Origin of the sequence: Streptomyces sp. NPDC088116 (assembly GCF_044741745.1) — a bacterium.
In the GTDB taxonomy this organism is placed as follows: Bacteria; Actinomycetota; Actinomycetes; order Streptomycetales; family Streptomycetaceae; genus Streptomyces.
Genome location: NZ_JBIUTF010000003.1, coordinates 171,591 through 832,411 on the forward strand (window position 1 = coordinate 171,591; position 660,821 = coordinate 832,411).

At 70.4% G+C, this 660,821-nt stretch carries 529 protein-coding genes, 6 pseudogenes and 2 riboswitches; of the genes and pseudogenes, 280 read left to right on the top strand and 255 right to left on the bottom strand.

All coding sequences use genetic code 11. From position 1 onward, the window contains the following. The first annotated feature begins 47 nt into the window (after positions 1 to 47). The 6 genes from ACIOJD_RS13250 to ACIOJD_RS13275 all read left to right on the top strand — a co-directional run bounded on the left by ACIOJD_RS13250 (position 48) and on the right by ACIOJD_RS13275 (position 2,828). Positions 48 to 254 (top strand): hypothetical protein, encoded by a 207-nt coding sequence (locus ACIOJD_RS13250; RefSeq protein ID WP_401912094.1) that lies wholly within the window; start codon positions 48 to 50, stop codon positions 252 to 254. Positions 255 to 1,253: 999 nt separating this feature from the next. Beyond that, positions 1,254 to 1,556: a hypothetical protein gene (locus ACIOJD_RS13255; RefSeq protein ID WP_401912096.1), complete on the top strand. Its 303-nt coding sequence runs from the start codon at positions 1,254 to 1,256 to the stop codon at positions 1,554 to 1,556. A gap of 61 nt (positions 1,557 to 1,617) precedes the next feature. After that, on the top strand, positions 1,618 to 2,049 hold the full coding sequence (locus tag ACIOJD_RS13260) for an ankyrin repeat domain-containing protein (RefSeq protein WP_401912098.1): 432 nt from the start codon (positions 1,618 to 1,620) through the stop codon (positions 2,047 to 2,049). 66 nt (positions 2,050 to 2,115) lie between these two features. Next, complete coding sequence (locus tag ACIOJD_RS13265) at positions 2,116 to 2,364, top strand: hypothetical protein (RefSeq protein WP_401912100.1); 249 nt, start codon at positions 2,116 to 2,118, stop codon at positions 2,362 to 2,364. A gap of 11 nt (positions 2,365 to 2,375) precedes the next feature. Continuing rightward, positions 2,376 to 2,531, top strand: a complete 156-nt coding sequence (locus ACIOJD_RS13270) for a hypothetical protein (protein ID WP_401912102.1) — start codon at positions 2,376 to 2,378, stop codon at positions 2,529 to 2,531. A 33-nt stretch (positions 2,532 to 2,564) separates the two neighbouring features. After that, positions 2,565 to 2,828: a hypothetical protein gene (locus ACIOJD_RS13275; protein ID WP_401912104.1), complete on the top strand. Its 264-nt coding sequence runs from the start codon at positions 2,565 to 2,567 to the stop codon at positions 2,826 to 2,828. A gap of 381 nt (positions 2,829 to 3,209) precedes the next feature. Here ACIOJD_RS13275 and ACIOJD_RS13280 read toward each other — a convergent pair whose 3' ends face one another. From ACIOJD_RS13280 to bla, 22 genes are all read right to left on the bottom strand, one after another. Then, positions 3,210 to 3,614 carry a DUF5955 family protein gene (locus ACIOJD_RS13280; RefSeq protein ID WP_401912105.1) on the bottom strand — a complete coding sequence of 135 codons (405 nt, stop codon included), beginning with the start codon at positions 3,612 to 3,614 and terminating at the stop codon, positions 3,210 to 3,212. Positions 3,615 to 3,617: 3 nt separating this feature from the next. Next, a complete protein-coding gene (locus tag ACIOJD_RS13285; RefSeq protein WP_401912108.1) occupies positions 3,618 to 5,480 on the bottom strand; it encodes a hypothetical protein in 1,863 nt (620 codons plus the stop codon). A 92-nt stretch (positions 5,481 to 5,572) separates the two neighbouring features. After that, positions 5,573 to 6,382: a hypothetical protein gene (locus tag ACIOJD_RS13290; RefSeq protein WP_401912110.1), complete on the bottom strand. Its 810-nt coding sequence runs from the start codon at positions 6,380 to 6,382 to the stop codon at positions 5,573 to 5,575. 199 nt (positions 6,383 to 6,581) lie between these two features. After that, on the bottom strand, positions 6,582 to 8,588 hold the full coding sequence (locus tag ACIOJD_RS13295; RefSeq protein ID WP_401912113.1) for a hydantoinase B/oxoprolinase family protein: 2,007 nt from the start codon (positions 8,586 to 8,588) through the stop codon (positions 6,582 to 6,584). A gap of 82 nt (positions 8,589 to 8,670) precedes the next feature. Beyond that, a complete protein-coding gene (locus tag ACIOJD_RS13300; protein ID WP_401912116.1) occupies positions 8,671 to 10,746 on the bottom strand; it encodes a hydantoinase/oxoprolinase family protein in 2,076 nt (691 codons plus the stop codon). A 1-nt stretch (position 10,747) separates the two neighbouring features. Next, positions 10,748 to 11,665 (bottom strand): ABC transporter permease, encoded by a 918-nt coding sequence (locus tag ACIOJD_RS13305; protein ID WP_401912119.1) that lies wholly within the window; start codon positions 11,663 to 11,665, stop codon positions 10,748 to 10,750. Beyond that, on the bottom strand, positions 11,658 to 12,536 hold the full coding sequence (locus tag ACIOJD_RS13310) for an ABC transporter permease (protein ID WP_401912122.1): 879 nt from the start codon (positions 12,534 to 12,536) through the stop codon (positions 11,658 to 11,660). The genes ACIOJD_RS13305 and ACIOJD_RS13310 overlap by 8 nt, the downstream gene beginning before the upstream one ends. After that, entirely contained in the window at positions 12,533 to 13,867 is a 1,335-nt protein-coding gene (locus ACIOJD_RS13315; protein ID WP_401912125.1) for an ABC transporter ATP-binding protein, read from the bottom strand. Before ACIOJD_RS13315 ends, ACIOJD_RS13310 begins: the two co-directional genes overlap by 4 nt. Positions 13,868 to 13,881: 14 nt before the next feature. Continuing rightward, positions 13,882 to 15,018 carry a PotD/PotF family extracellular solute-binding protein gene (locus tag ACIOJD_RS13320; RefSeq protein ID WP_401912127.1) on the bottom strand — a complete coding sequence of 379 codons (1,137 nt, stop codon included), beginning with the start codon at positions 15,016 to 15,018 and terminating at the stop codon, positions 13,882 to 13,884. Then, complete coding sequence (locus tag ACIOJD_RS13325) at positions 15,015 to 15,158, bottom strand: hypothetical protein (protein ID WP_401912129.1); 144 nt, start codon at positions 15,156 to 15,158, stop codon at positions 15,015 to 15,017. The genes ACIOJD_RS13320 and ACIOJD_RS13325 overlap by 4 nt, the downstream gene beginning before the upstream one ends. A gap of 38 nt (positions 15,159 to 15,196) precedes the next feature. Next, positions 15,197 to 15,318: riboswitch (SAM riboswitch) on the bottom strand. A 226-nt stretch (positions 15,319 to 15,544) separates the two neighbouring features. Further along, complete coding sequence (locus ACIOJD_RS13330) at positions 15,545 to 16,210, bottom strand: GntR family transcriptional regulator (protein WP_401912132.1); 666 nt, start codon at positions 16,208 to 16,210, stop codon at positions 15,545 to 15,547. A gap of 223 nt (positions 16,211 to 16,433) precedes the next feature. Next, positions 16,434 to 17,918 (bottom strand): aldehyde dehydrogenase family protein, encoded by a 1,485-nt coding sequence (locus tag ACIOJD_RS13335; protein ID WP_401912135.1) that lies wholly within the window; start codon positions 17,916 to 17,918, stop codon positions 16,434 to 16,436. Then, the gene (locus tag ACIOJD_RS13340; RefSeq protein WP_401912137.1) at positions 17,918 to 19,159 is read right to left on the bottom strand and encodes a cation diffusion facilitator family transporter; all 1,242 of its coding nucleotides are present in this window, start codon (positions 19,157 to 19,159) and stop codon (positions 17,918 to 17,920) included. The genes ACIOJD_RS13335 and ACIOJD_RS13340 overlap by 1 nt, the downstream gene beginning before the upstream one ends. Before the next feature lie 31 nt (positions 19,160 to 19,190). After that, positions 19,191 to 20,171 (bottom strand): ABC transporter ATP-binding protein, encoded by a 981-nt coding sequence (locus ACIOJD_RS13345; protein WP_401912140.1) that lies wholly within the window; start codon positions 20,169 to 20,171, stop codon positions 19,191 to 19,193. After that, the gene (locus tag ACIOJD_RS13350) at positions 20,168 to 21,190 is read right to left on the bottom strand and encodes an ABC transporter ATP-binding protein (RefSeq protein WP_401912143.1); all 1,023 of its coding nucleotides are present in this window, start codon (positions 21,188 to 21,190) and stop codon (positions 20,168 to 20,170) included. The genes ACIOJD_RS13345 and ACIOJD_RS13350 overlap by 4 nt, the downstream gene beginning before the upstream one ends. Further along, the gene (locus ACIOJD_RS13355) at positions 21,162 to 21,905 is read right to left on the bottom strand and encodes a GntR family transcriptional regulator (RefSeq protein WP_401912144.1); all 744 of its coding nucleotides are present in this window, start codon (positions 21,903 to 21,905) and stop codon (positions 21,162 to 21,164) included. Before ACIOJD_RS13355 ends, ACIOJD_RS13350 begins: the two co-directional genes overlap by 29 nt. Before the next feature lie 39 nt (positions 21,906 to 21,944). Next, positions 21,945 to 22,844: an ABC transporter permease gene (locus ACIOJD_RS13360; RefSeq protein WP_401912146.1), complete on the bottom strand. Its 900-nt coding sequence runs from the start codon at positions 22,842 to 22,844 to the stop codon at positions 21,945 to 21,947. Further along, on the bottom strand, positions 22,831 to 23,778 hold the full coding sequence (locus ACIOJD_RS13365; RefSeq protein ID WP_401912148.1) for an ABC transporter permease: 948 nt from the start codon (positions 23,776 to 23,778) through the stop codon (positions 22,831 to 22,833). The genes ACIOJD_RS13360 and ACIOJD_RS13365 overlap by 14 nt, the downstream gene beginning before the upstream one ends. A gap of 31 nt (positions 23,779 to 23,809) precedes the next feature. Continuing rightward, positions 23,810 to 25,087 carry an NAD(P)/FAD-dependent oxidoreductase gene (locus ACIOJD_RS13370; protein ID WP_401912150.1) on the bottom strand — a complete coding sequence of 426 codons (1,278 nt, stop codon included), beginning with the start codon at positions 25,085 to 25,087 and terminating at the stop codon, positions 23,810 to 23,812. 75 nt (positions 25,088 to 25,162) lie between these two features. After that, entirely contained in the window at positions 25,163 to 25,831 is a 669-nt protein-coding gene (locus ACIOJD_RS13375; protein ID WP_401912153.1) for a haloacid dehalogenase type II, read from the bottom strand. Between the two features lie 47 nt (positions 25,832 to 25,878). Continuing rightward, the gene (locus tag ACIOJD_RS13380; protein ID WP_401912156.1) at positions 25,879 to 27,411 is read right to left on the bottom strand and encodes an ABC transporter substrate-binding protein; all 1,533 of its coding nucleotides are present in this window, start codon (positions 27,409 to 27,411) and stop codon (positions 25,879 to 25,881) included. Between the two features lie 413 nt (positions 27,412 to 27,824). After that, positions 27,825 to 28,754: a class A beta-lactamase gene (gene bla / locus ACIOJD_RS13385; protein ID WP_401912159.1), complete on the bottom strand. Its 930-nt coding sequence runs from the start codon at positions 28,752 to 28,754 to the stop codon at positions 27,825 to 27,827. 166 nt (positions 28,755 to 28,920) lie between these two features. Between bla and ACIOJD_RS13390 the strand changes: the two genes are divergently transcribed. Further along, positions 28,921 to 29,838, top strand: a complete 918-nt coding sequence (locus ACIOJD_RS13390; RefSeq protein ID WP_401912160.1) for a LysR family transcriptional regulator — start codon at positions 28,921 to 28,923, stop codon at positions 29,836 to 29,838. Continuing rightward, positions 29,835 to 30,737: a serine hydrolase gene (locus ACIOJD_RS13395; RefSeq protein ID WP_401912162.1), complete on the top strand. Its 903-nt coding sequence runs from the start codon at positions 29,835 to 29,837 to the stop codon at positions 30,735 to 30,737. The genes ACIOJD_RS13390 and ACIOJD_RS13395 overlap by 4 nt, the downstream gene beginning before the upstream one ends. 25 nt (positions 30,738 to 30,762) lie before the next feature. Here ACIOJD_RS13395 and ACIOJD_RS13400 read toward each other — a convergent pair whose 3' ends face one another. Continuing rightward, positions 30,763 to 31,449 carry a two-component system response regulator gene (locus ACIOJD_RS13400; protein ID WP_401912164.1) on the bottom strand — a complete coding sequence of 229 codons (687 nt, stop codon included), beginning with the start codon at positions 31,447 to 31,449 and terminating at the stop codon, positions 30,763 to 30,765. Continuing rightward, on the bottom strand, positions 31,446 to 35,786 hold the full coding sequence (locus ACIOJD_RS13405; protein WP_401912166.1) for a HAMP domain-containing protein: 4,341 nt from the start codon (positions 35,784 to 35,786) through the stop codon (positions 31,446 to 31,448). The genes ACIOJD_RS13400 and ACIOJD_RS13405 overlap by 4 nt, the downstream gene beginning before the upstream one ends. Before the next feature lie 251 nt (positions 35,787 to 36,037). On the opposite strand from ACIOJD_RS13405, the gene ACIOJD_RS13410 reads away from it, so the two are divergent. Both ACIOJD_RS13410 and ACIOJD_RS13415 read left to right on the top strand, forming a co-directional pair. Then, positions 36,038 to 37,819, top strand: a complete 1,782-nt coding sequence (locus ACIOJD_RS13410) for a SpoIIE family protein phosphatase (RefSeq protein ID WP_401913855.1) — start codon at positions 36,038 to 36,040, stop codon at positions 37,817 to 37,819. A gap of 401 nt (positions 37,820 to 38,220) precedes the next feature. Continuing rightward, positions 38,221 to 39,945, top strand: a complete 1,725-nt coding sequence (locus ACIOJD_RS13415; protein ID WP_401912169.1) for a GAF domain-containing protein — start codon at positions 38,221 to 38,223, stop codon at positions 39,943 to 39,945. A 30-nt stretch (positions 39,946 to 39,975) separates the two neighbouring features. On the opposite strand, the gene ACIOJD_RS13420 is transcribed toward ACIOJD_RS13415, so the two are convergent. After that, entirely contained in the window at positions 39,976 to 40,734 is a 759-nt protein-coding gene (locus ACIOJD_RS13420; protein ID WP_401912172.1) for a response regulator, read from the bottom strand. Positions 40,735 to 40,995: 261 nt separating this feature from the next. Here ACIOJD_RS13420 and ACIOJD_RS13425 point away from each other — a divergent pair, with 261 nt between their 5' ends. Further along, entirely contained in the window at positions 40,996 to 41,469 is a 474-nt protein-coding gene (locus tag ACIOJD_RS13425) for a pyridoxamine 5'-phosphate oxidase family protein (RefSeq protein ID WP_401912174.1), read from the top strand. 218 nt (positions 41,470 to 41,687) lie between these two features. On the opposite strand, the gene ACIOJD_RS13430 is transcribed toward ACIOJD_RS13425, so the two are convergent. From ACIOJD_RS13430 to ACIOJD_RS13440, 3 genes are all read right to left on the bottom strand, one after another. Further along, positions 41,688 to 42,077: a roadblock/LC7 domain-containing protein gene (locus tag ACIOJD_RS13430; protein ID WP_401912177.1), complete on the bottom strand. Its 390-nt coding sequence runs from the start codon at positions 42,075 to 42,077 to the stop codon at positions 41,688 to 41,690. Between the two features lie 80 nt (positions 42,078 to 42,157). Then, positions 42,158 to 43,054 carry a hypothetical protein gene (locus ACIOJD_RS13435; protein WP_401912179.1) on the bottom strand — a complete coding sequence of 299 codons (897 nt, stop codon included), beginning with the start codon at positions 43,052 to 43,054 and terminating at the stop codon, positions 42,158 to 42,160. After that, a complete protein-coding gene (locus ACIOJD_RS13440; RefSeq protein WP_401912182.1) occupies positions 43,051 to 43,410 on the bottom strand; it encodes a hypothetical protein in 360 nt (119 codons plus the stop codon). Before ACIOJD_RS13440 ends, ACIOJD_RS13435 begins: the two co-directional genes overlap by 4 nt. A 164-nt stretch (positions 43,411 to 43,574) precedes the next feature. Here ACIOJD_RS13440 and ACIOJD_RS13445 point away from each other — a divergent pair, with 164 nt between their 5' ends. Then, positions 43,575 to 43,940, top strand: coding sequence for a hypothetical protein (locus tag ACIOJD_RS13445; RefSeq protein WP_401912185.1), 366 nt, complete (start codon positions 43,575 to 43,577; stop codon positions 43,938 to 43,940). Between the two features lie 166 nt (positions 43,941 to 44,106). Here ACIOJD_RS13445 and ACIOJD_RS13450 read toward each other — a convergent pair whose 3' ends face one another. The 3 genes from ACIOJD_RS13450 to ACIOJD_RS13460 all read right to left on the bottom strand — a co-directional run bounded on the left by ACIOJD_RS13450 (position 44,107) and on the right by ACIOJD_RS13460 (position 46,719). Continuing rightward, positions 44,107 to 44,448 (bottom strand): hypothetical protein, encoded by a 342-nt coding sequence (locus ACIOJD_RS13450; RefSeq protein WP_401912187.1) that lies wholly within the window; start codon positions 44,446 to 44,448, stop codon positions 44,107 to 44,109. Positions 44,449 to 44,513: 65 nt separating this feature from the next. Further along, positions 44,514 to 46,217, bottom strand: coding sequence for a cytochrome c oxidase subunit I (ctaD, locus tag ACIOJD_RS13455; protein ID WP_401912188.1), 1,704 nt, complete (start codon positions 46,215 to 46,217; stop codon positions 44,514 to 44,516). Between the two features lie 367 nt (positions 46,218 to 46,584). Next, a complete protein-coding gene (locus ACIOJD_RS13460; protein WP_401912191.1) occupies positions 46,585 to 46,719 on the bottom strand; it encodes a hypothetical protein in 135 nt (44 codons plus the stop codon). A 26-nt stretch (positions 46,720 to 46,745) separates the two neighbouring features. Between ACIOJD_RS13460 and ACIOJD_RS13465 the strand changes: the two genes are divergently transcribed. Further along, positions 46,746 to 46,967, top strand: coding sequence for a hypothetical protein (locus ACIOJD_RS13465; protein ID WP_401912194.1), 222 nt, complete (start codon positions 46,746 to 46,748; stop codon positions 46,965 to 46,967). A 41-nt stretch (positions 46,968 to 47,008) separates the two neighbouring features. Beyond that, positions 47,009 to 48,265, top strand: coding sequence for an SPFH domain-containing protein (locus ACIOJD_RS13470; protein WP_401912196.1), 1,257 nt, complete (start codon positions 47,009 to 47,011; stop codon positions 48,263 to 48,265). A 113-nt stretch (positions 48,266 to 48,378) separates the two neighbouring features. On the opposite strand, the gene ACIOJD_RS13475 is transcribed toward ACIOJD_RS13470, so the two are convergent. The 7 genes from ACIOJD_RS13475 to ACIOJD_RS13505 all read right to left on the bottom strand — a co-directional run bounded on the left by ACIOJD_RS13475 (position 48,379) and on the right by ACIOJD_RS13505 (position 53,934). After that, positions 48,379 to 48,741, bottom strand: coding sequence for an ArsR/SmtB family transcription factor (locus ACIOJD_RS13475; protein ID WP_401913857.1), 363 nt, complete (start codon positions 48,739 to 48,741; stop codon positions 48,379 to 48,381). Positions 48,742 to 48,827: 86 nt separating this feature from the next. Next, positions 48,828 to 49,289 (bottom strand): SRPBCC family protein, encoded by a 462-nt coding sequence (locus ACIOJD_RS13480; RefSeq protein ID WP_401912199.1) that lies wholly within the window; start codon positions 49,287 to 49,289, stop codon positions 48,828 to 48,830. Positions 49,290 to 49,383: 94 nt separating this feature from the next. Further along, a complete protein-coding gene (locus ACIOJD_RS13485; protein WP_401912201.1) occupies positions 49,384 to 49,542 on the bottom strand; it encodes a hypothetical protein in 159 nt (52 codons plus the stop codon). Between the two features lie 60 nt (positions 49,543 to 49,602). Then, positions 49,603 to 50,553, bottom strand: a complete 951-nt coding sequence (locus ACIOJD_RS13490; RefSeq protein WP_401912204.1) for a cytochrome c oxidase assembly protein — start codon at positions 50,551 to 50,553, stop codon at positions 49,603 to 49,605. A 134-nt stretch (positions 50,554 to 50,687) separates the two neighbouring features. After that, the gene (locus ACIOJD_RS13495; protein WP_401912206.1) at positions 50,688 to 51,713 is read right to left on the bottom strand and encodes a 6-phosphofructokinase; all 1,026 of its coding nucleotides are present in this window, start codon (positions 51,711 to 51,713) and stop codon (positions 50,688 to 50,690) included. A 195-nt stretch (positions 51,714 to 51,908) separates the two neighbouring features. Continuing rightward, on the bottom strand, positions 51,909 to 52,637 hold the full coding sequence (locus ACIOJD_RS13500) for a type 1 glutamine amidotransferase (RefSeq protein WP_401886946.1): 729 nt from the start codon (positions 52,635 to 52,637) through the stop codon (positions 51,909 to 51,911). A 58-nt stretch (positions 52,638 to 52,695) separates the two neighbouring features. Next, positions 52,696 to 53,934, bottom strand: coding sequence for a MurT ligase domain-containing protein (locus ACIOJD_RS13505; protein ID WP_401912209.1), 1,239 nt, complete (start codon positions 53,932 to 53,934; stop codon positions 52,696 to 52,698). Positions 53,935 to 54,050: 116 nt separating this feature from the next. Here ACIOJD_RS13505 and def point away from each other — a divergent pair, with 116 nt between their 5' ends. Then, positions 54,051 to 54,680 (top strand): peptide deformylase, encoded by a 630-nt coding sequence (gene def, locus ACIOJD_RS13510; RefSeq protein ID WP_401912212.1) that lies wholly within the window; start codon positions 54,051 to 54,053, stop codon positions 54,678 to 54,680. Positions 54,681 to 54,752: 72 nt separating this feature from the next. Here def and ACIOJD_RS13515 read toward each other — a convergent pair whose 3' ends face one another. Next, on the bottom strand, positions 54,753 to 55,397 hold the full coding sequence (locus tag ACIOJD_RS13515; RefSeq protein WP_401912215.1) for a TetR family transcriptional regulator: 645 nt from the start codon (positions 55,395 to 55,397) through the stop codon (positions 54,753 to 54,755). 150 nt (positions 55,398 to 55,547) lie between these two features. Here ACIOJD_RS13515 and ACIOJD_RS13520 point away from each other — a divergent pair, with 150 nt between their 5' ends. After that, positions 55,548 to 56,783, top strand: a complete 1,236-nt coding sequence (locus ACIOJD_RS13520; protein ID WP_401913859.1) for an acyl-CoA dehydrogenase family protein — start codon at positions 55,548 to 55,550, stop codon at positions 56,781 to 56,783. Between the two features lie 92 nt (positions 56,784 to 56,875). Here ACIOJD_RS13520 and ACIOJD_RS13525 read toward each other — a convergent pair whose 3' ends face one another. Continuing rightward, entirely contained in the window at positions 56,876 to 57,364 is a 489-nt protein-coding gene (locus ACIOJD_RS13525) for a glutathione peroxidase (protein WP_401886934.1), read from the bottom strand. 143 nt (positions 57,365 to 57,507) lie between these two features. On the opposite strand from ACIOJD_RS13525, the gene ACIOJD_RS13530 reads away from it, so the two are divergent. Next, complete coding sequence (locus ACIOJD_RS13530; protein ID WP_401913861.1) at positions 57,508 to 57,708, top strand: DUF6011 domain-containing protein; 201 nt, start codon at positions 57,508 to 57,510, stop codon at positions 57,706 to 57,708. Positions 57,709 to 57,771: 63 nt separating this feature from the next. Here ACIOJD_RS13530 and ACIOJD_RS13535 read toward each other — a convergent pair whose 3' ends face one another. Further along, positions 57,772 to 58,650 (bottom strand): acyl-CoA thioesterase, encoded by an 879-nt coding sequence (locus tag ACIOJD_RS13535; RefSeq protein ID WP_401912218.1) that lies wholly within the window; start codon positions 58,648 to 58,650, stop codon positions 57,772 to 57,774. A gap of 53 nt (positions 58,651 to 58,703) precedes the next feature. Beyond that, positions 58,704 to 61,217 (bottom strand): DEAD/DEAH box helicase, encoded by a 2,514-nt coding sequence (locus ACIOJD_RS13540; RefSeq protein WP_401912221.1) that lies wholly within the window; start codon positions 61,215 to 61,217, stop codon positions 58,704 to 58,706. Between the two features lie 214 nt (positions 61,218 to 61,431). On the opposite strand from ACIOJD_RS13540, the gene ACIOJD_RS13545 reads away from it, so the two are divergent. Continuing rightward, positions 61,432 to 62,223: a metal-dependent hydrolase gene (locus ACIOJD_RS13545; protein ID WP_401912224.1), complete on the top strand. Its 792-nt coding sequence runs from the start codon at positions 61,432 to 61,434 to the stop codon at positions 62,221 to 62,223. 100 nt (positions 62,224 to 62,323) lie between these two features. Here the strand turns inward: ACIOJD_RS13545 and ACIOJD_RS13550 are convergent, their stop codons facing one another. From ACIOJD_RS13550 to ACIOJD_RS13575, 6 genes are all read right to left on the bottom strand, one after another. Continuing rightward, positions 62,324 to 63,172, bottom strand: coding sequence for an amino acid ABC transporter ATP-binding protein (locus tag ACIOJD_RS13550; RefSeq protein WP_401912227.1), 849 nt, complete (start codon positions 63,170 to 63,172; stop codon positions 62,324 to 62,326). A 5-nt stretch (positions 63,173 to 63,177) separates the two neighbouring features. After that, complete coding sequence (locus ACIOJD_RS13555) at positions 63,178 to 63,981, bottom strand: amino acid ABC transporter permease (RefSeq protein ID WP_401912229.1); 804 nt, start codon at positions 63,979 to 63,981, stop codon at positions 63,178 to 63,180. 32 nt (positions 63,982 to 64,013) lie between these two features. Continuing rightward, entirely contained in the window at positions 64,014 to 64,817 is an 804-nt protein-coding gene (locus ACIOJD_RS13560) for an ABC transporter substrate-binding protein (protein WP_401912232.1), read from the bottom strand. Positions 64,818 to 65,037: 220 nt separating this feature from the next. Further along, positions 65,038 to 66,819 carry an ABC transporter ATP-binding protein gene (locus tag ACIOJD_RS13565; protein WP_401912235.1) on the bottom strand — a complete coding sequence of 594 codons (1,782 nt, stop codon included), beginning with the start codon at positions 66,817 to 66,819 and terminating at the stop codon, positions 65,038 to 65,040. Then, positions 66,816 to 68,657: an ABC transporter transmembrane domain-containing protein gene (locus ACIOJD_RS13570; protein WP_401912237.1), complete on the bottom strand. Its 1,842-nt coding sequence runs from the start codon at positions 68,655 to 68,657 to the stop codon at positions 66,816 to 66,818. Before ACIOJD_RS13570 ends, ACIOJD_RS13565 begins: the two co-directional genes overlap by 4 nt. Before the next feature lie 165 nt (positions 68,658 to 68,822). Then, on the bottom strand, positions 68,823 to 69,266 hold the full coding sequence (locus ACIOJD_RS13575) for a MarR family winged helix-turn-helix transcriptional regulator (RefSeq protein WP_401912238.1): 444 nt from the start codon (positions 69,264 to 69,266) through the stop codon (positions 68,823 to 68,825). 126 nt (positions 69,267 to 69,392) lie between these two features. Between ACIOJD_RS13575 and ACIOJD_RS13580 the strand changes: the two genes are divergently transcribed. Both ACIOJD_RS13580 and mltG read left to right on the top strand, forming a co-directional pair. Continuing rightward, on the top strand, positions 69,393 to 71,318 hold the full coding sequence (locus ACIOJD_RS13580) for an ABC transporter ATP-binding protein (protein WP_401912241.1): 1,926 nt from the start codon (positions 69,393 to 69,395) through the stop codon (positions 71,316 to 71,318). Positions 71,319 to 71,417: 99 nt separating this feature from the next. Then, positions 71,418 to 72,263, top strand: a complete 846-nt coding sequence (mltG, locus tag ACIOJD_RS13585) for an endolytic transglycosylase MltG (protein ID WP_401912244.1) — start codon at positions 71,418 to 71,420, stop codon at positions 72,261 to 72,263. 42 nt (positions 72,264 to 72,305) lie between these two features. On the opposite strand, the gene ACIOJD_RS13590 is transcribed toward mltG, so the two are convergent. From ACIOJD_RS13590 to ACIOJD_RS13615, 6 genes are all read right to left on the bottom strand, one after another. After that, positions 72,306 to 73,379, bottom strand: a complete 1,074-nt coding sequence (locus tag ACIOJD_RS13590) for an NAD(P)-binding domain-containing protein (protein ID WP_401913864.1) — start codon at positions 73,377 to 73,379, stop codon at positions 72,306 to 72,308. 145 nt (positions 73,380 to 73,524) lie between these two features. Further along, complete coding sequence (locus ACIOJD_RS13595) at positions 73,525 to 74,727, bottom strand: LLM class flavin-dependent oxidoreductase (protein ID WP_401912245.1); 1,203 nt, start codon at positions 74,725 to 74,727, stop codon at positions 73,525 to 73,527. Continuing rightward, positions 74,724 to 75,773, bottom strand: a complete 1,050-nt coding sequence (locus ACIOJD_RS13600; RefSeq protein ID WP_401912248.1) for an ABC transporter substrate-binding protein — start codon at positions 75,771 to 75,773, stop codon at positions 74,724 to 74,726. Before ACIOJD_RS13600 ends, ACIOJD_RS13595 begins: the two co-directional genes overlap by 4 nt. A gap of 58 nt (positions 75,774 to 75,831) precedes the next feature. After that, complete coding sequence (locus ACIOJD_RS13605; protein WP_401912250.1) at positions 75,832 to 76,599, bottom strand: ABC transporter ATP-binding protein; 768 nt, start codon at positions 76,597 to 76,599, stop codon at positions 75,832 to 75,834. After that, positions 76,572 to 77,438: an ABC transporter permease gene (locus ACIOJD_RS13610; protein WP_401912252.1), complete on the bottom strand. Its 867-nt coding sequence runs from the start codon at positions 77,436 to 77,438 to the stop codon at positions 76,572 to 76,574. Before ACIOJD_RS13610 ends, ACIOJD_RS13605 begins: the two co-directional genes overlap by 28 nt. Before the next feature lie 169 nt (positions 77,439 to 77,607). Then, a complete protein-coding gene (locus ACIOJD_RS13615) occupies positions 77,608 to 77,691 on the bottom strand; it encodes a putative leader peptide (RefSeq protein WP_349817350.1) in 84 nt (27 codons plus the stop codon). A 93-nt stretch (positions 77,692 to 77,784) separates the two neighbouring features. Between ACIOJD_RS13615 and ACIOJD_RS13620 the strand changes: the two genes are divergently transcribed. The 6 genes and pseudogenes from ACIOJD_RS13620 (at position 77,785) to ACIOJD_RS13645 (ending at position 81,464) form a co-directional block, all read left to right on the top strand. Beyond that, entirely contained in the window at positions 77,785 to 78,207 is a 423-nt protein-coding gene (locus ACIOJD_RS13620; protein WP_401912253.1) for a YjbQ family protein, read from the top strand. Between the two features lie 683 nt (positions 78,208 to 78,890). Next, positions 78,891 to 79,145 carry a DUF6332 family protein gene (locus ACIOJD_RS13625; RefSeq protein WP_401913867.1) on the top strand — a complete coding sequence of 85 codons (255 nt, stop codon included), beginning with the start codon at positions 78,891 to 78,893 and terminating at the stop codon, positions 79,143 to 79,145. 33 nt (positions 79,146 to 79,178) lie between these two features. After that, positions 79,179 to 79,770: pseudogene (locus ACIOJD_RS13630) on the top strand (IS5 family transposase). A 99-nt stretch (positions 79,771 to 79,869) separates the two neighbouring features. Then, complete coding sequence (locus tag ACIOJD_RS13635; RefSeq protein WP_401912256.1) at positions 79,870 to 80,274, top strand: hypothetical protein; 405 nt, start codon at positions 79,870 to 79,872, stop codon at positions 80,272 to 80,274. Between the two features lie 420 nt (positions 80,275 to 80,694). Then, positions 80,695 to 81,198 (top strand): GNAT family N-acetyltransferase, encoded by a 504-nt coding sequence (locus tag ACIOJD_RS13640; protein ID WP_401912259.1) that lies wholly within the window; start codon positions 80,695 to 80,697, stop codon positions 81,196 to 81,198. A gap of 59 nt (positions 81,199 to 81,257) precedes the next feature. Next, the gene (locus ACIOJD_RS13645) at positions 81,258 to 81,464 is read left to right on the top strand and encodes a transposase (protein WP_401912262.1); all 207 of its coding nucleotides are present in this window, start codon (positions 81,258 to 81,260) and stop codon (positions 81,462 to 81,464) included. 139 nt (positions 81,465 to 81,603) lie between these two features. On the opposite strand, the gene ACIOJD_RS13650 is transcribed toward ACIOJD_RS13645, so the two are convergent. From ACIOJD_RS13650 to ACIOJD_RS13695, 10 genes are all read right to left on the bottom strand, one after another. After that, positions 81,604 to 82,668 (bottom strand): hypothetical protein, encoded by a 1,065-nt coding sequence (locus ACIOJD_RS13650; protein ID WP_401912265.1) that lies wholly within the window; start codon positions 82,666 to 82,668, stop codon positions 81,604 to 81,606. Beyond that, positions 82,665 to 84,665: a hypothetical protein gene (locus tag ACIOJD_RS13655; RefSeq protein WP_401912268.1), complete on the bottom strand. Its 2,001-nt coding sequence runs from the start codon at positions 84,663 to 84,665 to the stop codon at positions 82,665 to 82,667. Before ACIOJD_RS13655 ends, ACIOJD_RS13650 begins: the two co-directional genes overlap by 4 nt. Next, positions 84,662 to 85,417 carry a toll/interleukin-1 receptor domain-containing protein gene (locus ACIOJD_RS13660; protein WP_401912270.1) on the bottom strand — a complete coding sequence of 252 codons (756 nt, stop codon included), beginning with the start codon at positions 85,415 to 85,417 and terminating at the stop codon, positions 84,662 to 84,664. The genes ACIOJD_RS13655 and ACIOJD_RS13660 overlap by 4 nt, the downstream gene beginning before the upstream one ends. Positions 85,418 to 85,431: 14 nt before the next feature. Then, positions 85,432 to 86,724 (bottom strand): helix-turn-helix domain-containing protein, encoded by a 1,293-nt coding sequence (locus ACIOJD_RS13665; RefSeq protein WP_401912273.1) that lies wholly within the window; start codon positions 86,722 to 86,724, stop codon positions 85,432 to 85,434. 217 nt (positions 86,725 to 86,941) lie between these two features. Continuing rightward, positions 86,942 to 87,355: a hypothetical protein gene (locus ACIOJD_RS13670; protein ID WP_401912275.1), complete on the bottom strand. Its 414-nt coding sequence runs from the start codon at positions 87,353 to 87,355 to the stop codon at positions 86,942 to 86,944. 207 nt (positions 87,356 to 87,562) lie between these two features. After that, positions 87,563 to 87,751, bottom strand: coding sequence for a hypothetical protein (locus ACIOJD_RS13675; protein WP_401912278.1), 189 nt, complete (start codon positions 87,749 to 87,751; stop codon positions 87,563 to 87,565). Between the two features lie 519 nt (positions 87,752 to 88,270). Beyond that, a complete protein-coding gene (fdxA, locus tag ACIOJD_RS13680; protein ID WP_401912280.1) occupies positions 88,271 to 88,582 on the bottom strand; it encodes a ferredoxin in 312 nt (103 codons plus the stop codon). Between the two features lie 84 nt (positions 88,583 to 88,666). Then, entirely contained in the window at positions 88,667 to 89,659 is a 993-nt protein-coding gene (locus ACIOJD_RS13685) for a 4-hydroxy-3-methylbut-2-enyl diphosphate reductase (protein ID WP_401912283.1), read from the bottom strand. 151 nt (positions 89,660 to 89,810) lie between these two features. Beyond that, a complete protein-coding gene (ispG, locus tag ACIOJD_RS13690) occupies positions 89,811 to 91,007 on the bottom strand; it encodes a flavodoxin-dependent (E)-4-hydroxy-3-methylbut-2-enyl-diphosphate synthase (protein WP_401912285.1) in 1,197 nt (398 codons plus the stop codon). Next, the gene (locus ACIOJD_RS13695) at positions 91,004 to 92,914 is read right to left on the bottom strand and encodes a 1-deoxy-D-xylulose-5-phosphate synthase (RefSeq protein WP_401912288.1); all 1,911 of its coding nucleotides are present in this window, start codon (positions 92,912 to 92,914) and stop codon (positions 91,004 to 91,006) included. Before ACIOJD_RS13695 ends, ispG begins: the two co-directional genes overlap by 4 nt. 493 nt (positions 92,915 to 93,407) lie before the next feature. Here ACIOJD_RS13695 and ACIOJD_RS13700 point away from each other — a divergent pair, with 493 nt between their 5' ends. Continuing rightward, on the top strand, positions 93,408 to 94,934 hold the full coding sequence (locus tag ACIOJD_RS13700; protein ID WP_401912291.1) for an ABC1 kinase family protein: 1,527 nt from the start codon (positions 93,408 to 93,410) through the stop codon (positions 94,932 to 94,934). Between the two features lie 104 nt (positions 94,935 to 95,038). Here the strand turns inward: ACIOJD_RS13700 and ACIOJD_RS13705 are convergent, their stop codons facing one another. Beyond that, positions 95,039 to 96,121: a polyprenyl synthetase family protein gene (locus ACIOJD_RS13705; RefSeq protein ID WP_401912294.1), complete on the bottom strand. Its 1,083-nt coding sequence runs from the start codon at positions 96,119 to 96,121 to the stop codon at positions 95,039 to 95,041. Between the two features lie 542 nt (positions 96,122 to 96,663). On the opposite strand from ACIOJD_RS13705, the gene ACIOJD_RS13710 reads away from it, so the two are divergent. Beyond that, positions 96,664 to 97,404: an SDR family NAD(P)-dependent oxidoreductase gene (locus ACIOJD_RS13710; protein ID WP_401912296.1), complete on the top strand. Its 741-nt coding sequence runs from the start codon at positions 96,664 to 96,666 to the stop codon at positions 97,402 to 97,404. Between the two features lie 193 nt (positions 97,405 to 97,597). Here the strand turns inward: ACIOJD_RS13710 and ACIOJD_RS13715 are convergent, their stop codons facing one another. Further along, positions 97,598 to 98,455, bottom strand: a complete 858-nt coding sequence (locus tag ACIOJD_RS13715) for a hypothetical protein (protein WP_401912298.1) — start codon at positions 98,453 to 98,455, stop codon at positions 97,598 to 97,600. Positions 98,456 to 98,839: 384 nt separating this feature from the next. Then, on the bottom strand, positions 98,840 to 99,139 hold the full coding sequence (locus ACIOJD_RS13720) for a hypothetical protein (RefSeq protein ID WP_401912300.1): 300 nt from the start codon (positions 99,137 to 99,139) through the stop codon (positions 98,840 to 98,842). Between the two features lie 763 nt (positions 99,140 to 99,902). On the opposite strand from ACIOJD_RS13720, the gene ACIOJD_RS13725 reads away from it, so the two are divergent. Then, positions 99,903 to 101,000: a terpene synthase family protein gene (locus ACIOJD_RS13725; RefSeq protein WP_401912302.1), complete on the top strand. Its 1,098-nt coding sequence runs from the start codon at positions 99,903 to 99,905 to the stop codon at positions 100,998 to 101,000. Between the two features lie 51 nt (positions 101,001 to 101,051). Here the strand turns inward: ACIOJD_RS13725 and ACIOJD_RS13730 are convergent. Continuing rightward, positions 101,052 to 101,228 (bottom strand): annotated as a pseudogene (locus ACIOJD_RS13730) (ATP-binding protein); the annotation flags it as partial. A gap of 257 nt (positions 101,229 to 101,485) precedes the next feature. Between ACIOJD_RS13730 and ACIOJD_RS13735 the strand changes: the two are divergent. Further along, positions 101,486 to 102,946 carry an aldehyde dehydrogenase family protein gene (locus tag ACIOJD_RS13735; protein WP_401912304.1) on the top strand — a complete coding sequence of 487 codons (1,461 nt, stop codon included), beginning with the start codon at positions 101,486 to 101,488 and terminating at the stop codon, positions 102,944 to 102,946. Positions 102,947 to 103,098: 152 nt separating this feature from the next. On the opposite strand, the gene ACIOJD_RS13740 is transcribed toward ACIOJD_RS13735, so the two are convergent. The 3 genes from ACIOJD_RS13740 to ACIOJD_RS13750 all read right to left on the bottom strand — a co-directional run bounded on the left by ACIOJD_RS13740 (position 103,099) and on the right by ACIOJD_RS13750 (position 106,694). Then, entirely contained in the window at positions 103,099 to 104,628 is a 1,530-nt protein-coding gene (locus ACIOJD_RS13740) for a GMC family oxidoreductase (protein WP_401912306.1), read from the bottom strand. A gap of 118 nt (positions 104,629 to 104,746) precedes the next feature. Next, complete coding sequence (locus ACIOJD_RS13745) at positions 104,747 to 105,625, bottom strand: LLM class F420-dependent oxidoreductase (protein WP_401912309.1); 879 nt, start codon at positions 105,623 to 105,625, stop codon at positions 104,747 to 104,749. Positions 105,626 to 105,668: 43 nt separating this feature from the next. Next, positions 105,669 to 106,694 carry a CE1758 family FMN-dependent luciferase-like monooxygenase gene (locus ACIOJD_RS13750; RefSeq protein ID WP_401912311.1) on the bottom strand — a complete coding sequence of 342 codons (1,026 nt, stop codon included), beginning with the start codon at positions 106,692 to 106,694 and terminating at the stop codon, positions 105,669 to 105,671. Positions 106,695 to 107,020: 326 nt separating this feature from the next. Between ACIOJD_RS13750 and ACIOJD_RS13755 the strand changes: the two genes are divergently transcribed. Next, positions 107,021 to 107,473, top strand: a complete 453-nt coding sequence (locus ACIOJD_RS13755; protein ID WP_401912314.1) for a MarR family winged helix-turn-helix transcriptional regulator — start codon at positions 107,021 to 107,023, stop codon at positions 107,471 to 107,473. 131 nt (positions 107,474 to 107,604) lie between these two features. On the opposite strand, the gene ACIOJD_RS13760 is transcribed toward ACIOJD_RS13755, so the two are convergent. Further along, complete coding sequence (locus ACIOJD_RS13760) at positions 107,605 to 108,099, bottom strand: Lrp/AsnC family transcriptional regulator (protein WP_401912317.1); 495 nt, start codon at positions 108,097 to 108,099, stop codon at positions 107,605 to 107,607. A 202-nt stretch (positions 108,100 to 108,301) separates the two neighbouring features. Between ACIOJD_RS13760 and ACIOJD_RS13765 the strand changes: the two genes are divergently transcribed. Together ACIOJD_RS13765 and ACIOJD_RS13770 are read left to right on the top strand one after the other, a co-directional pair. Further along, the gene (locus ACIOJD_RS13765; protein ID WP_401912320.1) at positions 108,302 to 108,472 is read left to right on the top strand and encodes a hypothetical protein; all 171 of its coding nucleotides are present in this window, start codon (positions 108,302 to 108,304) and stop codon (positions 108,470 to 108,472) included. Between the two features lie 305 nt (positions 108,473 to 108,777). Then, on the top strand, positions 108,778 to 109,266 hold the full coding sequence (locus tag ACIOJD_RS13770) for a DUF2000 domain-containing protein (protein ID WP_401912322.1): 489 nt from the start codon (positions 108,778 to 108,780) through the stop codon (positions 109,264 to 109,266). Positions 109,267 to 109,397: 131 nt separating this feature from the next. On the opposite strand, the gene ACIOJD_RS13775 is transcribed toward ACIOJD_RS13770, so the two are convergent. Continuing rightward, complete coding sequence (locus ACIOJD_RS13775) at positions 109,398 to 110,438, bottom strand: zinc-dependent alcohol dehydrogenase family protein (protein WP_401912324.1); 1,041 nt, start codon at positions 110,436 to 110,438, stop codon at positions 109,398 to 109,400. A gap of 96 nt (positions 110,439 to 110,534) precedes the next feature. After that, on the bottom strand, positions 110,535 to 111,389 hold the full coding sequence (locus ACIOJD_RS13780; protein ID WP_401912327.1) for an SDR family oxidoreductase: 855 nt from the start codon (positions 111,387 to 111,389) through the stop codon (positions 110,535 to 110,537). Between the two features lie 103 nt (positions 111,390 to 111,492). Here ACIOJD_RS13780 and ACIOJD_RS13785 point away from each other — a divergent pair, with 103 nt between their 5' ends. Further along, entirely contained in the window at positions 111,493 to 112,134 is a 642-nt protein-coding gene (locus tag ACIOJD_RS13785) for a TetR/AcrR family transcriptional regulator (protein WP_401912330.1), read from the top strand. Positions 112,135 to 112,247: 113 nt separating this feature from the next. Here ACIOJD_RS13785 and wrbA read toward each other — a convergent pair whose 3' ends face one another. Further along, positions 112,248 to 112,856, bottom strand: coding sequence for an NAD(P)H:quinone oxidoreductase (gene wrbA / locus ACIOJD_RS13790; protein WP_401912333.1), 609 nt, complete (start codon positions 112,854 to 112,856; stop codon positions 112,248 to 112,250). Between the two features lie 336 nt (positions 112,857 to 113,192). Here wrbA and ACIOJD_RS13795 point away from each other — a divergent pair, with 336 nt between their 5' ends. Continuing rightward, positions 113,193 to 114,107, top strand: a complete 915-nt coding sequence (locus ACIOJD_RS13795) for a LysR family transcriptional regulator (protein ID WP_401912336.1) — start codon at positions 113,193 to 113,195, stop codon at positions 114,105 to 114,107. A 156-nt stretch (positions 114,108 to 114,263) separates the two neighbouring features. Here ACIOJD_RS13795 and ACIOJD_RS13800 read toward each other — a convergent pair whose 3' ends face one another. Continuing rightward, positions 114,264 to 114,566 carry a muconolactone Delta-isomerase family protein gene (locus tag ACIOJD_RS13800; RefSeq protein ID WP_401912338.1) on the bottom strand — a complete coding sequence of 101 codons (303 nt, stop codon included), beginning with the start codon at positions 114,564 to 114,566 and terminating at the stop codon, positions 114,264 to 114,266. Positions 114,567 to 114,823: 257 nt separating this feature from the next. On the opposite strand from ACIOJD_RS13800, the gene ACIOJD_RS13805 reads away from it, so the two are divergent. The 3 genes from ACIOJD_RS13805 to ACIOJD_RS13815 all read left to right on the top strand — a co-directional run bounded on the left by ACIOJD_RS13805 (position 114,824) and on the right by ACIOJD_RS13815 (position 117,124). Then, on the top strand, positions 114,824 to 115,537 hold the full coding sequence (locus ACIOJD_RS13805; RefSeq protein ID WP_401912339.1) for an SDR family NAD(P)-dependent oxidoreductase: 714 nt from the start codon (positions 114,824 to 114,826) through the stop codon (positions 115,535 to 115,537). Positions 115,538 to 115,613: 76 nt separating this feature from the next. Further along, the gene (locus ACIOJD_RS13810; protein WP_401912341.1) at positions 115,614 to 116,453 is read left to right on the top strand and encodes an oxidoreductase; all 840 of its coding nucleotides are present in this window, start codon (positions 115,614 to 115,616) and stop codon (positions 116,451 to 116,453) included. A gap of 29 nt (positions 116,454 to 116,482) precedes the next feature. Beyond that, a complete protein-coding gene (locus ACIOJD_RS13815; RefSeq protein WP_401912344.1) occupies positions 116,483 to 117,124 on the top strand; it encodes a DsbA family protein in 642 nt (213 codons plus the stop codon). 20 nt (positions 117,125 to 117,144) lie between these two features. Here the strand turns inward: ACIOJD_RS13815 and ACIOJD_RS13820 are convergent, their stop codons facing one another. Continuing rightward, positions 117,145 to 117,954 (bottom strand): thioesterase II family protein, encoded by an 810-nt coding sequence (locus tag ACIOJD_RS13820; protein ID WP_401912346.1) that lies wholly within the window; start codon positions 117,952 to 117,954, stop codon positions 117,145 to 117,147. A 409-nt stretch (positions 117,955 to 118,363) separates the two neighbouring features. Between ACIOJD_RS13820 and ACIOJD_RS13825 the strand changes: the two genes are divergently transcribed. The 23 genes from ACIOJD_RS13825 to ACIOJD_RS13935 all read left to right on the top strand — a co-directional run bounded on the left by ACIOJD_RS13825 (position 118,364) and on the right by ACIOJD_RS13935 (position 159,353). Continuing rightward, positions 118,364 to 119,314 (top strand): ATP-binding cassette domain-containing protein, encoded by a 951-nt coding sequence (locus ACIOJD_RS13825; RefSeq protein WP_401912349.1) that lies wholly within the window; start codon positions 118,364 to 118,366, stop codon positions 119,312 to 119,314. Positions 119,315 to 119,326: 12 nt separating this feature from the next. After that, the gene (locus tag ACIOJD_RS13830) at positions 119,327 to 120,118 is read left to right on the top strand and encodes an ABC transporter permease (RefSeq protein WP_401912351.1); all 792 of its coding nucleotides are present in this window, start codon (positions 119,327 to 119,329) and stop codon (positions 120,116 to 120,118) included. A 282-nt stretch (positions 120,119 to 120,400) separates the two neighbouring features. Beyond that, positions 120,401 to 129,511, top strand: coding sequence for an amino acid adenylation domain-containing protein (locus ACIOJD_RS13835; RefSeq protein ID WP_401912354.1), 9,111 nt, complete (start codon positions 120,401 to 120,403; stop codon positions 129,509 to 129,511). Beyond that, positions 129,508 to 144,501, top strand: a complete 14,994-nt coding sequence (locus ACIOJD_RS13840) for an amino acid adenylation domain-containing protein (RefSeq protein ID WP_401912356.1) — start codon at positions 129,508 to 129,510, stop codon at positions 144,499 to 144,501. The genes ACIOJD_RS13835 and ACIOJD_RS13840 overlap by 4 nt, the downstream gene beginning before the upstream one ends. A gap of 70 nt (positions 144,502 to 144,571) precedes the next feature. Beyond that, positions 144,572 to 144,796 carry an MbtH family protein gene (locus ACIOJD_RS13845; protein ID WP_401912358.1) on the top strand — a complete coding sequence of 75 codons (225 nt, stop codon included), beginning with the start codon at positions 144,572 to 144,574 and terminating at the stop codon, positions 144,794 to 144,796. A 108-nt stretch (positions 144,797 to 144,904) separates the two neighbouring features. After that, complete coding sequence (locus ACIOJD_RS13850; protein WP_401912361.1) at positions 144,905 to 145,162, top strand: acyl carrier protein; 258 nt, start codon at positions 144,905 to 144,907, stop codon at positions 145,160 to 145,162. 40 nt (positions 145,163 to 145,202) lie between these two features. After that, positions 145,203 to 145,751 carry a DUF3995 domain-containing protein gene (locus ACIOJD_RS13855; protein WP_401912363.1) on the top strand — a complete coding sequence of 183 codons (549 nt, stop codon included), beginning with the start codon at positions 145,203 to 145,205 and terminating at the stop codon, positions 145,749 to 145,751. Next, entirely contained in the window at positions 145,748 to 146,755 is a 1,008-nt protein-coding gene (gene sbnA / locus ACIOJD_RS13860) for a 2,3-diaminopropionate biosynthesis protein SbnA (protein ID WP_401912365.1), read from the top strand. The genes ACIOJD_RS13855 and sbnA overlap by 4 nt, the downstream gene beginning before the upstream one ends. 1 nt (position 146,756) lies before the next feature. Next, positions 146,757 to 147,764, top strand: coding sequence for a 2,3-diaminopropionate biosynthesis protein SbnB (gene sbnB, locus ACIOJD_RS13865; protein ID WP_401912368.1), 1,008 nt, complete (start codon positions 146,757 to 146,759; stop codon positions 147,762 to 147,764). A gap of 81 nt (positions 147,765 to 147,845) precedes the next feature. Then, positions 147,846 to 148,586, top strand: coding sequence for a 3-oxoacyl-[acyl-carrier-protein] reductase (fabG, locus tag ACIOJD_RS13870; RefSeq protein ID WP_401912370.1), 741 nt, complete (start codon positions 147,846 to 147,848; stop codon positions 148,584 to 148,586). Beyond that, positions 148,583 to 149,002, top strand: a complete 420-nt coding sequence (locus tag ACIOJD_RS13875) for a 3-hydroxyacyl-ACP dehydratase FabZ family protein (RefSeq protein ID WP_401912373.1) — start codon at positions 148,583 to 148,585, stop codon at positions 149,000 to 149,002. Before fabG ends, ACIOJD_RS13875 begins: the two co-directional genes overlap by 4 nt. Then, complete coding sequence (locus ACIOJD_RS13880; RefSeq protein WP_401912376.1) at positions 148,989 to 149,486, top strand: 3-hydroxyacyl-ACP dehydratase FabZ family protein; 498 nt, start codon at positions 148,989 to 148,991, stop codon at positions 149,484 to 149,486. Before ACIOJD_RS13875 ends, ACIOJD_RS13880 begins: the two co-directional genes overlap by 14 nt. A gap of 53 nt (positions 149,487 to 149,539) precedes the next feature. Then, positions 149,540 to 149,797 carry an acyl carrier protein gene (locus tag ACIOJD_RS13885; protein WP_401912378.1) on the top strand — a complete coding sequence of 86 codons (258 nt, stop codon included), beginning with the start codon at positions 149,540 to 149,542 and terminating at the stop codon, positions 149,795 to 149,797. Positions 149,798 to 149,802: 5 nt separating this feature from the next. Continuing rightward, the gene (locus tag ACIOJD_RS13890) at positions 149,803 to 151,011 is read left to right on the top strand and encodes a beta-ketoacyl-[acyl-carrier-protein] synthase family protein (protein WP_401912381.1); all 1,209 of its coding nucleotides are present in this window, start codon (positions 149,803 to 149,805) and stop codon (positions 151,009 to 151,011) included. Further along, a complete protein-coding gene (locus ACIOJD_RS13895; RefSeq protein ID WP_401912383.1) occupies positions 151,008 to 152,201 on the top strand; it encodes a beta-ketoacyl synthase N-terminal-like domain-containing protein in 1,194 nt (397 codons plus the stop codon). The genes ACIOJD_RS13890 and ACIOJD_RS13895 overlap by 4 nt, the downstream gene beginning before the upstream one ends. Further along, positions 152,176 to 153,312, top strand: a complete 1,137-nt coding sequence (locus tag ACIOJD_RS13900; protein WP_401912385.1) for a beta-ketoacyl synthase N-terminal-like domain-containing protein — start codon at positions 152,176 to 152,178, stop codon at positions 153,310 to 153,312. Before ACIOJD_RS13895 ends, ACIOJD_RS13900 begins: the two co-directional genes overlap by 26 nt. Further along, entirely contained in the window at positions 153,309 to 154,277 is a 969-nt protein-coding gene (locus ACIOJD_RS13905; protein ID WP_401912387.1) for a beta-ketoacyl synthase N-terminal-like domain-containing protein, read from the top strand. The genes ACIOJD_RS13900 and ACIOJD_RS13905 overlap by 4 nt, the downstream gene beginning before the upstream one ends. 1 nt (position 154,278) lies before the next feature. Next, positions 154,279 to 155,145, top strand: coding sequence for an alpha/beta fold hydrolase (locus ACIOJD_RS13910; RefSeq protein ID WP_401912389.1), 867 nt, complete (start codon positions 154,279 to 154,281; stop codon positions 155,143 to 155,145). A 57-nt stretch (positions 155,146 to 155,202) separates the two neighbouring features. Further along, on the top strand, positions 155,203 to 156,156 hold the full coding sequence (locus ACIOJD_RS13915; RefSeq protein ID WP_401912391.1) for a thioesterase family protein: 954 nt from the start codon (positions 155,203 to 155,205) through the stop codon (positions 156,154 to 156,156). Beyond that, positions 156,153 to 156,950 carry a 2-hydroxychromene-2-carboxylate isomerase gene (locus ACIOJD_RS13920; protein ID WP_401912393.1) on the top strand — a complete coding sequence of 266 codons (798 nt, stop codon included), beginning with the start codon at positions 156,153 to 156,155 and terminating at the stop codon, positions 156,948 to 156,950. Before ACIOJD_RS13915 ends, ACIOJD_RS13920 begins: the two co-directional genes overlap by 4 nt. Positions 156,951 to 156,962: 12 nt before the next feature. Beyond that, complete coding sequence (locus ACIOJD_RS13925; RefSeq protein ID WP_401912395.1) at positions 156,963 to 157,496, top strand: cobalamin B12-binding domain-containing protein; 534 nt, start codon at positions 156,963 to 156,965, stop codon at positions 157,494 to 157,496. Then, positions 157,493 to 158,833, top strand: coding sequence for a methylaspartate mutase (locus ACIOJD_RS13930; protein ID WP_401912398.1), 1,341 nt, complete (start codon positions 157,493 to 157,495; stop codon positions 158,831 to 158,833). Before ACIOJD_RS13925 ends, ACIOJD_RS13930 begins: the two co-directional genes overlap by 4 nt. Beyond that, positions 158,787 to 159,353 carry a hypothetical protein gene (locus tag ACIOJD_RS13935; protein ID WP_401912400.1) on the top strand — a complete coding sequence of 189 codons (567 nt, stop codon included), beginning with the start codon at positions 158,787 to 158,789 and terminating at the stop codon, positions 159,351 to 159,353. The genes ACIOJD_RS13930 and ACIOJD_RS13935 overlap by 47 nt, the downstream gene beginning before the upstream one ends. Before the next feature lie 33 nt (positions 159,354 to 159,386). Here the strand turns inward: ACIOJD_RS13935 and ACIOJD_RS13940 are convergent, their stop codons facing one another. Continuing rightward, positions 159,387 to 160,397, bottom strand: coding sequence for an aldo/keto reductase (locus tag ACIOJD_RS13940; protein ID WP_401912403.1), 1,011 nt, complete (start codon positions 160,395 to 160,397; stop codon positions 159,387 to 159,389). Positions 160,398 to 160,536: 139 nt separating this feature from the next. Between ACIOJD_RS13940 and ACIOJD_RS13945 the strand changes: the two genes are divergently transcribed. Beyond that, entirely contained in the window at positions 160,537 to 161,436 is a 900-nt protein-coding gene (locus ACIOJD_RS13945) for a LysR substrate-binding domain-containing protein (RefSeq protein ID WP_401912405.1), read from the top strand. Positions 161,437 to 161,595: 159 nt separating this feature from the next. On the opposite strand, the gene ACIOJD_RS13950 is transcribed toward ACIOJD_RS13945, so the two are convergent. Continuing rightward, complete coding sequence (locus tag ACIOJD_RS13950; protein ID WP_401912408.1) at positions 161,596 to 162,162, bottom strand: TetR/AcrR family transcriptional regulator; 567 nt, start codon at positions 162,160 to 162,162, stop codon at positions 161,596 to 161,598. A gap of 113 nt (positions 162,163 to 162,275) precedes the next feature. Between ACIOJD_RS13950 and ACIOJD_RS13955 the strand changes: the two genes are divergently transcribed. The 3 genes and pseudogenes from ACIOJD_RS13955 to ACIOJD_RS13965 all read left to right on the top strand — a co-directional run. Further along, positions 162,276 to 162,962 (top strand): SDR family oxidoreductase, encoded by a 687-nt coding sequence (locus ACIOJD_RS13955; protein ID WP_401912410.1) that lies wholly within the window; start codon positions 162,276 to 162,278, stop codon positions 162,960 to 162,962. A gap of 382 nt (positions 162,963 to 163,344) precedes the next feature. Then, positions 163,345 to 166,368, top strand: coding sequence for a family 16 glycoside hydrolase (locus ACIOJD_RS13960; protein ID WP_401912413.1), 3,024 nt, complete (start codon positions 163,345 to 163,347; stop codon positions 166,366 to 166,368). A 225-nt stretch (positions 166,369 to 166,593) separates the two neighbouring features. Then, positions 166,594 to 167,403: pseudogene (locus ACIOJD_RS13965) on the top strand (SGNH/GDSL hydrolase family protein); the annotation flags it as partial. 52 nt (positions 167,404 to 167,455) lie between these two features. Here the strand turns inward: ACIOJD_RS13965 and ACIOJD_RS13970 are convergent. From ACIOJD_RS13970 to ACIOJD_RS14020, 11 genes are all read right to left on the bottom strand, one after another. Then, on the bottom strand, positions 167,456 to 168,211 hold the full coding sequence (locus ACIOJD_RS13970; protein ID WP_401912416.1) for a class I SAM-dependent DNA methyltransferase: 756 nt from the start codon (positions 168,209 to 168,211) through the stop codon (positions 167,456 to 167,458). A gap of 114 nt (positions 168,212 to 168,325) precedes the next feature. After that, a complete protein-coding gene (locus ACIOJD_RS13975) occupies positions 168,326 to 169,093 on the bottom strand; it encodes a hypothetical protein (RefSeq protein WP_401912419.1) in 768 nt (255 codons plus the stop codon). Beyond that, positions 169,090 to 171,003, bottom strand: a complete 1,914-nt coding sequence (locus ACIOJD_RS13980) for a class I adenylate-forming enzyme family protein (RefSeq protein WP_401912421.1) — start codon at positions 171,001 to 171,003, stop codon at positions 169,090 to 169,092. The genes ACIOJD_RS13975 and ACIOJD_RS13980 overlap by 4 nt, the downstream gene beginning before the upstream one ends. After that, complete coding sequence (locus ACIOJD_RS13985; protein WP_401912424.1) at positions 171,000 to 182,396, bottom strand: amino acid adenylation domain-containing protein; 11,397 nt, start codon at positions 182,394 to 182,396, stop codon at positions 171,000 to 171,002. Before ACIOJD_RS13985 ends, ACIOJD_RS13980 begins: the two co-directional genes overlap by 4 nt. Before the next feature lie 306 nt (positions 182,397 to 182,702). Next, a complete protein-coding gene (locus ACIOJD_RS13990; protein ID WP_401912426.1) occupies positions 182,703 to 184,100 on the bottom strand; it encodes an FAD-binding oxidoreductase in 1,398 nt (465 codons plus the stop codon). A gap of 129 nt (positions 184,101 to 184,229) precedes the next feature. Continuing rightward, positions 184,230 to 185,330 (bottom strand): LLM class flavin-dependent oxidoreductase, encoded by a 1,101-nt coding sequence (locus ACIOJD_RS13995; protein ID WP_401912429.1) that lies wholly within the window; start codon positions 185,328 to 185,330, stop codon positions 184,230 to 184,232. Between the two features lie 60 nt (positions 185,331 to 185,390). Beyond that, entirely contained in the window at positions 185,391 to 186,371 is a 981-nt protein-coding gene (locus tag ACIOJD_RS14000) for an ABC transporter substrate-binding protein (protein WP_401912432.1), read from the bottom strand. Beyond that, entirely contained in the window at positions 186,368 to 187,165 is a 798-nt protein-coding gene (locus ACIOJD_RS14005) for an ABC transporter ATP-binding protein (protein WP_401912435.1), read from the bottom strand. The genes ACIOJD_RS14000 and ACIOJD_RS14005 overlap by 4 nt, the downstream gene beginning before the upstream one ends. A 5-nt stretch (positions 187,166 to 187,170) precedes the next feature. Beyond that, positions 187,171 to 188,064: an ABC transporter permease gene (locus tag ACIOJD_RS14010; RefSeq protein ID WP_401912437.1), complete on the bottom strand. Its 894-nt coding sequence runs from the start codon at positions 188,062 to 188,064 to the stop codon at positions 187,171 to 187,173. A 20-nt stretch (positions 188,065 to 188,084) separates the two neighbouring features. Continuing rightward, entirely contained in the window at positions 188,085 to 188,930 is an 846-nt protein-coding gene (locus ACIOJD_RS14015) for a sulfurtransferase (protein ID WP_401912439.1), read from the bottom strand. Next, positions 188,927 to 189,649, bottom strand: a complete 723-nt coding sequence (locus ACIOJD_RS14020; protein WP_401912442.1) for an alpha/beta hydrolase — start codon at positions 189,647 to 189,649, stop codon at positions 188,927 to 188,929. The genes ACIOJD_RS14015 and ACIOJD_RS14020 overlap by 4 nt, the downstream gene beginning before the upstream one ends. A 613-nt stretch (positions 189,650 to 190,262) precedes the next feature. On the opposite strand from ACIOJD_RS14020, the gene ACIOJD_RS14025 reads away from it, so the two are divergent. Together ACIOJD_RS14025 and ACIOJD_RS14030 are read left to right on the top strand one after the other, a co-directional pair. Beyond that, positions 190,263 to 191,147: a LysR family transcriptional regulator gene (locus ACIOJD_RS14025; protein ID WP_401912444.1), complete on the top strand. Its 885-nt coding sequence runs from the start codon at positions 190,263 to 190,265 to the stop codon at positions 191,145 to 191,147. Positions 191,148 to 191,346: 199 nt separating this feature from the next. After that, positions 191,347 to 193,026 carry a cellulase family glycosylhydrolase gene (locus ACIOJD_RS14030; protein ID WP_401912446.1) on the top strand — a complete coding sequence of 560 codons (1,680 nt, stop codon included), beginning with the start codon at positions 191,347 to 191,349 and terminating at the stop codon, positions 193,024 to 193,026. A gap of 100 nt (positions 193,027 to 193,126) precedes the next feature. On the opposite strand, the gene ACIOJD_RS14035 is transcribed toward ACIOJD_RS14030, so the two are convergent. After that, a complete protein-coding gene (locus tag ACIOJD_RS14035) occupies positions 193,127 to 194,722 on the bottom strand; it encodes a cation acetate symporter (protein WP_401912449.1) in 1,596 nt (531 codons plus the stop codon). Continuing rightward, a complete protein-coding gene (locus ACIOJD_RS14040) occupies positions 194,719 to 195,114 on the bottom strand; it encodes a DUF485 domain-containing protein (protein WP_401912453.1) in 396 nt (131 codons plus the stop codon). Before ACIOJD_RS14040 ends, ACIOJD_RS14035 begins: the two co-directional genes overlap by 4 nt. A gap of 751 nt (positions 195,115 to 195,865) precedes the next feature. Here ACIOJD_RS14040 and ACIOJD_RS14045 point away from each other — a divergent pair. The 4 genes from ACIOJD_RS14045 to ACIOJD_RS14060 all read left to right on the top strand — a co-directional run bounded on the left by ACIOJD_RS14045 (position 195,866) and on the right by ACIOJD_RS14060 (position 201,160). Further along, positions 195,866 to 198,775: a nitrate- and nitrite sensing domain-containing protein gene (locus ACIOJD_RS14045; RefSeq protein WP_401912456.1), complete on the top strand. Its 2,910-nt coding sequence runs from the start codon at positions 195,866 to 195,868 to the stop codon at positions 198,773 to 198,775. 30 nt (positions 198,776 to 198,805) lie between these two features. Continuing rightward, entirely contained in the window at positions 198,806 to 199,240 is a 435-nt protein-coding gene (locus tag ACIOJD_RS14050) for a roadblock/LC7 domain-containing protein (protein ID WP_401912459.1), read from the top strand. 16 nt (positions 199,241 to 199,256) lie between these two features. Continuing rightward, positions 199,257 to 199,868, top strand: coding sequence for a DUF742 domain-containing protein (locus tag ACIOJD_RS14055; RefSeq protein ID WP_401912461.1), 612 nt, complete (start codon positions 199,257 to 199,259; stop codon positions 199,866 to 199,868). 95 nt (positions 199,869 to 199,963) lie between these two features. Beyond that, entirely contained in the window at positions 199,964 to 201,160 is a 1,197-nt protein-coding gene (locus ACIOJD_RS14060) for a cytochrome P450 (RefSeq protein WP_401912463.1), read from the top strand. Between the two features lie 17 nt (positions 201,161 to 201,177). Here the strand turns inward: ACIOJD_RS14060 and ACIOJD_RS14065 are convergent, their stop codons facing one another. The 5 genes from ACIOJD_RS14065 to ACIOJD_RS14085 all read right to left on the bottom strand — a co-directional run bounded on the left by ACIOJD_RS14065 (position 201,178) and on the right by ACIOJD_RS14085 (position 206,472). Beyond that, positions 201,178 to 202,017 (bottom strand): SDR family oxidoreductase, encoded by an 840-nt coding sequence (locus ACIOJD_RS14065; RefSeq protein WP_401912466.1) that lies wholly within the window; start codon positions 202,015 to 202,017, stop codon positions 201,178 to 201,180. A 172-nt stretch (positions 202,018 to 202,189) separates the two neighbouring features. After that, on the bottom strand, positions 202,190 to 203,377 hold the full coding sequence (locus tag ACIOJD_RS14070; RefSeq protein WP_401912469.1) for an NAD(P)/FAD-dependent oxidoreductase: 1,188 nt from the start codon (positions 203,375 to 203,377) through the stop codon (positions 202,190 to 202,192). Beyond that, positions 203,374 to 203,571 (bottom strand): ferredoxin, encoded by a 198-nt coding sequence (locus tag ACIOJD_RS14075; RefSeq protein WP_401912472.1) that lies wholly within the window; start codon positions 203,569 to 203,571, stop codon positions 203,374 to 203,376. Before ACIOJD_RS14075 ends, ACIOJD_RS14070 begins: the two co-directional genes overlap by 4 nt. Positions 203,572 to 203,632: 61 nt before the next feature. Next, positions 203,633 to 204,868 (bottom strand): cytochrome P450, encoded by a 1,236-nt coding sequence (locus tag ACIOJD_RS14080; RefSeq protein WP_401912475.1) that lies wholly within the window; start codon positions 204,866 to 204,868, stop codon positions 203,633 to 203,635. Between the two features lie 104 nt (positions 204,869 to 204,972). After that, positions 204,973 to 206,472 carry an MFS transporter gene (locus ACIOJD_RS14085; RefSeq protein WP_401912477.1) on the bottom strand — a complete coding sequence of 500 codons (1,500 nt, stop codon included), beginning with the start codon at positions 206,470 to 206,472 and terminating at the stop codon, positions 204,973 to 204,975. A gap of 286 nt (positions 206,473 to 206,758) precedes the next feature. Between ACIOJD_RS14085 and ACIOJD_RS14090 the strand changes: the two genes are divergently transcribed. Beyond that, the gene (locus ACIOJD_RS14090; RefSeq protein WP_401912480.1) at positions 206,759 to 207,724 is read left to right on the top strand and encodes an alpha/beta hydrolase; all 966 of its coding nucleotides are present in this window, start codon (positions 206,759 to 206,761) and stop codon (positions 207,722 to 207,724) included. A gap of 15 nt (positions 207,725 to 207,739) precedes the next feature. Here ACIOJD_RS14090 and ACIOJD_RS14095 read toward each other — a convergent pair whose 3' ends face one another. After that, complete coding sequence (locus ACIOJD_RS14095) at positions 207,740 to 208,135, bottom strand: DUF5997 family protein (protein ID WP_401912483.1); 396 nt, start codon at positions 208,133 to 208,135, stop codon at positions 207,740 to 207,742. Positions 208,136 to 208,193: 58 nt separating this feature from the next. On the opposite strand from ACIOJD_RS14095, the gene ACIOJD_RS14100 reads away from it, so the two are divergent. Beyond that, complete coding sequence (locus ACIOJD_RS14100) at positions 208,194 to 208,991, top strand: LysR family substrate-binding domain-containing protein (RefSeq protein ID WP_401912485.1); 798 nt, start codon at positions 208,194 to 208,196, stop codon at positions 208,989 to 208,991. A gap of 131 nt (positions 208,992 to 209,122) precedes the next feature. Here ACIOJD_RS14100 and ACIOJD_RS14105 read toward each other — a convergent pair whose 3' ends face one another. From ACIOJD_RS14105 to ACIOJD_RS14120, 4 genes and pseudogenes are all read right to left on the bottom strand, one after another. Then, entirely contained in the window at positions 209,123 to 210,775 is a 1,653-nt protein-coding gene (locus tag ACIOJD_RS14105) for an MDR family MFS transporter (protein WP_401912487.1), read from the bottom strand. 29 nt (positions 210,776 to 210,804) lie between these two features. Then, positions 210,805 to 210,927: pseudogene (locus tag ACIOJD_RS14110) on the bottom strand (UTP--glucose-1-phosphate uridylyltransferase); the annotation flags it as partial. Positions 210,928 to 211,072: 145 nt separating this feature from the next. Further along, complete coding sequence (locus tag ACIOJD_RS14115) at positions 211,073 to 212,293, bottom strand: glycosyltransferase (RefSeq protein WP_401912490.1); 1,221 nt, start codon at positions 212,291 to 212,293, stop codon at positions 211,073 to 211,075. Positions 212,294 to 212,346: 53 nt separating this feature from the next. Further along, entirely contained in the window at positions 212,347 to 213,660 is a 1,314-nt protein-coding gene (locus ACIOJD_RS14120) for a UDP-glucose dehydrogenase family protein (protein ID WP_401912492.1), read from the bottom strand. A 257-nt stretch (positions 213,661 to 213,917) separates the two neighbouring features. On the opposite strand from ACIOJD_RS14120, the gene ACIOJD_RS14125 reads away from it, so the two are divergent. Beyond that, positions 213,918 to 214,553: a TetR/AcrR family transcriptional regulator gene (locus ACIOJD_RS14125; RefSeq protein ID WP_401912494.1), complete on the top strand. Its 636-nt coding sequence runs from the start codon at positions 213,918 to 213,920 to the stop codon at positions 214,551 to 214,553. A gap of 165 nt (positions 214,554 to 214,718) precedes the next feature. On the opposite strand, the gene ACIOJD_RS14130 is transcribed toward ACIOJD_RS14125, so the two are convergent. Continuing rightward, positions 214,719 to 216,506 carry an FAD-binding dehydrogenase gene (locus ACIOJD_RS14130; protein ID WP_401912497.1) on the bottom strand — a complete coding sequence of 596 codons (1,788 nt, stop codon included), beginning with the start codon at positions 216,504 to 216,506 and terminating at the stop codon, positions 214,719 to 214,721. Positions 216,507 to 216,758: 252 nt separating this feature from the next. Here ACIOJD_RS14130 and ACIOJD_RS14135 point away from each other — a divergent pair, with 252 nt between their 5' ends. The 3 genes from ACIOJD_RS14135 (at position 216,759) to ACIOJD_RS14145 (ending at position 221,288) form a co-directional block, all read left to right on the top strand. Next, positions 216,759 to 218,036, top strand: coding sequence for a PucR family transcriptional regulator (locus tag ACIOJD_RS14135; RefSeq protein ID WP_401912499.1), 1,278 nt, complete (start codon positions 216,759 to 216,761; stop codon positions 218,034 to 218,036). A gap of 664 nt (positions 218,037 to 218,700) precedes the next feature. Further along, positions 218,701 to 220,215, top strand: coding sequence for a hypothetical protein (locus tag ACIOJD_RS14140; protein WP_401912502.1), 1,515 nt, complete (start codon positions 218,701 to 218,703; stop codon positions 220,213 to 220,215). 263 nt (positions 220,216 to 220,478) lie between these two features. Then, on the top strand, positions 220,479 to 221,288 hold the full coding sequence (locus tag ACIOJD_RS14145; RefSeq protein WP_401912504.1) for an NPP1 family protein: 810 nt from the start codon (positions 220,479 to 220,481) through the stop codon (positions 221,286 to 221,288). Positions 221,289 to 221,413: 125 nt separating this feature from the next. Here the strand turns inward: ACIOJD_RS14145 and ACIOJD_RS14150 are convergent, their stop codons facing one another. Next, positions 221,414 to 223,705 carry an FUSC family protein gene (locus ACIOJD_RS14150; protein ID WP_401912507.1) on the bottom strand — a complete coding sequence of 764 codons (2,292 nt, stop codon included), beginning with the start codon at positions 223,703 to 223,705 and terminating at the stop codon, positions 221,414 to 221,416. Positions 223,706 to 224,036: 331 nt separating this feature from the next. Continuing rightward, positions 224,037 to 225,404, bottom strand: a complete 1,368-nt coding sequence (locus tag ACIOJD_RS14155) for a hypothetical protein (RefSeq protein WP_401912510.1) — start codon at positions 225,402 to 225,404, stop codon at positions 224,037 to 224,039. A gap of 437 nt (positions 225,405 to 225,841) precedes the next feature. Between ACIOJD_RS14155 and ACIOJD_RS14160 the strand changes: the two genes are divergently transcribed. From ACIOJD_RS14160 to ACIOJD_RS14230, 15 genes are all read left to right on the top strand, one after another. Next, a complete protein-coding gene (locus tag ACIOJD_RS14160; protein WP_401912512.1) occupies positions 225,842 to 226,582 on the top strand; it encodes a class I SAM-dependent methyltransferase in 741 nt (246 codons plus the stop codon). Beyond that, positions 226,579 to 227,256 (top strand): pyridoxamine 5'-phosphate oxidase family protein, encoded by a 678-nt coding sequence (locus ACIOJD_RS14165; RefSeq protein WP_401912515.1) that lies wholly within the window; start codon positions 226,579 to 226,581, stop codon positions 227,254 to 227,256. Before ACIOJD_RS14160 ends, ACIOJD_RS14165 begins: the two co-directional genes overlap by 4 nt. Continuing rightward, positions 227,253 to 228,281 (top strand): L-threonine 3-dehydrogenase, encoded by a 1,029-nt coding sequence (tdh, locus tag ACIOJD_RS14170; protein WP_401912518.1) that lies wholly within the window; start codon positions 227,253 to 227,255, stop codon positions 228,279 to 228,281. Before ACIOJD_RS14165 ends, tdh begins: the two co-directional genes overlap by 4 nt. Positions 228,282 to 228,292: 11 nt before the next feature. Next, positions 228,293 to 229,327 carry a GNAT family N-acetyltransferase gene (locus tag ACIOJD_RS14175; RefSeq protein ID WP_401912521.1) on the top strand — a complete coding sequence of 345 codons (1,035 nt, stop codon included), beginning with the start codon at positions 228,293 to 228,295 and terminating at the stop codon, positions 229,325 to 229,327. A gap of 184 nt (positions 229,328 to 229,511) precedes the next feature. After that, positions 229,512 to 230,768, top strand: coding sequence for a right-handed parallel beta-helix repeat-containing protein (locus tag ACIOJD_RS14180; protein ID WP_401912523.1), 1,257 nt, complete (start codon positions 229,512 to 229,514; stop codon positions 230,766 to 230,768). Positions 230,769 to 231,031: 263 nt separating this feature from the next. Beyond that, the gene (locus ACIOJD_RS14185; RefSeq protein WP_401912525.1) at positions 231,032 to 232,579 is read left to right on the top strand and encodes a DUF4331 domain-containing protein; all 1,548 of its coding nucleotides are present in this window, start codon (positions 231,032 to 231,034) and stop codon (positions 232,577 to 232,579) included. A gap of 146 nt (positions 232,580 to 232,725) precedes the next feature. Beyond that, positions 232,726 to 234,087 (top strand): tetratricopeptide repeat protein, encoded by a 1,362-nt coding sequence (locus ACIOJD_RS14190; protein WP_401912527.1) that lies wholly within the window; start codon positions 232,726 to 232,728, stop codon positions 234,085 to 234,087. Continuing rightward, complete coding sequence (locus tag ACIOJD_RS14195; RefSeq protein ID WP_401912529.1) at positions 234,084 to 235,877, top strand: sulfite exporter TauE/SafE family protein; 1,794 nt, start codon at positions 234,084 to 234,086, stop codon at positions 235,875 to 235,877. Before ACIOJD_RS14190 ends, ACIOJD_RS14195 begins: the two co-directional genes overlap by 4 nt. Positions 235,878 to 236,457: 580 nt before the next feature. Continuing rightward, entirely contained in the window at positions 236,458 to 237,783 is a 1,326-nt protein-coding gene (locus tag ACIOJD_RS14200) for an ABC transporter substrate-binding protein (RefSeq protein WP_401912531.1), read from the top strand. Between the two features lie 13 nt (positions 237,784 to 237,796). Continuing rightward, the gene (locus tag ACIOJD_RS14205) at positions 237,797 to 238,852 is read left to right on the top strand and encodes a carbohydrate ABC transporter permease (RefSeq protein WP_401912534.1); all 1,056 of its coding nucleotides are present in this window, start codon (positions 237,797 to 237,799) and stop codon (positions 238,850 to 238,852) included. Next, positions 238,849 to 239,784 carry a carbohydrate ABC transporter permease gene (locus ACIOJD_RS14210; RefSeq protein WP_401912537.1) on the top strand — a complete coding sequence of 312 codons (936 nt, stop codon included), beginning with the start codon at positions 238,849 to 238,851 and terminating at the stop codon, positions 239,782 to 239,784. The genes ACIOJD_RS14205 and ACIOJD_RS14210 overlap by 4 nt, the downstream gene beginning before the upstream one ends. A 105-nt stretch (positions 239,785 to 239,889) precedes the next feature. After that, complete coding sequence (locus ACIOJD_RS14215) at positions 239,890 to 240,843, top strand: carbohydrate kinase family protein (RefSeq protein WP_401912539.1); 954 nt, start codon at positions 239,890 to 239,892, stop codon at positions 240,841 to 240,843. Further along, positions 240,843 to 242,165, top strand: a complete 1,323-nt coding sequence (locus tag ACIOJD_RS14220) for an alpha-glucosidase/alpha-galactosidase (RefSeq protein WP_401912542.1) — start codon at positions 240,843 to 240,845, stop codon at positions 242,163 to 242,165. The genes ACIOJD_RS14215 and ACIOJD_RS14220 overlap by 1 nt, the downstream gene beginning before the upstream one ends. Before the next feature lie 132 nt (positions 242,166 to 242,297). Then, a complete protein-coding gene (locus ACIOJD_RS14225; protein WP_401912543.1) occupies positions 242,298 to 243,179 on the top strand; it encodes an SIS domain-containing protein in 882 nt (293 codons plus the stop codon). Between the two features lie 196 nt (positions 243,180 to 243,375). Beyond that, positions 243,376 to 244,209 (top strand): ketose-bisphosphate aldolase, encoded by an 834-nt coding sequence (locus tag ACIOJD_RS14230; RefSeq protein ID WP_401913869.1) that lies wholly within the window; start codon positions 243,376 to 243,378, stop codon positions 244,207 to 244,209. A 63-nt stretch (positions 244,210 to 244,272) separates the two neighbouring features. Here the strand turns inward: ACIOJD_RS14230 and rbsD are convergent, their stop codons facing one another. The 5 genes from rbsD to ACIOJD_RS14255 are packed head-to-tail and all read right to left on the bottom strand — an operon-like array spanning position 244,273 to position 250,530. Beyond that, positions 244,273 to 244,659, bottom strand: coding sequence for a D-ribose pyranase (gene rbsD / locus ACIOJD_RS14235; protein ID WP_401912546.1), 387 nt, complete (start codon positions 244,657 to 244,659; stop codon positions 244,273 to 244,275). Further along, positions 244,656 to 245,723 (bottom strand): ribokinase, encoded by a 1,068-nt coding sequence (locus tag ACIOJD_RS14240; protein ID WP_401912549.1) that lies wholly within the window; start codon positions 245,721 to 245,723, stop codon positions 244,656 to 244,658. Before ACIOJD_RS14240 ends, rbsD begins: the two co-directional genes overlap by 4 nt. A 52-nt stretch (positions 245,724 to 245,775) precedes the next feature. Beyond that, a complete protein-coding gene (locus tag ACIOJD_RS14245; RefSeq protein WP_401912551.1) occupies positions 245,776 to 247,731 on the bottom strand; it encodes a substrate-binding domain-containing protein in 1,956 nt (651 codons plus the stop codon). Then, complete coding sequence (locus tag ACIOJD_RS14250; protein WP_401912554.1) at positions 247,721 to 249,316, bottom strand: sugar ABC transporter ATP-binding protein; 1,596 nt, start codon at positions 249,314 to 249,316, stop codon at positions 247,721 to 247,723. The genes ACIOJD_RS14245 and ACIOJD_RS14250 overlap by 11 nt, the downstream gene beginning before the upstream one ends. Further along, the gene (locus ACIOJD_RS14255) at positions 249,313 to 250,530 is read right to left on the bottom strand and encodes a LacI family DNA-binding transcriptional regulator (protein ID WP_401912557.1); all 1,218 of its coding nucleotides are present in this window, start codon (positions 250,528 to 250,530) and stop codon (positions 249,313 to 249,315) included. The genes ACIOJD_RS14250 and ACIOJD_RS14255 overlap by 4 nt, the downstream gene beginning before the upstream one ends. Positions 250,531 to 250,778: 248 nt before the next feature. On the opposite strand from ACIOJD_RS14255, the gene ACIOJD_RS14260 reads away from it, so the two are divergent. Beyond that, positions 250,779 to 252,998, top strand: a complete 2,220-nt coding sequence (locus tag ACIOJD_RS14260; protein WP_401912560.1) for an NADP-dependent isocitrate dehydrogenase — start codon at positions 250,779 to 250,781, stop codon at positions 252,996 to 252,998. A 172-nt stretch (positions 252,999 to 253,170) separates the two neighbouring features. Here ACIOJD_RS14260 and ACIOJD_RS14265 read toward each other — a convergent pair whose 3' ends face one another. Further along, the gene (locus tag ACIOJD_RS14265) at positions 253,171 to 254,043 is read right to left on the bottom strand and encodes a TauD/TfdA dioxygenase family protein (RefSeq protein ID WP_401912562.1); all 873 of its coding nucleotides are present in this window, start codon (positions 254,041 to 254,043) and stop codon (positions 253,171 to 253,173) included. 337 nt (positions 254,044 to 254,380) lie between these two features. On the opposite strand from ACIOJD_RS14265, the gene ACIOJD_RS14270 reads away from it, so the two are divergent. From ACIOJD_RS14270 to ACIOJD_RS14295, 6 genes are all read left to right on the top strand, one after another. Next, entirely contained in the window at positions 254,381 to 255,820 is a 1,440-nt protein-coding gene (locus ACIOJD_RS14270) for a S1 family peptidase (protein ID WP_401912564.1), read from the top strand. A 105-nt stretch (positions 255,821 to 255,925) separates the two neighbouring features. Beyond that, a complete protein-coding gene (locus ACIOJD_RS14275) occupies positions 255,926 to 257,170 on the top strand; it encodes an amidase (RefSeq protein ID WP_401912567.1) in 1,245 nt (414 codons plus the stop codon). A gap of 1,373 nt (positions 257,171 to 258,543) precedes the next feature. Continuing rightward, positions 258,544 to 258,933 carry an SCP2 sterol-binding domain-containing protein gene (locus ACIOJD_RS14280; RefSeq protein WP_401912569.1) on the top strand — a complete coding sequence of 130 codons (390 nt, stop codon included), beginning with the start codon at positions 258,544 to 258,546 and terminating at the stop codon, positions 258,931 to 258,933. Between the two features lie 71 nt (positions 258,934 to 259,004). Further along, positions 259,005 to 260,222, top strand: a complete 1,218-nt coding sequence (locus tag ACIOJD_RS14285; protein ID WP_401912571.1) for an acyl-CoA dehydrogenase family protein — start codon at positions 259,005 to 259,007, stop codon at positions 260,220 to 260,222. A 177-nt stretch (positions 260,223 to 260,399) separates the two neighbouring features. Beyond that, on the top strand, positions 260,400 to 261,374 hold the full coding sequence (locus tag ACIOJD_RS14290) for a hypothetical protein (RefSeq protein ID WP_401912573.1): 975 nt from the start codon (positions 260,400 to 260,402) through the stop codon (positions 261,372 to 261,374). After that, positions 261,374 to 262,255 carry a HesA/MoeB/ThiF family protein gene (locus ACIOJD_RS14295; RefSeq protein ID WP_401912576.1) on the top strand — a complete coding sequence of 294 codons (882 nt, stop codon included), beginning with the start codon at positions 261,374 to 261,376 and terminating at the stop codon, positions 262,253 to 262,255. The genes ACIOJD_RS14290 and ACIOJD_RS14295 overlap by 1 nt, the downstream gene beginning before the upstream one ends. A 108-nt stretch (positions 262,256 to 262,363) precedes the next feature. Here the strand turns inward: ACIOJD_RS14295 and ACIOJD_RS14300 are convergent, their stop codons facing one another. Next, the gene (locus tag ACIOJD_RS14300) at positions 262,364 to 262,978 is read right to left on the bottom strand and encodes a TetR/AcrR family transcriptional regulator (RefSeq protein ID WP_401912577.1); all 615 of its coding nucleotides are present in this window, start codon (positions 262,976 to 262,978) and stop codon (positions 262,364 to 262,366) included. Between the two features lie 138 nt (positions 262,979 to 263,116). Here ACIOJD_RS14300 and ACIOJD_RS14305 point away from each other — a divergent pair, with 138 nt between their 5' ends. From ACIOJD_RS14305 to ACIOJD_RS14320, 4 genes are all read left to right on the top strand, one after another. Continuing rightward, a complete protein-coding gene (locus ACIOJD_RS14305; RefSeq protein ID WP_401912580.1) occupies positions 263,117 to 265,495 on the top strand; it encodes an MMPL family transporter in 2,379 nt (792 codons plus the stop codon). A gap of 99 nt (positions 265,496 to 265,594) precedes the next feature. After that, positions 265,595 to 265,786 (top strand): hypothetical protein, encoded by a 192-nt coding sequence (locus ACIOJD_RS14310; protein WP_401912582.1) that lies wholly within the window; start codon positions 265,595 to 265,597, stop codon positions 265,784 to 265,786. Between the two features lie 31 nt (positions 265,787 to 265,817). Next, entirely contained in the window at positions 265,818 to 266,030 is a 213-nt protein-coding gene (locus ACIOJD_RS14315) for a DUF4190 domain-containing protein (RefSeq protein WP_401913872.1), read from the top strand. Positions 266,031 to 266,203: 173 nt separating this feature from the next. Beyond that, the gene (locus tag ACIOJD_RS14320) at positions 266,204 to 266,797 is read left to right on the top strand and encodes a helix-turn-helix domain-containing protein (protein WP_401912584.1); all 594 of its coding nucleotides are present in this window, start codon (positions 266,204 to 266,206) and stop codon (positions 266,795 to 266,797) included. A 57-nt stretch (positions 266,798 to 266,854) separates the two neighbouring features. Here the strand turns inward: ACIOJD_RS14320 and ACIOJD_RS14325 are convergent, their stop codons facing one another. Further along, entirely contained in the window at positions 266,855 to 267,574 is a 720-nt protein-coding gene (locus ACIOJD_RS14325) for an HAD family hydrolase (RefSeq protein WP_401912586.1), read from the bottom strand. 24 nt (positions 267,575 to 267,598) lie between these two features. Next, positions 267,599 to 268,093 carry an Lrp/AsnC family transcriptional regulator gene (locus ACIOJD_RS14330; RefSeq protein WP_401912589.1) on the bottom strand — a complete coding sequence of 165 codons (495 nt, stop codon included), beginning with the start codon at positions 268,091 to 268,093 and terminating at the stop codon, positions 267,599 to 267,601. Between the two features lie 222 nt (positions 268,094 to 268,315). Here ACIOJD_RS14330 and cynS point away from each other — a divergent pair, with 222 nt between their 5' ends. The 4 genes from cynS (at position 268,316) to ACIOJD_RS14350 (ending at position 272,066) form a co-directional block, all read left to right on the top strand. Then, positions 268,316 to 268,759, top strand: a complete 444-nt coding sequence (gene cynS / locus ACIOJD_RS14335; RefSeq protein WP_401912592.1) for a cyanase — start codon at positions 268,316 to 268,318, stop codon at positions 268,757 to 268,759. A 164-nt stretch (positions 268,760 to 268,923) separates the two neighbouring features. After that, a complete protein-coding gene (locus ACIOJD_RS14340) occupies positions 268,924 to 270,204 on the top strand; it encodes a methyltransferase domain-containing protein (protein WP_401912593.1) in 1,281 nt (426 codons plus the stop codon). 186 nt (positions 270,205 to 270,390) lie between these two features. Then, positions 270,391 to 270,558: a hypothetical protein gene (locus ACIOJD_RS14345; RefSeq protein ID WP_401912595.1), complete on the top strand. Its 168-nt coding sequence runs from the start codon at positions 270,391 to 270,393 to the stop codon at positions 270,556 to 270,558. Positions 270,559 to 270,563: 5 nt separating this feature from the next. After that, positions 270,564 to 272,066, top strand: a complete 1,503-nt coding sequence (locus ACIOJD_RS14350) for an FUSC family protein (protein WP_401913875.1) — start codon at positions 270,564 to 270,566, stop codon at positions 272,064 to 272,066. A 12-nt stretch (positions 272,067 to 272,078) separates the two neighbouring features. On the opposite strand, the gene ACIOJD_RS14355 is transcribed toward ACIOJD_RS14350, so the two are convergent. Beyond that, positions 272,079 to 272,843, bottom strand: coding sequence for an SDR family NAD(P)-dependent oxidoreductase (locus ACIOJD_RS14355; protein ID WP_401912598.1), 765 nt, complete (start codon positions 272,841 to 272,843; stop codon positions 272,079 to 272,081). 199 nt (positions 272,844 to 273,042) lie between these two features. Between ACIOJD_RS14355 and ACIOJD_RS14360 the strand changes: the two genes are divergently transcribed. The 3 genes from ACIOJD_RS14360 (at position 273,043) to ACIOJD_RS14370 (ending at position 275,466) form a co-directional block, all read left to right on the top strand. Then, positions 273,043 to 273,561 carry a MarR family winged helix-turn-helix transcriptional regulator gene (locus ACIOJD_RS14360; protein WP_401912600.1) on the top strand — a complete coding sequence of 173 codons (519 nt, stop codon included), beginning with the start codon at positions 273,043 to 273,045 and terminating at the stop codon, positions 273,559 to 273,561. 427 nt (positions 273,562 to 273,988) lie between these two features. After that, positions 273,989 to 274,930 (top strand): nitroreductase/quinone reductase family protein, encoded by a 942-nt coding sequence (locus ACIOJD_RS14365; protein WP_401912602.1) that lies wholly within the window; start codon positions 273,989 to 273,991, stop codon positions 274,928 to 274,930. A gap of 143 nt (positions 274,931 to 275,073) precedes the next feature. Then, positions 275,074 to 275,466, top strand: a complete 393-nt coding sequence (locus ACIOJD_RS14370; RefSeq protein ID WP_401912605.1) for a VOC family protein — start codon at positions 275,074 to 275,076, stop codon at positions 275,464 to 275,466. 16 nt (positions 275,467 to 275,482) lie between these two features. Here the strand turns inward: ACIOJD_RS14370 and ACIOJD_RS14375 are convergent, their stop codons facing one another. The 7 genes from ACIOJD_RS14375 to ACIOJD_RS14405 form a co-directional block, all read right to left on the bottom strand. Then, positions 275,483 to 276,718: a cytochrome P450 gene (locus ACIOJD_RS14375; RefSeq protein WP_401912608.1), complete on the bottom strand. Its 1,236-nt coding sequence runs from the start codon at positions 276,716 to 276,718 to the stop codon at positions 275,483 to 275,485. 100 nt (positions 276,719 to 276,818) lie between these two features. Continuing rightward, positions 276,819 to 278,516 carry a phytoene desaturase family protein gene (locus ACIOJD_RS14380; protein WP_401913877.1) on the bottom strand — a complete coding sequence of 566 codons (1,698 nt, stop codon included), beginning with the start codon at positions 278,514 to 278,516 and terminating at the stop codon, positions 276,819 to 276,821. Positions 278,517 to 278,577: 61 nt separating this feature from the next. Further along, complete coding sequence (locus ACIOJD_RS14385; protein WP_401912610.1) at positions 278,578 to 280,245, bottom strand: phytoene desaturase family protein; 1,668 nt, start codon at positions 280,243 to 280,245, stop codon at positions 278,578 to 278,580. Next, entirely contained in the window at positions 280,235 to 289,912 is a 9,678-nt protein-coding gene (locus ACIOJD_RS14390; RefSeq protein WP_401912613.1) for an amino acid adenylation domain-containing protein, read from the bottom strand. The genes ACIOJD_RS14385 and ACIOJD_RS14390 overlap by 11 nt, the downstream gene beginning before the upstream one ends. A 146-nt stretch (positions 289,913 to 290,058) precedes the next feature. After that, positions 290,059 to 290,979 (bottom strand): sterol desaturase family protein, encoded by a 921-nt coding sequence (locus tag ACIOJD_RS14395; RefSeq protein WP_401912615.1) that lies wholly within the window; start codon positions 290,977 to 290,979, stop codon positions 290,059 to 290,061. 529 nt (positions 290,980 to 291,508) lie between these two features. Beyond that, a complete protein-coding gene (locus ACIOJD_RS14400; protein WP_401912617.1) occupies positions 291,509 to 292,429 on the bottom strand; it encodes a sirohydrochlorin chelatase in 921 nt (306 codons plus the stop codon). A 95-nt stretch (positions 292,430 to 292,524) separates the two neighbouring features. Next, a complete protein-coding gene (locus ACIOJD_RS14405) occupies positions 292,525 to 293,574 on the bottom strand; it encodes an N-acetylglucosamine kinase (RefSeq protein ID WP_401912620.1) in 1,050 nt (349 codons plus the stop codon). Between the two features lie 234 nt (positions 293,575 to 293,808). Between ACIOJD_RS14405 and ACIOJD_RS14410 the strand changes: the two genes are divergently transcribed. Further along, positions 293,809 to 294,486, top strand: a complete 678-nt coding sequence (locus tag ACIOJD_RS14410; RefSeq protein WP_401912623.1) for a uracil-DNA glycosylase — start codon at positions 293,809 to 293,811, stop codon at positions 294,484 to 294,486. A gap of 123 nt (positions 294,487 to 294,609) precedes the next feature. Here the strand turns inward: ACIOJD_RS14410 and ACIOJD_RS14415 are convergent, their stop codons facing one another. Further along, positions 294,610 to 295,689 carry an NADH:flavin oxidoreductase/NADH oxidase gene (locus ACIOJD_RS14415; protein ID WP_401912625.1) on the bottom strand — a complete coding sequence of 360 codons (1,080 nt, stop codon included), beginning with the start codon at positions 295,687 to 295,689 and terminating at the stop codon, positions 294,610 to 294,612. Between the two features lie 146 nt (positions 295,690 to 295,835). Here ACIOJD_RS14415 and ACIOJD_RS14420 point away from each other — a divergent pair, with 146 nt between their 5' ends. Next, positions 295,836 to 296,186: an ArsR/SmtB family transcription factor gene (locus ACIOJD_RS14420; RefSeq protein ID WP_401912627.1), complete on the top strand. Its 351-nt coding sequence runs from the start codon at positions 295,836 to 295,838 to the stop codon at positions 296,184 to 296,186. Positions 296,187 to 296,311: 125 nt separating this feature from the next. Further along, positions 296,312 to 297,265 carry a DUF6214 family protein gene (locus tag ACIOJD_RS14425; RefSeq protein ID WP_401912630.1) on the top strand — a complete coding sequence of 318 codons (954 nt, stop codon included), beginning with the start codon at positions 296,312 to 296,314 and terminating at the stop codon, positions 297,263 to 297,265. A gap of 61 nt (positions 297,266 to 297,326) precedes the next feature. Here the strand turns inward: ACIOJD_RS14425 and ACIOJD_RS14430 are convergent, their stop codons facing one another. Further along, entirely contained in the window at positions 297,327 to 298,013 is a 687-nt protein-coding gene (locus tag ACIOJD_RS14430; RefSeq protein ID WP_401913879.1) for a DUF305 domain-containing protein, read from the bottom strand. Between the two features lie 160 nt (positions 298,014 to 298,173). Between ACIOJD_RS14430 and ACIOJD_RS14435 the strand changes: the two genes are divergently transcribed. Continuing rightward, on the top strand, positions 298,174 to 299,670 hold the full coding sequence (locus ACIOJD_RS14435; RefSeq protein WP_401912632.1) for an LVIVD repeat-containing protein: 1,497 nt from the start codon (positions 298,174 to 298,176) through the stop codon (positions 299,668 to 299,670). On the opposite strand, the gene ACIOJD_RS14440 is transcribed toward ACIOJD_RS14435, so the two are convergent. Continuing rightward, a complete protein-coding gene (locus ACIOJD_RS14440; protein WP_401912634.1) occupies positions 299,646 to 300,299 on the bottom strand; it encodes a TetR/AcrR family transcriptional regulator in 654 nt (217 codons plus the stop codon). The two genes, ACIOJD_RS14435 and ACIOJD_RS14440, sit on opposite strands and share 25 nt — an antisense overlap. A 708-nt stretch (positions 300,300 to 301,007) precedes the next feature. Here ACIOJD_RS14440 and ACIOJD_RS14445 point away from each other — a divergent pair. The 5 genes from ACIOJD_RS14445 (at position 301,008) to ACIOJD_RS14465 (ending at position 305,149) form a co-directional block, all read left to right on the top strand. Beyond that, on the top strand, positions 301,008 to 301,355 hold the full coding sequence (locus tag ACIOJD_RS14445; protein ID WP_401912637.1) for a KR domain-containing protein: 348 nt from the start codon (positions 301,008 to 301,010) through the stop codon (positions 301,353 to 301,355). Positions 301,356 to 301,395: 40 nt separating this feature from the next. Then, positions 301,396 to 301,890, top strand: a complete 495-nt coding sequence (locus ACIOJD_RS14450; RefSeq protein ID WP_401912639.1) for a flavin reductase family protein — start codon at positions 301,396 to 301,398, stop codon at positions 301,888 to 301,890. 236 nt (positions 301,891 to 302,126) lie between these two features. Beyond that, a complete protein-coding gene (locus ACIOJD_RS14455) occupies positions 302,127 to 303,842 on the top strand; it encodes an IlvD/Edd family dehydratase (protein ID WP_401912642.1) in 1,716 nt (571 codons plus the stop codon). 128 nt (positions 303,843 to 303,970) lie between these two features. Then, complete coding sequence (locus tag ACIOJD_RS14460; RefSeq protein WP_401912645.1) at positions 303,971 to 304,795, top strand: SDR family NAD(P)-dependent oxidoreductase; 825 nt, start codon at positions 303,971 to 303,973, stop codon at positions 304,793 to 304,795. Between the two features lie 180 nt (positions 304,796 to 304,975). Beyond that, positions 304,976 to 305,149, top strand: a complete 174-nt coding sequence (locus tag ACIOJD_RS14465; RefSeq protein WP_401912648.1) for a hypothetical protein — start codon at positions 304,976 to 304,978, stop codon at positions 305,147 to 305,149. A gap of 201 nt (positions 305,150 to 305,350) precedes the next feature. Here the strand turns inward: ACIOJD_RS14465 and ACIOJD_RS14470 are convergent, their stop codons facing one another. Then, on the bottom strand, positions 305,351 to 306,277 hold the full coding sequence (locus ACIOJD_RS14470; protein WP_401912650.1) for an alpha/beta fold hydrolase: 927 nt from the start codon (positions 306,275 to 306,277) through the stop codon (positions 305,351 to 305,353). A 116-nt stretch (positions 306,278 to 306,393) separates the two neighbouring features. Here ACIOJD_RS14470 and ACIOJD_RS14475 point away from each other — a divergent pair, with 116 nt between their 5' ends. The 13 genes from ACIOJD_RS14475 to ACIOJD_RS14535 all read left to right on the top strand — a co-directional run bounded on the left by ACIOJD_RS14475 (position 306,394) and on the right by ACIOJD_RS14535 (position 321,248). Beyond that, positions 306,394 to 307,011 (top strand): TetR/AcrR family transcriptional regulator, encoded by a 618-nt coding sequence (locus ACIOJD_RS14475; RefSeq protein ID WP_401912652.1) that lies wholly within the window; start codon positions 306,394 to 306,396, stop codon positions 307,009 to 307,011. 334 nt (positions 307,012 to 307,345) lie between these two features. Further along, entirely contained in the window at positions 307,346 to 308,788 is a 1,443-nt protein-coding gene (locus ACIOJD_RS14480) for an aldehyde dehydrogenase family protein (protein WP_401912655.1), read from the top strand. 43 nt (positions 308,789 to 308,831) lie between these two features. Beyond that, positions 308,832 to 310,796 carry a 3D-(3,5/4)-trihydroxycyclohexane-1,2-dione acylhydrolase (decyclizing) gene (iolD, locus tag ACIOJD_RS14485; RefSeq protein WP_401912656.1) on the top strand — a complete coding sequence of 655 codons (1,965 nt, stop codon included), beginning with the start codon at positions 308,832 to 308,834 and terminating at the stop codon, positions 310,794 to 310,796. Next, positions 310,793 to 311,593 (top strand): HpcH/HpaI aldolase/citrate lyase family protein, encoded by an 801-nt coding sequence (locus ACIOJD_RS14490; RefSeq protein WP_401912658.1) that lies wholly within the window; start codon positions 310,793 to 310,795, stop codon positions 311,591 to 311,593. Before iolD ends, ACIOJD_RS14490 begins: the two co-directional genes overlap by 4 nt. Further along, entirely contained in the window at positions 311,590 to 312,804 is a 1,215-nt protein-coding gene (locus ACIOJD_RS14495; RefSeq protein WP_401912660.1) for a Gfo/Idh/MocA family protein, read from the top strand. Before ACIOJD_RS14490 ends, ACIOJD_RS14495 begins: the two co-directional genes overlap by 4 nt. 4 nt (positions 312,805 to 312,808) lie before the next feature. After that, entirely contained in the window at positions 312,809 to 313,756 is a 948-nt protein-coding gene (locus ACIOJD_RS14500) for an NAD(P)-dependent oxidoreductase (RefSeq protein ID WP_401912663.1), read from the top strand. Beyond that, positions 313,753 to 314,640 (top strand): sugar phosphate isomerase/epimerase family protein, encoded by an 888-nt coding sequence (locus ACIOJD_RS14505; RefSeq protein ID WP_401912664.1) that lies wholly within the window; start codon positions 313,753 to 313,755, stop codon positions 314,638 to 314,640. The genes ACIOJD_RS14500 and ACIOJD_RS14505 overlap by 4 nt, the downstream gene beginning before the upstream one ends. Before the next feature lie 167 nt (positions 314,641 to 314,807). Beyond that, positions 314,808 to 315,656 carry a sugar phosphate isomerase/epimerase family protein gene (locus tag ACIOJD_RS14510; protein ID WP_401912667.1) on the top strand — a complete coding sequence of 283 codons (849 nt, stop codon included), beginning with the start codon at positions 314,808 to 314,810 and terminating at the stop codon, positions 315,654 to 315,656. A gap of 406 nt (positions 315,657 to 316,062) precedes the next feature. Next, positions 316,063 to 317,082, top strand: a complete 1,020-nt coding sequence (locus ACIOJD_RS14515; protein WP_401912668.1) for a sugar ABC transporter substrate-binding protein — start codon at positions 316,063 to 316,065, stop codon at positions 317,080 to 317,082. A 108-nt stretch (positions 317,083 to 317,190) separates the two neighbouring features. Next, the gene (locus ACIOJD_RS14520; protein ID WP_401912671.1) at positions 317,191 to 318,210 is read left to right on the top strand and encodes a sugar ABC transporter substrate-binding protein; all 1,020 of its coding nucleotides are present in this window, start codon (positions 317,191 to 317,193) and stop codon (positions 318,208 to 318,210) included. Further along, positions 318,210 to 319,289: an ABC transporter permease gene (locus ACIOJD_RS14525; protein WP_401912674.1), complete on the top strand. Its 1,080-nt coding sequence runs from the start codon at positions 318,210 to 318,212 to the stop codon at positions 319,287 to 319,289. The genes ACIOJD_RS14520 and ACIOJD_RS14525 overlap by 1 nt, the downstream gene beginning before the upstream one ends. Before the next feature lie 8 nt (positions 319,290 to 319,297). Continuing rightward, positions 319,298 to 320,200 carry an ATP-binding cassette domain-containing protein gene (locus tag ACIOJD_RS14530; RefSeq protein WP_401912676.1) on the top strand — a complete coding sequence of 301 codons (903 nt, stop codon included), beginning with the start codon at positions 319,298 to 319,300 and terminating at the stop codon, positions 320,198 to 320,200. Between the two features lie 28 nt (positions 320,201 to 320,228). Continuing rightward, entirely contained in the window at positions 320,229 to 321,248 is a 1,020-nt protein-coding gene (locus tag ACIOJD_RS14535; protein WP_401912677.1) for a Gfo/Idh/MocA family protein, read from the top strand. 68 nt (positions 321,249 to 321,316) lie between these two features. On the opposite strand, the gene ACIOJD_RS14540 is transcribed toward ACIOJD_RS14535, so the two are convergent. From ACIOJD_RS14540 to ACIOJD_RS14555, 4 genes are read right to left on the bottom strand one after another with little or no spacing between them, the layout of a single operon-like run. Then, positions 321,317 to 322,339 (bottom strand): Gfo/Idh/MocA family protein, encoded by a 1,023-nt coding sequence (locus ACIOJD_RS14540; RefSeq protein ID WP_401912679.1) that lies wholly within the window; start codon positions 322,337 to 322,339, stop codon positions 321,317 to 321,319. Next, the gene (locus tag ACIOJD_RS14545) at positions 322,336 to 323,337 is read right to left on the bottom strand and encodes a Gfo/Idh/MocA family oxidoreductase (RefSeq protein ID WP_401912681.1); all 1,002 of its coding nucleotides are present in this window, start codon (positions 323,335 to 323,337) and stop codon (positions 322,336 to 322,338) included. The genes ACIOJD_RS14540 and ACIOJD_RS14545 overlap by 4 nt, the downstream gene beginning before the upstream one ends. Before the next feature lie 31 nt (positions 323,338 to 323,368). After that, positions 323,369 to 324,130 (bottom strand): SDR family oxidoreductase, encoded by a 762-nt coding sequence (locus ACIOJD_RS14550; RefSeq protein WP_401912682.1) that lies wholly within the window; start codon positions 324,128 to 324,130, stop codon positions 323,369 to 323,371. 15 nt (positions 324,131 to 324,145) lie between these two features. Next, entirely contained in the window at positions 324,146 to 325,324 is a 1,179-nt protein-coding gene (locus tag ACIOJD_RS14555) for a phytanoyl-CoA dioxygenase family protein (protein WP_401912683.1), read from the bottom strand. Between the two features lie 108 nt (positions 325,325 to 325,432). Between ACIOJD_RS14555 and ACIOJD_RS14560 the strand changes: the two genes are divergently transcribed. Further along, a complete protein-coding gene (locus tag ACIOJD_RS14560) occupies positions 325,433 to 326,479 on the top strand; it encodes a LacI family DNA-binding transcriptional regulator (RefSeq protein WP_401912685.1) in 1,047 nt (348 codons plus the stop codon). A gap of 22 nt (positions 326,480 to 326,501) precedes the next feature. Here ACIOJD_RS14560 and ACIOJD_RS14565 read toward each other — a convergent pair whose 3' ends face one another. The 4 genes from ACIOJD_RS14565 to ACIOJD_RS14580 all read right to left on the bottom strand — a co-directional run bounded on the left by ACIOJD_RS14565 (position 326,502) and on the right by ACIOJD_RS14580 (position 329,217). Next, positions 326,502 to 327,329, bottom strand: coding sequence for a lipase family protein (locus ACIOJD_RS14565; protein ID WP_401912688.1), 828 nt, complete (start codon positions 327,327 to 327,329; stop codon positions 326,502 to 326,504). A 186-nt stretch (positions 327,330 to 327,515) separates the two neighbouring features. After that, entirely contained in the window at positions 327,516 to 327,995 is a 480-nt protein-coding gene (locus ACIOJD_RS14570; RefSeq protein WP_401912690.1) for a nitroreductase family deazaflavin-dependent oxidoreductase, read from the bottom strand. 75 nt (positions 327,996 to 328,070) lie between these two features. After that, a complete protein-coding gene (locus ACIOJD_RS14575; RefSeq protein ID WP_401912693.1) occupies positions 328,071 to 328,721 on the bottom strand; it encodes a CatB-related O-acetyltransferase in 651 nt (216 codons plus the stop codon). A gap of 163 nt (positions 328,722 to 328,884) precedes the next feature. Continuing rightward, positions 328,885 to 329,217 carry an antibiotic biosynthesis monooxygenase family protein gene (locus tag ACIOJD_RS14580; RefSeq protein ID WP_401912695.1) on the bottom strand — a complete coding sequence of 111 codons (333 nt, stop codon included), beginning with the start codon at positions 329,215 to 329,217 and terminating at the stop codon, positions 328,885 to 328,887. A 223-nt stretch (positions 329,218 to 329,440) separates the two neighbouring features. Between ACIOJD_RS14580 and ACIOJD_RS14585 the strand changes: the two genes are divergently transcribed. Both ACIOJD_RS14585 and ACIOJD_RS14590 read left to right on the top strand, forming a co-directional pair. Beyond that, entirely contained in the window at positions 329,441 to 330,280 is an 840-nt protein-coding gene (locus tag ACIOJD_RS14585) for a class I SAM-dependent methyltransferase (RefSeq protein WP_401913881.1), read from the top strand. Positions 330,281 to 330,336: 56 nt separating this feature from the next. Beyond that, complete coding sequence (locus tag ACIOJD_RS14590) at positions 330,337 to 330,915, top strand: dihydrofolate reductase family protein (protein WP_401912696.1); 579 nt, start codon at positions 330,337 to 330,339, stop codon at positions 330,913 to 330,915. A 137-nt stretch (positions 330,916 to 331,052) separates the two neighbouring features. Here the strand turns inward: ACIOJD_RS14590 and ACIOJD_RS14595 are convergent, their stop codons facing one another. The 6 genes from ACIOJD_RS14595 to ACIOJD_RS14620 form a co-directional block, all read right to left on the bottom strand. Beyond that, positions 331,053 to 331,763 (bottom strand): HAD family hydrolase, encoded by a 711-nt coding sequence (locus ACIOJD_RS14595; protein ID WP_401912699.1) that lies wholly within the window; start codon positions 331,761 to 331,763, stop codon positions 331,053 to 331,055. Between the two features lie 19 nt (positions 331,764 to 331,782). Next, complete coding sequence (locus tag ACIOJD_RS14600) at positions 331,783 to 332,475, bottom strand: phosphatase PAP2 family protein (protein ID WP_401912700.1); 693 nt, start codon at positions 332,473 to 332,475, stop codon at positions 331,783 to 331,785. A gap of 55 nt (positions 332,476 to 332,530) precedes the next feature. Beyond that, entirely contained in the window at positions 332,531 to 333,466 is a 936-nt protein-coding gene (locus tag ACIOJD_RS14605) for a M56 family metallopeptidase (RefSeq protein ID WP_401912703.1), read from the bottom strand. A gap of 226 nt (positions 333,467 to 333,692) precedes the next feature. After that, complete coding sequence (locus tag ACIOJD_RS14610; protein ID WP_401912705.1) at positions 333,693 to 334,319, bottom strand: DUF5134 domain-containing protein; 627 nt, start codon at positions 334,317 to 334,319, stop codon at positions 333,693 to 333,695. A 204-nt stretch (positions 334,320 to 334,523) separates the two neighbouring features. Next, positions 334,524 to 335,627 carry a Gfo/Idh/MocA family protein gene (locus tag ACIOJD_RS14615; protein WP_401913884.1) on the bottom strand — a complete coding sequence of 368 codons (1,104 nt, stop codon included), beginning with the start codon at positions 335,625 to 335,627 and terminating at the stop codon, positions 334,524 to 334,526. A 38-nt stretch (positions 335,628 to 335,665) separates the two neighbouring features. After that, positions 335,666 to 336,361, bottom strand: a complete 696-nt coding sequence (locus ACIOJD_RS14620) for a ThuA domain-containing protein (protein WP_401913887.1) — start codon at positions 336,359 to 336,361, stop codon at positions 335,666 to 335,668. A gap of 201 nt (positions 336,362 to 336,562) precedes the next feature. Here ACIOJD_RS14620 and ACIOJD_RS14625 point away from each other — a divergent pair, with 201 nt between their 5' ends. After that, the gene (locus tag ACIOJD_RS14625; protein WP_401912708.1) at positions 336,563 to 337,111 is read left to right on the top strand and encodes a GNAT family N-acetyltransferase; all 549 of its coding nucleotides are present in this window, start codon (positions 336,563 to 336,565) and stop codon (positions 337,109 to 337,111) included. 88 nt (positions 337,112 to 337,199) lie between these two features. Here the strand turns inward: ACIOJD_RS14625 and ACIOJD_RS14630 are convergent, their stop codons facing one another. Next, entirely contained in the window at positions 337,200 to 337,850 is a 651-nt protein-coding gene (locus ACIOJD_RS14630) for a glycerophosphodiester phosphodiesterase (RefSeq protein WP_401912711.1), read from the bottom strand. A gap of 290 nt (positions 337,851 to 338,140) precedes the next feature. Between ACIOJD_RS14630 and ACIOJD_RS14635 the strand changes: the two genes are divergently transcribed. From ACIOJD_RS14635 to ACIOJD_RS14645, 3 genes are read left to right on the top strand one after another with little or no spacing between them, the layout of a single operon-like run. Continuing rightward, a complete protein-coding gene (locus ACIOJD_RS14635) occupies positions 338,141 to 339,538 on the top strand; it encodes a DUF6421 family protein (RefSeq protein WP_401912714.1) in 1,398 nt (465 codons plus the stop codon). 26 nt (positions 339,539 to 339,564) lie between these two features. Then, a complete protein-coding gene (locus ACIOJD_RS14640) occupies positions 339,565 to 340,347 on the top strand; it encodes an SDR family NAD(P)-dependent oxidoreductase (RefSeq protein ID WP_401912717.1) in 783 nt (260 codons plus the stop codon). Then, a complete protein-coding gene (locus tag ACIOJD_RS14645) occupies positions 340,326 to 341,414 on the top strand; it encodes a threonine aldolase family protein (protein WP_401912719.1) in 1,089 nt (362 codons plus the stop codon). Before ACIOJD_RS14640 ends, ACIOJD_RS14645 begins: the two co-directional genes overlap by 22 nt. A gap of 39 nt (positions 341,415 to 341,453) precedes the next feature. Here the strand turns inward: ACIOJD_RS14645 and ACIOJD_RS14650 are convergent, their stop codons facing one another. Beyond that, positions 341,454 to 342,221 carry a BTAD domain-containing putative transcriptional regulator gene (locus ACIOJD_RS14650; RefSeq protein WP_401912721.1) on the bottom strand — a complete coding sequence of 256 codons (768 nt, stop codon included), beginning with the start codon at positions 342,219 to 342,221 and terminating at the stop codon, positions 341,454 to 341,456. 172 nt (positions 342,222 to 342,393) lie between these two features. Further along, the gene (locus ACIOJD_RS14655; RefSeq protein WP_401912724.1) at positions 342,394 to 342,591 is read right to left on the bottom strand and encodes a hypothetical protein; all 198 of its coding nucleotides are present in this window, start codon (positions 342,589 to 342,591) and stop codon (positions 342,394 to 342,396) included. 187 nt (positions 342,592 to 342,778) lie between these two features. Here ACIOJD_RS14655 and ACIOJD_RS14660 point away from each other — a divergent pair, with 187 nt between their 5' ends. Genes ACIOJD_RS14660 through ACIOJD_RS14760 form a run of 21 tightly spaced genes read left to right on the top strand, consistent with a single transcriptional unit; the run spans position 342,779 to position 367,342 of the window. After that, a complete protein-coding gene (locus ACIOJD_RS14660; protein ID WP_401912725.1) occupies positions 342,779 to 343,357 on the top strand; it encodes a DUF4255 domain-containing protein in 579 nt (192 codons plus the stop codon). After that, positions 343,354 to 344,082 (top strand): carboxypeptidase-like regulatory domain-containing protein, encoded by a 729-nt coding sequence (locus ACIOJD_RS14665; RefSeq protein WP_401912727.1) that lies wholly within the window; start codon positions 343,354 to 343,356, stop codon positions 344,080 to 344,082. The genes ACIOJD_RS14660 and ACIOJD_RS14665 overlap by 4 nt, the downstream gene beginning before the upstream one ends. 10 nt (positions 344,083 to 344,092) lie before the next feature. Continuing rightward, positions 344,093 to 346,357, top strand: coding sequence for a phage tail sheath family protein (locus ACIOJD_RS14670; protein ID WP_401912730.1), 2,265 nt, complete (start codon positions 344,093 to 344,095; stop codon positions 346,355 to 346,357). Between the two features lie 27 nt (positions 346,358 to 346,384). Further along, positions 346,385 to 346,840, top strand: a complete 456-nt coding sequence (locus ACIOJD_RS14675; protein ID WP_365810865.1) for a phage tail protein — start codon at positions 346,385 to 346,387, stop codon at positions 346,838 to 346,840. Between the two features lies 1 nt (position 346,841). Then, positions 346,842 to 348,335, top strand: coding sequence for a phage tail sheath family protein (locus ACIOJD_RS14680; protein WP_401912732.1), 1,494 nt, complete (start codon positions 346,842 to 346,844; stop codon positions 348,333 to 348,335). Next, positions 348,332 to 348,862 (top strand): phage tail protein, encoded by a 531-nt coding sequence (locus tag ACIOJD_RS14685; RefSeq protein ID WP_401912733.1) that lies wholly within the window; start codon positions 348,332 to 348,334, stop codon positions 348,860 to 348,862. Before ACIOJD_RS14680 ends, ACIOJD_RS14685 begins: the two co-directional genes overlap by 4 nt. Positions 348,863 to 348,867: 5 nt before the next feature. After that, a complete protein-coding gene (locus tag ACIOJD_RS14690) occupies positions 348,868 to 349,053 on the top strand; it encodes a putative phage tail protein (RefSeq protein ID WP_401912735.1) in 186 nt (61 codons plus the stop codon). Then, on the top strand, positions 349,050 to 349,721 hold the full coding sequence (locus tag ACIOJD_RS14695; RefSeq protein ID WP_401886676.1) for a LysM peptidoglycan-binding domain-containing protein: 672 nt from the start codon (positions 349,050 to 349,052) through the stop codon (positions 349,719 to 349,721). Before ACIOJD_RS14690 ends, ACIOJD_RS14695 begins: the two co-directional genes overlap by 4 nt. Before the next feature lie 10 nt (positions 349,722 to 349,731). Continuing rightward, entirely contained in the window at positions 349,732 to 350,913 is a 1,182-nt protein-coding gene (locus tag ACIOJD_RS14700; RefSeq protein ID WP_401912737.1) for a phage late control D family protein, read from the top strand. Continuing rightward, a complete protein-coding gene (locus ACIOJD_RS14705) occupies positions 350,910 to 351,611 on the top strand; it encodes a phage baseplate assembly protein V (RefSeq protein WP_401912740.1) in 702 nt (233 codons plus the stop codon). Before ACIOJD_RS14700 ends, ACIOJD_RS14705 begins: the two co-directional genes overlap by 4 nt. Further along, positions 351,608 to 352,021: a GPW/gp25 family protein gene (locus ACIOJD_RS14710; protein ID WP_401912742.1), complete on the top strand. Its 414-nt coding sequence runs from the start codon at positions 351,608 to 351,610 to the stop codon at positions 352,019 to 352,021. The genes ACIOJD_RS14705 and ACIOJD_RS14710 overlap by 4 nt, the downstream gene beginning before the upstream one ends. Then, a complete protein-coding gene (locus tag ACIOJD_RS14715) occupies positions 352,018 to 353,997 on the top strand; it encodes a putative baseplate assembly protein (protein ID WP_401912744.1) in 1,980 nt (659 codons plus the stop codon). The genes ACIOJD_RS14710 and ACIOJD_RS14715 overlap by 4 nt, the downstream gene beginning before the upstream one ends. Continuing rightward, positions 353,994 to 356,102, top strand: coding sequence for a putative baseplate assembly protein (locus ACIOJD_RS14720; protein ID WP_401912746.1), 2,109 nt, complete (start codon positions 353,994 to 353,996; stop codon positions 356,100 to 356,102). Before ACIOJD_RS14715 ends, ACIOJD_RS14720 begins: the two co-directional genes overlap by 4 nt. Then, positions 356,099 to 358,063, top strand: a complete 1,965-nt coding sequence (locus tag ACIOJD_RS14725) for a phage tail protein (RefSeq protein ID WP_401912748.1) — start codon at positions 356,099 to 356,101, stop codon at positions 358,061 to 358,063. Before ACIOJD_RS14720 ends, ACIOJD_RS14725 begins: the two co-directional genes overlap by 4 nt. Before the next feature lie 12 nt (positions 358,064 to 358,075). Further along, positions 358,076 to 359,365, top strand: coding sequence for a hypothetical protein (locus tag ACIOJD_RS14730; RefSeq protein ID WP_401912750.1), 1,290 nt, complete (start codon positions 358,076 to 358,078; stop codon positions 359,363 to 359,365). 2 nt (positions 359,366 to 359,367) lie between these two features. Next, positions 359,368 to 361,383: a hypothetical protein gene (locus tag ACIOJD_RS14735; protein WP_401912752.1), complete on the top strand. Its 2,016-nt coding sequence runs from the start codon at positions 359,368 to 359,370 to the stop codon at positions 361,381 to 361,383. Further along, entirely contained in the window at positions 361,380 to 362,519 is a 1,140-nt protein-coding gene (locus ACIOJD_RS14740; RefSeq protein ID WP_401912755.1) for a hypothetical protein, read from the top strand. The genes ACIOJD_RS14735 and ACIOJD_RS14740 overlap by 4 nt, the downstream gene beginning before the upstream one ends. Before the next feature lie 2 nt (positions 362,520 to 362,521). Further along, positions 362,522 to 363,058 (top strand): hypothetical protein, encoded by a 537-nt coding sequence (locus ACIOJD_RS14745; RefSeq protein WP_401912758.1) that lies wholly within the window; start codon positions 362,522 to 362,524, stop codon positions 363,056 to 363,058. After that, positions 363,055 to 364,908 (top strand): hypothetical protein, encoded by a 1,854-nt coding sequence (locus ACIOJD_RS14750; protein WP_401912760.1) that lies wholly within the window; start codon positions 363,055 to 363,057, stop codon positions 364,906 to 364,908. Before ACIOJD_RS14745 ends, ACIOJD_RS14750 begins: the two co-directional genes overlap by 4 nt. Before the next feature lie 5 nt (positions 364,909 to 364,913). Further along, a complete protein-coding gene (locus ACIOJD_RS14755) occupies positions 364,914 to 367,034 on the top strand; it encodes an ATP-binding protein (RefSeq protein WP_401912763.1) in 2,121 nt (706 codons plus the stop codon). 5 nt (positions 367,035 to 367,039) lie between these two features. After that, positions 367,040 to 367,342 (top strand): hypothetical protein, encoded by a 303-nt coding sequence (locus ACIOJD_RS14760; RefSeq protein WP_401912766.1) that lies wholly within the window; start codon positions 367,040 to 367,042, stop codon positions 367,340 to 367,342. Here the strand turns inward: ACIOJD_RS14760 and ACIOJD_RS14765 are convergent. The 3 genes from ACIOJD_RS14765 to ACIOJD_RS14775 all read right to left on the bottom strand — a co-directional run bounded on the left by ACIOJD_RS14765 (position 367,330) and on the right by ACIOJD_RS14775 (position 373,818). Continuing rightward, on the bottom strand, positions 367,330 to 367,974 hold the full coding sequence (locus ACIOJD_RS14765) for a hypothetical protein (RefSeq protein ID WP_401912769.1): 645 nt from the start codon (positions 367,972 to 367,974) through the stop codon (positions 367,330 to 367,332). The genes ACIOJD_RS14760 and ACIOJD_RS14765 overlap by 13 nt on opposite strands. Then, complete coding sequence (locus ACIOJD_RS14770; protein ID WP_401912771.1) at positions 367,971 to 372,608, bottom strand: hypothetical protein; 4,638 nt, start codon at positions 372,606 to 372,608, stop codon at positions 367,971 to 367,973. The genes ACIOJD_RS14765 and ACIOJD_RS14770 overlap by 4 nt, the downstream gene beginning before the upstream one ends. A 469-nt stretch (positions 372,609 to 373,077) precedes the next feature. Next, positions 373,078 to 373,818, bottom strand: a complete 741-nt coding sequence (locus ACIOJD_RS14775) for a lysophospholipid acyltransferase family protein (RefSeq protein WP_401912772.1) — start codon at positions 373,816 to 373,818, stop codon at positions 373,078 to 373,080. Positions 373,819 to 374,111: 293 nt separating this feature from the next. Between ACIOJD_RS14775 and ACIOJD_RS14780 the strand changes: the two genes are divergently transcribed. The 6 genes from ACIOJD_RS14780 (at position 374,112) to ACIOJD_RS14805 (ending at position 380,880) form a co-directional block, all read left to right on the top strand. Beyond that, a complete protein-coding gene (locus ACIOJD_RS14780) occupies positions 374,112 to 374,438 on the top strand; it encodes a TlpA family protein disulfide reductase (protein ID WP_401912775.1) in 327 nt (108 codons plus the stop codon). Between the two features lie 264 nt (positions 374,439 to 374,702). Continuing rightward, positions 374,703 to 375,293, top strand: a complete 591-nt coding sequence (locus ACIOJD_RS14785) for a flavin reductase family protein (protein WP_401912777.1) — start codon at positions 374,703 to 374,705, stop codon at positions 375,291 to 375,293. 213 nt (positions 375,294 to 375,506) lie between these two features. After that, positions 375,507 to 376,292 (top strand): electron transfer flavoprotein subunit beta/FixA family protein, encoded by a 786-nt coding sequence (locus ACIOJD_RS14790; protein ID WP_401886726.1) that lies wholly within the window; start codon positions 375,507 to 375,509, stop codon positions 376,290 to 376,292. Positions 376,293 to 376,431: 139 nt separating this feature from the next. Continuing rightward, entirely contained in the window at positions 376,432 to 377,394 is a 963-nt protein-coding gene (locus tag ACIOJD_RS14795) for an electron transfer flavoprotein subunit alpha/FixB family protein (RefSeq protein WP_401912779.1), read from the top strand. A gap of 246 nt (positions 377,395 to 377,640) precedes the next feature. Further along, complete coding sequence (locus tag ACIOJD_RS14800) at positions 377,641 to 378,939, top strand: DUF6986 family protein (RefSeq protein WP_401913889.1); 1,299 nt, start codon at positions 377,641 to 377,643, stop codon at positions 378,937 to 378,939. Between the two features lie 111 nt (positions 378,940 to 379,050). Then, positions 379,051 to 380,880 carry a protein kinase gene (locus tag ACIOJD_RS14805; RefSeq protein WP_401912781.1) on the top strand — a complete coding sequence of 610 codons (1,830 nt, stop codon included), beginning with the start codon at positions 379,051 to 379,053 and terminating at the stop codon, positions 380,878 to 380,880. Here the strand turns inward: ACIOJD_RS14805 and ACIOJD_RS14810 are convergent. After that, positions 380,866 to 381,909 carry a LacI family DNA-binding transcriptional regulator gene (locus tag ACIOJD_RS14810; protein ID WP_401912783.1) on the bottom strand — a complete coding sequence of 348 codons (1,044 nt, stop codon included), beginning with the start codon at positions 381,907 to 381,909 and terminating at the stop codon, positions 380,866 to 380,868. The genes ACIOJD_RS14805 and ACIOJD_RS14810 overlap by 15 nt on opposite strands. 229 nt (positions 381,910 to 382,138) lie before the next feature. On the opposite strand from ACIOJD_RS14810, the gene ACIOJD_RS14815 reads away from it, so the two are divergent. Both ACIOJD_RS14815 and ACIOJD_RS14820 read left to right on the top strand, forming a co-directional pair. Continuing rightward, positions 382,139 to 383,107 carry an ROK family protein gene (locus ACIOJD_RS14815; protein WP_401912785.1) on the top strand — a complete coding sequence of 323 codons (969 nt, stop codon included), beginning with the start codon at positions 382,139 to 382,141 and terminating at the stop codon, positions 383,105 to 383,107. Between the two features lie 301 nt (positions 383,108 to 383,408). Further along, positions 383,409 to 384,446, top strand: coding sequence for an NUDIX domain-containing protein (locus ACIOJD_RS14820; RefSeq protein ID WP_401912787.1), 1,038 nt, complete (start codon positions 383,409 to 383,411; stop codon positions 384,444 to 384,446). Positions 384,447 to 384,546: 100 nt separating this feature from the next. On the opposite strand, the gene ACIOJD_RS14825 is transcribed toward ACIOJD_RS14820, so the two are convergent. Then, entirely contained in the window at positions 384,547 to 385,911 is a 1,365-nt protein-coding gene (locus tag ACIOJD_RS14825) for a dipeptidase (protein WP_401912789.1), read from the bottom strand. A gap of 149 nt (positions 385,912 to 386,060) precedes the next feature. Here ACIOJD_RS14825 and ACIOJD_RS14830 point away from each other — a divergent pair, with 149 nt between their 5' ends. Beyond that, positions 386,061 to 387,350 carry a geranylgeranyl reductase family protein gene (locus ACIOJD_RS14830; protein ID WP_401912792.1) on the top strand — a complete coding sequence of 430 codons (1,290 nt, stop codon included), beginning with the start codon at positions 386,061 to 386,063 and terminating at the stop codon, positions 387,348 to 387,350. A 259-nt stretch (positions 387,351 to 387,609) separates the two neighbouring features. Here ACIOJD_RS14830 and ACIOJD_RS14835 read toward each other — a convergent pair whose 3' ends face one another. From ACIOJD_RS14835 to ACIOJD_RS14845, 3 genes are all read right to left on the bottom strand, one after another. Then, the gene (locus ACIOJD_RS14835; RefSeq protein WP_401912795.1) at positions 387,610 to 388,359 is read right to left on the bottom strand and encodes a maleylpyruvate isomerase family mycothiol-dependent enzyme; all 750 of its coding nucleotides are present in this window, start codon (positions 388,357 to 388,359) and stop codon (positions 387,610 to 387,612) included. Positions 388,360 to 388,457: 98 nt separating this feature from the next. Beyond that, positions 388,458 to 388,811, bottom strand: a complete 354-nt coding sequence (locus tag ACIOJD_RS14840) for an SCO4225 family membrane protein (protein ID WP_401912798.1) — start codon at positions 388,809 to 388,811, stop codon at positions 388,458 to 388,460. A gap of 67 nt (positions 388,812 to 388,878) precedes the next feature. Next, positions 388,879 to 390,126, bottom strand: coding sequence for an MFS transporter (locus ACIOJD_RS14845; RefSeq protein ID WP_401912800.1), 1,248 nt, complete (start codon positions 390,124 to 390,126; stop codon positions 388,879 to 388,881). A 95-nt stretch (positions 390,127 to 390,221) separates the two neighbouring features. Between ACIOJD_RS14845 and ACIOJD_RS14850 the strand changes: the two genes are divergently transcribed. Next, positions 390,222 to 391,439, top strand: a complete 1,218-nt coding sequence (locus ACIOJD_RS14850) for an ROK family protein (protein ID WP_401912802.1) — start codon at positions 390,222 to 390,224, stop codon at positions 391,437 to 391,439. A 34-nt stretch (positions 391,440 to 391,473) separates the two neighbouring features. Here ACIOJD_RS14850 and ACIOJD_RS14855 read toward each other — a convergent pair whose 3' ends face one another. The 3 genes from ACIOJD_RS14855 to ACIOJD_RS14865 form a co-directional block, all read right to left on the bottom strand. After that, a complete protein-coding gene (locus tag ACIOJD_RS14855; RefSeq protein ID WP_401912805.1) occupies positions 391,474 to 392,397 on the bottom strand; it encodes an LLM class F420-dependent oxidoreductase in 924 nt (307 codons plus the stop codon). Between the two features lie 218 nt (positions 392,398 to 392,615). Continuing rightward, a complete protein-coding gene (locus ACIOJD_RS14860; RefSeq protein WP_401912806.1) occupies positions 392,616 to 393,143 on the bottom strand; it encodes an ATP-binding protein in 528 nt (175 codons plus the stop codon). 651 nt (positions 393,144 to 393,794) lie between these two features. Beyond that, positions 393,795 to 394,106, bottom strand: a complete 312-nt coding sequence (locus ACIOJD_RS14865) for a hypothetical protein (protein WP_401912809.1) — start codon at positions 394,104 to 394,106, stop codon at positions 393,795 to 393,797. A gap of 188 nt (positions 394,107 to 394,294) precedes the next feature. Between ACIOJD_RS14865 and ACIOJD_RS14870 the strand changes: the two genes are divergently transcribed. After that, entirely contained in the window at positions 394,295 to 395,470 is a 1,176-nt protein-coding gene (locus ACIOJD_RS14870) for a PLP-dependent cysteine synthase family protein (RefSeq protein WP_401912811.1), read from the top strand. 99 nt (positions 395,471 to 395,569) lie between these two features. On the opposite strand, the gene ACIOJD_RS14875 is transcribed toward ACIOJD_RS14870, so the two are convergent. Both ACIOJD_RS14875 and ACIOJD_RS14880 read right to left on the bottom strand, forming a co-directional pair. Continuing rightward, positions 395,570 to 396,013 (bottom strand): SRPBCC family protein, encoded by a 444-nt coding sequence (locus tag ACIOJD_RS14875; protein WP_401912813.1) that lies wholly within the window; start codon positions 396,011 to 396,013, stop codon positions 395,570 to 395,572. 35 nt (positions 396,014 to 396,048) lie between these two features. After that, positions 396,049 to 396,933 carry a DeoR/GlpR family DNA-binding transcription regulator gene (locus ACIOJD_RS14880; RefSeq protein ID WP_401912814.1) on the bottom strand — a complete coding sequence of 295 codons (885 nt, stop codon included), beginning with the start codon at positions 396,931 to 396,933 and terminating at the stop codon, positions 396,049 to 396,051. A 278-nt stretch (positions 396,934 to 397,211) separates the two neighbouring features. Between ACIOJD_RS14880 and ACIOJD_RS14885 the strand changes: the two genes are divergently transcribed. After that, complete coding sequence (locus ACIOJD_RS14885) at positions 397,212 to 399,704, top strand: hypothetical protein (RefSeq protein ID WP_401912817.1); 2,493 nt, start codon at positions 397,212 to 397,214, stop codon at positions 399,702 to 399,704. 64 nt (positions 399,705 to 399,768) lie between these two features. On the opposite strand, the gene ACIOJD_RS14890 is transcribed toward ACIOJD_RS14885, so the two are convergent. The 4 genes from ACIOJD_RS14890 to ACIOJD_RS14905 all read right to left on the bottom strand — a co-directional run bounded on the left by ACIOJD_RS14890 (position 399,769) and on the right by ACIOJD_RS14905 (position 404,738). Continuing rightward, the gene (locus tag ACIOJD_RS14890; protein ID WP_401912819.1) at positions 399,769 to 402,192 is read right to left on the bottom strand and encodes a right-handed parallel beta-helix repeat-containing protein; all 2,424 of its coding nucleotides are present in this window, start codon (positions 402,190 to 402,192) and stop codon (positions 399,769 to 399,771) included. Between the two features lie 155 nt (positions 402,193 to 402,347). Continuing rightward, positions 402,348 to 402,956: a hypothetical protein gene (locus ACIOJD_RS14895; RefSeq protein ID WP_401912822.1), complete on the bottom strand. Its 609-nt coding sequence runs from the start codon at positions 402,954 to 402,956 to the stop codon at positions 402,348 to 402,350. A gap of 274 nt (positions 402,957 to 403,230) precedes the next feature. Further along, positions 403,231 to 404,181 (bottom strand): MOSC domain-containing protein, encoded by a 951-nt coding sequence (locus ACIOJD_RS14900; protein ID WP_401912824.1) that lies wholly within the window; start codon positions 404,179 to 404,181, stop codon positions 403,231 to 403,233. A 62-nt stretch (positions 404,182 to 404,243) separates the two neighbouring features. Beyond that, a complete protein-coding gene (locus tag ACIOJD_RS14905) occupies positions 404,244 to 404,738 on the bottom strand; it encodes a DUF6643 family protein (protein WP_401912826.1) in 495 nt (164 codons plus the stop codon). A 1,026-nt stretch (positions 404,739 to 405,764) separates the two neighbouring features. On the opposite strand from ACIOJD_RS14905, the gene ACIOJD_RS14910 reads away from it, so the two are divergent. From ACIOJD_RS14910 to ACIOJD_RS14925, 4 genes are all read left to right on the top strand, one after another. Then, positions 405,765 to 407,096, top strand: coding sequence for an ABC transporter substrate-binding protein (locus tag ACIOJD_RS14910; RefSeq protein ID WP_401912829.1), 1,332 nt, complete (start codon positions 405,765 to 405,767; stop codon positions 407,094 to 407,096). Positions 407,097 to 407,152: 56 nt separating this feature from the next. Further along, complete coding sequence (locus ACIOJD_RS14915; RefSeq protein ID WP_401912831.1) at positions 407,153 to 408,004, top strand: carbohydrate ABC transporter permease; 852 nt, start codon at positions 407,153 to 407,155, stop codon at positions 408,002 to 408,004. Next, on the top strand, positions 408,001 to 408,921 hold the full coding sequence (locus tag ACIOJD_RS14920) for a carbohydrate ABC transporter permease (protein WP_401912833.1): 921 nt from the start codon (positions 408,001 to 408,003) through the stop codon (positions 408,919 to 408,921). The genes ACIOJD_RS14915 and ACIOJD_RS14920 overlap by 4 nt, the downstream gene beginning before the upstream one ends. 91 nt (positions 408,922 to 409,012) lie before the next feature. After that, entirely contained in the window at positions 409,013 to 411,367 is a 2,355-nt protein-coding gene (locus ACIOJD_RS14925; protein ID WP_401912836.1) for a glycoside hydrolase family 3 N-terminal domain-containing protein, read from the top strand. 63 nt (positions 411,368 to 411,430) lie between these two features. Here ACIOJD_RS14925 and ACIOJD_RS14930 read toward each other — a convergent pair whose 3' ends face one another. Both ACIOJD_RS14930 and ACIOJD_RS14935 read right to left on the bottom strand, forming a co-directional pair. Further along, the gene (locus tag ACIOJD_RS14930; RefSeq protein ID WP_401913891.1) at positions 411,431 to 413,470 is read right to left on the bottom strand and encodes an RICIN domain-containing protein; all 2,040 of its coding nucleotides are present in this window, start codon (positions 413,468 to 413,470) and stop codon (positions 411,431 to 411,433) included. A 310-nt stretch (positions 413,471 to 413,780) separates the two neighbouring features. Beyond that, complete coding sequence (locus ACIOJD_RS14935; RefSeq protein ID WP_401912839.1) at positions 413,781 to 414,821, bottom strand: LacI family DNA-binding transcriptional regulator; 1,041 nt, start codon at positions 414,819 to 414,821, stop codon at positions 413,781 to 413,783. Between the two features lie 284 nt (positions 414,822 to 415,105). Between ACIOJD_RS14935 and ACIOJD_RS14940 the strand changes: the two genes are divergently transcribed. Next, positions 415,106 to 416,524 carry a TerD family protein gene (locus tag ACIOJD_RS14940; RefSeq protein ID WP_401913894.1) on the top strand — a complete coding sequence of 473 codons (1,419 nt, stop codon included), beginning with the start codon at positions 415,106 to 415,108 and terminating at the stop codon, positions 416,522 to 416,524. A 41-nt stretch (positions 416,525 to 416,565) separates the two neighbouring features. On the opposite strand, the gene ACIOJD_RS14945 is transcribed toward ACIOJD_RS14940, so the two are convergent. Next, the gene (locus ACIOJD_RS14945; protein WP_401912841.1) at positions 416,566 to 417,885 is read right to left on the bottom strand and encodes a glycosyltransferase; all 1,320 of its coding nucleotides are present in this window, start codon (positions 417,883 to 417,885) and stop codon (positions 416,566 to 416,568) included. Between the two features lie 58 nt (positions 417,886 to 417,943). Between ACIOJD_RS14945 and ACIOJD_RS14950 the strand changes: the two genes are divergently transcribed. The 3 genes from ACIOJD_RS14950 (at position 417,944) to lnt (ending at position 421,561) form a co-directional block, all read left to right on the top strand. Then, a complete protein-coding gene (locus ACIOJD_RS14950; protein ID WP_401912844.1) occupies positions 417,944 to 418,729 on the top strand; it encodes a glutamate racemase in 786 nt (261 codons plus the stop codon). Between the two features lie 139 nt (positions 418,730 to 418,868). Further along, a complete protein-coding gene (locus tag ACIOJD_RS14955; RefSeq protein WP_401912845.1) occupies positions 418,869 to 419,429 on the top strand; it encodes a hypothetical protein in 561 nt (186 codons plus the stop codon). 461 nt (positions 419,430 to 419,890) lie between these two features. After that, a complete protein-coding gene (lnt, locus tag ACIOJD_RS14960; protein ID WP_401912846.1) occupies positions 419,891 to 421,561 on the top strand; it encodes an apolipoprotein N-acyltransferase in 1,671 nt (556 codons plus the stop codon). Here the strand turns inward: lnt and ACIOJD_RS14965 are convergent. Further along, positions 421,558 to 422,046 carry an NUDIX hydrolase gene (locus ACIOJD_RS14965; RefSeq protein ID WP_401912849.1) on the bottom strand — a complete coding sequence of 163 codons (489 nt, stop codon included), beginning with the start codon at positions 422,044 to 422,046 and terminating at the stop codon, positions 421,558 to 421,560. The two genes, lnt and ACIOJD_RS14965, sit on opposite strands and share 4 nt — an antisense overlap. Before the next feature lie 515 nt (positions 422,047 to 422,561). On the opposite strand from ACIOJD_RS14965, the pseudogene ACIOJD_RS14970 reads away from it, so the two are divergent. After that, positions 422,562 to 422,773, top strand: a pseudogene (locus tag ACIOJD_RS14970) (SDR family oxidoreductase); the annotation flags it as partial. Here the strand turns inward: ACIOJD_RS14970 and ACIOJD_RS14975 are convergent. Next, complete coding sequence (locus tag ACIOJD_RS14975; protein ID WP_401912852.1) at positions 422,698 to 423,921, bottom strand: MFS transporter; 1,224 nt, start codon at positions 423,919 to 423,921, stop codon at positions 422,698 to 422,700. The pseudogene ACIOJD_RS14970 and the gene ACIOJD_RS14975 sit on opposite strands and share 76 nt — an antisense overlap. A 54-nt stretch (positions 423,922 to 423,975) precedes the next feature. On the opposite strand from ACIOJD_RS14975, the gene ACIOJD_RS14980 reads away from it, so the two are divergent. Then, entirely contained in the window at positions 423,976 to 424,791 is an 816-nt protein-coding gene (locus ACIOJD_RS14980; protein ID WP_401912854.1) for an AraC family transcriptional regulator, read from the top strand. Here the strand turns inward: ACIOJD_RS14980 and ACIOJD_RS14985 are convergent. The 3 genes from ACIOJD_RS14985 to ACIOJD_RS14995 all read right to left on the bottom strand — a co-directional run bounded on the left by ACIOJD_RS14985 (position 424,788) and on the right by ACIOJD_RS14995 (position 431,274). Beyond that, on the bottom strand, positions 424,788 to 425,549 hold the full coding sequence (locus ACIOJD_RS14985; protein ID WP_401912857.1) for an FHA domain-containing protein: 762 nt from the start codon (positions 425,547 to 425,549) through the stop codon (positions 424,788 to 424,790). The genes ACIOJD_RS14980 and ACIOJD_RS14985 overlap by 4 nt on opposite strands. A 338-nt stretch (positions 425,550 to 425,887) precedes the next feature. Continuing rightward, complete coding sequence (locus tag ACIOJD_RS14990) at positions 425,888 to 427,855, bottom strand: serine/threonine-protein kinase (protein ID WP_401912860.1); 1,968 nt, start codon at positions 427,853 to 427,855, stop codon at positions 425,888 to 425,890. A gap of 212 nt (positions 427,856 to 428,067) precedes the next feature. Next, complete coding sequence (locus tag ACIOJD_RS14995) at positions 428,068 to 431,274, bottom strand: alpha-L-rhamnosidase (protein WP_401912861.1); 3,207 nt, start codon at positions 431,272 to 431,274, stop codon at positions 428,068 to 428,070. Positions 431,275 to 431,512: 238 nt separating this feature from the next. Here ACIOJD_RS14995 and ACIOJD_RS15000 point away from each other — a divergent pair, with 238 nt between their 5' ends. After that, positions 431,513 to 432,223 (top strand): ribonuclease H, encoded by a 711-nt coding sequence (locus ACIOJD_RS15000; protein WP_401912864.1) that lies wholly within the window; start codon positions 431,513 to 431,515, stop codon positions 432,221 to 432,223. Between the two features lie 37 nt (positions 432,224 to 432,260). On the opposite strand, the gene ACIOJD_RS15005 is transcribed toward ACIOJD_RS15000, so the two are convergent. Further along, positions 432,261 to 433,397: a pectinesterase family protein gene (locus tag ACIOJD_RS15005; protein ID WP_401912867.1), complete on the bottom strand. Its 1,137-nt coding sequence runs from the start codon at positions 433,395 to 433,397 to the stop codon at positions 432,261 to 432,263. Positions 433,398 to 434,131: 734 nt separating this feature from the next. On the opposite strand from ACIOJD_RS15005, the gene ACIOJD_RS15010 reads away from it, so the two are divergent. The 5 genes from ACIOJD_RS15010 (at position 434,132) to ACIOJD_RS15030 (ending at position 441,122) form a co-directional block, all read left to right on the top strand. Further along, a complete protein-coding gene (locus ACIOJD_RS15010) occupies positions 434,132 to 434,335 on the top strand; it encodes a type A2 lantipeptide (RefSeq protein ID WP_401912868.1) in 204 nt (67 codons plus the stop codon). Positions 434,336 to 434,514: 179 nt separating this feature from the next. Continuing rightward, positions 434,515 to 435,321 carry an HlyD family efflux transporter periplasmic adaptor subunit gene (locus tag ACIOJD_RS15015; protein ID WP_401912871.1) on the top strand — a complete coding sequence of 269 codons (807 nt, stop codon included), beginning with the start codon at positions 434,515 to 434,517 and terminating at the stop codon, positions 435,319 to 435,321. A 188-nt stretch (positions 435,322 to 435,509) separates the two neighbouring features. Next, positions 435,510 to 437,657 carry an NHLP family bacteriocin export ABC transporter peptidase/permease/ATPase subunit gene (locus tag ACIOJD_RS15020; RefSeq protein ID WP_401913897.1) on the top strand — a complete coding sequence of 716 codons (2,148 nt, stop codon included), beginning with the start codon at positions 435,510 to 435,512 and terminating at the stop codon, positions 437,655 to 437,657. Between the two features lies 1 nt (position 437,658). Then, positions 437,659 to 440,628, top strand: coding sequence for an NHLP bacteriocin export ABC transporter permease/ATPase subunit (locus ACIOJD_RS15025; RefSeq protein ID WP_401912874.1), 2,970 nt, complete (start codon positions 437,659 to 437,661; stop codon positions 440,626 to 440,628). A gap of 95 nt (positions 440,629 to 440,723) precedes the next feature. Continuing rightward, positions 440,724 to 441,122 (top strand): SH3 domain-containing protein, encoded by a 399-nt coding sequence (locus ACIOJD_RS15030; RefSeq protein WP_401912877.1) that lies wholly within the window; start codon positions 440,724 to 440,726, stop codon positions 441,120 to 441,122. A 49-nt stretch (positions 441,123 to 441,171) separates the two neighbouring features. Here ACIOJD_RS15030 and ACIOJD_RS15035 read toward each other — a convergent pair whose 3' ends face one another. Further along, positions 441,172 to 443,751: a beta-L-arabinofuranosidase domain-containing protein gene (locus tag ACIOJD_RS15035; RefSeq protein ID WP_401912880.1), complete on the bottom strand. Its 2,580-nt coding sequence runs from the start codon at positions 443,749 to 443,751 to the stop codon at positions 441,172 to 441,174. Positions 443,752 to 443,980: 229 nt separating this feature from the next. Here ACIOJD_RS15035 and ACIOJD_RS15040 point away from each other — a divergent pair, with 229 nt between their 5' ends. Further along, positions 443,981 to 445,939: a cellulase family glycosylhydrolase gene (locus ACIOJD_RS15040; RefSeq protein ID WP_401912883.1), complete on the top strand. Its 1,959-nt coding sequence runs from the start codon at positions 443,981 to 443,983 to the stop codon at positions 445,937 to 445,939. Positions 445,940 to 445,995: 56 nt separating this feature from the next. Here the strand turns inward: ACIOJD_RS15040 and ACIOJD_RS15045 are convergent, their stop codons facing one another. Then, positions 445,996 to 446,940 (bottom strand): bile acid:sodium symporter family protein, encoded by a 945-nt coding sequence (locus ACIOJD_RS15045; protein ID WP_401913900.1) that lies wholly within the window; start codon positions 446,938 to 446,940, stop codon positions 445,996 to 445,998. Positions 446,941 to 447,164: 224 nt separating this feature from the next. After that, entirely contained in the window at positions 447,165 to 450,098 is a 2,934-nt protein-coding gene (locus tag ACIOJD_RS15050; RefSeq protein ID WP_401912886.1) for an XRE family transcriptional regulator, read from the bottom strand. 267 nt (positions 450,099 to 450,365) lie between these two features. Between ACIOJD_RS15050 and ACIOJD_RS15055 the strand changes: the two genes are divergently transcribed. Next, positions 450,366 to 452,282, top strand: coding sequence for an asparagine synthase-related protein (locus ACIOJD_RS15055; RefSeq protein WP_401912888.1), 1,917 nt, complete (start codon positions 450,366 to 450,368; stop codon positions 452,280 to 452,282). Positions 452,283 to 452,460: 178 nt separating this feature from the next. Here ACIOJD_RS15055 and ACIOJD_RS15060 read toward each other — a convergent pair whose 3' ends face one another. The 6 genes from ACIOJD_RS15060 to ACIOJD_RS15085 form a co-directional block, all read right to left on the bottom strand. Then, positions 452,461 to 454,470 carry a DUF2264 domain-containing protein gene (locus ACIOJD_RS15060; RefSeq protein ID WP_401912891.1) on the bottom strand — a complete coding sequence of 670 codons (2,010 nt, stop codon included), beginning with the start codon at positions 454,468 to 454,470 and terminating at the stop codon, positions 452,461 to 452,463. Continuing rightward, positions 454,467 to 455,495, bottom strand: coding sequence for a hydroxyacid dehydrogenase (locus ACIOJD_RS15065; RefSeq protein ID WP_401912894.1), 1,029 nt, complete (start codon positions 455,493 to 455,495; stop codon positions 454,467 to 454,469). Before ACIOJD_RS15065 ends, ACIOJD_RS15060 begins: the two co-directional genes overlap by 4 nt. Before the next feature lie 63 nt (positions 455,496 to 455,558). Further along, the gene (locus tag ACIOJD_RS15070; protein ID WP_401912897.1) at positions 455,559 to 456,461 is read right to left on the bottom strand and encodes a carbohydrate ABC transporter permease; all 903 of its coding nucleotides are present in this window, start codon (positions 456,459 to 456,461) and stop codon (positions 455,559 to 455,561) included. Beyond that, positions 456,458 to 457,483 carry a carbohydrate ABC transporter permease gene (locus ACIOJD_RS15075; RefSeq protein WP_401912899.1) on the bottom strand — a complete coding sequence of 342 codons (1,026 nt, stop codon included), beginning with the start codon at positions 457,481 to 457,483 and terminating at the stop codon, positions 456,458 to 456,460. Before ACIOJD_RS15075 ends, ACIOJD_RS15070 begins: the two co-directional genes overlap by 4 nt. Positions 457,484 to 457,535: 52 nt before the next feature. Next, entirely contained in the window at positions 457,536 to 458,888 is a 1,353-nt protein-coding gene (locus ACIOJD_RS15080; protein ID WP_401912901.1) for an ABC transporter substrate-binding protein, read from the bottom strand. A 100-nt stretch (positions 458,889 to 458,988) separates the two neighbouring features. Continuing rightward, on the bottom strand, positions 458,989 to 460,140 hold the full coding sequence (locus ACIOJD_RS15085) for a substrate-binding domain-containing protein (protein ID WP_401912903.1): 1,152 nt from the start codon (positions 460,138 to 460,140) through the stop codon (positions 458,989 to 458,991). Between the two features lie 344 nt (positions 460,141 to 460,484). Here ACIOJD_RS15085 and ACIOJD_RS15090 point away from each other — a divergent pair, with 344 nt between their 5' ends. Further along, positions 460,485 to 461,945 carry an amino acid permease gene (locus tag ACIOJD_RS15090; RefSeq protein WP_401912905.1) on the top strand — a complete coding sequence of 487 codons (1,461 nt, stop codon included), beginning with the start codon at positions 460,485 to 460,487 and terminating at the stop codon, positions 461,943 to 461,945. A 76-nt stretch (positions 461,946 to 462,021) separates the two neighbouring features. Further along, the gene (locus ACIOJD_RS15095) at positions 462,022 to 462,942 is read left to right on the top strand and encodes an AEC family transporter (RefSeq protein WP_401912908.1); all 921 of its coding nucleotides are present in this window, start codon (positions 462,022 to 462,024) and stop codon (positions 462,940 to 462,942) included. A 66-nt stretch (positions 462,943 to 463,008) separates the two neighbouring features. Here the strand turns inward: ACIOJD_RS15095 and ACIOJD_RS15100 are convergent, their stop codons facing one another. Together ACIOJD_RS15100 and ACIOJD_RS15105 are read right to left on the bottom strand one after the other, a co-directional pair. Next, positions 463,009 to 465,432, bottom strand: coding sequence for a zinc-dependent metalloprotease (locus ACIOJD_RS15100; protein ID WP_401912910.1), 2,424 nt, complete (start codon positions 465,430 to 465,432; stop codon positions 463,009 to 463,011). A 103-nt stretch (positions 465,433 to 465,535) separates the two neighbouring features. Further along, complete coding sequence (locus ACIOJD_RS15105) at positions 465,536 to 466,306, bottom strand: GntR family transcriptional regulator (protein WP_401912913.1); 771 nt, start codon at positions 466,304 to 466,306, stop codon at positions 465,536 to 465,538. Between the two features lie 427 nt (positions 466,307 to 466,733). Here ACIOJD_RS15105 and ACIOJD_RS15110 point away from each other — a divergent pair, with 427 nt between their 5' ends. The 7 genes from ACIOJD_RS15110 to ACIOJD_RS15140 all read left to right on the top strand — a co-directional run bounded on the left by ACIOJD_RS15110 (position 466,734) and on the right by ACIOJD_RS15140 (position 475,221). Then, positions 466,734 to 468,095, top strand: a complete 1,362-nt coding sequence (locus ACIOJD_RS15110; RefSeq protein ID WP_401912916.1) for a peroxidase-related enzyme — start codon at positions 466,734 to 466,736, stop codon at positions 468,093 to 468,095. Between the two features lie 74 nt (positions 468,096 to 468,169). Next, positions 468,170 to 469,258 carry an ABC transporter substrate-binding protein gene (locus tag ACIOJD_RS15115; RefSeq protein ID WP_401912919.1) on the top strand — a complete coding sequence of 363 codons (1,089 nt, stop codon included), beginning with the start codon at positions 468,170 to 468,172 and terminating at the stop codon, positions 469,256 to 469,258. Then, entirely contained in the window at positions 469,251 to 470,495 is a 1,245-nt protein-coding gene (locus ACIOJD_RS15120; protein ID WP_401912922.1) for an ABC transporter ATP-binding protein, read from the top strand. The genes ACIOJD_RS15115 and ACIOJD_RS15120 overlap by 8 nt, the downstream gene beginning before the upstream one ends. Further along, on the top strand, positions 470,492 to 471,436 hold the full coding sequence (locus ACIOJD_RS15125; RefSeq protein ID WP_401912924.1) for an ABC transporter permease: 945 nt from the start codon (positions 470,492 to 470,494) through the stop codon (positions 471,434 to 471,436). The genes ACIOJD_RS15120 and ACIOJD_RS15125 overlap by 4 nt, the downstream gene beginning before the upstream one ends. Then, positions 471,433 to 472,233 carry an ABC transporter permease gene (locus ACIOJD_RS15130; RefSeq protein WP_401912927.1) on the top strand — a complete coding sequence of 267 codons (801 nt, stop codon included), beginning with the start codon at positions 471,433 to 471,435 and terminating at the stop codon, positions 472,231 to 472,233. The genes ACIOJD_RS15125 and ACIOJD_RS15130 overlap by 4 nt, the downstream gene beginning before the upstream one ends. 67 nt (positions 472,234 to 472,300) lie before the next feature. Next, complete coding sequence (locus ACIOJD_RS15135; protein ID WP_401912929.1) at positions 472,301 to 473,341, top strand: dipeptidase; 1,041 nt, start codon at positions 472,301 to 472,303, stop codon at positions 473,339 to 473,341. Between the two features lie 23 nt (positions 473,342 to 473,364). After that, positions 473,365 to 475,221 carry an FAD/NAD(P)-binding protein gene (locus ACIOJD_RS15140; RefSeq protein WP_401912931.1) on the top strand — a complete coding sequence of 619 codons (1,857 nt, stop codon included), beginning with the start codon at positions 473,365 to 473,367 and terminating at the stop codon, positions 475,219 to 475,221. Positions 475,222 to 475,234: 13 nt separating this feature from the next. Here the strand turns inward: ACIOJD_RS15140 and ACIOJD_RS15145 are convergent, their stop codons facing one another. Next, positions 475,235 to 476,092 (bottom strand): helix-turn-helix transcriptional regulator, encoded by an 858-nt coding sequence (locus tag ACIOJD_RS15145; protein ID WP_401912934.1) that lies wholly within the window; start codon positions 476,090 to 476,092, stop codon positions 475,235 to 475,237. Between the two features lie 247 nt (positions 476,093 to 476,339). On the opposite strand from ACIOJD_RS15145, the gene ACIOJD_RS15150 reads away from it, so the two are divergent. Further along, positions 476,340 to 479,654, top strand: a complete 3,315-nt coding sequence (locus ACIOJD_RS15150) for a cytochrome P450 (protein ID WP_401912937.1) — start codon at positions 476,340 to 476,342, stop codon at positions 479,652 to 479,654. 168 nt (positions 479,655 to 479,822) lie between these two features. Then, positions 479,823 to 480,263: an SPW repeat protein gene (locus ACIOJD_RS15155; RefSeq protein ID WP_401912940.1), complete on the top strand. Its 441-nt coding sequence runs from the start codon at positions 479,823 to 479,825 to the stop codon at positions 480,261 to 480,263. Positions 480,264 to 480,399: 136 nt separating this feature from the next. Here ACIOJD_RS15155 and ACIOJD_RS15160 read toward each other — a convergent pair whose 3' ends face one another. Both ACIOJD_RS15160 and ACIOJD_RS15165 read right to left on the bottom strand, forming a co-directional pair. Beyond that, positions 480,400 to 481,368 (bottom strand): TauD/TfdA dioxygenase family protein, encoded by a 969-nt coding sequence (locus ACIOJD_RS15160; RefSeq protein WP_401912943.1) that lies wholly within the window; start codon positions 481,366 to 481,368, stop codon positions 480,400 to 480,402. Positions 481,369 to 482,029: 661 nt separating this feature from the next. Continuing rightward, positions 482,030 to 483,634: an alkaline phosphatase D family protein gene (locus tag ACIOJD_RS15165; protein ID WP_401912945.1), complete on the bottom strand. Its 1,605-nt coding sequence runs from the start codon at positions 483,632 to 483,634 to the stop codon at positions 482,030 to 482,032. A 386-nt stretch (positions 483,635 to 484,020) separates the two neighbouring features. Here ACIOJD_RS15165 and ACIOJD_RS15170 point away from each other — a divergent pair, with 386 nt between their 5' ends. From ACIOJD_RS15170 to ACIOJD_RS15190, 5 genes are all read left to right on the top strand, one after another. Continuing rightward, positions 484,021 to 487,014, top strand: coding sequence for a family 78 glycoside hydrolase catalytic domain (locus tag ACIOJD_RS15170; RefSeq protein ID WP_401912948.1), 2,994 nt, complete (start codon positions 484,021 to 484,023; stop codon positions 487,012 to 487,014). Then, entirely contained in the window at positions 487,011 to 488,315 is a 1,305-nt protein-coding gene (locus tag ACIOJD_RS15175; protein ID WP_401912951.1) for an ABC transporter substrate-binding protein, read from the top strand. Before ACIOJD_RS15170 ends, ACIOJD_RS15175 begins: the two co-directional genes overlap by 4 nt. Positions 488,316 to 488,452: 137 nt before the next feature. Further along, positions 488,453 to 489,313 (top strand): carbohydrate ABC transporter permease, encoded by an 861-nt coding sequence (locus tag ACIOJD_RS15180; RefSeq protein WP_401912954.1) that lies wholly within the window; start codon positions 488,453 to 488,455, stop codon positions 489,311 to 489,313. Beyond that, complete coding sequence (locus ACIOJD_RS15185; protein ID WP_401912957.1) at positions 489,310 to 490,182, top strand: carbohydrate ABC transporter permease; 873 nt, start codon at positions 489,310 to 489,312, stop codon at positions 490,180 to 490,182. Before ACIOJD_RS15180 ends, ACIOJD_RS15185 begins: the two co-directional genes overlap by 4 nt. A gap of 10 nt (positions 490,183 to 490,192) precedes the next feature. Next, a complete protein-coding gene (locus tag ACIOJD_RS15190; protein ID WP_401912959.1) occupies positions 490,193 to 494,329 on the top strand; it encodes a hypothetical protein in 4,137 nt (1,378 codons plus the stop codon). 53 nt (positions 494,330 to 494,382) lie between these two features. Here ACIOJD_RS15190 and ACIOJD_RS15195 read toward each other — a convergent pair whose 3' ends face one another. The 3 genes from ACIOJD_RS15195 to ACIOJD_RS15205 form a co-directional block, all read right to left on the bottom strand. Further along, positions 494,383 to 495,831: an FGGY family carbohydrate kinase gene (locus ACIOJD_RS15195; RefSeq protein WP_401912961.1), complete on the bottom strand. Its 1,449-nt coding sequence runs from the start codon at positions 495,829 to 495,831 to the stop codon at positions 494,383 to 494,385. Positions 495,832 to 495,900: 69 nt separating this feature from the next. After that, positions 495,901 to 496,920 (bottom strand): 2-hydroxyacid dehydrogenase, encoded by a 1,020-nt coding sequence (locus ACIOJD_RS15200; protein WP_401912963.1) that lies wholly within the window; start codon positions 496,918 to 496,920, stop codon positions 495,901 to 495,903. A 74-nt stretch (positions 496,921 to 496,994) separates the two neighbouring features. Continuing rightward, entirely contained in the window at positions 496,995 to 497,780 is a 786-nt protein-coding gene (locus ACIOJD_RS15205) for a DeoR/GlpR family DNA-binding transcription regulator (protein WP_401912966.1), read from the bottom strand. Between the two features lie 374 nt (positions 497,781 to 498,154). Here ACIOJD_RS15205 and ACIOJD_RS15210 point away from each other — a divergent pair, with 374 nt between their 5' ends. Further along, positions 498,155 to 499,657, top strand: coding sequence for an FGGY-family carbohydrate kinase (locus ACIOJD_RS15210; RefSeq protein WP_401912969.1), 1,503 nt, complete (start codon positions 498,155 to 498,157; stop codon positions 499,655 to 499,657). Next, a complete protein-coding gene (locus ACIOJD_RS15215; protein WP_401912971.1) occupies positions 499,654 to 500,271 on the top strand; it encodes a histidine phosphatase family protein in 618 nt (205 codons plus the stop codon). The genes ACIOJD_RS15210 and ACIOJD_RS15215 overlap by 4 nt, the downstream gene beginning before the upstream one ends. Before the next feature lie 67 nt (positions 500,272 to 500,338). Here ACIOJD_RS15215 and ACIOJD_RS15220 read toward each other — a convergent pair whose 3' ends face one another. Together ACIOJD_RS15220 and ACIOJD_RS15225 are read right to left on the bottom strand one after the other, a co-directional pair. Further along, positions 500,339 to 502,816, bottom strand: a complete 2,478-nt coding sequence (locus ACIOJD_RS15220; protein WP_401912974.1) for a family 43 glycosylhydrolase — start codon at positions 502,814 to 502,816, stop codon at positions 500,339 to 500,341. A gap of 188 nt (positions 502,817 to 503,004) precedes the next feature. Continuing rightward, entirely contained in the window at positions 503,005 to 505,149 is a 2,145-nt protein-coding gene (locus tag ACIOJD_RS15225) for a glycoside hydrolase family 36 protein (protein WP_401912977.1), read from the bottom strand. Between the two features lie 104 nt (positions 505,150 to 505,253). Here ACIOJD_RS15225 and ACIOJD_RS15230 point away from each other — a divergent pair, with 104 nt between their 5' ends. The 5 genes from ACIOJD_RS15230 (at position 505,254) to ACIOJD_RS15250 (ending at position 512,165) form a co-directional block, all read left to right on the top strand. Then, positions 505,254 to 506,300, top strand: a complete 1,047-nt coding sequence (locus ACIOJD_RS15230; protein ID WP_401912980.1) for a LacI family DNA-binding transcriptional regulator — start codon at positions 505,254 to 505,256, stop codon at positions 506,298 to 506,300. A gap of 89 nt (positions 506,301 to 506,389) precedes the next feature. Then, positions 506,390 to 507,712 carry an ABC transporter substrate-binding protein gene (locus tag ACIOJD_RS15235; RefSeq protein WP_401912982.1) on the top strand — a complete coding sequence of 441 codons (1,323 nt, stop codon included), beginning with the start codon at positions 506,390 to 506,392 and terminating at the stop codon, positions 507,710 to 507,712. A 51-nt stretch (positions 507,713 to 507,763) separates the two neighbouring features. Further along, the gene (locus ACIOJD_RS15240; RefSeq protein ID WP_401912985.1) at positions 507,764 to 508,690 is read left to right on the top strand and encodes a carbohydrate ABC transporter permease; all 927 of its coding nucleotides are present in this window, start codon (positions 507,764 to 507,766) and stop codon (positions 508,688 to 508,690) included. A gap of 98 nt (positions 508,691 to 508,788) precedes the next feature. After that, positions 508,789 to 509,580 carry a carbohydrate ABC transporter permease gene (locus tag ACIOJD_RS15245; protein WP_401913902.1) on the top strand — a complete coding sequence of 264 codons (792 nt, stop codon included), beginning with the start codon at positions 508,789 to 508,791 and terminating at the stop codon, positions 509,578 to 509,580. A 98-nt stretch (positions 509,581 to 509,678) separates the two neighbouring features. Next, a complete protein-coding gene (locus ACIOJD_RS15250; protein ID WP_401912987.1) occupies positions 509,679 to 512,165 on the top strand; it encodes a CBM35 domain-containing protein in 2,487 nt (828 codons plus the stop codon). Between the two features lie 128 nt (positions 512,166 to 512,293). On the opposite strand, the gene ACIOJD_RS15255 is transcribed toward ACIOJD_RS15250, so the two are convergent. The 4 genes from ACIOJD_RS15255 to ACIOJD_RS15270 form a co-directional block, all read right to left on the bottom strand. Continuing rightward, positions 512,294 to 514,348, bottom strand: coding sequence for an RICIN domain-containing protein (locus ACIOJD_RS15255; protein ID WP_401912989.1), 2,055 nt, complete (start codon positions 514,346 to 514,348; stop codon positions 512,294 to 512,296). A gap of 167 nt (positions 514,349 to 514,515) precedes the next feature. Further along, the gene (locus ACIOJD_RS15260) at positions 514,516 to 515,847 is read right to left on the bottom strand and encodes an ABC transporter substrate-binding protein (RefSeq protein ID WP_401912991.1); all 1,332 of its coding nucleotides are present in this window, start codon (positions 515,845 to 515,847) and stop codon (positions 514,516 to 514,518) included. Between the two features lie 87 nt (positions 515,848 to 515,934). Continuing rightward, positions 515,935 to 516,876 (bottom strand): carbohydrate ABC transporter permease, encoded by a 942-nt coding sequence (locus ACIOJD_RS15265; protein WP_401912993.1) that lies wholly within the window; start codon positions 516,874 to 516,876, stop codon positions 515,935 to 515,937. 2 nt (positions 516,877 to 516,878) lie between these two features. Further along, complete coding sequence (locus ACIOJD_RS15270) at positions 516,879 to 517,814, bottom strand: carbohydrate ABC transporter permease (protein WP_401912995.1); 936 nt, start codon at positions 517,812 to 517,814, stop codon at positions 516,879 to 516,881. A gap of 265 nt (positions 517,815 to 518,079) precedes the next feature. Here ACIOJD_RS15270 and ACIOJD_RS15275 point away from each other — a divergent pair, with 265 nt between their 5' ends. After that, positions 518,080 to 519,180: a LacI family DNA-binding transcriptional regulator gene (locus ACIOJD_RS15275; protein ID WP_401912998.1), complete on the top strand. Its 1,101-nt coding sequence runs from the start codon at positions 518,080 to 518,082 to the stop codon at positions 519,178 to 519,180. A 44-nt stretch (positions 519,181 to 519,224) separates the two neighbouring features. Then, positions 519,225 to 520,076, top strand: a complete 852-nt coding sequence (locus ACIOJD_RS15280; protein ID WP_401913001.1) for an SMP-30/gluconolactonase/LRE family protein — start codon at positions 519,225 to 519,227, stop codon at positions 520,074 to 520,076. A 38-nt stretch (positions 520,077 to 520,114) separates the two neighbouring features. On the opposite strand, the gene ACIOJD_RS15285 is transcribed toward ACIOJD_RS15280, so the two are convergent. Then, positions 520,115 to 520,699 (bottom strand): hypothetical protein, encoded by a 585-nt coding sequence (locus ACIOJD_RS15285; RefSeq protein ID WP_401913004.1) that lies wholly within the window; start codon positions 520,697 to 520,699, stop codon positions 520,115 to 520,117. Between the two features lie 107 nt (positions 520,700 to 520,806). Continuing rightward, positions 520,807 to 521,709, bottom strand: a complete 903-nt coding sequence (gene htpX, locus ACIOJD_RS15290; protein ID WP_401913007.1) for a zinc metalloprotease HtpX — start codon at positions 521,707 to 521,709, stop codon at positions 520,807 to 520,809. A 308-nt stretch (positions 521,710 to 522,017) separates the two neighbouring features. Here htpX and ACIOJD_RS15295 point away from each other — a divergent pair, with 308 nt between their 5' ends. After that, entirely contained in the window at positions 522,018 to 522,626 is a 609-nt protein-coding gene (locus ACIOJD_RS15295; protein WP_401913010.1) for a response regulator transcription factor, read from the top strand. A gap of 67 nt (positions 522,627 to 522,693) precedes the next feature. On the opposite strand, the gene ACIOJD_RS15300 is transcribed toward ACIOJD_RS15295, so the two are convergent. The 6 genes from ACIOJD_RS15300 to ACIOJD_RS15325 all read right to left on the bottom strand — a co-directional run bounded on the left by ACIOJD_RS15300 (position 522,694) and on the right by ACIOJD_RS15325 (position 533,025). Further along, positions 522,694 to 524,568 carry an ATP-binding cassette domain-containing protein gene (locus ACIOJD_RS15300; protein WP_401913013.1) on the bottom strand — a complete coding sequence of 625 codons (1,875 nt, stop codon included), beginning with the start codon at positions 524,566 to 524,568 and terminating at the stop codon, positions 522,694 to 522,696. Further along, positions 524,568 to 526,484, bottom strand: a complete 1,917-nt coding sequence (locus tag ACIOJD_RS15305) for an ATP-binding cassette domain-containing protein (RefSeq protein ID WP_401913016.1) — start codon at positions 526,482 to 526,484, stop codon at positions 524,568 to 524,570. Before ACIOJD_RS15305 ends, ACIOJD_RS15300 begins: the two co-directional genes overlap by 1 nt. A gap of 226 nt (positions 526,485 to 526,710) precedes the next feature. Next, on the bottom strand, positions 526,711 to 526,842 hold the full coding sequence (locus tag ACIOJD_RS15310) for a SapB/AmfS family lanthipeptide (RefSeq protein ID WP_401887763.1): 132 nt from the start codon (positions 526,840 to 526,842) through the stop codon (positions 526,711 to 526,713). Positions 526,843 to 526,900: 58 nt separating this feature from the next. Next, entirely contained in the window at positions 526,901 to 529,528 is a 2,628-nt protein-coding gene (gene lanKC / locus ACIOJD_RS15315; protein WP_401913020.1) for a class III lanthionine synthetase LanKC, read from the bottom strand. A 288-nt stretch (positions 529,529 to 529,816) separates the two neighbouring features. Next, complete coding sequence (locus ACIOJD_RS15320; RefSeq protein WP_401913023.1) at positions 529,817 to 531,547, bottom strand: glycoside hydrolase family 6 protein; 1,731 nt, start codon at positions 531,545 to 531,547, stop codon at positions 529,817 to 529,819. After that, positions 531,544 to 533,025, bottom strand: coding sequence for a cellulase family glycosylhydrolase (locus ACIOJD_RS15325; protein ID WP_401913026.1), 1,482 nt, complete (start codon positions 533,023 to 533,025; stop codon positions 531,544 to 531,546). The genes ACIOJD_RS15320 and ACIOJD_RS15325 overlap by 4 nt, the downstream gene beginning before the upstream one ends. A gap of 258 nt (positions 533,026 to 533,283) precedes the next feature. Here ACIOJD_RS15325 and ACIOJD_RS15330 point away from each other — a divergent pair, with 258 nt between their 5' ends. The 4 genes from ACIOJD_RS15330 (at position 533,284) to ACIOJD_RS15345 (ending at position 541,067) form a co-directional block, all read left to right on the top strand. Then, positions 533,284 to 536,241, top strand: a complete 2,958-nt coding sequence (locus ACIOJD_RS15330) for a glycoside hydrolase family 48 protein (protein ID WP_401913028.1) — start codon at positions 533,284 to 533,286, stop codon at positions 536,239 to 536,241. A gap of 403 nt (positions 536,242 to 536,644) precedes the next feature. Next, entirely contained in the window at positions 536,645 to 538,270 is a 1,626-nt protein-coding gene (locus ACIOJD_RS15335) for a M4 family metallopeptidase (RefSeq protein ID WP_401913031.1), read from the top strand. A gap of 171 nt (positions 538,271 to 538,441) precedes the next feature. After that, a complete protein-coding gene (locus ACIOJD_RS15340) occupies positions 538,442 to 539,914 on the top strand; it encodes an MFS transporter (protein ID WP_401913034.1) in 1,473 nt (490 codons plus the stop codon). 121 nt (positions 539,915 to 540,035) lie between these two features. Next, on the top strand, positions 540,036 to 541,067 hold the full coding sequence (locus tag ACIOJD_RS15345; protein WP_401913037.1) for a glutathione S-transferase family protein: 1,032 nt from the start codon (positions 540,036 to 540,038) through the stop codon (positions 541,065 to 541,067). A 72-nt stretch (positions 541,068 to 541,139) separates the two neighbouring features. Here ACIOJD_RS15345 and ACIOJD_RS15350 read toward each other — a convergent pair whose 3' ends face one another. The 4 genes from ACIOJD_RS15350 to ACIOJD_RS15365 all read right to left on the bottom strand — a co-directional run bounded on the left by ACIOJD_RS15350 (position 541,140) and on the right by ACIOJD_RS15365 (position 545,090). Continuing rightward, on the bottom strand, positions 541,140 to 542,375 hold the full coding sequence (locus ACIOJD_RS15350; protein ID WP_401913040.1) for an MFS transporter: 1,236 nt from the start codon (positions 542,373 to 542,375) through the stop codon (positions 541,140 to 541,142). A gap of 131 nt (positions 542,376 to 542,506) precedes the next feature. Then, positions 542,507 to 543,562, bottom strand: a complete 1,056-nt coding sequence (locus tag ACIOJD_RS15355; protein ID WP_401913043.1) for a hypothetical protein — start codon at positions 543,560 to 543,562, stop codon at positions 542,507 to 542,509. A 196-nt stretch (positions 543,563 to 543,758) separates the two neighbouring features. After that, the gene (locus ACIOJD_RS15360; RefSeq protein WP_401913046.1) at positions 543,759 to 544,487 is read right to left on the bottom strand and encodes a hypothetical protein; all 729 of its coding nucleotides are present in this window, start codon (positions 544,485 to 544,487) and stop codon (positions 543,759 to 543,761) included. Positions 544,488 to 544,490: 3 nt separating this feature from the next. Next, positions 544,491 to 545,090, bottom strand: coding sequence for an RNA polymerase sigma factor (locus ACIOJD_RS15365; RefSeq protein ID WP_401913048.1), 600 nt, complete (start codon positions 545,088 to 545,090; stop codon positions 544,491 to 544,493). Positions 545,091 to 545,522: 432 nt separating this feature from the next. Between ACIOJD_RS15365 and ACIOJD_RS15370 the strand changes: the two genes are divergently transcribed. Next, positions 545,523 to 546,374 (top strand): SAM-dependent methyltransferase, encoded by an 852-nt coding sequence (locus ACIOJD_RS15370; protein WP_401913051.1) that lies wholly within the window; start codon positions 545,523 to 545,525, stop codon positions 546,372 to 546,374. Between the two features lie 112 nt (positions 546,375 to 546,486). On the opposite strand, the gene ACIOJD_RS15375 is transcribed toward ACIOJD_RS15370, so the two are convergent. The 3 genes from ACIOJD_RS15375 to ACIOJD_RS15385 all read right to left on the bottom strand — a co-directional run bounded on the left by ACIOJD_RS15375 (position 546,487) and on the right by ACIOJD_RS15385 (position 550,434). Then, positions 546,487 to 547,518 (bottom strand): hemolysin family protein, encoded by a 1,032-nt coding sequence (locus tag ACIOJD_RS15375; RefSeq protein WP_401913054.1) that lies wholly within the window; start codon positions 547,516 to 547,518, stop codon positions 546,487 to 546,489. Continuing rightward, positions 547,515 to 548,849, bottom strand: a complete 1,335-nt coding sequence (locus ACIOJD_RS15380; RefSeq protein WP_401913056.1) for a hemolysin family protein — start codon at positions 548,847 to 548,849, stop codon at positions 547,515 to 547,517. The genes ACIOJD_RS15375 and ACIOJD_RS15380 overlap by 4 nt, the downstream gene beginning before the upstream one ends. A 298-nt stretch (positions 548,850 to 549,147) precedes the next feature. Then, positions 549,148 to 550,434 carry an LCP family protein gene (locus tag ACIOJD_RS15385; RefSeq protein WP_401913905.1) on the bottom strand — a complete coding sequence of 429 codons (1,287 nt, stop codon included), beginning with the start codon at positions 550,432 to 550,434 and terminating at the stop codon, positions 549,148 to 549,150. A gap of 520 nt (positions 550,435 to 550,954) precedes the next feature. Here ACIOJD_RS15385 and ACIOJD_RS15390 point away from each other — a divergent pair. The 3 genes from ACIOJD_RS15390 (at position 550,955) to ACIOJD_RS15400 (ending at position 552,748) form a co-directional block, all read left to right on the top strand. Next, entirely contained in the window at positions 550,955 to 551,530 is a 576-nt protein-coding gene (locus tag ACIOJD_RS15390; RefSeq protein ID WP_401913059.1) for a TerD family protein, read from the top strand. 116 nt (positions 551,531 to 551,646) lie between these two features. Then, positions 551,647 to 552,225, top strand: a complete 579-nt coding sequence (locus ACIOJD_RS15395) for a TerD family protein (RefSeq protein ID WP_401913061.1) — start codon at positions 551,647 to 551,649, stop codon at positions 552,223 to 552,225. Between the two features lie 67 nt (positions 552,226 to 552,292). Next, complete coding sequence (locus tag ACIOJD_RS15400) at positions 552,293 to 552,748, top strand: tellurite resistance TerB family protein (RefSeq protein ID WP_401913064.1); 456 nt, start codon at positions 552,293 to 552,295, stop codon at positions 552,746 to 552,748. A 121-nt stretch (positions 552,749 to 552,869) separates the two neighbouring features. Here the strand turns inward: ACIOJD_RS15400 and ACIOJD_RS15405 are convergent, their stop codons facing one another. After that, on the bottom strand, positions 552,870 to 553,790 hold the full coding sequence (locus tag ACIOJD_RS15405; protein ID WP_401913067.1) for a YhjD/YihY/BrkB family envelope integrity protein: 921 nt from the start codon (positions 553,788 to 553,790) through the stop codon (positions 552,870 to 552,872). A 196-nt stretch (positions 553,791 to 553,986) separates the two neighbouring features. Between ACIOJD_RS15405 and ACIOJD_RS15410 the strand changes: the two genes are divergently transcribed. Then, the gene (locus ACIOJD_RS15410; RefSeq protein ID WP_401913070.1) at positions 553,987 to 555,054 is read left to right on the top strand and encodes a GDSL-type esterase/lipase family protein; all 1,068 of its coding nucleotides are present in this window, start codon (positions 553,987 to 553,989) and stop codon (positions 555,052 to 555,054) included. Positions 555,055 to 555,162: 108 nt separating this feature from the next. On the opposite strand, the gene ACIOJD_RS15415 is transcribed toward ACIOJD_RS15410, so the two are convergent. After that, complete coding sequence (locus ACIOJD_RS15415; RefSeq protein ID WP_401913072.1) at positions 555,163 to 555,519, bottom strand: PRC-barrel domain-containing protein; 357 nt, start codon at positions 555,517 to 555,519, stop codon at positions 555,163 to 555,165. Positions 555,520 to 555,681: 162 nt separating this feature from the next. Here ACIOJD_RS15415 and ACIOJD_RS15420 point away from each other — a divergent pair, with 162 nt between their 5' ends. Continuing rightward, positions 555,682 to 556,170 carry a GNAT family N-acetyltransferase gene (locus ACIOJD_RS15420; protein ID WP_401913075.1) on the top strand — a complete coding sequence of 163 codons (489 nt, stop codon included), beginning with the start codon at positions 555,682 to 555,684 and terminating at the stop codon, positions 556,168 to 556,170. A gap of 25 nt (positions 556,171 to 556,195) precedes the next feature. On the opposite strand, the gene ACIOJD_RS15425 is transcribed toward ACIOJD_RS15420, so the two are convergent. Beyond that, the gene (locus ACIOJD_RS15425; RefSeq protein ID WP_401913078.1) at positions 556,196 to 556,567 is read right to left on the bottom strand and encodes a VOC family protein; all 372 of its coding nucleotides are present in this window, start codon (positions 556,565 to 556,567) and stop codon (positions 556,196 to 556,198) included. A gap of 156 nt (positions 556,568 to 556,723) precedes the next feature. Between ACIOJD_RS15425 and ACIOJD_RS15430 the strand changes: the two genes are divergently transcribed. After that, positions 556,724 to 556,969, top strand: a complete 246-nt coding sequence (locus ACIOJD_RS15430; protein ID WP_401913080.1) for a BlaI/MecI/CopY family transcriptional regulator — start codon at positions 556,724 to 556,726, stop codon at positions 556,967 to 556,969. A gap of 218 nt (positions 556,970 to 557,187) precedes the next feature. Here ACIOJD_RS15430 and ACIOJD_RS15435 read toward each other — a convergent pair. After that, positions 557,188 to 557,589, bottom strand: a pseudogene (locus ACIOJD_RS15435) (hypothetical protein); the annotation flags it as partial. 330 nt (positions 557,590 to 557,919) lie between these two features. On the opposite strand from ACIOJD_RS15435, the gene ACIOJD_RS15440 reads away from it, so the two are divergent. Together ACIOJD_RS15440 and ACIOJD_RS15445 are read left to right on the top strand one after the other, a co-directional pair. Continuing rightward, entirely contained in the window at positions 557,920 to 558,237 is a 318-nt protein-coding gene (locus ACIOJD_RS15440; RefSeq protein WP_401913083.1) for an ArsR/SmtB family transcription factor, read from the top strand. After that, complete coding sequence (locus tag ACIOJD_RS15445) at positions 558,234 to 559,097, top strand: SRPBCC family protein (protein WP_401913085.1); 864 nt, start codon at positions 558,234 to 558,236, stop codon at positions 559,095 to 559,097. Before ACIOJD_RS15440 ends, ACIOJD_RS15445 begins: the two co-directional genes overlap by 4 nt. Positions 559,098 to 559,188: 91 nt before the next feature. On the opposite strand, the gene ACIOJD_RS15450 is transcribed toward ACIOJD_RS15445, so the two are convergent. Further along, entirely contained in the window at positions 559,189 to 559,953 is a 765-nt protein-coding gene (locus ACIOJD_RS15450) for an MgtC/SapB family protein (RefSeq protein WP_401913088.1), read from the bottom strand. 215 nt (positions 559,954 to 560,168) lie between these two features. On the opposite strand from ACIOJD_RS15450, the gene ACIOJD_RS15455 reads away from it, so the two are divergent. Then, positions 560,169 to 561,263, top strand: a complete 1,095-nt coding sequence (locus tag ACIOJD_RS15455) for an acyltransferase family protein (protein ID WP_401913907.1) — start codon at positions 560,169 to 560,171, stop codon at positions 561,261 to 561,263. Positions 561,264 to 561,355: 92 nt separating this feature from the next. Here ACIOJD_RS15455 and ACIOJD_RS15460 read toward each other — a convergent pair whose 3' ends face one another. After that, complete coding sequence (locus ACIOJD_RS15460) at positions 561,356 to 563,359, bottom strand: ABC transporter ATP-binding protein (RefSeq protein ID WP_401913091.1); 2,004 nt, start codon at positions 563,357 to 563,359, stop codon at positions 561,356 to 561,358. A gap of 521 nt (positions 563,360 to 563,880) precedes the next feature. On the opposite strand from ACIOJD_RS15460, the gene ACIOJD_RS15465 reads away from it, so the two are divergent. Then, complete coding sequence (locus tag ACIOJD_RS15465) at positions 563,881 to 564,591, top strand: dienelactone hydrolase family protein (protein ID WP_401913094.1); 711 nt, start codon at positions 563,881 to 563,883, stop codon at positions 564,589 to 564,591. A 49-nt stretch (positions 564,592 to 564,640) separates the two neighbouring features. Here the strand turns inward: ACIOJD_RS15465 and ACIOJD_RS15470 are convergent, their stop codons facing one another. After that, entirely contained in the window at positions 564,641 to 564,817 is a 177-nt protein-coding gene (locus ACIOJD_RS15470) for a hypothetical protein (protein ID WP_401913097.1), read from the bottom strand. Positions 564,818 to 564,939: 122 nt separating this feature from the next. After that, positions 564,940 to 565,842, bottom strand: coding sequence for a UbiA family prenyltransferase (locus ACIOJD_RS15475; protein ID WP_401913100.1), 903 nt, complete (start codon positions 565,840 to 565,842; stop codon positions 564,940 to 564,942). A gap of 179 nt (positions 565,843 to 566,021) precedes the next feature. On the opposite strand from ACIOJD_RS15475, the gene ACIOJD_RS15480 reads away from it, so the two are divergent. The 3 genes from ACIOJD_RS15480 to ACIOJD_RS15490 are packed head-to-tail and all read left to right on the top strand — an operon-like array spanning position 566,022 to position 568,652. Further along, positions 566,022 to 567,074 carry a type III polyketide synthase gene (locus ACIOJD_RS15480; protein ID WP_401913103.1) on the top strand — a complete coding sequence of 351 codons (1,053 nt, stop codon included), beginning with the start codon at positions 566,022 to 566,024 and terminating at the stop codon, positions 567,072 to 567,074. A gap of 31 nt (positions 567,075 to 567,105) precedes the next feature. After that, the gene (locus ACIOJD_RS15485; protein WP_401913105.1) at positions 567,106 to 567,630 is read left to right on the top strand and encodes an isoprenylcysteine carboxyl methyltransferase family protein; all 525 of its coding nucleotides are present in this window, start codon (positions 567,106 to 567,108) and stop codon (positions 567,628 to 567,630) included. Continuing rightward, positions 567,627 to 568,652: an NAD(P)/FAD-dependent oxidoreductase gene (locus ACIOJD_RS15490; RefSeq protein WP_401913108.1), complete on the top strand. Its 1,026-nt coding sequence runs from the start codon at positions 567,627 to 567,629 to the stop codon at positions 568,650 to 568,652. Before ACIOJD_RS15485 ends, ACIOJD_RS15490 begins: the two co-directional genes overlap by 4 nt. 95 nt (positions 568,653 to 568,747) lie before the next feature. On the opposite strand, the gene ACIOJD_RS15495 is transcribed toward ACIOJD_RS15490, so the two are convergent. Beyond that, on the bottom strand, positions 568,748 to 570,004 hold the full coding sequence (locus tag ACIOJD_RS15495; protein ID WP_401913111.1) for a DUF4032 domain-containing protein: 1,257 nt from the start codon (positions 570,002 to 570,004) through the stop codon (positions 568,748 to 568,750). 163 nt (positions 570,005 to 570,167) lie between these two features. Here ACIOJD_RS15495 and ACIOJD_RS15500 point away from each other — a divergent pair, with 163 nt between their 5' ends. Both ACIOJD_RS15500 and ACIOJD_RS15505 read left to right on the top strand, forming a co-directional pair. Then, positions 570,168 to 571,622: an MFS transporter gene (locus tag ACIOJD_RS15500; protein WP_401913114.1), complete on the top strand. Its 1,455-nt coding sequence runs from the start codon at positions 570,168 to 570,170 to the stop codon at positions 571,620 to 571,622. Positions 571,623 to 571,720: 98 nt separating this feature from the next. Then, positions 571,721 to 572,296, top strand: a complete 576-nt coding sequence (locus ACIOJD_RS15505) for a TetR family transcriptional regulator (protein ID WP_401913117.1) — start codon at positions 571,721 to 571,723, stop codon at positions 572,294 to 572,296. On the opposite strand, the gene ACIOJD_RS15510 is transcribed toward ACIOJD_RS15505, so the two are convergent. The 4 genes from ACIOJD_RS15510 to ACIOJD_RS15525 form a co-directional block, all read right to left on the bottom strand. Further along, on the bottom strand, positions 572,286 to 574,022 hold the full coding sequence (locus ACIOJD_RS15510) for a TIGR03767 family metallophosphoesterase (protein ID WP_401913120.1): 1,737 nt from the start codon (positions 574,020 to 574,022) through the stop codon (positions 572,286 to 572,288). The genes ACIOJD_RS15505 and ACIOJD_RS15510 overlap by 11 nt on opposite strands. A 444-nt stretch (positions 574,023 to 574,466) precedes the next feature. Beyond that, a complete protein-coding gene (locus ACIOJD_RS15515) occupies positions 574,467 to 575,849 on the bottom strand; it encodes an NAD(P)/FAD-dependent oxidoreductase (RefSeq protein ID WP_401913123.1) in 1,383 nt (460 codons plus the stop codon). Further along, positions 575,846 to 577,273 (bottom strand): FAD-dependent oxidoreductase, encoded by a 1,428-nt coding sequence (locus tag ACIOJD_RS15520; RefSeq protein ID WP_401913125.1) that lies wholly within the window; start codon positions 577,271 to 577,273, stop codon positions 575,846 to 575,848. The genes ACIOJD_RS15515 and ACIOJD_RS15520 overlap by 4 nt, the downstream gene beginning before the upstream one ends. 114 nt (positions 577,274 to 577,387) lie before the next feature. Next, entirely contained in the window at positions 577,388 to 578,878 is a 1,491-nt protein-coding gene (locus ACIOJD_RS15525) for an FGGY family carbohydrate kinase (protein WP_401913128.1), read from the bottom strand. A gap of 527 nt (positions 578,879 to 579,405) precedes the next feature. Here ACIOJD_RS15525 and ACIOJD_RS15530 point away from each other — a divergent pair. Together ACIOJD_RS15530 and ACIOJD_RS15535 are read left to right on the top strand one after the other, a co-directional pair. Then, complete coding sequence (locus tag ACIOJD_RS15530; protein ID WP_401913131.1) at positions 579,406 to 580,422, top strand: hypothetical protein; 1,017 nt, start codon at positions 579,406 to 579,408, stop codon at positions 580,420 to 580,422. Positions 580,423 to 580,616: 194 nt separating this feature from the next. Next, entirely contained in the window at positions 580,617 to 582,146 is a 1,530-nt protein-coding gene (locus tag ACIOJD_RS15535) for an amino acid permease (RefSeq protein ID WP_401913134.1), read from the top strand. Positions 582,147 to 582,229: 83 nt separating this feature from the next. Here the strand turns inward: ACIOJD_RS15535 and ACIOJD_RS15540 are convergent, their stop codons facing one another. After that, entirely contained in the window at positions 582,230 to 583,105 is an 876-nt protein-coding gene (locus ACIOJD_RS15540; RefSeq protein WP_401913137.1) for a glycoside hydrolase family 75 protein, read from the bottom strand. Between the two features lie 89 nt (positions 583,106 to 583,194). Continuing rightward, on the bottom strand, positions 583,195 to 583,686 hold the full coding sequence (locus ACIOJD_RS15545) for an NUDIX domain-containing protein (RefSeq protein WP_401913140.1): 492 nt from the start codon (positions 583,684 to 583,686) through the stop codon (positions 583,195 to 583,197). Between the two features lie 332 nt (positions 583,687 to 584,018). Between ACIOJD_RS15545 and ACIOJD_RS15550 the strand changes: the two genes are divergently transcribed. Next, positions 584,019 to 584,165, top strand: a complete 147-nt coding sequence (locus ACIOJD_RS15550; protein ID WP_401913143.1) for a hypothetical protein — start codon at positions 584,019 to 584,021, stop codon at positions 584,163 to 584,165. Between the two features lie 275 nt (positions 584,166 to 584,440). Continuing rightward, the gene (locus ACIOJD_RS15555; RefSeq protein WP_401913146.1) at positions 584,441 to 584,854 is read left to right on the top strand and encodes an ATP-binding protein; all 414 of its coding nucleotides are present in this window, start codon (positions 584,441 to 584,443) and stop codon (positions 584,852 to 584,854) included. A 332-nt stretch (positions 584,855 to 585,186) separates the two neighbouring features. Here ACIOJD_RS15555 and ACIOJD_RS15560 read toward each other — a convergent pair whose 3' ends face one another. The 3 genes from ACIOJD_RS15560 to ACIOJD_RS15570 all read right to left on the bottom strand — a co-directional run bounded on the left by ACIOJD_RS15560 (position 585,187) and on the right by ACIOJD_RS15570 (position 587,875). Beyond that, on the bottom strand, positions 585,187 to 586,077 hold the full coding sequence (locus tag ACIOJD_RS15560) for an ABC transporter substrate-binding protein (RefSeq protein ID WP_401913148.1): 891 nt from the start codon (positions 586,075 to 586,077) through the stop codon (positions 585,187 to 585,189). Positions 586,078 to 586,244: 167 nt separating this feature from the next. Next, on the bottom strand, positions 586,245 to 586,904 hold the full coding sequence (locus ACIOJD_RS15565) for a response regulator (protein WP_401913151.1): 660 nt from the start codon (positions 586,902 to 586,904) through the stop codon (positions 586,245 to 586,247). 2 nt (positions 586,905 to 586,906) lie between these two features. Continuing rightward, positions 586,907 to 587,875 carry a HAMP domain-containing sensor histidine kinase gene (locus ACIOJD_RS15570; protein WP_401913154.1) on the bottom strand — a complete coding sequence of 323 codons (969 nt, stop codon included), beginning with the start codon at positions 587,873 to 587,875 and terminating at the stop codon, positions 586,907 to 586,909. Positions 587,876 to 588,074: 199 nt separating this feature from the next. On the opposite strand from ACIOJD_RS15570, the gene ACIOJD_RS15575 reads away from it, so the two are divergent. The 3 genes from ACIOJD_RS15575 to ACIOJD_RS15585 all read left to right on the top strand — a co-directional run bounded on the left by ACIOJD_RS15575 (position 588,075) and on the right by ACIOJD_RS15585 (position 590,611). Continuing rightward, a complete protein-coding gene (locus ACIOJD_RS15575) occupies positions 588,075 to 588,464 on the top strand; it encodes a DUF3040 domain-containing protein (protein WP_401913157.1) in 390 nt (129 codons plus the stop codon). A gap of 352 nt (positions 588,465 to 588,816) precedes the next feature. Next, entirely contained in the window at positions 588,817 to 589,302 is a 486-nt protein-coding gene (locus tag ACIOJD_RS15580; RefSeq protein ID WP_401887873.1) for a cation:proton antiporter regulatory subunit, read from the top strand. A 7-nt stretch (positions 589,303 to 589,309) separates the two neighbouring features. Then, a complete protein-coding gene (locus tag ACIOJD_RS15585; RefSeq protein WP_401913160.1) occupies positions 589,310 to 590,611 on the top strand; it encodes a cation:proton antiporter in 1,302 nt (433 codons plus the stop codon). Positions 590,612 to 590,765: 154 nt separating this feature from the next. Here ACIOJD_RS15585 and ACIOJD_RS15590 read toward each other — a convergent pair whose 3' ends face one another. Beyond that, positions 590,766 to 591,341 (bottom strand): TerD family protein, encoded by a 576-nt coding sequence (locus tag ACIOJD_RS15590; protein ID WP_401913163.1) that lies wholly within the window; start codon positions 591,339 to 591,341, stop codon positions 590,766 to 590,768. A gap of 123 nt (positions 591,342 to 591,464) precedes the next feature. On the opposite strand from ACIOJD_RS15590, the gene ACIOJD_RS15595 reads away from it, so the two are divergent. Together ACIOJD_RS15595 and ACIOJD_RS15600 are read left to right on the top strand one after the other, a co-directional pair. Then, positions 591,465 to 592,013 (top strand): BlaI/MecI/CopY family transcriptional regulator, encoded by a 549-nt coding sequence (locus ACIOJD_RS15595; protein ID WP_401913166.1) that lies wholly within the window; start codon positions 591,465 to 591,467, stop codon positions 592,011 to 592,013. Positions 592,014 to 592,017: 4 nt separating this feature from the next. Then, a complete protein-coding gene (locus ACIOJD_RS15600) occupies positions 592,018 to 592,989 on the top strand; it encodes a M56 family metallopeptidase (protein ID WP_401913169.1) in 972 nt (323 codons plus the stop codon). Positions 592,990 to 593,196: 207 nt separating this feature from the next. On the opposite strand, the gene ACIOJD_RS15605 is transcribed toward ACIOJD_RS15600, so the two are convergent. From ACIOJD_RS15605 to ACIOJD_RS15635, 7 genes are all read right to left on the bottom strand, one after another. Continuing rightward, positions 593,197 to 594,822, bottom strand: coding sequence for an SDR family oxidoreductase (locus ACIOJD_RS15605; RefSeq protein WP_401913172.1), 1,626 nt, complete (start codon positions 594,820 to 594,822; stop codon positions 593,197 to 593,199). 160 nt (positions 594,823 to 594,982) lie between these two features. Then, the gene (locus ACIOJD_RS15610) at positions 594,983 to 596,437 is read right to left on the bottom strand and encodes an NAD(P)/FAD-dependent oxidoreductase (protein WP_401913175.1); all 1,455 of its coding nucleotides are present in this window, start codon (positions 596,435 to 596,437) and stop codon (positions 594,983 to 594,985) included. A gap of 259 nt (positions 596,438 to 596,696) precedes the next feature. After that, positions 596,697 to 597,107, bottom strand: coding sequence for a dihydroxyacetone kinase phosphoryl donor subunit DhaM (gene dhaM, locus ACIOJD_RS15615; RefSeq protein ID WP_401913178.1), 411 nt, complete (start codon positions 597,105 to 597,107; stop codon positions 596,697 to 596,699). Between the two features lies 1 nt (position 597,108). Then, positions 597,109 to 597,711, bottom strand: a complete 603-nt coding sequence (gene dhaL / locus ACIOJD_RS15620; RefSeq protein ID WP_401913909.1) for a dihydroxyacetone kinase subunit DhaL — start codon at positions 597,709 to 597,711, stop codon at positions 597,109 to 597,111. 116 nt (positions 597,712 to 597,827) lie between these two features. Then, complete coding sequence (dhaK, locus tag ACIOJD_RS15625) at positions 597,828 to 598,820, bottom strand: dihydroxyacetone kinase subunit DhaK (protein ID WP_401913181.1); 993 nt, start codon at positions 598,818 to 598,820, stop codon at positions 597,828 to 597,830. 313 nt (positions 598,821 to 599,133) lie between these two features. Then, complete coding sequence (locus ACIOJD_RS15630) at positions 599,134 to 599,364, bottom strand: tautomerase family protein (protein WP_401913184.1); 231 nt, start codon at positions 599,362 to 599,364, stop codon at positions 599,134 to 599,136. 147 nt (positions 599,365 to 599,511) lie between these two features. Further along, positions 599,512 to 600,294: an SDR family oxidoreductase gene (locus tag ACIOJD_RS15635; RefSeq protein WP_401913187.1), complete on the bottom strand. Its 783-nt coding sequence runs from the start codon at positions 600,292 to 600,294 to the stop codon at positions 599,512 to 599,514. Positions 600,295 to 600,452: 158 nt separating this feature from the next. Between ACIOJD_RS15635 and ACIOJD_RS15640 the strand changes: the two genes are divergently transcribed. Further along, positions 600,453 to 601,373 carry a helix-turn-helix domain-containing protein gene (locus ACIOJD_RS15640; protein ID WP_401913190.1) on the top strand — a complete coding sequence of 307 codons (921 nt, stop codon included), beginning with the start codon at positions 600,453 to 600,455 and terminating at the stop codon, positions 601,371 to 601,373. A gap of 76 nt (positions 601,374 to 601,449) precedes the next feature. Here the strand turns inward: ACIOJD_RS15640 and ACIOJD_RS15645 are convergent, their stop codons facing one another. The 5 genes from ACIOJD_RS15645 to ACIOJD_RS15665 form a co-directional block, all read right to left on the bottom strand. Next, on the bottom strand, positions 601,450 to 602,295 hold the full coding sequence (locus tag ACIOJD_RS15645) for a DUF1206 domain-containing protein (protein ID WP_401913193.1): 846 nt from the start codon (positions 602,293 to 602,295) through the stop codon (positions 601,450 to 601,452). A 120-nt stretch (positions 602,296 to 602,415) separates the two neighbouring features. After that, positions 602,416 to 603,552 carry a cytochrome P450 gene (locus ACIOJD_RS15650; RefSeq protein WP_401913196.1) on the bottom strand — a complete coding sequence of 379 codons (1,137 nt, stop codon included), beginning with the start codon at positions 603,550 to 603,552 and terminating at the stop codon, positions 602,416 to 602,418. Between the two features lie 75 nt (positions 603,553 to 603,627). Next, positions 603,628 to 604,185 carry a pyridoxamine 5'-phosphate oxidase family protein gene (locus ACIOJD_RS15655; protein WP_401913199.1) on the bottom strand — a complete coding sequence of 186 codons (558 nt, stop codon included), beginning with the start codon at positions 604,183 to 604,185 and terminating at the stop codon, positions 603,628 to 603,630. Positions 604,186 to 604,390: 205 nt separating this feature from the next. After that, positions 604,391 to 606,706 carry a 5-methyltetrahydropteroyltriglutamate--homocysteine S-methyltransferase gene (gene metE / locus ACIOJD_RS15660; RefSeq protein ID WP_401913202.1) on the bottom strand — a complete coding sequence of 772 codons (2,316 nt, stop codon included), beginning with the start codon at positions 606,704 to 606,706 and terminating at the stop codon, positions 604,391 to 604,393. A 162-nt stretch (positions 606,707 to 606,868) separates the two neighbouring features. After that, positions 606,869 to 607,069, bottom strand: a riboswitch (cobalamin riboswitch). Positions 607,070 to 607,262: 193 nt separating this feature from the next. After that, complete coding sequence (locus ACIOJD_RS15665; protein ID WP_401913205.1) at positions 607,263 to 607,703, bottom strand: hypothetical protein; 441 nt, start codon at positions 607,701 to 607,703, stop codon at positions 607,263 to 607,265. 215 nt (positions 607,704 to 607,918) lie between these two features. Between ACIOJD_RS15665 and ACIOJD_RS15670 the strand changes: the two genes are divergently transcribed. The 4 genes from ACIOJD_RS15670 (at position 607,919) to ACIOJD_RS15685 (ending at position 611,325) form a co-directional block, all read left to right on the top strand. Further along, positions 607,919 to 609,112: a cytochrome P450 gene (locus ACIOJD_RS15670; RefSeq protein ID WP_401913911.1), complete on the top strand. Its 1,194-nt coding sequence runs from the start codon at positions 607,919 to 607,921 to the stop codon at positions 609,110 to 609,112. Continuing rightward, a complete protein-coding gene (locus tag ACIOJD_RS15675) occupies positions 609,109 to 609,780 on the top strand; it encodes a TetR/AcrR family transcriptional regulator (protein ID WP_401913208.1) in 672 nt (223 codons plus the stop codon). Before ACIOJD_RS15670 ends, ACIOJD_RS15675 begins: the two co-directional genes overlap by 4 nt. Next, positions 609,777 to 609,977: a ferredoxin gene (locus ACIOJD_RS15680; RefSeq protein WP_401913211.1), complete on the top strand. Its 201-nt coding sequence runs from the start codon at positions 609,777 to 609,779 to the stop codon at positions 609,975 to 609,977. The genes ACIOJD_RS15675 and ACIOJD_RS15680 overlap by 4 nt, the downstream gene beginning before the upstream one ends. A gap of 121 nt (positions 609,978 to 610,098) precedes the next feature. Further along, the gene (locus tag ACIOJD_RS15685) at positions 610,099 to 611,325 is read left to right on the top strand and encodes a cytochrome P450 (protein WP_401913214.1); all 1,227 of its coding nucleotides are present in this window, start codon (positions 610,099 to 610,101) and stop codon (positions 611,323 to 611,325) included. A 48-nt stretch (positions 611,326 to 611,373) separates the two neighbouring features. On the opposite strand, the gene ACIOJD_RS15690 is transcribed toward ACIOJD_RS15685, so the two are convergent. Next, positions 611,374 to 612,477, bottom strand: coding sequence for a medium chain dehydrogenase/reductase family protein (locus ACIOJD_RS15690; protein ID WP_401913217.1), 1,104 nt, complete (start codon positions 612,475 to 612,477; stop codon positions 611,374 to 611,376). 371 nt (positions 612,478 to 612,848) lie between these two features. Between ACIOJD_RS15690 and ACIOJD_RS15695 the strand changes: the two genes are divergently transcribed. Both ACIOJD_RS15695 and ACIOJD_RS15700 read left to right on the top strand, forming a co-directional pair. Continuing rightward, complete coding sequence (locus tag ACIOJD_RS15695; protein WP_401913220.1) at positions 612,849 to 613,256, top strand: YciI family protein; 408 nt, start codon at positions 612,849 to 612,851, stop codon at positions 613,254 to 613,256. 7 nt (positions 613,257 to 613,263) lie between these two features. Then, entirely contained in the window at positions 613,264 to 614,439 is a 1,176-nt protein-coding gene (locus tag ACIOJD_RS15700; RefSeq protein ID WP_401913223.1) for an RNA polymerase sigma factor, read from the top strand. A gap of 60 nt (positions 614,440 to 614,499) precedes the next feature. Here ACIOJD_RS15700 and ACIOJD_RS15705 read toward each other — a convergent pair whose 3' ends face one another. The 5 genes from ACIOJD_RS15705 to ACIOJD_RS15725 form a co-directional block, all read right to left on the bottom strand. After that, positions 614,500 to 615,852: an MFS transporter gene (locus tag ACIOJD_RS15705; RefSeq protein WP_401913226.1), complete on the bottom strand. Its 1,353-nt coding sequence runs from the start codon at positions 615,850 to 615,852 to the stop codon at positions 614,500 to 614,502. Positions 615,853 to 615,889: 37 nt separating this feature from the next. Beyond that, positions 615,890 to 616,810: an amidohydrolase family protein gene (locus ACIOJD_RS15710; RefSeq protein WP_401913229.1), complete on the bottom strand. Its 921-nt coding sequence runs from the start codon at positions 616,808 to 616,810 to the stop codon at positions 615,890 to 615,892. 384 nt (positions 616,811 to 617,194) lie between these two features. Then, entirely contained in the window at positions 617,195 to 617,878 is a 684-nt protein-coding gene (gene ligK, locus ACIOJD_RS15715; RefSeq protein ID WP_401913232.1) for a 4-carboxy-4-hydroxy-2-oxoadipate aldolase/oxaloacetate decarboxylase, read from the bottom strand. A gap of 23 nt (positions 617,879 to 617,901) precedes the next feature. Continuing rightward, positions 617,902 to 618,927: an amidohydrolase family protein gene (locus ACIOJD_RS15720; RefSeq protein ID WP_401913235.1), complete on the bottom strand. Its 1,026-nt coding sequence runs from the start codon at positions 618,925 to 618,927 to the stop codon at positions 617,902 to 617,904. Continuing rightward, a complete protein-coding gene (locus tag ACIOJD_RS15725; RefSeq protein WP_401913237.1) occupies positions 618,924 to 620,108 on the bottom strand; it encodes a 4-oxalomesaconate tautomerase in 1,185 nt (394 codons plus the stop codon). The genes ACIOJD_RS15720 and ACIOJD_RS15725 overlap by 4 nt, the downstream gene beginning before the upstream one ends. A 185-nt stretch (positions 620,109 to 620,293) precedes the next feature. Between ACIOJD_RS15725 and ACIOJD_RS15730 the strand changes: the two genes are divergently transcribed. Further along, entirely contained in the window at positions 620,294 to 620,965 is a 672-nt protein-coding gene (locus ACIOJD_RS15730; protein WP_401913240.1) for a GntR family transcriptional regulator, read from the top strand. A gap of 6 nt (positions 620,966 to 620,971) precedes the next feature. Here ACIOJD_RS15730 and ACIOJD_RS15735 read toward each other — a convergent pair whose 3' ends face one another. After that, positions 620,972 to 621,970 (bottom strand): MsnO8 family LLM class oxidoreductase, encoded by a 999-nt coding sequence (locus ACIOJD_RS15735; RefSeq protein WP_401913243.1) that lies wholly within the window; start codon positions 621,968 to 621,970, stop codon positions 620,972 to 620,974. A 229-nt stretch (positions 621,971 to 622,199) separates the two neighbouring features. Here ACIOJD_RS15735 and ACIOJD_RS15740 point away from each other — a divergent pair, with 229 nt between their 5' ends. From ACIOJD_RS15740 to ACIOJD_RS15795, 12 genes are all read left to right on the top strand, one after another. Next, positions 622,200 to 622,658 carry an Asp23/Gls24 family envelope stress response protein gene (locus ACIOJD_RS15740; RefSeq protein ID WP_401913913.1) on the top strand — a complete coding sequence of 153 codons (459 nt, stop codon included), beginning with the start codon at positions 622,200 to 622,202 and terminating at the stop codon, positions 622,656 to 622,658. Between the two features lie 285 nt (positions 622,659 to 622,943). Then, positions 622,944 to 623,264 (top strand): gas vesicle protein, encoded by a 321-nt coding sequence (locus ACIOJD_RS15745; RefSeq protein ID WP_401913245.1) that lies wholly within the window; start codon positions 622,944 to 622,946, stop codon positions 623,262 to 623,264. A gap of 37 nt (positions 623,265 to 623,301) precedes the next feature. Beyond that, positions 623,302 to 623,754: a gas vesicle protein GvpJ gene (gene gvpJ, locus ACIOJD_RS15750; protein ID WP_401913248.1), complete on the top strand. Its 453-nt coding sequence runs from the start codon at positions 623,302 to 623,304 to the stop codon at positions 623,752 to 623,754. 3 nt (positions 623,755 to 623,757) lie between these two features. Beyond that, on the top strand, positions 623,758 to 624,504 hold the full coding sequence (locus tag ACIOJD_RS15755) for a GvpL/GvpF family gas vesicle protein (RefSeq protein ID WP_401913251.1): 747 nt from the start codon (positions 623,758 to 623,760) through the stop codon (positions 624,502 to 624,504). Position 624,505: 1 nt separating this feature from the next. Next, the gene (locus ACIOJD_RS15760) at positions 624,506 to 624,766 is read left to right on the top strand and encodes a gas vesicle protein GvpG (protein ID WP_401913253.1); all 261 of its coding nucleotides are present in this window, start codon (positions 624,506 to 624,508) and stop codon (positions 624,764 to 624,766) included. After that, on the top strand, positions 624,766 to 625,659 hold the full coding sequence (locus ACIOJD_RS15765) for a histone protein (protein WP_401913256.1): 894 nt from the start codon (positions 624,766 to 624,768) through the stop codon (positions 625,657 to 625,659). Before ACIOJD_RS15760 ends, ACIOJD_RS15765 begins: the two co-directional genes overlap by 1 nt. Before the next feature lie 6 nt (positions 625,660 to 625,665). Continuing rightward, on the top strand, positions 625,666 to 626,619 hold the full coding sequence (locus ACIOJD_RS15770) for an SRPBCC family protein (protein ID WP_401913259.1): 954 nt from the start codon (positions 625,666 to 625,668) through the stop codon (positions 626,617 to 626,619). After that, positions 626,616 to 626,975, top strand: coding sequence for a gas vesicle protein (locus ACIOJD_RS15775; RefSeq protein ID WP_401913262.1), 360 nt, complete (start codon positions 626,616 to 626,618; stop codon positions 626,973 to 626,975). The genes ACIOJD_RS15770 and ACIOJD_RS15775 overlap by 4 nt, the downstream gene beginning before the upstream one ends. Next, positions 626,972 to 627,820: a GvpL/GvpF family gas vesicle protein gene (locus ACIOJD_RS15780; protein WP_401913265.1), complete on the top strand. Its 849-nt coding sequence runs from the start codon at positions 626,972 to 626,974 to the stop codon at positions 627,818 to 627,820. The genes ACIOJD_RS15775 and ACIOJD_RS15780 overlap by 4 nt, the downstream gene beginning before the upstream one ends. 1 nt (position 627,821) lies before the next feature. Continuing rightward, the gene (locus ACIOJD_RS15785) at positions 627,822 to 628,052 is read left to right on the top strand and encodes a gas vesicle protein (RefSeq protein ID WP_401913268.1); all 231 of its coding nucleotides are present in this window, start codon (positions 627,822 to 627,824) and stop codon (positions 628,050 to 628,052) included. A gap of 20 nt (positions 628,053 to 628,072) precedes the next feature. Beyond that, positions 628,073 to 628,351: a gas vesicle protein K gene (locus ACIOJD_RS15790; protein ID WP_401913915.1), complete on the top strand. Its 279-nt coding sequence runs from the start codon at positions 628,073 to 628,075 to the stop codon at positions 628,349 to 628,351. A 144-nt stretch (positions 628,352 to 628,495) separates the two neighbouring features. Further along, a complete protein-coding gene (locus ACIOJD_RS15795) occupies positions 628,496 to 629,209 on the top strand; it encodes a M24 family metallopeptidase (protein WP_401913270.1) in 714 nt (237 codons plus the stop codon). A 73-nt stretch (positions 629,210 to 629,282) separates the two neighbouring features. Here the strand turns inward: ACIOJD_RS15795 and ACIOJD_RS15800 are convergent, their stop codons facing one another. From ACIOJD_RS15800 to ACIOJD_RS15830, 7 genes are all read right to left on the bottom strand, one after another. After that, on the bottom strand, positions 629,283 to 630,494 hold the full coding sequence (locus ACIOJD_RS15800) for an SGNH/GDSL hydrolase family protein (protein WP_401913273.1): 1,212 nt from the start codon (positions 630,492 to 630,494) through the stop codon (positions 629,283 to 629,285). Positions 630,495 to 630,733: 239 nt separating this feature from the next. Beyond that, the gene (locus ACIOJD_RS15805; protein WP_401913275.1) at positions 630,734 to 633,103 is read right to left on the bottom strand and encodes a glycosyl hydrolase family 95 catalytic domain-containing protein; all 2,370 of its coding nucleotides are present in this window, start codon (positions 633,101 to 633,103) and stop codon (positions 630,734 to 630,736) included. A gap of 257 nt (positions 633,104 to 633,360) precedes the next feature. Continuing rightward, the gene (locus ACIOJD_RS15810) at positions 633,361 to 634,692 is read right to left on the bottom strand and encodes a glycoside hydrolase family 27 protein (RefSeq protein ID WP_401913278.1); all 1,332 of its coding nucleotides are present in this window, start codon (positions 634,690 to 634,692) and stop codon (positions 633,361 to 633,363) included. A gap of 26 nt (positions 634,693 to 634,718) precedes the next feature. Beyond that, complete coding sequence (locus ACIOJD_RS15815; RefSeq protein WP_401913281.1) at positions 634,719 to 635,558, bottom strand: carbohydrate ABC transporter permease; 840 nt, start codon at positions 635,556 to 635,558, stop codon at positions 634,719 to 634,721. 4 nt (positions 635,559 to 635,562) lie between these two features. Next, positions 635,563 to 636,540: a carbohydrate ABC transporter permease gene (locus ACIOJD_RS15820; protein ID WP_401913284.1), complete on the bottom strand. Its 978-nt coding sequence runs from the start codon at positions 636,538 to 636,540 to the stop codon at positions 635,563 to 635,565. A gap of 5 nt (positions 636,541 to 636,545) precedes the next feature. Then, entirely contained in the window at positions 636,546 to 637,814 is a 1,269-nt protein-coding gene (locus ACIOJD_RS15825) for an ABC transporter substrate-binding protein (RefSeq protein ID WP_401913287.1), read from the bottom strand. Positions 637,815 to 637,869: 55 nt separating this feature from the next. Further along, complete coding sequence (locus tag ACIOJD_RS15830) at positions 637,870 to 639,027, bottom strand: ROK family protein (protein ID WP_401913290.1); 1,158 nt, start codon at positions 639,025 to 639,027, stop codon at positions 637,870 to 637,872. 73 nt (positions 639,028 to 639,100) lie between these two features. Between ACIOJD_RS15830 and ACIOJD_RS15835 the strand changes: the two genes are divergently transcribed. After that, positions 639,101 to 641,164: an alpha-galactosidase gene (locus ACIOJD_RS15835; RefSeq protein ID WP_401913293.1), complete on the top strand. Its 2,064-nt coding sequence runs from the start codon at positions 639,101 to 639,103 to the stop codon at positions 641,162 to 641,164. A 167-nt stretch (positions 641,165 to 641,331) separates the two neighbouring features. Here ACIOJD_RS15835 and ACIOJD_RS15840 read toward each other — a convergent pair whose 3' ends face one another. After that, positions 641,332 to 642,045, bottom strand: a complete 714-nt coding sequence (locus ACIOJD_RS15840) for a GntR family transcriptional regulator (protein WP_401913296.1) — start codon at positions 642,043 to 642,045, stop codon at positions 641,332 to 641,334. A 356-nt stretch (positions 642,046 to 642,401) separates the two neighbouring features. On the opposite strand from ACIOJD_RS15840, the gene manD reads away from it, so the two are divergent. The 4 genes from manD to ACIOJD_RS15860 all read left to right on the top strand — a co-directional run bounded on the left by manD (position 642,402) and on the right by ACIOJD_RS15860 (position 647,572). After that, the gene (gene manD, locus ACIOJD_RS15845; RefSeq protein ID WP_401913298.1) at positions 642,402 to 643,610 is read left to right on the top strand and encodes a D-mannonate dehydratase ManD; all 1,209 of its coding nucleotides are present in this window, start codon (positions 642,402 to 642,404) and stop codon (positions 643,608 to 643,610) included. A gap of 11 nt (positions 643,611 to 643,621) precedes the next feature. Further along, positions 643,622 to 645,076, top strand: a complete 1,455-nt coding sequence (locus ACIOJD_RS15850) for a mannitol dehydrogenase family protein (RefSeq protein WP_401913301.1) — start codon at positions 643,622 to 643,624, stop codon at positions 645,074 to 645,076. Positions 645,077 to 645,161: 85 nt separating this feature from the next. Then, positions 645,162 to 646,544 carry an MFS transporter gene (locus ACIOJD_RS15855; RefSeq protein ID WP_401913304.1) on the top strand — a complete coding sequence of 461 codons (1,383 nt, stop codon included), beginning with the start codon at positions 645,162 to 645,164 and terminating at the stop codon, positions 646,542 to 646,544. Continuing rightward, positions 646,541 to 647,572, top strand: coding sequence for an L-idonate 5-dehydrogenase (locus ACIOJD_RS15860; RefSeq protein ID WP_401913307.1), 1,032 nt, complete (start codon positions 646,541 to 646,543; stop codon positions 647,570 to 647,572). The genes ACIOJD_RS15855 and ACIOJD_RS15860 overlap by 4 nt, the downstream gene beginning before the upstream one ends. Positions 647,573 to 647,703: 131 nt before the next feature. Here the strand turns inward: ACIOJD_RS15860 and ACIOJD_RS15865 are convergent, their stop codons facing one another. Beyond that, positions 647,704 to 647,946 carry a DUF6296 family protein gene (locus ACIOJD_RS15865; protein ID WP_401913310.1) on the bottom strand — a complete coding sequence of 81 codons (243 nt, stop codon included), beginning with the start codon at positions 647,944 to 647,946 and terminating at the stop codon, positions 647,704 to 647,706. 236 nt (positions 647,947 to 648,182) lie between these two features. Between ACIOJD_RS15865 and ACIOJD_RS15870 the strand changes: the two genes are divergently transcribed. The 7 genes from ACIOJD_RS15870 (at position 648,183) to ACIOJD_RS15900 (ending at position 654,424) form a co-directional block, all read left to right on the top strand. Continuing rightward, positions 648,183 to 648,887, top strand: a complete 705-nt coding sequence (locus tag ACIOJD_RS15870; protein ID WP_401913313.1) for a GntR family transcriptional regulator — start codon at positions 648,183 to 648,185, stop codon at positions 648,885 to 648,887. Then, positions 648,884 to 649,702 (top strand): LamB/YcsF family protein, encoded by an 819-nt coding sequence (locus ACIOJD_RS15875; protein WP_401913316.1) that lies wholly within the window; start codon positions 648,884 to 648,886, stop codon positions 649,700 to 649,702. The genes ACIOJD_RS15870 and ACIOJD_RS15875 overlap by 4 nt, the downstream gene beginning before the upstream one ends. Beyond that, on the top strand, positions 649,699 to 650,337 hold the full coding sequence (locus tag ACIOJD_RS15880) for an allophanate hydrolase subunit 1 (RefSeq protein ID WP_401913318.1): 639 nt from the start codon (positions 649,699 to 649,701) through the stop codon (positions 650,335 to 650,337). Before ACIOJD_RS15875 ends, ACIOJD_RS15880 begins: the two co-directional genes overlap by 4 nt. Next, entirely contained in the window at positions 650,334 to 651,323 is a 990-nt protein-coding gene (locus tag ACIOJD_RS15885; RefSeq protein ID WP_401913321.1) for a biotin-dependent carboxyltransferase family protein, read from the top strand. Before ACIOJD_RS15880 ends, ACIOJD_RS15885 begins: the two co-directional genes overlap by 4 nt. A gap of 159 nt (positions 651,324 to 651,482) precedes the next feature. Further along, positions 651,483 to 651,935, top strand: coding sequence for a VOC family protein (locus ACIOJD_RS15890; RefSeq protein ID WP_401913324.1), 453 nt, complete (start codon positions 651,483 to 651,485; stop codon positions 651,933 to 651,935). Positions 651,936 to 652,217: 282 nt separating this feature from the next. Then, positions 652,218 to 653,561: an MFS transporter gene (locus ACIOJD_RS15895; RefSeq protein WP_401913326.1), complete on the top strand. Its 1,344-nt coding sequence runs from the start codon at positions 652,218 to 652,220 to the stop codon at positions 653,559 to 653,561. Further along, entirely contained in the window at positions 653,558 to 654,424 is an 867-nt protein-coding gene (locus ACIOJD_RS15900) for a putative hydro-lyase (protein WP_401913329.1), read from the top strand. The genes ACIOJD_RS15895 and ACIOJD_RS15900 overlap by 4 nt, the downstream gene beginning before the upstream one ends. A gap of 133 nt (positions 654,425 to 654,557) precedes the next feature. Here ACIOJD_RS15900 and ACIOJD_RS15905 read toward each other — a convergent pair whose 3' ends face one another. After that, on the bottom strand, positions 654,558 to 656,177 hold the full coding sequence (locus ACIOJD_RS15905) for a PucR family transcriptional regulator (protein WP_401913332.1): 1,620 nt from the start codon (positions 656,175 to 656,177) through the stop codon (positions 654,558 to 654,560). A gap of 556 nt (positions 656,178 to 656,733) precedes the next feature. Here ACIOJD_RS15905 and ACIOJD_RS15910 point away from each other — a divergent pair. The 3 genes from ACIOJD_RS15910 to ACIOJD_RS15920 all read left to right on the top strand — a co-directional run bounded on the left by ACIOJD_RS15910 (position 656,734) and on the right by ACIOJD_RS15920 (position 660,688). Then, on the top strand, positions 656,734 to 657,993 hold the full coding sequence (locus ACIOJD_RS15910) for an aspartate aminotransferase family protein (protein WP_401913335.1): 1,260 nt from the start codon (positions 656,734 to 656,736) through the stop codon (positions 657,991 to 657,993). Between the two features lie 249 nt (positions 657,994 to 658,242). Then, complete coding sequence (locus ACIOJD_RS15915) at positions 658,243 to 659,718, top strand: NAD-dependent succinate-semialdehyde dehydrogenase (protein ID WP_401913337.1); 1,476 nt, start codon at positions 658,243 to 658,245, stop codon at positions 659,716 to 659,718. After that, positions 659,711 to 660,688: a D-2-hydroxyacid dehydrogenase gene (locus tag ACIOJD_RS15920; protein WP_401913339.1), complete on the top strand. Its 978-nt coding sequence runs from the start codon at positions 659,711 to 659,713 to the stop codon at positions 660,686 to 660,688. Before ACIOJD_RS15915 ends, ACIOJD_RS15920 begins: the two co-directional genes overlap by 8 nt. Positions 660,689 to 660,821 lie beyond the last annotated feature (133 nt).

The following is a 660,821-nucleotide window of genomic DNA, read 5'->3' on the forward strand; positions in this document are numbered from 1 at the left end:
TTTCGCGCTCAGTTCGGCCGCCCTCCATCTGGAGGAGAGGCCCAAGCATGGATGCGCAGATCGTCCTAGGGATTCTGGCAACGGCTGGCGCCGTGTCCATTTTCATGTTCGCCTTGAAGGGCCTGCTTGATCAGGTTCCCGATGTGATCCGGTCATGGCGTCGCATCGTGGCTGAAGCACGGCGTCCCCATGTGGACCCTGGGCCCGAGCAAGAAGACCACCGCCCGCCTGCCGAAGGCATCGATGGCTCGTGACGACAAATCAGACTGGCCCGCTTACCCAGGATTCGCGATGACGGGGCCCTGGAAACATCACCGAGCCGGGCGGGCCTGTGCGAGGCCTGCGGCTACCGGCGTCGGACCGAGGACCTGATGGTGGAGGCCGGACTGATCGCGGCCCCACCTGATTCGCTGAACCAGTGACACGGCCGACGTCGCGGCCGTGTCACCGCTGATGTGCGGGCGACGATGGAGCGCGAGATCGCTGCCGTCCGCGCCGAGTACCTGCGGGCACTGGACCAGGATGGCCAGGGTGATGACGGCCTGGCGGCCACCGAAGCCGCCGTGCCGTCACTGCGTCCGCCTCTCACAGGGCCGACCTGCACGATACGAGCCCATTCTCACAACGGTTGACTGATCCTATTCCTGCCGGATTGTCAGTGCCTGGCTCTACCGTCGAAGAAAACTCCTCCGACGGTGAAGGCGGTGTGTGGTGGCGAAACGTCGTCTTGCACGCGAAGTTGGGTCTTGAGCTCGACCTCACCTGTGAGGACCTGGGTAACGAGGCGTTGTCGAACTTGTGGAAGACGCTTTACCAGACGGACCGGCTGTGTGCGGCAAGGAATGTGCCGGTGCCCGAGTGGGGCCCTTCAGTGCGGCGGGGTATGCAGGACAAGCGGGTTTCGAAGCGTGGAGGTACACCTGCGGCCGCGAGCAAATGCGCGGCGAGAGGCCGTACATGAGCGGGTCGAGGACGAGGACCGGCACCGGACGGCTATGTCCGATGAACGCAAGGCGTATCAGGAGCGGATCGTGCGCACCGCCGAGGACGCCGGCTCCGCGCGGACAGTGAGGTGCGGACGGGATCAGGCCGCCGTCCTGGATCCAGACCGACATGCTGTGCGCACTGAAGTCCCATTGGGTGTCCGGGTTTCCGCAAGATTACAATTGGTAGCCATATCGTCGCAATGTGTGCGGTTTCTCGTTGTCAGGCGCAGTCGGCGCCCACGACGACCTGCCGGGAAGGTGAGATTGATGATGAGTCACAAGTTCCGTGCGGCGATGGTTTCGACTCTGTTGGTTCTGGTGCCGCTGGCCGGGGCGGCCGGCGCGGATGCCGTTGTGGTGAAGAAGAAGTGGCACTCCTCGGCGACCTGTGCGGTCGAGAAGATCGGATCGGGGGATCACGGCAACAAGCAGCTCAAGGGGAGTGGAACGGGCAGGAGCAAGAAGGCTGCCGAGAACGCGGCCCAGAGTGACGTGCAGGCACAGATCAGCCAGAAGTACGGCAAGGGGTACCGGGCCCATCACTGCACGTTCCGTAGTGTGTTCAAGTGAGTGACAGGGTCGGCCGCGGTGTGGTGCACGGGCGGCCGGCCTTTGCTTCAGGGTGAGGAGCATGGTGAACAACAGGCAACGCAAGAAGCTCCCCCGACGCCTGTGCGAGGCGGCAGAGCAAGGCCGAGTGGGGGATCTGGCTCGTCTGCTGCGTCTGGGCGCAGCGCCGGACGATCGGCGCCCGGACGGTGGGACTGCCCTGTATCTTTCCGTGGCGCAGGGCGAGGTCCGCTGTGCGGAGCTTCTGCTGGCGGCCGGAGCGTCGCCGAATCTGGAGTCCCATGGCCCGCGCGACGGGCTCCCGCTGGCGGCTGCGGCGGCCCATGCCGACCCCGTCATGGCGGGGTTGCTGCTGGCTCATGGCGCCGACCCTGAGCTGAAGGAGCGTGACGGCGTCGGGGGCAGTGCGCTGGACTGGGCCCGTGGCTGGCGGGAGCCCGGTATGCCTCACGGGGAGGTCGTGGAGCTGCTGGAGCGATCCCGAGCGGTGTGAGGGGCTGTACCGTGCTGCTCCGTTTGGGAGAGGGGATCTGCCGCAGGGAACTCGTGACGGGCCGTCATGGTCTGGCCACTTGGCATTCTGATCCGCGCGTCAGCCGAGCCGGCCGACGTGGATGACGCCGAGATCGACATGCTCCTCCAAGCCCTGGCGCCCGGCAGGCGGCATCAGCCCGTCCTGGTGTCGGCGGTCGCCGGACTGGGAGGCATCGGCAAGACGGAGCCGGCCCTGCGGACGGCTGCCGAACCGGGTCTTCATCGGTTCGTGCTCGGCCGGTCGGGGCTGGGCTGTTTCGTTCGGGTCATCTGATCGTTACCCTCATGGTCAAGACGCGCGTCAAGATCGCGCAGTCCGGTGCGCCCCAGGCGCCCGTGGCTGGTCCCCGGGCCGGGGAGAAGCGGTCCGTCAGCACGGACGCAGAAGGCCGCAGGACGGAGTCCGTCGAGGTCAAGCCGTCCGTTCCGCCCGCGCAGTGACCTGACGGACACGCCGGAGAAGAAGGGCCCCGTATGAGCAGGCTGCTGGAAGCGGTGTGTGCGCTGACCGTGGGCGTCCTCGTTGCGCTCCTTGTATGGGGTTCTGACCCTGACGCCGTGCGGGTGGTGTGGCGGAAGGGCGAGCTGAGCGGTGTGACGGTCGTGTTCGTGGCGGCGTGTGCGCTGTGGCTGGTGCTGTGGCGCAGGCGTACCGGGCGCGGCCGGCCGGCATGGCCGCTTGTGGTGCTGCTGTGCGGTGCGGCTGTTGTGCTGGTCGTGGCGGCCATGGCCGGTTGACCGGCGCAGGAAGGCAGGTGGGGCTTCCTGTTCGCAGGGCTGTGAGCGCGCAGGTGACTGGCGCGCTGTCGGCGTTCACGCTGATCTCGTCTGCGGTTGAAGCGCTTGCCGCCCGCCCGGCGCCCGGCAGCCCGGCGTGCCGATGCTGATGTCTTGACGACCCCGGGCCTCACCGTGTGGCTCTGACCTGGGTAAAGGCGTTCCTGTGACTGTTTACTGTGTGAGAACGTGAGAGAACACGGCGGGTGCTCCCCTCACTGGCCCGATGGGCTCCAGGGCTGCGTTGTCCCAGGTCAACGGGCATGTCGGCGGGGCAAGCAAGTGCATGTGCAGGTGTCGTCCCTTGTAACCGTGTCCAGGCGGGTCGACGCCGACCTCCTCTCAGAACCAGGGAGCCGCCGCATCGCGCAGCGCCGTGACGGCCTCGGTCAGTGAGGCGGCCGAGGCCAGCGCTCCGGTGATCGTGAAGATGGCGCGCTGGACTCGTCCCCGGACCGGTTCTTCGGTCGACGGCAGCGCCTCGTCCACCTCGTCCAGCGCCGAGACGGCGGCGTCCGCCGCGGCGGGGGGCAGTTCGGCGGCGGTGACGGCCCGCAGCTGCCGGCGCAGTTCCTCGACCGCTTCACGCAGCCGGATCACCTCGGGTGACTCGGCGGGGCCGCGCGTGTCGCCCGCGTGGTGGACGTACGTGGCGCTGCTGCCGTCGCCCGTCTGGGCGTTCCCGTTGAAGGTGCTGCCGCCGCCGATATGGATGCCGCGTCCGTCGTCGGCCGGTAAGTGGGTCATCGTTCAACTCCCTGGTGTGGAGCCGCCGTCGGACCTCGGCCCGACGTGTGGCCGCGGTGTGCTGATCGTCTGGTGACTCGCCCGCGCGTGGTCACCTGTCTGGATGTTCCCGTGCACCGTTCCGTCGACCCGTACCGAGCGGTCGAAGACGATGGTGGCGCGGGCGTCGTACTCGCCGGTGCTGTATCCCGCGTCGCGCAGGGCGGCGCGTACCGCGGTGACGGTCCTGGTCTGGATGCTCTTCAGGAAGCGCTGGACGTCCATCTCCTGGAAGAGCTGCTGGAAGTGGGGTTCCGCCGCCAGCTCCCGGACCGAGTACCGCGGCCCGTGGTCGACCACCCGGTCGGTCGCGCACATGCGTCGGTACCAGGCCTCGGAGCGCGCGGCGGCGGCCGATGTGCGGGAGGGGGCGAAGAGATCGCCCGGGGCGTCGGACACCAGGGTGAAAACCGAGGCGAACGACTCCCGCAGCAGATCCAGCCAGTCCGCCGGGTCGGAGGGCGGCAGCACGTCGTCGATCGCGTGGTAGGCGCGGGCGATCGGTGGCAGCAGGAACGCGCGAGACTCCAGGAACAGCAGACCGCCCTGCATCTGCACCCGGCTGAAGACGGTGAGGACCACCTCGTCGCCCCAACTGCCCACCCGGACCGTCAGATAGTGCCGCAGCCGTTCCTCGGCGAAGAGGTCGAGGCTGTCGGGCCACCAGGTCGGCGGGACATCGGCGCCCGGCGGCGTACGGAGCCGGACGGCCGCGGCGGCGCGGGCCGCGGGCGCCATCAGGTGGAAGGCGGAATCGGGGCCGGTACCGCTCCAGTCCTGTACGGGACCGAGCCGTTTGCCGCTCTTCATGACGTAGTCGTCCACCCGGATTCCGTGCATCCGGTCGCCCGGATAGGCGTCGCCCTCGCCGAGTCGCGACAGTTCGCTCCGTATCCGCGCATGTACGTCGGGCACGGTGAAGGCGGCCGGATGGGCGGCTGCCGCACCGGTCGCCTTACGGGTCGGATCAGGGACCAGCTCGATGGCGAACGACCAGTGGTCCAGCTCGATTCCGGCGCCCACGAACGGTGCGTAGTCGCTGTAGACGACATCCGGGTCGGCCTGCCGGCGCCGCACCTGGTCGATCTGTCGTGCGATGGCTCCTGTGCCGTCGGGATGGTCGGGGGCCCGACCGGTCGCGAAGAGGTGCTTGAGACGGGTCGTGCGGTACTGGTGCACGGCTGCCACGGCCCCCCAGCCGATGAACACCATCAGCATGACCATGAGGTGCCTGCCCAGCCCGGTCGAGTCGGCCGCGCCGTCGCCGCTCTCGCCGAGCGTCGTGATCAGCAGGACCGGGAGCAGGGCCAGGGCGCGCAGCGGTACCCAGGCGAACCACAGGACCACGATCACCAGGAGCAGCGCGCCGACGCCTCGCCCCGGCCGGGTCGTGCCGGAGTCGCCCCGGAGGAGACGTGCCAGCGTACGGCCCAGATACATCGCCAGCCGGGCCAACAGGACCAGCGTCGGCGGGATGAGCGCGCCCGCCACGCTGAACGGCAGCATGAGCAGGGGGATACCGAGCAGGAGCCCCGCCCGGACCGCGGCCCAACGCCGGGCGACGTAGCACTCCTTGAGGACGGCGGCGAGGTCCACCCCGTACGACGGCGGCGGGATACGGTGCGGATTCTCGGCCAGCTCGGCCAGCACGGCGTCCCGGAAGGCCCGGTCGATGTGCGCGGCTCCGCGCAGATAGGCGGTGGCGTCCCCGGGCCGGTTCCCGGCCTGGGACCGGACGAGGTGCCACAGCGCGCTGCCGGGTCGGGGCGGCGCGTGGGGGTCCGGTACGGGGGCCGGGCCCGGCCCGGGGGTGTTCGGATCGGACATGCGGGATGCGGTCCTTCCGTCAGGACGGACAGGGGAGAGCCACGAGGCGGGGACGCGGCGCCGGAGACAGGACGAGCTGTCGGGCGACGCCGTCAGATCCTGGTCCTGTCGCGCTCCGGGAGTCCGTACCGGGAGGCGATCGGCGACCAGGCCGAGAGGAACTTCTCCTTGGCGGCGGTGGCGAGGTCACTGCTTTCGACGCCACGTCGGTACGAGGCGGTGCGGGGCGCATCGCCGGGTGCGCAACCGTCGGCGTCGTCGGCCCAGCCGGCGAACGCCCGGTCGGCGTCGGCCGAGTGCTGCCAGGCCGCCCGCAGGCTGTCGGCGGCGAGCGGGCCGGAATCGACCTTGTCGAGGGGCAGTTCGCCGAGGCGGGTGACCAGGTCCTCGCGCCGGGCAGCGGCGGCGTTGAGGTCCTCGCTCGCCTCCGTGACGGACGTGGGCGATTCACACGCCTCCACGGCACTGACCGCGGCGAGAACCTTCTCGCGGTCGGCGCTGCTTCTCTCCAGCAGCGCGTCCACCGCCCTGGCCTGGTCCTCGGCGGTGGCGGGTGTCTCCTGCGACCGGGGCGATCCCGTTTCGACGGAGGCCGACCCCGCGGGTGGCTGCGCCCCTGCCAGCGACTCCGACCGCGAGGAGGCGGAGCCGGCGGGGTGGTCGGCCTGAGCGGGGGCGGAACGTACGTAGTGGGACACGATCAGGACGATGGCGGCGACGGCCAGCCCACCGGCGAGTGCGAAGAGGATGAACCTTCCCGGCACCGGCCGCTGGTCGTTGTCCGACCGGTCACCGCCCGGTGGCGGGCCGGCCGGCGGAGAGCTGTCGGCCATCCGTACCCAGCCGCCCGCACCGCCGCGGGCCCGCTCGTCCCAGCGCATCGGTTCATGACTCTCGCCCATGTGTGTCCCCCGTCACTCGTGCGCACCTCCACCATGCCACCGATTCCCTTGGTCATAACCGGGGTTGAGTGGAATGGGCCGAAGTTCAGGGAGCGGTGACAGGGCGACACATCAGTCGGGTCTGTCGGCGGGTGCACGCGCATGGGCGGGTGTCGCCCCTGGGCACCCTGCCATCGACCTGCCCAGGAGGATCGTGTCCTCAGCCGGCGGCCTCTTCTTCGAGTTCGGTGGTCTGTGCCGCCAACATGGCGCGGGCGGCAGCGAGTTCGGCGTCGGACGCGGCGACGGCCGGGAAACCGTCCGGGAGTCCGTTCAGCACCGCGGTGTGAATCGCCGCCCGGCGTGCGTAACGACGGGACTGGGGGAGACGGAAGAGCGCGGCGACGAGCCGGTCGGCTGCCTCGGTGTCGTGGACCGCGTCCCAGGCCGCGCGCTCGGGTCCGGTGCCGATGGGTGCGGGTGGTGTGTCGCGGCGCAGCTCCTGGGTCGCCGTCTCGTCCAGGGCGGGGCGACCGTCGGAGGCGGTGGTGACGGCGACACCGTAGTCGCGGGCCGCCGCCTCTCGGGTGACCAGGCCGCGCCGTACGTCGTCGAGCACGGCCAGCGGGTCACGGGTCCAGGGGGCGCCGTAGCCGCCCGCGCCGGAGGTGCGCAGGGTCACGGTGTCGCCGCGGCGCAGCGCCAGCATGTCGATCTTGGTGTGCCGCCGCTCGTCGGCCCGGCCCTCGTTGACGACGAGTTGGGCGGGGGCGCCGGGGCCGCCCCCGGCGGAGCCCCACGGGCGAAAGCGCATCCGCTCCAGGCCGCGCGCGAGGAGCCGGCAGTCGTCGCCGAGGACGCGGAAGACGAGTTCGAGGCCGCAGCCTCCGCGCCAGCGCCCGGGGCCCCCGGAGTCGGGGCGCAGCGCGTAGCGGATGATCTGGGCGCCGATCTCGGTCTCGACGGTCTCCACCGGGTTGTTGGCGAGGTTGGAGATACCGCTGTCACGGCCGTCGACGCCGTCGGCGCCGTCCCGGGCGCCGGTGCCGCCGACCATGGGCTCCAGTACCTGTACGTTCTGGCCGCCGCCCGGCGCGTTCTCGGCGACGACGACGGGGACGACGAGGCCGCTGCTGGCCGCGGGCATCACCTCGGGGGCGGCCAGCCCGAGTGCTCCGCCGAGTGCGTCGTTGACGCGGGAGGCGGTGGCGTGCCGGATGCCGACGGCCGCTGGCGGCAGGGCGTTGACGACGGAGCCCTCGGGGGCGGTGACGCTCACCGGCCGGATCAGCCCGCCGTTGAGCGGGACGGCCGGGTCGAGCGTGCAGATGAGCGCGAGGACCCGGGTGGTGATCCAGGCGTGGGCCCGGCCGTGGCTGGCGATGTTGAACGCGGCGTCGACCTGCGGGTCGGTGCCGGTGAAGTCCAGGTGCAGCGCGCCCCGGTCGAGGGTGACGGTGACGGAGATCCGCACCGGGACCGGGGAGACCGCGTCGTCGTCGAGGTAGTCGGTGAACCGGTAGGTGCCGTCGCGCAGTTGAGCGAGCGCGGCGGTGGCCTTCTCCGCGGTGTAGTCGACGAGGTCGGTGTGGGCGGCGGCGATGTCGGCGGCGCCGTGCTGCGCGATCACCTGTGTCAGCCGCTCGCGGCCGGTGCGCAGGGCGGCGAGCATGGCCCGCAGGTCACCGTCGTTGGCCTCGGGGGTACGGCTGTTGGCGGCGAGGAGTGCGGCGATGTCGCGGCTCGGTTCGCCGGCGCGCAACAGCTTCACCGGCGGTATGCGCAGGCCTTCCTGGTAGATCTCGTGGTTGGTGGGCGCGAGGCTGCTGGGTACCCGCCCGCCGATGTCGGAGCAGTGGATGAACGCCCAGCCGTAGGCCGCGATCTCACCGTTGTGGAAGTAGGGCTCGATGAGCTGGATGTCGGTGAGGTGGGTGGCCAGGCCGCCCGAGGTGTACGGGTCGTTGGTCACGATCACATCGCCGGGCTCCAGGGGCCCGGCCTGCTCGACGGCGGTACGTACGTCGAGGCCGACGAAGCCGGAGACACCGATGCCGCGCGGATACGCGGTGAAACGGCCGTCCGGTCCGGCGAGCGCGCAGCAGAAGTCGGCCGTCTCCTTGACGTACAGGGAGCGGCTGGTGCGCTGGAGGGTGAGGCACATCTCCTCGGTGAGGGCACCGAGCTTGTTGCCGATGATCTCCAGCGTGACCGGGTCGAGCTTCATGGGCGGATGTGTCCTTGCGTTGTCAGAAGTACCGGAGACGGAGCCGTTGTCCAGAGCACCGGAGACGGAGCCGTTGCCGTGGTCAGGAGTATCGGAGACGGAGATTGCCGAGCCGGTCGACGGTGGCCGACCAGCCCGGAGGCACCAGTACGGTGGTGTCGTCCTGCTCGACCACGGCCGGTCCCGTGAGGATGTGCCCGGTGCGCAGCGCGTCCCGCTTGTGCACGTCCGCGGTGACCCGGCGCCCGGAGAGCAGGACGGTCCGGTGGCCGGCGGGGCCGGTCGGTGCGGCGTTCGCGGTGTCGGGCAGGCGAGCCGGGGTGAGATCGGGGCCCGCCGCGCTGATGGCGAGCCGGGCGGTGCCGATACGGATGGCGGCGCCGGCGTCCCGGAACCCGTAGAGACGTTCGTGTTCCTGGTGGAACGCCTCGGTGAGTCCGGCCGGGGTGAGGGGGGACGTGAGGGGGACCCGGAGTTCGTAGGCCTGCCCGGTGTAGCTCATGTCGACGGCGAGGGTGAGGTGGGTGGCCCCGGTGGCGGGGCCCTGCTCGGAGAGCCAGGTGCGTGCCTGGCTCTCCAGCCCGGCCAGGATGGAGCGCAGGGCGTCGACGCTGGTGTCGTCCAGATCGCGGCGCAGGCTGCGGGCGAAGTCGCGGCGCAGGTCCGCGCCGACGGCGCCCAGCGCGCAGAAGGTCGCGGCGGTGGGCGGGACGACGATCTCGCGGATGCCGACTTCCTCGGCGAGTACGGCCGCGTGGGTGGGGCCCGCGCCACCGAACGGGACAAGGGTGAACTCGGCCGGATCGAGGCCGCGTCCGGCGAGGGTCTTCTGGAGTTCCACGGCCATACCGGCGGTGGCGACCCGCAGGGCGCCGTCGGCGGCCTGGTCGGCGCTGTCGAAACCGAGGCCTTCCGCGACCCGGCCCAGGGCGCGGGCGGCGGCGGGCGCGTCGAGGGCCATCCGTCCGCCGAGGAAGGTGGCGGGGTCGATGACGCCGGTGTGCAGGTAGCAGTCGGTGACGGTGGGGCGGATGCCGCCGCGGCCGTAGGCCACGGGGCCCGGGTCGGCTCCGGCGCTGTCGGGGCCGACCTTGAGGACGCCGTACTCGTCGGCTCGTACGACCGAGCCGCCGCCCGCGCCGATGGCGCTCACCGCGACCACGGGAAGGATGAGCGGAAGCCCGCCGATCGTGGTGTGGGTGGCGAACTCCGGTTCGCCGTCGACGGCGATGGCGATGTCGCTGCTGGTACCGCCCATGTCGAAGGTGACGAGGCGCTGGATCCCGGCGGCGCGGCCGAGCCGGGTGGCGGCGGTGACACCGGCGGCCGGTCCGGACAGCACGGTTTCGATGGGACGTTCGGCGGCCGAGCGCAGGCTGAGCGAACCGCCGTTGGAAGCGGCGATATAGACGGGAGCGGTCACGCCCAGGCCGTCCAGCAGTGCTTCGAGCCGGTCGAAGTAACGCCGCATCAGCGGCTGGATGTACACGTTGAGGCAGGCGACGAGGGCCCGTTCGAACTCGCGGACCTCGGGCCAGATCGCGGCCGAGGAGGTCAGCGGCAGACCGGGCAGCAGGGCGCCGAGCCGTTCCGTCAGCCGGGCCTCGAAGGCGGGATCGGTGTGCCCGTGGAGGACGAGTACGGCGGCGGCCTCCGCCCCGGTGGCCGCCAACTCCTCGGCGACACGGGCGAGTTCCCGGTCGTCCGGGGTGTGTACGGGACGCCCGTCCGGGCCCAGCCTGGCCGCGATCTCCACGATCCGGTCCCGTGGAACGAGCGGTTCCTCCTTGACGGCGTGCAGGTCGAAGGAGGACGGCATCCGGCTGCGGCCGATCTCCAGGATGTCCCGGTAGCCCTCGGTGACGACCAGCGCGATACGGGCGCCACGGCGCTGGATGATCGCGTTCAGACCGATGGTGGTGCCATGGGTGATGGAGGCGAGATCACCGGAGCGCAGCCCGGCCCGGTCGAGGACGGCGGCGAGGCCGTCGGCGACGGCGCGGGCGGGGTCGCCGGGGGTGCTGGGCTCCTTGTGGTGGAGCAGCCCCCGGGCGTCGCCCGGCAGCGCGAGGACGAAGTCGGTGAAGGTGCCGCCCACGTCGATCCCGACACGGGCGCCCGGAGCGGCGGTGAGGCCGACAGGCACATCAGCGGTCATGTCAGAGCACCTCGGAGAAATTCGTGAACCGGTCGACCGCCACCAGCACGACCACGCTGATGAGCATCAGAAGAGTGGATACGGCGGCCACGGACGGATCGAGCTGGAACTGGACTGCGGAGAAGATCCGTACCGGCACGGTCGTGGTGTTGGACCCCGAGACGAGCGCGGAGACCGCCACCTCACCGAGCGAGGTGACGGCGGCGAAGACCGCTCCCGCGAGAATGCCGGGGCGCAGCAGCGGCAGGGTGACGGTGCGGAAGGTACGTATCCGCCCGGCGCCGAGGGCGGCCGCCGCCCGTTCCAGTGTCGGGTCGAGGGCCTGGGCGCTCACCATCACGGTACGGACGACGAACGGCAGCGCGACCAGGGAGTGCGCGAGCCACAGCCCCGTGAGGCTGTTGACCAGGCCGAGGCCCTGGAAGTAGTAGAGCAGGCCCAGCGCGATGATGATCTCCGGGACCATCAGCGGTGCCAGGGCGAGGCCGGAGAGCAGGCCGCGGCCGGGGAAGTCGCCGCGCACCAGGCCGTACGCGGCGAGCGTACCGATGGTCACGGTGGTGACGACGACCAGCAGCACCAGAAGTCCGCTGAGCCGGAACGACACCAGCCAGTCGGGGGAGGTGAGCACCTCGCCGTACCAGCGCAGGGAGATGCCGCGCGGCGGGAAGCTCAGCGAACTGGTGGAGTTCAGTGAGCTGAGCGCCAGGACGGCGAGCGGCGCCAGCAGGAACAGGAAGACGGCCGTGGCGGGCAGCGCGGCGGCGATCCGTCCGCCGCGGCGCAGAAGGGCGGAGCCCAGGGCGCCGGCCGGGCGGTCGGTCCCGGCCGCGGGCCGGTCGGTGCTCCGGTCCGGTCCGGTTGCGGAGATCTTCGTCGTACGGGGCGTACCGGTCGTACGGGGGGACGGGTCAGCCATGGAGTTTCCGTTCCCAGAGGCGGAATCCGGTGCCGAGGGCACTGACGCCCAGCAGGGTCAGCAGGAGCAGGGTCAGGCTGAGCGCCGCGGCGACCGGGTAGTCGAAGACGCTGGTGATCTGGCTGTAGACGCGCAGCCCGGCGAGCGGCTGATTGGCGCCGCCGACCAGCAGCGGGGTGATGTAGATGCCCATGGCCAGCGCGAAGACCACGGTCGCTCCCACGGCGATGCCGGGGAGACCGAGCGGCACGGTGATCTTCCAGAAGGTACGTACCGACCCGGCGCCCAGAGTCCGCGAGGCGCGGCGGAGGTTGTCGTCGATCGAGCCCAGCGCGGTGGTCAGCGGCAGGATCGCGAACGGGAGCAGGACATGGGTGACGGAGACGACCACGACCAGATAGCTGGTCAGCAGTTGGGCGGGCCGCTCCAGCAGGCCGATGCCGACGAGCACCCGGTTCACCGCGCCGTTGGCGGAGAACAGCACGACCCAGCCGTAGCTGCGGACGACCACGCTGGTCAGCAGCGGTGAGACGACCGCGACGAACAGCAGGGTGCGCAGCACTCCGGCCCGCGCCCGGGAGAGCGCGTAGGCGGCGGGGAAGCCGAGCAGGACGCACAGGGCGGTGACCAGCAGGGAGGTGAGCAGGCTGTGCCACAGGGCCTCGGAGAAGAACGACTCGGTGAACACCCTGCCGTACTGCGTGAGCGAATAACCGTCCTGCGGATAGCCGTTGGCATCCACCGGGTGGAGGCTGAGTTCGAGGACCCGCACCAGCGGGACCACGAACAGGGCGAGCAGGAAGACGACGACGGGGATGACGGGCAGCAGGCCGCGCAGTCGGCGCGGTGCCCGGATGGCGGCCGGGCTCATCCGGCCGGCTCTTCTCCGGGCGCGGGCTTTTCCACGTTCCCGGGCTCGTCGTTCCCGGGCTCGTCATGCCCGAGCTTGTCGTGGCCGGGCTTTTCGTGCCCGTGCTTCCTCTCGTGCCCGTGCTTCTCTTCGGGACCGGGCTTTTCCACATCCCCGGGCTTTTCCACATCCCCGGGCTTCTCCTCGTGCCCGAGGACAATGACGTCGGCGGGCGCCCAGCCGAAGGAGACGGCCGCACCGACGGCGGGAGGTTCCTCCGTCGTCCGCGCGTTGACCGCGAAGCCTTCGGCCACGACGACCTGTACCTCCCAGGCCTCACCGGTGAACGCCCGGTAGCCGACGATCCCGGAGCCCCGGTGGCCGCTCGCGCCCGGGAAGGCAGCGGGCTCCGCGTCGGCCGGGAGGACGACGATCCGTTCCGGACGTACGGCGAGCGTGGTGGGCACGCCGTCCGGCAGCCCGCCCAGACCGGAGTCCAGGCGGGTTCCGGAGACGTCGAGCGTCCCGTCCGAAGTGCCGGTGCCACGCAGGATGTTGGCCGCGCCGATGAACTCGGCGACGAAACGGGTCGCCGGTGCCCGGTACACCTCGGTGGGGGTGCCGAGCTGTTCGACCCGGCCACCGTTCATCACGGCGATCCGGTCGGACAGCGACATCGCCTCTTCCTGGTCGTGCGTGACGAACACCATGGTGATGCCCAGGCGCTGCTGAAGCGCCCTCAGCTCCACCCGCATCTCTCGGCGCAGCTTGGCGTCGAGATTGGACAGCGGCTCGTCGAGCAGCAGGACGGCGGGCCGGGTGGCCAGCGCGCGGGCCACGGCGACGCGCTGCTGCTGGCCGCCGGAGAGCTGCTTGGGCCGACGGCCCGCGTACTGCTCCAGGCCGACCAGACGCAGTGACTCCTCGACCCGCGCGGTCCGCTCCGCGCGGTCGACGCGGCGTACCTTGAGCCCGTACGCGACATTGTCGGCGACCGTCATGTGCGGGAAGAGCGCGTAGTTCTGGAAGACCAGCCCGAGTCCGCGACGGTGCGTGGGTACGTCGGTGAGGTCCGTGCCGTCCAGGGTGATCCGGCCCGCGGTGGGGCGTACGAAACCGGCCAGGCTTCCCAGCAGGGTCGTCTTGCCGCAGCCGCTGGGGCCGAGGATGGACAGGAACTCGCCGCGCCGGATGGTCAGCCGGTCGACGTCGAGTACCCGCTGGCCCTCGTAACCGGCGGCGAGGCCGTCGATTTCGATGTGTGCGTCTTCGGTGTGTGCGTCGTCGATGATCTGTGAGTCGTCGCTCTGGGCGTCTTCTTCGACGTCTTCGACGCGTGTTTCGTCGGTCACTTGGGGATCGCCGCTCACTTGAATATCTGGTTCCAACGCTGCTGCCACTCGTTCAGCTGGGGAGTCGCCGTCTTGTAGTCGACCCAGGTGAACTTCTTGTAGACGGCCTCGCCGTACTTCACCTTGTCCTTGAACGCGGGGCTGTAGTCGATGGAGTCGTTGCCCCCGCCGTAGAAGGTGCCCTCGGCGAAGGGCTTCTGGTGCTGGGCGGAGCTCAGGTAGTCCAGGAACTTGTACGCCGCCTCGCTGTGCTGCGAGCCCTTGGGGACGTAGTACGAGGTCAGCGCGCCGACCGCACCGGAGGCGGGGTAGGTGAAGCCGATCGGCTGCCCTTCCTTCTCCATGGCGAAGGCACGGCCGTCCCAGAAGGGCACGATCCACGCGTCGCCGTTCTGGAGGACCGTGGAGACGCTGCCGGCGTCCGCCGGGTAGGCCGAGACGCAGCCCTTCAGCTCGGCGAGCTTGTCGAACGCCTTGTCCACGTCGGCCGGGTTGGAGAGCTTGCCGCCCCCCTGGGAGACCAGCGCGGAGAAGAACTCCAGGCCCGCGTTGTAGGTCAGCGGGGGCAGCGCGACATGACCGCAGTACTTCTTGTCGAAGATGTCGGTCCAGCCCTGGGGAGCCTGCTTGATCTTGTCGGTGCGGTAGAGCAGGCCGTTGGAGCCGGTGGTCAGCGGGACGCCGTAGGCGGAGCCGCCGATGGTGGACTGCTTGGTCAGTACCGGATCGAGTTGCTTCCAGTGGCTGAGATCGGCTGTCTTGAGCGGCTGGAGGAGATCGCCGCCGACGGCCTGGTGCAGTGAGCCGGGGGTGAGGGCGACGACGTCGAACGGCGCGTCCTTGCCGCCCGCGGCACGCAGCTTGGTGAGGAAGCCCGAGTCGGCTCCGTAGACGACGTTCACCTTGATGCCGGTGTCCTTCTCGAACGGCTTGACGAAGGACTTCTTGAACAGCTCCCCCCACTCACCGGCGAACGCGGTGACGGTGATCTGCTCGCCCTTGCCGCCGGAGGATCCGCCGGAGTCACCGCCCGTGTCGACGCTGCAGCCGGTGGCGACGGCGAGGACGGTGGCGGTGCCTGCCGACACGACGACCGGCAGATACCCGCGCCCGCGGGGGCGGCGAGGGCGGTAGGACAGGACGGATCTCATCGTTGGAGGGCTCCTCCGTGCGGGGTGGCGACGCGCTGCGGGCCGACCCATGAGTGATTGATCAGCGGCCGCTCGACAGGGAGGAACCGCGGCGCGGAGTGCCGGCGGGACGGGGCGTGACGCACTGTCTTCGCTGCCATGCCGTGCTCCTGTCCCAGGTCCTGGACCTGAAACGACAGGTCCGCGCTTGCTCCCGGCACATCCGTGTGCGCGTGGAGCCATGTCATCACCCGGGGCACCCCACCGCAGAAGGAGGGTTGCCGCCCAGCAAGCCGGGGCTTGTCGCTGGAACTCGTGACGTGGGAAAAAGTAACACCAAATTCAGCCAATCTGAAGATGATGTGAGTCACAGAGGTGATCACGCTGCGGGTGTGCGCCGACGGGCCTTGGGCCGCGCGGTCACGACTGCCGCACCGACTGCCGGATCGACAGCCTGCACACGCGTCGGCCCTGACCTCCCCGGCGGGCCTCCGAGCGGGTCCGGCCGGCGATCCGGCCTCCAAGCCCCTTGCTCCGCCTGAGGTGTTCAGACCCTGTCGGTGAAATAGCTCAGCGCCGCGTCGAGATGGCTGTCCACTGCCGCGAGAAGCCGCCGCTCGGAGCCCGCGCGGAGAAGGCCGATGAGCTTATGGTGCTCCTGGGCCAGGGAGGCCTCCATCGGGGCGGCTTCCGCCATGCCCGACAGGCAGATGCGGGTCTCCGCGACAAGCGTCGCGAACATCCGGGACAGCCGGGGGCTTTCGGCGGATTCCACCAACATCTCGTGGAAGGCGAGGTCTTGAGCCACGACGTCGGACAGGCTCTGGGAGGACGACACCTCCGCCAGCTCGTCGACGAGAGCGTCGAGGCGGGTCAGATACCGCTCGTCCTTGCTCTTCCACAGCAGCGAGGCCGCTTTGTGCTCGATGAGACGCCGGGTGAGGAAGACGTCCACCATGTCCCCGGGGCCCAGCTCCACGACGAACACGCCGCGGTTCTTCACATTGAGGAGCAGCCCCTCCTGGATGAGCCGCTGGAGAGCCTCGCGAACAGGGCCCCTGCTGATCCCGAACGTGGCCGCCAGCTGTGCTTCCCCCATCTGGCTGCCCGGCCGGAACGTGCCGTCCACGATGCGTTCCCGGAGTTGGTCGATGACCAGACTCGACGTGGTGCGGCTTGCGATCGGGACGAGTCCCTCAATCACCTGGGTCACGGCTCCCCAACTAGGCAAACGGTCATGGTCGACTTCACGAGCACGATCCGATCCGCCTGGTCGGGCGGGTCAGAGGCGTCGGGTGGGCGAGGGCCCGTCCAGGCCCTCGCCCACCCGACATCCACCTCCGAGGTGGCCGGCGCACGCCAACACCTCAGCTCGCTTATTGTCTACAATACACTGCTTGCTGCCGCTCATGTCGCGGAACGGCCCGGGGAGGCTGTCAACACCGGCGGATGGCGACGATCTTGGGTTCCGTCATGGCTTCCACCGCGTAGCGCACCCCCTCCCTGCCGACACCCGACCGCTTGGGCCCGCCGAACGGCATGGCGTCGATCCTGAAGTCGCTGCTGTCATTGATCATCACCGCTCCGACCCTGAGCCGCTCCGCGAGGTCGAGGGCCCTGTCGATGCTGCCCGTGAAGACACCCGCCTGGAGGCCGAACTCCGTGCTGTTGGCCTGGCGGACCGCATCGTCCACGGAGTCGAACGCGTTGATGACCAGGGCAGGACCGAAGACCTCATCGGTCATCAGACGAGTGCCGGCAGGCACCCGGGTGAGGACCGTCGGCCAGTGGAAAGCGCCTTCCCGACGGCCACCGGCACGGATCTCGGCGCCGCGTTCCCGCGCCTCCTCGACCCACGCCGCCACCCGTACCGCCTCCCGCTCCTCGATCATCGGGCCGACATCCGTCAAGGGATCCCTCTTGCTGCCCACTCGCAGCAGCCGGGTCGCGGTCACCACATCCTCGGTGAACCGCTCGGCGAGTTCCGCGGCCACGAAGACCCGCTGGACGGACAGGCAGTTCTGCCCGGCCACGCCGAACGCGCCTGCCACCACCGCCCGCGCGGCACGGGACACCTCGGCGTCCGCGAGGACGATCACGCAGTTGTTGCCGCCGAGTTCCATCAGGGTCTTCCTGGCCCCGGCGGCGCGCGCCACCGCGTTCCCCGTCCGGTGCCCTCCGGTGAAGGACACCAGGTCGACGAGCGGGTGGCTCACCAGCGCCTGCCCCGCCGTGCTGCCCGCTCCCGGGACGACCGCGAGGCGTTCGGCGGGGACCCCGGCGTCCAGGAGGACGGCCATGAACGCCAGCGCGGTGAACGGCGTCGTCTCGGCCGGTTTCAGCACGACACCGTTGCCCGCGACGAGGGCGGGCCCCAGCTTGTGCGCGATCAGATTCAGCGGGTCGTTGAACGGTGTGATCGCGGCGACCACTCCGACCGGTTCGCGCGTGTACCAACCGAGCCGGTCCTGGCCCCGGGGCGTGTCCCCGAAGGGCAGCGTCTCGCCGGTGAGCCGTCCGGCCTGCTCCGCCGAGAGACGCAGCGTCTCCGCCGCCCGGGACACCTCGGCGTCCGCTTCCCGTACGGTCTTGCTGCCCTCCCGGGAGATCACCTCGGTGAACAGGGCGCGGCGTTCCCGTACGAGGGAGGCGGCGGTCCGCAGCGCCTCGCGCCGGCTCCAGGCCGGCCAGGCCGGTCCCTCGTGCACCGCCGCGGCCACGGAGGTGACCGCCGCGTCCACGTCCGCGGCGCTCGCGTCGGTCACGTACCCGAGCAGGGCGCCGTCCTCCGGGTCGTACACCGGGAAGGAGGAGTCGCCGTCGCGCCAGACACCGGACCAGAACGCGCCCGCGGCCGGCTGCCAGACCGGCGGCGCCGATCCCGGTGCCACCGTGGCGGTGGCACCGGGCGCGACGGTCATCAGGTCACCTTCGTGAAGTGATGGGCGGACACCTGGTGGAAGTCGCGGTCGTCATGACTGCACGGGCTGATGTGGACCGACGCGTCCTCCAGCTTGGCGATGTCGTGCAGCAGCCGGTGGCGGACCTCCTCGGCGATGTCGTGCCCCTCGACGACGGAACTCCCGCAGTCGACGACGATGGCCGCCTCGGCCCGCAGCCGGTGGCCGAGCCAGCGCATCCGGACCACCTCGATCGCGATGACTCCGGGCACCTGGCTGATCGTCTCCTCCGCGGCCGTGACGGTCTCCGGATCGACGGAGTCCATCAGCCTGCGGAAGATGTCACGCACCGCACCGCGCAGCACCATGAGGATCATGATCGTCACGAGCAGACCGACGATCGGGTCGGCCAGCGGGAAGCCGAGCCAGACGCCCAGCGCGCCGAACACCACCGCCAGGGAGGTGAAACCGTCGGTACGGGCGTGCAGGCCGTCGGCGACCAGCGCGGCGGAGCCGATTCTGCGCCCCACGCTGATCCGGTACTTGGCGACGAGTTCGTTGCCGACGAAACCGACGGCACCCGCGATCGCGACCATCCAGACCGACTCCAGCTCCCGGGGGTTCAGCAGCCGGTCGACGGACTCCCAGCCCGCGACCACCGCGGAGATGGTGATCATGAGGACGATGAAGATGCCGGCCAGGTCCTCGGAACGCCCGTAGCCGTAGGTGTAGCGGCGGGAGGCGGCGCGGGCGCTCAGCGCGAAGGCGAACCACAGCGGCAGTGCGGTCAGCGCGTCGGAGAAGTTGTGGATGGTATCGGCGAGCAGCGCGACCGAGCCCGAGACCGCGAAGACGCCCACCTGGAGCAGGGCGGTCACCATGAGAGCGACCAGGCTGACCTTCAGCGCGCGGATGCCCTCGGCGGACGACTCCAGCGCGTCGTCCGTCGAGTCGGCGGCGTCGTGGCTGTGCGGACGGAAGATCTCCAGGAGGGCGCCACGCAGACCGCCGGGGTGGCTGTGCCCGTCCCCGTGGTCGTGGCCGTGCCCCTCGCCGTGACCGTGGCCGTGGCCCTTGTCGTGGCCGTGGCTGTGCCCCTTGCCGTGGCCGTGGCCGGGGCTGTCCTTGTGGTCGTGGCTGTGCGGGTCCGGCCGACCGTGATCGTGCCCGTGCCCGTGGCCGGACGCGCCATCGCCGTCATGCCGGTGTTCGTTGTGGTGGTGGCCGTCCTGGTGCGCGGTATCGGGCCTGTCTGCGGACATGGCTGCATCCTCGTCTCTCAGCATTTCTCAGTCATTGGTCCCAGTAGTGGCAGGAGACGGAGTGATCCGCGCCGGCCTGGTGGGACTGAGGCACTTCGGTCGCGCAGCGTGCGCGGGCCTGGGGACATCTCTGGTGGAATCTGCACCCGTCGGGCGGGTTCACCGGGCTGGGCGGCTCGCCACGAAGCGTGCCGAAGGTGGTCTCGGTGCCCGGCTCCTCCGGTAGCGAGGCGGCCAGCAGAGCCTGGGTGTAAGGATGGGCGGGTCGCTCGAACAGCTGCTCACGGGGCGCCACTTCGACGATCTGGCCGAGATACATGACGGCGACCCGGTCACACACATGGCGGACGACGCGCAGGTCGTGCGAGATCATCAGTACCGTGAGGCCGAGACGTTCCTTCAGCTCCATCAGCAGATTGAGGATCTGGGCACGGATCGAGGCGTCCAGCGCCGAGGTCGGCTCGTCGCAGATCAGGAAACGGGGCTCCAACAGCAGGGCCCGCGCCACCACCACGCGTTGCAGCTGGCCGCCCGAGCACTCCACCGGCCGACGGTCGAGGAACGACTCGTCGAGTCCCACCTGCCGCAGCATGTCCAGGATACGGGCGCGCCTCTCCTCGCGGGTGCCCACGCCGTGTTGTACCAGGGGCACTTCGAGACTGGTACCGAGCCGCATCCGGGGGTCGAGTGCCGCGTACGGGTCCTGGAAGACGAGCTGCATCGAGCGCCGCAGGGCCTTTCGGTCCGCGCCCTTGCGCCCGGAGACCTCGGCGCCGTCGAAGAGCACACGTCCCGCGTCGATCCGGGTCAGCCCGAGGAGGGCTCTGGCCAGCGTGCTCTTGCCGCAGCCCGATTCGCCCACGAGACCGAGGACTTCACCGACTTCGACACTGAAGGAGACGCCGTCGACGGACAGCACCTTCTGCCGCCGTCCGGTGAGCGAACGCGCGCCCGTCGGGAAGGTCTTGACCAGGTTCTCCACGCTGACGAGAGCGGGAGGCGTCGATGTCACGCGCTGACCTCCTCGCGTACGGGAACCCAACATCGGGACCGGTGCCCGGCGCCGCACGAGTGCAGGGTCGGCTCGTTGTCCTCGCAGCTCTTGGCGATTCCCAGGCCCTCGGCGACCGAACAGCGCGGGCGGAATCTGCACCCGTGGTCGAGCGCCCGGGACTGGGCCGCGCTGCCCGGAATGGAGTAGAGGCTCCCCTGCTCGGACCGGAGCAGCGAGGCCCGCAACAAAGCTTGTGTGTAGGGGTGTTGCGGATCGGCGAAGATGTCCCTCGTCGTCCCGTCCTCGACGATGCGGCCCGCGTACATGACGGCCACCCGGTCGGCGATCGAGGCGACGATGCCCAGGTCGTGCGTGATGAGCAGGACGGACAGACCCGACTCCCGCTGTTTGTTCCGGAGCAGCCGCAGTATCTGCGCCTGGACGGTGACATCCAGCGCGGTCGTGGGTTCGTCGGCGATGAGCAGCCCCGGCCCGCCGCTGAGAGCGGCGGCGATCATGACGCGCTGGGACATGCCGCCGGAGAGCTGGTACGCGTAGCCACGTGCCCGGCGCTCGGGTTCGGGGATCCCGACGTCCCGCAACAGGCCGACGACCTGTTTCCTCGCCTGCCGACGGCTGAGCCCGCGGTGCAGCCAGAGCGGTTCGGCGACCTGGTCACGTACCGTGGCCGTGGGATCGAGCATCGCCTTCGGCTGCTGGAACAGCATCGCCACCTGGTTCCCGCGCATCCGGTCCATGCTGCGTGGTGGCAGCCCCACCAGTTCCTGTCCTTCGAGCACGATCGAGCCGGCGGTGACCCGTGCTTCGGAGGGGAGCAGCCCCATCACGGAACGCGCTGTCACGCTCTTGCCCGAACCCGACTCGCCGACGAGCGCGACGATCTCGCCGCGCCCGACCGTCAGGTCGAGGCCGTCGACGGCGTGGGTGTGTGCGGCGTCGTTGAACTCCACGTGCAGGCCCTGGACCCGCAGCACGGTGTCACCCCGTTCAGGGGTGCCGTCGCTGTGTCGGCGCATGTCCGTTCTCCTCTCCAGGTACGGAGTTGTGGAGCCGGCGCCGCAGAGTCACCACGGCTTCGGCGAAGTGCTGATGCAGGGTGGCGAGCGCGGTGTCCAGCTCGGCCCCCGCGATCAGCCGGGCCAGCTCATGGTGTTCCGGCACCAGATCGTGGTGGGCGGGATCGGCCCCGGCCATCATGTGGAGGCAGAGCCTGGTCTCGGAGATCAGGGTGCTGAACATCCGGCTCAGGCGGTGGCTGCCGACGGCGTCGACCACCAACCGGTGGAAACGCACGTCGAGTTCGCCGACCGTGGACCAGTCGTCGTCCGCCGCGGCCGAGGTCATCTCGTCGAGTGTCCTGCGGAGCGCGTCCAGCAGTTCCGGGGAGGGTGGCTGGGTGATGACGCGGCGGAAGGCCGCGGCCTCCACCGCCTCCCGGGCGAAGAAGACATCGATGATGTCCTCCTCCGTGAGCACCGGGACGAAGACGCCCCGGTGCGGCTGGCTCGCCAACAGCCCTTCTTGGATGAGCCGTTGCAGGCTCTCGCGGATCGGTCCCCTGCTGACGCCCAGCCGTTCGGCGAGTTCGGTCTCGTGGAGCTGGCTGCCCGGCAGGAAGGTGCCCCGATGGATTCCGTCACGGAGTTGCTCGGTCACCAGCGAGGTGAGTGTCTTGCGGGAGACCGGGGTCATGGATGAGGTGTGCTTGATCGTCGGATCGCTCATGGTCATCGGACCGCTTCTTCCTTCGTCTGCCTGATTGGCGCCCCATCACTGCTTGTTGTCCCGTGGCTCCACCCCCTGGCCGATCAGGGAGACACTCAGCGCGGTGAGGAAGATCGCCAGTCCCGGCACCATCACCAGGAGCGGCATCTGCTCCATGTAGGGCTGGGCGTCGAGGAGCATGGCGCCCCAGTCGGAGTCGGGCGGCTGTACGCCGAGTCCGATGAACGACAGCCCGCCCACGGTGATCAGCTTGTGGCCGAACCGCAGGAAGCTGAGCGCCGTCAACGGCCGCATGGCGTTCGGGATGACGTGCCGGACGATGATGAAGGACCGTGAGCACCCCAGTGCCTCGGCCGCCTCGATGAAGTCGCGGCTGTTGATCTCCAGCGCCAGCCCCCTCATGAGGCGGGCGAAGGGGGTCCACCCCACGATGGTGAGCGCCGAGATCAGGGTGCCGTAGCCGGTTCCGAACACAGCGATGAGGAAGAGGGCGACCACGACGTCGGGGATGGAGATGAGCAGATCGACGACGCGCATCAGGAATTCGTCGACCATGCCGCCCACCCTGGCGCTGAACGCGCCGATCAGCGTGCCGACGACGACGGAGAGCAAGAGCGTGACGGCGGCGATCGAGACGGAGAACCGCCCCCCGTACATCAGCCTGCTCAGTACGTCCCTGCCCAACTGGTCGGTGCCGAGCCAGTGTTGACCGCTCGGGCCGGCGAGCCGCTGGGCGAGGTCCTGCGCGGCCGGGTCGTACGGCGCGATCCACGGGGTCAGGGCCAGGACCGCCACCATGACGACGAAGACGGCGGCTCCGGCGCGTACGGTCCAGGGCCAGCCCCGTACCGTGGCCGAGGACGACGACGCCGCTCTGCGTACCCCCGAGGTCGTCGGAGGCTTGTCATGGGGCCTGAGGTCCGGCGCTGGTTCAGTGAGTGCCATGACGGGCTCCCGCGGTCGGGTTGATCACTTCGCCGAGCAGGTCGGTCAGGGTGCTGACCACGACCGCCAGGGCCACCAGGCACAGCAGGCCGCCCTGGATGACGGGCACGTCCTGGTTGACGACGGCCTTGTAGACGAGCTGTCCCATCCCGGGGATGGCGAACATCACCTCGACGACGACCGAGCCCCCCAGCAGCCCGGCGAACCACAGCGAGGCCAGGGTCAGTACGGGCAGCAGCCCGTTCCGCAGGCCGTGCCGGACGAGGGTTCTGCCGGAGCTGAGCCCCCGGCCGCGGGCGGCGGTGATGTACGGCGCCTCCAGGACGTCGATCATCGAGGCCCTGGTCACCCGGGTGAAGTAGGCCAGGGGCCGGAGCATCAGGGTGAGCGCCGGGAGGATCAGGGACTCCGGCGAGTTCCACCCCGCCGAGGGAAGCCAGCCCAGGTAGCGGCAGAAGACGAGGACCAGCACAGGTGCGAGCCAGTACTCCGGTACGGCGACGAAGCCCTGGGTCAGAAAGGTCAGGCTCGTGTCGATCTTCTTGCCGGGCCTGGTCGCGGCCAGTGTGCCCAGGGGCACCGCGATAAGGATCGCGGTGCCCAGGGCGACGACGGCGAGGGTGAGGGAGACGCCGAGCGCACCGCCGAGGAGCTGTTCGACGGGCGTCCCGCTGGTGAAGGAGAACCCGAAGTCACCCCGTACCGCTCGGCCGAGCCAGCTCAGGTACTGGGCGAGAAGCGACTGGTCGAGCCCCAGTTCGGCCTTCATCGCCTCGACGGCGGCGGGGTCGACCGCCCGGTCCGACGACTGCGAGCGCAGGATCGTGCGGACCGGGTCACCACCGCTCAGGTACGGAATGAGGAATGTGAGCACGGACACGACGAACAGCGTGGCGATCATGACCACAGCCCGTCGCAGGGCGAATCTGAGCATTTCCTCACCTCCTTGATCCAGCCGTCAACGGCTATGTGAGGGCGTCCAGCGCGCGGTAGTACGCGCCGGCGAACGGCAGGAACCACGGAGGTCCGAAGTGCCCGGGAACGCGGGGGAAGTTCATCCCGCGCCAGATGTTCGCCTCGGGCTTGCCGTCCATGACGTCCGCCATCCGGCTGCCCATGTGCGTGGCCATCTGGACCCCATGGCCCGAGTAACAGGCGGAGTAGAAGAGGCCTTCGTGCTCTCCGGCATGCACCATCTGGTCCATGCTGATGTCCACCAGGCCGCCCCAGCAGTAGTCGATGCGCACGTCCTCGAGCTGCGGGAAGACGGAGAGCATCCCCTTGCGCAGGATCCGTCCGCTCTTGAGATCGGACTCCGGGCTGGACATCGCGAACCTTGCGCGACCACCGAAGAGGAGCCGGTTGTCGGGTGTGATGCGGAAGTAGTACAGGATGTTCTTGGAGTCGGACGCCATCCTGCGCGTCGGCATCAACTGGTCGACGACATCCTGGTCGAGCGGTTCGGTGACGATGATGAAGCTGCCGACCGGGACGATGCGATTGCGCAGCCAGCGGAACGACGACCCGGTGTACGCGCCGCTGGCGAACAGCACCTGGTCGGCGCGGAGCGTACCGACCGGTGTGGTCACGTCGTGCAGCTGCCCGCTGATCCGTCGGACCCCCGTCACGGGCGCCTTCTCCAGGATCCGCACGCCCAGCCGCTCGGCGGTGTCCGCGAGTCCGCGCACGAACTTCCCCACGTGCAGTCCGGCTCCCTGAGGGTCGGCCATGCCTCCGTAGTAGTAGTCGGATCCGATCTCCGAACGGATGTCCTCCTTGGGGATCAGCTTCGTCTCGTAGCCGATGAGGTCGTGCAGCGCCTCGTGCGTGCGCGCCAGACGTTCGTAGTGGGAGGGCCGGCAGGCGAGGTTGAGCTTGCCGTTCCGCTCGAAGTCGCAGTCGATCCCCTCCTCGGTGATCAGCTTCTCCACGGTGTCGATGGCGTCGTTGTAGGCGAGAAAGGAGGCCTTGGCGGTGGGGATGCCGTAGCGGGCGACGGCGGTCAGGAAACCGATGGCCAGCCCGGTGGTGGCCATCCCGCCATTGCGTCCCGAGGCACCCCAGCCGACGGTGTCCTGCTCCAGCACAGTGACCTGGGCGCCCCTGCGGGCCAGGTGCACCGCGGCGGACAGGCCGGTCAGTCCGGCACCTACGATCGCCACGTCCGTACGTCCGTCCAGCGCGAGGGCCGTACGGTCCGGGGCGGACGGAGCGGTGTCCAGCCAGTAAGGAATGGGCTTCACCGAGTTCTTCTTCCTCTCGTCGCGCCGCTGCGCGGGCGCGGGTCGGTCGGGGGTCGGGACAGCCTTGTCGCGGCGTCAGAGGCCGAGCAGTCCGGGCAGCCCGGTCAGGGACGGAATCTCGCTGTAGCCGTAGTACGAGGTGCTCGGCTCGTAACCGCGGTTGATGTAGACCTTGTTGGTGATCCGCAGGTCGTGGGCGGGGATGAGGTCGTAGCGCAGGCTGGACGACACATGCAGTACGTCGCCGGGGCCGCAGCCCAGCTCTCCGAGCATGTACTCGAACGCCTGGAGGCGCGGCTTGTACGCCTGGGCCTGCTCGGCCGTGTACACGGCGTGGAAGGGCGCGCCGAGTTTCTCGACGTTGCCGCCGATCTGGCTGTCCGCCGCGTTGGAGAGGATGACGAGCGGGTACGCGTCGGCGAGCTTGGCCAGCGCGTCCGGGACGTCCGGGTGCGGACCCCAGCTCGGGACCGAGGCGACTATGGTGTCGCCGTCGCTGTCGCGGTACTCCAGCTTCCACAGGGCGCTCGCGCGTCGCAGGGCGTTCTTGATGACCTCGGGGTAGGGCTGGTAGGCGCCGATGACCTCGTCGATCCGGTACGCCTCGAAATCGTCGAGGAAGTCCTCCATCCGGTCCTCGGTGACGCGGTCCGCGTACAGCCCGCGGGTGACGGCGGACATCTGGAAGTGGGTGAGGGTGCCGTAGCAGTCGAAGGTGATGTACTTGGGCCGGAAGTCGATCACGATGGGCTCCTTCTGTGTCTGTGCTGAGGCTGTGTCCCCGGTGAGGGTCACTTCGAGGCGACGTCGAGGTCGGCGGTCAGGGTGTAGTAGGGGTCGATGGAGTAGCCCGTCACCCGGCTGCCGCGTGCGACGGATTCCGTGTCGTGGACGAGGAAGACGTTCACGGCTTGGGACTGGAGGACGGAGGCGGCCTCCGACTCGATGGCGTAGCGCGTTTGCCGGTCGGTGGTGGTTCCGGCCTTGTGGATGAGGGCGTCCACTTGGGGGTCGCAGAAGTGCGAGATGTTGAAGCTGCCCTTGCAGCTGTAGTCGGCGGCCAGGAAACCCAGGGGGTCGGGCATGTCGCCGAGGTGGTTGCGTGACAGCAGCGTCATGTCGAAGTCGCCGGAGAGCATCTCCGGTTCCAGCGAGGCGTAGTCGGCGGTCTTGATGGTCACCGTGATGCCGATGGACTTGAGCTGGTCCTGGATGACGGCCGCGAGGTCGGCGAAGCCGGCGCCCTCGGTGTACGTGAGCAGCTGGACCTTGATCGACGATGGCTCGACACCGGCCTGGGCCAGCAGCGCCCTGGCCTTGGCGGGGTCCGCTTTCACGGGCTGCGCGCCGCTGGGAGCGAAGGGCTCAGTGGGGGCGAAAGGACCCACCGCGGGGCGCGCGGCGCCGAAGTAGACGGCCTGGTTGATCTTCTTGGTGTCGATCACCGCCTGGATCGCCTGGCGCACCTTCACGTTGTCGAGGGGCGCCTTCTTGTTGTTGAGGATCAGGCTGGTGGTCCTGGAGAGTTCCGCGGTGTCGACGCGTATCCCGCTGCTGCCCTTGAGGTCCTGCACGCTGGTGGCCGGCAGCTTCCTGACGAGCTGGGCCTCACCGGTCTGGATCTGGGTGGCCCGCTTCGCCCCGTCGGCGATGAAGCGCACCTCGGCGGAGGCGAGTTTGGCGCGCCCGCCCCAGTACGAGTCGTTGCGCTTCATGCGGACGGACTGCTGGGGAACCTCTTCGGCCAGGGTGAAGGGGCCGGTGCAGGTTCCTTTGGGCTCGATGCGGGACTTCCCGTAGGCCTGGGGCGCGAGGATGCCCGTGTTGGGTGTGGCCAGTCGCTCCGGCACCAGCGGGTCCGGTGTGACCGTCGTGACGGCGACCGTCCTCTTGTCCAGCGCTTTCACACCGGCTATCGCGTCCGGGCCGAAGGCGGCCGACGGCGCCTTCACCTTGAGGGCGTGCTGGAGAGCCGCGGTCACGGCCTTCGCGTCGAGCGGATCGCCGTTCTGGAAGGTGGCGCCGCTTCGAAGCGTGAACTTCCAGGTCAGGGGGGTGGTTTGGGTCCAGGACGTGGCCAGCATCGGGGCCAGTTCGCTGTTGTCGGCGTGGGAGACGAGCGTCTCCAGACAGCCGGCCTTCGACAGGACGAAGGCGTCGTCCGTCTCCAGGGCCCAGCCCGCCGCGGGGGCGAAGGGCTCATCGATCACGATGCTCGGGCCACCGCCGCCACTCTCGGCGGCGCCACCGCCGTTGTTCATGCCGCAGGCTCCGAGCGTGAGAGTCATCGCCGTCATCCCGCAGGCCATACGCGTTCTCTTCATAGCTGCTCACTTTTTCGATGAAGGTCAGGGACGCATGCCGGCTCCGGGGATTCAGCGCCGGTGGACGTTGACAAATCGCTGCGAGTGCCTTGCCGATGAACAGGAAACGTAGAGCCACACTCGGTCTGTTGTCTACAATCTTTCGTAAACAGTAAGTTGCTTACTGCCTTCATGCAGACCATCTGTCGGGGCGTCAGAAATCATCCGGATCCCCTGTCACCTGCGGTTTCATACCCGGACAGCACTGCGGCCCGCCGGGAGAAACGGCGGGCCGAAAAGTCCCGGCGACCGACGGCGGCCGGGAAGGAGTGCCCACCGCGGCCGTCCGGGAGCCCATCGTCACCGGGCGCGTGGGGTCTGCCGGGGCTGGTGCCGCGCGCCCGCCCTCGGGGCGGACGGCGCCATGCCGTCCGTCACGACAGTGTGGCGGCGATCACGGATGCCGCTTCCGCGATCAGTCTGTTGTCGAAATCGGCGTCCTTCTCATGGCGGTTCGACATGATCGCCATCACTATGGGGGCGGCGTCGGGGGGCCACACCACGGCGATGTCGTTGCGGGCGCCGTAGTAGCTGCCCGCTCCGGTCTTGTCGCCGACCGCCCAGCCCTTGGGCACACCCGCCTTGATGAGGTCGGCTCCGGTGATGTTGGTCCGCAGCCACTTCGTGAGCTGATGGCGTTCGCTCTTGTCGAGGACGTCGCCCAGGACATACGCGCGCAGGTCCTCGGCCATCGCCCGCGGCGTGCTCGTGTCCTGTGCGACGCCGGGCGTCCATCGGTTCAGTCCGGGCTCCCGGCGCTCCATCCGGGTGTCGTCGTCGCCGATCTCCTCAAGTGCCGCGTCCAGGCCCTTGGGTCCGCCAAGAGCGTCGAAGAGCAGGTTGGCCGCGGTGTTGTCACTGAAGCGGACGGCGGCATCACACAGCTCGCGGAGGCTCATCCCGGTCTCGACGTGCTTTTCGGTTACGGGGGAGTGGTCGATCAGATCGTCCTCGGCATACATGATCACCCGGTCCATCCCGTCCGGGGAGTGCTTTCGCAGCACGGCACCGGCGGCCAACGCCTTGAACGAGGAGGCGTAGGCGAACCGTTCGCCCTCGTTGTAGGCCACCTCGCGCCCGCTGCCGGTGTCGACGGCATAGACGCCCAGCCGCGCGTCGAACGTACGCTCAAGCTCCTCGAGGTCGCGGGCGAACGGCTTCGCCGCCGTGCGCGGTTTCGTCGGTGCGCCGGACGCGGACGGGGAGTTCGAGGAGGCGCCCTGGCCGCAGGCCACGAGCGGGAGGAGGGCGAGTGTGGCAAGCGCGCCAAGAGCGGTGCGCCGGGCACGGGTGTACTGCTGCATGTCCAAACCTCCGGGGCCCCGCACGCGGGGCGCGAAAGGGGATGGGGCCGCACTGCCCCATCCCGGTGCGTGGTCGTGAGTACGGGATCACCCTTTCCGCCGGGCGGCCATGCGGTCCAATACGCTCAGGCGCTGTTCCATGCCGAACTGGCATAGAGTTCATGCCGTGGATCTGGTGGGAGCGTGTCGCGCGTTTGTCAGTGTGAGCGAATACGGCAGTTTCACCGTAGGAGCGGACGCGGCCCGGATGTCCCAGTCGGTGGCCAGCCGCCGAGTCGCCGCCCTGGAGGAACACTTCGGTGAGCAGCTGTTCGAGCGCACGTCGCGGCGAGCCGTACTCACCCCGTTCGGCCGGGACATGCTGCCCGCGGCCAGGCAACTCGTGCGGTCGGCCGAGGTGTTGCTGCACGAGGCGGAAGCCGCCAAGCGCAAGCCGTGGCGGCTCGCGGTGCCCGGTGTCTGCTCCACGGCCGCTCTGGCGCGCCTTGTCGCCGAGGCGCGCGGACACGGAGTCACCCTCGATCTGCGTATCGCGGCGCCTGCGCGCCGCAGGGAGCTGATCCACTCCCAGCAGGTGCGTGCCGCCCTGCTCGCGGTGCCCGCGGACGAGGCGGCATGGTCCGTGCCGCTCGGACTCGCCGGTGCCCAGGACCTCGGCGTGAAGCGCGTCTACCTCGAGACGCTGCGGGTCGGACGGGCCTTGCCCGGCCCGGCCCGCCGTATCTGGATCCAACCGGAGGATGATGTGCCGCACATCCGTGACCCGTTGACACGGTTGCGCGACGCGGTCGGCCTGCGCCCCGCCCAGGTCGCCTCCGCCGCCGACCTGACGACCGCGGCGGCGGAGGTGCTCTGCACGGGCGACCTGCTGCTGTGTTCCCCCGCGCAGGCCGAGGACCTGGCCCTGAACTGGCGGCCCATCGGTGAGATCACGCTCAGCCGGGGGTTCGCCCTCGCCGCCGCCGGGGACGGCAATCCGCAGCACACCGAAGCGCGCCTGGGCGATGCCATCGCCCGCTGCCTCGGCGCCGGAACCCGGTCGGCCGCCCCGGACGGCGCCGTGACGGGAGGGGCGGCGGCGTGAGTACCGAGTCACTGCTTCGCGACATGCGCCGGCAACTGCACGACAGCGGTCTGCGCGGCTGCCTGCTCGTGCGCGATCTGCGCACGGGAGAAGAGGTGGGGATCGAACCGGACACCCCACTGCCCGCCGCTTCCCTGGTCAAGGTCCCGCTCGCGCTGGCGACGGCGGAGCGCATCCGCCGGGGCGAGCTCGACGGAGCGACGATGCTCGATGTGCGACCCGGACGGATCACCACGCCCGGCCCCACCGGGCTGACCCGGTTCCAGCACCCCGCCCGGATCGCGATCGACGACCTTCTCTACCTGAGCACCTGCGTGAGCGACGGAACGGCCGCCGACGCGCTGTTCGACCTCACCCCGCCCGCGCAGGTCGCCGGCATCCTCCTGGATCTCGGCCTCCGCGGCCTCACGGTCCGGCACACCATGCGCGAGCTGGCCGACACTCCTGTGGAACGCTTCGACGCCGCCGAGGTCCATCTCGCCCACGCTCTCGCCATCGACGCCGGAACCAGCGGCCGCGGACACCGGGTGCCCCAACTCGACACCACCCGCGCCAACACCGGCAGCGCACGTGCCCATGTCGAACTGCTCCAAGCCCTCTGGACACCATCGAAGATCGACCCCGAAGTGGCCGGGCGCGTGCGCGGTCTCATGGCCAACAACCTGATGCGCCACCGCCTCACTCCGGACTTCAGCTCCGACGCCACCACCTGGTCCTCCAAGACCGGGACGCTCCTCAACCTCCGCCACGAAATCGGGGTGGTCGAGCACTCCGACGGCCAGGCGTTCGCCATCGCGGTCCTGACCGAGTCACTCGTGCCGGCCAGTACCCAGCCCGGCGCCGACGCCGTCATGGCGCAGGTCGCCCGCACACTGCGTGACCACCTCCGGCAGCTCTAGAGTCCTCTCGCCGAGAACCTGCCGCTCATGCCGACCCCAACTCTCCGCCCCGGCTCTCCCGCAGCCCCTCGACGCCGCGCCCCAGATCGGCGAGGCGGTCGGCGAGGCCGGCCGCCTCGGCGTCGCCCGCCTCGCGCAGCAGCAACTCGGCCTGGGTGAGCCGCCCTACGATCTCCGCCAGCCGCTCCTCGTACCCCCCCGACGCGTCCTCGATCCGTCTCTCCGGACCGCCGCGGCCCGCGGGGGAGCCGGCCGGGTCTCTTTCGGCGGCCAGCTGTCTTCCCAACTTCTCTGTCTGCGCGGCCAGTTGACTGTTCTTGCGGTGCAATTCCAGAAATACGTTCACCTTGGTGCGCAGCAGCCAGGGGTCGATGGGTTTGGTCAGGAAGTCGGCGGCGCCGATCGTGTATCCCCGGTACGCGTAGTCCGCGTCGGCATCCGCGCCCGTCAGAAGGATGATGGGTACGTCCTTGGTCTGGTCGAGGCGCTTGATGTTCGCGGCGGTCTCGAAGCCGTCCATGCCCGGCATCAGGACATCGAGCAGTACCACCGCGAACTCCTGCCGCAGCATCGCCTTCAGCGCCTCTTCGCCGGATTGGGCCCGTACGAGTGTCCGGCCGAGCGGTCCCAGGACGGCCTCCAGCGCGACCAGGTTCTCCTCCATGTCGTCCACGATCAGGATGCCGGCCTTGTCGGAGGCATTGGTGCTCATGATTCCCGCCTCGGCGAGCCGGCGTCCCCGGACCCGGCCTCGCCGCCGTCCCCGCTGTCCCCGTCCCGGGCCCCGCCGTTCCCGTCCCCGGCACCGGCTTCGGCCGTCCCGTTCCCGTCCCCGGCGGCACCGGCCTCGGCCGTCCCGGTCCCGTTCCGCCGGTCCAGCAGGTCGCAGACGGCCGACAGCAGCCGGTCGACGTCCACGGGCTTGGGCACGTAGTCGTCGGCGCCGCTGTCGATCGCCTTCTCACGGTCGCCGGGCATGGCCTTCGCGGTGAGCGCGATGATCGGCAGGTCGGCGAGGCGTGCCGTGCCACGGATGGCCCGGATCGTTTCGTATCCGTCCATCTCCGGCATCATGACGTCCATCAGGACCAGGGAGACATCGGGGTTGCGGTGCAACGCGTCCAGCCCCTCGCGGCCGTTCTCCGCGTACGTCACGGTCACGCCGACCCGGCCCAGTACATGGGTGAGTGCGAAGACGTTCCGGATGTCGTCATCGACGATCATGATGCGCCGCCCGGCCAGCACACGGCCGGAGTGTCCGCTCAGCCACTCCTTGAGCCGTGTCGTCTCCGGCCAGGAGGCGTCCTCACTGTCGGTGTCCCCAGGGGCCCGTGTGCCGATCAGGCTGTCCGTACCGCCGAACGCACCGCTCGGCGCGTGGTCGGTGGAGTCCGGCGAGGGCTCGGCCCGCGGGGAGAGCACGGGGGGTACGGAGGAGGCCGCCGTGGCCCGTGGCGCGGACGCGTCGGGCGCGGGGCGTACGCCGGAGAAGGCCGAGGGCACGTAGAGCGTGAAGCGGGATCCCACGCCGGGCTCGCTCTCGGCGACGATACGGCCGCCGAGCATCCCCGCGATCTCCCGGCTGATGGACAGGCCGAGCCCGGTCCCGCCGTACTTACGGCTGGTGGTGCCGTCGGACTGCTGGAACGCCTCGAAGATGACGGGGAGTTTCTCCGCCGGGATACCGATTCCGGTGTCCTGCACGGCGAACGCGATGACGGCGTCGGCGTTGCGCAGCGTCTCCTCGTCGAACTGCGTCCCCGGCACGCGTTCGACCAGGAGCTGCGCCCCGCCCGTCGAGGTGAACTTCAGCGCGTTGGACAGCAGGTTGCGCAGGATCTGCTGGAGGCGCTGTTCGTCGGAGAACATTTCGCGCGGTACGTCCTCGCCGACGGTGATCTCGAAGGTCAGGCCCCGGTCGGTGGCGAGCGGCCGGAAGGTGGCGTTCACGTAGTCCAGCAGTTTCACCAGCGGCAGCCGCTGCGGGCGGAGGTCCATCCGGCCCGCCTCGATCTTCGACAGGTCGAGGATGTCGTTGATCAGCTGAAGGAGGTCGGAGCCGGAGCGGTGGATGGTCGCCGCGAACTGCTCCTCCTTGTCGGACAGCCTGCCGTCGGGGTTGTCGGCGAGCAACCGGGCCAGGATCAGGAGCGAGTTGAGAGGGGTGCGCAGCTCGTGCGACATATTGGCCAGGAATTCGGACTTGTACTGTGACGCGGTCGCCAGAAGCGCGGCCTTCTCCTCCAACTCGGCGTTGGTGCGCTGGAGTTCGTTCGAGCGCTGACGCAGCTCGGTGGTCAGGCGCTGCGATTCGGACAGCAGCGACTCGGTGCGGGCATTCGTGATGATGGTGTTGATCGAGACGCCGATGGTGTTGACGAACTGGTCGATGAAGGCCAGATGGACCTCGCTGAACCGGCTGAAGGAGGCCAGCTCGATCACCCCGAGTACTTGGTCCTCGTAGAGGACGGGGAGGATGACGACGCTGGCCGGGAGCGCCGCCCCGAGCCCGGAGTTGATGGTGATGTAGTCCGGTGGGGCGTCGGTGATGAGGATGGGCTTCTTCTCCAGCGCGGCCTGCGCGACGAGGCCACGGCCCGCGGCCCCGGCCGTCGGCAGCGGGTCCTGGTTCCGGCCGGTGCCGTATCCGGCGATGAGTTCCAGACCCTCGCCCGACTTCGCACCGGCCTGGGTGAGGAAGAACGCCCCGAACTGCGCGTTGACCAGGGGGGTGAGTTCGCTCAGGATCAGGTCGGCGACCTCGACCAGGTCGCGGTGGCCCTGCATGAGGCCCGCGATGCGGGTGAGATTGGACTCCAGCCAGTCCTTCGCGCGGGTGGTCTCGCGCAGATTGGCCACCATGAGGTTGACGTTGTCCTTCAGCTCGGCCACCTCTCCCTGTGCCTCGACCGAGATGGACGCGGACATGTCGCCCTGGGCGACGGCGGACGCGACCTCGGCGATGGCCCGGACCTGAGTGGTCAGATTCGAGGCGAGTTCGTTGACGTTGGTGGTCAGGCGCTTCCAGGTGCCGTACACCGCCTCCACCCGGGCCTGGCCGCCCAGTCGGCCCTCGCTGCCGACCTCGCGGGCGACCCGGGTCACCTCGGAGGAGAACGACGACAGCGTGTCGACCATGGTGTTGATAGTGGTCTTCAGCTCCAGGATCTCCCCGCGCGCGTCCACATCGATCTTCTTCGACAGATCGCCCTGGGCCACCGCGGTGGCGACCTGGGCGATGTTGCGGACCTGTGAAGTCAGGTTCGAGGCCATGAAGTTGACGTTGTCGGTCAGTTCCTTCCATACGCCGGACACTCCGCGTACCTGGGCCCGGCCGCCCAGCTGCCCTTCGGTGCCGACCTCGCGGGCGACCCGGGTGACCTCGTCGGCGAACGCCCGCAGCTGCTGGACCATGGTGTTGACGGTGTCCTTCAGCTCCAGGATCTCGCCACGGGCGTCCACCGTGATCTTCTTCGACAGGTCGCCGTCGGCCACCGCCGTGGTCACCTGGGCGATGTTGCGGACCTGTGAGGTCAGGTTCAGCGCCATGAAGTTGACGTTGTCGGTGAGTTCCTTCCAGACCCCGGACACTCCCCGTACCTGGGCCTGGCCGCCCAGATTTCCCTCGGTGCCGACTTCGCGTGCCACGCGCGTGACCTCGTCGGCGAAGGACGACAGCCGGTCCACCATGGTGTTGATCGTCGACTTCACCTCGAGGATCTCGCCCTTGGCCTCGACCGTGATCGTCTTGCTCAGATCCCCCTCCGCGACGGCGGTGGCGACCTGGGCGATGTTGCGGACCTGGGTGGTGAGGTTGTCCGCCATGAAGTTGACGTTGTCGGTGAGGTCCTTCCATACGCCGGAGACCCCGCGTACCTGGGCCCGGCCGCCCAGACGGCCTTCGGTGCCGACCTCGCGGGCGACCCGGGTGACCTCGTCGGCGAACGCCGACAGCTGGTCGACCATGGTGTTGACGGTGTTCTTCAACAGCCGGATCTCTCCCCGCGCGTTGACGGTGATCTTCTGCGACAGGTCACCGTTGGCCACCGCCGTGGTCACCTGGGCGATGTTGCGGACCTGTGAGGTCAGGTTCGACGCCATGAAGTTGACGTTGTCGGTGAGGTCCTTCCATACGCCGGAGACCCCGCGTACCTGGGCCCGGCCGCCCAGCTCTCCCTCGGTACCGACCTCGCGGGCGACTCGCGTGACCTCGTCGGCGAACGCCGACAGCTGGTCGACCATCGTGTTCACGGTCAGCTTCAGTTCCAGCAGCTCACCGGTGGCCTCGACCGTCACCTGCTGGGTGAGGTCACCGCGCGCCACCGCCGTGGTCACCACCGCGATGTCCCGCACCTGAGCCGTCAGCCGCGAAGCCATCGTATTGACAGCCTCGGTCACATCCCGCCAGTCCCCGGACAGCCCCTGCACCTTCGCCCGCCCGCCGAGGCGGCCCTCGGTGCCGACCTCACGGGCGACCCGCGTCAGCTCGCCCGTGAACTGCGACAGCTGGTCGACCATCCGGTTCACACCGCTCCCCAGCCGCCGCAGCTCCCCACGGAGCTGACGATTGCCGTCGTGCATGTCCACCCGCTGCGTGAGGTCTCCCGCCGCGACCGCGTCCAGTACGCGCGTCGCGTTCGCGACCGGTCCCACCAGCGCGTCCACCAGCTGGTTCATCGCGTCCACGTTCGTCGCCCAGGTGCCCTGGCCGGGGCTCGCCGCGATCCGCTCGTCCAGCCTGCCCTGCCGCATCACCTCCTTGCGGACCCGTTGCAGCTCCGATCCCAGATGCGCGTTACGAGTCACCAGCTGGTTGTAGACGCTCGCCATCTCACCGAGCACACCCTCGCCCGTGTCTTCCACACGCACGGTGAAGTCGCCGTCGCGCATCGCGTTCATCGCGGCCAGCAGCGGTCGCAGCTCGGTGGCGCGTATCCATTCGCCCCCCGGCGTGGAATCGGGCGGGCCGCAGGCGTCGGCGGACTCGGTGGAGCGACGGGGCGGACGGGCGGGCGGTGTGGCATCGGGCGCGGCCGGGTCGGGTGCCATGATGCCCCCCTTCTCGGCAATCAACCGGTATGCCTATTTCTGTCATAATATGGCAGCCAGTGAGTCTCATCATCCGAAGAGCCCAGGAGCCGCACGTGCGGTCTTCGTCTCCGCTCACGCGTGAATCGGTCTCGCGGGTGGCACTGCCCGGGAATGAGCGTGCGCCCGCCGCGGCCCGCGAACTGGTGCGCACGGCGTTCGCCGAGCGCGCCGAGGCGGCGGTCCCCGGGGCCCAGGGAGCCGACGGCCGGATGCTCGACGACGCCATGCTCCTCGCCAGCGAACTGGTCACCAACGCGGTTCTGCACGCCGGCACCGGAATCGAGGTCGTCTGCCGTTTCGAGGCAGGCGACAGTCTCACGGACGCATCCGATGTGGGCGGGCCTCTCACCGGACCTTTCACCGGGCCTGTCCCCGGCCTGGACGGTCCGGACGAACCGGTCCGGGAGAGTGTGGTCATCGAGGTGGTGGACCTCAACCCCACGGGCGTCGTCGACGGCGGGCGGAAAGCGGGACGCCGCGGCCGGGGTCTCCAGCTGGTCGCCGCCCTCGCGGAATCCTGGGGCGTCACCTACCACCACACCAGGAAAGCGGTGTGGTTCCGCCTGGACGACATGGCGCCCGACCTCGGGGCCGGGGCACGGAGCGCCTCGTTGGGCGCCGTCGCGGGCGATCCGGAGACCGAGGGCCTCGCTCGTGGCGCGCCGCGGCCCGATCCCGGCTCCGCCGAGCCCCTCGTCCCCGCCCCGCCGGGTGTCCGGCACGAGCGGTCCACCGAGTGGGCCGCCCGCGGCGGGCCGTCCTTCCTCGCCGAGGCCAGCGAACTCCTCTCCGGGCAGCTCGACGAGCACATGGTCGCCGCCCTCGCGGGACAGCTCCTGGTGCCCCGTCTCGCCGACTGGTGCGCGGTGTGGCTGACCACCGAGAACGGCGAGCTGCGGCTCTCCCGCGTCTGGCACACCGACGAGCGCCTCATCGGCGCGCTGCGCGTGGTGCTGGAGAACGACCCCCCGCCCGCCGGAACCGGCGTCTCTGGCCTTCCCTGGCCCTGGCCGGAAATCGCGGACCCCCAAGGAGTGGGCGGCTCCGCCCTGGCCTTCCCCCTCGTCGCCGGCGGCCGCGGATACGGCATGCTGCTCCTCGGCCGGGCCGGCGTCTCGCGGATGACGGAGGGCGTCGTACGGCTCGTGGGGGATGTCGCGCGACGGGTGGCCCAGGCTGTCGCCACCGCCCGGCAGTACACCCAGCAGGCCACGATCAGCCGGGCGCTCCAGAGCCGTCAGCTCCCCGCGTCCCTCGCCCGTATCCCGGGTGTCGACACGGCGGTCGTCTACGAGCCGCACGGCGAGGGGCAGACCGTCGGCGGTGACTTCTACGACCTGTTCCCCATGGGAGGAAGCCGCTGGTGCTTCCTGCTCGGTGACGTGTGCGGCAGCGACCCCGAGGCGATGTCCGTCACCGGTCTGGCGCGGCATCTGGTCCGGCTGCTGGCCCGCGAGGGGCACGGCGTCGAGTCCGTACTCGGCAGGCTGAACCTCGCCCTGGCGGAGGAGAGCGCCGAAGCCGTGGCGCTCGGCGGTGAGCAGGACCGGCCGCGCTTCCTGAGCCTGCTCTACGGCGAGTTGGAGCCCGACCCGGACGCGGGCTGCGTGCACTGCACCCTCGCCAGCGCGGGACACCCCCTGCCGCTGCGGCTGTCCGCGAACGGCGCGGTGGCACCCGCGGCGGGCCCTCAGATGCTGCTCGGCATCGACGAGGAGACCGAGTTCCACGCCGACACCATCGACCTGGCTCCCGGTGAGACGCTGCTGTGCGTCACGGACGGTGTGACCGAACGCCGCAACGGCGACCGGCAGTTGGACGACGACGACGGCCTCGCCGAGATCCTGCGCGGCTGTGTGGGCCTGGGCGCCAAGGCCGTCGCGGAGCGAGTGCGCCGCGCCGCGCACGACTTCAGCGCCGAGTCGGTCGACGACGATCTCGCCGTGCTCGTGCTCGAGGCGGCGCCGCTGCCGGAGCCCCGTCGAGTCTGACGGGAACACACAGCCTTCTCCCACGACTGCTCGATTCCGTTCCGTTCAGGTCCCGGTGCTCGCTCGAAGACCACGCGGGGCACACAGGGGGCGCGAACAGGTTGTCAGCCGGAGTCGAACGCCCTTTGTGGGCATGGGAGTTGGACTCCGAAGCGATCAGTGTGCCGGGAAGAGCTGGTGAATGCGGGGGACATGGATCAGCTCTTCCCGGCTGAACCATGATCACTGAGCGGCCGACCGTGTACATAGGGCCGAACAGCCCCATCCCGGGCCGACCGGCCCTACCTGCCGGGGGGCAGGTGGACGGCGGGCGGGGCCGGAGGCTGTCGTAGGCTGCTGCGCGAAGGCCGGAGCCTGTTCGACAGTTACCGGTGAGCGGACACAACACACCCGGGAGCGGCATGGCCGAGACGGCGCACACACCACCGGCGTTATGGCCCCAGCCGAGTCGTCCGGACCGGATGCACAGCCTTCTGGACGCCGTGATGAGCCTGGGCCGCGGCCTCGAACTGCCCGAGGTGTTAAGGGGGATCGTCCAGGCCGCGGTCACCCTCACCGACGCGGAGTACGGGGCGCTGGGAGTCGTCGGCGACGACCGGAAGCTCTCGGAGTTCGTGCCCGTGGGCATATCCGGCCGGCTCGCGGCGGAGATCGGGCAGACGCCCTGCGGACGGGGCATCCTCGGCGAGCTGATCCACAACCCGGAGCCGTTGCGTCTGACCGATCTCAGCCGGCATCCGCGCAGCTACGGCTTTCCCGCGCACCACCCCCCGATGCGTACGTTCCTCGGGGTACCGGTGCGGGTGCGCGAGGAGGTCTTCGGCAATCTGTATCTCACCGAGAAGCGCGGTGGTTCGGGCTTCGACGCGGACGACGAGGCCGTACTGACCACCCTGTCCATCGCCGCCGGTGTCGCCATCGACAACGCCCGTATGTATGACGAGAGCCGGCGCCGTGAGCGCCGGCTCGAAGCGCTGGGCGAGATCACCCGCACCCTGCTCTCCGGCACGGAGGCCGGGCAGGTGCTGCATCTGATCGCCGAACGGGCGATGGAGGTCGCGGACGCCGACTGCGCCGCCGTGATGCTCCCCTCGGTGGCCGACGGCGAGCACCGGCTGACCGTGGAGGTGGCCCACGGCCACGGCGCGGCCCGGGTCTGCGGCCTGTCCGTCCCCGCGACGGGCTCGCTGGCCGGGCTCGCGGCCCGTACGGGCATGCCGGTGGACAGCTCCGACGTACGGTCCGACCCCCGGGCCCACCCCTTCGGTGACGGTACGGATGACCTCCTCGGGCCCGTCGTCGCGGTGCCCCTCCAGATCGAGACCGGCGCTCTGGGGGCTTTACGATTAGGCCGCTTGACGGGGCGTCAGCCCTTCGACGAGACCGAGGTGGCGTTGGTCTCGGGCTTCGCCGACCAGGCCGCGATCGCTCTCGAACTCGCCCGGCGACGCGCCGAGTCGGAGGAACTGGCGGTCCTTCAGGACCGTGACCGTATCGCCCGCGATCTCCACGACCTCGCGATCCAGCGGCTGTTCGCCACCGGCATGACCCTCCAGAGCACCACGCCGTCCATCGCGGACCGGCCGCACGCGGCCGAACGCGTGAGCCGGGCCGTGGACGACCTGGACACCACCATCCGCATCATCCGGTCCACGATCTTCGATCTGCGGACCGTGGACCACTCGGGCCGGTCCGGTCTGCGCCGCCGGATGGCCGAGACCGTACAGACCGCCGCCCGTGCGCTCGGATTCAGGCCGGCGCTGCTGATCGACGGCCCGGTGGACACCAACATCCCGGACGAACTGGCCAAGCAGGTCCTGGCGGTCGCCGCCGAGGCCCTCTCCAACGCCTCCCGGCACGCGAGGGCCGGCCGGATCGAAGTCGCCCTGACCGTCGGCGACATGGTGAACCTGACCGTCACGGACGACGGCGTGGGCATGAGCCCGGCAGGTCGTAGGGCCGCCGGCAACGGGCCCGGGAGTCACAGCGGCGGCCTGGCGAACATGCGCACCAGAGCGCGACTGCACGACGGCACACTGGCCGTCGAGGCGCCCGAGGACGGCGGCACGCGCATCGTGTGGCAGGTGCCGCTGCCCGGCTGTGAGGCCGAGCACCGGACTCGTTGACCCTCGCGGCAAGGATCGGCCGGACAGGGCCTAGCCGCCGCCGCAGCGCTCCCCGTGCTCTCGCCGGTCCCGGACGCGTCCCGCGATCATCGCCGCCTGGATACGGCGGCCGACGCCCAGCTTGGACAGGATCGAGGAGATCCGGTTCTTGACGGTCTTCTCGGCCAGGAACAGCCGGTCGGCGATCTCGCGGTTGGTCATTCCCTCGCCGATCAGCTCCACGATCTGACGCTCCCTCGGCGAGAGCCGGTCCAGTTCGGACTCCGGCGACACCGGCGCCTCGGGCTTCCCGGCCGGCGGTGTGTCGTGCGGACCGCGTAACCGGGCCATCACCCGCGATGTCGTGCGGGGGTCGAGCATCGAGGTGCCGGCCGCCACCGTACGTACCGCCGCCACCAGATCCGCGCCGTTGATCTGCTTCAGCACATAGCCCGCCGCGCCCGCCATGATCGCGTCGAACAGCGCCTCGTCGTCGTCGAACGACGTCAGCATCAGACAGGCCAACTCCGGCATATTGGCCCTCAGTTCGCGGCACACCTCAATTCCCGCGTGGTCGCCGCCGCGGTCCTCACCGAGCCGTACGTCCAGCACCGCCACCTGCGGGCGTGTGGCGGGCACCCGGGCCAACGCCTCCCGGGCGTCCGCCGCCTCACCGACGACCTCGATGCCTTCCTGCGCGTCCAGCAGATCGCGTACCCCGCGGCGCACCACCTCATGGTCGTCGAGGATGAAGACGCGTACCGGCTCGGGAGGGGCGGGGGAGGCGGTGGGAGAGGAGGACTCAGTCACACGATGCTCGTTCGGTCGGTGGGCGGTCGGTGGGCGGTCGGTGGGCAGTCGGGAAGCCGGCGAGGCAGGAGGCCGGGAAGGCGGGAGGGTGAGGTGGCCAGGCCCAGTATGTCGGCTCCGCGAGCCCTGGCCGATAGGGCCGAACGGCCTCAGGGCCGAACGGCCCTGGCGCGGCCGGAACCGATCGCGTTCTACTCAAGTGGTCGGTCCTGCCCGGCGCCGCACGGCAGGAGCATCCGCTTGAAGGGACGACGCAGTCGCATGACAAAGGCATGCCACCCAGCCCCGCGGGCAGCCGCGGCGGGCCCGCGGCGAACCGTCGAGCTGGACAGCACACAGGCGTTGGCGCTGCTCAGCCGCGCCTCACTCGGCCGGATCGTCTTCACCCAGCGCGCCCTGCCCGCTGTCCGGCCCGTGAACCATCTGGTGGACAACGGCGAGATCATCATCCGTACCCACGACAGCTCCCCCCTGATCACACAGGCCGCGCGGCACGGCAGCCAGGGGTTCGTCGTCGCCTACCAGGCGGACGACATCGATCCGTTCAGCCATCTCGGGTGGAGCGTCGTGGCCACGGGCTACTGCCGTCAGGTCACCGACCCGTGCGATCTGCTCCGCTACGAGCGGCTGTTGCACCCCTGGTCGGACCGGCCGATGGACTGTGCCGTACGGATCCGTCCCCATCTGGTCACCGGCATCAGACTCGTTGACGCACCGCCCGACGCCCCGCACTGACCGGCGGGCGAAAACACGGCAAGGGTGGAAACACCGCAAGGGCGAGAACACCGCAGGGGCGGAAACACCGCGGATACGGCGAACACCGTGGGAGCAGTGCGCCCATGACATGGCTGTGGGGCGCGTACGCACGCGCCCCACCACACGACCATGCCCGGCCTCCGGCCTTCGCCCGGCGAGCGGGAAGAACATGTCCCCTCAGGGGGAGACGTCTCCCTTCAAGAGGACACGTCTGCGGAGAGGAGACCGACAAGCTCCTCCACGATGGCCGGAGCCTCACGCTGGAGCGCGGCGACATCGAGCCCCGCGTCGCCCAGGACGGACAGCAACGCCCGTTCGCCCACGGCCAGAACGACGATCTGGCCGCCCCCGCAGCGGATGACCACATCGCGGAGGGAGCCCGCGTCGGCCTGCTGCGCCATGCGCGTACCGAGCCCGAGTGTCGCCGCCGCGAGGGCCGATATGGCTTCCGGCTGGACAGTGTCCGCGTCAGCGGCCACCAGGAGGCCGTCGCCTGTCGACAGGACGCTCTCCGAGACTCCCATCACCCGCTCCCGCAGCGAGGCCAGAACATCGACGAGAGAGGTGACGGACGAGTTTGCGTGCATGGGTGTTCGCTCCTTGGTGGTGGTCCGGCCGTGGTCCTGCGATGGTCTCGTAGGGCGTCCCGGGCGTCCCGGTCAGGGGTTCAGAACCCGGAGCCGTCCGTGAGCCCCGACGGTCTCGGCCCGTCGGACGCTCGCGTCTCGCCGCGCACCTGGTGCTCGGGACGACCGCGAGGGACGCGTCGTGGCAGCGAGCCGGCCGGTGTCCGGGGCACGGCCCCCGCTTCGACGACGCGTGGGGCGGTACTCGGCCTGTCAGCGGGGGGCCGGTCCTCCCACTGGATCAGCTGGAGGTCGTTCATACGGATCAGATCCACCATGACGGCGAACAGCCCCCGCCCCAGGGTGAACGCGAGATCGCGCGGAGTGCGGCGGGCGTTGGCGACGGCGAGGACGGCCTGGTAGCGCCGCGTCAGCCGGCCGGCCACGCGGTCGGCCCGTGGCGAGGGCCGCATCCTCGCGCGGGCCAGTTCGGCGGGTGATCCCCACCGCTGCGACACCAGCGCGAGGCGGCGCGTCGTCTCTTCCGCGACGGTCTGCGGTGCGATGCCGTGCCGGGTCAGTACGGTCGGTGCGGGCCCGCCCACCTCCCAGCCGTCGGGCCGGGTGAGCGCCATCGCGAACGCCCCCTCGAACACGGTCGCGGCGCAGAGGACTTCCAGCTCGGCGGCGCCGACCCGCCCCTGGCGGACCAGTGTCGCGCCGAGATCGTCCACCTGCCGTACGGCGGTCAGACCGGCGGCCCAGTCCTCGTCGCTGACGCGCGCCGATTTCAGCAGTGCGGACTCGACCGACGGTGTCCCCGGGGTCTCGATCGCGCCGATCAGGCCGTCCCGCAGGTGAATCGTTCCGCCGGGTACCCCGGAGACGATCACGGTGCCGCTGTAGTTCTCCTGATGCAGGCGCAGCAGCTGGGCGGGAAGGTTGCGTGGGGAAGAACCGGCCTGCGCCGGACTCGGGGGAATGGGACCGCCGTTCATGCCAGCACGCCTTCCGCGTGGTCGTTCAGATGACGCATCGCCAGCGCGAGATTGGTTCCGGCACGGTCCAGCGTGGCGATCAGGAGCAGGGGGTCACCGGCCCGCCGCACGGTCTGGACCACGTGGTAACGACGCGTACTCGCCACGATCACGTTCTCCAGTTCGCTCCCGGCCCCGGCCCGGCCCACGTGATCCGTGATCACGGCCGCCAGTTCGGCGGCTTCCACGCCGTCCCCGACCTCGAGTGCGTCTCCGACCACGCAGTACGTGAGTCCGGTGACCGCGTCCACGAGCGCGGCTCCGGTGACTCCGGGAGTCCCGAGGAGCGCGGAAAGGGACGCCTCGATCGCTGACACGTGTACCCCTTCATATTAAGACAGATTACACAGTAGCCTAGTCTGTAACTTGCGCATGAGTGACCGAACTTGCGCATGAGTGACCGAACTTGGCGTCCTTTGTCCTCTGGCTCTTCCCTGCCGGGGCCGCGACTGCCTTCAGCTTTCAGGAACAGGACCACACGATGAACCTAGAGACCGCTCTCAAAGAGGCAATGAGCATAGAAGGCGCCCTCGGTGTGGCGGTGGTCGACTACGAGAGCGGTATGTCGCTCGGGACGCTGGGCGGGGGACAGGGCCTCGATCTGGAGGTCGCCGCGGCGGGGAACACCGAGATCGTGCGCGCGAAGGTACGCACTCTCACCACTCTGGACATGAATGACGCCATCGAGGACATCCTGATCACGCTCGGCAAGCAGTACCACCTGATCCGTCCGCTGGTGTCCAGCCACGGCTCGCTGTTCCTCTATCTCGCGCTCGATCGCGGGCGCGCGAACCTGGCGTTGGCCCGCCACAACCTCAAGAAGGTCGAAGCCGATCTGGAGGTCTGAGGGGCCTCGAAAGGTCCGAGGGCCCTCGACGTCGAGGCCTCCCCGACGCGTCGCGGCGACCGGCGTCGGCCTGTGAACGGCCGACGCCGGCCCGTGACCGACGTCGGCCCGTGACCGCGCGCGGCCGCGAACGGCCACCGTCGTACCCGCCCGGCCCCCCCGGGTGTCAGCGCGCGAGCAGGGAGACCGCGGTACAGGTTCCGCTCGCCGCGCCGACAGCCACCACGGCGGCCGTCACACAACGTGCCCTGAGCTGCCGGTAGCGCTCGGAGTATTCGCCGCGCAGCTCGGTGACGCGGTCCGAGATCCGGATGAGCATGGCCCGGGACGCGGCGGCCCGGTCGGTCGCGTACACGCGTTCCACGTCCTCACGCTGGGCGGTCGTGAGCCACGGCAACTGCTCGGTGAAACGGGCCGCCTGGCGCCGGATGTCCTCGATCTCCGCGCTCCAGAGCAGATAGCCCTCGATCTGGAAGAGACCACGGGCGCTGTCCTCCTCGGGGTTCACACGCTTCTCCTCGCTCCGGGACCGGAACGCCTCGGGACGGCTGTCCCGGGACCGATCGGACCGGTTCACCTGGCGGCGGCGGGATTGTTCTGGGCTTCGTCGAGCGACCGGATGACCGGATGGTGCAGATCGAACGCCGGGGACTCGGACCGGATCCGGGGCAGCGTGAGGAAGTTGTGCCTCGGCGGCGGGCAGGATGTCGCCCATTCCAGCGAACGGCCGTACCCCCACGGGTCGTCGACCTCGATTTTCCTGCCGTACTTCGCCGTCTTCCACACGTTGTAGAAGAACGGCAGCATCGACAGGCCGAGCACGAACGAGCTGATCGTGGAGACGGTGTTGAGCGCGGTGAAACCGTCGGTGGCGAGATAGTCCGAGTAACGGCGCGGCATTCCTTCGGCACCCAGCCAGTGCTGAACGAGGAACGTGCCGTGGAAGCCGATGAACAGCGTCCAGAAAGTCATCTTCCCGAGCCGCTCGTCCAGCATCTTGCCGGTGAACTTCGGCCACCAGAAGTGGAATCCGGCGAACATCGCGAACACGACCGTGCCGAAGACGACGTAATGGAAGTGCGCGACCACGAAGTACGAGTCGGAGACCGCGAAATCCATCGGCGGAGAGGCCAGGATGACGCCCGTCAGACCGCCGAAGAGGAACGTGACGAGGAAGCCGATCGTCCACAGCATCGGTGTCTCGAAGGACAGCGATCCCCTCCACATGGTGCCGATCCAGTTGAAGAACTTCACCCCGGTCGGGACCGCGATCAGGAACGTCATGAACGAGAAGAACGGCAGCAGCACACCGCCGGTCACGAACATGTGGTGCGCCCACACCGTCACCGAAAGTCCCGCGATCGCGATGGTCGCCCCGACGAGCCCCACATAGCCGAAGATCGGCTTGCGGCTGAACGCGGGGATCACCTCGGTGACGATGCCGAAGAACGGCAACGCGATGATGTACACCTCCGGATGGCCGAAGAACCAGAAGAGGTGCTGCCACAGCAGCGCTCCGCCATTGGCCGCGTCGAAGACGTGCGCGCCGAACTTGCGGTCCGCCTCCAGAGCGAGCAGCGCGGCGGCCAGCACCGGGAACGCGAAGATGACCAGCACCGCGGTCAGCAGCACGTTCCAGGTGAAGATCGGCATCCGGAACATCGTCATGCCGGGGGCGCGCATACAGATGATGGTGGTGATGAAGTTGACCGAGCCGAGGATCGTGCCGAAGCCGGAGAAAGCCAGCCCCATGATCCACAGATCACCGCCGACCCCCGGTGAGCGGACCGAGTCCGTCAGAGGGGAGTACGCGAACCACCCGAAGTTCGCCCCTCCTTCGGGCGTCAGCAGGCCACTCACCACGATGAGCGAACCGAAGAGGTAGAGCCAGTACGCGAACATGTTCAGCCGGGGGAACGCCACATCCGGCGCGCCGATCTGCAAGGGCATGATCCAGTTGGTGAACCCGATGAACAGCGGCGTCGCGAACATCAGCAGCATGATCGTGCCGTGCAGGGTGAACGCCTGGTTGAACTGCTCGCTCGACATGATCTGAAGGCCCGGACGGGCCAGCTCGGCACGCATGAAGAGCGCCATCAGACCGCCCACCATGAAGAACGCGAACGATGTGGTGAGGTACATCGTGCCGATCGTCTTGTGGTCGGTGGTGGTCAGCCACCTCACGACGACATTGCCCGCCTGCTTACGCCGTACCGGCAGCTCGTTCTCGTAGCTGTCGTCTGCCTCGGCCGACTCTTCCGTGCCCGTCGTGGTCACTGCAACGCTCCTCCGGATAAACGGTCGCGGGTGAACCCGGCAGCAGCATGGCGTTGCTTTCACCGGGGCGGTGAAACCTCCCGGCCTCCGGCGCGTCGCCCAAGGCGACGGCGTATCTCGTCAGGGGCCCTCTGCCGACAGGCCCGGCAACGAATCCGGCCTCCGGGCCGGTGCCCGCGCGCGGCAACCGCCACGACGTCACTTTCACCCGATAGGGCGGACGGCCCCGCTTCCCGTCCCCGGAGGCCCGTCCCGCTCCGCCCCCGTACACCCGGCACCGTGCGCGGGCGCGGTCCTCGCCGCTGGTGATGCCTTCCTGACGCCGTGCGGAGTACTGTGAAGTCATCGAGGGTATGTCGCCGTCGGCCTATTCGCCGGGGGCGTCCTCGATGGTGGACGAGGTCGGAGGCGCGGCCCTCCAGAAGGCGTGGTCACCCATGATCGCGACTGGCGAACCGACCGTACGGGCGCCCGCGTCCGCCCGGCCCTGGAGCGTCGCCATGAGGGAATCGGGTGGAGCAACGACGTATGTCCGAGGCAGATGAGTCCTCGCAGAGCCCGGTCGGAGCGATCGGCAGGGTCACCGTTCCGATCCCGGCCGACGGGCCCGGCGAGGTTCTGGTGTCCGTACGGGGCGGATCCGAGGCCTACGCGGCCTGGGCGGGCCGTCCGATCGGCAGAAACCTTCGCGTGATCGTCGTCGAGTCGATCTCGGCGCGGTCGGTGATCGTGGAGCCCTTTCCTTCCTGAATCACTGAAGAGGCATGTAGTTAGTAGGACAGGAGTCCGTCATGCTGTTCTGGCATGTACCCGCGCCCAACGAGGCGATGCTCATATCCGGGTCCAAACGGCAGGCGCAGGACACGCAGTTCCGGATCGTCACCGGGCACGGCAGCTTTGTCATGCCGATCAAGCACAAGGTCCGCATGCTGTCCCTGGCGCTGCGTGAGGCGGAGATCGTCGAGGACTGCGTCACCCAGCAGGGAATCCGCCTCAACGTGCGTGCGGTGTCCGTGTTCAAGGTCGGCGACGACACGGTGTCGATCGCCAACGCGGCCCGCCGCTTCCTGGCGGAACAGGAGCGTATGGAAGAGCTGGTGGGCCGGATCTTCGCCGGCCACCTCCGTTCCATCGTCGGCGGACTGACCGTGGAGCAGATCATCCGCGAACGCGACCGGGTCGCCCAGGAGGTCAAGCAGGGCAGCCACAGCGAGATGGAGAAGCTCGGCATCGTCGTGGACGCGCTCCAGATCCAGGAGATCGAGGACGCCACCGGCTACATCAACAATCTGGCCGCCCCGCACGCGGCCGCGGTCGCCAGCCAGGCGCGGATCGCCCAGGCCAAGGCCGACCAGGAAGCGACCGAGCGCGAGCAACAGGCCTCCGCGCTCAAGGCGGAGTACGAACGCGACACCGCGATCAAGCGCGCCGGCTTCCACGCCGAGACGGAGCAGGTCAATGCCCGCGCCGCGCAGGCGGGACCGCTGGCGGAGGCCAGGGCCTCCCAGGAAACCATCGAGCAGCAGACGGAGCTGGCGCAGCGTCAGGCGCTGCTCGCCGCGCAGCGGCTGGAGGCCGAGGTCAGGCGCCCGGCCGATGCCGAGGCCTACCGGCAGCGCACGCTGGCCGAAGCGGCCCGCGACCAGGCGAAGTTCACGGCGGACGGCGACGCGTACGCCGAGCGCACCCTCGCCCAGGCCCAGGCCGACGCGAACACCGCACGCGCCGCCTCCTTGAAGGACGGCAACCAGGAACTCATCGCGGCCAACCGCATCGTGGAGAACCTGCCGGCGCTCGCCGACGCGGCCGCCCGTGGCATGGCGGGTGCGAATCTGACCGTCCTGAACGGCACCGACGGCGTCAACGACATGGCGGCGGGGCTGGTGGGCCAGGGCATGGCCATCCTCAACTCGCTCAAGGGCGCGTCCCCCGGGGCCACAGGCGCCAAGGAGACCACGGGCAGCAAGCGGAACGGGGAGACCAAGGAGGCCGACACGGCGCCGAGCGTGAACGGAAAGCCCACGCTGCGCGCCACCGACTCGATGTGATGTGACGGCGCGGTGTGACAGCCGGGCCCCGGACAGGACCTGGGGCGTGTTGCGAAAGTGGCGCCGTCCGCCCTGAGGGCGTTGCGGGCCGGGCGGGACTTTCGCAACACGCCCTAGATACCGGGTACCTGTCCGGGGTCCGGCTCGTCGGGGGAGCCGCCGGTGGAGTTCTGGGTGGCCTCTGCGAGGCGCTTGACGGCCGAGAGGCGGCTGTCCCAGTCGGCGGCGACCCGGTCCATCCACCGGGCGGTGACCCCGAGTCCGGCCGGCCGCACCACGTACCGTGCCTCGCGGCCCTCCCTGCGGCCGGTGACCAGACCGGCCCGGTCCAGGACGGCGAGGTGTTTGACGATCGCCTGACGGCTGACGGGCAGTTCCGCGGCCAGGACCGTGGCGGTCGTCTCGCCGTGCGCGGCGAGGGCGTCCAGTATCCGGCGACGGGTCGGATCCGCCAGCGCGGACAGGACCTCCGCCACGGTGTCCTGCCCGCTGTCGTGACCCGGGGCGTCTGTGTCCCGGCCGGCTGCCGCGTGGGCGCCGGTCTCCCCGCCGGTTTCCGCCGTCATGCGTCGAGCCGCTCCACGTACTCCCGGATGTTCCCGACCATGTCCGTCCAGCCCTTCGTGTGGCTCTCCTGCGAGGCGCTGTCCTGCCTGTCCTCGGGGATGACGATATCGGCGAAGCCGGTCTCGACCACACGCAGCCTGGTCCCCTCGCCCTCCGGGGTCAGGGTGAACTCCGCGAGGGTGGAATTGCCCTCGGTGGCCACCTCGCCGGGATACGCGCTCGCCCAGCGGTACGAGAAGCGGCGCGGCGGATCCACCGTCACGATCGTCGTCGGGAACTGGCCGTTCGCGCCGTGGTCCAGGTGCATGATGCCGCCCGGACGCAGATCGACAGGGGTCGGCCGGCCCTGCCCGAACCACCGGCCTACGTGCTCCGGTTCCGTGAGCACCGCCCAGACGCGTTCCACGGGCGCCGCGATGGTGATCTCCCGCTCGATGCGGTCGTCGGATGTGGACATGAGAAGAACCTCCCGCTGCTCGGAACTGACGTGCAACTCCATGGTTGCACCACTCCGGCGGTCATGCAACCTGTGGGTTGCGTGACGGGGTGGTTCAGTTGCCGCTTGAGGTGATCATGCCGATGGTGACCAGCCCCAGGACCACCCACCCGAACCAGAGCCAGCCGTTGCTGCCGAGCACCGCCGTGTAGCCGGTCACCACGACCAGCGCGCCGACGGTCACCACACCCATGGTCTTCGTGGATCCGGACACGTAAGTCCTCCTCCGGGCAGGGCCGTGAAGCCCATCGTCGCCCGGGACCCGCGTTCCGCGCTACCGGCCCCTGCTCTGGAGCGAGGCGAGATAGGCGTTGTACGCCGCCAGTTCCTTGTCACCGTCCCGGTCGGCGGCCCGGTCCGAGCGCCTCGCCTGCCGCTGCTCCGAGCGGTACCACTGGAAGACCAGCGCGACCAGGACCAGCACGGACGGGATCTCGCTGAACGCCCAGGCGATACCGCCCGCCGCGTTCTGGTCGGCCAGGGCGTCGATCCCGAGCGAGGCCGGGGGAGTGCGGTACGCGGCGACCATCGGTTCGGTCGCCATCATCAGCGCGATCCCGAAGAAGGCGTGGAACGGCATCCCCGCGAACAGCTCCAGCATCCGCATCACGTGGTTGGGCCGGTTCGGCCCCGGATCGATGCCCATGATCGGCCAGAAGAAGATCAGGCCGACGGCGAGGAAGTGGACCATCATCGCGATGTGCCCGGCCTTGGAACCCATCAGGAAGTCGAAGAGCGGGGTGAAGTACAGCCCGTACAGGCTCGCGATGAAGAGCGGGATGGTGAAGGCGGGGTGCGTGATGACCTGTACGTACCGGCTGTGCAGAAGCGCGAGCAGCAGCTCGCGCGGTCCCTTGCGGCCGCCGCCGGCGACCGGCAGTGCGCGCAGCGCCAGCGTCACGGGGGCGCCGAGCAGCAGCAGGATCGGCGAGACCATGCTGATGATCATGTGCTGCACCATGTGCACGCTGAACATGACCATGCCGTAGTCGTTCAGTCCGGTGCACATCACCAGCGCCACGGTCAGCACACCGAGGGTGAACCCGATGGTGCGTCCGACCGGCCAGCTGTCGCCGCGCCGGCGTAGCCGCAGCACGCCCCAGCCGTACAGGGCGAGCCCCAGCAGGCAGCTGATCAGGAAGAAGAGGTCAGGGGAGTACTCCAGCGCCCGCCCCAGCGTGAACGGCGGCAGATCCATGGTCATGCCGTGCCCGCCGTGATCCATCCGTGTGCTCCCGTGGGACGTTCCTGCCACACCCCGGCCTGATTCGTGCCGGTTGTCCGCACCAGACTAGAACCGCCCCCGGCCGCTTCCGCGACCGGGGGCGGTTCCGGTGACCCGGGCAGCGGTGGTACGGATCAGAGCACGCACTCCGCCTCGGCGTACCGCTCGGCGGGCACCGTCTTGAGCGTCTCCACCGCGTCGCCCAGCGGCACCATGACGATGTCCGTGCCGCGCAGCGCCGTCAGCATGCCGAACTCGCGGCGGTGCGCCGCCTCGACGGCGTGCCAGCCGAAACGGGTCGCGAGGACCCGGTCGTACGCCGTGGGGGTGCCGCCACGCTGGACATGGCCGAGTATGACCGGCCTGGCCTCCTTGCCGAGGCGCTCCTCCAGCTCGATCGAGAGCTGCCGGGCCACCCCCGCGAAGCGCTCGTGGCCGTACACGTCCTTGCCGCCCTCGTCCCACTCCATCGAGCCCTCGCGCGGCTTCGCGCCCTCCGCGACCACGACGATGGCGAACCGCTTCCCCGCCGAGAAGCGCTTGCCGACCAGCTCGGTCAACTCGCCTATGTCGAAGGGCCGTTCGGGGACGACGATGGCATGGGCACCGGCGGCCATGCCGGAGTGCAGGGCGATCCAGCCGGTGTGCCGTCCCATGACCTCGACGATCAGCACGCGCTGATGGGACTCGGCGGTCGTCTTCAGCCGGTCGAGCGCCTCGGTGGCGACACCGACGGCCGTGTCGAAGCCGAAGGTCACATCGGTCGAGGCGATGTCGTTGTCGATGGTCTTCGGTACGCCGACGATCGGCAGCCCGGCCTCGGAAAGCAGGTGGGCGGCCTTGAGGGTGCCCTCACCGCCGATCGGGATGATCGCGTCGAGCCCCAGCTCGGCCACATGCCCACGGGCCCGCTCCACCCCGTCCCGCAGATGCGCGGGCTGCACCCGGGACGAGCCGAGAATCGTGCCGCCACGGGCGAGGATGCCGGCGACGTCGTCCAGGTCGAGCTTGCGGTAGTCGCACTCCAGGAGGCCTTTCCAGCCGTCGTGGAAGCCGATCACCTCGTCGCCGTGGTCGACGACGGCGCGGTGTACGACGGACCTGATCACGGCGTTGAGGCCGGGGCAGTCGCCGCCTGAGGTGAGCACACCAATTCGCATTGCCCGGGATACCTTTGCAACGTGGGCCGACGGCCGGACACCTTTGTACGGCCAGGTCCTCGCCAGCCTACCGGCGGGCGGGCCCGGACCGAACCCTGCGCCCGATTGCCGGACGCGCTCCCACGGCGCCTCCGGGGCCCTTCCGGATCTCTCTTCGGACCCGGGAGGGCACCCGGCCGGAGGCGCTGCGGGACGTCAGGCGGGCTGGACGGCCGCGGCGACCCGTTCGGCGCGCAGCGCCTCGTACCAGCGGTCGTCGGTCGGCGGCAGCGCGTTCACATCGAGGGCCAGCTTCAGCAGCAGGTCCGCGATCTGCGGATTGCGGGCCATCACCGGGCCGTGCATGTACGTACCGAAGACGGTGTCGTTGTACGCGCCCTCGGTGCCGTCGCCCGTGCCGTTGCCCCGGCCGAGCTGCACCCGCGCGAACGGGCGCGCCGTCGGCCCGAGATGCGTGATGCCCTGGTGGTTCTCGAAGCCGGTCAGCTGCGGCAGGTTCAGCCGCGGGTCGATGTCGGCCAGTACGTCACCGACGCACCGATCGCCCTCGCCACGCGTCGACACCACGTCGAGCAGCCCGAGACCGGCCTCGCGCTCGCCCAGGTCGTTGACGAACTCATGGCCGAGGATCTGGTAACCGGCGCAGACCGAGAACACGATGGCACCGTTGGAGACGGCTCGGCTGAGCCCGCCGTCACGGCGCAGCCGCTCCGCCGCCAGCCGCTGCGGCCGGTCCTCGCCGCCACCGATCAGGTAGATGTCGCCGGAGGTCGGCACCGGCTGGTCGCTGCGTACATCCACGCGCGTGACGCCCAGGCCACGCTGCTGCGCCCGGCGCTCCACCACCAGGGCGTTGCCCTGGTCCCCGTAGGTGCTCAGCAGATCGGGGTAGATCCACACCAGGCGCAGGCTGTTGTCGCTCATTCTCGTTCCTCCTCCAGGGGTCCGCGGGGTCCGTGGGGTCCAGTTCTCGGGCACGGCGTCAGTTCCCCACTCGGCGGCGCAGATCCTGGAAAGCGGTGTAGTTGGCGATCGCCTCGATCCGTCCCGGCGGCGCCATCTGCACGGCCTCGTCGGGCGTCTGGCAGACCCGGAAGTCCAGCCCGGCGACCTCCAGGCGCACGGCGAGGTCCAGCTTGCGGTCGCCGATGACGAAGATCGGGTGACCGGCGAGCCGGGTGTAGTCGACGTCCCACAGCCACGAGGTGTCCGTGCCGTCCGCGCCACGGGCGTTGACGGCGAGGATGACCGGGGTCGGCGGCGGGTCGATGAGCGAGAACGTCTCCAGCCAGCCCGCCGGGTTCTTGGCGAGCAGCAGCCGCAGGTCGCGGCCGAGGAACGACACCACGTCGTACCGTCCCGCCACGGCCTGCACCTGGTACATCCGCTCCAGCGCCACCTGCGGGGGCACCCCGAAGGTGGCCGCGACGGCGGCGGAGGTGGCGGCGTTCGCCTTGTTGGCGCGGCCGGGCAGCTGGAGGTGGATCGGCCAGGCCGAGCCGTGCGGGTCGAGGACATGGTCCCCGTGCAGCGCCCAGCTGGGGGCGGGGCGGCGGAAACCGCACTCGCCGCAGAACCAGTCGTCGCCCGGCCGCTGCATCACACCGCCGCAGGCGGGGCAGGACCAGGCGTCGTCCTTCCACTCCTGCCCGGCCGCCACCCACACCACGTTCGGCGAGGAGGAGGCGGCCCAGACGATCAGCGGGTCGTCGGCGTTGGCGATGACGACGGACTTCGTACCGGCCAGCCCCTCGCGCCACTTCTCCGCGAGCATCCGGGTCTCCGCGGCGCGGTCGAGCTGGTCGCGGGAGAGGTTGAGCAGCGCGATCGCCTTGGGCGTCGTGTCCCGGGCCACTCCGGCCAGGTACTTCTCGTCCACCTCGATCACGCCGAACTTGGCGTCGGAACCGCCCGCGAGCGCCGAGGTGATTCCGGCGGGCATATTGGCGCCGAGCGCGTTGGACACGACGGGCCCGGCGGCCCGCAGTGCCTCGGCGATCAGTCGCGTCGTGGTGGTCTTGCCGTTCGTCGCCGATACGAGGATGACGTCGAGATGCTGCGCCAGCCGCCCCAGCAGATCGGGGTCCAGCCTGAGCGCCACCTTGCCGCCGATCACCGATCCGCTGCCACGCCCAGCGGCGCGCGACACCGCCGCCGCGGCCTTGCCCGCCGTCACGGCCAGCTTGGCCCGCGGCGACAACGGGTCCGTGTTGCCTGACATCGTCCTTGGTCCTCCTCGCATCGGTCCCCGGGTCAGCCTATCGAGATCCGGCCAGGCGCCCGAACCGCGGCACCTGGCAGAAGGCCGGGGACCTCGTGGACCGTACCCTGATCGGCATGCGAAACCGTCCGATCCCCGGCAGTACCGGGCGAGTACAGGCCATGAGAATGCTCGGCGATCCGGTGCTGCACGCCCCCTGTGAGCCCGTCACGGACTTCGGTCCGGCGCTGACTCGGCTGATCGAGGATCTCTTCGCGACGATGTACGCCGCCCGGGGCGTCGGGCTCGCGGCGAACCAGATCGGCGTTCCCCTACGGGTGTTCGTGTACGACTGCCCGGACGACGAGGAGGTCCGCCATCTCGGACACGTCGTCAATCCCCGGCCGGTGGCGGCCGACGCGGACGGTCTCGTGCTGCGCGGGCCCGAGGGCTGCCTGTCGCTGCCGGGCATCGAGGCGGGCACCGAGCGGTTCGACCGTGCCGTGGTGGAGGGCGTCACGCGGGACCGCGCGCCGGTACGGATCGAGGGCTCGGGCTTCTTCGCGCGCTGTCTCCAGCACGAGTGCGACCACCTGGACGGCATGGTGTACACCGACCGGCTCACCGGCTGGCGGCGGTCCAGGGCGCTGCGGGCGGCACGCCGGGCGCCGTGGGGCGGTACGGGGGACGGCTCAGGGGCGAGGCCGTCGGCCGGAAACGGAGCCGGCACCGGACCCGGCTCCGGGGGCGCCGGACCGTACGCCTGACCGTTCGACGGGTGCCGAGCGCCCGGCACGTGCCCCGGAAACACCGGATCCGTCGACGCGCGCGCCCGGCGCTCAGAAGCCGGGGCCGCCCGCGCGGTCGGCGACCGCGGCCAGCCGGCCCCACAGCAGATCCGCCAGGCTGCTCACCAACTGGGCCCGGGAGCAGGGGCGTTCACCGAGCCACCAGTCGCCGGCCCCGTGCATCATGCCGACGATGCCATGGCCCCAGACCCGGGAGAGCTGCTCGCTGCCCGGCCCGAGGTCGACCCGCTCCTGGATGACCTTGGCGAGTTCCTCCCCGAGACGGCGCAGCAGCGGAGCCGAATGACGGCCGACGTCGAAGCCCGGCTCGGGCAGTTGGGTGTCCTCGGCCGGATGCATCAGGAACCGGTAGACCTGGGGGCGCGCCTCGATCGCGGCGAGATATGTGTCGAGGGTGGCCTCGACCCGCTGGCGCCGCTCGGCGGGTGCGTCGAGCGCGGTCCGCAGGGCGTCCAGCAGCGCGTCGGTGTGGCGCTTGGCGAGCGCCCGGTACAGCCCGCCCTTGTCACCGAAGTGACGGTAGAGAATCGGTTTGGTGATGCCCGCCTCGGCGGCGATGGCGTTCATGGACGCCTGGGGGCCGTCCCGGAGCACCACCCGGTCCGCGGCCTCCAGCAATTGCCGCCGCCGCTGTCGCGCCGACCGCTGCTGCTCGGCCTGCTGTGTGGTCTCCATAGGTGTGTCTCCCCGCCCGTGCGATTGCCTGACGCTCGGGCAACGTAACACCCTGCCCGCGGTCAATGGTGAGTGAGCCGTGGCTGGTTGACATCCCCTACTTACGAGTAACAGACTGTAGTTACCGCAAGTAACATGCTGGAGGAAAACATGGCCGAGTTCACGCTCGATCTCAATGACGACCAGAGGCAGGTCCGTGACTGGCTCCACGGTTTCGCCGCGGACGTCATCCGGCCGGCCGCAGCCGAGTGGGACGAGCGTGAGGAGACCCCCTGGCCGGTCATCCAGGAGGCCGCCAAGATCGGGATCTACTCCCTGGATTTCTACGCCCAGCAGTTCTTCGACCCCACGGGCCTCGGAATCCCGATGGCGATGGAGGAACTCTTCTGGGGCGACGCGGGCATCGCGCTGTCGATCGTCGGTACGGGCCTGGCGGCCGTCGGCGTCCTCGCCAACGGCACCGAGGAGCAGATCGGCACCTGGATCCCGCAGATGTACGGCGACGCGGACGATGTGAAGGTCGCCGCTTTCTGCTCCTCCGAACCCGACGCGGGCTCCGACGTGGCGGCCATGCGTACCCGCGCGGTGTACGACGAGGCGAAGGACGAGTGGATACTCGACGGCACGAAGACATGGGCGACCAACGGCGGTATAGCCAATGTCCATGTCGTCGTCGCGGTGGTCGACTCCGAATTGGGTTCGAAGGGGCACGCCTCTTTCATCGTGCCGCCCGGAACCCCCGGTCTCTACCAGGGGCAGAAATTCAAGAAGCACGGTATTCGCGCCTCCCACACGGCCGAGGTCGTCCTGGAGGGCGTACGGGTGCCGGGGCACTGTCTGCTCGGCGGCAAGGAGAAGCTCGACGAGCGTCTCGCACGGGCCCGCGAGCGAGCGGCGTCGGCGGACGTTGGCGGCGAGCGCGTGAAGAACGCGGCGATGGCCACCTTCGAGGCCTCCCGCCCGGCGGTCGGCGCGATGGCGGTGGGCACGGCCCGCGCGGCGTACGAGGTCGCGCTCGACTACGCGAGGACCCGCAGCCAGTTCGGCCGCCCGATCATCGACAACCAGGGCATCGCCTTCCAGCTGGCCGATATGCGCACCCGTATCGACGCGTCGAGGCTGCTGGTGTGGCGGGCCTCCTGGATGGCGTCGACGGGCAGGCCGTTCACCTCGGCCGAGGGGTCCATGTCGAAGCTGTACGCGAGCGAGACGGCGAAGACGGTCACCGCGCAGGCCGTACAGATACTGGGCGGCAACGGCTTCACCCGCGAGTATCCGGTGGAGCGCATGCACCGGGACGCCGCCATCTACACGATCTTCGAGGGTACGAGCGAGATCCAGCGCCTGGTGATCGCCCGCACGCTGTCGGGCATGCCGATCCGTTAGTGACATGGGCCACTGGAACGTGTCCTGAAAACGACGCCGACGCCGGAGCCCGCGGAGGGCCGGCGTCGGCGCCGGTTTCCCGTGGCGCGGGATCAGGCGGGCAGCTGTGCCTCGATCGCCGCGACGACCTCCGGGGCCTCCGGTTCCGTACGCGGACGGATACGGGCCACGACCTCGCCCTTCGGGGAGAGCAGGAACTTCTCGAAGTTCCACTGCACATCCCCGGCCGCGCCCTCGGCATCGGCCGTCCGCGTCAGCTCCTCGTACAGCGGGTGCCGGGTCTCGCCGTTGACGTCCGTCTTCTCCAGCAGCGGGAAGGTGACGCCGTACGTCGCCGAGCAGAACGTCCCGATCTCCTCCGCGCTGCCGGGCTCCTGCCCCGCGAACTGGTTGCAGGGCACGCCGAGAACGGTGAAGCCCCGGTCGCCGTACTGCTGCTGGAGCCGCTCCAGACCGGCGTACTGCGGGGTGAGACCGCACTTGGACGCCACGTTCACCAGGAGCACGGCCTTGCCCTCGTACGCGGCCAGGGAGGTGGGCTCACCGGTCAGAGTGGTCAGCGGAATGTCGTACAGAGCCATCAGGATCTCCTCGGTATCCGGTGTTCTCGCCTCATTGTGGACCCGCGGACGACGGCCCCGCCGGTCGGGGCTGATACAGCTGGGACGTGCCCGAAACCCCGCGTGAACCACAGCCCGGTGACGACCGGCCCAGTGACGACCGGCTGCCCGGCTCGGAGCCGGACGGCGCACCCCGCCGCGCCCGCGAGGTCCGGTGCCGTATGTGCGGCAGGCCGCTCACCGGTACGGCATCGCGCCGCACCGGCCTCGGCCCCGCCTGCGACGCCAAACTCCACCCGCCCGCCCCGGACATCAGGACCCGGCGGCGGGACGCCGAACAGGACCCGCTGCCGGGCGTCGAGTGACCGGACGGGCCCCGGCCGGCGGCCGACGGGCCCCGGAGCGCGGCTACTTCGCCTCGTCGTGGGCTACTTCGCCTCGTCGTGCTTGCGGAACAGGCCCTCCTGCACCACCGACACCAGGAGCCGGCCCTCCCGGTCGTAGATCCGGCCCCGGGCCAGTCCCCGGCCGCCGATCGCGATCGGCGACTCCTGGTCGTACAGGAACCACTCGTCCGCGCGGAACGGACGGTGGAACCACATCGCGTGGTCCAGCGACGCCATGTCGAAGCCGCGCGGCCCCCACAACGGCTCCACCGGGATGCGTACCGCGTCCAGGAGCGTCATGTCGCTCGCGTACGTCAGCGCGCAGGTGTGCACCAGCGGATCGTCGCCCAGCGGGCCCACCGCGCGCATCCACACCGCGCTGCGCGGGTCCGCGTCCTTGACCTCTTCCGGCGTCCAGCGCAGCCGGTCCACGTAGCGGATGTCGAAAGGCTGGCGCCGGACCATCCGCTCCAGCGGCTGGGGCAGTTGGCCCAGATGCTCGCGCACCTCGTCCGAGACCGTGGGCAGCGTCTCGGGGTCCGGGAAGTCGAGCCGCGGCGGCAGCTGGTGCTCGAAGTCGCCCTTCTCCGGGCGGTGGAAGGAGGCCGTCAGATTGAAGATCGTGCGGCCCTGCTGGACGGCGGTGACCCGGCGGGTGGTGAACGACCGGCCGTCCCGGATCCGTTCCACCTGGTAGACGATCGGGACGCCCGGCCGGCCCGGCCGCAGGAAGTACGCGTGCAGCGAGTGGACCGGGCGGTCGCCCTCGGTGGTGCGGCCGGCCGCGACCAGCGCCTGGCCCGCGACCTGCCCGCCGAAGACCCGTTGCAGGGATTCCTCGGGGCTGCGCCCGCGGAAGATGTCGACCTCGATCCGCTCCAGATCGAGCAGATCCACCAGTCTCTCGGCGGGGTTCGTCATGTTCGCTGTTCTCCCGTTCTCGGAGCGTTCAGGCGTCGGAGCGCCGGAGCGTCTCAGTGCTGGCCCACCGACGTGACACGCACGACGGCCAGGCCTTCCTCGTCGGAGGCGGCGAGATCGACTTCCGCGCTGATGCCCCAGTCATGATCGCCGTTGGGGTCGGCGAAGGTCTGCCGGACCCGCCACAGGCCGTGCTCCGGATCCTCCTCGATGGCGAGCAGCTTGGGCCCGCGGGCATCGGGGCCGGTGCCCAGGTCCTCGTACTCGTCCCAGTACGCGTCCATCGCGTCGCCCCAGGCGTCCTCGTCCCAGCCCGACTCGTTGTCCAGCGCGCCCAGCTCCGCCACCTTGTCCAGGGCGGCCAGTTCGACCCGGCGGAACATCGCGTTGCGGACCAGGACCCGGAAGGCACGGGCGTTGGCCGTGACCGGCCTGACCTGGTCGGCCTTCTCCTGGGCCTGCTCGGCCGTCTCCACCTCGGGGTTGGCCAGCTGCTCCCACTCGTCGAGCAGGCTGGAGTCGACCTGCCGGACCATCTCGCCGAGCCAGGCGGTGAGATCCTCCAGGTCCTCCGACTTGAGGTCGTCCGGAATGGTGTGTTCCAGCGCCTTGAACGCGCCCGCCAGATAGCGCAGCACAATGCCCTCGGTACGGGCGAGCTCGTAGAAGGAGGTGAACTCCGTGAAGGACAGCGCCCGTTCGTACATGTCCCGGATCACCGACTTGGGCGAGACGGGATGGTCACCGACCCACGGGTGACTCGTGCGGTACGTGTTGTACGCGTGGACGAGCAGCTCCTCCAGGGGCCTGGGGTACGTGACGTCCTGGAGCCGCTCCATCCGGTCCTCGTACTCGACGCCGTCGGCCTTCATGGCGGCCACCGCCTCGCCCCGCGCCTTGTTCTGCTGGGCCGCGAGGATCTGCCGGGGGTCGTCCAGCGTGGACTCCACGACGGAGACCATGTCCAGGGCGTACGAAGGCGATTCGGGATCCAGCAGCTCGAACGAGGCCAGCGCGAACGTGGACAGCGGCTGATTGAGCGCGAAGTCCTGCTGGAGGTCGACGGTGAGCCGGACGACCCGGCCCTCCGCGTCCGGCGTCTCCAGCCGCTCCACCACCCCGCCGTCCAGCAGCGAACGGTAGATGGCGATCGCCCGCCGGATATGACGCAGCTGCTGCTTGCGCGGCTCGTGGTTGTCCTCCAGCAGATGGCGCATCGCGTCGAAGGCGTTGCCCGGCCGGGCGATGACCGACAGCAGCATGGTGTGCGTGACACGGAAACGCGAGGTCAGCGGCTCGGGATCGGAGCCGATGAGCTTCTCGAACGTGGTGTCCGACCAGGCGACAAAGCCCTCGGGAGCCTTCTTGCGCACCACCTTGCGGCGCTTCTTCGGATCGTCGCCCGCCTTGGCCAGCGACTTCTCGTTCTCCACGACATGCTCCGGCGCCTGCGCCACCACGAAGCCCGCCGTGTCGAATCCGGCCCGGCCCGCCCGGCCCGCGATCTGGTGGAACTCCCGGGCGCGCAGGGTGCGTACGCGCGTGCCGTCGTACTTGGTGAGCGCGGTGAACAGCACCGTACGGATCGGGACGTTGACGCCGACGCCCAGGGTGTCCGTACCGCAGATGACCTTCAGCAGGCCCGCCTGGGCGAGCTTCTCCACCAGGCGGCGGTACTTGGGCAGCATGCCCGCGTGGTGCACCCCGATGCCGTGGCGTACGTAGCGGGACAGATTGCGGCCGAACTTGGTGGTGAAACGGAAATTGCCGATCAGCTCGGCGATCCGGTCCTTCTCCTCGCGCGTGCACATGTTGATGCTCATCAGGGACTGCGCCCGCTCGACGGCGGCGGCCTGGGTGAAATGCACGATGTAGACCGGTGCCTGCTTGGTCTCCAGCAGTTCGGTCAGCGTCTCGGTGATCGGGGTGAGGCGGTATTCGTACGAGAGGGGGACCGGCCGGGTGGCGGACCGTACGACGGAGGTCGGCCGGCCCGTGCGGCGGGTCAGGTCCTCCTCGAAGCGGGAGACGTCGCCGAGGGTCGCCGACATCAGGACGAACTGCGCCTGGGGCAGTTCCAGGATGGGGATCTGCCAGGCCCAGCCGCGGTCCGGCTCCGCGTAGAAGTGGAACTCGTCCATCACGACCTGGCCGATGTCGGCGTGCTTGCCGTCACGCAGCGCGATGGACGCCAGTACCTCGGCGGTGCAGCAGATCACCGGGGCGTCGGCGTTGACGGAGGCGTCGCCGGTCAGCATGCCGACGTTCTCGGTGCCGAAGAGCTTGCACAGGTCGAAGAACTTCTCCGAGACCAGCGCCTTGATCGGCGCGGTGTAGAAGGTGACCTTGTCCTGAGCCAGCGCGGTGAAGTGCGCACCCGCCGCGACCAGGCTCTTTCCCGATCCGGTGGGGGTGGAAAGGATCACATTGGCCCCGGAGACCACCTCGATCAGCGCCTCCTCCTGAGCCGGATAGAGCGTGATGCCCTGGCCCTCGGCCCAGGAGGAGAAAGCCTCGAAGAGGGCATCGGGGTCGGCATCCGGCGGCAGCTGATCGATAAGGGTCACGCCCCCCATCTTGCCTGCCTTACCCCTGGAACCGGGAACTGGACGACTGAGCGAAGATCACGGACGATACGCTGCGGTGGCAACTGTGCTTCACCGCACAGTTCTTCACGGCAAACGGCTGCCGCACGACAGCGGCGGCCGCACGACAACGACGGCTGCGGGCGACGGCAGCTGCACAACAACTGCGGACAATTGCATTGGGGCGGGTACGACCATGATGGGACCGGCACACTCTCTGTCAGGGGCGGCGGCCTGGCTGGGGGCGGGTGCCGCGGCTGCCGCCGCCGGCTACGCGATGCCGTGGCCGGTCCTGGTCGCCGGCGCGCTGATCTGCGCGGGCGCCGCGCTCGCCCCCGACCTGGACCACAAGGCCGCGACGATCTCCCGGGCGTTCGGCCCGGTCTCGCGGACGCTCTGCGAAGTCGTCGACAAACTGTCGTACGCCGTCTACAAGGCGACCAAGAAGCAGGGCGACCCCCGCAGGACCGGCGGTCACCGCACGCTGACGCACACCTGGCTCTGGGCCGTGATGATCGGCGCGGGTGCCTCGGCGGTCGCGTACGCGGGCGGTCGCTGGGGAGTCCTCGCGATCCTCTTCATACACATGGTGCTCGCCGTGGAAGGACTGCTGTGGCGGGCCGCCCGGGTCTCCAGCGACATCCTTGTCTGGCTGCTCGGCGCCACCAGCGCGTGGATGCTGGCGGGCATACTCGACCAGCCGGGCAACGGGGCGAACTGGCTGTTCACCGAACCGGGCCAGGAGTACCTCTGGCTGGGGCTCCCGATCGTCCTGGGCGCGCTCGTGCACGACATCGGCGACGCGCTGACGGTGTCGGGCTGCCCGATCCTGTGGCCCATACCGGTGGGCCGCAAGCGCTGGTACCCGCTGGGCCCGCCGAAGGCGATGCGGTTCCGGGCCGGTGCCTGGGTCGAGGTCAAGGTGCTGATGCCGGTGTTCATGCTGCTGGGCGGGATAGGCGGCGCGGCGGCGCTGGGCTTCATCTGAGCGGTGGCGTATCCCCGGGCGGCCCGGGAACCAGGGCGAATCCCCGGGTTCCCGGGCCGCCCGGCTGTGGCCCCGCCGAGTCACAGCCGGGCGGGGCGGCCTACTTCCCGGCCTTCTCGCTCGCGCCGGTCCCTCCGGCCTCCGGAACCGTCCCTTCGCCGAGTCCCGCCGCGGCGGGGTTGAGCACGCGCGAGAGGAAGGACCGGGTGCGGGCGTGGCTGGGCGCGCCGATCACCCGCTCCGGTGTGCCCTCCTCGACGATGACCCCGCCGTCCATGAAGACGACCTGGTCCGCCACCTCCCTGGCGAAACTCATCTCGTGCGTGACGACGAGCATCGTCATGCCCTCGTCGGCGAGTGAGCGCATCACGGCGAGGACGTCCCCGACCAGCTCCGGGTCGAGCGCGGAGGTGGGCTCGTCGAAGAGCATCAGCTCCGGGTCCATGGCCAGCGCCCGCGCGATGGCGACCCGCTGCTGCTGACCGCCGGACAACTGCGCCGGGTAGGCGGACTCCTTGCCGGTCAGGCCCACTCGGGCCAGCCGGTCGTGGGCGATCCGCGTGGCCTCCGCCTTGCCGCGGCCGAGCACCCGGCGTTGTGGCAGCGTCAGGTTCTGCACCGCTGTGAGGTGCGGAAAGAGGTTGAACGACTGGAAGACCATGCCGATCCGCCGGCGCACCTGGTCGATGTCCACATCCGGGTCGGTGACCTCGGTGCCGGCGACTTCGATCGTCCCCGAGGTCGGCTCCTCCAACAGGTTCACACAGCGCAGCAGTGTCGACTTGCCCGAGCCGGACGGCCCGATGACGCATACGACCTCGCCCCGGGCGACCGTGAAGTCGATGCCCGCGAGCACCTCCACCGCACCGAACGACTTGTGCAGGCCCCGCACTTCGATCGCCGGTGTGTCCACCGTCGCCGGTCCGTCCGCCGTAGTAGCCGTCGTCACCGCTCTCACCTCGCCCTCGCCGTACGTGCTTCGAGCCGCCGGACCAGATGGCCGAGCGGCAGGGTGATGACCAGATAACAGAGTCCGGCGACGAGAATCGGCGTCAGGCTGCGGTTCTGGTTCAGCGCGTCCCGGCCGAATTTGGCCAGCTCGTACTGGGACAGCGAGAGGCCCAGCAGATACACCAGGGACGAATCCTTCGTCAGCAGGATCAATTCATTGGTGAGCGGCGGCAGTACGATGCGCAGCGCCTGCGGGATGACGATGGACACCATGGCCCGGCCCTGCGACATACCGAGCGAACGCGCCGCTTCCGTCTGCCCCTTGGGAACCGCCTGGATTCCCGCCCGCATCGTCTCCGCCATATAGGCGGCGCCGACGAGGCCGAGGGCCAGCATCACGGTCACATACTGGTTGAGGGCCACCTGGAAGGCGAGCGGGACACCGAACCCGAGGGCGATGAAGACCAACAGGGCGGGAATGCCGCGGAAGAACTCGATATAGGCGACGGCCAGCCAGCGGTACGGCGGGACCTGGGACAGCCGCATCAGCGCGAGGAGAAGGCCCAGAGTCAGTCCGAAACCGAAACCGAGCAATGTGTAGATGACGGTGTTGACAAGGGCGGTCGTGATGATGCCGGGGAACTGGGCCTTGGCCACACCGACATCGAAGAACGCCCGGCGTATCTCACCCCAGTCGGCGGCCAGTGCGAGGACGAGCAACACGGCGGCCAGCACGGCGTACTGGACACCACGGATGACCTGGATTCGCTGTCGACGGGACAGGGATTTCGGACGGGACGCGGTCATAGGACGGGACGTGGACATCGGTGGTCGACGCCTCACTTCTTCGGAGCGGCGGGGAACCACTTCGCGTAGATGCGGTCGTAACGCCCGTCGTCCCGGGCCTTTTTGATCACCGTGTCGATTTCCTTGCGCAAGGCGTCATTTCCGGTACGCACCCCGAAGCCGTACTTCTCACCCGTCTCGAACTCGGCGGTGACTTCGGTGTCCGGGTTCTTCCGTACGTATTCGAAGAGCACCCCGTTGTCATTGACGGCGGCGTCCACCTGACCGGTCTTCACGGCCGTGAGCAGCAGGGCCACATCCTCGAACTGTACGGTCGTCACCCCCGGTGCGTTCTTCTGCGCGTAGGTCTCACCCGTGGTGCCCTGCTGGACGCCGAGCTTCTTTCCCTTGAGGCTCGCCAGCGATGTGAAGGAAGAGCCCTTCTTGGCGACCAGGGCCTGGGTGGCATCGAAATAGGGGGCGGAGAAGTCCAGATTCTTCGCCCGTACCGGCGTGATCGTCATGCCCGCCGCGGCCAGATCGCACTTCCCCGCGTTGAGATCCTCGCCGGTCTGAATACCCTCGAAGGGCGTGTCCACGATCTCCTGTGTGACCTTCAGTTCCTTGGCGACCAGATCCACGAGGTCGACGTCGAAGCCGACGATGGCGTCGCCCTTGCGTACCTGGAACGGCTCGTACGGCAGATGCGTGCAGGTCGTGAGCTTGCCGGAGTTCACAAGCTCCACCGACGAGCCGCCGGACCCGGAGGGTTTGGTGCTCGTGCAGCCCGACAGCACGACGAGTGCGGCGGTGGTGACGGTGGTGACTAGAGTGAGTGACGTGGAACGAGCGGGCACGGTGCCTCCGTGGTGCTTTTCGGCCAATGGCTCGACCTGGTCGGCGAGTTGAGCTGATCTTGCCATCGGAGATGCCGGATGTCTCGGGTGCATGGCTCCCTCCCGGGCCACGCGCACCCTGCATGGCTCCCTCCCGGGCCACGCGCACCCTGCGCCCCCGACGTCGGCGCGAACTCGCGGATCCAGGACGCGGAACCGCCCCCACGCTCGCCCGGTCCCGTCACCCGTGCCAGGACCGCCACAGTGCCGCGTACGCGCCGTCCGCCGCCACCAGTTCGTCGTGGCTGCCCAGTTCGCTGATCCGGCCCTCCTCCACCACCGCGATCACATCCGCGTCATGCGCGGTGTGCAGCCGGTGGGCGATCGCCACGACCGTACGGCCGTCCAGGACCCGGGCCAGCGAGCGCTCCAGGTGCCGGGCCGCGCGCGGGTCCAGCAGCGAGGTCGCCTCGTCCAGCACCAGGGTGTGCGGGTCCGCCAGCACCAGCCTGGCCAGCGCGATCTGCTGCGCCTGCGCCGGAGTCAGCGCGGCGCCACCGGATCCGACCACCGTGTCCAGGCCCTCCGCGAGCGCCCGTGCCCAGCTGTCCGCGTCGACCGCGCCGAGGGCCGCCCACAGTTCGGCGTCCCGCGCGCCCGTGCGGGCGAGCAGCAGGTTGTCGCGCAACGAGCCCACGAATACGTGGTGTTCCTGGTTGACCAGGGCGACATGCTCCCGTACCCGCTCGGCGGGCATCCGGGACAGCTCGGCAGCGCCCAGGGTGACCCGTCCCTGGCGAGGACCGTAGATCCCCGCGAGCAGCCGCCCCAGGGTCGACTTCCCGGCGCCCGAGGGGCCGACCAGGGCCAGCCGCGTGCCGGGGCTGACGTCCAGCGTCACCCGGTGCAGTACGTCGACGCCCTCACGGTAACCGAAGTGCACCTGATGGGCGTTGACGTCCCGGCCCTCCGGCACGACCGACTCGTCGCCCCCGGCAGGCTCGATGTCACGCACCCCGACGAGACGGGCGATGGACACCTGGGCGACCTGTAGTTCGTCGTACCAGCGCAGGATGAGGCCGACCGGGTCCACCAGCATCTGGGCGAACAGCGCGCCGGTCGTCAGCTGGCCGACGGAGATCCAGCCCTGGAGGACGAAGACACCGCCGAGTACCAGTACGGCCAGGAAGATCGTCACATGCGTGAGGTTGATGACGGGGAAGAGCACCGACCGCAGCCAGAGTGTGTACCTCTCCCACGCGGTCCACTCCTTGATCCGCTGTTCCGACAGCCCCACCCGGCGCCCGCCGAGACGGTGCGCCTCCACCGTCCGCCCGGCGTCGACCGTCTCGGCGAGCATGGCCGCGACGGCCGCGTATCCGGCGGCCTCCGAGCGGTACGCCGAGGGCGCCCGCTTGAAGTACCAGCGGCAGCCGACGATCAGCAGGGGCAGTGCCAGCAGCACCGCGAGCGCCAGCGGCGGCGCGGTGACGGTCATGGCGCCGAGCAGGAGCACCGCCCAGACGATGCCGATCGCCAGCTGCGGTACGGCCTCCCGCATGGCGTTGGCCAGCCGGTCGACATCGGTGGTGATCCGGGACAGCAGATCGCCGGTGCCCGCCCGTTCCAGCACGCCCGGCGGCAACCCGACGGACCTGACGAGGAAGTCCTCGCGCAGATCCGCGAGCATCTCCTCGCCGAGCATCGCGCCGCGCAGCCGTACCAGCCGGACGAACACGGTCTGGACGACCAGCGCGCCCGCGAACAGCGCGGCGGTGCGCTCCAGATGCAGGTCGCGCGCCCCTTCAGCGAGGTCCTCGACGATGTTGCCGAGCAGGTACGGTCCGATCATCGAGGCGATCACGGAGACGGCGTTGACGGCGACCAGCAGGACGAACGCCTTGCGGTGCCGGCTCAGCAGGTCGCTCACATAGGCCCGAACGGTTGCCGGGGTGCCGACGGGCAGGGTCGTCGGCGACTCCGGGGCCGCCGGGTCATGGGCCGGTGGCGCGACGCCGATCATGCTGATTCCTCTGTCTCTTCCGGTGCCCGCAGTGCCGCCGGGGCCATCAACGGGTCGCGCTTGGTGGGGTGTTGTGCCTCGGTGAGGTGTTCCGGCTCGGTCTCGCGGGTGACGACCGCGCGGTAGCCGGGGTCGTCGCGTACCAGTTCACGGTGGAGACCCACCGCCGCGACCTCGCCCGCACGGATGAACACCACGCGGTCCGCGTGGTCCAACAGCAGCGGTGAGGAGGCGAACACCACCGTCGTACGGCCGGCCCGCAGCGCCTTCATGCTCTGCGCGATCCGTGCCTCCGTGTGTGAGTCCACGGCGGACGTCGGCTCGTCGAGCACCAGTACCTCCGGGTCGGTGACCAGTGAACGGGCCAGCGCCAGCCGCTGCCGCTGCCCGCCGGACAGCGAACGGCCGCGCTCGGTGATCCGGGCCCCCATCGGATCCCCGCTGCCGTCCACCGACGCCTGGGCCAGCGCGTCGAGAACGTCCCCGCACTGCGCGGCGGCGAGCGCCTTCTCCGGGTCGACCGCGCCGGAGGCCGGTACGTCGAGCAACTCGGTGAGCGTCCCGGACAGCAGAACCGGATCCTTGTCCTGTACGAGCACGCTCGCCCGCGCGGAATCCAGCGGCAGATCGTCCAGCGCCACCCCGCCGAGCAGCACGGACGGGCTCTTCTCCTCCTCGGCCGCGTGGCCGCCCAGACGCTCGGCGAGCCGGCCCGCCGCGTCCGGATCCCCGCAGACCACCGCGGTCAGCAGCCCGGACGGGACGAGTAGTCCGGTGGCGGGGTCGTACAGATCTCCGACCGGCCGGGCGTCGTCCAGGCCGCCGCGCTCGTCCTCGTACGCGGTCCGCTCCAGCGAGAGCACCCGCGCCGCGCGCTTGGCGGAGGGCCGGGAGAAGGAGTAGGCCATGGCGATCTCCTCGAAGTGCCGCAACGGAAAGAGCAGCAGGGTCACGGAGCTGTAGAAGGTCACCAGCGCACCGGCACCGATGCGTCCGTCCAGGGCGAGCTGGGCTCCTTGCCAGACGACCGTGATCAGCAGCGCGCCCGGCAGCAGCACCTGGATCGCCGAGATCAGCGACCACATACGGGCGCTGCGGACGGCGGCCTCCCGCACCTCCTGCGAGGCGGCGCGGTAGCGGCCGAGGAACAGCTCCTCACCGCCGATACCGCGCAGCACCCGCAGTCCCGCGACGGTGTCGGAGGCGAGTTCGGTGGCCTTGCCGGCCTTCTCGCGCTGGATGTCGGCCCGTTGGGTGGCGCGGGGGAGCAACGGCAGTACGGCCAGGGCGAGTACGGGTACCCCGATGGCGACCAGCACGCCGAGCGACGGCAGGTAGAGCACCAGGCCGACACAGATCAGCACGATCGCGATGACCGAGGCCAGGAAGCGCGAGAGCGCCTCCACGAACCAGCCGATCTTCTCGACATCACCGGCGGCGACCGCGACGACCTCACCGGCGGCGACCCGGCGGGTCAGCGCGGAGCCCAGTTCGGCGGTCTTACGGGCCAGCAGCTGCTGGACGCGTGAGGCGGCGGTGATCCAGTTGGTGATGGCGGTGCGGTGCAGCATCGTGTCGCCGACGGTGATCGCGACGCCGACCAGGGCGATCAGACCGCCGGCGAACGCGAGCCGGGTGCCGGAGCGGTCGATGACCGCCTGGACGGCGAGCCCGGCGCCCACCGGAAGCCCGGCGACGCCCGCGTGGTGCAGCAGACCCCAGAACAGGGACTTGAGCTGTCCGCCCAGCTGATTGCGCCCCAGCCACAGCAGGAACCGAGGGCCTGACCGGGCATCGGCAACCCCTGGATCGGGATAGGGAAGGTCGCGAATCTGCATGATGTCCCATGGCTCGTGGAGTGACTCGTGGAGTGGCGAAAACCGTCCAAGGTTCGCGCTCCTCGAGCGCCCTGGGCAATCGGTTTTCCGCGATACGAGCCGGATCGAGCCGGCGGGAGGGCTTCCGAAGCCAACCGGAATCACCCGCCCTGGCGGTACGGCTGCTCAGCAGCGGTGCTCGGGACCCCCGTCGACCAGTGTCGAGAGCAGACCGCCGAGCACCTCGCGCTGCTCCGCGGTCAGCGGCGCCAGCACGTCCTCAGCGGCGGAGCGCCGCGCGCCGCGCAACGAACTGAGCGTGGCCTGGCCGGTGTCGGTGAGCTCGATACGCACCACCCGGCGGTTGGTCGGATCGGGCACGCGGCGCACCCAGCCGCTCCCCTCCAGCCCGTCGACGAGGCTGGTCACGGCGCGCGGTACGACCTCGAGACGCTCCGCCAGATCGGCCATGCGCGGCGGCTGATCGTAGAACGCGACGGTACGCAGCAGCCGGGCCTGCGCCGGAGTGATACCGATCGGCTCCAGCTGCTGCTTCTGAATGCGGTGGAGCCGTCGGGTCAGCCGCAGCAACTGCTCGGCGAGCATGCCATCGGCGTCGGGGGTGCTCATGCGGGAACAATATCAGGACAAGGGTCATTGTGAACATAGGTAACAGTGAGCTATGCTCTGCAAGGTATTGAGTGTTACCGCAGCTCAGCGGCTGCGCCGACGTTTTCTCACCCCTCGAAGGAGCCCATGAAGCCCGGACTATCCACCTGGACACCCTCACCCCGCCCCGACCATCCGGGGCAGCCGGAGCCGCCCGCACAGTTGCGGCGCATCTTCCGGCTCTTCCGCCCCTACCGCGGCCGCCTGGCGATCGTCGGACTGCTCGTCGCCGCCTCGTCGCTGGTGTCGGTCGCCTCGCCGTTCATGCTGCGCGAGATCCTCGACACCGCGATCCCGCAGGGCCGTACGGGACTGCTCAGCCTGCTGGCCCTCGGCATGATCCTCACCGCCGTCGTCACCAGCGTCTTCGGTGTGCTCCAGACCCTGATCTCGACGACGGTCGGACAGCGGGTCATGCACGACCTGCGTACGGGCGTCTACGCGCAGCTCCAGCGTATGCCGCTCGCCTTCTTCACCAGGACCAGGACCGGCGAGGTCCAGTCCCGCATCGCCAATGACATCGGGGGCATGCAGGCGACCGTCACCTCCACCGCGACATCCCTGGTCTCCAACCTCACGGCCGTCGTGGCCTCGGTCGTGGCGATGCTCGCGCTGGACTGGCGGCTCACCGCCGTCTCGATGGTCCTGCTGCCGCTGTTCGTCTGGATCAGCCGCAGGGTCGGCCGCGAGCGCAAGCGGATCACCACGGAGCGGCAGCGGCAGATGGCCACGATGGCCGCCACCGTCACCGAATCGCTCTCGGTGAGCGGCATCCTCCTCGGCCGCACGATGGGGCGCGCCGACTCCCTCACCACGTCCTTCTCCGACGAGTCCGAGCGGCTGGTCGACCTCGAAGTGCGTTCCAACATGGCGGGCCGCTGGCGCATGTCGACCATCGGGATCGTCATGGCCGCCATGCCCGCCGTCATCTACTGGGCCGCGGGCCTCGCGATGCACGGCGCCGGAAGCGCCGTCTCCATCGGCACGCTCGTCGCGTTCGTCTCGCTCCAGCAGGGCCTCTTCCGGCCTGCCGTGAGCCTCCTGTCCACCGGTGTGGACATGCAGACCTCGCTCGCCCTCTTCCAGCGCATCTTCGAATACCTGGACCTGCCCGTCGACATCACCGAGCCGGAGTGGCCGGTCAGGATCGACAAGGTCCGAGGCGAAGTGCGTTTCGACGGCGTCGACTTCGGCTACGACGACGCGAGCGGCAAGGGCGGTACGGACGGCACACGCGAGAAGACCCTCAGCGGCATCGAGCTGACGGTCCCGTCCGGCGGCAGCCTCGCGGTGGTCGGCCCCACGGGCTCCGGCAAGTCGACGCTCAGCTATCTGGTGCCCAGGCTGTACGACGTGACCGGCGGCCGGGTCCTGCTCGACGGCGTCGACGTGCGCGACCTCGACTTCGACACCCTCGCCCGAGCGGTCGGCGTCGTGTCCCAGGAGACGTATCTCTTCCACGCCTCCGTCGCGGAGAATCTGCGTTTCGCCAAGCCGGAGGCCACGGACGAGGAGATCGAGACGGCCGCCAGGGCCGCCCAGATCCATGACCACATCGCCTCGCTCCCCGACGGCTACGACACCCTGGTCGGTGAGCGCGGATACCGCTTCTCCGGCGGTGAGAAGCAGCGTCTGGCGATCGCCCGCACCATCCTGCGCGACCCACCGGTGCTGATCCTGGACGAGGCGACCAGTGCGCTGGACACCCGTACGGAACACGCGGTGCAGGAGGCCATCGACGCGCTCTCCGAGGGGCGTACGACCATCACCATCGCGCACCGCCTCTCGACCGTCAGGGACGCGGACCAGATCGTGGTGCTCGACGCGGGCCGTGTCGCCGAGCGGGGCACCCATGACGAACTGCTCCGGCAGGACGGCCGCTACGCCGCGCTGGTCCGCAGGGACAGCAGGCCGGCGCACCATGCCGGCGACGACGCTCCGGGGCCCGAGGCCGACGTCCGTGCGGACGCGGGGGCGGTACGGGACGAGAACATGGCGCCGGTCGCGCGCTGACCTACCGGCCCCGCGCCGCGCGTCTGCCGTCCGTATGTCATTCGTGTTGTCGCACCGCAGATGCCGGGATCGGTGATCACTCCGGGTTAGCGTGCCCGCATGATGAACGAGCCTCCAGGCGTACGGCCCGGTCGGCGCCCCCGTCTGACCCGCCGTGGGCGGGCGGTCCTGCTGGTGACCGCGGTTCTCGTCGCGGCGGCCGTGGTGCTGGTGCCCGTGCTCCTGCTGACCGGGGGGAGCGACAACGAGGAGAAGCCGTCGACCCTGGTCGTCCCGGAAGGGCGGCGGGCGACTCAGGTGTACGCCTCCGTAGACCAGGCCCTGAAGAAGCCTTCGGGTACCACCCGTAAGGCCGTGGCCACCGCGCATCTCACACTGCCGCAGGCCGCGCGAGGCAACCCCGAGGGTTACCTGTTCCCCGCCACGTACCCGGTCGACTCCTCGACCACCCCGGCGAGTCTGCTCAGCCATATGGTCAACACCGCGAACCAGCGGTTCGGGGGCGAGCGCGTCAGCGCCGGGGCCCGGCCCGCCGGTGTGACGGACTACCAGACGGTCACCATCGCGAGCATCGTGCAGGCCGAGGCCGCGACGGCGGACGACATGGCCAAGGTCGCCAGGGTCGTGCACAACCGGCTGAACCTGGGCATGCCGCTCCAGATGGACTCGACCCTCAACTACGCGCTGAACCGTTCCACCTTGGACACCACACACCAGGACACGAAGACCGACAGCCCGTACAACACCTATGAGCGCAAAGGCCTGCCGCCCACGCCGATCGGAAACCCGGGGGAGGAGGCCATGAACGCGGCCGTCAATCCCTCGCGCGGGGACTGGCTCTACTTCGTCACCGTGAAGGCCGGCGACACCCGCTTCACGAACAAGTACGCCGAACACCGCAAGAATGTCGAGGAGTTCAACCGGAACCGCGCGAAATCGGGTTGAGGCGAGCGGACGCCGACCGCCCCCGGTCCGGCCCAACGGCCCTCAGGCGGCAGCCGGTTCGCGTTCCAGCAGTCGCTTGATGTCGCGTACGGCGGCGCGTCCGGCCCGGTTGGCGCCGATCGTGGAAGCCGAAGGCCCGTACCCGACCAGATGGATCCGCTCGTCCCGTACCGCACGCGTCTCCTCGACGCGGATGCCGCCGCCCCGCTCCCGCAGCCCCATCGGCGCCAGATGGTCGACGGCCGGCCGGAATCCCGTCGCCCAGAGGATCACATCCGCGTCGGCCGTCCGCCCGTCGTCCCAGGCCACGCCGTCCGGGGTGATCCGGTCGAACATCGGCAGCCGGTCCAGTACGCCCTTCTCGCGGGCCCGCGAGATCGCCTCGGTCACCGGCAGCCCGGTCACCGACACCACGCTCAGGGGCGGCAGACCGCGCCGTACCCGTTCCTCGACGAGCGCCACGGCCGCCCGCCCCCGCTCCTCGCTGAACGGCCCCTCGCGGTAGACGGGCGGCCGGCGCGTCACCCAGGTGGTGTCGGCCGCCACCTCCGCGATCTCCATCAGATGCTGTGTACCCGAGGCGCCGCCGCCCACCACGACCACCCGCAGCCCGACGAACTCCTCCGGGCCCGGATAGTTCGCCGTGTGCAACTGGCGGCCCCGGAAGGTCTCCTGACCCAGATAGCGCGGCCAGAAGGGACGGTCCCACGTTCCGGTGGCATTGATCAGCGCCCGGGTGGACCAGGTCCCCTCGGACGTCTCGACCAGCAGCCGCCCGCCGGCGCCCTCCCGTACGGCCGAGACATCGACGGGCCGGTGGACGCGGAGGCCGAAGCGCCGCTCGTAGGCGGTGAAGTACCCGCCGATCACCTCGGAGGAGGGGCGGCTGTCGTCGGCCGTCCCGGTCACCAGCTCCATGCCGGGGAGCGCGTGCATGCCGTGGACCTTGCCGTACGTCAGTGAGGGCCAGCGGAACTGCCAGGCACCGCCCGGCCGAGGGGCGTGGTCGAGCACCACGAAGTCCCGCTCGGGTTCGAGCCCTTGCCGCCGCAGATGGTAGGCGCCGGACAGGCCGGCCTGCCCGGCTCCGACGACCACGACGTCGACCGCCCCGATGTCCCGCTTCCGCTCCCCGAAGTCGTTCACGGTTCTACTAACAGCTCCGGGGCCGGGAATCTTCCCGCCGGGCGGGCCGACGGCAACACGGTCACCGGCGCCCGCCGCAAGCGCTCACCGGCCCGCGGCGCCCGCCGCAAGCCGCTCACCGCCCTCCGGCGAGCAGCAGCGGGGCACCTCCGGACGCCGGCCGGCCGTTCGCCGAGGGGGTGCCCGGCCTCGGGGGCGCCGGGACCTCCGCGAGCAGCCCGCGCGCCGCCAGCTGAGGGGTCACACCCTCGCCGAACCAGTACGCCTCCTCCAGGTGCGGGTAGCCGGAGAGCACGAAGTGCTCGATCCCCAGCGCGTGGTACTCCTCGATCCGGTCCGCGACATCGTTGTGGCTGCCGACCAGCGCGGTACCCGCACCGCCCCGTACCAGACCGACGCCCGCCCACAGGTTGGGCGAGATCTCCAACTTGTCGCGGGAGCCGCCGTGCAGGGCGAGCATCCGCTGCTGCCCCACCGACTCGCTCTTGCCCAGGGCCTGTTGGGCCGCGGCGACCGTCTCCGGATCGAGATCGCCCAGCAGCCGGTTCGCCGTCGCCCACGCCTCCCTGGCGGAGTCCCGCGAGATGGTGTGCAGCCGGATGCCGAAGCGGACCTTACGGCCCCGCTCCTCGGCGAGTCCCCGGATCCAGTCGATCTTCTCCTTCACCTGGGCAGGCGGTTCGCCCCAGGTCAGATAGACATCCGCGTGCTCGGCCGCGACCGGACCGGCGGCGGCCGACGATCCGCCGAAGAAGATCTCCGGCAGCGGGTCCGGCGGCTGCGCGGTCAGAGCGCCGTCCACCTGGTAGTGCTCACCGTCGAAGTCGTAAGGACGCCCGCCCCAGGCGCCCCTGACCACCGAGAGGAACTCCGCCGTCCGGGCGTAACGCCGGTCGTGGTCGAGATGGTCACCGAAACGGCGCTGCTCGGTCGAGTCGCCACCGGTCACCACATTGAGCAGCAGCCTGCCGCGGGAGACGCGCTGATACGTGGCCGCCATCTGCGCGGCGAGGACCGGCGAGATCAGGCCCGGCCGGAAGGCCACCAGGAACTTCAGCCGCTCGGTCTGCTGCGCGAGCGCCATCGTCGTCAGCCAGGCGTCCTCGCACCAGGTGCCGGTCGGAGTCAGCACCGCCTCGAAGCCCAGATGCTCGGCAGCCTTGGCGATCTGCGCCAGATAGTCGATGTCGGGGGCGCGGACCCCGCTCACCGGGGTGATCTCGGAGCGCCTGATGCCGCCGTCCGTGTACGCGTGGCGGTCCACGAGCGTACGTCCGTCGCCTCCGGTCGGCAGGAACCAGTGCAGGTGAACGCTCATCGGGCAGAGGCCTTTCCGTAGCTGCGCGCCGGCGAGGTCGACGGCGGCAGGTTCTTGTTGAAGCGGTCGTCCACGTAGTCGGCGAAGTCGAACCGGCGCGGGATGAGCTTCAGACCGGCGAAGGTGTCGGCGATCTTCTGCTCGGAGTCGACCGCGGGCTTGTCCAGGGCGACCGGGACCCGGGTGCCATGGCTCAACTTCACCGCGTCCAGGGCCACTTCGTAGGGCAGCCCGGTGTCCTTCGACCAGACCTTCGCCCACTCCTCGGGGTGGTCGTAGACCCAGTCCTGAGCCCGGCGCAGCCGCTCGACGAAGTCACCGATGGCGGCGGACTTCTTCTTGTTCTCCAGCGCGGCCGGCGCGGCGACCTGGAAGTTCAGACCGTTGACCACATTCCGGCCGTCGGTCAGGACCCGGCCCTGCCCGCCGTGCAGCACCTGCGAGGTGTACGGGTCCCAGACCGCCCAGGCGTCCACCTGGCCACTGGTGAACGCGGCCAGGGCGTCGGCCGGCTGCAACAGCTTGACCTTGATGTCGTCCAGATCGAGCCCGGCCTTCCTGAGGGAAGCGATCAACTGGTAGTGCGCCGAGCTTCCTTGGGCGACCGCCACGGACTTGCCCTTGAGGTCGGAGGCCTTCTTCAGCGGCGAGTCCTTGCGTACGAGGATGGCGTCGCCCCGGGCGTCGCCGTGGGTCGCGGCCACGACCTTGATCTTCGAACCGGCCCCGGCGGCGAAGACCGGCGGGGTGTTGCCGACGGAACCGATGTCGACGGCCTTGGCGTTGATGGACTCGAGCAGGGGCGGACCGGACGAGAAGGTCGACCAGGTGACCTTGTACGGAAGGTCGTCGAGCTCACCGGCGGCTCGCAGGACGGCCTCGGAACCGCCCTTCTGGTCGCCGACCTTGAGCGTGAGCGAGCCCTTGCCGTCGGTCCTGCCCTGTGAGCCTCCCGAGCCGCCGGAGCCGTTGGCGGAAGAGGCACCGGAGCAGGCGGAGAGAAGAAGGGCGAGAGGGAGCAGGGCGGCGGGCAGGAAGCGTTTCATGGGGGGTGACTTTCTCGGGGGAGCGAGGGGAGGAGGACGAGGTTCCGGGGCAGGGGCGTCAGGCGGCGGATTCGTGGGCGGCCGGTTCGTCGACACCCAACTCGGTCAGCAGCCGAGAACGGAGCGCCGCGAAGCCCGGATCTCCGACGGTGCGCGGACGGTCCAGCGCGACCGGCGTCTCGTACGCGATGACACCGTCCCGCATCACCAGCGCCCGGTCGGCCAGCAGCAGAGCCTCGTCCACGTCGTGCGTGACCAGGAGCACCGCGCAGCCGCGCCGCTGCCACAACTCGGCCACCAGTTGCTGCGCCTTGATCCGGGTCAGCGCGTCCAGCGCGCCGAACGGCTCGTCGAGCAGCAGCAGATCCGGTTCCCGTACGAGAGCCCTCGCCAGCGAGGCGCGCTGGGCCTCGCCGCCGGAGAGCGTCTTGGGCCAGGCGCCGGACCGGTGGCTCAGCCCGACCTCCTCCAACGCGCTCTCGGCGACGGCCCGTTCGGTCTTTCCTTCCAGACCGAGCAGCACATTGCGCCAGACCCGCTTCCACGGCATCAGCCGAGGAGCCTGGAACGCGACCGCGCGCCGTTTCGGTACGAGCACCGTGCCCTGGATGTCGCGGTCGAGGCCCGCCAGTACCCGCAGCAGTGTCGACTTGCCGCAGCCGCTGCGACCGAGCAGCGCGGTGAACTCGCCCGGCCGCAGGGCCAGATCGAGGTTATCGATCACCGGCCGGCCGTCGAAGGCCCGGGTCAGTCCCCCGACCCGTACGGCCAAGGCGTCGGAGGAGTCGTGCGAGGTGCTCACTGGCCCGTGAAGGTCGGTCGCCATTGCAGCAGCAGCCTTTCGAGAGTACGGACGATGACATCGGCGAGCAGGCCGAGGAAGGCGTAGACGACCAGGCAGACGACGATGACGTCGGTACGCAGGAAGTCCCGGGCCTGGTTCATCAGGAAGCCGATACCGGCGTCGGCGTTGATGGACTCGCCGAACACCAGGGCCAGCCAGGAGGTCGCGAGCGAGTACCGCAGGCCGGTCATCGCGCCGGGCAAGGCGCCGGGCAGGACGACATGCCGCACCAGACCCCACCGGCCGAGCCCCAACGACTGCCCTGCCTCGATGAGTTGCTCGTCGACGCCGCGGATCCCCGCGTACACGTTGAGATAGAGATGGAAGGCGACCCCGAGCGCGATGAGCGCGATCTTCGGCGCCTCGCCGATGCCCAGCCAGATGATGAACAGCGGGATCAGCCCGACCCAGGGCACGGTGCGCAGCATCTGGACGGTCGCGTCGACCAGATCCTCCCCGAGCCGGGACAGGCCGGAGATCAGGGCGAGCGTGACCCCGATCACCCCGCCGAGCAACAGGCCCACGGCGACGCGCTGGAGCGAGATGCCGATGGCGGCCGGCAGGGTGCCGTCGGCGATCAGATCACCCGCGGCCTTGGCGATGGTGCCGGGTGAGGCGAGGATGTCGCGGTGCAGTACGCCGGTCGCGCTCAGCACCTGCCACGTGGCCAGGAGCAGCAGCGGACCGACGGTACGGCGCAGCCAGCGAGGGACGGAGCGGCGCCGGGAACCGGCGGGGGACGACGGGGTGACGGTCTCCAAGGCTGGCGCTTTATCAATGGATATGGGCGATATGTCCGGTGGTGCGTGATCGACGGTCATGGAGGCTCCACAGGCGGGAATCGGGCGAACCGGAAGAGGGGGAGACGTGGCTCAACGCCCCCGCGGGGCCGGTGCTACGAAGGCACGCGATCAGCGGGGTGAGGCGGAGAGGAGGATGCGAAGCTCGGCCGGAAAAGAGGACGACGAGCGATAAAAGGGAATAAAGAGGTCAGCAGCCGCGGCGACACGCGGCGGACGCCACCCGCAGCAGGTCGATGTGACCGCGCGTGGTGAGCAGAGCTGAACGCAACATGCGGCAGAACGTAGCGAGTGATTCCGGATCCGGTCAATGGGTGTCTCGGCAGGCGGACGCGCGATCTCGCGGTCCGGGCGGCAGGATGGACGTATGTCCGACGCATTCACCACCAGGATCCTGAACATCAGCACCGGCACCGAGGAGACCGTGACCGATCTGACGCGCGACTGCGAGCAGTTCCTCAGGGAGAACGCCGCGGGCCGGGACGGCCTGCTGAACATCTTCGTACCGCACGCGACCGCGGGCGTGGCCGTCATCGAGACGGGAGCGGGCAGCGACGACGACCTGCTCGCCGCGCTGCACACGCTGCTGCCCGCCGACAACCGCTGGCAACACCGACACGGCACCCCGGGCCACGGCCGGGACCACGTCCTGCCCGCCTTCGTGCCACCGCACGCGACGCTGCCGGTGATCGGAGGGCGCCTGGAACTGGGCACGTGGCAGTCCGTCTGCCTGGTCGACACGAACGTCGACAATACGAACCGTCAGGTCCGGCTGAGTTTCCTCGGCTGATCGAGATCGTCCGGGGCGTGGCCGCCAATTCTCCGCACTCTGCGTGCTCGAAACGGCGAAGCCTTGCGCGATACGGACCTGGACATGAGCGAACGACCCTACGACGGATGCGGAAAATGCCTGCCGGGCGCGCTGGGCGTGTGCGGAAGCGGGGGGATAGGCGTGCACGAGGGCTCTCGAACAGCAACATCGTCCCTTTGGGCTGGCCTGGCAACCTGCCAGTCCGAGGGGCAGAGGTGTCGGCCGTTTGATGCTTGAGATGGAGCAGGTGTTTAGAAGGCGCCTGTTCTGGACGAGCCGCTCGCCGCGGCGCGCCGAGAGCTCAGGGAGAAACTGAGGCTGCTGTTACTCGTACGGCGAACCGGCGATCGTCGGCTATGTTGCGCCCGACTCGGTACTTACGACGCCTTGGTGCATACACGTGAAAGTAGCGTGTAGTCGCGCTGCTGCGGACTGTTCTAGGTTTTCTTGCTTCGCCGTGTCATTCGTTTCCGTTGCAACCTGAATGTGTCTGCTGTCGGCGAACCAACGTAATCAAGCGATGCGTTGGGGCGCTGCCGATGGCACAGTCGCCGAGTGGTGAGGAGCCTGGCTTGGAAGTCATCTCATTCGGCGCGTCTGCCATGGCTGGTGATGTTCGGGTGAGGGCGGATGTGGTTGGCCGAGATGTAAGACTTGCCAGCATGGATATGGGGCGTGAGTCGCGGTGGGAAAAGGACGCGATGTCTGTAGAAATCGTTTTCGCCCTGGTGACGGCCGCCCTGCTGGCTGCGACCGTATTCGTCGTCGCGCTGGCTCTCGTGCTGGTCTTCGGGATCTCTGGTGCGGCGCGGGATGGCGTACTGGTGGCAGGTGCGCTGGTGGGAGCGGCATTCGGAGTGTGGCGCTTGGTCCGGGTGCTGCGTCGGTTCGATGCCCATCGCCGCGAAGGACGCTGATGCTCCGGGGTCGATAGCCTGCCGTGGCGGGGGATTGTTGAGCGGCTGGTGCCGGATGAGTTGTGGGCGTTGTTTCAGCCGGTGGTGCCGGAGGCGCCGTCGCGGCCTCAGGGCGGTGGGCGGCGTCGGCATGGTGATCGTGAGGTGCTGGCCGCGTCGTATTCGTGGCCACGTCGGGCTGTACGTGGGAGCAGTTGCCCGCAGCTTCGTTCGGGCCGTCAGGGGCGACGGCTCACGGCGTTTCTCCGAGTGGTGGAAGGCCAGGGTGTGGGCCAGACTCCACCGCGTGGTGCCCGACGAACTCGGCTCCCGGGGCGAGTTGGACGGTCCCGCTGCGCGATCGACTCGGTGAACATGCGGGCCCTGAAGAGGGGGCCTGACAGGTCCGAATCCTGTCGACCGGGGCAAGTGCGGGTCGAAGATCCATTTGATCACCGAGCGAACCGGTCTGCCCCTCTCCGTCGGAATTTCAGGAGCTAACCTGCACGACGGGCAGGCCCTGGTCCCGCTCGTACAGGGAATACCGCCGATCCGCTACCGGCGCTACGAGCGCAAAGCCGAGCACTTCCTCGCCTTCACCAGCATCGCTTGCACCCTCATCTGCTACCGCAGACTCACCAAATGAGATGGCTTCCAAGGGCACTAGCTAGCTGCCGGGCGTCTGATATCCACGTGGACGCGGGCGCGGACTGCGGGCGCTCCGGCGTCGCGGCGTACGGGGGTAATGCCGCAGGCGGTCCAGCCGTCGAAGGCCCACATCCTCAAGTCGGATACCGCGTGGGCGGCCGCGCACGCGAAGGGCTCGATCGCCTGGGCCGTCACCCGGGCAGAGGAGACCGGGAAGAAGACCGTCGTCACGGACGAGACGACTCCCACCACGTACCCCGTCGCCAACCCGGACGGCACCCTCACCACCGAACTCACCGTCGGCCCAGAACGGGTCTGGAAGAACGGCGCGTCGAAGAAGGCCAAGGCCCGGGATCCACCAGGGCGCTCTGCTGTGGGGGCCAATGCCAGGCGACGGCGCTCCCTGGGTGCCAGTACACACGGACAACCAGTCCACGGCGTAACCCGCAGGACCCAACGCACGGTTCCAGCATCCGGCTGCATGTGGGCGTATGCGTCCTGAGTTGCGTTGACTGCCTTGTGAACCCGTCGAAGGCGGGACACGGGGCTCTGCATCGCTCAACTCGGCGTGAGCGGACGCCTGATCCAGTCCTCTGGGGCTCCGCGACATCCCATGTCGCCTGTGGACAGGGTGCAGCCGGGCCGGTGGGCCGGTCCGCGGATTCCGCTGGCATCCAGCCCCGGTCCCATGGAGGCTGTGGCAGTGCACCCATTGCTGACAGCGCCCAGCGCGAGTGTGACCCTGGACAGGGGCGAGGACTTCGTCTCAGAAGCCGTTGCCATACCGATCATGGAGTCTGTCGATCGAACGGGAGTCTCGCTCGGGTGATCGCGGGCACTTCCCGGCATGAGAGCAGGGCCTGGCGGTTTACGGGGAAAATCCAGGGGAGCGGACGGCCGCGCGCTGCTACGGTCGGGCGCCATGAGCTGGCTTCCCGATGACTTCGTCCACCCCGTCCGAGTACCGCTGCCGGGCGGTGGTCATCACCTGCGGCCGATCCGGGAAGCGGACACCCCGCTCGACTATTCGGCTGTGATGGGTTCGCGCGAGCGGCTGTGGACCATCTTCGGCCCGGCCTGGGGCTGGCCCGCGGCCACCATGACCTACGAGGCCGACCAGGCCGACCTGTTGCGGCACGAGAAGGAGATCGCCGCGCATCAGTCCTTCAACTACGCGCTGTTCGACGCGGCGGAGACAGCTCTGCTCGGCTGTGTCTACATCGACCCACCGGAGAGGGCCGGCGCGGACGGCGAGATCTCCTGGTGGGTGGTGGACGAGCTGGTGGGCAGCAAGGTCGAGCAGGCCCTCGACGCGCTGGTGCCGCAGTGGATCGCCGCAGACTGGCCGTTCGAGCAGCCGCGCTTCCTCGGCCGCGAGATCTCCTGGTCGGACTGGCTCGCCCTGCCGGAGCACCCCGACGCGTAAGTAGCTTTTGCCGTCATGCTCTGGGGACTTGGTAGCCGGAAGCGTACTGCCACCGGGCGATGCTGGACGCGATCGGCTATCTCGTGGACAACGGCATCAAGTGGCGGGCGATGCCGGCCGACTTCCTGCCGTGGGACCGGGTCTATGCGTTCTTCCACCCCTGGCGCGATCGCGGCCTGGTCCGGCGGCGTCGGCTGCGAGTGATCTGGCCCAAGCGGGGTCCAGGTCGGCGGCCGTTGCGCCGTCGGAACCGGAACGTGAGATGAGCCGTCCTACAAGCTCGCGTGCTTGTGCCCAGGCGCTGGTGACCATGAGTGAGACCAATGTCGTCGCTCCCGACGCGGCGAGAATGGCAAGCTCAGTGTCCATTGTCTTCTTCCTCAGGAGGCAAGTCTTCGGGGTCCATTAGGCGCGCCCATCGGTGGGATCCGGCGGCTCTCCTCCGTCCGGTGTAAACGTCGCGCGTGGGTTGAACCGGCGCAGCAGGTCCTCAGCCGTCTCGTGTTGGTCCTGCGTCCTGATGACTTCGGCCATCTGTTTGGCCAGCATCGTTGGTCGGGGGTCTCCGTCGGGGAAGCCCAGGGCATTCAATGCGTCTGCGAGGTGGTCCGCGGCCGTCGGCGTCCGTTCGCAGGGAGTGTCCTGGACGGTCAGGAGATCCTGACCGTCCAGTTCTTCGCGCGGCGGAGGGGTGAGGTCACGCAGTCGTTCGGGAATATCGGTGTCGTTGGCCGCAGACGTGAGCCGGGCAAGGAGGCCGAGGTCGGCCACGGTCTTCTCCACGTGATCGTCGTTCTTGGCGAGCCACCAGACCACCGCACTGCCGGTGTCCTTGAGCACGTCTTCACCCAGGTACTTCCGCTTGCTCTGTTCGTACTTCCGCTGGTGCTCCCAGACCGCCTTGTCCTTGCGTACTCCGGCGAGTTTGTCCAGGCGCTCCTGGTCGTGCTCGTACAAGGTGAGCGTCACGTTCTCCGCCATTGCCTGGAGATGTCCAGTGCTGTCCGGGCGCATACGGCCGAGTGCACCGCTCAGTTCGTGCTGGACGAGTGAGGCCCGACCGGGTTCCCGCTGCTCCGTGATCGCGCGGGCACGGTCCAGCACCGCTTCGACGGCGAGACCCGCCGGATTGAATACGGGGTCGTTGTCAGGCGGGTCGAGGCGGTACCAGCGGACGGTTGCGGAGATCAGGAAGTCGTAATCGGCCCAATGGCTGGGCAGCGCGATGCGACTGACGTGGTGTTCCCTGCGTTCGACGGGGGCCGCCGTAAGTTGTTCCTCGAAGGTGACCGGAATGGAGCCGCGACGCAGTGTGGCGATCCTGAAGGCAACGGCCGGGACAGCGAAGAGGAACACCAGCAGTGTTGGCCATGCCCACATGGGCCACTGCTGTGTCAGGCCGAGGATGGTCAGCAGCAGCCCGCACAGGATGGTAAGGAAGACGGTTGTCGTCTTGCACCCGGTTGTCACGATTCGGTCCCCCTGGCTGATGCCGTCTGCGGCGGTGTGGTCGGCGGGCCGAGGCCCTGAGCTGCGCAAATCTTCTTGAGTAGCAGGTCGGTGGTTACTGCGGCGTGCGCGGATCCGCCAGGCGCGGTGCGCTCGGCGTCCCGAGCGCTCGCGTACAGCGCTGCGAAGGTCGCGCCCCGCCGGTCGTCGCACCGGTCAGCCGCTCCCACGAGGAGGTCGAGCAGGACGTCACCGCGGTGGTCGGTGACAGTCGCCGTATGCAGCCAGCGCTCCGCGTGCGGTTGCCATGTTGTCCGGGGCAGTTCGTTCAGTACGGCGCCCCAGCAGGTTGTCAAGGAGCTCTGCACGCCGTTCTCCTCCACCAGTGCGCGCCTGTTGTCGTACGGGTCGGTCAGCGGCTCCGGGGCGCAGACCTGCAGAAAGATGTCGAGCTCCGCCCGCGAGAACCCGGAGCGTGCGAGCCGGTCGAGTAACCGTCGGCGCAGTCGGTGGCTCGTCTCCACCAGATCGCACAGTGCTTGGAGGGCACGGGTGGTGTCGCGTTCGCGGCGGGCCAGGTAGTACAGCCGCAGCATGGCCTGGTCGGGATGGCTGGATGCGATGACATCGGCGCACACTTGGACGAGGACCTGGGCGAACTCCCCCTTGAGCCGCTTGTTGGCGCACCACTGATAGATCCTTTCGCGGAAATTCCTTCCGTGTGCAGGATCGTCGAGACCGCAGGTGAGCGCCTGGACGGCGGCCTCCAGCGCGGCCCGGCTCGTGGCCGTGGAACTCCATTCCTCGGCGAGAGATGCCAGACCTTCCTCATGGCCGGTGCGCAGATACAGCCGGGCCAACTGTGACACCAGCCCGTCGCGGAGTTCCCGGGTGACGTGCGGGTCGTTGAGGCCCACACTGCGCGCGGTCCAGGTGCCCAGATGTTGCCGCAGGTCCGGCATGTGGTCCCAGAAGTGGGTACGGACCGCGGAGTCGTAGTCCAGTTCCGTGAACCGCACATGCCCACCCGGTCCGGTCTCGGCGGAGATCTCCGACAGGCGTTCGGCGAGGTCCCTGCGCTGGAGCAGGGGGAGCTCGTCGGGCGGGGACCCGGCAGTGCGCAGCAGGAGTTGGGCCGTGTGGTGGATGACGTCGGCGTGAGCACCGTGGAGCATGGCGACAGTGATCAGGAGTGCCCGTTGAGGGCTCGCACACAACCGGGCGACGAGCGTGCCGACGTCCTTTCGACGGTCGGTCCGCGCCTTTCGGGCCGTTTCGCACCACTGGGCGAATCCGTCGCCAGGCTGGGCGGCCTCACGGGCCCGTCGTACCAGGTCGGCGAAGTCCGCGATCTCCCGCATGGGCCTTTGATTGGGTTGGAACTCCGCTACGGAGGGGTCGGGTTGGAGGTACTGCTCGCGTGGAACACCATGCATACGGAGGTGACGCCGGAAGACATTCAGGCCCGGCGGGTGCTCGATCTCGACCCGGTAGCGCTGAAGGTCGGAGTCGAGAGCGCCGCCGTGCGACATGACGACCACAAGATGCGCGTGTTGTTCGTGTACGGCCTTGCGGAGGGCGGGGAGATCGGCCTGGGCCGCGGCCCACCGGTCGGTATCGGCGTCCGAAAGATCCAGCAGCAATCGGTCGCCGGCTCCAACCAGATCCGGGTCCTTGAGGGACAGCTCTCCCTCCTCGCCCGGAAGGAGTTCGTGGAAGACACCGGCGGCCTGGTGGTATTCGTGCAGGAGCACACGAGCCGCGGAGGTCCGGCCGGTTCCGGGCGCGCCGTCCAAGATCACGGTGCCGGTGTCGGCCAGTTCGGCGCGTGCCCTTCCCATACCGGCCGGGGCGACCAGTACACGTCGCAGCCACGCGAGCTGGTCGTCGGCGATGCGCCGGAAGGAGGGCCTGTCCGAGTCCTGCAGTTCGGGGCCGACACTGACGTAGATGTTGCCGCTGCCGGTGTGCATGGGCCCGTGCGGGTCTTCGACCCATGTGCGGCTGTGCTCGCTCACCGGCCGTCGTCCTCGTGTCGGTCCTGTTCACCGAACCGGTGTTGGATGTCGCCGTGGTGGTCGCCTTCGAAGTACGTCATCCCGTTGCCGGAGAAGTGCCGGCCGCCCGATACATGGCGTGAGTTCTGGTAAATGTTTCCCTTGCCCGTGTGGACGGGTCCGCTGGTGTCCTTGACAACGGTGCCGCCGACGTCTCCGGTGAATTCGCGGCTCTGCACGGCCGTTCCGCTCACGTCCTCGATCGAGTTGGCCACAGAGTCAGGCCCGGGTGGCGAGGCGGCGTCCCGGTCAAGGTCGCGTAGTCCTGGGACCATGTCGGCCACCATGTCTCCGAGCCGCTTCAGGCCCGCCTCGGTGTCGTGTGTGCCGAACGGGATCGACTGGATGTCGGCGAGCCGGGCCAGTTCGGGCGGCAGATCGGCCTTGTTCAGCCGGTCCGTCTTTCGGCCGTCCAGTACGGGGACCACGGGAAGTTCACAGGCGAATGCCTCCACGATCTCCTTGTGTACCCAGTCCTCCGGATCGCGCAGCCGGGCCTGGAAGTTCGTCCAGTCCGGACCGATGACGGCCAGCAGTACGGTGCTGCGGCGCAGACCGGTCAACAGGGCGTCGGGGTAGGCCTGGCCAGGGGCGACGGACTTCGAGGCTCGGAAGATCCGGTCACGGCCGAAGCGACGCGAGAGCTCCTGGTCGATCAAAGCGGCCGTCTTCTCGCCGTCCCCTGTGCGGTAGTTGATGAACACGTCGGTCATGACGATGCCTCTCTTCAGGAAGTGGGAAGGCGCGACAACGTGCCGATTCGCGGCCCCAGTTGGCGTACCGATGTGCGATTCGGATGGCGGGCCAGGACGCGGGCGAGGCGCCGGAGATCGATCGTGATGGTCGCGGACCGGACTGCGGCTACCCCGTCGAGCAGGGGTGCCGTCAACGCACAGGCGTGGTCGATCTCGCCGTCCGATGCGTAGGCGAGCGCTCGGCGTACGCCGTACCGCACCTGCGTTCGCAGCGCGTCGTGGGGGACCAGGGAGAGCTGCCGGTCCAGCTCCTCGGCTGCCTCTCGCGGCCGCCCGAGATCGACCAGGCACCAGCCGGTGACCATGCCGACCGAGTCGGGCAGGTGCATGCTGCCGATCACTGATGCGTCAGGGCTGCCTTCCTGGCGGGCGAGAAGCGCACGGGCGCGGTCCAGAGCACGCAGACAGGCACCGCGGTCGCCCGCAAGCGCGTGCCCTTGTGCCTCACGTTGCGCCGCTAATCCGCGGATCCGTGGTGGAAGCGTGCTGCTCTGCGCCCGCTGGGCCAGGGCGACCGTCCGTTCGGCGTCGTCCTGATAAAACGTGATCAACGCCCTGCGGACGAGCGCGTAGCCGGCCAGGGACCGGTCACCGCCGGCGGCAGCAAGATCCACCGCGCGCTGCGTCCACCACAGTGCCGCCTGTTCGTCTCCTGACTCTTGTACCAGCCAACCGACGTATTCGGCGTACCGGGAGCCGAGCGTCAGCAAATCCTGACGGGTGCCGTCGTCGGTATGCGCGGACAGTTCCCGCAGCGTGTGCGTCTGCGCGATAAGGCCAGGCAACAGGAACCCGGGCTCGACGCTCTGGCCGAGCCGCCGGTAGTGCGTGAACAGAGAGCGGGACGCCTCCAGCACGCCGGCACCCGCAACTGACGTGACCGGGCCCTGCCCGCCCATTCCCAACCTCATCAGTGAGACGGATCCGGCGCTCACTACCTGTCGTCGACCCACGGGCTGGAACCAGCTAGGGCCGTCCGGTGACAGTTGCATCACCCACTCCTCCTCATTGATTCCACCCGCCACCGGCTCGATCGGCGTGCCGGCAACGGTTGCGGTGACCAGAGCAATCAGTGCTCCGCCAGCCTGGAGAACGGCGTCGCACAGTCGGACAAGATCGCGGCTGGGCGCCTTGATGCCTCGTTCGACCTTGCTCAGTTGCGCCTTGCTGTAATGCACGGCGGCAGATAGTGCTGTGAGGCTGAGGCCGGCGTCCAGACGACGCTTCCTCAGCTCCTCTCCGAACTCGGTGGACGGCTGGGACACGGGAACCTCCATAACCATCCATCCAGGCGGAGGAGCCCCGCACGAAAGAGTGCGGCAATCCCTGTCGGACGGACAAGGCGAATGGTGCTGTTTCCCGTTTCCTTTTCCGTGGGTGAGGCACGCTATTCCCAGGAGTCGGGAGTTGTACTGGGTTCCGAGGACCAGCCATTCCCCACGTCGGCGTCCTCGACCTTCAGAACGCTGTTGAACGCCTCGTTCACGGCGTTGCCGAAACATGATCCGCAACGCTGTTGAACGCCTCGTTCACGGCGTTGCCGAAACATGATCCGAGCGGCCACTGCTTCAGCGCGGTGCTTCCTCGGCGTGTCAGGCGTGAAAGGGCGCTGGCTGCCTGCTCGTAGGCGTCGAAGAGGTACTCCAGCATCTTCGTGTTGGGCTGCACGTCATCCGTCTTCGAGTCGGGCACGGACGTGCACTCGCGGGCCGCGTCCCGGCTCTTGGCCAGCGGGGCGGACCATTTGGGGCCCACTTCGGGGTCGGGAACGCCCAGATGGTGTCGTGCGGTGGCCGTGTCGCGGGCGATGCCGGTGCAGACGGGGCGCAGGGCGTCACCGTCGACGGCACCGCTCTCAGCGTGCGTCGACTCCGCGTGAGGTGGTTCCGATGTCAAGTCACGTGGAGAGCGAGCTCGGGTATGTTGAGAGTTGTCTCAACGGAGGTTGGCGGACACGAACGTCGACAATACGAACCGTCAGGTCCGGCTGAGTTTCCTCGGCTGATCGAGATCGTCCGGGGCGTGGCCGCCAACTCACCCCAGCGACCGTGTTCCGCGTGAGAAACTGCCCCGGCGGCTTCTCAGCTGTCGGGGCAGCGTCGTTCAGCGGCTGCGTTCAGACCGAGGCGGCTCGCGGTGGCCGTTGGGCTCCACCAGTTTGGTCAGTCCCTTGCGGAAGTCGCATTCGGCGGCCGACAACCTGTCGACGAGGCCGTCGGCGAGTGCTTCGGTGCTGTCGAGCACGTCCTTCAGGAATTTGCCGATGCCGTGGGGCTTGTGTGATTTGGGCACAGTCCTTCTCCTGTGGGGTGGATGGCGCGGCGGCATGTCCGGCCTTTGGCTCTCTCGCGGAAAGCAGGAGGCGATACGGAGGGCGTCCCGGAAGCCCTCCGTGCGGATGCGTCGACCGGATGCGGCGACGGCCGAGGCCTCGGGGCTCCCGGGGCCGCACCCGGAGCGCTGACGTCGAGGAAGGGGGCGAGCGGCCCACTTCCTCGACGGGGTGCGGTGCGGCAGCGTCCGGTTCGGGGCACAACCGGACGAGCGAGCGTGCCACCAGGTCCACCGCATTCACCGCGGCGACAGGGATCGCGGCTGCGCCGTCCGGTACACAGCCCAGGGCTGCGGACATTCGCGGCACCGGCCCCGGGTGGTCGGAGACGCTGGTGCGTCCGGTCGTGCTGTGCCCGGTCACCACCCGCTCCAGTGGATGCGGGGGTATGCGGGTCGTCCGGCGGTTGTGATGGGCGTGCCTCCACTCGTACCGGTGCCGCCGTCCTCCGGTGCGGTCCACTCCTTGCCTCGGGACCGTCATGGGCAGGGTGCGTTGACGATCGGGTGGTCGGTGGTGAAGGGGGGTGTGGTGCCGGCGGCGCCGGGTGAGCCCAGGGACTGGAAGATCTCGGCGTTGGCGGTTTTGTAGCTCGCCCACTGGCTGGGGAGGTCGTCTTCGTAGTAGACGGCTTCGACAGGACAGACGGGTTCGCAGGCGCCGCAGTCGACGCATTCGTCCGGGTGGATGTAGAGCATGCGCTGTCCGGTGTAGATGCAGTCGACGGGGCATTCGTCGACGCACGCTCTGTCGAGCACGTCCACACAGGGTGCGGCGATCACATACGTCATGGCGGACAGTCCTCTTCTCGTCTGCGGGTCGGGCCCCTGAAGCGGGCCGGGCGGCGGGCGGCCAGGGAGATGCCTGGCTTGCTGTCAGGCGGTACGCCGGGGCCGCTCGGCGGCCTCGGCACGCAGGTTTCGGCGGAGTTCCTTGGGGAGGCTGAAGGTGATCGATTCGTCTGCCGTCCTGACCGTCTCGACGTCCTCGTATCCGCGTTCGGCGAGCCACTTCAGTGCGCCGTCGACCAGGACGTCGGGGACCGAGGCGCCGGAGGTCAGGCCGACCGTCCGCACGCCCCGGAGCCAGGTCTCGTCGAGTTCGTCGGCGTTGTCGACGAGGTGGGCGGCCGGCGCGCCCGCCTGGCGGGCGACTTCGACCATGCGAACGGAGTTGGACGAGTTCGTGGAGCCGACGACGATGACCAACTCGGCCTGGGAGGCGAGTTTCTTCACGGCGGTCTGGCGGTTCTGAGTGGCGTAGCAGATGTCGTCGCTGGGCGGCGAGGTCAGATGGGGGAACTTCTCCTTGAGGGCGTCGACCGTCTCCATGGTCTCGTCGACCGAGAGGGTGGTCTGGGAGAGCCAGACCACCTTGGACTCGTCGCGTACGGAGATGTCCGCGATGTCGTCGGGGCCGTCGACCAGGGTGATGTGGTCGGGGGCCTCACCGCTGGTGCCGATGACTTCTTCGTGCCCCTCGTGGCCGATCAGGAGGATGTCGTAGTCCTCCTCGGCATAGCGGACGGCCTCCTTGTGGACCTTGGTGACGAGGGGGCAGGTCGCGTCGATCGTCGCGAGTCCGCGCTCGGCGGCCTCGGCGTGGACATGAGGGGCGACGCCGTGCGCGGAGAACATCATGATGGAGCCCTCGGGGACCTCGGCGGTCACATCGACGAAGATCGCGCCCTTCTTCTCCAGGGTCCGTACGACGTACTTGTTGTGGACGATCTCGTGGCGCACGTAGATGGGCGCACCGTACTGTTCGAGGGCTTTTTCGACGGCGACCACGGCGCGGTCCACGCCCGCGCAGTAGCCACGGGGAGCGGCGAGAAGGACCCGGCGGTCGGGGACTGGTGGTTCAATCATCGGGCTCGGCTTCCTGTGGCAAGGCAGGCAGGGCAGGCAAGGCAGCAGGCGGGCAGGGCAGGGCAGGCAAGGCAGGCAGAGCAGGCGGGCAAGGCCGGTTGAGGCGCGGCGACGAGGGCTGGGCTGCGGACGGGGGCCATGGCCACAGTCGTCACGGTGCACCGACCCGGCTCGCCGCTTGGCCGGTTTCGTCGGCACCGGTCGTGTCGGTGAGCTTCAGCGCTTCTTCCAGCAGAGCCTCGACGATCTGGTTTTCGGGGACGGTGCGGACGGTCTTGCCCTGGACGAAGATCTGTCCCTTGCCGTTGCCGGAGGAGACGCCGATGTCGGCTTCGCGGGCTTCGCCGGGGCCGTTGACGACGCAGCCCATGACCGCGACGCGCAGGGGGTGGGGGAATCCGTCGAAGGCGGCCTCCACCTGGCTGGCCAACTTGTGGATGTCGACCTGGAGTCGTCCGCAGCCGGGGCAGGAGACGATCTCCAGTTTGCGGGGGCGCAGGCCGAGCGAGGCCAGGATGTGGCAGCCGGCCTTCACCTGCTCCACCGGGTTGGTGGACAGGGACACACGAATGGTGTCCCCGATGCCTTCGTTCAACAGGATTCCGAAGGCGATCGCGGACTTGATGGAGCCCTGCAGAGCGGTGCCCGCCTCGGTGACGCCCAAGTGGAGTGGGTAGTCGCACTGTTGGGCGAGCTGCCGGTAGGCGGCGATCACGGTGAGCGGGTCGTGGTGCTTGACCGCGATCTTGAGGTCCTGGAAGCCGTGTTCCTCGAACAGCGAGCATTCCCACAGCGCGGACTCCACCAGGGCCTCCGGGGTGGCTCTGCCGTGTTTCGCGAGGAGGCGGGGGTCCAGTGATCCCGCGTTGACCCCGATCCGGATCGGGACGTTCGCGGCGGAGGCGGCAGTGGAGATCTCGGCGATCTTGTCGTCGAACTTCTTGATGTTGCCCGGGTTGACGCGGACGGCGGCGCAGCCGGCGTCGATGGCCTGGAAGACGTAGCGGGGCTGGAAGTGAATGTCGGCGATGACCGGGATCGGGGACCGCTTAACGATGCGGGGGAGGGCGTCGGCGTCGTCCTGGGAGGGGACCGCGACGCGGATGATGTCGCAGCCCGCGGCGGTGACTTCGGCGATCTGCTGCAGGGTGGCGTCCACATCCGCGGTCAGGGTGGTCGTCATGGTCTGCACGGTGATGCGAGCGCTGCCGCCGACCGGGACGGGGCCGACATGGATCTGCCGTGTGGGGCGGCGCACCAGGAATGGGTGAGCCGTCGCTGAGGTGGGCGGGTCTGTGGGGGTGGTCCGGCAGGGCAACGGCGGGATGGGGAGGTCGACGGTGGTCATGGGCTGTTCCCGTCAGGAGCAGGGGTGTGGGGGAGCAGGCCGGCGCGGGCTCGCAGAACGGCCTGGATGATCTGATGAGCCGTCAGCCCCGTGTCGGCGAGAAGCTGTTCGCGGCTTGCGTGGTGGAGGAAAGCGGTGGGCAGGCCGAGGGTGTGCAGAGGGGTGGTGAGGGCGTTGTCGCGCAACGCACCGGCCAGCAGACTCCCCGCACCATGGGTGCGGAGGCTGTCCTCGACAGTGAGAACCAGTCGGTGGCCGGCGGTGAGTTGAAGGAGTTCGGGGGAGATCGGCAGCACCCAGCGTGGATCGCAGACGGTGACTCGGATGCCCAGCGAGTTCAGCCTGGCCGCTGCTTCCAGGCATGGGACGGCGAGCGGGCCGTGGGAGACGAGCAGGACGTCGCGGATCCCGGACGCGAACAGGACATCGACGGGCCCCTCCCTGTGCAACGCGGGGATGTCGCCACCGGCGGTGGCTCTGGGGAACCTCAGCGCGGTCGGCCCCTCCCGCCAGGCGGTGGCTTCCCCCAGCAGCCGGCGCAACTGGGCGGCATCCCGTGGGACGGCCAGGCGCATGCCGGGGACAGCCGCGAGGAGAGTCGGATCCCACATGCCGTGATGCGACGGCCCGTCCGGGCCGGTGATCCCCGCCCGGTCCAGCACGAACGTCACCGGTAGACGGTGCAGGGCCACGTCCATCAGGACCTGGTCGAAGGCACGGTTGAGGAAGGTGGCGTAGACGGCGACGACAGGGTGCAGCCCGCCCATGGCCAGCCCCGCCGCGGAGGTCACCGCGTGCTGCTCGGCGATCCCCACATCGAAGAACCGCTCCGGGAACCGCTCGGCGAACGGGGCGAGCCCGGTGGGACCACCCATCGCCGCCGTGATCGCCACCAGGTCCTGCCGCTCCGAGCCGAGTTCGAGCAGGGCACGGGAGAACACGCTGGTCCACGACGGACGAGGTGCGACCTGGGCCGGAACCCGGGCGGGTGCGGACGGGCCGACCGCATGCATCCGGTCCGCCTCGTCCGCCTCCGCCGGAGGGTGCCCTCTGCCCTTCACGGTGAGCGCGTGCACGATGACGGGGCGGTTCAGGTCGCGTGCCCGGACGAGGACCTCTTCCAGGGCTGGAGCGTTGTGGCCGTCGACCGGACCGAGATAAGCGAAGCCGAGATCGGTGAACAGGTTGCGGCCACCCGCCTCTGTACCGCCGAGGTCCGTGCCGTACGCGTCCGTGCCGTACGCCTCCGTGCCGTACGCTTCCCTGCCGCACGTGCGCAGTGCCGCCAGATGCGCGGCCAGCGCGCCGGTGGTGGGGGCGTAGGAACGCCCGTTGTCATTCAGGACCACGACCACCGGGCGCTCGGAGGCGGCCCCGAGATTGTTCAGCGCCTCCCACGCCATGCCGCCGGTCAGAGCGCCGTCCCCGACCACCGCCACCACCCGCCCCGTATTCCCCGACAGGTGGCGGGCCTTGGCCATGCCGTCCGCATACGAGAGAGCGGTGGAGGCGTGTGAATTCTCCACCCAGTCGTGACGGGACTCGGACCGGGCGGGGTAGCCGGACAGGCCGCCCGCCTGACGCAGTGTGCCGAACCCGTGGCGGCGGCCGGTCAGCAGCTTATGAACATAGGACTGGTGGCCGGTGTCGAAGAGGACGGTGTCGCCGGCCTCGACATCGAAAACCCGGTGCACGGCCAGCGTCAGCTCCACCACGCCCAGATTCGGGCCCAGATGACCGCCCGACGTGGTCACCCTCTCGATGAGGAACGCTCGGATCTCCGCGGCCAGCTGATCCATATGTGCGGCCGGCAGCTGACGGACGTCTTCCGGGGTGGTGATCGAGTCCAGGAGCGGATGTGCCGGTCCGGCGGACGAGGGTAAGGGGGGCGCGGCGGTCGTGGCCATACGGCGTGCCTCTCATCCGGGACCAGGAGGGCGCACGAGGCCCGCGATCCTGACAGAAGGTGGATGGGCGTGTACCTGACAGAATGCGGGCACATGCCCACGGCGTGTACAGGTGACATACGACCCGCGCACGAAGCCCGCCGCGTTCTACGGAGTGCGCCTCGGCGCAACCGGGTGCACCACGCTCTGGGCAGCCCGTTTGTCATACAGGTTGTCACCCGGGCGGCGACGCCCACGGATCGGTCCAGGAGGTACGCCGGTTTTTCCGCGGCCCGCGGTGCCGGAACTTCCAGCGGCCCGCGTTCGAGCGCCGGAGTGCGCCGCTTCGTCGCACGTCCTTCGCGACACCGTGCGCTCCACCTGCGGGAGGGTGGCCGACGTGCGCAACGGACATGCTGCACCCCGGGTGTACGCCAGCCGCATACAGCCAAGGCCGGCGCGGGATCCCTTCCGACGCCATTGTCCACGGTCATGCGAGCCATTGGAGCTGCCCATGGGGAACAGCCGCCGCGCGGGGAAGATCATCAAGGCCCTCGGGCGTCTGGCGGCCGAGGAGACGGGGCGTACGGTACACAGGCTCGGCGACGGCGCGGGGCGGGACCACGGGGACGAGGCACGCTCGCGAGCGCGTGCCGCGCGGCACGCGCTGGAGAGCCTGGGCCCGCTGTACATCAAGGTGGGGCAGATGCTGTCGACCAGGCCGGACATGGTGTCCGCGGAAATGGTCGAGGAGTTCCAGAAGCTCCACGATCACGTGGCGCCCAGCCCGTTCGCGGAATTCGAACCGGTACTGGCCGGTGAACTGGGGCCGGACTGGGCAGCCGGCTTCCGCCACATCGATACGGCGGACCCCATCGGTACGGCATCCCTGGCGCAGGTCTACCGGGCCGAACTCGCGAACGGCACGCCCGTAGCGGTGAAGATCCAGCGGCAGGGCGTGCGCGAGGTGATGGAAGCCGACATGCGACTGCTGACCAGGCTCGCGCGGTTCGCCGGGCGGCGGGCGCCCCGTCTCAACGCGGTCATCGACTTCGAAGCGATGCTCGGCGTGCTGTTCGACGCGATGCGCCCGGAGCTGGATTTCGTCCTCGAAGCGAGGAACATGAAGATCGCCGCCAAGGCGGCGTCCGGCTTCAAGCACATCGCCGTACCGGACGTCATCAGGGCCACGCCCCGGGTGCTGATCCAGACGCTGGCCCCAGGCTGTTCCATCCGGGAAGCGGACCCGGCGGCCTTCACCGTCCAGCAACGGACGGATATCGGCCGTGACTTGCTCGCGTTCATGTACCAGGGCTATTTCCTCGACGGCTGGTTCCACGGCGACCCCCACCCGGGCAACATCTTCGTCCACCCCGGCTCGCCCGCGTACCTCATCGACTGGGGCATGGTCGGACGAATAGACCGCTCCCTCAGTACCCACCTTCTGCGTGTCCTGCTCAGCGTCGCCCAGAACGACGGAACGGCCCTCGCGCATGCGTGGATCGAGCTCGGCGACGCCACCCCGTGGGCCCAGGTCAACGCCTTCTGCGCCGACATGGTCGCGCTCGTCCCCAAGGTCGCGGCCGCGTCCTTGGAGGACCTCGACTTCGGTCTCACCCTGACATCGATCCTCGAACGCTCGACGAAACGCGGCATCAAGACCAACACCATGATCGCCGTCCTGGGCAAATCCTTCGCCAACGTCGAAGGATCCATCCGCTACCTGAGCCCCGAACTCTCCCTCCTCGACGTGTTCGAGACGGAGCTGGTCCCCATCGTCCAGGGGCACATCAAGAAGTTCGCGTCCGGCGCGCAAGCCGTCCACGCCCTCCTCGAAGGCATCGACGACACCACCCGGACACCCCAGCAACTCCGTGGAATCATCCGCGACCTCGCCGAACACAAACTGACGGTGAACGTCGCCCGCTCCCAAGGCGCGCCCACACGGGCACTGCTGGGAGGCGCCTCCCACCGGATGCGCGACGCGGCACTGCTCACCCTGGTGGTCCTGTGGTGGCGCCAGTCCCGCACCGCGCGGTAACGGTCGTTGCGCAGTCGGCCGAACGCGCCGGCCAGGGTGTCGGATGCGTCGGCGGTCGTCGCCGGCTGGTCCCCCGTTTGAGAAGGTTCGGCGTGAGGTGACGGTCAGGCGGCTCGGCTGGCCGCGGCAGTCGCCATGGTTCTCAGGATGCCGGCGGCCGCGGGCCGTAGGGGTGCGTGGTCGAGGGCGGCCAGCGCTTGCTCGTATCGCTCGCTGATCAGATTCTCGACGGTGGCTTGCGCCCCGGTGTCCGTGAGGACCTGGCGCATCTCCGAGGCTTCCGCCGGGGTGAGGGCCCGGTTGCCGAGGCCGGCGTGCAGGACGCGTGCCTGTGCCGGAGTGGCGCGCTGGAGGGCGAGGGCGGCCAGCACGGTGTGTTTGCCCTCGCGGAAGTCGTCCAGGACGGACTTCCCGGTGCGCTCGGGGGCTCCGTACACGCCCAGCAGATCGTCGCGCAGCTGGAACGCCTCGCCCAGCGGCAGGGCGTACGCCGACAGTGCCGCGAGCAGGTTCGTGTCGGCCCCGGCGAGGTGAGCCCCGAGGTGCAGGGGGCGCTCGCAGGTGTACTTGGCGGTCTTGTAGCGGATGACACGGCGCGCGGCGGCGGTGTCGGGGAGTGCGGCGGAGACCGGTCCGGCGCCGAGGAGGTCGAGGTACTGTCCGACGAGGGTTTCGGTACGCAGAGCGTTCAGCAGGGGCCAGATTCGGCTGAGTTGCTCGGCGGTGGGGCCGAGGTGGGTGGCGCGCAGGAGTTCGTAGGACCAGCCCAGTGCGAGGTCGCCCAGGAGGATCGCGGCGTTGACGCCGAGGGTGTCGGCGTCGCCCCGGTCGTGGTGGCGGGCGGCGAGGAGACGGTGAGCCGTGGGCTTTCCACGCCGGGTCTCCGAGGCGTCCATGATGTCGTCGTGGATCAGGGCGAAGAGGTGGAACAGCTCCAGCGAGGCGGCCACCCGCCAGACCGTCGGCGGGGGCGGCCGGTCGCTCACCGCCTGCCAGCCGACGACACACAGCACGGGCCGGATCCGCTTGCCTCCGGCCGCGATCATGTCCCGTAACAGACCGGCGAACAAAGCCAGTTCAGGCAGATCGACCGCGTCACGGATCTGCTCGTCGAGGAACTCGTACAGCAGCGTCTCGACGGCCGCGGGTACGTGTTCGGGTTCCAGGGCGGAATATGGCGTGCCCATGACAATCATATGATGCCTCCTGGGGCAGGGAATCGGTCGGCGGGTCGATGGAGACGGAAGCTCCGGCGAGACATCGAGAATGCAGCGGCGCACGGTTCGTCGTGCACTGGGTTCGTGGAGCTCCGGGTGCGTCATACTCCGGGTTCGTCGTGCTCTGGGCTCGGCCCACGCATGACCCCGGCCCCGTGGTGTCCGGGCCGAGCCATGCGGCACGAGGCCCAGGCTCCCTCGCCGGCAGCGGAGGATCCAATTCCCCATGGTCCGCCGTCTCCGCCGCTCCTTGTAGAGCGCGAACCTCCGGCGCTCGACGCACGGACGTCCTCGGAACTACGCCCTTCACTCCCTCGGGAGGGAAGACGCAGCTCCGGAGACAACACCGCTGCCGATCACATGAATGCCCGTTACGCGTTTCGGGCGGGGGTGGCGAATCGTTGCGCAGTCCCGGCACGGCCTGCGACCAGGGTGTCCGCGGCTGCGGTAGAACTCGGCTGTCGGCCGCCGAGGAGCGTTGCCGAGGAGTCGTCGGGCGATGGAGTGATCGCATGAGTACGGAGTTGTCCGGTGCCAGAGCCCTGGTCACGGGTGCCACCGCCGGGATCGGTCGTACGGTCGCGGTGCGTCTGGCGGCCCTGGGTGCCGAGGTGGTGGTCCACGGCAGGAACGCCCGCCGGGGCGCGGAGGTGGTCGAGGAGATCTCCGCCGGGGGCGGGCGGGGCAGGTTCGTGGCGGCGGATCTCTCCGATCCAGCGGACGTCGGCCGACTGGCGGCCGCGGCCGGCGACGTGGACGTGCTGGTCAACAACGCCGGGATCTACCGCTTCGAGGACACCCCGGGCACCACGGCCGAGATGTTCGACACCCATATGGCGATCAACACCCGCGCCCCGTTGCTGCTGGTCGGCGCGCTCGCCCCGGCCATGGCCGCGCGGGGCCACGGGGCCATCGTCAGCCTGAGCACGATGGCCGCCACCACCCCGGCCCGCGGGGCCGGGGTGTACGGGGCGTCGAAGGCGGCGCTGGAGTCGCTGACCCGGGTGTGGGCCGATGAGTTCGGCTCCCGGGGCGTGCGGGTGAACGCCGTAAGGTCCGGCCCGACCCGTACCCCCGGCACCGCGGAGATGGGCGAGGACGCCCTGCGCACGGTGACCCGGGCCACCGTGCTGGGCCGGCCCGCGGAGGCCGCGGAGATCGCCGAGGCGGTGCTGTTCCTGGTCTCCCCCCAGGCCTCCTACATCACCGGCACGGTGTTGGAGGCCCGGGGCGGCGAGCCCGCCATCGCCTGAGGGCTGTCCCGCAATCCCCGGCGGGCGCACGACGACAGCTACGGCGCCTCGCCGCGTCGTCGGAACGTCCACATACATCCAGTATGCGGACGCCCCTCCGCCTTGCGATGCACCGCATCCGACGCCGCACGCCGATCCACCAGGGATTACGGGACAGCCCTTAGGTCCTGTCCGGTCGGTCTGGACTCGGCAATCACTTCCGGAACTCGCTGCACCCTGAGACCGACCGCTGTGAACAGTCGACGAACGATCCGTCCGGGATACTGAAGATGATCGCCTGCTCCGGGCGCTGAGGGACGCTCTCGGCGACAAAGGGCTGTCCATCGTTGGTGATGACCGTCGAATGCCGCTCCATGTCCGTATTTGTAAAGCGGGCTCTGAGATGGAACGTGCACCGCGCCATCCCCGTTGCTGCTTCAAGTCTCACCAGCCCCGGTGACTGGGTACCACCGACGGCGATCCCGTGACGCGAGAAGTACGGCTTACCTGCGTCGCGTGCGTCCTGGTCGGTGTTGATCGGGGTTTTGGGGCGAGAGTCCAGATCCAGCAGCAGGCCGGCCGCACTGATCTCGCCCTGGTGGGGGAACCTGATCACGGTCCTTGCGGTGGAGATGTCTCCGCATCGAACGTTCGTCGCTTCAAGGCCGTTGATGGTCAGGGGGTCGTCCTTCTCGCTGTGTATGTTCAGCTGGTAGATGCTCGCGGTGGCGGGCATAGCGGTAGCCCAAGATGGCCCGTTCACGCGTCGCGCCTCGCGTTTCGCCATCATCGAGTCGAACTCCTCGATGTCTCCGGAATCCCTCATATCGAGCGCGAGAACCTTGCGCAGTTCGGTCGGCGTGAAGGGACGGTCGATGAGGAGATCGGGTTGGTACTCATCTTCAGCGAGACGCTCCACGACGGTTGTGAAGGGTGCTTTGGTGTCGTCGAAGCGGGACTGAGCCGCGTCATCCTGGCGGACGTTTTCGTCGGCTCGCCACCGGTTCCAGAGTTCCTCGCCCCCAAGAGCGAGCGTGGACAGACAGACGGCCACTGCAAGCGCCAGGGCCACGTGCCGCCACCGTTTCCATCCAGTCAGTGCCCCGGCACCAGGCGCGAGAGTTTCTGCGACGCCGCTTGCGAACGTGTCCTGGGTGGAAGATGGCGTTGTCGCGTCGGGAAGCGGCCCCGACGGAGGTGTGGCTTGAGGCGGATCGCTACCTGGCGTGGCGGGTGTCGTCACCTTCTCCCCCCTGACTGCCATCGGTTCGCTGGGCAACAGGGTGGCAGAACGCGAAGAGGGATGAACGAATATTGGACACGCGAATCCTGCCCGGTGCCCGCAGTGTAAGACCCCGCCCCCTCTTTATAGCGGTGCAGCGAGAGATTCAGCCGGGCCCGGGGCGTCCTGTTCGGTCACCCACGTGCCACCACGGGCCGGCCTCCCGCCTGCTCCTTACCCGCACTCCCGCGCGGGCGGCGCGGTCCCGACCAGGCGGCCGATCTTCTCCCGCAGAGCGGCCAACTCCGCCCCCACCCGGCGGAGCTCCTCCGCCTGGGCCTCTTCGCCCCGGGCGGCCACGTGGGTGCCGGCAGTGTCCTTGTCCTCCTCGTCCAGGAGAACGATGACCGTCTCCCGCAACTTGCCGTCCACCCGCGCCGCACAGTCGAGGAGACCGTAGGCAGGGTCCCTGAAACCGTCCACGACGGTGCCGGCGAACTTGACGATGGCGTGACGAGGCCAGGGTTCGCTCATGAGAGGCTGCTCCTCCTGCTCGGTTCCGCCGTATAAGACCGCTCTGGTGAAAGATGTTCGTCGGCTTTCTGAGCGCACTCCACTCCGAGCCCTGTGACAACCCCGGCTACGGGGCGTGCGGAGCACGACAGCACCGCGCATCGAGGGCCGAGCGCGGGAGCGCGAGCCGCCCATAGGCGTACGAACTGGCCCCACACGCCCGGGGCGTACATCGTGGACCAATATTCACGTCAGACACGGTCCTGCGCTCCCTTCCCGTAGGTTGCGGCCGAGGTGATCCTGGTTGCACGAATCAACTGGGGTCGGCCCGGGTGACTGCGGGATCGGTGCCATGAGCAAGGCGGTGCTGACCGCCACCGGGTACCGAGAGCCATCGACAAGACGATCACCTACCGGGTCCCATCGCCCAACGGGCCCTGGAGGAAAGCGCCCTGTGGACCCCGGCCACCAGAGTACTGAGCCGCCCCCCACACGCCCGCGCATCCTGACAAAGCCCATCCGGACACGACAGCCCAGCTCAAAGGCCACTCACTCGGGTGAACTCGAGATCCCACTCGGCGACCTCGCACCCGGCCGGCCCCGCCCACTCCCGTACCACCGACCCTCACCTCGGGCAGGCCGGACCGCCGTGGCAGCCGTTGAACGTGCTGCGCCGGCCCCGGCGGTCTGCCCTGAGTCTCACCCACCGGCACCCCGCACCGGGGCGTCATACGAGCCCGCAACAACGCCGCCCTCATCACTCCACACCACGACGGAGCTTGTCATGCACACGACCTCGAACACGACCGCCCCGCAGGCGCTTCAAGTGCCGCCGCTGTACTGCCCCATCGACGCGGCCGTTCACCCCGAGCGCGAAAGCATCGAGCGCGATGCCCAGATCTGGTTCGACCGCTACCGCCTCTACACCAGCGACATCGACCGGGCCTGGGTCATCGCGCGAAACTACGCAGAGGCGATGAGTCGCATCTATCCCCAGGGCATCACCGACCGCGTCGTACTCACCGCCCGATGGCTGCACTGGATCTTCTACGTCGACGACGTTCGCATGGAAACCGCCGTCACCCCCACCAAGCTCGCTTCGGCGATCGGCCTCACCAGCCACCTGCTCCGTGTCATGGAGTCCCCGGCCACCGAACCGGCCGCAGATCAGACCGGCCCCATCGCCGCGCTGCAGTCACTCATGTCCTCGGTACAGGCCGTCGCCACCCCGGCCCAGCTCTACCGGCTCGGCGAGGCCCACCGCAAATGGTTCCACGCCATCCTGTGGGGGATGGCCGCCCCCGCTCTCGCCAGCCTGGACGAGTTCCTGCACCTGCGGATGCTGAACGCCGGCGGCGCCGCCAGCCTGTCCTGGTCGGAGATCACCGCCGGGGAGGAGATCCCCGGCGCCGAATTCCACTCTCCCGCCATGCGCGCACTGCAGGAGTCGTCGTTCCTGATGATGGCCCTCGACAATGATCTGCTCTCCTACAACCGCGAACTGCTCATCGACAAAACCAAACTCAACATCGTGATGCTGCTCGCCCGGCTGAACGACTGCCCGCCCGAGCAGGCCGTTCACCAGGCCGTGGCCCTGCGAGACCGTCTGACGACACTTTTCGTGAGGCTGCGCGAGCAGGAACAGCCCAGGCTGAGCGCCCCCGGAAGGGCCTACGTCGCGGACCTCGCCCACGCGATCCGCTCCAACCTCGACTGGGGCGCGCACTCTGCCCGCTACACCGCTGTGACATCCCGCACCCAGCTCCCCCCGCCGAATCCCGCCCCCATCCCTCTGACACTCACCGACCACCCCAGTGACCCCAGCACCGAACCCCTGCCCTGCCCCTCGATCGCCTGGTGGTGGCAACAACTGCGCACGTGACCGGCCCCGGCGGAAACCCATGCCCCCGCCCCGCGGTACACCGCAGGTCGCCAGGCCCCGGCCCTTGGCCGGAGCGGACACAGGCTGGGTTTCGACGCCGGTCAGGCCGAACAAAGACGCGACGGCGGTGAGTTGGCCGGGTTCCTGGCGGTAGATGATGCGGGTGGAGCAGGCGGCGAGGAGGCCCTCGGCCAGGACCAGGCCACGCGAGCCGGCATCGCCTGCGCTGCCTTTCCGCGGCCTTCGTCGCGTGCGGGTCGTGATGCGCGGCCGGCGGTTTCGGGTGCGGGCCGCCCTCGGTGAACACCGAGAAGCCTCGGGCGTGCACAGTCTCCACCGCCCGGTCGAACAGCACCGGCCCGCGCAGGACGGGCTGTTCACCACATCCATCCCGTCGGGCCTTGGCCGGCGGCCCGGGTTGACAGGAGTCAGGAAGAGAATTGTAATTGCTGACGCAAGCAAGTTACTGCTGAGGGGCGATAGCCATGTCCGATGTACCCGTGAGCAAGTACTACGCCGGTGGTCAGTGGCGCGAAGCGAAGGGTGGTGCGGTCTTCGAAGACTACGAGCCCTACACCGGTGAGGTCTTCGCGCGCGTCGCCGACGCGGGAGCGGAGGAAGCCCGTATCGCTATTCAGGCCGCGGCCGATGCGTTCCCCGCCTGGGCCGCTCTGCCGCCGGCGGAGAAGGCGAAGCTGTTCTTCCGCGCCGCCGAGATCGTGCGCCGCAGGAGCAAGGAGATCGCGGAAATCCTGGCGCGTGAGACCGGTAGCACCATTCCGTTCTCGACGTTCCAGCAGGAAGGCGTCGCCGCCACCCTGGAGCAGGCGGCCGCCTGGGTCTTCCTGCCCAAGGGGGAAGTCCTTCAGTCGAACGTGCCCAACACCCATTCCATCGGGGTGCGGCGCCCACTCGGAGTCGTGGCGAGCTTCACGCCGTGGAACGGTGCCAACATCCTGTCCTGGCGGGCAGTGCTCAACCCGCTCGCCGCCGGCAATACGGTCGTGGTCAAGCCGTCCGAGTTCGCCCCCATATCCGCGGGCCTGATGGTTGCCGAGATCGCGGAGGAGGCAGGGTTCCCGCCCGGTGTGATCAATGTGGTCCCCCACGCCCCCGGTGGCGCGGCGGCCATTGCCGACGAGTTCTTCGCCAGCCCGGACGTGCGCGTCATCAACCTCATCGGCGGAGTGAACACGGCCCGGATGCTCGCGGAACGAGCCGGCCGCACGCTGAAGAGGACGGTTCTGGAACTCGGCGGCTACAACCCCATGATCGTCCTTGACGACGTGGACATGGACTACGCCGTGCGCACCGCGACCGCCGGTGCCTTCTTCCACCAGGGGCAGATCTGCCTGAACACCCGCAAGATCATCGTTCAGCGCGGGATCTACGACGAGTTCCTCGAGAAGTTCGTCGCCCGCACGAAGACGCTGCCGTCGGGCAACCCCCTGGACCCGACTACGATCATCGGCCCGCTGGTCCACCAGGCGGCGGTCGACCTCGTGGATGCGCGGGTCAAGGAGGCTGTCGAGAAGGGCGCCACGCTCCACACGGGTGGCACCCACGAGGGTCTCGTCTACCAGCCGACCATTCTCACCGACGTGTCCTACGACGCCACCGTTTCCAACGAGGAGACGTTCGGACCGCTGGTCATCGTCGAGCCGGTGGACACCCCCGAGGAAGCCGTACAGGTCGCGAACCGGACCATGTACGGCCTCACCTCCTCGATCCTGACGGGCGACACCTACCGCGGCTTCGAGTTGGCACCGACGCTGCTGCACGGCATCGTCAACGTCAATTCGTCAACCGTCAACGACGAGATCCACGCGCCCATGGGCGGCGTCCGCGACAGTGGCTGGGGGCGCACCGGCCCGGATGCCCTCAACGACTTCTCGGACGTCATCTGGATCAACGCCACGAGTGATCAGCGGCCTCTCCCGTTCTGAGAAGTCGTCCAGCGTTCTGAGAAGCCGTCGAGAGCGGGAATCCCCCACACGAGGTGGTTCGACGCGATACGTCGGATGGCCCCGTCACCGTGAGGTGACGGGGCCATCCGCGTTGTGCACGAGGGGTTCTGATCAGTTCTTGCGACGGGACGTCAGTGCTTGTAAACGCGATGCGCGATGTGTTCCGCGAGCATGATCGTGGTCGCGTTCGTCGGCGCGGACGGGACTTCAGGGATGATCGATGCGTCCACGACACGCAACCCTCCCAGCCCCTTGACCGCACCGAACTTGTCGACGACGGCCCATTCGTCGTCCGAGCCGCCCATGGGCGCTGTCGACGTGGGGTGGCCGTAGGAGGCGATCCTCTGCATGAGGAATTCCGCCAGTTGATCATCACTGCGGACCGCGTCCCCGGGGACGAGTTCGGAAGTGACCGCGCGCGCGAAAGGTGTACTCCCGGCGATGCTCCGCACGAGCTTGACGGCTTCCAGCATGCGACGCAGATCTCTTGGCGCCGACAGGTAGTTGTCGTCTATGAGGGGAGCGACGTGCGGATCCCTGGCCGCGAGTGAGACGGAGCCGCGAGAGTCCGGGCGGGTCACCGCGGCCGCCAGCAGCACCGCTCCTCCCGTGGGGCTGAACGAGCCGTCCAGCAGGTGGGTGGCGACGATGCTCAGGTCGAGTTCGGCTTCGGATGCTTCGCGCGACGCGAACCACAGGTGGGCCTGGAAAGCCGCTGTCATCGTCTGGTATTCAGGGGCAAGCGCGAACAGTGAGTGGAAGAAAGGGTGGTCCTGCAAGCGCCGGCCCACCGGCAGATCGGCCACCACGTCGATTCCCAGGGCCCGCAGATGGGCCGACGGGCCGACTCCCGAGCGCATCAGAATGGCGGGACTGCCATAGCTGCCGGCGGACAGTACGACCTCTTCAGCACGGTAGACGGTGCCCGAGTCGCTCACCACTCCTCGCGCCACGCCGTTCTCGATGAGCACGGTGTCGACCGTGATGCCCGAGAGGATTCTGAGGTTGGGACGGCGGCGGATCTCAGGCGTCAGATACGCCAGCGAGGTGTTCTGGCGGATGCCGTCCACGATGTTGACCGGGTAGCCGCCCGATCCGTACTGCTCGGCGCCGTTGAAGTCGTCGTTCCGTGGAAAGCCTTGGCCGACACAGGTGTCGACGAAAGCCTTCAGCGGGGACGACAGCTCCTCGTAGTCCCACTGCCTGATGGGGAATTGGCCGGTGCGCCCGTGGAATCCGTCGTCCCCGGCCGATGTGTTCTCCAGGTACTTGAACGTGGGGAGGACGTCCTCGTAGGACCAACCCTTGATTCCGTGGCGAGTATCCCAGGCGGCGAAGTCCGAGGCTCGGGCCCTGAGGAACACGCCGGCGTTGACCGAGGAGCTGCCGCCCATGGTCCGGCCACGGGGCGCAGGTATGAGCGGAGCGCGCTCGGAGCCCCGAGCGCTGTAGGCCCAGTCGTGGCTCGGGTGAGCCAGGATGTGGGGGTTCAGGAGTTCTTCCGGGAAGTCTCCGTCGCGATAGTCCGGTCCTGCCTCGATGAGCAGGACACGTCGCTGCGGATTCTCGCTGAGCCTGGCCGCCAGCACGGCCCCGGCCGACCCGCCGCCCACGACGAGCACGGTGGTGCCATGGATGTCAGCAGTGTTGTTGTCGCTCACAGATATCTCCAGCGCTACGTGCTTTTCAAAGCAATAAAGTTCAGGTGTCGATGCGGATGCCTGCGTTGATCCGCTGCTTCGCTGTGTCGTTGTCCCTGGCCGGTGGCCGGTCGGCCGCCTACATGCCCATGGCCTCCGGAACGACACGTTCTCCCAGCAGCGTCAGCGCAGTCAGCTGATCGGGCCCCTGCACGGGACCGATGACGTGGTCGAATCCCAGCCGGCCGAGACGCTCGAGTTCAGCGAGGAGGGCAGGGATGCGCTCGCCGCGTACGCCTGGTATGAGCGGGAGCATGACCGTCTTCTCGATCGTGGCGTAGTCTCTGCCGATCGCGTCGCAGTGTCCGCGCAGCACATCCAGTTTGTGCCCGAGGTCCGGACCGTGGAAGAGATTGCAGGCGTCCGCGTACTGGGCCACGAGCCGAAGTGTCTTCTTTTCCCCGGATCCTCCGATCAGGATCGGAGGGCGCGGGTCGCGCACTGCGGGGGGCGAGTTGAGCGTGCGCTCAAGGCGGTAGTGCTTCCCCTGATAGGGCTCGTCGTCGCTGTTCCACATCTGCAGGCAGATCTGGAGCGTTTCCTCCAGACGTTCGAACCGCTCTGCAACCGGTGCAAAGGGCAGCCCCAGCCCCCGCGACTCGGCGATGTTGAAAGGGGCACCGATTCCGATGCCGAGCGCCGCCCGGCCTCCTGAAAGAACGTCCAAGGTGGTCAGCGTCTTCGCCAGCAGACCGGGTTCGCGGTAGCCGACGGAGGTCACCAAAGTGAGGAGTTCGGCGCGCGAGGTCGATGCCGCCAGGAAGCCGAGTGTGGTGTACGCCTCGAGCATCTCCTGCTCGGGCGCACCTACGATGCCGATCTGGAACAAGTGGTCCATCACGGCGATGCGGGAGAATTCGAGGTCGTCCGCCGCTCGCGCCAGTTCGGTGACATGCCTGGCGATGGAGCGCGGTCCGTCGGGCCAGGTGAAGTCGGCGATGGTGACTCCCAGTCTCATGCGCTGCTCCCATGGTTGGGGGACCCCACGGCCCCACGGACGGTCATGCGGCAAGCCGGGAAACGCCGAGTTCCGCGCGCAGCACGGGCAGGATCTCGGAGCCGGCCAGTTCGATCATTTCGTGGACCGTGGTTTCAGGCAGTCCCGCTATGTCCACACCGAACAACTGCCGTTGGTAGGAGCCGAAATGCTCCCGGAAGGACAGGATTCGCTCGATTGCCTGTGCCGGGCTTCCGACGATGGCGCCGGTGTGCCGGCTCGCCTCCTCGAGGCTGCCGAAACTCGACAGCACAGGGTGTGAGTAGTAGTAGGGCGAGTACTCACGGAAGGCCTGCTGGGAGTTGGGGCGTACGTACAGTGAAGCGCCGGCGCCCACGATGGCCGTTTCGGGCGCCCCGCGTCCATGCGCCGCCCACTGGTCACGGTAGAGCTTCACGGAATCCGCGAAGTGGGAGACCGGCATGAACAGGTTGTTGACGAAGAATCCGTCACCGTGTCGAGCGGCCTGTTCCGCGATCTGAGGGCTGCGGATGGAGCCGTGCCAGACGAACGGCGGTGCTGCCAGCGGCCGTGGAACTGCCGTGAAGTTGGTCAGCGGTGCTCGGAAGGAGCCACTCCAGTTGACGTTCTCCTCGTCCCACAGGCGACGCAGAAGGCCGTAGTTCTCCAGCGCCAGATCGATGCCGTGACGGATGTCCTGACCGAACCAGGGATAGACCTCGGCTGTGTTGCCCCGGCCGAGCATGATGTCCACGCGGCCGTCCGCCAGCAGTTGCAGTGTGGCGAAGTCCTCGGCGATCTTGACGGGATCGTTCGTCGTGATGAGGGTGGTGGACGTCGACAGGGTGATGGTCGATGTGCGCGCGGCGATATAGGCGAGCAAGGTCGAGTCCGCGCTGACCACGAACGGCGGGTTGTGGTGCTCGCCGATGGCGAAGACGTCGAAGCCGGCCTCTTCCGCATGGACCGCGATCCGGGTGAGAGCCTTCAGCCGCTCCTGCTCCGTGGGCTGGTGACCGGTGAGCACATCTGCCGCGCAGTCTCCTACGCTGAATATCCCAAGTTCCATGCCGCGCCTACCTCACACTCTGCTCTCGGACCACTTTATTGCGTGCGTCAGCAAATATTAGCACCGTGCTGATGCTGCCGGGCCGACCGGCGCAGGCGGGTTGGGGCTCCTGCGCCGGTCGGCCCGGAACAGGGGAGGCGACCGGGCCTTGGGGCGGATGATGTGGGACTGGCCCGGACGTACCCGCGACGCAGGTGCGTCGAGCGAGACGCGTCGGGTCCCGGGACTTGCCGGTGTTTGCCGCCTGTTGGAGATTCTCGACGCCAGTGGCGGCGGCGGCCCCATGCGATGGGAGTACGTTTGCTTGGGCACGCTAAGGTTCAAGGGTGAAAGCTGCTGATCCTTTGACTGCTCAGGAAGATCGTCTGTGGCGCGCTCTGATGCGTGTCATCGTGGCTCTTCCCCGTTCCCTGGATGAGGATCTGCTGCGTTCCACCGGGCTGACTCTCACCGAGTACGTCGTGCTGATGGGTCTGTCCGAAGCTGAGAACCAGGAACTGCGGATGGCCGATCTGGCTGCCGCCACCGCGCTGTCGGCGAGCCGAATCACGCGAGTCGTGGACACACTGCGCTCGCGCGGCCTGGTGACCAAGCGGCGCTTCGAAGGTGACGGTCGCGGGAGCGTGGCCACGCTGACTCCCGACGGCTTGGATCGCCTCAAGAGCGCCTACCCGGTGCACTTGGCGAGCGCTCGTAAGCGTGTCATCGACCAGCTGGACGGACGGTCGGTGCCGGCCATGCTGAGGCAGTTCGAAGCAGTTGTGGAGCGGCTCGACTGATCTCCGGCCGTCCTCGGGTCTCCGGCCTGCTGCCACCGAAGGGCAGCGGGCCGTTCTCGCATTCAGACTGACGCGCGGTGTGCATATCGCCCGGGGCTCCGTCGCGGGAGTGGCGGTTGTCGTGACGCCCCTCAGCGGGCTCTGCGTGAGAAGCGAGGCCGGTCGGGGCCGGTCGGCTCGATGCAGCGGGACTGGACATGCTCGTAGGCCATGGTGGTCTGCACGTCGGCGACTTCTCTGCGCTCGGTGAGGCGGTCGATGACGAAGGCGTACACACCGTCGACGCCGGGGACGGCGATGTGCAGCAGAAAGTCGTGCGTGCCGGAGGTGACGAACAGGCCGATCACCTCCGGCAGGCGTGCGACCCATTCCCGGAACCCCTCGATGACGGGGCGGGCCGGGGGCCGGATGCGCACGGAGATGAGCGCCTGGACGGGCCGGCCGGCCGCGTCGAGGTCCAGGGCGGCGTGGTAGCCGGTGATCACACCGCGCTCGCGCAGCAGCCGTACCCGCTCGAGCGAGGTGGAGGGGGAGACCCCCGTCTTGGTCGCGAGGTCGCGGTTGGTCTGCCGTGCGTCGTTCTGTAGCTCTCGCAGAAGGGCCAGGTCCAGCGCGTCAAGTTCCATGAAATCGACCATACGGCGCACGAAGTACGGCTACTGGATGCGTTCTTGGGATTTTACCTAGTGTCTCCGGCTGTGGATACACGAACGAACGGCCCGTTGCTCGGTGCGGGGCCGGTGCTTGGCGCGGCCGTGCTGTGGGGCACGGCCGGCCCGCTCAGGTGCCGGCGTCCAGCCTCATGACGCCGACGGCCCTGCGACCCTCATGTCCTCGGTGGTACGGGCCGGTGCGGCGCCGGCCACCATGGTCGCCCTGGGCCTGCTCCTGGCCGTGGCCGCCGGTGTCTGCTACGACCTGTACACCGTTTTCGCGAAGAAGCCGGTTGCTGTCGCTCCCGCTGCCCAGCCCCCGGGCTCGCCGCGCTCTCCCTGCTAGCAGGAGCCCTCTCCTTGGCACCCTTGACGCTCAGCAGCGCCGCTCCCGTGCGGCAGGGTGCCACCGGCACCCTGATCGTCTGGCCGGGCGTGGTGACCCACCGCCGGAACGATCACCATGTGCCTGCCGCCGCGGTTCTTCCCCGGCTCCGCACGGATGCCGGGGATTTCCGGCGGCAGGCGCATCAGGTCCGCCGAAACCCTCGAATCTCTCGCATCCGCCGAACGAAGTTCAGAACCGGCGTCACAGTTCCGCATGTCTGCCTAGCATTTTCCCGATCTGGTCGAACAAGTAAAGAGGATCACATGTCTGTGGTGAACGCTCCCGAGACGACGGCCGTCGGCTTCGCGCCCGAGGAAATGGACTACTCCCTGTCCACCCGTCAGGCCCGGCTGAAGTGGGTCGTGGTCGTCAACTCCGACCTTCCACCTGGCCGGGCCGCCAACGCCGCCGTCTGCGCCGCGGCCCCCACCGTGGCCTCGGTCCCCGGCCTGCTGGGCACCAACACCGCCGACGCGGAAGGCGTAGCGCACCCGGGCCTGCCCTGGACGGGCTGCTCGGTGCTCGTCGCGGACTCCGCCACGCTGCGTGCCATCCGTGCCAAGGCGGTATCCCGCACCGACACCTTCGTGGCCGGCGTGCCCGCCGCCGCCCAGAGCATCCGCGTCTACAGCGACTTCATCGCAGCCGTGGGTCAGACTCTGACCGAAGACATCGAGTACTGCGCAGTCAGCATCGTCGGCCCCCGCAATCGGGTCGACAAGATCGTTGGCAAGCTTTCCCTCATGCCTTGAGCCAGGAACGATGCGATTTCCGCCACCGCGTTGGAGAGCCGCTTGTGTCTGCCGGCTCCCGGGCCGCCCGGGGCCGGCCCGTAATTACCACGCACGTCGGGCGGCCGACCGCACCGCCAGTCCGAGTGGGCCTACGTACGGGAGTCGGGTAGGAGTACGGCGGCGCCGGTGAGCTGGTCGGCCGCCAGGTCGGCGAGCGCCTGATCCGCTCGGCTGAAGGGGTATGGAGCGACGGTGACCTGGATGCCGATGCGTTCGGCGAGGGACAGGAAGTCGCGCCCGTCCTGACGGGTGTTGGAGGTGACGCTGCGCAGATTCCGCTCCTGGAAGAGATGGCGCTGGTAGTTCAGCGAGGGAATGTCGGTGAGGTGGATCCCGGCGATCGCCAGCGTGCCGGACCGGTCCAGTGCCTCCAGCGCCACCGGCACCAGGTCGCCCACCGGAGCGAACAGGATCGCCGAGTCCAGCGGCTCGGGCGGACGGTCGTACGCGTCCCCTGCCGAAGCGGCCCCGAGTTCCAGCGCGAGTGCGCGTGCGCGCTCGGACCGGGTCAGCACATGGACGGTGGCGTCCTCGGCAAGGGCGACCTGGGCTGCCAGATGGGCGGAGGCGCCGAAGCCGTAGACGCCCAGTCGCCCTCCCTTGGGCAGCGCACAGCGGCGCAGCGCACGGTAGCCGATGATTCCGGCGCACAGGAGGGGGGCGAGCGAGGCGGCGTCCTGGGCTTCCGGAAGCGGGTAGGCGAAGGTTTCGGGAACCAGCGCCAGGTCGGCGAAGCCTCCGTCCGCGTCCCACCCCGTGTAGGTGGACCGGGGGCAGAGGTTCTCCTGCCCGGCACGGCAGTAGCGGCACGTTCCGCAGGTACCACGCAGCCAGGCCCCGCCGACGCGGTCTCCGGTACGGAACAAGGTCACCGAGTCTCCGGTGGCGACCACCCTGCCGACGATCTCATGGCCGGGTACGGTCGACGGCCGATGCGGTGCGAGGTCGCCCTCGGCCAGGTGCAGGTCGGTACGGCACACACCGCAGGCTTCCACCCGTAGCAGCAGGTCGCCGGGACCGGGGGCGGCTACGTGCTTCCGGCCGAGGACCAGGGGTCCGGTGCTGATCGGACCGGGTGTCCCGACGACCCAGCCGTGTCGAGTCTCCCCGGCGGAGACTGTGAAGGCCATGCTTCAAGCCTGCTGCGGGGGCGTGGCCGGGGCAAACGGGCCTGCTTCGCCTGGAGCGGGGCGGGCAGATGTCGCCGAGGCCGCGGCGCTCGGCTCTCAGGCCGGCAGGCCTTCGGGGCGGGTGGGGGTCTTCAGGGCGCCGGAGTGGACGGCCGCGACGGTGCCGCCGTCGACGAGCAGGTCCGTGCCGGTGATGAAGGTCGCGTTCGGTCCGAGCAGGAAGGCGGCGGCGTCGGCGATGTCGTTGGGCGTGCCCAGTCGCCCGGTGGCGGACGCGCCGACCATGGCACGCATCTGCTGTCCGGCTTCCCCGGCCAGTTCCTGCCGGCCCATCGGGGTGGAGATGACGCCGGGACTGATGGAGTTGACACGGGCGCCGCGCTTGCCCCAGGGCCCGGCCGCGGCCCGTACGCGCAGCAGGTTGGCGCGCTTGGCGAGGGTGTAGGCGCGGCCCGGGTCGGTGGCCGTGTCCGTACCGGTGCACGGCAGGTGCAGCAGTTCCTCGGCGGGGGCGTGGGCCAGGGCGTGCTCCTGCTCGGGGGCGAGGGGCGCCGCCATGTGGCCGGCCATGCTGGCGATGAAGATGCCCGCGCCGCCCGGGGCGATGACGCGGCCGAACTCCTCCAGGACCAGGGCGACGCCCACCAGATCGACCCGGAGGACCACCGGGGCGGGCGCCTGCGCGGGGGAGAGTCCCGCCGTGTGGGCGACCTGGGTGATGTTCCCCCGTTCCGCCGCCGCCTCGGCGAGGCCGGCGACCGACTCGGGCGAGGAGACGTCGACGTGGTGGGTGGCGACGTCGTAGCCGTCACCCCGCAGAGCCTCGGCGGTGGAGTCCAGGGTGGCCTTGTCGAAATCGGCGAGCAGCAGCGCCCTGCCCGCTCCCTGTCTGCGGGCGATCGCCTGTCCCATTCCGCCCACACCGATCACGACGACCACGTCCCTGTTCATGAGAGGCCTTCCCCATCCTTGAATACGAGACCATCTGTCTCGTATTCAAGGACCGTACCTTTCCGTGGGCACTTTGGGAACATCGGCTGCATACGCTGGGGACATGACAGAGGAGCGCCGAGGCCGACCGCGCAGTACGACCGTCCATCGGGCCATCCTCGATGCCACGCGGGACCTGCTGATCGAGAACGGTTATGCGCGGCTGTCGATCGACCGCGTCGCCGTCCGGGCCGAGGTGGGCAAGCAGACCGTCTACCGGCGGTGGCCCTCCAAGGCGCCACTCGTGGCCGAAACCGTTCTGGACGGCTCCCACGCCCCCGGCCCGGCCGACACCGGCGACATCCACCGGGATCTCAGGACCTGGCTGCACGGGCTGGTGGCGTTCATGACCGACTCGCGGAACGCGGCGCTGATCCGCGCCCTCACCGCCGCCGCCGCGGAAGACCCTCACGATGCCGAAGACCTGTACGAGCGGCTCACCGGGCCGCAGCGCGAAGAACTGGTCCAGCGGCTGCGAGCCGGTGCCGAGGCCGGACAGGTGCGTGCCGACGCGGACTTGGACGCGGTCGCCGACGCGCTCACCGGTGCCCTGGTGTACCAGACGCTCGCCGGCGATGGTTCCCTGTCCGTCCGGCGAGCCGACGGGCTGTTCGACGTCATCATGCGGGGACTGCGTCCCGACGTCCCGGTGACCACCGACCGTCCCGTGGTGGCCGACAACCACCGCGAATCGCACCACAGTTGATCTCCTGACGCCTGATCGGCCCCGGCCCGCACGGCGGACGGCACGCACAGGGCGTCCCGACCGGGTCGGGACGCCCTACGGGTGCCGCTTCTGTCGCGTCGGCGCGAACGTGGTCAGGCCGTCTTGAGGCGTGCGGCGATCTTCAGTGCACGCTCCGCCTGGTAGCGGGCGGCGGCGCGGGTGGTGTCGCCCACGGGGTTGGTTCCCTGGGCATCGACGTGCGAAGTTCCGTACGGGTTGCCGTCCGCGAACTTCAGCGGGTCGGTGAAACCGGGGCTGACGACGAGCCCGCCGAAGTGGTGGATGCTGTTGTAGAGCGCGAGAAGCGTGGTCTCCTGGCCGCCGTGCAAGGTGGCGGACGAGGTGAAGCCGCTGTAGACCTTGTCGGCGAGCTTGTCCTGGCTCCACAGTCCGCCGAGCGTGTCGATGAACTGCTTCAGCTGGGCCGAGACGTTTCCGAACCGGGTGGGGGTTCCGAAGAGGACCACGTCGGCCCACTCGATGTCGTCGGCGGTGGCCTCCGGGATGTCCCTGCCGGCGGCCTGGGCGGCGGCCCAGGCGGGGTTGGCGTCGATGGCGGTCTGCGGCGCCAGCTCCGCCACCTTCAGCAGCCGGACCTCGCCGCCGGCCTTGGCCGACGCGTCACGCAGCTCCTTGGCCATCTCGGCGACCGTGCCGGTCGAGGAGTAGTAGACGATCGCGACATTCAGGGGAGTGCTCACAGCAGGTTCCGTTTCCTTGCCAGTGGAGGGTGGACGCGACCGGAGGAACTGGCCGACCGGTCACGCAAATGAAACTAGACGACCGGTCGACTATTCGTCAACGCGGCCGGTGGCCACTGCTTTTGCGTCAGGCTCGTCCCGGCGTCCCGGCGTCCCGGCGTCCCGGCGTCCCGGCGTCCCGGCGTCCCGCCGCGGCCGGGGCGCGGCCGGCGTGCTCGTACGGCAGCGGACCTGGAGCCTTGGAGGATCCGGGCCGCGTCCCTCGCCGCACACGGCGTCATGACCGGCCTCCTCCCGCTGTGAGGCCCGGCCTCTCAAGCCCCCTAGCATGGGGGAGTGGAGTTGCGTCAGTTGCGGTACTTCGTCGCGGTCGCCGAGGAGCTCAACTTCGGCCGGGCCGCGGAACGGCTGCTCATCGCCGGCCCGTCCTTGTCCCAGCAGATCAAGGCCCTCGAACGCGACCTCGGAGTGCGGCTGTTCGACCGCGACCGCCGCTCGGTGACGCTCACTCCCGCAGGTGCCGCGCTGCTCCCGCACACCCGGAACCTGCTGGCGAACGCCGACGACCTGCGCAACCGGGCCGCGCGGATCTCCGGCTCCGAACCGGTCCGGCTCGGCTACGTCAACTGGATCCCGGCGGACCTGAATACGAGGGCCTCGGCTGTGGCGAGGCTGCACATCGACGCCTGGGTCGCCCCTTCCCACACCCAGGCCGCCCGGGTCGCCGACGGCAGCTTGGACCTGGCCGTGTGCTGGGTCGACGGGCCGACCCTCGAACGGCTCGGCCTGAACGCCCGGTTGCTGGGAGCCGATCGGCTCTACGCCGTCACCACGGGACGGGACGCCGCACCCGTCCGGGCCGGAGAGGTCGCCGTCCTTCTCGACGACGACGCCACCTCCTGGCGGTCCTGGAACATCTACGCCCAGCAACTCGCCGACGACGCCGGCGCCCGGACCGTACAGATCACCGACGGTGGTGTCACCGGGCCCGCGTTCTTCGACCATGTGCGCCGCGCTCGTCGTCCTCTCGTCAACTCGCCCAAGGGGCAGTCCACACCGCTGCCCCCCGACCTGGTCCAGCGCCCGATCATCGGCCCGAAGGTGTACTGGACCTGGTCCCTGGTCTGGCGTCGCAACGAGGTCCGTGCGGCCGTCCTGGCCACGATCGACGCCCTGGCCGAACACGTCACCGACCCCGGGATCCACGACCCGGACGCCTGGCTCCCCGCCACCGACCCGCACAAGCCCTGAGACGGGCGCGATCAGGGGCGCCGGCCGCCCGGCGGACGTATGCCCAGGGCGATGCCGGCCCAGTACGTACGGGAGCGGTCCCGGCCGGGCGGTGCGTGCCGCGTACGACGGGCCATTCGGGGGAGCGCCGCGCGGCCCGGTGCGGGCGCGGGTCTCTCACCGGGCGGGGTCGTCCTTGCCCGGGTCGTTGGGGTGCGACCGCAGCGGGGTGACCTTCACCGTCATCCATGAGCGCAACGGAAGGGTGCCCAGCACCTTCTCGTGCAGCTCCGTCTCGTCCGCGGCCCGCCAGATCCCGATGCTGCGCAGTTCACCGACCGGGCGCCAGAGGCGGAACAGGTGCCCGGTGGCGGCCAGTTCACCGGCTCGTACCGACTCCGCGGCCCGGCGGCGGCCGACTTCGGCCTCCTCGGTGTCCTCGGGGATCGTCGTGGTGATCTCGACCAGGAACTCTTCCATCGTCCTTCTCCGTCTTCGCGTGGAGCACCCCGCTTCGGTGCTCTCCCGTTTCACGGTGGGCCCGCCCCGGCGTCATGGCTACGACCTCCTTCCTCCCGGCTGGTAGGCGCAACCTCCCATCGCAGGTCGCACCTTGCGAGGGCCCCGCGCGAGGCCGAAGACCTCTTTGACGTGCACACATGCCTCGCCTAGCGTCGACTAGGCGACCGGTCGACTAATGCCGGGCGCACTCCGTCCCACCCCATGGAGAGGTCATCATGTTTTCCGCCGAACAGAAGGTCGCCGTCATCACGGGCGCGTCGCAGGGCATCGGAGCAGGACTGGTCGCCGGTTATCGCAAGCTGGGCTACGGCGTCGTCGCCACATCGCGCGGGATCGAGCCCGCACACGACCCGGACGTGGTCACCGTCCAGGGCGACATCGCCGACCCCGCCACCGCCGAGCGCGTCATCACGGCGGCTGTCGAACGGTTCGGCCGCGTGGACACCCTGGTCAACAACGCCGGAGTGTTCGTCGCCAAGCCGTTCACCGAGTACACCGGGGACGACTACGAGACGGTGACCGGCGTCAACCTGACCGGTTTCTTCCGCATCACCCAACTCGCCGTGGAGCGGATGCTCGTCCAGGGCGGTGGCCATGTCGTCCAGGTCACCACGAGCCTGGTCGACCACGCGAGTTCGGATGTCACTTCCGTGCTGGCCTCGCTGACCAAGGGCGGCCTGCAGTCCGCCACCAAGGCGTTGGCCATCGAGTACGCGCGCCAGGGCATCCGCAGCAACGCGGTCGCGCTCGGGACCATCCGCACGCCTATGCACCCCGAGGCCTACCACGAGACGCTGGCCGAGATGCACCCGCTGGGCAGGATGGGCGAGGTCGACGATGTCGTCCAGGCCGTGATGTACCTCGAGGACGCCCCCTTCGTCACCGGCGAGATCCTCGCCGTCGACGGTGGACAGAGCGCCGGCCGTTGAACGGGCAGCCCCCGGCCGCTTCGCCGCCACGTCACCTGGCGGCCGGGGCGCCGCTGCCGCCACCGAGGAGTTCCCGATGAGCAGAACCTTCCTGATCACCGGAGTCAGCAGCGGCCTGGGCCGCGCGTTCGCTCAACAGGCCCTGGCCGCAGGTCATGTGGTGGCCGGTACCGTACGTGACCCGGGCCAGATCGCCGAGTTCGAGGCGCCGGCCCACGGTCGCGCCACCGGACTCCTGCTGGATGTCACCGACGACGCGGCCGTCTCCCGGGTCGTCGAAGACGTCGAGACGCGCGTCGGCCCGGTCGATGTGCTGATCAGCAACGCCGGTTACGGGGTGGAGGGCACCGTCGAGGAGTCCTCGATGGACGACCTGCGCCGCCAGTTCGACGTCAACGTGTACGGCACGGTGGCCGTCATCAAGGCGGTCCTGCCGTATATGCGACGCCGTCGCGGCGGACACATCGTCACCGTGTCCTCCATGGCCGGGCTGACGGCGCTGCCCGGCGTCGCCTTCTACGGCGCCAGCAAGTTCGCGGTGGAAGGTATCGCCGCGTCCCTGGCCCAGGAGGTCGCCCACCTCGGTGTCCACGTGACCTCCCTCGCGCTGGGCGCCTTCCGTACCGACTGGGCCGGCCGCTCGATGACGCGGGTGCCACGGAGCATCCCCGACTACGACAGCGTCTTCGACCCGATCCGGACCGCTCGCCGGGCCAAGGACAGCAACCAGCCAGGAGATCCCGTCCGCGCAGCGAAGGCCCTGCTCGCGGTCGTGGACGCGGACAAGCCTCCGGTCCATCTGGTGCTGGGCATCGATGCCCTGAACCTGATCGAGGAGGGCCGGCAGCGCCTGAGCGACGACATCGCCGCCTGGGCCGACCTGAGCACCTCCACCAATTTTCCCGCGGGCCAGTGACCCTGCCGCCCTTTTCCTGGAGCCTTGTGATGAGTGATTCCCCCACCCCCACCGCCGTCGACTTCTGGTGCGACCCCAGCTGCCCATGGACCTGGCTCACCTCCCGCTGGATGCTCGAGGTTCGAAAGACCCGCCCGGTCCGGATCACCTGGCACGTCATGAGCCTGGCCGTCCTCAACGAGGCCCGCATGGACCAGCTCCCGCCCCACAACCGCGAGTTGATGGGCCAGGCCTGGGCGCCCGTCCGGGTCATGATCGCCGCGCAGGAGTCCTTCGGGTCCCGCGTCCTGGAGCCGCTCTACACCGCGCTCGGCACCCGTTATCACCCCCAGGGTCTGCCCAAGACCCGGGCCACCATCGAGGCAGCCCTGCGAGAGGCCGGGCTGCCCGAGCACCTCGCCGAGGCCGGTGACACCGACACCTACGACGCGGCCCTGCGCGAGTCCCACCAGGAGGGCATCACCCTGGTCGGCCAGGAGGTCGGCAGCCCCATCATCGCCGTCCCCGGCCCCGACGGCGACGAGAGGATCGCCTTCTTCGGGCCCGTCGTCACCCCCGCCCCCACGGGTGAACAGGCCGCCCGGCTGTGGGACGGCACCCTCGCCGTCGCCTCCACACCCGGCTTCTACGAGATCAAGCGGACCCGCACGGTCGGCCCGGTCTTCGACTGACCGAGGCCGGCTGCCCGGGGCTACGCCGTGGTGCGGAGCCTCGCCGCCACGTCCTGGATCAGCTCCGCCTCGTGGGGAACGAGGTAGAAGTGGTCTCCCGGGAAGATCCTCTCGCTGTATCCGGCACGGGTGTGCGGGGACCAGGCGCGGATGTCCGCGGGGTCGATGTCGGGGTCGTCCCGCCCCACATAAGCGGTGATGGGGGCTCCGGTCGACGCGTGGGGCCGCGGTCGGTACGTCTCGCTCAGCTTGTAGTCGGCGCGTATCGATCCCATCACGAGTTCCCGCAGATCCGGATCGCGCAGTACGGGCGCCGCGGCCGCGTCCAGCCGCAGAACGTCCGCGATCAGTGCCTCGTCGCCCTGCTCGTGGAGAACGGATTCACGTGTGCGACCGGGTGCCCCTCTGCCCGAGACGAACAGCGCGGCCGGTCCGACTCCGTGCCGTTCCTCGATTCGCATGGCCACCTCGAAGGCCACAGAGGCGCCCATGCTGTGTCCGAACAGGGCCAGCGGCCGGTCGAGCCAGGGCGTCAGTGCCTCGACGATCGGTTCCGCGAGCGCGTCCATGTCGTCGACGCACGGATCCTGGAGCCGGCCCTGGCGTCCCGGGTACTGCACGGCCAGTAGTTCGACGGTCTCCGGGAGCCGGCCCGGCCAGGCGCGGAAGGCGCTTGCGGCGCCGCCCGCGTAGGGGAAGCACACCAGGCGCGTACGTGGACGGGGTATCGGTGTGAACCGTCGGAACCACACCGGGCGGGGAGTGGGGCCCGAGCCGTTCGGCTGCCCCACTCGCCCGCCCTTCTCGTCGTGCCCGATCCGCTCGCTCATCCGTGCCCCCGTCTGTTCCCTGTCCGCCGCTCCGGACGTGACGCACCGAGGATGGCCTGCCGACAACGTTGGCAGCGAGACCTGTGGAAAGCGGTACGCCAACGTTTCCTTTCTGTTCTCCTCGTGGGCACTTTCGAAGCGTTGTCGGAACGTCAGGTGGCGCTCACCGCACCAGTGGTGCGGACGGAGGGGGGTGAAGCGGGGAAATGTCTATCTCGTCCGGGTGATAGCGGTTCGTTGTTCATGGTTCAATTATCGGCGGATGTCGCAGAGGGGTTTGACAGGAGCTTGTCAGGGGAGTGCCGGAGTGCTTTAGTAACGCTGCCTTCCCGGAGTCTCTCGCCGCACGGCGATCGAGCGAATGGGGGCCGCGGAACTCCGCGCAATCTCGAGCACGTGAGGTGCATTCATGGAAATCGCTATCGAGGCGGAAGGGCTTCGTAAGCGGTACGGGGACCACGAGGCGCTGCGCGGTGTAGACCTTTCCGTGCCCACCGGAACACTGCTGGGAATCCTCGGCCCGAACGGGGCGGGCAAGACGACGACCGTGCGTGTGCTCGCGACGCTGCTCGAACCGGACGAGGGCCGGGCGCGCGTGGCCGGTTACGACGTACGTGAGCAGCCGCGCGAGGTGCGCCGCAGCATCGGTCTCACCGGCCAGTACGCGGCTCTCGACGAGCGGCTCACCGGGCGGGAGAACCTTCGGCTGATCGGCACGCTGTACCGGCTCGGCCGCCGCACGGCGAAGGTGCGTGCCGGTGAACTGCTCGACCGGCTCGATCTCGCGAGCGCCGCCGAGCGCCAGGTCAAGACGTACTCCGGTGGCATGCGGCGCAGGCTCGACCTGGCCGCGAGCCTCATCGCGGAGCCCAAGGTGCTGTTCCTCGACGAGCCGACGACCGGTCTCGATCTGACCAGCAGGCTCACCCTGTGGGACATGATCCGCGAGCAGTTGGCGGGCGGCGTGACCGTACTGATGACCACCCAGTACCTGGAAGAGGCCGACCAGCTCGCCGACCGCATCGCGGTGATCGACGGGGGCCGGGTCATCGCCGACGGAACCTCGGACGAGCTGAAGGCCAAGGTCGGCGGGGAGCGGCTCGAAGTGTCCCTGGCGGACAGCGGCGACGTCCCCGCCACCGTGCGCGCGCTGCGGGGCAGCGCCGCCGCCGAACCCGCTGTCGCGCAGGACGGCCGCATGGTGTCCGTCTCGCTGAGGGACGGGCTGAAATCGGTGTCCGAGGCAGCCGCCGCACTGGACGCCGCGGGCGCGAGGACCGTCGGGTTCGCCGTCCGGCGGCCGTCGCTCGACGATGTGTTTCTCGCCCTCACCGGCTCCGCGACCAGCAGCGAAAGGTAGGACGAGTACCTCATGGTGGATCTTGTCAGTGACGTGTCCGCACTGGTCGGCCGGCATATGAAGCACCTGGTGCGCATCCCGGAGAAGCTGCTCAGCGTGACCTTGATGCCCGTCGCGTACGTCGTGGTCTTCGGCGTCCTGTTCGGCAGCGCGATCTCCGTGCCGGGCAGCGACTACCGCTCGTACCTGATGGCGGGCATCTTCACCCAGATGATGCTCACGAATGTGGGCAACACCGCTCTCGGCGTGGCCGGCGATCTCGGCAACGGCGTGGTCGACCGGTTCCGTTCGCTGCCGATGTCACGGTCCGCCGTGCTGATCGCGCGCACCCTCTCCGATCTGGCGCTGGCGGTCATCGCCTGCGTCACGATGGCCATCGTCGGATATCTCATCGGATGGCGGGTCCACGAAGGGTTCCTGAGCGCCCTCGCCGGCTTCGGGCTGCTCCTCCTGCTCGGCTACACCATGGCCTGGCTCGGCGCGCTCATCGGACTGCTGGCGCGCAGCGCTGAGGCGGTCAACTCCATCGCCTTCATGCTGGTGATGCCGCTGACGTTCCTGTCGAACGCCTTCATCCCGCTGGACGGCCTGCCGGGCTGGCTCCGGTGGCTGTGCGAGTGGAATCCGGTCAGCGCCGTGGTGGCCGCCTGCCGCGAGTTGTTCGGCAACACGACGACGGGCACCGGCGAAGGGGCGTTCCCCGTCCAGCATCCGGTTCCGGTGTCGCTGGTGCTCAGTGCCCTGGTGCTGTCCGCCGTCGTGCCGGCGGCCGTCAGCGCCTACCGCCGCGCCGCCGCCCGCTGAGACGGGTCGAATTACCGCGCGACCTGAGTGCTGTCCCATAATGCCGGGCGCGTTTCCGGATTGCGGACAACTCTTCGTCTGTAATTCCGCCTCGTTGTTTTCTATTCTGTTCCGCTGCTCGACGTATCGACGCGCGGATTGACATCCGAGAGATCCGACGGGTTTCTCCGGTGTTAACCCGCGACGGCTGTAATGGCTCCTGAGTTCGTTATGCCGGTACCTTGCCCGGCCGCATTCGATTCGTCATCGACACATAAATGCCCGACCGAGAACGGATGGACCATGACCGGTTATCAGATTGCTCGTCTGCCCCTTACGGCCGCGCAGTCCGGTATCTGGCTTTCCCAGCGCCTCGAGCCGACGAACCCCATTTTCAACATTGCCGAATACGTCGAGATCCACGGTGAGATCGACCCGGCGCTGTTCGAGAGCGTGCTGCGACGCACCGTCGCCGAGGCCGAGACGCTGCGGGTCCGGATCGTGGAGGAGGACGGCAGGCCGTCCCAGATTGTCGAGGAGCACGGCGACTGGCCCATGGACCTCGTCGATGTCAGCGGCGAGGACGATCCGCGGGCGAGCGCCGAGGAGTGGATGCGGTCCGAGGCGCGCCGGCCGGTCGATCCGACGCGCGGCCCGCTGTTCGCGTTCGCGCTGTTCAAGGCGGCGGACGACCGCTGGTTCTGGTACCAGCGCTACCACCACATCGTCATGGACGGCCTCGCGCTCTCCCTCGTCGGCGGGCGTGTGGCCGCGCTCTACACCGCTCTGGCGGCGGGGCAGCCCTGCCCGGAGCCGACGTTCGGATCCCTGCGGGAGCTGATCGAGGACGAGGCCGCCTACCGGGCCTCCGACCGGTTCGTACGCGACCGCGAGCACTGGACGACGCGCTTCGCCGATCTGCCCGCCCCCAGCAGCCTCGCCGACCGCCTGCCGAGCCTGCCCCGGCAGCTGGAGCGGCGGACCGCCTTTCTGAACGAAGGGGTACTGGACGCCCTCCGCGCCACGGCACGCGACGCGGACGTCAGCTGGCCCGCCGTCGCCGTCGCCGCGCTCGCCGCGTACATGCACCGGATGACGGGCAACCGGGATGTCGTTCTCGGCCTCCCCGTCGTCGCCCGTGGGGCGATGGCGACCCGCACCGTCCCCGGAATGATGTCGAACGTGCTGCCGTTCCGGCTGGAGGTGCACCCGGGCACGACCGTCGGGGAACTCGTCCGGCAGGCGTCGAAGGAACTGCACCTCGCGCTCAAGCACCAGCGGTACCGCTTCGAGGACCTGCGGCGGGACCTCGAACTCTCCGGTGACGAACACCGCTTGGTCGGCCCGCACATCAATATCGTCATGGTCGACTACGACCTGCGGTTCGCCGGCCACCGCACCACCGTGCACAACCTCGGCGGCGGCCCGGTCGACGATCTGTCGCTCGTCGTGGACGGCCGCGCGGGCTCCGGGCAGGGCCGGAGCGGCGGCCTGAGGATCGACCTGGACGCGAACCCGGACCTCTACGCGTCCGAAGAACTCGCCGCGCACCAGCGGCGGTTCCTCGATCTCCTCGGCGGCATCGTCCGAGCCGGACTCGACGAGCCCGTCGGCGCTCTGGAACTCCTCCGGCCCGCCGAGCGCGAGCAGGTGCTCGTGGAGTGGAACGCCACCGGCCGCCCCGTACCGTCCGTCACCCTGCCCGAACTGTTCGAGGCACAGGTCGCCCGTACCCCACGGGCCACGGCGGTGGTCTTCGAGGACCGTGAGCTGTCCTACGCCGAGCTGAACGCCCGTGCCAACCGGCTCGCACATCTGCTGATCGAACGGGGCGCGGGCCCCGAGGCCGTTGTCGCGCTCTCCGTACCCCGCTCCGACGCGATGATCGTGGCGCTCCTCGCGGTCCTCAAAGCCGGGGCCGCCTACCTTCCCGTCGACCCCGGCTACCCGGCGGATCGGATCGGGTTCATGCTCGACGACGCCCGTCCCGCGCTCGTGCTCACGGTGGCGGGCACCACGGTGACCGAGTCCGGCGCAGCGTGCCTGCCCCTCGACGATCCACGGACGGCCGAACTGCTGGCCGGACAGCCGGTCACCAACCCCTCCGACGCCGACCGCACCACCGCGCTGCGCCTCCAGCACCCCGCCTACGTGATCTACACCTCGGGCTCCACCGGCCGGCCCAAGGGCGTGATGGTGTCCCAGGCGAGCGCCGTCGACCTCGCCGCATGGGCGGCCGACGCCATCGGGCCGCGACAGCTGCGACGCGTCCTGGCGTCCACCTCGCTCAACTTCGACGTCTCCGTCTTCGAGATGTTCGGACCGCTGTGCTGCGGCGGCGGCATCGAGGTGGTCCGCGATCTGCTCGCGCTCACCGAGCGGGCCGGCAGCGGCTGGTCGGGCAGTCTGATCAGCGCGGTGCCGTCGGCGATCGCACAGGTCCTGGCGCACGGCGGCGTGCAGGCGTCCGCGGAGACCGTGGTTCTGGCGGGCGAGGCACTGTCGGCACGCGCGGTCGCCGACATCCGCGCCGCCGTACCGGGCTGCCGCGTCGCCAACATCTACGGTCCGACGGAGGCCACCGTCTACGCGACGGCCTGGTACGACGACGACGTGGACGACGACGGGACGCCGCCGATCGGCCGTCCGGTGTCCAACACGCGTGCGTACGTGCTGGATTCGGGGCTGCGCCCGGCACCGGTCGGGGCGGCCGGCGAGCTGTACATCGCGGGAGCGGGCCTGGCCCGTGGGTATGTGCGTCGTCCGGGGTTGACGGGGGAGCGGTTTGTCGCTGATCCGTTCGGTGTTCCTGGTGCGCGGATGTATCGCACGGGTGATGTGGTGCGGTGGCGTGGGGACGGGAATCTGGAGTATTTGGGGCGTGCGGACGAGCAGGTGAAGATCCGGGGGTTCCGGATCGAGTTGGGTGAGATCGAGGCGGTTCTCGCGGGGCATGTGGGGGTGCGTCAGGTCGCGGTGATCGCGCGTGAGGACCAGCCGGGTGTCAAGCGTCTGGTGGCGTATGTGGTGGGGGACGCGGATCAGGCCGTACTGCGTGAGCATGTGGGCGCCGCACTGCCCGAGTACATGGTTCCGGCGGCGTTCGTCGCCTTGGACGGGCTGCCGGTCACATCGAACGGGAAGCTGGACCGCAGGGCGTTGCCGGCTCCGGACTTCGGCGCGGTGGCGACGGGGCGGGGTCCGGGCAGCGCGCGGGAGGAGGCCCTGTGCGCGGTCTTCGCGGACGTGCTGGGCCTGCCGCGGGTCGGAGTCGAGGACAGTTTCTTCGATCTGGGCGGGGACAGCATCGTCTCCATCCAGTTGGTCAGCCGGGCGCGTAAGGCGGGTCTGGTGTTCACCCCGCGCGATGTGTTCCAGAGCCGCACCGTCGCCGCACTCGCCGCCGTCGCCGTCGAAGCGGAGGAGACACCGGCACGGTCCTCCGACGACGGAGTGGGCCCGGTGGCGCTGACGCCGATGGTGCACTGGCTGCGGGAGCGCGGCGGTCCCGTCGAGGGGTTCCATCAGTCGATGGTGGTGCGCACACCTCCCGGGCTGACGTGGGAGCGGCTGACGGCTGGGCTGCGGACGGTTCTCGATCATCATGACGCGCTGCGGTTGCGGTTGCGGCGTACGGGCGGTGAGTGGGAGTTGGAGTCCCTGCCGCGTGGCGCCGTGGACGCCGCCGCGGTGGTGACACGTGTCGAGAGCGCGGACGCGCTCGGAGACGAGCCGTTGCGGCCGGACGCCGGCGAGATGGTGCGCGCGGTGTGGTTCGACGCCGGACCCGCCGAATCCGGGCGGTTGTTGATGGCGCTGCACCACTTGGTGGTCGACGGTGTCTCGTGGCGGATCCTGCTGCCCGACCTGGCCGCCGCTGTCGCGGGGCAGGAGTTGGAGCCGGTCGGCACGTCGTTGCGGCGCTGGGCCGAGCAGCTCACCGAACTCGCCCAGGACCCCGCCCGGCTCGAAGAACTCCCCCTCTGGACGAGCATCCTCGAAAGGCCCGAGGCACTCCTCTCCCGCAGGCCCCTGCTGAAGTCCCGTGACACCGGCGCCACACAGCGGCACCTCAGGCTGACCCTGCCGTCCGACCGTACGGAGCCGCTGCTCACCACGGTGCCCGCCGCTTTCCACGGTGGAGTCAACGACGTCCTGCTGACCGCTCTGGCGCTGGCCGTCGCCGACTGGCGGCGCCGCAAGAACCGCGGGGACACGGCCTCGCTGCTGGTGGACCTCGAAGGGCACGGCCGTGAGGACATCGGCGGCGGCGCCGATCTCTCCCGTACCGTCGGCTGGTTCACCAGCCTGTACCCCGTACGACTGGATCCCGGCACGCCGGACTGGGACGATGTGGGGCGGGCGCTGAAGCTCGTCAAGGAGCAGCTGCGGGCCCTGCCCGACCACGGCATCGGCTACGGCCTGCTCCGCCACCTCAACCCCGGCACGGCACCCGTACTCGCCGCCCTGCCGACCCCGCAGATCGGCTTCAACTACCTCGGCCGCCTGGAAACCGGCACCGAAACCGACTGGGCCGTGGAGAGCGCATCCGGCGGAGCCGACGACGGCATGCCGTTCGTCCATGCCCTCGAAGTCGACGCGCTGACCCATGACTCGCCCGACGGCGCACAGCTCAGCGCGACATGGACCTGGCCGGAGGCGCTCTTCTCCGAGGACGACATCCAGGACCTGGCCGAGACCTGGTTCCGCGCCCTGGACGCACTCGCCGCCCTCGCCGAACGGCCGGGAGCCGGCGGCCGTACCCCCTCCGACCTCCCGCTGGTCCCCCTCGACCAGAACGAGATCGAACTCCTCGAGCGGTCCTGCCCCCCGCTGGAGGACATCCTGCCGCTGTCGCCGATGCAGGAAGGGCTGCTGTTCCACGCCCTGTTCGACGAGGAAGCCGCCGATGTCTACACCGTGCAGCTCTTCCTGGGCATGGAGGGCGCACTCGATGTGAAGGCCCTGCGCGCGGCGGCGGAAACACTGCTCCGCAGGCACCCGAACCTGCGCAGCGGATTCAGGCACGAGCAGGTGAGCAGAGCGGTCCAGGTCGTCCACCACGAAGTGGAACTCGACTGGGACACCCAGGATCTCCGTGGCCTCGACGCGGACGAGCGATCGGCGCGGCTCACCCGGGTCGCCGCCGAGGAGCGGGCCCGCCGGTTCGATCTCGCCGCGCCGCCGCTGGTGCGGTTCGTCCTCGTACGGCTCACGGACGACCGGTTCCGCCTCGTCATGACGGTCCATCACATCCTGCTGGACGGCTGGTCGATGCCACTGCTGGCGCAGGAGCTGTTCGCGCTCTACGCGCGGGGAGGCGACGACACCGGGCTGCCCCTTCCCACCCCGTACCGGGACTATCTGACCTGGCTCGCGGGCCGTGACGGCGAAGCCGCCGAGCAGGCATGGCGCCACGCCCTCGCCGGAGTCGAGGAGCCCACCCTGCTGGCCCCGACCGGCGCCGACCGCGAGGCCCTGGCGCCCGAACGGGTCGCGCTGGAGCTGTCACCGCAGCTCACCACCGCGCTCGGCGACCGGGCCCGGAACCTCGGGCTCACCATGAACACCGTCGTCCAGGGCGCCTGGGCCGTGCTGCTCGCCCGGCTCACCGGCCGTGAGGACGTTGTCTTCGGCGCCACGGTGTCCGGACGGCCGCCCGAGATCGCCGGCATCGAGTCGATGGTGGGGCTGTTCATCAACACGCTCCCGGTGCGCGTGGAGTTGCGGCAGGACGAGACCCTGGCGCAGCTGCTCACCCGGCTCCAGGAACAGCAGTCCGGGCTGATGGAACACCAGCACGTCGGACTGCGTGACATCCAGCGGCTGACCGGTGCCGGGGAACTCTTCGACACCCTGACCGTCTTCGAGAACTACCCCCTCGACCCGAGCCTGCTGGATGTCTCCGGCACCCGGCTGCGGGTCACGGACGCCGACGCCGACGATGCCACGCATTACCCCCTCACCCTGGTGGTGGTCCCGGGACCAAGGCTGGGCCTGCGCCTCGGCTACCGGCCCGATCTGCTGACCGCCGATACGGTCGAGAGCATCGGGGCCCGCCTCGGCCGGCTCCTCGAAGCCGTCGCCGACACCCCCGACCGGCCGGTCGCGGAGATCGACGTCCTGGACGAGGCGGAGCGTGAGCGGGTACTGGTCGAGTGGAACGCCACGGCTCACCCCGTACCCTCCGCCACCCTCACCGAGCTGATCGAGGCACAGGCCGCCCGTACCCCACAGGCCACGGCGGTCGTCTTCGAGGGCGACGAGCTGTCCTACGCCGAACTCGGCGCTCGCGCCAACCGCCTGGCGCGGCTGCTGGTCGAACGGGGCGCCGGCCCCGAGGGATACGTCGCCCTCGCCCTGCCGCGCTCCCAGGAGCTGATCGTCGCCCTGCTGGCCGTGCTGAAGTCCGGGGCGGCGTACGTGCCGGTCGACCCCGACTATCCCGCCGAGCGGATCCGCTACATCCTCGACAACACCCGCCCCGCGCTCGTGCTCACGACGCGTGACGTGGACGCCGTACTGCCCCCCACCGACGGGACGGACCGGCTCGTCCTGGACGATCCCCGGACCGCGGCGGCCCTGGATGCCCGCTCCGGCACCGATCTCACCGATGCCGACCGGCTCGCGCCCCTCGGTGTCCTCAACACCGCCTACGTCATCTACACCTCGGGCTCCACGGGCAAGCCCAAGGGCGTCCTCGTCCCGCACGAGGGAATCGTCAACCGGCTGCGCTGGATGCAGGGAAGGTACGGACTCGACGCCTCCGACCGGGTATTGCAGAAGACGCCGTCCGGATTTGATGTCTCGGTGTGGGAGTTCTTCTGGCCGATCGTCGAGGGCGCCACACTGGTGGTCGCCCGCCCCGAGGGTCACAAGGACCCGGCGTATCTCGCCCGGCTGATCCGCCAGGAACGCGTCACCACACTGCACTTCGTCCCGTCGATGCTCCAGGTCTTCCTCACCGAGCCCACGGCGGCGGACTGCGTCAGCCTGCGCCGCGTGGTGTGCAGCGGTGAGGCGCTGCCCGGCGAACTGCGCGCGAAGTTCTTCGAGACGCTGGACGTCCCGCTGCACAACCTGTACGGGCCGACCGAGGCATCCGTGGACGTGACGTCCTGGGAGTGCGCGGCGCACGACCCCGCCGGGCCGGTGCCCATCGGCGCTCCGGTGTGGAACACCCAGGTACGGGTGCTGGATTCACGACTGCGGCCGGCGCCGGTGGGCGTGGCCGGGGAACTGTATCTGGCCGGTGTGCAGCTCGCCCATGGGTATGTGCGTCGTCCGGGGTTGACGGGGGAGCGGTTTGTCGCTGATCCGTTCGGTGTTCCGGGTGCGCGGATGTATCGCACGGGTGATGTGGTGCGGTGGCGTGGGGACGGGAATCTGGAGTATCTGGGGCGTGCGGACGAGCAGGTGAAGATCCGGGGGTTCCGGATCGAGTTGGGTGAGATCGAGGCGGTTCTCGCGGGGCATGTGGGGGTGCGTCAGGTCGCGGTGATCGCGCGTGAGGACCAGCCGGGTGTCAAGCGTCTGGTGGCGTACGTCGTCGGGGACGCGGATCAGGCCGTACTGCGTGAGCATGTGGGCGCCGTACTGCCCGAGTACATGGTTCCGTCGGCTTTCGTCGCGTTGGACGCGCTGCCGCTGACGCCCAACGGGAAGCTGGACCGTAAGGCGCTTCCCGCTCCCGACTACGCGACGGTGGCCACGGGGCGCGGTCCCGGCAACGCACGGGAGGAGGCCCTGTGCGCGGTCTTCGCGGACGTGCTGGGCCTGCCGCGGGTCGGAGTGGACGACAGTTTCTTCGATCTGGGCGGGGACAGCATCGTCTCCATCCAGTTGGTCAGCCGGGCGCGTAAGGCGGGTCTGGTGTTCACCCCGCGCGATGTGTTCCAGAGCCGCACCGTCGCCGCACTCGCCGCCGTCGCCGGTGAGGTCCGGGAGACCGCCGTGGAGCCGCCCGACCATGGCATCGGCGCGGTGCCGCTCACTCCGATCGTGCACTGGCTGCGGGAGCGCGGCGGTCCCGTCGAGGGGTTCCATCAGTCGATGGTGGTGCGCACGCCCGCCGGGCTGACGTGGGAGCGGCTGACGGCTGGGCTGCGGACGGTTCTCGATCATCATGACGCGCTGCGGTTGCGGTTGCGGCGTACGGGCGGTGAGTGGGAGTTGGAGTCCCTGCCGCGTGGCGCCGTGGACGCCGCCGGGGTGGTGACACGTGTCGAGAGCGCGGACGATCTGAAGCACGAACCGCTCTGCCTGGAGACGGGCGAGATGGTGCGCGCGGTGTGGTTCGACGCCGGACCCGACGCACCGGGGCGGCTGCTGCTCGTCCTGCATCATCTGGTGGTCGACGGTGTCTCCTGGCGGATCCTGCTGCCCGACCTGGCTGCCGCTGTCGCGGGGCAGGAGTTGGAGCCGGTCGGCACGTCGTTGCGGCGCTGGGCCGAGCAGCTCACCGAACTCGCCCAGGACCCCGCCCGGCTCGAAGAACTCCCCCTCTGGACGAGCATCCTCGAAAGGCCGGATCCCTTGCTGGGCATCCGCCCCCTGGATCCGTCGCGCGACACCGCCGGTACCGTGCGGCACCTCACCCTCACCCTGGCGCCCGACCGTACGGAGCCGCTGCTCACCACGGTGCCCGCCGCTTTCCACGGTGGAGTCAACGACGTCCTGCTGACCGCTCTGGCGCTGGCCGTCGCCGACTGGCGGCGCCGCAAGAACCGCGGGGACACGGCCTCGCTGCTGGTGGACCTCGAAGGGCACGGCCGTGAGGACATCGGCGGCGGCGCCGATCTCTCCCGTACCGTCGGCTGGTTCACCAGCCTGTACCCCGTACGACTGGATCCCGGCACGCCGGACTGGGGCGAGGTGTGGGCCGGTGGTCCCGAGGCCGGGCGGGTGCTGAAGCTCGTCAAGGAGCAGCTGCGGGCCCTGCCCGACCACGGCATCGGCTACGGCCTGCTCCGCCACCTCAACCCCGGCACGGCACCCGTACTCGCCGCCCTGCCGACCCCGCAGATCGGCTTCAACTACCTCGGCCGCCTGCGAGCAGGCACCGAAACCGACTGGGCGGCGGCGCCCGAAGCGGACGGGCTCGGCGGCGGGGCCGATGACGCGATGCCCGTCCCGCACGCCGTCGAGATCAACGCGCTGACCCAGGACGGACCCGAGGGCGCACAGCTCGGCGTGACATGGACCTGGCCCTCGGAGCTCTTCTCCGAGGACGACATACGCGACCTGGCCGGGACCTGGTTCCGCGCCCTGGACGCCCTGGTCACCCATGCCGAACGGCCGGGAGCCGGTGGGCATACCCCGTCGGATCTGACCTTGGTCTCGCTCACCCAGGACGAGATCGACGCATTCGAAGACGAGCTGGAACCCAAAACCGAGTGGGAGATGTCGAAGTGAGCCAGTCCACGGTTGAAGACATTCTGCCTCTGTCGCCCCTCCAGGAAGGGCTTCTCTTCCACGCGGTCTACGACGACCAGGGACCGGACGTGTACACCATGCGGTTCGCCTTCGAACTGGTCGGCCGGGTGGACGCGGAAGCTCTGCGCACGGCCGCGGAGGTCCTGCTGCGCCGGCACGCCAATCTGCGCGCGAGCTTCCGACGGCGCAAGACCGGCGAGGCCGTGCAGGTCATCCGGCGCACCGTGGAACTGCCTTGGGACGTAAGGGATCTGAGCGGTCTCGGTGAGGACGAGCAGACGGCCGGGCTGGCCCGGATCCTGGAGGACGAGAAGGCCCGCCGGTTCGACCTGGCGGCGCCGCCGCTGGTGCGGTTCGTCCTCGTAAAGCTCGCCGACGACCGGTTCCGCCTCATCATGACGAACCATCACATCCTGCTGGACGGCTGGTCGATGCCGCTGCTCGCGCAGGAGCTGTTCGCGCTCTACGCGAACGGCGGCGCCGAAGGCGGACTGCCTCGCGTCACGCCGTACCGCGACTATCTGGGCTGGCTCGCCGGCCGGGACCGCGAGGCGGCGCGGGCGGCCTGGAAGCAGGCCCTCGCCGGAGTGAGTGAGCCGACGCTGCTGGCCCCCGCCGCCGTGGGCGGGGAGCGCGAAGCGGTGGCCCCGCAGCGGGTGATACGGGAGCTGCCGGCCGAACTGACCACGTCGCTCGGGCAGTTCGCGCGCACCCGGGGCCTGACCCTGAACACCCTGGTCCAGGGCGCCTGGGCGGTGCTGCTCGGCCGGCACACCGGACGCCAGGACGTTGTTTTCGGCGCCACGGTCTCCGGCCGTCCGCCGGAGATCCCCGGCGTGGAGACGATGGTGGGGCTGTTCATCAACACCCTGCCGGTGCGGGTCGAGTTGCGGCCCGAGGAGTCCTTCGTCCAGCTGCTCACCAGGCTCCAGGACGAGCAGTCGCGACTGATGGAGCACCAGCATCTCGGCCTGCGCGATGTGCAGCGACTGGTCGGAGTCGGGGAGCTGTTCGACACCCTGACCGTCTTCGAGAACTACCCCCTGGACTCCGAGGGGCTCGAACTTCCCGGTACCGGCGTGCGGATCGGCGGCGTCGAGGTCAACGACGCGACGCACTACCCCGTCACCCTCGCGGTGATCCCCGGCGACCGGCTCACCCTGCGGGTGGACCACCGCCCGGACCTCGTCGGCCCCGACGCCGCCGCGCAGCTGACGGACCGTCTGGTCCGGCTCCTGGAGAGCGCGGTCACCGCGCCCGACCAGCCCGTCGTGACGATCGACGTGCTCGATCCCGCCGAGCGCGAGCGGGTGCTCGTCGAATGGAACGCCACCGGGCGCGACGTCCCGTCGGCCACCCTCACCGAGCTGATCGAGGCCTCGGCCGCCCGGACCCCCGAGAACGACGCCGTGGTGTCCGACGACGGAGCGCTGTCCTACGCCGGACTCGGCGCCCGCGCCAACCGGCTCGCACATCTGCTCATCCGGCGCGGCATCGGCCCCGAGCACATCGTCGCTCTCGCCCTGCCGCGCTCCGTGGACGCCGTGGTCGCGGCGCTGGCGGTGCTCAAGTCCGGAGCCGCCTATCTGCCGGTCGACCCCGACTACCCGGCCGAGCGGATCCGGTTCATGCTCGGTGACGCCCGGCCGGAACTCGTGATCACCACCGAAGCCTCCGAAGCCGCGTCCTCGGACGCCACCGCGCGGCTGGTGCTCGACAGCCCCGGGACCGCCGGCCTGCTGGCCGGGTTCCCGGACACGAACCCCACCGACGCCGACCGCACGACCCCGCTGCGGCTGTCCCACCCGGCGTATGTGATCTACACCTCCGGCTCGACCGGCACTCCCAAGGGCGTCGTGGTCTCGCACGCCGGCCTGCCCAGCTTCTGTGCGGCGGCCGTCGAGGGATTCGCCGTCGAACCGGACAGCCGGGTCCTGCAGTTCGCCTCCCCGAGCTTCGACGCGGCCGTCCTCGAATTGGGCATGGCCCTGACCGCCGGGGCCGCCCTCGTCGTCCCCCCGCCGGGCCCGCTGGCAGGGGAGGCCCTCGCCGACGTCCTGGCCGGGCAGCGGGTGAGCCATGCCCTCATCCCGCCCGCCGCCCTCGCCAGCGTGCCGACGACGACCGCGCTGCCCGGCTTCACCTCCCTGATCGTCGGCGGCGACGCCTGCTCAGCGGACCTGGTGGCCCGCTGGTCCGCCGGCCGCCGCATGGTCAACGCCTACGGCCCGACCGAATCGACCGTCGCGGCCACGATGAGCGGGCCGCTGGCGGGCGCGCGGACGCCACCGATCGGGCGGCCGGTGTTCAACACCCAGGTGCTGGTGCTGGACGCGGGGCTGCGGCCCGTACCCGTCGGTGTCGCGGGTGAGCTCTACATCGCGGGCGAAGGACTGGCCCGCGGCTATCTGCGGCGCCCCGGGCTGACCGCGGAACGCTTCGTCGCCCACCCCTTCGGCGCCCCCGGCGCCCGGATGTACCGCACGGGCGATGTGGCGCGGTGGCGCGCGGACGGCGAACTCGAATACGTCGGCCGGGCCGACGAACAGGTCAAGATCCGGGGGTTCCGGGTCGAGTTGGGCGAGATCGAGACGGTGCTGGCCCGGCACTCCCGGGTGGACCGGGTCGCGGTGATCGCGCGTGAGGACCAGCCGGGTGTCAAGCGTCTGGTGGCGTACGTCGTCGGCGACGCGGATCAGGCCGTACTGCGTGAGCATGTGGGCGCCGTACTGCCCGAGTACATGGTTCCGTCGGCTTTCGTCGCGTTGGACGCGCTGCCGCTGACGCCCAACGGGAAGCTGGACCGTAAGGCGCTTCCCGCTCCCGACTACGCGACGGTGGCCACGGGGCGCGGTCCCGGCAACGCACGGGAGGAGGCCCTGTGCGCGGTCTTCGCGGACGTGCTGGGCCTGCCGCGGGTCGGAGTGGACGACAGTTTCTTCGATCTGGGCGGGGACAGCATCGTCTCCATCCAGTTGGTCAGCCGGGCGCGTAAGGCGGGTCTGGTGTTCACCCCGCGCGATGTGTTCCAGCACCGTACGGTGGCGGCGCTCGCCGCCCTGGCCGCACCCGTGGAGCAGTCCGCGAAGCGGACCCCCGACGACTCGGGCATCGGCGTGGTCCCGCTCACCCCGATCGTGCACTGGCTGCGCGAACGCGGCGGCCCCGTCGACAGCTTCCACCAGTCGATGCTGATCCGTACCCCGGCCGGACTCGACCAGGAACAGCTCACCAAGGGGTTGCAGGCCGTACTCGACCACCACGACGCCCTGCGGCTGCGGCTCACCCGCGCCGGAGGAATCGTGTGGGGTCTCGAAGTGGCCCCGCGTGGCGCGCTCGATGCCGCCGGATGCCTGACGCGGGTGGACGCGACCGGTCTGCGCGGTGCGGCACTGCGTTGTGTGGTGGCCGGGCGCGGGGGCACCGAGCAGGCGCGGTTGTCCCCCGAAACGGGCGCCATGGTGCGGGCCGTGTGGTTCGACGCGGGACCGGACGACTCCGGCCGGCTGCTGCTCGTCCTGCACCACCTGCTGGTCGACGGCGTCTCCTGGCGGATTCTGCTGCCGGACCTGGCCGCCGCCTGCCAGGCCGCGATGGAGGGTACGCGGGCCGAACTGGAGCCGGTGGGCACCTCGTTGCGCCGCTGGGCCGAGCAGCTCACCGCTCTGGCGCAGCACCCCGCGCGGCTGGAAGAGCTGCCGCTGTGGATGTCCGTCCTCGACGCCCCCGACCCGGTGCTGGGCTCCCGGGCCCTGGACAGGGCGCGCGACACCGTCGCGACGGTGCGGCACGTCAGCCTCACCCTGCCGCCCGAGCGCACGGAACCCCTGCTGACGACCGTGCCCGCCGCCTTCCACGGAGGCGTCAACGACGTCCTGCTGACGGGTCTGGCGCTGGCCGTCGCTGACTGGCGCCGTCGCCGGAGCGACGACGAGGCGGCCGCGCTCCTCGTCGACCTGGAGGGCCACGGCCGCGACGACGTGGTCGGCGGCAGCGATCTGTCCCGTACCGTCGGCTGGTTCACCGATCTGCACCCCGTCCGCCTCGACCCGCGAGTACGGGACTGGGCCGATGTGTGGGCCGGCGGTCCCGAGGCCGGCCGGGCCCTCAAGCAGATCAAGGAACAGCTGCGGGCCCTGCCCGACAACGGCATCGGCTATGGGCTGCTGCGCTACCTCAACCCGCAGACGGGACCCGCCCTCGCCGGTTTCCGTACCCCGCAGATCGGCTTCAACTACCTCGGACGCTTTCCCACCGCCCCCAAGGAGAACGGGGACTGGGCCGTGGCCCCGGAGGCCGGCGGCCTCGGCGGTGGCATCGACCCGGAGATGCCGGTCCCGCACTCCCTGGAGATCAACGCGCTGACCCAGGACCACACCGACGGACCGCGGCTGACCGCGACCCTCTCCTGGCCCGGCGACCTGCTCTCCGAACAGGACGCCCAGGACCTGGCAGAGACCTGGTTCCGGGCCCTCGACGCCCTGGCGGCCCACGCCGGAGCGGCGGAGGCCGGCGGACACACCCCCTCCGACCTCCCGCTGGTCTCCCTCACCCAGGCCGAGATCGACACCGTGGAGCAGGCCCGCCCCGGCCTGGCCGACCTGCTGCCGCTGTCGTCCCTTCAGAAGGGCCTGTTCTTCCACGCGCTCTACGACGAAGGAGCGGCGGACGTCTACACCGTGCAACTGCTGCTCGACGTCGAAGGCCCGCTGGACACCGGCGCCCTCCAGGGCGCCGCGCGGGTCCTGCTGGAGCGGCACGCCAACCTGCGGGCCGGTTTCTGGCACGACGGCCTGCCCGAACCCGTCCAGTTCGTGCCCCGTGCGGTCCCACTGCCGTGGTACGAGCACGACCTGTCCGCCGTGTCGGACGCGGAGCGGGACGGTGAGATGGAGCGGCTGCTCACCGAGGACCGTGCCCGCCGCTTCGACCTGACCGCGCCCCCACTGCTCCGCTTCACCGTGATCCGGATCGCCGCCGACCGGTACCGACTGGTGCTGACGAACCATCACATCCTGCTGGACGGCTGGTCCACACCGCTGCTCGCGCGGGAACTGTTCACGCTGTACGCGCGGCGGGGAGGCGACGCGGAGCTGCCGCGCGTCACCCCCTACCGGGAGTATCTGGCCTGGCTCGCCGACCAGGACCAGGGCGCCGCGCACGAGGCGTGGAAGCAGGCCCTGGACGGTGCGGAGCCCACCCTGCTCGCGCCCGTCGGCCCCGGTCGCGCCCCGGCGGTGCCCCGGACGGTCACCGTCGATCTGACCCAGGCGCTCACCACCGCGCTCACGGAGCGGGCCCGCGGCCTCGGGCTGACCGCGAACACCCTCGTCCAGGGTGCCTGGGCGGTCCTGCTCGGCCGCCTCACCGGGCGCCAGGACGTCGTGTTCGGCACCACGGTCTCCGGCAGGCCGCCCGAGATCGCGGGCATCGAGTCGATGGTGGGGCTGTTCATCAACACCCTGCCGGTCCGTGTCGCGCTGCGCCCCGAGGAGTCGTTGGCGTCGCTGCTCACCCGGATGCAGGACCAGCAGGCCAGGCTGACCGAGCACCAGCACCTCGGACTCACCGACATCCAGGGCATCACCGGCACCGGCGAACTCTTCGACACTCTGAACGTGTTCGAGAACTACCCGCTCGATCCCGCCACGATGGAGCTGCCCGGCACCGGCCTGAACATCCTCGGGATCGACGGGCGTGACGCCACCCACTACCCGCTGACCCTCGTCGCGCTCCCCGGTCGCGCCCTGGAACTGCGGCTGCACTACCGGCCGGACGCGCTCGGCCGCGAGGCCGTCGAAGGGATCGGGGACCGGCTGCTGCGGCTGCTGGAACTCATCACCGTGGATCCGCACCGGCCGGTCGGACGGATCGACGTGCTCAACGCTGAGGAGCGGGCCCGGCTGCTGACGGAGTGGAATGGTGCCGTACGCCCCGGCTCCGAGACGGCCGGGTCCGTCCAGCGGCGCTTCACGGAGCAGGTCGCCCGCACTCCGGACGCCGTCGCGCTGTGCGGCTGGGACGGCCGACAGGTCACCTACCGCGAACTCGACGTGCTCGCCAACCGGCTGGCGCACCGGCTGATCGCCGACGGCGTGGGGCCGGAGAGCCGGGTGGCGATCTTGCAGGAACGTTCTGTCGGTCTGGTCGCCTCCATCCTCGCCGTACTCAAGGCGGGCGGCGCCTACGTACCGCTCGACGCCCGCTATCCGCGGGCACGGCTCCAGCTGATCGTGGCGCAGACCGGCGCCACCGTACTGCTCACCGATCTGGCCAAGCTCGACGACGCCCGCGGCTTCCCGCACGACGCCCGGCTGCTGGTCGTCGACGACGACCCCGCGCTGGCCCATGAGCCCGGCACCGATCCCGGCGTCGACAGCCACCACGAACAGCTCGCCTACGTCATGTACACCTCGGGCTCGACCGGCACGCCCAAGGGCGTCGCCGTCACCCACCACGACGTACTGAGCCTCGCCTTCGACCGGTGCTGGGACACCGGGAACCACGAACGGGTGCTGCTGCACTCGCCGCAGGCGTTCGACGCCTCCACCTACGAGCTGTGGGTGCCGCTGCTGCGCGGCGGACAGCTCGTCGTGGCGCCCCCCGGCGAACTGGACGTCCACGATCTGGCCCGGGTCGTCGTGGAGCGGCACATCACCGGACTGTGGCTGACGGCGGGCCTGTTCCGGATCCTCGCCGAGGAACGGCCCGAGTGCTTCGCGGGGGTCCGGGAGGTCTGGTCGGGAGGCGATGTCGTCCCGGCGCCCATGGTCCGCAGGGTGCTCGACGCCTGCCCGTCCACCGTCGTCGGTGACGGCTACGGCCCGACCGAGACCACCACCTTCGCCACCCACCACCTGATGCGCGCCGAGGACACCGTCCCCGGCACCGTCCCGATCGGAACGCCGCTGGACAACATGCGGCTCTACGTCCTGGACGACGGCCTCGCCCTCACCCTGCCCGGCGTCGCGGGCGAGCTGTACATCGCGGGCGCGGGTCTCGCCCGCGGCTATGTCGACCGCCCCGGACTCACCGCCGAGCGATTCGTCGCGGACCCGTTCGGGCCCGCGGGCGCACGGATGTACCGCACCGGAGACCTGGTGCGGTGGACCGGTGGCGGAGTGCTCGAATTCGTCGGCCGCGCCGACGAACAGGTCAAGGTCCGCGGCTTCCGGATCGAGCTGGGCGAGATCGAGGCGGTGCTCGCCGGCCACCCCGGCCTCGCCCAGGCCGCGGTGATCGTCCGGGAGGACCGGCCGGGGGACAAGCGCCTGGTCGCCTACACCGTGGCCGAGGTCCGTACCGATGCCCCGGACGCCTCGGCCCTGCGCGACCACGCGGGCGCCGCGCTCCCCGAGTACATGGTCCCGGCGGCCTTCGTCGCGCTCGACTCCCTGCCCGTCACCGCCAACGGCAAGCTCGACCGCAAGGCCCTGCCCGCCCCGGACTACGCCGCCGCCTCCACCCGCCGCGCACCGCGCACGCCCGAGGAGCGCATGCTCTGCGAGGTGTTCGCCGAGGTCCTCGGGCTTCCCGAGGTGGGCATCGACGACAGCTTCTTCGACCTGGGCGGCCACTCGCTGCTCGCCACCCGGCTGGTCAGCCGGCTGCGGTCCGCCTTCGGTGTGGAACTCGCGGTCCGCAGCCTGTTCGAGGCGCCCACCCCGGCCAGGCTCGTCGAATCGATCGCCGGAGCCGCACGCGCCCGTACCGCGCTACGCCCCGCGCCACGGCCCGAACTCGTCCCGATGTCCTACGGCCAGCACCGCCTGTGGTTCCTCAACCGCCTGGAGGGCGCGGCCTCCCCGTACAAGATCCCGATCGCGCTGCGGCTGCGCGGGCAGCTGGACCTGGCGGCCCTGCGGGCGGCGCTGGGCGATGTGGTCGAGCGGCACGAGTCCCTGCGTACCGTCTTCCGGGAGACCGGAGGAACACCGCACCAGGTGGTGCTCGACGCTTCCGAGGCCACCCCGGTCGTCACGGTGACCTCCCTCGCACAGGAGCAGCTCCCGGGCGCGATGCTGCTGGCGGTGCAGCCCGGATTCGACCTGGCCGTGGACCCGCCGCTGCGGGCAGACGTCTTCGAGATCGGCCCCGACGACCACCTACTGCTCCTCGTCCTGCACCACATCGCGGGCGACGGATGGTCGATGAACCCCCTCGCCCGCGACTTCTCGGTGGCCTACACCGCCCGGCTGCGCGGCGAGGCCCCGCGGCAGGACCCGCTGCCCGTGCAGTACGCCGACTACAGCCTCTGGCAGCGCGAGGTGCTCGGCGAGGAGTCGGATCCCGACAGCCCGCTCTCCCGTCAGCTCGACTTCTGGACCACCACCCTCGCCGGGCTCCCCGACGAACTGGAACTCCCCTCGGACCGGTCACGGCCCGCTGTCGCCGGCTACGAGGGCGGCACCCTGCTCTTCCGGCTCGACCCGGAGCTGCACCGGGGGCTCCTGGGGCTCGTACGGGACAACGGGGCCAGCCTGTTCATGGTGGTGCAGTCCGCCCTCGCGGCGCTGCTGACCCGGCTCGGCGCCGGTGACGACATCCCGCTGGGCAGCCCGATCGCCGGGCGCACCGACGAGGCCCTGGACGATCTGGTCGGCTTCTTCGTCAACACCCTCGTACTGCGCACGGACACCTCGGGCGATCCGACCTTCCGCGAACTGCTCGGCCGCGTACGGGACACGGACCTCGCCGCCTACGCCCACCAGGACACCCCGTTCGAGCGGCTCGTCGAGGTGCTCAACCCGGCCCGCTCGATGTCCCGCAACCCGCTGTTCCAGGTGATGCTCGTCCTGCAGAACAACACCCAGGCGGATCTCGCCCTGCCGGGACTCGATGTCACCATCGAGACGGCGAGCGCCCACGCGGCCCAGTTCGACCTGTCCTTCGACCTCACCGAGCGCTACGGACGCGACGGCGACCCCGGCGAACCGGACGGCCTGGACGGCCGGTTCGACTACAGCACCGATCTCTTCGACCGGACCACGGCGCAGCGGCTGCTGGGCTGTTTCGTCCGGCTCCTCGAAGCCGCCGTCGCCGAACCCGACCGCCGCGTCGGACAGTTCGACATCCTCGACCCGGCCGAGCGCGGACAACTGCTGCACGACTGGAACAGCACCGCACGCGACGACAGCATCACCGGAGCCGTGGAACGGATAAGGGAGATCGCGGAGCTGCGCCCGCACGACATCGCCCTCGTGGACGACACCGGCTCCACCGGCTACGCGACGCTGGTCGCCCGCGCGAGCGCCCTGTCGCGCAGGCTGCTGGCGGGCGGCGCGGGCGAGGGCTCCATCGCGGCGATCCTGTCCGACCGCACGGCCCGGGTGCCCGCCGCGGTGCTCGGTGTGCTCGGGATCGGCGCTGCCTACGTGCCGCTCGACCCGCGCGCCCCGCTGGCCCGCAGCGCGGGCATGCTCGCCGACAGCGGAGCCCGCTGGCTGCTGGCCGCCCCCGAACACCTCGACCGGGCCGCCGAACTGGCGGCGGCGACCGACGGTCCCGTTCAGATCCTGACGCTCACCGACGACGCCGACACCGAGCTGCTGCCCCTGGCCGGCGGCCCGGACCACCTTGCCTACGTGATCTTCACCTCCGGCTCCACGGGCCGCCCCAAGGGCGCGATGGTCCAGCGGCGCGGCATGGTCAACCACCTTCTCGCGAAGGTCGAGGACCTCGTGATGACGCGGGACGACAGCGTGGTGGCCAACGCCCCGCTGACCTTCGACATCTCCGTGTGGCAGATGCTGGCCGGCCTGGTCGCGGGCGGCCGGGTGCGACTGGTCGGGGACGACACCGCCCTCGACCCGCAGGCCCTGTTCGGCCGGGTCGCCGACGAGCGCCTCACCGTGCTCGAAGTCGTCCCCTCCCTGCTGCGGACCGCCCTGGACGCGTGGGACGCGGGCGCCGAACCCGTCGAACTGCCCTGCCTGCGCTGGCTGATGGTGACGGGTGAGGCCCTGCCGCCCGACCTGTGCACCCGTTGGTTCGCGCGTTACCCGGGGATCCCCCTGGTCAACGCGTACGGCCCGACGGAGTGCTCCGACGACGTCACCCACGCCGTCATCGACAGCGAGACCCCGCTCGGCGGTGTCCGGGTGCCGATCGGCTCCACCATCCGCAACACCCGGCTCTACGTCCTCGACGACCGGCTGCGGCCCGTGCCGGTCGGCGTACCGGGCGAGCTGTACGTGGGCGGCGTCGGCGTCGGCCTCGGCTACCTGGGCGACCCCGTGCGTACCGCCGTCGCCTTCGTCCCCGACCCGTTCGCCGCCGCCGACGAGCCGGGCAGCAGGCTGTACCGCACCGGCGACCGGGTGCGTCATCTGCCCGACGGACAGCTGGAGTTCCTCGGCCGGCAGGACCACCAGGTCAAGATCCGCGGCCAGCGCATCGAACTCGGCGAGGTGGAGGCCGCGCTGCGCGCCGTCCCCGGAGTGACCGACGCCGTGGTCACCGTCGGCACCGACCCCGCGGGGCAGAGCCGGCTCGTCGGCCATGTCGTCGGCGCGGTCGATACCCGCGAGGTCCGCGCACGCCTGGCGGGCGCGCTGCCGGAGGCGATGGTGCCTGCGGCGCTCGTCCTCATGGAAGGCGCACTGCCGCTCACCCCCAACGGCAAGGTGGACCGCAAGGCCCTGCCCGCCCCGGACTTCGCGCACTTCGGGACGGGAGCAGGCGGGCGCGCGCCACGCACTCCGCAGGAGGAGATCCTGTGCGATGTCTTCGCCGAGGTGCTCGGTCTGCCGCGGGTGGGGCCCGACGACAACTTCTTCGACCTGGGCGGCCACTCGCTCCTCGCCACCCGCCTGGTGAACAGGATCCGGTCGGCCTTCGGCGTGGAACTACAGGTCCGGGCCCTGTTCGAGACCCCCACGGTCGCCGGCCTCGCCGCCTCCCTCGGAGTGTTCGGCTCCGGCAGGCGGGCCCCGGCCCCGGTGGAGCGGCCCGAGCGGGTTCCGCTGTCGTTCGCCCAGCGCAGGCTGTGGTTCCTCAACAGGTTCGACGGGGACAGCGCGGCCTACAACGTGCCGCTCGCCCTGCGCCTCACCGGTGAGCTGAACCGTGACGCGCTGCGCGAGGCCCTCGGCGATGTCGTCGGGCGCCACGAGAGCCTGCGCACCGTCTTCCCCGAGACCGCCGGCTCCGACGCGGACGGCGGTGCCCATCAGCGCATCGTGGACGCCGAGGCGGCGAGGCCCGAACTCCCGGTCATCGAGGCCGAGGAGGCGGTCCTCATGGAGCGGCTGACCGCCGAAGCGGCGAAGGGCTTCGACCTCGCCCGCGAACTGCCCCTGCGTGCCCGTCTGTTCGCCCTGCGCGCGGATGAGCACTGCTTGCTGCTCGTCATGCACCACATCGTGAGCGACGGAGCCTCCGCGGCGCCGCTCGCCCGCGACCTCGCCGCCGCCTACGAGGCGCGGTGCGCGGGCTCCGCCCCGCGCTGGACCCCGCTGCGGGTGCAGTACGCCGACTACAGCCTGTGGCAGCGCGACATGCTCGGCGACGAGTCGGACCCGGACAGCCCGATCTCCCGGCAACTGGACTTCTGGCGCGGCCGACTGGGCGGACTGCCGGACCAGCTGGAACTGCCCACCGACCGTCCCCGCCCCCCGGTGGCCGGTCCGGAGGGCGGCACCGTACCCGTCGTGATCGGTCCGGAGCTGCACCGGCGGGTGGTCTCACTCGCAAGGGAGAACCGGGCGAGCGCCTTCATGGTGGTGCAGTCCGCGCTCGCGGCGCTGCTGACCCGGCTCGGCGCCGGTGACGACATCCCGCTGGGCAGCCCGATCGCCGGGCGCACCGACGAGGCCCTGGACGATCTGGTCGGCTTCTTCGTCAACACCCTCGTACTGCGTACGGACACCTCCGGCAACCCCACGTTCCGTGAGCTGCTCGGCCGCGTCCGGGAGAGCGACCTCGCCGCCTACGCCCACCAGGACATGCCGTTCGAGCGGCTGGTCGAGGTGCTCAACCCGGCGCGGTCGCTGTCCCGGCACCCCCTCTTCCAGATCGCCCTGGCCTTCCAGAACCCCACCGAGGTCGGCCAGGAGGTGACCGGCCTCACCGTGGCCGCGCAGCCGCTCGGCATCGGCGGCGCCAAGTTCGACCTGTCGGTCAGCCTCAGCGACCGGCGGAGCGACGACGGCACCTGCCAGGGCATCGAGGGCCAGATCGTCTACCGTACGGACCTGTTCGACGCGGACACGGTCGCCACCCTCGTCGCCCGGCTCGTCCGGCTCCTCGACGCGGCCGTCACCGACCCCGACCGGCCGATCGGCGCGATCGGGCTCCTCGACGCCGCCGAGCGCGAGCGGACGGTGGTGACCTGGAACGACACCGCCACCGAGGTGCCGAGGGTGACGCTTCCCGAGCTGTTCCAGGCCCAGGTCGCCCGTACCCCCGACGCCCCCGCGCTGGTCTTCCGCGGCGAGGAGATCTCGTACACGGAACTCAACGCCCGCGCCAACCGGCTCGCCCGGTATCTCGTACGGCGCGGAGTGGGGCCCGAGCGGTTTGTCGCGGTCGCCCTCCCCAGGTCGGCACATCTGGTGGTGGCCCTGCTCGCCGTACTCAAGGCGGGCGGCGCCTATGTGCCCGTCGACCCGGAGTACCCGGCCGAGCGGATCGCGTTCATGCTGGCCGACACGGACCCGGCCCTGCTGCTCACCGACGCCGCGACGGCCGGTGAACTCCCGGACATCGAGGCGCCGCGCATCCTGCTGGACGACTTCGGCACCGACCTCGGCTCCGAGCTCGGCACCGACGGAGATCCGGCGGGCTTGCCCGGCACCGATCTCACCGACGCCGACCGGCTGACGCCGCTGCGTCTCGCCAACCCCGCCTACATCATCTACACCTCGGGATCCACCGGGCGGCCCAAGGGCGTGGTGGTCCAGCACACCTCGCTCACCGACTACCTCGTCTTCGCCGGAGGCGACTACGAAGGCATCCGAGGAACGGCCCTGCTGCACTCGCCGATCTCCTTCGACCTGTCGGTGACCGCCACCTACGTGCCGCTGACCGTGGGCGGCACCGTCCATGTCGTCGCCGACCTCCAGGACCCCGAGCCCGGCACCGCCCAGGCACTGCGGCAGCGCCCGTGCACCTTCCTGAAGGCCACGCCCAGCCATCTGCCGGTCCTGGGCGCGCTGTCGCCGGAGTTCTCACCGTCCACCGAACTGCTGCTCGGAGGAGAACTGCTGCTCGGCGAACTCGTCGACGAATGGCGCGAGAACCACCCCGGCACCACCGTCCTCAACATGTACGGGCCCACCGAGACGACGGTGAACTGCAGCGAGTACCGGATCGAACCCGGCCAGGAGATCCCCCCGGGCCCGCTGCCCATCGGCGGCCCCATGGCGAACACCCAGTTCTACGTGCTGGACGCCCATCTGCAACTGGTACCGCAGGGAGCACCGGGAGAGCTGTACGTCGCGGGCGACTGCCTGGCCCGCGGCTACCTGGGCCGCCCGGACATGACGGCCGCGCGATTCGTCCCCAACCCGTTCGGCGCGCCCGGCTCCCGGATGTACCGCACGGGGGACGTGGTGCGGTGGAACGCGGACGGCACGCTGTTCTTCCTGCGACGCGTGGACGACCAGGTGAAGCTGCGCGGCTTCAGGATCGAACTCGGCGAGGTCGAGGCCGTCGTCGACCGTCATCCGGACGTCGCCAGGGCCGCGGTGATCGTACGCGAGGACCGCCCCGGCGATCAGCGCCTCGTCGCCTATGTGATCGCGGAGCAGGGCGCCGAACTCCCGCCCACCGCCGTACTGCGGCAGCATGTCGCCGCCGACCTGCCCGAGTACATGGTCCCGGCGGCGTTCGTCCCGCTCGACGCACTGCCGCTGACGCCCAACCGCAAACTGGACCGGGGGGCACTGCCCGCCCCCGATCTCGGAGCGGGCACCGGCGGACGGCCGCCGCGCACCCAACAGGAGCGGCTGCTCTGCGAGTTGTTCGCCGAAGTCCTCGGGGCCCGACGGGTGAGCATCGACGACGGCTTCTTCGACCTCGGCGGCCACTCGCTGCTGGCCACCCGCCTGATCGGCCGGGTGCGCTCGACCTTCGGCGTGGACATCGCCCTCCGTACCCTGTTCGAGGCACCCACCGTGGCGGAACTCGCGCGGCGGCTCGACGGAGCGGGCGGCGAAGGGGACGACGCGCAGGGCGCGTTCGAGGTCCTGCTGCCCCTGCGCCGCGGGGGAAACCGCCCGCCGCTGTTCTGTGTGCACCCCGCCAGTGGCTTCAGCTGGTCGTACGCCGGGCTCATGCGCCACCTCGGCCCCGATCACCCGATCTACGGGCTCCAGTCCCGGGGCATCGCCGAACCGGGTGAACTGCCCACGACGGTCCAGGAGATCGCCGCCGACTACCTCAAGCAGATGCGTACGGTGCAGCCCACCGGCCCGTATCTGCTCCTCGGCTGGTCCTTCGGCGGACTCGTGGCCCACGCCATCGCCGACCAGCTCCAGCGGGAGGGCGAGAAGGTCGCCCTCCTCGCCATGCTCGACTCCTTCCCGAGGCTGCGGGCGGAGTCCATGGACGACGTCCTGTCCCAGCGGGAGTTCCTCGCCGGGATGCTCGAACTCGCCGGATACGACCGGGAGAGCCTCGGCGAAGAGCCGCTGGAGTACGCCCGTGTCACCGAGATCCTCCGGCAGCAGGACGGAGTGCTCGGCTCCCTGGAGGAACGGCATGTGGCCGCGCTCCACGAGGTCTTCGAGAACAACTCGCGGATCGCGCGCGGCCATGTGCCCGGGATGTACGTCGGCGATGTCCTCTTCTTCGAGGCCGAACTCGGCAAGCCCGCGGACGCGCCCGGACCCCAGGTGTGGGCGCCGTTCCTGGAGGGCTCCATCGACAGCCACCCCGTCAAGGCCACCCACGACGACCTGACCCGGCCGGGCCCGCTGGCCGAGATCGGCGCGATCCTCGCCGACCGGCTCCGCGACCTCACCTGACCCCCCTGAACCGACAAATGATGCCCCGAACCGACCAAGTGATCCCCCGAACCGACAAGGAGACGAGGAAATGAGCAACCCGTTCGAGGACGCGGACGCCACCTATCTGGTGCTGGTCAACGACGAGGGACAGCACTCCCTGTGGCCGGTCTTCGCCGAGATCCCCGCCGGCTGGACCACCGCCCACGGCCCGGACGCCCGGCAGGCGTGCCTCGACCACATCGAGGAGAACTGGACCGACATGCGGCCCAAGAGCCTGGTGGACGCCATGGACGCCGCCGCCCCAGCCTCCTAGGGCCTGTTGCCGGAGTCCCGCCTGCCCGGAGTGACTCCGACGACACGCCCCAGGACCTTTCACCCCTTCACCACACCGTCGATCACCAACGAACACAGGAGAAGAACCATGTCTGAAGCACGTGAACTGCACCTGGACGAGCTGCGCGAGATCGTCGCCGAGGTGCTCGAGGTCGAGCCCGAGGAGATCACCGAGACGGGCTCGTTCGTGGACGAGCACGAGGCGGACTCGCTGCGGGCGATCGAGATCCTCGCGAGGATCGAGAAGAAGTACAAGATCGACATTCCGCAGGCCGAGCTGCCCAACATGGGCCACCTCAAGGCCGTCTACGACGTCGTGGCCGAGCAGGCCGGCTGGCAGGACTGACCCCCGCCGATCCGACGACGTCACGAGGGAAGGGACGGACATGAGTGCAGCAACAGTTCAGGAGACCGGTCCACCACCCGCGGGCCCGCCGGGCCGCTCGGTGGCCTGGGCCGGATACTCGGCCGCGGTGCTGGCCGGCGCCTTCGGCCTGGTCAGCTTCTACTGGGCGGCCGGAGGAACGGTCGGCCTCGACACCCTGGGAGGCAAGATCCAGGAGATGGCGGGCCACCGGGATCCCGGATTCATCGCCGTCGTGTGGATCACCGGTGCCATGAAGGTCGCGGGCGCCGTGTTCTCCCTGTCCCTCGTCCAGTCGTGGGGCCGGATCTTCCCCCGCCCGCTGATGCTCCTCGCGGGCTGGGGCGGTTCGGTCGGGCTGATCCTCTACGGGGCCTTGCAGGTGGGGACCCTGGTGCTGGTGGCCGGCGGCGTCCTCACGCCGAGCGATCCCATCGAATGGAAGCCGCTGCTGTGGCGCCTGTTCTTCTGGGACCTGTCGTTCCTGGTGTGGGGCGTCCTGCTCCTCCTGGCCACTCGCCACTACGTCAAGAACCGTCCGCGGCGCCCGCAGAGAGTCGCAGAGAAGTGATCTACGACAACGCGCAAGACCTGGTCCTCGACAGTCTCTTCCTGCGGTTCGACGGACTCGTTCCCGATATCCGGCTGCTGCTCAAAATCGAAGGGTTCAACCCTGCCGGGTCGATCAAACTGAAGACCGCCATCGGCCTCGTCGAGGACGCGAAGCGGTGGAATCTGCTGAAGCCCGGCGGCCGCGTCATCGAATCGTCCTCGGGCAATCTCGGAGTGGCGCTGAGTTCGGTGTGCGCCGCCGGCGGATACCACTTCACCTGCGTCACCGACCCGAACACCTCACCGCAGAACGCCGCGCTGATCCGGGCGTTCGGCGCGGAGCTCGTGGTCGTCGACAAGAAGGACGCCAACGGCGGATACCTCCAGTCCCGGATCGACTACATCGGCGACCGGCTCCAGGAGGACCCCTCCCTGTTCTGGCCGAACCAGTACGCCAACGAGGCCAACCCCCGTATCCACTACGACAGGACCGCCGCCTCCATCCTCGAAGAGGTGCCCGAGGTGGACTATCTGTTCGTCGGCGCCGGCACCACCGGAACCCTGATGGGCTGCGCGGCCTTCTTCCGCGAACACTCCCCGCGGACCCGGGTGATCGCGGTGGACACGGCCGGCTCCGTCACCTTCGGGTTCCCGCCGGGCAAGCGGCATCTGCCCGGACTCGGCACCAGCCGCAGGCCCGAGCTGTGCGCCCCCGAACTCGTCGACGAGGTCGTCATCGTCCCCGAGTCGGAAGCCGTACGGATGTGCCGCTCGGTCGCCAGGAGCCGGGGCATCGCCATGGGCGCGTCCACCGGCTCCGTCCTGGCCGCCCTGGCACGCAAGGGCGGTGAACTGCCCGCGGGATCCACCGTGGTCGCCATCGCCCCCGACAACGGCGACCGCTACCTCAACACCGTCTACGACGACGCCTGGGTCGTGGAGCGGTTCGGCCTGTCCGCCGTGGCCCCCCACCGGGTGGACGACCGTCCCGACACCGACGGCCCGCTGCTCCTGAAAGGTTGACATGTTCGATTTCCACGTGGTCAGCGGCGAGACCGCCCGCCGGGTCATCGGCAGATCGAGGACCCGGATCGTGGAGGAGGTGCGCGAGACCTACCTCACCCACGACCAGGGCGACTCGGTCAACCCCAACAGCTACTTCCTGCGGTTCCCCGACAAGCCCGACAGCCGGATCATCGCCCTGCCCGCCTACCTGGGCGGGCGGCACAACACCGCCGGGATCAAGTGGATCGCCAGCTTCCCGGCCAACATCGAGCGCTCCGTACCGCGCGCCTCGGCCGTGCTGCTGCTCAACGACTACGCGACCGGCTACCCCTTCGCCTGCCTCGAAGCGTCCCAGATCAGCGCCGCCCGTACCGCGGCCTCGGCCGTCCTCGCCGCGGAGACCCTGACCGGCGGGCACACCGCACGGCGGCTCCTCGTGGTGGGCGCCGGCATCATCGCCCGCAACATCCTGGAGTTCTTCCAGGCGCGGGACTGGGCGATCGACGAGGTGCTGGTCCACGACCACTCCCCGCAATACGCCCAGTCGCTCGCTGACTTCACCACCGGCACCCTCGGCTACCGGGCGAGCAGCGCCCCCGACCGGGACGCGGCCGTCGCCGAAGCCGACCTGGTGGTGCTCGCCACGACCGCCGGGGAGCCCTACCTCACCCGGCCCGGCACCTTCGCCCCCGGGCAGACCGTTCTCAACATCTCACTGCGGGACATCGGCCCGGAGATCATCGAGGGCGCGTACAACATCGTGGACGACATCGGCCACTGCCTCACCGCGAACACCTCCCCGCACCTCGCGGAACAGAAGTACGGCCACCGCGAATTCATCACGGGAACCCTCGCGGAGGTCATCCGGGGCGAGGTGCGGGTCCCCGGCGACCGGCCCGTCGTCTTCTCGCCCTTCGGACTCGGCGTACTCGATCTGGCCGTGGGCGGACTCGTCCACCAGGCCGCACTCGACCAGGGCGAAGCCGTCTCCATCGACGGATTCTTCGGCGAGACCACCCGTTGGTAACTCCCGCTCGTAGCCGGTGACCTTCACCCGCCCCAGCGGACAACCCACCCATATTCCGGACCCGAAGCACGAGGTAATCCCATGTCCACAGAACGCCGCGCCCTGGTCACCGGGGGCTCGCGCGGAATCGGCAGAAGCGTTGCCATCCGCCTCGCCCAGGACGGAATGGACATCGCATTCTGCTACCGCAGCGAGAAGGAACGGGCGGAGGAGACCGCCGCGCTGATCCGCGAGCAGGGCGTGCGCTGTTACCACGCGCCCTGCGACGTAGCGGACTTCGAAGCCGTCCAGGGCTTCATCAAGGACGCCGAGGCCGAACTCGGCCCCCTCGACACCCTCGTCAACTCGGCCGGGATCGTCCGGGACAACCCGCTCGTGCTCATGCCCCTGGAGGACTGGAACGCCGTCATCGACGCCAGCCTCACCGGCACCTTCAACTTCTGCCGGTCCATGGCGTTCGGCTTCATGAAGCGCAAGAAAGGCGTCATCGTCAACATCTCGTCGGTGGCGGGCATCCACGGCAACAAGGCACAGACCAACTACTCCGCCGCCAAGGCCGGGATCAACGGGATGAGCAGGTCGCTCGCCAAGGAACTCGGCCCGTACAACATGCGGGTCAACGTCGTAGCGCCCGGGTTCATCGAGACCGACATGACCGCGCGTCTCTCGGACAAGGTGCGCGAGCAGGCACTCGGCCAGGTCCCGCTGCGACGCTTCGGACGCCCCGAGGACGTGGCCGATCTGGTGTCCTTCCTCGCCTCCGACCGTGCCGACTACATCACCGGCCAGGTCTTCCAGGTCGATGGCGGCATCGTCCTGTGAACCGCCGGTTCGCCGCCCCGCTGGCAGCCGTCGACAGCGTCGACGGCGCCGCCGGCACACGGATCGAGGCGGTCAAACGGATCGTCGCCGACGACCCGTATCTGGTGGGCCACTACCCGGACTTCACCATCTACCCGGGTGTGTTCACCATCGAGTCCGTCCACCAGGCCGTGAGGCAGTGGGCCGCCGAGCGGCACGGCCCGGCAACGGCCGTCGAACTGACCGCGATCACCTCCGTCAGCTTCGCCGCCCCGCTGCTCCCGGGAGACACGATGAGCATCGGCTGCGACGTGACCGCCCTGGACACTCCGTCCACCGTGCGCGTCAAGGCCCGGTGCCACCGCGCCGACGGCGTCCTCGCCGCCCGGATGACCCTCGAACTGCGTATCCGGGAGGACGGACATGACGACGCTTGAGCACGCCGACATCCGCCGGATCCTCCCGCACCGCCACCCCGTACTGCTCGTCGACCGTGCCCTGGAGATCGAGCCCGGCGCACGCATCGTCACCACGAAGGCCGTCACCGGCAGCGAGCCCTGCTACGCCGGCCTGGACGAGAACCTCCCCACCGCCGCCTACGCCTACCCCGTCTCGCTGCTCGTCGAGTCGTTCGGGCAGAGCGGCGCCGTCCTGTGGCTGCACTCGGCGGTCCTGAAGGACGAACCCGTCGAGGGCACCCTCATCTTCGGGTCCGCCCGCGACGTGACGATCACGGGCAGCGCCTACCCCGGCGATGTGATCCGACACGTCGTCGAGATCGACCGGATCATCGGAGGCAACGCCCTCATGCGGGGCGAGATCTGGGTGGGCGACGTCCGTATCGCCACCCTGGGCTCGGTACTCGCCGTCGTACGCGACGAACTCGCCTCCGACGCGGCCGACGCCTCCGAAGGCTCCTGAACTCCCCGAACCGCTCACCGTCCCCATCCCCGCCACAACGCAGGAGAAGAACCATGTCCGAAACGCGTGAACTGCACCTGGACGAGCTGCGCGAGATCGTCGCCGAGGTGCTCGAGGTCGAGCCCGAGGAGATCACCGAGACGGGCTCGTTCGTGGACGAGCACGAGGCGGACTCGCTGCGGGCGATCGAGATCCTCGCGAGGATCGAGAAGAAGTACAAGATCGACATTCCGCAGGCCGAGCTGCCGAACATGGGCCACCTCAAGGCCGTCTACGACGTCGTGGCCGAGCAGGCCGGCTGGCAGGACTGACCATCATGAACCGACGCGTCGTCATCACAGGTCTCGGACCTGTCTCCAGCATCGGCACCGGAGTCCGGGAGTTCGGGCAGGCACTGCGCGAGGGCCGCAGCGGCATCTCCCCGATCTCCAGCTTCGACTCCACCGGCTTCCCGCACTACATGGCCGGCGAGGTCACGGACTTCGACCCGAAGACCATGCTGCGCACCATCTCGCCCGCCGAATGGGGCCGCACCAGCCTGTTCGCCGCCGCGGCCGCCCGGCTCGCCGTCGAGGACTCCGGCATCGACCGGGAGCGGCTGTCCGCGGCGGCCGCGGGCTCCAGCATCGGCACCACCAGCGGTGAGTCGCAGGTCATCGAGCAGCTGACCGCCGAGTGGGTCCACACGGGCCTCTCCGGCATCACCCCCGCATACGCCGCGCAGGCACCCGCGTCCCGGCTGGCCAACGCCGTCAACCAGGAACTCGGCCTCACCGGGGAGGCCGTGACGCTCTCCACCGCCTGCTCCGCCAGCAACTACGCGCTGGGCTACGCCTACGACCAGATCCTCACCGGCGACGCCGACTACATGATCGCCGGAGGGGCGGACTCGGTGTGCCGCTGGGCCCACGCCGGGTTCTACCGTCTCGGCGCGCTCACCGAGAAGGTCTGCTCCCCCTTCGACCAGGACCGCTCGGGCATCCTGACCGGCGAAGGCGGGGCCGCGCTCTTCCTGGAGACCCTGGAGTCGGCCACCGCGCGCGGCGCGCACATCTACGCCGAGGTGCTCGGCTACGGCCTCAACTGCGACGCCAACCACATGGTCGCCCCCGACCCCGTCAGCATCGCCGAGTGCATGCGCCGGGCCCACCGCAACGCGGGCATCACACCCGCCGACGTGGACTACATCTGCGCCCACGGCACCGGAACCCCCGCCAACGACACGATGGAGGCCAAGGCCGTCGTCGAGGTCTTCGGAGAGAGGCCGCCGCCGATCAGCTCCATCAAGTCCATGCTCGGCCACACCATGGGCGCGGCCAGCGGATTCGGCGCCATCGCCTCCGCGCTCGCCCTGGACGAGGGCTTCCTGCCCCCGACCACCAACTACCGGACCCCGGACCCGGGCATGCCCGGAATCGACCCCGTGCCGAACGAGAGCCGTCCCGCGCAGCCCAAGGTCGTGCAGAACAACGGATTCGCCTTCGGCGGCAACAACGCCATCACGATCCTCGGACAGGTCGCATGAACACCACCGCCACCGCCCCCGGCGTCGCCCAGGACGCCCCGCCACCCCACGCAACCCCGCGCGACGGGACCCTGGCCATCACCGGCTGGGGCGTCGTCACCTCCCTGGCCATCGGCGCGGACGAGTTCACCACCGCCGTGGGCGAAGGCCGCAGCGGCCTTCGCGAGGTCACCGGGATGTTCGACGAGGAACTGCCGGAGGACGAGGCGTTCGCCATGCCCGACTTCCGGGTCCGCGACCATCTCGGCCGCAAGGGAACCAGCTTCTTCGACCGCAGCACCTCCCTGGGCCTGCTGGGCTGCACCCTGGCGCTCGACGACACCGACCTGCTCGTGACCGACGAAAACCGCGACCGCGTGGGCATCGTCCTGGGCACCACCGCGGGCAGTATCAAGGCCACCAGCGACTACAGCCGCGAGACGCTGGTCAACGACCGGCCCTACCTGGTCAACCCGGTGCTGTTCCCCAACACCGTGATGAACTGCGCCGCCGGCCAGTCGGCGATCTGGCACAAGCTCAAGGGCGTCAACGCCACGGTCGCGGGCGGACAACTCGCCGGACTGAGCGCCTTGCGCTACGCACGCAACCAGATCCGGCGCGGCTATGTGGACGCCCTGCTCGTCGGCTCCGTCGAGGAGTTCAGTCCGCACACCGCCTGGTTCGCCCACCGCCAGCACAGCGAGCGGGAGGACCGCGCCCGTCTGGGGGAGGGCTCCGCCGTCTTCATGGTCGAGGACGCGGCGACCGTGCGCGAGTCCGGCCGGCTGCCCGATGCCGAGGTGCTCGCCGTCGAGGCGGGCACATACGGCCCGCCCGGACGCACTCCCGATGCGGGAGAGGGGCTCGCCCACTGCGTTCTCCGCGCCCTGAAGCGGGCCGGCGTGGAGCCGTCGCAGGTACGGGCGGTTGCCTCCGGTGAGTGCGGGATCGAGCCCCTGGACGACATCGAACGCCGGGGCATCGAAAGCGCGTTGGGCACCGAGGTGTGGCACGTACGCGCCAAGGAATGGGTCGGCGAGTGCCAGAGCGCCGCCGGTTCGCTCCAGATCGCCGCACTGCTGGCCGGTCACCGCAGCCACCCGGAACTCGACGGGGCGGTGTCCGTCGTCACCTCCGTCTCGCCCGACGGCTCCGTCGGGGCGGCCGTACTGAGGGGGTGGCACCGTGGACGTCGCGATCACCGGAGCTGACTTCCTCACCTGCCTCGGCGACGCCGACGCCACCTTCGCCGCGCTGCGCGAGGGTGTCGACGGCAGCGAGCCGCTGCGCTTCTACGACACCGGCCGCATGGGCGTCACCCGCGGCTACCACGTGGACGACGAGGGCGAGGACCAGGACGAACCGGCACTGCGTGCCGGGCGCTGGCTCGCCCGGTGCGTGGACCGCGCCGTCCGCCAGGCCGGGATCGACCCGGCGCGCGAGCGGGTGTCCGTCATCGTCGGCACCGGCCTGCGTGAGCTGCGTGCCGTCGAGCGCTGGGCCCTGGACGACGTCCCCGTACACCGTCGTGATCTGCATTTCGACGCGGCGGTACGCGCGGTGCTCCCGGAGGTCACCGAGGTGATCACGGTGTCCAACGCCTGCTCCGCCTCCGGGCACGCCCTCGCCCTGGCACAGGACATGCTCGCGGCGGGCGAGGCCGACGCGGTCGTGGCCGCGGGCTGCGACGCGATGAGCGAGAGCATGCTCACGATGATCGGCCGGGTCGCCGACACTCCGACCGCCGCGCTCCAGCCCTTCCAAGAGGGGCGCGCGGGCGTCCTGTTGGGCGAGGGCGCGGTGGCGGTGGTGCTCCAGGCCGGTACGGCCGAGGGCATCCGCCCGCTCGCCACCGTCCTGGGGACGGGCCTGTCCTGCGACGCCCACCACGAGACGGCTCCCGACGTCGGCGGCATCGTCGCCGCCATGCGGGACGCCCACGGCCGCGCCGGGGTGAGCCCGGGGGACATCGGCCTGGTGCTCGCCCACGGCACCGGCACCGCCCTCAACGACCCCACCGAGGCCGCCGCCCTGCGCGAGGTCTTCGACGGTGCCGCTCCGGGACCGCTGGTCACCGGCGTCAAGGGAGCCATCGGACACACCTCGGGGAGCGCCGCGCTGATGAGCCTGCTCATCGCCGTGGAGTCGATACGCACCGGCTCGGTGCCCGCCACGGTGGGCCTGAGCGAGCCGATCCCACAAGCGGCGGGGCTGCGCCTCGTCGTCGGGGAGCCCGCCGACTGCGACGCCCGCGTCGCCCAGGTCAACGCCTTCGGATTCGGCGGGGTCAACGCCGTCAGCATCATCAGGGTGGACCGATGAACAACACCGCGCACCCCACCGGATTCGCGACGGGCGTGAGGGTCACCGCGTACGCCCTCCACGTCCCCGGTGCCGACACGCCGACGGCAGGTGCCGCCGGCGACCTGTTCACGTCCGTGGCCCCCGAACCGGCGTGTGGTCCGGACGAGGCGCACACCGTGCTCGGCCGCAAAGGGCTGCTGTACAAGGAGGACTCGACGCGGCTCGCGCTGTGCGCCGTACACCGGGCGTTCGGCCTTCCCCCGGGCAAGCTGAAGGAACCGCTCCCCGGTGCGGCCGGCACCGCCGTCGTCGTCGCCTCCAACCTCGGCAACGTACGGACCGTCCGCGACATCGTGGCCGAGATGCGCGCCGGCAGCGGCCACGACGTCAGCCCCCTGAACGGCCCGAACGCGTCCAGCAATGTGATCGCCAGTACCCTCGCCATCCGCTACGGCTTCACCGGGCCGAACCTGATGGTGTGCGCCGGCGCCACCTCCGGCCTCGACGCGGTCCGGCTCGGCGCCCTGCTGCTGCGCGCGGGCCGCGCCCGGCGGGTCGTGGTGGTCGGTGTCGAACCCGACGACGAAGTCGCCCGGCCCCTGGCCGCCCTGCGGCCGCAAGGAGCCGAACTGCGCGCGGCGGCGGCCTGCGTGGTGCTGGAGGCCGAGGGCGAGGGGCCGCGCCTGGGGAGCGTACGCCACCATCCCCTGCCCGACGCTCTCGCCGACTCCGAGGCACCGGCCGCGCTCCGGCTGGCCGCACCGGGAGCGGTGGGCACCTCGGGCGGGATCGACCTCTCCGACCACGTGGGCGAGACGTACGGCGCCCTCGGGGTGCTCCAACTCGTCGTCGCCGCGGCCTGGTTGTCGTCGTCCGCCGAACAGCGCGGCGGCGCGCTGATCACCTGTGGCGACGACGAGGACGGCTACGCCTCCGTACGTCTCGACCCGGCCGGCGACCGAGTCCCCGCGGGAGCCTCCTGAGATGGCGAAGCCGAAGGAGGCGTCCTGGCTGGAGTTCTGGACGCCCGTGGCCGAAGTCCTCGGACCGCGCGAGCGGTTGGCGGTGTCCCGGGCGCCCGGGACGACGGGACCCGTGGTGGCGCTGGTCCACGGTCTCGAAGGCAACTGGGACAGTTGGCGGCCCCTCATCGAGGCGCTCACGGGCTTCCGGGCGTACGCGCTCGATCTGCCCTGGCGCGCGGGCAACCCTTACCGCTGGCGGCAGCACGGCACACCGGCCGACTGGCTGCGACAGGCCCTGGACCTCGTCCCGGAACCCGTCGACGTCCTGCTCGGCCACTCCTTCGGCTCCAACGCCGTACTCGAACACCTGGCAACGTCCGACGGCACCCGGATTCCGTCCGCCGCCGTACTCCTGGCCCCGTTCTACCGCCCGGAGAGCCTCACGGTGGACTGGCGGCTGCATGACGCGGCGCTCGCCGGTTTCCGCCGGGTCATCGCCGACGGTGTGGGCGTGGGACTGGGGGAGCGCGCCAGGACCATCGACCCCGACGTCCTCACCGCGATGGTGGACACCACCCTCGAACGGATCGGACCCGTCGGATTCCTGAGCCTGTTCCTCCAGTTCGTGGGCACCACCGAACTCGCCCTGGCCGATGTCGCCGTGCCCACTCTCGTCCTGGCGGGGCAGCACGACGAGTCCCTGGCCGGAAACCGGGCGACGGCCCTGGCCGCCGCCATGCCCACGGCAACGGTCCGTCAGCACGCCCACTACGGCCACTTCTGCCACGCCGAGCAGACCGGCGACGTGGCGGCGGAAATCGCCGCCTTCCTGACGAACACCCTCATGAACACCCGCTCCGCAACCCCGCGAACACCCGTTCCGTAAGCCCATGAACACCCGCTCCGTGACTCCCGTGAACACCCGCTCCGTAAGGAATACGCCATGACAGTCCTGCTCGACGGCAGCCTCACCACCCCGGTGGGCAGCCCCCGCTACGAGGGCGCCAACATCCGTACGTGGATCGGCTTCAAGCACTTCATGTACCTCACGGAGGAAGCGATCCTCGAGTACTTCCGCGAGCGCGGAGTGGGAGCGGAGACGCTCTACCACACCTACGGTCTGGGCCTGGAGATCGTGGACCACTCGGTGAGCCTGCCGGCCACGCTCGGTGTGGACGACAAGGTGACCGCGGTCGTGGAGCCCGGCAAGCCCAAGCCCGGTCACGGCGCGCCGTTCAAGGTGCGACTGACCGTCGAACGGGACGGCGAGACCGTCACGGTGCTCACCGGCAAGATCCGTGTCGCGCTGGTCGCGCTGAAGGACGCGCCGAGCGGAGTCCAGCCCGTCCCGTCGTTCCTGGAGCCCTACACCGTCCCCGAGGTGTCCGCGCTCGCCGACGCCGTCGACACCCCCTCGCCGGAGGTCGCGGCGAGCGATGTCCCCGGTCTGCTCGCCCCCGCCGGCTCCAACGCGTTCCTGTGGTCCTGGCGGATCCCGTACTTCTACTGCCACTTCTCCGACCGTCTCCAGCACTCGGGCTACGTCCGCGCGATGGAGGAGGTCGTCGACCGTTTCCTGGAGGACCGGGGCATCTCCATCCGCACCATGCTCGTCGAGCGGGGCTGGATCCCGGTCGTGTCGCGGGCGCGGGTGCACATGCTGGCCGACGCGTACATGGAGGAGACCTTGCACACCGTCTTCACTGTCGAGGAGATCATCAAGGAAGTGATGTACACCGCGACGTTCAACACCTATGTGTACCGCGACGGGCGGCTCGTGCACACCGCCACCGGCAGCATCATGCACGGATACGCGGTCAGCCGCGGCGAGAACGCGGGCTCGCTCGCCGAGTTCGACGACACCACCCGTACCGCCCTGCTCGGAGGCGGGCGATGAGCGCCACGGAGCCGGCGAACACCACGAAGCCGATGAGCACCACGAAGCCGATGAGCACCACGAAGCCGAAGAAGAAGCTGAAGCGGCCGCCCCGGCTGTACTTCAACCTGCGCAGCCCGTTCAGCTGGATGGGCCTGCGTCAATTGGAGGAGCGCTTCCCGCAGGCCCCGGACGTCATCGAGTATTTCCCGTACTGGGACCCGGACGAGAAGACCGTGGCCGCGCTCGACGAGCGGGGATCCGGCTTCCACTACACCCAGATGAGCAAGGCCAAGCACCTCTACATCCTCCAGGACACCAAGCGGCTCTCCACACGCTTCGGTTACACCATGGCCTGGCCGATCGACATCGACCCGTGGTGGGAACGTCCGCACCTGGCCTGGCTCAAGGCGCGTCACCTCGGCCGCGAGCGTGAGTTCTACACGGCCGTGACCGCGGCCCGCTGGGAGCGCGGCGAGAACATCTGCGACGCCGACGTGCTGCGCCGCGTCGCCGAGTCGGCGGGCTTCGACGGCGACGAGATGCTGGCCGCCGCCGATGACCCGGAGCTGCGCGCCGAGGGCGTGGACGCGCTCGCGGCCGCCTACGACGACGATGTGTTCGGCATCCCGTACTTCAAGGTCGGACGGCACCGCTTCTGGGGGCTCGACCGCGTCGACGCCTTCCTCGACGAGCTGATCCCGGCCCTGGAGAACGCGGCCCAACTCACCCCCGCCACGCCGCAGGAGGTGCCCTCCGACCTGCTCGACCGGGTCGGCGCGTACGACTCCGACTCGGCGGGCGGCTGCGGCTGAACGGAAGGTCCCGTGCTACCGACAGCCGCCGGCCCGGCCCTCGAAGGCCGCCGCAGAAGAGTGCTCCTCAGCAGTGTGTCCTCCGACGCGCACACATGGAACCTGGTCTTCCTCCAGTTGCTCCTGGAGGAGATGGGCCATGACGTCACCAACCTCGGCGCGTGCGTGCCCGACGAGATGCTGATCCGGGAGTGCGCCGCACTCCGTCCCGACCTGGTGGTGATCAGTACGGTCAACGGTCACGGACACGCGGACGGGAAGCGGCTGATCGGCAAGGTGCGCGCCCAGCCGGAAACACGGCACACCCCGGTGGTGATCGGCGGAAAGCTGGGCATCACCGGGGGCACCCAGGCGACGGCGTCGCACGAACTCGTGATGGCCGGGTTCGACGCGGTGTTCCAGGACGACGCGGACCCGGCCGCCCTGGGCCGCTTCATGGACACCCTGGAACCCGCGCCGAAAACCCGGGAGTTCGGCCCGGATGCCCGGAAAACCGGCCCGGACGTCCTGGAGCCCGGCCCCGATGTCCTGGAGCCCGCGTCATGAGCGCCGCCCGGGGCTCCTTCGTGGGCCTGGCGGAGGTGCGCCGTTCAACGGGTCTCCTGGTCCAGCCCCGCATGGGCTTCAGCAGCCCCGGTCAGATGCGTCAGGGCCTCGCCGCCACCCGGGGGGCGCGCGCGGCCACCGTGGGTACCCTCACCCTCGACAGCTATACGAGGGTGAAGGACTACGCGTCCGTCGAGCGCGCCCTCGCCGAGGACATCGGGCTCAACGGCTATCCGATCGTCACCCACGGCGTGGAGACCACCCGGGACGTCCTGGACGGCATCCGCGGTCCCGGCTTCCCCGTCCAGATCCGGCACGGCTCCGCCCTGCCGGACGACATCTTCGCCACCCTCGTCGCCGCCGGGCTGGACGCCACCGAGGGCGGCCCCGTCTCGTACTGCCTGCCCTACAGCCGCGTCCCGCTCGCCGTCGCCACCGACGCGTGGGCCCGCTGCTGCGAGCAGTTCGCGCGGCTGCGGGACGAGAGGGGCATCGAGCCGCACCTGGAGAGTTTCGGCGGCTGCATGATGGGCCAGATGTGCCCGCCCAGTCTGCTCATCGCCATCACCGTGCTCGAAGGGCTCTTCTTCCACCAGCACGGGCTGCGCAGCGTCTCCCTCAGCTTCGCCCAGGGGACCGACCGGCGGCAGGACGAGGAGGCCGTCGCCGCCCTCCGCTCCCTGGCCGCGGAACTCCTTCCGCGCGGCACGGACTGGCACATCGTCCTGTACACGTACATGGGCAAGTACCCGCGTACGCGCGAGGGCGGGCTGCACCTGCTGCGCGAGGCGGCCGAACTCGCCGTACGCGGCGGCGCCGCGCGGCTGATCGTCAAGACCCCCGCCGAGTCCCGGCGCATTCCCACCATCGAGGAGAACGTCGAAGCGCTGGAGTTCGCGGGCGCGGCGGCGGCAGCGGTGGAGGGCGCCCCGGCACTCCCGGTCCAGGACACCGGCATCGCCGCCGAGGCCCGGCTCCTCGTCGAAGCGGTCCTCGGCCTCCACGCGGACGTGGGCAAGGCCCTGGTCAGCGCCTTCGCCAAGGGCTATCTCGATGTGCCCTACTGCCTGCACGCCGACAACCCAGGCCGCTCGCGCAGCTACATCGACGAGGCGGGGCGGCTGAGCTGGGCCTCCGTCGGCGCGATGCCCATTCGCGGCGTGACCGGCTCCCGCGAGCGCGAGCACCGGGTCGGCAGCGCGGAACTTCTGACGGCGCTCTCCTACGTGGAACGCACACACGACCGCCTGGCACTGCACGGCGGCGATCCGAGAACACCGGGAGCACACCATGAACTGGACGCTGGAACGACTGCTTCCGACCTTCGACAAACGTGAACACCACAGTCGCCTGATCCACGCACCCCAGGAGCGCGTCTGGGACATCCTCATGGACCTGCGCGCGGGCGACCTCCCCGTCACCCTCGGCCTGATGCGGGTACGGGGCGGTCCCACGGCGTGGGTGAAGGGCATCGACATCGGGGCGCACGAAGGGATGGATCTCCGCGTCCTGGAGTCCATGGCCCCCCGCGAGATGGCCGCCGATCCGCCCCACGAGGTGGTCCTCGGCGACATCGCGCGCTATGTCGCCATGCGCCCCTCCCGCCCGGAGATCGAGCGCGGCGACCCGGAGGCGTTCGCGGCCTTCGCGGAGCCGGGCTGGTCCAAGGTCGTGATGAACTTCCGCCTCACGCCCGAAGGAGACGGCACCCTGCTCTCCACCGAGACCCGCGTCCTGGCCACCGATGCCTCCGCCCGCCGCGCGTTCGCCCTCTACTGGGGTCTCATGCGCGCGGGCAGCGGCCTCATCCGCCACGACATCCTGCGGGCGATCGAGAAGAAGACACGAACGCCGTAACAGCGGTTGCCGATGAGAGCGGGGGCGACGGGGTCAGGCGGCCGGTACGGGAGCGTCCCGCGCCATCAGCCGCTCCTCGCGCAGATCCGTCCAGAACGCGGCCGGGATCGTCTCGCCGAGGGCGGCGACGTCCTCGGCGATGCGACTGGGCCTGGTGGCGCCGGGAATCGCGGCCGCCGTCGCCGGATGGGCGAGGGAGAACTGCAGCGCGGCGGACTTGATACCGACCCCGTGCCGCTCGGCGAGCGCCTTGATCCGCTTCACCTTGTCGATGATGTGTGCGGGCGCCTCCTGGTACTCGAAGTGCGTTCCCCCGGCGAGGATGCCCGAGCTGTAGGGGCCGCCGACCACGATGTCGACGTCCTGCGCGGCAGCGGCCGGCAGCAGACGCTGCAAAGCCCGGTCATGGTCGAGCAGGGTGTAGCGGCCCGCGAGGAGGAAGGCGTCGGGCTTCGGCTCGTCCAGGTCGAGGGTGAGCTCCAGGGGTTCCACGCGGTTGACGCCCAGACCCCAGGCCTTGATGACGCCCTCCTCGCGCAGCTTCTGCAGGACACGGAACGCGCCGGTCCGGGCGGTCTCATAAGCGGCCAGCCACTCGTCTCCGTGGAAGTCCTGGGCGACGTCGTGCACCCAGACGATGTCGAGGCGGTCCGTACGGAGGCGCTTGAGGCTGTCCTCGATGGAGCGGAGGGTGGCGTCGGCGGTGTAGTCGTTGACCATCTTGTTCGGGCGACCGTGCTCGAAGAGGCCGCCCTTCTCGCCGAGGTCGCGTACGGCCGGGTCCTCGATCTCGTCGAGGATGACGCGGCCGACCTTCGTGCTGAGGACGAACTCGTCGCGGGGGCGCTGCGCCAGTACGTCGCCGAGCCGGATCTCGGCGAGGCCGGCGCCGTAGAAGGGCGCGGTGTCGAAGTAGCGGATGCCCTGGTCCCAGGCGGCCTCGACGGTGGCCGCCGCCTCCTCGTCGGGGATGGCACGGAACATGTTGCCGAGCGGCGCGGTGCCGAAGCCGAGGGCGCCGGGCAGGAGGGGCTTGATGGTCATGGAGGGATCCTCGCGGTGGTGATTGCGACGATTCGCCGGTGCATACGCGATCCGTCGGCCTTGCGTGTTCGAGGTTAGGATCCATAGATGAGACTGTCCAAGACTCGCTCGGACATACTTGAGTCCTTCGAGGTCCTACATGCTTGACCTGCGCCAGCTCCGTTACTTCGTCGCCGTCGCCGAGGCCGAACACGTCGGCCGTGCCGCCGAGCGGCTGCACATCTCCCAGTCACCCCTCAGCCGGCAGATCGCCCAGCTCGAGAAGAACCTGGGCCTGACCCTTTTCGAACGCAGCCAGCAGCGCATCCGGCTGACCTCCGACGGCCGCGTCTTCCTGACCGAGGCGCGTGCCCTGCTGCGCCACGCGGACCGGCTGGAGAACCTCGGCCGGCGGCTCGGCCGGGGCGAGGAGGGCGGCCTGTGCATCGGCTATGTGGCCGACGCCATGCACACGGGCATCCTGCCCACGGCCCTGCGCACACTGCGCGACCAACGCCCCGGGATTCACGTCGCGCTGTACGACCAGGATTCGGCCGAGCAGTTCGAAGGACTGCGCCAGCGAAGCCTGGACATCGCGCTGGTTCGCACGCCGCCGCCCGAGGGCGACCCGGACCTGAACACCACCCCGTTGCTGCGGGATCCCCTGCTGCTCGCGCTGCCCGCGGAGCACCCCCTCGCGGTGCAGGAGGAGTTGACCCCCGACGCCCTTGACGGACAGCCGTGGATCGCGGTGGGCGACTCCCCGGACCCGGCCTGGCGCAACACGTTCGTCGCGTCGTGCGTGGCCTCCGGCTTCACACCCGACATCCGTCTCGACGCGGCCGATCCGCTCACCGCACTGGGCCTGGTCGCCTCCGGTCTCGGCCTCGCGCTCATCCAGAGGAGCATGATGCGCGGCGGGACCGACGGCGTCGCGGTACGCGAACTGCCCTGGTACGGAAGGTCTGTTCAACTGTGGGCCGCGTGGCACCGGGTCGATCTCCGGCCGGTGGTGGCCTCATTCCGCGAAACGGTCCTCGCGGGCCGGGACGCCGACTGAGCGAGGGCGTGCACGTTCCGTTCCGCCCGGCCCGCTGGGGCGGATCGCGGCCGACACCTGGTGGCCGGACGTCCTGCGAGGCCGAAGCGAACCCGGCAGGGTCTTCGGTCGCGCCGTCGGCCTCGACGCGGTTCCCGACGGTGAGCGGGCGATGGCCGATTATGAGGCGCTGAGGCTCCTCAGGGCCGCGCGCGCGGTGGTGAGGATCTCCTCGGAGACCGGGGAGCCCTTGGTCGCTCGGGCCAGGACGAGTGCGCCGAGCATGGTGCACAGCCGGGCGATGCCGTCCTGGTCGTCGGTCGCGAGCCATTCGGCGAAGTCGCCCACTCCCTCGGCGTAGACGCGGCGGGCCTCGCGGTCTTCCGGTTCGCGCGCCATGTCGGTGGCGAGCGCGGCGGCGGGGCACCCGTCCGCCGCACTGTCGCGGTGCTCGACGGAGAGGTAGGTGTCGATCAGTGCCCGCTGGGCGGCGTCGCGCTGTCCGGCGTGCTGTTCGAGTTCGTCGTCGCGGAGTTGGGCGAGTCGGCCGAACGCGTGGGCGGTCGCTTCGTCGACGAGTGCCTCCTTGGAGGCGAACTGCTTGTAGAAGCCGCCGTGGGTCAGGCCGGACGCCTTCATGAGGTCGGCGACGCTGATGTGGGTGCCCTGTTCCCGGAACAGCCGGGAGGAGGTTTCCACGACCCGGCGGCGGTTCTCCTCGGCTTGTGCCTGCGATACGCGGCCCATCAGCCACCTCCCGATTGGATGTCGATTGACATCTATCCTAGCCCGGGTATTAGATTATGAGCGTAATCTAAATCGTCGGCGGGTGCTCGGCGTCCGCAACGTTGGGAGCAGTCATGGAATTGAAGGACGCGGTCGCGGTGGTCACCGGTGCCAACCGGGGACTCGGGCGGCAGCTGGCCACCCAGCTCGTGGAACGCGGGGCGAAGGTCTACGCGGCGGCCCGCCGCCCCGAGAGGGTGGATCTGCCGGGCGTCACCCCGCTGCGGTTGGACGTGACGGACCAGGAGTCGATCCAGGCCGCGGCCCGCACCGCGTCCGACGTGACGCTGCTGGTGAACAACGCGGGCATCTTGACCCCCACGCCGCTGATCGCGGGCGGCCTGGACGCGGTGCGCCTGGAGGTGGAGACGAACTTCTTCGGCCCGCTCGCCGTGACGCGGGCCTTCGCCCCCGTCATCGAGGGCAACGGTGGCGGCGCCGTACTCAACGTCCTGTCTGTCCTGTCCTGGCTGCACCCCGCCGGTGTCGGGTCCTACGCGGCGGCCAAGGCCGCGGCCTGGGCCCTGACCGACGCGGCCCGGGAGGAGCTGGCCCCTCGCGGCATCACCGTCTCGGCCCTGCATGTCGGATACATGGACACCGACATGGCCACGGACATCCCCGCCGACCAGAAGACCGCCCCCGCCGATGTCGCCGCACAGGCCCTGCGCGGCATCGAGACGGGCCTGCCGGAAATCCTCGCCGACGAGGTCACCCGGCACGTCAAGCAGGGGCTGGCCGCTTCGCTGAACGCGGCGTGAGGAAACCCTGCGGCACTGCTCGGCAAGGGGGCGGTGCGGCGTGAGGACGCCTCGCCGCACCGCCCCACCCTGAGTCGCAATTCTGGAGCTGGAGCTGGAGCTGGAGCTGGAGCACGAGGCGAGGTCGCGGGGCGGGGCGGGACGGGGTGGTGAACCGGGCGATGTCTGTGCCCGGCGTTTCTCAACACCGTGCGAGTTTCGACTTGTTGAGGACAAAGTATGGACGGTTCAGGGTGTAGTTCGTACGCTGGGCGTCGCTTTCGTACGGACGTCTGCGTGCATCAGGGCGGAATTCCGCCGCACCACCCGTACGTGGACGAACTCCACTCCGCGACCGCGGTCCGCCGTCGGCCGCGCCGCCTCGCGCCCAGCAGGAGGAAGAGTGACGCCACGCACGCGCCCGAGCCGTCGTAGTCATCGCCGTAGGCCACGAAGAATCACCGGGCTGCTCCTCGCGGCCCTTTTCGCCGGCGGCCTCGCGGCACCGTCCGCCGAAGCGGACGAGAAGCCCTTCGCGGACCTGCCGCCCCAGGAACCCGGCGTCACCCTGCGGGTGTTCGACATACAGTCCCCGCTGAACAAGCTCTGCGACCTCAAACCGGCCCAGACCCCCAACGTCGACAAGCTGATCCCCACCGCCGACTGGTCCTCGACGGAGGGCTTCGGATTCACCGACAACTTCGTGTCGCAGATCATCGGCAACATCGATGTCCCCGCCGATGGCACGTACGCCTTCCGCCTGATCAGCGACGACGGATCCCGCCTGTTCATCGGCGACAAGAAGGTCATCGACCACGACGGACTGCACGGTGCCGAGCCCAAGGACGGCGAGATCACTCTTCTCCCCGGCTACCACTCCCTGCGGATCGACCACTTCGACCGCGGCGGCGACCAGCAGGTCACCTTCCAGTGGAAACCACCGGGCACCGACGACTTCACCCTCGTCCCGAACTCCGTGCTCAGCACCGACGCCGGCGTCGTCCGGGTCACCGCTCCCGGCCGCAAAGAGTGCGAGGGCAGCTACGACACTCCCGGCGACGGCCTCCCGCTGACCTCGGTCAACCCCGGCTACACCCTCACCGATCTGCGCCCCGAGGGTTTCGAGCCGCAGGTCTCCGCGATGGACTGGCTGCCGGAGGGCCGCCTCGCCGTGACCACGTGGGGCGGCAGTACGAAGACGGAGGGGGAGGTGTACGTCCTCGACCACGTCACGGGTGACACCGGTCCGCAGGAGGTCACCTACAAGAAGATCGCCGACGGCCTGAAGGAGCCGATGGGGATCAAGTACGTCGACGGCAAGCTGTACGTCTTGGAGAAGCACCAGCTGACCGAACTGGCCGACACCGAGGGCGGCAACGACGCGGGCGAGATCCGCAAGGTCGCCGACTGGCCGTACGGAGGAAACTTCCACGAGTTCGCCTTCGGACTGCTCTACGAGGACGGGAACTTCTATCTGAACCTGTCCGTCGCCATCGACTACGGCGGTGCGACGACCAATCCGCAGCCCGCCACGAACCGCGGCACCACCATCAAGGTCAACAAGCGGACCGGAGAGGTCAGTTACCTCGCCGGTGGCCTCCGCACACCGAACGGCATCGGAAGGGGCCCGGGAGGCGACCTCTTCGTCACCGACAACCAGGGCGGCTGGCTGCCCGCCTCCAAGCTGGTCCACATCAAGAAGAACCGGTTCTTCAATCACTACACCGAACCGGACGGCCCCTTCGACGACCGCACCGTGACCAAGCCGGTGCTCTGGCTGCCGCAGAACGAGATAGCCAACTCGCCCAGCACACCCCTGTTGTTGGACAAGGGGCCCTTCGCCGGGCAGATGCTCTTCGGCGACGTCACGTACGGCGGACTCCAGCGCGCGGACCTGGAGAAGGTGGACGGCGAATACCAGGGCGCGGTGTTCCGGCACACACAGGGCCTGGAGGCCGGCATCACCCGTATCAGCACCGGACCGGACGGTGCGATCTACGCGGGCGGCCTCGGCGCCGACGGAAACTGGGGCCAGGAAGGCAAACTCCGCTTCGGCCTTCAGAAACTCACGCCGAACGGCAGGACCGCCTTCGACGTCAAGACCATGCGCGCCACCCGCGACGGCTTCGAACTCACCTACACCAAGCCCCTGTCGGACGAGACAGCCGCCAAACTGACGAGCGGCGCCTACTCCGTCGAGCAGTGGCGCTACGTCCCCACCCCGGCGTACGGCGGACCCAAGGTCGACGAGGAAGCCCTCCCCGTCACGGCCGCCCGGCTGTCCGACGACCGTCGCAGGGTCCGGCTCACCATCCCCGGCCTGAAGACCGACCGCGTCGTGCACGTTCGCTCGCCCCGACCGTTCGCCTCGGCCGAGGGCGAGCAACTCTGGTCCACCGAAGCCTGGTACACGCTGAACGCGCTCCCGGGTCCCGAGCAGCCCGTCACCTCGTACGACGCCGAGTCGGCACGCCTGACCGGCGGGGCGGACATCGACACCGAGCACGCCGGCTACACCGGCGGCGGCTTCGTCGACGGCTTCGGCACCCCGGGCGCCACCACCACCTTCGAGGTCGTCGCACCGGCGAAGGGCAGCTACGACGTGGCGCTGCGCTACGCCAACGGTCCCGACCCCTTCACCGGAACCAAGACGATCGGCGTCAGTGTCAACGGCGGGCAGGCGCGGCAGACCGGCCTCCCCTCCACCGGCGTCTGGAACCGCTGGTCCACCAAGACCGAGCGGCTCGCCCTGCGCAAGGGCCGCAACACCCTCACCTATACGTATCGGCCCGAGAACACCGGCCACGTCAACCTCGACATGGTCGAGGTGCGCGGAACCGGCAGCCGTATCGACCTGTTCTCCGGCGGCAGTCTCTCCACCGCCTGGCAGCACACCAACGGCCGCAGCGCCGAATGGCCGCACACGGCCGAGGACTCCATCGAGGTGTGCTGCGGCGACATCCGCACCAAACAGGCCTTCGGCGACTTCAGACTGCACGCCGAATTCCGGGTGCCGAAACTGCCGGACGATGTCACCGGGCAGGACCGGGGGAACAGTGGCATCTACCTCCAGGAGCGGTACGAGATCCAGATCCTGGACTCCTTCGGAGTGGAGAAGCTCGCCCCGAACGAGGCCGCGTCCATCTACAACAAGAAGGCCGCCGACCTGAACGCCGCCACCGCGCCCGAGACGTGGCAGACGTACGACATCGTGTTCCGCGCGGCCCGGTTCGACGACGCGGGCCGGAAGACCGATGACGCCGGGATCACCGTGGTGTGGAACGGCAGGACGGTCCACGACAACGTGGCGGTGGACGGCCCCACCGGCGGCGGTGACGCCGAATCGGCCGCCGCGGGCGCGATCCGGCTCCAGGACCACGGCAACAAGGTCCGCTTCAGGAACCTCTGGATCGAACCGTTGAACTGACAGCCACAGAGGAGGACGTGTCCCGGGCCGACGAGGCCACCGTGCCTGAGAACGCACGGCTTCGCCGGCCCGGGACACGGCCGTCCACCGCAACTCTTGACGTGCCTTCGACAACGGTGCATTGATGTGGCGAGACGTCGGACGCGAGAACGGATCACTCCACCCATGGATGGGAGCGCTCCCATGGCTTGTGGGACCCCGCGTGCACGAGAAGGGACCTTGGATATGCGGAACAGCTTGGACGTACGGAACAGCACGGCGTTACGGGCCCTCCTGGCCCTCATCACCCTCACCGCCGCCGCGCTCGCCGCGCTTGTCGCGCAACCGGTGGGCAGCGCCGCCGCCGCGGCGGCGGCGCCTGTACGGATCATGCCGCTGGGCGACTCGATCACCGGGTCACCCGGCTGCTGGCGGTCCGTGCTCTGGAACCGGCTCCAGGACGCGGGCCACACCTCGATCGACTTCGTGGGCACGCTCGGCCCTCAGGGCTGCGCGTTGCCGCACGACGGTGACAACGAAGGGCACGGCGGCTTCCTCGCGACCAGTGTCGCCGCACAGAACCAGCTGCCGGGCTGGCTCAGCGCCACCCGTCCCGACATCGTGATGATGCACTTCGGCACCAACGACGTGTGGAGCAATATCGCCCCCGACCGGATCCTGGCCGCCTACGACACACTCGTCGGCCAGATGCGGGCGAGCAACCCCGGCATGAAGATCCTCGTCGCCCAGCTCATCCCGATGACCCCGGGCAACTGCGCCGAGTGCGCGCAGCGCGTGGTGACCTTCAACAGCCGTATTCCGGCCTGGGCGGCGGCCCTCAGCACCGCGCGCTCGCCGGTGATCACGGTCGACCAGTGGAGCGGATTCAGCACCGCCGCCGACACCTACGACGGAGTGCACCCCAACAGTTCGGGCGACGACAAGATCGCCGGCCGCTGGTATCCCGCGCTCGCCGCGCTGCTGACGACCGGCCCCCCGACCCCGACACTCTCCGCTCCGGGGAACTCGGGGTGCGAGGTCTCGACACGGATCGTCGGCTGCACGGCCCGGTGAGCCGCACCACCGGTCGGTCTGAGGAGAGGCCGCGTCAGGCAGGCTTGCGCCACACGGAGATGTGCTTCGGGGAGTCCTGGGTGAACGGCGTCATGTCCCAGTCCGCGACGCGCAGTTCCAGCTCCATCCCCGCGATCCGCGCCATCAGATCGAGCTCCTTCGGCCATGCGTACCGGTGCCGGGAGTTCTCAAGGCGGTAGCGGCCGTCGTCGCCGTCACGGGTGAAATGGTTCGAGACGAGGATCTGCTCGACCGGGTCGACGGTGTCGAAGCCGAGATGCCGCTCGGAGACGTCGAACGGCACCGCGACCTGTCCGGGCGGCAGGAACCGCAGGGGCGGCACCTCCAGTTCGATGACGAACCGGCCGCCGGGTGCCAGGTGCCGCCCGGCGTTGCGGAAGCACTCGACCTGTTCGTCCTGTGTGAGCAGGTTCGTGATGGTGTTGTAGACGAGATACACCAGGGTGAACTCGCCGGGGACGACGGTCGTGGCCATGTCCCCGATGGTGACCGGAAGCGTGTCCTCATCGGCCTTGCGGCGCAGGACCGCCGCCATGTGTTCGGACAGTTCGATGCCCACGACCGGCACGCCACGTTCCCGGAGCGGGACGCCCACGCGTCCGGTTCCGATGGCGAATTCCAGTGCCCGTCCATCACCTGCCCGGCCGTCTCCGGCGAGTTCGGCGAGAAAGTCGAGAGTCGGCCGGAGAAAGGCGGTGGAGGATTTCTCGGCCTCCCCGGCGTCGTAGCGGTCGGCGGTCGCACGGCTCCACAGCTCACTGCTCGTCACGGGGCGCCACTCTGCCGGGCGCTGCGGGGCGTTGTCGACCTTAATTTCGCAGGGCCGGACACACCGCGCTCGCCCGCGGCCGCCGGCCCGCGCCGGCAACCGCGGGCGTCATGGTCAGCGGCCCGCGCTGTCGTCCGGTTCGGCGGTGTCGGCGCAGGTGGTGGCCGGGCTCTTGTCCTTGGCGAGGAAGATGGTCTGCGCCATCATCCGGTAGCCCGACATTCCCTCGCGCAGGGTCTCGATGGATTCCTCCGGGTGCACGGAATCGATCACCGCGTTCGGGCCCACCGCGTTGAACTGGTGTGACACTCCGCGTGGTATCTGCATGTCCACCCAGGAGTTCGGCGGCACGATCACGTTGTGCCGGATCCGGTCCACGCCGGTGGGTGTACCGGGCAGCGCGTCGGTGAAGGAGTTGAGCGGTTCGGGCCAGCCCGCCGTGGGGCGCACGGTGATCGGGGACAGGCTCGATACCCGGATCCTGGTGCCGGGGCCGGTCATCATCCGCACGAACCGCAGCCCGGTGTGCAGGTGCATGCGCGAACAGATGTCGCGTTCGGCGGTGTCGTAGAAGTCCATCAGATAGCGGTCGGCGAAGAAGTCCTCGAAGGGGGGCTCCAGCATGAAGACGTCGCCCTCTTCGAACTCCTGCGCCTGTTTGAGGGCACCGGTCGGGGTCGGGCTCGCCTCCTCGCTGCGGTGCGCCGCCCGGACCAGACCGGCGAGGGAGTCGACCACGGCCAGGGCGACGTCCGGGGGCAGTGTCACCACCGGAGTCAGCCGGTTCCGGCCGGGGTCCTGGTGCCGCCGGACGTCGAGGATCTCGTCCTCGACGTCGGGAGACTGCTTCATCCGGCCGGTCGTTTCGGTGCCCAGCGTCATCCAGTCACTCCAGTGTGCTCGTTCTGTCCGGAATCCGGCCGCCGTGCCCACAGCACGCCGCCGAGGTCGTGCCGCCCGGCGCGCAGCACCGAGCAGCCCGCGGTCGGGAAACCTCGGTCCCGCAGCCGGGTCAGCCGTGTCCAGCGATCCGTCTCGCCACCTTCGCCCGAACCGTCCAGAAAGGCCAGTAGCGGCCCCAGCGGCCAGCGGGCGCCGTCGGCCGCGGGCCCGTGCGGGAGCACGAGAAGTGTGCCGTCGCCGAAGCGCGCTTCGGCGCCGAACGGCACCGGCGGACCCTCGTACCCGTGACGGGCGGCCACTTCCGCGGCGAGTTCTCCGTGCACCGCCAGGGGCCACTCGCAGAGCAGCGTTTCGTGCCAGCGGGCCTTGGCCCGGGACAGTTCCGTATCGTCCTCGCTGTGCCAGTGCTCCCGCAGGAAGTCGAAGGCACCGAAGACGGGTTCGTCGCCTGCCCGCGGGCGGTCGTCGGCCTGCGCGGCCAATGCGCGCAGGCCGGGGTCCTCGGCACCCGAGCGCAGCAGGTGGTGTGCGGTCGCGGCGGCATGGCGCAGCAGCTGTTCGTACCGTGCGGGGGCCAGCCGACGTGCGGCGAGGGCCCGGCTCATCGCCTTGCGCCGGGGCTTGCCGGTGGACGTCGACAGGAACCCGCCGAACTGGAACGCCGTCGGGCGCAGCGGCGCCCGTTCGTACAGTTCGCGTACGGCGGCGACCGGCTGCTCCGTGGCGATCAGCCCGACGTCCTGGCCCAGTGTGGGTTCGTCCACCGCGACCGCCGCGAAGGTGCCGGACAGGCCCGCCCGGCGCCAGCTGTGTTCGAGGTCGAGCGGGTAGTGCTTCTCACCGCCCCGGTTGATGCGCTCACCGGCGCGACCGCGCAACACCAGTAGCCCGTCGCGGAGTTCGCCCAGATCCCCGGTGCGCAGCCAGCCGTCGTCGGTGACGGTGGCGGCGGTCGTACGGCTGTCCTGCCAGTAGCCGGTCATCAGGTCCGGGGTCCTGATCCACACCTCACCGGACTCCAGGCGCAGTTCGGTGTCCGGGAGCGGTGCCCCGACCGGCGGCACGTGTTCCAGGTACTGGTCGCGGAACTCGGCGTCGTCGAGCAGGGGTGTGGTGAAGCTGAAGTTGACCGCCTCGGTCAGGCCGTAGCCCTGCCGCAGACGCGGGCCGTAGCGGCGGTGGAAGCGGCGGGCGAGGTCGCTGGTCAGCGGGGCGGCCGCGGTGATCAGGTACTCCAGGCCCTCCGGCCAGTCGGGACCGGCCTCCACCAGGTCGGCCAGCAGGGCGGGCACGATCGACGCGGTCCTGGCCCCGGTCGCGTCCAGCGCGGCGAAGTAGCCGGCCGGGTCGAAGGCGGCTTGCAAGGTCAGCGGCGTGCCGGTGAGGTACGTGCCGAGCAGGGACATGACCAGCGCGTTGCAGTGGTACAGCGGCAGGCAGGTCCCGTGCGGACGGTCGGGCATCAGCCCGTGCAGCGACGCGGTCCTGGCCGCGTTGCCCAGTACCGCCCGCCGGCTGAGCATGACCCCCTTCTGCGGGCCGGTGGAGCCCGAGGTGAACATGATGAACGCGAGGTCCTCCGTGGGTCCGTGGACGTCGGGCAGGCCGGTGGGGTGCGGCCCGCCGACGTCCACCAGGACGGTCGCGGACACCCGCTCGGCGATGTCCCGGGCCGCCCGGTCGCTGGCGCGCGGGTGCAGCGGGACCGCGACGAGCCCCAGGTCGAAGCAGGTGAGCAGGGTGTCCGCCAGCGCGCGGCCGTTGGGCAGCCGGACCACCACCCGTGCGCCCGGGGGCAGTTCGGCGAGTGTGCGTACCGGGCTGTGCGGGCCGGGCGGCACGCTCGTACGCGTACCGTGCCCGAGGGCGCCGGGATCGGTGCCGGTCAACGCGGCCTCCTCAGCAGGTCGCGGAGCTGGGCTCCGATGTCGTCCACGTGCTGCGGCTGCATCACCTGGTGGTGGAGCGCGGTGACATGACGAACCGTCAGCTCGCCACCGGTATGGGGCCGCCACAGTTCGTGGTGCGGTACGCGGCGCGGCGCACCTGCCCTTGCTTCGATGTACGTGGTGTCTCCCGGGTAGAGCGGTGGCCGGTAGGCCCGTGTGAGCCTGTCGTTGTGACGCGACACCGCGATGACGCGGCTGATGTCCTGCGCGGTGAACCGGGCGAACACACTGCCCTCCCGGTGCAACAGCGCCGAGACGCTGTCGAAGTCGAGGTCGGCCGAGGCGAATCGCTCGTCGTCCAGACCCGCGGCCGTCAGCAGCACCCGGAAGACCCGCTGGTCGTCGATGGGCGCTTGTGGTCCGGCTTCGGTGCCGGCGACGCAGTCCACCAGGAACAGCGATCCGGCCGGCTCGCCGAGTTCGCGCAGTCGGACCGCCATCGCGTGCGCCACGAGACCGCCGAAGGACCAGCCGACCAGGTGGTAGGGGCCGTTGGGGCGGACCGTACGCAGCAGGGCCAGGTAGCGCTCGGCCATCGCTTCGACGGTGTCGGGCGGATCCGCCGGGCCGGGGCCTTCGGCCTGGATGCCGTACACCGGGTGGTCGCGGTCGATGTGCCGCAGCAGTCCCGAGTACAGCCAGCTGATCCCGCTGAGCGGATGGACGCAGAACACGGGTGCCGCCGGGCCGCCGGTCCGGAACGGTACGAGGTGCGCGGGCGCGTTCTCGGACGGGGCCGGGGCCGGTTCGGACGGCGCCCGGTCCAGCAACCGGCTCAGCGCGGCGGGGGTGGCCGCCTCGAAGACGTGCCTGATCGTCGGTTCCAGCCCGAGCACGGTCCGCACCCGATCGGTCAGCCGGGCCGCCACGAGGGAGTGCCCGCCCAGTTCGAAGAAGTTGTCGTCGGGACCGACCCGGGGCAGATCCAGCACCTCGGCGAAGAGTTCGCACATCAGGTGCTCGCGGAAGTCCGCCGGCGGCGCCGAACCGCCCGCGGACGCCCAGTCCGGTTCGGGCAGAGCGGCACGCATCAGCTTTCCGTTGGCGCTGACGGGCAGCCGGTCCAGGGCGAGCAGGCGGCTGGGCACCATGTAGTCCGGCAGCTGCCGGGCCAGGTGCGCGCCCACCGAGCGCAGGTCGGCGTCGGCGGGGACGACGTAGCCGACCAGCCGGCGGTCGTCGGCCTTGCGGTCGTGTACGGTCACCGCGGCCGCTTCGACGTCCTCGTGGCGGGCCAGTACGGCCTCGATCTCGCCGAGTTCGACGCGGTGGCCGCGGATCTTCACCTGGTCGTCGGTCCGGCCGTGGAAGCACAGCACGCCGTCGGCGGTCCACGAAGCGAGATCGCCGGTGCGGTACATCCGCTGCCCCGCCGGACCGAAGACGTCCGGGACGAACCGGGTCGCGGTCAGCCCCGGCCGGCGCAGGTAGCCCGTGGCCACGCCCGCGCCCGCCACGTACAACTCGCCGGTCACGCCCGGTGGTACCGGCCGCAACCTGGCGTCGAGCACATAGCACCGGGTGTTCCACAGGGGACGCCCGAGGGGGACCGTGGCGGTCGTCACGCGCCCGACCGTATGGCTGGTGGACCAGACCGTGGTCTCGGTCGGGCCGTAACAGGCCAGCAGGGACCGGGTGAGGCCGGTCAGTGTTGCGGCCGGCTCCGGTGGTACCGCCTCGCCGCCGATGACCGCGCGGATGTGGCGCAGCCGGGCGGGCCGGCGGGCCGCGAGCGCCTGCCACAGCGACGGGGTCGCCTGCATCACGGTGACCCGGTGCCGCTCCAGCAGGGCGGACAGCTCGTCGGGATCCCGTAGCGCGCCCTGTCCGGCGAGCACCATCGTGGCACCGGTGACCAGCGGGAGGTACAGCTCGGGCTTGGACATGTCGAAGCTCGCGGGCGCGGCGGCCAGTACGCGGTCGTCGGCGCCGACCGCCAGTTGCTCGCGCAGGGCGAGCACCAGGTTCGTCAGCGCGCTGTGCGGCACGACAACTCCCTTCGGCCGCCCGGTGGACCCCGAGGTGTACGTCACGTACGCCGTGGTCCGCGGCACGGGCGCCGGGTCCTCGGGGCCGGCGGTGACGCTGAGCCCGTTGTCGTGGCGCACCACCAGCAGCGGGCGGGCGTCCGCCAGCAGCGCCGCGATCCGCCGTGGCGGCATCGAGGGGTCGACCGGCAGGTAGGCGGCGCCGATCGACTGGACCGCGATGAGGGCGGCGGGCAGGTCGGGGTCACGCCGCAGCTCCAGCGCGATCAGGCTGCCGGGGCCCGCCCCGCGGGCGGTGAGATCCGCCGCGATGCGGGCCGCCCGTTCGGACAACTCCCGGTAGCTGAGGACGGTCTCGCCGTGGTGTACGGCCGGTGCGTCGGGAACGCGCAGCACCTGCGCGGCGAACAGCTCGGCCACGGTGGTCCCGGGCACGTCGTGGGCGGTGGAGTTCCAGTGGCCGGTCATCCGCTCGCGCTCACCGGCGAGGAGGACCGGGAGGTCGGCGATCCTCAGGTGCGGATCCGCCACCACCGCCCGCAACAGCTGTTCCAGCCGCGCGAGCAACAGCCGGGCCCAGGCAGGGGTGAACAGTTCGGTGTCGTACTCCAGCAGTCCCTCGACGCCGTCCTCCGCCCCGTGCCGGCGCAGGCTCCACAGCAGGTCCATGCGTGAGGCGCCGCCGTGCGCGGCCAGCGGTTCGGCCCGCAGGCCCGGCAGGTCGAACTCCACGGGCGGAGTGTCCTGGAAGGCCAGCATCACCTGGAAGACGGGGTGACTGGACAGCGAGCGCGGCGGGTTGAGCGCCTCGACGACCTGCTCGAAGGGCACTTCCTGATGGGCGAAGGCGTCGAGATCGGCGGTCCGGACCCGCTCCAGCAGCTCGGCGAAGGTCGGTGCGCCGCTGAGGTCGGTGCGCAGCACCACCGTGTTGACGAAGCAGCCGACCGTGTCGTGCAGCGCCTCGTCGTGCCGCCCGGCCACCGGTGTGCCGACGGGGATGTCCTCACCGGCGCCGAGCCGTGACAGCAGGACCGCGATCGCGGCGTGCGTCACCATGAACAGGCTGGTGCCGGTGGACCGTGCGAGCCGGGCCAGCCCCGCGTGCAGGTCGGCGTCCAGAGCGAATTCCACGCTCTCCCCGCGATGCGCGGACACCGGCGGGCGCGCGTTCACGAGCGGCAGCGGCAGTACCTCCGGAGCCCCGCGCAGCGTCTTCGTCCAGTAGGAGATCTCGGGGCGCAGGTCGAGACCGTGCTGCCAGAGGGCGTAATCCGCGTACTGCGTGGGCCGGTTCGTCCACCGCGGGGCATCACCCGCGACGCGTGCCCGGTAGGCGGTCGACAGATCGCGGGCCAGCGGAGCCAGTGACCAGCCGTCGGCGGCGATGTGGTGCAGCAGGATCAGCAGCGCGTACCGCTCGGGTGCGGTCTCGAAGAGCAGTACGCGGATGGGGAGTTCGGTGGCGAGGTCGAAGACGTGGGCCGCCGCGTCGGCGAGCAGGCCGGGCAGCTCGGCCTCCGAGGTGCTCACCGTCTCGAACGACAACTCCTGGGCCGTGCCGATGTGCTGGTAGGGCTCGCCGTCGATCTCGGTGACGGTGGTGCGCAGGCTCTCGTGCCGGACGAGTACGTCGCCGAGGGCCGCGTACAGGTGTTCCACCGCCAGGGGGCCGCTCAGCCGGACGGCGAAGGACATGTTGTAGACCGAGTTGGGGCCGGCGAACCGGCTGAAGAACCACAGCCGGCGCTGTGCGGAGGAGAGCGGGATCCGCTCCGGCCGCGTGGTCGCGACGAGCCCGGCGTGCGGTGCGCGTGGTGAGTTCGCCGGCTCCGGCAGGCACCGCGCCAGGTCGGCGACGACGGGGGCGTCGAACAGGGTACGGATGCTCAGCTCGCGGCCGGTCTCCGCCCGCACCCGGTTGATCAGGCGCGTGGCCAGCAGCGAATGCCCGCCCAGATCGAAGAAACTGTCCTCCGCGCCGACCTCGGGGACCCCCAGTGTCTCGGCGAACAGCCCGCACAGGAGCCTTTCCCGCTCGGTCGCGGGCGGGCGGCTCACCGGCAGTGCGGACTCCGGTCGCGGCAGCGCCCTGCGGTCCAGCTTTCCGTTGCCGGTCAGCGGGATCTTGTCGACCGGCAGGATGAACGCGGGCACCATGTGCGCGGGCAGCACCGTACGGGCGTACCCGCGCAGCTCGGCGGGGGCCGGCTCCCCGGTGGTCACGGCGTAACAGAGCAGCCTCCCGCCGTCGGGGTCCGTGTCGGCGAGCACGACGGCGCGCTCGACCGCGGGGTGCCGTTCGAGGACCCGCTCGATCTCCCCGGGCTCGATCCGGTACCCGCGGATCTTCACCTGCTGGTCCATCCGGCCCAGGTACTCCAGCGTGCCGTCGGGCCGCCGCCGCGCGAGGTCACCGGAGCGGTACATCCGGGCACCGGGCGCGCCGAACGGATCGGCGACGTAACGGCTCGCGGTGAGACCGGGCCGTCCCAGATACCCCCGTGTCACACCGGGACCGGCCACATGGATCTCGCCGGGACAGCCCGGCGGCACCGGCCGCAGCGCGTGGTCCAGCAGGTGCAGTCGCAGGTCGGGCAGTGCGGTGCCGACGATGCCGGCGGTCTCGTCGGGATCGGTCAGCTCGGCGTAGGTCGCGTGCACGGTGGTCTCGGTGATCCCGTACATGTTGACGAGCTTCGGCCGGCCGGGGCCGTGCCAGGAGCGGATACGGGAGAGTTCCAGCGCCTCACCGGCGAACACGACGACCCGCAGCGCGGACAGAGTGCCCGGCGCCGCCTCCGCTTCGGCCCGCATGAGCTGGTAGAACGCCGAGGGGGTCTGGCTCAGCGCGGTGACCCGCTCCCGGGCGAGCAACTCCACGAGGTCCCGTGGTGACTTGGCGACCTCGTCCGGCACGACCACCAGGCGGCCCCCGCGGCCCAGTGCCGTCCACAGCTCCCAGACCGAGACGTCGAAGGCGTACGAGTGGAACAACGTGTGCACGTCGTCGTCACCGAAACCGAACCGGCTGTCGCTCGCCGCGAGCAGCCGCCCGACGTTGTGGTGCGACACCACGACGCCCTTGGGGGCTCCGGTGGAGCCCGAGGTGTAGATCACGTAGGCGACGCCGCCGGGGTCCACGGGCAGAGCGAGGTCGTCCGCCGGGCAGGAGGCGGCCGGGTCGGTGCCGTCCAGTACGAGTCGCCGATGGGGCACCGCGATCGGAGTGTGGGTCACGACGAGTACGGGATCGGCGGCGGCCAGCACCTGCCGTATCCGCTCCTCGGGGTGGGCCGGGTCCAGGGGCAGGTAGCCGGCTCCCGACTTCAGTACGGCCAGCACCGCGACCACGAGGTCCGTGGAACGCTCCAGCACCAGGGCCACCAGGCGTTCCGGTCCGGCCCCGCGCGCGACGAGGAGCCGGGCCAGGCGGTTCGCCCGAGCGTTGAGTTCCCCGTACGACAGGGTGGTGTTCCCGCAGGTGAGGGCAGGGGCCGTCGGCCGCCGGCGCGCGTGCGCCTCGAACAGCGCGGGCAGTGTGACCGGTTCGGGTTCCGCGCCGACATGCCCTGAGGTGTCCCGCTCGCCGGGAAGCAGCAGGTCGAGCCGGCCCAGGCTCGCCCGAGGATCCGCGGCGATCCGGTGGAGCAGCGCGCCGAGGCGGTCGAGGAGGCGACGGGCTCCCGCCTCGTCGAACAGGTCGGTGCTGTGGTCGAGGCGCAGCCGCAGGCGGTCGCCCGGCATGGCGACGAGCGTCAGCGGGTAGTGCGTGCCGTCCCGTCCCTGGACGTCCCGGAGTTCCAGGCCGGGCACGAGATCGCGCAGTTCGCCCTCGTCGATCGGATAGTTCTCGAAGACCACCACGGTGTCGAAGAGTTCGGCATGCCCGGCGATCGACTGGAGCCGCGTCAGGTCGGCGTGCTGGTGCTCCAGCATGGACAGTTGCTGGGCACGCAGGTCGGCGAGGGACTCGGCGACCGACCGGTTCGGGTCGAGGCGGACCCGTACCGGGATGGTGTTGATGAGCAGGCCGACGATGTGCTCCGAGCCCGGCAGCTCCGCCGGCCTGCCGGAGACCGTGGCGCCGAACACCACGTCGTCACGGCCGGTCAGAGAACCGAGCAGGACCGCCCACGCCAGTTGCACGACGATGCTGGCGGTCAGCCCGTACTGCCGCGCCATCGCGTCGACACGCGCACTCGTGATGTCGTCCAGCTCGGCGGTGGCCGCGTGCCGGGCCGCGGCCGAACCGCGCCGTCCCGCCCCGCCGACCAGCGTCGGACCGTCCACGCGGGACAGCAGCGCGCGCCAGGCGGCCTCGTCCGCGCGGGAGTCCCGCGCGGACAGCCAGTCGAGGAAGTCGCGGTACGGCGTCGCGGGCGGCAGCGGATGGCCGGCGTAGAGCGCGAACAACTCCTTGATCAGGATCGGCATGGACCAGCCGTCCAGCAGAAGGTGGTGCGTGGTCAGCACGAAGGTGTGCCGCTCGTCGGCATGGCGCAGCAGGGCCGCGCGGACCAGGGGAGGGCTGGAGAGGTCGAAGCGCCGCCTGCGGTCGGACTCCAGGAAACGGTCGAGGTCCTCGTACGCGGGCAGTTCCCGCCACTCCACGGTGAAATCCGCTTCGACCACCTGCACGGGACGCCCCGACGGGCTCTGCCGGACGCCCGCGGAGAGCTGGGGATGGCGCTGGAGCAGCCGGTGGAGCGCGTCGCGCAGCGCGGCGGGGTCCAGCGCTCCGCCGAGTTCGAAGACGAACTGCACGAGGTACGGGTCGGCGCCGTCGTGGTCGTACAGCGAGTGGAACAGCAGCCCCTGGGCCAGCGGGGGCAGGGGCAGCGCCCCGGTCGCGCGGGCGCGGGCCCGCCGCGCAAGGGCCGCCAGTACGTCGAACCACCGCTCCGCGAGTTCGGCGACCCGTGCTTGCGCGAGCAGTTCACCCGCCCAGGACCAGTTGGCCACCAGCCGGGGACCGTCCGCGTGGTCGGTGATGACCACGTCCAGTTCCACGGGGTGGCTCATCGCCAGAGAACCACCGGTGGTCGAGCCGAGCACGGTGGCGTCGGGCCGCATCGCCCAGTCGCAGCCGCCGACGTCGAAACGGCCCAGGTAGTTGAACGCGAACTGCGGCGAGGGCCTGGCGGCGAGCACGGGAGCGCTCTGCGGGTTGAGGTGGCGCAGCAGGCCGTACGCCAGCCCCTTGCGCGCGGCGTCCCGCGCGCAGGCCCGCACCATGGCCACCGCACCGTCCAGCGCGGTCGGATCCGCGCGGGCCTCCGCCCAGGAGCAGCCGGGATCGAGCACCACGGGGAACAGCGTGGTGAACCAGCCCACCGTGCGGGACAGGTCCAGGTCGGAGGCGAACTCCTCACGCCCGTGGCCTTCGAGGTCCACCAGCAGCGCGTCCGGTCCGTCCCGCCAGTCGGCGGCGGCCAGCGCGAACGCGGTCAGGAGCAGTTCGTTCACCGAGCAGTCGAAGGCCGCGGTCGCGTCGGTGAGCAAGGACGCGGTGAGTTCGCCGGGCAGCGAGGTGGAATGCCGGCGCCGGGTGTCCTCGGTGTCCACCTCGCCGTCCAGGGCGCGTGCGGCGACGGGCCGGTCCCCGGGCGCCGCTCGCCACCGGGGGAAGTCATCGAGCACGGACGCGTGGTGCGCGTGCTGTACCAAGGCCTTCGCCCACTGGGGGAAGGAGGTCCCTGTCGGTTGCAGCCGCGGGGTGTCCCCGCGCCGGACGGCTTCCCAGGCGGCCTTGAGGTCGTCCTGGATGATGCGCCAGGAGACGCCGTCGACGCTGAGGTGGTGCACCGTGAGGGTCAGCTCACCGGGCTCTCCGGGCCCGGGATCCGACCAGCGCGCGTCCACCACCTGGCCGTGCTCGGGGGTGAGCACCGCGCCCGGCCGGTTCAACTCGACTCTGGCACTGGGCAGTACCTCCAGGGCCCAGAGCGTATCCACGGTGGTCAGGGAGAGCCGCAGCATGCCGTGGTGATCCACCAGCGCCTGCACCACCGCGCGCACCTGCGCTCCGGTCATGTCCGCCGGGGTGCGTACGGTCAGGGACTGGACGAAGCCGTCGACCGGGCCGCCGCGTTCGCGCAGCCAGTGCATGATCGGCGTCAGCGGGACCGTGGGATCGTCCGCGTCGCCCGGCCCGGCCCGGTGTCTCGGTCCCTGCCCCGCGTCGACGCCGTCGGCGAGGCCGGAGACGGTCGGTGTACGGAACACGTCCGGGGTGCTGATGCCCAGACCGGCCCGCTGCGCCGCACCGGCGAGCTGGATCGCCTTGATGCTGTCGCCGCCGAGCTGGAAGAAGTCCTGGTCGAGGGGGACTTCGGCCAGGCCGAGGACTTCACCGAACAGTTCGGCCAGCCGGCGCTCCGCGGGCGTGCGAAGATCCGTGTCCCCGGTCGGGTCCCCGCTCCCGGTGTCCCCGCTCCCGGTGTCCGGAGCGGGCAGCGCGGTCCGGTCGAGCTTCCCGTTGCGGGTCAGCGGCAGCCGGTCCACCTCCACCACGGCCGACGGCACCATGTACGGAGGCAGCCTCTGTGCCACGCCGTCGAGCAACGCCGTCGTGTCACCCGACGCCGCCACGTAGGAGACCAACTGCCGCACTCCCGGCCGGTCCTCGCGCAGGATCGTCGCGGCCTGCCGCACGCCGGGCTCGGCCAGCAGGGCGGCGTCGATCTCCGCCGGTTCGATCCGGTAGCCGCGCAGCTTGATCTGTCCGTCGGCGCGTCCCACGAACTCCAGCAGCCCGTCGCCGTTCCAGCGGGCCAGATCGCCCGTGCGGTAGACGCGGGCGCCGGGCGGTCCGGAAGGGTCGGGCACGAAGCGCTCGGCGGTGGCGACCGCCCGGCCGACGTAGCCGCGCGCGACCCCCACACCCCCGAGGTACAACTCGCCCACCACTCCGGGTGGTACGGGCCGCAGCGCGCCGTCGAGCAGCAGCACCCGCTTGCCGTCCAGCGGCGCGCCGATGGGAACCGGGGCGGTGGTCTCGGGCACCTTCTCGACGGCGAACCTGGTCGCGAACACCGTGGTCTCGGTGGGCCCGTACCCGTTGACCACGGTGATCCCCGGCAGCGCGGTCCGCACCGCGCGCACGGCGCCGGGGGAGACCACGTCACCGCCGGTCCAGACCTGGCGCACCCCGGTGAGGCATCCGGGGTCCTGCGTGGCGATGGCGTTGAACAGCCCCGCGGTCAGCCACAGTCCGGTGATCCCGGTGGTGGCGGCGATCCGGGACAGTGCGGCCGGGTCCAGCCGTCCCGGCGCGGCGACGACCACCTCGCCACCGGTCAGCAACGGAACCCACAGCTCCAGATTGAACGCGTCGAAGGCGTGCGGCGAGTGCAGCAGCACCCGCTCCGCGCCGTCCTCGGACCACCACCGGTCGGCGGCGAGGGCGGCCAGGTTGCCCTGGGTGATGGCGACTCCCTTGGGCCGTCCCGTGGAGCCGGAGGTGAACATCACGCAGGCCAACGCTTCCGACACGACGCTCGGTTCCGCGTCCGCAGCCGGCTTCGCGGCCTCGGTTTGCCCGGTCCGCGGGTCCGGCGTCCGTACGTCCGGCGCCCGTACGTCCAGTTGCCTCGCACCGCGCTCACGTGCCGAGGAGACGATGTGATCCTCTTCGGTCCTGCGGTCGGTGAGCAGCACCCGCGCGTCCGCGTCGGAGAGCACCGCTTCCTGCCGGGAGACCGCGTCGTCCCGCTGCAACGGGACATAGGCCGCGCCCGTCTTCACCACCGCGAGCGCCGCGACGACCAGGTCCACCGATCGTTCCAGCAGCAGTGCGACAGTCTTCTCCGGGCCCGCGCCGGCCGCGGCGAGCGCGGTGGCCAGTGCCGAACTCCGCGCGTCCAGCTCGCGGTAGGTCAGCCGCTCACCGCTCTCCACCGAGCGGACCGCGAACGCGTCGGGCCTACGGCGTACTTGTTCGGCGAAACCGCCGACGGCCGTGCCGCCGCACGTGATTGACGTGCGATCACCCGTGCCCAGAGCGGCGCTGTTCCGGCGCTCCGTCGCGGTGGTCGCCGATATCCGTGCCAGAGGTGTGTCCCGGTCGGCCTCCGCCATCTGCCACAGCACGTGCAGGAAGCGGTCGGCGATGTCGCCCAGCAGGCCTTCGTCGTGGTTGGCGGGATTGGCGTCGAAGTCGAAGCGCAGCACGCCGTCACCACGGTCGTACGCGACGATCGAGAGATCCTCCGACGGCGGCGCCTGAAGGTTGTGTACGGTCGCGGTCGCCGGGCCGAACCGCAGCGGCCGGTCGAAACGCTGGATGTTGAGCACCGGACCGAAGAACTTCCGGCCGTCCTCCGGATATCCCAGGTCGCGCCGCAGGTGCTCACCCCGGTAACGCTGGTGACGGCGCACCAGCCGCAGTTCGTCGGCGACCTGGTCGAGCAGGTCGCCGAGGGTGGCCGCCGGATCGGCGCGCAGCCTCAGGGGGAGCACGTTGGCCGACATCGCGGGCACGGTCCGGGCGAGTTCGGGCGTGCGGCCCGCGACCGGCAGGCTCAGCACGACGTCACGGCTCCCGGTCAGGGCGTGCAGGTAGACCGCGGTCGCCGCGGTGAGCAGCCGGGTCCAGCGGTGCCCGAGCCGTTGCGCGCCGTCGCGCAGTGTGGCGAACTCCGCGGCCGGCAGCACCCTGGTCAACCGCAGCGAACGGTTCGCGGCCGGGGCCGGACGGGTGCCGAGACTCAGGAAGTCCGGCCGCCCGGCCAGGCGGTCCAGCCACCAGGTCCGGTCCGCCGCGGGTTCGGTGCCGTCCCGGTAGGCGGCCTCGGCCTCCACCAGGGGAAGGAGGCCGGTCCAGCCGCTTTCCGGAACAGCCCGCCCGTCGTGCAGACAGCTGTAGATTTCGGCGACACGCTCGGCGAACAGGGCCATGCCCGCGCCGTCGAGAGCGATGTGGTGAACCCGGTGGAACACCAGCGAGCGGTCGTCGGCGACGCGCAGCACGGCTCCCAGGAACAAGGGCCCGGCGTCGCTGTCCCCGGCTTCGGCCAGGCCGGCCCGCATCCACTCCCGCGCGGCGGCGTCCGGGTCGGACGCTTCCCGGAGGTCGACCACTTCGACGGTGTGCGCCGGTTCCGGAAGAAGACGTTGCACTGGCAAAGAAACCGTTGGTTCGGCGAAGTGGACGTTGACCGCTTCGCAGTCGGCCGCCGCTCCGGCGACCGCGGCGGCCACGAGGTCGGCGTCGACGGCGCCTTCCAGGACGAGATACTCCGCCCACTGGTAGGCGCCAGGATGGCTGAGTCCCGCACGCTCCGCGAGCCAGATGCCGAGCTGAGCATCGGAAAGTTGCAGTTCAGGACGGTCTTCGGGCACGAGTCTGAGCATCCCATCGGTTTGCTGGCACGAGACCAGCGACTGCCGTCGGAAGCGGCCGGATTGATCAAGAGGCGGACCGCCCCATCGAAACACGACAGGCAATGGAATGGTAAAGACTCGGCAATATGTTGTATGTCACGTTTGCTTACGGCCGCTCAAACTTGCTGTTGGGAAAGGCCGGAAGATTCGATTGGCGTGAAACGCCCATCCGGATTGTCCCGTTGGAGCGGGTCGCGGATCATGTGGCCGAAAGGGCTCCGGGGGTGGCTGGGGCGCGCCGTTGCGGCGAGGGCTCGGAACCGCTCACACCGCCTTGCCGGGGTTGAGGATGTGATGCGGGTCGAACGCGCTCTTCAGCCGCTGTTGCAGGGCGTGGTTGTCGGCGCCGAGTTCCTCGGCGACCCATTGCCGCTTGAGGACGCCGACTCCGTGTTCGCCGGTGAGAGTGCCGCCCAGCCGCAGTGCGACGGCGAAGATCTCGCCCGCCGCCTTCCAGGCCGCCTCGGGCAGTTCCGGCAGAGCGGGATCCACGACGATGATCGGGTGCAGATTGCCGTCGGCCGCGTGGGCGAGCGTGAAGACCGGCACGTCGTGCCGTACGGAGATGGCCTCGACGGCCCGTACGGCCTCGGCCAGCCGGGAGCGGGGGACGGCGATGTCCTCGATCAGCGGGCGGCCGACGCGTTCCAGCGAGGGCAGCGCCAGGCGGCGGGCCGCGAGCAGGGATTCCGCCTCGGCGGGGTCGGCGGCGACCTCGACGGACATGGCCCGGTCGCCGGCAACCGCCGCGACGCGTTCGGCCTCGGCGGGCGCGCCCGCGCCGTCGCACTGGACGAGCAGCAGGGCGCCGCCCCGGGCCCGTAGCCCGGTTCCCTGCGCGGCGTCGATGGCGGCCAGGACCGGGCCGTCCAGCAGTTCGCACATCGCGGGCTCGACACGGGCGGCGGTGATCGCCGAGGAGGCGGCGGCCGCGTCCTCGACCCGGTCGAAGTACGCGGCGATCGTCGCGGTTGCGACCGGCACCGGCCGCAGCCGCACGGTGGCGCCGGTGATCACCGCGAGAGTGCCCTCCGAGCCGGTCAGCAGGGCCGTCAGGTCGTAACCGGTGACGCCCTTGACGGTGCGTCGGCCGGTGCGTACGACCGTACCGTCCGCGAGCACGGCCGTAAGCCCCAGGACGCTGTCGCGGGTGACACCGTATTTGGCGCAGCGCAGCCCGCCCGCGTTGGTGGCGATGTTGCCGCCGACCGTGGAGATCGCGGCGCTCGCCGGGTCCGGGGCGTAGCGCAGCCCGTGCGCGGCGGCGGCCCGGTCGAGGTCGGCGGTGACCACGCCCGGTTCGACCACGGCGAGCTGGTCGTCGGGCGAGAGTTCGACGATGCGGTTCATCCCGGACAGGTCGAGCACGATGCTGCCCTCACCGGCGGCGGCCCCGCCGGACAGGCCGGTCCCGGCGCCGCGCGGCACGACGGGCACGCGCGACTCGTTCGCGTGGCGAAGGACGCACCGCACCTCGTCGGTGTCCCGGGCGTGTACGACGGCGAGCGGCTGCCCGTCGGTGCGGGTACCGGACCGGTCGGTGGCGTACGGGGCCGTGGCGGCGGGGTCGGTGGTCAGCCGGTCGGGCGGGAGGTCCCGGGCGAGCAGACCGAGCAGCCGGGCCGCGGAAGTGGCCTGCGCCACCGTCTGATTCGTGGTCATCGAAGAGCCTTCGCGCCGGAGGGATCCAGTGGTGTGCGGGGCATGGCGGGTTCTCCTGACGGTGACAGCCGGGTGTGACGCGGGGGCGCGCACCGCACGCGCACCCGGCACGATCCGAGACGAGAGGCTCTACGCCGCCGGCTCGGAGGCCCGGTGGGAAAGTTCCTGACGGACCAGCGGCAGTACGTGGCGGGCGTAGTCGATCGCGTCGTTCAGCGGGTCGTAGCCCCGGACGGACAGCAGTTCGCAGCCGATGTCGACGTAGTCCAGCAGCGCCGCGGCCACCGTCTCCGGCGAGCCGACCAGGGCGGTGGAGGAGCCCGCGGCATTGGTCGCGGCGGCCGGCGCGGTCCACAGGCAGCGGTCGTGGACCTCGCCGCGGGCGGCGACGTCCAGCAGGCGCTGGGAGCCGATGTTGGCGGGCCGGCCCTGGCCGACCGCCGGGTAGTGACGGCTCTTGGCCCGCGTGGCATGCCCCGCCTTGACCCACGCCAGCGTGCGGTGGGCCTTCTCCCAGGCCAGCTCGTCGGTCGGGGCGACGATCGGCCGGAAGGACACCCAGATCCGGGGCCGGGGACGCCCGGCGGCGTCGGCGACGGCGTTCACGGCGGCGATCTGCTCGGCCGTCTCCTTCAGCGGCTCGCCCCACAGCCCGAAGATGTCGCCCTGCTGCCCGCCCACCCGGTACGCGTCGGCAGACGAACCGCCGACGGAGATCGGGATGGTGCCGTTCACGGGGGAGACGTCGGAGCGGAAGCCCTCGAAGCGGTAGTGCGTGCCCTCGTGGGAGACGGGCCCGTCGGAGGACCACACGTCACGCAGGATCCGGATGTATTCGTCCGACCTCTCGTAGCGTTCCGCCTTGCCCAGGTAGTCGCCCTCGCGGCGCTGCTCCTCGTCGTTGCCGCCGGAGATGATGTGGACGGACAGCCGGCCGCCGCTGAGCCGGTCCAGGGTGGCGAAGGCGCGGGCCGCGTGGGTGGGGAAGATGACACCCGGCCGGTGGGCGAGCATCGGCTTCAGGCGTTCGGTGTGGTGAGCGACGAACTGGGCGAGCTGGAGGGCGTCGGGGGAGGCGGAGTGGTAGGCGACGAGGGTGTAGTCGAAGCCGCCGTCGTCCAGTGCGCGGGCGTACTTCCGGGCGTAGTCGGGGTCGATGCCCGAACCGGCGGTGGGGTTGCCGTCGGTGGCGGGGTTGGGGTGGATGGCGCTGATGAACTCGACGGGCATGGCGGATCGGCTCCTCGGAGTGTGTGCGACCTACTGCGACCTACTGGGGCCTGCTGGGGCCTACTTGGTGAACAGACTCGCGTCGACGGAATCGGCGACCTCGACGTTCGGGTCGAGCACCTTGATGCCGTGCATGGTGTCGGCCACCTTCTGAACGGCCTTCGTCACGTCCGGCGTGATCGGCAGCACCTCCCCGTAAGCGGTGGTGGCGAGGGTCTTCGCGATGGCGGGCGACGCGCCGGTGTCCTTCCGGATGGCCGCGGCGTACTCCTCGGGATGCGACCGGCCCCAGGCCAGCGCCTTCGACAGGCGGCCCAGGAAATCGGTGAGCGCGGCCCGCTTGCCCTTGTCGGCCAGGGCCTTGTCCGACGCCCCGATGAAGCCGTAGCCGCTGATCCGGCCGTCGTTGCCGTCGATGAGCAGCCGGCCGCCCTGCTGGAGGGCGACGGCCTGGTAGACCCCGAAGGTCGCCCACACATCGACCTTGCCGGACGCGAAGGCGGCCTGGGCATCGGTCGGCAGCAGATACTGGACGGTGACGTCGGAGTACGAAAGGCCCGCCTGCTGAAGGGCGTTGGCGAGCAGATACTCCGAAATGCTCCCCTTCGCGGAGGACACCACGACCTTCTTGCCCTTGAGATCCGCGACGCTCCGGACCGCGGAGTCCTTCTTCACGACGATGCCGACATGGCTGCCGTCGTTCTTCAGCGCCGCCACGTTCTTCACCCGTACGCCGCCGCTGAGCGCCTGGAGCGAGGGCAGATCGGCGGAGTACGAGGTGTCGGCCGCACCCGCCTGCACCGCCTGGAACAGGGGCGCGGCACCTTGGAACTCCGCCCACTTCACCCCGTACTTCGACCCCTTGAGCACACCCGACGCCTTGACCAGGGTCTGGAGGGTCTTGGCCTGGTCGCCGACGGTCAGCTGCCCGTCGGAGGACGACGCCCCGGCCGCCGTCCCGCCGTTGTCGGCGCAGCCGGCCGTGCCCAGGAGTGCGGCCAGGGCGAAGGCGGTGGTGAGGACACGAACGGTCCGGTTCATGAAGCGGTCCTTTCCAGTGGTGTACCGAGCGGTGTGTCCCGCGGTGCGTCGAGCTCGTGCTCAGGGGCGGAGGCGTCGCGTACACCGAGCCAGCCGAGCAGCCGCGAGCGCAGAGCGACGAACTCGGGCGACCCCAGGGTCCGGGGGCGCGGCAGGTCGACGGTGACCTCGTGGGCGATGCCGCCCGCGTCCATCACCAGCAACCGGTCGGCGAGCAGCAGAGCCTCCTCCACGTCATGGGTGACCAGGAGGATGGAGCAGCCGTGCCGCTGCCACAGCTCGGCGACCAGCCGCTGCGCCTTGCCGCGGGTCAGGGCGTCCAGCGCGCCGAACGGCTCGTCCAGCAGCAGCAGTTCGGGTTCCCGCACGAGAGCGCGGGCCAAGGACACACGCTGCGCCTCGCCTCCGGAGAGGGTCTTCGGCCACACCCCGGCCCGCTCCTCGATGCCGACCTCGGCGAGGTAGCGGGTGGCGAGGGCCCGGTCGGGCTTCCCGGGCAGGCCGAGGACGACATTGCGCCACACCTTCAGCCAGGGCATCAGCCGGGGCGACTGGAAGGCGGCGGACCGGCGGGCGGGCACGGTGACCTCGCCGCTGATCTCGTCGTCCAGCCCGGCCAGGATGCGCAGCAGGGTGCTCTTGCCGCAGCCGCTGTGTCCCAGCAGAGCGACGAACTCGCCCTTCTCGATGGTCAGATCGAGGTCGTCGATCACGGTCCGGCCGGCGAAGGACCGGCCCAGGCCGCGTATCTCCACACTGTCGGTGCTGTCGGTGCCGTGGGTGGGGTCGGTCACGCGTCTCACGCTCCGTCGCCGTCGAAGGAAGCCCGCCAGGCCAGCAGGCGTCGGGAGAGGACCCGTACGACGAAGTCGCAGAGCAGCCCGAGCAACGCGTAGACCGCCAGGCACAGCACGATGACATCGGTACGGAAGTACTGCTGGGCGTTGCTCATCAGGTAGCCGATGCCCGCGTTCGCGTTGATCTGCTCGGCGAAGACCAGGGCCAGCCAGGCGGTGGACAGCGCGTAGCGAAGGCCGACGAGCGCGCCGGGCAGCGCGGACGGCAGGATCACGTACCGGATCATCCCGATCCGTCCGAGGCCCAGCATCCGGGCGGCCTCGATGAGCTGTGAGTCCGCGGAGCGGATGCCGCCGTAGATGTTGAAGTACAGCGGGTAGGTCACACCGAGCGCGACCAGGGCGGTCTTCGGGGTCTCGTCGATGCCGAACCAGACGATGAACAGCGGGATCAGGCCCACCCAGGGGATCGCCCGGAACATGCCCATGGAGGAGTCGATGACGTCCTCGCCGAGCCGGAACAGCCCGGCGGTGAGCGACAGCGTGAGCGCCACGGTGGCGCCGATCACGAAGCCGGTGGCGGCGCGCCGCGCGGAGGCGGCGACGGCGTCCGGAAGCTCACCGGTGCGGGTCAGTTCCACGGCCTGCTGTACGACGTCGACCGGCGAGGCCAGCACGCTGGAGGGCAGCAGCCCGGTGGTGGCGGCGAGGTACCAGGCCAGGACGAGGCCGACCGGGCCGGTGGCCCGGCGCACCGCGCGCGGGAGCCGTGGACCGCGGCGGGTACGCCCGGCCGCGGGGCGGACGGTCAGCCGGCCGGCGGCCTCGGCGGGTGCGGCCTTGGCGAGGGCCGGTCCCGGCGGGGCGGGGGAGGCGGTCTGTTGCCGAACGGGCATCAGGAGGTCCTTTTCTCTTGTCATCGCGGGTGCTCACCGAGGACCGCGGGGCGGTCGGGGTCGGCGGACCACGCGGACCAGGAGCCGGGGAACAGCGCGGCGTCGACGCCCGCGAGGGTGAGGGCCACGATCTGATGCGCCGCGGTCACCCCGGAGCCGCAGTACACGCCGACCGGTGTGCCGCCGTCGGCGCCGAGAGCGGCGAATCGGGCGCGCAGTTCCCGCGCGGGCCGGAAGGTGCCGTCGGCCGCGAGGTTGTCGCCGGTGGGGGCGCTCACCGCCCCGGGGATATGGCCCGCGCGCGGGTCGACGGGCTCGGTCTCGCCCCGGTACCGCTCGGCGGCGCGGGCGTCCAGGAGCACTCCCTGCTCGGCGAGTCCGGCGGCCTCGTCGGCGTCGAGCACCGGCAGATGCCCGGGGACGAGCCCGATGTCACCGGGCTCGGCCACATCCTCCCCGCTCTCCAGCGGGAATCCGGCCGCGCGCCAGGCGCCGAGCGCACCGTCGAGCAGCCGCACGTCGGCCACCCCGGCCCAGCGCAGCAGCCACCAGGCGCGCGCGGCGGCGGTGTTGCCGAGGTCGTCGTAGACGACCACGGGAGTCCCGGCGCGCAGCCCCCAGCGCCGGGCGGCGGCCTGGAGGTCGGCGATGTCCGGCAGCGGATGGCGGCCGCCCTGCCCCGTGGGCGCGGCGGCCAGCTCGGTGTCGAGGTCGGCGAAGACGGCACCGGGGACATGGCCCGCGCGGTAGTGCTCGCGACCGTGCGGGTCGCCGAGCGCCCACCGTACGTCGAGGACGAGCGGCGGATCGCCGGCGTCCAGCAGACCGCGCAGTTCCCCGGCGCTGATCAGGACGCGGTCGCTCATGCGGCGCTCCCGTGGGGTTCCGCGCGGGCGATCTCGGGCAGCGCGGGGGAGAGGCGCAGCCGTTCGAGGAAGAGCACGACGGTCGCCGCGGCGGTGCGGTGCGAGGTGTCGTTGAGTACGTCGTGGCGGGTGTCGGCGAGGCTGACGAACCGCGTGCCCGGCAGGCCCGCGTAGGCGCGGCGGGCCGCGTCCAGCGGGCTGACGGTGTCGTCGGCGCCGTGCAGGGCGAGCACCGGAACCGTGATCGCGCCCAGGTCCGCGGCGCTGAGCAGCTCGTGCGGCACCGGTTCGGCCAGCGCCCCGGGCCGGTACCCGTCGCGGTCCAGCAGGCCGTGGTACGTGGGGCAGGCGCTGCGCAGGGCCAGATCCTGCTCGCGGTCCGCGCCGGCGGGCGGGGCGGCCTGCGCGGTGGGCAGTCCCGCGAGGATCACGGCGTCGAGGCCAGGGGCGCCCTGCGCGGCCAGGGAGGCGGCCCACAGCGCCCCGGTGTCGGCGCCGACCAGCACCCGGGGGGCGTCGGACGCCTCGTCGAGGAGCAGCTCGGCGACCTGCCCCGGCTCCGTGGCGATCCGTACGCGGTAGGCGTCGGTGGCGAGCCGGCGGCCGAACCGCTCATAGGCGCCCGGGTGTTCACCGCGCCCCGGGAGCACGACGAGCGTGCCGCGTGGATGGATGCCTTCCGGTTCGTTCCAGGCATGGATGGTCTCGGCGTGTGTCATGGGTTCTCGCTTCGGGACGGGGGCACCCCGGGCGGAGCCCGGGGCAGGAGCACGGACCGGCACCGGACCGTGTCCGGGTGGCGCGACGGACGACGGCGGGACGCCGGGGGACGCCGGGGGAGAGAGAAAGGACCGGGGGAGATAAGGAGTTCGGGCGAGGCGACGCGGAAGGTCACTGGGACCGACCGACCGACCGGGCGGTGGACCCACCGGGTGGTACGGGGGTGCCGAAGCCGTGGACCGCGTCCGGCCCGGTCGATCGCGAGGGATCAGCTCAGGACGTCCGGTGCGGTGCGCGGGACGCCGCAGGCCCCGCCCGATGGGCGAAGGGCGCTACCTTCGCGACAGGCGCCGACGGCTCACCGGCCGGCGAGGGGCCGGGTCAGCGACAACAAGTGCTGGTGAGGAGGCCGAAGTCGACCACACGGCGTTGCGTCAGCAGTGCGCTCGCGGCGTGGGGCCGCCGGGCCTCGAAGGGGTACGGCGAGATGGCCGTCCCGAACACTGTTCGCAACATGACTCCAGCATCGCCGACGCGCGCATGCCACGTCCAACGATGATTCACCATCGAAATTGATCACGAAAGCTGATCGATGGGTGCTAGCGTGCGGTTATGGCATCTGTGTTCGAAATCGTGACGCTCCGCAGCCTCATAGCCGTCGCGGACCGCGGCGGCTTCCATCGTGCTGCCGAGGCACTGACACTGAGCCAGTCCGCGGTGAGCCAGCACATCCGGCGGCTGGAGAAGACCCTGGGGCGCCCGGTGGTCGAGCGTGACGGCCGCCGGACCCGCTTCACGGCGGACGGAAGTCTGCTTCTGGACGAGGCGCGGCGGATCGTCGCCGCGCACGACGAGGCGGTGCGCCGGCTGCTCGGCGAGGACACGGACACCGTCGTGATCGGCTCCACCGAACACGCCGCCGACCAGATCCTCCCCCGGATCACCGCGGCGGTCCGCGCGGTGCGTCCGGACTGCCGGGTGCGCTACCGCATCGACCGTTCGGCCCGCCTCGTCGAGGCCGTCGACCGGGGCACGGTGGACCTGGCGGTGTACGTCACGGAAGCGGCGGCCACCGAGGGCACGGTGGTCGGCGGCCTCCCCCTCGCCTGGTACGCGGCCCCGGAATGGACCCCGCCGCTCGCCCCGTCCTCGCTCCCTCTGGTGGCCATCGAGGACCCCTGCGCGATCCGCCGCCGCGCCCTGGCCGTGCTGTCCGAACGGGACATCCCCGCCTCGGTCGTCTGTGACGCGGGATACCTGGCCGGAGTGCTGGACGCCGCTCGGGCCGGTCTGGGTGTCGCGCTGCTGGCCACCGTCGGACAGCGTCCCGAGGGGCTCGCCGAGCGCACCGACCTCCCCCCGACTCCGGCGATCCGTATGAGCGTCCACGCCCGTCAGGGCGCGGACGCCGTGATGGCCGCCCACGCTGCCGGTGCCGTCCGTGATCTCCTCGCCGAGGCGGCCACCTCGATCGGCGCGTGCGGGACGGTGGCGTAAGAGGCCGCTGCCCGGCGGCGACCGGAGCTCCGGCCGCCCCCGAACGGGCACGGGATCGAACTCGCGCGCGCATACCGGCCGTTCAAGCGCCGGAGCGTGCGCGACGTCTTGACGTGCTCGTGCCATGGTGGGTGTATGGGAGCGCTCCCAAGCCTCTTCTGATGCCAAAGTTTCTTGGCGCTCACTCCCTGGAGTCGCAGTGAGAACAGCAAGAAGCACGACACGAAAGAGCCCCCTCACCGTCCTGCTGACCGCACTGGCCGCCTTCCTCGGGCTCGTCGTCATCGGCGCGGCCGGTCCGGCCCCCGCCCAGGCGCGGGCCCAGTCGCCCAGTACCCGTGCCGCCACCGGCCTCCACATCAGTGACGGCCGCCTGCTCGAAGGCAACGGCAACGACTTCGTCATGCGCGGCGTCAACCACGCCCACACCTGGTACCCGGGTGAGACGCGGTCGTTGGCCGACGTCAAGGCGCTCGGCGCCAACACCGTCCGCGTCGTCCTCTCCAACGGCCACCGCTGGAGCAGGAACAGCCCCGAGGACGTGGCCGCCGTCATCGCTCAGTGCAAGGCCAACCGGCTGATCTGCGTGCTGGAGGTGCACGACACCACGGGCTACGGCGAGGACGCCGCGGCCGGCACGCTCGACGGGGCCGCCGACTACTGGATCGGCCTCAAGTCCGTACTCGCCGGCCAGGAGAACTACGTCATCGTCAACATCGGCAACGAGCCCTGGGGCAACACCGACCCCGCCGGCTGGACCGAACCCACGACCGCCGCCGTGAAGAAGCTGCGCAACGCCGGGTTCGAGCACACGATCATGGTGGACGCCCCCAACTGGGGCCAGGACTGGCAAGGCGTCATGCGGGCCAACGCCCGGTCCGTGTACGACGCCGACCCCACCGGCAACCTGATCTTCTCGATCCACATGTACAGCGTCTTCGACACCGCCCAGGAGATCACCGACTACCTGAACGCCTTCGTCACGGCACGACTGCCCATCCTCATCGGCGAGTTCGGCGGCCCCGCCGACCAATGGGGCGATCCGGACGAGGACACCATGATGGCCGCCGCCCAGCAGCTCCGGCTCGGCTACCTGGCCTGGTCCTGGAGCGGCAACACCGACCCGGTCCTCGACCTGGCGATCGACTTCGACCCCAGCCAACTCAGCTCCTGGGGCCGGCGTATCTTCAACGGCGCCAACGGCATCGCCCAGACCTCCCGGGAGGCCACCGTCTACGGCGGCGGCGGTCCGGCCGACACACAGGCCCCGACCACCCCCGGCACTCCGACCGCCTCCGCCGTGACGGCCACATCCCTCTCGCTCGGCTGGGCCGCCGCCACCGACAACGTCGGCGTCGCCGGTTACGACATAGTCCGCGTCAGCGGCGGCTCGGAGACCAAGGCCGCCTCCTCCGCCACCAGTACGGTCACCGTGACGGGCCTCACCGCCGGTACGGCGTACACCTTCGCCGTCTACGCCCGTGACGCGGCCGGCAACCGCTCGGCCCGCTCGGCCACGGTGAACGTCACCACCAAGGAGGGCGGCGGCACCCCCGGCGCGCGCTGCGCCGTCGGCTACCGCGTCGTCGGCGAGTGGGGCGACGGCTTCCAGAGCGAGATCACGATCCGCAACACCGGCACCACCGCCATCAGCGGCTGGACGTTGGTCTTCGCCTTCTCCAACGGACAGAAGGTCACCGGCATGTGGGGAGGGACCCCCACCCAGAGCGGCGGCACGGTGAGCGTCGCCCCCGCCTCCTACAACTCCACCGTCTCCGCGGGCGGCTCGGTCACCGTCGGCTTCCTCGCGGGCAAGAGCGGGACCAACACCGCCCCGACCGCCTTCACTCTCAGCGGTACCACCTGCGCCACCGCCTGACCGGCCCGCCCCGGCCGACCGGTGGGGCATCCGTCCCCACCGGTCGGTACGCCTTCCGGGAAGCGCCACTGTCGGTCCGTCAGGACCGGCGGACCAGGACCTACACCTTCATGCCGATTCCGGTCAGCGACCGGACTTCCATCTCCGCCTGCTTGTCGGGGTCCGCGGGGCGCTTGCTCAAAACCGTGCCGAGGTATCCGCAGATGAAGGAGAGCGGAATCGAGACAATGCCCGGGTTGGAGAGGGGGAACCAGTGAAAGTCCACGCTGGTGATGATCGACGTGGAGGCACCCGAGAACGCGGGCGAGAAGATGATGAGCACGAGACCGGACACCAGACCGCCGTAGATGCTCCACAGCGTGCCTGTCGTGTTGAAGCGCTTCCAGAACAGCGTGTAGAGAATCGTCGGCAGATTGGCCGACGCGGCGAGCGCCAGGGCGAGTGACACGAGGAAGGCCACGTTCTGGCCGTTGGTGATGATTCCGCCGATGATGGCGAAGAAACCGATCGCGATCGCCGTCAGACGCGCGACCCGGATCTCGGATCGCGCGTCGGCCTTCCCGTCCTTGATCACGTTGGCGTAGACATCGTGGGCGAACGAGGCCGAAGCGGCCAGGGTCAGGCCCGCCACGACCGCCAGGATCGTCGCGAAGGCGACCGCGGAGACGATCCCCAGCAGCATCGGACCGCCGATCTCGAAAGCGAGCAGCGGGGCCGCGGAGTTCTCGCCGCCCGGGGCGTCGAGGATCGCGTCCGAACCGACCAGAGCGGTGGCGCCGTACCCGACGACCAGGATCGCCAGGTAGAAGACGAACATCGACCAGGAGCACCAGACCACCGAACGGCGCGCCTCCTTGGCGTTGGGCACGGTGTAGAAGCGCATCAGTACGTGCGGCAGGCTGGAGATGCCGAGGACCAGCGCCAAGGCCAGTGAGACGAAGTCGAGTTGGCTCATCGCGTTCTCGCCGTACCAGCCGCCCGGGTCGAGCAGGCGGTCGCCGAGCGAGCTGTTCTGTGCCGCCTGTTCCAGGAGTGCCGAGAAGCTGAATCCGAACTTGGCGATGATGAACACGCTCATGAAGGTCACGCAGAGCAGCAGCAGACCGGCTTTGATGATCTGTACCCAGGTCGTGCCCTTCATGCCGCCCACCAGGACGTAGAAGACCATCACGGCGCCGACGGCCGAGATGATGAGGGCCTGCCCGCTCTTGCTGTGCACATCGAGCAGGAGGGCGATCAGCCCGCCGGCGCCGGCCATCTGGGCGAGCATGTAGAAGAACGTGATTACCAGCGTGGCGTTGGCCGCCGCCGCGCGCACCGGGCGCTGCTTCATGCGATAGGCCATGACGTCGCCGACGGTGAACCGCCCGGTGTTGCGCAGCCGTTCACCGACGAGCAGCAGGGCGACCAGCCAGGCGACGAGCCATCCGACGGAGTAGAGGAACCCGTCGTAGCCATGGACGGCAATCGCCCCCGAAATGCCGAGGAACGAAGCCGCGGACAGGAAGTCGCCGGACAGCGCGATGCCATTTTGGGCGCCGCTGAAAGAGCTTCCCGCAGCGTAATAGTCCGATGCCGTCGAATTCCTGTTGGTAACCCTGTAGACGACGAACAGTGTAACGATGACAAAGGCGAAGAAAACGCCCAGGTTGATCATCGGACTGCCGGTCGATTCTGCCGCGATCTGCAATGTCATTTGTTGCCGGCTCCCGACAGCTCGTGGATCTTTTCCACCTGTGGATCAAGTCTTTTATTTGCGAAGCGCCGGTATGTCAGGACGATGGTGATCGTCGACACGAACTGAAGCAGGCCGAGGACGGTGCCGGTATTGATTGCGCCGACCAGTTTGCGGCTCATAAAGTCGTGGTGATAGGCCGAGAGAAGGACGAAGGTCATGTACCAGCAGAAGAAGAAGGCGCTCATGGGGAAGATGAACCAGCGCAGTCTCCGGCTGAGACGCTTGAACTCCGGGCTCTCCTGAATTGCCCGGAAGTCGGGCTCCCCGTTTTCGTCACCGCGGTCGGCGAACCTCTGCCCGGCTCCCCGATCGGATGGAATGGGCGCGGGCGGCCGCACCGATTTCGACATTGATTCTCTCCGGGGGGTTTTCGGGCGGGCGTCGTTCGGGTCGCCGGTAGCGGGTGGAGCGGGAGGAGAGGCAACCGGCAGCCCCTTTGACGGGGCAAGTGTAGTGAGGTGCCGGATGCAGTCAACGTCCTCGGGTGCGCATGGCCGCGTGCTGTGCCGCAAATCCGGCTTCAGGGCCATTTTGAATGTAGTGGATATGATCGCGGAATGGGTATTTTGTCCAACTCTCTTCGCATTGTCCCCTTTGTTTTGATCTCGGGTGATCGTGGCCGATCGGGATCGCCCCCCTTGGGGATATTTCGTGAAGCGACGTTGTGTACCAGGTGTCTTCGCTGATAGAACCTCATACTTGTGTGTCAGTGTTTGCGCATGCGAGCGTTTGTGTGGATGGGTCGGCCGCCGGTGTCTGACGAAGCCGAGTCATTGGTCGCTCTCGCGTCATTGGGGGGATTGCGGGGGCGGGATGGAATCGCTGGGTGATTCCTCCGACGGTGCCTGCGAGTATTCGTTCCGTTCAGGTACGGCCTCTGCGAACTCGCCATGAAGAGTAGCGAGCTTTTCGGGCAGAGGTGCTGCTGGATTCGGGTAGAGGTACTACTAGAGGCGCCAGAGGTGGGCGCGCCAGCGCATCGCCAAACCGGGGCGTGGGGCGTGCTGCCGGGCGTTCGACTCCCCTTTCAGGGAAAACCAGGAGAAACGGCATCGTGATACATCCCTGTGGGCAGGCCGGTCCGGGCGCGGAGCGCACCTCATGACCCCGGGCAAGCACGCGGCCGCACGCGAACGTCGACAGCCGTGGTGGGTCGGCGTGGTGCAGTGGCGGAACTGGCGACTGCCGGTGAAGCTGGGTGCCGTTCTCGTGGTGCCCGCCCTGCTCGCCGTCGGTCTGGGCGTCGTACAGATCCAGCGCGATGTCGCGCGGGCGAGTTCCTACGCGGACATTCAGCAACTGGTCGAGCTGCGCGGCGGGTTGCTGCCGTTGATCGAGGATCTGCAGATGGAGCGGACCCTGTCCGCCGGGCGCCTGCGCGGCGGTGCGTCCGTCGATACGGCCATGCTCCGGCAGCGGATTCAACTCGTCGACCGCGGTCAGGCCGCCGTCACGCGTATCAACGAACAGGCAACCGGTCTTGACGGGGTTTCGGTCAACCGTTACCGCGACGCGTTCAAGCTTCTGGACGGCCTGCCCGAGCTGCGCCGGCAGGTGGCGTCCGAAGGCGTCAACTCGTGGACCGCGGTGAGCGGCTACAGCGAGATGATCAACGGTCTGCTCGATCTGGACCAGGCGCTGGGCACCAGGGTCGGTGAACCTCAGCTGTCCGGACCGGCGATCGCGCTGTACGACCTGGAGGTGATCCAGGAACAGGTCCACCTCCAGCATGTGCTCCTCCTGGAGCTGAAGGATCCCGGACCCGGCAAGCCGGCGGACTCCAAGATCGTCAGAGCGCTCCAGGAGTCCGACTTCCGCCTGCGGGACAAGCGGGGCGACTTCCGGGCCGTGGCCACCACGGCGGAGCAGCGCAATTACGACCGGACGGTCACAGGCCCGCAGGTCCAGCGGCGTGCTCAGCTGGTGGACGCCGTCCTGTCCCGGGCGGCGGGGCCGGACGCCGGGCTGGACGCGGACGCTGGATCGGCGCCGTTCTCGGTCCGCGACTGGAACCAGAGTTCGGAGACCACCGGAGACCTTGTCGACAAGGTGGAGAAGGACCTCGCCGATCGGCTTCGCCTGACCTCCGCCGAACTGCAGGACCACACGAGCGACCGGGCCGGTGCGGAGTCCGTGATGCTCCTCGCCGTACTCCTGCTCGCCCTTGCCATCGGGTTCGGCATCTCCCGGCATCTGCTGCGGTCCCTGGTCGTGCTGCGCTCGACCGCACTCGACGTGGCCGAGCGTCAGCTCCCGGCGGCGGTCTCGAGCATCCGCGAGGGCGAGGTGTCGAACTCGCCCATCGAGGCCGTGCCGGTGCACACCACGGAGGAGTTCGGGCAGCTGGCCAGGGCGTTCGACGCGGTGCACGGCCAGGCCGTGCACCTGGCCGCCGAACAGGCCGCGCTGCGAGGCGACTTGCGGGACACCCTGGCCAACCTGTCCCGGCGCAGCCAGAGTCTGGTGGACCGGATGCTGCGCCTGATGGAGCAGCTCGAGTGGCACGAAGAGGATCCGGACCAACTGTCCAACCTCTTCAAGCTCGACCACCTGGCGACCCGTATGCGGCGCAACAACGAGAACCTGATGGTCCTGTGCGGCAGCACATTGGTCCGCGCCTCCGAACAGCGCGTACCGCTGGACAACGTGCTGCGGGCCTCGGTGTCCGAAATCGAGCACTACCAGCGCGCGGTGGTGGAGCCCGTTCCCCCTGTCCAGGTGATCGGTTACGCGGCCCGTGACCTGGCACGGATGGTCGCCGAGTTGCTCGACAACGCCACCACCTTCTCCCCGCCTGACACTCAGGTGGTGATCAGTAATACGATACTCCCGGACGGTTCTGCACTGATCGACATCCACGACCAGGGATTCGGGATGAGCGATATCGAATTGGCCAAGGCTCACCGACGCGTAGCGGAGGACGCATCTGTGGAGGTACCTACGTCCCGGCAGATGGGTTTGTCCGTCGTCGGTCACTTGGCACGTCGGCACGGCATCGACGTGGAACTGAGCTCGGAGCGGGGTACCGGTGGGCTCCGGGCCGGCATCCACGTACCGGCGAAGCTGATGCTGACGAACAGCCCCGCCATCGAGGGCCGGGGCAGCTCACTGCCCACCAGGCCGACCGCGGCCAGGAGCGCCGTGCCCGTACGGACACGGCCGAAGGCCGACGGGACCAGGGCGGCGGCTCTGCCGCGCAGGGCGCACGACGGGGCTCGCTCGATACGTGGCGGTGATTCCCCGGCGGATTCCCGGCGTTCGGGCGCTCCCGAGCCGGGCCGCCATGGGTCCGCGGATCCCTCCGTGCCCCAGGCCCTGCCGCGTCGGACACCCGCCATCGACGCGGAGGCCAACCGCTTCGTCCCGGTCGGCAAGGACGCCCCGAAGGCGACCGACGGCAGGTCCGGCAACGGCGATATGCCGGTGGGCAACCGTGCCGCACGGGCGCAGGCCCCGGGGCTGCCGCGGCGGTCGCGTCCGGCTCCCCAGGGCGCCACCTCCTCGGCGTGGTTCAAGTCGGCCGAACCGGACACGGCTTCGGCGGATTCGCGTACCGAGGACACCGCGCGCCCACCGGTGCCGCCCACCGCGAGGACTCAGCCCCCGTCGGGGCAGGGAGCGGCGGCTCACGCCGGGAAGGGCGAGCCCGCGTCGGCTGCCGGTCACTCGTCACCCGAGGCATCCGACGAGCGGAAGCCGACGGGCCTCACAGGGTCCGCGTTGCCTCGGCGGCCCGTACCCTCCCGGCCCGGGGCCGTCGAGGAGAGCCGTCCGGATCCCGTTGACAGCCCTCGTCCGGCCGACTCCGAGCCGTCGGACGCTCCGGGGACAGCCGCACGCACAGAGGCCGGGCTGCCCAAACGGGTTCCGCGTCGGAGCCCGGTTCCGGACCGGGCCGAGCCGCGTGCCGCCGGAGGTGAGGTGACCGCGAAGAAGGACGCGGGCCGCACCCACAGGTTCCTCAGCAACTACCAGTCGGGCATCCGTCGGGCTCAGCCCGACGAGACATAGGTCTCTTCGAAGAACGGGCAGGAAGAATTCATGACCTCACCCCAGTCGCGGGAGGTGAGCCAGTTCGGATGGCTGGTCACCAACTTCACCGAACGTGTTCCCAATGTGGCGCACGCCGTGGTGGTATCAGCCGACGGAATTTTGCTCACGGCGTCGGACGGGCTGGCGGACGATCGTGCCGAACAGCTTGCCACCATCGCCGCGGGCACCGTCAGCTTGACGCAGGGCGTTGCCCGTTGCCTGATGACCGGTGACGTGCGGCGGTCCGTGGTCCAGATGGAGGGTGGGAACATGCTGCTGATGTCGATCAAGGACGGCTCGTGCCTCGTGGCACTGGCAGCGCCGGACTGCGAGATCGGCCAGGTCGCCTACGAGATGACCGTACTGGTCGACCAGGTCGGCGAGATGCTGACCCCGGAACTACGTGCCGAGCTCCAGGGACTGAAGCGGACAGCGGTCCATTAGGCCGGACGAGGAGATCATGAGCGCCGGTGAAGGCCCTTCCGGGCAGGGGCCTCGGAGAGATCAGGGGGCGGGGGACGAACAGACCTTCGCCGATGTGCTCAACGCGTTCAGTTTCGGCAAGGCGCGACGGGCGCGGAAGAGGTCCGGTGCCGACGCCACCCCGGCGGCCCCGGATCGCCGTGAGGTGGACGATCCCGGAACCACGGGTCCTGCGGAGTCGTACCCGCGAGCGCCGTCGGAGCACGGACAGCCGGCCGCCTGGGAGACCGAGCACGACGAGGGACAAGGCGCGGCCTCACTCGTGCGTGCCTACACATGGACGGGTGGCCGGACCAGGTCGCAGCATCACTTCGAGGTCGAGACCCTGGTGACCACCACCGAGCTGGGTCACCGCTCCACCGATGTCGTGCAGTTGGACCACCGACCGGTGATCGAGCTGTGCCAGGAACCGAGATCGGTGGCCGAGGTGTCGGCCATGCTGTCGGTGCCGCTGGGGGTGGTCAAGGTCCTGCTCGGCGACATGGCGGAACGCGGGTTGATCGTCGTCCACGAGAGCGCCGTCACGCAGGACGGCAGCCCGGACGGTGCCCTGATGGAGAGAGTGCTGGTCGGACTCCGGCGGATCTGACGGTCTCTTCGACGGATGTCGAACCGTGGATCGTGGTGGGGCGACAGCCGAGCCCCTCCACCGCGACGAGCGCTCATCTAAGGAGGAGAAGCCGCATGCCCTGCCCGCGGGATCCCCTGCCGCTCGACGAGTCCTTCGTCGCAAAACCGCACGCCTCATACGCGGCGTTGCGCCGAACCGGTCCGGTCCACCGGGCCGTCAGCCCTGACGGGGACCCACTTCTCCTGGTCACGAACTACCAGGAGGTCCGGGCCGCCGCCATGGACCGACGGATGTCGGTCAGCAAACAGCACGCGCGCACGGTCGCCGGTCATGTGAATTCCCTGCCGGCGGAACTCGACGCGCATCTGCTCAACAGCGCCCCGCGGGCTCACGCGCGGCTGCGCCGCCTGGTGAGTACGGCGTTCACACCTCGCCGCGCGGAGGGCCTGCGCGATGCCGTGCAGAAGTCCACCGACCAGTTGCTGGACACGATCGCCTGCCACGATCGCGCGGATGTGGTCGCCGATCTGGCCCTGCCGCTGTCCATGTCGGTGATCTGCGACCTGATGGGTATTCCGGCCGACAACCGCCCGGACTTCCGGCGCTGGACGGACACCCTGCTGAACGCGGCACCCGGCGGTCCCCCGCGCTCGCGCGAGGCCATGCGGGAGATGCACCGGTACCTGACAGAGCTCATCGACAGCAAGCGCGGCGCGCCGGCGGACGACGACCTGTTGTCCGCCCTCATCGCGGCTCGCGACGAGGGCGACCGCCTGAGCGAGAGCGAGCTGGTGGCCATGGCTTTTCTCTTGCTCTTCGGCGGTTACGACAACGTCGCGAGCCTGATGGCCAGCACCGTGCTGGCTCTGCTGACGCACCCCGATCAGCTGGCCGCCGTCCGCGGCGGCGAGTTGACCATGGACGCGGTGACGGAGGAGACGCTGCGGTGGAATTCCCCCGCCATGCTCGCCGTACGGCGTTTCGCCACGGAAGACATCAGGATGGGCGGCACGCACGTCCCGGCCGGTGAACGCGTCTGGCTGTCATGGGCGTCGGCCAATCGCGACTCCGAGCGCTTCGCGAATCCGGACACCTTCGACCCCTGCCGCGAGGACACCGCGCATCTCGCCTTCGGGCACGGATCCCATTACTGCCCCGGCGCGGCTCTCGCCCGGATGGAGAACAACATCGCGGTGACCTCTCTGATCCAGCGCTTTCCGGATCTTTCCCTGGCGGGCCCCGCGGAGGAACCGCGGTGGACGAACTCCCTGCGCAGCCGCCGCTTGCGAGAGCTGCCCGTCACTCTGTGAGCCCCGGTGCACAGGGCCTAAGCAGGCAGCCTGTGCCAGCGGACCCAGGCTGCCTGACCGCCGTCGACGAGCAGGTCCGTGCCGGTGATGTACAGCGAGTGCGGGCCGGTGAGGAACGCCGCCACCTCCGCGATCTCGTCCGGAGTGCCCGTACGCCCCGCACCGCACGCGTCCAGCATCTTCATCATGTGCCCGTCCGGGTCGGAGTCGGCCTCGGCCTTCGACATCGCGGTCGATATCACCCCGGGGCTCACGGTGTTGATCCGGGCGCCGCGCAGACTCCAGGCGAGCGCCGCGGCCTGGACCCGGACGTGATTGGCCCGCTTGGACATCATGTACGCGGCCATCGAGTCGTCACCGACCGCGGTGACGAAGTCCAGTCCGAGGAGTTCGTCCGTGGGCTTCGTCGCCAGAGCCGCCTCGTGTTCCCGGTCGAGGGGCGCGTAGTGGCCGGCCATGCTGGAGATGACGACCAGGGCGGTACCGCGGGTGGCGACCCGCTCGAAGGCGTCGATCACATGCGCCGTGCCCAGCAGGTTGACCTCGAGCACCTTGCGGGCCGACGCGGTCGCGGCGCCGACGCCGGCGGTGTGCACGACGGCGGTCACCCGGCCCTCGGCGGAGGCGACTTCGGCGAGTCTCTCGACCGACTCGCGATCGCTCACATCGGTGCGCACGCCCCGCACCGCGAATCCGCTGGCGCTCAACTCCTCGACACCACTGTCGAGTTGCTCACGCGACGCGTCGGCCAGGACGAGAGTCCGCCCGCTGCCGAGCCGACGCGCGATCGCCGAGCCGATACCACCGGCTCCCGTGACCACGACCACGTCACGTCCGTCGTCCTTACGCTCCTGCATGATCAACCTCCATGTGGTACTGCCGACTTCAACGGTGGGGCACGGGTGGGCGGGGAGCCGCGGTCGGCATGTGCCCGCATGGGCAGTGCACCAGCGGTGTGAACGCTGGTGCACTGCCTGTGAGGGCCTGTCCGCCGGACGCCGCGGGCCCCGCCCTCCCGGGCGAACAGTGCTACTTCGGCGCGGTGGCCGGGGCCGTGGTCCCCACGGCGTCGCGCCAGGTGGCGCTGACGGCGATGGCCTGGCGCCAGCTGCGGATCGCCTTGGGCGGCATGCCGACCGCGAGCGCTCCGGTCAGCCGGTCGCCGGTGCGGTAGGCGACCACGAACCGGCGCTCGGCCAGATCGCCGTCCACCACCGCCACTTCGTCGTGGCCCCGCAGACAGCCGTACGCCTGGATCTTCATGTCGTACTGGTCCGACCAGAAGTACGGCACCGGCGCGAACGGCTTGCGCGCCTGCGGACGCAGCAGATTGCGGGCGGCGGCCATGCCCTGTTCGGCCGCGTGGGTACGGTGCTCGACACGCATCGACACGCCGAACAGGGGGTTGTGCCAGCGGGCCACGTCCCCGGCCGCGTACACGCCCGGCGCTGCCTCGCTGAACTCGTCGCACACCACGCCGTTGTCGACGGTCAGGCCGCTGTCGGCGAGCCACTCGGTGTTCGGCAGCGATCCGATCGCGACCAGGACCTCGTCGCCCTCGACCAGCTCGCCGTCCGCGAGCCGCACCCCGTCCTCGGTCACCGCGGCCACGGTGACCCCGCAGCGCAGTTCCACCCCCCGGTCCAGGTGGGCCTGCGACAGCACCTGTCCGACCGCCCCGCCGACCGCGTGGGCCAGCGGCACCGGTGCCGGCTCCAGCAGGGTCACCCGGGCGCCCAGTTGCCAGGCCACGGCGGCGGCCTCCGCGCCGAGGAACCCGGCGCCGACCACGATCAGCCGCCGTCCCCGCCCCAGCCGGTCGCGCAGCGCGACCGCGTCGTCCAGGGTCCGCAGCACGTGGGCGCCTTCGCCGGGCAGCCGGCGCGGGCGCACTCCGGTGGCCACGACGAGCCCGTCGTACGGCACATGCGAACCGTCCGCCAGCCGCACCGTCCGGTCCGCCACGTCGAGCCCGGTGGCCGCGACACCGAGTCGCAGGTCGAGACCGAGGGAGTCCAGGACGTCGTACGGCCGCAGCGGGAGCTGCTTCGTCTCCCACTCCCCGGCCAGGATCTGCTTGGACAGCGGGGGCCGGTCGTACGGGGCGTGGGGCTCGTCGCCGATGAGGGTCAGGGTGCCCTCGTAGCCTTCCCGGCGGAGGGTCTCGGCCGCCGCGAGTCCGGCGGCCGAGGCTCCTACGACGACAACGCCCTTCACTGCTCGACCAGCCGGATCGCCGCGGCCGGGCAGATCGCCACGGCTTCCCGTACCCCTTCGAGGAGTTCGTCGCCCGGCCGCTCCTCCAGCAGGATCGCGACGCCGTCGTCGTCACGCTGGTCGAAGACCTCGGGGGAGGCCATCACACACTGTCCCGACGCCACGCACTTCGGCTCGTCCAGTTCAACACGCATGGTTTTCCTCGCTTTTCGTGGGGGGTTCTGCTTCGGGGGAGAAGTCTTCCTCAGGGAGTGGTCACCAGGCCACGGGGAGGGACTTGACGCCGTAGGTGGTCCCGGTGTGGTCGAACTCGAGATCCGAGATGTCGGCGGCCAGTCGCAAGGTCGGGATACGGCGGTAGAGGGTGCCGTAGACGACCTGGAGCTCCAGGCGGGCGAGGTTCTGGCCCAGGCACTGGTGGGGGCCGTAGCCGAAGGCCTGGTGGTTGCGGGCGGGCCGGCCGATGTCCAGACGGTCGGCCTCCGGGTAGGTCTCCGGGTCCCAGTTGGCGGCGTGCAGGTCGAAGATGAGGCCCTCCCCGGCGCGGATGAGGACACCGCCGACCTCGATGTCCTCCTTCGCGACCCGCCGTACGCCGGTCTGGACGATGCTCAGGTAACGCAGCAGCTCGTCCACCGCGCCACCGACGACCTTCGGGTCGTCCGTCTCACGCAGGATCGCCAGCTGGTCGGGGTGCTGGAACAGGGCCAGCGTGCCCAGGCTGATCATCGTCGCCGTCGTCTCGTGACCCGCGATCAGCATGGCCGTGCTCATGTGCACGGCCTCGGTGTGGGTCATCTCGCCGGCCTTGACCTTGCCGCCCATCTCCGACATCACGTCGTCGGCCGGGTCGGCGATCTTCTCGTCCAGGAGGTTCTTCAGGTACGCCGACATCTTCCCGCTCACCTCCCGGATCTCCTCCGGCGAGGCGCTGCTGTCGAGGACGGTGCCCGCGAACCTCTGGAAGAACTCGTGCTTCTCGTACGGCACTCCGAGCAGCTGGGCGATGACCAGGGACGGCACCGGAAGGGCGATCGCGGTCAGCAGGTCCGCGGGCTTCGGGCCCACGAGCATCTCGTCGATCAGCCGGTCCACCATCTGCTGGATGGGCTCCCGCATCGCCTCGATCCGTTTGACGACGAAGGGGGCGTTGACCGACCGGCGCAGCCGGGTGTGCTCCGGCGCGTCCGTGTTCGTGATCATCCGAGGCGAGAGGGGTGCGACCGCGGCCCGGTGCTGATTCACGTACGGGAAGCCGGGGTTGAGGTCGTCGTCGCTCATGCGCGGGTCGGTGAGCAGGGCGCGCTGGTCGGCGTGGCGCGTGATCAGCCAGGGCGTGGTCCCGTTCCAGATCCGTACCCGGCTGATCGGCTGCTCGGCCCGCAGCTGTTCCGCGGCCGGGAACGGCGCCAGCGGGCACTCGGCCGCCCTGGCCATCGGATATTCGGGCAGGGGCTGTGCCGCGCCGGACACGGGGCAGGTAGCAGTCATGATGACTCCTCGGTGGTGGGGCTCCGACAGGACCGGAGACCGGGGGAGTGGCCGGGAATACGACCACGTGTGTGAAAGCGAAGGGGACGCTGGTCGGGCAGGCGTTACGACGTGGCCCCGGAGACCTTCACGGGCTCGGCGGCGGTGTCGGTGGACGCCGGTGTCGCCGACGCGGCCGTCGTGACGACGGGCCGGTGACGCGGGAGGAAGGCGGCGAGGGCGAAGGCGAGGAGCGCCGCGCCCGCGCCGATGGCCATGACCGTCCTGAAGCCGTTCTCGGACGGCAGGGCGGTGGTGCCGAACGTGGTGGTCATCTGTGCCAGGACGACGCCGGCGACCGCGCTGGCGATCGATGTGCCGATGGACCGCATCAGTGTGTTGAGGCTGTTCGCGGCGGCCGTCTCGGACGCGGGCACGGCGCCCATGATGAGTGCGGGCATGGCGCCGTAGGCGAAGCCGACACCGGCGCCGATGACGCAGGACACCAGGACGAGGTGCCAGATCTCGGACATCAGCACGATGTTCAGGCCGTAGCCCGTGGCGACGATGGCGGCCCCGAGCATCAGGGTGATCTTCGGGCCCTTGGTCCTGGAGATGGCGGCGGACAGCGGCGCCATGGCCATCATCACCAAGCCCTGCGGCGCCAGGACCAGGCCGACGGTGAGCATCGACCTGCCGAGGCCGTAGCCGGTGGCCTCGGGCAGTTGCAGCAACTGCGGCAGGACCAGGGACATGGCGAACATCGAGAAGCCGAACGCCACCGAGGCGAGGTTGGTGAACAGCACCTGGCGGCGGACCGTCGTACGCAGGTCCACCAACGGCTGTGCGGTGCGCAGTTCGTACCGGCCCCACGCGAGCAGGGAGACGATCGCGACGGCGAGCAGGCCGAGGGTCGTCCCGCTGGTCCAGCCCCAGTCGGCGCCCTTCGAGACGGCCAGCAGCAGGGACACCAGGGCGGTGGCGATGCCGAGCGAGCCGATCAGGTCGAAGTGTCCGCCGGTGCGCACCTTCGACTCGGGCACGAGCACGAGGACGAGCGCGAGGGCGACGGCGCCGAGGGCGGCCGATGTCCAGAACAGCACGTGCCAGTCGAAGTTGTCGGCGATGAAGGCGGCGGACGGCAGACCGAGGGCGCCGCCGACGCCGAGCGACGCGCTCATCAGCGCGGTCGACCCGGCGAGACGCTCCGCGGGCAGTTCGTCGCGCATGATGCTGATGCCGAGCGGGACGACGGCGGCCGCCAGCCCCTGGAGAGTCCGTCCGGCGATCATCGGGATCAGGGAGTCGCTCAGCGCGCAGACCACCGAACCGGCCACCAGCAGGACGAGGCTGACCAGCAGCAGCCGGCGCTTGCCGAACATGTCGCCGAGGCGTCCGGCGATGGGCGTGGCCACGGCGGCGGCCAGCAGGGTGGCGGTGACCGCCCAGATGGCGTTCGACGCCGAGGCGTCGAGGAGCCGGGGAAGCTCGGGGACGATCGGGATGACGAGGGTCTGCATGAGGGAGACCACGATGCCCGCGAAGGCCAGAACCGCCACCACGGCGTTCGGCCTCGGTGGGGCGGAATCACCGGCCCCGGCGGGACGGGCGAGTGTGTTGGGCATGGAGTGGCCTCCGTCGGGCGACTAGTTTGCTTGACTCACTCAACATATACAGATTGGTTGACTTAGGCAAGCTTGTCGCCTCAGTATGCCAGAATCTTGATTGACTTAGGCAAGTTATGTGAGAGTGATCGCATGCCCGCGCCATCGCTCGCGGAAGAGCCCGCGGAGGCGTCCGGGCCGGGTCCGTCGTCCGGGCGCGAAAGCCGGGGGGACGGTACGGCTCACGGAGCAACAGTTCGGCCCGATGGTCCGCGGCGCCACACAACGACGTACAGAACGGAAGCGCATGTCCATCCTGGCCCGGCCCGCGGTGGCCTCCTTCGTCGCCAAGGCGATGCAACGCGCCGTCACGGCGGCCCAGCGCGGCAACGGACGTGGCGGCAAGGCTTCTTCACACGCCCGGTTTCCGGAGTACCCGCGCCACACGCGCGAGTTGACCATTCCGACCTCGGCGGGCCCGGCCAGGGCCATCGTGTACACGCCCGCGACCGAAGGCGCCCCCACGCCTGTACACGTCAACTTTCACGGCGGCGGATACGTCATGCCGCTGACGGAGATGGACGATCCGTTCTGCCGGTATCTCGCCGCGGAGGCGGGCGCGACGGTGATCAATGTGGACTACGTCCTCGCTCCGCAGCACCCGTTCCCCGGCCCGCCCCATCAGGCCTTCGAGGTGGTCCGGTGGATCGCTTCGCACGGAGCCGGGCAAGGCTGGGACGGCAGCCGGCTCTCCGTGGGCGGGCAGAGCGCCGGAGGCGGTATCGCCGCGGCCGTGGCGCGCCAGGCCCTCGAACAGGGCGGGCCCCCGATCGCCCTCCAAGTGCTCCACTACCCCCCGCTCGACCTCGCCACGAGCGCCGAGGACAAACGGGCCGCCATCGCCAAGCCGGTGATGCGCCCATGGATGGCGGAGGTCTTCGACACCGCGTACGTGCCGGAGCCGCGGGAGCGTCTCGATCGCCTGGTCTCACCGGCGAACCCGGCAGACACCGCGGACCTTGGCGGAATGGCCCCGGCCCTGGTCATCACGGCGGAGTTCGACCTCCTCAGGGCGGAAGGCGCGTACTACGCCGACCGTCTCCGGCAGGCCGGCGCACTGGTCGAGCACTACGACGTACCCGGAGCCGACCACGGGTACGACGGCAAGGACGACGAAAAGGCCCGGCAGGTCTATGCGCTCGTCGCACGCCATCTGAAGCGGGCCACGAACCCCAAGGCCACCGAGCCCGCCGAGCCGCGCATCACCGAGTGACGCGCGTCAGGGACGCTACCGCCGGGGCTGATCGGTCCGCGCCGCGTTCTTCTCCTTGATGCGGACCGTTTCCTTGCGGACCTCGGCCTGGGTGGCGCGTTCCCGCGTCAGCCAGTCGGGACTCTCCTGCTTCAGCGCGTCGATCTGCTCAGTGGTGAGGGCGTCCGTGACTCCGCCACGTGCGAGACCCGAGATGGAGACGCCCAGCTTGGCCGCGACCACCGGCCGGGGATGCGGGCCGTTGCGCCGCAGCTCCACCAGCCACTCGGGCGGATCCGTCTGCAGCGCGCTCAGCTCGTTGCGCGAGACGACACCCTCCTGGAACTCGGCGGGGGTGGCTTCGAGGTACACACCCAGCTTCTTCGCCGCGGTCGCGGGCTTCATTGTCTGGGTGGTCTGGTGCGACGTCATGGTGTCAAGAGTAGCGAGCGTGTGCGAGACCTCCGACCACGGCCGGTAACCTTGCGGGGTGACAGGCTCGGAAGTACCCCCTTCGTTCCGGCTCGCTTATGTCCCAGGGGTGACGCCCACCAAGTGGGTGCGGATCTGGAACGAGCGGCTGCCCGACGTCCCGCTGACCCTCGTCACGGTGGCCGCCGCCGAGGCGCCCGACCTGTTGCGCGGCTCAGGCGCCGACGCGGGTCTCGTACGGCTGCCGATCGACCGGACGGACCTCAGCGTCATCCCTCTCTACACCGAGACGACGGTGGTGGTGATCCCGAAGGATCACGTCGTGGCGGCGGTCGACGAGGTGTCCGCCGCCGATCTGGCCGACGACATCGTGCTGCATCCCCTCGACGACACCCTCGACTGGGAGGGTCGGCCGGGACAGTCCGCGAAGGAGCGTCCCGCCACGACGGCCGACGCCATCGAACTGGTGGCGGCGGGCGTCGGACTCCTCGTCGTTCCTCAGTCGCTCGCCCGCCTGCACCACCGCAAGGACCTCACGTACCGGCCGGTCACGGACGCCCCCGAGTCGCGCATCGCGCTGTCGTGGCCGCAGGACGAGACCTCCGACCTGGTGGAGGACTTCATCGGGATCGTCCGGGGGCGGACCGTGAACAGCACACGGGGGCGCGCTCCGGCCCCGGCACAGCCGAAGAGCAAGCGCCCCGACACCGGCGGCGCACGGCGGAAACCGGCGGCCGGCAAGTCGTCGGGCAAGCCGTCCGGCGCGTCGGGCGGCGCGTCGGGCGGCAAGAACCCCCGGAGCGCTTCCGGCGGAGCCAAGGGCCCCAAGCGCGGCAAACCCCGTCGCCGGTCGTAGGTACTGTCCGGCGGATCGCCCCGGGTCCTCCAGGCCGAGGGGCGACCACTCACCAAGGCCGGCCTGTTCGTCTCCCGGCTCCAGCGGTGGCCGGCCCGGCGGACACCGGCATCCGCGGCCCCGACGAGGATCTAATCGGCGGAGAGCTTGGTGTCCGGTACGCGCCACGCGGCGATCACGAAGGCCAGCAGGGTCACGGCCGCGCCGGTGAGGAAGACGACCTGTAGCGCGCTGACGTAGCCCTCCAGGAAGGGCATCGCCACCCGTGCGTCGAGGGTGTGCAGGAAGGCCGAGTCCTCCAGGTTCACACCGCCGTCGGCCCGCAGGACGCCCTCCAGCGCGCCGGCGTTCGTCGGCTCCTCGGTGAGCCGGCGGAACGACGGCTCCTGGAAGGAGGTGGTCAGCCGTTCGGCGATCCGTGAGCCGGCCAGGGAGAAGAAGATGGAGAGGAACGCGGCGGCGCCCACCGTGCCTCCGTTGGAGCGGAAGAAGTTCACCGACGCGGTCGCCGCGCCCATGTCCCGCCGGGGTACTTCGGACTGGGCGAGCGTGGTGATCGTCTGCATCGCCGCGCCCAGGCCGGCCCCCATGAAGAGCATGCCGATGGAGACGTACCACAGCGGACTGTCCACCCGCAGCGTCGCGAAGATCACCATGGCGACGGTGAGGGAGCCGATGCCCGCCACCAGGTGGACCTTGAACTTCCCCGTACGGGACATCAGCCGGCCGACCACCAGCGTCACCGTCACGTTGGCCACCACGGTGGGCAGCGTGGCGAGACCCGCCCCGATGGGGCTCATGCCCTGGGCGAGTTGGAGGTACAGCGGGAGCATCGTCATCGCACCGAACATCCCGATGCCGACGACGAAGTGCAGGACGCTGCCCAGGCGGAACGCCTTGATGCGGAACAGCCGCAACGGCACCAGCGCGGCATCGCCCATCCGGCGTTCCAGCAGGACGAAGACCACCAGGCCGACCAGCCCGACGGCGTACAGGGCCAGAGCGCGGGGCGAAGCCCAGCCCCAGCTTCGTCCCTGCTCGGCGATGACGAGCAGCGGGACGATGCCCAGCGCCAGCGCCACCGCCCCGCCGTAGTCCAGCCGGTGCCGTACGGGCTGGTGCGGTACGTGCAGTACGCGCAGGATCACGACGATGGCCAGCGCCGCCAACGGCACGTTGATCAAGAAGATCCAGCGCCAGCCGTCCAGACCGAGCAGGGTGGTGCGTTCCGCGAACACCCCGCCCACCAGCGGGCCGACGACACTGGAACCGGCGAAGACCGCCGTGATGTAGCCCTGGTAGCGGCCACGCTCACGCGGCGAGGTGATGTCGGCGATGATCGTCATGGCGAGGGACATCAACCCGCCGCCACCGAGGCCCTGGACCGCCCGGAAGGCGGCGAGTTCGTAGATGGAGGTGGCGAATCCGCACAGCAGGGATCCCACGGTGAACAGGACGATCGCGGCCAGGTAGACCGGCCGACGGCCGTAGATGTCGGAGAGCTTTCCGTACAGCGGCGTGGCGATGGTGCCGGCGACGAGATAAGCGGTCGTCACCCAGGCCTGGGCGGTGAGTCCGTGCAGGTCGTCGGCGATGGTGCGCAGCGCGGTCGAGACCACCGTCTGGTCGAGTGCCGCGAGGAACATTCCGAGCATCAGCCCGGACAGTACGGTGACGACCTGCCGGTGCGTCAGCCGGGCAGGCGCTTCAGGTTCGCCGTGCGGGCCGTCCGCCGTGTCGCGCGGCGTGGCGTCCGGGGAGGTCACTTCGTCCGCCCCGCTCATGCCGCGATGCCGGGGCGGGCGGGGGCGGTGGCCGGCCGGTCCGGCACGAGCGGCCTCCCCTTCGGCACGGCCCCGGTCGCCGGGAGGAATCGAGTGCCCAGGCCCGCGGCCGGTATCGCGGCCGGGATGACCGTGGGGGGTGAGGACGTCATAGGAACCTTCTTTGCCGCACGTGCGTGCTCCGTGCTCGGGATTCGGGGAGGAGAGGGGAATGCGGAGTGGGCGGCCGGGGCCCCGTGACCCCGCGCCGGGCGGCGAACCCGGCGCGGGGCCCGGGGCCCCGGCTCATGACGTGTCCTATCCGGCGAGCTTCTCCAGATCGGCGACGGCGTTCTCGACCTCCGGCAGCGTCAGCATCGCCAGACGCGCCTGGCGCGCCCTCGCGGTGATACCGGAGTCGGCCAGCACCTCACGGCAGACCGCGGTGATGCCGTCCGGCGTACGGTCGGTGATCTCCCGGCCGATCCCGAGTTCCTGGACGCGCCCCGCGTTTTCGTGCTGATCGCCGAACTGGGGCAGCACCGCCAACGGCGTGGCCGTGCGCAGTGATTCCCGGATGCTGTTGAAACCGCCGTGGGTGAGGAACAGGTCGACGGATTCCAGCAGCAGCGGCTGCGGCAGCCGCTCGGTGATGTGGACGTGCGGCGGCAGGCCGTCGGTGTCCGCCGGGAGGCCGGAGGTCGCCACGATGACGGTGCACTCGTCCAGCTGTGACGCCGCCTCGATGATCGTCCGCAGGGTGCTCTCGGGGTCCGGCATCCGGAAGGGCATGTCCGGAGCCTCCTTGTCGCTCTTCCTCTCGTGCATCATGGGGAGGGCGGTACCGAGGGCGGCGAACACCAGGGGGCGGTCGGTGGGCAGTTCGGCGACCCACGGGGGCAGGACGGAATGGCGGTCCACGGTCACCGTCTGCCGGTACGCCAACGACGTCGGCAGGTGCTTGGCGAAGGAGAAGGCCGGCGGGACGTAGTCGACGCGCCCGTGCGGGACGATGGACAGCGGGTCCTCGTGGGTGGGCAGCCCGTGCTCCTCCCGCAGGGCGTTGAGGCCCGGCAGTATCGCGGCCGGGTCGAAGGTGTTGCTGGCCCCGGAGGGGGTGGGCAGCTGCGGGATGCCGAGCAGTTCGCCGATCAGGACGCTGCTCATGTCCATGCCGTCGCGAAGGATGACATCGGGGCGGAAGTCACGTACCAGGGGGAGCGTGACGTCCAGGATCTCCTTCGCCACCGGACCGGACAGGGCCTTGGCCATGATGCGCATCATCAGCGCGCTCTGCTGTCTGTCGTCGAGTTCCGGCTGGTCGGCGGCCAGTTCCTTCATGGCGTACAGCGCTGCGGAACCCGGTTCGAAGTCCTTGATGGAACTCGTCACGCGGACGTCGTCGTGTTCGAAGACCGAGGCGGTGGACGGGGTGGTGGCCGCCAGCACCTCGTGGCCGGCCGCGGCGAGGGCTCGGGCGAGGGGCAGTTGGGCACGCCCGTGTGAAGGGCTGCCGAGGGTGGTGAACAGTATGCGCACGAATAAGCCTTTCTTCGAGGGTTCTTGCCGCGAGGGGGAGGGCCGGTCCGTGGTCAGCCCGCCATCGCGAACGAACGGCCGATGCCCTCCCAGGACAGTGCGGCCCGGTGCAGCCGGGCCGGGTCGAGGAGGTTGCGGAAGTCGTAGACGACCGGGGTCTCCAGCAGCCCGGCGACAGCTTCCCAGTCGAGATCGCGGAATTGCGGCCACTCGGTGAGGATGACGCAGGCGCGGGCCTGCTCGAACGCCTTCTCCGGAGTGTCGACGATCGTGAGCAGATCGCTGAGGTCGGGGCGGGTCTCGCTGAGGGCGGGGTCGTACGCGTAGAGCTCGGCGCCACGCGCCTTGAGCAGGCGGGCGATGGCCAGGGCGGGTGAGTCGCGCAGGTCGGAGGTACCGGCCTTGAAGGACAGGCCGAGCAGGGCCAGCCGTACGCCGTGCAGCGAGCCGTCCCCCGGCGAGCATCCGGCCACCACGCGCTCGACGAGCCGGCGCTGGTGCTCCACGTTGGTCTCGATGGTGGCCCGCAGCAGCGGGAACTCCACGCCGGACTCCTCGCAGACGGTCAGCAGCGCGTGGGTGTCCTTCGGCAGGCAGGAGCCGCCCCATCCGGGTCCCGGGTTGAGGAACGCGTCGCCGATGCGCGGATCGTGGCCTATACCGGTGATGACGTCGTTGACGTCCGCGTCGAAGCGTTCGCACAGCGTGGCCAGGTTGTTCGCGAAGGACAGCTTCATGGCCAGGAAGAAGTTCGCCGCGTACTTGGCGAGTTCCGCGCTGGCGGCGTCGGTGAGCACCAGCGGGGCGTCGAGTTCGGCGTACAGGTCGGCGACGCGCTGCGCGGCGGCCCGGTCGGCGGCGCCGACCACGATGCGGTCGGGGTTGAGGAAGTCCCGTACCGCGTGCCCCTCGCGGAGGAACTCCGGGTTGCTCACCACCGTCACGTCGGGACGCCCGAGCAGCGCCGCGACGCGCTCGGCGGTGCCGACCGGCACCGTGGACTTGTTGACCACGACGGCTTCGTACGGCAGGACCGTACGGATCTCGTCCGCGACGGCCTCGACCGCGGCCAGGTCGGCGGCGCCGCCGACTCCCATCGGGGTCGGCAGGCAGAGGAACACCACGTCGGCGTCGCTGACGGCGCCCGGGGTGTCCTGGACGAACTCCAGGCGGCCGGAGTCCAGTCCCTCTCGGACGAGTTCCGGCAGACCGGGTTCCAGGATGTCGACCTCCGCCCGCCGGAGCCGTTCGACCTTGTAGGGGTCGGCGTCCGCGCAGACCACTCGGTGGCCGAGGGCGGCCAGACAGGCGCCGGTGGTCAGTCCGACGTATCCGGTTCCAATGACGGCGACGTGTCGATCACGCACAGTTGATCACCACTTCTGCTGAGTTCGGGGGCGGGCGCGTGGCACGTGAACCGATATCGGCCCTTCCGGCGTGCGTCGGACACCGTCGTCCGGCCGAGGGAGTGGGAAGGGAACGTCCAAGGTCACCGCCCGTTGATCAAAAAATATGGTTGCTTCAGGCATGAGTCAACGTTTGGTGACAACGTTCGATGACTTTTGGACATGAGAGAAGCTGGGTCGACAGCATGTGCGGCATGATCAAGGCGGAGGTATGACAGGTGAACAGTCCGGAGAAATCGGAACAGGGCGGAATCTGCGCCCGGCAGGCCCGTAAACATGACGCGGCGGGCACGCGCGCGGCTCTGGTGGGCGCCGCCGCCCTGCGTTTCGGGAGGTATGGCTACAACGGCACCAGTGTTCGAGACATCGCCAAGGAAGCCGGAGTGGACGCCGCCCTGGTCTACCGCTACTTCGGCTCAAAAGAAGCACTGTTCGAGGCGGTGACGACGCGTACCGCCATGTTCGAGCAGCTGCGGCACCTGCCGCTCGAGGATGTGGCGGTGTGGGTCCGCGACTTCATCTCCAACGCGCCCAGTGAGGACGAGGTCCCGCATCCGGTGCTGTCGGTGCTCCGCTCCTCCAGCCGGGAGGAGGCCGTCGGGCAGCTCCGTGACGAAATCACCGAAGTCTTCTCGGAGAGCTTCGCCAAGCGCCTCGACGGCCCCGACGCCGAGCTGCGGGCCGAGTTGCTGTCCGCCTGGCTGCTCGGCACCACCCTGATGCGTATCGCCATCCGCACCCCGGCGCTGGTCGCCGCGTCGGACAGCACGCTGCTCACCTATCTGCGGGCGGGAATCGACCCACTGCTGAGCCCGCCCTGCGGCTGCTCCCAGCGCCCGGCCGAGGGGCAGTGACACCCGCGACCGGGTCAGGACACCGGCGCGGTCGGTGCGTTCGCACCTGATCCGGGGCGCTCGCACCTGAAAGGACCGTACCGAAGCGGACATCGCGCGGCCCGCGTGCCTCCCACGACGCCCCGGACCTGCTTGCGGCCGGCGACCTGAGCGTTGCCCGGCCGGTCAGGACCCGGTGGCGGCGGCCGCCGCGCGTCCCGCCTGACGGCCGGAGAACAGACAGCCGCCCAGGAAGGTACCCTCCAGGGACCGGTACCCGTGCACCCCTCCGCCGCCGAACCCCGAGACCTCGCCGGCCGCGTAGAGACCGGGGACCGGGGCGCCGGCACTGTCCAGGACACGACCGGAGAGGTCGGTCTGGAGCCCGCCGAGGGTCTTGCGGGTGAGGATGTTGAGGCGTACGGCGATCAGCGGTCCGGCACTGGAATCCATGATCTTGTGCGCCGTGGCGGTGCGGCTGAGCAGATCCCCGCTGTACCTGAGCGCGTTGTGGATCCCCATGACCTGGACGTCCTTGGTGTACGGATTGTCGATCTCCCGGTCCCGGGCGTCGATCTGCCGTTTGAGGTCGGCCAGATCGATCAGGCTCGTACCGGTCAGCCTGTTCATGCCGGCGACCAGTTCGGGCAGGGTCGACGAGACGACGAAGTCGACACCGTTCTTCTTGAACTTCTCGATCGGTTCAGGGGTCTGCCAGACGCGCGAGAGGGTCAGCAGGATGTCCTTGTTGGTGAGGTCCGGATTCTGCTCGGATCCGGACAGGGCGAACTCCTTCGCCATGATCTTCTGGGTCGTGACGAACCAGGAGTAGTCGTACCCGGAGTCGGTGATCGCCTTCAGCGTGCTGAGAGTGTCGTATCCGGGGAGGTTGGGGGCGGCGAAGCGTTTGCCCGTGGCGTCCAGCCACAGGGACGACGGGCCCGGCAGAATGCGGATGCCGTGCTTGGCCCAGATCGGATCGTAGTTCCGCAGCCCCTCGGTGTAATGCCACATCCGGTCGGGGTTGACGATCCGTCCGCCCGCCTCCTCCGTGATCGCGAGCATCCGGCCGTCCACGTACGCGGGCACCCCGGAGATCATGCTCTTGGGCGGCGAGCCCAGACGGGCCGGCCAGTTCTGCCGGATCAGGTCGTGGTTGGCGCCGATGCCACCGGAGGTGACGATCACGACCGGGGCGCGCAGCTCGAATTCGCCGACCACCGTACGGGAACTGGCGGTGCCACGCGGGGCGTTGCTCGGCTCCAGGACCGCGCCGCGTACGCCGCTGATGGCGCCGCCGGTCCGCACCAGTCCGTCGACCCGGTGGCGGAACTTGAAGGTCACCCGGCCTCTGGCCGCCGCGGCCCGTACCCGCTTCTCGAACGGTTCCATCACCGCCGGGCCCGTCCCCCAGGTGACGTGGAAACGCGGCACCGAGTTGCCGTGCCCGTCCGCCAGTCCACCGCCGCGCTCGGCCCAGCCGACGATCGGGAACCAGCGCACCCCCTGCTGGTAGAGCCAGGACCGCTTCTCCCCGGCGGCGAAGTCCACGTAGGACTCCGCCCACTTGTAGGCCCAGTAGTCCTGCCCGCCGGGATCGGTGGTGCCCCGGTCGAACCCTGCCGTGCCCTGCCAGTCCTGCCACGCCAGTTCGTGAGAGTCCTTGATGCCCATCAGCCGCTGCTCGGCGGAGTCGACCAGGAACAGCCCGCCGAACGACCAGAACGCCTGCCCGCCCAGATTGGTCTCCGGTTCCTGGTCCAGCAGAAGCACCTTGCGGCCCGCGTCCGCCAGTTCCGCCGTCGCGACCAGGCCCGCCAGCCCGCCGCCGATGACGATCACATCCGCGTCCGACGACTGGGCGGCGAAGGCCGGCATCGCCTGTGAGAAGGCGGCCGCGCCGGCGATCACACCTCCCGCCACCGTCAGTGCGCGGCGGCGGCTGAACACGGCCGGGTCTGCTGCTTTCTCCATGGGGGGTGCCTTCCGAAGGGGGAGCGGCGGAACACGCCCCGGCCGGGGCCGGATCGGGGTGCGAGGAGGCACCCGACGATCGCGCGCCCGCGGGCGCGCGGAGGGTGTTGTCCCGATGGGCGTGCTGTTACTGTGCGGTAGCTCACAGCTAATCAGGTCGCCACAGAAGTGCGGTAGTGGCCGGGCGCCAACGCATCCGCTCCGCCGTTGTAGCCCGGCGACAGCGCTCGGACGGAGAAGGGCGGGCCTCTCATGACCGTCACCCATCAGCGCGAGCCGGTCACCGAGATCCTGTGTGCCATGGCCGTCGACGCGGACGTGTGCGGGGAACTCGTCCGCGCGGCGAGGGCCCACTCGCCCGAGGTGGCCCGTCTCACCGAGGCGGCGAGTCACCGGCATGTCGCGGCCATGATCAGCGCGGCCGGTGAGTGGTTCGGCACCTTCGGCCGGGTCGAGGAGCAGGACTTCACCGCCGCCCTGCTGCTGGGCGCCGACCGGGCGGGCCAGGGCATCCCGATGACCGCCGTGCTGCGCGGTGTCCAGGCCGCCCTCACCCGCGCGGTGGAGATCACCGTCGACCGCTGCCGGTCCGCCGGGGTGCCCGACGCCGTACTGCTCACCGTGGTCCTGCGGTTGAAGGAGTACGGCGACACGGTCGAGCGCCATGTGGTCCACGGATACCGCAGCGCGGAGCGGGGAATTCCGTACGCGGCGGGCGAGTTACGGACGAGACTGCTGCGGCAGTTACTGGTGGGCGGGGTGACTCCCGCCCCCGAGGGCCTGGCGCGGATCGGCATACAGCCGGACGGTGTGCGCCACTGCCTCGTCTCGGACGCCCGTGACCCCGCGCGCACGCGCCTTCTCGCACAGCGGCTCTCACCACTGCGAGGGGTCTTCGGTCTGGTCGAAGGGCGTCTGGTGGGCGTGTGTCCCCGTCCGCCCGGGTGCGAGGAGATCGGGGCGAGCGCACCGGACCCCGCCCGGCCGGTCTTCACCGGGCCCGGGGCGAGACCGGCCGGAGCGGACCTCGTGGTGGTCTCTCCGGCCGTTCCCCTGGACGCACTTCGCCCGGTGTACCGGCTCTGCGTCCGCGCCCTGGACATCGGCGGACAGCGAGGGAGGCACGGACTGTACGATCTGACCGATTTCGCCGGTGAGATCGCCCTGGCCGACCAGCCGCTCCTGGGCTCGTACCTGAGCGGCAGACTCCTAGGCTCCCTCGATCAGTCGGACGCCTTCCACCAGCAACTCGCGCTCACCGCACTGACGTTCCTCGACCACGGCCGACGCCTGGACCAGACGGCGGCGACCCTGTTCACCCACCCCAACACCGTCCGCTACCGGCTCGGCCGGCTCCAGCAGATCACGGGGGAATCGCTGACCGACCCCCTGCCCGAGGGCCGCTCCGGGCCGCTGGGCACCCTGCACTGGTGGTGGGCACTGACCACGTGGCTGCGGGCGGCCCGGCCCTGCCCGGATCCGGACGCGTGCGGTACGACCGAGCCACACGGCTCCTCGCCGGCTTCCTAGGAGTTGTCCGGCCGGATCATGTCACTGCCGGGGAGCTTGCCGCGGCACGGAGAGGCACGGGACCTGCTGGATCTGGAAGCCTCCGGTTGCCCCTTTCGGCATCGGCATGGAAGTCCGGGGGCAGCGGGGGCCGGCCGGCCATCCGCTCCCGACTCGTACGCCGGCAGAAATGTGGGCGCTTTGCCGCCTTGGCGGTGAAATCGGCCACCCTAATGGGGTAATGCCCGACAGATAACGGGATAGTACATTAGGGATGGCAACGAAGAAGACACGTGACTGAGCTTCAGGTATTCCTCTGTCCGAGCGCCCAACGCGGTTTGCCCAGTACCAGGAGCAGTACCAGGAGCAGAATCGCGAAGAGAGCCGACATGGCCGCTTCTGTTTCCCACCCCAAGGACATGACCGGCTGCGGGCACACGTAGCTGGATGACGATCGACGTCATGTCAGCCACGGCCCGGCGAGCGGTCCGCCGGACGGTCTTCTTCCGCTCCCCGATTGCGCGGCCGACTTCAGGTGCGCCGGTATCCCTCAACGCGCCTGCCCGCTCGACTTTCATCCGTTTCGGCCGACGAGCCGGCGCACCCCCCCGTGCCCCCACCGCGCCAAAGTGGCACGGGGCACACCGTCACTGCCACCACCCCACCTCACAAAAGGAGTTGGCCCATGAGTGGATGCGGCTGCGGGCAGTCCCCCATCGCCATCGGCGGCTGTCAGCCCTCCAAGCCGGCCTGTCCCCCTGTTGCTTGTCCCGGCTCCAAGCCGTGCGAGCGCGAGCACTGCGAGACGATCCCACTGCGCGACTCCGCGCCGTATCGCCTCGCAGCGACCGCGAGCAGCACCGACCCGACGCCGTACTACACCATCGCCAACACCCATGCCGCACTGGACCCTGTCGTCGCCCAGACCATCCTGAACAGCGGCACGGGCACGTTCCCGGCCGACGACGGGACGCACAACGGCCAGCACACCTGGCTCGCCGGCGTCGTGCACATCGACCCCACGTCACTGCGCGGCAACCCCACCAGCGTCACGATCAGCGCCTCGGTCCATGTCCACAACGACGGCAGGAACACGGCCTGTCGGCTCTACGGCCGCTTCGCCCTGTGGAACGGCACGACCCCGATCCGCACCGATCTCCTGGGCCCACCCGATCTGCCGGCGGGTGCTGACGACAACGGCGTCATCCCACCGACCACCGTGTCCCTCGCGGACGTCCTCGCGGGAAAGATCGTCGTCGAGCTCAACCTGGAAACAGGCAACGACGACACCTGCCGGGTCGGCCCCAAGCAGTGGACCGTCGACAGCTTCGTCCTCACCGTCCGGGCGTCCGCCCCGGGCTGCGGCAGACCGTTCCTCCGTACGACCTGCCGTAACTGCGACGGCGCGGTCACCTGCACGACCGACACCCTCGACGGCTCGACTCCCTACGCCGCGGTCCCGCCGGTCATCCCGGTCGCCTCCTGCCAGGACGGATGCGCCACCGCCCGCCCTCCGTGCATCTCCACAGACCGGGGCAACGCCATCACTCGGGGCAGCGACGGGTGTCTGTACGCGCCCGACACGCCTGCTCTGGACCCGTCCCCGTGCAACGCCGCACGGAACACGACCGGTGGGCTGCTCGTCCCGCGGATCGACGTGACGGGTATCGCTCCGGGCGGCAACAGCAGCATCGAACGGTCGGTGGACATCGACGTCACCGGGACGCCCGGCTGCCCCGAAAGGTGGGAGATCGGCGCCCGCCTCACACCGGTGAGCGCGTTCCTCAACGCCGAGAGGCAGCACGCCAACCTTCTGGCCCGGACCGGTACCGACGTGCCGATCCCCGAGTCCGACATCGTGCTCCCGGAAGCCGGGGTGTACCACATCGACAGCGATGTACGGTACGCGCTCGGTTCCGCCACCGGCGGCAGCGGCTACATCATCGGCTGGCTCAGGGACGAGACCACGGACACCCTCCTGACGAGCTTCACCCAGATCGCGGCGATCAACGCGGCGAGGCAGGAGCAGCAAGGCGGGACCACACACATCATGACCGAGTACCCGGTCGCCTCCGGCCCCCGGACGGTCCGCCTGCACCTGATGTTCGTCCTCACCGGCGGCAAGATCTCCAACGCCGAGGCCGGCGGCACCGACAGCAATGGCGCAACCCGGATGCGCTTCCTCAAGGTCAGGGATTAGGACGTCGCTTCGTTCGGTGGTGGGCGTCAGCCGAGTGACGGTGTCGCGCTCGGAGACGCGGTCGAGCGCGACGATGGGTGGTGGTCAGTAGCTCTACGGACATGTCACTACCGCCTCGTATCGCTGGGATTCCGGTACGGCGTCAGTGGAGGTCGACGTAGGGAGGGCTCGCCGACCACCTCGCGCTGCCGGGGTTGTGTGTTCCTCGGGCGTCGATGGAACATGCTCGAGCTGCCTACTTGTCCTGAGCATGAGGAGATTCCATGTCGTTCCGAATCCGCCGGCTTCGGCCCGGATCGCTCACCGCCGTGTCATTGATCGCGGGCCTGCTCTTCGCGAACGTCCCGGGAGCGTCTGCCAACGAGCCTCTTCCCGAAGGGCCCACCACTTTTCAGGACATCGTCACCGCGTCCGTACCGCAGTGGAACTTCGCCCGCGCCAACAGCAACGATCCCTGCTGGCCCGAGCCGGCCTTCGACGGTGCCGGCAATCCCGCCGACGGCGGTGGCGTACAGAACTGGCCCAACAGTGACGGGGGTTGTGCCCCGCACGGCGCGCCCTTCCCCACGTACTACACCGTTCAGAAGTGCGACCCCGAGGAGATCCGGGTGGCCTTCACCATCTACCAGGCCACCAGCGGCTTCAACCCCTCGGGGCACCGGCACGATTTCGAGCACGTCGAAGTGGTCTGGCGGAAGAACGGCAACGACTGGACCCGCGACCGGCTGCTGCTGAGCGCCCACGGCGGTCATCGCGTCGTGGCCTGGGGTGATGCGGAGAGCTGGAACTCCGACCGGGGACACGCGGCGCGGGGGCTGGAGCACCCGCGGATCTTCGTCGGGTTCGGGAGTCACTCGATGTACAACAACCAGGGCGGCAAGAAGGACGTCATCTCGGCTTACACGGACGAGTACCGTCACGCCGACTATCCGGCCTGGGCCGACCAGGGCGGTGGCCTGGTCGAGGTCGCCAAGGACGGGGCTCTGCACCAGAAGTTCGAGGCGAACGCGGCTGCTTGGGGCAGCGCCGACAGTAACCCCGGCAAGGTCGCGCGGGATTCCTGTGCGCACTGACGCCGACTGACGATACGTCAGGTGCCGTGTGGGGTCGGGGCTTTCCTGTCGAGGCCCCGACCATCGCGGGTGTGACGGTTCACCGAACGCCGGGCGTGGGTGTGGCCGGAGCCGGCAGGCGGCCGTCAGACCCGTACGGCCTTGGCGTCGGCGCGGTCGGCGACCGGTACGTCGAGCGGCCGGGCCAGTCCCGCCACTCCTTCGTCGAGGCGTTGCAGATGACGCAGGACGCGGGAGGTCACCGTGCCCGAGGGCAGCGCGTCGGACCCGTCGGTCTTGAGCATCGAGGCGATGCTGGCGCCGGACGTGACCGTGCGCCCGGCTCCCTCGTCCTGGACGTACGCGGCGATCACTTCGATGTTGTGGGCGATACGCCGGCCGGCCCGGTCCAGACGTGGGTCGGCCGCGACGGTCTTGCTGTGCGGCAGGAGTTCGGCGGTCGCCGCCAGCGAACGCGCGTGGTAGGCGCAGGTCTCCAGCAGCGCCACCAGATAGCGGACGGTCCGCCGCCGACCGCGCAGCGGGGAGATCGGATGCGTCAGCGGCTGGGTGGAGGCGCGCAGCTCGTCCAGCGCCGTGTCCAGGTCCCGCGCCTTGGTCAGCAGATCGGACGCGGGCCCGCCACTGAGCTGCTCCACCGACGCCGACACGACGTCGCCCAGCTTGTCCAGGACGGTGCCCAGCAGTTCGTCGGTACGGCGGTCGGTGTGCACCGGCAGCACCAGTACCGCCGCGATGATGCCGCAGGCGGCGCCGAGCGCCGTCTCCTCTATGCGCAGCACCAGCAGGGCGGAGCTGTACGTGTTGAGCAGTGTGTACAGCAGTCCCAGCATCGCCGTGACGAAGAAGGACATGAACGCGTACGACAGCGGAGCGGTGAAGAACATGGCGAAGATGAAGAGCAGGACGAGGGCGAAGGCGATCCAGGTGTGGTTGCCGACCAGTCCCGCCAGCAGGACACCGGCGACCACGCCGAGGACCGTGCCGATGAGCCGTCGGTAGCCCTTGACCAGGATCTCGCCCGTGGACGAGGTGTTGAGGAAGACCACCCAGCAGGTCAGCACCGCCCAGTACCAGCGCTGGGTGGAGAGGAACTCACCGCCGATGATGGCCAGCACCGAGCCCACCGTGACCTGGAACGCGGCCCTCGTGGTCGGACGTCGCAGCCCGGTGCGGGTTTCCTCCTCGGGTTCCTCGGCTCCGCCGAGCGAGACATCCTCGGCGTCGAACTCCTCGCGCGAGCGGGTCGTCGCCGGTGTGTCGTCGGATTCGTCCTGAGGTCCGTCCAGCGCGAGCCGTAGGCCCAGGACGGAGCGGGCGGCCTCACCGATGCCGCGGAAGACGTCCTGGACGGCGGTCGAGGCCTTCGGCACCCCGTCCTCGTCGCGGTAGCCGAGCAGCCTGTTGCGTACGTGGGCCACCGCCGTACCCCGGTCGTCAAAAGCCGTCCGGGTCACCAGCAGGTGCAGCGCGTTCAGGTCCCGGCGCAGCGTGCCGGTCGTGTCGGCCTCGGCCGGTACCGGCTTCCGGCTGGCCGGCACGGGCGCGTTCGGCAGATGAAGGGTGAGGGTGTCGGCGCGCTCGGCACTGCGGGCGTTGAGCAGCAGCATGCCCAGCCGCTCGGTGGCGATCTCGGCGTCCGCGACCCGTCGTTGCAGGAGCGCCGCCGTGGCGGCGTCGGGTGTGCCTTCCTCCAGCCGGTCCTGGATCATCAGAGCCGCCTCGTGCAGCCGGGCGGTGCGCCGCCGCAGCTCGTCGAGGACCTTGTCCAACTGCTCGGGGCCGGCGTCCAGCAGCTCGATCTGACTGGCCACGAGCTGGGCGAGCCGGGCCCGGAACGCCTTGCGCAGCCGCCTCAGTACGTGTGCCGGCGCTTCCGGTACGAGAGCGAACCGTACGACCGCACTGCACGCGAAGGCGATGGCCAGGGTCAGACACAGCACGGGCAGGGTCGACACATCGGCGCCCACGAACAGGGAGACGAAGTAGATCTGGAACCCGATCAGGCCCAGAGCGGTACCGCGGTCGTCGAACCGGCGGCTGTAGACGGCGCCGAAGATCAGGGCGACGAAGACCGCGTCCCCCACGATGACCTGGGCGTGCAGCAGCGCGCCCAGGGCCATCGCGGCGAGCGCGACCGGCAGGCCCAGCGCGAGCGTGATCGCCTGGCCGCGCACCTGCTTCTCCTTGACCGCGAAGGTGGAGACCATCGCTGTCATGGCGCCCGCGACCATGTACGTGACGTGGGTGCCGAGCAGGGCGAGGGCGACGAGGGTGAGCGCGATCGCCGCGACGGTGCGCAGCCCCGCCATCAGGCGCAGCAGTCCAGGGTCGGACGCCGCGAAACGATCCCATGTGCCGGTCCCGACCCGCCGTATCGCTGCCCTCACGTCGCCGAACTCCCTGATCCCCGCCATGACCTCGGACGCCTCAGCATCGCACGAGCGCTGATCGTGGGACGGAGCCGTTCGGATCGCGGGACGGGCGGACAGGGGCCACCGGTCGGGTACGCGGCCGGGCCGGCGGTGATCGCGATCGGCCCCGGGCCAGATGGAGCAGGCGCAAATCGATTCTGCGGGTGTATGTCCGTGGCATGTGCCATTCGTCCGCGTCCGCTCGGTGGCACGAGGCTAGACATCGGGCATGGACGATCCTTTTGCTTTCAGTCCGCTGGGTGCGCTCGGCGGATTCCGCGTCAGTGCGCCGGAGCCGGGGCGCACCACCGGGAGCCCGCGCGGTCCGGTCGGTTCAGGCGGGCTGGTGGTGTGGAGTGAATGCTCGTGCGCGCCGCAGGACGGCGGCGGCATGCGGCTGTCGGCGGAAGCCGCGCAGCGATTTGCGCAGGAGCCTGAGGGCCTGGTCGGCGCCGGCCGAGCGCAGGCTCGGGTAGTGGTCGAGGAAGGCGTTCCAGTGGACGCAGGACTCTTCGAGGCGGCCCAGGGAGATTAACGTTTCGGCGAGGCGGGCGTGGGTGAGGGCCCTGGACCGGTGCCGGTCGTCGGCGCGTGCCTCGACCGCGACCGTAAGGGCTTGTGCCGCCTGGGCCGCCTCTCCCAGGGCGAGGAGGGACCGGCCGCGCTGGTAGTCGAGGCCGGGCCGGGGATAGCTGGTGAAGGGCCCGGGTGGGCTGGTCGCGCGGGCCTGCTCCGCCTCGGCCGCCGTGAGGTCTCTGAAGGCTTCGTGACGATGCTGTGCGTGGGCGTGGGTGAGAGCGCGCTGGCTCAGCAGGAACGCCCGGGTGGACGGGTCGGTCCGCGGGCCGGCGGTGTCCACGGCGGCGTCGGCGAGATGCGCCGCGTGCACGCGGAATCCGAGGAACACGGCCTGAAGGCTCATGGCGCGCAAAGTGATCGAATAGAGACGGCGGTCGTCGGCTTCGCCGGCGAGACCGAGCGCGGTGGTGAAGTAACGCTGGGCCAGGCTGTGATAGCCGGCGTCCATGCTCATACGGGCGATCAGATGGGTGAGTTGACCCGCGACGGTGAACAGTTCCCGGCGCATGGCCGGTGACGCGGGGGCGGCCAGGAGGCTGCTGGTGTCCTCGGCGAGGTAGGCGGTCAGGGCGGATCGCGCGTGGGCACCGCCATGGCGCTCCAGGAGATCCGCGAAGACGAGGGTCATCCGGTGCAGCCGCTGGACGTCCGCGATCGTGGCCCGGGAGCCCGCCGCGCGTAATCGTACGGCGGACGGGCGTCCGGGATCCCAGGCGGGCGCGGCAGGCGTGGCCAGGCTGTACGCGGAGTCGGCGAGCACGGCCCGGCGCGCGGGGTCGGCGTCGGCCCGGCACAGGGCGGCCAGCTGGTCCATGACATCGCCCGTTTCGGGCTGCTGCCGCAGGAGCGGAGCATCGGCCGTCCGCCGGGGCCGGGCGAGGCCGGTCTCCTCCGTGGTGACGAGGCGGCCGCTGCGGCGGCTGAACGCCAGGGCGACCAGGTCGGGGACGGGCGGGCGGGGGCGGGAGCCGGTCAGCCAGTGGGCGACCGAGGTGCGGTCGTAGCGCAGCGGCAGGCCCTGCGCCGCGCCCAGGTCGTTGACGGCTCGCGCCAGGTCCGCCTGGTTCCAGTCGGCTTCGTTGAGCAGGGAGGCGAGACGCTGGTTGGGCTGTTGGCGTGCCAAGGCTCCATATCTCCTCGGGATGGGCCTTGTTCGCGCCCGGCGGGTTGGCGACGGCGGTTCACGCGTGCGCGCGTCGGTCACGGCGGACCACGTTCAGGGGCGGGCCTATGGGTCCTCGTAGGAACTTTCTCGATCCTGCGGCCAATCATCCCGCTGTCGGCGCCGCCGCGGGAGTCGGCGGTTCGACATCTCTCCGAACTCTTTACCCGGGGGGGCGTCGCGACGGGCCGGTTCACGAGCGCACGGGGGGCGAGGGGACAGGCCGTCGGCGGGGGAGCACAGGGCCGCGGAGACACAGGAGCGCGGTGCGCACAAACGCACAAGCGTTCAACGTGTGCATGCATCTCCGGCCCGGCGGCGACATCCTTCCGAACCCGTCGGGCACGCGCCCTCAGACGACAACCACCCCCCGCTTAACCCCGACAAGAGGGCTTTCGATGACCCAATTCGATGAACTCGCCGAAATGTATGAGGAGTTCTCCCGGCTGCCTTTTCGCCAAGAACTCGAATTCCCCAGTGTGCTGGAGGCTCTGGGCGATCTCTCCCGGCTCCGGGTCCTGGATCTGGGCTGCGGAAGCGGCGTCTACAGCCGGACTCTGGCGCGAGGAGGCGCGGGACGGGTCGTCGGGCTCGACGAGTCCGCCGGGATGATCGACCACGCCCGTGCGTACGAGGCCGGACAGTACCCGGAGATCAGCTACGTCGACGGCGCCCTGCCGGCCGAACTGGAGGGTGGCTTCGACCTGGTCCTCGGGGTGTACGTACTGCCGTACGCCACCACGTACAAGGAACTCGTCGGCCTCTGCCGCACCGCGGCCGACGCGCTGCGGCCGGGCGGGAGGTTCGTCACCCTGCCCATCCACCCCGAGGCCCATCGCGACCCCCGCCACTACGAGCGCTACGGCTTCCGCCTGAATATCGACCGGCCCTTCGAGGACGCTTCTCCGATCGATCTCCAGCTGTGCTTCGACGCGTACGACGTTCACATCGCCGCCCATTACTGGAGCGCCGCGACACTGGAACAGGCCTTACGCGAGGCGGGGTTCGGTCCCGTACGCCGACTGCCGCACCGGCTGTCGGCCAAGGCCGCCGCCGGGCCGTCCGAATTCTGGGAGCCCTATCTGTCCGCGCCGCACGCGGCGATCCTGGACACCCGCAAGGAGCGTGAGCCGTCATGACCCCCCTGCCCGAACTCACCGAGCGCAGCGATTTCCTCATCGAGAACGCACGTTTCATGACCCTGGCCACCCACGGCCCCGACGGGGTGTGGGCCTCCACGGTCAACTACGTACCGCTGCGCAATCCGCTGGGACTCCTCTGGTACTCGCTGCGCCGGGCCCGGCACTCCCGCAACATCGAGGCCGCCCCGCGGGTATCCGGCTCGATCTACCTGACCGGGCTGCCCGGACTGGGCCTGGACGGTGCGCAGTTCACCGCCGTCGCGAAGCCGGTGGGGCCGGACGAACTCGACACGCTCAGCGCCTGGTACTACGAGCGGAACTTCCCGGACGAGGAGGTCCGCGGCGAATGGCGGCTGCCGCTGGACGAGTTCCGCGGGGACGGCCCGCGACGCTTCTACCGCCTCGAAGTACGGGAGTGGTGGCTGCTGGACATCGACCAGTGGCTCGTGGACAAGAACGACCAGCGTATCGCCGTCCCGTTGGACGCGATCACCGATGGACCGACGGTCGACGGAGGCGGGGACGGGAACGGTGTCGGCGACCAGGACGAAGACAAAGACAAAAACATCGACGACAACCACAACCACAACCACAACGACGACAGCGACAGCGAAGACAACCACGACCACGACCACGACCACGGTAGTGACGGTTCAGGAGGTGCCCGGTGAAGGCGCTCATCAAGTCAGGGCCCGGCGAGGGACTGGACTACGTCGATGTACCCACCCCCGAGCCTGGGCGCCATGATGTCCTCATCCGGGTGTTGCGCACCGGCATCTGCGGCACGGACCTGCACATCCTCGACGGGAACCCGTGGGCGACGCGGACCGTGACGACACCGCGTGTCATCGGCCATGAGTTCGTCGGTGAGGTCGTGGCGACCGGAGCCGGCGTCGGAGGCATCCTGCCCGGCCAACTGGTCGGTGCGGAAGGCCACGAGACGTGCAACACCTGCGTGAACTGCCGGGCGGACAAGAAGCACCTGTGCCGTGCGGCACGGGGACTCGGAGTGCAGCGCGACGGGGCGTTCGCCGAGTATGTGGTGCTGCCCGCGGAGAGCGTGTGGGTGCACCGCCCCGGCGTCTCGCTGGATGTCGCCGCCGTGTTCGACGCCTTCGGCAACGCCGTCCATGTCGCCGACGCCTTCCCCCTCCGTGACCGTACGGTCCTGATCACCGGCGCGGGTCCGATCGGCGCCATGGCCGCGGCCGTCGCGCGCCACCGGGGCGCCCGACTGGTGGCGGTCAGCGATGTCAGCTCCTTCCGGCTCGACCTCGCCCGCCGGGCCGGTGCCCATCTCGTCATCGACGCCGGTGCCGGGCCCATCGACACCGCCGGACTCGGCCTGGAGCACGGCTTCGACATCGGTTTCGAGATGTCCGGCAACCCGTCCGCCCTGCGCGACCTGATCGGCGCCATGGCACACGGCGGCCGGATCGCCTCCCTCGGGCTGCCCGACGAGGATGTGCTCACCGACTGGACGAACATCTCCCTGCGCATGCTCACCATCCAGGGAATCAGTGGGCGCAAGGTGTTCGACACCTGGCACACCATGGCCGGCCTGCTCGACGAGGGCCTGGACCCGTCGTTCATCATCACGGACCACTTCGCCGCCGCGGACTACGAGAAGGCCTTCGCCGCCGCGTCCCAGGGGGACGCGGGCAAGGTGATCCTCGACTGGGCGCCGAGGGACTGAGAGGAGTCGTCATGGAACACACCGTGCGTGTCCACACCACGATCGACGACGTGGACGAGAGGTGGGACGACCTGATGACGGTCGCCCGAGCTCCCGTCTTCTACCGCCGGCCCTTCCTGCGCGCCTTCGAGAAGCACCCACTGCACCCGGTCCTGCGTACCGCGTACCTCGTGGTCGAAGACGAGTCGGGGCGGGCCCACGCGGCCCTGCCCGCCTATCTGCAACGCGACGTCGACCCGATGCGGGTCATCGCCGATCACCATCCACACGCGGTCGGCCGGACCGTACTGCTCAGCCATGCCTGGCACTGCTACGACACCGTGCTGCCGGTACGGTCCGGCCCGGACGCCGGATCCGCCGCCCGGCGAGCCGTCACCGCGCTGAGGGACCTCGCGTCCCAGTGGGACGCGCGACTGTGCGGCGTCGTCAACGCCGACGCCGACGGCCCGCTGGACGCCCTGCTGACCGATTCCGGATTCGCCGGTGTCGACATCGACGTGGGATGGGGAATGACCCTGGACCGGTTCGAGGGGTTCGACGACTACCTCGCCAACGGCCTGAAGAGGAAACCGCGGTACAACCTCACACACGACCTGCGCCAGGCGGACGAAGCAGGAGTCAGCGTGCACACGACCGACGCGGCCCACGCGGACCTGGACGGTTTCGTGGAGCTTGCCCGCGCCACGGCCGCCAAGTTCGACAACTCCGACTACTACCAGCGCGGTCTCTTCCAGGACTTCGTCCTGGCGCTCGGTGACTGTGTCCAGGTCGCGGAATTCCACGTCGGGGACCGGATGGTCGCTTCCGCGCTCACCCTCACCGACGACACCCGGCTCCACTACTGGGCCGTCGGATTCGCCCAGGAGGACACCCCGGGCTACAGCCCGTTCTACGTGGCCTTCGCCCAGGTGATGCGGGAGGCCTGGGCCTCCGGTCTGGACTGGGCCGAACTGGGCCGGCGCAACCCGACGTTCAAGCGGCGGTACGGTCTCCAACCCCGCACTCTGCGTGCCTACTTCGCGGACGTGGTGCCGGAGGCGGAATGATTCCGGACGCGGGGCGAGTTCCGAGCCCGGCGTCCCTCCCCTCCCTGTGACCACCGCGTGCCGGAGGCCGTCGTAGACGGCAACCTTTCCGGCGTACGTGACCACAGACTTCCGGTAGGTCGTGTTCCGGTCGGTGTCCGATGTTCCGGCCCGTCTCCGGACAAGCCACGGAAGAGGAGATCGTATGCGCGTCTCAGGCATGCTCGCTGTGCTGGCCGGAGCCGTACTGACGGCAGGGACGGGGACCGGGACGGCGGCGGGGACCGCTGCGGTGGGTGGCGCCGGTGCGCCCGCCGCGGCGGCCCCGTACTCCGCGGCCGCCGACCCCACCATCGTGGTGGCGTCCGACGGAGACGACACCGGGCCCGGCACCCTCCAGCGGCCTCTGCGTACCGTGCAGCGGGCCGTCGACCGGGCCCGGCCCGGTGATGTCATCGCCGTCCGGGCGGGTACGTACGTCCTGGACGACAACATCACCATCACCACGTCCGGAGAGTCCGGCCGGCCGATCACCCTGGGTGCGTACCGGGACGAGCGGGTCGTGATCGACGGGGAGCGGCTGCCCGCCAGTCACACTCCGGTCGGCGGCAGCATCCCGCGCGCCGAACGCGGCGCCATCCACCAAGAGGCCTCGTACTGGCGGGTGTCCGGCCTGGAGATCGTCAACGGTCCCTACGGCTACTACTGCGACGGCTGCGACCACAACGTCTTCTCCGGCCTCGCCACCCACGACAACTACGAGAGCGGCTTCCAGCTCCAGGGCGCCTCCGGCGGCAATCTCATCCTCAACCTCGACTCCTACGCCAACCGCGACCCGCGCAAGAACGGCGAGAGCGCCGACGGCCTCGCCATCAAGGAAGGCAGCGGTACGGGCAACACCGTGCGGGGCGCCCGGTTGTGGAACAACGTGGACGACGGCTTCGACGCCTGGAAGTTCACCTCGCCCCTGGTCATCGAGGACACCGTCGCGTACGGCAACGGCTACGACCGCTGGAACCTCCCCGACTTCGCGGGCGATGGCAACGGCTTCAAGCTCGGCGGCGGCACCCCGGCCCCGGCGACGGCCCACACCCTGCGCAACAGCGTCGCGTACGGCAACGCGGCGCACGGCGTCACCGACAACGGCAACCCGGGCGCGCTCGTCATCTCCCGCAACTCCACCTTCCGCAACGAAGGCACCGGCTTCGACGCCGACACATCCGGCTCGGCCGCCGTATTCACGGGCAATCTGTCCGTCCTGGACCGGAAGGCCGTCAGCCTCGGCACAGGCGCGACGGCCACCGGCAACTCCTGGAATCTGGGCGGAACGTGGAACGAGGCATCCATCCTGAGCACCGACCCGGCTCCCCTCGCCGGCCCCCGCGCCGCCGACGGCGCCCTCCCGCCGTCCCGTTCCTTCCTCGTCCCGCGAGACGGGTCGTCGGTGGGGGCGCGCCTCTGAGAGCCGTACGAGGATCCGGTCCGAGCGCTGTACGGGCGGTCCGGGGGCAGGAGCGAGAACGCCCCCGGACCGGCCCCGGCCGAGATTTTTTCGATCCGCACCAATCCGCCCGCGCCCCGGCTCCGAATGGCTCGCGAACAGACACACGCCGCGAGGCACTTCGCCGAACCTGTGGCCATCACGATCGAACAAGACAGGTACGGCGTCCGTAATGCAGGTACAGCAGCCCGAACAGGCGCGATGACGGATGAAGGACGGACGCGATGACAGCAATCACCAGAAGCGGGCGGACATGGCGGGGGCGCGGGAGCGTTGCTCTGCTCGCGTGTGGTGCGCTGGCCGCCGGGGGGCTCACGGCCGCCGGTGTGGCCGTGCTGGAGCCGGGGACGGCGAGCGCCTCCAGCCACCGGGAGGCTCCGCTGATCTCGGGGCAGCCGCAGTTCGACAACACGGATCTGTACGCCTTCGTCAGCCCCGACCACCCCGACACAACCACACTGGTGGCGAATTGGCTGCCGTTCCAGGAGCCGGCGGGCGGCCCGAACTTCTACACGTTCGCCAATGACGCGCGCTACGACATACACATCGACAGCGACGGCGACGCCCAGGACGACCTGCTCTACCGGTTCACGTTCAAGGACCACCGCAAGAACGAGGACACCTTCCTCTACAACACGGGCGCGGTGGAGAGTCTGGACGACCCCGACCTCAACTTCACCCAGACCTACGACATCGAGCTGCTGCGACTGGAGCACGGCAAGACCGTCTCGGAGCACAAGGTCGCCAAGAACCTCCCCGTCGCCCCGTCGAATGTCGGCAAGGCGTCGATGCCCGACTACCAGAAGCTGCGTGACCAGGCGGTCAAGAAGGTCCCCGGTGGCATCAAGGCCTTCGCCGGTCAGGCCGACGACCCGTTCTTCCTCGATCTGCGGGTCTTCGACCTGCTGTACGGCGGCGACCTGTCGGAGGTCGGGAACGACACGCTCAAGGGCTACAACGTCAACACCATCGCCTTGCAGGTGCCGACCTCGTACATCCAGGAGTCGAAGGAGCAGCCGATCGTCGGCATCTATTCGACGACGGAGCGCAAGAACGCCTACGGCGACTGGACGCGGGTGTCGCGACTGGGCATGCCGCTGGTCAACGAGGTCGTCAACCCGGTGAAGGACAAGGACAGGTTCAACGCCTCCTCGCCCGGGAACGACGGGGACTTCCTCAAGAACGTCACCGAACCGGAGCTGCCGAAGCTCATCGAGGCGATCTACGACATCAAGGCTCCGGCCGAACCGCGCGAGGACCTCGTCTCGGTCTTCCTGACCGGTGTCGAGGACCTCAACCAGCCGCCCAAGGTGACCCCGTCGGAGATGCTGCGTCTCAACACCTCCATCAAGCCGGTGGCGGAGCCGAAGCGGCTGGGTGTGCTGGACGGTGACACCGCGGGCTTCCCGAACGGGCGGCGGCTGACGGACGACGTACTGGACATCGCCTTGCAGGTCGTCGAAGGCGAACTCGTCGACTCGAAGAACGACTTGGGCGACGCGGTCGACGCCAACGAGAAGGAGTTCGGCAAGAGCTTCCCGTACGTCGCCCTGCCCACCGCCGGGTCCGACGTCACGTCGGGCGAGGCGTCCACCAAGAGCAACGCCACGGGGCTGACGGGCGGGATGTCCTCGTTCACCGCGTCGTGGGACAACAACACGGTGATGCTCGCCTCGGCGGCATCGGGCGCCGGGGTCGTGCTGCTGCTCGGGCTCGGCATGATGTGGCTGCGCTCCCGTCGTCGCCCCGAACGCCGTTCCTGGATCGGCTGATCCGCACCCGGCTCGGCCGCGCCGTCCCTTCACACACGGCGCGGCCGGGCCCGGCCCCACACCAGCACCGCAGTGAGAGAACCGAGGAAGGCGACACGATGTCCGTACGGAAGCCGCGGTTCGCGCGATGGCGTGAACGAGGACAGATGCCGCGACCGCGGTGGCGGATCGCGGCGGTCGTGGCGCTCGCCGTGGGCATCACCGGAACCTCGGTGGCCGTCGGGGCCGGTGGTGACCCGGACCGGTCCGGGCAGGCCGCGCCCACCGTCGTGGCGGATGTGCCCGTCGAGCGGCTGGCGGCGGGAGACCTCACGCGAGGCATCGAGGCCCTGCAGAAACACCTCAAGGCGCAGCCCAAGGACGCCACCGGGTGGGCGACGCTGGGCGCGGCGTATGTCGAACAGGCGCGGACCAGCGGCGATCCGAGCCGGTACACACAGGCGGACCAGGCGTTCGGGCGCTCGCTGAAGCTGCGGCCCGCCGACCGGAACGACACGGCGCTCGCCGGACGTGCGGCGCTGGCCGCCGCGCGCCACGACTTCGAGACGGCACTGAGCCAGGCGGACCGGGCGCTGCGGGTGAATCCGTACAGCGAACGGGCACTGTCCAGCCGGGTCGACGCCCTGGTCGAACTCGGCCGGTACGACGACGCGCGGCGCGCGGTCGAACTCGCCGACCGGCGCCGCCCCGGTATCCCGGTCTTCACGCGGTACGCGTACGTGCTGGAGCTGCGCGGCGACGTGAAGGGCGCGCGCCGGGTGCTGCTGCGCGCGCTGGACTCCGCGTCCGGTACCGCCGACGCGGCGTACGTCGCCACCGCGCTCGGCCAACTGGCCTGGAACCAGGGGGAGTACGGCCGGGCCCTCGGACACTACGCGACCGCGCTGCGCGCCGACCCGGAGTATGTGCCGGCGCTGGAGGGACGAGGACGTACGTATGCCGCGCGGGGCGAGACGAAGCGGGCGCTGAGCGATCTCGAAGAGGTCGTACGGCGCTATCCGCTGCCGGGCCAACTGGCCGCACTCGGCGAAACACTTGAGACCGGCGGGCAGCGCGAGCGGGCCGAGGAGAGTTACGAACTCGTCGGTGCCTGGACCCGGTTGGCCCGCGCCAACGGCGTCGCCACCGATCTGGAGTCCGCCCTGATCGAGGCCGATCACGGCGACGCGGCCGAGGCGTTGACGTCGGCGCGCGCCGAATGGAAGCGCCGGGAGAGTGTGCACACGGCGGACGCGCTCGCCTGGGCGCTCCACGCGAACGGCAAGGACCGGGAGGCGCTGACGTACGCGAAGAAGGCGACGGCCGAGTCGCCCGGCTACCGCAACGCGTCGTTCCTCTTCCACCGGGGCATGATCGAGCGCGCCCTGGGTGACGACAAGGCCGCGCGCCGCGATCTGCGCGCCGCGCTCGACCTGAACCCAGGTTTCTCGCCCACGGGCGCGCGGGAGGCCACCTCCGCGCTGTCCGCCCTGTCCGGACGGCCCGCGGCCTCCCGGGGGGACTCATGAACCGCCGCACCGCCGCTTCCGCCCTCGCCATGCTGGTGGCGGGAGCGGCCCTGGCCCTGCTCCCCGCCCAGGCGGCGCAAGCCCATCCCCTGGGGAACTTCACCGTCAATCAGTACGACGGACTGGTCGTCGCTCCGGGGCGGCTGCGCGTCGACCATGTGGAGGATCTGGCGGAGATCCCGGCCGAGCAGGAACGGAACCGTATCGACACGGACGGGGACGACCGGCCGGCGCCGGACGAACTGTCGGCGTGGGCCAGGACGCGCTGCGACACGGCGGCGCGGGACGCCCGGCTCGTGGTAGGCGACAAGGGGTCGGTGTCCGTCGTGGCGGGGAGCGCGAAGGCGCGCATACGGCCGGGACAGGCCGGGTTGCGGACGCTGCGCGTGATTTGCGAGTTGACGGCTGCGCTGCCGCGCGAGGAGGAGACACGGCTCTCGTACCAACCGGCGGATGCCGCGAGCGGGGCGGGCTGGCGGGAGATCACCGCGCGGGGCGACCGGATGACGCTCGCGGGGTCGGACGTACCACGGGATTCCGTCTCCCGGCGGCTGACCGCGTACCCCGGCGATCTGCTCTCCTCCCCGCCCGACCGCCGCTCGGCCGCCTTCGGCCTCCGTCCCGGCGGCCCGGCGCTCTCCGGGAGCGAGAGCGGGGAGAGCGGTTCCCCGACGGCCGGGGTGCTGCCGCGTGGGGCGGACCGCTGGGCGCAGGCCCTGACCGGGCTGGTGGCCCGGCACGAACTGACCTTCGGCTTCGCGGCACTCGCGCTCGGCGCGTCCCTGCTGCTGGGAGCCATGCACGCGCTGGCCCCGGGACACGGCAAGACGATGATGGCGGCCGCCGCCACGGCGGGCGGCCGCAGTTCGCTGCGTGATGTGCTGGCCCTCGGGGCTTCCGTGACCCTGACCCACACCCTGGGCGTCTTCGCCCTGGGCGCCTTGATCGCGGCGGGCTCGGCGGCGGCGCCCACCGTCGTGTCGTGGCTGGGCATCGCGAGCGGCACCCTGGTCGCGATCGCGGGTGCGCTGCTGCTGCGCAGGGCATGGCGACAGCGTCAGCACCCCCACGGTCACAGCCATGGTCACGGGCATGACCATGCGCACGGGCACGCCCATGGCCACTCCACGGCGCACGGACCCGCTCACGGACACACCCACGGGCATCGTGAGGACACCGAACTCCCGCCTGAGGAGGGGCGGGTGCTCGCGCTCGCGACCGGCGGTGCGGCTCACCGGTCGGAGCAGGCGGCGGGCGTGGTCCAGAGCCATGGCAGTGCGTACGACGGCCCGCCCGCCCAGGAGCACGGTCACCACCATGACAGCGACCACGGTCACACTCACGACAGCGACCACGGTCACACTCACGACAACGACCACGGTCACACTCACAACCACGGTCACACTCACACGCACGACCACGGTCACACCCACACGCACCTCCCCCCGGCACCGGGCCTGCGCGGCATCATCCTCCTCGGTTTCGCCGGAGGCCTGGTCCCCAGCCCGTCCGCGGTCGTCGTGCTGGTCGGCGCTGCCGCCCTGGGCCAGGCATGGTTCGGCTTCCTGCTGGTCCTGGCGTACGGAGCCGGGCTGGCGCTCACACTCACGGGTGCCGGTTTCGCGGTCGTGCGGCTACGGGAGACCACGACCCGCAGGCTGGCGCGCCGACCGCGCGGCCCGGTCCTCGTATGGGCCCATCGGATGGCCCCGCTCGGCACGGCGGCCGTCGTTTTCGTGCTGGGATGCGCACTGCTGCTCAGAGGAGCCCTGACCGCTGTGGTGGGCTGACCCCTCCTCATCGGTGTCAAAACTCCAAGTATGAGTTCGAGTACCTATGGTGACGATACGTCAGGTCGGTCGTCACCGGGGCACCGGCGCCGGCGGTCCGGCAGGGCTGTAGTACGCGCGGTCCGCGCCACTTGCGATCTGTTGACATGACGAGTTCCGCTCGCTTTACTCCATGCAACGCCAGGGTTGAGCATCCGGCGCCAGAGGTACGCCCAGCCGGTAAGCGGCCCCGTGTCGTAAGCCCGGACAAAGTCGCCAGGGCCGCTCCAGGACCCGAGGCGGGGACGTACCCCCCATTTTCTGGAGCTCTCAGATGCGTCCCGGCCGTGTCCGTTTCCGTCGAACCCTCTTTATGAGCAGCGCTGTTGCGGCGCCCGTGGTCACTGTGCCGGTCGTTTCCCCCGCCTCGGGCCCGGCGGCTGCCTGAGCGGCCCGAGCGATCATGACCGACCCGGCGTACCACCCCCGGCTCTTCCTGGGTACGCCGGGTCTTCTCTCCCACGTACACGGCCCGGCCGCACACCGCCCGCGCGTCCGTTGTGATCCCGCGTGCTGAACCACCCTTCCCCTGGAGGCCCACATGCCCGCAGGCCACCGCATGCCCGCCGCGCTCTCGCGCCGCAAGGTCCTGCGGCGTGGCACCGGCCTGGCGCTCGGCGCCGCGGCCGCACTTCCCGGATGCGCCACGACCACGGACGACGGAGTCGGCGCCGACGGCCGTGTCACGGTCGAACTCTGGCACGGACAGACGGACTCCGCCCGCGGGGTCATCGAGAAGCTGGTCGCGGAATTCAACCGTACGCATCCCGGAATCCGCGTCGATCCCGCCGGAGGCGTCCTGGCCGACGTGATGCTCCAGAAGATCACGGCGGCGCTGGCGGCCGGTTCCTTTCCCGATATCGCCTATGTCTTCGGCTCGGACCTGGCCAGTGTCGCGCGCAGTCCGTCGGTGGTGGATCTGACCGGCACCGTCCGCTCCGCGCCTCTTCCCTGGACCGACTACTGGGCCCCCGTGCGCCAGGCCGTCACACTCAACGGGCAGGTACGGGCGGCTCCCGCGGTGGTCGACTCGCTCGCCGTGATCTGCAACAAGAAGCTCTTCCACGCCGCAGGCCTGCCGCTTCCCCAACCGGGCTGGACGTGGGACGAGTTCATGGACACGGCCAAGAAGCTCACCGGCGCGGCGCCGGGCGCCTTCGGCACCGGCTGGCCCGGGGCGGGCGACGAGGACACGGTGTGGCGGCTGTGGCCGCTGATCTGGGACCTGGGCGGCGACCTCGTCGGCAAGGACGGCCGCGGCATCGGGTTCGCGGACGCCGGCGTCCAGGCTCTTGAGACCGTGCGGTCCCTCGCGCGCGACAAGAGCGTCTACATCGATCCCAAGCCCGGCGGCGAACAGATGTACAAAGTCTTCGCGTCCGGCCGGATGGGGATGGTCGTCACGGGACCATGGCAGTTGCCCGACATCCGTCAGGCGGAGATCGACTACCACGTGGTGCCACTGCCCAGTTACAGCGGCAGGCCCATGACCATCTCGGGACCCGACACCTGGACCCTGTTCGACAACGGTCCGGCGCGGGTACGGGCCGCGCGCACCTTCGTGACATGGCTGACGCAACCGGCCCAGGACGTGATCTGGGCCGTCGAGTCCGGCAGTCTGCCGCTCAGCCGGAGCACCCGGGCCCTGCCCGGGTGGCAGTCGCAGACCACCAGGGTCGAAGGACTGTCGGTGTTCACCGAGGCGCTGGACACCGCGCGCGTACGTCTCGTACACCCCGCCTATCCGCAGGTCTCCCAGGCGCTCGGACAGGCCGTCGTCGCCGTGCTGCTCGGCCGGAGCACACCGGTCGAGGCCATGCGCGAGTGCGCCGACGAGGCCAACGCCGCGCTGTTCATCCCGCGTTGAGAGGAGAGAAACGATGCCACGACTGCCCGCTCCGCTCACGCTCCCCGATGACGGAGACAAACGCCGCGACCGCACACACGACGACCGGTACCCGCACGACGGCACACCCGCCCCCGGCCACGACACAGCGCGCGACCGATGGGGAGGCAACTCGCGGAAGCGACGAACGAGCCCACGGGGAAGCGGAGTTCGCGGTGAGTCGGTGACGGCGTGGATGTACGTCGCGCCATCGGTGCTGATCATCATCGGTCTGAGCGTCGTCCCCGTTCTCTGGTCGCTGCTGCTGTCCTTCCGGGCCGACGACCTGGTCACGCCCAGCCGTTGGGTCGGTCTGGACAACTACCGTGCCCTGTCGCAGGATCCGCACTTCAGCCAGGCCGTACGCAACACACTGCTCTACACGGCGCTCTATGTGCCGCTGAGCATGGGCCTGGGGCTGCTGCTCGGCCTGGTCCTGAACCGGCGCATCCGGGGAGTGGGGCTTTATCGCACACTGATCTTCGTGCCGTTCGTCGTCTCGGCCACGGCCCAGGGCGTGCTGTTCTCCTTCATCCTCGACCCGGAGTTCGGGGCGGCCAACTCCCTGCTGCACCAACTCGGCGTCTCCGCCCAGGGATTTCTCACCGATCCCGGGCAGGCCCTGTTCCTGCTGGTGGCGATCTCGCTGTGGAGCGGTACGGGCCTGTGCGTGGTCGTCTATCTCGCGGCTCTCCAGGACGTACCGCGATCCCTCCTCGAAGCGGCGCGGCTGGACGGCGCCGGACGGTGGCACCTGCTGCGCCATGTCACCCTCCCCACGCTCACACCGGTCACCGTCTTCCTGCTGCTGTGGCAGACCATCAACTCCCTCCAGGTCTTCGACCTCGTGTACGTGACCACCAAGGGCGGGCCGCTCGGCTCGACCACGGTGATCGTCTACTTCATCTGGGAACAGGCATTCAAGAACTTCACCGCCGGTTACGGCGCGGCGGCGGCGTACGCGCTCGCCCTGGCCCTGCTCGTGCTCGGCGCGGTCCCGCGGGTGATCCGCGGACGCGAGAAGAACAGCCTCGAAGGAGCCGCACGATGACGGGGACCTCCGCCTCGGCCCCGACCGGGACCGCCGGGGATGCCCGGAACAGCGGGGATGCCCGGAACAGCGGGGTCGTACGGACCGCCGGGCCGCGCAAGGACGGGCGAGGCCGTACGCGGCTGCCGTTCAGCCCCTGGCACTTGCTGCTCGCCCCGCTCGCGCTGGTCTTCGCGACACCGCTGCTCTGGCTGCTGCTCAGCTCCGTGATGAGCGACGCGGAGATCAACCGGTTCCCACCGTCCCTGTGGCCGTCGAGGATCGACCTGGGCGGCTACCGCTATGTGTTCGGGAACGCCCTGTTCCCCCGCTGGTTCGCCAATTCGCTGATCGTCTCGTTGGTCGCCGTCGTGTCCAACCTGCTGCTCGGCTCGCTCGGCGGTTACGCATTCGCCCGGATGCGGTTCGCCGGCTCACGCGCCCTGCTGGCGCTCATGCTGGCCACGATGGCGATCCCGTTCCAGCTGACGATGATCCCCACCTTCCTGGTCATGAAGCGCCTCGGACTCATCGACACACTGGGCGCGCTGATCGTTCCCTCGCTGGTCACACCGTTCGCGGTGTTCCTGCTGCGGCAGTTCTTCCTGTCGCTGCCGAGGGAACTGGAGGAGGCCGCCTGGATCGACGGCTGCTCGCGGCTACGGGTGCTGTTCCTCATCGTGCTGCCCCTGTCGAGACCGGCGCTGAGCACCGTGGCGGTGCTCACCTTCCTGACCACCTGGAACGACCTGAGCTGGCCGCTGATCGCCATCAACCACGACACCCAGTACACCCTCCAGCTCGGACTGACCACCTTCCAGGGGCTGCACCACACCCGGTGGTCCGCGGTCATGGCGGGCAATGTGATCACTGTCCTGCCGGTCCTGCTGGCCTTCCTCTTCATGCAGAAGTCGTTCATCCAGTCCATCACCTCCAGCGGCCTCAAGGGCTGAGCCGCACACCGGAGCGAAGACCGCGACCGAAGACCGCGACCGAAGGCCGGGACCACGACTCACCCCGGCCCGAACCCGCACCTCTCCACAACCACGGGAAGCCGGATGCAGCACACCTTCGACCTGCTTGTCATCGGGGACGTCAACCCCGACATCGTCATAGGGTCGCTCGACGCCCCGCTCGCCTTCGGGCAGCGCGAACAACTCGTCGGCACCGGCCTGCTCACCCTCGGCGGCTCCGCCGCGATCATGGCGTGCGGAGCCGCCCGGCTCGGGCTGAAGGTCGCCATCGCCGGGCGCGTCGGCGACGACGAGGCCGGGCGGTTCGCCGCCACCGCCCTGAGGGCCCGGGGCGTCGACACCGGCGCGCTGCGCCTCGACCCCGCGCTGCCCACCCCGCTCACGGTGGTCGTGACCCGCGCGGACGGCGACCGTACGATCCTCACCGCGCCCGGCACACTGACCGCGACCGGACCCGACGACGTACCGGAGGAACTGCTCACCCGCGGCAGACACGTACACGCCGCCTCCTACTTTCTGCTGCCGGGGCTCGCCGGCCCGCTGCCCGGCCTGTTGCGTACGGCACGCGCCCACGGCGCCACCACCTCGCTGGACACCAACGACGACCCGTCCGGGACATGGGCACCGGCCGGATTCGACGAGGTGCTCGCCGTCACCGACTTCCTGCTGCCGAACGCCCAGGAGGCCCGCGCGCTGGCCCCCGCCGCCACATCCCTGGACTCGGCCGCGGCCGAACTCGCCTCCCACGGGCCGCTGGTGGTGGTGAAGGACGGGGCACGCGGAGCCCTCGCCCACGACGGCCGCACCGCGCTGCGTACCAGCGGCATCCCCGCCCGGCCGCTGGACACGGTCGGCGCCGGCGACAGCTTCGACGCCGGTTTCGTCGCCGCGACCCTCGGCGGGCTGTCCACCGCCGACGCCCTCGAACTCGCAGCCGCCTGCGGCGCACTGTCCACCCGGGCCCACGGCGGTACCGCCGCCCAGCCCACCTGGGACGAAGCCCTCGCCGCGCTCGTCCGTAACGGAGAGGACCACTGATGACCACCACGAAGATCGCGTTCATCGGCGCCGGAAGCGTCGTATTCACCCAGGGTCTGCTGGCCGATCTCTTCGCCTTCCCGGACCTCCAGGACATCCATGTCGCCCTGCACGACATCGACGCCGAACGGCTCGCCACGGCCCACGGCGCCGCCCGGCACATCGCGGACCGGCGGCCCCTACGGGGCGGCGCCGCACCACGCGTCACGGCCCACGGCGAACGGCGCGAGGCCCTCGCAGGCGCCGACTTCGTCATCAACATCGTCCAGGTCGGGATGCGCGAGTCGACCCGTACCGACTTCGACGTACCCGCCCGCTACGGTCTGCGCCAGACCATCGGCGACACACTCGGCATCGGCGGCATCTTCCGCGCGCTGCGCACCTTCCCGCTGCTCAAGTCCCTCGGCGAGGACATCGCCGAGGTCTGCCCCGACGCCTGGCTGCTCAACTACACCAACCCCATGGCGATGAACATCCACTACCTCACCCGGGCCACCGGCCTGACCCGTGTCGTCGGCCTGTGCCACTCGGTGTACTGGACCATGCGCGACCTCTCGGCCCTGCTGAACGTCCCGTACGAGGAAGTCACCTACCTGGCCGCCGGAGTCAACCACCAGGCGTGGATGCTGCGTCTGGAACACAACGGGACCGACCTGTACCCGCGGCTGGACGCCCTCATCGCGCACGACCCGCAACTGCGGCGCCGGGTCCGCGTCGACATGTACCGCAGGCTCGGCCACTATCCGACCGAGACCAGCGAGCACTCCTCCGAATACGTCCCCTGGTATCTCGGCCACGACAGCGAGATCGAGCGGCTGCGGCTGCCCGTCGGCGCCTACCTCGGCATCGTGGACGAGAACGTCGCCGAGTACGAGAGGACCCGCGACGCGCTCGCCTCCGGAGCGCCCCTGTCCGTCGAGGCCACCGCGGAGTACGCCCCCCAGATCATCCACAGCATCACCACCGGCACCCCCCGTACCGTCTACGGCAACGTCCCCAACCACGGACTGATCGACAACCTGCCCGCGACCGGTACCGTCGAAGTGCCCTGCCTGGTCGACGCGTTGGGCGTGCAGCCCACCCGTATCGGCTCGCTTCCCGCCCAGTGCGCCGCGCTCAACCGCGGGTATCTGAGCATGAACGAGCTGGTCGTCCGGGCCGCTCTGGAGGACGACCCCAGATCCGTGCGACAGGCGGCCATGATGGACCCGGCCACGGCGGCCGCCCTGCCCGTCGAACGGATCTGGGACCTGTGCGACGACATGGTGCGCGCCCATGCCGGTCTGCTCCAGCCCTCCCTGCGTGCCACTCTCGGCCACTGACCCGGGGCGGCCGAGACCTCGCGCGCCACACGCGTCGCGGCAGCCGCGAACTCGTACCCGCTTGCCCGAACCTGTATGTGTCCTCGCATCAGTGCACCCGTACATCAGATACAGCGGACAGATCGGAGAACCATGTCGCACACCCGTCACGAGATCGCCTCCCAGCCGGACTGCTGGGAGCGCGTCATCAAGGAACTTCCCCAGCACGCCCCGGCCTTGCCCGCACCGGGGGAGCGGGTCGCGGTCATCGGCTGCGGAACCTCGCTGTTCATGGCGCAGGCGTACGCGCACCTCCGCGAGGAGGCGGGGCTCGGGCCCACCGACGCGTACCCCGCCTCCGAGGCGAAGCTGCACCGGGCGTACGACCGGGTGCTCGCCCTGACCCGTTCCGGTACCACCACCGAGGTCCTCGCGGCCCTCGACCGGGCCCCGGACAGCACCCGTATCACCACCGTCACGGCTGTCGCCGGCTCACCGGCGGCCGTCGCCGCGCACGAGGTGGTCTGCCTCGACTACGCGGACGAGCGGTCCGTCGTCCAGACTCGCTTCCCCACCACCCAACTCCTGCTCCTGCGAGCCCACTTGGGACTCGACACGGCCCACGCGCTCGCCGACGTCGCCACGGCCCTCACCACCGAGATCGACCCCGAACTGCTCCAGGCCCAGCAGATCACCTTCCTCGGCGCGGGGTGGAGCACCGGTGTCGCGGCCGAGGCGGCGCTCAAGGTGCGGGAGGCGGCGGCCTGGTGGACCGAGTCGTACTCCGTCATGGAGTACCGGCACGGTCCCATCGCCGTGGCGGCCCCGGGGCGCGCCGTCTGGAGTCTTTCGCCGCCGCCCCCGGCTCTCGCCGACGGCGTCCTCGCCACCGGCGCGCATCTGCGCCGGCCCCGGCTCGACCCGTTGGCCGAACTCGTCGTCGTCCAGCGCCTGGCGGTCGAACTGGCCACCGCCGCCGGTCGTGACCCGGACCGGCCGGCCCACCTGACGCGCTCCGTCATCCTCGACGGCTGAGCCCTCCGGTGCGGCGCGGGAAGACGGCTCCGGTCACGCCCGCGCCGCACCGGACCCGTCTGTCTTCCCGCTCACCCTCTACGCGTCACCGCGCGTCCTCATACATGTTCCACCGCGCGTCGTTCCGCGCGTCCCTCCGTCGATGCCCACGCCCATCCCCGCGTCCACCGCTCCGTCCACCACCGGGAATCAGACCATGCCACTCGCCTCCACCGGCGACATCGTCAGCAGCGCGGCGCACGGCGTCGGCGCGTTCAACGTCGTTCTCCTCGAACAGCTCGAGGCCGTCCTCGCGGGCGCCGAACAGGCGAACAGCCCTGTCATCGTCCAGATCAGCGAGAACGCCGTCGCCTACCGGGGCGCCCTCGGGCCACTCGCCGCCGCCGCCCGCGAGGCCATCGCCGAGGCCGCCGTACCCGCCGCCCTGCACCTGGACCATGCCACCCGGACCGACCTCGTCGAGGAAGCGGTCCGGTGCGGCTTCACCTCCGTGATGTACGACGGCTCCCACCTGCCCTGGAAGGAGAACGTCGCCCGCACCCGCGAAACAGCCCGCTGGTGTCACGACCACGGCGTGTGGGTCGAGGCGGAACTCGGAGCGATCGGCGGCAAGGACGGCGCCCACGCTCCGGGCGTACGCACGGACCCCGGTGAGGCGGCCCGGTTCGTCGCCGACACCGGTGTCGACGCCCTCGCGGTCGCGGTGGGGTCGTCCCATCAGATGACCCGGCGCACGGCGGAGCTCGATCTGGGCCTCATCCGCGACCTGCGCGCGGCGGTTCCCGTCCCGCTGGTTCTGCATGGCTCGTCCGGGGTGGACGACACCACCCTCACCCACGCGGTGCACGCCGGGATGCGCAAGATCAATATGTCCACGCACCTCAACACCGTCTTCACCGCGGCGGCCCGCTCCCGGATCACCTCGCAGCCCACGGCCGTCGACCCGCGTGGCTATCTGCGTCCAGCCCGGGACGCGATGAAGCACGAAGTCGCCCGCATGCTGCGGCTGTTGGGGGAGGGTCCGGTCTGACGCGACCCGGCCCGCCCCGCCCCGCCTCGGTTACGGGTTACGGGTGACGAGCTGCGGTGCGGCTCAGAAGAACACCCCGCACCGCAGCAGCACATTCGCGTACGGCCGCGCTTCCCCGGTGCGTACGATCAGGCGCGCGTGTGCCGACCGCTCCTTCAGCTCCGTGTGCGTGACGAACGCGAGGCCGGGCAGCGCCGCCAGCAGCCGCGCCGCCTCCGGGTTCGCCTCCCGTACCTCGTGGGCCGCCGTCGCGCCCTCCACGACCAGTTCCGTCAGCAGACCGTCCAGCACCTCCGAGAAACGTGGTACCCCGGCCCGGAACGCCAGGTCCACCACCCGCGGCCCGCTGGGAAGGGGCATCCCCACATCACAGACCAGGACTTCGTCCCCGTGGCCCAACTCGGCCAGCGCGCCCGCGAGATGACGATTCAGGATTCCGGACTTCTTCATTCGGACACTCCTCGTCCCGGGGCGGCCGGACCGCCGCTGTCGATATGACCGGAGCCTTGGACGTGACCCGGGCCTTGGATGTGATCCGGGCCGTGGACGTGATCCGAGCCATGAACGTGATCCGGGCCGTCGCCCCGCAGTGACGCCACCTCCGCCGCCGTCGGGAACGACGCCTGGGCGCCCTCCTTGGTGACGGCCGCGGCACCCACCCGCGCCGCGTAGGAGGCGGCCGGCACCAGGTCCTCACCGGCGCCGAGCCGCCAGGCCAGCGCCGCCGTGAACGCGTCGCCCGCCCCCGTGGTGTCCACGGCGCGCACCTGCGCGGAGGGCACCGGCGTCGACGTACGGCCGTCCGCCACCAGAGCACCCTGTGCGCCGAGCGTGATGACCACGGACCGCGGGCCGAGTGCGAGGAGCGCCTTCGCCCAGTCGCCCGGCCCGTCGTCGTGTGTTCCGTCGTCGCTCGCGTCGTCGCCGACGGGGGCGCCGAGTACCACCCGTGCCTCGTGCTCGTTGACGATCAGCGGATCGCAGGCCGCGAGGATCTCGGCGGGCAGCGGTACCGGGGGAGAGGGGTTGAGGACGAATCGGGTGCCCGGGGCCAGGCTCCGTACCACCTCGGTGACCGTCTCCAGCGGGATCTCCAACTGTGTCGATACCACCCGCGATGCCTTCAGCAGGCCCGCCGCGTCCCGGATGTCCCGTGGGGACAGCCGGGCGTTGGCGCCCGGGGACACCACGATGCTGTTGTCGCCGGACGGGTCGACGGTGATCAGCGCGACCCCGGTGGGCGCGCCGCCGGACAGTACCCCGTCCGTGTCGACACCGGCCGAACGCTGCGAGTCGAGCAGCAACCGCCCGTTCGCGTCGTCGCCGACCCGGGCCAGCAGAGCCGTACGGGCCCCGAGACGGGCGGCGGCCGCCGCCTGGTTCGCGCCCTTGCCGCCCGGGTGGATGGACAGGTCCGAGCCGAGCACGGTCTCCCCGGCGGCGGGGCGGCGCTCGACACCGATCACCAGGTCGGCGTTTGCCGACCCTACGACCAGCAGGTCGTAGTCGTACATGCTTGTCTCTCTCCGTAGGGGGACGGTGGAAGCGGTGTCACGAGAAGCCGCGTCAGGAGAATGCGCCGACGTTCTTCGCCGTGACCACCTTGACCGGCACCTTCACCGCCGCGGTGATCTCCTTGTCCCGCGCGGCCTCGATGGCGTTGCGCACGGCGAGCCGGCCCAGTTCCCTGGGCTGTTGTGCCACCGAGGCGTACAGCGTGCCCGCCTTGACCGCCTTCAGACCGTCCGGCGTGCCGTCGAAGCCGACCACCGGGACCGATGTGCCGGCCTTGGCACCCAGCGCCTTGATCGCGCCGAGCGCCATCTCGTCGTTCTCGGCGAACACCCCGTTCACACCGCTGTGCGCCTGGAGCAAGTTGGTCATCACATCGAGGCCCTTCGCGCGGTCGAAGTCCGCGGGCTGCCGCGCCACGACCTTGATGCCCGGGAACGCCTTGATGCCCTCGGCGAAGCCCGCGCCGCGCTCACGGCTCGCGGAGGTGCCGGCCGTGCCCTGGAGGACCACGATCCGGCCCTTGCCGCCGAGCTTGTCCGCCAGTGCCTTCGCCGCCTGCTTGCCGCCCGCGACATTGTCGGAGGCGACCAGCGTCGCGACGTCGGCCTTGTTGACGCCCCGGTCGGCGGCGATCACCGGGATGTCCGCCTTGTTGGCGGAGCGTACGGAGGGTCCCGCCGCGTCCGAGTCCACCGGGTTGACGATCACCGACGACATGCCCTCGCTGGTGAAGTTCTGGATCTGGTTGGCCTGTTGTGAGGCGTCGTTCTGCGCGTCGGTGACCGTGAGGTCGACCCCCTGCGCCTTGGCCTCCGCCTGGGCGCCCGCCTTCAGCTGTACGAAGAAGGGGTTGTTGAGGGTGGAGACGGACATGCCCAGCTTGGTCCCCCCACCGGAGGAACCGCCGTTCCAGAAGGAGATGCCGCCGATGACTGCGGCCACCAGCACCGCGGCGACCGTGTACGTCACCGCTTGCGCGCCCTTGCGGCCGGAGCCGCCGGTACCCGAAGCTCCGGCGGCGACGGGGGTCGCACCGGCGCGGCGTCGTGCCGTGTCGAGCAGGACCGCCAGCGCGATGACGACCCCGATGACGACCTGCTGCCAGAACGCCGACACCGACAACAGGTTGAGGCCGTTGCGCAGCACCGCCAGGATCAGCGCGCCGATGAACGTGCCGGACGCCTTGCCGACACCGCCGGACAGGCTGGCGCCGCCGATCACCACCGCGGCGATGGCGTCGAGTTCGTAGCCCTGCGCGGCCTGCGGCTGCGCGGAGGAGAGCCGGGAGGCGAGGACGATACCGGCGACGGCGGCGAACAGACCCGACAGCGCGTACACGACGACCTTCTGCCGCTTGACGCGCAGCCCGGACAGCCGCGCCGCCTCCTCGTTGCCACCGATCGCGTACATCGAGCGGCCTATGTAGGTACGGCCCAGGATCACGGCGGTGACCAGCCCCATCACCACCATCACGATGACCGGCACGGGCAGCCATCCGCCGAGCGTGTCACCGATCCGCGAGACGGAGCCGGGGAAGGCGATCGGGCTGCCCTGCGAGATCACCAGGGACAGGCCGCGGCCCACCGAGAGCATCGCCAGCGTGGCGATGAACGGGGGGAGTTTGCCGTACGAGACGAGCGCGCCGTTGACGAGTCCGCAGGCCACGCCGGTGACGACGGCGAGTACGACGGCCAGCCACACCGGCACGCCCTCGGACGTCGCCGACCAGGCCAGTACGGTCGCCGAGAGCGCCGCCACCGAGCCGACCGACAGGTCGATGCCCGCGGAGACGATGACGAAGGTGACACCGAACGCGAGGATCGCGGTCACGGCGGCCTGCACACCGACATTGAGCAGGTTCTGTGTGGTCAGGAAGTCGCCCGAGAGCACTGACATCGCCAGTACCAGGACGACCAGGGCGCTCAGCGCGCCGTTGTCGAGCAGGAGGCGGCGGACCGCCGGGGCGCCACCGCCACCTGTTGTGTTCTTGAGCGTGTCAGTGGCCACGAGAGCCCTCCACTCCTTCTTCGACGTCGTCGACCGAGAGTTCTGTTGTGGTGGCGGTGGTGACGGCGAGCGCCATCACCGCGTCCTGTGTCGCTTCGCCCGCCGCGAGTTCACCGGCGATCCGGCCCTGGGCCATCACCAGCACCCGGTCGCTCATCCCGAGCACCTCGGGCAGATCGCTGGAGACCATCAGCACGGCGTGACCGGCGGCGGTCAGTTCATTGATGAGCTGGTAGATCTCGACCTTCGCACCGACGTCGATACCGCGCGTCGGTTCGTCGAGGATCAGGACTCTGATGTCGGCGAGCAGCCACTTGCCGATGACGACCTTCTGCTGGTTGCCGCCGGAGAGGGTGCCCACCCGCTGCTCCAGTCCCGCCATCCGCACGCCGAGCTGTCCGGCGATACGGGCGGCGGCGGCGCGCTGCGCCGCGCGGTCCACCAGCCCGGCCCGGGTCGCCGAACGCAGCGTGACCAGGCCGAGGTTCTCCTCCACGGAGGCGTCCAGCAGCAGACCCTGGCCCTTGCGGTCCTCGGGCACGAGCCCGATCCCGGCGGCCATCGCCGCGCTCACGTCATGGCGAGGCAGCTCGGCGCCGGCCACCCGCACGGTCCCCGTGTCGTAGCGGTCCGCGCCGAACACCGCCCGTACGACCTCCGTACGGCCCGCGCCCACCAGACCGGCGATACCGACGACTTCACCGGCGCGCACCTCGAAGTCCACGTCGTGGAAGACGCCTTGCCGGGTCAGCCCGCTGACGGTCAGCAGCGCCGTCCCGGTCTCGCTGGACTCCGTGGGCCCTCCGGTCTCCGCGGCCCCTCCGGACTCCGCGGTCCGGCGCGGATACTGCTGCTCGATGTCGCGACCGACCATGAGGCGTACGAGTTCGTCCTCGGGCGTCGAGGCGGGCACCTGTCCGACGCTCCGGCCGTCGCGCAGCACGGTGACACGGTCACCGAGGGCCGCGATCTCCTCCAGGTGGTGGGTGATGAAGACGATGCCGACGCCGTCCTCGCGCAGTGTGCGCACGATCCGGAAGAGTTTGCCGACCTCGTCGGAGGTCAGCACGGCGGTCGGCTCGTCCATGATCAGCACCCGGGCGTCCAGGCTGAGGGCCTTGGCGATCTCGACCATCTGGAGCTGGGCGATGCCCAGTTCACGCACGAGGGCGTACGGCGGGGTGCGGACGCCGACGCGCTCCAGCAGTCCGGCCGCGTCGGACTCCATCCTCTTGCGGTCGATCATGCCGAAGCGGCGTGGCTGGCGTCCCAGGAAGATGTTCTCGGCCACCGTCAGGTCGGGCACCAGGTTGAACTCCTGGTAGATGGTGGCGATCCGAAGACGTTCCGCGTCCTGGGCTCCGTGGATACGGACCTCCTGCCCGCCGACGAGCACGCGCCCGGCGTCGGGCCGGTAGGCACCGGAGAGCATTTTGATCAGCGTGCTCTTGCCGGCGCCGTTCTCGCCGAGCAGGACATGCACCTCGCCGCGGCGCAGATCGAGGTCGACGCCGTCGAGCGCGACCACACCGGGAAAGGTCTTGCGTATCCCTTCGACACGCAGCAACTCGTCAGGGTGGCTCACGGGTTGCTCCTTCGTGTTCGTGTTCGTGGTTCGGAGGCGGGGGCCGATGAGCCCTGGGTTGTCGAGTCCCGGGCTGTTGTGTCCTGGGCCGTTGTGTCCCGGGCCGTTGTGTCCGGGGCCGGTGGCCGTGGTGCCGTTGCCGGTGTCTGTGACTGCGGACCGGGTGGATCCGGCGCCGACGAGGCCGGATCCGGCCGGTTGGGCTGTCGGCGTCCCGCCGGGAAGCCGGCGCCGCAGGAGCGCCGTACGACCAGCCGGGCGGGAAGTGTCACGGACGGCGGGACACGGCCCGCGATGCGCTCGGCCAGCGCCCGTACGGCCGCCCGGCCCAGTTCGTCCGTCGGCTGTGCGATCGCGGTGATCGGTGGATCCGTGTGCACGAACCACGGGATGTCGTCGAAGGCGGCGAGCGCGATGTCCTCGGGGACGCTCAGCCCCCGGGTACGGATCGCGTCGAGCGCGCCGAGCGCCATCAGGTTGTCCGCGGCGAACACGGCGTCCGGCGGCTCGGGCAGATCGAGGAAGCGCTCGGCGGCCCGGCGTCCGCTCTCGGCCTGGAAATCGCCCTGGCCGATGTACGCGTCGGGCAGCGCGACGCCCTGCTCGCCCAGCGCCTCGCGGAAGGCGTCGACCCGCTCGCTGCCGGTGGTCGTGGCGGCGGGGCCCGCGATGATCGCCAGCCTGCGATGGCCGAGCCGCAGCAGGTGGGACACCAGGTCCCGGACGGCGGCGCGCCCGTCCGCCCGTACGACGGGCACCTCCACGCCGGGGATCCACCGGTCCACGAAGACGATCGGGGTCGCGGCACGCACGGCGTCGAGTATCAGCGGCGATCCCTGGTCGGTGGGCGACACCAGCAGCCCGTCGATCCGGCGGTCGAGCAGCGTACGTACGTGATGGTCCTGCAACTCGGGCCGCTCGTCGGCATTCCCGATGATCACGCTGTACCCGAGGGTCCGTGCCTCTTCCTCGACGGCACGGGCCAGGGCGGTGAAGTACGGATTGAGCACATCGCTGATGACCAGGCCGAGCGTGCGGGTCTGGTCGGTGCGCAGGGACCGGGCGACCGCGTTGGGCCGGTAGCTCAGCGTCTCGACGGCCGTGAGCACCCGGGTCCGGGCGTCCGGACTGACCGACGGATGGTCGTTGAGCACGCGCGACACCGTGGCGACGGACACACCCGCCTCGGCCGCGACATCCTTGATGCCCGCCATCGTCGGTCCACCTCCTCGTGGAATCGATTACACGGAGGATTGGAATCGATTACACGAGCGGAAGGCAAGAGCGGGCGGACACTCCGAGACCGGATCGTGACGAAGCTCATGGTGCAGGCCGTGCCGGAGCCGGGACGAGGTGGCGCGTTTCCGCCACGGACGGAGGCGGGCGGGGCCCTGTCGAACAGGGGGGCGTCACGAGATATCTTGATGTCGAGCAATGTTGCAGACGTGGAGCGGAGCACCCGGTGACTGACTCGACCATCATCTACACGCACACCGACGAGGCCCCGGCCCTGGCGACGTATTCGTTCTTGCCCGTGATCGAAGCGTATGCCTCGACGGCCGGGGTCACCGTGGAGCGCCGGGACATCTCCCTGGCGGGGCGGATCATCGCCGGCTTCCCCGAGCGGCTCGAGGAGAGCCAGCGGGTCGACGACGCACTCGCCGAGCTCGGCGAGCTGGCCAAGACGCCCGGCGCCAACATCATCAAGCTGCCGAACATCTCGGCCTCGATCCCGCAGCTCAAGGCGGCCATCGCCGAGCTTCAGCAGCAGGGCTACGCGCTGCCGGACTACCCGGACGACCCGAAGACCGACGAGGACCGCGACGTCCGCGCGCGGTACGACAAGGTCAAGGGCAGCGCCGTCAACCCGGTGCTGCGCGAGGGCAACTCCGACCGCCGCGCGCCCGCCTCGGTCAAGAACTACGCCAAGGCGCACCCGCACCGGATGGGCGCCTGGGTCGCCGACTCGAAGACGAACGTCGCGCACATGGACGGCGACGACTTCCGTTCCACCGAGAAGTCCGCGGTCATCGCCGAGGCCGGCTCGCTGCGGATCGAGCTGGCGGGCGACGACGGCAGCACCACCGTGCTGCGCGAGTCGGTGCCCGTGCTGGCGGGCGAGGTCGTGGACGCCTCGGTGATGCGGGTGGCCGCGCTGCGTGAGTTCTTCACGGCGCAGGTCGCCCGTGCCAAGGCGGAGGGCGTGCTGTTCTCGGTGCACCTGAAGGCCACGATGATGAAGGTCTCCGACCCGATCATCTTCGGCCACGTGGTGCGCGCCTTCTTCCCGAAGACGTTCGCCGAGCACGGTCGGACGCTCGCCGCGGCCGGCCTGAGCCCGAACGACGGACTCGGCGGCATCCTCAAGGGCCTGGAGGCGCTGCCCGAGGGCGCGAAGATCAAGGAATCCTTCGAGGCCGAACTCGCCGACGGCCCCGCGCTGGCGATGGTCGACTCCGACAAGGGCATCACCAACCTGCACGTACCGAGCGATGTCATCGTCGACGCCTCGATGCCGGCCATGATCCGCACCTCCGGTCACATGTGGGGCCCGGACGGCGAGGAGGCCGACACCCTCGCGGTCCTTCCCGACAGCAGCTACGCCGGTATCTACCAGGTCGTGATCGACGACTGCCGCGCCAACGGCGCCTACGACCCGTCCACGATGGGCTCGGTACCGAACGTCGGTCTGATGGCGCAGAAGGCCGAGGAGTACGGCAGCCACGACAAGACCTTCGAGATCCCCGCCACGGGCACGGTGCGGGTCGTCGACGCGGACGGCAACGCCGTGCTCGAGCAGGCGGTCGGCGCCGGCGACATCTTCCGTATGTGCCAGACCAAGGACCTGCCGATCCAGGACTGGGTCAAGCTCGCCGTCACCCGCGCCCGCGCGACCGGCGACCCGGCCGTGTTCTGGCTCGACGAGGGCCGCGCGCACGACGCCAACCTCATCGCGAAGGTCAAGACCTACCTGGCGGAGCACGACACCGACGGGCTGCGGATCGAGATCATGACGCCGGTCGACGCGACGGCGTTCTCCCTGGAGCGCATCCGCCGCGGCGAGGACACGATCTCCGTCACCGGCAACGTGCTGCGTGACTACCTGACCGACCTGTTCCCGATCCTCGAACTGGGCACGAGCGCCAAGATGCTCTCCGTCGTCCCGCTCATGAACGGTGGCGGACTGTTCGAGACGGGTGCCGGCGGCTCCGCGCCCAAGCACGTCCAGCAGCTCGTCAACGAGAACTACCTGCGGTGGGACAGCCTGGGCGAGTTCCTCGCGCTCGCGGTCAGCTTCGAGCACCTCGCGCAGACGACGGGCAACGCGCGCGCCCAGGTGCTCGCCGACACGCTCGACCGCGCGACCGGCACGTTCCTCAACGAGAACAAGTCGCCCAGCCGTCGCGTCGGTGGCATCGACAACCGCGGCAGTCACTTCTACCTGGCGCGTTACTGGGCACAGGAGCTGGCGGGGCAGACCGACGACGCGCAGCTCGCGGAGGCGTTCGCGGCCCTGGCCAAGACGCTGACCGAGCAGGAGCAGACGATCATCGACGAACTGCTCGCGGTGCAGGGCTCGCCGGCCGACATCGGCGGCTACTACCAGCCCGACCCGTCGAAGGCCTCGGCGGTCATGCGTCCGTCGGCCACGCTCAACCAGGCGCTCGCGACGCTCGGCTGACGAGACAGCCACACAGCAGCTCCACGGCTACAGCCACAGCACTCCACGGCTACGGCCACAGCGGGAGGCGGGCGCTCAGGTACACCCTGGGCGCCCACCCTCCGTGCGTACGTGTTCCGCCCCGGCAGGCATCGGCCCGCCGGGGCGGTTCTGTCCACGGAGCCTCCACGGCTCAGGCCTGCGGCCGTTGGCCGTCGATCGCGACCCGCCGGCCGTAGCGCGAGTGGGGGTAGTAGTCCCATGCCGCGTGGTGCTGTACGCAGCGGTTGTCCCAGAAGACCAGGGTGTTGGGCTCCCACCGTACGCGGCAGGTCAGGATGGGTGTGCGGGCGATATGGGCGAACAGCATGTCGAGTACGGCCCTGCTCTCGCCACGCGACAGCTGCACGATGTGCGAGGTGTGGGCGCCGTTGACGAACAGCAGTTTGCGACCGGTCTCCGGATGCCGGGCCACCACCGGATGCTCGCTCCTGGGCACGACGTATGCGGCCGGCGGGGTCTGACCGTCCCAGGGAAGCAGGCCGTCGTGGACGGCGGTCAGGCCGTCGAGGAAGGTCTTCATGGCCGGTGACAGCGTCTCGTACGCCAGGTGCATATTGGCGAACAGGGTGTCGCCGCCGCTGCCGATCTCCGGGGTGCGGGTGAGGTACAGCATCGAGCCGAGCGGAGGCTCCTCGTCGGCCGTGCCGTCGGCGTGCCATCCGGCGTCGGCCGGGGCGCGCGATTCCTCGGTGGCGCTGATTTCGAGGACGTACGGATCGGAGCCCTCGGGAGCCGGCGCCACCGGGCGCAGTGGGCCGAAGCGCCCGGCGAAACGCTTGTGGTCCTCGGCCGACAGTGTCTGATCGCGGAACACCAGGACGTGGTGTGCGAGGAAAGCCCGCTTCACCTCGGTGAATTGAGTGCCCGTCAGTTCTCTGGAGAGGTCGAGCCCGGATACCTCGGCGCCGAGCAGTGGGGTCAGGGGACCGACCACGAGGGCCTCGTAGTTCTCCGGCGGCCTGGTGGTTATGTGCTCGATCGCATCCAGTGCGAACTGCTCCATTGCGTCCTCCTGCGGTGGGTGACAGTGGCGTCGGTGGTTCTCGGGTACCGGTGAACTGTCCGACGGCGGAGGGCGATTCCCCGGCCGTGCGCGGTGGGATTCCGCACCGGATGTCACACCGGAATCCCGAGCGAGCCCTTCTCCTCCGAGCGAGCCCTTCTCCTCCGCGGGAGGAGGGGACGAGGAAGTGAGCGGGACGGCGAAGAGATCCGTATGAAAGGGGAGCCGTGCCGTCCGACTGTCCGCCCCGGGCGCCGGACACCCGCGATGCGCGGGAAACGGCGTACGGGACCAGGCCGCGGAACAACGTGCGGGAACGACATAAGGAGGCAGGGCGGTGAGAGACACACGGCGGTGCGTGTGGCATGTCGCACGGTTCGCGGCCATCGCGGGAGTGATCAGCGGGACTTTGATGGTCGGCCAGGGCGTGACGAACGGGTGGTCGGCCCCCGAACCGGCCGGAAGCCATCTCACCCGGGCCCCGGACGCGCGAGGCACCCCGGACGCCAAGGGTTCCCCCGGCGGCGCCACCGCGGATCAGGGCGCCTCCGTGGATCCCGGAGCCGCGGTCGGTCCGGACGACATGGACGCCGCCGAGGTACCTCGGGACGCCGCTCTGGCCACGAGCCTGATGTCCGATCTTGGCCTGTCCCGTACGGCGGGCAGCTGGACCGCCGCCGACGGACACGCGGTGGTCGCGGTGACCGATGAGGACGCCGCGAACGAGGTCAGCCGGGCGGGGGCGCGGCCCAAGCTGGTACGTCACAGCATGCGCCAACTGCACTCCGCGGCCGAGACGTTGAGGGCGGCGCCCCGCGTGGCCGGAACCGCCTGGGCAGTGGACGCGGCGTCCAACAGGGTGGTGGTGCTCGCCGACAGCACGGTCTCCGCCGACGACTGGTCGCAGCTGAAGGGTGTCGCCGGACGGGTGGGCGACGAAGTGAGCATGCGACGGACGGCGGGCTCGTTCACCACCAGGACCAGCGGCGCCGACCCGATCTTCACCCCCGGTGGCCGGTGCTCGGCCGGCTTCAATGTCACCAATGGCCAGACCAGCTTCATCCTGACGGCGGGGCACTGCGGTCCCACCGGCACCAGTTGGTCCGAGGACACCCAGGGAGCCACGAACATCGGCACGACGGTCGTGAGCAGTTTCCCGGACAACGACTACTCCCTCGTGCGCTACCAGAACAGGACGCTCGACCGGAGCAGCGTGGTGAACCTCGGCGCGGGCCGGGGCGTAGCGATCACCGCCTCCGCGGACCCGGCCATCGGCCAGCAGGTCTTCCGCAACGGCAGCACCACCGGGCTGCGCACCGGTCAGGTGACCGCGCTGAACGCGACGGTGAACTACCCCGAGGGCACCGTCACCGGACTCATCCAGACCTCCGTCTGCGCCGAGCCCGGAGACAGCGGAGGCCCGCTCTTCGCCCAGGGGCTGGCGCTCGGGGTGACGTCCGGCGGCAGTGGCGACTGCGCCCGGGGAGGTGTGACCTTCTTCCAGCCGGTGACCGAGGCGTTGCGGGCCCTCGGGGTGAATATCCCGGGCGCCCCGGCGGTTCCCGCCGCCGCCCCTGTTCCTCCCTCCGGCGACTCCCTCATCCCGAGCACGGAGGACATCGCCGCGGCGGTCCGCGAAGGCGTCGGCCATCTCCCGCGTATCGGTCCGGGACTGCTGATCACCCTCGGAGGAATACTCGGGCTCGTCGCCACCCGGCGGCTGCGGCCAGGAGCGGCGCGGCGGCAGTATCCCGGCTACTCCACCACCTGGAGCTGACGCGTGGAGCGGCCGGTTCCTCCGCGTCTCCCCGGTGGTCGACCGGGCCGAAGCCGTACACGCTCGGATCAGACTGTCCGATGGTGCACGGGTGGAGGAACGAGCATGGTGACGAGTGGCTCCAGGACGAGTGGCTCCAGGACGAGTGGGCCGAAGGAGAGCACCGCCGGCCCCTTCGACACAACAGTCTGGCGCGTGGTCGGCGATCCGCTGATGGCCGACCGCAAGCCGGGTCCGCTGGACGGGACCGGCATCGCCGTGAAGGATCTGTTCGCGGTCGCGGGGCAGCCCATCGGCGCCGGTGTGCCGGCCTGGCTGGCCGAGCAGCGGCCGCACGCCCGGTCGGCGTCCGCGGTCTCGGCGTTGCTGGACGCGGGCGCGCACCTCGTGGGCATCGCCCGTACCGACGAGTTCGCGTACAGCCTGGCCGGCACCAACGCGCACTACGGGACCCCGCCGAACCCCGCCGCGCCCGGCCGCGTGAGCGGCGGGTCGTCCAACGGACCGGCGAGCGCGGTGGCCCTCGGCCAGGCGGCGGCCGGGCTCGGCACCGACACCGGCGGGTCCATCCGCGTCCCCGCCTCCTACCAGGGCCTCGTCGGGCTGCGTACCACGCACGGCGCGATCGCCACCGACGGCGTCCTTCCCCTGGCGCCGTCCTTCGACACCGTCGGCTGGCTGACCCGGGACGTTCGTACGTCCGCCGCGATCGCGCGGGTGCTGATCGCCGCCGACGACGACGTCGCGCCCCCGCATCGCACCGTACGGCTGCCGTCGGTCGAGTCGCTGGCGTCGGCGGACGTGCGGGACGCCTTCTCCGCCACCGTCGAGAAACTGACGGCGGCCGGGAAGCTGCCACCGGCCGAGGCGCTGGAGCTGCCGCTCGACCTGCTCGAACGCTGGGTCACGGCGTTCCGTACCGTCCAGGCGTGGGAGGCCTGGCAGGTCCACGGCCCCTGGATCGCCGCTCATCCCGGCGCGCTCGGCGCCGATGTGGCCGCGCGCTTCGCCCAGGCGTCCGAGGTCGGCGAGGAACAGGCCGCGGCGGCGCGCGAAGCGGCGGCCGAGGCGCGGGAGCGGATCAGGGGACGGCTCTCCGGCAGCGTTCTCGTCATCCCCTCGGCCTCCGGCCCGGCACCGGCCCGTGACGCGTCGGAGGAACAGATGGGGGCCGCGCGCGACACGACGCTCAGGATGACCTGCCTTGCGGGACTCGCCGGCGCCCCGGCGCTGTCGCTGCCCCTGCTGCGGTCCGCCGACGGCGCTCCGGTGGGTCTCTGCCTGATCGGCGCACCCGGGACGGATCATGGCCTGCTCACCCTCGCAGCCGGGGCCGAGTCCTCGCCGTAAGAGCTGTCGTAGTGCTGCCACGGCCCTGCGTAATGGCCCTGTACGGGCCGGCTGATCCGTCACCTGGCTGCGCGTCGGTGCGAGGCGCCGACGCTGTCCGCGTCGGGTCTGTGCGAGGGCATGACACCTGCTCGGGGTGTGACACCTGCTCGGGGGTTGACACCTGTGCGGGGTGTGACACCTGCGCGGCGTGTGAAATCCGGTCGGGTCGCGAAGCCTGTTCGGGCCGTGAAGCCGGCTCCGGTCGTGAAGGTTGTGTTGGCTGTGAAGGTTGTGCTGGTCGTGCAACCTGTGCGGGTCATGAAGCCTGTTCGGGTGCGGGTCATGAAGCCTGTTCGGGTCATGTCGGGATCGCTGTCCGGGGTGTGAGATTCGTGCGCGGTTCCGTCGCGGATCCTGGTGGGCGGAACGCTGCCGCGTCGGCGGGCGATGGGGAGGCGGAGGGCTTCGGTGTGGGTGTTGCCGCGAGCTCGTCGCCGGTTGTGGCAGCCGCACAACGCGGCGGTGTTCGGGTGTGAACGACCGAGAAGACGGCCCGTTCGCGCCGTTGGTTCCCGCTTTTGGCGGTGTGTTCGCCGTGGCTGGACGATCCGGCGAACTACGCCCTGCGGCGATGCGCGCACGGGTGCGGCGCAGGACGAGTCGGGGGGCCGCGGTGGAACCGCGAGGGTGGGGCCACGCGTCCGGTTACGCGGACCTGAGGGCACGTCAGCAGTGGTTTGTCCAGGGCCCGTCCGCGCAAAGTTCCACCTGTCGGATGTCGGCTTGACGTCGAACACTCAGTCCTGCAAAGCTCCCCATGTCACTGACTCGGCGTCGGTGACAAACCCGGGTATGTGGCAGGGTGTCCAAGACGCACCGGCCCTCCCGGGGCCGACGTCGAGAGTGTTCGGGCCTGATCGCAGAGGCCCGGACAGCTGTGACTATGAACGGCAAAGCACGGGGGAGATGTCACACATGGCCGCAGTCGCCATTCATTTTGTCTGCACAGTGAACCGTCGCAGTCGCAGAGCCTGTTCGGCCTGACGGCCTGATCCGGCGTTGCCGCAACATCCCGTACGCCTCTGAGGCGTACGTCGCTCCAACACGACGGCACATGAACGTGCCCGTCGCCTTACCGCATTCCGCGTGCCATTTCAGGTACGTGCGGCCTGATCCGGTCCGTCGTGCCCGGAGACCCGGCCGCGCGCCGCCCGATCCGTCAAGTACGGCAGTTCCGGTCATCTGACCAGTTCGTCGCGTGTTCGGCTGCTCGGGGTACCCGGCGCGCGGATGAGCACGCCATCGATCCGTCACCCGTACCAAATGCGCCCGTGGCAGGGCGCGTTGTGCGGAACCCATTTATTTCATCGCCACACAGAGGGGTTTTCGTCATGCCTGTTTTCGAATCCAGCGAAAAAGCCGAGCACGTATTCAGCGGTCTGTTCAGCATTCTGCTCAAGGACGACACCTTCACCCAGCGGATGCGTGACTCCGGGATTTCGCTCCACCTCATCCAGGTGAAGCCGGATGTGGAACTCTTCGTCACCCCCGACGGTGTGACCGCCGGTCCGCCGCCGCAGCCCGCCGCCATCCGCATCAAGATGAGCTGCGACACGGCGCACGACCTCTGGCTGGGCAAGCTCCTGATGCCGGTGGCGCTGGCCACCGGAAAGGTCCGCATCAAGGGCAACGTGGCCAAGGTTCTCGAATTCGTGCCGCTGCTGCGTCCCGCCTTCGACCGCTACCCGGAAATCGCCAAGGCCGAGGGCCTGCCTGTCTGACCGACCCGACGCTCCACCGGCACATCCCCACCACCGCACACACGTATTTCACAGAAAGATTTGGACGCGACATGAGCACTTCCCCCGACAGTCTCCTCCCGGTCGATTTCCTCACTGAGCCGCTCTCGATCCAGGAACTGCGGCAGCAGGTACGGGAATTCGTCGACAAGGACGTACGTCCGCGTGTCGCCGAGAACGACCGTGCCGCATTCGACGACTTCGACTGGGAGCTGGTGCGCAAGGGGCACGAGGCCGGCCTGCTGCGCCTCGTCATCCCCAAGGAGTACGGCGGTCTGGGCCTCGGCGTCCTCGGTGTCGCGGTGGCGCTGGAGGAGATCGCCGCGGCCTGTGCGGGCACGGCGTTGATCTTCGGCGCCACACTGCTGGGCCAGGCGCCGGTCCTGCTCTCCAGCGATCCGCAGCTCCAGTCGCGTTTTCTGCCGCAGTTCTCGGGTGACGACCCGGTCCTGGCCTGTAACGCGATCACCGAGGACCAGGCGGGCTGCGACCTCCTCATCCCCGAGTACGCCGAGCACGCCGCCGATGTCGTGCAGGCCCGCCGGGACGGCGACAGCTACCTCCTCACCGGGCGGAAGCGCTTCATCACCAACGCCAAGGTCGCCCAGTTCGGTTCCGTCTACGCCAACCTGGAAGGCCACCCCGGCGCCACCGGGCTCACCGCGTTCATCGTGCCGCTGGACTCGCCCGGCGTCACCCGCGGGCCGGTCGCGGACAAGATGGGCTACCGCTCCTGCCTGGGCAGCGAGTTGGTGTTCGAGAACGTCCGGGTGCCGGTCGAGAACGTCGTCGGCGGCGAGGGCAACGGCATGCTCATCAACATCCAGCAGATGAACATGGCCCGTGCCACGGTGGCCGCCATCTCCACCGGAATCGCCCGGGGCGCCTTCGACATAGCCAAGGAGTGGTGCGCCGACCGTGTCCAGGGCGGAGTGCCCCTCCACAAGCACCAGTTCACGGCCCGCAAGCTCGCCGAGATGACCTCCAAGATCGAGGCGTCCCGGCTGATGTACCTCAAGGCCGCCCAGACCGCGGACTCCGAGATCCCGGCCCCGGTGTACGAGCCCGCGACCGCCAAGCTCTTCGCCGACCGCGTCGCCATCGACGTGGCCCAGGAGGCCATGTCCCTGATGGGCGCGCGCGGCTACCTGCGGGAGTACGGCATGGAGAAGTTCGTACGGGAGTCCTTCGGCGCCCGCATCTACGAGGGAACCCCGGAGGTGCTGGCTCTGGCGATCACCGAATCGCTGTACGCGGAAGACGACTTCTAAAAAGCCGGTTCCGTCGCAAGGATGGAGAATCCTATGGAAACGAATATCGGGTACGAGGATCGCCCCGTACCCCGCCCCTGGAGTATTCCACTGGGCCTGCCCGAAACTCTCTCCGCCGTACCGAGTTCCGCTGGTCCGGCCCCGGCTGTCCTCGATTCCGCCGCTTCGGCTCCGGCCGTGCCCGATTCCGTTCCGCCGGTTTCCTCCTTGCCGTCGATCACGGCGGACGTGCCCGCCCCCGCGCAGTCGTCCTCGATCCAGCAGCGCTACATCAAGGACATCCTTCAGCTGCAGCGCCGGCTGAGTTTCTCCCGGCTGGACGTGGAACTGCAGAAGAACGGTGGCTGCATCTACCGTGCCGATCACGGGCACGGTGTGGTCACCCTGGTGGCGAACTCCCGTTCCGTACCCGACCGGTACCTGCGGGGGATCGCCGGATTCAGACTCTCGGAATATCTTCAGGCCGGTTTCGCGAGTGAGGAAATAGTCTTCAATCGCTCCCTGTTCTGCGAGCCGGTCCGGGAGTTCCACGATGACGATCTGCACGTCATCACCACGGACTCGAACAGCGGTCGCATCCTGGGCTATGTGACGCTGTCGCACAGCCAGGACCCCGTGACCCGCCCGATCGCGGCCGAGGACCGTCGCCTCTTCCCCTGCGAACAGGCGCACGACCTGCTGCTCCAGTCGGTGCTGCCCGATACCCGGGGTCTGATGACGCACCAGGTCAGGGAGGTGAAGCGGTTCGTCCACGCGCGAGATGTCACCGACCGCTCGCTGCGCTTGCGGATCACTCTGGAGCTGCTGGCCGGCATCATGCAGGCCGCCCGGCTGGGCGGCTGCCCGACCCAGCTGCTGATCGGCGATGTCGAGGAGCATGTGGCCCTGCGCCACCTCGTACTCCTCGGCCTGGCCGTTCATCTCCTCAAGGGCACCACCCCGAAACTGAGCCCGCAGAACGTCATGCACCCCATGTACACGAAACGGGAGCGGGTGCTTCCCTTCTACGCCTGGGCGCCGCCCGAGGAAGAAATCGAGATGCGCGCCAACCTGCTTGAGCAGGCTGCCGCCTCGGATTCGCCGTTCCGCGCACTGCGCGGGCTGATAGCCGGGCTGCCCGGGACCGTGGAACACATAGAGGTGGCCGCCTGATGCCCGATACTGCCGTCCGCCAGGACTTCTACGCGGAATTCACCGAACGCAATCGCGGATTCATCTCCGAGGCGGCTCAGGACGAGTTGTCCCGGGCCAAGATTCTGATTGCCGGATGCGGCTCGACCGGCGGTGCCGCGGTGGAACCCCTCGCCCGTATCGGCGTCCAGGATTTCGTCCTGGTCGACGTCGGGGAGTTCGAACTCAACAATCTCAACCGGCAGCACGCCGCGTACGACGACATCGGGCGGCACAAGGCGGACGTCGCCGCCGGACGCGTCACCGCGATCAATCCGCACGCCGTTGTGGACGTGGTGGCCGAGGGCGTCACGCGGGAGAACGCCAGGAAGCTGGTCGAGGACTGCGCGGTGGTCATCGACGGGGTGGACGTCACCGAGAGGTCGGGCTGGCGGGCCAAGTACCTGCTGCACGAGGCCGCGGCCGAGGCGCGCCGTCCGGTGCTGACCGGATACGACATGGCCGGCACTCAGTACATCCGGTTCTACGACTACCGTCGCGGCGGGTCCCGGCCGTTCGACGGCCGGATCAGCACCGAGGACATCGAGCGGGCGGGGATCTGGTCGCTGCTCTACCGGGCCATCCCCACCCGCTACATTCCGCTGGAGATGATCCGCAACGCCCGCGAGCACCTGGGCGAGGAGGGGTACAGCGTGCCCCAACTCGTCTACGCCTCGCTGTTGTTCGGGGCGCTCAGCACCCGGATGACGGCGCAGATCCTGGCCGGCGAGCCGGTGCGCCGGGACGTCGCGGTCAACGTCCACGGCGTCACACGGACCCGCCCCGCGAACTGGCGGATCGGGTTGCAGTGGCCCGTGGAGCTGGTCGGGGGCCTGCGCAAGCTGGCGGCTTCGCGGAAGTAGCCCACCCTCCGGCGGGTCCGGGGCCCGCTCGCGGAGTCCCTTCCCGGTGAGGCTTGTCCGGGGTGTTGCGGGTGGTCGGTACACCGTCCCGCAACACCCCGACCCGCGCTACGAAGCCTCCTTGACCAGGCCGGCCAGCATGTATCCGGCGACCAGCGTGGCATCCCGCCCGGCCGTTTCGTGGTCCTCCGCGAAGGCCAGCGTGGTCGCTGCCTCGCACAGCGTCCCGAAGATCATCGTGGCCGCCATGTCACGTGACACCGGCTGGAGTTCGTCGCGCTCCGCCAGTTGGTCGAGCAGTCCCAGCACCAGCGGAAGGGCGAGTTCGTCGTCGATCTCCCGGCAGCGGCGCACGCCGAGAACGCCGGCCGACTGCCGCAACAGTGACCGCTTGCGCGCGTCGGCGACATAGCTGCTCAGAAAGCTCTGGACGGCCGTCGCGGCGACCTGCCACGGCGACCGGTCCGTCTCGTCGGACACTGCCAGAGCCTCGTCCACCTGTGCCAGCACTTCCTGCTGGCTGATCCGGAAGACCTGATCGAAGATGGCGCGTTTGTCCTGGAAGTGGTGGTAGACGGCGCCCTTGCTCACGCGGGCCGCGCCCGCGATGTCGTCGACGGACGTGACGTCGAAGCCCTTCTCGGTGAACAGATCCGCGGCCGACTCGACCAACGCGGCACGGGTGAGGGCCGCGTACTCCTCACGCCTTGACTTGACTGTCATATTGCCTCCCAGGATACTGACCGACCGTCAGTCATTGCCATACTCTGAGTCGGTAAACGTCTCTGAGTCGGTTCATGACTCCGAGTTCCGTCATTATCCAGTCTGCCGCCGCACAACTCCACTACTAGGAGCCGCGACATGTCCGCGCCCCCCACCGCCTCGCCACCGGCCCCCGATCTCGCCTCGCGCGCCTCCCGATGGATGCGGAAGGCCCGATGGCCGCTGCTCGCGGTATGGCTCGTCGCCCTCGCGGTGAGCGGGATCGGCGCCTCCTCCATCGCCAACACCCTCAGCGGAGGCGGCTGGTTCGCCCCGGGAGCCGACTCGACCGCGGCGGCGCACCAACTGGAGCAGGGATTCAAAGGGCGCGGTCAGACCACCGTCACCCTCGTCGTCCACGACCAGCGGTTCACCTCGGGTGACGCGCGGTTCGAACGACGGGTCAAGGACGTCGCCCAGGAGGTGACCGAGGACCGCACGCTGAAGGTCAGCGACAGCTACGGCTGGGTCACCCTGGGCGAGAAAAACAGGTCCTCCTTCCTCGGTGACGACCGGCGTACGGCGACCACCCAGCTGGCACTCGACCTGGACGACGGAGCCGCGCGCCGTGAACTCCCCGTCGTACAGCAGGATCTGACGGACCGCTTCTCGGACCAGGGCCTGGAAGTCTCCCTGGTGAGCCCTTCCTCCTTCTGGGGTGAGATCAACAACCTCAGCCAGAAGGGCCTGGCCAAGGCCGAGTTGATCACAATGCCGCTGATCATCCTGATTCTGCTGCTGCTCTTCCGCAGCGTCACCGCCGCCCTCGTCTCCCTCGCGGTCGGCGTCTCCGCCATCGTCTTCACGCTGGGGCTGCTCTCCCCGGTCTCCCAGCAGTACGAGCTGTCGGTCTTCGTGGAGAACGCGGCCACCATGCTGGGACTGGGCGTCGGAGTGGACTACTCACTCTTCATGGTCACCCGGTTCAAGGAGCAACTGGCCAAGGGGGAGAGCGTCGACGACGCCGTCGCCGCGACCCTGCGGACCTCCGGGCACACCGTCATCGCCTCGGGCGCGACCATCGTCCTGGCCATGTGCACGCTGTTCCTGATCGACCTCAATGTGATCTTCTCGCTCGCGCTCGGCGCCGTCGTGGTCGTCGCCTTCTCCGTCCTCGCGGCCGTGCTCTTCCTCCCCGTACTGCTGCACTTCCTGGGGCACCGGATCAACGCGGGCCGTATCCGCCTGCCCCGGAGCCTGCGCGAGCGGCTGAGCCCGCAGGGCGAGCAGGACCGGCCCGAGGAGTCGCGCCCCTGGTACCGGGTGGCGCTCAAGGTCATGGCACGCCCGGTGACGTTCCTGGCGATCGGCAGTGTGGTCCTGCTCGCGCTGGCGGCGCCGGCGGCGGGGCTGCGCACCTTCTCCCCGGACGCCCGGATCCTGCCCGATTCCTCGCCCGTCCGGGTCGGTTACGACCACGTACAGGGCGCCTTCGGTGTCGGCACCACCTCGCCCATGCAGGTCGTCGTCACCACGTCGAAGCCGCTGGACACCCTGGAGTCGTCGGACGAGCTGACGCGTCTCAACGACCGGCTCGCGAAACTCCCGGACGTCGAGCGGGTCGACTCCGCCCTGCCGGTGCTGAAGTCCGCCTCGCCGCAGGACCCGTTCGCCGTGTTGTCCGGCACCGCCATCAAGGGCCTGCCCGGCGACGCCCAGGACACGGTCCGCCACTTCGTCGCCGACGACAACCGCAGCGTCGTCTTCGAGGTCATCCCCGACAGCCGGGCCTCCAGCGACTCCGCGCGTGAACTCCTGGACCGCGTACAGAAGGAGGCCGACGCGCTTCCGGCCTCGATGAGCGCCGTCATCGGCGGCGAGACGGCCGAGGGTATCGACGCGAACGGAGTCATCCAGGACGGGCTGCCGTACGTCATCCTGATCATGCTCATCGCGGTCTACGTGGTGCTGCTCGTGACCTTCAGGTCGCTGCTGCTGCCGTTGAAGGCGATCGCCATGAACCTGCTGTCGATCGGCGCGACCTACGGCGTGCTCGTCCTGGTGTTCCAGAACGGCCTGGGCACCGACCTGTTGAACTTCGAGCAGACCAACTATCTGCAGAACTTCGTACCGGTGCTGCTGCTCGCGCTGCTGTTCAGCCTCAGTACGGACTACGAGGTCTTCCTCCTGGACCGGGTGCGCGAGGAGTACGTGGCGACCGGGGACAACACCATCTCCGTGGCACGCGGCCTCGCGCGCACCGCGCCGATGATCTCGGGTGCGGCCCTGCTGATGGTCGCGGTCTTCGGGGCCTTCGGCTTCTCCGGCATCGTGCCCATTCAGCAGCTGGGCTTCGGTATGGCCATCGCCATTTTGCTGGACGCGACCCTCGTACGGCTCCTGCTGGTGCCCGCGGCCATGCGGCTGATGGGCAGCTGGAACTGGTGGATGCCCGGCCGCTCGTCCCGGCCGTCCCACCCCGATGAGCCGGTGGCGAAGGACACGGAGGAAGAGGCGAACGTCCTGGCGCGGCGCTGATGACGGTTGTTCTGTGACGGGTGCTCTGTGACCGGTGGCCTGTGAGCGGTGCGCCGAGGAACAGCGTGTACGGGAACGACCAGGACAGAGAGGTCGGAGATGGTTCTACTTGTCGTCGTGTTCCTGCTGATGGGGATCCTGGTGGGTGCGGTCGCCCATCTGCCCGTCCCTGTCAGCCTGTTCGCCGGCACCGTCATCGGCGGTTGGCTGACCGCCTTCCTCCTGCGGGAGCGCCGTACCAAGCGCCGGGAGGAGGAGCCGCGTGCGGCCGACCACCTCCGTCACGGCTGAACGGACCACAGCTGTCAAGGACGCCGACGGCATGGCGGTGGCCTCGTTCATGCTCGGGCTGACCGGCCTGTTGGTGGCGAACCTGCTGCTCGGGCCGACCGCTGTCGTGCTGGCCTCCCTCGCCCTGTGGCGCGGGACCGCACGCCGGGGCCGCGCCTGGGCGGGCCTCGGGCTCGGGGTCGCCGACCTCGTCGTCCTCGCGGTCCTGGTCACCCTCGACGGCACCCCGTCCTGGAGCATGTAGCAGAACACCGACCACGACTGACAGGACTGAACGCGACGGCCCGCCGGAGAACCCGGCGGGCCGTCGCGTTCGTTCGTATCGGTCGCGCAGGAGACGGACGGGCGACAGGACAGGACCCAGTCCGCACACTCGCCGATTTGACGAATGCCCTTGCCGGGGCGGCAAATGGAGAGATGGCAGACGATGACGATTTCGCGAGAGTGCTGACCTCGGTGGGCCCGCGCCTGCGTGCGCTGCGGCAGGCCAAGGGCACCACGCTGTCCCAGCTGAGTGAAGCGACCGGTATCTCCCTCAGTACGCTCTCGCGCCTGGAGTCGGGGCAGCGCAAACCGACCCTGGAACTCCTCCTGCCCCTGGCGAAGGCGCACGGCGTACAACTGGACGAGTTGGTGGACGCCCCGACGACCGGAGACCCGCGTGTCCACCCGCGCCCCTTCACCCGGTTCGGCCAGGTCTTCGTCCCGCTGACCCGTCACCTCGGCGGACTGCACGCCTACAAGCAGATCCTGCCCGCCGGGCACGGCTGTGGCGAGCGGCCCACGCAACAGACGCACGAAGGGTACGAGTGGCTGTACGTCCTGTCCGGCCGCCTGCGACTGCTCCTGGGGGAGCACGACCTTGTCCTGACCGCGGGGGAGGTGGCCGAGTTCGACACCCGCACACCTCACGCGTTCGCCAACCCCGGACCGCACCCCGTCGAGTTCCTCAGCCTGTTCGGAGCGCAGGGCGAGCGGATGCACGTACGCGCCAAGCCCACCAGCACGTGACACCCACGGGCCCGGCAGCCGTAGCAGCGCCACCGCGGCCGATGCTCCTCGTCGGCCTCAGCGTTCCCCCGCTTCGGAGAGCCACGCGTACGCGGCCCCCGCAGTGAACTCGCGCTGGCCGCCCGCGAAGAGCAGCCCCGCCGTGCCGAACGCCGGGTCGGAGGCCGTTTCCGGGACGTAGGGAATCGCGATGCATCGCATCCCGGCGGAGTGCGCCGCCACCGCACCGGGGGCGGCGTCCTCCAGCACGACACAGTCGGCGGGTCCGGCACCCAGCCGACGTGCCGCCTCCAGGAACACATCCGGCTCCGGCTTGCCGTGGGCGACCTCCTCCGCCGAGACGGTGACCGGGAAATACGCGTCCAGGCCGGTGACACCCAGCGCCGCGTCGATGGCCTCGCGGGACGAACCGGACGCCACGGCCATCCGGGCGCCCTCGGTGTGCAGCCGCTCCACGAACTCCCGCATCTGCGGGAACACCTCCGTCGAGGCGCGTACCCGCTCCAGATAGAGCCGGTTCTTCTCGGTCAGCAGCGTGTCGAGCGAGGCCTCGATCCCGTATTCCTCGCGCAGTGTCTCCAGCGTCTCCCGGGTGCCGATCCCGATGAAACGGCTGTGCTGCTCCCAGCTGAAGTCGTGCACCCCGTACCGGGACAGGAGCCGGCGCCCGGCCTCGTAGTAGTTCGGTTCACTGTCGACGAGTGTTCCGTCGAGGTCGAAGATGACCGCGGGGATCGCCGGAACCGGCGCGACGGTTGAGATGTACGAAGTGCTCATGCGTCCCAGCATGCCAAGTCAGCGCTACGCGTCGGTGGGCCGAGCCGGTTCGGCCGCCCGGCCCACCGACTCGACCAGCGGCAGCAGCCGGTGCGGCACCCGCTCGCGCAGCGCCATCTCCGTACGGGTACGGACCACGCCCGGCATCCGGATCAGCCGCTGGACCACATCCTCCAGATGACCGTTGTCGCGCGCCACGACCCGGGTGAGCAGGTCCCCGCTGCCGGTGATCGAGAACGCCTCGATGATCTCGGGGATCGCGGCGAGGGCGTCACCGACCTCGTCCAAATGCCCCTGCGTGACCTCGATGTGGACGAAGGCGAGTACGGGGTGGCCGAGGGCGGCGGGGGAGAGGTGCGGCCCGGTTCCGGTGATCACCCCGTCCCGCTCCAGCCGGTCGAGACGGGCCTGGAGGGTGCCCCGGGCGACACCGAGGATCCGGGCGTACTCCCGCACGCTCGTGCGCGGCTGCTCGATGAGGAGCCGCAGGATGCGAGTGTCGAGCGTGTCCACGGTCATGGTCCGTTGGCCTCCTGATGTCCGTACGTCACCGGCGAGGACTGTACCAATGGCCCTGTGGCGACGGATCAGCTCGAGCCACTGTCCCGCGCACGCGTGGGGGCGCGCCGCCGCCCCACCCGTACGCGCGGGCCTCTTACCCTGAAATGACGTGCGTGCTCTGAAACGACGTGCGTGACGTGCCACCAGGACCACTGTCGTCTGTCGTCAAGGGAGATGCGCATGCTCAGCAAGCAGGAAGCCGCCGAAGCCGTACGTCAGGCCAAGGTGAAGACCGGCGTCACATGGGCCCAACTGGCCGATGCCGTCGGCAAGCCGTTGGCCTGGACCACCGCAGCGCTGCTCGGCCAGCACCCGATGGGCAAGGACGAGGCGGACACCGCGGCGGCGCTGCTCGAACTCGGCGACGACGCCGCCCTTGCTTTCCGACTCCAGCCGACCCGCGGAGCCCTGGACGCCGCCGTTCCCGTGGATCCCACGATCTACCGGCTCTACGAGGTCGTCCAGGTCTACGGGCCGACCATCAAGGAGCTGATCCACGAACAGTGCGGCGACGGCATCATGAGCGCGATCAACTTCCGCCTCGACGTCCGGCGTGTTCCCGACCCCGCGGGCGACCGGGTCGTCATCACCCTCGACGGGAAGTACCTGCCGTACCAGTGGTAGCGAGCGCCCCGGGGCGCCCCTCCGGCAGCTGCAGGTGCGGCTGTCGCCTGTTTCCGCATGCACGAACGTTCCGCATGCACGACCCTGATGGTCGATTTGGGTTCGCGAGTACGATGTGATCTCGCTGTTCCGGGTGGCATCTGCGGATCTGGAGGGGGTCGGCCGTGGCTGTTCTGGTGGTGCAGCACGTGGCGGAGGAGGGGCCGTACGAGATCGGTTCGGCCCTGAGGGCCGCCGGACTCGCCCAACGGGTGTGCCGGGTATGGGAAGGCGACCCGCTTCCGGAGGACCTGAACGGAGCCGAGGCGCTGGTGGTGCTGGGCGGGCCGATGTCCGAGCACAGCGACGACGGTTTCCCCACTCGCACGGCGGAGCTGGGCCTGCTGCGCGCGGCGCTGGAGGCCCAAGTGCCGGTGCTCGGCGTGTGCCTGGGCGCGCGGCTGCTGGCGGTGGCGGCGGGTGGAACGGCCCGGCCCGGCAACGGAATCGAGGTGGGGTGGGGGCCCGTGCGCGGGGAATCCGCCGCCGGTGACCCGCTGTTCGCCGGGCTCCCGGAGCAGCCGAGGGTGCTGCACGGGCACGGCGACACCCTGGATCTCCCCGCCGGGGCGGCGAGGTCGGCCGCCCGCGACCGCTCTCCGGTGCGGGCGTTCCGGGTGGGCGCGGCAGCGTGGGGACTCCAGTTCCACGTGGAGACCGACGCCGCCGCGGTCGACACCTTCGCGACGGCATTCCCCGAGGAAGCTGCTGTCGCGCCGGGCCTGTGCGAGGACGCGCTCGCGGAACCGGCGGTCCTCGCGCCGTACCGGGACGGGGTGTTGGTGCGGTTCGCCGCGCTGGCGGCGGCTCGAGCCGGCTACACGTCGACCCGTACGTTCTTCACGCCGAGGGCCCGGACCTGGGAGGAGCGCTTCGCGGGCGACGGCCCCGTCTACGCGGCCGCTGTCGCCCGGATGGGGCTCGGCGCGGGACAGACGGTGCTCGACCTGGGATGCGGCACCGGCAGGGCGCTGCCCGCGCTGCGGGCGGGGGTCGCGGACAACGGGGCGGTCCTCGCCGTGGACGTCACTCCGGCGATGCTCGCCGCCGCCGCCGGGTACGGCCGCGCGGACCTCGCGGTGTTGCTGCTCGCCGACGCCTGCCACCTGCCTCTGCCCTCCGGCACCGTGGACGGCATCTTCAGCGCCGGACTGCTCAACCACATCCCCGAACCGGCCCCCGCACTGAGGGAATGGGCCCGGGTGACCGCTCCGGGCGGCACCCTCCTGCTCTTCCACCCCTCGGGCCGTGTCGAACGCGCCGCCCGGCACGGCCGCCCCCTGGACCCCGACGACCCGCTGGCCGAGACCAACCTGCGGCCCGCGCTGGAGGCGGCCGGCTGGCGGCTGGCCCGTTACGAGGACGCGCATCACCACTTCCTGGCCCGTGCCGTACGCGTCGGCTGATCCCGCACGGGACGTCGCCGTGAGGCAATCGAACGACGGAGTCCGGTGCGAAAGGTCGTATGCGGCTCGGGCGCGGGCAAGGCATGGCCGTTGGCCTACCAGTGGCCATGAACAGGATGCCTGGATGTGCCAATGGTGCAGTCGATCGCTGGGCTGTTGAGCCAGTGGGGTCAAAGATGGTTCTCTGTGCGGTATCCAGGTACTCAGGGCGCCGCGCAGCGCCGGCCGGCGACGAAGCCGGATCCGGTCCGCGGTGCCTTCGTCGTCCTGCTCGCCGCCACCGGACAGGCCCTGCCCCCGGACGGTCGCAGGAGCGGCGGGCACCACTGCGAGGGGGGCGGCAAACCGCCGTGAAGAGAATGTTCGTGGCTCCGGACCCGGGGCGTCTGAGGCTGCGGAACGCGACCCGCGCCGTCATGGGCATCGCCCTGGCTGTCGCCGCCGCCGAGCTGTGCGGGTTCTCGCTCGTCGCGTCGATCACCGGAGGGCTCGCGGCGCTGGTCGCTCTCTTCACCGTCACCGACGCGACCGTCCGTGCCCAGCGGATCACCACCGCGCTGTTTCCCGTCGCGGGATTCCCCGTGCTGGCGCTCGCCACCACCCTGCACGGCGTCACCCTGGCCCGCGACGCCGCGTTCCTGACGGTCGTCTTCTGCGGGGTCTACGCACGCCGTTGGGGCCCACGCGGCAACGCCCTCGGGATCTTCGCCTTCATGAGCTTCTTCATGACGCAGTTCCTGCACGCCGTCCCCGCCCAACTGCCCGAGCTGTACGCCTCGGTGAGCCTCGCTCTCCTCGTGGCCGGCGCTGTGCGCTTCGTGATCTGGCCCATCGAGCGGCGTAACCCTCCCGTCGCGCCGCCGCCGGGCCTGCCCGGCGGCGGCCTGGCCCGGCCGACGACCCGGCAGGCCTTTCAGGCCACCGCCGCCTGTCTCGCCGCGCTGTCGATCGGACAGGTGCTCTCCGAAGACCGCTGGTACTGGGCCGTCGGCACCGTCTGGTGGATCTTCGTCAACACGACGTCCCGCGGCGAGACGCTGATCCGTGGATTCCGCCGTGTCCTCGGCACCGTGACCGGCATCGCCGTCGGGTTGCTGGTCGCCATCCCCTTGCACGGCGCGCCCGTGCCAACGGCGGCCCTGGTCGCCCTGTGCGTCTTCGCGATCTTCTACACAGCCGCGGTCTCCTACTCCTGGATGGTGCTGGCGGTGACGGTCATGGCCGGCCTGCTCTACGGTCTGCTGGGCGTCCTGGACCCGGCCCTGCTCGTGCTCCGCCTCGCGGAGACGGGCGCCGGCACGGTGTGCGCCGCACTGGCCGTACTCCTCGTGCTGCCCGTCACCACACATGCCACAACGGACGCGTGGATCCAGCGTGCGCTGCGCTGTGTGCACGTCTGCACCGCCGAGGCCGCCGCGCGGCTCGACGGTTCCCCGGACGCGGACCCCGCCCGCCACATCGCGGAGCTGGAACGGCTGCTCGGCCGGGTCCGGCTCTCGCTCGCCCCGCTGGTGCACCCGCTCAGCCCGATGAGGGCCCGGAAGGCGCGGGCCCGCCAGGTGCTCGCGCTGCTCGACGACTGCGCCCGCGAGGTCCACGGTCTCGCCGCCCTCGCCGCCCGCGCCGCCGTCCCGGACGTCACGTACGAAGCACGACTGGCCGTCGTCTGCGGACGGGTCGAGACTGCCGTGGAAGCGCTCACGAGGCCGGACGGCGGGCCCGGGACGAAGGTCCCCGACATCGTGGCGCGGCCTGCCGGCGCCGAGCCCGCGCTGGCTCATCTCCACGGCTTGGAGCGAGCACTGGCGGACCTCGCCGCCCCCTTGCGCGGCTCGCCGCGCCCGGCACTCACCGGAGCCTGACCGGCGTATCGGTCAGACGGCGGACCAGCCGTTGTCGACGGGCAGGATGGCCCCGTTGATGTTCGCCGCGGCGTCCGAGGCCAGGAAGAGGATGGCGGCTGCCTGCTCCTCGGCGGCTGCCACGTTGCCGGCGAGTCCGAGATAGGGACGGAGCGCGCCAGGACCGTGCGCCTCCGCCCGCGCGTCGACCTGGATGGCGGTCGCGGTGGCGCCGGGGGCTATGGCATTGGTGCGGATTCCCTCGTTCCGGTACATCACGGCGAGGGACTTCGTGAGGCCCGCGACGCCGTGCTTGGCGGCGGTGTACGCGGCACCGGCCGCGCTGCCGCGCAGACTCGACTCGGACGCGGTGAAGACGATCGCGCCCTTGCCGGCGGCCAGCATGTGCGGCAGGGCGGCCCGGGTCAGCAGGAAGGGTGCCGTCAGATTGACCTGAATGACGCGGTGCCACTCGGCGTCGTCGGTGTCCGCGAGGGCCGACATGCGGTCCATGATGCCGGCGTTGTTCACCAGGACATCCAGGCCACCGAAGGCATCCACGGCCGTGGCGACGACCTGGTCGACCACCTGCTGGTCGCTGAGATCACCGACGACCGCACGGGCGATGCCTCCGTCGGCCTCAATGGCCGTGACGACCTGTTCGGCGTTTTCCTTGTGCAGATCCGCGACCAGTACCTTCGCGCCCTCCTGGGCGAATCGCAGGGCCGTGGCCCTGCCGATGCCCGATCCCGCTCCGGTGACGATGACGCTGTGTCCCTGAAGACCGGTACTGCTCATGGGGCACTCCCTGTGCTCGGCGGGGCCGCATCGGCCCGGGGTCGTCCCGGTCCGCGCGCCCGCGGGTGTCGTTGAGGTGCCGGCCTCGGCGGCCGACCGTCCGGTCCTGGCCGCGGAGACGGCGGACAGCGGACTGCTTGAGTCAGGCAAGCATGTCTGTATTGCTTGAGTCAAGCAAGTTGCTGATAGGGTGGCTGGTATGTCTACACCGCAGTCAGCAGCCGGCTCCGTCTCGACGGACGTGGCCGAGATCGAGCGTGCCCTCAGTCGTGTCGCCTATCTGACCGGCCGGGTCCGGCAGCACGATCGCCTCATGGCCCTGGCCGGAGTGCCGCTGGACCGTGCCGCCGTGGCGCTCCTGCGGCAGATCGCCGATTCGGAGTCCCTGCGTCTCGGCGAGCTGGCGGCCCAGCTGGCCGTGGAGGCATCGCATGTCACCCGGCAGGTGCAGCAGTTGCAGAAGGCCGGATACGTGACCCGTGTCCCGGATCCGGATGACCGCCGAGCGCAGCGCATCGAGCTCACACCGTTCGGCCGGGACGCTGTCGACCGTATCCGGGAGGCGAGCTGCCGGGGGATGGAGATGGCCTTGGCGGAGTGGTCGCCGCAGGAGTTGGAGCGACTGGCCACGCTGTTCCATCGGATGGTCGACGACTTCCTCGCCTACGCCGAGGAGAGCCCCGAACAAGGCGATACCGGTGTATCGCGCCCCGTCTGAGCGTAAAAGCGGTGCTGCTTACGGGAGTTGCCCCGGATGCGTGATCTTCCGTATTGACAGGTGAAGTTCTGGTGTCTGTAATGAACCCGGTGTCGCGTGACGCCGGCCAAAGAGCAGTGGGCCGGTCGGCGATCGGGCGAACACCCTTCAGTCAAGGGGTCCGTCATGAGTTCATACTCCGCGCCCTGCACATGACGTAACGCAGTCGCACAGCGTCTTCTCTCTCCCCTCCCGCGTATCCCGGCACCGTCACCTGTGCCGAGCCCGACGGTTCCTTACGGCGGCACGTTCAACGGCCGTGTGGTACCCGTCCGCGACGCGCGCCCGGCGAGAGGCTGTGCGGTCACTCCGACCTGCACACGTCATCACCAGTCATCACCGCAGTCACTGCGGATTTCACTCGCATCCTCCGGAGACACAGAACCGAATGCCCACATCCTTCAATGAATCGGTCATCGAGGAGTTCCGCACCAACGAGGGGAAGGTCGGCGGCCCCTTCGAAGGCGGGAATCTGCTCCTGCTGACGACCACCGGCGTGAAGTCGGGGACCGAGCAGACCGTTCCTCTCGGTTACGTCCGTCACGGCGACTCACTCCTGCTCGTCGGGTCCAACCTCGGTGCCCCGCATCACCCTCAGTGGTTTCTCAACGTGCTCGCCCACCCCGTGGTACGGGTGGAGATCGGCACCCGTACCTTCCAGGCCCTCGCGGTGCCCGCCGAGGGAGACCGGCGCGAGGAACTGTTCGCGCATGTCGTACGAGTGACGCCCGGATACGGCGACTACCAGGCCATGACCGCCCGGACCCTGCCCGTCGTGGTGCTGGAGCGCGCCGAGCCCGACGGCTGGGAGGGCCCTCGCGAGATCACTACCCTCGCCGGAAAACTCATCGAGGTCCATACCTGGCTGCGCCGCCAGTTGCGTCAGGTGAAGGCGGAGACCGACGCCCACTGCGCCGCACGCGCCGCCCACCAGGGCCCCGGTGAGCCACCTGCCCCGAGCCTCGGGCTGCAGATCCGGCAGCGATGCCTGGCGTTCTGTCAGGCTCTCGATTTCCACCACACCAGCGAGGACGCGCACCTGTTCCCCGGCATCGCCCGCCACCACCCCCACCTGGCCGACACCTTCGGCCGGCTCCGCGACGAACACCGCACGGTCGCACGCATCCAGAGCGAGTTGGTGGCCCTGCTGGCCGGTATCGACATCGCCGACCCCCGGCGCTTCCGCACCGAGCTGGAAGAGATGTCGGCCGAGCTGAATGCGCATCTCGACTACGAGGAGGAGTCGATTCTTCCCCTCCTGGCCGAGGTTCCATGGCCGCCGGTTCCTCCCGCGAACACGGCTGAGGACAGCGAAGCCGGAAAGGTCTGACAGAGGCCCGCACGGACGGTGACGGTCCGGATCTCCGGGGCGTCACCGCCCTGCGGCCCACCCCACTGCCCTCCGGCCTGCCATTGTGCCCCGAGCGACGGAATCCGGCCCGGACCGGAACCCATTCACTGGAAGGTTGTCCCATGCGCGTACGCGTCAAGGCTTTCGATCACCTGGTACTCAACGTGCGCGATGTCGAGCGCGCCCTGGACTTCTACTGCGGACCACTCGGTCTGGAGCCGGTCCGGGTGGACGAGTGGCGGGCTGGTGAGGTGCCGTTCCCGTCGGTGCGGGTCAGCCCGACCACGATCATCGATTTGCTCAGCCGCCCGCGCGCCGAGTCGAACGTGGACCACATCTGCCTGGTGGTCGAGCCGCTGGACTGGCGGCAGATCATCGCCTCGGGCACCTTCACCGTGCTGGAGGGCCCGGTCGGCCGCTTCGGTGCCCGAGGCGAGGCGCAGTCGATCTACGTACGGGATCCGGATGGCAACACCGTCGAACTGCGCTGGTATCCGCAGGACGCGGCGGAGTGAACTCCGCGTGGTGCGATCACCAGCTCACGGGCAGCTCACGCAGCCCGCTGAAGAACTCCTTCGACCGCCACCGCAGTTCTTCCACCGGAACGGCGAGGCGCAACTCCGGCATGCGGGTCATCACCTGCTCCAGAGCCACTTGGAGTTCCAGCCGGGCGAGGTGCGCGCCGAGGCAGTAGTGGATTCCGTGCCCGAAGCTGACGTGTTGCGCGGTCACGGGGCGGTCGAGGACGAGCCGGTCCGGGTCGGGAAAGACATCGGGGTCCCGGTTGGCGGCCGCCTGGGAGATGACGACCGGTTCGCCCGCGCGGACGAGCACCCCGCCGAGTTCGATGTCCTCCATGGCGTACCGGGGCAGGGTCAGCCCGTTGAGCAGCGGTACGTACCGCAGGAGTTCCTCGACGGCCTTCGGCACCAGGCCGGGTTGGGCGCGCAGCCGGGCCAGCAGGTCTTCGTCGCCCTCGGCGGGAAGGAGCAGCAGGGAGAAGAAGTTGGCGATCTGGTTGGTGGTGGTCACGAACCCGCCGACGAGCAGCTCGTTGAGGACACCCGTCAGCTCTTCCTCGGTGATGGTCTTGTCCCGGTCGCAGGCCTGGACGAGGATGGTGAGCAGATCGTCGGCCGGCTCCCGGCGCCGGGCCTCCACCCAACTGCCCATCAGGGCGAAGAACTCGGCGGCCTGCCGCTGGATCGCCTGGGGCGGCGCACTGCCCGAACAGACCGTGTCCGCCCAGTCCCGCACATGGCGGTGGTCGGCGTAGGGCACACCGACCAGCTCGCAGATCAGTGTCATGGGCAGGGGGAAGGCGAAGTTCTCGACCAGGTCGGCTGGCGGCCCGGTCTCCATCATCCGGTCGAGCAACTCGTCGGCGATCGCGCGGATACGGTCACGCAGCAGCTCGATACGGCGAGCGGTGAACTCCTTGCTCAGCAGGGAGCGCATCCGCGTGTGGTCGGGGGCGTCGATGGAGATGAGGCCCCCGCCTCCCGTACGCGGCATCGGACTGATCCGGGGCTGGTCGCGGCGGACGGCCTCGGCGAGGCTGAAGCGGGTGTCGGACAGGACGCTGCGGACGTCCTCATGACGGGTGGCGAGCCAGGCGTCCTCGCCGTAAGGGAGACGCACCCGGGCGAGGGGCTGGTCCCGCAAGGGGCGGTAGTCGGGGTGGAGCCCGAGGCCCTCGGTGGTCCAGAAGGGGTACGCGAGGGGCTCTGGTTGCTGCGCGGAGTCGTGTTCCTGCTGGAGAGACACAGGGGTTTCCGCCTTTCCTGGTTCGGGCCTTCGTAAGGGGCGGCGCTGGTCAGGGGTGGTCGGTTCCGGCCGACAGCGATCGGCGGTCGGCAGTCGGCGGTCAGCGGGGGAGACGCGCGTGCTCCGGGACGTGCAGCTCCTCCCGGCCGCGCGGGACGGGCTGTGGGCCCACGGGCACGAGGACATGGGTCGGCGGGGGCGCCGTGTCGTCGACCGAGGCGGTGAAATCGCGCCCGTCGTCCCGGCAGATGAACTGCATCACCTGCCGTCCGGCGCCCGCCGCCCTGATGAGACCGCCGGTGGTGGCCCACACGCCGGAGAGGTAGAAGTTCGACAGACCGGGCAGAACCGGGCCGTTCTTCTTGACGAGTTCCTCCATCGTCTCGCCGCTCTCGACGAAGGGCTGCCAGCCGAGGAAGGTGCCCTCGTAGTTTCCGGTGTAGCGGATCTGCGTGAGCGGAGTGCAGGTGTCCCGTACGGCGATGGAGTCCTTCAGGCCCGGGTAGCGCTCGTCCAGGAAGGCGACGATCGTGTCCCGCACCCGGCGCTTGGCCATGGAGTAGGCGCGGCCACGCCGAACGGGAAGGGTGTGCAGCTCCTCGCCCCTGCGGAAACGGCTGAACTGCTCGGGCCCCTCGCTCAGTTCGCGCCAGGGCTCCGTGTCGGAGAAATACGTGGCGTAGATGACCGTCGTGTCGTCCGGTGACAGCTCGGGGTAATACCGGCTGCGGAACTGGACGTTGAGACTCGGATGGCGCATGCCCGTCAGCCGGGAGGCCGTGGCCTCGTCCAGGAGATGCGTGGTGGTCGGCTCGCCCTCGGGGAACGGCCGCCGCAGGCCGAGGAACAGACTGACATAGCCGGGGAACACCATTCCCGGCTCCTTGATGGTCTCCTCGAAGAGCTGCCGCCAGTCGTCGTCCATATAGCGGCCGTCGAGGAACTTCATCAGGGTGGTGGGCCCGTCGCAGGCCGAGACGATGATATCGGCGTGGTACTCACGCCCGTCGGTGAGCCGCACGCCCACCGCGCGGTCGTTCTCGACCAGGATCTTCTCGACCTTCGCGTTGTATGTGATCTCGCCGCCGAGCCGTTCGTACCGGTCCGCGATGGAGCGGGCGAGGCCGAGCGACCCGCCTTCCGGCACCCCGGCCGAGAGGTTCGCCTGAGCCGCCATCTGGAAGTAGAACGGCAGGACGGGGAACGCGGGATGCTTCTCGTACAGGATGTAGTTGAACGCCTCGACCAGCAGCGGATCCTTGAAACGCGCCGAGTACTCCGTCATCAGCGTCGACATCGACGTACGGAAGAGATTGAAGTACGGGACGAAGCCGGCCAGCATGCGCCAGCGCTCCCGGCGGCTCATCAGCGGAACGGGCTTGAGGAACGGATACGCCGGGAGGCAGGCGCGGAACTTGCGCAGGCCGGAGCAGAAAGCGCGGATCGGACGGGCGTCGGCCGGTGAGAGGGACAGCAGATGGGCTTCGAGCCGGTCCGGGTCGCAGTAGAAATAGACGGTCCGGCCGTCCTGGCCACGCACGATGTTGAAGACATCGAAATGGCGCATCTCCTTGCCCTGGAGCGCGCCCAGTTCGAGCCAGATCTGGTGCATCTCGTTGCCGGGGCCGTTGCCGAGCAGCCAGCTGATGCAGCAGTCGAACGTGAAATCGCCCCGGCCCCAGCCGGTGCAGCAGCCGCCGGGGATGTCATGCATCTCGAAGACCTGGCTGCGGTAGCCGTTCATCTGCGCGTAGCTGCCGGTGGACAGGCCGCCCAGGCCCCCACCGATGATGATCATGGATTTTCTGCCGGGATTGGCAGCAGGCATGGTGTGATCTCCTCGGGCCTTCATGATGTGGTCACCGGACCCTGCGCTGTTCGAGCTGCGGCAGGCGGCCCAGCTTTCCGGGATGCCAGGGGTCGGTTCCGCCGCTCTCCCACGCGCGGAATTCGAGGCCCAGTTCCTGGCAGATGTACTGCGTGACGAACCGCCCGCTCGCGGCCGTGCGGATCAGGCTGCCGCCGCCGAACCACTGCCCGGCCATGGAGAAGCCCTCCAGGCCCGGGAGCCGCATCCGGTCCTTGTTGATCAGTCCCGTGATCACGTCGTCGGCGTCGGTGAACGACTTCCAGCCGAGGATGCTGCCCCCCTGGACACCGGTGTACCGCTCGGTGGTCGCGGGCGAGGCCACGTCGATCACCTCGATGGCCTCGCCGATACCGGGGTAGCGGCGCTCCAGGAAGGTACGGACGAAATCGGCGACGTCCTGCTTGCGCGTCCAGTACGCCTTGCGGTCGGTGCGCCGCAACTGCTTCCAGTAGCCGTAGTCGCTGAAGTACGTGCAGTGGATGACCGACTTGCCGGGCGGGGCGAAGCCGTCCGAGTAGCGGGAACGCAATTGCACGACAAGACTCTTCTGGAGCACGTGGGGCAGCGCGGCGTTGTCCTCCTCGGACAGCAGATAGGTGGTGCTGTGCCGCTCTTCGGGGTCCAGTTCGCCTTTCATGCCGACGAAGGCCGAGACGACCCCGGGATAGAGAAGCTCCGGGCGGTTCACCATCTCCTTGAAGAGCGTGTCGATCTTGGGGCTGGTGTACCGGCCGTCGAGCAGGCCGTTGATCGTGGTGGGGCCGTCGCAGGCGGAGACGATGTGGTCGGCGTAGTGCCGCTCCCCGCTGCGCAGTTCCACACCGACCGCGCGGTCGTTCTCGACCAGGACACGCTCCACCCGTGCGCGGTAGTCGACCTGTCCGCCCAGCGAGGTGTAGCGGTCCTCGACCGACCGGGCCAGCCCCAGTGAACCGCCCTGGGGGAAACCGGCGTTGAGGTGGTGGGCGCTGGCCATGTTGAACAGGTAGGGCAGCAGCGGGAAGACCTCGTGGTCCTGGAAGAAGATGAACGGGAACGCCCGGCGCAGCAGTGGGTCCTGGAACCGGCCGCAGAAACGCTCCATACGGGTCGCCGCCGTACGCCAGAAGAGAAGGAAGTCCGGCAGGATCGCGCGGAGCATGGCCAGCTTCTCCCGCGGCGTCTGCAGGGGCGGCGGCGTGAGGAACGGATAGAGGTTGGTGTCGATGAACCGCCTCAGGTCCCGGCAGAAGGCACGGATCGGCCGCGCGTCGGCGGGCGAGATCTCCAGCAGATGCCGCTCCAGCCGGTCGGGATCGTTGTAGAAGGTGACCGAGCGGCCGTTCTCGTCGGTGACGGTGTTGAACATCTCGAAGTTCGCGATGGTCTTGCCGTCGAGAGCGCCCAGTTCCCGCCATACGCGGCTGGCGTCGTTGCCCCGGCCGGTGCCGGTGAGCCACTCGATGCAGTAGTCGAAGACATAGTCCTGGCGGGACCATGCCGTACAGCAGCCTCCGGGCAGGACGTGCCGCTCGAAGATACGGGTCTCGGCGCCGCTCATCTGGGCGTAGCAGCCCGTGGACAGGCCGCCGATGCCGGCGCCGATGACGATGACACGGGGTTTGTCGCCCGGGGTCCGGTCGCGGGCGTGCCATACGGTCCTGGTGTCACGCGACATGGGTCTCGCCTCCGGAAAGGCCTGTGAGGCCGGTGATGCCGTCGATCTCGGTGAGGCCTTCGAGGGCCGCGAGGGCGAGCTTGGCGTTCTGCGAGAGGTACTTGTCGTCCAGCATCTCGGCGTGGGTACCGAAACCGCGGAGCAGTGCCGTACGACCGGTCGAGCTGCCGTGCCACGTGCCGCGCTGTCCCGCCGCGTAGAAGGCGGCCTTCCGCTCGTCGGAGATCACGCTGACGGTGCCGGCCACCGTGCCCACGTTGGGGGTGCGGCCGCAGTAGTCCAGATAATCCCTGGCCTGGGCGAGGGTCTCGGCGGCGACGCTCTCGGAGCCCGTGTGGCGGCGCAGATGGCCGCGCAGTTCGTGCTCGAACGCCTCGATGTGCTCGTCGGCGAGGGTATGGGCCTCCAGGATGCGGTACGAGTCCATGATCACCACGTGGGAGACCTCGCGGCCTCGTGCTTCCAGCTCCTTGGCGACCTCGAAGGCGAGGTTGCCGCCGAGGGAGTAGCCGAGGAGAAGGCAGGGACCGTCGGGCCGGAGCGACTCGACGAGGTCGGCGTAACGGATCACCTTGTCGCCGTCGAGGTGGTTGAAGGCGACCAACTCGTACTGCGGCAGGTGGGCGGCGAACCGGCGGTAGACCAGCCCGTGCCCGCCGGCCGGCGGGAAGCAGAACAAGGTCGGCCCCTGGTCGCCGTTGAAGGTCAGGTAGGGGCGGCTGCCGGAGATCTTGCCGCTGATGATGTCCTCGACCGTGCCGGCCATGCCGTGCAGTGTGGTGACCTTGAAGAGCAGGCCGACCGGGATGTCGACACTGAACTCGGCCTGGAGGCGGTGGATCAGCTCGATCAGCTTGATGGAGCTGCCGCCGGACTCGAAGAAGTCACCGCGCAGGCCCACGCGTTCCAGACCGAGCAGCGACTGCCAGTGGGCTGCCATGCGCTGTTCGTAGAGCGTGACCGGTGGTTCATGCACCTCCTCGGTCGACTCGGCCCGGGGCTCCGGCAGCGCTGCCACGTCGACCTTTCCGTTCGGCGTCACCGGCAGGGCGTCGAGCGCGGTGAAATGGGTCGGGATGAGGTACGTCGGGAGTTGGGCGGCGAGATGGCGGTGCAACGCGCGCGGGTCCAGGGTGGTCCCGGCGGCCGGGACGCAATAGGCGCACAGCACGGCATCGCCCCGGGCATCGGTGCGGACCGTGACGAAGGCCTGGGTGAGGCCGGGCCGCGACATCAGCACGGATTCGATCTCGCCGGGTTCGATGCGATGGCCGCGCACCTTGATCTGGGCGTCGGCGCGGCCGAGGAGATGCAGCCTGCCCCGCGAGTCCCGGCGGGCCAGATCACCGGTGCGGTACAGCCGCTCGGAGGTGGCACCCGGGCCCCGCCCCAGGGTCAGGGACATGAAGCGGCGCGCGGTCTGCTCGGGATCGCCCGCGTAGCCGAGCGCCACGCCCGCGCCGCCGGCCCACAGTTCGCCGACCACGCCGGGCGGTACCAGTTCGCCGTGGGCGTCGAGGATGTGCAGCGAGCAGTTCGGAAGGGGGGAGCCGATCGGGACCGTCTGGTGGGGATCGAGGTCGTCGGCGGGACCTTCGAAGCAGGCGCTGTCGATGGCCGCCTCGGTCAGACCGTACGAGTTGATGACGCGTGTGTGCGGGCCGCACAGGTGGCGCAGCCGCTCGTACTCCGCGACCTTCCAGGTGTCGGAACCGACGATCAGCAGCCGCATGAAGTCCAGCCGGTGACCGCCCAGTTCGCAGTGTGACATCAGGGCGCGGGCGACGGCGGGTACGAATTCGGCGCAGTCGACGCCTTCGGCCGTCATCGTGCTGTGGAGCCGTGCGGTGTTGAGCAGCAGATCGCGTCCGATCAGGACCAGTCGGCCGCCCGAGCACAGGGCGCGGACGAGGTCGCCGGTGAACACGTCGAACGAGACGCCGGCCATCTGAAGATGGACGCCGGGCTCCGCGTCGAGACCGTACTCCGCGCGCCAGGCGCCGTATACGGCGGCGAGAGCGCGGTGGCTGACACGTACGGCCTTGGGGCGGCCCGTCGATCCGGAGGTGTGGATCACATAGGCGGGCGCGTCCATGTCGAAGGCGGCGTCACTGTCGTCGCCGCTGCCGTCGGTCTCCGGCGCCGTGGAGTCGTCCGCGGCGAGGACACCATCCGCGACATCATCCAGGACATCGGTCAGGATGTCGGTGTTCACGGCCGTCAGCCGTTCCCTCCCCGACGCGTCGGCGATGATCAGGTCCGCTCCCGCGTTGTGCGTCATGAACGCGAGCCGGTCGACGGGATGGTCGGGGTCGAGCGGCAGATAGGCGGCTCCCGTCTTGAGGACCGCGAGGAGCGCGACGATCAGTTCGGGAGACTTGGTGAGGCAGACGGCGACGACGTCCCCGCCCCCCACACCCCGCTCGCGCAGCCTGCCCGCCAGAAGCCGGGCACGGTGTTCCAGATCGCCGTACGTCATCCTGCGTACCCCGCCCACCTCGGAGGGGACGGACAGCGCGACGGTGTCCGGACTACGGCCGGCGGCCTCGGAGATCAGCCGGTGCACCGGCACATCGTGCGGGACCGGCCGGCCCACCGCGGCCGGGTCGCGCAGGATGAGGTCGCGCTCCTCGGCACCGAGCATGTCCAGGCGGGGCACCGGCAGGTCGGCGGGGGCGCGGGTCAGCGACTCCAGGACGTTGACATAGTGCGAGACCATCCGGCGCACGGTCCCGGACACGAAGAGGTCGGTGTTGTACTTCAGGACGCAGTGGAAGCGCCGCTCCGTCTCGTCCTCGTATGCGGACAGGGTGAGGTCGAACTGCCCCTCCTCCTCGGGTAGTTCGATGTAGTCCAGGTGATATCCGTACTGCTGCGTGGCCACCTTGTGGGCCAGCAGGATGAACATCGCCTGGAAGACCGCCGACCGGCTCGGGTCGTGCTGGAGGCCCAGCTTCTCCACGAGCAGGACGAACGGGTACTCCTGGTTGTCCAGCCCGCCGAGGACGGTCTGCCGGACCTGGGCCAGCAGCGCGGCGACGGACGGGGCGCCGGACAGATCGGCGTGCAGCGGCAGCGGGTTGACGAAGTAGCCGTAGACGGAGGCGAACTCCTCGTCGGTACGGCCGGTCACCGGGCTGCCGACGATGATGTCGTCCTGGCCCGAGTAGCGGTGCAGGAGGATGTAGTAGGCGCTGAGCAGCACCATGTACACCGTCACGTCGTGCTCGCGGGCCAGGGCGTGGACGCGGGCGCTGAGGTCGGCGTCGAGGACGAAGAACTCCGACGCGCCGTTGTGGGTCTGCACCGCGGGCCGGGGCTTGTCGGTGGGCAGGTCCAGGGCCGGGACCTCGGCGGGCAGGCTGCCGCGCCAGTAGTCCAGCATGCGCCGGGCGTCGGGCGAGGCCAGGAACCTGTTCTGCCGGTTGAGGAAGTCGAGGTACCGGGCCGGCACGGGCGGTAGCTGGACGGTCCGGCCCGCACGCATGCCCTCGTAGAGGGCGAGGAGTTCCTCGATGAAGGTGAACGTGGAGATCGCGTCGGAGATGATGTGGTGGACGGCCTTCATGATGACCCAGCGGTCCGGGCCGCGCCTGAAGAGCCGGAACCGGATCAGCGGGTCGTGTTCGAGGTCGTACGGTCTGCGGTACTCACGGACGATCATCTCGTGGATGTCGTCCCAGTCGCGGCCCTCGACGTCGAACAGGGCCACATCCGGCTCGCCGCTGTCCGAGACCCGCTGCACCGGCTGCCCGTCCTCCAGCGTGAAGTTGGCCCGCAGCACGGGATGCCGGGCGACGAGCGCGCGGACGGCGGTGAACATCAGCTCCGGTTCGAGCGCGACCCTCACCTCTACGGCGCCGCCGATGTTGTAGGCGAAGCCGTCGGGGTTGAGCTGCTTGAGGAACCAGAGGGCTTTCTGGTTCTGGGTGAGGGGATGCCGGGACGCGTCCTCGTACCTCTCGACCGCTGCGGCGTCGTGGGTCCCGTCCGCCGTCTCCGCGGCCAGCGCGGCCGTGGCGCCGTGGAGCTGGGTGATGAGCTCCTGGGTGGGAGCGCCGCTGAGCAGCGCCACGACGGGCAGCGCGACACCGGTCTCGGCGTGGATACGGGCGCGCAGCTCCATGGCGAGGAGCGAGTCGAGGCCGAGCGAGCCGAGGCTGCTCGCCGGTTCGATCTGCTCGGTGCGCACCCGCAGTACGGTCGACGCCAGCTCCGTGAAGCGCTCGGCGACCAGCTCGGTGCGCCGCTCCTCGTCCGCCGTACGGAACACATCGAGGAAATCGCTGTGTTCGTCGGCGGACGCGCCACCGGCGGCGGCTGCCTCGGCGGCGAGGTGTGTGACGAGCGGGGGCGGGGACGCGTACCAGGCGAGGAAGACCTTCCAGTCGACGATCGTCGCGATCAGCAGCTGGGGGCGGTCCTGGCCGATGACGCGTTCCAGGACGGCCATGCCGGCACTGGGCGCGAGGGAACTCATGCCCCGGCTGACGCGGTAGTGCTCGACCAGATTGAGGTCCTCGATCATGCCGGTCGCCCACGGTCCCCAGTCGAGGCTGAGCGCGGGCAGCCCGCGGGCACGGCGGTGGTGCGCCAGCGCGTCGAGGAAGGCGTTGCCCGCCGCATAGTTGGTCTGGCCCGTCGTGGTGAGCAGCGAGGCGACCGAGGCGAAGAGGACGAAGTGGTCGAGCGGTGCGTCACGCAGCAGATCGTGGAGCAGCCAGGCGCCGGCGGCCTTGGGGGCGAGGACGGAGTCGAACACGGCCCGGTCCATGTCCCGGACGAGCGTGTCCTGGACATGCCCGGCGAGGTGGAACACGCCCCGTACCTGCGGAGCGTCCTGCTCCCGGTACGCGTCGAGCCAGGCGGTCAGGGCCTGTTCGTCGGTGATGTCCACGGCGGCGTGGACGGGGTGGGCGCCGAGGGCCTCCAGTTCCTTGACGAAGCGCGCGTTGCCGCCGGCCGTGGAGTCGGGATCGAGGTCGCGCCAGGTGGCGCGCTCCGGCAGGGGGGTGCGGCCGACGAGGATGAGATGGCGGGCACCGCGCTGGACGAGGAAGCGGCACAGGAGCCGGCCCAGCGAGCCGAAGGCGCCGGTGACGAGGTAGGCACCGTCCGGGCGCAGCCGTGGCGGGAGGGGGCGGGTGAGCCCCTCGGGCCGGGTGAGACGGCTGATGAGACGACGGCCGTCGCGCAGCGCGATCTCGTCCTCGGTCCGCCCCGTTTCCGTGGAGGTGGAGAGGATCTCGTGCAGCAGGGCCTTGGCCTCGGCTCGGCGGGCCGAGGCAGTGATCTGCGTGCCGGCCGGAGCGAGGTCGATCAGCTTGCCGCCGTGGCTGGTCAGTTCCTGATGGCGCAGGACGCGGCCGATGCCCCACGCGGGGGCGCCCAGCGGCTCGACCCGGTCGCCCGGGTCCACGGCCTGCGCACCGCGGGTGACGATGTGCAGGGCCGCCGGGGCGACGGTCTGGCGAGGGTCGTCCTGGAGCGCCTGGGCCAGGGCGAGGAGGGAGTACGCACCGGCGGTGCTGTGCTCGTCGAGGTACCGCCGCGCGGTGTCGTCCAGCGCCGGGAGGTCGAGGTTCCACAGGTGGACGACGGTGGAGACGGACGGCCCTTCCCCGTCCTCGGTGAACTCGTCGGCGCCGGTGCCTTCGGCCAGCTCGGCCAGAAGCCCGCGCAGGTCGTCGGCGTGGCCGGGCACCACGGTCGAGGAATCGGTGGCGCGGCAGAACGTGTAGCGGTCGCCGGGGCGTACGAGATGGCACCGCCCTCCGCGCGCCGTCACGAGCTCCGCGAGCCTGTCCGCGATCCCGCCGGGCGCGTCGGCGAACAACAGCCAGGTGCCGGGAGCGGGCGCGGGGGAGGCGGTGACCGGGTCGGTGGTCGCCTGCTCGGCGCTGTTCTGCCCTTCGAGAGAAGGCGCTTCGAGCGACGGAGCTTCGTGCGATGGTGCTTTGAGGGGCGCCTCGGTCCAGGTCAGCTCGGTGAGCCAGTTGTCGATCGTGCCGAGTCCCACGGTGGCCGACGCCTTCTCGACATCGGCGGCCCGGAATCCGCCGACGTGGCCGAGAGGCCGGCCGTCGTCGCCGTAGAGGGTGATGTCGCCGACGAGTTCGTCGTCCCGCCGCCGGGTGACCGTGGCGTGGACCCACAACGGCTGGTGGCCGATCGAGGTGGTGTGTACGTCGGCGATGGACAGCGGCAGCAGAATGCCGGTGTCCGGCGCTCCCGCCTTCTCGCTCGCGGCCGTCGCGGTCACGTCGGCCGGGCCGGACCCGCCGGTGAGGATTCCGGCGGTGAGCAGGGCCTGGAAGCAGGAGTCGAGCAGCACGGGGTGGACGTGGTGGCGCGCCGCGTCGTCGCCGACGCACTCGGGCGGCCTGATCCGGGCCAGCGCCTCGCCCGGCCCGGTCCACACTCCCTCGATGCCATGGAAGGCCGGACCGTAGTGGTAGCCGTGGGCGCTCAACGCCGTGTAGCAGGCGGTGGCGTCGAGGTGCCGGTCACTGCGGGCCCTGACCGCGTGGACGTCCAGCGGGGCGGTATGCGCGGAGCGGTGGTGTCCGGTGCGGACGACGCCGCACGCGTGGACGGACGTCTCGTCGGTGTCCCCGGCGCCCGTCGCGATGGTGAAGGCGGCGTTCTGCGAGGAGAACGACAGCTGTACGGCGCGGGGCGCGTCGTCGGGAAGGAACAAGGCCTTGCGCAACTCGATGTCGCCGAGCGCGATCTCGGTGCCGCTGGTCATGGCCCGTACCGCCTGGGCGGCCATCTCGACATAGCCCGCGGCCGGGAACAGCGTCCGGCCCTGGATCCGGTGGTCGGCGAGGTAGGGGGCCCTCTCGACGTCGAGTTCCGCTTCCCAGGCGGGCTCCGCGGTGGCCAGGCGGCGGCCGAGCAGAGGATGGTCGAGCACACCGAGCCTGACCTGTGCGACCGGCCGGGGTTCGGTCCAGTACCGGTCGCGCTTCCACGGATAGCGCGGCAGCGGTACGGTCCGGCCCTCCGGCTGAAGTACGTCCCAGTCGACGGCGAAGCCGAGGTTGTGGAGCGCGGCCAGCGAGGTGGTGAACCGGGCCGCCTCGTCCTCCTCGCGGCGGATCGAGGGCAGCGTGAGCACGTCCTCGCCGGCCCGGTCGGCAGGTCTGTCGGCCAGGCACTCCTTGATCGAGTGGGCCAGCACCGGATGCGGACCGATCTCCAGGAAGACCCGGTGGCCGTCGTCGGCCACACGCTCGACGGCCGCACGGAACCTGACGCTGTCCCGGATGTTGCTCCACCAGTAGTCCGCGTCGAGTTCGGAGCCGTGGGCCAGGCCCTCCCGAGCCGTCAGATACAGCGGCACCTGGGCGGGGCGCGGCTCGATGCCGGCGAGACTGAGAAGCAGTTCGTCCTTGATCAGATCCATGCGGGCGCTGTGGTACGGCACGCGGACGGTGAGGAACTTGGCGAAGATCTGCTCGGCGCGCAGGCTTTCGGCACATGCGGCCAGCGCGTCCTCGTCACCGGCGAGGGTGAGCGCGGTCGGGCTGTTCACGGCCGCGACGGACACCAGGTCGCCGTACGGCCGGATACGGCGCATGGCCTCGTCCTCGGGCAGGCCCACGGCGAGCATCGTTCCCGTGCCCACCAGCCGCTGCTGGAGGCGGCTGCGGTGTACGACGATCCGTACCGCGTCGCGCAGGCTGTAGACGCCCGCTTCGTGGAACGCGGCGATCTCTCCCGTGCTGTGACCGACGATGGCGGCGGGGTGCACGCCATGAGCGCGCCACAGGGCGGCGAGGCCGGTCTGCACAGCGAAGTTGGCGGGCTGGGCCAGCCAGGTCTCGGCCATCCGCGAGTCGGCCGCGTCTGCGGCCATCTCCTCGACGAGGGACCAGCCGGTGAGGGCGGCGATCTCACGGTCGCAGCGCTCGACCGCCTCCCGGTAGACGGGCTGCGTGGCGAACAGTTCACGGCCCATGCCCCACCACTGGGGGCCCATTCCGGTGAACACCCAGGCCGGATGGCGCTGTTGGTCCTCGCGACGCCGGTCGAGGAGCACACGGGGATGGGCATCGCCCCGTACGAACGCGGCGAGCGCCTCGTCTAGATCGTCACGGGAGCTGTAGACCACGGACAGCCGGGCGTCGTGGTGCTGGCGGCGGTGCGCGAGGGTGTGGCCGAGGTCGTCGGTGGACGGAGCCGGCCGCCCGGTGAACGGGTCGGCGGACCCGGCCAGTTCCCGGCGGATCCCCTCGGCCAGCTCGGGCAGACCGGACGCGTCGCGCGCGGTCAGCGGAAGGACCCGGTAGCGAGCGCGGGGCACTGATGCCGGGGCCGCGGCCGGTTCGTCCGTCGGGGACGGGAGCGGGGCCTCCAGCAGAACGTGCGCGTTGGTGCCGCCGAAGCCGAACGAGTTGACCCCCGCCCGCGCGGGTCCTTCGTGCGCGGGCCAGGGGGTGACCCGGGTCGGAATGTCGAACGGCGAGGAGGCGAGGTCGATGCCGGGGTTGATCCGCTCCAGGTTGATGTGCGGGGGGATCAGGCCGTGCTTGATGCTGAGGACGGTCTTGATGAGTCCGGCGATTCCGGCGGCCGACTCGGTGTGCCCGATATTGGTCTTGACGGAGCCGACGTAGCAGGCGGCGCCCGGCTCCCGGCCCACGGCGAGGGCCCGGCCGAGGGCGTTGGCCTCGATGGGGTCGCCGACCGGTGTGGAGGTGCCGTGGGCCTCGACGTACTGGAGGCCGCCCGGTGTGATGCCGGCCTCGGCGCACACCCGCTCGATCAGGGTGACCTGGGCGTCGGCGCTGGGCACGGTGATGCCGTTGGTGCGGCCGTCCTGGTTGACGCCGCTCGCGGTGATCACCGCGTGGATCGGATCACCGTCCCGGACGGCGTCCGCGAGGCGTTTCAGGGTGACGACCCCGACGCCTTCGGCGCGGACATAGCCGTCCGCGTCGGCGTCGAACGTACGGGACCGGCCCTCGGGGGAGAGGAAGCCGCCCTTGGTCTCGGCGATGGTGTACTGCGGCGCGAGATGCAGCAGGGTGCCGCCCGCGAGGGCGAGGGAGCTCTCGCGCCGGCGCAGGCTCTCGCAGGCGAGGTGCACGGCGACCAGGGACGAACTGCACGCGGTGTCGAGGGAGACACTCGGCCCGCGGAAGTCGAAGCAGTGCGAGATGCGGTTCGACACCATCGTCATCATCGTGCCGGTCGCCGTGTGCGCGCCCAGGGTGTCGAAGCGCAGGTCGGCGAACTGGAGGATCTTGTAGTCCAGGGTGAACGCGCCGATGTACACGCCCACATCGCTGCCGGCCAGCTCGGCCGGCTTCTGGCCGCCGTCCTCCAGTGCCTCCCACGCCACCTCCAGCAGCTTCCGCTGCTGCGGGTCCATATGGCTGGCCTCACGGGGACTGATGCCGAAGAAGGCGGGGTCGAACTCGTCGAAGCCGTCGATGTAGCCGCCCCGGCCGCCCACCAGGCGGCCGGGCTTGGCTCTGTCCCGGCTGCCCAGGGTGGACACGTCGTATCTGTCGGCCGGTGTCGGGGTGATGCAGTCCTTGCCGTCGAGCAGGTTCTGCCAGAAGGTCCGGTGGTCGCTCGCGCCTCCGGGGAAGCGGCAGCCTATGCCGATGATCGCGATCTTCTCGGGAGGCGTGTTCCGGATCGAGTCAGCCATGGTCGGTTCCTTGAGTCGCGTCATTGGCAAGAAAGGCAGATAAGTAGCCATGAGAAGGACATGCGTGGGCGCCCCGGGCCCCTGCCCGACGGCCGTGCGGGGGCCGAGGCGCGCGTAAAGCGTGAGGTCGAACGTGGTTGTAAAGGTCAGCCGGCGGTCTCGCCGGCCTTCACGGACCGGCGCAAGGGGTGCACCAGGGTGGCGATGATGGCGCCGGTGCCCGGAAACGAATCCGGGTTCACCAGGCCGACCGCGGCCGGTTCACGTCCGGGCCGCCAGGTGAAGCTGCCGAACACCCTGTCCCAGACGGACAGATCGGAGCTGTAGTGCCCGGCCTCCGCCAAGTCCGTGCTGTGATGCAGCCGGTGCTGCTCCGGGCTCGCGAAGACATGGTTCAACGGGCCGAGCCGTACGGTGATGTTGGCGTGGACGAAGTAGCCCTGGGCGACGACGAACAGCCCCACCCCGAAGACGGCGGTCTCCGAGAAACCGACGAGCGCCAGCGCCAGTTGCACACAGCCCTGGGAGAGAAGGACGTCGAGGACGTGATTGACGCCGTTGTTGGCGACGTTGACCTTCTCGGGCACATGGTGCACGCCGTGCAGCCGCCACAGCCACCGATTGGTGTGCCCGAGCCGGTGCACCACGTAGCTGGCGAGCGAGCCCAGCAGCAGGGCGACGGGTATCTCGGCCCAGAGCGGGAGCACGGAGTGCGGCCGGGCCACGGCGCCCACGGCGACCAGCACCAGGGACTGGCCCAGGGCTCCGGCCACCGCTGTGAGGACGTAGTACACGCCGTACCAGCCCCACTCGCGTCGGTCGGGTCGCCAGGCGCGCTCGTACGGAATCAGGCACTCCAGCGCCACGAGGTAGCAGAGGACCGAGAGCTGGAAGACGAACGTGACCCGGTCGGGCTCCCAGCCGTTCCGCAAGGACGCGGCGAAGACGGTGGCGACGGAGAGCAGCAGGACGGGGTGGGCGATCCGGGCCAGCACCGCCCGCGCCGTGCGCCGTGCGTCGCGCCCTGACCGTGAGCGGTCGCCGTCGGCTGTCGATGAACTGAACATAGGGGCCTTCCACCGACGAGTCGTCTGGGAGCGCTCTCTGGGCGGGCCGCGCACCACGCGTCCACGTACCACGCACCCAACGCGGCACTCATCCAAGAGCTTGGATAACAGCATGCTGTGGATCACTCACTCAGAGCAATTCGATTGGACCGGCGCACGGAGGCGCGCCAGCTCGTGTGATGATCCGCGCACCCCCCGGGCGCAACCCCACTCACATTCGCGCCCCCGCATACTTCGCGAAAAGCGACATAAGGGCCACTTGGGGGAGGGGTGGCTTCAGGGGCTGGTGCGGAATCGGTGCGTGTCCTGCACGGTCCCGTCTCTTGTCGAGGCGCCCGGCTCCGTGCGGCAAAGTGGCGGTCCGACGCGGAAGGGCCCGCCCCGGTGAGATCCGGTGCGGGCCCTTTCCAGGTGTGCGGGCGTACTGTCGTCCCGTACACAGTGGTGTTGTCCGTGCGTTGATCTGTCCTTGACCCGCGTGACGTGCGCGCGGCGGTCCACGCCCCGTCGGCGGATCGCCGGAGCGTCGTCAGTGCGTCGGCGTCCCCTGCGGCTGCGGGGTGATGCCCAGCGCGGTCGTGTACTTCGACAGCACCAGCTTGCCGATCGCCGGGTACGCGCCGAGCGGCTCGGCGGCCGCGCATTCGGCCTCCTTGAGTGCCGATTCCAGCAGGCCCTCGGGCAGTTCGGGACCGACCAGATACGGCGCGAGCGCGAGCTGCGTCGAACCGGATCCGCGCAGTTGCTCGGCGATGGCGGCGACCGAGCCCTCCTGGTCCAGCGCGGCGGCCATCACCGGTACGGCGAGGCGCGCGGCCAGCAGCATTCCGGTGATCCCGGCGGTCTGGACCGCTTCCTCGCCACCGACCGTGGCCAGGATGATCCCGTCGGCCGCCGTGGCGACCGTGAACAGCCTGGCGCGGTCGGCGCGGGCCAGCCCGGCCTCCGACAGGCGCACATGCAGCCCCTCGGCGAGCAGGGGGTGCGGACCGAGAACGTCGGTCAGCTCCGCGTCGGCGCCGCTCTCCGCGACGGCCTCGCCTATCCGCGTGATCAGATAACTGTCCGGGCCGGCGAGCAGTGGTACGACGACGGCGGCGGGCCCCTCGGGCTCGCTGACCTCACGGCCCGCGGCCTTCGCCAGCTCGTAACGCTCGGTACGCAGCGCCACGATCCCGGCCAGCAGCCTCTGGAGCGTGGGGTACTCGTCGTCGTCCCCGTCCAGGTAGCCGATGCCGGCGTCGAGGCCGGGCAGCTCGGAGCGGGCGATGCTGACGGTCTCCTCGACCAGCCTGCGGACGGCGTCCGAGGGGGTGCCGGGAACGGCGAGAACAAGCGCGGGCGCACCTTCGGGAGCCGCAACCGGTTCGGGGCGGCGGTGGCGTCCCGACTGGCGGGGTCGCGGCATTCGTACAGGCAGGCCGGATGCGGGCCCAGTGGGGGTGCTCATGGCGTCGAATGCTACTGGTTTTATGGGTGTGGCTGTTCGGTGAGGGTGCGGTCGGGAGCCGTCTGTCCTTATTTATCCTTTAGCTATTTTTCTGCTCATCTGTCCTGTTGTGCCGGGATGCACAACAGGAGTGGATCGGGCGGCAACCGCAGCGAATCCGTGGCGAGCGCCCCCGCGATGATCAGCGCCCCGGTCACCGGTTCGGCCGCCGCGGAGACCGTCCTCGCGTGCGGCAGCTGACCTGCCAATTCGGCCCGCAACGGGGTGAGCAGCGGGGCGCCGAGCTTGAACAGGCCACCGGTGAGGGCGACTTCACACGGGCCGGACGGCGGGCAGACCGCGGCCGCCGACTCCGCGACATGCCGGGCGGCCGCCGAGAGGATCTCCGCCGCGACCGGATCGACGGCCGCGCAACGGGCCACATCCGGGGCGAACGAGGCCAGTACGGCGGCCCGGTCGGTGCGCGGATAGACCAGCCCCGGCAGCTCGGGGGCGGGCCCGAATCTCTCTCTCATCCTGGACAACAGTGCGGGTGAGCCCCCACGCCGCCCGTCGTGTGCGCGCAGTGCGGCTTCCAGACCGGCGCGGCCGATCCAGGCACCGCCCCCGCAGTCTCCGAGCAGGTGTCCCCAGCCGTCGGCGCGGTGCCAGCCGGTCAGGTCGGTGCCGAGCGCGATCATGCCCGTACCGGCCGCGACGACCGCCCCGGGACGCTGTCCGAGTGCCCCCGCGTACGCGGTGACCGCGTCGGCGGCGAGCGCCAGGCGCCGTACACCGAGGGAACGCTCCAGCGCGCCGGGCAGCTCGGCGCGGAGCCCGTCGCCGAGTGACGCCATTCCGGCCGCGCCGATCGCGACCGCCGATACGCAGTCCGCCCCGGCCTGCGCCAGCAGAGTGTCCACGGCAGGGAGCAATTGGGCGAGGAGGTGTCCGGCGTCGATGCCCGACGGGCCGGTGCGTACGGGCTCGGTCGACGCGGAGGTGGCGACGACCGTGACCCCGCCCGGACCGTCCACCCCGCCCGGACCGTCCACCCCGCCCGGACCGTCCACCCCGCCCGTACCGCCCGTCTCGCCGGGAGTTGTCGAAGCGAGCGCGAACCGCAGACCCGAACCACCCGAGTCCACGCCGAGCACCCAGTTCATCGCGGCACCCGGTCCCCGAGCGGGAGGGCCGGCCTGTGCTGATGACGCAAGTGCCTGCGTGACCTCATGGACCGTCTCCCGGATGAAGAGGAGTGACGACGGCAGCGTATCCCGGCCCCGTAGGTGTGCGGGGTGACTGTGCGTGGGGCGCGAGACCGGCCGCCATACAGCATGCGGCGATGCCCGGGTTCCGGATTGGGGAGCGCCCTTCGTGCGCCGGTAGGGTGACGAATTGTGGCAGCACTACCGTTGAACGAACTTGTCGAGCCCGGATGGGCGGAAGCGCTGGGGCCTGTGGCGGGGCGTATCGCCGCGATGGGCGACTTCCTGCGCGCGGAGATCGCGGCCGGCCGTACCTATCTGCCGGCCGGGTCGCATGTCCTGCGCGCTTTCCAACAGCCCTTTGACGAGGTACGGGTTCTGATTGTGGGTCAGGATCCGTACCCGACTCCAGGCATGGCCATCGGGCACAGTTTCGCGGTCGCGCCCGATGTGCGTTCCTTGCCCGGCAGCCTGGAGAACATCTTCCGGGAGCTGAACACGGACCTCGGTCTGCCCCGGCCCTCCAACGGTGATCTGACGCCGTGGACGCGCCAGGGCGTGCTGTTGTTGAACAGGGCGTTGACCACGGCTCCCCGCAAACCCGCGGCCCATCGCGGCAAGGGCTGGGAAGAGGTGACCGAGCAGGCCATCCGTGCCCTGGCGGCGCGGGGCAAGCCGTTGGTGTCCGTGCTGTGGGGGCGTGACGCCCGGAATCTGCGTCCGTTCCTCGGCGACTTCCCGGCGGTCGAGTCGGCCCATCCCTCACCGATGTCGGCCGATCGCGGTTTCTTCGGTTCGCGTCCGTTCAGCCGGGCCAACGACCTTCTGGTCCGCCAGGGAGCCCAGCCGGTGGACTGGCGACTGCCGTAAAGGTGCAACTCCACGGGGGCGCGCGGTAGTTGTCCGCGCGCCCCCCGTCGTCATGCCTGTCAACCCGCCCACACCGCACGGCGTTTGCCCGTCGAGGGCGCGTGGGGCCTTGGCCGTCCGGGCTCAGACGGCCCGGTGGTACTGCGGCGGAGTGTGCACCGTACCCCCGAGTTCGCCGGCCGCGCGACGGGCCCAGGACGGGTCACGGAGCAGCTCCCTGCCGAGCAGTACGGCATCGGCGTCACCGTTGGCGAGGATCTTCTCGGCCTGCTCGGGCTCGGTGATCAGGCCGACGGCCGCCACGGGCAGCCGCGTCTCCGCCTTGACCCGGGCCGCGAACGGGACCTGATAGCCGGGGCCGACCGGGATCCGTACGTTCGCGGCGTTGCCGCCGCTGGAGACGTCGAGCAGGTCCACGCCGTGGGCCGGCAGTTCGTCCGCGAGGCGGACGGTGTCGTCGGCGTTCCAGCCGTCCTCGTCCAGCCAGTCGGTGGCGGAGATCCGGAAGAAGACCGGCAGTTCGTCGGGCCACTGCGCGCGTACGGCGTCCACGACCTCGAGGGCGAACCTCGCGCGGTTCTCGAAGGAGCCGCCGTAGGCGTCCGTACGCCGGTTGCTGTGCGGGGAGAGGAACTCGCCGATCAGATAGCCGTGCGCGCCGTGCACCTCGACGACCTCGAAGCCCGCCTCGCGCGCACGCTTCGCCGCCGCCGCGAACTGTCCGACGATCTCCTTGATCTGCTCCACGGTGAGCTCGGCGGGCACCAGGTGACCGTCCGCGAACGGCACCGGACTGGGCGCCAGCGGCTCCCATCCGTCGGCCTCGGGGCCGACCGGGCCGCCCCCCTTCCAGGGGCGTTCGGTACTGGCCTTGCGGCCCGCATGACCCAACTGGATCCCGGACGTGGTGCCCTGCGAGGCGAGGAAGCGTGTGATCCGGCGGAACGCCTCGACCTGGGTGTCGTTCCAGATGCCGAGGTCGGCGGGGCTGATCCGGCCCTCGGGGCTGACGGCCGTGGCCTCCACGAGGATCAGCCCGGTGCCGCCGGTCGCGCGAGCCGCGAGATGCGCGAAGTGCCAGTCGTTCGGCGCGCCGACGTCCGGTCCGGTCTCGGCCGCTGAGTACTGGCACATGGGTGCCATCCAGACCCGGTTGGGGATGGTCAGTGACCGAAGGGTGTACGGCTCGAACAGCGCGCTCACGGCGGACTCCATTCAGAACGTGGCGGACGGGGCGGCGTCGCGGGACGACGCCGGCCAACAGTTCGTACGATACCCATCGTAGTAAGGTGGATGTCAAACTACGAGAATGCTCGTACAATGAGGTCCCTCGATGAAGTGGAGCCGTAGTGACCACCGTGACCGGCACGCGCGAACTCGCCCACCCGCAGCGAGCGGAGATCCGCCTGGAGAGCGTGCTCCACGCGCTCTCCGAGCCGCTGCGCCTGCGTGTTGTCCGTGAGCTGGCCGCCGCGGACGGCGAACTCTCCTGTTCCTGTTTTGATCTGCCCGTCACCAAATCCACCACCACCCACCACTTCAGGGTGCTGCGCGAGAGCGGTGTGATCCGGCAGGTCTACCGTGGGACGGCCAAGATGAACGGGCTGCGCGGAGTGGACCTGGACGCCCTCTTCCCCGGTCTGCTCGACAGTGTCCTGGTCGCTGCCACGGCCCAGGCGGAGCGGCTCGACGTCGCCTGACCCGCCCGGTCGGGCAGGGCGGGCGCGGGGCCGGATTCCGGCACGATGCGCCGACAGGGTGCCGTCCGGGGCCGATGTGTGCGTGCCCTGACAATAAGGGCGGATTGCCTGATTAAGTTGCGAATGTGTCGGAACATGAATCGATTTCCGCCCAGGAACCTCATGAGCGCGATGCGCATGACGCGTGCGAGTGGCCCGTGTGGGAGGTCCAGGGGCACGGCACCGTCACCGGTGCCGGCGATCCCCGCGACGGTGCCGCGCGGTACGAGATTCTGCCGCCCTGGGTCGACATCCGGCTGACGTTCGCGGACGGCGCCCGGGTCGACGTACTCGCGGTGGTACGGGACGGCCGGATCGCCATCGAGGACGCGCAGGCCGACCCGCCACTGGCCCTGGACGGCTTCGCCGCCCTCGCGGAGGCGATCGAGGCGCCGCTCCAGAGCGCCTGCCAGGTGATCGTGGGGCCGCACCGGCCGCCGGCGCCTCACCCGGCGGTCAGCGAGTCCGCTCGGAGCGAATCGGCGCAGGACGGACCTGAGCGGAGTGAACCCCGCAGGGACGCGGCTGTACGGGGTGGGCCGGCCGGTCCGGAGCTGATGGGCCCGGAGGTGACGGGTCCGGAGCCGGCGGGTCCGCAGGCGGAGCCGGCGCGTATGGAGCCCCTTGGTGCCGGGCCTGTGGCCGCCGGGGCTGTCGTGGGCGGCTTCGACTCGGACGCCGCGCCGCACGACGAGCCCGAGCGGAGAGGGGAGCCGGGGCTGGAAGCCAGGCTGGAATCGAGGCCGGAGCCGGTACCGGGACCAGGATCGGATCAAGATCCGGAGCCGCTCTCGGAGCCGGTGGAAGGACCGGCGCTGGAGCAGCCCTCCTCCGGCCGGCATCGCGCCCGCCCGAATCTGCCGCGGGGCAGCGCCGCCCGGCGTACCGTCGCCGAGATCTACCGTGCCGCCCAGCAGGCGGGCACGGACCCGGTACTCGCGGTCATGTCCGTCACCGGGTTCAGTCGCCGCAAGTCGCTCAGGCTCATCGCCGGGGCACGCGACGAGGGGCATCTGACGCCGCGCCATCACCGGCGCTGACCGCCGGATCCAGCACACCCAAGGCCCGCGTAGGGACCCGCTCCGGGTCCCATCGCGGGCTTCACATCGAGCGCATACGGTTCATCTCCGAGGTCTGCTGCGAGATGACGTCGTTCGCCATCTCCTCGACCTGGACGTTGTTGCCTTCCGAGAGCGCCTCGGTGGCCATGGTGATCGCACCCTGATGGTGAGTGATCATCAACGTCAGGAACAGCTGGTCGAAGGCCTTGCCCTTCGCCGCCCGCAACTGGGCCAGTTGGGCCTCCGTGGCCATGCCGGGCATCGTGCCGTGGTCGTGTCCCTGCTGCTTCTTCGCGCCGCCGTTGTTCTTCAGCCAGGCCTCCATCGCCCCGATCTCGGGCTTCTGGGCGGCGGCGATCCGTGCGGCGAGCCGCTTCACCTGATCCGATTCTGCCCTTTTCTCCACAAGCCCGGTCATGTCCAGTGCCTGACCATGGTGCACGATCATCATCTGTGCGTAGCCGAAATCAGCGGAATTGGGGGTGTTGTCCGGGGCGGCCTTCACCGCCTCTTCGGGCGAGAGGGTCTTCGCCGCCTCACCCGGCTTGCCGGGTGCCACCACGCCGGGGCCCTGATCCGCCGTGCTCTTCGTCCCGGCCGAGGCGTCGTCGTCGCCCGATTCGCAGGCCCCCAGGGCGAGTACGGCGACAGCGGCCATCGCCGCGACCGCCGATCGGCGGACTCGCGGACTTCTGCGACGGATCAACACGGCGACCTCCTGCGGCAGACGGTGTGGTGAAAGACCGTCCTAGCATGCTTCCGCACACGAGTGATCAAAAACTTTCATTACGTCTCTGTTGCCATCTGTTGAGATGGACATGCGAACGACGATACTGCCGAGGTCCGTGACCCCGTTCAACTCCGAACGGATACAAGGGAGAACCGCAGTGATCTCGTTGCACACCACTCGCGTGCGGCGCAGACGTCTGGGCGTGGCGGCAGCCGCGGCCGGACTCTTCGCCACTCTGCTGACCGCAGGGCCCGCGATCGCCACACCCGACCCGGGTGACAGCCCGGTCAAGGGGAAGATCTCCTCCAGCCAGGCGGCCGAGGCCAGAGAGGCCGTCCAGAACGGCGAGATACCCGGAGTGGACGAAGTCGTCCACAGCAAGAACATCGAGCACCTCACCAACGTCCCCAAGGACCTCATCGCGGGGACCAACTCGGACCTGGCCTTCCAGGGCAAGTACGCCTTCGCCGGCAACTACGACGGCTTCCGGATCTTCGACGTCAGCAACCCGAAGTCCCCGAAGACCGTCGCGCAGGTGCTCTGTCCCGGATCGCAGAACGACATCTCCGTCTCCGGTGACCTGCTCTTCCTCTCCACCGACTCCTCGCGCAGCGACAACTCCTGCAACAGCGCGGCGCAGCCCGCCACGGAGAAGTCCTCGTGGGAGGGCATGAAGATCTTCGACATCAGCGACAAGCGCAACCCCAAGTACGTCGCCGCTGTCGAGACCGCTTGCGGCTCGCACACCCACACGATCGTGCCGGAGCGCAAGAACGTCTACGTCTACGTCTCCTCGTACTCGCCCAGCGCGACCTTCCCGGACTGCCAGCCGCCGCACGACGGCATCTCCATCATCAAGGTGCCGCGCAAGGCCCCGCAGAAGGCCGCGCTCGTCAAGTTCGATGTGCTCTTCCCGGAGGGCGGCAACCCGGGAGCGCCCACCAATCCGGGTGTCTCCGCGACCACCGGCTGTCACGACCTGACCGTGCTGCCCTCGAAGGACCTGGCCGCCGGAGCCTGCATGGGTGACGGCATCATCTTCGACATCAAGAACCCGGAGCGCCCCCGGGTGATCGACCGGGTCCAGGACAACGTCAACTTCGCCTTCTGGCACTCGGCCACGTTCAATCAGACGGCGAACAAGGTCGTCTTCACCGACGAACTGGGTGGCGGTGGCGCCGCCACCTGCAACGCCGAGATCGGCCCGAACCGGGGCGCCGACGGCATCTACGACATCGTCGGCAAGGGCGACCAGCGCAAGCTGGTCTTCCGCGGCTACTACAAGATTCCCCGCCACCAGGCGGCCACCGAGAACTGCGTCGCCCACAACGGCTCGCTGATCCCGGTCAAGGGCCGCGACATCATGGTCCAGGCCTGGTACCAGGGCGGCGTCTCCGTATGGGACTTCACCAACTCCTCGAAGCCGAAGGAGATCGCCTACTTCGAGCGCGGTCCCCTCTCGACCGAGACGATGGTCAGCGGAGGCTCCTGGTCGGCGTACTACTACAACGGCCACATCTTCTCGAACGACATCGCCAAGGGCTTCGACGTGCTGAAGCTCGACGACCGTACGACCAACCCCGCGAAGCGGGTGCGGATGGACGAGTTGAACGTGCAGACGCAGCCCGACTACTTCAAGGACTTCGGCCACTGAAGGACGATGTCCTGACTCGTCCCGCCGGGCGGCTCTCCGCCCGGCGGGACGCCGAACTCCCATGCGAGCCCGTAGCGTCTGAACAACTCGGCGCGCAGCCGCGGGATCGGCATCGGTGCCCCCGGCATCAGGACCGCGAAGACCGCGCCCATCAGCAGGGCGCGCAGCATCGGATAGTCGCTCTCCGCGTCCCGTGATCCGTACCGCACCACCGTCTCGTACAACAGCCGTGCCAGCCGCTGCTGTTCGGGGCACTGCACGAAGCCCTCGGCTTGCAGGATGCCCGCCATGTGCGTCCGCATCACCACGGGGCTGTCGGCCGCGAGGCCGAGGATGGCGTCGATCGCCCGCGCCATCAGCTCCCGCCCGTCGTCCGTGGACGGCTCGCGCGTCAGCGCTGCCTCCAGGGTGCGGTGCATCAACCGGTGCACGGCCGACTGGAGGAGTTGCCGTTTCCCCGGGAAGTAGTACGAGACGAGACCGCGCGCGGAACCGGCCCTGTCGGCTATGTCGGCGAGCGTCGTGGCCTCGTACCCGCGCTCGGCGACCAGCTCCACCGTCGCTTGCAGCAAACGTTCCCGGGAACGCCGACGGCGCTCTTCATTGACCGATGCGCTCCGCGGGGACATGCTTGACTCCTGCGTTGACTGGCTCTCAGCCAATATACTCAGTGCGTCCCGTCGCGGGCCCCTCCCGGGCCCGTGCGTACGGGGCCGCCGCCGGTCTTGGGCGACGCGGGGGATCGCCCAAGACCGGCGGGGCCTAGAGTGCTTCCTGCTCCTGACCTGCAAGTTTGCAGTCAGGAGCAGGAAGCACTCTAGGTGTGTGCAGGTTTGGCTGTGTCTGGTCAGGAACAGCGGGGCCCCGCGGATCGGGCCCGGAGGCTGCCGGACCGGCATCCAACAGCGTCTCCGGTGCGCGGAGTTGTCCGGCGGTCGAGTGTGCGGCGGGCGCCGCCGGGGCCCTTGGAGGCCAGGGCCTGCCGACCGCCCGACGCCCAACGCCGGCGGTTCGCCGACATCCGGTCACCTGAACCGTCGGGCCACCTCCCGGTCACCGGCCTCGGCTTCGATGGCCTCGGCTTCGATGGCCCCGGCTTCGATCGGATCGGCTGCCGTGAGCCTGACTTGCTCTCGCGGAGCCCGTTTCCTCGGCCGTCAATCCACCGACACCGAACCGCCCCATGCGTGGTCCGCATATTCGGTGGTGTGGGAGAGGAGCCGGGAGAGCCGGCCTTTCTATCCGATCAACTTCGCGGAAGGCAACATGATGCGCCATCAGCTCCACCCGTCGCTGCGTCATGAAAGTCGAGTCCGCCCGCACCCTGCCACAGGCGGTTGCGGGCAGCGGCACTTGCACCTGCCGCAATCTGCTCCGCACCACTCCTGACCTGCATAGGTGTTGGCCAGTCCGCTGCTCCCGCAACCCTGCCCCAACCGCCGTGGCCCACCCGAGGAACCGTCCTGATCACCGGTGGCACCGGCGCCTTGGGCGCGCTGATCGCCGCCGAGCATCTGGTCACCCGACACGGTGTACGGAGGCTGTTGCTGCTCAGCAGGCGCGGCCGGGCGGCAGGCGTGGACCCACTGGGCGCCACGCTCACCGCGCGCGGGGCCGAGGTCGAGGTGGCCGCCTGGCCGCAGGGATCACACCCCGCTGCCACGGACCGAGGACGGTATGTCTGAACTCCAGCAGCAGGTCACGTCTTCCCCACCAGGGGAAAACATGCCACTGCGCAAGGCCATGTCCCACTTCGCCACCGGTGTCGTCGTGCTCACCGTCGGCGGCCGCCACGTGCACGGGATGACCGCAAATGCCATCACCTCGGTGGCCCTGGACCCACCGCTGGTGCTGTGCTGCATCGGTCACTCCGCGGTCATGCACGACAAGATGCTCGACGGCGGCCACTTCGGGGTGTCCGTCCTGAGCGCGGGCCAGCACGAGGCCGCTCGCCACTTCGCCGACAAGGAACGGCCGCTGGGCCCCGGCCAGTTCGACGGCGTGCCCACCCTTCCCGGCACACTCACCGGAGCCCCGCTGCTGGCGGGCGCGCTGGCTTGGCTGGAGTGCCGGATCACCGACACCCACGTCCACGGCGACCACACGATCTTTCTCGGCCACGTACTGGGTGCCTACGCGGGCAGCGGCAGGGACAACGCCCGCGCCCTGCTGTTCTGCACAGGCCACTTCGCCGAAACACCGGGGACAGAAGCGGTCTGAACTCGCCAGGCGGCGGTGCCCTGGGCCGGGCCCGGGTGAGCGCCGACGAAGACGGTCGCCTTCCCGGTGGCCGCGGTCCGGCCGACGACACGGCGGTCGTCGGCCGGACCAGGGCCAGGCGCAGGGCACCGCGTGCTCGGTGCGCCGTCGGCTTGGGCTGTCGATCCGTCGTACGTCTGCGTACGCTTCGTGACGTTCCGAACTCCAGATCGCTACCAATTACTGGGAGGCGTTCCATGGTGACGCTCCGCAGCGCGCAGTGGTACGCGGGTCAGGACCGCAATGCCTATATCCACCGGGCGTGGATGCGACGAGGCGTGCCCGGCGAGGCCTTCACCGGTCGGCCGCAGATCGCCATCGCCAACACCGCATCGGACCTGACCCCCTGCAACGCGCATCTGAACGAGGTCGCGGCCTCGGTCCGTGACGGTGTGTACGAGGCGGGCGGGATCCCGCTGGACCTGCCCGTGGTGTCGCTGGGCGAGACGCAGGTGCGGCCCACCGCCATGCTCTGGCGCAACATGGCCGCGATGGCCACGGAGGAGATGCTGCGGGCCAACCCCATCGACGGCGTCGTCCTGTTGGGCGGCTGCGACAAGACCATCCCGTCGCTGCTCATGGCCGCCGCCTCGGTGGACCTGCCCGCCGTCGTCGTGCCCGGCGGCCCGATGCTCACCGGGACTTTCCGCGGCACTCCGCTGGGCTGCGGCACCGACGTGTGGCGGCTGTCGGAGGAGGTCCGGGCCGGCACGCTCTCCCAGGAGCAGTTCACTCGATCCGAGTCGGCGATGATCCGCAGCCGTGGACACTGCAACACCATGGGCACCGCCTCGACGATGGCCCTCGTCGCAGAGGCGTTGGGCACGGTCCTTCCCGGTACGGCCGGAATCCCCGCCCCCGACAGCCGTTTGCTGGAGGCCGCGCACCACACCGGCCGGCTGGCGGTGGACATGGTCGCAGCCGACCGGCGGCCGGGCTCCCTCCTGACCGAGGCGTCCTTCCACAACGCGGTTGTGGCGCTGGCCGCCGTCGGCGGTTCGACCAACGCGGTCGTCCATCTTCTCGCGATCGCGGGCCGCCTGGGGGTCGCTCTCTCGCTCGACGACATCGACCGCATCGGCTCCCGCGTGCCCGTCCTGGCGGACCTTCAGCCGGCCGGCCGCTTCCTCATGGAGGATTTCCACCGAGCCGGGGGACTGCTCGCCGTGCTGCGCGAGGTCCGCGACCTGCTCGATCCCGACGCGCTGACCGTCACCGGCAGACCACTGGCCGAGTACCTTGAGGACGCCTCGATCTGGGACGGCGAGGTCATCCGTACGCGCGCCGAGCCGATGGTCGCCGAAGGCGGCATCGCCGTACTGCGCGGCAACCTCGCTCCGGACGGCGCGCTCATCAAACCGGCCGCCGCCTCCCCGCGGTTGCTCAGGCATCGCGGCCGGGCCGTCGTCTTCGACTCCATCGAGGACTTCCACGCCCGCATCGACGACCCCGCGCTCGATGTCGACGCCGATTCGGTTCTCGTTCTGCGCGGCTGCGGCCCCAAGGGCTACCCGGGCATGCCCGAGGTCTCGAACATGCCGCTGCCGAAGAAGCTGCTCGAACAGGGCGTCCGCGACATGGTCCGTGTCTGCGACGGCCGCATGAGCGGCACCGCCTACGGCACCGTCGTCCTGCACGTGGCCCCGGAAGCCGCGGCCGGAGGCCCCCTCGCGCTGGTGCGAACCGGGGACCTCGTCACCCTCGACGTCGAGGCCCGCCGTATCGACGTCGACGTACCCGCCGACGAACTCGCCCGCAGGATCCCCGACGAAGCAACCGTCACCGGCTTCGCCAAGCCCCGACGCGGCTGGGAGCGCCTCTACGTCGACCACGTGCTACAGGCCGACACCGGCGCCGACCTCGACTTCCTCGTCGGCTCCAGCGGTTCGGAGGTGAGCCGCGAGTCGCATTGATCACGACGTCGGGCTCCTCGCCGCCGACGCTGTACCCCTCGGACGCTTGGGGACGGCAACGGGTAGCGGGCTCGTAGCCGTATCTACGATGGGATCCGTTGTGATCTCGACGTGGAAGGCGAACAACAGTGGCAGACAAGCGAGTTGTCGTCGTGACGGGTGGAGGAACGGGCATCGGCGCGGCCACTGCCCGGCTGTTGCGCGAGGGGGGCCACCACGTGGTGGTCTCCGGGCGGCGAGCCGAACCGTTACGGCAACTCGAACGGGAGATCGGGGTACTGGCGTATCCGTCCGATGTGGGTGATCCCGATGCCGCGGACGGTCTCGTCCGCGCGGCTCTCGCCGCCCACGGTCGGTTCGACGGCCTTGTGCTCAACGCGGGCATCGGACGCGGCGGAACGGTCGGCGACCTGTCGTTGGAGGACTGGGAGGACGTGATGCGTACCAACGTCACTGGTCCACTGCTGCTCTTGCGTGCGGCGATGCCGCATTTGCTGGAGGCGAGGGGATCGGTGGTCGCCGTGGCGTCGGTCTCCGCATTGCGCAACGGCGCGAGCAATGTTCCGTACGCCACGTCCAAGGCTGCCCTGTTGCAGCTGTGCCGTTCCGTCGCCATCGATTACGGGACTCAGGGAGTGCGCGCCAACATCGTGTGCCCCAGCTGGGTGAAGAGCGAGATGGCCGACCGGCGCATGGCGCGATTCGCTCAGGACGCGGACCTGAAGGACGGCAGTGTGGAGTCCGCTTACCAGGAGGCGACCCGGTTCCTGCCCATGGGCCGGCCGGGCGAGCCACGTGAAGTCGCCGAGGCGATCGGCTGGTTGCTCTCTCCAGCGGCGTCGTACGTCAATGGCGCGGTGCTCACCGTCGATGGTGGGGCGACGGCTCTGGACCCTGGGACCGTCGGGTTCGACTTCCACATCACACCACGCGGTGATGCGCGCAACTCCTGATTCATGGTGTGCGCGAGTGGCCTTCCCGCCCGACGGCCGGGGGACGCCCTCCGCCGGAGGGAACGCTGCTCGGTCACGCATGGCACCGGCCTGAGCGCCGGGCCGCACGCCGCGGTGCCCATTGTTTGCGCTCCGTTGGCAGGGGCAGGCGAATGAGTGAGTGCCTACGAAGGGACCGACATGAGTGCCGGAGAGAAGGCCAAGGCCAAGACCGAGCAGGTTGTCGGGAAGGCCGTGAGGAAGATGGCCCACGCGATGGGCAACGAGACCACCGCGGCCAAGGGAGCCGCACTGGAGGCCCGCGGCAAGGCCCGGGACACCAAGGAGAGGGCCAAGGCCGGCTTCAAGCGCTGACCACGCCCTGTCGTGGGCGGAGCCCGGTGCGAGGCTCGAGCAGGGGCGTGTGTCCGGGCGGTGTGCGGCTGGGCCCGGCACTGCCATGGGCTTGTCCCCGTAACACATCGCGTGCGCATCGGCCCCGCTCCGGTGCGCACGCGTGCGGTGGCGGATCCAGCCGCTCGTGCCCTGGCGAGGCCGGGGTCGGCCCCCGGCCGGTCAGTGTGCCGGCTGTCGGTCGACGGAGTCCATGAAGCTCAGCATCCGGCGGTTGACCTCCTCCGCGTGGTCGATCTGCGGTCCGTGGCCGGTGTCGGAGATGATTTCGGCGCGGGCTTTGGGTATCAGGCGCGGAACGCGTTCCACTTGCCGCTCGGGGTGCACGAGGAGGCTTCGCTTGCCGAGCACCAGGTAGAGCGGGGTGCGAATGGTGGACAGTTCGTCCTCGGTCAGCGGGAGTGGAGCCGGGCGGCGTACGCGGTAGGCGCGGACGCCCGATCTGATCATCGTGCGCAGCTCCGGCACGATGAGGACGGGCTGCTCCAGCCAGGCGGCCAATCGTGGGCGGAGCGCCTTGGGGGCGAAGGTCGCGAAGAGACTCGCGAAGATCCAGACGAAGAAGCGCAGCCCCACCTTTTCCAGACCTCCGGGGTCGAGCAGTGTGACCGAGGCGAGGCGGCCGGGCCCGCGGTGCGCTTGGTTGAGGGTGAGCCAACCGCCGTAGGAGGAGCCGACCAGGTGCACGCGATCGAGCCCGAGCCCGGCAAGTGTCTCGTCCAGCCACTGTGCTGCTCGGTCGGGTCGATGGATGGGTTCGCGCTGCACGCTGCGTCCCGGATCGCCGGGGGTGTCGATCGCGTAGACGGGACGGTCGGCGCTGAGGGCGGGGGTGTTCGGATACCACATGGCAGAGCAGGAGCTCGCCCCGTGCACCAGGACGACGGGGGTACGGGACTGGGCTGCCGGGTTCACGGGGCCGTACCGGTAGACGTGCGTGGTGCCGAAGGACGTCTCCACGTCTCTTTCCGCGAGCGCGGGCGCCCCCAGTGCGTACACGGCCTCGCAGGCCGCGAAGTAGCGGTCACGCAAGGCATCGCTCACATAGCGGCCGACTTCGGCCTGGGAGTGAGTCGTGGTCTCGGACACGGTCGCCTCCGGGAGTTCGATTTTTAGTGATACGAACGTACCACGTTGCTGGTACGGCTGTATCATCATGGCCAGGAGGGCCCGGTCAGGGCAGTCGATGAAGGGAGAGGCGGCCGATGCCCAAGCGCGTGGACCACGCGGAACGGCGCAGCGAGATCGCCGACGCACTCGTCCGGGTCGCCGGACGGCGCGGCCTGCACGCCGTGGGGATGCGTGACGTGGCGGCGGAGGCGGGGGTGTCGCTGCGGCTGGTGCAGTACTACTTCGAGACCAAGGAAAAGCTGCTGCTGTACGGGCTGCAACGGCTGGCGGAGAAGTTCGGGGAACGAGTGGCGGCCAGGTCCCGGGCCGCCGGCGAAGGCCTGGGACCGCGCGCGACGATCGAGGCGCTTCTGATGGAGTCGCTGCCGACCGACGAGGAGAGCCGCGCCTTCCACCTCGTCTACACCTCGTACGCAGTCCTGGCCGTGACCGACCAGGCGCTCGCCGCTCAGCCGTTCATCCGGAACCCTGATGCCGCCGAGAGGGCCCTGGCCGGACTTCTCCGGCAGGCACAGGAGGCGGATCTCGTGCAGCCCGGTGCGGACGTCCGGTTGGAGGCGGTCAGCCTGCTCGCCATGTCTGCGGGACTCGGTATCAGTGTCCTCGTCGGCCAGCGCGACCCGCACTCCGCCGCCGCAGTGCTGAACCACCATCTGGACCGGCTCTTCCAGGGGAGTGGGCCCGGTTCCTGACACCCTCCACCAGCATGGACGCGGCTGTCGGTGACAAGGCGAAGCCGCTCCGCAAGGGCTTGGGCCGAAGGCCCGAGATCCGGGCGACCGCCTGGCGTTCGGCATCGCCGCGCAAGCCGCGAGGCGGCGCGGATGATGGAAAAAAGAGGTATCCAATGACGCGATAATGATGGATTCCACCCCTTCAGAAATGGCTTGCGGCCCACCTACGGTTACGCCCATGTGAACGGCCTGACCGTGGGTCGACCAGTACTTCTTCGACCTTGCGAGAAGTCTTCCGAGGCTTCCCGGAGAGCCGCGGACGGGCCGTGACGGTTTCTGAGGGGAGAAGGCAATGGCGCCCGTGGAACTGCTCATCGGAAGTCGCTGGCAAGCGTCGGCAGGGCCGGGAAGTGCCCGGGATGTGACGTCGCCCTTCGACGGCTCGACCGTCGGTACGGTGGGGGTGGCCGGCCCCGAGGACGTCGAGGCGGCACTGGCGGCGGCGGAGCGGGGGGCCGCGGTATGGCGGCGTACACCCGCACACGAGCGGATGACGATTCTGCTGCGTGCGGCGGAGCTGGCCGACCAGCGAGCCGCCAAGATCGCGCAGACCATCAGCTCGGAGTCGGGCAAGACCATCACCGAGGCCACCGGCGAGGCGTCGCGATCCGGGGACCTGATCCGTCTCGCGGCCTTCGAGGGAACTCAACTCTACGGTGAGACACTGCCGTTGGACGCCAACCGCGGCACCGGGCCGGACAAGGTGGGCTTCACACTGCGCCAGCCGTGCGGTGTCGTGGTGGCCATCACGCCGTTCAATTACCCCGCACTGCTCGTGCTGCACAAACTGGCGCCCGCGCTCGCGGCGGGGAACGCGGTTGTCCTCAAGCCGGCCACCTCGACACCGCTGACCGCGCTGGAACTCGCCGAGTGCTTCGTCGACGCAGGGCTTCCCGAGGGCGTGCTGTCGGTGCTCGTAGGCTCCGGCGGGGTGCTGGGGGATGCCCTCGTGACCGACCCCCGCGTACGGAAGATCTCCTTCACCGGCTCCACGGCGACCGGCGAGCACATCGCGCGGGCCGCGGGCGTGAAGAAGCTCTCCCTCGAACTCGGCGCTTCCTGCCCGGTCGTCGTACTGCCCGACGCCGATCTCGAACTGGCCGCAGGCGCCGTCGCGTTGGGCGGTTACGTCAACGCCGGGCAGGTGTGCATCTCCGTCCAGCGTGTGATCACGCACCCCGACGTCACCGCCGACTTCCTCGACGCCCTCGTCCCCAAGGTCCGGGCCATCAGGACCGGGGACCCGTCGTCCCCCGACACGACCATGGGCTCCCTGATCACGACCGCCGAGGCGGAACGGGTGGAGCGGGCCATCGCGCGGGCCGGGGCGGACGGCGCACGCGTCCTGACCGGCGGCGAACGCGACGGGAGTGTGGTGAGCCCGGCTGTCGTGGCCGGTGTCGATCCCGAATCCCCTTTCAGCCAACAGGAGTTGTTCGGTCCGGCGGTCGCCGTCAGTTCGGCCGCCGACTGGGAGTCCGCCATCGCTCAGGCCAACGGCACCGCCTATGGCCTCGGCGCGGGGATCTTCACCTCCGACGTGGCCGGTGCGGTCCGTGCCATCCGGGAGATCGACGCCGGTTCCGTCCACATCAACTGGACGCCCCTATGGCGTGCCGACCTCATGCCGTACGGCGGTCTGAAGGGCAGCGGTTACGGCAAGGAAGGCCCCCGCGCCGCGGTGAGCGAGATGACCGAGGTCAAGACCGTCGTCCTGCACGGCCGCCCCTGGTGACGCGGCTGCGTCCCCGTACACATCCCCGATCAGGAGCCGACTCATGACCGACCGGACGCAACAGGGCACGGTACGCCTCACCGTCGCCCAGGCCGTCGTCACCTACCTCTCCCGGCAGTACTCCCTGGCCGATGGCTGTCGCCGCCGACTCATACCGGCCGCGCTGGGCATCTTCGGCCACGGCAACGTGGCCGGTCTCGGCCAGGCCCTCGACCAGCTCAGCGACCAACTCCCCTTCGTCCAGGGCCGCAACGAGCAGGCTCTGGTCCACATCGCGACCGCCTACGCCAAGGCGACCAAGCGGCACGCGACCCTCGCCGTGACCGCCTCCATCGGTCCGGGCGCTCTCAACATGGTGACCGGGGCGGGCCTCGCCACCGTCAACCGGCTGCCTGTCCTGTTGCTGCCGGGCGACACGTACGCGACCCGTCATCAGGGGCCCGTACTCCAGCAGTTGCAGCACCCCGTGGAGGCCGATGCCTCGGTGAACGATGCCTTCCGTCCCGTCTCCCGCTTCTTCGACCGCATCACACGGCCCGAGCAGCTGCTCACCGCGCTGCCCGCGGCGATGCGGGCCCTCACCGGCGTCGACACCGGCGCGGTCGTCGTCTCCCTCCCGCAGGACATCCAGTCCCACGCCTACGACTACCCGGCGGAGTTCTTCGCCGAGCGCGACTGGCCGATCCGCCGTCCGGCACCGGACGCCGACGAGGTCGCGGTGGTCGCGCGGATGCTCGCCGAGGCGGAGAAGCCGCTGATCATCGCCGGTGGCGGGGTCGTGTACTCCGGTGCCACCGACGAGTTGGAGGCTCTCGCCGACGGTGCGGGCATCCCTGTCGCGGAGACGTTCGCGGGCAAGGGCGCTGTCCAGCGCCGCGCCTGGTGGCAGCTCGGCGGCATCGGCCTGGAAGGCACTCCGGCGGTCAACGTCCTAGCGGGGGAAGCGGACTTCGTGCTCACCGTGGGCTCGCGTCTGACGGACTTCGCCACCGCCTCGCACTCCGTCTTCCAGAACCCGGACGTACGCTTCGCGAGCATCAACGTCAGCGCGCACGACGCGGGCCGCCTGGGCGCGAGCGGCGTTGTGGCAGACGCCAAGCGAGCCCTGGCCGCGCTGACGGACGCCGTACGGGCGAACGGCACCACCACCCCGGCCGACTGGCAGGAGAGGGTGCGCGCCCTGGACCAGCGGTGGCGGGAGCAACGTGCCGCCGCGCTCGACCCGGACACCTCCTTCGACTTCGCGTCACTGCCCGACGACTCCGACGTCGTACGCGACACCGAGGCGGTCCTCACGCAGGGCAGGCTGATCGGCCTGCTCCAGGAGCACGCGCGGTCCGGTGACACGATCATCGCCGCCGCCGGCGGTCCACCCGGCGACCTGCTGAAGGTGTGGGACGCCACCGAAGGCCGTTTCGCCCACCTGGAGTTCGGCTTCTCCTGCATGGGCTACGAGCTGCCCGCCGCCATCGGCGTCCGCCTCGCCGAGCCGGACCCGTCGAAGCGGGTGCTGTCCCTGCTGGGCGACGGAACCTTCCTCATGGCGCCGACGGAACTGGTCACGGCCGCCCAGGAAAGGCTGCCGGTCACGATCGTGATCCCGGAGAACCACGGCTACCAGGTCATCCACCGGCTCCAGATGGTCCGCAGCGGACGGGAGTTCGGCAACGAGTTCCGCTACCGCGAGGGCTGCCTGGAGATCGGCGCCGGCAAGCCCGCTCGCCTGGAGGGCGACTATCTCCAGGTCGACCTCGTCAAGACCGCGGCCGGCCTCGGGGCCCGCGCGATCCGCGCCACCACCGCCGACGAGGTCCGTACCGCGCTGGCCGGGACCCGCGACCACAACGGCCCGGTCGTCCTGGTCGTCCCCGTGATCCCGCACGCCGACCTTCCCGGCTCCGGTGTGTGGTGGGACGTGGCCCCGGCCGAGGTCTCCGAGCAGGAAACGGTCGCGCGGTTGCGTGGCGAGTACGAAGAAGGCCTGGCATCCCAGAGGTGGTACGGATGAACCGCTCTGCGCTGGATCACGGCCGCCTGCGTGCCCGACTCGCCTCCGGTGAGGTCACCCTGGGCACCTTCGTGGGCACCGCTTCGGCGGTCACGGCCGAGGTGTGCGCCGCAGCCGGGGCCGACTGGCTGCTGCTCGACCTCGAACACGGTGCGGGGGGAGAGGAACAGGCCCGTACGATCGTCCCGATCGCGGCGGCCTACGGCGTCCCGACCGTCGTACGCGTCGAGTCCGCGGCCCGCATCCGCATCGGCCGCGTGCTCGATCTCGGCGCCGCCGGGATCATGCTGCCGCGACTCGACACGGCGGCCGAAGTCCGGGACGCGCTCAGGCACGTGAGCTATCCGCCCGCCGGGGACCGCGGCGTGGCCACCTACAACCGGGCGTGCCGCTTCGGGCTCGACTCCGCGGCCCTCGACCGGCAGGACGAGATCCTCGGAGTGGTCCAGATCGAGTCGGCGAGCGCGCTGGGGGACGTCGAGGCGATCGCGGCGCTGGACGGCGTCGACGTCCTGTTCGTCGGCCCCCGCGACCTCAGTCACGACCTCGGCGTACCGGGCGAGTTCACCGCCCCGGTCTACCGGGAAGCCCTGGAGCGCGTCCGTAAGGCCGCCGCCGCGCGCGGCAAGGCCTGCGGCCTGCTCGTCCCCGACGGCACGGCGGCAGCCGCCAAACGCGCGGAGGGCTGGGCATTCATCGCGATCGGCTCCGACTCGACCCTGCTGGCCGGCGCGCTGTCCGCCGCGCTCGCCGAGGCCCGGCCTCAGCCACAGGACCACAAGGAGACGCACCCATGACCACCACCCCGGGCGCCGCACGCGAGATCGGCGTCGGACTGATCAGCGTCGGCTGGATGGGCAAGCTGCACAGTCGCGCCTACCAGGCGCTGCCCTCCGTCTACCCCGAACTCGGCATCAGGCCCCGCCTGGTGAGTGCCGCCGACACGGCCGAGGACCGCGCGGCCTACGCACGTGACATCCTCGGCTACGCGAAGGCCGGAACCGACTACCGCGCCGTTCTCGACGACCCGGACGTCGAGGTCGTCTCGATCTGCGCGCCCAACCTCCTCCACCACGAGATCGGTATCGCCGCCGCCAAGGCCGGCAAGCCGTTCTGGATCGAGAAGCCCGTCGGGCGCAGCGCCGAGGAGACCGCCGAGGTCGCCGCCGCGGCCCGCGCGGCCGGAGTCGTCACCTCCATCGGCTACAACTACCGCCACGCACCCGCCGTGGAGCGGGCCCGCGAGCTGATCGCCGAGGGGCGACTCGGCCGCATCACCAACGTGCGTGCCACGTTCTTCTCCGGCTACGCCGCCGAGCCCAAGGGCGCCCTGTCCTGGCGCTTCAAACGGGACCTGGCCGGGCACGGCGCGCTCGGGGACCTGATGAGCCACGTCGTGGACCTGGTCAGCTACGTCGTGGCTCCGATCGACGCGGTCTCCGCCCTCACCAGCACCGTCTACACCGAACGCCCGATCCTGCCCATGGGCTCGGGCACGCACTTCGCGGTGATCGAGGACGGTGAGATGGCCACGGTGGAGAACGACGACTACAGCGCCGCCTTGGTGCGCTTCGGCGGGGGAGCCGTCGGCACTCTGGAGGCGTCCCGCGTCATCGTCGGCCCGCAGTGCGGCATCGGCTTCGAGATCTACGGCACCGACGGCTCGGTCGCCTGGAACTTCGAGCGCATGAACGAGTTGCGTGTCGCCCTCGACCGCGGCGGACCCCACCAGGGATACACCACCGTGCTCGGCAACGGCCACATGGGCGACTACGCCAGTTTCCAGCCAGGACCCGGCAACAGCATGGGCTACGACGACCTGAAGGTGATCGAGGCCAAGAAGTTCCTGGCCGCCGTGGCCGGCATCGAGCACCGCAACTCGACGATCGAGGACGCACACGCCGTCGCCGAGGTCATCGCGGCGGCGGCGGCCTCCGCGGAGAGCGGCTCCTGGCAGCCGGTGACCGAGGTACCGGCTGCGAACTTCGGTCATCCGGTGCGGAGTTGATCGTATGTCCGAGCACCTCGTAGTGGCACTCGGCCCCGTCGACGCCGACACGGTGGGTCCCGTCCTCGGCGAGCGGGTCACCTTCCTGACCGACCCCACGCCCGACGAACTCGCGGTCGCCGAGGGTGCCATCGTCCGTGCCGACCGACGGGTCGACGGGGACTTCCTCCAGCGGGCACCACGGCTGAGGGTCATCGCCCGCACCGGCGTCGGCGTCGACCTGGTCGATGTGGCGGCGGCCTCCGCCCGCGGCATCCCCGTGGTCATCACCCCCAACAGCGGCAGCCGGGCCGTGGCCGAAGGCGTATTCGCCATGGCCCTGCACCTGACCAAGCGGCTGAGACCGCTGACCGACCTGGTGCGGAACGGCCGCTGGGCCGAGCGGAACGCCGTACCGGTCGGTGACCTGGACGGCGCCACCCTGGGGATCGTCGGCTACGGCCGCATCGGCCGCCGGGTGGGCGAACTCGCCGCCGCCTTCGGGATGCGGACGCTCGCGTACGACCCGTTCAGCCCGCCGCCGCCCGGGTTCGCCTGCGCCGACCTCCGCGAACTCGTCGGGGCGAGCGACGTACTCACCCTGCACACGCCGCTCACCGAGGACACCCGGCACCTCGTGGACGAGCGGCTGCTGGCCCACGTCAAACCGGGGTCGATCCTCATCAACTGCGGCCGGGGCGGCCTGCTCGACCCGGCCGCCACCCTGGCCGCTGTGGAGTCGGGCCGGCTGTCGGGCGTCGGGCTGGACGTGTTCGACCCCGAGCCGGCCCGTCACCATCCGCTGTTCGACCACCCCGACGTCGTCCTCACCCCGCACGTGATGGGAATGACGCGCCGGGCGATGACCCTGACCTTCGTCGACGCCGCCCGCGGTGTCGCGGACATCCTCGCGGGCCGCTCGCCGGCCGCGGTAGCCAACCCCGACTGGAACCATCGAAAGGCCACGGCATGACCACGTCACCCTTGAACAGGATCGCCGGCGCGCCCATCTCCTGGGGGGTGTGCGAAGTCCCCGGCTGGGGCTACCAGTTGACGCCCGAACGAGTACTGGACGAGATGCGCGAAGTCGGTCTGGCCGCCACCGAGATCGGCCCCGAGGGCTTCCTTCCCGGCGAGCCGGACGCCATGGCCCGCGCTCTCGCCCACCACGACCTCCACGCGGTCGGCGGCTTCACCCCGCTGCTGCTGCACGTACCCGGACACGACCCGCTGCCCGAGGCCGAACAGCTCCTGGAGAGCTACGCCGCCTCGAACGCGGAAGTCCTCGTCCTGTCGGCCGTCACCGGCCAGGACGGCTACGACTCCCGCCCCGAACTCGACGCGGACGGCTGGAAGCTGCTGCTGTCCAACCTCGACCGGCTGGCCTCGCTGGCCGCCGAACGCGGCGTACGCGCCGTCCTGCACCCGCACGTCGGCACGATGATCGAGAACGGCGACGAGGTCCGGCGCGTCCTGGAGCACTCGGCGATCTCGCTCTGCCTCGACACCGGGCACCTGCTCATCGGCGGCACCGACCCGGCCGAGCTCACCCGCCAGGCGCCCGAACGTATCGCCCACACCCACATGAAGGATGTGGACGCCTCCCTCGCCGCCAAGGTGCAGTCCGGACGACTCGGTTATACGGAGGCCGTGCGCAAGGGCATGTACCGCCCGCTGGGAGCGGGAGACGTGGACGTCCGGGCCATCGTCACGCACCTCGGCGCACGCGGCTACGACGGCTGGTACGTCCTGGAACAGGACACGATCCTGACCGAGGAGCCCACAGGAAAGGGACCGGTCGATGATGTGTGGGCGAGTGCCGAGCATCTGCGCGCGGTGCTGAGCGATGTCGGGTAGCCGTATACAGGACTGATGCGTAGTTGATGTCTGCTGAGGGGTTGACCGGCACGTGCGGGACATCCAAGAATGCCGAGGCGACCTGTTGCCTGGTCCTGCCAGTTCTTGGAATCGCTATTCGTTGTGTGCCGGCGCCTTTCCGAACATGAGGAATCCAGGAAACAGAAATGACCACTGATGAATTTCTGGCCACGTGTTGGACCACCGCGGGCGACACCGCTCCCGATCAGAATGACCAACGCAGTCCGCTGAGTCTGCGGGAACGGGCGGAAGCGGCGGGCGAGGCCGGGTTCAAGGGCTTCGGGCTGCTGTACGCGGACCTGGTGGAGGCTGAGCGCGAGTACGGGCTCGCCGGGGTCCGCTCCCTCTTCTCGGACAACGGAATCAGTCACATCGAGTTGGAACTCCTGACCGACTGGTGGACCGAAGGACCCCGGCGGGCCGCGTCCGACACCCTGCGCGGCGGACTCCTGAGAGCCATCGAGGCGCTCGGCGCACGCACCCTCAAGATCGCACCCGACGTCGCGGACGAGCCCTGGGACCTGGACGTCTGGGCCAAGGAGTTCGCCACGCTGGCGGCGCAGGCCGATGGTGTGGGCGCCCGGCTCGGGATCGAGTTCCTGCCCTGGTCGAACCTGAAGACCGTGCACGACGGGCTCCGGCTCGTCGAGGCCGCAGGCCACCCGGCGGGTGGCCTCATCATCGACGTCTGGCACACCGAGCGTGCCCGTACCCCACCCGCCGACCTGGCGCACGTACCCGGGTCGCGGATCGTGGGCGTGGAGCTCAACGACGCCGACAGCGAGGTCGTCGGCACACTTTTCGAGGACACCGTCCGGCGCCGTCGGCTGTGCGGAGAGGGGTCTTTCGACCTCCCGGGAATCGTCACCGCGCTCCGTACGGCCGGCTGGCGCGGCCCCTGGGGTGTGGAGATCCTCTCCGACACGCACCGTGCGCTGCCCGTTCGGGAGGCCGCCGCGGTGGCGTACCGGACTGCCGCGAGGCTGCTGAAGTAAGAGCCGCAGGGGTGGCGGGGACGAAACCACGGTCGTCCCCGCCATCCCTGTTTCCCTCTTCCGGTGCGGACCGGCTCATCACGGCGGTGGAACGTCCGAGAGGGGCCTCGGCGACCGCGATATCCGGTGGGCGGAGCCACCCAGGAAGGTGCCGGATCCCTCGCCCCCTGGAAGCGTCCATTTTCGCGTGCAGAGGGCACACACAACCGGCGTCAATAAATTCTTCGGACATCTTGTCTTGATGGAAAAATGATGTCATTAATGTCCTTACAAACGTTGACCTCAAGGATGGCGTGACGGTTCCATCTCGTCATAGGAAACAGCCGTGTTAACCGCATGTGATCCGCAGTGTTCGCCCGGCCAGTTGCTTCTCCCGTTCCCCGCAGCACAGTGAGGTGCCGCAAAGATGGACCGTTCGTCACACACCCGCTCCCGCAGAATCGTTCCCGTCGTCGCAGCGGCGGCAGCCGCCGTACTGCTTGTGGCGGGATGCTCCAGCAGCTCCGGCGGCAAGAGGGCAGAGGGGAGTGGGAACGGTGTCTCGGCCGGCAAGGCCTCCACTCCCCGTATGACGGTCGCGATGATCACACACGCGGCCCCCGGTGACACCTTCTGGGACACGATCCGCAAGGGCGCCCAGGCCGCCGCCGCCAAGGACAACGTCAAGCTGGTCTACTCCAGCGACCCCAACGGCCCCAACCAGTCGAACCTGGTGCAGAACGCGATCGACCAGAAGGTCGACGGCATCGCTGTCACTCTTGCCAAGCCGGACGCCATGAAGACCGTGGTCGCGCGGGCCGAGAAGGCCGGCATCCCCGTCGTCGGCTTCAACACCGGCGTGCAGGACTGGAAGAAGCAGGGCCTGCTCGAGTACTTCGGCCAGGACGAGGGCATCGCCGGTGAGGCGTTCGGCCGCAGGCTCGACCAGGCCGGTGCCAAGCACACCGTCTGTGTGGTCATGGAACAGGGGCAGGTGGCTCTGGAGGCCCGCTGTGCGGGCGTGAAGAGGACCTTCAGCGGAAAGACCGACATCCTCTACGTCAACGGCACCGACATGCCGTCGGTGAAGTCGACGATCACCGCGAAGCTCAAGACGGACTCCTCCATCGACTACGTCACCACGCTCGGCGCCCCGTTCGCGATGACCGCCATCCAGTCCATCGCCGAGTCCGGCAGCAAGGCCAGGCTCGCCACCTTCGACCTCAACAAGGACGCGGTCGGCGCCATCAAGGCCGGCAAGATCCAGTGGGCCATTGACCAGCAGCCCTACCTCCAGGGGTACCTGTCGGTCGACTCCCTGTGGCTCTACAAGACGAACGGTAACTACAGCGGCGGTGGCGAGGCGCCCGTGCTGACCGGGCCGGCCTTCGTCGACAAGTCCAACGTCGACAAGATCGCCCAGTTCGCCGCGAGGGGAACCCGCTGATCACCCCGCCCCGGACCACGGCTGGGGCGACGGGCTCCCCTTCGCCGGCCACGTCGACCCGGAGCAGGACCTCTCCCATCCCCTGCCGCACAGTGAGGTGTCGTAAAGATGGACCGCTTGTCCCACCCCCGCTCCCGCAGAATCACCCCCGTCGTCGCAGCGGCGGCAGCCGCCGCCCTGCTTGTGGCCGGATGCTCCAGCAGCTCCGGCGGCAAGAAGGCCGACGAGGCTGACAACAACATCTCGGCCGGCAAGGCCTCCACTCCCCGTATGACGGTCGCGATGATCACGCATGCCGCCCCCGGTGACACCTTCTGGGACACCGTCCGTAAGGGCGCCCAGGCCGCCGCCGCCAAGGACAACATCAAGCTCGTCTACTCCTCCGACCCCAACGCCGGCAACCAGGCCAACCTGATGCAGAACGCGATCGACCAGAAGGTCGACGGGATCGCCGTCACCCTCGCCAAGCCCGACGCGCTCAAGAACGTCGTCGCCGGGGCCGGGCAGGCCGGCATCCCCGTCGTCGGCTTCAACTCCGGTGTGAGCGACTGGAAGAAGCTGGGCATGCTGGAGTTCTTCGGGCAGGACGAGACGGTGGCCGGTGAGGCGTTCGGCAAGAAGCTCAACGAGGTCGGCGCCAAGCACACGGTCTGTGTCGTCCAGGAGCAGGGCAACATCGGCCTCACCCAGCGGTGTGACGGACTGAAGAAGACCTTCTCCGGCAAGACGGACATCCTCTATGCCAACGGCACCGACATGCCGTCCGTGAAGTCGACGATCACCGCCAAGCTCAAGCAGGACAGCTCCATCGACTTCGTGGCGACCCTCGCCGCCCCGATCGCACTCACCGCTTCACAGTCGTTGTCCGAGTCGGGCAGCAAGGCCAAGCTCGCCACCTTCGACCTCAACAAGGACCTGGTGAAGGCCGTCCAGGACGGCAAGATCCAGTGGGCCGTCGACCAACAGCCCTACCTGCAGGGCTACCTGTCGGTCGACTCCCTGTGGCTCTACAAGAACAACGGCAACTACAGCGGCGGCGGTGCGGCGGCCGTGCTGACCGGGCCGGCCATCGTCGACAAGTCCAACATCGACGAGGTCGCCGCATTCGCCGCGAAGGGGACTCGGTGATGACTATGACCCAGACCACGGCTCCGGCGACGGGCTCCCCGTCGCCGGCCCCGTCGGCTCGTACAGAGGACGGCCGCACATCTGAACGGCCGCTGGCTCTGCGGTTGTTGGCTCGGCCGGAGGTGGGTGTCTTCCTCGGTGCCGCCGCGGTGTACGTGTTCTTCCTGATCGCCGCTCCGCCGGTGCGCGACGGCAGTTCGATGGCGACGGTCCTGTACCAGTCGTCGACGATCGGCATCATGGCGCTGCCGGTGGCGCTGCTGATGATCGGCGGCGAGTTCGACCTGTCGTCCGGTGTCGCCGTGATCACCTCGGCCCTCACCGCGAGCATGCTCGCCTATCAGCTGAGCATGAACGTCTGGGTGGGAGTGCTCGTGGCACTCCTCGTGTCACTGGCCGTCGGGTTCTTCAACGGCTGGATGGTGGTCAAGACCGGCCTGCCCAGCTTCCTCATCACCCTGGGCACCTTCCTGATCCTCCAGGGCGTCAACCTGGCGGTGACCAAGCTGGTCACGGAGAACGTGGCGACCGACGACATCAGCGACATGGACGGCTTCGGCCAGGCGCAGAAGATCTTCGCCCACTCGTTCGACATCGGCGGCGTCCAGGTGAAGATCACCGTGTTCTACTGGCTGGCCTTCGCCGCTTTGGCCACCTGGGTCCTGCTGCGCACCAAGTACGGTAACTGGATCTTCGCGGTCGGCGGCAACAAGGAGAGCGCACGGGCGGTCGGTGTGCCCGTGACCTTCACGAAGATCTCCCTGTTCATGCTGGTCGGCGTAGGCGCGTGGTTCGTCGGAATGCACCAGCTGTTCACCTTCAACACGGTGCAGTCGGGCGAGGGCGTGGGACAGGAGCTGATCTACATCGCCGCAGCGGTGATCGGCGGCTGTCTGCTGACCGGCGGCGCCGGTTCGGCGATCGGCCCCGTCTTCGGCGCGTTCATGTTCGGCATGGTCAACCAGGGCATCGTGTTCGCCGGTTGGAACCCGGACTGGTTCAAGGCCTTCCTCGGCGTCATGCTGCTCGGCGCCGTCCTGATCAATCTGTGGGTTCGCCAGTCGGCGACCAGGAGGTGACCCGACCCATGACATCCAACAACGGATCCGGCACGCACGGCGCGATCCTCGCGGAAAACGCCACGGACAAGGACAGTGCCACCGTCGAACTGCGCGGCGCCGGCAAGTCGTACGGCAACATCCGTGCCCTGCACGGTGTGAGCCTCGCCGTCCACCCCGGCCAGGTCACCTGTGTGCTCGGCGACAACGGCGCCGGCAAGTCCACCCTCATCAAAATCATCTCAGGCCTGCACCAGCACACCGAGGGCGACTTCCTTGTCGACGGCGAACCGGTACGCTTCTCCACCCCGCGTCAGGCCCTCGACAGGGGAATCGCCACCGTCTACCAGGACCTGGCGACCGTCCCGCTGATGCCGGTGTGGCGCAACTTCTTCCTCGGCTCCGAGATGACCAAGGGCCCCTGGCCGATCCGCCGCCTCGACATCGAGACGATGAAGCGGACCGCGGACGAGGAACTGCGCAACATGGGCATCGTCCTGGACAACCTGGAGCAGCCCATCGGCACGCTCTCGGGCGGCCAGCGCCAGTGTGTCGCCATCGCCCGCGCCGTCTACTTCGGCGCCCGCGTCCTGATCCTGGACGAGCCGACCGCCGCCCTCGGTGTCAAGCAGTCCGGTGTGGTGCTGAAGTACGTCGCCGCCGCCCGCGACCGCGGTCTCGGCGTCATCTTCATCACCCACAACCCGCACCACGCCTACATGGTCGGCGACCACTTCAGCGTCCTGCGTCTGGGCACCCTCGATCTGTCCGCCGAGCGCAGCGAGATCACCCTCGAAGAGCTGACCAACCACATGGCCGGCGGCACCGAACTCGCGGCCCTCAAAAGTGAGTTGGCCAAGGTGCGTGGTGTCGACGTCGAGGGACTCCCCGGAGAGGGCCAACTTCACGTCCGCGAGCCCCAGGCCGGCTGAACCCTACGAACACCGGAGACATCTGAACATGCCATCTCAGCGAGCGCTGGGTATCGCGGTCATCGGCACCGGCAAAATGGGCGCGGACCATGTGCGCAGACTCCAGCACGTCATCAGCGGGGCACGTGTGACAGCCGTCGTCGACATCGACGAGAACCGTGCCAAGACCCTGGCCGACGCGTCGGAGGGATGTACGGCGTACACCGAAGCCGCTGCCGCCATGGCGGCGCAGGACGTGGACGCGGTCCTCATCGCCTCACCGGGGCCCGCCCATGAGGCGGCCCTGCTCGACGCCCTCGGCTGTGACCTGCCGGTGCTGTGCGAGAAACCGCTCACCCCCGACGCGGCTTCCGCCCTTCGTGTCCTGGAAGCGGAACAGAAGCTCGGGCACCGGCGTGTCCAGGTCGGCTTCATGCGGCGCTACGACACCGAATACATCAAGCTGAAGCGGCTCCTCGACAGTGGGGAGCTGGGCAGAGCCCTGATGCTGCACCACAGACACCGGAACCTGTCCATGCCGCCCTGGTTCACCAACGAGATGCTGATCAACGACTCGGTGGTCCACGAGATGGACGTCACGCGCTGGCTCCTCGGCCAGGAGATCACAGCGGTCACCGTGCACAAGCCGGCCCCGACGTCGCATGCTCCGACCGGTATGGACGACCCTCAATTCGTCTTGTTCGAAACCGAGTTCGGCGCTCTCGCCGATGTCGAGATCTTCGGTCATTGCGGGTACGGCTACCAGGTGCACGCCGAAGCGGTCTGCGAACGCGGCACCGTACGTATCGGTGACGAGCCGGGACCGCGGCTGAGCGCCGACGGCCGCTGGGGCGGACGTATCACGCCGGACTACATCGAGCGCTTCGACGACGCCTACGACCGCGAGGTCCAGGCCTGGGTGGACGCGACCCGGCGCGGGGAGGTCACCGGCCCCGGTGTCTGGGACGGCTACGCGGCCGCGGCCGTGTGCGAGGCGGGGGTATTGTCCCAGCGCGAGGGCCGGCGCGTCCAGGTTGAACTCACCGAGCGGCCTGCCCTGTACCGGTAGGACGCACGCACAGCGGGAGAGGGCGGTACCGGACCGGTACCGCCCTCTCCCGTTCGGTGTGCCGTGTCCTATGCGGTGCCGGGAAGGACCGAACGCGGCCGGACCGGGAACCCGGCCGCCCGGTAGGTGTCGTCGACGAGCCGCATGGTGGTCAGCGCGTCGTCGGCGTCGAGCACCAGCGGTGTGCCGTGCCGCAGGTGGGCGGCGAAGGCCTCGAGCTGGTAGGTGTACGAGGACCGGCGGCCGAGTTCCTCGGTGCGCTCACCGGCGGAGGTACGTACGACGACCCGGTCGTCCAGGTGGGGCTGTACGAAGTTCACCGCCGTGGCTTCGCCGCGCGAGCCCACGACGCGGCAGCTCATCTCGAAGGTGTGGTGGGCCATGTGGCAGCGGGCGGTACCCGTGGCGCCGCCCGGGAACTCCAGATCGGCGTCCAGCCACTCGTCGACTCCCGCGGCACCCGCCCTCTCACCGCCGCGCGCGGCGATCAGCCGGGGCGTCCCACCCGCCCAGGGCGCGAGCACACGCTGGGCGTGCAGGCTGTAGCAACCGAGATCCATCAGCGCGCCGCCCGCCAGCGGGAGCGACCACCGTATGTCACTGTCCGGGGGCGCGGGCATGGCGACCATGGTGTCGACGTGCCGGAGGTCGCCCAACTCCCCACTGCTCAGCAGCTCGTGCAGGCGCAGGGTGACCGGATGGAACAGGTAGTGGAAGCCCTCCATGAACACGGTGCCCGCCTTGGCGGTGGCCTCGTGGACCTCGGTCGCCTCCGCCGCGTTGCTCGCGGACGGTTTCTCGGTGAGGACGTGCTTGCCGGCCTGGAGCGCGGCCAGGTTCCACGGCCCGTGCAGGCTGTTGGCCAGCGGGTTGTAGACGACCTCGATCTCCGGGTCGGCGACGAGGTCGGCGTAGGAGTCCGCCACACGCTCCACGCCGTGCGTGGCGGCGAAGGCCTCGGCCCGGTCGCGGGCACGGGCGGCCACCGCGACAAGGCGGTGGCCGCCGGCACGGGCCGGCCCGACGATCGACAGCTCGGCGATCCGGGCCGCGCCCAGGACGCCGATCCGCAGAGGTCCGGCCGTCCTCACTCGCGTACCTCCTCGATCCGTACGGGCCGGTGCTCACGGAGCGACAGGGTGCACGCCTCGGCGATCCAGCTCGCCTCAAGGGCGTCCGCGACCGTACAGGGGGAGCCGCGGGTACCGGCGACGACCTCGGTGAACGCGGTGAGTTCGGCGCGGTAGGCCGCGGCGAAGCGGTCCATGAAGAAGGTGTGCGGTGTCCCGGCCGGGAAGGTGACGCCCGGCTCGACGGAGCGCAGCGGCAGTTTGTCCTCCAGGCCGACCGCGATGCTGTCCGTCATACCGTGCAGCTCCAGGCGCACATCGTAACCACGCGCGTTGTGACGGGAGTTGGAGATGACACCGATGGTGCCGTCGTCAAAGGTGAGCAGGGAAGACGCCGTGTCGACGTCGCCCGCCTCGCGGATGAAGTCCGCGCCCCGGTTGCCGCCGGTCGCGAACACCTCGACCACCTCGTGGCCGGTCACCCAGCGCACGGTGTCGAAGTCGTGCACGCTGCAGTCGCGGAAGATGCCGCCGGAGACGGCCACATAGGCGGGCGGCGGCGGGGCGGGGTCGAGGGTGGTGGACCGTACGGTGTGCAGATCGCCCAGCTCACCGCTGAGCACGGCCCGGCGCGCGGCCACGCACCCCGCGTCGAAGCGCCGGTTGTAGCCGATGTGCACCTCGACGCCGCTGCCCTCCACCGCACGGAGGACTTCCACGCTCTCCTTGACGTCACGCGCCACGGGCTTCTCGCAGAAGACGGGGATGCCCGCCCTCACAGCGGCGAGGACGAGCCCGGGGTGCGCGTCGGTCGCGGCGGCGATGACGACGCCGTCGACACCGGCGGCGAGCACCGCTTCGGGGGAGTCCACCGCGGTGGCCCCGAACTGTTCGACGGCCGATGCGGTGGCCGCGGTCACCGGGTCGGTGACCACCAGCGAGTCCACCGCGTCCAGCCCGGCGAGGGTCTTGGCGTGGAAGGCGCCGATCCGGCCCAGTCCCATGATGCCGATACGCATAAGAATCGTGCTCCTTCAGCCCGAGGGCGGCTCAGTCCTGCCCGCCGAAGACGATCTGGTCCCAGTCGATGACCGAGCCGGTCACCACGCCGCTGCGGTCGGAGAGCAGGAAGACGACGAAGTCGGCGATCTCGTCGACCTGTCCGAGTTTGCCCATGGGCAGTGCCCCGGCGGCCTTCTCCCGCCAGTCGTCCCCCGCGTTGTGGAAGGCGCGCTGTGTGGCGTCCTCGCCCTCGGTGTCCGTCCAGCCGATGTTGAGGCCGTTGATCCGGATCCGGTCCCAGCGGTGGGCGTGCGCGGCGTTGCGTGTCAGACCGGCGAGACCGGCCTTGGCCGCGGAGTACGGCGCGAGATGGGGCGCGCCGCCGTGGGCGCAGTTGCTGATGATGTTGACGATGGTGCCCGGCGCCTTGCGGGCCGTCATGTCGGCCACCGCCGACTGCATCGCGAAGAACGGCGCGCGCAGATTGATCGCGATGTGCTGGTCGAACAGTTCCGGCGTGGTGTCCAGCAGCGAGCCGCGTGATGTCAGCCCGGCCGCGTTGACCAGGCAGTCGACGCGGCCGTGAGCTTTCACGGCCTGTACGGCGCTGTCGCGCGCCTGCGCCGGATCGGAGAGGTCCGCCCGCACGAAGCGCGCGCCCGTGTCCGCGGCGAGCTTCTCGCCCAGGTCGGCACGGCGGCCGGTGAAGACGACGGTCGCGCCTTCGCGCACGGCTGCCCGCACGACGCCCGCGCCGACGCCCTGGCTGCCGCCGTTGACGAGGACGACTTTGTCCTCAAGGAGTCCCATGAGTGTGTGTCCCTTTCAGCTCTGCCGACGCTTGGCGGCGGCCTGCAGTTCCTGGCGCAGTCGCTCGGGGGCCCAGCCCTCGGCGACGGCCTGCCAGACCGTGTCCGCCTGAGAGGCCGGGGCCAGACCCCCGACCGGCGGGTCGCGGTCGAGGTTGGTGGGGAAGGGGTAGCCCTCGGCGGAGGCCGCGATCACGCGGCGCAGCCAACTCTCCGAGGCGCCCTCGGCTTTGCGGCGCAGCAGCACCGGGAACAGCGCGTTCGCCATCGCCTCGCGGTCCACCGTCTCCATCGCGCGGCCGAAAGCGGAGGAGATCTGCAACAGATTGGCCATGCGCCTGATGCCGGTCGAACGGTTGTGCCCGGCGGCGTGGAAGAGCGCGGGGTTGAAGAAGACCGAGTCGCCCTTTTCCAGGGGGAGTTGGACGTGGTGGGCGTCGAAGTACTCGACGAATCGCGGGAGTCGCCAGGCGAGATAGCCGGGCTCGTACTTCTGTGAGTGCGGCAGGTAGAGGGTCGGACCGGACTCGACGGGCATGTCGCAGTGGGCCACCGCGCCCTGAAGGGTGAGCACCGGTGAGAGGCGGTGCACATGCGCCGGGTACGCGGCGGCCCGCTCCTGGGAGAGGAAGCCGAGGTGGTAGTCACGGTGGACGTTCTGCGCCGCGCCGCCCGGGTTCACCACGTTGACCTGGGAGGTCACCTGGTAGGCCGGGCCGAGCCAGGCCTCGGCGACCAGTTCCAGGATGTCATTGGCGTAGTAGTCGGCGAACACCTCGGGTGCCCGTACGGCGACCTTGTCCAGGGCGTTCCAGACGCGGTCGTTCGCGCCGGGCTTGGCGAAGTGGTCGCCGCGTGCCGTGCCCGTGGCACGCTCCTTCGCGATCAGCTCGCGGAAGGCCTCGGACGCCGCGTCCACGACGGCCGCTTCGGCGAAGGCGCGCTTGAGGACCACGATGCCGGGCCCGTCCAGCAGAGCCCGGACCAACTCGTCCTGCACGCTCCGACGGCCCTCGGCAGTGCCCGCCAGGGAGCGGAGCCGTTCGCTGTCGTAGAGCGGGACGTTCTGCTCGACCCGCTCGGCCGAGGGATGGTCGGCGGGGTCGGTGCGCTGCTCCACGAGTGAGCGGAACACGTCGAGATCGCAGTCCGCCTCGGCCGGCCAAGTCCGCGCTCCCGCGACTGTGGGAGACATCCGGGTCCTTTCGCAGTCCGTGTATTTCTGCCAGTCTTGAGAACCCGAACCCATCATTCAATGCTTGTCAACGCATCAAAAACCCATCATCGGCTCTTGGGATCAGTCATGCGACACCGCTACCCGATCAGGGAAATCGCCCGGCAGGCCGGATTGAGCACGGCCACGGTCGACCGTGTCCTGAACCAGCGGGGCAACGTGACGGCGAGCACCATCAGCGAGGTGCACGAAGCGATCAGGGATCTGGACCGCCAGCAGAGCCAGGTCCGGCTCGGGGGCCGCACCTTCATGATCGACATCGTGATGCAGACCCCCGAGCGGTTCTCCACCGCGATTCGGGACGCACTCGAAGCCGAACTGCCCTCCCTGCATCCCGCTCATGTGCGCTCCCGCTTCCACTTCCGGGAGGCCTGCCCTCCCGAGGAGCTGACCGAGACCCTGGACAAGATCGCGAAGCGTGGTACGCAGGGCGTGATCCTCAAGGCCCCCGACGAGCCGGAGATCGCAGCCGCGGTCGGCCGGCTGGTCGCGGCGGGCATCCCCGTCGTCACCCTGGTGTCCGACCTGCCCCACAGCGCACGCCTGGCGTACGTCGGTATCGACAACCGCGCGGCCGGCGCCACCGCCGCCTACCTCCTCGAACAGTGGCTGGGCAAGCGGCCCGGCCACGTGCTCACCACCATCAGCCGGGGCTCCTTCCGGGGCGAGGAGGAACGCGAGATGGGCTTTCGCAGCACGATGCGCCTCGCCGACCCCGGACGAACTCTGGTGGAGGTCACCGACAGCGACGGCCTGGACGCCACCCAGCACGATCTCGTCCTGGAGGCGCTCAGGCGGGACGGGGACATCGTCGCCGTCTACTCCGCGGGCGGGGGCAACCTCGCCACCCTCGACGCTTTCGACGCGCTCGGGCAGGAGTGCGCGGTGTTCATCGCACACGACCTCGATCACGACAACACCCGGCTGCTGCGCGAGCGCCGCCTTTCCGCGGTCCTCCACCACGACCTGCGCCAGGACATGCGCCGCGCCTGCCAGACCATCATGCGCGCCCACAACGCACTCCCCGACGACGGCCCCTCGCTGCCCTCGGCGATCCAGGTGGTCACGCCGTTCAACATGCCACCAGGTGCTCCGAACACACTGATCGCCGACTGAAACCCGTTGTGTGCGGCGCTGGTCAAACGGCGTTGGCGAGGTTCTTCTCGAACGCGGCCAGATAGTTCCGCAGATGGTGATCCTTGACGGCATCGGTCTCGGGAGCGAACAGGTCGGCGCGCAGTCCCTTGGCCCGGTCCAGCAGACCGGCCATCAGCGGCATGGCCTCGTGGAGCTTGCCGTCGGCGTCGAAGTAGCGCAGCGCGTCCACGTGTGTGAAGGCAGGCTCGGGCGGGAGATGCGGGACGATGTCGTTGTTGTTGACGAAGCGGTAACAGCGTTTCCTGAAAGCCTTGTTGTGCACGCCGGCGAGCAGCCGTTCGCAGGTGCGGGGCTGGCCGAAGGTGTAGACGCCGTCGGGCAGCAGTCGCGGCTCCTCCAGGTACAGGCGGGTACCGGCCAGCATCGCGAGAGCGCCGCCGAGGCTGTGGCCGGTGAACCAGACGCTCTGTCCGTGGGTGCGCAGTTCCTGGACGGTGTCGCGGATCTGGGGATAGACGGACTCCAGCGCCTGGTGGAAGCCGTAGTGGACGAACCCCTTGTTCGCGGGTCCGGGAACGGGCGGGGTGCTGACGTCGGTGAGCCAGTCGTAGATCTTCAGCACCTCGGTGCCCCGGAAACCGGCGACGATCATACGCTCGCCGGCCATGACGTAGGCCTGGGTGTCCTCGATCGGGAACGGCATGCGGTGCGTGGACTCGAAGTGCCGCACCTCGGTGAATCCCCACGCGGAGGCCTGAGCCTCGATGCCGCCTCGGTCCAGCGAGGCCAGTCCGGCCGCCTGCGCCATCCAGTAGGCGTGCGGGAGGGAGTAATGGGTCGTCGAGTGGTCCAGGGCGGGAATCGGCATCGGTGTCCTCCGGGAGATCCACAGCGGGTCGCCCAGCAACCTAGCCCTGCGACGAACGATGAGGGGCCGACCGCGCCCACGACCACCCGTACGGGGTCGGTCACCCAGCGACCGGGCTCCCGGAGGCCGACAGGCATGGGCACGTCCGGCGAAACGTACCCACGCCACGCGAACAGTCGTACCCGGTCAGTGCTCCTCGGGCGCCGGCTCCAGGACGAACACCGGGATCTCACGATCCGTCTTGCGCTGATAATCGGCATAGTCGGGGAACGCCTCGACCGCTCGGGCCCACCACAAGGCCTTCTCGTCCCCCGTCACCTCACGAGCCAGCATGTCCTGGCGCACCGGGCCGTCCTGAAGCTCCACCCGGGGGTCGGCCACCACGTTGTAGTACCAGACCGGATGTCTGGGGGCCCCTCCCAAGGAGGCGACCACGGCGTAGAAGCCGTCGTGCTCCACCCGCATGAGCGGGGACTTGCGGATCTTGCCGCTCTTCGCGCCCAGGGTGGTCAGGACGACGACAGGCAGGTCCCGCCGCTTCGCGTCGTCCGGACCGACCATGCTGAGCAGCGTCGTGCCCTCCGTACCACCGGAAGCCTCGTAGAGCTCCACCTGGTCACGTACCGCCTGCGTCGCGCTCGGCTCGTACTCGCCTTTGAGTGGCATGTCGTTCTCTCCGTGTTGTCGAAGCACCTTTCTGTAACGCAACGCACGAGGCGGGGGCAATCTTCCCCGCGAGCGTCACAAGCGACGGGTGTCCGGGGCGGCGGCTTCGAGCTCGGCGATGCTGCCCGACATGATCGTCCGCACATGCTCGGTGATGTGCTCAGCGGGCCAGTCCCACCAGGCCACGGCCAGCAGCCGGGCGATGTCCTCGTCGCTGTAGCGGGTGCGGATGAGACGGGCCGGGTTGCCGCCGACGATTCCGTAGTCGGGTACGTCCGTGGTGACCACGGCGCCGGAGCCGATGATCGCGCCGTGTCCGATCCGTACGCCGGGCATCACCGTTGTGCGGTAGCCGAACCAGACGTCGTTGCCGACGACGGTGTCACCACGATCCGGCAGGCCGGTGAGCAGATCGAAATGCTCGGACCACGGGCCGCCCATGGTGGGGAAGGGGAAGGTCGACGGGCCGTCCATACGGTGGTTGGCGCCGTTCATGATGAACCGCACCCCCGTGCCCAGCGCGCAGAACCTGCCGATGAGCAGCTTCTCCGGCCCGTAGTGGTAGAGCACGTTGCGTGTCTCGAACGCGGTCGGGTCGTCCGGGTCGTCGTAGTAGGAGTACTCCCCGACCTCGATCAGCGGGGACTTCACCAGCGGCCTGAGCAGTACCACACGCGGCTGCTCCGGCATCGGATGAAGCACCGTCGGGTCGGCGGGCACAGGCATGGCGAGTGATTCCTTCGGACGACGTGTCAGCGGCCGGTGCCATGATCGCAGTACCGCGCAGGGCGGAGCATCCGATTATCAACCGCCTGACCCGACAGGGTTGTTGGACCGTCCGGGACGGTGGCGCGCCCTGCGCGCTTCACCGTCCCGGCGGCTCACCGTGTCACGCGTCGTCGGCGGTCTTCGGCGCGGCCTGCTGGACCACCTCGAAGGACCACAGGCTGGAGCCGGAAGCGGCCGGCTTCTGCTGGGGGCCGTCTCCGCCGCGCTGGTGGGCGGCCTTCATCGGACCCTCCATCCATGCCTGGAAGTCGGCCTCGCTGCGCCAGCGGGTGTAGACGAGATACTGGTCGGTGCCTTCGACCGGGCGCAGCAGTTCGAACCATTCGAAGCCGTCGGAGTTTTCCACCGACCCCGCGCGGGATGCGAAGCGCTTCTCGAGCACCTCGCGCTGTTCCGCCGGGACCTGCAACACATTGATCTTGACGATGCTCATGCCCCCATCTTGCCTCAGCACGCGGACCGGATCCTGCCCCGGTACGACGGACCGGCCACCGGACGCGGGTTCCCGCGCGGCGTGCTCAACGCTCCCTGGTACCGGTCTGCCGCCGGCATCGGTGCGGCGAGCTGTCCGATCCGGTCGTGGAATGATCGCGACAGCGGGCAGGGCGCACGTCCGCGTCGGAGCGGGGCGGATCGGAAAAAGAAGGGATGCCGGCATGGTCGAGGGCTGGGAGTGGGACGACACGTTGTTCCTGGGATCGGCCCCCTACTACCAGCGCGGGCGGCTCCCGTACGCACCCGGGCTCCCGGACGTGCTGGCCGAGATCCTCATGCCCGACGGCCGGGGGCGTCTCATCGACGTGGGATGTGGTCCGGGCACCCTTGCCCTGAGTTTGGCGCACCTGTTCGGTGAAGTCGTCGGCCTGGACCCGGACAGCGGGATGATCGCCGAAGCGCGGCGGCGGGCGGGCGAGGCGGGAATGCTCGGCAGGACCCGGTGGGTCCGGGCCCGCGCGGAGGAACTCCCCGCCGGTCTCGGGACGTTCACCGTCGCGGCCTTCGGACAGTCCTTCCACTGGATGGATCGCGACGCGGTGGCGACGACCGTCAAGGGCATGCTCCACGCGGGTGGGGCCTTCGTGCACATCTCGGACCTGAAGACGGAGACCCGGTCCGTCGACGGCCTGCCCCACCCCGCGGTCCCGTATTCCGCCGTCGCGAGCCTGACCAGGCAGTACCTCGGGCCGGTCCGGAGGGCCGGACGCGGAGTACTTCTTCACGGAACGCCCGGCGATGAGGCCGCCGTGCTCACTCGCGCGGGGTTCGCCGGACCGCAGCGGCATGTCGTACCCGGCGGGCAGGTGTGGGAACGTACCGGCGAGGATGTCGCCGCATGGGTGTTCTCCCTCTCGTCCTCCGCACCGCACTTGTTCGGCGGGCGCCGTGAGGCCTTCGAGGCAGACCTCGACCGGCTGCTTCGGGACGTCTCCCCCTCCGGTCGTTTTTCCGAACGCCTGCTGAGCACCGAGGTCTTCGTCTGGCGAAAGCCGCGGTAGTACGGTCGGCTGTGGGGCCGTCACCGGGTCCCACAGCGACTTGGGCGAGGACCGCGATGCGAAAGATCATCTTGTCTATGTCGGTTTCCCTCGACGGTTTCATCGAGGGACCGGACCGTCAGATCGACTGGCACATGGTCGACGACGAGTTGCACAGTCACTTCAACGAGTGGCTCAGGGGGATGGGCGCTTTCATGAGCGGACGCGTCACCCATGAGCTCATGGCCGAGTTCTGGCCCACCGCCGACGCCGACCCCTCAAGTCCCGCAGTCATGGTCGAGTTTGCCGGAATCTGGCGTGACATGCCCAAATTCGTCTTCTCCAGGACCCTGGAGAGAGCGGACTGGAACACCACCGTCGTACGGGAGGTCGTCCCCGAGGAGATCATGGCGCTCAAGGCGCAGCCGGGCGGGGACCTGGCGCTCAGTGGCGCCGACCTCGCCGCGGCCTTCAGGCGGTACGACCTGATCGACGAGTACCGCGTCTACGTCCATCCGGTCCTCATCGGGCGGGGAAAACCCCTCTTCCAGGCATCGGACGACCGGGTCGGTCTCCGGCTCGCGGAGAACCGGACCTTCGGCAACGGCGTCGTACTCCTGCGTTACGAGCGGGCCGAGGCCTCCTCGTCCGGGTGAACCCCACGGAACGGCGGCCTTGGCGTACACGCCGGATGGCCGCCGCCCCCGCCCCGTGGGGGATTCCATGCCGGCCGCGGACGGGCGCGCCCCCTGAGGGGTCTCACGGAGGCGCGCCCGTCCCCGCTCAACTCGCCCTACGGCAGCGGCCCCTGGCCCGCCAGAGCGATGACCGGCCGCAGCCCCGCCGGGCGTTCCTCCACTGGCAGATGGTCCACGAAATGTACCGAGCAGCCCAGATCCGCCGCTCCGCCGTCCGCCCCGCGGTCGTCCCCGACCATCAGCACGTCGTACGGATCCTGGCCCAGCTCCTCGCAGGCCGCCCGGAAGAGCCGTGTATCCGGCTTCTGGATGCCGTGCTCGTACGACAGCACATACGCGTCCACGAAGGCGTCCAGGCCGTGGGCGCGGAAGACGGGCCGCAGGTCCCAGCCGATATTGCTCACCACGGCGATGCCGACACCGCCGCGCCGCAGCGTGCCGAGCACCTCGGCGGCGTCGCCGTAGGGCCGCCAGGCGTCCGGGGTCATATGGCGGTCGTAGAGCGCGTCGTACAGCGCGGGGTCGGGCAGGGGGACCTGCCGGGCGAGCCCGGTGTACGCGGCGCGGTGCCGCTCGGCGCTCTCGTCGCGGGTGGCCCACACGTCGGCCAGGTCCGGTGGCACCTGCTGCGGGGACGGCCCGCCGGGCAGCGCGCCCGCCACGGCCAGCCGCAGCGCGTCCCGCCGTACCTCGTCGGGTGCCATGGTGACACCCGACTCGTTGAGCACGGCCCGCAGCCAGGATCCCGCGGATTCGATACGGAAGAGGGTTCCGGAGAAGTCGAAGAGCACACCCTTGTAGGTCATGCGTCCGATCCTTGCGGGGTCACCGCTTCCTGGACAAGGTCACGCGTCCGTACGTGGCGATCGAAAACGCGACCAGGCACCCGCCGAGCAGCCAGCCGGCCAGCACATCCGAACCCCAGTGCACCCCCAGCCACAACCGGGTGAAGCCCACGCCGATCACCGAGACCACCGCGACGGTCAGTGCCGTACGCCACACCCAACGGGCCACATCCTGGCGCCGCACCAGCCACAGCAGCAGCCCGCAGGTCACCGTGGCCGTCATGGCGTGTCCGGACGGGAACGCCGCGAAATGGGCCGAGTCGACCGGGTCGGGCCAGTGCGGACGCTCCCGCCCCACGGCCGCCTTCAGCACCTGCGAGATGCCGGCGCCGACCGCGCTCGTCGCCGCGACCCAGACGGCGAGCAGACGTTCGCCCCGCAGCCACACCACGATCACGGCGACCGCCGTGAGGATACGCATCGTCCAGGGGTCCCAGAACCAGTCGGTCAACACCCGGTTGGTCCGGGTGAGTGCCGGATCGGCCACCGCCCAGCGGTGCAGTGTGTCCGCGACCAGCCGGTCGAAGGAGAACAGCGGGCCCCACCGCGCGACGACGAGAGCGACGAGCACCGCGGAGAAGACGGCCAGCAGGGCGGCCGTACGGGCGGGAGTGACGAGCGGTGACCGGGTCGGAGGTGCGGGGGTGGGGGCGGGGAACGACGGCGAGTGCATGGGGAGATCCTCGCCGACGACACGCGGGCCCCGTCAACCCGGCCCGCGGTCGCGGTCAGCCCAGCGCGCGGAGTGCCGGTACGAAGGCGACCAGCAGCGGAATCACCGGCACCGCCGCCGCCGCTGCGGTCAGCCGCAGCCGACGGCCCGCGGTGAGCCGGGGCACGGGGGACAGCAGCCGGTTCACCCGCTGCGGCAACAGCCCGTTCGCAGTGGTGGCGGGCCCGAACACGCCACGCTCCTCGTTCAGTTCGACCAGGGCGAGCGCGATCGTCAGCCGTCCGAAGCGCCGGGACGCGACATCGTCCGCCGCCAACTCGACCAGCCGGTGCATCTCGTCGCGGAACGCCGCGAACACCGGCACCTGCGGGAAACCGTTCGCGAGCGCCCCGGAGCAGTGCCGCAGCCAGTCGTGCCGGGCGCGCGCGTGACCCTGCTCGTGGGCGAGTACGGCATCGAGCTGACGGCCTTTCAGGCGACGCAACGCGGCCGTGGTGATGACCAGTTGGGGCGCTGCGCCGGGCAGCCACCAGGCGTCGGGGCGCTCACCCTCCAGGACGACGAGCGGCTCGCCGCCGGACTCCTCGCCGGGCAGAAGGGGTGAGCGTACGAGTAGTTCGGCGCGGCGCCGCCGGCGCCTGCGGCGCGAGCGGTGGATCTCCCGGGTGAGCATCGCCACCGTCCACAGGCCGCCGCCCGCCAGGAGAACGGCGAGCAGGGCCGGCCAGGGCTGGTGCGAGCCGAAGGCGTAGGCCTCCACGACGCCGCGCGGCGCGGGCGCGAAGATGTGTCCCCGTACGGCCTGCCAGGCGGTGGCCGCGCTGAGGACCATGGAGAGCGCGAAGCTCAGCAGGACGGCCGCCACGACGCACTGCCACACCCACAGCGCCACCACGGGTTCGCGCTCCGGCCACTCGGCACGCGAAAGGAGCCGGGGGGCGACGACGGCGGCCAGTGCGCCGAGCAGCAGCAGCGCCAGGGAGACCATCATGAACGACAGACTATGAGGGTGTTGCTACTGAGGGGTATGGCCTTGCCGGGCATGTGACCCATGACACGTTTCGAGCCGCGGGAGGCGGTGTCGGTACGGGGCCGGTGAACGCGGACCGGACGCCACCGGGGCGCCCGGATTTGAGCAGATGCGGGCCGGAATCGGGCCGGATTCACGCCGGACATGGTCCCTCCGAACCTGAACCGGGGTCGAACGCGCGCCGGACTCAGAGCGTGAGCAGCATCGCCAGCATGGCGAGCCCCATGGTCAGTCGGCACGCCAGCCCCAGTTCGGGCCGGTCACCCCAGGCAAGGGCGGCCCCGCCACCGCCCGTTGGACCGGCGGTGGCCGGTCCCGGCAGCAGCCGGGCACCCGCCCCCAGCACATAACCGGCGTAATAGATCAGCAGTGCCCCGGTGAGCAGCGGTATACCGCCCGCCACGGACATGCCCGTCATCGTGCCGCTCATCCCGCTGTGCGCCCCGCTCGCCCCGGCCGTCCCTGATGACGTGGCGGCCATGGCCACGGCCATGTAGACCATGGCCAGTGTTCCCAGCAGATGATGCAGATGATGGCGCAGGCGGTGCGGACGGTGCGGTCTTCCGCGGGCCGAGACGAGCGTGTGCAGCGCCGCGCCGCCGAACACCACCGCGTACGCCAGCCACATCCACCGGGGCGGTGCCAGCACGGCCCCGGGCACGGCCATGGCCGCCATCCCGAACCCCATCAGCGCCTCGCCGCCCGCCGAACCGCGCTGTTCGTCCACGCTGCTGCGCATCCGGAGCAGACAGTAGCCCCCGGCCGCCGCGCAGAGCGCGACAAGCAACCAGCCGGCCGTCACCGGTCCGTGCATCGCGCACCCCCGTCCCCGCCCCGCCCAAAAGGTGTCGGGAGAGGTGATGCCCCCCGCGCCCGAGGCGCATACGAGCGCAGGGGGACACAGGGGGAGCGCACCGGGGGACACGGGGAGGTTTCCCCAGGCCCTCGGCTCGCGGGCCCCCGACTCCTGGGTGTGATCCCCGGGCTCCGGGCCCGGCGAAGACCGGCCGGACGGGCCCTACCGGCCCCGGACCCCGGTCCCGAGGTTCACCCGGGGCACCAACTCCGGTCTGCCGCAGCTGCTTTCCACGGTGAGACCCACGCCTTCGCGCGCGGAGTCGAGCAGCGTCAGCATGATGTCGAGGACATGGCGCGCCAGTTCGGCCGATGCCCGGTGCGGGCGGCCCGTGGCGATCGCTTCGGCCAGGTCGGCGAGGCCCGTACCCCGCCCCGCTCCCGCGTATCCCGCCGACACCGCGAGGGGCTCCCATTCCCCGCCGGGCCGGTGCAGTTCCACCGGCCCGTCGAAGCCGTTGGGGTCCGGTACCGAGAGCGATCCCTCGGTGCCGTGCACCTCGATGCGTGGCAGCCGCGCCGCATGGATGTCGAAGCTCATCACCAGTGTGGTGAGCGCGCCGCCCGCGTGCCGCAGAACTCCGGTGACATGCGTGTCCACCTCGACGGCGAACCGCTCGCCCGCCCGTGGCCCGCTGCCGATCTCACGTACGCCCCGGGGCCGGGCGGCCGCGCCGGTGACCTGCACGACCGGACCCAGCAGGTGGACGAGCGCGGAGAGGTAGTACGGCCCCATGTCGAGCAGCGGCCCGCCGCCCGGCCGGTAGTAGAACTCCGGGTCGGGGTGCCAGCGTTCGTGCCCCGGGGTGGTCATGAAGGCCGTCGCTGCGATCGGCACGCCGATCATTCCGTCGTCCACCGCCTTGCGTGCCGTCTGGAGGCCGGTGCCGAGGACCGTGTCGGGCGCGCAGCCGATCCGTGACCCGGCAGCCGCGTCCAGCAGCCCGTCCGCCTCCTGACGGGTGGTGGCCAGCGGTTTCTCCCCGTAGACGTGCTTGCCCCCGGCGAGCGCGGTCCGGGCCACTTCCGCGTGGACCGCCGGGATCGTCAGATTGAGTACGGCGTCGACATCCGGCCGGTCCACCAGCGCGGCCACCGAACCGGCGACCGCCACCCCCGGGACCCGGGCCGCCACCGCCTCGGCGCGGCCCGTATCGAGATCGGTGACGGCCGTGAGCGTCACGTTCTCCAGTCGCTCCAGCGTGTCCAGGTAGGCGCCGCTGATCGCGCCCGCGCCCACCATGCCGATCCTCAGCGGCTCGCCCACCGTGCCGACCCTCAGCGGCTCGCCCGTCACGCCGATCCTCAGCGGCTCGCCCACAGCAGGCCCCTCTCGGTGAGCGCCCGCACCTCGGGCACGTCGAAGTCGTCCGGCTTGTGGCCGATCGCGGAGACGAAGACCCGCCCCGCTCCCCAGGACCTGGTCCAGACGGCGGGCATGGTGACCGGCCGCGACCGCTCCTCGTCCGCCGGGAACTCGGTGGTCGCCAGGACGTCGACCAGCGGGTCCGTGGCCACCCAGTACTTCTCCGTATGGACACGGAAATCGGTGAGACCGGCGATGACGGGGTGGTCGGCGCGCTCCTCGACCAGTGTGACCCCGTGGTCCAGGAAGCCGGACGGATGCATCAGGAACTGGCCGCCGGTGAGCAGCTGGTAGCCGACATCGCCGCGGAAGGAGTCCACGATCCCGCCGTGCCAGCCCGCCAGTCCGGTGCCGGCGCGGACGGCCGCGATGAGCCCGGCGCTCTGTTCCCCGGTGATCTCGCCCATCGTCCAGCACTGGACCACCAGGTCGGTGGCGGCGAGCAGTTCGGTATCGGTGTAGACGTCCAGGGTCTCGGAGATCCGGACGTCGTAGCCGTGGTCGCGGAGGAAGGGCAGGAAGAGCTCCGTGATGGTCACGGGCTGGTGTCCCTCCCAGCCGCCACGGACGACAAGAGCCCTTCGGGCGTCGGGTATCACGGTCGTCGCACACTCCCATCGGTCATCGCGGCACATGCGCCGCACGCGGTAGTCGCGGTCGTCGAGGTCGCGCGGCACGCGCCGGCGGCCGTCCCCCGTACGTCGATGACCATGCCCGGCGCGGTCCGTCCCTACGCGGGGTGAGGGTGCCCCACGCGGCGTGAGGGGGCCCGCGTGCGGGCGTTAGGCTGCGGACGTCACCTTCCCGCCGCAGACCGGATTCGGAGACCGCCTTCTATGGACACCGCCCCGCGCCCCGTCGGCGAACTCACCTACCGGGACGCCGCGGCAGCCGACGTCGAGGCGGTCGTCGCCCTGGTGGAGTCCGCCTACCGGGGGGACAGCAGCCGCGCCGGATGGACCACGGAGGCGGACATCCTGGAAGGGCAGCGGACCGACCCGCGGGGAGTGCTCGACGTGATCGAGACGCCCGGCAGCCGGCTGCTGATGGTCGAGCGCGACGGCGGGCTGGTCGCCTGCTGCCAGCTCGAACACCGGGGAGAGGCCGCCTACTTCGGCATGTTCGCCGTACGGCCAGGAGCGCAGGGCGGGGGCCTCGGGCGGCGGATACTCACAGAGGCGGAACGTACGGCCCGCGAGGCCTGGGGCGTCGGTGAGATGCAGATGACCGTGATCTCGGTGCGCGAGGACCTGATCGCCTGGTACGAGCGGCGCGGCTACCGCCGTACGGGAAAGCTGTTCCCCTTCCCGTACGGCGACGAGCGCTTCGGCATCCCGCAACGGGACGACCTGGCGTTCGAGCTGCTGGTCAAGCGCCTCGCCTGAGGCCTCAGGGCCCTGCCCCGGGCGCGGAGGCCGACCGGTGATCACGCGGTGTGCCGACCGGTGACCGGTCGGTGGACAGGCCCGGCGGTCAGGCGGTGAACCGCCCCGTACGCCGGATCTCCGGGAAGTCCGTGGTCACCGCGTCCAGCTCGAAGGCCCGCGCCAGCCGCAGCTGCTCCTGGGTGTTCACCACCCAGCCGATGATCCCCAGCCCTTCCCCGTGCGCCCGCTCGACGACCTCCAGGGTCAGCCTGCGGATATTGAGCGCCAGCCGGTCGGCGCCCACCGCCTTGGCCCGGTCCACCACGTCCGTGCCCCAGCGGCTCGCGATCAGTACCGTACGTACGCCGGGCACCAGCGAGATGATCTCGGCGACCGCCTCGTCGTGGAACGACGACACCTCGATCCGGTCCACGAGCCCCCGCCGGCGCATGACCTCCGCCAGCGCGCGGGCCGCGGCCGCGTCCTTGATCTCGGCCTGGATCGGCGACCGTACGGCGTCCAGGACCTCCTCGAAGAGCGGGACGCGCTCGCCCAGACCCGCGTCCAGCTCCCGCAGCTCGGCGAGGGTGTGGTCGGCGATCGCGCCCGTGCCGTCGGTCGTACGGTCCACTGCCGTGTCGTGCATGACGACGAGGGCGCCGTCCTTGCTCAGATGCAGGTCCAGCTCGATGGCGTCCATGCCCGCGCGCTCGGCGTGGACGAAGGAGCGCATGGTGTTCTCCGGTTCGACACCCATCACTCCACGATGACCGATGGTGTGGAAACTCAAGACTGACTCGCTTCCGTCGACGGCGACTCCCGCGCGGAAGCCTAATAGTCCGCTTCCCGCACCGATACCACTACACACAGTCGCGTGCAGGGGAGTGCCGGGAAGTGATGTATACACGTGTCTTCCCCTTGTGTCGCAGGAAAAATCACGGTGCTCATGGGGGTCCAACAGGATAATTTCTCCCATCTGCGGTTGTATAGAAGAACGAGGGGCCGATACGGTGCCTTGACGCCAAGATCTCCCGTGGAGGAAGTGACATGACGGAAATCCTTGTGCAGGGTGGCGCTGGACCAGGCATATCCGATGCCCCCCGGGTGATTGAACACCCGGCCTGGCCGGAGCTCAGGGGTGCCGTCGAAGAGATCCGGCCCTGGCAGTCGAAGGACGGATCGATCGACTTCGACGCCGAGGGCGCGCCCACGCGCGCCGTCGCCGGGGCGACGCTCGAACGGGTCGTCGTGGCCGTCGGCCGGCTCTCCCCACTTCTCCCGCACGACGCCGCCTACCACGCGGCTCTTGCCGCGGACCTCCGCGCCTGGGCGGACGGCGGTTTCGGCGTACCCGACTTCCTGGACTCGCTGCTCGCCTTCCAGCCCGCGGCGGACCGCAGGGACGGCCTCCAGCATCTCGCCGTCTTCCCCATGTACACGCAGAACGGCAATCCGGACCGCAATCTCGAAGCGGTCGTGCTGCGCATGGTCTGGCCCGACTGGCTGGCCGAGCTGGAGCGCACCCGCTACGACAATCCCCTTTTCTGCGGCATCACTTTCGAGGATTTCACCGCCGGATACGACACCAACTCCGCGGTGTTCTTCCCGGAGACCATCGCTGTGCGCGAGGCCCCAGAGCGGTTCAGCTGGGGCGGGATCTTCTGCGACCGCGAGGCGGCCCGATTCCGCCGGGTCACCGAGGCGGCCGTCCGTACCCTCGGGCTCGAACTACCCGACGACATCCGCGAGTTGGTCGCCGACCAGGACCGCTGCCAGCAGGCATTCGTCCTCTGGGACATGATCCATGACCGCACGCACAGCCATGGCGACCTGCCCTTCGACCCGTTCATGATCAAGCAGCGCCAGCCGTTCTGGATGTACGGACTGGAGGAACTGCGCTGCGACCTCACCGCGTTCCGCGAGGCCGTACGGCTGGAGGCCGACGGCGTGCCGCAGGGACGCGACGTCCAGTACGCCGTGCTCTTCGACCGGATGTTCCGCTTCCCGGTCACCGGTGCGCGGGTGCGCAACTACGACGGTCTCGGCGGCCAGCTGCTCTTCGCCTACCTCCACAAGCACGAGGTGGTGCGCTGGACCGACAACACCCTGCGCATCGACTGGGAGCGGGCCCCGCAGGTCACACAGCGGCTCTGCGAGGAGATCGAGGACCTCTACCGGGCCGGTATCGACCGCCCGAAACTGGTCCACTGGTTCGCCGCGTACGACCTGGTCTCGACCTATCTCGCGCCGCACCCCGGCTCCCGCTGGGCCAAGGGTCCCGACGCCCTCGACGTCTCGCAGCCGCCCCGTAAACTCGTCGACGACGTGCTGCCGGACGAGTTTCCGCTCAGCATGTTCTACGAGGCACTCTCCAAGAAGCTGAAGGACGTGATCGCCTCCACCAAGGGGATCACCGCGACGAGCACCGAGCGAGCGGCCGCATGAGCCCTCGCGGGCAGGAGACGACGGGCATGACGACGGCCACGAGCGGGAGCGGCGGAGCGGGTGGCGCGGGCGGTGCGCTCGACGGTGCCGTGATCGCGGTGGCCGGAGCGGCGGGGCCGGCCGGCCGGGCCGCCGTGCTGCGCCTCGCCCGGGGCGGTGCGACCGTGGTCGCCTCGGACGCGGACTCCGAGCGGCTGGCCGAAGCGGTCGACGCGGCCCGGTCCGCGCATGGCGGGGCCACGGTCATCGGCGACACCGTGGATCTGCTCGATCCAGCCGCCACGCGCGCGTGGGCCGACCGGACCGAGAAGGAATTCAGGCGGATCGACGGACTGGTCCACCTCGTAGGAGGCTGGCGCGGCAGCGCCTCGTTCGCCGAGACCGACCTCGCCGACTGGGAGCTGCTGGAGAAGCTGCTGATCCGTACGGTCCAGCACACCTCCCTGGCCTTCCACGACGGGCTGCTGCGCAGCGGCCGCGGCCGCTTTCTGCTGGTCAGCGCGGCGGGCGCGGCGAAGCCCACCGCGGGCAACGCCGCCTACGCCGCCGCCAAGGCCGCCGCCGAGGCCTGGACACTGGCGCTCGGTGACGCCTTCCGCAAGGCGGGGGGCGACGAGGGCCCCCGGGCCGCGGCTGCCATTCTGGTGATCAAGGCACTGGTGCACGACGCGATGCGCGCCGAGCGCCCGAACGCGAAGTTCGCGGGCTTCACGGACGTCACCGACCTGGCCGAGGCCATCGCCGGAGTCTGGGACCTGCCCGCCCGGGAAGCGAATGGAAACCGTCTGTGGCTGACCCCCGAGCCGTGAGCGCCCGTACGACCGACGCCCGCCGCCATCACGACCCCGAGGTGCGCGGCTTCGCCAGCGACAACTACGCGGGCGCCCACCCCGAGGTCCTCGCGGCGCTCGCCCTCGCCAACGGCGGCCACCAGGTCTCCTACGGCGAGGACGACTACACCGGCCATCTCCAGCGGATCATGCACAGCCACTTCGGGCAGACGGCCGAGGCCTTCCCGGTCTTCAACGGCACCGGCGCCAATGTGGTGGCCCTCCAGGCGCTCACCGACCGCTGGGGGGCGGTCATCTGCGCGGAGACCGCGCACATCAACGTGGACGAGGGCGGCGCCCCCGAGCGGGTCGCCGGGCTCAAGCTGCTGACCGTACCGACTCCCGACGGCAAGCTCACGCCCGAACTGATCGACCGGCAGGCGTACGGCTGGGACGACGAGCACCGGGCCATGCCGCAGGCCGTGTCGATCGCCCAGAACACCGAACTGGGCACGGTCTACACGCCCGACGAGATCCGTGCCATCTGCGCGCACGCCCACGAGCGGGGCATGAAGGTCCATCTCGACGGCGCCCGGATAGCCAACGCGGCCGCGTCGCTGGACGTACCGATGCGGAGCTTCACCAACGCCGTCGGCGTGGACATCGTTTCCTACGGAGGCACGAAGAACGGCATGCTCTTCGGCGAGGCCGTCGTCGTTCTCGACCCGGACGCCGTACGGGCCATGAAGCATCTGCGCAAGCTGTCCATGCAACTCGCCTCCAAGATGCGGTTCGTGTCCGTACAACTGGAGGCACTGCTGGCGAAGGACCTGTGGCTGCGCAACGCGCGGCACAGCAACGCGATGGCCCAGCGGCTCGCGGCGGGCGTACGGGCGGTGGACGGGGTGGAGATCCTCCACCCCGTCCAGGCGAACGCCGTTTTCGCGCGGCTGCCGCACGAGGTGACCGTGCGCCTTCAGCGGCGCTTCCGGTTCTATTTCTGGGACGAGAAGGCCGGGGACGTCCGCTGGATGTGCTCCTTCGACACGACCGAGGACGATGTCGACGCATTCGTGCAGGCACTCAAGGAGGAGATGGCCACCTGAGGGTTCTCCGTACGACTGCCTTTCCGGTGGCCGCGGTTGTCAGGTGTTCGCCGCTGTTTTTTTCGAAGTCGCACCTCTGAGCTGGGTATTGGACTGAAGTCGTGGCTGCCCATGGTGATCCGTACGGCACGGCAGGAGATCTCTCAGCGAGGGGGAGGGCTCCAGGTCCAGTTCTTCCCGCAGGACATAGCGGCACTGTTCGTATTGACGCATTGCGGCGCCCCTGTTGCCGGCGGCCAAATGCGCCTTCATCAGTACGCGATGGGCGCTTTCCCGTAAGGGCTCCGCGCGAACGGCGGCGAGTCCGGCGGCGACGGCCTCACCGTGGCGCCGCGCTGCCGTGAGCCGCTCGGTCATCGCTTCCAGGGCGTAGAGCCGGAGTTGGTGGTACTGCTCCTGCTCGATCAGCATCCAGTCATTTTCCGGCCATTCAGGCAGCAGATCCGCCGATAAGTCCGTCAGGGTCCGCATGGTGAGGATGTCGTCGCACGGGCGCGAGTTGTCGAGCAGGCGGTGTGCGTGTCTCACCGCCTCGTGCAGGTCCACGGAGATGTCCTTGGAGATCGACATTTCCTGAGCGGACGCGTCGATGATGGAATGGCCGGTTCGCGTCGCTCTCCACAGCGAAGATCGAAGATTCGCGTTGGCGCGTGCGGTGGTGACGTCCGGCCAGAGAATTCCGGCCACATAGGCGCGGGATCGCGGAATGTCCTGCAAAGCCAGGAATGCGAGGAGTCGTTGCGTGCTGGTGCAGACCGGCACGCGTGTATGGCTGACCGTCAGTGCGAATCCCTTGAGCAGTCTCAAGGTAATAAAATGTGATTGTCCATTCATCTGCGCCCCCGGACGATGTCGGCTCCGGCGATCTTCGGTGTTTTCCCAAGACTCACGAAGCCGTGTTGCGAGTAAATCGTGATCGCACGGTCGACTCTTAGCGTGCGGGGTGTCAAAAAGGAATCACTGGAACGTCACGGCAGCGTCACCCAGGCCGTTCCAGTAGGTCATCAAGCCACTTCCGGACCGCCATGAGGACATCGACGGTTTCACTCGCCGCGGAGGGGGACGACGGCTCGCCGTCGACCGTCTGGATGATGCGTGCGCGGAAGCCGTCTGCCCTGCCGTCTTCCACCCACACCCGGAGTATCAGGACACCGGACCGCGTCGAGGGGGTCTCCATGAACGACCAAGTGTTCCTCATCGATGTCACCCGGGCGTTGTCGCTCCGTGTCCGGTGACGTCATCGCGCGGCTCCAGGACGCGCTCGTGACGCCGGTGTGACGAGTGAGTCGCGGCCTGATCACAGGGGAGTCCGCATGCTCTCGGTGTGCGTCATCCGTGCGTGCCGAGGCGGGGGGAGGCTTCCAATGGGTGACTTCGGTGTCATCGCCGATGTCTCGACGGTCATCGTGGGCGCCCTGACGCGGGCTCTGCGCCCGCTCAGCCAGGTGGATCCCCCGATCGCGGAACTCAACGACCTCGCCGACGCGGTGCAGACACCGCCGGCCAAACTCACGGTGTTCCTCTACGAGATCGCCGAGGACCCCACCTCACGCAACCGGCCCCCGGTGCGCTCCCTGCCGCCGGGACCGCCGACCACCCGCAAGCCGCCGATGGCCCTGATGCTGCGGTACCTGGTCACTCCCTGGGGCGGCGACCAGATCACCCAGCACCGGATGCTGGGCCGCGCCCTGCAGACCTTCTACGACGACGCGATCCTGGACGGCGTCCAGCTGACCGGGAGCCTCGCGGCGAGCACCGACTCGCTCCACCTCACCCTGACGCCCCTGACCCTCGATCAGAAGTCCTGGATCTGGTACGCGATCCAGAAGCCGTACCGGCTCTCGCTGAACTACGAGGTCCGCGTTGTCAGCCTGGACTCGGCCGTCGAGACAGCCGTCCAGCCGGTGCGGAGCCGGGTCATCGACGGGACGGCGACACCATGAGCGCTTTTCTCCCGCTGACCCGCTCGACCACCTACAGTCCGGCCTGGTTCGTGCCGTTCGACGACTTCGCCGGACGGGTGCGCACCGCGGGCGTGGAGATCCAGCTGGACCGGTTCCAGGACGGCGGCTGGCTGCCGCTGGACGACCGGGCCGTACGCACGCCCAGCGGGGCCCTGGCCTTTCCCGGTCTGGGCAGACGAGGCGAACCGTGGACGGCCCGGCCCGAGCGCCATCGGGCCCGCTTCTCGGCCGCCGGATACCGGCCGCTGTACCCGGCCGACGGCGAGCCGTTCTCGGCCACTCTCGTCGGCGTCGAGTTCCTGGTTCACCCGTACGACGACACGCACCCGCCGGCCGGGCCGACCGCCCCGCGGCTGGTCCGGTTCCTGCCGGCCGTCTCCTTCCCCTGTCCGCCGGGCCTGCGCACGGTCCACGGGGCCGTGGTCGACGCGTCCACCCGGGCGCCCGTCGCGAACGCGCTCGTCGAGGCCCGCGGACAGACGAGTCGCGACCTGACGCCCTGGCACGAACGAACCCTGTCCGACGCCACGGGTGCCTTCCGGCTCGCCCTGCGGTGGGAGGGCGAGAAGGCCACCTCCGAAGCCGACGAGGAGACATTCCGCCTGCGAGCGGTCGAACAGCCGGGCCGGAGCGGGGAGCTTGTCGTACGGCTGCCCCAGGACAGCACGCGTCGGCACGTCATCGAGATCCGTGAGCAGCAGTGAGGAGCCGTCCATGGCTGAGTATCTGAGCCCCGGGGTCTACATCGAGGAGATCGACGCGGGACCGCGGCCGATCGCGGGAGTGAGCACGAGCACGGCCGGCATGGTCGGGGTCACCGCTCGCGGCCCGTACACGGGCAAGCCCAAACTGGTCACGAACTTCCTGGAGTTCCAGAACACCTTCGGCGGGTTCCTGCCCGAACCGGACCCGGCCGTACGCGACACCTGGGCCAACGACCCCGCCGAAGGCGGACGTTGGTGGCTGTTCCCGCTGGCGGTCAAGGGCTTCTTCGACAACGGCGGGCAGCGGCTGTACATCAAGCGCGTCGCCGCGGGGCAGGCCAAGCCGGCATCGGGCGTGCTGGGCAGCGGGCTGGTGAGCGCGATCGCCGGCGACGCCGCGCGGGGCGCGACGAGTGTGCAACTCGGCCATCTGATCGGCTTCACCGGGGTGGGTCAGCAGATCCAGATCTTCCGGGGCGACGACCAGCGGACGATCCACACCGCCGCGGTCACCCACTACGACATGACCACGCGCCGGATCACACTCGACTCGGCCCTGCCCGCCGAAGTCAGAACGGCCCGCGGCGACTACGTACAGGTCGGGACCCGCGGCGCCGAGGAGACGCTGCGGCTGTCCGCCGTGAGCCCCGGCTCATGGGGCGGGGCCGTCCAGGTCCGCGTCCGGCCGATGGCCGGCGCCGCGCTGCCCGTACTGCCCGATCCGCAGGAAGGCGCGCTGTTCATCACCCGGCTCGTCGCGGACGCGGCGGCGGACAGCGAAACGGTCCAGGTGGCCGCGGTCAACGGGCTCGACCCCGACGACCTGCCCGACGAGATCTGGGCGCAGATCGGCCCCCGCCGGTTCAAAGCGGAGGCGAGCCGGCCGGCGGACGGGAAGGTCACGCTGACCTTCCCGGCGGGCACGACCCACGAGGCGTGGGAGAGCGGGCTCACCGTGCGCCGGGTGCGCCGGGGCAACACCGCGACGGCGCCGACCCTGCGCGTCGGCGGTGCGAGCCGCCTCTACCAGGGCGCGGTCGTCCAGCTCGACGACGGCACCACCCTGACCGCGGTGAAGGTCGACACGATCGCCGGTGACGTCGTCACCTTCGACCAGGACGTACCCGGCACGTTCTTCGAGACCGACCGGATCCACCTGATCGAGGCCGAGGTCTCGACCCGGTTCACGGAGCCGGGCGGCGCGGCCGTGACCGAGACCTTCAGCAACCTCCGGCTCACCGGCGACAGCGCGGCGAACCTGACGACCACCCTGGAGAGCCGCTCCCAGCTGGTCCGGGCCACGACGCTGCCCGGCCTGACCACCGATCCCGCACAGTTCCCGGTGCCCGCGCTCGGCTCCTGGCTGACACTGACGGACGGCGACGACGCGTACGGGACCCTGAGCGTGGCCGACTTCGTCGGCACCGACGGCGGCAGCGGTCGGCGTACCGGAATCGTCGCGCTGGAGGATATCGACGAGATCGCCGTCTGCGCGGTCCCCGGCATGTGGTCGGGCACCGTCGAATCGGCCCTGGTCACCCACTGCGAACTCCTCAAGGACCGGTTCGCGATCCTCGACCCGCGCGACGGCCTGGACATCGAAGGCATCCAGGCGTTCCGCGAGCCGTTCGACACCAAGTACGCGGCGCTCTACTACCCGTGGCTGGTCACGCGCGACCCGTCGACCAACCGTGATGTCGAAGTGCCGCCGTCCGGTCATATGGCCGGGATCTACGCCCGCGTGGACGTGGAGCGGGGCGTGCACAAGGCGCCGGCCAACGTCGTCATCCGGGGTATCCGGCAGACCGACGGCATCGCCCAGGACATCACCAAACGGCACCAGGACCTGCTGAACCCCAAGGGGATCAACGCGCTGCGGTTCTTCCCCGGACTCGGCCACCGGGTGTGGGGCGCGCGCACGCTGTCCTCGGACAGCTCGTGGAAGTACATCAACGTCCGGCGGCTGTTCCTCTTCCTGGAGGAGTCGATCGACGAAGGCACCCAGTGGGTGGTCTTCGAACCCAACGACGAGGCGCTGTGGGCCCTGGTCCGCCAGACGGTCGGCAACTTCCTCACCACGGTCTGGCGCAGCGGCGCGCTCGCCGGCACCACCGCCGACGAGGCGTTCTTCGTCGCCTGCGACCGCACCACGATGACCGAGGACGACCTGGCCAACGGCCGGCTCATCTGCGCCATCGGGGTCGCGCCGGTCTTCCCGGCCGAATTCGTGATCTTCCGGATCCAGCAGAAGACCCGCGAGACCCAGCTCGCCTGAGCGGCACCCGACTGAGAAGGGGGCACCATGCCACCCGTGACCAGGGACGATCCGTACGCGTCCTACAACTTCCTGATCATCGTGACCAACGTCAGTGACGACGGTGTCGCGGTGAGCGGCTCCTTCACCGAGGTCAGCGGGCTGGAGCTGGAGATCCCGCCGATCGAGTACCGCAACGGGAGCGAGGACATCACCGTCCGCAAGATCCCGGGGCTGAAGAAGTTCACCAACCTCACCCTCAAGCGCGGCATCACCGGCCATGTCGGCTTCTGGAACTGGGTGGTCGAGGCGCTCAACGGCAAGGTGCGGCGCGCCTCCGGTTCGATCGTGATGCTGGACGAGAACCGCCAGGAAGCCATGCGCTGGAACTTCGACCGCGGCTGGCCGACCAAGTACACCGGCCCGACGCTCAGTTCGACCAAGAACGAGATCGCCATGGAGACACTCGTGCTGGCGGTCGAGAAGCTGGAGATCGACGCCTGACATGGCCGGCGAAGCGCTCCCCGGCGTATCCCTGACGTTCGCTCCCCGTGGCCCGGACGAGGAGCCGCTGCGCACCGACGTGGCGGCGTTCCTCGGCCGGTTCCGCCGGGGGCCGGTCGCCACGCCGGTACGGGTGGAGAACTGGAACGACGTCGTGGGCGCCTTCGGCCCGCCCTCCGGTGACCGTGCCGCGCCGTACGCACTGCGCGGCTTCTTCGAGAACGGCGGCCGTACGGCCTGGGTGCTGCGGGTGTCCGGGCCGGCCGTCACCGCCCGGACCCGATGGACGGTCGGGGACGTCGGCGGATTCCCCGCCGCGCGCTACCAGTTGCTCGCCACCAGCCCGGGAGCCTGGGCCAACGGCGCCCGCGTCGCCATCCGTTACCGGACCAGTACGGTCGCCGGACCGCCGACGGTGAGCGTACGGGTCACGGTGCCCGGCGAGCCGCCCGAGACGTTCGCCGGTCTGCCGGCCGCCGAAGTGGCCGACCGGCTGGCCGCCTCCCGCTTCATCCGGCTGATACCCGACCGCCCCGCACCACCGCCGGGAGCGCCGGGACCGATCTCGATGTCCTGGGACCTGACACTGCTGGGCGGCACCGACGAGGCGCCGGGGCGACGCGAGTACTCCGACGCCGTGGCGGTGCAGGCCGAGCTTCCGGAACCTGCCCTGCTGGCCCTGCCGGACCTCGGCACGGACCTCTCCGGGACCACGCACACGGACATGGTGATGGAGGTGCTGCGGACCGTGGAGCCACTGCTCGACCGCCTCGTCGTCCTCGACGTACCGCCAGGGCTGTCGTCCGTGGACGAGGCGGTGGACTGGGTGGGGTCCCTGGCCGCCACGGGCGACGGCCGTCTGCTGAGCACCGCCGCCGTCTACCATCCCTCACTGCGGACACCCGACGGGCCCGCGCTGCGGACCGTACCGTCGTCCGGGCATGTCCTGGGCGTCATCGCCCGGCTGGACGGCGAACGCGGAGCGCACCACACCCCGGCCAACGCCACGATCCTGGAAGCGGTCGACCTGGGGGCCGAATTCCCCGAGCCGCAGCAGGTCCGGCTGTTCGACGCGGGCATCGACCTGATCCGGTGCACCCGCGGTCGGGGGCTGACGGTGTGGGGCGGACGCACCCTGTCCGCCGATCCCCGCACCCGCTACATCGCGCACCGCAGACTCCTGCACCTGCTGGTGCGCGCCGTCCGGCGGGTGGCGAGCCCCCTGGTGTTCGACGTCAACTCGCCCGAACTGCGGCTGACCCTGGTACGGGCGGTGACCTCCGTGCTGCTGTCGGCCTTCCGGTCCGGCGCACTCGCCGGCGCGCGGCCCGAGCAGGCGTTCCGGGTGGTGTGCGACGACACCAACAACCCGCCCGAACAGGACCCGGGGCAGCTGGTCTGCGAGATCGAGGTCGCCCCGGCCGTCCCCATGGAATTCATCCGGCTGCGTCTCGTACTCGGCCAGGACCGCGCCCTGGAGGTGATCGAGGCATGACCCTGGATCCACTGCCCAAGTACCGCTTCCTCGTCACCCTCGACCCCGGCGACGCGTATCTGCCGTCCGCCCAGGCACTGCTGCTGCCGCTGGTCGCCTCCGGCGCCTTCCAGGAAGTCACCGGGCTCGGCGCCCAGCTGGAGGTGACGAGCTATCCGGAGGGCGGCCGTAACGACTCCGTCCACCAACTGCCGTTGCGCCACTCGTGGAACCGGATCACCCTCAAGCGCGGAGTGGTACGGGATCCCGGGCTGTGGGCCTGGTACCAGGCGGGACTGGCCGACTCGCTCGGCGCCCGCCGCGACGGCGCGGTGATCGTCCTGGGACCGGACGGGGTGCCCGGTGCGGCCTGGGCGTTCCACGGCGGCCTCGCCGCCAAATGGAGCGGCCCCGACCTGCACGCCGAGCAGAACGCGATCGCCGTCGAGTCGCTGGAGATCGCCCACGAGGGGCTCACGAAGGTCCTTCAGGACACCGCGGCGGACGCGCTGTCCGCCGCGCAGCGGCCGAACCCAGGAAGAAGGTGACCGGCGTGCCGAAGGTGATCATCCACAACCTCGAAGTCCGCATGCAGGTGGACGGCGACGACGGCGCGGTCTTCACCCGCCTGTTCAACAAGCACATCCAGGCCTGGGCGAGGCTGTACGAGGACGAGTGCGCCCGCGTCAAACACACCGCGGCCGAACGCGGCTTCGGCGACGGGGAGGGCCGGCCGTGAGCGTGACACCCGTGTCCTTCGCCCGCCAGGCCGGAGCCCAGGCCCGGCTGGAGATCGTCCGGCCGGTGATCGCCGACGAGCGCAAGCGGCGGATCCCGCTGCGGTTCAACCCGACCGACTACAAGCTGAGCAAGTCCAACACCTTCGCCGAGATCACCATCCCCGGCCTGGAGACACCGCCGCTCCAGTACGTACGCGGCGGCACGGAGACGCTCACCGTCCAGGCCCTGGTCGACACCTCCGACACACTGGAGAACGTACGGACCGCGTACGTCGACGCGCTGCGCAATCTGCTGCGCCCCGACAGCCGCGAACACGCGCCGCCGATCGTCCGGTTCGTCTGGGACGAAGAGGTCTTCACCGGTGTCGTGGAGAAGCTGGACGTGAACTACCAGCTGTTCCGGCCGGACGGTGTGCCCCTGCGGGCCATGCTCGACCTGTCGCTCAAGGAGTTCCGTACGGCCGCCGCACAGGTCGCCGGCACACCACGCTCCTCGCCCACGGTGGAGAAGAGCTACGTGGTGCGCCGAGGCGACACACTCAGTTCCATCTCCGCCGCGCTCTACCGGCGGCCCGACGCCTGGCGGGAACTGGCGCGTGCCAACGGGATCACCGATCCCCGGGACCTGCGGCCGGGCCGGGTACTGACCGTGCCCCGGCTGCCGTGAGGAGCGAGTGATGAGCACCCCCACGCCGGAAGTGGCCTCACCCGACCGGTACGCGCCCGAGTTCGAGGTCCGCATCGAGGGCCTGGAGATGGACCCGAGCACCAAGAACGACATCATCGACGTCAAGGTGAACCGGGACATCGACGAGATGTCGGGCTTCGACCTCACGCTGAACAACTGGGACGACGTCAACCTGAAGTTCAAGCACAGCGACTCGCCGCGGCTCAAGCTCGGCGGCCGGGTCTCGGTGCGGCTCGGCTACGCCGACAAGCTGCTCACCGTTGCCACCGGGACCATCAGCACGCTCAGCCCGAAGTTCTCCGACAGCGCGTCCCCCACCGTCCAGGTCAGCGGGGTGGACGGGCTGCTGCGGCTCAAGGACCGCAAGCCCGCCGAGAACGAGGTCAAGATCTACCGCAATCTGCCCGACTGGCGGATCGCGGAGCAGATCGCGCAGCGCAACCACCTGCGGATCGAGGTCACCAGGGAAGGGCCGACCCATGACCAGGTGGTGCAGAAGAACCAGGACGACGCGAGCTTCCTCATGGAACGGGCCAAGCGGCTCGACTTCGACTGCTACGTCCTGCCCGACCCGCAGTCCGGCGAGGACACGCTGTACTTCATCAGACCGACGGACGGCCGCGACGGCCGCCCGATCCGGGTGTACCGGCTGGCCTACGCTCCGGGACTGTCCACCGGACCCACCAGCCGGCCCGAAGGGCTGATCCCCAACCTGCTGGACTTCACCCCGACGCTGACGGTGTCCCAGCAGGTCGGCAAGCTCACCGTGCGCGGCTGGGACCCCCGTACCAAACAGCCGATCGCGTTCACCGCGACCGCCGAGAACCTGCCGGCCGGGCAGAACACGGCCGACGGGCAGAGCGGGCCGGAGGCCGCCGAGTCCACGCTGGGGGGCCGCCAGGACGTACTGGTCGACGCACCGGTCACCAGCGACCAGGAGGCCCGTGAGCTGGCGATCAGTCTGCTGCGCGAGCGCGCGTACGAATTCATCACGGCGACCGGCCGGGTGGCTGGGCTCCCCGAACTGCGGCCCGGCGACAACCTGGAGATCTACGGGCTCGGACAGCGGTTCTCCGGCACGTACTTCGTCAAGCGGGTCGAGCACACGCTCAACACCAGTGGCTTCTTCACCCAGTTCACCGCACGGCGGATCCACCAGGGGGACCAGTGACCACCAGGACCACGCCACGCGCCCGCTCCACCGACAAGCGGTACTACGGCGTCGTGGAAGCGCTCGTCGTGGAGAACGACGGCGACGACGAGGCGCGGGTCAAGCTCCAGTTCCCGTGGTTCGACCAGACGACGGTCACCGACTGGTGCCGGGTCGGTCAGCTGTACGCGGGCAACGGCTACGGCTCGGTGTTCGTCCCGGAGAAGGGCGACGAGGTGCTGGTCGCCTTCGTCCACGGGGACATGCGGTTCCCGATCGTCCTGGGCGGTCTGTACAACGGCCAGGACAAGCCGCCGACCGCCCGCACCGACGGGCGGGATCAGAAGATCATCCGGACCCGGCACGGTCACGAGGTGCTCCTCGACGACACGCGGTCCAAGGCCGCCGTACGGATCAAGTCCGCCGCCGGACATGTGGTGGAGCTGGACGACGAGGGCAAGGCGATCCGGATCACGGCGGCCGAGGGCGGGAGCGTGACCGTGTCCGCGCAGGGCGAGATCACCCTCAAGGCTCCGAAGGTCACCGTCGATTCGTCCGACATCGAGCTGGGCGCCGGAGCCACTGAGCAACTCGTGCTCGGCAACATGCTGGTCGGGCTGTTCAACGCGCACACCCACACCTGCCCCGCCGGGCAGTCCGCCCCGCCGGCCCCGCAACTCGGGGCCTCCGTACTGGCCAAGAAGGCGAAGACGGCATGAGCGAGGACTTCCTCGGAACCGGCTGGCGGTTCCCGATCCTGCCCGACGAAGCCGGGCGGCTCGGGTACGCCGTCGGCGAGCAGAGCATCGAGCACTGTCTGCGGGCGCTGCTTCTCACCGGCACCGGTGAACGCGTCATGCGGCCCGGATTCGGCACCCGGGCCCAGGAGTTGGTGTTCGCGCCCGGCAGTGTGCAGAACCTGCGCGACCTGGAGAACTCGGTCGCCGAGGCCGTCCGCACCCACGAACCCAGGGTGGAGCTGGAGGAGGTCCGCGCGGAGGCCGACCCGGCCGACGAATCACGGGTCACCGTCTCGGTCGTCTACCGCATCCGCCGCAGCAACACCAAGGCGAACCTGGTGTTCCCGTTCTACGTCGGCCTCACCGGTCTCACCGGGGGGACGCCATGACCGTGCCCGCGCCCAGACTGGACGACCTCACCTGGGACGACATGATGGCGGCCATCCGCCGCCGGATCCCCGCCGAGTCGGACGGCACCTGGACGCTGCACGCGCCCGCCGACCCCGGCGTCACCCTCCTCGAACTGTTCGCCTACCTCCTCGAACAGCGGCTGTACTGGCTCGACCAGGCGCCGGACGCGCTCGTGATCGCCGTGCTGCGGCTGCTCGGCCTCGACCCTCCGCGCCCCGCCCGCCCCGCGGCCACGGTGTTGCAACCGGCCGCCCGCACGGACACGGCCGCCGTCCCGGTCGTCCCCGCCGGAACGGCCCTGTCCCGCGACCTCATGGGCCGCGTCGTCTTCACCCTCGACGACGACGTCGCCGTGTTCCCGCTCGCCGAGGGCGGTGAGGTCACCGTATGGACCGACCGCGACCGTACGGCGGACCTGCGGGCCCGCCGGGACGTCACGCTCCTGGCGAGCGACGGCGCCCCGGCCCAGGCCCGTTTCACCCTGCCGCTCACCGGGGAGCTGCCGGCGCCCGGCCCGCTCAGCCTGCTCGTCGAACTGGCCGCGCCCGCCGCGTCCGCGCCGTCGTGGCTGCCCGGGGCGACGGCCGGGGTGCCGCCACCCGCGGAACTGACCTGGTCCTGGTTCCGGCCGGACTCCGACGTGGCGGGCGAGTTCGAGAAGGTCGAGGACGGTACGGCCGGGCTGCGGCGGTCCGGCGTCGTCCGGCTGCACCCGCCGCCTGGCTGGTCCACCCGCGACACCGGGCTGCTGGTGTCGACCCGGGCCGCGACCTACGCGGCCCCGCCCCGGCTCCGTCAGCTCGCCCTCAACGTGTCCGCCGCCCACCACCGCCTGCGACGCACCGCGCGCGGCACCGACCTGGCGGAGCAGATCACCGCCTGGCTCAAGCTGCCCGGCCAGCACCTCGTCCTGCCGGAAGCCGCCGGCCTGCTGCTGGAGGCGACCGTGCGCCTGGCGGGCGAAGTGTGGCTGCCGGTGCCGGACTTCACCTTCGGAGCGTCGGCCGACCGGACCTTCCTGATCGACCGGGAGGAGGGCGCGGTGGTGTTCGGCGACGGACTCACCGGACGCATCCCCCGGCCCGTCCCGGACGTGACCGACGACTACGTGACCGACGACTGCGTGAGCGTCGACTACGTCATCGGCGGCGGCCGGACAGGCAACGGCGGACGGACCGCGAACTGGCAGCCGGCCTGGGACGCGCCGGGAGAGCAGGGCGCGGTCTCGGCCGCCAACCTCGTACCGGCCGAGGGCGGCCAGGACCCGGAGACCGTCGCTGCGGCGCGACAGCGCGCGGCGGCGTCCCTGGGAGAGGTGACCCGCGCGGTCACCGCCGACGACTTCGTCACCCTCGCCCGTACGACACCGGGCGTCGCCGTCGCCCGCGCGTACCCGTCCCTCGGCGAGCACCCCGGCTTCCCCTGCTCCACGGTGCCCGGCGCGGTGACCGTCCACGTCGTCCCCTCGGTCCCACGGGACGACTTCACCAGGGAGGACTTCGTCGTCGCGCCACAGCCCGACCCGGGCACCCTGTGCGCGGTCGCCGCCCGCCTGGAGAGCGCGCGACTGCTCACCTCCGAGGTCTTCGTCCGCGCGCCCGCCTACCGCGAAGTGACGCTGCGCGTCGACCTGTCGGGCGACCCGGCCGACCGCACCCGCGTGTCCACCGTGGTCGGTATGGCACTGCGGCGCTTCCTCGACCCGCTCGTCGGCGGCGAGGAACAGGGCGGCTGGCCCTTCGGCGAAACACTGCGCCCCTCCGCCCTGCTGCGGGCCGCGCAGCGAGCGCTGGGCGACCTCGCGGACGTCGCCGCCGTGGCGATCGGCCTCGACGGGGCCGACGCGACCGAGGACTGCGACGAGGTGGAGCTGCGCGCCGGTGACCTGCCCGTCCTGCGGGCGGTCCGGATCCGGACCGTGCCCGCCGTCGAGCCGGGGGAGGGGCTGGTATGACCGGCGATGTGTGGTGGGAGCGGGACGCGCGGGGCGAGGACAGGCTCGTACCGGGCCCCGGACCGTCCGGCGTCCAGCCGGAGCTGACCGAGGCGACCCGTGAGGCGGTACGCGCCGACGTTCGCGGCCGGATCGCCGGATACACCCCGGACTGGACCGACCCCGACCGCCAGGACGCGGGCGTCGCGCTCGTACGTCTCTTCGGCACCCAGCTCGAACCAGTGCTCGGCCGCGTCAACCGGCTGCCGGAAAAGGTGCTGGCCGAACATCTGGCGACGGCGGGCGTACGACGGCACCCGGCCGGTGCGGCGGCCACGCTGCTCGAATTCACCGTGAACCCGCCGGACGGCACCTCCGTGCTCGTCCCGGCCGGTTTCCAGAGCGGGGCGTCGAGCCCGGCGGGCCAGGTGATCTACGAGACCGACGAGGACCTGTACGCCACACCGGCCACACTCGGCGCACTGGCCGTACAGGAGTCCGGAACACTGGAGACCCTGCCGCTGGGACCCGCCGGACCGAGCCGCCCCTTCGCGCCGTTCGGCCGGGACCCCGAGCCGGGCAACGGCCTGTGGATCGGCCTCGCCGGGACGGCCGCCGCCTACCCGCGGCTGTCCCTGGGCTTCGTGGTCGTCGCCGCTCCCCCCGCGCCGGCGGGCTCCGGCGAACTGGCCTCCGTACCGCTGCTGCGCTGGGACGTGCTGGACGGCACCCGGCTCGTACGCGCCGAGCTGATGCGCGACTCCACGGCCGGGCTCCGTGCCGGCGGCACCGTCGAACTGCGGGTCCCGCGCTCCTGGGCGCCCGGCAGCCCGCCCGGCTTCCGGCCGGGGCCCCCGCTGCGCTGGCTGCGCCTCCAGATCGCGCACGGCGCCTTCACCGGACCGGCGCCGGTGCTGTCCGGACTGCGGCTGAACATGGTCGCCGCCACGGCCGCCCGCACTGTCAGGGACGAACCGCTCCAGCCGATCCAGGACGCCGCGCGGACGGGCGGCAGCCGCATGAGGCTCAGTCAACTGCCCATCCTCACCGGCTCCGTGGTCATCGAGGTCGACGACGACACAGGCGGCGATGTGTTCGGCACCTCGACCGGTTCCTCGGCCGGCACCTCGACCGGTTCCCCCTCCCGATGGCGGGAAGTGGAGAGCCTCGCCGCGTACGGCGCCGACGACCGGGTGTTCACCGTGGACCACGCGACGGGCGAAGTGACCTTCGGGGACGGCGTCAACGGCACCGCCGTGCCGCCCGGGTTCCGTAACGTCCGCGCCCTCCGGTACCGCGTCGGCGGCGGCAGCGACGGCGCCGTACGCGCCGGTGCCGTCAACGGGGTGGTGACCGCGCTGCCGTTCGTCACCGGCGTCAACAACCCCTTCCCGGCCTCGGGAGGAACGGACGCCGAGTCCGACGCCGACACGATCCGCCGCGGCGTCGGCGAACTGCGGGCCCGCGGCCGGGCCGTGGCGCCCGCCGACTACGGCCTGCTGGCCACCCGGGCGCCCGGCGCTTCCGTGGCCCGCGCCCAGGGGGTGCCCGGCCTGCACCCCGATTTCGCCGGGGTGCCCATCCCCGGCGTCGTAGGAGTCTTCGTCGTACCGGCCGCGGCGCCCGGCGACGACCCCGGCGAACCACCGGTGCCCACAGCGGCCGCACTGCGCGCCGTCGCCGACCACCTGACCCGCGAGGTCGCCCCCGCCGGAGTCACGGTGATCGCCGCCCCCGCGCGCTACCGGCGGGTCGCCGTGGAGTCATGGGTCACCCTCGACCCGGACCACGACCGCGCCGCCGCCCTGGCCAGGGCGGGCGACGCGGTGCGCGCCTACCTGGATCCGCTGACCGGCGGGGAGAACGGCGCCGGCTGGCCTTTCGGCGGCGCGCTGCGGCACTCCGCCCTGGTCCGCAGGCTGCTCGCGGTCGACGGAGTCCTGGCCGTGTCACAGCTCTCCCTCAGCGTCGACGGATTACGGCTGCCGCCCTGCACCGACCACGCGATCGGCCCCCACACCCTCGTCTGGCCGGAACGCCCGCTCCTGATCCCCGTAGATCCTGTCCGGCCGGTCTTCGCCGGGCCCGCAAGACCGACCGGACAGACCCTGGGAGACCGGCCATGACGTGTGCACCGCACAACGCGACCTTCCGTCTGCTGGACGCCTACGCCGGCTGGGACGAACTCACCGGCGAGGACGGCGAGTCGGGGACGGACGGCATCGTCGGATTCGAGGACCCGGACGGCATCCGGCTGGCCTTCCGGGGCTCCGAGCCGCAAGGCCCCACGAGAGCCCGGCTGTTGCCGTGGTTCCCCGACGCACATCTCGCCCCTGGATGCGGGCCGTGCGCCTGGTACCTGCTCGTTCCCGACGGGCCGCGGCTGCTGCGCCGCGACATCTGCACCGGCGACTGGGTCCCCGTATGGCAGCCCGGCCGCGGCACCGGCCCGCTGCGCGCGCCCGTCTCCGTCGCCGCGCGCGGACACCGGCTCGCCGTCGTGGAGACGGACCGGGTGCTGGTGTGGCGCCGCGACGGCGAACAGCTCTCCGGTGTGATCAGGGTCCACCGGCCGAGCCTGGCCGCCCCGGCCCCCGAAGACGAGGTCCTGGTGGCCTGTCAGGGCACCACCGACCTGCGCCGGTACGACTCGGCGGGCGGTTTCCGCGGCGCGCTCCGCACCGGCGCGCACGGCGAGATCATCGGACTGCGCACCGGACCGGACCGCACGATCTGGCTGCTCACCGACGACGGCGAACGGCTGCGGATCCACCGGGGCGGCCGCCACCGCCCGTTCCGTACGGTCACTGACGACGAACTGGCCGCGGCCCTGCCGCCGTCCACGCTCACCTCGGTGGACGAGGACGGGTTCTGCCTGCGGGACAAGGGCCCCGGCACCGACGTGACCAGCTGCTACACCTGGCAGGGCCTGGCGCGTGCCACCACACCACCGGCGACCACCCCCTACGTGAGTGACGGGTCCTATGTCACGGCCCTGATCGACAGCGGCATCTCGCGCTGCCGCTGGCATCGAGTACGGGTGGAGGCCGACGTGCCCACCGGTACGGCCGTCGCCGTGCGGATCATGGTCTCCGAGGACGGACGGTACGACGAGAGCGACTGGCAGACATCGGCCCCCGGCGCCATGGACTTCCTCGTCGACCAGCCGCCCGGCCGCTTCCTGCGGCTATGGCTGCGGCTGTCGGGCGACGGCGGCGCGACCCCGGTCGTCCACCGGATCCGGCTGGACTTCCCCCGGGTCACCAGCGCCGACCTGCTGCCCCCGGCCTTCCGTCAGGACCCCGCGGCCGACGACTTCACCGAGCGCTTCCTGTCGCTGTTCGACTCCTCGCTCGCCGATCTCGACCGGGTCATCGAGCGGTATCCGGCGCTGCTCGACCCGGCCGGCGTGCCGGACCGGGTGCTGCCGTGGCTGGCCGGTCTGCTGGGCCTGTCGTTCGAGGCGGGATGGGACGCGAAGACGCGGCGCGCGCTGCTGGCCGCCGCCCCGGAGCTGTACCGGCGCCGCGGCACGTCGTGGGCGCTGGGCGAGGCCGTACGCATCGTGTTCGGGTTGGCCCCGGTGATCGACGAACTGGCGCGGGACCGCCGGTGGGCGCAATTGCGCGACATCGTCGGCGGCACCGGGCCGGGCCTTGGCTCCGTACGGCTGTTCGGCCGGTCGGCGAGCCGGTTCCGGGTCGGCGGATCGGAACTGGGCGCGGCGCCGCTGCGCGCGTTCGGCGAGCCTGACAACGACCCGCTCACCGCGCACGCGCACCGCTTCCGCGTACTTCTGCCCGCCGGCGCGGCGGACGAGAGCGCGCTGCGGCGGCTGGTGGAGAGGCAGGCGCCCGCGCACACGGTGGGGTCGGTCCGGACCGGCGGCGCGGGCTTCGTGGTCGGCTCACGGTCCACGGTGGGCGTGGACACCGCGTTCGTCCCGCTGCCGCCACCCGTGCTGGGCGGCGACCACCCGCTGCGGCTGAATCGCGACGGGGTGCTCAGACCAGGACCAAGAGGATGGCGCCAAGGGGTCGGAGTGGGAGTCGTCTCCGCCGTCGGCGTGCATACGCGAGTGTGGTGAAAGGACCGTGCGATGACGGAGACAGGGACAGGACCGACGGAGGCGTTCGACACGCCGCCACTGCGCAGGCTGCGGTACTTCCACGGCCAGAATCTGGGCGCCAGGGACTTCCAGCGTGAACAGGAGTACTTCCGCGAGAAGTTGAAGCTGCGCATGCGCTCCCTGCTCGGCTACGGGGTGGTGTGCGGCCTGTACGTACGGCCGGTGCGGCATCACGACGACTGCCCACCGGACCACCACGAGGTGGCGGAGGACACCGAGGGCACGGAAGGGAGCGCGGAGCGCGGGCGGCGCAGGGCCGAAGTGAGACTCACCCCCGGTCTCGCCGTGGACTGCGACGGCAACGAGGTCGTGGTCCGGGGCGGCTGTGTGATCGACCTGTGGAAGGCGCTTCCCCGGGACGAACGGGACACGGACACGGTCTGGATCGGCGTCGAGTACGCCGAGCGGCCCGTCGAGCCCACTCGAGCCGTCTACAACGACGCCTGCGCGGAGACCTCCGACTGCGAGTACGGCTGGACGGAGGAGTGCTGCACGGTACGCGTCACCGGCTGCGAGCCGCCGGCGGACGAACGCTGCGACACCTGCTGTTCCCGGTGCGAGCACAAGACGCTGTGGCTGGCCAGGATCGACTGCGTGGACTGGTACGAGCCGGTGCGCGCGGACCAGATCCACATGAACATCCGCCGCCCGTTCGGCACACACGTGCCCACGGTGATCACCGGAATCAACTGGATCCACGGACACACCTACACGGTCGACGAGGCCAAGGCCCTGCTCGGCACCCAGGACGAGGACGGCGGGCTCGTCGTGCGCTTCTCCGACGGCGTCCGTACGGACACGCTGCGACGCGGCGTGGTGGAGATCCAGGTGATCGAGGGCGGCAGCGGACGCAACGCCTCCACCTGGTACATGGGCGGCGCCTTCGCCGACCCGCACGTCGAATCCGATACCGGATCAGCCGCTGAACCGGCGGCCGACGCGACCACCGAATCGACCGGATCACACAGATTCACCCGGGAGTTCCGCTACCGCCAGACCACACGCGAGACGCTTCAGGACGGCGACCGCGTCCTTGTCACCGTCCGCGCCGCGTTCCTCCTCGACCGCTGTTGCCGTCCGGTCGACGGCACCCACGTCGGCGGACGCGTACCGACCATCGACACCGGGGCGACCGGGGCGACCGAGGTGGAAGGGCGGCGCGGCTGCGACCTCCCGCCGTCCGGCATCGGGCCCTGGACGTCCGGCACCGGCTCGGGCGGAGACGTCTTCGAGAGCTGGTTCTTCGTGAAGGAGCGCTGATCATGGGAACAGACTGCGGTTGCGGCTGCGGTGGTGACGCCACCCGCACCTCCGCCTTCGTACGCCCCCGCTTCTTCGCCGGACAACTGCTGACCGAGGACGATCTGGGCCTGCTGGTCGACTATGTGACGGCGAAGAGCAGACTGCACAACCGCTCCCTGTACGGGCCGGGCGTCGTCCGCGGCCTCGGCGTCACCTGCGACCCCTGCGGGGGCGGCACCGTGGCGGTGCACCCCGGACACGCCTTCGACTGCGCGGGCAACGACATCGTGGTGTCCTGCACCGAACGGGTCGATGTACGGGCACTGGTGCGGGAACAGCGCGTCAGCGGCCTCGGCGTCGACTGCGGTGACCCCTGCGACGACGACGGGGAGCGCCGCTACGGCCTCTTCGTGCGCTACCAGGAGCTCTCCGTCGACCCGGTGGCGCCGTACGCCACGGAAGAGCCCTGCCCCACGCCGGGATGCGTGCCGTCGAGGATCCGGGAAGGGTACCGATTCCTCGTCAAGCACGGCGACTTCGAGGACCACCGGCACAACCCCGGCACCACCCTCCTGGCCGGCCTCGGCAGCCCCGCGCAGGCCGACCAGGCCCGGACCCGCGACCGGCGGCTCGGGCACTATGCCGACGCCATGTTCGCCGCGTCGCTCTCCACGGGCCGGACCATCGCCTTCGAGGCGGCCGACAACAAACGGTTCACCGACGGCCTCGACTGGCTGCGTCAGAACGCGGGCGGAGAAGGGCCGCCCCCGCCGCAGACAGTCCCCGAGATGACCGATCACGTACGCGCACTGGCCAGTGCCGTCGCCCGGTTCGACACCTACGACGCCGCCGGACAGACCCAGTTGAAGAAGGACTACCCGCGCCTCGCGGAGGTCCAGGACGCCCGCGGCGTGCTGGGCGCCGCGTGCGGGCGCCTCAAAGGCGCCGACATGGAGGCGGCGTGGCCGGACCCGCTGCGCCGTACGATCGCCCGCGCGGTCGTCACCGAGTCCGCGGCCCGCGTCGTACCCGAACGGGGAGCCCCGGACGCGCAGCTGGAAGTACGCATGCTGGCCCAGGGCACACCGCTCGGTCACGCGCTCCAGGTGGAGTTCCGCGCCGACCTCGCCCTGATGCGCGAGTGGCTCCTCGGCCGCCTCGACCGGGCCACCGGGCTCGGCGACTGCGCGCTGCGCCCCTACGTCGCCGCCATCGACGTACCGCCGCTGCTGCCGCCCCCACCGGCGGACAGCGTGGAGCCGACGACGATCGCCGACCTGCGGCAGATCGCCGAAGCGGCCGAGAAACTCTCCCTCGCGGTACGCCGGTTCGTGACCGACGCGGCATGCGCCACGCTCAACCCGCCGTGCGACGACTGCACCGACACCGACGTCCTGCTCGCCGAGGTGGAACTGGACGGCTGCGACGTCGTACGGATCTGCTCCGCGAGCCGGGAACAGGTGCTGCCGGGCGGATCGGCGTACGGCGAGTGGCTGCCCAAGCTCTACCGGCTGCGCGAACTGGCCGGGCGGGTCTGCTGCCGGCCTCTGCCGGGCCACCACAGACCCGACCTCCCGGCCCAGGGCCCGGTGCCCCGCCCGTACGCCGACGGGCTCCTCGCCGACTGGCCGCGCACCGGCGACCTGGAGGAGATGTTGTCCCTGCTGCTCACCCCCGCACCCGGGGAGACGCCGCCCAAGGCCCTGCACGAGCAGGTCTACACCACACCCAGCGAAGTGACCGACAGCATGCAGGAACTGGGCATGCTCAGGACGCAAGTGGCCGATCTGACCGCCGTCCTGGAAGGGCTGCGCGCACAACTGGGCAGCGCCCAAACGCAGATGAGCCGCCTGGAGGAGCAAGTTCCGGAACGGCTCGGGTCCCGGCTCGCGGAACTCGAAGGCGCACCGGGGGACCAGTCGGCCGAGTCCGCCGAGCCGCCCGCGGCGGAGCCGGCCGAACCCCCGGCGGCCAAACCTCCGGCGGCCAAGCGCGCCCGGTCGCCCCGGAATCAGAAGCCCGGTGAGACGCCATGACCGGCCCGCTGCGCCCCGCCTTCCACGAGGGCCAGGTACTGGCCGCCGCGGACCTGTCGGCCTCGGTGGAGTACGCGCGTTCTCTGACCACCCTGCACGCGCGGCATCTGCACGAGTGGGGCATCGCCGAAGGCCTCGGTCTGGTCACCGCGAACCGCACCGACCCGCGGACCAACGCCCGCTTCGTGGAAGTGAGCGTGTCGCCCGGCGTCGCGATCGACGGGACGGGCCGTCAGGTGGTCCTCACCGAACCGGTCGTCCTGCGCGAGAGCGGCTTCGAAGAGGTCAACGGGGCCGACCAGCCGACGGACGATCCCTACCCCGTCTTCCTCACCGCGGCCGACCGCGAACCGGCCACGTCCCCCCGGCCGGACTCCTGCGCGGGCGCCGCCACGAAGACCCGGGTGGAGGAGTCGTACCAGATCCTCTTCGGACGCCTCGGCGACGAACTGCTGGTCGCCGACCAGCAGCCGCCCGCGATCGGCGCTCCCCCGGCCGACCCACCGGCCCGCTGGCTCGTCCTGCTCGGCTATGTCCGGTGGACGGACGGTCACTTCAGCGGCATCGAGACCACCGCACGCGGGGTCGCGGTGCGCCACGCCGGTGTCCGCGCGGACACCGTCTCGGCCCGGTCGGGCGCGCTGACCCTGCGTACCGGCCAGGCCGTCCAGGAGGGCGGACCGGTGCTGGTGCTGACCGGTGGCGACCCGCCCAGTCTGGTCTTCGGCCTGTACCAGGGCGGCGGCACGATCGCGCCGCTGATGACCGTGGCGGCCAACGGCAACCTGGTCATCGAGGGCAGCTTCAGCGGCCGGATCTCGGCGGGCACCACACTGGTCACCTCCGGGACGGCCACCGACGGCATGCTCCTGCCGCTGCCTTCCGGAGTCAGCGCGGAACAGGTCGCCGACGGCCGGGTCGTCGTCCATGTCCACCTGACCCCGCGCGTACCGCCGACCCCGGCGGGCACGACGCTGTACAGCCCGGTGGAGACCGGCGTGGACAGCGACCGCAGAGTCCGGTGCCGGGCACGTCTGTACGACCCTGTCATGGCGCCGGGCGAGGTCGTCGAACGGCCGGGCACGGTCGACTTCCTCGTCCTGGCCACGGTCGCGGCGACGAACGGTGGTGGCTGACGATGGCTCTGTCCGTGGTGTACGCGGCCGACACCGGCCATGTGGTCGGCGCGCTCGCCCTGACCGGCGCGAGCACCCTGCCCGATGTGGCCTCGCTCGTCGGACCCGCACTGCCGCTACGCGTATCCCTGGGCGCGGGCAGGACCGCGACCCTCCCGCTGAACGCCAGGGAACTGGCCGTGGCGGCGGCGGACGACGAACCGGGCGCCCTCGCCGATCCGCTGGCCTACGCGGTCGAGCTGACGGCCGAAGCGCCCCCCAGACCCAAACCCACGCTGCTGCGCCTCGCGACATGGAAGGACGGGCTGGCACTGGCGACGGACGGCCTCGCCATCACCCTGCCCTTCGCGAGGAACAGCCTGATCAAAGTGGTCGCGCTGGTCTCCGACGAGCAGGACACCCATGTGCTCGCCGGGGAGATCCCGGCGGGGGAGACCACGGTCAAACTGCCGGTGACCCTGGCGGCGGCGAGCGAACACGGTGTCCTGGTTCTCGCGGGTGGCTGGGCAGGCCGCCTGGAGAAGGCGAAGGTGCTGTGAACACGCCCACCGCGCGGACCACCGGAGAGATCACGGTGCACCACTGCACCGTGACGGTGGTCCGCCGCGGCGGGTGGAGCTGGGGACCCGATCCACGCGCTGTGGTGGACGAAGTGATCGGCAGTCTCCCGGAGTTGCTGGCGGACCACTTCGCGGAGCAACTGGCGGGCGACGGGCCGGACATGGAGATCACCGAGCCGATGACCGTCACCGTCAGGCCGGGCAGGCCCGGGTGGACCGGTCCCGGCCGGATGCCCGTCGAAGTCCACTTCGCACCGGCGGAGATGGTGGAGATCTCCGCCGACGCGTCCGCCGCAGGCGCCCCCGTCGCCGGTGCGGAGGCGTTCGAAGGGTTCTTCGAGAGGTCGTTCGAGGAGTCCTTCGGGGTGGCGGTACGTCCATGGCCCGCACCGTCCGTCGCCGCGCTCTTCGCGGAACTCGCCGAGCGGAACGAACTGGACGCGCTCCTCGCACTGTTGCCGGACGACTCGGTCCGCGTCTATCTGCTGGCCCTGCTCGGCGACGGTAACGGTAACTGCGGTGCTGACGGTAACGGCAGCGCTGACGGTGATGGTGACGCGACGGCAGGCCGGCTGCTCGCGGAGCTTGCCGGACGCGCCCTCCTCAACACGTCGACCGAGGAGATGCCCGCCGCACTGCGCGGACTTCTGCGCGGGGACCCTCCGGATGGTGACACCACCGCCCTGGCGCGCCTGTTGACCGAGTACCTCGCGACGGCGGACCGGAACTCCCTGTGCGACCCCTCCGACCTGTCCGACCCGTCCGGTCGGTCCGGCTCCTTCGCCGAGGAGCCGTCCCCGGCAACGGGCGGCGCCCTCGTACCCCGTACGACCGGCGAGGTACGGGTCTGGTCCGCGCTGCCCTTCCTGCTCGCCGGACCGCTGGCCCGGATCGGGTATCTCGACGCGATCGGGCCCGCCCTGGCCGGCCTCGAACTCGCCGAGGAAGCGCCCCTGTTCGCGGCGGCCCTGGCGTACAAGGTCCTGGGCGTGACCGGACGCGGCTGGCGCCGGACCGAACAGGACAGCGAGGCCGCGGCGGCCTTCGCCGGTCTTGGCTCGCCCGTACCCGAGGACCGGCTGACCGGCTTCGCCCGCGTCGCGGCGCCCGCGTTCCCCGTCCTGGACGGTGTCCTGGCGCTCTCGGTGTGCCGCGGCCACGACCCCGCCGCCCCTCTGCTGATCACCGGGGCCGAGGACCGGCTGCTCCTCGCCGACGCCCAGGGCATGTTCCCGATCGCCTGGGCGGCCACCATCCGGGACCTGCTGCCGTACTGGCAGGCGTGCGGCCGGCCGTACGTGCTGATCTGCGACGGCCCCCTGCCCACCGGATCCCTGGGCGAACTCGCCACGGCGGGTGTGCCGTTCATGACCGGCATCCGGCCGCTGCGCGGCGATCCGGTGACACGGCTGCCCTGGCGCACCCCCCTGTGGAAAGCGCCGGGCGCGCGCGTGGACGTACGGCTGGCCGCGGAACTGCCCGGCCACACCGCCCGCCTCACCGACCTGGTCACCGTCCTCGCCGTCGAGCGCCGGGCGGCACCGCTCGCGCGGGACGGCGGCCTGGAACGTACCGTCACCCTCGCCGCGGCACTCGGCCTGAGCACCCTCGCCTGGACGCTCTGGCGCGACCGGGAGACACCGGATCCGCTGCTGGCCCTGAGCAGGTTCGCCGATCTGGACGCCACCGTCCGGTTCGAGCCCACGGCCGTACGGGTACGAGTCCCGTTGGGCCGGCGACACACGGACCTGCTGCGCGGCGGACTGCTCGCCGACGTTCCCGATGTGGTGTGGCTGGGCGGCCGGACCCTGACCTTCTCGGGCGGGTGAGGGGGATGAGCGGCATGAGCGGTACGGGCGAACCGGCGGTGGAGCACCTGCGGATACGCCTGGCCGACGTACACCGGGCGCTGCGCACCGCGGTCGAGCGGCAGGCACGGATCGCCGGGCTGCTCACCAGGCCCGACCTCACGCCGTACTGCGTGACCGACGAACAAGTCGACGTCCTGCTCGCCGAGGTGCACGCCTTCACCGACACCATGGCCGAGCCGTACGCACCGGAGCAGCCGGAGCCGGAAGCCGAACGCGACCTGCGGCGGCGCGCGGCGGCCGAAGGACTGACCCTGCCGCTGGACGCGCTCGCCACCCGGTTCGGCCTGACCCGCGCGGACCAGGACGCCCTGCTGCTCACCGCCGCGCCCGAACTGGACCGCGGCTACGAGCGGATCTACGCGTACATCGTGGACAACCTCAACCGGCGGCTGCCCTGCGTGGAACTGCTGGTGACGGTCGGCGCCGACAACGCGGCGCGGCGGCTGGCCCGGCGCCGCGCCCTCGGCCCGGCCGGAGCGCTGCGCCGCTACGGCCTGCTGCGCCCGCACGGCGACGCCCCGGTCGAACTCGCCCAGGAACTGGTCCTCGGGCCCGGCGTGCTGGAGTTCCTGCTGGGCTGGGGCGGAGACGTCGGCCTCCTCGGCCACGACCCCGGCGAGGTCGTACAGCCCGGACCGCGCGTGCTCTCCCCGTATCTGTCCTCGGACCGGCTCGTGCGACTGGGCCGCGCGCTGGGCTCGGGCGACATCGATCTGGCCGGGCTGTGGGGCTGCCCGCCCGACGGCCAGCTCGACGCCGTACAGGCACTGGCCCGAGCGGCGGGGGCACCACTGCGGACCCTGACCTCCGACCCCGAGGCCGACCTGCGGACGGCCGCGGCGCTGGGCACCGTGCTGTGGATTCCCACCGACGGCCTGCACGGCGAGGCGCACCGGCAGGCGGCCGAGGCGGTCTCCGCCGTCCTGCTCCGGTCGCGGGCACCGGTCTGCCTGACCGGCCTCAGGCCGTGGCGCCCGGCGGGCCTGCTCGCCGTACGCGCGTACGCCGAACTCACCGTGCCCGTACCGGATCTGCCCGACCGGCGGGCGATGTGGTCGTCGGCGCTCCCGGACCTGAACGGCCCCCTCCTGGAGGACCTCGCCGTCCGGTACCGGATGAGCGGCGGCGAACTGCGCGCCGTGGCCTCGGTCGCGGGCGCCGGGGCCCGCCTCGCCGGCAAGGGGCACCCGGAGCCGGTCGCCGACCATGTCCGCCCCGCCATCGCCACGGTGACCAGAGGGCGCGGTGGCAGCACCGTCCAGTCGATCGTGCCCCGCCGGACGGCCGACGACCTGGTCCTGCCCGACGCGCAGTTCAACCAGATCCTGGAGATCGCGTCCGCCGCCCGCGCATGGCCACGGGTCGCCGAGGCATGGGGATTCGCCCGCCGCTCCGCGCACGGCGGGGTGAAGGCGCTGTTCACCGGCGAGCCCGGGACGGGCAAGACGATGTCGGCCGAGATCGTCACCGGCATGCTCGGCCTGGAGCTGCTCAAGGTGGACCTGGCGCAAGTGGTCTCCAAGTGGGTCGGGGAGACGGAGAAGAACATGGAGGAGGCGTTCCGGCAGGCCGAGGAGAGCCACGCGGTCCTGCTGTTCGACGAGGCCGACGCCCTGTTCGGCAAACGCGGCGAGGTCAAACACGGCACGGACCGGTACGCCAACCTGGAGGTCGGCTACCTCTTGCAGCGCCTGGAGGCCAGCGACGGGCTGGTGATCCTGACGAGCAACCTCAAGGACAACATCGACCCGGCGTTCACGCGGCGCTTCCACTTCGTGGTCCACTTCCCCCGCCCGGCCGTCCCCGAGCGCCGCAGGCTGTGGCGCCTCGCGTTCCCGCAGGAGGCCCCGCTCGGCCCCGACGCGGACCTGGACGTCCTGGCCCGCCTGGACATGACGGGCGCGGCCATCGCCGCCGCCGCCCGCACCGCCGCGCTGTCCGCGGCGGACGCCGACGCCCCAGCGATCGGCATGCGCCACATCGTGCGCGGCGTGACCCGCCAGTACCAGCGCGAGGCCCGCCTGCTCCGCCCCTCCGAACTTGGCCCGCACGCCCATCTGCTCGACGACGGATCACAGGGGTGACGCCGATGCTGCCCACGGAACCTCCGCTCTCGCTCCACCGGCTGGTGGCGCCCACACCACCGGCCCGGGTCCAGGACAGCGGGACCGCGGCCGTCCCCGTTCAGCAGCGGCCCGCGGCCACGGCCGAGGCCACGCCCGTCGCGGCCCACGCGAAACCGCCGACCGCTCTCGAACACATGCTTCTGGTGGGCCAGAACCAGGTGGGCAACGCGGCGGTGGCGGGCGCGGCGGCCCGGACGAGCCCTGTCACGCCTCCGGTGGTGGTCGTGGCCCCGGCATCGAAGCCGAAGGCCGTTCAGTCGCCCTGACGGTCGGCCGCCTGCCGTTGGAGTTCCCGGACCCGCTCCAGGGACTCGTTCGCCTGCTCCACTTCCTCGTCGTCCACCGAACCGGCTCCCCAACTCGACGGCGCGCGCTGCTCACCCTCAAGCCGTCGCACCGCCCTGGCATGCTCGGAGTACAGGAACTTCAGCAAGGACTCCCCACAGTCCAGGGCGCTGCCGGCGTGAGATGACTGAAAGAGACCGAAGACCGTCGAGCGGCCTGCGCGCAGCTCACTGAGCCGATAGCACACGACCTGGTCCTCCTTGCCAATCGCGACAGCGGGAACGCGGAAGAGTGGCATCAGATCGGGGTCCTCGGCCAGGAGCCGCAGTTCGGTGTCGATCATGCTGTTGAGCGTGGTCGCCGGACCTCCTCGGGCGGGTGGGATGGCCAGCTGCCAAGGCTGGTTGGTGAAGCGGGCACGCAATCGCAGCCGCCACAGCCCGCCCTCGACGACAACGAAGATCTCCTTGGGGAACCTCACGCCGTAGCATTCGCGCAGCACCTGCTGCGGGACGAGCCCGGTCTCGTACAGCGCCTGTGCCAGCTGGGTCATCGACGCGTAGTCGTCGCGTGACGCCTCTGCCCGCAGTCGGTCGATGGCCCTCGCAGTCACCCTCGTCCTCCTCGTTTCCGTGGCTTCGTGACCGCGTCCAGTTCTCTTTGGATACGGTGCCAGAGACCGGTCAACTCTGGAGCGGTCATCGCCGAGATGATCTCCTTCGTCGTCTCGTGCGCCCGCTCGATGGCCTGCTTGTAACGCTCGTTCTGCGCGGCGTCGCTCGTGACCATGGTCTCGACGTTGCTCTCGAGTTTCCTCAGATGCCGACTGACGGCAGGGCTGTCGTAGGTCAGCTTCGGGTTGTCCGCCATCAGCATGGCGACGTCCTCGACATGGACGAAGATCTTGGTCTGTAGCTCGTCCCTGACTTCCTGGCTCAGTCCGCGAGTGGCACGGTAGAACTCCCTGGCCAGGGTATGGGCGCTGGCGTTCGACTGCGACTGGATGATGAGCGCGTACATCCGGTGGCTTACACGAATGGCCTCCTCCCACCTTTTTCCGCGCATCCTCCCCTTGGCGGCCCGGCGTACGCTCTCCGCCCTGACGGTGAGGCCGCGGGTGAGGTCGCGCGGCAGCGGGCTCGTGCTGGTGCTCGCCTCAGGCGCGTACACCACGGCGAAATCCGTGCCGAAGATCTTCATCAACTGGTTCCGGAAGTTCCGGCCCTCGGCGCCGCCAACTCCAAAGAGTTTCCCTTGGTTACGCGCGTTGTCTCCGGCCTCAAGCAGCGCGCGGGTCCTGGCGTTCTGGAAGATTCCCCCGGAATGGTCCTTGTCCCAGGCCTTGATGAGCATGTTCGGCTCGGTCGGGTAGAGCATCTGCGGATACTTTTCGGCGATGGCGACCCGGATGGCCCGGTCCAGGCGGTTGGCCAGCAGCGTCAGCTGCTTCGCGCGAGGATCGGCTTTCCTGCCCCAATCGAAGTCCTCGAAGTGGTAGCCGCCGATGGTGAGTAGCGGGTGCCTGTCCATCTCGGAGAGCACCTTCTCGTACGCGCGCAGGACTCCCACCCCGCTGATGGCGGCAGCGCCGGTGTCGGCGTCCTGGCTCACGATGTGGACCTGACGGTTCACCGCCTTGAGGATCTCCACCGCCGCCCGGGTGTGTTCGGAGCGCATGACCTCTTCGCGGAAGAGGCCGTAGGGAAGTGCGTCCTTGTCGCGCAGGCCCTTCTCGTTGGCTTCGGCGCGCCTCTTGTTGCGGGAGTTCAACCGCTGGTATGACGCCCGCACCGCGTCAATGCCCACCGGTGCGTCGGTCTTGACGTTGACCCATCTGGGCGTCCAGACGAAGCCGAACACCGCCATCCGGAGTTCCGGCCGCCGACCGACGCTGTTGATGGCGCCCGTGATGGAATTGTCCCCCTGCGGGTTGAGTCGCTCGAACGTGTTGATGCCGATCACGACGGCGGTCCTTGCCTCAGCCAGGTCCTGGGCGTGCTTGGCTCCCGTGCCCTCCCATGCCTTGTCGAGGTACCGGAGTGCCACGGTCGGGTTCTTCCGGATCTCGTCGGGGATGGCCGCCATGTTGACGACGAAGCCGATCCAGCGGTCGTTCCTTTCCATGTCCATGGGCTGTGTGATCGCATGCAGCTGCACGACTGCGTGTGGGTGCCTTTCGATACTGATGGGCTTCCTGGCCTTGCCGATCTTGTAGGGGAAGATGTCCCTGTACGACGTGCGCTTCTTGGGGTTGATGGCCACCGTGATGAAGTACCTGCCGGGGGCCGCCTGTTCCAGCAGGATTTGGTTGAGGCGGTGCCGCGTTTTGATGGCCGGAAGTCCCCGCCGTACGCTCTCCTCTGTTGCCCCTTCCGCATCCAGCAGGCGTGTCGCGTCGCGAACAGCGGCATCGAGAGCGCGCTGCATGTCCTTCTTGGACCGCTTCTCGGGGCGCTTCCTCTTCCGGTCCGGCTTGGCCCCGCGCCTGGGCCGTTTGTCCTTGCGGCGCTTGCGGGACCTGTCCGGGCGACGCCTGCCGGGCCGTTTCCGGTCCGGCCCGCGCCTCGCCGGCTTCGCCGCGGGCTTCTTCCTGGGTTTGATCTTCGCCCAGAGTTTCTTGACCAGGCCGACGATCTTGTCGATGACCCAGTCGACGGCGCGGTTCACGGGGGCGGCCAGCTGCTGGAAGATCTGCCGGACCTTGCCCGCGATACCGCCGATGCCCAGGATCGCCGCCAGGGCGCCGATGAGTACGGGGATGGAGCGGGCCAGGGCTCGTTCGATCATCGCGGGGACTCCGCCGGTGCCGCCGCGGGCGATGGCGATGACCGCGTCGAGAACCGAGTTGACGAATTCGATGATCTGGCGGGCCTGGGTGACGATGAACCGGACGATGTCGATGATCATCTTGCAGGCGCGGACGAACGCCGACGCGGGGTTGAGCAGAGAGAGGATCCAGGTGATGCCCGCGAGGACGACGGTCGGCGTCAGGTACTTGATCAGCCGGTCGACCAGGTCCTTCTTCAGGTCGCCGACGCGGCTCCTCAGATCGTCCCAGGCACCGGCCACGCCCTGACGTTTGACCGCCGAGACCAGCGGTACAGCCGTCTCGGCCGCGCTCACGGCCTGTTCGGGCACCTTGCGTACGAGGCGTGAGCGGATGTTCTGCCAGCTGATCCCGAGCAGTGAGGCGATCATCAGCAGGATTCCGCGTATGTCGAACTTGGCGGGGATCTGCACGCCCGCGGAGGAGCCGACCCCCAGCAGCCAGGTCAGCACGCCCTGTTGCATGTGCTTGCCGACATTCTTCTTGAACAGTTCCAGTCCGCCGCCCACGGCGCTGACCAGTTTGCCGAGGAAGCCGATCGGGTCGGTCAGGATCATCCCGATCGCCTGTACCGCCTTGCGCAACACGCCCATCAGGAGGTTCTTCAGCTCGTTGATGGCCTGGATGGCGCCGGCGATCGCGTCCTTGGCCTTGTTGACCAGCCCCTTGTTCTTCTCCTTCTCCGCGGCGATCTCCTTGTCGACCTCCTTGACCGCGTCGGTGTACTTGGTGGCCAGGGTGTCGACGAGTTCGGTGCCCTTGTCGTTGACGGTGTCGCGCAGCTCGTCGAACTTGTCGGCGAACTCGCCCGCGGCCTGCCGGCCGATGGCCTGGAGGTCCTTGGGCAGCTTGTCCACCGCCGACCTGAGCTCTTTGCGGCCGTCGGCGATACGGTCCTTGGCCCGGCGCAGTTCGCGCTCCACGGTGCCGGCGATGTCGGTGATCACCTGTCGCATCGCGGTGAGGTAGTTGGCCTTGGCCCGTTCGTAGACGCGGTTGGCTTCCTCGGGCAGGTCGGCGAACAGGTCCTTGACCCAGCGGGCCTTGCCCGCCCAGCCGGAGTAGCGCCGGTCCTTGTACTCCTCCATCCCCTGTTCGTGTTCACGGGTGAACTGGTCGCGTGCGCGTTTCTCCCCCCGCGTGAACTCGGTGTCGACCGTGGCGTCCAGATCGGAAAGGATCTTCTCGACATCGGCCTTGGTCTTGTCGAACACCTGCTGGAGCAGCGCGGTGACCGTGACCCGCTTCTCCTCGTCGCTGCCCTTGGCCCGGCCTTTGCCCGCGGTCACCTGTCGGCCGGTGTCAACGCGCGTGCCGGCCATGGACGTCATGGCGGCCGGCCCGACCACTGCCGCGTTGTTCCTGACCGACTTGTTCTCCTCGGCCTCGGCGCCGCGCAACGCGCGGGGGGCTGTGGCCGAGTGCTTGTCCATCGTCTTCTTGCTGGCCAGCGCGGCCTTGAACGTCGGTTCGTTGGAGCGGGCCAGCTGCTTTTCGGTGACCTTCGCGTCGGCCATTTGCCGGTTGACCTGTTCGGGGCCGGCGGACATGTCGGTGGCCGAGGCGGGCAGTGTGTCGGGCACCGCATGGTTGGCGTTGGGCCCGGCGGGTTTGCCCGGTGGCCGGTCCGACTTCAGCGGGACCACGGGTTTGGCGTCCGGTGCGGGCTGGGGTGGTTGCGCGGTGGTGTCGGCGATCTCCTGTGCGGCGCTCTCTCTGCCTTCGCCGACCTTGCCCTGGACCTCCTGCTTGACCTCCTCAGCCTTGCCCGAGTCACCGAACTTGTCAGCCTCGTCAAGGTTCTTGGGCGCACGGTCCGCGATGGCTTTCTCCACCGCCGCGACGAAGGCGTCCTTGTTGAACTCCTTGGGCTGAGCGGCGTCCATGTCCTCGGCATGGGCGGCCTTGCCCCGTGCCTCCTGGTCGTCCGCGGGCGGAACTGCCGCCTCCTGCGCCGCGGTCGCCTCGGTCCGGGCGGGCGGATGACTGGTGCCCACCATCCGCTTCTTGGCGGCCACATCCTTCTTGAGCGCCTGGAACTTCGGATCGGCCCCCGGCGATCGGTGTCCGCCAGCCTCTGTCTTGCCCTTGGTCTTCTCGGGCCGCTGCTCGGTGGACGTATCGGCCCGGCCCCGCTCCTGTGCGTCCGGGGCTGTCGCGGGCGGCGTCTTCGCCTTGACCGCGACAGGCCGTGTCCCGGCCGCACGGGCCGCCCCGACTCTGGGTTGTTTTGTGCCGGGCGCCACCGGCCCGCGAGGTGCGGCGACGGCACCACTCGCGACCGCCGCGTTTCCCACCGTCCCCTGACCGGCCAGGCCCTGCAAGGCCGGGAACCCCTGCCCCGGCAATCTCGGCGCACCCGGCGGCAGACTGTTCAAGGCCGCCGTCGTCGCCGCGTTCCCCACCAGGGGCAGCGCCATCCCCGCATCGGCCGTCCCCGGAAGGGAGACTCGCCCGCTGCCACGCCGAGTGTTCGTCTGGGCCGGCCGCCGCGTGTCCGTTGCCCGTAACGCCATCGCCGGAGCAGGAGCGGACAACGGTGGCCTGGGGGCTTTCGCTGGCGGAGGCATCCGACGCGTCCTCTGATCGTCAGGCGGGGCAGGACGCGCTCCTGGCAGGCGACGCTCCTACCATCGGGACGGAAACACGATGCCATCCAGCGCGTCAGAGCCCCGCGACCCCGACGTCACGTCGGCGTCACCGTCGCATCGGCATACGTCCGGACCTCTGTTCGCGATAGGTCCGGTACGAGGCGTACGAGGCGTGCGAGGCCGTACGAGAGGCCCCAGAGGCACGGGCTCTCGACGCGACCCAAAAAAATCGCCCGGCCCGGGTTCCCCGGGCCGGGGAACCCGGGCCGGGCGGAGAGACGTTTCAGCCGTACTCGGCTCAGCTGCCGGCCGCGCGGATCTCGGCCTCGCGGGCCTCGGCCGCGGTCGGAGCCGTACCGCCGAGGTGCGCGGGCACCCACCAGGTGTCGTCCGCGTCCTTGGGACGTACGGGATAGGCGCGCTGCGCCGCCTCCAGCAACTCCTGCACCCGGTCGCGAACGCGCCTGGTGATCGCGCCCGCGTACTGGTCGGGGGACGCCTCGATCTGCTCACCGACCCGGATCGTGACCGGGATGTGGCTGCGCTTGAAGTTGCGCGGCCGGCCCTTGGTCCACACCCGCTGGGTGCCCCACAGCGCCACCGGGATCAGCGGCACGCCGGCCTCCTGAGCCATGCGCGCCGCGCCCGACTTGAAGCTCTTGAGCGTGAAGGACTGCGAGATGGTCGCCTCGGGGAAGACCCCGACGATCTCGCCGGAACGCAGCGAGTCCAGCGCGTGCGCGTAGGCCGTCTCACCCTGCTTGCGGTCCACCGGGATGTGCTTCATACCGCGCATGAGCGGCCCGGAGACCTTGTGGCGGAAAACCGACTCCTTCGCCATGAAGCGCACCAGACGCTTCTGGGGGAGGGCGGCGAGCCCGGTGAAGATGAAGTCCAGATAGCTGATGTGGTTGCTGACGAGCACGGCGCCGCCGATGCGCGGGATGTGCTCGGAACCCTGCGTGTCGATCTTCAGGTCCAGCGCCTTGAACATGGTGCGTGCGGCGCCGATGACCGGCCGATAGACGAGCTCTGCCATCAGGTGAGGACCCTTCTTGTTCCGGGGAGGGTTCTCCCGGCGGAAGTTACGCAGCCGTAGGTTTTCGGCATTGGGCCGATCGTGCCGTATACGAGGCTCCCTGGCCAGTCCTGGTCTGTTCGTAGGGCGAGATTCTTGTCACGTTGGGGGCGCGTATCGGACCGTGTTTGCTCACGTCAGAGCGGTGCGGCCCGGGTCGTCGCCGAGGGCGATCCGGGCCGCGCGGAATATTCTCCGGTTCCTTGAACGCTGCACAGCGCCGATGACGTGGGTCAGGTGACAGGAGGCCGGCAGTGGGCGAAGGGGACGGCGAGAGGCGGCTCGGGGCGGCCGATCTGGGGGCCGAACTGGGGGAGCGGGCGACGCTCGTCCAGTTCTCCAGTGCGTTCTGCCAGCCCTGCCGGGCCACCCGGCGCACGCTCGCCGAGGTGGCGGACATGGTCGACGGTGTCTGCCATGTGGAACTGGACGCCGAGGACCGGCTGGAACTCGTACGGGAACTGGGCATCCTCAAGACCCCGACGGTGCTCGTCCTGGACGCGGCGGGCCACGTCGTGCGCAGGGCCGCCGGGCAGCCCCGCAAGGCGGACGTGATCGCCGCTCTGGGCGAGGCGGTGTGAGGCCCGCGCCCCGGGTTTCGGAGCCCCAGGGTCTCGGCACCTCAGGATCACCGAGTCCCCGGTTCTCGCGGAGGCCCGGCGGAATGTGCGTGCGAGGTCCGCACTTGACCTCACCCGCCCTGCGTCGTCACGCTGGCCAGGTGCCCCAAGAACTCCTTCTCCACGGGCGGGCCCATGTGGACCTGGCCCGCAACGCGAGCGCGCGCTGTCCGGGTTTCTGAGCAGCCACGGACCCGTACGGACCTCTCGTAGAAGGATCACTCGATGACGGCCACTTCCGATATCGACACCTCCCGGCTCGACCTCGACACCTCCCGGCGCGGCGCCGGCCCCTCGCGTACCGGCGTTCCTCAGCCGTCCCCTTCCGACTCCGTTTCCTGCCCTTCCCACTCCGATCTGCTCCGTTCCGTGTTCCGGCGGCACGCGGCGGGCGTCGCGGTCGTCACGGCCCAGGGGGAGCGCCCGGTCGGCTTCACGGCCACCTCGCTCAACTCGGTGGCCGCCGAGCCGCCGTTGGTCTCCTTCGGAGTGGGCGTCTCGTCTTCCAGCTGGCCGGTTCTCGCCGAGGCCGAGCATGTCGGCGTGCACATACTGGGCGACCACCAGGAGGAGTTGGCCGCCACTTTCGCGCGCAGCGGGGCCGAGCGCTTCGCGCCGCCCACCTCGTGGCGCGCCGGGCCCCGGGGAGTGCCGGTGCTCGACGGTGTACTGGCCTGGCTGGTCTGCCGAGTTGTCGCCCGTGTACCGGCCGGGGACCACCGGCTGGTGATCGCCCAGGTGGTGGCCGGCGACCCGGCCGGAGCCGGCCGTCCGCTCCTCTACCACCAGGGGCGCTTCAACGCGCTGCGCGACTGAGAGTTCCCCGGGCGCCCCACCCTCGCGGGTTGGCAAGGTCACAGTTCAAAGCGCTTGCTCAGCGGGAACGGTCTGGGTGTACTGGCGAGTAATATTTACTCAGGTGCTCCGGTCTCCCCGATCGGAAACCACCCGATAAAGGCGCCTATGCTGCGTACAACGCGTGTATGCAACAAGGCAGCCCGGAAAAGACGATGCAGTAGGAGAGCCGGCGTGAGCTTGAGGATCGTTGTCTGTGTGAAGTACGTGCCCGACGCCACCGGCGACCGGCATTTCGCCGATGACCTGACCGTCGACCGCGACGATGTCGACGGCCTGTTGTCGGAGCTCGACGAATACGCGGTGGAGCAGGCGCTGCAGATCGCCGACGAGGCGGACGACGCGGAGATCACCGTGCTGACCGTCGGCCCCGAGGACGCCAAGGACGCGCTGCGCAAGGCGCTGTCCATGGGCGCCGACAAGGCCGTTCATGTCGAGGACGACGATCTGCACGGCACCGACGTCATGGGCACCTCGCTGGTGCTGGCCAAGGCGATCGAGAAGACCGGCTACGACCTGGTCATCGCCGGTATGGCCTCCACCGACGGCACGATGGGTGTGCTGCCCGCGATCCTCGCCGAGCGGCTCGGGGTCCCGCAGGTCACACTGCTCTCCGAGGTCTCGGTCGAGGACGGCACGGTGAAGGGCCGTCGCGACGGTGACACCGCGTCCGAGCAGCTGGAGGCGTCCCTGCCGGCCGTCGTCTCGGTGACGGACCAGTCGGGCGAGGCCCGTTACCCCTCCTTCAAGGGGATCATGGCCGCCAAGAAGAAGCCGGTCGAGTCGCTGGACCTGGAGGACCTGGAGATCGACGCCGACGAGGTCGGCCTCGAGGGCGCGTGGACCGCCGTCGACTCGGCGACGGAGCGCCCGGCCCGTACGGCGGGCACGATCGTCAAGGACGAGGGTGAGGGCGGCAAGCAGCTGGCCGGCTTCCTCGCGGAGCAGAAGTTCATCTGACGCGGCCCGGGGCCTGTTCGCCGGACAGGCCCGGACGAAGGCCCGGACGGCCGGAAGTTGATCCGGGCCCCCGGCTTCGCAGCACCCGCAACCGCCCCCCAGATCCTCGGATCCCTCGCACTCGCAGGAGAGCATTCCCATGGCTGAAGTCCTCGTCTATGTCGACCACGTGGACGGTTCCGTCCGCAAGCCCACCCTGGAACTGCTGACGCTGGCCCGCCGTATCGGCGAGCCCGTCGCCGTCGCGCTGGGTCCGGGCGCCGAGTCCACCGCGCCCGCGCTCGCCGAGCACGGCGCGGTGAAGGTCCTCACCGCCGACGCCGCCGAGTTCGCCGACTATCTCGTCGTACCGAAGGTGGACGCGCTCCAGGTCGCGTACGAATCCGTCTCGCCGGCCGCCGTCCTCGTCCCGTCCTCCGCCGAGGGCAAGGAGATCGCGGCCCGTCTCGCGGTCCGTATCGGATCCGGCATCATCACCGACGCCATCGACCTGGAGGCCGGTGACGAGGGCCCGGTCGCGACGCAGTCGGTGTTCGCCGCCGCGTTCACGACCAAGTCCCGTGTCTCCAAGGGCACTCCGGTCATCACCGTGAAGCCGAACTCGGCCCCGGTCGAGGCCGCACCGGCCGCCGGTACGGTCGAGGCGCTGTCCGTCTCGTTCTCCGAGCGGTCCACCGGCACGAAGGTCGTTTCGCGGACCCCGCGTGAGTCGACCGGGCGTCCGGAGCTGACCGAGGCCGCGATCGTGGTCTCCGGCGGCCGTGGTGTCAACGGTGCCGAGAACTTCGCGGTCATCGAGGCGCTGGCCGACTCGCTCGGCGCGGCCGTCGGTGCCTCGCGTGCCGCCGTCGACGCGGGGTGGTACCCGCACTCCAACCAGGTCGGCCAGACCGGCAAGTCGGTCTCCCCGCAGCTGTACATCGCCTCCGGTATCTCCGGTGCGATCCAGCACCGCGCCGGAATGCAGACGTCGAAGACGATCGTCGCCGTCAACAAGGACGCCGAGGCGCCGATCTTCGAACTGGCCGACTATGGCGTGGTCGGCGACCTCTTCGAGGTCGTCCCGCAGCTGACCGAAGAGGTCAAGAGCCGCAAGGGCTGAGCCGACGGCGGCCGTCGCCGCTGTCGCTGTGTACAGGTCCCGGGGCCGCGTGGTGATCTCCACCGCGCGGCCCCGGGCCGTTTCATGCTCTCCGGCTCTCCGGTCGGTCGCGTCCGTCAGGCCCGTCGGCGTCCTTCCGGTCCACCATTGACGCGGTGTGAATCTGCCGATTAACTTTCATCAACGGATTATTGATTCCGCAAAGCGGAAAACGAGAGCGAAAATGAGAAGGGTGTGGGCGTGGGAATGGGGCAGCAGGAGAAGGTGGCCACGAGTTTCACCGGCGCGGTCAACGAGGCCGTCGACGCCTCCCTCGCGGCGGTCGACGCGGAACTCGCCCGCCGCTACCCGGGCGACCCCGGAACCCGCCAGCCGGTCCACACCGTCTACGTACCCGCCGACGCCTTCGATGCCGGCACCATCCGCTCCTGGGGCGACCAGGCCCTCGCAGCCCTCGACGAACACGCCCCGGACGCCGCCTCCCTGGCCCGCGTCCTCGGCCTCCCCGACGAGCTGGCGGGACCCGTGCACGAGCGCGTACGGGACAAACTGAGCCGCGAGCCCGTCGAGGACCTGCGGATCGACTTCGAGGACGGCTACGGCCCACGCCCGGACGCCGAGGAGGACGAGGCCGCCGCCCGCGCCGCCCGCCTCGTCCACGAGGCGTACGGGAACGGCACGGCGGCCCCGTACACGGGCATCCGGATGAAGTGCCTGGAAGCAGCCGTACGGGACCGGGGCATCCGGACCCTCGACATCTTCCTCAGCGGGCTGATGGAGGCCGGCGGGCTCCCCGAGGGGCTCGTCCTGACCCTCCCCAAGGTCACCTACGCCGAGCAGGTCACCGCGATGGCGAGGCTGGCCGGGGAGTTCGAGAAGGCACGCGGTCTGGAACCGGGACGGATCGGCTTCGAGATCCAGATCGAGACCAGCCAGTCCATCCTCGCCGCCGACGGCACCGCCACCGTGGCCCGGATGATCGACGCGGCCGGAGGCCGGGCCACCGGGCTGCACTACGGCACGTTCGACTACAGCGCCTGCGTCGGCGTCAGCGCTGCCTACCAGGCCGGCGACCATCCTGCGGCCGACCACGCGAAGGCCGTCATGCAGGTCGCCGCCGCCGGCACCGGCGTACGGGTCAGCGACGGCTCCACCAATGTCCTCCCGGTCGGCCCGACCGCCCAGGTCCACGAGGCCTGGCGACTGCACTACCGCCTCACCCGGCGCGCCCTCGCCCGCGCCTACTACCAGGGCTGGGACATGCACCCGGGCCATCTGCCGACCCGCTACGCGGCCGTCTACGCCTTCTACCGGGAGGGCCTGGAGCCCGCCGCTGCCAGGCTGGCCGCCTACGTGGCCAAGGCGGGCGGAGACGTCATGGACGAGCCCGCCACCGCCAAGGCGCTCAGCGGATATCTGCTGCGCGGACTCGACTGCGGCGCGCTCGACAGCGACGAGGTCGCCCGGCTGACCGGTCTGACCCGCGGCGACCTGGAAGGCTTCGCGATGCCGCGCCGCGCGACGCTGACGGTGACCACCCCGTAAGTGCCGGACGGTGACCACCCCGTAAGTGCCGGGCTCCGCGCCGCTCCGGACACGAATTAGGCTGTGCCCGACCGGAGTCGGGGAGTCGTCGAGCACGGGAACGGGGCAGCGATGCCGACGGGGGAGCATGAGCGGGACGGGCACGGCGAGGGGCCGGGGAGGCTGCTGGCCGGGCGGTACCGGGTGGTGGCCCCGCTGGGCCGCGGTGGCATGGGCGTCGTCTGGCGCGCGGTCGACGAGGTCCTCGGCCGCGAGGTCGCCGTCAAGGAACTGCGGACCTACACCGACGCCGACCCGGCCGAACTGGCCGGCCTGCGGCTGCGGATGCAGCGTGAGGCACGGGCCGCCGCGCGCGTCAGGCACCCCGGGGTCGTGGCCGTGCACGACGTCGCGGACGAGGACGGCCGTCCCGTCATCGTCATGGAACTCGTCGACGGGCCCTCGCTCGACGACGTACTGCGCGAGCGCGGCACGCTCGACCCGCGCGAGGCCGCCGCCATCGGTGCCAAGGTGCTGGAGGCGCTGGGCGCCGCCCACCGCGCGGGCGTACTGCACCGCGACGTCAAGCCCGGCAATGTGCTGCTCGACCACGAAGGCCGGGTCGTGCTCACCGACTTCGGGATCGCCGCGATGGACGATCCGGGCGACGGCTCCAGCACGCATCTGACCCGCAGCGGTCAACTGGTCGGCTCGCTCGACTACTTGGCGCCCGAGCGCGCCCAGGGCCAGGAGCCGGGACCGGCGTCCGACGTGTGGGCGCTCGGCGCGACGCTCTACGCGGCAGTCGAGGGCGCCTCGCCCTTCCGCCGTACGTCGACCTGGTCGACGATCAGCGCGATCGTCACGGACCCGTTGCCGGAGCCGCGCCTGGCGGGGCCGCTCTCCCCGGTGCTCCAGCTGCTGCTGCACAAGGACCCGGGGCTGCGCCCCGACGCGCTCACGGCGGCCCGGCTGCTGACGGTGGTGGCCGACGGCGGTGCGGTCGACGCGGGCAGTGCGGAACGTACGGCCGGTGCCGGCGGCGACGCGGCCACGGTGGGCCTGACGCCCGTCGCGGCGCCGGAACCGGCGCCGCGGGTACCGACGGTGCTCGACGCGCAGCCGCACCGGCCGGAGGGCTTCGGGCCGCCGCCCGCCGCCGCGTCGTCCGGCGCACAGACGGTTCCGCCCGTCGCGCCGGACCCGGCCCCGGGTGCGGGCGTACGGCGCCGTGGCACGGGTCGTTCGAAGGTGCTGATCGCTGCCGGGGTCGTCGCGGTTCTGCTCGCCGGCGGAGGACTCACGTACGCCTTTGCCGGCCGGGACACGTCCGTCGCGGAACAGCGCGTCGAGGGCTCCGCCGGGTCGGGAAGCGCCTCGCCGGAGTCCGGACGCGGTCCCGACCCGGGCAGTGGCCTGTCCGGGAAGACGCACAGCCCGGACGCCGGGGCTGCCGGGCAGGAGGACAAGCGGTCCGCGACGCCCGACGCGCAGGCGCCCGCGGCGGGAAAGGGCGAGGACGACGCCGGTGAGGGAGGCTCCGACAGCGGCCCGGACAGTGGTGGATCGAGCGGTGGTGGCGACGCGTCGGGGGGATCGTCGGGCGGCGGGTCCACCGGCGGTACGGGCGGGTCCGGCGGATCCGGTGGCTCGGGCGGCGGCTCCGTTCCGGAGCCCGATCCCGTCTGCCAGTCCGTCGGCGGCGGCAAGTACAACTGCCAGGTCTACCGCAGCGCGACGTCCTACACCGACTCCGGCACCGAGGCCGGAGTCCTGAAGGCGGGCACCAACTACTTCTACTGCCAGCAGGATTTGGGCCGCCGTGAGACGTACGGCCGATGGACCAACACCTGGTGGGCCAGGACGGACGACGACAGCGGCAACACCGGAGTGTTCATCAGCGATGTCTACATCCAGGGCGGTGACAACGACCGGCCCCTGCCGGGGCTACCGGAGTGCTGACGGCGGGATCTCTCCCGAACCCCGGGCGATCAGCCGGGTGGGAAGCACCACCTGGGACGGGGCCTCGGCCGCGCCGTCGAGCCGCTGGAAGAGCCGCTCCGCCGCCGTACGCCCCAGCGTGGCCGCGTCCTGCGCGATGACCGTGACACCGGGATCCAGCAGGTCGGCGAGTTCGATGTCGTCGAAGCCGACGAAGGCCACCGCGCGGTGGTGCGCGGCCAGGACCCGTACGGCCGTCACCGTCACACGGTTGTTGCCCGCGAAGATCGCCGTGACCGGGTCGGGGCCGCCGAGCATGGCGAGGACGGCCTCGCGCACGCGCTCCGATGCCGTCGTACCCAGCGAGACCCATGCGTCGTGGATCGCCAGATCCGCGTCGGCCATCGCGGTGCGGTAGCCGCGCAGCCGCTCGCTCGCCGTGTGGATCCCGGGCTGGTCGCCGATGAAGCCGATCCTGCGATGACCGTGCGCGATCAGATGGGCGACTCCCGAACGGGCCCCGCCGAAGCTGTCGGAGAGCACCGCGTCCGCCTCGATCCGGCCGGCCGGCCGGTCGACGAAGACGGTCGCCACCCCGGCCTTGATCTCCGGTTCCAGGTAGCGGTGGTCGTGCCCGGCCGGGATCACGATCAGACCGTCCACCCGGCGCGCGCAGAGCGCCAGCACCAGCTCCTGCTCGCGGTCCGGGTCCTCGGCGCTCGAACCGTTGATGAGCAGCGCGCCGTGGGCGCGGGCCACCTCTTCCACGGCGCGGTTCAGCGGCCCGTAGAAGGGGTCCGCGAGATCTTCCAGGACCAGGCCGATGCTGGCGGTACGGCCCTTGCGCAGCACACGCGCCGAGTCGTTGCGGCGGAATCCCAGCGCGTCGATGGACTCCTGGACCCGGCGCTCGGTGTCAGGGGTGACGCCCGGCTCTCCGTTGACCACACGTGAGACCGTTTTGAGCCCCACACCGGCACGCGCGGCCACATCCTTCATCGTGGGCCGGTTGCCGTAGCGGGGCTCGGGGCGGTGGGCGGTGTCGGCCACAGTGCGCAGTCCTGTCGTCGGTGGGTCGTCATGGGTCCGCCGTCCAGCGCGGCGGCCATGGCGGTGTCCAAAGCGGTGCCGCCGAGCATAGGCCCTGGACAACGTTGTCACCTGAATGGAGACTGTTCGCCGGACCATCAGAGCCACAGTTCACCCATCGCTCGTACACCGGCTCCATCCCCTGTACACATGGGATATGCCAACCGCCTCCCCTGGAGATCCGACACTGATGCATACCGACTCCGTGGTCGCCCTCGACATCGGCGGCACCAAGATCGCCGGCGCGTTGGTCGACGGGGGCGGCAGAATCCTCGTACGTGCTCAGCGGCCGACGCCCGCGCAGGAGGACGGTGAGACGGTGATGCGTGCGGTGGAGGAGGTCCTCGCCGAGGTGTCCGCGTCCCCGCTCCGGGCGTCGGCCACGGCGGTGGGCGTCGCCAGCGCGGGTCCGGTAGATGCCCTGGCCGGTACGGTCAGCCCCGTGAATGTCCCGGGCTGGCGGGCCTTTCCGCTGGTGGAGCGGGTACGGCTGGCCACCGGGGGACTGCCGGTGACGCTGGTCGGGGACGGAGTCGCGATGACCGCCGCCGAACACTGGCAGGGCGCGGCCCGCGGCCATGACAACGCGTTGTGCATGGTGGTTTCCACGGGTGTCGGTGGCGGCCTCGTCCTGAACGGCACACTTCACCCGGGCCCCACCGGCAACGCCGGGCACATCGGCCATATCAGTGTGGACCTGGACGGCGATCTCTGTCCGTGCGGATCGCGCGGTTGTGTGGAACGTATCGCCAGCGGCCCCAACATCGCCCGCAGGGCGCTGGCGGGAGGCTGGAAGCCGGGCCCCGACGGTGACACCTCGGCGGCCGGAGTGGCCGCCGCGGCCCGAGCCGGTCATCCGGTCGCCATCGCCTCCTTCGACCGGGCCGCCCAGGCGCTGGCCGCCGGTATCGCCGCGACGGCGACCCTGGCCGAGATCGGCATCGCGGTCGTCGGAGGGGGAGTGGCCAACGCGGGCGAGGTCCTCTTCGCGCCGCTGCGCCGCTCGCTCCAGGACTACGCCACGCTCTCCTTCGTGCGACAGGTCAAGGTCGCGCCCGCGCTGACCGGTACGGACGCGGGCCTGGTGGGCGCGGCGGCGGCCGCGGCCCTCCACGGCCGGGAGGGGGCGACGACGAGGGCGGCGGCGGTCCGCGGCTGAGCCGATGGCGGGGCACCCGCACGCTGCCGCTGCCGCTGCCCGACTGTGCGCGCAGACGCAGACGCAGACGCAGACGCGGACGCGGACCGGGCGGACGCGGACCGGGCGGACGCGGACCGGGCGGACGCGGACCGGGCGGACGCGGTGCGTGCGGTCGGCCCTTCGCCGGCCTCAGGGCGACCTCGAACCGGCCACAGCTCGGCCACGGTCAGAAGTCCACAGAGGCGCTCTGATCCGAACAAGGGTTTCCGTGGCAGGGTGTTGCGGGCAGTCCACTGGGGGCTATGGAAGAGGGGGAACCGTGATCGTCTGGATCAACGGTGCGTTCGGAGCGGGCAAGACCAGCACCGCACGCGAACTGATCGACCTGATCCCGAACTGCACGCTCTACGATCCCGAGCTGATCGGCGGGGAACTGGAGCGGTTGCTGCCGCGCAAGCGGCTCGCCGAGGTCAGCGACTACCAGGACCTGCCGATCTGGCGGCGGTTGCTGGTCGATACCGCCGCCGCGCTGCTGGCGGAGGTGGGCGGGACGCTCGTCGTCCCCATGACGCTGCTGCGCCAGGAGTACCGGGACGAGATATTCGGCGGGCTCGCCGCACGCCGTATCCCGGTCAGGCATGTGCTGCTGGCAACGGACGAAACGATACTGCGCGAACGGATCGCGGCCCGTGAGGCGGCCGAGGACGACCTGGAGGCGAACGAGCGCAACCGGCAGTGGTGTTACGACCACATCGAGCCCTACCGCGCGGCCCTCGGCTGGCTCACCGGTGACGCCCATGTGATCGACAGCGACGGTCTCACGGCCAGGGAGACCGCCGTGTCCCTCGCGACGGCGGTACAGACGGGTGCGGCCGTTGTCTGCGAGATCGTGCAGACGCCCGAGCCGACCGCCGAGACCGTCGCTGCGGGGGTGCTGCTCTTCGACGAGCAGGACCGCGTCCTGCTCGTCGACCCCACGTACAAACCCGGCTGGGAGTTCCCGGGAGGTGTGGTGGAGGCGGGCGAGGCGCCCGCGCGGGCCGGGATACGTGAGGTCGCCGAGGAGATAGGGATAGAACTCACCGATGTGCCCCGGCTGTTGGTCGTGGACTGGGAGCCGCCCCGGCCGCCGGGATACGGCGGTCTGCGGCTCCTGTTCGACGGCGGTCTGCTGCCCGAGCGGCTGGCCGGGCGGCTGCTGCTGCCGGGGCCCGAGCTGCGCGGATGGCGCTTCGTCGCCGAGCAGGAGGCGGCGGGAATGCTGCCGCCCGCACGGTACGAGCGGCTGCGCTGGGCTCTGCGGGCGCGCGAGCGCGGCACGGTGCTGAACCTGGAGGACGGAGTTCCGGTCGGCTGATCCGCCCGGCAGGTGTGCGGCCGGGCCACCTGCCGAGTCGTCCGGCCGGGACAGCCCGGCCGGACCAGTGGGACCTCAGCCCCGCCGGAACATGGGTGCCTCAAATCTTCTGGGACCGCGCGTAGTTGGCCAGAAAAAGGGCTTCGGCCACCGAGAGGCGCTCCAACTCCTGCGGCGAGACACTCTCGTTCGCCGCGTGGATCCGCGCCTCCGGCTCGCTGAGCCCGATCAGCAGGATCTCCGCCTCCGGATACAGCGCGGCCAGAGTGTTGCACAGCGGGATGGAGCCGCCGTGTCCGGCGGTCTGCATGTCCTCGCCCGGGTACGCGATCCGCATCGCGTCGGCCATCGCCGTGTACGCGGGGCTGGAGGTGTCCGCGCGGAACGGCTGGCCCTGGCCCATCTGTTCGACCGTGACCCGGGCGTCCCACGGGGTGTGCTTCTCGATGTGCGTGGTCAGCAGCCGGGTCGCCTCCGTGGCGTCCTGGCCCGGCGGCACCCGCAGGCTGACCAGTGCCCGCGCGCCCGCCTGGATGGACGGGGTGGCGCCCACGACCGGCGGGGCGTCGATGCCCAGCACGGTGACGGAGGGGCGGGCCCAGATCCGGTCGGAGACCGAGCTGCCACCGGTCAGGCCGACGCCGTCGAGCACCTTGGCGTCCGCGCGGAAGTCGGCCTCCGCGTAGTCGAGTCCGTCCCACTCGGCGTCGGCGGCCAGGCCGTCCACCGTGGTGGAACCGTCCTCGGCGCGCAGCGAGTCGAGGACCTTGATGAGCGCGGCGAGCGCGTCGGGCGCCGCCCCGCCGAACTGCCCCGAGTGCAGATTGCCCTCAAGCGTGTCGATCCCCACGCGCAGCAGCGTCATCCCGCGCAGCGTGGCGGTGACCGTCGGCAGACCCACCCGGAAGTTCCCGGCGTCGCCGATGACGACGGCGTCGGCGGCCAGCAACTCCGGATGCGCTTCGGCGTACCGCTCCAGACCGCCGGTGCCCTGCTCCTCCGAGCCCTCGACGATGACCTTGACAGTCACCGGCACCCCGCCGTTCGCCTTGAGGGCGCGCAGGGCGAGGAGATGCATCAGGAAGCCGCCCTTGCAGTCGGCGGCCCCACGCCCGTACCAGCGGCCGTCGCGCTCGGTCAGTTCGAAGGGCGGCGTCAGCCAGGCGGACTCGTCCAGCGGCGGCTGCACGTCGTAATGGGCGTAGAGCAGCACCGTCGGCGCGCCCTCGGGGCCTGCCAGCAGGCCGTAGACGGACTGCGTACCGTCCGGGGTGTCGAGGACGGCCACGTCCTGGAATCCCTCCGTACACAACGCGTCGGCCACCCACGCGGCGGCGGCCTCGCACTCGCTCCTGGGGAACACCTCGGGATCCGCCACCGAACGGAAGGCCACCAGTTCCGCCAACTCCGCACGGGCGCGCGGCATCAGGGAAGCGACGGTCTCTGCGATCGGATTCGCGGTCATGGGCACGCTCCTCGTGGGTACGACGTTGTCTCGAGTGGGTGTACGTCGAAGGCGCTGTCGATCCTCCCACAGCGGGATCACCTGGCCCGCGCCGTAGGATGCGGATCGACAGCAGGGGCCACCGGTTGGATCAGGAGCAGAAGCACATCGTGAGCAGCGAGAACGCAGACGCCGGAAGCGTGAACGACGAGCCGGTGTGGGATGTGGTGGTGGTCGGCGCGGGACCGGCGGGAGCGTCGGCGGCCTATGCGGCGGCCGTCGCGGGCCGTCAGGTACTGCTGCTGGAGAAGGCCGAGTTGCCCCGCTACAAGACCTGCGGGGGCGGGATCATCGGCCCCTCGCGCGACTCGCTGCCCCCGGGCTTCGAGCTGCCGCTCAAGGAGCGGGTGCACGCGGTGACGTTCTCGCTGAACGGGAAGCTGTCCCGTACCCGCCGCTCCAAGCGCATGCTCTTCGGGCTCATCAACCGCCCGGAATTCGACGCGAGTCTGGTGGAGCACGCGCAGAAGGCGGGTGCGGTGCTCCGTACCGGCACGACCGTCTCACGTGTCGAACAGCACGGCCCGGCCGTGCCCGACCGCCGTACGGTCGCGGTCGTCCTCTCCGACGGCGAGACGTTGCTGGCGCGCGCCGTGGTCGGCGCGGACGGCAGTGCCAGCCGGATAGGCGCCCATGTCGGGGTGAAGATGGATCAGGTGGATCTGGGTCTCGAGGCCGAGATCCCCGTTCCGCCGACGGTCGCGGAGGACTGGGCGGGGCGGGTACTGCTGGACTGGGGCCCGCTGCCCGGGAGTTACGGCTGGGTGTTCCCCAAGGGCGACACGCTCACCGTCGGGGTGATCTCGGCGCGTGGCGAGGGCGGCGCGACCAAGCGCTATCTGGAGGACTTCATCGCCCGGCTGGGGCTCGCCGGGTTCGAGCCGTCGGTCTCGTCCGGGCATCTGACCCGGTGTCGTAGCGACGACTCGCCGCTGTCGCGCGGCCGGGTGCTGGTGTGCGGCGACGCGGCGGGCCTGCTGGAGCCCTGGACCAGGGAAGGGATCTCCTTCGCCCTGCGGTCCGGGCGGCTCGCGGGGGAGTGGGCCGTACGGATCTCGGAGTCGCACGACGCCGTGGACGCCCGGCGCCAGGCGCTGAACTACGCGTTCGCCATCAAGGCCGGTCTCGGTGTGGAGATGGGGGTCGGCCGGCGGCTGCTCACGGTCTTCGAGCGCCGTCCGGCGCTGATGCACGCGGCGGTCACGGGGCTGCGCCCCGCCTGGAACGCGTTCGCGGACATAGTGCGTGGGTCGACCTCGCTGGCCGCTCTCGTACGGACCCGCCCGATCGCGCGGCGCGCGCTGGACGTGCTGGACCGCAAGCAGGCCGCGGCAGCCGTCGACGAACGCGAGTCCGCCGCGGCCGAGGACGGTACACCGGAGGTGGGCACACCGCGGTGAGCGGCGCCGGAGCGAGCGACGTCACGCGACGGGCGGTGTCCGACGGACAGTGACCGAGGGGCACTGCCGTGACGGGGGAGTGCCGCTGCGGGGGAGGACGATGGTGGGTCCGGCACCGGCCCCAACTGGTCGTCCCGGCCTACGAGTCGGGGCCGGGCCGGTCCCGGCCCACCGGATCGGGCGGGCCGGGGCAGGACGCTGATCCGCGCACTCGCGCCGGGTGGTGAGGTGCCGCGCGGTCGAGGCGCGGCAGCACCGGCTACGACACGATGGCGGAGGTCTCGCGCCAGAGCCGGGCGAGTGCGGGGTCGCCGGTGAGGGTCACGGAGTCCAAGGGGAGCCGGTTCCACAGCGTCAGCTGGAGCAGCTCGGCGGTGCCGCTCAACTCGCAGTCGGCCGGGGCCTGTTCGCCGCCCTCGGTACGTTCGGTGTGTGGCGGTTGTCCGGAGATCCGTACCGTCCATACGGCGTCCGTGTCCGTGGCCCGTACGCGCAGCACACGCGGTACGTCGGACCGGACCTTGCTGCGGCCACCGGCGTGGAAGCCGGTCAGCAATTCGTCGATTCCGTCCACCGCGAATTCGGCGCCCATCGGAGCGGGAGACGCGCCGAGCGCGGCCTCCGCGTCGACGCGGTGGATCCCCGTCTCGTGCGCCTGCCGCCGGGCCCAGAAAGCCAGCGGAGTGGGGGCGGGCATAAAGGTCCAGCACACCAGATCGGCGGGCGCCGAACTCAGTGCGGCGACCAGAAGACCGTGTCCTTCGCGGAACCACTCGATCAGCTGGTCACCGTCGAGATCCGGCTCCGCGCCCGGTGCGTGGGGCGTCGTGTGTCCCTCCGCCACGAATTCCGTCGCCCAGCGGTGGACCCTGCCGGTGTGCAGCAGCAGGTCGTGGACCCGCCAGCCGGGGCAGGTGGGCACCTGCGCGTCCGTACCCGCCTCGGCGGCGGCGTCGGCCAGCAACCGACCGTCACGGGCAAGGTACTTGATGTGTTCGCCGGGTTCCATACCGGGCATTGTGCCAGGCGGGTGCGTCGCCGGTGAATGACGTCGCTCGGAGAAGCCGGGGCGCGAGGACCGCAGAGCCGGCGGGCTCGGGCGGTAAGTCAGGCCTGCCGGGGGTGTGAGGCCCGCGGCTGGTCGCGCAGCAGTCGTACGAAGGCTCCGAGCGCCGCCGACTGGATCACTACCGACAACACCAGCGCGAAGTAGAGGAAGGGCGCCGATCCGGCGACCGCGTCGCCGAGCAGCCCGCCGCCCAGGAAGAACGCGAAGATGCTCGGCGCGGCGAGGAAGAACAGCCACACTCCGGCGAACGAGGCGTCCTCGTGCTGGATGAAGAGCGTGTCGGCCGCGACGAACACGGTCGTCGCGGCGACCAGGCCCAGATAGACCTGAGAAGCGCGATTGCCGAAGGCCAGCCGAGTCAGGGCGTGTCCGGTCAGCCGTTGCGAGTTCATGCCGATCTCCCTTGAAGTGGTGGTGCTTCCAGGGTGGGGCGGCTCGAACGGATGTGCCTGAGTATGCCTACTCATTCGGCGGCTGGGCCGACGCGTTCCGCGCCACGTACGCGATCAGCGAGGCCGCCGCCGCCAGCAGGGCCACCGTGGTCAGGGCGAGGGGCAGCGAGAACCAGTCCGCGAGGAAACCGATCGCGGGCGGGCCCAGCAGCATGCCTCCGTATCCGAGTGTGGACGCGGCGGCGACCCCGCTGGGCCCCGCCAGCGCGCCCGCCCGGCCGATGGCCATGGGGAAGATGTTGGCGAGACCGGTCCCGGTCACGGCGAAGCCCACGAGGGCGAGCCAGACGGTCGGCGCGAGGGATCCGAGCAGCATGCCGAGCGCGGCCGTGATGCCGCCCGCGACCAGGGCGCGGGTCTGGCCGAGGCGTTCCTGGAGGAAGGTGCCGGAGAGACGGCCGGCCGTCATGGCGAGCGCGAAGACCGAGAAACCGGCCGCCGCCACTCCGGGGGAGGCGTCGAGATCCTGGGTGAGGTGGAGCGCGCTCCAGTCAGCCATGGCCCCCTCTCCGTACGCCGTGCACAGGGCGATCGCGCCGAAGAGGAGGACCAGGCCGCGCCGGCCGGGCCGCCGAGAGGCCGAGGCCGGCCCTGTAGGTGGCTCCGTGCCGCTCTCCGCAGCCCGTTCCGCTACGGGTACGGGGTGCCGCAGCAGCGCCGGCCCGGTCACGGCGGTCACCAGCAGGCCGACGCCGGCCAGGACGACCAGATGGACGGTGGGTGTGAGACCGCCGGCGACCAGCCCGCCGAGGCCCGCCCCGACCATGCCGCCGAGACTGAACGCCGCGTGGAAGCTGGAGATCACCGGACGCCGCAGCGCCGCGACGAGATCGACGGCCGCGCTGTTCATCGCCACGTTGAGCCCGCCGTACGCGGCCCCGAACACCAGCAGCACCAGTCCCAGGGCCAGGGCCGAATGGGCCTGGGGCGGGAGCACGAGACTCAGCGAGAGCAGGACCGCGCACAGCACCGTCACCGGATGGCCGCCGAACCGGCGGCAGAGCCGGCCGGTGAACACCATCGTCACCACGGCGCCCGCCGATACCCCGAGCAGGGCCAGACCGAGGTCGCTCGGTGAGGCACCGGTCTGTTCCTTGATCGCGGGGATACGGACCACCCAGCCGGCGAACAGGAACCCGTCGAGGGCGAAGAAGACGGTCAGCGCGATACGCGTGCGAGACAGGGAGGAGCGGGCGGCGGGGGCTGTGTCGCGGTTCCCCGAGGCGGCCGTCGTTGTTTTGTTCAGATGCGGCACAAAGTGAGAATAAGGTCCGGAACCCTTCCGTACAAGGCGTCCGCGCCCTTCCGGGGACGCCCGCGACCCCTGCGGATCATGGGAGACTCGCCTCCATGAACGGCAAGGGGATCACCACCCGGACGAGGCTGGAGAGGGGCCGGGGTGCGCTCGGCCCGGCACTGGAACTGGTTCACACGGGCCGTGCGCCCACCCGCGCCGTGCTCACGGCGGAGCTGGGTGTCACCCGCGCCACGGCCGGTGCCGTCGCGGCGGAGCTGGAGGCCCTCGGGCTGATCCGGGTCGACTCCCGGCCCGGTGCGCCGGCCGGATCCCAGGGCCGCCCCTCGCACCGGCTGTCCGTCGACGCCCAGGGCCCCGTCGCGCTCGCCGCCCAGGTCCACGCGGACGGCTTCCGGGCCGCGCTGGTCGGGCTCGGCGGCCGGATCGTGGCGACCACGCCCGCTCGCAGTACGGTCACGGCCGACCCGGCCCAGGTGCTCGGCGAGGTCGTCGAGGCGGGAGCCGCGATGCTGCGCGTCAGCGGCCGGCGCTGCGTGGGCGCGGGCCTCGCCGTGCCCTCGGCGGTCGCCGAGCCGGACGGCACCGCCCTCAACCCGCTCCATATCGCCTGGCCCGTCGGCGCCCCGGTGCGGGAGATCTTCGTCGAGCGGGTGCGCGCGGCCGGCATCGAGGGCCCCGCGTTCACCGGGAACGACGTCAACCTCGCCGCCCTCGCCGAGCACCGCCACGGCGCCGGCCGCGGTGCCCAGCATCTGCTCTGTGTCGCCACCGGCCATCGTGGCGTGGGTGGCGCGCTCGTCCTCGACGGCCGCCTGCACACCGGCAGTTCGGGCCTCGCCCTGGAAGTCGGCCATCTCACGGTCAACCCCGAGGGGCGGCCCTGTTACTGCGGCAGCAAGGGCTGCCTCGATGTCGAGGCCGACCCGCTCGCTTTCCTCACCGCCGCGGGCCGGGCCCCGGGCCCGGAGGTCTCCCTGCTCCAGCAGGCGCGTGATCTGCTCCGTACCGAGCGCGCCGACGCGGCCGTACGGGGAGCCACCGAGCAGCTGATCGACCGGCTGGGGCTGGGGCTCGCGGGGCTGGTCAACATCCTCAACCCCGACCGGATCATCCTCGGCGGACTCCACCAGGAACTGCTCGACGCCGACCCGGAGCGGCTGCGCGCCGTCGTGGCCGATCGCAGTCTGTGGGGCCGCAGCGGCGGCGTACCGATTCTGCCCTGCACGCTCGACCACAACAGTCTGGTGGGCGCGGCCGAGGTGGCGTGGCAGCCGGTACTGGACGACCCGCTCGGCGCGCTCACCAACTGACCCCGCTCACCCGCTCGATGGGCTCGACGACCACTCAGGCCAGCTGGGGCATGACCTTCGTCGCGATGAGTTCCAGGTGGTCCAGGTCGCTCAGGTCGAGCATCTGGAGATAGGTACGGCTCGCGCCCACGGCCCGGTACTGCGAGAGCCGTTCGACGACCTCGTCCGGGGAGCCCGCCAGACCGTTCGCCTTGAGCTCGTCGACATCACGGCCGATGGCGTCCGCCCGCCGCTTCACCTCGGCGTCGCTGCCGCCCACGCAGGCGACGAGCGCGGTGGAGTAGACGAGGTCGCCGGGCTTCCTGCCATGGGCCTCCGCGGCGGCCTGTACCCGCTTGAACTGCTGCTCGGAGGTGTCCACGGACGCGAACGGGATATTGAACTCGGTCGCGTACCGGCCGGCGAGCGCCGGAGTCCGCTTGGCGCCGTGTCCCCCGATGAGGAGCGGGACGGGCCGCTGGGCGGGCTTCGGAAGGGCCGGGGAATTCTTGAGAGTGTAGAACTCGCCGTCGAAGTCGAACGTGTCGCCGACCGGTGTGCTCCACAGCCCCGTGACGATCGCGAGTTGCTCTTCGAGCCTGCCGAACTTCTCCCTCGGGAACGGGATGCCGTACGCCTCGTGCTCCTGCGCGTACCACCCCGACCCGAGACCGAGTTCGACGCGCCCGCCGGACATCTGGTCGACCTGTGCCACCTGAATGGCCAGAACTCCGGGCAGCCGGAACGTACCGGCCGTCATCAGCGTGCCCAGCCGGATGGTCCTGGTCTCCCTGGCCAGCCCGGCAAGAGTGATCCACGCGTCGGTGGGACCCGGCAGCCCGTCGGTGGATCCCATGTGCAGGTAGTGATCGGAGCGGAAGAACGCCCCGTAGTTCAGTTCTTCGGCGGTACGCGCGACGCGGAGCAGCGTCTCGTAGGTGGCGCCCTGCTGTGGTTCGGTGAAGATTCGAAGGTCCATGCGTCCATCTTGCTCGGCCGGTAGATCACCTTTGACCTGGGCCTTGGTGTGTCTCGCGGGCCCCGGCGAGACCGCCGGTAGCCGGGTGAGGCGCGGGCGGGGCGGGGCGGGGTGCCGGGTCCGGCGAAGACCGGCCGGACAGGGCCTAGGCCGTTCGGGTGACTCCCGGATCCCTGGGAGATCCGGCACGGTGGCCGAGAGCGCGGGGCGCGCCCCGGTCAGCCGAACACGGCCGATCGGGCGGCCGTACGTCCGTGTTCCCCGGTCCCGGGGCCGAGCGCCGCCGCCCCCAGGAAGGGGCCGTCGGTCGTTGCCCCGTACACCGGACGCAGCGCGAGGGTCAGCGCCGCCGGCGACGCGGGGAGCGTGAACCATATGCTCTTTCCGGTGTCGCCCTGGGGGCGTATGCCCCAGCTCTCGCTCATCGCCGCTATCAGCGCGAGACCGCGCCCGCAGGTGTCGAAGGGCAGGGCGTGGTTGACCGCCGGTAGCCGGGGATCGTGGTCACTGACCGAGACCGTGACCCGTTCGGGCCGCAATTCGACGTCGACGGTGCACATCTTGTCCGGCTGTGCGTGCCGGTGGACGTTGGTGAGCAGCTCGGTGACGCCGAGTGCCGCTGGGTCTATCAGAGGATCGAGGTGCCAGTAGCGCAGTTGCGCGGAAATGATTCTGCGGACCTGTCCGATCCGCGACGGCAGGGCTTTGAGCTCCACCGTGCAATGCCTGCTGGGCTGGCTGATCACGGCTGCGACTCCCCGAATTGAGGTCCGGAAGAAGACGAAGGATCGGATCCAGCAACGGGCTTGCTGCTGTTCCGGCCCGGCGGGGGCTGGGTCACAGCGTCACCGCCGGTTCACCCTGAGTGATGTAAAAACCAGAGTGAACCAGGGGACTGGGGTTCGCAACTCGCGCCGGGGCGGCGGGGGGTCGGAGCGGCGGCGGTACGGGACGGCCTGGCACGGAGTCTGTCGCGAGCGTGCCCCGAGGTCTGCGGCGACGGCTCTGCGCGGCATGCGGCGGGCGGTAGGGGCGCTCGTCGCACTGGCGTGATCATCGAGAACCACCGGTACGCGGACGATCCTCCGCCTTGCGAGGCACGGCACCGGACGTCCCGGGCCCGGCGAAGGCCGGCCGGGCAGGGCCTAGGGCCTCTCGTTTGGATCTTGCCGGGCTCGCGTGCCCTGGCACCGCGCCTCGCCGCGTTGTCGTCACTCCACGACGCTCCACGACGCTCCACGACGCTCCACGACGCTCCACGACGCTCCACGACGCTCCACGACGCTCCACGACGCTCCACGACGCTCCACGACGCTCCGCGTCGCCTCACTCCTCCGCCTTGCGATCCACGGCACCAGACCCCGCTCCCTGATCCGGCCTGATCCAAACGAAAGACCCTAGGCGCGCCTCGCCCGGCTGACGGTCTCCATGAAGCGCCCGACCAGGGCCGTCGCGTCGGGAAGCCGGCCGCGCTGCCCCATGGTCAGCCGGTAGCGCGTTCCGTTGACGGTGGCGACCGTGCTGCCGCGGCCCGCGAACCAGGGCCTCGCGGCCCGTACAGCCCGTAGCGGCGCGCTGTCGATCACCCGGCCGTAGCTGGTCAGCAAGGCCAGCCTGCCGTCCTGGATCAGCACCTGGCCCGCGCTGGTGAGAGAGCGGGGCCACCGGTCTATCCGTACCCCGCGCGCGCTGAACTCCGGCTCTGACATGGCTAATTTGCCCCCTCCGCGCCGTTCCCCTGAAAGAAGTGTGCACAAGTATGCGGCCGCGCACCAGTGCGCCGTTCCGGCAGGGCCCAGAAGGCATCGCTATGGAGACCCAAAGTCAACGTTTGTGCAGGTCGTGGGGATACCGTGGAGATAGGGGACCGGTGTTGACGAGGCGAGGAACGGCGCGCATGACGCAACGAGACAGAACTGGCGAGACCGCAGCGCTTTCCGGCGCCGGGGCGCGGCCGACGGGCAACGCCGAGACGCGGGACACCGTCGACGTGGACCGCAGCGATCCCGGGTATCGCGCATGGCTCAAAGAAGCCGTTCGGAAAGTCCAGGCCGACGCCAACCGTTCCGCGGACACCCATCTGCTGCTCTTCCCGCTGCCCGAACAGTGGGGCATCGACCTGTATCTGAAGGACGAGTCGACTCATCCGACCGGCAGCCTCAAGCACCGGCTCGCCCGCTCGCTCTTCCTCTACGGCCTGTGCAACGGCTGGATCCGCCCCGGCAAACCGGTGATCGAGGCGTCCAGCGGATCAACTGCCGTCTCGGAGGCGTACTTCGCGAAGCTGATCGGCGTTCCGTTCATCGCGGTCATGCCGCGCACCACCAGCGCCGAGAAGTGCCGGCTGATCGAATTCCACGGCGGACAGTGCCACTTCGTGGACGACTCGCGGAAGCTGTACGAGGAGTCGGCGGGGCTGGCCGCCAGGACCGGCGGCCACTACATGGACCAGTTCACCTACGCCGAGCGTGCGACGGACTGGCGGGGCAACAACAACATCGCCGAATCCATCTACCAGCAACTGCGGTTGGAGCGCTATCCGGAGCCCGCGTGGATCGTCGCCACGGCGGGTACGGGCGGCACCTCGGCGACCATCGCGCGCTATGTCCACTACATGCAGTACGACACCCGGATCTGCGTCCCCGACCCGGAGAACTCCTGTTTCTTCGACGGCTGGACCCGGCACGACCCGCTGGCGCGCAGCGAGCGAGGCTCCCGTATCGAGGGCATCGGACGGCCGCGGATGGAGCCGAGCTTCGTGCCCGGTGCCATCGACCGGATGATGAAGGTGCCCGACGCGGCGAGTGTCGCCACCGTACGCGCCCTGGAGCGGGCCACCGGGCGCAAGGCGGGCGGTTCCACCGGTACCGGGCTGTGGAGCGCGCTGAAGATCGTGGCCGAGATGGTCGCTCAGGGCCGGACCGGAAGCGTGGTCACACTGCTCTGTGACCACGGTGACCGCTATCTCGACAAGTACTACTCGGACGCCTGGCTGGCCCAACAGGGCCTGGATATCGTCCCGTACACCATCACGCTCGACCACTTCCTGGCGCAGGGCGTCTGGCCGGAGTGACCAGCACCGGCGGCACCGGTGGTGCCAGGTCCTGTCCGGTCGGTCCTGTCGGATCGGCCCCGGACGCCCCGGGCCCGGCGAAGACCGACCGGACGGGGCCTAGAAGCGCAGCAGACGGTCCACGGCGCGGCCGAAGACCACCCGGCCGGCGCGCGCGGTCAGCGGGTCGCACAGGCGCGGCAGCGGGCCCGCCCGCAGGTCCTCCTCCCAGCGCACCCGGGTGACGCCGGGCGGCCCCTCCGCGCGCTGTACGTGGATCTCGGCCCAGCCCAGGACGGTCCGGCCGCGTTTCTCCAGACGGCAGTGGCCGGGGCTGCCCGCCGTCGGCGGCTGCCAGTGGACGACCTCCATCGGGTCGTCGAACCCGGCCGGTCCGAGCGCGGTGCGGGCGACGAAGACCGTCCCGACACGGGTGGGCCCCGGTGTCAGAACGGAGATCTTCGTCAGCGGCACCCCGTCCGAGTGCGCCGGCCAGTCGGTGAGCCGCCGCCAGGCCTCGTCGGCGGACAGCGGTGTCGTGCGGTCGATACGGAAGACGGTCATCCGTCGATCGTAGGGAGGGAGAACCGGGACGGCTCTTACGGAGCCGGTGGGTCCAGCGGATCCCGCCCGGCCCGCGCGACCGGCGGCAGGGACTCGTCCCGCGACCCGCCCGCCACCACCAGTCCCGGCAGATGCTCGGCGATCTCCGCACGGTCCCCGGCCGACAGCCCCGAGTCCGTCACCAGGGTGTCGACCTGGTCCAGTGTCGCGAACGAACTCAGCCCCACCGTGCCCCACTTGGTGTGGTCGGCGACGACCACCAGCCGCCGCGCGGACTGCACGAACCGCCGGTTGGTCTCCGCCTCCGCGAGGTTCGGCGTGGACAGACCGGCCTCGACCGAGATGCCGTGCACCCCGAGGAAGACCATGTCGAAGTGGAGCGAGCCGATCGCCTGGTCGGCCACCGGACCGACCAGCGAGTCCGACGGCGTACGCACCCCTCCGGTCAGCACCACCATGGCCGCGCCGGAACGCCGGCCGCCCACGCCCCCGGCCTGCTGCGCCATGTGGAACACATCGGCGATCCGCATGGAGTTGGTCACCACGGTCAGATCCGGTACGTCCAGCAGATGGTGTGCCAGGGCGAAGGTCGTCGTCCCGCCGGACAGCGCGATGGCACTGCCGGGCACGGCCATGGCCGCCGCCGCCCGCGCGATGTCCTCCTTGGCGCTCAGCTCCAGCGCCGACTTCGCCTCGAATCCCGGTTCGTGCGTGCTCGCGTCCACCAACGGCACCGCGCCGCCGTGCACCTTCTCGATGACGCCCTGGCGGGCCAGCGCGTCCAGGTCTCTGCGCACGGTCATGTCGGAGACATTGAGCTTGCGCGTCAGTTCGTTGACCCGGACCCCGCCGCGTCGGCGTACCTCGTCGAGGATCAGGGAACGGCGCTGCTCCGCAAGGAGATTCTGGTTGTCGCTCACCACCGGGCCGGTCCTTCCGTATTGTCATGCACCCGTCGTCCGTCCGCCGTCGTGCCGACGGCCATGGCCGATGGTCGTGGATGTCCGATCATCACGGGGTCTCATCCTCCCACGGGGTTCGGTCACCCGCTCCGGGGTTGGCGGAGGCGGACGTCGGGGAGATTGCGTGCAAGGGCGCGCGGTGGCCGGCCCGGAAGCGTTGTCCCGGACTGTGATGACTGTTCCGTCGTGCCGTACCGCGCAGACCGATTTCGTCACCCGGAGAGCGAGTCACCGAAGTGCCCCCAGAATCACCACATCCGCGGGCCGGCGGAGCCGCGCTCGAACTGCTGGTCCACGGCGTCGGCGGGACCACTCCGCAGGAGATGCTCAACGATCCGCGCACGGTCAGGATCACCGGCGACAAGACGGCCGCCGTGTACCGGCGTGCCGACGACGCCGAGGCCGAACTGCACCCGGAGCGCTACCAGGACCGGCCCGTCCCCGAGGCCTACAGCTGGTCCAATCTCACCTCCGGCAACGGATCGCGCGCCCTGTGGCTGCTGTTGCTTCCCTTCATGGTGGTCAACCTCGCCCACTGGATGCGTCCCGCCACGAAGGGACTGGGGAAGTCCCAGCGGCTGTACGGCGTGCTCGTACGGCTGGTGGCCCTCACCCTCACCGTGCTGCTGACGGCCGCCGCCTGCGAGGTCGCGCTCGATCTGACGGCGTGGCAGTGCGCCGGGTCGACGGCGTGTGTCGCGGACCAGTCCTGGCTCGGCTTCCTCTCGCCCGAGCGGCACGGCTGGTGGTCGCAGCCGGGCCGGCGACTGGCCCTCGCCACGGTGGTGCCCACCGCGCTCATGGTGCTGCTGTGGTACCTCTCCAACCGGACGTGGAGCGCGTACGAGGCCCAGCGCCCGCCCACCGACGACCACGCCCACACCGACGGCCGGGTGCACGCCCACGCCCACGAGCGCCCCCGCACGCACCCGGACGACGGCCGCGACGAACTCATGGAGCCGGCCACCCCGGCCTCGGAGGACGGCCCGGACTCGGAGGAGGACCAGGACCCGGGAAGGGACGAGGGGGCGACGGACGGCCAGAGCCGGATCACGGTCCGGCCCGCGCTCGCCCGCCCCGGCTTCTGGTACGGCCGCCGGCTCGTCGCCCGGCTCCGCGCCGCGCACACCGCCGCCGGTTTCCTCACCATCGCCGCCGCGCTCACGGCGGCCGCCACCGACCACGACCGCGCCGACACCACCACCACGATGTACGGCCTCGGCCTGCTGCTCCAGGCAACGCAGGCCGTCTGCGCGGCCGTTGTGCTCTGGGTGGTGTGCAGCAGGGGCCGCAGCGAGCGCAGAAGCGACGGCAGCCTCGACCGGATGCTGGTCACGTACCTGCCCGTCGCCTCCGTCACGATCCTCGCCCTCGCCCTCGTGCACACCGGCTGGTCCCGGCCCGACTGGGTCTCCGGCGGCGGACTCCCCGGCAATCTGGCCTTCCGGGTGATAGCTCTGGCCCAGGTGGCGCTGATCATCACGCTCGCCGTCACCGCACACGTCCTGCACCGCCGCGCGCGCGACGTGAGGACCGCGATGCGAGGCCTCGGCGGCCCCGCCGTCGCCATGCTCGCCTGCGCCCTGGGCGGTGTGATGACCGGCGGGGTCGCCCAGCGCGTCGCCGACTGGTTCGACGGGGACGCCACCCCCGGCATGGGCGAGGGCGCGATCATGGGCCCTCCGGTGCTGCTGAGCTGGCAGGCCGCGGCCCTCCCCGTACTGCTCGTGCTGCTGTTGATCCCCGTCGTCCTCCTCGTCGTACGGACCGTACGCACCACCCGCGCCCGGGAACCGGTGGTCGAGGCGGAGTACGGAGAGGTGACCGCGGACGCCCTGCGCACCCGCCAGATCGCGGGCGCCTGGGCCATGGCCTCGCTCACCGACTTCGCGCCCCGGCTCGTCGGGGCGGTCGCCGGAGCCGCCCTGCTGCTCGGTGCCCTGGCGGTCGCGGGCTCCTGGCTGAGCGGCGAGGTGCCGGGACAGGCCGCCGACGGCACCGCCTCCCTCGTCGAATCCGTGGCCGACACCGCGCAGGCGCTGGGCTCCTGGCTGATCAGCTTCGGCTTCATACTCTTAGTCACCTGGGGCCGCCGCGCCTACCGGGACGCCTCCGCCCGGCGCACCATCGGCATCCTCTGGGACGTCGGCACGTTCTGGCCCCGCGCGGCCCACCCCTTCGCGCCGCCCTGCTACGCCGAGCGCGCGGTCCCGGACCTCACCTGGCGGATCGCCTCGTGGACCCGCCGTACCGGCGGCCGGCTCGTCATCTCCGGCCACTCACAGGGCAGCGTGCTGGCGGCGGCCGCCGTCTGGCAGTTGCAGACCGCCACCCGCCACCGGGTCGCGCTGCTGACGTACGGCTCACCCCTGGAGCGGCTGTACGGCCGCTGGTTCCCCGTGTACTTCGGCGCGGGCCCGCTGCGCGACCTGAGCCGGGAAGTGCACTGCTGGCGCAATCTGTGGCGGGTCACCGACCCGATCGGCGGCCCGGTCCGGGTCCCGGCCGACGGCGACCGCCCGGAGGTGGACCGCGGGCCGCTGATGGACCCGCTCGCCTACGACCGGACGGCGGTGCACCCGCTGCCCGAGCCGATCCTGGGCCACTCCGACTACCAGGCCGACCCCGTCTTCGCCGAGGAACGCGCCGCCCTGCTGGACCGGTTGCCACCGCCCGTACTGCCGCAGCAGCGCAACGAGCCGACGCGGCAACGGAACGAGCAGGTGTGACCGGGGAGCGGCCGAGGCACCGAGGGGTACCGCCGCCGGCAGCCTCCTCCGACGGGGAGGCCCCTCAGGGCAGTTCGGGCAGGTCGTCCGCGTAGAGCAGGGTCAGGTCGTCCGTGCTGGACTCCGGCAGCTGGGCGACCCGGCCCGCGTGCCGCTCCACCATCGACTCGAACGTCTGGCGCGCGGTACGGCCGTTACCGAAGGCGGGCCCCTTGGGCAGGGCCGTGAAGTACTTCAGGAGGGCCTCGGCCGTACCCTCGCCCAGCCGGTACTCATGCTCCTCGGACTGCTGCTCCACGATCCGCAACAGCTCCTCGGGCACATAGTCGCTGAAGCTGATGGTCCGTGAGAAGCGGGACGCCACACCGGGGTTGACCGACAGGAACCGCTCCATCTCGGCGGTGTACCCGGCGACGATCACCACCACCGCCTCCCGGTGGTCCTCCATCAGCTTCACGAGCGTGTCGATCGCCTCCTTGCCGAAGTCCCGGCCGGAGTCCTCGGGGGAGAGCGCGTACGCCTCGTCGATGAACAGCACCCCGCCGCGCGCCCGGTCGAACGCCTCCTGCGTACGGATCGCCGTCGAGCCGATGTGCTCACCGACCAGGTCCACCCGGGAGACCTCGACGAGGTGCCCGCGCTCCAGCACCTTGAGGGAGTGCAGGATCTCGCCGTACAGGCGCGCGACCGTCGTCTTGCCGGTGCCGGGGTTGCCCGTGAAGACCAGATGGCGGCGGACCGACGCGGCCTTGAGCCCCGCGACCTTGCGACGGCGGCCGACCTCGATCATGTCGGTGAGCGCCCGCACCTCGCGCTTGACGCTGTCGAGGCCGACCAGTGAGTCGAGTTCGCCGAGGACGTCCTCGGAGTCGCGCGCCACCGTGGTGGCGGGCGCGGTGTCCGGCGGCGGCGTCGCGGCGCTGGGCGGCCCCGACGGGATCGCGCTGAGGAAGCCCGGGGACGCCTGGGTCGCGGTCAGCACGGACGGCGGCTCCAAGGACGGGGAGGGCGGCGTCAGTACGCCGCTCTCGTCGCTGGTGCAGTCCTCGGCGTTCGGACCGTCCTCCGCGAACTCGTACCCGCCGCGCGCGCAGCGTTCTGTACGGCAGCGGGTGAGTGTCGTACGGCAGCCGTCCATCACATGGAAGCCGTAGCCGCCGCTGCCGGTCACCCGGCAGTTGTGGAAGGTGCCGCGGCCCTCGGCCGAGACATAGAAGCCGGCCTCGGCGGGCGAGGTGACCGTGCACCGCTCGATGGTGGGATCGGCGCCCTTGGTGACGATGACGCCGGTCTGGACGGCGTCCATCGTGCAGGAGTTGAGCGTGCCGCCGCTGCCGTGGTCGCGGAACCAGGCGCCGGTGGAGGCCTCCCTGATCCGGCAGTCGTCGAGCTGCACCGTCGCCCCGTCGCTCACCGACACCGCCGTGTTGCGCACCTGGGAGAGATCGCTGTCGACGACATCGACGCGGGAACCGCGGTCGAGGACGAACAGGGCGTCCGGGATGTCGTGGACCCGGCAGGAATCGAGGACCGCGGTGGCGCCGTCACTGACCCAGACGGCCGGATAGTCGCCCGTACTGTCGTGGATCTCGCACTGGTTGGCGTCGACACGGGTGCCGGGGTCCCATACGGAGAGCCCGTTGCGGCCGAAGTGCCGGACGGTGGAGCGGGTCAGGGTCAGCACCGAGCGGGAGCGGAGGTCGACCGCGTTCTCCGGGATGTCGTGGATGTCGCAGTCGGAGAGGGTCAGCACCGCGTCGGTGTCCAGGGTTATCCCGTCGGCGGACGTGCGATGCACGGAGGAGTCCGTGAGATGAGCCGCGCCGCGCGACGCGATCTGCACGCCGGTGCCCTTGATCTCGTACACCTCGCAGCCGATCGCCTCCAGACCGCTGCCCTCGCCGGTCACCGACAGACCCGAGCCCGAGGCGTGATGGATCCGGCACCGCTCCAGGCGCGGATGCGCGCCGCCGCGCACCGAGACGCCGGACTGTCCGGCCGCGACGATCTCGCACTCCTCGAACACCCCGCCCGCTCCGTCGAGTACGCCGATGCCGACGCCTGCCGGATTGTCGACGGTGCAGCGCCGGACGGTGGGGCGGGCCGCGCCGCGCACCTCCAGACCCGCCGCGGAGCGGGTGACGATCCGCAGACCGGTCAGCTCGGGAGTGCCGTCCTCGATCAGCAGCGCGGGCGCCGCCGTGTCCTGTCCCTCCACATGGAGGTCCTGGATGGTGGCGGAGGCGCGCACGGTCAGCGGCACCCCGTCGACGGGGGCGATGCGTACGGAGCCGAGCGAGCCCTCGGGGCCGCGCAGGGTGACAGCGCGCCCGACGACGAGATTCTCCCGGTACGTGCCCGGGGCGACGGTGAGGATGTCGCCGTCGCCGGCGGCCTCCAGGGCTGCGGCGAGGGAGGCGTACTCGCCTGTGCGGCGCCGCCAACGCGATGTTCCGGTGTTCGTCACCTGGACCGTGCCCTGTGCCATGGCGCTGCTGTGCCCCCACCTCGTGCGTGTGCGTGCTCTGCCGTCCCGGGTGCCGGCCCCGGCCCCCGGTCGCGAGCGCGGACCGGGCGGCACCACCGTAGCGCGCGTGGCACCGCGGAGTTGACGCGAGCGGTGGGTACGGGGTGAGTAAGGGCCTAACTGCCCGCGCCGGTACGTCCCCAGTCGGGACCGGCCGCGGCCCATGCCTGGTCGAGCCGCCTGTACCGTCGCTGTACGAGCCGCCATACGATCAGCCGCCTGCCGCACTCCACCAGCCCGGCGGCGAGCACGGTCGCTCCGAATCCGGCCAGAACGGCGTGGGTGCGGGCGCCGGTCGCGTTCATCGGGCTCTGCACCTGCTTGCCCCGGTCGTCGGTCCACAGGCGGAAGGTGTCGCCCCGGCGGGGTTTGTACAGCGGCGCCGAGACCGTGCCGCTGTGCGCGCTGCCGTCCGTCGCACGCCAGGTGGCGTTCACGCGGGTGCCCACGTCCTGTGTCGCGGCGGACTCGGTGTCGTAGGTGGTGAAGCGGGGCTCCGTCGAGCGGCTGACGACCACCGCGGTCGTCCGGTGCCGCTGCTCGTGCTGGAGACGTACGGTGTCGCGCAGCGACGAGTCGACGGCACGCCCGCAGAACCAGCCGGTGACCGGCGTGGCCAGCGCGAGCAGCAGCACCGCCGCCAGCGCGATCCACGCCTCGATGAGATCGGTTCCTCTGCGCAGGGGGTTGCGCCGCCAGCGCCAGAGTCCCACGATGGTCCGCACAGTCGTGTGCCCCCTTCTCTCCTGTCCTCCGTGTCCGTCTTGGCCCGGCACGGCACGGTTTACGCGCCATGGGCGTGAAGAGAGAGCAAGCTCACCTCTGATTTTCGTGCCGTATGTAATCCGTGCCGCATGCAATCAACGGGCCGGACGCTGCCTCGTGTTCCCGAGGAGACCGGTCTCACACGGGTGCGCGGCGGTGGTACGGGGAGTTCCGGCCGCCCGAGCACCGGCCCCGGGAAGCGCCGAGACGGGGACGTGCCGCCGGCCGGCGATGTCAGTCGAGGACCGTCACCGGGTCACCCACGCGGACCGTGCCGGTCGACTCGGGGACGAGGTTCTGTCCGAACAGCAGTTGGCCGCCGAAGCGGCGGTAACGGCCGAGCGTGCGCAGCGGTTCCTTGCCGCGCTCGGCGGTCCGCTGGTCCGTGGTGGTGATGACACAGCGGCCACAGGGCTTGGCGACACGGAAGGTGAGGTCGCCGACGGCGATGCGCTGCCAGTCGTCCTCCGCCCAGGGCGTGGTCCCCGCCACCACGAGATTCGGCCGGAACCGGTCCATGGACAGCGGGCCCTCCTGGGACTGGTCTCCTTGTGAGACAAGGGAGTTGAGGGCGTCCAGCGAGGCGGTGGTGGTGACCAGCAACGGGAAGCCGTCCGCGAAGCTGACCGTTTCCCCGGGGTGCGCGTAGAGCGGGTCGATCGGCCGGCGCCGGGCCGGATCGTCGAGATGCGCGAGCCGGACCTCCACCCCGAGGTATGCGCTCAGCCTGCGATCCGCGTCCCGTGCGTCCGGATCCTGGCTCTCCCGCTCCTGGCTCTCCAGCCCCTGGCCGAACCCGGCCCGCTCTTCCCCGTCTCCGTGGCGCGGGTCGTCGTGCGCGTGGTTGCTGCCGTGCCCCGCGTGCACCGACTCGACCTTGGTCCCGAAAATGTCCACCACGACCGTGCCGCCGGCGGCCGGATCGGGCACGGTGACGGTCAGCGGCTCAAGGCCGGGCGCGTGCAGCCGGATCCCGCCGTCCGGCAGCGGCTCCGCGCGGACGAGCGCCAGTCGTGGCTGCTGGCGCTGTGTAACTGCCTTCCCCGCCGCGTCGATCAGCGTCCAACGTCGGTCCCCGGCGAGCCCCCAGGGCTCCACGACGGCGCTGTCGGAGGCACAACCGGCCATGGACTTGACCGGATAGAACCGTACGGCGTGCAGGGCGGGATGGGCTGACTTTGGCATGAAGCCATCATCTCAGTCGGCCCGGACGATCCAGGTGACCTCGGACTTCGCGCTTCCGCGGGTCAGTACCCCCGGCTCTGGTAGGGCCGGTTGTACGGGTCGTCGTACTGCGTGGGCTGCGCGGGGGCCGGCCGGGGGGATGCCGGGCGCATCGCCTCGTAGCCCGTGCTCGTGGGCATCGGACGCTGCTGCTGGGCCGGCGCCTGCTGCTGGGGCTGCCCGCCCGGGTAACCCCGGGGAGCGCCCTGCTGCGGGATGTACGGCGAGGGTGTCTGCTGCAAGGGCATGGGCTGCTGCATCTGCTGCATGGGCATCTGCTGTTGCTGCTGATAGCCGCCGTACGCGGGAGAGGGCTGGGAAGGAGCCGCGGGAAGAGCGGGCAGCGCGGAGGGCAGAGCCGGCAGATAGCTGTTGCCCGTGTCGTAGGCGGAAGGCACTCGGATCGGCGCGATCTGAGGCGTACCCCGCTCCGCGACCAGCGAGTCGTAGATAGGGGTGTCCGGGAACGACGGCGCGGTGTAGTAACCGCCGCCGTAGGTGGCGCGGGGGGAGGTCATAGGACATAAGTTAAACCCACGATGTGCCGGTTGGGGAGCCCCAGTCTCGGGGGTATCCGTTTTATGCTCGTTCTGCCGCCTGACTTGCCCAAACATCGTTAAAGCATCCGTAACAGAGGAGTCTTTTCGTTGGAGGGCCCTGCGGCCAACGAGGAGTGGCGGACGGGCTACACCCGCGTGGCACTCGCCGGAGGGATCCGGCCCCGAGCGCCTGGACTGTTACGACTGCGAGGAGATCGCCGACCGCGACCGCGGCCTGCCGTTCGCCACCGCCGACAGCGTGCTTGGTGACGACGGGGCCCACTGGCTCGGAGGCGTCGCCGCCCACCGGTTTCGGGAGAACACCCCCGCCTGTACGGTCCCTCGCGCGGCGCCATGGACGCCGTGATCACATGAGCGACATCGCCCAAGCCGTCGCCGGGTTGCTCTCCCACCAGCAGAGCCGCACGCCGCGGCCAACGCCTTCCTGGACGCGCCGGCGACCGAGCCGGAGGGCGGCCGGGCACGTCGCGCTCTCGCCGGCCCGGTAAGGCCACATGCCCGCCCGGTCGCCGGAGTACGGACCACCTCTGACGGGCGGGACGGAATCGCGGGGGTTGGTTTCCGGCCGCTGCCGCACACCGAGGTGGAGCCCGCCCGGCGACCACCGCTCCCTGGTCGGCGTACACGCCGTCACCACGGCGGAGGCGGTCACCACGGCGGAGGCCGTCGCGCGCCGGCTGTCGGAGCGCGGCCCGGGATGAGCCGCCCGCCTCGGCCGTCAGATACCGGCCGTGTCGCACAGAACCCCAAGGCCAGGGCCGACGGCCCGCACGTGCGGCTGACGTGCCCTCTGTTTCCCGCGCCCTGAGACGGGTTCGCGAAAGTATTTCGTAACCGGGGCATTTCCCGTCCTTGTCCCGGCCGTGAATTCCGTGTCAGTGTCCCGGCCAGCAGGCCGTCGGCAGCGTGGCTCCCGAAAAGCTTTCGTACCGGTCTCCGATCCGCCTGGCTCACCGACGGCTGTGAGAAGAAGAGAGGCACACCATGCGGGGAATCCCGGTCAACGGCAGTCTCGGAAGCCCGCGGACGCGACGCGTCGTCGCGTCCGCGGTCGCCCTCACGGCGGCCATGGGCCTTGCCGCGTGCGGGACTTCGGGACCGTCCCGATCGTCCACGGACTCGTCCGCGAAGGGCCTGACGATGTGGGCACTCAACGACCAGACGATTCTCGAGGAGTCCGTCGACGCCTACAACAAGGACCATCCCGACGAGCGGATCACCCTGCGGCTGTTCGCGAACGACGACTACAAGCAGAAACTGCGCGTCGCCTTCGGAGCGAACCAGGCCCCGGACATCTTCTTCAGCTGGGGCGGCGGGGCCCTGAACGACTACGTCAAGGCCGGCAAGGTCGACGCGCTGACGGCGGCCGGGGCGAACACGGACCGGTTCACCCCGAGCGTGATGCGCAGCGCCACCTTCGACGGCAAGGTCTACGGCGTGCCCGCCAACGGCGTCGCCCCGGTCGTCCTCTACTACAACAAGAAGGTACTGGCCGACGCGCGCGTCGAACCGCCGAAGACATACGACGACCTGCTGGCGGCCGTGAAGAAGCTGAAGGCCAAGGACGTCGTGCCGCTCGCCCTCGCGGCGAACTCCAAGTGGCCGACGCTGATGTATCTGGAGTACCTGCTCGACCGCCAGGGCGGCTCCGAGGTGTTCTCGAAGATCGCCTCCGGTGATACCTCGGTGTGGAAGGACGCGTCGGTCACCAAGGCCAACCAGTATCTCCAGGACCTGTCGAAGGCCGGGGCCTTCGGGGACAGCGCCTCCTCCGTCAACTACGATCAGGGCGCCTCCACGGCCCTGCTCCACACAGGCAAGGCGGCCATGGAGGTCATGGGCACCTGGGAGTACGCCAACATCGCCAAGGCCGCGCCCGGCTTCCTGAAGAACGATCTCGGCTACACCGCCTTTCCGTCGCTGTCCGGCGGTGCCGGCGACCCGGACAGCATCGTCGGCAACCCCTCGAACTTCCTGTCGCTGAACTCGTCGACCGCGCACAGGTCCGCGGCCCTCACGTACCTCAAGGACTACGTCCTGAACGACTCCCAGACCGACGCCTACCTCGCAGCCGGCAGCGTCCCGCCGGTCGAGGGCCTGGAGCCGAAGCTGGCGACGGTGAAGTCGTCGTCCGACAAGGCGTGGCTGACCTTCGTCCACGACCTGGTGGAGAAGTCGCCGAGCTTCCAGCTCTCCTGGGACCAGGCACTGCCGTCCGACCAGGCGGACCCGCTGCTGACCAACACCGACAAGTCATTCCTGCGTCAGATCCCGCCCGCCGAATTCGGTGTGAACATGAGCGGGGCGGGGTCGTGACCGTCACCCTCCCGGCGTGCCGGAGAAGAGGCCGCGCCCCCGGCAGCGGCCTCCTCATGGCCGCCCCCGCACTGCTTCTCTTCGGCCTGTTCGGTCTGGTCCCCCTCGTGGGGGTGGTGGCGCTCAGCCTCGCCCGCTGGGACGGCCTCGGCTCCATCGGCTGGGCCGGCCTCGCCAATTGGGGCAGCGTCCTGACCGACGGCGCCACTTGGCAGGCGCTGGGGCTCACGGTCAAGGTGATGGCGGTGAGCTGGCTGGTCCAGACGCCGATCGCGCTGGCCCTCGGTGTCTTCCAGGCACCGAGGGGGAGGGTGCGGGCGCTGTTCGCCGTCCTCTTCTTCCTCCCGCTGCTGCTGTCCGCCGTGGCGATCGGCCTGACCTGGCAGGCGCTGCTCGATCCGTCCTTCGGTATCGGTGCCACGCCCGGCCTGCACTGGCTGGCGAAGCCGCTGCTCGGTTCGCCGGACCTGGCCCTGTACACGGTGATCTTCGTGATCGCCTGGCAGTTCGTGCCGTTCCACGCCCTGCTCTACCAGGCGGGCATACGCCAGATCCCGACGGCTCTGTACGAGGCCGCGGCGCTCGACGGCGCCGGGCCCGTGGCCCGCTTCCTGCACCTCACCCTGCCGCAGCTGAAGTTCACGATGGTCACCTCCAGCACGCTCATGCTCGTCGGTTCACTGACGTACTTCGACCTGATCTTCGTCCTGTCCGGCGGCACCGGCGGCCCCGGCACCGCCACTCGCGTCCTTCCCCTCTCCATGTACATCACCGGATTCCAGGCCCACGACATGGGCCGGGCCGGCGCCGTCGCCACCCTCCTGGTGGTCTTCGGCCTCGGCCTGTCGCTGCTGACCACCCGCCTGTCCGGCTTCACCCGGATGGACAGCCGACAGGAGGGCATGTGAGCACCACTGTGACCAAGGTCCATGCCGTCACCGGACAGGCGGACGTCCCCGCACCCGGAGCGGTCGCACCCGGGCCCGTCCGGCCGAAGTCCGTGGCACGGATCCTCCGCCGCTTCCTCACCGGCAGTGGCACGCTCCTCTGGGCGGCGACCGTCGTCGTACCCGTCTACTGGCTGGTCGTCACCAGCCTGCGCAGCCGTGCCGACTTCACCACCGACAGCCCACTGGCCCTGCCCGGCTCCCCGACGCTCGACAGCTACCGGACCGTCCTGGACGGCGACTTCACGACCTATCTGCTCAACAGCGTCGTCGTCACCGCGGGGACGGTCGTCCTCACCGTCACCGTCGCCCTCATGGCCGCCTTCGCGATCGTCCGCGGCGCCGGCGGCCGTCTCTCCCGGGTGTCCTTCCGGCTGTACCTGCTGGGCCTGGCGATCCCTCTCCAAGCGGTGATCATCCCGGTCTACCTGCTGATCATCAGGATGCGGCTGTACGACAGCCTGCTCGCGATCGTCCTGCCCTCGGCGGCGTTCGCGCTGCCGATCACCGTGATGATCCTGGTGAGCTTCCTGCGTGACGTGCCCCGCTCCCTGTTCGAGGCGATGGTCGTCGACGGTGCCGGCGACTGGCGCATGCTCTTCTCGCTCGCGGCGCCCCTGGCCCGCCCCGCTCTGATGACCGTCGCCGTCTACGACGGCCTCCAGGTCTGGAACGGCTTCCTCTTCCCGCTCATCCTCACGCAGAGCGGCGACAAGGCTGTGCTCCCGCTGGCGCTGACCCTCTACCGGGGCCAGTTCGGCATCGACGTCCCGGCCACGATGGCCGCGGTGGTGCTCTCCACCCTGCCGATGCTGGCCCTGTTCATCCTGGCCCGCCGTCAGCTCGTCGCCGGACTGACCGCCGGGTTCTCCAAGTAGTCCCCACCACCGGGAAGTTCACACCGGTACGACGGCCGGGCTTATGCGCCCGGTCCCGTCGGTGTGCCCGTGCGACACCGAGGAGTCGTGAATGACGACCACCATGCCCGACCACGGCGGCCACCCCCAGAGGGAGGACGACCGCCCCTGGACCGACCCCGCCCTGCCCATCGCCGAACGCGTCGAGGCGCTGCTCGCCCGGCTCACGCTGCCGGAGAAGGTCGCACAACTCGGCAGCACCTGGGAGGACATCGAGGCCGACGGCCCGGAAGTGGCCCCGGGCAGCAACCACTTCGGCCGGGTCGGCGATCTCGACAAGACCGCCCGGCACGGCCTCGGCCAGCTCACTCGCCCCTACGGCACACTGCCCCGGCCCGCGCTCGAACACGCCCGTCTCCTCGCCGAACACCAGCGGCAGGTCATGGCACAGAGCAGATTCCGCATCCCGGCCATGGCACACGACGAGTGCCTGACCGGTTTCACCGCCTACGGGGCGACGATCTACCCCACCTCGCTCGGCATGGCGGCCACCTTCGACCCGGAGCTGATCCGGCGGGTCGGCGAGGCCATCGGCGCCGACATGGCCGAGGCGGGCGTCCACCAGGGTCTCGCCCCGGTCGTCGACGTGATCCGCGACTACCGCTGGGGACGCTGCGAGGAGACCTACGGCGAGGACCCGTACCTGGTCGGAGAAATGGGAGAGGCGTACGTCACCGGTCTGCAGAGCGCCGGGGTGTACGCCACCCTCAAGCACTTCGCCGGATACTCCGCCTCCATGGGCGGCCGCAACCACGCCCCCGTCCACGCGGGCCGCCGCGAGCTCTTCGACGTCATCCTGCCGCCCTTCGAGCGGCTCGTCGCCGCGGGCGTCGGCTCGGTCATGAACTCGTACGCCGAGATCGACGGCGAGGCGCCCGCCGCCAGCCGGTGGCTGCTGACCGAAGTGCTGCGCGACGCCTGGGGTTTCGAGGGAACCGTCCTCTCCGACTACTGGTCCCTGCCCTTCCTGGTCAGCGCCCACCGGGTGGCCGCCGACCTGTCCGACGCCGGGGCGCTCGCCCTGCGCGCCGGCATGGACGTCGAACTGCCCGACCAGCGAGGCTTCGGCGACGCCCTCGTGCACGCCGTCGAACAGGGCGCGGTCGACGAGGACCTCGTCGACCGCGCCGTACGCCGGGTGCTGCGGCAGAAGGCCGAACTCGGTCTCCTTGACGCCGACCGGGACCCGCGGCCCCCTGCCCTGCGCGCGGGCGGGCTCGACCTGGACAAGCCGGAGAACCGCCGGCTCGCCCACGCCGTGGCGCGGTCGAGCGCCGTCCTGCTGTCCAACGACGGAACCCTGCCCCTTCCGGCCGGCGGCCGGATCGCGTTGATCGGCCCGTGCGCCGACGACGTACGCACCATGTTCGGCTGCTACAGCTTCCCCAACCACGTCCTCGCCGAGCGCGACGACCTCGGCAACGGGGTAGAGGCGCTCTCCCTGCGTACCGCGCTGGCCGAGGAACTCCCGTCCGTGGAATGGGAGTTCGTCCAGGGCTGCCCGATCCGGGACGAGGACGGCTCCGGCATCCCGGCGGCCGTGGCGGCCTCGACCGCCGCCGACCTCACCGTCCTCGTCGTCGGCGACAAGGCGGGGATGTTCGGCATCGGCACCTCGGGGGAGGGCTGCGATGTCGCGGACCTGCGGCTGCCGGGCGTCCAGGAAGAGCTGGTCGAGGCGGTGTTGGCGACCGGGAAGCCCGTGGTGCTGATCGTCAGTAGCGGCCGGCCCTATGCCGTGGGCCGGTTCGCGCCGGCCGCCGCGGCCATGGTGCAGGTCTTCCTGCCGGGGGAGGAGGGCGGCCGGGCGGTGGCCCGACTCCTGTCCGGCAGAGCCAACTTCAGCGGCAAGCTGCCCGTGCAGATCCCCGCCTCGCCGGGCGGACAGCCGTACACCTACCTCCACCCGCCACTCGCCGACCGGCAGAGCTTCCTGTCCAACCTGGACCCCGCCCCCGCGTTCCCCTTCGGCCACGGACTGTCCTACACCGACTTCGACGTCGACCTGCTCACCGTCGACCGCGAACAGGTCCCGACGGACGGCGAGTTCACCGTCCGCGCGCGGGTGCGGAACACGGGGACGGTCGCCGGCGCCGAGACCGTCCAGCTGTACGCCGTCGACCCGGTCGCCCAGGTCACGCGGCCCGTGCGCGCCCTGCTCGGCTTCGCCAAGGTGGCCCTCGCCCCCGGTGAGCGGGCCACGGTCCGCTTCCATGTCCACACCGATCGCCTGGCCTTCACCGGCCTGGCCGGCCGCCGCATCGTGGAGAGCGGCGAGATCGTGCTCCACGCGGGCTCCTCCAGCCTGGACACACCGGTGCGGGAGGTCGTGCGGCTGGTCGGCGAGGAGCGGGACGCCACGGTCCTACGGCAGCACGCCGTACCGGTGACCGTCGAACGGGAGTGAGCCTCGGGGGACGCGTGAACGAGGGCGGCGCCACCGGTCGATCCGATCCGGTGGCGCCCTCTCCTAGAACACGGCCTGGCCCCGGCTCCACCGCTGGGTGGCATTGCCCAGCCCGGTCCACAGCGCGACCTTCGAACCGTTGGCCGTGCCCCAGTCGGTCACGTCGACGACCAGGCCGTTGGAGCGGTTGCCGATGGTGCCGTCCACGCGGAACACCCACTTCTGGCCGGCCTTTCCGTTGCAGGCCCAGAGGATGAGCTTGGTGCCCGCGGTGGTGCCGTCGCCGTCCGCGGCCAGGCAGTTGCCGGACACGCGCAGTTCGCCGGCCGTGGTCCGGGTGACGGTCTGGTTGGCGTTGCCCGAGCAGTCGTAGATCTGCGCCTGGACGCCCGTCCGGCCGTTCGGGACGTCGAGGCAGCGGCTGGAGTACGTGCCCTTCAGAGTGAAGGTCGCGTCCGTGGGGAGGGGATCCCGGACCAGCTGCCAGTCCTGTGAACCGTCGGTGGCCGACGCGGCCACGGTGACGGAGCCGCCGGCCGTCGAACCGGTCATGTACAGGCTGGTGTTGAGGACCGAGCGGAGCTTGTAGTACCCGCCGGTCGAGGAGGCGAGGGTCCACTGTTTGTCGTCGGCTCCGTCGTCGACCCACTGGGCCAGCTTCTGCCCGGCCGTCGCGGTGCCGGTCCAGATGGCGACCGAGCGCCCGCCCGCCCTGTTGAGCAGCGTCACGTTGCCGCCCTTGGCGGTGAGATGCCAACGCTGGGTGTCCGAAGTGGAGTTGGCGGCGCTGAGGACGAGGTCGGGGGTGTTCCCGGTCAGGCTCGCGTCCTGTGTCCTGCCGGACGCGGTGGCGAGGACCTGGCCGGTCAGCCGGTTGACGAGGCTGTAGTAGGCGCCGTCGGACCGCCCGAGGTCGACCTCGGCGTACTTCACCGGCCCCACGCTGCCGCCGCTCCAGGCCGCCTGGAGGATCAGGATGCGTCCCGTGCCGTCGACGTACTGCAGGTTACGGCTGTACCCGCCGGGCATCGTCGTCTTGTACTGCTTCCACGTGCCGGTGCTCAGCCCGGACTCGTTCACCCAGACGTCGCCGCTGCCCGAGGCGTTGTAGACGATCCGTCCGTCCGGCATCGGGAGGACGACCGGACTGCCGCCGGTGGACAGCGCGGCCCCGCCCGAGGGCACGGGCAGCGAGGTGATCGCGGCGTCCGCGGCCGAGAAGAACTTGGTCGGGTCGTCGGAGATCCGGTAGCGGACGTTCGTGCCGCCGCCCCAGTACTCGTACGTCAGAAGCCACTTGCCGTCGGTCGTCGGGGCGATGGTCGTCATCCCCGGGCGGCCGCCGCCGATCTCCGTCTTGCCGCCGCCCATGCTCACCGTGGAGCCCGGGACGTCGACGACGGGGCTGCTCCAGGACGTGCCGCCGCTGCCGTTCCAGGTGCGGTGGAGGAGGACCTGGCCGGCGGAGTCCCTCGCCGTGTCGTCGGCCGGGTCGAGGGTCGGGGCGCCGGTGGTGGTGTCGTAGCCCGTGAAGTCGCGCTCGTCGGAGTAGTAGGCGATGAGCGTGCCGTTGTGGGCGAGCAGGTGCGGCTCCCAGACGGGGTCGACCTGGGCGTGGCTGTTGGCGGTCGACACGCGGCCGATGCTGCCCGCGCTGCCGCCCTGCCAGCCGCCCGCCTGGATGATGTTCTTGAAGCTCCAGGACGCGCCGTCGTCCGTGCTGGCGTACAGGGCGAGCGCCACGTCCTTGCGGTCGCCGTCACCGGTCGGTGTCCAGCTGGAGTTGGCGGCCTTCTGCTCCTGGTAGTAGGAGTCGTCGCCCGAGACGATGCTCGCCAGCAGCAGCGTGCCGGCGCCCAGTGAGCCGACGTCCTGCGGGAGCACGTAGAGATGCGGGTTGGTCCAGTTGCTCGTGTATTTCGCGTACGCGCTGTCGCTCGACAGGTACGCCGGGGCCTTGACCTCGGACAGCTTCGCCCACGACGTGCCGTCGTCGTCGCTCTTGTAGACGGGCAGCGTCTGGCCCACCGGAGCGCTCTGACTGTTCTCGAACGTCGCCACGACCCGCCCGCTCGGCAGTTGGGCCGACTTCGGGTAGAGCACGCACGGCCTCTTGTTGCACGCGGCGGTGTTGTCCGCCGTATACAAGTTCGCGGGGCTCGGCTGATACGCCGACGCGGTCGTCGCGGAGGCGAGGGCGAATACCACGCTCACGCCGAAGGCCGTCGCCGAAGCGAAGACCCTTCGTGCCCAGGATCTTTTCAACGGTGTTCCCTTCACCGGGGGATCCCGCACCGCGTTCCCTGGGGGTTCCATGGGGAGGGGAACGGGGGTGCGGGGCAGGACGCCAGTATTCGCAGGCGACATCGAGCTGTCACCGGCACGTCGCGAAAGGGTTTCGCGAACTCGCGGGTCACGGGGTATTGACGCGGCCGCGCGGGGATGTCGAGGTCCGCACCACGAGTTCCGTGGCCAGCTCGATGCGCGGCGCCGCGGGCGGCCGGCCCTCGGCGAGATCCATGAGCACCCGGGTCGCCTCGCGGCCCAGCTCCTCGAACGGCTGGCGCACCGCGCTCAACGGCGGGCAGGCCATGGCCGCCACGAGCGTGTCGTCGAAGGACATGACCGACAGGTCGTCCGGTACGCAGAGTCCCTGCTGCCGGGCGGCCTCCAGCACGCCGAGCGCCTGCGCGTCGCTGGCCGCGAAAACGGCTGTGGGCGGGTTGTCGGCCCGCAGGATCCGCGCACTCGCGGCGAGCGCCTCGGTGTAGTCGAAGTCGGTCGAGCGGACGATCGCCGGGTCGTAGGCGACCCCGGCCTCCTCCAGCGCGGCCCGGTAACCGTGCACCCGCGCCGCGCCCGCCAGGGAGTGCGAGCGGCCCGCGACCATGCCGATACGGGTGTGTCCCAGCGACAGCAGGTGCTGGACGGCGTCCCGGGCTCCGCTCCAGTTCGTCACCCCGATGCTGGGAATGTCCTCCGAAGGCGCGCTGAGGGGGTCGATCAGTACCACCGGCAGCCGCTGCTCGACGATCCGCCGCTGGTCCTCCTCGGCCAGCATCGAGATCACGATCACGATCCCCGCCGCGCCGAGTGCCACACACTCCTCCAGCCACCCGGAGACCGACCGCCGGCTCGTCGTCCCGGTGACCACGTCGATACCGAACTCGCCCGCCGCGTCCACGATGCCCCGGGCGACCTCCAGCGTGTACGGGCCGGACAGGTCGCGGAAGACGACGATGATCTGCCGGGGCGTCGCGGGATCCCGCTCCCACGGGCGGACGTACCCGTACCGCGCCAGCAGTTCCTCGACCCGGTCCCGGGTCGCCGTGCCCACGTCCCGGCGCCGGTGCACCACCTTGGACACGGTGCTGAGCGAGACCCCCGCCTCGGTGGCGATGCTCGTCAGCAGGCCGTGCTGTGCTTCCTGCCGGTCCTTGCCTCGACCTGCCACCCGATGTCCGTTCCGTACCCCGGGCGTCGATACGCCGGACGTACCGCGCACACCTGGCCAGAAACCCCGCCGCAACGTAACGGGCCCGGGGACGGCGAGGCAAGACCGGTGCACGCTGTCGCCTGGATCGCGTCAAGGCCGCCCTGGCGGCTCCGCCCCGGGCGTCGGGGGGTGGCCCGGATCCAGGGCCTGGGGAGGGGTTACCGGCGGGTCTCGGGGGCGCCCGACCGCTGTCCTGCGATTAGGTTGGCGGGGGACGGAATCCTGGGGCACTTCGAGTCGTGATGGGGGCGAGCATGTCCATGCTTAAAGGAGCCAATCTTCTCGTGCCGGCGCAGGCTGTCCGCGTCGAATTGGGATGGCGTTCAGGGCCGGGGGTGCCGGACGTCGACGCCTCGGCGCTGCTGCTCGTGTCCGGAAAGGTGCGCTCGGACGCGGACTTCGTCTTCTACAACCAGCCCGAGCACGCCTCGGGAGCCGTATGCCACGAGGGCAAGAGGACCGGCGGCGACGGTGTCACGGACACGCTGACGGTCGACCTCGTGCGGGTCGAGCCCGGCGTCGAACGGATCGTCCTGGCCGCCTCGGCCGACGGCGGCAGCTTCGGCCGGGTGCCGGGACTCCATGTACGGGTCCTGGACATGGCGGACGGCACGGAGATCGCGCGGTACGACAGCCAGGACGCCACGAGCGAGACGGCGTTCGTGCTCGGTGAGCTGTACCGGCGTCAGGGGAACTGGAAGTTCCGGGCGGTGGGCCAGGGGTATGACAGCGGACTCGCGGGCCTGGCAAGGGACTTCGGGATCTCGGTCGACGAACCGCCGGAGCAGACGGCCCTCGCCGCTCCGGCCCCGGCGCCCGCGACACCGGCCCCGGCTCAGGTCCGGCCGGCCCCGTCCGCCGCGCCGCCGTCCGCCGCGCCGCCGTCCGCCGCGCCGCCGTCCGCCGCGCCGCCGTCCGCCGCGCCGCCGTCCGCCGCGTCGCCGTCCGCCGCACCGGCCGCGCCCGTTTCCGCTCCACCGCTCGCGGCCCCTGCCGGGCCTCCGGCCCCCGCCGCCGCTCCCGTACGCCTCAGCAAGGTGACGCTGACCAAGGACGCCCCGTCCGTCTCCCTCGCCAAGCAGGGCGGAACCTCCGGGGCGATGCGGGTGAACCTCAACTGGCAGGTGCGTAAACAGCTCAAGGGCTGGGGCGCCAAACTCGGCCGGGTCGTCGGCAACCAGGGTGAACTCGATCTCGACCTGTGCGCGCTCTACGAACTCGCGGACGGCCGCAAGGGCGTGGTCCAGTCGCTCGGCAATGCCTTCGGCGCGCTCAACCAGCCGCCGTACATCCAACTCGACGGCGACGACCGTACCGGCGCGGTCTCCAACGGTGAGAACCTCACCATCAACCTCGACCACAAGGACCGGCTGCGCCGGGTCGTCATCTTCGTCACGATCTATGAAGGAGCCCGCAGTTTCGCGGATCTCGACGCGACGGTCACGCTCCAGCCGCAGCACGGCGCCGCGATCGACTTCTCGCTCGGTGAATGCACGGTGCCGTCGACGGTCTGCTCACTGGCGTTGATCACCAATACCGGCTCCGACCTCGTCGTCCAGCGGGAAGCGCGTTTCCTCGTCCCGGATCGCGGGATCAGTCCGCAGCGCACCATCGATTACGCCTACGGCTGGGGCATGAACTGGACGCCGGGCAGGAAATGACTCGCTCCGACAGGGCCGCGGTGTAACCGGGTTGGCCGCTGTCAGCGTTCCGGCGCGGCCTTGGGACGGGCGTACGTACGTCCCTTCCAGGCCGCGCCCCGGCCCCGGTAGTGCTGCACCGCGGAGTCGACCGTCATCAGCAGATAGAGCGTCGCCGTGAACGGCAGCAACAGAGCCGGCCACAGCGACTGCCGGTAGTAGCGCAGCATCGGCACGTACGTACCGGTCATCACCGCCCACGCGGCGAGACCCAGCCATCCCGCCGCCGGGTCCCCGCCGAACACCCCGACGCAGAGGGCGACGGGCGGCGCCAGGTAGATCACCGCGAGTCCCGCCACCGTCCCCAGGAGCAGCAGCGGATTGTGGCGGAGCTGGGCGTAGGCGCTGCGCGAGACCATCCGCCACAGATCGGCCAGCCGCGGATAGGGCCGTACGCTGTCCACCCGCTCCGCGAGCCCCAGCCAGATCCGGCCCCCGGCGCGCTGTACCGCCCGCGCCAGTGACACATCGTCGATGACCGCCTGATGGATCGATTCGGGCACCCGCGCGCGCTCGGCGGCGTCCGTACGCAGCAGCACGCAGCCGCCCGCCGCGGCCGCCGTCCGCGCGCCGGGACGGTTGACCCGGCGGAACGGGTAGAGCTGCGCGAAGAAGTACACGAACGCCGGCACGACGAGCCTCTCCCACCCGCTCGTGACGCGCAGCCGCGCCATTTGCGAGACCAGATCGAGCCGGTGCGTCCTGGCGGCGGTGACCAATTCCCGCAGGCTGTCCGGCTCATGGGCGATATCGGCGTCGGTGAGCAGCAGATACTCGGGGTCATGGGCGCGGGCCAGCGCCATGCCGTGCCGCAGGGCCCACAGCTTTCCGGTCCAGCCGGGCTCCGGCTCGCCGGGCGAGGCGACGGTCAGCGGCAACCCGCCGTACCGCGCGGACAGTTCACGGGCCAGTTCGCCCGTACCGTCGGTGCTGCCGTCGTCCACGAGGAAGATCTCCGCCTTGCCGGGATACACCTGCGCCAGCAGGGACGGCAGGCTCTCGGGCAGCACCGACGCTTCGTCCCGCGCGGGGACGACGAGGGCGACGGAGGGCCATCGCCCGGGATCGTCGTGACCGGAGACCGGGTCCGGCGCAGGGTTCGCTTCCGATTCCAGGACCGGCGCCGGGTCCCGGTCGCCGGCCTCGCGCGGGAGGCGGCCGGGCCTCTCGAACTCCTCGTGCGTGTGGTCCTCGTACATACGGTCCTCATGCGCGGGGAGCGCGGGCAGCCGCTGGTCCGTACGCCAGAAGAAACCCCGGCCCAGCAACAGCCAGCCCCACGCGGCCAGCGAACCCATGGCGATCCAGGCAATGGCGGTCATTCGCCGCAGTCTGCCCCACATTTCAGCGACCGCAAGGGGCGTCGACTATGGTGACCGGGTGAAGATCGCGCTCATGGACTCCGGCATCGGCCTGCTCGCGGCGGCTCGCGCGGTACGCGGACTGCGCCCCGACGCCGACCTGGTGCTCTCCTCGGACCCCGACGGGATGCCCTGGGGACCCCGTACTCCACGAGACGTCACCGAGCGCGCGCTCGTCGTCGCGCGGGCGGCCGCCGAGCACCGTCCCGACGCGCTGATCGTCGCCTGCAACACCGCGTCCGTACACGCCCTGCCCACGCTCCGTGCCGAGCTGGAGCCGGATCTGCCGGTCATCGGTACGGTCCCGGCGATCAAGCCCGCGGCGGTCGGCGGCGGGCCCGTCGCGATCTGGGCCACCCCGGCCACCACCGGCAGCCGTTACCAGCGCGGTCTGATCCGGGACTTCGCCTCGGCCGTCGCCGTGACCGAGGTGCCGTGCCCCGGTCTCGCGGAGGCTGTCCAGAACGCCGACGAAGCCGCGATCGACCACGCGGTGGCCACGGCGGCGGCCCTGACACCACGTGACGCGAGGGCCGTCGTGCTCGGCTGCACCCATTACGAACTGGTCGCCGACCGCATCCGTGCCGCACTCCAGCAGCCCGGCCTGCCGTCCGTCGTCCTGCACGGTTCGGCGGGTGCGGTCGCCGCCCAGGCGATGCGCCGTATCGCGGACCCGCTTGCCCCGGGCGTCGCCTCGGGCCCACGGCTCACGGTGCTGCTCAGCGGTCGCGAGTCCAGCCTTCCGGGGGCCGCGCTCGCCTATGCCGAAGGACGGCTGCTCGCGGCTGTCAGCCAGGTGCACTGAGGCCGCCGGACAGGGCCCAGGCCCTTCATGCCGAGGCCCGCGGATTCCCCACCGGGGCCGCCGCGAGCCCTCGTCGCCGGAATTGGTGCAGCGACCGGAGCACTGCCCCCCGGGGCGGAATCTGAGTACGCTGCATGGCATGAGGGAGCACCCCCGACATGAGGGCCACTCCGCTGAGCCCCCGCCCGAATCCTGGTCCGGCCGCGCCACCAACCGTGTGCAGTGGCTGCTCGCGGCCGCCGGTGCCGCGTTCGTCGCGCTCGGTGTCGAGCTGGCCGTCGACTCCAACTGGACCTCCGGTAACGCCGCCCTGTGGATGTCCGTCATCGGCTGTGTGGCGGCGGGCCTGCTGATCCTCTTCGGCACCCTGGCCTTCGTCCACGTGGCGGTCAGAGTGGAGGGCGACTGCCTGGAGGTGCGCTGTGGCCACATGGGTGTGCCGCGCCGCCGCATCCAGCTCGCGCATGTGGTGGAGGCCGACTTCGTACCCCGGGTCACCCCACGCCAGTGGGGCGGCTGGGGCTACCGCTGGCGCCCCGAGAAGGGCACGGCGGTGGTCGTCCGCAGAGGCGAGGCCCTGGTACTCAGACTGGGCGACGGCATGGTGTTCACGGTGACGGTGGACGACGCCGAGTCGGCCGTGAGGATCATCCGCAACCGGATGGACCTGCTCCCCAAACCCGACGCCGCGAACGCCTGAACGCCGACGCACAGGACCCGCCCGGCTCCGGCCGGACACGCCGAATCTGCCCGCAATATCACTCGACCGGCCTAGGCCCTGTCCGGCCGGTCTTCGCCGGGCCCCGAAGGCCTCAGCGACATCAGCCGCTACCGCGGCGGGCGCCACCTCGCCGCGTTGCCGGAACGCCACAGGAAACCACCCTGCGATCCACGGCGCCGGACGCCCCGGACGCCCCGGGCCCATCCGACAAGATCGACCGGACAGGACCCAGCCGGCCCCTCCGGCCCCTCCGGCCTCTACGACCGGACAGGACCCAGCCGGACCTCCCGGCCTCTACGGGGCGATCCGACCCGGACCGGCTCCGGCGCTCGCCTCGCTCCTTACGCGCACTCCGGGCCCGCGCTTCAGGCGGACGCGTCGGACCGCGTGTGCCGAGCCGCGTTCCCCGGCGCACGGCGGCCCACCGTAGACTCCGCCGGGTGAGCGCCACGATCACCACCGTCGAGACCCCTCCGCCCGCCCCGGCCTCCGGCGGCGGCCGGAAGCTGCTGCGAAGGTTCGTCAGGCCCGGCGGGGCTGCGCTGTCCGGCCTCCTGCTCTACGCGAGCTTCCCGCCCCGCACCCTGTGGTGGCTGGCCCTGCCCGGCTTCGCGCTGCTGGCCTGGAGCCTGTACGGCCGACGGCCGCGTGCGGGACTCGGCCTCGGTTACCTCGCGGGCCTCGGCTTTCTGCTGCCGCTCCTGTTCTGGACAGGGGCGGAGGTCGGCCCGGGGCCCTGGCTCGCCCTGGTCGCGATCGAGGCACTGTTCGTCGGCTTCACCGGCCTCGGCATCGCGGTCGTGACACGACTGCCGCTCTGGCCGGTCTGGGCCGCGGCCGTCTGGATCCTCGGCGAGGCCGTCCGCGCCCGGGTGCCGTTCGGCGGCTTCCCCTGGGGCAAGATCGCCTTCGGCCAGGCCGACAGCGTCTTCCTCCCGCTCGCGGCGCTCGGCGGCACACCGCTGCTCGGCTTCGGCGTCGTCCTGTGCGGCTTCGGGCTGTACGAGGCGCTGCGGCAGACCCTCGCGTACCGCGGGACCGGAACGGTGCCGCGCCGGGCGGCGGCCACCGCCGCACTCACGGTCTTCGCCCCCGTCGCGGTGGCGCTCGCCGCCCTGCCGCTCGTGAGCGACTCCGCCGAGGACGGCACCGCGACCGTCGCCGCCGTACAGGGCAATGTGCCGCAGGCCGGTCTCGAGTTCAACGCCCAGCGCCGCGCGGTTCTCGACAACCACGTCAGCAGGACCCTGCGCCTGGCCGCCGACGTGAAGGCCGGCAAGGAGCCGCGGCCCGATTTCGTGCTGTGGCCGGAGAACTCCTCCGACATCGATCCGTACCGCAACGCCGACGCGCGCCAGATCATCGACCAGGCCGCCAAGGCGATCGGTGCGCCGATCTCCGTCGGCGCCGTCGTCACCCCGGACACCGGACCGCTGCGCAACACCCAGATCCTGTGGGACCCCGAGCGCGGCCCGACGGACACGTACGACAAGCGGCAGATCCAGCCCTTCGGCGAGTTCCTCCCGCTGCGCTCGGTCGTACGGACCATCAGCCCCGGCTACGCCGACATGGTCCGCCGTGACTTCGGACGCGGCACCAGGCCCGGTGTCTTCGACCTCGCGGGAACCAAGGTCGGGCTCGCCACCTGCTACGAGGCGGCCTTCGACTGGGCCGTGCGGGACACCGTCACCCATGGCGCCCAGCTCATCTCCGTACCCAGCAACAACGCCACCTTCGACCGCAGCGAGATGACGTACCAGCAGCTCGCCATGTCGCGCGTCCGGGCCGTCGAGCACAGCCGGACCGTGGTCGTCCCCGTCACCAGCGGCGTCAGCGCGGTCATCCAGCCGGACGGGAAGATCACTCAGCAGACCAGGATGTTCACGCCGGACGCGCTCGTCGCGAAGGTGCCGCTGCGCTCCTCGACGACCCCCGCAACGAGGCTGGGCACGCTGCCCGAGGGGCTGCTGGCGGCGGTCGCCGTCGCCGGTCTGGGCTGGGTGACGGTCCGTTCCGTACGCGACCGCCGACGCACGGCGGCGGAGGCGGGTGCGTCGGCAGAGGCCGGACAGGGCCCAGGTTCCGGGCCCGGCCTCCGGACCGATCTCTAGCTCTGGGCCTCGCCGGGGACGGGCTCGAACCAGGTCGGCCCGTCGGACAGGGCCTGCTTGATCCGCAGCAGGGAGAAGTCGCTGAGCTCGGGCAACGCGTCCAGGGAGAACCAGCCCACGTCCACGGACTCGTCGTCGTTGACCCGGGCCTCGCCGCCGGTCGCGCGGCAGAGGAAGGCGATGTCCATGAACTGGCAGCGGTCCTTGTTGGGGAACTGAACCGGATCCAGCGCCTGGACGAGTACGACGCGCTCCACCGAGCAGTGCACGGCGGTCTCCTCGTGCACCTCGCGAACGGCGGTCGCGGCGGGCTGTTCCCCGGGCTCGGGAATACCTCCGATCAGGGCCCACTCACCGCTGTCGGCGCGGCGTGCCAGGAGCACTCTGTTGTCGTCGTCGAGTACGACGGCGCTCACTCCGGGCAGGAGCAGCAGCTGGTGGCCCGCGGAGGCCCGGATCGTGCGGATGAAGTCGGGCGTTGCCATGCGACGACCATATCCGGGGCGTGGATCACTGATGCACCCCGGCCGGTCCGGGCCCGCGTGGTGCGGCCACAGCACTCCCTGGCGAAGGGAAGGACGCCTGGGGTCTTTCGTTTGGGTCTTGCCGGGCTCGCGTGCCCCGGCACCGCGCCTCGCCGCGTTGTCGTCACTCCACGACGCTCCACGACGCTCCACGACGCTCCACGACGCTCCACGACGCTCCACGACGCTCCACGACGCCTCACTCCTCCGCCTTGCGATCCACGGCACCAGACCCCGCTCCCTGATCCGGCCTGATCCAAACGAAAGACACCAGGTCCTGTCCGGTCGGACAGGACCTGGTGTGCGCGGTATGACGGCGCACACCACCCCGGATCCCGCCTCCCGTCCGCCCGCTTCCGGGGCCGCCGGATCTCCCGCTCCCGGCGGCGTCGCCCCCGTCGCACTCGACCTCGGCGGCCGTACCGCGCTGATCACCGCGCCGCGAGCGGAATCGGCAATGTCTCCTCGGACGCGGCCTGGTCGAGAAGCAGATCGCCGACCAGGCCGCGAGGCACCGGATCTCCCCGAGGAACGGGTCCTGGCCGACGTCCTGCTCCACGACCGCGCCCTCGAGCGCCTCCTCGAACCGGAGGAGGTCGCCGAGGCGGTGGCCTATCTCTGCTCTCCGCAGGCGTCGTTCATGTCCGGTACGTCACTGACGCTGGACGGCGGCTGGACCGCGCACTGACCTGGTGGCCTCGGCGCCGTGGGCTCGGGCAGTGCGCGGAACAACAGCCAGCTCAGCGCGGGCATCAGGATCAGTGGGGCCAGGGCGATACGCAGGGAGGCCGCGTCGGCGGCGCGGCCGATGAGAGGGCTGGCCAGGCCGCCGATGCTGACGGTCAGCCCGAGGGTGATCCCGCCGGCCGTGCCGACGCGCGTGGGCAGGTAGTCCTGGCCGAGGGTGACCTGGAGGGAGAAGGGAACGTACAGGCCGACCGAGGTCAGCGCGACGAACACGTAGATCGCCGGGCCGGGTACGAACACGACGCCCGCGACAGCGGCGACCGAGGCGAGGTAGGACCAGCGGACGACGGCGACCCGGTCCCAGCGGTCGGCCAGGGTGCCGCCCAGCACGGAGCCCACCGCGCCGCCGGCGTAGAGCACGAACAGCGCGGTGGTGCCCGCCGCCGTACCGCCTCCCACACGCTGCTGGGCGTAGAGCGAGATGAAGGTGCTCAGACCGGTGAACACGATGGACCGGCAGACCACGGCCAGCGACAGCTTCACGAACGAGGCCGTGTCGTCCTTGCCCGTCGCGACCGCGGTGCCGGAGCCGCCGTGTGCTGCCTTCCCCAGTGCGCGCAGGACGGGCAGGCAGAGCACACTGCCGGCGAGGGCCGGTATCACGAGCAGTGGCGACAGGCGCAGACCGCCGGAGGAGACGACGGCGGCGACCATGAGCGGCGCGGTGGCGAAGCCGAGGTTGCCGCCGAGGGAGAACCAGCCCATCGCGCTGTGGCTGCCCTCGCTCACGAGCCGCGCGACGCGTGCGGACTCGGGATGGTAGGCGGCGACCCCGACACCGGACACGGCCACGAACGTCAGCGTCAGGGCGTAGGAACCGCTCAGGCCGCTCAGGGCGATACCCAGTCCGCCGAGGATCGTGCTCACCGGCAGGAGCCAGGGCATCGGCCGGCGGTCGGTGAGCATGCCGAACACCGGTTGGGCCACCGAGGACAGCAGAGAAGCGGCGAGCACGATGCCCGAGACCGCGGCGTAGCTGTAGGCGCGCTCGGCGACGAAGAAGGGGATGAGTGACGCGACCGCGCCCTGGTAGATGTCCACGCAGGCGTGGCCGGCCGACAGCATGATGATCGATTTATTCCTTGACACCTCGCCATGGTCATCGCCGCACCACCTGTCGTGCTTCCGATAAACTGCCAAGCAATGTCAGAAATCCGCCATGAGCCCGTGGCGCCGACCCGCACCCAGTGGCTGGCGTCCGGAGCCGCCATCGACGCCCACCGCCACGACGACCACCAGATCGTCTACGCGGGCCGGGGAGTGCTGGCCGTGACGACCAGCACCGGTTCGTGGATCGCGCCGGGCACGCGCGCCATCTGGGTACCGGCCGGCACCGTGCATGCCCACCAGGCCCACGGCGAACTCGAACTGCACCTGGTCGGCCTGCCCGCGAGTGACAACCCGCTCGGCCTGGACGAGCCGACCGTACTGGCCGTCGGCCCCCTCCTTCGCGAACTGATCCTCGTCCACACCCGCACCCCGCACGACGACAGCCCCGAACGCGGGCGGCTGCGGGCCGTGTTGCTCGACCAGTTGAGGGCCTCACCCCAGCAGCCCCTCCACCTGCCCGCCCCGACCGCCCCTCAGCTGAGGGCAGTCTGCGAGATCCTTCACGCGAACCCGGCCGACGACCGCACCCTGGCCGCACTCGGCAGGGAAGTCGGCGCCGGTGACCGCACCCTCTCGCGCCTCTTCAGAGCCGATCTCGGCATGACCTTCCCGCAATGGCGCACCCAACTGCGCCTGTACCACGCCCTGGTCCTGCTCGCCGAGAACACCCCGGTGACCACCGTGGCACACCGGTGCGGCTGGTCGTCCGCCAGCGCGTTCATCGATGTCTTCCGCCGCGCCTTCGGACACACTCCGGGAACACACCAGCCTCGCGAGCGGGCCGGCGGTCAGCCGATGTCGCCGCAGCGCCCCGGGCCGATCCGACAAGACCGACCGGACAGGCCCTAGTCCTCCATCAGTTCCAGGTCCGGTGGGACCAGCGTGGTGGACTCGACCAGGCCTTTCAGGAGGTTGTGCAGGAGGTTGTTGTCGCTGGGCGTGCCCATGGCCCTGTCGTGGAGGAGCGGGTGCGGGAAGCCCGCGTTCTGGAGGCGCAGGCGTACGTCTTTGATCTTGTGCTCGATTCTGCGTTCGCTCCAGTTGGCCTCGGGATGAAGGTAGGCGAGCTGGGCGGCGGCCCGGCGGTAGGAGAGGGGGCGGGGGCCGTCCTCGTAGAGGAGGTAGTGCTGGCCCAGGACAACCAGGAGCAGGCGTTCGTCGTCGTCCAGTGGCCAGATCCTGGGTGGGAGGGTGGCAGCCTGACGGCGTGGTACGAGTCCTGGCTGGTCGTGGCCTGTTACGTAGAGCTCGACCAGGTGTTCCCGGAAGCCCGAGCCTTTGACGAAGAGGGGGGTGTAGCCGGTGGCGAGGGGGAGGGGTTCGGAGCTGCTGTGCATCAGTCTGCCGTGGGGGAGCCGGACGAGTTGCCGGCCTGTGTTGCGCAGCCACCACTGGTGTGCGCGGTAGGTCAGTTCGCCGTGCCGGCGGCTGACGCGCAGGTCGTCGTCTCCCACGGCCAGGTCGGTGTCCGGGCGTTCGCCCCGGCCGAACCGGATGGTCAGACCCGGACGTGGGGCGACCTTGATGGCGCCGGTGACCGAGCGTGCGTGGAGGGTGCCGGGTCCGGCGGGGGCGACGCCGCGTGCCAGGCTGGCGGGGTTGTTCATCGTCGGCCTCCTTGTCGGCCTCGTCGTACGGGAGTCTGTCCGTCTTGCGTCAGTCTCCTGGGCCCGCTCGGGGACCCCTCCCGGATCCGGTCCCCGAGAATGGGGACCGGATCGGACGGCCGTTGTCCGGCCGGGCAGCCCGTGCGATACGAGGGAGCGATCGTCGACCACGGGTGAGTACCGGGCCCCGGCCGTCACGATCGCGGTGGTGACGCCGGACCCGGTGCCGGGTTCTGTCGGGCCGCGGGTCACAGGGCCGGGACGACGGTTCCGTACGGGGGTGGCAACCGTCGTCCGCCGCCGGACACCCGGCAGACGCCCACCGGCGGTCCGCGTCCTCACCCGACCTCGACGGCCGCCACATCCGCCAGTTCCAGCGCCATCCTGCGAAGCTGCGCCTTCGAACGGTCGCCACCGACCGTCACGTTCAGCGTCTCGACGGTCGTGTTGCCGTCGTGGTCGTCGTACGACCGGTGGACCACCCGGACGAGGCAGGTGTGCTCGCCTTCCGCGTCGGGCCGGACCACTGCGCTACGGCCGTTGATCCGGGTGAGTGTGCCGTCGGCCGCCGTCGGCGGCTGTCCGCGGTCGAACCGCAGCCCGACCCACAGGCCGTTGGTGGTGCTCTCCCACTCGCAGTCCCAGTTGCCGAAGCCGACCTCCGGTCGCCTGGCGTCGATGCCGGGGACGATTTCGAGGGCGTCCGCGTCCAGGAGTGTGCACGCGTCCTCGTGCGCCAGCGAGTTGGCCGGCGGCGCGGGCGAACGCCGGTCGATCACACCCCGGTTGAGTACCTCGACCGCACTGTCGGTGGCGGTATCGGCCATGGCGCACAGCGGTGCCGTGCCCTCGTTCTGTTTCGCGATGACGGTGATGTTCACGTCGTCGTCGCCGGCCGACAGCAGCGTATGACCGCACGCGTCGCTCTCGGCGGGCTCGTCCACCACGCTGACCCTCCCCACGGTCTTCCTGGGGGCCGACAGCTCCGACCGTCCTCCGTTGCCGAAGTGGATCTCGACATCCACGGGGCTCCCCGTACCGGTGTCCACGATGACGTCGCACCGGTCGAAGTTGCCGTAGGCCCGGTCGAGTTGTGCGTCGCCGAATCGCGCCAGCGCGGAAGGCTCGGCCACGGCGCAGGGGTCGGCCGCACGGTGATCGCCGATGACGGACAGCACCTTCTGCGGCGGCCCGGTGGACGAGCCCGGCGGCCGGGGATCGTCCGTCCCGCTGTTCCTGTGGTCCGCATCGCGCAGGGTGACCGGGACGGCCACGGCGAGAGCGAGGGCGAGGGCCACCGTACCGAGCAGCAGCGGCCGGGATCCGAGGGTCCTGACGAGAGCTGCCGGGCTCGCCCACCGGCCGCCCCGGTCACTGGACCCGGAGCCCCGGGCCGCGTCCGCCCGTTCGTCGTGGCCGAGCGATGCGTACGGCGTGCCCCGGCCGGTCCCCGGCTCGGCGGGTGGCAGTGGTTCCTGGAGTCCCGCGATCTCCTCCAGCAGCCCGCGCACTGCGGCCGCGTCCGGCCGGTGGCGCGGGTCCCGGTCGAGCATCGCGGGAAGGATGTCGCCCAGTGGCCCGAACTCGGCGTCGTCCGTGTTCAGTTCGACCTGGCCCCGTGCGGCGTGCCGCGCCGCGATGTACGGGTCGTACGGTTCGCGGGGGTCGACGGCCCCCGCGACGCGGGGGCGTGGCGGCTCACCGGTCACCAGGGCACACAGCATGGCCCCGAGGGAGAAGATGTCCGATGCCGGTTCCGGCTGTCCCCGCACGACTTCGGGGGCGGCGAAGTCGGGGGTGTAGCTGACGGCGCCGTTGGAGGTGATCGTTTCCATGCCACCGACCCGGTACGCGGCGCCGAAGTCGGCGAGCTTGGCGAGGCCGGCGAGAGTGACGACGACGTTGGCCGGCTTGATGTCGCCGTGCACGATGCCCTCGGCGTGCAGGGCGACGAGCGCGTCGGCGATCTGTACGCCCACCCGCGCGGCGCGTACGGGAGACAGCGGCGGGCGGTCGTCCAGGCTGCCCCCGGCCACGTACTCCATCACCAGCCAGTACGTGGCCTTTCTCCCTCTGCCCACCTGTTCTGCGTGGTGAAGAGTCACCACATGCGGGTGGCTGAACCGGGCCAGCGCGCGGGCCTCGGTCCGCAGCCCGTCGAAGCCGGCGTCGCCCGTCAGGACCCGTTTGAGTACGACATCCCGCCCCCACTCCACGTCACGGGCGAGCCACACTTCGCCCGTTCCCCCTCTCAGAGGGCCTTGGGTGAGCCGGTAGCGTCCACCGACCGTCCTGCCCACGTGCACCGCGACTTCCCCTCACCCGTGATCCGGAACCGCGCGGCATGCCGCGCGTGAACCGAACATAAAGGGTGAGAGGAGCGTCACTGTGCGTCTTCACGGGATATCCGCGTTCCGCCCTCCTCGGCCTCGGCGCGGGACGGAGAGGGCGAACACGCGGACAGCGAACACGTGTCGTACACCGCCGCCCGCACCCGCATCACCATGCTCCGTGTGTGTCAGCCGGCGAAGTGATGCCTTCCCGAGCGGACGGCGAAGACCGCGCAGCCGTCCTCCCTGCGCAGGAACTCGGCCGTTCCATGGGCGACGTCCGCGCCGTCCGCCGCCTCACCGGCGGGGACCCACACCTCGGCGGTGGTGTTGGCCGGCAGGGACACGGTGAGCCGGAATCCCCCGGAGTCCTTCTTCCAGCGTGTGGCGACGGCTCCGTAGAGCGAATCGAAACGGCCCTCGGCCTCCGTCACCCCGCCGCCGGGCCGGGGCCGGACGACGATCTTCCGGAAGCCGGGGCCGCCCGGTGCGATGCCGGTGATGTTCGCGTACATCCATTCGCCCACCGAGCCGTACGCGTAGTGGTTGAAGGAGTTCATACCGGCGTCCTGGAAGCCGCCGTCCGGTGTGATGGAGTCCCAGCGCTCCCACATCGTCGTGGCGCCCCGGTCGATCTGGTAGCCCCAGCTGGGGAAGGTCCGTTGAAGCAGCAGCCGGTAGGCGACATCGGTGTGACCGGTGGCGGTGAGTACGGGCAGCAGCCGCGGTGTGCCGAGGAATCCCGTCGACAGATGCCAGTCCTCGGCCCGGATCAGCTCGACGAGGCGGTCGGCGGCGGGCCCGCGGTCGGCGTCCGCCAGCAGGTCCATGGACAGGGCCAGTACGTATCCGGTCTGCGTGTCGCCCTTCACCCGTGCGCCCGTGGTGACATACGCGGAGCGGAAGGCGTCCCGGACCGCGTGGAACAGGGAGACGTACGGCGCCGGGTCCTTGCCCAGTACCCCGGCCGTCCTCGCGACCAGGTCGGCGCTGTGCGCGAAGTACGCGGTGCCGATGACGTCCTTGGGGGTCTCCTCCTGGACGTTGAGCCAGTCGCCGAAGCCCTCGGCGGGGCGCAGAAGGCCGTTGCTGTGCCGCTTCAGATAGTCGAGCCACTTCAGCATCGAGGCCCAGGACTGCTCCAGCACCCTGACATCCCCGTACGCCTGGTACAGCGCCCAGGGAACGGTGACTCCGGCGTCCCCCCAGCCCGCCACGCCCTGGCCGACCGCTCCGAGATCCGGTGCCACATTGGTGAACGCGCCGTCGGCGCTCTGGCCGTCGCGTACGTCCCACAGCCACTTGGTGAGGAAGCGCGCCGACTCCATGGTGTAGGCGGCGGTGGGGGCGAAGACATTGATGTCGCCGGTCCAGCCGAGCCGCTCGTCGCGCGCGGGAGTGTCGGTGGGAATGGACAGGAAGTTGCCGCGCTGGCCCCACGTGATGTTGCTGTGCAGCTGGTTGAGCATCGGTACGTTCGTCCTGAAGTCCATCGTGAACGGGGCCGAGGTATGGATGACCCGCCCCACGACCGCGTCCAGGGACGGCCGGCCCGGATAACCCGTCACCTCGACATAGCGGAATCCGTGAAAGGTGAAGCGCGGCTCGTACGTCTCCGTGCCACCGCCCCTGAGGGTGTACGCGTCGGTCGCGCGGGCCGTGCGCAGATTGTCGGTGTAGAGCGTGCCGTCGGGGTTGAGCACCTCGGCGTGACGCAGCCGTACGGTGGTACCGGCGGAGCCCGAGACGGTCAGCCGGACCGCGCCGACCATGTTCTGGCCGAGGTCGAAGACGAAGACGCCGGGTCTCGGTTCCGTCACCCTCCGGGCGGACAGCTCGCTCTCCACCCGTGAGGGGCCGCCGACTTCCGCCACGACCGCGGCGGTGACGCCCCCGACCGCCTCCGCCCCCGCCCAGCCGGCGGTGTCGAACCCGGCGCGCGTCCAGCCGTCGGTCTCCAGGCGGGCGTCGTACTCCTCGCCCGCCACCAGATCGGCGCCGGTGACCGGTCCGGCCGCGGCGCGCCAGTCGGTGTCCGACAGCACCCGCTCGGTCGTCCCGTCGGCGTACGTGACCTCCAACTGGGCCAGCAGCGCGGGCCGTTCACCGTACTGATGCGGGCCGAACCACGCGATGTCGCCGGCGTACCAGCCGGCCGCGAGGGTGACGCCGAGCGCGTTGGCCCCCGGTATGAGCAGGCGGGTCACGTCGTACGTCTGGTACTGGACCCGCTTGTGGTAATCGGTCCAGCCGGGGGCGAGCCGGTCCTCGCCGACACGCTCGCCGTTGAGGTGCGCCTCGTACAGACCGAGGGCCGTGGAGTACAGCCGGGCCCGTGCCACGGCCTTGCGCCGCAGCCGGAACTCGTGACGCAGCTGCGCCGCGGGGGAGTACGAGGCCCGCACCGCGCCCCACGGACCCGCGCCCCACGCGGCGAGCACCCTGGCCGGTGACCATGAGCTGTCGTCGTAACCGGCCGAGCGCCAGTCGCCCACGGGCTCCCGGTCGGTGGTCCGCCAGCTGCCGTCGGTGGCGAGGGTGCGTACCCCGGCGGCGGTCGTCAGCTCCAGCAGGCCCAGCAGACCGGCCGGTCCCACGGCGGCGTTGGTGGCCGAGACGGCGATCGTGTTGGCGCCGGGGCGGAGCAGGCCGGTCACATCGACGACAAGGGGGCGCTTCCAGTTCTCCGCGGGGCCGACCGCGTCGGTGTGCGCGACCCGGGTGCCGTTCACATACGCCGTGCAGCCGTCGTCGGCGGCCATGACCAGGCGGGCCCGGGTGACCCCCGCCGGGACTTCGGCGCCGTCGCGGAACCACCGCGTCGCGGCGGGGGCGCCGCTCGTCGGATCCCCCTCGGGGAACCAGATCCACGAGGCGCCGTCCAGGGCGGGGGCGCCGACGATCGAGGAAGGGGCGGCGATCCAGCGAGCGGACCAGTCCGAGGCGTCCGTGAGCCCGGTCTCCCACCAGGACGGAGCGCTCCACGCGGAGACCGTGCCGTCGTCGTCCCAGACGCGCACCGACCAGGAGTAGCGCGTACGCGCCGCGAGCGCCGGGCCCGCGTACGGGACGAGGACCGACTCGGAGGAGGTGACCTTGCCGCTGTCCCAGACATCGGGCCCGGCCAGAAGCTGCGGGGCGGTGGCGACACGGATCTGATAGGCGCTCTGCGCCCGGCCGGGCCGGTCGGACACGAGGGGCCAGCTCAGCCTGGGATGCGGGGTGTCGAGGCCGAGCGGGTGCCGGACGTACTCGACGGTCGGACCGGTGACGCGCGCGGCCGTCAGGGCGCCGGGCCCGGACCCGGCCGCGCGGGCGGCCGGCAGCGGCCCGGCGGCCAGTGCTGTTCCCAGGGCGGTGGCGGAGGTACCGAGCAGTCGTCTTCTGCTGATCACAATGCGCTCCGTTACGACTCGATGATGAATCGTTTCACTTGCGTGAAATTAGGGAGAAGGGTGTGACCTGTCAAGGGTTCCCGTGAGGCTTCGCGCCGCTCGGGATATTTGCAACTACCCCCTATTGACGGGGTAGTTGGCGTGGACTTAGGTTCCCGTTCAGGAGTGTTGAAACCTTTCATGCCCGGACGGGGCGACAGTGGGCTGCCGCGCCCTCCGGGCCTGGCATCATCGACGCATGGTTGATCGCATCACCGCCGCGTGTGACGGGGCGTCGAAAGGTAATCCCGGGCCCGCCGCCTGGGCCTGGGTCATCGCCGAGAGCGGGGGCGAGGAGCCGGGGCGCTGGGAGGCTGGGCCGCTGGGCACCGCGACGAACAACGTTGCGGAACTCACCGCTCTGGAGCGCCTGTTGGCCGCCACCGACCCGGCCGTGCCGATGCAGGTACGGATGGACTCCCAGTACGCGATGAAGGCCGTCACCACCTGGCTGCCGGGCTGGAAGAAGAAGGGCTGGAAAACCGCTTCGGGCAAGCCCGTCGCCAACCTGGAGCTGGTCGTACGCATCGAGGCCCTGCTGGCCGGCCGCTCGGTGGAGTTCATGTACGTACCGGCGCACCAGGTCGACGGGGACCCCCTGAACGCGTTCGCCGACGGAGCCGCCGGCCAGGTCGCCGTCAGCCAGCGGGCAGCGGGCACGTCACAGGGGTCCGCGGCGCCCGTGCCGCAGAGCGCGCCGCCCTCGCGTGGCCGGGCCACAGGGCGGGTGAAGGAGGGGGCGGGCTCGCCACGGCAGGCGAAGCAGGCCCGGAAGGCGGGCACCATCACCGCCAAGTTCCCGGGCCGGTGCCGCTGCGGCCGGTCGTACGAAGCCGGTGAGCCGATCTCGAAGAACCCGAAGGGCTGGGGGCACCCGGACTGCCGGACGGCGGAGGCCGACCAGGCCTGAGAGGTGAGTCCGGCGTCCTGCCGGGTGCCCCATCGCCTCAGCCCACCGGGTTCCAGCCGTCCGAACCGGCCAGGTACCTGGCGGCCGTGTAGTCCGCGGCCTGGGCGGCCGTGAGCTGCGGGCGGTTGGCGTTGACCGTCGCGCCGGCGCCGGTGTTGGCGTACTCGCCGAAGCGCGCCGACTTCCACGGGAAGCTGCCGAAGTCGGCCCACGGGGCGGCCGTCCTTATCGCGGCCGGGAGCGCGGTGTCACGGATCACCAGCTGGCCGACGGCGTCGGCGGTGGGGTGCCAGGGGCGGCCGAGGGAGAAGGTGTTGGCCGCCGCCGAGCTGTTGACACTGCTGTTGGTGATGAGGAAGCCGTACTTCTTGGCCGAGTTGGTGTTGGGCGCCGAGAGATAGCCGTTGTTGCCCCCGGCCGCCGCGCCGCGGTCGCGCAGGGTGATGTTGACGCGGTCGTAGACGGCGGTGGCGTTGCCGAAGATGAAGTCGACGTCACCGCTGATGAAGGAGTTGCGGAAGTACTGGCGGTACTGGCCGGTCGCGGACGGCGCCCAGTTGAGGACGGTGTCCTGGTGGGCGATGAACCGGTCGTTGCGGAAGACCTGACGGTCGCCCTGCGCGTTGACGGCCACGGCCTGGGTGTCGGTGATGTCGGGGTGGTCGGCCCTGAGCCAGGTGTTCTGGATGGTCACACCGGTGACGGTGAGATCGTTGGCGGAGAAGGTGGCGGTGGCGCTGCCCGCGGTGCCGTAGGTGCTTCCGTCGGGCTTCTTCGTACCGGCCGCGTTGTCGTAGGTGATCACGACGTCCTCGGCGTTCCCGGTGGTGCCCGCGATCGTGAGCCCCTTCTTGCTCACCGGCACGTTCACGACCTCCCGGTACGTGCCCTTGGCGACCGACACCGTGTCACCGGCGGCGGAGGCGTTGACCGCCGCCTGCACGGTCCTGTACTGCGCGGAGCCGTCGGCGGCGACGGTACGTGTGGTGGAGGCGGCCCGATGCGCCGGGTTGGCCGCGGCGTTCGCGCTCGGCACCGGCGGGAGCGCGCCGAGCCCGGTGGCCGTCACGGCCGCGGCCAGGAACGTCGCCGTACGGCGTCCGTTGTACGACCGGCGACGCGGGGCGGGCGCCGCTGACGAGGGGGGATTGAGGGCACTGCGGGGACCGGACATCCGGCACGTCCTTCATCGAGGGGGATGACACCTCTCAGTGGCCGCCGCCGCGACAAAGGTTGCCGGCCGATCGGCGTCCCCACCCGGCCCGTTGCCCTCGTCGTCCCTGCCCTTGTCCTCGTCCCTGTCCGCCGGTGGCCGTCCCCGTCGACTGATGAGCCGTTGGACGTCCGCGACGCCGGCGGGAAATTCTCCATTCCTCGTCCGATACCGCTCAACCCCGTCGCGCGGTCATACGTCCTAACTCCCGAGGGCCGATCCGTAATGCCGATCGGTAATGACGCGGAGAGCGGCCCGATGAATTACCCACCGCGCATGCGCGGATGCGATGGGGTGTGACCCGGAGGAAAAGCGCGGCCTCTCGCGAATCTGCACACCGGTTACGTGGGAGGCACATCGCCTCCCGGGGGTCTCCGTGCCTCGACAGGGTGGCAGTCCATTGGCGCGGAATGTCGTGTTCGCCGCCGGAAGGGGGCCCAGCCAGCGGAAATCCACTCCCGCGAACCTGTGAAGATGCTGCCACCAACGCATGAACGTGTGTGTGCGCCACGTCATTCGGAGCCCCGGATACGCCATGTCCGGGGCACTTCCTGATTGGCGACCCGGCGTGCTCGCGTGCTTTGATCCTTCGCATCGCAGCGGTCAACGCGGAGGGAATCCGGTTACGGACTCCCGGCGAAGCGTCCGGCCATTGCGGTGGTTCCGAGATATCAGTGCGAAGGGAAGCCCACATCATGTCCTTCACCCCTCAGGTTGAGACCCAGGAAATCTCCGACAACGACCTGGACAACGTGTCCGGTGGCCTCGTTGACGGTCTCGTCGGCACGGTCGTCGCCACCGCCGACTCCATCGCCCCCGTCTCGGGCGTCGTGGGCAGCGTCACCAACACCGTCGGTGGCGTCACCGGTCTCGCGACGGGCACGGTCGCCGGTCTCTGAGGCGCTCATGTGCCGCTGAGCGGCGGCACCGCCACACGTGGTGACTACGGCACGTCGGCACTTCCCCCCCGACTGACCGATTCGTATGCCCCGGATCCGCCCCAGGTTCCGGGGCATACGCCCGCCCAGGTCCTGTCTCTGTTCCAGGGGCACGCCCTGGCCCGGAAGGAAAGAGTGTCGTGCAGTTCCGCCAACAGGCGCTTTCCAAGCTGCAGTCGCCCGAGGAAATAGACCTCCCGGTCCGCTTCGCCCGGCCCCAGGGCTGGCTCGTCCTGGCCGTCACGGTCGCCGTGATGCTCGGAGGCACCGTCTGGGCGGTGACCGGCTCCTTGTCGTCCACCGTCGGCGCGGCCGGCATCCTCACCCACGCGCAGGGCAGTTACGTCCTCCAGAGCCCCGTCGCGGGCCAGGTCACCGACGTACTCGTCGAAGAAGGCCAGCAGGTCCCCGCCGACAAACCTCTCCTCAAGGTCCGTACCGCGCAGGGATCAACCGTGATCCGCGCCGTCGCCGCCGGCCGGGTGACCACCTTGGTCGCCACGATCGGCTCCGTGGTCACCACCGGTGCGAATGTGGCGGCCGTGGAGCGGATCGAGAGCCCGGACGATCCGCTGATGGCGATGCTGTACCTGCCGGCCGACAACGGATCCTCCGTCCCTGTCGGAGCCTCGGTGGACCTCACCGTCCAGTCGGCTCCGGCCAAGCAGTACGGGGTGCTGCGCGGCCGGGTGCAGTCGGTCGGCCGGACCGGTCAGACGGCTCAGCAGATCGGCGGCTTCCTGGGGAACAGCCAGTTGGGCGAGCAGTTCTCGAAGAACGGCCAGCCCGTCCCGGTCCTCGTGCGGCTGGAGACCTCGCCGCACACCAAGTCCGGCTTCTCCTGGTCGTCCTCGGCCGGTCCGCCGTACGCGGTCGGCTCCATGACCCTCGCCAGTGGCACCGTCCACCTGGCCGAGCAGCGTCCGATCGATTGGCTGCTTCCGTGAGCGCACCGCACGAACCCGCGACGCACGAGCCCGCCTCGCACAAACTCGCCTCGCACAAACCCGCGCCGCCGGAGCAGCGGCTCGCACCCCCCGGACACGGCCGGCGCCGCCCCGGCTCCGCGCGCGCCGGGAAGCCCCCGAAGACGCCCAAGCCGCCGAAGACGCCCAAGCCGCCGAAGCGGAAGGCCGTGCGTACCCCCACCATCCTCCAGATGGAGGCCGTGGAGTGCGGCGCCGCCTCGCTCGCCATGGTGCTCGCCCACTACGGGCGGCATGTGCCGCTCGAAGAGCTGCGCATCACGTGCGGCGTCTCGCGCGACGGCTCCCGGGCCAGCAACCTGCTGAAGGCCGCGCGCAGTTACGGTCTCCAGGCCAAGGGCATGCAGATGGAGGCGGAGGCCCTCGCCGGGGTGCGGGCACCGGCCATCCTGTTCTGGGAGTTCAACCACTATGTCGTCTACGACGGCATGGGACGCAAGCTGGGCCGCCGGGGCTTCCACATCAACGACCCCGGCAAAGGCCGCCGCTTTGTGACGGCGGAGGACTTCGACACCAGTTTCACCGGAGTCGTGCTCGTCTTCGAGCCGTCGGACACCTTCCGTACGGGCGGCCGCAAACGAGGCGTCCTGGGCGCCGTACCGGCGAGGATGCGCGGCACGACGGGCACCCTGCTGGCCGCGCTGCTCGCCAGCCTGCTGCTGGTCGCCGTCGGCGCGGTGGTGCCCGCGCTGAGCCGTACGTACATCGACATGTTCCTGATCGGCAAACAGACCTCGCTGCTGGGCCCGCTGTTCGCGGCGATGGCCGCGATGGTGGTGCTCACCGCGACACTGACCGGTCTCCAGCAGGCGAACCTGCTGCGTGGGCGCATCATCTCGTCCACGCTGAGCAGCGCCCGGTTCCTGCGCCATCTGCTGCGGCTGCCCGTCACCTTCTTCGCCCAGCGAAGCCCCGCCGACCTGGTCCAGCGCCTCCAGTCCAACGACGCCGTGGCCGAGACACTGGCCCGCGACCTCGCCGCCGCCGGGGTGGACGGGATCGTGGTGATCCTCTATGCCGCCCTGCTGTGGACGTACGACCCTCAACTGACCGTCGTCGGTGTGCTGATCGCGCTGCTCAACGTGGTCGCCATGCGGATCGTCATCCGGCTGCGGGCCACCCACACGCAGAAGCTGCGCGCGGACACCGCCCGGCTGACGAACACCTCGTACACGGGCCTCCAGCTGATCGAGACCATGAAGGCCACCGGCGGCGAGAACGGATACTTCCGCCGCTGGGCCGGCCAGCACGCCACCACGCTGGAGGAGCAGCAGCGCCTCGGCGTGCCGACGGCGGCCCTCGCCGTGGTCGCGCCCACTCTCGCCACGCTCAACAGCGCGCTGATCCTGTGGATCGGCGGGCTGCGCGCGGTGGAGGGCCACCTGTCGATCGGTCTGCTCGTCGCCTTCCAGGCGCTCGTGACCCGCTTCACCGCGCCGATCACCCGGTTGAACGGAGTGGCGGGCCGGGTCCAGGACTTCGCCGCCGACGTTGCCCGGCTGAAGGACGTCGAGAGCTTCCCGGCCGACGAGCTGTACACCCGCCGCGCGGCGCCCGACGAGAGCACCCGCCGCCTCACGGGACATGTGCGGCTGGAGGAGATCACCTTCGGCTACAGCCCGTTGGACCCGCCGCTGCTCAATGGCTTCTCGCTGACGGTCGGTCCCGGGCAGCAGGTCGCGCTCGTCGGCGGCTCCGGCAGCGGCAAGTCCACGGTCTCCCGGCTGATCTCGGGCCTCTACCGGCCCTGGGAGGGCACGATCCGCATCGACGGGCAGCGCCTGGAGGACATCTCCCGGGGCGCGCTGGCCGCGTCGGTCTCCTTCGTCGACCAGGACGTGTTCCTCTTCGAGGGGACGGTCCGTGACAACGTGGCCCTGTGGGACCCGTCCATACCGGACGACACCGTGGTCGCCGCACTCCAGGACGCCGCCCTCTACGACGACGTGATCGTGCGGCGCCCCGACGGCATCCACAGCCGTGTGGAGCAGGACGGCCGCAACTTCTCCGGCGGGCAGCGGCAACGGCTGGAGATCGCCAGGGCGCTGGTCCGGCGGCCCAGCATCCTGGTCCTCGACGAGGTGACGAGCGCCCTGGACGCGCAGACCGAGCGGCTGGTCATCGACAATCTGCGGCGGCGCGGCTGTGCGTGTGTGGTGATCGCCCACCGGCTGAGCACGGTGCGCGACAGCGACGAGATCGTGGTGCTCGACCACGGTTCGATCGTGGAGCGGGGCCGGCACGAAGACCTGGTCGCCGCCGGTGGGCCGTACTCCGAGCTGGTCAAGGAGCACTGAGGTGTCATCCGTTCATCCGTTTACCGGCCCGTCCACCGGCCCATCCACAGGCCCGACCGCCGGTCCGTCGGCCGGCGGTCCCGGCGGGACCGACGCGGTGATCCACGCACTGGGCGGACTCGGCGTGCCGGTCGACCACACCGGCCTGGGCAGTGTGCCGCTGGAGGGACCGCAGGTGCTGTGGCTCGTCGCGGACGGGGCCCTGGACCTGTTCGCCGTCGACGCCGCCCAGCGGGGGCACTGGCATTTCCTCGGCCGCCTCGAAGCGGGCACCCTGCTGCTCGGACCGGTCGAGGGCCCCCAGCACACCCTGCTCGGCAAGCCCTCGCAGGACTGCGCACTGCGCCGGATCCCGCTGCGGGAGCTGTACCGGTCCGAGTACGACCAGTCGTACGGAGGCGCGGGCGGCGCGGACACGTACGGCTACGCGGGCGGATACGCGGACCCCGGTACGGGCGCCTACGTGGACCCGGGCGCGGACACCGGCGCGAGCTGGGCGGAGACGCAACTGGAGCAGGCGTTCGCGCTCGGCACCGCGCGTGGTCTGGGTGTTCTGTTCGAGGCGCCACTGGACGGCCGCCCCGGCGGCGACGAGGCCATGGCCGACGACGACATCCTGTGGATGCCGGTCCCGCCGGGCAGTGTGCGGTACGGCGCCTCGTACAGCGCCGAGGCGGCGGGCGACCTGCTGGTCGACCCCGCGATGTGGCAGCGGATGGTCAACCAGCAGTACCGGCTGCTGTCCGGGGTGGACCGCTGGATCGAACAGCTGGAACTCGCCCACGCCGACCGCACGGCGGCCGGTATCCGGGCGGGTGAGACGGTCCGCGCCCGCGCGGACCAGGCGCTGATCGCCTCCATGGGCAGGCCCGCCAGGTCCGGGCGGAGCGCCGCCGGCACGCCCGAGAACAGCGACGACACGGCCTTCGCCATCTGCCAGTTGGTCGCCCGAGCCGGCGGGATCACCCTCTCCCGGCCACCGAGGGGCGGCCCGGTCGACGACCGCGTCGGCCCGGTGGAACGCATCGCCGTCGGAGCCCGGATCCGTACCCGTTCGGTCAGACTCGCCGGGAACTGGTGGCGCACGGACACCGGCCCCCTCGTGGGTCACTGGGCCAAGTCGCAGGCTCCGGTGGCGCTGTTGTGGCGCCGTGGCCGGTACGAGGCGGTGAACCCGGTCTCGGGGCTGCGGATGCGCATCGGCCCGCAGAACGCCGAGGAACTCGAACCCCGTGCCGTGATGTTCTACCGGCCGCTGCCCGACCGGCCCATGACCATGGGGCGGTTGATGCTCTTCAGCCTGCGTGGCAGCCGTACGGACCTGCGCAATCTGGCGATCGGCGGACTGGTGACGGTCGGCCTCGGCGCGCTGGTCCCGATCGCGACCGGGCAGGTGCTCGGCGTCTACGTACCGAACGCCGAGAAGAGCCTCATCGTCCAGGTCTCGCTGGCCGTCATCATCTCCAGCGTCGTCACCGCGGCCTTCATGCTGTTGCAGAACCTCACCCTGCTGCGGATGGAGGGCCGTATCGAGAGCACGCTCCAACCGGCCGTGTGGGACCGGCTGTTGCGGCTGCCGACGAAGTTCTTCACCGAGCGCTCCACCGGTGAGCTGGCCAGCGCGGCGATGGGCATCAGCACCATCCGCCGGGTGCTGTCCGGCATCGGCCCGGTAGCCGTACAGGCGAGCACGGTCGGCGCGATGAACCTCGTTCTGCTGCTCTGGTTCAGTGTGCCGCTGGCGCTGGCGGCCATCGCCATGCTGATCGTCATCGGGGCCGTGTTCCTCGGGATGGGGCTGTGGCAGGTGCGCTGGCAGCGACGGCTGGTGGAGCTCGGCAACAAGCTCAACAACCAGGCGTTCCAGACCCTGCGCGGGCTGCCCAAGCTGCGGGTCGCGGCGGCGGAGAGCTTCGCGTACGCGGCCTGGGCAGGCGAGTTCGCCCGCTCCAGGGAACTCCAGCAGCGGGCCGGGCGGATCAAGAACCTCACGACGGTTCTCGACGCCGTCTACCTGCCGCTCTGTTCGCTCATCATGTTCATGCTGCTGGCGGGCCCGGCCCGCGACAGCATGTCGGCCGGCGCGTTCCTCACCTTCAACACCGCCGTGACGATGCTGCTGACCTCCGTCACCCAGCTGACCGGCGCGTTCGTCTCGGCCGCCGCCGCCCTCCCGATGTTCGAGCAGATCAAACCGGTCCTGGACGAAGCACCGGAGGTCCGCTCCACCAGCGCGCAGCCCGGTGTCCTGTCCGGCGGGATCGAGGCCAGGAACCTCACCTTCCGCTACTCCGACGAGGGTCCGCTGATCCTGGACGATGTCTCCCTGCGGATACGGCCGGGCGAATTCGTGGCGGTCGTCGGCCCCAGCGGCTGCGGAAAGTCCACGCTGCTCCGGCTCCTCATCGGATTCGACAAGCCGGTCTCCGGCAGTGTGCTGTACGACGGCCAGGACCTGTCCGCACTCGACCAGGCGGCCGTACGACGGCAGTGCGGGGTCGTCCTGCAGAACGCCTCGCCGCTCACCGGATCGATCCTGGACTGCATCCGCGGCGCCGAGCCGTTCTCCCAGGAAGAGGCCTGGGAGGCAGCCGAGATGGCCGGGCTGGCCGAGGACATCAAGCGCATGCCGATGGGGCTGCACACCATGATCTCCGGTGGCGGCGCGATCTCCGGCGGGCAGCGACAGCGGCTGATGATCGCCCAGGCCCTGATCCGCCGCCCGCGCGTCCTGTTCTTCGACGAGGCCACCAGCGCCCTGGACAACGCGACCCAGCGCATCGTGATCGAGAGCACCCGCGCGCTGAGCGCCAGCCGACTGGTGATCGCCCACCGGCTGTCCACGATCATGGACGCCGACCGTGTGATCGTCATGTCGGAGGGCCGCGTCGTACAGCAGGGCGCGCCGGACGAACTGCTCGCCGATACCGGCGGACAGCTGCACGAACTGGTACGCCGTCAGCTCAGGTGACCTCATCCGGGTGAGAATGCGGTTCCGGTCTGGTCACCGCATCGCCCGTCGTGCCATAAGAGGGAGGTAACACCCAAAAAGGGAAAGAGGGAACTGTGTACACATCGCGTATCAAGCGTCGGGCCACCGCGGCGCTCGCCGTACTCGTGATCGCTGGTTCCGGGCTCCTGACAGCCAATTCCGCAGGCGCGGCCGGAACTTCCGCCGCCGTGGCGAGTGCGGTCGCGAAGGCGCCGCAGCCGGAAGACTCCGTGGCGCTCCCCAAGGGCAAGGTCGTCTCGCGGATCGCGCTGCACATCCGTGAGAGGCCCACCTCCGACTCCCCGTCCCCGGGCCTCCTCCCGCCGGGAACGATCGTCGCCCTGCGCTGCAAGGTCGTGGGTCAGGACGTGGGCGGCAACGACCTCTGGTACCGGCTCGGCGGCGGGCGGACGGGCTATGTCGCCGCCCGGTTCGTCGAGAACCTCTCGCCGGTCTCCTACTGCCGTAACTGAAGGCACCACGGCGGATCGCCGGTCGGTCACCGGCGATCCGCCGCGTCATTCAGGACCCGGCCAGTGCCGCGACCTCGGCGGCGGGCAGTGTCTTCCCGTAGACGCGGAAGTCGTCGATCGCACCCTTGAGATACGGGTCCGGGTACTGCGACCTGCCGATCCACGCGGACCGCAGTGTGTTGCCGAAGTGCCGTGGCTCGACGGTGACTTCGCTGTTGCGGCCCGCCTCCCGGCCGTTGACGTACAGGACCGCCGTACCGTTCCCGTACGTCACGGCGACATGCGTCCATACGCCGACGGGCAGCGCGGCGGCCTCGACGCGCTGTTCGGCCCCGCCGCCGCCCGCGGTGACGGCGAACCGCAGGGACCCGGAGTCCGCGCGCGGGGTCAGGAACAGGTTGGCGGTCACCCCCGTCCCGAAGTCGAAGATCCGGCTCCAGGTCGCCGGTGTGCCGTCGAGCCTGACCCAGGTCGCCACGGAGTACGCGGAGGCGCCCGCGAGGACATTGTCCGCGACGACGACATGACCGTCGGTCCCGTTCAGTGCGACCGCCCCGGCGGTGTGGCCCGCCGACCGTGTGGCGCCGCCCGCCAGCCGGGCCGTCTTCCCGTTGCCGGTCGCGTCCAGCACCGTCTCGCCCGCGCTCTCGTCGAAGCGGTACCAGGCGGCGAACGCCGGGGGCGGGGGAGGAGGCGTACCCGTGAGCCAGTAGACGTGGTAGCGCTGGTGATGGACGCGGGCGATCGGCAGGAGGGTGACGTCCGTGGCGTCGGCGCTCGCGGTGAACCGCATCGGCGCGTCGGCCTGCTTGCGTACCGACGCGGTGTCCAGCCGGGGCATCGCCAGGGTGGCCTGGTTCCCGTACGCGCCGGCCAGCACGACGGGTCCGTAGAGCACGGCCCGCACATCGGGGTCGTCGGGGGTCGGCTCGATCGTCACACGCATCGGCAGGGACACGTCCAGACGGTCACCGGCACGCCAGGTCCTCTCCAGGGTGAACCAGGTTCCCGGCGCCGTACTGCCCTGCACCGTGAGCCCGTTGAGCCGTACCGAAGCACCGGAGGTCCAGGCGGGGATACGGATCTGGAGCCGGTGCGCCGCCTCGCCGGAGACCACGGTCAGCACGGTGCCCGCCTGGTCGGGGAAGCCGGTGGTCTGCCGCCAGGTGATGCCCTTCTCCCGCCATGCCAGCTCGGAGGGGATGAAGAGGTTGACGAGCAGCCGCTCGTCGTCGTGCGTGTAGACGGTGTCCGCGAACTTCGCGTGGGTCTCCATGCCGGAGCCGTGGTCGCAGGAGAAGTTGTCGTAGTCCGTGGAGTACATCTGCGGGTCGGTGCCCATGAAGGAGGGCTGCCGCTTGAACGAGCCCGGGGCGAGCCCGGTGTAGTAGATGTTGAAGCCGTGCGCGGAGTCGGGGTCCTGCTCGCCGAGCATCTGGTTGAACAGCGTCCGCTCGTAGTGGTCGAGGAGTTCCGTGCGCTCGGGGGCGTGGAAATGCAGCAGCCGGGTCAGCTTCAGCATGTTGTAACTGTTGCAGTTCTCGCAGCAGTTGTCGCTGAGCTGCGCGGCGATGGCGTCCGGCTCGTGGAACGCCTCACCGTTGCTGTTCCCGCCGATGACATAGGTGTGATGCTCGGTGACGATGCGCCAGAAGTTCTCGGCGATGTCGCGATAGCGGTCGGCCAGACCCTCCTCCCACAGCCGCATCGCGCCGACGGCCTTGGGGATCTGGGTGTTGGCGTGCAGCCCGGCCAGCCGGTCCTCGTTGCGCGCCAGGGGATCGAAGACACGGGCGTGGGTGAAGCGCTCGGCCACCTGGAGCCACTTCGCGTCGCCGGTCACCGCGTGCAGGTCGGCGAACACGTCGTTCATACCGCCGAATTCGGTCTCCAGCACCCGCTGCATCTGGGCGCTCGACAGCCGCGCCGTACGCCGGTCCACCCAGGCGGCCTGGGCGAGTACGACATCGAGCGCCCGGGAACTGCCCGCCAGCCGGTGCTGGTCGACGAGCCCCGCCATGATCTTGTGAATCGTGTAGTACGGCGCCCAGACCCCGGTCCCGGCTTCGAGGCGGTCGAAGAAGCTCTCCGGGAACGCCGAGAGGTAGCCCTGGCCGAACCCCGCCCGTATTGCTCTCGCCTGGCATTCGGCGAGGGCGGTGACCAGCTGTTCGCCCTTGTCGCGCAGTGCGCGCTCATCGGTGCTGGCATAGCTGAGGGCGAGGCCCGAGAGCAGGTGTCCCGTGCTGTGACCGCGCAGTTCGACGGACGGGGCCTCCCAGCCGCCACAGGGCCGGGCGCTGCTCGGCAGTCCCACGTTCAGCCGGAAGGCGTGCAGCAGCCGGTCGATGTCGACGAACCGCAGATATGCCGAGTTGCGCGACTGGTTGTCCTTGAAGGCGCTCGCGAGCAGGGTCACCGCGTCGAGGGGGAACGGCCGGACGACGCCCGGAGCCCGGTGTCCGCCGCCGTCCGGCGGCGCGGAGTGTGCGGGGGCGTGCGTGGCCGCTTCCGATGAACGGGCAGCGGCGGCCGGTGCGTCGGGTCCGCCCGCCGCCACGAGCGCGGCGGCCGCGGTCCCACCGGCGGCGGTGCTGAGGAAGTGTCGTCTGTCGAATGGTCCGGGCATGGCAGATCTCCGCATGTCGAGGGGCCTCGCGACCCAAGGTGTGTCCCGTCACCCATGGCTGTTCGGTGTGTCGAACGTCGTGCGACATGCTGTGCGCCCCCACGCTACTGAGGCCCCAGGGGAAGTCAATGGCCCCTGAAGCGCGGCGAGTTGGGCCGGGCGAGGTTGGCGAGTCCGGGTGGAGAGGAGCTATTGACTACCCATCAGTAGCGCGCGCAATGTTGTGTCCATGACGACATGGGGTGTGTGGCGGCCGGCACGGCGGGGAGCACTGCTGGGCACGGTCTTCCTCCTCCTGGCGTCGGTCGCCGTGAGCGGCCCCCCGGCCGAGGCGGCGGACCGTGCCCCTCTGTGGTTCGACGGCACGACGGCCACCGGAGTCACCGTGGACGGCGGCCGGTTCACCGACGGCCACGGGCGGGAAGTCGTCCTGCGCGGATTCAATGTCTCCGGCGAGACCAAGCTGGAGGAGAACGGCGGACTGCCCTTCGCCAGTACGGCGGACGCCCGCGCCTCCGCCACCGCCCTGCGCTCCCTGACCGGCGGGAACGCCGTGCGCTTCCTCCTGTCCTGGGCCCACGCCGAACCCGAACCGGGCAAGCTCGACACCACGTACCTGCGCGCCGCCACCGAACAGATCGGCGCGCTCCTCGACGCCGGGCTCCGTGTCTTCCCCGACTTCCACCAGGACCTCTACTCCCGCCATCTCTTCGACGAGGACAGCTGGTACACCGGTGACGGCGCGCCCCGATGGGCCGTCGAAGCGGGCGGATACCCGGACGAGTCCTGTGGCATCTGCGTCCTGTGGGGCCAGAACATCACCCAGAACCAGGCCGTCAAGAACGCCTCCCGGGACTTCTGGCACAACCGCGTGCTGACCGTACCCACCGACGCGGGCACAGTCTCCGTCCCGGTCCAGGACGCCTTCCTCGACACCGCGCAGAAGACGATGACATACCTCGCGCGCAACCTCGGTCCGGACCAGTTCGCCGGTGTCGTCGGCTTCGACCCGTACAACGAGCCGTACGCGGGCGAGTACACGAGCGGGCAGAACAGCCGGACCTGGGAACGGGACACGCTCTGGCCGTTCTACGAGAAGTTCCGGGCCCGGATGGACGCCGCGGGCTGGCGCGACAAGCCGGTGTTCGCCGAGCCCAACATGTTCTGGAACGCCAACCTGGACCTGGCCAAGCAGGAGGGCGGCCTGCTCGACGCGGGCAGCGTCGGCGGGCGCTATGTCTTCAACACCCACTTCTACGACCAGAAGGCCATCTCCGGCATCTTCATGTGGGGCAAGGCGAAGGACGGCCAGTACTCCACCGACTTCGGTACGGTCCGCGACCGCGCCTCGGCGCTGGGCACCGACGGGATCGTCAGCGAGTTCGGCCACCCGATGAACGGCACCACCGCCGACAAGGCGCCCACGGTCGTCAAGGCCATGTACCAGGCGCTCGACTCCCGCCTGCCGGGCGCGACATGGTGGACCGGGGCCGCCCGCTCCGGGCCCGTACTGTCGGCCACCCAGTGGCAGTGGGACATCTACAGCGGACGCCACCACGAGGCGATGAACGGCAACCCGGACAAGATCCTCGAAGAGGCCGACGCCTGGAACGACGAGGACCTGTCCGCCGTCGAACTCGATGCCTCGGGGGCGGCCGTCCTGCGCCAGGACGCCCGGCTGCTCGACCGCCTCTACCCGGGCGCGGTGGCCGGCCGGACGCTCGCCTTCACCTACGAGGACCGCTCCCGCGACGCCGGCACCACTCTGAGCTGGAACCAGATCCCCACCGGCATGCCCAACACCGCGCGACTGGTCGGATCCGGCCGCTACGGCGTGCTGGTGTGGCGCTCCGAGGGCGCCACCCGGGCGCCGACACAACTGCACCTGCCGAGCGGATTCACCCCGGGATCGACCACGGTCGTCTCGGACCTCGGCACCACCACGGGCCTGCCCCAGTACACGGCGCAGGGGCAGAACGCCGACCACCCCATCGCATCGGCCACCGAACCCGGCACCACCGAAGCGCGGCGGCTCCTGCTGTCCGCCCCGGCGGCGTCGGACGGCGCCGGGACGCTCCACTACGCCCTGGTCGCCGACGGCGCGGCGACCCCGACACCGGAGATGCGCGCGGCGGCACAGCGCGAACTCACCACGTGGCTGGCGTCCGCGGGCTTCCCCGCGTCCTGATGGGACGAACGAGCCGGTGCACGGGGTACCGCACACTCCGGCGCGATGTGCCGGCGTCAGGAGGACACACCCCGGGCTTCCGCGGCCTCGGCCGCCGGCCCGGCAGGCAGGGCGGCGGACTCCGCCTTCCTCGCCCGGTACGCCATCCACGCGGCGACCAGCGCACCCGACACGTTGTGCCACACCGAGAACACGGCGGCCGGCAGCGCGGCCAGCGGACTGAAGTGGGCGGTGGCCAGCGAGGCGGCGAGCCCGGAGTTCTGCATGCCGACCTCGAAGGCCATCGCCCGGCTCGCCGGCGGCCCGAGCCGGGCCAGCTTCCCGGCGCCGTAACCGAGCGCCAGACCGAGGCCGTTGTGCAGCACCACGGCGACGAACACCAACAGGGCGGCCGACTTGATCGCGGTCGCGCTGCCCGCCACCACGACCGCGACGATCACCGCGATGGTGAGGGCCGACAGCCAGGGCAGCGCCCCCAGCAGACGGTCGACGTGGCGGCCCGCCAGCAGCCGGACCGCCAGCCCGGCGAGGACCGGGAGCAGCACGGTCTTCAGGATGTCGGAGACCATCGAACCCGCGTCGACCGGCAGGAACTCGCCCGCCAGCAGCAGCGTCAGCGGCGGAGTCACGAGTGGCGCGAGGACCGTCGAGACGGTGGCGACCGAGACAGACAGCGCCACGTCACCGCGCGCCAGATACGTGACCACGTTCGAGGCGGTGCCGCTCGGCGCGCAGCCGACCAGGATCACCCCCGCCGCCAGCTGCGGCGGCAGATCAAGAGCGTTGGCGATCAGCCAGCCCAGCCCCGGCATGATCACGTAGTGCGCGACCAGACCGAGCCCGACCGCCCACGGCCGTTTGGCGACACCCTGGAAGTCGCGCGGGGTCATCGTCAGACCCATGCAGAACATCACGATGCCCAGGAGGTACGGCACCGAGACCGTCCAGCCCGCGAAGGTGCCCGGGATCACGAGCCCGAGGGCGCCCGCGACGAGGACCAGTACGGGAAAGACCGTGACGGCGCGTCGGGCCGCGCGGTCGGCGGAGTCCGGCGCGGCGGGCGCGGGGGCGGGCGCGGAGGCGGTGGACTCGGCGGTGGGCGTGGGGACATCGGTCGGCTCTTGTTCGGATCGCACGGCGTGATGCAACGCCTCACCGTCGCGCTGTGCAACACCGTCTCGTCATCTGGTCACCCTCGGCCACATACCGGAAGCCGCGCGAGGGTCTATGTGCTGTCTCCCCCCGGGCACGGCGGCCGGTACGTCAGCCGGGGGAAGTAGCGGTTCCACTCCCGGACCGTGATCACCGGATCGGCCCGTTCGCAGGCCAGCCGCATCGAGGCCGCCGGATCCGTCTGCCAGATCTGGGCGGTGTGGTCGGCGCTGCCGGTCGCGACCCAGGGCCCGCCCCGGTGCCCGCCCGGCCGGAACGCGAGCGCGTTGACGGCGCCGAGGTGACCGGTGAGGAGGGACCTCAGACGCGGTCGGCGGATGTCGGCCCGGACAGGCCCGAGGTCCCACATCCTGGCCGTACGGTCGTAACTCCCCGACGCGAGCAGCCGCCCGTCCGGACTGAAGGACAGGGACGAGACCACGTCGGCGGAGCCGGTGAGCACGTGCCTGGTGACCGGGCGCCGTGGATCGCGCAGATCCCACAGCCGGATGGTGCGGTCGTCGCTGCCGGAGGCCAGCAGCCGGCCGTCGGGACTGAACGCCACCGCGTCCACGAAGTCCCGGTGACCGGTGAGCACGGACCGGACGGCCGGGCGGCGCGGATCGCGGACGTCCCACAGGCGGATGGTGCGGTCGTCGCCGCCGGACGCCAGCAGGGTGCCGTCCGGACTGAACGCCACGGGTTTGACGTTCAGTGTGTGGGCGCGCAGGACGGACAACTGGGCCGCCGAGGCCGGGGCGGTGACGTTCCACAGCCGTGCGGTGTGGTCGTAGCTGCCGGAGGCGAGTGTGCGCCCGTCGGGGGCGAATGCCAGAGAGAACACGATGTCCTCGTGCCCCGTCAACGTCTTGACCAGGGCCGGACGGCGGGGATCGCGGGCGTCCCACAGCCGCACCTTCCGGTCGCGCCCGCCGGTGGCCAGCAGCCGCCCGTCCGGGCTGAAGGCGACGGCGGTGACCGTGTCCGGATGGCCGGCGACCGTGGCCAGGGCGGCCGGCCGGAGCGGATCGGCCACGTCCCACAGCCGTACGTCGTAGTCGAAGCCGCCGGTCGCCAGCACCCGCCCGTCCGGCCGGAACGCCAGCGAACTCACGGCCTGACCGTGCCCGGACAGCTCGACCGCCATGGTGCTGAGCACCGCGTCACGCGTATCGCGCGCGGGCAGCAACCGGTGGGCCGCCAGGCTGAGTTGAGCGGCCAGCGAGGGGCGGGTGTGCCGGAGCGAGACCGCCTCGGCGGCGGCCTGCCGGGACACGGCCGCGTTCCGCTGCCGGGCCATCTCCGCCTCCGTACGGAAGGCGAACATGGCCGCCGTCACCGCCGTGACCAACAGGACGACCAGCAGCCCCATCAGGTGACGCGTGCGCCGCGCCCGGCGCCGCAGCCGGCCGGCCTCGGCGTGCTCGGCGGCCAGGCTCGCGTCGAGGAACTCCCGCTCCCGGGACGTGAGACCGGTCAGATCGCGGGCCGTCGTCAGCCGGGCTCCCCGGTACAGAGCGCCGGGATCCCGGCCCACCGACTCCCAGGCGTGGGTCGCGTCGGTGAGCTGCCGGTGCAGCCGCAGCGCGTCCCGGTCCTCGGTCAGCCAGTCGCGCAGGCGCGGCCAGCAGCGGATCAGCGCCTCGTGCGTGATCTCCAGCCGGTCCCGGTCCAGTGAGACCAGCCGGGCGCGGACCGCTGCCTCCAGCACGGCGCCGGTGTCCGCCTCCTCGTGGTCCAGCTCGCCCAGCGGTACCCGGCGCCGGGTGTCCTCCGTACCGTCCCCCAGCGCGGCCAGCCGCAGGAAGATCTGCCGGGCCGCCGCGCGCTGGGCCGGGCTGAGCTTCTCGTGGAAGGACTCCGCCGTACGCGCCAGCGCCCCCTCGATACCGCCGGTGGCCCGGAACGCCTCCAGCGTCAGCGCGTTGCCGCGACGGCGGCGCCAGGTCTCCCGCAGGGCGTGCGACAACAGGGGCAGCACCCCCGCCCGGCCATGGGCGTGCGCGATCAGCGTGGCCAGCAGGGCGCCTTCGACGGTGAGCCCGGCCCGTACGGCCGGCTGTACGACGGCGCGGCGCAGATCGTCCAGATCCATCGGGCCGACCACCACCTGCCCGTCGCGCATCGCCTCCACCAGCTCCGCGTGGCGGGTGCAGTGGGCGTAGAAGTCGGCGCGCACCCCGATGACCACCCGGCAGCGGCTGTTCGGTGCCCTGGTGGCGGCGACCAGCGCCGCGACGAAGGCGCCGGCCTCACCGGGGTCCGCCCCCTGCGTGAACACCTCCTCGAACTGGTCGACCACCAGCACGACATCCGCGTCGTCGGACGCCCCGCGCGCGGCCAGCACGCGCCGTACGGCGCGATGCAGGTTCTCCGCACCCGCCGAGAGGTCGGCCGACAGGTCGGGCAGGGAGCCCTCGGGCCACAGCGCGGACAACTGGATCGCGCACTCCTCCCAAGGACGCGGCCCGGGGGTGAACACCACGGCCACGCCCCCGCGTTCGCCGTTCCCGGCCCGCAGCCGGGGCAGCAGGCCGGCCCGCAGCAGCGACGACTTGCCCGACCCCGAGGCGCCCACGACCGTCACGAACCGCCGGCCGGACAGCCGGTCGGCCACCTCCTCGACCAGCCGCTCCCGGCCGAAGAACCGATCCGCGTCGTCGGCCTGGAAGGAGGCCAGCCCCACGTACGGGGCCTCGCCCCGCGCCCCCGGCGCGTCGTCGCCCGTACCCGCCCCGCCGTCCAGTGACCGCGACACCTCGTGCCAGGTACGTTCCCACGCGGCCGTGTCCCCGTCGCAGGCCGCCACGTAGGCCAAGGTCACCGCCAGCGTCGGCAGCCGGTGCCCGGCCGCCGCCCCGGACAGCGTCGCGATCGAATAGTGGGCGCGCGCGGCGAGTTCCCGGTAGGTCGGATTGCCGCACATGCGCCGCAGTCTCCGCAACTCGGCGGCGAACGCGAGCAGCGGACTGTCCCCGGATTCCAACGGCCGTTCCCCACGGGGCACTCGGCGGCACCTCCCCCTTTTCGAAGCCGGACCGGGCCCGATGTGACGCCCGGTCCAGCACTCGATTGTTCAGCATCCGTTTGTTCAGCACCGACGCCCCGGGACCGAACAACGGCGGTCCGGCTACACCTGGGTGAGGCGTCGGAACGCCGCGTCGGTGACCGGACGCCGCAGCGGTGAAGAGGCCGCGCGCGTGCGGGCCGGTTCCGCGGGCCGGTCGGTTCGGCGGTGCATTCGATTGGGGGAACCGAACGTGGAAGGCGGCGAATGACGGGGACAGAGTGCGGCGGCCGTCGCGCAGGCTGGTTCGCGGTCCTGGCGGACTGCGCGAGCGGCACCGCGGCGGCAGCCGCCTTCGGCGCCGAAGGCGGCTGCGGTGCCGGTACGGGGCCCGGCGCCGCCGGAGGTGCCCGTGGTGAGAGGGTGCGTGTCGTCCGGCATGCCTCGGGCCGCCCCTGGCTCGTCGGGAGCTGGGACGACGACGAGTTGACGGTGGTGGCCGCCGGGCCCGTACGCGTGGCGGTGATCGGCACCTGCTCGGCGGACACACCCACGCTGCGCGCGGCCGCCGGAGGACTGGCCTCACTGAGCGATCTGGACACCGCCGCCCGTACCTGGGCGGGCAGTTACCACCTGCTGGCCTCCGCGCACGGCCAGGTGAGCGTGCGGGGAACGGCGTCGGGGACGCGCAGGGTGTTCCACGCGCGCCTCGGCGACACCGTGGTGGCCGCCGACCGCTCCGATGTCCTCGGCCCGGTCGTGGGCGCCGGGCTGAACGAGGACGTACTGGCGCTGCGCCTGATCCCGTCCGACGTGCCGCACCCCTTGGACGGCCTCTCCGTGTGGCGGGATGTCGAGGCACTGCCGCCCGGACACCGGCTCGAACTGGGCCACGACGCGATCGCACACGCACGGCAGTGGTGGTTCGCGCCGGAGGGAGAGCTGACGGTGGCCGAGGGCGCGCCCGCGCTGACGCGCGCCCTCTCGGACGCGGTCGCCCTGCGCACCCGCGACGGCGGCACGATCAGCGCGGATCTGTCCGAAGGCATGGACTCCACCCTCCTGTGCTTCCTCGCGGACGGCGGCCCCGCGCGACTCCTCGCCGTGACCCGCTCAGGACTCGACTCCCCGCACCAGGACGCGGACCGGGCACGCCGCGCCCTCGCGGCTCTCGGCCCCGGCACCGTCCACCGCGCGGTGGACGGTGCGCGCCTGCCCGCCTGGTTCACCGGCCTGTCCCGGGCCGGCGAAGGCATGGACGAACCGGCGCCCGGTATCCGTGACCGGGCCCGGATCCGTCACATGTCCCGGGAACTCGCCGTGGCGGGCTCCCGGCTCCACCTGTCCGGCGAGGGCGGCGACCAGGTGCTGCTCGCGGCGTACGGCTATCTGCACGACGCGCTGCGCTCCCGCCCGTCCGTGGCATGGCCGCAACTGCGCGCCACGGCCGCCCGGCCGCGCCGGCGCCCGGCCGCCATGGTTCGGGCCGTCACCGACCGCCGTCCGTACGGCCGTTGGCTGGCCGACGCGGCGAAGAACCTGGCCCCGCACTCACCGGACCCGCTGCCCGACCTCGGCTGGCAGCTCCGCCCGTCCCTGCCCGAGTGGGTGACGCCCGACGCCACGGCGACCGTACGCCGCCTGCTGACCGAGGCCGCAGCCACGGCCGTACCGGTGGAGCCGACGCGCGGCGGGCACGGCACGCTCGCCGCCGTCCGTGCCACCGCCAGGGCGAGCCGCGATCTGGCCCGTGTCGCGGCGGAGGCCGGAACCCCCGTCCATCACCCGTACTTCGACGACCGGGTACTGGAAGCGTGCCTGGCGGTGCGCCCGTACGAACGCACCAGCCCGTTCGTCCACAAGCCACTGCGCGCGGCGGCCCTGCGTGGCATCGTCCCCGACGACCTGCTCGGACGGCGTACGAGGGACGACGCCACCGCCGAGCTGAACGCCGGCCTCCACCGCAACCGGACGGAGCTGACGGAACTCCTCGACTCACCGCTGCTGGCCCGACTGGGCCTGATCGACCCCGGCCCCCTGCGCCGTGCCGTCCTGGACGCCCACGCCGCCCGCACCAGCCTGCCGGCGATCGAGAACACCCTCGCCCTGGAGGCATGGCTGCGCGCCGCGACCGCCTGGCCGCCCCGGCCCGGGAGCCGAGCCGAGGAGGGCACACTTCGCTGACTTCCCGGTGCTTCTAGGGCCTGTTGTGAAAGTCCCGCCTGGCCTGCGACGCCCGGCACGCGCGCTCGCCGCGTTGTCGGAGTCGTCCGAGTACGTCCGGTCCATCGACGGTGCCGGTCCTCCGCCTTGCGAGCACACGCACCGGACGCCGCGGGCCCCGCCCTTTGGGCGGACGGCGCTACTTTCGCAACACGCCCCAGCCGTGACCGACCGCCAGCGGTGCGAAGGCGATACGGGTCCTCGACCCGTCGTCCGCCCACGTCACCTCGACGGTGCCGCCGTCCACGCTCACCTCGCTCACCGCTTCCGCCAGAGGGGCGATCCCGGGCTCGGCGGTGAGCGTGGCGAGAGCCGCGAAGAGCGCGGTGCCCTCCGCCTCGCCGGACAGCCTGGGCACGAGCGCCCAGCGGGTGTACGCCGTACCCTGCGGCGCCCGTAGCTCCTCGCCCGAATCGCCCGAATCCCCGGAGCCTGCGGTGTTCCCAGGGTCCCCGGTGCTCCAGCCGTGGAGACCGTGCAGAGCCGAGCGCACGCTCTCCTCGGGGCCGGTCGCCCAGCCCGTCTGCCGTACGCGCACCCCGGCCGGAGCACCGAGCACGCGGTGCACTCGCAACTCGTACCTGCCCCGGACCACCGTGACGCTCTCCACCCGCAGACCCGGCACCATGGGCGCGCCCGAGGGGAAGACCGGCCGGTGCCAGGAGGCCGCCCAGCCCCAGCCGTCACCGTGTCCGGCGCCCAGCGGGTGGATCCGGCGACGGCCACTGGTCCTCCCCGCGATCTCCACCGCGAGGTGATTGTCCGCCACGTTCCCGGCTGCTGTGGGACCGGTGCGGGTGGAGTAGGCCTGCCGGCTGTAGTGCGGGTCGTCCCGCACGCCCGACTCGCCCTCGTGGGGACGGATGTGGTCGCTGCCGTGATTGTGCAGCCGTACGATCCCGTCCGCCCGGGTGGACTGCACCAGCAGCCCCGGAGCGGGAAGAGCGAGCACCCGGTCGGGGCCCTCGCTGGGCGCGGGTTCCTCGGTGGCCGTCCACAGCGGATGGTCCTCGGGAGCGAGCAGCGTGACGAAGGCCTTGGAGGCCCAGTACGGCGACGCGGGACCGGAGTAGTGCTGGAGCGTCGCGTCGTGCGGGCCGTGCCAGCCGAGGCTCAGCAGCCCGTCCGTGCCGGTCGCGCCCCGGTCGAGGAAGTAGCGCAGCGCCCCGTTCACCAGCCGCCGAGAGACGCCCGGCGCGAGCGGGGTGTGTCCGGTGACGGCGCCCAGCGCGACCGCCGCGCCCGCGGCGAAGCGGTAGTTGAGCGAGCGGCCGAAGTGGATCGGCGCGCCGTCGCCGCCGAACAGCAGCGAGAACCCTTCCAGATACTCGCTCAGCCGCGCCCCGTAGGGCGTGGACGGCTCGGCGCCGCCCGCCAGGTGGGCGTCGAGTACGGGATAGAGGTGCAGGGCCCAGCCGTTGTAGTGGTCGAAGGCGCGGCTGTCACCGTCGGCGTACCAGCCCTGGCCGCGGTACCACCCCTCCAGCAGGTCCAGCGCCCGCTCCCGCGCGCGTGCCGTCTCCGCGTCACCGCGGCCCACCGATTCCAGGAAGCCGGCCACGGAGTAGGGGAACAGATACCAGTTGTTGGGCGCCGGGGTGTGCCGCAGCGCGCCCCGCAGCCACTCCTCGGCGCGGTCCCGCACCGCCGGGTCCAGCCGGTCCCAGAGCCAGGGCCTGGTCAGCCGGAGCCCGATGGCGACGGACGCGGACTCGACCATGGGCTGGCCCTGGATGTGGTGGTCGAGGATCAGCGGCCAGGACTCGGTGTCGTCCCGTCCCGGGGTACGGGTGCCGGCCGCGAGCCCGTCCGCGTACCGGTCGAGCCAGCCGTGCGGATCCGCGCCGCCCGCGCCCGCCACCCGGAAGGCGGCGGCGAGGAACGTACGCGCGTAACCCTCCAGGCCGTCCGAGCGCACCCCCGAGCCGGACGGCCTCCCCGGCAGGTCGAGCAGGGCACGGCCGGGGGTGGACCACTGCCAGGCGGCGCGCAGCAGCCCGTCGGCGGTGGCCTCCCAGTGTGCCCGGGTGTAGCCGGTGTGCGGGCTCAGTGTCCGGTCTTCCGCAGGGAGTTCGAGCGCCGGATGTCCGGGCGCCGGACGGCCGGGTGCGGGCCGTCCCGGAGCGGGGCGTTCGGAGGATGAGGTCATGCGAGGAATGCCAGCCTTTCGCGTCGTACGGGATGAGCGAAACCGTCGCCCCCGGCCCAGCGGGCGGCCTCGCCGACCGCCAGATCGGCCAGCCGCCTGAACTCATTGCCCTGGGAGCCCGCGAGATGCGGGGTGATCAGCGCGTTCTCGCACTCCCACAGCGGATGTCCGGGCGGCAGCGTGTCGGGATCGGTGACGTCGAGGATCGCCCGGATCCGGTCCGCGCGCAGGACGTCGGTGAGCGCGTCCTGGTCGACGACGGCGCCGCGCGCGGTGTTGATGAACACGCTGTCCCGCCGCATGGAGGTGAGCAGTTCGCGGCTGACGAGTCCGGCGGTGGCGGGCAGCAGCGGCGTGTGGACACTCACCGTGTCACTGAGCTCGAACAGTTCACCGAGCCCGACCGGCCGGACTCCGAGCGCGGCCGCCTCCTCGTCGGAGACGTAGGGGTCGTGCAGCAGTACCCGCAGGTCGTACGGGTGCAGCAGTTCGATGACGCGCCGGCCGATCAGGGAGGCGGACAGAATGCCCACCGTACGGCCGTAGTTGCCCACTTCGGCGGGTGTGCTCAGCCAGTCGTCGCGGCGGCGGGTGGCACGCAGGTCGCGGGCCCGTTCCAGCACCCGCTTGCCGGAGAGCAGGATCATCGCGACGGTGTACTCCGCCACCGGCAGGGCGTTGGCGGCGGCGGCCGAGGACACCTCGATGCCCCGTTCCCAGCAGGCCTCGGTGACATGACCGCGGATCGTCCCGGCGGTGTGGACGACGGCGCGCAGCCGGGGCGCCGCGTCCAGGACGGCCGCGTCGAGGGGCGGGCAGCCCCAGCCGGTGACGAGCAGTTCCACGTCCGCCAGCGTGGTGCGCGCCCGGTCGGTGGTGAAGTCGTCGAGGACGGGCGGCGGCGTCAGGTCGCACACCGCGCCGAGCGCGGCCAGGGACTCGGGGCCGAGTACCGCGGCGGCGGCGTCCGGGGCCATGGCGAGGGCGGCGCGGGGGCGGGGACCTGCGGTCGGTGCGGTGGGCATCTCTCTCCTGCGTACGGGGACCGGTTCAGCTGAGTCCTGTCCGGCCGGTCGGCCGGACAGGCCCTACTTGACGGCGCCCGCGGTCAGGCCGGACCGCCAGAAACGCTGGAGCAGCGCGAAGGCGAGGATCAGCGGCAGGACCGCGAGCAGCGAACCCATGATCACCACGGGGTAGTACTCGGGGGAGACGGTGGCGGAGCTGTTCCAGGTGTAGAGACCGAGACTCACCGGATACAGGTCCTGGTCGGAGAGCATCACCATGGGCAGGAAGAAGTTGTTCCAGATCGCCGTGAGCTGGAAGAGGAAGACCGTGACGAGCCCGGGGCCGAGCATCCGCAGGGCGATCCGCGCGTAGGCGGTCAGTTCGCCCGCGCCGTCCACCCGCGCCGCTTCGAGTACCTCGTCCGGTACGTACCCCTGGCTGAAGATCCGGCCCAGATAGACCCCGAAAGGGTTGAAGAGCACGGGGATGAAGACCGCCCAGAAGGTGTTGACGACGCCCGCGCCGGACGCCATCAGGTAGAGGGGCAGCGCCAGGACGGTCTGGGGCACCATCACGGCCGCGAGGACGAGGCCGAACAGCTTCTCCTTGTGCGGGAAGCGGTACTTGTCGAAGGCGTAGCCGCAGGCGATGCTCACCAGGGCGCCGATCGCGGCGCCGAGGACGGCGTACAGCAGGCTGTTGCCGTACCACCGGCTGTACAGCCCGCCGTCCATGGCGAACAGGTCCTTGAGGTTCCGCACGAAGGAGAAGTCGCTCAGCGACAGCAGATCGCTGCTGAACAGGGCGTCCCTGTTCTTGGTCGCGGCCAGCACCAGCCACAGCACCGGCAGCAGGGTGTAGAGCACCGAGATGCCCACGACGAGATTGACGACCGAGCGGCCCAGCAGGCGCGGGCGCAGCGGTCCGGCGGTGCCGGTGGAGCGGGTGCGGCGAGTGCCGCCGGTGGTGCTGGTCGCGCTCATCGGGCGTCCTCCTGGGCGGCGTTGGCGCGGTTGGTCCAGCGGGTGACGATGTAGGAAAGGGCGACCGTGCAGGCCAGCAGGACCACGGAGGCGGCAGCGGCGAGGCCGTAGTTGTTACGGGTGAACGCCGCGTCGTAGATGTACATGCTGGGCGAGAACCGTGTGTTGATCATCTGGGTGGACTGGCTGAGCAGCATCGGCTCGGTGAAGAGCTGGAGCGCGAAGATCAGGGTGAACATCGCCACCATCACGATGGACGAACGCACCAGCGGCGTTTTGACCTGAAGGGCGATACGGACCGGTCCCGCGCCGTCGACGACCGATGCCTCGATGACCTCGCGTGGTACGGCCTGGAGCGCGGCGTAGAAGACGACCATGTTGTAGCCCAGGTTGCTCCACAGCGCGATGTTCACGATGGACGGGAGAACCGTGTGCACGCCGAGGAAGTCGATGGTGATGTCGGCCCTGGCGAACAGCGTGATCACCGGACTGATGCCGGGGGTGTACAGATACAGCCAGATGAGGGCCGCGATGATGCCGGGCACGGCGTGCGGCAGGAACAGGCCGAGCTGGGCCCACGACCGCAGGCGCACCACACCGGAGTCGAGCAGCAGCGCCAGCGCGAGGGCGCCGGTCACCATCAGCGGAATGTAGATCAGGCAGTACAGGACGACGGTGCCGAGCCCGCCGAGGAAGGTCGGGTCGGTCAGGACGGCGGCGTAACTGCGCAGCCCGACGAAGACCGTGCGCTCCGGGCCGAAGCCGAGCCCCGGCTGGTCGTCGCTGAAGAAGCTCAGCCACACGGCTGTGCCGACGGGGATCAGGAAGACGGTCACCAGAAGGACGAAGAACGGGGTCATCAGGAGGCCGCACGCGCCGAGTTCGCGGCGCCGGGCGGACTTGCGGGTGTCATGCGAGGGCGCGGCGGCGCGTGCGGGGACGCTGCTCGTGGTGCCTGGCGTCGCCGTGCCGGCCGGGGCGGTGAGGGGGCCGGCCAGGGGCTTGCTCACGGGGTTGGTCATGGGTGTCACCTGCCTCTCTGCTGCGGGGACGGGATACGTGGACCGGAGCCGCTCAACTGCTGCGCTCGCTGGTCGCGAGACCCAGCGCCTCGAGGTCGGGCATGGTGCCCTCCTGCGCGTGGCGCACCGCCTCGATCAGCGAGCCCTGGCCTCCGCTCGCCCGTGCGAAGCCGTCCCGCATGACCCTGCCGGTGGCGGTCATCCGGGGACCCCAGACCCAGCCGCCGCGGATGGTGTGCGCCGCTTCCTCGAACACGCCGTAGATGTCCTGGCCGCCGTAGTAGCCACGGTCGAACGCCTCACGGCCGACGGCGACGAGACCGGGCGCCGCCGGGTACTGGCTGCTGGTGCCGCTGGAGAGCCGGGCACGCAGGGCGTCGGGGTGGGAGACCTGCCACTCGATGAACTCCATGGCGGCCTGAGGGTGCCGGCTGTCCCTGGTGACCGCGAAGGTGGAGCCGCCGTGGGTGCCGACGAAGGGTCTGGCGACGTCCCACTGGGGCAGCGGCGCGATCGCCCACCGGCCCTTCTGCTCGGGGCGCGCGTTCATCTGCGCCCCGGCGTCCCAGGCACCGCTGAGCCGGGTGACGACGAGTCCGTTGCTGATCTGGGCGTCGCTCTGACGGCTGTTCGAGGCGTTCATGAAGACCAGGTCCTGGTCGATCAGCCGCTGCCAGTACGCCGCGACGCGGCGGGTCGGCTCGTCGGCGAGCGAGACGTTCCAGACGCCGTCGGAGGTGTCGAACCACTGCGCGCCCGCCTGCCAGGACCACGCGGCGAAATGCGTGTCACCGTCCGTGGGAAAGAGTGTGATGCGCCGCTCGGGGGCCTTGCGGCGCACCTTCTTCGCGACGTCCTCGAACTCCTCCCAGGTGCGCGGCACATCGAGTCCGAACCGCTCGAAGAGGTCGGTGCGGTAGTGCATGACCATCGGCTCCACGTCCAGCGGAACACTGAAGACACGCTTCTCGAAGGTGGTCAGGCCCAGTGCCTGAGGCAGCAGCTTGGCGCGCAGCCCGGCACTGACCATCCCGGTGATGTCGCGGGCCACGCCGTCGATGGCGAAGCCGGGGACCTGGGGATATTCGAGGGTCGCGATGTCCGGGGCGTTGCCCGCGCGGGCGGCGTTGCTGAGTTTCGCGTAGCCGCCCGAGTCCCCGCCGGGGATCTGCTGGAAGTCGACCTGGATGTGGTCGTGGGTGCGGTTGAACGCGTCCACCACCTCCTGGCTGCCGCGCAGCGCGGACCAGAAGGTGATGTGTGTGGCGTGCTTGCTGCTGGTACCGATCTTGCTCGTGCTGCTCGATCGTGCGTCCCCGCCACCGCTGCAGGCGCTGAGCGCACCTGTCAGGGGCAGCGCGGCGATCGTGGCGAGCACGGATCGACGGCTCTGTCGACCAGGCATGGGCGCCTCCCGCGGCTCCGGTTCGGGACACGGGAATCCTGATCGGCTGATCGGAACTGGTCAATAGAGCGCTCAGAAGAAAATCAAGGCGGTCAAACGCTCAGTCCGAGGCGGGGGTTGGCCGAGGCAGCGGCCGCTGTGTCGATCCGCGTATCTTCAGCGACGGCAGCAACTCCGTCCGGCGCACCGGGCCGGAGCCGAGCGGCCGGGCCAGCCGGTACAGGAGCAGTTCGGCCGCCGCCCGTCCGATCTCCGCTTTCGGCGGGGACACCGCGGTCAACGGGGTGCCGCCCAGCGCGGCGACCACATCGTCGTACGCCACCACCGAACAGTCCCGCGGCACCTGTACGCCCTGCTCCGCGAGCCGCTGCACCAGCATCAGCGCGTCCACGTCCCCGTGCAGCACGGCGGCGGTGGCCCCGCGTTCCCGCAGGAGCGCCGCGAGGTCCAGGGGGGTGCGGTCGTACGGGGCGTCGCCCGAGGAGACGGCGTCGTCGGGAGCGGGCCCCGGTATCGCGTCCGGCGAACTGAGGACCATCGACCAGTCCGCCACCTCTGGCCGGTCGGCGACGATCTCGGTGAAGGCCGCTCGCACGGCCCGCGCCGTGGGGCTGTCGTCGCGGGCGGCCAGCACGATCCGGCGGTGGCCGAGCGCGATCAGATGATCGACGGCCAGATGCGTCCCGTACCAGTGATCGGAACACACCGAGTCCAGGGCATGCAGCGCGCTGCCGGGCCGGGGCCGCCGCTCCATCAGCACGGTCGGTACGCCCGTCCGGGCCAGCCAGGGGTGGTCCGCCTCCTCCGAGAGGGCGCTGCGCCACCTCGGCGCGATCAGCAGCCCGCCCGCCCCGGCCGCCAACGCCGCTTCCACCAGGGGCCGTTCGGCGCCGATGGTCTGCGGTGCGATCTGTAGGGCGATCCGTACCCCGGCCTCCTCCAGGACGGTCCGGGCCCCGTGCAGCGTCTCGTACAGGTACGAATGCCGCTCCGGCACCACCACGGCGACCGTGACCCCGTCCGTGCCCCGCTCCTCGGCCCCCGCGTCCGGCGCCTGCGCGACGGGCCGCACCGGACGGGCCACGCCGTGCCCGCGCCGCAGTCTCCCGGCCCTGGCCAGCTCCTCCACGTCCCGCCGGACGGTGACCACCGAGACCTCCAGCTCGGCGGCGAGCGAACTCACCTTGACCGCTCCGCGCGACTCCACGACCGCGAGGATCCGCTGACGCCTGAGTTCGACCGGTTCCCGCATGTTGTCGGCCCCCTTGCCGTGCCGTTCCGCCGCTCCGCCGGGCCGCTCTTCGAGCCGCCGTGTGGTGTTCGTTTGAGTGTTTCGTATGAGCGCTTCGGGCGCAGCATAGCGATCATCCGCGACCGGCGGTCGTCCGGACGTGCCACGCACGGACGCACGGACGCACGGACGCATGGACGCACGGACGTGCGGACCCGCGGTCCGCCGGACAGGGCCCAGGGGCGGCCCGGGTCTTGATCGCCGGAACACTGGGGAGATCACTACTGGACGTGAATTATGGTGGGCGGCTTCCCCTCACGAACGAAGCGAGATGAACAACTGTGCGTGAAGAAGCCGTTCAGGACATGCCTCCGCCCTCTGCGGAGGGTGTAGTGAGCACATCGTCACCGGACGCGGGGGACGTCGGCTACAGCAAGGACCTGAAGTCCCGGCACATCAACATGATCGCGATCGGCGGCGCGATCGGCACCGGCCTCTTCCTCGGCGCGGGCGGCCGCCTCGCCTCCGCCGGCCCCGCCCTGGCGCTGGCCTACGCGGTCTGCGGCCTCTTCGCCTTCTTCGTCGTCCGGGCCCTCGGCGAACTGGTCCTGCACCGGCCGTCCTCGGGCTCCTTCGTCTCCTACGCCCGTGAGTTCCTGGGCGAGAAGGGCGCGTACACCGCCGGCTGGATGTACGTCGTGAACTGGACGACCACCGGCATCGCCGACATCACGGCCGTCGCGCTCTACGTCCACTACTGGAGCATGTTCACCGACATCCCGCAGTGGCTGCTGGCCCTGATCGCGCTGGCCGTGGTGCTCGGCGTGAACCTGATCTCCGTGAAGATCTTCGGCGAGATGGAGTTCTGGTTCTCGATCATCAAGGTCGCCGCGCTCGTCGCCTTCATGGCGATCGGGGTGTTCCTGCTGGTCACCCAGCACCCTGTGGACGGACAGACCCCCGGCCTCCACGTCATCTCCGACAACGGCGGCTTCTTCCCGGCCGGGCTGCTGCCCGTCGTCGTGGTCCTCCAGGGCGTCGTCTTCGCCTACGCGGCCGTCGAGTTGATCGGTGTCACCGCGGGTGAGACCGCCGAGCCGCACAAGGTCGTACCGCGCGCGGTGAACTCCATCATGTGGCGCGTCCTGGTCTTCTACGTCGGCTCCGTCGTCCTGCTCGCACTGCTCATCCCGTACGACGGCTACACAGCTTCTGAGAGCCCCTTCGTCACCGTACTGTCCAAGATCGGTGTGCCGGCGGCCGGCGACGTGATGAACCTCGTCGTGCTCACCGCGGCCATGTCCAGCCTCAACTCCGGGCTCTACTCCACCGGCCGCATCCTGCGCTCCATGGCGATGGCCGGCTCCGCGCCGAAGTGGACCGGGCTCATGAACCGGAACCAGGTGCCGTACGGCGGGATCATCCTCACCGCCGGTGTCTGTGTGCTCGGCGTCGGGCTGAACTACGTCGTGCCGGGCAAGGCGTTCGAGATCGTCCTGAACATCGCCGCGCTCGGGGTGCTCAGCACCTGGGCGATCATCATGCTCTGTCACCTGGTCTTCGTCCGGCGGGCACGCGAGGGGCGCGTGCAGCGTCCCTCGTACCAGCTGCCGGGATCGCCGTACGTCGAACTGGTCACCCTTGTCTTCCTGGCCGGTGTCGTCGTACTGATGTGGGCCGACGGGGACGTCGGCCGCCGCACGGTCATGCTCATCCCGCTCATCGCCGCCGCGCTGGTCGCGGGCTGGTACGGAGTGCGCGGCCGGGTCCGCGCCGAAGCCTCGGCGGCGGGTCTCGGTACGCGAGATCACATTGACTCCGAGTAACCCTCTTGGGAAGGGTTGGGTGCGTGAACCATCTATCCACGCCCCTTCCCGTACCCCCCAGTGACCGGAGCGTGCGGTGCGCGGGGTACTGACCGGATTCGCCGTCATCGCGGTCGTCATCGGTGTCGGCTATCTGATCGGCCGGCGCCGCTATCTCGGTGACAACGGGCGTGAGGTACTCACCAAACTCGCCTTCCATGTGGCCACCCCGGCGCTGCTGTTCACCACACTCGCGCGGGCGGATCTGTCGGTGGTCCTCTCCAGCCGACTGCTGATCACGGCGCTCAGCACGGCGGCCGCCGCCGGAATATTCGTGGCGGTCGCCGTGGTCCGCCGCTGGAGCGTGGGGACCACCACGATCGGGGCGTTGTGCTCCAGTTACGTCAACTCCGGGAACCTCGGAATCCCGATCGCCGTGTACGTCCTGGGCGACGCGTCACTGGTGGCTCCGGTCCTGCTGTTCCAGCAGATAGTGGTCACGCCCATCGCCCTGACCGTGCTCGACCTGTCGGGGCCGGGCGAGAAGCGTCCGGTGTGGCAGCGCGTCGTCACACCGCTGCGCAACCCGGTCGCGGCCAGTTCCCTGTGCGGTGTCGCGGTGGCGGCCACGGGCTGGACGGTGCCGGGACCCGTTCTGGAGCCGCTGGTCCTGATCGGGAACATGTCGGTCCCCGCCGTACTGCTGGCCTTCGGCATATCTCTGCACGGCAGCGCCCTGCCGGGCCGTGGCCCCGACCGCCACCCCGTTCTGCTCTCCGCCGCCCTGAAGTCGGTGGGCCAGCCCGCCGTGGCCTGGATGCTGGGCGTCTGGGTCTTCGCTCTTCACGGCGCGGCCCTGCTCGACGTCGTCGTCACCTCGGCCCTGCCCGCCGCCCAGAACCTCTATACGTACGCCTCGCGTTACCGGGTCGCCGAGCGCCTCGCGCGGGAGTCGGTCCTGCTGTCCACGATGTTGTGCGTACCGGGACTGGTGGCGGTGGCGGCGCTGCTCGGCTGAGGCCGCAGGGCGGGGGAGGGGGGGCGACACTCACGCCCCCGCACCGCCGGTGTGGCCGAGCCCCGGTCAGATGGGGGCGCCGGGCGGGATACGCGGCTCCTGGCCGAGGCGCCCCGCCGAGTCGTCGCCGGCCAGGAACGCGCCGATGGTCCGGGCCGCCTCGCGCTCCGGAACCTCTCCCTCGCGCAGCTCTTCGGCCAGCCGCCCGAGCCGTCCGCCGATCGCCACCCGTACGGCGCCGTGCAGGCGATCGCTCCTGAGCACGTCCAGTGTGGCGCGGAGCACCACCCAGCCCGCGGTCTCCCGCACGGCCTCCGCGGCCACGACATCGGCCGGTACGGGATCGCTCCGGCGCCATACCGTGGTCAGCAGCGCGTCCACCACGGCGCCGGGAGCCGGTACGGAGGGATCCACCGCGTGCTGCCAGCCCAGCCGGTTGAGCCGGGCCGGATCGAGCAGCTCCCGCGTCACGAGCGCCGCCGTCGCCTCCACCGCGGCGAAGGGATCGAAGACGTGCCCGGCCCGGGTGTCGAAGTACTCGGAGGTCCGCCCGTAACGGATGGCCGGTGGGGTGAGCGCGTCCAGGACATGCGTGGGCAGGGCGAGGTGTTCGGCGCGCAGCAGCTCCGACAGCCGCGCCAGCGCCCGGTGCTGGGCCGCCGCCTCGACGGGCACCGTGCCGGTGCCGTCCTCTCCGGCGAGCCCGTACGCGTACCGTGCACCGCCGATCAGCCGGGCGACGGCGGTCAGTTGGGAACGGTGGTAGAGCTGGAGCAGCACCGCGCGCCGCTCCAGTTCCCCGGTCTGCCGGCCGGGCGGGAGTACCGCGCGCGAGAAGCCCTTGAGCGCTGTGCGCCGGACGGCCAGTGCCTCGTCCAGCGCGGCGAACGCGTCCGGCACGGGCGAGACCCAGACGACGGCGTCCGCGTGCGCCGCCCCGGGATCGCGCGCGTCCTCGTCGGTGACGTAGAGGAGCCCCTGTCCGGCGGCCTCGCTCCGCAGGCGCGCCAGCGCGGCCTCCTCGTCCTCGCCCGGGAAGCGGCCGTAGGCGTGGGCGACCAGGAAGTGGTCCCAGGGGCCGAGCCCTCGGGCGTAGGCGTCCGAGGAGTCGATGCCGCCGCCCGGTGCGACGCGGACACGGGGATGCGGATAGTCCATCACCGAGGGACGCGGATGATGCGTACTGGCGAAGTTGTGCATGAAACCGAGCGCGTGACCGATCTCGTGGGCCGCCAGCTGCCGCATCCTGCTCAGCACCAGGTCCTCGACGGCGGCCAGGCGCTCCCGCTCGTCCGCCTTGCCGTAGGGGGCGTGCAGTGCCTCGGCGAGCGCGGTGATCTGTTCGACGCGCTGCGAGCCGAGCCGTACCCGTCCGCAGACGATCTCCCCGGTGCGGGGGTCGGTGAGCCCCTGGCCGTGCGACCAGCCACGGCCGTCACGGTGCACCCACCGTACGGAGTTGACGCCGAGGTCATTGTCGTCGAGGCCTTCGGGGGCCACCTCGACGCGGTACGCCCCGGGGAACCCGGCCCGCTCGAAGGCGTCCTGCCACCAGTTGCCGCCCTCGACGACGGCGGTGCGCACGGGTTCGGGGACGGCGGGGTCGACGTAGAAGACGATCGGTTCGCGTACGGGCCCGGCCGGGGCGGCGGGATCGACGGGTTCGAGCCGGAAGCGGGGCTGGAACCTCACCGCGGTGCCGGTGCTCGTCCCGTTGCCGTGGTCGTCGTGGCCGATGCCGTATCCGCCGGAGGCGGGATGGTAGCGGCGCGCGGGCAGCGGAGGGTCGGGCAGCGGGACGAGATGGAGCTGCTGGACCACGGTGAGCGCGTGCGGTGCGGGCACCACGGCCCGGAGCGCCGGGCCGGGGGAGGCGCCGCGCAGGGTGAGCAGCGCGGGCAGCCGGGTGCCGCCGGGGCCGGTCCGCGCCTCCTCCACCAGCGGGAAGCTCGCGGCCGGGTCGACCTCGTACGCGCCCTGTTCCCGCTCCCGCAGATCTTCCGCCGCACCGTGGAAGTCGGTGAGGGCCAGGCCGGACGCGTCGACGATCACGGCGCCGTCGCGCTCGCCCAGCACCGGGGCACTCCACACCACCGACACGGCGAACGACTCCGCGCCCGCGCGGACGGCCGCGGCGTCGCCGGTGGCCAGGTGGTGCTTGTTGCGCAGAACCAGCAGGACCCGCCCCGAGATCCGCCGGAACTCGGCGACCTTGACCTTTCCCGCCTTGCCCCGGTCGAGCCCGAGAACGCTGGAACCCGCTCCGTGCGACAGGGCGGCCATGAGGAGGAAGGGCTCACCGAACCGCCTGATGCCGAGCAGGAGCCGGTGGCCGGCGGGGGCCGTGTCCGTACCCGACCGGTCCGGACCCTGTCCGTCCGTACCCGGCTCTTGCGAACCCGTACGCGAACCGTCCCCAGGTGTGTCCGTACACAGTTCGAGAAAGTCCGGGGTCGCGTCGGGCATCCGTGCCGGGGACTGGTCGCTCACGCCGGACTCGCTTCTCTCTGGGATCGTAAACCGGAGAAGCAGATGGTACGTCCAGGGCAGAGGTGCCCGGACGGGCGGTGTTCTCCGCTGTTCGCGGCGTTCCTCAGCCGTCGGCGGGCTCGGCGGGAATCTCGTACGCGAGGCGGAAACGCTCGCCCGGCACGACGAGGTCCGCGGTCTCCAGGGGCCGTTCCTCCGCGTAGTAGGTGCGCTCGATGGCGGCGACGGGTGCGCCGGGCGTCAGATCGAGCGCGTCCGCCTCCTCGCGGGTCGCGGTGCGCGCCGTGACGGTCTCGGTCGAGCGGGTGATGCGGAAGCCGATGTACGACATACGGGCCACGACACTGCTGCCCGCCATGGGACCGGCGCCGGGGAGCGACACGGGGGTGCCTCCGGTGATGCCGAGCGGCTCCCAGCTGACACAGAGCATGGCGGGCCTGCCGTCCCGGGAGATCAGGTACTCGCTGCGGATCACCGGCTCGGCGGCGGGCACCGCGAGCCGCCGGGCGATTTCCTCCGGTGCCTCCCCGGTGGTGGAACGGGGAGTTCCGCGGACCGAACGGCCGTCGTCATCCGGGACATCCCGGCCGCCGCCCGTCACCGCGAGCCGGCCCTGGAGGCGTTCGTGGGTCCATGACCGGGCCATGGTCCGGGACGAGGGCCGCTCCCGTACGGACACGCCGAGCCCCACCTGGCCCTTGACCAGCCCCTCAGCGGCGAGGGCGCGGGTCGCCGCGGCGGCGACGTTCATCCCGACGCCATAGCTCCGGGCGAGTTCGGCGCGCGAAGGGAGGAGGTCGCCCGGGGTGAACTCGCCCTGCTCGATACGCCGCCGGAGGTCGTCCGCCACCGCCCGATACGCCGCGACCGCCATCACATGTCTCACCTTCTGGACAACGTCTCGGTCCGTGAGAAATTTTCCGCGAGGCCGGAGCCCGCCGGAACTCGTGGGGGAGTACCCGGAACGGATCTTCCGGATGGCTTGCCGGGCACCTGATGCAACAGGTGAGCCCGGCAATCCGCTTTCCCGCGCAGTCTGCCACCACCGCACCGGAGGTTGTTGCATCAGGGGCCCGCCGACGCAGGCCCCTGATGCCACGTCGCGGACCCCGTGAGCAGCCCTTTTGCGGGAGAAGAAGCCTTTGCGCGAGGCCGCCGCACAGGGCTAGCTTTCACTTCCGGCAGGCGGGAACCGGTGTCTTGCCTGCCGGACGCGGCGGCCACGCGGCGACGAGCGGCGACGACGCGACGACCACGGTGAACATGGCGACCGACAGGCCATGCGGGGAGGAGGACCGGCGATGGGCGAGAGCACGCGACAGCGCGCCGGGCTGAGCGAGCACACGGCGCAGGCCCGCCGCGTCCTGCTCACACCGGCCCACCCGGGGCTTCTCACCGCCGAACTGCGGATCGCGGCCGCGGTCCGCGCCGCGGAGCGGACGGGGCAGCCCCGGCTCGCCGCGCGGTACCGGGCCCTGGGCGCCGACGCGGCGAGCGCGGGCGGCGTGACCACGGAAGACGCCGTGACCACGGAGCACGCCGTGACCACGGAGCACGCCGTGACCACGGAGCACGCCGTGACCACGGAGCACGCCGTGACCACGGAGCACGCCGAGACCACGGAGCACGCCGAGACCACGGAAGACAGCGTGGTCACGGAGGACGCCGTGGCCACGTACGCGGCACCCGCACCGGCCGCCGAAGCCGTGGCACCGGCTTCCCGAGCCGTGACGCCGACACCCGCGCTGACCGCCGCCGTTCTCGACTTCACCGACCGCGTCACCCTCGCCCCCGGCCGGACCGGCCCGGACATCCTGCGCGACCTGACCGCGCAGGGCCTGGACGCACCGGCCGTCGTCGCCCTCGCGCAGATCTGCGCCTTCGTCTCGTACGAGGCCCGCGTCGTCTCCGGGCTCGACCTGCTGGCCGGCGGCCCGGCGGCCGAGACCCCGCAGGAGCCCGCTCCGCTTCCCGCCGCACCGCTGGCACCGGAGGCGGACGGCTTCACCCTGGACCAGCTGAACTGGCACCCGAGGATCCCGGCCGTCGACGCCGACGCGCTCACCGCCGAGCAGCAGTCCGTCATCGACGCGCACGCCACTCTGTCGACGGCGTCCGCGTACTACCGCACGCTCCTGCACGACCCGGCAGCGCTCGACCACAGGACGCACATCTACAACGCCGTCATGTACGGCCGGGGCGGACTGCCGAGGGCCGAGCGCGAACTGGCCACCCTGCTGGTCTCCCGGGCCAACGGCTGCGTCTACTGCGCCTCCGTGCACGCCCGGAAGTACGCGCAGCTGTCCCGTGACGAAGCGGCCGCCCTGAGCGTCCTGCGCGAGGGAGGCGAAGCGTTCGCCGAGGACGCGCGCGCCGACGCCCCGCGCGGCCGGGCCATCGCCCGCTTCGCTCAGGCCCAGACCCACACCCCGCCCAGGGGTGGCGCCGACGACATCGACGCGCTCCGCGCGGCCGGGCTGGACGACGCCGAACTCACGGATCTGGTGCACGCCGTCGCCCTCTTCGGCTGGGCCAACCGTCTGATGCTGACCCTCGGCGACGCACGCTCCGTGCGGCAGCCGGACGCCGGAATTCCGCGCGACGACGCACGGGAGTCCTGTAGCAGGACGTCGGGCCGGGCCCCACGGACAGGCGACGCGTAGCCGTCCCCGTGGTCTCCGGCCCGACGTCGCCCCGTGCCTGTGCTCCCCCCGATCCCGTCCGACCGGAGACCGTCATGCCTTCCCCGCGCCCCATCCTCACCTCCGCCGCCGTACTGACCGCCACCGCCCTGCTGGCGACGGCCTGCTCCTCCACCGCCACCTCGCCGTCCGGCTCCTCGGGCGACGCGGGCGGCAAGCAGACCGTCACCTTCATGGGGTTCTACGGCACCTTCCAGGACGCCTTCACCAAAACGGTGATCAAGCCCTTCGAGAAGGCGAACCCGGACATCACGGTCAAGTACGTGCCCATCCAGAACTCCTCCGAGGTGCTGGCCAAGCTGCGCGCGAGCAAGTCCCGCCCCGTCGCCGACGTCGCCCTGATGGACAGCTCCGTGGCGCCGACGGCCAACAAGGAGGAACTGTTCGCCCCGCTCGACGCGTCGAAGGTGCCCAACCTCGCGCATCTCGTCGACACCGCGAAGAGCAGGACGGGCCACGGCCCCGCCGTCACGTTCGACAGCCTCTCGATCCTCTACAACTCCGAGAACGTCAAGAAGGCGCCGACCAGTTGGAACGACCTCTGGAACGCGCGGTACAAGGGCAAGCTGGCGATGCCCGTCGCGGACACCCGTGGCGTCGCCCTGATCATCGCCCTGGAGAAGATCCTCCACGGCGACTACAAGAAGGACATCGACCCGGCGATCGCCAAGCTCAAGCAGCTGTCGCCGTCCGTCCAGACCTGGCAGCCCTCGCCCGATGTCTACACCGCGATCCAGTCGGGCGACGCGGATGTCGCCGTCGGCTGGAACGCCCGCGGCCAGTACTACAAGAACACGTCGGACGGAGTCGTACGGCCCGTCCTCCCCAAGGAGGGCACGGTCACCCAGGTCAACACCATCAACCTGGTCAACAACTCCCAGCACACCGCCGCCGCGCAGAAGTTCATCGACTACGCGATCGGCGCGCAGGCGCAGAAGGCGTTCGACGACGAGGCGTACTACGCGCCCGTCAACAAGGACGTCCGGCTCGCCCCCGACACCAAGAACCGCACCACGGCCTCCGACGAGCAGCAGAAGCACCAGATCCCCGTCGACTGGAACTGGCTCACCACCCGCTACATGGCCTGGGTCGACCGCATCAAGCAGGAGGTCATCGGTGGCTGACACGTCGGTACGCGACACAGCGAAGGACGGCTCGGTGAAGGACGGCCCGGTGAAGAACGGCCCGGTGAGGAACGGCCCGGCGGCGGACGGCACGGCGCCCCGGGACGGTGGCCCCGGGCACCTGGTGCTCGACGGACTCGCCAAGGTGTACCCCGGCAAGGACGGCGCCGCCGTGCGCGGCGTCGACCTCGCCGTGGAACGCGGCCGGATGCTCGCCGTCCTCGGCCCCTCGGGCTGCGGCAAGTCGACCACGCTGCGCATGATCGCCGGCCTCGTCGCGCCCTCGTCGGGGCGCGTACGGGTCGACGGCCACGACATCACGGACGCGCCGCCGCACCGCCGCGACATGGGTGTGGTCTTCCAGTCGTACGCGCTCTTCCCGCACCTGGACGTGGCCCGCAACATCGCGTTCGGGCTGGAGATGCGGAAGATCCCCAAGGCGGACGTCAAGCGCCGGGTGGACGACGCGCTGAGCCTGGTACGCCTCGGCCACCTCGCGGGCCGCCGGATCGGCCGGCTCTCCGGCGGACAGCAGCAGCGCGTCGCGCTCGCCCGCGCGCTCGTCGTGGAACCGGCCGTGCTCCTCCTCGACGAACCGCTGTCGAACCTGGACGCGCAACTGCGCTCCGCGATGCGCGACGAGATCTGCCGGATCCAGCGCGAGACGGGCGTCACCACCGTCTTCGTCACCCACGACCAGCAGGAAGCGCTGTCCATGGCCGACGGCGTCGCCGTCATGAACCAGGGCCGGATCGAGCAGGTGGGCACCCCCGAGGACATCTACGAGCGTCCGGCGCGCCCCTTCGTCGCGCGGTTCGTGGGCCGCGCCAACCTGCTCGACGGCACGGCAGGGGCCCACGACGGGGACCGGACCCTGGTCGAACTGCCCGGTCTCGGAAGGGTTTCCGCCGCCGGGGACGGCGTGGATCAGGGCCGTACGGCCACGGTGATGCTGCGTCCGCACCGCATCGCCCTCGCTCCCGCGACACCCGGCAGCGGCGGGGGAGCACGGGGCACCGTACTGTCCGCGGGGTACGCGGGCGAGACGGTGGCCTACCGGGTGCGCGTCGGCGACGAAGGCCCCGTGCTGGACGTCGAACGCCCCACCGGCACACAGGAGTCGTTCGGTCCGGGCGCCCGGGTTCAGCTCTCCTGGGACCCGGAGGCACCCCGGCTGGTGTCCGCCGGTTCCGCCTCCGATTCCAGCTCCGATTCCGCCGGGGAGAGCCCGTCATGACGGCGGAGCCCGTACCCGAGAAGGCTCCCTCCGTACCGGCGAAGACCGACCAGGTGTCACCACGTCGGCGCGGGGACGCCCGCCTGGCACTGGCACTCCTGGTGCCCGGACTGCTGGCGCTGCTGCTGACGTACGCGCTGCCGCTGGTCTGGGTCCTGCGCATGTCGCTCAACGAGTCGGGCGAGGGCGGCACCATCCTCCAGACCGTCTCGCTCGGCACCTTCGCCGACGTGCTCGCCAGCGCCCACTACTGGAACGTCATCGGCCAGACGCTCGAACTCGGCGTCCTCGTCACCTTCTTCACCCTCCTCGTCTCGTACCCGGTGGCCCTGTTCCTGTCCCGTACCACCAGCCGGTGGCGCAGCCTGCTCGTCGCGCTCGCCGTCGCTCCGCTGCTGATCTCCTCCGTCGCGCGCACCTTCGGCTGGATGGCGATCCTCGGCACCCAGGGGGTCATCAACAAGACGCTGGACAGCGCCGGACTGATCGACAGCCCGCTGCACCTGGCCAACAACCTCACCGGTGTCGTCATCGCCTCGACAGAGATCTACATGCCCTTCGCCATCCTCGCGATGATCAGCGGATTCGGGCGGCTCGATCCGGCGCTGGAGCACGCGGCCGCGTCGCTGGGCGCGCCCCGCCGTACGGTGTTCCGCCGGGTCGTCCTGCCGCTCACCCTGCCCGGTGTGCTCACCGCCGCCCTGCTGGTGTTCGTCCTCAGCCTCAGCGGCTATGTCACCCCCCGGCTCATCGGCGGCGGCCGTGTCTTCGTCCTGGCCACCGAGATCTACGACCAGGCCATCACCGCACTCGACTGGCCGGTGGCGGCGGTGCTCTCGGTGCTGCTGCTCGCCGTGTTCGGTGTGGTCATCGCCCTCTATCTGTGGGCCCAGCGGGTTCTCGAAGCCCGCTTCACCGGACCGCGGGAGGCACGATCATGAACACGCCCCGCCGGACCCGGGCCGTGTGGGCCGTCGTCCTCACCGTCCTGTACCTGTTCCTGCTCGCCCCCATCCTCATCGTGCTCGTGGAGTCCTTCGACACCTCGACCTATCTGCGCTTCCCGCCCGAGGGCTTCAGCCTCGACGCCTACCGGCAGGTCTTCGCCAACGACGCCTTCCGCGAGGGATTCCGGGTCAGCGGCATCACGGCCGCGGCGACCGCGCTGCTGGCCGTCGTGACCGGCGTACCGGCCGCGCTCGCGCTGACCAGACTGCGATTCCGGGGCCGGAGCGCCCTCGAAGCGGTCTTCCTCTCGCCCCTCCTGGTACCGCACATCGTGCTCGGGCTCGCGCTGCTGCTGATCCTGGCGCCGATCCCGCTCACCGACACCTACTGGGGCCTGATCCTGGCCCACCTGGGGGTGACCGTGCCCTATGTCGTACGGACGGTCTCCGCCTCCCTGGTGTCCGCCGACCCACGGGCCGAGGAGGCCGCCCGGACGCTCGGCGCGAGCGGGTTCACGACCTTCCGGCGGATCACACTGCCGACCATCAGACCCGGTCTCTTCTCCGGCGGCATCATCGCCTTCCTGCTGTCCTTCGACGAGACCGTGATCTCGCTGTTCGTCTCCGGGCAGAACACCGTGCCGCTGCCGGTGGCCGTGCTCCAGTACGTCGAGTACCGCAGCGATCCGTCCGTGGCCTCGCTCTCGGTCCTCCTGGTGCTCCTGTCCGTCGTCGTCGTCATCCTCGTCGAACGCGGCCTCGGCCTGCGCCGCAGCCTGCGTTCCGGCTGACCTCGCGTTGCGGCTGATTCCAGTCCCCGCCACCCCCTCCGCCCCACCCGTTCCAAGGAGAACCACCGTGTCCGTCACCCCGGCGCAGCCCCTCGACCCCACCGCCCTGCACCGCGACAACGTCGTCTTCAACGGGCTCGACTGCACCCCGCTTTCCTGGGCGGACGAGACGTACCTCGGCAAGCTCGCCGTCTCCGGAGTCACGGCGATCAACCACGCGGTCTCCATCTCGCAGGACTACGACGCGGCGGCCGCCGGAATCGTCGGCTGGCAGCGGCGCCTGGCCCAGACCGGTGGCAGGGTCTTCCAGGCCTACGGACTGGCGGACGTCGCCCGTGCCAAGGCGAGCGGCAGCGTGGCGTGGTTCGCCGGATTCGAGGACAGCAAGCCGGTGGGGGAGGACCTGTGGCGGCTGGAGACGTTGTACCAACTGGGCCTGCGCTTCATGGGGTTGACCTACCAGAACCGCAACTACGCCGGTGACGGCAGCGGCGAGAGCGCCAACGGCGGCCTGAGCCGCTTCGGCCGTTCCCTCGTCAGGGAGTGCAACCGGCTGGGCGTCGCCCTCGACCTGTCGCACACCGGCGAGCGCTCCACCCTGGAGACCATCGAGGTCTCCGAGAAGCCGGTCCTCGTGACCCACGCGGGCCTCACCCACTTCGTCGACAGCCCGCGCAACAAGAGCGATGAGGTGGTACGCGAACTGGCCGCGCGCGGCGGTGTGTTCGGCCTGGCCGCCAAGTCCGGGTTCCTCACCCCCAACGGCCTCACCCGCCGTCCGGGCGCCGAGGTCTTCGCCGACAACATCGACTACCTGGTCGAACTGGTCGGCATCGACCACGTCATCGTCGGCACGGACGTCGGCGACGAGCGCAAGTACTCCCGCGAGGGCATGGCGCGCGTGCGCCGTCTCTACCCGGAGATCCCCATCGTCGGTGAGGACCTCGACCTCGACCGCATCCACCCCGAGGGCCTCGGCACCCCCGCCGACCTGCCCCTCATCACCGAGCTGCTGGTCGGCCGCGGCTACACCGCCGAGGACATCGGCAAGGTCCTCGGCGGCAACATGCACCGGGTCCTGGCGGACATCTGGGACGCGGGAGAGTGAGCCCGCACCCGGTGACGGACGCCATGAGCACGCCCGCGGTGACCATCGCTGTCGTCGGTGCCGGGCCGCGCGGTACGGCCGTACTGGAACGGCTCACGGCGAACCTCGGCCCCGAAGGGCCCTGGGCGGGCATCCCGGCCGAACTGCACCTCGTGGATCCGCACCCGCCCGGCGCCGGCCGGGTCTGGGATCCCGGTCAGCCGGAGCACCTGCTCATGAACACCCTCGCCGGGCACGCCACCGCCTTCCCCGACGACACCGTACGGATGGCGGGCCCGGCGACCACCGGCCCCGCCTTCATGGAGTGGGCGCGCGACAACGCGCCCGGCCTCGCGCCGTGGCAGCATCCGCCCCGTGCGCTGATGGGCCGCTACCTGGCCTGGTCCCACGAGCGGATCATCCGGACCGCCGCCCCGGGCGTCCGGATCGTCCGGCATCCGACACGCGCCGTCGCGCTGGAGAAGGCCCCCGACGGCCGGCTGAGGCTGTGTCTCGCCGACGGGACCGCCCTGCCGGCCGACGCGGTGGTCCTCGCCACCGGCCACACCGACCAGCGGCCGACGCCCGACGGGCGTCAACTCACCGAGGCGGCGGGCCGGTACGGGCTCAGGCACCTTCCCCCGGGCCAGGCCCACGAAGCCGGGCTCGATTCCCTGCCCCCGGGCGAGCCCGTTCTGGTGCGGGGCCTCGCGCTCAACTTCTTCGACCAGCTGGCACTGCTCACCGCCGGACGCGGCGGCCGCTTCGAGCCGGACGGCCGGGACGGCCGCCTGCGGTACCTGCGCTCCGGCCGTGAGCCGAAGATCCTCGCCGGATCCGGCCGGGGCGTGCCCTACCTGGCGCGGCACCAGGCGCCGGGCCGTATGCCGGCCGGCCACCGGCTCCGCTTCTTCGACGAGGCGGCGGTCCAGCGGCTGACCGCCCGGGAGCCGGGCACGGTCGGATTCATGGCCGAGGTGTGGCCACTGATCGCGAAGGAGGCCGGCGCGGCCTGGTACGGGAGGCTCCTCGCCGTACGCCCCGACGCCGTACGGCTGCCCGCCGACACGTTCCTGGCGCGGTACGCGGCGGCCGAGCACGGATCGGACGAGTGGGCGGAACTGCTCGCGCAGGGCCCGGCCGACCGCTTCGATCCGCTTGCCCTCGACCGGCCCCTGGAGGGCCGGGTGTTCGCCGACCGGGCGGATCTCGGAACGTGGATACGGGCCCGGCTGCGCGCCGACCTGGCGGCGGCCCGCGCGCCGGAGCGGGACCCGCTGGGGGCCGCCGCAGCCGCGGTCGCCGCGGTGAAGGGGCAGGTACGGCGTGTCGTCGCCGCGGGGGTGCTGACCGGGCCCTCGTACCGCGAACTGTCCTGGTTCCGGTCCTTCGGGGCCCACGTCGCCAGCGGCCCGCCCGCGAGCAGGATCGCCGAGCTGATCGCCCTGCACGAGGCGGGCGTCGTCGAGTTCGTGGGCGCGCGGCCGACGGTCACCGTCGACACGGAAGCGGGCCGCTTCGTCGCCGACTCCCCGACCACGGAAGGACCTCCGGCGACGGCACGGGCGCTGCTCGACGCCTGGCTGCCGGGCGCCGATCTCGCCACGACCGCCGACCCCTTGCTGCGCGCACTGGTCACCTCGGGCCTGGCCCGCCCGCACACGGCGGGCTCGGGAGACGGCGTCACGGCGACGGGCGCCCTGGATGTGTCCCCCACCGGTCTCCGGGTGCGCGACGCCACCGGAGAACCCCATCCGCACCTGTTCGCGGTCGGCATCCCGATCGAGGGCGTGCAGTGGAACACGGCGATCGGAGCGCGGACGCGCGCCGACGCGGAGATGTTCCGGCAGGCCGACACGATCGCCCGCTCGGCCCTGAAGGCGGCCGCCGACCGGCCGTGACCGGGCGCGAGCGTCAGCAGTCCTGGTCCCGGTCCCGGTCCTTCCGGCCCTCGTGGAGCGCCCCCGAGCCCTCGGCCGGTGCCGGGGGCCAGGCCCCGGGGGTCAGTACGCCCGTCACATAGGCGTGCGCCACCAGCGCCGCCCTGTTGGGCACGTCCCAGCGCCGGCACAGCCGTGCCACGTGGTAGTTGACCCCGTCCACGGTCAGTCCGACCGCCTTGGCGGTCCGCGCCGTCGTGGAGCCGCTTGCCACCAGGGTGAGTATCCGCAGCTCCATGCCGCTCACCTCCTCCGCGGGGACGGGAGACGTTCGCGGCTCGCCGTGTTCCCCGCGTACACGCAGGAGCAGCAGCAGTACGGGGACGGCCTGCGGCCCCTCACCGAGCAGGTCGATCGTCGCCTCGCCGTAGCGCTCGACGCCTCCGGCGGCGGACCAGGACACCGCGACGGGGTACCGGGACCTGCGGCCGTGCCGGACGGCTTCGGCGATCGGGCGGAGCTGGGTGACCCCCGAGGGGCGGAGGAGATCCAGCGCGTTCCGCCCTCTGAGATGCGCGGGGAGTTCGCCCCATTCCGCGGCCAGTGCCGGGTTGGCCATCAGGATGAGCCCGTCCTTGTCGCAGAGAGCGACCGGCACCGGAAGGCGGTCGAACAGCAGGAAGGCCCGGTTGCGCCAGGCGACCGCGTCGCCGTCCCAGTGCTCCGGCAGCGGGCGCCCGCCCGGTACCGAGTGTCCGCCCGTCTCCGGGAACCCGCCTGTTTCCCAGTGTGCGCACGGTTCCGGAGACTCGCCGGTCTCCGAGTGTCCGCCCGGCTCCGGAGGCCCGCCCGGTACCGAGTATCCGCCCGTCTGTGGCGTCCGTGGATCCATGGGGTGCTCCTGTCCGCAGCGTGCTCCGCCCGCCCATCGCACACCGGGGCCTTCGCGGCAAGACCGACACATGGGCGAGCACTACATCATTATGTAGGAACAGCGTGATCCGCCCACCCCCTGCGGGGCGAGGGTTGAAGGCAGCCACCGACGCCTCCCCGGCGCCGACCGGTCGGCCCGCCACGCCTGCCCCCCCACGCCTCTGCCGGCCCCCGCCACCTCAGCTCAGCGGAAGGTGATCCCGCACATGACCGAGACCCTGCTCCCGTCGCAGCCCGGAACCGACGGCCCGAACGCCGCAACCGGAGACGGCGCCGCGCCCGTCGTCGACATCTCGGACACCGATCCGGCCGACGCGCCCATCCTCCAGCACATGGAGCTGATCCGGCGGCACGGTCCGCTCGTCGTGCAGCGCAGGTACGGCCGCGACCTCGTCCTCGTGGGCGGCCTCGATCTGGCCACGGAACTCGCCGACGAGGGGCGGTTCAGCAAGTTCGTCGGCCCCGCGCTGCAGAACGTACGGGAGTTCGTCGCCGACGGCCTGTTCACGGCGTACAACGACGAGCCCAACTGGGCCAAGGCGCACGACATCCTCATGCCCGCGTTCTCCCTCGGCTCGATGCGCACCTACCACCCGGTGATGCTGAAGGTCGCCCGTCGGGTGATCGATTCCTGGGACCGCGGCGCCGCCCGGTCCCGCCCCGTCGACGTGGCCGACGACATGACACGGATGACGCTGGACACCATCGGCCTGACCGGGTTCGGTTTCGACTTCGGCTCGTTCGAACAGGACGGGACGCATCCCTTCGTCGCCGCCATGGTGCGCTGCCTGAACTGGTCCATGACCCGGCTCGTCCGCCCGCCCGGGGCGGACGACACCGAGCGGGACCAGGCGTTCCGCGCCGACGCCGACTACCTCGCGTCGGTGGTCGACGAGGTCATCGCCGCGCGTACCGCCGCCGACGGCGCCCCGGCGCAGGACACGCGGAGCGGACCCGGCGCGGGGAACGCGCCGGGCGCCACGGACCTGCTGGGGCTCATGCTCACCGCGAAGCACCCGTCCGACGGCTCCACGCTGGACCTGGAGAACGTCCGCAACCAGGTCATCACCTTCCTGATCGCCGGCCACGAGACGACGTCCGGCGCGTTGTCCTTCGCTCTTTACCACCTGGTCAAGAACCCGGCCGTACTGCGCCTGGTCCAGCGCGAGGTGGACGAACTGTGGGGTGACACCGCCGATGCCGAGCCCACGTACGAGGACGTCGGCCGCCTGACCTACACCCGGCAGGTGCTCAACGAGGCGCTGCGGCTGTGGCCGACCGCCCCCAGTTTCCAGCGGCAGGCGCGCCAGGACACCCTCCTGGGCGGCCGCTTCCCGCTGCGCGCCGGACAGGGCGTCCTCGTCGTCACCGCCAGCCTGCACCGCGATCCGGCCTGGGGCGACAATCCGGAGCTGTTCGACCCCTCCCGCTTCGCCCCCGAGGCCGAGGCGGCCCGCTCCCCGCATGCGTACAAGCCGTTCGGGACCGGCGAACGCGCCTGCATCGGACGGCAGTTCGCCCTGCACGAGGCGACCATGCTGCTCGGCATGCTCGCCCACCGGTACCGGCTGATCGACCAGGACGACTACCGGCTGAGGGTGAAGCAGACCCTCACCATCAAGCCCGAGGGCTTCACCCTCACCCCCGTACCGCGCACCGCCGCCGACCGTGCCGCGAACCGGGCCGCCCTGCCCGTCGGCTCCACGGCGAACGTCGGCTCCACGGCGCACGCCGCCGACGACACGGCCCGTGCCGACGACGCGCGGCTGCCCGCCCGGGTCCGGCAGGACACCGGACTGCTGCTCCTGCACGGTTCCAACTACGGCACCTGCCGTGACTTCGCCGGGCAACTCGCCGACCTCGGCGCTGACCTCGGCTGCGACACAGGCGTCGCGCCCCTCGACGCGTACGCCGCCGCCCTGCCCACCGACCGGCCCGTCGTCATCGTCGCCGCCTCCTATAATGGCCGCCCCACCGACGACGCGGCGGCCTTCGTCGACTGGCTGGAGAACGCCGGACCCGGCTCCGCCGAGGGCGTCACCTACGCCGTGCTCGGCGTCGGCGACCGCAACTGGGCCGCCACCTACCAGCGCGTCCCCACCCTGATCGACGACCGGCTCGCCGCCCTCGGCGCGACACGTCTCATGGAGCGCGCCGCCGCCGACGCCTCCGGCGACCTCGCCGCCACCGTCAGCGCCTTCACCGCCTCCCTGCGCACCGCGCTCCTGGAAAGCCACGGCGACCCCGACGCCACCACCGCCGCCGCCGCCGCGACGGCCGAATCCGGGCCCGCCTACACCGTCACCGAGATCACCGGAAAGCCTCTCGACGCGATGGCCGCCCGCCACGGCATGGTCCCGATGACCGTGACGCAGACAGCCGTCCTCACCGACCCGGCCCACCCGCGGGCCAAGCGCCTGGTACGTCTCGCCCTGCCCGACGGGACGACGTACCGCACCGCGGACCACCTCACCGTGCTCCCCGCCAACGCGCCCGGCCTCGTCGCACGCGCCGCCGGCCTGCTGGGCGCCGACCCCGACACCGTACTGAACATCGTCGCCGACCGCCCCCGGCGCAACGGACTCGCCGTCGACCGGCCGCTGACCGTACGCGAACTCCTCAGCCGGTACGTCGAGTTGCAGGATCGCCCGACCGCCGCCCAGCTGACCGTGCTGGCCGAACTCAACCCGTGCCCGCCCGAGCGGGACGCGTTGCGCGCGCTCGCCGACGACCCGGACGCGTACGCCGCCGACCACCGCACCCTGCTCGACCTCATGGAGGACCACCCCGCCCTGCGCGAGACCCTCACCTGGCCCGTCCTGCTGGACCTGTTGCCGCCACTGCGGCCCCGGCACTACTCCGTCTCCTCGTCCCCGGAGACCAGCCCGCACCACGCCGACCTCATGGTCTCCCTGCTGTCCGCGCCCGCCCGTTCGGGGCGCGGCGACTTCCGGGGCACCGGCTCCGGCCATCTCAGCTCCGTACGCCCCGGGGACACGGTCCTCGCGCGCGTGCAGCCGTGCCGTGAGGCGTTCCGTATCACCCATGACACCGCAACCCCCGTCGTCATGATCGCTGCGGGCACCGGCCTCGCCCCCTTCCGGGGCGCCATCGCCGACCGCCGCGCGCTCACCGCGAGCGGTATCCAACTGCCCACGGCTCTCTGCTACTTCGGCTGCGACGCGCCGGCCGCCGACTACCTGTACGCCGAAGAACTGGGCGAGGCCGAGCGGGCCGGAGCGGTCAGCATGCGCCCCGTCTTCAGCCACGCCCCGGTCGACGGCCTGCGGTACGTCCAGCACCGTATCGCCGCCGAGTCGGGTGAAGTGTGGGAGCTGCTGGAAGCGGGCGCCCGGGTCCATGTCTGCGGCGACGGCGCCCGCATGGCACCCGGTGTCCGGGACGCCTTCCGGGAGCTCTACGTACGGAACACCCCCGACGCCGACGAGGCGGCGGCCGAGAGCTGGCTCCAGGAACTCATGGCACGGGGACGGTACGTCGAGGACGTCTACGCGGGCTGACCCCCGTCGCGGCCGGATCAGCATGTGTTTTACAGATAAACCATCGATTCCGCGTACTCGTCGTTGATTCCTCTACACAAAAAGCGTCAAAGCGCGCAAACTGGGTCGTGATGCGGCTCGATGCCGTGCACCACGGTCAGACTTGCGCGAACGAAGGAGGCGAGTCGTATGGCCGACGTCTCACATTCGAGGAGTGACCTGTCCGGTCACCCCGATGTCCCCGAGATGCGGGAGCGTTACGCCCGCATGCTCGGTGGACGTGATGTGGCACGCCTTGACGGACCGATGTTCCTGGTCGGCCTGTTCTGTGCTCTGTCGCCCTGGATCCTGCACTTCACCGGCAACCAGCCGGCTCTCGCGGCGCACAACCTCATCATGGGCGCCGCGATCGTCGTCATGGCGGTCGGTTTCACCCTCAATCCGGGGAGGATGAGCCTCCTGACCCGGGCCCTGTGCGCGATGGGAGTGTGGTTGATCATCGCTCCGTGGATCGTCGGCACCAACCCTGACGCCGGGATCATCTGGACCAACGCCGTCGCCGGCGGGATCACCTGCCTGCTCGGTCTGCTGTGCGCGGCCGTGGCGATGAGAAGCGGCCGAAAGGTGTGACCGGAGCGGTCGGTCCGCTCGGGGGCGGGCCGACCGCGGTGGCCGTTCCCTCAACAGCCCGTCACCGCCGGACGGGACCTGGGGGCCCAGCGGGCCGGTGTCGGAACAACTGCCGGTACCGGAAAGGCCGGTCGTCTCAGAACGGCCGGTCGCCCGCGATGGCGACCCGCTCGGCCACCCGGCGGTGCGGCGCGTAGTCGTTGACCGCGTAGTGCTGGGTGGCCCGGTTGTCCCAGAACGCGATGTCGCCGGCCTCCCAGCGGAACCGCACCTGGAACTCGGGCACATGGGCCTGCTGGAACAGCAGTCGCAGCAGCCGGTCGCTCTCCTCGCGCGCCAGCCCCACGATCCGGGTGGTGAAGGAGGCGTTGACGAACAGCATCCGCCGGCCCGTCTCCGGATGACGCCGGACCACCGGGTGCTCGACCGGCGGGAACTGGTCCTGGAACGGCGCCAGTTGAGAAGCCGGGGAGAACCGGGAGAAGCCCGGGATGAAGTCATGGACAGCGCGGGCGTCGTCGATACGGTCCTTCACCTCCCGGGGCAGGTTGTCGTACGCCGCCGCCATGTCGGCCCACATGGTGTCGCCGCCCACCGGCGGTACCTCGCGCAGTTGCAGCACCGCGCCCAGCGCGGGCCGCTCCCGGAACGTCACATCGGTGTGCCAGACGTTCTCGAAGGTGGGCACCGCGCTGCGGTCGAAGCGGACCACGTCCGGGGAGTCACCGGTGGCGAGCAGCGGATTGGTCTCCAGCTCACCCCAGTTGCGCGCGAACGCGCGCTGGTCCTCGGAGGACAGGTGCTGCCCGCGGAAGAAGAGCACCTTCCACTCAAGCAGGGCGCGGTTGATCTCCTCGCGCACGGCCGGGTCCTGCTGACGGGACAGGTCCAGCCCGCGGATCTCGGCGCCGATGACGCGCCCCTGCGGGACGACCTCGAAGCGCTCGTACGGGCGGGTCACCCAGTCCTCCGGGACGCGGCGCAGCTCCCGGGGGCCTTCGTACAGGCCGTCGGCGGGGATGTGGTGCTCGCGCAGTACGGAGGCGGCGGTGGACGCGGTGGATGCGGACGCGACGACGGTCGTGGGGTCGGCGGCGATGGTCAAGAGGTCTCCTCTGGGAAACGGGCCGGCGCGAGGGGCGGGCCGGCCCGGGGCGAGCGGCGGCGGACACAACGCGGGAACGTGCGGAACGCGGGGAGGGAGGACGCTTGAGGGAGCTGACGGATCGGACGGCCCGACGACGGGCCCCCGGCGCTACACGAGCGCGGCGGTGATCAACGACAGTGACAGGAAAGGGCCGGGGGAGATCCCACCCGGCCGCGGCGACGGAGGAAGCCGTAGCCGCGGGGCGCGCACACACCGGGGGAGGCGCTGTGGCGAGGCTCCCCTGCACGGTGGTTCGAGTACGGTCCCATGGGGCGCACCGTACCTCAGTTACACGTGTCCGCGCGCCCCCACCCCTCCTTCGTCTCGTCTGTTGATCTGTTGGCCCGTCCGCCGTTGAGGCCTGCGGGTCAGCCGACCCCGGGTGTGCTCCGGAGCCGCGTCGTGTCCGTCGAGGCACGCGGCCGCGACCTCGTCCGCCATCTCCAGTTCGGCCCGCTCGCCCGCCGGGCCGGCACCCACCCGAGGCCGGCCTTCCTCGCCCAGGACAAGCCGCGATCGCGGCGAGGCGGAGGCGAACTCCTCGCCATGGCTGTGGCTGCCGGGCGTCGAGCGGCAGACCGCGGTTGCGACGCCCGGCACCTGGCCACAGCGGCCAGGATCAGGCGGTCTGCAGTCCCGGGCGTCCCGCCTGCGTCACATAGGACGCGCGGGTCGAGACGGGTGCGCCGGGCCTGGTGACATACGGGAGCACCCGGAAGTCGGCCCGGCAGGTCCCTTGAGTGAGTGAGCAACGGACGTATCCGCGCTGGTAGTTGGTGAACTTGATGTGCGGGTTGGCCGCGAGCAGGCTCGCCCCGGAGGGATCGAGGTCCATGCCGTCCATCTTGGAGGAGATGGAGGTACCGACGAATTCGACGCCGATCGTGGCCGAATCCGGGTCATCGAAGTTCTTCTTGAGGTTGGACGCCAGATGGCGGTGCATGTCGCCGGTCAGCACGACGGGGTTGCTCACGTCCCGGTCGGCGATCTCCTTGAACAGCCGTTGGCGTGAGGCCACATAGCCGTCCCAGAAGTCCATGACGAAGGACTGCCCCGATCCGGTGTCGGTGTCGACCTGGGACACCGGAATCTGCTGGGGGATGAGGTTCCAGGTCGCGTCGGAGCGCCCGAGGCCCTTGTACAGCCACTTCTCCTGCTTCGGGCCGAGGATGCTGCGGCTGGGGCTCAGTCGTTCGTCGCAGCCGCTCTTCGTGCCGTCGCCACAGGGCTGGTCGTCCCGGAACAGCCGGGTGTCGAGCATATGGAACGTGGCCATCCGCCCGTAGCGCAGCCTGCGGTACATCCGGGCGTCGAAGCCCCTCGGCCTGTTGGGCAGGCGCAGCGGAAGATGTTCGTAGTACGCCTGGAAGGCCGCGGCGGCGCGTGCGCGGAAGACCGCCGGGTCCTGGTCCGTCTCGTTGTCGAGCTTGGAGCGGTCGCCCGCCCAGTTGTCCTCGACCTCGTGGTCGTCCCACACGACGGCGAACGGGTGGGCCTGGTGGGCGGCGATGAGATCGTCGTCGAAGTGGTGCAGGGCGTGCCGGTTGCGGTACTGGGTGAGGTTCATCGGTTCGGGGCGCAGCTCGGCGGCGACGGGGACGTTGCGTACGCCGCCCATCGCGTCGATCGGGTTCTCGTAGATGTAGTCGCCGAGATGCAGGACGAGGTCGATGTCCTCGGCGGCGAGGTGGCGGTAGGCGGTGTAGAAGCCCTCGAACCACGCCTGGCAGGACACGAAGCCGAAGCTGAGGGACTTGGGATTGCTGGTGGGCGAGGGCGCGGTGCGGGTACGGCCGACCGCGCTGAGCACACCGCCGGCGCGGAAGCGGTAGTAGTACTGCCGGCCGGGCTCCAGTCCCGACACCTCGACGTGGACCGAGTGGGCGAGTTCGGCGACCGCGCGGGTCACGCCCCGGCGCACGACCTTCCGGAAGCGTTCGTCGCCCGCGACCTCCCAGTCGACGTCGACGGAGCGCGGCGCCATGCCGCCGGCGCCGTCGGGGGCGAGGGGGTGAGGTGCGAGGCGGGTCCAGAGGACGAATCCGTCCGGCCAGGGATCACCGGACGCGACGCCCAGCGTGAAGGGATCCTCACGGAAGCGCTCGGCGGCCCCGGCTCTCGCGGCGGTGAGGCCGCTCGCAGCGAGTGCCAGAGCGGCCGTGCCGGACGCGCCGATCATCGCGCGTCTCCCCAGCCGCCTGGTGCCGTCGATACCACAGTTCATACGCATGAATCCTCGTCCGTCGTGGTGCGTGATCCCCCTGGTGAAAGAGGGATCGACGCGTGATTTAACGTCCATTCATGTGGTAATCACACGGTGAATATCACAAAGGAATCACGCGCCACAAGGGCTCCCGCCGCCGGGAGACAACCCATGTCGCAGCCGACTGTAGGGCGCTTGTATGAGCAGACCGCTCACGCCACGAGGCCCGTGATTGAGCACCTCGGTAACACTCTTGACACTCCTTGTGAGGCGCTCATAGTGTCCACGCCACAGATTTGGGGTTAGATTTCACATCGAGGAAAGGCCGTCTTCACGCCGGTTGCGTACCGGGCCGGTGGCGACGGGTCAGCGACGGTGCCGCGCCGTGCCCGGCGCGAAGGAAGGACGTGCCTGTGTCCGGTCCCTCGGCAGCGGATGTACCCGACTCCGACCCCGCCGAAGGGCAAACGGAATCACCCACCGGGACGCGGACCCTGCGGCCCTACGCCCCGCGCTGCGACCACCGCGTCACCCCGCTGGGCATCGACGAACCCGCGCCGCTGCTCTCCTGGCGCCTGGCGTCCGACCACCGTGGTGACGACCCCACCGCGTACCGGATCCGCGTAGCCGAACGGCCCGAGGACCTCGGCGAGGGCGGCCAACCCCTCTGGGACACCGGCCGGGTGGACGATCCCCACGCGATCGGCGCCCTCTACGACGGTCCCGCGCTGCGGCCCCGTACCCGCTACCACTGGCGGGTCGGCGTGTGGTCGGGCGCGGCGGCGGCCCCCGGCGAGGTCACGTCCTGGTTCGAGACCGCGTTCCCCGCACCGGACACCACAGACGGAGGGAACGGCACAGGAGCCGCCGCCGACGCGTGGCAGGCGTCGTGGATCACGCACGATCCCCGTCCGATCGCCGTCCTGGACGCGCCGACCGAGGGCGAGCGCGCCCTGGACGACCATGGACTCGCCCCCTGCCCCGTCCTGCGCCGCACCTTCACCGCCCCCGCCCCCGCACGGGCCCGCCTCTACGTGAGCGCGCGCGGCCTGTACGAGATCCACCTCAACGGCACCCGGGTCGGCGACGCCGAACTCGCGCCCGGCTGGACCGACTACACCCGCCGCGTCCAGTACCAGACGTACGACGTGACCGACCTGATCCGCAGCGGTGAGAACGTCCTCGCGGCGACCGTCGCCGACGGCTGGTGGAGTGGCTTCGTCGGCTTCGAACCGCGCCGGGCGGGAGCCCACTACGGGCAATTCCCACAGCTCCTGGCCGAACTCCACCTCACCCGTACCGACGGCACCACCACCACGATCGTCACCGACGACACCTGGCGTACGAGCACCGGAACCGTCCGCCACGCGGATCTGCTCATGGGCGAATGCCACGACCTGCGGCGCGAGGCGGAGGGCTGGCGGCTGCCCGGCTTCGACGACACCGGCTGGTCGCCCGCCCTGGTCACGGACGCCGACCACCACCTGCTCGTCGCGTCCGTGGACGAGCCGGTACGGGCGACGACCGAACTGCGCCCCCGCTCGATCACCCGGGTCGGCGACGGCGTCCATGTCGTCGACTTCGGCCAGAACCTGGCCGGCCGCGTACGCCTCAGTATCCCCGCACTGGCCTCCGGCGCGCGCGTGATCGTCCGCCACGCCGAGACCCTGGACGGGGCACAGGGCCTCTACACGGCCAATCTGCGCACCGCGGCCGCCACCGACGTACTGATCGGCGACGGACGCGAACAGGCCGTGTTCGAGCCGCGCTTCACCTACCACGGGTTCCGCTACGCGGAGGTCAGCGGAGTCCCGTGGCTGTCCCGCTCGGGCATCGTCGCGGTGGCCCTGCACAGCGACACCCCGTGGAGCGGCGCGTTCGACTGCTCGGACCCCGACATCCGACGGCTCTACGACTGTGTCGAGTGGGGCCAGCGCTCCAACTTCGTCAGTGTGCCCACGGACTGCCCGCAGCGCGACGAGCGGCTCGGCTGGCTCGCCGACGCACAGGTATTCCTCCCGACGGCCGCGCTCAACGCCGACGTCGCCGCGTTCTTCACCAAGTGGCTGCGCGACGTGGACGACGCCCGCACTCCGGAGGGAGGCTTCACCAACGTCGCGCCGCGCCTCGTCGGCGTCGCCGACGAAGGGGCCCCCGGCTGGGGCGACGCGGGCGTGATCGTCCCGTGGCATCTGTACCGCACGTACGACGACCCGCGCTTCCTCTCCCGCGCGCTGCCCGGCATGCGCGCCTGGGTCGACCTGATCCGCCGCCACAACCCCGGCCTGATCTGGCGCCGGCACGTGGGACCGCACTTCTCCGACTGGCTCGCCCCCGGCGTCCCCACCCCGCGCGACGTCGTCGCCACCGCGTACTTCGCGCACAGCGCCCGCCTCACCGCCCGCGCCGCCGATGTCCTGGGGCAGCGAGAAGTCGCCCGGGAACACCACGAGTTGGCCGATCGCATCCGAGCCGTGTTCAACGAACGGTTCGTGACAACCGGCGGGAGCGAAGGACAGGCGGCGGACGGAGACGAGAGCGCTCCCGCCGCAGAGCCCACCCTGCGCATCGAGGGCGACACCCAGACCGGCTACCTCCTCGCGCTCGCCTTCGGCCTGCTGCCCGAGGACCGCACCGACGCCGCCGCCCGGCGTCTCGCCGAACTGATCGAGGCCGCCGGTCCCGCCCTCCAGACCGGCTTCCTCGGTGTCGCCCTCGCCGCGCCCGTCCTCGACGCGCACGGGCGCGCCGACCTCGCGCACGCGCTGCTGCACCGTACCGAAGTGCCCTCGTGGCTGTTTCCGCTGCGGCACGGAGCCACCACCATCTGGGAGCGCTGGGACGGCTGGACCCCCGAATCCGGGTTCCGCGCCCCGTCGATGAACTCCTTCAACCACTACGCGCTCGGCTCGATCGGGGAGTGGCTCTACCGGGGCGTCGCCGGCCTCGACCAGCGCGCGGACTCCACCGGATACCGGCACCTGGAGGTCCGTCCGCGTCCCGGCGGCCTCAGCCACGCCGACGCCCGGTACGAATCGGCGCGCGGCACGGTCACGGTGCGCTGGGAGCGACACGGTGACACCCTCGCCCTGCGCCTGCGGGTACCTCCCGGGGCCACCGCCGATGTCCGCGTGCCCACCACGGACCCGGGATCGATCCGTGAGTCGGGCCTGGCGCCGGCCGACGCCGAACACCTCGTCCTGCTCGCGACCGGCCCCGACCACGCCGTCTACCGGGTGGCCTCAGGGGTCTACCGCTTCACCGCGGACTTCCCCCCGGCGAGCGCGCAGGCAGACCCACCGTCGGCGGAGCGGTCCGTTCCGTCACTCGCCCCGAGCCGACGCACACTCAGCACGGCGGCACCATCGTTCGCCGGCCCCCATGAGGAGGACACACCATGACCACGGGATCCCCCAGCCTGCCCGGCCGGGCCACGGTCAGCCGTCGAGGGCTCCTCCGTATCGGCGGCGGGGTCACGGCCGCCGCCGCGCTTCCCCCCGTCCTCGCGGCCTGCTCCGGTTCGAGCGGCTCCGACAAGGTCCGTATCGTCGGCGTCGCCGACCAGCAGAAGCCGATAGAGGAACTTCTGCCCCTGTACCGCAAGAGCCACCGCGACTCCACGTTCACCACCTCCTTCGCCCCCACCGACCAGGTGCAGACCGTCGTACGGACCCAACTCGCCGGCGGCAACGCCCCCGATGTGCACGTGCTGTACCCGGGAAGCGGCAGCGCGATGTCCATGGTCGAACTGGCCAAGGCCGGACTCCTCGCGGACCTCGGCGACCAGGAGTGGACCAAGGGCATCCCGGCGAACTTCGACGCCGCGTACCGCAGGGACGGCAAGACCTACCTCTACTCGGCGGGCAGCAGCGTCATCGGCGCCATCTACAACAAGAAGGCCTTCGCCAAGGCCGGCGTCCAGCCACCCAGGACATGGAGCGAACTGCTCGACGTCTGCGCCGAGTTGAAGGCCAAGGGCGTGGTGCCGATCGCCCTCGGCGCGCAGACCCCCTGGGTCACCCAGCTGATCACGTACGCGCTGGTGCCCAACGCCGTCTACGCGGCGAACCCGAAGTTCGACGACGAGATGGCCGCCGGGCGTGCCACCTTCGCCGACTCGGGCTGGGCCGACGCCCTGGGCAAATACCAGGAGTTGCAGCGCAAGGGCTTCTTCAACGACAACCCCAACGGCACCACGTACGAACAGCAGACCTCCATGGTTGCGAGCGGCAAGGCGGCCATGGCGGTTCAGGTCTCCGCCGTACTCGCCAACTTCCGCGTCGCCACCGCGACCCCCGACAACCTGGGCATGTTCCCCTTCCCTGGCGGTGACGACCCCCGGAAACAGTGGATTCCGGCGGGCATCGTCGTAGGTCTCGGCGTCGCCGCGAAGGCCAAGAACGTGGCGAAGGCCAAGGAGTTCATCGCCTTCCTCGGCAAGCAGGAGAACATCGACCGCTGGGCCACCGCCGTCTCGGCGATCCCGTTCAAACGCGGTCCGTCGACCAAGATCGACCCCGTTCTGACCCAGTTCCTGCCCATCATCGACGGCAATCGCGCCGTCCCCTTCATGGACCAGCGCTGGCCCAACGCCGAGGTGCAACCCGCCCACTTCGCGGCCGTACAGGACCTGCTCGCGGGCAAGACGGACGTCAGGGGAGCGCTGGGGCAGATGGACCAGGCCTACGGGAAGAAGTCGTGAACTCCCTTCCCAAAACGACCACTTCGGGCACTCCCGGCCCTCCCGGGCCCGGTACACGCAAGTCCGGGACGCCCGCCGGAGGAGGGAAGGCAGGGCGGTCCCTGCGGACCCGGCTGCGACTGCGCGACGATCCCACCGTGCCGCCCTGGATCTTCGTCGTCCCGGCGCTCGTCGTGTACGCCGTCGTCGTCCTCTACCCGAGCCTCGCCGGAGTGGTCTACGCCTTCACCGACTGGTCCGGCGTCGGCGGCTTCTCCTTCGTCGGCCTGGGCAACTTCCGCACCCTGCTGGACGACGACCGCGCCCTGGAATCCGTCAGCAACACACTCCTGCTCACCATCGCCGTGGTCGTCGTCCAGAACGGCATCGGCCTGCTGCTCGCGCTGGGAGTCCACGCGAACATCAGGTCGCGTTCGCTGCTGCGGGTGATCTTCTTCGCTCCCGCCGTCGTCAGCCCCGTCATGGTCGCGTTCCTCTGGAAGTACGTCTACAACCCCGACAACGGCGCCGGTCTCAACGCCGTCCTCGGCGCCGTCGGCCTGGGGGGACTGCGCCAGGACTGGCTCGGCAACCCCTCGCTCGCCCTGTGGTCCATCGCCGCGATGGTCGTGTGGCAGTACGCCGGATACTCGATGGTCATCTTCCTCGCCGGACTCCAGGGCGTGCCCGCCGAGCTGCACGAGGCGGCCAGAATCGACGGCGCGGGAAACCTCCAGCGCTTCCGTTATGTCACCTGGCCGCTGCTGGCCCCGGCCCTGACCATCAACCTGATGCTGTCGACCATCGGCGGCCTCAAGCTCTTCGACCAGGTCTACGCCGCCACCAACGGCGGACCCGGCACCTCCAGCGAGACCCTGTCGACCGTGCTCTACAAGGAGGCCTTCGTCTACGGCAAGTTCGGCTACAGCACCGCCGTCGCGCTCGTCCTCGCGCTGTTCGTGGCCGCCGTCTCCCTGGTCCAACTCCGTTACCTGCGCGCCCGGGAGGTCACCGCGTGAGCACCACCGCCACGACCACCGCCCCCGCGCCACCCGCCCGGCGCGGGCGGAAGCCGAACTACGGACGCTACGGCCTCGAACTGGTCATGATCGCCGCCGCGGTCGTGTTCCTGTTCCCGGTGTACGCGCTGATCACGCTCGCGATGAAGGACCCGCGGCAGATCTCCGAATCGCCCCTGGCGCCACCGGTCCCGCCCACCCTGGCCAACTTCGGTGACGCCTGGACCTCCGCGTCCCTCGGGCCCGCCCTGCTCAACAGCACGATCATCACGGTCACCAGCCTGCTGACGCTGATCGTCCTCGGTTCCACCGGCGCGTACTACCTCGCCCGGTGCGCCCGCGGACTCGGCTACGGGCTGTACGTCCTGTTCCTGCTGGGGATCGTGCTGCCGTTCCAGCTCGGGATGATCCCGCTGTACAAACTGGTCGACGACCTCGGCTGGCTCGGCACGTACCAGGGCATGGTCTTCTTCTACACGGGCATCCAACTCCCCTTCACCGTCTTCCTGTACACCGGATTCATCCGCGCACTGCCCCAGGACTACGCGCAGGCCGCCCTCATCGACGGCTGCAACCACCGGCAGGCGTTCACCCGGATCGTCTTCCCCCTGCTACGGCCCATCACCGGCACGGTCATCATCCTGAACGCGGTCTTCATCTGGAACGATTTCTTCACGCCACTGCTCTACCTGGGCGGATCGGGCAAGGAAACCGTCCCGGTGGGCGTGTTCTCGTTCGTCGGCCAGTACGTCTCCGACTACGGTCTCGTCTTCGCGGGCCTGGTCCTCGCGGCCCTGCCCATCCTGGTGGTGTTCCTGCTTCTCCAGCGTTATGTGATCAAGGGTTTCGCTGGTGGGCTGAAGGGCTGAAGGCAACTCGATGACGTACGTACGACTCCCCGCGGGGGTCGAGGCCGTCCTGGCCGAGCCACCGCGCGCCTTCTCACCCACCGCCATCTGGTGGTGGAGCGGGGAACGGCTCGACCGCGCCCGGCTGCGGGACCAGCTCGAACGATTCGCGGACGGCGGGGTGTTCAATCTCGTCCTGCTCAACCTGGCGCCGTCGGGACCGCTGTACGGATCCGACGCCGACGATCCGCCGTTCCTCTCCGAGGAATGGTGGGAGCTGCTCGACGGAGTGTGCGAGGACGCGCACGAACTCGGCGTCAGTCTCTGGTTCTACGATCAGCTCGGGTTCTCGGGCGCGGACATCCAGGCGTGCCTGGTGGACGAACAACCCGCCTACGCCGGGCGCCGGCTCGAACGGGTGCGCGTGGTGGTCGACAGCGATGGCGGTGACGGTGAAGACGGTTCGCGATGGCCCGCGCACGGGCGGCCCGTCGCCGCCCACGCCGTCCCCGTCGACTCGGACGACCGGCCCACCGGCCCCGCCGTTCCGCTCGACGTGGCGGACGATTCCGTACACCCGGCGGGAGTTGTACGGGCGCCGGGTCCGGGGCGCTGGCGGCTGACGCTCCATCACCATGTGACCCGCGGCTTCGACTATCTCGGCGCCGACGCGTGCGCGGCGCTGCTCGACCGGGTGCACGGCGCGTTCGAGCGACGTCTGGGCGGCCGGCTCGGGAAGGTCGTGGTCGGTTCCTTCCAGGACGAACTGCCGTCTCTGCCCAGCTGGTCGACGGCGTTCGCCGACGCCTTCCTGCGCTCGCGCGGCTACGACCTCACCGAATGCCTCGACGCCCTGTACGACGACAGCGCGCACCCGGACACCCGGCGGATCCGGCGCGACTACCACCTGACCCGCGCGGAACTCGCCGAGGAGGCCTTCTTCCGGCCGCTGGCCGCGTGGCACGACCGGCACGGGCTGCTCGTCGGCTGCGACCAGCAGGACCCCGCGCGCGCCGGACACCCCGTCGCCGGGGTCGAGTTGTACGCGGACTACGCCCGTACCCACCGCTGGTTCTCCGCGCCCGGCTCCGACCACCACGGCGACGCCCGTATCCACTCCTCGCTCGCCCACCTCTACGGCCGGCCCCGCACCTGGATCGAGGCCTTCCACTCCACCGGCTGGGGCGGCACGCTGGAGGAGACCTTCGACTGGCTCCTGCCGTGGCTGCGCGCGGGCGCCACCCTCTACAACCCGCACGCCGTCTACTACACGACCAAGGGCGGCTGGTGGGAATGGGCACCGCCCGGCACCGACTGGCGCCAGCCGTACTGGCGGCACCACCGCGTCTTCGCCGACGCCGTGGCCCGGCTGTGCGCGATCCTCAGTCTCGGCAGCCATCTGTGCGACATCGCGATCCTGCTGCCCACCACCACCGCCCAGGCCGGCACCGCCCTCGACGGTGTCTCGGCCGAGGCGGAGCGGGCCCAGGCGACCTATCTCGAACTGGTCGGGGACATGACCTGGTTCCGCACCCGGGCGGGTGCGGTCGACCGTCTCGGCCACGACGCCGACGTGATCGACGACGCGTCCCTCGTACGCGCCGAGCTGGGAGCCGACGACGGTGAGGTACGCCTGCGTGTCGCCGAGGAGGCGTACGGGACGGTGCTGCTGCCCGCGTGCACGGTCCTCGAAGAGGACACCGCGCGCCGGCTGGTCGAGTTCGCCTCGGCCGGGGGGCACCTGATCGCGATCGGCGCCCTCCCGGACCATGTCATCGGCCCCGGCGCGGGCGCCGCCCGGGACGCGTTGCGCGCCTGCTTCACCGACGGGCGGGCCGTCTTCGTTCCCACGGCCGACGACCTCACGGATCTGACGGACGGCCTGGACGCGGTGCTGGACACGCCCCACCCGGTCGTCCGCGCCCCGGTCCCCGCACTGGCGCGCCGGGTGGACGAGGCGACGGTGGTGTTCCTGACCGCGGCCACACCGCGCGCGACGCGGGCGGCCGTGACCGCGCCCGAGGAGCGAGGCGCCGCTCAGGGCTGGATCGATGCCCGGTACGACTTCGACCCCGGCCGTTACGCGCGCACGGCCCGCGTGCGGGTACGGGACGTGGCGGGCCCGGCGCTCCTGCTCGACCCGTTCGGCGGCGCCCTCCGTACCCTGCCGTCCTGGCGGGCCGAGGACGACGTACGGGCCGTGGAGGTCGACGTACCGTTCGACGCGGGACCGGCGGCGGTGCTGGTCTTTCCCGGGCGGGCGCCGTCCACGGAGAGCGAGACTCCCGCGGCGTATGGAGGTGGGGCGACCGGGACGGACCCGGTCGGTGTCACGGTCGAGATCCCTCCGGACTCGGACTGGGACATGACACTGATCCCGACCCTGGACGACACCTGGGGCGACTTCGGGCGCCCCGCGACCGGTCCGCCCACCGGCCCCGCCGTCACCGAACTCCGTACCTTCCGGCACCGGGTGGAAGGTCCGGGCGAGGACGGCGTACGGGACGGCTGGGCCGTTCCTGGCCGCGCCGACGACTGGACCGGTCCGCCGGTCCACGCGACCTTCGGGCCGCGCGCGCTCGTCCTCGACGCCGACGGCGAGCCCCGGTCGGCCCCCGAGTGGTCCGACAGCCGGGGCATCCACAAGGACCCCGTCCACCGTGACGTGCTGGGCCCCAAGGGCCATGTGCCGGAGGAGTTCGTCCGCATCGGTCCGACGACCGGCGGGACCGTCGCCCGGGTACGGACCGACCTGCTGCTCGAGGCGGCCTTCGACGGACACCTCGCCGTCGGGGCGCCCGCGGCGAAAACGGCGCGCCTCGACGGCGCGCCGGTCGAGTGGGACGACGCCGGCCACCTCGCCATGGGACCGGTCCGGCTGGACGTGGGCCGGCATCTCCTCGAACTGGACCTGACGCCCGATCAGGACACCGATCTGCGCGCGCATGTGGCACTCGTCCACGACCCGGAGCGCTACCGGCGCCCGGAGTGGATCCTCCCGGCCGGTCCTCGCCGGGACGGTGCCCGCGTCGTCGTCGGTACGACCCTGCCGCTGTCGGCGATCCCGGCGCGGGCAGTGGTCCAGGTCGCCGCACCCGGGCTCTGCGTCCTGCGGGTGAACGGCCACGTCGTCGGCAGGCAGGGCGGGTTCGAACCGTATGCCGAACATGTGGTGTCGCGTGTACGACGGCACGACATCGTGGCGGCCCTGCGCGTGGGGGACAACGACATCACCGTGGAGACGGCGGACGCGGCCGATTCCGCCGTCCAGGTGGACGCCGTCTTCTCCGGTACGGACGGTGAGCGCGAAGGTCGTACCGTGACCACGCACAGCGACGGCACCTGGTGGGCCGAGCGCGCCGGCGAGCGGGTGCCGGTCGTGGTGCGCCGCGAGCAGGTGGGGGACCCGGCCGCGCTGTACCTGCGCCGCAGGCCGCATCCGCTGCCCGGCGCCGCCTGGCTGGACCCGGACGCCGACGACGGCACGGTGGTACCGGTCGGGTTCGCGGTCCCGGGGGAGCGGACACCGGTGGAGTGGCTGTGGTGCGAACTCCCGCCGGGAGCAAGCCGGTTGATGGCGGATGTGCATGGAGAGGCCACGGTGTTCGTCGACGGCCGTGAGCGTCGGACGACAACGGCTCCCGGCGGCGGAGGCACCCACGGATTGACGGTCGACCTGTCGGCGGACGGCCCCGCGGGGCCGCGCACCGCCGCCCTGCGGGTGGAGACCCGGCCCGGCTACGAGGGCGGAGCCGCGCTGGCCGGCCCCGTACGGTGCGCCGTCGGCCGGGGTCTGATCCGCACCGGGGACTGGGAGTCGCACGGACTCGCCGAGTACAGCGGCGGTGTCCGCTACCGGCGCCTGGTGACCCTGCCCGCCGAAGCCGCCACCGGGCGGGTGTCACTCGACCTCGGACGGGTGCGCGGCACGGCGGAAGTGTCGGTCGGCGGCGTCGCCGCCGGGGTGCGGGTGTGTTCGCCGTACGTGTTCGATGTGACGGGCCTGGCCGGGCCCGGGGCCAACACGGTCGAGATCACCGTGTTCGGAACACTCGCACCGCACTTGGACGCGGTGAGCCCGACCCACTTCATCTTTCCGGGGCAGCGTGTCACCGGACTGATGGGACCCGTGCGGCTGCACCTTCTCCCGGATGGGGCACGGAAGTAGCGCTGCCGGCGGTGCCGTTCGCCCCGAGCGCGAACGGCACCGCTCTCGCGGCCTCACGCCCGGCCGGGCCCCCGCCACCGTGTCCGCGCGCTCTCGACCCGGAACAGGTAGTCGGCGTAGGCCTGTTCGTAGAATTCGACACCCGCCGGATCCGGGTCCACCACGGCGTCGGGCGCGGTCCACGCGGCGACGTCCAGCTCGTGTCCCAGCTCCGGGCCCCGGGCCGCGACCGCGGCCAGCACGGCTCCGCGCGCGCCCGGTTCCGGTCCTCGGGCCACGCGCAGGGGGCGCCCGAGAACATCGGCGAACAGCCGCAGCCACGGCAGGCTGCGCGCGCCACCGCCGCACACGGCCAGCTCCCCGGTGAGGCCCGCGGCCTCCAGGCAGTGCCGGGCGGCGAAGGCGATCGCCTCGCACATGCCCCGTACGAGATCGGCGCGCGAGGCCCGCAGGTCGAGGCCGGTGAACTCCGCGCGCGCGGTGTGGTCGACGAACGGCGCGCGTTCGCCCGAGGGGGACAGATAGGGCAGCGCGCGAACGCCCCGGGCGCCGCGCGGGGTCTCCTCCAGGATGCCGGACACCTGGTCGTGGGAGCTGCCGGTGAGGCCGAGCACCCATTCGAGCGCGACCGTGCCGGTCATCGCCGGCAGCGCCCGCAGACAGCGGTCGGGCCGGGCCAGGGCGAGATGGAAGCCGACCGGGTCCTCCTCGAACGCGACCCGCTCGACCACGACTTCGCACGCCAGGGTCGTACCGACGATGAGGAGCCCGTCACCGGGTTCGGTCACGCCCGCGCCGATCGCGCAGGCGGGAAGGTCGTACGGCCCGGAGACGACCGGCGTCCCGGCCGCGAGGCCCGAGGTGTGTCCGTGGGCCTCCCCGTACGGCAGGGTCTTGGCGATGGGGGGAAGCAGACCCGCGCGGTGTCCGACGCCGAGTGCCGCGAGTGCCTGCGGGGAGTAGGTGCGGGTGCGCGGGTCGAGGAAGGGGACCGAGGCGTCGGAGAGATCGGTGCCGCGCTCGCCCGTCAGACGCAGATGCAGAACGTCCTTGCAGGCCGCGGCAGTTGTGGCCGCGTCCAGAGACTCCGGCTCGTTGCGGTCCAGCCAGGCCAGGAGCGGGCCGGGCGAGCCGGGGAACAGGACATTGCCCGTGTGCCGGTACATCTTCTCCGCGGTGCCGTCGCCCATCCACTGGGCGACCAGGCCGCCTGCCCGGCCGTCCATCCAGGACAGCGCGGGGCGGACGGCCTTCCCCTCGGCGTCGACCAGCCACAGGCCGTCGCCCTGACCGGTCAGGGCGACCAGGGCCGGGGTGCCGCCGTCCGTCACCGCCGCCAGGACGTCGGTGGCGGCCCGCACCACCTCTTCGATGTCCTGTTCGACGTGATCGCCCTGACCGCCGAGCGAGATCGGCTTCGACTCCACACGCAGTGCGGTGCCGTCCTCGGCGAAGGCCGCCGCCTTGGCGATCGAGGTTCCCATGTCCAGTCCGACGAACACCGTGACTCCTTTGTCGATAGGTGAACTCGATGGGTGTGAACGTTCCGTCGCGAACCGTCGGACGGGTCGTCAGACGACGCGGTGGGCGAGTGGTTCGCCGCGCAGGAACCTGCCGACCTCGGCGGCCGCGATACGCGCCGCGTTGTGCGCGACCGAGGTGTTCGCGCCCGCCAGATGGGGCGTCATGACCAGCCGGGGAGCGTTGCGCAGACGCGAGCCCGGCGGCGGGGGCTCCACGGCGAACACATCGAGCCCGGCCGCGGCGAGCCGGCCCGATTCCAGGGCGTCGCAGAGCGCGTCCTCGTCCAGCAGCGCGCCACGTGCGCAGTTGACCACGACCGCTCCGTCGGGCAGCAGCGCGAGTTCGCGCGCGCCGAGCAGACCCCGCGTCTCGGCAGTGAGCCGCGCGTGCAGCGAGACCACGTCGGAGCGCCGCAGCAGGTCGTCGAGATCGGCGACGGGCGTGCCCACCTCGCGCAATGTCTCCGGGGCCGCGTAGGGGTCGTACAGGCAGACCTGGGCGCCGAGGGCGGTGAGAGCGCGGGCCACCCGGCTGCCGACCGCTCCGCAGCCGATCAGCCCGACGGTCGCGCCGTCCAGGCCGGGGCCGCAGTTGTCGTACGTGTAGAACTCGCCCGCCCAGCGGCCCGCGGCGAGCGCGGCCGAGGTCTCCGGGATCCGGCGCATCGTGGACAGGAGCAGCCCGACCGTGTACTCGGCGGTGGCCGCCGCGTTACGGCCGGGGGTGTTGCACACCTGGACGCCGCGCTCCTTCGCCGCCTCCAGATTGACGTTGACGGGGCCGCCCCGGCCGACGACCACCAGACGCAACTCGGGCGATCCGTCCAGGACCTTCCGAGTCACCGGTGCCATCTGGGTGACGCACACACGCGCCCCGTCCAGCGCGGCGAGGACGGTCTCCTCGTCCCCGGACGCCTCGTCGACCTCGGAGACCTGCCCGAAAGGCGTCAGCGGCCAGGGAAGACGCAACTCGTCGATCGTATGGCCGGTGCCGATCTCGGCGGTCAGTTCCCGGGTGAACAGTTCGGGGGCGACGAAGTGGTCGCCCGCGGCGAGGATTCTCGTCAACGCGGTCTCCTTGCTCGGGCCGGGACCCGGGCGGGCCGGGCCGGTCGGGTTCGGGTCGGTCGGAGGCGGGTGGATCAGGTCGGGGCCACTTCGTAGCGGACACCGCTCTCGTCGAGGCCGCGCAGGACCTCCGGCGGGGTGCGGTCGTCGACCAATATCAGGTCGAACGTGGTGAGCGGGGTCAGCCTGTGCAGCGCGGTGCGCCCGAGTTTGGAATGGTCGATCATGAGCACATTGCGGCCGGCGGCCTTGAGCATCGCGCGCTTGACGGCGACGATGCGCTGTTCCTGATGGAAGGCGAAGTCGCCGTACACGGACGACGTGGACACGAAACACAGGTCGACCCGGAGCGCCTCGACGGCCTCCACACACGGCACTCCGAGGAAGGAGTCGTGCAGCCGGTCGTAGTCGCCGCCCAGGGCCATCAGGTGCAACCCGCGTTCGTCCGCGAGGAGGTTGAGCGCCTCGCGGAAGTTGGTGGCGACGGTCAGCGGCTCGATCCGGGGGAGCAGCCTGGCCAGTTCCAGCACGGTGGTCGAGTCGTCGATCATCACGGACATGCCCGGCTCGATGAGGGTCGCGGCCTTGGCGGCGAGGGCCTCCTTCTCCTTCCGCATGGTCTTCTTGCGGTAGGCGACGTTGCTCTCGAACACCCCCGAGGGCTGCGCCGTGACGCCTCCCCTGAACTTGCGCAGGACGCCCTCGCGTTCGAGTTCGTCGATGTCGCGGTAGATCGTCATCGGACTCACACCGAAACGCTCCGCCAGATCCGACGCCGACGCCGACCCCGTGGTGAGCACATGGTCGGAGATCTCCCGGCGACGCTGTACGGGGCCTCGGTGGCTTCTGTCCTGTGACATTCCTCGGTCCTGTTCCGCTTCCGCTTCGTCGTCCGCGGACAGGTGAGGACGTGTGCGCTCCTCCGCCCGAGACACCTCATCAGTAACATGAAGCCCTGAGGATATAACATAGATATTGAGGTACCGTTCGGCAGTGTTCACCACGGGCACGACCGGGTCAACCCGTGGATCGATGGCTCCGACAGCGTTCCCCACCAGGCAATACGTGGAATTTCGAACGCCGTGGCACCTGCTCGGCGCATCCGGTCGAAGGCGTAGCGAGTGTGTGAAAAGCGCGGTGAGATCACCCTTTGCGGTATCTCCTGGCGACAGTTCACCGAACGACCACCAGAAAGCGGGAGCCTGTGACGGACAGTCGCCACCGGGACGTGTGGATGGGAGTCGACCTGGGGACGCAGAGCGTCCGGGTGCTGGCCGTCACCGACGACGGGCGGGTGCTCGGCCGCGGTTCCGTCCCCCTCGCCGGTCACCGTGAGGGGGAGCGTCATGAGCAACTCCCCTCGGACTGGTGGGAAGGCGTCGTCGGCGCGATGCGCCAGGCTCTCCGGGCGCTGTCCGCCGCGAGGGTGCGGGGCGTCGCGGTGTGCGCCACGTCGGGCACCGTCCTGCTGACCGATTCCCGCGGGACTCCCGTGACACCCGCGCTGATGTACGACGACAGCCGCGCGAGAGCCGAGGCGCGGTACGCGCAGGAGACCGGCGCCGAGGTGTGGCGCTCCCTCGGACACCGCATCCAGCCGACCTGGGCCCTCGCCAAACTCCTCTGGCTCAACGGAACTCACGCGGACGCTCCGGGCGCTCTCAAGGGCGCCCGGGTGTGCCACCAGGCGGACTTCATCACCACCCGGCTCGTCGGACGGCCCGTACCGACGGACTCCAGCCACGCCCTGAAAACCGGCTACGACCTGAACCGCCGGGCGTGGCCCACCGATGTCCACGACCGGCTCGGGCTCTCCGGCCTCGACTTCCCCGACGTGGTTCCCCCGGGCACCGTGCTCGGTACGGTGTGTTCCGAGGCGGCGACCTCCACCGGACTCGCCGAGGGCACCCCGGTCGTCGCGGGCATGACCGACGGATGCGCCGCCCAACTCGGCTCAGGAGCCTGGGACATCGGTCAGTGGAACACCGTCCTCGGCACCACCCTCGTGCTCAAGGGGGTGACCGCGAGCCCGCTCCACGACCCGGCCGGTGTGCTCTACAACCACCGCTCCCCGGACGGGAACTGGCTCCCCGGCGGCGCCTCCAGTGTCGGTGCGGGCGCCCTGTCGCTCGCCTTCCCCGGGGCGGACCTCCCGCGACTCGACGCTCTCGCCGCCGCCCGGGAGCCGGCCGGTGCGGTCGCGTACCCCCTGGTCTCGCGCGGCGAACGCTTCCCGTTCCTGGCCGCCGACGCCGAAGCGTTCATGCTCGGCCGGCCCGCCGACGACGCCGATCACCATGCCGCACTGCTCCAGGGCGTCGCGCTCGCCGAACGGCTGTGCCTGGCGTACATCCGCCTCCTGGGCGCGCCGATCGCCGCGCCCCTCGCCTTCACCGGCGGGGCCACCCGCAGCGCCTACTGGAATCAGCTCCGGACCGACGTACTGGGCCTGACCGCCACCGTCCCCGAACACACCGACTCCGCCCTCGGCATGGCGGTGCTCGCCGCCTACGGCGTGAGAAGCGGGGACAGCGCGGCGCGGGGCGGGTCCGGCGGCGAGAAGGCCCCCGCACCGCTGTCGGCCGTCCGGGATATGGTGCGCGTCCGTACGGTGCTGGAGCCACGGCCACAGGTCGGCCGGCGTTTCGACGAGCCGTTCGTCGTTCTCGTCGACGAACTGGAACGACGCGGCTGGCTGCCGTCGGACACCGCCGCCTACGCACGGGAGCACGGATGACGCCCGCACCCACGACCCTGTTCCTCGCGCGCCACGGTGAGACCGTCTGGCACGCGGAGAACCGCTACGCCGGTGTCAGCGACATCGACCTGACACCGCGAGGCGTCGAGCAGGCGGACGGACTCGGCGCGTGGGCCGCCGAAGCCCGGCTCGACGCGATCGTGACCTCGCCGCTGTCGCGCGCCCGGCGCACGGCCGCCCCCTCGGCCGTCGCGACGGGACTGGACGCCGTGGTCGAACCGGAGCTGCTCGAACTGGACTTCGGGATCATCGAGGGCCGGACCATCGGTGAACTCGAAGCGTCCCATCCGGGTGAGGTCGCCGCGTTCCGCCGTGATCCGGCCGCCCACCCGCTGCCGGGCGGGGAGGACCCGAAGGCGGCGGCGGGCAGGGGCGCCGCCGCCCTGCTGCGCCTGGCGGACCTCCACCCGGGCCGCCGTGTCCTGGTCGTCGCGCACAACACCCTGTTCCGGCTGGTGCTGTGCCGCCTGCTGGGCATCCCCGAGAGCGAGTACCGGCGAGTGTTCCCGGGGCTCCGCAACTGCGCGGTCACCGAGTTGCGGGTGTCGGACGGACAGGTCTCGCTGATGTCGTACAACGTGCCGACGCCGTAACGCCCTTCCCGTCGCCCCGGTCGGCGATCACCGCTCACCGGCCGGAGCCCGGGGCGGGCGCGGGGGTTCAGTGTGCGGGGCCCGGTTTCCGTGGTGCGACAGACTCCAGGGTCGGGGTCACCGGCTCGATGGTCCCGTCCGCCGCGAACGTCATGCGGTCCAGGGTGGTTTCCCGGTGCATCCCGTCCCCGCGCGGCTTGCCGGGGCCGGAGACCGCGAACCGGTGGTACGCGATGTACCACTCGTCGGTGCCGGGCACCCGTACCACCGAGTGATGGCCGGTCCCCTTGATGCCCTGGTCCGGGCGCTTGGAGAGGATCACTCCCCGCTTGGTCCACGGGCCGAGCGGGGAGGGGCCGGTGGCATACGCGACCCGGTAGTCCTCGCTGCGGGTGTCGTCCTCCGACCACATGAAGTAGTACGTGCCGTCGCGCTTGACGACGAACGACCCCTCGCGGAAGCCGCTCTGGGTGATCGTCTTCACCTGCGCCGGGTCGAAGGAGACCATGTCGTCGGCCAGGGGCACCACATACGCCTCGCCGTTGCCCCAGTAGAGGTACGACTGCCCGTCGTCGTCGGTGAACACCGAGGGATCGATCATCTGCCCGCTCAACTGCCCCTTGGGGACCAGGGGTTCACCGAGCGCGTCCTTGAAGGGACCGGCGGGGCTGTCCGCCACGGCCACGCCGATCTGCTGCTCCGCGCAGAAGTAGAAGTAGTACTTCCCGTCGCGCTCGGCCGCGGCCGGTGCCCAGGCGTTGCCGTCCGCCCAGCTCACATCGGGGCCCAGATCGAGTATCACCCCGTGGTCCGTCCAGTTCACCAGGTCGGCCGACGAGTAGGCCTTGAACCGCGTACCGCTCCAGCCGTCGTAGCCGTCGGTGGTCGGATAGAGGTAGTAACGGCCGTCGAAATACTGGATGTCGGGGTCCGCGTTGAGCCCCGGCAACAGCGGACTGCGCATAGGCGTCGCCTGTACGGTCCAGGTCCGGCGCGTCCCGTCCGCCGCCGTGACGGTGTACGTCCGAGGGGTCCGGAAGTCCCGCCGGGTGCCGGAGGGCGGGCTGATCCTCGCGCCCTCGGCGAGTCCGAACCGAGGCGCGAGTGACCGTAGTTGGGTACCGGGGTTCATCGGTAGGGTGACCTTGGCCGTTGCCTCGTCCACCAGGGCGTACGCCTTGAGCCCGGCGACGGTGGCATCGGCGATCGAGGCCTTCGGGGCGTAGGCGCCCAGCAGCCGCCGGTACTCCGCCGCGGTCACCGGCAGGACGGTGCCGTGCCGGGGATTCGCCGGGAGTTCGGCATTCTCCGACGGGGTCCACCTGCCCGAGTCGAGATCGGTGGTCTCGAAGGGGATGTAGCCGCGTCCGCCGAACTCGTCGATGAACAGATACCACTTCTCCTCGGTGTTGGACTTGAAGACGGTCGGCCCTTCCCCCTGGCTGATCGCGCCCCGGCCGATGCAGTCGGCGACGAAGTCGTACGAGGGGGAGCGCAGGTCGTCGGACTTCTCCGCCGTGATGAACTTGGAGCACGGTGTGCCGGAGGAGGGGGCCCGCTCGTCCTTGGTGAAGCGGTAGTAACCGCCGTCGTGCCGGATCACGGTCGAGTCGATGACCGAGTAGCCCGGGTCGTTCCACACCTGGGGCTCGCTGAAGGTGCGGAAGTCCCGGGTGGTGGCGTACATCATCTTGTTGTAGGTGGATCCGGTGTGCTGCGGGTCGTTCGCCGCGTAGATCTTCGAGGCCCAGAAGACCACGTACGCGTCGAGTGTCTCGTCGTAATAGGCCTCGGGCGCCCAGGTGTTGCCCGCCGTGTCCGGGGCGACCTTCACCAGGCGCTGGTCGGTCCAGTGCACCAGATCGGTGGACTCCCACACCATGATCGACTTACTGCCGGTGCGCTGCACCTGGTCCCAGTCGCCGTTGCCGTACATCCGCAGGTCGGTGGCGATCTGGTAGAACTTGTCGCCCTCGGGCGAGCGGATGATGAAGGGGTCGCGCAGCCCCTTGGTGCCGAGGTCGGAGGAGAGCACGGGCCTGCCGCCGGCCAGCTCCCGCCAGTGCAGTGGATCGTTGCCGCGACTGAGCGCCATCCGGACCTGCTCGCCGTCCGCGGTGCCCTCCCCGGTGAAGTAACTGAAGGCGTATCCGGTGTACTTCTGCTTGCGCGGCAGCTCGGCCACCGTGGCGGGGAATGCCCGGGTGGTACGGGCCTTGCCGCGGCCGACCGTCGCGGTGAGCCGTAGCGTCTGGGCGCCGTCGCCGTGCCGGGGGCGGTGGACGAGACCGGTCGTGCCGATCACCTCCGGCTTGCTGGACCTCCAGGAGACGGTGGTGCCCTCGACGCCGGTGGTGGGCAGGGTCAGGTGTCCGCGTACGTCGTCGAGTCCGGGCACGGCGAGTTGGCCGGCGGCCAGGACGGTGGCGGCCTTGTCGGCGTCCCCGGCGGGCTCGGCGTGGGCCGGGCCGCCGGGGACGGCGAGCAGTCCGAGGAGCAGGGCCAGCAGGGGAACGAAGGCTCTTCGCGGGGTGCGGGGACGCATGAAGGTCCTCTCAAGAGGAATTGCCCTGTGGGGAATTGCGCGTTCCTGTTGGAACGGACGTCTAGGAGTGTTGCCAGTTGTGCGACCCAGCGTCAACAGTCGTGCGCGGAACGGCCCCACCGAGAATCCCGGCATCCGGGCGCGGCCACCTGCCCCGGCCGGCCCTCGGACTCCGGTCCCGGCCGGCCTCAGCCGGTCCCGGGAGCCGTCGCGGACAGGCGTACGAGCAGGTATCCCGGGGTGGAGGGCAGCTCGACGGACAGTTCCGCACGGTCCGCCCGCCAGTCGGCCGTACCGCCCGGTGCCGGGGGGAACAGAATCTCGGCACGTGTCGCCCGGCCCGCCGGGCTCGGTACGGACAGGGTCCGGCCGCTCTCGCCGCCCCGGCGCCAGAGCGACACATAGGTCGTGTCGCCGGAGCGCAGCCCCAGCGCCAGCCAGGCGTCGGTCCACCCCGGCAGCCCCAGCGGCCAGAAGGGTACGGCCGCCCCGAGGTCGTCGCGGATCGACTTGTACGTGGACACCGCGTCCTGTACGAGGGCGAGTTGGGCCGGTGTCATATGGTCCAGATGCCCGGACAGATGGACCCGGCCGAGCAGCGCTCCGCCCAGCGTGAAGACGATCTCGTCGTCGCTGAACTCCGGCTGCGGGTACGCCCACACGGCACCCTGCTCCGGTGGTACGGCGGTGGGTGACGAGGCCGCGATCGGCGGGTAGTGCAGCAGGTCCTGCTGGTCGCTGGTGGACTGGAGCTGGCTGACGGCGAGTGAGGCCCCGTCCATCCGCATCCCGCCGGACGCGCAGTTCTCGACGACCAGGCCGGGGTAGCGGTCGAGCAGGGTGGACAGCCAGTCCAGATAGGCGCGGGCATGGCCGAGGAGACCGCCGCCGGGCGAGGTGTCCCCGGGCCCCTGCGTGCCGGGCGCCACGCTGATGTTGTAGTCGAGCTTGAGATAGCCCACACCCCAGTCGCCGACGATCCGGCCGATCGTCTTGTCCAGGTGAGCGCGGGCCGCCGGGTGGCGCAGATCGAGCTGGTGGCGGCCGTGTTCGGTGATGCGGATGCCGTCGCGCTGGAAGAAGGCGTCGGCGGGAAGGGCCGAGGCGACCGGGCTGCGCACGCCGACGACCTCGGGCTCCAGCCACAGCCCGGGGATCATGCCACGGGCGCGGACATGGCCGAGGACCGCTTCGATCCCGCCCGGGAAGCGCCGCTGGGAGGGCTGCCACTCGCCGACGCCGTCCCACCAGCCCGGCGCGTCGTCGTACCACCCGGAGTCGATGCAGAAGTACTCCGCGCCCGCCTCGGCGGCCGCGTCGATGAGCGGCAGCAGCCGTTCCGTGGTGGGGTCGCCCATCAGGGTGTTCATGTAGTCGTTGAAGACCACGGGCAGTCCGGTGTGATCCGGGTGCGGACGGCGGACCGCACGCCGGTAGGCGGTGAGGTGCGCGAGCGCGTCCTCGAAGTCGGTGCCGAGGGCGAGCGCGGCGGGGACCGTGCTGAACTCCCCACCGGGCAGCAGGCGTTCGCGCCACTGGTGCTCGGCGTCGGTGGGGCCGCTCAGGGAGAGATACGAGGAACCGGCGCGCTCACCCGTGTCCCAGCGCCAGCCGGCCGCCGACTCGATCTGCCAGAGCCAGCTCGCCCCGCTCCTACGGTCGGTCAGCGCGCCCATGGGCAGGTGGCCGTCCGAGGGCCAGCTGCCGCGCCCGGCGAGGGCGAGCGCGGCGCGGCTGTCGTGTTCGTGCGCCTCGCGGTTCAGCCCGGCGAGGGTGTCCCGTACCGGATCCCGGTACCAACGGCATTCGGCGAGCCAGTCGTTGCGCGCCCGGTGGACGTCCAGCACATCGGGGGAGGGGAGGCCGCCGAGCAGGAGACTGCTGACGGACTGGACGACCAGCGGGTGTTCCCCCTCGTGCCGTATGCGTATCTCACCGCGCAGTACGGCCACGCCGTCGGGGGAGGAGAGGCGCACCTCGGCCGTCAACCCGCTGTCCGGGTCGTGGAGTTCGATGTGGAGGCGGTGCCAGCCGCCGTCGCGGACGGCATGGTGGCGGCGGTGCCGCAACCGCGAGCCGAGCGCGCTGTCGGTGAACCGCTGCCCCGACCAGCCGGTGCCATGGCCGAGGGCCGTGATCTCCACCAGGGGAAGTGATGTCTCCGGAGGCATCGCCGCCCCGGCGCCCTCGGGTGCGACGGCGGCGGCGCCGTCCGGTCCTGCCAGGCGGGTCATCCGCAGCGTTTCGTCCGGGGCGGTGGTGAACTCCGCTTCGAGTGCCGTGTGGCCCCAAGTGAAGGTCCCCTGGGTGCTGTTCGCTGCCTGACCGGTCAACGTGTCCCCTCCCGACTCCGCCGCCAGCGGCGGTATACGTCCGACGCGTGAATCCTTCGTTACGGTCTATTGACGTGCACATTGTGACCGGTCACAATCCTGGCATGAATGTGACCGGTCACACAAGGAAGACCGCCAGTATCAGGGACGTCGCCGCCGCGGCGGACGTCTCGTACCAGACCGTCTCCCGTGTGATCAACGGCCATCCGAGCGTGAAGGCATCGACCCGCGAGCGGGTCCTCGTCGCCATCGAGGAACTGGGCTTCCGGCGCAGCGCCACCGCGCACGCGCTGGCCAGCGGCCGTGCCCGGTCGGTCACCGTGCTCACCGCGAACACCACGCACTACGGCTATGCGGCGATCCTCCAGGGCATCGAGGAGGCGGCCCGCGGCGCCTCGTACGCCCTGGGCATCGGCGTACTGGAATCGGCCGACGAGGCCGCCGTGCGGGCGGAGGTCCGGCGCGCGGCCGACGCCGGCGGCGGGCTCGTCGTGATCGCATACGACCCGGCGGGGGTGGAGGCGCTTCGGGCCGTCCCCGCCGAACTGCCGGTGGTGGGCGTGGTCGAGACGCCGTCGAGCCCGCCCGGCGGCGACCGGCCCTGGGTGTGGACGGACGACCGGGTGGCGGCCTTCGACGCCACCCGCCACCTGCTCGGCCTCGGTCACGAGACCGTGCACTACGTGGCCATCCCGTCCAGTACCGGCGGCACCGCGCCCCGTACGGCCGGCTGGCGCGCCGCGCTGGACGAGTCGGGCGCGCCCGAACCGCCCTGTATTCAGGGCGGCTGGGGTCCGGCCGGCGGCTACGAGGCGGGCCGGAGGCTGGCCGCGGACCCGGCCGTCACCGCGATTCTGTGCGGCAACGACGATCTCGCGCTCGGTGTGATCAGGGCGCTGCACGAAGCTGGCCGGGCGGTTCCCGGTGAGGTGAGCGTGGCCGGTTTCGACGACGCGCCGGGCTCCGCGTACCTCACTCCGTCCCTCACCTCCGTACGACTCGACTTCGCGGGCCTGGGGCGGGCGGCCTTCGGGCTGCTGCACGGCGTCGTCGAGCAGTCGGAGCCGGTGGCCCCGCACCCCGTATCCGTACCCGAACTGGTGGTCAGGGAGAGCTCGGGGCCACCGCCGGCACCCGCAGACCGGCGGTAACAGCACCACGCGCCACGACCTTTCGCGCCACGCCCGCCCCGCCACGACGCGTACGCCATGACCTTCTACGCAGTGAGGCAGATCCCGCGATGAAAAGAGTCCTCCCCGTCCTCGTCCTGATATGCGCCACCGCCCTGACCGCCACCGCGTGCAGTGATCCGACCGTGCAGGGGGACGGCGCCGGCTCCGGGGCCGCCGCGAGGACCGACCCCACGGCGAGGCTCGACGGCGTGAAGCTGACCATGTGGACCGCGCAGAACACGGTCAACGCACCCCGGCAGGTCATCGACGCCTTCGAGAAGGCCACCGGCGCCACCGTCGACACGCAGGCCATCCCCGACCTGTACGAGCAGAACGTGCCGACCAAGCTCGCCTCGGGCGACAAGCCGGACCTCATGTTCTGGCAGCCCTCCCTCTCCACCCTGCCCTTCCTCCAGCCCCGGCAGAATCTGCTCACCCTCGACAAGGAACCCTGGGTGAACAAGCTCGGCGACACCGAGAAGTCGCTGGGCGTCGTCGGCGGCAGGCGCTACGCGGCGATCGTCACCAGCCCCGCCATGCTCGGCGTCTACTACAACAAGGACGTCTTCAGGAAGGCGGGCATCACCGAGGCCCAATTCCCCAAGAACTACGAGGAGTTGCTGAAGCTCGGCCACAAGATCAAGGACACCACGGACGCGTCCGCCTTCTACGAGGCCGGCGGCGACAAGTGGCCCATGCAGTGGCAGATGCAGGTGCAGCTGACGGACCTCGACAAACGCTGGTGGGCCGGCCTCAACAAGAACGAGGAGAAGTGGACCGACCCCGTCGTCGTCAAGGCCATCACCACGTACCAGCGCAAACTGCTCGACGCCGGGCTCGCGCAGAAGAACTACCGGACCGGCACCTTCACCGGATCGGCCGACGCGCTGTGGAAGGGTGACGCCGGCATGGTCCTCAATGTCACCTCCTTCCAGTCGCAGGTGCAGGCGAAGCACAGCACCGAAGAGATCGACAAGAAGCTGGGCTGGTTCCCGATCTCCCACTCGGACGACACCGGCATGTACTCGCCGGACCAGACGAACGGCGTCGTCGCCTTCAGGACCGGCGACGAGAAACGGCAGAACGCCGCCCGCCAGTTCCTGGCCTTCTGGCTCGACACCGACTACGCGGACTACATCAAGACGATGAAGATCCCGTCCGTCCAGCCCGGTGTACCCAGCCCGGACGGGCTCCCGGAGACCTCCCTCGCCCAGATCGAGGTGCTGCCCACGGCGAACGGTGTCTTCCAGGCCAAGGCCATCGTCGCCCCGGACACCCACCTGTATCTCGCCGACATGATCTACGGCAAGAAGACACCGAAGCAGGTGGCGCAGGCCATCCAGGACCAGTTCGCGCAGGTGGCCAAGGCGCAGGGCGCACCCGGCTTCTGAGGACCGATCAGGTGGACTCGGGCCAGGTCCGAGCGAGCGAGGGATGTCAGCGTGGCGGACACAGCCATACGTACGCGCAGGGCGGCACCGCCCGGCCGCGGGCAGGAGAAGCGGGCGGGCCGGCTGCCTCGCGCGGCCGTTCACCACCCCTGGTGGTTCGCGCTGCCGGCGGTCGTGGTCTTCGTGGCCTTCTTCCTGGTGCCGAACCTGCTCAACTTCTACTACCCGTTCACCAATTGGTCCTCGTACCACCCGGACGTGGCCTTCACGGGACTCGACAACTTCCGGACGATCGCGGACGACGGCTCGCTGCTGAGGGCCATCAGGACCACGCTCGTGTACGCGGCCCTGGCCGCCCTCTTCCAGAACGGCTTCGGGCTCGGCCTGGCGCTGCTCCTGGAACAGGACACCCGCTTCAACCGCTTCTTCCGCGCCGTCTTCTTCCTGCCCGTCCTCATCTCGGCGCTCGCCGTCGGCTATGTCTTCCAGGCGCTGCTCGACCAGGACGGCGCGGTCAACGCCGTGCTGGGGACGGAGATCCCGTGGCTGGGCTCCACCACCTGGACGCTGGTCCTCGTCTCCGTCATCCACGGCTGGAAGTGGATGGGCCTGTCGATGCTGATCTATCTCGCCGGGCTCAAGGGCATCCCCGGCGACATGCTGGAGGCCGCGAAGGTCGACGGGGCGGGCCCCTGGCGGACCTTCCGGTCGGTGCGCTGGCCGATGCTCGCGCCCGCCCTCACCTTCAACGTGACCACGGCGCTGATCGGTTCGATGAACACCTTCGACATCGTGCAGGCCACCACGGGCGGCGGTCCCGCCGCCTCGACCGAGGTCTTCAACATCTACATGTTCCGGGTCTTCGGGCAGGGCCTGTACGCGCAGGCGTCCGCGATGAGCCTGGTCCTCTTCCTGATCGTGGTCGCCGTCGCGATCCCACTCGTCATCGGGCTGCGCCGAAGGGAGCAGATGCTGTGACCACGGTTCACCCGGCCCATGGAGGAAGCGGGGCCCACGGAGGAACAGGAGTACATGAGGGAAGCGGAGCCCGCGTCTGGCGGCGCGCCCGCCCCGGCCTGGTGCTGCTGCTCGCCGGTCTGGCCGTGGGCGTACCCCTGTGGCTGGTCCTGGTCACCTCGGCCAAGCCGCAGGGGGAGGCCGTCGAGCCCAACCTCGATCCGCCGCACCACTGGCAGAGCGCCGACAACTACGCCGACGCCGTCGGCCAGGGCGAGATGCTCCGCGGCTTCGTCAACTCCCTGCTGGTCGTGGTCCCTTCGGTGGTGCTGGTACTGGTGCTCGGAGCGGCCGCGGCCTGGGTCTTCGCCCGCCGCTCCTCGAAGCTCGTGTCGGCGGCGTACGCCCTCACCATCAGCGGACTGCTGCTGCCGCCCGCCGTCATCACCGTCGTCATGGAGCTGCGGCAACTCGGCCTCGCGGGCACCCGCCCCGGCATGGTCGCCGTGTACACCGGGATGTACCTGTCGACCTCGATCTTCTTCATGACGGGCTTCATCCGTACGATCCCGGTCGAGCTGGAAGAGGCCGCCCGCATCGACGGGGCGAAGCCGGCGCGGATCTTCCTGCGCATCGTCCTGCCGCTGCTGCGACCGGTCGTCGCCACCGCGACGATCATGGTGATGCTCTACGCCTGGAGCGACATCTTCTACGCCTTCTTCGTCCTCGGCGGCGGCGGCGCGGCGACCCTGCCGATCAACCTCTACCAGGTCGCGGGCGCCCAGCTGTATCTCAACAACTGGCATCTCATCTTCGCGTACGTGGTGGTGATGAGCCTGCCGATGGTCGCCGTGTTCCTGGTGGCCCAGCGCAAGATCGTGTCCGGAATCACCAGTGGAGCCGTGAAGTAACCGGAGGTCCGATGAACACATCCCGCCCAGTCCGTGCTGTCGGGAGAACCAGGCGCCGACTGGCAACCGTCATAGGAACAACGCTACTTGGAGCGGTGATGACGGCAGGATTCCTTCCCGCCGGAGCCCAGGCGGAGCAGCGGGCCGAGCGGCGCGCGGAGGCACCGGTGGCGGCCCAGCGCCTCACCGTCGACCTCGCCGCCCCCGAGGGCAAGGTCATGCTCGGCGCGAACGGAGCCCTGTACGGACTGGGCGACGACGGGGTGCCGAGCGACGCCGCCCTCGCCCCGCTGAAGATCACCAGCGTCTCGCAGAAGCCGGAGGGCGGGGCGCAGCACCCCAACGGCGACGCGGTGACCGTCTCGAAGTCCTTCTTCCGCAACGGCGGCGGGGACGTTCTCGTCCTGATGCAGGACGTCTACTCCAAGTGGCCGTACGAGGACCTCGGCATCTCCGACTACCTCGGCAAGGTCGACAAGATCGCCAGGGACATCGCGAACGCCCCGAACAGCGGACGCTTCGTCTATGTGCCGTTCAACGAGCCGGACCAGATCTGGTACCAGCTGGGCGTCGCCGACCAGGCGACGTACGAGGCCAACCGGGACCGCTTCCTCAGGGACTGGAAGACCGTCTACCAGCGCATCCGCGCGATCGACCCGGACGCCAGGATCGCCGGTCCCAACGAATCCAGTTACCACACAAGGCTGTTGACGGACTTCCTCACCTTCGCCAAGAAGGAGAACGTCCTGCCGGAGGTGACGACCTGGCACGAACTGGGACCCGACTCGCTGCGGGACTTCCAGGGTCACTACGACAACTACCGCGCCATCGAGAAGAACCTCGGGATCACACCGAGGACGGTCAACATCGATGAGTACGCCAACCGCCGTGACCTCTCCGTACCGGGCCAACTCGCCCAGTGGGTCTCGATGTTCGAGCGGAACAAGGTCTTCGCCAACCAGGCGTACTGGGACGCGGCGGGCAACCTCAGCGGCAATGTCGTACAGACCAACATCCCCAACGGCGGCTGGTGGTTCTTCCGCTGGTACGCCGGGATGACCGGCCAGAGCGTCAAGGTCACCCCGCCCTCGCCCAACACCGTCGACACACTCCAGGGCCTCGCCTCGGTCGATCCCGCGCGGGGACAGGCCCAGGCGCTGATCGGCGGCGCGTCCGGTGACGCGGACGTGGCCGTACGGAATGTCGACCCGAAGGTCTTCGGCACCTCGGTCACCGCGACCGTCGCCGAGGCCGCGTGGTCCGGCTACGAGGGACGGCACGCCGCGCCGCGCGTCCTCTCGCGTACGAAGCTGACCGTCGCGTCGGACGGTTCCGTGACCGTGCCCCTTCGGGGCATGAAGCAGATGTCCGCGTACCGGATCGTGCTCACCCCGGCCGGCTCCGGCACCCCCGCGGCGGCCTCGGTCCCGTTCTCGGCCCCGTACGAGGCCGAGAACGCCAGGATCACCGGCGGTCAGGTCTATACCCAGGGCACGGTCTCCAACGCCAACGGTTACGCCACGTCCGGCACGAAGGACGTCGGCTCGCTCAACACGGCGAGCAGCAAGGTCGACTTCACCGTCTCCGTCCCGAGCACCGGAATGTACGACCTGTCGATCCTGTACGGCAACCAGAACGGCACCCCGTCCACCCAGTTGCTCTCCGTCGACGGCGGCGCGGCCACGACGGTCGGCTATCCGTCCACGGAGAACTGGACCTACCGGGCGAAGAAGGACCTCACCGTCGACCTGACGGCCGGCACCCACACCCTCACCCTGGCCAAGGGCACCGGCGAGGTCACCCTCGACCGGATCGACCTGACCGCGCACACGACACCGTCGACCGCCTACGAGGCCACACTCGCCGACATCTCCGGCAGTGTGTCGTACGACTACCGGGACTCGTCCGGCACCGGTACGGGCGGGCTCGTCCTGGGCTCCGGCGCCAAGGCCGTGTTCGACGTGTACGCGCCGAGGGACGGCTACTTCACGGTCACCTCGCGCGCCTCCGCCGCCGTCCAGCTCTCCCTGCACGGCGAGACCGTGACGGCCGCCCCCGGCCAGGCGCTGAAGCTCTACCTCGTCGCGGGGAACAACCGCGTCACCGCGTCCGGCGGTGCGACACTGCGCTCCCTGGACGTGGCGGGCTCGGGCTCGACGCCCGGCACCCTCGTCTACGAGGGCGCCCAGGCCCAACTCGCGGGCGGAGCACAGCTCGTGGAGAGTGCGACCGCCTCGGCGGGCACCTATATCGGCTGGCTCGGCAACAGCGCGGCCAGCACCGCCACCTTCAGCGTCGACGCGCCGCGCGCGGGCCGGTACGCCCTCGTCGTCTCGTACGGACACAACGACCGGCGCGACAACGGGCACGCCTACAACACCGACATCATGTCCCGGACGGCGGACATCACGGTCGGGGGCGCCACCCAGAAGGTCACCTTCAAGAACACCTGGAGCTGGGGCGACTTCTGGACCCTGGGCGTCCCGGTCACCCTGAAGCAGGGCGGCAACACCCTCACGATCTCCAACGCGTCCGCCTGGGCGCCGAACATCGACCGCGTCGAACTCGCCCCGATCCGGGGCTGATGCCGTCACCCTGCCACCTCACGACAACAGGTGAGGGCCGGTCCGACGCACACCGTCGGACCGGCCCTCACCCGTGTGCGGCACAGCTCGCGGGTCCCCGGCCCCGGTCGGCCGGGGACCCGCACGCGTCACCTGACGGCGGTCAGGGTCCAGCGCTGATGGGCACCGGAGTTGGGGGCCCAGACCCCGACGCGGGAGCCGTCCTGCGTCGCCTGGCCCGCGACCTCCAGCAGCCCGCCGCCGTCCGCGCCGACCAGGGTGTAGGAGCCGTCACCGGTGGACGACAGGATCCACTGGGCGGCCCGCCCCGGGCGTCCCCGGTCCTTCTCCAGGACCGGGGCACCGTCGCGTACCGCCAGCCGACGGCCGTCCACCGCGCTGGTGACCACATAACGCGCCCGGTTGCCCTTGCCGTTGTCGATCGTGTCCGGCACCTTCCTGACCCGCCACAGCTGGCCGCGGTCGGCCGCGTCGGCGGTACGGATGACCGCGCCGGTGCCGTCGTCCGAGACGTCGAGCGCCTTGCCGCTGCCCGCTCCGGTCAGCCGGTACGGGTGGCCCGGACGGATCGGCGCCGCGTCCCGCGCGACCCCGGACACGCCCGTCACCAGCAGACTGGTCACCGACTGGGCCGGCACGGTGACGGTGGCACGGGTGCCCGAGACGGCGACCGGTGCCCGCCTGACCAGCGCGCCGCCGGCGTCCGTCACGACCGGCGTCACCGTCGCGCCGGGGGACACCGCGGCGAAGCCGGAGAGGTCCACGGTGACTTCGCGTGCCTGCGTCGAGTCGTTGACATGCACGACCGTGGCGCCGCGTCCGGACGCCGGTACGGCAGCCGTGCTCGCGGTGTCGTTCACCCCCACCAGCCGGTCCCCGGGGCGGATGAAGTGGGTGAAGTTCCTGGCGGTGTCGAACTTGGTGTTCGTCCGGACCGGGCAGGTCTCCAGGGTGTCCTTCGCGGTGCAGCTGAACGGCAGCTGGACGGTGCCCCAGTTCCCGCCCCTGGCGGACTCACCGCCCGGCTTCATGTTGTCGTAGTCCTCCACCGGCTGCCAGAACAGCCAGGCGGTCGGCTCCAGTTCACGCAGGTCGTCCACGATGTGCCGGGCCAGCCCGAGGCCCGGCTTCATGCTCTTGAAGTCCTGGCCGTCGCCCCAGTCGCCGTCGACCTCGCTCATCCACAGCGGCTTTCCGGCGGCCTTGGCGATGTCCCGGACCGTGGTCCGGCCGCCGGTGCCGTACGTATGGACATTGAGCTGCGAGACACGGTCCCGCACGTCCTGCGGGTACGACTCCCAGTTCCGGGCGAAGGTCGTCGGGTTGGTCTCGTCCATCGCGGAGATGACCGCGTCCGTCGTGGACCTGCCCAGCCGGTCCGCCAGCGCCCTGATGACCTGCTGCTGCCGCTCGGGACCTGTGTGGGCGCCCTCCTGCCGGCCGCCCACGGGCTCACCGTCCGGGCCCAGCGTGGTGCCCCAGTACGAGGTGTTGGGCTCGTTGAACGGGTCGATGGTGTCGACCTTGATCTTGTTCGCCTTCTCCAGCCGCTCCACCGCGCCGGTCAGATAGGCGGCGAAGTCCGTTACGGCGTCCGGGCGCAACTGGTCGGCTCCGGCGTTGAAGTTGCCCGAGACGTAACCGCTCTCGGTCATGAACCAGGGAGGGGAGTTGCTGAACGCCTCCCAGTGGTCGATCTCCTCGCTGATCCGGTCCACCCACCAGCGCTGCGTGGCGTCCGCCCGCGGGTTCCAGTCGGCCAGGTCGTCGGCGGACCACCAGTCGATGTCGTCGCGGGTGGTGCCCGCGGGCGCCTTCCACCAGCCCTCCACCGCGCCGCCCGCGCGCAGGTAGTCCCTGACGTCCGGGGCGTTGCCGCCGCCGATGTTGTATCTCGCGATGTTCAGCGCCAGGCCCTCGTCGCCGAAGACCAGTTCGGCCAGCCGCTCGCGTATCTCCTCGGGATAGTCGCCGGTGGCGTTGGCGAACCAGACGAGACTGGCGCCCCAGCCCTCGAACTCCTGGCCGCGGTAGGACGGATCGGGCCGTACGGTGACGGCGGAGGCGGCTTCTTCGGCGGCCGCGGCCGTTGGCGGACCCGCCGCCAGTACACCGCCTGCGGCGAGCGTGACGGCGAGAGCCACCGGCAGATACCGGTACCGGTTGGTACGTGGTCGGTTCATCGTGAGGTCTTCCCTTGTCCGTGTCGCGTCATCGGGGGAGAAGTGCCGACGTGCCTGCGGTGGTCGGGTGCGTCCCTTCTTCCGGGGAGGGCCCTCAGCGGCGTACCACCGCGACGCCGCGCGGAGCCCGTACGAGGCGGGCGACTCGACGGCCGGACCGGCCGGGGTCAGCCGGTGGTGAAACCCTGGTCCTTGCCGTAGGCGAGGGACGCCTTCTGCCAGTCCGCCAGGCCCTGCGCCAGCTTGGTGTTCGAGACGTACGCCTTGCCGACGATGTCGTTGAAGACCGAGTTGGCGTAGACCTGGAAAGGCAGGTACGACCAGTCGTCGGCGACCTGGGACGCCGAGGCGGAGAAGATCTTGTTGGCCTCCTGCCCGCCGAAGTAGTCGAACTTCTTGGCCAGGAACTCCTTGGACTCGAGGTCGGCCGTGGTCGCCGGGAACGCCCCGTTGTCGACACGGGACTTCACCCCGGCGCCGGCGTTGGCGTACTCCATGAAGGCGTAGGCGAGTTCCTTGTGGGGGCTCGCCTCGGGGATGGCCAGCGAGCTGCCGCCGTTCTCGGCGCCGGCGGCAGCGCCCGCCTTCCACTGCGGCAGCGGGGCGACCCGCCAGTCACCGGCCGTCTTCGGCGCGCCCGTCTCCAGGTTCGTGGGCATCCAGGCGCCGGTGGCCAGCGTGGCGATGGTGCCGTCGCCCAGGCCCTTGAACCACTCGTCGGTCCAGGACTCGACGGGCGCGAGCAGCTTGCCGTCGATCATCTTCTGCCAGGTCTTCGTGTAGGTGGTGCTGCCCGCGTCGGAGAAGTCGACGGACACCTTGGTGCCGTCCACCTTGTACGGGCGGCCGCCGGCCTGCCAGATCATGCTGGTCGTGAACCCGGCGTCGCCGATGTCGTTGGTGATGAAGACCTTCGGGTCGGCCTTGTGCAGCTTCTCGGCCGCCGTGACGTACTCGTCCCAGGTCCTGGGGACCTCGATCTTGTGCTTGTCGAAGATCTTCTTGTTGTAGTACAGCGCCATCGGGCCGGAGTCCAGCGGCAGCGCGAAGACCTTGTCCCCCGATGTGACCGCGTTCCGGGGGCCGGGCGAGAACGAGCCGGTCAGTTTGTCCGCGCCGTACCCGGAGAGGTCGACCAGGGACTTGGCCAGCGAGAACTGGCCCAGCGCGAAGTACTCGATCTGCGCGATGTCGGGCACGCCCTTGCCGGCCGAGATGGCGTTCTGGAGGGCGGTGTACTGGTCCTCGCCGGTACCCGCGTTGACAATCTTGATCTTGACCTTGGGGTGCGCCGCCTCGAAGTCCTCGGCCACCTGGGTCATGGTGCTGTCCCAGGTCCAGACGGTGAGGCTGCCGCCCTTCTTCAGCGCGGCGTCGACATCACCCGCCGATTGGGCACCGCTGTTGTCGGAGGAGCCACAGGCCGACAGGCCGAGGGCGAGCGCCATGACGGACGCCAGGCCGATGCCGCGCAGGCCCAGCCGCGCTGTGCTGATCATCAGTGTCATCTCACTTCGTTGTCAGAGAACCGCTGTGAAACCCGGAGAACCAGGGAGGTGCGAAAGTACGGAGGAGGGGAGCTTCCGTCACTCCTTGACGCTTCCCGCGGCCAGGCCCGACTGCCAGTACCGCTGGAGCAGCAGGAACGCGGCGATCAGCGGGATGATGGTGAGCAGCGAGCCGGTGATCACCAGGTTGAAGATGGCCTTGCCGCCGTTGGTCATGGCCTGGTCGTTCCAGGCGTCGAGCCCGAGGGTCAGCGGGTACCAGTCCGGGTCCTTGATCATGATCAGCGGAAGGAAGTAGTTGTTCCAGGTCGCGACCATGGTGAACAGCAGGACGGTGACGATGCCCGGCGCGAGCAGCGGCAGGCACACGGTGAAGAAGGTGCGCAACTCCCCGGCGCCGTCGATCCGCGCGGCCTCCAGCAGCTCACCGGGGATCGCCTCGGCTGCGAAGACCCACATCAGATAGAGGCCGAAGGGCGAGATCAGCGAGGGGATGATCACGGCCCAGGGGGTGTTGGTCAGGCCCATCTCGCTGAACATCAGGAAGGTGGGGACGGCCAGCGCCGTTCCGGGCACCGCGACCGCCCCGATGACCACGGCGAACACCCCGCGCTTGCCGGGGAATTCGAACTTGGCGAGCGCGTAGCCGCCGAGCACGGCGAGCAGGGTGGCGCCGCCCGCGCCCACGACCACGTACAGCAGGGTGTTCAGCAGCCAGCGGACGAACACACCGTTGTCGTAGGTGAGGGTGTCGCCGATATTGCTCCACAGCGCGAAGTCGCTGTCGAACCAGAGGCCGGGGGAGCTGAGCAGCCCCTCCTGTGTCTTGGTGGAGTTGATGACGAGCCAGCCGAGCGGCACCAGCGCGTAGATCAGTACGAGGCCGGTGAGCACGGTGAGCAGCACACTGCGGCGAGGGCGGTCGACGCTGTGCGGCTTGCGCGGAGTGCGCATCGTGGTGGCCGGGCGCGGCCGGTGCTCCTCACGCGGGGCGACCGGGGTGGGGGCGGTGGCTCCCATCGTCACGCTTCCTTTCGCATGCCGCGGAGCTGTACGGCATAGGCGATGACCATGGTGATGACACCCATGATGATCGCCACCGTGGCCGCGTAGTTGTGCTGCTGGCCGGAGAAGGCCAGGGAGTAGGTATAGAAGTTGGGGGTGAAGTGAGTGGTGATCGTGTTGGGGGACAGGTTCCGCAGGATGCTGGGCTCGTTGAACAGCTGGAAGCTGCCGATGATCGAGAAGATGGTCGCGATCGCCAGCGCGCCCCGGATGGCCGGCAGCTTGATCGCGGCGATGATCCGCCACTGGCCGGCGCCGTCGATCTCCGCGGCCTCGTAGAGCGAGTTCGGGATCACCCGCAGTGCCGAGTAGAAGATCAGCATGTTGTAGCCGACGAACTCCCAGGTCACGATGTTGCCGATGGAGGCGAGTACCAGGTCGGCGGAGAGCGGGTCGGGCAGAGCCAGACCCAACGCGTCGTTGATGTCGCCGACGAGTCCGAAGCGGGTGCCGTACATGAAGCCCCACATCAGGGCCGCGACCACGGCGGGTACGGCGTAGGGCAGGAAGATCGCGATCCGGAAGAAGCTCTTTCCGTGGAGCCGTCCGCTGTCGACGGCAAGCGCCACCAGCAGCGCGATCCCCAGCATGACCGGCACCTGAACGGCCAGGAAAAGGCTCACCCGGCCGAGCCCGGACCAGAACTGCGGGTCCTCCACGGCCCGTCGGTAGTTCTCCAGGCCGACGAACGAGGTGCCGCCGATGAGCTGGGTCCGGTAGAAGCTCAGATGGACCGAGTACGCGATCGGGGCGAGGAACACCAGGGCGAAGACCGCCATGAACGGGCCGATGAAACCCCACCCGGCCCACGCTCGCCTGCGCTGGAGCCCGCGCCGAGGCCCCCCGCGCGGGGCTGGGCGTCCCGCGACGGAGGGCGGTGACAATGCCGTCATGGCTGGTTCCTCGCTGGTCGTTCCCTCCACCCGGACACCGGGGGAAGACGTACGTGGACGTGCCGTGGCCCGGTGCGCCGACGACCACGATGTTTACGTAAACATCGGTTAATGGGATGCTTACATTGGGCGCTGGAGGGCGTCAAGATCCGCGACAGAGCCAGTTGAGCCCACGGCCGGTCCCTCTGCCGGACGGCCGACGGGCCGAACGGAAGCGGTGGCTGGATCGATGACGGAGCCGACGGTCACGGCGAGGACGAGGAACATGAGGGCACGGGTGGAGGAGATCGTGGACAGCGCGGAGAGCGGCAACGGCCGTCCACCGGCGGCCGGTGTGGCCGAGGCGCCGCCGCGCAGGCAGCGCAGGGTGTCCATGGCGGATGTCGCCCGCCGGGCCGGGGTCTCCTCGCAGACCGTCTCCCGTGTCTCCAACGGCCATCAGGGCGTGGTGGAGTCGACGCGACAGCAGGTGATCGCGGCGATGAAGGAGCTGGGCTACCGGCCCAACAGCGCGGCCCGCGCGCTGAAACGGGGCGAGTTCCGCACCATCGGCATCATCCTGTTCACGCTCTCGACCACCGGTAACGTCCGCACACTGGAGGCCATCGCCACATCTGCGGCGCAGCAGGGATACGCCACCACCCTGCTCCCCGTCGCCATCCCGACGCAGGACGAAGTGCGCGGCGCCTTCACGCGGTTGGGCGAGCTGGCGGTGGACGCCATCATCGTCATCATGGAGGTCCACCTGCTGGACGCGGCCACCGTCTCGCTGCCGCCCAACGTCGGAGTGGTGGTGGCCGACTCGGACGCCGGTGACCGGTACAGCGTGGTCGACACCGACCAGGCGGGCGGTGCCCGGGAGGCGGTGCGGCATCTGCTGGATCTTGGCCATACGACGGTCTGGCATCTGGCGGGCCCGGAGGAGTCGTTCGCCGCACAGCGCCGGGCCGACGCCTGGCGGGCCACCCTGCGGGAGGCAGGCCGGGAGGCGCCGCCGCTCCTGCGCGGCGACTGGTCGGCCGAGTCCGGCTACCGGGCCGGGCTCCGGCTGGCTGGGGAAGCCGGCTGTACGGCGGTGTTCGCGGCCAACGACCAGATGGCGCTCGGACTGCTGCGGGCCCTGCACGAGTCCGGCCGCACGGTGCCGGACCAGGTCAGTGTGGTCGGCTTCGACGACATCCCGGACGCGGGCTCGTACGTACCGCCGCTCACCACCGTCCACCAGGACTTCGCCGAAGTGGGACGGCGCTGTGTCGAGGGCGCGCTGCGGCAGATCGGCACGGGCACGGACGAGCGCGGCACCACGCTGGTGCCCACCCGGATGACGATCCGCCGGAGCACCGCGCCGCCGCCGGACAGGCCCTAGCATGCCCGTGATCACCACCGGAGCTGATACGAGAGGGGCCCGCCATGCGTGCCGAGCAGTGGACCGGAGTCGTCACCTATCACGGTGAGGGGCCCAACTGGGACACCAATACCGGACAGTTGAGGATCGTCGACATGCTGGCCGGGGACATCCTCACCTTCGACGCCGACGGCGCGTACGAACGACAGCGCGTCGGCGACGTCGCGGCGGCCTGGCGCTCCCGGCGCTCCGGGGGCATCGTGGCGGCCGCCGAACGAGGCTTCGTCCTGATAGCGGCGGACGGCACGGTGACCCGTGGCGACGAGCTGTGGTCCGACACCCGGGTCCGGATGAACGAGGGCGGCTGCGACCCGGCCGGAAACTTCTACTGCGGGTCGATGGCCTATGACGCCCGCCCCGGCGCCGGTTCCGTGTACCGGCTCACTCCCGGCGGCGACATCTCCGTCGCACACACCGGCGTGACCATTTCCAACGGCCTCGCCTGGGCCCCGGACGGCAGCTTCGCGTACTACGTCGACACCCCCACGCAGTCCGTCGCCCGGGTGACGGTCGACCCGTCGACCGGCCGGTTCTCCACCCCTGAACCGTGGGTCGCCATCGACCGCCGCGACGGCTCCCCCGACGGCATCACGGTGGACGCCGAGGGAGGTGTGTGGGTCGCTCTGTGGGGCGGGTCGGCGGTGCGTCGCTATACGGCCGACGGCACCCTGGACGAGGTGGTCGAGGTCAACGCCCGCCAGGTCAGCGCCTGTTCGTTCGGTGACGACGATTACGGCCGGCTGTTCATCACCACCTCGCGCCAGGACGTCGCGGACGGCGACGACCCTGCGGCGGGCGCGGTGTTCACCGTACGACCGGGGATCGCCGGACGCGCACCGCTGCCGTACGCCGGGTAGCTCACCCATCGGGGCTCTCCGCCGTCACGACCTCCGGGTCACAGGCCCGGCGCTCCCCAGACGGGGAACCAGCGGGCGAGATCGGGTTCGATCCGCAGGTCATCACCGAGAACCGCCCTGACCTGGAGTTCTCGCTGGTTGTCGCGCTTCTCGGCGGCGCCGGGCAGTGGCGCGAAAGGATAGAAACTGCCGCGCTTGTAGAGATAGACCAGAGCGAGGGACCGCTGCTCGGGGTCCCGGAAGCCGAGCAGCGAGCAGAGGAGCTGCGGGCCGAAGCCGCCGTCCTGGAGCAGCGTGTTGACCGCGTGCAGGTCGTTGACCAGGGCGGCCGTGTCGTCGGGGGACCGCTGCGCCAGCAGCCAGGTGTAGCCGTACGCGTCCTGGCTGAAGGCCACGGGCGGGCCGCTCCGGCCCAAGTCCGCGTCGAGCAGCTCCTGTACGTCCTGGCGGACGCGCGCGAAACCACCGCCCTCCACGCCCGCGAAGCAGACCGAGCCGAGACCGGTGGGCGCGAACCCGGCGCCCGCCTGGAGGGTGAGAGCGGCGGACGGCAGGGCGAAGAGCTGATCGAGGTTGGGGCGGACGGGCTTGCTGCGGCCGAGGATGGTGTCGAGAAGGCCCACGTGACCAGCTCCTCGCTGTGGCTGAACTCTGTGGCTGAGAACATTCGCGGCCCGGTCCCGTACGGCCGGTGAGGGCCGTTACGGGCGGTGACGGGTGGTGACGGCTGTTACGGGCGGGCCAGCTCGGCGGAGATACGGCCGAGCTGGTCCAGGCGCTGTTCGAGCGTCGGGTGGGAGGAGAGGAGCCGCCCCAGGCTCTCCTTCGAGGAGAACGCGGGGACGAAGAAGAAGGCGTTGTACGGTTCTGCCTTCCGCAGGTCCTCCGTCGGTATCCGTGCCATCTGGCCGCTCACCTTGGTCAGCGCCGAGGCGAGCGCCGACGGCCGGCCGGTCAGCAGTGCGGCCGTGCGGTCGGCGGAGAGTTCGCGATACCGCGAGAGCAGCCGGGTCAGCAGAAAGCCGATCGCGTACACCACCGCGCTGACCAGCGGTATCAGCATGAGTGCGATACCGACGGGGTCGGAGCCCCGGCTCCTGGAGAGGCCGCTGAAGAGCGCGAACCGGGTGATCAGGCCCGCGAGCACGCCCAGGAACGAGGCGATGGTCATGACCGCGACATCGCGGTGCGCGACATGCGACATCTCGTGGGCGAGGACGCCTTCCAGCTCCTCGGGCTCCAGCCTGCGCAGCAGGCCGGTGGTGGCACAGACGAGAGCGGTGCGCTCGCTCCTGCCGGTGGCGAAGGCATTGGGAATGTCGCTCTGCGCGATCGCCACCCGCGGTTTGGGCATATCGGCCAGCGCGCAGATCCGGTCGATGGCGCCGTGCAGCTCCGGTGCCTGCTCGGGGGTCACTTCGCGCGCCCCCATGCTGAAGGCCGCGATCCGGTCGCTGAACCAGAACTGCGCGATGAAGAGGGCACCCGCGAGGATCAGGATGATCGGCCAGGCGCCGTGCAGTACGGCGATCAGCACACCGACCAGGACCACATAGAGCAGACCGATCAGGAACATGGTGGTCACCATGCGTGTGGTCAGACCCCGGTCCGGGGTGTAGCGGGTTTTTGTCATCGTCGCCCTCCAGTCGCTCACTCCTCTGTCAATCTTCCTCCTTTTCCGGCGAAACGGGGGAAGCGGGGTATATGGAAGGTGTAGGACTTGTCGCAGGCCACCTGGGGGGCGCACGACGGCGCACTGCTGTACGCGGGGCTTGCGGAACCCCGGGGAATGCCTCCCTTGCTGCGGTATGCCTGAGTGTTCAATGCATTACAGGGGCAGCAAGGTGAGCGCGAAGGAGGTAGAACAGGGTAAACGACAAAAACGTTTTGCCGACGGTCGGTGGTAAGGCTGACAGTCAGTGGTAAGAGGGGGGTAGCGGCATGATCAGGGTTCTTGTTGTGCATAATGTGGGGCTGATCCGCTCGGCGCTGGTGGCATTGTTACGCTCGGAAACCGGGCTGGACGTGTCATCGACAGGGGGACGTACGGCATTGCGCATGGGATACGGGACTCCGCCCCATGTCTATGTGGCCGATATCGACTGTCTGGATTCTCTTGGGTGTGGTGGGGAAGGCATCGGGTCCACCCACGGTGACCAGGACTATGAACCGGCGCTGCTGGTCCTTGCCGCCGCGCGGAAGCCGGGGGCCCTCCGCAAAGCCTTTGACGCGGGAGCTCTTGGATACGTCAACAAGGACGGTGAGCCGGGACGCTTAGTGGAAGGCATACACCAAGTGGCCCGAGGCGAACGATTCATTGATGAATCACTCGCTTTCGATTTCTTCCAGGCGGCGAAGATGCCGTTGACGCCACGGGAACTGAGTGTTCTCGCGCTGGCCGCCGACGGGGCGCCGATCGATGAAATAGCGAGATCGCTGCATCTGTCCAAGGGGACGATACGCAACTACCTGGCGGCCGCCATACGGAAGGTCGGTGGACGTAACCGACTGGACGCCGTTCGAATATCTCAGGGCGCGGGCTGGCTGTGAGCCGGTGCGAGCCGGCCGCCATCGGCCGGCCGCCCTCAGCGGTCGGTGGGCTCCGGCTCCCTCGCCGTCAGTCGCTCTGCCAGTGGCCCGCCAGATCACGGTAGAGCGGGGACCGGACGAGCAACTCGTCATGGGTCCCGTACGCGGGCCTGGTCCCGTCCAGCACCAGGACCCGGTCCGCCCGGCGCGCGGACGACAGACGGTGCGCGACGACGATCAGTGTGCCGGGACGCTCGGCCAGAGCCAGTTCCGCCCGCGCCTCGGCGACCGGATCCAGATGGCAGGTGGCCTCGTCCAGGAGCATCAGGGGCGCCGGGGACAGATACGCGCGGCACAGGGACAGCAACTGACGCTCGCCCTGCGACAGTTTGGCGGGCTCGACCGGGGCGTCCAGCCCGCCGAGCCGTTCGATCAGGCCGTCGGCGCGCAACGCGTCGACGGCCAGGCCGAGTTCGGCGGAGGACGCGTCGGGTCGCAGATGCAGCAGGTTGTCCCGGACCGTACCGGTGAACACATACGCCTGCTGCGGTATCAGGACCCGCTGCCGCGCCAGGTCGCTCGCGTCCCGGCCCGACACGGGCCTGCCCGCCAGCAGAACGCTTCCCCGATCGGGGGCGAGGAGCCCCGCCATGACGCCCGTGAGGGTGGACTTGCCGATACCGCTCGGGCCCACCACCGCGACATGCGCGCCCTGTTCGACGACCAGATCGAGACATTCCAGCACCGGCGGCGCACCGGGCCCGTATGCCAGGGTCACGGAGCGGATCTCGGCGGCGGGAGGCACCAGGGGCGTACCCGGGGCGTCGCCGTCGCGCTGGTTCCCGTCTCTCGTCGTCACTCGGGCGGGGAGGGGCGCGGACACGTGGGGAAGAGTCTCCGCGGCCCCTTTACCGGCCGTACCGTCCTCGAACCGCTCCAGCACCACCAGCAGCCGGGTTCCTGCCGCCCCCAGCGCCGTCATCAGGGTGTGGAGGGCAGGCAGCAGGGCCTGGACGAGATAGGCCAGCGCCCCCACCACGGCGCCGGCGGTCACCCCCTGGTCCAGCAGCCATGGTGTGGCGGCCAGCAGCAGGATCACGGGCAGCTGGCCGGCCACCCCCAGCGCCAGGGTCCGGACGCCCGCCCAGCGGGCCAGGACGCGCGACGCCCGTGCTCCCGCGTCGATCAGCCGCTCCGTACGGTCCGCCACCTGCGCCTGTGTACCGCACGCCACGATGTCCCGCAGCCCGGCGCCGATCGTGCCGACCCGGTCGGCGATGGCCTCGTCGATGTCCAGGAACGCCCGCTGTGCCGTGGCCATCGGCGCGAGCGTGGCGAGGAACAGCAGCAGCCCCAGCACCAGCGGCGGCAGGACCACCAGCAGGAACTGCGGCGCCAGCGTGAGCAGCCCGGCCAGCGCTCCCACCGTGGTGAAGACGAAGGACCGTGCGGTGAGCACCAGCCCGGCGAAGCTGTCCCGGACGATCTCGGTCTGATGAGTGAGCCGTGAGACCGCGCCGCCGTCCGCCCGCGCGGGGTCGGCCACGGCCCGCCGCAGCGACTGCGTCACCGCCCGCCGGACCAGGGCGTCCCGCAACGGCTCGACGAGCGCGGTGAGTTGGGTGAAGACACCGCGGACGAGGGGGCCGCCGACCAGGATCGCGGCCGCCGCCACGGCCAGCCAGCCGAGGCCGACTCCCGTATGTCCGGCCAGGAAACCGCGGTCGAGTGCCCGTGCCAGGCAGTACCCGCCGAGGAAGGTCTGCGCGGACTCCAGCAGGGACCAGCCGGCGAGCCGGACCAGGACACCCTTTCTGCGCAGCAGGAAACGCCGGCCCTGCGGCACGACCCGGCGCAGCGTCCCCCGGCCTTCCGCGTCCCGGCCTTTCACGTCCCGGCCTTCCGCGTCCCCGCCCTTGGTGTTCAGGCCGTCCGCCGTCCGGCCGGCCGTGTCCGCGGCCATCACCGGGCGGGCCGTTCCGCGCAGATGTCCGCCGCGGGCACCGCCCCGGACGGTACGGGGGCCCCCGGTGCCGGTACCGGTACCGGCACGTGTGCCGATTCTGCGTCCGGCACCGATTCCGGCGCCGAGTCCGCCATGGATACCGGCACCGATTCCGGCGCTGTGAAGACCTCGCGGTACGCCGGGAACCGCCACAGGTCGGCGTGCGGGCCCACCGCCCGTACCCGCCCCTCCTCCAGCCAGATCACCAGATCCGCCCGGACCGCCGAGGAGAGCCGGTGCGCGATGATCAGCCGGGTGCCCGCCCTGACCTCCTGGACCAGCGCGCGCTCCACCTGACGTTCGGTGACCGTGTCCAGGCTGGAGGTCGCGTCGTCGAGAATCAGCAGCCGTCCGGCGTGCGCGAAGGCACGTGCCAGACCCAGCCGCTGGAGTTCGCCGCCGGACAGCGGCGCGTCGCCGGGCGGCGTGTCGTACCCGTACGGCAGCAGTCGTACGAACGCGTCCGCGCTCGCCGCGCGTGCCGCCGACCGCACCCGGTTCGCGGAGACCGGCTCGGCGCCCGAGGCCAGGGCCTCGCCGATGGTGTCGCCGAACAGTACCGGCCGCTCGAAGGCGTACCCGACCTCACGGCGCAACTGGCCGTGCTCGACGGCTTCCAGACGTACGCCGTCGAGCCGTACGTGCCCCTCGTCCGGATCGGTGAGCCGGCCGGCGACGGCGGCCAGCATGGACTTGCCCGCCCCCGAACGCCCCACCACAGCGGCCGAGATGCCCCCGGGGATCTCCACATGCACGTCGTGGAGCAGGGTCTGGCCGTCGCGCACGACCCGGACCCCGCGCAGTTCGAGCGTGCCCGGCCCGTCGGGCGGCAACGACTCGGTGCCGTACGTCAGGGTGGGCAGGGCCATCAGCTCGCCGGTCCTGCGGGCCGCGGAACGGCTCCGTACGAGCGAGCCGAGCAGCCCGGCGACCGCACCCACACCCGCGGCCAGCGCCGCGTACCGGGAGGCGGCCATCAGCTCGCCGACGCTGATCGCGCCCGAGGCCAGCCGCGTGCCGCCGACGGCCAGGACCCCGGTCGTCAGCAGAGGCATCAGGACGCCGCTGCGGGCGACGGCCCGGCCGTGCACACTCCACATGCGCGCGCCCTGGGCGCCGAGTTCGGGCAGGGGCGCGAGGATACGGGCACGTTCGCGCTCCGCCGTGCCCGCGGCGGCGATGGTCCGCGCCCCGCCCAGCGCCTCGACGAGCCGGGCCGCGATGTCCGACTGCACTCGTTGGTAGCGCGCGACGCTGTCGGAGGAATCACGGGTGAAGGCGCGCAGCACCAGGACGAGCAGGGGCAGACCGACGAGGAAGGCGAGAGCCGTCCAGAGGTCGATGAGGAACAGGGCGACGATCGCCCCGGCGGGAGCGAGCAACGACGCGGCGAGGGACGCACCGGTCACCGGCGCGATGCCGGCCTCGGTCGCGTTCGCGGACAGCCGGGCCGCGACATCGCCGGGTGAGAAGCGGGCGCCGTGTTCCGGTCGCGCCGCGAGGAACCGGTTCAGGCCACGGACCCGCAGCCACGCGGTCGACCGGGCGTTGGCAGTGCCGCTCACCAGGGCGACCAGAGAGTCGAGAAGCACCTCCGCGGCGACCGCGACGGCACACAGGGTGAGCCAGAACCCGGCGTCGTCGTCGCGCTCCAGCAGCAGGTCCAGTGTCCGGCCGATGACCGCGGGCAGCGCGAGGGACGCGACGGCCGACGCGGCGGAGCAGACGAACACCGCCGAGGTACGGCCCGCGCTGTGCCGGGCCGCGGCGAGCAGCAGACCGCGGCCGGCCCGCTCCGAAGCCGACGAGTCGCGGGGGCCGGTGGCGCTGAGAGAGCCGCGGGGACCGCGCGAGCCACGACGCGGGAACACCATCGGGGCGGGGCCTCCTCCGGTCCAAGGGGCGAGAAAGCTCTCCGGGGGTGGGAAGGTCCCGGGCGGTCAACCGCCCGGGACCACGTGCCCCTCCCGGCAGGGTTCGCCCCGTCACGGCGCGAACCCTGCCGGTCGTGGCGCAGGTTCAACCCCCACCCGCCGGATGCGCTGGCCCCCGGCGGGACCTGTGACCGACGGCGTCAGCCACAGGCGTTGACGCATGGCGTCAGTTACAGGTGGTGACGCTCAGGCTGCTGTCACCGCAGAGGAGCAGGCTCGCGCGGCTGCCGCCGGTCGCGACCTCGCCGGTGGCCTCTTCCTTCGGGGTCTCCATCGACTGCAGGTCGAGAAGGGTCATGATGTTTCCTTTCATTGGGGACGTCGTGCTCGGTTACGGCTCCCGGAAGGAGCCGGCTCTAGGGCCGCCTGAGCGGCGGGAGGAACGGCAGCTGCGCCGGCCGTTCGTGCGAAGCGGCGGCGAGCGCCAGGAGGGCGCCGGCGGTGCCGGTCGAAAGGTCCATGGACAGCCGCATCATCTGCTCGCCGGGGAAGGCGAGGTGGCCCCGGTACGCCATGGCGTGCCAGGCGAGTGCGTCCATCTGCCGCCGTACGTCGGCGACTTCGGTGCCGGGGCCGGTGGCTGTCGTACGGCTGAGGTACAGCACCATGCCGGCGGCGCCGCGGAAGAGGCCGGGCTGCGCGTAGAAGGTGGCCTGCGCCGCCCGTACGATCTCGCCGCGCGCCCGCTCGAACTCCTCGTCGGCGCGATGGGCGAGATAGTCGTCGAGCACCATGCCGATGCCCACACTGCCCGCTCCCAGATAGGGCATCGTCCGCCAGCCCTCGTCGACCTGGAGGGTGCCGCCCGCGCTGACCTTGCACCGGGCCAGATCGCGCCGCAGCGCCTCGGCCGCGAGGTCCAGCAGCGCGGTGTCACGGGTGCGTTCGTAGAGGCGGACGAAGAGCAGCGCGATGCCTGTTGCACCGTGCAGCAGCCCGGCACGGGTCACTCCGGCGCCCGGACGGGCCGCATCGCCGGACAGCGAGCGGGTCGCCAGGTCGGCGCAGCGCAGCGCCGCCGTGTGCAGCGCGGACTCCCCGGACTGCGACGCGAGGTCGTTCAGTGCGAGACCGAGACCGGCGGCGCCGCTGTGCAGATCGGACGGGACGCCCTCCCATGGCTGATCCAGCGTCAGCTCAGCCAGTTCCAGGGCGCGTTGGGTATGTCCGAGCCGGTTCAGTGTCCAGGCCAGACCCGCCAGGCCGTCGTAGAAGCCGAGCGGTGTGCCCGAGGCGGGCTGCTTGCTCCGCAGCAGCAGCCACTCCTCCGCCTGCTCGCACCGGCTCGCTCCGCTCTCGTCCAGCGCGTACAGCACCCCGGCCGCGCCGTAGCCGAAGGACAGGCCGCCGCCCGCCGTGGCGAACTGGGCGATGTCGCCGGGGAAGTAGCGGTCCTCGCGGTCGGGGGAGGCGGAGGCGAGGATGGCCCTCACCATGGAGTCCCGGCTGCGCGGCCAGTCGGCGGGCCCGGCCGGAAGGTAGCTGCCCTCGTCGGCGCGGAGCGCGGGGGTACGAGCGGGGCGCCCGCCGGTACTCGCGAGGCCGGGATCGTCCGCGGGGTCGCGGAGAATCTCGGCCACCGCGTCGTCCAGGAACCCGCGCTCGACGGGGAACTGCCGCGCCACCACCTCCGCCAGATGCGCGGCCTTCGCGCGGTCGACGGCGAAGAGACTGGTCAGCGGTATGAAGAGGGCCAGCCGCAGGCAGGCGAGGGCATAGCGGTCGACATCGAAGCCGCGCCGGTCGGAGGGGGCGACGAAGGCCGGATTGGCCACGGTCTGGCGCCCGTTGTCATCGATGTGCGCCGCCGCCTCGAAGTCGAGCAGCACCACCGACGACTCGTCCTCGGACACCATGATGTTGAACAGATGCAGATCGTTGAAGACGACCCCGCGTCCGTGCACCGCCGCCACGGCCTCCTCGACCAGGCCGTGGATCCGCCGGGCCCACGCGGTGTACTCGGCGAGCCGTTCGGCGCCCGGTTCGGGGTCGATCAGCGGGTGCCGGCGGGCGAAGAAGGTGTTGAGGGGCTTGCCCTCGACGAATTCGAGTACGAGGAAGTGATGGCCCCCCATGACGAAACTGTCCAGGACCTCGGGGGTGCATCTCAGCCCCGACAGCCTCTCCAGCGCGTCCTGTTCGCGTTTGAGACGGGTCACCGCGTCGGCCCCGTCGGCGGCCAGCCCCGCATGCGGACGGGCCTCCTTCAGTACGACCTTCTCGCCGGTTCTGCTGTCCCGGCCGACATAGACCCCGCCGCCGTTGGAGAAGTGCAGCGCCTGCTCGATGGTGTACGGCAGGTCGGCGACGGTCATGGCCTTCCGCGCCTCCAGATGCGGCCGCAGGAAGGCGGGCGGGGCGACCCAGTCGGGTATCCGGAAGACCGGGCCCCGCAGGTCCGGGACGAGTTTCCCATCGCCGTTCTCGACGGCCGGGCGGAGTTCGCCGTCGGCGTCGTAGCAGTTGCGCTGGGTGAAGCTGCCGTAGCGCAGGTGGACCGGGCCCTCGCCCCAGCGCAGGTCGCTCAGGATGTACGGCCCCGGCTCGCCGGCCAGCAGGCTGTCGAGTTCCGAGGCGATCGTGCCGCACTCGAGGACGCCGGGCGGGTAGACGGTGATGAACTTCCCGCTGGCGGCGCGGTCCGCGTATTTGGCGTTGCGGGTGTGCAGCAGGTATCTGCTCGGCACGAACTTGAAGGCGATGTTGCGCGGTACGCAGTAGTCCATGACCCGGTCCAGCACCGACTCGGCGTTGTCCAGACACGCCGAGACATGGATCTTCCAGCCCTGGGACGGCAGTTGGCCGTCCAGCGGTCGCCATGCCAGCCAGTCGCCGGTGCGGTGCTGCTGCCAGCCGGCGGGGGCGGGCCGCAGAGCGGCCTCGTACGGGGCCTGACGGCCCGTGCCGACGGTGGACGACAGCAGGTGCGGTGAGTCGTAGAAATGCCGGTCGGCATCACAGAATACGGCGTATCCCTTGTTCACACGCGCTCCCTCGTGTTCGCACGCGCTCCCTCGGCCGGCGACAGCGCCAACCGTGTCATGGCAGCGGAAACGCGAGACAGTCGCCGATGTCACTTCTCCGACATGGACTACGCACGAGTAACCAGTGATGAAACACGGCGAAATGAGGCGACGTGAGGTGACACGCGGCGAGGGAAGAGCGGTGAGGCAAGGGCGCCGGGCCGAAGCGGGGCGAGGGACCGGCGGACGCGGAGGTCCGCCGGTCCCGGTGTGGGCGGCGCGTTTGCCCACTCATGCCCTCACGGTGTCCTACAGCGCCGGGTAGGCGTTCTTCATCAGCTCCTGGAACTGCGCGGAGAACCAGTCACCGGAGAGCGGCGCGTTGCCCAGAGCGCCGGACATGTGGTTGTTGTTGCGCGGATTGCCCGTATAGGCCGGGTCGCACATCTGGTCGAAGCCCTTGCCCTGGTCGTTCGGGATCACCTTGCTCGCGCCGTCGGACTCGCCCGGGGGCTTCATCCAGACGTACGCGTCGATCCCGGTGGCGGGCGATGCCTTCGGCCGTTCACCGAGTCCGGCACCGGCCTGGTTGCACCAGTTGCCCAGATGGATCCTGCGGTCGTAACGGCCGCCGTCCACATAGGTGTCCACGCTGGTCTGCGCACCGGGCCCACCGGGCCTGGCCGTACCGCCCCAGCCGTTGCGGGAGGTGTCGATCAGCATGCCGATGCCCGAGGGGAAGCCGACATTGACCGCTTCCTGACGGAACGCCTGCGCGAACGACTGCTCGTCGACGTAGCGGTTCCAGTCCACCCACTTCGACTCGCGCACCGACTTGCCCGCGACGCTGTCGTTGATGGTGAAGTTGTTCTCCTTCGTCGCACCGTAGTTGGCGGTGTTGACGATGAAGCCGTGCACCTTGTCGACCGTGCTGCCCTCGGCTGTCGCGGCCTGCTTGAACATCTGCGCCGAGGCGTTGAAGTTGTCGTCCCAGCCGATCCAGCCGTGGTGGCCCGCGTCCACGTAGTTGTAGACGTTGGGGACGGCGCCAAGGTGGTTGAGGGCGTAGCCGACACCCTTGATGTAGTTGCCGTTCGCCTTCATCACATCGCACTGCGGCGTGGCGGTCACGCGTGGGCTGACGTTGGTGACCAGGTTGGGCAGTGAGTCGATCTCGACGGTCGTCACGATCCGCAGGCCCGCGTACTTGCTGTCGGCCAGGATGGCGGCGATCGGGTCGATGTACTCCTTCTGGTAGCGAGTGATCTCGGTCGGGCCGAGCTCACCGTTGGAGGCGAGCGCGGCGCAGTCGCGGCCCGGCAGGTTGTAGATGACCAGCTGGACGACGAACGGCCTGCCCGCCGCCTGCCGTACCGCCTCGTCGAGGTGGTCGCGCAGCCCCATGCCGCTGCCCACGCCCTCGATGGCCGCGATCCGGTCCAGCCAGACACCCGTCGGCTGACGGGATATCCGGCTGCCGCCCGTCTCGGCGGCGGCCTTCGCGGACCACTCGGGGTTCACGTACACCCCGGCGCCCGCGTACGGGTTGTCGACCTTGGCGTTCGCGGGCGGCGGATCCGTCGGGTCCGTGGGATCCTCGCCGCCCGACGTGTTGCAGGTGACGCCGTTCAGCTTGAACGTGGCGGGCACCGCGTTGGTCCCGGTGGCGGTGGCGTTGAAACCGAAGGAGGCCGACGCGCCGGTGGCCAGGGTGCCGTTCCAGCTCGCGTTGGTGGCGGAGACGGCCTTGCCGCTCTGGGTGACCGTGGAGCTCCAGCCCTGTGTCACCTTCTGGTCGCCGGCGAAGTTCCACTCCAGCTTCCAGGAGCTGACGGCGTCACCGGTGTTGGTCACGGAGACCGCGGCGGTGAAGCCGCCCGACCAGGAGCTCTGGACCGAGTAGTCGACGGTGCAGCCGGCCGCCGCCGCGGAGGCGGGCCCGTTCAGCGCCGTCACCGTGCCGGCGGCAGCGGCGATCAGCGCGGACGCGGCGAGCACCGCGGTGCGGGTACGGCGTGGAGGTGAGGTGGTGCGGCTCATGAGAGTCCCTTCAGATGGTCACGGAGTCCCACGCCGAAGGAGGTCGGCGTGCCGTTGTAGTCGCTGATCAGGGCGGGGCCCGAGGAACAGTCCCAGGTGTTCCAGGTCCAGCCGAGGTACGAGGAGCCATGGCTGTCGAGCCAGGCCATGACGCGGTCGACATAGCCGTGCGAGCAGGTGTTCTCGCCGATCTCGCCCGCCACGAGGGGCATTTGGGCCGCCACCGGGGCGAGCTGTTCGTTCCAGCAGCTCTCGTTCGCGCAGGCGTTGAAGTTGTACGAGTGCCAGGCGGCGGCGACATTGCCGGCCGGGTCGGACGGCCGGTACGCGAGCCACTGCCGCAGGTCGTTCGAGTAGGCGATGCCGGGGATCAGCACCAGGTTCCGGGCGCCGGCCGCCCGTACCGCGTTCAGCAGGGTCTGCATCCCGGCCACCGGGTAGTCGATCCCCGGGCAGTTGCCGCCGTCGCGCCAACAGGCCCAGGCAGTAGCCGGGTTGGTGGTGGCCCGGTCCGGGAACGGCTCGTTGAACAGGTCGAAGACCACGGCCGGATCGCTCTTGAAGGCCGTCGCGACCGAGGTCCAGAACGCCGGGGTGTACTGCGCGTCCGGCATCGGCTTCTGGCAGGTCGCGTACTCGGTGTCCGGGCAGTGGCTGTCATTGCCCGTGTACTTCCCGTGGGTCCAGTGCAGTTCCAGTACCGGTGTGATGCCGTGCGCCTCCAGCCTGGTCACGTACGCCTTGACCGCGTTGATGTAATTCGCTCCGGAATAGGCCGTGTTCACATGGGGGAGGCCGAGCCAGCACTCCTCGTTCAGCGGCACTCGTACGGTGTTCACCTTCCAGTCCGCGATGGCCCGCACGGACGCGTCGTCGACCGGACCGTCGAAGATGCCGTGTCCCTGGACGCACATGAACTCGCCGCCGGAGCGGTTGACTCCGAGCATGCGGCGGGTCGCGCCGTTCTCGTCGACCAGCTTGTTGCCGGACACGCGCAGTTCCGGTGGGGCGCCGCCGGGTTCGGGCGGATCGGCCGGCGGGTCCGTGGGGTCACCTGGGCCCGCGTCGCCGTTGCAGGTGACGCCGTTGAGCCTGAACGCCGTGGGTGCGGGGTTGGACCCCGACCAGGAGGCGGTGAATCCGGCGCTGACCGAGCCGCCGGTGGAGATCTTTCCGTTCCAGCTCTCGTTGACGGCTGTCACGGTCTTCCCGGACTGGGACCACTTCCCGCTCCAGCCCTGGGTCACCTTCTGGCCTCCGGGGAAGTCGAAGGTGAGGGACCAGTTCTCGATCGGTGCTCCGTTGTTGGTCAGCGTGACACCGCCCTGGAAGCCGCTGTCCCACTGACTCGTGGTGGTGTACTCGACGGTGCAGGTGGCAGCGGTTCCCGACGCGGTCACCTGTGGAACTAGGGCGGTACCCGCCATGGCCAAGGCCGCGGCGGCCAACAGCGCACGCAGGCGCGGTGGTGGTCGCATGGAGCGACTCCTCGATGGCCGATACGCCGCCTGACACGGCGTATGACTGATGGAAGCGCTCCCACTGGTTCTGTTCGACGGTAGCGCCGAAGTGGCATGAGTCAACAGTCCAGTTGACTTCTTTTACTCGCGAACTCGCCCGGACGTGGGTCGTGTTCAAAGTCTTGACACCCTCGCGGTCCCGCTCGACGCTTGGGAGCGCTCCCACTGGTTCGTACCCCCCACACACCCGCACCGGACCGCGAGGAGGACCACCCCATGCTCGTCTCACGAGGATCCCCACCAGGGGCGCCGCCGCCGATCACCAGGCCGCGCCGGCGGCGTGGAGTGCGGCGGCTGCTGACCGCGCTGGCGGCCGCCCTGTCGCTGCCGCTGGGTCTGACCGCGGTCAACGGAACTCCCGCGCACGCCGCCGCGGTCCAGTGCGGCGTCGGCTACAAGACGAACGACTGGGGCTCCGGCTTCACGGCCGACCTCACGGTCACCAACCGGGGTGCGGACGCCCTCGACGGCTGGACGCTCACCTACGGTTACGCCGGCAACCAGACCCTCACCAGCGGCTGGAACGGCGTCTGGACACAGTCGGGGAAGACTGTCACCGTCAAGAACGCGGCCCACAACGGGAAGATCGCGCCCGGCGCGGCGGCCACCACGGGCGCCAACTTCACCTACAGCGGCGCCAACACCGCGCCCACGGCCTTCGCCGTCAACGGGGTGACCTGCACCGGAGCGCACCAGCCGCCCCTGACCGTGCTGACCGCCCCGGCCCCCGGCGCGGTGTTCAGCGCGGGCGGCACCATCCCGATGGCCGCCACCGCGGTCGCCGCCGACGGCGCGGGTGTCACCAAGGTCGAGTTCTACAGCGACACCACGCTGCTCGGCACCGACACCACGTCCCCGTACACCTTCGACTACGCGAACGTCCCGGCCGGTGACCTCTCGCTCTACGCCAAGGCGTACGACGGCCAGGGCGCCTCCGCCGAGTCCACGCCGGTCGGCGTGCGGGTCGCCACCGGTCCCTCGCTGGTCGCCACCCCCGCCCAACTCGGCGTGCAGCAGGGCAAAACCGGTACGTTCGGGGTCAAGCTCTCCGCCCGGCCGAGCGCCGCGGTGACCGTCACCGTCGCCCGCACCGCGGGCAACACCGCTCTGACCGTCGCCTCCGGCGCAAGCCTCACGTTCACCACCGCCAACTGGGACACCGCCCAGCAGGTGACCGTCGCCGCCGCGGCCACCGGCACCGGCGCCGCCACCTTCACCGCGACCGCGCCGGGACAGGCCAAGGCCGATGTCACCGTCACCCAGCTGGCGGCGAGCGCCGGTTACGACGCCCGGTTCCTGGAGCTGTACGGCAAGATCACCGACCCGGCCGCCGGCTACTTCTCGCCGGAGGGAATCCCGTACCACTCCGTGGAGACACTGATCGTCGAGGCGCCCGACCAGGGGCACGAGACGACGTCCGAGGCGTACAGCTATCTGATCTGGCTCCAGGCCATGTACGGCAAGGTCACCGGCGACTGGGCCAAGTTCAACGGCGCGTGGGACATCATGGAGAAGTACATGATCCCCACCCACGCCGACCAGCCCACGAACAGCTTCTACACGGCGTCGAAACCCGCCACCTACGCGCCGGAATGGGACCAGCCCTCCCAGTACCCCTCGCAGCTCAACAGCAATGTGCCGGTCGGGAACGATCCGATCGCGGGCGAGCTGAAGAGCGCGTACGGCACCGACGACATCTACGGCATGCACTGGATCCAGGACGTCGACAACGTCTACGGCTTCGGCAACGCGCCCGGCAAGTGCGAGGCCGGACCGGCCGACACGGGCCCCTCGTACATCAACACCTTCCAGCGCGGGGCACAGGAATCCGTCTGGGAGACGGTCACCCAGCCCACCTGCGACGCCTTCAAGTACGGCGGCAAGAACGGCTACCTCGACCTGTTCACCGGGGACGCCGCCTACGCCAAGCAGTGGAAGTTCACCAACGCTCCGGACGCCGACGCCCGGGTCGTGCAGGCCGCCTACTGGGCCTCGGAATGGGCCAAGGAGCAGGGCAAGGGCAGCCAGGTGTCGGCCAATGTCGCCAAGGCGGCGAAGATGGGCGACTACCTCCGCTATGCCATGTACGACAAGTACTTCAAGAAGATCGGCAACTGTGTGGGCGAGAGCGCCTGCGCGGCGGGCAGCGGCAAGAACAGTTCGCACTACCTGCTCTCCTGGTACTACGCCTGGGGCGGCGCCACCGACACCTCGGCCGGCTGGGCCTGGCGCATCGGCTCCAGCTTCGCCCACAGCGGCTACCAGAACCCGATGGCCGCCTGGGCCCTGAGCTCGTACGCCGACCTCAAGCCCAAGTCCGCCACCGGCCAGCAGGACTGGAGCACCAGTCTCAAGCGGCAGGTGGAGTTCTACCGCTGGCTCCAGTCCTCCGAGGGCGGCATCGCGGGCGGCGCCACCAACAGCTGGCAGGGGCGCTACGCCCAGCCTCCGGCCGGCACCTCGACGTTCTACGGCATGTACTACGACGAGGCGCCCGTCTACCACGACCCGCCGTCCAACCAGTGGTTCGGCTTCCAGGCGTGGTCGATGGAGCGGGTGGCGGAGTACTACAACAGGACGGGTGACTCCGCAGCCAAGGCGGTGCTGGACAAGTGGGTCACCTGGGCGCTGTCCAAGACCACCGTCAACCCGGACGGCACCTACCGGATCCCGTCGACCCTCCAGTGGTCCGGCAAGCCCGACACCTGGAACGCGACCACCCCCGGCGCCAACACCGGACTGCATGTCACCGTCGCCGACTACACCGACGACGTGGGAGTGGCCGCCGCCTACGCCAAGACGCTCTCGTACTACGCGGCGAAGTCCGGCCACGCCGCCGCCAAGAGCACCGCCAAGGCGCTGCTCGACGGCATGTGGGACCACCACCAGGACGCCCTGGGCATCGCGGTCCCCGAAACCCGCGCCGACTACAGCCGGTTCGACGACCCGGTCTATGTCCCGAGCGGCTGGAGCGGCGCCATGCCCAACGGGGACAGGATCGACTCCGCTTCCACCTTCGCGTCGATCCGGTCCTTCTACGAGAGCGACCCGGCCTGGTCCAAGGTCGAGGCCTACTTGAACGGTGGAGCGGCTCCGAGCTTCACGTACCACCGCTTCTGGGCACAGGCGGACATCGCGCTGGCTCTCGGCGCGTACTCCGATCTCTTCGAGTAGCTCTCTTCGAATAGCTCTCTTCGGACAGCGTCTCCTGCGCGGCGACGGTGGAGGGCCCCGGCATGTGCCGGGGCCCTCTGCGATGTGGGCCCGTATCCTGCGGCGCACGTCCGGTACGCGCACCGGTGCCCGCGCGGGGTTTTCAAGTCCCCTTCCGCTACGACCGTTTGATGACTGTATGCCGTTATCAAAAGGGCAACACAAGGTCAAATTCTGGTTTCCGGCCTATTCGAATCAGACCGTTCGATGCAACTCTCTGGACGGCTCTTCGCGCGTAGACAAGCGTGACGGGTCCGCTTTTTGACACCCGCACAGCTCAGCACGCTCAGGTGGTGGCACCCCCAAGGCCACCCCTCCCCACACGGAGCCGCTCGCCGGGCGGCCCGACACTCTTGGAGACTGAGTGAGACTCGTAGCTTCCACCCCCAGGAAGAACACCGCCCGTGTCGCCGCGCTGGTCGCCTCCGCCGCCATGGTGGTCGTCGGCGTCCAGTCGGGACCGGCCAGCGCCGCGCCCGACACCGCCCGCGAGAAGGGCGCCACCGCCGTGGCGTTCACGCCCGAGCAGCGCGTCGACGCCATCAAGTCCGCGCAGGCGGACACCGCGAGCGAGGCCAGGTCCCTCGGGCTGGGCGCGCAGGAGAAGCTGGTCGTCCGGGACGTCATCAAGGACGCCGACGGCACGGTGCACACCCGGTACGAGCGGACCTACGCGGGCCTGCCCGTGCTCGGCGGAGACCTGGTCGTCCACCGGGCCCCGGCAGGCAAGGCCAGTGTCACCAAGGCGACCACGGCCCGAATATCCGTGGCCTCCACCGACGCCGCGGTCAGCCCGGCCGGCGCGAAGAAGACCGCGCTGAAGGCGGCTTCGGCCGAGAAGACCGCCGGAGCGGCGGCCGACACCGCCCCGCGCAAGGTGATCTGGGCGGCCACCGGTACGCCCGTACTGGCCTGGGAGACCGTCGTCAAGGGCGTCCAGCCCGACGGCACGCCGAGCGAGCTGCACGTCGTCACCGACGCGGCCACCGGCAAGGAGCTGTTCCGCGACGAGGCCATCGAGACCGGCACCGGCACCGGCGACTACAACGGCAAGGTGACGCTCGGCACCACCAAGAGCGGCAGCACCTACAGCCTCACCGACAGCGGCCGCGGCAACCACAAGACGTACGACCTGAACCAGAAGACCTCCGGCACCGGCACGCTCTTCACCGACGCCGACGACGTGTGGGGCGGTGGCCGCCAGAGCGCGGGCGTGGACGCGCACTACGGCGCGGCGGAGACCTGGGACTTCTACAAGAACGTGCTCGGCCGCAACGGCATCAAGAACAACGGCGTCGCGTCCTACTCCCGCGTCCACTACGGCAACAGCTATGTGAACGCGTTCTGGGACGACAGCTGCTTCTGCATGACATACGGCGACGGCTCCGGCAACGCCAACCCGCTCACCTCGCTGGACGTGGCCGCGCACGAGATGAGCCACGGCGTCACCTCCGCCACCGCCAACCTGACCTACAGCGGTGAGTCCGGCGGTCTCAACGAGGCGACCTCCGACATCTTCGCCACCGCGGTCGAGTTCTACTCCGCCACCCCGAGCGACCCGGGCGACTACCTCATCGGCGAGAAGATCGACATCAACGGTGACGGAAGTCCGCTGCGCTACCAGGACAAGCCGAGCAAGGACGGCGGCTCGAAGGACTACTGGTCCTCCACCCTGGGCAACCTCGACGTCCACTACTCCTCGGGCCCGGCCAACCACTTCTTCTACCTGCTGTCCGAGGGCAGCGGCGCGAAGACCATCAACGGCGTGAGCTACAACAGCCCCACGTCCGACGGCTCCACGGTCACCGGCATCGGCCGGGACGCGGCCACGAAGATCTGGTACAAGGCGCTCACCACGTACATGACGTCCAGCACCAACTACGCGAAGGCGCGCACGGCGACGCTCAGCGCGGCGGGCGCCCTGTACGGCACGACCAGCACCCAGTACAAGGCGGTCGGCGCGGCCTGGACCGCGATCAACGTCAAGTGACCCGTACGGTCCGATGTGACTGACGGGTAGCACACTGGGCACGGGCCCGCGCGTACGTACGCGCGGGCCCGCGTTCGGTTCCGGCCCGGTCCGGGCCCCGGTGATCAATCCCCTCCGCCGGTCGGCACGCTCCAGGTGAGGGATCGGGGCGCGCGAACTAGGGTGCGCATCATGGCCGGACACAACGGGCGGGGGAGCGGCGAGGACACCCCCGCGCAGCCGGACCCGCGGCGCTGGAAGGCGCTGGCGGTATGTCTGGTGGCGGGGTTCATGACGCTGCTGGACGTCTCCATCGTCAATGTCGCGCTGCCCTCCATCCGAACGGGGCTGCGCACCTCGGAGGCCGACCTCCAGTGGGTGCTGTCCGGATACGCGCTCGCCTTCGGTCTGTTCCTGATCCCCGCCGGGCGGCTGGGCGACGCCCGTGGCCGGCGCGTGGTGTTCATGGCGGGGCTCGCTCTGTTCACCCTCTCCTCCGCGGCCTGCGGAGCCGCCCAGTCCAGCGTCTGGCTGGTGGTCGCCCGGCTGGTGCAGGGCCTCGCCGGCGGCATGGTCGCGCCACAGATCTCCGCGCTGATCCAGCAGATGTTCTCCGGCCGGGAGCGCGGCCGGGCGTTCGGCATGTTCGGCACGGTGGTCGGTGTCTCGACCGCAGTCGGGCCGCTGCTGGGCGGACTGCTCATCGAGGCGGCCGGGGCGCGGGAAGGCTGGCGATGGGTGTTCTACGTCAACCTGCCGCTGGGCATCGTCTGTCTGCTGCTGGCCCGCCGGCTGCTGCCGGACACCCCGTCGGCCGGTCATGTCCGGATCCGCGACCTCGACCCGTTCGGCGTGCTGCTGCTCGGCGGCGGAGTACTGGCGCTGCTGCTGCCCTTCGTACAGCAGCAGGAATGGCACGGCGACGAGAAGTGGCTGCTGCTGGTGGTCGCTGCCCTGCTGCTGGCCGGCTTCGTGAAGTGGGAGTCACGGTGCCGGCCGGGCGGCACCCAGCCGGTGCTGGACATGTCCCTCTTCCGGGTCCGCGCCTTCTGGCTGGGCTGTCTGCTGATCCTGCTGTACTTCGCCGGGTTCACCTCGATCTTCTTCATCAGCACGCTCTATCTCCAGAGCGGACTGCACTACACCGCCCTGGAGTCGGGACTGGCCATCACCCCGTTCGCCCTGGGCTCCGGCGCGGCCGCGGGGATCGGCGGACGGCTGGTCAGCCGCTTCGGCCGGCCGTTGGTCGCCGTCGGGCTGACCATGGTGGCCGTCGGCCTGGCGGCCACCGCGCTCGCCGTGCACCTGGTGCCGGGACGCGGCGCCGGGTGGGCGATGGCGGCGCCACTGCTCGTGGCGGGACTGGGCAGCGGACTCGTCATCGCGCCGAACCAGACCCTGACGCTCTCCGAGGTGCCGGTACCCATGGCCGGCAGCGCCGGCGGCACGCTTCAGACGGGACAGCGGGTGGGGTCCGCGGTCGGTATCGCCGCGGTGGGGTCGGTCTTCTTCGCCCAGGTGCCGGGCGACGGCTGGGCGACGGCGTACGACCACGGGCTGGTCGTGGCGGTGGCGTTCGTGGTGGTGGCGCTGCTGGTCGCGCTGGCCGACGTGGCGGCCGGTCGCCGGGACCGGAAGCGTGCGGCGCGGACACCACCACCCTGAAGGAGCGGGGCGGACAACCCGTCGGACAGGGAAGGCTCGCACGCGCCACACCGGGGCATCGACGCACGAAACGCCGACAGCGCATCGTAAGAGAGATCGCACCTGAGGAAAGGGGACCGCGATGAGCAACTCCGCGCAGCGCACCACAGAAGGCAATACGGAGTTCGGCAGGAAACCCTTCAAGCGGTCGAGGAGCCATTTCGCGGACCGCGTCACCGCCGACGGCAGGGACGGCTGGCCGGCCGAGGCCGGCCGTTACCGGCTCGTCGTCAGCCGCGCCTGCCCCTGGGCGAGCCGCGCCCTCGTCTCACGGCGGCTGCTCGGCCTGGAGGACGCGCTCCCGGTCGCGGTCGCCGACCCGATCCAGGACGACCGCAGTTGGCGCTTCACCCTCGATCCGGACGGCCGGGACCCCGTCCTGGGCATCCGCTTTCTCAGCGAGGCGTACGACGCCCGGGAGACGGACTATCCGGGCGGGGTCAGCGTGCCCGCGATCGTGGACGTACCCAGCGGGAAGCTGGTGACCAACGACTTCCAGCGGATCACGCTGGACCTCGCGACCCAATGGACGGCGCTGCACCGGACCGGGGCGCCCGACCTGTATCCCGAGGCTCTGCGGGACGAGATCGACGAGGTCATGGAGGGCGTCTACCGCGACATCAACAACGGTGTGTACCGGGCCGGATTCGCCACACGGCAGAGCGAGTACGAGGACGCCTACCGCGATGTGTTCCGCCGTCTCGACCTGGTGTCCGAGCGGTTGGCCGACCGTCGCTACCTGGTGGGGGACACCATCACGGAGGCCGACATCCGGCTGTTCACCACGCTCGTGCGCTTCGACGCCGTCTACCACGGACACTTCAAGTGCAACCGGTCGAAGCTGACCGAGGACCGGGTTCTGTGGGCCTACACCAGGGACCTCTACCAGACCCCCGGCTTCGGCGACACGGTCGACTTCGACCACATCAAGCGGCACTACTACAAGGTCCACACCGGCATCAACCCGACCGGCGTCGTGCCCCTAGGCCCGGACCTGTCCGGCTTTCTGAGCCCGCACCACCGCGAGGAGCTGGGCGGACGGCCGTTCGGGGACGGCACCCCTCCGGGGCCGGTGCCGCGGGGTGAGGAGATCCCCGCGGCGGGGCTCCCCTAGAGCCGCTCCCGTAGGCAGGGGGCGGCGACTCCCGTACGGCGGGCGAGGCGTGCCCGGCAGGGGCTCCGCGGGTCAGTTCACCGCCGGAGAGCGCCGCAGTACGTACAGTCCGACGCTTGCCGCGAGCACCGTCACACAGACCGTGAACGTCACTCCCGCGCCCCGCAGTCCCAGCAGGAGAGTCAGCGCGCCGACGCCGACGACCGGCAACGAGATTCCGGTGTAGGCGACGACGAAGAGCGCGGAGATCGTGCCGCCCCGGTGCTCGGGCGGAGCCGCGCCGCCGACGGCGGTCATGGCGGCGCGGAAGGCCAGTCCCTGGCCGAGCCCGCCGCACAGCGCGCCCGCCACGAGCAGCGCCGGCCACTCCACCGCCAGGGAGGCACCCACCAGCACCAGGCCGACCACCAGGACCAGGCAGCCGCCCGGGAGCGCCCGGCGTACCCCCAGACGCCCCATCAGCGCCTGTCCGACCGTGGAGGCGAGGAACGCGGAGAAGACGACCGCGCCCGAGACGGCGAGGTTGGGCACATCGAGGCTCTGCGCCACGAAGGCCGGCGCCACCGCGGTGAACAGCCCCAGCAGCGCGAATCCGGCGAACGCGGCGAGCGCCGACGGCACGAACACGCCACGGACCCCGGGCGGCACCGTCAGTCCGGCGGGGTGCGGACGAGGCCGCCGTTTCGGGTCCTTGACGGTCTCGGGGAGGAACCAGGTCAGTACGGACGCCACCGCCACCAGCGCGAGATGTACGAGGAAGGGCAACCGCAGCGGCCACGGCGCGTACTGGGCGAGCAGTCCGGCCAGCAGCGGGCCGCAGCCGAGGCCGCCCATGTTCGCCGCCGTGGCGGCGAGCCCCGCACGCGCCTCATGTCCCGGTGCGGCCAGCTCCATCACCGCCGCGGTGGCGGCGCCGCTGAACAGCCCGGCGGCGAACCCCGACAGCAACCGGCCGGCGAACAGCGCCGGAAGACCGCCCTCGAACAGGAAGCACAGGGCGCTGGCCGCGGACAGCCCCAGCGCGCAGAGCAGCACCGGCCGCCGCCCCACCTCGTCGGAGGCGTTGCCCGCCAGCAGCAGTACGGCGATCACCCCGAGGGCATAGACGGCGAACACCACCGTCACCATCAGCTCGGAGAAGCCGAGTTGCTCCCGGTAGAGCCCGTACAGCGGAGTGGGCAGGGTCGTGCCTGCCATGCCGACGGCGAACACTCCCGCGGCCACCGGACAGCTGAAGCGCCGGATCTCGCTTCTGTCGCTGCTCTCGCTCTCGCTCTCGCTCCCGCTCCCGCTTCTGCGAGCGTTCATGCAAGCCACCCCCGTATGAGTGGATCGGCCGAGGTGCCCCGTGAAACCGTGAGCCGCAGCGACGCCGCGCCCCGGCGGTGGCGCGGCGTCGCTGCCGGGGCCCGGGAGCCAGGAGCCGGGAGCCGGGACTCTCAGCCGTCGTTGGCCACTTCGGCCGCCTTCTCACGACGCATCAGGACCGCACCGGCGAGTACGGAGGTGAGCACGGCGCAGGCCACCGCCGACACCTTCGCCCAGGCGAAGGAATCGCCCACGCCGCTCGCCGGCAGATGGAGGCCACCGGCGCCCGACAGCGAGTGAGCGGTGATGATCCCCACGGCCGTCGCGCCGCTCGCCGCCCAGATCCGGACCGTGTCCTGAACGGCCAGCCAGACACCGAGGATCAGACAGAGACCGGTGAAGGCCAGGGCGAGCATGTCCGAGAGGCCGCCGGAGCGCAGTGCCGTGAAGTCCGTCGGCAGATGGATCATGCCGCAGGACAGCAGCATGATCGCCGCGGGCCGGCGCAGTGCGGACCGTACGGCGGGGGAGGCGTCGCGGTTTGCGGTCTCGGCACAGGCCAGAGCGGCGAGTCCCGCCGTGATACGGGGGCCTTCGGCCAGGTGCCGGGCCGGGACACCCGGCTCGGGGGCCCGCCCGCCGGCCGGCTTCGAACCGCCGTGACGGACCGCGCCTGCCGCACCGTCCTGATCGCTCCGCGCGTTCGACAGCGCTTCGGAGCGGACTCCGGAGCGGACTCCGGAGTGGGCCTGGGAGCGGGTCTCGGAGCGGCTCGTGGGCGGCCCGTCGCTCTCGTCACTGCCGAGGATCGTCACGAGCTGTGCCACGTCCTCGATCGGCCGCCCGACGGCCGCGGCCCGGAGAGTCGTGTCGGCCTCGTCGACCTCGTGCGGAGCCTCGGCCAGCAGCGCGACCAGTTGCCTGACCTCCGCCACGGGACGGGACACGGCGGCGGCCCGCAGCGCCTCGTCGCCGGGGCTGGGGACCTCTCCGGTCCGTTTCAGCAGACTCACCAACGCGGCGACCTCCTCCAGCGGCCGGACGGTCGCCGCGGTCCAGAGCAGCGTCCGTATCGGTTCGGCGCCGGGGTCCCGGGCGGGCCTCTCGGCGTCGGCACGGCCGGTGACGGGCGCATGCGGACGGTCGGCGAGCTGGTCCTCGGCTGAGGGGTGGGAATCAAGAGACATGGCGCGGCTCCCTTTGCCGAACTCCACGGATGGGCACACACCGTGATCCTCACCGTGCGCCATACGGGCGCACGCTTTGATCCATCAAATGCCCATACCGGAGTTTCGCGCCATCTGGAACCGGCATAAGGGGAGGCGGAGCGGAGCCCCGGGCCGTATGCCTCAAGCGTCCCGCCCGCCTACCGGGAACCGGACGTCACTCCTCGGAACCGCCGAGGTCGGTGGTCAGGCTGATGTCCGGTTGAGGCACCTCACCGAAGTCCTCGTCGGCACTGTCGACGCGCAGCCGGTTGATGACGGCCTCCAGCGGGGCGGGCAGTGTGGGGCGACGGCCTTGCCGGCACTGGCTGAGCAGTTCGTGCCGTACCGATTCCGGCAGCAGCGAGGACAGGGCCGACAGCGTGGGCGGTGCCTGGGTACGGCCGGGCCGGGACAGATGACGGGACTGGCCGCGCCAGTACGCGGCGTCCCTGAACTCGGCGCGTTGCTGGTGGGCGAGGAACAGACAGAAGGCGGCGGTCCGGTTGCCACCGCCCGCGGCGAACTGCCACCAGAACTGGGCCGCGTCCCTGTGGCCGGTCAGATGAAGAAGGGCGGCGAAGACGACGGCGCCCTCGGGGTCGATACAGTCATGGTCGACCAGACGGGCCAGACTGGCCGCCGCCTCGGGCGCGTTGATGACCAGGGCGACCGCGAGGTTCAGGTCGTGAGCGGCCTGTTCGTGGGCGGAGGGGTGGCCGCGCGGTACGGCCTCCGTGCCGCTCTCGCCGCCCTCACCCCCGGGACGCGCTTCCTCGGCCGCGGCCCGCCGTGCCGCGTTGCGCCTGCGGGAGGCTTCGGTGTCGGTGTCGTCATAGGTGTCGGCGAGGACCTCCGCGTCCTCCAGCAGCATGTCTATGGGCGCGGGTTTGTCGGTGCGGCGCACGGTCTACTCTCCCGTCTCGGTGCCTCGTACGTCCAGGTCCTTGGCCAGCCTTCGCCTGGCGTGCCGTACATGCGAGCGGACCGTGGCGACCTCGATGCCCATGTATGCGGCGACATCCTCGTCCGGGACGTGCAGAACATAGCGCAGCACGATCACGTCGTACTGCCGCTCCGGGAGCCGGTCGATGGCCGCGTACAGCCCGATCTCGCCTTGCAGGACGGCGAATTGGTCCCGCGTCTCGTACAAGAGGAGTTTACGGATGGCCGCGTGGAAGGCGGCGGTGTCGACCAGGACCGGCTGGAGATCGTGTTCGTACAGCCACCGCGCCACCTCCTCCTTGAGGATTGCCCACGCGTACCGGGCGACCGATTCCTGGGCCAGGACATGCGGCCAGTGCTCCAGCAGGCGGGCGCAGGTGGTGTCCACCACGGTCTCGGCGGCGGCCCGGCCGCCGACCTGGGTGTGCGCGTAACGCAGCCACAGGGTGTGGTGTCGCGCGTCAAAAGCGTCGAAGGTCAACGCCAGCCGCCGCTCGGGGAGATCGGGGGAGTGTGGTAAGCCACGGTCGCCCACGTCCTGGGCGCCGTTGGTGGCAGGGGGCATCAGAAGCCGCTCCCCTCAGTGGTGCACCGGACCACCGCGGTCGGGTCCTGTCCGGTCGGTCCTGCCGTGCCGGGCGTTCCGGGCCCGGCAGGGACCGGCCGGACCGGGCCTGACTGATCGACTCGCACAAACGCCCCGTTCACTGGGCACCGCGCCGCTCCACGGCGGAGGGCGTCGGTGCGAGAGGTCTGTCCTCTCACCTGTCGGCCAACCCGATGACTGCCCCCAGTGTGCAGGACACCCTCGGGATTTTTCGCTGACAGTCATCATATGATTACGCATTCCTCCGGTGAAGTGCTGTGAGCCGCGCTCCCGTCCGGTCTTTCCATCCCCATCGGGCCCACCGGCAGGCGGAGTTGATCCATCTCGTACGGTTGTCCGTATCCCTTGATGGGCAGTTGCCGACTGTCGTCCGGGAATGAGTGTCCGGGAATGAGCCGGCCATCGGCCGGCACGGAAGACGGGGGTCGTACGGTGGCGGACAACGGCGCGGTGGATCTGGAGTTGGACCGGGCGCATTCGGCGCGCATGTACGACTACTACCTGGGCGGGACCACCAACTTCCCCGCCGACCGCGAGGCCGCGGCCCGCGCGCGGGCGGCCTTCCCCTCCCTCCTGGCCACCGCCGCCATCAACCGGCGCTTCATGCACCGCTCCGTCCGTTTCCTCGCCCGCGAGGGCATGAGCCAGTTCCTCGACATCGGGACCGGCATCCCCACCTCACCGAACCTCCACGAGGTCGCCCAGACGGAGGACCCGCGGGCGCGCGTCGTCTACACCGACAACGACCCGATCGTCCTGGCCCACGCCCGCGCGCTGCTCCAGAGCCGTCCCGAGGGGCGCACGGCATATGTCCACGCCGATGTCACCGAACCCGAAGCCCTGCTGGCCGCCGAGGAGTTGGGCGGGACGCTCGACTTCGCACGGCCGATCGCCCTGAGCCTCAACGCGCTGCTGCATTTCGTCACCGGCGACCACCGCGCCCACGACATCGTCGAACTCCTCAAGGACGCGCTCCCGTCCGGCAGCACGCTCGCGATCGCCCATGTCACCGCGGAGTTCGACCCCGAGGGCATCACCCGTCTCATCGACACGTACCGCACCGCCGGCACCCTGGCCCAGGCCCGCACCCACGACGAGATCGCACGCTTCTTCGAGGGCTGGGAGTTGTTCCCTCCGGGGATCGTTCCCTCGCACGAGTGGCGCCCCGACCCCGGTGACGGCAGCGAGAGCGTCACCAACGAGGTCGCCGCCTGCTACGTGGGCGTCGCTCGCAAACCCTGACGCCCGTCCGACGTGGCGGGGCATCCGCGGGGAGCCGGTGCGAGGACGGCCACGGACAGAGGTGAGCGGCCGGTGCCCGGGGCGGGGCGCCGGCCGCTCCTCCGCCACTTGGCTAGGCGGCGGTCTGTGCGCCGGCGGCGGGGCCGACGAGTTCCTCCAGGACGTCTTCCATCGTGACGAAGCCGATGACCGTCCCCTTGTCGCCCGTGACGGCCGCGAGATGCGTACCGCCGGAGCGCATCGCCGTCATGGTGTCGTCGAGTGGGGTGTCGATCTCGACCCGGATCACCACGTGCAGCGCGCTGCGAGGGAACGGCCGGGTGCGCTCGGCGACCCCCAGGGCGTCCTTGATGTGCAGATAGCCGAGGATCGTGTTGTCCGGTCCGGTGACCGGCAGCCGGGAGAATCCGCAGGACGTGGCGGCACGCTCCAACTGCTGCGGGGTGACCTGGTGGTCGACGGTGATCGTCCGGTTGAGCGGGACCATCACCTCACCCACCGGGCGCGTGCCCAGCTCCAGGGCGTCCCGCAGCCGCTCGCCGTCCGCCGGATCCAGCAGCCCGGCCTCGCTGGAGTCCTTGACCAGGCGCGCGAGTTCGTCGTCGGTGAAGACCGAGGCGACCTCGTCCTTGGGTTCGACCTTCAGCAGCCGCAGGATGCTGTTGGCGAACGCGTTGATCCCGAAGATCACCGGGCGCAGTGCCCGGGTCAGCCCGATCAGGGCGGGCGCCAGCGCGAGCGCGGTGGGCGCGGGTGCGGCCAGCGCGATGTTCTTCGGCACCATCTCGCCGATCAGCATGTGCAGATACGTCGCCAGCGTCAGCGCGATCACGAACGCGATCGGGTGGATCAGCGCTTCCGGTACGCCGATCGCCTCGAAGGGCGGCTCCAGCAGATGGGCGATGGCCGGTTCCGCCACGGCGCCCAGCACCAGCGAGGAGATGGTGATGCCGAGCTGCGCGGTGGCCATGGCCGCGGACAGGTGCTCCAGACCCCACAGGGTGCTCTTCGCCCGGCGGCTGCCCTTGATCGCCTGAGGCTCGATCTGGCTGCGCCGTACGGAGATGAGAGCGAACTCGGCGCCGACGAAGAACGCGTTGGTGAGCAGGGTGAGCGCGCCGATGGCGAGCTGCAGGCCGGTCATCGGGCGTCCTCCATGAGCTGTGCGGCCGGGGCGGGCGCGGTGATCCGCACCCGGTCGGCACGGTGATGTTCGACATGCAGTACGGCGAACTGCCAGCCGTCCACGTCGAGCCGGTCCTTGAGCACGGGCAGCCGTCCCAGCCGCGTCGCGAGCAGCCCGGCGAGCGTCTCGTAGGGCCCCTCCGGGGCGTTGAAGCCGATCTCCTCGAGCTGGTCGAGACGGATACCGCCGTCCGCCTCCCAGACGAGGCGGCCGTCCACGGCCGGTTCGCCGGGCGCGAGGTCGGGGGTCTCGTCCGGATCGTGTTCGTCGCGTACCTCTCCGACGACCTCCTCGACGATGTCCTCCACGGTGGCGACGCCGGCGGTGCCGCCGTATTCGTCGATGACCACGGCCATCGTCCGCGAGGCGCGCAGGCGCCGCAGCAGCCGGTCCACCGGCAGCGAGTCGGGGACGAGCAGGGGGCTGCTCGCCAGTTCCGTGACGAGCGTCCGGTCCCGCTTCGTCTCGTCCAGGGCGAGAACGTCGCGGATGTGGATGGTGCCGATCACCTCGTCCAGGCTGTCGCGGTAGACGGGAAAGAGCGACAGCCCGGTGGCCAGGGTCAGATTGGCGGCGTCCGTGGCGGTGGCGTGGGCCTCCAGGGCCCGGACGTCCACGCGGGGCGTCATGACGTTCTCCGCCGTCAGCTCGGCCAGGTGGAGCGTCCGTACGAACAGCTCCGCGGAGTCCTGCTCGATGGCGCCCTCCCGCGCGGAGTGCCGCGCCAGCGCGACCAGTTCCTCGGGGGTACGGGCGGAGGCCAGCTCCTCGGCGGGTTCCAGGCCGAACCGGCGTACGAGGCGGTTGGCGGTGTTGTTCAGGTGCCGGATCAGCGGGGCGAAGGCGGCGGTGAAGCCGCGCTGCGGACCCGCCACGACCTTCGCGACGGCGAGCGGGCTGGAGATCGCCCAGTTCTTGGGGACCAGCTCACCGATCACCATCAGCACCACCGTGGAGAGGGCGACGCCGAGCAGGGTGGCCACGGTGGGCACCGCGCCGTCCGGCAGACCGGTGGCCACCAGCGGACCGCGCAGCAGCACGGCCAGCGAGGGCTCGGCGAGCATGCCGATGACCAGCGAGGTCACCGTGATGCCCAACTGGGCCCCGGAGAGCTGGAAGGTCAGCCGCTTGGCCGCCTCCAAGGCACCGGCGGCGCCCCGCTCACCGGCCGCGGCGGCACGTTCGAGTTCCCCGCGCTCGATGGTGGTCAGGGAGAACTCGGCCGCGACGAACACCGCACAGGCGAGGGTGAGCGCGAGGGCGAGGAGCAGCAGAAGCACTTCGGTCACCGTGCCACCCCCGTCCCGTGGTTCGAGGGGACGGGTATGGCACGGCTCGTACTGGGAGGCTCACCCATTGCGGGACCGCAGCTCCTTCTCGGATCAGGTGTCGGGTTCTCGGATCGGACGGTCGAAACGGGGCGGACCGTCCGTGTCGGCACGGGGCGGGAAGCCCGTCCGCCAATAGTAAAGGAATAGCAAAGCAAAGCAATGTGGTGTCAACGGCCGATGTCCGCCGATCCTCGCGGGGCGGTCACCGGGCATCACGGACCCGGTGCCCCACCTCACATCCAGGGGCGCCGGGAGGTCATCGGACCCCCTCGAAGTCTGTTCCCACGGTCAGTGTGACCACACCCGGTGCGGCTCCCGCGTCCTGCCGCGCGGAGCTGCCCGGCAGCCGGGACGCCAGCACCTCGGCCGACGCTCCCAGGCCCTGCGGATAGCCGACCGTGGTCCGCTTCGTGGCCTCGGGGGCGTTGCCGACGTTCGTGACCGTGAATCCGGCGGTACGGAGTGTGTCCGCGACCTTCGCGGCCCGCCCCCGGGTGCTGGTGCCGTTGAGGACCTGGACGCGCACGGTACGGGCGTGGACCGGGTTCTCGGAAGCGGCCTCCAGCTTCTCCTTGTCGACCTCCTTGTCCTTCGCCAGGGAGGTGAACAGGTCGGCGGCCTGGGGATACTGCCATACGACGTTGGCCTGGTCGCTGGGCACGTCGGCCTGGCGCGAGTAGTTCGGCACCGTCAGGAACGTCAGGCGGTCGCGGGGGATTCCCTTGACCTCGGAGGCGAGGCCGGAGAGGGGCTTGATCCCGGCGAGGGCCCTGTCCGTGGTCAGCGACTTGGTGGCGGAGTCCAGGAATCCGTACAGCGCGTTCGGGCTGGCCAGCTTCTGCTGGGCCTTGGCGGCCAGGGCTTCCATGAACTCCTGCTGCCGTCCGATCCGGCCCAGGTCGGAACTGTCGCCGAGGCTGTAGCGCGTACGTACGTACCCCAGGGCCTGCTCGTCCTTGACCGTCTGGCAGCCGGCGTCCAGGTCGAGGCGGGCCTTCTTGTCGTGGATCGGCGCCTCGGGGCAGACCTTGATCCCGTCCAGCGCGTTGACCATGCCCTTGAAACCCTGGAAATCGACCGACATGAAGTGGTCGATCCGCAGTCCGGTGTTCCGCTCCACCGTCTTGATGGTGCAGGTGGCGGCGCCGGAGACCTCGCCGCTCGTACCGCCTATCGCGAACGACTCGTTGATCTTGAACTGGTGCGGGTCGGATGTGCTGCCGTCGCCCCGGTCGCAGGCCGGGATGTTCACCCAGGAGTCGCGGGGGAGCGAGACGACCGTGGCCCATTTCCGGTCGGCGGCCACATGCATGACCATCAGCGTGTCCGACTGCATGGTGGCCAGGTCCTTGCCGTACTTCGCGTTGGCGCCCTCACGCGAGTCGGAGCCCACGACGAGGATGTTCTTGGACCCCGGGCTCAGATTGACCGGCCGGCCGCCGCCGATCTTGTTGTCGATGTCCGCGGAGTGGATATTCCCGTCGAGGTCCTGGTAGAGCCATGCCGCTGTCCCGGACACACCGACGAGGGTCAGGGCCAGGATCGCGCCGGCCCAGACGACTATGCGGCCGCGCCGGGTCAGCCTGGTCCGCCGGCCACCGCGGCCGTCGCTCGCCGCCTGGCCTCGTCGCGCCCTGGATTCCCTGCCCACGCTGCGTCCTCCGCCCCGTTGTCCGGCCCGCCGCCCGGAGGTCGCCCACCGCTCACGCCGGCCCTCGTTCTGCCCGGTCGTCGTTCTGTACGACGCGTAGACTCTACTGGCTCTACAGGTATGTAGAACGGGCCGGGGGTCCCGGACCCGTCGGCGCCTTCGGTCGGTGAGCGCGGCACCTCGTCGTCGTGCGGCGACAGGGCCGAAACGAAGCCGGAGAGCGCCGCGTCACGGTCCGCCCGCTCGTGGAGGAGACGGTGCGTGCGCGGTAACCAGCCGTTCCTCTCGCGCATCGCGCATCTTGCCCCGGCCAGTTTCTACAGTGTTGTAGATTTGAGCGTGCCACACGGCATCACGCGGCGCCGGGACGTCCGGCGCGCCCGGATTCATGGGACGGACGAAGGGAAGCAACATGGGTGTGAGCCTCGCGAAGGGCGGCAACGTCTCGCTGAGCAAGGAGGCTCCTGGTCTGACGGCGGTTGTGGTCGGCCTCGGCTGGGATGTGCGTACGACCACCGGAGCCGATCATGATCTGGACGCCAGCGCCCTGTTGTGCGACGGCTCCGGAAAGGTCGTATCCGACCGGCACTTCGTCTTCTACAACAACCTCGCCGACCCGGACGGTTCGGTCGAGCACACCGGCGACAACCTCACGGGTGCGGGCGAGGGCGACGACGAAACCGTGAAGGTGAACCTGGCCGCCGTACCCGCCGAGATCACCAAGGTCGTCTTCCCGGTCTCGATCCACGACGCCGAATCCCGTGGCCAGAGCTTCGGCCAGGTCCGTAACGCCTACATCCGTGTGGTCAACCAGGCCGGCGGCGCCGAACTCGCCCGCTACGACCTCAGCGAGGACGCCTCGACGGAGACCGCGATGGTCTTCGGCGAGCTGTACCGCGACGGGACCGAGTGGAAGTTCCGCGCCATCGGCCAGGGATACGCCTCCGGGCTGGCCGGTATCGCCTCCGACTACGGCGTCAACGTCTGACACCCGTATTCCGCGGCCCGATTCCCCGTATCCCTGTCCGTTCCACCCGCCCCGGGACCTGAGCCGGGCACCCGCATTCACGCCGTGCAGGCACAACCTTCCTTCCAGGAGCCACGATGAGCGTCAATCTCTCCAAGGGCCAGCAGATCAGTCTCACCAAGTCCGGCGGAGGTGAACTCACCGTCATCCGCATGGGACTCGGCTGGAAAGCCGCGCGCAAGGGCTTCCTCGCCAGGATGACCTCCCGCGAGATCGACCTGGACGCCTCGGCACTGCTCTTCGCCGGCAAGGAGGCCGTCGATGTCGTCTTCTTCCAGCATCTGACCAGCGACGACGGCTCGGTGCGGCACACCGGTGACAACCGCGTGGGCGGCGCGGGAGAAGGCGGTGACGACGAATCGATCGTCGTGGACCTCCAGCGCGTCCCCGTCCACATCGACCAGATCGTCTTCACGGTGAACTCGTTCACCGGCCAGACCTTCGAAGAGGTCGACAACGCCTTCTGCCGGCTCGTCGACGAGACCAACGGCCAGGAACTGGCCCGCTACACGCTCACCGGCGGTGGCCGGCACACCGCCCAGATCATGGCCAAGGTGTCCCGCACCGGCGCCGGCTGGGAGATGGCCGCCATCGGATCCCCCGCCGACGGGCGCACCTTCCAGGACCTCATGCCGGCCGTCGCGCCGCACCTGTAGCGCCCACCGAGGCCGGACGTACGGACCCGTACGTCCGGCAGCACACCATCCTCCGAGGAGACTCACCGTGGCCCTGTGGGACCGCATCAAGGATTCCGCCGCGTCGATGCAGACGCAGCTCAACTCGAAGAAGAACGACCTCAAGAGCGGCGCCTTCCGTGACGCCAGCATGGCCATGTGCGCCCTGGTCGCCGCGGCCGACGGTTCCATCGATCCGTCGGAGCGCCAGCGCGTCGCCTCGCTGATCATGACCAACGACGTCCTCCAGAACTTCCCCGCCGACGACCTCCATACGCGGTTCAACGACTACTGCCAGAAGCTGACGACCGACTTCGACTTCGGCAAGGTCGGCGTCCTTCAGACCATCGGCAAGGTCGCCAAGAAGCCCACGGAGGCACGCGCCGTCATCCAGATCGGCATCGTCATCGGCGGCGCCGACGGCGACTTCGACAAGTCGGAGCAGGCCGTGGTCCGCGAGGCCTGCTTCGCCGTCGGCATCGCGCCGAGCGAGTTCGACCTCTGACGGTCGTCACCCGTTGATCCGCCGGTGAAGTGCCGGTGGCCACCCGGGGCGCGTCGCCTTCCGCGCGACACGCCCCGCGCGGCGTTCCGGTCCCGGACGACGCCCGACCCGCCCGTACACGTCAGGCGCCCGGCTCCTCCACGGTTTCGCCGGTCCCGGAGGCTGCTCCGGGCTGTTCGGCCCGCTCGGCCTCGGCGGCCTCCTCGATCTCGCGCTGCAGCCGCCGGTGCATCCGGTGTTCGTGGAAGAGACGGCCCACCAGCGCGCCCCCGTAGACGACGAAGCCGACTCCGACCAGCCAGGACTGGATGACCAGTACCGTCCCGAACGGGCCGTACGTCACCGCGTTCGAGGCGATCAGCGGTGAGAAGACCACCCGGGAGAAGATCCGCAGCCCGAGCAGGCCGAGGGCGATCGCGACGGAGCCGGGGAAGAGCGCCCGCCAGCGGACCCGCCCGGCGAGCAGCATGCGCTGGGACCACCAGAAGAAGAGGAGCGTCCCGATCAGATCGCCCACCGTCACGAGCGCCGTGTCGACGACGGAGTCGGATGTGATCGACGTGTTGACGAAGGCGACGAGAAAGAAGACGAGGACGGCCAGCCAGAGGACGTGCCGCCACATGGTGTGCCAGCGGGCCGTCGGCAGTTCCCAGACCCGCTCGTAACCGGTCTGTACGGCAGCCCCGAACGTCAGACCGAACACGGCGAGGGCCGCGAGACCGAACGCCGTCGTACGTTGCAGTGCCTGTCCCGGCCTGCCGAACAGCTGCTGGATCTCCCCCTGGGACGACGCCGACACCCCCAGCCCCTGCCCCAGCCAGCGGGCGAACCCCTGGCCGCTCGCCGGGTCGGCCGCGGCGACCAGGATCAGCAGCGGCACCAGGGTCAGGAAGCCGAGCGCGGCGAAGCTCATGGCCCGATGCATCAGCTCCATCTCACGGCCGCGGTTCCAGGCGAGTACGGCGGGAGAGTCGGCGATCCCGCGGTACAGGCTCAGGAACCGCCGGCCGGCTTCCGGCGTGCCGAAACGCTTTCGGGTCATATGTCGTCTACTACCCCGGTGCGCGCCCTGCTCCCTGAGCGGCCCCCGGATGGGTGCCCGGACCGCAGGCCGGATACGGGCGCTGCCGGGGCGCCGCCTCTTCTCATCGGTCGGCGGATCGCCTATTTTCTGCGAGAAAGCGCTTACCTTCGGTTCCTCCCACGATTCACCGAAGATGAAGAGAAGAGGCACCCGCATGCCCGTCTTCGCGCACGTGAACAGACCTTTGTGGACCGTGCTCGCCGTGGCCGCGTTCCTCGCCGGGATCCTGGCCGCACCGCCGTCCGTCGCGGCATCGTCGTCAGCCGCCGCACCGCCGGCCGTCACGGCGGCCGGTGACGGCAGTCCGTCCGACCCGAACATCACGTACGTCGGCCGCTGGAACACCTCCTCGGCGCCCTACGCCTCGCACTGGACCGGTGCCTACCTGCGGACCCGCTTCAGCGGCACGACCGTCAAACTGAAGCAGCGCAACGCGGTGGAGTTCTGGGCCGCCATCGACGGCAAGGAGTTCGTCAACTACAAGAACGTCAAAGGCACGGTGGACCTGACGCCGGCCAAGCTGGCCGCGGGGAACCACACTCTTGTCGTCTCCTACCGGCAGGTCGCCGGCTCCTACACGGGCGACTCCGTCTTCGGCGGCCTCGTCCTCGACTCCGGAGCCTCGACCCTGGCGCCGCAGACCTCCTCGAAGAAGGTGATCGAGTTCATCGGCGACTCCATCACCGCCGGCACCACCAGCACCAAGCTCGCTCTCACCGCGTACGGCTGGCTGGCCGCCGAGAAACTGGGCGTCGAACACACCCAGATCGCCCAGGGCGGCGCCTGCCTGGTCGAGACCGCGGACGGCTGTGCGGGGCTCAGCGAGCGCTTCACCCGCCTCGGTGCGGCCGATGGCTCGCCCTCCTGGGACTTCTCCCGGTACCAGGCGAGCGCCGTCGTCATCAACCTCGGTACCAACGACGTCGGCCACGGGGTCCACACGCCCGAATTCCAGGCCGCCTACACCGCTTTTCTGGGCACGGTCCGTGCCAAGTACCCCAACGCGGCGATCTTCGCCCTGCAGACCTTCCGGGGGCGGTTCGTCCCCCAGACGCAGGCCGCCGTCCAGGCACGCGCCGACGCGGGCGACCGGAACGTCTTCTTCGTCAACACCGACGGCTGGATCCCCGACGGTGGTCTGACGGACTCCGTCCACCCCAACGACCTCGGTCACCTCGCCATCGCGGACCGGCTGGCCCCCGTCATCGCGGCGAAGATCTGAGCGCTGTCGCACCGTACGGAACCCCGTCCGCCACCGGGAGGCACGCACCCGGCCGACTTCCGGTGGCGGACCCGCGGGGCGGGCCGGGCCAGGACGGCGCCCGGCTCCTCAGCGGCGGCCGAGCCGGCGCTCGCCGTTCGCGCCGGTCGCGTACGGCAGTCCGTAGTGCGAGAAGATCTGCGGCTCGTCCTCGGCGAGCAGCTCCCCGTCGATGTCGATGGACGGGGATTCCTTGGCCAGTTTCTTGTCCCAGGCGACCTTCAGATAGCCCGGTCCGACCGTGGCGTCGGTCAGCGGGACAAAGATCAGACGTCGTTTGGTGGGAAGGCCGATGGTGACCGTGGCGAACGACGGCGAGTCCGTCGCGGTATCGACGTATACGGCTTCCAGCGAGCCGATCTTCCGATTTCCGGCGTCGACCACATCGTGGCCCCGCCATTCCCGAATGTCGTCAGCTTCGAACATGAGCGATTTCGCCTCTTATCCGCCGAGTGATGCCTGTGTCATCTGATGGTCGTGGATACCCCTTGTTTTCAGGACAGTACCCGCCGGAACTCTGGTACGGAGTCACCTTGCCCGCCGGTAAACCGCTGGCGGTCGCCCGGACCGGACCGGCATTCTGACCGTATGTTGATCAGGGAAGCCACCACCGAGGACTGGCCCGCCATCTGGCCGTTCTTCCACCGCATCGTCGCCGACGGTGAGACATTCACCTATCCGGTAGACCTCGGCGAGACCGAGGGCCGCGACTGGTGGCTGATGAAGGCGCCGAACCGCACCGTCGTCGCCGTCGACGACACCGGCGCGATTCTGGGTACGGCCAAGATGAACCGGAACCACATGGGTAACGGCGGGCATGTCGCGGGCGCCAGCTACATGGTCGACCCGGCGCGTTCGGGGCGCGGCGTGGGCAGAGCGCTCTGTGAGTACTCGATCGACTGGGCCCGCACGGCGGGCTTCCGCGCGATGCAGTTCAATGCCGTCGTCGAGACCAATGAGTACGCGGTGAAGCTGTACCAATCCCTGGGATTCGAGATCCTGGGCACGCTGCCCGAGGGCTTCCTGCACCCGGTGAAGGGCTATGTCGGGCTGCACATCATGCATCTCAAGCTCTGAGCGCACGGGGACTCGGGAGTGTGCTTCACCGCTCCTGAAGCACCGAGAAGGTGTTGCCCGCCGGGTCCGTGAACCACGCGATGTACGGACCGGCCGCGCGGAAGATGCCCTTGTCGTCCGCGTCCATGCCGGGGTAGCGCTCGAAGCGCACACCCCGGCCGGTCAGCTCGTCGACCGCCGCGTCGATGTCGTCCACGGGGAAGTTGAGGACCGTGAACGACGCCGGTGTGTGGCCGGGCTTGGGATAGACGAGCACGGGAGTGCCACCGGCGACCCGCAGGTGGAGCATGCCGTGCTCCTCGGCGACGTCCAGCCCCAGCGTCTGGGTGTAGAAGTGCTTGGCCTTCTCGATGTCGTCCACGGCGAATCCGCTGAACGCCTTGCTGTTGCCGAGCATGATCGTGTCCTTTCGTCGGTCCGTCGGTCCGTCGGTCCGTCGGTCCGTCGGCCGGTCTGGCCGGCCGTCCTCCGGCCTCGCGAGCTCTCGCGGGGGCCTCGAGAGGTAGACGCCCGCGAGGCCCGGGACTCATCGGCCGCGGGGCGGTTCGCTCCAGTGCCGGCCGACGAGGTCGGCGGCTCGCGCTTGTACGGCAAGGGCAGCGTCACCCGCGTCAGGGCCGGACGCGGCTACGCGTACACCCCGACCGAGGACGCCCCGGGGCTGACCGCCCGCCGTACGCACTCGGAACTGGCGAAGGGCGAGGACCGGAGCGCGGTCCTCGCCCGGTTCGTCTCCCAGCTCGGCGACCAGGACGAGCGGGTGCTGCGCTCCTTGCTGAACGGGGACGAGGCCGGATGAAATCGCTCCGGGGAAAGCCCCGCGAATCGAGCTGAGTTCTAATGACCGGCGGGCGGGTTTCAGCCGTACAGCCGGCCGAACCGCAAGGTGTCCCCGAGTGGATCGTGACTCGCGGTCAACCGACCGGAGTTGTCGGAGTTTCTTCGGTACTCGTGCGCCGCGGCCAGTGTCGAAGCGGCGAGAGAACGCTCACGGCGATGGTTTTCCGGCCTTTCCGCCGGAGTGAGCAGAACCGGAAGCGCCCGGTCCATACGCAGTGCGTCCACCGATTCCGCGAGCAGTTCGTATTCCGTGGTGTCGTCGCGGGTGGCGACGCGCAGGAGACGGCCCGCGGCCAGATGCTCCGCGACCATGTCCTGATGGTTGACGTCGTCCCGCCAGTTCCTGAGCGTCGTCGGTACGTCCGGCACGCTGTGCGCCACCGGGGCGAGCGCCTCGGCCGGAAAGTGACGGCTTTCGGGAGTGGGGTCGAGTCGTTCCGCGATCCAGGTCGCGCGATCTCGTAACCACCACAGCGCAAGTGCCAGAGTGGGGGCGCGATACGTGCCCAGGGGGACACCGATGCGCTGTCCGCCGCAGAATCCGTACGCGGTGACATGGCACAGGAATTCGTCATGCACGGCCGCTCTCCTTGCGCCGTTCTGTGGGGCCGGGTGGCCTGGGCCGCATTTCTTTTGCGGTGGCGTTGCGCGGTGCCGCGGGGTGAATCCGCCAGGTGACGCGTGAGGGGAGTGGAGATCGACTTTCGGTCGCCCGAACTTACAACTATGAATGCTCGACTGACGCGCTGTCACGATGTGGTTCCGGACAGTTTTGCGGCATCCCTATTCTGTCGAATGGCGGAAATGTGCACGCGTGGGAACGGTCGACCATGATCCGTGAACATCGGAGATGTCGGATATGTTCAGAATCCCTGTGCGGTTATATAGCCAATGAGGTATGTTCGAGGCATGCCCATACCGTTCGACGTCCTCGCGGAGCCGAACCGGCGGAGGATCCTCGATCTCCTGCTTGAGCGCCCGCACACGGTCGGTGAGCTCACGGAGAGCCTCGGTCTCAGCCAGCCCGGCACCTCGAAGCATCTACGGGTGCTGCGCGAGGCCGGACTCGTGGGGGTCCGGCAGGAGGCTCAGCGCCGCTGGTACGAGCTGCGGCCCGAGCCCCTCGCGGAACTCGACGCCTGGCTCGCCCACTACCGGCATCTGTGGTCCGGCGCGCTCGACGCGCTCGAACGGCATCTCGACGCCATGGAGAACGACTCCTCATGAACATGAACCCGCACGACGACAGCCTGACCACCACAGACGGCCGGACCGCCCTGCGGATGGAGCGCCGGCTCGCGCACCCGCCCGAGACGGTCTGGGCCGCGATCGCCGACCCCGCCGCTCTCGGGCACTGGTTTCCCTCCGAGGTCACCGTGGAGCTCACTCCGGGCGGCTCGATGGGTTTCCACTTTCCCGGCGACAGCGGACCGGGCATGACCGGTACCGTCACCGACGTCGACAAGCCCCGGCTCTTCGCCTTCACCTGGGGCACTGATCATCTGAGCTGGTCCATCACTCCCGACGGTGACGGCTCACTGCTCACCCTCGTTCATACGTTCGGCGACCGGGCGGGTGCGGCGAGCTTCGCCTCCGGCTGGCACCTCTGCGTCGGCGCGCTCAGCCGGCTGCTCGACGGCAGACCCGTCGACGCCCAGCCCGACGCGGGGGAGCTGCACGAGTCCTACGCCGAGCGGTTCGGTCTCGGCCGGGGCACCGTCGAAACGGCCGACGGCACCAAGCGGATCCGCTTCGAGCGCCAGCTGGTGCGGCCCGCCGAGACGGTCTGGGCGGCACTGTCGGCGGGGATCGAGCCGGTGGCGGGCCTGCCCGTCCCGGACGGGTTCACCACGGACAGGGCCCCGGCGGGCCCCGTCACCGAGGTGTGGGCGTCCACGTCGCTCACGTACGTCTGGCGGTCCGAGGGGACGGTCCGCTGGGAACTGGCGCAGGGAACCGGCCACGGCGCCCGGCTCTTCCTCACCCAGACCGGCCCGGAGGATCCGGAGGACTTCGACGCGGACGCGGCGCTGGCCGCCTGGCAGGCCCGGATCGAACGGCTCGCGACGGGACTTCTCACGGCATAGACGGAGTTTCTCGGCATACAGGGCTTCCCGGGCGGGGGGCCGGTGTGGCGGATCAACCGAACGTCTCGCCCCTCAGGTCCGGTACGAAGGATCAGTCCGCCATCTCGGACCTGAGGGACGAGACGCTCAGCACTTCCTCGAACTCGGCGATCTCCGCGACCAGTTGATACACGCTTGCGGTGCCTTCGATGTCCACGTACACCAGGGCGGTCCGGGCATCTCCCAGCTCCGCTTCCTCCTCGACACCGTCCGCCGTCCGGCCCGCTCGGTCCACCCGGATCCGCAGCACCTGGAATCCCTTGCCCGTCACGTACTCCAGGATCCGTGGCAGCGCGCCCGTGCCGATGTGGTAGCTGAGATGGAGCCGCGCCTGCTCGGCGCTGGTGAAGGAGGGAAACCGCCGGGTCACCCAGGGGTAGCCCTGGATGACGAGGAAGTGCACGAGAGTGGCGCCGATGGCGAGGAGCGGCAGACCGCCGCCGCACGCCATGCCGATGGCACAGGTCAGCCAGACGGTGGCGGCGGTGGTGAGACCACGTACGGCATCGCGCCGTACGAAAATGAGACCACCACCGATGAAGCCGATGCCGGAGACGATCTGCGCGGCGACACGGGAGGGGTCGAAGGAGACGTTCTCCAGCCCGAGCACCGCGTTGAAGCCGTGCTGCGACACCACCATGAAGAGCGCGCTGCCGACGCCGACCAGCGTATGGGTCCGCAGCCCCGCGCTCTTCTGCTGGGTCGACCGCTCGGCGCCGATGAGAGTCGACAACAGCAGGGCCAGGCCCAGTTCGGTGAACTGACGTACGCCTTGGCCCGCGGAAGGATCGAACAGGGGGATGGCGACGGTGTGCAACGGACCTCCTCACCTTGGTGCGACACCTTGGTACGGCGACGCGGGCGATCCTAGTGCCGCGACCGGCGCATGGCCGGTCCGTGACACCCGGGTGAACGGAGGGCGGGAATCCTCGTTAGGGTGCCTTGAATGTTTGCTCTGCTGTTTCCCCCCACAACTCTGCAAAGAGGCGTTCTCGCCGATCCGGGTTTCCGCTGGGAGGCCCTGTGACGCAGATGACCGATCCGGCGGTACGAACCGCCTCGGCCCGCGGGACGGCGGAGGCGGAAGCGCGGCCCGCCGCGCCGCCGGCCAAGAAGCGGGACGCCTTCTTCGACAACGCGAAGTATCTGGCGATCGTCCTGGTCGCGATGGGACACGCGTGGGAGCCGCTGCGGGACGGCAGCAGAGCGGTCTCGGCGCTCTACATCGTCGTCTACACCTTCCACATGCCGGCATTCATCATCATCTCCGGCTACTTCTCGCGCAGTTTCGACTTCCGGCCCGACCGGGTACGCCGTCTGATCACCGGCATCGCCGTGCCGTACATCGTGTTCGAGGTCGCCTACAGCCTCTTCAACCGGTGGGCCGGCGACGACCCGTCCATGGAGATCAGCCTGCTCGACCCGTGGTACCTCACCTGGTTCCTGCTCGCTCTCTTCGTGTGGCGGATGACGGCGCCGATCTGGCGGCTGGTCCGATGGCCCGTGCCGTTGTCGCTGGCGATCGCGATGCTCGCCACCATCTCGCCGGACATCGGTGACGACCTCGATCTCCAGCGAGTGCTGCAGTTCCTGCCGTTCTTCGTGCTCGGTCTGCGGATGAAGCCCGAGCACTTCCAACTCGTCCGCCGCAAGGAAGTACGCATCCTGGCCGTGCCGGTCTTCGCCGCCACCGCCGTCTTCGCCTACTGGGCGGTCACACGGATGAACATGGCGTGGTTCTTCCACCGTGACAGCGCGCAGGAATTGGGAGCGCCCTGGTGGGCCGGGGCCGTGATGACGCTCGCGCTCTTCGGCTGCTCGCTCGTCCTGACCGCCTGTTTCTACGCCTGGGTCCCGGGCCGCCGGATGTGGTTCACGGCTCTGGGCGCGGGCACGCTCTGCGGCTACCTGCTGCACGGATTCCTCGCCAAGAGCGCGGGCATCTGGGACTGGTACGACGCCGGCTGGCTGCACCAGCCGCAGGGGGCGGTCTTCGTCACGGTCGTCGCCGCAGTGATCGTCACCGTGCTGTGCACGCCACCGTTCCAGCGGATCTTCCGCTTCGCGCTGGAGCCGGATATGGCCTGGGCGTTCAAGAAGGAGCAACGGAACAGCGAGAAGAGCTGACCGGGGACACCCGGACATGATGGCGGGGCGGTGGCCGACGGCCACCGCCCCGCCATCATGTCCGGGCCGGCCGGATCAGAGGCCGCGTGGGATCATCCCGTACCCCCGGGAGCGGCTTCGTCCGCCATCGCGGGGCCGCTCTGGGCCGGCACGGCAGGCCCACCGGTGCGGTACTGCTCGGACTGAAGCGTGAACAACTCCCGGAACAGGCCCGGACCTTGGTGGCCGTCGGCCATCAGTGACGTGAAGTCGCCCGCTTCCACCAGCCGCCCGCTGTCCAGGACATAGATCACATCGGCCGAACGGACGCTGTGCAGCCGGTGTGTGACGAGGATGACCGTCTGCCCGTCGCCCGCGAGGTCGCGGATCTGCTGGAACGCGGCGATCTCGGCCGCCGGATCCATGCTGCTCGTCGGTTCGTCGCAGATCAGGACGGCGGCCCGCCGGTAGTACGCGCGGGCCAGCGCCAGTCGCTGCCACTGCCCGCCCGACAGGTCCACCCCGCCCTCGTACCCCTTCTCGCACAAGGTGTCCCAGCCGCGCGGGAGTTCACCGACCACCGCGTGCGCGTCCGCGAGGGCGGCCGCCGCCGTCAGGCGTGCGGAGTCATGGATCTGGGACGGTCGGCTGATGGCGACATTGGCGCGGGCCGTGAACGGCCACCGCTGGTAGTCCTGGAGCACCAGCGCCACCTGGTCGAAGACCTGGTCACGGTCCAGGTCGCGCACATCGGTGCCGTCCCAGCGGACCTGCCCCTCGGAAGGCAGGTACAGCCCGGCGAGCAGCTTGCTGAGGGTGGTCTTCCCGCTGCCGTTGACCCCGACCAGAGCCACGATCTGGCCCCGCCGAATGGTCAGGGACACGGCGTCGAGGGCCGGCGTCTCCCGGCCGGGATAGGTGAAAGAGACCCGGTCGAACTCGATCAGCGCGGGTGGCCCCGGCACCGGCGTGCCCCCGGTGGGAATGGCGCGCAGACGGGCCTCGTCCGCCGCCTTGATCAGATCCGTCATGAACAGTGACTGCTCGTAGAGGTGGTGGATGTGGGAGACCATACGGCGCAGTCCCGCCGTGCCGTTGGTCAGTGCCAGCGCCGCCGTGGCGCCGGACGCCAGCGGCATATGGCCATGGGTGAGCAGCCAGGCCAGAAGCCCGTAGGTCACCGCCGCCGTCAGCCCGGACAGCGCCGAGGTTGCCAGGTCCGTGCCCGCCTCCCGGTGGGCCAGCCGCGTCTGCTCCTCGGACGCCTCGACACCCATCCGGTCGAACTGCTCCAGCAGGAAGGGCCCGGCGCCGTGCACCCGGAGTTCCGGTCCGGCCTTCTGCGAGATCAGCAGCCGGCGCAACTCGCTCTGCTGCCGTACGTGTTCGATCCACACCTGGACCGATTCGTAGGTACGGCGGGCGGCCCGGATAGTGCCCCACGCCTTGGGGATCACGACGGCGATCAGCAGGGGCAGCAGGACCGGATGCAGGACGGCGAGCACCCCGCTGACCGCGATCAGAGCCATCAGCGCGTCCACGATGCCCAGCGTGTGCTGGATCAGCCTGCGGGCCGCGGTCTGGCCGTGCTGGCCGGAGTCGAGGATCTTGTGGAAGTCCGGCTGTTCCAGATGCTCCATCTCCACCCGGATCACGGGGGTGAGCATGGTCAGCGCGGCGATCCGCTCCACCTTCGGCTCCAGCCGGCCGGTGCCGCCGAAGGAGACGGCGCGCAGCGTGGCCGCCAGCGCGCCGGCGCCGCCGACCCAGAGCAGGGACGGCAGTGCCTCGGCGATGCGGTCGGCGGTGGGCCCCGAGGTGAAGAGACTGACCAGGACCTGGTTGGTGGCGAGCAGCCCGAAGGCGGTCGCCGCGGCCTGGCCGAGCTGCGCGACCGCCACGACGATCAACGCGGGGCGGTCGGCCCGCCAGGCCAGGGACAGCGTGTGGCCGGTGAGACGGGGGATCTGGCGCAGGATCGTCCAGAACGAGGTCCGAAGACGCGCGCCTTCATGGACGGTCCAGCCCCAGGATCCCTTGAGGCGGCCTCCGAAGAGCAGTTGCTCGGGCGGTGAGTTCTGTACGTACGGTTTCGGGCCGAAACGGAACGGCTTCACGCCGCACCCCCCTCGGCGTCAACGCGGCGCCCGCCCGCCGTGGGGGCTTCACCACCGCACTCGAACGCGCGAGATCCGCCGGGGGCGCCGACGAGAGTGGGAACAGGGAACACAAATCCTCCTGGGCTGACGACGACGGGGACAGGTGCTCGGACAACCGACCTGATCAACGGCGCGTCACGGGGAGCGGAGGACGAATCGTCGGACAGAGATTCGAGGAAGCCCTTCGGCCCCGCAGGCCGGGGCAGCCAAGTCGTCATGGCGCGTTCGAATCACTCGGGAGGGGGGCGTTCACCCGTCCGGGGGATTGTGTTGCGGTCGTGAAGTGGCCGGAGAGAGTCCGGCCGTCGCGTTCCGCGGCTAGCCTCGACGCGCCTTGCGAAGGCACATGATCAAGGGGCGGCGGAAGCCCGGCGGCCACCCGTGGCAGCCGGTCGGCGGGCCCCGGAGAGGCATCCGGACTCTAGGCATCTACCTTCATACGATTTCGGTATCACCGATCACCAACCGGGAGCATCCCCATGGCCAACGGGCCCACTCTCCAGAACGTCTCGTTCCCGAGCGCCGGCACCACCGCGTACGGCTACCTCGCCGTACCCCCCTCCGGGCACGGCCCCGGCATCATCCTCATCCAGGAATGGTGGGGCCTGACCGCCCACATCAAGGATGTCGCCGACCGTTTCGCGCGGGCCGGCTTCGTCGTGCTCGCCCCCGACCTGTACGGCGGCCAGGTCGCCCACGACACCGACGAGGCACTGCGCATGATGCGCGAACTGCCCACCGCGCGGGGCGTCGAACTGCTCTCCGGCGCGGTCGGCCATCTGCTGGGGCGCCCCGAGACGGACGGCTACACGGTCGGAGCCGTCGGCTTCTGCATGGGCGGCGGATTCGTCCTGAGTCTCGCGGCCAAGGACCGGCGGGTCCGCGCGGCCGTCCCGTTCTACGGCGTCAACCAGGACGGCATCCCCGACTTCTCGCACCTCGAGGCGGAGATCCTCGGCCACTACGGCGAGCAGGACCCCACCGTGCCGCCGGCGAGCCTCGAAGAACTGGGGAAGACGATCCAGGCCCAGTCCGGCATCGTCCCGACGTTCCACCTCTACCCGGGCGCGGGCCACGCCTTCTTCAACGACAGCCGCCCCGAGGCGTACCACGCCGAAGCCGCCGCCCAGGCGTGGCGGCTCACGCTCGATTTCCTGCGTACCCATCTCACCGGCACCGGCACCGGCTGAGCGGCCGGCACCCCGTGAGCCACGGGCCGGCGCTCACGGGGTGCCCGGGTCAGCGTCGACGGCCCCGCGGCGCCCAGCCGGCGCCGACGCCCGCCATATGCAGCGCGAGCAGGGCCAGACCGAGGAGCATCAGGCTCGTCGGCGCGAAGAGGGTGTCGACCGCTGTGTCGCCGGCGTTGATGATGAATGCGATGGCGAAGAGCGCTGCTGCCGCGAAACCCAACATCTGTCCACTCCTTGCGAATTCGACGGCCGGCCACGGCTGGACGCGATGACCTTGCCGTTGTTCGCCGAGTGCCCGCCGGGAACGGGATCAGTCGTGCGTCGACGTCCGGAACCGACACCGGCTCAGGTGAGCGCCGCTCCCTGCCACAGCAGCAGCGCGACATCGACGCCCGCCACGAGGACCGCCGCGAGGAACGGCACTCTCGGCCGGCGACGGCCCATCAGCGATCCGCCCGCCGCCGCGATCAGCGCCAGGGCCACGGCGAACGCCCCGAGTGTGCCGGGCCGGCCGAGAGCCAGCAGGAGCGTGGCCGCCACCAGCGGGGCCGGCAGCAGCAGCCGTACCGCCGTCGGCCCCAGCCGCTGCGGCCAGCCACGTACGCCCGTGGCCAGATCGGCCCCGATGTCCGGCAGCACATTGCCGAGATGCGCGCCGACCCCCACCAGCGCCGCCGCCGTCACGACCCACCAGACGGGCCGGGGCTGCCCCGGCAGACCGAGCGTCACGAAGGCGGGCAGGGAGGCGAACCCGATCGCGTACGGCAGCCAGGACAGCACGGTCGACTTGAGCCGTACGTTGTACGTCCAGGCCGCCGCCACGCCCACCAGATGAACCGCGCCGGCGAGGAAACCGTACGCGAGGGACAGCGGGACGCACAGCGCCAGCGCCACCAGGGCCGAGGTCCGTACGGTCCGCGCGCTCACGGCCCCGCCCACGACCGGCTTGGCGCTCCGCCCCACCGCCGCGTCGCGTGCCGCGTCGATGGCGTCGTTGCTCCAGCCGATCGACAACTGCCCGGCCAGTACGGCCACCGTGGCGAGCACGCACCCCGTCGTGTCCTGCCCGGCGGCCACCGCGAGGCCCGCGGTCAGCAGGGTCACCGCGACCGTGGGTACCGGATGGCACGCCCCCAGCAGGGCCGTTGCCGCCCCTCGCGGCCGCGGTCCGGATGCCCCGTCAGGTGCGCCGGGCGTACGGGCGAGTGGCTCGCGGTGGCTGGTCCCTGCCCGGTCGATGGCGTCCACGAGCCCATCGTAGGTGTCACACCACCACCGGACGGGTGCGTCGTGGCCGCACCCGTCCGGGTACCTGGTGCCGGCCCGCCGCCCCGCGTCGGCACGGGGCCGTACAGGGGACTTCGTGTGTGGCGTCGTGGTGCGGGGGGAGGGATTGCACGTCAGTCGCCCCCGACCTCGGACCGCAGATGACCCGCATCGCAGCCGTCCACGGAGCCCTGGCTCCGCATCAGCACACCCAACACGACATCACGGACATGATCGCGAAGGCCTGTCTGCCCGAAGGATCCGACCGCCGGGTGCTCGACCGGCTGCACCGAAGCGCGCGTGTGTCCACGCGTCATATGACACTGCCGCTCGACGGGTACGACGAACTCAAGGACTTCGGCGCGGTCAACGACGCCTTCATCGCGGCGGCCGTACCGCTGGGCGCCGAGGCCGTCGCGGGTGCCCTGGACGCGGCCGAGCTGTCCCCACGCGATGTCGACCTGCTGATGTTCACCTCGGTGACGGGCATCGCCGCGCCGTCCGTGGACGCGCGCCTCGTGGGACGGCTCGGTCTGCGCCCCGACGTCAAGCGCGTACCGGTCTTCGGCCTGGGGTGTGTCGCCGGAGTGGCGGGAATCGCGCGTCTGCACGACTTCCTGCTGGGACGGCCGGACGGCGTGGCCGTCCTGCTCTCGGTCGAACTGTGCTCGCTGACCTTCCAGCGCGACGACATCTCGCCGGCCAACATGGTCGCCACCGCGCTCTTCGGGGACGGCGCGGGAGCCGTCGTCGCCTGCGGCGCCCGGCGCCCGGCCACCGGGCCCGTCGTCGTCGACACCCGCAGCCATCTCTACCCGGACACCGAGCAGGTGATGGGGTGGGACATCACCGGCTCCGGCTTCCGTATCGTCCTGGACGCGTGCGTCCCGGAACTCGTACGCAAGAACCTCGCCGCGGACGTCGACGGCTTTCTCGCCGGCCACGGCCTCGCACGCGAGGACATCACCGCATGGGTCTGTCATCCCGGCGGGCCGAAGGTGCTGGAGGCCGTCGAGGAGGCCCTCGCGCTGCCCGACGGGGCGCTCGACGTCACCTGGCGCTCGCTGGCGGCCGTGGGGAATCTGTCCTCCTCGTCCGTGCTCCATGTCCTGCGCGACACGCTGGCCGAGCGGCGGCCACCGGCCGGCACGGCGGGACTGCTGCTCGCCATGGGGCCCGGTTTCTGCTCCGAACTCGTCCTGCTCCGCTGGTAGAGAGCCCGCTGGTAGAGAGGGAGGTGAAGGCATGATCTGGTACCCGGTGCTGATCCTGGCCGTCGCAGCCGAACGCGTCGCCGAACTCGTCGTCGCCCGCCGCAACACGCGCTGGAGCACGGAGCGCGGCGCCGTCGAGCGGGGGCGGGGGCACTATCCGGCGATGGTCCTGCTGCACACCGGACTGCTGCTGGGCTGCCTGGCCGAAGTACGGGCGGCCGACCGGCCCTTCGTGCCGGTGACCGGCTGGACGATGTTCGCCGTCGTGCTGGCCGCGCAAGGGCTGCGCTGGTGGTGCATCCGTACGCTGGGACCACGCTGGAACACCCGGGTGCTGGTCGTGCCCGGCCTCGCGCTGGTGACCGGCGGTCCCTACCGCCTGCTGCGCCACCCCAACTACGTGGCGGTGGTGGCCGAGGGCGTCGCCCTGCCCCTCGTGCACGGCGCCTGGCTGACCGCGCTGGTGTTCACCGTACTGAACGCGGCACTGCTGACCGTCCGGATACGGTGCGAGAACCGTGCGCTGGACCTGGCCGCCGCGGGCGCGCGCGCATGATCGATCTGCTGGTGGCGGGAGGCGGGCCCGCCGGACTGGCCACGGCGGTCCATGCCACGCTGGCCGGCCTGGAAACCGTCGTGATCGAACCGCGCACCACCCCGGTGGACAAGGCCTGCGGCGAAGGACTGATGCCCAGCGGCGTACGCGCGTTGACCGCGCTCGGACTGGACATGCCGCCGGGCCACCCGCTGCGCGGCATCCGGTACGTACGCGAATCCCGCAGCGCCGAGGCCCCGTTCGAGCACGGACCGGGGCTCGGTGTGCGGCGCACGGAACTGCACGCGGCCCTGGCGCGACGGGCCGACGAGACCGGCGTCAAGGTCGTCACCGGCCGGGTCGGCGAGGTGGAGCAGTGCGCGGACTCGGTGCGCGCGGGCGGGCTGCGGGCTCGCTGGCTGGTGGCCGCCGACGGACTGCACTCGCCCGTACGGCAGGGTCTCGGGCTCGGCCTGCCCGATCGCGGGCCCCGGCGCTACGGACAGCGCAGGCATTACCACGTCAAGCCGTGGACGGACTTCGTGGAGGTGCACTGGTCGTCGGCGGCGGAGGGCGGCGAGGCCTATGTGACACCGGTGGCCGACGACCTGGTGGGAGTGGCCGTGCTGAGCGGTGTGAAGCGCGGTTACGACGAACATCTCGCCGCTTTCCCCCAGTTGCTGTCCCGGCTGGACGGCCCGCCCGCGAACTCCGTGCGCGGGGCCGGCCCGCTGCGGCAGCGGGTGCGCCGGCGCACGGCGGGCCGGGTGCTGCTGGTGGGCGACGCGGCCGGGTACGTCGACGCGCTGACGGGCGAGGGCGTCGCCCTCGCGCTGGCGTCGGCCGAGGCGGCCGTGCGGTGTCTGCGGGCGGGACGGCCGCAGGACTACGAAGGGCGCTGGCGGAGTCTGTCCCGGCGCCACCGGCTGCTGACGGAAGGGCTGTTGCGGGTCAGCGGGCGTGCGGCGGGCGCCCGTCTGATCGTCCCGGCCGCGGCCCGGATGCCGGCGGTCTTCGCCGCGGTGGTACGCGCGTTGCAGTGATCACGGGCGCGTAGACCTGCGGGGGAGGGACCCGTACCCCGTGGCCCGTAAGGAGGCGCGCATCCGTCGGACAAACCGCGCGTGCGCGCGGGCTCTCAAGGGGAGAGGTCGCCCGTCGTGTCCGTCGCCGCCCCTGTCGTCGCGCTCGCCGAGTGCGGCAGCACATGGGCGAGATAGTCCTCGATCGTCGCCTCCAGACCGATGTCGTGGCCCGCCCTCTCCGACAGATACCAGCGGTGCTCCAGTACCTCGTGGTAGATCTGCGCCGCGTCCATCTCGCCACGCAGCTCGCGCGGTACGGTCCGTACGGTCGGCCGGAAGACATCGCGCACCCAGCGGTGTGCCAGTACCTCTGGCCTGGCCCCCAGCGGATCGCCGGGAGCGTAGTCCTCCTCGCCGGCCATCCAGCTCTCCAGGTCGTTGAGCAGGCGCCGGGCCTGGTTCTCCTCGGCGTCCAGGCCGGTCAGCCGCAGCAGCTGCCGCTGGTGATGGCCCGCGTCCACCACCTTCGGCAGGAACGTCACCGTGCCGCCCGCCGGGGAGCGCTCGATCTGCATCTCCGCCACGTCGAAGCCCAGGTCGTTGAGGCGGCGGATCCGGCGGTCGATGTAGTGCCGCTTGTCCACCGGATACACCGACTCGCGGGTCAGCTCGTGCCACAGATCCTCGTAGCGCCGGACGATCGCCGCACCGAACGGGACCGGATCCACCGAAGGATGCAGGGCGCCCGAGGCCTCCAGGTCCATCAGCTCCCCGGCGATGTTCACCCGGGCCAGTTCGATGTCGTAGTCGCGCTGCCCCTGGCTCAGATTCGGCTGGATCTGCCCCGTCTCGGCGTCCACCAGATACGCGGCGTACGCCCCCGCGTCCCGCCGGAAGAGCGCGTTGGACAGCGAGCAGTCGCCCCAGGCGAACCCGGCGAGGTGCAGCCGCACGAGCAGCACGGCCAGCGCGTCCATCAGCCGCTTCACGGTACCGGTACGCATCGTGGACTCGAACATCGAGCGGTACGGCAGGGACCCCTTGAGGTGCCGTGTGATCAGAGCCGGCTCCAGCGGAGCGCCCTCGGTGTCCACCCGCCCGGTCACCACCGCCACCGGGTCGACGGCCGGGATCCCGAGCCGGTGCAGGTCGCGCAGCAGTCCGAACTCGCGCACCGCGCCCCGCTCGGAGATCTCCTTCACCGCCACCACCTCGGGTCCTGCGGACGCGAAGCGCACCACATGGCGCGAGATACCGCGCGGGAGCGCGACAAGGCACTCCTCGGGCCACCGGTCGAGCGGGGCGTTCCACGGCAGATCCAGAAGCACCGCCGGCTGCTCCGGATTGGTCGCGCTGATCTGCAGACCCATACGTGCCTCCCACCGCGGTCGTCGGCGGAAACGGGACCGCGACCGCCGAGAACAGTGTGCCGGGTCCCACCGGCATCCCGGCCTGGCTCCGGGGTGCACAAGCGTTTACCCTGGCGGTGAACAGCTGTGCACCCCTGCCGCGCCCCACCCCGTACGGAGCGAGATGACCGGAGCGATATCCCAGCCCACCGAGGCCCCGCACCCCCGATTCCTGGTCGCCGTCCTGGCCTTCTGCGGTGTGGTCGTGGCCGTCATGCAGACGCTGGTCGTCCCCCTTCTGCCGCATGTCCCGGCGCTCACCGGAGCCACCCCCACCGCCGCCAGCTGGCTGGTCACCATCACGCTGCTGACCGGGGCCGTCTGCACCCCCGTACTGGGACGGGTCGGCGACATGTACGGCAAGCGCAGGGTGCTCCTCGCCTCCCTCGCGGTGCTGGTCGCCGGCTCCGTGCTGTGCGCCGTCAGCTCCCACATCGGCGTGCTCATCACGGGCCGCGCGCTCCAGGGCGCCGCGCTCGCCGTCGTGCCGCTGGGCATCAGCATCATGCGCGACGAACTCCAGCCGGACCGTGTGCTGCCCTCGGTCGCGCTGATGAGCTCGACCCTGGGCATCGGCGCGGCCGTCGGACTGCCCGTCGCCGCCCTGGTCGTCGAGCACTATGACTGGCACACCATGTTCTGGGCGTCGGCCGGGCTCGGCCTGCTCGACATCGTGCTCGTACTGCTCTGCGTCCCCGAGTCGCCCCTGCGCTCGCGCGGCCGCTTCGACGCCCTGGGCGCGCTCGGCCTGTCCGCGGCTCTGGTCTGTCTGCTGCTGGCGGTCACCCAGGGCGGCGACTGGGGCTGGACGTCCGCGGGCACCCTCGGGCTGCCCGTCCTCGCCGTGGTGATCGGACTGCTCTGGGGCCGCTACGAGTTGCGCGCCAGCACCCCCATGGTCGACCTGCGGGTCTCCGCGCGGCCCGCGGTGCTGCTGACGAACATCGCCGCCCTGCTGATCGGCTTTGCCTTCTACGCCAACTCCCTGTCCACCGCCCAGATGGTGCAGGAGCCCACGAGCACCGGTTACGGCCTGGGCGCGTCCATCGTCGTCAGCGGGCTGTGCCTGCTGCCCGGCGGTCTCACGATGGTCGCCCTGTCGCCCGTGTCCGCCCGGATCTCCGCCGTACACGGCCCCAGGACCACCCTGGCGCTCGCCTCCGCCATCCTGGCCGTCGGCTATGTGGTGCGTTTCTTCACCAGCCATCAGCTGTGGACGATCATCCTCGGCGCGACCGTCGTCGCCGCGGGGACGGCCATCGCCTACTCGGCGCTGCCCGCGCTCGTGATGAGCGCGGTGCCGGTCGGTGAGACCGGCGCGGCCAACGGACTCAACACCCTGATGCGGTCGGTCGGGCAGGCCTTCTGCAGCGCGGCCGTCGCGGCCGTTCTCGCCAATGTCACCTTCGAGGCAGGCGGTCGTACGGCCCCGACGCTCCACGCCTACCTGCTGGTCTTCCTCATCGCGGGTGGTGCGGCGGTGCTCGCCCTTGCTGTCACGCTGTGTCTGCCACGTCAGCGGCGCCGGAGTGCCGGTGAGACCGAGCCGGACCGGACGCTCGCCCAGGAGGGCGCGTGAACGGGCAGGGAGACGGGCGCGGAGACGTATGAAGGAGCGGGAAGACCCATGAAGAGACCTGTGCGGGCAGGACGACCGGGGAACGGGCGGGAAGGCGTATGAACGGGCAGGCAACCGAGAAAACGGCGGCTCCCACGGACCCGGGTACCGGCCGTGACGCGATTCTGCTCGCCGCGCGCCGCGCGTTCGCCTTCCGCCCCTACGCCGAGGTGACCCTGCGGGGCATCGCGGCCGACGCCGGAGTGAGCGCCTCACTGATCGTCAAGCACTTCGCCACCAAGGAAGGGCTGTTCAACACCATCGCCGACTTCGGCCCCGCGGCCGACCGGCTCTTCGCCGCGCCCCTGGACGGGCTGGGCAGGCACCTGGTGCTGACCCTGGTGCGCAGCCGCCGCGAGCAGCAGGGAGATCCACTGCTGCGTGTGGTGTTCTCGCTGGGCGACGACGACGAACGCACCCTGCTGCGCGAACGCTTCGGCGAGCAGATCATCCAGCGGCTCGCCGCGCTCCTGACCGGTCAGGAGCGCACCCTGCGGGCCGAGTTGATCGCCGGCCAGCTCCTGGGCCTGGGAGCCACGCTCAGCCTGCGACGCACGGGCGCGAGCGCGCGGGCCACGCCCGAGCGGCTGGCGGATCTGTACGGTCCCGGACTCCAGCGCCTGATCAGCGCTTGAGCAGCAATTCGGTGTTGCGGTCGGCCGCCTTGCCCGCCGGCTTGGTGGTGGCGCCCGGCGCGTTGAGCGCCAACTCCCGGTAGAGCGCGGCCAGGCCGGTCTGCGAGAGATCCTCGAAGTCGGTGCGGTGCGGCGCCGACGACTCGATCAGCGTGGTGAACAGGGACAGCGTGCCGTCCCCGTTGTCGGCGATCTCGATGACCCGGGCCAGGTGCGGGAAGTCGATGTGGGAGGCGGTGGAGATCTCCCAGAAGGTGTCGTGCGCGAGGACGGAGTTGCGGTGGCTGTGCCCGTTGACCCAGGCCAGCACATTGCGGTGCTGCTTGAGCAGGGCGAGGACCTCGTCGCCGTTGTGCCGGGCCTCGCCGGGGTGGGCGGGATCGGGGTGGGTGTTGGTCATCGTCCAGCTGTTGTGGTGGCTGAAGACGACGACGTATCCGTCCCGGAGTTCTTTGAGCGTCCGCTCCAGCCACTTCAGCTGGGTGGTGTCGAGTGAGCCGGTGAAGTGCCCCGCGCGGTCGGTGGTGTCGAGACTGATGCCGGTGACGTTCTCCCCCATGGGGAAGGTGTAGTAGAGCGTGTCGCCGTCGAGATTGGCCGCGGTGTAGCCGTGACCGGCCGGTCCGTTCCCCGCCCGCTTCGGGTCGAGGTGCGCGTTCAGGTACTCGCGCGGGGTGAAGGGTGCCCGGCTCGGGTCGGGGGTGATGGAGCGCATCCGGCGCTTCGAGTCGCGCAGCAACTCGACCAGCGCCGTCCCGGTCGGGTCGCCGCCCTTCGAGATGATCTCCATCAGCCGCGTCGCGTCGGCGTCCGGAACGTCGTACAACTTCCGTGACCCCACGGCGAACTCCGCGAGGAAGCCGGACCTGTCGGCGATGGCGCCGCTGGCCAGGCCGTCGTGGTTGCCCGCGGTCGAGTACCACGGTATCCGCAGTCCCGGACTGTTCACGGAGCGGATCGTGGCGGCGAGGAACCCGTCGATACGGGGAAAGCCCAGCTCCTTGTCGGTGTCCCGGCGGCCGTCCTCCGGGTGCCAGTAGAGCCGTTCGCCGGAATTCTGCGGGCCTTCGTACTGCCGGGTGTCTCCGGTGTTGGGGGAGAACCGGCCACCGTTCATCACCGTGAGGAACCAGTCGAGTTCCGCCCGGGAGTTGTTGTCGGTGTTGTCCCCCGTCGTCACGGCGAACGACAGCGGAGCTCCGGTCGCGGGCCCCTGCGTCAGCGCGTTGATCTGCTCGACCAGGGCCACCGCGCCCTGCACGGTGAGCGCCTCCTGCGGCCGCCACGCCGAAACCTTCTGCGAGCGCATGTACTCGGTGCGCACCGGGTGCTGGACATCGGTCAGATGCAGATCGGTGAGCTGGACGAACGAGCTGAGCACGGTACGGCGCTCGGCGCGGCCGGACTTGCCGGAGGCGAGCTCGTCCCGTACGACCAAGTCCCAGCCGGGGCCGTCACCGAGCCGCCGGAAAGCGGCGGACTCGTCGAGTGGTGTGGCGACCGAATCCAGCGTCGTACGGGCGGGAACGGTGCGGGTGGGTGAGGCGGAGGTACGGGGCCCCGGCACCGCGGGCGCGGCGGGCTTCCCGGGTGCGGCCGAGGCCTCCTCCGTGCCACCACCCGCGCCGAGCGCCAGTCCGATCCCCGCCGAAACGCCGACCGCTCCGGTCGCGGCGAGGAAGGAGCGACGGTCGACGGCGTTGGCTGCGGAGCGTATCCGTGTCATGGGGCGGTCTCCCGAGTGCGAGCGCATCAGCAAGCGCGCCGGGGGACGGCCCCCTGGCTACTTCTTGATGTTTGGCACTCGGCGTGGCCTGCGCGTGAACGACGTTCCAACGGCCGACGCCCATCACCGCACGGGAAAAACCGGATCGGCGAACCGTCGCCGGGCCCTCGGCCGCCGGACCGGAGCCGGTCACTTACCGTTCACCGCAGAGGGAAGCGGGACGCCTGAGGCGGGGAGAGCGGAGAAGAAAAAAGAAGAACGAATTCGATGCGCATAACCCGCGAGGGAGCGGGCACACGCCTTTCTGAGCTGAGCTCACGGCCTTCCCCCCCGCCGTTCGAGCTCCTCGGCCCCACCGGCGCACCCCCCCCTTCGCCGGTGGGGCCACTCTTTTCTCCGGCGGGAAGCACAGGGCGGGGGCCACCCGCCGGAGGCAGGGGCAGCTCAGCCGAGGGTGATCATGACAGGCCCTCCGCCGGGGTCGGCCCGGTCGATCCAGTCGGCGGAGGCGTACAGCGGCCGGTTGGGTACCGCTCCCCGGCGCAGCCGCTCCCGGTGCAGAACCCGCCCGCCCTGGCTGACGACCAGGACCGACAGCCGGCCCGTCGGTTCCGCCGTACGCAGCGTGAACCGGCCCAGGGGCGGCCGCGGGCCGTGCGGGTCGATACGGTTCGGCGCGACCCAGCGCAGCGGCGCGGCCACCTCCACCGGCACCTGTCCGCCCGGCCATGTGCCGTCCGTCAGATACCGGAGCACCGGGCCCGCGACGAGCCGGCCCTCCCGGACGGCGGTGCCGGCGGGCTCGACGGCGTGCAGCAGGTTGCCCACGGCGAAGACCCCGGGCGCGGCCGTACGGAACGAGGTGTCGACCGCCGGGCCCCGGGTGCCCCGGTCCAGGGCGATCCCGCCCCGCCTGGCCAGTTCGTGGTCGGGGATCCAGTCACCGGTGAAGACGACCGTGTCGCAGGCGACGGTCGTCGTCCTGCCGTCGGTGTGCCGGAGCGCGACACCGCGAAGACGGCCCCGGCCGAGCAGTTCGGCGACTGTCGTACCGGTGAGGAGAGGGATCCGGCGGTGCAGCCGGGCGTCGAGCTCCGATGCCCAGGAGGCCTGGTGGCGCGGCTGGTCGGTGATCATCGCGGCGACCTCGACCCCCGCGGCGCGCAGGGTGCGTACGGCGGAGTAGCTGACGGGCTCGGCGCCGACGACCACGGCCCGCCGACCGATCCGCCGATGGTGCTGATGGACGGACTGCTGGAGCTCGCCGGTGGTGAACACACCGGCCGGCCGGGTGCCCGGTACCAGCCGTGCGCCGCGCGGGCGTTCGCGCGCACCGGTGGCGAGGACGACCGCCCCGGCCGTGAGGCGCTCCAGGCCGTCCGGGGCGGTGGTGTCCACCGCGAGCCGGTTCGGGCCGGTGGGCGCGTCCCGGCGACCGGATCCGCCCATGCGCCCGGGTGCGTTCTCGTGACCGAGCGGGTCCGCGGGCCCGTGGCGCTCCGCCCAGCCGGTGACGCAGACCCCCGTGCGCAGGACCGCTCCGGCCCCGGTCGCCAGGTCGCACCAGTGGCGGGCGTACGCGGGGCCGCTCATCGGCCGCCGCAGCTCGCGCAGCCCGAACCCGGAGTGGTAGCAGTACCGCGGGGCGCCCCCGGCCTGCTCCTCGCGGTCGACGACTTCGACCGTACCGGCGCCCGCGGCGGACAGCCGGGCGGCCGCGGCGAGGCCCGCCGGACCCGCGCCGATCACCAGCACATCGACCGTACGCCGTCGCCGGCCGGGCTCGGGGGCGGCCGGCGGTCCGCCCGGGTTCGTTGTCGCGTTCATGGTCCGACCTCCGGCCGCAGGGATGGTTCGTCGCCGTCGGGAGCGAACAGCGCGCGTACGGCGGCTCCGCAGTAGAAGCCCTGGCACCGGCCGCCCCGCGCGCGGGTACGGCGCCGCAGCCCGTCGAGCGAGCCGGGCGGGACGGTGCCGGCGAGGGCGTCGCGGATCTCCCCGCGCGAGACGCGTTCGCAGTGGCACACGATCCGTCCGTACTCGGGATCCGACGCGATCAGGTCGGCGCGCTGATAGGGACGGGGGAACGCCTCCCCGATGTTCGGCATCGTCACGGGGGCGAGTTCCCGCGGTGTCCCGGGATCCTGGCCCGCGGCGGCCAGCAGCTCCACGACATGGGCGGCGATCGCCATCGACGCGGTCAGTCCGGTGGAACGGATCCCGCCCACCGTGACGTACCGCTGCCCGGGATGGCAGCGGATCCGGTAGTCGTCGTCCTCGGTGGCGGCGCGCAGCCCGGCGTAGACGGCGGTGACCTCCTCCTCCAGCAGGTCCGGCATGATCCGCGCGCCCTTCTCGCGGAGGAAGGCGAGTCCTTCGGCGGAGGAGCCGGTGGCTTCCTTGTCGTCCAGGTCCTCGGCGGTCGGGCCGAGCAGCACATTGCCGTACACCGTCGGTGCCACCAGTACGCCCTTGCCGAGCGCGGTGGGCACCGGCAGCAGGATGTGCCGCACCAGGTCACGGGCGAGCTTGTCGAAGACCATGAGCTGCCCGCGTCGCGGAGTCATCGTGAAGTCGGCGTGGCCGAGCGCGCGGTCGATCTCGTCGGCGTACAGACCCGCCGCGTTGATGAGCGTGTGCGTACGCAACGGGCCGCGTGTGGTGGCCAGTTCATGGGGCGATCCGCTGGTGACGCTCTTAACCCGGCAGTTGAGATGCAGAGCGGTCCCTTCCCGTACGGCCTGGGTGGCGTACGCGAGTGTCGTCGTCCACGGACAGATGATGCTCTCGCCGGGGACGTCGAGCGCGCCCAGCGCGCCGGGGCCCAGACACGGCTCGCGGGCGTACAGCTCGTCGGGGCCGATGACGCGCGTCTCGTGATACTCGTTGCGCTCGGCCTTGGCCACCAGCCTCGGCAGGGCGGCCAGTTGTTCGTCGTCCCAGGCGACGAGCAGGGCGCCGAGCGGTTCGACCGGGATGCCGCTGCGCTCCGCGTAGGCCGACAGCCGCCGCTGCCCCTCGCGTACCAGCCGGGACTCCAGCGAACCGGGCACGGCGTCGAAACCGGTGTGCAGGATCGCCGTGTTGGCCTTCGAGGTACCGTCGCCGACGTCGTCGGACGCCTCCACCAGCCCGACACGCAGCGGGTAGCGGGTCAGCTCGCGGGCGATGGCCGTACCGACCACTCCGGCGCCGATGACGACGACGTCGTACACCTCGCCCGGCAGGGGGCCCGAGGTCGTGACAGTCATGGTGCTCCAGGTTCAGGTCCAAGTCCGGCTTCGGGTCCGGCTTCAGGTCCGGGTTTCAGGCGGGGGATCGCCGAGCGGTTCCGGGCCCGGTGCGCTCCGGCCTCGGGGCCGCTCTCAACACCCGGGGGTGGGCGGGGGAGTACGGTCGAGCAGCGTGGCCACCGCGGAGCGGAAGACGCCCAGACGGTCGGCCGCCTCGGCCGCGCCGATCCGTGGTTCGTAGACCGCGGAGGGCTTCCACTCCGGGATCACCCGCGCCGTCGTCAGCTCCGGGGCGAGCCCGAGACGCGCGAGGGCGCCCACGCCCAGCGCGGTGGCGTCGGGCAACGCCGATACCTCCACGGGGCGTTGCAGCAGATCGGCCTGGGTCTGCATCAGCAGCGCCGAGCGGGTCAGCCCGCCGTCGACCCGCAGGCCGGTCAGTGGCGAGCCGAGATCGGTCGCCACCGCGTCGGCCAGCTCCACGACCTGGGCGGCGATGCCCTCGACCAGTGCGCGCACCAGATGCCCGGCGCCGGTGTCCAGCCCCAGGCCGGTCATCGAGCCGCGCAGATCGGTGCGCCACCAGGGCGCGGCCAGTCCGGCCAGTGCCGGGACGAACGTGACCCCACCGCTGTCCGGTACGGACGAGCCGACCCGGTCGAGATCGGCGGCCCCGGCGATCACCCCGAGACCGGTGAGCCAGCGTACGGCCGAAGCCGCCGCGTAGACCTGCCCGTCGAGGCAGTAGCTCGTACGTCCGCCGAGCCGCCAGGCGACACAGCTGACCAGTCCGCTCGTTCCCCGGCGCGGCCGGCCGCCGGTCCGGGCGAGCAGGAACGCCCCCGTACCGTAGGTGCACTTGGCCGATCCCGGTTCGGTCATGTCCTGCGCGAACAGCGCGGACTGCTGGTCGACGAGCAGTCCGGTCAGCGGGATCTCGCCGCCGAAGGCGGTGGTGGTGCCGACCGGGCCCGCCGAGTCGACGATGCGGGGCAGCTCCTCGTCGGACAGTCCGAAGATCTCCAGGGCCGTCGGTGACCAGTCGACCCGGTCGAGGTCCAGTAACTGGGTGCGTCCCGCGGTCGCGGCGTCGGTGACGAACGCGCCGCCGGTCAGCCGGTGGACCAGCCAGGAGTCGCTGGTGGTGACCACGCCCGCGCGGGTCAGCTCGCGCCGGACGAACGCCATCTTGGGCGCGGCGAAGTACGGGTCGACGGGCAGCCCGGTCAGCTGCCTCAACCGCTCGCCGTACGGGGCGAGGCCGGCGCAGAGCGGCTCGGCGCGCCGGTCCTGCCACCCGATCGCCTCGGTGAGCGGAACACCGGTGGCGCGATCCCAGGCGAGCACGGTTTCGCCCTGGTTGGCGAGGCCGACGGCCGCGACGGGTTCTCCGGCGTCGGCGACTGCCTGGCGTCCGGCGTCGAGTACGGAGGCGAGCAGGACGGCCGGATCGACCTCCACCAGTCCGTCGGCGCCGTACCGGGGAGGCGCCGGGGCCGTACCCGTGCCGATCACCCCGCGTTCGGGACAGATGACGAGTGCCTTGGTGGACGAGGTGCCCTGGTCGATGGCGAGCACCGGCCGGCCGGCCGGTGCTTGTTGCGTGTGCTGGGCAGGCGGCATGTCCCGTTCTTCGTCGCAGAGTCGGTCGCGAGGGGTCGGTCACAGAGCCGGTCGCGAGGAGTCGGTCGCAAGGGGGCTGTCGTGGGTCTGTCGCGGCCGTTCGGTCGTGGGGTGGGTGATCGTTGTGATCGTTGTGCGAAAGCGTGGTGCAGGTGAGGTCGGGCGTCAAGGGCTCTCGGAGCGGTCTGCGAACGCTGGATGACGGAGGGTGTCGTCCGGTTCCTCCCTGAAAGGATGGGTGAGTCCGTGACCGGTTCGTTGCGTAACGCTATTTGATCAACAGAGAGTTGCGAAAGATCAGCAAAGTGTTCGAGCCTGGCTGTTCAGGCCCCTACACTGATCGCCGAGCAGCGACAGGGTGCCCTCGACCAGTTCGTCCTTGTCCGTGGGCACGGCAGGCCGGTGCCTGCGTGACAAACCGGATCACCTCACCCTCACCGTCCTAGAGGATCTATGACGACCATGTCTTCGCCCGGGTGCAACTCCGGTTGCGCCCGGTCGTCGCACGCGCGGACGGAGCCGAGCTGATGGCGGCCGAACGCTCCCGCCCGGTCTATCACCCGGCGGGCCACGACCATGAGTTGCGCGCCGCGGTACAGGATCTGCGCACCGGACGCTGGCTCTCGATGCGTGATCTCCTCGCCGGGACGGGCAACTGGACGCTGTGGACCCAGCGGACCCAGGTACTGGCGACCGTGGCCGCCGGCTCCGACGCCGTACAGGCGTGGCGTGCCGAGGAGCCCAGGAGCGTCGCCGCGGTCGTGATGCACACCCGGGTGATGGTGGAACGCGCCCTGCGGGCCCACCGCGAAGGTCACGAGCGCACCCAGGAACTGTGGCAGCGGGCATGGGAGGCGTGTGGTGACGCCGCACGCCAGGCGCCCGACGACCCCGTGCCCTGGGTGTGTCTGCTCGCGCTGGCCCAACTCGACGACCGGCAGCGGCTGGAGGAACACCGGCTGCCTCCGCCGGGACCGATGCTGTTCCCCGGCCCCTGGGCCCTGCTGGGCGAGGTCGACAAGCGGGATCCGGGCAACCGCGAGGCCTACCACCGCATGCTCCAGTTCGTGTACGCGCGACGGGCCGACGGATCGGTGTCCGAAGCGTTCAATTTCGTTCAGTGGGCTGCCTCTTCGGCGCCGGTGGGCTCGGCGCTGCACGTTCTGCCGCTGTTCGTCAGGGTGGAGCGCTACCGCCGGGAGAACGGACACGAGAAGGCGCTCGACCTTCACTGGGTGACGGAGGACGCCACGCGCGACGCCCTGCGGGCCCTGGGGCTGTGGTTCGACCGGACGGCTCTCCCGGAGGCCTCCCTGCTCGACCTCAACCATCTGGCGCACGCCCTGTGGGGATCGCTCCGATTCGCCGAAGCGGCCCGGGTGTTCGAAGCGCTGGATCCGTTCTACGCCACCGTGCCGTGGACATACCGGACGCGCAGCCCCGGCGACGCCGCACAGGCCGAGGAGGTGTTCCTCCGTGCCCGAACCCGCTGTCTGAGCGTCCGCGACGAGCGGAGGAAGGGGCGGAGGGGGGCGTCCCGCTGAGTGGCCCTGTCGGCCCGCTGCTCCGCGTCCCGCTGCCTCGCCCTCTCGCGCGGCGCCCGGACCACGGGCCACCCGCACTGCCGACCACAAGGCGTGAGCCGGCCCTCCTCGCCGCGCGCACCCTGTGTCACCTGAATTCCCGTGAACCGCACCACTTTCCGTCCCCGTATTGGTTCTCTACCGGAGGTACCGCCATGTCCGTCTCCCCACCGGTCTGGTCGAAGCCCGATCCCGGGCCACAGAAGGACGAAGAGCAAAGGCTGCGTGAGCTGGGCTACCAGCCGGTCCTCGCCCGCCGCATGGGAGGCTTCGGCAACTTCGCCATCAGCTTCTCGGTCATCTCCGTCCTCTCCGGATGCATGACCCTGTACGGCTTCGGCATGGGCACCGGCGGCCCCTCCGTGATGCTCTGGGGCTGGGTGGGCGTCGGCCTGTTCGTACTCTGCGTCGGCATGGCGCTGGCCGAGGTCACGAGCGCCTACCCGACCTCCGGCGCCCTTTACTACATGGCCGACCGGCTGGGTGGGCGCAAATGGGGCTGGTACACCGGCTGGCTCAACCTGCTGGGACTGCTGGGCGCGATCGCCGGCATCGACTACGGCGCGGCCCTGTTCACCGGGGCCTTCCTGAATCTCCGGTTCGGCTTCGAGCCCACCCCCGGCTCGACCTTCGTCATTTTCATGTGCGTCCTGCTGCTGCACGCCGTGTTGAACCTGTTCGGCGTGAGGCTGGTCAGTGTGCTCAACTCGATCAGTGTGTGGTGGCATCTGATCGGTGTGGCCGTCATCGTCGGTGCCCTGGCTGTCTTCCCCGATCACCACCAGTCGCCCTCGTTCGTCTTCACCGAGTTCGTCAATGACACCGGCTGGCAGAACCCGCTCTATGTGGCGGCCATCGGCCTGCTGCTCGCGCAGTACACCTTCTGCGGTTACGACGCCTCGGCGCACCTCTCGGAGGAGACCTCGAACGCGTCCGTCACGGCCGCGCGCGGCATCGTCCGGGCCATCTGGGTCTCCTGGATCGCCGGCTTCGCCCTGCTGGTCGGCCTCACCTTCGCGATCCAGGACTACGCGGGCGCGCAGAACAGCGCCACCGGCGTGCCGCCCGCGCAGATCTTCATCGACGCTCTCGGCACCAGCGGGGCCACGGCGCTGCTGCTGCTCGTGATCGTGGCCCAGCTGTTCTGTGGCAACGCGGAGGTCGCCGCGGCCAGCCGGATGGTGTTCGCCTTCAGCCGGGACAACGCCCTGCCGGGCTCCGCGCTGTGGCGGCGCGTCAGCAGCCGTACCCAGACACCGGTTCCCGCGGTCTGGCTGTCGGTGATCGTCGCGGGCCTGCTGGCCCTGCCGTCCCTGTACTCCGCGACGGCGTACGGCGCGGTGACGGCCATCAATGTCATCGGTATCACTCCGGCGTACGCCATCCCCATCTACCTGAAGCTGCGCGCCGGCGGCCGCTTCCAGCCGGGACCGTGGAGCCTGGGCCGCTGGAGCAAGCCGATCGGCTGGATCGCCGTGGTGTGGGTGGCTCTGGTGACCGTGCTCTTCTGCCTGCCCCAGTCGAACCCGGTGACCGTCGACTCGATGAACTACGCGGTGATCGCCCTGGCCGTGGTGCTGATCCTGGCGACCGTGTGGTGGTACCTGGCCCGTGGCTCGTACAGCACGCCGCAGGCGTACGGCAACGCTCGTGAGCAGTCGGAGATCTCCGACAGCATTGTCTAGTCCCTGTCCGGATGGTTCAGGCCCCTCCGGTCGATCACGCAGGCGGCGGCGGGGGACCGGCCCGAGAGCCGGCCCCCGCCTGTTCAGTTCTCCTCGAGGAACCTCTTCGCCAGTTCGGTGCCGACCCGGGCCGTGGACCGGCGGTCTTCGATGGGGGAGATCCTGGAGTTCTTGAAGAGGACGTACGTCACCCCCGAACTCGCACCGCCGCCCGCGGGGTCGGTGAGGATCCCCAGCCCGCGGGCCGCGGCGTACGACGCCTCTCCGATGATCCCGGGCGGTCCGGTGTCGCCGACGACGGCGTACTGAACCCTGTCACCGTGGATGACGGCCGCGACCGAGCCGCCCCGGATGCCGGACGAGCGGTAGTTCCAGATCCGGCTCGGAGTCGGCACGACGATGTACGGCAGTTCCTCGGCATTGAGCGGGTGGCCGTCGGACCGTGTATAGGCGGTCGTGGGCTGGAAAAAGGGATCGGACCGGCTGTTGCACCGCGCCGTGACCTGACCGTCGCAGTCGATGTCCAGATCGGCCTTCCAGAACACGGCACCCTTCGCGTCGCAGACGGGGATCGAGGCGGGACTGTCGTCGTCGGCGCGATAGCCGCCCTTCGAGATCTGCTCGCAGCGGCCGGCCTTGGCGAGCAGCGCCGCCGCGGTGACCGGGCTCTCCTCGACCGAGTCGGCGAGCTTCGCGGACTCGCCGGACTCGCCGGACTCGGGGGACACCGTGCGCTTGGCCGGCTGCTCCCTTCCGGCGGGCGGACCTGCCGCGCCATCCGTGTCCGGTGGCAGGGAGACCGGCGGAAACCCGGTGGGCGCCGGCTCGGCGGGCGACGCGTCGAGGGGCGGCGCCGCGGTGGGCGGGGCTTTCGGGGGGTCGGTCAGGGCCGGGAGTACGACGACAGCGGCCAGCATCGCGGTACCGACGGCGATGCAAGCGGGGGTGCGAGGGTGCACGGGGGAGATGCCTTTCCTGGGCTGGACGGCGGGACTGAGCGGCTCCGGGGGCAGGCGAGGGCACGGGGAGAGGGTTTTCGGGACCGACGTCAGCGGCTGGGCGGTGACGTCCGGTGGCCGTCGCGTATGCACCGGCCCAGCCGTTCGAGGAACACCCGTTGCCCCACCACCAGCGGCTCCACGGCGTCTTCCAGCGGGAACCAGACGAACCGGTCGAGCTCGGGGAACTCGCGCAGGACTCCCGACCCCCTCGGCCATTCCATGGTGAAGGTGCCGGGCACCGCCTGTGCCGGGTCGAGATCTCCCTCGACGGCCCAGACCGTGACCGTCTTGCCGCCTCGGCGCGAATCGCCGAGCGGGGTCCACGGTCCCTCCGGCGGCGCCAGACCCAGCTCCTCCTGGAACTCCCGGCGGGCGGCGGCCTCCGGCCGCTCCTCCGGGCCGTACTCCCCTTTGGGAATCGACCAGGCACCGGCGTCACGGCCCGACCAGAACGGCCCGCCCATGTGCCCGAGAAGCACGTCGGCGCCCCTGTCCGTGACCCGGTACAGGAGAAGGCCCGCGCTTCGTTTGCCCGACATGCGGTCAAGTCTGGGCGCGGGCAGATCGCGTCGCCATTCGTGGGCCGGGGGGTGGGGGCGCGCCCGGCCCGGTCGGTTCGAGCACCGTGTGGAGAGGAACGGGGCGCCGTGCGGAGAGGGCCGGGGTGCCGGTGTGGAGTGACACGCCGGAGCTTTGGAGTGACGCTGCCGGTCCGATCGAATGAGCCGTCGGTCTGATCGTATGAATTGTTGCGCCATTCGGGGGTGCCCGGCCGTTGACCAGGTCCTGAGCCGCCTGAGCCAGGCGTTGCCCGGCCATCCCTGGGTAGGCGGGTGAAGACCGCCTTGGCTCTCGAAGCGCAGGAGATGACATGCCCGGAATGATCGAGCGCATCAAGCAGTTCGCCCGCGGCCCGCAGGGGCGACGTGTGACGGAGCAGGTACGGCGGGCCTCCGCCGATCCGAGGAAGCGTGCCCAGGCCCGTCAGCTGCTCGGCAAGCTGCGCGGAAGGCGCTGAGGGCGCGTCCGGCGCCGGACTGTGTCTTCGTGGCCTTCTTGGCCTTCCTGGCCTTCGTGAGTCGAGTGGCGTCGCCGGACAGAAGCCACGGTCTCGCGCCGGCTCGTCTCACACTGTGAGGCAGAGGCCATGACACACGATTGCCGATCACATAACCGGGCACCAGCAGAAGACAGCGGACGGACCGGTCGCTGTGCGGGAACCTTGTACAGGAACCATCCGACGGCAGGCCCGTCCGGAGCGGGTGCCGGTCCTTGACGGAGGGAGTGATTTCCATGCGTGCGTATGGGCACGCCCGGCGGCGTTCCGCACGGGCCACGTACATCCTGCCCCGGTCGGAGACGTCCGCCCGCTGGGCGAGGCATTTGACGGCCGCCTACCTCAACCGCGGCTGCGGTGAACGGGTGCCCGCGGACCAGGTGGAGGACGCGACGCTGGTCGTCTCCGAACTGGTCACCAACGCCACCCGCCATGGACGCGGCTGTTGCCGGCTGCAACTGAGCGTGGTGAGCGGACGGGTGACCGTCGAGGTACACGACCGCAGCCCCGTACAGCCACGGCTGCGTCAGGCGGACATCCTGTCCGAGGGCGGCAGGGGCATCGCGATGGTCCGCGAACTCTCGCGCCGGTTCTCCGTGCTCGGAACTCCGGGCGGGGGCAAGACCGTTCAAGCGATCCTCGCCTGCTGAGCCTGCTGAGCCTGCTGAGCCTGCTGAGCCTGTCTAAGGCGGCTAAGGCGGCTGAGGTGAGAGAGGCGCCGCACATGCAAGGCGCTCGGGCGCGGTGCGTCAACAGGAATGCGGAATGCGTGGCGTGCTCTCCGGCCGCGCGGCCGGAGAGCTTCCGTTTCGGGTCCTTCCCCTCCGGGGCCGAAGGGGGAGACGCTCGCACAGGCCGGGACCATGCTGCGTGGCGCGGGACGGGCGAGCGTACGGCTGCGCCCACGCGGAGCCTCCCGGTGAAGCAGACCGCCGCCTGCGCCACCGCCACTGCATCCGCTCCTGCGCCCCCGCGCTCCCGGCTATGGCGCCTGGTTGTCCGCCACGACTCCGTCGATGGCGTCCGCGACGGTGTCGAAGTACCGGGCGTGCGCGTGGTGACTGCCCGGGGTCTCCGGATTCCACGCCACGAACCGCGCCCGCTCCTCGATGGCACGCCAGTGCGCGTTGCCCTGGAGCTGCTCGCGAGGCGTCGCGTTCGCGCGGACGTCGGTGAGCACGATGTCCGGTTCGAAGGCGGCGGCCTCGGACCATTCGACCGTACGCCAGTTGGACCCGGATCCCGCCTCGGGATCGATCAGTCCCACCCCCAGCTCGCCGAGCGCCCGCAGATCCGGCCAGTTCAGGGGCCGGGCCAGATGCACGGTGTCCGGTCCGGCCGCCGAAAGAGCCAGTACCCGGGGCGCGTCGGGCCGCGCCGCCGACGTACGCAACCGGGCCTGAGCACGCTCCAGTTCCGTCGCGGTCGGCCGGCGAGGCGAACGCAGAGAGGCGGCCAGCGCCGTGAACCGGTCCCTGATGCCGTCGAGCGACCGCTCCTTGCCCACATCGAGGACGACGACGGGCAGCTGCTCCTCCAGATGCTTGGCCGCCTCCGGGTCGATGCCGTACACCTGCCCGCCGCCGTAGCTGACGGCGACCACCAGATCCGGCTCGGCCGCGTAGAGAGCATCGAGGTCCAGAGCGCCGCCCGCGCCGAAGGTACGCAGGCCGGCGAGGGGAAGCTCGCCCGCCTTCGCCGGGTCGGGGGCGTCCCCGTCATGGTGGGAACCGAAGATTCCCAGTGGACGCAGACCGTGGTCCCACAGCGTCGCGCCCGCCTGTATGTAGGCCACCACCCGGGTCGGGTGGTGTGGTGACACGGCCAGCTGGCCGCGGTCGTCGGTGAACTCCCAGCTGTTGCCCGGGTTCATGTCTCGCCTCGTTCCGCTCGTGTTGGTGCGGTGTTTTGTGCGCGGCACTCGTGCGCGGGTTCGCACGGGTGCCACCGACTCCATGCCCAACACGGGGCGCCCGGACTCTTACGGTGCGTATATCGCGGCCAGAGGGCTTTCCCGCGGGCGCACTTCGTGGACACGCCCTACGGCTCGACAAGACCTGCCCTGATCGCGTAACGGGTGAGCTCGAGACGGTCCCGCAGCCCGAGTTTCTGCAAGAGGTTGGCGCGATGGCGCTCGACGGTCTTGGCGCTGATGAGCAGGATGCCGGCGATCTCCTTCGAGGTGTGTCCCTCGGCCACCAGCTTCAGGATCTCCTCCTCGCGCGGCGTGACGGCGTTGTCCGGGATGCTGTCGCCCTGCCGTACCCGGTCGAGATAGTTCCGGATCAGGGCCGTCACCGCCCCGGGGTAGAGGAACGGTTCGTCGCGCATCGCCGCCCGGCATGCCTCCAACAGGTCGCGGTCGGCAACGGATTTGAGAACGTAGCCACTCGCCCCGGACTTCAACGCCTCGAAGAAATACTGCTCGTTGTCGTACATCGTGAGCATCAGGATGCGCGTCTCCGGCTGGATCCGGGAGAGTTCGCGTGCCGCCTGAAGGCCGGTCATACGCGGCATCGCGATGTCCAGGATCGCCAGGTCGGGCCGGTGGGCACGGGCCATCCCGACGGCCTCGGCGCCGTCGCCCGCCTCGGCGACGACCGTCAGGTCCGGTTCGTTGTCGAGGATCAGCCGGACTCCCCGGCGGACCAGGGCGTGATCGTCCGCCAGGAGAATGCGGGTCTTTGCCGTCTCGGCCATGGTCAGTCGCTCCTCTGGTTCTCGTCGCCGATCGGCACGCGCAGTCGTATGTGGGTCCCGCCGCCGCGCCCGGGACCGCGCCCCACGGAGACCTCGGCGCCGATGAGCAGGGCGCGTTCCCGCATCCCGCGGATGCCCGCGCCCTCCGGCGCCGTACCGATGCCCCGGCCGTCGTCGCCGAGGAACAACTCCACACCCACGGGCGTGTGTTCAAGCGCGAGTTCGGCCCGCCGCGCGTCCGCGTGGCGGACGATATTGGTGAGACCCTCCTGGGCGACCCGGTACAGGACCAGTTCGACATCCTGTCCCAGCGGCGGCAGCGTGGCGTCGAAGCCGAGCCGGACGGACAGCCCGGTGTGCGTGGTGATCTCGTTGGTCAGTGCCTTGAGGGCGCTGACCAGGCCCAGTTCCTCCAGGACACCGGGGCGGAGCCGACGGGCGATCCGGCGGATCTCGTCCAGGCTGTCCCGCGTCGTCTCCTGTACGTGGCGCAACTCGGCCCTGAGCGGTGCGGGTGCCCGGTCGGCGACCCGCTTCAACTCCAGCAGGACCGCGGTGAGGGTCTGGCCCACCTCGTCGTGCAACTCCTGCGCGATCCTGCGCCGTTCCGCCTCCTGGGCCCGGAGCGCCAGACCACTGCTGGCCGCCCGTTCGGCCTCCAGCCGGTCGAGCATGGTGTTGAACGTCATGATCAGGCCGGCGATCTCACCATGTCCCGACACCGCGGGCCGACGACCGGGGCGCAGCAGGTCGGTCGTGGTCATGGCCCGGGTGAGCCGTTGCAGCGGAGCGAGCCCGATCCGCAGCAGCGCGGCGTTGGCGACGAGCATGGCCACCAGCCCCAGAACCATGATCAGCGCTTCGGTGAGCAGTACCGGTGCGGAGACGGTGACGGGGCCGAGCAGCAGCAGCGCGGTGGCCGCGAACAGCACGGCGGCGTTGAGCAGAAAGATCCGCCAGAACAGGGACACGGAACAGGGCCTCCTCGCCGTGGACGACGCCCCCACTATCGCCCGCCCGCGGTGAGCGATACGACAATCGCCCCCACACTCGTCCTTCCCCCTGGGCGACGCCGGCCGCGTCTGCATGTCGGGCACCCCCGGATCTGGGTGCTGACGCCGATGGCGGCCGGGCGCCGCGCCGGGTGATCGTGGAGGCGCGGCAACCAGCGTGGACACCGGCGCGGCGGGACGCGGGGCCGAGGGGCAGGGACGCCGGGTGAGGGCCCACGCGTACGCGACCGACCGCGCGGGGAGGAACGCCATGGCGGCCGACGAGGACCGACGGCTCGGTGACCTGGCCGAGCAACTGCGCCAGGACGACCCGCGTTTCGCCCACGCCTTCGAGCACGGGCTCCCGTGCCGCCCACGCGAGTACCGGCACGGCACGACCTGGCTCATGCTGGTGGTCGCGCTCGGTGGACTCGCCCTGGGCATCGTCATCGGCCACGGGCTGCTCATCGCGGGCGGACTGGTGCTGGCGGGGGCGGCCGGACACCGCTTCGATCCCGACCGGGGCCGGTGGTCTGCCCCTGACCAAGGCCGGACCACGACAGATTGAATGACCGTCTTCATCTCATAAACGACAAATAGCACATTTTATTTTACGTTAAAATGGTGTGCGAGTGACCAGCGCTCTCTTGAGCGATGGGGCACTCATTACAGAGATGCTGGGCGGTCGGCCGAATACGCGGGTCTGAGGGGGCGGTTCCTATGCGCGCACCCCTGTCGATTCCCCGCGCGCGGCCGACTGACGCGGCGTCAGTCCCGTCGCGGGTGCCCTTACCGGTGCTGCCCCGCGGCGCGTGACGCAGAATCCCTGTCCGGCGGTGGGCGGCGCGTCCGGCCTGCCGCGCGCCCAGGGGCCCTCATGCCCGCATTCCCTCACGCCACGCCCGCATGGAGCCGTTCCTATGGAGCCCACAGCTCACGTCAGCAAGACCACCCTGCCCGGGGTCGGCACCCGCTACGACCTCAACACCGAGGCGGGAAAGCATCTGTCGGTCGTCGTGCACCAGGACGGGCGGCGCATTCTCGCCTTTCACGATCCCGAGGACGACGACAACTGCAAGGAGGCCGCGGCCCTCGACCCGCACGAGGCGACCGCCCTCTCCAAGCTCCTGACGCCCGACCCCGTCGCGCATCTGCACCAGCATCTTGAGATCGATCTGCTCACCGAGCACATCCCGGTCACCAAGCGGTCCCCGTACGTGGGCAGGACGCTGGGCGCCACCCAGGTGCGCAGCCGCACCGGCGCCTCCATCGTCGCCGTCCTGCGCCGCACCGACGCATTCCCCTCGCCCACCCCGGACTTCCGCTTCGCCCTGGGAGACACCCTCGTCGTCGTGGGTACCCGGGAGGGCGTGGACGCCGTCGCCGAACTGATCACCGGAGGATAAGGGTCCCGTGCACGAGACCACCGCACTGCTCATCGAACTCGGGGCCATCATCCTGGGCCTCGGGATACTCGGCCGGCTTGCCGGTCGAGTGGGTTTCTCCGCCATTCCGCTCTACCTGCTCGCCGGGCTCGCCTTCGGACATGGCGGCTTGATTCCGCTCAACGCCAGTGAGGAGTTCATCGCCACCGGCGCCGAGATCGGCGTCATTCTGCTGCTGCTCCTGCTGGGGCTGGAATACAGCGCATCCGAACTCGTCACGAACCTCAAGACCCAGTACCCCTCCGGCATCGTCGACTTCGTACTGAACGCCGTGCCGGGCGCCGCCGCCGCGCTGATCCTGGGCTGGGGGCCGGTCGCCGCGGTGGCCCTGGCCGGTGTCACCTGGATCTCCTCCTCCGGTGTGATCGCCAAGGTCCTCGGTGACCTCGGACGGCTCGGCAACCGTGAAACGCCGGTCATCCTCGGTGTTCTGGTCATCGAAGACCTCGCCATGGCGGTCTATCTGCCACTGCTCACGGCCCTGCTCGCCGGCCTCAGCCTGGCGGGCGGCAGCCTCACGCTGCTGATCTCGCTCGGTACGGTCGGCGCGGTCCTCTACCTGGCCCTGCGCCACGGCCGGCTGATCAGCCGCGCGGTCTCCTCCGACAACCCGGAGATGCTGCTCCTCGTCGTCCTCGGCCTCACGGTCCTGGTCGCCGGAGTGGCCCAGGAACTCCAGGTCTCCGCGGCCGTCGGCGCGTTCCTCGTCGGTATCGCGCTCTCGGGCGAGGTCGCCGAGGGCGCGCACAACCTGCTCGCCCCGTTGCGCGACCTGTTCGCCGCCGTCTTCTTCGTCTTCTTCGGCCTGAGCACCGATCCGGCCGCCATTCCGCCGGTCCTGGTACCGGCCCTCATCCTGGCCGCCGTCACCACCCTGACGAAGATCGGCACCGGCTGGTACGCGGCGAAACGGGCCGGAGTCAGGACGGCCGGCCGCTGGCGTACCGGCGGCACGCTGGTGGCGCGCGGCGAGTTCTCCATCGTCATCGCCGGTCTGGCGGTCGGTGTGGAGCCGCGGATCGGGCCGCTGGCCACCGCGTACGTCCTCATACTGGTGATCCTCGGCCCGCTGGCCGCCCGCTGGACCGAGCCCCTGGCCCGGCGGATCCTCCGGCGGTCCGCCTCCGCTCCCGCGTCCGGTTCCGGTACGGCTTCCGCGTCCGCGGCACCGGCCGTGGGCGACCCGGCGTCGTCCGAGGTGTCCGAGACGCCCGAGGCGCCCGAGACGCCCCTGCCGGAACCGAAGGGCACGGCGCCCTCTCGCGGTTGAGCGGTCCTCACGGGCGAGCGGGCGGGATCTCTCCCGCTGTGTACGAGCCCTCGGGGACGGCGAAAGGGGCACAGGACGCTCGGCCGGCGTCCTGTGCCCCTGCTGGTTCCGGTGCCCTGCTGGTTCCGGTTCGGGTTCCGTTTCCGGTCCGGCGTCAGACCCCGACGCCGAAGTCCGACGCGATCCCCGCGAGTCCGGCGGCGTATCCCTGGCCGACCGCGCGGAACTTCCACTCCGCGCCGTTGCGGTACAGCTCCCCGAAGACCATTGCGGTCTCGGTGGCCGCGTCCTCGCTCAGGTCGTAGCGGGCCAGTTCGGCGCCGCCGGCCTGGTTGACCACACGGATATAGGCGTTGCGCACCTGGCCGAAGCTCTGGCCGCGGTTCTCGGCGTCATGGATCGAGACCGGGAAGACGATCTTGGCGACCTCGGCCGGCACGCCCGCCAGATTCACCTTGACGACCTCGTCGTCGCCCTCGCCCTCGCCCGTGAGGTTGTCGCCGGTGTGCTCAACCGAGCCGTCCGGGCTGGTGAGGTTGTTGTAGAAGACGAAGTGCCGGTCCGAGCCGACCTTGCCGGACTCGTCACAGAGCAGGGCGCTGGCGTCGAGGTCGTAGTCGGTGCCGGTCGTCGTCCGGACGTCCCAGCCGAGGCCGACAAGGACAGCCGTCAGTCCAGGTGCCTCCTTGCTGAGCGAGACATTGCCGCCTTTGGACAGGGAAACTCCCACGCTGCTCCTCCTGAGCTGAACCGAATCGATGATCGCAAACAAAATCTACAACACTGTAGAAGGTGGAGGGAAGGGTGCTGGTGAGGCGGCGGAACGAGCGCGGGGGAGGCCGGGCTCAGTAGCATGTACGGCTGCCCCGTGCTGAGGCGGCACGGCTGGAGGGAGACACACCGTGAGGGACACATCGTGAGGGTTCACGGCAGTCCGGACGAGCGCCCCCGCCGGCGCGGCCAGGGCGAACTGGAGGCCCAGGTCCTCGCCGCGCTGAGCCAGGCGCCGGGCCCCGTCACGGCCGCCTGGGTGCAGGAACGCCTCGGCGGCGGTCTCGCGTACACGACGGTGATGACCATCCTGACCCGGCTCCAGGCGAAGCGGGCGGTCACCAGGGAACGGGCAGGCCGCTCCTTCGAATGGCGCGCGTCGTCCGACGAGGCGGGGCTCGCCGCCCTGCGGATGCGCAAGGTGCTGGACGGGGAGGCGGACCGCGAGGCCGTACTGGCCCGGTTCGTCACCACTCTCTCCCCGGACGACGAGCGGCTGCTGCGCGATCTGCTCGGGCTGCCCGAAGACGGGACCGACGTTTTGGACGCGCCCGGCGACCCGGGCAGGTCCGATGTCGCGGGCGGGTCCGACGACTTGGACGAAGACGGCTCGGACAGGACGGAGGGCTGACGCGGTGGGCGTGTTCGTCTTTCTGCCGCTCGTACTGCCGCTGACCGCGCTGCCCATCGCCCGCCTGGCGGAGCAGCATCTCCATCCCCGTATCGCCACCCGGCTGCTGTCGGCGCTGGCCTGCGTCCTGGCGGTCTGCAGCACCCTCTGTCTGGGACTGCTGGTGGTGGTCGGTACCGCGCAACTGCCGGGCAACCCGCTGCCCGACGGCTGGTCGGACCCCGAGGTACGGGAGGCGGTTCCGTACGACGAGGTCGCCGGAAAGGTGGCCATAGTCGCCCTCTCCGCGGTCGCCGTGGGCTGCGCCACGGCCGCCGGGCGTCACCGCCGGGTGCGCCGCCGCGCGCACCACGCGCTGGCGGGACTGCCCGACGGCGAACTCGCCGTGCTGACCGACACCGCCCCGTACGCCTACGCCCTGCCCGGCTCCGGACCTCTGCCCGGTTCCGGACCCGGTGCCGGGGCGCGCGGACGGATCGTGGTGTCGACGGCCATGCTCGCGTGCCTGGGCACCCAGGAGCGGGAGGCCCTGATCGCGCACGAACACGCGCATCTCCATGGGCAGCACCACCGGTTCCTGCTGGCCGTACGGCTCGCCGCGCGTGCCAATCCGCTGCTGCGTCCGCTGCGCTCGGCGGTGGCGTACACGACCGAGCGCTGGGCGGACGAGGAGGCGGCCCGGGTGACCGGCGAGCGTACGGTCGTGGCGCGCGCCATCGGCAAGGCCGCGCTCGTCTCCCGGGGCACGCCCACGCCGACGCTGGCCGGTTTCGCCGCGCCGGGGCCAGGTCCGGTGCCGCGCCGGGTGGCCGCCCTGCTGGGGCCCGCGCCGTCGGCCGTCAGCTGGCCGCCGGTCTTCACCGCGGTGGGCCTGGCCGCCTGGACGGCGGCGGCCGGAACTCTCGGCTCCGCCCTGTCGTCGGCGAACGCGGCGGTCACGCTCCTCCTCGTCCTGAAGGCCGCCACCCCGCTGTGAGCGGTGGAGGCGGAGAGGGAGCGGCACCCGTACGGGAGGCACCGAGGCGCTGAGCCCGCCCGCAGCCAGGCCGGTTGCGGGCGGTCAGGTGAGACGCGGGTCAGGTCGGGACGCGGGTCAGGTCGGGACGCGGGTCAGGTCGGGACGCGGGTCAGGTCGGGACGCGGGTCAGGTCGGGACGCGGGTCAGGTGAGGACACAGGGCAGGTCAGGCCCGCGAGGGCTTGGCCGCGGTGGATCCGGCCGCCTGCGCGATATTGCGTGCCATCCCGCCGAACACCACCGCGTGGAACGGCGAGACGCTCCACCAGTACGCGTGCCCCAGCAGCCCTTGCGGATGAAACACCGCCCGCTGCCGCAATACGCTCCGCCCTCCGCCGTCCGGCCTCCGGTCGTCGGAGCCCCCGTCACCCGGGCCCGCGCCGTCCCCGGCCCCGTCGCCTTCCTGGTCCTCGCCGACCCCGTCCGCCCGCAGCTCCAGCCAGGCGAGCCCCGGAAGCCGCATCTCCGCGCGCAGCCGCAGCAGCCTGCCGGGCTCGATCTCCTCCACCCGCCAGAAGTCCAGCGAGTCACCGACCCGCAGCCGCTGCGCGTCCCGTCTTCCCCGGCGCAGCCCGACGCCGCCGACCAGCCGGTCGAGCCATCCCCGTACCGCCCAGGCCGGGGGGAAGGAGTACCAGCCGTTGTCGCCGCCGATGCCCTCGATGACGCGCCACAGCGACTCGCGTGACGCGTTCACCGTCAGTTCGCGATGGTCGGTGTAGAGACTGCCGCCGGCCCAGTCAGGGTCGGTGGGCAGGGGGTCGCTGGGCGCGCCGGGCACCGAGGCGGACGACCAGCGGGTGGTCACCTCGGCGTCCTGGATGCGCCGCAGCGCCAGTTCCACCGCGTGGTCGAACGAGACCGGGCCGTCCGGCGGATCGGGGATGTACCGCGCGATGTTCCGTTCGCGGCAGATGACCTCATGGCGCAGCGACTCCGCCAGCGGCCGGGCGATCGAGCGCGGAACCGGAGTCACCAGGCCGACCCAGTGGCTGGACAGGCGCGGCGTCAGGACCGGCACCGGAAGGATGAGCCGCCGCGGCAGCCCGGCCACCGCCGCGTAGCGCTGCATCATGTCGCGGTACGTCAGCACCTCCGGTCCGCCGATGTCGAAGGCCCGGTCGATCTCCTCGGGCAGCCCGGCACAGCCGACGAGATACCTGAGCACGTCCCGTACCGCGATCGGCTGGATGGACGTACGCACCCAGCTCGGCGTCACCATCACCGGAAGGCGCTCCGTGAGGTAGCGCAGCATTTCGAAGGAGGCGGAGCCCGAGCCGATGATGACCGCCGCCCTCAGCACCACGGTCGGAACCCCCGAGCCGAGGAGGATACGGCCGACCTCGGTACGTGAGCGAAGGTGTGGTGAGAGCCGGTGTTCCGGTACCCCCTCCGGAGTGAGGCCGCCCAGATAGACGATGCGCCGGACGCCCGCCGCCTTCGCCTGCTCGGCGAAGATCCGGGCCGCCCGGCGGTCCGTGGCCGCGAAATCCCGGCCGGTGCCCAGCGCGTGCACCAGGTAGTACGCCACATCGACTCCGGCCATGGCCGCGCCGACCGACCTGGCATCGGTGACATCGCCGCGTACGACCTCGGCGCGGCCGACCCAGGGGTGATCGCGCAGTTTCTCCGGCGTCCGGGCGAGCGCGCGCACCCTGTGGCCCGCGTCCAGCAGCTCGGGCACCAGCCGGCCGCCGATGTAGCCCGTGGCACCGGTGACGAGACAGCGCGGCCCCGGGCCGTCGGTGTCCGGCCGCGTCCCCGACTGCCCGGCTTCCCTGTCCGTCGTCATGTGCCGCTCCTTCGAGGCCCCCAGGACGAGCGTGTGCCCGGAGCCGGGGATCAGCAAGACGGCGGGCGCGTTACGCCACGGGTCGGACGACGCCACGGAGCCGGGGCAGCGATGGTGAATCCGGGACAGCGGTGACGCGGAGGACTGTGCGGCCGACGGCTCAGCGGGCCGTGAGCGTGGTGCTCTCCGGCCTCATCGGCGGCTCCGTCGGTGCCGGCAGGACCGGCCCGAACAGCACCGCACGGACGACATCCGGTGCGAAGAGCGCGCTGACCGGCGCCGTCAGCGCGCACGCGGCAAGGAACGCGGCTCCGACCACCGGATCACCGGGGGCACGTTCGATCACCCGCGCCATGTACCAGGCCGCCGGACGGTCCACCGCCCGGGTCCTGGCCGCGTCGCCCCGCGCTCCCGGCAGATCCCTGTCCGCCCCGGACACGATGTCCCAGGCCTGCTGCGAGGCCTTGAACAGGGCGAGCTGCACACGGTGGGTCGTGGGCGTACGGCGGTGGCCGGCCAGCGCGTCGCGCAGCGCGAGCGCGCTCAGCGCGGCGACCGCGATGCCCTGCCCGTACACCGGGTTGAAGGCGCACAGCGCGTCACCGGTGGCGAGGAAACCGGCCGGACGACGGCCCGGACGGTCGTACCGGCGACGGACGTTGGCCGTCGCGCGGAACGCGTGCACGGGCGACTCGGGCTCGGCCCTCAACAGCCAGTCGTGCAGCACCGGATGGGGGAGCCGGGTGGCGAAATCGGTGAACGCGGCCCCGTCCGAGGGGGGTTCGCTGCCGCGCAGCCCCGAGAGCGTGACGAGATACCGGCCGCCCTCGATGGGCAGGGCGACCGCACCGCGAGGCTCGTCGTGGCCCGGCACGAAGTAGTAGCCGACGCAGTCCGTCCCCTCGTCGCTCCGCACATTGCCGTAGAGACGGGTCGCGTAGGCGAGTCCCGTGTCGAGGGTTTCCTCATGAGGTGGTTCGGCGCCGATCGCGGCCAGCCAGCCGGGGGCCCGCGAGCTTCGCCCGGAGGCGTCCACGACCAGGTCGGCGGTCAGCGACCGTACGTCGTGACGGGTCCGCGCCCCGCGCTCGCGCAGCCGTACGCCCCGGACCCGCCTGGAGTCGCCCAGCAGCCCGACGACCTCGGTACCGTCCACCGCCGTGATCCTCGGATCGGCCAGCACCCGGCGCCGTACCAGCCACTCCAGCAGGGGGCGGGAGCCGGTGAGGAGATGGGCCGTGGCGGCGGTACGCCGGTAGAAGCGCCGGTTCTGCCACTGCACCATGTCCCTCGGCATGCCGACCCGGGGCGCGCCGTGCTCACGCAACTCGGCGACGGCCCCGGGGAGCAACTCCTCCAGGGCCTTCTGCCCGCCCTCCAGCAGGACGTGGATGTGGTGGCTCTGCGGAACACCCGCCCGCGTCACCGGCCCGTCCGGGAAGCGGTCGCGCTCGACGACGGTCACACGGCCGGCGTGGGTGCTGAGCGCACGTGCGGCCAGCAGCGCCGCGATACTTCCGCCGATGACCACCGCGTGGCGTCCCTGGCGGCCAGGGGAGTGGTACGGCTCGTCCGCGCCCGGCGTGCCGATCTCCGCGCCTGCCGAATCCACCATGCGTTTGTCCCTCCGGGCCCCTGCTGCCGCGGGCGCCGGTGCCGGCGCCGCCACCGATTCACGCCGGTTCAGTATTCCTGCGGCACGATGCCCGGATCACGACGACTCCGCGCCGTTTTCGGCGAATCCCCACGCGGGAGTGTCCCGTTGTTGACGCGGCTCCTGCCGGAGACGGCACGGATCGTACGGGCGCGCGGGCCCGGTCCGGCGTCACACTTTCGCGGGACGACGCCACATGTCGTGTCATGCGGATCCGGCGTCACACCTTGCGGTACTGGTACGCCTCCGACGCCGCGGCCACCACCGCGTCCAGGTCTCCACCCGCGGAGGCCGTGACCACCGCCGCCACGGCGCCCTCCACGAAGGGGGCGTCCACCAGCCGCGTGTTGTCCGGCAGTTCGTCCCCCTCGGCCAGCAGCGTCTTGACGGTCAGTACGGCGCTGCCGAGATCCACCAGAATGGCGACGCCCTCGCCGCGGTTCACCGCCGCTGCCGCCGTCGAGATGAGCTCGGAACTGGTGCCGAGCCCGCCGTCCTGGGTGCCGCCGGCCGGTGCCACCGGGGCGATGGTGGCGCTGCCCGTCAACCCCTGTGCCAGGGCGGCGACGGCCGTGGCCACCGCCCGGCTGTGCGACACGAGAACGATGCCGACCGGCGCCTCGATGCTCATGTCAGGCCTCCTCCGCCGTCGCCGCGAGGGTCGACATCAGCAGGGCGGCGGACGTGGCGCCCGGATCCTGGTGCCCGATGCTCCGCTCGCCCAGATAGCTCGCCCTGCCCTTGCGCGCCTGGAGCGGTACGGTCGCCAGCGCGCCCTGGTCCGCCGCCTCGGCCGCCGCCGCGAACGACGTACCGAGCGCCTCGACCGCCGGCTCCAGCGCGTCCAGCATCGTCTTGTCCCCGGCCTTCGCCCCGCCCAGCTGTGCCACCGCCGCCACGCCGGTGCGCAGTGCCTCGGTCAGTTGCGCGGGGGTGACCTCGGCGGAGTCGCCGAGTGCCTTGCCCGTACGGCGCAGGAGCGTCCCGTACAGCGGCCCGGACGCACCGCCCACCGTGGAGATCAGCTGCCGTCCCGCGAAGGACAGTACGGCGCCGGGGCCGGCGGGCGGCTCCTTCGCCAGCGTCGCGGAGACGGCCCGGAAACCACGCTGGAGATTGCTGCCGTGGTCGGCGTCGCCGATGGCCGAGTCCAGTTCCGTGAGGCGGTCCGCCTCCCGCTCCACGGCGGCGGCCATGGCCGTCAGCCAGCGGCGGAAGAAATCGGCGTCGAGCATCCGGCCGGCATTCTGATCGATCACGTGATCTCCTCGCCCCTCGGGTCGTTCCCCGCCGTCTGCGCTGCCCCTGACATCCCTGCCGTCTCTGTCGCCCCTACCCGTCCCTGCCGTTCTCAGCGGCCCCAACGGAGCGCGGCGGTCTCCACCGGCGCGTCCCACAGCCGCAGCAGTTCCTCGTCGACCTGGCACAGAGTCACCGAACAGCCTGCCATGTCGAGCGAGGTCACATAGTTGCCGACGAGCGTCCGGGCCACCGGAACCTTCCGTTCCGCCAGCACGCGCTGCACCTCGGCGTTGAATCCGTACAGCTCCAGCAGCGGCGTCCCGCCCATGCCGTTCACCAGCGCGATCACCGGCCCCGAGGGACGCAGATCCTCCAGCACCGCGTGGACGGCGAAGTCGGCGATCTCGCGCGAGGTCATCATCGCGCGCCGCTCACGGCCGGGCTCGCCATGGATCCCGATGCCCAGCTCCAGCTCCCCCTCGGGCAGATCGAAGGTGGGGCTGCCCTTGGCGGGCGTACTGACGGCGGTCAGGGCCACACCGAAACTCCGCGCGTTCTCGTTCACCTGCCGCCCGATCGCCTCGACCCGCTCCAGCGGAGCCCCCTCCTCGGCCGCGGCGCCTGCCAGCTTCTCGACGAACAACGTCGCACCCGTACCGCGCCGCCCCGCCGTATACAGGCTGTCGGTCACCGCGACATCGTCGTTGACCAGCACTTTCGCGACCTGAATGCCTTCGTCCTCGGCCAGCTCGGCGGCCATGTCGAAGTTCAGGACGTCGCCCGTGTAGTTCTTGACGATGAACAGCACCCCGGCCCCACTGTCGACGGCGGCCGCGGCGCGCACCATCTGGTCCGGGACAGGAGAGGTGAAAACCTCACCGGGACAGGCGGCCGAGAGCATCCCGGGCCCGACGAAGCCACCGTGCAACGGCTCATGCCCGGACCCGCCCCCGGAGACCAGCCCCACCTTCCCGGCGACGGGGGCGTCCTTCCGTACCACCACACGGTTGTCCACGTCGACGGACAACCCGGGATGCGCCGAGGCCAGACCCCGCAGGGCATCGGCCACCACGGTCTCCGGCACATTGATCAACATCTTCAAGGGGTGCCTCCTGAGTAGTCAGCGGCTGTGCCCTCTGACCGGCGTTTGCAGGTCAGAGGGCATGCGCACGCTTTTTGATCTTGGCGATACGCGGCGCTTCGGAGCGAGGGCAGGCGGTACGTGCGCCGACCTCACGCCGACTCGTCCGATGCATCGTCAGCTCCCTGTAGGGGTCCGGCGCGGCGGTTTGCCGCCCCCTTCCAGTATCGATCGAACCCGGCCAAGTGGCACGGCATAGGACGAGATCACGGGGCGAGGCGTGCGCGGCTCCGCCTTGTTCCAGCGGGTCCCGGCCGAATGACGGCCGGTGCGGTCAGGCGCCGCTGGTGTCCGTCGGTGTCGCCTCGCCGAGCATGGCCAGAGTCAGCACGTTGCCGCAGATGCCCCAGCCGCCGTCGGGGACCTCTTCGACCAGAACCATGGTGGTGTCGCGGGCGCGCTCGCCGTAGATCTCGACATACAGCTCAGTGGTGCGGGTGACGATCTCCTCCTTCTGCTTCGGGGTGAGGGTCTTCTCGGGGACCTTGAAGTTCGCGAAAGGCATGGCTGGTTGTTCCTTCTCTCGGTGGGGCGTTACAGGGAGCCGCCTGCGGTGAGCGGGCTGCCCAGTCCGATGCGGCGGAAGAAGTCGGCGCGGAGGCGGTCGGCGACCGCGGAGACGACTTCGCTCGATGGGGTGGCCGCGGGCGGTTCAGACGATTCCGCCGTTGGCGCGGATGACCTGTCCGTTGATCCAGTGGCCGGCCGGGGAGGCCAGGAACGCGACGACCTCGGCGATGTCGGCCGGGGTACCGAGGCGCTCCAGCGGGGGCTGGGCGGCCAGGCGGGCGATGGTCTCCTCGTCCTTGCCGTCCAGGAACAGGTCGGTGGCCGTGGGGCCGGGCGCGACGGTGTTGGCCGTGACGTCCCGGCCCCGCAGTTCCCGGGCCAGGATCAGAGTCAGCGCCTCGACCGCGCCCTTGCCGGCGGCGTACGCGCCGTAGCCCGGGAAGGCCAGCCCCACCACGGACGTGGAGAACGTCACGATCGCGCCGCCGGGGCGCACGCGACGGGCGGCCTGCTGGACGACGACGAACGTGCCGCGGATGTTGGTGCGGTGCAGATCGTCCAGGACGGCCAGGTCCAGCTCGGCGATCGGAGCCAGGTGCATCCGCCCGGCCGCGTGCACGACGACATCGACGCCGCCGAACTCTCCTTCGGCCTTGTCGAACAAGGCCGCGACCGCGCGTTCGTCGGCGACGTCCGCGCGCACTGCGATCGCCCGCCCACCGCCGGTGACAGCCTCCTTCACGGCTGCTTCGGCCTCGTCCTGGTTGCCGGCATAGCCGACCACGACGGCGTACCCGTCGGCGGCCAGCCTGCCGACGGTCCGGCGGCCGATGCCGCGCGAGCCGCCGGTGACGATCGCGACACGGGGTGAGGCGGGGGGCCGGGCCGAGGCAGCGGTCCCGTCGGGGGAAGTGGGGATGGGCATGGCTGACTCCTGTGATGGATGGGCGTCGGGCCGCGGCCTTGCCGTTGCCCTGCTGCGTCCTCCACGATCGGCCGGTCTTCCATCCCGGGCCAGGGCTGCGTCTACCCGGGGGATGCCACCCCCTGGCTGCGCTCTGGCCTACGAGCGACCATGGAGTGGTGAACCTTCCAGAACTCGGTGCCTTCCTCAGGACACGCCGCGACCGCATCCGCCCCGCGGAGGTCGGTCTCCCCCAAGGCCCGCGCCGGCGCGTCCCCGGGCTGCGCCGCGAGGAAGTCGCGCAGCTGGCAGGGCTGTCAGCCGACTACTACACCGAGCTGGAACGCGGCAGCGCGAAGAACGGCGTGCAGCCCTCGGCCCAGACCCTGGCCGCGCTCGCCCGAGCCCTGCGCCTGAACGGCGACGAGCGCGACCACCTGTTCCACCTGGCCGAACGGCTGGTCCCCCCGTCGGCGCACGGACCATCGGCACACGTGCAGCCCGCGCTCCTCGGACTCCTGGACCGGCTGTCCAACACCCCCGCGCGCGTCATCACCGACCTGCACGAAACCCTGGTGGAGAACGACCTGGCCCTGACCCTGCTCGGCAAGTCCCCGGCACACCGCGGCCCGGCGGCGAGCTTGGTGTACCGCTGGTTCACCGACCCGCAGGCGCGCGAGATCTACCCGCCCGAGGACCACCCGCACCACTCCCGGGTGTTCGTGGCCGACCTCCAGGCAGCCGCCGCCCGGCGCGGCCGGGACGCGGAGGTCACGAAGATGGTCGCCGTGCTACGCCGCCGAAGCCAGGAGTTCGCAGCGCTCTGGGACACCCACGACGTCGCGGTGCGCCGCACGGACCACAAGAGGATCGTCCACCCGATGCTCGGCGTCATCGAACTCGACTGCCACAACCTCCTCAGCGAGGACGGACGGCAACGCCTGCTGTGGTTCACCGCCCCGCCCGGAAGCCCGGGAGCCGAGCAGCTGGAACTGCTGTCTGTCGTCGGGACCCAGGAGCTGAGCGTCATGGAGGGCACGCACCGCACAGGGGAGTCGCGTGTGCCCGGTAAGGGCTCCGCCGCGTTGGGAACAGGTTGATCAGCATCTTCGTATCGGCCGAACCCGGCCAAGTGGCACGGCGTACGACGTGCCGCTTGGCCGGGACGCGAGGCACCTAGACCTTGCGCCAGCGGGCGTTGGCCCAGGAGAAGACCCCGAAGGCCATCAGGCCGAGCGCCGTCAGCACCAGCAGCCAGGGCCCGGCCGGAGTGCCGGTGAAAGCGCGCAGGGTGTCGTCCATGCCCTTCGCCCTGCCGGGCTCGTGCTGGACGGCTGCCGTGAGGGCGAAGGCGCCCGCGACGGCGAAGACGGCGCCACGTGCCGTACCGCCGAAGACCCCGACGCAGTCGACGGCCTTACGCGCGTTCTTCGACATCTCGGACATCGTCAGGTGCTTGTGGAACTTGCGCATGAGCGCCCTGACGGCGATCCACACACCGGCGGCGGCCACCGCCACGCCGACGATTCCGACGATCCACTGCCCGCCGGGCCAGTCCAGCGCCCTTGCGGTGACGTCCTGGGAACTCTTGTCGGAGCTGCCGCTGCCGCTGCCTTCGTCCCCGGCCGCGTAGGACAGCACGGAGTACGAGACAAATCCGTAGAAGACGAAACGGCCTGCGGCCATCGCCCTCTTGCTCGCCTTCCGGCCGTCGGGACCCGCCTGGCCGAAGGCCGCTTCGGACAGCCGCCACAGGGCCATCCCGGCGAGTGCTGTCCCGAGCAGGTACAGCAGGACGGTGCCGAACGGCTTGTGGGCGATTTCGGCGACCGCTCCGCCGCGATCCGCCTGCCCGCCTCCGCCGCCACCGGAGAAGGCGATCCGCAGGGAGAGGACGCCGATCAGCATGTAGATGACCCCGCGGGCGACGAAGCCCGCGCGGGCTCCCGCCGCGACCGCGGTGCTGTTCGCCGCGCGTTCGGCCTGTCCTTGTGCGCGTTTCGTTGCCGATCTGGGAGTCATGGCCTACCGGATGCCCTCGAAGGGGGACCGGATGCCCTCGAAGGGGGAATCGATCCCCGAGGGGGCCTCTCCGCTTTGTCGAACAGCGTCTCGGACATGGGTTCAGCGGCGGGTGGGGGATCAGCGGGCGACAAGGAGTGGAAGAGACGCCAGGCCACGCATCAGGCGTGTGTGCCGCCACTGGAGCTGATCGGACGGTACGGCGAGCCTGAGGGCGGGGAAGCGCGTCAGGATCGCGCGTAGAGCGATCTCGGCTTCGGCCTTGGCCAGAGGCGCGCCGAGGCATCGGTGAATGCCGTGGCCGAAGGCGAGGTGGCCGGTGGCGTCCCGGCTCAGGTCGAGCCGGTCCGGTGACGGGAGACGTTCCGGGTCGCGGTTGGCGGCGCCGATCGCGATCTGTACGGGTACGCCGGCGGGGACCGGCGTACTGCCGAGAGTGATGGCCTCCGTGGTGTAGCGGAAGGTGGCCGTGCTGACGGGTGACTCGAAGCGGAGCAATTCGTCCAGCGCCGCCGGGACGCGGTCGGGGTTGTCGCGCAGGAGTGCAAGCTCGGTGGGGTGCTGGAGCAGAGCCAGGACGGCGTTGCCGATGAAATGGGTGGTGGTCTCGTGTCCCGCGACGAGGAGGAGCACCGCGAGGGAGACGAGTTCGTCCTCGCTCAGCTGGTCCGCGCCGTCGCGGGCCGAGATCAGGCGGTCGAGAAGAGCGTCGCCGGGGTGGCGGCGCTTGGCGGCGACGAGGCTCGTCATGTAGTCCGCCATGGCGTGCGAGGCCGCGTCGATCAGATCGGGTTTTCCGGCGGCGAACAGCTCGGCGGACCAGCGCCGGACCTCGGACCGGTCGGCCTCCGGTACTCCGAGCAGTTCGCAGATCACGATGACCGGCAGGGGTACGGCGAGGTCGGCGACGAGGTCGACCTCGCCGCCGTCGGGCCATCGATCCAGCAGGGCGTCGGTCACCTGACCGACGTAGGGACGCAACCGGTCCGCCGCACCGGTGGTGAACGCGTTGGTCACCAGCCGGCGAAGGCGCGTGTGCTGGGGTGGATCACAGGCCAGCATGGTCCGCGCCACCACGGGGTGCAGACGGCGTGAGGACGCTTTGCCGGCGAAGAACGCGGCGGTGTCCTTGGAGAGCCGCGGGTCGCGGAGGGCCTGCCGGGCTTCGGCGTATCCGGTGACCAGGTAGCCGGCGTGTCCACCGGAGCCGCTGGAGACGGACCGCACCGGGTCCTGTGATCGTTGCCCACATGCCATCGTACGATCCTATCGCCACGGACAGGCACGGACGGACGCGGAGCGTAACCGCAGGTTGGCTTGCGTCCGCCCGTCTCAGAACGCCCACCGCGTATGGGTGTACACGCCGTCGTCCCGGCCGAAGCCGTACGCCGTGGCCGGGGCCACCGCGAAGACCGTCACGTCCCCCTTCCGGAACGCGTCCCCGATCCCGTGGAAGGTGCCCTCCGGCGAGGTGATGTGCGGCCCGTACTTCGACTCGTACGCCGCGACCACCTCCTCCAGTACGCCCGGATCGGCAACCGGCTCCGCCTCGCCCTCCACGATGAGGTCGAGCCCTTCGGTGAGCGAGTTCCGCCCGGTGGTCAGTGCGCAGTGCGCGCCATGAGCGAGGTTCTTGGCCTTCTGTTCCGTCTTGCCGGTGGAGAAGTACAGCACGCCGTCGTGCCAGGCTGCGATCACGGGAGTGACATGCAGCCGGCCGTCGGGCCGCACGGTGGACACCCAGAAGATCTCGGCGGCCCTCAGCTGCCGCTGGGCCTCGGCCCACTCGGTGGCGGTGGCGTTCGCGGCACCCGGGCGGGGATTGAGCGCGGAGCTGTAGCGGGTGTCGAGTTCGGTCGTGGGTCCCTTTGCGGGTCCTTGTGCCGGCATGGCGGATCTCCTTCCCTCTCCCCCCACTGACGACTGTTCCCCCATTGACGACTGGCCGTCGGCGCCGAAGTCATCGCCAGGCCTGTTTCTGTCCCTTCCTCCGATGATCCCTCGTCCGTCTGGATCACGGGCCGGCACCGCGGTGAGGGGGCGGGGGGGGGGGGGGGGGGGCGCGGGCCCCCCCCCCCCCCCCCCCCCCGACGGGTCAGGCGGGCAGTTCCGTGCGGACGGTGCGGGCGGCTGTGACCAGGTTCTCCAGGGACGCCTTGGTCTCGGGCCAGCCGCGGGTCTTCAGACCGCAGTCGGGATTGACCCACAGCCGTTCGGCGGGAATGGCCTCCAGTCCCTTGCGGAGCAGCGCGGCTGCCTCGTCCGCGTCGGGTACGCGCGGGGAGTGGATGTCGTACACGCCGGGTCCGGCCTCGCGGGGGTAACCGTGTGCGGCGAGTTCGCGTGCGACCTGCATGTGGGAGCGGGCCGCCTCCAGGCTGATGACGTCGGCGTCGAGGTCGTCGATGGCCTGGACGATGTCGCCGAACTCGGCGTAGCACATGTGGGTGTGGATCTGGGTGTCCGGGCGTACGCCGCTGGTGGTGAGGCGGAACGACTCGGTTGCCCAGTCCAGGTACGCGGCGCGGTCGGCGGCGCGCAGCGGCAGTGTTTCGCGCAGGGCGGGTTCATCGACCTGGATCACCGAAGTGCCGCTGGTCTCAAGGTCGTTGACCTCGTCGCGCAGAGCGAGGGCGACTTGGCGGGCGGTGTCGCCGAGGGGCTGGTCGTCGCGGACGAAGGACCAGGCAAGCATGGTGACGGGCCCGGTGAGCATGCCCTTGACGGGGCGGTCGGTGAGCGACTGGGCGTACGAGGTCCAGCGCACCGTCATCGGTTCGGGGCGGGAGATGTCGCCGGCCAGGACGGGCGGGCGGACGTAGCGGGTGCCGTACGACTGCACCCAGCCGTGCTGGGTGGCGAGGTAGCCGGTGAGCTGTTCGGCGAAGTACTGCACCATGTCGTTGCGTTCGGGTTCGCCGTGCACCAGGACGTCGATCCCGGTCCTCTCCTGGAAGGAGATGACCTCGCGGATCTCGTCCTCGATGCGCTGTTCGTACCCCGTGGTGTCGATCCGCCCCGCGCGCAAGTCCGCGCGGGCCGTGCGCAGTTCAGCGGTCTGCGGGAACGAGCCGATGGTGGTCGTCGGCAGCAGCGGCAGCTTGAGGTGGGCGCGCTGGGCGGCGGCACGCTCGGTGTACGGCTGGGAGCGACGGCCGTCGGCGTCGGTGACGGCTGAGGTCCTGGCCCGTACGGCCGGATCATGGGTGATCGCGGAGTTGGCGCGGGAGACGAGATCGGCGCGGTTGGCGGCGATCTCCGCGGTGATGGCTCCGGTTCCCTGGGCCAGTCCCTTGGCCAGGGTGACGATTTCGGTGGTCTTCTGCCGGGCGAAGGCGAGCCAGCGCAGGATCTGCGGGTCGATGTCCCGCTCGGCCGCGGTGTCGAGCGGTACGTGCAGGAGCGAGCAGGAGGCCGCCACGTCGACCCGGTCGGCCAGACCGAGGAGCGTCCCCAGAGTGGACAGGGACTTCTCGAAGTTGTTGATCCAGATGTTGCGGCCGTTGACGACGCCCGCGACGAGGCGCTTGCCGGGCAGTCCGCCGACGGCGGCGAGGTCTTCGAGGTTGGCGGCGGCCGCCTCGGTGAAGTCGAGCGCCAGGCCCTCGACCGGTGCCTTCGCCAGGACGGGAAGGGCCTCGCCGAGACGGTCGAAGTAGGAGGCGACGAGCAGCTTCGGACGGTCGGTCAGGCCGCCGAGTTCACGGTAGGCGCGGGCGGCGGTGTTCAACTCGGCGCGCGTGCGGTCCTGGACGAGCGCGGGCTCGTCGAGCTGGACCCACTCGGCGCCGGTGGCACGCAGGTCCGCGAGGACCTCGGCGTAGACGGGCAGCAGCCGGTCCAGCAGGGTCAGCGGTTCGAAATCGGCCGCCACGCCGGGGGCGGGCTTGGCGAGCAGAAGATAGGTGACGGGGCCGACGAGGACCGGGCGGGCCGTGTGCCCGAGCGTGATGGCCTCCGTCAGCTCGGCGACCTGCTTGGCGGAGTCGGCGGTGAAGACGGTGTCGGGGCCCAGCTCCGGGACGAGGTAGTGGTAGTTGGTGTCGAACCACTTGGTCATCTCCAGCGGCGCCACGTCCTGGGTGCCGCGGGCCATCGCGAAGTAGCCGTCGAGTGCGCCGGCCGTGACCGCGTCACGGTGTCGCTCGGGTACGGCACCGACCATGACGCTGGTGTCCAGGACATGGTCGTAGTACGAGAAGTCGCCGGTCGGCACCTCGTGGACGCCGGCGTCCACCAACTGCTGCCAGTTGGCCCGGCGCAGGTCTGCCGCCGTCTCCCGGAGGGCCTGGGCGGTGACGCGGCCCTTCCAATAACCCTCGATGGACTTCTTCAGTTCCCGGTTCGGGCCCTGGCGGGGGTAGCCGTACACGGTGGCCCGTGCTGCCGCGGCCGCGGACTTCGCTGTCACGGAAATCTCCTTCGCGAGATGACTCCTTGAGATCCCGGAGACGGGACGCGAGCGCGAAGGGGTGACGAACCCGACGGACCCATGTCACGCCTGGGGCGCGCTCGTCCGTCTGGTATGTACGCCGACCCGCCCACGAGGTCACCGGGATATCCGTACGCGATCGGTCACGTACGGGCAACGGGCAGGTCTTCGGACTCGCGGGCACATCTGCCGAGGCAGATTCCTACTGGCCGTCGCTTCCCGGATCCGAGGCCGGATCCAGTGCGTATGACGGCGGTCGTTCCCGCTCACCGCTGCGGGGCAGTCCCGGATTCCCACCGGGTTCCCTCTTACGACGCGCCTGCCTGGCGGACAGGGCGAACCAGCTGCACCCGCCAGCCTAGGGCGTAGCCAACCCCTTGGTCGCCCCCGCCCCTGTTCCGGAAGGTGACATGAGACACGGGATCCGCGCCGAGGAGGGGGAAAACGCAAGGTCACAGCGGATCAGGAGGCCACGGCCCCGGCTCGCAGGGTCATCAGGCCCCGGTGTCCGGGGGGGCGGGCGCGGCGAGGGAGTTCACGTGCTGAAGGGCTGGAAGTGGACGAGGGCGGTGGCCCCCTCCTCGTACTCCACGGTCAGGTCGAACGCCACCGCGCCGCCGTCGGCATAAGGGTCCAGGGTCAGGTTGCCGCAGGCGTCGACGGTCTCCGGGGGGCCGGAGCAGTCCGATGTCATCTTCATGTCGGGACAGGCCGAAGTCAGCCATGTGCCGAGGCGGGCGCGGGAGATCCGGAACCTGACGTCGTACCGCGTGTCCTGTGCTCCCATGACCTCGCACTTCGCCTCGGACGCTCCGGCCGGCAACCCGCTCTGGTCGGCGAAGCGCATCGCTTCCTCGCACGAGACCGACTGCCGCCTCGCGACCACGTCGTCGTCCGTCAGGTCGGCGATGACCTGCCAGGCCGGCCGGCCCATGCCGACGGCCGGCGCCCCCAGCAGCCAGGTCCGCATTTTCATGATCCGCCTCGACTCCGACTCGCCCCAAGGGCATGGACTTGCCTGGTTGTTGAGGACGAGCGACCGGGAGGGACGGTTCCTCTCGACCGCCCGTCGCGTTCAGGCGAGCGCGACTTAAATCAGTCGGTTGACTTACCATGTGGGCTGAGGTTGACTCTGCCCGCCGACACGATCCGAGGAGGCCACAAGTGACCGAAGCCCAAAGCACGGAGACGATGAGCTACCCGATCGTCCCTGCCGCGGCGCTGGAGCCGCCGCCGCAGTGGGCGGAGCTTCGGCAGAGGTGTCCGGTGGCGCGGGTGACGCTGCCGAGTGGTGACGAGGCGGCGCTGCTGACGCGTTACGAGGACGTGCGGACGGCGCTCTCCGACCCGCGTCTGAGTCGCGAGGGGCTGGCCTTGCCCGACGCGGCCCGGGTGTCGGCCGGTGACGCGGCGGACATCTTCAACAGCCCGATGGCGCAGGCGCTCAACGCCGAGGGCCATGACCGCTGGCGGCGCATGGTCGGCAAGTGGTTCACGGCCAAGCGGATGTCGGCACTGCGGCCGAGCATGGAGGCCATGACCGACCAGCTCATCGACGAGATGCTGGAACACGGCCGGCCGGCGGACCTGGTGACGCATCTGGCCTTCCCGCTTCCGGTGTTCGTCATCTGCACCATGCTGGGCGTGCCGGAGTGCGACCGGGACCGGTTCAAGAGCTGGTCCGACACCTTCTTGAACATGACCCGGTACACGCGTGCCGAGACGGAGGCGGCGCATCAGGACTTCGCCGATTACATGGCGCATCTGATCGACGGCAAGCGCACGGAACCCGGGGACGACCTCCTCAGCCTTCTCATGGACGGCGCGGACGCGGAGGGCGAACCGATGTCCGAGGCCGGGCTGGTGGCCACGGGGCAGGCGCTCCTGCTCGCCGGTCATGAGACCACAGCGGGCTTCATCTCGATGATGACGGCGCACCTGCTGTCCGACCGCCGGCGCTGGGAGCGCTTGCTGGCCGACCCGTCACTGACCCGCAAGGCGGTGGAGGAGGTACTGCGGTTCGACCCGAACGGCAGCGGCTTCGGCATGCTCCGGTACGTGCACGAGGACACCGAACTCTCCGGCGGTGTGGTGCCGCGCGGCACCACCGTGGTGTGCAGCATGGCCGCGGCCAACCGCGACGAGAGCGCCTGGGAGGGAGCGGCCGACATGGACCTCGGCCGCTCTCCCAATCCCCACCTCACCTTCGGCGCCGGGTCTCACTCCTGCCTCGGACAGCCGCTGGCCCGCACCGAGTTGCAGGCCGTGCTCACCGTCCTGCTGCGTCGGCTGCCCACACTCGATCTCGCCGTCGGCACCCACGACCTGCGCCGCCACGAGGGCCTGCTCACCACCCCGCTGCGTGAACTGCCGGTGACCTGGTGAGCGACAGGACCGCTCGGGCCGACCGCGTCGCCGAGACCCGCGAGGCGATCATGTCGGCCGCGGAACGACTCTTCGCCGAACACGGACTGATCGCGGTGTCGAACCGCCAGATCGGCGAGGCGGCGGGGCAGGGCAACGTCACCGCCGTCAGCTACCACTTCGGCGCCAAGGCGGGCCTCGTACGCGCCGTCATGAGCAAGCACAGCGAGAAGGTCGAACGGATCCGGCAGCGGCATCTGGACGAGATCGGCGACAGCCACGACCTACGGGACTGGGTCGGCTGCCTGGTGCGCCCCGTGCCGGAACATCTCGGCTCGCTCGGCATCCCGTCCTGGTACGCCCGCTTCGCCGTGCAGGTCATGACCGACCCGCTGATGCGCGCGATGACCACCGACGAGGCCCTCACCAGGGAGCCCCTGCGGCAGACCCTCGACGGCCTCGGTCGGCTCCTCGAAGCGGTACCCGCCCCGGTGCGGGTCGAACGCGGAGCCATGGCCCGTCATTTGATCGTCCACACCTGCGCGGAGCGGGAACGCGCCCTGGCCGAGGGCACCGCCTTGCTGCACTCCTCGTGGGAGCGCACCGCCGACGCGCTGACCGACGCGATCGTCGGTCTGCTCACCGCACCCGTCTCCCCTCACCACGACCTGGAGCCGAACCGACCATGAAGATCACTGTGGATGAAGAGAAGTGCTGCGGCGCCGGGCAGTGCGTGCTGATCGCACCGGAGGTGTTCGATCAGCGGGACGAGGACGGCGTCGTCGTCCTCCTCGACGCCGAACCGCCCGAGGAGCGGTACACGGCCGTCCGGGAGTCCGCGAGCGTGTGCCCCGCCGCCGCCATCCAGCTCGACGAGGTCTCGTGAGCGCACCCGGGAACGTGCTTCGCGATCGGCTGCGGTCGGCGGCCGAGCGGCCGACCGGCATCGCGCGAGCACCGGCAGCGGGGAGGCACGCTTCCGCCCCGTTCCCGCCGATCAACGGAGGATGACAATGCCCACCCCCGCTACGGCCGACGCCGAGATCCCCGACTTCCCCCCACCGCGTTCCGCGGCCTGCCCCTTCGATCCGTCACCCGAACTGCGTGGTCTGGCCCGGTACGGTCCGCTGACCAAGGTCCGCTCCTGGGGCGACAGCACACCCTGGGTGGTGACCACCCACGCCGAGCAGAAGGCACTGCTCTCCGACGCCCGGCTGAGCGCGGACTTCTCCAACCCCGGCTTCCCCAGCCCGGTCGCCCACCGGGGCGAAGGGGGAACCGACCTGAGTTTCGTCGGACTCGACGACCCGGAACACGCCCGGCTGCGCCGCATGGTCAGCGGTGTCTTCACCATCAGACGCGTCGAGGCGATGCGCCCGGCCGTGCAGAAGATGGTGGACACCTTCATCGACCGCATGCTCGCCGGTCCGAAACCCGCCGACCTGGTCCAGGCGCTCGCGTTGCCCCTGCCGTCCCTGGTGATCTCGGAGCTGCTCGGGGTGCCCTACGAGGACCACGAGTTCTTCCAGACCAACAGCAAGACCATCGTCTCCGCCGTCGCCACCCCCGAGCAGCGGAAGGCCGCTCACACCATCCTCGCCGACTACCTCGACCACCTGGTCGGCGAGAAGCTCGTCGAGCCCGGCGACGATCTCCTCTCCAAACTCGGCGAGCAGATCAAGGCCGGTGAACTGACCCGCCGCGAGGCCGTCGCCATGGGTGTGCTGCTGCTGCTCGGCGGCCACGAGACCACCGCGAACATGATCAGCCTGGGCACACTGCTCCTGCTCCAGCACCCGGAACAACTCGCCCTCATACGTGAGACGGACGATCCCAAGGTGATCGGCGCGGCGGTGGAAGAACTGCTGCGCTACCTCTCCATCGTGCACCTCGGGCGCCGCCGGACCGCACTGGAGGACATCCGGATCGCCGGCCGGACCATTCGCGCCGGCGAGGGTGTGATCCTGCTCGGCGAACTGGCCAACCGGGACCCTTCCGTCTTCCCCGCCCCCGACCGGCTGGACATCACCCGTGACGCCCGCCACCACCAGGCTTTCGGCGCCGGTACCCATCACTGTGTCGGGCAGCCTCTCGCCAGGATGGAACTCCAGGTGATCTACCCGACCCTCTTCCGTCGCATTCCCACCCTGCGCGTGGCGACGGACCTGGAGCAACTCCCGTTCAAATACGACGCAGTCATCTACGGAATGCACGAACTCCCCGTCACCTGGTAGCACTCGCGACAGCGGAAGGCCGGACGTGATCCTGTTGGGCCGGGGCCGTTACGGATGCAGGACGACCTTGCCGCGGACGGTGCGGGATTCGGCGAGTTCCATGGCCGCGCCGACCTCGGTGAGGGGGAACCGTGCCGCGATCTGGGCGGTGATGGCGCCGGAGGCGAGCAGGTCGAGTACGACGCCGAGATCGTGGTGCTGGTGGCGGCGGAATCGGCGGGGCCTGATGGTGCGGCCGCCCCAGAAGTTGTAGAAGGCGGCGCTGCGGTGGTTGGGCAGCAGGTTCCAGGCGTAGACGCGTGCCAGCAGGCCGAGGAACATCGGAACCATGGCGTTGGTGTCGTCGAGCCGGGCGGCGGTGCCGTAGACCACCAGCGCGCCGCCCCGACTGAGCAGGTGGAACGACGCGCGTGCGCTGGTCAGCCCCAGATGGTCGAATACGGCGTCGACGCCGTCGGGGGCCAGCTCGCCGACCCGCGTGGACAGGTCGGGGTCGTGGTAGTCCAGCGGGGTGACACCGAGGTCGCGCAGCGCGCTGTGGTGGCGCGGGGCCGCGGTGCCGATGACGTGGACGCCGTGATGGCGGGCCAGTTGCACCAGGATGGTGCCGACACCGCCGTTGGCGCCATGGACCAGGATCGTCTGCCCGGACGCGACCCGGGCGACGCGGTGCAGCATCTGGTGGGCGGTGATGCCGTTGACGACCACGGTCTCGGCCTCGGCCGGGTCCAGGCCGGCGGGCACCGGCACCAGGTCGGCGACCGGGACGAGGGCGTGGCTCGTCCATCCGCCGGTCTTGGTGGCCACGGCGACGCGTCGTCCTGTCAGCGCCATGTCGGCGGCGTCACCGACGGCGTCGACGGTGCCGACCAGGTCATAGCCGGGTACGAACGGGAACGCGGGCTGGCCGGGGTAGCGGCCGCGCCGCATCCCCTGTTCGGCGAACGAGATCCCGGTGGCCTCGACCCGGACCAGCGCCTGGCCGCTTTCCGGGGCCGGCAACGGGCGGTGGCGCAACCGCAGTCCGGCCGGATCCACCACGCCGGGCAGCACGACCTCGGTGGCGATGACCGGCTGAGCTGCCTCGGTGCCGGTGCCGGTGCCGGTGCCGGTGCCGGTGTGGCGGTGGGCGGGGGTGGCGGGCTTCGTCATGGCGGAGTTCTCCTTGGGAGTCAGGCCGCGGCGGTGATAGCGACGGGTCGGTGGCGGATCGACCGGGGTGACCCGGTCGGCGGTCACGCGGCGCTGACCTGCGGAGGGGCCGGCCGCACTGAAGCCGGCCCGTCGAACCGTAGAGTTAATCGCCGTCGTGTTAGTTATAGCTTATAACTAACACGTCTGTCTGTCATGCGTATGGGAACCCGTAGCCTTGAGTGGGGTGATCGCGGTCCCGGGCCCGTTACCGTCGGCAGGTCGGCACCGGTTCCAAAAACTCGCGCGGTGATGTCGAGAACCCGAGGCCGGCTCCGTCCCCGCTGTGAATGCGACCAGAATGGGTCGCACCAGCACTGAGGAGAAGCACCATGGCCAAGTACCTGCTGCTCAAGCACTACCGTGGCGCCCCGGCCGCGGTGAACGACGTACCCATGGACCGGTGGACGCCGGAGGAGATCTCGGACCACGTGCGGTACATGAACGACTTCGCGGCCCGGCTCGAGGCGACCGGAGAGTTCGTCGACAGTCAGGCGCTCGCCCCCGAGGGGATGTTCGTCCGCTACGACGGCGAGGGCCGCCCGCCGGTCACCGACGGACCGTTCGCCGAGACCAAGGACGTCATCGCCGGCTGGATGGTGATCGACGTCGACAGCCACGAGCGCGCCGTCGAGCTGGCCGGGGAGCTGTCGGCCGCCCCTGGAGCCGGCGGGAAGCCGATCCACGAGTGGCTCGAGCTGCGCCCGTTCCTGGGGGCGCACCCCACCGTCACGGAGTGACCCCGAGGTGAACGAGATCCTGCTCCGGAGCCTCACACCGAGCGTGCTCGGGATCCTTGTCCGCCGCGGAGCCGACTTCGCGGCGGCCGAGGACGCCGTGCAGGAGGCGCTGCTCGAGGCGGTCCGCGTCTGGCCGGCCGAACCGCCGCGGGACCCGAAGGGCTGGCTGGTCACCGTGGCCTGGCGCCGGTTCCTCGACGCGACCCGGGCGGACGCCGCCCGCCGCCGGCGTGAGGACCTCGTCGAGGAGGAGCCGGCGCGCGGGCCCGCGCCCACGGTGGACGACACACTCCAGCTCTACTTCCTGTGCGCCCACCCGTCGTTGACACCGTCGTCCGCGGTCGCGCTCACGCTGCGCGCCGTCGGCGGGCTGACCACCCGCCAGATCGCCCAGGCCTACCTGGTGCCCGAGGCGACCATGGCGCAGCGCATCAGCCGGGCCAAGCGCACCGTCTCCGGCATACGGTTCGACCGGCCCGGCGACGTCGCCACCGTGCTGCGCGTCCTCTACCTGGTCTTCAACGAGGGCTACTCCGGCGACGTCGACCTCGCCGCCGAGGCCATCCGGCTCACCCGGCAGCTCGCGGCCGCGATCCACCACCCCGAGGTGGCGGGGCTGCTCGCCCTCATGCTGCTCCACCACGCCCGGCGCGCCGCCCGGACCACGCCCGACGGCAGCCTGGTGCCGCTCGCCGAGCAGGACCGCGGCCGGTGGGACACCGAGTCGATCGCCGAGGGCGTCGAGATCCTTCAGGCGGCCCTCGCCCGCGACCGGCTGGGCGAGTTCCAGGCCCAGGCCGCCATCGCCGCACTCCACGCCGACGCGCCCACCGCCGAGGAGACCGACTGGACGCAGATCGTCGAGTGGTACGACGAACTCGCGCGCCTGACCGACAGCCCGGTCGTCCGGCTCAACCGCGCGGTGGCCGTCGGCGAGGCAGACGGACCGCGCGCCGGCCTGGCGGCGCTCGCGGCGCTGGACGACGCCTTCCCAAGCTTGTCGAACAAGGGGGACTCCGTGCCCCGCCGCGCCGCGGTGGCGGCGTACCTCCACGAGCGCGACGGCGACCTGGCGACGGCGGCGCGGCTGTACGCCGAGGCGGCCCGAAAGGCGCCCAACCTCGCCGAGCGCGACCACCTGACGCGCCAGGCCGCCCGGCTCAACGCCCGCCGGTCCCGCTGATGGCGCGCCCTCAGGGCCTGTCCGGCGGATCGGCTGCGCCTCGCCCAGCGCGGTCGGAGGTCAGGCGGGCGCGCGGTCCGGTGTCCGCGCGGCCTGACGCGCGAGGCGGGTTCTGGGGCCGAAGATCGCCAGGGCGACCGCGCCCAGGATCCAACTGCCCGCGATGAAGTAGAAGACGCTCTGGTAACCGCTCCGGTTGTACAGGGCGGCGATGATCAGCGGGCCCGCGGCGTTCGACAGCCTGCCGAGCCCGTAGGAGATACCCGTTCCCAGCGCGCGGCTGCGGGTGTCGAAGAGCTCGGGGGAGTAGGCGTAGGCGAGCGCGGTGTAGCCGCGTTCGAAGAGGTTGACGAGGAAACCGAAGACAATGATCAGTACGGGGTTGAAGGTGAGCCCGTACAGGAGGCCGCAGAGCGCGATGACCGTGCCGAAGGCGACCAGGCACCACTTGCGCTCGAAACGGTCGGTCACCAGGGCGGCGAGATACGAGCCGAGCGGTGCGCCGACCGTGGTGAGCGCCACGTAGAACACCGACTTCTCGACGCTGAACCCTTCCTTCGCCAGCAGGGTGGGTGCCCAGCTGGAGTAGCCGAAGAATCCGATGGTCTGGGTCACCCACAGGACCGTGAGCAGGAGGGTGGGCGCGAGGTACTTCCGCTGCATGAGGAGGCGTAGCGGGGCCTTGGTGGGCCGTTCCTCGTCGACCGGCGGGGCCGGCTCGGGGAGTGGGCCCTTCTCGGCCGCCACCTGGGTCTCGATCTCCGTGAGGACCGCCTCCGCCGCGGCGAAGTCGCCCCTGCTCTCGTGCCAGCGAGGGGATTCCTTGAGGTGGCGTGTGAAGAAGACGAGCAGGATGCCGAGGGCGCCCCAGAGATACACCAGCCGCCACGACCAGTCGTTGATCGGGACGACCACACTGGCGATGAGGTTGGTGGCGGGCGTGCCGCAGATGCCGATGACGATGGCGTACGCCTGGAACTTGCCGCGTACGGCGGACGGGTAGATCTCGCTGATGTAGATGACCGCCACCACGGTCATCGCGGCGAGGCCGGCCGAGGTGAGGACCCGGAAGACGCCCAGGGAGACGATGTCCCAGGAGAAGGTCGCGGCGAAGGAGAAGAATCCGAAGAACAGGGTGGTGCGGATCAGTGTCTTCTTGCGCCCCCACCGGTCGGCGATGGCGCCGGCGACCACCGAGCCGATGAACATGCCGACGAAGGACAGCGAGGTGACATACGCGACCTGGTCGACCGTGACGCCCCACAAGCCGATGAGCTTGGGGGCGGTGGTCGCGAAGCTGTTGATGTCCGCGAACTCGAAGAAATAGGCGAACGCGACCCCCAGCAGGGTGATCTTGTGGAACCGTGAAATGGGCAGTCTGTCCAGCCGGTTCACCGCATTCGGGTGCTGCATGGAAGGCTCTTTTCGAAGAAGCGGTACGGGAAGAGGCTCAGACGCCTTCGCCGGGCCAGTAGAGGCTCATCGGGTTGTCGACGAGCAGCTTGCGCTGTTGTTCCGCGGTGACCGCCACGTGCGGTACGTGGTCGACCAGCAGGCCGTCGTCGGGCATGTGGCCGGTGAGGTTGGGGTGCGGCCAGTCGGTGCCCCACAGCACACGGTCGGGGAATTCCTCCACGACGCGCCGGGCGTAGGGCACCACGTCGGTGTAGGCGTGCCGCTGCCCTTCGAGCGCGGGAGGTCCGGTGACACTGAGACGTTCGGGGCAGGTCGCCTTCACCCACACGTCGTTGCGCTCGGCGAAGCGCAGGAAGCGGGTGAACCGCGGTCCTCCCACCGGTTGTGTCACGTCCGGCCGTCCCATGTGGTCCACCACGAGTGGCGTGGGCAACGAGCCGAAGAAGCGTTCCAGCTCCGGGAGATCGTCGCTCTCGAAGTAGAGGACGACATGCCAGCCGAGGGACGCGACCTTGTTGGCGACGGCGGTCAGATCCTCCTCGGAGGCGGTGTTGACCAGGCGGCGCAGGAAGTTGAAGCGCACACCGCGCACTCCCGCCGCGTCCAGTGCGCGCAGTTCGGCGTCCGACACGTCCGGACGTACGGTCGCCACACCCCGGGCCCTGCCGTCCGCGGCATGCAGGGCATCGACCATGGCGCTGTTGTCCGCACCGTGGCAGGTGGCCTGCACGATGACGTTGCGGCTGATACCGAGGTGGTCGCGGAGCGCGAAGAGCTGCTCCTTGCCACCGTCGCAGGGGGTGTACTTCCGCTCGGGAGCGAAGGGGAACTCGGCCTGCGGGCCGAACACATGACAGTGGGAGTCGACGGTGCCCGGCGGAAGTTCGAAGGCGGGCTCGGACGGGTCAGGACACCAGTCCAGCCAGTCCGGGCTCTTGGGCGAGGGTGCGCTCATGTGAATCTCCTCTGGGGGCGTCCGCGGTCCGGGGGGCCGAAGACGTTCGGGCGGCTGCCGTCCGGCGTGTGCCGGACCGGGAGCGGCGGGGAGAGCGGCTCATTCGACGGGGCGTTCGGCGGGCGTGCGGTGGGGGTCCGATGGGTGGCGGACGAGGTGTGCCGTGGGGTCCGAGGGGTGGTGGACGAGGTGTGCCGTGGACCGGTCGTCCGTCGGTCCTTGGCGTCGCACCCGCGCACGGTGGGGCGGACTGCCGGGGCAGTGGCCGGTACGGCCGGCGGCGGGGACGGGTTCGTCGGCGGCCGGGACCGCTGTGTGACCCGTCGGGTCGGGCAGGTGTGTTGAGGCGCGTACGTGTGTTGTTCCGCTGTGTAGGTGTGTCGGTCAGTCGAGGTATCGGAGCCCGGCGGCTTCGAGCGGTTCGCGCATCCCGTACATGTCCAGGCCGAGTTCCCCCGCGGCGAACCTCCGCCTTTTGTCGGCCTCGTTGGCCTCCCTGCGCCGCGCCGCCTCGGTGACCGCCGTCAGCCGCTCCGCCGGCACGACGACCACACCGTCGGAGTCCGCGGCGACCACATCGCCGGGACGCACCAGGGCATTGGCGCACACGACGGGGATGTTGACCGATCCGAGGGTGGCCTTCACGGTGCCCTTGGAGCTGACCGCGCGGCTGAACACGGGGAAGTCCATCTCCCGGAGGGTGTCGGCGTCACGGCAGCCACCGTCGATGACCAGACCGACGGCGCCCTGCGCGCGAATCGAGGTGGCCAGCAGGTCACCGAAGAATCCGTCCTCGCACTCCGTGGTGCAGGCGGCGACGAGGACGTCACCCGGCCTCAGCTGCTCCGCCGCCACGTGCAGCATCCAGTTGTCGCCCGGCTGGAGGAGTACGGTGACAGCGGTGCCGCAGAACCTGGCGCCCGGGTAGACGGGCCGGATGTAGGGACGCATGAGGCCGGTACGGCCCAGCGCCTCATGGATGGTGCTGACGCCGAACGGCGCGAGCGCCTCGACGTCCGGGCGGGGCGGGCGGTTGACGGTGCGGTGGACGACTCCGAGTTCGTACATGGTCGTGCTGTTCCTTCCGCGGGTCAGCGTCCCTGCTCGGTCAGCAGGGTGTCCAGGCGTGGGTAGACGGTGCGGGCGTTGTGTTCGTGGATGCCGGCGAGTTCCGTCACGGAGAGCCCGGCGGCCTCGGTGTAGCGGCGGGTGTCGTCGAAGTGGTGGCCGGTCCGCGGATCGATGTCGCGGACGGCGCCGATCATCTCCGAGGCGAAGAGGATGTTCCGGTGCGGCACCACGTCGAGGAGGAGGTCGATTCCCGGCTGGTGGTACACGCAGGTGTCGAAGAAGACGTTGCCCAGTACGTGTTCCTCCAGGGGCGGCTTTCCCAGCGCCATCGCCAGACCGCGGAACCGGCCCCAGTGGTACGGGACGGCGCCACCGCCGTGCGGGATGATCAGGCGCAGGGTGGGGAAGTCGGCGAACAGGTCGCCCTGTACGAGTTGCATGAACGCCGTGGTGTCGGCGTTCAGGTAATGCGCGCCGGTGGTGTGGAAAGCCGGGTTGACGCTGGTGCTGACGTGGACCATCGCCGGGATGTCGTACTCGACCAGCTTCTCGTAGAGCGGGTACCAGAAGCGGTCGGTCAACGGCGGCGCGCTCCAGTGCCCGCCCGACGGGTCGGGGTTGAGGTTCACCGCGACGGCTCCGTACTCCTCGACGCAGCGGGTGAGTTCCGGGATGCAGGTCGCCGGGTCGGCACCCGGCGACTGCGGGAGCATCGCGGCGGGCGCGAACCGCTCCGGGTAGAGCCGACTGACGCGGAAGCAGAGTTCGTTGCAGATGGCGGCCCACTGCGCGGAGGTGCGGAAGTCGCCGACGTGGTGCGCCATGAAGGACGCCCGCGGGGAGAAGACCGTCATGTCGATGCCGCGTTCGGTCATCAGCCGCAACTGGTTCGTCTCGATGCTCTCCCGCAGTTCGTCGTCGCTGATCCGCAGGTCGGCGCGGGCCGGGGCGGCTTCCGGCGCGGTGAGCCCGGCGATCTGCCGTTCGCGCCACGCGCCGAGCGCCGGGGGCGCGGTGGTGTAGTGGCCGTGACAGTCGATGATCATTGCGGTCCTTCCTCGAAGTGCCGGACACGGCCCGGGATCAGGACCTCACCGGCCATGATCAGCCGGGCCGTCCGCAGGAGCGCCGAGCGCGTGACACGCTGGCGGTCGGCCGGGTCCAGGCCGAGTTCGACGGTGAACTCGCCGGCCGGGTGTTCCACGGAGACGCTGATGTCCGCGCTGTCCGTGGCGTCCGTACTGGTGGTCAGGGCGTGGGCGACCGTGCCCTTGAGGACACAGGCGGTGGCCACGGTGACGGCGGCCAGCACCCCGATCGACTCGTGGCAGACGTGCGGGATGAAACTGCGGGTGCTGATCGTGCCGCCACGCTCGGGCTCGGACACGAGCGTCATCTTCGGATAGTTCTTCTCCGTCACGTCCCCCAGGCCCATCAGCTCGCCGCAGACGAGGCGCAGGGCTTCGAGGCGGTCCTTGAGCTGCCGGTCGGAGTTGAGCGCGGAGACGGACTCCCGGCCGGTGCGGCCGAGGTCCGAGGCGTTGACGAGGACCAGCGGCATGCCGTTGTCGATGCAGGTGACCTCAAGGGATCCGACGCCCGGGACGTCGACGCGGTCCCGGACATCACCTGTCGGCAGCAGACTCGCGCACACGGAGCCGGCGGTGTCCAGGAAGTCGATCTCGACCGGTGCCGCCGTCCCCGGGACACCGTCGATGCGTGTGTCGCCGCCGTACTCGACGTAACGGCCGGACGCGTCCTGCGGGGTGCGCACGGTGATCTCGGCGACCAGACCGGTGTTGAGGGTCAGCACCCGGGCCGTGGTCGTGTCCCCGTCCGGTACCAGCAGCCCGGATTCGACGGCGAAGGGCACGACGGCAGCCAGCATGTTGCCGCAGTTGGCGGTGGTGTCCACGAGGTCGCTGTCCGGTCGCAGCTGTGCGAACCGGAATTCGAGGTCCACATCGGCCCGGCTGCTGGGCCCGACGATCCCGACCTTGCTGGTGAGGGGATTCGCGCCGCCCAGTCCGTCGATCTGGCGCGGGTCGGGCGACCCCATGACGGCCAGCAGCACGGCGTCGCGCGCGGCTCGTTCCGACGGCAGGTCCGCGGCCCGGAAGAAGGGCCCCCGCGACGTACCGCCGCGCAGGAACCAGCAGGGAATCCGCTGCCGGCCGCCGCGCGGCCGCGGATCCGGACCACCGGTCCTGAGCCTCGTGGGTTGCATCGTCGCCTCCCCTTCGGGTGTTGTGTTGCAGACAAGCTAACCGTCGATGAAATTGCTGACAATATTTTTGACGAAGAAGTTTTGGGTGTCATCGGCAGCATCGTCGGCAGTGTCGTCGGCAGAGAGATCGACGCGGTTAGACTGCCTCACGATCGAATGTCGTCGAACTGACCAAGGCGGTAGGAGTGGCGCAGAACCGGGCCACCGGGCAAGCGGGGCGCAGCGCGGTATTCCAGGGGGTCCGTCAGGCTCTCGCGGCAGGGGACATGGTGCCAGGTCAGCGGCTGGTCGAACAGGAGCTGTCGGAGACCTTTCAGGTCACCCGCAGCTCGGTCCGTGAAGCTCTGCAGGAACTCGCGGCGGAAGGGCTCGTCGAGCTGATCCCGCGTCGCGGTGCGCGGGTGCGGGTGATCTCGGTCGAGGACGCCGTTCAGATCACCGAATGCCGAGCCGCCCTGGAGGGGCTGTGCGCACGCCGCGCGGCCGGACTGGCGACGGCCGAGCACCACGCGACGCTGCGGGAGATCGGCGCGGCGATGCGCGAGGCCGTCGCCAACGGCGAGCTGGAGACGTACTCCGCCCTGAACCGCCGGCTTCACGACCTCGTCGCCCAGATCAGCGGCCAGCACGTGGCCGGGTCGCTGCTCGAACGGCTGAACGGGCAGATGGTCCGCTACCAGTTCCGCCTCGCGCTGCGCCCCGGCCGCCCGACGCAGTCGCTGCCACAGCACCTTTCGATCATCGACGCCATCGTGGCCGGGGACCCGCAGGCCGCGGAGGCGGCCGCCCGAGCCCATCTCGACAGCGTCATCGAACAGCTGAGGGCGACCCCCGACCCCGGTCCCTTCGGGGGCTGAGGCCGCTCAGAGTGTGGCGCCCGCGTCGGCCGGCCGGACGGTACGCCGCTTGACGAGTTCGTACGAGCGCACGCGGTCGGCCAACGCGTAGACGGGCGTCACCAGCATCAGTTCGTCCGCGCCGGTCGCCGTCGCCAGTTCGGTGAGGCGTCGCTCTACGGTCTCGGGCGTTCCGTACGCCTGATGGGCCCGGAAACCCGCCAGCGTGTGCCGCTCCCGCTCGGTGAACGGGTGGGTGGATGCCTCCGCGGGCGTGGGGAACGGGATGTCGCTCCGTCCCTGGAGGAGCCCGGCCTTGACGACATTCATCGGGCCGGCCAGCCGCTCGGCTTCCTCATGCGTCTCGGCGCACACGGTCTCCACGCAGATCAGTACGCGGGCGCGCTCACACCAGCGCGACGGGGAGAAACGCGCCCGGTAGTGGTCGAGCGCGGCCAGGGTGTGGTCGGGGCGGATGTGGTGGGCGAAAGCCATGGGCAGGCCGAGTTCCGCGGCGAGCGCGGCGCCGGCCGTGCTGGAGGACAGCAGCCACGGCTCCGGAAGCGGGCCGAGCGCGACCTCGTCCACGAGGAGCCGGAGCGTCGAGACGATGTTCTCCCGGTACTCGTCGTCCGTCATCGGTTCCGGCCCGCGCCGCAGGGCCCGCGCGGTCGCCTCGTCGAAGGTGCCCGGACCGCGGCCGATGCCCAGGTCGATCCGGTCGGGGTGCAGTGCGGCGAGTGTGCCGAACTGCTCCGCCAGCATGAGCGGGGAGTGGTTGGGGGCGAGTACGCCTCCGGAGCCCAGGCGGACGGCCGATGTCGACGCGGCCGCGTGAGCGGTCAGGACGACGGGTGGGAACGCGCCGATGGCGGGGGAGTGGTGGTGCTCGGCGTACCAGAGCCGTCGGTAGCCGAGGGCGTCGAGACGCCGGGCGAACTCGGCCGTGTCACGTAGCGTCTCCAAGGCCCGGGAACCGGCCTGGACCATGGCGACTTCCAGCGCGGAGAGCGGCAGATCGATCATGCGGCCAGCATAGGGAGCCCCCAGCCGGCCCATGCCCCCTTTCCCGACGGTGGCATCCGCCCGGAAGCCACGCGGACTCACCCTGAGAAACCCCGCGTGATCAGTCCCGGGCGCTCACCCGAATGGCGTCACGACGAGGAGCGGGGCAAGGTGGAACGACAACTGGTCGAGAGATAGCAGGCCGGGCCGCGAGCCTGAGTCGTCTCGCTCACCAGGAGGTGCGTTGACGGTGCTCGAGGACGCGCACACGGGCATGTACAAGCCTCTGGCCGGTAAGGACCGGGCACTGGCGGAGGCGACACTGCACGCGCACGCCGCCCGTTCCACGCATGCCGCGCCGAACAGGCCAAGTGCGCCCCTCACGGATGATCTGCTGCGGAACATCGTGGCGGCGGCGGCCGGAAAGGTGCCCGCGATCCACCACCTCGACTCCGTCTCCCTGCGGCGTACCGGGGAGAGGGCCCGCGTCAAGGCATGGGAAGGGCACGCCCATCCCGTCCACATGAAACGAGGCGGTGGAAGACGCGCCGTCGTGGACCTGACCGTGGTCGTCGAGTACGGCACCGCGATCGCGCAGGCCGCGTCCCAGGTCCGGGAGAGTGTGGCGCGCGCTGTGTGTCGCGTCGCGGATGCGGACGTGGTCGAGGTGAATGTCTCCGTCACCGGTGTGGCGATCACAGAGCCATGATTGTGCTGCCCGGGTGAGCGGCAGCGGTGGTCCGGGTCCCCCTGTCGGCGCAATGCCCCTGGTCGGGCGTGTACGTGTGGTGGTCCGCCCGTGCCCGGTCCCCTTCCCGCCGTGCGAAGTCGTCATCGCGCCGTGCGGACAGGTGATTTCCGCCGTGGGGAGACGCGATTCCGAGGGTGCGGGGACGTACGGGAACTCACAGTGTGACGTCGCCGCCCAACACACGGGCCGCTGCGACGCATTCGCTGGAGATGCGGTGTGCGAGCCAGCGATGAGACTTGCCGTATGGCAGAACAACGTCGGACGCGGTCCGGTTCCACGTCAACAGCGACTCGACGCCGTGCCTCGCCCGCGCGGGGGCCGGAAGGCGCCGCGCGTGCCGCGCGTGAGCGGCTGGAGAGCCTGATCAACCACTGCACGGAAGGTGTGTCGGGTCTACGACGCACCGAGGACGGCTGGTGCGTCGTCGTGGACGTGCTGGAGGTCGCCCGGATTCCGGACACCACGAGCCTGCTCGCTTCGTACGAGGTGCACATCGATCAGGACGGCGAACTCCTGGAGTACCGCAGGGTCCGCCGCTACCGAAGAGGCGCCGCCGACGAGTGAGCGCGGTGAGCCGGCCAGCTGATGAGAGGACGCGCCCATGAGAACGACCACCTACTCCGACGAGGTCGTCGCGTGCGTACCACGCGCCGGCACGTTGTACGACGTGCTGGAACTGATCCTTGACCGGGGCATGGTGATCGATGTGTTCATCAGGATCTCCCTGGTCGGCATCGAGATCATCAAGATCGACGCCCGGATCGTCGTGGCGAGTGTGGACACGTATCTCCGGTTCGCCGAGGCGTGCAACCGACTGGATCTGGAACATGATTCGCGCAGTACGACGGTGCCCGAACTGTTCGGCGGCGGGGCCGCCAAGGCCGTCGGCAAGCGCAAGGTGAAGAAGGCTGCCGAGTCGGTGGGCGACAAGGTGCGCCACGCGGTCGGCGGCGGCGAGGACTCCGACGAGGACTCCGAGGAGTACGAGGAGAGCAGGCCGCGACGTCGTGCGCCCGTCCGTTCCGGCGCGCGCCGCCGCTCCGCGGAGGGCTGACCGATGACGGACAACGGACTGTACGTCTACGCGATCGTCCGGGCGGAGCACCGCACCCCGAAGGGCCTCGCCGGTGTGGGGAGTCCGCCGCTGCCTCTGCGCTTCCTTGTGGAGGGCCGGGTGGGGGCGGTGGTCAGTGACGTTCCGCCGAAGCTGCGTGCCCGACGCCGTGACCTGCTCGCCCATCAGGATCTGCTGCTGCGCCTCACCGGCAGCGGGCCGACTCTGCCGATGCGCTTCGGCACGGTCGCACCGGACGAGGCGGCGGTGCGTGCCCAGTTACTCGCCGCCGAGCACCGTCATCTCGCCGCTCTGGAACGGCTCGACGGGCGCGTCGAGGTGAACGTCAAAGCGTTCCCGCCGTCCGACGCGCTGGCACATCTCGTGCGGGAGGACCAGAACATCCGAAGGCTGCATGAAGCGGCACGGCGACGTCCCGGTTACGAGGCGAATCTCCGCCTGGGCGAGGCGGTGGTCACGGCGCTCTCGCGCAGGGCGGCGGAGGCGGGGCAGTCCGCCGTACGGGAGTTGACGCCTCTGGCCGACGCGGTCGCCACGGGGCCCGAGGTTCCGGGGTGCGCGCTCAACACGTCCTTCCTTGTCGGCAGAGCGGCCGAGGGCCGGTTCCGGGCCGCGGCGCGGGACTTCGCCGCGGCCCGCCAGGACCGGGTGGAACTGCGTCTCGCGGGACCGCTGCCCTGCTACAGCTTCGTCGGGGCCGACGGCCCGCTCACGGGCGCGGGAGCGTGACATGGGTCTGATCAGCGGGCTCCTCCTCTTCCCGTTGGCCCCGGTCCACGGAGTGTCGTGGATCGCCGAGCAGCTCATGGACGCGGCCGACCGTCAGATCCATGATCCGGCCCTGATCCGTGCCCAACTTGCGGCGCTCAACCAGGAGTTCGAAGAAGGAAATCTCAGCCTCGAGGAATTCGAGGAAGAAGAGGAACGGCTGCTGGACCGACTGGACGAAACGGGAGCCGGGCCACGCGATCGATCGAAGGTGGTGCACTGATGGAAGACGAAACCAAGGTAACGCTGGCCGCCGCGGTCGCGGCCGGTTACGTGCTGGGGCGTACGAAGAAGGGGCGGCTCGCTCTGACCGCCGTGACCTACTTGGCGGGCAGGCGCTTCGGCCTCGAACCGCGGCAACTGGTCGCAGAGGGAGTACGTCGACTCGGCCAGGTCCCGCAGGTCGCCGAACTCCAGGAGCAGTTGCGTACCGAGGGCCTCGAAGCGGCCCGTAGCGCGCTGACGGCCGTCGCCAACCGGAATCTGGGCTCTCTCGCCGACGCGATCAGCGACCGCACGCTCAGCCTCGGTGCCAAGGACGAAGAGCCGGAAGAGGAGTACGAGGAGGAGGACGAGTACGAGGGCGAGTACGAGGAGGAGCCGGAGGAGGAGTACGAGGAGGAGTACGACGAAGAGCCTGAGGAGGAGGAAGAGGAAGAGGAACCGGAACCGGAGCCGCCCAGGCACCGTCGCAGAGGAGCCCGCGAACCCGGCAGGCCGGCCTCCTCCGGGCGGCAGAAGCCCGACGGGGCGGCGGCCAAGAAGGCTTCCTCCGCCGGCCGGAACAGGGCCAGGAGGGCAGCCGCCTCCAAGCGGGCCGATTCCGCGAAGAAGCCGGCGCCTCCCGCCAAGAAGTCGGCTGCGAAAAAGACAGCCGCGAAGAAGGCTGCTCCGGCGAAGAAGACGGCTCCTGCCAAGAAGGCTCCTCCTGCCAAGAAGGCGGCCGGGAAGAAGACGGCCCCTGCCAGGAAGCCGGCCACGAAGAAGGCGGCTCCTGCCAAGAAGCCGGCTGCCAGGAAGTCGGCCCCGGCGAAGAAGCCGGCTGGGAAGAAGGCGGCTTCGTCGTCGAAGAAGGCGGCCAAGAGAACTCCCACGCGCGGCGATCGCCGGAGGTAATCGGACATGACCAGGACAACAGAGGACGCCTCCGACGCGGGCGATTCGGCTCTCGGGCGGGTGCGCGAGGAGATCACGGGCTTTCTCGGCGCCCAGGTGGAGCGACTGGCCGAGAGGGCCGCCGACAAACTGACCGACGTCACCGGTCAGCTCACCGGCATCGCGGAGAACGGTGGGCAGCTCCCCGCGATCGGTTCCCGTCTCCTCCAGGGCGAATCGCCGGTGAAGGCATTCGTCTCGGAGAAGGCGAAGGGAGTGAAGGACGGCGTCGTGGGCAAGGCCAAAGAGGCCCTCGGTGGCGGCGGGGGACGCAAGCCCGGCGACACCAAGGTGACGAGCATCATCGAAGTGCTCGATGTGGGAGTGCCGCTCCGTACGGTCTACGACCACTGGACGCAGTACGACAAGTTCAGCAGCTTCACCAAAGGCGTACGCGATGTGTCGCCGAGCGATGAGGTGGAGAGCGACTGGAAGGTCAAGGTCGCCTTCTCGACCCGTTCTTTCAAGGCGACGGTCCAGGAACAGGTACCGGACGAGCGCATCGTATGGACCTCGGAAGGCGCCCAGGCCACGACCCGGGGAGTGGTCAGCTTCCACGAGCTGGCACCGGCCCTGACCCGGATCGTCCTCGTCGTCGAGTACTACCCGTCCGGCTTCTTCGAGAAGACCGGAAACCTGTGGCGCGCACAGGGACGGCGTCTGCGTCTGGACCTCAAGCACTTCCAGCGTTACGTCACGCTCACCGATGAAGAGCCCGAAGACGCGTGGCGCGGCGAGATCCGCGACGGCGAGGTCGTCCGCACCCACGAAGAGGTGGTGGAGGAGGAAGAGGCGGCACGGGCCGAGGAGGAAGAGGAAGAAGACGAGGACGGGGAGTGGGAGGACGAGGACGAGGACGAGGACGACGAGCTGGATGAGGACGAGGAAGAAGAGGAAGACGAAGAGGAAGAGACCCGGTGACCGACGTCGACTTCAGATACGGTGACGCACCCGTCCACAGTTCGAGCACCACCAACCTCGCCGACATTCTCGAACGCGTCCTGGACAAGGGCGTCGTCATCGCCGGCGACATCAAGATCGACCTGCTCGACATCGAACTGCTGACCATCCGGCTGCGCCTGTTCGTCGCGTCGGTGGACACGGCCAAGAAGGCCGGCATCGACTGGTGGGAGACCGATCCGGCGCTCAGCTCACGCGCCGCCCGCAGCGCGCTCCAGGACGAGAACGACGAACTCCGCGCACGCCTGGAAGCCCTTGAGTCCAGCCTCGAACAGGCCCCGTCCCCGACCCCCGCCAAGGAGGGACGAGGGACATGAGCAACCCCGGTCCCGCCCTCCAGGAACACACCGCGACCTACGTGTTCGCGGTCTGCCGGCACATCGACCACGGCACCCTCGCGCTCCTCCCCGGACTCGCGGCGAACTCCCCGGTGCGGCCACTGCCGTTCGGCGCGCTCACGGCCGTCGTGCAGCATGTGGAGGCGGCGCACTTCAGTGAGGACGCCTGGCGCGAACGCCTCTCGGACCGAAGGGAATTGGAGCGCTGCGCCCGTGCCCACCACGAAGTGGTCGCCGCCACCGCCACCCGCGGGCCCACGATCCCCGTTCCACTGGCCACGCTCTACCGCAGCGACGAGCGAGCCGGACAGGCCCTTCGGCGGGACGCGGACCGCTTCCACAGCGCACTGCGCCGTATCGAAGGACGCGTCGAGTGGGGGGTGAAGGTGTACGCGCCCACCACGCCGACGCCCACGGCACCACCGAACTCCACGACACCGCCCGTCACTTCACCGCCCGCCGCCTCGCTCGCGCCCGCGACAGCCGGTCGCGGCCGGCCCTCCTGCGGCGACGGCCGCGCCTATCTGGACCGTAAGCGGGGCATCCAGAAGCGGCGCGAACAGCGCCACGACGAGGCACTGCGCACCGCCGAGACCGTGGACTCGGCACTGCGAACCGTGGCCGCCGCGTCCCGGCGTCTGCGTACACACGGTCAGGAGCTGCTGGGGCCGGGCAGAACGCAAGTACTCAACGCAACGTATCTGGTGGACGAGAGCCGGACCGGCGACGTCGCCCGTAGGGTCCGGGAGCTTCGCCGCTCGACCGGCGCCGACATCGAGATGTCCGGACCGTGGGTGCCCTACTCCTTCGTCGGCGAGGTGTGAGATGACGACGCATGAGCCCACGCCGTGGGCCACCCCCGAGCCGCTGACCGGTCCCATCGGGGTTCCCCTCGTGGATCTCCTGGACCGCGTACTGGCGACCGGCGTGGTGGTGAGCGGTGACCTGGTCATCGCGATCGCCGAGGTCCCCCTGGTCAGGCTGTCGTTGCACGCCCTGCTCTCCTCGGTGAGCGAACGAGTTCCCGCCCCCTGGGCGGACGGAGGACCCCTGTGACCAGTACGCGCATCGACCCTGTGACCACCACGCGGATCGACGTCGACCGCGATCGGATGGGACGCGACCTGGTCGCCCTGGTCCTCACCGTCGTGGAACTCCTGCGTCAGCTCATGGAACGGCAGGCGATCCGCAGGGTGGAACAGGGCGACCTCACCGACGAGCAGGTCGACCGGATCGGCACCACACTCATGCTGCTCGACGAACGCATGAATGAACTCTGCGAACAGCACGGGCTCAGCATGGAAGACCTCAACCTGGATCTCGGACCGCTGGGAACACTGCTGCCCCGCGACTGACGCGGGGCAGCCCGGGACGACCATCCCGATGGTGCCGACGCCGGCTTCTACGGGCCGTCGGTGGTTTCCGCGTGCCGCTGAGAGGCGTGATCACGCATCTTGTCCGGCTTGCTCGGAGAGAGGGTGTCTCTTAGCGTCGATCACATGAACGACGAACCGACACGCGCGGCACGGTTGCTGGATGCCCAGGCCAAGGCCGAAGAGCTGTTCTCCGAGATGCGGGACCGCGGACTGATCGCGGCGGGCCTGGGTGAACGGGTGGTGAGCGACAGCATCCGTGATCTGGCGAACGAGATGTTCGGTGTGAAGCGTTTCTGGCACAAGCGGATCGTCCGGTCCGGGCCGAACACACTGGAGCCGTACCGGCGCAATCCGCCGGACCGGATCATCGGCGACGACGACATCGTCTTCTGCGACTTCGGTCCGCTATTCGAGGAGTGGGAGGCCGACTTCGGCCGTACGTTCGTCCTGGGCGACGACCCCGTCAAGCACCGGCTGCGCGACGACCTGCCGTCGGTCTTCGCGGCGGGGCGGGACTACTTCGAGTCCCACCCCGGCATCACCGGGGAACAACTCTTCGCGGAGGTCGTCCGGCTGACCGGCGAGGCCGGCTGGGAGTTCGGCGGTCCGCATGCCGGGCACCTGGTGGGAGAGTTCCCGCACGAGAAGATCAACGGTGACGAGATCGAGTCGTACATCGCCCCCGGCAGCGACCGGCCGATGCGACGCGCGGACCGGGCCGGACGCGACTGCCACTGGATCCTGGAAGTCCACCTCGTGGACCGGCGGCGCGGCTTCGGAGGCTTCTACGAGGAACTCCTCGACCTCGGGCGGCCCGCTGAACACGCCCGCGTGTGAACCGGTTTGAACCATGATCGAGCGGGACATCACCTCGCTCCAGGCGCCCTTGGCGTGACCGGCCCGCCCCGCTTCAGTGCCGCAGCAGGCGGAGATCGACGGCCTCGGACATGGCCTTCATACCCGCGTCGTTCGGGTGGATGTGGTCGCCCGAATCGTAGGCGGGGTTGAGGGCCGAAGGGTCCGCGGGGTCGCTCATGGCGCGGTCGAAGTCGATGACGCCGTCGTAGGCGCCATTGGTGCGGATCCAGTCGTTGACACGCTGCCGGATCGCCTCGGCGGCGGGCGTGTAGTAGCCGTTGCCCTTGTCGGGCATCAGAGTCGCACCGATGACGCGGACGCCGGCGGCGTGCGCCTGAGCGATCAGGGCGCGATAGCCGTCGATCAGATCCTGGGCGGTCAGTGATGCCCCGTCGGGCCCGGCGTTGTTGCCGATGTCGTTGATGCCCTCGAAGAGGATCACGTTCGTGACACCCGGCCGGCCGAGGGCATCGTGGCGGAAGCGTTTCAGGGCGCTGACGCCCTGCCACAGGTGGGGGACATCGGTGAGCACGCGGTTTCCGCCGATTCCCGCGTTGACGACGCCGAGACGCCGCGGGTGCGGCTCGGCCGCGAGTCGACGGCCGAGGAAGTCCGGCCACCGGGTGTAGGTGCCGGTCGAGGAGTGGTAGCCATCGGTGATGGAGTCACCGAAAGCGACGACGGTGCCCTTCGCCTTCGGGGACAGGACGTCGAGACCCGCCAGGTAGTACCAGGACGTCGTGGTGGTGGCGAACCCGGCCGCGCTGTCGTCCCCCGTGTGGTCGCCCGGGGCCGTATAGGTCGTGTCGAAGGCGTCCGAGTGCCAGGTCGACATGCCGGTGACGCCTGGCAGGTAGAGGCTGACGAGCAGGTTCTGTTCGGCTTCGACCGCGATCGGGACGGTGTCGCTGACGGCCTCGTCCCCGGCCGGAATCGTGACATCGCCGGACTCGCCGAAGGTGACGGTGCGGGCCGTGCCGGGCTTCGCCTCGCCGCCGCTCGCCTGGAGGGCCACGTGGACGGTTGCGACGTCGAGCGGCTCGGGGCTGTATCGGTTCGAGAGGGTGATCCGGATGTCCGAACCCGCGACGCTGCTGTGCACGACCATCCGGATGGTCCGGTCGGCGAAGGACGGTCCGCCGGCCGTCATGCTGGGAGCCCAGGCGCTCACCCGGGTGCCCGGCCCGTGCGACGCCGGTGGGGCCGCGCTTGCGGTGCGGACCGGCACGGCGGCCAGGGCGAGCACGAGGAGCGCTCCGAGCATGATTCGTACGCATCTGTGGGGTCGGCGACAACTCATCGGTCGGTGCGGCTGATCGAGGGACATGGACACCTTCTGCCTCCGCTCGGTTCGTGTCGTTCTTGTTCCGCTCGCGCGCCCTGCTCGTGCACTCCTGGTGCCCATGCGGGCGTGCGCATGGCTCAGGGACTGGGGCGGGAGACAACGCGGACGCGGAACACCCTGCCTGCGGCGGTCCCGCGTCCGCGCGTGGTTCCATCCCCTCAGCCCACGAGCTCCGTCAGCGCCACGGACTCGCCGGGCTCCGGGCGCACCGTCGTGCTGCGGCCGCCGGCGGTGACGGTGACCTCGCGGCCTCCGACGCTGTGCAGCGTCGCGCGGCGGACCCGGCCGCGCTTCCAGACCAGGTCGACGGTGAACCCGCCGCGCACTCCCGCGCCCTCGATCGAGCCGGACGCGGCCCAGGCATCGGGGAGAGCCGGCAGAAGTTCGATGTGACCGGGTCGGGAGTAGACGAGCATCTCCAGCATGGCGGCGGGAGTCCCGAGGTTGGCGTCGATCTGGAAGATCGCGCGGGTGTCGGAGACTCGGTACATGTCGAAGAAGTTCATGGCCGTGCCGGTGTCGCCGCCCGCCCACGGCCGCAGGTTCGTCAGGATCAACTGATACGCCTTGTCGCCGTTCTTGAGCCGTGCCCAGCACGCCGCCCGCCAGGCACACGCCCAGCCGTAGCTCTCCATGCCGCGTGCGGTGAGCAGAGCCGTGGCTCCATTGAGGGTGCCGGGGTCGTCGGCGTCGGGGCGGATGCGGTCGCCGGGGAACAGGTTGATGAGCGGGGAGAGATGACGGTGGGTCTCCTCGCCGAGGTCGTCCTCGCTCATCCACTCCTCCAGCCGGCCGGTCTTCGGGCTGACCCGCGGGAGATAGAGGCGGTCACGCAACTCCCGTACAACAGCGGCGTGTTCGCCATCGCGGGCAAGAATGCGGCACGCCTGCTCGTAGTGCCCGAAGAGGGACCACAGGAGTTCCTGCGTGTACGTGATGCCACGGGCGTCCTGCGGGCCGTGCTCGGGCGACCAGTCGTGGTCGTCGATCAGGACCTCGCGGCCGTCTACCTCCGTGGTGAGCAGGCGCGCCTGCCAGAACTGGCAGGCGCCCTTGAGCAGTGGATGGATACGTGCGAGATAGGCCGCGTCCTGAGTGAACTCGTAGTGTTCGTAGAGGGATTCGCACAGCCAGGCGTTGCCGGCCGGATGCCACCACCAGCCGAGGCCGCCGTACGGGTTGGTGGAGAAGGCGACCGTCCAGCCGGCTACCTTGCCGGAGGTGTTGCGGTAGCGGTTGCGGGAGTCCTGGAACCGCTCCTGGGTGACCTTGTTCCAGGCGGGCAGCTGAGCGAGGCAGTAGTCGGCGAACGCGGGGAAGGCGTCGCCGAGGCCGGCCCGGTCGGGGAACCAGTAGTTCATCTGGATGTTGACGTCCGTGTGGAAGTCGCCCATCCAGTCCGGGGTGTTGCCCTCCAGCCACAGCCCCTGCAGGCCCATGGGAAGCCCGTCGCGCGAGCCGCATATGGTCAGGTAGCGGGCGAACTGCAGGTAGCTCGCCTCCAGCTCGGGATCCGGAGCGGAACCGTCGGCGGCGCGCGCGGTGAGCCGGGACCAGGTGTCGAGCCTGCGCTGGCGCACGGTGGAGGAGCCGAGGTCGAGCGAGAAGCGGTCGTAGCGGGAGCGGTAGTCGGCGACATGGGTGTCGCGCAGCGCGATTCCTGAACTCGCCGCCGCCGCGATGACCTTGGTCTCGGCGAGGCGCAGGGGGTTCGCGGCCGGGTCGCGGAATCCAGTGGTGTGGTCGGGGGCGTAGTCCGTGCCGCCGCTGATCACGATCACGACCTCGGCGCAGTCGGTGAAGATGACCCGGGATCCGGCGGCGGTCACGGTGCCGCCGCCCCGGCCCGCGGTGGCGGCGACGGCGGCCGCGTAGCGTAGGTCGTTGTCGAAGGAGGCGGAGAAGGAGGCGAGGTGGCGGGCGGTGTCCGCGGTGGTCGTCTCGCCGTGGGTGCCGGACAGGGCGAGGCTTCCGGTGAGGGTGCCGCCGCCGTTCTGGCCGAGTCTGATGACAACGGCGTCGTCGGCGGCGCTGACGAACATCTCCCGGTGGTAGTGCACCTTGCCGCGTCTGTACTCCGTGGTGACCAGGCCGTTGCTCAGGTCGAGGGTGCGGCGGTAGTCGCGCACGGCGGCACGGTCGTGTCCTGGCACGATCAGGGTGGCGCGGGCGAGGAGCGTCATGCTGCCGAAGTCGTCGCGGCCGTAGGGGAATTGACCGTCGTTGTCGAGAGTGGTGTTGGCTCCGCCGGTCCACAGCGAGGCCTCGGTCACATGGAGCAGTTCGCGCGCGGGATCGCCGCCGACGAGCGTGCCGAGGCGGCCGTTGCCCAGCGGCAGGCCCTGCTCGATGAGGAGGTCCTCGTCCGCCGGCTCGGGGTACCACAGTGCCGTCGCCTCGTCGGCGGGGACGAGCGGGGAGGTGGCGGGGCGGTGGGGTGCGGCGTGGGCGGTGAAGGTGGGCAGGGCACTCAGTGCGAGGGTGGCGCCGAGGCCGAGGACTGTGCGGCGGGACGGGCTGGTGCTCATGTGCGAATCCTTCCGTGGTCCGGCGAAGTCCCGCCCACGGAACGGGACTTCGCCAGAGGCGACTTGAGGACGGGGCGGGGCGGGTTGCGAAAATGGCGCCGTCCGCCCAAAGGGCGGGGCCTGCGGCGTCCGGTGCGTGTGCTCGCAGGGCGGAGGATCGGCATCGTCGATGGACCGGACGTACTCGGACGACGCCGACAACACAGCGAGCGCGCGTGCCGGGCGTCGCAGGCCAGGCGGGACTTTCGCAACAGGCCCTAGGACAGCTTGATCAGCCGGGAGCCGTGGGCGGGCACGGACGTGGCGGTCCAGGTGCGCTTGAAGGTGCCGAGGTTCTCGCGCGCGACGGCATCGCGCAGCCGCTGCGGGCCGCGCACGCCCAGGTCCTTCAGGTCGACAGTGATGTCGGTGGCCTTGGAGCCGAGGTTGTAGACCGCGAGGTAGGTGTCCTTGCCGACGCGCTTGGTCCACACCTGGGTGTCGCCGGAGCGGATCTGGCGGGGCAGGACGGCGGCCTGGTCGACGGCGATGACCTCGGGGTTGGTGAGGATGGCCTTGGCCTTCTCGTCGAGGAACCAGAGGTCGCCGCCGACGTAGAGCGGGGAGGAGGCCATCGACCAGAAGGTCATGACGCTCTGCCGTTCGGTGTCGTTGATGCCGTCCTGGAGGCCGCTGCCTGTGTTGTTGTTGACCGGCATGGCGTCGAGGTCGGCCAGGTAGCCGGGGGCGTCGACCTTGTCGAGCCAGTTGGGCAGGTTGTTCCAGCGGTCGTCGACGGAGCTGGTCCAGGTACTGGTGGTCGCGCAGTAGCACTCGATGTCGGTGTCGATGCGGACGCCGTTCACGTGCGGCTTCAGGCCGTCCGCCGCGGCGATGTCCACGGGCCAGGCGCTCGCGGTCAGCCACATCCTGCGGCCGCTGTGGTCAATGGCGGTGGACCAGGCCTTCATGTCGGCGACGTTGTCGACCGTCACACCGTCGATCTTGATGAAGTCGACGCCCCAGGAGGCATAGCGGGCGACGATGGAGTCGAAGTAGTCCTGGGCGCACGGGTTGCTGTAGTCGATCTTCCAGTTGCCGCCCCACTTGTTGGTCGGCGTCAGCGGCTTCACCGCGATGTCCTGCGCATGACAATTCGTTCCGAGGATCGGCGCGTTCTTGTTGTAGACCTCCTGCTCAAGGCCTGCGGCACCGTACAGGCCGAGCTTGAGGCCCTTGCCGTGGACGTAGTCGGAGAGCGCCGGCATACCGCTGGGGAAGCGGTCCTTGTCGGCGTCGGGGATGCCGTTGGCGTCGGTGTGGAAGTTCCAGTCGTAGTCGAAGTTCCAGCCGGCGTCGATGTTGAGGTTCTTGTAGCCGGCGGAGGAGAGCTTGCCGCTGAGGGAGTCGGCGGCGTTCTTGATGTTGCCTTCGTTCAGCCAGCGCGTGCCGTAGCCGTCGCGCGAGGACGACTCCACGCTCCAACTGCTCCAGCCCATGAAGGGCTTGACGTACGGGGTCTTGGCCTCGGCGGCGCCGGTGGACAGGGTCAGGGCGAGGGGCAGGGTGCAGGCGGCGATCATCGCGGCGCGACGGGTCGATCTGGTCAAGGGAAATACCTCCGGCGGAAGGAAGTTCAGGACTTGAGACCGGACATTGCGATGCCCTGGACGATGTGGCGCTGGGCGACCAGGAACATGATCACGAGCGGCAGGATCGCTACGGCCGTGCCCGCGAACAGCTCGGGCAGATTGACGGTCTGGGAGGTGAGGAAGCTGGACAGGGCGATCTGTACGGTCCAGCTGGCGGGGTCCTGGCCGATCATGAGCGGCCACAGGAAGGAGTTCCACGCCTCGATGAAGGACAGCGCTCCCAGGGAAGCGATCATCGTGACCGAGTTGGGCAGGATGACACGCCGGTATACGCCGAGGTAGCTGAGGCCGTCCAGACGGCCCGCCTCCTCGATCTCGGCGGGGAACGACAGGTAGAAGCTGCGGAAGAGAATGACCGCGAACGCGTTGAACAGGCCGGGCGCGATCAGGCCCCACATCGTGTTGACCCCGTCCATCGAGCCGACCACGACGAAGGTCGGCAGGAACGTGACGGCCTGCGGGATCATCAGCGTGCCGACGATGAGCGAGAGGACGACCGCTCGCCCCGGCACGTGTATGCGGGCCAGCGCGTACCCGGCCATCGAGGCGAGCAGCGTGGACACCGGCGCCGAAACAACCGCTATCAGCAGCGAGTTGACCAGCGACCGGCCGAACGGCCGCTCTGGGTTGTCGAACAGCGACGTGAGGTTGTCCAGGCTGAAGGAGGAGGGCAGCCAGTGCCAGTCCGGCGCGGTCACCTCCGGCGTCGTCATGAAGGCGTTGCGCAGCAGCACGTAGAAGGGGATCAGGAAGACCACGGCCAGCAGGCACAGCACGACGTACGTGACGGCGGAGCCGAGGACGCCGCCTCGATAACGGTTCATGGGTTCAGTCCTTGTCGCGGGCGAACCCGAGGATCCGGCCCTGGAGGAGCGTGACCAGCACGATCAGGAGGGTGAGCAGGAAGGCCCCGGCTGAGCCGACACCGTAGTCCTGGTCCTGGAGGGCGACGCCGTACAGGTGCATCAGTGGCGTACGCACCGGCTCGCTGCCGAGGGAGGCGCCCGTGGAGAAGATCGCGTAGAACTCGTCGAAGGCCTGTAGCGCGGCGATGAGCATCAGCAGCAGGATCGCGACCGACGTGTTGCGCAGCATGGGGAAGGTGATACTGCGGAACGTGCGCCAGGCACCGGCGCCGTCGAGGTCCGCGGCTTCGTACAGGTGCCGCGGAATGGACTGGAGCCCCGCGATGAACAGGATCATGTAGAGGCCGACTTGAAGCCACAGGCGCAGCGTGACGAGCACGATCCAGTACAGGGGCGGGCTCTGCGTCTGGATCCAGGGCGTGGCGTCAACGCCGAACAGCGCGCCGAGGGTGTTGGCGAGGCCGGACGGCACCCCGCTGAACAAAGCCATCTTCCAGATCATCGCGGCGGCGACGTAACTGACGGCCGCCGGCAGCAGGAATGCCGTACGGAAGAAGGCCCGGCCGCGCCGTACCCGGTTGACCAGGACGGCCAGGCCCAGGGCCCCGGCGAAGGTGATCGGCACGATCATCGCCGTGAACAGCACGATCATGGTGAGCGAGTCCCGGAACCGCTCGTCGCTCAGGAGCTGTTGGTAGTTGTCGAGGCCGACCCAGTTCCCCAGGGAGATGGTGCGGCGGGCCTGACTGAAGCTGAGGAGGAAGCTCCAGCCGATGGCCACGTAACGGAAGACGCCGAGACCGATCAGCATCGGGGCGGTGAGGACGACGAAGGCAAGGGCCTTCGAGTGCCGCTCTGTCAGCCGCCGGCGGCGCGGCGCCGTGGCGGGCGCCGGGCGGGCGGCACTCCGCTGCAAGGGAGTGGTGCCGGTGGCGCTCATGACGCTCAGCCCATCTGCTTGTCGAGGTCGGACTGCGCCTTGGACTGCGCCTTCCTCAGGGTCGTCTCCGGCGCCGACCCCTTGGCGATGTCGGCGGCCGCGGCTATGAACTCGGCCTGCATCGCCTGCGTCCACTCGGCCGGGAAGGAGATGCCGTACGTGGTCCCGATGGCGACGCTGTCCTTCGCCGCGCCCCTGCTCAGCTCCGGTGTCTTCGCGGCGACCGCGGTCTGCGGCGGCACGTGGAAGCCGTACGTGACGGCCCAGTCGATCTGGATGTCGGCCTGCTTGATCCACAGCCACTGGAGGTACTTCTTGGCCTCTGCGACGTGCTTGCTCTTGGCGTTGACGGCCTGCGTCCAGCCGCCGAGCCTGGAGACGGGCTTTCCGGAGGAGTCGTACGCGGGCCAGGGCGCGACCCCGAAGTCGTCGCCGAGCGCCTTCTGGACGCCGGGCAGCGCCCACAGGCCGCACCACTGCATGGCGGTGGCGCCCTGGGTGAACGCCCCCGCGTCGTACCAGTCGGTGGTGAAGCCGAGCAGGATCGACTTGTCGGCGTGCAGATCGCGCAGGCCGCCGATGGACTTCGCGGCGTCGGCATAGACGACCTGGTCGCCCGCGATGAGGTCCTTGCCCTGGGACCAGGCGAGGAGGTACGGGCTGTCGCCGATGCCGTCGTTGCCCATGAACAGGCCCTTCACGTCGCCGTCCGTCAACTTCTTCGCGGTGTCGGCGAGTTCCGCGAAGGTGGCGGGCACACTGACGCCCGCCTTCTTGAGCATCGACTTGCGGTAGAAGAGCATCATGATGTCGTCGATGGTCTTCATTCCGTAGAGCTTGCCGTCGACGGTGAGGTAGTCGAGGTCCGCCTTGTTGAAGCCCCCCTTGGCGGAGCCGTACACGTCGTCGAGAGGTTCGAGCTGCCCCTTGCGGGCCATCTCGGCGCGGAAGTCACCGAGTTCGAAGACATCGGGTGCGTCGGCGCCGAGCAGGGCGGCGTTCAGCTTGGTCTCGTACTGGGAGGTGTCGGCGCCCCACACCACGTTGACCGCGATGTCCGGGTGGGCGCTGGTGAACTCCTGCGCGTACCGCTTGACCGCGGCCTGGGTACCCTCCTCGCCGTACTGGTGGTACCACTGCGTGAGCGTGACCTTGGCGCCCTTGGCGGAGGCGGTTTCCTGCGGGTTGCTGGAGCAGCCGACGGCGGCACCCGCGACGAACAGCAGGGACGTGCCGAGGAATCCCCGGCGGGACAGGGCGGAACCGGCAGTCATGACAGGGTCCTTCCGGGGAACGGAGACGTGCGAGAGCTCAGGCGCCCGCGTGGGTTCACGCGGCGAAGAGTGACTGGATACTGACGGCGGCGGCCCCGCGTGCCCATTCCTCCCAGGGCAGCGGGCGCACGACGAGCGGGCAGCGGGCGGCGGCCCCGAACACCTGAGTGGTGAAGGCGGCGCGGATCTGCTCCTCGAAGAGGTCGTACGCGGCCACGCCCTCGCCGGAGACCACGACACGCTCGGGGCCGACCACGTTGACCATGGCGGCAAGGCCGAGCCCGATGGCCTTGCCCGCCTCGTCGAACACGGCCTGCACGGCAGCGTCCCCGCCGTGGGCGCGATCGATGGCCCCGGCCATGTCGAGGTCCGGCTCGCCGGCCGCGAGCCGGGCGCGGGCGACGATCGCCTCCTCCGAGGCGATCGCCTCGACGCAGCCACGGGCACCGCAGTGACACGTGGGCCCCTCGCCGGCGGCCACCGGGATATGGCCGATCTCGCCGGCCACCCCGTAACCCCCGGCGATCAGGCGACCGTTGACGACGAGCGCGCAGCCGATGCCGACGCCGACCGTGGCCAGCGCGAAGGAGTCGGCACCCACGCCCTGGCCGAACCATTGCTCGGCAACGGTGAGGGCTTTGACGTCGTTTTCGACCGTGACCGCCAACCCCGTTGCCGTGGCGACCAGTTCGGCCAAGTGGACGTCCCGCCAGCCGAGGAACGGCGAGTAGCGCACGACGCCGCCGGGCCGGTCCACGTCGCCGGAGACGGACAGGCCGATGTGGTGGGTCCGCTCGGCGTGGGCCGGGGTCATCTTCGCGACGAGTACGGCGATGTCGCGGACCACCTGTGCGACGGACCGGTCGCTCACCGGTATCCGGTGAGCGGTACGGACTATCTGCGCCCTCAAGTCGGTCACCACACCGATCAATTCATCGGCTGTGACCTTGACGCCCACGAAGAACTCCCGGTCGGCCCGGACCGTGAGGGGGTATGCGGGACGCCCGGCACCCTCCACGGTTCGTGGGCCCTGCGGTAGTTCCTCCAGGTATCCGGCTTCGATCATCGGCTTGACCGCCTTGGTGACGGCGGCGGAGGAGAGGCCGGTGATCCGGGCGATCTCCGGGCGGACGACCGGGCCACGGGTGAGCACTGTGGTGAACACCGTGTTGGCCGCCGGAGACGCGAGCAGTTTCGCTCGGTTCAGCAACATGGGGGAAACATAGGGGCGATAATTTCCTTCGTCAATATTTAAATTCAGGGAGTTCGGATCTAGGCTCCGGCTCATGTCTCAGGTGTCCTTCGACGATCCCAGTCGCACGTTCCTGCTCACGACCCCCGCCTCCTCGTACGCCCTGCGCGTCGGCGCGGACGACAGCCCACGGCATGTGCACTGGGGAGCGCCCCTCGCACTCGGCCAGGCCGCGGCTCTGCCCACGCACGACGGAGTGACCAGCAGCTTCGCCTCGACGGGCGGTGAGGAGTTGGCCGTAGAGGGCGGAGCACGGTTCGGCGTGCCGTCGCTGCTCGTGCGGTACGCGGACGGGACGCGCGGCGTCGAGTGGGCCTACGAGGGCCACGCGATCAACGGCGGCCGGCTCGACGTAAAGCTGCGGGACCGCCATTACCCGCTCGGCTGCACACTGCACTACGCGGTGCACGAGGACAGTGATGTCATCGAACGGTCCCTGACGCTACGGCACTTGGGCACTCCTGAGGAGGGCGACGCGCCGATCGGGATCCTGCGCTGCGACTCCGCCGGCTGGTCCGTGCCCGCCGCCTCGGGCATCCGGCTGAGCCACACGGTCGGCGAGTGGTCGGGCGAGACGCAGCTTCGCCGCACCGAAGCCCCCTACGCCGAGACGGTGTTCACGAGCCGGCGCGGTGTCTCGGGGCATCACGCGAACCCCTGGCTGATGGTCGACGCGGGCGACGCGGACGAGGATCACGGCGAGGTGTGGAGCATGGCGCTGGCCTGGTCGGGGAGCTGGCGGATCACGGCGCAGCGCGACCACGCGGGCGGACCCTTCACGGTGACCGGTGGCGCCGGGCACGACGGTCTCACCTGGCGGCTTCAGCCCGGCGAGAGCCATGAAACCCCGGTGTTCGCCGGGCAGTTCAGCCGCGGGGGGTTCGGGGCCACAAGTCGCGGCTGGCACCGGTACGTCGCCGCGCATGTGCTGCCGCTGCCCGACGAGGTGCGGCCGGTCATCTACAACAGCTGGGAAGCGACCGGCTGGGACGTCACCCTCGAGGGCCAGAGCGCCCTCGCGGCACGGGCCGCCGACCTCGGTGTCGAGCTGTTCGTGGTGGACGACGGCTGGTTCGGGCGGCGCGTCAGCGACCGGGCCGGGCTCGGCGACTGGCAGCCGAACCCCGAGCGATTCCCCTGCGGGCTCGGCCCGTTGGCCGACGAGGTGCGGCGGCACGGCATGCGCTTCGGCCTGTGGGTGGAGCCGGAGATGACGAACCCGGACAGTGATCTGTACCGCGAGCACCCCGACTGGGTGCTGCACATGCCGCACCGCCGCCGGACCGAGCTGCGCCACCAGCTCGTCCTCAACTTCGCCCGCACCGATGTCACCGAGTGGGCCTTCACGTGGCTCGACCGGCTGGTCGCCACGTACGACATCGACTACCTCAAGTGGGACATGAACCGGGCGCTCACGGAGGCCGGCTGGCCCGGCCACCCTGACGCCGAACGTCTGTGGACCGACCACACGCGGGGTGTGTACGCGGTCATCGACCGGCTGCGCCGTACACACCCGGGCCTGCGCATCGAGGGCTGCGCGGGTGGCGGCGGCCGCGCCGACCTGGGCATGCTGGCCCGCACCGACCAGATCTGGATCTCCGACAACACCGACGCGAACGACCGGATCGCCATCCAGTACGGATACAGCCAGATCTACCCGGCCCGGACCATGTCGGCCTGGATCACCGACAGCCCCAACCCGCACACTCGCCGCCGCACCCCGCTCCGCTACCGCTTCCACGTCGCCATGGCGGGCGCACTCGGCATCGGCGGCGACCTCTCACGCTGGACCGAACCCGAACTCGCCCAGGCGCGAGAGCTGGTGAGTCTCTACAAGGAGATCCGGCCGGTGGTGCAGTTCGGCGAGCAGTTCCGGCTCAAGGACGCCGTCCAGTACCGGACGGGCGACCGCGTCGTGGTCATCGCCTGGGGCCAGGACCGTGCGCTGCGCCTGGCCGGCCTCTCCCCCACGGAGGTGTACGTCGACGACGCCACCGGCGCCGAACACCACGCCGCGACCCTGCTCGCACACGGCCTGCCGCTACGGCTGCCCGCGCAGGAGCCGACGAGTACGGTGGTGCGGCTGACGCGCCGCTGACGACGGGCCGCTCCTCCCGTACGACGGCATGGCGGTGGCCGGACATCTCACGGCGGTCTCCGGCGAAGCCCACCGAGGGATCCACGAGGTCCGATTTTCACGCCGACGGATCCCAGGAGGTCCTGTCCGGGCCGGCCCGGAGGGCCGGCGGGAGCGCCGGTGCGCGCCTACTCCCAGACGACGATGTTGCGCCGTACCGGAACCGTCCCGGAGTCCGTCGCGAACAGCTCGGGCGAGCGCGCCCGGATGCGTTCGACGTCGTCGAACACCGCCCGCAGATGGGTGCGCATGGCCGCGCGGGCCAGGGAGACGTCGCCGCCGAGCACCGCGTCGAGGATCTCGACGTGCTGGGCGGCGAAGCCTTCCGGCGAGGCCGTGTCGTAGAGGCCGAGCCGGCGCGCACGGTCGAGATGCCCTTTGGCCGAGACCACGGTCGCCCAGGCGCTGCCGTGCCCGCTCAGTCGCAGGATGGCCTGGTGGAAGGCCTCGTCCAGCTCGAAGAACTCCTCGAGAGCGAGGCCGGGCCGCTGCTGTTCCCCGAGGTTGCGCCGTAGCTCGTTGATCAGTTCGGGGTCGAGGTCGGCGGGAAGGTCGTCGAGCGAGGCCAGCTCGACGGCCTCCCGCAGGAACTGCGCGTCGGCGACCTTGGCCGGGTCCACGCGCGAGACGAATGAACCGACCTGCGGAAAGACCTGGACCAGGCCCTCCTCGGACAGCAGGATCAAGCTCTCCCGGACCGGCGTACGGCTCACCCCGAGAGAGGCCGCGAGTTCGTTCTCGGACAGCGCGGTACCCGGAGGGAGCTCAAGGGTCAGGACCTTGCGTCGCAGCGTCGTGTAGACGGCGTGGCGGCTGGTCCGCTGCCGGTTCGATCGGGCCATGCGTTCATCGTATCGGGCGGTGACGGCATCGGTACGCATCCGGATTTCCCTCGGACACCCCTGCCCCGCACACCGCAGAACGAGGCACGGGCGTGGGTGTGCACAGTAATTGACGGTGCGTCAGGAAGCTTTCGGTGCCACCGTACGGCCCCCGGGGGGATGCGGAGGCGCGCCTGACGCGTGACCACCTGACATGAAGAGGGAACCACCCTGTCATGCGGGTGCCCTCCGATGTAACACCAGTATTGCATTGCTGCCCGACCGATGCTTGTATACCAGTGCTGTTCGATCAGTGGCAGCCCTTGCGCGCACCACCTCGCCGACCGTGGTGCGGACCGTCCGAAGGAGTGGAACCTGTGAGCGAGATCGAACGCGTCGAGGTGTTCGTGGCCTCCCCCGGGAGGACCTTCGTCACCCTGCGCATCACGACGTCGGACGGCGTGACGGGCCTCGGTGACGCGACGCTGAACGGCCGCGAGCTCGCCGTCGCGAGCTACCTGAAGGATCACCTCGTGCCCCTGCTCATCGGCAAGGACCCGGCGCGCATCGAGGACATGTGGCAGTACCTCTACCGAGGCGCGTACTGGCGCCGCGGTCCGGTCACCATGACCGCGATCTCCGCCGTGGACACGGCCCTGTGGGACATCAAGGGCAAGGTCGCCGGCCTGCCCGTCTACCAGCTGCTCGGCGGTCGCTCACGCGACGGCGTCATGGTCTACTCGCACGCCAGCGGCACGGACGTCCCCGCCCTGCTCGACGATGTCGAGCGGTACCTCGGACTCGGTTACAAGGCCGTGCGCGCCCAGGCCGCCGTCCCGGACGTCGGCGGCACCTACGGGGTCCGCAAGGGCAAGGTCTACGAACCGGCCGCGACCTCGCTGCCCGACGAACAGCCCTGGGACACCGAGGCGTACCTCGACTTCGCCCCGACCTACCTCGAGGCCGTCCGCGAGCGCTTCGGCTTCGGCTTCCACCTGCTGCACGACGTCCACCACCGGCTCACCCCGATCGAGGCCGCCCGCTTCGGCAAGCGGGTCGAGGACTCCCGGCTCTTCTGGATGGAGGACCCGACACCGGCCGAGAACCAGGAGGCGTTCCGGCTCATCCGGCAGCACACGACCACACCGATCGCGGTGGGGGAGGTGCTGACCTCGATCTGGGACGTACAGCACCTCATCACCGAACAGCTCATCGACTACGTGCGCACGACCGTCGCCCACGCCGGAGGAATCACCCACCTGCGCCGGATCTTCGACCTGGCCGCGCTCTACCAGGTACGGACCGGCTCGCACGGAGCCACGGACCTCTCGCCGGTCAGCATGGCCGCCGCGGTGCACATCGACATCACGGTCCCGAACTTCGGCATCCAGGAGTACATGGGGCACGCGGAGGAGACCGCCGAGGTCTTCCGCAGCGGGGTGACCTTCGCCGACGGCATGCTGCACCCCTCGGAGAAGCCCGGCCTCGATGTCGAGTACGACGAGAAGGCCGCCGCACGCTTCCCCTACGAGGCTCGCTACCTGCCCGTCGCACGGCGCCTCGACGGCTCCGTGCACGACTGGTGAGCGCGGTGACCATGCCTGAGCTGAACGCCGCCACGCTGGAGCGGATCGCGCCTCGGCTGCGCCCGGCCGTGGCCCCCGGGGAACTGCGCCCCCGGGTCGTGCACTTCGGCCTCGGCGCGTTCCACCGGGCGCACCAGGCGATCTACACGGAGAACGCCGCCGCCCGTTCCGGCGAACCGTGGGGAATCGCCGCCGTGGCCCCGCGCTCCACCGGGACGATGGAGGCGTTGCGCGCCCAGGACTGCCTCTACTCACTGACCGAGCGGCACCCGGCGGGCGCCGCCACCCGCGTGGTCGGGTCGGTCGTCGAGGCCCTGGGAATGCGCGCGGACGCCGCGCGGGTCGATGAACTGCTCGCCTCTCCCGACGTCACGACACTGACACTGACGATCACCGAGAAGGGATACCACCGCCGTCCCGACACCGGCCGGCTCGACACCGCGGCGCCCGGGATCGCCGCGGACCTCGCGGCGGGACAGGCCGCGGACCGCACCACGGTCGTGGGGCGGATCGCCGCGGGGCTGGCCGCGCGGATGCGCTCCGGCGGCGCTCCGCTCAGCGTCGTGTCCTGCGACAACATGGCGGCCAACGGCGCGGCGCTCGAAACGGTCGTGCGCGGCTTCGTGGCGGCGTCGCCCTGGCCCGACCGGCAGGCCGTCCTGGACTGGATGGCCCAGGCGGTCGCCTTCCCCGCGACGATCGTCGACCGGATCGTGCCCGCGACGACCGGCACGGACCGGGAGACGGCCCGCGCCGCACTCGGTGTGCGCGACACCGTCCCGGTCGTCGGCGAACCGTACCGGCAGTGGGTCCTGGAGGACTCCTTCGCCGGACCGCGACCGCCGTGGGAACTCGACGGTGCCCTGTTCGTTCCCGATGTCGTGCCGTACCAGCTCACGAAGCTGCGGCTGCTCAACGGTTCCCACTCCGCCCTGGCCTACCTCGGCGCGGCGGCGGGCCGCGCGAGCGTCGCCGATGTCCTGGCGACCGGCTGGGGCGAACGGCTGGTCCGGGACCTCTGTGCCGAGGTCGCGCCGACCCTGCCCGCCGGCGGTCCCGATCCGGCGGGCTACGCGGCCGACCTGATCGAGCGGTTCGGCAACCCCGGGATGCGGCACCTGCTCCGCCAGATCGGCTCCGACGGCTCGCTGAAGATCCCGGAGCGGTGGTTCGGCGCGCTGCGCTCGCTGCGCGCGGCCGGCACCGGTACCCCGGTGCTCGCCCTCGCCCTCGCGGGCTGGGTGAACGCCACCCGCCCCGGCGAGGACGGCGGCCAGTGCCTCGGTACGACGGACCCCGCGGCCCCGGCGCTGGCCGCCTGCTGGAGCGAGGCCCCGGACCCCGGGGACACGGTCCGCCGGCTGCTCCGGGTGCTCGGCGCGGCGGACCTGGCGCAGGACGGCACGCTCGTCTCCGCCGTCGCCGCCCGCCTTCCCGCGCTGAAGGCCGGCCGCGTCGAGCTCTGACCCTTACCCGTTCACGGAACCTGTTTCACGAAACTTGTGCACGCCCCCTGTTCACAACCCCTGTTCACGAACAACGGAGTTCATGATGACGGACAGCACGCGAACGGAGCCCGCGGGCCCCGCGCAGAGGACGACGCGCGACCTCACCAGAGCCGCCGTGTCCGGCTGGCTCGGTACGGCGATGGAGTTCATGGACTTCCAGCTGTACTCACTGGCGGCCGCCATCGTCTTCAACAAGGTCTTCTTCCCCGATGTCAGCCCGGCGATCGGGCTGATCGCCGCCATGGCGACCTACGGCGTGGGATACGTCGCCCGGCTCGCCGGCGCCGTCTACTTCGGCCGGATGGGCGACCGGATCGGGCGCAAGAAGGTCCTGTTCCTGACCATCCTGCTGATGGGTGTGTCGACCACGCTGATCGGAGCGCTGCCGACCTACGCGACGATCGGCATCCTCGCCCCGATCCTGCTGGTCGCCCTGCGGCTCGTCCAGGGCTTCGGCGCCGGCGCGGAGATCGCCGGGGCGACCGTCATGCTCGCCGAGTACGCCCCCACGAAGCGTCGCGGCCTGGTCTCGTCGCTGGTCTCGCTCGGGACCAACTCCGGCACGCTGGCCGCGTCGGGGCTGTGGGCGATCCTGCTCGCCACTCTCAGCGACGAGCAGCTGATCGAGTGGGGCTGGCGCCTGCCGTTCCTGCTGAGCTTCGGGCTCATGATCTTCGCGGTCTGGCTGCGCCGGAACCTGAAGGAGAGCCCGGTGTTCGAGGAGCGGCCAGACGTGGTGGACGGCGTCGCCATGTCCCGCAGCGAGGTCGAGTCGTCCCTGGCAAAGAAGCACGAGAGCGTCCTGGAGGCCGGGATCCGGCAGCGCAAGGGCAAGGCGTTCTTCCTCGCTCTCGGCCTGCGGTTCGGGCAGGCCGGAAACTCGGGTCTGGTGCAGACGTTCCTCGTCGGCTATATCGCCACCACGCTGGACGCCGGCCGGTCGATCCCGACCGACGCCATCCTCTACGGCTCGCTGCTGGGCTTTGTCACCGTGCCGCTGATCGGTCTGCTCGGTGACCGCTACGGCCGCCGCCCGATATACATCGGGCTCACGCTGCTGACCATCGCCTTCGCGTTCCCGATGATGCTGCTCATAACCTCCGGGAGCACGGCCGCCCTCATGCTCGGCATGATCCTCGGCCTCAACGTCGGTGTCCTCGGCCTGTTCTCGCTGGAGAGCGTCACGATGGCCGAACTGTTCGGCTCCCGCACCCGCTTCACCCAGCTCGCACTGGCCAAGGAGATCGGCGGCATCCTCGCCACCGCCATCGGCCCGGTGCTCGCGGCGACCCTCACCGCCGTCACCGACAGCTGGTGGCCGATCGCGGCGATGCTCGTCGTCTACTCACTCATCACCCTGGTGTCCGCGGTTCTCGCTCCCGAGACCCGTGGGCGTGACCTCGTCCGACTGGAGGACGCGATATGAGAGCGGTCGTCGTGCACGGCCCCGGCGATCTGCGGATCGACGAGCGCCCCGATCCGGTACCGGGCGAGGGGGAAGTCCTGCTCGCCATGGAGTGGGGCGGCGTCTGCGGATCGGACGTCGCCTACTGGAAACACGCGGCGTCCGGCACCGCCGCGCTCACACATCCGCTGGTGCTGGGACACGAGGTCGCCGGCCGGATCGCCGGGACCGGCGCGGGCGTCAGCGGCCTGGCGGACGGCCTGCCGGTGACCGTCCATCCGGCCGAGCTGGTCGGTGACGGCCGCCTGCCCGAGCGGATCGCCGGCCGTACGAACCTCCACCCGCGCATCCGGTACTTCGGGTCGGCCGCCTTCGACCCGCACACCGACGGCGGGTTCAGCGAGTACCGGGTGGTCCGCGCGGCTCAGATCCGGCCGCTTCCCGAGGGAGTGAGCACCGAACACGGCGCTCTCGCCGAGCCCCTCGCCGTGGCCATGCACGCCGTGCACCGCGCCGGAGACCTGCGCGGCAGGACCGTGCTGGTCAACGGCGCCGGTCCGATCGGCTCCCTGGTCGTGGCGGCCGCGAAACACCGGGGGGCCGCCGCGGTGATCGCCTCGGACATCTCCGCGGCGTCGCTCCGCGTCGCCCGGTCCATGGGGGCGGACGAAACGCTCGACATCTCCGAGGGGACGGCTCTCCCGCAGGACGTCGAGCTGGTCTTCGAGGCGTCGGGTGCTCCGGCCGCTCTCGGGCCGGTCCTGCGGGCGACCGCCCGCGGGGGCACGCTCGTCCAGGTCGGAAACCTGCCCGGCACTGCCGTCCCCGCGGCCCTGGGGGACCTCGTGACCAGGGAGATCACCTGGATCGGCTCGTACCGCTTCGTCGAGGAGATCGACGACGCGCTGCGGGCGATGCGCGATGGCCTCGATGTGTCCGCGGTCATCAGCCACCGCTTCGACCTCGACCGGGCGGGCGAGGCACTGGCGGTCGCCGCGGACCCCGCGAGCGGCAGCGGCAAGGTGATGCTGCGGCTGGGAGCGCACTGAAACACACTCCCGGGCGGGGACGGATCCGGGAGAACGGCGGGCGGCTCCGGTGCGCGGGCCGCGCCTGAGCCGTACGGGTGGCCACGCGGCGGCTCACCGGAAAGGCACCCTCGGGAGCCGACGGGACGCGTTCAGACGGGATGCGCCCGCACCGATGTCGACGGGTCCTGGTGGCCACCGCTGGCGATCATCCGTACTTCGTGCCGATCGCTGATCTCCGCCACGACGATGCCCGTGTCGTCCGCGTACAGCGGGTGCCCGCCAGGGCCTCTGCGGCTCGTACGGTGCACCGCTACGACGTCCGTGTCCTCCGAGGTGGCCGTCGATGCGGCGGTATGAACGAAAACCAGCTCGTAGTGGTCGGGCCTGCCCATGTCGCTCGCCTCCTCGGAGGAAAGTCGTTACGCCCCGCCCCACCCATCATGGCCCCAATACGTTCATCGCGGACTGCGGAGCCGTCCGGCAGGGCGCTCTGGTGGGTGTCGGGCGTAAGCCGTCGGGCGCCGCGACTCCTGGCGGCGCACCCCCGCTGATTTCCGTCGGGTAAAACCCGGATGTCCCTTGGTCGACACTCTTTCCAACTTCCCCGCATCCACTGTATACACGGTATATGAGTCGTGAAGTCAGAGGTTTCCGCGGTGACGCCCAGGGCGCCGACGCTCTCACCGGAGAACTGCGCCGCCTGATTGTGGAGGGCGTTTATCCGCCTGGCCACCGCCTTGTCCAGGATGAACTCGCCGACCGATTCGGAGTGAGCCGGATCCCTCTCAGGGAAGCCATGCGCACACTCGCCAGCGAAGGTCTGCTGCGTTCGACACCGGGGCGCGGCACCTTTGTGACGGCGTTGGATCTGGATGAGATCGACGAGATCTACAACCTGCGCCGACTGGTCGAACCGAGCTTCGCCGAGCATGTCACCGAACGGGTGTCCCGGCGGGACATCGGCCGTTTCGACTCCATGGCCACCGAAATGGAGCGCGTCGCCGAAACCGAGGCGGATTCCTGGTCGCGGACGAATCTCGCGTTCCATCTCGACATGTACCGGCTGTCCCGGCTGCCCCTGCGCTACGAGATCATCTCGGGGATGTACCACCGCCTGGAGCCGTATTCACGGTTCTACGTGCACGGCACCTCGGCGTACGAACGCGTGCAGCGGGAGCACGCCGCGATGGTCCAGGCGCTGGCCGACGGTGACGCGGAGGAACTCGCCCGGCAGATCGTCGCGCACATCGACGGCGGGCAGCAGGGCCTGCACGCGGCGTGGGAGAACAGCTCCACCGCGATTCAGGCCTATTGGGCGGAGTCGGCCCGGTGACCGCGCTCGCGATCAACACGGATGTGGGCGAGGGATTCGGGGTCTGGGGGCCGGCCGACGAGGGGGACCTGCTCGACCAGGTCACGGCCGCCAATGTCGCCTGCGGGTTCCACGCCGGCGACCCCGACATCCTGCGCCGCACCTGCGAGGCGAGCGCCGCCCGGGGCGTGGCGATCGGCGCCCAGGTCTCCTACCGTGACCTGGCCGGCTTCGGCAGGCGCTTCATCGACGTACCGACGGCCACGCTGGTCAACGAACTCCTCTACCAGATCGGGGCGTTGGAGATATTCGCGCGCCTGGCGGGCAGTCGCGTCAGCTATGTGAAGGCACACGGCGCGCTCTACAACGCGGCGGCCCACCACACCGGACACGCGGCGGCGATCGTCGAAGCGGTCACCCTGTACGACCGTGATCTGCCGCTGCTCTGCCAGCCGCGCACGGTCCTGTGGGAGCACGCAGTCAAGGCCGGCTGCCGTCCGCTGGCCGAGGGGTTCATCGACCGGGGCTACACCGACGAAGGGCTGTTGGTACCCCGGTCCGCGCCGGGCGCCCTCGTCACCGATCCCGCCGAAGCGGCGCGGCGCGCGCTGCGGATGGCGGAGTCGGGCACGGTGACCTCGGTGAGCGGCCGGACCGTACGGATAGCTCCGGACGACGGGGACGTGTCGGCGTTGTGCGTGCACAGCGACACTCCCGGCGCGGTCGCCATCACCGCCGCCGTACGGGCGAGTCTGGGCTCGGGCGGGATCACGGTGAGCACGCCCGAGGCCCTGCCCGGGGTCCTGGCCACCGAGCGGTCGGAGGTACGGTCGTGAGCCCCGCCGAGCCGTTCCTGAGGCGGGCGGGCGACCGGGGCTGGCTGATCGAGTGCGCCGGCCGGCGCCCCGCGGAGGTGGCCACGGCGATCCGCGCACGGTCCTGGGCGTCGGGGCTGCGGGAGATCGTGCCCGCCGCCACGACCGTCCTGGTGGTCGCGGAGACCCTCGCCGGTATGGGGCGGCTCGCCGCCGAACTGGACGCCGTACTCGACGAGGTCGGCGGGCGGGGAGACCAGCCGGCCGCCGGACGTACGGTCGTGATTCCCGTCCGCTACGAGGGCGCTGACCTGGCGGCGGTCGCCGAACGCGTCGGCCTGACCCCGGACGAGATCGCGCGTCGGCACACCGGAGGCGAACACGCGGTCGGGTTCTTCGGGTTCGCCCCTGGATTCGCCTATCTGGACGGCGTACCGGAAAGCCTGCGGCTGCCCCGGCTGCCCAGCCCCCGTCCCAGGGTGGCCGCCGGAGTGGTGGCGATCGCCGGGAACCAGACGGTCGTCTACCCCGGAGGGACTCCCGGAGGCTGGCACCAGATCGGCGTCACCACGGCCCGGTTGTGGGACGTGGAGGCCGAACCGCCCAACCGGCTCGCCGTCGGCGACCGGGTCGTCTTCGAGGCGGTCGCGTCATGAACACGGCCCTCGAATCCCGCCGGAGCCCCGCGACGCCCGCCGGAACCGGCCGCGGTGACTCCCGGACCGCTACGGCCACGGCCCCCGGCGGCGACTCCGGTTCCGGTACGGTCCCGGGCACCGCCCCCGCGACACTGACCGTCCTCGAAGCGGGGATCGCCACCAGCGTCCAGGACCTGGGCCGGCCGGGTCTCGCGCATCTGGGCGTCCCGGCGTCGGGCCCCACCGACGGGCGCAGTTTCCGCCTCGCCAACCGGCTGGCCGGCAACCCGGAGAACACCCCGGCCCTCGAAGTGACCCTCGGCGGCCTGGCGGTGACCCTGTCGGCGTCCCGGTACGTCGCGATCACCGGGGCACCGGTGCCGGTGACGGTGGACGGAGTGGCGGCCGACGACGCGACGCTCATCCATCTGCGCGCCGGATCCGTGCTCGCGATCGGACGTCCCTGGGCCGGCTGCCGTACCTATCTGGCCGTCTCCGGCGGGATCGTGACGGACCGGGTGCTGGGGTCGGCCTCGCGCGACTCCCTCACCGGGCTCGGGCCCGACCCGGTCGGCGCCGGGACGGTGTACGGAATCGGGCCCGCGCGCCAAGTCCCGGCCGTCCCACTGGAGTTGGCGTTCAGCGTCGTCCCCAGTGGAGGTCCGGTCACCGTCCGGTTCCGCTGGGGCCCCCGGCACGAACTGTTCAGCGCCGCCGACCGGCACGCACTGACCAGCACGCCCTGGCGGATCTCCGCTCAGTGCGACCGGGTGGGCGCCCGTCTGACCGGCCCGCCACTGGCCATCGGCTCGGTCGACCTGGCCAGTGAGGGGACCATGCACGGCGCCATCCAGGTGCCGCCCTCGGGCGAACCGATCGTGTTCCTCGCCGACCATCCGGTCACCGGTGGCTACCCCGTCATCGGGGTCGTCACGGACGCCGACATCGACCTCGTCGGGCAGGCCCTGCCCGGGGACGAGTTGCGACTCGCGCCCGTGTACTGAAAGGAGAAGCCCGCCCGAACCAGCCCCCGTAGCCCACCACGATTCGACCGTCCGCCCCTTCGAGTGATCAACACCCGAGCAACAGCCGGGTCGAGCAACAGCCACGTCACGCAAGAGTCATCACGCAAGAGTCATCAAGCAAGAGTCAAGGAGAACGCCATGACCGCTCAGAACACCGCTCTCGTCCCGTTCCATCTGGCCGTCCCCGTCGACGACATCGACGCCGCCCGGGAGTTCTACGGCAAGGTGCTCGGCTTCAGCGAGGGCCGCTCGGACACGAAGTGGATCGACTGGAACTTCGGCGGCCACCAGGTCGTCACCCACCAGGTCGGTGACGGCCCGTCGGAAACCCCGCGGGACGGCATCGCCGGGACCAACCCCGTCGACGGCCACCAGGTGCCGGTACCGCACTTCGGACTGGTGCTCCCCGTCGCGGAGTTCAAGAAGCTGGCCGAGCGACTCACCGCCGTCGACACCCAGTTCGTGATCGAGCCCTATGTCCGTTTCCAGGGTGAGCCGGGCGAGCAGTGGACGATGTTCTTCCTCGACCCGGCCGGCAACGCGATGGAGTTCAAGGCATTCGCCGACATCAGCCAGCTCTTCGCCGTCTGATCTCTCCGAACCGTCCGATCTCTCCGAACGGTCCGGACCCTCTCCGTCCGACGCGCCCGCGTCACCGCTCCCGAACCGCCCAACCGCCGAACGATCCGTCAGCGGCAGGGCCGGGGGCCGGGAGGACGACGGTCATCAGCAGGAGGACTGGTCCCGCTGATGGCCGTCGCACGGGCCCCCGTGCCGTACGCCCCGTCCGTTCGCGGTACGGACCACAACCGCACGACCGCACGACTGACAGCACATCCCAGCCATAGGACATGTCAGATCCGGAGGACCCCCATGACGAGCGTACCAACGGCTTCCACCGGCACCGCGAACGCGGCGACCGGCACAAACACCACGACGAGCCCGGCCGACGACGCGCGCCGGCCGCGCAGGGCGGCACTGGCCGCGGCCGCCGGCACCGCCATCGAGTACTACGAGTTCGGCGTCTACAGCTACCTGGCCGTCATCATCGGGCCGCACTTCTTCCCCGGCGACGACCCCACCGCCGCCCTGCTGGCCACCCTGGCGGTGTTCGGCAGCGCGTTCCTGATGCGGCCGCTCGGCGGCATCGTCCTCGGCAGGCTCGGCGACCGGGTCGGCCGTAAACCGGTACTGATCCTCACGGTGGTGGGAATGGGCAGTGCCACCGCGGCCGTCGGGCTGCTGCCCACGGCCGGCACCATCGGTGTGGCCGCGCCCGTGGCGCTGCTGCTCGTACGGCTGGCGCAAGGGTTCTTCGCGGGCGGTGAGGTGACCGGTTCGGCCACGTATCTCGCCGAGTCGGCGCCGCACGGCAAGCGGGGATTCTTCGGGGCCTTCACGCCCGTCGGCGTGGCCGTCGGCGGGGGAGCGGCGGCGCTGGTGGCGGGCATCACCACGACCGTACTGAGCGAGAGCCAACTCGAAGCCTACGGCTGGCGCATCCCCTTCCTGCTGTCGCTTCCCCTGGTCGCCCTCGCACTGTTCGCCCGTAAGCGCCTGGAGGACTCCGAGAGCTTCCTCGCGACGAAGAAGGAGCAGGCCACGGCCAAGGCGCCGCTGACCGAGGTACTCACCCGCTACCGCGGTCCGGTGGTGAAGGTGACCCTGCTGGCCATCGGGTCCAACTGCGGCTACTGGGTCGGCCTGATCTTCATGAACATCTACCTGACCACCGATCTCGGCTACCCCAAGTCCTCCACCTTCTGGATCATGGGCGGCATCAGCCTGTTCGTGGCGTGTCTGATGCCGTTCTGCGGAGCGCTCTCCGACCGATGGGGGCGGAAGAGGCTCATCACCATCGGCTTCGCCGGGTACGCGGTCCTGGTCGTCCCCGCCATGCTGGTCATGGGCCTCGGGAGCTTCCCGCTCGCGGTCGCGGCCATGGTCGTACTGGCCCTGCCGATGCCGATCGTCCAGTCGGTCACATATCCGACCTACGCCGAGATGTTCCCCACCAGGGTGCGGTACACGGGGCTTTCGTTCAGCTTCAACATCGGCACCATCGTCGGTGGTGGCCTGAGCCCCTACCTGGCCACCTGGCTCATCTCCGCCACCGGCAACCTGCTCGCCCCGGGCTTCCTGCTGATGGTGGCCGTGGTCATCGCCCTGCTGACGCTGCGCACCGTCAAGGAATCCAGCCAGGAGGCACTCGCGTGACGGCCCTGGAGCTGCGCGGGCCGCGGTCCACCGGGGACGAGCCGTCCCCGCGATCCCCGTCGTCGCCGCGATCCGTGCCGTCCACCCCGGCCGCTCTGCGCGCCCTCGCGGCCGACGGCCGGTGGACGGAGCCCACGGCCGGCCTCCTCGACGGCTATCAGCAGGCCAATCTCGTGATCGTCCCCCAGGACCTCGCGTTCGACTTCCTGCTGTACTGCACCCGCAACCCGAAGCCGTGCCCCGTCATCGCCGTCACCGAACCCGGAGACCCGACGGTGCGCCTCGGCGAGACGGTGGCGGATCTCCGTACGGACCTGCCCCGCTACCGGGTGTGGCGCGACGGCGAACCGACCGACGAGCCGCACGACATCACCGCGTACTGGCGCGAGGACGCGGTCGGCTTCCTGCTGGGATGCAGCCACACCTTCGAGGGGCCGCTGCGCGCGGCGGGCGTCCCCGTGCGCTACGCCGAGGAGTCCGCGGCGCCGCCGGTATACGTCACGAACGTGCCGACACGGCCCGCGGGGCGACTGGCCGGGCCCCTGGTGGTCAGCATGCGGGCGATCCCCGCCCGGCTGGTGCCGCGCGCCGTCGAGATCACCTCCCGCTACCCGGCCGGGCACGGCGCGCCGGTGCACATCGGCGATCCGGCGGCGCTGGGAATCACCGATCTCGCACGGCCGGACTTCGGACCGTCCCCGGTCGTCGAACCCGGTGACGTGCCGGTGTTCTGGGCCTGCGGAGTGACCCCGCAGCTGGTGCTGCCGCCGGTGAAGGCCGAGTACGTGATCACGCACTATCCCGGCCACATGTTCGTGTTCGACCACACCGTCGACGCCGGACCGGCGGGAGACGAGGGGTGAGCGCTCCGTAGCCCGTCCGGCGAGGTGCCCCGTCGGGCGGGCGGCGGCGCGCTCGGCGCCTCGGCCGCCTCGCCGCCGTACACACGCCGCCCGGTGGCCCGTCGTCGGTGGCCGGTGGCCCGTCGCGCTGCGTTCAGCGCTCGGGCTCCGATTCCGCCAGGACGTCGAGGGCGGTGATGGCCACATGCAACTCGGCGCGCTCCGCCCCGGATTCCAGATCGCATCCCAGCAGCCGCTCGATCGTGTGCAGCCGGTGGTAGAACGCCTGCCGTGACAGCCCGGCGTGCTTGGCCGCGATCGACTTGTTGCCGGCGGCGCCGAGATAGCTGCGCAGCGTGGCCAGCATGCCGCCGGAGTGCCGCTCGTCGTACTCGACGAGACGGCCGAGCCGCTGTTCCGTGTACCGCTGGACACGGGTGTCGTCGCGCAGCGCGTAGAGCAGCTCCGGCAGCCCGATGTCGGCGGGCGTGTAGAAGGCCCGCCTCGGCGTGCCGGGACCGATGGCGTCCGCCACCTGCCCCGCCTCGCCGAACGACCGTGCCACCTGGTCCAGTCCGTCGACCCCCGGGCCGACCGACACGACCGCTCGCGCTCCCCCCTCGCCGAGTTCCTCCGACAGGATCCGGCCGATCCCCTCCACAACCGGCTGCCAGGCACTGGCACGCGCCAGCGCCAGCAGGACCCCGGTCCGCCCCGGCGCCAGCCGGCCGACCAGCGCCCGGGTCCCGGAGTTGCGCAGCTCGGCGGCGATCCGTTCGTCCAGGGCCGCGAGGTGCGAGGCGTCGCGGGAGACCGCTCCCCGGTACGCGACCAGCACACCGATGAGGCGATGGCCGACCGTCGGCAGTCCCAGGGCCTCGGTGCGGATACGGGCCTCGGTCTGGCTGCGGTAGCGCCCCTCCACCAGGCCGAGCAGCGCGGAGCGGTGGGCCTGCCGGTCCCACGCGGTGTCACCGGTCAGCCTGGCCAGGGTCAGGGCGGTCGCGGCCCGCCGCAGCACCATCGTGGGCTCGGGCCCGGTCACCGGACCGGCCACGTCGGGCAGCATGATCAGCCGGCCCCAGCGCCGGCCCTGTTCCTCGACCGGCGCCACCAGCCAGCCCCCGGGCCCGCTGCCGCCGGCCCGGTCCGGCGTCGGGGTGGCGCGCGACCGGCGGTCCCACGCCTCGAGGAGGCTGCCCTCGCGGCGGCTCGCCCCGCAGCAGATCACCACGTGGTGCACTAGGTTCTCCAGGATCACGGGGCGGCCGATCAGATCGGCGGCGGCCTGCACGAGCTCCACCGCGTCGGCCCGGCGCAGCGTCAGCGCCGTGAAGATCTCGTACACGTCCTGGGAGCGGCGCAGCAACTCGCCCTGGGCGTCCAGGATCAGCGCGTGGACGGTCTGGGTGACCTCGATGAACCGGATGCCCCGGGACAGCACGATCAGTGGCAGGTCGCGGGCCCGGCAGGCCGCCACGAGCTGCGCCGGTGCCCGCTGATACCGGCGGCCCAGCTCGACGACCAGCCCCGCCGCGCCCACGTCGGCCAGCTGGTCGACGTACCCGCGCAGCCGGGCGGGATCGCTCGGCTGCGGCATGCCGGTGGTCAGCACCAGCTCGCCGCCTTCGAGGAACGAGGCGGGGTCGAGGAGTTCGGTGACATGCACCCAGCGGACGGCGCGGTCCAGTTGGTCCTCCCCGGCCTCGACCCGGGGCAGGCCGGCCGCGATGACGGGAAGCCGCAGTACGTCGGCGACCGAGAGGAACGGCATGTGGGCAGGCTCCCGAAGATCGTCGGGACGATCGGACCGCACAGACCGGCCGGTCCGTGCGGTCCGATCGGTCTGACTCTTGCGATCACTCTGGCAAGCGATCGCGTGGGGCGCAAGGGCGTAATGGTGCTGCTCAGGCGCGTCCCGTACCGCGTCCCGTACCGCACCCAGGAGCCCAGGGCCGTGTGCGCGGCCGCGTCAGGGCCGCCGCGCGATGAGATCGGCGACGGTGGCGATGGGCGAGGTACGGGTCCTGCCCCGGCCTCGTGGCGGTCCGCCAGCCGGTGGGCGACATACAGTCCGCGCACCCCGAGCCAGCGGAACGGCTCCGGCTCCCAGGTGCCGGGCGACGGTGCTGCGTCGCACGCCACCTGGTGGACACTCTGTCCGGTCAGGGGCCCTTCCGGAACCGGCCCGGTCCCGGAAGGGCCCCTGACCGGACAGAGTGTCCAGACCCCGCCCACGGCGAGAACAGACTGACCCTTGCCCTCCACCGCCCCCGCCCGTCACGGTGAGAGTGATCGGTCCGTAGCGCCTCACGCGTGGGAGAGCCCTGATGACTGCTTTGTCCGAGCATCTGCGCCAAGCGACCCCCGTCGTCGCCGAACGCGGCGAAGGCGTCCATCTGTACGGGGTGGACGGCCGCCGGTATCTGGACTTCACCGCCGGTATCGGGGTGACCAGCACCGGTCACTGCCACCCCAAGGTGGTGGCCGCGGCGCAGGAGCAGGTGGCGACGCTCATCCACGGGCAGTACACCACCGTCATGCACCAGCCCCTCCAGCGGCTGGTCGACTCCCTCGGCCAGGTGCTCCCCGAAGGACTGGACAGCCTGTTCTTCGCCAACTCCGGCAGTGAGGCGGTCGAGGCCGCGGTACGCCTCGCCCGGCACGCCACCGGCCGCCCCAACATCGTCGTCTGCCAGGGCGGCTTCCACGGCCGAACCGTCGCGGCGGCCTCGATGACCACCTCGGGCACCAAGGTGCGCACCGGTTTCGGCCCACTCATGGGCGGCGTCGTCATCACCCCCTTCCCGAACGCCTTCCACTACGGCTGGGACGAGGAGACCGCGACCCGCTTCGCGCTGCGCGAGTTCGACCAGCTCCTCCAGACCGTCTCCGACCCCGACGACACGGCCGCGATCATCGTGGAACCGGTCCTCGGCGAGGGCGGTTACGTCCCCGCCAACACGGCCTTCCTCACCGGGCTGCGGGAACGGGCCGACCGGCACGGCATCCTGCTGATCCTCGACGAGGTCCAGACCGGCGTCGGCCGCACCGGCCGGTTCTGGGGCCATGACCACTTCGGCGTGCGCCCCGACATCCTGGTCACCGCCAAGGGCCTGGCCAGCGGCTTCCCGCTGTCCGGCATCGCCGCTTCCGCGGAGCTGATGCACAAGGCCCGCCCCGGCTCCCAGGGCGGTACGTACGGGGGCAACGCCGTCGCCTGCGCCGCCGCCGTCGCCACCCTGGAAGTCGTCAGGGAGGAGGGCCTGGTCGCCAATGCCGCGGCCATGGGCGCGAGGCTGCGCTCGGGCCTGGAGGACGTCGCGGCCAAGACCCCGGCCATCGGCGACGTTCGCGGCCTCGGTCTCATGCTGGCCAGCGAGTTCGTCACGGAGGACGGCGAACCCGACGCGGCCACGGCGCTCCGCGTCCAGCAGGCCGCCGCCGACGAGGGCCTGCTCCTGCTGCTCTGCGGCCCGTGGGGCAATGTCGTGCGGATGATCCCGGCGCTGATCGTCGACGAGACCGCCATCGACGACGGGCTGCGTGCCTGGTCGGCGGCGGTGCGCACGGGAACCGGCGCGGCCTGAGCGCCCCCGGCCGGCGGCTCGGGCCGCCGGCCGGAACGGCTCACCGCGCGGCACCTCACCGCGCGGCACCTCACCGCGCGGCACCTCAACTTCATCGCACCCCGCCGCCGACCCGGCGCGGCGCACCCGTACAACGCGCCGGACAGTACGCCGTACCGCACGCCGTGCCGCACGCCGGACTTCGCGCCGTGCGCCCGCCGCAGAGCCGGCCCGCATCCTCGATCCGAACCCGCCGGGAGGCATCCGCCCATGAGCACCACCGAGACCACCGTGCTGACCGACGTCCCCCAGCAGCTGTTCATCGCGGGCAAGTGGCAGGACGCGGAGTCCGGCCGGACCCTGGCCGTGGACAATCCGGCCACCGGCGAGGTCCTGTGCGAGGTCGCCGACGCCTCTCCCGCCGACGGCCGGCTCGCGCTGGACGCGGCCGTCGCCGCCCAGCCCGGCTGGGCGGCCACCGCGCCGCGCGAGCGCAGCGAGATCCTGCGCCGGGCGTACGAGATCATCCTGGACCGGACCGAAGAGCTCGCCCTGCTCATGACGCTGGAGATGGGCAAGCCACTGGCCGAGGCGCGGGGCGAGGTCCGTTACGCGGCCGAGTTCTTCCGCTGGTTCTCCGAGGAGGCCGTACGCATCGACGGCGGCCTGTCCACCACCCCCGACGGCGCCAACCGCATCCTGGTCATGCGCCAGCCCGTCGGTCCCTGCATGCTGATCACCCCGTGGAACTTCCCGCTGGCGATGGGCACCCGCAAGATCGGCCCCGCCGTCGCGGCGGGCTGCACCATGGTCCTCAAACCGGCCCCGCAGACCCCGCTGTCCAGCCTCGCGCTCACCGGGATCCTGACCGAGGCGGGGCTGCCGCCCGGGGTGCTCAACGTCGTTCCCACCTCGGACGCGGCCGGGGTCGTCGAGCCCCTGCTGCGCGGCGGACAGATCCGTAAACTCTCCTTCACCGGCTCCACGCAGGTCGGCCGGATCCTCCTCGCCCAGTGCGCGGACACCGTCGTACGCACCTCGATGGAACTGGGCGGCAACGCCCCCTTCATCGTCTTCGACGACGCCGACCTCGATGCCGCGCTCGACGGCGCGATGGTCGCCAAGATGCGCAACATGGGCGAGGCGTGCACCGCCGCCAACCGGATGTTCGTCCACCGCTCGGTCGCCGGGGAGTTCGCGGGCCGCCTCGCCGAACGGATGGGCGCCCTCAGCGTGGGCCCCGGCACCGAACCGGGCACCGACGTCGGGCCGTTGATCGACGCCACCGGCCGGGGCAAGGCCGACGCGCTCGTGCACGACGCCGTGGGGCGCGGCGCCAAGGTCCTGATCGGCGGCGAGACCCCCGAGGGCCCCGGCCACTTCTACCCGCCCACCGTGCTGACCGACGTGCGGGCCGACTCGGAACTGATGCGCACCGAGATCTTCGGACCGGTCGCGGCCATCATCCCCTTCGACGACGAGGACGAGGTGCTGGCCGCCGCCAACGACACCGAATGGGGCCTGGTCGGCTACCTGTTCACCCGCGACCTGGACCGGGCACTGCGGGTCGGCGAGCGGCTGGAGACCGGCATGGTCGGCGTCAACACCGGCCTCGTCTCCAACCCCGCCGCGCCGTTCGGCGGTGTCAAGCAGTCCGGGCTCGGCCGGGAGGGGGGACGGGTCGGCATCGAGGAGTTCCTGGAGTACAAGTACCTCGCCATCCCATACGGCGGCAGCCGTGGCTAGCCGTCTGGTCATCCTGCACAAGAACCACCTGCCGGCCAACAGCCGGCGGATCGAAGCGCTCGCCGAGACGGTGTACGCGACGGAGGAGGAACTGCCGCTCTTCCTCCCCGGCGCCGACGCGCTCCTCGCCTGGTGGCCGCTCACCGAAGCGGTCGCCGACGCCTGGCCCGACGACCCGGCGAAGGCGCCCCGGTGGGTGCATGTGGCCGCCGCCGGCGTGGAACCGTTCCTCTTCCCCGCCCTGGTCGACAACCCGGACGTCGTCCTCACCAACTCGCGCGGTGTGTACGACCAGCCGATCGCCGAATACGTCCTGGGCCTGATACTCGCCCTGGCCAAGGACCTGCCCGGCACCTGGGAGCACCAGCGGCGCCACGAATGGCGGCCGCGCGACAGCGAACGCGTCGGCGGCCGGACCGTCCTGGTCTGGGGCACCGGGCCGATCGGCCGGGCCGTCGCCCGGCTGCTGCGCGCGGTCGGCATGCGCGTGCGCGGCGCGGGACGCGAATCGTCCGCGGACGACCCGGACTTCGGTACGGTGCACGGCCCCGGCACTCTCCGTACGGCCCTGGCCGACGCGGACTACGTGGTGCTGGCCGCGCCCCTCACCCCGGCGACCCGGGGCATGGTCGACGCGTCCGTGCTGGCGGCGATGAAGCCGGGCGCCCGGCTGGTCAACGTCGGGCGCGGGCCGCTGGTGGACGAGGAGGCGCTCGTCGCCCAGCTCGCCGAGGGGCGGCTGGCGGGTGCCGCCCTGGACGTCTTCGCCCAGGAACCGCTGCCCGTCGGCTCCCCGCTGTGGGACCTGCCCGGTGTCATCGTCTCCCCGCACACCGCCGGTGAGGTGACCACCTGGCGCACCGACCTGGCCGACCTGTTCCTCGACAACCTGATCCGCAGAACCGAGGGCCGGCCGCTGCGCAACGTGGTCGACAAGAGCCACGGATACGTCACGGACCGCCCGGCGTGAGCGGGCACCCGCCGTGGGGGGGGGGGGGGGGCCCCGGGGGGCCCGGGGGGGGGGGGGCGGGCCGGGGGGGGGGGGGGGCGGCCAGGGAAACGCAAGGGGCCCCCCGAGTAAAACCGCACACACCCCAAAAGAG

Excerpts from the sequence above, each read along its gene's own strand:
- ACIOJD_RS15405 (WP_401913067.1), bottom strand. The coding sequence starts at position 553,790 with ATGACCCGAAAGCGTTTCGGCACGCCGGAAGCCGGCCGGCGGTTCCTG.
- ACIOJD_RS13410 (WP_401913855.1), top strand. The coding sequence starts at position 36,038 with ATGCTCGACGACGCCATGCTCCTCGCCAGCGAACTGGTCACCAACGCG.
- ACIOJD_RS13265 (WP_401912100.1), top strand. The coding sequence starts at position 2,116 with ATGGTCTGGCCACTTGGCATTCTGATCCGCGCGTCAGCCGAGCCGGCC.
- ACIOJD_RS15165 (WP_401912945.1), bottom strand. The coding sequence starts at position 483,634 with ATGAACTGTGGTATCGACGGCACCAGGCGGCTGGGGAGACGCGCGATG.
- ACIOJD_RS13470 (WP_401912196.1), top strand. The coding sequence starts at position 47,009 with ATGCTGTTCTGGCATGTACCCGCGCCCAACGAGGCGATGCTCATATCC.
- ACIOJD_RS15325 (WP_401913026.1), bottom strand. The coding sequence starts at position 533,025 with ATGCGACCACCACCGCGCCTGCGTGCGCTGTTGGCCGCCGCGGCCTTG.
- ACIOJD_RS15220 (WP_401912974.1), bottom strand. The coding sequence starts at position 502,816 with ATGCGTCCCCGCACCCCGCGAAGAGCCTTCGTTCCCCTGCTGGCCCTG.
- ACIOJD_RS14710 (WP_401912742.1), top strand. The coding sequence starts at position 351,608 with ATGAGCGAGGACTTCCTCGGAACCGGCTGGCGGTTCCCGATCCTGCCC.
- ACIOJD_RS14000 (WP_401912432.1), bottom strand. The coding sequence starts at position 186,371 with ATGAACCGGACCGTTCGTGTCCTCACCACCGCCTTCGCCCTGGCCGCA.
- ACIOJD_RS14980 (WP_401912854.1), top strand. The coding sequence starts at position 423,976 with ATGTCAGAAATCCGCCATGAGCCCGTGGCGCCGACCCGCACCCAGTGG.
- ACIOJD_RS15125 (WP_401912924.1), top strand. The coding sequence starts at position 470,492 with ATGACGGCGGAGCCCGTACCCGAGAAGGCTCCCTCCGTACCGGCGAAG.
- ACIOJD_RS13955 (WP_401912410.1), top strand. The coding sequence starts at position 162,276 with ATGGAATTGAAGGACGCGGTCGCGGTGGTCACCGGTGCCAACCGGGGA.
- ACIOJD_RS14940 (WP_401913894.1), top strand. The coding sequence starts at position 415,106 with ATGGGGGCGAGCATGTCCATGCTTAAAGGAGCCAATCTTCTCGTGCCG.
- ACIOJD_RS13535 (WP_401912218.1), bottom strand. The coding sequence starts at position 58,650 with ATGACGAACCCCGCCGAGAGACTGGTGGATCTGCTCGATCTGGAGCGG.
- ACIOJD_RS14620 (WP_401913887.1), bottom strand. The coding sequence starts at position 336,361 with ATGTGCCGCGATGACCGATGGGAGTGTGCGACGACCGTGATACCCGAC.
- ACIOJD_RS14735 (WP_401912752.1), top strand. The coding sequence starts at position 359,368 with ATGGGAACAGACTGCGGTTGCGGCTGCGGTGGTGACGCCACCCGCACC.
- ACIOJD_RS14395 (WP_401912615.1), bottom strand. The coding sequence starts at position 290,979 with ATGTTCAGTTCATCGACAGCCGACGGCGACCGCTCACGGTCAGGGCGC.
- ACIOJD_RS13935 (WP_401912400.1), top strand. The coding sequence starts at position 158,787 with ATGAACTGGACGCTGGAACGACTGCTTCCGACCTTCGACAAACGTGAA.
- ACIOJD_RS15705 (WP_401913226.1), bottom strand. The coding sequence starts at position 615,852 with ATGCAGCACCCGAATGCGGTGAACCGGCTGGACAGACTGCCCATTTCA.
- ACIOJD_RS14220 (WP_401912542.1), top strand. The coding sequence starts at position 240,843 with ATGACCACCACGAAGATCGCGTTCATCGGCGCCGGAAGCGTCGTATTC.
- ACIOJD_RS15105 (WP_401912913.1), bottom strand. The coding sequence starts at position 466,306 with ATGGCGGTCGCGGCGTATCGGGCGGTGGCGGACGACCTCCGGCGGCGT.
- iolD (WP_401912656.1), top strand. The coding sequence starts at position 308,832 with ATGACCGACCGGACGCAACAGGGCACGGTACGCCTCACCGTCGCCCAG.
- ACIOJD_RS14065 (WP_401912466.1), bottom strand. The coding sequence starts at position 202,017 with ATGCAGGAGCGTAAGGACGACGGACGTGACGTGGTCGTGGTCACGGGA.
- ACIOJD_RS13610 (WP_401912252.1), bottom strand. The coding sequence starts at position 77,438 with ATGACCGTCGATCACGCACCACCGGACATATCGCCCATATCCATTGAT.
- ACIOJD_RS14785 (WP_401912777.1), top strand. The coding sequence starts at position 374,703 with ATGACGGCCACTTCCGATATCGACACCTCCCGGCTCGACCTCGACACC.
- ACIOJD_RS13885 (WP_401912378.1), top strand. The coding sequence starts at position 149,540 with ATGTCCGAAACGCGTGAACTGCACCTGGACGAGCTGCGCGAGATCGTC.
- ACIOJD_RS14580 (WP_401912695.1), bottom strand. The coding sequence starts at position 329,217 with ATGAGCATCGTCAAGATCAATGTGTTGCAGGTCCCGGCGGAACAGCGC.
- ACIOJD_RS14150 (WP_401912507.1), bottom strand. The coding sequence starts at position 223,705 with ATGGCGGGGATCAGGGAGTTCGGCGACGTGAGGGCAGCGATACGGCGG.
- ACIOJD_RS14585 (WP_401913881.1), top strand. The coding sequence starts at position 329,441 with ATGGTCGAGGGCTGGGAGTGGGACGACACGTTGTTCCTGGGATCGGCC.
- ACIOJD_RS15295 (WP_401913010.1), top strand. The coding sequence starts at position 522,018 with ATGATCAGGGTTCTTGTTGTGCATAATGTGGGGCTGATCCGCTCGGCG.
- ACIOJD_RS14015 (WP_401912439.1), bottom strand. The coding sequence starts at position 188,930 with ATGAGCGACCGCGTCCTGATCAGCGCCGGGGAACTGCGCGGTCTGCTG.
- ACIOJD_RS14045 (WP_401912456.1), top strand. The coding sequence starts at position 195,866 with ATGACCCCGGGCAAGCACGCGGCCGCACGCGAACGTCGACAGCCGTGG.
- def (WP_401912212.1), top strand. The coding sequence starts at position 54,051 with ATGCGAAACCGTCCGATCCCCGGCAGTACCGGGCGAGTACAGGCCATG.
- ACIOJD_RS14870 (WP_401912811.1), top strand. The coding sequence starts at position 394,295 with ATGACGCAACGAGACAGAACTGGCGAGACCGCAGCGCTTTCCGGCGCC.
- ACIOJD_RS14835 (WP_401912795.1), bottom strand. The coding sequence starts at position 388,359 with ATGGAACCCGGCGAACACATCAAGTACCTTGCCCGTGACGGTCGGTTG.
- ACIOJD_RS14655 (WP_401912724.1), bottom strand. The coding sequence starts at position 342,591 with ATGGAGACCCCCTCGACGCGGTCCGGTGTCCTGATACTCCGGGTGTGG.
- ACIOJD_RS14175 (WP_401912521.1), top strand. The coding sequence starts at position 228,293 with ATGGAACACACCGTGCGTGTCCACACCACGATCGACGACGTGGACGAG.
- ACIOJD_RS15155 (WP_401912940.1), top strand. The coding sequence starts at position 479,823 with ATGGCCGACGTCTCACATTCGAGGAGTGACCTGTCCGGTCACCCCGAT.
- ACIOJD_RS15395 (WP_401913061.1), top strand. The coding sequence starts at position 551,647 with ATGAGCGTCAATCTCTCCAAGGGCCAGCAGATCAGTCTCACCAAGTCC.
- ACIOJD_RS14985 (WP_401912857.1), bottom strand. The coding sequence starts at position 425,549 with ATGAACAACCCCGCCAGCCTGGCACGCGGCGTCGCCCCCGCCGGACCC.
- ACIOJD_RS15230 (WP_401912980.1), top strand. The coding sequence starts at position 505,254 with ATGAATGTGACCGGTCACACAAGGAAGACCGCCAGTATCAGGGACGTC.
- ACIOJD_RS14480 (WP_401912655.1), top strand. The coding sequence starts at position 307,346 with ATGGCGCCCGTGGAACTGCTCATCGGAAGTCGCTGGCAAGCGTCGGCA.
- ACIOJD_RS15365 (WP_401913048.1), bottom strand. The coding sequence starts at position 545,090 with ATGCCCCCTGCCACCAACGGCGCCCAGGACGTGGGCGACCGTGGCTTA.
- ACIOJD_RS14180 (WP_401912523.1), top strand. The coding sequence starts at position 229,512 with ATGCGCGTCTCAGGCATGCTCGCTGTGCTGGCCGGAGCCGTACTGACG.
- ACIOJD_RS14800 (WP_401913889.1), top strand. The coding sequence starts at position 377,641 with ATGGGGCAGCAGGAGAAGGTGGCCACGAGTTTCACCGGCGCGGTCAAC.
- ACIOJD_RS15075 (WP_401912899.1), bottom strand. The coding sequence starts at position 457,483 with ATGACCAACCCCGTGAGCAAGCCCCTGGCCGGCCCCCTCACCGCCCCG.
- ACIOJD_RS15080 (WP_401912901.1), bottom strand. The coding sequence starts at position 458,888 with ATGCCTGGTCGACAGAGCCGTCGATCCGTGCTCGCCACGATCGCCGCG.
- ACIOJD_RS13940 (WP_401912403.1), bottom strand. The coding sequence starts at position 160,397 with ATGACCATCAAGCCCCTCCTGCCCGGCGCCCTCGGCTTCGGCACCGCG.
- ACIOJD_RS15725 (WP_401913237.1), bottom strand. The coding sequence starts at position 620,108 with ATGCAACCCACGAGGCTCAGGACCGGTGGTCCGGATCCGCGGCCGCGC.
- ACIOJD_RS13445 (WP_401912185.1), top strand. The coding sequence starts at position 43,575 with ATGAACCTAGAGACCGCTCTCAAAGAGGCAATGAGCATAGAAGGCGCC.
- ACIOJD_RS15520 (WP_401913125.1), bottom strand. The coding sequence starts at position 577,273 with ATGACTGTCACGACCTCGGGCCCCCTGCCGGGCGAGGTGTACGACGTC.
- ACIOJD_RS13310 (WP_401912122.1), bottom strand. The coding sequence starts at position 12,536 with ATGAGCCCGGCCGCCATCCGGGCACCGCGCCGACTGCGCGGCCTGCTG.
- ACIOJD_RS15650 (WP_401913196.1), bottom strand. The coding sequence starts at position 603,552 with ATGGCATGTGGGCAACGATCACAGGACCCGGTGCGGTCCGTCTCCAGC.
- ACIOJD_RS14625 (WP_401912708.1), top strand. The coding sequence starts at position 336,563 with ATGGACACCGCCCCGCGCCCCGTCGGCGAACTCACCTACCGGGACGCC.
- ACIOJD_RS15685 (WP_401913214.1), top strand. The coding sequence starts at position 610,099 with ATGACAATGCCCACCCCCGCTACGGCCGACGCCGAGATCCCCGACTTC.
- ACIOJD_RS13640 (WP_401912259.1), top strand. The coding sequence starts at position 80,695 with ATGAGCTGGCTTCCCGATGACTTCGTCCACCCCGTCCGAGTACCGCTG.
- ACIOJD_RS13280 (WP_401912105.1), bottom strand. The coding sequence starts at position 3,614 with ATGACCCACTTACCGGCCGACGACGGACGCGGCATCCATATCGGCGGC.
- ACIOJD_RS14300 (WP_401912577.1), bottom strand. The coding sequence starts at position 262,978 with ATGACAGTCAAGTCAAGGCGTGAGGAGTACGCGGCCCTCACCCGTGCC.
- ACIOJD_RS14265 (WP_401912562.1), bottom strand. The coding sequence starts at position 254,043 with ATGGAGCAGTTCGCACTGGATGCGATCGAGCACATAACCACCAGGCCG.
- ACIOJD_RS15655 (WP_401913199.1), bottom strand. The coding sequence starts at position 604,185 with ATGCCGGCACAAGGACCCGCAAAGGGACCCACGACCGAACTCGACACC.
- ACIOJD_RS13800 (WP_401912338.1), bottom strand. The coding sequence starts at position 114,566 with ATGGAAGAGTTCCTGGTCGAGATCACCACGACGATCCCCGAGGACACC.
- ACIOJD_RS15670 (WP_401913911.1), top strand. The coding sequence starts at position 607,919 with ATGAGCTACCCGATCGTCCCTGCCGCGGCGCTGGAGCCGCCGCCGCAG.
- ACIOJD_RS14310 (WP_401912582.1), top strand. The coding sequence starts at position 265,595 with ATGGTTCTACTTGTCGTCGTGTTCCTGCTGATGGGGATCCTGGTGGGT.
- ACIOJD_RS13890 (WP_401912381.1), top strand. The coding sequence starts at position 149,803 with ATGAACCGACGCGTCGTCATCACAGGTCTCGGACCTGTCTCCAGCATC.
- ACIOJD_RS15250 (WP_401912987.1), top strand. The coding sequence starts at position 509,679 with ATGACGGCAGGATTCCTTCCCGCCGGAGCCCAGGCGGAGCAGCGGGCC.
- ACIOJD_RS15560 (WP_401913148.1), bottom strand. The coding sequence starts at position 586,077 with ATGAACCCGGGCAACAGCTGGGAGTTCACCGACGACCGCGGCCAGCTG.
- ACIOJD_RS14665 (WP_401912727.1), top strand. The coding sequence starts at position 343,354 with ATGAGCGCTTTTCTCCCGCTGACCCGCTCGACCACCTACAGTCCGGCC.
- ACIOJD_RS14105 (WP_401912487.1), bottom strand. The coding sequence starts at position 210,775 with ATGAGCGGGGCGGACGAAGTGACCTCCCCGGACGCCACGCCGCGCGAC.
- ACIOJD_RS13635 (WP_401912256.1), top strand. The coding sequence starts at position 79,870 with ATGCCGCAGGCGGTCCAGCCGTCGAAGGCCCACATCCTCAAGTCGGAT.
- fabG (WP_401912370.1), top strand. The coding sequence starts at position 147,846 with ATGTCCACAGAACGCCGCGCCCTGGTCACCGGGGGCTCGCGCGGAATC.
- ACIOJD_RS13515 (WP_401912215.1), bottom strand. The coding sequence starts at position 55,397 with ATGGAGACCACACAGCAGGCCGAGCAGCAGCGGTCGGCGCGACAGCGG.
- ACIOJD_RS14185 (WP_401912525.1), top strand. The coding sequence starts at position 231,032 with ATGACAGCAATCACCAGAAGCGGGCGGACATGGCGGGGGCGCGGGAGC.
- ACIOJD_RS15425 (WP_401913078.1), bottom strand. The coding sequence starts at position 556,567 with ATGCTCGGCAACAGCAAGGCGTTCAGCGGATTCGCCGTGGACGACATC.
- ACIOJD_RS15815 (WP_401913281.1), bottom strand. The coding sequence starts at position 635,558 with ATGAACCGTTATCGAGGCGGCGTCCTCGGCTCCGCCGTCACGTACGTC.
- ACIOJD_RS14010 (WP_401912437.1), bottom strand. The coding sequence starts at position 188,064 with ATGCCCGTTCGGCAACAGACCGCCTCCCCCGCCCCGCCGGGACCGGCC.
- ACIOJD_RS13320 (WP_401912127.1), bottom strand. The coding sequence starts at position 15,018 with ATGAGATCCGTCCTGTCCTACCGCCCTCGCCGCCCCCGCGGGCGCGGG.
- ACIOJD_RS15605 (WP_401913172.1), bottom strand. The coding sequence starts at position 594,822 with ATGACGACGGACAGGGAAGCCGGGCAGTCGGGGACGCGGCCGGACACC.
- ACIOJD_RS14900 (WP_401912824.1), bottom strand. The coding sequence starts at position 404,181 with ATGCCAAAGTCAGCCCATCCCGCCCTGCACGCCGTACGGTTCTATCCG.
- ACIOJD_RS14130 (WP_401912497.1), bottom strand. The coding sequence starts at position 216,506 with ATGGAGAAAGCAGCAGACCCGGCCGTGTTCAGCCGCCGCCGCGCACTG.
- ACIOJD_RS13895 (WP_401912383.1), top strand. The coding sequence starts at position 151,008 with ATGAACACCACCGCCACCGCCCCCGGCGTCGCCCAGGACGCCCCGCCA.
- ACIOJD_RS14090 (WP_401912480.1), top strand. The coding sequence starts at position 206,759 with ATGTCCATCCTGGCCCGGCCCGCGGTGGCCTCCTTCGTCGCCAAGGCG.
- ACIOJD_RS13350 (WP_401912143.1), bottom strand. The coding sequence starts at position 21,190 with ATGCGCCGACACAGCGACGGCACCCCTGAACGGGGTGACACCGTGCTG.
- ACIOJD_RS14550 (WP_401912682.1), bottom strand. The coding sequence starts at position 324,130 with ATGGGACTCCTTGAGGACAAAGTCGTCCTCGTCAACGGCGGCAGCCAG.
- ACIOJD_RS13995 (WP_401912429.1), bottom strand. The coding sequence starts at position 185,330 with ATGCCCGTCGAGTTCATCAGCGCCATCCACCCCAACCCCGCCACCGAC.
- ACIOJD_RS15370 (WP_401913051.1), top strand. The coding sequence starts at position 545,523 with ATGAGCCGGCCATCGGCCGGCACGGAAGACGGGGGTCGTACGGTGGCG.
- ACIOJD_RS14210 (WP_401912537.1), top strand. The coding sequence starts at position 238,849 with ATGACGGGGACCTCCGCCTCGGCCCCGACCGGGACCGCCGGGGATGCC.
- ACIOJD_RS13430 (WP_401912177.1), bottom strand. The coding sequence starts at position 42,077 with ATGCACGCAAACTCGTCCGTCACCTCTCTCGTCGATGTTCTGGCCTCG.
- ACIOJD_RS15820 (WP_401913284.1), bottom strand. The coding sequence starts at position 636,540 with ATGAGCGCCACCGGCACCACTCCCTTGCAGCGGAGTGCCGCCCGCCCG.
- ACIOJD_RS15190 (WP_401912959.1), top strand. The coding sequence starts at position 490,193 with ATGACGTACGTACGACTCCCCGCGGGGGTCGAGGCCGTCCTGGCCGAG.
- ACIOJD_RS13495 (WP_401912206.1), bottom strand. The coding sequence starts at position 51,713 with ATGCGAATTGGTGTGCTCACCTCAGGCGGCGACTGCCCCGGCCTCAAC.
- ACIOJD_RS14140 (WP_401912502.1), top strand. The coding sequence starts at position 218,701 with ATGAGTGGATGCGGCTGCGGGCAGTCCCCCATCGCCATCGGCGGCTGT.
- ACIOJD_RS15680 (WP_401913211.1), top strand. The coding sequence starts at position 609,777 with ATGAAGATCACTGTGGATGAAGAGAAGTGCTGCGGCGCCGGGCAGTGC.
- ACIOJD_RS15800 (WP_401913273.1), bottom strand. The coding sequence starts at position 630,494 with ATGCTCGGAGCGCTCCTCGTGCTCGCCCTGGCCGCCGTGCCGGTCCGC.
- ACIOJD_RS14965 (WP_401912849.1), bottom strand. The coding sequence starts at position 422,046 with ATGGCAACGCCCGACTTCATCCGCACGATCCGGGCCTCCGCGGGCCAC.
- ACIOJD_RS13490 (WP_401912204.1), bottom strand. The coding sequence starts at position 50,553 with ATGGATCACGGCGGGCACGGCATGACCATGGATCTGCCGCCGTTCACG.
- ACIOJD_RS13695 (WP_401912288.1), bottom strand. The coding sequence starts at position 92,914 with ATGGCCACGACCGCCGCGCCCCCCTTACCCTCGTCCGCCGGACCGGCA.
- ACIOJD_RS14060 (WP_401912463.1), top strand. The coding sequence starts at position 199,964 with ATGCCCTGCCCGCGGGATCCCCTGCCGCTCGACGAGTCCTTCGTCGCA.
- ACIOJD_RS14915 (WP_401912831.1), top strand. The coding sequence starts at position 407,153 with ATGGCCGCCCCCGCACTGCTTCTCTTCGGCCTGTTCGGTCTGGTCCCC.
- ACIOJD_RS15890 (WP_401913324.1), top strand. The coding sequence starts at position 651,483 with ATGACCGCTCAGAACACCGCTCTCGTCCCGTTCCATCTGGCCGTCCCC.
- ACIOJD_RS15665 (WP_401913205.1), bottom strand. The coding sequence starts at position 607,703 with ATGAAAATGCGGACCTGGCTGCTGGGGGCGCCGGCCGTCGGCATGGGC.
- ACIOJD_RS14465 (WP_401912648.1), top strand. The coding sequence starts at position 304,976 with ATGAGTGCCGGAGAGAAGGCCAAGGCCAAGACCGAGCAGGTTGTCGGG.
- ACIOJD_RS14760 (WP_401912766.1), top strand. The coding sequence starts at position 367,040 with ATGCTGCCCACGGAACCTCCGCTCTCGCTCCACCGGCTGGTGGCGCCC.
- ACIOJD_RS15070 (WP_401912897.1), bottom strand. The coding sequence starts at position 456,461 with ATGAGCGCGACCAGCACCACCGGCGGCACTCGCCGCACCCGCTCCACC.
- ACIOJD_RS13820 (WP_401912346.1), bottom strand. The coding sequence starts at position 117,954 with ATGAGCGAGCGGATCGGGCACGACGAGAAGGGCGGGCGAGTGGGGCAG.
- ACIOJD_RS15915 (WP_401913337.1), top strand. The coding sequence starts at position 658,243 with ATGAGCACCACCGAGACCACCGTGCTGACCGACGTCCCCCAGCAGCTG.
- ACIOJD_RS15785 (WP_401913268.1), top strand. The coding sequence starts at position 627,822 with ATGACGACGCATGAGCCCACGCCGTGGGCCACCCCCGAGCCGCTGACC.
- ACIOJD_RS15035 (WP_401912880.1), bottom strand. The coding sequence starts at position 443,751 with ATGCCCGGACCATTCGACAGACGACACTTCCTCAGCACCGCCGCCGGT.
- ACIOJD_RS15690 (WP_401913217.1), bottom strand. The coding sequence starts at position 612,477 with ATGACGAAGCCCGCCACCCCCGCCCACCGCCACACCGGCACCGGCACC.
- ACIOJD_RS15270 (WP_401912995.1), bottom strand. The coding sequence starts at position 517,814 with ATGACGGCATTGTCACCGCCCTCCGTCGCGGGACGCCCAGCCCCGCGC.
- ACIOJD_RS14295 (WP_401912576.1), top strand. The coding sequence starts at position 261,374 with ATGCCCGATACTGCCGTCCGCCAGGACTTCTACGCGGAATTCACCGAA.
- ACIOJD_RS14040 (WP_401912453.1), bottom strand. The coding sequence starts at position 195,114 with ATGTCGAAATCGGTGCGGCCGCCCGCGCCCATTCCATCCGATCGGGGA.
- ACIOJD_RS14520 (WP_401912671.1), top strand. The coding sequence starts at position 317,191 with ATGGACCGCTTGTCCCACCCCCGCTCCCGCAGAATCACCCCCGTCGTC.
- ACIOJD_RS15300 (WP_401913013.1), bottom strand. The coding sequence starts at position 524,568 with ATGGCCGCGGACACGGCCGGCCGGACGGCGGACGGCCTGAACACCAAG.
- ACIOJD_RS15060 (WP_401912891.1), bottom strand. The coding sequence starts at position 454,470 with ATGACCTCATCCTCCGAACGCCCCGCTCCGGGACGGCCCGCACCCGGC.
- ACIOJD_RS13565 (WP_401912235.1), bottom strand. The coding sequence starts at position 66,819 with ATGATCGGCGTCGCGCCACCGGCCCATGACCCGGCGGCCCCGGAGTCG.
- ACIOJD_RS13765 (WP_401912320.1), top strand. The coding sequence starts at position 108,302 with ATGTCCTCGGTGGTACGGGCCGGTGCGGCGCCGGCCACCATGGTCGCC.
- ACIOJD_RS13815 (WP_401912344.1), top strand. The coding sequence starts at position 116,483 with ATGAGTGATTCCCCCACCCCCACCGCCGTCGACTTCTGGTGCGACCCC.
- ACIOJD_RS14630 (WP_401912711.1), bottom strand. The coding sequence starts at position 337,850 with ATGGGTGTCGAACCGGAGAACACCATGCGCTCCTTCGTCCACGCCGAG.
- ACIOJD_RS15515 (WP_401913123.1), bottom strand. The coding sequence starts at position 575,849 with ATGAACGCGACAACGAACCCGGGCGGACCGCCGGCCGCCCCCGAGCCC.
- ACIOJD_RS13705 (WP_401912294.1), bottom strand. The coding sequence starts at position 96,121 with ATGGGCACGCCATATTCCGCCCTGGAACCCGAACACGTACCCGCGGCC.
- ACIOJD_RS14730 (WP_401912750.1), top strand. The coding sequence starts at position 358,076 with ATGACGGAGACAGGGACAGGACCGACGGAGGCGTTCGACACGCCGCCA.
- ACIOJD_RS14390 (WP_401912613.1), bottom strand. The coding sequence starts at position 289,912 with ATGGCTGACTCGATCCGGAACACGCCTCCCGAGAAGATCGCGATCATC.
- ACIOJD_RS14685 (WP_401912733.1), top strand. The coding sequence starts at position 348,332 with ATGACCCTGGATCCACTGCCCAAGTACCGCTTCCTCGTCACCCTCGAC.
- ACIOJD_RS14325 (WP_401912586.1), bottom strand. The coding sequence starts at position 267,574 with ATGAGCACTTCGTACATCTCAACCGTCGCGCCGGTTCCGGCGATCCCC.
- ACIOJD_RS13810 (WP_401912341.1), top strand. The coding sequence starts at position 115,614 with ATGAGCAGAACCTTCCTGATCACCGGAGTCAGCAGCGGCCTGGGCCGC.
- ACIOJD_RS15275 (WP_401912998.1), top strand. The coding sequence starts at position 518,080 with ATGAGGGCACGGGTGGAGGAGATCGTGGACAGCGCGGAGAGCGGCAAC.
- ACIOJD_RS15760 (WP_401913253.1), top strand. The coding sequence starts at position 624,506 with ATGGGTCTGATCAGCGGGCTCCTCCTCTTCCCGTTGGCCCCGGTCCAC.
- ACIOJD_RS13465 (WP_401912194.1), top strand. The coding sequence starts at position 46,746 with ATGTCCGAGGCAGATGAGTCCTCGCAGAGCCCGGTCGGAGCGATCGGC.
- gvpJ (WP_401913248.1), top strand. The coding sequence starts at position 623,302 with ATGAGAACGACCACCTACTCCGACGAGGTCGTCGCGTGCGTACCACGC.
- ACIOJD_RS14865 (WP_401912809.1), bottom strand. The coding sequence starts at position 394,106 with ATGTCAGAGCCGGAGTTCAGCGCGCGCGGGGTACGGATAGACCGGTGG.
- ACIOJD_RS14285 (WP_401912571.1), top strand. The coding sequence starts at position 259,005 with ATGAGCACTTCCCCCGACAGTCTCCTCCCGGTCGATTTCCTCACTGAG.
- ACIOJD_RS14925 (WP_401912836.1), top strand. The coding sequence starts at position 409,013 with ATGACGACCACCATGCCCGACCACGGCGGCCACCCCCAGAGGGAGGAC.
- ACIOJD_RS13685 (WP_401912283.1), bottom strand. The coding sequence starts at position 89,659 with ATGATTGAACCACCAGTCCCCGACCGCCGGGTCCTTCTCGCCGCTCCC.
- ACIOJD_RS15040 (WP_401912883.1), top strand. The coding sequence starts at position 443,981 with ATGACGACATGGGGTGTGTGGCGGCCGGCACGGCGGGGAGCACTGCTG.
- ACIOJD_RS14190 (WP_401912527.1), top strand. The coding sequence starts at position 232,726 with ATGCCGCGACCGCGGTGGCGGATCGCGGCGGTCGTGGCGCTCGCCGTG.
- ligK (WP_401913232.1), bottom strand. The coding sequence starts at position 617,878 with ATGTACGAACTCGGAGTCGTCCACCGCACCGTCAACCGCCCGCCCCGC.
- cynS (WP_401912592.1), top strand. The coding sequence starts at position 268,316 with ATGCTCAGCAAGCAGGAAGCCGCCGAAGCCGTACGTCAGGCCAAGGTG.
- ACIOJD_RS14605 (WP_401912703.1), bottom strand. The coding sequence starts at position 333,466 with ATGATGGTCTCCCTGGCGCTGCTGCTGCTCGGCGCACTGGCCGCCGTC.
- ACIOJD_RS15470 (WP_401913097.1), bottom strand. The coding sequence starts at position 564,817 with ATGTTGGGTTTCGCGGCAGCAGCGCTCTTCGCCATCGCATTCATCATC.
- ACIOJD_RS15510 (WP_401913120.1), bottom strand. The coding sequence starts at position 574,022 with ATGACACGGATACGCTCCGCAGCCAACGCCGTCGACCGTCGCTCCTTC.
- ACIOJD_RS14720 (WP_401912746.1), top strand. The coding sequence starts at position 353,994 with ATGACCGGCGATGTGTGGTGGGAGCGGGACGCGCGGGGCGAGGACAGG.
- ACIOJD_RS13505 (WP_401912209.1), bottom strand. The coding sequence starts at position 53,934 with ATGTCAGGCAACACGGACCCGTTGTCGCCGCGGGCCAAGCTGGCCGTG.
- ACIOJD_RS13250 (WP_401912094.1), top strand. The coding sequence starts at position 48 with ATGGATGCGCAGATCGTCCTAGGGATTCTGGCAACGGCTGGCGCCGTG.
- ACIOJD_RS14315 (WP_401913872.1), top strand. The coding sequence starts at position 265,818 with ATGGCGGTGGCCTCGTTCATGCTCGGGCTGACCGGCCTGTTGGTGGCG.
- ACIOJD_RS14160 (WP_401912512.1), top strand. The coding sequence starts at position 225,842 with ATGACCCAATTCGATGAACTCGCCGAAATGTATGAGGAGTTCTCCCGG.
- ACIOJD_RS14020 (WP_401912442.1), bottom strand. The coding sequence starts at position 189,649 with ATGACACACGCCGAGACCATCCATGCCTGGAACGAACCGGAAGGCATC.
- ACIOJD_RS15635 (WP_401913187.1), bottom strand. The coding sequence starts at position 600,294 with ATGCCCATCCCCACTTCCCCCGACGGGACCGCTGCCTCGGCCCGGCCC.
- ACIOJD_RS13660 (WP_401912270.1), bottom strand. The coding sequence starts at position 85,417 with ATGACCGACGTGTTCATCAACTACCGCACAGGGGACGGCGAGAAGACG.
- ACIOJD_RS14945 (WP_401912841.1), bottom strand. The coding sequence starts at position 417,885 with ATGACCGCCATTGCCTGGATCGCCATGGGTTCGCTGGCCGCGTGGGGC.
- ACIOJD_RS15610 (WP_401913175.1), bottom strand. The coding sequence starts at position 596,437 with ATGGTGGATTCGGCAGGCGCGGAGATCGGCACGCCGGGCGCGGACGAG.
- rbsD (WP_401912546.1), bottom strand. The coding sequence starts at position 244,659 with ATGAAGAAGTCCGGAATCCTGAATCGTCATCTCGCGGGCGCGCTGGCC.
- ACIOJD_RS15445 (WP_401913085.1), top strand. The coding sequence starts at position 558,234 with ATGAACATGAACCCGCACGACGACAGCCTGACCACCACAGACGGCCGG.
- ACIOJD_RS14590 (WP_401912696.1), top strand. The coding sequence starts at position 330,337 with ATGCGAAAGATCATCTTGTCTATGTCGGTTTCCCTCGACGGTTTCATC.
- ACIOJD_RS13520 (WP_401913859.1), top strand. The coding sequence starts at position 55,548 with ATGGCCGAGTTCACGCTCGATCTCAATGACGACCAGAGGCAGGTCCGT.
- ACIOJD_RS13825 (WP_401912349.1), top strand. The coding sequence starts at position 118,364 with ATGGAAATCGCTATCGAGGCGGAAGGGCTTCGTAAGCGGTACGGGGAC.
- ACIOJD_RS13335 (WP_401912135.1), bottom strand. The coding sequence starts at position 17,918 with ATGACCGTCGCGCCCGGTGCCACCGCCACGGTGGCACCGGGATCGGCG.
- ACIOJD_RS15090 (WP_401912905.1), top strand. The coding sequence starts at position 460,485 with ATGCCTCCGCCCTCTGCGGAGGGTGTAGTGAGCACATCGTCACCGGAC.
- ACIOJD_RS13620 (WP_401912253.1), top strand. The coding sequence starts at position 77,785 with ATGTCCGACGCATTCACCACCAGGATCCTGAACATCAGCACCGGCACC.
- ACIOJD_RS15550 (WP_401913143.1), top strand. The coding sequence starts at position 584,019 with ATGCCCGGAATGATCGAGCGCATCAAGCAGTTCGCCCGCGGCCCGCAG.
- ACIOJD_RS13355 (WP_401912144.1), bottom strand. The coding sequence starts at position 21,905 with ATGACCATGAGCGATCCGACGATCAAGCACACCTCATCCATGACCCCG.
- ACIOJD_RS15085 (WP_401912903.1), bottom strand. The coding sequence starts at position 460,140 with ATGCGGGAACCGGTCGAACTCAGGCGTCAGCGGATCCTCGCGGTCGTG.
- ACIOJD_RS14575 (WP_401912693.1), bottom strand. The coding sequence starts at position 328,721 with ATGCCTGTGCCCGCCGACCCGACGGTGCTTCATCCGATGCCGGAGCAG.
- ACIOJD_RS15280 (WP_401913001.1), top strand. The coding sequence starts at position 519,225 with ATGCGTGCCGAGCAGTGGACCGGAGTCGTCACCTATCACGGTGAGGGG.
- ACIOJD_RS13600 (WP_401912248.1), bottom strand. The coding sequence starts at position 75,773 with ATGAAACGCTTCCTGCCCGCCGCCCTGCTCCCTCTCGCCCTTCTTCTC.
- ACIOJD_RS13625 (WP_401913867.1), top strand. The coding sequence starts at position 78,891 with ATGGATATGGGGCGTGAGTCGCGGTGGGAAAAGGACGCGATGTCTGTA.
- ACIOJD_RS15065 (WP_401912894.1), bottom strand. The coding sequence starts at position 455,495 with ATGCCCACCGCACCGACCGCAGGTCCCCGCCCCCGCGCCGCCCTCGCC.
- ACIOJD_RS15835 (WP_401913293.1), top strand. The coding sequence starts at position 639,101 with ATGTCTCAGGTGTCCTTCGACGATCCCAGTCGCACGTTCCTGCTCACG.
- ACIOJD_RS14530 (WP_401912676.1), top strand. The coding sequence starts at position 319,298 with ATGACATCCAACAACGGATCCGGCACGCACGGCGCGATCCTCGCGGAA.
- ACIOJD_RS15265 (WP_401912993.1), bottom strand. The coding sequence starts at position 516,876 with ATGGGAGCCACCGCCCCCACCCCGGTCGCCCCGCGTGAGGAGCACCGG.
- ACIOJD_RS15150 (WP_401912937.1), top strand. The coding sequence starts at position 476,340 with ATGACCGAGACCCTGCTCCCGTCGCAGCCCGGAACCGACGGCCCGAAC.
- ACIOJD_RS15735 (WP_401913243.1), bottom strand. The coding sequence starts at position 621,970 with ATGATCGATCTGCCGCTCTCCGCGCTGGAAGTCGCCATGGTCCAGGCC.
- ACIOJD_RS15745 (WP_401913245.1), top strand. The coding sequence starts at position 622,944 with ATGGCAGAACAACGTCGGACGCGGTCCGGTTCCACGTCAACAGCGACT.
- ACIOJD_RS14545 (WP_401912681.1), bottom strand. The coding sequence starts at position 323,337 with ATGCGTATCGGCATCATGGGACTGGGCCGGATCGGCGCCTTCCACGCC.
- ACIOJD_RS15485 (WP_401913105.1), top strand. The coding sequence starts at position 567,106 with ATGATCTGGTACCCGGTGCTGATCCTGGCCGTCGCAGCCGAACGCGTC.
- ACIOJD_RS13405 (WP_401912166.1), bottom strand. The coding sequence starts at position 35,786 with ATGGCACCCGACCCGGCCGCGCCCGATGCCACACCGCCCGCCCGTCCG.
- ACIOJD_RS13905 (WP_401912387.1), top strand. The coding sequence starts at position 153,309 with ATGAACAACACCGCGCACCCCACCGGATTCGCGACGGGCGTGAGGGTC.
- ACIOJD_RS13850 (WP_401912361.1), top strand. The coding sequence starts at position 144,905 with ATGTCTGAAGCACGTGAACTGCACCTGGACGAGCTGCGCGAGATCGTC.
- ACIOJD_RS14205 (WP_401912534.1), top strand. The coding sequence starts at position 237,797 with ATGCCACGACTGCCCGCTCCGCTCACGCTCCCCGATGACGGAGACAAA.
- ACIOJD_RS13760 (WP_401912317.1), bottom strand. The coding sequence starts at position 108,099 with ATGGAACTTGACGCGCTGGACCTGGCCCTTCTGCGAGAGCTACAGAAC.
- ACIOJD_RS14055 (WP_401912461.1), top strand. The coding sequence starts at position 199,257 with ATGAGCGCCGGTGAAGGCCCTTCCGGGCAGGGGCCTCGGAGAGATCAG.
- ACIOJD_RS14805 (WP_401912781.1), top strand. The coding sequence starts at position 379,051 with ATGCCGACGGGGGAGCATGAGCGGGACGGGCACGGCGAGGGGCCGGGG.
- ACIOJD_RS14440 (WP_401912634.1), bottom strand. The coding sequence starts at position 300,299 with ATGTCCCCGCGGAGCGCATCGGTCAATGAAGAGCGCCGTCGGCGTTCC.
- ACIOJD_RS14875 (WP_401912813.1), bottom strand. The coding sequence starts at position 396,013 with ATGACCGTCTTCCGTATCGACCGCACGACACCGCTGTCCGCCGACGAG.
- ACIOJD_RS13880 (WP_401912376.1), top strand. The coding sequence starts at position 148,989 with ATGACGACGCTTGAGCACGCCGACATCCGCCGGATCCTCCCGCACCGC.
- ACIOJD_RS15145 (WP_401912934.1), bottom strand. The coding sequence starts at position 476,092 with ATGGATCCACGGACGCCACAGACGGGCGGATACTCGGTACCGGGCGGG.
- ACIOJD_RS13710 (WP_401912296.1), top strand. The coding sequence starts at position 96,664 with ATGAGTACGGAGTTGTCCGGTGCCAGAGCCCTGGTCACGGGTGCCACC.
- ispG (WP_401912285.1), bottom strand. The coding sequence starts at position 91,007 with ATGACCACCGTCGACCTCCCCATCCCGCCGTTGCCCTGCCGGACCACC.
- ACIOJD_RS15840 (WP_401913296.1), bottom strand. The coding sequence starts at position 642,045 with ATGGCCCGATCGAACCGGCAGCGGACCAGCCGCCACGCCGTCTACACG.
- ACIOJD_RS14640 (WP_401912717.1), top strand. The coding sequence starts at position 339,565 with ATGACGACGGCCACGAGCGGGAGCGGCGGAGCGGGTGGCGCGGGCGGT.
- ACIOJD_RS13975 (WP_401912419.1), bottom strand. The coding sequence starts at position 169,093 with ATGACGCTGGGCACCGAAACGACCGGCCGGATGAAGCAGTCTCCCGAC.
- ACIOJD_RS14855 (WP_401912805.1), bottom strand. The coding sequence starts at position 392,397 with ATGGACCTTCGAATCTTCACCGAACCACAGCAGGGCGCCACCTACGAG.
- ACIOJD_RS14775 (WP_401912772.1), bottom strand. The coding sequence starts at position 373,818 with ATGGCAGAGCTCGTCTATCGGCCGGTCATCGGCGCCGCACGCACCATG.
- ACIOJD_RS14660 (WP_401912725.1), top strand. The coding sequence starts at position 342,779 with ATGGGTGACTTCGGTGTCATCGCCGATGTCTCGACGGTCATCGTGGGC.
- ACIOJD_RS13480 (WP_401912199.1), bottom strand. The coding sequence starts at position 49,289 with ATGTCCACATCCGACGACCGCATCGAGCGGGAGATCACCATCGCGGCG.
- ACIOJD_RS15140 (WP_401912931.1), top strand. The coding sequence starts at position 473,365 with ATGAGCACGCCCGCGGTGACCATCGCTGTCGTCGGTGCCGGGCCGCGC.
- ACIOJD_RS13945 (WP_401912405.1), top strand. The coding sequence starts at position 160,537 with ATGCTTGACCTGCGCCAGCTCCGTTACTTCGTCGCCGTCGCCGAGGCC.
- ACIOJD_RS13500 (WP_401886946.1), bottom strand. The coding sequence starts at position 52,637 with ATGAGCGACAACAGCCTGCGCCTGGTGTGGATCTACCCCGATCTGCTG.
- ACIOJD_RS15865 (WP_401913310.1), bottom strand. The coding sequence starts at position 647,946 with ATGGGCAGGCCCGACCACTACGAGCTGGTTTTCGTTCATACCGCCGCA.
- ACIOJD_RS15545 (WP_401913140.1), bottom strand. The coding sequence starts at position 583,686 with ATGTCGGGCAAACGAAGCGCGGGCCTTCTCCTGTACCGGGTCACGGAC.
- ACIOJD_RS14565 (WP_401912688.1), bottom strand. The coding sequence starts at position 327,329 with ATGCCGATTCCCGCCCTGGACCACTCGACGACCCATTACTCCCTCCCG.
- ACIOJD_RS14610 (WP_401912705.1), bottom strand. The coding sequence starts at position 334,319 with ATGCACGGACCGGTGACGGCCGGCTGGTTGCTTGTCGCGCTCTGCGCG.
- ACIOJD_RS14320 (WP_401912584.1), top strand. The coding sequence starts at position 266,204 with ATGGCAGACGATGACGATTTCGCGAGAGTGCTGACCTCGGTGGGCCCG.
- ACIOJD_RS13460 (WP_401912191.1), bottom strand. The coding sequence starts at position 46,719 with ATGGCGACGCTCCAGGGCCGGGCGGACGCGGGCGCCCGTACGGTCGGT.
- ACIOJD_RS15305 (WP_401913016.1), bottom strand. The coding sequence starts at position 526,484 with ATGGTGTTCCCGCGTCGTGGCTCGCGCGGTCCCCGCGGCTCTCTCAGC.
- ACIOJD_RS14400 (WP_401912617.1), bottom strand. The coding sequence starts at position 292,429 with ATGAGCACCCCCACTGGGCCCGCATCCGGCCTGCCTGTACGAATGCCG.
- dhaL (WP_401913909.1), bottom strand. The coding sequence starts at position 597,711 with ATGCTCGACGCCGATTTCTTCCGCCGCTGGCTGACGGCCATGGCCGCC.
- ACIOJD_RS14535 (WP_401912677.1), top strand. The coding sequence starts at position 320,229 with ATGCCATCTCAGCGAGCGCTGGGTATCGCGGTCATCGGCACCGGCAAA.
- ACIOJD_RS15390 (WP_401913059.1), top strand. The coding sequence starts at position 550,955 with ATGGGTGTGAGCCTCGCGAAGGGCGGCAACGTCTCGCTGAGCAAGGAG.
- ACIOJD_RS15830 (WP_401913290.1), bottom strand. The coding sequence starts at position 639,027 with ATGTTGCTGAACCGAGCGAAACTGCTCGCGTCTCCGGCGGCCAACACG.
- ACIOJD_RS14770 (WP_401912771.1), bottom strand. The coding sequence starts at position 372,608 with ATGGCGCTGCCCCTGGTGGGGAACGCGGCGACGACGGCGGCCTTGAAC.
- ACIOJD_RS15115 (WP_401912919.1), top strand. The coding sequence starts at position 468,170 with ATGCCTTCCCCGCGCCCCATCCTCACCTCCGCCGCCGTACTGACCGCC.
- ACIOJD_RS13720 (WP_401912300.1), bottom strand. The coding sequence starts at position 99,139 with ATGAGCGAACCCTGGCCTCGTCACGCCATCGTCAAGTTCGCCGGCACC.
- ACIOJD_RS14825 (WP_401912789.1), bottom strand. The coding sequence starts at position 385,911 with ATGACCGCGAATCCGATCGCAGAGACCGTCGCTTCCCTGATGCCGCGC.
- ACIOJD_RS14910 (WP_401912829.1), top strand. The coding sequence starts at position 405,765 with ATGCGGGGAATCCCGGTCAACGGCAGTCTCGGAAGCCCGCGGACGCGA.
- ACIOJD_RS14510 (WP_401912667.1), top strand. The coding sequence starts at position 314,808 with ATGACCACTGATGAATTTCTGGCCACGTGTTGGACCACCGCGGGCGAC.
- ACIOJD_RS13915 (WP_401912391.1), top strand. The coding sequence starts at position 155,203 with ATGACAGTCCTGCTCGACGGCAGCCTCACCACCCCGGTGGGCAGCCCC.
- ACIOJD_RS15565 (WP_401913151.1), bottom strand. The coding sequence starts at position 586,904 with ATGGCCGAGACGGCAAAGACCCGCATTCTCCTGGCGGACGATCACGCC.
- ACIOJD_RS14500 (WP_401912663.1), top strand. The coding sequence starts at position 312,809 with ATGTCCGAGCACCTCGTAGTGGCACTCGGCCCCGTCGACGCCGACACG.
- ACIOJD_RS15110 (WP_401912916.1), top strand. The coding sequence starts at position 466,734 with ATGGGCGAGAGCACGCGACAGCGCGCCGGGCTGAGCGAGCACACGGCG.
- ACIOJD_RS15595 (WP_401913166.1), top strand. The coding sequence starts at position 591,465 with ATGTACGGCTGCCCCGTGCTGAGGCGGCACGGCTGGAGGGAGACACAC.
- ACIOJD_RS15795 (WP_401913270.1), top strand. The coding sequence starts at position 628,496 with ATGAACGACGAACCGACACGCGCGGCACGGTTGCTGGATGCCCAGGCC.
- dhaM (WP_401913178.1), bottom strand. The coding sequence starts at position 597,107 with ATGAGCATCGAGGCGCCGGTCGGCATCGTTCTCGTGTCGCACAGCCGG.
- ACIOJD_RS14355 (WP_401912598.1), bottom strand. The coding sequence starts at position 272,843 with ATGAGCAGTACCGGTCTTCAGGGACACAGCGTCATCGTCACCGGAGCG.
- ACIOJD_RS13990 (WP_401912426.1), bottom strand. The coding sequence starts at position 184,100 with ATGACCACGAATCAGACGGTGGCGCAGGCCACTTCCGCGGCCCGGCTG.
- ACIOJD_RS14370 (WP_401912605.1), top strand. The coding sequence starts at position 275,074 with ATGCGCGTACGCGTCAAGGCTTTCGATCACCTGGTACTCAACGTGCGC.
- ACIOJD_RS14725 (WP_401912748.1), top strand. The coding sequence starts at position 356,099 with ATGACGTGTGCACCGCACAACGCGACCTTCCGTCTGCTGGACGCCTAC.
- ACIOJD_RS13920 (WP_401912393.1), top strand. The coding sequence starts at position 156,153 with ATGAGCGCCACGGAGCCGGCGAACACCACGAAGCCGATGAGCACCACG.
- ACIOJD_RS15310 (WP_401887763.1), bottom strand. The coding sequence starts at position 526,842 with ATGACCCTTCTCGACCTGCAGTCGATGGAGACCCCGAAGGAAGAGGCC.
- ACIOJD_RS14085 (WP_401912477.1), bottom strand. The coding sequence starts at position 206,472 with ATGCCCAACACACTCGCCCGTCCCGCCGGGGCCGGTGATTCCGCCCCA.
- ACIOJD_RS14350 (WP_401913875.1), top strand. The coding sequence starts at position 270,564 with ATGTTCGTGGCTCCGGACCCGGGGCGTCTGAGGCTGCGGAACGCGACC.
- ACIOJD_RS13415 (WP_401912169.1), top strand. The coding sequence starts at position 38,221 with ATGGCCGAGACGGCGCACACACCACCGGCGTTATGGCCCCAGCCGAGT.
- ACIOJD_RS13575 (WP_401912238.1), bottom strand. The coding sequence starts at position 69,266 with ATGAGCACCCCCGACGCCGATGGCATGCTCGCCGAGCAGTTGCTGCGG.
- ACIOJD_RS15260 (WP_401912991.1), bottom strand. The coding sequence starts at position 515,847 with ATGATCAGCACAGCGCGGCTGGGCCTGCGCGGCATCGGCCTGGCGTCC.
- ACIOJD_RS13290 (WP_401912110.1), bottom strand. The coding sequence starts at position 6,382 with ATGGGCGAGAGTCATGAACCGATGCGCTGGGACGAGCGGGCCCGCGGC.
- ACIOJD_RS14455 (WP_401912642.1), top strand. The coding sequence starts at position 302,127 with ATGGTGACGCTCCGCAGCGCGCAGTGGTACGCGGGTCAGGACCGCAAT.
- ACIOJD_RS15720 (WP_401913235.1), bottom strand. The coding sequence starts at position 618,927 with ATGATCATCGACTGTCACGGCCACTACACCACCGCGCCCCCGGCGCTC.
- ACIOJD_RS14050 (WP_401912459.1), top strand. The coding sequence starts at position 198,806 with ATGACCTCACCCCAGTCGCGGGAGGTGAGCCAGTTCGGATGGCTGGTC.
- ACIOJD_RS15355 (WP_401913043.1), bottom strand. The coding sequence starts at position 543,562 with ATGTCTCTTGATTCCCACCCCTCAGCCGAGGACCAGCTCGCCGACCGT.
- ACIOJD_RS15530 (WP_401913131.1), top strand. The coding sequence starts at position 579,406 with ATGGCGGCCGAACGCTCCCGCCCGGTCTATCACCCGGCGGGCCACGAC.
- ACIOJD_RS13365 (WP_401912148.1), bottom strand. The coding sequence starts at position 23,778 with ATGCTCAGATTCGCCCTGCGACGGGCTGTGGTCATGATCGCCACGCTG.
- ACIOJD_RS15910 (WP_401913335.1), top strand. The coding sequence starts at position 656,734 with ATGACTGCTTTGTCCGAGCATCTGCGCCAAGCGACCCCCGTCGTCGCC.
- ACIOJD_RS15755 (WP_401913251.1), top strand. The coding sequence starts at position 623,758 with ATGACGGACAACGGACTGTACGTCTACGCGATCGTCCGGGCGGAGCAC.
- ACIOJD_RS15130 (WP_401912927.1), top strand. The coding sequence starts at position 471,433 with ATGAACACGCCCCGCCGGACCCGGGCCGTGTGGGCCGTCGTCCTCACC.
- ACIOJD_RS14275 (WP_401912567.1), top strand. The coding sequence starts at position 255,926 with ATGGTGACGAGTGGCTCCAGGACGAGTGGCTCCAGGACGAGTGGGCCG.
- ACIOJD_RS14225 (WP_401912543.1), top strand. The coding sequence starts at position 242,298 with ATGTCGCACACCCGTCACGAGATCGCCTCCCAGCCGGACTGCTGGGAG.
- ACIOJD_RS15320 (WP_401913023.1), bottom strand. The coding sequence starts at position 531,547 with ATGAGCCGCACCACCTCACCTCCACGCCGTACCCGCACCGCGGTGCTC.
- ACIOJD_RS13545 (WP_401912224.1), top strand. The coding sequence starts at position 61,432 with ATGATGGGACCGGCACACTCTCTGTCAGGGGCGGCGGCCTGGCTGGGG.
- ACIOJD_RS15505 (WP_401913117.1), top strand. The coding sequence starts at position 571,721 with ATGAACGGGCAGGCAACCGAGAAAACGGCGGCTCCCACGGACCCGGGT.
- ACIOJD_RS14555 (WP_401912683.1), bottom strand. The coding sequence starts at position 325,324 with ATGTCTCCCACAGTCGCGGGAGCGCGGACTTGGCCGGCCGAGGCGGAC.
- ACIOJD_RS14450 (WP_401912639.1), top strand. The coding sequence starts at position 301,396 with ATGCCACTGCGCAAGGCCATGTCCCACTTCGCCACCGGTGTCGTCGTG.
- ACIOJD_RS15440 (WP_401913083.1), top strand. The coding sequence starts at position 557,920 with ATGCCCATACCGTTCGACGTCCTCGCGGAGCCGAACCGGCGGAGGATC.
- ACIOJD_RS15855 (WP_401913304.1), top strand. The coding sequence starts at position 645,162 with ATGACGGACAGCACGCGAACGGAGCCCGCGGGCCCCGCGCAGAGGACG.
- ACIOJD_RS14715 (WP_401912744.1), top strand. The coding sequence starts at position 352,018 with ATGACCGTGCCCGCGCCCAGACTGGACGACCTCACCTGGGACGACATG.
- mltG (WP_401912244.1), top strand. The coding sequence starts at position 71,418 with ATGATGAACGAGCCTCCAGGCGTACGGCCCGGTCGGCGCCCCCGTCTG.
- ACIOJD_RS15870 (WP_401913313.1), top strand. The coding sequence starts at position 648,183 with ATGAGTCGTGAAGTCAGAGGTTTCCGCGGTGACGCCCAGGGCGCCGAC.
- ACIOJD_RS15630 (WP_401913184.1), bottom strand. The coding sequence starts at position 599,364 with ATGCCTTTCGCGAACTTCAAGGTCCCCGAGAAGACCCTCACCCCGAAG.
- ACIOJD_RS14595 (WP_401912699.1), bottom strand. The coding sequence starts at position 331,763 with ATGACCTACAAGGGTGTGCTCTTCGACTTCTCCGGAACCCTCTTCCGT.
- ACIOJD_RS15535 (WP_401913134.1), top strand. The coding sequence starts at position 580,617 with ATGTCCGTCTCCCCACCGGTCTGGTCGAAGCCCGATCCCGGGCCACAG.
- ACIOJD_RS13805 (WP_401912339.1), top strand. The coding sequence starts at position 114,824 with ATGTTTTCCGCCGAACAGAAGGTCGCCGTCATCACGGGCGCGTCGCAG.
- ACIOJD_RS15885 (WP_401913321.1), top strand. The coding sequence starts at position 650,334 with ATGAACACGGCCCTCGAATCCCGCCGGAGCCCCGCGACGCCCGCCGGA.
- ACIOJD_RS14905 (WP_401912826.1), bottom strand. The coding sequence starts at position 404,738 with ATGACCTCCCCCCGCGCCACCTACGGCGGCGGTTACTACACCGCGCCG.
- ACIOJD_RS15500 (WP_401913114.1), top strand. The coding sequence starts at position 570,168 with ATGACCGGAGCGATATCCCAGCCCACCGAGGCCCCGCACCCCCGATTC.
- ACIOJD_RS15175 (WP_401912951.1), top strand. The coding sequence starts at position 487,011 with ATGACCACGGGATCCCCCAGCCTGCCCGGCCGGGCCACGGTCAGCCGT.
- ACIOJD_RS14215 (WP_401912539.1), top strand. The coding sequence starts at position 239,890 with ATGCAGCACACCTTCGACCTGCTTGTCATCGGGGACGTCAACCCCGAC.
- ACIOJD_RS15455 (WP_401913907.1), top strand. The coding sequence starts at position 560,169 with ATGACCGATCCGGCGGTACGAACCGCCTCGGCCCGCGGGACGGCGGAG.
- ACIOJD_RS13700 (WP_401912291.1), top strand. The coding sequence starts at position 93,408 with ATGGGGAACAGCCGCCGCGCGGGGAAGATCATCAAGGCCCTCGGGCGT.
- ACIOJD_RS13855 (WP_401912363.1), top strand. The coding sequence starts at position 145,203 with ATGAGTGCAGCAACAGTTCAGGAGACCGGTCCACCACCCGCGGGCCCG.
- ACIOJD_RS14840 (WP_401912798.1), bottom strand. The coding sequence starts at position 388,811 with ATGAACTCGCAACGGCTGACCGGACACGCCCTGACTCGGCTGGCCTTC.
- ACIOJD_RS14675 (WP_365810865.1), top strand. The coding sequence starts at position 346,385 with ATGCCACCCGTGACCAGGGACGATCCGTACGCGTCCTACAACTTCCTG.
- ACIOJD_RS13325 (WP_401912129.1), bottom strand. The coding sequence starts at position 15,158 with ATGGCAGCGAAGACAGTGCGTCACGCCCCGTCCCGCCGGCACTCCGCG.
- ACIOJD_RS13830 (WP_401912351.1), top strand. The coding sequence starts at position 119,327 with ATGGTGGATCTTGTCAGTGACGTGTCCGCACTGGTCGGCCGGCATATG.
- ACIOJD_RS14600 (WP_401912700.1), bottom strand. The coding sequence starts at position 332,475 with ATGCACTCGCCGTCGTTCCCCGCCCCCACCCCCGCACCTCCGACCCGG.
- ACIOJD_RS15495 (WP_401913111.1), bottom strand. The coding sequence starts at position 570,004 with ATGGGTCTGCAGATCAGCGCGACCAATCCGGAGCAGCCGGCGGTGCTT.
- ACIOJD_RS15580 (WP_401887873.1), top strand. The coding sequence starts at position 588,817 with ATGGAGCCCACAGCTCACGTCAGCAAGACCACCCTGCCCGGGGTCGGC.
- ACIOJD_RS14570 (WP_401912690.1), bottom strand. The coding sequence starts at position 327,995 with ATGCCACTCAAAGGCGAGTACGAGCCGAGCGCGACGCAGGCGGTACGT.
- ACIOJD_RS15645 (WP_401913193.1), bottom strand. The coding sequence starts at position 602,295 with ATGACTCCCAGATCGGCAACGAAACGCGCACAAGGACAGGCCGAACGC.
- ACIOJD_RS13425 (WP_401912174.1), top strand. The coding sequence starts at position 40,996 with ATGACAAAGGCATGCCACCCAGCCCCGCGGGCAGCCGCGGCGGGCCCG.
- ACIOJD_RS14635 (WP_401912714.1), top strand. The coding sequence starts at position 338,141 with ATGACGGAAATCCTTGTGCAGGGTGGCGCTGGACCAGGCATATCCGAT.
- ACIOJD_RS13295 (WP_401912113.1), bottom strand. The coding sequence starts at position 8,588 with ATGAAGCTCGACCCGGTCACGCTGGAGATCATCGGCAACAAGCTCGGT.
- ACIOJD_RS15055 (WP_401912888.1), top strand. The coding sequence starts at position 450,366 with ATGACGGGGACAGAGTGCGGCGGCCGTCGCGCAGGCTGGTTCGCGGTC.
- ACIOJD_RS15000 (WP_401912864.1), top strand. The coding sequence starts at position 431,513 with ATGGTTGATCGCATCACCGCCGCGTGTGACGGGGCGTCGAAAGGTAAT.
- ACIOJD_RS15770 (WP_401913259.1), top strand. The coding sequence starts at position 625,666 with ATGACCAGGACAACAGAGGACGCCTCCGACGCGGGCGATTCGGCTCTC.
- ACIOJD_RS14740 (WP_401912755.1), top strand. The coding sequence starts at position 361,380 with ATGACCGGCCCGCTGCGCCCCGCCTTCCACGAGGGCCAGGTACTGGCC.
- ACIOJD_RS14405 (WP_401912620.1), bottom strand. The coding sequence starts at position 293,574 with ATGAACTGGGTGCTCGGCGTGGACTCGGGTGGTTCGGGTCTGCGGTTC.
- ACIOJD_RS13750 (WP_401912311.1), bottom strand. The coding sequence starts at position 106,694 with ATGGAACTTGGGATATTCAGCGTAGGAGACTGCGCGGCAGATGTGCTC.
- ACIOJD_RS15825 (WP_401913287.1), bottom strand. The coding sequence starts at position 637,814 with ATGACTGCCGGTTCCGCCCTGTCCCGCCGGGGATTCCTCGGCACGTCC.
- bla (WP_401912159.1), bottom strand. The coding sequence starts at position 28,754 with ATGCAGCAGTACACCCGTGCCCGGCGCACCGCTCTTGGCGCGCTTGCC.
- ACIOJD_RS13605 (WP_401912250.1), bottom strand. The coding sequence starts at position 76,599 with ATGGCGACCGACCTTCACGGGCCAGTGAGCACCTCGCACGACTCCTCC.
- ACIOJD_RS13770 (WP_401912322.1), top strand. The coding sequence starts at position 108,778 with ATGTCTGTGGTGAACGCTCCCGAGACGACGGCCGTCGGCTTCGCGCCC.
- ACIOJD_RS14135 (WP_401912499.1), top strand. The coding sequence starts at position 216,759 with ATGACCGTCACCCATCAGCGCGAGCCGGTCACCGAGATCCTGTGTGCC.
- ACIOJD_RS15850 (WP_401913301.1), top strand. The coding sequence starts at position 643,622 with ATGCCTGAGCTGAACGCCGCCACGCTGGAGCGGATCGCGCCTCGGCTG.
- ACIOJD_RS15490 (WP_401913108.1), top strand. The coding sequence starts at position 567,627 with ATGATCGATCTGCTGGTGGCGGGAGGCGGGCCCGCCGGACTGGCCACG.
- ACIOJD_RS14075 (WP_401912472.1), bottom strand. The coding sequence starts at position 203,571 with ATGCGTGTTGAACTGGACGAGCCGAAGTGCGTGGCGTCGGGACAGTGT.
- ACIOJD_RS13930 (WP_401912398.1), top strand. The coding sequence starts at position 157,493 with ATGAGCGCCGCCCGGGGCTCCTTCGTGGGCCTGGCGGAGGTGCGCCGT.
- ACIOJD_RS13275 (WP_401912104.1), top strand. The coding sequence starts at position 2,565 with ATGAGCAGGCTGCTGGAAGCGGTGTGTGCGCTGACCGTGGGCGTCCTC.
- ACIOJD_RS14230 (WP_401913869.1), top strand. The coding sequence starts at position 243,376 with ATGCCACTCGCCTCCACCGGCGACATCGTCAGCAGCGCGGCGCACGGC.
- ACIOJD_RS14305 (WP_401912580.1), top strand. The coding sequence starts at position 263,117 with ATGTCCGCGCCCCCCACCGCCTCGCCACCGGCCCCCGATCTCGCCTCG.
- ACIOJD_RS14080 (WP_401912475.1), bottom strand. The coding sequence starts at position 204,868 with ATGACTGCTACCTGCCCCGTGTCCGGCGCGGCACAGCCCCTGCCCGAA.
- ACIOJD_RS13785 (WP_401912330.1), top strand. The coding sequence starts at position 111,493 with ATGACAGAGGAGCGCCGAGGCCGACCGCGCAGTACGACCGTCCATCGG.
- ACIOJD_RS14495 (WP_401912660.1), top strand. The coding sequence starts at position 311,590 with ATGACCACCACCCCGGGCGCCGCACGCGAGATCGGCGTCGGACTGATC.
- ACIOJD_RS15005 (WP_401912867.1), bottom strand. The coding sequence starts at position 433,397 with ATGTCCGGTCCCCGCAGTGCCCTCAATCCCCCCTCGTCAGCGGCGCCC.
- ACIOJD_RS14195 (WP_401912529.1), top strand. The coding sequence starts at position 234,084 with ATGAACCGCCGCACCGCCGCTTCCGCCCTCGCCATGCTGGTGGCGGGA.
- ACIOJD_RS15350 (WP_401913040.1), bottom strand. The coding sequence starts at position 542,375 with ATGAACGCTCGCAGAAGCGGGAGCGGGAGCGAGAGCGAGAGCGAGAGC.
- ACIOJD_RS15805 (WP_401913275.1), bottom strand. The coding sequence starts at position 633,103 with ATGAGCACCAGCCCGTCCCGCCGCACAGTCCTCGGCCTCGGCGCCACC.
- ACIOJD_RS15710 (WP_401913229.1), bottom strand. The coding sequence starts at position 616,810 with ATGAGCGCACCCTCGCCCAAGAGCCCGGACTGGCTGGACTGGTGTCCT.
- ACIOJD_RS14380 (WP_401913877.1), bottom strand. The coding sequence starts at position 278,516 with ATGATCATCATCGGTGGGGGCCTGGGCGGCCTGTCCACCGGCAGCTAC.
- ACIOJD_RS13645 (WP_401912262.1), top strand. The coding sequence starts at position 81,258 with ATGCTGGACGCGATCGGCTATCTCGTGGACAACGGCATCAAGTGGCGG.
- ACIOJD_RS14955 (WP_401912845.1), top strand. The coding sequence starts at position 418,869 with ATGAGGGAGCACCCCCGACATGAGGGCCACTCCGCTGAGCCCCCGCCC.
- ACIOJD_RS14025 (WP_401912444.1), top strand. The coding sequence starts at position 190,263 with ATGGCATCTGTGTTCGAAATCGTGACGCTCCGCAGCCTCATAGCCGTC.
- ACIOJD_RS13570 (WP_401912237.1), bottom strand. The coding sequence starts at position 68,657 with ATGCAGATTCGCGACCTTCCCTATCCCGATCCAGGGGTTGCCGATGCC.
- ACIOJD_RS13555 (WP_401912229.1), bottom strand. The coding sequence starts at position 63,981 with ATGACCGCGTCCCGTCCGAAATCCCTGTCCCGTCGACAGCGAATCCAG.
- ACIOJD_RS13745 (WP_401912309.1), bottom strand. The coding sequence starts at position 105,625 with ATGAGACTGGGAGTCACCATCGCCGACTTCACCTGGCCCGACGGACCG.
- ACIOJD_RS15780 (WP_401913265.1), top strand. The coding sequence starts at position 626,972 with ATGAGCAACCCCGGTCCCGCCCTCCAGGAACACACCGCGACCTACGTG.
- ACIOJD_RS15905 (WP_401913332.1), bottom strand. The coding sequence starts at position 656,177 with ATGCCGTTCCTCTCGGTCGCCGACGTACTGCGGCTTCCCGTCATCGCG.
- ACIOJD_RS13300 (WP_401912116.1), bottom strand. The coding sequence starts at position 10,746 with ATGACCGCTGATGTGCCTGTCGGCCTCACCGCCGCTCCGGGCGCCCGT.
- ACIOJD_RS14670 (WP_401912730.1), top strand. The coding sequence starts at position 344,093 with ATGGCTGAGTATCTGAGCCCCGGGGTCTACATCGAGGAGATCGACGCG.
- ACIOJD_RS15420 (WP_401913075.1), top strand. The coding sequence starts at position 555,682 with ATGTTGATCAGGGAAGCCACCACCGAGGACTGGCCCGCCATCTGGCCG.
- ACIOJD_RS15255 (WP_401912989.1), bottom strand. The coding sequence starts at position 514,348 with ATGAACCGACCACGTACCAACCGGTACCGGTATCTGCCGGTGGCTCTC.
- ACIOJD_RS15205 (WP_401912966.1), bottom strand. The coding sequence starts at position 497,780 with ATGTCACAGGACAGAAGCCACCGAGGCCCCGTACAGCGTCGCCGGGAG.
- ACIOJD_RS15765 (WP_401913256.1), top strand. The coding sequence starts at position 624,766 with ATGGAAGACGAAACCAAGGTAACGCTGGCCGCCGCGGTCGCGGCCGGT.
- ACIOJD_RS13255 (WP_401912096.1), top strand. The coding sequence starts at position 1,254 with ATGATGAGTCACAAGTTCCGTGCGGCGATGGTTTCGACTCTGTTGGTT.
- ACIOJD_RS14360 (WP_401912600.1), top strand. The coding sequence starts at position 273,043 with ATGTCTACACCGCAGTCAGCAGCCGGCTCCGTCTCGACGGACGTGGCC.
- ACIOJD_RS14490 (WP_401912658.1), top strand. The coding sequence starts at position 310,793 with ATGAACCGCTCTGCGCTGGATCACGGCCGCCTGCGTGCCCGACTCGCC.
- ACIOJD_RS13910 (WP_401912389.1), top strand. The coding sequence starts at position 154,279 with ATGGCGAAGCCGAAGGAGGCGTCCTGGCTGGAGTTCTGGACGCCCGTG.
- ACIOJD_RS13340 (WP_401912137.1), bottom strand. The coding sequence starts at position 19,159 with ATGTCCGCAGACAGGCCCGATACCGCGCACCAGGACGGCCACCACCAC.
- ACIOJD_RS14035 (WP_401912449.1), bottom strand. The coding sequence starts at position 194,722 with ATGACATTGCAGATCGCGGCAGAATCGACCGGCAGTCCGATGATCAAC.
- ACIOJD_RS14680 (WP_401912732.1), top strand. The coding sequence starts at position 346,842 with ATGGCCGGCGAAGCGCTCCCCGGCGTATCCCTGACGTTCGCTCCCCGT.
- ACIOJD_RS15415 (WP_401913072.1), bottom strand. The coding sequence starts at position 555,519 with ATGTTCGAAGCTGACGACATTCGGGAATGGCGGGGCCACGATGTGGTC.
- ACIOJD_RS14745 (WP_401912758.1), top strand. The coding sequence starts at position 362,522 with ATGGCTCTGTCCGTGGTGTACGCGGCCGACACCGGCCATGTGGTCGGC.
- ACIOJD_RS15555 (WP_401913146.1), top strand. The coding sequence starts at position 584,441 with ATGCGTGCGTATGGGCACGCCCGGCGGCGTTCCGCACGGGCCACGTAC.
- ACIOJD_RS14505 (WP_401912664.1), top strand. The coding sequence starts at position 313,753 with ATGACCACGTCACCCTTGAACAGGATCGCCGGCGCGCCCATCTCCTGG.
- htpX (WP_401913007.1), bottom strand. The coding sequence starts at position 521,709 with ATGACAAAAACCCGCTACACCCCGGACCGGGGTCTGACCACACGCATG.
- ACIOJD_RS14365 (WP_401912602.1), top strand. The coding sequence starts at position 273,989 with ATGCCCACATCCTTCAATGAATCGGTCATCGAGGAGTTCCGCACCAAC.
- sbnB (WP_401912368.1), top strand. The coding sequence starts at position 146,757 with ATGTTCGATTTCCACGTGGTCAGCGGCGAGACCGCCCGCCGGGTCATC.
- ACIOJD_RS14240 (WP_401912549.1), bottom strand. The coding sequence starts at position 245,723 with ATGTACGACTACGACCTGCTGGTCGTAGGGTCGGCAAACGCCGACCTG.
- fdxA (WP_401912280.1), bottom strand. The coding sequence starts at position 88,582 with ATGACGTATGTGATCGCCGCACCCTGTGTGGACGTGCTCGACAGAGCG.
- ACIOJD_RS13435 (WP_401912179.1), bottom strand. The coding sequence starts at position 43,054 with ATGAACGGCGGTCCCATTCCCCCGAGTCCGGCGCAGGCCGGTTCTTCC.
- ACIOJD_RS14890 (WP_401912819.1), bottom strand. The coding sequence starts at position 402,192 with ATGGCACAGGGCACGGTCCAGGTGACGAACACCGGAACATCGCGTTGG.
- ACIOJD_RS13835 (WP_401912354.1), top strand. The coding sequence starts at position 120,401 with ATGACCGGTTATCAGATTGCTCGTCTGCCCCTTACGGCCGCGCAGTCC.
- ACIOJD_RS14755 (WP_401912763.1), top strand. The coding sequence starts at position 364,914 with ATGAGCGGCATGAGCGGTACGGGCGAACCGGCGGTGGAGCACCTGCGG.
- ACIOJD_RS14700 (WP_401912737.1), top strand. The coding sequence starts at position 349,732 with ATGAGCACCCCCACGCCGGAAGTGGCCTCACCCGACCGGTACGCGCCC.
- ACIOJD_RS15375 (WP_401913054.1), bottom strand. The coding sequence starts at position 547,518 with ATGACCGGCCTGCAGCTCGCCATCGGCGCGCTCACCCTGCTCACCAAC.
- ACIOJD_RS13950 (WP_401912408.1), bottom strand. The coding sequence starts at position 162,162 with ATGGGCCGCGTATCGCAGGCACAAGCCGAGGAGAACCGCCGCCGGGTC.
- ACIOJD_RS13270 (WP_401912102.1), top strand. The coding sequence starts at position 2,376 with ATGGTCAAGACGCGCGTCAAGATCGCGCAGTCCGGTGCGCCCCAGGCG.
- ACIOJD_RS13735 (WP_401912304.1), top strand. The coding sequence starts at position 101,486 with ATGTCCGATGTACCCGTGAGCAAGTACTACGCCGGTGGTCAGTGGCGC.
- ACIOJD_RS13615 (WP_349817350.1), bottom strand. The coding sequence starts at position 77,691 with ATGTTGCGTTCAGCTCTGCTCACCACGCGCGGTCACATCGACCTGCTG.
- ACIOJD_RS15695 (WP_401913220.1), top strand. The coding sequence starts at position 612,849 with ATGGCCAAGTACCTGCTGCTCAAGCACTACCGTGGCGCCCCGGCCGCG.
- ACIOJD_RS15480 (WP_401913103.1), top strand. The coding sequence starts at position 566,022 with ATGACCCGCATCGCAGCCGTCCACGGAGCCCTGGCTCCGCATCAGCAC.
- ACIOJD_RS14515 (WP_401912668.1), top strand. The coding sequence starts at position 316,063 with ATGGACCGTTCGTCACACACCCGCTCCCGCAGAATCGTTCCCGTCGTC.
- ACIOJD_RS14280 (WP_401912569.1), top strand. The coding sequence starts at position 258,544 with ATGCCTGTTTTCGAATCCAGCGAAAAAGCCGAGCACGTATTCAGCGGT.
- ACIOJD_RS13775 (WP_401912324.1), bottom strand. The coding sequence starts at position 110,438 with ATGGCCTTCACAGTCTCCGCCGGGGAGACTCGACACGGCTGGGTCGTC.
- ACIOJD_RS13595 (WP_401912245.1), bottom strand. The coding sequence starts at position 74,727 with ATGAGCGTTCACCTGCACTGGTTCCTGCCGACCGGAGGCGACGGACGT.
- ACIOJD_RS14095 (WP_401912483.1), bottom strand. The coding sequence starts at position 208,135 with ATGACGTCGCACCAGACCACCCAGACAATGAAGCCCGCGACCGCGGCG.
- ACIOJD_RS14255 (WP_401912557.1), bottom strand. The coding sequence starts at position 250,530 with ATGGCGGGCATCAAGGATGTCGCGGCCGAGGCGGGTGTGTCCGTCGCC.
- ACIOJD_RS13780 (WP_401912327.1), bottom strand. The coding sequence starts at position 111,389 with ATGAACAGGGACGTGGTCGTCGTGATCGGTGTGGGCGGAATGGGACAG.
- ACIOJD_RS15210 (WP_401912969.1), top strand. The coding sequence starts at position 498,155 with ATGGGAGTCGACCTGGGGACGCAGAGCGTCCGGGTGCTGGCCGTCACC.
- ACIOJD_RS15010 (WP_401912868.1), top strand. The coding sequence starts at position 434,132 with ATGTCCTTCACCCCTCAGGTTGAGACCCAGGAAATCTCCGACAACGAC.
- ACIOJD_RS15525 (WP_401913128.1), bottom strand. The coding sequence starts at position 578,878 with ATGCCGCCTGCCCAGCACACGCAACAAGCACCGGCCGGCCGGCCGGTG.
- ACIOJD_RS14165 (WP_401912515.1), top strand. The coding sequence starts at position 226,579 with ATGACCCCCCTGCCCGAACTCACCGAGCGCAGCGATTTCCTCATCGAG.
- ACIOJD_RS14475 (WP_401912652.1), top strand. The coding sequence starts at position 306,394 with ATGCCCAAGCGCGTGGACCACGCGGAACGGCGCAGCGAGATCGCCGAC.
- ACIOJD_RS13580 (WP_401912241.1), top strand. The coding sequence starts at position 69,393 with ATGAAGCCCGGACTATCCACCTGGACACCCTCACCCCGCCCCGACCAT.
- ACIOJD_RS15410 (WP_401913070.1), top strand. The coding sequence starts at position 553,987 with ATGCCCGTCTTCGCGCACGTGAACAGACCTTTGTGGACCGTGCTCGCC.
- ACIOJD_RS14385 (WP_401912610.1), bottom strand. The coding sequence starts at position 280,245 with ATGTCGCGTGACACCAGGACCGTATGGCACGCCCGCGACCGGACCCCG.
- ACIOJD_RS13845 (WP_401912358.1), top strand. The coding sequence starts at position 144,572 with ATGAGCAACCCGTTCGAGGACGCGGACGCCACCTATCTGGTGCTGGTC.
- ACIOJD_RS14145 (WP_401912504.1), top strand. The coding sequence starts at position 220,479 with ATGTCGTTCCGAATCCGCCGGCTTCGGCCCGGATCGCTCACCGCCGTG.
- ACIOJD_RS13360 (WP_401912146.1), bottom strand. The coding sequence starts at position 22,844 with ATGGCACTCACTGAACCAGCGCCGGACCTCAGGCCCCATGACAAGCCT.
- ACIOJD_RS14200 (WP_401912531.1), top strand. The coding sequence starts at position 236,458 with ATGCCCGCAGGCCACCGCATGCCCGCCGCGCTCTCGCGCCGCAAGGTC.
- ACIOJD_RS13260 (WP_401912098.1), top strand. The coding sequence starts at position 1,618 with ATGGTGAACAACAGGCAACGCAAGAAGCTCCCCCGACGCCTGTGCGAG.
- ACIOJD_RS14330 (WP_401912589.1), bottom strand. The coding sequence starts at position 268,093 with ATGACCGTGGACACGCTCGACACTCGCATCCTGCGGCTCCTCATCGAG.
- ACIOJD_RS13380 (WP_401912156.1), bottom strand. The coding sequence starts at position 27,411 with ATGAAGAGAACGCGTATGGCCTGCGGGATGACGGCGATGACTCTCACG.
- ACIOJD_RS15330 (WP_401913028.1), top strand. The coding sequence starts at position 533,284 with ATGCTCGTCTCACGAGGATCCCCACCAGGGGCGCCGCCGCCGATCACC.
- ACIOJD_RS15235 (WP_401912982.1), top strand. The coding sequence starts at position 506,390 with ATGAAAAGAGTCCTCCCCGTCCTCGTCCTGATATGCGCCACCGCCCTG.
- ACIOJD_RS15895 (WP_401913326.1), top strand. The coding sequence starts at position 652,218 with ATGACGAGCGTACCAACGGCTTCCACCGGCACCGCGAACGCGGCGACC.
- ACIOJD_RS15215 (WP_401912971.1), top strand. The coding sequence starts at position 499,654 with ATGACGCCCGCACCCACGACCCTGTTCCTCGCGCGCCACGGTGAGACC.
- ACIOJD_RS15465 (WP_401913094.1), top strand. The coding sequence starts at position 563,881 with ATGGCCAACGGGCCCACTCTCCAGAACGTCTCGTTCCCGAGCGCCGGC.
- ACIOJD_RS14815 (WP_401912785.1), top strand. The coding sequence starts at position 382,139 with ATGCATACCGACTCCGTGGTCGCCCTCGACATCGGCGGCACCAAGATC.
- ACIOJD_RS13285 (WP_401912108.1), bottom strand. The coding sequence starts at position 5,480 with ATGTCCGATCCGAACACCCCCGGGCCGGGCCCGGCCCCCGTACCGGAC.
- ACIOJD_RS15345 (WP_401913037.1), top strand. The coding sequence starts at position 540,036 with ATGAGCAACTCCGCGCAGCGCACCACAGAAGGCAATACGGAGTTCGGC.
- ACIOJD_RS14795 (WP_401912779.1), top strand. The coding sequence starts at position 376,432 with ATGGCTGAAGTCCTCGTCTATGTCGACCACGTGGACGGTTCCGTCCGC.
- ACIOJD_RS13400 (WP_401912164.1), bottom strand. The coding sequence starts at position 31,449 with ATGAGCACCAATGCCTCCGACAAGGCCGGCATCCTGATCGTGGACGAC.
- ACIOJD_RS15860 (WP_401913307.1), top strand. The coding sequence starts at position 646,541 with ATGAGAGCGGTCGTCGTGCACGGCCCCGGCGATCTGCGGATCGACGAG.
- ACIOJD_RS13725 (WP_401912302.1), top strand. The coding sequence starts at position 99,903 with ATGCACACGACCTCGAACACGACCGCCCCGCAGGCGCTTCAAGTGCCG.
- ACIOJD_RS14850 (WP_401912802.1), top strand. The coding sequence starts at position 390,222 with ATGAACGGCAAGGGGATCACCACCCGGACGAGGCTGGAGAGGGGCCGG.
- ACIOJD_RS14560 (WP_401912685.1), top strand. The coding sequence starts at position 325,433 with ATGCGACACCGCTACCCGATCAGGGAAATCGCCCGGCAGGCCGGATTG.
- ACIOJD_RS13525 (WP_401886934.1), bottom strand. The coding sequence starts at position 57,364 with ATGGCTCTGTACGACATTCCGCTGACCACTCTGACCGGTGAGCCCACC.
- ACIOJD_RS15340 (WP_401913034.1), top strand. The coding sequence starts at position 538,442 with ATGGCCGGACACAACGGGCGGGGGAGCGGCGAGGACACCCCCGCGCAG.
- ACIOJD_RS14525 (WP_401912674.1), top strand. The coding sequence starts at position 318,210 with ATGACTATGACCCAGACCACGGCTCCGGCGACGGGCTCCCCGTCGCCG.
- ACIOJD_RS13305 (WP_401912119.1), bottom strand. The coding sequence starts at position 11,665 with ATGGCTGACCCGTCCCCCCGTACGACCGGTACGCCCCGTACGACGAAG.